Source organism: Streptomyces nidicola (assembly GCF_050106155.1).
GTDB lineage: Bacteria > Actinomycetota > Actinomycetes > Streptomycetales > Streptomycetaceae > Streptomyces.
Genome location: NZ_JBNBPI010000001.1, coordinates 278,165 through 1,174,476, shown reverse-complemented (window position 1 = coordinate 1,174,476; position 896,312 = coordinate 278,165). Strand labels below are relative to the sequence as shown.

The window sequence follows — 896,312 nt, the reverse complement described above, 5'->3', positions numbered from 1 at the left end:
GTACCAGCGCAAGCTGCGCTCCACGGTCGTCACCGACGGCGGCCACCCGTACGAGGACTTCCGCGGCGTCGTCCTGGAGAGCGTGAGCGGGGTACGCCGAACGGAGACGAAGGATGCCGACGGCCTCGCGGTCTGGGCCGCCGACGCGCTCCCGAAGGCCGACGGGCCGCTGGCCGCGGACCGGGTGCGACGCCTCACCGAGCTCACCCTCATCGCACCCAAGGTGACCCTGCCGGCCCCGTCGTACCTCGCCGCCACCCTCGAAAGCGATCTGCCCGCACGCGAGTTGGGGGAGGCGTTCGCCGGGATCATCCAGGCCGAGATCGTCCGCCTGGTCGATGCCGGGGCCCGCCTGATCCAGCTCGACAACCCGCTGCTGCTCGCGGCGACCGGCCCCGACCGGACCCCGGTGGGCTCCCTCTCCTACGCCGACGCGCTGGCCGTCGACGCCCCGGCCGTCCGACTCGACACCCGCCCCGAGGGCGTCCGCATCGGCTACTTCCCCGGCGCGACACCTCCCGCCGAGGTCGACCGCGCCAAGGCGGAACGGCTCTACGGGCGGATCCCGGCCGACCGCTGGGCGCTGCCCCTGCTGTCCGCATCGCCCGCGGAACTCGACCTCATACGCGCCCTGCCCGAGGACCGGGACGCATGCTTCGGAGTCGTCGACGCGGCGCGCGCGGACCTGGAGGACATCGACACGGTCCTCGACCACCTCGACACGGCAGGGGAGTTGAAGGACCTGGAGGACGCGGCGATCGCCCCGTCCCGCGGCTTCGCCGACATCGCGGACCGCCCCCTGCTGACCGCGGACGCGGAGCGCCGCAAGCTCGTCCTGGTCGAGACACTCGCCCGGTACATCTGGGGCAACGAGTTCTGAGCCGGGGCATGGCGGAGGCCGGGAAGACACGGGGCTTCCCGGCCTCTACGTCGCGGAGCGTCACAGAACGTCGGCGAATGTCACGGTCCGCTCCGTCAGCAGTGGGCGTACCACGCCGACGATCCACTCCTGGAAGTGCTCCGCCGCGGAATGCGCGTCGAACCCGGCCCGGTCCTCGTACACCTCGTACAGCACGAACCCGCCAGGTGCGTCCGCCTCGGCGTGCACCTCGTACGCCAGGTTCGCGGGCTCCTGACGGGTGTGCTCGCGCATCTTCAGCAGCGCGTCCCGCACCGTGTCCGCGTCGTCGGCGGCGCAGCGGTAGTGGGCAAAGACGGCGTACGCCATGGGGTGTCTCCCTTACGTAAAAGACCAGTTCAACGGCTGTCGATTGCACCACACATCACCACGAGGTCGCCCTGCGCGCCGCGCAACCATTGCCTGCCTCCTCGGATCTGCCCAGGGCGGCGCCGATGGTGTGTCGTACATCCGGTTCCAGAAATCCATCCGGTTCCAGAAATCGGAGAGAGAAGTGATCCAGATGCGTTCCGTGGAAACCCTGGTGGGCGGGGAGTGGGTGGCCCCCGGCTCCGGCTCCGGCTCGGACTCGGCCTCGACTGAGTGGATCGACGTGCAGAACCCGGCCGACCTGCGTACGCCCGCGTTCCGTGTCCCCGCGCTCACCCCCGCCGACGTCACCCGCGCCTACGACCACGCCGAGCGGGGCTTCGCCACCTGGAAGCGCACCAGCCCCCTCGACCGGGCCGCGATCCTCACCAAGGCGGCAGCGCTGCTGCGCGAGCGCGCCGACACCATCGCCGAGGACGTCGCCACGGAGAACGGCAAGACCCGTGCCGAGGCCCGCGGCGAGGCCCTCAAGGCCGCCGACTTCCTGGAGTACTACGGCCTCCTCGTCGGCCGCGGCGGCTACGGCACCCTCCTCAACGACATCCGCCCCGCCACCCGCACCACCGCCCAGCACGAGCCGCTGGGCGTCGTGCTGGCCGTCACGCCGTGGAACGACCCGCTGATCACCCCGGCCCGCAAGCTCGCTCCGGCCCTCGCCGCGGGCAACGCCGCCGTCCTCAAGCCCGCCACCGAGACACCGGTCTCCGGCCTGCACCTGGCCCGTGCGCTGCACGACGCGGGGCTGCCGGCCGGGGTGCTCGGCGTCGTCACCGGCCGGACGGCCGAGATCGAGGACGCGCTCCTCGGCGACACCCGGATCGCGGCGGTCACCTTCACCGGATCCAACGAGGTCGGGGCGCGACTGCGGCTGCGGTTCGCCGCCCGCAACATCCGCTTCCAGGGCGAACTCGGCGGCAAGAACGCCTCCGTCGTCCTCGCCGACGCCGACCTGGCCAAGGCCGCGAAGACGGTCGTGGCCGCCTCCTTCGGGCAGGCAGGGCAGCGCTGCACCGCCACCAGCCGGGTCATCGTCGAGCGGGCGGTGTACGAGGAGTTCACCCGGCTGCTGCTCGCCGAGGTCGCCCGGATCACGCCGGGCGCACCACTGGCGGAAGGCACCGGCATGGGCCCCCTGTCCAACCCGCGCCAGCGGGACAGCGTCCTCGATCACATCGAGCGAGCCGTCAAGCAGGGCGCGAAGGTCCTCACCGGCGGTGACGCACCGCGAGACACCGGTCTCGGACACGGTTGCTACCTCAATCCGACCGTCCTCGGCGACGTGACACCTGACCTCGCCATCTGGCGCGAGGAGGTCTTCGGCCCGGTACTCGCGCTGCGCGCCGTCGACTCCTTCGACGAGGCCGTCGCCGCCGTCAACGACTCGGACTTCGGCCTGGCGGCGGCGGTGTTCACACGCGACCTGAACGCCGCCCACCGGTTCGCCGAAGAGGCTGAGTGCGGCCAGATCGCGGTGAACCTCACCACCCCCGGCTGGGACGTCCACCACCCCTTCGGCGGCTTCCACGACTCCGGCTCCCCGTTCAAGGAGCAGGGCACCGAAGCGCTGCACTTCTACACGCGCGTCAAGACGGTCGCGATCCACTACGAGGCCGGCAGCTGATGGCCGACGAGACGATCGGCGTCGTGGGCGCGGGCATTGTGGGCCTCGCCACCGCCCGGGAGATCGCGCTGCGCCGCCCCGGCGCCCGCGTCGTGGTCCTCGACAAGGAACACGAGGTCTCCCGGCACCAGACCGGGCACAACTCCGGCGTCGTGCACGCCGGGATCTACTACACCCCCGGCAGCCTCAAGGCGAACCTGACCGTGCGCGGTGTCTCCCTGCTGCGCGAGTACTGCCAGGACCGCGAGCTGCCGTACGAGGAGGTCGGCAAGCTCGTCGTCGCTGTGCGTGAGGACGAGCTGGGCCGGATGCGGAACCTCTACGAGCGGGCCAGGAACAACCACGTACCGGATCTGCGGCAGCTCTCGCGCGACGAGATCAAGGAGCGCGAACCGCACGCCGGCGGCATCGCCGCCCTGCACTCGCCGCGCACCGCGATCACCGACTACCCGGCGATCGCCCGGCAGTTCGCGAAGGACGTCGTCGATTCCGGGGGAGAGGTGAAGCTCGGGTTCCCCGTCACCGGAGTCACCACCGTCCCCGGCGGCATCGACGTCACGTCGGGGCAGGAGCGAGTGAGGGTGGACCGGCTGATTCTCTGCACGGGCCTCCAGTCGGACGCCGTCGCGCGGCTCGCCCAGGACAGGCGGGAACCGAGGATCGTCCCGTTCCGCGGCGAGTACCTGCTGCTCAAGCCGGGCCGGACCGGCCTGGTGACCGGGCTGATCTATCCGGTGCCCGACCCCCGCTACCCGTTCCTCGGCGTGCACTTCACCCGGCGCGTCGACGGCTCGGTCGAGATCGGGCCGAACGCCGTCCTGGCCCTGGCCCGCGAGGGCTACACACGCAGCCGCGTCTCCCCGAAGGACCTCGCGGGACTCGCCGCCTATCCCGGCGCCTGGCGGATGGCCGCCCGGCACTGGCGCACCGGCATCAAGGAGTACCGCGGCTCGTTCTCCGTCCGGGCCTTTATGAAGGACGCGAGCCGGTACGTGCCCGGGGTCGGCGTCGACGACGTCGTGCGCGGCGGAGCGGGCGTGCGCGCCCAGGCGCTCGACCGCGACGGCACCCTCGTGGACGACTTCCGCATCCACCAGGTCGGCCGGATCACGGCCGTCCGCAACGCGCCCTCACCCGCGGCGACGGCGTCCATGGCGATCGCCGAGCACATCGCCGAAGCGGCGTTCCGGGCCTTCTGAACTGCCGTGTACGCAGCGCCATTTCGCGCAACAACTGCTTGCGCCTCCAGCTAAAGGCAAGCCCTCGTGGCCCGCCTAACGTCAGTTCCGCAGCACTTCCCCGCACCTCCTGAATGTCCGCCGAGAGAGAGAAGCACCGGCATGTTCGTCGTCGACACCCAGATCCACATCTGGAAGGAAGAGACCCCGGACCGCCCCTGGGTCCCCGGCGCGCGCGAGCGCATCCGGCTCAACGGCCACCGCGAGGACCCCTTCTCATACGAGGAGGCGCTGGAGCTGATGGACGAGGCCGGCGTGAACCGGGCGCTGATCCTGCCGCCGTCCTGGGAGGGCGACCGCATCGACTACGCGCTCGAAGCCTGCGAGGCGCACCCCGATCGCTTCGGGATCATGGCCCGCATCCCGCAGAACAAGCCCGAAGAGGGCAAGGCCATGCTGGCGGACTTCGCGCAGAACCCGCATGTGAAGGGCACCCGCCTCACCTTCCACCGCCCGATCGACCGCAACTGGATGATCGACGGGACGAACGACTGGTACTGGCCCCTCGCCGAGGAGCTGAACATCCCCACGATGGTCCACGCGCCCATCTGGAAGCGGGAGTTGGGCGAGATCGCGGGCCGGCACCCCGGACTGAAGATCATCATCGACCACATGGGCATCATGGCCCGCTGCGTCGACGACTCGATCGGCTACTGGGTGCAGGAGACCGCCGACCTGCACGAACACCCCAACATCTACGTGAAGGTCTCGGCGCTGCCCGGCTACTCCACGCAGCCCTTCCCGAACGACAACATCCAGAAGTACGTGCGCGAGATGGTCGACCGGATGGGTCCGCAGCGCTGCTTCTACGGCACCGACATCACGCGGCTGCTCGGCCACGGCATCACGTACACCGACACCATCGAGCAGTTCACCAAGCACTGGGACTTCACGCCCGACGAGCTCGAATGGATCATGGGGCGGGGCATCGCCGAGGTCCTGAACTGGCCGATCGAGGGCTGAGGAAGCACTGATGACGGACACGCGCGAGGCGCGCGGCGGCGACGGTGGAGACGCTCTGGTCTCCGCCTTCAACGCCGTCGGCGCCGACTACCTGTTCTGCTCCTCGGGGTCCGAATGGGCCCCCGTGTGGGAGTCCCTGGCCCGCCGGCACCGGGACGGGCTGCCCGCACCGACGTACCTGGACCTCACGCACGAGACCGTGGCGGCGGGCATGGCCACCGGGTACGGACTGCTGAAGCGACGGCCGCAGGGTGTGCTGCTGCACGCCGCCCCCGGTCTGCTGCAAGGCTCGATGGCCGTGCACGGGGCGCTGCTCGCGGGCGTCCCCATGGTGGTCGCCTCGTCGGAGTCCACCACGTACGGCGACGGGGCGGGGCCCGACCCGGGCGGCCAGTGGTATCGCAACCTGTCCATCGTCGGCGGCCCGCACGGCATCGCGCAGCCCTTCACGAAGTGGGCCAATGAGGCCGCCCACGTGCACACCCTGCCAGGCATGGTCACGCGGGCGGCGGAACTGGCCTGGCGGGCCCCGGCGGGACCCGCATACCTGAACATTCCGCTGGAGATCCTCCTGGAGGAGTGGGACGGGCGCGAGGCCAAGCCGATCGTGCCACCAGGCTCCACGCACTCCTCGCCCGAAGAGGTCGACCCAGTCGCCCAGCTGATCCGCGAGGCGAAGAACCCCGTGATCGTCACGGAGACGGCCGGACGCGAGGCGGGCGGCCTCGAGAGCCTCGTCGCCTTCGCCGAGGCCTGGCAGATCCCCGTCGTCGAACCCGACTCGGCGGTCTGCGGCAACTTCCCGCGCACCCACCCGCTGCACGCCGGCGCGGACATCGGCCCCTGGATGGACGAGGCCGACCTCATCCTCCTCGTCAACTGCCGCGCCCCCTTCTACCCGCCCTCCCGCCGCCCGTCGAAGGCGCGGATTGTCGTCATCGACCAGGTGCCGCAGCGCCCGCACGTCGCCTACCAAGTCCTGTACGCGGACCGGTACTTGGAGGGCGACGTAGCGAACACCCTGCGTCAGCTGGCCAAGCGCGCCAAGGACCTGGACGGACGCGCGGTCGCCGCCCGGCGAGCGGCCCAGGAGGAGCGGTACGCCGCCGAGCAGATCGCGATCACCGAGGCCGAGACGCGAACCACCTCCTCCGCCACGGAGGGCGTCGACCCGGTGCTCGTCGCCGCGACGCTGAGGCAGCTGCTCGACGGTCACGGCGGCATCGTCGTCGACGAGACCATCACCCACAGCCGCACCGTCAAGCGCCACCTGAAGACGGACGCTCCCGACTCGTACTTCTACGTGCAGGGCGGCCTCGGTCAGGGTCTCGCCGTCGCGCTTGGGGTGAAGCTCGCCGCGCGGGAGCGGCCCGTCGTCCTGACGGTCGGCGACGGGGCGTTCACATACAACCCGGTCATCCCGTCCCTCGACGCCTCCAAGGCGTATGAGCTCCCGCTGCTGGTCGTGGTGTTCAACAACCGCGTCTACAAGTCGATGAACCTCAACCACCGCCGCTTCTACCCGGACGGCGCCGCCGCGGAGACCGGCGAATGGCTCGGCACCGATCTGCACCGGCTGCCGCGGCTCGCCGGATTCGCCGAACCGTTCGGGATGCACACGGAGACCGTCGACACCACCGAGGCCCTCGCCCCCGCCCTGGAGCGGGCGCTGAAGGCCGTGACCGACGGCACGACCGCTGTCGTCGACGTGCTGGTCACCCGCTGAGCCCCGAGGCATCAAGACACTCCGCTGAGCTCCGAGGCATCAAGACACTCCGCCGAGCCCCGAGGCACCAAGCCACTCCGCTGAGACCTGAGGCACCAAGCCACTAAGGAACCGCCACCATGCCCGAAAAGACCCTGGTAGCCCCCGCTGACCTGCGCGCCTTCGCCGCCGGCCTCCTGGAGAAGGGCGGCCTGAGCGCCGAACACGCCGCGGCCACCGCCGACGTCTTCGTGTGGGCCGCGCAGCGCGGCGTCGAATCCCACGGCATCGCGCGCGTGCCCGCCTACCTCGACCTGCTCGCCAAGGGTGTCGCCAACCCGGCGCCCGGGCTTCGGTTCGAGTCGACCGTCCCGGGCGCCGCCACCCTCGACGCCGACCGGGCCCCCGGACCCGTGGCCCTGACCGCCGCCGCCGAAGAAGCGGTGGCCCGCGCCAGGAGCAACGGCATCGCCTCCGTCGGCGTACGCAACACCGTCCACACCGGCGCCATCGGCTACTACGTGGCGAAGATCGCCGAGGCGGGCCTCGTCGGTATCGGCTTCGTCGCCGGCATGCCCAACATGGGCTACACCGGCGTCCAGGGCGCCGCCGTCGCCACCAGCCCGCTCGCCATAGGCGTCCCGACCCCGGCCTCCTCCGACCACGCCCCACTCCTCCTCGACATGGCCACGGCCACCATCGCCCTCGGCAAGATCCGCCAGGCGAAGGCGTCCGGCACCCCGCTGCCGGAGGGCGCCGCCGCGACGGCGGACGGCACTCCCACGACCGACCCCGAACAGGCGGTCATGCCCTTGCCGTTGGGCGGCGCCAAGGGCTCGGGCATGTCGCTCGCCTTCGAGGTGCTGACCAGCGTCCTGGTCGGCGCACCGATCTTCGCGGCCTTCCACTCCGACGACCCCGCGGGCCGCAAGCACCGCCAGAACGCCTTGCTCATCGCCGTCGACCCGGCGGCCTTCGGTAACACGGACACCTTCCTCGCCGATGTCGACACGACCCTGGACACCCTCAAGTCCCTTCCGGTGTCCGACGATTCGACGGGCGTGCACTATCCGGGCGAGCGCAGTGCGGTCGTGGCCGACGAGCGTGGGGCACGCGGAATCCCGGTGGCCCCGAAGGTCTGGCGCGACCTGTCGGAACGGGCGGCCGACCTGGGGGTGGCCCTGCCGGAAACCATCCGCTAGGTCGTCGATGCCACGTCGGCGACCTCCGCAGGTGCCTTGGTCGCGGCGAGGCGGGCCCGTCGTGTGCGGGGGCCGAAGAGTGCCAGGACGACGGCGCCGACCATCCACGTACCGGCGATGAAATAGAAGACCGTGCGGTAGCCGTGGTTGGTGTACAGCGCCGCGACGATCAGTGGGCCCGCGGCGTTCGACAGTCGGCCGAGGCCGTAGGAGACGCTCGTGCCCAGGGAGCGGCCCCGGGTGTCGAAGAGTTCGGGGGAGTAGGCGTACGCCAGGGCGGTGTAGCCGCGCTCAAAGAAGTTCACCAAGAAGCCGAACACGACGATGAAGACCGGGCTGAACGTGAGCCCGTACAGCAGGCCGCACACCGCGATGACCGTACCGAACACCGTCAGCGACCACTTGCGCTCGAAGCGGTCCGTGACCAGCGAGGCCAGGTAGGAGCCCAGCGGTGCGCCGACCGTGGTGAGTGCCACGTAGAAGACGGACTTCTCGACGCTGAGGCCCTCCTTGGCCAGCAGGGTCGGTGCCCAGCTCGAGTAGCCGAAGAATCCGATGGTCTGCGTCACCCACAGCACGGTGAGCAGCAGCGTCGGAAGCAGGTACTTCTTCTGCAGAAGCAGCTTCAACGGGGCCTTCTGCGCCGGGACTTCGTCGACCGGCGGCGCGGGCTCGGGGAGCGGGCCCTTCTCCGCGGCGACGTGCGCCTCGATCTCCCGGAGCACCGCGTCGGCTGCGGCGTGGTCGCCCCGGCTCTCGTGCCAGCGCGGCGACTCCTTCAGGTGCCGGGTGAACAGGACGAGCAGGATGCCCAGGGAACCCCACAGGTAGACCAGCCGCCACGACCAGTCGCTGAGCGGGACGACGAGGCTGGCGATGAGGTTGGTGACCGGGGTGCCGCAGATGCCGATGACGATGGCGTACGCCTGGTACTTGCCGCGGACAGCGGCCGGATACAGCTCGCTGACGTAGACGACGGCCACGACGGTCATCGCGGACAGGCCCGCCGAGGTCAGCACGCGGAAGACGCCGAGGGACACCAGGTCCCAGGAGAACACCGAGGCGAACGAGAAGACGGCGAAGAAGAACGTCGTCTGCAGCAGCGCCCGTTTGCGCCCCCACCGGTCGGCGATCGCGCCGCCGACGATCGAGCCGATGAACATGCCGACGAAGGACAGCGAGGTCACGTACGCGACCTGGTCGACCGAGATACCCCACAGGTCGACGAGTTTCGGTGCCGTGGTGGCGAAGCTGTTGATGTCCGCGAACTCGAAGAAGTACGCGAAGGCGACCGCGAGCAGGGTGAGCTTGTGGAAGCGGGCTATGGGGAGCCGGTTGAGCCTGTTCAGCGCGTTGGAGTGGCTGGGCTGCTGGGCGTGGGTGGATGGGGACATGTGACGCCTTTGTCAGGTGGGTCTGGGGGAGGGGCGGAGGGGGTGGCTTCGGGGTCAGACGTCCTCGCCGGGCCAGTACAGGCGCATCGGGTTGGCCACGAGGAGCTTGTGTCGCTGCTCGTCCGTGACGGCGATGTGCCGTACGTGGTCGACCAGGAGGCCGTCGTCGGGCATGTGGTCGGTGAGGTTGGGATGGGGCCAGTCGGTGCCCCACAGCACCCGGTCGGGGAAGGTCTCGACGACGCGGCGGCCGAAGGGGACGACGTCGGTGTAGGCGTGCTGTTCGCCGTCGAGGGCGGCGGGCCCGGTGACGCTGAGGCGCTCGGGGCAGGTCACCTTCACCCAGACGTCGTTGTGCTCGACGAAGTTCAGGAAACGGGTGAACTCGGGGCCGTCCACGGGCCGGCTCACGTCCGGTCGCCCCATGTGGTCGATGACCAGCGGAGCGGGCAACGAGGCGAAGAAATCCTCCAGTTCGGGCAGATCGGCGCTCTCGAAGTACAGGACGATGTGCCAGCCGAGCGGGGCGATCTTCCGCGCGATGGTGTGCAGCGCGTCCTTGGGTGAGGCGTCCACCAGGCGTCGTACGAAGTTGAAGCGGACCCCGCGCACGCCCGCCGCGTCGAGCTCGCGCAGCTCGGCCTCGCTGATGTCCGGGCGGACGGTGGCGATGCCCCGCGCCCTGCCGCCCGCGGAACGGACGGCGTCGACCATGGCGGAGTTGTCCGCGCCGTGGCAGGTGGCCTGCACGATCACATTGCGGGCAAGGCCCAAGTGGTCACGCAGCGCGAACAGTTGGTCCTTCCCGCCGTCGCACGGCGTGTACTTGCGCTGCGGCGCGAACGGGAACTCGGCCTGCGGGCCGAAGACATGACAGTGGGTGTCGACGGCTCCGGCCGGCAGCCGCAACGTCGGCCCGGACGGCTCTTCGTACCAGTCGAGCCATCCGGGGGTCTTGGGGGCAAGGGTGTGCACTGCTCTGCTCTCCGTACGAGGTGGTGGTGTCGGTGACGTGTCGTGGGCGCCTCAGCGGCTCTGGCGCTTCAGTAGCGCGTCGAGCCGGGGGTACACGGCACGGGCGTTGTGCTCCTGGATCGCCGCGAGGTCGTCCGTGGGCAGCTCGGCCGCCTCGGTGTACCGGCGTGTGTCGTCGAAGTGGTGCCCGGTGCAGGGGTCGATGTCGCGGACGGCGCCGATCATCTCGGAGGCGAAGAGGATGTTCCGCGACGGCATGACGTCGAAGAGGAGGTCGGAGCCCGGCTGGTGGTAGACGCAGGTGTCGAAGAAGACGTTGCGTAGGACGTGCTCCTCCAGCGGCGGCATGCCGAGCGCCATCGCAAGGCCGCGGAACCTCCCCCAGTGGTACGGCACGGCGCCGCCGCCGTGCGGGATGACCAGGCGCAGGGTCGGGAAGTCGGCGAACAGGTCACCCTGCACGAGCTGCATAAACGCGGTGGTGTCGGCGTTGAGGTAGTGCGCGCCCGTGGTGTGGGAGGCCGGGTTGACGCTCGTACTGACATGGACCATCGCCGGGATGTCGTACTCGACCATCTTCTCGTAGACGGGGTACCACGAGCGGTCGGTGAGCGGCGGTGCGGTCCAGTGGCCGCCCGACGGGTCGGGGTTGAGGTTGAGGGCGACCGCGCCCAACTCCTCGACACAGCGCGTGAGTTCGGGGATGCAGGTGGCCGGGTCGACGCCGGGGGACTGGGGGAGCATCGCGGCGGGGGCGAAGCGCTCGGGGTAGAGCCGCGCGACGCGATGGCACAGGTCGTTGCAGATCGACGCCCAGGCCGCCGAGGTGTCGAAGTCACCGATGTGGTGTGCCATGAACGAGGCGCGCGGCGAGAAGACCGTCAGGTCGATGCCGCGTTCGTCCATGAGCCGCAGCTGGTTCGGTTCGATGCTCTCGCGCAGCTCGTCGTCGCTGATCCGCAGCTCCGCCCGCGCGGGGGAGGGCGTGCCGTCGGTGAGGGAGGCGATCTGCCGCTTGCGCCAGGATTCGAGCGCCGACGGTGCGGTCGTGTAGTGGCCGTGGCAGTCGATGATCATGTGCTGTGTCCTTAGGTGTCCGACTCTGTCGTCTTCGACGGCAGCAGCCTGACCCCGGGCCGTGCGGCCCCGCGACGGCCCCGCACACGGACCTAACCGTCCCTTAACATTCCGGATCTGCCGATGGCCCGGCCGACCGGCTCCTGCGGACCAGCCACGGAGTGTGCTCAGGGACGTGGTCTACATTCGGACGTGGGCGGTATCCGCACAGACACCGCTGATGGGAGGCGGGAGACAGTGCAGATACTGCTTGCGGAGGACGACGACGGAGTGGCCGCGGCGCTCCTCGAGGTCCTCTACGACCACGGCCATGTCACCCGGCGGATCACCCACGGCAGGGACGTCCTCACCTACCACCGCAGCTCCGATCTGCTGCTCCTCGACCTGGGTCTGCCCGACATCGACGGCCTCGACGTACTGCGTTCCCTGCGTGCGGTGAGTGACATGTCGGTGGTGGTCCTGACCGCGCGGGGCGATGAGCGCTCGGTGGTGCGGGGGCTGCGGCTCGGCGCCGACGACTACCTGGTCAAGCCGGTACGGCTCGCGGAACTGCTCGCCCGGATCGAGGCCGTCACCCGGCGCGGTGCCGCGAAGAGCGCCCCGGCGGCGAGCCGCATCCGGGCCGGTGACGTCGAGGTCGATCTCGACGCGCGGCGGGTTCGGGCGGGAGGGGCGGACATCGAGCTGACCACCAAGGAGTTCGACATCCTCGCCGTGCTCGCCGCGCGTGCCGGAACCGCCGTGAGCCGCGAGCAGGTCCTCGACGAGGTGTGGGGCGACGCCCGCCATGGTGTGTCCCGCTCGCTCGACGTGCACCTCACCCAGCTGCGGGCCAAGCTGTCCCGTCCCGAGCTGCTCACGACGATCCGCGGCTTCGGCTACCGCTTCGGCGACGACGCCGCGTCCGGCCCCACGGACTTCGGTGGCGACGCCGCGTCCGGCCCCGCGGACTGAGGGAGCGGGCACGTGCGCAATCGGGTCCAGGCGGCACTCCTCGCGTTCGTCGTGCTCGCCGTGGCCGCGTTCGCCGTGCCGCTGCTGGTGTCCACCGCGTCCGACCGCACACAGCAGCTGGTGCTCGCCCGCAGTTCCGACCTCGACCGTTTCGCCTCGCTGATGGACCAGGCGGCGACCACCGGGGACACCGCCGCTGTGGTCGCCGAGGCACGGCGCTACACCCGGCTGTACGGGGAGGCGCTGGTGGTCACCGACGCGCGCCACAAACCCGTGGTGGAGACCGGCGGGATGCGGGCCGCCGACCCGGCCGTGGCACGCCTCATCGACGCGGCCCTGCGCAACCAGACCGCGCATCCCACGGCCTCGCTGACGCCCTGGTCGGGAGGGCACAGGATGTTCGCCGAGCCCGCGGGCACCGGCACCCAGGTGTCCGGCGCCGTCGTCCTGCGGGCCTCCGTACGGGCCGCGGCAGGTGACATCGCCTGGCGCTGGGCCGCCGTCCTCGCCGCGGCGGCCGCGGTCGCCCTCGCCTGCACGGCCCTCGCCCGCGCGGTGACCCGCTGGGTGGTCAGACCGCTGCGCGGCCTCGACCGCGCCGTCGGCCAGCTCGCCGCGGGACTGTCCCCGGAACACACCCACGCCTCCGGGCCTCCCGAACTGCGCCAACTCGCCACCGGATTCAACCGGATGGCGAACACGGTCACCTCCGCCCTGGAGCAACAGCGCCGGCTCGTCGCCGACACCTCGCACCAGATGCGCAACCCCATGGCCGCACTCAGGCTCCGCGTGGACGCGCTGCACACCCACCTGCCCGCCGCGGCGGACCGCACGTACACCGGAGTCACCACCGAACTCGACCGCCTGGAGACACTGCTCGACGACATGCTGGCGCTGGCCACGGCGGAACACCGGGCCGGTGAACTGACCGTGAGCGAGGGGCCGTACGCACCCTGCGACGCGGCGGCGGTCGCGGCCGAGCAGCACCGGCTGTGGGAACCGGTCGCCCGCCGCCGCGGAGCACACCTCACCACGCATCCCGCCGCACCCGTCCTCGTCGCCTGCACGGACCACGAGCTGGCCCAGATCACCGACATCCTTCTTGACAACGCCATCAAGTACGCGGGCGAGGACGCCGAGATCACGCTGTCCTGCACCGTCGAGGGATCGCACGCGGTCCTCACGGTGACGGACGACGGCCCCGGCCTGGACGTCGAGGAACTCACCCGCGCCACGGACCGGTTCTGGCGCTCGGGCAAGCAGACCGGCACGACGGGCACGGGCCTCGGCCTCGCCATCGCGGAACAGCTCCTCGCTGGGCGCGGCGGACGCCTGGAGCTCGGCCCCGCGCGGCCTCACGGACTGCGCGCGCGAGCGGTCGTGCCACGCGCCGCCGAAGAGGCTGCCGAGGCCGGCCAAGAGGTGTCCCCATGAATCGACGTACGGTCCTGATGAATCGACGTACGGTCCTGCGCGCCGCGCTCGGTACCGCGGGCGCCGTCGCCCTCGGCGGCGCGTTCGCCGGCGACGTCTCCGGAATCGGCCGCGGTCCCAGCGGAGTGCTGCACCTGGCGACCGGGGAGCCGACCGCGTTCTACGAGGCCTTCGGGCACCTCCTGGCCGATGAACTCACAGCGGCACACCCCGGCCTGCGATGCCACGTCCGCACCACCGCGGGCAGCGTCGACAACATCGAGCGGCTGCGCGACGGCCGGGCCGATCTCGCCCTCGTCCTCACCGCCACCGCACGGGACGCCGCGGGCACTGACGTGTTCCCCCAACCCGTGCCGCTGCGCGCGATCGGGCGGGTCTACGAGACGTACCTCCAGTTCGCCGTACGCGCCGACGCGGGCGTGCGGACCGTGGCCGACCTGCGCGGCCACGTCGTCTCGCTGGGCGCCCCGGGCTCGGGGGCGGCCGTGTTCGGGGAACGGCTGCTGCGCGCCGCGGGCCTGTCCCCCAGGACGGACGTGCGCGTACGCCATCTGCCGCTGAACGACGCGGCGAGCGCCATGGCGGCCGGTTCCGTGGACGGGCTGCTCGTGGCGGGCGGCGTGCCCCTGCCCGCGCTCAAGGACCTCGACGAGCGGCCCGGCCTGCGCTTCCTGCCGCTGGCCGAACTGCTGCCGCGGCTCGGCGGCCGGGACGCACGGGCGGCTTCGGGCCTTGAACAGGTGGCGCTGCCGCAGGACGCGTACCGGGCGGCGGCCGGGGTGGCCACCATCGGTGTGTCCAACCTCCTGGTGTGCCGCCCCGACCTGGACCGTGACGTGGCCGACGCGCTCACCCGCCTGCTGGTCCGGCGCGCCACGTCACTCGTCCCCGGCAACGCCGTGGGCACCCAGTTCCTCGACGTCCGCAGTCTGATCGGAACGGGAGGCGTCGCTCTGCACCCGGGGGCGCTGGCGGCGTACCGGGCGCTGCACGGGTGAGCGTGAGAGCTGCGCCGAGGCCTGGACGGCGGCGGACTTGTCGACGCGGTGCTCAGCGCCTCCGGCGGGTGGACTTGCCGACCCGGAGAAGCCAGGTGCCTGCTGCTGCCAGGAGTACGGCCACGACACCGAGGAGGCCTGTTGCGCGGACGCCGGTGCTCGCCAGTTCCTCGCCGTGTGGCGTGACAGGGGTGGACGAGCCCGACGGGGTCGGGTTGGCGGTGGCGCTGGGAGACGGCGAGTCGGTGGGTGTCGGTGTGGGCATGGCGGAGTCGGAGTCGGTGGGGGTGGGCGTGGGTGAGTCCGTCGGCGTCGGCGTGGAGCCGGTGGGGGTGGGATCGGGCCTCTGCGGGCTGACCGTCGTCGTGGCGCAGGAGTGGTTGTCCGCGGTCTGGGTCTCGCGGCTGCCGGTGTACACGTCGGCGCAGTTCTCGATCGCGGTCCCGGCGGGCACGTCGTCGTGTGCGTGGACCGTCACGTCGAAGGTGCGTGTTTCGCCCGGCTTCAGGGTGTGCAGGGGGCAGGTGATCGTGGTGCCGCTGGCGGGGCATTCGGCGGGCAGGTCTTCGATGTCGAGGTCGAGGGAGTCGGTGTTGTCCTCGACGGTGACCTCTTCGGCGTCGGAGGGGCCCTCGTTGGTGACCGTGAAGGTGTACGTGTATGTGCCGTCCGGGTTCACACTGGCCGGCCCGGACTTCTCCAGCACGACGTTGCTGAGGGTCTGGGCGATCGTGATGGTGCGGGCCTGGGCGCGCTGCGCGTCGCTGCTGGTGGCTGTGGCGTCGTTGACGATGTTCGTGCCGTCCGTGGTGTCCGCCAGGACCCGTACCGGGATCCGGTAGGTCGCCGAGGCGCCGGGCGCCAGGTCGGTGCCACTGCCGCCGCAGGTCACGGCGGAACCGGCGACGGTGCAGCCCTCAGGGGCCGACCCCTCCAGGGCGAGATGGGCTTCCAGGGGGTCGGAGACGGTCACGTCGTGCGCCGTCTGGTCGCCGGTATTGGTCACCACCAGGGTGTAGACGCCGGTGTCACCCACCGTCAGAGGATCGGGGGAGACCGTCTTGGTCAACTGCAACGGGCCCGCCGCCCGCAACTCCGGTGCCCGCTGCGCCGAGGAGCCTGCGGACGGGTGGGACGGCTGGGGAGCGGGCGGTTCGGAGGCGGAGGCCGCCTGCGGCAGCACGGCCGCTCCCGCCAGCGTCATCGCGGACAGCGTCCTGGCGGCGCGACCGGCCCGCGGCCGCGGGCCGGCTTCTACTCGACTGCGAGGTCGCACTGTATTAGGCATTCGAGAAAGTTAAGTCAATTGAGCACTCACTTGTCTGATTTACGTGTATATGCGTTTGAGCCCACTCCGGCGGAGTACGGCTCCCGTGAATGGTGGGTCACCCGTTGCGGGCGCGGGCGGTGTCAGTGCCGGGACGTAGTCTCAGGGCCTCTGTTCGTGCGGCTTCTGCGAGGGATGGCAGGGGCGATGTTCCGCAAGGAGTCTGAGCATGGGTTCTGCTGTGTCGGCCGACGGGCGCGCTGACTTCGATTTCCTCTTCGGCCGCTGGCGGGTGCGCAACCGCAAGCTGGTGGACGTCGCCGACCTGGCGTGCGAGGAGTGGATCGAGTTCGACGCGACGTCGGCGATCGAGCCGATTTTCGGTGGGTTGGGGCATGTCGACCGGATCTGGACCGACGGCTTCGAGGGCTTCACGCTGCGCCAGTTCGACCCGGAAGCCAGGATCTGGCGGATCTGGTGGGCCTCCAGCACCCGGCCCGGTCATCTCGACCCGGCCATGGAGGGGTCGTTCAGCGACGGCTTGGGCCGTTTCTACTGTGACGACGTCCTGGGCGGTCACGAGGTGAAGGTCCGCTTCGACTGGACCAACTCCGCCCCTGACGCGGCCCGTTGGGCGCAGGCGTTCTCCTACGACGGCGGAGCCACCTGGCGCACCAACTGGACGATGGACCTCAGCCGGATCGCGTAGCCGCGGGCGATGGTGTCACGGGGGCCGGGGCGGATTCGGGGAACCTGGTGGCAGACCCATTGCCCTTGGCCGCCGCGGCGGTTACGGTCCAGTCGTATATGACATATGAGATTCCATTTGGGGGCGCGACCTTGCCTGCTTTCAGCCCGGCCACCCTGCCGTCGCGGACCGCGCACGTACTCGAGGCCATCAAGTCGGCGATCCTGAATGGGGAGTTCAAGCCCGGGACCGCGCTGGTGGAGAACGTGCTGGCGGGGGAGTTCGGTGTGTCGAAGACGCCCGTGCGGGAGGCGTTGAAGGCGCTGGAGGGCTCGGGGCTCGTCGTCATCCGGCCGTTCGCCGGCACCACGGTGCGGGAGCTGAGCGAGCAGGACGCGATGGCCGTCTATGACATGCGGCTGCTCCTGGAGCCGGAGGCGGTGCGGCGCAGCGTCGTCGCGGGAAGTGACTTCTCCGACGCGGCGCAGGCCTTGGAGCGTGCGGCGCTGGCCGAGGACGCCTCGACCCGTTCCACCGCCAACAGGGACTTCCACCGCGGGCTCTACGCCGGATGCGGCAACCCGCTGCTGCTCCGCACGCTCGACGGGCTCCGCGATCAGACGGCGCTGGTCTCCGCGTCCTCCTGGGCCCGGTCACCGTCGTGGCAGGAGGAGTCCTACGAGCACGCGGCCGTACTCGAGTGTGTCCGGTCGGGGAAGGCCGATGAGGCGGCCACGCTCGTCCGGCGGCACATCGAGGGCTTCGTGGCCCGGCATCTTCAGGAGGAGACGCTCACTCACTGAACAACGGAACAGCTGAAACAGCTGAACAACTGAAGACGAGATGCGGCCCGTTCACCGCCAAGATCCCGGGCCGCACCTCAGAGATCCACGCTCCGCGAGGAGCGTCGCCGTTACCCACTAGGAGCAACGATGCCCCAGTCTAACGTGCGCACGTCCGCCCCAGCAGGGCCAGGTCCCGTTCGCGAGCGCAGCCGGATGCGCTGGACGATCGTCGGATTCTCGGCCCTCGGGCTGACCATCGCCTATCTCGACCGCGCCGCCATCAGCGTCGCGATGCCGTTCATGTCCAAAGAGTTCCACATCGGCTCGGCGGTGCAGGGCGTCCTGCTCTCCGCCTTCTTCTGGACGTACGCGCTCTTCCAGCTCCCGTCCGGCTGGCTGCTCGACCGCTTCGGGCCCCGGGTGATCTACCCCATCGCGGTCGGCTGGTGGTCGATCTGGACCGCCCTGACCGCCTTCGCCCAGGGGGTCGGCTCGGTCATCGTGTTCCGGCTCGGCCTGGGCATCGGTGAGGCCCCGGTGCAGCCGGCGAACGTCAAGGTGGTCTCGCAGTGGTTCCCCCGCCGGGAGCGCGCCTTCGCGTCGAGCCTGTTCGACATGGGCCAGCAGATCGGGACGGCCCTCTCCGTCCCGATCGTGACCGCGTTGATCACGTTCAGTGGCTGGCGCATGGCCTTCGTGGTGATCGGTGTCGCCGGCCTGCTGTGGATCGTCGGCTGGCGGATGGTCTACCGCGAGCCCGAGAAGCACCCGCGCGTCTCCGCCTCGGAGCTCGCGCACATCCAGTCCGACCAGGGCGAGATGGTGGCCGCGCAGAACGCGGACGACGACCCCGAGGCGTCGTGGCGTGTGCTGTTGCGCAACAACCAGGTGTGGGCGCTGATGACGGGATACGTCTTCCGCTCGCTCGCCGGCGCGTTCTTCCTCACCTGGTACCCGAGTTACCTTCTCGATGACCGCGGCTTCTCCGAGGCCGAGTTCGGGATGGTCGGCGCCATCCCGCCGCTCATCGCCATCGGCTCCACGGTCCTCGGCGGCGTCGTCTCCGACCGCATGCTGGCGTCCGGGATGTCCACGAACCTGGCACGCAAGATTCCGATCGTCTCCGGGCTCGCACTCAGCGCCTGCATCGGGTTCTCCCCCTTCATCGAGAGCAACGTCCTGGTCATGACCGTGCTGACCGTCAGCAACGCGGCACACTCCTTCGCCGGGGCCGCGATCCTGAGTCTTCCGGCGGAGGTCGCGTCCTCGCCGGCCACCGTCGGCTCGGTCGCCGGGTTCCAGAACTTCGGTTCCCAGCTCGGCAATCTCACCAGCCCGATCGTGATCGGACTCTTCCTGACCTTCGGTAACGGCTCCTACCTCGGCCCGCTGCTCGGCGCCGCCGCGTGCTGTCTGATCAGCGCGGCCATCTACCTGTTCTGGGTACGGATCAAGCCCGTCACACCCGTGAGCGCCCTTGCGTCGGCCACCGACTCCGGCCCCGGCCCCGACTCCGACTCCGCATCCAAGGGGGCCACTTCGTGAGCTCGACCCTGAACACCACTGATCTCATCGAGCAGTTGAGCACCGTCATCGCCATTCCGGTGGTGCCCTACGGCGAGGACGGCGAGGTCGACCACGACCGCGCGGGCGCACTGGCCGCCCGCCTCGTCGCAGGCGGCATCTCGGTCCTGACGCCGAACGGGAACACCGGTGAGTTCTACGCCCTGACCCCGGCCGAACGCCGGGCGGTCCTGACCACCGTGGCTTCCGCCTGCCCGGCCGCCACGACCCTCGTCGCCGGGGTCGGGTTCGACGTGCACACCGCGATCGCGGACGCCCGCTTCGCCCGTGACACCGGCGCGCACGCCATCATGATCCACCAGCCGGTGCTGCCCTACATGTCCCCGGAGGGCTGGGTCGAGTACAACGCGGCGATCGCCGACTCCGTACCGGAGCTGGGTGTCCTGCCCTACCTCAGCAATCCGGCGATCTCCGGCGCACACATCGCGGCCCTCGCCGAGCGCGCCCCCAACGTCGTCGGGCTCAAGTACTCGGTGCCGGACCCGGTGGTGTTCGCCGCCCATCGTGAGCAGGCCGGGGACGGTCTGCTGTGGATCGCCGGACTGGCGGAGTCCTATGCGTCCGCCTACTGGCAGGCCGGTGCCCGTGCGTTCACCTCGGGCCTGGCCAATGTCGCACCCGCCGTCCCTCTTCAGCTGCTCGCGTCCCTGCAAGCGGGGCGTTACGAGGAGGCAGCGGCCCTGTGGCGGCGGATCCGCCCCTTCGAGGAGATGCGGGCGCGCAATCACTCGGCCGACAACGTGTCCGTGGTGAAGGAGGCCATGCACCAACTCGGCCTGTGCGGGCGCGAGGTGCGCCCGCCGAGCCACGTACTGTCCCGCGCCCGGGCGGACGAGGTGACCGAGTCCGTCCGGGCCTGGCGGGAGCTCGTGCCCGCCCTCGACGACAAGTTCAAGGAGTTCGTGGCATGAAGATCGAGTCCCTGGAGACCTTCCGCCAGCGGGTCGGCGACCGCCCCCGCGTCCTGGTGAAGATCACCACCGACAGTGGTGTGTCCGGCTGGTCCGAGGTGTACAACCACGGCCCCGACCTCGCCTACCTCCCGCTGCTCGACCACCTCTTCGACCAGATCAAGGGCATGGACCCGCTGCGGCCCACCGCGGTCAACCAGTTCCTGCACCAGTCGGCCCGCTTCCCGCAAGGGGCCCTGGGCACCGCCGCCATCGCCGCGATCGACCACGCCCTGTGGGACATCGCAGGCAAGGCGCTCGGCGTGCCCGTCTACCAGCTGCTCGGCGGGGCGGTCCGCGACCGGGTGCGGGTCTACGCCGGGCTGTACAACGCCCCGGACGTCGCCGAACTGCGCGACAGGACGGCGGACCTGCACGAGCGATTCGGGTTCACGGCCTTCAAGCTGAGTCCCTACCGCCGCGATCTGCACAACACCCGATACGGGCTCGTCGTCCGCGAACTCGGCGACTACTTCGGCGACGTACGACAACACCACCCCGAGGAGTGGGAGTTCGCCTTCGACGCCCATGCCTGCCTCTGGGAGCCGCACCAGGCAGTCGAGTTGGGATCGGCGCTCGCACCCAACCAGCCGCTGTTCCTCGAGGAGCCGATCCGTCCCGAGTACATACCCGCGTGGGGCCGGATCCGCTCGGACCTGCGCGTGCCGCTGGCCACCGGTGAATCGCTCTACACCACACAGGAGTTCCTCGCGCTGCTCACGGCGGGCGGCGCCGACATCGTGCAGCCCGACATCTGTGTGGTCGGCGGCATGACGCAGATGGTGAAGATCGCCGCGATCGCCGAGGCGCACTACGTCCCCGTGTCACCGCACAATCCGATGGGCCCGTTGGCGACCGCGGCGAACGTGCACTTCGCGGCGGCCACCACGAACTTCGGCATCCTCGAATACGGCACGGGCTACCAGGTCGACGACATCTCCTGGTGCCCCGACCCGTACCTCCCGGTGGACGGACACCTGGAGCTGCGCCCCGACCGGCCCGGCTGGGGCATCGAGATCGACGAGGACGCGCTCGTGGCCGACGACTGGGTGTCCTGGAACCGCAGGGTGCCGGTCCGTCCCGACGGGGCCACCGCCTGGATGTAGCCGAGCTCATCGGTGAAATAGATCAATTGCGCGACTTTGGGGTGGGTTCGTCGTTGAGACACGTGACCATGATCAACGTGTTCGAGGAGGCGACGGATGAGTAACAGGGCCAAGAAGAAGGGGCGCAAGCACCGCACGGTCAACCGCAGCCCGCGGCCGGTGACTCGACGGACCGCTGTCGCGGAGCCGGCGGTGGGCCGGGTGCCGGAGCAGACGAGCGGCCCGGATCTGGACCGCGTGTTGAGCAGGCTCGGCTATGGGCGCCTGCGCGTCCCGGCACCGGCGACACCGGACACCGGCCCGGAGGCGGGCGCAGCGACACCTCCGGAGGCGAGCCCAGAAGCGAGCCCTGAGACAAGCCCGGAGGCGGGCGCGGAGGCGAGCCCAGAGTCGAGCTCTGAGGCAACCGCCGAGACGAACCCTGACGCAGGCCCCGAGGCAAGCCCGGCCCTTGCGAAGAACACCCTGCTGACGTTGGAGCGGCTGCAAGAGGCAGCGCACGGACTCACGCTCGAGCAACTGTGTGAGGAGGTCGGCTGGACACACCGCACGGTGACACGCCACCTCAAGAAGCTCGCCGACAGCGGCCTCGCCGAACAGGCCGAGAGCGGGTGCTGGCTCGCGAGCGCGACGGCCGCCACCCCCGTTCGCTAGTACGCGACGTGGAGACCGCCGGGCGGCGCACGCGGCCCGGCGGCTCAACACGCCCGCGGCGGTGGCAAGTTGTGCGGCCCGCCGAACATCGTGCGCAAGGTCTTGACGCTCGTTTCGGCCGTGTGAACGATGGCCTGACTACGTAGTCAGACTGGCCGTCGTTCACACGGCCGAGGGCGATCGGGAGGGCGCGTGCCGACTACCATGACCGACGTCGCCCGTGCCGCCGGCGTCTCGCAGAAGACGGTGTCCCGTGTCGTCAACGGTGAGCCGTACGTGAGCGCCGAGATCCGCGAGCGCGTGCACCGGGCCATCCGGGACCTCGACTTCCGCCCCAACAACACGGCCCGCGCGCTGCTCAAGGGAAGACACCGCCGCATCGGCGTGATCTCGCTCGGCAGCGCGCACTACGGGCCCACGACTCTTCTCATGGCCCTGGAGCGGGCCATGCAGCGGGCCGGTTACGCGTTCGCGCTGGCCGGCACCCGCGACGGCCGGGACAGGAGTCTCGCCGCGGCCGTCGCCTCGTTGCTGGACCAGGGCGTCGACGGTGTCGTGCTGTCGGAGCCGGTCGACGACGGGTCTCCGCTCCGGTTCCGCTGCGACGTGCCCATGGTCAGCCTGGGCGAACCCGTCGAGCTGTCCGGCGCCGCCGGCGCGGTGGTCAGCGCCGATGGTGTCGCCGACGCCCGATGCGCCACCGAACACCTCCTCGCCCTCGGCCACCGCACCGTGTGGCACATCCCGGGCCCCGGCAACTGGTTCAGCGCCCGCGACCGCGAACGGGGTTGGCGTGCGGCACTGACGGAGGCCGGAGTCGAGGCGCCGCCGCTCGCCCCCGCGGGCGACTGGACCCCCGCCTCCGGCTACCGCGCGGCCCGTCAGCTCGCCCGCGACCCCGACGTCACCGCCGTCTTCGTGGCCAACGACGAGATGGCACTCGGCGCCCTGCGTGCCTTCGCCGAGGCCGGGCGCCGGGTCCCCGAGGACGTAGGCGTCGTCGGCTTCGACGACATCCCGGCGGCCGCCTACCTCACCCCGCCGCTCACCACCGTCCGCCAGGACTTCGCGACCGTCGCCACCCGCGCCGTCGACGTCCTGACCGCCATGATCGAGGACACCCCTCGACCGGCCCAACTCCCGTACCTGACAAGCCAATTGGTCCTGCGGGAATCCACCGCGCCGAGACCCCGGACGACGTAGCCACCCGCCCGCCTCCGACCATCGAGCCGACAGACCGGAACACCCCCGGTCCGCCCCGCCATGCCCGCACGCCGCCCCGCCGGCCCCCGACGCACACCCACGTAGGCATCGCCCCGTCCCCACCCGCACCACGTGAGGAGTCACGTGTGTTCACCCCGAGCCGCGACCGCCACCCACACCGCCGCCTCCACCACCCACCCACACACCGACCACCCTCGCGCCGCGCCCTGCTCCGAGGCGCCGCAGGCCTCGGTGTCACCGCGGCGCTCGCCGCCTGCGGGCAGGGTGCCACCACGCCCCGTACGTCCGGCGACGTCACCCTCGCCCTGTGGACCCACGACCAGAACTACGAGAAGTTCTTCACCCGTGCCATACCGGCCGCCGACCGGCTCACCGACTTCGCGTACCACCTGAGCACGACCCGCGCGGGCGCCCCCGACCTGGTCACCAAGCTGCTCGCCCAGGCCGTCGCCGAGCGTGGTGTGCCGGACATGGTCGGCTTCGAGATGAGCGCGTTTCCGCGGATGCTGCGCGGTGACATCGCCGAGCGGCTGCTGCGCGACTTCGGTGAGGACGTGGCGAAGGTGCCGGGCCTGAAGGAGGACCTGCTGCCCGCGCGTACCGCCCCGTTCAGCAAGGACGGCAAGCTCTACGGCCTGGACTCCGACACCCCGCTGGTCGTGCACTACTACCGCAGGGACCTCTACGAGAAGTACGGGATCCCGGTCGCGGCCGACACCTGGGAGGAGTTCGCCGAGATCGGCGAACGCGCCCACCGCAAGCACGACGTCGCGCTCAACGCGGTCGTCACCGGGCCCGACGTCAACCAGGTCGTGCAGTCCTTCCAGATGCTGTTCAACCAGCGCGGCGGCGGCCTCTTCGACAAGGACCAGAACCTCACCCTGGACTCGCCCGAGGCGGTCGAGGCACTGGATTTCGTCTGCCGCGGCCTGCGCGCCGGCTTCATCACCCCTGTCTCCGACTACTTCGGCGGCCCGATGCAGGCCGCGCTCAAGCAGGGCAAGGTGATCGGCGTCCTCATGGCGACCTGGTTCAAGATCTACGGCCTGATGCCCAACGTGCCCGAACAGAAGGGGAGATGGGGCATGACCGCCCCGCCCCGGTTCGCCGCGGGCGGCCACGCCACCTCCACCAGCGGCGGCACCGGATTCGGTGTGCTGCGGAACAAGCCCAACTCCCGGGCCGCCACGGAGTTCCTGCACAGCGCCTACCTCACCCACGAGGCCCAGGTCCGCCGCTTCCACGACCTCGGCTATCTGCCCACCCGCGCCTCCGTCTACAAGGACAAGGCACTGCTGCGCACCACCGACGCGTACCTCGGCGGACAGCGCCCGTTCGACGTCTACACCGCGCTCCTCGACGACGCACCACGTGTGTACGTCAGCCCCGACCAGTCGATCCTCAACGACGTGCTCGCCGGCTGTCTGCTCAGTGCCTACCGCGGCGACCTCACACCCCGCGCCGCCATCCGCAAGGCCGCCGCCGACTTCCGCGACCAGGCGGGGAGGTAGCCATGACCTCGACATCCCTGCGCGCCCGGCCCGTCCGTGTCACCGAGACCGCCGCCACGGACGGCCAAAAGCGCCGCGCGCCCCTCCACCCGTACCTCTTCATCGCCCCGTTCTACGTCCTGTACGTGCTGTTCATGCTGGTCCCCATCGTGGTGGCGCTGTGGCTGAGCCTGTGCGAGTGGGTCGGGCTCGGCACCCCGCACTGGGTCGGCCCGCGCAACTACCAGCACCTGCTGGCCGACGCGAGCTTCCACCGGGCGCTCGGCAACACCGGGATCTACGTCCTGGTCAGCCTGGTGGTGATCGTGCCCGCGGCGCTCTTCGTCGCCCAGGCCATCAACGCTCGTGGGGTACGCGCCCGTGACCTGTGGCGCACCGCGTACTTCGTACCGATCGTGGTGTCACCGATCGTCGTCGCCCTGATCTTCGGGCTCATCTTCGACCAGCAATTCGGGCTGCTCAACTCGCTTTTGCGGGCGCTGTTCGGCACCGGATCCGTGGACTGGCTGGGCGATCCGACGCTGTCCAAGGTCGCCATCTCCCTTGTCACGGTGTGGCGTTGGACCGGGTACCTCACCATCTTCTTCCTCGCCGGACTGCAGAACGTGCCGCGCGAGCTGTACGAGGCCGCGGCCATCGACGGCGCCGGGCGGGTGCGCACCTTCGTCACCGTCACCCTGCCCGCGCTGAAGCCGGTCACCGCGTTCGTCGCGGTGACCTCGTTCATCGGCGCCGCGCAGATCTTCGACGAGCCGTATCTGCTCACCGGCGGCGGTCCTGCCGAGGCGACCCTGTCCGTGGCCATGTTCATCTACCGGGCCGCCTTTGAACGCCAGCAGTTCGGCTACGCGGCCGCCGCCGGTGTCGTGCTGTTCGTCGTCGTCTTCACCCTCAGCCGGATCTTCAACCGGCTGCTCGGCATCGGGAGGACCCAGTGAGCGCCCCAGCGAACGCCCGAGTGAACGTCACGGTGCTGCGCCGCCCCCTCCTCCACACCACCCTCGGGGTGCTGCTGCTCGCCTTCACCGCCCCACTTCTCTGGGCGCTCAGCGGCTCCTTCAAGCGGCGCGGCGACATCTTCGGCTACCCGCCGAAAATCGTCCCGTCCCCGGCCACACTCGCCAACTTCCGTTCCCTGCTCACCGAGCAGCCCTTCGGCCGCTGGTTCCTGATGAGCGCCGTGGTCGCGCTGCTCGCGACCGCCGTCTCGGTGTTCGTGTGCGCGCTTGCCGGATACGGCTTCGCCAAGTTCCGGTTCGCCGGGAAACGGTTCCTGTTCGGCGTGATGTTCAGCTCGCTGTCGATCCCGTTCGCGGTCATTCTCGTGCCGCTGTTCGTGATCCTCGTGAAGACCGGGCTCGGCAGCCCGTGGTTCGCGCTGATCGTGCCGTGGGTGGCACCCGCGTTCGGGATCTTCATGATGCAGCAGTACATCGTGCAGAGCGTCCCGGACGAGATCCTGGAGGCGGCCCGCATCGACGGCGCGAGCGAGTTCGGGATCTTCCGGCGCGTGGTGCTGCCGCTGCTGCGGCCCTCGCTCGGCGCGCTCGGTGTCTGGCAGTTCCTTCAGAGCTACAACAGCTTCCTGTGGCCGCTGGTCCTGGTCTCCGACAGCTCCCAGTACACCCTCCCGCTCGGCCTGCAGACCCTCTTCCGGGCCGAGAACCGCCAGTACGACCTGGTCCTCGCCGGCTCCGTCCTCGCGGTGGTCCCCGCCGTCCTCGTCTTCGTCCTCCTGCGCAAACAGCTCCTGGAGGGCCTGTCCACGGGCGCGGTCAAGGGCTGATTGGCCCTTGGCTCGACGGTCTCAACTCACGTATAGGAGAAGCATGTTCGCCCTCCCGCACCGGGTCCTGTTCGGCGCCGCCTACTACCACGAGTACCAGCCCCACGACCGGCTCAAGGACGACCTCGACCAGATGGCCGAGGCGCACTTCACCGTCATCCGGGTCGGCGAGTCCGTCTGGTCGACCTGGGAACCCGACAACGGCCGATTCGACCTCGACTGGCTCCAGCCCGTCCTGGACGGCGCACACGAACGCGGCATCTCCGTGGTCCTCGGCACCCCGACGTACGCGGTGCCGCCGTGGCTCGCCCGGCTCTACCCGGAGATCGCGGGGGAGCGGAAGACCGGACAGCGGATCGGCTGGGGCGCCCGCCAGGAAGTCGACTTCACCCACCCCGCGTTCCGCTTCCACGCCGAACGCGTCATCCGCAAGATCACCGGACGCTACGCCTCCCACCCGGCCGTCATCGGCTTCCAGGTCGACAACGAACCCGGCAACGAACTCCTCCACAACCACGGCGTCTTCCAGCAGTTCACCGACCGGCTGCGCGCACAGTACGGCGACGTGGAGACCCTGAACCGCGAATGGGGCCTGGTCTACTGGTCGCACCGGCTCGCCACCTGGGCCGACCTGTGGACCCCCGACAACAACGCGCAGCCCCAGTACGACCTGGCCTGGCGCCGCTTCCAGGCCGACCTCACCACCGAGTTCATCGGCTGGCAGGCGGACATCGTGCGCGAGTACGCGCGGCCCGACCAGTTCGTCACGACCTGCATCTCCTACGAACGCCCCGGCATCGAGGACGACCAACTGACGCGCCGCCTCGACGTCACCGCAGGCAATCCCTACTACGCGATGCAGGACGGCCTCGCCCACCCCGACGGCCCGCAGTCCCCGCAGGGCTGGACCACATCCGGCACCTGGGCCCTCTACCGCAGCGCCGACCGCATGTACTCCTCGCGCCAGGAAGCCTTCCTCGTCACCGAGACCAACGCCCAGGCCATCGGCGGCAGTTGGCACAATCGCCCGGCGTACGACGGACAGTGGCGGCAGGCGGCATGGGCGCTGATCTCGCGCGGCGCCTCGATGATCGAGTACTGGCACTGGCACACGCTGCACTTCGGTACGGAGACGTACTGGGGCGGCATCCTGCCCCACAACGGCCGACCCGGCCGCGTCTACCGCGAACTCGCCACGCTCGGGGCTGAGTTGGAGACGGCAGGCGACCTGGTGGCCGGCCTCACCCCCGACGCCGACGTCGCCTTCCTCTACGCGGGCCCCAGCAAGTGGGCACTCCAGGCCCAGCCCGCGCTCGCCCGGCCCGACGGAGGAGCGGACCCGAACTCGTACCAGACCATCTTCGACGCGTTCTACCGCGGCGCTTTCGACGCGGGCCTCCAGACAAGGGTGCTGCACCCCGGTCAACTGGCGCAGACGGAAACCGAGTTGCCCCCGGTTCTGGTCGCCCCCGCCTACTACGCGGCCGACGACGCCACCCTCGACCTCCTCACCGCGTACGCCGAGCGAGGCGGGCACCTGATCATCGGCCCGCGCACGGCATACGCCGACGAGGAGGCCCGCGCCCGCACGAACGCCCAGCCCGCGCGCCTGGCGGAGGCCGCCGGAGTGACCTACGACGAGTTCAGCAACCTGTCAGCACCCCTCACGGTCCACGGCACGGACGACTTCCCACTGGAGGCCGACACCCACGCGCTGCACTGGGCGGACGGCCTGACACCGACGGACGCGCAGGCACTGGCCTCGTACGAGCACCCGCACTTCGGGCGCTGGCCGGCCATCACCACACGCGCGCACGGTGCGGGCCGCATCACATACGTCGGCACGGTCCCGGACCCGGCGCTGGGGCGCGCCCTGTTCGGCTGGGCCGCACCCGAGCCCGAGGCGGCCTGGCGCCCCGAGGCCCCCAGCGTCACGACCACGTCCGCGACCGCCCGCGACGGCCGCCGGGTCCGCTTCCTGCACAACTGGTCCTGGGAGGCGCAGTCCTTCACACTGCCGGAGGCGACGCGCGACGTGCTGACGGGCGACGTCCACGAGAGCGGAGACACCATCGCGCTGGGGGCGTGGGACGCTCGGGTTCTGGAGGTGACGGGGCGGTGAGACGGGGTTGGCAATGATGAGTGCCGGTCCCTAGGGTCGGCGACCATGACAGTTCTGATCACTGTGTGCGGAGCGTCTCCCGGCGTGGGCAAGTCGACGCTGTGTACCGGGCTGTCCCGATGGCTGGCCGATTCGGGGCTGCGAGTGGATCACTTCCGAGAGGAAGAAGTGCTGACCCGGCCTCAGTTCGACGCCGTGGCAGCGGAGTTTGGGGCGACGGGCACGGTCGAGCTGGAGACTTTGCTCGCAGGAACCAAGCAGTTCGTTGATTCGGTACTGGCGAGCGACGACGACGTGGTGGTCGCGGACGCTCTGGTTCCGTTCGTGCCGACGCTGCTGGCCATGGGGCACGGCGAAGAGACGATCGACGCCTTCATGATTGCCCTCACGGAGGTACTCGCACCGGTTCGCCCCCTCATGGTCTACGTCGATGGGAACGCCGAGGCCGCCTTGCCCCGAGCCGCCCGAAGAGAAGGGGAGCGGTGGCTGGACTGGTACGTCGGCAAGCTCGCCCGGTACGAGGTGAGCCCTCCCGTGGCCGACGTCGCGTCGGCGGTCACGTATCTGCGGCGGGAGCGTGCTGTCACCCTTGGCGCGGTCGGCCGCCGGGGCTGGGAGCTCGTCGTCGTCGAACGAGCCGATGAGCTGCCTCGGAACGAGGTGCTGCGGGTCGCTCAGCGGGGCCTGGGACCGTACCTGGGCATGACCGTCCAAGACGGATAGGGCAGGCAGGACTGGCAATGTGACGATCGACGGGAGGCCCGGTGCTGGTCGTCACCAGCACCGGGCCTCCCGTGACAGGGCCCACTGGGGCCGTCAGCGCTTCAGGGTCATCGCATAGATCCCCAGGTTGCTGTTGTGCTGCCAGTCGAGGCCTCCGGACCCGGGGGCCACCCAAGCCGGCACCGACGGTGTCGCCAGGGAGAGAGACCGTACTTGTTTCCCGGACTCCAGAGGGACGGTCGTTTCGTAGAGGGATGCCTTGGTGGTGGTCTTACCGGTACCCGCCTTGAGCTGGTACGCGGTCGTCAGCGCGACGTCGTTGCCGAAGTCCGGAGCCTTGTTCGCCCAGCCGGTGAGCTTGAGCGGAACCGTCGCGGTGCTGCCGTCGGTGTAGGTGACGACGGCGGTGGCCGACGCGGCGCCGGTGCTGCCGTTGTCGGACGCGCCCACGATGTGGAGGCTGTCGTAGTTCCCGGTGGGGAGGGCGATCGCCTGGCCGGTGGACTTGACGAAGTTCTTGCCGGTGCCGGAGGTCCCGGGTGCCTGGTAGGTCACCCCGCCGAAGGTGACAGGGCCCGGTGCGGGCAGTTGGTCGGCGGCGAAGCTCGTACCCGTGCCGTCGAAGTCACCCTCGCCCGGCGCGGCGAGCGTGGCGACACCGTCGTTGTTGTAGGCGGAGTTCAGGTCGACGGCGCATGAAGTGGCCGTCCGGATGGTGCAGTTCGCACCGGCCGTCCGGACCACGACGGTGACGGTCTTCTTGACCGGGGCGGCTCCGGGGAGTTCGGCGGTGACCGGCACCTTGTAGGTGCCTGCCCTGGTCCCGGCCGGGGCGGTGATCCGCAGCTGCTTGTTCATCTGTGTGGGAAGGCCGTTCGAGTCGGCGGTCGCCGTCGTGTCGGACGGGGACACCTCCCATCCCGTCGGTGCCTTCGCGGTCACAGAGACCCGCGCGCTGTGCGGGGACGTGGCCAGCAGTGTCAGGTCGACCTGCTGTCGCGATGCGTGGTCTGCGGAGGGCTCGATGGCGACTTCGTCCGGCCCCACGTCGGCGCTGAGCTGATGCCGCGTACTCGGCGTCGTGTTGAGCGACGGCGGGGCGTTCTTCGTGTCCGTCGCCCATGAAGTGGGCTTGGTGCTCAAGGCATAGCCGATGTGCCCGCCGTGGGCGATGTCCGACTGATCGACCCATGCCTGGTCCCAGGGCTTGCCGTTCACCGTCGCGGAGGCGATGTACCGGGTGGCCATACTGGTGCCGGGCGCCGAGATCGTCAGCGTCCCGCCCTGTGTCTTCCCGTACTCACCGATCCGCACCCGGGCGTTCGGGAACTGCGGAGTGGTGATGACGTCGAAGTTGCCGCCGCTGGTCGTGGGGTAGAGGCCCAGCGACGACATCACATACCAGGCGGACATCTCACCCATGTCGTCGTTGCCGGGGATGCCGCCGGGGCTGTTCGTGAACAGGGTCTCCTGCGCCTTGACCACGGTCGCCGTGCGGCCGGGCTGCCCGGTCCACGCGTAGAGGTACGGCGCGATGAGGTTCGGTTCGTTGTTCGGGTTGTACTTCGTGGAGCCGTAGTAGCCGTACGGGTCGCTGACCCAGGTCTTGCGCGCGGTCCCCGCCGGATCGGTGAGGAGGTCGTCATAGGCGAAGAAGTCGTTCAGCCGCTTGTCCGTCGCGTCCTTGCCGCCCAGCATGCCGATGAGCCCCGCCGGGTCCTGGGGCACCGACCACTGGTACTGGCTCGCGTTCTGCTCGTGGAAGGCATTGTTGCTGGTGACCGGGTCGTACGGGGTCAGCCAGGTACCGTCGGCCGCGGTGCGCGGCCGGAACTGGCCGGTCTGCTTGTCGAAGACGTTCTTGTACGCCTGGCCGCGCTCGGCGAACATCTTGGCGTCGGCCGTGTGGCCGAGGCCCTTCGCCATCAGCGCCAGTGACGCGTCGGCCGCCGCGTACTCCAACGTGGCCGAGGTGCCGTAGTAGCAGTCGTTGTCGTTCGACTTGGTCGGGCAGCAGTTGCCGCTCGTGTCCCTGCCGCAGTCGGCGGCCGACTTCACATTGAGGCCGTAGGGGATGTAGCCGCGCTCCGCGTAATGCGCGGCGCCGGCACGGCCGTTCTCACGGACGTCGGCGGGCGGCACCTCGGTCGCGTTCGCCCGGAGGTACTTGTACGCCTCCTCGGCGTCCGCCCCGGTGAGCAGCCCCTTCGACCAGCCCTCGACGAGGAACGGCGTGACCGGATCGCCGGTCATGATGTTGCCTTCCTCGTTCTCCAGGTACCAGCGCGGCAGCGCGCCGCCCTCCCGGGCGATCGCGAGGATCGACTTGTCGATGTCACGTGCGACCTTGGGAACGAGTATCTCGAGGAGCTTGTTCTGCGTCCGGTATGTGTCCCACAGCGAGAGATTGCTGTAGGGGGTGTAGTCCGTGGCGGTGTGGAGCTTCTTGTCGGCTCCGACGTAGCGGCCGTCGACGTCACCGATGAGGTTCGGATCGAGCAAGGAGTGGTACAACGCCGTGTAGTACGCGACCTGTTGGTCGTGCGAGCCGCCACCGATCGCGGCCTTGTGCAGCATGGTGTTCCACGTGGTGTTCAACGCCTTGTGCACGGCGTCGAAGTCGAAGCCGAACTTCCCCGTCTCCGTCGCGAGATTCTTGTGGGCGCCGGCGAGGCCGGTGAAGGAGAGCCCCACCTTCGCGACCACGGGGGCGTCGTTCTTCGTCGTGTCGAACGTCGCCCACGCTCCGTTGGAGCCCTTGGCGGTCGACTCGCGGGAACCCGGGCTCCGTTCGGCGCCCTTCCAGGTGCCGTACGACGCGAACGGACGGCTGAGCTCGGCGACGAAGTAGGTCTTCTTGGAGTCCTCGACCCATCCCTCGACCGTCCGGTCGCCGACGACGCGAATCTCCGAACTGCTCACGCCCGCACCGGCGTTGAACATCACGTTCGCCTGACGCGTCCGTGGGAACCTGTACTGCTGCCACCCGGTCCGGTCGGTCGCCGTCAGGCCGGCGGTCACGCCGTACTTGTCGAGCTTCGTCTCGTAGTAGTCGGGTTCCGTCGTCTCATTCGCGTGGCTGAAGGCCGACGCGTACTGCGCCGGATCGGTGGAGGTCACCTCGCCGGTCGTGGGCATCATCGGCAGGTAGTTGAACCGGCACCCGTTGATCGTCGTCTGACTGAACCCGACGACCGTGTCGGAGGACTCCTTGCCGCACCCCGTGCCACCGGCCGTCTTCATCAGCGGACTCTGCTGCACCAGGCCGAACGGTGCGCCCGCGGCAGGGAAGGTCAGCCCCTCGTTCTCGGTCCCGATGTACGGATTGACCAACTTGGTCAGGTCGGCCCCCGCGCCAGGAGTCGCGTCGGACGACGGCGCCGCCGACGGCTGCGTGGCGGTGCTCGCGTTCGCTGGATTCGCGGCGGCGGAACCCGCGGCAGCGAGGGCCAGGCAGAGCGCGACCGCCCCCAACCGGTCCCTCAGGCGCCGTGCCGTCGATCTGTTCCGGGTTGGTGCGTATCGCGCCGATTGCATGCCGCTCCCGCTGTGTTCCCGCTCGTGGACATCGTTGTCATGCAGCGCGCATGACGGTAGATCTTCTCCTCCGCCCCTGCAAGGGGCCCCGCTCCTCGATCCACGGAACGGAGCGGAGCCCGGTGCAGGTGCGGAACTCGCGGACGCCTGGGCGTGGTTACGGGTAGGACGTCACCGTCGAAGGCACCGTGGTGTCGCCCGAGGTGGCGGCTCCGGTGTCGTTGATGACGTGTTCGTACTGGCCCTTGCCGCCCAGTGACACCACGAGCAGGTCGTGGAACTTCACGCCCGGTGTGTTCGGCGCGGTGAAGCCGCGGTCCTGGCGGATCGTCGGGTCGACGTTGAAGAAGCAGTACGAGCCAAGGCCCCAACCCTCGTGACTCGTCACGGAGTTGTCCACCTTGTAGGCCGCGAAGCCCTTGGTCGTGCCGTCCTGGACGGCGGCCTGGTTGGGGGCGTCGTAGGCCTTCTCGTTCTGGAAGAAGATGGTGCGGCCGCCCTGCCCGAACCACTGCACGTCGTACTTGTTGAAGTGCTCCACGAACAGGCCCGTGGCCAGGACGTCGTCGCCGTTGACGACGAGGCCGTAGTCCGCGCGGTTGGTGTCCCAGCCGACCCCGTCGCCGTGGTCGGCGCGCCAGATCCAGGTGTGGTCGACGATGGTGTGCCGGGCGTTGACGACCAGGCTGGTGGTGGCCTTGCCCGCCCCCGCACCACCGATCCGTACGAACACGTCCTGCACGGTGATCGGGTCGGCGGAGTGGTCGGCGGACGCCCCCTTCGGCCCGATCTCCACCAGGGTGGAGGAGTTGACGGTGCCGGCGTCCACCAGGAACCCGGCGAGACGTACTCCGTCCACGTCGGCCACCTTCACGGCCGTCGCCCCGCCGTCGGGGATGAGCGTGGCGTAGCCGAGGCCGAGGACGACGGTGCCCGCGCGCTTCACCTGGATCGGTGCGTCCAGGTGGTAAATGCCGGGCGTGAGAAGGAGGTTGAGGCCCTGGTCGAGGGCGGCGTTGAGGGTGCTCGCACTGGCGCCGGGCTGAGCGACGTAGAACTGGCTCAACGGGAGTGATGTGCCGCGCGGGGTGCCGTTGCCCCAGGTCGTGCCGCGGGCGTTCGTGCGCTTCTCCGGCAGGAACACCTTGTAGTCCGCGCCGTCCAGGTACAGGAAGGGCTTCTCGCGGGAGACCGGGGTGGTGTCGAGCGTGGTGTACGGCGGGTCGGGGAAGCTCTGCGCGGGCGCGCCCTCGACGCCGGAGAACACCATGTTCCAGACGGCGTTCTGCCAGCCACCCACCGAGGAGTCGCGGGTGTACCACTGCTGCTGCGAGTACGGTCCGACGGTGCCGTCGATGCGGCTGTCGGCTATGTAGCCGCCGCTGGCCCAGCCGTAGCCGTCGGGGGAGAGGTTGAGGCCGCCGCGGACGTGCATGCGGCGGAACGGGGCGGCCTGGGCGACCGCCCACCGGTTCGTCCCGTTCACCGGCACGAGCGCCAGGTTCTCGGCGCTGCGCCAGAAGTTCTGCGTGGCGTTGCCGTTGAACCAGCCCGCGTCGACCGTGACGTCGCCGTTGATGGTGGTGTCGTCGGGGGAGAGGCCGAGGCCCATGATCGAGGTGTAGAAGCCGAGCTGGGCGTTGAGCCCGTTGTAGGTGCCGGGCTTGAACAGCAGGGCGTAGCGGCCGGTGCCGAACTGGGCGGACTCCTGCTGCTTGAAGATCTCGTCGAGCTTGGCCTGGATGCCGGGCGTGGACGGGTCGAACACGATGACGTTGGGCCCGAGGTCGCCACCGGCGGCCAGCTTCTTGCCGGGCTTCGCCGGCTTGGTGGGCTTCTTCGTGGTGGCGGCGGACGCCGCGGCGCTGCCGAGTGCGGGCAACGCCGCGGCGGCGACACCCGCGGCGAGCAGACCGCGGCGTGATGGAGACGGAGTGCGGGACGGGTGGGTCACAGCGGCTCTCCTGGTTCATGAAATGAACAATGGGGGGTGTGGGAGCGCTCCCTCGGCGACGCATGCTTCAGGTCGGTGAATGTGGCGTCAAGAGTTGCGGCAGAAGTCCACGGAGGGACGGGAGTGGTACGTCCAAGTAAGGCCATAGAAGGGGTAGTTGAGCCTTCAGGAAGTGGCGGCACGGGGTGAGGGTTCGGTGCGGCCGTGGCCGTCGCTGTCGTTGCGTCGCCGTGCCGCCGTGGCTGTGTCGCCGTGCCGCCGTGGCTGTGTGACCGTGTCGCCGTGGCTCTGCGAGAGGAATTCCGACATCGTTGTCAGATGTCTTGTCGCCCGCGGCTGATCTTTGTACGTTGCACAGGCATGACTGGACAGGAAGCGCTTTCAACGCTTGCCCTCGGGAGGGGACATGACGCCTGGAACCGCAGTACCGGCACGCCGCCGCAGACCTCCGCGGCCAGGGCTGTGGCCCACCGCGATGGCGGCCGGGGCCGCCCTCCTCGCCACCGCGTTCATCACTCCGCCCGGGGCCGCGTCCACACCGGACACCCGCTCCGCGGTCACTGGCGCCGGCCTCGGTAAAAGCCTGGTCGCGGGCTACGACTTCGAGCACCCGGACCCCGCGGACGCCGGGCGCGAACTCGACGTGGGACCGTCCGGCACCACCTTGTCGCTCGTCAACGGCGGCGCCGCGATGCGCGTGCGCGACGACGCCGATCCGCGCCGCGGCCACGTCCTCCAGACCCGCCAGGTGCAGCCGGGCACGGCCGGCAACGACGACTGGAAGGCGGGCGTGTACGACCCGGACGGCGCGGCCTCGATGCACGCCTTCAACGGGGCCCGCCAGGCCACCGTGATGGGCTGGTTCCGCACCACGGGGCAGAACCCGAGCCCGAATTCGGGAACGGCCGACCCCTCCGACCTCTACAACGCCATCGGCCTCGCCGGCGTCCTGACCGGCGACTCCAACGGCCACGACGTCCGGGCTCTCCTCGAACTGATCGACGTGGACGGCGAGTTGCGGCTGGTCGCCCTCGGCCGCCGCGTGGACGGTTCCGCGTCGCAGACCTTCGCCGCGGACGGCGACTGGCGCAAACACCTGCCGGACGGCCAGTGGGTCCACCTGGCCGCGACCTTCGACTTCGACACCGGCAAGATGGCGCTGTACCGCAACGGCCGTGCCCTGCCCGGCAGTTACGTACGCGACGACGACCCGTGGGCGCTCGCCGGAGACCCGGAACCCGATCTCGCCTCGCCGACCGATCCGCGCGGCATCAAGATCGGCGGAAGCTTCCCGCAGAACACCCGCGAGGCCAACCCCTGCAACTGCCGCATGGACGACCTGATGTTCCTGGACCGGGCCGCCACCGCGGGCCAGGTGCGGGCCGAGTACCGCCGCACCGGCGGGCACCCCGGCTCTTGAGCGCCCGTCCCGATATCGCCCGCCGCGCACACCGTACGAATCGTACGAAGGGAGCCCCCTTGTCCCCGTCGGCCCCGCACGTCCGGCCCCGTAAGAGACCCCTCCTGATCCAGCTCGTCACCGGCGCCCTGCTCGCCGCGACCCTCGCCGTGGCACCGGCGGGCGCGGCCGAACCGCCCGCCGACACCGGGGCGAGCGCCATCACCGACCCCATCCCCGGCAAGCCCGTCACCTCCGGCCTCGGCCTCGAGGTCGAGGAGTTCGCCCAGCTCCCCAAGTCCGAGCCGCGCCCCGGCCCGGTCGAGGACGACCGGCTCATCCGCTACAACCGGATCAACTACCTGACCCCGTTCCCGGGCGGTGCCGGCCGGCTGGCCGTCGCGGACCAGAACGGCGCCATGTACGCGCTCAACAAGGACGGCTCCGGGCAGCACCTCTATCTGGACCTGTACAAGGAGTTCTCCTCCGCCTTCTACGCCAGCCGTGGCCTGGGCACCGGATTCGGCTACGTCGCCTTCGACCCGGACTTCCGGCACAACGGCCGCTTCTACACGGTCCACACCGAGAAGCCCGAACTGACCGAAGCCAAGCCGGACTTCAACCAGCCCAGCGGCAACGGCTTCCACGGCATCGTCACCGAGTGGACCGCCGACGACCCGAGCGCCCCCACGTTCTCCGGCACCCACCGCGAACTGCTCCGCATCGGCTTCAACGGCCAGGTCCACGGCATCCAGCAGCTCGACTTCAACCCGACCGCGAAGCCCGGCGACGCGGACTACGGGCTGCTCTACATCGCGGTCGGCGACGGCGGAAAGGGCAACACCACCGGCGACCCGCAGAACCGCGCCCTCCCGCACGGCAAGCTCCTGCGCATCGACCCGCGCGGCCACGACAGCGCGAACGGCCAGTACGGCATCCCGGCCGCCAACCCGTTCGTGCACCAAGCAGGCACCCTCGGCGAGATCTACGCGATCGGCATGCGCGACCCGCACCGCTTCAGCTGGGACACGCGCGGCAGCCACCGCATGTTCCTGTCCCACGTCGGCGAGCACGCCATCGAGTCCGTCTACGAGGTCAAGGCCGGCGACAACTACGGCTGGAGCGAGCGCGAGGGCGCCTTCGTCTTCGACAAGAAGGCCACCGACCCCTGCGCCAAGATCCTCCCGCTGCCCGCCGACGACGCCAAGTACGGCTACACCTATCCGGTCGCCGCCTACGACCACGACCCGCCGGCCGACTGGGACTGCAAGTCCGACGTGGGCCGCGGCATCTCCGGCGGCTACGTCTACCGCGGCCACGATCTGCACGGCCTGCAGGGAAAGTACATCTTCGGTGACATCGTCGACGGCCGTCTGCTCTACACGGACGAGAGCGACATGCGGCGCGCGAAGCCGGGAGCGCAACAGCAACTGGCGCAGCTGCACAGCCTGATGGTCTACGACGCGAAGTCCGGCAAGCGCGTCTCCATGCAGGAACTGGCCGGTGACAAGCGCGTCGACCTGCGCTTCGGGCAGGACGCCGACGGCGAGCTGTACATCCTCTCGAAGGCGAACGGCAAGATCTGGAAGGTGACGGGAACCCGCAAGTTCGCGAGCTGTGACACCGACGGGACCACCCTCACGAATGTGATGGGCGCGGAGAACTGGGCGCCCGTCACCCCGTCCAAGTGGCAGTTCAAGGACGGCGAGGCGGTCATGACCGAGCCGGGCGCCGAACGGCCCGGACCGCGCCGCCCCTACGAGTACGCGGTGCTGACCGCGGGCCCCGCGTACCGCAATGTGCGTATCGACGCGCAGGTCCGCATCGATACGCCGACCGACATCGACAACCGGGACGTGATCGTCGTCTTCGGCCACGAGTCGGACACCCGGTTCGGCTACGCGCATCTGTCCCAGGACAACTCCATCTACCCGCACAATGGCGTCTTCACGGTGGACGACGCCGACCGCCTGCGGGTGGAGGACCAGTGGGACGGCACCACCGGCGCCCCGCCCGCGATCAGCGACGCGGCGTGGCACCAGGTCCGGGTGGTGCGTTGCGGCGACACGGGGGAGACGGCCGTCTACATGGACGGTTCGCACTACCCCTTGATGACAGCCGTGAGCACGCGACCCGGTGACGGACGCGTCGGCTTCGGATCGTTCGACAACGCCGGCCGGATCCGCGGTCTGAAGGTGTCCGGTACGTCGTAGCGGACATGTGTGGTGACGGTCCGCGGCCGGAGATGTTTCCGGCCGCGGACCGTTGTGCGGTGATCGCCTCGGAGGCGGTCGACGGGGACACTTCTTGACGGGCACCGCGGACTTGGTGCGTGATCATTCTCTTCCCCCTGAACGCGATTCTCGCCGCGGGTGGCGTCGTCTTCGCGATACTTGCCGTGTTCCGTCCCTCCGCACGCGTCGCGGAGGAAGCCGAAGGTGTCGGCGCCGACTTCTACGCTCGGATGTACGCGGCCAAAGCCGTCCCGCTCTGCCTGCTCGCCGCCGTCGTGCACGCACTGGTCGCCGTCCTGATCTGGTGACGAGCGCGTTCCGCCCGGGCAGGTGATACCTCGCGCCTCCCCGCATCCAACCGTCACGCCGCGTCGTTCGCCCAGTATGAAGAAGATCATCAGCGCCGCCGGTCTCGTCCTCGCCGTGACCGCACTCGCCGCACCCGCCCATGCCAGCGACCTCGGCTCCGGAGTCGGTGTCTCGGACGACTGGGACTTCGCCTCCGCGGCCACGTGTCTCCAGGAAGTCGCCGTCGCCCCCGTGCTCGGCGACTCCGTGGGCGAGCACACCACCCACTGCACCGATGGCAACCTGATCACCCACGGCTAGTCGGGAGCCAAGTCGGGGCAGCGCTCGGCTGCCCCGACCGCGGTGTGAAGGCAAGAGCCCTTTGCCCGGGGCCCGTTCAGGCGGGGACAGGCTCCCCGGCCCGCGCGTCCGACTCGCCGTCGGTCGACCGGCCGGTCCGTACGAACAGGTCCTTCTCGCGCAGCCGGGACGTCGCCCAGACGCTGCCCGCCGCGGAGAGGACGAGGTAGCCGCAGGCCGGCCACGGGGTGCCGGATCCGAGCGCGAGGAACGCGGTGACCAGGAGCGGCGTGATGCCGGACGCGAAGATGCCGGACACCTGGTAGACCGCCGACATGCCCGTGTAGCGCACGTGCACCGGGAACAGCGCGGCGAACAGCGTGCCCTGCGCCCCGTAGAAGCAGGCGTGCACGATGCCAAGAGCGAGCACGAGTGCCACGGCGAAGCCGAGCACGCCGCCCGTCTGGAACAGCAGGAAGGCGGGGAAGACCGCCACCCCGAACGCCGCCATGCCCGTCATATAGGTGCGCCGTGCGCCGAACCGGTCCACCAGCCGCCCCGACACCGGGACGAGCACCGCCATCACCAGCGACGCGCCCGTCACCGTCAACAGCACCGAGGTGCGCGGCAGTTGCAGCGTCCCGGTCGCGTACGTCAGCGCGAAGACGCCCCAGGTGTTGAAGGCCACGCCCTCGCCCCAGCGGGCCACCATGCCGAGGAGCAGGTGGCGGCGCGTCAGGCGGTCGCGTACCACCTCGACCAGGGGGACGGCCCTGGGGCCCGTCGTCATGCCGAGCACGGCGCGGAAGGCGGGCGTCTCGTCGATCTTCAGCCGTACGGTAAGACCGACCGCCACCAGGACGAGGCTGGCCAGGAACGCGACCCGCCACCCGTAGCCGAGGAACGCCTCGTCGCTCAGTACGTTGCTCAGGAGCGCGAACACGCCCGTGCCGAGGGCGAGTCCGAGCGCAAGGCCGATCTGCGGGTAGCTGCCGAACCGGCCCTTGCGGCCCTCCGGCCCGTGCTCCACGGCCAGCAGCACGGCTCCGGCCCACTCGCCGCCGAGCGCCACGCCTTGCGCGACACGCAGGACGAGCAGCAGTACGGGGGCGAGCGCGCCCACCTGTTCGTACGTGGGCAGGAGGCCGATCAGCGCGGTCGAGACACCCATCAGGCCCATGGTGAACGCGAGGGTGCGTTTGCGGCCCACGCGGTCGCCGATGTGCCCGAAGAGGAGGCCGCCGAGCGGACGGGCGACGAAGCCCACCGCGAACGTGGCGAAGGCGAGCATGGTGCCGACGGTGCCGTTCGTCTCCGGGAAGAACAGCTTCCCGAAGACGAGGCTCGCGGCCGTGCTGTAGAGGAAGAAGTCGTACCACTCGACGGTGGTGCCCAGCAGGCTGGAGAGGACCACGGTGCGCAGTTTGCGTCCGGACGTGGTGCTGCTCTCCGTGCCCGTGTCCCGGGCGCGCGTCAGTGGTGTGTCCGTATCCGTGTTCATGTCCGCGCTCACACGCCCGCGAACGCCACGGTGCCGGGCTCGACGGGGGCCGGTGCGGCCGGGTGGCGCCACACGCCGCGGCGCTCCAGCAGCGGCAGGACGCCCTCGCCGAACCAGTACGCCTCCTCCAGGTGCGGCACGCCCGAGAGGACGAACTCGTCGATTCCCAGCCGGTGGTACTCCTCGATGCGGTCGGCGACCTCCGTGTGGCTGCCGACCAGTGCCGTGCCGGCGCCGCCGCGCACCAGGCCGACGCCGGCCCACAGGTTGGGGTAGATCTCGAGGTCGGAGCTGGTGCCGCTCGCATGCAGCGCGCGCATCCGCTTCTGGCCCTCGGACTCGGAGGTCGCGAGGCCGCGCTGGACGGCGGCGATGCGCTCGGGGTCCATGCCCTCCAGTAGACGCTCGGCCTCCGCCCAGGCCTGCGCGGCGGTGTCGCGGGCGATGACGTGCAGCCGGATGCCGAACCGGACGGTGCGGCCGAGGAGTTCGGCCCGCCTGCGGACCTCCGCGATCTTCTCGGCGACGGCGGCCGGAGGCTCGCCCCAGGTCAGATACGTGTCCGTGTGCCGGGCGGCGACATCCAGGGCGGCGGGGGACGAACCGCCGAAGTAGACGCTGGGCACCGGGTCCGGCAGCCGGTTCAGGCGGGCGCCCTCCACGCGGAGGTGCTCGCCGTGGTGGTCGACGGTCTGCCCGTCCCACAGGCGGCGCACGATGTCGAGGAACTCGCCCGTCCGTGCGTACCGCTGGTCCTTGTCGAGGAAGTCCCCGTAGGCGCGCTGCTCGGCGCTCTCGCCGCCGGTCACCACGTTGAGCAACAGGCGACCGTGGGACTGCCGTTGATAGGTGGCGGCCATCTGGGCGGAGAGCGTGGGGGAGATCTGGCCGGGCCGGAAGGCGACGAGGAACTTCAGCCGCTCGGTGACCTGCGTCAGCATCGCCGTGGTCAGCCACGCGTCCTCGCACCAGGCGCCGGTGGGCGTCAACGCCCCCTCGAAGCCGAGCTGTTCGGCGGTTCGGGCGATCTGGCCCAGGTACTCCACGGACGCCGGACGGTCGCCCCCCGCGGTGCCGGGGGTCGAGCCGTGACCGCCGCCGACGACGTGGCGGCTGTCGCCGGTGGTGGGCAGGAACCAGTGGAAGGTGAGTGTGGACATGACGGGCTGAGGACCTCACAGAGCGTGGAGCAGAGAACGGAGCGGTGGCCGAGTGCGGCCCTCAAGGGGCGGCGTCAGAGCCGACAGCAGGCCCCGGCGTACAGGCAGAGGTCGATGTGTCGACGGGTGACGAGCGGAGTACGAACAGCGGGCCAACGAAGATCGAGCGGCTGCACGGGCCTCCTCCCACCTTGCCTATAATTCCTACCGGATTACTAGGAATGCTCTCCGTGCCGGTGCCCGTAGGTCAAGTTCCGTCTCAGCAGGCGGACGCGGAGGGGTGTGTCGACGGCCGGGCCGACTCACTGGTCCATGACATCGCACACTCCTGCCAGGCTGCCGTCGCTCACCACCGGCGGCAGGGCGGCGGCGGACTCGGCACAGGTGCTCGTGTCGTTCCCGGTGAGGGGCGACGCGCTGTCGGTGGCCGAGGACGCGGCCGAGGCGGGGGCCGCGAGGGACGCCAGGGCGCCTGTGGCGAGAGCGGCGGCACCGACCGCAGAGCGAAGCGAGGATCCACGCATGGAGAGCTCCAACAGTTCGAAGGAGGCGCTGGTCGCGCCAGGGCACGCCGCGACGGCGCACCCTGCCCGAGTAACGGCCGCCCCGTTTCGCCGGACACGGGCGATCGCTCAAGCTGGTGAGCGGACGGCGGGCCTGTCGCGGATACGCCCTCAGAGGCGCGGGCGCGTGGGTGCCGTCGGCCCGGACAGCGCCGGTGCCAGCCAGCGGTTGAGGAGGGTGCGGAGCCGGGTCTCGTCCTGGGGGGACTCGCCGGGATGCTGGAGCAGTGACGTCAGAAGGCGCATGATCATCTCGGCGAGGCCGTCGAGGTCCTCCTCGCCGATGCCCGCGGCGGACCAGTCGACGGGGAAGCGCTGCAGCATCTTGGCGCCGTAGACGATGGTGTCACCGGTGGTGGCGCCGCGGCCGAAGGCGGTGCTGTCCCCGAGTTGCAGCAGGAGGCTCAGGCGGGGCTCGGTGGGGATGGTCCGTACGCAGAAGATCATGCCCTCGACCACGGCTTCGGCCGGGTCGGTGATGCCTTGCAGGTGCGTGATCATCAGGTCGACGAACGACTCGGCGCCCTGGGCCGCCACCTCGGCGATGATGTCGCTGAGCCGCCCGAAGTGGCGGTACACGGTCTGGCGGGTGACGCCGAGTTCTCCGGCGACGTCGGACAGGGTCGTCTTCGTGACGCCGTGCCGGTCGACGCAGCGGGCCGTCGCGTCGATGATCCGCTGCCGTGCCTCCGCGTCCGATGCGGGAGGTCGGCCTCCCCAGCCGTGGTGCCCCATGGCCTCAGGATCGCACAGGCTCCAGGGCCCGTTGGGGCCTGGTCGCGCGGAGGGCGGCCACGACCAGGCCGGTCGCGGCGAGGGCGCACAGGACGGCGTACCAGAGGCTGCCGACCGGTGTGCCCTGCTCGGTGACGCCGCCGGACGCATCGACGTAGGCGGGCAACGCGACCAGCCAGAGCACCACATGGACGGCGAGGTACAGGGCCGGATACGTCCTCGCGAACCCCGGCGACGCGGCCGGGGCCGGCATCGGCTGCGTACGGCGCGCACGCCACACATCCGCGAGCAGATAGAGGCCCACGATCCAGACCAGGGCGATCTCGACGCCCAGAATGGATCGCTGGATGCCGAGTTGGTCACCGCCCCGGAAGAGGTTGCTGGGGATGCCGGCGATGCCCATCGCCAGTGGTGTCAGCACACCGGCGGCGACGGTGCGCAGGCCGACCTGACGGCCGGTGGGCGTGGCCCGGCCGTCCCGTGCGCCGACCATCCGTACGACGAGGTAGGTCATCGCGCCGAAGGAAACAGAGGCGAACAGGAACATGCTGTTCATCGGGACGGACGCGAGCGCCGGTTCGTTGATCATCGTGTTGCCGGGGTTCCAGGCCCACCACTTCAGCTGCGGTCCGAGCTGATCGAAGATCTCGTAGAAGACCTGGCAGACGAACGCGACGGCCAGCGAACCGGCCAGCGGGCCGCGCCGGGCGAACACGCCGAGGGCGCGGACCAGTTCGTAGGCGAGCTGCGACAGCGCCGGATAGAACGCCACGATGTACAGCGGCAGCCGGTCGTACATGAACTGCACGGTGAACACGTTGTGGGAGAAGATGAAGCCGACGTGCTCCTGCAGCCCGAACCAGCTCGGGAAGTAGAGCGGTGGCTCGATGACCGCCAGGTAGACGACCGAGGCGAACCACAGCGAGATGTTGACGGGGTCGCCGTCGCGGCGCCACCGCCGCCAGGCGTGGACGAAGGCGAACACCGCCCCGCCGACGACGAGCAGTTCCAGGAACGGCATGGTGCCGCTCTCCAGTCCGAACGGGTTGCGGAAGTCCACGACCGGAGCCGCGTCATGGCACGAGAAGCCGAGCCCTTCCGCGAGGCGCTCGGCCGCGGAGTCGCATGAGTAGCCCATCCGTCACTCCTCCAGGCGGGTCCAGTCGGTTCCGGCCGATTCCGGCCGGTCGGCCTTGGTGTCTCAGTCGTTGACGAGGTCGGTCTCGGCGGCGGGCGAGCGGTGGTCCTGCGCGTATGCGTGGGCGTTGGCCCTGGTGATACCGGTGAAGTCGGTGCCGGGCGGGTCCTGTTGGTCGTCGAAACCGTGCGGCACGACCGTCCGTCCGAACAGCTCGCGCACCTTGTGGCGCGCGATACGGAGCCAGAACCGTGGGTCGGTGGCCATCTCGTGCAGCGACTTGTCGAGGTTGAAGACGGCGGTGAACGTCCGCTCCACGTAGTCGTCCTCGCGGCTCGTGGCGGTGATCGCGTTGAAGACCGGCCAGCTCACGCGCGCGGCGATCCTGCGGCGCCAGGCGGGGACGACCTCGGTGCCGGTCGCGAAGTCGTAGGCCTGGTCGCGGGCCATCGCGAGCATCCAGGGCACGTCGAGCGACTTCTTCTGCCGCGCCAGGAACTCGCGGAAGAAGGCGGCGTCGAGGGTGTCCCGGGCGCGCAGCAGCTCGGCCAGGATGAGTGCGGAGCGGGCCGCCGAGCTCATGCCCTGGGCGTAGAACGGATTGAACGCGCAGATCGAGTCACCGACGCTCACCAGGCCGAGGGGCGGCCGGTCCAGCAGGTCGAAGCGGCGCCACTTGTTGCCGGTCGAGCGGGTCAGGTGCACCTCGGAGGTGGGTGTGCAGCCGTGCATCGCCCGCCCGAAGGACGCCGCCCGCACGCGGTCCGCCGCGCCCTCGAACGCCGCCACGTCGCGCGGCATCCGCAGGCCCCACGCCCCCATGCACACGATGGCCCGATCACCCTCGATCGGGAAGAAGTTGCTGAGGAACTCGTGCTCCTCGGGGTGCTCGCCGGTGTCCTGCGTCGGGGTGACGACCAGATGCTTCCACCACCACGACGCGGGACGCCGCTCGGCGGGCGGCAGGTCGTACCACCGGGAGGTGTAGGTGACCTTCGCGTCGAGCGTCTTCTCCTCGGCCGCCGGCCATCCCGCCCCGCTCAGCCAGTCCGCCACGGAGGAGCCACGCCCCAGCGCGTCGACGACGAGCTCGGCGTCCAGCGAGCCCGAGTCGTCCTCCGTATCGTCCGTATCGTCCGTACGGAACTCAACTCCCGCTACGCGCCCGGCCGTTGTGTCACCGTCACTGGTACGCAGACCGGTGACGGTCACGCCCTCGCGGATCTCGATGGCCGGGAGTTCACGTGCCTTGTCGCGCAGGACCCGCTCGATGAGCACGCGGGAGCTGTAGACCATCGTCATCGAACTGGACTTGCGCGCGGCATAGCCGTCGTTCTCGCAGTACGCCGCGTCCAGCGACGGCATCAGGAGCATCCCGCCCGCGGCGATCAGCGCGTCCTCGAAGCCGGGGAAGATCTCACCGATCGCGCGGCGCCCGGAGTTGAGCAGGAAGTGCGGGTGCTTGCTCTGCGGTACGCCGCGTCGGTGCTCGGCGTCCGGCGGGAGTCGATCCCGCTCCAGGACGATCACCTTGTCGAAATGGTTCGCGAGCACTCCCGCGGCACACAGCCCCGCGATGCTGCCGCCGAGCACCACGGCCGTCTTTCCCCGCATGATCCCTCCATTCATACACGTCGTGACTGAATGTATGATCGATGGCAGGGGAAGCTAACAGGTGCGCCTCGAAGGCGCCAGGCTTTCCGCGGGGCCTATTGTCCGCAGGGCCTATTGCCCACCCCGCTCGTCGCGGGCGAGCAGGATGCCCAGTCGGCGCAGGACGTCCACCTGGGCGTCGTTGTAGATGTCCTGGATGGCCTTGCCGACGGTCGACTTGGCGAATTCCTCGCCCCGCGGGGCGTCGGCGGGCAGGGTCTTCAACGCGGGGTGCTGCCGTTGCAGCGACCGCACGTAGGGCACCATGCGTTCGGCGAGGTCGGCGCGGGTCTGTTCGTCGGCGTCGGGCGGCAGTTGTTCGAATGCCGCGCCGGCGGGATCGACGACGGGGTTCTTCATCAGGTCGGCATAGGCCGCCGTGCCCTTCGGACCGAGCACCGTGCTCAGCACGGTGACGAACGAATGGTCCGACTCGGACAACGGGGTGTTGCCGGTCGCGGCCGCCGTGGCGAACTCCAGGGGCAGGTCGGTCGCGACCTCCTTGCGCAGGATGAATCCGAGTTCCATCCTGGCCCGCTGCAACCGTTCGATGGTGGCGGCCAGTTCGGCGTCGAGCGCGCGCAATGCTTCCTCCGGGTGATCGTCGGCCGTGCTCATCTCCGCGATCTGGGACAGGGGGAAGCCCAGGTCGACGAGGCGTTTGATGCGCAGCAACCGGACGAGATGGGCCACGCCGTACTGCTTGTAGCCGTTGGCCCGGCGTTCCGGCTCATCGAGCAGGCCGACCTCGTGGTAGTGGCGTACGGCCCGCAGGCTGGTGCCCGCGAGCTCGGCGATCTCACGCGTGCTCCATGCCATTGATTCGCACTCCGTTCGACTTCCTGCGGTTCGGCTTCTCGCGGTTCGAATTCTCGTGGTTGGGCTTCTGGCGGTTGGCCGCGCGGCCTTTGCTCACCCCATTCGAAACCATGCCGTCGCGGCACGGTCAAGCGCTACACCGCGCCCTCCGGCCGGGCTTGACTGTGCCGTGACGGCACGGTTTCTCCTGGGTCCCAGCGCACCGACGGCACGGATTCGCGACGACCGAGGAGTACGCCATGACGGACCAGACACGCACCGGTACGGCCGGGCAGAGCCAAGCCCAGCAGAAGCTGCTCGACCAGCTCGGCGGGACGAAGGGGATGGTGTACTCGGCGATCCCGGTCGCCGGCTTCGTCGCCGCGAACGCCGCGCTCGGCCGGCTGCCGCTCGCGATCGGCATCGCGCTCGCCGTGGCCCTGCTCGTCACCGTGTGGCGGATGGTGCGGGGGGAGCCGTTCACCGCGGCGGCCGGCGGGCTCTTCGGTGTGGCGGCCGCGGGCGGCGTCGCGGCGTGGGTCGGCTCGGCGGGCGGGTTCTTCCTGATCGGGATCTGGGCGAGCTGCGCGGGCGCGGTGCTCCTGGCTGTCTCGCTGCTGGCCCGCAGGCCGCTGACCGGCCTGCTGTGGAACGCGCTGCACGGCAACCGGCACCCGTGGCGCGACGACCGTCCCAGCATGCTGGCGCACGACGTCGCCACGGCCACCCTGACCGTCCTGTTCGGGGCCCGGTTCGGCGTGCAGCTGTGGCTGTACGAGAACGACTCCACGGCCTGGCTCGCCCTCGCCAAGGTCGGCATGGGCGTACCGCTGCTGGCGCTGGCCCTGCTGGTCGTCTTCTGGGCGTTCCGCCGGTCGACCAAGCGGCTCGTCGAGCGGGTTTGACCGTGCCGCGAGGGCACAGAGTCGCCTCTCACCGCCCATCTCTCGCCCCACACCTCTCACGGCTGACCTCCCGGAGGAGACCATGAAGAAGATCCCCTTGGCCGTCGCGGCCACCACCACAGCCGCCGTCACCGTCCTGGCGCTGGCCGGCACCCACATCGCTCCCGCCGGCGCGGCACAGTCCACGGCAGCCGCCGCCGATGACGCGGTGACTCACCAGGACAACGAACGTGTCCCCAAGGGCGCCGCGTGGACCCAGCACTACTTCCCGTCCTCGGACGCCTCCGGCGCCGACCTGCACGCGGATGTCCTGCTGCCGGAAGACCTTCCCCAGGGCAAGAAGGTGCCGGTCATCCTCTCCGTCGGCTCCTACTTCGGCCACTCCGGAGAGCTCACGGACGAGAAGTGGAAGACGACAGGACCGTCCGGGCGCTTCAAGGACCTCGTCGAGGGCGGCGATCTGTTCCAGCGGGGCTACGCCCTGGTGCAGGTGGACCTGCGCGGCTTCGGCGGGTCCAGCGGATGCCTCGACTACATGGGCAAGGGTGAACAGGCCGACGTCAAGGCGGCGATCGACTGGGCGGCGGAACAACCGTGGTCCACAGGCAAGGTCGGGATGTACGGCAAGTCGTACGACGCGACGACCGCCCTGGTCGGCAACAACCTGGACCAGGACGCGCTGAAGGCCGTCGTCGCCCAGGAGCCCGTCTGGGACATGTACCGCCTGACCCGCTCCAACAGGATTCCGAAGCTCGGCGGGGTTCTCGCCCCCAACACCTACAACCAGATCGCCCAGTTGCCGCCGCTGCCCGACGACCAGAAGCGCTACAAGAAGAACAACCAGTACGAGTTGAAGCACCCCGAATGCGCCGCCTACAACACGGACCACAACCTCAAGGCCGACCCCGAGGACCCGTACTGGCGACAGCGTGACCTGGCGGAGCAGGCCAAGGGCAGCGACACACCGCTGTTCTTCACCCAGGGCTTCATCGAGTCCAACACCACGCCGGAGGCCATGCAGGAGTACCTCGCGGGCCACAAGGGCACCGAGCGCGCCTGGCTCGGCCAGTGGGACCACGTACGCGGCAACTCACGTACAGAGGACGGCCGTCTGGAGATGGGGCGGCCGAACTGGTTCACGGAGGTGATGTCGTTCTACGACCAGCAGCTCAAGGGGACCGACCCCACGACCGCCTACCCGGCCTTCGCCATCCAGGACAGCACCGGAACCTGGCGCTCCCAGGACACCTGGCCGGAATCGGACCGGTCCGCCGATGTGCCGCTGCGCGACGGGTCCTACGTGGACAAGGGCGAGCCCGGCGACTCCGCGAGCTTCCTCACGTGGTCCGAACCCGTCGAGCGCGACGTCCGCGTCACCGGAACCCCCAGGATCCGGATGGACACCGAGGGCAGCGGCAACGTCATGGTCAAGCTGTACGACGCCGCACCGGACGGCTCCGCCGTCATGTTCGACCAGCAGGTCGCCATGGCCGACGGCTCCGGCAGCGTGGCCGTGGACCTCAAGTCGACCGACTGGCGGCTGAAGGCCGGGCACTCCCTGGCCGTCGAGATCGGCACCGTCCAGGACGGCGCGTGGATCGACACCCCGACCGGCGACCGCATCACGGTGAGCGACGCACACCTCCACCTCTCCGTCGACGACCCTGCCGACGACAAGGCCACCGAAGGCGAGCGCTCGCCGTACCTCGACACCTACCTGAAGATGTACACGAAGAAGGAACTGCCCACGCAGGCACCGTCGTTCACGGTCCCCGCGGCCCGCGACTGACACGCCGCGTGACGTACGCCCCTGGCTACCGGGCTCCCGGAAGCGCCGCCCGCCGCCGGAACAGTTCCTCCGCCGCCTCCTGCGCGCGCAGCCGTACCTGTTCCGTGTCCACGCTCAGCACCTTCCCACCGGACACGCGTAGTTCGCCGTCGACCCACACATGGTCCACGTCGGCGGCGGACGCGGAGAACACCAGATGAGGAACCGCGTTGAAGTCCTCGCCGTGGAGGAGGGGAGTGGTGTGAAGCGCCCGCAGGTCGACCGTGACGACGTCGGCGCGCTTGCCCGCCACCAGCGAACCCGTCACGTCGTCGAGGCCGAGGGCGCGGGCGCCGTCCCGGGTGGCCGTGTCGAGGATGTCCCACGGGTCGCCGGTCGTCGGGTCGAGGGAGGTCACCTTCTGCAGCAGCGAAGCGAACTTCATCTCCTCCAGCAGGTCGAGGTTGTTGTTCTCCTTCTCGCCGTCGCTGCCGATGCCGACGGCGATGCCGCGCCGGCGCATGTCGGCGACCCGGGCGGGACCCGACGACAGCTTCATGTTGGAGCAGGGGCAGTGGGCGACGCTCGTACCGGTCTGGGCCAGCAGGTCGAGCTCGCGGTCGTCGAGCCAGACACAGTGGGCGATCACGGTGTGCGGTCCGAGGATGCCGCGATGGTGGAACTCCTCGACTGGGCGGCGTCCGAACTGCCGCAGCGACTCCTCGACTTCCCAGGTCGTCTCGGAGGAGTGGGTGTGCAGCCCGGTGTCGAACTCGTCCGCCAGCGCGGCAGCCGCGCGGAAGGCCTCCTCGCTGCAGTAGAAGAGGTGCTCAAGGCCCACCCAAGAGCGCACCCGGCCGCTCGCGTACGTGCGGTACTCCTTCAGGAGACGACGGTTGGTCTCCAGCGTCTCGAAGTAGTCGTAGCCGGGGAGGTCGGCGACGTAGGGGACAAGCGTGGCGCGGATGCCGACCTGTTCGGCGGCGTGCGCCGAGCCCTCCATGTGGCGCCACATGTCCATCACGGACGTGGTGCCCGCGCGCAGCGATTCCGTGTAGCAGAGCAGCGACGCGGCCTCGGCGATGTCGGGGGTGAGCGCCTTGTGGGCCGGGTCCACGTAGTCGCGGAGCCAGTCCCAAAGGGACTTGGACTCGGCGGTGCCGCGCAACAGGCCCGAGTGCAGGTGGGTGTTGTGCAGCCCGGGAATGACGGCGTGGCCGGTGGCGTCGATGACCTGCGCGTCGGTGCCGGCGAAGGCCTCCGGGCGGTCGACGGCGACGATCCGGTCGCCCTCCAGGAGGACGGATCCGGGGTCCAGGACCGTCTTCGTGCCGTCGCAGGGGATGACGATGCCGTTGTGGATGAGAGTGCGGCGTGTGTGCGTCATGCCCAGAACCCCGCGTGCACCGCCGCCGCCTCTTCGTGCAGGCACGGCCCGACGACATCCACCGGACGCTGCCCGGCCGCCAGCACCTCCCGGCACGGCAGTGCCATCGTCGGGTTCTCGGGGTTCGCGCCGGTCAGGGCGAGAAGTTCGTCCTCGCCCAGGGCGTAGGCGACCCGGCCGATGCCGCTCCAGTAGACGGCCCCTGTGCACATCGCGCACGGCTCCGTGGAGGTGTAGAGCGTGGCTCGGGCCAGTGTGTCGCGGTCGTAGGTACGTGTCGCCAGGCGTACGAGGTTGGTCTCGGCGTGGCCGGTTGCGTCCCGCTCCGAGACGACGGTGTTGCCGGCCTCCAGGACCTGCTCACCGTCGAGGACGAGCAGCGCGCCGAAGGGATGGTTGCCGACGGCGCGGGACTGCGCCGCCGCGACGATGGCGGCCCGCAGGAACGCCTCGTCCTGTGCACTGGGCGCAGTGGTGGTCGTGGCGGTGGTCGCGGTCGTGGTGGTGCTCGTGGGCGTCATGCCTCGCTCCTCAACTTCTCGTACGGTACGGATGGTTGGGGTCGGTCGGACGTACGGGGGCGTGGACACACCACGGTGTACGCGGCCCCCGCCACCGCGAACCCGACGAACAGGCCGAACGATCCGAGCACCGGATGTGCCTCGGCGAGCGGCCCCGTATAGAGGGACTGGTTCATGAACGGCAGCTCGGCCGCGACGGCGAGCAGCACGCACGGCAGGCCCCGGCCGAAGCGGTGCCCGACGTCGTACGGATCCGCGAGCGCGTGCCGCCCGCGGCCCCAGTACGCGACGATCATCACCGCGCCCCACGGCGCCAGCCAGTAACCCGTCATCAGGAGGAAGTCGTTGAGCTGCGCCGCGAAGTCGCCGTGCCCCGCGTACCAGGCGAGCGCCGTGCCGAGGCCGCCGACGACGAGGACCGACACCCAGCGCGGGATACTGAACCCGGCGACGAGCGCCGCCATCGCACCGGAGTACAGGTCGATGACCGTGGAGGCGAGCGTGGAGAGCAGCAGGCACAGCAGCACGACGGTGCCGAGAGCGTGTGGCAGCAGGCCGCTGACCATGGCGCTGGGATCGTCGAGCGCGCCCACCGTGCCCAGCGCCGCGCCGAGCGAGCCGATCCACACCCCGGCCAGCGCACCGCCGCCGCCCGCCGCGAGGAACACCCGACGCGGCGAACTCTGCGCCGGCAGATAGCGGCTGTAGTCGGACGCGTACGCGGACCAGCCGAGCACGCGGGCCGCGGTGACGGCGACGACCAGGAGGAACGCCGCGGTCGAGCCGTCGGCCGGGGCCACGGGAGCGGTCGCGTGCGCCGCACCGAACCCGTACGCCGACATCACCGCGAACACCACCACCAGGACCACGGCCAGGACCCGCTCCACGGTGTGGATCAATCGGTATCCCACGACCGCGATGCCGAGCTGGGCCACCGCCATCAGGGCGAGCGCGGGCCCGAAGCCCATGCCGGTGAGATCGCGCAGGATGAAGACCCCGAGCAACGAGTCGACGACACACCAACCGACGCCGTTGACCACGGTGAACGCCGCGGACGGCAGATTCCCGAGGCGGCCGAACGGGCCCCGGGACTGGACGAGTTGGAGCACACCGGTCAGCGGGCCGCGCGTCGAGAACAGGCCGACAAGCGCCGAGCTGAGCAGTGTGCCCGTGACGATCGCGAGGACGGCGGGAAGCAGGTCGAGGCCGAACACCGACGTCGACAGGGCGCCCACACTGAGCGTCGCGAACTGCACGTTCGCGCCGAACCACAGGGTGAAGAGCGACCAGGGGCGGCCGTGCCGCCGCGTGAGCGGCACGGGTTCGGCTCCCAGGCGTTCGATGGTCGAGGTCGAGGTCGAGGTCGAGGGACGGTCTTCGGGGGCGGCGCGCATGGGTGGGCTCCTCACCAGGACAGGACGGGGCGGTGCGGGTGGTCATGCGGCTCGTTGCGTGACTCAGTGAACCGGCGCCGGGGCTCGGGCGGGATTGCAGATCTCTCCAGACGACCGGCCCATTTCACGCGGCGGCCCCGTACTATGCTCCAAACCCCTTGCACGCCGGTGTGCATGCCTGTAACACGAGTCGCCCGCCCTCCCCTTGGGCGGTGCCGAGGAGGCCGACCGGTGGAGCTGTCCGAACTGCTCGCGATGCCACGACTCGGGCTGCGGTCCGTGGTCTCGTCCCCCGTCGAGAGCCCGCGCATCCGGGGCGTCTACACCACCGATCTGCCCGACCCGGGGCGCTACCTCGACGGCGGGGAACTCGTCCTGACCAGCACCACCTGGTACCACGAGCCGCGCGACGCCGATGTGTTCGTCGCCGCGCTGTCAGGGGCGGGCGTCGCCGCGCTCGTCGCCGGGACGGCGGACGTCGGCGCGGTGCCCGCGCCGCTCGCCGACGCCTGCACCCGGCACGGCCTGACGCTGCTCACCGTCGCCGACGAGGTCTCGTTCGCCGCGCTCACCGAGACCGTGCTCGCCGCGCTCGGTGGCGGCCATCGGCGTGCGCCCTCCGTGAACCTGCACCGCGGCCTGGTCGCCAGCATGGCTGCGGGGGAGGGGGCCGAGGGGCTCATCGACGTGTTCGCGCGGGCCACGGGCGTGTGGTGCGCGGTGCTCTCCGCGACCGGGGCGCCGCGCGCCGGAGGCGTCCCCTCGGTGAGCGAGCGGCAACTCGCCCGCGCCCACCACGACGCGCTCGGCGCGGGCGGCTTTCCCGCCGTACGCTCCGTCCCCGGCTGCGGTGAACTCACCCTGTTCCCCGTCCAGTCGCCCGCCGCGCGCCGACCACCCGCCGGGTATCTCGCCGCCTCGGGCGACTACCGGGACTGGTCGCCGGGCGTGGCCGACGCCGCGTGGGAGGTGTGCGCGCTGCTCGCGCTCGACGGCGCCGCGGTCCAGGAACGCCGCCGCATCGAGGCGCGCTTCCTGCGCGAGGCCGTCGACCTGCTCACCGACGGCAGGGAAGAGGCGGCCGCGGCCCGGCTCACCAGCCTCGGACACGACCTCGACACACCACTCAGCGCCGTGTACGTGCGCACCACCGGCAGCCCGTACGGGGCCGAACTCGCCGCCACCGTCCTGGAGGACGTCGCCGAACGGCTGCCCGGCTGCTCGGTGCCGATCCCCGCCGAGGACGGCGCGTACCTCATGCTCGTACCCGAGGGCGACCACGACACGTCCGGCACCGCCGAACGGCTCGCGCCGCTCCTCGCGGACGGCCACGCCGCCATCGGCACGGGTGAGCCCGCCACGGGCCCGACCGGCCTGCGCCGCTCCCTGGACGAGGCCCGCAACGCCCTCCGGGTCGCGGCCCTCGGAGCCGGCACCGTACGCACCGCCGACCCCGGCGCCCTCTCCTCCTACCAACTCCTCCTGGCCGCCGTCCCCGACGACGTACGCCGCTTCTACCGCGAGCGCCTGATCGGGGTCGTCGAGCGCTACGACGCCACACACGGCAGCGACCTCGTGGCCACCCTCAGCGCCTTCCTCGACGCCTCCGGCTCCTGGCAGCGCTGCGCCGAGCAACTCCACATCCACGTCAACACGTTGCGCTACCGGCTGCAGCGGGTGGAGCAGCTGACGGGCCACAGCCTCGCCACACTGCGCGACCGCGTCGACTTCTGCCTGGCGCTGAGTATCGGGTGAGGACGGACCGCCGTACGCGGAGGTGTACGCGGGGCGTCCCAGGAGGTTTACTCGCCCAATGAGTGACACGACTGGAATGCTGGCCGGCAAGACTGTCATGATCACGGGTGCTTCGAGCGGTATCGGAGAGGCGGCTGCCCGCCTGTTCGCCGCCGAGGGGGCGGCGGTACTCCTGATGGCACGCCGCGAGGACGTACTGAAGCAACTGGCCCAGGAAATAGCCGACTTGGGCGGCCGGGCGGCGATCAGCCCGGGCGATGTCTCGGTCCCCGAGGACACGCAGCGTGCCGTGGACGCTGCCTGTGAGCACTTCGGCACGCTCGACGCGGCCTTCAACAACGCGGGCTTCGCGGGCGATGACCTGTCGCCGCTGCACGAGCTCGACCAGGCCGTCTTCGAGCGCACGATGGCCGTCAACGTCAGCGGCACCTGGAACTGCCTGCGCTCCCAGATCCCGGTGATGCTCGCCGCGGGCAAGGGCGCGATCGTCAACACGTCCAGCACCGCGGCCATGGGGGCCACCGGGGCGCCCGTGCCCTACGTCGCCGCGAAGCACGCGGTGCTCGGCATGACCAGGGCCGCGGCGGCCGAGTACGCGGAACACGGCATCCGCATCAACTCCCTCGTCGTCGGCACCACCCGCACGGAAATGATCGAGCAAGCAGTGGAGGCCTACCCGGAGTTGGGCCCGGCCTTCGTCGCCCGCCAGATGCAGAAACGCATGGCGGACCCCGTCGAGATCGCCCAGGCGGCCCTGTGGCTGTGCAGCGACCGCGCTTCGTTCGCCACGGGTTCGGGACTGGCCGTGGACGGCGGGTGGACGGCCGGCTGACGGTTCCTCCGCCGAGCGTGCGCCGTTGGCGGGAGGGCGTGAGGAGCCCCCGCCCGGCGAGGGTGCTGCCGGGCGGGGGCTCGGTCACCTTCGGGGCCGGGTGTGGGCCCGCCTCGAAGTGCTCAATCGGTCAGGCCTCAGCCGCCGATCGGGCCGGGGGCGTCGTTGTCGGCGTCCTGGCACTGCTGGATACGGTTCTGGATCGCCCGCGCCTTGGCGCGCTCCTTCGCGGCCGACTTGTGGTAGCCGAGGTTGTCCAGCTTGGCGGCCTTGGACTTGTGGCTGGCGACCTGCTGGCGCATCTTCGGGATGTTGCAGGTGATCGGGCCACGGGCCGACACGCTGCCCTGCTCGGCAACGGGGGCTGCCTGCGCCGGGACGGCCGAGAACAGGACGCCGCCCGCGATGGCGGCGGACACGGCGAGTGTGGTGAAACGTCGAAGCAAAGTCGTTCCTCTCCAAGTGACAGGTCCTACAGACCTGTTGGGGGGTGGCTGATAGCAGTCGGTCACTGTATATGAAGAGATCGACTTCTCCTGGTACCGATCGCGGGCCTGCGGGCTCAGCCGACGGCCGCCCCGGACGCACGAGCCTCCGGGCGCCTGCCCCTCATGCGTTCGCCGCCCGCCCCAAGGAGCGACCCCAGCACCGCGCCGACGCCGATCGCGGCGACGGATGCCAGGGTCGTCACCACGTACTGGTGGGCCCCGGGGACGCCGAGGACGAGTTGGAGCACGCTCCGGTACAGGTCCGGGCCGGGCAGCACGCTGCCGGCGATGCCAGGGATCAGTACCGCCCTCGCGGGAACGCCCGCGGGTGGGCCGATCGCGGCGGACACCGCGCCCATCACCGTGGTGGCGAGCCCCGTCGCCAGCGGGGCCGACCAGTCCAGTTGTGCCATGCCGAACATCTTCACGCCCGCGCCGACCAGCGCCGCGGCGATGGCCCAAGGCACCAGGCGGGGGCCGCCGCCCATGAACACGGCGTTGCCCAGGGCGCCGATGCCGCTGGTGACCAGGGTGAGCCAGACGGGCAGCGCGGCGAGCGTCGTGTCGCGGGCGTCGCCGTCGAGGCCGCGCAGCAGGAACGCGACGGTGAGGATGCCTCCCGCCAGCGCGGCGAAGAACAGGAGAAGGCTCACCGAACGGGCCGCCGCCATCGACCGGAAGCCGTCGATCGCGTCCTCGGTCAGCGAGACGACGGTCAGGATCGGCAGGATCAGGATGACGTTGGCGGCGACGAGGCTCGCCCCTTCACGCCCACTGAGCACCCCGAAGTCGATCAGCGCCATGGCGCCCGCCATGAGGAGGGACGTCTGCACGGCCGTGACGTAGAAGGACGGCAGTCCCGTGCGGCTCAGTGCCCACGCGGCCCGGTTGGTGACCAGGAACAGCAGGGGTGACAGCAGCGCCGCGCGCGCCGTACCGGACGCGAGCACGCACAGCATGGCCGCCAGCACCGCGCCACCGCCCAGGGTGAACCACCAGGGCCACCGCGTCGGCGCCGCCACCAGCCGGTCCAGGTCCGCCCGCGCATCCGCCGGGGCGAGCCGGGTGGCCACGATCCGCACGGTCAGCCGCTCCAGCGCGGTCAGCCGGCTGAGATCCCGCGTGTCCTCCGACCCCAGGACGATCAGCATGACGACCGGCGCGCGTCGGGGCGGCGCGTACTGCACCTGCAACGAACGCCCGGAGATGTCGACCTCCAGGTTCTGCATGCCCCACGTGGCCGTCACCGCCACGACCGCCGTCTGGATGTCACGCGTCGACGACCCGGCCAGGAACAGCTCCCGGCCCAGGTGCAGGACGAACCGCAGCACCTCGGCCGCCTGCCCGTCCTCGAAGTCGCGCGGCGGCGGGAAGGAAACGCTCTCGTACGCGGTCCCGTACAGCCGGTCCAGCAGCGTTCCCTCGTTCTGCCGCAGCCGGTCCAACCGCGCCTGCCGGGCATGCGCCCGGGACCGGACTCGGGACAGGACCCGCCGCACCGGCTCGGCCATCACCACGTCTCCGTCCCGGCGACATCGGTGCGCCCAGGCACCGCCTCACGTTCCTTCCCCCGCAAGCGGAGTCCGAGCAGCGGGAAGACGAGGACGGACACCATGGCGGCGCCGACCATCGCGGCGGCCTCGCCCCTGCCGAGGAGGTCCTCCGCGAGGCCGATCGTCGTGATGGCGACGACCAGCGGCAGGCAGGTGGCCGAGTGGAGCGTCAGCGCCCGGCGGCTGAGGGGAGACAGGTCGCGTGGGGCGAGCGCGTACGCCGGAAGCCCGCGGACGAGCAGGAACAGGACCAGGAACACGGGCAGCAGCACGAGCGGACGCCCACCGGAGAGGAGCGACGACAGGTCGAACTCGATCCCGGTCACGATGAAGAACAGGGGCACGAGAAAGCCGAAGCCCAGGCCCTCGATCTTGCTCAGGACGTCCTCGCCGACCTCCGGCGCCGTGCCCTGGAGGACCAGCCGGGTCAGCAGCCCGGCGGCGAAGGCGCCGAGCAGCACGTCGAGCCCGAAGGCCTGCGACAGGGCGAGCATCGAGACGAGCAGCAGCATGACGAAGCGGACCGCGAACTGGCCGCTCGTGTGCAGCGTCGCCTGGATGACCCGGGTGAACCAGGGCGGGCGCGGGCGGAGCGCCCAGCACACGGCGCCCGCGGTGATGGCGGCGAACACGGCGAGGATGACCGTCGACAGGCCGGGGTCACGGCCGCTGAGCAGGACGGACATGGCGATGATGGGCCCGAACTCGCCGACCGCGCCGAACGCCGTCGTGACGGTGCCGAACCGGCCCTGGAGATCGCCGCTGTCGCGCAGGATGGGCACCACCGTGCCCAGCGCCGTGCTGGTGAGGGCCGTCCCGATGATCACGCTCTTGGGGAAGTCGAGACCGGTCAGGGCCAGCGCCACCGCGAGCCCCGCCGCCAGCGAGATCACCCAGGCCCATACGGACCGGCGCAGCGTGTCGCCGCGGATGGCGTCGAACTGGATCTCGTACCCCGCGAGAAAGATCAGCAGGGACAGGCCGAGGTTCGCGAGGATGTCGGTGATCTCCCCGGAGCGGGCCCACCCGAGAACGTCGGGCCCCATGACGATGCCGAGCACGATCTCGAAGATGACCACGGGGACCCGGACCCAGCGGCCGAGACCGTGTGCCAGCAAGGGGGCCAGCACCGCCGCGGCCATGATGAGGATCAGCGTTCCCGGATGATCCACGACGATGTCCCCCTGGTCTGCGGCCGCTACCTGCTGGTTCCGAGGATCGGGGGAGCGGGCCGGTACGGCATCCATGGGCGGACCATGCGGGTGAACACGCCACGGTCCCGGACGAGTTGAAGCATCGGATACGGGGTGAGCGCGAGGCGCCCGCCGGCCGACACATCCTCCAAATTCGACGGCCCCGACACCCGGGGATTTGATGGATTCGCCAAGCATCTGCAAGCCCTCTATGGAAATCTGCCTCGCAGATGCAAGATGGATGATGTTGTTCGGGTGGCGAATACCGCAGTCCCGGCCGGTTCGATCCCGCGAAGCGAGGTCCCCATGGTCATGCACACATACGACGGCGGCGCCGGTGACGTCGACCATGCCCCCGCCGGCTCCGGCCGCGCCTCCCACCGCCGACCCGACGCACGCATCGCCCACACCATCGCCGCGGCGCTCGGCGACGCGCGGGACATCCTCAACGTCGGCGCGGGCACCGGCTCCTACGAGACGGCCGCGCACACCGTCACCGCGGTCGAGCCCTCCCCGGCCCTGCGCGTCCGGCGTCCGGCCGAACTCGCCACCGCCATCGACGCCGTCGCCGAGGACCTCCCCTTCGCCGACGGCCGGTTCGACGCCTCCATGGCCCTCTTCAGCGTCCACGAGTGGTCCGACCCCGCGGCGGGACTGCGCGAGATGCGGCGCGTCACCCGTGGCCCCGTCCTCGTCCTCACCTGCGACCCCGCCCGCGTACGCGACTTCTGGCTCTACGAGTACGCCCCCGATGTACTGGACACCGAGGCCCGCCGCTACCCGCGCCTCGGCGAGCTGGCCGACGCGCTCGGCGGCACGGTCGACATCCACCCCGTACCCATCCCGTTGGACTGCACCGACGGCTTCAACGAGGCGTACTACGGCCGCCCCGAACTGCTCCTCGATCCCGCCGCCCGTCAGGCCTGCTCGGCGTGGAGTTTCATCGACGACCGCGCCCGGCAGGACTTCGACACCTCGCTGCGGCACGCCCTGGGCTCCGGAGCCTGGGACGCGGCCTTCGGCCACCTGCGCCATCGGTCGACCTACAGCGGATCGCTCGTGCTTCTGCGCGCCACGTTCTGACCAGAGGACCTGACCAGAGGGCCTGACCAGAGGACCTGTACGGCACCTGAGCGCGGCCCGGAAAGGAGACACCGGATGACGCCGCCCCGTCCCCGCGCGGCGCGATGTGACGCCGAGGGCAACCGTGTCCGCATCATCGAGACCGCGAGCGCGGCCTTCGCCCGCACGCCCGGTGCGAGCCTCCAGTCGATCGCGAAGGCGGCCGGTGTGGGCCAGGGGACGATGTACCGGCACTTCCCGCACCGTGAGGCGTTGCTCCTCGCCGTGTACCGGGGCGACATCGAGACACTTGCCGAAGCCGCCCCGCGCCTGCTCGACGCACACGAACCGCTGGACGCACTGCGCCTGTGGCTCGGCCGGCTCGCCGCGTACAGCCGCGGCGAACACGGGCCGGCCGTGGCCGTCGAGGCCGCCACCCGGGCGGACCTGGGAGGCCACAGCTACCCGCTGATCGCCTCGGCGTTGAACCGGATACTCGCCGCCTGCAAGGACGCCGAACTCGTACGGCCCGACGTCCATGCCGACGAGGTGCTTCTGCTCGTGTCCTTCCTGTGGAAAGCCGGCAGCGGGCCCGACCGGCACGAGCGCACCGAACGCATGCTGGCCGTCGTCACCGACGGGCTGCGTGTCACGGCGGGCGGCCGGGAGCGCTCCGGCTGACCCGTCGGGGCGGCCGGGATGCCGCCCGCACCCGTCGCGTACGGTCGGTGCGGTCGGCACACCGGACCCGGGTCCGGGGCGCCGACCGGCGTCGTCAGGGCGGGTGGTCGGAAACGGCCGCCGGGAGAGCGGAGTTCGCGGGATGCGCGCAGTGGTGTTCGAGGAGTTCGGCAAGGACGCGGCGGTACGGCAGGTCGCCGACCCCACGCCGCCCCGGGACGGCGTCGTGGTGCGGGTCGGGGCGACGGGGCTGTGCCGCAGCGACTGGCACGCCTGGCAGGGCCACGACCCGGACGTCCGCCTCCCGCACATCCCCGGCCACGAACTGGCCGGCACCGTCGAGGCGGTCGGCGCCGACGTCACCGAATGGCGGACCGGCGACCGCGTCACCGTCCCGTTCATCTGCGCCTGCGGGCGCTGCGCCTCCTGCGTCCGCGGCGACCACCAGGTGTGCGAGCGCCAGGAGCAGCCCGGCTTCACCCACGCCGGATCGTTCGCCGAGTACGTGGCGCTGCACCACGCCGACGTGAACCTGGTCGCCGTCCCCGAGGGCATGACCGACGCCACCGCCGCGAGTCTGGGCTGCCGCTTCGCCACCGCCTTCCGTGCCGTGGCCGACCAGGGGCGCGCGGCCGCGGGGCAGTGGGTGGCGGTGCACGGCTGCGGAGGGGTGGGCCTGTCCGCCGTGATGATCGCGGCGGCGGCCGGGGCCCGGGTGGTGGCGGTGGACGTCTCGCCCGAGGCCCTCGCCATGGCCTCCGCCTTCGGCGCCACCGTCTGCGTCAACGCGGCAGGGGTCCCTGACACCGCCGCGGCGGTCCGCGACGCCACCCACGGCGGAGCCCACCTCTCCCTCGACGCACTCGGTTCCCCCACCACCAGCGCCGCCTCCGTCGCGAGCCTGCGCCGCCGCGGACGCCACGTCCAGGTCGGCCTCCTGCCCGGCGGCGCCCACCTCCCGATGGACCGGGTCGTCGCCCTCGAACTCGAACTCCTCGGCAGCCACGGCATGGCGGCGCACGCCTACCCCCGCATGCTGGAGCTGGTCACCGCCGGAACCCTGCGCCCCGACCGCCTCGTCACCGCCACGATCGGTCTGGACGAGACCCCGTCCGCGCTCAGTGCGATGGGCGCGGCGCCCGGCCGAGGGGTCACGATGATCGCGCCCTGATGTCTGACGCCTGACGCCTGATGCCAGATGCCTGGCGCCCGACGCTCTGACGCCCGGTCAGAGCTCGACCTCGAACTCGAGCTCGTCGTAACGGCGCTCCGCGATCTGCTCCCGGCGGCCTGCGATGAGGGTGAGGTAGTTGTCCCCGTCGGACACCGCGCTCTCCGGGATGCGGAGGAACAGCACGTCCCCGCGGTCTTCCACCGGGTTCTGCCAGGCGCGGGAGTGGCCGCCGAGCTGGATGTCCTGTGTCCACCGGGCGTCGAGAATCCTGTCGATCTCCTCGATCAGTCTCTTCACGAGACGCGTCCGCTCGGCGTCCCCTTCGGCGTAGTCCACCGCTTCCGCGACGTGGGACCAGTCGGAGAGGCCGGGCGCGGTGGTGCCCGGTACCGCGTAGAGCGGGAACGGCTCGTGGATTCCCGAGCGCTCCGCCTCCTCGACTTCGGCTTCTGGCGGCAGATGGAGGATGGTGCCCTCCCCCGGGTAGTCGCTGATCTCACCGAAGACCAACAGGCGCCCGTCGGCGGGGAATTCGATGTCGAGCACGCCCGTGGGTATCGCCGCGCAGTCGAGGGTCAGCACGTGCGGCAGACCCTCGGGAGCCTCCATGCCCTGGGGCAGACGCGCGGATCCGGCGGCTCGCCCGACCACCCGGGCGCCCTGCTTCCGCTCCTCCGGCAGCATGTCGTAGGAGCACAGGTGGACGCAGGGGACGCAGAAGGCGGATGAACGCCCAGGTCACCGGCTCGGGTACACCGAGGGCCCAGCCTGCGTCGAGGACTGCCTTGTGCGCGGTCGATTCCATGGGAGCTACGGTGCCATGAGCCACTGACAGTCAGCTCCAGGCCCGACGTTCGCGGCTGTGCGGGTCGTCGGTCTCGGCCCACTCGGCGTCGATCCGCATCGTGGTCCTGCGTTTGTTGTCGTACGCCGCCCAGCCAGGGTTGCCCGTCCTGGCGAAGCGGACCCAGGCCTCGTGGACCCGGTCGGCCAGGTCAGCGGGCGGCTTGCCGGGGCCGAACAGCGCGCCCTGGCCGTGCAGTTGGGGGAGCCCCGCGAGGTCGAAGACGAAGGGCAGCTCCATCGTGTGGGTGGCGCCCAGTTGCCCGTCCAGCGCCTCGGAGCGCCACGCGAACTCGTAGGCGTACGTCGCCGACCCGGGGTGCGCGGCGTGCGCGGAGACGAGGGCCCAACTGCCCGCGCCGAACAGGGCGTCGCCCATGACCGCGGAGCGCAACGCGCCCGGCGAGGCCCCGGGGCGTGCCGCCCGGTACGCCTCGACGAGCTCGGCCGGGTGGGGATGCGAGGCGCTCGCGGCCGCGTCGACGTCGGCGTCGGTCGAGGTGGCGTACGTGCCCACCGGGGCCAGATAAAGGTTGCCCTCTTCGGAGTTGGTGCCGATGAGCAGGTCGACGTCCGCGCCCGTACCGGCGGCGACGGCGTCGGCCGGCTGGGTGTCCAGGACCAGGCTGAACGGGCTGAGTCCGATCAGCGGGTCGCGGTGCGTCCCGGTCCTGAGGTCGAGCCCCGCGAGCGCGGAGGCGGCGTCGACGAGGCGCTCGTCGGGGATCTCCGCGAAGGCGTCGAGGCGGGGCTCGATGCCGAGCGCGTCGGCGGCTGCCCGGGTGACACGCGCGGCCTGCTCGGTCGTGAAGGCCCCCAGGCCGCTGCCGCTCTGGACGATCGCCCGGCGGAACAGGCCCGAGGCATCGGGGGAGGCGAGGGCACCGCCGACGATCGTGGCACCGGCCGACTGGCCGAAGAGTGTCACGTTGCCCGCGTCGCCGCCGAACGCGGCGATGTTCTCGCGCACCCAGCGCAGCGCGGCGACGACGTCGAGCAGACCGCGGTTGGCGGGCGCGCCCGGGATGTCGAGGAAACCGGCAATGCCCAGGCGGTAGTTGAGGGTCACGAGCACCACACCGTCGCGGGCGAAGGCGCTGCCGTCGTACAGCGGAGACCGCGTCGAACCGGCGACGAATCCGCCACCGTGCACGAACACCATCACGGGCAGGTCGTCGCCGCCCGGGATCTCGGGCGTCCACACGTTCACGGTGAGGTAGTCCTCGCCGCGGCTCCAGCCGGTGCCGAAGTAGGGGGACATGTCGATGCTGCCGAGCCTGCGCTCGGACTGGGGCGCGGTCGGCCCGGGCGCGGTGGCGTCGCGCGCGCCCGGCCAGGCCGCGTGCGGACGCGGCGGCCGGAACCGGTCGGCGCCGGAGGGCGCGGCGGCGTACGGGATGTTCAGGAACGCGGTGCAGCCGTTCTGGCGCAGGCCACGCACGGCGCCCTGGGCGGTGGTGACGACGGGGTCGGGGTGGTGGTTCACAGGGGTGGCCTTTCTACGGATGTCGTCGCCGCTCGGAGCGGGTGTCGTCCCCGGGCGGAGCAGGTGTCGGCGCTGTTCCGGGGCGGGTGTCAGCGCTGTGCGGAGTACGGGGTGAACGGTGCCCAGCCCTTGATGTCGAAGGTGTCTCCGTGGCGTGTCACCTCGGCCGCGCCGTGGCCGCCGAAGTGGGCCGGGATCACCAGCGCGTTGTTGTCGGCGGCCCAGCCCAGGACCCTGCGCCGGGTGGCGGCGGCCCCGGCCGGGTCCTCGCAGAAGCAGCTGTTGGCGTCCGGGTGGAGGATCTGCACGGGGTTGTGGAGCATGTCGCCGACGAAGACGGCGCGGTCGGAGCCGGATCCGAGCGTCAGCACGGAGGAGCCGGGGGTGTGCCCGGGGGCGAGGTCCAGGCGCAGGTTGGCGTCGATCCGGTGGCTGTTCTCCCACAGGAGGGTCAGGCCGGCGGCGTGCACGGGGGCGACGCTGTCCGCGAACACGTTCTGGTTGCCGCGGCCGAGCAGCGGCGTGTGTCCGTTCTCGGGGTTCCAGAAGTCGAAGTCGTCCTTCGGCATCAGGTACGTGGCGTTGGGGAAGGTGGGCACCCAAGTGCGGTCGTCCAGGTAGGTGTTCCAGCCGACGTGGTCGACGTGCAGATGCGTGTTGATCACGATGTCGACGTCCTCGGGTTCGACACCGGCGCGGGAGAGGTTGCCGAGGAAGTCGGTCCTGAGGTGGCTCCAGACCGGCGAGTAGGGGCGTTCCTTGTGGTTGCCGACGCCGGTGTCGACGAGGATCGTCTTTCCCTCACTGCGCAGCAGCCAGGTCTGGATCGCGGAGTTCACGATATTGGTACCGGAGTCCAGGAAATGCGGCGTGAGCCAATCCGGGCCATTCTTCCAGGCGTGCTCGGGGCTTTCCGGGAAGAAGGTTTCAGGGGTCATTTCGACGGAGCCGTAATATTCCCGTACGCGGGTGACCGTGACGTCGCCGAGCTTGATCTGGTCCATGAGAATTCCTGGGTTCATCGGTGGCCTGAGGGACTTGACGGAACCGTACGAAGGGCTGCCGGCCCGGCGGTATCCGTCACGTGACTGCAGTTGGGCGCGGGTGGGTGGGCGCAGGCGGGGCCGGGGCCGACCTGGGCGCTTGTAATCTGGGCGCGGCAGCGTGAGCGGAAGGCTCCCGTGAAATCCCCGCAATTCCTGGAGGCTCCGTGGATGACCGCGTAAGGGGAGATCGCACAAAGGGATCCGGTCCGGCCGACGGGCCCGCGGCGCGGGAGAAGGATCCGATCATCGGCCGCAAAGCGGAGCTCGAACGGCTCTTTCGCATGGTGAATGGCGCGTCGGCGGCCGAGCGGGTCCTCGTGCTGCGAGGCGACGCGGGCATGGGAAAGAGCGCGCTCCTCGATTCCGCGATGCGTTGGGCCAGGGCGAGCGGAGTCCGCGTGCTGCGTGCCGAGGGCAGCGAGTCGGAGGCGAACCTCGCGTACTCCGGTCTGCATCAGCTGCTGCGGCCGGTCGCGGCAGCCGTGGACCGGCTGCCCGAGCGGCAGCGCACGGCACTGGCCGACGCCCTCGGCACGGGCCCCGCTGCCGAGGGAGCGCCCGACCTCATGCTCATCGGCATCGCCCTCTTGGGCCTCCTGTCGGAGTCGGCCGACCCGCAGCCACTACTGCTGGTCCTCGACGACGCTCAGTGGCTCGACCGGGCCTCCCTGGACGCCCTGGCCTTCGCCGTCAAGCGCCTGGACGCCGAACCGGTCACCCTGCTCATCGGAGTACGCACCGGCGATCCGCTTCCCACGCTCGGCCGGCACTGGCCGACCCTCACCCTCGCCCCGCTCGACGCCGCCGCGGCGGGGCGTCTCCTCGACCAGCAGCCGCAGAGTCCCACCGGACGTGTCCGGGACCAGGTCGTCGAGCAGGCGGCCGGCAACCCCCTGGCCCTCGTCGAACTGGCCCGCGCCGCCGCCACTTCACCCGGCGGCAGCCCCACCGGACCGCTGCCTCTCACCGGCGAACTGGAGTGGATCTTCGCCACCCGCCTGGCCGAACTCCCCGCCTTCGCCGCGCAGTTGCTGCTCCTCTTGGCAGTCATGGACACGGCCGACGCGGCGGTGCTCGCAACGACTCTCGCGGCGGCCGGGCTGCCCGGAGCCGAGGACACCGCGTGGCGGCCCGCGGAGGAGGCCGGGCTGGTCCGCCGCACCGGCAGGACCGTCCGCTTCGCCCACCCCCTCGTGCGGTCCGCCGTCTACCACGCCGCTTCCCGCGACGCCCGGCGCGCCGCACACCTCGCACTGGCCGACGCGCTCGGCGACGACGCACCGGACCGCCGCGCCTGGCACCGTGCCGCCGCGGCTCCCGGCCCGGACGCCGGTGTCGTGGCAGCGCTGGAGCAGACCGCGGACCGGGCCCGCCGACGCGGTGGCCACGCGGCCGCGGCGCAGGCACTGCAACGCGCCGCCGACCTCGCTCCGGACCGCGCCGATCGCGCCCGTCTGCTCGTCGAGGCCGCCGCCGCGGCAGTGTTCACCGGCGACATCACCTGGGTCGACGAGCTGGCCACCGCGGCGCGTGAACGCACCGACGACGCAACGCTGTTGGCCACCGCCGCCGTGCACTCCGGACGCCTCGCGGCACTGACCACCGCCCACACCGTGGTGTTCTCTCGTCTGTCCCGCGCCGCACGGCAGTGGGCGGCCACGGACCCCGACGCGGCCCTCGACCTGATCGCCGGCGCGGCGGTCGTCCGCTTCTACTCCGGAGAGGACACCCAACGGCAGGAGATCGGGAGCGTATTGGCGCAGCTTCCGCAGGACGAGCCGAGCGCCTGGCTGCGCGCCTGGGTGCGTGCGGTGTCCGACCCGGCCGACGGCAGGGACGAACTCCTCGCTCTGCTCCCGCAGTTGCTCTCCGACGCGGAGCGCACACGCGTACCCGAGCGGCTCACCACCCTCGCGATCATGGCCTGGCTCCTGGACGAGACCTCGCTCGCCGTCAGCGCCTTCGACACGGCCTTCGACCGCTGGCAGGCGTACGGGCCGCTGCCGCAGGGTCTCGGTGGCGCCGCCGCATGGGCGTATGTGGAGTACGGGCGGTGGGAGCAGGCGCGCGAGGCCTGCGCGCAGATCACCGCGAGTGCCTCGGCGCTCGGCCTCGACCATGCCGTGGCGTGCGCGACGGCGGTGGATGCCTGCGTCCTGGCGTTCCAGGGCGAAGCGGCCCGAGCGCGTTCCCGGGCCGCGGAGGCGCTCGCCCTGATCGATCCGCTGGAGAGCCGATCGGTCGCCGTGTACGTCCGCCGCGCCCTCGGCGCCGCTGCCGGAGCGGAAGGCGCGTACGAGACCGCGTACGACCAACTCCGCCTGACCTTCACGGCGGAGGGGGACCCCGTGCACTACCACGCGTCCTGGCCCGCCCTCGCGGAGCTGGCCGCCGCCGCGGTCCGCTCGGGGCGCCGCGACGAGGCGTCCTCGATCGTGGAGCGCGCCGCCCGCCGACTCGGTGACGGCGCGTCACCCCGGCGGAGAGCACTGATCAGCCGGGCCCGCGCGCTGCTCGCGGACCCGGAGGACGCCGAACCGCACTTCCGGGCGGCGCTCGCCGACCCGGCGCTCGAACGCCGGCCCTTCGAACACGCCCAGACCCTCCTCGACCACGCCGAATGGCTGCGCCGCCGCCGACGCATCACTGAGGCACGGCCGCTGCTCACCACGGCCCTCGAGACCTTCCAGCGCCTCGGAGCCCGGCCGTGGGAGGAGCGCGCCCGGGCGGAGTCGCGCGCCGCGGGCCTCGACGTCGCCGCCTCCACCACCCCCGACGCGCTGGCCGAACTCTCGCCCCAGCAGCGGCAGATCATCGGGCTCGCCGCCCGCGGCCTCACCAACAGGGAGATCGGCGAGAGGCTCTTCCTCTCGCCGCGCACGGTCGGCTCGCATCTCTACCGCAGCTTCCCCAAACTGGGCATCACCGCCCGCTCACAGCTGCGCGACCTCATCGAGGGCACGCCGCTCGTGGCGACCGCGGGCAGCCAGGACTGACCGGGCGGACTCCATGGTGGCCTCGCCCACGGCTCAGCGGCGCCCGCCGCCACCAGTCGTCCCGCCGTCCCCGCCCCCGTCTCCGGGGCGCACACACCCGGAGCAGTCCCCGGTCGTGTGCCGCAGGTAGCGATGCTGGTTCGCCAGGTCGACCACCCTGGTCATCGACGGCTCCTCGGTGGGGAAACCCACGCCGAACCGCTGGTAGAAGGCGAGCAGACTGCCGTCGGCGCGCTCCACGGCGGCGCGGGCCCGGTCGTACGCCGCCGAGGACAGACGACGGAGGTCGATGCGCACGAGCCGCTCGCCGTCGGGCGGAGGGGGCGGTTCGGACCGTTCGCCGTCGGGCGGAGGCGGTGGCGCGGGCCGGTCGATCCGCTCGCCCCACCGGTAGAAGATCCGCTTCATCGGCCCGTCCTCCACCAGCCCGCCGAGGTACTCCTTGAGGATCTGCACGACCTCGTTGTCACCCAGGTCGGGGACGTCGAAGGTGCGGGTGAGGGCCAGGGACGCGAGTTCGGCGAAACGGTCGGTCCGCTGTTCGCGCTCCGCGGCGCGCTGCTGGTTCTCGTCGAGCTGGGCGAGCTCTTCGTCGAGACCGTCGGTCTCCGGCGGCACGGCAGGTTGCGGTGCGGCCGGATCGGCGACGCCGAGCGAGGCTGCCTGGTAGCGGCCGACCTGACGCGCGAGCTGGCGGGCCTCCGGGCTCACGGGCTCCCCGGGCGGCGTGGGCGCCGCGCGGTACACGGCCAGCACCACGGATCGTAGGCGCGCCGCTGAGCGGGGGTGGGCCGTCACCTGCTGATGGATCTCCCGGTACGCGGCCTCGGCGCCCGCCGCGTCCAGGCGGCGCTGCGTCTCCAGTGCGTACCTCTTGCCCACCGGCCGCTTCCACGTCCCCTCGGAGACCGGGGCGAGTACGACGGCGAACAGCAGCACGACCATGAGGCCGAGACCGAGCCCGCTGAGGACGCGCCGCCCGAAGTTGACCGCGGCGCCCAGCGGCAGCCGCGATTCGCGGAAACGGGCCGGACGCAACCGCTCCCGCAAGCGCGCGACGCGCTCCGGCCACCGCAACACCGCGTAACTGCCGCAGGCGAGCACGGTGTACGCCATGAGCCAGTACTGCCACGGCACCTCGGTCAGCCCTTGCAGCGCCCCCAACACACCCCGCACAGCGGCGACTTGGGCCGGGGTGAACGCCAGCACATTGCCCAGCCACACCACGAACACGGCCAGAACCAGGCCGAGTTGCAGGGACACCACGACGTCGGCCGCTGCCTGCACCGTCGGCCGCGGCGAGTCCTGCAACCGGCGCCAGCCGCGCCGGCAGAGCCAGATCGCGATCGGGAAGAACAGTCCGGCGGCCGGCAGCACGGTCAGTATGTCGCCGTCGACCAGCTGCTGGACGGCCAGGAACACGAACGCCACACCGGGAAGATCCGGGAGACGCCTCACGAGGGCGCGTTCGGACCGCTCGCACCGCTTGATGGCGAGCACCAGCGCCCAGCTGCCGAAGAAGACCAGCACGAGCAGCGGGACAAGCCGGGCCGGGAACGACCAGAACAGGGTGGCCAGCAGCGCGACCGGCGCGACGAAGGCGACCAGCGCGAGGACGAGGGCGGCGACGTACCGGCGGTGCCGGAACCAGCGGATCAGCGGTTCGACGACGAACTCGCCCACGGTTCGCGGCAGGATCGCGACGAACGCCGCGAGCCCCAGCCCGAATACGGCCCCGAAGAACCCGCCGAAGACCGCCGCGAGGACGGTCAGCAGGACGGGGCCGACCCCGTCCACCCCCTGCCGGGAACCGAGCCGCCAGGCTGCCCATGCACCCAGGCCGAAGGTGACGTACCAGCTCAACTGATCCGCTACGTCGCTGGGCTCCTCGGCGTCACCGGTCGGTGCGGGTGCGGGTGCGGGTGCGGGTGTGGCTGAGGGCGCCGGTGGCCGGTCGGTGCGTTGACGGTGGGCGATGGCGAGGAGGACATCGAGGTGGGGGACCTGGTACTGCGGAATCACGTAGTGGGTCGGGAAGTCGGGACCGCGAGAGGACACCTCCAGCACACCTTCGTCCGAGACGGTGATCGACACGACGTCCTGCCAGGTCGTGAAGTCGTCCCGCCCGCGCCTGCGCCGTACGGCCAGCCCGTCCCGGCTCACCAGGAGCACCCCGAAGGGAACTTCGGCACCGTCCAGGACCGCCGCGGTGGTCGGCGCCAGGACCGCGTTCCCGATGGCCTGCTGGATCGCCGGGCCCCACTCCTCCTCGTCCGGGAGCTGGAGGCCCTTGATCAACGTGCGGGTGCGCAGGCCCCGGATACGGGTCGCGTTCAGAAGAGGTCCGCGCCCGGCCGCCCCGAGTGTGATGACCGTCCCCTCGGGGTTGGTGAGCTTGTAGCGCCGCCTGCCGTCCGTGAAGAGCATCGTCGACGACCAGGGGTAGACGGCCTCCCGCCCGTTGGAGGCGACGGCCATCACCCCGCGCTCGTACAGACGCAGCTCTGCCCGCGCGTGCCGCCAGTGCCACAGTCCTCGGACGGCGACCGGCCCCAACAGGGCCAGCACGCCCAGGACTTGGGCCGCGGTGGCATCGTCCCAGCTGAAGAACGCGCCGACGAGAATCGCCAGGAGGAAGGTCAGGGCAGAGAACGGGATGAGCCGCAGCAGGAGAAGCAGATACGTCAACGGCCCTCGGCGCTGCGGCCGGTAGGTGTGGCGATGGCTCCCCAGGACGGGGTGCTCCGCCTCGGCCTCCGCACTCCTGAGCTCATCCACCCCGGAGAGTGTTCCGTACAACAGGCCGTCCGGGAAACCTGGTTGGGGATCAGGCGAACGACCGGCCCGGCTACGCGGCGGGCTTGTCCGGCATGTCGTAGGCGTCGGCGATGAGTTCGGTGGAGCGCAGCCGGGCCTGGATGGAGTGGCCGACGCTGCCGATCATGAGTTCGTCGGCGCCGGAGTCGCGCTGGATCTGGTTGAGGTGGGTGGTGACCTGGTCGGGGGTGCCGTGCGGGACGTGGGTCAGCCAGCTGTCGACGGCCTGGCGTTCTTTGGCGTCGTAGGTATAGGCGTCGACTTCCTCGGGGGAGGGCAGCAGGTAGGACTTGCGCTGGAACATGCGGAGCATGGCGTGGGCGAGGGTGCCGGCCTGGCGGCGGGCCTCGCGGGCGTCCTCGGATGCGGCGACGGTGAAGCTGACGAGCGTGTACGGCGCGGACAGTGTCTTGGACGGGGTGAAGTGCTCGCGGTACAGGCGCAGGGCGGCCGCCACGTCGCGGGGGTTGAAGTGGGCGGCGAAGGCGAAGGGCAGGCCGAGGCGGGCGGCGAGTTGGGCCGAGTAGCCGGAGGAGCCGAGCAGCCACACCGGTAGGTGGCCGGCGGTCGGGGTGAGGCCGTTGTGGCGGTCCTGGGCGGGGCCGGGGACGGCGTAGACGCGGTCGGCGTAGGGGTGTTCGGTGGGGAAGTCGTCGCCGAGGAAGTGCAGGAGTTCGGCGACCTGTTGGGGGAAGTTCTCGGCTCCGCTCGCGCCGCGGCGCAGGGCGGCGGCCGTGGCCTGGTCGGTGCCGGGGGCGCGGCCGAGGCCGAGGTCGATGCGGCCGGGGGCGAGGGCGTCGAGCATGCCGAACTGCTCGGCGACGACCAGCGGCGGATGGTTGGGCAGCATGATCCCGCCCGCGCCTAGGCGGAGCCTGCTGGTCTCCGCGGTGAGGCGGGCGAGCAGGACGGGCGGGCTGGAGGTGGAGACGCCGGGCATGGTGTGGTGTTCGTTCATCCAGTAGCGGGTGAAGCCGCGCCGGTCGGCGAGCCGGGCGAGTTCGATGCTGCCGGCCAGCGCTTCGGCGGCAGGCTGGCCGGTGCCGGTCATGGCGGAGTCCAGTACGGACAGGGGTGCGGGGGCGGAGCCGTGGCGGGTGCCGCGGATCGGGTCGGTCATGGTGGTGCGGTCCTTCGTTGTCGATGGGTGCGGGGCCGCGCCGGGCGCCGGCCGGTAGTCGCGGCAGGTCTCTGTCGGCCGGCGCCCGGCGTGCGCGCCCTGCATGTGTGAGGTCAGCCGCGGACGCCGAAGTCGACGCGGTCGGCGAGACCGGCGGCGGCGAAGGCGGCGGCGAGGTGGTCGCGGCCCTCGGTGAAGTGGGCCCAGCTGTCGTAGTGGACGGGGACCACGCGGCCGGCGTCGAGGATCTTCGCGGCCTCCGCGGCCTGGGCGCTGTCGAGGACGATCAGTGCGCCGTCGAAGACGTCGGTGAAGCGGGGTGCTCCGGCGAACAGGAGGGCCGTGTCGATGGGGGCGAAGCGCGCGGCGATCTCCTTGACCGCGTCGAGGGAGGCGTTGTCGCCGCTGACGTAGACGGTGGGCAGGCCCTCGCCGGTCAGGACGAACCCGACGACCTCGCCGCAGATCGGCTCGACCTCCTCGCGCTTGCCGGGGCCGTGGATGGCGGGCACGCCGGTCACGGTGATCGTGCCGGGCCCGCCGTCGCGGCGCTCGAGCTCGACGGACTGCCAGTCGGCGAGGCCGGTGGCCGCGTCGCCGAGGCGCTCCCCGCCGCCGGGGGTGGTGAGCGTCAGTGGGACGTCGGCGAGCAGGGCGCGGCCGGAGACGTCGAGGTTGTCGGCGTGCTCGTCGTGCGAGAGCAGGACCACGTCGATTCGGCCGAGGTCGGACGGGCTGCCGTCGGCCGCCGCGGTCTTGGTCAGCACCACGGCCGGTGCCTGCTGGTCGCCGGGTCCGTCGAAGGTCGGATCGGTGAGAAAGCGCAGGCCGCCGTACTCGAAGAGGGCGGTCGGGCCGCCGAAGACGCGGACGGGGAACGGTGCGGTCGGCAGGGTCGGGGAAGACACGAAAGAATTTCCTCACGGATGGATTGCTTGTTAACCGTGATGGGACTGTACGTATGTCTCACGGATGAAGGCAAGCCGTACCATGAGGGGCATGGAAGAGTTCGTGAGCGAAGAGGACGCCCTGCCAGACGCCCTGCCGCCGGCGCCGGGCGAGGCGGAGCACGCCGCCCTGGCCCTGGCCAACAGCGCTGTCGCACTGCCCGGCGGGCACACGGCCGACCTCCTGGGCACCCCGGCACGGGCCGAGCAGTGGCTGATGCGGCGCGACCTCGCCCCGGCGGATACCGGCATGGCCGAGACGTGTGCGACGCAGCTTCGCTCGCTGCGTGAGCAGATCAGGTCTCTCCTGGCATCGCGCGTCGCCGGACACCCCGCGCTGCCCGCGGCCGTGGCGGCGATCAATGACGCGATGACCCGTGTCCCCACCGCGTCCCTGCTGGGGTGGGACGAGAAGACCGGGCCCTATCGCGCCGCGCCCCACCCCACTACCGCGATCGTCGAGCACGCCCTCGCGGTCATCGCGGCCGACGCCGCCGATCTGCTCACGTCCCCCGACGCGGACCGCCTGGCCGCCTGCGCCTCCCCGCCCTGCAACCGCTTCGTGCTCAAGCACGGCCGCCGGCAGTGGTGCTCCACCCGCTGCGGCGACCGCGCCCGCGCCGCCCGTGCGTACGCCCGCCGCAGCCACGCGCCGACGGAGTAGGCCCGCGCACCGCTGAGCGCGACGCGGTCGGGCACGGTCTTCAAGGCCGCGCTCGCATGGCGGGACGCGCGGTACGACGCTGTCGGCCGCCCCCGGGCGGGGCGGCCGGGGCTTATCAGTCCCGGTCGTCGATGGTGCGGGCCGCCGCGACCACCGCGTCCGTGAGGGACACGGCGTAGGCGTCGGTGAGCCGGTCGAAGTCGAAGAGCAGGGCGTACCACATCGGCCCGTAGAGGAGGTCGATGAGCGTGTCGTCGTCGCGGCAGGTGATCTCGCCGCGTTCGCGTGCCCGGGCGAGGACGCCGCGGAAGGTCTCCCGGCGCGGGTTGATGACCGAGTCGAGCGCCTTGCGTGCGAAGTCCGGTCCCTGTGCCGCCTCCGCGGCGACGGCCTGGCTGAACGCGCTGTTGTTGGACCGGTGGAAGGTGAACGCCGCGCGCACCAGGAGCAGCAGGTCCTCGCGCAGGCTCCCGGTGTCGGGCTCGGGAAGGGCCTGCTGGGTGAACGAGTCCAGCGCGGCCAGCAGCAGCTCTCCCTTTGAGGCGTATCGCCGGTAGAGGGCCTGCTTGGAGGCCCCGCTGCGTGCCGCCACGCCTTCCATCGTCAGCCGCTTGTAGCCCAGTTCGGTGACGATGTCGAGGGCCGCCTTGTGGATCGCCGCGTCGAGCGCGGGATTGCGTGGTCTTCCGTGCACGGTGATCAGCCTACTTGGGGCCCGCACCGTTGCGTATGGGAACCGGATGCGCCCCACCGTGGGTGCGGCGCATCCGGATTCGGGTCATTGCGCGGTGCGGCATGCGCACGTCGGCTCGGCGGCGGCGTCGCAGCCCGGTGCGTGGCGGGGGACGGGCGTTCCCTCCCCTCGCCCTTGCTCGCAGCAGCCGGATGCGTCCTCGCCGAAGGCGCTCAGGCGGCAGAAGCAGGAGGCGGCGACGGGGATGTCGGCGGTGGCGACGGCGATGTCGCGGGCGAGCGCGATGTGTTCGGCCTCGGAGTGCCGGCCCAGCCGGGCGAGGCATTCGTGCAGACCGTGCAGGCTCCATACGTTGTTGGGGCGCGTGCGGCGGCGCGCGAGGGTGCGGTCCAGGTGGAGGTCGGCCCGGTACACCGCGGCTGCCTCTTCGGTGCGGTCCTGCTCCATCAGCAGTGCGCCGTAGGCGTGGCGCACGGGCTGGAGCCAGGCCGGCGGGTCGGTGTAGGGGAGCGCGTCCTCCAGCTCGATGGCACGGTGCAGGGAGGCGAAGGCGCGCTCGAACTCGCCCTTGCGGTACTTGAGTTCACCGTCGAGCATCGCCGCGGCGACCCCGAGCACCTCGACCTCTCTGGCCGGTACGGCGTTGAGCCGGGACTCGGGAACGGTGGCGCGGGCGGCGGCGAAGGCCTCGCGGGAGGCATCGGCCTCGGCGATGTTGCCGAGCGCGGAGTGGGCGATGCCGCGCGCGTAGTGGATCATCGCGGTCGTGGAGCAGAACAGGCCCTGGTCCCGGGGCAGTTCGAGGTCGAGGATCTCTTCCCAGCGGCCGAAGCGGATCAGTGCGTGGGGGAGCGTGGTGCGGTACGCCTCGACCAGGTCGGCCATCGGCGGGCTGGTGACCTGGAGCAGTTCGGGCGTGATGAGTTCGTCCAGGCGGCGGGCGGCCGCCAGGGCTTCGCGAGACCTCCCGGACATCATGGCGCCGTAGGCCAGGACGCAGAGGTTGTGCGCACGGTAGGCCCAGATCCAGCCCGTGGGGCTCTCCCGTGCGAAGTACTTGTCGTCCGCCGCGGCCGCCGCGGTGTTGGAGTCCACCACGCGGCGCCAGTCCCCGCACGCGGCATCGATGTGCGTGGACATGTGTGCCAGGTGCGATCCGTCGGGTGCCAGGTTGCGCAGCCGGTCGGCGGCAGGCAGGGCGAGCTCGGGGGACGGTGACATCTCCATGAGGTGGATGTAGAGGTGGTTGAGCACCGGGTGGCGGCCGCCGCCCGGCAGGGTGAAGGCGCGCTCGATCACCTCGCGGGCCTCGACGGTGCCGTATCCGACCGGTTCGCCGCTGTCCAGGTCCCACAGGGCGCGCGGGCTCACGCACATCAGCGCGTCGGCGAACAGGGCCGCCGCGTCCAGGTCTTCGTCGTGTGCCCGGTAGACCTCGCGCATGGCCTCGGCGTACGCAAGGTCGAGCTCGGCGAAGCCCTCCGCGTCCTGGGGGAGTCCGTCTGCGGGGAACCGGGCCGTCAGTGCCTCGACGAGGGCCCGCTCGACCGGCGTGCACCCGTCGCCGGTGGCGCGGGCGCGCTCAAGTGCGGCGTGCGCCCGGGTGACGGACGCCTCCAGGTCGGCGGCGTCGAACAGGCGCCACGCCTTGTTGTAGTTGGGGCCCTGCGCGAAAGCGACACCCCAGTGCGCCATCGCGCAGTCGGGGTCGTGGCCCGCGGCCCGTTCGAAGCAGCGCGCCGACTCGTCGAAGTTGAAGCAGTACGCCCACAACAGGCCGCGGTCGAACCACAGTTGGGCATCCGTCGATGAGGTTGTCACCTGCCGGCGGTACTCGCCGAGGTCGTAGTAGGTGTCGGGCACGGTGTCGGCTCCGATCGCTTGCTTGGGCGTGGCTGTCTACGGGGCCGCCGCCGCTTGCGGGACGACCTGGTGCGCATCGTATAACCAATACGGGCCGTACCGTATTGGAAATGCGGTCTACGTCGAGGATCCGCCGGCCCCTCCCGCCTCGGCTTGACCGGATGCTGCCTCCGTTTTACTCTCGAATGAGAGCGGAGGCAGTATCCGTTTTTTGGTGTAGTGGAACCAGTGAGACCGTCGGCAGGGATCGGGAGAGCGTATGAGCACCAGTGGACAACAGGCGCGCAAACCACGCGCCGATGTCCAGCGCAACCGCGCTGCCCTCCTGGAAGCGGCGCAGCGGCACTTCTTGCGGCACGGCGTCGGCACGTCCCTGGAGGCCGTGGCCAAGGAGGCGGGCGTGGGGCCCGCCACCTTGTACCGGCACTTCCCCACCCGGGAAGCGCTGCTGGCCGCCGTGCTGCAAACGCGCTCCGAAGAGCTGGTGAACCGCCGGGCGGACATCGCGAAGCTCGGTGACCCCGTCGAGGCGCTGGAGCAGTGGCTGCGGGCGCTGGAGGAGTACTTCAGCGCCTTCAGCGGGCTGCCGGAGCCGCTCATGGCCGCGGCCCGCGCGCACGAGCCCGACAATCCGCTCACGCTTCCCTGCGACACCCTCATCTCGGCCACCGACGAGTACCTTCGCAACGCCCAACTCGCCGGGCGGGTGCGGGAGTCGGTGCAGGGATACGACCTGTTCCTCGCGGCCGTCTCGGTCGCCTGGATCCAGGGCACCGGCACCACCGACGAAGCGTCGCTGGACCGGCTGCGTGCGCTCATCGCCAGCGGCTACCGCGAGCGGGACGACCAGGCGTAAGCCTCCGACACACTCTTCCGGAATCCTTCAGGCCTCCTTCTGCTCGGCGGCCCGACGGCACCTTCATGACAACCGACGGCTACGGCCCTGCGGTCATCTCGGCGTGCCCCCGGTCAGAAGCGCCCCAACCTTCGTCGCACCTTCCAAACCTTCCCGCCTTCCCAACTTCGATCCCTCGAGCCCTCGGTCTTCGAATTTTTGAAAGGACAAATCGTGAAAATCGCTGTTATCGGCGCCGGTGCCATCGGTGGAAATCTCGCCCGCAAGCTCAGCACGGCCGGCCATGACGTCCAGGTCGCGGTCGCCCGAGGCCCCGAAGCCGTCGCCGACCACGTGCTGGAGACCGGGGCCCGCGCGGTGGCGCTCGACAGCGCCGTCCAGGACAGGGACGCCATCATCCTGGCCATCCCCTTCGGCAAGGCCCCGGAACTGGCCGAGCTGTTCACGACGGTGCCCGCGGAGACGGTGGTCATCGACGCCTCCAACTACTACCCGCACCTCAGCGGACGGATCGCGGAGGTGGAGGGCGGCGAGATCGAGAGCGTGTGGATCGCCAAGCAGCTGGGGCGGCCCGTGGCCAAGGCGTGGAACGCCGCCCTCGCCGAGACCCAGCGGACCAAGGGCGTCCCGGCCGGAACCCCGGGCCGCATCGCCCTCCCGGTCGCCGCGGACTCCGACGAGGACCGGCGGGTGGCCATGCGCCTCGTGGACGACACCGGCTTCGACCCCTTCGACGCGGGACCGCTGGCCGACTCCTGGCGCCAGCAGCCGATGGGCCCCGCCTACTGCACCGAGTTGACCCTCGACCAGCTGCCGGCGGCGCTGGCCGCGGCCGACCGCGCCAAGGACATCCAGGTGCGCGACAGCGTGATGGAACGCTTCGCCGCCCTGCCGGCCGACCCCACCGTGGACGACGTCGTCGAGATGAACCGCGCCGCCCACCGCTGACGTCCGAACCCAACTCCCCGCGAAGGGAACCACGTTGACCACCGCCACCTCGCTGCCCGCCGCGTACTTCAGTGACCTCGTACGCGCCAGGCACTCCTCCCGGCAGTTCCTGCCCACCCCGCTGCCCGCCGCGGACATCCGCGCCATCCTGGAAGACGCCCAGTCGGCCCCCTCGAACAGCAACACCCAGCCGTGGCACGTCCACATCGTCTCCGGTGCGGCGCGCGACGCCCTGAGCAAGGAGCTCCTCGCGGCGTACGAAGAGGACCGGACCTCCCTCGACTTCACCTCCGGCTACGGCGAAGGCGTCTACCAGGAGCGCTCGCACCAGCACGCGGCCACCGTCTACGGGGCTCGCGGGGTGGCGCGCTCCGACCTCGAAGGCAGGAAGGAGGTCATCCGCGAGAACCTGAGGTTCTACGGAGCACCCCATGTCGCCCTGCTCTTCATGCCGCAGCTCGGCGACGGGGTGCGCACCGCCGGTGACATAGGCATGTACGCACAGAACTTCCTGCTTTCGCTGACAGCACGGGGCTACCACGGCATCCCCCAGGCCGTCCTCGGCGTCTACGCCGACACGGTCCGTCAGTCCCTTGGTGTCACCGAGGACCTCAAGCTGCTGTTCGGCGTCTCCTTCGGCATCGGCGACCGCACCTCACCGATGCATGGCATCGACGTGGGCCGCATCCCGCTGCAGCAGAGCGTGGCCCTGCATGACACCCCCGGCGTCCTTGACGGGCAGTAGGCAACCGCCCGTCAAGGTCATCGGGACGGGGCCGGGGCCGGGGCGGCGGCCGGGGTGCCGTCCCGGGGTGCTGGTTCAGCCGTCCGCTTCGGGGGTCGTACGAGAGCCAGGACGATCAGTCCGCCGAGGGCTGCCGCGCAGGCGGCGAGCAGGAAGACCGTGTCGAGTCCGGTGGCGAAGGCCTGATGCACGAGCTGTTGTGCCTCCGCACTGTGGGCGGCGGGCACGGCCTGCACCAGGTGCTGCGCCTGTCCCGCGGCGAGGGCGGAGGCGGCCCGGTCGGGGTCGGGGACGGCGCCGGACGCGGTGAGTGCGTCGGCCGCACGGCTGGTGAAGACCGCGCCGAGGACGGCGATGGCCAGCGTCATGCCCAATTGCCGGAAGGTGTTGACGGCCCCTCCGGCCATGCCCGCCTGCCGCGGCGGCACGGCGGACGTGGCGGCCGAGACCAGTACCGGGGTGGCAAGACCCACGCCGATCCCGGTGACCACGAGGCCCCAGACGAGCGAGGGGGCCTCCGCGTCGGCCGTCATCCCCGCGCGCAGCAGCAGCATGCCGGCGGCGATGGACAGGAGCCCGAGGCCGATCGGCAGACGTGGGGCGAGCCGCTGGATGTGGCGGCCCGCGCCGGCGGCGACGAGGAACGACGCCCCGGCCAGCGGGGTCAGGGCGAGGCCCGCCGCGACCGGGCCGAGGCCCAGCACGGACTGCAGCCATACGGAGAGCAGCACCAGGCAGCCGAAGGCGCCGCCCTGCAACAGCAGCGCCCCGCTCATCAGGCCCGCGAACGACGGGCGCCGCAGCAGCGCCAGGTCGAGCATCGGGGCGCCTCCGCGCCGTGCCGTGCGGTGCTCGATCAGTACGAACGCGGCCAGGGCCAGGACGCTGACGGTGAAGGTCGCCAGGATCTCGGCCGAGTCCCAGCCCGCCTCAGGACCACGGATCAGCCCGTACGTGAGCGTGGTGGCGGCGACGGTGAAGGACGCCGCGCCGGGGACATCGATACGGGCAGGGGCGCCGGTGCCGGACGCCTTGCCCGACCGGTCGGCGCGCACCACCCGCAGCGTCATGGCGATGGCGACGGCCGCGATGGGCAGATTGACCCAGAAGATCGCCTGCCAGCTGAAGTGCTCGGTGAGCAGTCCGCCGAGCAGCGGTCCCGCGGCGGCGGCCGCGCCGTTGGCGGCGCCCCAGATGCCGAAGGCCGTGCCGCGGTCCCTGCCCTGGTACGAGGAGATCAGCAGGGCGGGGGTCGTCGCGAACATGGCGGCGCCTCCGATGCCCTGCACCACGCGCGCCGCGATCAATACGCCGGCGTCGGGGGCGAGTCCGCAGACCAGCGAGGCCAGGCCGAAGAGACCCAGGCCGTAGACGTAGAACCGCCGGTGCCCGAACCGGTCCGCCAGGGAACCGGATGCCAGGAGCAGGGCGGCGAGGGCCAGGGCGTATCCGTCGATCACCCATTGCAGCGAGGTGAAGGAGGCGTCGAGATCGTCGGCCATGCTCGGCAGGGCGACGTTCACGATGGTCACGTCCACCAGCAGGATGAAGGCGCCGAGGCAGACGGCCACCAAGGGCCACCACTTGCGCATGTCGTTTCTCCATTCGGATCGTGCGTGCTGTCGGAGGGGGAGAACCGGCCGGTGACCGCGTGCAGGTCCCCGACTTCGCCCCTCTCTCCGACCGATCCTGGAACCCCTTCGGTCAATTCAATGAGTCGGAGACGCCACGATGCTCAGATCCGACACAATGGAATCCATGAAGACGTATCTCGACACCTCCGACGATGCCGACCGTGAACTGTCGGTCGAGGAGATGGCGCTCGCGCACGCCCTTCAGATCAACGGGCGGGCTTCGTTCAAGGAGATCGGCGAGGCCCTGGGGGTGTCCGACCAGACCGCGGCGCGCCGCTGGTCACGGCTGCGGTCCGCCGGAAAGCTCAGGGTCCTGGGGCTGACCGACCCGATGCGGCTCGGCGACTCCTCGTGGGTCGTACGCATCCGGTGCACACCTGACGCGGCGGCCTCCATCGGGGAGGCACTGGCGCGGCGCCCGGACACGACGTGGGTCAGCCTCAGCAACGGCGGCACCGAACTCGTCTGCTCGGTGCGCACCCGGGGGCCGGGCCTGCGGGAGCCGCTGCTTCTGCAGAAACTGCCGCGCACACCCCAGGTGATGGACGTATCGGCGCACTGCCTGCTGCACGTCTTCTTCGGCAAGGACCTCAGCTCGATCAACAAGATCGGACCGTTGACACCCGCGCAGGTCGCAGCCCTCACCCCGCCGTCCGTGCCGAAGCGCGCCACGGACGCGGCCCCTGTGATGACACTGGACGACGGCGACCGCCAGCTGCTCGACCTGCTGGCCCGGGACGGCAGAGCGGCGCCGGGGGAGTTGGCCGCCGCGACGGGCCTGTCGCAGTCGACGGTGCGCCGCCGGATCGCCGAGCTCCGGGCGGCCGGAGTCCTCTACTTCGACGTCGAGTACCGCCTGGACGTCCTCCAGCGGAACTTCCGGGCGGCATTGTGGCTGGAGATCGACCCGGCCCGCCTCGCCGAAGCGGGCGAGGCATTGGCCACCCACCCCGAAGTGCCCTTCGCCGCCGCGGTGACGGGCACGGCCAACCTGTACGCCAGCGTGGACGCCACGAGCGCACAGCACTTCTACCGCTACCTGACCGGCCCGGTGGCCACCCTGCCCGGCCTCCGCCACACGACGACGGCCCCTGTCCACCGCACCTTCAAGGGCCCGGGGCCCTACCTCCCGGCTGCGGGGTGAGCCCCTTCGGGCAGCGTCGCCCTGCCCTGGGCGGCGGTGGCGCGCGTCGTCATCCGCGAGGGCTACCGCCACCGCCTCACTTGTTGACGAAGCCCATGTGCGTCGCGTTGTAGCGGTCGCCGTGTACGCCCACCCGGTCCGCCAGGGTGTCGAGGTCGGCGATCTCGTCGGCGGAGAGCGGGACTTGGGTCGCGGCGGCGTTCTCCTCGAGGCGTGTGATGCGGCGGGTGCCGGGGATGGGGGCGATCCAGGGCTGCTTGACCAGGAGCCAGGCCAGGGCGATCTGGCCGGGGGAGGCGTGCTTGGTCTTGGCGAGGGTGGCGATGTGGTCGATCAGGGCCTGGTTGGCGGTGAGGTTGTCCTGGTCGAAGCGCGGGACCCTGGAGCGGATGTCGCCTTCGGTGAACGTGGTCGTGGTGTCGACGGTGCCGGTGAGGAAGCCCTTGCCGAGTGGGCTGAACGGGACGAAGCCGATGCCGAGTTCGGCGAGGGTGGGCAGGACCTCGGGTTCGGGGTCGCGGGTCCACAGGGAGTATTCGCTCTGGACGGCGGTCACGGGGTGGACGGCGTGCGCCCTGCGGATGGTTGCGGCTGCTGCCTCGGAGAGGCCGAAGTGGCGTACCTTGCCTGCTTGTACGAGTTCGGCGACCGTGCCCGCGACGTCCTCGATCGGTACGTCGGGGTCGACGCGGTGCTGGTAGAAGAGGTCGATCGTGTCGGTGCGCAGGCGGCGCAGCGAGGCGTCGGCGACGCGCTTGATCTGCTCGGGGCGGCTGTTGAGCCCGTTCATCGTGCCGTTGTCGATGTTCCAGCCGAACTTGGTGGCGAGGACGATCTGGTCGCGCACCGGGGCGAGGGCCTCGCCGACCAACTCCTCGTTGACGTAGGGGCCGTAGACCTCGGCGGTGTCGAAGAAGGTGATGCCGCGGTCGACGGCGCCGCGGAGCACGCCGATCATGTCCGCGCGGTCGCCGGGGTTGGGCCCGTAGCTCTGGGACATGCCCATGCAGCCCAGACCGATCGCCGAGACCTCGAGACCCTGGCCGAGTGTGCGGGTGTGCATCGTGAGGGCTCCTTGTGGGGGTGACGTTGTGCGCGAGGTACGTCGGGAACCTCCGGACGTCACCTCGCCGAATTCACGTCCTCCAGGCTAGATCGGCAGGCCGGGATGAAGGAGGCCCTGTTGGTACCTGTAACGGCAGTACGGTGCGCGCGCATCCGTCGGCGACACGCTCAAGGCGCCGGCGGCCTCCGGGGCCCTCGGCGCTGGTCGCCGCTGTGCCGGCGGAGGTGGTCGGTGTGGCGGGCGATGTCGTCCACGCGGGCCGCGAGTTCGGGGTGGCCGGATGTCAGATACGTGTGCGTGTCCGTCAGGGGGCCGACCAGGGCGGCCGCGTCGTTGTCGGCGAGGGCGGCGCCGAGCTCGGCGAGCGGAGTGCGGGCGGCGGCGGAGAGGTCGGCGAGTCCGGTGATCTGGCCGGCGAGTTGGCGCAGGTCCGCGGCGTTCGCGCGGGCCCAAGCGGTGACGGTGCGGTCGGCGGCGCGGCGGTCGCGGGTGGCCTGTACCCGCTGCTCACCCGTGGAGCCGGGGTTTCCTGGGCGCACGCGGAGGTAGCGGCGTTCGGCGGCCTGGCGGCTGGAGACGCCGAGGGGGTGGGCGAGGTCGGCCCAGCTGGCGCCGGCGTCCCGGGCCTCTTCGATCAGGCCCGGTTCCCACTCGGCGAGCTGATCGCGCACCTCGCGCAGCAGCAGAAGCGCGGCGAGTGCCTGCTCCGAGCCGGCCTGTCCGGGTTCGGGGTGCCCTCCGTCCCGTGAGGTCCGGGCGGTGCGCAGGGCCTCGTGGATCGCGTTCAGCGCCGAGCCGGCGAGGAAGGAAGTGGGCGTGACACCGCGGGGGCCGGGAGCGGGCTGATCGTCATGGGTCATGGAGCCTCCAACACCGTCATCGCCTCGATGACGTTCTGCTTGTCATCACTTCGATGACATGTTACAACGTGGTCAGGTCACCCGCATTGGCAGGAACGTGCCTGACCCGAACACTGGAGGTGTTTCACGATGTTGATGCGCACCGACCCCTTCCGTGAGCTCGACCGACTCACCCGGCAGGTCCTGGACACGAACGGCACGTGGTCGCGGCCGTCCGTGATGCCGATGGACGCCTACCGTGAGGGCGATGAGTACGTGATCACCCTCGACCTGCCGGGCGTTCCCACGGACGCGATCGACATCGACGTCGAGCGGAACATGCTGACCGTCAAGGCCGAGCGGCGGCCCGTCGCCAAGGCGGAGGACGTGCAGATGGAGCTCTCCGAGCGGCCTCTGGGCGTCTTCTCCCGCCAGGTCGTGCTGGCCGACACCCTCGACACCGAGCACATCAAGGCGGACTACGACGCGGGTGTGCTGACCCTGCGTATCCCGATCGCCGAGCGCGCCAAGCCCCGCAAGATCGCCATCGGCGGCGGCTCCGCGCACAAGGAGATCAGCGGCTGAGTCCCCTCCCGGCCGCGCCGGAGACACCGGAGGCAGGGGGCGGCCCGCTGCGGCCGTCCCCGTCCTCCGCTCGCGTTCCCGCATCAGGTCGAGGAACGCGGCGATGACAGAAAACTGGACAAGGAAGGAACCCGCGCCACCAATGTTCTCCCTGCAAGAGCCGAGCCGGCACGCCGTGGGCACGACGTTCGAGCAGATGCTGGAAAGGGTGCGGTACGAGGGCGCGTACCCCACCCGCGCGCGGGCCGAGGAGGCCGTGCGCGCGGTGCTGGCCGCCCTCGGGCGCCAGGTCACGGGCGATGAGCGCGTGGAGCTCGCGGCCAGGCTGCCGTACGAGGCCGCCGTCATCCTCACATCCGAGATCCCCGCCGCCGAACCGCTGACCGGCTGGGGCTTCGTCAACGATCTGGCATCACGCACCGGCGGCACCGCCGCCACCACCCGCTGGGACGCCGGTACCGTCCTGCGCATCGTGGCCCGGCTCGCCGGCGAGGGCCTTCTCGGCCGCATCCTCGCCCAACTCCCCGCCGGCTACGCCCTGCTGTTCGGCCGCGCCGAGCTCACCCAGACGGCCCGCCGCGCGGAAAGCGGTTCACCCCTGTGCGCGTGACACCGCGGCCGAACGGCCCCACGTCTCGCTGAACCGACCCCCGGTGCCCGTCAGCTGACGGGCACCGGGGGCGCAGCCAGGAATTCCAGCGCCCGGGCGACGAAGGCCTCGTGGTACTGGAAGATGCCGCCGTGTCCCGCGTCCGGGTAGAGGGGGACGAGCTCGCCCTGGGGCAAACGCGCCGCCAGATCAACGGAGTTGACGCTCGGGACCATCCGGTCGCTCTCCCCGTTGGCCACCAGCGCCGGCTGGTGGATGCGCGACAGGTCGGCGGGAGGCTGGGTGCCCCAGCGGCGGATGGCCTTGAGCTGGGCGCGGAACGACGACACGGAGATGGCCTTGTCGCGGTCGTCGGTGCGTTCCTTGAGCCGGTTCAGGAAGGCGTGGGCCGCCCGCCGGCCACCGGCGGTCCGGGTGAAGAAGAGGTAGTGCTTGGGGTCCTTGAAGGTCAGGACACCTCTGAGCATGTCCTTGACGGTGATGCCGGTGACCTTGTCGATGCCCGTGCCTCCGGCGGGTCCCGTGCCCGCGAGGATCAACTTGCGTACGAGGTCCGGCTCCTGGGCCGCGATGACCTGGGCCACGAAGCCGCCCATCGACAGGCCGAGCAGGTCGACGCGGTCGTAACCGAGGGCCCGGATGAACTGGACGGTGTCGCGGGCCATCGCCTCGACGGTGTCGGGCGTGGTGCCACCGGAGGCGCCGACGCCACGGTTGTCGTAGGTGATGACCCGGCGGCGGTCGGCGAGTCCGTCGACGACCCGGGGGTCCCAGTTGTCCAGGACGGCGGCCAGGTGGTTGACGAGGATCAGCGGCACGCCGTCGTCCGAACCATGCTGCCGGTAGGCGAAGTTGACGCCGTGTACGGGCACGAAGCGCGTTGGTGTGTTCTTGGACGACGGCGACGACGGAGCGGGCGTGGGGGAAGGGGACGGTGCGCTCATGGCGGAGTCCTGGGTGGGGGAGGGGGTCGGTGTGTGAGAGGTGTGGTCGGTGGCGTGGGTGGCTCTCCTGCCACCCGGCCGGGGTGGGTCCGGTGTTCTCAGGTCATGGAGACGACGACCTTGCCGGCCTTCGCGCGCCCCTTCTCGACGTACTCCATGGCCTGGAGGGTCTCGTCGAACGGGAAGACGCGGTCGACGACGGGGCGGATCCGCCCCGCGTCGACGAAGGGGGTGATCGCGCGGAGCTGGATGCCGCTGGCCCTCATGAACAGGAACGAGTACGTCACCCCGAGGCGTTTGGCCCGGCGGCGGGTCTTGAAACTGAGCGCGGTCATGGCCAGGCGCAGGACCGGGTTCGCGCCGAGTTCGCGGGCGAAGGACGGGTCGGGCGGGCCCGCGACGGAGATGGCGGTGCCGCCGCGCTTGAGGACGCGCAGGGACTTGGCGAGGTTGTCGCCGCCGAGGCTGTCCAGGACGACGTCGTAGCCGTCGAGGAGAGTCTCGAAGTCCTGCGTGCGGTAATCGATGACCTCGTCGGCGCCGAGCTCCTTGGCGAGGCCGACCTTGGCGGTGCTCACGGTGGTGGCGACGTGCGCGCCGAGCGCCTTCGCGAGCTGGACGGCGATGGAGCCGAGGCCACCCGCGCCCGCGTGGATGAGGACCTTCTGGCCGGGCTGTACGTGGGCCCGCTCGACCAGCGCCTGCCAGGCGGTGAGGGCGACCAGGGGGAGGGAGGCGGCCTCGGCCATGGTGAGGGTGGCGGGCTTGGGTGCCAGGTCGTCCTGGCGGACGGCGATCTGCTCGGCGAAGGTGCCGATGCGGTCCTTGTCGGGGCGGGCGTAGACCTCGTCGCCGACCGCGAACTCCGTTACGTCGGGGCCGACTTGGACGACCGTCCCCGCGAGGTCGTTGCCCAGGACGAGCGGGAGGCGGTAGGGCATGAACGCCTTGAAGTCGCCGGCCCGGATCCGCATGTCCAGCGGGTTGACGCTCGCCGCGTGGATCCTGACCAGGACGTCGTCGGCGCCGACGACGGGGTCGGGGACCTCGGCGGCGCGCACCTGGGACGCGTCGCCGTACTTGTCGACCGTGAAGGCCTTCATCGTCGTCTCCGTTTCGGGGATACGGGTGGTTCAGGCCACCGGTGCGGCGGGCTGGATGACGTGGTCGGCGGCGCCGCCCTGGAGGCGGTCCAGGGAGCCGGCGATCCCCTCGTGGGGCACGCCGAGCGGCACCGCGCTTACTTCGGTGAGGCGGGCGTACTGCTCGTCGGTCAGCCGGACGTCGAGGGCGCCGAGGTAGCCGTCGAGCTGGGCGAGGCTGCGCGGGCCGATGATCGGGACGAGCGTGGCCACCGAGCGGGCGGCGCGCTCGCGCACCCAGGCCACCGCCACCTGCGCGGGTGTCGCACCGGTCTCCTCGGCGACGGCCAGGACGGTGTCGATGACGGCGGTCTTCTGGACGGTGTCCTCGGTGTGGATGACCATGCCCAGGTCGCTCAGACGACCGTCGGCGGAGGTGCGGTACTTGCCGGTGAGCAGTCCGCCGCCGAGCGGGGACCACAGGGCGGCGCCGAGGCCGAGGCTCTCGGCCATCGGCAGCAGCTCACGGTCGGCGGTGCGCTCGACGAGGCTGTACTCGTGCTGGATGCCGATGATCGGGGCCTGGTTCCTGAGGTCGGCGAGGGTCACCGCGCGCGAGACGCGCCAGGCCGGGAAATTGGACAGCGCGGCGTGATGGATCTTGCCGGCGCTCACCAGATCGTCGAGCCCGCGCAGGAGCTCTTCCATCGGAGTGAGCTGGTCGGGGAAGTGCACCCACAGCAGGTCGATGTAATCGGTGCCCAGGCGCTTCAGGCTGGCCTCCACCGAGGCGACCATGGTCTTGCGGCTGTTGCCCGTCTTGGAGATGTCCGGCTGCGGGGCGGCGCCGAAGGCGAACTTGGTGGCCAGGACGAAGTGGTCGCGGTCGGCCGAGATCAGCTTTCCGGTCAGCTCCTCCGACTCGCCGAACTGGTAGCCGTCCGCGCTGTCGAGGAAGGTGCCGCCGGCCTCGGCGAACCGGTCGAAGATGCGGCGGGCCTCGTCGGGCTCGGCCCCGGCACCCCAGCCGGTGCCGAAGTTCGCGGTGCCGAGCGCGTACTCGGACACGCGAAGTCCGGTCCGGTGGCCGAAGGTCGTGTAGCGCATGAGATGTCCTTGCGTGGGAGGGTCGCCCAAAGGGGTGGGTACGGCAAAAGGGGTGGGTACGGCCGCGGGGCTCAGGCGGCGTCCGGCTGCGGCGTGCCGGCCAGCGCCTGCTTGACCTGCCGGGTCAGCTCGTCGGCGACGATCTCGGGCAGGCCCGCCTCGATGCCGTTCAGGGCCTGCGCCGCGACGTCGGAGGCGGAGACCTTCTGGTCGGCCGGGACCGCGGCGGCCATGTCGGTGTCCATGTATCCGACGTGCAGCGCGGAGACGGTGATGCCGCGCGGCGCCAGTTCCTCGCGGCTCGCGCCGCTCAGCGCCCAGGCGGCGGCCTTGGACGCGGCGTAGGAACCGAGGCCCGCCGGGTGGTACCAGGACAGGACGGACAGCACGTTGAGCACGGCGCCGCCGCCGTTGCCCTCGATCACGGGGGCGAAGGCGCGGGTCGCGGCGAGCGGGCCGAAGAAGTTGGTGTCCATCTCCCGGCGCACCTCGTCCAGGTCACCGTCGACCAGCGTGGCCCCGGTGGAGATGCCCGCGTTGTTGATCAGCAGCGTCGCGTCGGAGGCGGTGCGGGCGGCCTCCCGGATCGACTCCTCGTCCGTGACGTCCAGGCGCAGCGGGGTGACACCCGGCAGATCGACCGTCTCGGGGCGGCGGGCCGCCGCGTAGACCTTCGCGCCGCGCTCCACGAGCTGGGCGGCGAGGTGCCGGCCGAGACCCCGGTTGGCGCCGGTGACGACCGCGACGGTGTTCTTGAGTTCCATGGCTGATCCTGCTCCCGGTAGTGGCGGGCGCCGTCCGGTCACCCACATCCATCAGATTTAGATTACGATGACAATCTAAACACTCGACTACGATAGATGCCAGTCGACATCCAAACTTGGTTCCCGGAAACGGGTTCACGTAGGAGCACGCAGGAGGTGGTCATGGGCCGCGTATCGCAGGCGCAGGCGGAGGAGAACCGCAGGCGCGTCGTGGACACCGCCTCGCGGCTGTTCAGGGAGCAGGGCACGCAGGTCAGCGTCGCCGACCTGATGGAGGCGGCCGGTCTGACCCACGGCGCCTTCTACAAGCAGTTCGCTTCCAAGGAAGCGCTCGTCGACGAGGCCACCGCGCACGCGATCGACGAGCTCGCCCAGCGGTACGCCGCCGGGCTCGAGCAGTACGACGGCCGGCGCGACGAAGCCCAGCGCACGCTGATCGACACCTACCTCTCCGTCGAACACCGCGACAACATGGCGGACGGCTGCCCGGTCGCCGCGCTCGCCACCGACATCGCCCGCACCCCCGACGACCAGGAGGCCCGCCGCGTCTACGCCGACGGGGTGGCCGACTTCGCCGACTTCCTCGCCGACGACGACCAGGACGGCCTCGCCCGCCTGAGCACACTGTTCGGCGCGCTCGTCCTGTCCCGCGCCACCAAGGGCTCCCCGCTCTCCGAGCGGATCCTGGCCGCGGCGCACGCGGCCCTGACCGAAGCCGACTGATCGGCGGCGCCACCTCTGGGGGGCCTCAGGGAACGGCGCGGTCTACCGCGTCACCGGGACCGTGCCGCGGCCGGCCGTGAATCCGGTGATGACTCCACGCCTTCTCGGCGCCCGCAGGCGCTCCAAGGAGGTCGACGGCGCGACACCGACGCTCACCGCGAGTTCGCGATTCGTCATCCTGGCATCGGCCTGGATGCGTGCGGGATCGCCACGTCAGGCTCGTCGAGTTCCATCTCGCCCCTCCGCACGGCGACCAGCTTCAAGATCGCTTCAGCCGGGGTCGGATGATGCACGGGCGGGCCCGCACTACGACGACTCCCGCACCACCAACTCCGTGTCCAGCACCAGCCGCGTGCGCGGAGCGGCCGGGTTCTCGATCTCGCGCAGGAGGGTGCGCGCGATCGTGCCGCCGATCTCCTCGGTGGGCTGGCGGACCGTCGTGAGCGGAGGGTTGGTGTGGCGGGCGAGGTAGGAGTCCTCGAATCCGACGACCGAGACGTCCTCCGGCACGCGGCGACCCTGGGCGCGCAGTTCGAGGAGGACGCCCGCGGCCATCAGGTCGGAGGCGGCGAACACGGCGTCCAGGTCCGGGGCACGTTCAAGTAGCGAACGCATCGCCGCGCGGGCCCCTTCCTCGGTGAAGTCGCCGACCTCGACCAGGTGTTCCTCATCCGGGACGCCTGCCTGGGCGAGTGCTTCCCGGCAGCCGCGCAACCGGCTGCGCCCGACCTCCATGTCCTGGGGGCCCGCGATGGTGGCGATCCGGCGCCGGCCGCGGTCCAGGAGGTGGCGCACGGCGGTGGCGGCCCCGCCCCGGTTGTCGGCGCAGACGTAACTGAGCGGGTCGTCCTCGCGGCGGCGGCCCGCGAGGACGGTCGGCAGGCCGGCCGATTCCAACAGGCCCGGCAGGACGTCGTGTTCGTGCACCGAGACCAACAGGACGCCGTCGACCCGGCGTTCGGCGACGGACCGGGTGAGCTGGTCGCGTTCGGCCTGGTCGCGGACGAGCGTCAGCTGGAGCTGGGTGCGCGTGTCGGCGAGCGCGGCGCTCACCCCGCGGATCACGGCCGAGAAGTAGGGCTCCGAGCCGAGCCGGCTCTCGGACTCGGGGATGACCAGGGCGACGGCGTCGGTACGGCTCGTGACCAGGCCACGGGCCACCGAATTGGGGACGTAGCCCAGCTCCGCGATGGCGTTGAGGACGGCCTCCCGCGCCTTCTCGCTGACCAGCTCCGAGCCGTTCACCACGCGGGAGACGGTGGTGCGCCCCACTCCGGCGCGCGCCGCCACGGTCTTGATGGTCGGCCGGGCCCCGCCCGCCCCGCTCTGCTCACGATCCCGACGCGCGGCCTGCTCTCGGGGTGTGTCCTGTTCCTGTCGTGCGGCGGGCTCTTGGCCGGCCTTCCCCTGTTCCTGGCGTGCGGCGGGCTCTTGGATGTCCTTCTCCGGTGCCCGGCTCCCGGTCCGCTGCCCTCGGTTGCCGTCCCCCGGCTCCCGGCGCGCGGCCGGCTTTTGGGGTGTGTCCTGTTCCCGGCGTGCGGCGGGCTCTTGGCCGGCTTTCCCCGGTGCCCGGCTTCCGGCCCGCTGCCCCCGACTGCCGCTCCCCGGCTCCCGGCGCGCGCCCGGTTCTTGGGGCGTGCCCTGTTCCTGACGTGCGGCGGGCTCCTGGCCGACCTTCCCCGGCTCCCGGCCGCCGCTCCCGGCCCGCTGTCCCCGACTGCCGTCCCCCGGCTCCCGGCCGCCACTCCCGGCCCGCTGCCCCCGGCCCCCGCCCCGTCCCGGGTCGCCGCCCCGCCCAGGGCCCGTCACTTCTCGTGTCGTGTCGCCGCTCATCGTTCCGGATCCTCCAATTCCCCTTCAGGGCCGCCCTGTTGGGGGTGCGGCACGCCCGGCCCCCTCCCGGCCTGCGCATTCTGCCAGTTGCCAGCCCGATTCTGCCCGCTCCGCGCCCCCTTTCCGGAAGGGGTCGTCGATAACGAGGTGGAAACGAGCTGGATTCGACTTCTTGACACGGGAGTTGTCGGGCGGCCAGTCTTCCTGAAACTTAGTGGGTACGTTCCCACCAACTCGCCAGCAGGCTGGCCAGAGGCCGCGAACGCCGTTCGCGGACCTCCGGAAGACCCGCTCTGAGCTGGGAACTTGATGATGCCTACCGCGGGCGGCCGAGCTTCGGGCCGACTCGTGCCACCGGTGCGTCGGCGCCGTCTCATGGAGGACGTTCATGCTCAAGGTCGAGCGGAAACTGCGTACAAAAGTCACAGCTGTACTGGCCTGCACGGCGGCGGGCGCCCTGCTCGCGGGTTGCGGCGGAGGGGGCGCCGGCGCCACCGGTGGCGGCGTCAAGGACGGCAAGGTCACCATCACCATGGGCCTGTACGGCGTGATGGGCTTCAAGGAGACCGGCCTGATCGAGAAGTACGAGAAGGAGCACCCGAACGTCACCGTCAAGGTCGAGGCGGCCGGTGACGAGCAGACGTACTACACCGCCCTGCAGACCCACCTGGCCAGCGGCTCCGGGCTCAAGGACGTCCAGGGCATCGAGGTCGGACGGGCCAAGGAGATAACCGAGACGCAGGCCGGCAAGTTCGCGGACCTCACCGGCCTCAAGGGCACCGACCACTTCCAGCCGTGGAAGCAGGGGCAGATCACGACGAAGGACGACAAGGTCCTCGGCCTGGGCACGGACACCGGCCCGATGGCGGTCTGTTACCGCAAGGACCTGTTCGAGCAGGCCGGGCTGCCCACCGACCGCGAGAAGGTCGGCAAGCTGTGGGCGGGTGACTGGAAGAAGTACGTCGAGACCGGCGAGAAGTTCGCCAAGGGCAACAAGAACAAGAAGGTCTCGTATCTGGACTCCGCCTCCGGCCTGTTCAACGCCATGGTCTACGGCAGCTCCCAGCAGTACTACGACAAGTCCGGCCAGCTGATCTACAAGACCAACCCGGCCATCAAGGAGGCCTGGAACCTGTCGACCGAGGCGGCCCAGAAGGATCTGACCGCCAAGCTGCCGCAGTTCCAGCCCGGTTGGGACCCGGGGCTCGCCAACGGCACGTTCGCCACCACGGTCTGCCCGGCCTGGATGCTCGCGCACATCACCGACAAGGCCGGGGAAGCCAACAAGGGCAAGTGGGACGTCGCCAAGGCCCCCAAGGGCGCCAACTGGGGCGGCTCCTTCCTCGGGGTCACCGAGAAGAGCCCGGTGAAGGACGAGGCCAAGAAGCTCGTGGCGTGGCTGACCGCTCCCGAGCAACAGGCCTACCTTTTCGAGAAGTTGGGCAACTTCCCGTCCTCCAAGACCGCACTCGAGGACCCGAAGGTGAAGGACGCCAAGTCGGAGTACTTCTCCGGAGCGCCCACCGGCCAGATCTTCGGGGAGGCGGCCAACGAGGTGCCCGCCGAGCAGGTGCTCGGCCGTAAGGACGGCACCATCAAGGACATCTTCTCGCAGGGCCTCCAGCTGGTGGAGAACGGCAAGGCCCCGGCCCAGGCCTGGAAGACCACCGACGAGCGGATCAAGAAGAGCGTCGGCTGACGCGTACGGACCGAGCGGGTGCGGCCGGAGCAACCGGCCGGCCGCGCCCGCCGCCGTACCGCGTATCCCGCCCGCCCGAAGGAAGGACCCCCGGTGGCCGCCTCCACCCAGCTCGGCTCGTCCGCCCAGCCGCCCCCGGCACACGGCTCGCCCGTGCGGCCGAAGGGCCCCGCCAAGGCCCGTTCGAAGATCCCGTTCCTGCACCGCCTCGATGTGAAGGGCGCGCCCTACGCCTTCATCGCCCCGTTCTTCGTCATCTTCGCCGCGTTCAGCTTCTATCCGCTGATCTACACGGCCTGGATCTCTTTCCACCAGGTCGAACTGTCCACCTTCGACGTCATGACGTGGCAGGGCCTGGAGAACTACACGGCGCTGTTCGCCGACGAGCGGTTCTGGAACGCGCTGCGCAACACCATCACCATCGGCGTGATCTCCACGGTCCCGCAGCTGCTCATGGCCCTCGGCCTCGCACACCTGCTCAACTACAAGATGCGCGGCTCGACCTTCTTCCGGGTCGCCGCCATCACCCCGTACGCCACCTCGGTCGGCGCCGCCGCGCTCGTCTTCACGATGCTCTTCCAGCGCGACTTCGGCATGATCAACTGGGGTCTCGGTCTCATCGGCATCGACCCGATCGACTGGGAGAACTCCACCGCGGCCTCCCAGACGGCCATCTCCGCGATCGTGATCTGGCGCTGGACCGGCTACAACGCGCTGCTCTACCTGGCCGCCATGCAGGCCGTGCCGCTGGAGCGCTACGAGGCCGCCGCCATCGACGGGGCCAACCGCTGGCAGCAGTTCCGCACCGTCACCGTCCCCGGCATCAAGGCGACGATCGTCTTCACCATCGTGCTGTCGACGATCGGCGCCACCCAGCTCTTCGGCGAGCCACTGATCTTCGGCCAGGGCCCCAACGGCATCACCGGTGGCACCAACAACCAGTACCAGACGCTCGGCCTGCTGCTCTACGAAGAGGGCTGGAAGAACTACCAGATGGGCCGCGCGGCCACCGTGGCCTGGGCGATGTTCCTGCTGCTCGTCCTCGTCTTCGTCCTGCAGCGCGTCATCTCGCGCCTGCGCAACCGCACGCACTGACCGGGGGAGTCACACCATGACCACCGACACCGCTCCGGTCCGCACCGGCGCCCGAGGCCGCGACGTCGTCGAGCGCGCCGCTCCCGCCCGCCGCAGGCGCCTGAGGCAGGGCGCCGGCAAGCAGCACCACGCGGGGCCCGTCGCCTACGTCCTGCTCGGATTCACCGCACTGGTCTCGCTCTTCCCGCTGTACTGGACGCTGGTCGCGGCCTCAAGCGACAGCGCCCGGATCTCGCGGACCCCGCCCCCGTTCCTGCCGGGACCGAACCTCTTCAGCAACCTCTCCCGGGCCTGGACAGAGGCCTCCATGGGCAAGGCGATGATGAACTCGCTGATCGTGGCCGGCACCATCGCGCTGTCCACGGTGCTCTTCGCGACCCTGGCCGGATTCGCCTTCGCCAAGCTCCGCTTCAAGGGCCGCAACGCCCTGCTCATGGTCGTCATCGGCACCATGATGGTGCCGCCGCAGCTCGGCGTGGTCCCGCTGTTCATGATGATGAGCGACCTCGGCTGGGGTCAGCAGCTGCCGTCGGTCATCTTCCCCACGCTGGTCAGCGCGGTCGGCGTGTTCTTCATGCGGCAGTACTTCGCCGAGTCGCTCCCCGACGAGCTCGTCGAGGCGGGCCGGGTCGACGGCGCACACTCACTGCGCATCTTCTGGTCCATCGTGCTCCCGATCGCCCGCGCCCCCATGGCCGTGATCTTCATGATCACGTTCGTGCACGCCTGGAACGACTTCTTCTGGCCGTTCATCGCCCTCGACATGACCAACCCGACCGTGCCCGTGGCCCTCACGCAACTGAGCGCCGGATACGTCCGCGACCAGTCCCTGATCATGGCGGGCGCGCTGCTCGGCACGCTGCCGCTGCTCGCGATGTTCGTGGTCTTCGGCCGCCAGATCGTCGGCGGCATCATGCAGGGCGCCGTCAAGGGCTGAATCCCGCTGCGCCGAGCTCAACTCCTGTACCCCTTAAGCCTGTTCTCCCTGGAGGAGTCCCATGTCATCCGCGCTCACCTTCCCCACCGACTTCCTCTGGGGTACGGCGACCGCCTCGTACCAGATCGAGGGCGCCGCCCAGGAGGACGGCCGCACCCCGTCCATCTGGGACACCTACGCGCGCACCCCCGGCAGGGTCCTCAACGGCGACACCGGCGACATCGCCTGCGACCACTACCACCGCTGGGCCGAGGACGTCGACATCATGGCCGACCTCGGCGTCAAGGCGTACCGCTTCTCGCTCGCCTGGCCGCGCATCCAGCCGACAGGGCGCGGCCCGGCCCTGCAGAAGGGCCTCGACTTCTACCGGCGCCTCGCCGACGCGCTGCGCGAGAAGGGCATCAAGCCGGTCGCCACGCTCTACCACTGGGACCTGCCGCAGGAGTTGGAGGGCCTGGGCGGCTGGCCGGCCCGCGAGACCGCCGAACGGTTCGCCGAGTACGCGGCGCTCGCCGCCGAGGGCCTGGGTGACCACGTCGACACCTGGACCACCCTCAACGAGCCCTGGTGCAGCGCCTTTCTCGGCTACGCGTCCGGCGTCCACGCCCCCGGCCGCACCGACCCGGTCGCCGCCCTGCGCGCCGCCCACCACCTCAACCTGGGCCACGGCCTGGCCGTTCAGGCGCTGCGCTCACAACTGCGCCCGTCCGCCCAGGTGTCGGTGACGCTCAACGTGCATCACGTGCGCCCGCTGACCGACGCGTCCGGGGACACCGACGCGGCCCGGCGCATCGACGCGCTGGCCAACCGGGTCTTCACCGGCCCCATGCTGCGCGGCGAGTACCCCGAGGACCTGCTGAAGGACACCGCGCCGCTGACCGACTGGTCCTTCGTCCAGGACGGCGATCTGGCCGAGATCAACCAGCCGTTGGACTTCCTCGGTGTCAACTACTACTCGCCGACCCTGGTTTCGGAGGGCGACCCGGCGCACGGCAACGACGGCCACGGCGCCAGCGCGCACAGCCCCTGGGTGGGCGCGGACCGCGTCGCGTTCCACTCCACGCCCGGTGACAGGACCGCGATGGGCTGGACGATCGACGCTTCGGGCCTCGAGGAACTCCTGCTCCGCCTCGGCGGCGACCACCCCGGCCTGCCCATGGTGATCACCGAGAACGGCGCCGCGTTCCACGACTACGCGGACCCCGAGGGCAACGTCAACGACCCGGAACGCATCGCCTACGTCCGCGACCACCTGGCCGCCGTGCACCGCGCGATGTCTGCCGGCGCCGACGTCCGCGGCTACTTCCTGTGGTCGCTGCTGGACAACTTCGAGTGGGGCTACGGCTACAGCAAGCGCTTCGGCATGGTCCACGTCGACTACCCGACCGGTACCCGCACCCCCAAGGCCAGCGCCCGCTGGTACGCGAAGGTGGCAGCGACGGGAACGCTGCCGGTGTGATGTCCCGGACTACGTGCTGTCGTCGTGGCTCCGCCACAGGTCTCGCAGGGCGGCGTTGACGGCGTCCGGTTGCTGGGTGTGCGGGTAGTAGCCGGGCACCCGCAGCAGCCGGCCGCCGACGCCAGCGGCGACGGCCTCGGCACAGGCGATCAGCGGCTCGCCCGCGTATCTGCGGTACAGCTCCGGTGCGTCCTGCCAGGTCCCGCAGATCACCAGCGTCGGCCACGGGGCGGCCCGCAACGGCTCCAGCGGCACCGTCGCCTCCCACACCGGGCGTTCGCGCATCGAGGTGGCGACGGCGCGAAGGCGCTGCGGGGTGGGGGAGGGCAGGGCCATGCCCAGGCCCTCCGTGGAGGCGCGCAAGTACTGCTCCGGCGTGACCGACTCCGGTACCCCGGGGCTCTCTCGGACCCGGCGCAGCATCTCCGCGACCACCGGGTGGCCCGCTGCCGCCGAGAACGCGGCGGGCTGAATCAGCGTCAGGGACCGTACGAGGTCGGGACGGCGCCCCGCGGCGAGCATGGCCGCGAGGCCGCCGTTCCCGTGCCCGACCAGGTGCGCGCCGTCGTCCTGCCGGGCCAGGAGTTCCAGCAGGTCGTCCGCGTCGGTGTCGAAGTCGCTGCGGTCGGTGTCGGGGCTGCCGCCATAGCCACGGCGGTCCACCAGCAGCAGACGGTGGCGGTCGGCCAGGGGCCGCTGGGCGGCGAAGCCGTACGCCTCGTCGCTGCCCCACGTAAAGATGTTGTGGGCGAAGACCGCGGGGACTCCGCTGCCGTCGGTCTCGTCCCACACGGTCAGGTGAAGGGCATCCATCAGCAGGGCTCCGTATCGAACGGGGCGGGGGAGCGGCCCTCCCAGATCAGGCGGGAGGCCTGTTCCGGGTAGGGCACGGTCGCCGATTCGGTGTCCAGGACGCGGGTCAGCCGCCCGTCGGGCCGGTGGGCGGCCCATCCGGCGTCGCCGGTGGTGACGAAGCGGACCCAGGCCTCCCTCAACTCACGGGAGAGCGCGCGGGCCTCGTCGGTGGGCTCCGCACCGACGAGCTGCGCGCCGACGGGGCTGCCCAGCGTGCCGAACGCCAGAGGAATGTCGAGGCTGTGGCAAGCGCCCAGGGCGCCGCCGAGCGCCGGAGCCGTCCAGCACAGCTCGAACAGGTACGAGGTGCCGCCGGCCGCGGCGTTCGCCTCGGCCAGCTGCTGTGACGGCATGCGGAACAACGCGTCGGAGTACACCGTCTCCACCAGCTCCTCCGGGTCTGCCCCCGGGAAGCCGGCGCGGTAGGCGTCCGCGCCGTGCGGCTTCGGGGCGAGCAGCTCCAGGGCCGCACGGGCGTCCCGCTCGGTGAAGGTGCCCCGACGTCCGCTCATGACGCTGAAGAACCGGAACTCGTCGCGGGTGTGGCCGACGAGCAGCTCGGTCCCCTGCGCGCGCCCGCCGCTCAGCGCGGGCCAGGGGGCTTCGGGGAGGACCTCGCCGTCGACGACGGGACACAGGGCGGTGCCGGTCTCGGTGAGGCGGCCCCAACTCGCCCGATGCGCATGGAGGTCGGCGTTGAAGGCGGTGAGCTCCGCGGCCAGGTGCCAGGGGTCGATGTCGCGCCAGGCGGCCGCGGTGGGGGCCGCCGCGCCGAGCCGGTCCGCGAGCGCGGTGGTGATCCGCCGTGCCAGCGCGGGTGTGCTGTGCATCCCCGGCACCGAGTGGGCGATGGCCCGCCGGAACAGGCCGCGCGCCGGCTTCATCGTCAGGAGGGCGGCGACCGACCCCGCCCCGGCGGACGTGCCGCCCACGGTGACCCGGTCGGGGTCGCCCCCGAAGGCGGCGATGTTCCGCTGCACCCACTCCAGCGCCGCGATCTGGTCGAGGAATCCGCGATTGGGCGGCGCGTCGTCGAGAAACGCGTAACCCTCCGCGCCCACGCGGCAGTTGACGCTCACCACGACGACCCCCGCCTCGGCCAGGGCCGCCGGGTCGTACATCGGGTCGCTCGACGCCGCCGCGACATAGCCGCCGACGGGGAGCCACACCAGCACCGGCAGTCCCGCCGCGCCCGGATCCGGGGTGCCGACGTCGAGGGTCAGCCAGTCCGTGCCCTGGGGTGGTCCGGTGTCGATGGGCAGGGACAGTGGCACGACGGGGCCGAACTCCGCCGCCTGCCGCGTTCCGTCCCAGCGGTGCGGCGGGGCGGGCGCGGCGAAGCGCAGCGCCCCGACCGGGGGCCGGGCGTAGGGGATGCCGCGGAAGACGGCGTGCCCCTTCCGCAGGCGCCCCTGCACCACGCCTTCCCTGGTCCGCACCCTCGGCTGTTCAGGCAGTCGGTCGGGCATGACGCCTCCTCCCTCTCCTGCACCCCAGGGTTATCGGTCACCTGTATTATGTCAATCGTATGGGAAAGGCCCCGGAGTGCGTAGGGAGAGGCCGACGATGCCGAAGCAGGTGGACCACCGCGGACGCCGCGAGGAGATCGCCCGCGCGCTGTGGCGTGTGGTGGAGCAGCGCGGAGTCGGGCATCTCACGATGCGCGTGGTGGCACAGGAGGCAGGCATCTCCCTCGGGCAGCTCCAGCACTACTTCGCCTCCCGCGCCGCCATGCTCTCCTTCGCCATGGACTTCGCGTCCGAGCAGACCTCGCTGCGTGTCGGTCAGGGCCTCAAGAAGCTCGGTGACCGTCCGCACCCCCGGGACGTACTGCGGCTGACGCTCGCGGAAATGCTCCCCCTGCACGCCGACGCCCGCGCCACCAGCCGGATGAGCGCCGCCTACGTCCTGGAGGCGCTGCACGACGAGGACGTCCACGAACAGGCGCGCCGCGGCCTCCTCCAAGGGCGGGCCCTGGTCGAGGAGTTGGTCCGCCAAGCGGTCGCCGAGGGGCACATCGCCTCCGACCGCGATCCGGCGACCGAGACCAATCTGCTCCTCGCCCTCACCGGGCTCGCGCCCCTGATCGAGCTGGACGTGATCGGCCCCCAGGACGCGCTCGACGCGATCGACCTGCATCTGGACGGGCTGTTCGGCGGCAACGCCCGGAGTGCGTGACCGGAGGTCAGCCGTCGGCGCCGACCTTCGCGGTGTCGACGGCCGCGGGCGGCGGGGGCGGTGTCTTGCCGGGGTGGAGCGCCGAGCGGGCCCGCGCCGTGTCGAAGTCGCCCTCCCACTTGCCGATGACGATGGTGGCGACCGCGTTGCCGAGTACGTTGATGAAGACGCGGCCCTCGTTGAGGATGCGGTCGACGCCGACGATCAGGGAGAGGGCGGCCAGCGGGATGTGGCCGACCGCGGTGACCGTGCTGGCGAGGACGATGAACGCGCCGCCGGCGATGCCCGCGGTGCCCTTGCTGGTGAGCATCATGACGCCGACCATGACGAGTTGCTGCTGCCAGGACAGGTCGATGCCCATCGCCTGGGCGAGGAACATGGAGGCCATCGTGAGGTAGACGGCCGAGCCGTCCAGGTTGAAGGAGAACCCGGAGGGGATGACGATCCCGACGACCGGCCTGCCGACGCCGAGGGTCTCCAACTTCCGTACCAGCTGCGGCAGTACGGCCTCGCTGGAGCAGGTGCTCAGCGCGACGAGGAGTTCGGTCTTGAGGAAGCGCATCAGGCCGAACAGGCTCAGCCGGCAGGCGCGCATGATGGCGCCGAGCACCACCAGGACGTAGACGACACACGTCGCGGTGAACAGCAGGATCAGGTACGCGAGTTGCTTGAGGCTCTCCGCCCCGTACGTGGCGACCACCATGGCCAGGGCGCCGAAGGTACCCAGCGGAGCGAGGCGCATAACCCAGCCGACGATGCGGAACACCACGTCGGACAGGGCCTTGATGCCTCGGGTCAGCGGGGCGCCGTCCTCACCGGCCATGTTGAGGGCTACGCCGAAGACGATGGAGACCATCAGCGCGGCCAGGATCGCGTCACCCGTGATCGCCCCGAGGAGCGAGCTGGGGATCAGTGACGAGATGAATCCGGTGAACGTGGCGTGCTCGGTGGCCGTCTCCGGTACGTCATCGGCGCGCAGCGTGGAGGGATCGACGTGCAGCCCCGCACCGGGCTGGAAGACGTTGGCGACGACCAGGCCGATCAGCATCGACACCAGGGACAGCACCAGGAAGTAGCCGATCGCCTTCACACCGATCCGGCCGGCCTTGCGCAGGTTGTCCATGGAGGCGATGCCGGTGGTGACCACGCAGAAGACCACCGGGACCACGATCATCTTGACCAGGGCGATGAACCAGTCGTTGAGCGGCTTGAGTTCCTCGCCCACGCCCGGCGCGAACAGTCCCACGGCGATGCCGAGGACGGCGGCCAGGACGACCTGGAACCACAGCTCACGCAGCAGCCGATTCAGCCTGGAGCGCGGTGGGCGGTCGGTGACGGCGGTTGATGTCATCGTAGGTGCTCCCTTGCACGACGATCGTGTGTTGCCCTGTCCCGTTGGTGCCTTCGAGATGTGATGCGCGCAGAACGGCTCAGCTGTGCAGGGCGCGCAGCACCTTGTGGAAGGCGGCCTTGCCCTCGAAGCCGATGCCGGGGATGTCGGTCAGGCCGACGCGGCTCTTCTCGACGACGGCGTCGTCGGCGAAGCCGCCGGTGGGCTGGAACTCGCCCGGGTAGGACTCGTTGCCGCCGAGCTTGAGGGCGGCCGCGATGTGCAGCGAGAACTGGTGGCCGCCGTGCGGGACGCAGCGGCGCGAGGACCAGCCGTGCTGCTTCAGCATGTCCTGGATGCGCAGGTACTCGGTCAGCCCGTAGGACAGCGCCGGGTCGAACTGGAGGGTGTCCCGGTCGGGCCGCATGCCGCCGTAGCGGATCAGGTTGCGGGCGTCCTGGAGGGAGAAGAGGTTCTCGCCGGTGGCGATGGGCCCCGCGTAGTGCTCGGCGACGGTGGCGTTGAGGTGGTAGTCCAGCGGGTCGCCGATCTCCTCGTACCAGAACAGGTTGTAGGGCTCGATGGCCTTCCCGTACTCCAGCGCGGTCGCGAGGTCGAAGCGGCCGTTGACGTCGACGGCGAGGCGGGAACCGTCGCCGTCCAGTACCTCGATGACGGCCTCGATGCGGCGCAGGTCCTCGGCGAGGTCGGCGCCGCCGATCTTCATCTTGACGACGTCGTAGCCCTGGTCGAGGAAGCCGCGCATCTCGGCCTGGAGGTCGGCGAGCGTCTTGCCGGGGGCGTAGTAGCCGCCCGCCGCGTAGACGAACACCGAGTCGTCGGGCTCACCGTCGCCGTGCCGCTCGGACAGGTACCGGTACAACGGCTGCCCCGCGATCTTCGCGGCCAGGTCGAAGAGAGCCATGTCCACGACGCCGACCGCGACCGAGCGCTCGCCGTGCCCGCCCGGCTTCTCGTTGCGCATCATCAGCTCCCACGCCCTGGCGGGATCCAGCTCGCCGGCCTCGTTCAGAAGCTCCCCGGGCTCCGCCGCCATCAGGCGCGGCAGGATCCGGCGGCGCAGGATCTCGCCCGCGCTGTAACGGCCGTTGGAGTTGAAGCCGTAGCCCACCACCGGCTTCCCGTCGCGGATGACATCGCTCTCGATCGCGACGATCGAGCAGTCCATGGAGGAGAAGTCGATCCACGCGTTGCGGATCGAGGAGCTGATCGGGACGACGCCCTCGTACACGTTGGTGATCTTCACGACGGCCTTCCTTGTAACTTATAAGATGTGACGGCTGTTAGAGTGGGCGGCGCCACCGTGAGATGTCAAGGGGTGTGGGGACCTCGGGAAAGGGACCGATCAAGAGGCCATGCCGAGCCAGAACACGTTCCTCAGCAAGAGCGATCTCGCCTACGCGGAACTGCGCGACCAGATCCTCACCGGCAGCCTCCCGGCCGGCTCACGGCTCGCCCAGTACGACCTCGCCGACTCGCTCAACATGAGCATCACGCCCCTGCGGGAGGCCATCCGGCGCCTCAGTAGCGAGGGGCTGCTCACCGTCGAGACCCACCGCGACGTACGGGTGTCGACCATGACCGCCGACGAGGCCCGCCAGCTCTTCGAGGTCCGCCTCTCCCTGGACCCCACCGCGGCCGAACTCGCCGCCACGCGCCGCACCGAGGCCGACATCGCCGCGATGCGTGCCGCCGTCGCCGACCTGCTCCCGGTCACGCGCAAGTGGGGCGAGGAGGCCCTCACCGCGCACCGTGTCTTCCACCAGACGCTCTACCGGGCCTCGCACAACGACGTGCTCATCAAGATGCTCGACGACCTGTGGGACAAGTCCGACCGCTACCGCCGCCTCGGCCTCGACCTGCCGCCCGGCGACGAACCGCGCACCCGTGACCTCGAGGAACACCAGCGTCTGGTCGACCTCATCGTGGCCGGCGAGGCGGCTCGGGCGGCGCAGCTCATGCGCGACCACATCACCAACAGCCTCACCGCCACGGCGATCAGCGCCCTTGAGGACCTCGAGAAGCGCTCGTAGGGCATGGGGGACGTTCCCCATGTCGACGTAATGGTGCGGCAGCCGCGACGCCTGCTCGACGAATACCGTCAACTGCGCGCCGGCTGGCGGTCAGTCGAGGTCGGACATGTCGAGCACGAACCGGTAGCGGACATCGTTGCGCTCCAGGCGTTCGAGGGCCGTGTTCACCTGGGACGAGGGCAGCAGCTCGATGTCGGCGGTGATGCCGTGATCGGCGCAGAAGCGCAGCATGGCGGCGGTGGACGGGCGCCCGCCGCTGCCGGCCGAGCTGAGCTTCTTGCGGCCGATGAGCAGGTCCAGGGTGTCCACGGTGACAGGGCCGAGGTGTCCGAGGTGACTGAGTGTGCCGTCCATGGCGGTCACCCGCAGGTACGGGGCCAGGTCGTGGGGAGCCGAGATGGTGTCGATGACGACATCGAACCGGTCGCGGACCGCTTCCATCTGCTGCGGATCGGTGGACACCACGAACCCCTGCGCCCCCAGGCCCCGCGCCTCGTCGGCCTTGTCCGGGGTCCGGCTGATGACGGAGGTCGTGGCGCCGAGCCCGGCCGCCATCTTGACCGCGAGGTGTCCCAGGCCGCCAAGTCCGGCCACGGCGACGGTACTTCCAGGTCCCACGCCGGGCGCCTGGAGCGGTTCCCAGACGGTGACGCCGGCGCAGAGCAGCGGAGCCGTGGCGGCCGCGTCGAGCCCTGCGGGCAGGCGGTAGGCGAACCGGTGGCTCACGACGTACTCCCGTGAGTACCCGCCCAACGTGGTCGAGCCGTCCTGCCGGTCGGCCCCGCCATAGGTCAGCGTCGGGAACTCGCGGCAGAAGTTCTCCTGTCCCGCCTGGCACATGCGGCACTTTCCGCACGAGTCGACGATGTTGCCGACGGCCACGGGGTCGCCCGGAGCGAAATCGGCGACCGCGCCGCCCACCTCGGTCACCACGCCCGTGAACTCGTGCCCGGGCACGAGCACACCGTTCGCATCGCCGCCGTGTGCCTCCAGCGCGTGCAGATCCGTATGGCAGACACCGCAGTAATCGACACGCACCGCGATGTCGTCCGGGCGCAGGTCCCGGCGCTCCAGTGCCGCACGGCGCAGAGTCCTCGTCGTGCCGTCCGCCTGCCAACCGGTCGTGGAACGCATCGCCAACTCCTAAGACAGACTGTTCGGTCTGTTTGACGGTAGGTGCACACGGGCCGAGAAGCAAACAGACGAGTCTGTCTGTTACGGTGCGGTACATGCCCGAGCAGCCATCCAGCAACCGCGGAGCGGCGACGTACCAGCGCATCGTCGACGTCGCCACGAAGGAATTCGCCGAGTACGGCATCGCCGGTGCGCGCATCGAGCGGATCATCGCCGCCGCGCGCACCAACAAGGCGCAGCTCTATGGCTACTTCGGCAACAAAGAACAGCTCTTCGACGCGATCTTCTTCGCCTCGCTGGAGCGGATCACCAATGTCGTCTCCATCGACGCCGAGGACCTCGCCGACTGGGCGGTGCGCCTCTACGACGAGTACCTCAGCCGCCCCGATCTGATCCGGCTGGCGACCTGGGCGCGCCTGGAGCGGCGCCCGACCGGGCATCTCGTGGCGGACCACGAGCACTACGACGACCACAAACTCCGCGCCATCGCGGAGGCGCAGGCCGCCGGGCGCATCAGGCAGGGGGACCCCTTCGACGTGATGGCCATGGTCATCGCCATGTCGATGGCCTGGTCCCCGGTGAGCAACGTCTACGCCGCCTCCGCCGACGAGCCCGCGAGCGTGCACGACCAGCGGCGCACCCTGCTCCGGGACTGCGTGAGCCGGGCAGTCGCCCCGGACCAGGGGGCCTGAGTACACGCGCCCCGGACCGGGAGCCCGAGCAGCGGACCACGAGGGTTCGGCGGGGCGTCAGTTGCCCCGCGACCTCGCCACCGCCGCCCGCATCCGGTGGGCGTCCGCGCACATCCGCCGGGCCCGCTCGCCCTGCTGGAAGGCCCGCTCCCGCATCACTCGGGCGCGCTCCCGCACCCGTAGCTGCGCCGCGTACCCCGATGATTCATCTGAGCCCGAGGGCCTCATCGTGCCCCCTTTGCGGGTGGGATACGCCGCGCCCGAGCGCGGCGACAAGTACCTGACTGCACAGTACGCCGCCCTCGGCCGGGCGCGGCTATTGGCGCAGCGTGGTCGTCGGGCCGTGTCCGTAGGTGGCGCGGTACTGGCTGGTGAAGCGGCCGGGGTGGAGGAAGCCCCAGCGGGCGGCGACGGCGGTCACCGTGGTGGTGTTCGGGTCGGCTGCCAGGAGGTCGCGGTGCGCGTTGGCCAGACGTACGGCGCGCAAGTGGGCGAGGGGTGTGGTGTCCCGGTGGCGGCGGAAGGCGTACTGAAGGGCCCGAGGGGTGACGTGGGCGGCGGCCGCGATGGCGGCGAGCCCGATGTCGCGGTGGGCGTTGGCCTCGATGAACGACATCGCCCGGCGCACGGTGGCGGGTGTGGGAGCGCTGGGCTGCCGTGAGGGGCGAGGGGGCAGGGCGGTGTTGGGGAAGACGGTGAGGGCGGTGGAAGCAAGCAGGCGGGCGGCATTGCCGACGAGGGGGTCATGGCCGGCGGCCTCGTCATTGGCGAGCAGGTGGTCGGCGATGTAGGTGACGGTGTTCTTCCACAGCGCGGCCAGGTGTGGGGAAGCGGGGCGGAGCCCGGTGAACTGCCAGGTCCGGGGCTGCCCGTCGGGCAGAATGCCGGCGGCCTCCTGCAGGAGGGCGGGACGCAGCAGGACTCCCTGCAGGGCGGCGTCGTGGGTGACGGACCGGTAGGTCCGGTCGGGCAGGGACTGGACGAAGACATCACCGGCGGCGAAACGTTCGTCGAAGCCGGCGCACTGGCTCGCGAAGGTGCCTCGGTGCAGCCTGACGATCAGCAACGAGTCCATGCTGGCGCCGACATCGAGATCCAGCGGTGTGACGACGTCGTCGACCGCGAACGAACCGGCGTCGGTGCGCGCGTGGTGGAAAACGCGCCCGTTGGCCGGGTTGTCCATACGCATGTTGAGCCCGTAGGCGCAGTCCAGGAACGTGCGCACGCTGTCCGGGTCGGCCGAGGAGAAGTGCGTACGCCGGGGCGAGTTGTCCTGCGGAGGTGGACTCGGGAGCGTCATGGACGGCTGCCGTCCGCCGGGCGCCCGCCATCGCCACCACGCGCTCGACGAGTGATCAACATGAGGAAGAGCCTGGCACAGCATCAGGGTGCCGGGCGAGGGTTTCGTGCAATGTACAGACGCCTTCGCCGTGTGCACTGTCCGCCATGGCGCGGCCTTGTGAGGATGGGTGCCTGCGGATCTTCTCCTGCGATGGAGGCAAGGAGGCGAACCGCCGCCAAATGCCGTGGTGCGGGGGCCGGTCGGCGGGTCCCCGCACCACGGTCGGCCTCACGTCGCGCTGCGTTCGCTCGCCTCGCGGTACTCGCGTTCCACGCCCCGTGTGTACGGGTCCTCCGGGCGTCCTGTGCGCAGGAGTTCGCGCCACTGCTCGATGCTCCAGTCGCCGGGTGTGGTGGTGGCGATGAACTCCTGCAGGAGCCGGACGAACCGTGCCGGGTCGGCGTGGTGCGGGAAGTGCCCTGCGCCCGGGAAGATCTCCAGGCGGCTGCCGGGCATCGCCGCGTGCGCGGTGTGGGCGTGGTCCACGGGCAGCACGCTGTCGCGGTCGCCCCAGACGAGGAGGGTGGGTATGCCCTGGGCCAGATAGCAGCGGTCCAGCATCGTGACCACCTGGCCGCGCCAGTCGACGACGGCCCGCAGCGTACGGGTGAAGGCGTTGCGGGAGTTCTGGTCGGGCAGGGCGTCGACCAGGTTGACGAGGTCGACCGCGTCCACGCCGAGTCCGGTGTCGAGGAGTTGGAGGGCGCGGATGAACGCGGCGATCGGCAACTGGGCGCCGGGCACCTTCAGCAGGCCGAGGGCGAGCCCCGCGCCGGGCAGGGTCGCGGCCCTCAGCACCGGAGTCACCTGGCGCCCGACCCCGCCGGTGGAGATCAGCACGAGCCGGTCGACCCGCTCGGGGAACTGGTACGCGAACTGCATCGCGACCCCGCCACCGAAGGAGTGCCCGACAAGGGTGACCCGTTCGATACCGAGCACGCCGAGGAGATCGCGCAGGCCGTTCGCGTACGCGGCGACCGAGTAGTCGGCGCGCGGCTTCGCCGAGTGGCCGTGGCCGAGCAGGTCGGGGGCGATGACGGTGTGCCGGCGCGCGAGGGCGGCGAAGCAGTCCTCCCAGTGCGCGGAGGACGCCCCGACGCCGTGGATGAGCAGAACGGCCGGGCCCTCACCGGCGATTCGATAGGCGCGCCGGTAGCCGTGGACGGTGGAGAAGGTGAGCGCGCTGCCGGTCTCCGGCGCACGGGCGGCCGAGCCGCGGATCGGGATGACGTGCGCCATGGTCGTTCTCCCAGCGAGCGGTTCTCCGCAGGGGTGCGGGATCCCGGTGTCGTGTCCGGGGTCGGTGTGCCGAGTCTACGAAGCGCGGTGCGGCGGAGGGTTTCGTGCCGGTTGCGGGTGGATTCCGTTCCTGGGGTGGGCCGACTGCCGGTCGGACGGTGGGCCTTCCGGTAGGGCCGGCCCGTTCCGGGTGAGTGGTCAGCCGCGTTCCGGGCTGATTCCCGCCACCGTCAGCGCGAGCAGTGCCTCGGCGCGGGCCGTGGGCTCGGGGTGGTGTTCCGTGGCGAGGGCGAGGCCGACGGCCAGGGTGATCAGGTCCTCGACCGTGGTCCGGGGCGCCACCGCGCCCTCCCGCGCGGCGCTCCGCAGCAGCGGCTCGCCCGCCTCGATCAGCGCCGCCGCGCAGGAGTTGCCCCCGAGCGGGTCGTGCCCCTCGTCGTACGAGAGGGCTGCCGCAAGGCCGCGCGCGGTGACGCAGTAGGCGACCACCTCGCCGAGCCACTCCAGCAGTGCCTTCCGGCCTTCGCCGGCACGGTTGTTGCTCTTTCGGTCGGCCAGTTCGCGTGCCCGTGCGCACAGCGCCTCGATCCGCTGCTGGGAGACCGCCTCCAGCAGCGCCCGCCGGGTCGGGAAGTGTCTGCGTACGGTCGCCGAGCCGACCCCGGCCACGCGTGCGATCTGCTCCAGCGAGGCGTCCGCGCCCTTCGCGGCGACCTCCTCCTCGGCCACGGCGAGGATCCGCTCGTAGTTGCGCCGGGCGTCGGCGCGCTGCCGCTCGACCATGTCATCAGCTCCAGGATTGCTAAGTGGCGGGGCCCGCCATATCGTAGCCGAACATAAGTGGCGGGCCCCGCCATTTTCCTTGGCCGACGTCTGTCGACGGACGGACGGCCGTATGTCGAAGGAGTCCCCTCATGTCCACTCCGCCTATCGATATGTCCACTCCGCCTGTCGATCCGACGCCGTCCCACGCCCAAGCCCACGCCCCCGTGCTCGTCACCGGTGCCACCGGGCGTCAGGGCGGCGCCACCGCCCGTGCCCTGCTCTCCGCGGGCGTTCCCGTACGCGCCCTGGTCCGGGACCCCGACACCGACCGGGGTCGCGCCGTCGCCGCGCTCGGTGTCCAGCTCGTCACCGGGGATCTTCTGGACCGCGCCTCCGTGACGCGTGCCGCCGAGGGGGCCCGCGCCGTCTTCTCCGTTCAGATGCCCCTCTTCACCGCCGAGGGCGCCGACTTCGACAACGAGCTGGCCCAGGCGACCAACCTCGTCGAAGGCGCCCGGTCGGCCGGGGTGGAGCAGTTCGTGCACACCTCCGTCGCCGGCGCGGGGCAGCACACCGAGGCCCCCGGCTGGGCCGAGGGGCACTGGGACTTCATGGCTCCGGCCCTCGACACCAAGGCCGCTGTCCAGGACCTGGTCCGCAGGGCCGGCTTCCCGCGCTGGACCCTGATCAAGCCGGGCTTCTTCATGGACAACCTGCTCCCGTCCATGGCCTATCTCTTCCCGAACGGCATCGACGGCGGCCTGATCACCCTCATCAAGGCCGACACCCGGCTCTCCCTCACCGCGGTCGCGGACATCGGCACCGCGGCCGCCGCGGCCTTCGCGGACCCGGACCGTTTCCACGAGGTGGAGCTCGAACTGGCCAGTGAGTACCGGTCGATGGCGGAAATCGCCGAGGTCCTCAGTCGTGTGCTGGGCAAGAGCATCACCGTGCCTGACCTGACCCTGGAGCAGGCCCTCGCGGCCGGAATGCCTCCCATGGGTGCCTCCGGTGCGTGGATGAACGCCGCGGGTCAGCCGGGCCGCCCGGAGTTCGCACGTGCGCTGGGCCTGCCGCTGACGCGCTTCGAGGACTGGGCGAGGGAGAACCTGCGTTAGGGCCTGATCCGAACGGCGGGCCCTGAGCGCTTGGAGTGGGCGACCGTCAGCGCAGCAGGCGGTCGACCAGGCCGTCCAGGTACTCCGGGGTGAGCGGGCCCGCGCCGAACAGGACGCGGATGTACATCGGCGCCATGACGTGGTCGAGGACGTCCAGCGCGTCGAGGGACCGCTCACCCCGCTCGCGCGCCCGGTCGAGCATGGACTGCATCTGCCGGGCGCGTTCGCCGAGGAATTCGTCGCGCAGGCGCACGCCCTCGGGTCCCGAGCCGGACAGGGCGACGGTCAGGCGGAGCACGGCGAGACCGTCGGGTCCGGTGATCTCCTGCGCCACCTGGGCCGCGTAGGCGCGCAGGTCGCCGGCGAGGTCCCCGGTGTCGGGCATCGGTGATCGCGCGTTGAGGCGGGTCAGCGTCACGTCAGTGAGCAGCTCTTCGAGGCTGCCCCAGCGGCGGTAGACGGTGGTGTCGGCAACTCCCGCGCGGGCCGCGACCTCGCTGACGGTGAATCCGCCGTAACCGCGTTCTCCCACCAGGTCGGTGACGGCCTGATGCACCGCCGCGCCGACGCGGGCGCTGCGTCCGCCGGGCCGCCGGGTGCGCTGTTGTTCGTCCATGCATCCCACCTTAACGCAGCTCGTACTTGCGTTTACGTATCGGGCTGCTCTATGGTCCCGCTTAATGCAGTCGTTGGCTGCATTAAGCGAGTGGGAGGGGACGTCATGCTCGTGGTGACCTGTCTGGGGCAGTTCATGGTGCTGCTCGACAACACGATCGTCGGCGCGGCACTGCCCGACATGCAGCACCGCCTGGGTGCTGATCTGACCGGCCTGCAATGGATCGTCGACGCGTACGTCCTGCTGGTGGCCATGCTGCTGCTGTCCGGCGGAGTCTTCGCCGACCGCTTCGGCCGCAAGCGCGTGTACCTGAGCGGTGTCGCGGTGTTCACCGCCGCGTCCGTGCTGTGCAGCGTCGCCCCCTCGGTCGGCTGGCTGGTGGCCGGGCGGGTGCTGCAAGGGATCGGGGCCGCGGCGCTGAGCCCCGCCTCGCTCGCCCTCCTGGTGGCCGCACATTCCGCCCCGAAGGAGCGGGTCAGGGCGATCGGGCTGTGGGCGGGGCTCAGCGGCATCGGCCTGGCCGCCGGGCCCGTGGCCGGAGGCGCCCTTACGCAGGCGTTCGGCTGGCCCGCGATCTTCCTGGTCAACGTGCCCATCGGCATGGTCCTGCTGGTGGCCGGCCGGCGCGTCCTGAAGGAGTCCCGCACCCCGGAGCCCGGCGCCCTCGATGTCCCGGGCACGATCCTGTCCGTCCTCGGGGTCGGCGCCCTGTCCTACGCCCTGATCGAAGGCGGCTCGCGCGGCTGGACCTCGCCGGTCATCCTCGGTGGCTTCGCGGCGGCGGCCGTCCTACTCGTCGCGTTCGTGGCCGTGGAACGGCGGCACCCCGCACCGATGCTGCCGCTCGGCCTGTTCCGTCAGCGGCTGTTCACCGTCTCCAACTCCGCAATGGTCGTGGTGGGGTTCGCGCTCATGGGGTCGTCGTTCTTCTTCTCGCAGTTCTTCGTGTACGTCCAGGGCAGCTCGATCATGATGGCCGGACTGCAGACCCTGCCCGGCACGCTCGCCATGGTCGTCGTCAGCCCCTTCGCTGGCCGCCTCGCCGCCAAGTACGGCTACCGGTCCGTCGTCACCGGCGGCCTGGTGCTGGCCGGGCTCGGGCTCGTCACGCTGGGCGGGGTGCACGCCGACACCGGTTACGCGAACGTGTGGTGGCGGCTCGCCATGGTCGGCATCGGCTTCGCCCTGACCATGTCCCCGCTGACCGGCGCCGCCATCCAGGCGGTCGACCCGCGGGAGGGCGGCCTCGCCTCGGGCATCAGCAGCACCACGCGGCAGATCGGCGCGGTGCTCGGCGTGGCGGTGCTCGGGGCCGTGGTCCGTGCCTTGCAGTCCGGCGGTGCCTCCTTCGAGGCGGGTCTGGAGGGCGCCTTCGTCGTGGCCGGAGCCGTCACCCTGGCCGCCGCCGTGTGCACCGGGCTGTGGCTGGTGAGCACCCGGGCGACGCCCGCGGCTGCGCCCGGTCGGCCCGGAGGCCTGGACGGTCGGCCCGGAAGCCTGGACGGTCGGCCGACGCGGGGCCGCGCAACGCGGAGCTAGCTTTCTTCCCGGCAGGTGACACCACGGAGAGGGAGCCACGATGGATCAGCGAACGTCCGACCACGACACCGGTCTGGCCACCGAGTTCGAGAAGGACGTCGTCAAGCTGCTGCTGGAGGCGATGCGCGCGGTGGCCGAGCAGGAGCGCGAGGACCTCGGTACGGAGAGCGTGCTGTACGCGCTCGTGTCGGGTGACTCGGCCGCGGGATCCGCGATCGCCCCCGGGGTGAGGGCATCCGGCTCGCTCGGCGGATCGATCGGGTGCCGGGGGACTTCCGTGTGGGTGAGTGACGACGCGGGGGACGGGGTGGCGGAAACCCCGGACGACGAGCGGGAGATCGATGCCTTGTGGCGGGAGGTCCGGCACGAGGAGGCCAAGCGGCGGCGTCGGGAGATCCGGAAGAAGGGGAAGAAGGGGCAGCAGGGGGAGGGGCCGGGGAGTGTTGAACTCCCGCCCATGACCGGTGCGTTGCGGTCTTGTCTGCGCGAGGCGCTGGAGGCCGCGCGGGAGGAGGGCATCGTTTCGGTGCGTGTCCGCCATGTGGCACGTGCTCTGGTCGAGGTGCCCGGGACGCGTGCCCGCGAGGCCATGGTGGTGGAGAAGGTGGATGTCCCGGCTGCCGCGACCGCGCTCGATGCGCTGCGGGGGAGCGACGAACTGCCGGAGCCCACCGCGGTGTTCATCCTGCGCAAGGCGGGGACGTTCGGGAAGAGCGGTAATCCGCTGACCCGGAAGTTCGCCACCTGGGTCTTCGGGGGCGGTGCCGGGTTCGGTTCCGCGGTCGTGGGCGCGGTGCGCTCGGAGGCGCCGCGGGTCGCGGTGCGGCGCGGGGAGTCGCAGATGCGGGCCGTGGACACGCTGCTGGGCATCCTGGCGCTGGACCGGTCGTTGCGCGTCGCGGGGCAAGAGCTGCCCGAGAAGTTGCGGGGGGCGAACCGAGGGGCGGAACTCCTGCGCCGACACGGTGCCCGGCAGGAGGCCGTCGCCCGGGTGCTGTTGCCCACCACCGGCGTCGCGGAGGGGGAGCCCGCGGAGGTGCGCGGACCCGCCGAGTTCGAACGGCGGCTTCTGCACGTCGCGCAGTTCACCGCCTCCGATCAGGGCTCGCCCACGGTCGGCACGACCCATCTGCTGGCCGCGCTGCTGGACAAGGCAGGGACGGACGCGGAGTCCGCGGCGGAGATCGAGCGGGTGCTGACCGAGAGCGGCGTGGACGTCGACGGGCTGCGGGCGGAGCTGGAGCTCCGGGTACCGGGAGCGGTGGACCCCGTCCGCTGAGGCCACCTCCCGCTGAGGTCACCGCCCACTCACGCCCCGATGGCCCGGCAACGCATATGACACGATCGGCCGTTGAGGACGGATTCCGCACGGAGGAAACGATGAACCCGGTAGCGCGCCCGTGGATGCGGATACGCCGCGAGGCCGCCGCCATCCGGAACGCGGTGCGAGGCGCACCCCGGCGGACGGTCGTGATCGAGTCCGTGCTCGCCGGCCTGGTCATGGTGTGTTCGCTGGTACCGGTTCCCCTGATCCCGCCGGCCCACCCGCTGCCGGTGGCGCTCGTCGGTGTGTGGGCGGCGCTGATCGTGCCCGCGCGGCGCAGGTACCCGACGTTCGCGATCCTGGGCTGCATGCCGGTGGTCGCCGGGGAGAACGTGTGGGCGACGGTGGTCGTGCCGTGTGTCGTGTGGTCCGCCGTACGCCGCATCACCTCCGCGCGGCGGGCCTGGACGGCGGTCGGGGCGAGCGCCGTCGGCGCCGTGGTCCTGTCGATCGCAGCCCAATCCCGAAGCGGGCTCCCGACGTTGCCGTATCTGGTCACCGGCGCCGGACTGGCCGCGCTGTTCGTCCTGCTGCCCGCGCTGTCCGGCAGGGTGCTTGGGCACCGCCGCCCGCTGAAGGGGCTGCTGCGCGAGCGCAACGCCTATCTCGAACAGGCCCGCTTCCTCACCGACGAGGCGGCCCGCATGGAGGAACGCGCGCGCATCGCCGCCGAGATGCACGATCTGCTCGGCCACCGGATCGGCCTCATCTCGGTGCACGCCGGAGCCCTCCAGCTCGCCGCCGAACGCCACGCACCCCCGCTGGCCCCGCAGGCCGAACTGCTGCACACGACCGCCGGAACGGCCATGGACGAGCTGCGGGGCATCCTCGGCATCCTCCGTCACCAGTCCGGCGAGGACATCGGCGAGCGGGGGACCCGCGAGTCCCTCTCGGCGCTCGTCGAGGACTCACGGAACGCGGGCACTGACGTCGAACTGCACTGGAACGCCCCCGAGTTGACGGAGGTGGACGCCCGCACCCGGCAGGCCGTCCACCGTGTCACCCGCGAGGGACTCACCAACGCGCTGAAGCACGCGCCCGGCGCGCCAGTCCGTGTGACGTACCAGGACGAAGGGGAGACGGTGGTGGTCGCCGTCCTCAACGACTCCCCGCCGAAGCCCCGTTCACCCGGGGCCGGGAACCGCAGTGGCCTCGTCGGCCTCCATGAAAGGGTCAGCCTGCTCGGCGGCACCCTGCACGCCGGGCCGCGCCCGGAGGGCGGCTTCGCCCTCTCCGCGCGAATACCCGTCCGGCCGAACGTGCAGCCTGCGTACGCCACTTGGCCGAAGCCGCTGTCCGACGGCGCCGGCTCCCGGCCCCCGCTGTCCACGGAGGTCCTCACCTGGCCCCGCATCGTGGGAGGCGGCTGCGCGGCGCTGCTGGTGCTGTTGCCGACGATCGGCGGCGCCATCGCCCTGTTGATCATGGCCGTTCTACAATGAGGCGATGATCCGAGTCCTGATCGCCGACGACGAGGCGTTGATGCGTACCGGCGTCCGGCTGGTCCTGGAGCACGACGACGAGATCCGTGTCGTTGCCGAGGCGCAGGACGCCCGTGAGGCCGTCGATGCCTGCCGCGTCCATGCCGTCGACGTCGCCCTCCTCGACATCCGCATGCCCGGGGACGGCATCACCGCCGTCGCCGGGATCGCCCGGCAGTCGCCCCGCACCCGCGCGGTGATGCTGACGGCCTTCGGCGAGGAACCGACCGTAACCAGCGCCCTGCGCGCCGGAGCCCACGGCTACCTCCTCAAGGACACAGGACCCCGCGCGCTCATCGACGCCGTACGCCGCGCCGCCGCCGGGGAACCCGTCCTCGCCCCGCAGGTCACCCGCCAACTCGTCGACTTCCGGACCCGGATGGGCCACAGCGGCGACGCGGCAGCAGGACGGATCGCGGACCTGACGCCGGCCGAACGGGACATCCTGCGGCTCCTGGGCACCGGCCTCTCCAACGTCGAGATCGCCACCCAGCTGCACCTGAGCTCCGGCACGGTCAAGGCCCACATCAGCAGCATCCTCACCCGCACCGACTGCACCAACCGCGTCCAGGCCGCGGTGCTGGCCCAGGAGGCGGGCCTGCTCGGCTGACACGGCGCCCACAGCCCGCCCACTCACCCGCTCACTCATCCACCCACCCGCACACCTGCGCCACGAAAGCGGAACGGCCCTCGACGGGCCGGGCCACCGAATGCGCCCGCAGGAGTACGGTGGAGGCACCGAGGGCATTTCGTACTCCGGCAGCCACGCGGGTCTCGTCCTCGGTGATCGGATACATCGGGGCGGCCCCCGCGTCGCTCCGGAGACGGGTTCGCATCGTGATCGCGATCATCCCGCCCACCCGCACCACTCCACCCTCACCCTCCCGGCCGACCGGCGCCCGCGTCGCGCTGAGGTCCCCGGCGAGCCGCGGCCTGCTGGACGGCGCCTGGTGGCCGCACTCGCGCGACCTGACCGTCGAGCTCCCCGAACTCGTGGACGTACTCGATCCGTCGTGGGGCCGGATCACGCGTATCGCCGTGAATCCGATGCTCTGGCCCGTCGTCCCGCGCAAGGTGACCGTCGGCCGGCGCGTGGTGAAGACCGGCTGGTTCACCCCCGAACTCGACCCGCACACACTGCTGTTGCTGTCCTACGGCACCCGCCGCTTCGATCTCCTGGTGATTCCGCCCGAGACGACTGCCGGCCGCGCGGACCGGCTCATGGTCGCCGCCTGCGCCCCGGACGGTCCGCGGCTGAGCGCCACGGATCTCGTGGCGGCCGAAACCGCGCGCCCCGGCCCCACGGTGGCGGGGCGGTGACGGCCATGGACGCCCTGCTCACCACGGTCGCCCTTCTGGTGCTGATCGCCATGGGCGCCTGCCTGATCCATCGTCTCAACGCCCAGCACGCCGAAAGGATCGCCTTGCGCACCTACCGCCGCTTCCTGCCCGGCCGCCGGACTCCCGGCGAACCGACAGGCGCCGGAACCCTGCCCGCCCAGCCGCCACCGACCGTCCCGGCCGACCGGCACGACCATCGCGACGGCGGCCGCGGCCGGTTCCGGGCACGCCGCCGCCACGACCGTTCCACGCACAAGCAGTCCCACTGAGCCGTACCGCGTCGAGGCATCCGACTACGGGACGTCGGCCGCGTCCGGCGCCTTGGTCGGTGGCGCGGTGGCGGTCCGCTCCGGGTGTGGACGGCGCAGCACCCGGGGCGCCGTCTCCGGCAGGGCCGCCAGACACACCACGGAGAGGAGACAGGTGCCGGCGAGGTAATAGCCGACGTTCATCGCGTCTCCGGTCGCGGCGACGATCCGGTTCGCGACCAGCGGGGAGATGCCGCCGCCGAGGACCGCCCCGAGGTGGAAGGCGATGCCCATCCCGGACTGCCGCTGGTCGCGGGGGAAGAGCTCGGTGAAGAAGGTGTACATCGGGCCGAACAGCAGCCCGGTCGTCGCGAAGCCGAGCATCAGCGCGCCGGTGAGGGCCCCGATGGAGCCCGTCCCGGCGATGGGGAAGATGACCAGCACCGCCACCAGCGACGAGAGCGCTCCGGTGAACATGACCGGCCGCCGGCCGTACCGGTCCGATGCCCAGGCCCCGAGGACGTTGCTGGCCGCGTGGACCAGCAGGCCGAGCGTGCTGGCGTTGACCACCTCCTGCCGGGGCAGCCCGAGACCGTCGGGCGCCGCCGATGTCGCGTAGGACATCATGAAGGTGACCAGCGCGAACGTGCAGGAGTTCAGGCCGATGTTCACACCCGCGGCCAGCAGCACCCGCCGCCAGTTCGAGCGGAAGACATCGGCCACCGGGCGCCGGGTCTTGAGTGTCTCGCCCTCCTCGCGGACCATCTGCTGGAACACCGGGCTCTCCGCCACGCCCCGGCGGATCCATATACCGATGACGATGGCGACGCCTCCGGCGAGGAAGGGCAGCCGCCAGCCCCATGACTCGACGCTGGAGTCCGGCAGGAAGAGCACGGCGGCGAACGCCAGGTTGGCGAGGATCGTCCCGAACGGCGAGCCGAGCGCGACGAACACGCCGTACCTGGCCCGCTTCTCATCGGGGGCGTGCTCGATGGCCAGGGCGGCGGCGCCACCGGTCTCGCCGCCGCGGAACAGGCCGTGTGCCATCCGCAGGACGACCAGGAGCAGCGGCGCCGCGACACCGATCTGGGCGTAGGTCGGCAGCAGACCCATCAGGACGGTCGCGGCGCCCATGCCGATGAAGGTGAGCAGAAGCGCGAAGCGCCGCCCGTACCGGTCCCCGAGCCAGCCGAACCCGGCCGCGCCGAGCGGGGCCATCAGGAAGCCGATGGCGAAGGTCGCGAGGCCGAGGAAGGTGCCGAACCAGGCGTCGTCGGTCCGGAAGAAGGTGTCGGTGAGGACGAGCGTGGTCGCCGTCCCGTAGATGGCGAAGTCGTAGAACTCCAGGGAGGTGCCCACGCCACTGGCCATGGCGATGCGGACGATGCCGGTGCGGGGCGGCCGTGGCGCGGTCGGTGTGTCCGCCGCCGATATCTGCTCGGTCATGTGTCTACCTCGGTGCCTGTGAGGGGAGTTTCGGCACGTGGTCAAAGGGTGGTGTGCCGCCGGTCAGTACAACTCGATACGGAGCCGGTCGGAGCGCGCCCGCGAGACGCAGAGCGCGATCTCCGTGCCTGCCGCGTGCTCGGCGGCCGACAGGCAGTGGTCGCGGTGGTCCGCGGTGCCTTCCAGGAGGCCCGAGACGCACGAACCGCAGATGCCCTCCTCGCAGGACTTGCCGACCGGGATGCCCGCCTCTTCGAGCACGGAGAGGATCGACCGGTCCGCGGGGACCTCGAACTCCTCGCCGGTGTCGAGTTCCACCGTGAACGGTGTGTTGTCCGAGGCGTCGACCGGCTCCGCCGAGAAGTGCTCGACATGGACCTGCGCCTCGCCCACGACCGGGGCGAAGACCGCGGTGACCTGATCCATGAAGCCGACCGGGCCGCAGGTGTAGACGTGGCTGTCGGAGGTCAGGGGTGCGGTCAACGGGGCCAGGATGTCCGGGTGTTCGGCCCGTGGCCGGCCGATGTGGAGAGTGACCCGGTCGCGGAATTCGGCGCGGCGTTCCAGCAGGTCGCCGAAGGCGAGTTCGGCTCGTGAGCGTACGAAGTAGTGCAGCGCGAAGTCGGCGCCCCGGCGGTGGAGTTCGTAGGCCATGCTCAGCAGCGGCGTGACGCCGATGCCGCCGGCGACCAGCAGATGCCGGTCGGCCGCGTCGGCGATGCCCAGCAGGTTCCGCGGCGGGCCGATCGTCAACTCGTCGCCGACCGCCGTCCGGTGGAGCGCGGCCGAGCCGCCCCGGGACTCCGCCTCCCGCTTCACGGCGATGAGGACGGACGAGCGGTCGGCCGGGTCACCCGCCAGCGAGTACTGACGCAGGACCCCGGTCGGACCTGTCACGTCGATGTGCGCGCCGGCGGCGAAGGGGCCGAACGCGGCGCCGTCGGCCCTGCGCAGCCGCAGGGAGCGGACCGCCGTGCTCTCCTCCACGATCTCGGAGACCTGGACGGCGACGCTCACAGCAGGAACCCCGCGGCGGGTACGGCGTCCTCGGCGTCCACGAGGCGGATCACCTTGCGCACGATCCGGTCCTCGGACCGGTCCGCACCGAACCGGACCGTGAACTCGACGTCCCCGGCCCACAGTTGGTGACGTCCCCGCTTGTAGGCGACGAGGACCTGGGCGGCGCGCAACGACACCGAACCGTCGGTCGTCTCCACGGGCACGAAGCGTGACACGGTGCGCGCGGTCCTGGCCGAGTCGACCGCCGCGATGGCGTACCCCTCGGTGAGGCGCGCCACGCGCATGGCCCGCATCCGGGCGTCGTCGTAGACCATGTTCAGCTGGTCGTCGAAGTCCTCGGTGGTGGGATCGAGCGGGATGACGTAGATGCCGTCCTCGGCGTAGAGCTCGTTCCAGGCCCGGTACTCCTTGCGGTCGAGCAAGTCGGCCTCGTGCCAGAGGAGTTCGATGGCCCGCACGACGCGCGGGTCGGAGAGGGTGGCCCCGGGGGCGCCGGTGTTCGTGATGGCGGTGGTCGTGGTGGACGTGTCAGCCATTGCTCATCATCTTCTTCCACATCCGGTACGCGGCCCGCATACCGGTCTCGTCGGTGCTGTGCGAGGTGGCCCAGCCCTCGGGGGCGTCGGCCTCGCGCTTCAGGCCGCGGTTCACCATGATCGGCATCTCCGGGCAGGCCTGGGCGCCGCGCTGCACGCGGTCCCAGCCCTCGGCGTCGTCGGGGGTGCCGAAGCCGAAGGGACCCTGGAAGTGCTCGTGGATACGCAGGCGTTCACGGCGGATCGGGCCCGCGATCTCCTCCGGGGCGTCCACACCGAGCGCCACGTGCTCGATGATCGTCTCGTCGACGCTGACCGGACGCAGCACCCGGAAGAACGCCGAGGACAGGCCGACGTTGGGGAACAGGTTCAGGTTCGACCCGGTGCCGTGCATCGCGCGCACCAGCTTCCGGATCTGCGCCTCGTCCGCCCCGCTCTCCCTCAACTCGGCCACCAGGCCGTCGAATCGGGGCTGAAGGGGCTCGCTGCCGTCATCGGCGTCGAGGTCGATGTGCGCAGGCACCATGTGCATCACGCTGTGCCCGTTGCCGAGATCGTGGCAGGTGGACGCCGGGTCGGTCATAAAGCTCAGCATGTCGGCCGTCTCCCCGTCGACCGAGCTCATCCAGGAGCGGTGCACGATCGGGAAGTGGTAGCCGTCGGTGGTGTTCTCCAGCTGGATCTTCCAGTTGCCCCGGAACCGGAAGCGGTGGGTGCCGAGCACCTTGAGCGGATAGCCGCCGCCCTGCTTGAAGAACCGGTCGGCCCACAGCCGCACATCGCCGAGGAACTCCTCCAGCGGCTCCGCGTCCTGGTCGAAGGTGGCGAAGATCAGGCCGCGGTAGCTCTCGGTGCGCAGCTTGCGCAGGCCCATCTCGTCCTTGCTCATCACCCCCTCGTAACCGTCGGGGTAGGGGATGCCGCGCAGCCGCCCGTCCAGACCGTAGGACCAGGCGTGGTACGGGCAGGTGAAGCCGTTGGCCTCGCCGCGCGGCTTCTCGCACAGGCTGGCGCCGCGGTGCCGGCAGCGGTTGACGAGGGTGTGGACGGCGCCCTTGCGGTCCCTGGTGACGATCACCGAATTGCGGCCCACGTACGTGGACTTGAAGCTGCCCGGCTTGGGCAGCTCGCTCTCGTGCGCCACCCAGATCCAGGTCTTCTCGAAGATCTGCGTCATCTCGCGCTCGAAGATCTCAGGGTCGGTGTAGACCCGCGCGGCGACGCGGTCCTCCTGTACGAGATCGGACGGTTCCAGCTGATGAATGGTGGCTGGGGTGAAGTCGATGGTCATGCTGTTTTCCCCTCGCTGGTTCAAGGCCCAACGGGATGCTCGGCCATCGGGGGTGCCGATGCGACGGGTCGGACCGGTGAGTGGACCGACCAGGCGGAAGTGGCAGGGCGATGTGGTCGGATCCAGTGGCGGAGCACGGAAAGGGAGGAGTGGCGGAGCATGGAAAAGGAGGAGTGGCTGAGCATGAAGGAGAACGAGCCGGGCGACCGCGCCCCGCGGATGACCCTCACCTGCTACAACGACAACCACGGCTACGGCTGGAAACACGTCGACCTGTTCGTCCACGACGCGGCGGGGCACGAACTGAGCTGGGTGCACTGGGGTGTTGCCCAGGACGGCCCGGACGCGGCGGACGCGGAGACCGCCGTGGTCGAACCCGATCTGCGACGCACCTCCGACTGGCGCCACGGTGTGAGCGCGGGCGGCGTGGACTTCTGGGAGGCGGATGCGCAGTGGGCGGCCGAGGTACAGCGGGGGACCGACGCGCAGTGGAGGGAACAGTGAGTGACACCGTTCGACAGCCCTGGTCCCTGAGTGAACTCGTCGCCGATCTCAGGTCGGGGCGGACCACACCCGAGGCGGCCCTGCGGCGCAGCCGCGACCGTATCGAGCAGACCGAGGAGCGGGTACGTGCCTGGGTGGCCTTCGACGAAAGCCTCGCCGACACCCCCGCGGCCGTACGCACCGCCCCCCTGGGCGGCGTCCCGATGGGCGTCAAGGACATCATCGACCTGGCCGGGCTGCCCACCCGCTGCGGATCGGTGCTGCGCGCCGACGCCGGTCCCGCCGAGCGGGACGCCCCTGTCGTGGAGGCCTGGCGTGCGGCCGGGGCGATCCCCGTCGGCAAGACCGTGACCACGGAGTTCGCCTTCTTCGCGCCCGGCCCGACCCGCAACCCCGCCGACCTGAGCCACACGCCCGGCGGTTCCTCCAGCGGCTCGGCCGCGGCGGTCGCCTCCGGGCAGGTCCCGCTGGCCATCGGCTCCCAGACCGCGGGATCGGTGACACGCCCGGCCGCGTACTGCGGGGTCGCCTCGCTCGTCCTGAGCCACGGGCACCTGTCCACCGACGGCGTCGCCGGCCTCAGCCCCAGCCTCGACGCACATGGTGTGTACGCGGCCGGCGCCGCCGATGTGTCCCTCGCCTGGGCGGCCCTCACCGGCGAGCCGGACCCGGCCCGCGACGCGCACACCGCCCCACGGCTCGCGCTCTGGAACGCCGACCCCTTGGCGACCGTGTCCGACGACATGGGTGCGGCGCTCGCCTCCGCCGAGGCCCGGCTCACCGGACGCGGCGCGAAGATCGACGCCTTCCCGCTGGAGGCACTGATCGCCGAAGTGACCTCGGCCCACCCGGTGGTGATGGCCTACGAGGCGGCACGCGAACGCTCCGCCGAACTGGCGCGGGCCGACCGACTCAGCGCACCCCTGGCCGGGTTGCTCCGCACGGGCGCGGACACCCCGGAGTCCGACTACCGCGCCGCGTGCCGACTGGTCACCGCGGCACGTACTGAACTCGGCGCGCTCCTCACCCGGTACGACGCGGTGCTCGGCCCCGCCGCGCCCGGGGCTGCTCCGGAGGGGCTCGACGCCACCGGCGATCCCGTGCTCAGCCGCCCGTGGCAGGCCCTCGGTCTGCCCACGGTGGCCGTGCCGGGACTGCGCGACGCGGCAGGGCTGCCGCTCGGACTCCAGGTGATCGCGGGATCCGAGGCGGCAGCCCTGCGTGCCGCGGTCTGGGTGGAGCGGAACCTCAACAGCTGAGGGGAGTGGCTCAGGCGCCGGCGGCGTGCTCATTCGTGTGGTTCGTCCCCGGCGCCTTGAGCAGCACGGACCGCTTCGGATAGCTGCTGGCGAAGAACTCGGGCAGCTCGGCGATGGCGACGTTCTCGGTCCGGGTCCTGGTGATCTTCCATACGCCGTCGATCCTGCGGAACGCGTTGTTGAGCCGGCTGGCGCGGATCAGGGACTTGCCGTCCTCGAAGAGCCAGGGCTGGAAGTGGATCCACTGGCCGTCGGCCTCGTCCCCGTACACATGGATCTGCTCCGAGGTGAGCCAGTGGGCGTTCAGGAGCAGCTTCGGGTCCTGGTCCTGCGGCCAGAAGCGGTTGAAGTGCGCGCGGATCGCCGCCTTGCCCTCGGCCCGCCCGAACTGGCTGTCGTAGTACTCGCCGACGCCCTCCCAGATGGCGTCGTCGGAGTAGAGGTCGAGGATCAGCTCGATGCGCTGCTCGTCGCTGTCGACCCCGTACTCCGGGCACGGTGTGTCGCAAAGGAACATGTAACGGGCCTGAATACGGCGGATGTCCGCCTCGGCCTCGAGGACCTCGATGCGCTTGACCAGGCTGTCGATGGTGTCTTGGCTACTCATGGCGGCAGCCTCGCTGCCGCGCGCCCCGGACGGAACCGCTCGGTCCACTGGGTGGATCGGCGCCGCGTGACCGGGTGTCTCCCGGACGTCATCGGGCCGTCACAAGGGGGCCTGTTCGCGGCCGAAGGGGGGTTGCCAAGAGGTTCACGAACTTTGAACAATCACCCTTGGTCATCGGAATCGGCGAGGGGAAGCGGTATGCGCGCGAGCGCCCAGGCAGAACTCGACACCGCGGAGCAGCCCGCCCCGGAGGCCGGGCCCGCGGCCCCCGAGCCGCACATGAGCTCCGTGCTCGGCAAGGCGCACCTGGTGCTCGGAGCCTTCTCCTCCGGGTCGACCTGCCTCGGTCTGAGCGAGCTCAGCCGACGCTCCGGCGTGCCCAAGGCGACCGTGCACCGGCTCGGCACCGAGCTCGTCCAACTCGGCTATCTCAGCCGCACCCCGGACGGGTACCAGCTCGGCTGGCGCATCTTCGAGCTTGGCCGGCTGGTCCCCGGGCCGGCCCACCTACGGGCGGTCGCGCGGCCCGCGATGCTGGACCTGCGGGCCGCGACCCAGGCCGTGATCCACCTGGCCGTGCCGCACGGCACCGACTGCTGCTACCTGGAACGCCTCGGCGGCCGCCGGGAGGCCGCCGTCGTCGCTGCCGTGGGCTCGAACGTGTCCCGGCCGCTCACCGTCTCCGGGCGGGTCCTGCTGGCCTACAGCGACGACCAGGAGGACGTGATCGCCGAACTCGAGGCGCAGCGCGCCGACGGCCTCCCGTCCTCCGACCGGCTCGATCCGGCGGCGCTGCGCGCCGAGCTGGCCCAGATCCGCGCCCGCCGGTGGGCCCAGGAGCGGGAGTCGCGCATGCACGGGTACAAGAGCTTCGCCGTACCGATCATGTACTTCGGCGGTGACCGGATCATCGGCACGATCTCCGCGACGGTCCCGGCCGACCGCCGCGACGACCAGCAGCTGATCCACGCACTGTTGGCGACGGCGGCCGACATCGGCCGCGGCCTGTACCGGCAGAACTCCTCCCATACAGGCTCCGGGCCGTGGGTCGGCATGGCGGGCTGAGGGGCGGCGGGTGGCGGAGTCCGTCGGTCCGGCCACCGGACTGCCTCACTGCCCCGCTCCCTCGGCCCAGGCAGTATGGGCGGAATGAAGTTCGCACACGAAACCCCCGCGCAGCGCGCCGTGTTCGCGCCGGGGGAGGCCGTCCGCACCGTCGTCGACGAAGTGGCCCGGCTCGGATCGGGACGCGCCTTGATCATCGGCGGCCCCTCCGCCAGGGCCCTGACCACGGAGCTCGCCGAGCGCCTGACCGGGGCGCGCGTCCACGACGAGGTGGTCGAGCACGTCCCGGTCGAGGCCGCCGAGCGGGCCCGCGCGGTCGCGCACGAGCATGCCGCCGACGCCCTGGTGTGTGTCGGAGGGGGCTCGGCGACCGGTCTCGCCAAGGCCGTCGCCCTCACAACCGGGCTGCCGATCATCGCCGTCCCCACCACCTATGCGGGCTCGGAGGCGACCAACGTGTGGGGGCTGACCCGGGACGGCGTCAAGACCACCGGCGTGGACGCCGCGGTGCTCCCGGCCACCGTCGTCTACGACGCCTCGCTCCTGCTCACCCTCCCCGGCGAACTGGCGGTCGCCAGCGGCCTCAACGCGCTCGCCCACTGCGTCGACGCCATGTGGGGGCCCCGCGCCGACCCCATCGACCGGGCCATGGCACAAGAGGCGGCCCGGGCGCTGAGCGCCGGTCTGCCCGAAGTCGCCGCGCGCCCCGACCGGTTGGCGGGCCACGAGCAGATGCTCTACGGCGCCTACCTGGCCGCGGTCGTCTTCGCCTCCGCCGGATCCGGCCTGCACCACAAGATCTGCCATGTGCTGGGCGGCCGTTTCGACCTCCCGCACGCGCAGACCCACGCCGCCGTCCTGCCCCACGTCCTGGCCCTCAACGCGCCCCACGCCCCCGAGGCCGAACGCAGGATCGCCGCAGCGCTCGACGCACCCACCGCCACCGAGGGCCTGGCCGCCCTCTACGCCCGCCTGGACGCACCAACTCCGCTCAAGGACTTGGGCATGCCGGAGAGCGGCATCGCCGAAGCCGTGGAGCCCGTCCTCGCCGCCGTGCCGGAAGGCAACCCCGCCCCCGTGACCCGAGACCGGCTCAGCGCACTGCTGCGCGCGGCCTGGGAAGGAGACATCCCGCGATGACCACCCACCCGACCCGGACGGCGCCCGGCCCCGAACAGCAGAGCCGCGAGGCAGAACTCACCGACCGCGTCACGGCCTCCTTCGACGACTGCCCCGACCCCCGGCTGCGGGAGCTGATGAGCAGCCTCGTGCGTCATCTGCACGCCTGCATCCGCGAGGTCCGGCTCACGGAGGAGGAGTGGAACCGGGCCATCGAATTCCTCACCCGCTGCGGCGACATCACCGACGACCGCCGCCAGGAGTTCATCCTCCTGTCCGACGTCCTCGGCGCGTCCATGCAGACCGTCACCGTCAACAACGAGGCGTACGGCGACGCCACCGAGGCCACCGTCTTCGGCCCGTTCTTCGTGGCGGACTCGCCCGCCGTACCGCTCGGCGGCGACATCTCCGCCGGTGCGCCCGGGGAGCCCTGCTGGGTCGAGGGAACGGTCACCGACACGGCCGGCACACCACTGGCGGGGGCCCGGATCGAGGTGTGGGAGGCGGACGAGACCGGCCACTACGACGTCCAGTACGACGACCACCGGACCGCCGCGCGCGGCCATCTGGTCACCGACTCCCAGGGGCGGTTCCGCTTCTGGGCGGTCACTCCGACGCCGTACCCGATCCCGCACGACGGCCCGGTGGGGGAGCTGCTGGAGTCGGTGGGCCGCTCCCCGATGCGCGCCTCGCACCTGCACTTCAAGGTCAGCCACGAGGACGGCCGCACGCTCGTGACCCACATCTTCGTGCGGGGCGACGAACTCCTCGACTCCGACGCGGTGTTCGGCGTCCGGGACTCCCTGGTCAAGGACTTCGAGCAACAGCCCGCCGACACCCCGACCCCGGACGGCCGGACCGTCCGGGGCCCGTGGTCGCGGGCGCGCTTCGACATCGTCCTCGCGCCTGCGCAGGCCTGAAGGGCCGCTCGTCCCGTACGTGGTGTCAGCTCGCCTGCGCGAGTCCCAGTGCCACGTCGACGATCATGTCCTCCTGTCCGCCGACGAGGCCGCGCTTGCCGACCTCGACGAGGATGGTGCGGACGTCGACGCCGTAGCGTTCGGCCGCCGTCTCCGCGTGGCGCAGGAAGGAGCCGTAGACCCCGGCGTAGCCGAGCGTGAGGGTCTCCCGGTCGACGCGGACCGGGCGGTCCTGGAGCGGGCGTACCAGGTCGTCGGCCGCGTCCTGGAGGGCGAACAGATCGCAGCCGTGCTCCCAGCCGTTGAGGTCGGCCACCGCGATGAACGCCTCGATGGGGCAGTTGCCGGCGCCCGCGCCCTGGCTGGCGAGCGACGCGTCGACGCGGGTCACGCCCTCCTCGACCGCGACCATGGAGTTGGCGACGGAGAGGGAGAGGTTCTCGTGGGCGTGGATGCCGAGTTCGGTGGCCGGGTCGAGGACGTCTCGGTAGGCGCGCATCCGCTCGCGGACGCCGTCCATCATCAGACGGCCGCCTGCGTCGGCCAGCAGCACCTTTCCGATCGCCGTCGCGTGCAGCGGCATCCGCCCACCGAGCCGCGAGGGCGAGTCGGCCTGCTGGTGGCCGCCCATCTTGGCGACGTAGACGACCTCGGTGCCCTCGCGCGTGCCCAGGTGGACAAGTTCGTGGGTGCGTACGTAGAGGTCCTCAAGGAAGGGGGTGGCCACTTCGAGTAGCCCGCGCTCGACCGAGGCACGCATCCCCAGCTCGAAGACGAGCCCGGAAAGGCGGTAGCGCCCCTGAACGCGGTTCAGGAGCCGGGCCGCCACGAGATCACCGAGCACCCGGTGCAGGGTGCTCTTGGCGAAGTCCGTGCGCCGCTGCAGCTCGGCGAACCCGAGGGTGGTGTCCTCGACGGTGAAGGCCTGCAACACGGTGAGGGCCTTGGCCAGGACACCGCTGGGCGTGTCGTCGCTCAAGGTGCCTTCCTCCTTCCCAGGCCTCCGGAGGTTCCGGGTTGCTGTCCGGCTGCCACCTGATGGTGGCCCGTCAGCTCAATCTACGTGTGGGCGGGGTGGAAGGTGAGCGAGCGGCTCGGCCATCGGTGCCACGCCTGAGACCATGGCCGACGCGCACCACACCCCGGTCCGCGTACGCACCGAACCGCCCAGAGGAGACCGACATGGGAACCATCGCCGTCACCGGAGCCGCCTCCGGTATAGGTGCCGCCATCGCTGCCCGGCTCACCGAGGAGGGTCACCGTGTGATCGGCGTCGACCTGCGCGGCACCGACGTGGTGGCCGACCTCGGCACCGCGGAGGGGCGGAGCGCCGCGGCGGCCGAGGTCACCGGGCTCGCCGACGGACGGCTCGACGGATTCGTGCCGTTCGCCGGGGTCACCGGCGGCGCGGACCGGCCGGCGAGCCTGCTGGTCGCCGTCAACTACTACGGCGCCATCGGCCTGTTGGAGAAACTGCGCCCGGCTCTGTCGGCCGCAGGCGAGTCCTCCGTAGTCCTCGCCTCCTCCAACTCCACGACCACGCAGCCCGGTTGGAACCCGCGGCTCGCCGAGGCGTGCCTCGCGGGCGACGAGGAGGCGGCACGCGCGCTCGCCGACTCCCTGGGCGACGAGGGCGGCGTGCTCGCGTACCCGGCCACCAAGGCCGCGATCGCCCACTACACCCGTACCCGCGCGGCCGACTACATCGCGGACGGCATCCGCTTGAACGCCGTCGCGCCGGGATTCATCGACACCCCGATGACCCGGGCCGGCCGCAAGGACCCGCGGATCGCGTCGGGCATCGAGGCATTCCTGAAGGCGGTCCCGGCGGGACGGGCCGGCACCCCGGAGGAGGTCGCGGAGCTCGTGCTCTTCCTGCTGTCCACCAAGTCCCGTTACTGCGTCGGTACGTTGATGTACTGCGACGGCGGCCTCGACGCGCACCTGCGGGGGCTGGACTGGCCGAAGGTGTGGACGCCGGAGGGGTGAGGCGGGGGCCGGCCCGAGTCCCAGGTGTCGCCGCGGCCGAGCCGCACGTGTCCGGTGTGCGGCTACCGTGCGGCCGACACACCTCGGTAGAAGTCGAACTGGGTCACCCCGTGGTAGCCGTAGCTCTCCGGCGGCAGTTCGTGCAGCGCGACACCGGACCGGGCGAGGGTGCCCAGGGTGTCGGTGAGGAGTACGTCGGCCCGGGCGATGAACGTGGCCTTCTCCGCCGCACTGTTCGAGCCCAGGGTGATGCTCACCTCGACGTGGGCGTCGCGGGCCCCGCCGGTCAGAGGGCTGCCGCCCACGTAGTAGGTGCTGGGCTCAACCGCGTCGATCTGGACGATGGTTCGCGTGCGGTCCTTGCCCAGGGCCGAGACCGCCAGGTCGGTCAGGCCCTCCGCGAGAGTGTGTCGGGCCTCGGCGGCGAGGTCTGGGTCGGTCACGGTGACACGGATGCAGGGCATGGCTCTCCTCGGCATATCGACATATCGGCATGGGCTTTCGTGCCTGATGACGTGCGTACTCGGCTGGTCGCCGGCGGTCCCGGCGGTACGGATGAAGCCTCGCCCGACCTGGCACCATTGATCCAACGCATAGATGTCATAGCGATATGAGGCCCTCGCATGCCGCTGAACCTGCCCCAACTGCGCGCCTTCCTCGCGGTCGTCGACACGGGCGGCTTCAGCGCGGCCGCCGCCGAGCTGGGCATGACCCAGTCGGCCGTCTCGCACGCCGTCGCCTCGCTGGAACGCGAGTTGACCGCGCCGTTGCTCATACGCGCCACTCCGGCGCGGACCACCGTGCTCGGCGAGCAGGTGCTGCCGCATGCCCGCACCGCGCTGGCCGCGGCCCGATGCGTCGAGCAGATCGCGGCCGATGCGGCCGAGTCCATGACCGGCACCGTGCGCCTCGCCGCGACGCCGACGGTGTGTCAGGGGCTGATACCGAGCCTGCTCAAGCACTGGTGCGAGGACCAACCCCGCGTCACGGTAAGGGTGTTCGAGGGTGACAGCGCCGAAGTCGCCGGCTGGCTGGGAAACGGGACCGCGGACGCCGCCGTCCTGATCGACCCGCCGCCGGGACCCGGCGTCCAGCTCGCGGCCGACGGCTACCGGGCGCTCCTGCCCCGCGACCATCCCCTGGCAGGCGAGGAGCGTGTGGACATCCGTGACCTGGAGGACGACCCGTTCCTGATCTCGCCCAACGGCTGCGAGTCCCGGATCCGTACGATCCACACCCGGGCCGGCCTGCGCTTCGATCCGACCCACCGGGTACGGGATCTCGCGACGCTGATCAGCATGGTGCAGGCCGGGATCGGCGTCACGGTCCTGTCCGAGGTCTCGCGCTCGCTGATCCCGGCCGACCTGGTCCTGCTGCCGCTGGAGCCGGCGACCTCCCGCCGCCTCGTCCTGACCGGCCCGCAGGAACGTCCTTGGCACCCGGCCGTACGCACACTGGCGGAGTCGGCCGTCACGCACCTCGCCCTGCGGGAGCGGGGTCGGCCTCAGCCGACGCGGCAGATGTAGATCGGGCCGAGCCAGCGGGTGCAGGTGGGAGCGGGAGCGCTGGGCTCCGGGGGAGTGGTGGGTTCGGTGGGCTGAGGAGGGACTGTGGGTTCGGCGGGCTGGGTGGGCTCAGCCGGTTCGGTGGGTTCGGTGGGTTCGGCGGGCTCGGTCGGTTCCGTGGGTTCGGTGGTGGGTGTGGGCTCCGCCGGGGTGGAGGGCTCGGTGGGCGGCGTCTGTGTGGGCGTCGGCGTGGCCGGGGCTGTCGGTGCCGTAGGGGTGGTGTCCTCGGGCGGCGGATCTTCTGCCTTGGGCTCCTGCGGCGCCGCCCGCTCGGTCGCGGGCGGATCCGGGGGCGTGGTCGGCGTGGCCGGGGCACTCGGCTTCCCGGGGCTCGATGGCGCGGCCGGGGCGTTGGGTGCGGCCGGCGCATCCTTGTCCGCGGAGGCGCCCGGTGCCGCCTTCGTGTCGGGTTCGGTGTCGGGCCCGGCCGTACGCTGCGACCGGTCCTGCGGGGCAACGTGCGTACGTGAAGCGGAAGTTGAGGGGTGCGAGGACGGGGCCGACGGAGCGCTGTCACGCCCGGTGGGTGACTCGCTCTGCACCGCCGCCGATCGCTGCGGCGGCACCGTATCGTCGTTCCCGGCGAGCATGAGCCCGGCCGCGACGGCGGCTCCCGCCACCGAGACCCCGAGCACCCCGGCCACGGCGCCCTGCGCCTTCGCGCCGCCGGTCAACGCGTGCTTCACGCCGTGCAGCAGGCCGGCACCGGACCCGTGCCCACCCGCCGCGGCGCCGGTGGCTCCGGCCCCGGCTCCGGCCGCGAGCGGCACCAGGAACTTCCCGGCCCCGCCGAGCACGAAGATCAGGAGCGCCGGACCCACCAGGGCCGGCAGCCGGTCGTTGGCACGCAGCAGGACCGCGAGCCGCGCCCGGCAGTCGTCGCAGTCGTCGACGTGCGCGAGGAGCTTCTCCGACTGACGCGCGGACGCGCTGCCACGTACGTGTGCGGGCATCCGGTCCCAGTGGCTCTCGCACGCCGGATCGTCCGGTGTCCCCGGATGGGCCCGCAGGAACGCCTGCCGCATGCCCTCCCGTGCCCGGTGCAGCAGCACGGCCGTGGCCCCGCTGCCCGCGCCGATGCCCCGGCCCACCGCCTCCAGCGGCTGGCCCTCCGCCTCGGCGAGCCACAGGGCCTTCACCCACCGCTGCGGCAGCTGCCCGAGGACCTGGGAGAGCAGGTCCACGGCGGAGGCGCGGGTGGCCGGGTCCTGGTCGCCGTAGCCCCCGGAGCCGTACGAAACGTGCGCGCCGTTCGACACCTGTACCGGCTCGACACCGGCGTGCGGGTCGAGAGGTGTCTCGCGCGCCGCCCCGCGCCCCGCCGATGCGGCCAGGTGCCGCACGGTCGTCGTCAGGTACGCCGCGACGTTGTCGATGTCATGCCCGGCGGCGAGGCGCCGCCAGACCCGGAAGTGTGCCTCGGCGACGAGATCGTCGGCGAGCCAGGGGCTGCCGGTCAGCGAGCGGGCGTACGCGACGAGGCGAGGCTGCTCCGCCTCGTAGATCCGCGCGTACGCGGCGGGGCTGAGGCCGCCTTCCGTGGCGGCAGGGGGTATCGGCGCGGCGGCGGGGCCGTCGGTCATGGCAGGAGTCTTCCGTTCCGTCCGACGTCGGCGGTGCTGGTGGTCCTCCGCCCGACTGCAGATCGGGCGGGGAGTTTGAAACCGTAATTCGCAAATGTCGGATTATGAAGGGGTGAGTGGCGTAGGTCACAACGACCTTTTCCGGAAACGCCGTAATGCCGCGCCCCGCTGTCGCGTCGAACGGTCACCTGGAACACGCAGTGGAGAAAGGGACCTGTCATGCCGACCACGCTGCCCGTCACGCTCGAACAGCCCGCCCGCGCCCGCCTCGTCGTCGCCGAGGGTCAGGGCCCCGAACGCAGTGTCAACGTCACCCTCCGTTACGAATCCTCCGACCCGCTCGCCCTTCAACTGGTGTTCCCCGCCGAGGCCACGCTGGCCGGGGCCGACGTGACGTGGGCCTTCGCCCGTGCCCTCCTTGAGGACGGCCTGCGCCTGCCGACGGGGACCGGGGACGTCCACGTGTGGCCGTGCGGCCGCGCGCGCACCGTCGTCGAGCTGCACTCGCCGCAGGGGATGGCCGTCCTCCAGTTCGACACCTCGGCCCTCCGCCGCTTCCTGCTGCGCACGTACGCCCTCGTGCCGGCGGGCAACGAGGACGTGGAGTCGGTCATCGACCGCGCACTCGCCAGGCTCTTCGGCCCCGACACGGAACGGTGACGCCCGAGCGTTGGAGCGGGCCTCGGGCGGAGGCCGTGATGGACCTCAGGCGGAGGCCGTGCCGGCCTTGTACACGGCGTCGATCAGGGCCATCTTCCGGGGGTCGTCGGCGATGTGTGTGCCCATGTGGTTCATGACGTAGCCGATGCTGATGCCCGCTTCGGGGTCGGCGAGGCCGAAGGAGCCGCCGAAGCCGTCGTGGCCGAAGGCGCGCGGGTTGGGCCCGTACGAGCCGTTGGCGCCGCTCAGCCAGAGCCCCAGGCCGGTCTCGGTGTCGTGCGCGAAGCCGGCGCCCAGCACCAGGTCCCGGCAGCTGCCCTGGCCCTCGCGTACGCGTTCCGCGGCCTGCGCCGACAACACCCGGCGGCCGTCCGGGCGTTCGTGCCCGGTGAACAGCCCGTACAGCGCGGCGACCCCTTGGGCCGTCGCGTGGCCACCGGCGGCGGGGATCTCGGCGGCGCGCCACTCGGGGGTGTTGGCTTCGGCGGCGCCGGCGAGCGGGTTGGCCAGGGCGGCGAGTGCGACCGGTTCCAACTGGCTGAAGGTGGCCTCCTGTTCGCTTCCGGCCGCGGCCAACGGGTGTACCAGCTCGGCGGGTTGCCGGGGCTCCTCCTCCGGGAGGCGGATGAAGAAGTCCATGCCGAGCGGCCCGGTGACCTCCTGGCGCAGGAACGCGGAGGGGAGCTGTCCGGTGATGCGCCGTATCACCTCACCGACCAGGAATCCGTAGGTGATGGCGTGGTAGCCGGAGCGGGTGCCGGGCTCCCACCAGGGCTCGGTGGCCGCGAGGCGCGCGGTGGTCAACTCCCAGTCGTAGAGCTGCTCCAGGGTGTGCGGTTCGCGCAGACCGGCGAGGCCCGCGCGGTGCGACAGCAGGTGGCGTACGAGGATGTTCTGCTTGCCGGCCGCGGCGAACTCCGGCCAGTAGGAGGCGACCGGCGCGTCCAGGTCGAGCAGGCCGCGGTCGGCCAGGATGTGCGCGCACAGCGCCGTGGCCCCCTTGGTCGTCGACCACACGTTGACGAGGGTGTCACGCTGCCACGGGCGGGTGTGCGCGGCGTCGGCCCAGCCGCCCCACAGGTCGACGACCGGTTCACCGTCGAGGAGGACGGTGACGGCGGCTCCCAGTTCGCCGCGCTCGCGGAAGTTGTCGGCAAAGGTGGCGCGGACGCCTTCGAAGCGTGTGTCGCAGTGCCCGTCGATCCGCGGTGTCGCCTGCTCGGCCATGGAACCTCCGGCTTCTCGGGCCGGGTGTCCGTAGCTCAAGTGCCCGGCTGTACCTGTACATACCGACATACCGACTGGTCGGCATTGTCACCGCGGAACATACCGAGAGATCGAGTCGACGGGAAGGGGCGCGCCCGTTCCCGCCGATGCCGACTGCCTGGTCGCCGGGCGCGTCCAGGCGCACCCCCAGCTCAGTCGTCCTTGAGCTCGGCGGCGAGATGGGAGAGGGCGGGGAGCGCGGCGCGAATCGCCGTCCGCTCCCGCGGGGGAAGGCTCCCGATGCCGCGGGCGAGCGCGCCCGCGCTGGCGTGGTCGTAGCGGTTGAGCAGGTCGGTGGCGGTCGAGGTGGCGGCGAGCAGGACGGTCCGTGCGTCGCCCGGGCGGGAGCGGCGCTCGATGAGTCCGGCCGCGCCCATGGTCTTGACCAGGTTGCTCACGGTGGAGGGTGCGACGCGCAGCCGGGCGGCGGCCTCGCGGGCGGGCAGCGGCCCGTCGGCCAGTACGCGCAGCAGCTCGATCTGGGCCTCCGGGAGGTCGGGCAGATCGGCGGCGTTGCGGGTGGCGCGCAGCACGGCGCGCCGCAGGGGGCCGAGGAGTCGGCTGAGTTCGGTGGCGGCCGCCTGGTCCGCGTCGGTGGTGTCCATGGGGCCATTCTGTCTGCTCGGCGCGGTCTGCCCAGGCTCTGTGTTTTGCAGCAAAACAGTTTTGTGGCAAACTCAAATGGTGGCGCCGCGGGCCCAGAGGTCCGGATGACGGCGCCCGGGAACGCAGAAAGAAGTGGAAGTACCATGGCAGTCGCCACCCCCGCCCCCGTTCGACCCACCACCGTCGAGAGCCCCGTCCCGCCGCAGGACCTCTCCGGGATCGTCGGCCACCGCTTCATCTACACGTACGCCAACGGCTGGCAGTACGAGATGTACGTGAAGAACGCCTCGACCATCGACTACCGCATCCACACCGGTCACGTGGGCGGCCGCTGGGTCAAGGACCAGAAGATCGACCTCGTGCGCCTCACCGAGGGTGTCTACAAGGTGTCCTGGACCGAGCCGACCGGGACGTCGGTGAGCGTCAACGTCGTCCCCGCCGAGCGGGTGCTGCACGGCGTGATCTTCTTCCCGCACTGGATCAAGGAGCACGGAGAGCGCACGGTCCTCTTCCAGAACGACCACCTCGACGAGATGCGCGCCCACCGGGACGCCGGGCCGACCTACCCGATCTTCGAGGTCCCGGAGTTCGCGCACATCACGCTGTTCGAGTACGTCGGCGAGGACGACGAGAACGTGGTCTCCATCGCACCCGGCGACCTCCCGGAGGGCTGGTCGGACCGCACCAACTGACCTCCAATCCACGGGCGTTGTTCGTTTGCGGGAGAGGCGGGCCCGGTACGGACGCGAAGTACACGGCCGAGAGCGGCCGGCCGGACGCCACCCTCACGACGTGCTGCCGTTCATGGTGGCGTGGCTCGCGATCCTGGCCATCTTCTACGGGTTCCACCTGCCGCTCGGGCCGGGAGTCGGCGTCGGTCTCAAGTGGCCGGGCCCGCCCTGCCGTCAGGGGTGCAGGGTCAGCAGGGCCGGGCGGTAGGGCAGGAGGCCGTAGTCGCCACCGGAGCCCGGGCTGCGTCCCTGGTAGAGCAACTGCAGATTGCAGGGATCGACGGTCATGGTCTGATCGGCGCTGGTGCGGAGCAGTTCGCCGTGGCTGATGTCGTCGGTCCAGGTGGCACCGCTGTTGGCCTTGCCCGCGAAGGGGTTGCTCTCGGTCGCGGCCTGCGGTGTCCACGAGCCGTTGAGGCTGGTGGCGGTGAACGAGCGGAAGTAGCGGCCCTGGGAGCCGATCGCCTCGACCATCATGAGGTAGCGGTTCTGGCCCTGGAGCTTGTAGACCTGCGGGGCTTCGAACAGGTTGTTCGTCGTATCGCTCATGACCGTTGTGTACGACGGGCCGAAGCTGCCCGGGAAGTTCCCGATCGGCATGCTCGCGCGGTAGATCTTGCCGTTGTCACCGGCGAAGAACAGGTACATGTTCGTGCCGTCGCCGATGATCGTCTGATCGATGGGTCCTGTCCCGGAGCCGGTGATGCTTCCGGAGAAGAGCACGTGCTCGGACGACCAGCCGTTCGGGTTGGTGGGATCGCTCGACGTCCGGTACGAGAAGGCGCTCCCGCCCCACTGGTAGGTGAGCACCCAGATGTTCTTCGGCGCGAAGTAGAACAGCGAGGGTGCGACGGTGGCGGAGGACATGGTGTTCTGGCCGGCCGAGGCCATGTCCGACCAGTTGGTGAACGGGCTGAAGTTCATCGACCCCCACCTCGTCCCCGTGTCGTGCGTCGTCGCGTAGACGAGCTGCTTGCCGTTGTACGGGGTGACGGTGAAGTCCTTGAGCGAGACCCACCCCGACTTGGGCTGCGCCAGCGCGCCCGTGGATGTCCAGCGGAATGCCGACGGAAGACCGCAGGCGTTGGGGGCCGCGGTCGCCGCGCCGGCGGGGTGGGTGCTGAGGAGGCCGACCGCGAGGAGGAGGGGTGCGAGGGCCGCGAGTAAGCGTCTCGGGCGGACCGGTGAGGGGTGGCGGAACCGCATCAGAGGGACTCCTTTGAGGGTGAGGGCACGTCCGGTTTGAGGGTCAGGGTTGAGGGTCGGGAGTTCCGAAAAGTTTTCGGCGTATTCCCGGAATCTGTGACGCCACAAGCTAGGAATGCGCGGCTCCCCGGTCAAGGCCTGACGCCGAACTGTCCATAAACAACGGGTCATTGCGGTTCCGGAAGCTTTCAGGCATGGAACGGAAACTTCTTCTGTGCGGTGTATTGACGATGCACCGCCAACACCTCAATCATCCGTTTCTGAAGCCCCGGGCATTGTTCGAGATCGCGAACCACACGTCAGTCCTTCCGTGATTTCCCCCTAGGAGGCACTCTCATGGGCCCGTACGCCCTTTCCAGACCCGCTGTCCATCGAAGGCTCCACGGCCTGCTGTTATCGCTGGTCGCCATCGTCCTCGGTGTGGCCGCCGCACTGGTCGCGCCGCAGAACGCACACGCCGCCGAGAGCACGCTCGGCGCCGCCGCGGCGCAGAGCGGCCGCTACTTCGGCACCGCCATCGCCTCCGGCAAGCTGGGCGATTCGGCGTACACGTCGATCGCGAACCGCGAGTTCAACTCGGTGACGGCCGAGAACGAGATGAAGATCGACGCCACCGAACCGCAGCGGGGCCAGTTCAACTTCACCGCCGCCGACCGCGTCTTCAACTGGGCGGTGCAGAACGGCAAGCAGGTGCGCGGCCACACCCTGGCCTGGCACTCCCAGCAGCCCGGCTGGATGCAGAGCCTCAGCGGCAGCGCGCTGCGCCAGGCGATGAACGACCACATCAAGGGCGTGATGGCCCACTACAAGGGCAAGATCGCCCAGTGGGACGTCGTGAACGAGGCCTTCGCGGACGGCAGTTCGGGCGCCCGCCGCGACTCCAACCTCCAGCGCACCGGCAACGACTGGATCGAGGACGCCTTCCGCACCGCGCGCGCCGCCGACCCGTCCGCCAAGCTCTGCTACAACGACTACAACGTCGAGAACTGGACGTGGGCCAAGACCCAGGCCATGTACAACATGGTCAAGGACTTCAAGCAGCGCGGTGTGCCCATCGACTGCGTCGGCTTCCAGTCGCACTTCAACAGCGGCAGCCCCTACAACAGCAACTTCCGCACCACCCTGCAGAACTTCGCGGCCCTCGGCGTCGACGTGGCCGTCACCGAACTCGACATCCAGGGCGCCTCGTCCACGACTTTCGCCAACGTGACCAACGACTGCCTGGCCGTCCCGCGCTGCCTCGGCATCACCGTGTGGGGTGTGCGCGACAGCGACTCCTGGCGGGCGTCGGACACGCCGCTGCTCTTCAACGGCGACGGGAGCAAGAAGCCCGCGTACACCGCCGTCCTCAACGCACTCAACGGCGGCTCCACCACCACGCCGCCCACGGGCGGCGGACAGACCAAGGGTGTCGCCTCGGGCCGCTGCCTGGACGTGCCGAACTCCAGCACCACCGACGGCACCCAGGTCCAGCTGTGGGACTGCTCGGGTGGCACCAACCAGCAGTGGACGGCCACCGCCTCCGGTGAGCTCAAGGTCTACGGCAACAAGTGCCTGGACGCCGCTGGCACCGCCAACGGCGCCAAGGTCCAGATCTATGGCTGCTCGGGCGCCGACAACCAGAAGTGGCGCCTCAACTCCGACGGTTCCATCGTCGGAGTCCAGTCCGGCCGCTGTCTCGACGCCGTCGGGGCCGGCACCGCCAACGGCACCCTGATCCAGCTCTACTCCTGCTCGAACGGCAGCAACCAACGCTGGACCCGCACCTGATCTCCTGTACGTGATCTGGCCCCGTACCTGATACGGCCTGCCACACCGCTCCGGGGTCGCCGCCATGGTGGCAGCGGTCCCGGAGCATCAGCCGCGGCCTGCCCACTCCATGACGGTGTCGGCGAACTCCCGCGGCACCTGCTCCGGCGCCGCCACATGCCCGCCGGACAGCACCCGTGTCTCGCAGTCGAGCGCGGCGGCGAACCGGCCCGATGGCCCTGGCGGCCCGTTCGACCCGGTCGGCGCCGATGAGCCGGCTCACCTCGCTGTCGGGCACGACCTCCACGCCGAGGTCGCGGACCTTCTCGACGGACGCCGATTCCGGTTCCGTCCGATCTCGCGGAGGACGAGGTGATGGTGGCGGTGGTGCCGGGCGCTCGCTCGACCCGGCGGAGGTCGCGCGCCACTGTGCGGGGGAGTTGCCGCTCACGGAGGCGGGGAAGGTGCGGAAGTCGGTGTTGCGGGAGCGGGGTGTCACCGGGGTGACGTGGGATCGGTTCGGTGGACCCCACGCCCCGTGACACACCCCCTGCGCGGCACGACACCGCCGAGTGATGCGCCTCACACGCCTCAACTGTCCCGCGAGTGCAACCCTTTCGCGTCATCGATGATCAAGGCTGTGCGGCCGCTGTGGCCGTGCGTGATGTGGGCCCGTCCGTCCACGACCTGCATCCGCCCGTCGATTGTCGATAACGGAGCCTCCTCATGTCCCAGCACTCCCGCAAGAAGCTGACGTCCGGCAAGAAGGTGATCCTGGGCGTCGGCGCTCTCGCCGCCTCCGGGCTCGCCGTCGGCCTGCTCGTGACACCGTCCGCGACGGCGGGCGGGACCGGCGCGGCCGAGGCGCTGGAGCAGAGCAAGGCCGCGGCCGCCGACGCGTCGGCCGCGAAGGCCGCCGCGCCCAGAACCCTGGCCGCGAGCGCCGCCGACGCCACCGTCGTCTCCGGCATCACCGTCGACGGCGGCAACAGCGCCCGCGTCGGGACGACGAACACCCAGACGATCACCGTCAAGTGGACGATTGACGGCGGGTCGAAGCTCTACGGCAGCAGCGCGTCGATCTGGCGTGGCACCGACCGCGACAGCGGACTGAAGCAGTTCTTCAACTCCGAGCAGTTCAAGGCGGACACCGACCCCTGCGTCAAGTCCGGCGACCTCACGTACAGCTGCACGGCCACCTTCAAGATCGACCCTCAGGCCTATCTGAAGAACGAGGATGCCGGCGCCTGGAAGATCGCCCTCCACGCGATCACCGACGCGGCCACCGACGTGGACACCGACAACGCCAAGACCTGGTACCTCAAGCGCTGGTCCCGGCTGAGCAACAACGCGGCCCCCGAGCCCGTCGCCAAGGGCAAGACGATCACGATCACCGGCAAGCTGGAGCGCGCCAACTGGGACACCCACAAGTACGCGGGCTACACCCAGCAGACCGTCCGCCTCCAGGAGCGTTCGCTGACCGGCTCGTACGCCACCACCAGCAGCCACATCACCGGCACCGGCAGCCTGGCGGGTGTCGAGAAGCAGACGCGCACCGCCACCACCGACCGCTGCTACCGCTACAAGTTCGAGGGCACCTCCACCACGCCGCCGGTCACCGCCACCGGTGACTGCGTGGACGTGCGCTGAGCCCGCTGACCGGACGTGTCGACGCGGCGGAGCCGCACATGGGCACAGCTCCGCGTCCCTGAAGGCCGGCGAAGCCGCACGCCTTCAGGGACGCGGGGGAGCGCCGTCAGCCGGGCACAGCAGTACCGCCCGCCCCCGCACCCGCCCGCCCCGCAGCGCGTCCAGAGCCATCTGGGCGTCCGCCAGGCCGAACTCCTCCACTGCCAGCGTCAGTTCACCCTCCGACAGGCGTCGGGCCAGGTCGGCCGACACCTCGCGCGCGCGGCGTGCCTGGCGGATCATGTTGACCGGGAGCAGGGCGACCTCGTCGAGGAGCCAGCTCGGCAGGTCGAGTTCGACGTGCGGCCCGGCCGCGTAAAGACGAGTGCCCGGCGGCCTCAGCGGGCGGGCCGGGGCAGGACGGCAAGGGCCGTCCGGGCCACACCCGTCAGCGTCTCCTCGCTCGCTCCGGCCTTGCCCAGCGCTTCGATGCCGCGCAGTACGGCGAGCACGAGCGCGGCCAACTCTCCCGGATCCGCGTCCGCGGCGATGTCGCCATTGCGCTGACAGGCGGCGATGTCGTCCTGGAGCAGAGCCCGCAGCGCCTCGATGGCCGTGCGCGCCCGCTCGGCCACCGTCCGGTCGTGCTCGGCCAGTTCGGCGGCACCCTTGGCCAGGAGGCAGCCGCGGTGGGCGGTGTCGGCGGCGGTCGACGCCGTCACCGCGTACACGTGGGCGGAAAGGCGCGCGTAGGCGTCCGCGTCGTCGCCGGTCAACTGCCGGCTCACGGAGTCGACGACGGAGCCGCAGTAGTCGTCGAAAACGCGGTGGAACAGTTCCTGCTTGCCGCCGAACGCGCCGTACAGGCTGCCCTTGCCGAGCCCGGTCGCCTCCGCGATGTCCTCCATGCGCGTGGCGGCGTACCCGCCCGACCAGAACCGCTCCCGGGCGGCGTCCAGTACCTGCTGCTCGTCGAACTTCCTGGGTCGTGCCATGGGCACAGTCTAGCCATTCTTGACCGGCTCGTCCATAACGGCTAGCGTTCTGGACGAACCAGTCAAGAACTGATGGGTGGGTGTGTGTGATGACTGAAGTACTCGCAGGCAAGGTGGCAGTGGTCACCGGGGCCAACAGCGGCATCGGGCTTGCCATCGCCAAGCGGTTCGCCGCGGAGGGGGCACGCGTGTTCCTGGCCGGCCGCCGTCAGGAGTCGCTGGACGCGGCCGTCGCCGAGATCGGCCCAGCGGCCACCGGCGTGCGGACCGACGTCTCGATACAGGCGGACCTCGATGAGCTCTACTCGGTCGTACGCAAGGAGGCGGGCCGTATCGACGTGCTGGTCGCCAACGCCGGCGGCGCCGTCCCCGAGCGCCTCGGTGAGATCACGGAGGAAGCCATCGACGCCACCTTCGGCGCGAACGTGAAGGGCACGATCTTCACCGTGCAGAAGGCGCTGCCCCTGCTGTCGGAAGGCGCCTCGATCGTGGTGACGGGATCGAGCAGCACCGTCCGCCCCGAAACGGGCCTGGAGGTCTACGGCGCATCGAAGGCGGCGGTGCGCAACCTGGTGCGCAGCTGGGCGCTCAGCGCGCAGGAACGGAAGTTCCGGGTGAACGTGCTGAGCCCAGGACCGACCGAGACGCCGGGCCTGATCGGCGCGGTGGGTCCCGACCACCAACTCGCCGCGGGGGTGCCGCTCGGCAGGATCGGCAGCCCGGACGAGATCGCCTCAGTGGCGACGTTCCTGGCCTCGGACGCGTCCAGCTTCGTCAACGGCGCCGACTGGTTCGTCGACGGAGGGCAGGCGCAGGTCTGAGCACGCCCCACCGGGGGAGTCACCGGGCGGTGTAGCCGCCGTCGACGTGCAGCACGGCGCCGGTGGTGAACGACGAGCCGGCCGCCAGCAGTTGCAACACCGCGTGCGCGACCTCCTCGGGCCGGCCCCAGCGGCCGAGCGGCACCTTGGCGGTGAGCGCGGCCTGCGCGGCGGCGTCGGTCTGGGCGTCGTCCTCATTCATGGGGGTGCGGACGGGGCCGGGGGGGGGGGGGCGACGCAGTTCACGGCGGGACACCGCGCTTTCCGCGGGCCCTGCGGGCTGCGAGCGTGCAGTGCGTGTGCTGTACAAGTACGGAGCTAGGGTGTGAGTGCGGATACGGGGGTGCGGTCACCTTCGGAGACACAACGGAGACACCAGCGGGGACACGAACGGAGAACACAGCACGTGAGCACCACCGCAACGACATCCCGGGCCCTGCTCCTGGAGGAGTTCGGCACCCTGCCGCGCCTCACGGAGCGGGCCGTGCCCGAGCCGCGCCCCGGACGCACCCTCGTACGGATGGCGGCGGCCACCGTCGCCCACCTCGACATGAACATCCTCGACGGACAGTTCGGCATCCTGCCCGAGCTGCCGTTCATCCCCGGCACTCAGGGCAGCGGCCACGTCGTCGCCTCGGACACGCACCCCGAGGGCGCGCTGGTGCGGCTGCGCGGCGAAGGGCTCGGCCTGAGCCGGGACGGCGCCTGGACCGAGCACGCGCTCGTCCCGGACGCCGCCCTGGAGACCATGCCCGAGGGCACCGACCCCGCCCTCGCCTGCATCTACTTCTCACCGGTCGGCACCGCCTGGGCGACCGTCCACGCCATCGCCCAGGTGCGGCCGGGGGAGCGGGTCCTGGTCACCGGTGCGTCCGGCGCGGTCGGTGCCATGGCCGTTCAGCTCGCGGCGCGCGCCGGCGCCGAGGTGATCGGTGCGGTCGGCCGCCCGGCGAAGCTGCCGCACGTGCCCGGCGTCGCCAAGGCACTGCTCGCCTCGGACCTCTCCGAGGAAGCGATCGGCGGCGAGGTCGACGTGCTGATCGACACGGTCGGCGGCGAGATCCTGCGCAACGCCCTCACTCTGGTCCGCGGGCGCGGCCGGGCCGCACTCCTCGGCTACACGGCCGGCCGCGAGCTGAAGCTGGACCTCGCGGACTTCTTCCTCGCGGACGTCTCCCTGCTGCCCGTCAACATGATCTCGCGCGGCGAGGAGGTCGCCCCCGAGGTGCTGCGCCTGCTTCCCGAGCTGTCGTCGGGCGCGCTGTCGCTGCCGTACGAGCGGTACGGGATGGACGCGCTCGGCGAGGCGGTGGAGCGGCTGCGTACGGGCGCGGCGGTCGGCAAGATCGTGCTCGACCTGGAGGGCTCTGGGAAGTAGCTCCTGATGTACGGGAACGGGCCCCTCCGATCGGAGAAGGAGGAGGGTCAGCAGGACGAACAGGCTTGCCAGGCCCACAAGTCCTCTTCGGGCAAAGGAATGCACGGAACAACCTCCCAGGAGGTCGGGGCGATGGGGGAGGCCATGCTCCGCGGCAGGCGGCGGCCCCGCGACACTTTCGGTCTGCTCAACGGACCCGCTGTGCGGCCCAGTTGTCCGTTCCCGCCGGGGCTCGACCAGGACCGGTTTTCGGTGGAGGGTGGAGTCCTGGGCCACCCCCTGCCGGACCCGTCGAGGAGGCCGTCATGGCCGATCAGGGAAATCCGTATCTGCAAGGGCTGTTCGCGCCGGTGCGCGAGGAGGTCACCGCCTACGACCTGCCGGTGAGCGGGCGGATCCCCGACGGGCTCGACGGGAGGTATCTGCGCAACGGGCCCAATCCGCTGAACGTCGACGACCCGGCGGCGTACCACTGGTTCACCGGGCCCGGCATGGTGCACGGGGTGCGGCTGCGCGGCGGGCGCGCCGAGTGGTACCGGAACCGGTGGGTGCGCAACGACGCCATGGCCGCGACGCTCGGCGACAAGCCGCTGCACGGGCCGCGCCACCTCGACATGGACCTCGCGCCGAATACGCACATCCTGAACTTCGCCGGCCGCTACCTCGCCACCGTCGAGGGCGGCGCGCTGCCGTACGAGCTGGACGGCGAGCTCAACACCCTTGGCCCGTACGACTTCCAGGGCACGCTGCCGGGCGGGCTCGCCGCGCACACCACGGTCGATCCGGTCAGCGGTGAGCTGCACGCGGTGGCGTACTGCTGGGCGTATCCGTATGTGCAGTACCTGGTGGTCGGGACCGACGGGCGGGTACGGCGCAGGGTCGACGTGCCTGTCGACGGGCGGCCGATGATGCACGACTTCTCGCTCACCGCCTCGTACGTGCTCCTGTACGACCTGCCCGTCGTCTTCAACCCGGACGTCGCCACGTCACCCTCGTCCCTGCCCTACATCTGGGACCCGGAGCGCAAGCCGCGGCTCGGGGTGCTGCCGCGCGAGGGGCGCGCCGAGGACGTGCGCTGGCTTGAGGTCGAGCCGTGCTTCGTCTTCCACCCCATGAACGCGTACGAGGACGGGGACGGGCTCATCACGGTCCATCTGGTGCGCTACGACCGGCTGTTCGCGGGCCGGGACAGCCGCGGGCCGGACGAGACGCCGCCGCGACTCGTGCGGTGGACGGTCGATCTCGCTGCCGGGACCGTGCGCGAGGACGGCATCGACGAGCGGGCCGTGGAGTTCCCGCGGGTCGACCCGCGGCGCCAGACAGGTGCGCATCGTTACGGCTACGGGGTCCTCGAACCCGTCGACGGGTATGCGGCCGAGCGGGCCCGCGCCCACCTGCTGTCGCCCACCTCACCGGCGCCCGAGCTCGCCCAAGTCGGCGTCGGAATCGTCAAGTTCGACCTGGAGCGCGGCGGCACCGAGGTGCACCGCTTCCATGCGGGCGGGGACGTCGGCGAGGGCGTGTTCGTGCCATCGGCGGACAGCGACGCGGAGGACGACGGGTGGATCCTGTCGTACGTCTTCGACCCCGAGCGAGGCGCCACGGACCTGGTGGTCCTCGCCGCCCAGGACCTGAGCGGCGGGCCCGTCGCACGGGTGCATCTGCCGGTACGGGTTCCGGTGGGGTTCCACGGGAACTGGGTGGCGGACTAGGGTCTGTCGTTTGGATCAGGCCGGATCAGGGAGCGGGGTAATGGGGCCTCCCCTGCTCGAGCGAAGCCGAGAGCTTGGGGAAGCGTGTGATCGCAAGGCGGAGGAGGGAGGCGACGCGGAGCGTCGTCGACCGACGACAACGCCGCGAGCGTGCGTGCCAGACCCCGCGAGCCCGGCCTGATCCAAACGACAGGCCCTAGGTGAGTTGAGCCGGGGCGGGGCGGCGTGGTCAGCCGAGCGGGTTGGTGGTGTCGCGCAGAGTGGTCAGGGCCGGGGCGTACATGCGGGCCTTGATGGTGCCGAGGGTGTCGCCGGCCTTGGTCACCTGTGCCTGGGCGAGCTCGATCGCGGTGGAGCGCACGGCGTCCTCGGCGACCGCCTGATCGACGATGCCGGCGGCCGCGGCGTCGGTGCCACCGTAGCGGCGGGCGGTGAGCATGGCCTCGTGCGCGGTCCGCGGCGTGAGGCGGGACTGGATCAGGGCGGACATGCCGGGCGTGAAGGGGATGTTGATGTCCGCCTCGGGCAGACACCAGAAGCCGCGGTCGGCGCGCATCACGCGGAAGTCGTGCGCGAGGGAGAACATGGCGCCGGCGGCGAAGGTGTGTCCCTGCAGCGCGGCCACCGTGATGACCGGCAGCGACAGCATCCGTGCGAACAGCTCGTGGACGGTGACGACGTAGTTCTCGTGCTGGTCGGCGTGCGCCAACACCCATTCCAGGTCGAGCCCGTTGGAGTAGAACTTGCCGGTGGCGGTGGTGACCAGGGCGCGCGGGCCCTCCGCCTTCTCCACCTCGTCGAGCGCGGCGCCGACGGCGGTGAGCCAGTCGGGGTGGAAACGGTTCTCGCCGTCTCCGAGGTCGAGGACGAAGACGTTGTCGTGGCGGTCGAGCGTGGGTGTGGCGGTCATGGCGACTCCTTCGGGGTGTGCGGGACAAGTGGTGGGGCGGCTGACCCGGTCGAGGCGGTGGTCAGGTGCCGGGGCGCTCGCGCAGGGCGTACAGGAGGAGATCGTGGATCTCGGCGGCGGCCGCCTCGATCGGGGCGGTGCTCTGCTCGGCACGGCACATGACGACCGCGCCCTCGACCGCGGCGATGATGAAGGCGCCCAGCCTGCGGCTGCGTTCCTCGCTCAGGCCGTGCCGGACGAGGAGTCCCGCGAGGGCCTCCTGCCAGCGGGCGAAGACGGCGGCGGCGGAGCGGGCGAGCTGCGGCGCGTCGTCGTTGGTCTCGACGGCCACCGCCACGATCGGACAGCCGGCCCGAAAGCCGCTCTCCACGAGCCGCTCGCGCCACAGCACGAAGAACGCGTCGACGGCCACCACGGGATCGTCGGCCTGCATCGCCGCCTCGATGAGTCCGGCGATGATGTTCCCGGCCAGGGTCACCGCCTCGTCGATGAGCTGCGCCCGCCCGCCGGGGAAGTGGTAGTACACCGAGCCGCGCGGCGCACCGCTGTGGGCGAGGACCCGGTCGACGCTGGTCGCGCTCGCCCCGTACTCGCGCAGCAGTGCGGCGGCGCTTAGGACCATCCGGTCCCGGCTGTCACTCTTGCGCGGGCTCACCTGTCCCCCCCACCTCTGACGACGACGCGCCCCACCGTCGAGCGGTGGGCCGCCTTGGCTACCTGTCAGTAACTTAAGGTGTATGGCATAGAACAGGCAAGAGGGGGGCGGTCGTCGAGTCGCGCCGAGGGGGTGCGGTGTCAGGCCAACTGTCCTGCGGGCAGCGGCTCTTCGTTCTCCGGATCGCGCAGCGGCGGGATGAACAGGGACAGCAGGAGGGCCGTCAGCGTGACCAGGGCGCCGAGCCAGAAGATCCAGGAGTAGCCGGTGTCCTGGTAGAAGGCGGTGCCCTTGACGACGGTGCTGTCCGAGGCGAGGACGGCGTAGGCGCCGGCGGTGAGGATGGTGCCGAACAGGCTGATCAGCATGTTGAGCATGCCGCTGCCCAGGCCCTGTTCCTCGCGGGAGACGACGCCGACCACAAGGGCGGGCGCTCCGGCCACCACGACGCCGGCGCCGACGTTGGCGACGCAGGACGTGAGGATGAGTTCCAGTTCGTTGCCGTGGTGGAAGCCGACGAGGGTGTAGCCGATCGCCATCACGGCCAGTCCTGCGCACCACACCCCCCGGACGTCGAAGCTGCGCAGCGCGCGGCTGATGAGCAGCCCCGTGCCGAACATGACCAGGTTCCAGCTCGCGCTGACGACCGCGTTGTGGTGGGCCGTCCAGCCGAGTCCCGCGGAGACGCCGGGGATGTGGGGGTAGAGGGCGAGCAGGATGGCGATGCCCGGCATGGTGAAGGCGACCGTCTGGGCGAGGCCGCCCGCGGTGAGCGCGAGAGCCACCGGCCGGCGGCGCAGCACCCCCAGGTCGAGGATCGGGTGGGCGCTGGCGCGCTCCACGAACAGGAAGCCGATCAGCGCGGCGGCGCCCGCGCCCAGCCAGCCGAGGGTCCGCGGATCGGACCAGCCCCAGCTCTGCCCCTGGCCGACGGCGTACACCACGGCCGTCAGACCGCCGCCGAGCGTGAGCCCGCCCAGCCAGTCGAAGCCGGACTCGAAGGCGTGCCGCGGGGTCTCCGGGACCAGCAGCGCGACGAGGGCGAAGGCGACGGCGGTCGCGGCGGCGAGGAACCAAAGGGCGCCCCGGTAGCCCCAGTTGTCGACCAGCCAGCCCGCGAGGAACGGCGAGCCGAGCCCCACCAGGCCGACACTGCTGCCCATGAGACCGCTGGCCTGCTTGACGAGCCGGGGCGGAAAGACGTCCCGTATCGCGGCGAACGACAGCGCGCCGAACGGCCCGTAGAACCCGGCGATCGCCCGGCCCGCGAGGACGAGCCAGAAACTACCGGCCAGCGCGGCGAGCGCCTCGCCGAGGGCGCCCAGGGCGGTCATCGCGAGCATGACGCGCTTCTTGCCGTACAGATCGCCGAACTTGATGACGAACGGGGTGAGCAGCGTGGACACCAGGGTGAGCGTCAGGCCGAACCAGGCCACCTGCGTGGTGTGGAACGCCTGCGCGACCCCTGCCGTGGCATTGGCGCCGAGAATGCCGCCCGCCGCGAGCAGTTGGGTCGGCCAGGCGAGGGCGATGAGCAGCAGGACGAGGCGGGGAGTCCACCGTCCGTCCGTGTCGACGCGGGGCGCGCGGTCGACCGAGGGGCTTGATGACATCGGCGTCATGCCAGCCCTCCTTTCACGGAGGTGCCGAGGAAATGGGAGGCGGCGTGGGGGTGCGCGGAGGGCCGGCCCGGTGCGCCGGGCCGCCGTCGGAAGGCATGGCGGCGCGTCCGTCCGTCGTCGCGTGACGTCGATGATGGCCCCAATGCCTAGTGCTCGCTAGGTATCGGGAGTGTGACCCACGTCACGGGGGGGGGGCGGATGGTGTGTTCGCCGCCGGACGATGTCGGACGGCTCGCCGGTACCGTTCTCCCATGGCGACACCCAGGGGGCCGCGCGGCCACTACACGGCAGGCCGGGCGCGGCGTACGCAGATTCTGGAAGCGGCGCTCCTGCGCTTCGGCAGGGACGGCTACCGCAAGACCTCCCTCGCGCGCGTCGCCCGTGACGCCGAGATCACCGATGCCGGACTGCTGCACCACTTCCGCGACAAGCAGCAGTTGCTGATGGCGGTCGTCGCGTACTGGCACGAGCGCATGGACGTGCAGTGGGAGCGGGTCTCGGACTCCGTGCGGGACGCCTTCCGCTGCCACCTCGAGGACACGGTGGAGCGGCTGGCCATGCCCGGCATGATCGAGTTGGCCGTCGTTCTCACCGCCGAGGCCACGGCGCCCGACCACCCCGCCCATGACCACTTCACCGACTGGCAGGAGAAGGGTGTGAGGGAACTCGCCGACCGGCTCCGGGACGGCAGTCGGCAGGGTGAGCTCCGCGGTGGCCTGGACCACGAGGGCATCGCGCGCGAATGCGCCGCCATGGACGCGGGGTTGATGCAGCAGTGGCTGGCCGGTGGGCGGGAGTTCGATCTCGTGGCCGTGATGCGGGGGCATCTCGATCGGCTGATGCGAGGCATCTCCGCTGATGGGCAGGGGTTGTAGAGGGCGGCGCCTGCTGGTTGCGCCGGTGGTCGGCGCGCGGGTCTTTAGGTGCCGGCCTCGCGCTTGTTTGCCATGTACGCACCATTCTGTGCGTCGTTGACCTCGTGACGGCGGGTTCCAGGTGTGGCGCAGGTCACTCCACTGAACACCTAGTAATCACTAAGTGTTCGCCGCATGATCGATGCTGCTCATCCCCGGCGCTGAGGAAGGCCGCCATCGCCATGCAGCACCACCACTGGACCGCACGGGTCGTCAGTCCCCGTCCCACCGCTCCCGCCGCCCTGCTGCGGGGCGAGTTCGCCGCACGTGCCTCCGTGCGGTCGGCCCGGCTCCTGGTCACCGCCCTCGGTGTCTACGAACTGGAGGTCAACGGCGCCGTGGTGGGCGACCATGTCCTGGCGCCCGGCTGGACGAGCTACCACCACCGCCACCGCTATCAGACCTTCGACGTCACCGGACTGATCCGCGAGGGCCGCAACGCCTGGGGCGCCCACCTCGCCGACGGCTGGTACCGGGGCCTGCTCGGGTTCAACGGCGGCACCCGTGACATCTACGGCGAGCGGACCGGCCTCCTCGCCGAACTGCACATCGAGTACGCCGACGGATCGACCGACACCGTCACCACCGGGGACGACTGGCGCTGGAGCCCCGGGCCCGTCCTCGCCGCCGGACTGTACGAAGGTGAGGAGTACGACGCCCGCCGCGAGCAAGTCGGCTTCAGCGGGCCCGACTTCGACGCCACGGACTGGCAGCCGGTCGACGTCCTGGACTTCGACACCGCCGTCCTCTTCCCGGCCGACAGCCCGCCGGTCCGCCGCACCCGACTCCTCCCGCCCGTCGCGGTCACCACTTCACCCGGCGGCCGGACGATCCTCGACTTCGGCCAGAACCTCGTCGGCCGGCTGCGCCTCCGCGTCCGTGGCGAGGCGGGTCGCACGCTCACCCTGCGCCATGCGGAGGTCCTCGAAGGCGGCGAGTTGTGCACGCGCCCGCTGCGGCACGCCACCGCCACCGACCGCTACACCCTGCGCGGCGACCCGGCGGGGGAGGAGTGGGAACCCCGCTTCACCTTCCACGGATTCCGCTACGCCGAGGTGGACGGCCTGCCCGGCGCCCTCGACCCCGATGACATCACCGCCGTCGTCCTGCACAGCGACCTGCGCCGCACCGGCTGGTTCTCCTGCTCCGACGACTCCCTCAACCGCCTGCACGAGAACGTCACTTGGGGAATGCGCGGCAACTTCCTCGACGTCCCCACCGACTGCCCCCAGCGCGACGAACGGCTCGGCTGGACCGGCGACGTCCAGGTCTTCGCCCCCACGGCCGCCTTCCTCTACGACGTCCGCGACTTCCTGCGCTCCTGGCTGCGCGACCTGGCCGCCGACCAGGGCGAGGACGAACGCGGCATCCCGCCGGTGTTCACCCCCGACATCCCGGTGAAGATCCCCGTACCGGTCCCGCCCGGAAACCCGCCGATGGCCGGCTGGTGCGACGCGGCCGTCATCGTCCCCTGGGTGCTGTACGAGCGGTACGGGGACACCGACGTGCTGCGCGCCCAGTACGCCTCCATGTGTGCTTGGGTCGACGCCGTCGACCGCATCGCCGGGCCCGGCCATGTCTGGGGCGAGGGTTTCCAGTTCGGCGACTGGCTGGACCCGACCGCCCCGGCCGACGACCCCGGCCGGGCCATGACACCGTCCACCCTCGTCGCCACCGCGTACTTCGCGCACTCCGCGAGGCTGCTGGCCAGGACCGCCGAAATCCTGGGGGAGAAGGGCGACGCGGCGCGCTACCACGCCCTGGCCGACGCCGTCCGCGCCGCCTTCCTCGACCGATTCCACGCCGGCGGCGGACGTCTGACCGAGGAGACCCAGACCGCGTACGCCCTCGCCCTGTGCTTCCGTCTGCTCGACGACGACACCGAGCGGGCCACCGCCGGACAGCGCCTCGCGGACCTCGTCGCCGCACGCGGCCACCGCATCGGCACCGGCTTCCTCGGCACACCCCTCGTGTGCGACGCGCTCACCGACACCGGTCAACTGGAGGCCGCATACGGCCTGTTGACCCAGCGGGCGTGCCCGTCGTGGCTGTACCAGGTCGACATGGGTGCCACCACCGTGTGGGAACGCTGGGACAGCATGCTGCCCGACGGTGGCATCAACCCCGGCGAGATGACCTCCTTCAACCACTACGCGCTCGGCGCGGTCGCCGACTGGATCCACCGCACCGTCGCGGGCCTGGCACCCGCCGCGCCGGGCTACCGCCGCCTCCTGATCCGGCCCCGCCCCGGCGGCGGCCTCACCTGGGCGCGCGCCGAGCACGACACACCGTACGGCCGGGCCGAGACCGGATGGGAGGTCACAGGCGCCACCCTGCGCGTCGACGTCCTCGTACCCCCGCAGGTCACCGCGGTCGTCGACCTGCCGGGCATGGCGGACGTGGAGGTCGGCCCCGGACGGCACGCCTTCCACACACCGTGGCCCGCGCCCCAACTCCCGTAACGCAAGGAGCACTCATGACTCACACCGGCCTGCCCGACGACTTCCTGTGGGGCGTCGCCACCGCGGGACACCAGAACGAGGGCGACAACACCGCCAGTGACACCTGGTTCCTGGAACACACGACACCCTCTCTCTTCCGGGAGCCGAGCGGGCCCGCGTGCCGGGGATACGAGCAGTGGGCCTCGGACCTCGACCTCGCCGCGGGACTCGGGCTCAACGCCTTCCGGTTCTCCGTCGAATGGGCCCGTATCGAACCGGAGCGGGGTGTCGTCTCCGCCGAGGCACTCGACCACTACGAGCGCAAGGTCGACGGGTGTCTCGAACGCGGCCTCGCGCCCCTCGTCACGTTCAATCACTTCACCGGACCGCACTGGTTCGCGGCGGCCGGGTCCTGGACCGGGGCCGACGCCCCGGCCCGCTTCGCCGAGCAGTGCGACCGCGTCATGGCCCGCTTCGGCGACCGGATCGCGTACGCCGTCACCCTCAACGAACCCAACCTGGAACAGCTGTTGCAGGCCGGCGGGAAGCTCCCGGCGGAGGCGGAGCAGCTCAAGACGCGGATGCTGGCGGCAGCCGCACGGGCCGCCGGCACCGGCACGTACGCCAGCGCGAACGTCATCCCCGCCGACCGGCAGGACGAGTTCCAGGAGGCGTTCACCCGCGCGCACCGCGCCGCCCGCGAAGCCATCAAGGCGCGCCGCGGCGACCTGCCCGTCGGAGTGTCCATCGCCATCGCCGACGAGGTGGCGGCCCCCGGAGGCGAGGCACGCAGGGACGCCAAGCGCGCCGCCGTGTACGACCACTGGCTGCGCGAGGCACGCCACGACGACTTCATCGGCGTGCAGAACTACGAGCGCATCGTCCACGGCCCCGACGGCGAGATCCGCGGCGAGGGCGAACTCAACGGCATGGGCACCGTCATCGCCCCCGGTTCGCTCGCCGGCGCCGCGCGCTACGCCCACGAGGTGTCCGGTGTCCCGGTCCTCGTCACGGAGCACGGCATCCAGACCGCCGACGACACCCGGCGCGCCGCCTTCGTCCCCGCCGCCGTCGACGCCCTCGCGGCCGAGGTGCGATCCGGCACACCCGTCCTCGGCTACTGCCACTGGACGCTGATGGACAACTTCGAGTGGATCTTCGGATACGGCGCTCAACTCGGCCTGCACGAAGTCGACCGCGCCACCTTCCAGCGGCGCCCGAAGCCGAGCGCGAAGGCCTACGCGGAGGTCGTGCGCAGCCACCGTGGAGCGCTGGGGGCCACCCGGAACTGACGACGGTCGGCTCAGGCCGTCCCGCGCCTCACCAGCCGGTGCGGCACGGTCAGTTCCTGTGGAGGGACGTCGTTGCTGGGGCTGTAGATGCGGTCCGCCAGGCACTGCAGTGACCGCTCGGCGATCTGCTGCTTGTCGGGAGCGATGGTGGTCAGGGGCGGATGGCTGTAACGGCCGTCCTCGATGTCGTCGAAGCCGACGATCGCGATGTCCTCGGGCACGCGCAGGCCGCGTTCGTGCGCCACGTGCAGGGCGCCCAGGGCGAGTTCGTCGCTGAAGGCGAACACGGCGTCGGGGGCGGCGGATCCGTCGAGCAGCTCGGCCATGGCGCGGGCGCCGTCCGCGCGGTGCAGTGCGGCCACGGGGCGCTGGGCGTCCGGGAGTTGGGGGAGCCCGGCGCGCTCCAGTGCCCGGCCGTAGCCCTCGGCACGCAGCAGGGCCGTCCCGTTGTGCAGGTGTGGCTGGAGGCCGATGGCGGCGATGCGGCGCCGGCCGAGCTCGATCAGGTGAGTGGTGGCCTCGTCGGCGGCGGTGACGTTGTCGACGGCGACGCGGTCGGCCGCGCCCTGCGGGCTGCGCTCGCCGAGCAGGACGAGCGGGACGGACGGTGCGGTGGCGGCGAGTTCGGCCGGGTCCAGCGCCCAGGGGCTGATGATGAGGCCGTCGACGGCGCGCCCGCCGCCCTGGGTGAGCAGGCGGCGCTCGGCGTCGGCGTCGCCCCGGGTCTGGTCTATGACCACGGTCCAGGAGCGGCGCTGCGCCTCGTCGACCAGGAGGCCCGCCAGTTCGCCGAAGTAGGGCGAGTGCAGCTCGGGGATGGCCAGGCCGATGATGCCGGTGCGGCCCGCGCGCAGGCTGCGGGCGGCGAGGTTGGGCCGGTAGCCGAGCTCGTCGATCGCCTCCTGGACGCGCCGTCGGGTCTCCGCCGCCACCGAGGCGGACCCACTGACCACATTGGACACGGTGCGCGTGGAGACGCCCGCCCGGGCGGCCACGTCCTTCAGACGACTGCTCACCCGGTCATCCTTTCATGCGGCGCCCCCGGAAAACTGCTGCTCCGAGGGTATTGCAACGTTGCATTCATCGATGCAATCTAGTGGCGGAACTTCCGCTTGCAAGGAGGCAAGGATGACTGTGTCCGCATTCCCCGGCGTCAGCCCCGCCGATCAGGACGTCGACGTGACGCGGGACGTGGCGAACCTGTACGGGGACGGCATCACGGCGCGGAAGGGCGCCTTCACCACCGAGTGGGCCGACCGGATGCGCGAGGACATCGAGGCCGCCTACGAGGAGGCCCGCTCCCGGCCGGGCGGCGCCGTGGGCCGCGGCCCGAACCGCTACTACGTGGAGATCCACCCCGAGCAGCTGCGCGGCTTCGTCGACCTCGTCGACCACCCGTGGGTGCGGTCGGTGGCCACCGCGGTCCTCGGCCCGGACTACCGCATCGTCGAACTCGGCTTCGACGTACCCCTCGAAGGCGCCGTGAACCAGCCCTGGCACCGGGACTTCCCCATCCCCGACGAGACGCGGAACGAGCGCCGCCTTACCTCGCTCGCCTTCAACGTCACCGCCGTCGACACCGCCGAGGACATGGGCCCCTTCGAGATCGCGCCCGGCACCCAGTGGGACGACGAACCCGACTTCGAGCACGGCATGTTCCCGCCCCGCGAGCGCTACGGTCGCTACGAGGAGCGCGCGGTCCGCAAGTACCCGCAGCGCGGCGACATCTCGGCCCGCACCGCGCTGACCATCCACCGCGGCACCAAGAACGAGTCGGCCAAGGCCCGGCCCGTCCTGATCCTCGGCCTCGACGGCCCGGAGGCGAGCAACGGCGACCGGCACGACACCGCCGTCACCCGCACGTTCTGGGAGTCGCTGCCCGAGCGGGTGCGCCGCCACCTGGACTGCCCGGTCGTCGACGAACTGACGCCCGTCACCCAGAAGCACACCATCGAGGGTCTGGTCATGGGCGATGCCTGAGGCGGCCACGGAGGCCGACCGCCCCGCGGGTGGCGGACGCACCCCGGTGCTGGTCTACGCCGTCGCCGCCGTCTCGGCGCTGGGCGGCCTGCTCTTCGGCTACGACACCGGCATCATCTCCGGCGCCCTGCTCCACCTGCGCGAGGACCTCGACCTCTCCTCCCGCGAGCAGGAGATCGTCGTCAGCGTCATCCTGCTCGGTGCGATGGTCGGCGCCCTGCTCTCGGGGCGCGCGGCGGTACGGCACGGCCGGCGCAAGGTGGTGGCGACAGTCGCGGTGATCTTCGCCGTCGGAGCCGTCGCCGCCGCGCTCGCCCCCGATGTGTCGACGCTGATCGCCGCGCGCTTCGTGCTCGGGCTCGCGGTGGGCGGCGCGTCCAACATGGTGCCCGTCTACATCGCCGAACTGGCGCCGGCGGCCGTACGCGGCCGGCTCATGGTGCTCTTCCAGCTGATGGTCGCCATCGGACAGCTCATCGCCTACCTGTGCGGCTGGGCCCTGGCGGGCAGCGGCGGCTGGCGGGTCATGTTCGCCCTCGCCGTCATCCCCGCACTCGCCCTGGCCGTCGGCATGCTGCCGCTGCCGGAGAGCCCGCGCTGGCTCATCGAGCAGGGAAGGGCCGACGACGCGGAGCGCACCCTGCGACGACTGCGGCCCGCGGGCGCGGACGTGGCCGCGGAGGCGGCCGAGATCGCCGCGGTGTCGAACAACACCCCGGCGGGCGGCGGCAGTTGGCGGCAACTCCGACAGCGGTGGCTGCGCCCGGCCCTCCTGATCGCCCTCGGCATCGCGGCGTTCTCCCAGCTCACCGGGATCAACGCCATCGTCTACTACGCCCCGACGATCCTGGACGACGCGGGCTTCGGTGACTCGGTGGCGCTGCTCACCGGCATCGGCATCGGCGCGATGCTCGTCGTGGCGGGCATCGTCGGTGCCATCGCGGTCGACAAGGCCGGACGGCGCCGCACGATGCTGTGGTTCCTGCCGGGCTCCGCGCTCGCCATGGTGGTGCTCGCGGCGGCCTTCGCGACCTCCTCCGGATCGACGGCCCAGCGCTGGACCGTGATCATCTCCCTGTTCGCGTACATCCTGTTCAACGGGGTGGGCATGCAGGCCGTCGTCTGGCTCATCGGCCCGGAGATCCTGCCGCTGGGCGTGCGCGGCCCGGCCACCAGCCTGGCCACGCTGTCGGTGTGGGGCTTCGACCTCCTCATCGCCATGACCGCGCTGACGGCCATCAACACCGTCGGCCGCTCAGGCACCTTCCTGTTCTACGCGCTGATGAACGTGGCCTGCATCGTCTTCGTCGTACTGAAGGTCCCGGAGACGAAGGGCCGCAGCCTGGAGCGCATCGAGCAGGCGCTGCACAGCCCGCTGCCCTTCCGCCGGGCACTGGACGACGACGGTCAGGGTGTGTCCGAGGCCTCGGACAGCCGCGCCGGTGCGGCGGTGTGAGCGTCCGGTGTACCCGCCCGCAGCGCGTCGGAGATGGACTTGGTGCCGCCGTGGGCGGTGTATCCACCGTCGACCGGGATCTCGGCCCCGGTGATGAACGACGCCTCGTCCGACAGCAGGAACGTGACGAGCGGGGTGATCTCGTCGACCGTGCCCGTGCGGCCCAGCGGGGTCTCGCGCAGGTTGCTCTCGCGGAAGGCGGGGGCGGCCGACGCGGTCATCTCCGTCTCGATGAAGCCCGGATGGATCGTGTTGACGCGGATGCCGCGCGGGCCGAGTTCGAGCGCCGCCGTCTTCGACAGTCCGCGCAGCGCCCACTTGCTGGCCGTGTACGCGACCGGGTAATGGGCGGTGAGCGCGGCGGACGAGCCGACGTTGACGATCGAGGCACCGGGCGGCATCAGCGGGGTGAGGTGCTGGATGCCGAGGAGCGGCCCCGTGACGTTCACGGCGTGCACGCGGGCGAAGTCCTCGGCGCGCACCTCGTCGAGGCGGGCGCGCCAGGTGATGCCCGCGTTGTTGACCAGGCCGTGGACCTGGCCGTACGACTCCCGTAGTTGCGCGGCGAGTTGGGCCCACTGCGCCTCGTCGGTGACGTCGAGCGGGCGGATCCCCGGCCCCTCGGTGACGTCCGTCGCGATGACGTGGGCGCCCTCGCGGGTGAGGGCCGCGGCCTCGGCGGCGCCCTGGCCGCGGGCCGCGCCGGTCACGACCACGACCCGGCCCGCAAGGCGCTTCGAGGTCATGGACGCTCCCGCGTGCGGCGACGGCCGGCCGGGAGCGGCACCGGGGCCGCGCCCTCGACGACGGTGTTGGAGAGGGAGCCGACGGCCTCGACCGTGAGGGTGACGGTGTCCCCGGGCTTCAGCGGTGGCGGGGACTGCTCGCCGCGCCTGCCCCACAGTTCGGCGAGGCAGCCGCCGTTGCCGCATGTGCCGGATCCCAGGATGTCACCGGGGCGGACGACGGTGCCGCGCGAGGCGTAGGCGACCATCTCCTCGAAGGTCCAACTCATGTTGGAGAGCAGGTCCTTGCCGATCGTCTCGCCGTTGACCTCGGCCGTCAGCGCCAGGCGCAGCAGACCGTCCGCGTCGCGGTACGGCTCCAGTTCGTCGGCGGTGACCAGGTACGGGCCGAGTGTGGTCGCCGTGTCCTTGCCCTTGCAGGGGCCGAGGCCGACCTTCATCTCGGCGGACTGGAGGTCGCGGGCCGACCAGTCGTTGAAGACCGTGTAGCCGATGATGTGTTCGCGGGCCTCTTCGGGGGTGAGGTCGCGGCCCTCGCGGCCGATGACGACGGCGACCTCGAGTTCGTAGTCGAGGACGGTCGAGCCGGGTGGCATCGGGATGTCCTCGCCCGGCCCGTAGACGGCGTACGGGTTCGTGAAGTAGAAGGTCGGCGCCGCGTACCACTGCTCGGGTACGCCCGCGACACCGTCCACGGACTTGCGCACACCTTCGACGTGTTCCTCGAAGGCGACGAAGTCCCGTACGGAGGGCGGCTGGAGGGGCGGGAGCAGCCGCACCTCGGAGACCTGCGGGCCGGGCGGTCCGGCGAGCGCGGCGGTACCGGCGTCGAGGAGGGCCGGCAGGCCGCCGGAGGACTGGATCAGGTCGGCGAGGGAGTCGGCGCCGGGCACCGGGTACAGGGTGTCGTCCTCGGTGACGACGGCGACGCGGGTGCGCTGTTGGTGTTCATAGGTGGCGAATCGCATGCGGGCTCCTGGCGGGCGCGACGGAACCGGGGGCGCGGCGGGTGTGTCAGGGCATGGACAGGGCGCCGCCGCACCCCCGGAAATCGGGTGGGGTCAGACCGGCGGGGCGATGAACACACCGCGGTCGGGGTCGTTGAACGACTCCTTGGCGACCAGCTCGTTCATCGCGTTCGCGGTGCCCCACTGGTCGGTGACCTCGGGCTTCGAGAAGTCGTAGACGTGCGGGTGCCAGGTGTCCTCGTCCAGCAGCTCCAACTCCGTCGTGTACTCGACGGTGTTGCCGTGCGGGTCGAGGAAGTACGTGAACGTGTTGTCGCCCGCCATGTGCCGACCCGGGCCCCAGACCTTCTTGAACCCGGCGCGCATCACACGGCCGGAACCGCGCATGTACTCGTCCAGGCCGCGCATCTCGAAGGAGACGTGGTGCAGCGCGGTGTGCGGGCCCTGCGCGATGGCCATCGAGTGGTGCTGATTGGAGATCCGCATGAAGTGCATGACCTCACCCATGTGCGGCGAGGACAGGGTGTCGGACAGCGCGAAGCCGAGGTGGCGCTCGTACCACTCCCGGGTCTTGTTCAGATCCGGGGAGTTGAGGACGACGTGGGAGAGCTTGACCGGGATGGCCTCCTTCTCCTCGATCTTGCGGTGCTGCCGGACCTCGACGTCGGCGGAGACCTCGATGGTGCGCCCGTCGACGTCGAAGAAGCGAAAGCCGTAGCCGCCGCCGGGGGTGTCGACCTTGCCCGGCTGCGAGATCAACTGCACGCCACCTGCGAGGAGTTGCTCTGCGAGTGTGTCCACGTCCGCCGCGCTGGCGGCTCCGTAGGAGACGAGGTCGAGGCGCTTTTCGTCGGCCTCGCGCAGGCGCACCACGTACTGCTCGGGGGAGCCCTCGGCGGCCAGGAAGGAGATGCCGGAGTCCTCGGCGACCTTGGACAGGCCCCAGACGCCGGAGTAGAAGTCGAGCTGCTTGTCGTAGTCGGGCACGGCGAGGTCGACGTGGCGGAGGTGGGTGAGCAGGCGTCCACTCATGGGTCAGTCCTTCCTCAGGAGGGCGGCGGCGGTGCCGCCCCGGATGGCGTCGAAGTCGGCGGCGGGCAGCTCCGCGGCGCGCAGGGCGCCCAGCGGGTCCTCGCTGCCCATGTCGAAGGGGAAGTCGGAGCCGAGCAGCACCCGGTCCGCGCCCGCGACCCGCACCAACTCCCGCAGCACGTACGGGTCGTGGACCAGCGAGTCGAAGTAGAGGCGCTTGAGATAGCTGCTCGGCGCCTCCCGGCACGCCTGCGCGTCGGCGCGCGCCCGCCACGCGTGGTCGGCACGGCCGATGTGCGTGGGCAGGTAGCCGCCGCCGTGCGCCGCGATGATCCGCAGGCCGGGGTGCCGGTCGAGGACACCGGAGAAGATCAGGTGCGAGAGCGCGACGGCGTTCTCGGTGGGCTGGCCGACGGAGTTGGACAGGTACCACTGGTCCAGGCGCTCGTCGAGCGTGCAGCCGAAGGGGTGCAGGAAGACGAGCGCGCCCGTCTCCTCGGCCCGTGCCCACAGCGGTTCGTACGCCGGGTCGGACAGCTCGCGGCCCGGCGCGTGGCTGGATATCTCGACCCCGAGCAGCCCCTGTTCGAGGGCGTGGTCAAGCGCGCGCACCGCAAGGTCGGGGTGCTGGAGCGGTACGAGGCCGAGGCCCCGCAGCCGCTCCGGCGCGGCCGAACAGTGCGCGGCCGTCGCCTCGTTGGCCAGCCGGTACACCTTCTCCGCGGCCGCCTCGTCGGCCCAGTAGTGGTAGTGCGAAGGGGACGGGCTGACCAGCTGGACGTCCACGCCCTGGGTGTCCATCGCGGCGAGGCGGGCGGACACATCGGTGAGGCGGGGGAACCGGTCACCGATCATCCGGCCGCTGACCTTCAGCGCTTCGGGACCGTTGCGGCGGGCGTCCAGGGCCTTTGCCTCGGTGTGGCCCGGCAGGCCGTCCACCAGTGCCTCGATCTCGGGCAGCAGGACGTGGGCGTGCACGTCAATGGTGGGTGTCTCGGAAGGGGCGGTCACATCGGTCACGGCAGCTCCCGCAGCATCGTCATCGTGCGGCCCATCAGGCCGGGGACATCGGCGTCGCGGACCCCGTCGAGCTGCCACTGGCCGAGCTGCACGGACGCCTCCACGACCGGGCGCACACGGGTGATACGCCGCTCGTAGTACGCCTGGAACAGCGCGTCGTCCCAGGTGTCGGCGCCGGTCAGCATCTGGGTGAGCACCCAGGCGTCCTCCATCGACAGGGCGGCGCCCTGCGCGAGGGTGGGCGGACAGCAGTGCGCGGCGTCGCCGACCAGGACGACCCGGCCGCGGTGCCACGAACCCTCGACCAGCATCCGGTCGAACCACGTGTAGTTGACCTGCGCCGGGTCGGTGATGTGTCCGGTGATCTCCGGCCAGTGGCCGCCGTAGTGCTTCGCGAGCGAGCGCATCTCGTCGGCGTAGGAGTCCGCCGGGATGGTGGCACGGTCGCGGTTGGCCTCGACGACATACGCGTAGATGGTGGACTCGCTGGTCGGGCAGTAGCCCGCGATGTAGGCGGGACCGCCGTAGGCGAGGTCGGTGCGGGTCAGACCGGTCGGGCGCGGCGTGGCGACCCGCCAGATGGCCATGCCGGTGGGCTCGGGCCGGTCGGTGATGCCGATCGCGGCACGGGTGGCCGAGCCCAGGCCGTCGGCGGCGATCACCAGGTCGTAGCGGCCGTCGGTGCCGTCGCTGAAGCGCACGGAGACACCGGTGTCGTCCTGGTCGAGGGACTCGGCGCGGACACCGAGCCGCACGGTGGCGCCGCTCGCGCGGACCGCGTCGATCAGGATCCGCTGGAGCTGCGGGCGCTGCATGCCGACGGTGGCGGGCAGTTCGTCGCCGCCGGTGCGCAGGTCCTCGCTGACGTGCAGGACGGTGCCGTCGGGGGCGGTGATGCCGACCGCGTCGAAGCCATAGCCGGACCGCTCCACCTGCTCCCACACACCGAGTTCGCGCAGCACGCGCAGCGCGTTGCCCTGGAGGGTGATGCCGGAGCCCGCGGTGGCGTTCCAGTCGTCCTTGGCCTCGATCAGGTCGACCGCGATCCCGGCGCGGCGCAGCAGGATCGTCGCGGCGTTGCCGGCCGCGCCGCCGCCGACGACAAGGACCGAGCGGGGGCTGCTGGGGGTACTGCTCATGAATAACTCCTGTCCTGCGTCGGCTACTTGACGGCTACGGGGTTGACCGGGGAGCCGACGGCGCCGGTGATGGGCAGGGGCGCGGCGGTGAGCCAGAACTCGTAGGAGCCGTCCGCCGCGCAGTCCGCGGCGAGCGCGTCCGGGTCCCACATCTCGCCGATCAGCAGGCCCATGTTGGGGATCGCGACCTGGTGCAGCGGCTGGAAGGCGTGCTCGAACTCGTTGGGCCGCACCTCGAAGCCCCAGGTGTCGGTGGCGATCGCGGCGATCTCGGTGCGGTGCAGCCAGCCGGCCGAGGTGAACGACAGGCCGGGGGCCGGGCCGCCCGCGTAGTCGTTCCAGCCCTCGCGGCGGGCGCGGGCGAGCTGCCCGGTGCGCACGACGACGATGTCCCCGCGGCCGACGCTCACCCCGTGGGCCTCGGCCGTGGCGGTGAGGTGCTCCTCGGTGATGGCGAACGCGTCGGGCAGCTCGCCGTCGGTGCCGATGACCCGGCCGACGTCCAGCAGGACGCCGCGCCCGGCCACGTACGGGGCCATGTGCTCGATGCCGGTGACCAGGTCGCCGTCGGAGGTGACGACCTTCTGGGCCTCGCGGCCGTTCCACGCCTTGCCGTGGTCGAAGATGTGGCCCAGGCCGTCCCACTGCGTGGAGCACTGCAACGGCATGGCGATCACGTCGTCGGCGCCGCCCATGCCGTGCGGGAAGCCCTGGTTGGCGAGGGCCGCGTCGGTGCCGGTGTCGAGCATGGTGTGCACCGGGTTGGTGCGGCGCCGCCAGCCCTTCTGCGGGCCGTTCATGTCGAAGCTCTGGGCGAGGGAGAAGCTGACACCCCTTCGGACGAGCGCGGCGCCCTCGCGGCGCTTGGCCTCGTCGAGGAAGTTCAGGGTGCCGATGCGGTCGTCCTCGCCCCAACGGCCCCAGTTCGAGTACGCCTTGGCGGCGCGGGCGACGGCGCCCTCCGGGTCGGTGCGGTCCAAGGGTGTTGGCGTCTGCTCAGGGCTCACTTGGTCACCTCCGCCACACACCGGGTGCGCTGCGCGCCGAGGCCGGTGATGGAGCCGTCCATGACGTCGCCGTCGCGCAGCAACCGACCCCAGTGCATGCCGTTGCCGGCGGGAGAACCGGTCAACACCAGGTCGCCGGGGAGCAGTTGGGCGCTCTGCGAGGCGTAGGACACCATGCGCGCCACGTTGAAGATCATGTCCTTGGTGGACTCGTCCTGCATGGTCTCGCCGTTGAGCTTCAGGGTGAGCTGAAGGTCACCCGTGTCCGTGACCGATTCGGTGGGCACGATCCATGGGCCGAGCGGGGTGAATCCGGGCGCGTTCTTGCTGCGCAGCCAGTCGGTTCCGATCTGCGGCATGTCCCGGCGGAAGACGGTGGCGCGGTCGGTGAGGTCGTTGGCGATGGTGTATCCGGCGACGTACTCCAGGGCCTCCTCGACGGAGACGCCGTGGGCAGGCCTGCCGATCACGGCCGCCAACTCCAGCTCCCAGTCCGGCTTCCCGGCCCAGGCGGGCAGCACCACGTCGTCGTAAGGGCCGGTGATCGCGCTCGGCAGCCCGATGAAGACGTACGGCAGGTCCTCCGTGGCCCGCCGGTCCATGATCTCCGCCGCCTCGGCACGCCGCACGTCCTCCGGGCGGTCGTCGCCCGGGGCCTTGTGCGCGACGTGCAGATCGATCACGTGCTGGCGGTAGTTGGCGCCGGACTGGAACACCTGGCGCGGCTCGACCGGCGCGTGCACCGAGAAGTCCGCGAGCGGCTTCCGCGCGACGGTGCTGTCCTCGGCGTCTTCGGCCAGGGAGCGCAGCCGCGGCAGCACCGCGGCCCAGTCCTCCAGCAGCCGACGGGTCGTCAACCGGTCGTCGTCCAGGGCGATACGCAGGTCCACGACCAGCTCGTCGGGGGTGACCAGGGCGGGGAACTCCGGGCCGCCGGCAGGCGAGAGGGTCGCGAGCGCGAAGGGGCCGGCGAACGGTGCGGATGCGGGAGCGGGTTTCACGAACATGTCCTCCTGATTGCGGTGGTACTAATCTGGACCCGCCACCGGTGATCAGGGAAATAGATTCTGTGGATAAGAACTATCCGTCGGGTAGATTCTCCCTGGTCAGCGCCGTCCGACCCCGACCCCGACGCCGTACAGCAAGGGAAAGCCCGTGAATCTGGCCCGCCTGGACCTCAACCTCGTCGTCGCCCTGCGGGCCCTGCTGGAAGAGCGCAACGTCACGCGCGCCGGACACCGCGTCGGGCTGAGCCAGCCCGCGATGAGCGCCGCGCTCTCCCGGCTGCGCCGCCACTTCGACGACGATCTGCTGGCCCGGGTAGGCGGCCACTACGAGCTGACCGCGCTCGGCCAGGTGCTGCTCGACCGTACCTCCACCGCCTACGACGTGCTGGAGCGCCTCTTCGCCAGCCAGGCCACCTTCGACCCCACGCGGGAGGACCGCGAGTTCACGCTCGTCGCCTCCGACTACGCCGTCTCCGTGTTTGGCACGGCCCTCGCCCGCCACCTCCACGAGGAGGCCCCCGGTATCCGGCTGCGCTTCACGCAGACCCCGTCCACCGTCGTCGAGGACACGGCGACGCTGCTCAGCACCGTCGACGGACTGCTCATGCCGCACGGTGTCATCAGCGACTTCCCCGCCACGGACCTCTACGACGACCGGTGGGTCTTCCTGGTCTCCGACGACCACCCGAGTGTGGGGGACCGGATCACCCGGCAGGACCTCGCGGACCTGCCCTGGGTCACCTATCAGCGCACCTACGACGCCCCGGCCGTGCGCCAGCTCGGCATGCTCGGCGTCGAGCCGCACGTCGAGGTCTCCGTCGACAGCTTCCAACTGCTGCCGCTCCTCGTTGCCGGCACGCGGCGCATCGCCCTCGTCCAGGCCCGGCTCGCCCGGCTGCTCGCGCCCATCGCCCCGGTCCGGGTGATGGAACCTCCCTACGAGGCGGTCTCCTTGCAGGAGGCGCTGTGGTGGCATCCCGTGCACACCCACGACGCCGCCCACATCTGGCTGCGGGAGACCGCCGCGCGGGTCGGCGCCGGGCTGCCCCGGTCGCAGGACGGTCCCGCTGTCAACGGCACTGCATGACACGGGGGTTGGAAGGAGCCACGTGACCGGAAAGCCGGAAGGAGCCACCCGATGAAGCCGCCCCACCGCGAGTCCGTCCTCTCCCGTGCCGCACGCATCCTGGGGGCCTTCAGCCAGGACGAACCGGCGCTGACCGTCTCCGAGATCGCCCGCCGCACCGGCCTGCACGTCGCCACCGCCTCCCGCCTCGTGGGCGAACTGGTCGGGCACGGATTCCTGAGCCGCGACGAGGACCGCCGCGTACGGATCGGGGTCCGGCTGTGGGAGCTCGTCGTCCGCGCCTCGCCCACCCTGTCCCTGCGCGACGCCGCGATGCCGTTCATGGAGGGCGTGCACGACGTGGTCGGCCACCACGTCCAACTCGCCGTCCTGGACAGCGAAGAGGTGCTGTTCCTCGAACGCCTCTCGGCCCCGCGCTCGGTCATCAACTACACCCGCATCGCCGGACGGCTCCCGCTGCACGCCTCCTCCAGCGGCCTGGTGCTGCTCGCCCACGGACCGGCCGCGCTCAAGGACCGTGTGCTCGCCGGCGAACTCGCCGCCTACACCACCGCCACCCCGGCCACCCCCGCCCTGCTGCGGGCTGTACTGGCCGAGGTGCGCCGGCAGGGCTACGCCTACTGCCCCGGCTACGTCCACGAGGACGCCCTCGGGATCGCCGCCCCGGTGCGCGGCGCCGACGGCACGGTGACGGCGGCGCTCTCGGTCATCGTCCCCAACGACCAGAGCGCACAGGCGGTCGTGCCCGTCGTCCGCACGGCCGCCAGGGGAGTCTCACGCGCGCTCGGGGCGACCGCCGCGCCCGGCGTGTGACGGGCGTACGACAGCCAGGTGACAGCCGCACGAAATCCGTCTCTCACTGGATGAGAAGGCCGTCGCGGTGTGACCGCCGCCACGCGCATCCTGCCTGCAATCCACAGACGGGAGGCGACGACGTGGTCGCACACCACCTGCTGCCTGAGATTGCCCGCCCCACCCCGGCCCTGACCCTGCGGGTGCGCGCCAAGGACACCGTCGCGGACGGCGTCGTGTCCCTCACGCTGGAGCGCCCGGACGGCACCCGGCTCCCGGACTGGACCCCCGGGGCCCATGTCGACCTGATGCTGGCGGACGGGACGACCCGCCAGTACTCCCTGTGCGGCGACCGCTGGGACCCGTACACCTACCGCGTCGCCGTGCTGCGCGAGACCGCCGGGCGCGGGGGATCGGCGTATGTGCACGACCGCCTGGCGGCCGGCGACCCGGTCGGCGTCGGCGGCCCGCACAACCACTTCCCGCTGGCGCCCGCCGACCGCTACCTCTTCATCGCGGGCGGAATCGGCATCACCCCGCTGCTGCCGATGATCCATCAAGCCGAACTGATGCGCATCGACTGGCAGTTGCTGTACGGGGGCCGCGCCCGGGCGTCGATGGCGTTCCGCGACCACCTCGCGACCGCGTACGGCGAGCGCGTGCACCTGTGCCCCCAGGACGAGTACGGACTGCTCGACCTGGACACCTGGCTGGGCCGGCCGGAGCCCGGCACCAAGGTCTACTGCTGCGGGCCCGCCCCGCTCCTCGCCGCCGTCGAGTCCGCCTGTGCCGACTGGCCGCCGTACAGCCTGCGCACGGAACGCTTCACCGCCGCCGCCCCGGCCGAGCCCGTCCGCCAGACCCCCTTCGAGGTGGAACTTCGCCGCAGCGGCCGCACGGTCACCGTGTCGCCGGGCGTCTCCGTGCTGCATGCCGTACGCCGTGCGGGAGTTGAGGTGCTGTCCTCCTGCGAGCAGGGCACCTGTGGTACCTGCCTGGTGCCGGTGCTTGCCGGGACGCCCGACCACCGGGACGCGGTCCTGGCCGAGCACGAACGCGCGGCGGGGGACTGCCTGTTGCCCTGCGTGTCCCGCTCGCGCTCGGACCGGCTCGTCCTCGACCTCTGAGGTCTCTGAGATCTCTTAAACCTTGCAGGTCTCTGAGGCCTCTGACCATCACCCGGGCCGACCGACCGATTCGCATTCATGGAGCCGCCATGTCCGCAACAGCCGCCGCCCCCGCCCCCGTGCCGACCACCGACATCGATCCCTTCGCCGCCGAACACCTCGCCGACCCCGGCCCCCTGCACCGGGACCTGCGCGCCGCGGGCCCCGTCGTCCATCTGTCCCGCTACGACGTACACGCCCTCGCCCGCTACGAAGAGGTGCACACCGCCCTCGTCGACTGGCAGACCTTCCAGTCCGGCGCCGGTGTCGGCCTCGCCAACTTCCGCCACGAGAAGCCCTGGCGCCCGCCGAGCCTCCTTCTGGAGGCCGACCCGCCCCACCACGACGCCCCGCGCCGGGTGCTGAGCGAGATCCTCTCCCCGCTCGCCCTGCGCCGGCTTCGCGAGTCCTGGCAGAGCGTCGCCGAGGAACTCGTCGACACCGTACTGGCCACCCAGGGAGGGGAGTTCGACGCCTTCGAGGCGCTGGCCACGGCCTTCCCGCTGCGGGTCTTCCCGGACGCCGTAGGCCTGGGACCCGACGGCAGGGAGAACCTGCTGCCCTACGGCAACATGGCGTTCAACGCCTTCGGCCCGCGCAACGAGCTCGTGCGCGCCGACGCGGACCGGATGGCCGGTCTCTCGGCCTGGGTGAACGACCAGTGCGCCCGTGAAGCGCTCAGCGAGGACGGCTTCGGCGCCCGCATCTGGGCCGCCGCCGACCGCGGTGACCTCACCCCTGCGCAAGCACCTCTGGTGGTGCGCTCCCTGCTCACGGCGGGCGTCGACACCACGGTGCACGGCCTGGCCGCCACGCTCTACGCCTTCGCCACACACCCCGACGAGTGGCAACGGCTGCGCGAGCGCCCGCAGTTGGCACGCGTCGCCTTCGACGAGGCGGTGCGCTGGGAGTCGCCCGTGCAGACCTTCTTCCGCACCGCGACCACAGACGTCGAGATCGCCGGGGCAACCGTCCCCGAGGGCGGAAAGATCCTCATGTTCCTCGGCGCCGCCAACCGCGACCCGCGCCGCTGGGCCGACCCCGACCGCTTCGACCTCACCCGCGACCCCTCCGGCCACGTCGGCTTCGGCATGGGCCTGCACCAGTGCGTCGGCCAGCACGTGGCCCGCCTGGAGGCCGAGTGCCTGCTGACCGCCCTGGCCCACCGCGTGACACACCTGGAACTCGCGGCCCCGCCACGCCGCCACCTCAACAACACCCTGCGCTCCTGGGCCTCCCTCCCGGTACGTGTCCGCCTCGCGGGGTGACGCCCCTTCTCACGCAGGCGCGGCCGTGCTGGCGCGCAGGACCAGGCGGGGCGTCATCGTGGTGCGCAGCGCCCGGTCCCGCCGCCCCTCCACGCGTTCGATCAGCATCCGCGCGGCGGCCGCTCCCATCTCCTGCCCTGCCTGGTCGACGCTGGTCAGTTGGACGGGCGCCAGGGCGGCGAGGGCCGTGTTGTTGTAGCCGACCAGGGAGACGTCGTCCGGGATGCGCAGGCCGAGTTCATGGGCGGCCCGGTAGAGGCCCAGGGCCGCCACGTCCGCGCCCGCCATGACGGCGGTCGGCCGGTGCTCGCCCGTCAGCAGCGTGAGGCCGGCCTTGAAGCCGCCCTCGTCGGAGTAGGCGGCGTGGTGGACCTGGATGTGCCGCTCCAGGCCGTGCCGCCGCATGGCTTCCCCGTACCCGTCGGTCAGCGCGATCTCGGGGGTGCGCCGCCACTGCGCGGCCTTGTTGCCCGGCGCGGAGACCAGCGCGATGTCCCGGTGGCCGAGCGCGACGAGATGGTCGACGACGAGTCCTGCGCCGAGGTCGTCGGCGTCGGCCACTGTGTCGTGGCTGTCCGCGCCGTCGTGGTGGCCGATGACGACCGTGGGCGTCGCGGCGGCCGTGGCGAGGACCTCGGGGCGTGGTGTGCCGGGCGCGATGAGGATCAGGCCGTCCATCTGGCGGTCCGTCATGGAGCGGATGACGCGGGCCTGTTCGTCCGGTTCGAAGCCCGCCGCGCCGATCAGCACGGTGTAGTCGGTGGGTCCGAGCTCCTCGCGGATGCCGTCGAGGATGTCGGCGAAGAAGGCGTTGCGTACGTTGTCGAGGAGCACGCCGATCGTGTACGTCCGCCCGCGCATGCCACGGGCCGCCGCGTGCGGCCGGTAGCCGAGCTCCGCGATCGCCGCGCCCACCTTCTCCCGCATCCCCGGGCTCACGCCGTAGGCGTTGTTGAGCACCTTGGACACGGCCGTGGTGGACACCCCGGCGTGCCGGGCGACGTCGTTGATCGTCACGCGCTTGTTCGGCCTGGGTGTCGCGGCCCCGCTCATCGTCAGTACTCCTGATCTCGCGGCGTGAAGGGTAACGATTCACAGAATGCCACACTCGATCCCTCGCGTCCCCCTCCTGGGGCATCGACGTTACGGCTGAATGTCTTGACTGGTACGGAAGTTGCGTGCATGGTGATGGCCACTCGCCATGGGGAACGTTTCACACTCTCCGCCACGGCTGGGCGGCTTCCGCTCCATGCGTCGTGCCGTGCCCGAGCTCACCTGGCCTTACCTCTCCGCTTCGCTGATTCACTGACTTCTGGGAGTGAACCGTGTCTTCCCGTACCCCTGTTGTCCGCCGCATGCGCCTGAGCCTGCTCACCGCCGGTGTCGCCTCGATGTCCCTGCTCGCGACCGCCTGCGGCGGCAGCGGTGGCGGCTCCTCGGCCGCGCCGAAGGAGTTCGACTACCTGAGCGTCACCGAGAACACCACCGTCAAGACCGCCCTGAAGTCCCTGTCCAAGGGATCGTGCAAGTCCGCCCAGCAGGCTCTGCCGCTGAAGGTGGAAACGGTGCCGCAGAGCAGCCTGGACCAGAAGCTGCAGCTGCTGGCCGGGCAGAACGCCCTGCCCGTCCAGTTCGCCGCGGGCAACGCCCCCGCGCTCACTCAGCAGTTGGCGAAGTCCGGCAAGGTCGCCGACCTGGAGACCGAGCTGAAGAAGCTCGGAGTCCACGACCAGTTGGAGCCGGCCGCCGTCTCCACCATCAAGGCGCTGTACGGCGACAAGCTGGACGTCCTGCCGTACGAGTACAACATCGAGGGGATCTTCTACAACAAGAAGGTCTTCAAGGCGAACGGCATCGAGACACCCGGCACCTGGGCCGAACTGCGCTCGGCCGCCGCCAAGTTGGAGGCCAAGGGAATCCAGCCGTTCGCCGCCTCAGGGCAGCAAGGCTGGCCGTTGACCCGTCTCATCAGCGGCTACCTCTACCGCAGCCTCGGCCCCGACGCGCTGCAAAAGGTCGCCGATGGCAAGGCGAAGCTGACCGATCCCGCGTACGTGAAGGCCGCCCAGGAAGTCGCCGAGCTCGGCAAGAAGGGCTACTTCGGCAAGGGTGTCGGCTCCATCGACTACGACACCGCGATGAACCAGTTCCTGGCCGGCAAGGCCGGCATGTTCTACATGGGCAGCTGGGCGCTGGCCGCCATCTCCGACCCCAAGCAGAACAAGGTCGGCGCCGAGAACGTCGGCTTCCTGCCGTTCCCCGCCGTCTCCGGCGGCAAGGGCTCGATCGACCAGTACCCCTCGAACGTAGGACTCGGTATCGCCCTCAACGCGAAGTCCTTCGACAAGAAGACCGGGGACTGGGTCTCCTGCATCGCCAAGAACTACGGCAGCACCGCGCTCAAGGACCACGGCACCATCTCGGGCTTCAAGGTGAACACCCCGGTGAAGGACGCCAACCAGGTCACCACCCAGGTCCGGGACACCATCAGCGCCTCCAAGCAGAACGTGCTGTGGTTCGAGGCCCTGTTCAGCACCAAGGCGACCACCGTCAGCCAGACCAACGCGGCACGCCTCGTCACCGGAAGCATGAGCCCCAAGCAGTTCATGCAGACCGTCCAGGACGCGCTCGCCGCGAAGTGACCGCCCGCCCCGGCACGCCTCACCGGAAGCCTCAACGGAATCGAAGTGGACTCCATCCATGCACCGCGTACTCGGTGACCGCAGGGCCGTCGCGATCCTGCTCGGTCCCGCCCTCCTCGTCTACACACTGATCATGCTGGTCCCGATGGCGTGGTCGTTCGGGTACTCCTTCACCAAGGGCAACAGCATCGACGGCTTCACCGGCAACGGCGTCGCCAACTTCACCCGCCTCCTCGACGACCCGGCCGTCCACCACGCCCTGTGGTTCACCCTGAAGTACGCCGCCGTCGTCACCGTCGGCCAGGTCGTGGCGGGCTATCTGCTGGCCCTGCTCTACGTCTTCTTCCTCAAGCGCGCCTCGGCCCTGATCCGCACCCTCGTCTTCTTCCCCGTGGTGCTGCCCACCGTCGCCGTCGGCCTGCTGTTCAAGAACTTCTTCCAGGTCGCCCCGAACCCGGGCCCGGTCAACTCCCTTCTGAACGCGGTGGGGTTGGACTCGATCGACTTCTTCGGCAGCTCCGGCAGCGCCTTCTGGGTCCTGATCGTCATGGACATCTGGCGCTCCATGGGCTTCTACGCCGTCCTCCTCTTCGCCGGCCTCGTCGACATCCCCGAGGAGACCCTGGAGTCCGCCCGCCTCGACGGCGCCACCGGACTGCGCCTGGTGCGGCACATCGTGCTGCCACTGTCCCTGCCGGTGCTGATGTCCTCGCTGATCTTCAGCATCAACGGCACGCTCAAGGTCTTCGACTCCATCGTCGCCCTGACCAACGGTGGGCCCGGTGACGGCACGACCCCGCTGACCCTGTACATGTTCCAGACGTCGTTCACCTACAGCGAGTACGGCTACGGCAGCACGATCGCCCTGCTGCTGACCGTGGTATGTCTGCTGGTGAGCCTGGTCGTCTACCGCGTCTCGCGGCGCGACCTCACGGAGGGCTGAGCCATGGCTGTCCGCAATCCCGCCCGCCGCTGGTGGGTGAAGCTCGTCATCGGCGTGCTGCTCGTCGTGGAGATCTACCCGCTGATCTGGATGTTCCTGACATCCCTGAAGTCCAACAGCGACTACCTGAACAACTCCACCTGGAGCCTGCCCACCACCTGGCAGTGGGGCAACTACACCGAGGCGTGGACCACCGGGAACATCGGCCTGTACGTCCAGAACAGCCTGCTCGCCGTCCTGCCCGCCCTCGCCCTGATCCTGCTCCTCGGCACGGCCGCCGGTTTTGCTCTCCAGGTCATGGTGTGGAAGGGCCGCAGCCTGACCCTCCTCGTCTTCCTCGCGGGCATGATGGTGCCGCCGCAGATGATCCTGCTGCCGCTGTTCACCGTGTACTTCCAGACCGGTCTGTCCGGCACACTGTGGCCGCTGATCCTCACGTACACCGGGACGGGCCTGCCGCTGACCGTCTTCATGATGGCGACCTACTACCGCACCGTCCCACGCGAACTCTTCGAGGCGGCCACCATCGACGGCGCGGGCATCCTGCGCGCCTTCTGGACGATCAGCGTGCCGATGGTGCGCAACGCCCTGCTCACCGTCGGCCTCGTGCAGTTCTTCTTCATCTGGAACGACCTGCTGATCGCGCTGACGTTCACCAACAACCAGGACCTGCGCACCATCCAGGTCGGGCTGCTCAACTTCACCGGCGACTTCGGCGCCACCCAGTACGGCCCGCTGTTCGCCGCGATCTGCATCAACGTCTTCGGCACCCTCCTGATCTACCTCTTCCTCAACCAGAAGGTAATGAAGGGCCTCACCTCGGGAGCACTCAAGGGCTGACCCCCGCAGGCCCGTTGCTCCCGCGCACGTGAACGAAAGGTTCCTCCCTTGCTGCCCTCACCGCCCTCACCGGTGTCCTTCGAACACCTCCCGGACGGCCTCGGCATCGGCACCGCCACGCCCCGCCTGTCCTGGACCCTGGCCCCCGGGTCGACCCGCCAGACCGCCTATGAACTTCAACTCACGGGCAATCGAGCCCAGTTGAATACCGGCCGCATCGACAGTGATGAGCAGGTCCTCGTGGCCTGGCCGGGCGCGCCGCTGGTCTCACGCGAACGCGTCGGCGTACGAGTCCGGGTCTGGACTTCCGGTCATGATGGGCCCTCGGCCTGGAGCGAGGAGCGCCCCGTGGAGGCCGGCCTGCTCGACCCCACGGACTGGCGGGCCGTGCCGGTCGCCGCCGCCTGGACCGAAGACCCGGACGGGGATCGCCAACCAGCCCTGGTCCGGCGGGACTTCACCCTGGCCCGCCCCATCGCCCGCGCCCGCCTCTACGTCACCGCGCACGGCCTGTACGAGGCGGAGATCAACGGGCGACGCGTCGGCGACGAGGCCCTCGCGCCCGGCTGGACCGTCTACCCGCACCGCCTGCGCTACCGCACCCACGACGTCACCGACCACCTCACCGAAGGCGCCAACACCATCGGCACCTGGCTTGGCGACGGCTGGTACCGGGGCAAGTACGGCTTCGACGGCGGCACCCGCAACATCTACGGCACCGACCAGTCACTCATCGCCCAACTGGAAGTTACCTACGTCGACGGGACCACGACCGTCATCGCCACTGACGACACATGGCTCGCGGCCACCGGACCGATCCTCACCAGCGGCCTGTACGAAGGGGAGACCTTCGACGCCCGCCTGCACCAGTCGAGTTGGTCCACCCCGGCGGGAGCGCGCACCGGCACCTGGACACCGGTACGCACCGGCGAACGCGACCCGCGCACCCTCGTCGCCCCCCTCGGCCCCCCGGTCACCTGCACCGAGGAGCTCACCCCTGTCACCGTCACCACGACCCCCGACGGTCGCCACCTCCTCGACTTCGGGCAGAACCTGGTCGGCCGCCTCCGTGTGACGGCCGACGGTCCGCCCGGAACCACCATCACGCTCCGGCACGCCGAGATCCTTCAGGACGGCGAACTGGCGACCCGCCCGCTGCGCGAGGCGCACTCCACCGACACCCTCATCCTGTCCGGCGAAGGACCGCTCACCTGGGAACCCCGCTTCACCCTGCACGGCTTCCGGTACGCCGAAATCACCGGCTGGCCGGGCGAGTTGACGCCCGACATGGTGACCGCCCGCGTCCACCACACCGACATGCGGCGCACCGGCTGGTTCGAGTGCAGCGACCCACTGGTCAACCGGCTCCACGAGAACGTCGTGTGGAGCATGCGCGGCAACTTCGTCGACCTGCCCACCGACTGCCCACAACGCGACGAACGCCTCGGCTGGACCGGAGACATCCAGGTCTTCGCCCCCACCGCCAGCTACCTCTACGACTGCGTGGGCATGCTCGACTCCTGGCTCACCGACGTCGGCCTGGAACAGCTCCCCGACGGCACCGTCCCCTGGTACGTGCCCGTCATCCCCGGCGGCCCGATGTGGACACCGATCCGGCCCGGCGCCGCCTGGGGCGACGTCGCCGCCCTCACCCCCTGGGTGCTCTATCAGCGCTTCGGCGACCGCGAACTGCTGCGCCGGCACTATCCGACGGGCAAGGCGTGGGTCGACCTGATGGAACGCCTCGCCGGGCCCGACCGGCTGTGGAACAGCGGCTTCCAGCTGGGGGACTGGCTCGACCCCGCCGCGCCACCGGACGACCCTGCGGCCTCGCGCACCAACCGCTACCTCGTCGCCACCGCCTACTTCGCCCACTCCACCCGCCATCTGGCCCTCTCTGCAGCCGAGTTGGGGAAGGAGGCGGATGCCGCACGGTACGCGGTCCTCGCCGACGAGGTCACCGCGGCCTTCCGCCGCCGCTACGTTCTGCCCACCGGCCGGATGACCAGCGACACCCCCACCGCGTACGCCGTCGCCCTTGCCTTCGACCTCCTGGACGAGGAGCGGCGCGGCCCCGCCGGTGACCGCCTCGCCGCACTCGTCCTCGCCGACGAGGGGCGCATCGCCACCGGCTTCGTCGGCACCCCGCTGATCTGCGACGCGCTCACCGACACCGGCCATGTCGACGTCGCCTACCGCCTGCTGACCCAGACCGAATGCCCGTCCTGGCTGTACCCCGTCACGATGGGCGCCACCACCGTCTGGGAACGCTGGGACAGCCTCCGCCCGGACGGCACCCTCAATCCCGGCGGCATGACCTCCTTCAACCACTACGCCCTCGGGGTCGTCGCCGACTGGCTGCACCGGGTCGTCGGCGGCATCGCCCAAACTGCGCCCGGCTACCGGGAGTTGACGTTCCGGCCGCGCCCCGGCGGCGGTATCACGTGGGCCCGCACCCGCCACGAGACGCCGTACGGGGCGGCGTCGCTGGACTGGGAGGCGACCGAGGGCGGCATGACGGCGCGTATCGCCGTGCCCGAAGGCTGCACCGCCACCGCCGAACTCCCCGGATGCGCGCCCGTCGCGCTCGGTCCGGGGGAGCACACCCTCGACACCACCGCACTCATCTCCACCGCGGCGTGACGCACCTGCTCGCGACCGCCCAACCCGTTCGGAGAGCCGCTATGAACAGACGAACGTTCCTCGGCGCCGCAACCCTCACCGCCCTGTCCGCGGGCCTCGCCCCGGTCCTGACCGACGCGTTCGCCGCCGACGGCACCACCCCGGCACAGCGCGCCGACGCGATGGTCGCCCGGATGACGGCGGCCGAGAAGGAGTCGCTCGTACGCTGCGACTTCGCCGCCCTCACCCACCTGGGCATACCGGCCCTCACCATGGTCGACGCATCGGCAGGCCTGCGCGGCGAGAAAGGTGTCACGGCCTTTCCCGTACCGCTGGCCCAAGCCGCCACGTTCGACAAGGAACTGGTGAACCGGCTCGGCGCCGCCATCGGCGCGGAGGGCCGCGCCAAGGGCTACAACAACCTCCTCGGCCCCACCGTCGACATCAGCCGGACCTGGCACTTCGGCCGACAGGCCGAGAGCATGGGCGAGGACCCGCTGCTCGCGGGCGAGCTGGGCGCGGCCGTCACCGTCGGCATGCAGAGCCGGAACGTGGCCGCCACCGTGAAGCACTTCGCCGCCTACACCCAGGAGGCCAACCGCTTCTTCACCGACACCAAGGTCTCCGACCGGGCCCTGCACGAGATCTACCAGGCACCGTTCCGGCGCATCGTCGCGGCCTCCCCGACCACCTCGGTCATGCTGGCCTACCCCAAGATCAACGGGGTCTTCGCGACGCAGAGCCCGGCCCTCTTCGACGACCTGAAGAAGGGCATCGGCCTCCAGGGCTACACCGTGCCCGACTTCTGGGCCGGAGACGACCAAGTGACCGCGGCCCGGGCCGGGATGGACCTCGCGGGCCTCGGCCCCGACGGAGTGAAACTCAAGGCCGGCGACCTCACCGGCGGCGCGATCCCCGCCGACCGGCTGACCGACGCGACGCGCCGAATCCTGCTCACGATGTACGCGACGGGCCTCTTCGACCACCCGTTGCCCGAGCCCGCGGACGACGTGAGCACGGACGCACACCAGGACCTCGCCCACGAGACGGCGATCGCCTCCACCGTGCTCCTGACCAACCGCTCCGCCACGCTGCCCCTGCCCTCGACGGTGAAGTCCCTGGCCGTCATCGGCCCGGCAGACACCGACACCTTCACGGGCGTGTCCGGCTCGACGTACGTGGACCCCGGCACATGGGCCACCCCACTGAAGGCGATCCGCGCACGGGCCGGCGCCACGATGAAGGTGACACACGCCCAAGGCACCAAGGGCGACGTGCCGTTGACCACGGCCCCGTCGTCCGCACTGCGCACCACATCGGGCGCCCCCGGCCTGACCGGCACCTACTACAAGGGCGCCGACGCCACCGGCACCCCGCTCACCACCCGCACGGACCCGACGGTCGACTTCACGACCGCCCCCGTGGACGGACTGCCCGACGTATGGTCGGCGACCTGGACCGGCACCCTCGTGCCGACCACCACCGGCCTGCACCGCTTCTCACTCCTGCCCGCGGGAACCGCATCGCTGAAGCTCAACGGCACCACCGTCGTCTCCGGCACCCGCCACAGCCGCCGCTTCTTCCTCGGCCCCTACGACTATCCGCTGCAGGGCACGGCGGAGCTGACCGCCGGTCGACCCGTCACCGTCGAGCTGGCCTACACCAACTCCGGTGCGGACACCGGCACTTGTGGCCTCACCCTCGGCTGGCAGCCCGAGTCGCAGATCCCCGCGGCGGTCGAGGCGGCGCGCGCCGCCGACGCCGCGGTCGTCTTCGTCAACCGCGTCGCCGGCGAGGACATGGACCACCTGGAATTCGGCCTGCCCGGCGACCAGGACCGACTCATCACGGCCGTCGCCGCGGCGAATCCGCGTACCGTCGTCGTCCTCAACACCGACGGCCCGATCGCCATGCCCTGGCAGAACGACGTAGGGGCCATCGTCCAGGTCTGGTACGGAGGCCGGGGCATGGGCACCGCGCTCGCCTCGGTCCTCTTCGGCGACACCGACCCGGGCGGCCGCCTCCCCGTCACCTTCCCGGCCGATGCCGGTCAGGGCCCCGGTGCCACGACTGCCACCTATCCCGGAGCGAACGGTACGGTCACGTACGACGAAGGTATCAACGTCGGCTACCGCTACTACGACAGCAAGGGGCAGCGCCCCCGCTTCCCCTTCGGTCACGGCCTGTCGTACACCACCTTCGCCCACGGCTCCCTCGAAGCGGCCTACGATGCCGCCGCGAAGAAGGTGACCGTCTCCGTCACTGTCACCAACACCGGTACCCGCGCGGGCACGGACGTCGTCCAGCTCTACGTGACCCTGCCGGACACGGCGGCCGCCGAACCGCGCCGCCTCGTCGCCTTCCGCAAGGTGTCCCTGCCCGCCAGGAATTCCACGCGACTCGAACTCTCCATACCCGTAAGCGAGTTGCGGGTATGGAAGTCCGGCCAGTGGACTCTCGTCCCCGGCTCCTACACGTTCGCCGCGGCGCGTTCGTCGCGGGATGTCACCGCGCGCCGGACGGTGACGGTCGGCTGACGCAGGGACGCCTGGCCGAGCAAGGGCCTACCTGGCGGTGGACCTGCTGCCAGTGCTCGCGCGCAGGGCCCCGGCGAACCAATCGAACACCGGTGCCAGGCTCGGCGGGACCGGCCATGCGTTGATCACGGACAGGAGGTGCCAATAGCGCTCCGCGCGGGGGTCGCCGGCCGTCTCCAGGCGCGTCAGCAACCAGGTCCGCAGGTCCGCGTCGTCCGCGCGGCCGAAGGTCTCGGCGTAGCGGGCGGTCAGCTCGTCGACGACGGTCGCGGCTTCGGGGGAGGCCGGGGCGATGCCGGAGGCGAGGGCGTGGCCGACCCGGTCGCGGACGGCTTCGGTCAAGTCGTGGTGGAGGCCGGTGGTGTCGCCCTGGGCGCGCTCGTGCGCCTGGTACTCGGCCATCCGCCGCACGGCGGCACGGAAGTCGGGGTCCTGGGTGAGCTCGGCGAGTTCCGCCCAGGCCTCGACCTGCTCGGGTTCGGGGTCGTCCGGCAGCTCGGGCATGGCCGAGCGCATCATGGCCACGAACTCGGGATTGGCTTCGAGGCCGCCGAAGGTGTCGTCGATGAAGTCGGTGACGAGGCGTCTGCGCTCGTCTTCCGAGAGTTTCGCGAGTTTGTGCATGAGGTCCATCTCCTCGGGAGTAGAGCCCCGTTCGGCCACCGCCCGGAGCACCGCGCGCCGCGTACGGAGGGTGCGGATCTGTACGTCCAGTGCGTCGGCGTGGGTCGCCGCGATCTCGGGCACCGAGATCTCCCGGTCCAGAACCCGCCGGATGGCGGCGAGTTCGAGGCCCAGGTCGCGAAGGGTGCGCACCAGATCCAGCCGCGTGAGCGCGTGGATGTCGTAGAGCCGGTAGCCTGCCGGGCTGCGGTCGGTCGACGGCACGATCCCGCTGTCGGAGTAGAAGCGAATGGTTTTGACCGTCAGTCCGGTCCTGCGGGCAAGCGCCCCGATCGTGAAGAGTCCGTCGCCTTCCATGCCCCCACCCTCGTGTCTCCCCTTGCTGGAGACTCAAGTACATCTTTTCTCGGCGAGATCGGCGAGATCGGCGAGATCGGCGAGATCGGCGGCCACTTGGGCGAAGGCTCCGACTTGGGCTGTTTCGGCGCCCGTTGGCCAGATCAGTCCGTACTCCACAGGTGGCGCGTCGTGGAAGGGGATCCACGTGGTGTCGGGTCGGCCGAAGTACGGCTCCGTGCTCCGGCTGCTGACGGTGACGCCTTGACCGGCGCCGACCCGGGGGAGGAGTTCTTGCCATTGGGTGGCGGCGGGGCCGTGGGGGATGGGCCTGTCGGCGGGGGTCCGGTGCGGGTAGTGGTGGTCCAGGAAGTACTGCGGAACGGGTCCGGACACGGGCAGCAGGGTGGTCTCGGCGAGGTCTTCGAGGGACACCCGGGTCCGCGCGGCGAGCGGGTGGGTGTTCGGGACGATGAGCACGCGTCGCTCGCGCAAGACGACGGGCCCGACGGTGAGATCGGGTTCGTCCACAGGCAGCTCGGTGAGCTGAAGCTGCACCTGCTTGGCGCGGAGGGGGGTGAAGGGGTCGGTGAGCTGGATCTCCCGGATCCGGACATCGCTCTCGGGGTTGCGGTCGGTGAACACCTCCGCGGCCTTGAGGATGAACTCCGCGGCCATCGGGCTCGAGTAACCGATGTGCAGCACGCCGGTCATGCCGTGCCCGACGGAGGTGGCCCGGGCGACGGCGCGCAGCACCTGCTGATGGGCGGGCGCGAGGTCGTCGCGGAGTTGTTCGCCGAGCGGCGTGAGCGCCACGCGGCGGCTGGTCCGGGCGAACAGCGGGGCACCGAAACGCCGTTCCAGCTTGGCGATGGTCTGGCTGACGCGACCGCTGCTGAGGTGCAGCACCTCCGCGGTGCGGCGGAAGTGCAGTTCCCGGGCCAGCGTCAGGAAGGTCTCGATCTCGTGCCGCTCCATCCTGGTCACGCTACCCCGATTGCTTAGCCCGGGTAAGCGACTGCTGCTGAATCGGCCGTTGCTCCAGGTCAAGAGGGTGCCCCATGGTGGCAACCGGCACGTTCCGCCTTCTCTCGAGAGAGACATCCCCCATGACCGACATCGCAACTTCCCTCCCCGGCGGGGAAACACGGCCCCCCGCCGCCCAACCTCTCGGCGTACGCGGCTGGTTGACCCTGCTGACCTTGTGCGGCGCCACGTTCATGACCGGCCTCGACTACTCGATCATCATGGTGGCGCTGCCGGAGATCGGAGAAGATCTCGGCTTCGCCTCGACCAGTTCGCTGCAGTGGGTGGCGACGGCCTGCGTGCTGCCCACGGCAGCGCTGCTGCCGCTGTGCGGCCGGCTGTCGGACCTGACCGGCCGCCGAAGGCTGTTCCTGATGGGCGTCGGCGCCTTCACCGCGCTGTCCTTGCTCGCGGGACTGGCGACCTCACCCGGCCTCCTCATCGCGGCCCGTGCCGGACAGGGCATCGCGGCCGCCGCCATCGGGGCCACCGCGATGGCGCTCATGACCACCGTCTTCCCGGAAGGGCCGCGGCGCACCAAGGCGTTGAGCATCAACGGAGCGCTGCTGTCCCTGGGTTTCGTGATCGGCACCATCGGCGGCGGCGTCATCGTCAGCGGCCTGAACTGGCGCTGGACCATGCTGCTGCTCGTGGCGATGGGCGCACTCATCCTCACCGGCGGACTCGGCACGCTCCCTCGCGTGGGCGGCCGCACCGCCTCCAGCCTGGACGTACCCGGCGCCCTGCTGGCCAGCGGCGGCCTGTTCGCCCTGGTGTACGCCGTCTCCACCGGCGCGGACGCCGGCTGGTCGGCGCCGTCGACCCTGGGCGCCTTCGTGGCCGCCGTCGCCCTGCTGGGCGGATTCCTGGCGGCTGAGGCCCGGCACCACTCCCCGCTGGTGCCGCTGCGCCTGCTGAACCGGCCAAGCGTCAAGTGGAGCAGCCTCATCGGGCTGATCACCTTCGGCATGTGCGGCGGCACCACCCTGCTGCTGAGCCTGTACATGCAGGACGTGCTGGGCTGGTCGCCGTTGCGCACCGGCTTCGGTTTCCTGGCCGAGGGCGCGGCGGCCCTGCTCGCCGGCACCCTGGCCTCCCGCCTGATCGGCGCGCGCGGCACCGTACCGGCACTCGTGACGGGCCTGACCGTCCAGGGCGTCGGCACCGCTGCAATGGTCTGGCTGCCCGCCGAGGGCAACCTGCCACTGCTGCTGGTCACTTCCGGCGCGATGGGCCTCGGCCACGTACTGACCGTCGTCGCCTTCATCACCACCCTGACCTCGGGCCTGCCCGACGAGGACCAAGGTGTGGCGGGCAGCCTCGCCCAGATGCCGCAGTTCGTCGGGGCCATCGGCGTCGCCGGCCTCTCGGCCGTCGCCACCGCCCGTACCGCCGCACTGAACGGCAGCACAGGCGAGACCACGGCGACCCTCGGGGGACTGCACGCCGCCATGCTCACCGCCGGTGTCATCACCCTGGCCGGCCTGGGCCTCACCGCACTGCTCCGACGACGCCTCGGAGCGGAGCACACCCGTCCTTGATGCCGAGGGAGCGTCAGTGCCGTCCGCGCTCCGGCGACGGCGTCGTAGGAGCCGTGTCCTCATGGGGTGTCGTGGCGGGTGATGTGCTGCGCGTCGAGGCAGCCGGCGCAGTCATGTCGAGCAGGAGCAGGGCGTCGTGGTCGGCGGTGCCGGGTTCTGCGGTGTAGACCCCGATGCGTTGGCCCGGGGTGCCTTCGACGTGCAGGGACTGCGAGGTGAGGGTGACGGTTCCGACCTGGGGGTGCTGGAACGTCTTGTGCGCCGGCTTGCGCCCGGTCACCTCGTAGCGTTCCCACAGTCCCGCGAAGTCGGGGCTCTTGAGGAGGAGTTCGCCGACGAGGTGGGTGAGGTCGGGGGCGTCGGGCGCGGTGCCGGCCATGGCGCGCAGGCGCGCGACGCAGGCCGTGATCTGCCGGTCCCAGTCGGTGAAGAGATCGCGGGCCGCGGGGTGCAGGAACAGGTAGCGGGCGAGGTTGCGCTGCTTGACCGGCCAGTCGTCGAGGCCCGCGTACAGGGCGAGGCCGCCGGGGTTCCAGGCGAGCACGTCCATGCTCCGGCTGATGACGTACGCGGGGTTCGGTCGCAGCGATTCGAGGAGCAGCTTGAGGTGGGGGCGCACGGCGCGGCTGGGCGCGGGCGGTGGCTCGGAGACGTAGCGGGCGGCGCGGGCGGCGAGCTCGCGCAGGTGCTGGTGCTCCTGGTCGTCCATGCGCAGGGCGCGGGCCAGGGAGTCGAGGACGGCCGGGCTGGGGCGGGTCTCCTTGCCGCGCTCCAGGCGAACGTAATAGTCGATGCTGATCCCGGCGAGGGTGGCCAGTTCCTCGCGGCGCAGGCCGGGGGTGCGGCGGATGCCGGCGCCGACGGTGAGGCCGACGTGTTCGGGGCTCGTCTGAGTGCGACGGGCGCGCAGGTAGCGGCCCAGCTCGGCGCCCTCGCTGTGCGCGCTTGTCGATGCCATGGCTCCAGTCTCACCCGCCGGGCACCCGCCGCGCAGGGCCGAGGGGGGCCCTGTCGTTACCCCTGAAGAGCCCGCCCTGCCGCATGGGTGCGATCCCGGCGAAGGTGAAGGAGCAAGACACCGGCACCCCGACCTCGGGCTCCGCCACCACGGGCGCGATCTTGCGGGGCGCACGAGAGTGAGAGTGCCGGGCACACCATGGATCGAAAGAGGGCGAGATGCGGTACATCAACCTGCGTGACCTGGAGGTTTCGCGGATCGGCCTGGGCGCGATGGGGATGTCCCACGGCTACACCGGCTCCGGCACCGACGACGCGGAGTCGATCAGGACCGTGCACCGGGCGCTGGAACTGGGCGTCACGTTCATCGACACCGCGGAGATCTACGGTCCGTACGTGAACGAGGAGCTGCTGGGCCGCGCGCTGAAAGCCAAGCGCGACCAAGTGGTCCTCGCGACGAAGTTCGGCATGGTCTCCCACGCGGGAGCCGGTGTCTGGAACCTCGACAGCAGCCCGGCCAACATCCGTACCGCCGTCGAGGGCTCGTTGAAGCGGCTCGGTACCGATCACATCGACCTGTACTACCAGCACCGGGTCGACCCGAACACACCGATCGAGGACACCGCGGGCGCCGTGGCCGAGCTGATCGCCGAGGGCAAGGTGCTGCACTTCGGCCTGTCCGAGGCCGGCCCCGACACCATCCGCCGCGCCCACGCCGTCCAGCCCGTCACGGCCGTGCAGTCCGAGTACTCGCTGTGGACGCGCGGCATCGAGGACCGCATCCTGCCGGTCCTGCGCGAGCTGGGCATCGGCCTCGTGCCGTTCTCCCCGCTCGGCCACGGCTTCCTCACCGGCACCCTCCGCTCCGAGGCCGACTTCGAGCCCGGCGACTTCCGGCATGGCAACCCGCGCTTCACCGGCGAGAACTTCCGGCGCAACCTGGCACTCGCCGACGAGGTCCAGGCCATCGCCGACGACGCGGACGCCACCCCCGCCCAGGTGGCCATCGCCTGGCTGCTTGCCCAGGGTGACGACATCGCCCCGATCCCCGGCACCAAGCGCGTTCACCGCGTCGAGGAGAACACCGCCGCCGACGCCCTCACGCTCACCAGCGAGCAGCTCGCCCGGCTCAGCAGCCTGCCGCCCGCCGCCGGTGACACCCACACCGAGGCCCAGGCGCAGATGCTCGAACGCTGATCACCCACGCCCGCCACCCCCCATCACGTGACACCACCCCCGTTTGGAGTACGCCTCTCATGCGCGCAGCCCTGATGTACGGAGCCGGCGACGTCCGCGTCGAGGACCGGCCCGACCCGAAGCTCGTCCAGCCGACCGACGCCGTGGTGCGCACGCTGGCCGCGTGCGTGTGCGGCAGCGACCTGTGGCCGTACGGGGCCATGCCCGCCACCGAGGAGGGCCGCCCGATGGGGCACGAGTTCCTCGGCGTGGTCGAGGAGACCGGCGCGGAGGTGACCGGCCTGAAGGCGGGTGACCTGGTCGTCGCCCCGTTCACATACAGCGACAACACCTGCGACTACTGCGCCAAGGGCCTGCAGATCTCGTGCCGCAACGGCGGTCGGTACGGGTTCGACGGTGTCGACGGCGGCCAGGGCGAGGCCGTGCGCGTGCCGTACGCGGACGGCACCCTGGTCAAGCTGCCGGTGGCCGCGGACTCCGCGCTGCTGCCGTCGCTCCTCGCGCTGTCGGACGTGATGACCACCGGCCACCACGGGGCGGTCACCGCCGGCGTCGGCCGCGGCGACACGGTGCTCGTGGTCGGGGACGGAGCGGTCGGCCTGTGCGGGGTGATCGCCGCGAACCGGCTCGGCGCCGAGCGGATCGTGCTCGCCGGCCGCCACGAGGCGCGTACCGAGCTGGGGCGCCACTTCGGTGCCACCGACGTCGTCGCCGCGCGCGGCGAGGAAGGCGTCGCCCGCATTCGCGAACTGACCGGTGGCGTGGACAAGGTGATCGAGGCCGTCGGCACCCGCCAGGCGCTGGACACCGCGCTCGGCGCGGTCCGGGACGGCGGCACCATCAGCCGCCTCGGTGTCCCGCAGTACGAGGAGGGGCCGATCGGCCCGGCCGGGTTCATGCGGAACATCACGCTGACCGGCGGCGCCAGCCCCGCCCGCGCCTACATCGAGCAGCTGCTGCCCGATGTCCTGGACGGCACCATCGCCCCCGGCCGCGTCTTCGACCGCATCTTCGCCCTCGACGAGACACCGGACGCCTACCGGGCCATGGCGGACCGCAAGGTGCTCAAGGCACTCATCCGCCCCTGACTCACACCGGACACGGCGAGAACGACCCCGGGATCGTCACCTGGCTCGCGCCGCGCCGTTCGGACGCGGAACCTGTCCTGACCTCACCGCGCGGCACGCCACACCTGGGTAACAAGCGGCGGCCGGGGCGTGATTCGCCCCGTGCGACCCCCATAGGATGAACGTCGTACGGTCAACACGACGTGACGGTGCCGGACGGACAGGACAACGGGGGAACGATGACCAGCCCGACCCAGGCCCCAGGGCAGGCCCAGGCCACCTATGAGCCCCACCCCTACATCGGCGGGCGCAACGCCGCGCTGCGCGCGCTCGCCGCATGGCGGATGGAGTGGCCGGGCGCGCCGCGGGTCGTCATCCTCACCGGGAGCCCGGGCACCGGGTGTTCGCGACTGCTCACCGGGTTCCTGATGCTCTGCGACCCGGAGTACCGCAAGAAGCTCGAGCTGGACGCGTTCGATCCGGCGACCGTGCCGCCGGACCTGCCCGCGCCCGCCGTGCCGAGCGTCGCAGGGCTGACGGCGGCGCAGACCCTGTGGCTGCTCGCCGATCACTACGAGCTGTCCGCGACCCGCACGGCCGACATCTTCCCCGAACTCGGTCAACTCCCTGCGGCGGGACGGCCGGTGACGATCGTGGTGCCGGACGTGGACCGGGCAGGACCGGTGCGCGGTGCGGGGGAGCCCGCGCGCGTGGTGCGCGACGTGCTGAAGCCCCTCGCCGCCGTCGACTCCATACGTCTTCTCGCCGAGGTGCCCCGGGAGTTCGCCGCCGAACTCGCCGACAGCATGCCGTCCGGCCAGGCCCGCATCATCGACCTCGACGCACCCGAGTGGGCCGACCCCGAGGGGCTCGTGCTGCAGGCCGAGGCACTGCTCAATCCCCAATTCGGCGCCCCGGAACTGCCGTTCACGACCGACCCCGCCGCTCGCCGCGCGCTCGCCACCGCCATCGCCCGACAGGCGGGCGACGGCGGTGGCAGCCGGCTGACCGTGCACCTCGCCGTGCAGTCGATCCTGACGCACCCGGAGGGGTTCGACCCGGCGGACCCGAGTCAACTGCCGGCCAGTGTGGGCGAGTTGCTCGATCTGCACGCCCAGCGGCTCGACGCCCACCCCCGCACCCTGCGACAGATCCTCGCGCCCCTCGCCCTTGCCGAGGGCGAAGGACTGCCCGTGCACCTGCTGACCCCGCTCGCATCCGCCGTCGCCGAACGGGACATGAGCGAGGACATGGCGAGCGGCATGCTGCTCGCCGCCCCCTTCATCCGTCCCGTCGAGCGGGCCGGCGACGACGTTCCCGAGGACGAGCGGACACTCGTCGCGCTGCAACACCCGGGCATCGGGGAGGCCGTTCGGGCGGGCATCCCGGATGTGCCGGGCGCTCAGGCGCGTATCGCCATGGAGCTGCTGGAGGCCGTCCCCGATCAGGACTGGGCGAAGGCAGGGGAGTACGTACGCGATCGCATCGCGGGACACACCCTGGAGGCCGGACTGCTACCCCGGCTCCTCACCGACCCGAACCTGTTCGCCCAGGCCGACCCGGTGCTGCTGCGCGCCGCGGTGGAGGCCCTGCCCTACGAGCAGTTGGACGCACCGGCGCGTACGTATCTGCGTACGGCCCCGCTGCTCACCCGTACCGAGGCGCCCGCCATGCTGCGGGCGGCGCTGCTGGAGACGGCGTTCGTCGAGGACGGGCTGCCGGAGTACGCGGCGGTGTTGCGCGGGGCGCTGCCGGAGCTTGCGTGGCACACCTTGTGGAGTGTGTCGGTCGCCGGGGTCGATGGTGTGACGGTCGGCAAGCTGGCCCCGACTGGGGCTGTGCCGGACAACGGGGCGTCGGACGGTGCCGCGTCGGACAGTGCCACATCGGATGGCGCCGCATCGGATGGCGCCGAGGTGGCTCCGCTCGCGGTCGCCGTGAGTGTGGTGCCTCAAGGCACCCCGGGTGCACGCCCGTTGAGATCCGACGACCCCGAGGCCCCCGCCCTGCTGGTGCACGACCTCACCACCGGCTCCGTCGTCGATGCCGACCCGGACCTGATCCGGCGCCCCTCGGAGGACGAACGCGCCGCGAGCCCGCTCGGATTCAGCCGCGGCGCCGACTACGTCCGCGTCTGGCGGCGCGGCGCGCAGAAGGGCGACGAGGAACTCGTCACGGCCCTGATCTCCGCCACTCCCTTCACAGGAACCGACATCTCCGCCGATGGCATCCTCCTTGTCGCCACGGAACGTGGTGTGAAGGCGCTGCGGATCCGTCCTGAGCAGCCCGATACGCCCGACGTACCCGCCCCTCGGGCAGCGGAGCCCGACCCCGCACAGGCTCCCCAGCCCCCCGGTCCTGACGCCCACCCGACCGCCTGACACCAACGCCGCGCGGACCGTTAGCCTTACGGGCCCGAAGCCTCGCGAAGGCGCCAGCACGCACCGGATCGCCTGTCCCGGCGCAACGCCACCAGCGGCCCCGGCCCCGTCCGCCCGAAGACCCGAAGGGAGTTCCCGTGATCAGCCAGGAGCAGGCGCTCGCGACCGCCGAGGGGTGGCTCAACCCCGAGGGGCAGCAGCGCCGTGAGGTGCGGATCCAGGAGTTCGACCTGGGCTGGGTGGTGTGGGCCGCGGCCCCGCCCCTCGAGCGTGACCCGGTCACGGGCAAGCGCCGGCCGCCGGCCACGATCGGCCACTCCTGCGGTGTCGTCGACCGGGCCTCTTCGGCGGTGGTCGGGACGGGCTGCACCGCTTCGGGCGCGCCGGGCTGAGACACGGACTCTCTCCTATGGGCGATCGGGTGAGGGCAGTGACGGCACATCAGGCACCGGTGTGAGCCGGTTACTTGCTCGCGCAGGCCCTCGTAGACCACGCCGAACTTCTCGCCGAGTTCGTCGTCGCCCCAGGGCGGGGTGCCGGCCTTGTCGCTGAAGGTCGTCATGCCCTTCCAGGCGTCCTGGGCGACGCTCGCGAACGACGTGTCCTTCGGGGCTTTGCCTCCGCCGCCTCCGCCGTCACCCTGCGCGGCGAGGCCGTTCTTCAGCCTGGCGGTCGCCTGGTAGAACTCCCTGCCGATGTCGGAGAAGTTCTGCCCCTCGGCCCTCAGCGTCTCCGGACTGCTCCTGAATCCATCACCCATGACTACGCCCCCGGTTCACCAACTGGCGCCACACTGCCGCCGGTTCGCCTTCGGCTCATGTCTACGACAGCGTACCCAGAGGCACTGACAAGGGCTCAACCTCCGGGCGTCACAGTGCTGTTGCGAGACCGGCGGGGGATCGGGCCCGGGATCAGCCCCGGTGTCCGCCCTGCCCACGCTTCTTCGAGCCCGTGAACAGGTTGGTCGAAGGGCCGTCGCGCTCGTCGCGCTCCTTCTGCTCTTCCTCTTCCCGCTCGCGCGCCCACTCCTCGCGTTTCCCGCGCTCGGCCTCGCGGTCCTCCATGTTCTGCGACTCCGCGGCGTGCCGGATCTCGGTCATGCGGTCGCCCAGCGCGCCCATGTAGCGCTCGTCCTTGATGGCGTCGGTCATGCCCATACGCCCCGACAGGATGCCCTGGGCCATCTCCTGGAGCGGGCCGTTCACGTTGGGGTTTTTGGCCAGAGTACGCAGCGCCTTGTGGAGGCTCTGGGCCTGCTCCGGATCCTGCGCGACGTCCATCAGCTCCGAGTCGTCGATCTCCCGATCACCCGATCCCGGTCCGCTTCCCGGCCTGTTGGACATCAGGAACCCCCTTCGAGCCCAGCGGGCCCTTCACCTTCACGCACACCGATTCGCGAGCCTACCCAGTGGACCGCTCGGACCGTCAACCCGCCGTGACCCGCCCACAATTCGCCCCACCTAGCGCGGCGCCTTGGTCGGCTCCGAGGCTCCCGCTTCCTTGACGAGGCGGTCGCCGGGGGCCAGTGACTCCCACAGGGGCTTGTCCACGCGGACCTTGAGTGTCGAATCGTCCTGGAGGCGGACCTCGACGTAGTGGTAGAGGTTGGAGCCGTCGGTCGCCCGGCGGGTCTTGTCGATGACGATGCCGTTCCAGGCGTCTTCTTTGCGTACTTTGCGGGATTTGAACATTTCGCCACTGTAGCGGCTGCCCGGGGGATCGGATCGGTGTGGGGCGGCCACCCCGGCAGCCCCAGCTCGTCAACTTCCAGTTTCGCTACCGCGGTTCGCCCCGCAGCGCTCGCCCCGGTAGCGCGTCGGGCTGGAGCGCGCCGTCCGCGACCACCGGCACCCCCGCCACATACAAGTGCCGCACCCCGCGCGACGGCCGTGTGGGATCCGCGTACGTGGCCGTGTCGGTCAGCGTCGCCGGGTCCAGGACCACGAGGTCCGCGTCGGCGCCCACGCCCAGGTGGCCCTTGGTGCGGGCGCCGGGGGCCACGTCGTCGAGGATGCGGGCCGGGAGGTAGGAGCAGCGGCGGAAGGCCTCCAGCCAGGTCCAGGCCCCGGTTTCGCGCACCATCAGGCGGAGCGTCTTCGCGAAGGTTCCGGCCGTACGAGGGTGTGTCGTGCCGCCGGGTGGCAGGGGCCACCGGGTGCTGTCGTGGCTGCCGTCGGGCCAGAGGACGGGCATCGCGTCACTGGCGACGACCGCGTCGGGGAAGGCGAGTGCCTGTCGCAGCAGGGCCAGGTCGAGGGGGTTGTCCTCGTCGAGGAACTCCAGGAGGCAGGGCGCGCCCGGGTCTTGCGTGCGCAGTTGTTCCAGGCGGGCCGCGTCCGCGATCCGCTCGCCGGTTTCGACCATGATGACGCTGCTGGGGCCCAGGCCCTTCAGGCGCAGCCGCTCCGGGGCGATGAAGGCCGCCCCGACGGCCGTGCTTCCCGCCCCGTACGGGTAGGCCTCCACCGTGACGCGGGAGCCCGACTGCCGTGATTCCTCAAGGGTGTTGAGGACGCGGTCGACATGCCGGCCCGAGGTGCTGTTGACGTGGCAGTGGTGCATCGCCGCGCCGGTCGCGGCCGCCGCGACCGCGATCTCCGTGGAGCCGTCGACGGGGGTGGCCGGATCCATCTCGACCAGTTCCCGTACGTGTGTGAACGTGGGCGCGCCGGCCTTCGCCGCGAGCCGGGCCACGGCCTGGAACTCGGCGGGCTCGGTGGCGGGCGCGTAGCCCATCAGGATGCCGATCCCGAGTGCGCCTGCCGCCAGCTCGTCCTCCAGCAGGGACAGCCACGCCGTCAACTCGCGCGGGGAAGACGAGCGTTGCCAGCGCGGGTCGCCCAGCACGGCCAGGCTGGACGCGATCCGGGCATCGGGGGTGATGCCGGCGAGGACCTGGGCCCGCGCGCCGCCCCAGGAGGCGGAGAAGCCGAAGTGGAGCGGGCGGCCCGCGGCCGCGGCCTCGGCGTAGGCCCGCTCGACCGGCATCAGGCCCGCCTCCAGGTCCAGCGCGGTCGTCACACCGTCCATGGCCTGCAACCGGTGCCCGGCGATGGAGTGGACGTGGCTGTGCAGGTCGACGAAGCCGGGGCCGATGACGAGACCGGTGGCGTCGATCAATTCCGTGTCCGGCGGTGGTGTGAGATCGGTGCCGACGGCGGCGATCTTCCCGTCGGTCACGAGCACGTCGGCCGCCCCGTCGAACCCAACGGCCGGATCGATGACGCGGCCGCCCCGCAACAGGGTCCGCATACTCGTCATTCTCGTCTCCTTCTGAACGACCCGCTACGACCTGTTCAGTTCTACTCGGACTCGGACTCGGACACAGGGTGCCGGGTACGTGAGTCCGGGCCTGAGGCGTCTCAGCGCGGCCACGGTCGGCCCGTGCGCTGCTCGATGTCGGTGTTGAACTTTTCGAGGTCCTCGATGAACCGCCGCAGCCGGTCCTCGGGCCAGTCGCCGAGGACATCGGTGAGCCCGGTGGCGATGGCGTCCCGGTCGGTGTGCAGCCGCTCGCGCCCCTCGCCGGTGATCCGGAACTGCCGGGCGATGCTGCCTCCCGGGTCCAGTGTCCGCTCCACGAGGCCCTCGCGGAGCAGCGCCGTGGTCTGCCGGGAGAGAGTGGAAGGGGTCAGTCCGAAAGCGTCGACGAGATCGGGGACGGACATCGGCCCCTGCGCCTCCAGGCGGCTGAGCAGGACGTAGGCGCTGCGGTCGAGGGCGTTGCTGTCGAGGCGGACGCGGCGCGGAGAGGTCATCTCGAGGTGCCGGTTCAGGATCAGTAGTTCGCGCTCGATGCGGCCGCCGGCCTGTCGTGCGTCCATGCCGTCCTCCTGGGGATGCGACGGTTGTGCGCCATACATAGAGAGTGCATCATGCACAGACGGTGCATGATGCACTTTTGTTGAACGGTGCATTGTGCAGGGCTTTTCGCCACCGTGGACACCTGCCGCCGCCTCCACCCCCACGAGGAGACGCACCATGACCGACCAGGCCGAACACGCCTATGCCCAACCGCCCGTCAGCCTGCCGCTGTCGGGCGACACCCCGCTCGAACCGCCCGCCGTATGGGAGGAGTTGCGCGCGCGGTGCCCCGTCGCCCACGCCACGCTGCCCAGCGGTGACACGGCCGTCTATCTGACCCGGTACGACGACGTCCGGGGCCTGCTCGCCGACCCCCGGTTCGTCCGCCCCACGGAGGAGGACAACGCCGCCCGCATGGCACCCGAAGGCGCCGGGGGAGCCGCCGCCACCGGCAGCTCCGCCGTCGCGCACCCCACCAAGGGCGAACCGCACCAGCGTTGGCGCCGCCAGGTGGGCCGGTACTTCACCGCCAAGCGGATGACCGCCCTGCGCCCCGCCATGACCCGCCTCGCCGAGGGCCTCGTGGACGCCATGCTCGCCGACGGAGCACCCGCCGACCTGCGGGCGAGCCTCGGCTTCCCGTTCCCCGTCTACGTCATCTGCGACCTCCTCGGGGTGCCCGCGGAGGACCGGGACCGCTTCTCCGGCTGGTCCGACAGTTTCCTCAGCGTCACGCGTTACAGCGCCGACGAAATCTGCACCGCCCAGGCGGAGTTCGTCGCCTACATGTCCGCACACATCGCCGCCAAGCGCGCCGAACCCGCCGACGACCTCCTCAGCGTCCTCATCACGCAGAGCGAGGAGGCGGGCGGCGCGGGGAGCGCGAGCGAAGGCGGCGGCCTGAGCGACGACGAACTCGTGTCCACCGGCATGGGCCTGCTCGTCGCCGGCCACGAGACCACCGCCAACTCGATCGGCAAGATGGTCTCCCTGCTGCTCGACGACCGCAGCCGCTGGGAGAGCCTGCTGGCCGACCCCTCCCTGGTGCGCACCGCCGTCGAGGAGTCCCTGCGCTTCGACAGCAACCTCGGCTTCGGACTGCGCCGTTACCTCGGCGAGGACGCCGAGGTCGGCGGACAGGTCGTCCCGGCGGGCAGCACGGTCGTGTGCAGCATGCCGGCCGCCAACCGCGACGAGCGCACCTTCACCGGCGCCGACGCCATGGACCTCGCCCGCACCCCGAACCCCCACCTCACCTTCGGCGTGGGACCGCACTCCTGCCTCGGCCAGGCACTGGCCCGCACCGAACTCCAGGTCGTCCTGGAGGTCCTGCTCTCCCGCGTCCCCACCCTGCGCCTCGCGGTCCCCGCCGCCGACCTGCGCAAGACGGAGGGCCTCCTGGTGGGCGGCCTGAGCGAAGTCCCCGTCAGCTGGTGACCCGTAACCCCACAGCCCCGTAGAGGAGACGGACCATGAACCTCACCGTCGACCAGGACAAGTGCTGCGGCGCCGGCGCCTGCGTCCTGTCCGCGCCGGAGGTCTTCGACCAACGCGACGAGGACGGCATCGTGACCCTCCTGACCCCCGCCCCCGACCCAGAGCACCACGCCGCCGTGCGGGAAGCGGCGGCGATGTGTCCCACCGCGGCGATCGGCGTGAGTGAATCCGGCTGAGCGTCAAAGGCCATGGGGCACCCCGGGCCTTCAAGCCCATCAAGCCCCTTGAGAAGGACGATGACACACCACGCTGTGCGCGCTGGTGTCTCGCGCTCCGCATGGCCGCCTGGGGCCCGGGCGGTGGGGCCGCCCGGGCCTGCCGCCAGGATCAGCTGTTCGGGGCGGCCACGTGGAGGATGGCCAGGAGGCGCGGATCGGCTTCGACCCGCGCGTCAAGGAGTCCACGTTCGACGTGACACGGTCGGCGGAGGGCGGCGCCACCACGGCCTCGGCCACGATCAAGGGACTGCGCTCCAAGCAGGTGTCGACGTTCGCGGTCACCGGCTCCCGGCCGACCAGTGGACCAGTGGACCACGGGTTCCGCAGCACGCGGTCGCTGAAGCCGGGGTGGACGATCCTCGGACCGATCGAGGATCTGGACCGGGTGGATGCCCAATGGCAGTGAGGAGGCGCGCTCTTGATCGCCCGTCAGGCGGCGCCTAGGCTCCCATGTTCATGGGGATGGGGGAGCCGGACCGTCGGCGACGGGCATGGCGCGACGGGCTCTTCGCGCGTCGGGCGGCCGTAGGACTGCTGGCCGCCGCGGGACTGGCCCTGCTGGGCACGGTGTTCGTCGCGCTGCCGGGTGTCGTGGTCGACCACGATCTCGCCGGGGCGAGCGTCGCCGCGAAGGACCGGCTGAAGGCGGTCAATGATGTCCGTACGACACTTCTGCAGGTGGTCGGCGGCCTCGTCGTGCTCTTCGGCGCGTACGCGACCTGGCGCCAACTGCGGGTGAGCCAGGACGGGTTGCGTGCCACCCAGGAAGGTTACGTAACCGACCGGTTCAGCCGGGCCGTCGACCAACTGGGCAGCGACAAGCTGGATGTGCGCATCGGCGGGCTGCACGCGCTGTGGCGGATCGCCGAGCAGTCCGCCCGCGACCGGGAGGCCATCATCTCCATCCAGGCCGCGTATCTGCGCACCCATCTGCCCTGGCCGCCCGCCGGGCCGCAGTCACCCCCGGCGGACGCGCCCATCAACGACATCGCACCCCTGGAGACGCGCGCCGCGGACGCCCAGGTGGCGCTGACCGCGCTGGGTGTCCTGTGTCAGCACCGGGAGCAATCCTGGGTCAATCTGAGCCTCACCGACCTGCGCCGGGCCGACTGCGACGGACTGTGGTTCCCCGAGGTCAACTTCGACCGCGCCTGCCTGGAGGCGGCGGGCCTGTACCGCGTCAACCTGGCCCAGGCGTCCCTGGTCTCGGTCAACCTCCGGCACACCGACCTCACGACCGCGGTGCTCCGCCGGGCCCGCTGCGTGCTGTCCGACCTGAGGGCCGCGAAGATGGTCGAAACCGACCTGCGGGACGCCGACTTCACCGAGACGGACCTGCGCGAGGCGAACCTGCGCAAGGCCGACGCCCGCGGCGCGGTCTTCCACCGCGCCGACCTGCGCATGGCCGACCTGCGCGGCGCCGACCTGAGCACCGCCCACCTGGGTGACGCCCGGCTGGCCGGCGCCCTGGCCAGTGAACGCACCCGCTGGCCCGCCGACTTCGACCGCACGGCCGCCGGAGTCGTCGACACCGAAGACCCGGGGCCGGAGCCCTCGCCCCTGCTCCAGCCGCCCGCCATGACATGGCAGGCGCCGCCGCTGCGGTCCACCCCCTGACCGGAGCGCCCCGGGTGGTCAGTCCTCGACCTTGCTGCGGCTCTGGTAGGCGAGGTCCTGGTAGTCGGGGTGCCGGGCCATCCAGCCGGTGATGAACGGGCACACGGCGAGAACCTTGAGCCCGTCCGCCCGCGCGGCGTCCAGGGCCGCGCGGGCCAGCGCCGAACCGACCCCCTGCCCGTTGTACTCCGGGTCCACCTCGGTGTGCGTGAAGACGACGAGCCCGCTCTCCTTGGTGCGCATGTACTCGGCGATTCCCGCACGCCGCCCGTCGATTCGGGCCTCGTAACGGTTGTCGTCGGGGGAGTCGGTGATCGCGATGGCCATCGTGGGCCTCCATGTCCTGCTGCCGTACGTGCTGTCGGCTGCTGTGTGGGTCGTGTGCGTAGTTTGGCGCAGTGGGGCCGGTCGGGTCACTGGACCGCCGGGTTCGGCATGGCGGCCGGACGCACGGGGTGCTTGCTGAGGATGGAGACCCGGTTGAAGGCGTTGATGGAGATCGACGCCCAGATCGCGGCGGAGATCTCCGCGTCGTCGAACACCTCCCGGGCCGCGGCGTACGCCGACTCCTGAACGGCGGCGTCGTCCGGGTGCGTGACCGCCTCTGCCAGACCGAGCGCCGCCCGCTCCCGGTCGGTGAACACCTCCGTGTCCCGCCATCCCGGCAACACCCCGAGGCGCAGCGGGGACTCACCGGCGTGCAGGGCGGCACGGGTGTGCGTGTTGAGGCAGAAGGCGCACCCGTTGATCTGAGAGACACGTACGTTGATCAACTCCAGCAGGGCGGGCTCCAGACCGGCCGCGGCGGCTTCGGCGCGCACCGCCTCGGCGGCGTGCCGGAAGGCCCGGTACGCGTCCGGCGACTGCTTGTCGACGAAGACCCGGCGCCGGTCCTGCGTACCCGTGGTGGTCGCTGCCGTGCTGCTCACTGCTGTGGTGCTCACTGTGGAGCCCTCCCTCGTTCGTGGCCGCCGATCGGCAGTGGCGGCCCACGTCAATGTAGTTTACTGTTCAATCACCCTGCGGCAAGGACGTGCGACAGGGAAGATCGACAATGCAGCAGGGAAGATCGACAAAGGGGGAGGAGCACCATGGCCGCATACGAGCAGACGCCGGACGAGACCCGCCGCACGCCCGTGACGCCACATCACAACACCGCCGACACGGGGCGGGTGGAGCTGCTGGGGGCCCGCGAGGTGCCGCTCGGCGGTCCTCGGGCGATGACCGTAAGGCGCACCCTTCCCCAGCGGGAGCGGAGCCTGATCGGCGCGTGGTGCTTCGCCGACCACTACGGTCCCGATGCCGTCTCCGCCACCGGCGGAATGGATGTCGCACCGCACCCGCACATCGGCCTGCAGACGGCGAGTTGGCTGTTCGACGGGGAGATCGAGCACCGCGACAGCCTGGGCACGCACGCCATGGTGCGACCCGGCGAGCTGAACCTGATGACCGCCGGGCGCGGCATCAGCCACTCCGAGGTCTCCACCCCGGACACCACCGTCCTGCGCGGCATCCAGCTCTGGATCGCGCTCCCGGACGAGCACCGCGACGTAGCGCCCGCCTTCCGGCATCACGCCCCCGCCACCATCGCCCTCGACGGAGGAGAGGCCAGGGTCTTCCTCGGCACACTGGCCGGAGCCACCTCCCCGGTCCCCACGTACTCCCCGCTGCTCGGCGCGGAACTCGTGCTCGAACCGGGCGCGCACACCACCCTCGCGGTGGACCCGGCCTTCGAACACGGCGTCCTGGTCGACGAAGGGGCCGTCCGGGTCGAGGACACCGTCGTACCGTACGCGGAGCTGGGCTACCTGGCCCCGGGCCGAGACACGATCACCCTCACCAACGAGGCGAGCGGCCCGACGCGGCTTCTGCTGCTGGGCGGTACACCCTTCGGCGAAGAGATCGTGATGTGGTGGAACTTCATCGGCCGGAGCCACGAGGACGTCGTCGCGGCCCGGACGGAGTGGGAGGCCGCCGCGGAACGCTTCGGCACGGTCTCCGGCTACCCCGGCAGCCGCCTGCCGGCGCCCGAACTGCCCAACAGCAGGCTGAAGGCACGCGGCAACCGCGCACCGCACTGACGGCGCCGGAACACACCAACACACCAACACACCAACACGCCGACACACCAAGGCCGCCGAGGGGCCAAGGCCATCCCGCACGACGCCACGACACAAGGAGACAAGAACCATGACATCCGCCACCACGCCGGTCGTCGAACACCGCCCCGACGAGCAGCGCTACGTCATCACGGTCGACGGCGAACAGGCCGGTCTCACCGAGTACCGCGACCGCGACGAGCAGCGGGTCTTCTTCCACACCGAGGTCGACGACCGCTTCGCCGGACAGGGCCTCGCCTCGACGCTGGTGACCGAGGCCCTGGCCGACGTCCGCGCTGCCGGCAAGCGCGTGGTCCCGGTCTGCCCCTACTGGGCCAAGTACGTCAAGAAGCGCGAGCAGGAGACGGCCGACGTCGTCGACCCGGTGACCCCGGAGATCGTCGCGTGGCTGCGAAGCCGGATCGGCTGACGAGGACGGTCGTCCCTTTGACGCGGACGGTCTCCTTTCCCGCCCACCGGGAATACGACAAGTCCAGTAGTGATTGGCCAGAACATGAAGGCCATCGTGTACAGCAGCAACGGCGACTCCGAGGTTCTGAAGGTGGAGGAGCGCCCCGTCCCCGAACCCGGTCCCGGCGAGGTCCGGGTCGAGGTCCATGTCTCCGGGGTCAACCCCACGGACTGGAAGGTCCGGGCAGGGGTGTCCGGTCAGCTCGGGGACGGCGAGAGTCAGGTGCCCAACCAGGACGGTGCGGGCCGGATCGACGCGGTCGGCGCGGGAGTCGATCCCGCGCGGATCGGTGAGCGGGTGTGGCTGTATCTGTCGGCGGCCGGGCGCCCCGACGGCGGCACGGCCCAGGAGTATCTGACGATCCCGGCGGAGCGGGCGGTGACGCTCCCGGACAACGCCGGCTACGACCTGGGCGCGGCGCTCGGCGTCCCGGCGCTCACCGCCCACCGCGCCCTGACCCTCGCCGCCGACGGGCCGAACCGGTTGGCGCCGGGCGCCCTTGCCGGGTGGACGGTGCTGATCGCCGGGGGAGCGGGCGCGGTCGGCAACGGGGCGATCCAGCTGGCCCGCTGGGCCGGGGCGACGGTCATCACGACCATCAGCTCCCCGGAGAAGGCCGACCTGGCGAAGGCCGCGGGCGCCCACTACATCGTCAACTACCGTACGCAGGACGCCGCCAAGGTCATCCTCGACCTGGCACCGGACGGGGTCGACCTCGTCGCCGAAGTCGCCCCGGCGGTCAACGCCGAACTGAACCTGGTGGTCACCAGGAACAACGCGACGATCGCCTTCTACGCCAACAACGGCGGCGACGAACTCCGACTCCCGCTCCGCGCGACCTTCGGCCGGAACCTGGACTGGCACGGCCTGTCCCTCTACACGGTCCCGGCCGACTCGATGCGCGACGGCGTCGCCGCCGTGTCCGAGGCCGTGGCCGCGGGTGCGCTGCGCGCCGGTGAGGCGTCCGGCCTGCCGTTCGTCCGCTTCCCGTTGGACCAGACGGCGCAGGCGCACGAGGCGGTCGAGGGCGGCGCGGTGGGGAAGGTCCTCATCGATGTGAGGGCGGGCGAGTAGGGGCGCCTGCGTGGGCGTTTGAGTGAGGGACGGCGCCCCCAGAGGTGGGTGCCGTCCCCCGCGAGAGCTACAACCAAGTGGGCTCCGTGGGGTGACGATCGAGGGCCGTCCGCTCCGTAGCGTTCGTGCGGTCGGCGTGACGTCGACGTTGTGTCGATCCCACACTTTCGCTCGCCTTCCTGGAGGCCCCCGTGAACCGTTCGATCAAGGTGGCTGCCGCTGCCGTCATGTTCTGCGCGGCCGGTGCCGTGGCCGGCGGGGGCATCGTCGGGTACGGGAATGTCGGTGCCAAGGCGCAGTCGCTGTCGGAGTCGATCACGGATGCGGTGCAGGGTACGGAGGGGCAGGGCAAGGGGGAGTCCAGCCGTGGGGACTCGTTCCGGGGGACCAAGAAGGTGCGTGTTGAGGGGCGTTCGGTCAACGTCTCGTGTTCCGGGCGTTCCACGGGGCGTACGCCCGTGGTGATGCTGATGGCCGGCGGGGGAGACGGGCTGGACACGATGGCCGGCCTGCAGAAGACCTTGAGCAAGAAGGCTCGGGTCTGTTCCTACGACCGGCTCGGCGAGGGCAAGAGTGACAAGCCGACGGGCACCCGGAGCATCGACGACAGCGGGAGGATACTGACGGGTGTGCTCGACCGCGTCGTTGGGGACGGGCCGGTCGTTCTGGCCGGTCATTCCATGGGCGGGTACATCGCGGCCCGGTACGCTCCCGAGCACCGGGACCGGGTCAAGGGGCTGGTCCTTTTGGACGCCACGATCCCGGCCCTGACCGCCGGCATCAACAAGGCGATCCCCGCCTCGGCCACCGGCCCCGCAGCCGAGCTGCGCGACCAGACCATCGCGGTGAACAAGGGGCAGAACCCGGAGAAGTTCGTGATCGACGACGGCGAGGTGCGCTCCGCGGGCAGCATCCCGGTGCGCATCGTCAAGCACGAGTCCCAGTACTCCGAGGTCCCCGACTACGGTCCCGCCCTGGAGCGGATGTGGGCGGACGGCCAGCGCGAGTGGCTCGCGCTCTCCCCGCGCAGCAGCATCAGCACCGCCGCCAAAAGCGGTCACTACATCCACGTGGACCGGCCGGACATCGCCGTCAAGGCCGTCCAGCGTGTCACCGCGCAGGCCGCGGCCCACCAATAGGCGCCGCGGACCCGGAGGGGTGTTCACCCCATGACCGGCCCGCCGCCCCGGTCGCTCGGTTCACCGACGTCCGGCCGACCGCGCGGACGCCACGCTTACACTCTCCCGGTGAGCACTCCTCGGTGGGTCCCGGAGCAGTGGCGTCGGGTCGGGCCCGCGGTCTGGTATCCCGCGCTCGGTGTGCTGTTCCTGGCGGCGTCGTTCGTCCCGGAGCTGCACAGCCAGGGGACGGTTCTCGGCAGTGTGCCGAACCGGCCGTTCGATGCGCTGGCCGTCGTGGCGGTCGCCCTTCAGTCCCTGCCGCTGCTGGTGTGCCGGCGGTGGCCGCTGGCCTGCCTCGCCCTGGTGTCGCTCGGCTTCGCCGTCGATCAACTCCGCGGCTACCACACGTTCGCGGGCAGCGCGCTGCCCATCGCCCTGCTGACCGTCGCGTCCCGGCTGGACAGCCGCCGCCGCGTCACCGTGGTCTGCTGCTCCGTGGCGTTCGTCCTGTTGTCGGTCGCCATCCACTGGCGGGGGCCGGGCGATCCGCTCGTCGAATTCGTGCTGTTCTATCTGGCGCTGGTCCTCGCGTGGGGGATCGGTGTGTGGATGCGCGCAGGCCGGCTCACGGAGGTCGAACGTCGCCGACGCGTCGCCGAGGAGACCCTCGTCGCCGAACGCAGCCGTATCGCTCGCGAGCTCCACGACGTGGTCACCCATCATGTGACGGCGATGGTCGTGCAGGCGGAGGCGGCGCGCTATCTGACCGCCGCCCCCGAGCGTCTCGACCAGACCCTGGCCGCCGTCAGTGACACCGGCCGGCGGGCCATCACCGATCTGCGGCACCTGCTCGACCTGCTCAATCCGGACCACGGCGCCGAGGCCGGCGGGGGCGCGGGCACCGAGCCGAGGACGCCGGCCGTCGGCAGGCTCCTCACCCTCGTCGAGCAGACCCGCAGGGCCGGGCAGCCGGTGGAGTTCACCGAAGAGGGCACGCCCGCCGAATCGACCGGCAGCGCCGACCTCGTCGCCTACCGGATCGTGCAGGAAGCCCTGACGAACGCGCTCAAGTACGCTCACGGCAAGCGTACTTGGGTCCAGGTGAAGCACGGGGGAAGGGCGATCACCGTGGAGGTCGGCACGGACGGTCGTGGATCGTCGACCGCATCCCCGGGAGGAGGCGGCCGCGGTCTGGCCGGGCTCCGCGAGCGGGTCGACGTCCTGGGCGGAGAGTTCAGCGCGCACCCGCGGTCGGGCGGCGGCTTCGTCGTACGGGCCCGGATACCCGGCGGGAGCGCCTCGTGACCGAGCCCGTCCGGGTACTGGTCTGCGACGACCAAGTACTGGTCCGCACCGGCCTGGTGACCATCATCGACGCCCAGTCCGACCTGGAAGTGGTGGGCGAGTGCGGGGACGGCAAGACGGCCGTCGACCTCGCCGAACGGCTGCGTCCTGACGTCGTGTTGATGGACGTACGCATGCCGGTGCTCGACGGCATCGAGGCGACCCGGCGGCTCGCCGGGTCCGGGGTGCGGCATCCCGCCAGGGTGCTCGTCGTCACCACGTTCAACCTGGACGAGTACGTCTACGAAGCGCTGCGCGCCGGGGCGAGCGGATTCCTCCTCAAGGACGCGCCACCGGCCCAACTGCTCCTGGGTATACGGACCGTGGCCACCGGCGCGGCCCTCCTCGACCCCGAGGTGACACGTCAGCTCGTGGGCAGATACGCCGCCCGGATCCGGCCCGCCGAGGACACCGCGCCCGACACCCCGCTGACCCCGCGCGAACTGGAGGTCCTGCGCCTCATCGCGGACGGCCTGTCCAACAGCGAGATCGCCGCGGCACTCCTGCTGAGCCAGGAGACCGTCAAGACGTTCGTCTCCCGCATCCTCGCCAAACTTGGCCTCCGCGACCGCGTCCAGGCGGTCGTCTATGCCTACCGCCGAGGGCTGGTGACCTGAGGCGACGGCGCGGATGCGGGGGATGCGGGGCCCGCGCGCCGGGCAGCGGATTTCGGAAGCCGTGCGCAAACCCCTTGCCCAATGGTCAAGAAACGTTGACCATTGCTCGCATGCCTACCGACGATCCTGCCGAGACGATTCACGTCACCACGGATGACCAGCTGCGCGCCGTCTCCAATCGCACGCGTCACCGGATCATGGCCGTGCTCCGCTTCGAGCCTGCGACGATCACGCAGATCGCCGAGCGGATCGGCCTCGCGAAGGGGAGTTCCAGCTACCACGTGCGGCTGCTGGAGCGGGCCGGGCTGGTCAAGGTGGTGCGGACGCGGAAGGTGCGGGGGGTCACCGAGCGGTACTACGCGATGGCCGCGCGGTCGATCGTGCTGCCGGATCCGGGCGAGGGGGGCCCGGATGTGCTGATGCGGCACGCGGTGGCGGACCTGGAGGCGTCGCCGGCGGGCGGCGAGCGGCACGTTCGGATGGCCCATCTGCGGCTGACCGACGAGCAGTTCGCGGAGCTCGGGGCGCGGCTCGAGGCATTGGCGGACGAGTACCGGGAGCTGTCCGACCCGTCGCTGCCGGACGCGTCGCTCGTCTTCGCACTGTTCCACCCGGCATCGGGCGAGATGGCCGAGGGGGACGCCAAGTGACCGCATCCGTAAGGAAGTTGCCGACCGGGTTCGGGAGGCTATGGACCGCACAGACGGTGTCCTCGCTCGGTGACGGGGTGTCACATGCCGCGCTGCCGCTGCTCGCGCTGACGTTGACACGGGACCCGATGGCGCTCGCCGTCGTCACGGCCGCGGGCACGCTGCCCTGGCTGCTCTTCGGAGTGCTCGGTGGTGCGCTGGTCGACCGCTGGGACCGGCGGCGCACGATGTGGGTCATGGACGCGGCGCGTGCGGCGCTGCTCGCGATACCGGCGGCAGCGGCGGCGTTCGACGTGCTGAGCATTCCGCTGCTCGCGGCCGTCGCGTTCCTGCTCGGCCTCGGTGGACTCTTCTTCGACACGGCCGCCACGGCCTATCTGCCGGATCTGCTCGGCCGCGACCCTGCCCTTCTGGAGCGCGCCAACTCCCGTTTGCGCGGCGCCCAGACGGCCATGTCCGGCTTCGCGGGGCCGCCTGCGGGCAGTGCGTTGCTCGCGCTCGGGAGGGCGGTTCCGCTGCTCGCCGACGCGGTGTCGTTCCTGCTCTCCGCACTGCTCGTACGGTCGCTGCCCGCCATGCCCCGACCCGTTCCGGAGGTCCGCGAGACGCTGCTTCGGCAGGCGCGGGCCGGGGCTTCGTACGTCTTCCGGGACCGGGTGCTGCTCGGGCTCGCGCTCCGCCCGGCGGTCGGGAACGTCGCCTTCCTCGCCGTGGAGACCGTGCTCGCCCTCTTCGCGCACGACCGCCTCGGCATCGACACCTACGGCTTCGGCCTGCTCCTCACAGCGGAGGCCACCGGTGGCCTGCTCGGTGCGGGTATCGCCTCCCGCCTAGGCCGACGACTCGGCACCGGCACCGCACTGACCTGCACGGCCGCCGTCGAAGGGCTCGCCATCCTGGTCCTGGCCGCCGCCCCGAACCCCTACGTGGCCGGGCCGGCGCTCGCCGTCTGCGGGGCCGGCATGGGCGCCACGATGGTGCTCGGCCCCTCCCTCCGCCAAACCATCGTCCCCGCCCACCTGATGGGCCGGGTCGCCTCCACGTCCCGCATGCTGGCCATGTGCGCCGCCCCCGTCGGGGCCTTCCTCGGCGGCTGGCTGGCCACCACGTACGACGTCCGCACCCCGCTCTACGCCGCCGCCGGCCTCCTCCTGACGATGACGGCCGTCACGGCATCCATGACCAGCAACCACCGGGTCGAGACGGCACTGCGTGCGGCGGCTCGGACGGCCGACGGGCCGGATCACCCGGCATCCAAGGGCCACGCCCGTGAGAGCGCACCCGACGTGACACAGTGAGTCCCCTTGCCACCTCCTCGGACTGGGGTGCCCAGTGGCCCCTCTGCGCGGCCCTCCGAAGCGGATACCTAATTGTCCGGCCCGTTGCCGTCCCGGCCTCGCCGCGCGATGCTCTGGGCCTGCCCCTCGTGCACGTCGTTCACCCACTCCCAGCCGGGACGCGCCGAGGTGCCGAGTCGTGGGTCGGCGGGAGTGAGGTCGTCGCGGAGGGCGTGGATGTACGCGCGGTCCTGGTGGATGCGTGTGCGCGTCTCGTCGGCGTCGGCGACGGATCCGTGGCCGGGGACGAGGACGTCGATGTCGGGCGTCACGTCCTCTAGCAGTCGCAGGCTGACCAGGTAGTCCTCGATCGGGGCGGCGGACTCGTCGAGCATCGGGATCAGGACGTCGGAGAGCATGTCGCCCGCGATGAGGACCCTGCTGTGCGGGAGCAGTAGCGCCGCATGGCCAGGGGCGTGACCCGGGTGTTCGATGATCCGGACTTCGGGGCCGTCCCAAGGGAGCCGCACCGTCCCGGCAGGCAGAGCCGTGATGAGGCCGAACAGGTCCAGCGGTGTCTCCTCGGCGATCTCCGGCGGCAGCCCCTCCGCGACTTGGGTCCGCCAGTCCGCCTGCGACAGCAGCTCGGCCATGTCCGCCGCACAGCGCGCCGTGCCGTAACGAGGTGCTTCGCCGAGTTCGGCGTGCCAGAGCACGTGATCCCAATCGGGGTGCGTCGAGAAGCCCGCGGTCACGGGCCGGCCGAACTTGGCGAGGTCGTTCGCCAGGCAGAGCATTTCGTCGCCTGTGATCCCGGGGTCCACGAGCAGCACACCATCCGTGCCCTCCACCACAACGGTGTTGTTCTGGAGCAACTCGCTCTGGTGGACCAGTACCCCTTCTGCTACCTGCTTCAGCATGGGGGACCTCCTGATCGTGGCCGGCAGCCGCTTGCCGTCTGCCGCTTGTTGAGACGTTAGCCCGCTCCACCCGTTTCGGGGTGTCGTCGGGCAAGGGCGGCAGGCGGAGGATCACCAACTCGCCCTCCCCACGCGGCGTTTGTCGGGGACGTTCAGGCGTCGGCCGGGGTCACCACCGACGCGCGCGCGACGACCGGGCACTCCAGGCGCCGTACGTGTCCGGCCGGGACCGGGCCGCCGGACTCCACCGCGTCGAGCAGCGTGTCCACGGCCGCCGCACCCATCGCGTGATGCGGCAGAGCCACGGTCGTGAGGGCCGGGACCAGGTGCGCGGCCATCTGGTCCTGGTCGTCGTATCCGACCACCGAAAGCTGCTCGGGAACGGAGATCCCCAGTCTGGCGGCCGCGAGCAACACCCCTGTCGCCACACGGTCGTTGGCGCACACCACGGCCGTCGGCGGCTTCGCCACGTCCAGCAGGCGCAGCGCGGCGGCGTACCCCTCGTCGATCTGCCAGCCGACCCGCAGCCGCCGCCCGGCGGGCACCGGCACACCCGCCGCGCGCAGTCCGTCGGCGAAGCCGAGGCCGCGGTTGTCGGCGGCGATGTTCCCCACGGGCCCGCCCACCAGGGCGATGTCCCGGTGCCCCGCCGCGAGCAGCACGTCGACGGCGCCGCGCCCACAGGCCCGCTCGTCCGCGACCGCGGCGGCGTACGAACCCTCCTTGCGAGGAAGGCAGTTGGCGAGCACCGTGCGTCCCGGGTCCAGGCCCTCGGGGACGTCCGTCGCGACGAGTTCCATGGCCGCGTAGACGAACCCGTCGACGCGGCGTGCGCGCAGCTCGGCGACCGCCTCGGCCTCCGCGGCACTGTCACTGCCCGACTCCATCAGCAGCACCTGGTGCCCGCGCGCACGCGCCGCTTCCATCGCGCCGAGCACCATGCGCCCGGCGAAGGGGCTCGTCGCGATCGAGTCGCTGAGCATCCCGATCACCCCCGTACGCCGCGCGCGCAGCGACCGCGCCACCTCGTCCGGCCGGTAGCCGAGTGTGTCCGCCGCCTCCTTGATGCGCTGCTGTGTCCGGGCCGACAGATTCCCCTCGGCCCGCCCGCTGAAGACGAACGACACGGCTGCACGCGAGACACCGGCGAGCTGGGCGACATCGCGGGCGGTGGGGCGCTTCACGCGGGGGCTCCTTCGGGGGCCGGGTGCCCGCCCGGGTGCGACGACGTGCACGGGCGGGCGGAGCGGTGGGCCTCCAGTGTGGCGGATGGTGTCGTGGGGGCCGGGGTCGGCGGGGGCGTACGGATCCTGGCCGGAGGCCCCGGTCGCCGGGATGAAAGAGTTGGGTCTCCTGATGAGTCCCCTGAACGATGGCGACGACCTCCGCACCGAAGGTGAAACCCTGTGACCAGCATCGCGTATCAAGGCGAACACGCCTCCAACTCGGCGACCGTCGCCCAGAGGCTGTTCCCGGGGTGCACGGAACTGCCCTGCGTCAGCTTCGAGCAGGCGCTGGACGCGGTGACGTCGGGCACGGCCGACCTCGCGGTGATTCCGGTGGACAATTCCGCGGCCGGCCGCGTCGCCGATGTGCACCATCTGCTCCCGGAATCGGGCCTGTTCGTGATCGGCGAGTACTTCCACGCCATCCGCTTCGACCTCATGGGAGTGCCGGGGACGTCGCTCGGTCAGGTGGAGTGCGTCCGCAGCCATGTGCACGCGCTGGGGCAGTGCCGGAAGGTGGTGCGTGCGGGCGGGTGGCGTACGCGGGTCAGTGACGACACCGCGGGGGCCGCCCGCGAGGTGGCGGAACTGGGCGACCCGCGACATGCGGCGCTCGCCCCTCCGGCCGCGGCAGGGCATTACGGCCTGGAGGTGTTGCAGGCCGGCGTCGAGGACGACCCGGACAACACCACGCGGTTCGTCGTCCTGTCCCGTGACGCCGAGTTCGCGCCTCTGGAGGGCGGGCCGACCATGACGAGCCTGTTCTTCGCCGTGCGGAACATCCCGAGTGCGCTGTACAAGGCGCTCGGCGGCTTTGCCAGCAGTGGGGTGAACCTCACCAAGATCGAGAGCTATCAGATGGGGGCGGGGCTCAACCCGAGCTGCTTCTACGTCGAGATCGAGGGGCATCCCGACGAGCCCCGTGTCGCGCTCGCCCTGCACGAGCTGAGCTTCTTCTCGTCCGAGGTTCGCGTACTCGGCGTCTATCCGGCCCATCCGCACCGGCTGGAGGAGCGGAACGTGTGAGGGGTGGCCGCCGGCGCCCCGGATAGACTCGTGCGCATGCAGGTATCGGCGTTGCCGGAGCCGGTGGAGCCGCGGGAGCCGGTCGAGCCGCTTCCGGAGCAGGGCGGGGCTCCTTTCACCATCACCGCCGGATTCCGCATCCCCCGCGTTCCCACCGAGTGGGCGCCGCACTCGCACGCCTTTCACGAACTCGTCTGGGTACGCGGCGGAACGCTGACGTCCCGCGTCGGGGATCGCGTCTTCACCGTGTCCGAGGGGCACGGCCTGTGGATGCCCGCCGGAGTGGCACACGGGGGCCGGTCGACGGCGGGTGCCCAGTTCCACGACGCCTTCTTCGCCCCGGACCGCACCCCGTTCGCGTTCGGGGAACCGAAGGCGATCGCGATGACGCCGCTGCTCGAGTCGCTGCTGATCCATCTGTCCCGCACGGATCTCGACGAGGCGGCCAGGGCGCGGGCGGAGTCGGTCGTGTTCGACGTGCTCCGGCCGTCGTCGCACCAGTTCGCCCTCCAGCTGCCCAACGATCCCCGGATCGATCCGATCGCCGAAGCCCTCCTGGACGACCCCGGCGACCCCCGCTCGCTGGAGGAGTGGGCGGTGCGGCTCGGGATCAGCGACCGGACGGTCACCCGCGCGTTCCGTCAGGCGACAGGCCTCTCGTTCGCGCAGTGGCGGCAACTGCTGCGGGTGCACCGCGCGCTGACGCTGCTCTCCGAGGGCTTCGACGTGCTGACGGTCTCCGAGACGCTCGGCTATGCCCGGTCCAGCTCCTTCATCGCCGCGTTCCGGCGGGTCATGGGCACCACGCCGGGTGCGTTCTTCGCGACGGACGACGGCGCCGACGGTGCCGACGGCGTCCCGGGCGATGTCCGGAATCCCGTATCAGGTGTCCAGAACGCGTGATTGTCGACGCGGCGGCCGGAATATAACCTGCTCGGAGTTAGGTAACCCTTAGTTGGTGCTCGACGTGCACGGCGCTGCCCGTACGCGGGTGAGTTCGCGGCCCGGCCGGTGACGGCCGGTCGGAGGGTGCCGCGACCCCTGCCCTTCCGACCACCGGGAATCGTCGATGTTCACGCGCTCTCCTCGGCCCACCGAGCGTTCGGTCGCCACTCCTGATGCGTCGGCGGGCGCCGCCCTCAACGGGCATGACCTGGTGCTGCGTTACGACGGCAGGCCGGTCGTCCATGGTGTCTCGATCGACCTTGCGCCCGGCCGCGCGACCGCCCTGGTGGGGCCCAACGGCAGTGGCAAGTCCACGCTGCTGCGGGCGCTGTCCCGGCTGCACCGGGTGGACGGCGGCCGGGTGACACTCGGCGCTCCCGAAGGACCGTCCGAACGTGACGCGGCGCTGCTCAGCGCCCGCCAGTTCGCCCGTGAGGTCACGCTGTTCTCCCAGTCGAGGCCCGCGCCCCAAGGGCTGACGGTCGCGGAGGTCGTCGCCTTCGGGCGCCACCCCTACCGCCGCGGCTTCGCGGGACCGACCGCCGAGGACCGGGCCGCCGTCGACCGTGCCATGGGTGTCACCGGCGTACGGGACATGGCAGCACGCCCGGTCGGGGAACTGTCCGGCGGCGAGATGCAACGTGTCTGGCTCGCGGCCTGCCTCGCCCAGGACACCGGCGTCGTCCTGCTCGACGAACCGACCAACCACCTGGACCTGCGCTACCAGTTCGAGACGCTCGACCTGGTGCGCGATCTCGTCGAGGAGCACGGCATCGCGGTCGGGATCGTGCTGCACGACCTCGACCAGGCGTCCCGTGTCGCGGACACGCTGGTCCTCATGCGCTCCGGACGCGTGCACGCGGCGGGCGCACCCGCCGACGTCCTCACCGCCGAGAACATCGGCGAGGTCTACGACATCCGGGTCGACGTCAGCGTGGACGCCCGCACCGGCCGCCTTCGCATCGATCCCATCGGGCGGCACGCCGCCTGAGGCGGAACATCCGCCGCTCCCACCAACACGTACGTACCCCAACACGCACGTACGCCGCTCCACACACGTACCTCGACACATCTCAAGAAAGAGGCCCCTTCATGAACCGTGCCCGTCTCCTGGCGGCGTCGACCTCCACCGGGCTCGTCCTCCTCGCCGCGACGGCCTGCGGTACGACCGACGTCGACAACGCCGCCAAGGCCGAGGGCGGCGGGGCCAGTGCGTCGCCCGCGTCGAAGGACTGCGCATCGGACACCACGGCCACCTCGACGAAGCCGGTCTCCTTCAAGGACGGCGTCGGCCGCACCGTGAAGCTCGACAAGCCCGCCAAGCGGATCGCGGTCCTGGAGTGGCAGCAGGTCGAGGACGCGCTGACGCTGTGCGTCACGCCCACCGCCGTGTCCGACGCGAAGGGGTACAGCACCTGGGTCAGCGCCGAGAAGCTGCCCAGCGGGGTGACCGACATCGGCACCCGCGAGGAGCCCGACCTCGACACCCTCTACGCGGCGAAGCCCGACCTCGTCGTGGTCGAGGCGTTCGACGCCGACGACGAGACCGTCAAGAAGCTGGAGAAGCGGAAGGTCCCCGTGCTGGTCACCAAGGGGGCCGACCCGAAGGACCCGATCGGCAACATGCGGAACGTGTTCAGCATGATCGGCGAGGCGACGGGCCGCACCGAGCGGGCCGACCAGGTGCTCAAGGAGTTCGACGACCACCTGGCCACGGCGAAGAAGAAGGTCACCGACGCCGATCTGCCCACGAAGGACTTCCTGTTCTTCGACGGATGGCTGCAGGGCGGCAACCTCACCGTCCGGCCCTACAGCGACGGCGCCCTGTTCACCGAGATAGGCAAGGAGCTCGGCATGAACCCGGCGTGGACCAAGGCCGTCAACAAGAACCACGGGGACGGCGGCGTCGACAAGTCCTACGGCCTCGCCCAGACCGACGTCGAGGGACTCACCGCGGTGGGCGACGCCAACCTCTTCTACGCCAACGACGAAGGTGCGGGGGGCTACGTCGCGGCGCTGAAGAAGAACCCGATCTGGAAGACGATCCCGGCCGTGAAGGAAGGCCGCGCGCACTCCTTCCCCGCGCGGGTGTGGGGAGCCGGCGGCCCGCGCTCCACCGAGCAGGCGATCGACGCGTACGTCGACGTACTCGACAAGAAGTGAGCGCATCGCAAGAGGTGGGCGCACCACACGAGGTGGGCACATCGAACGATGCGGGCGCGCCGCACGGGGCCAAGGCCCCGCGGGCACCGTCATCAGGCGGCCCCACCGGGATCGCCGTCCTCGCGGTGCTCCTCGTCGCGACCGTCCTGGTGGGCATGTGGCATCTGACGCAGGGGACTTCGGGCGTCGGCGTCGGGGACCTGGTGCGGTATCTCGCCGGAGCGCGGGAGCACATCGGCGGGGCACCGGTCGGTGAGATCTTCACCGGCTCGCGCCTGCCGCGCCTGCTCGCGGGCGTGGCGGTCGGGTTCGCCCTCGGCGCGGCCGGAGCGCTGCTCCAGTCCGTCACGCGCAACGCCCTCGCCTCGCCCGACACCCTCGCGGTCACGGCCGGCGCCTACTTCACCCTCACGCTCGTCGCGGCCTTCGGTCTCGCCGTCCCGCTGTGGGCGTCCGGTGTCGTCGCCTTCGTCGGCGGCCTGACCGCGGCGGCGCTCGTGCTGCTTCTCGCGGGCCGGGCGGCGGGCACCGCGGGCACCCGCCTCATCCTCGCCGGATCGGCGACGGCGATGGCCCTGGACGCGGCGACCGGTGCGCTCCTCATCCTGTTCGACCAGAACACGACCGGCCTCTTCGCCTGGGGGAGCGGTTCGCTCGCGCAGCTGAACATCGACGCGGCCGTGCGCGCCTGGCCCCTCGTGGCCGTGGTGCTGTGCCTCGGCCTCGCGCTGTCCCGGCGCCTCGACGTGATGAACCTCGGCGACGACACCGCCGCCACCCTCGGCGTCCCGATCCGGACCACCCGCGTGACCGCCGTGCTCTGTGCGGTGCTGCTGACCAGTACGGCGGTCACCCTCGCAGGACCGATCGGCTTCGTCGGCCTCGGCGCACCCGTCCTCGTCCGCCTGCTCGCCGGGCGGGTCCGGGCGCTGCGCCGCCACCTGTACTCGGTGCCCGCGGCCGGGCTGCTCGGCGCGCTGCTCATCCTGCTCGCGGACGCGGGCCTGCGCGCGGTGCAGGGCGCGGACGGGGCGGCCGCCATCCCCACCGGTGTGCCGACCGCGCTGCTCGGCTCCGTCGTGATCGTGGTGCTCGCGCTGCGCCTGCGGGACACGGGCCAGGCTGCGCGGCCCCCGCACGCGCGGATCGCCGCACGGTCGCGGCGCGCGTACCTCCTCGTCGTGTCCGGCGCGGTGGCACTGCTGGCCGTGGCGGCCGTCGTGGCGGTCCTCGCGGGCAGTCTCTGGCTGCGGACCGGGGACATCGTGCTGTGGGCCCAGGGCCTGGCGCCGGATCTGATCGGCCAGGCGCTCGACGACCGGGTCCCGCGCGTGACCGCCGCGGTGTTCGCGGGCGCGGCGCTCGGGCTGGCCGGATGCGTCGTGCAGGGCACGGTACGCAACCCGTTGGCGGAGCCGGGCGTGCTGGGCATCACGGCGGGCGCCGGGCTGGGTGCGGCGAGCGTCGTCACGTCGGGCCTGCCCGGCCGACGGACGGTGCTCATCGTGGTGGCGGTCGCGGCGGGGCTCGCCACGTTCGCGGTGGTCGCCCTGCTGTCGTGGCGCGGCGGCTTCCTGCCCGACCGGTTCGTACTGATCGGCATCGGCTGCGGGTACGGACTCAGCGCCATCACCACCTTCCTCCTCCTGCGCGCCGACCCGTACAACACGCCCCGCATCTTCACCTGGCTGTCCGGTACGACCTACGGCCGCACGTTTCCCGATGTCGTACCGGTCGCGGTGGCCCTGGCGCTCGCGCTGCCCGTGCTGCTCGCCATGCGCGAGCGGCTCGACCTGCTCGCCGTCGACGAGGACACCCCGCGCATCGTCGGCGTCAAGGTCGAACGCACGCGTTTCACCGCGCTGGCGATCGCCGCCGTGCTCGCGGCGCTGAGCGTGGTCGCGGTCGGTGTCGTCGGTTTCGTGGGACTCGTCGCCCCGCACCTCGCCCGGTCACTGGTCGGATCCCGGCACGGCCGAGCGATCCCCGTCGCGATGCTGCTCGGAGCGGTGCTGGTCTGCGTGGCCGATGCCCTCGGCCGCACGCTCGTCGCACCCGCCCAGATGCCGGCGGGCCTCATGATCGCGCTGGTCGGCGCCCCGTACTTCGTGTGGGTGCTCCGGAAGTCCCGCGCATGACGCCGCGTCGCAGAATGTCCCCCGTCAAGGAAGCCCCCGTGCACCCCATCATCGTCGTCCCGTTCGAGTCCGATACATCACCGGCCTTGCTGAGGCGCCTCGCCCACCTCGACGTGCCCGAGCGCTGGCGCGCGGTCGACCGTTCCGCCCACGCCCCGCACATCGTCGCCGTCCCGGGCGACGATGACGACGCCACGGACTGGACCGGCGCCGCGCTCGTGTCGGCGCGCCCGGGCACCGCCTATCTGAAGATCGTCGACGCCGTCGGTGATGTGCGGGCGGCCGTCGCGGCCGTCGTCGCCCACGCACGCGACCAGGGCCTCGCGCAGGTCAAGTGGGAAGGCTGGACGGCGAGTTCGGAGGACGCGGCGGCCGCCGGCTTCACCCCGATGTGCCCTCCGCTCACGCCGCCCGACGACGCGACGGAGCCTGTTGCGGGGGACGCGACAGGGCCTGCTCCCGGTGACACGGCAGGCCCCGCCACCGGTTACGTACGCTGGCTGCACGACGGTGTGGCGAGCGAGCCCCCGCCCAACGAGCCCCCGTACTACGGGCAGACCACCCACTTCACATGCGGCGCCGTCACCGCCCTGCTCGCGCAGGCGCACGCGGGGACACTGCCGCCCGAGGCGCTCGACCGCCGGGCGGAGCTGGCGCTGTGGCGCGACGCGACCAATTTCCTTGCGTGCGAGCCCGTAGGACTTGGTGTCGCCGTGCGCCGGGCGTGGCCGTCGACGTCCGTGACGGTCCATCTCGACGTGGACCGCCCCGTCCTGCTCGACCATCTCCCGGACGGCGAACAGGAGTGGCGCGCCCTGCTGCAACGGGAGTCCCGCACGCAGGCCGCACACCTCGGCGTCCCCGTCGACGCACGCCACCTCTCCCTGGCCGCGATCCGCGCCGCGCTCGACCGGCGGGAACACGTGCTGCTCCTGGTGTCGCTCGCCGCGATGCAGGGCTTCGACGTGCCGCACTGGGTGCTCTGCCACGGCGTCGTCCCCGGAGCGGTCGTGATCGAGGACCCGTGGGCGAGCGCGGCGGCGGGGGACACCTGGGTCGACGCCCATCTGCTGCCCGTCGCCGACGCGTCGCTCGACGGGATGGCCACCGTCTCGGCGGACCGCTTCCGCGGCGCCGTGCGCATCGGCCACGCGCCGGAACCCGCCCCGTAGGAGCAACGACGAAGTCCCCGGCGCGGGGCGCCGGGGACTCGAAGTCGGCGGTGAGGAAAGCGAGGAGGCTAATTCATTGAAAGGAGTTGAGAAGGAAGCCCCCTCATGGCCTCACCGCGCTTGACGCTACCAGTCACTCGGGGATCGCGTCGCGCAGATTTTCCGGGGTGAGGATCCGCGACTCGGGGTGCAGCCCATCAGGGCGCTGCATCCCTATGTAGGTGACCGGCCCTTCCGGAACGCTCGCGCCGTCCCACATGGTCACCTCCGCATCGCCCATCAGGCCCAACAGCCAGCGAACGGTCAGGAATTCGCGCTCGACGATGCCGCGCGCCAGTGACTCCACCGTCACCCGGGTCTCCTCGACGCGGTTCGCGGCCGGCATGCCCTTGAGGTACAAGTGCAGCCAGTGCGCGCGCCATTGGCCGTCCGCGCCGCGCCGGAACACCAGCGGCAGCGCCACCCGGCCGGGGCCCCGCAGGTCCGACTTCATCCGCACGGTGCGCGGTTCGAACGGCCGCCCCTTCTGCTCGCCCTCCCGCAGCATGAACCCGAAGAACGACTCCTCGACGTCCATGAAGCCCTCCCCGGAGAACAGCAGGACCTGCGGCACGACGAAGCTGCCGCGCACCGCCCCGAGCCGCAGCTCGATGAACTCCGAGGCGCCCTCGGGCGCTTCGACGATGTCCCCGGAGTGCCGCCCCTCCACGTCCGTCAGCTGCGTGTACGAGAGCCAGGTGACCTGCTCGTAGTTCTCGTCGAGGATCACCGCGGACAGGTCGTAGTCGGTGGTCAGGCTCTTCTGCTTCCAGTACACGAAGAACCGCAGCAGTTCACCCCTGACCGGTGACACCGAGCCGCGCGGCAGCACACCCAGCCCGGCCGCGACCGCCTTGCCGCTGAGCGGCAGCGCGACATCGAGGACGTCCGGGTCGACGAGCACCGTGCCGGCCTCCGGCAGCCGGCGCGCGATCTCCGCGTCGAGCAGCCCGACCAGTCGCTCCTTGACGGAGTCCGGAAGGGCGGGACGCGTGTCCTCGGTGACCCAGGCGCGCCCGAGACGGTTGATGAACACCCGGCGCGCACCTGCCCGTTCGAGCCGGTCGCCGCGGTTCAGCAGGTGCTGGCGCACCGAGAGCAGGACCCGCCCGGAAACCTGCGGGACGGCCTCCTCGACGCCGGCGAGCACGGCCGTGCACTCCTCGTCCGTGCGGGCGGAACGCAACAGCCGGTCCACGGACCGCAGCAGCACGCCCGGCGTGGACTTCAGCAGCTCGACCGCGCCGAGCAGGTCGCCCCGGTCGAGCCGCTCCTCGGTCCGGCTCGCGAAGGTGCGCACCCGCTGCTCGCCGCGTGCCACCGCGAACACCTGGGCGGCGTACGGCCACTGGGGGAACTCGTGCGGGTGCAGCCGTTCGCCGAGGCGCTTCCACATCTCCCGGTGCGCGGCCACATCGGCGAGCTTCGCGGGCGCCGCGGCGACCACCGCGTTCAGGCCCGCGAGCAGCACACGGCGGGTGGGCCGCGACAGCTTCCCGAACCTGGTGGGCTCGACGAGGGACACGTCGCCGTCGGGTCCCGCCAGCGCGCAGGCAAGACGCAGCACATCGGTGACGGTGTCGAGAAGCAGGCCCGAACCCGCCCGCAGACGCGCCTTGTTGATGACCGCGCGGTTCTCCCGCACGGGGATCTCCTCGGGCTGCGGGCCGTCCACGCAGTGCTCCGCCAGTGCGTCGAGGTCGCGAAGGTCGTCCTCGCCCAGCGGTGTGCGGCTGCCCGCGAGCTTCAGGTACAGCTCGCGCACCTCGGCCGGCGCGTCCTGCCCGAGATGCAGCACCGTCATCCGGTCTCCGGCCGCCGCGATCAACTCGTCGTGGTGGCCGAGCATTTCGGTGTACGTGTGCTGGTAGCGGCCGTAGGTCGGCAGTGTCAGCAGATTCACCACGCCGGTGCTCAGCTGCTTGAGGGTGTCTTCTCGGGTGTCGTCGTCGGCGAGCGCCTCACGGATGCACCGCATCCAGAAGTCCAGGGTGTCCGGCACGTGCGCCGGGAAGTCGACGAAGTACGTGTTGTGCCGCACATGGTCACCGACCAGCTCACGCACACCGGCCAGCGTCCGCACGGCGACGTCGACCACCGCCCCCTCGGACAGCCCGGCCAGCCGCTCCAGCAGCGACGCGGACAGCTTGAAGCCCACGGACATCAGCGCGGCATCGAACTGCCGCGCGGCGACGGCACCTTCACCGGCCGCGCCCTCGGGGGCGGGCAGACGGTGGGTGTGCCGGACGACCAGCTGCTCGAGAGGATGAACCATGGGGGAATGGTGACAGCGGGGTGCAGGTGTGCGCACCCGGGTTTTTTGCGGCGTCTGCCTCCCGAGTACCACCGCCCCGCGGGCTGATCAACTCCCCGTTCGTGTCACGCAGTTGTCCACAGGCGCCGGGCCGTCCACAGATTGCGGCGGGCCGGCCGTTCCCGGCCCGTGGCGGGCTAGCTTCATGGGTGTGCGACGGCGCGGTGCCGGAGCGAGGAAGCGGCCGGGGAAGTGGCCGGGCGGATGACGGGGGAGCGGGTATGGGCAGTGGGCTGCCGGTGGTCGGAGTGAGTGTTCTTGTGTACGCGGTGGTGGGCGCCGGCGTGCTTTTCAGGGCCGCGGTGCGGCGGCTCGTTCGGGGGCGTGGACATGTATGACGTGACAGTGATCGTGCCCGCGCACAACGAGGAGGCCGGGCTTCCGGCGACCCTGGAGTCGATCGCGGCACAGACCGTGCCGCCGCGCAGGGTGATCGTGGTGGACGACGCGTCCGTCGACGCCACCGGTGAGGTCGCGAGACGGTACGGCGCCGAAGTGCTGCGCCCGCCGAGCAATCTCGGCAGCAAGGCGAAGGCGCAGAACCACGCGCTGCCGCACTGCACTTCGGAACTCGTGCTCGCGGTGGACGCGGACACCGTGCTCGCGCCGGACTACATCGAGAAGGTCGCGCCGGTCTTCGCCGATCCGCGCGTGACGGTCGCGGCGGGCAATGTGCAGACCCGGTTCGCCCGGACGCTGTGGGAGCGCGGCCGGTCGGTGGAGTATCTGCACGGATTCCACTGGCAGCGGCCGATCCAGGCGGGCGCGGGCAGCCCGATGGTGTGCTCGGGATGCTGCTCGATGTTCCGGCGCAGCGCCCTCGGGGAGCGCGGGTTCCCGGAGCGGACCATCGTGGAGGACATGGACTTCACGTGGTCCGAGCAGATCGCGGGACGGCGCGCGGTGTACGTGGGTGACGCGGAGGCCAGAGCGGCCGACCCGGAGAGCCTGCTGTATCTGCGCAAGCAGGTGTGGCGGTGGATGGCGGGCTTCTGTCAGAACGTGCGGTTGCACACCGGGCAGTTGGCGCTGCGCAAGCCGATGCTCGCGCTGTGGGTGGTCCTCGCGCTGATGGAGATTCTGCTCGCCCCGCTGTGGTGGGGCGCGCCCCTGGTGCTCACCCTCGGGTTCGGCCGCCCGGCCGCGGAGACGTTCGGCTGGTGGCTCGGGTCCGAACTCGGCCTGACCCTTCCGCCGTTGATCTATGCGGCGCGCCGACGGCGGGTGCCGTTGAGATCGGTGCTGGTGAATCTCCCGTGTGTGTATCCGACCAAGCTCGTCAACGTCGTCTACGCCTGGAAGGCGGTCGTGGTGGAGCTGGTCTTGGTGCCGCTGGGCCGGTCTGAAGGCCTGGTCGTGTACGAGAAGGGGCGGGCGCCGACGGCCATATGAGCCCGGCCGCGGAAATCCGCCCGAATGCCGCCAACCCGCCCGTGAGGTGACGCGATTCAAGATCCTGGACGGCTTCACTCGAACGTGTGGTGGGAGGTAGGGTCGCAAGCGGCAGCTGGGCTTCCGTGCCTGCCCTCCTACCCCCTCCCGCCCCGTCCCCTCCTCGCAGTCGGCCCCCACGCCCTGTTCCCCTCGAGGTCCGCATCCATGATTGAGATACCCGAGCTGGCCGCGGGTGCCCTGGCCGCCGGGACCGTGTCGGCGTTCGTGCTCGGCGGCGGGTTGCTGAAGGCCCGTCAACACAGCGACAGGCAGCGCGACGAGACCGATTCGCTCCGTTCCCGCCTCGAAGCCTCCCGCGAGGAGCTGGAGGCGGCCCGGGAGGAAGTCGACGATCTCGCCGCGGCGTTCGCCTCCGAGGTCGCCCACCTGTCCGGCACGCGCATGCCGGCCGCGGCCACCCACGCCGCCCACCCGCACTACCAGGTGCCAGGACCCCTCCAGCCCGACCTCGGCGGCAAGGAGCTGGCCGCCGGCCTCGATGCCGTGCTCGACGGGCTGCGCACCGCCATCGCCCAGGAGCGCAAGCGGGTCGACGCCGCCGCCCGCGCCGGGATGCGCGGTGCGACGCGCGAGATCCAGGCGGGCCTGTACCGGCTCCAGGATGTCCTGCGCGGGCTCCAGGAGCGTTACGACGACCCCGAGTTGGCGCAGACGCTGTTCGCGCTCGACCACGAGAACGAGCAGTCGCTGCGCCGGGCGCAGGTCGCCGCCGTGGTCTGTGGGGCCTGGGTCGGGCTCGCCCGTGGCGAGTCGTACCTGGTGGAGGCCGTCACCGGCGGCCAGTCGCGGCTCGCCGGGTACGAGCGGGTGGAGGTCCACAACCACCTGGAGGACGGCACCGGGCTTATCTCGCACGCCGTCGAGCCGGTCGCCATCATCGTGGCCGAACTGCTCGACAACGCCCTGCGCCACTCCTCGCCCGACACCACCGTGGGCGTGCACCTCGAGCGCGTCCACCATGGCGTCAGCGTGACCGTCGACGACGCCGGAGTCGGCATGAGCTCCGACGAGCGGGCGCATGCCCAGCGGATGGTGGCGGGGGAGCAGCCCATCCTCCTGTCGGAGCTCGGCGACCCGCCGCGCATGGGACTCGCCGCGATCGGCCAGCTGACCCGCCAGTTCGACCTGTCCGTCGACCTGTCGTCGCCCTCTCCGTACGGCGGCGTCCGCGCGGTCCTGCTCGTACGGGACCACCTCCTGTGCCGGATCGCCCCCGAGGAGCGCAGGCCGGCCGCGGCTGCTCCCCGGTCCACCCGCGACACCACGCGAGACGTCTCCCACGACGCCACCCACGCCCTCGCGGCGGACGAGGCGCCGGTGACGTCCGCGTCCGTGCCCGCACCGGCCCCGGCCCCGGACGCGGCCCCGGTGGTGACACCCACCCGGCCGGACACCACCTCGCTCACCGACGGCGACGAACTGCCGCGGCGGCGCCGCCGGGTCCGCACCGAAGCGAAGCCCGGCGCGAAGCCGGACGCGCAGTCCGAGGCTCAGTCCGACGCGCGTCCGGCTCCCTCCAAGCCGCGGCCCGCCGCGCACCGCAGCCCCGAGGAGCAGGCCGCCGCGCTCGGCGCCCTGCAAGCGGCCACCGCCGCGGCTCGGAGCGCCGCGCCGGGGGACGACGAGGCCGCACAGCAACCGCACGACACCGCGGGCGACCGCCCCGGCACCAGTGAAGGGAACACCCCCGATGAGTAGCCGTGACCTCGGCGACAGCGCTTGGGTCCTCGATCCGATCCTGGAGATCCCGCACGTCCAGGCCGCCGTCCTGCTCACCAGGGACGGCCTGGTCTCCGGGTACACCGAGGCGTTGACGCAGGCTTCCGCGGAGCGCGTCGCTGCCATCACCAGCACCGTGCAGGGCGCCTGTCGCACCGCGGCGGCCGCCTTCGCCGACCAGGAGTCCGCGGACGTACGTCAGGTGGTCATCGAGTCCGACCACGGCTACATCCTCGTCGCGCCCACCGCGCACGGCACCTGCGTGGCCGCCTTCGGAGACCCAGAGGTCCGGCTCGATCTGCTCGGTCACCGTGTCCACTCGCAGGTGGCCAGGCTGGGCGAGAAGGCCATGGCGGCGGCGCCCCGCGGGGCTGACGGCGGCATCGCCGGCGGCACTGGGGCATGACGGGCCGCCGGAGTGGCCGGCCGCTGGTCCCCGCGTACCTCGCCACCGGCGGGGTCGCGCAGCCCAGCCGCAACAGCCTGGAGCGGCTGTCCGTGCTGACCGGCGTCGGCGCGCCCTGGCCCGCCGCCCTGCCCGCCGCGCAGCACGCCCTGCTGCGCACCCTGGACGGCGGCTCGCTCACGGTGGTCGAGTCCGCCGCCCTGCTCGAACTGCCGGTCTCCGCCGTACGGGTGCTCGCCGCCGCACTGATCGACCAGGGGCTCGTGGGTGCCCGCCCACCGGTCCCGCCCGCCGCGCAGCCCGATCCCGATCTGCTGAAGAGAGTCGCCGATGGCCTCCGCGCCCTCAAGCGCTAAGTCCGCGCCCCCGAGCGCCGAGCCCGCGCCGCCGAGCGCGAAGAGCGCCGTGCATCTCCCGGACACCGCACGGGAGTTGGTGAAGATCCTGGTCACAGGGCCCTTCGGGGTGGGCAAGACCACCCTGATCGACTCCGTCTCCGAGATCCGCCCGCTGCACACCGAGGAGCAGCTCACCGAGGCGTCGGCCACGGTCGACGACCTCGCGGGCGTGCGAGAGAAGACGACCACGACCGTCGCCATCGACTTCGGGCGGATCAGCCTCAAGGGCGGGGCCGTCCTCTACCTGTTCGGCACCCCGGGGCAGGAGCGCTTCCGTGCGCTGTGGGACGACATCGCGTACGGCGCGCTCGGCGCCCTCGTGCTGGTCGACACCCGCAGGATCGACGAGTCCTTCGAGGTCCTCGGCCTCGTCGAGGAGTCGGGTCTGCCCTACGCCGTCGCCCTCAACACATTCCCGGACTCCCGCAGTTACACCGAGGAGCAGCTGCGGCTCTCCCTCGACCTGGACGACGACACCCCGATGGTGATCTGCGACGCCCGCGACACGCACTCCTCCGTCGACGCCCTGCTCGCCCTCGTGCAGCACCTGATCGACCGCACGATCCCGGAGCCCCGATGACGTATCCCGCGCAGGCCGAGGACTTCCACCTGTCCGCGCCGGTCCGCCTGTGGGAGGACGGCTTCGCCGCCGACCCGCACAGCTACTACGAGACCCTGCGCGCCCAGGGACCGGTCGGCCACGCCGAACTCGCCCCCGGCGTACCCGCGTACGTCGTCACGGACCGGCGGGCCGCCCTCGACCTGCTCCACGACGCCGAGGCCTGGTCGCACGACCCGCGGCCGTGGGAGGAGACCGTCGACGGCGACGCGCCGATCCTCGGCATGATGCGATGGCGGCCCAACGCCCTGTTCAACGACGGCGAGTTGCACGTCCGCTACCGGAGCTCCCTCTCCGACGCCTTCGACCTGGTGGAGCCGCACGACCTGCGCGAGCGGGTGCACCGCGCCGTGGACGTGCTGGCCGCCCGGATGGCGTCCCGGGGGCGGGCCGACCTCGTGAGCGAGTTCGCCCGGCCGCTGATGTCGCTGGTCTTCAACGACCTCTTCGGACTGCCCGACAGCGAGAGCGACCGGCTCCAGGACGCCATCGCGCGCGTGATGGACGGCGGCGACCAGGCGGCGCGCGGCGAGGAGGAGTTCGGGCGCTACATCCTGGACCTCGTCGCCGCCAAGAGCGCGCGGCGCGGCCAGGACCTCACCAGCTGGCTGCTCGACCACCCCCTCGGACTCACCCCCGAGGAGGTCACCTGGCAGGTCTTCCTCATGCTCGGCGCGGGCCACGAGCCCACCGCCAACCTCGTCTCCAACGCCCTGTCGCGGATCCTCGGCAACCCGGCGTACTACTCGACGCTGACCAGCGGCTCCCGGCCGGTCATGGACGCGGTCGTCGAGGTCCTGCGGCACGAGACACCGCTGGCCAACTACGGCATCCACTTCGCCCGCAAGCCGCTCACGTTCCACGGCGTGTGGGTGCGCGCCGCCGTCCCCGTCGTCATCTCCTACGGGGCCATAGGACTCACCGCGGAGGAGGCCGCCACGCGGTCCCCGGCCGCACGCCACCCGCAGGACGCCTCGCACCTGTCTTGGTCGGCCGGAGAGCACTCCTGCCCGGTCAAGCAGCACACCCTGCTCATCGCCACCGAGGCCATCGAACGCCTCACCCAGTGGCTCCCCGACCTGGAGCCGACCACCCCGCGCGAGCAACTGACCTGGCGCACCGGGCCGTTCCACCGCTCCCTGACGGAACTGCCCGTCCGCTTCGTCCCCCGTACCGCATCCCAGTCAGGAGCGTCCGAGTGACCGAGACCGCGTCTTCGCCCCGTATCGCCATCGACCCGTTCGGCGCCGACCTGCCGGCCGAGGCCGCCCGACTGCGCGCGGCGGGATCCGTGGTCCCCGTCGAACTGCCCGGCGGGATCCCGGCCTGGGCACCGACCCGCTACGACACCCTCCGTTCACTGATCCTGGACCCGCAGGTGAGCAAGGACCCGCGCAAGCACTGGTCGCTCTGGCCCGAGGTCGGCGAACACCCCGAGTGGGGCTGGGTGCTCGGCTGGGTCGGCGTGGTCAACATGCTCTCCACGTACGGCCCCGACCACACGCGGCTGCGCAAGCTCGTCGCTCCCAGCTTCACCGCCCGCCGCACCGAGCTGATGCGCCCGCGCGTCGAGAAGATCACCGATGAGCTCCTCGCGGCCCTGGACGCGGCGGCGGCCGACGAGGTCGTGGATCTGCGCCCCCTGTACGCCAACCAGCTGCCGATGCAGCTGATCTGTGAACTCTTCGGCGTCCCCGACCACTTGCTCGAACCGGTCGAGCGCCTCGTCGACGCCATCATGGACACCTCCGACCCGAGCCCCGAGCACGGCGCGTTCGTGCAGGAGCAGATCGGCGCCGTGCTGCCGGCGATCATCGCCCACCGCACCGAGCACCCCGGCGACGACATGACCACCGAGCTGCTGCGGGTGCGCGCGGAGGACGGCGACCGGCTCAGCGACGAGGAGCTGCTCTACACCCTGCTCCTCGTCATCGGCGCCGGCTTCGAGACGACCGTCAATCTGATCGGCAACGCGGTCGTCGCCCTGCTCACCCACCCCGAACAGCTGGCCGCCGTCCGCGCGGGCGAGATCGGCTGGGACGCCGTCATCGACGAGACGCTGCGCGTGCACCCCTCCATCGCCAGTCTGCCGCTGCGGTTCGCGGTCACCGACGTGACCGTCGACGGCGTGACGATCCCGGCCGGCGACGCCATCCTCACCACGTACGCCGCCTCGGGCTACGACCCCGAACACTACGGACCCACGGCCTCGGAGTTCGACGCGACCCACGCCGCCGACGACCACATGTCCTTCGGCATCGGCGTCCACCGCTGCATCGGCGCCCCGCTCGCCCGCCTGGAGGCCCGCACCGCCCTGCCCGCCCTCTTCGACCGCTACCCGGACCTGCGCCTCGCCGTCGGGGCGGAGGACCTGCGCCAGGTCCCGTCGTTCATCGCGTACGGCTGGCAGCAGATCCCGGTGCACCTGCACGGCTGAGCCGCACCGGTCCCGGCCGGCCCGTCATGCCGAGAGGGTCACCGTCACCTTGACGTGCTTCATGATGGGCTGGTCGCTCTGTGTGCTGTGGTCGCCGATCGCGCACAGCACGTTCATCTCCGGCATGTACCCGGCCGCGCAGCCGCGCGGGATGTCGTACGGGACGGCCAGATAGCCCGCGAGGCTGCGCCGGCTGCCGTCCCTGGCGGTGCTCGTGATGTCAACCGGGTCGAACTCGCCGATGCCGCGCTCACGCATGTCGTCCTGGTTCAGGAAGACCAGCGTGCGCAGGTTCTTGATGCCCCGGTAGCGGTCGTTGTCCGAGTAGATCGTCGTGTTCCACTGGTCGTGGGAGCGCATCGTGCCCAGCGCCAGGGTGCCGGGCTCCGGGACGACGTCGGGCAGCGGGGCGGCGGAGAACTCGGCGCGGCCCGAGTCGGTGAGGAAGACCAACTCCCGTGCGGGCTGCTTGATACGGAAGCCGAGCGGGAGGCGCACCCGGCGGTTGCAGTCCTCGAACCCGTCGATGACCTGCGCCATGGTGTCGCGGACGCGGTCGTAGTCCTCGACGTACCACTCCCAGGGCGTGGCGCTGTCGGGCAGCGAGGCGCGCGCCATGCCCGCGATGATCGCGGGCTCGGACAGCAGGTGCTTGGACGCGGGGCGCTTCATGCCGACGGACAGGTGCACCATGCTCATCGAGTCCTCGACGGATGTGGCCTGCAAGCCGCCGCGTTGCTGGTCCTTCTCGGTGCGGCCCAGGCACGGCAGGATCAACGCCCTGCGGCCGTGCACCAGATGGCTGCGGTTGAGCTTGGTACTCACCTGCACCGTCAGCTCACAGGTGCGCAACGCCTCGTACGTATAAGGGGTGTCGGGCGCCGCGAGCGCGAAGTTGCCGCCCATGCCGACGAACACCTTCACGTCGCCGCGCCGCATCGCCTCGATCGTGCCGACGGTGTCGAGCCCGTGCGCACGCGGCGCGTCGATGTCGCAGGCCTCCGCGAGCCGGGTCAGGAACGCGTCGCTCGGCCGGTGGTCGATGCCGCAGGTCCGGTTGCCCTGGACGTTGCTGTGCCCGCGCACGGGGGAGGGGCCCGCGCCCTCGCGGCCCAGATTGCCGCGCAGCAGAAGGACGTTGACGATCTCGCGGACCGTGTCGACGCCGTGCTCGTGCTGCGTCACGCCCAGACACCAGCTGATGATGCTGCGGTCCGCGTCGCGGTACACGCGGGCCGCCTTGAGGACGGCGTCGCGGCTCAGCCCCGACTGGCGCTCGATCTCGTCCCAGGAAGTCGCCTCGCACAGCGCGCGGTACGCGTCGAAGCCCTCGGTGTGGCGGTCGATGAACTCCCGGTCGAGCGCCTTCGGATCCGAGCCGGACTGCTCCAGGACCGCCTTGGCGATGCCGCGCAGGAACGCCATGTCGCCGCCGATGCGCACCTGGAGGTTCAGGGTGCTGGTCCGCGTCGCCTTGTTGAGCGCCATGTCCTTGAAGTCGTGCGGGATGATCGTGCGGGTCGCCGCCGCTTCGACGAGCGGGTTGACGTGCACGACCTGCGCGCCGCGCTGGTACGCCTCGGCCAGCGCGGTGAGCATTCGTGGGGCGTTGGAGGCCGCGTTGACACCCATGATGAACAGGGCGTCCGTGGCCTCCCAGTCCGCGAGGTCGCAGGTGCCCTTGCCGGTACCCAGGGACGCCTGAAGGGCGCGGCCGCTGGCCTCGTGGCACATGTTGGAGCAGTCGGGCAGGTTGTTCGTGCCCAGTTCGCGCGCCCACAGCTGGTAGAGGAACGTGGCCTCGTTGCCGAGCCGCCCCGACGTGTAGAACGAGGCCTGGTTCGGGTTGTCCAGCTCCCGCACCGTCCGGCCCACCAGCTCGAACGCGTCCTTCCAGCTGATGGGGACGTAGTGGTCGGTGTCCGGGTCGTAGCTCATCGGCTCGGTCAGCCGGCCCTGGTCCTCGAGCGCGAAGTCACTCCACCCGGACAGCTCGCTCACCGAGTGCGCGGCGAAGAACTCGCGCCCGACCCGCTTGCGCGTCATCTCCCAGGTGACGTGCTTGATCCCGTTCTCGCAGATGTCCAGGTGCAGGCCCTTGCGGTCGTCCGGCCAGGCGCAGCCGGGACAGTCGAAGCCGCCGTTCTCGTGGTTCATCTTCAGGATGGCCCGGGGCCCGTCGAGCAGTTCGCGCTCGCGCACCATGAACCGGGTGACGCTCTTGGCCGCGCCCCAGCCCGCCGCCGGGTGATGGTACGGATGGAAGTCCGGCTTCTCGTCGGGCGCAGGGCCGACGCGCGGCTCGGGTGTGTCCTGACCGTCCTGGGAGGCGTTCACGGGGCTCATTCCTTGTCGGTGGAGTTCCTGCGAATCGTGCAGTGCAGGGTGTCGTTCTGCACGTCGGCGACGATCGTGTCGCCCGGATCGGCCTCGCCGCCGAGCAGCAGGGACGCGATGCGGTTGTCGAGCTCGGTCTGGATGGTGCGGCGCAGCGGACGGGCGCCGAACTCCGGCTGGTGGCCGTGCGCGATCAGCAGCTTCTTGGCCGCCTCGGTGACCTCGAGTTTCAGCCCCTGCGCGTGCACCCGGCGCTCGCTCTGGTCCAGCAGGTGGTCGACGATCCGGCCGAGGTCGTCCTCGGTGAGGCTGTGGAAGACGATGATGTCGTCGATGCGGTTGAGGAACTCCGGCAGGAAACGGCCCCGCAGCTCCTCCATCAGCTCGTCCTTGAGCTCGGCGGCGTCGCCCTGGTGGGCGAGGATGCGGTGGGCGCCGATGTTGGACGTCATGATGACCACGCAGTGCCGGAAGTCGACGGTGCGGCCCTGGGAGTCGGTGAGCCGTCCGTCGTCGAGGATCTGCAGCAGCGTGTTGAAGATGTCGGGGTGCGCCTTCTCGACCTCGTCGAACAGCACGACGCTGTAGGGCTGGCGGCGGACCTTCTCGGTGAGCTGCCCCGCCTCGTCGTAGCCGACGTAACCGGGAGGGGCGCCGACGAGCCGGGCGACGGTGTGCTTCTCCTGGAACTCGCTCATGTCGAAGCGGACCATGCGGCTCTCGTCGCCGAACAGCAACTCGGCCAGGGTCTTGGCGAGTTCGGTCTTGCCGACGCCGGTCGGGCCGAGGAAGAGGAACGAGCCGACGGGCCGGTTCGGGTCGCCCATGCCCGCCCGGTTGCGGCGCACCGCCTCGGAGACCGAGGTGACCGCCTCGTCCTGCCCGACGATGCGGGCGTGCATCTCCTCCTCGAGGCGCAGCAGCCGCTCCTTCTCGCCGGCCGTCAGCTGGGCGACCGGGATGCCGGTGCGGCGCGACACGATGTCGGCGATGTCGCCCGCCGTCACCGAGACCACGCCCTCACGGCGCTCCTCGATCCCGGCGACCTCGCCCTCCACCTCGGCGATCTGCTTCTTCAGCTCGGAGGCCTTCTCGAAGTCCTCGGACGCGACGGCCTGGTCCTTCTCCCGCGTCAGCTTGGCGATCCGGTCCTCGCGCTCGACGACCTCGGTGGAACGGCTCGCATTGCGCAGCCGCACCCGGGCGCCCGCCTGGTCCATCAGGTCGATGGCCTTGTCGGGCAGGAACCGGTCGCTGATGTAGCGGTCCGACAGCTCCGCCGCGGCGGTCAACGCGCCGTCGGCGAACCGGACTTGGTGGTGCGCCTCGTACGCGTCCCGCAGCCCCTCCAGGATCTGCACGGTCTCCTCGACCGTCGGCTCCGGGATGAGCACGGGCTGGAAGCGGCGCTCCAGCGCGGCGTCCTTCTCGATGTGCTTGCGGTACTCGTCGATGGTGGTGGCTCCGACGACGTGCAACTCACCGCGCGCCAGGGCCGGTTTGAGCATGTTGCCGGCGTCCATGGAGCCCTCGCCGGTGGCGCCCGCGCCGACGACGGTGTGCAGCTCGTCGATGAACAGGATGATGTCGCCGCCGGCGTTCTGGACGTCCTCGATGACCTTCTTCAGACGTTCCTCGAACTGGCCGCGGTACTGCGCCCCCGCCACCATCGCGGACAGGTCGAGGGAGACGACCCGCTTGTCCTTGAGAGTGTCGGGCACCTCGCCCGCGACGATGCGCTGGGCGAGCCCCTCGACGATGGCGGTCTTGCCGACGCCGGGCTCGCCGATCAGCACGGGGTTGTTCTTGGAGCGCCGGGAGAGGATCTCCACGGTCTGCTCGATCTCCTCGGCGCGGCCCACGACCGGATCGAGCTTGCCGGCCTTGGCCTCTTCCGTGAGATCGCGGCCGAACTCGTCGAGCGTCGTGGACGCCCCCGTCGACCCGCCGCCACCGCCGCCGCTTTCCGGCCGGGCCGCCTGCTCCGTGGCGTTCGCCAGCCGCTGCGGATCGAGGCCGCCCGCGCTCAGCAGCCGCGCCGCTCCCGTCCCGGGGTCGGCGATCAGGGCGCCGAGGATGTGCTCGGGCCCGATGTAGGAGACGCCCGCGGCCTGGGACTGGGCGTGGGCGGCGGCCAGCGAACGCTTGGCCGCGGGGGTGAGCCCCGGCTCCGCGGACGGCTGTCCCGCCTCCTGCGGAAGGATCCTGGCGATCTCCTCCGCGAGCCGGTCGGGGTCCACGCCGGCCTGCTCAAGCACCCGGCGGGACGGCTCCACCTTGGTCGTCGCCCACAGCAGATGTTCGGTGTCCAGATCGGATGTGCCGTCGTCATGGGCCTTCTGCGCGGCCAGGTTGAGCAGCTCCTGGGACGACTCGGTGAGCAGCCGGCCGATGGGCACGCGCTGCACCGCCGGTGGCGAGCTCGCGGGGGACGTACCGAAGAACCGGTTGAACATCTCACTGAAGGGGTCCGAGGGACCGAACCCGAACGGCGACATCGACATGGTGACTCCAAGTGCGCAATGGGTTTCTCCAAGCCAACCCCTGCCCCTGACCCCCCGCAAGCTGATCTTCGCAGAGCGGACGCCACGGCCCGACGCCCTTCGGTAATTCTGGTAATCGCCACAAAAACCTTTGTCGAGCGGCACAAGGCGGCCGTCGATTCAACCATGATGATTCAATATGGCGGAATTCAAATAGATTCTTTGTTTGACTTGTCCGGTGATTTCCCGGACGGTGAGAAAGAGATTCCCGGGTCGTTTGGACAGCTGAGTGAGACACCTGCCGCGTGTGGCCGAGCGGGTACGGCGGGCGCTCTCGCCGCGTGGCGCCCTCGCGTTGCACAGCGAGGACGGAACCTTTTCGTTCGGGCTCCGAGCCGCCCTTGCCATGGCCCTGGTCGCCGTCCCGATGGCACTCGCCGGGCAGGCCGAAGCGTCCGTCTACGCCATGCTGGGCGCATTCACCACGACGTTCGGACGTAACTTCCCTTACGCCCGCCGGGCCCGGGTGCTCGCGCTTGTCGCGCTCTCCATGACGGCCTCCGTCGGGGCCGGGGCGGCGCTCGGCGTCTGGGCCCGGCCGCAGGACGGGGGAGCGGGCGCCGCCGTGGTGGTCGCCGCCATGGCGGTCGTGGCCGGGGCCGCGAAGATCGGCTGCGACGCGGCCCGGTTGCGGGGGCTCGGCGCGGTCCTGCTGCTGTTCTCGTTCGCGGTGTCCGCCTACGGGGCCCCGGCACCGTCCGACGTTCCGGAACGCACCGCCCTGGCGGCACTGGGCGCGGCCGTGGCCTGGGCGCTGGCGATGGTCGGCCGGTACGCGCATCCGGACCGGCCCCAACGGCTGGCCGTGGCCGTGGCGCTGCGTGAGCTCGCCGGGCTGCTCGACGCCGCCACCGACGACGGCGGGACGGACCGGGTCGCGCGCCACCGGGCGACGGCCGCCGTGCTCGAGGCGCACCGGGCCCTCGGCCTGGCGCCCGCGACCGCCGCCGAACGCGGGAGCGAGGGCGGGCCCTGCGTCCGCCTGGCAGCCATCTCCTGGTCCGTGCTGATCCGCTCGGCGAGCCGTCCGCCGGACCTGCCGGCGGGGCTGGCCGGGCATCTGCGCGGACAGGCCGTCATCCTCCTCGGGCGTCGCCGCGGGGAGCCGGAGCTGCTCCCCGGCGTGGCGGCGCTCGCGGAGATCGGAACCGGGACACGTGCGCGCGACACCCGCGGTGCTCAACCCGCCGCACCGGCCCGCGCGGACGCGCCACTCGCCCTGGAACGGCGGGCCGCGGTCCTGACCGTCGGGCGCCGCGCCGACGCGGCAGGCCGCGCCTCCCGCCGCGCCGTCCTGCTCGTGCCCGCCCTGCGCATGACGCTCGGCACCGGCCTGGCCGGAGGCATCGCCCTGCTGCTCGGCCTGGGCCACGGCTACTGGGCGGCGATCTCCGCGGCCGCCGTGCTCCACTCGATCAACGTGCGCACCGCCGCCCAGCGCGCCGTCCAGCGCACCCTGGGCACCGCGGCCGGACTGGCGCTCGCCGTCGCCGTGCTGGCCATGCACCCCGGGCCCCTGACGCTCGTCCTCGTCATCGTGCTCCTGGAGTTCCTGCTGGAGTACGGGGTCGCGCACAACTACGGCATCGGGGTCGTGTTCCTGACGCCCCTGGCCCTGCTGATGAGCGACCTGGCGAGCCCCGTGTCGGCCGAGGACCTGGTCCAGGACCGTGTGCTGGGCAGCGTCGTGGGGATCGTGGTGGCCCTGCTGTGCGCGCTCGTCCTCATCCACGGTCGGGCGGCGGAGCGGGTGCGGCGCGCGCTGACGGCATGCGGCGCCGCGGCCGAACTCGCCGAGCGGGCCCTGGCGAACCCGGACGCCTCCACGCTGCCGGAGCTGCGGTCGCGGCTGGCCGAGGCCGTCGTCGAACTGCGCGAGGCCGACGACGCCGCGGCCGGCGAACTGTGGCCCGCCGAGCTCGACCCCACCGAACTCGCCGCCGCCGAACAGCGCGCGCACCGGATCCTGCGACGCCTGGAGTGACGGCTCCAGCCGTCGTCAGCCGGCCGTGTGTCGTCAGCCCTCGGCATCCAGTCGGACGGCGTCCGTCGCGGTCACCAGTTCCGCCAGCGAGCGCGGATCACTGAGCGAGCGGCCGGTGAGTTCGCGGACGCGGTTGAGCCGGTACCGGACGGTGTTCGGGTGGCAGTGCAGCACGCGCGCCGCGCTCTCGGCGGACCCGGCCTGATCGACGTAGGCCCGCAGCGTCCGCAGCAGCGCGACGCGGTCCTCCTGCGGCAGGGTGAGCACAGGACCGAGCACCTCTTTGGCCAGGCGCCGCCCCTCGTCCGGGTCGTAGGCGATGAGCGCGGCAAGGGGGCTGGCGCTGAACTCCCGTACCCCGGCCGTCCCGGCGGGGATGTCGGCGAGCGCCGTCCGGGCGAGGTGAAGGGCGCGGGGCGTGTCGGCGAGCGACGCGTACGAGGGGCTCACACCGGTACGGGACGTGGCGGCGGCACGCAGCACGCCCAGGACTTCGGCGCGCTGCTCGTCGCGCAGCGCGATCACCCCGGCCTGGAGGACGGGGGTGAGATGCCAGGCCGACACGATGCCGAGCCCGCCCAGCATGCGTTCCACGCCGACCAGGCTCTCCTCGGCGAGACCGGCGGTCTCCGCGGCCGCCACCATCAGCCGCGTGTCGAGGGGCAGCCCCAGCAGCCTGCCGACCTCCCACGAACCGGACTCGGGCACCAGCTGACCGGTGAACAGCGCCTCCATGAGGGCCGAACGCCGCCGCTGCTGCGCGACCAGCAGCTCCGCGGTCGCCGAGCGGTAGGCCTCCGTGAGGGCCAGCGCGTGCTCGTCGGAGAGCCGCCACAGCGTGCTCGACGCGGCGAGCAGCGCGTCCAGGAAGTCGGGGCGGGCGACGCGCCGGGCGTGCTCGACGAACAGGTCCCAGAGCATGGCGCAGGCGATGCGGTAGCAGCGCAGCACCTCGGGCAGCGGCGCCCGCTGGTGCGCGCGGCGCCGCCCCGTGTCGGCGGGCGCCGACAGATCGGTGCCGGTCCTGGGCCCGGCGAGACCGTCGAGGATGAACTGCAGGTTGACCGCGACGGAGGCGCGCAACTCCGCGCCCGGGACGATGCTTTCGTCGCGGTAGAGGTCGATACGGTCGCGGGTGGCCGCGCACACGTCGTCGATCAGGCGGGGCAGTTGCTGCTCCGCCCACGCGACCAGCTCACCGAGCAGAGGGTTCGGCACCGGGCCGTCCGTGTCCGCGATGTGCCCAGCCATGAGTGCTTCCCCTGTCGTGCCGGAGGTGGGGGCCCAGAAGTAGCCGTGGCGCGTCGTGATCGTCAAGTCGGCGCGGCCGTGTCGCGACGACCACCGGGGGCGATGTGGCGCGGACCCGTCTAGTGTGACGAGCCATGAGCGCCTGGTTGCCGTCGTCCGCGGTTCCCCGCCTGGCCGTCTCCGTGGGGGTCGGCCTCGTGGCCGCGGTGGCCGTCGGCATTCCGGTCGGTGTGCCCATGGGCATCCTCGCGGGCATCGCCGCCGCGGAACTCCTCTTCGTGGTGACGGGCTGGCTGGTGATGTGGCCGATGGACGCCGACGCCACCCGCCGCGAGGCCAGGCGTGAGGACTTCGCCCCCGTCACCGAGGAGTTCGCGGTGGTCGGCACGGCACTGTGCGGGCTGGGAGCCATCGTGGTGCTGCTGCTCCTCGACGGCTCCCGGGACCGGCACGCGGGCGCCGCGGTCGCTCTGGGCGGTGTGTTCATGGCGTGGGCGGCCCTGCACCTGATGTATGCCGCGCGCTACGCCTACCTCTACTACCAGGGCTCCGCGGGCGGAATCGACTTCAACTCCGAGGACCCTCCGTCGTACCGGGACTTCTTCTACTTCAGCTACAACCTCGGCATGACGTACCAGGTCTCCGACACCGACGTCTCCAGCTCGGTGATCCGGTCGGTCGTGCTGCGGCACTCGCTCCTTTCGTACCTCTTCGGCACCAGCCTTCTGGCCACCGCCATCAATTTGGTCGCGGGCATGGTCACCGGCTGACGGACCGGCGCCGCTCGGCGCGGGGTCAGCCCGTGAAGCGCGCCGCCGCCCGGCTGTTGTGGAGGTACTGCGCCCGGCCGTCCGCGTCCTTGCCGATCAGGACGAACACCTCGTGTCGCCCCGCGCGTTCCTCGACGGTGATCAGGCGGTCGGGGCCGAGGCCCACCAACTGCTGGGTGATGCTGTCCTTGCCGAGCAGCACCCTGGCCTCGCTGGTGCGCGGCGTGGTGGTCAGCGACGTGGTGCCGTCGTCGTGGACGGTGAGGTCGAAGTCGAGCAGCGTGGAGCGGTACGTGCCGGTGGCGCGGTGCGCGTCGACCGGGGCCGGCTCCTCGGGGACCCGCGGCAGGGCCGGCAGCCGGGCGCCGGCGAGTTCGGCGAGGAGGTGACCGCCGACGTCCTGGAAGAGGGCCGCCGCGTCGCCGCCGTTGGTGAGCACGGCGACGGCGACGCCCGCCTCCGGCACGACCCGCAAGAACGCGTACTGCCCGATCGTGCCGCCGTCGTGGCCGATCATGGAGTGTTCGGGCTGGTCGTACAGCATCCAGCCGAGCCCCCAGCGGTCGCCCAGCGCCCCCAGGGGCGGCGCCGTCACCTGCGTCTCGCGCATCACGTCGAACGCGCGCTCATCCAGGTGCAGTTGGACGAACCCGAGCAGGCTGGGCGCCGGCATCGCCAGTGCGGCGCCTGCCGGGGCGGTGGAGGGCGGCAGGCCGTAGACCGGCGCGGGCTGCGGGTCGGGGCCGAGGTGGCCGATGGCCGGCAGTTCCAGGATGGCCTCGCCGACATGGGTCGCCACATGGGCGAGGCCGAGAGGCGCGATCAGGTGCTCGCGCAGCGCCGCGTTGAAGGTCTGCTCGCGCAGCACCTCGACGAGGCGGCCGAGGACGACGTAGCCGCTGTTGCAGTACGAGAACTGTTCGCCCGGCGGGTACAGCTGCTCGGCGTCGGCCAGGGTGGGCAGATAGCGCTCGATCGCGTCGTCGTTCGCGCCCGTGTCGGTGAACCGGTCGCCCTCGATGCCCGAGGTGTGGCAGAGGAGTTGGCGGACGGTGACGGTGGCGGCGGCGTGCTCGTCGGCCAGGGCGAACTCCGGCAGGTACTGCCGCACCGGGCGGTCCAGGTCGAGCCGGCCCTCGTTCACCAGCTGCTGGATCAGGGTCGCCGTCCAGACCTTGGTGATCGACCCGATCTGGAAGACCGCGTCCGGGGCGACGGGAACCCCGGTGGTCCTGTTCACCACACCCGCGGCCGCGTCCACCACCTCGCCGTCCACGAGCACGGCGACCTGGGCGCCGGGCACCTTGTGCACGGATATCAGCTTGGGCAGATGCTCCGTGATCCAGGCCTGGGCGGTGGACGCTCGTGACATGGCTTCTCCCTCGTGGCGCGTGCTCATGGGCGCAGGCTCGTCGGCGCAGGTGAGTCAGCCAATGGTGCTACCAGGCCCGGCGTTTCGGAACAGGGCGGTGCCGGGCGCCGGTCGCGGGAGGGGTCAGAGGCCGAGGCCCGCGTGGGCGAGGGCCTGTTTGAGCAGGGCGCCGTGGCCGCCGGGCATCTCGTTCTGCACGGCGGGCGAGAGCGCTTCCTCGGGGCTGAACCAGACCAGGTCGAGCGCGTCCTGCCGGGGCTGGCAGTCCCCGGCGACCGGAACGATGTAGGCCAGCGAGACCGCGTGCTGGCGCGGGTCGTGGTACGGCGTGACGCCTTGCGTCGGGAAGTACTCGGCGACGGTGAACGGTTGCAGGGAGGCCGGCACCCGGGGCAGCGCCACCGGGCCGAGGTCCTTTTCGAGGTGGCGCAGGAGGGCGTCACGGACCCGTTCGTGATGCAGCACGCGGCCGGAGACCAGCGCGCGGCTCACGTTGCCGTCGGGGCCGATGCGGAGCAGCACTCCTACGCTGGTCACCTCGCCGCTGTCCGCGACGCGCACCGGCACGGCTTCGACGTAGAGGATCGGCATGCGGGCACGGACCAGCTCCAGCTCGTCCGAGGCCAGCCACCCGGGCGTTGTCTCTGTCATGTCGGGCATGGCGTGATCATATTTCAGCGGCTCCGGTCTGTGGCCGAATTGGCCCCGGCCGGGCGGCGGGCCGCCGATCCGACGGCCCGCGAGTCCCGCCCCGACGGTCCTACTTGGCGGTGTGCGTCGGGTAGACCTGGACGTCGGTGTAGGCGCCCTTGATGTCTCCCGCGCCCGCGGGCCAGTCCAGGGTCACGGAGTGGGTCTCGTTCGGGGGCGTCACCAGGATGTTGGTCGGGGACGAGAGGCTCTCACCGGAGTTGTCGATGTCGTAGGCGAGGTTGAACACCGCGGCGTCGCCCGGCTTCAGGGTGGTGACACGCGGCTCGGCGTGGCCGCGCTCGATGGGGTTCGAGGTGTTGTCCTCGTCCTTGATGTCGACGCCCGCGAAGCCGGTCGCCGAGCACGTGGTCGAACCCCGGTTGACCATGGAGATGTTGATGCGTCCTGTGGTCTCGTCGGGCGCGGCGTCCACGGCGTCGATGGCCAGGTCCTCCGTCTTGCAGAAGGTGGCCTTGGTGCCGGAAACCGTCCCGGTGTTCGCGGCGCCGGCCTTGACCTCGGTGCCGCTGCCGGAGCCCGCCTTCGCGTCGCCGGCCTCCGACTTCGAGCCGCTGTCGGAGGACGCGGACGAAGAAGTGGCCGAGGAGTCCTTGGCGGAGGCGTCCGTACCGGAGTCACCGCCACCGCAGGCGGTGAGCGAGAGGGTGGCGGCGACACCGAGGGCGGCGAAAGCGGAGATGCGGGTGTACTTCATGGGGTTCCCCCGTGGGTGGCTCGGTGTGTGCGGTCTGAAGTATTTGTATCCCGCACCGAGTCACAGGCAGTGCTGCGAGGTGTCTTCGTTCTGTCACAGGCTCACCGTGTAAGGGCAGGTGACAGCCCGACCGGCCGGCCCCGTAGGTGCCTCGGGGCCGGCCGGTGGAAGGTCACTCAGGGGGCTTGCTCAGGCGTCTCGCTCAGCCGTACCGCTCAGTCGTCGCCGCCGAGACGGAAGTGGAAGATGCCCCACGTGAGGTGGGATTCGCGGCCACCGTTGATCCAGTGACCGAGTCCCGTCTTCATCCCGGTGAGGTAGTCGTGGCTGATCCTTCTGGCCAGCCCCTCGGCCTCCAGGCGCTCGGTCTCCTCGAGGACCCGCGTGTAGTGGTTCACCAACTGCTCGCGGTGCTCCTCGAACCCGCCGTCGACGGCGGTGAACCCGAGCCGCTTCAGCTCGCGCGTGTAGAAGCCGGGCGATCCCATGTCGTCCAGGTGGATCCGGTCGAGGATCGGCTGCAGTACGTCGGTGCTGCCGCCGTCCGTCGCCGCCATCGGGTCGGTGAAGATGAGATGGCCGCCGGGCCGCAGCACCCGGGCGATCTCCTTGAGGACCTGGCCCCGGTTCCCGCTGTGCAGGAAGGCGTCCTGGGACCAGACGACATCGACCTGGTCGTCCGGGTACGGGATGTCCTCGAAGGACCCGTCCACGACCTCGATCCGGTCGGTGAGCCCGCGGGCCGAGTTCAGCTCCTTGTGGCGCTGGTTCTCCACCTCGCTGAGGTTGAGGGCCAGCACCCGGCAGCCGTACGTCTCCGCGAGGTAGCGAGCCGAACCGCCGAACCCGGAACCGAGGTCGAGCACCACGGAGTCCCGGGTCAGCCCGAGCTTGGACGCCATCTGCTCGACGGTCCGCCGGCTGGCGTCCGCGATGGGCTCGTCGGCCCGCTCGTACAGGCCGATGTGGATGTCCTCGCCGCCCCACACCGTGGCGTAGAAGGTGTCGGCGTCGGGGGAGTTGTAGTAGCTGCGGGCGGTGCCGACCGCGCCCTTGTACTGGTCCTCTCCCTCCGTCCTGTACTCCTTCTCCGCGACATGGATGAAGAAGTCCGGCTGTTCACGCCGGTAGGTGTGCTGGAAGTCGCCGTAGGTCTCGATGCGCTGGAAACCGACGTCGGACATCAGTTTCCGCGTGTAGTCCTTCCGCAGCGGAAACATGTTGAGGTAGTACATGGAGCTGTCCGGGAAGCTGTACCGCATACGGCACAGCCCCTCGTCGACATACTCCGGCTCGACAATGACGTCCTCACCGCAGTAGTAGTAGCGGTGCTTGCTCGTGTACCCGTCGTCCAGGATCGCGTCGTAATTGCGCTGATCCAGGATGAGAATTCCGTCGTGCTTGAGCATCGCGTAGAACTCGGCCAGCGCCTTGCGCCGGTCGCGTTCCGAGAAGAGATGCGTGAAGGAGTTGCCGAGACAGACAATGGCGTCGTACTCCCCGTGGACGTCCCGGTTGAGCCATCGCCAGTCCGCCTGGACGACCCGCAGGATATGGTCTCCCCGCTTCTGGCCGTTCTCGAAAGCCCTCGCCAGCATCTCCGCGCTGCCGTCCGCGCTGACGGTCTCGAATCCCGCGGACAGCAGCGCCACGGAGTGGAATCCCGTGCCCGTCGCGACATCGAGCACGCTCTTCACCCCCCACTTCCGCAGCAGGTCGATGAAGAAATTGCCTTCGCTCTCCGCCCTCTTCTCCCAATCTATGAGGGAGTCCCATTTCTCGACGAAGCTGGGGACGTACTCCTCTGTGTAGTGCCCGGTTTCGCGTACTTCGACAGGGTTGTCGCCGAACTCTTGGGCCGGTTGCACGATGATGGGGAACCCTTCAGCTCTGAGGAATCTTGCCCTGACGCGGCAGCCCAAGACGGCACAGAGCTCCAGCACTCGGGAGCCGCACGGTCTGAGCGCATCGCTGTCCAAGACTGAGCGGTCTCATGCCTCCAAAGTTCGTATACAGGGCCGGGGTTGAGGCAAAGAGCGCGCCTGGCCAGCGCCTCTCCGGCCCAAGATTGTTTGAGGTGGAGAGAGTGAAACCGTCTCGTATAAAGGTCATTCGAGGAGGAACCGCCGCGACGGCGATAGTCGGCCAGGGCCGGAAACCGCTCCAGGGCGGTCGCGCCCGGTGTGCAGAGGTGTTGACGTGCGGTCCACCCCGCGTGAGATCTTGGGCCCCGTTCAGGACTGTTCGATAAGTCAGAGGCAGTTCGGTATCCCGAACGAAGCCGTAACTCCCGGGAAAGGGGAGGGACATGACGACGTCCGGAGGCCGGTCGATGAGACGGCGTGACTTCATGGCCGCTTCGGCCCTCGGCACCGCCGCCGTGGCGGCCGGCTCCTGGCCGACGGCCGCCCTGGCGGCGGAGCCCGGCACCGGCGCGGCCCACGCGCTCGCGAAGGAGCTTCCGCCGTACGTCGGCGCCGGCAGCACGGCACCCGTCCGGCCCTTCCGGCTGAACGAAGTTGCCCTGGGCAAGGGCCTGTTCCAGGAGAAGCGCGACAGGGTGAAGGCCTTCATCCGCGCCTACGACGAGCGGCGCTTCCTCGTGCTGTTCAACAAGGTCGCGGGCCGGTCCAACCCGCCCGGCCTCGAGGTGCCCGGAGGCTGGGAGGACGGCGGCCTGCTCAGCGGCCACTGGGCCGGCCACTACCTCACCGCCCTCGCGCAGTCCCACGTCGACCAGGGCGAACAGGTCTACAAGGACAAGCTCGACCGCATGGTGTCCGAACTGGGCGCCTGCCAGGACGCGCTGAAGGGCAAGACGGTCCACCCGGGCTACCTGGGCGCACTGCCCGAGGACACCGTGCTGCGCGCGGGCCCGCCCCGGTTCGCCGTGTACGGCAGCGACCCCGACACCAACACCTGGGCGCCCTGGTACACCCAGCACAAGATCATGCGCGGCCTGCTGGACGCGTACACCCTCACCGGCAACGAGCAGGCCTTCGAGATCGTCCGGGCCATGGCGGACTGGGCCCACCTGGCACTGACACTCGGCGACATCGAACACCCCGACTACAAGGGGCCCGTCACCCGCGACGACCTGAACTACCTGTGGGACACCTACATCGCGGGGGAGTACGGCGGCGCCAACGAGGTCCTCGCCGAGATCCACGCGCTCACCGGCGACGGGCGCCACCTGGAGACCGCCCGGCTCTTCGACAGCCGCGAGTCCCTCTTCCAGGCTTGCGTCGAGAACCGCGACATCCTCGTCACCACCGACGAGAACCGCCCCGGCCGCAGACGCCCGAACCACCTGCACGCCAACACGCACGTCCCCAACTTCATCGGCTACCTACGGGTCTTCGAGCAGAACCGGGACGACGACTACCGGCGCGCGGCGGAGAACTTCTTCGGCATGGTCGTCCCCCATCGGATGTTCGCGCACGGGGGCACCAGCGGGACCGTCCCCGGCAGCAACACCAACCCCGAGGCGTTCCAGAACCGCGACAACGTCGCCCACGCCATCGCGGGCGACGGGGCCGAGTCCTGCACCACGTACAACCTGCTCAAGCTGGCGCGCAATCTCTTCACCCTCGACCCCGACCCGGCCTACATGGACTACTACGAGCGCGGCCTGGTCAACATGGTGCTCGGGCAGCGCGCCGACACGGACCGGACGGACGATCCGCAGCTCGCCTACTTCCAGCCGCTGACCCCGGGCGCCGCCCGCGAGTACGACAACACCGGAACCTGCTGCGGCGGCAGCGGCCTCGAAGGCGGCACCAAGTACCAGGAGACGGTGTACTTCCGCTCGGCCGACGACAAGACCCTGTGGGTCAACCTGTACGTCCCCTCCACCCTGCGCTGGCGGGACCGGGGCCTCACGGTCACCCAGACGACCGGCTTCCCGCGCGAACAGCGCAGCACGCTGAAGGTCGAGGGACGCGGCCGGCTCGCCCTCAAGCTGCGCGTCCCCGGCTGGGTGGCCGACACCAAGGACGGCTTCGCGGTCTCGGTCAACGGGCGCCGCCGCACCGGCCCGCGCCCGAAGCCGGGCAGCTACCTCACGATCGACCGCGACTGGCGCCCCGGCGACACCGTCGAGATCTCGATGCCGTTCACCGTCCGCATCGAGCGCGCCATCGACCGCCCGGAGATCCAATCGGTCTTCTGGGGTCCGCTGTTGATGCCGGTGCTCGGCGAGGTGGCCAAGGGCGAATTCCAGGAGCTGACGCTCTACCGGCACCTCAAGCGCGACGGGAACTACGCCCGGTCGGCGATCACCCCGCGCCCCGGCCAGACCCTCGCCGTCGGCGACCGCACCCTGCGCCCGCACTATGTCGGCGACCGGCAGCCCCAGTCCGCCTACTTCAAGCGCGTCGAACCCGAGGTGGTCTTCGGCTCCGTCGCCACCGGCGTGCCCAACCGCAAGCGCGACGACAACCTGCCGGACTACGACGTGCCGGTCGAGGGCGTCACCTCACCCGGCGACGAGGGCCTGACCTTCCTCGACGTGGTGTGGGACGGAGCACCGTTCGCCGAGCACCGCGACTTCGTCCGCCGGGTGGAGCGGACCGCTGACAAGTGGGTCGCCGCCGGCCTCTTCACGAAGGAGCAGCGCGCCACCGTCGTCGAGCACGCGACCGCGGCGGAGCGTGAGCTGGCACCCTAGCTCTGTGCGGTGCGGTGCGGTGCGGTGCGATGCGGTGCGGTGCCGTCCCGGCTCTGGCGATGAGTCCCGGCGCGATGGTCGGTCTGCACTTTCGACGCTCGATCCATCGCAGACCCGGAGGGCATCATGGCCGCTTCCTATACGTTCGACGTCTTCTCCAGCCTCGACGGGTTCGGCGCCGCCGACGGCGGCAGCTGGACCGGGTACTGGGGCAAGCAGGGCCCCGAGCTGCTCGATCACCGCCTCGACCTGTACCGCGAGGAGCAGCGGATGGTCTTCGGTGCGGACACGTACCGGGCGTTCGCGCGGATGCTGGCCTCCAGCACCGAGGAGTCGGAGGTGCGCGATCCCTGGGTCACGCGGATGATCGGCCTGCCTGCCACGGTCGTGTCGAGCACGCTGGAAGAGCCGCTGGACTGGCCGGACGCGACCGTCGCGCCGGGCGACGCCGTCGATGTCGTCGCCCGGCTCAAGGCGGATTCCCCGGTGCCGCTGCGCTCGCACGGCAGCCTGTCCATGAACCGGGCGCTGATGGCGGCGGGTCTGGTGGACCGCGTCCAGGTGACGCTCTTCCCCGTGATCACCGGGCGGACCGGGCTCGACCCGATCTTCCAGGGCGCGGCCGACTTCGACCTGGAGCTGCTGGAGCAGCGCACGCTCGACAGCCACATCCAGGAGCTGGTCTACCGGCCGATCCTGCACGTCTGATCATTAACGGTTCGAGGCCGCCAGCACCGGAACCTCCGGCAGCGCCGTCTCGTGGATCCACGCCCGGAACACCTCGTCCACGGGGCGGCGCGCGAACCGCTCCATGTGCGCCGCGAACATCTCGGTCGTGACGACGCCGTGCCGGTGCAGGTCCGTCCAGGCGCGCAGGGCCTCGAAGAACGCCTCGTCGCCGAGTGCGCAGCGCAGGGCGTGGATCGCCAGGGCGCCGCGCTCGTAGAGGCGGTCGTCGAACATGTTCTTACGCCCCGGGTCGGCCAGGGACAGGTTCTCGGGGAGGTCGGCGAGCAGCCGGTGGGCCGCGGCGGCCAGGTCCTGTGCGCCGCGGCCGTCCGAGCGTTCGCACCAGAGCCACTCCGCGTACTTGGCGAGGCCCTCGTGCAGCCAGATGTGCTGCCAGTCGGCGACGGTGACGCTGTTGCCGAACCACTGGTGGGCCAGCTCGTGGGCGATGAGCCGCTCCGAACTCCGGGCGCCGTCCACGTGGTTGGTGCCGAACAGCGACAGGCCCTGCGCCTCCACGGGCACGTCGAGCTCCTCGTCGGCCACCACGACCGCGTACTCGCCGAACGGGTAGGGGCCGAACAGCTCCTGGAACAGGGCCATCATCTGCGGCTGGCGCGCGAAGTCGCGGGAGAAGTCGGTGAGCAGATGGGCCGGGAAGTGGCCGGTCTGCGGGACCCGGTCGAGGCCCGGATCGCCGAGCAGCGCCGTCTGGAATCTGCCGATGGCCAGGCCGACCAAGTAGCTGGAGGTGGGGGCGGGTTGCTCGTACAGCCAGGTCGTGGTCGAGGCCCTGGTCGTACGGGTGAGGAGGCGGCCGCCGATCACCACCTGGTACGCGGAGGGGGTGGTGAGGGAGATCTGGTACGCGGCCTTGTCGGCGGGGCGGTCGTTGCACGGGTACCAGGAGGGGGCGCCGACCGGCTGGCTTGCGACGAGCGCGCCGTCGGTCAGCTCCTCCCAACCCAGGCCGCCCCAGGCGCTCTTCACCGGCTTCGGGTTGCCGGAGTAGTGCACCTCGACGGTGAACGCGGCGCTCGCGGCCAGTGGCTTCGCCGGCCGGATCCGCAGCCGGCCACCGCGCAGCGTGTAGTGCGCGGGACGGCCGTCGACCCGGATCCGGCCGATCCGGAAGTCGGCGAAGTTCAGCTGGAACTCGTCCAGTTCGGCGCGGCCCGCGATGGCGCTGAGCCGGGCCGTGCCGGCCAGCCGGTTGGGCTCGGGCCGGTAGTCCAGGTCGAGCTCGTAGCGGTGCACCCGGTAGCGGGGGTCCCCGTTGGACGGGAAGTAGGAGTCGGGACCGTGCTGCCCGTGGTTCCGGCCGCTGTGGTGCTGACCGTAGTGCTGCCCGTTCACGCCTCGTCCGCTCCCTGTCCCTGTGCCCGTACTCGTCCTCTTACCCGTACGACATGGCCAACGCGCCTTCGGGGCCCACCGGTTCACGGGCGCCACGCCTCTATCGGGTTGCCGAGCCACCGGCTGCCCGGCGGCACCGACTCGCCGGCCATCACCAGGGACGCGGGCCCCAGCGTGCTGCGGGCGCCGATCTCGCTGCCCGGCAGCACGATTCCGCCCGGACCCAGCGTGGCGCCCTCGCGAAGGGTCACAGTATCCGTCCGCAAGATCCGGTCGTGGAAGAGGTGCGTCTGCAGGACACAGCCCCGGTTCACGGTCGCCCCGGCCTCCAGGGTGACCAGGTCGGTCTCCGGGAGCCAGTAGCTCTCGCACCACACGCCCGCCCCGATGTGCGCGCCGAGCCCGCGCAGCCAGGCGGTGAGGACCGGGGTGCCGGGCACCGATCCGGCGAGCCAGGGCACGGCGAGCATCTCCACGAAGGTGTCGGCCAGTTCGTCCCGCCACACGAAACCGCACCACAGCGGGTGCTCGCCCGTGCGATGGCTGCCGACCAGCAGCCACTTGGCCACGATCGAGACCGTGCACGCGAGGACGCCCGCGGCCAGGAGGACGGGGCCGCTGACGAGTGCCGCCACCCACAGGCCGTGGGCCGAGGCGACGGCGGCCAGCGCGCCGAGGACCAGGACGATCAGCGCCGCCGAGCAGAACACCGGGACGAGACGGCCCAGTTCGACCAGGGCGCGCGCCCAGCGCAGCCGGAGCGGCGGTGTGTAGGTGCGGCTCGGATCGACGCCGGTGGCCGGGCGGGGCAGCCGGACCGGCGGCAGACCCAGGTACGAACTGCCCTGCTTGGCCTTCTTCGGGGTGGCCGACAGGACGCCCACCAGACCGTCGTCCGGCACCGAGCGGCCGGGCGCCGTCATGCCCGAGTTGCCGAGAAACGCCCGGCGGCCGATCCGGGCGCGCCCGATCCGCACCCAGCCGCCCCCGAGTTCGTACGGCGCGGTCAGCGTGTCGTCGGCGAGGAACGCGCCGTCGCCGACCGTGGTGAGGCCGGGCAGCGCGAGCACCGTGGACACCTCGGCGTCCCGGCCGACGCGCATGCCGAGCAGCCGCATCCACACCGGCGTGACGAGCCCCGCGTACAGCGGGAACAGCGTCTGCCGGGACAGGTCCATCAGCTGGGTCACGGTCCAGGACTGCCAGCCCGCCCGGCTGTGCACCGGGAACGTACCTTCCCGCAGGCCGAGCCCGGCCAAGCGGACACTGGCCAGGATCAGCACGGCGTACGTGAGTCCGTAGGCGAGCGCCGCGGGGGCGGCGGCGAGCAGTCCGCCGCGCAGGGCCTCGCCGAGCCCGGCGCCCGCGGGCACGAAGGCGCGCGCGACGAGCAGCGCCGGGAGGGCGGACAGGAGCGGGAGGAGCGTGAGGCCGAGGCCTGCGGCGCCGTACATCGCGCGCCAGCCCACCGTGCGCGGCGGCCGCTGCGCGGGCCACTCCCGCTTGGTCTTGCCGAGCTTGACCGCCGGGGAGCCCGCCCAGCGCTGACCGGTCGGTACGTGCCCCTGGACGGTGGAGCCCGGCGCGATCTCGGCGCGCTTGCCCACCCGGGCGCCCGGGAACAGGACGCTCCGCGTGCCGACCAGGGCGCCCGCGCCGACCTTCACGGCGCCGATCTCCAGGCGGTCGCCGTCGAGCCAGTGCCCCGACAGGTCGACCTCGCTCTCGACGGCACAGCCGCGGCCGAGCTTGAGCAGGCCGGTGACCGGCGGCAGCGAGTGCAGGTCGACGTCGGGGCCGACCCGGGCGCCGAGCGCGCGGGCGTAGCGCTGGAGCCAGGAGCCGGTCAGCGAGGTGGCGCCGCTGTGCTCGGCGAGCCGCTCGGCGGTCCACAGCCGCAGATGGACGCCGCCGCCTCTCGGATACGTACCCGGGCCGACGCCGCGCAGCAGCAGCCGGGCGCCGCACACCGCCACGGCGAGCCGGCCCGGCGGGCTGAACAGGACCAGTGCCGCGGGCGCGAGCAGCCACCAGGAGGCGGCCGGGGCCCACGCGTAGCCGCCGAACCGGTGCAGGACGTCGGCCAGCGCGGCGAGCGCGACCGTCCAGCGCAGGCCGTTGAGGGTGAACAGCGGTATCAGGAGCAGCAGTTGGACGAGCTTGGCGCGGTTCGGGACCGGGGCGATCGTGCGCTCCGCGCCGTCGTCCTGCGCCGACTTCTCCAGGCGGCGGGCCAGCTTGCGCAGGACCGGTCGCTCGTAGAGGTCGATCACGGCGGCGTCCGGGTAGCGGGTCCGCAGCCGGGTGGTGAGCTGGGCGGCGGCGAGGCTGCCGCCCCCGATGGTGAAGAAGTTGTCGTGCGCGTCGGTGACGGGGACGCCGAGGGTCTCGGTCCATTGCTCGGCGAGCCAGGCCTCGGTGCCGTAGAGCTGCTCGGCCGGGGCGTCGGTCGCCACGTCGGGCAGTGGCCACGGCAGCGCGTCGCGGTCGACCTTGCCGGAGGTGCGCGTGGGCAGCTCGGCGACGGGCGCGAGCAACGGCACGAGGGCGGCGGGCAGTTCGGAGCGCAGCTTGTCCACGGCGGCCGCGTGCTGCCAGCCCTCCTGGGTGACGATGTAGCCGACGAGCAGCTGGTTGCCGCCGCGTGCGGTGCGCACGGCGCAGGCCGCGCCCGCGACGCCGGGCAGCGCCTGGAGCGCGGAGTCGACCTCGCCGAGTTCGATGCGCCGCCCGCCGAGCTTGATCTGCTCGTCGCCGCGCCCGAGGAAGACCAGCCCCTCGGGGTCGGCCTTGACCAGGTCGCCACTGCGGTAGGCGCGCTCCCAGCCGAGGGCGGGCAGCGGCGGGTACTTCTCGGCGTCCTTGGCCGGGTCGAGATAGCGGGCCAACCCCACGCCGCCGATGACGAGTTGACCGCTGGCGCCCATCGGGACGGGCCGGTCGGCCTCGTCGACCACGGCGAGTTCCCAGCCGTCCAGCGGCAGCCCGATGCGGATCGGCTCGGCGCCGGTCATCAGGGCGGCGCAGGAGACGACGGTGGCCTCGGTGGGCCCGTACGTGTTCCACACCTCGCGGCCCTCGGTGACCAGGCGCTGGACGAGCTCGGGCGGGCACGCCTCGCCGCCGAAGATCAGCAGCCGGACGTCGTTCAGGGCCTCCGGCTCCCACAGCGCGGCCAGCGTCGGCACGGTGGAGATCACGGTGATCTCCTGCTCGGCCAGCCAGGGCCCGAGATCGGCGCCGCCACGCACCTGGGCGCGCGGCACCGGCACCAGGCAGGCGCCGTGCCGCCACGCCAGCCACATCTCCTCGCAGGACGCGTCGAAGGCGACGGACAGGCCCGCCATGACCCGGTCGCCGGGCCCGATCGGATCCTCGGCGAGGAAGAGCGCGGCCTCCGCGTCGACGAACGCCGCGGCGCCGCGGTTGCGGACGGCGACGCCCTTGGGCCGCCCGGTCGAACCGGACGTGAAGATGATCCACGCGTCGTCCTCGGGCCCGGGCTGCCCGGCGGGAACGGGGGAGGGCTCCGCGACGGTGAAGGCGTGCCCCGCTCCGATCGCGGTCCGCACTCCCGCTTCGCCGAAGACGAGTTCGGCCCGCTCGTCCGGATCCTCGGCATCCACGGGTACGTATGCGGCGCCCGCCGAGAGCACGGCGAGAATGGCGACGTACAGGTCGTTCGTCCCCGACGGCACCCGCACGCCGACGCGGTCGCCGCGCCCCACCCCGGCCTCGGCCAGACGGCTGCGCAGCCGGTCGACCTCGGCGTCCAGCGCGCGGTACGTCAGTCGGCGCACGCCGTCGTCGAGGGCGAGCTCGTCGGGGTGCTTTCGGACGGTCGCGTCGAGGATGTCGACCAGGGTGCGCGGGGCGGCGGCGTCCTTCGCGGAGAAGTGCGCCGGAGCGTCGAGCCGTTCGGTCAGCTCCGCTTCGAGCAGGCTGAGCTCGTCGTGTGCGCGAGTGGCGTCCATCGGGTCCCAACGTCGAGGAGACGGCAGCCCCGGCCGGCGCGACGCAAGTGCCCCCGAACTGCCCTGAGTTGTCCGGCCGGAGCCGGACAACCGGGACATGTTACGGCGTCCGGGACGCAGGACGCGGATCGTGCAGGTCAATCGGTACTTTTGAACTCCACCGGGGTGGCGCTCAGTTGGGCTGGGAGACCATGCCTCGGGGAGGTCAGATGACCGTGCCGACATCCTTGGCGGTGATGCTGTCCATGGCGCGCTCGGCCACCGCGGCGATGGTCATCGAGGGGTTGCAGGCGCCGGTGGTGCCGGGGATGAGCGCGCCGTCGAGTACGTAGAGACCGCGCTGGCCCTGGACGCGTCCCTCCAGGTCGCACACGGTGCCCATCGGGGCGCCGCCCAGTGGATGCCAGGTGCTGTTGACCAGGGAGTTGGTGTCGATGAGGGCACCGAGACCACGGGAGATCGTCGTGACCCGCCGATGGATGGCGCGGTAGCTGGTCTCGTCACCGCCCGCGGGCCAGTGCAGGGACACGGAGTCGGTGGCGGAGTTGTAGCGCAGCCGGCCGCGGTCGGGGCTGACGCCGAAGCCCACCAGCATGGTCGTGCGGGTGTCGAGGCCGAGAGGCGGGAGGGAGGCCTGGATCACGGTGTTCGCGGTGGCCGGGTCGGCCCAGTCCTTGCTGCCGTAGACGACGGGACCGCCCTGTTCGCCGCCGAAGTCCTCCTGGAGGCTGGTCCACGCGTAGATGCGGTCGCCGTTGGTGCCCCAGCCCTCGCCGAGCCCGTCCGGCAGGTCGGGGACGGCGCCGGTCGCGCCGGCGCGGACCAGGAGTTTGCTGGTGTTGACGCTGCCGGCCGCCATGATCAGGGCGCGGGTGGTGAGCACCTTCTGCTCCAGCACGGTGCCGGAGTCGTCGGTGTGGTCGACGTGCACCTCCCAGCGGCCGTCGGCGGCGCGGGCCACGGAGGTGACGTTGTGGTGGGTGGCGACGGTGACCTTGCCGGTCGCCTCGGCCTGCTTCAGGTAGGTCACGTCCACGGAGTGCTTGCCGCCGTTGTTGACGCCGAGCGCGCAGTCGCCGTTCGTGTACGAGGGCTTCATGTCACCGCGCAGTTCGGCCAGGGCGTAGTCCCAGTCGATCGGCATGGGGATCTTCTCCAGGCCGTATCCGGCCTTGCGGACCCGTTCGCCGAAGACCCGGGACGCGAAGTAGTTGGGTGAGTCGATCAGTTGGTCGGGGGCGGTGTCCGCCTTGAGCATGCGGGCGACGCGTGGATAGTGGACGCGGTCCATGCGCCGGTAGTCGAGGTCTTCGGGCAGCCAGGTGTTGAAGACGGACTCCGATGGCTGGAGCGTCATGCCCTGGTAGACGAGCGATCCGCCGCCGACCCCGGCCGCGCACACGCTCAGGATGTTCTCCCCGAGGACCGGTTCGAGGAGCCCCGCGTAGGGGGCGAAGCCGAGCGGGGTGCCGATCAGGCGGGCCAGCGGCCGGACGGCCTCGGGGAGGGTGCCGTACCAGAGCACCCGCTTGTCGAGCCCGGAGACGTGCGGGAAGGTCTCCGCGTTCGGGCCGGTCGGCCAGCGCCGCCCGCGTTCGAGGACGGTCACCGGGACGCCCGCCTGGGCGAGCCGCAGTGCGGCGACGCCACCGCCGAATCCCGATCCGATGACGACGACGCGGTGTTCCTCGCGGGTCAGGCGTACGCGGGCGGGTGCGGCCGCCGCGACCGGGGCCGGGAGGGCGGCGGTGGCGGCGAGGGCGGTGGCGCCGGTGAGCAGGGCGCGCCTGGTGGGGGAGGGCATGAGCAACTCCTTGACCAAGTGGGGGAGGGAGGTCACAAGGGGGCAGAGGGCACAGGGGCATACGCGTACGCCTGCCAACTCCGGGCGAGAGTAGGGTGGTTACTCGCCGGTCAGCTACCGCAGAGTAGAGTCGCGTGTCACTCAGTGACAAGATGGCGGCATGCGACAGATGCCATGGGAAGAGTGGCGGCAGGAGCCGACGCCGACAGGTGAGCGGCCCTCGCTCGCCGAACGCCGCAAGGCCGCGCTCCGGTTCGAGATCGCCTGCGAGGCGGTGCGCCTGTTCACCTCCCAGGGCGTCACCGCCACGACGGGAGCGCAGATTGCGGAGGCCGTCGGTGTCTCCTCACGCACGCTGTGGCGGCACTTCCCGACGAAGGAGAGCTGCGTGCTCCCGCTGCTCGCGGCGGGACTCGACTTCGCGGTGACCCAACTGCGGCGCTGGCCCGCCCACATGAGCCTGCTGGACTTCTTCACCGAGTCGCGCGGAACGGGCGATCTGCCGCAGGGCACGCCCACCATCCTGGCCCTGATCCGCATGACCTCGACCGAGCCCGCGCTGCGCGCCGTCTGGCTCCAGGCCCACGACGACGCGCTCCCCGTCCTCGGCCGCCTGCTCGCGGAACGCTCCGGCGGCCACGCCGACGACCTGCGTGTGACGGTTCACGCCGCGACCCTCAACGGCGCCCTGCGCGCGGCCGCGGAGGACTTCGCCCGCCGCTACGCGGACCAACCCGAGGCCTCGTACGACGAGTTCGCCGCATGCCTCGACGTCGCCCTGCGCGCGGCGTCGGAGGGGCTGCCGTACTAGTGGCTGTCAGTCGTCCCACCGCGGTGGTCGGCGGCGGTGATGAGCTGGTCGAGTCGACGGAGGGTGTGAGTCATCTCCTCGACCTTGGCCGAGAGGCGGTCGCGCTCGGTGCGCAGCAGGCGGCGCTGCGGGGCGGTGGTGCGGCCGTTGTTCACGCAGGGCAGCAGCGCCGCGATGGAACGGCTGCTGAGGCCGGCCGCGTAGAACTGCTGGAACAGGCGGACCACCTCGACGGTGCCTTCGGCGTAGCGGCGCTGCCCCGACGGTGTGCGCTCCGGACTCAGCAAGCCCTGTTCCTCGTAGTAGCGCAAGGCGCGCACACTCACGCCGGCCCGATGCGCCAGCTCCCCGATTTTCATGGTCCCGTCCCCTCGCCCGCGCTTGACTCTCACGTCGACGTGAGGTTTTAGCGTAGCGGGCATGGACATTCGAAACGAGATTGCGCTGGTCACCGGCGCCAACCGCGGCATCGGACACAGCTTCGTCGCCGAGCTGCGACGCCGGGGAGTTAAGAAGATCTACGCGGCCACCCGCCGTCCGGAGACCGTCCCCGAGATGCCGGGCGTCGTCCCGCTGATCCTGGACGTCACCGATGACGCCTCGGTGGCCCGGGCCGCGGACGCGGTCGACGACGTCACCCTGCTCGTCAACAACGCCGGGGTGTCGACCTTCGCCCGGCTCACCGACGGTGCGGAGTCGGACATCCGGCTGGAGATGGAGACCAACTTCTTCGGCACCCTGCGCATGGTGCGCGCCTTCGCGCCGGTCCTGGGCGCCAACGGCGGCGGTGCCGTGCTCAACGTGCTGTCGGTCATGGCGTGGATGGCATACGAGCACTCCAACAGCTACGGCGCGTCCAAGGCCGCCGCTTGGGCGCTGACCAACGGGATCCGGTACGAACTCGCGGGACAGGGCACCCAGGTCACGGCGCTGGCCATGGCGAGCGTCGACACCGACATGATGGCCGGAATCGAGGACGTGAAGTCGGACCCCGATGTGATCGCCAAGGCCGCGCTGGACGGCCTGGAGGCCGGCGCCCTCGAAGTGCTGGCCGACCAGCGGACGACCCAGTGGAAGTCGCGGCTCGGCGAGGACCCGGCCCTTCTGTATCCGCAATTGACCGCACAAGCCCTACACGGACTCTCCCGATGACACGTCCCACAGGGAACGAGTGCCGAACCCGGCCAGATCCAGGGCCAGTTCCGCGTACATGGCGTTGGCCCAGGAGAACCAGTCGCGGGTGAACCTGTCCGGGTCGTCCTTGTGGAAGGACTCGTGCATCGCCCCGGTCCCGGCGTCGGTGTCGATCAGGGTGTGCAGCAACTGGAGCCGCCGGTCGGGGCCGTTGCTGGTGAGACCCTCCACGGCGAGGGCGATCGGCCAGATGTAACCGTCAGGGGTGTGCGGGCTACCCACGCCCTCGGCGGCCGTTCCCCGGTACCAGGTCGGGTTGGCGGGCGAGAGCACGAACGCGCGGGTCGCCAGGTACAGCGGGTCCTTCGGCGAGATGCCGGCGACCAGCGGCAGGGACAGCAGGCTGGGCATGTTGGCGTCGTCCGTCAGGAGCGCGTTGCCGAGTCCGTCGACCTCGTAGGCGTAGATCGGGCCGTGGTCGGGGTGGTCGACGGTGCCGTGCCGCTGTGTCGCCGCGCGCAGCTCGCCCGCCAACTCGGCCGCGCTGTCAGCCAGTTCGCTGTCCTGTATGTGCCGCGCCATCTCGGCGAAGCCGTCGAGGGCAGCGGCCGCGCACAGGTTGGCGGGCACGTTGTAGCCGTAGGTGCACGCGTCATCGCTGGGCCTGAACCCGCTCCAGGTCATCCCTGTCTCGGCGACGGGTGTGCCGCGCCCTTCGTTCTGCAGGGTGTCGGTCGCCGGGACGTTCGCCCGTACGAAGCGGTACTTGGAGAGGTGCTCGTGGTCCTGCTCCGTGCGCCATACGGAGATCGCGGCGCGCGCCGCCTCCATCGCCTGCGCCAAGTGGTCGGTGCGCCCGGTCGCCCGCCAGAAACGGTGGGCCAGCAGGAGCGGGAAGGCGAGGGAGTCGACCTCGTACTTCTCCTCCCAGACCCAGGGGTCCTCGCACAGGTCGTCCGTGTCGTGGGCCCGCCCGGAGGGCTCGGCGTTGAACGCGTTGGCGTACGGGTTGTGCGCGATCTGCCGGAACTGGCGGCGCAGCACGGCGAGGAGAAGCTCTTGCAGATCCTCGTCGTCCTCGAGCAGCGCCAGGTAGGGCATCATCTGCGTCGTCGAGTCACGCAGCCACATCGCGGGGATGTCACCCGTCACGACGAACGCGGTGCCGTCGGGCATCGGGCGGATGGTGCGGGCCAGCGTGTCGTCCAGGCAACGCAGCAGCGTCTGTCCGAAGCGGGGGTCGCCGAGCTCGTCGAGGCGGCGGACCGCCCGTTGGACGACCGGGTTGTGCTGGACGCTGGTGGGAAACGGCATCGTAGGCCTTTCGGTGGCGGGGCGATGCCAAACGTAGATCACGAACGAGGGGCGAGGAAGAGCGCGACAGGGCTGGGTCGTCGCCGCGCTCGCGATGGTGACGACTATTGACAGTGCGTCAGAAGTCGCTCACCGTGCCGCCATGACCATCGTCCCGCCACCCGCCCGATTCCTTCCCCGCGGTGCCGAGTCCTGGCGCGACCCCTACGCGATGTACGCGGCCCTGCGCGACCACGATCCGCTCCACCACGTCGAGGACGGCGACTACTGGGTGCTCTCCCGCTACGACGACGTCCTGGACGCGCTGCGCCGCCCCGAGGTGTTCTCGTCACGCCAGGGTCTTACGGTGGTCCGCGACGACATGGCCGCGGCAGGAGTGGAGGCCGCGCCGCCGCTGGTCATGCTCGACCCGCCGGAGCACACGGAGTTCCGCGGGCTGCTCACCAAGGGGTTCACCCCGCGCCGCGTGGAATCCGTGGCGGACGCGGTACGCGACTTCGTCCGCACCCGGCTCGATGCGATCGCCCAGATGGCAGGGGCGGGCGATCCGGTCGATATCGTCGCCGAACTGATGCGGCCGCTCCCGTGTTTCGTCGTCGCCCACTACCTGGGTGTCGACGCGGCCGACCGGCAGCGATTCGCGGCCTGGACGCAGTCGATCGTGCAGGCGGGCGCCCAGGGCCACGCCCTCGACGCGCGCGAAGCGGTCGCCGACCTCTTCGCGTACTTCGCGGAACTGATCGAGCGGCGCCGCGCGCACCCGGCCGACGACACCGTCTCCGACCTCGTCCGTGTCATGGCCGACGATCCGCAGGCCGTGATCCGGATCCTGGGATTCGCGTTCACCATGATCGCCGGCGGCAACGACACGACCATCGGACTGCTCACCACCGCAGCCCAACTCCTCACCGAGCAACCCGGGTTACGAGCGAGGATCGCATCGGACCCGGAGTCGACCGGGCCCTTCGTCGAGGAGGCGCTGCGCCTGGCGTCGCCGGTGCAGGGCCTGGCCCGTACCCTCACCGAGGACCTGAGTCTGCACGGCAGGACCGTGCCGGCGGGGGCCAAGGTGTTGCTCCTCCACGGCTCAGCCAACCGCGACCCGCGTGCCTTCGGCCCCCACGCCGACGAGGTCGACCTGGCGCGTACGACCCCACAGCACCTGGCCTTCGGCTACGGCCCGCACCACTGCCTGGGCGCCGCGGCGGCCCGCCTCCAGGGGCGGATCGCCCTCACCGAACTCATCTCCCGCTTCCCCCACTTCACGGTCGACGCGCCCCGCGGTACGTTCGCGGACGGCTGCTACGTGCGCCGGTACGAGACGCTGCCGTTCGCGGCCGGCGGGTGAGCCGAGGGGCCCGCCCGCCGTACGAGCATCACCTCCGAGAAGACGTGCGGGATCGACGAGGGGACGGCCGTATGCCACTGGAACCGGTGACCCAGGCGCTTCTGGCGGAACTGGCCAAGGCCGACGGCCCGGCGATGCACGAGTCCACGCCGGCCATCGCCCGGCTGCACGCCCCGATCCTCTCCGGTATCAGCGGCCGGGGCCCGGAGATCGGTGCGGTACGGGACGTCAAGATCGCGGGCCGTGACGGCGGGAGGTTCCGCACGCGGGTGCTGCGGCCCACGGGGACCCCGCAGGCGGTCGTCGTGTACTTCCACGGCGGCGGTTGGGTCGTCGGGGACATCGACCTGCAGTACGACCACGTGGGCCGCCGGCTCGCGAACGCGACGCGGGCGACCGTGGTCATGGTCAACTATCGCAAGGCGCCGGAGTATCCGTTCCCCACGGCCATAGAGGACAGTTGGGCAGCCCTGACCTGGACCGCCGAGCATGCGGGTGAGCTCGCCCCGCTGGGCGCCCCGTTGCTCGTCGCCGGTGACAGCGCGGGCGGCAACATCGCGGCGGTGATGACCCGCTGGGCCCGCGACCGCGGCGGACCCGCCGTCGACCACCAGGCCCTGATCTATCCCGTCACCGACTGCGACCTGGACCGGCCCTCGTACCTCGCCCCGCAGAACCAGCTCATGCTCACCCGCGACACGATGGCCTGGTTCTGGGGCCACTACCTCCCCGCGGAGCGGGCCCGCACGCACCCGGACGCCTCCCCGCTGCGCGCCGACAGCCTCGCGGGCCTGCCCCCGGCGCTCGTGTACGTCGCCGAGTACGACCCGTTGCACGACGAAGGTGTCGCCTACGCGCACGCGCTGCGCGACGCGGGCGTCCCGGTGGCTCTTGAAGAGGCCGCGGGGCAGATGCACGCCTTCTTCCAGATGGCAGGCATCCTGCCGGGCTTCGAGGACGGGCTGCGGCTCGTGGCGGAGCACATCAACAAGTTCGTCGCCGAAAGGACGGTGTGAGCCATGGCCGACCACGACGTGCTCGTCATCGGCGCCGGATTCGCCGGCCTCTACCAGCTGCACCGGCTGCGCGCGCTCGGCTTCGACACCTGCGTGATCGAGGCGGGCGCGGACGTCGGCGGCACCTGGTACTGGAACCGCTATCCGGGCGCCCGCTGCGACATCGAGTCCGTCGAGTACTCCTACTCCTTCGACGCCGAACTCGAGCAGGAGTGGGACTGGAGCGAGCGCTACGCGGCCCAGCCGGAGATCCTCGCCTATGCCCGTCATGTGGCCGACCGCTTCGACCTGCGCAAGGACGTCGTCTTCAACACCCGCGTGGAATCGCTCGATTGGGACGACGCGGCGGAGCGCTGGACGGTCCGGGCCTCCGACGGCACACCCCGCACCGCCCGGTACGTCATCGCGGCCACCGGATGCCTGTCCGTACCGTCCCGGCCCGCCTTCGAGGGCCTCACGGACTTCGCGGGCGAGGTGCTGTGGACGTCCAACTGGCCGCACGAGGGCGCCGACCTCGCCGGCAAACGGGTGGCCGTGATCGGCACCGGATCCTCCGGACTGCAGACGATCACCGCGATCGCCCCGCTGGTCGGCTCGCTCGCCGTCTTCCAGCGCACCCCGTCCTACGCGGTGCCCGCCCACAACGGACCCAACGCCGCCCGCCTCGCCGCGGCGCGGGCGCGCTACCCCGAACGGCGCGAGGTCTCCCGCGCATCGTCGAAGGGCTTCGACTGCGACGAAGAGGCGCAGGTGCTGCTGATCGAGACCGAAGAGGAGGAGGTCGCAGGGGAGTTGGACCGCCGCTGGGACATCGGCGGACTGTGCTTCGGCAGCGGCTTCAGCGACCTGCTCAAGGACGCGGAGGCCAACGAGGCCGTCGCCGAGTACGTCCGGGCCCGGATCCGCGAGAAGGTCAAGAACCCCGAACTCGCCGAGCGGCTCACCCCGCGCACATACCCGATCGCCAGCAAGCGGATGTGCGTCGACACCGGCTACTTCGAGGTGTTCAACCAGGACAACGTCACCCTGGTCGACCTCGCCGAGCGGCCGATCGACCGGATGACCGAGCGCGGGATCCGCACCGAGGACGGGGTCACCTACGACGTCGACGTCATCGTCATGGCGACCGGATTCGACGCGATGACCGGCGCCCTGAACGCCATCGACATCCGCGGCGCCGACGGCCTCGCGCTGCGCGACAAGTGGGCCCACGGCCCGCGCACGTACCTCGGCCTGATGTCGGCCGGATTCCCCAACCTCTTCACGGTGACCGGCCCCCAGAGCCCGTCCGTCCTCTCCAACATGATGACCTCGATCGAGCACCACGTGGACTGGATCACCCGCGCCCTCACGCACCTGCGCGAGCGCGGACTGCACCGCATGGAGGCCGATCCGGACGCCGAGGCCAACTGGGTCAACACCACCAACGACCTCGCCGACCTCACGCTCATGCCCCGGGCCGCGTCCTGGTACATGGGCGCCAACATCCCAGGAAAACAACGGGTGTTCATGCCCTTCATCGGCGGTGTCGGCCTCTACCGCGACCTCACCGACGGCATCGCGGTGAGCCACTACCACGGCTTCGAGCTGAGCTGAGCGGGAGCGGTCCCGGTCCGGCTCAGCCCTGCCGGGCGCTGCCCATGACGGCAGGGAACGCGCTCGCGTCGCAGTCGAAGCCCTGGATCAGTTCATGGAGCTTCCAGGCCCCGGAGTCGTTCCGCCGGAATTCCACGATCGTCGCCGCGGTGGCCCCGGCGACCGGCGTGAAGTCGGTCTCCAGAAGCTCCGTGTACTTCTCCACGACCACCACCCCGGCGTTCTCGATGTCGGCGAAGGTGCGCGGGTCGGGGTCCTGATGGATCACCACTCCGACCACCACTCGCGCGTAGGAGGACGCCAGCCGGTCGAGTTCGAGAGTCATGACCTCGACGAAGCCGAAACCCATCCCGGTCTTGCTGTCCCGGATCATGTTGATGGTGCCGTCGGGGGAGCGGCTGTCGTAGTGGACGACGTACGCGGGATCCCCGTCGACGGCGTCCTCGGAATACGTCGCGGCGACGATGTCGAGATGGCGCGGTGACTCCCCGACGGGGCTCGGGTCCCAGCGAAGCCTGACCTCGATCTTCTGCAATCCCGTCGTGACGCTGCTCACCGGACGCCGCCTCCTTGCCTCGAGTCAACGAGGGGCCATCCCGCCCCCGTGCCCTCAAGTATGGCCTGCTACCAGCGGCTTGATGGTTCCTTGACGCAATTCACCCCCGCACGCGACGGCCTCGCGCCCGCCCGCCAACTTGGTAATGGGATCCATTTTCATATAGCGTCCCCGTGTCGCGCCGCACAGCGACCCCTTCCCACCCGCCACCCCATGGAGGATCCGATGGCCGTTCCCAAGCGGAAGATGTCCCGCAGCAACACCCGCCACCGCCGCGCCCAGTGGAAGGCGACCACGCCCCAGCTCGCCCCGGTCACGGTCGACGGCGTCCCGTACCTGGTGCCGCAGCGGCTGGTGAAGGCGTACGAGCGCGGGCTGCTGCGGCTCGAGGGCTGAGCGCAGACGAGCTGAGCCCACGGGCACCACGAGCACCACGAGCTCGAAACGCGCGCCCAGCGGGCGGCCCGGCTCGTAGCATGCAGCGCATGGCCATCAAACTTGAGAACGTCGCCATCGCTGTTCGCGACCTCGAAGCAACGATCTCCTTCTTCACCGACCTCGGCCTCACGGTCCTCGGCCGGGACACGGTCAGCGGGGAGTGGACCGACACTGCCGTCGGCCTCGACGGCAATCACGCCAAGATCGCGATGCTCCAGACGCCGGACGGGCAGGGTCGCCTGGAGCTCTTCGAGTACATCCACCCCGACGCGATCGAGACGGAGCCGACCCTCCCCAACGAGATCGGTATGCACCGCGTCGCCTTCTCGGTCGACAACATCGAGGAGGCCCTCGAGACGGCCGCCAAGCACGGGTGCCACCCGCTTCGCGGCGTGGGTACCTATGAGGACATCTACAAGCTCACGTACGTCCGTGGCCCCAGCGGCATCATCGTGATGTTCGCCGAGGAGCTGAAGAAGGGCTGACGGCCGATTGCCGGGACGCCGGGGCGTCGGGATGCCGAGCCCCGGCGGTGCTGGGAGGATCGGCGGGCGCCCGCTTCGTGCCCGTTTGCGGAGTCGCCGTGAGGGCGGCGGGTGCACGGGGTGACCTGGGTGCGGGAGCCGCACGGATCTCCCCGGCCCACGGCACGAAAGGCCCACCCATGCACTCTGTACCCGTGAAGCGGAGTAACCGAAGCGCGCGAGGGCGTGCCGTCGGCGTCGTGTGCGCCGTGGCCGCTTCGCTCTCCCTGCTGAGCGCCTGCTCGTCGGACGACGGGGACGGCACCTCCTCGGGCGCCGAGGAGAGCGAGAGCGCCTCCCAGCAGGATCAGGCCAGTGACGCGAGCCCGAGCGGCCGGCTGAACGAGGACCAGGCCGAGCGCAAGAAGCTGCTCTCCGCGACGAAGGTCGACTGGGAGAAGGCGGCACGCACCGCCGAGAAGGAAGTCTCCGGCAGCAAGCTCCTGGACATCGACCTCGGCGACGACAACCAGGGCAACCCGGAGTGGGAGGCCGAGGTCGTCGCGTCCGACGGCACGGGCACCGACGTACGCGTCGATGCCGTCACCGGCAAGGTCAGCGGCTCCACGACGGACAAGGACCAGGACGCGGACGACAAGAAGGAGAACACCGACCAGCTCGCCGCGGCCAAGATCACGGCGATGAAGGCCGCCGATACGGCCACCGGCCGGAAGAAGGGCAAGGTCACCTCCGTCGCCCTCGACGACTCCGACAACGGGACCACGGTCTGGTCGGTCGACGTGGTCACCCCTGCCACCTGGGACAAGACGTCGTTCGACATCGACGCGGTCAACGGCAAGGTCCTGAACGAGCACGTCGACCAGGACTGAATCCCCCCGGCCCCCGCACGCGTTCGGCGGGCCACGCCGACCGATGAGTCCCAAGCGACTCGCTGGCATCATCACGGGCCGGTCCTCCGAACCCCTGGCGTAGAGGAAATGCGCGGGCCTTCCTCGTTCTGCGGGCCGTTGGAGGAGGAGTGTGGCCCTTGGGCACTTGTGACCGAGCGCGCCATCCGGGAGTCCAGCCGCTGCCCCCGGGCCGGCCTGGTCCCCGGCAACTCGCAGGGGAGGCACGGTCATGGAGACACAAGGCGACTGGGCAGGTACCGCGCGTCGAACATGGCTCTGGCCGGTGGCGGTTCTCGTCGGCTTCCCGATCGGCGGGTTCGTCGCCGATCTTGTCGTTGACGGAGTCGATTCCGCGGGGCGGGCGCTCGTTGCGGGGCTCATCGCGGGTGCGGTCATCGGGGCGGCAGAGTGGTTCGCCCTGCGGCAGTGGGTGCCGTGGCCCTGGATCGCGGCGACGAGCGCGGGCATGGCCACGGGCCTGGCCGCCGGAGCGGCCCTGGTCGATTACGGGACCGGTCGAGGAGATGTCGTGGTCATCGGCGCCGTGACCGGCCTGTGCGTTGGGGTGTTGCAGGCGCTGGTGCTTGCGCAACGCGGGAACGCCGCTGCGTTCTGGTGGGCCGTCGCGAACCCGCCTGCCTGGGCGCTCGGCTGGCTCGTGACGTCGTACGTGATCACGACGAACATCGACGAGCGGTTCCCGAACTTCGGTGCCGGCGGCGCGCTCGTCTTCGGACTGCTGACCTGGCTGCTCCTCGCGGTGTTCTTCCGTACGGAGTCGTCCGAGGTGAGGGAGCCGGCGGCCTGGTGAAGCGCATCCGCCGGACGGGCGGTTGAGCGTCGCCCGCCCGCCCGTCCGGATCCCCGCCTAGACGCTGACCTTGACCTCCAGATGTTCCAGCCCGCGCAGCCCGTTGTTGAGCAGTGGCGTCGACGACACGGTCTCGAACCGGCGCACCCGGTCGGCGAGGCGGTCCAGGAGCGTGCCCATCTCCACGCGGGCCAGATGCATGCCGACGCAGACATGTTCGCCGCGGCCGAAGGCCAGGTGGTCCGAGGGGCGGCGGGTGATGTCGAAGCGTTCGGGGTCAGGGTAGTGGCGCTCGTCGCGGTTCGCGGAGCCGTAGAGCAGGGCCACGCGGCTGCCGGCGGGAAGGGCGACGCCGTCGATCTCGTGGTCCTCGGTGAGGACGCGGCTGAACTGGGGGACCGGCGTCTCCAGGCGCAGCGACTCGTTGATCGCGTGCGGGATCAGGGAGCGGTCGGCCCGCAACAGGTCCCATTGGTCCGGGTGTTGGGCGAAGAGCGCGATCGCGTTCGTGATTGCCAGAATCGTCGTGTCGAGGCTCGGCGTGACGTAGTCGAGCATCAGCGCCGGGCACTTCTCGCGCGGCAACTCCCCGCGGTCGGCCGCCTGGTGGAGGTTGGCGGCCCAGCCGTCGGGGTCGATGCGCCCGGGGACCGCCTCGTGGGCGACGTAGGCCATGAACTCCTCGACGACGGGCGCCGCCTTCGTGAAGCGTTCGTTGGCGGGACCCTGCATGTCCCACATGGCCGCGGCCCACTCCAGCATCTTGTCGCGCCCCCGGTCGGGCAGGCCGACGAGGTCGGAGACGACGGTCATGGGCAGATGCTCGGCCAGCTCCGTGGCGGCGTCGAACCGGCCCCGCTCGACCAGCTTCGCGACGATCCGCTCGGCCTCCGCCTCGATGGTGGGGGTGACGTCGCGCATCCGGTCCTGGCGCAGCGGGCGGCCCAACACGGCACGCATCGCGGTGTGTTCGGGCGGATCGCTGCACAGCGTGATCCCCTCGAGCTGCGCGTTCATGTCCGGGTCGACGAAGACCCCGCGGGCAGAGGAGAACGTCCGCCAGTCCATGAGCGCCGCGCGGACGTCCTGGTAGCGGGGGAGGGCGTAGAGGTCGTGGCGCGACAGGTGCACCACGGGCCCGAGCGCTCGTAACTCCTGGTAGATCGAGTACGGGTCGGCCCGCGCACCGGGCGTGTAGAGATCGACGTCGCTGACCGGTATCGCGGACATACACGCTCCTTGGGACGGGGGCCCGAACGGCGTTCAGCCTGGGCCCGGTTCGTCGTCGGGTACGGAAGGTCCGGGCGATCGTGGCATGCGGCCCGCGACCCTTCGGCGTATGTCATGAACACAAGACATTTCTGTGACAGTCCCGACGGTAGGGGTACTTCTGGCCGGAGCCAGGATGAAACGACCCGTGCGTACACCTCGCCAGGTCGATGAGTTTGCTTGCCGCCCGGAGTCTTCCACTGTGACAACGGAGCCCTTCCGTGCCATGCAGGAGAGAGGGAGGCGGTCATGCGCAACCCGATTCGGCTGTACATGTCGATGTCGCTCGACGGCTTCATCGCCGGTCCGGACGATCGACCGGGCCAGGAGCTCGGCCGTGACGGCGGACGCCTCTTCAACTGGCTCGACGACAGGAAATCCGACGGCCCCAGCGGACAGGTGTACCGCGAGGCGCTGGCGACCGGCGCGGTGATCTCCGGCCGTCGTACCTTCGAACTCGCCGGACGCTGGAAGGGCGACCACCACGACGGGGTGCCGATCTTCGTCCTCACCCATCACGTGGACGAGGGGGACGTGCCGCCCGGCCACGCGCGATTCGTCACCGACGTCGACGACTGCGCCCGGCAGGCCCGCGCGGCCGCCGGGGACCGGCCGGTCATGGTCCATGGGGCCGGCGCGGCCCAGGCGCTCCTGCGGGCCGGCCACATCGACGAGATGGAGATCCACCTGATTCCGGTCCTCCTCGGGAACGGCCGGCGCCTGTTCGACCACCTCGGCGCCGACCACATCGAACTCGACCTCGCCCGCCGCCTCGACGACCGGGACGTCACACACCTCCGCTACCGGGTGCGCCGCTCCGAGGAGGCCGGGTGAGGACCGCGGTCGTCTCCTGAGGGTCAGGAGCCCGTGGCCTCCGGTGGGGGAGGTTCGGGGGAGGCGAGCAGGAGGCAGGCGGTGCCGGAGATGTCGAGGACGCGGCGGACGGGGCGGCTGACGGCGATCAGGCGCAGGCTGCCTCCCGCGTCGGCGGCCAGCTGGTGATGGCGCACGAGGAGGTTGATGCCGGTCGAGTCGGTGAACGGCACGTCGGCGAAGTCGAGTTCGCAGCGGCGTGGGTGCAACGGGATCAGCACCCGGTCGAGGCCGGGCGCGGTGTTCAGGTCGAGTTCCCCCCGCGCGCGAAGGAGGACAAGGTCCCCGGCGTCGACGACGTTGATGTCGAAGAGGGGTGAGGTCGGCGTGCTCATGGTTTTGCTCCTCGGCCTACCCGCTTGAGGTGCGTTGAGTGTTCCATGGAAGCACCGAGCGCACGGTCCTGGCATCCGAACCGGCGGAAGGCGGCCAAGGTTGCTCGTTGGTCATGCCGACGGCATATGGTGGACGGGCCTATCGGCGGCAAGCAGACGGTCCTGAGCGGACGTTGGCATATGGCGTCGCGTTCTGGCCGAGTGCGGGGAAGCGTATGACAGCCGGACGGCCCGCGTCCTGAAATGCCGCGCACGTGAAGGTGCTCCTGCATTCAGGTGGTGCGCGGACGGCGCCTGCGTGGCGAGCTGCGTGCAGGTGGCATGTATGTCGGGGACAGTCGGGCCGGGGCCGTGAGGCTCTGGCCCGCTCCTCTGTACCCAACCGATGGGAGCCCTTGATGGGTCGTCGTACCGGCATGCGCAGCACAGTGATCGCCGCCGCTTCGTTTCTGGCACTGACCCTGCCCGCCACACTCGCCCACGCGGACATCGCCGCGCCGGCGAAGGGCTGCACCGCCTACGAGAAGACGGTCACGCGGCACCAGACGACCGTGGACGTGCTCGACGCGCGGTTCGCCGCGGAGAAGCGCACGTCCGACAGACTCTCCGACGCCCATGCGGACGCGACCGCCGAAGCGGACGGGATCCAGTTCCAGCTCGGCGACCTGAACGAGCGCATCCAAGACACCGACCCCGCGGACCCGCAGTACGCCGAACTCCTCAAGCAGCGCGACGAGAAGCGCGAGGAGCTCAAGGAGGCGGAAGTGCGGGAGCGCGTGGCCTACGAGGCCTCGCGGGCGTTCGAGGCCGACGCCCAACTCGCCGCGGACCGCACGAAGGCGCACGCACTCCTCAAGAGGGCGAAGACCCGTCTGGCCACGTGCCAGAGCAAGCTCGCGGCATAGGGCGCGAGCGCAGCCGGCATCGTGACCACTCCCGCGTAACCTCCTCCTGTGTCAGATGTGCCAGCCGTGTCAGCCTCTCGCCCGCACCATGTCGCCGTCCTCGTGCTCGAGGGCGCCAAGCCGCTCGATGTCGGCATCCCCGCGCAGGTGTTCACGACCCGCGCGAGCATGCCGTACGAGGTGCGGGTGTGCGGGGCCGAGCCCGGGCTCGTGACCGGCGGCGACGGCCTCGCGTACGCCGTGGCGCACGGCCTCGAAGCGCTCGCCTGGGCCGACATGGTCTTCGTCCCCGGCTACCGGTTCCCGGACCGGGAGGACCCGCCGCGGGCCGTCGTCGACGCGCTGCTCGCCGCCCACGAGCGGGGCGCCCGGCTCGCAGCCATCTCGACCGGCGCGTTCGCGCTCGCCGCCACGGGACTGCTCGACGGCAGGCGCGCCACGACGCACTGGCACTACACGCGCGCCCTCGCGGCCAGGTATCCGCTCATCCAGGTCGACGAGAACGTGCTGTTCGTCGACGAGGGCCCGGTGCTGACCTCGGCCGGCGCCGCCTCCGGCATCGACCTGTGCCTGCACATCCTGCGCGGCGACCTGGGAGTCGCCGCGTCCAACCACGCCGCGCGCCGCCTGGTCGCCGCGCCCTACCGCAGCGGCGGCCAGGCCCAGTACGTGCCGCGCAGCGTCCCCGAGCCGCTCGGGGAGCGATTCGCCGACACCCGAGAATGGGCGCTGCACCGGCTCGGCGAGCCCCTCACCCTCGACACCCTGGCGCGGCAGGCCGGGGTGTCACCGCGCACCTTCTCCCGGCGCTTCGTCGACGAGACCGGCTACACCCCGATGCAGTGGGTGATGCGCGCCCGTATCGACCTGGCCCGCGAACTGCTCGAGCGCTCGCAGCGCAGCGTCGAACAGATCGCCGCCGACGTCGGGCTCGGCACCGGCGCGAACCTGCGGCTGCACTTCCAGCGCATCCTCGGCACCACACCGAGCGAGTACCGGCGGACCTTCACCCCGGGCGGCTGACGCTCGCGGCGTGGCGCCATCCTTTTGAAGCGTGGCGATCCCGCCACTGTCCGCACCGCGAGCCCCGCGCGAGCCTGGTGGGGAACGGAAGGGACACCATTCATGACTCGCATCGCCATCAACGGATTCGGCCGCATCGGCCGCAATGTGCTGCGCGCCCTGCTGGAGCGCGACAGCGACCTCGAGGTCGTCGCCGTCAACGACCTGACGGAGCCCGCCACGCTCGCCCGGCTGCTCGCCTTCGACAGCACGGCGGGACGGCTCGGGCGCCCGGTCACCGTCGACGGGAACACCCTCGTCGTCGACGGCCGGCGGATCACGGTGACGGCCGAGCGCGAACCGGCGCAGCTGCCGTGGGCCGAACTCGGCGTCGACCTCGTCCTGGAGGCCACCGGCCGTTTCACCTCGGCCAAGGCCGCCCGCGCCCATCTCGACGCGGGCGCGAAGAAGGTACTCGTCAGCGCCCCGTCCGACGGCGCCGACGTCACCCTCGCGTACGGGGTCAACACCGACGCGTACGACCCGGCCGTGCACACCATCGTCTCGAACGCCTCCTGCACCACCAACGCGCTCGCCCCGCTGGCCAAGGTGCTCGACGAACTCGCCGGTATCGAGCACGGGTTCATGACGACGGTGCACGCCTACACGCAGGAGCAGAACCTCCAGGACGGTCCGCACCGCGACGCCCGCCGCGCCCGCGCCGCCGGGGTCAACATCGTGCCGACCACGACCGGCGCCGCCAAGGCCATCGGCCTGGTCCTCCCGAACCTCGACGGCAGGCTGTCGGGTGACTCGATCCGCGTCCCCGTACCGGTCGGCTCGATCGTCGAACTCAACACGACCGTCGCCCGCGACGTGACGCGCGACGACGTGCTGGCCGCCTACCGCGCCGCGGCCGAGGGTCCGCTCGCCGGCGTCCTCGAGTACTCGGACGACGCCCTCGTGTCCTCCGACATCGTGGGCAACCCCGCCTCGTCGATCTTCGACTCGGCCCTCACCCGCGTCGACGGCCGACACATCAAGGTCGTCGCCTGGTACGACAACGAGTGGGGCTTCTCGAACCGGGTGATCGACACGCTGGAACTGCTCGCCACCCGCTGACCTCTCGGGCCCCCGCCCGCCGGTTACGCGGGCCGGGGCCCTGCCGCGCGGCGCAGGCGGTTGGCGATCGCGAGGCCGAGGCCGTCCTGCGCCGGCAGCGACGCGAGGATGAGGTCGCAGCCCTGCTCGTCGAGGTCGCGCAGGTAGCCGTAGAGGCCGCGCGCGTAGGCGTCGAGCGACGCGGGGACGGCGGCCACGGCGTGCGCCTTCGCCGTCTCCGGAGCGCCGGCGAGGGCCGACGGCAGGAACACGCCCACCCGGTGGCCGAGTTCGTGTGCGCGGACCGTCTCGGCGAGGAGCTCCTCCGGGTCGACGAGGACGACGCGCGCGTTCGGCGCGTAGTGCGAAGGGTGCTGGCCCGGTACGCGCACCTCGCTGGTGTCGGGGACGTCGAGGGGACGCCCCAGCGCCAGTTCGAGGTCCTCGCGCGTCACGCCGCCCGGCCGCAGAATGCTCAGGGACTCGCTTGTCGCATCGACGATGGTCGACTCGACGCCGACGTCGCAGGGGCCGCCGTCGAGCACGAAGTCGACCCCGTCACCGAGTTCGGTGCGGACGTGCTCGGCGGTGGTGGGGCTGACCGAGCCGAACCGGTTGGCGGACGGGGCCGCGACGCCACCGCCGAAGGCCTTGAGCAGCTCCAGCGCGACGGGGTGGTCGGGCACGCGCACCCCCACCGTCTCGAGCCCGCCGGTGGTTTCGTGAGGCACCCGGCCACTGCGCCGCAGGACCAGCGTGAGCGGCCCCGGCCAGAAGCGCTCCGCGAGCAGGCGCGCCGCCTCCGGCACGTCATCGGCCCAGTCGTCCAGGTGCTCGGCGCCGCCGATGTGGACGATCAGCGGGTGGTTGGGCGGGCGGCCCTTGGTCTCGAAGATGCGGGCGACGGCGGCCGGGTTCTCGGCGTCGGCGCCCAGGCCGTAGACCGTCTCGGTCGGGAGGGCGACGAGCCCACCGGCGCGCAGCACGCCGACCGCCTCGTCGATGTGGATGTCGCCGGCGGGTGCCGGCACCCGCACGTTGTTCTTCACTGTGGTGCGCTTCTTTCGATGGGGCGGGGGTCAGAGTGCGGCGTCGGCGGTTTCGCTCAGGCCGTGGGAGGCGACCAGCTGCGCGGTGCCGTCGGCCAGCCGGTAGGACAGGCCCACCACGGCGAGGCGGCCTGCGGCCACCTGCTCGGACAGCACACGGGAACGGTCGAGCAGCAGGTCGACGGTGTGCCGTATGTGCTCGTGCAGGATCTCCTCGTCCCCGCCACGGCCGGCGGCGCGGGCCGCGAGCACGCTCGGCGTCACGCGCTCGACGACGTCGCGCACGAAGCCGGCGGGTGCCCTGCCACCGTCGGCGGCGTCCTTGGCGGCGGCGATCGCCCCGCACGAGTCGTGGCCGAGGACCACGACCAGCGGGCAGCCCAGCACACTCACCCCGTACTCGATGCTGCCCAGCACCTCCGAACCGACCACGTGCCCGGCCGTGCGGACCACGAACATGTCGCCGAGCCCCTGATCGAAGATGATCTCGGCGGCGAGGCGGGAGTCGGAGCAGCCGAACAGCACCGCGAAGGGGTTCTGCCCGGGGGCGGTCTCGGTGCGGCGCGCGGCGTCCTGGTTGGGATGTCCGGGGGTGCCGGTGACGAAGCGTCGGTTGCCGTCCAGCAGCATCGCGAAGGCTTCGTCGGGAGTGGGATTCAGCGTCTCGGTCACGACGGCAGGCTACGACTCGCGTCCCGGAACCGCGCAGCCAGGTCCACCGAACCCGCGCGGAGGAAGCGGCCATCGTCCTCGTCACGCACGTCACCCCGGGCATGGGAGGCGGCTTGACGGCCCCACGTCAGTAGCCGTGGTGGCCGTCTCCCGCCCGCATGCCCGGGGTGTACGTCAGGACCGCAGAACCTCAGTACCTCACGCCTTGTCCTGCATGCTGCTGCGCGCCGGGTTGGCCTGCTCCGCCGCCTTGGGGTCCTTCTCGCCGGCCTTGGCCTGCACGCCCTGCTTGATGCGCTCACCGATGGTCCGGTCGATGTTGGACCAGTACTCGAACGCACGGTGCAGCACCGGCTCACTCACGTCGTTGAGCAGGTGACCGACGACGTTGTCCACGAGGCGGTCGCGCGCGGCGTCGTCGAGGACCTCGCGGACCATCGTGCCCGCCTGGCCCCAGTCGTCGTCCTCGGCGTGGTCGACGTAGGCGGCGCGGGTGATGTCACCGTCCGCGTACCAGCTCGGCGGTGTCCCGTAGCGGTCCGTGTCGGCCGCCGGGCCGCCCTTGGAGTTCGGCGCGTACACCGGGTCCGTGGTCTTGCGGTAGGCCATGGCCCCGTCTTTGGAGTACGTGTTCACGGGGGCGACGGGAGCGTTGACCGGCAGCTGCTGGTAGTTGCCGCCGATCCGGTGCCGGTGCGCGTCGGCGTAGGAGAACAGCCGGCCGAGCAGCATCCGGTCCGGGCTCGGGCCGATGCCGGGGACCAGGTTGTTCGGCTGGAACGCCGCCTGCTCGATCTCCGCGTGGTTGTCCGTCGGATTGCGGTCGAGCGTCATCTTGCCGACCTCGACCAGCGGGTAGTCGGCGTGCGGCCACACCTTGGTCAGGTCGAACGGGTTGAAGCGGTACGTGGGGGCGTCGTCGTACGGCATGATCTGCACGTACAGCGTCCAGCTGGGGTACTCCCCGTCGCGGATGTGCTCGAAGAGATCACGGGTGTGGTAGTCCGTGTCGGCCGCGGCCATCTGGTCGGCCTCGTGCTGGGTGAAGCACTCGATGCCCTGGTCGGTCTTGAAGTGGTACTTCACCCAGAACCGCTCGCCCTGGGCGTTGATCCACATGTACGTGTGCGACGTGTAGCCGTTCATGTGGCGCCAGGTGCGCGGGATGCCCCGGTCGCCCATCAGCCAGGTGACCTGGTGCGCGGACTCGGGCGAGAGGGTCCAGAAGTCCCACTGCATGTCGTGGTCGCGGAGGTTGTTGTCCGCGCGGCGCTTCTGGGACCGGATGAAGTGCTGGAACTTCATCGGGTCCTTCACGAAGAACACCGGGGTGTTGTTCCCCACCATGTCGTAGTTGCCCTCGGTGGTGTAGAACTTCACCGCGAAACCGCGGGGGTCGCGCCACGTGTCCGGGCTCCCGCGCTCACCGGCGACCGTGGAGAACCGGGTCACCAGCTCGGTCCGGGTGCCGGGCTGGAACACCGCGGCCTTCGTGTAGGGGCTGACGTCGGCGGTGACCTGGAAGTGGCCGAAGGCGCCGCTGCCCTTGGCGTGCGGCTGCCGCTCCGGGATCCGCTCCCGGTTGAACTGCGCCATCTGCTCGATCAGATAGGAGTCCTGCAGCAGGATCGGGCCGCCGGCGCCGACCGTGAGCGAGTGCTCATCGCTTTCGACCGGAACGCCGGCATCCGTGGTCGTCGCTTTGGCTGTGTCGTCACTCATGGGCTACGCGTGCCTTTCGACGGAGGTCCTAAACGCCCTCGGTGCCCTGCGGGTGCGACCTCGGAGGACGTTTCAGGCGGAGCCGCCTCTCGAAGGACACACCGGGCAAACCGACGACATGACCATGCTGCGGCCTCCGTACGGACACGGCCATTCGTAGAGCGCCACCACGGCGAGCCCACCCGGCCCGCTCACGCGAAGTGAGCGCCCACCCGGCGCCCGGCGGCGCAGAGCAGGGCGACGGAGGCCCCGGCCAGGAGGATGTGGCCGACGAGGTTCACGGTGCCACCGGAGCCCTGGTCCGGGGGCTGGCCGAAGCCGACCCAGGCGTAGGTGAGCGTGGCGCCGGCGGCCAGGGCGAAGGTGTGCGGCGGCGCCCAGGCACGCGCGCGTGCCCAATGGTGGACAAGGGCCACGGCCGCCACGGCGATCGCGAGGGCCGCGGCCACGCCCGCCCAGCTCGGCTGGAGAACCAGCCAGAACGCGCTGGTGGCCGCGAACGAGGCGATGCCGACGAACAGCGGCCGGGGCGCGACACGGGAGTCGAGCCCGGCGCGCGGGCGGGGGATCAGGAACGCGGCGGCCACGAGCGCGGCCACCACGGCGGCCGTGCCGGCCAGCAGCGGCCAAGGTGCCATGTAACCGCTGTCCTCGTAGCTGCCCCAGCCGACGACCACGGCCCCCAGCACCAGCAGCGCGGCCGTGACGGTGAGCCCGGTCCTGCCGAGCCACGGACGTGCCGCGCGCTCCGGGACAAGGGCTTCCATGAGCGCGATCGGCACGGTGATGCTCCACAGCGCGTGCACGGCCAGGACGGAGATCAGGCCGTAGGCGCCGGTGCCGACGAGGGGGATGGGCGTCACGGTGACCATGTCGTAGTTGCCGGAGTAGTCGGCGTTGAACAGCATCTGGTCCAGCAGGCCCTCTTCGAGCAGCGCGTACGCGGCGCCCAGCAGCAGGATGGAACCCCAGCCGCGACCGGTCCTGCGGACGAGTTCGCGGATGAGCAGGGCGCCGCTTCCGTAGAGGAGCGCGAGGACCGGCAGCAGCGCCAGGGCGTCGAGCGAGGTGGCGCCGAGGAGCATCTCGCCGATCAACGGCGCGAGGAAGAAGAGTCCCACCGCCGGCATGCTGTTTCTCATGCGGTCGACGCTACGGACACCGGACCCGCCCGCGCCTCGGCCGAGCGGCCGCCCTGGACGTCCGTGCGGCTACGGGCCCGCGGCCAGAAATATCCGAAGGTCGGCCGTAGGGAAACTTTGGGCGGACGCGCAGGGGGCATGCCCCCAGGTCTCATCGGGTGCGCACGCCGTGGGCGTCGCACCCGACACCGGTTCTCCCCGCCCCGCTCAGCCGATCGGCACCGGCAGCGGTGTCACCGCGTAGGCGAGCGTGATGGTGTCACCGGTCGAAGAGTCGGACAGCTCCACCCGCCAGGCCTCGCCGAACTGGTCCACGCCCTCCGCCATCGGGATGGTGCCGGAGATCAGCACCGTGCCGGGGAGCAGCTCGCCGCGCTCGCGCAGTACGTCCGCCCAGTACGACGGCGTGAGCAGCTCCGCGAGGGAGCCGTCCTGGATCAGGGACTCCTCGCCCTTCACCGTCACCCACGCGCGCAGCGTCAGGTCGTCCAGGCGACCCTCGACGTCCGAGAGGCGCCAGGCGCGTCGGGCCAGGACGTCCGGGCTCGCGTTCTTGCTCCAGGCCACGCCGTGCACCTCGAGCTCGCGGTCCGTGTGGTCGCACGCGGCCGTGAGCAGCAGCTCGCCGTCCTGCGCCACGACGAGCGCCCACTCCGCCTCGCCCGAGGTCCGCCCGTGCTGCACCGCGACCCGCTCGGTCTGCTGTGCGAGGTAGGGGGAGATGGGGTACAGGGCCGGGGTGGTGGTCGGAGCGGGCACGCCGAGTTCGGCGAGTTCGGCGACGTGCGCGGCGACATCGTCCTGGCTGCGCCCGGCGTATCCGGCGTTGAGGACCTGGACGACGTCCACGTCGCGGGTGGAGCCGTCGGGCAGTTCGAACGTGAGCAGCGTCATGGAAATCTCCAGGGGTGAGCAGGTAGGAGGGTTGCGAAGCGGTTAACTTCCCGTTCGGGGCTTGCGCATACGACCTGTATACAAGAAGTATGCCGGAAGGTCGATGTCCCCCCGAACGTCGACGTCCCCCCTCAGACCGTCGAAGCCCCCGAACCGAGGACCGAAATGCTGCAAGACTCCCCACGCGGCGCGCCCGCCGCACCGGTCGTCACCCCGAACCGCTCCGGTCTCGTCCGGGCCTTCTTCGCGAGCCTGACCGGCACCGCCCTGGAGTGGTACGACTTCGCGGTCTACTCCGCCGCGTCGGCCCTGGTCTTCGGCGACCTGTTCTTCCCCTCGGAGGACCCGCTCACCGGCACCTTGCTGGCCTTCTCCACGTACGCCGTCGGCTACGTCTCGCGCCCGCTCGGCGGCATCGTCTTCGGACGGCTCGGCGATGTGATCGGCCGCAAGAAGGTGCTGATCGCGACGCTCGTACTGATCGGCGCCGCCACGTTCCTGATCGGCCTGCTGCCCACCCACAGCAGCATCGGCGCCGCCGCTCCCATCGCGCTTGTCGTGCTGCGGTTCGCGCAGGGCGTGGGCGTCGGCGGCGAGTGGGGCGGCGCCGTGCTGCTCTCCAGCGAGTTCGGCGACCCGAAGAAGCGCGGCTTCTTCGCCTCGGCCGCACAGGTCGGACCGCCCGCGGGCAACCTCCTCGCCAACGGCGTCCTGGCGGCGCTCGGCGCCCTGCTGACCGAGGACCAGTTCCTCTCCTGGGGCTGGCGCGTCGCCTTCCTGGTCTCCGGTGTCCTGGTCGGATTCGGCCTGTGGATCCGCGCGAAGCTGGAGGAGACCCCGGTCTTCAAGGCGATGGAGGCCGAGCAGAGCCGTCCCGAGGCGCCGGTGCGCGAGGTGCTCACCCGGCAGCCCCGTGCCCTGATCGCGGCGATCCTCGCCCGTGTCGCCCCGGACGTGCTGTACGCGCTGTTCACCGTCTTCGTGCTGACCTACGCCACCGACGAGCTGGACATGTCGCGGGGGTCCGCGCTGACCGCCGTACTGATCGGCTCCTCGCTCCAGATCGTCCTGATCCCGCTCGCGGGCGCGCTGTCCGACCGCGTCAACAGGCGTCTGCTGTACGGCTGTTCGGCCGTCGGTGCCGGTGTGTGGCCGTTCGTCTTCTTCGGCATGGTCGACGGCGGCTCGTGGGGCCTGCTGGTCCTCGGTGTGATCGTCGCGCTGGTCCTGCACTCGCTGATGTACGGCCCGCAGGCCGCGTTCGTCGCCGAACAGTTCTCGCCGCGGCTGCGCTCCACGGGCTCCTCGCTCGCGTATACGCTGGCCGGTCTGATCGGCGGCGCGATCGCTCCACTGCTGTTCACGGCGCTGCTCGGCTCGTTCCACAGCTGGGTGCCGCTCGCCGTATACGTTGCCGTCACCGCGGCCGTGACCGTCACCGGACTCCTGCTGGGCCGCGACGCGGAAGCGGCCACGGACGAGGACACGGAGCTGGTCGCGCAGGCGACCGCCTGAACCGCACACCTACCGTCTCATCAGGTCACATCAGGCCTCATCAGGAGGGACACCCCATGCTCATCGCCCTGAGCCAGCTCACCACCGGGCCCGACCCGGCCAAGAACCTCGACCTCATCGAGGAGCAGGCGCGGCGCGCGGCCGACGCGGGCGCCCGCGTCGTCGTCCTCCCCGAAGCGGCGATGGCCTGCTTCGGTACGCCGCTCGCCCCGCTCGCCCCGCTCGCCGAGCCGCTCGACGGGCCGTGGGCGAACCGGCTGCGGGCCATCGCCGAGGCGGCCGGCATCGTCGTCGTCGCCGGGATGTTCACCCCGGCCGACGACGGGCGGGTGACCAACACCCTGCTCGCGACGGGCCTGGGTGTCGAAGAGACCTACGACAAGATCCACCTCTATGACGCCTTCGGCTTCGCGGAGTCCAAGGGTGTCGCGCCCGGCACGCGGGTGGTCACCATCGACGTGGACGGTGTCCGCCTCGGCCTCGCGACCTGCTACGACGTGCGCTTCCCCGAACTCTTCCGGGCCCACGCCGACGCGGGCGCCGTCGGTACGCTGCTCCCCGCGTCCTGGGGCGCGGGCCCCGGCAAGCGCGAGCAGTGGGAACTCCTCGTACGGGCCCGGGCGTTGGACGCCACGGTCTGGGTCGCCGCGGTGGACCAGGCCGACCCGGCGGCGAGCGGCATCGACGTCAAGGGCACGGCCCCGACGGGTATCGGGCACAGCATGCTGGTCGGCCCGGACGGCACCGTGCGGGAGAGCCTGGGCGCCGAACCGGGCCTGATCGTTGCGGAGTTGGACGTCGCCGAGGTCGACCGGGTGCGCGAGAAGACGTCCGTGCTCGCCAACCGCAGGCTCGGGCGCGACGACACGGTGATCACCTACCCGAAGTGATCGGACGGGCCGGCCCAGGGACACCCTGGCCGGCCCGGTTCACCCAGTCCGGCCCGGTTCACCCCGCCAGCAGTACCTTCAGCGTCGACTCCAAGTGGCTGTCGATCGCCGCGCCCACCGCGTCCGCGTCGCCCGCGGCGAGCGCGTCCAGGATCGTCTTGTGCTCGTCGATGACCGACTTCTGCCGTCCGCTCTGGTTGTACAACGCCACGACACCCGCGCGTACTTGGCGGCTGCGCAGCCCGTCGTAGTGGCGGTCCAGAAGGCCGTTTCCGACGGCCGAGACGATCGTCGCGTGGAAGCGGTGGTCGATGGCGATGAACTCCTTGGCGTCGTCGGGCCCGCTCAACCCGCGCTGCCGCTCGAGGAGTTCACCGAGTTCCTCCAGCGGCACCCGGTCCGCCTTGATGACCTGCTCCGCCGCGTACCGTTCCACCATGCCGCGCAGCTCCATCAGCTCCGTGATCTGCCGCCCCGTCAGCCGGGAGACGCGCGCGCCGCGCCGGGGCACCATCTCGACGAGGTCCTCGGCGGCGAGCAGCAGCAGGGCCTCGCGGATGGGGGTGCGGGAGACGCCGATGCGGTCGGCGATCTCCTGCTCGGAGAGGAACTCGCCCTGCATCTCCGGGTCGGTGAGCACCGTCCCCTTGAGGTAGGCGTACGCCTTCTCCCGACCGGACGTCGCCATGTGAGCTCCCGTGGACCGTAATTCTGGATCGCATACAACTTGTATACGGAAGTTACCACGGGGTGGGGGAGAAGTGGCCGATCGCTACTCGGCGACCCCGTCGCGGGTGCGCTGGTAGTGGCGCCTCGCCTTCATCCGGTTTCCGCAGACCGCCATGGAGCACCAGCGGGCCCGGTTGGTCTTGCTGCGGTCGAGGAGGAACAGGCGGCACTCCGGGTTGGCGCACGGACGCAGCCGGCCGGGCTTCGCCTCCTGCAGCGCGCTCCATGCCAGGACCGCCTCCACGGCCGGACGGCGCTCCGCGGGCACGTCGAGTTCCCAGGTCACGCCGTCGGGGGAGAGGTGCGGCCGGGAGCGTACGCCCTCCAGGATCGGTTCCAGTGACGTGGCCGGCAGGTCGCCGCGCACCACCTCCTGCAGGGCGTCGCGCGCCTGCATCAGGTGTCTCAGCTCCCGGGGGCTGCCGCTGCCGCCGTGCGCCTGCTGCCACGCCTTGGCGGTTTCGCGGTCGGCCAGCTCGTCCGTAGGCGTTCCGTTGATCACCGGTGTGGTGTTGAGGAGTTCCAGCAGTGTGTCCTGCTGCCCGGGGTCGATCACTGCAGTACCTCCTGTCCGGCGTCGAGTTCGCCTGCAGATTACTTGCCGCGAAGGTGCGGCACCGCCTTCCATCCAAGTCTAACCGCTTAAAGCGCATTGACTGGTTATCCCGGGCGTGCTCCACTGTGCCTGTAACCGGTAAAGCTCGAAAGAGGGGTTAGGTCGATGTCCTTCACGGTCCACCACCGCACCGCCACCATCAACGGTCTCGACGTCTTCTACCGGGAGGCGGGGGATCCGAAGGCGCCCGCCGTCGTCCTCCTGCACGGCTTTCCGACCAGCTCGCACATGTTCCGCAACCTGATCCCGGCACTCGCCGACCGGTATCACGTGATCGCGCCCGACCACATCGGGTTCGGGCAGTCCGCGATGCCCGCGTTGCGGGACTTCCCGTACACCTTCGGGGCGCTCGCCGATGTCACGGCCGGCCTGCTCCAGCACCTGGGCATCGACCGGTTCGCGATCTACGTGCAGGACTACGGCGCCCCGATCGGCTGGCGGCTCGCCCTGCAGGCCCCGGAGCGGATCACCGCGGTCATCACGCAGAACGGCAACGCCTACGAGGAGGGCTTCGTCCGGCCGTTCTGGGACGGTCTGTTCGCCTACGCCGCGGCGCCGGGGCCGGACACCGAAAAGCCCGTGCGCGCCGCGCTGACGCCGGAGGCCGTCCGCTGGCAGTACGTGACCGGGGTGGCCGATCCGAGCGTGGTCAGCCCCGACAACTGGGTCCACGACCAGGCGCTCCTGGACCGCCCGGGCAACGACGAGATCCAGCTCAAGCTCTTCCGCGAATACCCCACCAACGTCGACCTCTACCCGGCCGTCCACCAGTACTTCCGCGACTCCCAGGTCCCGCTGCTCGCGGTCTGGGGCGCGGGCGACGAGATCTTCGGACCCGACGGCGCCAGGGCCTTCGGGCGTGACCTCCCCGACGCCGAGATCCATCTGCTCGACGCGGGACACTTCGCCCTGGAGAGCCGCCTCGATGAGGTCACGGAGCACATCCGTGGATTCCTCGCCCGGGTCCTGGAGCGGAGCCGGGTCGGTGCCTAGTACTGCAGCGGTGCTTGTCGTGACTGGTGGCCAGGTCAGGGACTGTGTCCGCGTCGTTTGTAGTGACTGGTGCGGGCCTGGTGTTGTCGACGGCGTCGCCAGGTCGACCAGTGGAGGATGTGCTCGACGGGTCTGGGCCGGCGGTCGGTGAGCCGGCTGATCAGCCGTCGTATCTCGGCGAGGCTGAGGTGGATGAGCTGGGAGGATCCGTTTCTGCTTTCCCGGCATCCAGCTCCCGGGCTCGCAGAACGGTGAGGCAGGCGTGGGCGGCCATGGCGAGGGTCATGTGGCGGTGCCAGCCGGGGTAGCGGCGAACTTGGTAGTCGTCCAGACCGCATTCCTGCTTGGCGCTTTGGAAGCATTCCTCGATGGCCCACCGGCTGCCCGCGACGCGGATCAGCTCATCAAGCGTGGTCTCGGCGGGGCAGTAGGCGATGTAGTAGGAGATCTCCTGCGGGCGGGCAACGCTGCGGCGGGCGATGACCCAGTGGCGGCGGTCGGGCCGGTGCCAGGGCCGGACCTCGACGCGTGCCCAGTCGTAGATCCGCGGGCCGTGAGCCCCGCTGCCGCAGGAACGGCGCTTCCATTTCTGCCGGGCAAGGCCGTTGAACAGCTCGTGGACGGGATGGTCGAGTGCCCAGCGGGTGACCACGGTGTCGTGCCGGGTGGTGGCCATGACGTGGAAGACGCCCGCCCGTTCCAGCTCCGACCTCCAGCCTTTGCTGAACCCGTAGGCGGCATCCCCGGTCACCCACCGGAACGGGATCTGGTCCGCGATGGCGCGGCGGACCATTGCCTTGGCCATGGCCACCTTCGTCTCGAAGACGACCTCATCAGTGATGCCGGCCCGGCGGCACCTTGCGCGGCCGTCGGTCCAGGAGGTCGGCAGATACAGACGCCGGTCGATCAGTGTCCGCCCGCGGTCGGTTGCATAGGCGAGGAAGACGCCGACCTGGCAGTTCTCCGTTCGCCCGGCGGTGCCGGAGTACTGCCGCTGTACCCCGGCCGACCGCGTCCCCTTCTTCAAGAAGCCCGTGTCGTCCACGACCAGGACCGCGTCCCGGCTACCGAGGTTGTCGACCACGTACTGACGCACGTCATCGAGGACCTCATCGGCATCCCACTCGATCCGGTTCAGCATCCGGTGGATGCGGTCCGGACCTGCGTGGCCGGCCTCCTCTGCCAGCGTCCAGCCGTTCTTCCGCTGCAAGGGAGCGATCAAGCCCCGCATATAGGCCAGTGCCGACTCCCGAGGCTCCGACCTGCTGAAACGGTGCACGAACCGCCCATGCACAGCTTCCAGTTCACCCGCCCACAACCTGACATCAGTGAGGTCCCCACCCATAACCACACCAACGACCAACCTGGCCACCAGTCACAGCAAGCACCGTTGCAGTACTAGGGCCTGTCGTTTGGATCAGGCCGGGCTCGCGGGCCCTGGCACGCACGCTCGCGGCGTTGTCGTCGGTCGACGACGCTCCGCGTCGCCTCCCTCCTCCGCCTTGCGATCGCACGCACCAGACCCCGCTCCCTGATCCGGCCTGATCCAAACGACAGACCCTAGGCCCGCGGAATCGTGAGGCGGAACTGGGCGCCGCCGCCGGGCGCGGGTTCGGCGACGAGGGCGGCGTGGTGGGCGTGCGCGATCTGGCGGGCCATGGCGAGGCCGAGTCCTGACCCGGGCAGGGCGCGGGCGCTGCGGGCGCGGTAGAAGCGGTCGAAGACGTAGGGCAGGTCCTGTTCGGAGATGCCGGGGCCGTGGTCGCGGACGGTCAGCTCCAGGGTGTCCGACACGGAGGTGAGCGTGACCTCGACAGGGCGGCCCGGCGGGCTGAACTTGGCCGCGTTGTCCAGCAGGCTCGACAGAAGGCGTGACAGCCGAGCCGGCACACCTGCGACGGTGGCGGTGCCTGCCTCGGGGGCGATCGACAGGGTGAGCGGGGTGGCCGGCCAGTGGCCGCGCGCCGTCTCGACGGTGTGCGTCACGATGTCCGCGAGACGCACCTCCTCGATCAGCGGGTCCGGTTCCTCGTTCCGGGCCAGCTCGACGAGGTCGTTGACGAGGAGAGTGACCTCGCGCAGTTGGCGGCTCAGCGCCCCGGCCGCGCGCTCGCGCTGGGCGTCGCTGAGGCGTGAACTCCTGGTCAACAGCTCGGCGTTGGTGCGCAGCGCGGTCAGCGGGGTGCGCAGTTCGTGGGAGGCGTCGGCGACCAGACGGCGCTGCGCGCCGATGGACTTCTCCAACTCGTCGAGCATGGTGTTGAAGGAGGCGGCGAGCCGGGTGATCTCGTCGTCCTGGCCCGCGCGTTCCGGCGGCAGCTCGATGCGGTGCCGGGCGTCGCGCGTGGCGGCGATGCGTTCGGCCGTGGCGGTGAGCCGGCCGACCGGCGCGAGTCCCGTACGCGAGACCCAGGCGCCCAGGGCGCCGGCCAGTAGCACACCGGCCACGCCCATGCCGCCGAGCAGCACCGCGGCCTGACGCACACCCCGGTCCACGGTGTCGGCCCGCATGGCGACTTGGAGGGCGCGCCCCTCGGGCAGCGGTGTCGTGAGCATCCTCGCCCGGTGGCCGGCCAGCCTCAACTCGCTGTAGTACGGCCCCCGTTCGCCGGAGGCCACCTCGCGTGTGGAGTGGGTGACCGGGAGCAGGTACGGCTGCGCCGGGTCGTCGTCCGGCCGCGCGGGGACCAGCTGCGCGCAGGCCGGGGCCGCGAGGTAGCGGCACTGTCCCTGCACGACACCCGAGGGCTCGTGGCCGTACTGCTGGGTGGCAAGCCGAGCGGACTGTGTCAGGTGCAGGTCGAGCTGGTGCAGCAGCTGATGGCGGATCACCACGAAGCTGCCGGCGCACAGGCCGACGGCCACGGCGGCCACCGCCGCGGAGGCGGCGAGGGTCAGCCGGGTGCGCAGGGGGCGGCGGCGCATCCAGCGGGCATGTCTGCGCCCGCCCTTCGGTAGCGGCCGGGCCCGCGGTTCCGTGCTCTGGGGTTCGGTGCTCTGGGGTTCAGTGCTCACGCCAGGTCCAGCCGGTAGCCGATGCCGTGTGCCGTGTGGACGAGCCGTGGTTCGCCGTCGGCCTCCAGTTTGCGGCGCAGATACCCGACGTAGACGGCGAGGGAGTTGGAGTCGGGGCCGAAGTCGCGGCCCCACACCCGCTCCATGATCGTCTCGCGGGGGAGTACCTGCCCGGGGTGGCGCAGCAGCAGCTCGAGCAGGGAGAACTCGGTGCGGCTGAACTCGATGACGCGTGTCCCGCGCCGCCCGCTGCGGCTGGCCGGGTCGACGACGAGGTCGGCGAAGCCCAGCGTCGTCGCCGACTCCTCGGGCGCGGCGCTGCGCCGCAGCAGCGCCCGGATCCGTGCCACCAGCTCGTCGAGCGCGAACGGTTTGACCAGGTAGTCGTCGGCCCCCGCCTCCAGACCGTCCACCCGCTCGCTCACCGAGCCCAGCGCCGTGAGCACCAGGACCGGCGTGCGATCGCCGAGCGCCCGCAGGCGGCGGCAGACCGCGAGGCCGTCCATGCCCGGGAGCATGACGTCGAGCACCATGGCGTCCGGCTCCCAGGCGGCGAGGGCCGAGAGCGCCGCGAGGCCGTCCTCCGCCCCGCGTACTTCGTAGCCCTCGACCGCGAGTCCGTCCTCGACGGCGTACCGCACCTCCGGCTCGTCGTCCACCACCAGAACCTTCGGTGCGCTCGTGCACCCGTCAGCCGCGTTCATGGGAACAGCCTGCCAAAACCTGGTCTTAGAACATTCTTAGAGCGCGTCAGCAGTGTGTCGGCCATGAGGACACAGCGAACATCCCATGGCCGGCTGTCGGTGGTGATCGGCGCGGGCGGCACGGGCGGACACATCTACCCGGGGCTCGCGCTCGCGGACGCGCTGCGGCGGGCCGTGCCCGACGCCGAGATCTCCTTCGTCGGCACCGAGCGCGGCCTGGAGACCCGGCTCATCCCGGAGGCCGGTTACCGCCTGCACACCGTCGACATGATCCCCTTCGATCCGTCGCTCGGTGCCCGGCGGTTCCTGCTGCCCGCCGCGCTGGTCAAGTCCGGCGCCCAGGCCAAGTCGGTGCTGCGTGCGCAGCGGGCACAGGTCGCCGTCGGCATGGGCGGGTACCCGAGCGCCCCGGTGATCGTAGGGGCGCGGATGGCCGGGCTGCCCAGCGTCATCCACGAATCCAACGCGGTGCCCGGGCGGGCCAACCGCTTCGCCGCCCTGCTCACCGACCAGATCACGCTGGCCTTCGAGGAGAGCCGGGCGCATCTCGCCGGCAGCCGGCACGCCGACGTCGTGGGCATGCCGATCGCCTCGGAACTCGCCGCGCTGGACCGGCCCCGGCTGCGCGACGACGCCCGGCGGGCCCTGGGGGTCCCCGCCCACGGACGGCTCCTGCTGGTCAACGGGGGCAGCCTCGGCGCCGCCCGGCTCACCGCGGCCGCCGCCGACCTCGCCCGCCGCTGGCAGGACCGCACCGGCGTCCACCTGCTGATCAAGACAGGCCCCGCCGCGCTGGAGGACATCCGCCGACGGCTCGTCGAGACCGGCGCGGACCGCGTGGCGACCGCCGTGCCCTACCTCGACCGCATGGACCTGGCGTACGCGGCCGCCGACCTGGCCGTCTGCCGTGCCGGTTCCGCGACCGTCGCCGAACTCGCCGCCACCCGCACCCCCGCCGTCCTGGTGCCCTACCCCTATGCGCCGGGTGACCACCAGACCCACAACGCGCGGGTCCTCACCGACGTCGGCGCGGGACTCCTGCTGCCCGACGCGGACACGGACGCCGCAGCCCTGGCCGCTCTCGTCGAGCCACTGCTGGCCGAACCGTCCCGGCTGCCCGCCATGTCGGCCGCCGCGCACCCCGGCCGGCACGGGCAGGCGGCCGACCTGCTGGCCGCCCACGTCCTGCGCCTGGCCGGCCGCCCCAGCACCCACCCCACCACCCTTCCCACACCTCACACGGAGATCGCCATATGACCACCAACACCCGCGCCGCTGCCGCCGACTTCGACTGGACCGGCCGCACCGTGCTCGTCACCGGAGCCGAAGGTTTCATCGGTTCCACCCTCGTCGACCTCCTCGTCGCCCGCGGGGCGAAGGTCCGCGCCTTCGTCCACTACAAGCCGTACGGCGAAAAGGGCAACCTCGCCCCCTACCTCGGCGCCACCAACGGCCCCGTCGAGATGATCGCCGGTGACGTCCGGGACGCGGGCCGGGTCATGGACGCCCTCGAGGGCTGCGACACCGTCTTCCACCTCGCCGCGCTCATCGGCATCCCCTACAGCTACGACTCGCCCGGCGCGTACGTGCAGACCAACGTCGTCGGCACCGAGAACGTGGCCGAGGCCTGCCGCAGGCACCAGGTGCGCCGCCTGGTCCACACCTCCACGAGCGAGGTCTACGGCACCGCCCTCACCGCCCCGATCAGCGAGGCCCACCCGCTCCAGCCGCAGTCCCCGTACTCCGCCTCGAAGATCGGCGCGGACATGATGGCCCTGTCGCACTGGCACGCCTTCGAGCTGCCGGTGACGGTGGTGCGCCCGTTCAACACGTACGGCCCCCGGCAGTCGGCCCGCGCCGTCATCCCCACCATCCTCGCCCAACTGCACGCCGGGCGACGTCAGATCAAGCTCGGCTCCCTCACGCCCACGCGGGACTTCACCTACGTCACCGACACCGCGCGCGGCTTCCTGGCCATGGCCGCCTGCGACGCGGCCCTGGGCCACAGCGTCAACCTCGGCACCGGCCAGGAGATCGCCATCGGGGACCTCGCCAAGGCACTGATCAACGCCTCGGGCCGGGACGCCGAGGTCGTCGTCGACCGGAGCCGGCTGCGCCCCTCGGGCAGCGAGGTGCACCGCCTGCTGTCCGACAACTCCCGCGCCCGGGATTGGGCTGGGTGGGAGCCGGAGGTCACGCTGGACGAGGGACTGCGCCGCACCTCCGACTGGGTCGCGGAGAACCCGCACCTGTTCGCGGCCGACCGCTACCAGGTCTGACCGACGGATCGGGAGACGGCCGACGCCAGGTCCGGCCGGCAGGTCAGGAGGCGGCCGACGCCGAAGTGCCGGGGGCCGGGACGACACTGAGGCCACGGTGGCGGATCCGGTCACGGCCCCACTCTCCGAGCGGCAGCAGCGCCTCGTTGAGTGCCGCGCCCGACTCGGTCAGCGAGTACTCCACCTTCGGCGGCACCTGTGCGTACACCGTGCGGAGCACGAGGCCGTCCTCTTCCATCTGGCGCAGATGCTGGGTCAGCATCTTCTCGCTCACGCCCGTCAGCGCACGGCGCAGTTCGGCGAAGCGCCGGACGCCGTGCGCGTGCAGCTCCCAGAGGACGAGGCCCTTCCACTTTCCGCTGACGACGTCGAGTGCGGCGTCGATGCCGCAGATATAAGGGCCGTTGCGGGGCGCCTTCGCCATGTCCTGCAGCCTCCGGTCTCTGCTTGCTCACAAAGCTTGCTTACATAAAGGTAAGTACCGCAGTAAATAGTGGGTACTTCCGCGACGATACCGCCCTGCGCAGCATGGTCGTCGTGTCCGAACCCACAAGAAAACCAGTCCAGTTGACCGACGTCAGCATGCTCGGCCTCGGCGCGATGGGCAGCGCGCTGGCGGCCGCGCTGCTCGACGCCGGCCGTTCCGTGACCGTCTGGAACCGAACCCCTGACCGTGCCGCAGAGTCGACGACCCGCGGAGCCCGCGGCGCGGACTCGGTCCGCGAGGCCGTGACGGCGAGCCCGGTCGTCGTCGCCTGCCTGCTCAAGTACGACTCGGTCCGGGACACCCTCGGCCCGGTCGCCGGCGAGCTGCGCGGTCGCACCCTGCTCAACGTCACGACCACCACACCGAACGAGTCCCGCCAACTCGCCGCCTGGGCGGCCGAGTTCGGCATCACCTACCTCGACGGCGCCATCATGGCCGTACCCGCCATGATCGGAACCCGTGAGGGCCAGATCTTCTACAGCGGCTCACGGACCGCGTACGACACCCTCCGGCCGACCCTCGACATCTGGGCCACGAGCGAGTTCCACGGCGAGGACGCCGGCCGGGCGTCTCTGGTGGACCTGGCGATGCTGTCGGGGATGTACCAGATGTTCGCGGGCTTCCTCCACGGTGCGGCGATGGTCGCCCCCATGGGGATGAGCGCGTCCGAATTCGCCGCCCGGCAGGGCCCCTTCCTGGTCGCCATGGCCCAGGGGCTCGCCGGCTTCGCGGAGGTCGTCGACGGCGGCGATTACACCGTCGCCGGACAGCAGAGCCTGGACTTCTCCGACCTGTCGCACATCGTGCGGGCCAGCGAGGAGGAGGACGTCGACCCCGCCCCGATCGCCATGGTGCAGGCGCTGATCAGCCGACAGATCGACGCGGGCCACGGCCGGGAGGGGTTCGCGCGGATCTACGAGAGCCTGCGCGCCACCACCCGCCCAACCGCCCGCCCCGAGGAAGGAACCGCAGCATGAGTCCCACCCCCGTCACCCTGATCGGTCTCGGTCCGATGGGCCGGGCCATGGTCCGGGCGCTGCTCGCGGACGGCCACCCCGTGACCGTCTGGAACCGCACCGCGGCCCGCGCCGACGGCCTCGTGTCCGAAGGCGCCACTCTGGCCGCCTCGCCCGGCGACGCGGTCGCCGCGAGCGAACTGGTGATCCTCAGCCTCACCGACTACCAGGCGATGTACGACATCCTCGGCGGCGCGACCGCGGCGCTGGCAGGACGCACGATCGTCAACCTGAGCTCGGACACCCCCGACCGGGCCCGCGAGGCCGCGGCCTGGGCGGCGTCGCACGGGGCGAAGTTCCTGACCGGCGGGGTGATGGTGCCCGCGGAGATGGTGGGGACCGATGCGGCGTACGTGTACTACAGCGGACCGCCCGAGGTCCTCGAGGCGCACCGCCCGGCGCTGGCCCGCATCGGAGCCCCGCGCCATCTCGGCGAGGACGCGGGCCTGGCGCAGCTGATGTACCTCGCACACCTCGACGTGTTCCTGACGAGCCTGTCGGCGCTGCTGCACGCCACCGCGCTGCTCGGCTCGGCCGGGATGTCCGCGGCGGAGGCGGTCCCGGAGCTGATGTCGACGCTGACCGGCATCGCGGCCATGATCGAGGCCGGCGGGGACATCGGCGCGCAGATCGACGCCGGTGAGCACCCGGGCCACCTGAGCACGGTGACCATGATGGGCGCGACCGCGGACCACATCGCCGACGCCAGCGAGACCGCCGGGGTCGACCTCGCCCTTCCCCGCGCCGTCCAGGCGCACTACCGCCGCGCGATCGCCGACGGCCACGGGAAGGAGAACTGGACCCGCATCGTCGACGGCATCCGGGCCCCGCGAACGAAGGCGTAGTCGGGTCAACGGCCAGTGGGCTCCTCGCCGGCCAGGAACGGACGCAGCAGAGCGAGCAGGGCGTTCGGCCGGTGCAGCGGGATGATGTGGCCGCAGTCCTCGATGAGGTGCCCGGTGAGTTCGTCGGTGACCGGGCGGAGTTGGCGTTCCAGTGCCGGGCCGACCGGCTGCGCGCCGAGCGCCATCGTCGGCACCGTCAGGCGGGCCGTGGCCACCGCGTCCTCGATCTGCGCCGCGCTTTCAGGCATGGCCCGGTAGTACGAGAACGCGCAACTCAGCGCCTGACGGCCGGTGTACGCGCGGACGAAGGCATCCCTGACGGCGGGGCGCACCCCCTCGCCGAGGGTGCCGGCGTGCAGGAACCAGTCGACGTATTCGGCTTCATGGCCCTCCAGTACGGTCTCGGCCAGACCGGGCGCCGCGGAGTGGAAGCCGAACCACCACGGCGGACCGCCGGCGAGGAAGTCCTCGGCGCCGGGCAGCCCGCCCAGCAGGGACTCCATGACGACCAGGCGGCGGACGAGGTCGGGGCGGCGCAGGGCGAGGAGGAACGCCGGCGGGGTGCCGGCGTCGATGCCCACCACCGCGGCCGAGGACACACCGAGCGCACCGAGAAGCCCGGCGGCGTCCTCCGCCAGGGTGCCCGCGTCGTAACCGGATTCGGCCCTGCAGCTCGCTCCGAACCCGCGCAGGTCCGGTGCGATGACGCGGTGGCGGTCGGACAGGTCGGCCATGACGTCCGTCCACAGCTCCCAGGTGTGCGGGAAGCCGTGCAGCAGCAGGACGGCAGGTCCCGAACCGGCGAGGGCGACGTTGAGTTCGACACCGTTGACGGAGACGCGTCGGAGCTCGGGCACGGAGGGACTCCAAGGGGGTGAGGGCCGGGAGGGGCGGTCCGGGGTGGTGAGGACCGGGGAGGGGTGGTCCGAGGTGGTGAGGAATGGTGACAACCTCACGGTAGGGAACTAGCCTGATCCGCCCAAGACGGCACTTTCCCTTCAGGTGGTGAGCCCCAGGTGACCACGTCGAGATCCGGCGGACGCGAACAGCGGCGCAGTGGGAGCGGTGAGCGCGGTGTGCGCGGTGACCTGCTGGATCCGCTCTGCCCGACCCGCCGCTTGCTCGACCGCATCGGCACCAAGTGGACGTCCATGGTGGTCAAGGTGCTGGCCGAGCGGGCTCCGGGCGAGATCCGCTTCGCGGAGCTGCGGCGCCTCGCCCCCGGCATCTCGCAGAAGATGCTCTCCGTCACCCTGCAGAACCTGGCCCGCGACGGCCTGGTCGCGCGCCGCGTGGAACCCACTGTGCCGCCCGCTGTCCACTACCGGCTCACCGAGCTCGGCCTGTCCCTCGAAGGACCGCTCTCCGCGCTGCGGGTCTGGGCCGAGACGCACATGCCGGAGATCGACCGCAACAACCAGCTCGCCGACGAGTCGTCGCCCGGTTAGCCACCGGCACCCGTGAGGCATCATCGGGGCCATGAGACATCCGCATCTGGCGAGTACCGAGGCGGCTGTGGTCGCGGTGCGCGAGGTTGCCCGGGAGTACGACCTCGAGGTGTCCGTCACCGAGGACATCGGCGCCGACCAGACGTCCCGCCGCACCTCTGCCGGGGTCTTCACCGTCCTCGACCCGGACGGCACGCTGCCGCACGAGGCGTACATCGACCTCGGGGGCTCTCCCGCGGTGTCCGTCCGGATCTTCCCGGACGACGACGCGAAGATCACGGTCGAGAACGTCGACTTCGACGACATCCCCCGAGACGCCGTCCCGGCGTTCCTGCGGTCCGTCTACGGCGGCCTGGCCCACGTCAAGCGAAGGCGGTTCCCTCCTGCCGTGTGGCTGATCGTGCCGCTGCCCGGTGACGACACCTACAAAGAGCTCATCCTGCCCAGTGCGCTCAGCCCTTGGCTCGCCCGCAACGTTCAGGAACGGAACACGCCATGAAGGCAGCGCAGTTCAGTCGGTTCGGCGGTCCCGAGGTGCTGGAGATCGTCGAGCTCCCCGATCCGCATCCGGGAGCAGGGGAGATCCGGATCGCGGTGCGCGCCGCCGGGGTGAACGCCGGCGACTGGATGAAGCGGCAGGGTCTGATGGACCAGGAGTTGCCCCAGACGATGGGGTACGAAGCCGCCGGGGTCGTCGACGAGATCGGGGACGGGGTCGTGGATGTCGCCGTCGGAGACCGGGTGTTCGGGTTCGGCGGTGACGGCGCCGCGCAGGCGGAGCGGGCCGTACTGTCCGCATGGGCGGCCATCCCCGCGTCGCTGGACTTCGCCGACGCCGCGGCCCTGCCCTCCTCGGTCGAGACCGCGGCGAGAGCCCTCGACCAGCTCGGCGTCCGCGGCGGCGGCACGCTCCTCATCAGCGGGGCGTCGGGCAGCGTCGGCAGCGCCGCCGTCCAACTCGCCGTCGCCCGCGGTGCGCGGGTGATCGGCACCGGCAGCCCCGCCACCCATGACCGGCTCCGCGAACTCGGCGCGGAACCCGTCGCGTACGGGGACGGCATGACCGACCGGGTCCGGGCCCTCGCGCCGAACGGCGTCGACCTGGCGCTGGACGTCGCCGGCAGCGGGATCCTGCCTGAGCTGATCGACCTCGCCGGCGGCGCGGACCGTGTCATCACCGTCGCGGACTTCGAGGGGGCGCAGCGGCACGGTGTGCGCTTCAGCCGTGGGGACTCCGGCCGCGCGGTCTACGCGCTGGGTCAGGTGGCCGAGTTGATCGCCGCGGGCCGGTTCACGCTCCCCGTCGGCCGGGCCTTCCCGTTGGCCGACGTCGCCGAGGCGCACCGGGTCGGGGAATCCGGCCAGGTACGCGGGAAGCTCGTCCTCCTGGTCTGACGTTCGCCGTTCGGGCGATTCGGGCGATGAGGTTTCCTCCCGGCCGGAGTCCTCCCTGCGTCACCGCGATCGCGGGACGACCGCCCAGGGAAGGACGACCCGTGACCACCACCCACACCCTCGACGTCGCCGGTGCACGTCTGCACTACGAAGTCCGTGGCGCAGGACCGCTGTTGCTGGTCATGGGATCGCCGATGGACGCGGAGGCGTTCGGTCCGCTGGCCGACGCGCTCGCGAGCGACCACACCGTCGTCACCCACGACCCGCGGGGCATCTCCGGCAGCCCCCTCGACGACCCCGGGCAGGACTCCACCCCCGAACTGCGGGCGGACGACGTCGCCGCGCTCCTGGACGCCCTCGGCGCGGACTCGGCCGACGTGTTCGGCAGCAGCGGCGGGGCGGTCACCGGGCTCGCCCTCGTCGCGCGGCACCCCGGGCGGGTGCGCACGCTCGTCGCGCACGAGCCGCCGCTGCTGGAGCTGCTCCCCGACGCCGCGGAGCAGCGCGCCGCGGCCGACGACATCGTCGAGACCTTCCACCGGGAGGGGGTGGGCGCGGCGTGGATGAAGTTCATGGCCAACGCCGGGTTCGACGTCGGCGGCGAGGACGCGGCGCCGGAGCCGCCGTCCGGGGAGCCGTCGGAGCCCTCAGAGCCCTCGGAACAGGAACTCGCCAACAGCGCCCGCTTCTTCGGCCACGAGCTGCGGGGCACCATCCGCCACGTACCCGACATCGCGGCGCTGACGGCGCCTCAGACCCGCGTCGTGGTCGGCATCGGCACCGCTTCGGCGGGCCTGATCACGGCCCGTACATCCAGGGCGCTGGCCGAACGCCTCGCAACTGCTCCGGTCGAATTCCCGGGCGACCACGGCGGATTCATCGAACTACCCAAGGAGTTCGCGGAGCGGCTGCGGGAGGTGCTGAGGCCCTAGGTGCGCTGTTCTGACGCGTTGGTGACGCGGCTGGGGCACCGGCCCGTTAACGATCAGTTCGAGCCAATTTCACCCAGTCGTTGACCAGTTCACTTTACCGACCTTTGACATTTCCTTGGGGTCACTTTTACGCTCGGCCGGGCGGTACGGATCTTGGTCGTACCGCTGTCCCCACCAATTGCGGAGGTCGACATGGAGAAGCTCGTCAAGAAGATGGCCCAGGACGCCAACTGGCAGGGCTGGGTCGCCGCCAACTCGGCGACGGCCGCCAAGGACGGCTGCATCAGTGCGGCCCCCAAGGCGGGCTGCATCAGCGCCGCCCCGAAGACCGGCTGCATCTCCTGAAGCAGGGCGCACCCGGTCGCATGATCACGGGCCGCGGCTGAACACCGGACCAGGTGACAGCGGTGGTCCCCCGGGCGGGCCGCGTACGGACCGACAGGGCCGGCCGCGGCCCGCCTCCGGGCGGCGTACGGGCGACAGCGAGCGCCCAGCCCCACCCCCCACACGTTCCCGACCCTCCGAGGACGACCATGGACGGTCAGCCGACGGCCGACGTCATAGAGCAGGTCAAGGACATACCGATCTACCGCGACTCCGTCGCGCGTGGCCACTTCCCCGTGCTGGAGAAGCCCGAGATCGCCCGCGGGTTCCCGGACAACTGGATGACGCCGCGACTGGAGGCCGCGCTCGCGGCCGGCGAGGCGGAGTACGTCCTGTCCACCGGCACCAACCACGCGCGGATGCAGCTCATCCGCCCTCCGTACTTCCTGCTCCGCTCCTACTACCGGCTGTGGAGCGAGCACCCCGACATCGCGCACACCTGGCGGGATGGCTGCCGACGCGCCTCCCTCACCACCGTCCTGGCGACCGAACACGTGGCCCGCGTCAACGCGAAGAAGCGCGGCGGGCAGGATGGTGGTGAGGGAGGCGACGGGGGTGCCCCGGATGCCGAACCCTCCCTCGAGGACCGGCGGTTGGACGAGCGCACCGTCTACCTCAACCTGCGGCTCGACCCCGCGCTGTGGGAGCGTTCCGATGTCGAGCGCATGCTCGGCGAGTTGCGCGAGATCGCCGCCTCGCACCCCGAGGGCCGCTACCACCTGGACTGCTCCGGCTACCACCTGGCGCACCTCGTGCGCCACACCGAGGATGCCGGACTGTGGGAGGACCCGGAGGCGTTCCCGCGACCGGCGAGCATCATCACGGCATACGAGTACACGCCGCGGAACGTGCGCCGCTTCCTGGAGAGCCGGTTCGACTGCCCGGTCGTCGACCTCTTCGGCAGCACCGAGCTCGGCTACCTCTTCTACAGCGACCGCAACGGCAGCTACCGCCCGTACCTGGAGGGGATGAGCGTCGAGCTCCTCCCCGTCGCCCCGGGCAGCACCCTCTACTCCCTCATTGTCACCAGTGTCCGCAACCCGCACATGCCGCTGGTCCGCTACCGCTCCGGCGACTGCGCCCGTACGCGGGACGGTTCGGCGGACCCCGAGAAGATCGTCTCGTTCTGCGGCCGGGAGAAGGAGCTCCTCGACGGTCCGGACGGGCCCGTCGCGGCGGGCGACCTGGACGAGCGGGTCGGCGCCGCCGCGCCCCGTATCTTCGTGCACCAACTGCTGCTGCCCCAGGGTGAGTTGGATGGAGTCGGGTCGCAGACGGCCGTGCTCCGCTGCACCACCTTCGACGGCAAGCCGCTCGGCACGGACGAGTCCGAAGCGCTGGGGCGCTCCGTCTCCGCGCTGACCGGGCGCGCCTGTCGCGTCGAACACCGGGACCACATCCCCATCGGCGCATCCGGCAAGTACGCGTGGCTGGCGAGGAGTTGAGGGGCCGCGGCCATGCGGGGCGGCGAAGTCCGGGACGTACCGGTGAAGCACTTGAGGGGAACGACGTGAACGACCAGAACAACACGGCCAACCAGCACGACCAGCACGACCAGCACGAGGCGCGCACCGTGACCGTCACCGCCGAGGACCTGCGCGAACTGCTCGGGCACGGCCTGCACGGCGAGGTGGTCGCGTACTTCGTGAAGGAGGCCGGCGAGGAACGCGCCTATGTGGAGCGGCAGGTCACCGAGTGCCTCCGCTACCTCTACCTCGTCTCGAAGTACCGCGAGCGGCTCAGTGGCCTCTTCCTCCCCGTCGAGCAGGCCATCGACGAGATCTGGCACTACCTGATCCTGCAGACTCGCGAGTACGTCGCCCTGTGCGAGGAGCGCCTGCCGGGTCGGTACTTCATCCACCACCGCAGCATCGCCTACGAGGACTACCAGGCCGAGCCCGGCCGTGAGCGGGCCGCCGAGGAGGCGCTGCGCTGGATCCCGCTTTACTGCCGGGAGTTCGGGTCCTTCGACGAGGGGGCGCTGCCGCACTGGACCATCGTGCGCTACCTGCACCAGCACATGGACATGTCGCTGGACGAGATCTCGGCGCTCGAACCGATGGCGCCGAGCGTCCCCGCCGAGCCGATCGGCGCGGCGTGACCTCTGCGGCACGGTCCCCGCAGGCCGTACGGCCGACGCCCGAACACCCCGCGCAGCGGCGGGTGTTGAGCGTCCTCGTCCTCTGTCAGGCCCTGAGCGGGGCGGGCCTCGCCGCAGGCATCACCGTGGGGGCGTTGCTCGCCGAGCAGATGCTGGGCTCCACGGGTCTTGCCGGGCTGCCCAGCGCGTTGTTCACCGGGGGCGCCGCGCTCGGTTCGGTGGGCATCGGGCGGCTCTGCCAGCGGTGGGGCCGGCGCCCCGGGCTCGCCCTGGGGTACGGGACGGGTGCGGTCGGCAGCCTCGGCGTCGTGCTCGCCGCGGTCGCGGACAGCGTGCCCCTGCTGTTCGTCTCGCTGCTGGTGTACGGCGCGGGCACGGCCGCCAATCTCCTCGCCCGGTACGCAGGGGCCGACCTCGCCTCGCCCGCGCGGCGCGGCCGGGCGGTCAGCACGGTCCTGTTCGCGACGACGTTCGGGGCGGTCATCGGCCCCAACCTCGTCCACGCGACGGGCAATTGGGCGCACTCTTGGGGTATCCCGCGCCTCGCGGGCCCCTTCCTGCTCGCCACGGCCGCGTACGGTGCGGCCTCGCTGGCCCTGGCCGTCCTCCTGCGCCCCGACCCGCTGCTGCTCGCGCGCGAGCGAGCGGCCGCGGAAGAGGCCGCGGAGGGGGTGCCGGCCACCGGGAGGACAGGGCGTACGGACGCTGCCCGCGGTCTGGCCACCGGCACCGCCGTCATGGTCCTCACCCAGCTCGTGATGATCGCTGTCATGACGATGACGCCGGTCCACATGCAGGCCCACGGGCACGGTACCCAGGCCACGGGCCTGGTCATCGCCCTGCACGTGGGCGCCATGTACCTGCCGTCCCCGCTCACGGGACTCCTTGTCGACCGCATCGGACGGCTGTGGCTGGCCGCGGCCTCCGGGACGACGCTGCTCGCGGCGGGTGCGCTCGCCGCCCTGGCGCCGCCGCACTCCGTCGCCGCCCTCGCCACGGCCCTGGTTCTGCTGGGCCTCGGCTGGAACTTCGGCCTCGTCAGCGGCACCGCCCTCATCACGGACGCGCTCCCCGTGGCCACCCGGGCCCGCACCCAGGGCCTCGTCGACGTCGGCATCTCCCTCGCGGGCGCCACGGGCGGGGCGGCCTCCGGCGCGGTGGTCGCCGGCGCCGGCTTCCCCGCCCTGGGCCTGGGCGGCGGCCTCCTGGCCGTACTCCTCGTCCCGCTGACCCTGCTGCGGCACCGCGGAGCCCGCGAGTCGGGAGTCACCGGGAAGGCGGGAGCGTGAAGACAGGATCTGGGTCTGTCGTTCGGATCAGGCAGACCGGACCCGGCTAGAAGGTGATCTCGAGCCCGATGACGGGATGCCGGCGGTGTCGCCCCGAGATCGCGGAGTACCAGTCGCCGATGCGCGCCATCACGTACTTCTGGCGCAGCAGCGCACCCGCCTTCTTCGTCCCCTCCTCGTCCAGCACCCGGCCGGTCCCCGTGATCCGTACGGCGTCCGGGGCGACGCGGCCGCGGACGTCGCACACGGCGACCTCGGCCCGGGAGTCGCGACGCAGCCGCTTCACCTTCCAGGCATCGGCCGCGCTGCGCACACAGAGCCGGTCACCGTCCATGGCATGCCAGACCGGAGTGGCTCTCGGCGTGCCGTCCTTGCGGTACGTGGTGAGACTGACATAGCGGGCGCGCTGGAGCGCGGCGAGCGTGGCGGGGTCGAGTGAGGTCACAGGGGGACGGTACCGGCATGTGTCAACCGGGGTTGGTCTGCTGCTTGCCCGGATGTGGGCGGGCGGCCCAAGCGGACAGCGAAGGTCTCGACGACCGGCTCGGCGGGTCCGGGGCCGAGCGGGCCGCCAATGCCTTGCGGGCCGCCTTGGACCGGGGGAAGTTCATCGAATTCCACGACGTCCTGTTCGCCCACCAGCCGCAGGAATCCGTCGATGGGTACACCGACGCCTTTCTGCTGCGTATGGCCTCTCAGGTGAAAGGCCTGCGCGGCAAGGAATTCGACTCCGCGGTGCGCACCATGAAATACCGTGAGTTCGTGGGCGCGTCACAGCGGGCGTACGAGTCCGTCGGGGCGCCCGGAACCCCGACGTTCTTCGTGAACGACACCCTGGTGCCGGACGACTTGCGCGAGAACATGTTCGACCGGGACATGGTCGGGATGGTGCTCGTCGCACTCGGAGGTCCCGATCAGGGGCCGGGACCGGCGAACTGAGCATTGCTGATCTGCCGGTCCCGTGCCGTCCCGGTTCGGCGGCCTCAGCTCTCCCGCGCCCTCGACGGCTCCTGCCCCGCCCTGTCGACGACCGCGAAGTCCAGGATGGCCTCGCTCGACATGAGCGTGCCCTTCTTTCCGTACTGGGTGTCCTTGACGAGGTAGCTGCGTGAGCCCAGGAACGTGAGGTCCTGGCGGTCGAAGACCCACTCGGTGCGGGTGTGGAACGTGGTGTCCTCGCGGGCGATGCCGACGCCGTGCCGGCCGATGGCGTCGTGGGCGGCGGGGGCCCTGGTGACACCGGGGATCTTCGCGGCGGCGCGGTAGAGAGCGGCGGCGGTCTTCGGTGGAGTCACCCCGCCGAGAAGGCCGCCGATGCGGTCGAACACCGCTTGGTCGCGTTCCTGGTCGTCCGACTCGGGCGTCTTGGCGTACAGGAAGTGCAGTAGCTTGTCGGGGTCGGTGGGCAGGGACGCCAGCCAGTGGTACGTGGGGCGGCCGAAGCCTTCCGGTGTGCCCTTGGTGTCGCCCAGTTGGGCATTGATCGGCAGGGTCTCGCCGTCCTCCTTGACGATGCCGAGCTTGCGCAGCGGCGCTGGGTCCTGGGCGACCCAGCTCTCGGACTCCTTCAGCGGCTCCATCACCGCCTTGCCACTGGTCAGGTCCGCGCCCTGGTCCTTCTGCCGGGTGTAGGCGAACTGGTCGTCGCGCACGGTGAGTTCCTCGTTCTTCCCCGCGGCGTCGGAGATCTGGTCGAGGAGTGCCACCGCGGGGCGTACGTCCCTGCTCGCCGTGGTGGTCGTCGCGGTGTCGTCGCCCGTCGTGAGGACGATGCTCGTGGTGAGGATGCCGGCGAGGGCGAGCGCCGTCACCGGGAGCAGGATGGCCGGGCGCAGCAGACGTCGGGCGGAGAAGGTCGGACGTGCTGGTTGCGCGGGGGTGTCGGTGCGGTCGCGGTCGATGTGCTGCATCAGCTGTTCCTTGTGGTGAAGGTGCTGCGCGTGGGGGAGGGGACGACGGTCCGGGGCCGGCAGCAGCCGGGCGATCTCCGCGACATCGGCGTCCGCGCGTGTGTCGGCGCGTTCGTCAGGGCGTGTGTCGGCGTCGGTGTGCCGCCGGTTCGCTCGTACGTCCTTGTCGGTGGTCATGCCGTCTCCTCCCGCACGGGCAGGGCCGCGAGTGCGGCTTCACCCTTCATCTCTCCGCGGTCCGCGCGCGGTTCCGGATTCTGTTGCGCCTCGTCCGTGAACCGGGCGAGCTTGGCGCGGGCCCGCGAAAGCCGGGAGCGCACGGTGCCGACGGGGATGTCGAGCGCCTCCGCGGCCTGCTTGTAGTCGAGTCCTGACCACACGCACAGCGTGAGCACTTCCCGCTCGGGGCGCCGCAGCCGGTCGAGTGCGACGTGTACGGCGGCCAGGCGCCGGGCATCGTCGACGCGCCCCGCGACCTCGTGCGCGAAGTCCTCGACCACGGGTGTCCGCCGCTGCCGGGCCAGGAACGCGACGCGGCGCCGCAGGCCCCGGCGGGCGTTCTCCGCCTTGTGGGTGGCGATGCCCAGGAGCCAGGGGCGCAGTGATCCCCCGTCCTCGTGCAGCCGTTCCCGTACCCGCCAGGCGGTCAGGAATGTCTCCGACATGATGTCCTCGGCGCTCGTCCGGTCGCCGGTGAGCCACAGCGCATGCTGATGCACGGCCACGGCCCACTGCTCGTACAGCTCGGCGAACGCCTCGCGCTCACCGGCCCGTACGCGTCTGCGCAGATCGTTTTCTGAGTCCCTCACACCGTCTGTCTCTCCGCGGTCCCGGTGGAGTTCCTGTGACCTGCGTCATGTCGAACGGCCCGTCTGTGGGGCCGGCGAACAAGGCTAGCCGCGCGGGCGCCCGGGCGTGGAGTTCACCAAGTGACGACTGTCATGTCACGAACGTGTCTTGAACACGATCATGAAGCAACTGGGGCAACCGCACCGCTGTCTGAAGGGACGGACAACAACATGGGCGAACACCCGCCCGGTTCAATCGCCCGTCGCTCACCAGGAGCGACGGCCCCACGCGGAGGACACCAGAATGCGCACTCGGAAGATCTCGGCACTGACGCTCACCGCTGTGGCCCTCGGACTGTCGCTGACGGCCTGCAACGGCAGCGGCGGCTCCGACAACTCCTCCTCCAGCGCGCCCACCAGTGCGTCTTCCAGCGCGTCCTCCTCCGCGAGCGCGAGCAGTTCAGCGGAGGTCACGGCCACTCCGCAGCCCGATGCGACGCAGGGGCAGTCGTCGGGCGCCCCCGCCGCCAAGTCCGACGCGAAGTGCACGGACCAGATCAACTACGCCGGTGACCCGCGCTCCAACGCCGAGATCAACTCGATCGGCGCGGACACGGGCACCTGCCCCGAGCCGCAGAAGTCCGACAAGCCGTCGGGCACGCCGAAGGACCCCGGCACGAAGTGCACCGACCAGATCAACTACGCCGGTGACTCGCGCCCCAACGCGGAGATCAACTCGATTGGCGAGGAGACGGGGTACTGCCCGCCGGTCAAGCAGAACTGAACGGCCTGAACGGACACAGCGAGCCGGGTGGCGGATAGGCGCCGTGGCGCCAACCCGCCACCGTGAAGCAAGTACCGCACGACGCACAGTAGTTGACACTCTTCCCAGCTCTCGGAGCGCACCCCCGCACCCGATGGTTCCAGGAGAAGAGGCAACTATGGCAAGAGGTACCGCGCGACGCGGCGCGGCCCTGCTGTCGGCCGGGTTGGCGTTCGCGCTGCTGCCCGCCGGCCATGCGCACGCCGCGCCGGACCACGTGAGACCCAGGGCCGCGAAGGCCGCCCGCGCCGCTCACACCGTGACGCTGGTGACCGGGGACAAGGTGACCGTGACGGACATCGGCGGCGGGCAGCGGACCGTCGACGTCAAGAGGCCCCCGGGCGCCACCGGCCTCGTCCGTACGCAGGTCACCGACGGCAAGATACGTGTCGTGCTGGACGAGGCCGCCCCCTACCTCGCCTCGGGGAAGCTCGACGCCCGGCTGTTCGACGTGAGCGGGCTCATCGAGCAGGGCCTCGCGGACACCAAGGCCGACGCCACCCCGCTCATCGTCACCTACGGAGGCAAGAGCGCCCGCACCACCGCCGCCACCCCCAAGGGCGCCGACCGCACCCGAACGCTCGACAGCATCGGCGGCGCGGCCCTCGACGCCGACAAGGGGCGCACCTTCTGGAACGACCTGACCAGCAAGGCCGGCTACACCGACGGCATCGGCAAGGTGTGGCTCGACGGCCGCGTCGAGGGCGACATGGCGGAGTCCAACGCCCAGATCGGCACGCCAAAGGCATGGGAGGCGGGGCTCACCGGCAAGGGCGTGAAGGTCGCCGTCCTGGACACCGGGTACGACACCACACACCCCGACCTCGCCACCCGCGTGAGTGAGTCGAAGTCCTTCATCGAGGGGCAGGCGGTCGCCGACCGGGCAGGTCACGGCACGCATGTCACGTCGACCGTCGGCGGATCCGGCGCCGCGTCCGACGGCAAGGAGAAAGGTGTCGCGCCCGACGCCACCCTCGCCGTCGGCAAGGTGCTCAGCGACGAGGGCTACGGCACCGAGTCCGAGATCATCGCCGGTATGGAATGGGCCGCCAAGGACATCAAGGCCAAGGTCGTCTCCATGAGCCTCGGCTCCGACACCGGCAGCGACGGCACCGACCCGATGGCCCAAGCCGTCAACTCCCTCACCGAAGACACCGGCGCGCTCTTCGTCGTCGCCGCGGGCAACGCCTACAGCCCCGGCACCATCGGCTCACCCGGCGCCGCCGACTCGGCACTCACCGTCGGCGCGGTCGACGCGGACGACGAGCGGGCCTCGTTCTCCAGCCAGGGCCCGCGCCTCGGCGACGACGCCCTCAAGCCCGACCTCTCGGCCCCCGGCGTGGACATCCTCGCGGCCCGTTCCTCGCTGGTGGACGGCTCCGGCAGCTACACCACCATGAGCGGTACGTCGATGGCGACACCGCACGTCGCCGGTCTCGCCGCCCTCCTCGCGCAGGCCCACCCCGACTGGACGGCCGCACAGCTCAAGAACGCGCTGATGTCGTCGTCGAAGCAGCTCTCCGACTCCGCGTACGCCATCGGCTCCGGCCGGGTCTCCGTCCCCGACGCGATCGCCGCGAAGGTCACCGCGACCGGCAGCGCCGACCTCGGGTCCTACCGCTGGCCGTACGACAGCAACAAGCCGGTCACCAAGACCCTCACGTACTCCAACGCCGCTGACAGTCCTGTGGAGTTGGAGCTGGCGGTCCAGGGGGCTCCCGACGGCGTCGCCACGCTCGCCGACAACAAGCTGACCGTGCCCGCGCACGGCACCGCCTCCACCACCGTCACCGGCGACGGCTCGAAGGCCGCCGTCGGCACCAACAGCGGGCAGATCGTGGCCAGTTCGGGCGGTGCGGCCGTAGCGCACACCGCCTTCGGGCTGGTCAAGGAGGAGGAGCGGTACACGCTCACCGTCCATGTGAAGGACCGGGACGGCAAGCCGGCCGCGACCAACCTCGTGTATCAGCAGCTCGCCAAGGGCGCGCTGTCGGAGTCGGCCACGGTCGACGCGTCCGGCACGGTCAAGCTGCGGCTGCGTCCCGGGACGTACTACCTGGACTCGTTCCTGGACGTCCGCGGAGGCCACGGCGAGGACTCCCTCGGCATGGCCTATCTGTCCGACCCCGAGGTGAAGGTCGACGGGGACCGCGAGATCACCCTCGACGGCGCGAAGTTGCGCGAAGTCGACACACGTGTCCCGAAGGACACCGACCCGCACCAGACACTCGTGCAGTACGACCGCAAGGCGGGCGGCACCGATGTGTTCGGCATGGTGCTGCTGCCCATCAAGTACGACACGCTGTACGCGCTGCCCACCCGGCCTGTGAGCGACGGGAGTTACGCGTACCGCACCACCTGGCGCGAGGCTCAGCCGCGCATCACCGTCGACGGTGTCGACGAGGTGTGGGAGCAGCCCGGCTCCACGCTCGTCGAGGGTGACAGCAGGCTCGCGCTGGTGAACGCGGGCGCAGGTACCCCCGCGGACTACACGGGCAAGAACGTGACCGGCAAGGGCGTCCTCGTGCACATCGACGGCACCCGCACCCCGGCGCAGATCGCGCAGGCCGCCCAGGACGCGGGCGCCAAGGCGCTGTTCCTCACGGACGACAGCTCCGGCCGACTGAACACCCTCTTCTACAACGACGACGACACGGACCGGCCGCTTCAGATCGCGAGTGTCACCAACGCCGACTTCGCGCGGCTGCTCACCAGGCAGAAGCGCGGTGAGCGCATCAGAATGACGGGCGTCGCCAACTCCACGTACTCCTACGACCTGTCGAAGGGCTACAAGAGCGCGATCCCGGACCGGAGTCTTGTCTTCGCGCCGGACTCCAGGGACCTCGCCACCGTCGACACCACCTTCTACGGTGCGAAGAAGGCGGCGGGCAGCGAGTTCCGGCACTCGGTCGACCCGTCCTTCGCGGTCGCGGGCGGCTTCCAGGAGCGGTACGACTTCCCGGGGCACCGCACCGACTACGTGTCCGTCGAGCCGGACCAGAAGTGGCACGAGTCCGTGAACCTCGGTTCCCTGGAGGAGCGCAGCGGCCTGGTGTCCTACCGGCCGGGCAGGCACACCGAGTTGAACTGGTTCAAGCCGGTCTGGCACCCCTATGGTGGCAGCGGTCTCGGCTGGGGCCAGCAGCGGAGCGGCGACATGCTCCGCTTCAACATCCCCGGCTGGGGCGACTCGGGCCCCGACCACACCGGTTTCGGCGACCCGTACAGTCCGGAAGCCGGCATGACGCAGTCCACCGAGGCCTTCGTGAACGGTGAGAGCGCGGGCCGACGCACGGGCAGCACCGCCCAGTTCAGTGTCACCGACGGCTCCGAGCAGCCGTTCAAGCTGGTCACCGACACGGAACTCGACCCGGCCGTGTGGGGCATCCGCAGCACCTCGCACAGCGAGTGGACGTTCCGCTCGGGCACCACACCGGACGACGCCTACACGTTCCTGCCGCTGATCAACCTCAACTACGACATCGACACGGACCTCGCCGGAAAGGTCCGTTCGGGCAAGCGCCTGCCGATCGGCCTGTCCGCCGAGTACGTCAAGGACGTGGCCGGCACGGGCACCATCGGCGGCGGCGCCCTGAAGGTGTCGTACGACGACGGCAAGACGTGGAAGTCCGTGTCCCTCACGGGTAGCGGCGCGTCCTGGAAGGGCACGTTGAACGTGCCGCGCGACGCCACCTCACTGTCGCTGCGGGCGACGGCGAAGGACGACAAGGGCGGCTCGGTGTCGCAAGAGATCGTGCGGGGAGCGGCCGTGAAGTAGGCCGCCGAGAGCGGCGGAAGGAGAGCGGCGACCCGGTACGGAGACATCCCGTGCCGGGCTTCGCCGTTCCTGCGCAGTGAGAATCCGGCATTGCCAAGATCGGTTCACCGGGCAAGCATTCCCCGTCCGTCCGGAAGGGAGCGCGTCTCGTGTCACGCCGCTGGATCCTCTTTCTGCTCAGCGCCGTCCCGGTCGCCGGGTCGCTGATCGTCGTCAATACCGAGCGGCCCTACGTCCTGGGCCTGCCGATGGTGGTGTTCTGGGCCGCCCTGTGGGTGGTGCTCACCACCGTCGTCATGGCCGTCGTATACGCCCTCGATCCCGCGAACCGCGAGCCCGGTGAACAACAGGCCGCGGAAACAGGCGAGTTCACCGGTGACACAGCCTCCGAAGGAGTCGCCCGATGAACACCGCCCTCGCCATCCTCGGCAGCGCGTTCGTGCTCGTCCTCGTCCTCGGACTGCTCGCCCGGCGCGGTCGCACCATGGACCTCGAACAGTGGTCCGTCGGCGGGCGCGGGCTCGGCAGTCTGCTCGTGTTCCTCCTCGCCGCCGGCGAGAACTTCACCACGTACACCTTCCTCGGTGGCAGTGGCGGCGCCTACTCGATGGGCGGGCCGATGATCTACATGTTCTCGTCGATCTGCTACGTCGTCTTCTACTGGCTGGCCCCGCCGATCTGGGCGTACGCCCGCCGCCACAAGCTGCTCACCGCCCCGGACCTGTACGCGCACAAGTACCGCTCGAAGGCGTTCGGCGTGCTCACCGCCGTCGTCGGCGTGGTGTCCCTCGTGCCGTATCTGGTGCTGCAGCTCAAGGGGCTCGGCATCATCGTCCACGAGTGCTCGTACGGGCGGATCTCACAGGGCGCCGCGGTGTGGATCGGGGTCGCCGTGATCGCCGTGTACGTCACGGTGTCCGGGCTGCGCGGCACCGCCTGGAACGCCATCATCAAGGACACGCTGATGCTCGTCCTCGTCGTGGGCCTCGGTCTGTATCTGCCGATCCACTACTACGGCGGGCTCGGTGACATGTTCCACGCGCTGTCCGCCGCCCACCCGCACTTCCTGACACTCCCCGACCACGGGTACAGCGTGTGGTGGTACATCTCCACCAGCCTGCTGTTCGCCCTCGGCATCTGTACGTGGCCGCACATGATGCCCGGCATCCTGGCGGCCCGCAGTGCCAAGGCGCTGCGCCGCAACGCCGTGATCACACCCGCGTACCAGATCGTCCTGGTGATGGTCCTCGTCATCGGGTTCACCGCCGTGCTCAAGGTGCCGGGACTCAAGGACGGGGACCTCGCGCTGCTGTCGCTCGCCAAGGACGCGCTGCCGCCGTGGCTGGTCGGGCTCGTCGGGGTCGCGGGCATGCTCGCCGCGCTCGTTCCGGGTGCCATGCTGCTGCAGTCCGCCGCGATGCTGGTCGCGAAGAACATCTACCAGACGGCCCGGCCCGCCACGAGCGAGCGGACCGTCGGGCGGCTCAGCCGTCTCCTGGTGCCGGTGCTCGCGCTCGTCGCCGCCGTGCTCACCTTCCGCGGCGGCGAGGCCATCGCGATGCTGCTGATCATGGCGTACGGGTTCGTGGTCCAGCTCTTCCCGGTGCTCGTCGCGTCGATGTGGCGGCGCAACCCGGTCACCACCGCAGGTGCCTGGGCCGGTGTGTGCACCGGTGTCGCCATCGTCAGCTGGACGACGCTCACCGATGCCACCAGCGCGAGCCTGCTGCCGTGGGCGCCGCGGCCGGTGCAGGACCTCGACGTGGGGGTCGTCGCCATGGTCGCCAACATTCTCGTACTCGCCGTCGTCAGCGCGGCCACCCGGCACCGCGCCGGACACTCGGACGACGCCCGCCCCGCCACCGCCGCTGCCACCGCCCCGGAAGGAGCCGCCCTGTGACCATCACAGACCCCACGGCCACCGCACCCCTCGTCCTCGGCGACCGGCCGCTCACCCTCGACGATCTCGTCGCGGTCGCCCGCCACCACCGCCCCGTCGCACTCGGCGCGGCGGCCGAGAAGGCCATGGCGCCGAGCGCCGCGTGGATCTCCCGGCTCACCGACGACATGGCCGAGGGCGAGGCCGCACGACCCGTCTACAGCGTCAACACCGGCTTCGGCTCGCTCGCCGGACGGCAGGCCTTCGAGACCGCGGAGGACGCCGTCGAACTCTCCCGCCGGCTCATCGTCTCCAACGCCTGTGGCGTCGGCCGGCACTGCGGCGAGGACGTCGTGCGCGCCACCATGCTGATCCGCGCCTCCAGCCTGGCACGCGGCTACTCCGGCGTCCGCCCCGACGTCGTGCACACCCTGCTCGCCATGCTCAACTCCGGTGTCCACCCGGCGATCCCCGAGTACGGATCGCTCGGCGCCAGCGGCGACCTCATCCCGCTCGCCCACCTCGCCCTCGCCCTCAGCCGCCCCGCCGGTGACACCGACCCGGACGAGGACAGCGGACTCGCCCACCACGAAGGCGAGTTGGTGAGCGGTCGCACCGCCATGGCCGCCGCGGGCATCGACCGGCTCGCCCTCGGCGCCAAGGAGGGCCTCGCCCTCACCAACGGCACCTCGTACTCCACCGCGCTGTGCGCCCTCGCCCTCGCCGACGCGGAGAACCTCCTCGCCACCGCCGAGGTGACCGCCGCGATGAGCATCGAGGCACTGCTCGGCTTCGGCGACGCCTTCCTGCCGCAGCTGCACGAGGCCCGTGGCCACCCGGGGCAGATCGCGACGGCTGCCCGGCTGCGCGAACTCCTCGACGGCAGCGCCTTCGTCGACGGCGCCGCCGACACCGACCCCGTACGCCAGCCACCCCAGGACGCGTACTCGCTGCGGTGCGTGCCGCAGGTGCTCGGTCCTGTGAGGGACACCCTGGGCTTCGTCCACGGCATCGTCGAGACGGAACTCAATGCCGCCACCGACAACCCGCTCGTCGTGCCCGGCCTTCCGCGCGACCTCAAGGCCGTCTCCGGCGGCAACTTCCACGCCCAGTACCTGGCGTTCGCCTCGGACTTCCTGTCCATCGCGGTCACCGAGATCGGGTCGATCGCCGAGCGCCGCCTGTTCCGGCTCAACGACGGCACACTCAACCGCGGGCTGCCCGACATGCTCGTCGACGGCGAGAAGGTCGGCATGGACTGCGGCTACATGCTGCCGCAGTACCTGGCCGCCGCCCTGGTGTCCGACTGCAAGACACTCGCGCACCCGGACAGCGTCGACTCCATCCCCACCTGCTCCAACCAGGAGGACCATGTCTCGATGGCGTCCAACGCGGGGCGCCACGCCCGCCAGGTCGTCGCCAATATCGAGGCGGTCGTCGCCACGGAACTGTTGATGGCCGGGCAGGCGCTTGAGCTGCGGCTCGCCGAGCAGGGGAGGGGCCCGGAGGCCCTCGCCCCGGCCACCCGCGCCGCCCTCGACCGGCTCCGCGCCACACCGGCCACCGACGGGCGGCCGATCGACCACCTGACCCGCGATGTCGTGCTGTACCCGAGGGTGCACGCGGCGCTCGACCTCGTCCGGTCCGGGGCGGTCGTGGACGCGGCGTCCCAAGAGGGGTGATCTGTACGGGGGTTGCCCGGGCGGTACCTGTCCAGGCGGCCCCCGGTGTCACACATCGAGGACCAGTCGTTCCCCCTGGCACCGCGACACGCAGATCATCATGACGTCGCCCGCGGCCCGCTCCTCCTCGCTCAGGAGCTGGTCGCGGTGGTCGGGGGTGCCGCCGAGCACCGGTGTCTCGCACGTTCCGCACACACCCTCGCGGCACGACGTGAGCGTACGCACCCCCGCCTGTGTCAGGGCGTCGACGATGGACTGGCCGGCGCCCACCTCGATCTCCTGCCCGTCGGCGGTCTCCACCGTGAACGGCCGGTCGCCGTCCTGTGCGTGGCCCTCCGGCGCCGCGGCGAAGCGTTCGAGTGTCAGCCGCGACTGAGGGTGCGCGTCGGCGTACTCCTGCACCGCAGCGAGCAGCCCTGCCGGGCCGCACGCGTACACATGGGCGTGCGCCGCACGCATGCCGTCCAGCTCCGCGGTGAGGTCCGCGACGCCCGAGACATCATCGCGGTGCAGGCGCACCCGCTCGCCGTACCGGGTGAGTTCCTCGGTGAACGCCATGCTCTCCGCACTGCGTCCCAGGTACAGCAACTTCCAATCGGCCCCTGCCCGTTCGGCCGCTGCCAGCATCGGCAGGATCGGCGTGATACCGATGCCGCCCGCGACGAACACCAGGAGTGGTGTGTCGAGGTCCAGCGCGAAGTTGTTGCGGGGCGCGCTCACCAGCAGGGTGTCGCCCGCCTCGACCCGGTCGTGCAGATACGCCGAACCGCCCCGGCCATCGGGCTCCCGCAGCACGGCGATCCGCCAGCCGGCCTTCTCTGCCCCCTGTGCCTCCTCCGTCCCCGAGGACAGTGAGTACTGCCGGACCAGGTCCCGGGACAGGACCACGTCGATATGTGCTCCGGGCGTCCACGCCGGAAGTGACCCGCCCTCACGCGCGGCCAGCACCAGGGAGCGCACCCCCGCGGCCTCGGAGCGGGTCTCCTTCACGGTCACGGTCAGGTGCTCCTGTGCAGGCATGCTTCCTCCATGTCGTCCTCCGGGTCGCGGCAGCCGCAAACTCGCCTGAACCGCATCGTCAAAAACCCCGCCGCACGCGGCAACAGCTGTTCTCAGCAGGTGATAACGCCCATGTCCCGGGCACGGCCCGCCGGTCTACCGTGCCTGCCACCACCTGCCTGCCACCACCGAGCCGCATCAGGAGGCCAGATGTCCGCCCCGGCCGACACCCCCGTCGCCCGCCTCTCCGACGACCCCTACGACGACGCCCACCTCACCGACCCGTACCCGCTCTTCACGCGGATGCGCGACGCCGGGCCCGCGGTGTGGCTGGAGCGCTACGGGGTGCATGCCTTCACGCGGTTCGCGCAGTGCCGCGAGATCCTCACCGACCACGGGACGTTCCTGTCGGGCGCCGGGGTCGGGCCGCGCAACTACCACCAGGAACCCCCGTGGAAGCCGGCCGGCATCCTGGACTCCGACCCGCCGACGCACACACCGCTGCGTACCGCCATGTCCGGGGTCATCTCCCCGCGCAACGTGCGAGCGCTGCGCCCCGCTTTCCGTGCCTACGCCGAGCGACTCGTCGACGAACTCCTCGACAAGCGGGAGTTCGACGCGGTGACCGAGATGGCGGAACTGTTCCCCATCGAGGTCTTCGGCAACGCCGTCGGCATCCCCCGCGAGGGCCGGGCCGAGAACCTGCTCCCGCACGGAGCCATGAACTTCTCCGCCTTCGGCCCCGAAGACGCCCGCTACGCCGCGTACTTCGCCGCCGGCGAGCACACAGTCGACTGGGTCATGGAGAACTGCGCCCGCGAGAACCTGACGCCCGAAGGGCTCGGCGCGAAGATCTGGGAGTACGCCGACCAGGACATGATCACCGGCGACGAGGCCACCCGCCTGGTGCGCGCGCTGCTTTCGGCGGGGCTCGACACCACCGTGCTCACCCTCGGCAACACCATGAGGTGCCTGTCCGCCAACCCCGACCAGTGGGCGCTGCTGCACGCGGACCCGAAGTTGACCCGGTTCGCCGTGGACGAGGCGCTGCGCCACGAGTCACCGTTCCAGTCCTTCTTCCGCACCACCGCGCGCGACGTCGACTTCCACGGTGTCCGCATCCCCGAGGACACCAAGGTCGCCCTGTTCACCGGGGCCACCAACCGCGACCCGCGGCGCTTCGGCGAGGACGCCGACGCCTACCGGATCGAGCGGGACGCCTCCGGGCACCTGGCGTTCGGCTTCGGCATCCACCAGTGCGTGGGCCAGCCCATCTCCCGCCTGGAGGCGGAGGTCCTGATCGGCGAACTGGCCCGCCGGGTACGGACGGTGGAGCCGGCCGGTGACCCGGTGCCGTTCCTGCACAACACGCTGCGCGGCTGGAAGCACCTGCCGGTGCGGATCACTCCGGCGTGAGGGCGCCCGCCCCGCGCTCCAGGATCTCCGCGAGGCGCGCGCCCGCCGCCCGCAGTTGGGCGCGGGCCTGACGCCGCCAGGTCGGCCCGCACCGCGGTTCGGGCCCGGCCACGGTCAGCGCGCACACCACCTCGCCCATCGCGGTCACCGGCACCGCGACGGCGACCGCGCCCTCGTTCAGCTCGCCCTGCGAGATCAGGAAGCCGCTCGCCCGGATGCCCTCCATCTCCCGTGCCAGGCGGGCCCGGTCGGGCGTACGGTCCGTGATCGTACGCATCGGCCGGCCGAGGACCCGGTCGATCACCGGGGGTGGTGCGTGGGCCAGCAGGATGCGCTGGCCCGCCCCCGCGTACAGCGGTAGCAGCTGGTTGATCCGGAACGCCATCCGCATCGCGTGCGGTGACTGGGTCTGGCGCAGACACATCGCCTGCGAGCCGACCCGTACGGTCAGCACGGCCGTCTCACCGGTCCCGTCCGTCAACTCCTGCAACAGCGGGTGCCCGAGCTCCACGAGCCGGGTGTGCGTCAGATGCTGCCCCGACAGTTCCAGCAGCCGCCAGCCGGGTGCGTACGTACCCGAACGCTCCTCCACCAGGTCCAACTCCCGCAGCGTGCGCAGATATCGGTACACCGTGCTCACCGGTATCCCCGCGTCGGCCGCGATCTGCTCGACGCGGGTCTCCCCGGATTCGGCGACGCTCATGAGCACCTTCAGCCCGCGCTGGAACGACACACCCGCACCGGACGCCGCAGGGCGCGCGGCCGGCGGCGTCGCGGCGGAATCGTGCGGAACAGCCCTGGTCAACAGCCTTCTCTCCTCGGACCGGTGTGCCGGTCGGTGGGCCCGGTCGGCGGCGTCGCCAGCGTAGATCAGGCGGCCCGTTCGAGCCAGGTTCGGCAAAAATCAATCCTAGCGGCGCTAGACAAGCGAGCGGCAGCAGCGCTAGCGTTGCCTCATCATCTAGCGGTGCTAGATTCCAATAGGGTCCGCGCCCTGAAGGGGAGTCACCATGACCGTGGAGCTGAATCACACCATCGTTCCTTCCCGTGACCCGCTGGCCTCGGCGCAGTTCCTGGCGGACATCCTCGGCCTGCGTGTCGACCCGCCGCTGGCGCACTTCACGCCGATCACGCTCGCCAACCAAGTCAGCCTCGACTACGACCAGTTGGACGAACCTGGCGGGCACCTCATGGAGATCCTCACCCGGGGCCGCGCCGAATCGTGAGACCGACGGCCACCCACGCCGGCCGCTTCCCCGTCCCACCCCGAACGCCGACCGTCCCGGACCGAACGTCAACCGTCCCGGACCGAACGTCAACCGTCCCGGACCGAACGTCAAGGAGAGGAACCATGTCACTGAAGCGCGCCAACACCGTCCTGGCCACCGTCATCACCCTGTTCGTTCTCTACCTCGGGCTGTCCTTCATGCTGTTCCCCGAGACGTCCGCGCCCGGCGTCGGTCTGCCGACCTGGCCGTCCGGTGACGGCGGCGGTTTCCTCGTCATGAAGGGGCTGCGCGAATTCGCGATGGGCCTGGTGCTCGGCGTCCTGCTGGTGACGGGTCATCGCCGCGCCCTCGGTTGGGTCCTGCTGATGGAGGCCGTCGCCCCGTTCGGCGACATGATCAACGTCCTGACCCACCATGGCACCGTGGCCGCCGCGGTCGGTATCCACGGCCTGACGGCGGCGTTCATAGCGGTCACCGGCCTCCTGGTCCTGCGCGAGACCAGCAGGACCCGCAAGGTCCCCGCCCCGGCGTCCGCCGCACAACCGGCCTGACCCATGCACCTCCGAAGGGGCGGCTCGCGACCACTAGCCGGCGATGGGCACCGTCCGCCCCGTCCGCGCCGACTCGTACGCCGCCGCCACGATCCGCACCGCGCGCAGCCCGGCCTCGCCGTCGGTGACGTCCACGGGGCCGTCTCCGAACAGGAAGGACCGCAGCATCAGCGCGTCCAGGTCGACGCCGTACGGGAGTTCCACGGTTGTCCGCGCCGTCTCGCTGAAGCCGTGCACCTTCTGGTCGAAGGCGTCCATCTCCAGCGCCGCCCGCTCGCCGACGACCTGCATCGAGAGCCCGCCCCACGCGGGGTGGTGCTGCGGCTGGCTCCAGCTGCAGTCGAGGGTGAGGACGGCCCCGTTCGCGTACGTCACGGTGAGCAGGCCCGCCGTCTCGACCGCCGCTCGGCCCTCGTACAACAGGTTGTTGGTCTGCGCGTAGACGGAGCGCGCGGGGGAGCCGTCGAAGAGGTCGTCGAGGAGGTCCGCGACATGCACGGTGTGGTCCATCACGGCGCCGCCGCCGGAGAGTTCGGGGTCGGTGAACCAGCGGCTCCGCGCCCCCGGCATATAGCCGTTGTTGGCGCCGGCCACCGTGAGCACCTCACCCGTCGTGCCCGCGCGCACCGCCTCGCGCACCGCGAGATAGGCGGGGCTGAACCGCACCGGGTGCGCCACCGCGAGCCGCACACCGGCGGCCCGGCACGCCTCGACCATCGCCGCGCCGTCCTCGGGCGTCGTGGCGAGCGGCTTCTCGCAGAGCACATCGACGCCGTGCGCGGCCGCCCGTTCGACCAGCGTCCGGTGCCGCACGTTCTCCGAGCAGACCACGACCTTGTCGGGCCCCCACGCGAACAACTCCTCGTACGTATCGACGTAGTTGACGCCGATCCGGGACGCGAAGTCCTTCCCCCGCACCTCGCCCGGCGCCGCGAGATCCGTGTCGGGATCGGCCGCGCACACCTCCACCCCGTCCATCGCGGCGAGCTGCCGCGCGAACCCGCCCGCGTGCACATGCGCGAACGACAGCACACCTACCTTCAAGCCCCGCACACCCTTCACAGCCCGGCCTCCTCGTTCACCTTCAGTTCGACGGGCTCGCCCGTACGCGCGGACTCGGCGGCGGCGCACGCGATCCGCACCGCCTCGACGCCGTCGCGCGCCGTCACGCGGGGCGCGGGACCGCCCTCGACGGCCGCGGCGAACTCCCGCAGCTCCGTCAGATACGGGCTCTCGGTCATCGGACTGCCCGGAATCCCCTCACCGGCCCGACGTACCCCTTGCGCCAGCACCCGGAAGCCGACGTGGGCGGTGGAATCGTGCTCCAGGATCCCGTCGGACCCGGCTACCCGGAAAGTGGTCCGGAACGGCAGATCCGGCTGCCCCCACACCCCCAGCACATGACTGACCGCACCGGAGGCGTGCGTGAGGACCGCGGTCCCGGTCGCCACGTCCCCCGCGACCGCGCCCGCGTCCTGCTTGCCGCGCACCTGCGCGTGCACCCGCACGACGTCACCGGCGAGCAGCCGCGCGAAGTCCAGGTCGTGAATCATCTGGTCGACGAGAATGCCGCCCGACAGTGCGGGGTCGGAGAACCACGGCGCCCACACGGGATAGCACCCGGACCGCGTGAACCGCAGCACCGCCGGATCCCCGATCTCCCCGGCCGCGACCGCCCCGGCGAGCGCCGCGTACGCGGGGAAGTACCGCACGACGTGCGCGGGAAACAGCAACACCCCCGCCGCCCGCGCCGCGTCGGCCATCTCCTGCGCCTCGGCGACACCGAGCGAGAGCGGCTTCTCGCACACCACGTGCTTGCCCGCGCCGATCGCGTCGAGGACGAGCTGCCGGTGCGTGTACGTAGGGGTGCACACGTCGACGACGGTGCACCGTGCGAGGAGCTCGGGGAGGCTCTGCACGGCCGTCACGTCGAACTCGGCGTACTTGGCGGCCAGTTGTTCCGCGTGGCCGTCGGTGGACAGGACCGTGACGCGCGCGCCCAGGGCGGTCCAGGCGGGCAGATGGGCACGGGCGATACCGCCGGCGCCGATCAGGCCCACGTCGAGGCGTGCCATGAAGCTCCTTTGCTGAGGGGTGGTTCGTCCTTCGGGTCAGCCCTTCGTGCCGCTCTGGGCGATGCCCTGCACGAAGTGCCGCTGAAGGAAGAGGTAGAGGACGATCATCGGCAGGCTCGCGATCAGTGAACCGGCCATCATCACCGGATAGTTGGTCTCGAACTGCCCCTCCAGGGAGGTCAGTCCGGCACTGATCGGCATCTTCGCCGGATCCGTGTTCACGACGAGCGGCCACAGCAGGTCGTTCCACGACCACATCGCCGTGATCACCGCGAGCGCTGCGAGGGCGGGGCGGATCAGCGGCAGCATGATCGACCAGAAGATGCGGAAGGGGCCCGCGCCGTCGATGCGCGCCGCCTCCTCCAGCTCCCGGGGCAGGGAGAGGAAGAACTGCCGCAGCATGAACGTGCCGAAGGCGCTGAACATCCCGGGCAGGAACAGCGCGGGCGGCGAGTTCAGCAGGCCGAGCCGCTGGATGATGTCGTACTGCGGCAGGATCAGCAGCGAGGACGGGACGAGCAGCACCGACAGGAACAGCGCGAACAGCACGTTCTTGCCCCGGAACCGCATTCGCGCGAAGGCGTACGCGGCGAGCGAGCAGAACACCAGCTGCCCCGCGGTGCGGCCGACCGTGTTGATGAGGCTGTTGCCGAGCATCTCCCCGTAGGGAAGTGCCGTGAACACCTCCTTGAAGGAGCCCCAGTTCCACTGCTGCGGCAGGAACGTCGTCGGGACGTGCACCGCTTCCGGCAGTGTCTTCAGCGCCGTGAGGAGCTGCCACAGGAACGGGAAGACCATCACGAGCGCGCCGAGCGAGAGGAGCGCGTGCGTGGCGACGGAGCCGCCGTTCACGCGGCGCAGCGAGTCACGCATAGTGCACCCACTTCTTCTGGAGCCGGAACTGGAGGAACGTCAGGGCCGCCGTGAGCAGCATCAGGAGGAAGGCCAGGGCCGCCGCGGCGCCCTGGTTGTTCTGCTGGAACGCCCACTGGTAGAAGAGGCTCACGACGGACTGCGTGGACCCGAGCGCCGGGTTCATGGGGCTCATCATCACGTAGATCAGGTCGAACATCTGGAGCGAGTTGATCACGCAGATGACGGCGGCGAAGAAGATGCTCGGGCTCAGCAGCGGGAGCGTGATGGTGAAGAACCGGCGTACCGGGCCCGCCCCGTCCAGCTCGGCGGCCTCGTAGTAGTCCTGCGGAATGCCCTTGATCCCCGCGATGAAGATGATCAAGTAGTAGCCGACGCTCTGCCACACGGCGACGACCCCGATGGCCCACAGCGCGGTCGACGGGTCCGAGGCCCAGAAGTGCCGAGACACGCCGAACCACGACAACACCTCGTTGAGCAGGCCGAAGTTGCCGTTGTAGAGCCAGTTCCACACCAGGCCCACCGCGACCGGGAGCGTCACGAACGGGATGAAGTACAGGGCCCGGTAGACGGCGACGCCGCGCAGGCCGCGCCGGTTCAGCAGGGCCGCGACGGCGATCGACAGCGGCAGCGTGAGGAGCCCGATCGCCCCGTACAGGAGCGTGTTGCCGATGGCCCGCCACACGGTGACGTCCTGGAGCACGCGCGCGTAGTTCTCGCCGCCGGTCCAGGTGTTCCCGCCGAACGGTCCGAAGTGGGTGAAGCTGAAGCCGAAGGTCTGAAGCATCGGCCACAGGTAGAACAGCAGGAAGCCGAGCCCGATCGGGGCGATGAAGACGTACGCGGCCTTCTGTGTACGGGAGTTGGGCCCGCGTGCGGTGCCCTCGCGCCCCGCCTTCGTGCGAGGCTTCCTGCTGCGGCCCTCCGCCTCCGCGGCGGCCGTCGACGGGAACACGGCCATCAGTTGTCCTCCTCGTCGAGCGCCCGGTCCATCTGCTTCGCGAGCGTGCGGGCCGCGCCCTCGATGCCGCCCTTGCCGCTGAACGGCGCCCCGAGCAGCAGATACTCGAGGTCCTCCCAGACGGCCGTGTTCCGTGAACTCGGGTACGGGGACGCGTAGTCGACCATGTCGAGGAAACACCGCAGGTCGAACTCGGGCATCGACTTCAGCCAGGCGTCCTGCGTCCCCGCGTACGACGGGATCGTCACGCCGCCCTCGGCCTGGATCTCGCCCGTCCGGCTACGCGCCATGAAGTCCACGAACTTCCAGGCCGCCTCCTGCTTGCGGGACTTGGCGCTGATGCAGTTCGCGAGCCCGTGGATGACACTCGCCCGCTCCCGCCCCTTCGGCAGGACCGCGACACCCCCGTGGTCCTTGATGGCGGGCGTCCCGTACATGAACGAGGCCATCGACGAGAGGTCGTAGTTCATCGCCACCTGCTCCGACAGGTACAGATTGCGGGCCCGGACCTCCGACATGGCGCTCTGCGGCGGCGACCAGCCGCGGTCCACCAGGTCGGTCCAGAAGCGCAGGCCTTCGATGGTGCGCGGATCGGCGAACCCGGAACGTCCGTCGCGCAGCACGTAGCCGCCGGCCCCGAAGATCGTCGGATAGAACTTGATCTGCCGGTCCATCTCGGCGGCGATCCCGTAGACCCGCCGCTTCGGATCGGTCAGCTCGCGCGCGGCGTCGCGCAGGTCGTCCCAGGTCCAGGAGGAATCCGGGTACTTCACGCCCGCCTTGTCGAAGAGCCCTTTGTTGTACCAGAGCCCGATCGTGTCGAAGTCCTTCGGCAGCCCGTACTGCCTGCCGCCGTACTTGTAGATGTCGACCAGTGCCTCGGGATGCTTGCCGAGCGGGGTGCGGGCGCGGTTGATGTGCTCGTCGAGCGGCACCAGCGTGCCATTGGCCGCGTACAGCTTGATGTTCACGGCGTTCATCCAGAACACGTCGGGCGCCGTGCCGCCCCGCATCGCCGTGCGCAGCGTCGTCCAGTAGGAGTTCCACGGGGTCAGCTGGATCTCCACGGAGATGTCCGGGTGCGCGCGCTCGAAGGCCCGGATGACCTGTTGCATGCCCGGGACCTGGGCCGGGTCCCACATGCCGTACGAGAGCGCGGTGCGGCCCGCGCGGCCGGCGGCGGTGGGGTCGCCGCCGCTCGCGCTGCAGCCGGCGGCGAACGGGGTCGCCGCGAGGGCACCGGCGAGAAGACTTCTCCTGCGCATGCGCGCCTCCGGTCGGTAGGTGTACGGGGAGGTGTCAGTGGGTCGGGGACGAGGGGCGCGAAGCCCCCGCCCTGTCGACGAGACGGGTGTCCGCCTCGTCCAGGGCGTGGCGGACCGCGCCGAGTGCCACGCCCTCGCGGCCCAGGGTGCTGACCGCGATGCGGGGGACGTGGAGGGTCAGGGGGGAGAGGTGGGCGGCGAGGAGGGGGCCCAGGGGGTCGCCGATCGGGGACAGGGCGCCGGACAGGACGAGGAGTTCGGGGTCGAGGGCGAGGACGAGGGCGGCGATGCCGGGGGCGACCCCGGCGAGGTAGCGGTCCAGGACGGCGAGGGCCTTCGGGTGTTCGGCGCGGACGGCGCGGGCGAGCGCGTCGGTCTCCGATTCGCCGGGCAGCCGGTCGCCGTCCCAGCCGAGCGCGTCCCCAGCCTCGTTCAGGCCGAGTTGCGGCAGGATGCCCAGCTCGCCCGCGCCACCGCGGCGCCCACGGTGCAGGCGCCCGTCGATCATCACGCCGCACGAGATGCGCCGCCCCACGAGCACGCACGCCACGTCGTCCGCGAGTTCCGCGGCGCCCTGCCAGTGCTCGGCGAGCGTCGCGAGGTTCACGTCGTTCTCGACCAGGACGGGGCAGGGGAGTTCGTCCGCGAGGCGGCGCGCCAGGTCCAGGTCGGTCCAGTCCGGGACGATCACGGAGCGGATCCGGCCGGTGTCGTCGACCATGCCCGGCACGCCGATGCCGACGGACCACACGTCGTGCGGGCCGAGTCTGTGGTCGGCGAGGAAGGCGCGCAGCCGGGTGCGCAGCAGGTCGATGCGTTCCACGCCGGTCAGGTCCGCGGGGAAGTCCTCGCGGTGGCGGGCGACGATCTCGCCGTCGAGGCGGGCGAGGAGCAGCACCAGCTTCTTGAGGCCGATGTCGACGCCGACGACGTGCCCGGCCTCGGCCCGGAACCGGAAGCGGCGCGCGGGCCGACCAGGGGAGCGCACGGCGGGCGGCGCGGTCGTCTCCGCGATCCAGCCCTGTGCGGTCAGCTCCTCGACCAGGGCCTCGACCGTGGGCCGGGACAGGCCCGTGGAGCCGGTGAGCCGGCTGACGGTCTGCGGGCTCTCCTGGCGCAACGCCCGCAGCACCACGGCGGTGTTGAGTCCGCGAAGGGCCGCGAGATCGTGCCCGCGCGCCCGGTCGTGCCCCGCCATGGACTGTGCCTCCGCCGCGTCGTCGGTGTCGTCGGTCCGGTTGTGCAGGACTGTTGCATAAGGGCAGGGGTCGGGGAACCCCGTGCGTACGAGAATTTTGCAGAAGTCCTGCGAATTGGGGTGGGTTGGCGCTGGGGGCTACAGGCGTTCCACCGCGCGGAATGCGGAGAGGCGGGCCAGTAAACAGCGTGCGGGCGGTGTCAGTTCGCCCACCGGGAGTGTCTCGCCTCCGTTCAAGCGACGGACGAGGGCGCCCAGTTCGCGCGCCGTCAGCGCGGTCCGCGTGACGTGTCCGCACGCCGCGACCAGCCGGTGCCCGCCGGCCGGCATCCACACCACTCGTTCCGTGGCCCGCACCGCGTCGTCGTCGGTGAAGTAGCCGGGCCGGGTCGGCGCGGGCGCCGGGCGCAGGCCGCCGTCCGTGGCGTGCCGCAACACCTCGTGAGCCAGGCGCCGTTGGAGCGGCGCGGGGCGCGCCTCCTGGCGGAGGTGGTCGAGCGCCGCGGCGAGGGCAGGCGGAAGGGTGTCGGGCAGGTCGTCGGGTGGCTCGCCGTGCGGTACGAGGGTGTCGACGGCGCTCCACGTCCCGTGCGGGGAGGAGTGGCTGATGAGCGGCGAGGCTGCGCGGGGGACGGTGATGCGCACCGTGGTGGCGGGGGAGCGGGGCACGTGGACGGTGTGCTCGTGGTCGGCGGGCCAGTAGAGCAGGTCGCCGGGGACCGTCGTGGCCGTCCAGTGTCGGGCCCCGGGGCCTGTGAGGTGGAACCGGGGGCGGCCGTGGAGGACGTAGAGGAACGTTGCTGCGCGGTGGCCGGAGGGCGAGGGGCATGGTGGCTCGGGCGTTCCGTGGCACAGCGTCGTACCGATGGGTGCCAGGGGCTGGCCGACCGCGTCCCACAGGCCGGCGAGGAAGCTCCGCTCCCTGGCCCACAGCGGATGGTGTCCCGCGTGCAGTTGCCCGACGACGAGGGTGAAGGGGGTGTCGCCCAACTGCCGTGCCAGGCGGCGGTCGTAGGCCGTGAACGAGCCGTCCTCCGGCCGGGGAAGCAGATCACCGGGATCGGTGAGCCGGCGCGGCCCCACCGCGAACCGGACCCGTTCGTCGGAGTCCGCCGTGGTGTGATGCGCGGCGGCGACGGCGCCCTCGAAGACCTCGTGGGGGTTGAAGGGAGCGGCCGGACCGGGATGGCGGGCCGGGCGGAGCAGCGCGGGCCTGCGGTCCCAGTGGTCCGCCGCGAGGCGTTGCCAGTCGACCGACCGGCCGACGGGTCCGAGGACGTCGATCGGGGTGGTGGCGCCCGCCGTCACCGGCGCGGGTCCGGTGACGTGACCGCGACGGCCCGGGAACGGCACAGCTCGCGGAGCACACCGTGCAGGTGGGGTGAGCGGTCGGACAGCCCCGACGAGCGGGCCAGATCGGCCACGGTGGTGGCTTGATGTGCCGTGCGCAGGCAGTCGAGTACGCGGGCGGCCGCGCGGCCCCGCACCGGCCAGACATGTCCGTTCGCCGCCCACAGCGCGTCGTCCGTCCCGGTGGCGACCCGGATGATCTCGCCGACGCACAGTAATCGGTGCCGGGCAGTGAGGGGCACGGCGGGCCGTGGCGCGGGCGCCGGGCTCAGGCCCGCGGCGGAGCGCAGCCCGGCCCAGCGGGCGAGCAGGGCCCGCTCGGTGTCCGGATCGGCGAGGGTGTCCGTGAACAGGCGGGCGGAGTCGGTGAGTCGGGCGGGTACCGCAAGCCGCCCGTCGGCGCGCGTGGGCAGCGGGTGGGGGAGCGTCACGGGGGTGTCCGGATGCGGTCCGCGTCTTCGCATCAGCCCGCCGACGGCGTCCAGGACCGGCGGCAGGGCCGAGGCCGTCCGGGCGGGCACACTCACCCGGAGCGTCGTGCACGGTCCCGTACGGTGATCGAGGTGCCGGCTCCCGGCGGGCCAGTGCACCAAGTCGCCCGCACCGGCCCGGAGTTCGTACTCGGTTCCGGTGTGTTCGGGACGCACCCGCACCGTCAGCTCGCCGTCGACGACCCAGGTGAGGGACGCGGCGCCGGGGTCGCCCGCCTCGGTGGCGGAGTGGTGCCGGTCGCCGACGGCCAGCTCCGCGGTCACCGGGACGGCGGGCCACCCGACGTACCGCCAGAGCCCGGCCAGCGCGTCCCGTACCCGCGACCACGCGGAGAAGTCCCGGTGCAGAGGGTCGGCGGCGGTCAGCAGCCAGCCGTCGCCGCCCAGTTGGGGCGCGGAGGCGAGGCGGGCGACGTAGCCGTCGAGGTTCCGGTCGGCGGGGCCGGGCAGCAGGGGACCCGGTTCGCACAGCACACCGTCGGCCGTGGCCAGTTGCAGTGGTACGGGGTCCGGCTGAGAGGCCGCCGCTCGGAGGAGTGCGTGGGCGTCGGCCGGGTCGAGGCCCAGCGCCGGGGCGTCGGGGACGACCACCGGCTCCCTGGCCCAGTGTGTCTCGGCGAAGCGCCGCAGGGCGGGGGTGTGGGCCGCGGTCCTGCGAGCGGGGGTGTGCCTTGACTTCATGGGGTGGGGATCTCCTCGGTCCCACGTGGGGGTGGCGCCGGGTCGCGACCCTGCCAGAGCGCTTCGTGCTTCGTCAACGCTTTGCGGAGAACCCGTGAACACACACGGGGAGGGGGAGGAGGGGAGCGACGTCCAGGGGGCGGGTGGCGCCGGAAACGTGTGGGTCTTGTGAATTGGCGGGAACGCGCTTGCCGGAATACGCGACTCCGCCCCATTTGGGCAGACGGGGCGCATGGCAAGGTGGGCGCGCTCGTGTCACATGTCCAAGAAAGGCCCCTCATGCCCCTCGCATTGTTCCGCCGTAAGGGCGCCGGTTCCGCAGGGCGGGGCGGACCCGTCCACTCCATGCCGCAGGGCGCGGGCGGCGTGCACTGCGAGGTGACCGACCCGTTCGGCCAGCCCATGCCGGGCGCCGATGTCACGGTGACGCAGTCGCAGAGCGGGCGCGTCTCCGTGAAGGCCACGACCGACCCCTTCGGCCTGGTCTTCGTCACGCTGGAGCCCGGCCGCTACAGCATCCTGATAGCCGCCGAGGGTCTGGAGCCGTTCCAGCAGACGGTCGAGGTCGTCGCGGGCGAGACGCTGCCGCTCACCGGGATCCAGTTGCACGTGGGCCGCTCGCCGGAGCTGCCGCAGCCCGGCACCTGGATGTTCGACCCGCCGCACACCGCGATCCGCTTCATCGCCAAGCACGTCGGCATGGCCCACGTCCATGGCCGCTTCACGCGCTTCGAGGGCGGCATCCAGATCGCGCCCGACATGGCGGACTCGCGGGTCGAGGTCCGCATCGACGCCGCGTCGATCACCACGGGGAACAACACCCGTGACAACCACCTGCGTTCCGCCGACTTCCTGGACGTCGAGAACTACCCGTACATCCACTTCAGCTCGGACCGCTTCATCTACCGGGGCGGCTCCAAGTGGACCGTCCAGGGCGCCCTCACCATGCACGGCGTGAGCCGCACGGTCGACCTCGAAACGGGCTACCTCGGCGTCGTCAACGGCGGCTACGCCGAGGAACTGCGCTGCGCCGCCCTCGCCACGGCGGAACTCCACCGTGAGGACTACACGCTCAACTGGCGCACCATGCTCGCCAAGGGCATCGCGGTCGTCGGCCCCACGGTCAAGCTCGAAATGGACCTCCAGGCCATGTACCGCAGCGCGGACACGCCGACGCCGCCGGAGTAGGGGCGCCGGCCGTGCGTGTGCCCTCCCGCTCAGCGGGAGGGCACACGCACGGTACGAGACCGGTTACCGGTCGTCGTCGCGCCGCAGGGAGTCGCGGACGCCTTCGGCCTTGTCGCGGAGGCTGTCGACGCCTTCCTTGGCCTTGCCGCGGGCCTGGTCGGCCTGGCCTTCGGTCTTCATCCGGTCGTTGCCGGTGACCTTGCCGGTCATCTCCTTGGCCTTGCCCTTGGCCTTGTCCATGGCGCTGTTGTCGCCCATGACTGCTCCTCGCGTGGTTGAGCTGGGGGATTGCCGCAACGGTATGAGCGCTCGGCAAGGGGCGCATCCGGAGTGGTCGCGCTGCGTGTGCGGGGCGTCGCGCCGCGCGGTCGGATGCCCGCTCGCGGGCGGCTGGGGCCTATGGAATCGTTAACAGGCGAAATGTCCCATTCCGCCCAGGGAGGTCCCATGTCCTCGAAGCGTCGTCGGAAGAAGAAGGCGCGCCGTAAGCACGCGGCGAATCACGGCTCTCGCCCGCAGTCCTGACTGCGGCGGCGGTCGCGGGGTGGGGTCACGCGCGCTGCGCGACCCCACTGCCGATCGCGGACGCCCACTCGGTGACCAGCGACTCGTACTCGGCGCGGTCCTCGGGGTTCAGGCGCCCACCCGTGCGCGCCCACAGGTCACGAATCTGCTCGTTGACCACGTCGGCGGACCGTACGGTGCGTGAGGCTGGGATGGCGGACATGTGAAAGAGCGTAGGGGATCCGTACGCCTATTCGCTGCGGTCCGTCACGTGGCCATCGCCATGTGTGAGTTACGTCATGTGTAAAGACGTCGTGAGGGCTGTCGCTCTCAAGTGGTCCGGTGGCTCAGGTCACTTCAGCTCTTGCGGCCCACCGCCCCGTACATCGGCACCGGCGACCCGTCCCGGTCCTCGTCCACGGCCAACTCCGGGTGCCAGTCGGGGAGCCAGACCACGCCGGGGTCCACGAGCTCGAGCCCGGCCCCTGTGAAGAACTTCGTCATCTCCTCGTGCGTGCGCGGCGCGAGTGTGACCCCGCCGGCCGCGTACATGTCGATCGCCTGCTGGGTGCGCGACGGGTCGTAGTCCGCGGCCACGTGCGACAGGACCAGATGGCTGCCCGAGGGCAGTGCGTCCACGAAGGTGCGCACGATGTCGTACGCGCCCTGCTCGTCCGGGATGAAGTGCAGCAGTGCGATCAACGACACCGCTATCGGGCGCTCGAAGTCCAGGATCTCCCTGGCCAGTTCGAGGATCCTGTCCGGCTCGCGGGCGTCGGCCTGGACGTAGCGCGTGACCCCCTCCGGCGTCCCGCGCAGCAGCGCCTCCGCGTGCCGCAGCACGATCGGGTCGTTGTCGACGTACACCACGCTCGCCTCGGGTGCCGCGAGTTGGGCGATGCGGTGCAGGTTCGGCTCGGTCGGGATGCCGGTGCCGATGTCGAGGAACTGGGTGACGCCGCCGCGCGCCGCGAGCATCCGGGTCGCGCGGTGCATGAACCAACGGTTGTGCCGCGCCGCGTACTTGGCCGTCGGCTCCAGCGTGGTGATCTGCCGGCCGAGTTCCTCGTCCACCGGATAGTTGTCCTTGCCGCCGAGGTACCAGTCGTACACCCGCGCCGGGTGCGGCCTGCTGGTGTCGATGCGCGGTGGAATGGCGGATGTGTCGGGCGTCGAGGGCATGGGTGGCTGTGACTCCCTTGTCGTCCGGGGGCATTCGAGCGTCTGCACGGGCATCCTGCCGTACGTGTGCGAAGTGCGTGGGTGCAATGGGAGAGGATGGCTGGTAGGAGTGGAAACCGAGACAGGAGAAACCGCGCATGAGCGACGTCCCCCAGCGTCCCGTACGCCTCGACATCTCCCGGGCCGCGCTCGCCGACTGGCCGGTGATCCGTGGGTGGGCCGCCGATGAGGGCTGGAACCCCGGTGTGGCCGACGGGGTCAGCTTCTTCGCCCAGGATCCCGACGGGTTCTTCCTCGGGCGGATCGACGGCGAGCCGGTGTCCGCCGTCTCTGTCGTCAACTACGGGGACGCGTACGCCTTCCTGGGCTGCTATCTCGTCCGTCCCGACCTGCGCGGCCGCGGTCACGGCATCGCCACCTGGAAGGCGGGGCTCGCGCACGCGGGCGGGCGCACCGTCGGGCTCGACGGTGTCGTCGCCCAGCAGGGCAACTACCGCAAGTCCGGCTTCGAACTCGCCCACCGCACCGTCCGGTTCACCGGGATCGCGACCGGCGCGGAGGCCGCGCCCGCTGCCGGCGGCGTCGTGCCGGCCGAGGGCGATATCGCGCCACTCCTCGCGTACGACAGTGCCTGCTATCCGGCGGACCGGCCCCGTTTCCTCGAGTCCTGGCTGACCACGGAGGGTCACGTGGTCCGCGCTCGCGTCGTCGGCGGGCGCGTGACCGGGTACGGCGTGCTGCGCGAGGGGGAGGACATGCCGCGGATCGGGCCGCTGTTCGCGGACACGCCGGACGATGCGCGTGCCCTCTTCGACGCGCTCGCTCCGGCGGGGCGGCCGGTCGGCCTCGACGTGCCCGCGTCGAACGCGGCGGCGGTCGCTCTCGCCGAGGAACGGGGCCTGGTGCCGGGGTTCGAGACGGCCCGGATGTACACCGGGCCGGTCCGGGCGTTCGCCGAGGAGCGCGTTTTCGGGGTGACGACGCTCGAACTCGGCTGAGACCGGCCCCCAGTGGTGGCCGCCCTCTCAGTCGTGCTCCTCGAAAGAGCCGTGCCGCCCCGCCCCTGCCGCGAACCGGCCCGCCCCTTCGAGCGCCCCGCCCAACACGCCCATCCCGTAACGGAGTTCGGTGCCCATCGCCGCCGCCTCGTCCCGGCCGTGCTGCTCCCGCAGGGACGCCCGGTCGCTGCGCATGCAGTCCTGCGGGAAGCCCGCGATCTGCGCGGCGAGCGCCTCCGCCGCCGCGCGCGAACTCCCCGGCGGCACGAGGCGGTTCGCGAGGCCGATGTCGTACGCCTCCTGCGCCGGGACGGGACGCCCGGTCAGGATCAGGTCGCTCGCGCGACTCTCGCCGATGAGGCGGGGGAGGCGGACCGTGCCGCCGTCGATGAGCGGGACGCCCCAGCGGCGGCAGAAGACACCGAACACCGCGTCCTCCTCGACGACCCGCAGATCGCACCAGAGGGCGAGTTCGAGGCCGCCCGCCACCGCGTGACCGGCCACGGCCGCGATCACCGGCTTCGTCAGGCGCAGGCGGGTCGGACCCATCGGCCCGTCCCCGTCCTCCGCCACCCGGTTGCCGCGCTCCGTGCCGATCGCCTTGAGGTCGGCGCCCGCGCAGAACGTGCCGCCCTCGCCCCACAGTACGGCGACCCGCGCCGCGTCGTCCGCCTCGAACGCCCGGAAGGCGTCGGCAAGGCGGTCCGCCGTCGGCCCGTCGACCGCGTTGCGGGCCTCGGGGCGGGACAGGACGACCGTGGTGACGCGGCCTGCGCGTTCGACGCGGACCGGCATGGGGACCTCCGGGGCAACGGTGTCGGCTGACGGTGATCGGCGAAGGTGTCAGCCGACGGTGATCGGCAATGGTGTCAGCCGACGGTGAGCTTCAGATTCGCATCCGCCGTCGAGCTGTTCCCCACGTACAGCTCGAACGTGCCCTCCTCGACCCGGAATTCGCCGCGGGGGTCGTTCGTCCAGAAGCCGAGGTCCTCCGCTCCGAGCTGGAACCGGACCGTCGTCGACGCCCCCGCGTCCAGCGTGACCCGCTTGAATCCGCGCAGCCTGCGCACCGGTTGGGTGAGCGACGCCGCCACATCGCGTACGTAGAGCTGCGCCACCTCGTCGCCGGAGCGCGAGCCGGTGTTGCGGACCTCGACCGACACCTCGAAGGTGTCGCCCTTGCGCAGGGCCCCCGCCAGGATCGAGGAGCGGCTCAGCTTCGGTGTGCCGAAGGAGAACGTGGTGTAACTGAGGCCGTAACCGAACGGGAACTGCGGGGTGGGCGGCAGGTCGAGGTACTTCGACGTGAACTTGTTGTCCTTGTCGTACGGGCGGCCCGTCGACTCGTGGTTGTAGTGGATCGGGATCTGGCCGGTCGTGCGGGGGAAGGACACCGGGAGCTTGCCGCCGGGGTTCACCGTGCCGAACAGGACGTCCGCGATCGCATTGCCCGCCTCGATGCCGGGGTGCCAGGCCTCGAGCACGGCCGGCGCGCTCTCCAGCCAGTCGCCGACGGTGAACGGCCGGCCGCCCACCAGGACCACCACGAACGGCTTGCCGGTCCCGGCGATCGCCGCGATCAGCTTCTCCTGCGCGCCCGGCAGCGAGATGTCGCTGCGGGCCGCGGCCTCGCCGCTCATCGACGGCGGCTCGCCGACGACCACGATCGTGACATCGGCGGACTTCGCGGCGGTGACCGCCTCCGCGATGCCGCCGGTGTCCTTGCCCTCCGGGTCGACGCCGCGCGCGTACGTGACCTTGGCACCCGGCGCCGCCTTCTTCACCGCGTCGAGCACCTTCACCGAAGGGAACTTCTCGGCCGACGCGGGCACCACCCACGTACCGAGCAGATCCGATGAGTCGCCGAACGGGCCCACCACGGCAAGGGACTTGACCGACTTCTTCAGCGGGAGCGCGCCCCGCTCGTTCCTCAGCAGGACCATCGAGCGGGACGCCGCCGTGCGCGCCGCCTTGCGGGCGGCCGCCGAGGGCTCGTTGATCGCCTTCGACTCCTCCACGTACGGGTCGTCGAACAGGCCGAGTGCGTACTTGAGGCGGAGCACGCTCGCCACCGCCTCGTCGATCCGCCGCTCCTTGATCTTCCCGGCGCGCAGCAGCTTCTTGCCGTTGGTGAGGAGATTGGTACTGGTCATCTCCATGTCGACGCCGGAGTTGAGGGCGAGCCGGGCCGCGTCCGCGCCGTCCTCGGCGAAGCCGTGCGCGATCAGCTCCTGAACGCCCGTGTAGTCGCTGACGACCAGACCTTCGAACCCCCACTCCTTCTTGAGGATATCGGTGAGCGTGTGCGGATTGCCGTGCGCAGGGACGCCGCTGATGGTGTTGAAGGAGGCCATCACGGTGGCGACGCCCGCGTCCAACGCCGCCTTGAACGGCGGGAGATAGAGGTTGCGCAGGCGCGACTCGGACACGTCGACCGTGTTGTAGTCGCGGCCGCCCTCCGCGCCGCCGTACGCCACGAAGTGCTTCGCGCAGGCGGCGACGGTGTCCTTCGAGCCGTAGCCCGAACCCTGGTACCCCTTCACCTTGGCCGCCGCGAACTTCGCGGTCAGGTACGGGTCCTCGCCGTTGCCCTCGGCGATCCGGCCCCAGCGCGGCTCGTGCGTGACGTCCATCATCGGGGCGAACGTCCAGTGCACGCCGTTGGAGCGGGCCTCCTTGGCGGACACTTCGGCGTCCGAGCGGGCCACGTCCGGGTCGAAGCTGGAGGCCTGGGCGAGCGGAATCGGGAAGTTGGTCCAGAAGCCGTGGATGACGTCGAGCCCGAAAAGGAGCGGGATGCCGAGCCGGGACTCCTCGACGGCGATGCGCTGCAACTCGTTGGTGGTCTTGGCGCCGAAGATGCTGAACACCGAGCCGACCCGCCCGGCCCGCGCCGCGTCCTCGACCGCCTTCGTCGTGCCGGAGCCCGGATTGAGGTCGTAGGACCAGGGGAGCTGCTGGAGCTGACCCAGCTTCTCTTCGAGAGTCATACGGGCGAGGAGGCTCTGGACCTTGCTCTCGTACGGGTTCCGCTTTGCCCCGACCGCGGCGGTCGCGCCGCTGGCCTGGCTGGTCACGACGGCACTGGCGGCGGCGGTGACACCGATCGCGGACAGCAGGGTACGCCTGTGCAGCTGCGGCATGTGTTCGCTTCCCGATAGGCCGAGGCCCGCAACTTGTGTGGCGGGCACAAGAATTGAAGCGAAGTTACGTTCCGGTTACCCGAGGGTCAAGAGGTGTGACCGGGGTGTCGGCGCCGCGGTCGATCTTCTGGGGCGCCGGGGGCCGATCGGTCAACGGAACTCGGCCACGCGCTCGGCCGCCCAGTTCTCGAAGGTGCGGCCGCGGCGACCGAGGATGCCTTCCAGATCCGGGGAGACAGGGGTCGGGGTCTGGACGCACGACGCGAAGTAACGCAGCAGGGAGTCGGCGATCTCCTCGGTCATCCAGGGACCGGACAACATGGCGTCACGGGCGGCCGCGTGCGAGATCTCCTCGTAGCGCAGGGGGCGCCCGAGAGCCGCACCGAGAATGCCGACCTGCTCCGCGAAGCTCAGCGCCTGGGGCCCGGTCAGCACCGGCGCCGCGCCGGACGGAACCGCTCCCGTCAGGGCGCGGGCGGCGACGGCGGCGATGTCGTCCTCATGGATGGGGGCGGTGACCGCCCGGGCGTACGGACCCACGACCGTGTCGCCGCCCTTGATCTGGCCGATCCACTGCCGGGCGTTGGCGGCGAAGGCGTCGGGCCGCAGATGGACGAACTCGGGGGCGGCGGACTCGGCGGCGGCTTCCAGCTCGCGGTGGCGGTTGGCCACGGCGTGCCGGCTGTCACCGGAGAGGACGGACGAGGAGGACAGCGTGACCACCCGCGTCACTCCGGCCGCCTTCGCGGCGTCGAGCAGAGCCTGCTCGCCGCTCCACAGGGCCGCCGGGTTCACGAACACCGCCGTGACGCCGTCCAGGTCGGGATGTGCGCTGTCGCAGGGCTGGACGCCCGCCGGGAAGCGGGCGGCGTCCGGGGTGCGGGTGAGGGCGCGGACGGGGTGGCCTGCGGCGGCGAGCTCCGCCACGAGGGGGCGGCCCACGGTGCCGGTGGCTCCGGTGACGAGGATCAAGGTTCTCTCCGTTCGAGGGACGGCCCTCAGTTTCAACCGTTTGGATGAATTAGTCAACCAGTCGGATGATTGACGTCGTGGCCTGCGGCGATACCCTTGCTTCCATGAATCCGCCCGCCCGTCGCCGGGCCGCCGACGCCACCGCCCCCGCATCCGGAGACTCCCGGACCCGACTGCTGGAGTCCGCGAAGGACGTCTTCGCCGAGAAGGGGTACGCCGGGGCCCGGGTGCAGGAGATCGCCGACCGCGCGGGCGTGAACAAGCAGTTGATCAACTACTACTTCGGCGGCAAGAGCGGGATCTACGCCGAACTGGGCCGTGAATGGCTGAAGAGCGAGGTCGAGCTGCAGGACCCCGGGCTGCCGTACGACGAGCTGGTCCTGCGCTACCTGCGCAACAACTTCATGGACCCGCGCGGCGTACGCCTGGAGGCGTGGTCGGAGCTGACGGGCCGCCCGGACGTGCCCGAGTCGGCCACGGAGGACCTCGCCGACATCGAACGCAGGCAGGCCGAGGGCGAGTTGACCGACACGATCAGCCCGGCCATGGTCATGCTGCTGTCCCAGGCCCTCGTCATGGCCCCGCATCTGATGCCGGACACAGTGCGGCGCATCTTCGGCAGCGGCCCGACGGACCCGGACTTCCAGCGCGACTACTCCGAGCAACTGGCGCGGGTGCTGCGCCTGTTGCGCGCTTGACCGTTCACATGCGCCCCTGATTGTTGTTGGCTTTGCTTGACCTCAAGATTGGTTGAGGTCCTAACGTCATCGGCATGAGCATGGAGACCACAGCCTGGACGCAGCTGCACAGCGTCATGAACGCCCAGGACGGCGGGCCCAAGGGCCGTCCCTTCGCCCGCGCGACCCTTCGCAGGATCGCCGAATTCGCCCGGCCGCACCGGCGCCGCATCGCCCAGTTCGTGTTCCTGAGCATCCTGACCGCGCTGCTCGCCGTGGCGACGCCGATGCTCGCGGGCACGGTCGTCAACGCGATCGTGGGCGGTCACGACGAGGGCCGCGTCATCCGCCTGGCCCTCCTCATCGCGGTCATCGCGGTCGCCGAGGCGGGCATCGGGCTGCTGGCCCGCTGGCTCTCCGCGAACCTCGGCGAAAGCCTCATCCTCGACCTGCGCACGGCCGTCTTCGACCACGTACAGCGCATGCCCGTCGCGTTCTTCACCAGGACCCGCACGGGAGCCCTGGTCAGCCGCCTCAACAACGACGTGATCGGCGCGCAGCGCGCCTTCAGCAACACGCTGTCGGGTGTGGTCGGCAACGTGGTCACGCTGATCCTGACCCTGGCCGTCATGCTGGCGCTGTCCTGGCAGATCACGCTGCTCGCTCTCGTCCTCCTGCCGGTCTTCGTGCTTCCCGCCCGCCGCATGGGCTCCCGCATGGCCCGCCTCCAGCGCGAGGCCGCCGCGCACAACGCGGCCATGGGGACGCGGATGACCGAGCGGTTCTCCGCGCCGGGCGCCACACTGATCAAGCTGTTCGGGCGGCCCGGCGACGAGTCGGCCGAGTTCGCGGAGCGCGCCCGCCGGGTACGCGACATCGGCGTACGCACCGCCATGGCGCAGTCGGCGTTCATCACCGCGCTCACCCTTGTCTCCGCCCTCGCGCTGGCACTCGTGTACGGCCTCGGCGGCTGGTTCGCGCTGACCGGCAGCCTGAAGGCGGGCGCGGTCGTCTCCCTTGCTCTGCTGCTGACCCGCCTGTACGCGCCGCTCACCTCGCTCGCCGGCGCCCGCGTCGAGGTGATGAGCGCGCTCGTCAGCTTCGAGCGGGTCTTCGAGGTGCTCGACCTCGAACCGCTCATCGACGAGAAGCCCGACGCCCGCGCGATCCCGGAGGGCCCGGTCGCCGTCGAGTTCGACGACGTCCGCTTCGGCTACCCCTCCGCCGACAAGGTGTCACTGGCCTCGCTCGAAGAGGTCGCCTCCCTCGACACACGCGGCGGCGCCGAGGTGCTGCACGGAGTCTCCTTCCGGGCCGAACCCGGCCAGACGGTGGCGCTCGTCGGTTCCTCCGGAGCCGGCAAGTCGACCATCGCGTCGCTGCTGCCGCGGCTCTACGACACCGATGGCGGGGCCGTCCGCATCGGCGGCCTCGACGTACGCGACGCCAGCGCCGTCTCGCTGCGCGCCACGCTCGGCATGGTCACGCAGGACGGACACCTCTTCCATGACAGCATCCGCGCCAACCTGCTGCTCGCCCGCCCCGAGGCGAGCGAGGCCGAGCTGTGGGACGTGCTGACCCGCGCCCGCCTTGACGCGCTCGTCCGCGACCTGCCGGACGGCCTGGACACGGTCGTCGGCGAACGCGGCTACCGACTCTCCGGCGGCGAACGCCAGCGCATGACCATCGCCCGGCTGCTCCTCGCCCGCCAGCGCGTCGTCATCCTCGACGAGGCCACCGCCCACCTCGACAACACCTCGGAGGCGGCCGTGCAGGAGGCGCTCGCCGAGGCGCTGGAGGGCCGTACGGCCGTGGTCATCGCCCACCGGCTTTCGACGATCCGCTCCGCCGACCAGATCCTTGTGGTGGAGGAGGGGCGAGTGGTGGAGCGGGGGACGCACGAGGAGCTCGTGGTGCGGGGTGGCCGGTACGAGGAGCTGTACCGGACGCAGTTCGGGGGAGCGGAGGTCGTGGAGGCCGCGTAAATCAAGCCCCTGCGGCGCATGAGCAGCGGAGCCCCGTGGCGTCGGAGCGGCGCCGCGGGGCCCCAAATCATCCGCGCCAACGGCCAGTTGACCACTCACACCGCCACGTGACCGCAGGTTACCCTGACCGCATGCTGGTAGGTCGCACAGCGGAATGCGCGCGCCTCGAGGACCTCGTCGACGGCGCGCGCACCGGTCACAGCGCCGCCCTGGTCGTCCGTGGCGAGGCGGGCATCGGGAAGACCAGCCTGCTCGGCTACGCCGAATCCGTCGCCCGTGACCTCACGCGGCTGCACACGCAGGGCATCGAGTCGGAGAGCGAACTGCCGTACGTGGGGCTCGCGGACCTGTTCCGGCCGGTCACCGACCACCTCGACCGCATCCCCGAACGGCAGGCCGCGGCCCTCACCGGCGCCCTCGCCCTCGGCCCCGCCGTCGCGCAGGACCGGTTCGCGGTCGCCGCCGGCACGCTCAGCCTGCTGGGCGCGATCAGCGAATCGGGTCCAGTCCTGGTCGTCGTCGACGACACCCAGTGGCTCGACCCGTACTCCCTGGACGCCCTCGCCTTCGCGACCCGCCGCCTGGGCCGCGAGGGCGTGGTCGCCCTCTTCGCCACCCGCGACACCGACGAGACCGCCTCCCGGCTCGCGCCCGTGGAGTCCCTGAGCCTCCGGGGTCTCGATGCCGGGGCGGCCCGCGAACTCGTTGCCGAGGAGGCCGCGGAGTCGCTGCCGGCGCACGACGTCCAGTGGCTGCTGTCCGAGGCCCGCGGTAACCCGCTCGCCCTCGTCGAACTCCCCGCCCTGATCGCCCACGGCGGCCACCGCCCCGACAGCGGCGCCCCGCTGCCCATCGGCGACATCCTGGCCCGCACCTTCCACAGCGCCATCACCCGGCTCCCCGACCGCACCCGGGACGCCATGCTGCTGCTCGCGGTCCTCGGCCCCCGCCCGCTCGCCGGAACCGAACGGGTGCTGCGCGCCCACGAGTTGAGCTACGCGGACCTCGAACCGGCCGAGCGCGCCGGACTGATGACAGTCGAGGGAGGCGCGTACATCTTCCGGCACCCGCTCGTCCGCTCCGGCGTCTACCACGGCGCGACCGCCGTCCGCCGCTGGCGCGCCCACCGCACCGTGGCACGGGCCCTCCAGGGCGCCCGCGCCCCCGCCGCACTCGAACGCTACGCCTGGCACCTGTCCGAATCGGGCGCCGACCCGGACGAAGAGGTCGCCGCCGCGCTCGCGAAGGCGGCCTCCGGCGGCCCGGCCAGCCTCACCTTCCCGCTCGCCGCCCGCCTCTACGCCCACGCCGCCCGCTTCACCCCCGACGACGAGGGCAAGGCGCGCCGCCTGCTCGCCGCCGCCCGCGCCGCCCAGGCCGCGGGCTCGCTCGACGAGGCCGCCGACCTCCTGGACCACGCCCTCGACCACGCCGCACACGAACGCACCCGCCTGGAACTGCGCCAACTGCTCTGCTACGTGGACATCCAGCGCGGCCGCCCCGCCCGCGCGCGCGAGCAGCTGCGTTCCGCCGTCGACGAGGCCCGCCGCGTCGACCCCGCGCTCGCCGCCGTGATGCTCGGCGGCATCACCCTCACCGAACTCGCCATCGGAGACCTCACGGCGGCCCGCGCCACGTCCGCCGAATCGATGCAGCTCGCGGACGCCTTCGGCGACGCGGCGGCGGCCCTGCCGGTACGCCTCCTGCACGCACTGGTCGAACTCCTGGGAGGCAACGCGGCGGACGGCCGGGCCCTGCTCCACGACCTCGAAAAGCCCCTGGCCGTACCGGACCTGTCCTTCCCCTACCCGGTCTCCGGCGTCGGGGGCCTGTGCTACCTGGCCACGGAGGAGCTGGACCAGGGCCACGCGCTCCTCGACCGCGCGGTGCACGCGGCCCGCTCCTCCAGCACGGTCGGCCTCCTGGCACACCTCCTCGGCACGCTCTCCGTCGTCGAGTTCTGGCGCGGCGAGTGGAACGCGTCGCTCGCCCACGCCGACGAATCCGCCCGCCTCGGCGAGGACACGGGACGGGTCATCGAGGTGTGCCGCGCACTGGCGGCGCAGGCCCGCACGGAAGCCGTCCTGGGCAGGGAGGCGGACTGCCGCCGTCACGAGGCGCAGTGCCGCTCCCTGGCCGCGGCCGCCGAACTCCCCATGGACGCGGCACGCGCGCGTGGAGCGCTCGGCCTCCTCGAACTCGGCCTGGGGCGCTACGAAGACGCGGCGACACACCTGGAAGAGGTACGCGCCTTCTCCCTCGCCAACGGCCGCGGCGACGGCCTCTATCTCTCCTGGGCCGCCGACCTCGCCGAGGCCTACGTTCATCTGCACCGCACCGACGAGGCGTACGAGGTGCTGCGTGTCCTGGACCACGAGGCGGGCCGGGGCAGGCGCCCCATCACCGCCGCGGCCGCCGCCCGCTGCCGGGGCATGCTCGAACCGGCCTACGCCGAGTGGCACATGGACCGGGCCCTCGCCGAACTCGCCGATATCCAGGCCCCGTTCGAGCGAGGCAGGACCGACTTCGCATGCGGCGAACTCCTGCGCCGCCTCGGCCGCCGCAGCGAGGCCCGCCGCCGACTGCAGCGCGCCCTCGCCACCTTCGAACGCCTCGGCGCGACCGGCTGGGCGGGCCGAGCCGCCGCCGAACTCCACGCCGCGGGCGGCGACCGCGTCGACTCGGGCCCCACACCTCTGGACGGCCTGACTCCCCAGGAACTCCGCGTGGCCCTGGCGGTCGGCCGCGGAGTCACCAACCACGAAGCGGCGGAACAACTCTTCCTCAGCGTCAAGACGGTCGAGTTCCACCTCGGCAACATCTACCGAAAGCTGGACGGAGTGCACCGCCGGGCCCAACTCGTGCGCCTGCTCAGCGAATCGGCCCACCCCTGACACACTCCTGATGTGCGCACAGACAGTGGGGGTGCCCGCGCCGGGCACCCCCAGTCCCCCGTTGTCCCCCGTGGGATCCCCGTTGTTCCCCCGTAGGGTCCCCCGTGTCGAAAGCCCCCGTGTGCTTTCGTGTCTCCACGATGGACCCGGCCGGACCCCTGGGCCACGGGGAAAACCCTGGGATCGGGGGCCAGGGGGTACGACAGGTGCTGTAGTCGGCGCAACGCCGCAGGTCGGCCCGGGTGCTCAGACCCCCTCCACCAACGGCTGCAACACCGCCTCCCTCAACGCCCGCGTACGCAGCCCGGTGACCTCCTGGTACTCCGGGTCGGACACCATGCGGCTGAAGGCCTCGCGGCTCGGGTAGCGGACGAGGAGCACCGCGTCCCAGGCCTGGCCTTCCTCGGCGACCAGCGGGGAGTCGCCCGAGCCTGAGTAGAGGACCTCGCCGCCGTAGCGAGGGAGGAACGTCTCCTCCACGCGGCGCGCGTACTCCTGGTAGAGGGCCCGGCCGTCCGGAGCGAAGCGCAGCAGGTTGAGCATCACGACCGGGCCGCCCGGGTCCTCGGCCAGCAGTCGCTTGAGATCGGCACCCTTCGGATCGACCGCCACGGTCAACTCCCCTTCGTGGTCCTGTATGTCGTCGGTCTGTGGGCCCGGAGCGTACCAAGCGGTATGTCGGTGCTGCGACCGTGCCCACCGTCGCCTGCCGCTACCCGGCAGGGGCCCACGCGTCGTACCCGTAGATCCACCCGCTTCCCACCAACGGATCCGCGTCCCCGAGCGCCGCGTCCCGTGCCCGCTGCTCCGGGCCGTCCGGCAGGTGGTTGGTGTCGGCGCGGGAGTGGCTCGCCTGTTGGAGGCGGGTGGTGCGCGGGATGCGCTCCGACTCGTAGCGGGCGAGGGCCCGGTCCGGGGTGTCCGGGTCGGTGGCGAGGCAGCGGGCCAGGACCGCCGCGTCCTCCAGTGCCTGCGCGGCCCCCTGGCCGTAGAACGGGAACATCGCATGTGCGGCGTCGCCGAGCAGGGTCATGCGGCCGTGGGTCCACGAGGGCAGTGGCGGCCGGTCGTACAGGGCCCAACGGCCGGGAGTGGAACCGGACTTGATGAGGGTGGACACCCGTTCGTCCCAGTCGGCGAACTCCGCGTGGAACTCCTCGACCGTGGCCGTCGCGCTCCACGACTCCTCCGTCTCGTCCGTCGCCGGGGCGAACGCCACCACGTTCACGCCCGCACCGCCGGAGATCGGATAGTGCACGAAGTGATGGCCGGGGCCCAGCCACAGTGTCTGGGCGCGGCGGAGGGCGAAGGCGGGGGCCGCCGCGGCGGGGACCACGGTGCGGAAGGCGCACAGGCCCGAGAAGCGGGGGCGCTCCGGCTCGGCGACCGCCTCGCGGACGAGGGAGTGCATGCCGTCCGCGCCGATGACCATGTCGGCGTCGGTGCGGGAGCCGTCGGCGAAGGTCAGGCGTACGCCGTCGGCGTGTGGTTCGACGGCCGTGCAGCGCGCCCCGAGCCGCACCGCCTCGTCCGGCACCGCCGACCTGAGCGCGTCGAGCAGATGGGCGCGGTGCGCGGTGTACGTGCGCTCCCCGTAGAGGCGCTCGCACACCCCGTCGAGGCGCTCCGCGGACAGCACCGTGCCGTCCTCCCAGCGGCGGAACTCCCAGCCCCAGTCCAGCGGCACGGCCCGGCGCAGCGCGGACTCCGCCACGCCCAGCGCGCGCAGCGGCCGCACCGCGTTGGGCGCGAGCACCAGGCCCGCGCCGACCTCGGTCAGCGCGGCCGCCTGCTCGTGGACGGTCACGGTCAGCCCCGCGCGATGGAGGAACGCCGCGGCCGCCATGCCGCCGATGCCGCCGCCCACGATCGCGATCCGAGGTCCTGTCTGCTGCCTGCTGCGCACTGGCTTCCTCCTGGACTCCGCCGCGTACGTCATTGTCCTCGCGGCACCCTGGGATCCTCGCCCTCTCCGCCAACCGGCGTAACCGCTATGTTCATTGAGCGAACATCGGCGTCAACTACCCATGGGGAGCAAGGGAAGGAGGGGCGTATGTCGCGTACCGGGCAGCCGGGGCGCAGTGTGAGTGCGCGCCTGCTCGATGTCCTTTTCGCCTTCCGTGCCGGCCGATCCCGGCTCACGCTCGCCGAGTTGACCCGCGCCACCGGACTTCCGCACGCCTCGGTGCGCCGGCTCGCCCTCGAACTCGTCGAGGCCGGCGCGCTCGACCGGGCGCGGGACGGCACGTTCACGGTGGGGATCCGGATGTGGGAGCTGGGCACGCTGGCGCCGCTGAGCCTTCCGCTGCGCACGGTCGCGCTGCCGTACATGGAGGATCTGCACGCCGCGCTGCGTCAGCACGTGCAGATCGCGGTGCTTGACGGTACGTCGGCTGTGCTCGTCGAGCGGCTCTCGGCGGAACGTGCGGTCGACGTCGAGTTCAGGACCGGCGGGCGGCTGCCCCTGCACAGCTCGGGCGTCGGCAAGGTGCTGCTCGCCCACGCGGATCCCGAACTCATCGACGTACTGGTACGGGACGGGCTCCCGGCGCCCACTCCGCGGACGCTCACCGAGCCCGAGCGGCTGCGCGCCGAGCTCGCCGAGGTGCGCGAGAGCGGGGCGGCCACGGTGTACGGGGAGACCTCGCCCGGCGTGGACTCCGTGGCCACCCGCGTCCTCGACGCCGACGGGGCGGTGGTCGCCGCGCTCGGCGTCGTCGTACGGGCCGGTACCGCGGATCTGCGGGCGGTGCGGCCCGCGGTCATCGCCAGCGGGCTCGCGGTGTCGCGCGGGCTGGGGTGGCGGCCTCAGAGCGGCGTGAGGTGCCCTTGAACATCGCCGCGAGCCCCGCCCCCAGCAGCGCCGGGACCACGAACGCGTAGAAGCCTGCCTTGGGCCAGGCGAACAGGACGGTGACCGCGCCCAGGTAGCTCGGGCCCACCACGGCGCCGATGCGGCCGACCCCGAGGCTGCACCCGAGGCCGGTGCCGCGCAGGTGGGGCGGGTAGTAGTGGGCGACGGCGATGTTGACCAGGTTCTGCGTTCCCAGGGCGCCGAGCCCCGCGACCGCCGACGCGAGCAGCAGCACGGGGCGGGGCTGCGGAGTGCTCAACGTGATCATCGCGAGGGCGGCGAGGACGAAGCTCACCACCGTGGCGGACTTCAGGAAACCGCGGTCGGCGAGCACGACCGCGGCGAGTGTGCCCAGGACCGCGCCCGCGTTGAACGCGATGGAGAACTCCAGGGACGAGCTGAGGTCGTAGCCGTTCTTGACCATCAGGGTCGGCAGCCAGGTGCCCGCCCCGTAGACGAGGACGAGGCCGGTGAAGGTGGCCGCCCAGAAGAGGAGGGTCGCCCTGCGGTGTTCGGCGACGAGGATCTCGCCCAGACGGTTGGCGGAGGCGGTCCGCCCCTCACCGGTCGCCGACGGCACCGACGTCGGCACGAGCCGCCACACCACCGGTATCAGCACGAGCGGGAAGACACCGAAGAGGAACAGCGAGCGGAAGTCCCACGCGGGCAGCAGCGCGCGGCCGAGGACGCCCGTGATGATGCCGCCGAAGGCGAGGCCGGTCAGGGCGGTGCCGACTTGCAGGTTGCGGCGTGCGGGTGTGGCCGATTCGCTCACGAACGCGGTGACCAGCGGGATGAGTGCCCCCAGGCCGATGCCGGTGGCGAAACGGGTCGCGGCGAAGAGGCCGAGCGTCCCCGCGACCGCGCTCAGCAGCATCCAGACGGAGAGCCAGGCCAGACTGATGACCATCGGCAGCCGCCGCCCGTACAGGTCCCCGGCCCAGCCCGCCGCGACGGAACCGATGGGCATGCCGAGCGCGGTGAGGCTGCCCAGCAGGCCGAGCGTGGACTTGGTGACGTCCCAGCCGGGGTGGTTGAGGAGGGAGGGGCCGACCGCGCCGAGGATGAAGAGGTCGTACCCCTCGATGCAGAGCATGGCCAGGCCGAGGGCCGTGGCCATGCGTGCGCCAGTGGTGCGTGTCATCGCGCGTCCTCCTCGGTCACTGGTGACGCCCCTGTTGCCACTGTCGCACCCAACTCCGGCCGTAGTCATTGCCGTGCGGCGTGCGCAGCACGGTATGGACGTGGAACGGCTTGGGGGAGTCGTAGTCGAGGAACACCCCGCAGTGGTGGTCGAGTTCGGCGATGACCACGGGGGACTGGACGCGGTAGTAGAAGACGTCGTCCGGGCCGTGGCCGCCGATCCAGGAGAACCACGTGTCGTCCAGGTGCGCGCGCACCTCCCGCATCCGCGCGGCGCGGGGCCCGGGCGGCAGGAGCTTGAGGAACTCCTCCACGGTCGCCGTCACCAACTCGCGTGCGGCCGAAGGCATTTCACGCACACGTACGCCCTCGAAAGGGATCACACGGTTGTCCTGGAACGCGCCGCCGAGATGCCGCTCGTCGCCGGGGTGCACCCGGCCCTCCGGCATCCCCGGGTCGACCATCCGCTCGTACATGGTGGCCGCGGCGCGCAGTTCGGGAGTGAGTGCCGCCATGACCTGTCGGCCCAGCGCGATACGTTCGGTGAACGCGGTCGTCCCGGCGTGCGGCCCGGCGTCGATCTCGTTGGGCTCCGCGCCGAGGAAGACCGGTCCGACGGTCGAACGGCCCTCCACCACAAGGCAGTTGACGGCACAGTGGTGGCCGAACAGCTGCCAGCCCCACGGGGCGTGCGCGTCGGGCGTGCCGTACAGGGCGATGTTGTAGCTGAACTCGCCCAGGATGTTCTCGAGTTCGACGACCTCGCCGAGGAAACCGTTGATCCGCATCATCGTGCGGACCTCGTCGTACCCCTCCGCGCTGAGCGACGCCCGTACGAGGGCGAGCGCCGCGCGGCGCACCTCCGGCGGCTGGAACTCGAGCCGCAGACCCGTGTCGAACTGCATGAACTCCGGATTGGCCCACGTCTGCCACTCCACCGCGTCCACCGCGTGGCAGATCCGGTCCCGGCTCTCCGCGTCCAGTGTGTCGAGCAACTCCCTTGCTGCGGAGACCATGTCGCCGACCGGCGCCTCCTCGCCCGGCTTCGCAGGTTCGAGGGGGTGGAGGCCCTCGCACAGCGAGCCGTTCTCCGTGATGCCCCGGAAGTCGTTCTTGTAGAGCGGCGTCCAGCCCCGGATCAGTTCGCCCGTGAAGGTGCCCTCGGCCCGCGCGACCTCCCGATAGGCGTACGGGTCAAGGCCCTTGAGCTCCTGGATGCGCGGGTGGTCCGGCGGAAAGAGGTACTCGCGGTACGCGGCGGATGACATCAGGCGTTCCTCCCGGACGGGCTCCAGGGCCCTAAATGGTCGTGTTGTGGCGGGCCACGGCCGCGCGCACGGCGGACTCGTCGCCCGCGGCGATGGCCTCGACGAGGTCCTCGTGCGCCCCGCACCGCTCGGCCCGGTACCGCTGCGAGGCCTCCGCGTCGTCGTCGAGCCGGGAGGAGGCGGAGGCGTTGAGGTGGCCGAGCGTCCCGGTGTAGACGGCGGCGGCCATCCGGTTGGGGCAGATCGCCGCGATCCGCTCGTGCAGCGCCCAGTTGGCCCGCATGAACGCGTCCCAGTCCGGCGCCGCACGCATCCCCTCCAGGAGCGTACGCAGCTCGGCGACGTCCGCGTCGGTGCGGCAGCGGGCGGCGCCGATGTCGACCAACACCTCCAGGTGGTCGCGGAGTTCGATGGCATCGGCGACCGTCTCCGGCTCGTCCCGTACGTCGAGCAGGGTATGGCGCAGGCGCACCACCGGGCCCCGGTCCGCGACGAAGAGGCCGCCGCCCCGGCCGGGACGGATCTGCAGCACCCCGCGGTCCCGCAGGATCCGCACCGCCTCGCTGACCGTCGAATAGGCGTAACCCGTCTCCTCCCGCAGGGAGTCGAGGGTGCCCACGGGGTCGCCGGCGTGCAGGCCGAGCGAGCGGACGCGGGCGTCGAGATCGGCGGCGAGCTGCTCGGCGCGCGTGCGGCGGGGCGCGGCGCCCAGGCCGCCGAGGACCGCTTGTCGGGCGGCTGGTTCGTCAGGCATAGTCGCCATCGAAGCACAAACCTCCGAACCTTTAAAGGGATTGGAGGTTTCCTCCGATGTGGGAGCAGCGCATGCGCATAGTGGGTATCCGGCAGCCGGGCTCGGACAGGGGTACGGACGTGGCCCAACTCTCCGACAGCGGGCGGGAGGTGACCGTGCTGGCCCCGCTGGAGGAGTTCTGGTCCGACCCCTCCGCATATCTCGCGGCCGGCGCCGACGGGCCGACGCTCGCGGCCTCGACCGTGACCTTCGTGCCCCCGGTGCGCCCCGACGCCCGCGTCGTCTGCATCGGCCTCAACTACCTGAAGCACGTGGCGGAGGGCACCTTCCGCGACCAGGAACTGCCCGAGCACCCCACGCTGTTCGCCCGCTGGACGCAGTCGCTCACCGTCGACGGCGCCGAGGTCCCCGTCCCGTCCGGCGAGGACGGCCTGGACTGGGAGGGCGAGGTGGTCGCGTGGGTCGGGGCGCCGCTCGTGGACGCCACCCCCGAGGAAGCCCTGGCGGCGGTCGTCGGCTACTCCACGTTCAACGACCTCACCTCACGCCGCGCCCAGAAGCTCACCTCGCAGTGGATCCTCGGCAAGAACGGCGACAACTCGGGCCCGCTCGGGCCGATGGTCCCGGCGGCCGAAGTCGGCGATCTGCGCGAGGGGTTGCGCGTGGTCACCCGGGTGAACGGGGAGATCGTCCAGGACGGCCGCACCGACGAGATGGTGTACGGCGTCGGTGACACGCTCGCCCACATCTCCCGTACGTTCACCCTCCGCCCCGGTGACCTGCTGGCCACCGGCACACCCTCCGGAGTCGGCTACGCGCGCACGCCCCCGTGGCTGCTCCACCCCGGCGACGTGGTGGAGGTGGAGGTGGAACGCCTCGGGCGGCTGCGCAACACGGTGGTGGCCAACGACGTGCGGCACGCCGCCACCGTCGCCCGCTGACCGGCAGCGCTCAGCCGGTCTTCTGAAGCGCCTTGAACTGGTCGAACCAGACATTGCGGCCGAGAGTGCCGCCCGCGCCCGGTCGCACGGTCCGGTTGGCGTACAGGGGGTTGAGGATCCACGGCGTCTTCTTGTCGTCCCAGCCCGAGGCCATCGACTCGATCTGCAGGCCCCCGTAGGTCGCCACCGCCAGTTTCCCGGTGTCGCGGAACGCCTTCATCTGCTCGGTGAGGTAGTTCCTGCTGTTGTCGAACCACTGGGTCATGGAGACGAAGTCGTTCCACTTCGCCTGCGGGAACGGCTGCTGGATGGCGTCCCCGATCACCTGCCAGACCTTCCGGCCCGGGTCCACGTCGTAGCGCTCGGCGAACGCCGGGGACACCGGGTCGTGCATGTGCTGCTTCCAGAACTGGACCAGGGAGAACTCCGTGGCGAGGAACTTCTGGTCCGAACGCAGGGTCGGTACCACGTAGTTGAAGAACTTGGCGGCGTTCTGCAGCGACGTGACGTGCGGGTGGATGTCGACGCCGGCGAGCTCGGGGGTCTTGTTGACGAACCGCAGCCACCGCTCGGTCGCGGGCGTGCGGCCCTCCGGGCTGTCGAGGTTGTTGAGCGCGCCCATGTAGAGGCTGGTCCCGGAGCCCGCGCCGCCGTGCTGCCCCCGGTACTCGATGACATGGCGGGCCAGGGTCTCGTAGAACACGTTGAGCGTCTTGTTGCGCTCTTCCGGCAGCGTCTCCAGGAACGGCTCGTTGCCGATCGTGAGGATGTCGACCTTGCCGAGCACGGCGGCCAGCACCCGGTCCACGAGCGCCAGGAGATCCTTCAGCTCGGCGCTGCCGGGCGCGGGGAGCGGGCCCTTCGTGGGCCCCAGCGCGTAGGGGAACTTGAGCGAGAGGATCGTCTTGCGGCCGTCACCGTGCGCGGTCAGGAGTGCCTTGATGGCGCGCTGCTGTGTGACGTCGCCTTCGAGATCGCCCGGCGTGATCGGGACGAAGCCGCGCACCCAGGTGGCGGAGAGGGCCTGGAGCTGGGCGGCGCCGAGGCCCGCGGGGTCCTCGTTGAAGTTCACGCCGAGGGCGCCGTCGGGCGCGGCGCCCGGGGCCTTGCCCGCGGCGGCCTTGCCCTCGACCGACTCGGAGGCCGACTTCGACGACGAGGCCTTCGCGTCCGACTGTTTGGCACCGGAGGACGTGGCGCCGGAGGACTTGGCATCGTTCGACGGCGAACACGCGGCGGTCAGGAGGGCGGCGCCCGAGGCGCCCAGGATCATGCGGCGAGAGGTGAAGTGCCGAGTCACTGCTGTCCGTTTCTGTGTGGGGGGATCGCTGTCCACTGCACCGACACCGTAGGCACGGCGATGCGCGGAACTGTTCCGCTGTGACAGGCTCGCGACATCATCCGGACAACGCCAAAACCCCGGTCACACAAGTTTCAACAGATGCGACCGGGGTGGTGACAGCACGACGTGTCTCAGGCGCGGGCCTCGACCGCCCGGGCCTCCACCGCCGGGGCCGAACCCGGCAGCGGCCGTCCCGCGGACTCCGCCGCGAAGTAGGCGGCCACAGCGCCGATCGCACCCGCCGCCATCAGGTAGTAGCCGGGCACGTTGACATCGCCGGTGGCCTCCACCAGAAGGGCGTTGACGACGGCGGTCGTGCCGCCGAACAGCGAGACCGAGAGGTTGAACGCGATCGACAGACCGCCGTAGCGGATGTCCGTCGGGAACAGCGCCGGGAGCGTGGAGGGGATGGTGCTGTTGAAGCAGAGCAGCATCAGCGACATCAGGACCAGGCCGAAGAAGACCGACGTCAGGGTGTTCTGCTGGATCAGCAGCACGGAAGGAACACCGAGCACGATCAGCATGCCGCAGCCGAAGTACAGCACCGGCTTGCGTCCGATGCGGTCCGAGAGCCGGCCGACGAAGGTGATCAGCAGCATGCCGACGGCGAGCACCGCGATCTCCAGGAGCTGCGCCCAGGTGGGGCTCACCGACGGGGCGAACTTGTCGATGTACTCCAGCATGTACGTCGTGAGCATGTAATTGGTGACGTTGAAGACGAGCACCAGGCCCATGCAGATCAGCATGGGCCGCCAGTGGTCGGTGAAGACCCGGCGGATCTCCTTGAGCGTCTGATTGCCCTCACGGCCCTGCTGCTCGGCCACGGCGGCCTTGAACGCGGGGGTGTCCTCCAGCTTCAGGCGGAGGTAGAGGCCGATGATGCCGATCGGGCCGGAGATCAGGAACGGAATGCGCCAGCCCCAGGACAGCAGGTCCTCGTGCGACATGACGCCCGGCAGCTGGATGACCAGTCCTGCGACGCCGCCGAGGAGATAGCCGGTCAGCGTGCCGAACTCCAGCCAGCTGCCGAGGAATCCGCGCTTCTTGTCGGGGGCGTACTCGGCGATGAACGTCATCGCGCCGCCGTACTCGCCGCCGGTCGAGAAGCCCTGCACGAGGCGGGCGAGCAGCATCAGCAGCGGGGCGGCGGGCCCCCATGTCTCGTAACCGGGGATGAACGCGATCACGAACGTGCCGATGGCCATCATGATGACCGTGATCGACAGCACCTTGGTGCGGCCGATCCGGTCCCCGAGCGGGCCGAAGAACATGCCGCCGATGGGGCGCACCAGGAAGGCGACCGCGAACAGGCCGAGGGTTCCGATCGTGCCGACGGCCGGGCTCGCGCCGGTGAAGAACACCGCGGTGAGCACTGGGGTCAGATTGGCGAAGACGCCGAAGTCGAACCACTCGGTGATGTTTCCGATGGCTGCGGCGCCCACGGCCCGCCTGGTCACCTTGGGGTCGGTCACCAATGTCTCGTCGGCCGGGCCCGCCTCGGTATCGGGAAGCTCGGAAACGGTGTGCGCGGCTGGCACGTACTACTCCTCAGAATTGCGCGGTACTGCGGGTGGGATTCCCGCACAGGTGGTTCAGGTCGATCCAATGAATGCGCCGGTCCGGGCGGCGTCCGGTGCGGCCGGTCCCGAGGGCGGCGCCGGTCGCCGGAAAGACGAGCAGCGCCACCACCGAGGCCACCAGGGCCGTCGCCGTGGCAGCCGAGCACACGGCCGTGAGCAGCCCCGTGGCGACGACCGGCAGGCCGAGGCTCGGACAGGAGACGGCGGGTGCGCGCACGCCGCGGGCGAGACCGTGACCGAATCCGGCGAACACGGAGGCGGCCACGGTCGGCCAGACCGACATCCCGGCAGGCCACTGCGCAGCCGTCAACGACACCACGGAAAGGCTCATCAACAGGGCGGTCAGCCCCGCGAATTGGACGGGGCGGCTGCCGCATTCCGTGGCGAACGGCCGCGCGAGCGCGGAACACACGAGAACGGCCAACGGAATACAGCAGACGACGGCCGGACCGGCCTGCTCCGAGGCGATCAGGACTGCGGGAACGACTGCGAGAAACAGGCCTGCCGTGGCCCGGGCGATGAAGCGGAACAACACCACCGCAGGGTGCCATCGGTGACTCATCGACACAATTACACGATCTTGCATGGGACCGTGCAGAATGGTCGAATGATCGATCCCAAGCTCAAGGTGCTGCAGATGGTCGAGGCGCACGGCGGCGTGACCGCGGCCGCCGAGGCCGCGGGGCTCAAGCCCTCGACGGTCTCGTACCAGCTGAGGCAGATGGCCGAGCAGGTCGGCGTGGTGCTCCTGGAACCCGCGGGCCGGGGCATCAAGCTGACCGCCGCCGCCCGTACGCTGCTGCGGCACGCGGCCGTCCTCGAGGCGCAGTGGGAGCGGGCGCGCAGCGACCTCGCGGCGATGGCCGACGTGCAGACCGGATCGTTCACGCTCTGTGGTTTCTCGACGGCCGCCACGCGGCTGCTGCCGTCCACCGCCGCGACCCTGCGCGACCGGCATCCGCAACTCGGGGTGCGGCTTGTGGAGGCGGAGCCGGCGCGCTGCTTCGAGCTGCTGCTCACGGGGGAGGCCGACCTCGGCCTGGTCGTGGTGACGGCCGACTCGCCGCCGCTGACCGACGAGCGCTTCGAGCAGCAGCCGCTCCTCGACGACCCCCTCGACCTGGTCGTCCCGGCCGACCATCCGCTGGCGGCGCGCGAGCGGGTCGTCCTCGCGGACGCGGCCCGCGAGACGTGGATCGTGGGCACGCCCGGCACCACGTACCACGACCTGCTGGTCACCGCGTGCATGGCCGCCGGGTTCATGCCCGACATGGGCCACCAGTCCGACGAGTGGGACACCGGCACGGCGATGGTGGCGCACGGCCTGGGCGTGATCCTGGTGCCGCGCCTCGCCCGCATCAACACCGAATGGCCGGTGGCCCGCATCCCACTCTCCGGCGAACCCGCCCCGGCCCGCCGCATCCTCGCCGCGACCCGCAAGGGAGGCTCCCGGCACCCGGTGGTGGCGCAGGCCCTCGACCTGATCAAGGCGTCGGCATCGAACCTGGTGCCCTCCGGTCAGCCGGGCGGTGCACCGCTATGAACCGGCCTACCGGCTCACCGTCGCTCAGGCGGCGGCCGCGCGGCGGAACTCGCTCGGACTGGTGCCCCGGAGCCTCTTGAACGCCACGCTGAAGGCGAACGGATCGGTGTAGCCGACGGCATGGGCGACCTGGGCGACAGTCGAGGACTCCTGCTCGACCAGGAGGTCCGCCGCCAGCGTCATGCGCCAGCGGGTCAGATAGGTCAGCGGCGGCTCGCCGAGCAGATCCGGGAAGCGCTTCGCCAGTGTCGAGCGGGACACTCCTGTACGCCGGGCCAGCTCGCCCACCGTCCAGGGCGCCGCCGGGTCGGTGTGCAAGAGGCGCAGCGCCTGGCCGACCACCGGGTCCTTCTGCGCGGTCCACCATGCCGGGGGCCGACCGCCGGGCCGGTCCAGCCAGGTGCGCAGCGTGCACACCAGCATCCAGTCGAGGAGCCGGTCGAGCACCACCTGCTGGCCCGGTTCGTCACGGGCGACCTCGGAGGCGAGATGGTCGAGCACCGGGTCACCGGTGTCCGGAGCGTCCACACGCAGCACGACGGGCAGTGCGTCCATCAACGGTCGGCTGATCTCGCCGCGCACCGGATAGGCGCCGACCACCAAGGTCGTCGCACCAGCGTCGGCGCTGCCTCCTTCGCCGGGATCGTGCCAGCCCAGACGGTGCCGTGTGCCGCCTTGCTCGGGCGTCGCGCAGTGCTGCCCGCAGAGGATCGGCTCTGCCGTGCTGCTGGGCTCGTCGACAAAGGTGAAAGTCGCGGGACCACGCACCACGATCGTGTCGTGCGTGCCCAGGCGCTCGGGCGGATGCCCCTCCGGCACGATCCAGCCCGCCCCGCTGAGAACGGTGCACAGGGTCAGCGGCGCACCGTCCACGAAGTGCAGGGTCCAGGGCGGGGACAGCGTCGAGCTGCCGAACAGCGAGCCGCGAGCCCGCACCCCGCGGAAGAGGTCACTGGCAACATCCACCCCTGCAAGATAGACGAACGCAAAGGCATCACGGCTTCTTGCCCATGTGAACGTGTGGCCGGTGCCCGTTCACTGGGTGCCATGACACAGAAGACGCACCGCAGGACCCTGCTGGTCACGGCCCACCCGGATGCCGACGCCCTGACCCACCACGTGGCGGAACAACTCGTCTCGGCCCTGCGCCCCCACGCGGTCGAGGTGGCCGACCTGCACCGCGAGCGGTTCGACCCCAGGTTCACCGCGGCGGACCGCCGGGCCTATCACGAAGGCGGCGACTACCCTCCCGACGTCGCCCGCGAACACCGCCGTCTCGACCGCGCCACCGATCTCGTCCTGGTGTTTCCCGTGTACTGGTGGTCCATGCCGGCGCTGCTGAAGGGGTGGATCGACCGCGTGTTCGTCAACGGGTGGGCCTTCGACGACTCGGCCGAATCGGGCCCGAGCCCCAGGCTCCAACGACTCACGACCCATCTGCTCCCCATAGCCGGCGCCGACTCGGGCACATTCGAGCGGCACGGATACGAACAGGTGCTGCGGACGCAGATCGAGCACGGCATCGTCGACTTCGTCGGAAGCCGCCGTGGTGCCACGGAGTTCATCCACGAATCGGAGCAGGCTTCGTCCACGGCCACGGCGGCGAACGTCACACGCGCCGTGCGCGCCGTCAGCGAGGCCGTGCGGGCAGACTCACCACGTGACCTCTCGGCCGCGTTGTAGAGTGTGGGAACAGCCCTTGACCTGCAAAAACGTGGGCAGGGAGCCGAAGTTGAGGAGTGGGACGTGACGCGCGGCCCGCACGCGGTACCCGCGGGCTGAGACCCGGTCCGCCCACGACGCAGGAGAGCCCATGAGCGACATCGAGATCCGCGACGACCGCGAGCACGGGCTGTTGCAGGCCCGCTCCGGAGGCGAAGTCGTCGGCCGCATCCAGTACTTCGTCCTGGACGAACCCGAGCGGGCCCTCGTCCCGGTGCACACCGTCGTGGAGCCGGCGCACGAGGGCAAGGGGATCGCGGGCTCGCTCACCCGCGAGCTGTACGCCATCGCCGCCGCCGAGCCGATGGCCGTGGCGCCGCTGTGCCCGTTCGTCGTCCGGTGGGCCGAGCGGCACCCCGGCGAGGCACCGGAGGCCTCCGCCGACCTGCTGCTCGCCGCGAAGGCCGCCCTCGAGGCCGACCCCGACAAGTGGTGAGACGGCCCTGCGCCCAGTGATCATCCGCGCGTAGGGTGCCGGCCATGAACCTGACGCTCGTACACACCTCGCCCGTCCACGTGCCGGTCTTCGACGCCCTGCGCGACGCCGACCACCCGGGCCTGGAACTGCGTCACGTCGTACGCGAGGAACTGCTCGTGCGGGCCGGCGCCGAGGGGCCCGAGGCCGTCACCGACGAGGTCCGGGAGCTGCTCGTGGCGGCCGGCGCCGACGGGGCGGACGCCGTGCTGTGCACGTGTTCCACGCTCGGCGCCGTCGCGGAGGGCCTCGCCGCGGACGTCGGCGTGCCCGTGCTGCGCGTGGACCGGCCGATGGCCGCGCGGGCCGTCGCCGAGGGCGAGCGGATCGCCGTGGTCGCCACTGTGCGCAGCACCTTCGGGCCGACCCTGGACCTGGTCGAGGAGGAGGCCCGGCGTGCCGGGCGCGCGGTGGACGTGCGCACCGTGTTCGTCGAGGGCGCCTGGGAGCTGTTCCTCGCCGGGGACCGGGACGGGTATCTCTCGCTCGTCGCCACCGCCATCGACGGCATCGCCGAGGCCGACGTGATCGTCCTCGCCCAGGCCTCCCTGACCGACGCCGCCGAGCGCGCCCACACCACCCTGCCGGTGCTCTCCAGCCCGCGCCCCGGACTCGACGCCGCCGCGTCGGAATGCGCGAGCGCCAAGAGCGCTTAGGTTGAAGGGAGTTACCCGGAACCCGGGAGCCCGCCGGCCCGTCCGGCAGGCTCCCCGAACCAGGAGGCAGTCCGCATGACCGACCCCGACACCGACGTCGTCATCAGCCCCACCGGCTGGGTCGCCGAGCAGGCCCGCACCTACGAGGAGTCCGGCGGCACCAAGGGCACCACCATGCGAGGCGTCCCGTGCCTGCTCCTCGACTACGAGGGCCGCAAGAGCGGCCAGTGGCGCCGCACCGTCCTGATCTACGGCAGGGACGGCGACGACTACCTGATCGTGGCGTCCTACGGCGGTGCGGACCGGCACCCGGAGTGGTACCTGAACCTTCAGGCCAACCCCGAGGTGCGGCTGCGCGTCGAGACCGAGCGGTTCACGGCGCGCGCCGAGACCCTGTCGGCGCAGGAGAAGGCGCGCGTGTGGGACTCGCTGGTGGAGCTGTTCCCGCAGTACGCGGACTACCAGAAGAAGACGAGCCGCGACATTCCCGTCGTACGGCTGCGCCGCACCGACGGCTGAGAATCGGCCCCGGTCCCACTCACCGCACCACCCCGCCCGCGTCAGGGAATCGCGGCCTCGATCCGGGCGAGGTGGGCGGCGAGGATCTCGTCGAACGCCGCCCCGCGGTCGGCCCCGAGGGGGCGGATCTCGCGGGCGAAGTGGGCCAGGGCGGGGAAGCGCTCGGGGTCGGCACCCAGCACCGCGACCCGGAACTGCTCCATGCCCTGCTCGTACTCGGCGGGGGTGAGGCTGCCGATGCCCGCCTCGGAGGCGATCAGCGAGGCGACGAGGATCACGATCCGGTGGTAGCGGGCCGGGATCTCCTCATCGGGCAGGCCCGAGGTCCGCAGGGCCTGTAGCACCTCTTCCATGACCAGCCGGGAGCCGGCACCCCCGGACGCGTAGCGCCCCCAGACGGCGGCGAGTTGAGGGTGCTCCCCGAAGGACTCCCGCAGGCGCAGGGCCGTCGCGGTGATGCGCTGCTTCCAGTCACCTTCGGGGCGGTAGCCCTCCATCGCGGCCGCGAGGATGCGGTCGGCGACCGCGCGCAGCAGCTCCGTCTTGTTGCGGAAGTGCCGGTACAGGCTGGAGGAGTCCGTCCCGAGAGCGCCGGCGAGCTTGCGCACACTGAACGACTCGGCGTCGCTCGTGCGCAGCAGCTCCGCCGCCGTGTCCAGGATCTCCTCGGTCGACCAGCGCCTTCGGGCTGCCATTTTTCCCCTCTCGTCCCGGCCGAGCCTAGCTCATGCACATGACCATGCACCCGGCACTGCACTGAGCGTAGTTCTCACTCATGCACTTGGATATGCACGCACCGCGTGCATACTGAGGACGCATGCCCGACCGGGCCTCCCGGCCGGGAGCAGCGAAGCGACGAAGGGGAGACGGGGCATGAGTGAGACCACTGCTGTGGAGCGGCCGCCGGAGCCGGACTTCTCGGCGATCACCCCCGAGGAGCTGATCGCCTACCGCGAGGCGGAGAACCGCTTCAGGGCGTCCCGCGCGGCTCGGGCGGTCCTCGGTGAGCCGGACCCCGGCGCGGTCGTCGACTGGCGGAACGTGGCGCTGCCGGGCCGCGACCTGCCTGTCCGGGTGTACCGGCCGGCGGCGGCCCGGGACGCGGAGGCCGGCGGCCGGGTCGGTCTGCCGCTCGTGATCCATGTGCACGGAGGAGGCTTCGTGGGCACGGCGGTGCAGTGCGACTGGGCCAACAGCCACCTCGCCGCGCGGCTCCCCGCGGTCGTCGTCTCGGTCGAGCACCGCCTCGTCGCCCACGGCAGCCCGCTCCCGCATGCCGCCGACGACAGCTGGGACGTGCTGCGGCACGTGGTGCGGAACGCCGAGCAGTGGGGCGTCGACCCGGCACGCACGGCCGTCTTCGGCGAGAGCTTCGGCGGGCTGATCAGTGCCCTGAGCGCGATCCGGGCCCGCGAGGCCGGCCTCCGGCTCAGGGCGCAGGTCCTGGTCAACCCCGCGGTCGACGTGACCGACGCGATGGAGGACCATCCCTCGATGGCCGAGTACGCGTACAGCCCGACCCGCGCTCTGCCGCAACTGCGGTTCCTGCGGCGGCTGTCCGTCCCGCCGGGGATCGACGCCCGCGCGTACTCGCCGCTGTACGCGGACGACCTGGGCGGACTCGCGCCGGCACTGGTGGTGGTGCCGACGCAGGACGCGGTGGCCGACCACGGCCGTCGCTACGCCGAACGACTGCGGGAGGCCGGTACACCCGTGAGGCTCACCGAATACCCGGGAGCGAAGCATGCGTTCCTCTCCCTGCCGGGCATGGAACCGCAGGCCGAGGCCGCCCGCACGGAGATCCGCGAGTTCCTCGGTGCGGCCCTGGCGGACTGAATGAGGTGCGTCGGCATCATCGGGGTGGGCGAGATCGGCCGGGCCGTCGTCGAGGGCCTGCGAGTTGGTGCTCCTCGCGGCGCGCCGCCGGGACCGGCACGACGCCGTGGCCGGACTACGGATCGACGGCGACAGGGTCGTGGTCAACGTGATGGCGGGCGTCGGAAACGACGAACTGCGTCGCCCGTCGCGGACGAGGCCGCCTTCAACGTCCTGTCCGCGCTGACCGGCACGTTGACCACCCACTACGCGTATCTAGCGACGCTCGCCGCATGGGCAGCCGACCACGGCATCGCTCCGGACGACGCCGATCGCTACGTCCGCGGTCTCTTCCAGGGCGTCGGCCACTCGACGGGTCGTAGGCGTGGACTCGGCGGGCGTGGGCACGCGAGCCGGGAGACAGTGGAAAGGTCCCCTCCGAACCGTTGGAGGAACCAACGATGACCCAACCGTTCCCCGATCCCGTCCCGCCGACCCCCACGCCAGGACCCGGGCCGGGTCCGGACCGGCCGGATCCCGGCCCGATGCCGGACCCGTTCCCGACGCCGGTGCCAGAACCGGGGCCGCAGCCCTCGCCTCCGGACCCGGTGCCGCCGCGGCCGAACCCGGACCCCGATCCACACCCGCCGGAGCCCGAGCCGTCACCCGCCTAGCGGACGCTACGCGTCGACCTCGGAGCGGTCACCGCCCCACAGCGTGTGGAACGAGCCCTCCCGGTCGACCCTGCGGTACGTGTGCGCGCCGAAGTAGTCCCGCTGGCCCTGCGTGAGCGCGGCCGGCAGGCGCTCGGCGCGCAGCGCGTCGTAGTAGGCGAGCGCGGCGGCGAAGCCCGGCGTGGGCACACCCTGCGTGGTCGCCGCGACCAGGACGGAACGCCAGTCGTCCTGCGCCGCGGCGATCTCGTCGGCGAAGCCCTTGTCGGACAGCAGCGAGACCAGGTTCGGCTCCGCCTCGTACGCCGCCGTGATCCGGTCGAGGAACGCGGCGCGGATGATGCAGCCGCCGCGCCAGATCCGGGCCACCGCACCGGAGTCGATGTTCCAGTCGTACTCCTCGCTGCCCGCTGAGATCTCGTGGAAGCCCTGCGTGTACGACACGATCTTCGAGGCGTACAGGGCCTGTTCGACCTTGTCGGCGAAGGCGGCGGCCTCCGACTCGCTCAGCTTCGTCGCCGTCGGGCCCGCCAACTCCCTTGACGCGGTGCGCAGTTCCGCGTGCCCGGACAGAGAGCGCGCGAACACCGCCTCCGCGATGCCGGACACCGGCACGCCAAGGTCGAGCGCGATCTGCACCGTCCAGCGCCCGGTGCCCTTCTGCTCGGCCTGGTCCTGGACGACGTCCACGAAGGGCTTGCCGGTCGCCTCGTCCACGTGCGAGAGGACCTCGGCCGTGATCTCGATCAGGTAGGAGTCGAGGCGGCCCGTGTTCCACGTGCGGAAGATGTCGGCGATCTGCGCGGGGGAGTACCCGGCCACGTCGCGCAGCAACTGGTAGGCCTCGCCGATGAGTTGCATGTCGGCGTACTCGATGCCGTTGTGCACCATCTTGACGAAGTGGCCCGCCCCGTCGGGGCCGACGTGCGTCACACAGGGTGCGCCGTCCTTCGCCTTCGCGGAGATCTTCTCCAGCATCGGGCCGAGCGAGGCGTACGACTCGACGCTGCCGCCGGGCATGATGCTCGGCCCGTGCAGCGCGCCCTCCTCGCCGCCGGAGACGCCGGTTCCGACGAAGTGGATGCCCTGCTCGCGCAGCTCCTTCTCGCGGCGCCGGGTGTCCGCGAAGTGCGCGTTGCCACCATCGATGATCATGTCGCCCGACTCCATGAGCGGCGCGAACTCCTTGATCACCGCGTCCGTCGGCTCGCCCGCCTTCACCATGATGACCAGGCGCCGCGGCCGCTCCAGAGCGGCCACGAACTCCTCGGCCGTCTCCGTCGGTACGAAGATGCCCTCCTCGCCGAACTCCTCGACCAGCGCGTGCGTGCGGGACGCCGTGCGGTTGTGAAGGGCGACCGTGTAGCCGTTGCGGGCGAAGTTCCGGGCGAGATTGCGCCCCATCACAGCGAGCCCTGTGACACCGATCTGGGCTGTGTCGCTCATGCCTGCCGCTCCTGTCGCTTCTGTTGCTTGTGCATGCGGAAGATGAAGGATCTTGTTCAATTCTGGTGGTGGTCGGGTTAGGTTGGCGATCCGACCCCACCGTGAATTCTCTACACCGTGGACTCTCTACGAATTTGGAGCCGTGCGTGCCTCATTTCGACCTGTCACTCGATGCGTTGCGTACGTACCAGCCGGAGTTGACCGCCCCCGACGACTTCGACGCCTTCTGGGAGAAGACCCTCGTCGAGGCCAGGGAGCACGACCTGGACGCACGCTTCGAGCCCGTCGATGTCCCGTACACGGCAGTGGACGTGTTCGACGTTACGTACGCGGGCTTCGGCGGGCATCCCGTGAAGGGCTGGCTGGTCCTTCCGGCAGGCACGCACGAGCTGCTTCCGGCCGTTGTCCAGTACATCGGCTACGGGGGCGGGCGCGGCCTTCCGCACACCCACCTGCAGTGGGCGGCCGCCGGGTTCGCGCACTTCGTGATGGACACCCGCGGGCAGGGCAGCGGCGGCAGCGTCGGCGACACCCCGGACCCGGTCGGCTCCACGCCGTCCCAGCCGGGCTTCATGACGCGCGGCATCCAGGACCCGCACGAGTACTACTACCGCCGCGTCTATACGGACGCCGTGCGCGCCGTCGACGCCGCCCGCTCGCACCCGCTCGTGGACGCCTCGCGGGTCGCCGTCACCGGCGGCAGCCAGGGCGGCGGCATCACCATCGCCGTGGCGGGCCTCGTGCCCGACCTGCGGGCGGCCGCGCCCGATGTGCCGTTCCTGTGCGACTTCCGGCGCGCGGCCACGCTCACCGAACGTCACCCGTACCGCGAGATCGCCCTCTATCTCAAGGCCCACATCGGCGAGGACGAGCGCGCCTTCCGCACGCTCTCCTACTTCGACGGCATCAACTTTGCGGCGCGCGCCACGGCGCCGACCCTGTTCTCCGCCGCCCTGGAGGACCTGACCTGCCCGCCGTCCACGGTGTTCGGCGCGTACAACCACTGGGCGGGCGCCGAGAAGTCGATCGAGGTGTACGCGTTCAACGACCACGAGGGCGGTGGCCCCTTCCAGCAGGCAGCGCAACTTCGTTGGATTCCTGGGCACTTGAGGGACTGAATCCCGCCAAGGTGGCTCGGGGCACTCTTGTCCACTTACGTAGGAGCGGCTAATTTGCCGCTCCTACGTGTGGCTGAGGGGGCTTTCATGGCGTTACGCGGCCGGCACCGCCGGTATCAGCCGAGCCGGGTCAACCGGGCGTCGCTCACCGTGACCGTGGGCGGCGTGGGCATGGCCATCCCGATCGTCGGCGCGGGCGGCGCGCAGGCCGCGGACGCGCACACGTGGAACAAGGTCGCCGCGTGCGAGTCCTCCGGGAACTGGAGCATCAACACCGGCAACGGGTTCTTCGGCGGACTCCAGTTCACCCGCTCCACCTGGGCCGCGTACGGCGGCACCGCCTACGCGCCGCGCGCCGACCTCGCCACCAGGGGCCAGCAGATCGCCGTGGCGGAGAAGGTGCTCAAGGGACAGGGGCCCGGCGCCTGGCCGGTGTGCTCGCAGCGCGCGAACCTCACCCGCACGACCGCGACGCCGGACGTGCGCCCGCAGGCCACGCCGCAGTCACGGGCGGGACGCGCCCAGATGTACCGCGTCGTCAGCGGGGACAGCCTCTCCGGAATCGCCGCCGAGCGGTCCGTGAAGGGCGGCTGGCGGGCGCTGTACGCGGCGAATCGCGCCACGATCGGCTCCGACCCGGACCTGATCACCCCGGGGCAGCGCCTCGGCATGCCGGGGACGGGCAAGAGGCAGGCGCAGCCCGCGAAGAAGGCGCCGAAGCCCGTCGCCAAGAGGTCCGAGAAACCCGTCGCCAAGAAGTCCGACACGGCGAAGGCCACCACGCACAACGCCGTCGCCCCCGTCGCCGCCTCCCTCGGCACCCCCTACCGCGCCGCCGGTTCCTCCTGGTCGAAGGGCTACCACACGGGCGTCGACTTCGCGGTGCCCACGGGGACGTCCGTGAAGGCCGTCGGCGCCGGTCACGTCGTCTCGGCCGGCTGGGGCGGCTCGTACGGCTACGAAGTGGTGATCCGGCACGCCGACGGCAAGTACAGCCAGTACGGACACCTGTCGGCGCTGACGGTCAAGAGCGGCCAGCGCGTGGTGGCGGGCCAGCGCATCGCCCGCTCCGGCTCCACGGGCAACAGCACGGGCCCGCATCTGCACTTCGAGGTACGGACGGGGCCCGGCTTCGGCAGTGACGTGGACCCGCTGGCGTATCTGCGGGCCCGCGGCGTCAGGATCTGAGCACCCGAGAAGCCCCAAGGGCAGAATGTCCGAGCAGTCCCCGCGCCGGCGTCACGACCGGATGTCCTCGGCCGTCCAGCCCCCGCACGGCGGCTCCTGACGGGGCCCCGGCGCGCGCGGCGGCAGCGGCACGGAGTCGAGCCCGGCCGGGCTGTCCGGCACCACCGGCGGGATCACCGGTGACGCTCCGTGCGGGACGGTCGCGACGACCGAGGAGCCCGCCCGGCGACCACGCCCGATGCGCTCCGTCGTCAGCAGGATCAGGCCGCCCGCCGCCACGACACCGCAGGCGAGCGCGAGCACCGTGCCGATCGTGCCGTACCGGAACGATTCGCCGAACATGGTGAGGCCGATGGTCGCCGCCACCACGGGGTTCACGACCGTCGCGGTCGCCAGCGGCGCGGCGAGCCCCGCGCCCCGGTAGGAGGCCTGCGACAGCAGCATCCCGGTCGCGGCCAGGCCCGCGATGGCGAGGAGCGTGGCGAGCTGCTCCAGTGGCTGCCCGGTCCAGTCCTCGGTCACGGACTTCGTGAACACCGACGCCATGCCGAACGCGCCGCCGGCCGCCACCGCGAGCAGCACCGCGCGCACCACGGGGTGCCGGTGCGCCACACGGGCCGACGACATAAGGGTCAGCACGCCGCCCACCGTGATCAGGCCGACGAACAGGCGCTGCGTACCGTCCAGCGACTGCTCGGTCGTGGACCCGGTCAGCGAGAGCAGCCCCGCGAGGCCGACCGTCGCCATGATCGCGCCACGCCAGGCCGTCGCCCCGGCCCTGCGCCCCACCAGGAGCGCCGACATCGGCAGCGCGAGCACGATCGTGAGGGCGCCCAGCGGCTGCACGACGCTGAGGGGGCCGAAGGCGAGCGCCGCGACGTGCAGCAGCGCACCCAGGCCGTTCAGGCATCCGGCGCCCCACCATGCGGGCCGGCGCAGGGGGGCGTACGCCGCCTTGGGCGACGTCACGGCCACGCGCTCCTGCACGATCGCCCCGCCCGCGTACGCGACGGCGGAGACGAGCGAGAGCAGCACGGAAAGCACCAGGTCGCTCATGAGGCGCCCCTGGAGGTGCGGCGTGGCGCACGGTCGCTTCTCATACTCTCTACGATCGCGCTTTTCCCCTCTCCCTGTCGTCCGACCTGAGCACGCATTGGGTCCTACTCCCGTTGGAGTAGGCCGCATCCTGATTCATCCCCAGGGCGGGTGCCCCAGGGACCACGGGGAGACTCGGGCCCCGTTGCCGTCCGCGCCCTTCCGCACGGGCCCTCCATGGGTGACCATGAGGTGCGCTTTCGAAACAGCGATCCAGAGCGGGTAGGGATCCGGAGCGAGTGTCGCCGACCGACGACTACGGGGGCCGCGCGTGCGTGTGGGACTGCTGACAAGGGAGTACCCGCCGGATGTCTACGGCGGCGCCGGAGTGCACGTGGAGTTCCTGGCGCGCGAGCTGCGCCCCCTCGTCGACCTGGAGGTGCACACGTGGGGCGAGGGAGCCGCCGACGGCGTGCGCCGGCACCGGGCCTGGCCCGCGCTCGACGGGGCGAACGACGCGCTGCGCACGCTCTCCGTGGACCTGGCCATCGCCGCGGCGCTCGAAGGCCGCGACCTCGCGCACTCCCACACCTGGTACACGAACCTGGCGGGGCACCTGGCGGCGCTGCACCTCGGGATACCGCACGTGATGACGGCGCACTCCCTGGAGCCGCTGCGCCCCTGGAAGGCGGAGCAGCTGGGCGGTGGTTACGCGCTGTCGGCGTGGGCGGAGCGGACCGCGATCGAGGCGGCGGACGGCGTGATCGCCGTGTCGCACGCGATGCGCAAGGACATCCTCGCCTGCTATCCGGCGCTGGAGCCGAAGAAGGTCCGTGTCGTGCACAACGGCATCGACGTCTCGCTGTACCACGCGGATGCCGGAACGGACGTGCTGCGCCGCTACGACATCGATCCGCAGCGCCCCTACATCCTCTTCGTCGGCCGCATCACCCGGCAGAAGGGCGTGCCCCATCTGCTGCGCGCGGCAAAGGGGCTGACGAAGGACGTCCAGGTCGTGCTGTGCGCGGGCGCGCCGGACACCCCGGAGATCGGGCGCGAGTTCCGGGAGCTGGTCGACGAGTTGAAGGCCACGCGCGACGGGGTGCGCTGGATCCCCGCCATGCTGCCGCGCACCGAGGTCATCCAACTGCTGACGCACGCCTCTGTGTTCGTGTGCCCCTCCGTGTACGAGCCGCTCGGCATCGTCAACCTGGAGGCGATGGCCTGCGGCACCCCGGTGGTCGCCTCGCAGGTCGGCGGCATCCCCGAGGTCGTCGCGCACGGCGAGACGGGGCTGCTCGTCCCGTACGCGGCCGCGGAGCCCGAGGCGTTCGAGGCGGGGCTCGCGGACGCCCTGAACCGGGTGGTCGCCGATCCCGGTGCGTCGCGGGCGATGGGCGAGGCGGGCCGGGAGCGGGCGGCGGCGGAGTTCGGCTGGGACGCGATCGCCCGGCGCACGGTCGACGTGTACCAGGAGATTCTCAACGGTACGTGAATCACAGGGGGGTTGGGATGCGCGGCGGACCTTCGGTGCTCGGGATCGTACTGGCAGGTGGGGAGGGCAAGCGGCTGATGCCGCTCACTGCGGACAGGGCGAAGCCCGCGGTGACGTTCGGCGGCACGTACCGCCTGGTCGACTTCGCCCTGTCCAATCTCGTCAACGGCGACATCCTGCGCATCTGCGTCCTGACGCAGTACAAGTCGCACTCGCTGGACCGGCACGTCACGACCACCTGGCGGATGTCGAGCCTGCTCGGCAACTACGTCACGCCGGTCCCGGCCCAGCAGCGGCTCGGGCCGCGCTGGTACTCGGGCAGCGCCGACGCGATCCTGCAGTCCCTCAACCTGGTCCACGACGAACAGCCCGACTACATCGCGGTGTTCGGCGCGGACCACGTGTACCGGATGGATCCGCGGCAGATGCTCGCCCAGCACATCGAGTCGGGCGCGGGCGTCACGGTGGCGGGCATCCGGGTGCCGCGCGGGGAGGCGTCCCAGTTCGGGATCATCACGCCGGCCCGTGACGGCACGCGCATCGACGCCTTCCTGGAGAAGCCGACCGACCCGCCGCCGCTGCCCGGCACGCCAAACCAGGTGTTCGCGTCGATGGGCAACTACCTGTTCACCTCGAAGGTCCTCGTCGACGCGCTGACGACCGACGCCGAGGACGCCAACTCGGCGCACGACATGGGCGGTTCGATCGTGCCGATGCTCACCGAGCGCGGCGTCGCCCAGCTCTACGACTTCGACGGCAACCACGTGCCGGGGGAGACGGACCGGGACCACGGTTACTGGCGCGACGTCGGCACCCTCGACGCCTACTACGAGGCCCACATGGACCTCATCTCGGACACCCCGGTCTTCAACCTCGACAACCGCCGCTGGCCGATCTACACCCACCCCGGCCAGCTCCCGCCGGCCAAGTTCTGCGCGGGCGGCATCGCGGCCGAGTCCATCGTCAGCCCCGGCTGCGTCATCCGCGGCCAGGTCACCCGCTCCGTCCTCTCACCGGGCGTCGTCGTCGAGGACGGCGCGGTCGTCCAGGGCTCGGTCCTGCACGACAACGTACGGGTCGGCAGGGGAGCGGTGGTGCGCGGCGCCGTCCTCGACAAGAACGTGGAGGTCCCGGTCGGCGCCACCATCGGCGTCAACCCGGGCCGCGACGCGGAGCTCTACACGGTGTCGAAGTCGGGCGTGATCGCCCTCGGCAAGGGGCAGTCGGTGCACTGAGCGGAAACGGGAGGGCGCGCCGACGGCCGGTGCTCTACTTGGCTCATGAAAGCGCTGCTGGTGCTGTCCGTGCTGCTCTTGGTGTTCGCCCTGCCGACCTGCGGCCTGTGGCTGTTGGGGCGATGGGCGAAGGTACCTGCCTGGATGCTGACCGTGTTCCTGGCCGCCGGGTGGCTGGCGGTGCTCGTCGGCGGGCTCCTCTCGCAGCGCGCGCAACCGGCCCTGTTCCCGGAGACCTCACCGTGCCACGGCGCCGGAACGCCGGTCTCGCGGTACCTCCCGCCGGATTCGTTCTGCCGGCACGACGACGGCGAGCTGCGTTCGGTCAACGGGCCGTTGGGCAAGCTGGTCTTCTGGCTGGCCCTGGGCACGGCCGGAGCCGTGCCGGGAGCCGCCCTCGTGCGGCGCCGTACGGAGTCCTAGGCCCTGTCGTCAAACTCCCGTCTGCCCGGCGACGCCTGGCACGCACGCTCGCGGCGTTGCCGAAAAGCCCGAGTAGCTCCGCTACTAGGACTCTCCGGCGCCTTGCGATCGCACGCTTCCCCAAGCTCTCGGCTTCGCTCGAGCAGGGGAGACCCCATTACGCCGCCGGGCCGCCCTTCGGGCGACGACGGGAGTTTGACGACAGGACCTAGGGCACGGAACCGCAGCGCCCCCCAGGCTTACGTAGGGTCCGGGACCGGTGGTTCGCCCGTGAAGCCGTTGGCCCAGTAGCGGCCCCGGAGTGAGAGGTCGAGCAGCATGCGGGTGGCCTCCTCCGGGGGCATCGGGCGGGGATCGGCCTCCAACCACCAGCCCAGCACCGCGAGTTGTTCGCCGACCCAGGCGTGTGCCAGGACGTCGACGTTGATCCGGGGCGTGACCCCCTCGTGCTCGGCGCGGGCCCGGAAGACCCCGGCCGTCGCCTCCGCCTGCGCCCGCGTGAACTGGCGCAGCGCCCGGCCGTCGCCCTCTCCCCGCAGGATCATCCGGTAGGCGTCCCGCTCCTCCTCGGCGTGCCGGAAGATCTCCAGCGCCGGTTTGCCGGTGAAGCCCACCTCTGAGCCCTGGACGAGCGGGCGCAGCCGCTCCTGCAGCTCGTCGAGCAGGTCGGTCACCACGCGGTCGAGCAGGTCGTCCTTGTCCGTGTAGTGCTTGTAGAACGTGGCCCGGCCCAGGTCGGCCCGCTCCGTGATGTCCTCCACGGTCACCGTCGCGTAGCCCCGCTCCAGGGACAGCGACACCAGCGCGTCGCGCAACAGGCGTCGGGTGCGGCGTACTCGGCGATCGCCCGCTTCCGGCGGCATGTCCGGCTCCTCTCGCGTCCCAGATCGGTCGGTCCCGGATCGGTGCCGGAAGCGTACACCGGATCATTGACACCCCGAAGGTTTATAGACACGCTGTCCACTATTGGCCGCCATGATGATTTGAGCCGTCGAGCGTGGGAGCAATCCGTGAACCTGGGCACGTACATCACTCGAAGCAGCACCTTCTGGCCGGAGCGCGAGGCCCTGATCTGCGGGGAACGCAGGCTGACGTACGGAGAGCTGGAGCGGGTCACCAACCGCCTGGCCTCCGCGCTCATCGGGCGCGGACTCGCGCCGGGGCAGGCCGTCGCGACGTACGCGGGCAACTGCGCGCAGGCCGTCGAGACCGAGATGGCCCTGTCCAAGAGCGGCCTCGTGCGGGTGCCGATCAGCCCGCGGCTCTCCGTCGACGAGGTCGCGCACATCCTCGACGACGCCGACGTCCGCGTCCTGTTCGTGGACAGCGAGCGGATCGAAGCCGCGCGCGCCGCCCTGGAGCGCGCCTCGGTGGACTGTCTGCTCGTCGATTATGGGGAGCAAGGGGCGCTCGCCTACGGGGAGTTGCTCGGCGAAGGGGGTGAGCAGGCCGTCGCCGTCGAGGTCGACCAGCACGACGCCGCCGTCCTCAACTTCACCTCCGGATCCACCGGCAAGCTGAAGGCCGCCGTACAGACCCACGGCAACCGGCTCGCCAACATGCGCAAGCGGATGATGAGTTCGGACGCCTCACCCGCGACCCCCGAGTGCTACCTCGCCGCCGGACCCATCACGCACGCGCCCGGAATGCCGCTCCTCGCCCTGCTCGCCTCCGGCGCCACCGTCGTCGTACTGCCGCGCTGGGACGCCGAGTCGTTCCTCGCCACGGTCGAGGCCGAGCGGATCTCCGCGACGTTCCTGGTGCCGACCATGCTCGGGATGCTGCTCGCCCACCCGAAGACCGCCACCGCCGACCTGTCCAGCCTCCGGTCGCTGCACGTGGGCGGCGCGCCCGTCTCGCCGCAGCGGCTGCGGGACGCCGTCGAGGCGTTCGGCCCGATCGTCATGCAGGGCTACGGGCAGGTCGAGACCACCAGCGGCATCACCGTGCTGACGCGTGAGGACGTGCTCGCCGGCACCACCACCGACCCCGACCTGCTGCTCTCCTGCGGCCGCCCGGTGTTCGACACCGAGATACGCGTGGTCGACGAGGCGGGCACCGCGCTGCCCGCCGGGAGCATCGGCGAGGTCGTCGCCCGCGGCCCGGACTGCGTCACCGCGTACTGGCACGAACCCGAGCTGTCCGCCGAGACGTTCAAGGACGGCTGGGTGCACACCGGTGACCTGGGCTATCTGCGCGAGGACGGCTACCTGTTCATCGTCGACCGCAAGAAGGACATGATCATCTCCGGTGGCTACAACGTGTACTGCAGCGAGGTCGAGGCCGTCCTGTACGCCCACCCCGCCCTCGCGGAGGCCTGCGTCATCGGCGTCCCCGACGAGAAGTGGGGCGAGGCCGTCAAGGCGGTCGTCGTGCGCAGGCCCGGCGCCGAGGTCACCGAGGACGAGATCGTCGACTTCTGCGCTGAACGCCTCGCCCGCGTGAAGAAGCCGCGGTCCGTGGAGTTCGTGGACGCGCTGCCCGTCAACCGCAACGGGAAGATCGACCGCCGCGCCGTCCGCGCACGCCACTGGGACGGCGCCGAGCGCCGCGTCCACTGAAGCCCCTTGCACAGGAGAGCGCCATGACCTTCACCCTCACCCCCACGTACGAAGACAACCCGCGGCTCCAGGATCTGGTGGAGCGACTGCGTGACTATCTCGGCGGGGAACTCGCCGCGTATGAAGCAGAGTTGGGGATCGAGCCCGAGAGTGGCTACACCCGCGCCCAGCTCGAACCCGTCTGGCGGCGCAGCCGCGAACTCGGCTTCTACGGCATCCACCTGCCGAAGGAACACGGCGGCCAGGACCTCACGTACACCGAACTCGCCGCCCTCAAGGAGGAGGTGGGCGCCTCCGGGCGGCTCCTCCAGCACAGCGTCCTCGGCGACATGGGCGGCCCGCTGCGCGCCGGCTCGATCCTCCAGTACGCCACCGACCATCAGATCGAGACATATCTGGAGCCGGTCATCCGGGGCGAGCGGGCCTGCTGCTTCTCGCTCACCGAGACCGATGCCGGGTCCGACGTACGGGCGATGAAGACCGTCGCCACGCCCGACGGGGACGGCTGGCGGATCACCGGGCACAAGGTGTTCTCCTCCGCCGGACCGTTCGCCGACTTCTCCGTCCTCATCGCGCGGATGGCGCCCGAGCCGGACGCGCCCGAGGATGCCAAGCCGGTGTTCTCCGCGTTCCTCGTCGACCTCGACGCACCCGGCTGCACGGTGCTGCCCGGCGAGACACCGATGTCCGGCGAGCACATCGAGAGCGACATCGTGCTCGACAACTGCCGTGTGGAACCAGGCCAGTTGCTCGGCAAGGTCGGCGACGGGCTGCGCATCGGGCTCGGCCGCGTCACCACCAACCGGCTCCTGCACTGCCCGACCGTCCTCGGCCAGGCCCGCCGCGCCCTCGCCCTCACCGTCGACTTCGCCCGCACCCGGCAGGTCTTCGGCGCGCCCCTCGGCGCGCTCCAGTCCATCCAGCACAAGCTCGCCGACATGGCGACCTCGTACTACGCGGCGCGCAGCATGACGTACGACGCGCTCGCCGACCTCGACGCGGGCAGGGAGCCGCGCACCGAGGCCTTCATGTGCAAGCTCTTCGTCGCCGAGAACGCCTTCCGGATCGCCGACGAGGCCGTGCAGATCCACGGCAAGGCCGGCCTCGTGCGCGGCGCCGAAGTCGAGTCCATCTTCCGGAAGTTGCGCATGTTCCGCGTGCTCACCGGCTCGTCCGAGATCCAGAAGAACGGGATCGCCCGCCAACTGCTGATGCCGGGCTGACGGGCGCGGCACCACGGCGCCACCGAACGTTCCGCTGTGCTCTCCCACTGTGCTCTCTCCACCAGGAGGTTCCTTCCGCATGCCGCCCACCACCGCACCCTCGTACACCGAGCGCGCCCACGACCTGCACCCCGAACTCGTCGCGCTGCGCCGGGCCCTGCACCGCGAGCCCGAACTCGGCCTCCAACTGCCCCGCACCCAGGAAAAGATCCTCGCTGCACTCGACGGACTGCCCCTGGAGATCACCACCGGCAAGGACCTCGGCTCCGTCACCGCCGTCCTGCGCGGCGGACGGCCCGGCGGCGCCGTGCTCCTGCGCGCCGACATGGACGCCCTGCCCATCACCGAGAACAGCGGCGTCCCCTACGCCTCCGAGCTGACCGGCGCGATGCACGCCTGCGGCCACGACCTGCACACCGCCGGACTCGTCGGCGCCGCACGGCTCCTTGCCGAGCGCCGCGAACACCTCGAGGGCGACGTCGTGTTCATGTTCCAGCCCGGCGAGGAGGGCTTCGGCGGCGCCCGCGTGATGATCGACGAGGGCCTCCTGGACGCGGCCGGAAAACCCCTCGACGCGGCCTACGCGCTGCACGTCGCCGCCGACCGGCTGCCCGGCGGCATGGTGTCCAGCCGGGCCGGCACCGTCACCTCCGCCTCCGACGTGCTGACCGTGACCGTGCGCGGCCAGGGCGGTCACGGCTCGACCCCGCACGGCGCCAAGGACCCCATACCCGTGGCCTGCGAGATCGTCACCGCGATCCAGACCTGGGTGACCCGCCGCTTCGACATCTTCGACCCGGCCGTCGTCACCGTCGGCACCTTCCACGCGGGCACCCAGCAGAACGTCATCCCCGACACCGCGACGTTCGAGGCCACCGTGCGCAGCTACTCCGAGCCCGTCCACGAACGCCTCATCGAGGGCCTGCCCCGCCTGGTGCGGCACATCGCCGAGGCACACGGCATCGAGGCCGACGTGACGTACGACGTCACCTACCCGGTCACCGTCAACGAGCCCGCCGAGACGGCCTTCGCCCTCGACACCGCCCGTGAGCTGTTCGGCGCCGAGCAGGTCCACGAGTCGCCCAAGCCGGCCAACGGCTCCGAGGACTTCGCCTTCGTCCTCCAGCGCGTGCCCGGCGCCATGCTGCTCGTCGGCGCCGCTCCCGAGGGCGCCGACCCGGCGAGCACCGCCGTGAACCACTCGCCGCGCGCCGTCTTCGACGACCGCGTACTGCCGCGCCAGGCCGCGCTGCTCGCCGCGCTCGCCGAGGGACGCCTCGCCCGGGGAGCCGGCGCATGAGCGCGGCCGGCGCACCGCCTGCGGGCGGCAAGGTGCGCGCCGTGGTCGGCCTGCTCGTCGCCTTCGAGCTGATCAGCGGCTTCCTCCAGGGCGCCGCCGTGCCCCTGGTCCCCGAGATCCAGCACTGGCAGGGCATCGGCACGGGACAGGCCCAGTGGATCACCTCGGTGCAGTATCTGGCCGCGGCCGTCAGCGTCCCCGCCCTCGGCCGCCTCGGCGACCTGTACGGGCACCGGCGCATGATGCGGATCGCGCTCGCCGTGATCGCCGTCGGCACCCTGCTCGTCGCCTGCGCGCCCAACCTCGGCGTGCTGCTGCTCGGCCGCGCCCTGATGGGACCGCTCGCCGCGCTGCTGCCGCTGGAGATCGGCCTGGTGCGCGACCGGCTCAGCGTCGACGGCGGGCGCCGGGCGGTCGGCCTCCTCGTCGGCTCGCTCACCCTCGGCTCCGTCCTCGGCCACGCCCTGGCCGGACCGCTGCTCGCGCTCCTCGGCGAGCTGCGCCCCACGCTGTTCGCCCTCGCCGCGCTGGCTGTCGCGTGCGTCGCGCTGTCGTTCACCGCGATCCCGGAGACCCGCACCCGGGCGAGCGGCCGGATGGACTGGTCGGGGGCGGCCCTGCTCGCCGTGGCCCTGGTCCTGCTGCTCGGCACGGTCTCCCGCGGCTCCTCCTGGGGCTGGACGTCGGTGCCCACACTCGGCGGCCTCGCCCTCGCCGTGGTCCTGCTGTACGTCTGGGCCCGCCTCCAACTCCGCAGCCCCGACGCCCTGGTGGACGTCCGCGCCCTCGGCCGCCGTGCGAGCGCGCCGTACTACGGCTCCGGGTTCGTGCTCGGCGCCGTCCTGCTCGGCGGCCAGACCGTCGCGGTCAGCTTCATGGCCACGGCACCCAAGGACACGGGCTACGGCTTCGACCTCGCGGCCTGGCAGATCAGCCTGTGCGGCGTCATTCCGCACCTCATGGCGTTCCTCGGCTCGTCGCTGTGCGCGAACCTCGCGGGGCGGATCGGCTACCGCCGACTCCTCTTGTTCGCGTTCACGCTGCTCACCTGCGGATACGGCGGGTTGATCGCGCTGCACACGGGCCTGGTGCCGTTCACCGTCGCCAATGCCCTGGTGGGCTTCGGTGTCGGCCTCGCGCTCGGCGGGCTGCCCACCGTGATCGTGGAGAGCAGCGCCGCGGACCGCACGGCCAGCGCCACCGCCGTCTACAACAACTTCAAGACACTTGGCGGCAGCTTCGGCGGCGCCGCGTTCGGCGTCGTCCTCGGCTCTCTGGTCCTGGCGGGCACGGACACCCCGACGCTCGGCGCGTACGTGACGATCTGGGCGATCGCCGCTGTGCTCTGCGTGCTGGCGGTGGGCGCTCAACTGCTCGTCCGCGGGCCCCGGCCCACGGGTCCTGAACCCGCCGCCCCGGCAGCCGCGGTGACGGCACCGCCGTCGTCCGGCTGACCGGCGTCGGCCCGACAAAGCGGGACGTGCTGACCGCGTCGTCCTCGACACACCGGGCCGACGCGCCGCACGCCCTTGGCTAACCTGCACGGATGACCACCGACCTGACGCTCCTGCCCCGCGTCGCCCACCGCGGGCGGGAGGTCACCGCGCCCCGGCTGCGCGGCCTGCTCGCCCTCCTCGCGAGCGAACCGCGCACCGGGTGCAGCACGGAGCGGCTGGTGGCCGGGCTGTGGCCGGAGGAGCTGCCGCAGCGGCCGGGCAAGGCGTTGCAGGTCCTCGTCGCCCGGGCGCGGGCCCAGCTGGGCGCCGACGTCATCGTGAGCACGCCGACCGGCTACCGGCTCGGCCTCGCAGATGACCAGGTCGACAGCTCCGCGCTGCTGCGGTACGCCGCCGTGTGCGCGGAGCGGGCCAGGGCCGGGGACCACACGGGCGTGCTGGCCGGGGCCGAGGCAGGGCTCGCCCTGTGGGAGGGCGCCCCGGAGGAGGGCGGCGGCACGGGCGATCCCGTGGCCGCCCTGCGCGCCGAACGCGCCACGGTCCGCCGGGAACTCGCCCGCGCACGGGCCCTCGCGCTCGCCCGGCTCGGCCGGTACGCGGAGGCGGTGGGGCCGCTGGCGGACACCGCCGTACGGCTGCCGCGCGACGAGGAGTTGCTCGCCGAACTGCTGCGCGCCGAGACGGCCACGGCCGGACCCTCCACCGCGCTCGCCCGTTACGAGGCGTACCGCCGCGGGCTCCGGGAGGAGATGGGGGTCGAGCCCGGCGCCCAACTCCGTTCCGTGCACGGTGAGTTGCTGCGCGACGAACCGACTATCGTGCGGCACGGCGTACCGCACGAACCGAACCAACTCCTCGGCCGCGACCAGGACATCGCCGCGGTGGAGCGACTGCTGCGCGAGGCGCGCGCCGTGACCGTCGTCGGGCCGGGCGGACTCGGCAAGACCCGGCTCGCGTACGCCGTGACCCGCCGGTCCTGCCAACGTGTCGTGCACGCCGTGCCGTTGGCCGGTGTCACCGCCGATGCGGACATCGCCGCGGAGGTGGCCTCCGCGCTCGGCGTGGGGGAGGGGCGACACGGGGCCGTCGCCGGGCACGCCCCGGCGGACCCGGTGTCCGGCATCGTCCGGACGCTCGGTGCCGGGCCCGCGCTGCTGGTCCTCGACAACTGCGAGCACGTCGTCGGGGCGGTCGCCGACCTCGTCCAGGCGCTGCTGTCCCGCGCCCGTGACCTGCGCGTGCTCGCCACCAGCCGGTCGCCGCTCGGACTCACGTCGGAGGCGGTGTACGCGCTGCCGGAGCTGGGCCCCGACACCTGCGCCGAACTGTTCGGCCAGCGGGCCAGGGCCGCACGGCCCGGCGTCGACCTGCCGCCGGACGCGGTGGCCGAACTGTGCGGACACCTCGACGGGCTGCCGCTCGCCGTGGAGCTCGCCGCGGCGCGGGTGCGTGCCCTGTCCGTGCCCGAGATCGCGCGCCGCCTCGGCGACCGCTTCGCCCTGCTGCGCGGCGGCGTACGCGACGTCCCCGAGCGGCACCGCACGCTGCACGCCGTCGTGGAGTGGAGCTGGAACCTGCTCGCGGACGAGGCCCGCGCCGCCATGTGCACGCTGTCCGTCTTCCCCGGCGGGTTCTCCGCCGACGCGGCGGAGCGGGTCCTCGGCAAGGTCCCGCCGGCCGCGCTGGATGTCCTGGAGCAGCTCGTCGAGCAGTCACTGCTGACCGTCGACGACACGCCCTCGGGGGTCCGGTTCCGGATGCTGGAGACCGTACGGGAGTTCAGCGCGGCCCGGCTCGCGGAATCCGGCGAGGAGGAACGGGCTCTCGGTCAACTTTGCTCCTGGGCGCGCGAGTTCGGTGTCAGCCACTACGAGACACTGCTCGGCCCGCGCTTCCCCGACACCCGGGAGCTGATCAAGTCCGAGCAGGACAACCTCGTCGCCGCCCTCCGGCACGGCCTGGCCCGCGGCGAGGGATCCACCACCGCGGCCGTCACCGCCGTGCTCGCCGCCCTGTGGTCCACCGACTCCGACTTCGCCCGCCTCTTCGCCCTCGCGGCCGACACCGGCTCCCCGCTCTCGCACTACCGCCCCGAACCCGAGTACGTCGAAGTGGCCCGGGCCGCCGCGGTGTTGTGCGCGGCGAGCCTCGTCGTGGACCACGCCCCGCGCGTCCTGCGCCACCTCGTCAGCCTGCGCCGGCTGCCACCGGCCCCGCCGGACACGCTGCTGCGTGCCATCGCGGTCGTGCTGGTCGCCGTACCCGAGATGCTGCCTCCCGACTACCGCGTACTGCGCGAACTCTGCGACAGCGACTACCCGTTGGTCGTCTCCGTCGCCGAGAGCGTCGCCACCTACGTCTGGGAGTACGAGCACGACATCGGCCGCACGCTCGCCTCGGCGCGGCGGGTCGTCGACGTCCTGGCGGCGGTCGACAGCCCGCCCCTGGAGGTCATGGGCTACTCGCGGCTCAGCCAGTTGTGTCTGACGACGGGGGACGGCGACGCCGCGTACCGCTACCTCGGGGCGGCCCGCGAGGCGCTGCCCCGGTTCGGCGACGAGAACGACTACGTCGGCATCCGCTGGGGGTTCGCGCTCGCCTGCCTGCAACGCGCGGATCCGGACGAGGCCGAGACCTGGCAGCGGCGGGCCGAGGCCGAGGGCACCGCGCAGAAGGACCCCTTCTACAGCCCGGACCTGGGAGTACGCGCCGAGATCGCGCTCGCCCGCGGCGACACCGAGGCCGGTCTCGAGCTGTGGCGCCGCGCCGTCGCCCGGCTGCCCGCCGCCGGCGCACAGCACGACGGAGAGCTGTGGCACGACCCGTGGGCCCTCCAGATCCAGGCGACGGCGGTGACGGCGCACGCGTACGCGGGCCGGCTCGCACCGGTCACCGACACGGTCGACGGGCTGCGGGCCGTGCTCGCGGGACCGGCCGCCGACCAGGTGGCGCTGCCCGTCCTCGGCACCGTGCTGCACGCGCTCGGCGCGGCCGGGCTCACGGACCGCACCCCCGAAGCCGTACGGACGCTCGCCCTGGCCGAACAGCTGTGGGTACTGCGGGACTTCCAGCCGACGATGGCGGCGGCGCGCGCCCGCCGGGCGGCCGAGACCGTCGACCGGGCGGCGTACGCCGACGCCGTGGCCGAGTACGCCACCCTCGGGCGCGACGAGCTGCGGGACGCGGCCCGCGAGCACGCCTTGTACGGCTTGTGAGCGCCTGAGCGCCTGAGCGCCTGAGCGCCTACGCCGGATCGCGGTTGAACAGGGCCCTCGACCAGAAGAACCCGAGCGCGGTCAGGCCCAGGCACCAGGCGACCGCGAGCCACCCGTTGTGACCGATCTCCGTGCCGAGCAGCAGTCCGCGCAGAGTCTCGATCAGTGGCGTGAACGGCTGGTACTCGGCGACCGGCCGGAACCAGCCGGGCATCGCGTCGATGGGCACGAAGGCGCTGGAGATGAACGGCAGGATGATCAGCGGCATCGCGTTGTTGCTCGCCGCCTCGGCGTTCGGGCTGGCCAGGCCCATCCCGACGGCCACCCAGCTCAGCGCCACGGCCACCAGCACCGTCAGGCCGAACGCCGCCAGCCACTCCAGGACCGTCGCGTCCGTCGACCGGAAACCGATGGCCACCGCCACGGCGCCGACGACAAGGACACCGGCGACCGCCTGGAGCACACTGCCCACGACATGCCCGATCAGCACGGACCCGCGGTGGATGGCCATCGTACGGAAACGGGCCATGATCCCCTCCGTCATGTCCATCGTGACCGAGATCGCGGTCCCGGCCGGAGTGGCGCCGATGGTCATCAGCAGGATCCCCGGCACGAGATAGCCGACGTACGCGCTCCGGTCGGCGGGGCCGCCACCGATCCCCGCGCTCATCACGTCGCCGAAGACGTACACGAAGAGCAGCAGCAGAACGATGGGTGTCAGCAGGATGTTCAGGGTGAGCGACGGATACCGGCGGGCGTGCAGGAGGTTGCGGCGCAGCATCGTGGACGAGTCGCGCACGGCGAGGGACAGGGCGGTGCTGCTCATCGGAGGGCCTCCTCGGGCCGGGAGGTCCGCTCGGCGCCGCCGGTCAGGGCGAAGAACACGTCGTCGAGGTCGGGGGTGTGCACGGACAGCTCGTCCGCCTCCACGCCCGCCGCGTCCAACCAGTCGAGCACGGAGCGCAGTTCGCGCTGGGTGCCGTCGCTGGGGATCCGCACCGTCAGCGCGTCGTCGTCCGTGGTGACATCACGGAGCACGGCGACGGCGGCCCGGTAGCCGGCCGGATCGGTGAACCGCAGCCGCACGTGGCCGCCCGGCACGAGCCGCTTCAGCTCCTCGGCGGAGCCCGTCGCGGCGATCCGGCCCTCGCTCAACACGGCGATGCGGTCGGCGAGTTCATCGGCCTCGTCCAGGTACTGCGTGGTGAGGAAGACGGTGACACCGTCGGTGACGAGGTCGCGGATCATGCGCCACATCGTGTGGCGGCTGCGCGGGTCGAGGCCGGTCGTCGGTTCGTCGAGGAAGAGGATGCGCGGGGAGCCGACCAGCGTCATCGCGATGTCGAGGCGGCGCGTCATGCCGCCGGAGTACGTCGACGCGGGCCTCTTCGCCGCCTCGGTGAGGTCGAAGCGGTCGAGGAGCCCGGCGGCCAGCCGACGGCCCTCACGCCGGGGCAGATGGTGCAGATCCGCCATGAGGTGCATGTTCTCCTCGCCGGTGATCAGGCCGTCGACGGCCGAGAACTGCCCGGTCACACCGATCACCGCGCGCACGGCCTGCGGGTCGGCGGCGAGGTCCTGGCCGCCGACGGACAGCTCGCCGGCGTCGGCGGTGACGAGCGTGGAGAGGATCTTCACGGCGGTCGTCTTGCCCGCGCCGTTCGGCCCGAGCAGCGAGAAGACGGAGCCGGCCGGCACCGCGAGATCGACGCCGTCGAGCACGGTCTTGTCGCCGTAGGTCTTCCGGAGCCCCTTCGCCGCGATGGCGAGGGGAGGGGGTGTCGTGGTCGTGGTGGTCATGCGGCAGAGGCTGCGGCACGGCGCACTCAACCCGGTTTCAGCGTGGTTTCAGCCGCCATTCCGGTCCCGCGGTCTTGCCGGGGGCGCCCGCCCGTGCTGTGATGCCAACTGCCCGTCTTCTCAACAATGTTCAACGAAGTCCAACGCAATACACCGCAGTTGCACAGACCCGAGCGGCGAGCCGCCACTCTTCCTCAACGCGTCCAGCAATGGAGGATCCGTGCGCACCACAAACTTCAGACGTCACGCAAGACGTCTGTCCCTGCTCCTCACCGCGGCCCTGGGCCTCGGCACGCTCAGCCTGGCGGCCCCGTCCGCCACCGCTGCGAACGACGACCCCGTCGTGCCGCACGGACTGAAGGGCGAGTACTACACCCAGTCCGCCGCCGGCGCCTTCGACTTCGACGAGCTCAAGGCCACCGGCTTCGACCCGCAGATCGACTTCAACAGCCTCGAGTCCCGCCTGTCGTCCGCGACGGGGAAGGCGGACGACGCGAGCGTGCGCTGGACCGGGAAGCTGGTGCCGGAGAAGTCCGGGCCGACAACGTTGTCTATGATCGGTGACAACGGTTTCCGGCTGTGGGTCGACAACAAGCTGGTCATCGACCACTGGGTCGACGACTGGGACAAGGAACAGACCTCGCAGCCCGTCGACCTGACCGCGGGCAAGGCGGTCGACATCAAGGTCGAGTACTTCGAGCACTACGGCGGCTCCAACCTCCACCTGCGCTGGACCGAGCCCGGTGAGAAGAAGGAGGCCATCCCGTCCTCCGCGTTCCGGATCCCCGACGACTGGAAGTACGACGGCGCCATCGGCACCACCGTGCTCGGCGACGGCCGCACCCTGAAGCTGGACTTCGCGCAGAAGCTGGGCGCCGTCCCCGGTGACATCAACGACCACCTGAAGGCCGTCATCGGCGGCGCCAAGTGGCCGCTCGGCACGGCGAAGGCGGACCCCGACGACCCGCGCGCGCTCCTCGTGGGCCTCGACGAGCCGGTCGTCGGCAACAAGGACGGCGACGCCCCCGGTCAGGCCGACGTCACATACGACGGCAAGGGCGGGCTGGCCGGCAGTGACGGCACGGCTGTCGGGTCCTTCTGGTCGAGCGGCCCCAACCACTCGACGCACGAGCTGACCACCAAGTGGGGCGACGACGTCACCCCGGCCAACGCCCACCGCGAGTACCCGCGCCCCCAGCTCACCCGCGACAAGTGGAAGAACCTCAACGGCAGTTGGGAGTTCGCCGCCGCCAAGGAGGGCGAGCAGCCGCCGGTCGGCAAGAAGCTCGGCGAGAAGATCCTCGTGCCCTACCCGGTCGAGTCCCAGCTCTCCGGCGTGCAGCGCCACGAGGACCGCATGTGGTACCGGCGCACCTTCACCGTGCCCGCCGACTGGAAGGTCGGGAAGGGGCAGCGACTGAACCTCAACTTCGGTGCCGTGGACTGGAAGTCGGAGATCTATGTGAACGGCACGAAGGTCGCCGATCACAAGGGCGGCTACGACAAGTTCAGCGCCGATGTCACCGACGCCCTCAAGCCGGGCCGCACCCAGGAACTCATCGTCGGCGTCTACGACCCGACCGACGCCGACAACGCCGAGAACCCGCCCATGGGCAAGCAGCGCCTCGACCCCAGCGGCATCTGGTACACCCCGTCCTCCGGCATCTGGCAGACCGTGTGGATGGAGCCGGTCGCCGCCGACCACGCCACCGACCTGAAGGTGACGCCGAATGTGAAGACGGGCGAAGTGGCCGTCTCCGCAACGGGAGTTCGCGGCGGCGTCCCCGTCACGGCGACGGCGTACGCGGACGGCAAGAAGGTCGCCACCGCCACCGGCACCTCCGGCGGACCGCTCACCCTGAAGATCGCCAAGCCGCACCTGTGGTCGCCCGACGACCCCTTCCTCTACGACCTCAAGGTGGGCGTCGGCGCGGACAAGGTCGGCAGCTACTTCGGGATGCGCTCGATCTCCGTCGAGAAGGTGAACGGCACGCCGCGCACCATCCTCAACGGCAAGCCGGTCTTCATGATGGCCACCCTCGACCAGGGCTTCTGGCCCGACGGTCTGCACACCGCGCCGAGTGACGACGCGCTCGCGTACGACCTGAAGATGCACAAGAAGATGGGCTTCAACTCGGTCCGCAAGCACATCAAGGTCGAACCCGACCGCTGGTTCTACTGGGCCGACAAGCTCGGCCTGATGGTCTGGCAGGACATGCCCGCCATGGAGGCCGGCAAGAACCCGTCGACGGCCGCCCGCGCCGAGTTCGAGCGCGAGATGAAGATCATGATCGACCAGCACATCAACCACCCGTCGGTCGTCATGTGGGTCACCCTGAACGAGGGCTGGGGCCAGTACGACGAGGGCCGCCTCGCCACCCAGGCCAAGTCCTGGGACCCGACCCGCCTCATCAACGGCATGTCGGGCCTCAACCTCGGCAAGGACGGCGGCACCGGCGACATCATGGACGAACACGGCTACCCGAGCCCCGCCCTGCCACCGAAGCCGGACGGCGAACGCGCCCTGGTCGCGGGCGAGTACGGCGGCCTCGGCCTCGCGGTGCCGGGCCATGCCTGGTCGGTCCAGCAGTCCTACGTCGACGTGGACCCGGCGACGTACACGGACGGCTACCTCGAGAAGCTGGACGAGGTGCACAAGCTGGCCTGCAAGGGCGGCAACGGCGCCGTCTACACGCAGATCTCCGACGTCGAGGGCGAGTTGAACGGTCTGCTCACCTATGACCGCCGGGTCGTCAAGCCGGACGTGAAGCGGGTGCACGACGCCCAGCAGGCGCTGATCCGCGACGCCTCGCAGGACACCGTGGCGAACTGCTCCTGACCCGTAGGCTCTTGGGGCGGGCCCGTACTCACGGGCCCGCCCCTGGTTCCCGTGGCGTCCGGACTCCTGGCGGCCCGCGAAGTCTTGACGGGCCGTCGGGGCGCACGAAGAATGACCAGCCATGCTGACAACGTTGTCGAAGGGTGCAGGATGAGAAGCCGCAGAAGACCCGTCCGCCGCACACTGGGGGTGCTCGCCGCGGCCGCCGCGCTGCTCGGCGCCGGCCTCGCGACACCCGCCGCGGCCTCGGCCCCGTCCAAGGACGGTCGACTGACCGATCTGGTCAACCCGTTCATCGGCACGGAGAACGAGGGCAACACCTATCCGGGCGCCGCCGTCCCCTTCGGCATGGTGCAGTTCTCGCCGGACACCGGGCACAACACCGGCTACGACCACTCGGACACCCACATCCGCGGCTTCTCCACCGTGCATCTGTCCGGCGTGGGCTGCGGGTTGGGCGGTGACCTGCCGGTGCTGCCGACCGTCGGTGACATCGGGAGCACGGACTATGCGAAGTACGCGGCCGAGTTCAGCCACGACGACGAGAAGGCGTCGCCCGGCTACTACAAGGTGGGCCTGAAGTCCGGCATCGACGCCGAGCTGAGTGCCACCAAGCGGACCGGCGTGCAGAAGTACACGTTCCCGGCCACCGACAAGGCCAACGTGATGATCAACGCGGGCCAGTCGCTGCACAAGACCGTGCACACCAAGGTCGACATCCTTGACAGCCACACCGTGCGTACCGCCATCACCGGCAGCGGCTTCTGCCAGGACACCAAGCAGTACACGCTCTACACGATCACCAAGTTCGACCGGCCCTTCGCCACGTCCGGCACCTGGAAGGGCGACACCGTCACCGAGGGCTCCAGGTCCTCGGCCGCGGACGCCGAGCGCAACGGCGCGTATCTCCGCTTCGACACCAGCAAGGACCGCACCGTCGAGGCGACGACCGCGATCTCCTACGTGGACGCGCACGGCGCCGCGCTCAACCTCCGTACGGAGGGCGGCCGTTCCTTCGACTCCGTGCACGCCGCGGCGCAGTCCGCGTGGGAGGACCGGCTCGACGACGTCAAGGCACAGGGCGGCAGCGAGACCCTGCGCCGCACCTTCTACTCCTCGCTGTACCGCTCGTTCCTCGCGCCCAACATCGGCAGCGACGTGGACGGCCGCTACACCGGCTGGGACCAGAAGATCCACCGCGCCAAGGGGTTCACGTACTACCAGAACTGGTCGCTCTGGGACACGTACCGCACCCAGGCGCAGCTGCTCGCGCTGCTCGCCCCGCGCGAGTCGCGGGACATGGCGCTGTCGGTGATCCGGATCGACAAGGACAGCGGCTGGCTGCCCAAGTGGGGCTACGGCACGGTCGAGACGAACATCATGACCGGCGACCCGGTCACCCCCTTCCTCACCAACGCCTACCAGCAGGGTCTGCTCAAGGGGCATGAGGAGGAGGCCTACCGCGCGCTGAAGAAGAACGCCGACGGCGTGCCGCCGGCCGACTCCGCGCCCGTGGGCCGCGAGGCCAACAAGGAGTACCTGGCCGACGGGTTCGCGCCGTACATCAAGGACCGCGCGCACGTGAAGCCCGGCGACTCCGATTACGACCACGGGGCCTCGGCCACGCTTGAGTACGCCCTGTCCGACGCCATGCTCGGCCAGATGGCGAAGGAGCTCGGGCACGAGGACGACGCGAAGCGGTACGCCGAGCGGGCGCAGAACTACCGGAAGATCTTCGACAGTTCGACCGGATTCTTCCGCGCGCGCGACGCTTCGGGCGCCTTCACCGGTCCCGCCGACCCCGCCAAGAGCGAGGGCTTCCACGAGGGCACGTCCTGGCAGTACCAGTGGCTCGTCCCGCAGGACCTGCCCGGCATGGTCGGCCTGATCGGTGGAAAGGACGCCGCGAACAAGCGCCTCGACTCGTTCTTCGCCTACGACGAGCTGGTGAAGGACCCCGCGAAGACCGCCCGCGAGGTGTGGGTCAACGGCCCGTACGACTACTACAACGCGGACAAGTACAACCCGCAGAACGAGCCGGACCTGATCGCGCCGTACACGTACCTGTCGACCGGTCAGCCGTGGAAGACGACCGACGTGGTGCACGCCGCGCTGACCCTGTTCACCGACACCCCGACCGGCATGACCGGCAATGACGACCTGGGCACGATGTCCGCCTGGAACGTCCTGTCGTCGATCGGCATCTTCCCGGTGCAGCCCGGCACGGACACGTGGAGCCTGTCGACGCCCGTCTTCGAGCGGGTCGACGTCACGCTCGACCGGCGCTACTACCCGAAGGGCGCGCTGACCGTCCGGGCGCCCGGCACCTCGGAGGACAACCGGTACATCCAGTCGGCGCGGACGGACGGCGCCGCGTACGACAAGACGTATCTGACCACGGAGGACCTGCGGGGCCTGCGGAACCTGTCCTTCACCGTCGGCGAAGAGCCGTCGGCGTGGGGGACCGGTGCCGACGCGGCGCCGCCCGTCCTCAAGTGACGTAAACGACACGCCACTTGAGTGGTCTTCTGAGTCACATGAGACCCGCCTCTCCCAGAGGGGCGGGTCTTCATCAGTTGTTAACGCAGAGTGGCATGATCGTACTTGACCGTAATCGACGCCTGGGGATTGACTGCGAGCTCACCGTCGTCGACGCGAGAGCCCTTCATGACCTCTCTGAGTTCGGACTTGCTCGCTCCACTCGACCTGACCTTCTGGAACATCGAGACCGCCGAACACCCCATGCACCTGGGGGCGCTGGGTGTCTTCGAAGCCGACGACCCCGGAGCCGCCCGACACGCCTTCGAGCTGCTCGCCACCCGCGCCGCGGGCGTGGCGGGCCTGCGGATGCGGATCGCCGGCGTGCTCGTGCCGGTCGGCGGCGCGGCCCGCGTGCCCGCCACCGACTTCGACCCGCTCGACCACGTGTGGATGGCCGGGCCCGTCGACGACTTCCACGCCGCCGCGGGCGCGCTCATGGAACGCCCGCTCGACCGCGGCCGCCCGCCGTGGGAGGCGCACGTGCTGCCGGCCGCCGACGGCGCGTCGTTCGCCGTGCTCTTCAAGTTCCACCACGCCCTCGCCGACGGGCTGCGCGCCCTGACCCTCGCCGCCGGCGTCATGGACCCGATCGACCTGCCCGCCGGGCGCACCCCGAAGGACGCGCCCGCCCCGCGCCGCGGACTGCGCCTCCCGTTCCCCGGCCTGCGCGAGATCACCCTCGGCGACCTCGACCCGCGCCGCTACCCCGACCACGTGCGGGCGCTGGCGACCAGCGCCACACAGGCCGTGTCCATCGGCGCGTCCGTCGCCCGCGCCACCTGGGGCGTACGCACGTCGCCCGCGCTCACCTCGAAGGCCAGCGGCACCCGGAGCACCGCGGGGGTCGTGCTCGACCTCGACGACGTGCACCGCATCCGCAAGACGGTCGGCGGCACGGTCAACGACGTGCTGATCGCCGTGGTCGCCGGAGCGGTGCGCCGCTGGCTCGACGAGCGCGGCGACGGCAGCGAGGGCGTCGAGCCCCGCGCCCTCGTCCCGGTCTCCCGGCGCAGGCCCCGCACGGCGCACCCGCAGGGCAACCGGCTCTCCGGCTACCTGCTGCGCCTCCCCGTCGCCGAGCCGGACCCGGTGGAGCGGCTGCGGGTCGTACGGGCCGCCATGAACCGCCACAAGGACGCCGGGCCCACGCGTGGCGCGGGAGCCGTCGCACTGCTCGCCGACCACGTCCCGGCGCTCGGCCTCCGGCTCGGCGGCGGTGTCGTCGGCCAGAACGCGCGCCTCCTCTTCGACCTGCTGGTCACGAGCGTCCCCCTGCCCAGCCTCGGCCTGAAACTGGGCGGCTGCCCGCTCACCGAGGTTTTCCCGCTGGCACCGCTGGCGCAGGGGCAGTCCCTCGCCGTCGCCGTGTCGACGTACCGCGGGCGGGTCCACTACGGGCTCGTCGCCGACGCCAGCGCCGTGCCGGACCTCGACGTGCTGGCGAGGGCGATCCAGGAGGAAGTGGCCGCGCTCGGCGCGGCGTGCGAGCACGCGGCGACCTGACGTAACCGGGGGCGGTGACGCCCGTCATTTGGCCGACCCCAGTCCCGCCAGTATCCTCCGAAGCTGGCGGGATCAACCGATGGACCTGTAAGGTGCCGCCTTTTGGCAGCCGCGCGGCACATCCGGATTCCTCGCGGCACGAGCGACGCGAGGAACAGCAGCGGCGATGACCGTGACAGAGGACAACAAGCCCGCCGACGGCACGGGGGCCGGCGAGAACGGCGATGTCGTCTACGGCCCCGGCATCGACCCCGAGCGGCTGGCCGTCTGCCTCAGCGTCCTGGAGGAGCTCGACGAGATCGACGTCGACCACCCCGACGCGATCACCGTCCGCAGGGCCACCGCCGGCATCTACCGGACCGTGAAGCAGCGCCGCCGCCAGGAGCGCCGCGCCGCCAAGACCGCCCACGACAAGGCGGTCACCGAGGCGACGGCGACCGGCTCCGCGCAGCGCATCGACGACGAGACCGAGGGCATCCTGCCCTCCTCGCAGACCGAGGAGGGCCGGCTCGCGGGGATACTCCAGCGCCCGCGCTCCTGCTACACCTGCAAGACCCGGTACGTGGAAGTCGACTACTTCTACCACCAGCTCTGTCCGGACTGCGCCCGCCTGAACCGGACCAAGCGCGACGCCCGCGCCGACCTCAGCGGCAAGCGCGCCCTGCTCACCGGCGGCCGCGCCAAGATCGGCATGTACATCGCGCTGCGCCTCCTCCGGGACGGCGCGCACACCACGATCACCACCCGCTTCCCCAAGGACGCCATCCGCCGGTTCAAGGCGATGGAGGACTCGGCGGACTGGATCCACCGCCTGGAGGTCGTCGGCATCGACCTGCGCGACCCGGGCCAGGCCGTCGCCCTCGCCGAGCAGGTCGCCGCCTCGGGTCCGCTCGACATCCTCATCAACAACGCGACGCAGACCGTGCGCCGGCTGCCCTCCGCCTACGCCGCCCTCGTCGACGGCGAGAGCGCGCCGCTGCCCGCGGGCGAGCTGCCGCCGCACACCGTCATCGGCGCCTTCAACTCGGGCTCCGTCGACGGCATCCAGGCGCTGCCCATCGGCACCAGCGGCATCGACGCCCAGAAGGTCGCCGACCTGGCGCTCGTCGCGGGCAACGCGAGCGTCGAGCGGCACCTCGACGGCTCCGCGATCGACGCGGGCGGCCTCGTCCCGGACGTCGTCGAGTCCAACACCTGGGTGCAGACCATCGACCAGATCTCCCCGGTCGAGCTGCTCGAGACCCAGCTGTGCAACTACACGTCGCCGTTCATCCTGATCAGCGCGCTGCGCCCGGCGATGTCCGACGCCGCGAAGAAGGCGGAGAGCGGACGCGCGTACGTCGTGAACGTCTCGGCGATGGAGGGTGTCTTCGGCCGCGGCTACAAGGGCGCGGGCCACCCGAACACCAACGCGGCCAAGGCCGCGATGAACATGGTGACGCGCACCAGCGCCCACGAGATGTTCCAGGCCGACGGCATCCTGATGACCTCCGTCGACACCGGCTGGATCACCGACGAGCGCCCGCACTACGACAAGCTGCGCCTCGCCGAGGAGGGCTTCCACGCCCCGCTCGACCTGGTCGACGGCGCCGCCCGCGTCTACGACCCCGTCGTGCGCGGCGAGGCGGGCGACGACGTGTACGGCGTCTTCCTGAAGGACTACGAGCCCGGCAAGTGGTGACGCAGCTGCCGGTGGACGGCATCGTTCGACGCGCCGCCCGCTGAGGCGGCGCGCACCCGCGTACCGCCGTCCACCAGCAGCTCCGCCCCGGTGATCCAGGACGCCTCGTCCGACACCAGCCAGCGCACCGCCCGTGCCACGTCCTCCGGCTCCCCGATCCGCCCGGCCGGAAGGCCCGCCGCCACCGACTCCTCGGCCCGCTCCCACACGAAGCGGGCCATCTCGGTGCGCACCAGGCCGGGGGAGACGGAGTTCACCCGTACCAATGGGCCCATTTCGCCCGCCAGTTGAGCAGTCAGGTGCAGCAGCGCCGCCTTGCTGGTGCCGTACGCGCCGACGTTCGGCCCGACATGGCCCGCGCCCTCCGTGCACACATTGACGACGGCGCCGCCGTGCTCGCTCATCCACGCCCGCCACGCGCACTGCACCAGCCGCAGCGGCGCCTCCACGTTCATCGTGAAGGCCGTGCGCCACGCGTCCGGATCGGCGTCCATGAGCGGGCCGTAAGGCTGATTGGTCGCGGCGTTGTTCACGACGATGTCGACCCGCCCGAAGTCGGCCATCGTCCGCTCCGTCACCTCCCACAGATGCGCCGGATCGGCCACGGACCCGGGCACCCCCACCGCCTCCGCGCCCCGCGCCCGCAACGCCGCGACGGCCTCCCGCACCCCGTGCGGATCCCGCGCCGTCACGCACAACAGGGCGCCGCAGTCGGCGAGTTCCTCCGCGATCGCGCGGCCGATGCCGCGCGACGCGCCGGTCACGACGGCCGCCCTGCCGTCGAGCACACGCGGTTGATCCGAGGGAGCCATCGGGGACGCAGCCATGCGCGTACGGTCTCACGGGCGGCCGGTGGGTGACGGTGTGTCAGCTGTGCATGGTTCGTGGGCCGTTTGTGGAGGCCGCCGGGTCAGCGGACGTACGAGGCGTGGGTGGCCGCCACGAGTTCGAGCACCGGGCGCCAGTCCTCCAGGACCCCCGCGTCGAGGCCCACCACCTTGCCCGCGTCGTCCGCCTGCCGCACCGTCACCGCGTCCTCGGCGTGCGGGTCCGCCTCGAACGCCGCCACCTCCCGCGGCGTCATCGGGCCGCCCTGAACGCCCAGCGTCAGCGCGCTCTGCGCGGACAGGCCGCGCCCCGGCTCGGTCGTCGCCAGATACCGCTTCGCCTGCACATGCAGCCGGACGAGCTGGGCCACCCGCTCGCCGAGCAGCCCGCGCACCGCGTCCGCCGCGCGGTCCGCGTGTCCCGCGTCGTCGCCCGGGCACAGCAGATGCCCGAGGTCGTGGACGAGCCCCGCGATCTGCAACTCCTTGTCGCTGGGCCGGGAACGGCGCAGCAGCGCCGCCGTCTGCAGCGCGTGGTCGTGCAGATCGACGGGGTCGCCGCTGCGGTCCGGAGTGTCCCAGGCGCCCCGGCAGGCGTGCAGGGCGGCCATCAATTCCTCGACGGTGCGCAGTTCGACGCGTTCCGTGGCAGTCGACTTCGCCATTGAGACTCCTCCCGAAGCTCTTCCGCAGCCTGTCCGGAAGCAGACCATGGCGAACTGAGGCCGAGCCGACCCACCGGTCAACAGCACGTGAACGCTGTCCCCTTTCTCCCATGGTGCAGAATTGCCGCATGCGCCGCCTCACCGTTCCCGCTCTGCTGGTGACCCTCCTGGTCACCGTGCTGGGCACGGCATGGGGCAGCGACTTCGGTGGCGCTCCCGTCGAACCGGCCCCGGTCGCCGCGTCCGCACAACAACTCGCGTCGCCCGGCACACCCGACTGCGCCCCGCAGGGCCAGCACGCCCCCGACAGTCGCCAGGGCGTGCCCACGCGCGGCACCAGCGCCCACGAACTCCTCGCCCCGCTCGCGTACGCACACGGGCACGGCGCCACCGCGCCGCTCACGGGCATCGTGCCGCCGACCCCGGTGGGCCGCGGCCCACCGCCGCCCAACGACCCGCCCTCACCGGTCGAACTGTCCGTCCTGCGCGTGTAGATGACGCCCCGCTCCACCCGTCATCACGCATTCCTCACGCACGCAAGGACGACTTCGTCATGCTCAAGAACACCACCACGACCACCACCACCCGGACCAAGCGGCGCCGCACCGCCGCGATCGCCGCCTCCGTCGCCGTGGCCGCGATCCTCCTCGGCACCGTCTCGTACACCGCGACCCGGCCCGAGGCCCGTACCGACGTGGCCGACCAGCAGCAGGCGGACACCACCGAGGCCAACGACGAGCTGACCGACAAGCTCGTGAAGCTCGCCCGTCGCGACGCGAAGGACCCGCTCGCGCAGGGCCGCGCCGACGCGCCCGTGGTGCTCATCGAGTACGCCGACTTCAAGTGCGGCTACTGCGGCAAGTTCGCCCGCGACACCGAACCCGACCTGGTGAAGAAGTACGTCGACGACGGCACGCTGCGCATCGAGTGGCGCAACTTCCCGATCTTCGGCGCCGACTCGCAGTCCGCCGCGCGCGCCGCCTGGGCCGCCGGACAGCAGGGCCGCTTCTGGCAGTTCCACAAGGCGGCGTACGCAGACGGCACCAAGGACAAGGGCTTCGGCGCGGACCGCCTCGACGCACTCGCCCGCGAGGCCGGGGTCAAGGACCTCGACCGTTTTCGCACGGACCGCGCGGGCAAGGCGGCAAAGGCGGCGGTGCAGCAGGACAGCGACGAGGCGTACGCGCTCGGCGCCACCTCCACGCCGTCCTTCCTCATCAACGGGCAGCCCCTCGCGGGCGCCCAGCCCGAGGCCGCGTTCGAGCAGATCATCGAGGCGGCGAAGGCCCAGTCGGCGAAGGACCAGTCCGCGAAGTCCGGGAGCGGGCAGTGAGCGACATCGGCTACTTCGCGGCGTTCCTCGGCGGCCTGCTCGCCCTGCTCAGCCCGTGCAGCGCGCTGCTGCTGCCCGCGTTCTTCGCGTACTCCATCGACAGCCCGACACGGCTCGTCGCCCGCACCGGAGTCTTCTACCTGGGACTCGCCACGACGCTGGTCCCGCTCGGAGCCGCCGGCTCGTACGCGGGCCGCTTCTTCTACGGCAACCGTGACCTGCTCGTCTCCATCGGCGGCTGGCTGATCATCGCGCTCGGGGTGCTCCAGATCGCGGGACGCGGCTTCGCCTCCCGCCGCATGTCCGAACTCTCCGGCCGCATCCGCCCCACCAACGCGGTGTCGGTGTACGCGCTCGGGGCGGTCTACGGCCTGGCCGGTTTCTGCGCGGGACCGATCCTCGGCAGCGTCCTCACGGTCGCGGCGCTCGGCGGGCACCCGGTGTACGGCGGAGCACTGCTCGCGGTGTACGCCCTGGGCATGGCCGTACCGCTGTTCCTGCTCGCCCTGTTGTGGGAACGGTTCGACCTGGGCGGGAAGCGGTGGCTGCGCGGCCGCCCGGTCCGCATCGGCCGCTTCGAGACGCACTCGACGTCGCTGGCCTCCGGTCTGTTCTTCCTGGCGCTCGGCACGCTGTTTCTCGCCTTCGACGGGACGACGGCGCTTCCCGGACTCCTCGACGTCGACAACTCGTTCGCCGCCGAGCAGTGGGCGCGCGGCATGGGTGACCGCGTGCCGGACCTGCTCGTCCTCGTCGCGGTCGTCGTGCTGGTGGGCGCGTTCTTCCTTGTACGAACCCTGCGCGGACGTGCGGAGAACGTGCCGGTCGAGAGCGATTAGCGCCCGGTGGCAGGGGGCGAGTTGACGCCAATCTCCGGCGTCGGCCGCCCCGCCCCACGCGCCTCGCCGGCCCCGGGCGGCGCCCGGAGCCGCGTCAACACCGCGCGGCGACACGCCGTGATGTCCTGAAGTGCCCCCGTACGAGGGAAAACCCGTCGCGCCGGGCCCGGTGTCCATGGCTGAATGAACGCCAGGCGACCTCCGAAAGACCCAGAGATTTCAGCCCCAGTGAGCGGACCCCCGCTCATATGGTTAGGCTGTAGCCGCACGGTTACCGCAAGTGGGTCCGACACCTCGACCCATGGTGGCCGTACAGGGACAGACCGAGAACCACGGCCGACCCAACGAGCGACAACCGGCGCCACCGCGCCCGAACTGGCCCTCTACACAAGCCCGATCGGGCGCCGGACCCCGCGCGACGCAGGGCCGGACCGCCGGAGCGGGTTACCCGACACACAAGGAGTGCGCGGTGACACCAGAGAAGACGAATCGCGAACAGAGCCCGAAGGACCGAGCCGAGCGGGCCGGTCGACGCAGGCCGGAGAAGCTCGGCAGTCTCGACGTCTGGGCGAGGTCGGCGCCGATTCGCCTCGCGGGCTACGAGGACGATCTGGCGGAACCGCACATTCTGCCCAGCGTGGATTGAGTCCGGCGGGGCACCTATAGCCCGCCTTTCGGACGGGAGCCCGCGGGGTCCGGGGCAGAGCCCCGTGGCCCCAGCCCCGTTGGGCGTCAAATGGCAAACACTGGCTGCCCCCCGACGAAGGTCTGCTCGACACGCGTCGAGCCGATCTCCGTCGCGGGCCCGGCGAACGGGTCCCTGTCCAGGACCACGAGGTCCGCAAGGGACCCCGCCGCGATGACCCCGGTATCGGCGTCGAGATGGTTCACGTACGCGCTACCGGAGGTGTACGCCGCGAGCGCATCGCCCAGCCCGATCCGCTGCTCCGGCAGGAACACCGGCGTTCCCGCAGGCGCATCCGCCAGCACCCGGTTCACCGCGACATGGATCCCCTGCAACGGATCCGGGCTGCTCACCGGCCAGTCGCTGCCCGCCGCAAGCGTCGCCCCGGCTCGCAGCAGCGCCGCGAACGGGTACTGCCAGCCTGAGCGCTCCGCCCCGAGGAACGGGATCGTCAGCTCGTCCATCTGCGGCTCGTGCGCGGCCCACAGTGCCTGCATGTTCGCCGTCGCGCCCAGCTCCCGGAACCGGCCGATGTCATCGGGGTGCACGACCTGAAGGTGAGCCAGGTGCGGGCGCGTGTCCGTCCAACCATTGGCCCCCCGTGCCGCTTCCACGGCATCGAGTGCCTCGCGGACGGCCCGGTCGCCGAGCGCGTGGAAGTGCACCTGGAATCCGTGGGCGTCCAGCTCGGTCACGTACTTCTTCAGCGCCTCGGGCGGTACGAAGCTGATCCCGCTGTTGTCCGAGCGGCAGCCGCAGGCGTCGAGATACGGGCCGAGCAGCGCCGCCGTGCCGTTCTCCGCCACCCCGTCCTGCATGATCTTCACGGTCGTCGAGCGGAGCCGGCCACGGGTGCCGGCCTCGCGCCGGGCGAGCAGTTCCCCGATCTGGTCGGTGCCGCGCGCCCGGTCCCACCACAGCGCGCCCACGACACGCGCGGTGAGCCGCCCGTCGTCGGCGCAGGCCAGATACGCGTCCGTGGGGTCGGTCAGGTTGGCGTGGTCGCCGAGGATGGCGTCCTGCCAGGCCGTGACGCCGAGCGAGTGCAGGTGCTCCTGGGCGCGGAGCAGGCCCGCGATCTTCTCCTCGCGGGTGACGGGAGGCAGGAGACGCCCGACGAGGTTCGCGGCGCCCTCCTGGAGCATGCCGGTCGGCGTGCCGTCCGGGTCGCGCTCGATGCGGCCGTCGGACGGATCGGGGGTACGGGAGTCGATCCCGGCCGCTTGAAGCGCGCGGGAGTTGACCCAGGCGCCGTGGTGGTCACGGTTGACCAGGTACACCGGCCGGTCCGGGACCAGGGCGTCGAGCTCGGCCGCCGTCGGCAGCCCGCCGGGGAACGCCTCCATGGCCCAGCCGCCCCCGGTGATCCACTCGGCCTCCGGGTGCGCGCTCGCGTACGCGGCGATCCGTTCCCGGTACTCGGCGAGCGTCGTGGAGCCGCTCAGATCGCACTGGCCCATCTCCATGCCCGCCCCGACGGGGTGCGCGTGCGCGTCCTGGAAGCCGGGGATCAGCAACCTCCCCGCCAGGTCGACCACTTCGGTGTGCGGGCCGATCAACTCGCGCACCTCGTCGTGGCCGACGGCGACGATCCGCTCGCCCCGCACCGCGACCGTGGTGGCGCGCGAGCGGGCGGGGGAGCCGGTGTGGACGGGACCGCCGGTGAAGACGAGGTCGGCGGGTTCGGACATGTTCACAACTCCTAGTAGATATACGGGTGTTACGAGGTGGGGTGGGTTGGTCAGTTGGCCGTCGGTCCGGCCAGTTCGACGGCGTCGGCGTCCGTGCCGCGCCCGGTCCTGAAGTACGGGGAGCGGCGCCCGTACTTGGCGACGGCGGCCATGGCGAGACCGGACACGACGATCGCCGACGGCACCGCCAGCATGAACCAGCCGTTGTCAGGTGACAGTTCGAAGTGGTCGCTCATCGTCGCGTACGAGTACGCCAGGTACGCCCCGATGCCGAGCAGCGCGAGTCCGCTGAGCCCCGGCACGAGGACCGCGCGCACCGACTCGCGGGGCGCGGTGCGCAGCAACGGGCGGAAACGGACCGCGCAGGCGAGGGCCGTGAGGCCGTAGTAGAGGGCGACGGTGAGCCCGATGGAGTTCACCGCGGCGAGGATCATCTCGTTCAACTTCGGTATCGCCAGGGCGAGAAGGGCCACACCCGCCGCGATCGACATCACGACGACGGTGCCCGCGGCCGGCGAACCGTAGCGGGGGCTCACCCGCGTCCACACCTGTCCCATCGTGCGGTCACGGCCCATCGCGAGCAGCCCGCGTGCCGTCGGGATCACGCTGGCCTGGAGGGATGCCACGGCCGAGAACAGCAGCGCGAGCAGCGGCAGGCTGGCCACCGGCTCGTCGGCGAGTTTCGCGCCGAGGTAGGTGAGGGCCTGTGGGCCCTGCTCGACCAGTTCGGGCAGCGACATCTCGCGCTGGAAGGCCACGGAACCGTAGAGGAACAGCGCGAGCATCGCGAACAGGGCGATCAGCCCGCCGCGCCCCGCGTCCCGCACGTCCTTGGTCTCCTCGGTCACCGTGAACGCGGCGTCCCAGCCCCAGAAGAAGAACACCGCGAGGACCAGGCCCTGCGCGAAGGCCGTGCCGCCGTGGATGTCGAACGGGTCGAACCACGACCACTGGAAGGCGTGCGAGCCGGTGACCAGGGACCAGCCGCAGAACCCGAGCAGCACCACGTACTCGAAGACGAGCAGCCACGCCTGGAGGCGGGTCGCCTTACGTACGCCGGTGACCGCGGTGACGGTGACGGCGGTGAGCACGAGCAGTCCGACGACGGTCGAAAGCGCCGTCGAGTTCGGATCGAGGCCGAGCCCCAACAGGGTGTGCAGGCCGGCCTTGTTGGCGAACTGCAGAAACACGGAGCCGGTCACCGCGCTCGTGTACGCCATGAACACCAGCGTGCCGACGAGGGTGACCCAGCCCGTGAGGAAGCCGAGCCAGGGGCCGAGCGAACGGCCCACCCAGACATAGCCGCTGCCCATGTTCGGCTCCTGGCGGTTCAGCCGGGCGTAGGCCACCGCGATGCCCAGGATCGGCACGAACGCGACGAGCAGGACCGCCGGGGCGTGCAGCCCGACCGTCGCGGCGAGGGAACCCATCCCGATGCCGATGCTGGTGGTCGCGGCGGTGCTGGACGCGGCGATGGCGATGCCGTCGACGACGCCGAGGGAGCGGCGCAGGCCCGGTGGTTCGCTACTCATGATCGATCTCCTGACGGCAGGGAGGCGGGGATGGCAGGGGAGTGGAAGGTGCGCGAGGAGCGGCGACCGCGATCAAATCGGCCTTGTCAGCTTGCGTCAATGGTGTTGTCATAAGCGGGACGCGTCGGGCGAAGGAGGGGAGAGGGCCATGGCGGAGGGGCGGATCCCGGTGGAGCGGCGGCGCCGCAAGCCGACGAGGTCGGGGGTGCTGCTGTCCGAGGACGTGATCGTCGACTGCGCGCTGCGCCTGGTCGGGCAGCACGGCGGCGACGCGCTGAGCGTGCGCAGGATCGGCGCGGCCCTGGGCTGCGACCCGAGCGCGCTGTACCGCTACTTCCACAGCACGGACGACCTGCTGCTCGCCGTCTCCGACCGGCTCATCGGCGAGGCCATGGACGGTTTCCACCCCGAGCGGCTGGCCTGGCGCGACGGGCTGCGCGAGTTCGGCCTGCGCATCCATCGTGGGTACAGCGCGCACCCGCGGGTGGCGGCGCTCGCGGCGTACCGGGTGACGCGGCGCCCGCACGAGTTCCGTGCCGTGGACGCGGGAATCGGACTCCTGCGGCGTGCCGGCTTCACGGACGAGGCCGCGGTGCGCCACTACTCCGCCTTCGTCGACACCGTCCTCGGCCACGCGGCCCTCGACGCCGCGTATCTGGCGCTGCCCGCGGAGCGGCGGGAGGCGGACGACCGGGCGTGGACGGGGGAGTACGCGACCCTGTCGGCCGAGACGCATCCCCAACTCGGCGCGGCACGCGAGCACTTGCCACTGATGGCGGGGAGCTCGTTCGAGGTGGCGTTGGAACTGCTGCTGACGGCGCTGGAGACGGCGGCGACCACGTCAACCCCCGCCGGTAAACCTGGTCCGGTCGGCGACTGAGCCGCGCTACATCAAGCCGCGCGAGCGACTGGTCAACCCCGCCGGGCCGGAGCGCTCACTCCAACTGCCCCCGCAACCACTCCTCCACCTCACCCACATGCGCCGCCGCCGCGGCCCTCGCCGCTTCCGGATCCCGCGCCGTCAGTGCCCGCAGGATGCGGGCGTGTTCGCGGCGGGTGCGTTCGAAGGCGCCCTCCTGTTCGTAGCCGCGCCACACCCGCGCCCGGAAGGTACGGGAGGACAGGCCTTCCAGGATCGCCGACATGGTGTCGTTGCCCGCCGCCGCGGCGATCGTCCGGTGGAACGCCAGGTCGTGGGAGAGGATCTCGTCCGGATCGTCCGTCGCCTCCATCGCCGCCAAGTGGTCCTCGACCTCGGCGAGTTGGGCACGGGTGATGCGCGCCGCGGCCAGCGCCGTGGCCGTCGACTCCAGGATGCGACGCACCTCGAGGAGTTCTACGAGGCGGGGCCCGCGTGACAGGTCGGCGACCACCCCGAATGTCTCCAGGAGGTCACCGGCCTCCAACTGCGTGACGTAGATGCCGGATCCGTGCCGCGCCTCCAGCGCGCCGAGCACGGTGAGTGCCCGGATCGCCTCCCGCATGGAGCTGCGCGAGATGCCGAGCTGCACCGCCAGGTCCCGCTCGGTGGGCAGCCGTTGGCCCGGCTGGAGCTCGCCGCTGCCGATCATCGCCTTGAGCTGGTCGATGGCCCGCTGGGTGACGGTGGCCTTCTGCATGCCGCGCAGTGTAACCAGCCAGGTGGTCGGACCACTACCGAGAAAGTCGGACCTCTTCGCGGCGCCGAGGGCGTAAATACCGAGAAAACTTGCCTACGAAGGGTGTTGGGGCGCCGAAGTGGTCTGATAAATATCTCGGCGCGGGCCGGAACCGGAGGGGCGGGGAACGGCCGCGCCCATGACTTCAGGAGCCGAGGAGCAGTCCGATGACTGGCACCACGATGGACTCGAAGACAGCGACCAGGGGGAACAGGGCGGCGCGCACCCGCAGTTCGCGCGCCCGCAGTTCCAGAAGGCGGGGGCTGAGCGCGGTGGCCCTGCTCGGCTGCGCCGCCCTCGCCCTCGCCGCCTGCGGGAGCACCAAGGACACCGCGGCCGGCGCGGGCGGTGGCGGCGGAGCCGGTGACGGCAAGGGCAAGGTGGGTGTCATCCTGCCGCTGCTGACCTCGCCGTTCTGGCAGTCGTACAACGACTACGTGCCGAAGATGGCGAAGTCCGAGGGCGTGGACGCGCTGAAGACCGTCAACTCCAACAGCGACCCCTCGCAGCAGATCACCGACATCAACAACCAGCTCAACCAGGGCGTGAAGGGCCTCGTCGTCGCGCCGCTCGACAGCGCCGCCATCGGCGCCGGGCTCGACCAGGCCGAGCGCAAGGGCGTGCCGGTCGTCGCCGTGGACGTCGCGCCCGACAAGGGCAAGGTCGCCATGGTCGTACGGGCCAACAACGTCGCGTACGGCAAGAAGGCCTGCGAGTACCTCGGCGACCACGTGAAGTCCGGCAAGGTCGTCCAGATCATGGGCGATCTCGCGTCGGTGAACGGGCGTGAGCGGTCCAAGGCCTTCCGGGACTGCGTGAAGGAGAAGTATCCGAAGCTCAAGGTCCTGGAGATCCCGGCGAAGTGGGAGTCGGACACCGCCGCCTCCAAGCTCGACACCCTCCTCAACGCCAACCCCGACATCAAGGGGATCTACATGCAGGCGGGCGGCGTCTATCTCGCGCCGACGCTCCAGACCCTCAAGTCCAAGGGGATGCTGGAGAAGGCGGGTTCGGACAAGCACATCACGATCGTGTCGAACGACGGCATCCCGCAGGAGTTCGCCGCCATCCGCAAGGGCCAGATCGACGCGACGGTCTCGCAGCCCGCCGACACGTACGCCAAGTACGGCATGTACTACATCAAGGCGGCGATGCAGGGGAAGAAGTTCAAGCCCGGTCCCACCGACCACGGCTCGAAGATCGTGAAGCTGCCCAGCGGCACCCTTGAGGACCAGCTGCCCGCCCCGCTGGTCACCAAGAAGAACGTCGACGACTCCGAGCTGTGGGGAAACACGGTCAAATGACCGCCGCCACCCCGCCCTTGGTCGAGGCCCACGGCATCGTCAAACGCTACGGGCCCACGGTCGCCCTCGCCGACGGCCGGCTCACGGTGCGCGCGGGCGAGTCCCACGCGCTCGTCGGGCGCAACGGCGCGGGCAAGTCCACGCTCGTCCAGGTCCTCACCGGACTCCAGGCCGCCGACGCGGGCACGCTCACCTTCGACGGGCAGCCCGCACCGCCGCTCGGCGACCGGGAGGCGTGGCGCGCGAAGGTCGCCTGCGTCTACCAAAAGCCCACGGTCATCCCGGAGTTGACCGTCGCGGAGAACCTGTTCCTGAACCGGCAGCCGGGTGCCCGGCGCGGCTTCTTCAGCTGGAAGAAGCTCGACGCCGAGGCCCGGGAGCTGCTCGACACGTGGGGCGTGCGCGTCGATCCCGGCGCACGCACCGCCGACCTCAAGGTCGAGGACCGCCAAATGGTCGAGATCGCGCGGGCGTTGAGCGGCGGCGCCCGGTTCATCGTCCTCGACGAGCCGACCGCGCAGCTCGACAACCGCGAGATCGAGCGGCTCTTCGCCCGCATGCGGGCGCTCCAGGAATCGGGCGTCACCTTCCTGTTCATCTCGCACCACCTCCAGGAGGTGTACGAGGTGTGCCAGACGGTCACCGTGCTTCGCGACGCCCGCTGGATCACCACCGCTCCGGTCGCCGAACTGCCGCGGCCCGCCCTCGTCGAGGCGATGGCGGGGGAGGCGGTCGCGGAGCAGGCGGCGGCCGCGGCGGAGGCGGTCGTCGAGCAGGCGGCCGAGGAGGCCGCCGAGCCAGTCGTCCTGGAGGTGGCGGGGCTCACCTCCGACACGTACGAGGACGTGGATCTGACCGTGCGGCGCGGCGAGGTCGTCGGGCTCGCGGGCTCCAGCGGCAGCGGCAAGATCGCGCTCGCGGAGTCGCTGGCGGGGCTTCACACACCCACATCGGGCACGGCCCGGCTCGACGGGCGGCCGCTGCCCTTCGGGGACGTGTCCGCCGCGCTCGCCGCGGGTGTGGGGTGCGTCCCGCGTGACCGGCACGACCAGGGGCTCGTCACCGGGATGTCCATCGGTGACAACTCCACGCTGTCGGTTCTCGGGCGGCTCGGCCGGCGCGGGTTCATCGGCACGGAGAGCCGCCGGCGGTTCGCCCGTGAGCTCATCCAGCGGCTCGACATCCATGCGGAGGGGCCCGACCAGCCCGTCTCCGATCTGTCCGGTGGCAATGCGCAGAAGGTGGTGATGGCCCGTGCGCTCGCCTCTGACCCGCGGTTGCTCGTGCTGATCAATCCGACGGCCGGCGTCGACGTGAAGTCCAAGGAGTCGCTGCTGCGGCGGGTGGACAGCGCGCGGGACGACGGCGCGGCGGTCCTCGTCGTGTCGGACGAACTCGACGATCTGCGGCGCTGCGACCGGGTGCTTGTTCTGTTCCATGGGCGCGCTGTTGCGGAGCACGCCGCGGGGTGGGCCGACCACGAATTGATCGCGTCGATCGAGGGGGTTTCCAGTGACGTCAGGTAATCAAGCCCCGCCGGCGATCGAGGCGCGGGGGCCGGGGCAGAGCCCCGAGGCGTCGGCGACAGGGCAGGCGAAACAGCGCGGGTCGGCCCAGAACGTCCTCCTCCGCCGCGCACGCGAACTCGCCCTTGTTCCCGCCCTGTTGCTGCTCCTCGTCCTCGGCGCCGTGCTCAACGACTCGTTCCTCACCGAGCAGAACATCATCTCCATCCTCGGCTCCTCCGCCGCCCTCGCGATGGTGGTGCTCGCCGAGTCGCTCGTGCTCATCAGCGGCAAGTTCGACCTGTCGCTCGAATCGGTTGTCGGTATCGCGCCCGCCTTCGGCGCCCTGCTCGTGCTGCCGGTCGCACAGTCCGGGTTCGGGACCGAATTCCCCGTCGCCGTATCGCTGTTGGCGGTACTCGTGGCCGGTGCGTGCATCGGTGCCTTCAACGGTGTGCTCGTCGTCAAGTTGAAGCTCAACGCGTTCATCGTGACCCTCGCGATGCTGATCGTGCTGCGCGGACTGCTCGTCGGGGCGACCAAGGGCAAGACGCTGTTCGGGATGCCCGACGCGTTCTTCGCGCTCGCCACCTCTACGTTCCTGCGGGTCCCGATGTCGGTGTGGTTCGCCGCAATCGCGTTCGGTGTGGCGGGGCTCGTCCTCAAGTACCACCGCGTGGGCCGCGCCCTGTACGCGATCGGCGGCAACGCCGAGGCCGCGCGCGCCGCCGGTATCCGCGTCGAGCGGGTCATGCTCGGTGTCTTCGTGGTCGCGGGCGTCCTCGCCTCCGTCGGAGGCATCATGCAGACCGGATACGTGGGTGCCATCAGCGCCAACCAGGGCAACAACATGATCTTCACGGTGTTCGCCGCCGCGGTCATCGGAGGCATCAGCCTCGACGGCGGCAAGGGCACCATGTTCGGCGCCCTGACCGGCGTACTCCTGCTCGGTGTCGTACAGAACATGCTGACCCTCGCCCAGGTGCCGTCCTTCTGGATCCAGGCCATCTACGGCGGAATCATCCTGCTCGCCCTCATGGTCGCCCGAGTCACCACCGGCCGCGCCCAGGACTGACCCCGCAGTGCCTCCGCCCCCGCCCGAAAGGCAGCACGTGTCCTCCACCTCGCCCCGCGTCACCGCCGTCGACACGTACGACATCCGGTTCCCGACCTCCCGGGAGCTGGACGGCTCCGACGCCATGAACCCCGACCCCGACTACTCCGCCGCGTACGTCGTGCTGCGCACCGACGACCCCGACGGACACGAGGGGCACGGGTTCACCTTCACCATCGGGCGCGGCAACGACGTCCAGGTCGCCGCGATCCGCGCGCTGAGCCACCACGTCGTGGGCCGCCCGCTCGACGCGCTGTGCGCCGATCCCGGCAGCCTCAACCGCGACCTCATCGGCGACAGCCAACTGCGGTGGCTGGGCCCCGAGAAGGGCGTGATGCACATGGCGATCGGCGCCGTCGTCAACGCGGCCTGGGACCTCGCCGCCAAGCGTGCCGCCAAACCGCTGTGGCGGCTGCTCGCCGAGGCGGACCCCGAGTGGCTGGTGTCCCAGGTCGACTTCCGCTACATCGCCGACGCCCTCACCCCCGAAGAGGCCCTGGAGCTGCTGACGGCGGGGCGGCAGGGCGCCGCCGAGCGCACCGCGCGCCTCGTCGAGCGTGGGTACCCCGGCTACACCACCTCTCCCGGCTGGCTCGGCTACAGCGACGAGAAGCTCACCCGCCTCGCCCGGCAGGCCGTCGCCGACGGCTTCACCCAGATCAAGCTGAAGGTCGGCGCCGACCTCGACGACGACATCCGCCGCTGCCGCACCGCTCGCGCGGTCGTCGGCCCGGACATCCGCATGGCCATCGACGCCAACCAGCGCTGGAACGTCGGCGACGCCGTCCAATGGACCAACGCCCTCGCCGAGTTCGAGCCGTACTGGGTGGAGGAGCCGACCAGCCCGGACGACATCCTGGGCCACGCGGCCATCCGCCGTGGTGTCGCCCCGGTGAAGGTCGCCACCGGCGAACACGTGCAGAACCGCGTCGTCTTCAAGCAGCTCCTCCAGGCCGGTTCCATCGACATCCTGCAGATCGACGCCGCGCGCGTCGGCGGCGTCAACGAGAACCTGGCGATCCTGCTGCTCGCCGCGAAGTTCGGCGTCCCCGTCTGCCCGCACGCGGGCGGCGTGGGCCTGTGCGAACTCGTCCAGCACCTGTCGATGTTCGACTTCGTCGCCCTGTCGGGGACCACCGAGGACCGTGTCATCGAGTACGTCGACCATCTGCACGAACACTTCGTCGACCCGGTCGTCGTCCGTCAGGGCCACTACGCCGCCCCGGCGGCCCCCGGGTTCTCCGCCACCATGCACGCCTCGTCCATCGCCGAATTCACCTACCCGGACGGCGAGTTCTGGGTTAAGGACCTCGCGGGCCTCGCCGCGCAGGAACAGGGCACCACCGACCCGAACGGAGCCGCCGCATGAGCGACGCCAGCGTCCAGAGTGTCCAGGACTTCGCGGGCCTGAAGGCCCTCGTCACGGGCGGCGCCTCCGGCATCGGCCGGGCCACCGCCGAGCTGCTCGCCGCGCGCGGCGCCGACGTCGCCGTGCTCGACCGCGACATCACCGACGTGGAGAAGCCGCTGCGCGGATACGCCGCCGATGTCACCGACGACGCCGCCGTGCGGGCCGCCGTGGCCGCTGCGACCGGCGACCTCGGCGGGCTCGACGTACTCGTCAACAACGCGGGCATCGGCGCCCAGGGCACCGTCGCCGACAACGACGACGCCGAATGGCACCGGGTCCTCGACGTCAACGTCATCGGGATGGTCCGCGTGGCCCGGGCCGCGCTCCCCACACTCCGGGACTCCGAGCACGCGGCGATCGTCAACACCTGCTCCATCGCCGCCACGGCGGGGTTGCCGCAGCGGGCTCTGTACGCGGCGTCCAAGGGTGCGGTCCTCTCCCTCACGCTCGCCATGGCCGCCGACCACATACGCGAGGGCATCCGCGTCAACTGCGTCAACCCCGGCACCGCCGACACCCCCTGGGTCGGCCGGCTCCTCGACAAGGCGGACGACCCGGCCGCCGAACGCGCCGCCCTCGAAGCCCGCCAGCCCACCGGGCGCCTGGTCTCCGCTGCCGAAGTCGCGGGCGCCATCGCCTACTTGGCGAGCCCGCTGTCCGGGGCGACGACCGGCACGTCCGTCGCCGTGGACGGCGGCATGCAGGGGCTGCGGCTTCGCCCCGTGGAACAGTGATCCGCATGCGCACCAGCACACTCGGCCGCGGCGACGTCCCGGTCACTGCGCTCGGCTTCGGCGGCGCGGGCATCGGCAACCTCTACACGCCCGTCCGCGACGAAGAGGCGTACCTCGCCCTGGACGCGGCCTGGGACGCGGGGCTGCGCTACTTCGACACGGCGCCGCACTACGGCCTCGGCCTGTCCGAGCGCCGGATCGGCGAGTTTCTACGGACCCGGCCCACGGGCTCGTACACCGTGTCCACCAAGGTCGGCCGCCTGCTCGAGCGGTCCCCGAACGGGGAGGCCGTGGGCGACGACAGTGCCCACGGCTTCGCCGTGCCCGCCACCGCGCGCCGGGTGTGGGACTTCAGCGCCGCCGGTGTGCGCCGCTCCATCGAGGAGAGCCTCGGCCGCCTCGGGCTCGACCGCATCGACGTCGCCTACATCCACGACCCCGACGACCACGCGAAGGAGGCGTTCGGAGAGGCCTACCCGGAGCTGGAGCGGCTGCGCGGCGAAGGGCTCGTCGGCGCCATCGGCGCGGGCATGAACCAGTCCGCGATGCTGTCCCGCTTCGTCCGCGAAACCGATGTGGACGTGGTGCTGTGCGCCGGCCGCTACTCGCTGCTCGACCAGCGCGCCCTGAAGCTGCTGCTGCCCACGGCCGCCGAACGCGGCGTCTCCGTCGTCATCGGCGGAGTCTTCAACTCCGGACTGCTCGCCGACCCCAAGCAGGGCGGCACCTTCGACTACGCGCTCGCCTCGCCCGTGGTCCTTCGCCGCGCCCGGAGGTTCAAAGACCTCGCCGAGCAGCACGGCACGACCCTGCGCGCCGCCGCGCTCGCCTTCCCGTTCGGGCACCCGGGCGTCACCAGCGTGCTCGTCGGCACCCGCTCGGCGGCCGAAGTCGCCGACACGGCACAGCAGTTCACCACCCCCGTGCCCGCCGCGTTCTGGCAGGAGGCCCGCGACCGGCACCTCCTCCCGGCGGACGTGCCCGTACCGTCACAACAGGAGCCGCACACGTGAGAGTCGCCCTGCACACCAAGGTCCGCGCCGACCTCGTCGACGCGTACGAGGCCGCCCACCGCGAGGTGCCCGAGGAACTGGTCGCCGCGATCCGGGCGGCGGGCGCGCGGCAGTGGACGATCTGGCGCAGCGGCACCGATCTGTTCCACGTCATCGAGTGCGAGGACTACGCCCGCATGCTTGCCGAACTCGACAAGCTGCCCGTGAACATCGCCTGGCAGGCCCGCATGGACGAACTCCTCGACGTCGCCCACGACTACTCCGCCGAAGGCGCCGACGCCGGACTGCCCGTCGTATGGGAGCTGCCATGACACCCGGGATCGTCGACGCGCACCACCACGTCTGGGACCTCTCCGTCCGCGACCAGGACTGGATCACCGGACCTGAACTCGCCCCGATACGCCGCACGTTCACCATCGACGAGCTGGCCCCCGACCTGCGGGCGGCCGGTGTCGACGCCACCGTGCTCGTGCAGACGGTGACCGTCGCCGAGGAGACGCCCGAGTTCCTCGCCCTCGCCGAGCGCAGCGACCTCGTCGCGGGCGTCGTCGGCTGGACCGATCTGACCCGGCCCGGCGTCCGCGACACCCTGGACCGGCTGCGGGAACTGCCGGGCGGGCGGCACCTGGTGGGCATCCGGCACCAGGTGCAGGGTGAGCCCGACCCCGAGTGGCTGCTCCGTCCCGACGTGCGGCGCGGACTCGCCGCCGTCGCGGACGCCGGGCTCGTCTACGACCTGCTGGTCCTGCCGCACCAGCTGCCGGCCTGCCTGAAGGCCGCCGCCACACACCCTGAACTCACCTTCGTGCTCGACCACTTGGGCAAGCCGCCCATCGCATCGGGGGAGCTCGACCCCTGGCGGGACGACGTCCGCGCCCTCGCCGCGCTCCCCAACACGGTCTGCAAACTCTCCGGCGTGGTCACCGAGGCCGACTGGTCCGGCTGGACCGTCGACCATCTGCGGCCGTACGCGGACACGGTCATCGACGCCTTCGGTCCCGCCCGCGTGATGTTCGGCTCCGACTGGCCGGTGTGCACGCTCGCGGCCACCTACCAGCAAGTCGTGGACACGGCACGGGAGTTGGCGGGCGGCGAGGACCCGGACATCTTCGGGGACACCGCCCGCCGCGTCTACCTCAGCCGGGTCGGCGGCAGGAACTCCCGTACGTAGGTCCGCTCCCACCACGCCCCCGTCTCCCGCAGCTCACGCCACGACGTGAAGCGGTAGCGGTACACGCGCGCCCGGATGTGCACGGGCGGCGCATCGGCGGGGAAGGGGGAGCGGCGCAGCAGCCGCAGCGTGTCCCGGTCGCCCTCCAGGAGCCGCTCGACCAGGGTCTCGAACCAGGACCTGGCGTACGCGGGCGAGAGCGCGGCGAACCACATCATCCAGTCGAGCCGCAGATGGTACGGCGCGAACTGGCGCGGCAGCCGGCGCGGATCGCCCGGCTTCCCCTTGAACTCGTAGGCCAGCCAGCCCGATTCGGGGCGCGGCACCTCCTCCGCCGTGCCCTCGATCACGATCTCCTGCCGGACCCGCCCGACTGAGCCGAACGCCCCGTACGTGTTGACCAGGTGCAGGGAGTCGTAGGAGCGGTTCATGGACTGGCGCCGGGAGAGCAGATTGCGCACCGGCCGGTAGCTGAGCGCCGCCACTCCCGCCGTGAGGGCGATGACCACCACCTCGTACCAGAGCGGCGCCGCGGGGAGCGCGGGCGGTGTGTGCAGTGCGGACAGGTCGAGCGCGGAGACCGCCACGACGATCGCGAGCCAGTTCAGCCACGCGAAGTTGCCCGAGGCGACCAGCCAGAGCTGGGTGACGATCATCAGGGCCGCCGCCCACGTGGCGACCGGCTGCGGCGTGAAGAGGAGGAAGGGCACCGCCAGCTGGGTGACGTGGTTGGCGGCGACCTCCACCCGGTGCAGCGGGCGCGGCAGGTGGTGGAAGAACCAGCTCAGCGGGTTCGGCATGGGCTGTGTCTCGTGGTGGAAGTCGAGGCAGGTCAGCCTCCGCCAGCACTCGTCACCGCGAATCTTGATCAGCCCGGCCCCGAATTCGAGGCGGAACAGGACCCAGCGCAGCAGGAACAGCACGAGGATCGGCGGCGCCACCGCGTCGTTCCCCAGGAACACCGCCAGGAAGCCGACCTCGAGGAGCAGCGACTCCCAGCCGAAGCCGTACCAGGTCTGGCCCACGTTCACGATCGACAGATACAGCGCCCACGGCACCAGCCACAGCAGCATCGCCGCCCACAGCGGCACAAGCCCGTCCACCCCCGCGAGCAGCCCGGCCGCCAGCACCGCGCCGCCCCACGCGCACCCGGCGAAGAACCGGTCCGAGTAGTGCAGCCGGAACAGCGAGGGCGCGGCCCGCCACGGCACACGCGCCACGAACCGGGGGATCGGCGTCAGCCCGCGCTCCCCGAGCAGCGCCCTGAACTGGAGCGCCGCCGCCACGAACGCGACGAGGTAGAGCGCGGCGAGGCCCCGCTGGAACACCAGGCGTGCGAGCCAGTAGTCCGTGGCGCCGAACCAGTCCATACCTCCAGTGTGTGCCCCGATTCCCGCCGAGGTCACGACGTGCGGGTGAAGGGGGCTCGGCCTAGCGTGGGGCCCATGGGCGCGGGTAGCGGGGGCGGCGAGGAGCCCGGGAACGCCCCAGGCGGGGAGGGCCCGGAGGATGCCCCACGCGGATTTCTGGAGGCCTACGGCCGGGGCCTGCGCATGGGCAGCTTCGACTGGGACCTCGACACCGGCCTCATGGCGATGGACGCCCAGGCCCACGAGGTCTTCGACATCCTGCCGGAGGAATACGACGACCACCCCGCCACGCTCGCCTCGCGCGTCCCGGCCGGCGACGGCGGACGGCTCGACACCCTCGTCTCCCGGGCCCTCAAGAGCGGCGACGAGACCTACGGAACGTACTTCCGCGTCCGCACCCGCACGGGCGAGATGCGCTGGACCCACACCCGCGGCTACATCCGCCGCGACGAGCACGGAAAGCCGCGCCGCATCGTCGGCATCGTGCGCGACGCCACCGAGGAGCTGAACGACGCCACCGTGCAGGGCGAGCGCGAGGTACGCCAGGCGCTCAGGCGCCGCGAGACCAGCGTCGTGCAGAACACCACCGCCGCCCTCGCGCACGCCCGCACCGTCAAGGACGTCATCGACGTGCTGCGCGACACCCACGGCATCGAGCACCTCGGCGCCACCAGCTTCGTGATGGGCCTGGTCAGGGGCGGACGCATCCAACTCGTCGCGGAGGGGCCGCAGGGGAGCTTCGTGCCGGGCACCGGCATCACCCGCGTCAACGCCCCGTACCCGATGAACGAGGTCGTGCGCACCCTCAAACCCTGCTTCATCGAGTCCGCCAGGGAATTCGCCGACTCGTTCCCGGAGCTGTGGCCGCACATCACCCATCTGGAGATCAAGTCCGCCGCCTACCTGCCGCTCATCGCGCAGGCCCGGCCCATCGGCGCGGTCGGCCTGTTGTACCACGACCGCGAGGGCTTCACCGAGTCCGAGCGCAACGTCCTCGTCGCACTCGGCAGCAGCATCGCGCAGAGCCTCCAGCGCGCCATGTTCTACGAGCAGGAGAAGGACCTCGCCCAGGGCCTTCAGCAGGCCATGCTGCCGCGCACCATCCCGGACGTGCCGGGCGCCGACCTCGCCGTGCGCTACCGCGCGGCCTCCCTCGGCCGGGACATCGGCGGCGACTGGTACGACGTGATCCCGCTGCCCGGCGGCCGGGTCGGCGCGGTCATCGGCGACGTACAGGGACACGACACACACGCCGCCGCCGTCATGGGCCAGCTGCGCATCGTGCTGCGCGCCTACGCCGCCGAGGGCCACACACCCGCCACCGTCATGGCCCGCGCCTCCTCCTTCCTCCACGAACTCGACACCGACCGCTTCGCGACCTGCCTGTACGCGGAGGCCGACCTGTCGACCGGTGTCGTCCAGCTCGTCCGGGCCGGACACCTCGACCCGCTGCTGCGCCTGACCGGCGGAAACTGCCGCAGGCTCGCCGTGGAGGGCGGGCTCCCGCTCGGCCTGTCCGCGGAGTTCGGGCGGCTCGAATACCCGGTGACCGCCGCCGAGCTCGACCCCGGTGAGGCGCTGGTGATGTGCACCGACGGCCTCGTCGAACAGCCGGGCGCCGACCTCGACGACGGGCTCCAGACCCTCACCACGCTCATCGGCACGGGTCCGGACGACCTCGACCAGCTCGCGGACCGGCTCGTCGCCTCGTGCGAGGAACGCGACGTCGAGGACGACGTGGCGCTGCTGCTCCTGCGCCGCCGCGGCGCGGGCGCGGTGCAGAGCGGCGGCCGGCTCACCGAACACGTGCCACCGGGTGACCCGGAGGCGCTGAAGGCCGCCCGCCACATGATCCGGCACGCCGTCCGCGCCTGGGGAGCGAAGGAGAACGCCGACGAGATCGAACTCGTCGCCGACGAGATGATCACCAACGCCCTCATGCACACCGAAGGCCCCGCCATCGTCACCCTTCGCGTCCTCACCGGCGCCGACCGAAGACTCAGGGTCGACGTGGAGGACACCTCCAGCGCCCTGCCGCGCCGCCGCGAGGCGGGCGAGGACGGCGTGTCGGGACGCGGCCTGTTCCTCGTCGACCAGCTCGCCGACGTATGGGGCGTGGAGGCGCGCGGCGGGGGCAAGTGCGTCTGGTGCGAATTCGTGGTGCCCACGCGCGAGTGAGAGGCTGACGGACATGCCGGAGCTCCCCGAGGTCGAAGCGCTCAAGGACTTCCTCACCGAGCACCTGGTGGGACGCGACATCGTGCGCGTCCTGCCGGTCGCCGTGAGCGTCCTGAAGACGTACGACCCGCCGCCCACCGCCCTGGAGGGCCGCACCGTCACAGCCGTGGCCCGGCACGGCAAGTTCCTGGACGTGAGCACCGGGGACGGCCCCCACCTGGTCACGCACCTGGCCCGCGCGGGCTGGCTGCACTGGAAGGAGCGGCTGCCCGACGGCCCGCCGAAGCCCGGCAAGGGACCACTCGCGCTGCGCGTCGCCCTGGAGACCGGCGAGGGCTTCGACCTCACCGAGGCCGGGACCACGAAGAAGCTCGCCGTGTACGTGGTCCGGGACCCCGCGGACGTCCCCGGCATCGCCCGCCTCGGACCCGACCCGCTCGCGGGCGACTTCGACGAGGCGGCCTTCGCGCGACTGCTGAAGGGCGAACGGCGCCAGATCAAGGGCGCCCTGCGCGACCAGTCGCTCATCGCGGGCATCGGCAACGCCTACAGCGACGAGATCCTGCACGCCGCCCGCATGTCCCCGTTCAAACCGACCTCCGGGCTGAGCACCGAGGACGTGCACACCCTGTACGAGGCGATGCGGGCGACGCTGACCGGAGCCGTGGAACGCTCGCGAGGGGTCGCCGCCGGCAAGCTGAAGGGCGAGAAGAAGAGCGGTCTTCGCGTGCACGGGCGGACCGGTGAGGCGTGCCCCGTGTGCGGGGACACGATCCGCGAGGTCTCCTTCAGCGACAGCTCGCTCCAGTACTGCCCGACCTGCCAGACGGGCGGCAAACCGCTCGCGGACCGGCGGATGTCACGCCTGCTCAAATAGGGGCTCAGCGCATCGGGAGCGACAGCAGCGGCACCCCGTCGTCCGCCCGCACCTCGAACCGCTCGAGGTCCGCCGGCCGCGCCGCCACGCCGCCGTCCAGCGCCACGTCGTCCCCGCGCACCGTCCACGTCCCCACCGTCTGCTCCGAACCGTCCCGGCTCACCGCGACCAGCTCGCACACCCGCGGCCCGCCCGAGTCCCGGACGTCCAGGCCCACTTGTGTGCCCCAGTCCCGGTCGTCCGCCGTCACGGTCGCCGCCACACCGGTCCCCGTGTCGTGGCCGCGCAGCGTCGCCGTGTGCCCCGAACCCGCACCGATCCCGGTGAGCAGCGCGACTCCCTGCCCCGCCGCCGCGAGCACCAGCACCGCCGCGACGGCCGCACCCCACAGCCGGCGCCGCGCCCTGCGGTGCAGCGCGCCGAGCCGGTCCACGGCGCGGTCGAGGAGGGTGGGCGCCGGGCGGGCGAACGCCTCCACGCACGGCGGCGTCGCCCGCGCGTACACGGCCAACACGCCCGTCGTGGGCGCCAGTTCACCGACCAGTGCCGCACACGTGCCGCACTCGGGCAGATGGTCCTCGAAGCGGAAGCGTTCCGCGGGGTCGAGGACCCCCAGCGCGTAGGCGCCTACGTCGCGATGCCGTTCCAGGGACCACATGATGCCTTCCTCCTGCTGTCGTCCACCGGTACGCAGGAGGCGGCTGATTCATTCAAGCGACCGCGCGATTACACTCCGCCGCATGTTGCGCGTACTGGCCGTCGACGACGAGGAACCCGCCCTCGCCGAACTCCTGTACCTCCTGCGGGCCGACCCGCGCGTACGCAGCGCCGAGGGCGCCACCGACGCCAACGAGGCGCTGCGCCGCATCGGCCACGCCCTGGAGGAGGGGCCCGGCGGGGACGGGGCGATCGACGTCCTCTTCCTCGACATCCAGATGGCGGGCCTGACGGGACTCGACGTGGCCAGGCTGCTCGCGGGCTTCGCGCGGCCCCCGCTCGTCGTCTTCGTCACCGCCCACGAGGACTTCGCGGTGAAGGCCTTCGACCTGAAGGCCGTCGACTACGTGCTCAAACCGGTGCGCCGGGAGCGCCTGGCCGAAGCCGTCGGCCGGGTCGCCGAACGCGTGGTCAGCGCCCCGCCCCCGGCCACCGTCGCGGACCGCATCCCCGTCGAACTCGGCGGCGTCACCCGGCTCGTGGCCATCGCCGACATCACCTACGCCGAGGCGCAGGGCGACTACGCGCGCCTGCACACGGAGGACGGCGTCAGCCACCTGGTGCGGATACCGCTCAGCACCCTGGAGGAACGCTGGCAGGAACTCGGCTTCGTCCGCGTCCACCGCAGCCACCTCGTCGCCCTCCACCGCATCGACGAACTCCGCCTGGACGGGGGCGGCATGACGGTCCGGGTCGGATCGGCGGAGATCGCGGTGAGCCGCAGACATGCGAGCCGGGTACGAGAACTACTGATGCGCAGACCGTAGCCCCTTCCGGCGCGGGCCGAGCAATTCAAGCTCCGGCGCGGGTCGAGCAAATCCAACTCCGGCGCCGGTCCAGCAAATCAAGCCCCTGCGGCGATTGAGCAGCGGGGTCCGGGGCAGAGCCCCGTGACCGCACCCCCGTGGAACCGCGAGCCACCCCTTCCCCCAGCCCACCCCACCTGCCTAAACTCCGCCCGTGCCCGATCTCCCGCAACGCGAAACCGTGACCGGCGAACCCCGCCAGGTCCCCGGCCCGGCGGGCCTCCGTACGCAATGGGAGATCGACGAGCAGACCACCCTCGGCGCCGCCTACGTCCGCTCCCTCATGCGCAGCCAACTCCGCGCAGGCATCACCGCGTTCATGCTCCTCGCCGTCCCCGTCGCAGCCCTGCCCCTGTTCTTCGGCGCCCTGCGCAACGCACCCATCCAGTGGCTCGTCCTCGGCTTCGGCTGCTACCCCTTCCTCGTGCTCATCGCCTGGTGGTACGTGCGCCGCGCCGAGCGCAACGAGCGCGACTTCGCCGACCTCGTACGCGGCCGCCCGGCCGACGCGCACGACCACGGAGCGCCGTGAACGAGGCGTACGCGATCCCGGCGGTGGCCGTCGTCGTCCTCGCCACCGTCCTCATCGGCGGCTTCGGCCTGCGCGTCTCTCGCACGACGTCCGACTTCTACGTGGCGTCCCGCACGGTGGGACCCCGGCTCAACGCGGCGGCGATCAGCGGCGAGTACCTGTCGGCCGCCTCCTTCCTCGGCATCGCCGGGCTGCTCCTCATCCACGGCCCGGACATGCTCTGGTACTCGGTCGGATACACGGCCGGCTACCTGGTGCTGCTCGTCTTCGTCGCGGCGCCGCTGCGCCGCTCGGGCGCGTACACGCTGCCCGACTTCGCAGAGGGCCGGCTCGAATCCCGCCAAGTGCGGCGCGTGGTCAGCCTGTTCGTGGTCGGGGCGGGCTGGCTGTACCTGGTGCCCCAGCTCCAGGGCGCGGGCCTCACGTTGCAGATCCTCACGGGGGCGCCCCGCTGGTTCGGGGCGACGCTCGTCGCCGCGGTCGTGGTGCTCGCGGTCGCGGCGGGCGGCATGCGCTCGATCACCTTCGTCCAGGCCTTCCAGTACTGGCTCAAGCTCACGGCGCTCCTGGTGCCCGCCTTCTTTCTCCTGCTGGCCTGGCACGGCGAGGGCGCCCCGCCACCGGAGGCCGCGACCCTCGCCCCGCCGTCCGCCGGGGTCGGCGCGGGCCAGCCGCTCGCCACCAGCCGCGCCGACCACCCGCTCTACGCCACGTACGGCCTGATCGTGGCCACGTTCCTCGGCACGATGGGCCTGCCGCATGTCGTCGTCCGCTTCTACACCAGCCCCAACGGCCGCGCGGCCCGCCGCACCACCGTCGTGGTCCTCGCCCTGATCGGCCTCTTCTATCTGCTGCCGCCCGTGTACGGCTGGCTGGGCCGCCTGTACGCGCCCGAACTCACCGCCACCCAGGACGCCGACGCCACCGTGCTGCTGCTGCCGGGGCGGGTCTTCGACGGGGTGGCGGGCGACCTCCTCGGCGCGCTGGTGGCGGGCGGCGCGTTCGCGGCGTTCCTGTCCACGGCGTCGGGGCTGACGATGGCGGTCGCCGGGGTCGTCAGCCAGGACGTGCTCCAAGCCCGCGGGGTACGGCACTTCAGGCTCGCCGTGCTGCTCGCGATCGCGATGCCGCTCGGCGGGGCGCTCCTGGTGGACGGGGTGCCGGTCGCGGACGCGGTCGGCATGGCGTTCGCGGTGTCGGCGTCCTCGTTCTGCCCGCTGCTCATCCTGGGCATCTGGTGGCGCCGCCTCACCCCGCCGGGCGCGCTCGCGGGCCTGTTCCTCGGGGGCGGCTCCGCCCTGGTCGCGGTGACGCTGACGGTGGCCGGTCCCGTCACGTCCGGCTGGCTGCACACGCTGCTCGCCTGGCCGGCCGTGTGGTCGGTGCCCGTCGGCTTCCTGGCGATGATCCTGGTGTCCCTGGCCACGCGGGACGCGATCCCGCCGCACACGACGGCGACGATGACGCGGCTGCACCTCCCGGAGTCGCTGGGGGCGGCCGGGCGGGGCCGCACGGCACTGGGTGAGCAGGCGCCGCGGGCCCGGGCGGGGGAGACGGGAGGCGATCCCGAGTGAGCGGCACCGTCACCGCGGTCCTCATCGCCCTGTGCCCCCTCCTGCTCGGCGCCGGGTTCCTGCTCGGGCGGCGTACCGCGCATCCGGACGGACGCAGCGACGTCGGCACGCCCGTGGAGCGCGCCACCTTCGAGACCCTGCACACCGCCTCGCTCGCCGCCCCGGCCCTGCGCGCGGGCCTCACCGAGGACACCGCCCGCAAGTCCGCGCGCCGCCTGCGCACGCTGCTCGGCACCGACGCCCTCGCCGTCACCAACCGCTCCACGGTCCTCGCCTGGGACGGGGCGGCCGAACACGCCCACGCCGCCCAGGTGATGGAGCGAGTGGGCCCGGTGCTGGCCGGGGGCCGCAGCGCCGCGTTCGGCTGCGGCTGCCCGAACGACGACTGCCCGCTGCGGTGGGCGGTGGCGGCGCCCGTGGTCGCGGACGGCCGGGTGCTCGGGGCCGTCGTCGCCTACGCGGCCCGCGAGTCCGCGGTGCTGGCCCGCGCCACCGACGAGGTCGCCCGCTGGGTGTCGGTCCAGCTCGAACTCGCCGAACTGGACCGCTCCCGCACCCGCCTCATCGAGGCGGAGATCAAGGCGCTGCGCGCGCAGATCTCGCCGCACTTCATCTTCAACTCCCTCGCGGCGATCGCCTCGTTCGTCCGCACGGATCCCGAGCGGGCCCGCGAACTCCTCCTGGAATTCGCCGACTTCACCCGCTACTCGTTCCGCCGCCACGGCGACTTCACCACGCTCGCCGACGAACTCCACTCCATCGACCAGTACCTGGCGCTGGTGCGCGCCCGCTTCGGTGACCGGCTCTCCGTCACCCTCCAGATCGCTCCGGAGGTCCTCCCGGTCACGCTGCCGTTCCTGTGTCTTCAGCCGCTCGTCGAGAACGCGGTCAAGCACGGCCTGGAGGGCGCCGTCACCCGCAGCCGCATCTCGATCGGCGCCACCGACGCGGGCGCCGAGGCCGAGGTCGTCATCGAGGACGACGGCGTCGGCATGAACCCCGGCGAACTCCGGGCGATCCTGCGCGGCGAGGGCGGCCAGGGGCGCGGCATCGGCCTGTCGAACGTCGACGAACGCCTCCGCCAGGTCTTCGGCGACGCGTACGGCCTGGTGATCGAGACCGCGGAGGGCGCGGGCATGAAGATCACCATCCGTATCCCGAAGTACCGGGCGGGCGTGTACGCGCCGTAGACGAGTTACGGGCGCGGGGCCTAGAACAGCGAGATCGCCAAGTGGCCGAGCGGTAAGCCGAGTTGCCACGCCGGAGTCCACACCTGCGGACCGTCCTCCTCGTCCGGCACGGGCACCGCGTCCAGGTCGGGGGCGAGCAGCTCGGTCTCCTCCAGCCATCTCCACGCCGCCTCGGCGAGCAGCAGATCGGGCGAGGGCCGCCGCGCGAGCGCGTCCTGGTCGAGCCGCTCCGTGAAGCGGTCCCGGACCCACGACTGCCACGGCTGGTCGTACGCCGTCAGCGACAGCCAGTTCTCCAGCTGGGACACGACGCGGATCCCGGACAGTTCGTCACCCGCGTCGGACAGGAAGATCGTCAGCGCGAGCGCGTCCCGCCCCGCCTTGAACTCGAAGGACGTGGGGGGCATCAGGTCGCCCGTCCGCAACAACTCGTCCGCGATGTACTCCGCGTACAACCACGCCATGGGGACGACGAGTCCGCCGCCCGGTCCACCCTCGGCGCCGGACATGCCGTCCGTGCCCTCATCGCTCCCGTACCGCATCGCCTTCCTGCCTTCCTCCGGTCCGCGTGCTGCTTCGGCCCCCGGACCCACCCGTATCGACTCACCGGGGAGGACAGCGGATTACTCAACCGAGGAAAGGGGGTGCGGAGCAAGGCGCTTTACCGATGCTTGACCCGGACCTCGGTTTCATCGCAGGTCGGATGCATAACCCGGAAGGACCCGCCGCAACGCCCGCAACGCGTAATACGCACGGGACTTCACCGTACCGGTGGGGATGCCGAGCTCGCGTGCGGCTTCCGCCACACTGGCGCCCCTGAAGTAGACCTCGAGCAGGACCGCACGGTGTTCGGGCGAGAGGGTCGCCACGGCCTCCCGCACGTCGAGCGCGGCCGCCGAACGCTCCGCGTGGTCCGCGCACACGCGGGCGTTCTCCAGGACGGCGTCGCCCACCTCGGCGGGCCGCGAGAGCCGGGCCCTGCGGGCGTCGATGGCGAGCCGCCGCCCGACCGTGAACAGCCAGGGCCGCACCGACTCGTAGCGCGGATCGAGGGCCTCCGGATGCTGCCAGGCGCGTACGTACGTCTCCTGGACCAGGTCCTCCGCGCGCTGGGCGTCACCGTCGCACAGGCGCAGCAGGAACGAGAACAGCGGACCGCCGTGCTCCCGCTGGACCTGGGCGAGGTCCTCCTCCGTCGTCGTGGGTGTCGTGAACGCCGTCGTCATGGCCGTATGGCAACGCAGTGGGCCCCGCGCGCCCAGGGGACGCGCGGGGCTCTGCGGCGGGCGGGGCGAAGCCCTCGACGAGCGGTGCGGCGAGCGGGACGGGCGGAGCCCCGGCGCGCCAGTGCGGAATCGGCCGAATCAGCCGAATCAGTCGGAGGTGCGGGCCAGTTCGGACTTCCGGTAGGAGTAGCCGAAGTAGATGACCAGACCGATCAGGAACCACACGGCGAACCGCACCCACGTCTGCCACTGGAGGAACGTGATCAGCCAGATCGAGAAGACGATGCCCACCGCGGGCACGACGGGCATGGCCGGCGTACGGAAGGTGCGCGGCAGCTCCGGCTGGCGGTAGCGCAGCACGATCACCGCGACGCAGACCACGACGAACGCCAACAGGATGCCGATGTTGGTGAGTTCGGCCGCCTCGCCGATCGGCAGGAACCCGGCGATGAGCGCCGAGGCGACGCCGACGATCCACGTCACGCGGGTCGGCACGTGCCGCGTCGGGTGGGTCTTCGCGAACCACTTCGGCAGCAGGCCGTCGCGCGACATGGCGAACCACACGCGCGTGACGCCCAGCATGAACGTGAACATCACGGTGAGGATGCCGATGATCGCGCCCACCGCGATCACGTCCGCGAGGCCGCTCAGGCCCACCGACTTGAACGCGGTCGAGAACCCGCTCTCCGGGTCGATGTCCTTGTAGTTCTGCATGCCGGTCAGGACCAGGCAGGCGAGCACGTAGAGGATCATCGAGATGATCAGCGAGTAGATGATCGCCTTCGGCATGTGGCGCTGCGCGTCCTTCGACTCCTCGGCCGCCGTCGACATCGCGTCGTAGCCGAAGACCGCGAAGAAGACCGTGGCCGCGCCCGTGAACGCGCCGCTGACGCCGAACGGGAAGAACGGCGTGTAGTTGTCCGAGTTGATGTGGAAGACGCCGACGCCGATGACGAGCAGCACGACGAGCACCTTGAGGATGACCACGAAAGTCTCGAAGCGGGCCGCGTTCTTCATGCCCATGTTCAGCAGCCACGCGATGAGCAGACACAGCGCCGCGGCGAACAGGTCGACCTTGTGGCCGCTGCCGGTGCCCGGCGCGCCCAGCATCCAGCTGGGCAGGTCGAGACCCATCTCGCCCAGCAGGAAGCTGAAGTAGCCGGAGATACCGATCGCGACGACGGCGACGATCGCCGTGTACTCCAGGAGCAGGTCCCAGCCGATGAACCAGCCGACGAGCTCACCGAGGACCGCGTAGCCGTACGTGTACGCGGACCCGGCCTTCGGGATGAGCCCGGCGAACTCCGCGTACGACAGGGCGGCCGCGGCGCTCGCGATGCCCGCGATGAGGAACGAGACGAGGACCGCGGGCCCCGCCGTGCCGTTCGCGACGGTGCCGGCGAGGGTGAAGATGCCCGCGCCGATGATGCCGCCGACACCGATCGCGGTGAGCTGCCACAGGCCGAGGGAACGGGTGAGCTTTCCGCCGGACTCCGTGTCCTCGATCTGCTCGATGGGCTTGCGGCGCAGTACGCCCTGCCCTCTCGAGATCTTCGGGGGGACGGTCATGGGGACCTCACCTCTTCGCTGCTGCGACGACGGCTGACGGCCGATCATGATGCCCCTGCCGCGGCAGGGACGGAAGACAGCAGCGCCGTGGGCGCACCCACGGAAATTTTTACGGGACGACCGTGACCGGCCAGCGGCCCGCCTTCACCAGACGCACGGCGACCGAGCCGACGATGCGGTGGCCCGCCTGCTCCGAGGCGCCGACGACCACCGCGTCCGCCTTCAACTCGTCGGCGGCCGTGACCAGGCCGTTGAACGGGTCGCCGCGGAAGGTGTGGAACTCCCAGCGCACGTCGTATATGCCCTTGACCCGCTCCGTGGCCTCGCGGATATAGGCGATGAGCCCCTCCGCGATCTCGTCGGTCGTCTCGGCGACGGGCACCCCGAGCGCGGCCCCGCTCGTCATCACGGGCTGCACGTAGACCACGGCGAGCAGCGCGCGCTGCCTGCGGGCCAGGCCCCCTGCGTAGGCCGCCGCGCGGAACGAGGAATCGGATCCGTCGACACCGACGACGATCACTTTCGGTCCGTCGGTGCCGCGTTCGAACTGATGTGGCTGATCTTCGGTCACGCGGCAGAGGTTAACCGAGAAGCCGCCGATCAGGTGCTTTCCCGCGTCCCATCCGGTGGTTCCGTGCGCGGCGCCCGCGTGCCGTGTCACGCATTAATCATGACAAAGCATCAGGACACCACGGGACGACGCGCGTTGCTGCGCGGCTTCACCGCCGTCGGCCTGGCCGCGCTCACCGGCTGCGCGGGACCCGACCGGCAGGGCGCCGCCCCGGCCCCGGCGGGCGGAGCCGCCCGGCCCGTGCGCGAACCGTCCACGTACCGGCTGCGCCCGATGGCAGGACCCGGCGGTCCGCGGCGCGCGGCCCTGAAGGTGCGCAAGGCGCCCATCCTGAGGTTGGACACCGCTCCCGGCGACCGCGCCATGGCGCTCACCTTCGACGACGGCCCCGACCCCGCGTACACCCCCGAGATCCTGCGGATCCTGCGCGAGCACGACATGCGCGCGACGTTCCTCGTGTGCGGGGGCCGGGCGCGGGAGAGCCCCGACCTGCTGCGCAGGATGGTCGACGAAGGACATGTCATCGGCAACCACACCTGGACGCACCCGCTGCTCCTGAAGCTGGACAGGACGCGGATCCGCGCCGAGATCGAGCGCACCTGTGAACTCATCGAGCGGACCGTCGGCGAGCCTCCGCTCTGGTTCCGGGCGCCCTACGGTGCGTGGAACCGGAACGTCTTCGAGCTGGGGACCGAACTCGGCATGGAGCCCCTGGCCTGGACCGTGGACTCGCTCGACTGGGACGACCCCGGCGCCCCGACGGTGATCTCCCGGGTCGTGAACCGGGCCGCCCCCGGCGTGATCGTGCTCAACCACGACGCGGGCGGCGACCGCTCCCAGACGCTCACCGCCGTACGCAGCTACCTGCCGCGGCTGCTCGACGCCGGGTACCGGATGACGGTGCCGCGCCCCTTCGGGGTGTGACGTGACGTCAGCGCGCCGACACGAGGCGCGCGAACGCCACGACATTCCCCTCGTAACCGTCGCGCTTCGAGAAGCGGCCGCCGCACGTGATGAGCCGCAGCTCCGGTGTGCTGTGCGAGCGATAGACCTTGCGGCCGGGAAAGCGGGACTTCGCGAACACCTGGACCCCGTAGACCCGGAAGACGGCCGTCCTGCCGTCCTTGCGGCGGATCTCCACGTGGTGGCCTGCGCGCAGCGAGCCCAGGCCGTAGAAGACGGCGGGGCCGCGCGCGTTGTCGACGTGGCCCACGACGACGGCGGTGCCCCGCTCGCCGGGCGCCGCCGCGCCCGAGAACCAGCCGGCCAGATTGGCTTCTTTCGGCGGCGGTGCGTCGATCCAGCCCTCCGCGTCCAGGCCGACCTCCGTCACCGGGGCGTCGACCCGGATCGCCGGGATCCGGACCCGGTCGACCGGCGAGAAGGGCAGCGGGCGGGCGGCCTTCGCCTGCGCCGGCTCGGGCGGGCGCCGTTCGGCGGCCGCGGCGGATGCGGGTTGCGGGGGTCCTGCGTCGAACTCCCCGGACCCGCTGCGGACGAGGGCGAGCCCGGTGAGCAGCACCAGCGCGAGCACACCCCACGGGGCGTGCCTCCTGGGCTGTTCCTCGTCCGTGAAGCGCCAGTTCGACATGGGGAGGCGGCGGGGCGGGTCAGACGCTCTTGTCGCCGGTGCGGCGGCGCGCCACGACGTACGCGGTGCCGAGCGCGCCCGCGATCAGGGCACCACCGAGGGCGACCTCCCGCAGGTCGAGCCCTCCGGCACTGCCGCCGATACCGGCCTTGACGCCCTGGGGGACGGGGCTGGGGGAGGAGTCGGGGCGGCCGGTGGCGATGGTGAGGTCGACCCTGCGGGGCTGGCTGTCGGGGCAGGTGAACGTCACGGTGTAAGCGGCGCCCTGTTTCGCGTCCCAGTCGACGGGGACGCTGCGTGAGCCCTCATCGGCCGGGATCGTGACGGAGTCGAAGATCCCGGCCGTCACCTTGGTGTCGCCGGGGCAGCCGCTGGCCGACAGGGTCACCTTGCCCCCCGCGGCGATCGTGGTGGGGGAGATGCTCGGCCGGAACGAGTCGGAGTCCTCGGCGTGCGCCGTCGGCGCGGTCAGGGACAGAGCGGCCAAAGAGAGCACCGTGGCGGATGCGGCGCGTATCGCGTGCATGGGGTTCCTCCGGGGTCCACGAGGAGCGGCAGCGGACCGTTTCCGCGCGCAGGGGACAGGCACCTCGATGCCGGAAACGCTAGGGACACCCCCGTACGGCCGCGATCGGTGTCGTACGAACGGGGCACACATGTGGGCCGGTCAGGTGTCTTGCCGGCCGTGCTGATGCTCGATCGGACCGGCGGTGTGCCAGACGTGCGGGCCCGCACCGCGCCACTCCACGAGGTGCGGATCGTCCAGCGTCACGTCCGACTCGCCGAACCCGGCGCGGCGCAGCAGCTCGGTCAGGTCCGTGTCGCTGTGCGCCAGGCCGAGCGCCTGGCCGCGGACGGAGACATGCCGGCCACCCGCCGGTGCGGGCGGGTGGACGACGATCGGGGCGTGCCATCGGGTCATGCACCACAGCGTGCGGCGCGCAGGGGCGGACCGCAGCCGGAACCGGTCAGTTCGCGCCGGGGAACAGCATCAGGAACGGTTCCGCCGTGGCCGCGACGCCCCGGCTGTACGGCGCGTCGAGGTCCCAGATCAGGAAGAGCAGGAACGCGATCAGGGACGAGAAGAGCCCGGCGAGGAGCAGCTCGCGCTTGGTGCGCCTGATCTGCAGCGCGAAGATCATGCCGATGGTGACCAGGGCGCCGACGACCAGACCGAACCAGACGACGCCCGGCATCGTGGCGCTCGTCGAGTCCGCGCGGGCGCCGCGCGCCTCGTCGGCGGCCGTCACCTGGTCGAGCAGCGGCTGGTAGGCCTGCGCCTGGAAGTCGTTCTTCGGCTCGAAGTCCGTGACGTCCTCGCGCACCTTCTGCAGCAGTGCGTCGCCCTTGGCGGTCAGCTCGCCCTTGTTGCGCATCGAGTCCCACTCGGTGCCGACGACATGGCTGACATACCTGTCGACATCCGCGCGAATGTCGTCCCGTACCTCCGCCGGATAGACCCGGACGCGTTCATGGATCTCGTGCAGCGCCTGCGCCTCACTGCGTACATGGTCCTCGGCGGCGCTGCGGCCCTCCCAGACGCCCGCGATGGCGAGGCCGAGGACGATCGCGTAGACCACGCCGATCATCATCGTCATGTACTCGATGACGTCGGGAGTCTCGGACGGGTCGTCGTCATCGCCGATCCTGCGCTGTTGCAGGACCTGGACGACGAGGACGACACCGCAGACCGCGAGCATCGCGAGGACGAGAACAAGCCATTCCGACATCGACAGCTCCACAAAGGTTCAACGAGTTCAGCGGGGGCGCAGCGCGGCGACGGCGAGCACCGCGGGCGCCGTGATGAGCAGGGTGAGCGTGACCAGGGACGGGCCGCCGCGCGGTGGGGCGCGGTGGGCGGTGGGGCGGTAGGCCGGGTAGTGCACCGGCTTCGGTCTTGGCGGCGGCTTCGTATGGGTCGGGGTCGGCTTCGGCTTTGGTTTCGGGGGCGGTTCGGGCGCCGGAGGCGGAGGCGGGGGAGGCGTCGGGGTCGGTGTCGGCGGAGGTGGAGGTGGCGGAGGCGGCGGTGGTGGTGGAGGCGGTGGGGGTGCCGGCTTGGGAGGCGGAGGCTTGGGGGCCGGCTTCTTCGGCGGGGGAGTGCTGGGGCCCGCACGGCAGATGACACCGCTGCCGGAGACCGCCACCGCGTCGCCCGACGAGCCGCCGTCCACGGAGGCGTACGCGCAAGCGTCGGCAGGGACGGCGATCGGTGCGGCGGCGGCCGCCGCGCTCGGCGCACCGCACAGCCAGGCGGTGGCGAGCACCGCGACGACGCGGGTGACCAGGGCTGACCCGGAGCGCTTGGTTCGATGCACGACCATGATCCTGAGCAGCGGCGGGCCCCGGCACGCCGACCCGGACCCGGAATGCCCCGATGGTGGGGCGCGGGAGCATTCGGGTTTGCGGGCGTGCGCGGGCCTGCTACCGAAACCGCGCCCCGGGGCACATGCCTCTGCCGCACCCGAAGAAATCTTCCCCCGCATTGAACACAGCCGTCACCGCCGCGCGTACCTAGGGCCATGTGCGACCCACCCGGGCTCGCACAACACCCAAGCAATGTGCGGGAGTTGAGATGAAGACCTCCTGGCGGAGCGCCTCGCTCGTAGCGACAGCTGCGGCCCTGCTGGCGCTGACGACGGCGTGCGGTCAGGACCAGGGCGACCAGGCGGACACGGGCCAGAACGTGGGCAGCGCGGCCGATGCGCAGGGCGGCTACGGATCGTCCGACGGCTACGGCTCGTCCGGCACCACCGACAAGAGCGCCGCCAAGGCCAAGTCCGCGGGCCAGCTGGCCTCGTGGGACAGCAAGGAACTCGGCAAGGTGCTCACCGACAGCGACGGGATGACCCTGTACCGCTTCGACAAGGACACCGCCGAGCCGCCCAAGTCGAACTGCGACGCGGCGTGCCTGAAGGCGTGGCCGGCGGTGCCGGCGAGCGGCGCCAAGGCCGCGCCCGGGGTCGACGCCTCGCTGCTCGGCGAGGTGACTGCCGCCGACGGCACGAAGCAGCTGACGGTCGACGGCTGGCCCATGTACCACTACGCGATGGACAAGAAGGCAGGTGACGTCAAGGGCCAGGGCGTGGGCGGCACTTGGTGGGCCGCGGCCCCCGACGGCAAGAAGGCCAACAAGAAGGCGGAGCAGGAGGCCGGGGCCCAGCCCGCGGACCTCGAGGGCCTGTCCACGCGCAACGACCCGAAGCTCGGTGAGGTCGTCGTCGACAAGAACGGCATGACGGTCTACCGCTTCCTCAAGGACTCGGCCTGGCCCATCAAGTCGAACTGCGTCGGTGCCTGCGCCGAGAAGTGGCCGGCTCTCGCTCCGGTTGCGAAGAACGACACGCAGAACATTCCACTGAAGGGCTACATGACCTTCACAAGGCCCGACGGAACCAAGCAGCAGACCTTGAACTGCTGGCCCGTCTACACCTTCTCGGGCGACAAAAAGCCAGGTGACACGAACGGCCAGGGCGTAGGAGGTACTTGGTACGCGGCGGCTCCGAATGGAAAGCCGGTGGGCGCTCCCAAGTAACAACCAGGAGGGTCAAGTGCGTTCGGTGAGGCGCTCACAGTAGAGTCGTCAACGGAATTGGCTCGTTGCCGGTCCGTTCCCCGCATGGCCAGGTCAGGCCGTGTGGAGGGAGCGGGCCGGTTCTTTTCGTCGAGGAAAGAGAAGGTTTCGGGATGGTTTCGGATCGTTGCCGATTGGCACGTGACGGAGGCAGTGACCGGGAACGGACGGTCAATTTCCGTTTTGACTCGCTCCATTGGCGGTGGATCAGTAGCCTCTGCTCGAACACCGGCACGCCTACGCCATGGAGACCTTGATGCAGCGTCCCGCCTGGGCCCCACGGGGCATCGACATCTCGGTGCCCAGTGTGTCCCGAATCTACGATTTCTACCTGGGCGGTTCGCACAACTTCGAGGTCGACCGGGAGGCCGCCCGCAAGGCCATGGAGTTCCTGCCGGGGCTGCCGAAGATCATGCAGGCGAACCGGGCGTTCATGCGCCGGGCCGTGCGGTACGCCGCCGAGCAGGGCATCACGCAGTTCCTCGACATCGGCTCCGGCATCCCGACGTTCGGCAATGTGCACGAGGTGGCCCAGCAGGCGAGCCCCGGGGCGCGCGTGGTGTACGTCGACCACGACCCGGTCGCCGTCGCGCACAGCAAGGCGGTCCTCGAGGATGTCCCGCACACCGGAGTCGTCACGGCCGACCTTCGTAAGCCGCGGGAGATCCTGGAGAGCCCCGAAGTCGCCGAACTCCTCGACCTGGAGCGGCCGGTGGCCCTGCTCCTCGTCGCCGTACTGCACTTCATCGAGGAGGCCGACGACCCGTACGCGGCCGTGGCCGAACTCAGTGAGGCGCTCGCACCCGGCAGCCTGCTCATTGTGACGCATGCCTCCAATGAGGGCATGCCCATAGAGACGGAGCGGGCGGACGGGATGGTCGACGTCTATCGAAACGATGTCCGCAATCCGCTGATCATGCGGAACCGCGACGAGATCAAACGGTTCTTCAAGGGGTACGAGGTGGTCGCACCGGGCATCGTGGCGATGCCGGTGTGGCGGCCCGACACCGCCCCGGAGGACGAGGACCCGTATACGTACGCGGGCTATGTGGGAGTGGGGCGCAAGGCGTGACTGCTGCATCCTCCCGGGGCACGAACCCCGGACCTCAGGCCGGAAAAGCCGGCCGGGCGGGCAGGTCGGCACGGACCGACGACGGCATCGGTGGTGATGCGTCGGGCGGTCCCGAAGACAGAGCCCGCGAGTTCGCCATGATCTGGAGCCGGGCGATCTTCCCGGTCACGGCGACCTCGCTGACCCGGCACGAGTTCGAGGCGGAACTCGTGCCTCTCGTGCGCCGGCTGCGCACGGCGCTCGCCGCGCGGACCCTGGACGGCGCAGCGGCGCAGGCCGTCGGCGCGGCCCTGGTCGACGCCCACTGCACCGACCCCGAGGCGCTCACCCAGACCCTCGACGTGGTGGAGACGCATCTCGTCCGGCACTGCGGCGAAGAGGCGCCCTCCGCGGAGCGCGCGGAGGAACTGCGCTCGCGCTGCGCCCGCATCCAGCACGCGATGGCCGCCGGGTTCGCGGCCGCGCTGCGGGAGCGCACCCGCAGCGAACAGGAGGCCATATCGCGCGCCGCGCTCGACGCCCGCAGCGCCGTCGCCGAGGCCCTGCACGCGAGCGAGGCCAAGTTCCGCGCGGTGTTCCACGGCGCCGCGATCGGCATCGGGATCGCCGACCTCGACGGCACCATCCTCGAGGTCAACGAGACGATGGTGCGGATGTTCGGCGGCAGCAGGCAGCAGCTGCTCAAGCGCAAGGCCCACGAACTGACCCACCCCGAGGACGCCCCGCACATCTGGCGCATGTACCACGAGCTGGTGCAGGGGGACCGCGAGCACTATCGGGTGGAGAAGGCCTACTCGCGCCCGGACGGCACCGCCCTGTGGACGAACCTGACGGTCTCCCTGCTGCGCGACGCGGACGGCGCCCCCCAGTACCAGCTGGCGCTCATGGAGGACGTGACCGAGCGCCGGCTGCTGAACCTGCGGCTGCGCTACGAAGCCACCCATGACGCGCTCACCGGACTCCCCAACCGCACCCTGTTCTTCGAGCGCCTGGAGAAGGTGCTCAGCGCGGGCAACGGCATGCGCTTCGGCCTCTGCTATCTCGACCTCGACGGCTTCAAGACCATCAACGACAGCCTCGGCCACGCGGCGGGCGACCGGCTCCTCGTCGAGGTCGCGGACCGCCTCCAGGCCTGCGCCACCGCGCCCGGCGAGATGGTCGCGCGGCTCGGCGGCGACGAGTTCGTGGCGCTGACCACCGGCAAGGACACCCAGGCCGAGGTCGACGAGCTGGCAGGACGCATCATGCACGCCCTGGCCACGCCCATCCGCATCGACGGCCGAGAGCTGACCGTGCGCGGCTCCGTCGGCATCGTCGAAGGTCCGGCCGCCGAGCGCAGCCCCGCCGAGGTGCTGCGCAGCGCCGACATCACGATGTACCGGGCCAAGTCCGCGGGCGGCAACCGTTACGAGCTGGCCGACCCCGAGGCCGACGCCCGGGCGATCACGCGGCACGGCCTGACGACGGCGCTGCCCGCCGCCCTGGACCGCGGCGAGTTCTTCATCGAGTACCAGCCCTTGGTGCACCTCGGCGACGGCAGCGTGCGCGGCGCGGAGGCCCTGGTCCGCTGGCTGCATCCGCAGCACGGCGTGCTCGGCCCCGACCGCTTCATCCCGCTCGCCGAGCACACGGGACTGATCGTGCCGCTCGGTCGCTGGGTCCTCGAGGAATCGGTCCGGCAGGCGCGGGTGTGGCAGGACCGGTACGAGGAGGCGGGCCCGTTCCGCATCAACGTCAACCTGTCCCCGATGCAGCTGACCCACCCCGGACTGGTGACGGACACCGTCGACATCCTGGAGCGCTTCGGCCTCGAACCGGACGCGCTGTGCCTGGAGGTGACGGAGTCGGCGCTCATCGGCGCGGACGACGACCTCCTGAAGCCGCTGCGACGGCTCTCCGAAATGGGCGTCGACATCGCCCTCGACGACTTCGGCACCGGCTACTCGAACCTGGCCAACCTGCGCCGGCTGCCCGTGAACGTCCTCAAGCTGGACCGCTCCTTCACGCAGGGCATGCAGCAGTTCCCCGCGGACCCCGTCGACCTGAAGATCGTCGAGGGCATCGTCTCGCTCGCCCACAGCCTGGACCTCTCGGTCACCGTCGAGGGCGTGGAGACCGGTGCGCAGGCCGAACAGCTCCGGCACCTCAACTGCGACACCGCACAGGGCTGGTACTACGCCCGCCCGGGCCCGCCGGACCGCCTCCACGAACTGGCGTTGGCGGACGCGACGGGATAATCAAGCCCGGGCAAATCAGGCCCAGCCGCATCAAGCCCCGCGGGCACATCCAAGTGGCGCCGGGCAAATCAAGCCCCGCCGGCGATTGAGGCGCGGGGTCCGGGGCAGCGCCCCGCGACCGTGCGCCGGGTGACCGCACCCATCACTCCCGCCCCTCCAAGAGCATCCGCTGAAGCTCACGCGCAGCGCGTGGCGGGGCCACATCCGACCGGTGCGCGAGCGCAATCGTGCGGCTCAGTCCCGGCTTGGCCAGCGGCGTCACCCGTAGATCCGCCCCGGCCCGGTGCGCCACCATCCACGGCACCACCGCCACCCCGAGCCCGGCCCGTACGAACCCGAGGACCGCGTCCATCTCGCCGCCCTCCACCGCGAAGTCCGGCTCGAACCCCTCGCCCCGGCACGCGGCGACGGTCAGCTCCCGCAGGTCGTACCCGTGCCGGAACATGACGAGCCGCTCGCCCTCCAGGTCGGAGATCCGCACGGACTTGCGGCCCCGCCCCGGCGCGGGCGCGTCCTGGGACGACACCACCACCAGCTCCTCGCGCAGCAGCTCCACCGTCGTCAGGGCGGGCGCGGGCGCCGGCAGCGGGAGCACGACGAGCGCGAGGTCGAGGGCGCCGCGCGCGAGTTCTCGTACGAGGTCGTGGGAGCCGCCCTCCTCGATCAGCAGCTGGATCCCCGGATACCGGTCGTGGAAGGACCGCAGCACGTCCGGCAGCAGCCCCGTGCACAGCGAAGGCGTCGCGCCGAGCCGCACCCGGCCCCGCTTGAGCTGCGCCAGCTCCTGCACCTCGTGCCGCGCCGTGTCCGCGTCGGCGAGGATCCTGCGGGCGAGCGGCAGGAGCGCCTCCCCGGCGTCGGTCAGCGAGATGTTGCCGCGGGCCCGCAGGAAGAGGTCGACCCCCAGCTCCCGCTCGAGCGCCCGGATCTGCTGGGACAGCGACGGCTGGGCGACATGCACCAGCTCGGCGGCGCGCGTGAAGTGCCGGGTCTCCGCGACCGCGACGAAGTACTGGAGCTGCTGGAACTGCATACCGGCCAGCATAGTTCCCTCGATAGCGAATGCCTATCGAAATGAGGTGGTCCATGTCTTGGACCGATCGGGCCCTTGGGCTCTAGCGTCTTGACCCATGGCTCTGGCAACGAGGACGGACCGACGGCCGTCCATGGCACGCACTGTCTGGGACAGCTCCGTCGGGAAGAAGACCGTGATGGCGGTGAGCGGCCTCGTCATGCTGCTCTACCTGGTCGCCCACATGATCGGGAACCTCAAGATCTTCTTCGGCCCTCCGGAGATCAACCACTACGCCCACTGGCTGCGGACCATGGGCGAGCCGGTCCTCCACTACGAGTGGGGCCTGTGGATCGTCCGGGTCGTGCTGGTCGTCGCCGTCGTCGCGCACGCCACGTCCGCGTACCAGCTGAGCCGGCGCGGCATCAAGGCGCGCCCCAGCAAGTACGTGCACAAGAAGCCGCGTTCGGACTACGCCACGCGGACCATGCGCTGGGGCGGCATCATCCTCGCCCTGTTCATCGTCTGGCACATCCTCGACCTGACGACCGGCACGGTGCACCCCGGCGGCTACGAGCACCTGCGCCCGTACCAGAACATCATCGACACGTTCTCGACCTGGTACAGCAACGTCATCTACATCGTCGCGATGCTCGCCCTCGGCTTCCACATCCAGCACGGGTTCTGGAGCGCCGCGCAGACCCTCGGCGTCGGCAGCCGCACCCGCGACCGCGTGCTGAAGACCGTCGGCAACGTACTCGCCGTAGTGCTCACGCTCGGCTTCATCGCCGTGCCCGTGGGCGTCATGACCGGATTGGTGAGCTGAAGAACATGACCACGTCCAGGGAATACGCGGACTACGCAACCGGCGAACCGGTCGTCGACACCAAGGCCCCGCAAGGCCCCGTCAACGAGCGCTGGGACACCCGCCGCTTCGAGGCCAAGCTGGTCAACCCGGCCAACCGCCGCAAGCACACCGTCATCGTCGTGGGCACGGGCCTCGCGGGCGGTTCCGCCGGTGCCACCCTCGCCGAACAGGGCTACCACGTCGTCCAGTTCTGCTACCAGGACTCGCCGCGCCGCGCCCACTCGATCGCCGCGCAGGGTGGTATCAACGCCGCGAAGAACTACCGCAACGACGGCGACTCGGTGCACCGCCTCTTCTACGACACCGTCAAGGGCGGCGACTTCCGCGCCCGCGAGTCGAACGTGCACCGCCTCGCGCAGATCTCCGTCGAGATCATCGACCAGTGCGTCGCGCAGGGTGTGCCGTTCGCCCGCGAGTACGGCGGCCTCCTCGACACCCGCTCCTTCGGCGGTGTGCAGGTGTCCCGTACGTTCTACGCCCGCGGCCAGACGGGCCAGCAGCTGCTGCTCGGCGCCTACCAGGCGCTCAGCCGCCAAGTCGCCGCCGGGAACATCGAGTTGCACCCGCGCACCGAGATGCTCGACCTCGTCATCGTGGACGGCAAGGCCCGCGGCATCGTCGCCCGCGACCTCATCACCGGCAAGATCGAGACGTACTTCGCGGACGCCGTCGTGCTCGCATCCGGCGGCTACGGCAACGTCTTCTACCTGTCGACGAACGCCATGAACTCCAACGCGACCGCGATCTGGCGCGCCCACCGGCGCGGCGCCTACTTCGCCAACCCGTGCTTCACGCAGATCCACCCCACGTGCATCCCGCGCACCGGCGACCACCAGTCGAAGCTGACGCTGATGTCGGAGTCGCTGCGCAACGACGGCCGGATCTGGGTGCCGAAGGCCAAGGGCGACGACCGCCCGGCGAACAAGATCCCCGAGGACGAGCGCGACTACTACCTGGAGCGCATCTACCCGGCGTTCGGCAACCTCGTGCCCCGAGACATCGCCTCCCGCGCCGCGAAGAACGTGTGCGACGAGGGCAGGGGAGTGGGCCCCGGCGGCCAGGGTGTGTACCTCGACTTCGCCGACGCCATCAAGCGCATGGGGAAGAAGGCCGTCGAGGCCAAGTACGGCAACCTCTTCGACATGTACGCGCGGATCACCGACGAGGACCCGTACAAGACGCCGATGCGGATCTACCCCGCCGTGCACTACACGATGGGCGGCCTCTGGGTCGACTACGACCTCCAGACCACCATCCCCGGCCTGTTCGCCATCGGTGAGGCCAACTTCTCCGACCACGGCGCCAACCGGCTCGGCGCCTCCGCGCTGATGCAGGGCCTCGCGGACGGCTACTTCGTCCTCCCGGCCACCATCAACGACTACCTCGCCAAGCACCCGCACAAGGACGAGGTGAACGCCGAACACCCGGCCACCGTCGAGGTCGTGCGCGAGACCGAGGAGCGGCTCGCGAAGCTGCTCGCGGTCGACGGCGACCGCACGCCCGACTCCTTCCACCGCGAACTCGGCGAGCTCATGTGGGAGTTCTGCGGCATGGCCCGCACCGATGCGGGGCTGCGCAAGGCGCTCGACCGGATCCCGCAGATCCGCGAGGAGTTCTGGCGCCGCATCAAGGTCCCCGGCACCGGCGAGGAGTTCAACCAGTCCCTGGAGAAGGCCAACCGCATCATCGACTACATCGAGCTCGCCGAGCTGATGTGCCTCGACGCACTGCACCGCGCCGAGTCCTGCGGCGGGCACTTCCGCGAGGAGTCGCAGACCCCCGACGGCGAGGCCGAGCGCAGGGACGAGGACTTCTCCTACGCGGCCGCCTGGGAGTTCACCGGCACCGGCGCGGCCCCCACCCTGCACAAGGAAGACCTGGTCTTCGAGTACGTCCACCCCACTCAGCGGAGCTACGCATGAAGCTCACCCTGCGCGTCTGGCGCCAGAAGAACGCCGACGCCGAAGGCCACATGTCCACCTACGACGTGGACGGAATCTCGCAGGACATGTCGTTCCTGGAGATGCTCGACACGCTCAACGAGGAGCTCATCCTCAAGGGCGAGGACCCGGTCGCCTTCGACCACGACTGTCGCGAGGGCATCTGCGGCGCCTGCTCGCTCGTCATCAACGGCGACGCGCACGGCCCGGAGCGCACCACCACCTGTCAGCTGCACATGCGGTCCTTCAAGGACGGCGACACGATCGACATCGAGCCGTGGCGCGCCTCCGCCTTCCCGGTCGTGAAGGACCTGGTCGTGGACCGCTCGGCCTTCGACCGGATCATCCAGGCCGGCGGCTACATCACGGCCCCCACGGGCGCCGCCCCCGAGGCGCACAGCACCCCGGTCCCCAAGCCGGACGCGGACTTCTCCTTCGAGCACGCCGAGTGCATCGGCTGCGGAGCCTGTGTGGCCGCCTGCCCTAACGGCGCGGCGATGCTGTTCACCTCGGCAAAGATCAACCACCTCAACGTCCTGCCGCAGGGCGCACCCGAGCGCGAGACCCGCGTCCTCGACATGGTGGGTCAGATGGACGAGGAGGGCTTCGGCGGCTGCACGCTCACCGGCGAGTGCGCGACGGCCTGCCCGAAGGGCATCCCGCTGTTCTCCATCACCAGCATGAACAAGGAGTGGCTGCGCGCGAACCGCAAGGTCAGCCGCTGATCGTCCGCTGATCAGGCAAGCGCGACAGGCGTCCCGCGAAGAGCGCGGGGTGGGCGGGACCGGCGTGGTGCTCAACCTCCGGTCCCGTCATCGCGTTTCCGGCACACTCCTCTTCAGGTACGGAGCGGTCCTGCTCACCGGATCGGCGGCCACGCCCGCAGGCGTCCCCGCGGCCACGACGCGCCCGCCCTCGGCCCCGCCTCCGGGCCCCATGTCGATCACCCAGTCCGCCCCGGCGACCACCGCCATGTCGTGCTCGACCACGACCACGGAGTGCCCGGCGTCGACGAGACCGTTCAGCTGCCGCAGCAGCACCTCCACATCGGCCGGGTGCAGGCCGGTCGTCGGCTCGTCGAGGAGGTACAGGGTGTGCCCGCGCCGCACCCGCTGCAACTCGCTGGCCAGCTTGATGCGTTGGGCCTCGCCGCCCGACAGCTCGGTGGCCGGCTGCCCGAGCCGCAGATAGCCGAGGCCGACGTCGAGCAGCGTGCGCAGGCTGCGCAGTACGGGACGGGCCGCTTCGTCATTCGCCTCCTGGAAGAACTCCGCCGCGCTCTCCACCGTCAGATCGAGGACCTCGGCGATGTTCCGCCCCCGGTAGGCGACTTGGAGCGTCTCCGGGTTGTAGCGGGCGCCCGCGCAGTCCGGGCACGGCGCGTACGTACTCGGCAGGAACAGCAGCTCCACGCTGACGAAACCCTCGCCCTGACATGTCTCGCAGCGCCCGCCGGTGACGTTGAACGAGAAGCGGCCGACGCCGTAGCCGCGCGCCTTCGCCTCGTCGGTCCCCGCGAAGAGTTTGCGTACGACGTCGAACAGGCCCGTGTACGTGGCCAGGTTGGAGCGGGGTGTGCGGCCGATGGGCTTCTGGTCCACGACGACGAGCCGGCCGACGCCCTCCAGGTCCTCGGTGATCTCGCCGATCAGCGTCGACTTCCCGGAACCGGAGACACCCGTGATGGCAGTGAAGGCGCCCAGCGGGAACTCGGCGGTGACGTCGACCAGGTTGTGCCGGGTCACCGGGCCGACCTTCAACCAGCCCTTGGGGGTGCGGACTTGGCGTCCGGTGGCCGGTTCCCCGGCGAAGAGGTAGCGGGCCGTCGCCGAGTCCGTGACCTCGCGCAGTCCGTCCACCGGTCCGCTGTGCAGCACGAGCCCGCCGTGCTCCCCGGCCCGCGGGCCCACGTCGACCAGCCAGTCGGCGTGCCGCATGACGTCCAAGTGGTGCTCGACCACGAAGACGGAGTTGCCCGACGCCTTCAACCGGTCGAGGACGGTGAGGAGCGACTCGGTGTCGGCGGGGTGGAGGCCGGCCGACGGCTCGTCAAGGACGTATACGACACCGAAGAGCCCCGACCTCAACTGCGTTGCCAGGCGCAGCCGTTGGAGCTCGCCCGCCGACAGGGAGGGCGTCGGACGGTCGAGGCTGAGATAGCCGAGACCGAGCTCGGTGACCGTGGCGATGCGGGCCCGCAGATCCTCGGTGAGCACGCGCGCCGTCTCGGACGTGTCGCCCTCGGTGGCAAGCAGCTCGGCGAGGTCCGCCAGCGGGACACCGGCGAGATCGGCGATCGTACGGCCCGCGAAGGTGACGGCCAGCGACTCCGCGCGCAGCCGGGCGCCGCCGCAGACAGGACACGGCGTGCTCTCCAGGAACCGCTCCGCCTTCGCGCGCAGCGACTGGCTCTTGGAGTCCGAGAAGGTCTTGAGCACGTACCGGTTCGCGCTCATGTACGTGCCCTGGTACGGGCGGTGGATGCGGCCCGCGTCCCGCACCGGGTGCACGGTCACCACCGGCTGCTCGTCCGTGAACAGGATCCAGTCCCGGTCCGCCCGCGCCAGCTCCCGCCACGGACGGTCGACGTCGTAACCCAGCGCGTCGAGGACGTCGCGCAGGTTCTTGCCCTGCCAGGCCCCCGGCCACGCCGCGATGGCGCCCTCGCGGATCGACAGCGAGGGGTCGGGCACCAGCAGTTCCTCGGTGGTGCGGTGCACTTGTCCGAGGCCGTGGCACGAAGGGCACGCCCCGGCCGCCGTGTTGGACGAGAACGCGTCCGAATCGAGGCGTTCCGCGCCCTCCGGATACGTACCGGCCCGCGAGAACAGCATCCGCAGCGAGTTCGACAGCGTCGTGACCGTGCCGACCGAGGAGCGGGACGTCGGCGCCGAACGGCTCTGCTGCAGCGACACCGCGGGCGGCAGACCGCTGATCTCGCCGACCTTCGGCGCGCCGACCTGATGGATCAGCCGGCGCGCGTACGGGGCGACCGACTCGAAGTAGCGGCGCTGCGCCTCCGCGTAGATCGTGCCGAAGGCGAGCGACGACTTGCCCGAGCCGGACACCCCCGTGAAGACCGCGAGGACGTCCCGGGGGATGTCCACGTCGACGCCCTTGAGGTTGTGCTCGCGGGCGCCGCGCACCCGCACGAGACCGTCGTGGCGGGGATCGGGCGAGGTGGGGTGGTGCATGGGGCGGGCTCCCGGGCGGCTGCTTCGACTGTCGTACTCCATGATCCACCCATGAGGCGGTGGCGGCGGCACGGAGAACGCCCGATGAATGATGTGCACATGCCTTGACTGGTGGTCACGGGCTCACGCACCGTTACGGAGGTCGTCAGTCGGGCAGTGAGTGGGGGGCTTGTGAGCGGCAGACTTTTCGGCGTGGGCGCGGCGTTGTGCGCTCTCGCCCTCGTGGGTGCGGCGACCGCACCGGCCACGTCGTCACCAGTCCCCGCCTCCTCCGGGCCTCGCCACGGCGGCCTGCCGCTCGGCGCCGCCGACCTGTCCGAGACGCGGACGACGCGAGAACTTCAGCCGGGCGTGACGCTCACCCGGATCGTGCGCGGCGCCGACGCCCCGGCCATGGCGTGGACCGTGGAGGTCTCCATCCCGGGCGGCGCGGGATCGCCCGACCCGGACGCGCCGCCGACCGCGCTGAAGGACGAGGCCAGCGCCGCCGAACTGGCGTCGGGCCTGCGCGCGAAGGGGTTCGACGCCCGCTCCGAGAAGGTCACCACCGCGGCGACCGCCGACTACGCGGGCGGCACGCTCGGCTGGCGGGTCCGTGTCGGCACCTTCCCGACCGAGGCCGCCGCGACCGCCGAACGCACCCGGCTGCGCGCCGCCGGATACACCGGATCTGCCTGGTACACCGGCTGGGACGGGGACGCGGGGGACCGCGGCCCCTGGCGCGTCGACGTCCTGACCATCGACCCGAAGAAGTTCCACGGCGACCTCAAGGCGTCGTACGGCCCGGACCTGGAGAACCGCGAGACCACCAGCGCGCTCGCCGCCGCTAAGAGCGCGACGGCCGGGGTCAACGCGGGCTTCTTCGTCCTCGACCCCAAGGCGGGCGCCCCCGGCGACCCGGCAGGCGTCGGCGTCTACAACGGGCGTCTGCTGAGCGAGGCGGTCAACGGCAGGCCCGGCCTCGTCGTCCACGACTCCGCGCGCGGCACCGAGGTGGAGCGGTTCACCTGGCGGGGGAGCGTCCGCGCCGGCGGGGCGACACTGCCGCTCGACGGCATCGACCGCGTCCCCGGCCTGATCCGCAACTGCGGCGGCACCGCCGACGACACCCCGACCGCCCGTCCGCTGCACGACACCACTTGCACCGACCCCGACGAACTCGTCGCGTTCACTCCGGAGTTCGGCAAGCAGACCCCGAAGGGCGACGGCGCCGAGGCCGTCCTGGACCGGACCGGCCGCGTCGTCGAGGTGCGCTCGCCGCGCGGCGGCACCCTGCCCGCCGGAGGCCGCAGCGTCCAGGCCACGGGTGCGTACGCGCCGCAGCTGGCAGCCCTCGCCAAAAGGGGTCAACCCCTCCGTATCCAGAGCGGGTTGAAGGACACCAAGGGGCGCGACGTCACCGCTTCCCGCTCGACCAGCATCCTCAACGGCGGACCCGAACTCGTCCACGACGGCCGCCGCCACGTCACCCCGGCCGCCGACGGCATGGTGCAGCCCGGCAACCCGAGCTTCTACTACGGCTGGGTGCACAAGCGGAACCCGCGCACCCTCGCCGGCACGGACGCCGAAGGCCGCACCGTGCTCGTCACCGCCGACGGCCGGAGCACCGGATCCCTCGGCCTGAGCATCAACGAGAGCGCCGATGTCGCGGGGTCCCTCGGCCTGCGGGACGCCATCAACCTCGACGGCGGCGGCTCGACCACGATGGTCGTCGACGACCAGGTGATCAACGACCCGTCCGACGCGACCGGTGAACGCCCGGTCGGGGACGCCCTGTTGGTGCTCCCCGACCCCCACTGACGCGAGCGGACGCCCCGGATACACACACGGATACCCACTGACACAAGTTGACGCAAGTTGACGCACGCGCCGGACGATTCGAGGGAGCCGCCATGACCGCCGCCCTGACCCGCCGCACCAGACACCTGTTGCTCGTCCTGGCCGCCCTGCTGCTCACCCTGGGCTCGGCCCCGCCCGCCCTCGCCGCCACGAAGTCGCGGCCCGCCGCCGAGGTCGTCGACGTCACCCAGGTCGCCGACCGTCAGGTGGACCTCTCCGTCCGCGCGTCGGCCCTGGGTGGGCGCACGGTCAAGGTCCGCCTCCTCACCCCCGAAGGCTGGAATCCGGGTGACCGCACCAAGCACTGGCCCACGGTGTGGCTGTTGCACGGCTGCTGCGGCGACTACACGTCCTGGACGAACATGACGGACGTCGCCTCCGTCGAGAGCCTGCGCGACGTCCTCGTGGTGATGCCCGAGGCCGGCTGGAACGGCTGGTACAGCGACTGGTGGAATTACGGCGAGGGCGGCGACCCGGCCTGGGACACCTTCCACACCCGCGATCTGCGCCGCCTCCTGGAGAGCGACTGGGGCGCGGGCTCCCGCCGCGTCGTCGCGGGCCTCTCGATGGGCGGCCAGGGCGCGCTCCTGTACGCGGCCCGGCACCCGGGGATGTTCAAGGCGGCCGCGGCCTACTCCGGCTCCGCGCACCCGCTCCTGAACGACGAGTCGACGAACCGCATCTTGGGCTTCTTCGCGGGCCAGGGCAACGACCCCCTGCGCGTCTGGGGCGACCCCGTCGCTGAGCGCGGCATCTGGGCGGCCCACGACCCGTACTACTTGGCCAAGCGCCTCAAGTCGCTCCCCGTGTACCTCTCCTGCGGCGACGGCACCGCGGGCCCACTGGACCCGCCCGGCGCGACGAACGCCCTGGAGGCCGACTTCAACCGCCAGAACCACGCCCTGGCCGCCCAGTTGAGGAAGGCGGGCGCCAAGCACCTCACCACCAACTTCTACGGCCCCGGCACCCATACCTGGCCGTACTGGCAGCGCGAACTGCACGCGTCACTGCCGATGCTGCTGCACGGCCTGGGCGTGAAACAGGGGGCCCAGGAACCGGCCGCCTAGCGGGGCGTCAGACGCGCGATCCTGGCCAGGCGGCGGAACGACTCCAGCAGGGCCTCACGGTCGTACGTACTGGTCGTCACCAGCACCTCCTGCGCCCCGCTCTCCTTGATCACCGTTTCCAGCTCGTCGGTGACCTGCTGCTCCGTGCCCACGATGTGGCCGCGCAGCCCGGACTCGTACAGCTCCCGCTCCTTCTCGGTCATGTCGAAGCCCGCGATGCGCTCGACGGGCGGCAGCGGCGGGAAGGTGCCGTGCGTGCGCGAGTGCGCCATCGACCAGGCCTCGGGGGCGAGGATCCGGCGCGCCTCCGGCTCGCTGCCCGCCACGGCGACCGTCCCCGAGATCACGACGTACGGCTCCGCGGCCCAGGGCGAGGGGCGGAACTCGGCGCGGTAGCGGTCGATGCCGCGCAGCATCTTCTCGCGGGAGCGGAGGTCGCCGATCACCATCGGCAGACCGGCGTGGGCGGCGATCGAGGCGCCCTCGCCCATCGCGAGCACGAACGGCGGGACGGCCAGGCCCTCGCTGGGGCGGGCGTGCACGCGCGTGGCCGACGTGCCGGTGAAGAACGCCAGGAGTTCGTCGAGCTGCGCCGCGAAGTCGTCGGCATCGTCCTTGTCCCGGCCGAGTGCCTTGCGGACCCCGCCGGTGAACCCGACCGAGCGGCCGAGCCCCATGTCGATCCGGCCGGGGAACAGCGACTCCAGAACGCCGAACTGCTCGGCCACGACCAGCGGCTGGTGGTTGGGCAGCATCACGCCGCCGGTGCCGACACGGATGGTGCGGGTCGCCGCCGCGACGGCCGCCGCGAGCACGGTCGGCGCGGAACCGGCGACGCCCGGCACACCGTGGTGTTCAGAGACCCACAGGCGGTGGTACCCGAGGCGCTCCAGGTCCTGGGCCAGGGAAACGGTGTCGCGCAGCGCGTCCTGATCGGAGTGGCCCTCGCGGGTGCGGGAGCGGTCCAGGACGGAGAAACGGGTCGATTCGATCACGGTGCTCACACCTTGGTTCAACGCCGTGGCGCCCCAGGGATTCCCGGGGCCCGGGGCCTCGCCGGGCCTTCCGCATAAGCTGAGGGACATGCCCAGTGACAGACGCCCTCTCGCCGTGTTCGACCTCGACGGCACCCTCGCGGACACCGCGCACCGCCAGCGGTTCCTGGAGCGCAGGCCGCGGGACTGGGACGCGTTCTTCGCCGCCGCGCCGCAGGATCCGCCGCTCGCCGAGGGGATCGCGCTCGTCCTGTCGTCCGCGAAGGAGTGCGACGTCGTCTATCTGACCGGGCGCCCGGAGCGGTGCCGAGCCGCCACTGCGGCCTGGCTCGCGGCGCAGGGGCTGCCCGAGGGGCCGGTCCACATGCGGCGCAATGACGACCGCAGGCCGGCGCGGCGCACCAAGCTGGACGTCCTGCGCCGCATCGCGCGCGGCCGCGAGGTCCGGGCGCTCGTGGACGACGACGAGCTGGTCTGCGACGAGGCGGAGCGCGCCGGGTTCACCGTCGTACGGGCCCGCTGGGCGAGCACGTCGGCGGCGCTGAAGGACGCGCAGGAGAGCGAGGGGCGGACCTGAGCCGGGGCGGGCTCAGGCGTCGTCGTCCTCCAGGCGGAAGCCGACCTTCAGGCCGACCTGCCAGTGCTCGACCTGGCCTTCGACGATCTGGCCCCTGACCTGCGTGACCTCGAACCAGTCGAGGTTGCGCACGGTCTGTGAGGCGCGCGCGATCCCATTGCGGACCGCCTCGTCCACGCCTTCGTGAGAGGTGCCGACGATCTCGGTGACGCGATACGTGTGGTTCGACATGGTTCCACCGTGCCCCAGCGGGGCGTGGCCCGCCATCCGTATGCCGCACCTCTTGACCCCTCCGTTGGTCTATACCAAACTCCCTGAACACCCGTACGAGCCGTGCGCTCATCCCCCACGTCGGGCCGACCTTCCCTGTCCGCAGGCAGAAAGTGACCGACGTGAACTCCCGCCGCCCCGCCCTGACTTTCACCTCCCTCCTCGCCACCGCCGCGCTGATCACCGGATGCGGAGCCCTGCCGGGCACGGGGGAGGAGGGGAAGACGGTCACCGTGTGGCTGATGCGGGGCAGTGCGTCGGAGGACTTCGTCAAACGCTTCACGGCGGACTTCGAGTCCCGGCACGACGGCATCACCCTCGACATCCGCATCCAGGACTGGACCGGGATCGGCGCCAAGGTCACCAAGGTGCTCGACGCGGGCCGCGGTGAGGAGCCCGGCGCACCCGACGTCATCGAGGTCGGCAACACCCAGGTCCCGCAGTACGTCGAGGGGGACGGCCTGCTCGACCTCTCCCTGGAGTCCGCGCGCGACCTCGGCATGCACGACTGGCTGCCCGGCCTCGCCGAGCCCGGCGTCGACACCTCCCGGCAGTACGGCATCCCGTGGTACGCGGCCAACCGTGTCGTCATCTACAACAAGGACCTCTTCCGGCAGGCCGGCATCGACAAACCGCCCGCCACGCGCGCCCAATGGCTGGACATGACGCGGGAGTTGAACTCCGGCGGCACCCAGGGCATCTACCTCGCGGGACAGGACTGGTACACGCTCTCCGGGTTCATCTGGGACGAGGGCGGCCACCTCGCCAAGGAGTCCTCGGGCGTCTGGTCCGGCACCCTGGCCACCCCCGCCGCGCTGCGCGGCATGGCCTTCTACCGGCAACTCCAGGCGCTCGGCGGCGGCCCCAAGGACGCCGACGAGGAACACCCGCCGCAGGCCGAGCAGTTCGCCCGCGGTGACATCGCGCAGATCATCTCCGTGCCGGGCGCCACCCAGCGCATCCTCCAGAAGAACCCGGAACTGAAGGACAAGCTGGGCTACTTCCCGATCCCCGGCAAGACGCCGAACAGGCCGGGGACGGTGTTCACCGGCGGCTCCGACCTGATCGTGCCGGCGAACACCGACGACAGGAACGGCGCCGTCGAGGTCGTGAAGGCGCTGGCCGGCGAGAAGTGGAACACCGACCTGGCCCGCACCATGAACTACGTGCCGAACAAGACCACCCTCGCAGGCGCGGTCGCGGGCGAGCCGGGCGTGGCCGCGATGGCCGTCGGCGCCGCCCACGGCAAGGCGACGCCCCGCTCGCCGCTGTGGCCGAACGTGGAGGCCGGCGACAACCCCATCAAGACGTACATGTCCAAGGTCCTCGCCGGCGGCGACCCGCGGGCGGAGGCGGAGCGTGCCTCCCGCGAGATCACCGACCGGCTCGACGAGTCGAACTAGGTCGTCGAACTGTCAGGAACGGCCGTCCGACGCCCTGCTCAACGACAGCGCGAACCTTCCCTCCGTGTCCGTCCACCAGTGCCCCAACTCAAGGCCTACGTCGTGCAGTTCCGCCTTCACGCCCTCCTGGCGGAACTTCGCCGAGACCTCCGTGCGCACCTCCTCGCCCGCCGCGAAGTCGACCTCCAGATCGAGGGCCGGGATCTTCACGGTCTGCGCGGTGGTGGAGCGCAGCCGCATCTCGATCCACTCGCACTCGGCGTTCCACAGGGCGACGTGCTCGAACGCCTCGGGACGGAAGTCGGCGCCGAGCTCGCGGTCCATCACGGACAGCACGTTCTTGTTGAACGCGGCCGTGACGCCCGCCGCGTCGTCGTACGCAGCCACGAGTGTCGCCTCGTCCTTCACCAGGTCCGTGCCGAGGAGGAAGAAGTCGCCGGGGGAGAGCAGGCCGCGCACCGCCGCCAGGAAGGCCGACCGCTCGTCCGGCAGCAGATTGCCGATCGTGCCGCCGAGGAACGCGACCAGGCGCGGCCCGGGTGTCTCCGGCAGCTCCAACGAGGCCGTGAAGTCGGCGACCATGGCATGGATGTCGAGCGCGGGCCGCTCGGCGAGGAGCGTGTCCGCCGCGCCGCGCAGCGCGCTCTCACTCACGTCCACGGGCACGTACGTCGTGAGGTCGGTGAGCGCGTCCAGGAGGTGACGCGTCTTGTCGGACGAGCCGGAGCCCAGCTCGACGAGCGTGCGCGCACCGGTCGCCGCGGCGATCTCGTGGGCGCGCGCGATCAGGATCTCGCGCTCGGCGCGGGTCGGGTAGTACTCGGGCAACTGCGTGATCTCGTCGAAGAGTTCGCTGCCACGCGCGTCGTAGAACCACTTGGGCGGCAGTGTCTTGGGGGAGCTGGTCAGGCCGTGCTGGACGTCGGCCCGAAGGGCTGCGTCGGTCGCGTCCTCGGGCAGGGTGCGGGTCATGCGGAACGGGCTCACGCGGAGGGCTCCTTGAGCGGGGTCAACAGGACGTCGGTGCGGCTCGCCGCGAGCAGCGTGCGGTCGGGGACCTCGATCCAGTGCGGATCGTCGTCGTAGGGCTCGGAGGCGACGACGACGGAGCGGCCCGGCTCGGTGCGGTACCAAAGGGTGTCGCCCCAGGCCGTGGCGGTGATCGTCTCGCCGTTGGTGAGCAGGAAGTTGAGGCGGGCGGTGGGCGCCGCCTCGGCGATCTCCAGGGTGGTGTCGGCGAGCGCCTGGGCCTCCTCATCGCCCGCCCGCAGCCGGTGCAGGACGAGCGCCCACAGGAACGCCGCGTCGCAGCGGGCCTCCATGGAGAGCAGGTCCGTCGGCGGCAGGGTGGGCGCCAGGGAGGTCAGGGACTGCGGCCAGCCCGGCACCGCCCCGTTGTGGCTGAACAGCCAGGGCCCGGTGGCGTACGGGGCCGCTGCCGCCTCCCCGTCCGCCCCGGCGAGCGTCGCGTCACGCACCGCCGCGAGCAGCGCCCCGGAGCGGACGACGCGGGCCAGGTCCTGGTAGGCCGCGTCGCCCCAGATGGGACCCGCGCGGCGGTAGCGGGCGGGCACCGGGTCGCCGTCCGCGTACCAACCCACCCCGAAACCATCGGCGTTGACCGTGCCGTGGCGCTGCCTGCGCGGAGCCCAGGACTGCTTGAACAGGCTGTGCCGCGGCCGGTCGACGACCTCGCCGAGCGGTACCGGCGGCCCCAGATAGGCCAGGTGACGGCACATCAGGCACGCTCCCGCGGCTCGGCGTCGCGTGCCGTGCGGAAGCCGGAGAAGATCTGCCGGCGGATCGGATGGTCCCAGTTGCGGAACGTGCCCCGGCACGCCACCGCGTCCACGGCGAACGAACCGCCGCGCAGCACCTTGTAGTCGCCCCCGAAGAACACCTCCGAATACTCGCGGTACGGATACGCCACGAATCCCGGATAGGGCAGGAAGTCGCTCGACGTCCACTCCCATACGTCGCCCATCAACTGCCGTACGCCGAGCGGGGATTCGCCGAGTTCATAGCTGCCGGCCGGGGCGGGCCGCAGATGGCGCTGGCCCAGGTTCGCGCGGTCCGGCGTCGGCTCCGTGTCGCCCCAGGGGTAGCGCATCGAACGGCCCGAGGCCGGGTCGTGACGGGCCGCCTTCTCCCACTCCTCCTCGCTCGGCAGGCGGCGCCCCGCCCACCGCGCGTAGGCGTCGGCCTCGTACCAGCTCACGTGCAGCACCGGCTCGTCCGGCGGGACGGGCTCGGTCACCCCGAACCGCCTGCGCAGCCACTGCCCGCCCTCGCGGCGCCAGAACAACGGCGCCTCGAAGTCGTGCTCGCGCACCATCGCCCACCCGGCCGGCGCCCACCAGCGCTCCTCCCGGTAGCCGCCCGCCTCGACGAACTCCATGTACGCGGCGTTCGTCACCGGCGTCGTGTCGATGTGGAACGGCGGCACCAGGCGGGTGTGCGCGGGACGCTCGTTGTCCAGGGCCCACGGCTCGGCCGTCGTGCCCATCGTGAACGGGCCGCCTGGGACGAGGACTTCGGCGGGACCGTCGTAAGGACGCCCCCGGGGCTCCGGATCGGGCGCGGTGAGCGCCGCGCCGCCCTTCCTCAGCTGATGCGTGATCAGCATCGTCTCGTCGTGCTGCTGCTCGTGCTGGGCGATCATCCCGAAGGCGAAGCCCGAGCGGGTGAGACTCCGCGTCCCCTCCGGCTCGAACGAGGCCTTCTCCAGCACGTCGAAGGCGCGCCCGCGGACGTCCGCCGCGTAGCCCCGCGCCTCGTGCGGCGCGAGCAGCGGCAGGCTCTGGCGCTCCGAGCGCGGGTGCTCGAAGGCGTCGTACAGCGGGTCGATCTCGGGGCGGATCGCCTCCTGGCCCGCGACCGCGCGCAGCAGCCACTGCTCCTCCTGGTTCCCGATGTGCGCGAGATCCCAGACGAGCGGTGACATCAACGGCGAGTGCTGGGCGGTGAGTTCGCCCTCGTCGACACAGCTCGTCAGCAGTGTCGTGCGGCGCCGGGCGGCCTCGAGGGCGTCCGCGGCGCGGCCACGGAGCGCCTCCGGGTCCGTGGTGACATTCTCCTCAGCGGTCATGATCGGACGGTCCTCCCCTGAGCGGGTTGTCGCGTGAGCTGGTCGAGCACGTCGTCGGCGGGGCAGCGGCCGCGGACGACATAGCGGCGCGTGAAGTCCGCGACCGCCTGCCGCAGATCCGGGCCCGCGCCGATCCTCGGCAGGGCTTCCAGCGCCGTCGTGAAGCAGGCCGTGGCGGCCTCGCGCAGCTCGGGATCGGTGAGGCCGAGCCGGGCCGCGTCGCGCCACAGCGGATTGTGCGGAGCGGGCTGCGGGCCCGCCCGCTCGGCGAGCGGCTTGACCGCGCGGTACGCGGTCTCGGCGGCCTCCGGGTCGTCGAACAGGGCGGTGGTGACGGCGAGCGGCACCAGCCACCCGTCGTCTCCCGGCTGCGCGTCGATCATGCGCAGTTCGAGGTGCCCGCGCGGGCGCACGGGCGGGAAGAGGGTGGTCAGGTGGTAGTCGAGATCCGAGTGGGCGGTCGGCCGCGGCTCACCCGTGCGCGCCCACTCGCGGAAGGTCAGCCCGTCCGGCACCTGCCACGGCCCGTCCTCGGCGCGCACGCACATCACGGGCGCGTCGAGCACGTGCCGTGCCCACGCCTCGCGCGGATCGAAGTCGAGGGGTACGCCGCCGGAACGGCCCACGTCGATCCGCTCCCACAGCAACTGCCGCGTGGAGCGCCAGCCGGTCGGGCGCCCGGACAGCATCGGCGAGTTGGCGAACGCGGCCACCAGGACCGCGCCCAGCAGATGCGCGAGCCGCCAGCGCCTGCCGAGCCCCTGCGGGCCCGGCTCCTCGTGCCCCGCGTCCAGACACACCTGCACGGACGCGGACGAGCACATCATGGAGCGCCCGGCGGGCCCGGCACGGTCGAGTGACGCCTCCAGGGCGTCGTAGCGGGGCTGATGGAGAACGCGCCGCGGCGGGAGCCACGGGTCGGTGCCGTGTCCCGACAGGGTGAGTCCGTGGCCGCGGAGCATGGCGCGGACGGCGGTCAGGTCGGCCCGCATGGCCGAGACGCATTCGGTGAGGGAGTCGGCGGGGAGCGAACTGAGTTCCAGCTGCCCGCCGGGTTCCACGGTGAGCGCCGAGCTCAGAGGCAGGGCGCGCAGTGCGACGTACGCCGCGTCGAGTCGTTCGGGTGGTAAGGGGAGCCACGGCTTCAGCAGGGGGCGCGGCTCGTGCACGATCCATTCCAGCTCGACCCCGACCTTGCGCGGTGGTCCGGTCTTGAAGCAGATGCCCCGTACCAGGGCCTCCGCCTCGGCTTCGGTGATCAACTCACCGAACGCCGTACAGTCTCCCTCGCTCATGGGGGGATTCCTCCTGGTTCGCACGTTCTCCATGGTCCCTGGTGGGGGCCATGCCGTCGATTCGGCCCGTGGTCCGGGCCCTTTCCGGGCGACGCAGACCCTCCACCCAAGACGGTTCGGGCGGCTCGCACAAGAGTGCCTCTGGACATCCCCGGGACTTCTCCGGGTCGTCCCCGGATCTTCTCCGGGGACGGCGAAAACCTGTTGCCCGAGCAGTCACTGTGCGTACACGATGGATTCATGAACACGACGGGGGAGACGGCGGGGGGCGCGGCGTGAGCGCACGACTGCGCGAGCTCGCGCGGAGCACGGAGAAGATCGTCGACTCGGGGGAGTACGCGGACGACGGGGGCCGCGTGGTGACGATCGGCGCCGCGGTGGCGAGGGCGCGGGCGGGCACCAGGATGTACGGGCCCGACCCGGTGCCCGTGCCACCGATATCGCCGGAGCCACCCGTGGGCCGGACGCGCGTCGAGGTCACGGGCGAGAGCAGCCTGGAAGCGGCACGCCGCATGGTGGGCGAGCGGCCGCAGCCCGTGGCCGTCCTGAACTTCGCCTCGGCGCGCAATCCCGGAGGCGGCTACCTCAACGGGGCGCAGGCCCAGGAAGAGGCGCTCTGCCGCTGCTCCGCGCTGTACACCTGCCTGATCGAGGCGCCCGAGTTCTACGCCCACCACCGCGAGCACCGTGACGCCTTCTACACCGACCGGGTCATTCACGCACCGGCCGTCCCGGTGTTCCGTGACGACCAGGGCCGACTGCTCGACGCGCCGTTCGAGGCCGGCTTCCTGACGTCACCCGCGCCGAACGCGGGAGTGATCGCGCAGCGCACCCCGGAGCGGGTGCGCGAGATACCCGCGGCCCTGGCCGCGCGCGCCGAGCGTGTGCTGGAGGTCGCCGCGGCCGAGGGGTATCGGCGGCTCGTCCTCGGGGCCTGGGGCTGCGGGGTGTTCCGCAATGATCCGGGGCAGGTGGCGGAGGCCTTCCGCGCCGCGCTCGAAGGGCGTTTCGCGGACCGCTTCGAGCAGGTCGTGTTCGCGGTCCTCGACCGGACGAAGGGCGCGGCGACCCGCTCCGCGTTCGAACGCGCCTTCGGCCGGGGCGACCTCGGCAAGGTCACCTCAGGTCATGCCGCCTCCGGCCCGCCGGATCAGCGCCAGCCGTAACGCTCCCGCAGCCGCAGCACCACCGTGTTGAACCGGCCGCGGTCCAGGGCGCAGGCCTCGCGGCGCATCCCCTTCTCGTGCACGCGCAGCACGCGGTCCAGGTCCACCCACGAGTCCCGGCCGTCCCTGTCCCAGGGGCCCGAGCCGAGCGCCACCCACTCGCGGTCGCCGTCGTGCCGCTTGCTGGACAGCTGCACCGCCAGCAGGGTGCCGGCCGCCTCCCGGGCGACCACGAGCACCGGGCGGTCCTTGCCGCGCCCGTCGTTCTCCTCGTACGGAACCCAGGTCCACACGATCTCGCCGGGATCCGGGTCGCCGTCGTGCGCGGGCGCGTACTCGGTGCGCACCGCGCCGACCCGTGTCGGCTCGGCCTCCACCGTGGCCGTCGCGCCGCTGCGGCCGGGGTGTTCGTACGCATGGTCATCCGTGTAGGCAGTCACGGGGGTCACGTTAGACGCCGACCGGCCCAATCCCTGCGGCGGGTACGCCGGATGGGCCGCAGGCTCGCCCCATGAAACGACGTCACACCACCGTCCTCGGCGTCCTCGCCGGGACCCTCGCCCTCACCGCCGCGGCGCCCGCGGGCCCCGCCGCATCCGAAGCCGCGCCCCCGCGCACCGTCTCCGCCTGGCTCCCGTACTGGGACCAGGAGGCCGCCTACCAGAACGCCCTCGACCACGCAGCGCAGATCCGCACCATCAGCCCCTTCTGGTACGAGACGAAATCCGCCGCCCGCGTCGCCGGCCATACGGGCGCGGGCGAGCGCCGCATCATCAACGGACTGCACGCCCGCGGCATCCAGGTCGTCCCCACGGTCATGGAGACGATGAAGTCGGGCGCCCTGGCCAAGGTCCTGAACAACGAGCAGTCCCGCACCCGCCACATCGACGCGCTCCTCGACGTCGTCCGCAGCCGCGCCTACGACGGGCTCGACATCGACTACGAGTCGATCGCCACCGCTCCCGACGACAAGTACCGTTCGGTGCGCGCCGGTTACACCGCATTCGCCACCCAACTCTGCGCGCGCCTGCATGCCTCCGGCAAGAAGTGCTTCCTGACCGTGATGCCCAAGACCCGTTCGACGGGCCGTATTTGGGACTACAAGAAGCTGGGTGCCGCCGCCGACCGGGTGCGGATCATGGCGTACAACCTGCACTCCGCGGAGGGCAGGCCGGGACCGCTGGCCTCGCCCCAGTGGTACGACGAGATCCTGTCCCGCGCCACCACCCAAGTCCCGCGCGCCAAACTGGAGATGGGCCTGCCCGCGTACGGCTGGAACTGGAAGGTCGGTGGCCCCCACGGCGGCGGAAAGCACCGCGCCCGGCACGTCACGTCGAAGTCGGCCGAGGCGCTGCGCCGCAAGGTCGGCGCGCGCTACGCCCTCGACCCGGAGTCCCGCACCCCCCACTTCACGTACAAGGAGGGCAAGGGCAAGAAGGCGACCCGCCGCACCGTCTGGTACCAGGACGCCGCCGGCACCGCCGCACACCTCCCGGTCCTGCGGAAGTACGGCGTACGGAACACGGTCCTGTGGGCGCTGAACTTCGAGGACCCGAAGCTGTGGAGGACCCTGGCGCGGGGCTGATCCAGGGGCCGGGGGCAGGGGGTAGCCGCAGCCGCTCGGCGGCGTCTGCAAGGATGCCGTACGTCATGGTGCAGATACCGAAGCAGCAGTCCGCCCAGCCGTCCGTGCCCCACAAGGCGGCGCCCGGCGCGCTGCCCACGAGCGCCGATGTCGCACGCCTCGCCGGGGTCTCGCGCGCCACCGTCAGCTACGTCCTCAACAACACGAGCGCGGTCCGCATCAGCGAGCCGACCAGGCGGCGCGTCCACGCGGCCGCCAAGGAACTCGGCTATGTCCCGCACGCCGCCGCCCGCAGCCTGCGCGCGGGACACACCCGGATCGTCCTCGTACCGACCCCCGACGTCCCGATCGGGCCCCTGTACAGCGCCTTCCTCAACGAACTCCAGTGGGCGCTGAGCCGCCTCGACTACACCGTCGTGCAGTACGGCAGCGTGGGCCTCAGCGGCGACGACGCCGCGCGCGCCTGGGCCGAGCTGCGCCCCGTCGCCGTGCTGGGCCCGGTCGGCATGGGCCCCGACGGCATCGCCGTGCTCCGCCGCTCCGGGGCCCGCGCCGTCATCACGCTCGGCCCGGAGCCGGTCGAGGGCGCGCACGCCCTGCTCACGGACCACCGGAAGGTCGGCCGCGTGGCCGCCGCACACCTCCTGGACGGTGGCCGCCGGCGGATCGGCGTCGTCATGCCGAAGGAGGCGGGCCTCGACACGTTCGCGGTGCCGCGCCTGGAGGGTGTGCGCGAGGCGGGCGCCGAGACGGTGCCGCTACCCCTCGCGTACGACGAGCAGGATGCGGCCCAAGTCGCCGGGCAGGTACGTGAGTTGGGCCTCGGGGCGGTCTTCGCGTACAACGACGAGTACGCCATGCTGCTGATGCGCGCGCTGCAGGACGCGGGCGTCGACATCCCCGGCGACGTCGCCGTGATGGGCGCCGACGACCTGATGCTGGGCCGGCTGCTGCGCCCCCGCCTGAGCACGGTGCGCCTCGACCTGCCCTCGGGCCGGGAGCTCGCCGAACTGGTGGACCGCCTGGTCAGGGCCCCGGATGAGGACGCGGAGCCGGAACCGCGCGAGGCGTTGGCGGTGACGCTGGTGGCACGCGAGTCGGCCTGACGCCCTCCCCGTACATACGGACGGGGGCGGACACGCCGCGAGGCGGCCGCCCAAAAGGGCGACCGCCTCGGGGCCACTCGAGTGACTGAGGGGAGAAGGGGGGAGTCTCAGCCCTCCTGGCCCTGACCCTGCCCCTGGCCCTCCTGCTCGGCCTTCGCCTGCTGCTCGGCGACCGACGCACGGACCTCGTCCATGTCCAGCTTGCGGGCCTGGCCGATGACGTCCTCGAGGGCCTCCTTCGGCAGCGCCCCCGGCTGCGCGAACACGGCAACCTGGTCACGCACGATCATCAGCGTCGGGATCGACTGGATCCCGAAGGCGGCGGCAAGCTCCGGCTGCGCCTCGGTGTCGACCTTGCCGAACACCAGGTCCGGATTGGCCTCAGCGGCCTCCTCGTAGACCGGGGCGAACTGCTTGCAAGGCCCGCACCAGTCAGCCCAGAAGTCGATCAGTACGAACTCGTTCTCCGTAACCGTCTGATCGAAGTTCTCCTTGGTCAGCTCCGTGGTGGTGCTGCTCATGGTGTTTTCCCTCTTCCTGCTTCCGGGGTTCGGGGCGAAGCCGTCGGGGGCAAAGCCGCTGTGCACAACGGTCCGGATGTCGGACGTATTCCGCGCTCGTACCCATGTGCTCGGCACGCACACATCCGACCACACTGAGACACTGGCGGGTATGACCGAAGCCATCACGTACGACGTCGTAGTGCTCGGAGCCGGACCCGTCGGCGAGAACGTCGCGGACCGCGCGCGAGCCGGGGGACTGAGCGCCGCCATCGTGGAGAGCGAGCTCGTCGGGGGTGAGTGCTCGTACTGGGCGTGCATGCCCAGCAAGGCGCTGCTCCGCCCGGTGATCGCCCGCGCCGACGCCCGCCGGGTGCCCGGCCTGCGCCAGGCGGTGCAGGGACCGCTCGACGCCCCTGCGGTGCTCGCGCACCGCGACGACTACACCTCTCACTGGAAGGACGACGGCCAGGTCGGCTGGCTGGAGTCCATCGGCGTCGACCTGTACCGCGGCCACGGCCGCCTCGACGGACCGCGCCGGGTCACGGTCACCGCGGACGACGGCACGGTGACGACCCTCACGGCACGCCACGCGGTCGCCGTCTGCACGGGAACCCGCGCCGCCCTGCCCCCACTCCCGGGCCTCGACGCGGTCAAGCCGTGGACCAGCCGGGAGGCCACGAGCGCGGACCGGGTGCCGGGCCGCCTCATCGTGGTCGGCGGCGGCGTGGTCGCGACGGAAATGGCCACGGCCTGGCAGGCACTCGGCTCCCAGGTCACGGTCCTGGTCCGCGGGGGCGGCCTGCTGGACCGCATGGAACCCTTCGCCGGCGAGCTGGTCGCGGACGCGCTGCGCGAGGCGGGCGCGGACCTGCGCACGGGTGTGTCGGTGAAGTCGGTCGAACGGGCGGCTTCCGGCACCGTCACGGCCACCCTCGACGACGGCACGACCCTCGAAGCCGACGAGATCCTCTTCGCGACGGGCCGCGCGCCGCGCACGGACGACATCGGCCTGGAAACGGTGGGCCTGGAACCCGGCTCCTGGCTGGACGTCGACAACTCCCTCCGCGTCACGAACAGCACGTGGCTCTACGCGGTCGGCGACGCCAACCACCGCGCGCTCCTCACCCACCAGGGCAAATACCAGGCCCGCATCGCCGGCGCCGCGATCACCGCCCGCGCCTTCGGCGTCCCGATCCTGGAGACCGACCGCTGGGGCGCCCACGCCGCGACGGCCGACCACGACGCGGTCCCGCAGGTCGTCTTCACCGACCCCGAGGCCGCGAGCGCGGGCCTCACCCTCGCCGAGGCGGAGGCAGCGGGCCGCCGCGTCCGCGCGATCGACTACGACATGGCGAACGTCGCCGGCTCCGGCCTCTACGCCGACGGCTACACGGGCCGCGCCCGCATGATCGTCGACCTCGACCGCGAGATCCTCCTGGGCGTCACCTTCGTCGGCCCGGCAGTCGGCGAACTCATCCACTCGGCCACGATCGCCATCGCCGGCGAGGTCCCGATCGACCGCCTGTGGCACGCGGTACCGGCGTACCCGACGATCAGTGAGGTGTGGTTGCGGTTGCTGGAGGTTTATAGGGGATAGGCAACCGCCGTTAGGTACAAACGGCGGAGGCGGCCTGGCCGGTGATGCGCGCCAGGCCGCGAAGATCAGCTGGCGCGACAGTCGCTGACGAACGCCCTCGCCGCAGTCAGCGACTCCTGTTCTGTGACGTCACCGGGATTCCGCGCGGTGGCATCGGATACCAAGTACCCGTGACGTTCGTCATTCCTGTCGCGCCCCGACCATTACGGGTTGGCCGGGGCGCAGTGGTTTCAGTAGGCGATGCCTATCGCTTCTCGTCGCACATGCCTTCCTCCAGCTCGTGGATGTCGCGGTCGCCGGGGGAGACACAGATCCAGCGGGTCGGTTTCTCCTGGCACTCTCAGCTGGCCGGGTCGGCCAGGAGGTCGGCCAGGGCCTGTCCGGTGACCTCTTCACCGGACAGTTCGGCCGGCCACTCGTCCGAGCGGAACACCTTGATGAACCCGAGCGGCTGCCAGCAGGCGATCAGGCGTGAGAAGCGCGGAATGTGCTTCTTCCACTCCTCCTCGTCCTCGCTCTTCGTCCAGTCGGAGAGGATGGCCCAGAGATCGGCGGTCTCGGTGCCGTTGATGTAGAGGCAGTACTCGTCGTCCGCCCATTCCTTCACGGTGATCTCCCTACTCGTCCAGCGCCGGGTTGCCGGCCAGCGGCACGCGGTAGGCCTTCTTGCCCTGCTGCACCTTGACGTACGGCGCACGGTGGAGGATGTCGCGCAGTTCGTACGTGCCGTCTGCCTTCTTTGCACCGTTGCCAGCCTCGAAGATCATCATCGCGCCGGGAATCCTGACCTTGAAGCCGCCACCCGTCGCTGCGTGTACGGGAATACGCTCCTTTCCCTTGAGTAGGACCTCGAGCTCATCCGCGCCGACTACGTACGTGTCTGGCGTCGCGGGGCGCGCAACGACGGCGAGCGGATCGTGACGGCACTGGTCTCCGCCGCGCCCCTCACGGGAACCGACCTCTCGCCCGACGGCATCCTCCTCGTTGCCACGGAGAGTGGTGTGAAGGCGTTGCAGATCCGCCCGGAGCAGACGGATACGTTCCCGGCCGCCTGACAACCGAGAGGCCCGGCCCGATAGCCTCAAGGGCGCCACGGCCTCAAGCGCCCCACCCACCTACTGGCCGCCCCGCCCACCGAAGACCCGAAGGAGTTCCCGTGATCAGCCAGGAGCAGGCGCTCGCGACCGCCGAGGGGTGGCTCAACCCCGAAGGGCGGGCGCGCCGCGAGGTGCGGATCCAGGAGTTCGACCTTGGCTGGGTGGTGTGGGCCGCGGCCCCGCCGCTCGAGCGCGACCCGGTCACGGGCAAGCGCAGGCCGCCGGCCACGATCGGCCACGCCTGCGGAGTCGTCGACCGCCGCACCGGCGAACTGAGCACGTGGCCGTCCGTGCCGGTGGACGAGGTCGCACGGATGTATCAGCAGAAGCACGGTGACGCAGCAGCGCAGGCGCCCGCCGAGCAGTGGGTCACAGGCCCCGGCAACACCACGGTCTTCACCTACCTCGACCCCGAGACCCGCGAGAAGACGAGCCTCGTCAAGAACTCGGAACCGGGCGATCCGCACTCCGAGTGGGTAGCCGCCGCGGAGCTGCTCGGCCGTGGGATCCCCGCACAGGACGTCGTCGCGGTCCACACCGACCTCAGCCCGAGCACGCTTCCCGGCGGCTACCCGGGCGTGGTCTTCCCCCGCCACTTCACCAACGCCCGCTTCTCGCACACGCACCAGTACGGTCCCCGGCGCGAGGACCGCGCCGCGGCGATCGACGCCCTGGTCCAGCACGTCGAGGAGATGCACCGGATCGCCGGGCAGGAGCCGCCGCCCCGGCCGAACCGGGCGCCGGTGCCGACCGACGTCGAGCCGGCGGATCCGATCCGCGACGTCGCGCTCGGCCGCGAACTGACGGAGGCCTTCGGCGCCGAGGACGTCCTGCGCTACGACGCCGATGACGTGGCGCGCACGCCGCTGCCGGAGGCCGCGAAGTCCACGCTGACGTGGGCCGGCCTTCCGGCCGACGTGCCGTTCTTCTTCACGGCCGACACCCCGGAGGCGTGGCATTCGGACGGCCGGTTCAACAATGTCGCCATGGAGCTTCGTGTGGGCCGCTCAAGGGCGGGCGCCGATGCCCTCGCGTTCCTTGAGGGGCTCGTCAGGATCGGCAGCGACCGGTACGCGGTGATCGCCGTCCAGTGCACGGAGTCCGAGCTCGACGGTGAGCCGGTCGGCCAGGTCTGGGCCGTCAGCCCGGAGACCGGCGCGGGTCGCCGCGTCAACGCCTCCGTGTCCGCCTTCGCCCGCTCCCTCGCCCTGCTGCACACCACGCGCGAGGAAATGGTCGGCCTCGACCCGGTGATGGCGGGCACGGCCGTCGCCGACCTCCAGGAAGAGCTCGTCGCCATCGACGCGACGGCGCTCGACGACCCGAGGAACTGGTGGTCGGTGATCATCGAGCAGATGTGGCACGGCCTGATCTGACCAACTGCCGCCTGGGCGTTATGAGTTCATGAGTTGTGGAGCACGTACGACCAGACCGGCTGCTCACTGCCGGCCTCGTCGACGTCGCTCAGCGCACCCAGCACCCAGTAGGGGATCTCCTCGCGCTCGGGACTGAGCGGGGGCAGCAGGCTCCGCGTCCGCAGCCCGGTGACGAACAGCGCGACCATGGTGAGGAACTCCTCCAGCCCGCGCGCGGCGGGAAGCCCGGCCAGATACTCCTCGTCGGGCCCGCTCGGAACGCGCAGGATGCGCCCGGTGGGCCCGTCGACGACGAGCTCACCGCCCATCCACCTCCCGATCTGGAAGAACGGCCCCTGCTCGGCCACGGCTTCGACATCCTCCGGCCACTCCACCTCGTCGAGGAGGTCGACGTCCCCGTCCCCGTACGGCAGGAGAGCCATGGCGCCCTCGTGCAGGTCCGGCAGCCCGAACTCGAGGAGAAGTTCCCGGGTCGGTTGATGGGTCAACTCGTCGGGCAGTTCCTCGGGTTCGGCCTCCATGACGTCCTCCGCGCCGAACAGGGCGACGAGGTCGGTGTGGCTCGGGGGAGCGGCATCAACGGGGCTGCTGGGGCTCGCGTCGGCGTAGGACCCGGTGAGGGGGGCGTGCCGGGAGCCGAAGGTGTCGGCGAGGCCCGCGCCCTGGGCCCGGATGGCCACCAGCCCCAGATCACCCCCGAATACGACGACACCGCCCACGGCGAGCGGCGCGCAGGGCAACACGAACGCGTCCTTGTCCCGGGGCGGGGCCGCGTCGGCGAACAGCTCACTGAGCCGGGCGGGGTGCGTGGTCGCCGACCCGTCGGGCATGGCCAGTTCCGAGCGATGCTCCAGCAGCGCCTCGTCCCGATTCCAGGGCCCCGCGACGAGCTCGCCGCTCTCCAAGTCCCTTACGGTCACGTACGGTTCGGGCTCCCCGTCGACCGTACGCTGCTGCAGCGCGGCGACGGCGGGCCGCCCCTGCCACCGCACTTCCGTAAGCCGCACGAACCTGCCCGCTTCGAGGAACCGTACGTGGTACCCGCCCGGCTGCCGCCAGTGCGCCCACTTCGTACGCCAGGGAAGCGCGAGACCGGAGGCGGCGACGGTCGACGCGAACTCATTGTCACCGCGGGACGAGGCCATCAGATGCAGCCAGGAAGCCCACTCGCCCTGACCGCGCGGCACAACTCCCCACCCCCACAAGTGAATTGCGTCGGCAGCCGGGGTGTTGCCAAAGACGACGAGGCTGCGGCTGCGCGCCGAGTCCATGAGGGCGGTCTGCGGAAGGTGGGCCACGGCCCGCCCGTCCCGCAGGAGTTCGTCGTACGTCCCCGCCTGCACGGCGTGCATGGCGAGCCCGGCGGCAGCGTAGAGCCCGATGGCATTGGACCTGGCCCAGCCTTCGGGGTGGCGGAAGTCGGTGGCGGCGCGTTGCAGCAGCCAGTCGACCAAGTGCCGATTGGTGCGGGCGAGTTCGTCGGGATCGGTACGTCGCCGCAACTCCTCGGCCACGTTCTCATCGACGAACGAAACCCCCAACGGGCCGATCGCCAGGACGTCCGCATACTCCTGCGCGAATTCGTCAAGCTCGATCTGGCAGTCACCACTGAGTCCGGCAATGAGCTCCGCCCACACGGGGAAGGGCACGATGCGCGGCTCGGCGAGCGCGAGGGCACGCAGGGCGGCGGGTGCGTCGGCGATGGCGACGTCACCGACGGGCAGCCGAAAGACGCAGTCGTCCGACATTCCGCGCGGCAGAAACTCAGGATCGGTATCGGTCACCACGGCCACCTTGCCCCGCGTCAACCACGGAAGCGCCCACGTGATCAGCCGCTCGGGCTCGTACGACCGCCGTGTGACCCCGGCGCGCCGGGTGTTGACCAGCACCACCAACCGCTCTTCACGCAAGGCCCCGAGTGCCGTCCGTAGGGCGCCTCGCTTACCGGAATCCGCCTCAACTCCCAGCGCCTTCAAGACCCCCCGCACCACCTGCTCGGCGCTGAGCCCCGCGGCATCGACGAGCACACTCCCCGGAACGTCCTCGTGCACCCGCCGCATGACGCCGCCGGTATCGGCCCCGACCGGAGCGACGACATAGGCGGCACTGCCACCCCGCCCCCCGGCCCGCCACCACGCACCGACACGCCCCGGCACCCCTTCCGCCCCCACGGAAATGTCCCCCGTCGCCCCACTCATGCCACTCCTCGTCACCGTGTCTCCCGAGGTCTCCCGGACGGTGTCACGGTATCGGGGGAGAGGGTGGGGGAGGGGAGTGGGGCCGATGCGTCGTCCCTGCCACCGGGTCCGTCCCGGCTTCAGGAATGAAGTCCAGCCCCGGCGCAAGGGATTCGGTTGGTCCGATCGGAACGATCACTCTTCGGGATTGATGTCGGCTGTTTGGCTGGGGTCCTGTGGCAAGGTTCCGTACTCGTACGTCAGGTTGCCCTCCGCGTCCAAGATTCGGCTGTAGACTTCGACGCCGTTTCTACCGTACAAGGCGTGTTCGGCCAGTTGGCCGTTTCGGTGCCATCTGTGCCACTCGCCGACGTGCAATCCTTGCCTGAGCCTGCCCTCTGCCTTCAAGGCTCCTTTGGACCACCACAGTTGGTATGGGCCACAGGTTATCCCGCCGACATATGTGGCTAGTTCGATCAATTGACCTTCTTGGTTATGCCGTGCGACCTCGCCTGTGAAGGGTTCACCCTCGTAATGCACCAGGGCGTCTTCTTCTTCGTATGTGTCTTCTTTGGCGACGCGCATGGCCGGCAGCCTACTGCGGGAGCTAAGCCTTGGATGCCTGAAACAGGCATCTGTGTGCGAGAGCAAGGCTCGGGGGCTCCGTCATGCGGGGGCGTTCGTGACGCGGTGCAGGACGACGAGCCAGTCGTCCTCGCTCGGCCAACCGGTCAGCTCGGCGAGCTGCCATGTCTCGTCGCCCACGGGGAATGTTTCGCCGACACCGAGGGCGGGGTACTGCTCCTCGCCATCAACGGAGATACTGAGCTTGACTTTGATGGATCGGTCGGAGTCCCGATAGATGTCCATCACTGAGAAGTCGGCCTTCTCTCTGCTTACTTGAATCCCGCGCCAGAGCCCGATTTTATCGACGCTCACTCTCGCCCTCCCTAGTGAACTACTGACGCTGCCAGCCGCTCTCCAGGAGGTGATGGATTCCGCTGGTGACGTCAGCGTGCCCTGGGCCTTCCTCGGCCCAGGTGGACCAGTAGATCGAGATGTCGAAAATCAGCAGGCCGGGGTCGCGGTACGAGATCTCCAAGGACAGGGGAACGCAGAGTCATGTGACAGCGTGAACATCGCGCCGAGAGTGAGCTCGGCCAATTCAAGATGACGAACGTCGGTCGCGTCAGTCTCCCGGATGAGGCGAACGCAACTCCCGGGGAAATCCAGCATGGTGGGGCCGGCCGCACTTCCTGTGCGGCCGACCTGGCTGGACGGTGGAGGATTCACGCGGGTGGGGTGCTCGTTACGCGGCGCAGGACGACGAGCCAGTCGTCCTCACTTGGCCAACCGGTCAACTCGGCGAGCTTCCAGGTATCGTCGCCCACAGGGAAGGTATCTCCGAGTTGAAGAGTGTGGTCCTGCCTCCCCGTCCCTCCGCCGACAACGACGCCGAGTTTGACCTTCACGGATTGGTCGGTGTCTCTATAGATATCCCGTACTGAGCACCGGGCGTTCCCCATGTCTTGTTGAATTCCATGCCAGAGGCCAATTTTATCCAAACTCACTTTTCGTCCTCCAGTGTCGTGTATCTGGTGGTGCAGTACTTCTTGAACTCCTTGACGGTTAGAGGTTGTGGATCCCCGTCGTTGTGTGGATCGCGCAACTGAATCAAGGCCCTGTCATCGACTGAAACGATCTCGTAGGCGTGCGAACTGCGCAGCCCCTTCTCCATTTCGCTCTCTGCTTCGGTGCCCTGAGAGCGGGTGCCGATGATGATCGGCCTGCCGCTTTCGATGAGTTCCCGCAGGTGGGTGAGGAGTTGTTTGTCCGGGCTACGGCCATGCATGTCGTACTGTGTGGGAATTTCGTGGTTCTCCGACGTTTGCCCAGTGAGCTGGGTGAGCAGCTCGGCGCGTTCGCCCGACGAGGAGCCCTGAGTAATGCGGGAGTAGCCGGAGAGTAGGTTGCCATCGAAGTCCTTGTTGCGGGGAAACTGCGCCTCATGGTCGCGCTTCTCCTCGCTCCAGAACTGGTCCAGTCCGGCAATGGCCTTCTCCATGATCGCCGGCCAGGCTACGCCCACCGTGTGGGCGTTGGCGTAGGGAGTGTGCTTCGGGAGTTCGCTGTGTACGGGAAGTTCGGGAGTGACCCGGACCGTCAAGATGCGCCCCGTCGGAGCATGGTGGCCATGGTCGTTGCGTGCGGCTTCGTGGAAGCGGACCTCGTAGTTGCCGTCTTCCGTCTCGTGGATCAGGTCCTGGATGCGCTCCGGGTACCTGCTTGCGACGGCGCCCATGACAGCGATGATGCCGCAGTCGCCGATGGCGCCCTGCTGGGTCTGCTCACGTGACGGAGGCCCGTCGAACAGCGGCATCCGTGTCCCGTCATCACGATCCAGTGGAGTGCCATACCGGTCGGGCTGGAAGTCCGGCAGTTTCTGGTGGTTGCCGAAGCGCGGCTGGTCCACCTCAGTGGTGAGCTCAGTGGGCTCGCCACGTCCTGACGGGAAGATGTGTTCCAGGGCTTGTTTGAACAGGCCCGACTTCTTGGGCTGTCCGTCTGAGGCAGGCGAACTCGCGCGAGGCTCGTCGGCAGGCGGGTTTGCAGTGTTGGTGTGCTCGCCTGTGCGCCCGCTGTCGCCCAGGTTGTCGGTGGGCGTGCCCGCGGGGTCGGCGGCGGGACGGCGGGAGGTGCCGGCCGGGTCGGCCGGTGGGCGGCGATCTGTGCCGGCCGGGGACGCCGGGGGTGTGCGGTGGGGGTGGTTCTGGTCAGACAGGGTTTGGACGAGGTCTTCGACGAAGTCCAGGTGGTGCTGAATTTCCTCGTCCATGAGCTGGCGGTTCGGCGTCTTGAAGCCCTCGGTGCGCTTCTTGGCCTCCGCCTCGGACAGGCCCTCGGTGCGGCGGAGTTCGGCGCGTCGCTGGTCGAGGAGGGTCTGGCGTTGCGGGTCGGTGCGGTATGTCGTGCTGTAGTGGACGGGGACGCCGTGCATCGCCGTCGAGTTGCGGATCGTGTCGGAGCAGTCCGCGTGGCCGGAGTTGCCCGCGCGTAGGCCGCAGGGCTCCCGCTCCGTGTAGAGGCCGGCGACTCGGTACGGGGGCAGGCCCTCGGCGGCCCGGTCGTTGTTGCGCAGCCGGAGCGACTCCAGGATGTGCGTCTCCGAGTGCCGGGGACGTACGGCGTCCGAGGCGGCCGGGACCGAGGAGTCGATGATGTAGTGGCTCTCGCCGTGCTCGTCGACGACCTCCACGACCGCGTAGTTCTTGTCGGAGAAGTCCGGGGAGTTGCGCTCGGTCGCGTCCAGCAGGTCCCGCATGTCCGGCGGGATGTCGTCCTTCGGGCGGGCCGAGGCCTCCCGGCGGGAGGAGGCGATGGACTCGTGGTGGTCGTGCGCCGGGTCGGGCTGCTTGTTCTTCTTCGGTGGAGCGTCGGCGTACGGGTCGTTGTTGCGTGAGGGCTCCGGGCTCGCGTCCACCGCGTTGTTCGCGTGGAATGAGTGGCTCATCCGGCCGAGCGTCGCGAGCGCCGCGTAGCGGTCACCATCGTTCATGTTCGACCACGCCGGGTCGAGGTGACGGCGCAGGTCGCTGTCGGTGAAGTTCGTATAGGGCATCGAGACGTTGTCCCGGTGCGCCCGCAGTATCTCCTTGTGCGCCCGCCTCGCCTCCGACACGGCGTTCTTGGCGTCGGCCAGGCGCTGTTGGGCGGCCGCCCGGTCCTCCGGGGCCGCCTTCTTCAGCGCCCGCTTGGCGGCGGCGGACTCGCTCTTGGCGTCGTCGATCGCATGCTTCGCATCGCGGACCTGTCGCGCGGCCTCTACGTGATCCTGTCGGCGGGACAGGGACTCCTGGAGGAGCTCGCGCAAGGGGGAGGAGGGCGGATCTCCGTGGGGTGCGGCCCAGGCGCGCATTTGGTCGTGGACCGGGTCCAGCGCGATCCGGTGGACGTTGCGCTCCCGCCGGAGTTGTTGCTGTGAGCCGTCCGGAGGGAGGTTCGCGTGCTGTTGGTTCGCGGTCTCCGCGCTGGGGAGGCTCTGGTTGCGATGGGCACGGGTTGCGTCCGCGCTGCGTTGGGGGTCGGTCGGGCCTGTGGGCCGGCTCGTCCGTCCGGCCGGGCTGTGCGGCGCAGCTGCGGTCTGGCTCTGGCTCTGGCTCTGTGCGGTGGGCGGGTTGGCCGGGTCGATGGGGCGGCGGCTCGCGTCCAGGGGGATGGCGAAGACGCCGTTGTTGCCGTTGTGGAGCGGGGTGGTACTGCTCTGGCCGGTCTGCTGGTCGGCGTAGACGATCTGGCCGTTGTGGTTGACCACGTTCCAGGCGTGGGCGCGGCCGTCGTCGTTCTGCGTGATGATCACGGCCTGTGCGCCGTGGCCCTCGTTGAGGAGGGTGGACTCCAGGTTGTCGTACGCGTCGCGGCCGTCGCCAAAGTCGCTGAACTGGGCGCCCAGCGTGTTCTCGATGCGGTCGCGGCCGCCCGGCTCGGGGGTGTCGGCGGGGGTGCCGTCCTCGTTCGGGCTGCGGCGGGCGGCGACCGTGGGGTTGCCCGCGTAGGAATCGACGAACGCCAGTGCTCCGTCGGGGCAGTTGACGTCGCGGCCGGACTCGTCGGAGTTCTGGCCACGGATGTCGTTGAGCCACGTGCCGTCGCGGGGGTCGGGGGCGTGCTGGAACGAGCCGTCCTCGTTGCGGGGGAAGCGTTCCTGCTGTGCGCGGTTGTCGGCGTCGGTGGGGTCGTCGTAGCCGTCCGGCGGGCCGGAGGGACGGGTTTCGGTGGCGGGGAGGATCGGGTCGGGTTCCCGGGAGTCCGGGGGCGGGGAGTCCTGGTGCTCCGACTCGGGCTGTCGGGTGTCGTCCTGCCTGTCCTGCGTGTCCTGCCTGTCCTGGGCGTCCTGGTCCCTGGTGTCCGCGTCGTTGTCGTCGGCGGGTGTTGGACCGTCCGCGGTTGGTACGGTGCCCGACTGGGCGTTGGACGTCGGCTGGTTTGTGGTCGAGTCGGTGCTGGGTGTGGTGTTGTCGGCGGGCGGGGCCAGGAAGTACGGAGTGATCGGGTTCCGGTCCGCGTCCAGGGGTGTGTAGAAGACTTCCTTGGCGCCCAGGTGGATCGGGTTCTCGCTGACGACGCCCGTCTGCGGGTCCACGAACAGGACTTGGCCGTTGTGGTTGACCGCGGCGAACGCGTGGCCGCCACCGCCGGGCCAGTTGACGGCGATCATGGCCGCCGAGCCGTGCCCGGCCTGCGTCAGTTCGTGGGAGATGCGCGCGTACGGGCTGGGGTGGTCATCACCCGCGTACGTGCTGGGGGCGCCGGCCCAACGTTCCTGGTTCTCGACCGAGTCGCGCTCCGCCGAGAACCTGTTCAGGCTGCCGTCCGGGTTGCGGTCCAGGGTGCGCGGGGCGGACACAGTCGGACGGCCGAACCAGGTCTCGAGGAACGAACGGGTGCAGTCCGCGCAGTTGTTGGACCTGCCGGGTACACCCGGGCCGCCGTCGTTCTGGAGTGCCGCCCAGTTCCCTTGTCGCGGGTCCGCGAACACCTGCGGGGTGCCGTCGGGGTTCCTCGGGTGGGCGTTCTCCAGGTCCTGCTGGTGGACGGGCTCGGGTGTGGTGAGGCCCTCGTGCGGGATGTTCAGGTCGTTGCGGATGTCCGAGAGGTTGTCCGCCTGGGGTGGGGAGGGAGGCGCGGTGGGGTGCTGGGGCGTGCTTGTGCTGTCGTCGGCCGTGGGCTGGTGTGCGGCGTGCGTCGGGTCGGGTGTGTGACCGGGTGTCTGGTCGGTGTCGGCCGGCTGCTGGTGGTCCGGCTGTTGGTTGTTCGGTGGGGTGGCCGCGGGCTCGGCGGGGGACCGGTGGTCGGTCGGGCGGTCCGTCCGGCGGTTCGACGGCTGTTCGCCGCGAGGTTGCGTGGTCGGGCGGGTGGGCCTCTCGGTGCGCGGGCGCTCCTCGCGCGGCGGCGTCGTGGGACGCGGCCGGTCGGTGTCCCGCGGCGTGGTGGGACGGGTGGTGGCCTGTTCCGTGTGCGGCGTGGTCGTGCCGGGCGTCGTGGAGCGCGGTGCCGTCCTGGGGCCGTCGGTCGTCGACGGGGTCTGCGTAGGGATGGAGCCGGCCGTCGGCGGGGGCATGGCCCCGGCAGGCGTCGCCGAGGGTGCCGTGGATGGCGGGGCCGTCTGCTGCGGGGTGGCCGTGTCGGCGGGGGCCGGGGGCGTCGCCGTGGCGGCGCCGCCCATGAGGGTGATGTCGTCGTTGTCAGGGGTGTTCGGGGTCTGCGACGACGGTGTCGGAGTGTGGCCCTGGCCAGGGCTCGCGTGCGCGGTGGGGGCGTTGCCGGGCATGGCACCGCTAGGCATCGCGCCACGGCCGGTGCCCTGGTTCTGGTTGTCGTCGCTGTTGCCGTCGGAGGAGGCGCCCGGTGTGGGACTTTCGGCTGCGGCGGGCATGGTGGTGACCGAGTCGCGGTCGACCTGCTGTGCGCCCGGGGCGGGGCTGGAGTTGTCGGGGGCCGGGGCCGGGGCCGGGGCCGGGGCCGGGGTCGGGGCCGGCTCCGGCGTGGGCTCGTTGCCCCGCTGGTCCGGGATCGACTGTTCCGGGATCGACGCGCCCTGGCCGGGCGCGGACGGATCGTTGCCGGGCCCCGGGCTCGGCGGGTTCTCCGGTGAGCCCTCCGGTCGGGCGGAATCGGGCGTGGACGTGTTGGGCGTGGAGGTCTCGGGCGTGGACGTATCAGGGACCGGGGTCGGGCCACCCTCGATGTTCGACCCCGTCGTGCCGGGCGAAGTGGACGTGTCCGGGGAGGAGTTGGCCGTGGACGGGTCGGCGGACGGCGCGTCGGGCGTGGACGCGCTGGGCGTCGAGGAGTCCGGGGTGGTCGAGCCGGGCGTCGACGTGTCAGGGGTCGACGTGTCGGGTGTCGGCGAGTCGGTGCCCGTAGGCGTGCTGATGCTGTCGCGGTACGCCTGTGTGCCTACGTCGAAGGGGCTGGGCGCGTCGGAGCCCTGGCTCGGCGCGGGCCCGGACGACGACGGGGACGACGGGGACGAAGGGTCAGAAGAGTCCGGGCGGCCGCCGGCCGGCGAACTCGAGGGATCCGACGGCGAATCCGACGACGGCGTCTGGCTGCCGATGTCCGGAGCCGTGCGCCCCGACTCGTTGCCGCTCGGTGCAGGGGAGTTGCTCGGCGAAGGACCCTCACCCGACGGCGAGCCGGGCGAGCTGGGGGAGTTGCTCGGCGAACTCGGTGCACTCGGCGAACTGGGCCCACTCGACGGCGAGTTGTCGTTCGAGGGTGAGCCCGGAGAGCTGGGTGAGCCGGAAGAGCTGGGAGAGCTGGGTGAGTTGTCGCTGCCGGCTCCCGACGCACTCGCGTCGGCGTCGTTCCCGCCACCGGTCAGCCCGCCACGCGCACCGTGCCCGGCCCGCGACCCGGCGCCGTCCCGCAGGGACTCGCCGAAGGTGGAACCGGAGTTCTTCAGGGCGTCCTTGCCCTCTTCGTAACCCGTCTTGGCGGTGCGGCCCAGGTCGTAGCCCGACTGCTTGCCGAAGTTCTGCTCGACGGTCTGGGCGACCACGTCGGAGACCATCGCTTCGAGGGCGGAGACGAAGGGTTCCTTGGCGGTCTCCAGCACCGCTTGCAGGATCTGCTGGGCTATCTCTTTGAGGAGTTTGCGCAGGATCATCCGCGTGGCGGCGGCCGCGCCCATCGCGCCGATCTCGGACAGGCCCAGGGTGAAGGGGGCGGCGGCCTGGGCCGCGGCGATCTCGACCGCCAGGATGACCAACTGGGCGATCACCGCGATCTTCAGCCCGATGATGAGCATCGCCGCGGCGTCCATGCAGACGGCGATCAACTCGGCGCCCTGGCGGGCGTCGTCGAAGTAGCCCGAGCCGCCGGCGAACTTCTCCCAGGTCTTGTTGAAGCCGTCGATGGAGTCCCCGGCGTTCTCGCCGAGAACGTTGCCCGCGGCGGTCATGCCGCGGACCTGAAGGGCTTCCACGTCGATGGCGAACTGGCGCCACGTGGCGGCGCACTCCATCATCTTGTCTTCGTCGCCCGTGGGCCACTCGAAGCCGCACATCTCGAGCAGCCACTCAAGCCCGTTCGGCAGCATCAAAGCCACGACGAGACCCCCGTTGTCGTCATGTATGTCGTGTTGTTGTCCGGCCCCGCGGACCGGCCGACTCCACTCGCCTGACTGCTGCCGGAGTCATGCCCATGCGCATGCCCACGCCAGAGCCTACCCAACGGCCCCAAAGTACCCTCAACTCGCCTGCGTCACCCGGCTGTTGAAGGTGGCGCGCACCCTAGCTGTCGGCCCGCCGCAGGCTGCGGTACAGCTCGATCGCCGAGTCCGGCGGGAAGTTGGGCACATAGGTGATGGCCCCGTCGTCCTTCGCGATCACCATGTGGCTGCCGCCCAACGGCGCCTGAGTGCCGGGCGGCGGCGGGGGCATGACGGCGTGGATGAGGAAGCCGGTGTCGAACTCCACCACGTGCAGCGGTGCCGGGTTTCCTGCCGTGTCGAGCACTTCGAACCGCGACCGCGCGGCGGCGAGCGCCTCGTCGGCGGTGGTGGGGACGGGCTGGACCGGTTCCGGCGCGCCGGGCTGTGACACGGACGTGCTCCTGTCGCTGATGGGGCGGTCTTGTGGGCGGTTGCGTGTACGGGCCGAACGGCCGTCCGTACGGCCCGTGTCACGTGCTCGAGGAACCCGCAGGGCCCGAAGGGCCCAGGGACTTGAACGACCGGATGTCGCCTCCGAACTGGTTCTCCGGCGTCTGCTCCTTGACCAGCGCCTCGTTGAACTCCTCGTTCTCCTCGTGGTTCTTGGCCATCCGTTCCAGCGCTTTGCCGATCTCGTTGAGCTTCGTGGCCAGGTGATCCATCGAGTCGGTCATGCCGTCGCGCAGGCCTTCGTAGACCACGCCGAACTTCTCGCCGAGCTCGTCGTCACCCCAGGGCGGGGTGCCCTGCTTGTCGGCGAAGGAGGTCATGCCCTTCCAGGCGTCCTCGACGAAACCCCCGACGGACATGTCCTTGGGGGGCTGGCCCCCGCCGCCTCCGCCGTCCCCCTGCGCGGCGAGGCCGCTGCGCAACCTGTTGGTCGCCTGATAGAAGTCCCTGCCGATCTCGGAGAAACTCTTCCCCTCGGTCCGCAGTGTCTCCGGACTGCTCCTGAATCCGTCGCCCATGACGGTTCCTCCCCCGTGCCCAACCGACGCCGCCAAGCGGCCGGTTCAGGTCCGTTTCATGTCAGTGACAGCGTACCCGTGGCCACAGACATCCCCTCAACCCCTGTGTCCACGACCCCGCTTCTTCGACCCCGTGAACAGATCCGTCGAGGGGCCGTCCTCCTCGGCGCGCTCCTTGCGCTCCTCCTGGGCCCGCTTGTGCTCCCACTGCTCGCGCTTCTCGCGCTCGGCCTCGCGGTCCTCCATGGTCTGCGACTCCGCGGCCCGGCGGATCTCGGTCATCCGGTCGCCGAGCGCATCCATGTCGCGCTGGTCCTTGATGGCGTCGGTCATGCCCATACGTCCCGACAGGATGCCCTTGGCCATCTCCTAGAGGGGGCCGCCCGCACTGGGGTTGTCGGCCAGCGTGCGCAGCGCGTTGTGGAGGCTGCGGGCCTGCTCCGGATCCTGCGCGACGTCCATCAGCTCCGAGTTGTCGATCTCCCGATCGTCCCGCCCCGGTCCCGGTCCGGAACCCGAACCCGGCTCATTTCCCGGCCTGTTGGTCATGAGAAACCCCCTTCGGGCCCACAGGGACCTCCGCACGCACCGAACGCGGGTTTCGCATTCGCCACGGCCTGTTGCAGCGGTCGACGAGCCAATCCAGTGTCCCGTCCGAGGCGTCAAACGGGCCGTGTACGCGCCCCGTTCGCCGTGTCGCTCCACGCCGCATCGCGGCACCGTAAGATCGCCCGCCCCGGTCGAACGGCCCCCGGACGGCAGCACCGCGCGTCAGTGCGGGTTGTCGGGAATGTGTGTCCGCCACTCCTCCTCGTCCTCGGTCTCCGAGAAGTCGGCCAGTACTGCCCAAAGGCCTGACCCCTCTCCTCCGTTGATGAAGAGGCAGTACTCGTCGTCCTGCCATTCCTTCATGGGGCGCGCTCCATCCTCGGCTCGCTCATCCAGTCTCGGTGAGGGCCTGTCCGCCCATCATGCCCGGGCGGGCCGGCAGCTGTGATCGATTTCTGCGGAGGTCGGGCCGTCACTGTGCACCACGACAGGTGTCGGGGAGGGTGCTCACCGCCAGACATGAAGTATCGATGGCCGGACCGCTGAGTGAGCCCGCTGCGCCTGCTGATGCATTGTGGGACAGCCTTTAATGCTTGTCTCGTTTCCCCCGCGCATCCCTGCAATGTCATTTCGGTTGGCTTCTCCGAATGTTGCCGACGAAGAGATTTCCCGCTCCGAAGATGCACAGCGTCAGTACGAGGAGCACCCAACCTCCTGAGTTGCCCGAGACGATGAGGAACACGGACAGAAATATGCCCGCTGCCGCGAAGACGGTGGCGAAGAGCATCCATCGTTTCACGGCCGCACGCTGCTCGACCGACCATTCGACATTGGGCATTGTGGCAACCTTTCCGCATGGAGGAGCTGGCGATCCCCCGTCTATTGGCGGGTTCTTAGCTGCCGCTTACTGCGTTCGAAGCGACCTGCCGCCCCGCGCTCCAAATGTAGAAACCTGGAAGTGCGGCAGGGAGGGGTTGGCTTCTTCAGTCTCCTCCGGCAGCCGAGGAATCAGAAGCTCTTCTTCTTTTGCGAGAAATCCACAACACCAGGTACGCGACCAGGGCGATCGTGAAGAGTGTGGAAGCGCCGATTCGCACGGCAGGCCACAGAGAAATCGACGGATTCCATACTGCATCTGCCAAGTTGAGTAGCGCGGCCAGCACGAAGGACAGGCCGAGAGATTTCTTGGCGCGGGCTTCGGCTGCTCCGGAGGTTCCCATCGGACCCCTCACTCTGTGACCTATGCGTATGGGTAGTAGCACGTCTTCCCGTTGCGGGTCATGGGGTTCAGGGTGCCCTTCGGTTCGCGGACAAACCCTGTGTGCGAACCGGTAGTTGCCTCGGTGTCAGGCAAGGCGCAGGCATTCGCCGGTGCCGGTGCCGGCGTCTCGGCACATGTCGATGTCGGCTTGCAGGGAGGCAAGTTGGTGTCGGCGGGGACGTGGTTGCCGCGCTGGGCGTGGGCGGCAAGCTGGGCCTGCAGGTGGAGGTCGACCCGGGCAAGGTCATAGGCGCTGTGGGCGATGGAGTGGGTGCGGTCAAGGTCTGGGGCGGGATGCGCGGGCAATCGGCCTTGACTGACTCCGGGACCAACCGTCGGGGGCCTGTAACGCGGTTCCGCACGATCATTGTGGGACAGCTCTTCGTCCAGGCCCGATCGAAAGCGGAGGTCTTTGCTCGATATGCCAGAAGTCCCTACCGATGTCGTGGCGCTGCTCCACGCGGACATGGCTGAGGTTCTGCAAGCTGCGTCCGCATCCAGGGAGCGACTGCCGCGGCCGGTCCGCTACGCGCTCCAACTGGCACTGGCCGGCGTACGCCCCGCGAACCAGGGCGAGTGGGCAGCCTGGCTGCACCTCTCCGCGACCGCCCAAGGCGACGCGGACTGTGTCGCAGCCATCGAGGGGGCAGACCTCGCACGCCCCTGGGCGGTCGTCTGGCAGCACTGGCGGCCACCCGGCGCGGTGCTGCGCACCGACCCGCTTCCCGGCCACCTCAAGGAGCTGCGCCTCCTGCCCAAGGACTGGGCGGCAGACGGACGCCTCGCGGTGCTCGGTCACGACGGTCACCGCAAGCGTGCCGCCTACTGGGTCTGGGACGTGGAGACGGGCGAACTCCTGGCCGGTCCGCTCAGGGGCGAGGAGCCCGGCCCCGGACGGTCGCAGCCGTGGCCCGTGGCGCGGAGCAACGCCCTGCTGGGGTGGCAGCCGTACGAGCCGAGCAGTCTCAACCGGTCTCTGGTCACCCACCACTTGGCCGTCCCCGGGCGCGGTCTGACCCTCTTCGCGGCACCCGGCGGGGTGTTCGCCGTCCGCTCCGCGGTGGCCGATCCCCTTGGTCCAGCCTGTCGTGCTCCGGAGCGGTCGGCTGCTGCGCATTTCCCCGTGCATGCCGCCTTCACTGACCAGGCGCCCCAGGTGGAGCGGCATCCGGACTACGCGAGTTTCGTCCCCTCCGACTTCCACCGGCTGCGCCCCGAGGTCCTTCCACAGACTTTCGAGCCGCACGCCTCGTACGACACCCTCATCACCACGGGAGTCCCCGCGGCCAGGTTCGGCGATCTCACCCTGCACGCTCCTCAGTGCGTTCAGGACCCTTCAGGTGAGGACGAGTTCCTGATCGTGATCGGGTTTCTGCAGGAGGGCAGACTTGTCGTCGAGGGGGCGACGGGGATCGTCTACCGGATGCCGTCGGAGTTGGACCCGCCGCCTGCCGAGGAGATCGAAGAGCTGGCCCTGGAGCCGTTCCATCCGGACGAAGACCGCGGCGACCCAGGCAGGAGGAGCCCGGACTTCGACCTCCAGGCCCTCTATGGGGACCTCGACGACGAACCGGACCTGGACGAGTACATTGCCTGGATCGCGCCCGACCTCCCGACGTTCCTCGCCATGGCCTCCCGGTACTGCGCCGACTTTGCGCACCTGGGTTCGCTGAACAGCGAAGCCGAGGCCCGCGGGATCATCGACCTCATCGAGTACGAACTCGACGGCATCGCCCGCACTCCCACGGACTCGTGGTGGACGGCCTCACTGCGAGAGCCGATCTGACCCCGTCACGTGAAACGGTCCGGAGCTCCGAGCGACGGTGCCGGTGTGTGGTACTGCGCTTGGTTGCCGCTCGACGGACGTGCAGACGAATGTCGACCGGATGCCAGAGTGCGCGGTATAGACGGCTTCAGGGGGGGGCAACCGATGTATTGACGCGGTCGACGGGCTGCTGCCCGCAGCACAGCCGCTGTTCCCCCGCCTGTCCGCTACCGTCCCAGTTCCACGGTGATGTGCGGAGCCAGCGCCCGAAGGAAGTCGGGGGCGTTGAAGAGCTCGCCGGCGGAGGCGACTCCGACCGTCCTGGTCCGTCCGGTGAGGACGCGGTCGACCGCCTCCACGACCAGGGGCGCGGTGACGGCGTAGATGTCCTGGCCGCGGGCCACGGCGCGCCGTTCCGTGCCGCCCGAGCGGACGACAACGTCGACGACGAACGTCTGGTCGGAGCGGCCGTGTTCGTCGACCGCAGTCGGTGTCGGCGTCTCGGGTGCGGCGATGTCCCGGGCCGCCTCGACGGTCATGTAGGTGCGCACCTCGGGGATGGTCAGATGACTGGGCAGCGTCACGACGTCGGCCATCGTGAACTCCCCGACGACGGCGCGGCGGCCCATCGGCGCGGGGAAGTCCCACTCCAGAGTCGGCGCCGCGTCGTGGCGGTGTTCCAGGCGCCCGCCCGAGTAGCGGACGCGCCGACCGTCCCGTCGCTCCCGGGACACCGCACCCGCGGTGCGCGTCCCGGTCGTGGGGTGCCAGCTGCTCAGCCCGTACGCGACGTGCGCCTCGTCGGCCGATGTCCAGTCGCCCATGGCCGCGGTGGCCAGCAGGTCGCCGAAGCCGCCGAAGAAGGCCATCGCCGGGACGATCACCGCGTGTGCGTCCCGCGCCCGGTCGGGGAAGTGCGTGAAGGTGTCGATGTTCGCCTCGATCTCGGCCGCCACGTCGAGATACGGGACACCGGCCCGCAGCGCCGCCTCGATCACCGGGGCGGACGTCGTGGCGAATGGGCCGGCGCAGTTGATGACCGCCGCACTGCCGGCCAGCGCGCGATCCAGTGATGCCGGGTCGTCGACGGTCGCCGGGCGGACGTCGAGGGCGTCGAACCCGGTCTCGTAGGCCAAAGTCTTCAGCTTGTCGGCGTCGCGGCCGCTCAGCACCGGGCGGAACCCACGCGTCCGCAGCTCCGCCACAACGAACCGCCCGGTGTGCCCGTACGCGCCGAACACCGTAACCGTCTGGCCCGATCCCATGGGTTCTCCTCGTACTCAGTACTCGTCGACGTATTCGAATGAAGTGGAATGCTTCAACTGCCGTGCTCTGTAAGGAAGATCCTGGTCGAGAAGGGCACTCGGCACGAGTGTCCGGAACGACATGGCCCGTACAATTCCGGACATGACTACGGTTGCTGTGGCCGTCACCGACGGAATGCTGCACTTCGAGATGGCGCTGGCCTGCGAGGTGTTCGGCGGCAACCCGGTCGGCCCGACCGACGCCTGGTACGACCTCGCGGTCTGCGGGCCGGGTCCTGTGCGGGCCGGGCGGTTCCGGCTGGAGCCCGACCACGGTTTCGATCAACTCGCGCGCGCCGACACCGTGATCGTCCCCGGCTGGGCCGACATCGACGTAAATCCGCCGGCCGAGCTGGTCGACGCGGTACGCACGGCCCATGAGGCGGGCGCGCGGGTGGCCTCCCTGTGTACGGGGGCTTTCGTGCTGGCCGCGGCCGGCCTGCTCGACGGCGAGCGGGCCACCACGCACTGGGCCCACACTCAGGTGCTGGCCGAGCGCCATCCTCGGGTGGAGGTCGACCCGGACGTCCTCTACGTGGACAACGGCCGCGTCCTCACCTCCGTGGGCAAGGCCGCCGCCATGGACCTGTGCCTGCACCTCGTCCGCCTCGACCACGGCTCGTCGGTCGCCAACACCCTCGCCAGGCGCCTGGTGGTGCCGCCCCATCGGGACGGCGGTCAGGCCCAGTTCGTCACCACCCCCGTCCCGGCCCCCGACAGCCACCCACTCGCCGGGCTCTTCCCGTGGGTGATGCGGCGCCTGGACCAACCGCTCACCGTGGACGACCTGGCGCGCCAGGCCGGGATGAGCTCCCGCCACCTGGGGCGCCACTTCAGGGCGGTCACCGGCGCCACACCGCTGCAGTGGCTGCTCGTCCAACGGATACGGCACGCACAGGAGTTGCTGGAAACCACGGACGACACCGTCGACACCATCGCGGCCGCCACCGGCATGGGTACGGCCACGACACTGCGCCGCAACTTCAACCGGACGGTGGGCGTGCCCCCGGACGCCTACCGTCGCACCTTCCGGTCACGGCCGTCTCCCGCCTCACCGTGACGGCGTCGTCGTCCGAGGCCGGGCCGACCACTGCCACGTACGCACCGACGACTCCGCGCTCCATGGGGGGCGGACGTCTCCAGCGGGTGCGCCGGTCGGGCGGGTCGGCCCGCCCCTTCACACCGCCTCCTCCGAGTCGACGACCCGCCCCGGGCCCCGGCGTACGAAGTTCAGCGGGACCGCGCATCGTGGGCGAAAGTACCGCCCGGCATGGGGCGTTCGGGGGTTTACTGTCTGGGCGGCATCCTCGTCTGCCGAACGCTGATCGCGGAGCTCGCGAGAAGGGGCCGTCTTGATCCTCCTCATACCGGTGGTGTTTCTCGCTGCCGTCGCATTGGTCCTGTTCTTGATGTTCCGGGGCCTCGGAGTTGCCCTGCCGGGGGACCCGCGCTGGTCCGGGTGCGGATGGCGCCGCCCGGTCGTGGCAGCCGCGTTCCTGTGTGCGGCCTCGGCTACGGCCGCCTATTCGTGGGGAGTCGTGGGCCTGATGTCGACCGTGGCCGTCGCGCAGGACGGTGGGGCGGATTCGTCTCCGTTCCCGTACAACCACCCGTGCAGGGAGCAGGTTGAGGGGGCCGTGGACTATGACGTCCAGTTCCTCACCTTGCGGACCGTATGCGTGATGGATGACGGGACGCGTACAGCAGTGGATGACGTGTCCCAGGCTGTTCGTGCGACTGCAGCGGTATCGGCGGCCTCCGCCGCCGTATTGGTGGGCGTGCTGTTGGCGGCCGGAGCCTCGCGTGCACGCCGAGAGTCAGAGCGAGTAGCGCGATGAGGTGAGAAGCCGGACAGCGTGATGAGGTCGATGCGGCGTGCATCCCGTACGCGTTGTGCGTACCGCGTCGGCGCCGACTGCCATACACCGGTCGGCAGTCGGCGCCGGTAGGCATGGGTGTCGCCGTCCGCGGAGGTCGGTGCCGCAGGGCCCGTTGCTCAGGCAGGCTCCTCGACGGAGTGCGAGTCGGTGAGGGTGGCGGCGCCGCCCGCCGCGACCAGGCCGACGACCACCGCCAGTACGGCGTAGGTGATCCGCTCGCCGTGGAAGAAGGACTGCACGAGGCTGCTGCTCCAGACGCCCGCGGGCAGCTGGGTGGTGACCAGGGCGGCGATCATCGTGCCGACGATGGCGGTGCCGACGCTCGTGCCGACCTCCTGCGCGGTGTCGTTGAGCGCCGTGCCGATCGAGGTGCGGTTCTCCGGCATGGCGTCGACCAGCGCGATGGCGCAGATCGTCATGACGGTGCGCAGCCCGATGGTCATCACGACCATGCAGAGGGCGATGGCCGCGTACCCGTGCTCCACACCCCAGGCGAGACCGGCCAGCGCACCGGCCAGGCAGGCCGCGCCGACCAGGCAGGCGATGCGGTGCCCGAACCTCTTCGCGAGCCATTCCGACAGCGGAGTCGCGACGATCATGGTCACGATCATCGGCAGGTTCGCCAGGCCGGCCCGCACCGGGCTCCACCCGTAGGCGTACTGGAAGTGCAGGATGAGCCCGAACATCACGCCGGCCATCGCGATGGACGTGCCGATCTGGGCGATGGCGGCGCCCCGGACGGTACCGCTGGAGAAGACCTTGAGGTCCAGCATCGGCGCCTCGCTGCGACGCTCGTGCCGTACGAACCCGATGGCCGCGGCCACGGCGCCGAGGACCGAGACGACGGTGGCCGTGGAGAGCCAGCCGTGCTCGACGCCGCTGGTCAGCGCGTAGCAGGCCAGGCCGATGGTGAGCACGCTCAAGGCGGCGCCGGGCAGGTCGAGCCGGTCGTTGGTCAGACCGTCCGGCTGGTCCGCGGCGACGCCGAACCGCACGCCGATGGCCGCGATCAGCGCGATCGGTGCGTTGATCAGCAGGAGCCACTGCCAGCTCACGTGGGCGAGCGCGGTGCCGCCCAGGAGCGGGCCGAGGATGAACCCCGACATGCCGACGACGATCATCAGGGTCATGGCGCGCATGCGCAGCGCCTGGTCGTCGAAGAGGCGGAAGACGAGCGAGTTGGTGATGGGCGCCATGGCCGCGGCGGCGATGCCGAGCGCGGCTCTCAGGGCGATGAGCTGCCCGGTGGAGTTCACGGCTATGACGGCCAGGCTCAGCAGGCCGAACCCGGCGAGGCCGACCAGCAGTACGCGGCGGCGTCCGAAGCGATCGGCGATGGAACCCGCTGTGAGCAGAAGACCGCCGAACGTCAGGGAGTAGGCGCCGGTGACCCACTGCAGGGCGGTCGTGCCGCTGCCGAGATCGCGGCCGATGGTGGGCAGCGCGATCGAGAGCAGCGTGTTGTCGACCATCTCGACGAAGAAGGCCAGGCACAGCGCGGCCAGGGGAATCCAGGCCGCACGCAGGGACGGATAGGTACGGGATGCGGCGGGCGCGATGGGTGTCGTAGTCATGGCCGGCCTCCTTTCGGAGCGTCGCCGGTCGTGACGGGACGCTCAACATGGAACGCGGTTCGGTGGACGAACGTCGTTCGATAATGGAACGTGGTTCGAGAGTAGAACGTCGTTCGATGTTGTGCAAATTGTGGTTGGATGGATGTCATGACACCGCCGCGAACCCGCCCCGCCGAAGCCCCCGCCCGAGGACGCAGGCGTGCTTCGCACTCTCTGGAGGCCGTCCTCGACGCGGCCGTGGCCCTCCTCGACGAGGCCGGTGGACCGGCCCTGACCTTCCGCGCCCTGGCCGCCCGGCTCGGCACCGGTGTCGGCACCATCTACTGGTACGTCGCGAACAAGGACGAGCTGCTCGACCGCGCCACCGACCATGCGATCGCGGGAGTCCTGGCCGCCGTCGAGGAGCAGCCCGGCAGCGACGACCCGATCGCGGACCTCCGCGCGATGGCCGTCGCGATGTTCGACGCGATCGTGGACCGGCCCTGGCTGTCGGCCTACTTCATGCGCAACACCGACCTCCAGGGCAACTCGCTGCGGCTGTACGAGAAGCTCGGCGAGCAGACGCTCCGCCTCGACCTCACACCCCGGCAGCGCTTCCACGCCGTCTCGGCGATCACGGGCGTCGTCGTCGGCACAGCCACGGACCTGGGCCTGGAGGCCCCGCAGGAGGTGCTCGAAGGCGAGGTGGACCGCGACGCGTACCTCGATCGCTTCGCCGAAAAGTGGCGCTCGCTCGACGCCACGGAATTCCCGTTCGTACGCGAGATCGTCGACGAGTTCGCCGGGCACGACGACCGGGACCAGTTCCTCGCCGCGCTGGATCTGACCCTGGCCGGCCTCCGCCTCCAAGCCGGAACCTGACCTTCGCGACGGAATTTGATGGCGCGGCGAGTGCCGTGCCACTCGTCGACCGGCGGCGCCCTTACCCCTCGCCCTGCTCCCGCAGGTATGCGATGCCGACATCGAGCGCCGCCTTGAGGTGGGCCGAGTCGCCCGTGGACATCATGATCGTCACGCCGCCCTGGATCCCCGCGAGCAGTGCTGCTGCCGCCCGGTCCACGTCGAGGTCGGGCGGGACCAGGCCGCCCGACTGGAGGGTGCGGATGCCCCGGGCGAGGTACTCCTGCCATTGCCGCATCAGTTCCGTGACGATCGCCCTGGCGCCCGTGCCGGAGCGTCCGACCTGGAGGAACAGCGCTCCCAACGGGCAGTGGTCGCCCTGGAGTTCGTAGCGGCGCACCACCAGGTCGCGCCACCGCTGCCAGGACTCCCACGTGTCGAGGCGGCCCAGGTGCGGCTGTTGGTCCTCGAGCACCCGGTCGGCCTCGAACTGGGCCACGGCGAGGAGGAGTTCGTCCTTGCCGCCGGGAAAGTAGTGGAAGAGCTGGCTCTTGCTGGTGCCGGTGCGGGCGCGGATGTCGTCGAGGGTCGTGAACGAGACGCCCTGCTCGCGCAGCACCTCGGCCGCGCCGCCGACGATGCGGGCGCGGGTGGCCCGCCCCTTGGCGGTCAGTGTGTCGGCCATCGGCTCTCCTTGTCCGTCGTGCCCGACGGTACTCCGTACTGGACTTGCCGGTCCATTTTTCGCGGAGCACTGTGAACAGCCCAGCCACGGACAAGCCCAGCCACAGACAAGGGAGAGCACGTCATGAATGGACGACTGCACGGCAAGACGGCGCTGATCACAGGCTCGACCAGCAATATCGGGCGGGCGATCGCGGAGGTGTTCGCCGCCGAGGGCGCCCATGTCGCCGTGTCCGGACGCAACGCGGAACGCGGAGCCGCCGTCGTCGCGGGCATCCGTGAGGCCGGCGGCCGGGCCGACTTCGTGGCGGCGGATCTCGACGGCGCGGAGGCCGCCCGCGAGCTGGCCGAACGGGCCACCGCCACGCTCGGCGGCCGGATCGACATCCTGGTCAACAACGCCGGCATCTACCCCTCGCCCGGCACGGTCGACACCGACGAGAAGACCTTCGACCACCTCTACGCCGTGAACGTGAAGGCGCCCTTCTTCCTCACCGCCGCCATCGCCCCCGCGATGGCCGCGGCGGGCGGTGGCGCGGTCGTGAACCTCGGCTCGTGGATCGCCCGGCTCGGCGTCCCCTCCGGCGCCCTCTACAGCTCCACCAAGGGGGCCATGGAGACGCTGACCCGCGCCTGGGCCGCCGAGTTCGGCCCGCAGGGTGTCCGGGTCAACGCCGTCTCGCCCGGCGTGGTCCTTCCCCTGCCGCCGGCGGGCGATGCACCCCACCCAGGCGTAGTCATGACGAAGGGCACTCCGGCGGGCACCGTCGGCACCCCGGAGGCCATCGCCCACGCGGCCCTCTGGCTGGCGAGCGACGAGGCATCCTTCACTCACGGCACGGTGGTGGACGTGGACGGTGGCCGCACCGGAGTAGCCGTCATCGCCGCGTAACGCCCCGCGCCGGGGCGATCCGGGGCGCCGGCTCGTACGCTGGGCGGCACCGTCAGAGGGAGCGCTCATGAACACCGCACGTGACCTGCTGCTCGTCTCCATGGACAGGGAGCACGGAGTTCCCGCCGACCAGGGCGCCCTGTCGCTGGCGCTCGCCGGTGGGGAGCTCATCGACCTCCTGGGAGTGGAAGCCGTCGCCGTGACCGGTGAGCGGATCGTGCCGGGGCACGCGCCCGCGCAGGATGACGAGTTGATGCGCAAGGCCGTGGCCTCGTTGGTGCGTGAGGAGCCGTACGAGTTGGTGGACGACTGGCTGTGGCGGCGGGGGAGGGGGCTGGCCGCGGAGTATGTGGACGCGTTGCGAGCCGAGGGGCTGGTCGTCCGGACGTCGCACCGCTTGAGGCTGAAGCCCGATCGGCCGGAGAGCGTTCCTTCGGCGGCGCGACAGGCCGCGGTCGACCGGTGGGAGGGCGGTGAACCGGTGCTTGGGGCCTTGGTTGCAGCTCTCTCGCAGGGGGAGGGGGAGGCGGTCGAGGTGTCGGGGCTGTCGGACGCGGTGGTGACCGTGCTGGCCGTCGTCGGCGGCGCCGAGCTGGAGCTGGAGGCGGAGCGGCAACGACGGTCCGTCGAGAAAGCCGCGTTCGACAACATCTGGCGCGGCGCGTGAGCCGCTGGACCCGGTGACCGGCCTCAGACCGGCTTGCGCCACACGGAGATGTGCTGCGCGGAGTCCTGGGTGAACGGGGACCCGTCCCAGTCCGCGACGCGACGTTCCAGTGCCAGCCCGGCGATCCGTGCCATCAGATCCAGCTCCGCCGGCCAGGCGTACCGGTGCCGGGATTCGTCGCGGCGGTAGCGGCCGTCCTCGTCGCGGGTGAAGTGATGCGAGACGAGTGTCTGCTCGGCCAGGTCGAAGGTGTCGAAGCCGAGATGCCCGTCGGAGACGTCGAACGGCACCGCGACCTGGCCGGGCGGCAGGAAACGCAGCGGTGGCACGCCCAGTTCGATGACGAACCGGCCGCCGGGCTCCAGATGACGCGCCGCGTTGCGGAAGCAGTCGACCTGCTCCTCCTGCGTGAGCAGGTTCGAGATGGTGTTGTAGACGAGATAGACCAGGGTGAACCCGCCGGGGACGACCGTCGTGGCCATGTCCCCGATGGTCACCGGGAGCGTGTCCTCGTCGACCTTGCGCCGCAGCACCGCTGCCATGTGCTCGGACAGTTCGATACCCACGACCGGTACGCCGCGTTCCCGCAGCGGGACGCCCACGCGTCCGGTCCCGATGGCGAACTCCAGTGCCCGGCCGTCCCCGGCGAGGCCGGCGAGGAAGGCGAGCGTCGGTTCGAGTACGGACGCCGAGGACGACTCGGCCTCCTCGGCGTCGTAGCGGTCGGCGGTCGCACGGGTCCACACTTCACTGCTCGTCACGGGCGGCCACTCTGCCGGGTGCCGAGGACGTTGTCGACGTATTTATCCGGTCACCCGGCCGGCGCCGCGCTCACCCGGTGACGCCGTCAGGCGTCCGCGATCCAGCTGCCGTGGAAGCCCAGCGGAACCCGGCCGGGCAGGTGGACCCGGGCCAGCGGGTGGCCGCCGAAGTCCTGCGCCGAGAGGATCATCAGGTCCGTCGCGCCCCGGTCGGGGTCGTTCACGTACGACAGCACGTAGCCGTCGTCCTCGTCACGCGCCCCGCGCCGCGGGACGAAGACCGGCTCGCTGACCGCCGCCCCCGCGGGAAAACGGCTCAGCTGCCTGCTGCCCCGCAACATGTCATGTTTTATCAGGTAGTTGGTGAACTTCTCCTCCGGCGGCACACCGTCGACCATCTCGTACGCGCGCCACATCTCGGCCGCGCTCGCGGTGTAGGCATAGCGGTGCCGGCGCGAGACCAGGGATTCGTTGATGCGCGGGAATTCCTGCGGACGGTCGTCGAGGCGGCTGCTCCGCACCCGGCCCGCGCGCGGATCGATCGTCCAGCGGTCCAGCGTCGGGGCACCGGTCGCACTGGGCCCGCCGGTACCGCGGCCGGCGGCGTAGAACGGTGCGGGGAACCCGATGTACTCCATGACGACCGTGTCCCCCTGGTCGTACGCGTTGAGGGTGTGCGAGTAGTACACCGGGTCGATCTCGAACCAGCGCGTGGTGCCGCCTGTGCGCGGCAACAGCCCGATGCGCATGGGGTGTCCGTCGTTCCACACGTACGGCACGATCGCGCCCGCCTCCGCTGCCGCGGCGTCGAAGGTGATCGGCACATCCACGATCACCACGTACTTCTCGGTGAGCGCGAAGTCGTGCATCATCGGCGCATCCGCCACGGGAACGCGCGTGGTGCGCGCCACTCGGCCGGTCCGGTCGATCATGATGTGCCGCACATGGTCCCAGGCCGGGTAGTACGCGATCGCGTGCAACTCGTCGGCCGCCGCGTCGTACTTGGTGTGCGCGGTGAACGCGCCCTCGAGACTGGAGCGGAAGTCGTACGGGCGCACGGTGCGCAGCTCGCCGTCCAGTTCGTACGGCAACGGCCCGCTTTCCTGCATCGCCAGGATGCGGCCCTTGTACGGGATCACGTGGGTGTTGCAGGCGAAGTCGTCCGGCGGCACCTGGCCCGGGTATCGCTCGCCCAGCTTCTTCGTCACCTGGGAGGAACGCACCCAGCGGTTGCGGTACCACTCCGCGCGTCCGTCGCGCAGCCGCACCCCGTGCACCATCCCGTCGCCGAGCATCCAGTGGTGGGCGCGGACATCCTCCAGGCCCAGCGCGTTCGGGCCGTTGCGCAGGTAACGGCCGTCCAGGTCACGCGGGATGCGGCCGGTCACCTTGAGATCGAAGGCGGTCAACTCCTCGGTGGCCGGCGCGAAGGCCCCTTCCAGAAACGGCCTCGCACCGCTTGCGCCGGGCTTCGCGGCCACGCCGGCGGTGTCCGCCGCAGCCGGGAGGAATCCGGGCCCGAGGCCGCTGCCGACCGCGGTGCCCGCCGCGGCGACCGCGGCTCCCTTGAGGAGTTTCCGCCGTGTGTGACTGGCCATCATGTTTCCCCGCTCTGTGGTCCATGCCGACTTCGTGAGCCGCACTCGTGGCGACGGGAACCACCCTCCTCCCCGGTCGCCCGAGCGGCAGTCGGCCCAGGCCCCGGATCGGGGTGTAGCCAGCTCCACCCCGATCTCCACCAGTTGACGTCACGTCACCGGCCATCCGAGGTCTTCCGTACGCGCGTAGACCCTGGCACGATCTGTGCCGATCCACCTGCACCACAGCTGTCACATCCCACTCAGGCACTGGCAGGAAGGACCGCGATCCCCATGCGCATCCGCTCCGCGCTCACCGCGCTCGCCCTCACCACGGGCGCACTCGTCGCACCCGGTTTCGGCGTGCTGACGAGCTCCACCGACGCGTTCGCCGCCACGAAGCTCTCGCATGCGACGGCGACGTCGATGTTCAGATCGGCCGGGATCACCTGGTCCTCGTCCGGCGGCTGTTCCGACCGCAACGTGTCCACGTGCACATCGTTCGACCAGCTCAATCTCGCCACCGCCCAGGGTGCCCAGACGCTGAAGTCGGCCAGTGGGTGCGCGCTCAACATCACGGGTGGCACTGAGACCGGCCACGCGAGCGGCACGTACTCGCATTGGAACGGCTACAAGCTCGACTTCGCCAAGAGCACCTGCGTCACGAATTACGTCAAGAACCACTTCACCTACATCGGTCTGCGCGGCGACGGCGCCCCGCAGTACAAGGCCGCGTCCGGCAACGTGTACGCCGACGAGGGCAACCACTGGGACGTGACGTTCTACAACTGCGGTGGCTGCTGACCGCGGCCTCCGTTCCCCAACCCCCTTTATTTCCCGTTCCGTTGAAGAAGGTGCCGTCATGAGCCGCCAGCCCGAAGGGTCCTCTTTTCCGCCCGCCAGACGTGCCGTTCTCGGCGGGACGCTGGCCCTCGCCGCCGCGGCCCTGGCGCCCGGCGCCGCCGTCGCCTCCGCGCGACGACCCGACGGTCGCCCAGGCGGGACCACCGCCACCGACGCCACGTACGCGAACGACGCGGCGACGTCCGGCGGCGACCCCTACGTGCTGTTCGACGAGCCGAGCGGCTACTACTACGCGTACTGCACGGGCGGTTCGGACGACGGCTACTACTTCGGTGTGCACCGCTCGCCCGACCTGTCGACGTGGGAGCGGCTGCCCGGTGGCGCGTTGCGCGTCGACGACCCGAAGCAGTGGGGCAAGGACTGGTTCTGGGCGCCGGAGGTCTACCGCAACCCCGACACCGGCCTGTACTACCTGTTCTACGCGGCCCGCATGGGCCCCGCCCTGGCCGAACGCTACTTCCGTTACGCGGACTTCGAGGAGCCGTGCTCGATCGGGGTCGCGGTGTCCTGCACACCCGAGGGCCCGTTCCGCAACATCGACGACCGGCCGCTGGACTACCACCCGTACAAACCGGACTACCACGACGTCAACCTGATCATGGACGCCGGCCAGCTCACCCCGCCGGCCACCGAGGAGGAGGGGCGCACCGCGCCGCTGGGCTCCTACATCCCGATGATCGATGCGAACCTGCTCTTCGACGAAGGCCGGATCTACCTCTACTTCTCCAGCAACGCCTACCGCAACTGGGTGTGGGACACCCGCCTCGGGAAGTACATCGAGGAGTCCAACATCGCCGCCGTCGAGCTGACCACGCACTGGTGGCGGGACCCCGAGGGCGCCACCATGCCCACCGTCCACCCGCGATACGTCGACGCCAACGCGGGGAGCGGGGCCGCCGACGGGCGGCGCAGGGACGGATTCGTGCCCGTCCTCACCTACGCCGCCGACCCGCAGTCCTGGGAGGACGCACACGTCAACGACCATGCCACGTCGGGCGGTTCGAAGAAGGATCGCCGCTGGGAAGAGGGCTCCACGACCTGGCGGCACGACTACGTCCACGCCGGTGAGCGGCGCACCTCGTACTACCTCACCTACTCGGCCAACAACTTCGAGAACCAGTACTACGGCGTGGGCTACGCCGTCGCCGATCACCCGCTGGGTCCGTGGCGCAAGTACACGAACAACCCGGTGCTCTCGCAGAATCCGGACGTCGGAATGTACTCCACCGGCCACGGCAGCCTGACCTCGTCACCGGACGGCAGCGAGCTGTACTACGTGCACCACGGCCGGACGTCGCCCACGTCGCCCGACCGCGTCGTCTACACCGAGCGGCTGCGTATCGACGACCACCGCCTGGATGCGGCCGGGCATCCGCTGCTCACCATCGACCAGTCCACCGGCGACGAACCCGTGCCCGCCGGGACCGCCCCGTTCAGGCTCACCGCCCGACCGGCTGCGGTGAGCGTGGGCGGGTCGGCGGAGGTCGTCAGCGTGGTGCGCAGTGCCGCGGGCGCCGCGTTCGACCTGTCGGCACCGGAGAACCGGGTGCGGGCCGAAGTACGCCCGGCCGGCCTGGCGTCGGTACACGTCGAGAACGGCACGGTGACGCTCCGCGGGCTGCGCAGGGGAGCGGCACGGCTGACGCTGGTGTACCAGCGGCGCCGGGCGGACGGCTCGTACCGCGACGTGCACCAGGCGCGACACGGGGGACGACCGGAGGCGGTGACGGTGACGGTGCCGGTTGTGGTGCGGTGAGGTCGGGAGCCCGGCGGCGGGTGTGACCTTCCGAGAGCGGGTCAGGCAGGCGCCGTTGCCTGGTCGCGATCGGCCGCGTACTCGTGGATCCAGGCGAGGTGACGCTGCCATGCGTCGGGGGCGCCGAGGCGTGCATTGCGTGCCTCGGCGCGGGCCCCGTCGGGGAGATGAAGGACGTCGGCGGTCGTGATCGAGGCGATCTGCACCTTGCGGGTGCGCTCCAGACGCCGCACCTGGTAGCGCAGCCGCGCCCGCTCCCAGTCCTCGCCACGGGCGAGCGCGTCGGTCAGGCAGTCGGCGAGCACGATCGCGTCCTCGATGGACTGGTTGGCCCCCTGGCCGTGGTGGGGGACGAGCGCATGTGCGGCGTCCCCGAGCAGGGTGACGCGTCCCTTGCTCCACTGGTGCAGAGGCGGCCGGTGGAAGAGTCCCCAACGATCGCCCGCCGGCACCGCGTTGATCATCTGGAGGACGGCGGGGTGCCAGCCTTCGAAGGCGGCCACATGTTCCCCGGGCGTGCCGGGTGCGAGCCAGGCCTGTTCGGGCCATGGCCCCTCAAGTCGCTTGACCAGCAGGAAGTTCTGCTCACCGCTGCCGATCGGGTAGTGCAGCAGGTGGCCGCCGGGACCCATCCAGAACTGGATCGCCTCGGGGTCCGGGAGCAGATCCAGGTGCTCGGGCCCGACGATGCCGCGCCAGCCGTAGCAGCCCGAGAAGCGGGCGTCGTCGTAGCCGACGACTGCACGGCGCAGCAACGACTTCGCGCCGTCGGCGCCGATGACCAGGTCGACCTCCGCACGGTCCCCGTCGGCGAAGTGCAGGACCGCCGCCGGGGCGCCGCTGTCGTCGATGCGCACCAGACGCTTCCCCAGGTGGAGGCCGACGCCGCCGAGGGCGCCGGCGAGCAGCTGTTGGATGTCGGCGCGGTGGATGCCGTAGTACGGCGCTCCGCACCGCGTCCGGTATGCCTCGCGGGAGAGCACCCTGCCGATCACGCGGCCGTCCCGGCCGTCGCGGAAGAACAGCCCGTCGACATCGGCGGACTTCTCCGCCAGCCCCTCTCCTATGCCGGTCCGGTCGCGCAGGAAGCGGGTCGCGTTCGCCGACAGGGCGACCGCCGCGCCCACCTCGCGCAATTCCTCGGCCTGTTCGTACACGTGGGGTTCCAGGCCCTGCCTGCGCAGCTCGACGGCGAGGGTGAGTCCTCCGATCCCCGCGCCCACGATGGCGATCCTCCGCCCTGAGTTCACACCGGTCATGCTCGACTCCTCCCGCTCGGTCGCTCGGTCGGTCCGACGCTAGGCGGGGCGCGCGGTGCCCCGCATCGGCCCGCAGTGGCAACCTTCACCACCGCAGTCCGACAGTGTGTCGGAGCGTGTCTACGATGCGTCCATGCAGCGGACACCCGACCTGGACGACGCGGTCCAGGACCTTTCCGAGGCCGTCGGGCACCGGCTCATCCTCATCGACGAGACGATGCGAGTGGTGGGCTACTCCATCCACGAGAGCGAGACCGACCGCCGGCGCCTCTCACACGTCCTGGCACACAGCGACGCGTGGGAACCGCCGCGAACAACCGCTCATCCGTACTGTGTTGAGCCGGTCCCAGCGCTGGGCGAGTGCCTGTTCCTGTGCCTCGCCGACCGGAACCACCGGATCACGGGCCACTTGGTTCTCGTGCTCGGCACGGAGCGCGTTCCGGCCGATGTGCTCGACACACTGGTGGCGGCGGGCCCGTCACTCGGTGACCTGCTGGCACTCCGCCGACTCCGCGCCGAGCAGGAGCTCGCGCGCTCACGGACGCTGACCGTCGACCTGGTCACCGGTGGCCCCGAGAGTCGAGCAGCCGCGGCAGAGGCGCTCGTGGCCGAGCGGATCCTCAGCGCGTCGGGTCGGTACTGCCCGGTCGTGCTCGGCACCGACCCGCGTACTGCCGCACCCCGCGACGGGGAAAGGGCGAGCCTGGCCGTCACGGAGACGCTCAGGTTCGTGGCCCGGTCCTCGACCGCCTCCGCGGCCGGTGCGCTGCTGCCCGACGGGCTGGGCGTCCTGCTCTTCCCGCGGCCGGTCGTCCAGGACCGGCTGACCCGAATTCTCGAACAGCCGCAGGTCGCGGGCGTCCGGGCCGGCATCGGCCCACTGGTCGAACTCCCCGACGTCCACCGCTCCTTCGAGCGCGCACGGCTGGCCTGGCGCGCCTCCTGCTTCGCACCGCAGGACCACCCGACCGTCACAGACTGGGATCAGGTGGGCCTCGACGGCACCCTCGCGCGGCTGCCGCTGGAGACACTCGGCGTCGACGAGCTCCCTCCGCCGGTCCACCGCCTGATCACCGCGGGGCTCGGCCTCGAGCTCCTGACGACGCTGGACTGCTACCTCGACCGGGGCGGCGACGCCCAGCAGACCGCCCGGGTGCTCAGCATCCACCGCTCGACGCTGTACTACCGGCTCGGCAAGATCCGTGCCGCCGTCGGAGGCGACCTTGCCGACGGCCGACTGCGTCGCGAGCTCCACACGGGCCTGAGAATCGCCCAACTCGCCGGTCTCGGCCCGTGGGGCGGCCCGCAGGCGTTGACGGCGCCTCGGCCTGTTCAGCGGTGAAATCTGCCGCCACCTATGCACGGGGCAGCCACTAGTAGATTCTTTGTAGCCGTGACCCACCTGACGCTGTTGAACGGTCCGCTGGACCGACCCCGGGGAATACGGACGGCCGGCTTCGAGGAGCCGGGCGGCCATATCCGGGAGATCGCACGGTGACCGCGGCCGAGTCCCCGACGGCGAACGCCGAGGTCCAGGCCCTCCTGTCCGTTCTGGACGCACAGCGCCGCCATGTCCTCGGCGTACTCGACGGGCTGGACGCGGAGGCACTGCGGCGGCCCGTGCTGCCGTCCGGATGGAGCTGCCTGGGGCTCGTCCAGCACCTCGCGCTCGACGTCGAGCGGTTCTGGTTCCGTGCCGTCATCACCGGCGATCCCGATGTCATCGACTCCCTCGACGACATCGACGACGCCTGGCAGGTGACCCCCGACGTACCGCACACCGAGGTACTCGACCGATACCGCACGGAGGCGGACCTCGCGGACACCGCCGTCGCCGCTGCGGACGCGGACACCCCTCTGGCCTGGTGGCCCCACCACCTCTTCGGCGCACCGCACTTGCACACCGTTCGGGACGTCCTGCTGCACGTCATCACCGAGACCGCGTGCCACGCAGGACATCTCGACGCCGCACGAGAACTCCTCGACGGCCGACGCTGGCTGGTGCTGACCTGAAACCCCTCGCGGGCCCGCGAAAGGGATGTTGTCCACGCGCGTGGAAGCGGTTACAAGCGCTGAAGCGTGGCTGCTTGGAGCGTGCTGGGTGCCCCCATTCCGATATGCGGCCTGATCTTGACCGCGATACGTTTCTGGGAACCCAGTGACGTTCGAGAGGGGCAGGTTCTTGCGGTCTCGTGAATATGGGTGGAAGCCGCAGGGTGATCACCATCGCGACACCGGAGGGAATGCCCTCCTGCTCATGGCGGGCGGCGGGTGATGCGCCCTCAGAGATGGCGGCCCAATACGACGTCGCATGTGCCCAGGTTCTCGCTCCTGGTACCGCTGTTGGGGTTTCTTGCGGGAGGCGTGTGGGGGATCGTCACCACCGAGGTGGACCAGATCCTGTCCGCTGCACCCTCACTCGGGAACGACCCGGACTTCCAGGCATTCCGGGATCCGAGCCGGGCGGTCATCGAATCGGTCGGGCCACCCATGCTCACCTTCATCGGTGTGGTCTTCTCTCTTACCCTCGTGGCGGTTCAGATGGCCGCCGAGAATCTCACGCCACGCGTAGTGCGTCTGTTCATGCAGAGCCGAGTGACGAAAACCGCTCTGGCGCTGTTTCTGGGGACTTTCTTCTACACGCTCGTGGTGCGGTATCTCTCTTTGCGTGTCGACGACAAGGGGGGCCAGAAGGACGTCTTCGTCCCGTTCCTCTCCGGCTTCTTCACCATGGTGCTGGTGACCTGCAGCGTTCTCGCCTTCATCGCATACGTGCAGCACACCCTGCGCCTGATGCGCTTGACCGAGGTCATCGACCTGCTCATGCGCGAGACGCTCAAGAGCGTGCGCCTGGTCCAGGGGCTGAGCAGGACACATGAGCCGTTTCTCGGGGAAAATCCTGCGGCGGAACACGAGGTACTCCTTGCGACACGTCCAGGCGTGTTGATCGGCTTCCACAGGAAAGCGATGGTCAGGGAAGCGGCCAGAAGCAAGTGTCAGCTGCGGTTACTGGCCCGCACGGGGGACTACCTCGTACCCGGCAGTCCTCTTGTGGCGGTGCACCCGACGGACGATGTCGCGGTGCGCCGGCCGGAGCGCTTTCGGCGGCACATCCGCACCGGCAGCGAGCGCGGTTCGGTCGAGGACGTGGCCTTCGGACTTCGGCAGCTCGTGGACATCGGGCTGCGAGCACTGTCCGGCTCGGTCAACGACCCCACCTCCGCCGTGCAGGTCCTCGACCGCATTCAGGTCGTGCTCACCGCCTGTGTGCGCGTGCCGTGGGGAAACATCGAGCACCGCGACGGAGCGGGTGTCGTCCGGCTCGTCGAAATTTCCCCCTCGTGGGACGACCTGGTGGTTCTGGGGTGCGAGGAGATGCTCCTGCACTGCGGGCCCGCTCCTCAGGTGACGCGGCGCTTCGCGGCCCTGCTGCGGGACCTGGAAGTTCTCGCCCCTCCTGATCGCCGCGAGGTGGTGAAGGGCTATCGGGAACGTCTGGAGCAGCACGTGGAATGTGAATTCACCGACCCCGAGCGACGGCTTTTCGCCGCCCTGCCGGACCGGCAGGGTATCGGGTGATCGTACGAACGCCGTCGGACGGAAGGAGGAGCTGTGGGGTCGTGGTTCACGCGTGAAATCGTCGACCAGGGTCAGCTCCCGCTGTTCTGTCTGCTGGCGGCGGTCATCGTCACATTCGGGTTCATCCGGTTCAGCGTGCGGATGATCCGCGCCCAGGTGCGGTGGTGGCCGGGCAATGTGACGCCAGGCGGCTTCCACATTCATCACGTGGTCTTTGGCGTGGTGTTCATGCTTCTGGGCGGCGTGGGTCTGGTCGCTGTCCGCAGCCCTCCCCTGGCGGTGCAGTCGTCTCTGGCCGCCCTCTATGGCATCGGGGCCGCTCTGGTGCTCGATGAGTTCGCGCTCATCCTGCATCTCCGTGACGTCTACTGGCAGCGTGAGGGACGTGCCTCTGTCGAGGCCATTTTCGTCGCCGTGGCGACCATCAGCCTGATGCTCCTTGGATTCCGACCGGTACCACTCGTCAGCGGAGGACGCGAACTTGGCGACGGCGTGGCCACCGGGATCTCGGTCATTTTCTGGCTGGTGCAGGCTTCTCTGGCCGTGGTCACCCTGCTCAAGGGCAAGTTGTGGACCGGATTGATAGGCGTGTTCTTCAACGTGTTCCTCGTTGTGGGCGCCATCAGATTGGCGCGGCCGAATTCCCCGTGGAGCCGGTCACGTTATGCCCCGCATTCCCGGAAGGACATCAACTCCCGGAGGCGGGAGGCCCGGTGGTGGGCGCCGGTCAACCAAAAGAAGGTCGCACTGCAGGAACTTCTTGCGGGCAAGCACAACCAGGTACCCAAAGAGCCTCCGCGTGAGGCGGACCGGGATTCCAGGTAAAGGGACGGAAGGGACAGCCCCATGGCCACCAGCGTTTCGACCGAATCCCCCGCCACAGCATTGCCCGAGGGCGACAGACCAGGCCAGCGGACGCGGAAGGTGCCGAAGGCCGTCTCGGGTGCCTTCGCCGCAGTAGCCGTCTACTGTGCGCTGATCGCGGTCGTCGCACCGCTGCGCCGCCTCCTGCAGCCGGTGACGCGCTTCCTGGACACGCTCACTGTCCCCATCAGCGCCAACCTGGCCTACGCGGCCTTCCTGCTCCTGCTGGCCGGGGCGATCGCGGCCCGCAAGAAGGTCGCCTGGTGGCTGGTCGTGGTCTATCTCGGCCTGCTGATCGCGGTTGACGTGTTGGGGGTCTGCTTCGGCCTTTTCGCCGATTCGCTTCCCTCGCTGATCGTGTGTGCGCTCTTCCTTGTTGTTCTGCTGGCAGCACACCGCGAGTTCTACGCCAGGACAAGGCATGGCTCGCTGCGCCGGGCGTTGTCGGCACTGCTGCTCGGACTCGTCGTGGCCGTCCTCGCCGGCTGGGGACTCGTCGCGCTCTTCCCTGGCACTCTTCGGGCCGGCGAACGCCTGCTCTGGGCGGCGGACAAGGTCTGTGGCGGGCTGGTGTCGGCGAGCCACTACGACGGCGCTCCGCCGCGCCCTCTTTCCTTCCTGCTCGGGCTCCTCGGCGCTCTGGTCCTCCTCAACGCCTGCGCGGTGCTGTTCCGCTCGCAGCGCATGGAAGCGGCCCTGCACGGTGACGAGGAGCCCCGCCTCCGGCTCCTGCTCGGCGCCTACGGCGCGCAGGATTCCCTGGGCTACTTCGCCACCCGGCACGACAAGGCAGTGGTGTTCGCGCCCAGCGGCAAGGCCGCCGTCACCTACCGCGTCGAAGCAGGTGTCTGTCTCGCCAGCGGTGACCCGGTCGGTGACCGGGAGGCCTGGCCCCACGCGATCGCCGCATGGCTGGACGTGGCTCGCAGGTTCGGCTGGGCCCCGGCCGCGATGGGCGCCTCCGAAGACGGCGCCACCGCCTTTTCCCGGGCGGGCCTCGGCGCTCTGCAACTGGGCGACGAAGCCATCGTGCACATCGCCGATTTCGACCTCGGCCACCGTGACATGCGAGTCACCAGGCAAGCGGTCGGCCGCGTGCGCCGCAGTGGTGCCACGTGCCGCATCCGCCGCCACTCCAGCCTGACCGACACGGAGATGAAGGAGGTCGTCGACAAGGCAGACGCCTGGCGTGACACCGAGACCGAACGCGGATTCTCCATGGCCCTGGACCGCCTCGGCGATCCGCTCGACGGTGACTGCCTGCTGGTCGAGGCTCTCGGTGCGGACGGCCAGCTGCTGGCGCTGTTGTCCTTTGTTCCCTGGGGCAAGGACGGCGTGTCCCTGGACCTGATGCGCCGTGACCGGAGCGCACCCAATGGTGTCACTGAGTTCATGGTTGCCGAACTCTGTGAGGCCGCCTCCCGGTTCGGTATCCGCCGGATCTCGCTGAACTTCGCGGTGTTCCGCTCGGCATTCGAGGAAGGCGCGCGGATCGGCGCGGGCCCGGTGCTGCGGCTGTGGCGCAGGCTGCTCCTCTTCTCCTCGCGCTGGTGGCAACTGGAGAGTCTGTACCGTTCCAACGCCAAGTACCGCCCGGAGTGGTATCCCCGCTTCATCTGCTATGCGGACGCGGCCGCCCTCGCCCGGATCAGCCTCGCCTCCGGTATCGCCGAGGGCTTCGTCTCCGTCCCTTCGCTGCGCCGCCTGTGGGGCAAAGGCCACAGCACGCCCTCCGCGGCCGCTGCCCCCGCAAGCACCGAACACCTGCCGTCCATCGAGGCCCTGAACCTTACCCAGGGCGAACCCGATGAGGACAAGACATCGCGGATGCCGGAGCAGGTGCGCATCCGTCACCGCAAGCTCGACCGGCTGCTCGCGAAAGGCGTCGACCCCTACCCCGTCGCTGAACTCACTCCCACGCACACGCTGGACCGGGTCACCGCCGACCTCGACGGCGAACAGGTCACCGTCGCGGGCCGGCTCATGTTCGTACGCGACTTCGGTGGCATCGTCTTCGCCGTGCTGCGCGACTGGTCGAGCGACCGGCAGCTGGCACTCAGCCGCGACCACGCCGGTCAGGACCTGATTGACACCTTTACGGCCGACACCGACATCGGCGACCACATCACGGTTACCGGTGAGACCGGCGCCAGTGACAGCGGCGAGGTGACCGTCTTCGTCAGCGACTGGACGCTCACCGGAAAATGTCTGCGCCCGCTGCCGGACAAGTGGCACGGTCTCGCCGACCCCGAGGCCAAGGTGCGACGCCGCTATCTCGACCTCGTGACGAGTCCCGACACCCGCGACGTGGTCCGTGCCAGGTCCGTGGCGGTGCAGGCGCTGCGCCAGGGCCTGCTGGAGCGCGGATATCTGGAGGTCGAGACGCCGATGCTGCAGCAGATCCACGGCGGAGCCAACGCGCGCCCTTTCACCACGCACATCAACGCCTACGACCTCGACCTGTACCTGCGTATCGCCCCCGAGCTGTATCTGAAGCGACTCTGCGTCGGTGGCCTGGAGAAGGTCTTCGAGATGGGCCGCACCTTCCGCAACGAGGGCGTCTCGTTCAAGCACAACCCCGAGTTCACGATGCTGGAGGCCTACCAGGCGCACGCGGACTATGACGTGATGCTCGACCTCACACGCGAACTGATCCAGGGCGCCGCGGTTGCCGCCTTCGGCTCACCCGTCGCCCGCAAGGACGGCATCGAGCACGACATCTCGGGTCTCTGGCCCGTGAAGACGGTGTATGGAGCCATTTCCGAGGCGCTCGGCGAGGCGGTCGACGCGGACACGGAGCTGCCGCAGCTGCTGCGGCACTGCGAGCGGGCCGAGATCCCGTTCGCGCCCGACGACACACGCGGCGACGTCGTACTGGAAATGTACGAGCGGCTCGTCGAGAAGAAGACCCAGTTGCCCACCTTCTACAAGGACTTCCCGACCGACGTCTCACCGCTGACCCGGCAGCACCGCGGCGACCCGAGGCTCGCAGAACGCTGGGACCTCGTCGCCTTCGGCACGGAACTCGGCACTGCGTACAGCGAGTTGACCGATCCCGTCGAACAGCGCCGGCGCCTCAGGGCCCAGTCACTGTTGGCCGCTGGTGGCGACCCTGAGGCCATGGAACTGGACGAGGATTTCCTCGACGCCCTGGAATACGCGATGCCTCCCACCGGCGGACTCGGCATCGGTGTCGACCGGCTCGTCATGTTCCTCACCGGTCGCACCATCCGCGAGACCCTGCCTTTCCCCCTGGTCCGCCGACACTGACCCGAGCAACGCGGTCGGCGTTTCGAGGACTCTTGCTGGGTGTACTTGGCGTAGCGGCGCTAGACCGCGGTGAAGCCGCCGTCCGCGGCGACCACGGCTCCCGTGATGAAGCTGGAGCGTGGTGAGGCCAGGAAGCACAGGACCTCGGCGATCTCTTCGGGCTGCGCGACGCGGCCCAGGGGCTGCGCGTCGGCGAAGGACGCCAGGTACGCACGGCTGTCGGGTCGGATCGTGTCGAGGAAATCGGTCTCGATGACGCCTGCGGCGACGAGGTTGGCGCGGATGCCCAGTGGCCCGCCCTCGACGGCGAGCACCTTCGTCAGTTGGGCCAGGGCGCCCTTCGACGCGCTGTAGGCGGCGCCTTCGGGCAGGGCGACGGTGCAGGTGTAGGAGCCGGTACTGACGATGGCGCCGCCGCCGCGCCTCTTCATGGCCCGGAACGCTTCGCGGGTGCAGAAGAAGGAGCCGCGGGCGTTGACCCCCATCACGGCGTCCCAGTCCTCGGCGGTGGTTTCGGTGAGGGGCTTGTTCAGGGTGCGCCCGGCGTTGTTCACCAGGATGTCCAGCCCTCCGAAGGTGTCCAGGGCCGATTGCACCGCGTGGACGGCGGTCTCCTCCTGCGTGATGTCGCCGCGCACCGCGAGCACGCCAGGAAACTCGTCCGGCAGAGCCGTGATGTCGGGGCGCAGGTCGAGGGCGACGACGCGGGCGCCGCGGGCGTGGAGGAGTGCCACGGTCGCCCTGCCCACGCCGCGCGCGGCCCCGGTGACGAGGGCGGTCTTCCCTGCGAACTCGGCGGATTCGGATGCTATGGATGCTGCTGCGGAAGCAGTTGCAGTGGGCATGTGGTGCTGTCCCTGGAGGAAGTGAGTGTGTGTGCAGGCGCAGACGGTCCTGGATCCCGCGCGCCCGGATCGGTCTGTTCAGTGCGCGGTGAGGCCGCCGTCGACCACCAGCTCCGAGCCGGTGACGAACGAGGACTCGTCACAGGCCAGATAGAGGATCGCGGGGGCGATCTCGTCGGCGCGGCCGGCGCGGCGCATGGGGGTGCGTTGGATGTCGGGCTGCTGGTCGCCCTGGTCGTCCAGGATTTCCTGGATCATCGGTGTGGCGATCACGCCGGGATGCACCGAGTTGATCCGGACTCCCTGCCGGGCGTACTCGACCGCGGCGGTCTTGCTCAGCAGGCGCACGGCCCCCTTGGACGCTTGGTAGGCCGCGGCCGCGCCGCTTCCCACCAGGCCGAGTACGGACGACGTATTGATGACGGACGCGTTGCCGCTCGCGCGCAGGAGCGGCATCGCCGCCTTCATGCCGAGCCATGTGCCCTTCTGGTTCACGTCGATGACGCGGTCCCAAGCCTCTTCCCGCGTGTCCTCGATACCTGGCCAGTCCACGATGCCGGCGAGGTTCACGAGCACGTCCAGCGTTCCGAATCGGTCGCGTACGAGGGTGATCACCTCGTCCCATTCCCGCGCGGAGGCGACATCGAGGCGGGCGGCGACGACCTCCGCACCGTGTGCCCCGATCCGGTCGGAGAGGTCCCGCAGGGGGCCTTCGGCGACATCGGTGAGCACAAGGCGCGCGCCTTCGCGGGCGAAGAGCTCGGCGGTCGCCGCACCGAGACCACCGGTCGCGCCGGTGATCAGAGCGACCTTGCCGTCGAGTCGTTGTCCCGTCATGGGCGGAGTCCTTGCTTCTCGTAGGTGCTGATTGGCTGACTGGCTGATTGCTGTGTCGGGTCCGTCGACCCGCCTGCTCTGTCGACCCGCCTACGACGACGGCCGCTCCCGGTAGAGCACGAGGTGCTCGTGGTGGAGCACTCCGTCGCGGATGTCGCCCGTGGCGGTGAACCCGGTGTCGTCGACATAGTCCAGGTGACTGCCGGTCACCGTTTACCGGCCGGTGTACGCGCTGCGCCGCCCCCCCCGGGCCTCGTCGTAGCGGCCGTCCGGCAGCAGCTCCTGACGGATGTGACCATCCGCGGTCACCCACATCCCGACCACGTCGACGTGGTCGCCCTCAACGGTTCCTGCCATGGCGGACTCCTCTCCTCGCATGCCGCGGTCCTTGTCGCCGCACCGAGTCTGCGCAGGTCAGCCGCCATCAACCAGGACGTCTGCTGCCTGGGTGCGGCACACCCAGGCAGCACATCCGGCCGCCGCCTAGCCTGAACGAATGGACGACAACCACCTGGGAGAGTTCCTGCGCACACGTCGTGCCGGCCTGCGGCCGGAGGACGTCGGCATGGCGAGCTACGGGGCCCGCAGGGTCGCCGGCCTGCGCCGCGAGGAGGTCGCCGTCCTGGCCGGGGTGAACGCCGACTACTACACCCGCCTGGAACAAGGGCGCGAACGCCGTCCCTCGGCCCAGGTGGTCGACGCCCTCAGCCGCGCGCTGCGCCTCGATGCGGACGCCCGCACCCACCTGTACCGGCTGGCCGGGGCGACGCCGGACGACCGGCCGTCCGTCCACGCCGCCGAGCGGGTCAGCCCGGCGCTGCGCCAGCTGATGGACGGCTATGCGAACACGCCGGCGTTCGTCATGAACAGGACCCTGGACCTCCTCGCGGTCAACGCCCTGGCCGAGGCCCTGTACGCCCCGTTCGAGCCGGCGGACAACCTGGCCCGCATGACCTTCCTCGACCCCGCGGGCCGCAGCTTCTACGCGGACTGGGACCGGGCGGCACAGGCCACCGTCGCCAACCTTCGCGAGGCGACCGGATTCGACCCGGACAACCCACGGCTGCGCGAGCTGGTCCGCACCCTGACCGAGCACAGCGCGGAATTCACCCGCCTCTGGAACGCCCACACCGTGCGCGGCAAGACCCAGGACGCCAAACACCTTCTCCACCCGGACGTGGGCGCCCTCGCCCTCACCTACCAGGCTTTCGACGTACGCGAAGCGCCCGGCCAGCAGCTCGTCATCTACCACGCCGAACCGGGCAGCCCCAGCGCCCAGTCCCTCAACCTGCTCGGCTCCGTCCACGCCACCGGACGCCAAGCCGACCCTCGGTTCCACCGCTGATCAGCCTGGGGCGGGTCAGCGCGCCGAGGACTCCTCCTTGGCGTACTGGTAGAGGTCCTGGGACGTGTCGATCAGTTCCTTCTGTTCCTCCTTCGAGCCGACCATCGGCTGGGACCCGTTGAGGGGCAGTTGTGCGCTCTCCGGCAGGAACTTGACGGTGATCAGGCCGATGACCCCCGCCACCATCAGGTAGTAGGCGGGCACCAGCTTGTTGCCGGTCGCGTTCACCAGCGCCTCTGTGAACAGCGGGGTGGTGCCTCCGAACGCCGCCACGGCGAAGTTGAAGCCGATGCCCATCGCCGCGTACCGCACCGCGGTCGGGAACAGCGCGGGCAGCGTGGCGGCGCTCGGTGCGGCGAAGCACGCGAGGAGCGTGGCGAGGATCAGCACGCCGAAGACGGGCGGCCAGGTGCCCTCCGCCTTGATGAGGAGGAAGGCGGGGATGGCGAGCACGATCATGGCGATGGCCGCGCCCGCGTACAGGGGGCGCCTGCCGATGTGGTCGCTGAGGCGCCCGAGGAACGTGATGAGGAGGACGATCCACGCCATGCCGATGAGCACCAGGACGTCCGCCGAGGTACTGGAGCGGTCGAGCGTTTCCGTCTGATAGGTCGGCAGATAGCCGGTGACCATGTAGTTCGTGACGTTGTACAGCAGGACCAGGCCCATGCACACCAGCAGGGGACGCCAATGCTCGCGGACGATGGTCTTGAACTCGCTGCCGACCGAGTCCTGCGCCAGGTTCTTCTCGTGCTCGTCGAGCTGCTGCTGGAAGGCGGGGGACTCCTCCAGCTTCAGCCGCATGTAGAGGCCGATGACACCGAGCGGCCCCGCGATCAGGAACGGCAGGCGCCAGCCCCAGGTCAGCATCTGGTCGTCCGTCAGCACGATGTTCAACACGGTGACCAGGGCGGAGCCCAGGGCGTAGCCGACGAAGGTGCCGAAGTCGAGCCAGCTGGACAGGAAACCGCGCCTGCGGTCCGGCGAGTACTCGGCGACGAAGGTGGTCGCGCCGCCGTATTCGCCACCCGTCGAGAAGCCTTGCACCATTCGGGCGATCAGCAGAAGGATGGGCGCGGCCATGCCGATGGTCGCGTAACTCGGGATGAGGCCGATCGAGAACGTTCCCGCCGCCATCATGATCATGGTGGTGGCGAGCACCTTCTGCCGCCCGATGCGGTCACCGAGCGGGCCGAACACCAGGCCGCCGAGCGGTCGCACCACGAATGCGGCAGCAAATGTGGCGAAGGACGAGATCAGCTGGGCGCCCGGAGAGGCGCCCGGGAAGAACACCTTGCCGATGGTGGCCGCGAGATAGCTGTAGACACCGAAGTCGAACCACTCCATGCAGTTGCCGAGCGCCGAGGCGCCGACAGCCCGCTTGAGCAGTGGTTTCTCGACGACCTGGACGTCCTGCTTGCGATAGGCCCGCTTGGTGCGTCGCAGCCGGCGGGCCAGTTCCTCGCGCACATGCCGGGGCATGTCCGCGACCGTCTCCGGCATGCGCTTGCGGCCTCTGGTGGTCGGGCCGTCGGAAGGTGTGTGGGCCACGTGCCGATGCCGCCTCTCGCTGTCGTCCTCTTCTCTGCTCGTCAGGGCCGAGTCTCTGCATATTGATCACTCGGCGCACCTCGAGGACGACTTCCCGACGGGTGCTTCGGCACACCTTGCATCGGCAAAGTATCGGCAAACGGGCGGGACGGGAGTCGGAGCCACCCTCTGTGGCTCCGGCTCCCGTCCGGTTCCGCGGCTCGGACTCAGCAGCTCAGGTTCGCACCCGGGTCGACGCCGAGGATCTGGCTGAACTTCTTGTAGTTGTCGATACGGCTCTGGACCTGCCCGGGGTTTGCCCCGTCGCACTCCAGGGTGCCGTTGATGCTGCGGATGGTCTCGCCGAATCCGGCACCGTTGACCATGGCGTTGTGCGGGGTCATGGTGCCGGGGCCGCTCTGGGTGTTCCAGTACCAGAGACCGGTCTTCCAGGCGACGGCCGCGTCGTTCTGCACGAGATCGGGGTTGTGGAGCAGATCGATGCCGAGCGCGTCGCCCGCGGCCTTGTAGTTGAAGTTCCAGCTGAGCTGGATCGGGCCGCGTCCGTAGTATTTGTCGGTGCCCGCCGGACAGCCGTAAGGCTGCGAACTGTCGCAGTAGTGCGGGTAGTTGGCGGTGTTCTGCTCGACGACGTAGACCAGGCCGCCGGTTTCGTGGCTCACGTTGGCGAGGAAGGCCGCGGCCTCCTGCTTGCGTACGGTGTCGCTGCCCGTACCGGTGAACCCAGGGTAGGCGCTGAGCGCGGCGGTCAGGCCTTCGTACGTGTAGAAGGAGTTCCGGCCCGGGAACATCTGGTCGAACCGGCCCTGGCTGACGACGAAATCGGCCTGCGCGTCGGCCTTTTCGGCGGACGCGGGGCCGGCCAGGGTCAGTGAACCGAGGGCGGCGGCGGTTGCGGTCGCGGTCAGCAGACCGAGTGTGCGCAGACGCATGGCGAAGCACTCCGATCGAGGGGGAGTGGTGGGGGGTGGGGGTGGGGGGTACGGCGCCGCGGGCCGTGACGGGTCGGGCCCGCCGTGGGGGAAGGGCCCGCGGCGCCGCCGTGCCGGGGTGCTCGCTCAGCCGCCCACGTTCACGTCGATGCAGGCGTAGAACGCGTTCGACGTGTCGGCGATGTTCCAGACGGCCAGGACCTTTTGATGACCCGTCAGCGACCCGAAGTCCACCTGGTGGGTGACGGTGGCGCCCGGCTTGGCGCCGTTGTCGTTGAACTCGGCGATCTCCTGACCGCCGACGAAGTACTGCCAGGTGCTGGTGGCGTGCTGCGCCGTCAGCTTCCATTCGAAGGCGGCGTTGCGGGACACCTTGGTGGCGACCCAGCCCTTGGAGTCGTCGTCGAGTTCGGCGAACCGGCTGTTGCCGCCGCTGCAGCTCGTCAGCCCCTTGGGGCCTTCGACGCTCTGCGGTTCGTAGGTGATGTCACCGCAGGAGACGGTGCCGGCCGCGCACTGCGCCTGCCGGCTCGGCGGGGAGGAGATGTAGCCGTGGGCGCTCGCCGAACCGGCGGGAAGGCTGACGGCGATGACCGGGGCCAGGGCCGCGCCGATGAGCGCGGCGGTCTTCCTTCTGGCGTTCATGCGTACTCCTTCACTTCAGGTCTTCCCGGGGCGTGCGTGAAGTGGGGGCGCACGCTCGGGTCGGCCTCTCGAGGGTGGGGCCAAGAGGCGCGAAGGGGGCAGGGGAGGGTTCACCCGACGCATGGCGCGGGTGAACTCCCTTGTGCTGAACGGCCGTTGCTTGGACTAGACCATACAAGTGGTCGTGAGCGTGTCAAGGTCTTGGCGTGAAACCCGCGTCCACCGCGGACCGATGGGTCCCGGCCGCCTCCAGGGCGTGTGCGGCGCCAACTCCGTGGTAACCGACGGCACATGGAATCCGAATCCCGTACGCAGAGGCGCTCGTGGGGGCGGCGGCTGATCCGCGCCCTCGTCATGGCGGTCGGTTTCGTCTGCATGGTCGCCTTCGCCGTCGGACTGGCGAAGGCCACCCTGGTCCCGTCCCCCGTGTCGGAATCGCTGACGCACACCAACCTGCACCCGGGCAGTTCGATCCGCGTGTACTTCGACCAGCCCGACTGGTTCGACACGATCAAGCAGGTCGGCGGGAACGTCGTCCTCGGGGTGCCGTTCGGGGTGCTGCTGCCGGTCCTCTTCCCGCGCACCCGGGGCTTCGTCCGGGTGGTGCTCATGACGGCGCTGGTGATGCTGACCGTCGAGATCGCTCAGGGGCTGCTGGTCACCGGCCGGGCGTTCGACATCGATGACGTGATCCTCAACGCGGCGGGCGCCTTCATCGGATATCTCCTCATCGGACGCAGGCTCGGCCGGGCCTTGCACCCGCGCCGCGACCACTGGTGGCGCCGGCCACGCACCGAAGCAGCCGACGAACCGGACGAAGAGGGCGCCCCTGTTCCAGCCAAATCCCGTCGGGCGTGATGCCCCGCCTGCGCGGTGCGGCCGGGGCCCGCTGAGAGCCACTCGTGCCTGTGCCCCCGGATCCGCGGATCCGGGGGCACAGGCACGAGTGCTTCGAGGTCAGAGCCCCATCGAGGCCCGGAACTCGTCGAACGAGCCCTTCCGGTCGCCATCGCTGTCGATGGTGTCGATGAGCTCCTGCGCGGCCTCCGCGGTGACGCCCGTGTCGCCGAGCTCCGCGACGACCTGCCGGTACTCCTCGGCAGTCAACTGCCCGTCCCCGTCGACGTCGTACCGGTCGAAGACCTTCCGCGCCGCGGCTGCCATGTCGACCACTTGATCCCCATTTCCTTGCTGTTTCAAGACCGGCCCCACTCTAGGACCTCCAGGTACCCGCTCCCGCACCGCCCGTCGCCGCGGTGACAGCGGGCGCCCGAGGCAGTGCGGGAAATCCCCGACTCCGCACCGGGATTCCCGGGATGGCTGGGGGAGTTGGGCGTGGATAGCCTCTGAACTCGTTTGGCCAGCACCATCTCGTACCGGGCACCACCCCACCCAGACCCGATGAGGCGCCGTCCCATGACCGAGCCATCACTGCTGTCCGAAAGCGAACCCGAACCGCGCATGTCCGAGCGGTACAAGTCCTACATCGTCGGCATCTGCACGGCCGCCTACGTCCTCTCCTTCGTGGACCGCCAGGCCCTGTCGCTGATGATCGAGCCCATCAAGCGCGACCTCAGCCTGACGGACACCCAGTTCAGCCTCCTGAGCGGGCTCGCGTTCTCCGTCCTGTACTCGGTGATGGGACTGCCCATCGCCGCGCTCGCCGACCGCCGCTCGCGCCCCGTGATCATCTCCATCGGTATCGCGCTGTGGAGCCTGGCCACCGCGCTCTCCGGGCTGAGCAAGGGGTTCGCCCACATGTTCCTGGCCCGCGTCGGGGTGGGTGTCGGCGAGGCGTCGCTCACCCCGTCCGCGTACTCGATGTTCAGCGACATGTTCCCGAAGAGCAGGCTGGGCCGGGCGGCCGGGATCTACTCGCTCGGCTCGTTCATCGGAGGCAGCGCCGCGTTCTTCATCGGCGGGTACGTCATCGGGCTGCTCAAGGACGTCGACCGGGTCTCCCTGCCGCTCGTGGGGGACGTGCACGCCTGGCAGTTGACGTTCTTCATCATCGGCCTGCCCGGACTGCTCGTCGCGCTCGTGTTCCTGCTGACGGTCCGCGACCCGGTGCGGCGCGGACTGGCCCGGGACTCCGCGGGCGCCGTACGGAAGGTGGCCATGCGTGATGTGTTCACCTTCTTGCGCAGCCACGCACGGACGTTCTTCTGCCACTACGCGGGCTTCTCCTGCTACGCGATGGTGCTGCTCGGCCTCATGGCATGGGTACCGGCCTTCTACATGCGCGCGTTCGGGCTGAGCGCGACCGAGGTCGGATACGTGCTGGGCGGCGTCGTCCTGCTGGCCAACGGCTCCGGCGTGCTCTTCGGCGGGTGGCTGGTCGACCGGCTCACCAAGCTCGGGCACCCGGACGGAGCGATGCGCGCAGGAGTCATCGGCGCGCTCGGCATGCTCGTCCCCGTCATCGTCTTCCCGCACGTCAGGCCTCTGTGGCTGTCGCTGGCACTGCTCGCGGTCACGATGTTCTTCGCCTCGTTCCCGATGCCCGCCTCCACCGCGGCGATGCAGGTGCTCAGCCCGAACCAGATGCGCGCCCAGGTGTCCGCCGTCTTCCTGCTCATCTCGAACCTGTCCGCCGTGGGACTGGGGACCACTCTGGTCGCGCTGGTCACCGACGAACTGCTCGGATCGGCCGGGCGTATCGGTACGTCCCTGTCGCTCGTGTACGGCGTCGCCTCGGTCGGCAGCATCGTGCTGCTGTGGCGCGGCTGCGCCCACTTCCGCCGGAGCCTCGCGCGCGAGGAACGGCTCGCCGCCCAGGGGCCGGGCGCCGCCGCCCAGGAACCGAACGTCGCCACCTAGCACGACCCGCGCAACCGCGCTTCACACGCTCAACTGAAGGGAACGGGACCACCCATGGACATCACCATCCTCGGCGGCGGACACGGATGCTTCGCCGCAGCGGCGGAACTCGCGGAGAACGGCCACACCGTGCGCTGGTGGCGGCGGGACACCACGGCCCTGGACGCGCTGCGCGCGCTCGGCGCCCTCGGCGTACGCGACCATCGCGGCAGCAGGAACGTACCGGTGAGCGACACGGCACGCGCCGGGGTCATCCATCCCGTAGCGGACCTCGCGGAAGCCGTACGCGGCGCGGCACTCGTGGTCGTACCGCTGCCGGCCACCGTGCACGAGGACCTGGCGGCCCGAGTGGCGCCGCTGCTCCAGGACGGCCAGGTGGTGTTCCTGCCGCCGGGCACCTTCGGCACGCTGCTCTTCGCCCAGGCGATGGCCGCGGCGGGCAACACAGCGGACGTCGCGCTCGCCGAGACCGGCACGCTGCCCTACCTGGCGCGTACGCACGGACCGTCCGAGGTGGTGGTGAGCGGGTACGCGACGCGGCTGCCCACCGGCGTCCTCCCGGCCCGCTCCTCCGACGCCGCGTTCCGCGTGCTGCGGGAGGCCTACCCCTCCGTCGAGCCGGTCGAGGACAGCCTCAGCGGCGCGCTCATGAACGCGGGCCCGGTGATCCACCCGCCGCTCATCCTCATGAACGCCGGTCCGCTGGAGCACAGTTCGTCCTGGGACATCCACAACGAAGGGACCCAGCCGTCGATCCGCCGGGTCACCGACGCCCTCGACGCCGAACGGATCGCGGTCCGCGAGGCGCTCGGGTACGCCGCCCCGCACTTCCCGCTCGCCGACCACTACGCCACGGACGGCGAGGAGTGGATGTACGGCCGCGCGGCCCACGAACGGCTCACGGACAGCGGCGACTGGCGGGAGAAGATCGACCTGCTCGACCACCGGTACATGCTGGAGGACACCCGCCTCGGCCTGTCGTTCCTGGTGTCGGTCGGACGCTGGGCCGGCGTCCGAACGCCGGTCGCGCAGGGCCTGTTGAGCATCGCGTCCGCCGTCACCGGCAAGGATCTGTACGCCGAAGGCCGCACGCTGGAGTCCCTCGACCTGGCCCGGCTCACCCGTCCCGAACTCACCAAACTGCTTCACGAAGGGTTGCCGGCATGACGGACACGGAACACACCGAGGCCACACAGCCCATCGACGTGGTGGTGGTCGGCGCCGGGCGCATGGGGCAGGGCATCGCGCGCGCCTTCCTGGCCGCGGGCATGGACGTCACCCTCGCGGACGTCAAGGAGACGGACGAGGACCGGGCGCCGTACCGGAAGGCGGCCGAGCAGCAGGTCCTGGAACGCCTGCGAACCGACGCCGACATCGACGGCCGGGCGCCCCAACTCAACGTATGTGACCGCGAGTTGACACAAGACCGACTCGCCGACGCCGACGTGGTGTTCGAGGCCGTGCCCGAGGTCATCGACGTCAAGCGCGACATCCTCTCCTGGGTCGACGCACACGTGGCGGACGACGCGGTCATCGCCTCGACCACGTCGACCTTCCTCGTCACCGAGATCGCCGGCCTCGTCGGCGACCCGAGCCGCGTCCTGAACGCGCACTGGCTGAACCCCGCCGACCTCATGCCCCTCGTCGAGGTCAGCCGCAGCGACCGTACCGACCCCGCGCAGGTGGAGCGGATGACCGGGCTGCTCCGGCGGATCGGCAAGATACCGGTCGTGTGCGGACCCGCGGCCGGCTACATCGTGCCCCGGCTCCAGGCCCTCGTCATGAACGAGGCCGCCCGCATGGTCGAGGAGGGCGTCGCGACCGCCACCGACATCGACCTCGCCGTACGCGCCGGCCTCGGAACGCGCTTCTCCATCCTGGGCCCGCTGGAGTTCATCGACTGGGGCGGCGGAGACATCCTGTACTACGCCTCCCGCTACCTCACCGCCCAGCTCGGCGACCGGTTCCGCGCACCCGCCGTGGTCGAGGACAACATGGCGACCCACCGCCGCGGCCTCCAGGACCACACCGGATTCTACGAGTACGACCCCGAGAGCATTGCCCCGTACCAGGCGGGCCGCATGCGGGAGTTCGAGGCGCTACTGAGGCTGCGCGGACCCGAACTCCGCGCGGAACCCGTGCTGTCGGAGTGGCCGGCGTCACCTCCCGACAGCGACCGGTGAGGAGCGCCCGACGCGCGGGCGATAGATTGGTGTCCCATGGAACTTTGGGGAGCACGCCGCTACGGGAATCCTTGCCGGGACTGTGAGTTCGACTGGTCGTTGACGCCACGCGAAGCGATCGCGCAGGTCGGAGACGTGCCTGCGCGGTACGTGGCACTGGCGGAGGGGCGCCGGGGCGATGAAGGGCATCCGGAGCTGGCCTGGAACGTCGCGGCCTACGTCAGCCACGTCACCGACAACCTGCGCAACTGGGCCGAGCGTCTTGCCGCGGCGAGGCTGACCGGCGTGCGCCAGGTCCCCGGCTATGACCAGGACCTTCTGGCGCAGGCCCGCTACTACAACGACGCTCCCCTCGCCGGCGCGCTGTGGTCACTCCGGCGCGCGGCCGATGCCTGGGTGGACTCGGTGTCCGCCGCGCTGGCGGAGGGTGTGGAGCTCGACCATGCCGACCGCGGGGTGCAGCGGGCCGAGGACGTGGCCCGCAACAATGCCCACGACGCGGCCCACCACGCGTGGGACATCGGCCGGATCCTGTCCCACGTCGATCGCCGCGTAGAGACTTCAACTACGCGCTGAAACGGGTGAGTTGGTCTCGCTCAGTCCGTGGACGGCTTCGCCCGTCCGGGCGTCTGGGTCGTTCTCGCGGCCTCCGCCTCGGCCTTCGCGTTGTTCACCGCGGCGGCGGCCTGCCTGGCGACCTCGTCGGCCGCCGCTGCGGCGGTGTTCCGCGGACCCGACTCGATCTCCGGGGCGTCGTCGGCGGTGTCGGCGGTGTCGGCGGTGGCGTCGTCGGAGCCGGCCTCCTCGGACTGCACGTTCTTGGGCAGCCCCATCGTCGAGTGGTCGGCGAAGGCGCTGGAGACGGAGCGGACCGCCTCCGTCAGCTCTCCCGGGATCACCCAGAACGTGTTGTTCTCGCTGTTCGCCAGGTGCGGCAGCGTCTCGAGGTACTTATAGGCGAGGATCTTCGGGTCGGCGTTGTTGCGGTGAACGGCCTGGAAGACGCGCTCCACGGCCTTGGCCTCGCCGTCCGCCCGCAGGATCATGGCCTGCTGCGTGCCCTGCGCCTCCAGGATGTCCTTCTGCTTCGTGCCCTCCGCGGTGAGGATCTTGGCCTGTCGTTCGCCCTCGGCGTGCAGGATGGCCGCGCGCTTGTCCCGCTCGGCCCGCATCTGCTTCTCCATCGCCTCCTTGATCGTGTTCGGCGGGTCGATGGCCTTGATCTCGACGCGGTTGACGCGGATGCCCCACTTGCCGGTGGCGTCGTCGAGGACGGTGCGCAGCCGGGTGTTGATCTCCTCGCGCGAGGTGAGCGTCTCCTCCAGATCCATGCTGCCGATGACGTTGCGGAGCGTGGTCACGGTGAGCTGGTCGATCGCCTGCAGGTAGTCGGCCACCTCGTAGGCCGCCGACCTGGGGTCGGTGATCTGGTAGTAGAGGACGGTGTCGATGTTCACCACGAGGTTGTCCTCGGTGATCACCGGCCTCGGGTCGGACGAATAGACCTGTTCGCGCACATCCAGCTTGGTGTTCACGCGGTCGGCCACCGGCAGCACCAGGTTCAGCCCGGGCTGCAGGGTGCGCCGGTACCGGCCGAACCGCTCGATGTTGTAGCGGCGCGCCTGCGGGACGATCCGCACGGAGGTGGCCACGAGAAAGATGACGACGATGGCCGCCACCAGAATCGGGATGACAATTGCGTCCACGCTTCCTCCGTTGCTGAATGGTCGGCCGTGCGGTTCAGGGCAGCAGTTCTCTCGGGTAGACGACCGCCGTCGCGCCTTCGATCTCCATGACGTCGACCAGCGCCCCTACGGGGATCACCTGGCTCTCGTCGAGGGTGCGGGCGGACCATTCCTCACCGGACAGCTTGATCAGGCCGCGGGTCGCGGTGACCTCCTGCATGACCTCGGCGCGCTTGCCGATCAAAGCATCGCTGCCGTCGAGGATGAGGGGAGACTGCGCCAGGTGGCGCAGCACGACAGGCCGTACGAGGACGAGGCCCGCGGCGGCCGTGACCCCGAGCGCCACGAGTTGGCCGAGCAGGCCGACGCCCACGCCGGCGACCACCGCCGCCACCAGGGCCGCGCCCGCGAACAGCCCGAAGACGAGTGTCAGCGTCAAGAACTCCGCGGCGCCAAGACCCGCGGCGGCAAGCAGCCAGACGTACCACGGCATGGCATCAGCCTCCCTCAGGCGACCTCTAGTCAAAGCTACCGCCTGGAACACCGGACAGAACAGACTTAACCGGCGAGGTCCTGGCGTGTCCGTGGGGCTCAGGCCGACTGTGCGGGGGCGCAGGCCTGGCTGAGGGTCAGGCCCTTGGTCTCGGGGGCCAGGCGGTGCGAGACGATGCCGCCGATCAGGCTGATGGCGGCCGCCAGGAGCATCGTCACGGACGTGCCGAGGCTGTCGACGGAGAGCGGCAGGAGGAAGGTGCCGGCCGCGGCGCCGACGCGGGAGACCGCGGTGGCGAAGCCGACGCCCGCGCCGCGGATCTCCGTGGGGAACACCTCACCCGGATACACCCCGGAAAGGGCCGTGGACGCGGCGTTGACCAGGGAGAACACGAGGAAGCAGACGAGGACCAGGGTGGCGGACGCGCCCGAGAAGAAGGCGACGACGACCAGGGCGACGGTGGAGATCCAGAACGGCGGAACGGCCAGCTTGCGCCGCCCGACGCGTTCGATGAGCAGCACGGAGACCATCGAGCCGATGACCACGAGCCCGTTGATCGCCAGCGCGCCGGTCAGGCCGTCCTTGATGCCGAGGTGCTCCAGGACGGTCGGGGCGAAGGCGCCGATGGCGAAGTACGGGGTGACGTTGCAGACCCAGAAGACGCTGACGAAGATCGTGGCCTTGCGGTACTCGGGGGAGAACAGCCGGCCGAAGCCTCCCTCGGTGCGCGGCGCCGGGGTGTGGAGGTCGCGCTGGTCCTCTTCCTCCAGGTACTCGCGGGCCAGGGCGGTGGCCTCCTCGGTCCTGCCCTTGCTCATCAGCCAGCGCGGCGACTCGGGCGTGCCGAGGCGGAGCAGCAGGACGATGACCGTCGGGACGGTGCTGAGCCCGAGGACGACGGTCCAGCTGACGGACGTGTACGCGATCAGGGCGTAGCCGGCCGCGTAGGAGATGAGGTAGCCGACGTACCAGGCGACCTCTTGCACGGCGAGCAGCCGGCCACGCAGGCGGGCGGGTGCGAACTCCGCGAGCAGTGGCCAGCCGATGGAGTAGTCGGCGCCGATGGCCAGGCCCATGACGAGGCGGACCACGACGAGCTGCCACGCCTCGGTCACGAAGAACTGGGCCACGGAGCAGACCAGGAACAGGGCGAGGTCGATGGTGAACATCGATTTGCGGCCGAACCGGTCGGCCAGATAGCCGCCGACCGGCCCGCCAAGGAAGATGCCGAGCAGCGCGGCCGCGGCGATCAGCCCCTCGCCGGCGGACGACAGGCCGAGGTCCTTCGATATCGCCGGCATCACGACGCCCGTGCTGCCGAGGATGAACCCGTCGATGAACATGCCGCCCGCGATCACCACGCTCAGCTTGGTCAGGAAGCGGCGCCGCTTCGTCGACAGGGCGGGTGGCGGAAGGTCCGCCGCGGGGGCGGGTCGGGTGCTGGTCTCGGTCATGGTGGGGGCCTCGTTCCGGGATCGTCAGAACGGCGCCGTGCTGTGCCGGCGCGCTTTTGTGGGGTGGGTGGGGGGCGTGCCAACGGCCGCTGGCGCCCTGACATTGGGTGGGGCGGCAGCGGCCGCGGGGAGGAACCTTACGTCAGCCGGATACAGGGTGTCGGGGCGGCCCCGCCGGGCCCGGCAGTGCCGCCGACTGCCGCAGGGACAGGCCACGGATCTCCGGCGCCCACGCCCGGGGCCGTGATGGTGTCGAGGGGCCGGGTCAGGGGCTGACGGCGTGTTCGGTGAACGCGCCACACGTGCGGAACCCCAGCCTGCGGTACACGGGTTCGCCGTCGGCGGACGCTTGCAGGACCGCGACGCGGTGGCCGCGGTCGAGGGCCGTGTGGAGTGCGGCGAGGGTCATGGCGCCGCCGTACCCGCGTCTGCGGTGGGCGGACAGCGTGCTGATGTTGTAGATCCCGGCGACCCCCGCGTGGTGGAACACCTCGGCCGAGCAGACCGGGCGGCCGTCCTCATATCCGACCAGGTAACGGGCCTCGCAGTGCGGGGCGAGGGCCTGCGGTGCGGCCTGGGCGAAGAAGCGGCGGACCGTGGCGGCGGGCGGGGTCCAGTTCGCGGCGAGAACGGCGGCGTAGTCGGCGAGTTGCTCGGGCGTGGTCACCGCCTGGATGTCCAGTCCGGGTGCGTCGGGCGCCGGGAGGGAGTCGTCCAGCTCGGCCCACATCGCGGTCTCGCGTTCGGCCGCCGGCAGACCGGCCGCCGAGAGGCGGGCGCCGAGGTCCGGTGGTGTGGAGGCGGGACCGGCCCACCAGGAGAACGGGCGGCCGGTGCGGGCCAGCGCGCGCTGCGTCTCGGCGATACGTGCCGCCGAGGTGCCGTCCGTGAAGCGGGCCGCGGCGACGATGTTGAAGGTGTCGTCGTCCAGCCCACTGTCGGCGATCAGGAGGTCATCGGCCTCGGTGACGGTCGCGCCGCCCATGCCGCGATGCAGATGGCAGGCGTGCTCCGCCAGGTTCCGCTCCATACTGTCCGTCAGGTCCGAGGTGCTGAGGAAGTGATCGTTCACGACGGACGATCCCATCAGAGTCGGGCGCCGGACGCACGCGAATTCGCGGCCCCGGCCGACGCGCGGTCTACCGGCGTTGCTTGTCGCCCGGTTCCAACGCCGGTGCGGAGACACCGAGATGGGACCGGCACTGCGGGCGGGGTGCGTCCTCCAGGCGCGGGCGCACCGCGCGGGGCCGGATGAACAGGGCCGCCGTCGCGGCGCCCAGTACGAACAGCAGGGCGCAGCCGGCCGCGGCCCGGTGGAACGACGTGTCCACGGACTCGGGCCGCGTGTACGCATCGCCGGACAGGCCGACGGCCAGCGGCAGCGCGGCGACCACCAAGAGCTGTGCGACCCGCGCCGCCGTGTTGTTGACACCGCTGGCGAGGCCGGCGTGCTCCGGTTCCACCGACGCGAGCACCGTCGTCGTCAGCGGGGCCACGAAGAGGCTCATGCCTAGCCCGAGGACGGCGACCGCGGGCAGCACATCGGCCGCGTACGGAGACCCCGGGCCGATCCGCAACATGAGCAGCGCCCCGACCGCGGCGACGACGGGGCCCACGACCAGTGGTGGCGTCGGCCCCACCCGGCGCGCCAGATCACCGGCCCTGGGCGACAGCAACAGCATCAGCGCGGTCACCGGCAACGTCGCCACTCCCGCCTCCAACGCGTCGTACCCCAGGGCGACTTGGAGCTGTACGGGCAGCATGAACAGGATGCCGCCGATCCCCGCGTACAGGCACAGCGTCATCCCGTTCGCGGCGCTGAACAGGCGCGAGCGGAACAGCGACGGCGGCAGCATCGGCGCGGCCCGCCGCCGCTCCACGGCCACGAAGGCGACCCCCGCGGCGACACCGACGAACGCGGCGAGGCCGGCCCCCACGGAGAACGCGCCGCCCGACGACCCGATCAGCGCGTAACTCACGCCGGCCAGGCACACCGCCGCGAGTACGGCGCCGACCTGGTCGAACGGGGCGTCCGAGGCCGCGGCGTCCCGGCTCTCGGGGACGTGGCGGACGGCGATGACCAGCACGAGGACGGCGATCGGCACATTGATGAGGAAGATCCACCGCCACCCGGGCCCATCGATCAGCCACCCACCGAGGAACGGCCCGAGCGCTCCCGCGACGCCGGTGAGACCCGACCAGGCGCCCACCGCGCGGGCCTGGTCGTCGGGATGGAACACCGACCGCACCAGCGCCAGCGAACCGGGAGTCAGCAGTGCCCCGCCGACCCCCTGAAGTGCCCGCGCCGCGATCAACGTGCCCTCGTTCGGGGCGAGTCCGCAGGCCGCGGAGGCGACCGCGAACCACGCCACGCCCAGCACGAGGGCCCGCCGTCGACCGATCCGGTCGCCCATCGCGCCGCCCCACAGGAGCAGCGCGGACAGCGTCAACATGTAGGCGTTGACGACCCATTGCAGCGCGGACAGGGAGGCGCCGAGGTCGCGCCCCATGGTCGGGAGGGCGACATTGACGACCGTCCCGTCGAGCATGGCCATGCCGGACGCCAGCACCACACACGCGAGGATCCACCGCCCGCGTGCCGACGAGAGCCGGACGCCGGGGGCGGCGTCGGGGGTGATTCCGTCCGTCGCTGCCATGGCGCACATTGTCGCGGAGCCCTCGTGCGTACGCGACTGTCGGGACGGATCCGGGCGCGGGCCGCCTCCCCGGGCGAGGGGGCGGACCCGCTGTTAACTTTGTCCTGAAATACGGCATCCGTGTCCGCTGGGAACATGGGAACAGGAGCGTGACGGAACCCATGGCCAGAACCCGTCGACTGATCCTGAGCTCACCCTCCGAGGTCTGGGCGCTGCTCTCGGACGGATACCGCTACGGGGAGTGGGTGACGGGAACCCGTCAGGTGCTCGACGTCGATCCCGCGTGGCCGGATGTGGGCGCCGCGCTCAAGGTGCGGGTCGGTCTCGGCCCGCTGACCCTCGACGACACCAGCACGGTCCGGATCTGCGAGCCGGAGCAGCGCCTCGAACTCGAGGCGAAGGCAGACCCGTTCGGGGCCGCCCGCATCGCGATGAACCTCATCCCGTGGGCCGAGCACACCCTCTTCGTCCTCGACTGGCACCCGCTCAGGGGGCCGGGCACGCGGATGCACGGGCTCCCGGTGGACTACCTGGTGGCGGTCCGCAACGGGATGATGCTGACGAAGCTGGCGCGGATCGCGGTGGAGGAACACGCGAACGCGACGCCGCACGTCTTCTAGGGCGGCCCCTTCGGCCCCTCAGGCCGGCGCCGGCGCCGGCGCCGGTGTTGGTGTCCGTGTCCGCGTGGGCGTCGGCTTTGGTCGCGGGGCGGCCGGCCTCCCAGGCGGCCTCGACCATCCGGAAGATCTCGTCGAGCGCGGAGTCCGGCTCGGCCGCCTCGCGGGCCAGCGCGAACGCGTCGATCACGAACCGCGCGATCGTCCGGCAGGCCGTGGCCGTGTGCGGCAGGCCGGGATCGGCGGCGATGGCCGCGGCCAGCGACTCCGCGTGGCGCAGCCGCATCGACTCCTCGTACTTCCGCAGGGCCGGCGAGGACTCGATCATCTGCCAGATCGGGATGGAGCTGTCCGCTGTGCAGTGTCGGACCAGGGCCTCGATCTCGCGGCGCAGTGCGGGGATGAGCGGCTCGTCCGGCGCGCGGTCGGTGACCGCCCGCGTCAGGCGCTGCTCGAAGTCCTGGTCCTGCTCGAACACCAGGGCCTCTTTCGAGGCGAAGTGGGAGAAGACCGTGGTCACGGCGACGTCGGCCTCGGCGGCCACGTCGCGGATGCCCACCGCGTCGTACCCGCGATCCAGGAAGAGCCGTAGGGCGGTGTCGGCGATCTTCTGGCGGGTCGCGGCCTTCTTGCGCTCGCGACGTCCGGACGGCGGCTCGGTCATGCCCGAACGCTAGCAGATTCAAAAGAACAACAACCCCAAAGAACTAGCCGTCCTGAAATCCTAACGGTTAGTGCTACGGTCGGCCACATGAAAAAAGTGAGCTTCGCCGAGTTCGGCGGCCCTGACGTGCTGCACCTCATCGACGCCGAGGAGCCCCATGCGGGCCCCGGCCGGATACGCATCGCCGTACGCGCGGCCGGTGTGAACCCCGTCGACTGGAGGATCCGCGAAGGGCAGGTGCTGGGAGCCCACCCCACCGAACTGCCCTCCGGAGTCGGCCTGGACGCCGCGGGGGTGGTGGACGAGGTCGGCGAGGGCGTCGAAGGGGTGGAGGTCGGGGACCGCGTGTTCGGCGAAGGAGCCGACACCTACGCCGAGTTCGCCGTGCTGTCGGCCTGGGCCCGCATGCCCGAGGGGCTGACGTTCGAAGAGGCCGCGGGCTACCCGTCCGTGGTGGAGACCGCGCTGCGCCTCATCCGCGAGGTTGATGTCCGGCCGGGCCAGACGCTGCTGGTCAGCGGCGCGTCCGGGGGAGTGGGCTCCGCGGTGCTGCAGATCGCCCGCGACCGGGGCATCAAGGTGATCGGTACGGCCGGTGCCGCGAACCAGGACTACCTGCGCGACCTGGGCGCCCACGCCACGACGTACGGCGAGGGCTGGGTCGAGCGGGTGCGGCGGCTCGGCCGGGTCGACGCGGCGCTCGACCTGGCCGGTTCGGGTGTGATCCGCGAACTCGTCGAACTGACCGGGGACCCGCGGAAGGTGATCTCCATCGCCGACCTGGGCGCGCCCCAGTTCGGGGTCCGGTTCTCGGGCACGGCCGGGAGCGTGCCGGAGGCCCTCGCCGAGGCCGTGGACCTCATCTCGCGGGGCATGCTGCACATCCCGGTCGAGAAGTCGTACACACTGTCCGAGGCCGCGGCGGCACACGTCGACAGCCATGCGGGCCACACGCGCGGGCGCCGGGTCCTGATCGTCTGAGCGATCGCCGCTCCGGTGGTGCTGCGGTCCCGCCCGGTGCTGGGCTGACCTCGCCCAGCCGGGGCCGGGCGCAGGCGGCGAGGCCGCAGCGGCGGCCGGTCACCGGCCTTCGGCGCAGGCCAGTACCGCCGCGGGTGTGGATGATCAAGCCTCGTGGGGTTTGGGGGGCTGCTGAACGAGGTGCTGGTCGCGGTCGGCGCGCTCCACGAGCCCCTGGATGCCGTCGAGTACGCAGGTGAGGCCGAAGGTGAGGGGGTCGTCGTCGGTGGGGGTGAAGGCACCTTCGGCGACGGCCCGGGTGAGGGCGGGGAACCGGTCTGCGTGCACCGTGAGTTGGTGAGTGGTCAGTCGGTTCCACTCCTCGTCGCCCGCCTCGGTGGAGTCGAGCGCCTCCTGGGTGAGGTTGCGAACCAGGCTCAGGACGAGGATGGCGGCGTCGTGGCGGTGGCGGGCACTGAGCCCTGTCGGTTCGAGGGCGGCAAGCGCCGCATCCAGCCAGGCCACCTGGTGCGGGCCCATCGCGTGGCGTCGTAGGCCCGTCGCGGTCAGGATCCAGGGGTGGGCGCGGTAGACGTGCCGGCATGCGCGGGCCCAGGCTTCGAGGCGGGGGCGCCAGCCGCCCGGGACACGGTCGAGGTCGGGCGGGTCGCTGAGCACGGTGTCGACCATCAGGTCGATGAGGTCGGGTTTGCCGGGGACGTAGCGGTAGAGGGCCATCGTGGTGACCCCGAGCAGCTCGGCCACCCGTTGCATGGAGAGTGACTCCAGTCCTTCGGTGTCGGCGACCTCGACGCCGGTTCGGGCCACTTGGGCGGGTGTGAACTTCGGCTTCGGGCCCCGTCGCGGACGACTGTCCCCCTCGCCCCACAGCAGCGCGAGGCTGGCACCCGGATCCCGGTTGTTCTCCTTGTTCGCCGCCACGGTCCCGGCCTCCTTTCCGCGGACGGGCCACCTTGGGTGTTGCCATCCGCCCAACAACTGCGTATAACATACACAACAATGAACGGCGTATCACGTACACAGTTACTGGATCCATAACCGTAGCTTCTGGAGGTCTCCATGCTTGGCACCGTGATTCCCGCCGCCGCCGCCGCAGCCGTCGCCGTCGCCGCGCCTGTGGCCGGCCTCCTCGCACGCCGTGCGGTCGTCCGTTCCGGCAACGCCGGCCGTCTGCGCATCACCGCCGACCAGGGCATCGACGAGCGGTACTTCACCCGGATCGGCGGGCTCGACCAGTGGCTCTGCGTCCGCGGCGAGGACCGCGCCAACCCGGTCGTGGTGGAGCTGCACGGCGGGCCCGGCTCGTCCAACTCGGTCCTGGCCAATGTCTCCCGCGACTGGGAGCGGCACGTCACCCTGGTGCGCTGGGACATGCGCGGCACCGGAAAGACCCTGCGCCACTCGGGCGCCGAGGGCCAGGGCGAGATGACGTTCGAGCGGCTGCTGCGGGACGCCGTCGAAGTGGTGGACCACGTAAGGGAGCGCCTCGGTGTGCAACGGGTCGTCCTGCTGGGATGCTCCTTCGGTAGTGCCGTGGCGATGCGCATGGCGCGCAGCCGCCCCGACCTGGTCGACGCGTACATAGGGACCGACCAGAAGATCTTCGACGGCGGCCGGGACACCTCCGACTACTACGCCGCGCTGGACCGGCTGGAGAAGGCAGGCAAGAAGAAGGAACTGGCCGCCGTACGCGAGATGGGCCCCGACCAGCGGTCCTGGAACGCCGAGCAGTTCAGCCACTTCAACCGCTTCGCCTCCGCCACCGACCCGCACGCCTTCGCCGCGATGAAGTCCGTGGTGATGAAGTCGCTGTGGTACTCGCCGCTGCATTCCCTGCGCGAGATCGGCACCTTCTTCAAGAGCTTCATGGTCTCCGCGGCCGTACTGCCGGCCACCGCTTCTCTCGACGACTGGGCGGACGGCACCCGGTTCGACGTCCCGTTCTTCGTCGTCCAGGGGGCCTGCGACCTGGTGAACACACCGGAACGCGCCCGCGCCTTCTTCGACGACGTGCAGGCGCCGGTCAAGGAGTTCACCCTGATCGAGGACGCCGGCCACTTCGCCTCCTACAAGCGGCCCGACCTCTTCCTCGACTTCCTCCTGGCCCACGTCCTGCCGGCCCTCCCCAGTGCCCGGCAGGGTGCGTGACGCAGAGCCGCCCGCGCGCCCCGCGTGGCATCGAGACTCGCCGGTAAGGTCCGTCAGCAGGGTCCTAGTGCTGCTGCGGCTTCTGCGGGGTCGCCTCGCTGGGGCGTACGACCACGAACCCCTCGCCCTCCAGCATGAGTTGCACCGCTTCCCCGGACCCGCCGCGGATCATCGAGCCGAGCGACTGCGAGCGGTGCAGTGAGGTACGCAGACCGGCGGACCAGCCGACGACCGCGTCCGTGTCCACGTACACGGGCTGCTGCGGCGACACCGGCAGCACCAGCGGATTGCCCTCACAGACGAGCCCGAGCCGGCCGTGGCCGGTGAAGACACTGTTGAACAGCCCGCCGCCGCTGATCCCGGCGCCCTTCACCGTCTTGATCTCGTACGACAGCGTGGGGTCGAAGCAGAGGACGTTGCGGCCGTTGACGGTGAACACGTCGCCGGGCTCGATGTCCACGACGAACACGTTCTGCGCCTCTTGTGCGAACCAGGCCTCGCCCTGTCCACGCACCTTCATCACCGGTAGCCCCTCCCCGGTGACGGCGCGCTTCAGCATGCCGCCGACGCCCTGGCCCTTCCGCTCGAACGTCAGATTCCCCCGGTAGGCGACCATCGCCCCCTGCCGAGCCAGCATTTCGCCGTCGATCACATACCGGATCGACTTGGCGTTCTGAACGGTCATGCCCGGCGCGACGGCGGGCTGCACCAGGTACTCGCTCGCAAAAAGATCACCCTTCATGCGGGCATCGTGGCCCGGAGGGGGAGGTTCCTACAAGATGCCGGTCCTGACCCGGCGAACGGCGAAGCCCCCTCCGCCTCTGCGGCGGAGGGGGGCTTCGTTGCGTCACTACTTGTTGACGCAGGCATTCCCGAAGGCCGGGTTGAGCAGGCCGACGACATCGAGGGAGTTGCCACAGGCGTTGACCGGGATGTGCACCGGAACCTGAGCCACGTTGCCGGAGATGACGCCCGGCGAGTTCTGCGCCACACCAAACGGGTCGGTGTCGGCGGCGGCGATGCCAGCTGTTCCGAGGACGGCGATGCCGGCCGCAGCTGCCGTGAGACCCAGCTTGATCATGGGCTTCATGAAGACTCCTTGAGTGAGACGAAGACGTGACGGATACGCATCCCGTCACCACTCAGGCACTCATAGTTTTCACTGTCGCGCCTCTCGGGATGGGCCGCAGGTGGCACCCCGCACTGTCAGTGGGTCCGCCTAGCATGACGCCACGACGGCCGCCGGCGTTGGCGGCCCATGCGGGGAGGGGTCCTGGTGCACAGGCCGGTCACGGGCGAGGTCCATGTTTCGTACGGGCAGATCTACGTGGTCAGCGATCACGATGATCAACCGGATCTGGACGAGACCTTCGCCGGACAGACATCTGGGCTGTGCGGTGCAGCGGTCCCGGGCTTTCTGTGGCTGGTCACCGGGCTGCACACCGGGGATGTGGGCTTCACCGTAGAAGTCCACGAAAGCGCCCCCGCTGTGGACCCGGTGTGGGAGGACGTCGTGGAGGTGTCCTTCCGGCCACTCTCCGGCGACTCCTGCTTGCAGCAGTGGGCCGGGGAGCGAGCTTGGTCGCTCGGACTCGAGGAGACCGACTACCGGGTGCGCTACAGCGGGCGCGGGATGGACCGTGGGCACGAGCTGGACACGCGCTTGGAGGAAGACGCGGCCGACCAGTACCTCCTCCAGTTCTGGCCTGCGCCGCCGCAACCAGACCGCATCGTGCGGCAGACGTCGCAGATCGCGGCGTACTGGCACGGCGTGGCCCGGGAGACACCTTCCGAGGGGGCTGGAGGGGGAGGTGCGTAATCAGCCGTCAGCGTGTGTCGGCCCTCGGTTTCGCGGAGCGTGATTCACTTCAGGCCATGCCGCTGCCGCTCCTGTTGTTGGACCTGGACAACACTCTGGTCGACCGTGACGCGGCCTTCCGTGCCGCTGTCGTGCACTTCTTCGCCGAGTACGGATTGGCCGCCGACGATGTCGGATGGGTGATGGATCTGGATGGCGGTGGCTACGCGGCGCGTGGGGAAGTCGCCGGGGCGATGGTCGAGCGATACGGCGATGTAGTGCCGGGCGCGGCCGTGCGTGCGCTTCTGGACGAAGGTGGCGCCGGTCGCGTCGTCCTGGCGGAGGCCACCCGCGAGGCGTTGGTCAAGGCGCGGGCGGGTGGCTGGAGTTGTGGCATCGTCACCAATGGCCGTACCGCCCAGCAGGTGGCGAAGATTCGGGCCGGCGGGCTCGATGGGCTTGTTCAGGGGTGGGTCGTTTCCGAGGCTGTCGGTCACAAGAAGCCGGAGCCGGAGATCTTTCGGGCGGCCGCTGACGCCGTCGGCGTTCCGCTGGAGGGGGCGTGGGTGGTCGGTGACTCGCCCCATACGGACATCGGGGGTGCCCACGCGCTCGGGCTGCGGAGCGTATGGGTCTCGGGTGGGCGGGCCTGGGCCGTGGATGGCTACCGGCCCACCCATGTCGCCGTCGACGTCGCGGCCGCGATTCACCACGTCATCGGGTCCGCCTGAACGCGCTCAGCCGCGTCGGCCGCGTGGCTCCTGCTTGACCGCCTTCAGGATCACGAACTTCGCGTTGCTGGCGACCAGTTGGCTGTTGCCGAACAGGCGGCGCAGCTTGATGTGGTAGCCGAGGTGCCGGTTGCCCACCACCCACAGTTCGCCGCCGGGGCGGAGTGCCGCGCGGGCCTGGGTGAACATGCGGTACGCCGTCGCGTCCGTCGTGGCCTGGTGGGTGTGGAACGGCGGGTTGTTCAGGATCAGGTCCACGTCGCCGGGAGGTGTGTCGGCGAGACCGTCGGCGACGCGGAATTCGGCCTTGCCGGGGCGGTCGCCGACGTTCTCGGCGTACGTGGCCTCCGCCGAGGCCACCGCCTGGTGCGACTCGTCCGTGAAGAGGACATCCGCGTTCGGGTGGGTGAGGGCGGCGCTCGTTCCGACGACGCCGTTGCCGCAGCCCAGATCGACGATCCTGCGCGCGTCCGTGTCCCGCGGGAGGTGCTGGAGGAGGAAACGGGTGCCGATGTCGAGGTGCTCCGCGCAGAACACGCCCGCGTGATTGACCACCGGCCGAGCCGACAACGGGCCGATGTCGGACGGGAGTTGGTAGGTGTGCGGCCACGGGTTCGGGTCCGGGGCGAGCGTCGGGTCCGGCTCCGTGAAGATGAGGCGCGCCTTCTTCTCCGCCAGCGACGTACGCGTCGGGCCGACGATCCGCTCGAACAGGTTCAGCGTCGAGGTGTGGATCTCCTTCACCATGCCGGTGCCGATCACCACCGTGTTCGCGTGCACGGCGGGGCGCAGGCGGTGCAGCTGGTCCTCGAGGAGGGCGAGGCTCTTCGGGACGCGGACGAGGAGGACGTCGATGGTGTGGGGCGGGGTGTCCTGGGTGGTCAGGAGGCGGGCGCCGGTGTGCTCGTTCCGGGTCAGGTTCGCGTACGTCGCCTGCTGGCCGAGGTACGAGTCCGAGATCACGGTCGGCGTACAGCCGGGGACCCCCGTGAGTGCCGTGGCAAGCGCGCCCCAGCGGTCGCCCACCACCGTCACCGCACCGGTCAGGTCCGTCCCCGCTTCGGCGAGGTGCCGCAGCAGGTACGCGTCCGCGGCGTCCCATGCGCGCAACTGGTCGCGGGGGTTCTCCGGGAAGCGGGCGAGATCGACGTCTCCCCAGGGAGTGGTCAGGCGAGGGGCCGGCGCGGGCTGATCTGTGCGGTTCATCGTCCAGCAAGGCTAGCCGAGTCCCAGCTCACGGGTGCGCGGCCTGCGGGGCTCCCCGGGTGTACGGCTGTTCCGCTGGGGGCCTGCTACGGTCCTCCCAGCCGTCCGGGTCCGCCTTGGCCCGGACCGAAACATCGCCCCCCGCCTGGTGAGTTGGGGCGGCGGCAAGGACGCGTGTCCCGTTCTTCCGCAGTTCTGGACGTCCCCGGCGGGCCACGGATCGCACCATTGATTTCGTCGCACCCGATGCGGTGCCAGGCGCCGGCGATCCAGGGTGGCCCGCCCCGCCCGGCGGCACCGAAGGACATCGTCATGCCTTCCGCCGCATCCGGTTGTCGCCCCCTGCTGCGCATCCCCGGCACCACCGCCTTCTTCCTCTCCGCGGCCCTGGGTCGCGTGGGCATCGCCATGACCGGCATCGGCCTGGTCTGGCTGCTGCACGCCCGCACCGGCTCGTACGGCACAGCAGGCTTCGCGGCCAGCGGTTTCGCCCTCGCCGAGGCGCTGGTCGGGCCTCAACTGGCGGGCCTGATCGACCGGTTCGGGCAGACCCGCATCCTGCCCTTCTCCCTCCTGGCCCACGGCCTGGCCATGGCCGGAGTCCTCACGTTCACCGTGCCTGCTGCAGCGGTCGCCGCCGCCTGCTGCGCCGGTGCGTCCATCCCTCAGCTCGGGGCGCTCTCCGGCGCGCGCTGGGCCCATCTGCTCCGTGACGGACGCGACGACGAACTGCCCACCACCTTCTCGCTGGAATCACTCGCCAACGCCAGCGCCTTCCTGCTGGGCCCCGTCCCCCCTCTGGCTCGGGCTGTCCGTCGTCGTCGCGGAAGTCGCGGTCCCTCCTACGCTGGTCCTGCTGAACGTCCTCACGGAGAAGTCCGTACACCCGGCGGTCCTCACCCGGGCGTTCACCTGGAACAACTCCGCGAGCTCTGCCGGATCGGCGCTGGCGGCATCGTTGACCGGCCGGGCCGCGGACGCGTTGGGCGCTTCTGCCGCATTCGCGCTCGCCCCAGCGGCTGGGGGCGTCCTGCTGGGGCTCGCGATCGCCGTCCGCCAAAGACTCGGCTGAGCCACCGGCAGGCGACTCGGCTGAGCCGGCAACAAGTGGCACAGCTGAGTCGCCAGCAGGAATGCACCTACTGTGGCTTCGCATGACCGACACCGAGATCGAGATCACTGCGGAGCTGGTGCGCGGCCTGCTCACCGACCAGCATCCGGACCTCGCGGGGCTGCCCATCCGGGAGGTGGCGGGTGGGTGGGGGAACAAGATGTGGCGTCTTGGGGATGAGTTGGCCGTGCGTGTGCCGCGTGATGACGTGGGTTCGCGGTGAGCCGTTGGACTCCGCCGTGATCAGTCGTGGTGACCATGCGGCCGATGCGCTGGCGGGGTTTCTCGGGGCGCTGTATGTGGAGGCGCCCGGCGAGGCGTCGGCCAGTTCTGACCGGGGCGCTCACCCCAAGGAGTGCACGGACGGTTTCGAGGGGTTCCTGCAAGCCATCGTACCCGGCGGACTTGGCGCCGAGGTCGGGGCCGTCCGGGACGTCTGGGGCGATGCTGTCAGGGCCCCTGAGTGGCAGGCGCCGCCGGTGTGGCTGCACGGTGATCTTCATCCCGCGAATGTCGTCGTCTCGGACGGGACGCTCTCGGGCGTGGTCGACTTCGATGCCATGTTCGCCGGTGATCCGGCGTGGGACCTCGCGGCCGCGTGGCTGCTCCTTCCCGCGGGCGCCGACGAGCGGTTCTTCGAGGCGTACGCGCGTGCGGACGACGCGACGATCCGGCGCGCCCGAGGGCTGGCCGCCATGAAGAGCCTCTTCCTCGTCCTCATGGGCCAGAACGGTGAGCGGGGTCTGCCGGGAGGCAAGCCGACGTGGGGGCCTGCGGGCAGGGCGGCGCTCGGTCGAGTGGTGGCGTCCAGCGTGCGCCGACCCTGAGCCAGAGCTGGACAGGCCTCAACGGCAGCGGGTCCTGCCCGGAAAGGCAGGACCCACATCTTGTTCCGTGCGTGGTGCGCGAGTCGGCTAGTCGAAGTCGCCCGCAAGCGCCGACGCCATCCGCAGGTGCGGCGCCGCCTCGTCGTGGCGGCCCTGCCGCTCCAGCGTGCGGCCGAGCATCAGGCGGGCGTAGTGCTCCACCGGGTCGCGCTCCACGATCGTGCGCAACTCGGTCTCGGCGCGGCGCAGTTGGGCCGAGTGGTAGTACGAACGGGCCAGGAGGAGGCGGGGGCCGGTCTGCTCGGGAACCTCCTCGACGAGACCGTCGAGGATCCGCGCGGCGTTCGCGTACTCCTTGGCGTCGAAGAACATCTGGGCACGGTCCCAGCGCTCCGCGGCCGTCCCGTGCGTGTAGTACTGCTGCTCCACTGTTGCCTCCTTGCTCGAGGCCTTCAACGGAGGTACGGGGTGGGGTATTCCTGGCGGCTGGCCAGGGAGAGTTTCCGCAGGTCGCGGACGCGCGGTGCGTCTTCGGTGGGCGGCTTCCGTGTGTCCATCGGCCGGTTCACCGCGTCGGCCATGTTGACTCACTGCGGGTGCCACGTATGTTGCTGTGCGTCCCCTCTCCGACTCGCGCACAGTTCGGTCCCGCAAGGCCCACGGGCCCCCTCGGTCCCATGGGTCCACATGCCCTCCGTGCAATGGGAGTCTCCATGGACACCACCCCCGTCACCACCCCCGTCGACACTTTGGGTCCTGCCGCTGCCGGCGGTCCAACCTTCACCCGCCGACGGTTCCTGCAGACCACCACCGTCACGGCCGGCGCCGTCGCCGCGGGCGCCGGCGCGCTCCTCGAACCGGCGACAGCGGCAGCCGCCGCCCCCGCGTCCCTCTCCTTCACCGCCGCCACCAACGGAGCCGTCACCCTCGCCCCGTCCGGCGACCGCTTCGTCGCCGAGATCCAGAACATCCTGTGGTCGATCCCGCGCAAGGGCGGCACCGCGAGACCGCTCACCACCCCCGAACTCGAGCCCACCCGCCCCCAGTTCGCCCCTGACGGGAAGCGGCTCGTCGTCTGCGGCTACCAGGGCGGCGGCTTCCACCTGTGGCTCCTGGACGCCGACGGCGGTACGCCGAAACAGCTCACCGACGGGCCGTGGGACGACCGCGGCCCCGCCTGGTCCCCGGACGGTCACCGGATCGCCTTCGCCTCCGAGCGCGGCGGCGACCCCGAGTCGGCCGCCCCGTACCGCATCTGGACCATCGACGTACGCGACGGCACCCTCACCCGCCTCACCGGCGCTCCCGGCCAGGACGGCCCGGGGCAGACCGGCGCCTGGGAGGACTTCGACCCGACCTGGTCCGCCGACGGCACGCGCGTGCTCTTCGTACGAGGAGTGGTCACCGACGCCGGAACCCTCCGGGCCTCCACCCTCGCCTCGGTCGCCGCCGACGGCACCGGAGCCGTCACCACCGAGCACACCGACGACTCCGGCGCCCAGGTCATGACCCCGGCCGTCGCCCCGAAGCCCAAGGGCTCCCTCGCCTATCTGCGGACCACCGCGTCACCCGCCGCCACCTGCATCCTCGTCGTCGACGGGAAGCCGGTCGACGTTCCGGGCGACCTTGCCCCCGTGCCGCCCCGCTGGACCGGCCCGGACACCCTGCTGCTCACCGTCGACGGCCGCTTCCGGCTCGTGCGGCCAGCCGTCCCGGGCGAGGGCGAACGGATCGCGTTCATCGCGAAGCTTCCGGTCGACCGGCCGCGCTACCGCGTCAAGCGGTACGACTTCGAGGCCGGGGGAGTCCGCCCGGTCCGCTCCCCGCACCTGCCGGCGCTGTCGCCCGACGGCAAGCAGGTGGCCTTCGCTGCCCTCAACTCGCTGTGGATCGGCGCCACTTCGGGCGGCCACGCCCCGCGCAAGGTCGTACAGGCGCCGCAGACCCGCTACGTACTCGCACCGACCTGGAGCCCCGACGGCAAGGCGCTCGTCTACGCCGATGACCGGGCCGGCCTGTTCTCCGTGCGTCGGCATGACCTGGACAGTGGCAAGGAGACGGTTCTCGCCGAGGGAGGGCGGGTGTTCCCCGCGCTCTCGCCCGACGGGGAGCGCCTGGCGTGCATCGACATGTCGGGCAACCTCGTCCTCCGCGACCTCGCCGCGGGCACCGAACGCGTCCTCGCCGCGCCGATGGGCAGCGGTGGACTGCCCGGAAGGCCCTGTTGGTCGCCCGACGGCAGATACGTCGCGCTGTGCGACCGCAGCCGCCTCAACCAGCGCTTCCGCGAGGGCTACAACCTCATCCGGGTCGTCGACACCAAGACCGGCAAGGCGGTCGTGCACGCGGTCGCCCCGCACGTCTCGATCGCCGACCGCTACGACTCCGGGCCGGTGTGGTCGCCCGACGGCCGCAACATGGCCGTGGTCGTGGAATCCGCGCTGTGGCTGCTGCCGGTACGAGGCGACGGCACCCCGGCCGGTGACCCCCGGCAGGTGACCGACGAGGCCGCCGACCACCCGAGCTGGTCCGCCGACGGCCGGCAGATTCTCTACCTGAGCGCGGGCCGGCTCCGCCTCCTCGACGTGGCGAAAGGGGCCGCCCGTACGGTCAGGATCCCGCTCGACCACCGTCGCCCCCGCCCCGCCGACACCGTCGTGCACGCGGGCCGGTTCTGGGACGGCACGGGATCCGAGGTCCGCGACGACGTCGACATCACCGTCGAGGGCGGCCGCATCACCTCAGTCACCGCGCACCACGCGGGCCATCGCGCATCCGTCAAGCGCATCGACGCCTCCGACAGGACCGTGATCCCGGGCCTCTTCGACGCCCACACCCACCCCTGGCAGTCCACCTATGGTGGCCGCCAGACCGCGCTGCAACTCGCGTACGGCATCACGACCGCCGTCTCCCTCGGCGGTTTCGCCTACGAGCAGGCCCGCATCCGGGAAGCGGTGTACGCGGGGGCGCTCGCGGGGCCGCGGCTCCTCGCCACCGGGGAACTGCTCGACGGGCCGCGCGTCGCCTACAGCATGGGACGCGCCCACCGCACCCGCGCGGGCCTGCGCCGCTCCCTCGACCGGGCCGCCGCGCTCGACTGGGACTTCGTCAAGACCTATGTGCGGGCGCCGGGCTGGGTGATGAAGGAGGCGGCCTCCTTCGCGCACGAACGCCTCGGCGTGCGCAGCGGCAGCCACCTGTGCACACCGGGGATCCAGCTCGGCCAGGACCTGACGACCCATCTGCAGGCCACGCAGCGCCTGGAGTTCGGGCACGCGACGACGGCGACGGGCCACTCCGGCGAGGACGTCCAGGAGATCTACTCGAAGACCGGCGACTTCCATCTCATCGCCACCCCGTTCACGGCCCAGCCGCTGATCGGCGCGGATCCGGCACTCGCGGACGACCCGCGCGTCACCCGGCTGATGCCGCCGTGGGACACCGCCGCCGTGGAGAAGCTGGCCAAGACGCCGCCCACGGCCGCCCAACTCGCCACCCTGGACAGGGAGCTCGCGGTCTACCGGCGGATCCTCGCCGCCGGCGGGCACATCGCGCTCGGCACCGACCAGCCGCTCGTCCCGGTCGGCCTCCACCTGCACCTGGCGCTGCGTGCCCTGCACCGTGGCGGGCTGTCCCCGGCGCAGGCCCTGCACACGGCGACGCTCATGCCCGCCCGGGTCTTCAGGGCGGACGCGGACCTGGGCACCTTGGAGGAGGGCAAGCTCGCCGACCTCACGATCGTCGACGGTGACCCGTTCACCGACTTCGACGACCTGATCCGTACGACGGCGGTCCTGCGCGGCGGCGTCCCCTTCCAACAGTCCGACCTCGTCGGCTCGTTCGAACCGGTGGCCTCCAGAACGCTGAGGGCCACCGGCGAAGACTGGCTGGAAGTGGGCCGCCACATGCGCCGCGAGGGGTGCTGCGACGCGGGGATCTAGTGACCCTAGTCCGAGCGGCGCCGGCCGTCCCGGGCCCAAGTCGCCACGACGAGAGCCGAGGTGGCGAACATCAGCATGCTGAAGGTGGTGACGGATTCGACGTATGGCTCGTAGCCGCTCGCGCGCAACTGGAGTGCGAAGAAGGCGAGCACGGTTCCCAGCGCCGCGGTGGCACCGGCCATGGCCATGAACGGAGCCTGTCTCATGGGTGATTCCTCCAAACCGCGAGACGAGTGATCGGATCGAGACTACATGCGTGGCGGGGGCACGCGAATGACGTCAGTCACGGACCGGGACCCTAGACCCGCGTCCCCCGCGGCGCGAGCCGGTTGCCGACGGTCCCGAACAGGCCGTCGGCGATCAGCGCCAGGGCCGCCACCCACAGTGCCGCCGCGATGACGCCCGACAGGCCGTACGACACCTGGTTGAGGATGATGTCGCCGAGCCCGCCGCCACCCGCGACGGCCGCCAGGGTCGCGCTGGAGATGACGTACACGACGGCGATCCGGATGCCGGTGAACAACACCGGGAGGGCGAGCGGGAGTTCGACGCGCCACAGGATCTGCCACTGCGTCAGGCCCATGCCGCGCGCCGCCCGCACCAGGTCCGCGTCGACCTGCTCCACGCCCAGGTACGCGTGCGTGAGCACCGGCGGGATGGCCATGATGACCAGCGCCGTCATGACGTTCACGAAGCCGATGCCGAGCAGGCCGAGGAAGATCGCGATGAGCGCGAGCGAGGGCAGTGCGCGGCCGATGTTGGAGATGCTGACCGTCAGGAAGGAGCCCTTGCCGCGGTGGCCGAGCCACACACCGAGCGGCACCGCGATCACCAGGGCCACGGCGACGCCGGCCGCGGAGAGCAGCAGATGGTCGACGGTCCGGCTGAGCAGCAGGCCGAAGTGGTCGGCCATGAACGAGAAACTCGAGAGGAAGGTGTGCATCAGACGGTCCTCCGCGTCCTGGCCCACGGAGTGAGCACCCGGCCGAGCAGCACGAGCAGTCCGTCGGCGGCGAGCGCGAGCGCCACGGCGAGCAGACCGGCCCCGATGAACTGTGTGTTGAAGGGGGATTGGAGCCCTTGGATGATGGGCGAGCCGAGCCCCTGGTCGATGATGAACGCGGCGATCTCGACCACGCTGATCGTGGTCACGGTCGCCACCCGCAGCCCGCTGATCACGGCGGGCAGTGCGAGCGGCAGCTCGATGCGCCACAGGATCTCGCGCCGGGTCAGGCCCATGCCGACCCCCGCACGGCGTACGTCATCCGGCACCTCGCCGAGCCCGGTGACCGTCGACTTGAACAGCACCATCAGCGTGTACGCGACCAGGGCGATCTCGGCGGTGAGCACGGACAGGCCGGTCACCGGGACGAGCAGCGTGAACAGTGCCATCGGCGGGATCGTGTAGAGGAACGACGTCAGCCCGCCCAGCGGCCTGACCAGCCACTTCCGGAAGTGGGCAAGGAGTGCCAGCGGGAACGCGATCAGGAAGCCGATCCCGACCGCGATCACCGTGAGGCGCACGTGCTGGACGAGGGCCGGGCCGAACACGCTGGAGAAGTTCGCGGTGAACCAGTCGACGCAGAACACCCCGTTGTCGCGCACACACGAACTGACCGTGCCGAAGTCGGGGATGACGGGGTCGGTCCCGGCCGCAAGGGACCCGGCCGCCAGGGACAGCAACCCGCTCACGCCGCCTCCCGTATGAGCGCGACGGTGACGGAGCCCACCGGCTTGCCGGCCTCGTCCGTGACGGACAGCCGCTCGGCGCCGCCGGCCATCAGCACCGAAAGGGCGGTGCGCAGTGTGTCGCTCGTGCGCAGCACGTCGTCGGATCCGCCCTCGTCCGCCGGTTCCAGCTTCAGGTCGCCGAGTGTGCGCAGGGTCAGCGCCTTCAGGCCGCGGTCCGTGCCGACGAACCGGGCCACGTAGTCGTCGGCGGGCTCGCGCAGGATCCGCTCCGGGGTGTCGTACTGGAGCAGCTTGCCGCCCTTGGCGAGGATCGCGATGCGGTCGCCCATACGGACGGCCTCGTCGATGTCGTGGCTGACGAACAGCGTCGTCTTCTGCACCTGCTCCTGGAGGCGCAGGAACTCGTCCTGCACGTGCTCGCGCGTCACCGGGTCGAGCGCGCCGAACGGCTCGTCCATCAGCATGATGGGCGGGTCGGCCGCCAACGCCCGTGCGATACCTACGCGTTGGCGCTGGCCGCCGGAGAGCTGCGAGGGGTAGCGGTGGGCGTACTCCTTGTGCGGGAGGCCGACCAGTTCGAGCAGCTCGCGCGAGCGCTCCGCGATGCGTGGCTTCTTCCAGCCGAGCACCTGCGGCACCGTCGCGACGTTCTCCTCGATCGTCAAGTGCGGGAAGAGGCCGGCCTGTTGGATGACGTAGCCGATGCCGCGCCGCAGCTCGATGACGTCCTGCTCGCGGATGCTGCTGCCGCCGATCCGGATGTCCCCGCTCGTCAGCTCGGTGAGCCGGTTGACCAGCGTCAGCGCGGTCGTCTTGCCGCACCCGGAGGCGCCGAGCAGGACACAGATCTCGCCCGCGGGGACGGTCAGGGACAGCGCGTCGACGGCCGGTTCGCCTGTGCCGTCGTACGTTTTGGTGGCCGAGTCGAAGACTATGTCGTCGGCGGCGCCAGCGGTACGCATCGTGGAATGCTCCTCGGTCACGGTCATATCAGCTTGTTCGCTCTCAGGAACCGGTCGGCGACCTTCGCCGGGCTCAGCCGCATCATCGCGGCGGCCTCGTTCAGGGCCTGCATGGCTTCCTCCGTGAGCAACTCGTCGACGGCGTCCAGCGGTTCGGTGAGCCGCTTGCCGTACTGCTCGACGAGGGACGTGCGCACGACGGGGGAGACGTTCTGGAACCCGAAGATGGCCTGGTCGTCGTCGAGGATGGTGAAGTCGTAGCGGCGCAGCTGCGGGTCCGTGGTGAACACGTCGGCCGCGTCCACGTCCCCGTTCTTCAGCGCCGGGTACTGCAGGCCGATGTTGAGCGGCCGCACCTTCATGTCGTGCAGCCCGTACGCCTTGACGATGGCGTCGAAGCCGAGCGGGCCCGTGATGTTGTCGGGGTACTCGGCGTACGAGATCCTCCCCAGCTTCTTCAGGTCACCGACGGTCTTGAGCTTGTGCTTGCGGGCGTCGGCGGTGCGCACGGCGACGGCGTTGCGGTTCTGGAAGGGCGTCGGCGGCAGCAGCGAGATCCCGCGCCCCGCCTCGAACTTCTTCGCCGCCTCGTATGTGTCGCGCGCCGTCGTCGGCATGTGCTTCGGCATCGCGAACGTCTGCAGGATGACGCCCGTGTACTCGGGGTACAGGTCGATCTGCCCGTTGCGCAGCGCGCGGTCGATGAGGTCGGCGCTGCCCACGTTGGACTTGAGGACGACGTCGAAGCCGCGTGCCCGCAGGATCTGGGCGTACAGCTCGCCCATCACCCACGACTCGGTGAACTGCTTGGAGCCGACCGTGATCACCGGGCCGGTGCCGGCGGCCGACCCGGTTGCCGTGGCCACTCCGGCGGCCGCGATGACACCGAGCGAGCCGGTCAGGAACGTGCGTCTGCGCATGCTCAGACTCCCTGCCGGGGAATCACTGCGTCCGTGGTGCGATCGAAGACGCGGGTGTCCCCTTCGTAGGCGGTGAGGGTGTTGACGACGGTGAACGCCGAGGCGTCGGCGGTCATCCGGCTGTGCGTGACGACCTTCCAGTGCCAGTCGCCGCGCCCGCCCTCCTCGGTGCGCTCGCACTCCACGACGGCGGAGGACGGGTCGCCCTCGGTGAGCGAGAAGCGGTCAACGGCGTCGCCGCTCTTCCACAGGCCGTCGGTGAGGTCCTTGAAGTCCCCGTCGTTGATGGCGAGTTCGACGGTGGTGCGGCCGGAGACCGGGTCGTGCTCGATGCGTCGCGCGGAGCCGTCACCGGACGTCGACAGCTCGACCGGCAGGTCCGGCTGGGGCTCCCCGTAGGGGCGCAGCTCGTCGTCCGCGTCCGTCGGCGGCCGTACGGGGAGGTGGAGCGCGGCGGCGGGGGAGGGGTGCAGCGTGACCGTGACCGGCTCGGGGGACGGCCAGGCCAGCGGCCAGTACGAGGACGAGACCGCGACGCGGATGCGGTGGCCGGGCGCGAAGGCGTGCGCGGTCGCCACCAGCGGCACGGTCACGTCGTAGGCCTGCCCGGGCTCCAGCGGCAGCGTCTCCTCGTGGCCCTCGCGGTGCGTGAGGTTGAGCAGGCCGCGCGTGACGAGCCGCGAACTGCCGTCCGGAGCCACGTCGTTGAGCCGCACCGCGAGCTGCGCGGCGGGCCGGTCGGCGCTCACCCGCAGCGTCACGGACGGCGCGCCGAGGATCTCCGCGCGCTCGTCGAGGGGCGCGGTCGTGAAGCAGTGCGCGAGTCCGTCGTCGCCGCCCTGCGGGCCGAACTGCCCGGCCGCGTCGCCGAATTGGAGCCAGCTGCCGCCCGCCGTGCCCAGTACGCGCGTGCTGTCGAGGTGTGCGTCCCTGAAGCGCAGCGGGTCGTGCTCGACCGCCTCGCCCGCAGACTCGCCGGCCAGCGCGAACTCCTGCCGCTCGATGCGCTCCGAAGGCCACCGCTGCTCGGCCACCCACCGGCCGGGCCGCTGCTCGCGGTCACCGCCGGGCGCCGCCCACTCGGGCAGCCACGCCCGCAGTGCCGGATCCTCCAAGGCCCCGGTGTCCTTGCCGCGCAGGAACTGGTCGAACCAGCGCACCACTTCACCGTGGAAGTCGATCGCGGGCCCGGGCGCCGCCTGGTGCGGATACGTGTGCGCCCACGGCCCGACGAGCGCCCGCACGGGTGCGTTGCTCACGCCTTCGAGGAGGCGCAGCACGGCGCCGCAGTACGGGTCGTACCAGCCGCCCACCGCGAGCACCGGTGCCTCGATCGCGCCGAAGTCCTCGCACACCGAGCCGTGCTTCCAGAAGGCGTCGCGGGTCTGGTGCCGCAGCCACTCCTCGACGTACACCGGGGTGTCCGCCAGCCGCTCCAGCCACCGCTCGCGCCAGTCGTCGCCGACCACGGCGGGGTCGGCGGGCCGCGCGTTGTAGGCGAGCATCGTCGACGCCCACGGCAGCATCTCGGAGGCGATGAGCGAACCGCCCGTGTAGTGCACGTCGTCGGCGTACCGATCGTCCGTCGAGCAGACCGTCACGATCGCCTTCAGGGCCGGCGGGCGCAGGGCCGCGATCTGCAGGCCGTTGAAGCCGCCCCACGACTTGCCGATCATGCCGACGGTGCCGTCGCACCACTCCTGCTCGGCGAGCCACGCGATGACCTCGACGCCGTCGTCCAGCTCCGCTTGCGCGTACTCGTCGAGCATCAGCCCGTCGGAGTCGCCGCTGCCGCGCAGATCGACGCGGACGGCGGCGTAGCCGGACGCGGCGAAGCGGGCGTGCAGGCTGTTGTCGCGGTCGGCCGTCCCGTCGTTCTTGCGGTACGGGATGTACTCGAGGATCGCGGGCGCCGGGCGTGCGGGGCCTGCCGGGAGCCAGACGCGGGCGGCGAGCCGGGTGCCGTCGGCGAGCGGGATCCACAGGTGGCGCACGAGTTCTGCAGGTGCTTCGGGCAAGGTGAGGTACTCCTGTCGCGCTTCAGCTACTCACTGTCCATTCAGTAGTAACGGCTGGGCTCCCTACCCCTCGCCCACACCTCGAAACCACCTGTCCCAGAAAGTGGACGGATGAGAGATGGGTGGATGGGAGATGGGCGGATGGGAGAGTGGGCCCCATGGACACACCGCCCCACCGGCTGCACCCCGGCGATCCGGACTCCCCGGTGCTCCTGCACGTGCCGCACGCCTCCCGCGAGATCCCGGCGCGCGTACGCGAAGGCCTGCTGCTCCAAGGGGAGGCCCTGGCCCGCGAGCTGGACCTCATCACCGACGCCCACACCGAGGTCGTCGCGGAACGCGCCGCGCGTGCCGCGCACGCCACACCTTGGCGCTTCGTCAACGAGCGCTCGCGCCTGGTCGTCGACCCGGAGCGGTTCCCCGACGAACGCGAGGAGATGCGGTCGGTCGGCATGGGCGCGGTCTACACGCGCACCACACACCGCGAGCCACTGCGCCCCGAACCCCCGGCGGACGAGCAGGCCTTGCTGGACACGTACTTCCACCCCTACGCACAGGCCATGACGCAAGCAGTGGCGGACCGGCTGGCCGCGACCGGCCGGGCGGTCGTCATCGACGTCCACTCCTACCCGAGCCGCGCCCTGCCCTACGAACTGCACGGCAGCGACCCGCGTCCGCCGGTCTGCCTGGGCGCCGACCCCTTCCACACCCCGGACACCCTCGTCGCCCGGGCCCGGGAGGCCTTCGCCCCGTACGGTGACGCGGCCGTGAACACACCCTTCGCGGGTGCGTACGTCCCCCTGACGTACTACGGCAAGGAGCCCCGCGTCACCGCCCTCATGCTGGAACTGCGCCGCGACCGCTACCTCGACGAGCCGGTCACCCCGCACGACGGACTGGCGAAGGCCGCCGACGCGCTCACGCGCCTGATCGACGCGGTGACCGCCGGCTGAGCCCGCGCGAAGTCGGAGTCACAGGGCCTTTCCGGGGTTGAGGATGCCCCGCGGGTCGAACACCTCCTTGAGCCCGCGCTGCAACGCGTGGGACGCGGGGCCGAGTTCCTCGGCGACCCACTGCCGCTTCAACAGGCCCACCCCGTGCTCTCCGGTGAGCGTCCCGCCGAGCCGTAGCGCCAGGGCGAAGATCTCTCCGGCCGCCTCCCACGCGGTGTCCGGCAGCCGGTCCAGGGTCCGGTCCACGACGACGATCGGGTGCAGATTGCCGTCGGCCGCGTGCGCGATCGTGAACACGGGCACGTCATGGCGCGCGGAGATCGCCCGGATCTCCCGCACCGCCTCCGCGAGCCGGGAGCGCGGCACGGCGATGTCCTCGATGAGCGGGCGGCCGAGCTTCTCGAGCGCGGGCAGCGCGAGACGGCGGGCGGCCAGCAGCGCTTCGGACTCGGCCGGGTCCTCGGTGGTCTCCACCGAGGTGGCCGACGGGGCGATCAGCCGGGCGATCGCCGCGGCCTCCGCCGCCGCGCCCGCCCCGTCGCACTGCACGAGCAGCAGCGCGGCGCCCCGCTCCCGCAGCGCCGGGTCGATGGCCTGGAGCACCGGGCCGTCGACCAGTTCGGCCAGCGCGGGCTCGACGCCGGCCCGCGCGATGGCGTACGAGGCCTCGGCGGCCTCCTCGAAGGTGGTGAAGTACGCGGCCAGCGTGGCCACCGCCACCGGGACGGGCCGCAGGCGCAGGGTCGCGCCGGTGATCACCCCGAGGGTGCCCTCCGAGCCGGTGAGCAGAGCGGTCAGGTCGTACCCGGTGACGCCCTTGACGGTACGGCGCCCGGTGGTGACCACCGTTCCGTCGGCGAGCACCGCCTCCAGGCCGAGGACGCTGTCGCGGGTCACCCCGTACTTGGCACAGCGAAGCCCGCCCGCGTTGGTGGCGATGTTCCCGCCGATGGTGGACAGGGCCGCGCTCGCCGGGTCGGGCGCGTACCGCAGGCCGTGCGCACCGGCCGCCCGGTCCAACTCCGCGGTGATGACGCCGGGTTCCACGACAGCCACCTGGTCGAAGGCGTCGAGTTCGAGGATCCGGTCCATCCGGGAAAGGTCCAGGACCAGCGAGCCCTCCTCGGCGGTGGCTCCGCCCGACAGGCCGGTACCGGCGCCGCGCGGCACCACCGGCACGCGCTGTGCGTGGGCGTGCCGCAGGGCGAGTGCCACGTCCTGCGTGTGCCGGGCGTGCACCACGGCGAGAGGTTCCCCGTCCGGGCGGGTGCCGGAGCGGTCGGTGGTGTGCGCGGCGAGGGCCGCCGGGTCGGTGCTCAGCCGGTCGGGCGGCAGGTCGCGGGCGAGCAGCCCGAGGAGGGTGGCGGAGGCGGTTCGCCTGGGCGCGGTGGTCATCTCGGTGTCCTGGTTCGGTCAGGCGGCGCGGGTCGTGGCCCGGTGGGCGAGCTCCTGGCGGACCAGTGGCACCACGTGACGGGCATAGTCGATCGCGTCGTTCAGCGGGTCGTAGCCGCGGATCGACAGCAGGTCGCAGCCGATGTCGACGTAGTCGAGCAGCGCCTTCGCGACCGTCTCGGGCGAGCCGACGAGGGCGGTCGAGGCGCCCGCGGCGTTGGTGGCGACGGCGGGGGCGGTCCACAGGCAGCGGTCGTGGACCTCGCCGCGCCCGGCGACGTCCAGGAGCCGCTGGGAGCCGACATTGGCCGGGCGGCCCGTGGTGCGGTAGTGGCGGAGCAACTCGGTGTTGCGTGCCTGGTCCTGGAGCGCCCCCAGCGTGCGGTGCGCCTTCTCCCAGGCCAGCTCGTCGGTGGGCGCGACGATGGGGCGGAACGACACCCAGATGCGTGGATGCGGGCGCCCGGCGGCGTCCGCGACCGCGTTCACCGCGGCGATCTGCTCGGCCGTCTCCTTCAGCGGCTCGCCCCACAGGCCGAAGATGTCGCCCTGCTGCCCGCCGACCCGGTAGGCGTCCTGGGAGGAGCCGCCGACGGAGATCGGCACGAGCCCGTTCACGGGCTTCACGTCCGAGTGGTAGCCCTCGAACCGGAAGTACTTGCCCTCGTGCGAGACCGGTCCTTCGGACTGCCACACCTTGCGCAGGATCTGGATGTATTCGTCCGAACGCTCGTACCGCTCCGTCTTGTTGAGGTAGTCACCCTCGCGGTGCTGCTCCTCGTCGCTGCCGCCGGAGATGATGTGCAGCGAGAGCCGTCCGTCGCTGATCCGGTCGAGGGTGGCCAGGGCGCGGGCCGCGTGGGTGGGGAAGACCACGCCCGGCCGGTGGGCCAGGATCGGCCGGATGCGCTCGGTGTGGGTGGCGACGAACTGGGCGACCTGGAGGGCGTCCGGGGAGGCCGAGTGGTAGGCGACCAGGGTGTGGTCGAAGCCCCCGTCGTCCAGGGCGCGGGCGTACCTGCGCAGGTAGGCGGGGTCGAAGCCGGTGCGGCTCGCGGCGGCGGGACCGGAGGCGCCGGAATCGGTGTGGACGGCGCTGATGAACTCGACAGGCATGGACAACTCCTGGGCTCGAAAGGTCAGTTGTGGGGGTGGGTCACTTGAGCAGCGAGGTGTCCGCCGACTTCGCCACGTCGACGTTCGGGTTCAGGACACCGATCCCGTTCATGAGGTCGGCGACGCCCTGGACGGTCTTGTTCACGTCGGAGGAGACCGGCAGGACCTTGCCGTACGCCGCCGATGCCAGGGTCTTCGCCACGGAGGGGGCGGCGCCGTTGTGCTCGACGATGGCCTTGGCGTAGGCGTCCTTGTGCGTGCTCGTCCACTTGAGGGCCGTGCCGAGACCCTTCACGAAGTCGGTGAGCGCGGCCTTCTTCGAGGAGTCGGACAGGGCGTTCTCGGAGGCGTTGACGAAACCGATCCCGCTGACCCGGCCGTCCTGGCCGTCGACGAGGAGCTTGCCGCCCTGCTGGAGGCCCACGGTCTGGTAGACGCCGAAGGTGGCCCAGATCTTGACCTTCCCGGAGGCGAACGCGGCCTGCGCGTCGGTCGGCAGCAGATACTGCACCTTGACGTCCCGATAGCCGAGCCCGTGCTGCTTGAGGACGTTGGCCAGCAGATACTCCGAGATGCTGCCCTTCGCCGAGGACACCACGACCTTCTGGCCCTTGAGATCCTTGACACTGTCGATGCCGGAACCCTTGCGGACGACGATGCCGACGTGCGAGCCGTCGTTCTTCAGGGCGGCGATGTTCTTGATCTTCAGCCCACCGCTGAGCGCCTGCAACGCCGGGAGGTCCGCGGAGTAGCCGGTGTCCGCGGCGCCCGCCTGCACCGCCTGGTACAGCGGCGCCGCGCCCTCGAACTCGGCCCACTTCACCTTGTACTTCGCCCCCTTGAGGGCGCCCGACGCGGCGAACATGGTCTGTAGTGTCTTCGCCTGGTCGCCGATGGTGAGGGTGGCCCGGCCGTCCTTGGCGGCGGCGTCCGCGGAGGAGTCCGCGCCGCAAGCGGTGAGCGAGGCGAGGGCGGTGAGGCTCAGGGCGGCTGCTGCGATTCTGCGGATCACGACGGGGTTCCTTCCAGGGGGCCGGTCACGCCGAGCCAGTTCAGGAGGCGGGCGCGCAGGGTCACGAACTCGGGGGCGGTCAGATCGCGGGGGCGGGGCAGGTCGACGGTGAGCTCGTGGGCGATGCGCCCCTCGTCCATCACCAGGACCCGGTCGGCGAGCAGCAGCGCCTCCTCCACGTCGTGCGTGACCAGGAGGATCGCGCAGCCATGCCGCTCCCACAGCTCGGCCACCAACTGCTGGACCCGGCCCCGGGTGAGCGCGTCCAGGGCGCCGAACGGCTCGTCCAGGAGCAGCAGTTCGGGCTCGCGGACCAGGGCGCGGGCCAGGGAGACACGCTGGGCCTGACCGCCGGAGAGCGTCTTGGGCCAGACGGTGGCGCGCTCCGCGATGCCCACCTCGGCGAGCGCCCTGTCGGCGAGCGCCCGGTCGGGCCGGCCCGGCAGCCCGAGCACGACATTGCGCCACGTCTTCAGCCAGGGCAGCAGCCGGGGCGACTGGAAGGCGGCGCTGCGCCGCGCGGGCACGGTCACCTCGCCGCCGATCTCCTCGTCCAGTCCGGCGAGAATCCTCAGCAGTGTCGACTTGCCGCAGCCGCTGTGCCCGAGCAGCGCCACGAACTCGCCCTCGCGCAGGTCGAGATCCAGGTCGTGCAGGACGGTGTGACCGTCGAAGGCCCGCGAAAGGCCGCGTATCTCCACGCTGTTGACCGCGGTGTGCGTGCCGGGGTCGGCCGTGGTGTGCGTACTGGTGTCGGTCATGGTGTGCGTACCGGTGTCGGTCATGGTGGTCACGCCTCACCCTCGAAGTTGGCGCGCCAGGCGAGCAGTCGGCGCGAAAGGATCCGTACGGCGAAGTCGCAGACGAGGCCGAGCAGCGCGTACACGACGAGGCAGAGCACGATGACGTCCGTACGGAAGTACTGCTGGGCGTTGCTCATCAGATAGCCGAGACCGGCGTCCGCGTTGATCTGCTCGGCGAAGACGAGGGCGAGCCAGGCCGTCGACAGCGCGTACCGCAGCCCGACGAGCGCGCCGGGCAGCGCGCTCGGCAGGATCACGTACTTGATCAGGCCGAGCTTGCCGAGCCCCATCATCCGGGCGGCCTCGACGAGTTGGGCGTCCGTGGAGCGGATGCCGCCGTAGATGTTGAAGTACAGGGGGTACGTCACGCCGAGCGCGACCAGTGCGATCTTCGGTGTCTCCTCGATGCCGAACCACACGATGAAGAGCGGGATGAGACCCACCCAGGGGATGGCCCGGAACATGCCCATCGAGGAGTCGACCACGTCCTCGCCGAGCCGGAAGAGCCCCGCCAGCAGCGACAGCGCGAGCGCCACCGACCCGCCGATCAGGAATCCGGTGGCCGCCCTGCGGCCGGACGCGGCGATGGCGTCGGGCAGTTCGCCGCTGCGGGTGAGTTCGACGGCCTGCCGTACGACGTCCACGGGCGAGGCGAGCACCGACTCCGGGAGCACACCGGTGGCCGAGGCCAGGAACCAGAGGAGGACGAGCCCGACGGGTCCCGCGGCCCGGCGCACGGAACGTGGCACGGCGAGACGGCGGCCGGTCCTCGCGGTGCCGCGGATGGTGACACGGGCCGACGGCGCGGGCGGATGGTCCGCGGGAGGTGACAGGACCGCGGTGTCCAGGTGGTCCGTCGTCATGGCCGCTCTCCCTTCGTGGCCGGGCGGTCGGGGTCGGTGGACCAGGCGGACCAGGAGCCGGGGAAGAGGGCGGCACGGAACCCGGCGATCTCCAGGGCGGCGATCTCGTGGGCAGCGGTGACACCGGAGCCGCAGTAGACACCGATGCGGGGTGCGGGACTCGCACTCGGCGCGGCTGCGCCATTACCCGGCCCGGCCTCGTCGGCATCCGTCCTAGCCGCGCCAACCCCCAGCCCCGTGAACCGCTTGCGCAGTTCGTCGGCGGGCAGGAACGTGCCGTCCGCCGCCAGGTTCTCGCCGGTCGGCGCGGACACCGCACCCGGAATGTGTCCGGCGCGCGGGTCGACGGGCTCCACCTCGCCGCGGTACCGCTCGGCGGCGCGGGCGTCCAACAGCAGCCCGGATGCCGCGAGTTCGGCCGCGCCGTCCGCGTCGGTGAGCGGCAGCGCGCCCTCGCGCAGGACGACATCGCCCGGTGGCGGGGCGTCGGGCCGGCCCGATTCCAGCGGGAGACCGGCGGAGCGCCAGGCGCCGAGCGCGCCGTCCAGCAGCGTCACCCGCTCGACGCCTGCGTACCGCAGCAGCCACCAGGCCCGCGCGGCGGCGGTGTTGCCCAGGTCGTCGTGGACGACGACGGGGCGGTCCCGCCGCAGTCCCCAGCGTCGCGCGGCGTCCTGGAGTTGGCTGATCGGTGGCAGCGGATGCCGCCCGCCGCCCGCCGTCGGAGCGGATGCCAGCTCCGTCTCCAGGTCGACGTACACGGCGCCCGGGATGTGCCCCTCGGCGTAGTGCTCGCGGCCGTGCGGGTCGCCCAGCGCCCAGCGGACGTCGAGCAGGGCTGGGGGAGCGTCGGAGGCGAGCAGCTCGCGCAACTCGGCGACGGTCGTGGTCACGGTCACGCCAGGGCCTCCGCGTTCAAGGGCAGTTCGGCATGGGGTGAGGGCATGAGGAGGGGACTCCCGGTTCGGGGCAGGCGGACATCGGGCGAGGGTGATCGGCGATGTCAGAGGTGCCGAGGGGAAGGGGGGGAAGGCACAGCGGGCACCACTCTCCGGACGCCGGCGCGAGGTCACGCGTCGGTGCAGGCGTGATCCCGGCGACGCAGGGCGCAGTGAAGACGTGCGACGCGGTGAAGGGGAGGAGTGCGGCAGGAGGTCAGCGACAGCGCGCGCTGCACGCGACGCCGAAGTCGATGACTCGGCGCCGCGTCAGAAAGGCAGCGGAAGACGGCGCGTGCAACATGTGCCCATCATGACCGGCCCTGGTCGGCAGCGTCCAACGACGAAATCGGATCGAAACCGATCAGGGATCGCGATCGATCGCCGATGACGACTACTGTCACGGCATGTCCCGACCCCTCCTGGACCTCGTCGCCCTGCGCAGCCTGACGGCCATAGCCGACTGCGGTGGCTTCCACCGCGCCGGTGAGGCGCTGTCCCTGAGCCAGTCCGCGGTGAGCCAGCACGTCCGGAAGCTGGAGAAGACCCTGGGGCGGCCCGTCGTCGAACGCCAGGGCAGAGGCACGCGGTTCACCCCCGACGGGCGGCTGCTGCTCGAACAGGCGCGGAAGATACTCGCGGTCCACGACGAGGCCGTACGCACCCTGCTCGACGCCGACGGCGACACCGTGACCATCGGCTCCACCGAACACGCCGCGGACCAGTTCCTGCCCCGGCTCACCGCGGCCGTCCAGGAGGTGCGCCCCGGCTGCCGGGTCCGCTTCCGCATCGACCGCTCCGCCCGCCTGGTGGAGGCCGTGGAACGGGGCGGGGTCGACGTCGCGGTGTACGTCACCGAGGCCGCGGCCACCGAGGGCACGCCCGTCGGCGGACTCCCGCTCACCTGGTACGCGGTCCCCGGCTGGCAGCCGCCGACCGCCCCGGAGCCCGTGCCCCTCGTGGCGATCGAGGACCCCTGCGCCATTCGCCGCCGGGCCATCGCGACCCTGGCCGCGCGCGGGGTGCAGGCCTCGGTCGTCGGCGACGCCGGCTATCTCGCGGGCGTCCTGGACCTCGCCCGCACGGGCCAGGGCGTGGCGCTGCTCGCGGCGGTCGGCCAGGAACCCGAAGGCCTGACGCCTTGCGCCGGGCTGCCCGCCGCCGCCCCCATCCCGATGAGCGCGCTCGCCCGTCCGGGCGCGGACCCGGCGACGGTCGAGGCGGCGCTCGCGGTGGTGCGGGACCTGTTGAGCTAGTCCCGTGTCCCCACCTCCACGGGATTCCGCTGCTCAGTCGCCGTAGGGACCCGACTTCACCAACGCCTCCGGAGTGAGGTCCGCCAGGGTCGGATAGCCGTCCACCGCCATGATCAGGTCGGCCTCGGCGAGCAGGGAGCGCAGGACGTGCACGAGCCCGTCGTCGCCGCCGACCGCGAGCCCGTACGCGTACGGACGCCCGACGCCCACCGCCGTGGCACCCAGCGCGAGTGCCTTGATGACATCGGCGCCCGAGCGGATTCCGGAGTCGAAGAGCACCGGCATGCCGTCCGCCGCCTCGACGACCCCCGGCAGCGCGGCGAGCGCGGGAAGGCCGCCGTTGGCCTGGCGGCCGCCGTGGTTGGAGCAGTAGATGCCGTCCACGCCGCCGTCCTTGGCGCGGCGTACGTCCTCGGGGTGGCAGATGCCCTTGAGGATCAGCGGCAGATCGGTGAGCGAGCGCAGCCACGGGAGGTCGTCCCAGGTGAGCGGGTTGCCGAAGAGGCCGACCCAGGACCGTACGAGGTCCGTGGGGTCGGTGCTCGCGGCGAGCTCCTGGAAGCGCGGGTCCGACATGTAGTTGGCGAGGCAATGGCCGCGCAGCTGCGGGAAGTTGGAGGTCGACAGGTCGCGCGGGCGCCAGCCGGTGACCCAGGTGTCGAGGGTGACCACGATGCCCTTGTAGCCCGCCGCCTCCGCCCGCTTGACCAGGCTCTCGGCGAGCGCCCGGTCGGTGGGTGTGTACAGCTGGAAGAAGCCGGGCGTGTCACCGAACTCGGCGGCCACGTCCTCCATCGGGTCGACCGTCAGCGTCGACGCCACCATGGGCACGCCGGTGCGCGCCGCGGCCCGCGCCGTCGCCAGGTCCCCGTGCCCGTCCTGCGCGCACAGCCCGATCACGCCGACCGGCGCCATGAACAGCGGTGAGGCGAGCCGCATCCCGAACAGGTCCACGGACATGTCGCGCTGCGTGGCGCCCACCATCATCCGGGGCACGAGTCCGTACCGCTCGAAGGCCCGCACATTGGCGCGCTGCGTGTGCTCGTCGCCCGCGCCCCCGGCGACGTAGGACCAGACGGAGGGGGAGAGGGCCGCCTGCGCCCGCTGTTCGAGGGTGGCGAAGTCCATCGGCTGCGTGGGCGTGACGCCCCGCAGTCCGTCGAGGTAGATCTCGAATTGGTAGTCGCCGAACTGCGGGCTCATCGCGCACCTCTTCACCGGGCGGGGGCAGGAGCACCCCAATCTGCCAGGTCGACCGCATGGGGAAAAGGGGTGGTCAGGTGTGCTGCCGTACGAAGTCCAGGGAAGCGGTGAAGATCCGCCGGACCTCGGCGTCGTCCGCGCCGTGCCAGCCGTGGTCGGCCCCCGGCACCGTCCGCAGCTCGACCGGCGCCCCGGCCGCCCGCAGCGCGTCCGACAGGTCACGGCCGTGAGAGCACGACACCATCGAATCGGCTTCGCCGTGCACGACGAGGAAGGGCGGTGCGTCCGCGTGCACCCGCTTCAACGGGCTTGCGGCGTCAGCCAGTTCCGGCACCGAAGCAGGGGCCTCACCCAGCAGAAGCGCCTCGGGCGTGGCCGGGCTCGCCGGATCGAACGGGGGCCGCACCGTCGTCAGATCCGCAGGGCCGTACCAGATGACCGCCCCCGCGAGCCGCGGCCCGTCGTGCGTGAGCGCGAGCAGCGAGGCCAGATGGCCGCCCGCCGACTCGCCCCAGACGACGGTGCGTTCGGGAGCGATGCCCAACTCGTCCGCACGCAGGCCCAGCCAGCGCAGCGCCGACCGCAGGTCCTCCAGCGGCGCGGGGAACGTCGCCTCGCCGCTGAGCCGGTAGTCCACGCAGGCCACCGCGAGGCCCGCCGCCGCGAGCTGCTCGAACGGGCCGGGGGCCCACTCCCGCGTACGCACACCCATGTCGTCACGCCGGCCGCGCCGCCACGCCCCGCCGTGCACGAACAGCACCAGCGGCGCCGGGCCCGCCGACGCCGGCAGCCACAGGTCGAGTTCCAGCGGGCGGGCGCCCTCCACGTCCGCGTACGGGACGCCGCGCAGCGCGCGCACGGCGCCCGCGTACTCGGTCGCCCGGGGCAGTGGCGCGACGTCCGGGTGCGGTGCAGCGATCAACTGCCGCAGTTCGCCCGGCGTCACGAGGTCCGCCACTGGTGATCGGGCAGGAAGTTCACGTCGTACTGCTGGGGCACGGTGCCGAACTTGTGCGGATCGGGCACGAACGGCCGCTGCGGCAGGCCGAGTTCCTCGGTCGGGGTGCCGAGTGTCTCGAAGAACCGCTCGAAGGTGCCGCCGGGGCCCGCGGCGACGCCGACGACCTGGGAGTGGTGGCGCTCCATGCGGTAGGCGTGCGTGCAGTTCTTCGGCACGAAACCGAAGTCGCCCGGCGTGAGCAGGCGCTCCAGCTGCTCGCCCTCGGGGTCCTCGGCGAAGAGCCGGACCGCGCCCTGCGTCACGTAGAACACCTCGTGGGTGTCCGCGTGCACATGTGCCGGGATGATGTCGCCCTTCGGGCCCTCGACGGTGAAGAAGTTGAAGGTGTTGTCGGTCTGCTCGCCGCCCGCGTAGACGGTGACGAGATCGCCGAAGAGGTGGGCACGGTCGCCCTCGCCCTTCTCGATCACGTACGGCTTCGACGGGTCGGCCGGTATGCGGGAGGCGCTGCGGTAGCGCTTCGCGAATTCCATGGTCATGCTGATCATCCTTGCCTGTGTCAGGGTGCCTGACGTTATGTGTCAGGTAGCCTGACATGTGAAGCGGTCCGCAGGCAAGAGCCGGGTCCGCGCCGAGGTATCCGGGAGTCCGGGAGGACGAAGAAGTGACGAGCGAGCCCCGACGTGATCTGCCGCAGCTCCTCGGTGAAGCCCGGCGCTGGTTCGAGGACGGGCTGCTCGCGGCCCTGGAGGCGCAGGGGGTGGCGCCGATAACGCACACCCAGATGCAGCTGTTCGCGATGCTCGACACGGACGGCACCACCGTCGCCGAGCTGGCCCGCCGCATGGGTGTGACCCGGCAGACCGTCCATCAGGCCGTGCGCACCCTGATCGACGACGGCCTCCTGGAGCAGGCGCCGGACCCCGCGTCGGCCCGGCAGCGCCTGGTCCGCCGCACCGCGGAGGGGCGCCGCGCCCATGACCGGGCGCGGCGTGCCCTGGACGGGCTCGAGGCCCGGCTGGCGGAGCGCATCGGCGAGGAGGCGCTCGGCGGACTGCGTGCGGCGCTGGAGGCTCCGTGGGGCGGGCCGTTCGACGAGCGGCCCGCCGACGCCGTCAGTCGTCGACCGCGTCCGTGACCGCACCGAGGTCCACGAACTTGAAGTTGGTGGAGGGGCGGTCCGCCTCGCCCGGAGCGTCGTGGCCGTCCTGCACGACCAGGAGACCGTTCGGGTAGCGGCGGCCCAGCGGCTCGTTCAGCGCGGCGGCGCCGTCGCACTCCTCGGAGCCGTCGAGTCCCGCCGAGGCGGGCGTGACGCGGAAGCCGCCCTCGTACTCGTTCGCGTCGGAGACCTCGCGGTCGTACGCGGCGAAGGTGTTGTCGCCCTGGCTGGAGGCGAGCAGCAGGCCGTCGTCGCCCTTCTCGGTGACCAGGGTCAGGCCCTCGACGTCCGCGGTGAGGCGCTTGCCGCCGAAGCCCGGGTCGGCGCCCGCGGTGCACTCCTCGGTCGCCTCGTCGTAGGTGCCGGGTACGCCGTACTCCTTCACCTTGTCGATCAGCTTCGGTGTGCCCGTGAGGTCGGCGGACAGCCGCCAGATGCCGACGTCCTCCTGACCGGCGTAGAGCGTGCCGGTCGCCGGGTCCACCACCATGCCCTCGACCTGCGGGAGTTCGCCGGGCTCTCCGCACGGCGACCAGTTGGCGCCGTTGGGCAGGCGGAAGGTGGACGGCAGGTCGAGGGTGCGGACCTTGGTGTAGCCGACCGTGCCGTCGGTGTTGCTCTTGAGCTCCAAGAGGGCGAGGCGGGTGCGCTCGCGCTGACTGACCAGGGCGTAGGAGCGGCCGCTCGCCTTGTCCGTCCAGGTGGCCAGGCCGTACGCCGTGCGCTGCTCGTTGATCTCGTCCTGGGAGCCGGAGAAGGCGGGGGTCGCCTTCGGGTCGGTGACGTCGGTGAGCGGGCCGCCGGCGTGGTCGCGGTCGATGCGGTAGAAGCGCAGCCGGTCGTTGCCGCGGTCCGAGGTCACGGCCAGGTCGCCGAGGCCCGCGCTGTGGACCAGGTCGACGTTGTTGAACCGGCCGGGCGCGTCGTCGGCGCCGGGTCCCGCGGGCGCGGGCAGCGACTGCACCTCGTGCGCGTCGAGGTCGTAGACGCGCAGTCCGCCCTGCTTGGCCGTGGCGACGACGAGGCTGCGGTCGGGGTTCGCGGGGTTGCGCCAGATCGCCGGGTCGTCGGCGTCGGCGTCACCGCCCGCGGCGTCGTCGTGCAGGGCGGCGGTCTCGGCGCGCGGCGGGACCGCTGGCAGGGTCCGGGAGGCAGCCTGGGCCGGGCCCGTCGCGGTCACGGCGAGCGCGGCGACGGTGGTGGCGAGGACCAGCAGGGACGTCCGTGGAATGGCCACGTGAAAGCTCCTTCATGGCGTGAGCATGGCGGATGCATTCTGTGATCTTGGTGTGAGGGGGAAGGGGGTGGTGCCCGAAGCGGAAGCGTACAAGGGGTGAACTCGCGGTGTGGGGAGGGGAGTTGAGGCGAGCTGCCGTCGCGCGGGGCGCCAGTGGCGGGTCAAAGCGTGCAGACAGGTTGCGAACAAAATCGTTGACAATTCTGTTCGCCTAGATTTAGCGTCGACACGCACTCACTCAGGGAGGGCAGATGCCGGAGGAAGCCCGTCCGGGCTCCGGAGAGCAGGCCAAGCAGTACGCGCTCGATCGGCTGCGTAAGGCGATTCTGCGCGGCGAGATGTCACCGGCCCAGCGGCTGGTGGAGAACGAACTCGCCGAGCAGTACGACGTGACGCGGGCGAGCATCCGTGCCGCGCTGCTCGAGCTGGCCGCGGAAGGTCTGGTCGAGCGGATCCGCAACCGCGGCTCGCGGGTGCGGGTCGTCACGGTCGAGGAGGCCGTGGAGATCACCGAGTGCCGGATGGCACTCGAAGGGCTGTGCGCGGCCAAGGCGGCTCAGGAGGCCACCGACGCACAGCTCGACGAGCTCACCGGGCTCGGTGACGCCATGTCCAAGGCGGTCGCCGATGGTGACCCGCTCACCTACTCCGACCTCAACCACGAGCTGCACGCCCGCATCCGGGAGATCTCCGGCCAGCACACGGCCGTCGGGCTCCTGGAACGGCTCAACGCCCAACTGGTGCGCCACCGCTTCCAGTTGGCGCTGCGACCGGGGCGTTCACAGAAGTCCCTGAGCGAACATCTGGCGATGATCGAGGCGATCCGCGCCAGGGACCCGCAGGCGGCCGAGACGGCCGTCCGCGCCCACCTCCGCAGCGTGATCGACGTGTTGAGCGCCGACTGACCTGCATCGGAGACGGGCGCACACCTGTCACCAAGGAGATGCAGCAATGACCAACGGCCACGCGCCCGCCACCCCGCCACGATCCACCCTGGTGGTCACCGCGCACGCCGGGGACTTCGTGTGGCGGGCCGGCGGTGCCATCGCGCTCGCCGCCGCCCGCGGCGAGAAGGTGAGCATCGCGTGCCTGACGTTCGGCGAGCGCGGCGAGTCCGCCAAGGCCTGGCGGGAGGGCAAGAAGCTCGACGAGATCAAGGCGCTGCGCCGCGACGAGGCGGAGCGGGCCGCCGCCACGCTCGGCGCCGACGTGCACTTCTTTGACGCCGGAGACTATCCGTTGGTGGAGAGTGCCGAGCTGACCGACCGGCTCGTCACCGTCTACCGCGACACCCAGCCCGACGTGGTGCTCACGCACCCGGTCGAGGACCCGTACAACGGCGACCACCCGGCCGCCAACCGCATGGCCCTGCAGGCCCGCGTCCTCGCGCAGGCCATCGGCTACCCCGGCGACGGCGAGATCATCGGCGCCCCGCCCGTCTTCTACTTCGAGCCGCACCAGCCCGAGATGAGCGGCTTCAGGCCCGAGGTCCTCCTCGACATCACCGAGGTCTGGGACACCAAGCGCAAGGCCATGGAGTGCCTGGGCGCCCAGCAGCACCTGTGGGAGTACTACACCGACCTTGCCGTACGCCGAGGTGTCCAGCTCAAGCGCAATGCCGGGCCGAACCTCGGGCTCGCCCACAAGACCATGGCCGAGGCGTACATGCGCCCCTACCCGCAGATCGCGAAGGAGCTCGCCTGATGCCCGGCGTCATCGTCACCGACCCGCCCAAGGCCGAGGCCAAGGACGTCGAGGCGCTGTCCGCGTACGGAGTCGCCACCGTCCACGAGGCGATGGGCCGCACCGGGCTCCTCGGCCACCACCTGCGCCCGAACCAGCAGGACACGCGCATCGCCGGCACCGCGGTGACCGTCCTGTCCTGGCCCGGCGACAACCTCATGATCCACGCGGCGGTGGAGCAGTGCGGCGAGGGCGACATCCTCGTCGTCACCACCACATCGCCGTCCACCGACGGCATGTTCGGCGAGCTGTTCGCGACCGCGCTGCAGAAGCGCGGGGTGCGCGGCATCGTCACCAACGCCGGGATCCGTGACACCGCCGAGCTGCGCGAGATGGGCTTCCACGCCTGGTCCGCCGCCGTGTCCGCGCAGGGCACGGTGAAGGCGACCGGCGGCAGCGTCAACGTACCGGTCGTCATCGGGGGCGAGACCGTCCGTCCCGGTGATGTCGTCATCGCCGACGACGACGGTGTGGTGGTCGTGCCGCGCGAACGGGCTGCCGAGGCCGCGGAGAAGTCCCGGGCCCGCGAGGAGAAGGAGGCCGCCACCCGCGCCGCCTTCGTGGAGGGCCAACTCGGCCTGGACCGCTACGGGTTGCGCGACACCCTCGAGCGGCTCGGCGTCGAGTACCGCACGTACGAGGAGCACACCTCGTGACCGGGGCACCCGGCAGCGGGCCGGACGAGGTGCGCTGCCTGTTGATGCGCGGCGGCACCTCCAAGGGCGCCTACTTCCTGGCCGAGGACCTGCCCGCCGAACCGGCCGCCCGCGACGAGCTGCTGCTGCGGGTGATGGGCAGCCCCGACCCGCGCCAGATCGACGGCATCGGAGGTGGCCACCCGCTCACCAGCAAGGTCGCGGTGGTGTCACCCTCGGACGACCCGGACGCCGACGTCGACTACCTGTTCCTCCAAGTCAACGTCGACGAACCCATGGTGTCGGACCGCCAGAACTGCGGGAACATCCTCGCCGGCATCGGACCGTTCGCGGTCGAGCGGGGCCTGGTGCCCGCCGTCGACGGGGAGACCTCGGTCCGTATCCGCATGGTCAACTCCGGTGACCGGGCGACGGCCACGTTCCCCACGCCGGGTGGCCGGGTCGACTACACGGGCGACGCGGAGATCTCCGGCGTACCGGGGACCGCGGCCGCCGTGGTCATCGAATTCCCGCCGGGGGAGGGCGCGTTGCTGCCCACCGGGCACCTCCGTGACACGGTGGCCGGTACCGAGGTGACCTGCGTCGACAACGGCATGCCGACCGTGCTCGTCCCGGCCGACTCCCTGAAGGTCACCGGCTACGAGGACCCGAAGGAGCTGGAGGCGGACGAGGAGCTGGCCCGACGGCTCCGTGAAATCCTTCTGGAAGCAGGTGAGTTGATGGGCCTCGGAGATGTCACCGACGCCACCGTCCCCAAGCTGACCCTGCTCGCCCCGCCCCGGCACGGCGGCGCCGTCACCACCCGTACGTTCATCCCCGTCCGCTGCCACACCTCCATCGGCGTGCTCGGCGCGGCCAGCGTGGCGGCGGGGCTGCGGATCGACGGCAGTGTGGCGGACGGCATCGCCCAACCGCCCACGGGAGCAGACCGGTTGCGTATCGAGCACCCCACCGGCTTCACCGACATCGAAGCCGGCCTCTCCGCGGGCCCCGACGGACTTCCCGCCTCGCGGCGCACCGCCGTCGTCCGCACGGCCCGAAAACTCTTCGACGGCACGGTCTTCCCGCGCTCCGTCGACACCGCACCCCTCCCCGCACAGACCGCACAGACCGCACAGACGGCACCGACCCCAGGAGGTCCCCGATGACTCCGCCCCTCGGCGACATCGCGCACATCGGCCACGCCCAGCTGTTCACCCCGGACCTGGACGCCAGCGTCGGCTTCTTCACGGACTTCCTGGGCCTGACCGTCTGCGGCCAGGAAGGTGACACCGTCTACCTGCGCACCTTCGACGACTACGAGCACCACAGCCTCGTCCTCACCGCCCGCGACCAGCCGGGACTCGGCCGGATCGCGCTGCGCACCTCCAGCGAGGAAGCGCTCCAACGACGCGTCAAGGCGGTCGAGGAGTCCGGCGGCACCGGACACTGGGCCGAGGACGAGCCCGGCATCGGCAAGCTGTTCGTCACCACCGACCCGGACGGCCACGAACTCGCCCTCTACTGGGACAGCGAGCACTACCGGGCCCCCGACGAGCTGAAGCCGGCCCTCAAGAACCAGCCGCAGGCCAAGCCCAACCGAGGCGTCGGCGTCCGCCGCCTCGACCACGTCAACTTCCTCGCCTCGGACGTCGCCCTCAACGCCGACTTCCAGTCGGACGTCCTCGGCGCCCGCCCCACCGAGCAGATCCAGCTCGACACCGGGCGCATCGCCGGCAAGTGGCTGACCTTCACCAACAAGTCGTACGACGTCGTCTACACCGAGGACTGGACCGGCGCCAACGGCCGCCTGCACCACATCGCCTTCGCGACCGACAATCGCGAGGACATCCTGCGCGCCGCCGATCTCGCCATCGACACCGGCGTGTTCATCGAGACGGGCCCCCACAAGCACGCCATCCAGCAGACGTTCTTCCTCTACGTCTACGAGCCCGGCGGCAACCGCATCGAGTTGTGCAACCCGCTCACCCGCCTCGTCCTCGCCCCCGACTGGCCGCTCATCACCTGGACCGAGGAAGAGCGCAAGAAGGGCCAGGCCTGGGGCCTGAAGACCATCGAGTCCTTCCACACCCACGGAACCCCGCCGATCAAGGCCTGACCCCGACCGTCCCCACCCGCCATTACCGGGCCGCCACCGGACCGCCCGGACGAGAGGAACAACGATGTCCTCGCGTTACCGCTCCGCCCTGCCCAAAAACGCGGCCTCCGCCGTCGCCGCGGACCCCTCCCGCCGCAGCCGCACCATCGTCATCGCCCTGTGCTGGGCGCTGGTGTTCATCGACGGCATCGACACCTTCATCTACGGCTCCGCGCTGCCGCACATGCTCGGTTCGAAGGCACTCGGCCTGACCGACGCCACCGCCGGTGACATCGGCAGCTACACCACCTTCGGCATGCTGGTCGGCACGATCCTCTCCGGCACCGTCAGCAACTGGGTGGGCCGCCGCAAGACCGTCTTCACCTCGGTCGTCGTGTTCACCATCGCCACCGTCGGCTGCGGATTCGCCCAGAGCGCCGGGGTGTTCGGCTTCTTCCGCCTGGTGTGCGGCTTCGGTCTCGGCGCGCTGCTGCCGATCGCCATCTCGTACGGGATGGAGTTCACCACCGGCGCCCGCAAGGCGCTCGCGACCGGTGTCATCATGACCGCCCACCAGACCGGCGGCGCCGTCGCCCCGCTGCTCGCGCTCTGGCTGATCGACGACTTCGGGTGGCGCTCGGCCTTCCTCGTCGGCGCGATACCCGCGCTGATCTTCCTGCCGCTGGCCCTGAAGCTGTTGCCCGAGTCGCCGACCAACCTGCTCACCCGCGGCCGCACCGGCGACGCGCAGGCGCTCGCGGGCACGTACGGCCTCGAACTGCCCGAGCCCAAGGGCCACGCAGCCGACAAGCTGGAGAGCATCAAGGCCCTGTTCCGTGGCCGCCAGTGGCTGACGACGCTCTGCTTCTGGCTGACGTCGTTCGCCGGCCTGCTGCTCGTCTACGGGGTCGGCCAGTGGCTGCCGAAGATCATGGGCGACCTCGGCTACGAGACCGGTGACTCGCTGCTCTTCTCGACGTTCCTCAACGTCGGCGGCATCGTCGGCATGCTGGTCGCCGGCCGCCTCGCCGACCTCGTCGGCCCGCGCCGCATCGTCATCATCTGGTTCGCGCTGACCGCGGTCTTCGTCTACCTCATGGGCGTACACATGTCGGTGGGCGTGCTGTACGGCGTCGTCTTCCTCGCCGGGCTGCTCCTGTTCAGCGGCCAGACGATGGTGTACGCGACGGTCGGCTCGCACCACGTCGAGGAGGACCGGCCCACCGCGCTCAGCTGGGTCTCCGGCATGGGCCGCTTCGGCGCCGTCTTCGGCCCGTGGATGGGCGGCCAACTGCTCGCCGCGGGCCACGCGGACCTGGGCTTCTCGATGTTCGCCGTGGCGGCCGTGTTCGGCGCGGTGATGATGGCACTGGCCGCGCTCACCATCAAGGTGGGTCTCAACCGGGGGAGCGGGGACCGGAAGGGCGCGCCGGTGATGGCCGGTTGATCCGTGCGTACGACACTGTGGCCCGGCCCCTTCCCGGGGGCCGGGCCACAGCGGTCTGTCGGAGCCGTCGCGCCTACTTCTTCTTGTAGCCGGTCACCCGGGCGATCCACGCGATGAAGTCCGCCGGATCGATGTTGGCCCCGTGCCCCTCGTCCCAGTAGTAGAGGTGGTCGACCTGGTCACCGAGCCCGGCCGCACTCGCCGCGATATTGGCGGAGACGGTCAGGGACGTGTCGCTGTCCTTGGTGCCGAGCCGGATCCACCAGTGCTTGGAGCGGCCGGGGTTGCGGCGTGCCAGGTGGTACATCGGGTTCATCAGGCCGAGCTTCTCGGGGAGGTCCGACGCCACCCGCTTGCTGCCGACTCCGCTCGTGTCGTGCCGCGCTCCGTAGGCGGTGAAGTGCCGCGCCTCGGTGGTGCCCGCGCCGAACTCGTTGTTCTCGGGGGACGACAGATCGAACGGGTCGAAGGCAGGCGTGTCCTTCTTGCGCGCGCCCACGTGCGTGAGGAAGTCCTCCCACGTGAACGTGGCCTTCCCGTCCTTCCCCTCCTGCCAGGTGATGAAGGTGTTGTCGGCGAGGTACGCGGCGCGGTCGCTGTCCGACAGACCCTTCAAGTAGCGGGTGGCGGACGGCTGCAGATAGTGCGTCAGCAGGTAGTCGTCGTAGTTCCGGGCGGTCAGCGGCCCGTGACCGTCGATCCTGCGCAGCCTCAACGAGGCCTGGTACTCAGCGAATTGGGCCCGCAACTGCTTGGACGTCGCCTGGTCGACCTGCTCGCCGTTGCTCTGCTTGTTGGCGCCCCAGTTCCACTCGTAGGCGCCGTCGGCGTGTTCCAGGTCGGCGATGGGGCACCAGGCGCCGGTCGCGAAGATCGCGTCGGAGGCGTCGGCCGCGCCCAGCTGGGACAGGTACGTCGCGTAGATCCTGCTGTCGCCGGAGGCGCCGAGCAGCGAGGACAGGGCGCCGCCCGCGCTGGTGCCCGCGGACACGATGCGATCGGTGTTGCCCGGTATCCGGCCCTTGTTGGCGCGGACGTAGCGCACGGCGGCCTTCAGGTCGACGATCGCGGCGGGCGCGGTGCCGTAGTAGGTGCCGTCGTCGTCCTTGAGGGTGCGGCCGCGTGCGCCCGGTTCCACGACGACGTATCCGGCGGCGAGGGCGAGCAGTTGGTTGGCGTTCATGGCACCGCCATCGCCGCCCGGCGTGCCGCCACCGCCACCTCCGGGCATGCCGCCGCCTATTCCGTCCGCGTCCGCGACGGAGGACGGCATGTAGCCGCCGACGGAGTTGGCGAACAGGATGGGTGCGTCGGAGGCGTCGATCGCCTCGCCGTCGATCTCCACCGGCACGCTGACGTTGAGGCTCTGGTACTTCTCGTCGACCGGCTTCGCGACATAGGTGATCGCCTTCCAGAAGCGGTACTTCACCTCCTTGTCGCCGTCGTCGGTGGTGACGGTCGTGGTCAGCTCCGTGTAGGCGTCCGTGTCGAACGTGAGGGTGCCGTAGGGCTCGTCGGATGCGGTTCCGGTCGACGCCTGCGCGGACAGGGTGAGACCGCCTGCCGTCGCGGCGCCCGCGGCCGCCCCGATCCCGATCACGACGTTTCTGCGCTTGATGGCCCTGTGCTTCAACTCGTGGCTCCCGTGAGGCTCTTGGGGCGAGCGAGTCCCGTCCCCGGACCTACGGCATCAACTGTCAACGTAAGTGTCAACAATTTGGGAGACATTCTCAGGGGGTGCTCAGGTATCCAGGTGTTCGGGTGCGCAAAGGCGGTCTAGTGGCAATGCCGTTGCGTTACTGGCTCGTGGGTTGGGGGCGTTGGATGCGGATGGCCTGGGTGCCGGCGTGGGTGGGCTGTGGCCAGTGGCGGTGCTCGGCGCGCTTGAGCCAGTAGTTGGACATCTTGCGCTTGACGACCCGGGGCTGGCTGCGCAGGCGCCTGGGTGGCAGGAGTCTGTCCAGAAGGTCTTCTTCGAGGAGGTCCAGGTGCCGGGCCAGGAGGTCAGGGGGAAAAGGTGCCCGGCGTGAGGGTCACGCTGCGTCGGGCGGAGCGCAGGGTCTCGGTGAAGGAGACCCGGTCGGGATCGAGTTGGCGGGTGGCCGCGGTCTCCACCATCAGTTCCCGCAGCGCGTGGTGGACCAGCAGATGGGCCCAGATCTGCTGGAGGGCCCCGTCGGGTGTCTTGCTGGAGAGGACCACCTTCGCGCCCCGCTGGTGGGTCTTGAGTTCGGCGAAGACGGTCTCGATCTCCCAGCGTTCCCGGTAGAGGGCGGCCAGCTCGCGGGCCGGGTGGCGGTGGGCGTCCAGCAACGTGGTGACCAGGCGGTAGTCCGTTTCCTCGTCGGCGAGCCGGTAGGCCACGACCCGGACCGTGACCGGGTCGCGGTGGCGGGCGTCGGTGCCGGCGTGGATGCGCGATAGCCATGATCCGTCCCGCAGGAGCCGTTCGACGGGCAGGACCCGGTTGGCGGGCACCCGCCACAAAAGGTCGGCCCCGGTGGCGGTGAAGGCCCGCCACAGCGGCACGCCGAGGAACTCGCGGTCGGCCAGCACGAGTTGGCCCGGCCCGCAGGAGCGGGGCAGCCGACCCACCAACGTCACCTCGCCGGTGCGGCAACCGGCGAGTTCCGCATCCAGCACCGCGTGGCTGCCCACCTCGACCAGGGCGGCCATCCGCACCTGCACGAACGCACTGCGGCCACTCCCGCGACTGTTGCCGGGCCGGCCGAAGGCCGCCTGGTTGGCCTCGCTGTCCGCCACGTCCCAGCAGGTCCCGTCCACCGCCAGTATCCGCAGTCCCCGCCAGAACGCGCCGGGCGTGGCCTCGGTGGCCAGCGGCTTCGCGGTGGCGGCGAACAGCACCCGCAGCGGCTCGGAGCCCAGCCGCTGCCGGGCCCGAAACAGCGAGGACTTCGCCGGAACATGCCAGTCACCCAGCAGCCCCAGGCCCCGCAGTCCCGCGACCAGATGGCGCATCACGTCCAGATACGGGGCGGGCGAGAACAACGCCAGCCCCAGCACGAAATACACCACCAGCCGCGCCGGAAGCAGCCGTCTGCGCTGCTCGGACCGGCCGCACGCGGCCACCACCCGATCCACCAGACCGGGCGGATACACCCAGGTCAACAGCCCCAGACCCGATAAGTCAGACACACTCGCAGTCACCCGCACCACCCCCGGGAAGCACAGTCAACCAGCCTACGCCGACAGCAAACGCAACGGCATTGGGTCTAGTGGGGCAGCGCCCCCGCGACGGCGGACGTGACGACCCGGCGGACGTCCGCTTCCCCGGGCGGGCCGTCCTCCCGGTTCGCGTACAGCAGGTGGCCCGAGCCGATGAGGGTCAGGCCCAGGGAGTCGATGTCGGTGTCGGGCGCCAACCGGCCTGCCCGCCGCTCCGCTTCGAGGTACGAGCGGAGCATGGCGGTGGCGTCGGACAGGACCGTGACGCCCGGCCGCCCGGCCGCCCGCAGTCGCGCGCGCAGGCCGTCGCGGAAGGTGAGCAGGCCGACCATGGCGACGACGACCGGCGTGAACAGGTCCCTCAGTGCCTCGGTGAGGAGGTCCACGACGGTACGGGTGCCGGCGGACGCGACGAGCGCGGCGGCGCGTTCCTCCATGCGGCCCGCGCGGTCGATGACGAGGTCGGCCAGGAAGGCGTCGAAGTCGGCGAAGTGGCGGTGCAGCACGCCCTTGGCGCAGCCCGCCTCCGTGGTGACCGCCCGGCTGGTGAGTGCGGCGGCCCCGTCCCGCATGAGGACGCGCTCGGCCGCGTCGAAGAGCTGCTCCCGCGCATCGCGTATGGCCACACCGGTCGGCACCTGCGCTTCTCCTTCGTTCGGCTGGGTTCAGGGTTCTGCTCAGGGTTCGGCTCAGGGTAGAAGAGTGGGCGAGTGCTCACTATGGTGGGCGTATGCCCACTCGTGACGTGAAGCCCGCTGGGGCCGCTGCGGACCAACCGCACAAGGCCCGCGCCATGGCCGAGTCCTTCGGCGCCGACCCCGACCGCTACGACCGCACCCGGCCCCGCTACCCGGATGCCCTGGTCGCCCGGATCGCCGCCGCCGCGCCGGGCCCCGACTTCCTCGACGTCGGCTGTGGCACCGGCATCGCGTCCCGCCAGTTCCGGGCGGCGGGCTGCACCGTCCTCGGCATCGACGTGGACGCGCGCATGGCGGAGTACGCCCGAGGCCACGAACTCGACGTGGAAGTCGGCAAGTTCGAGACCTGGGACGCGGCGGGCCGCACCTTCGACGCGGTCGTCGCGGGACAGACCTGGCACTGGGTCGACCCGGTCGCCGGAGCCGCGAAGGCGGCCGAAGTGCTGCGTCCCGGCGGACGCCTCGCCCTCTTCTGGAACGTCTTCCGCCCAGGGCCCGAGCTCGCGGACGCCTTCGCCGCAGCCCACCGCGAGGCCCTGCCCGACTCGCCGCGCAACCCCTGGGCCCGCCCCACCCTCGACGCGTACGGGGCGGTCTTCGCGAAGGTCGCCGACGGACTGCGCGACACCGCCCTGTTCGGCGAGCCCGAGGAGTGGCGCTTCGCGTGGGAGGCCACTTACACGCGTGACGCGTGGCTGGAACAGATGCGGACCAGCGGGGAGGCGGGTACGTACCGGCCGGAGCGGTTGGCGGACCTGCTGGCGCGCACGGGCGCCGCGATCGACGCGATGGGCGGCGAGTTCACCCTGCCGTACACGGCGGTGGTGGTCACCGCGGAGCGCGCCGACGCCTGACATCGGGGCAGGGTGGGGCGAGGCCTGCGTCGTGGCTCGGCGGAGCGCGATCGGTCCGATTGTCAGTGGTGGATGTTTCCCTGGAGCCGTAGCGGAAGGGGAAGCAGCAGTCATGACAGAGGAAGCTCGGCGTCGGCAGCCCGGCCGGGACCTGTGTGTCCGACGGCATCCGGAGACACAGGTGGAGTGCGTGCTCCCCGACACGCACTATCCGCACCCGCACCACGCGCTGGACGGGACGACGTGGCACGACGGGTTGTGCGGGGCCTGCCATGGGAGCGGGCTGCGCGAGGGGGAGGTGTGCGGGGATTGCCGTGGCGGCGGGTTCTGCCTGCTGGAGGAGCAGGAGTGAAGGGGGCATCAGGGATGAGCGGGGGAGTTGACCCATGGAGCTCGGCAGGGCCTTGACGGCAGCCGTCAGCAGCAGCCGTCAGCAGCAGTCGTCCTCCTTCTCGGGTGTCGCCGCGTCCAGGCGGCAGTAGCAGGACGAGCGGATCGGGACGTCCGCCACCGCCAGCGCCGTCGTCAGCTGCGGGGCGATGATCCGGGCCTCCGCGTCGCGGCCGAGCCGGAGCAGGCACTCGTGGTAACCGTGCAGCGCCCATACGTTGTTGGGGTGGTGCAGGGGGCGGGGGAGGGTGCTGTCGAGGCCCAGGTCGGCGGCGTAGACGTCGGCGGCCTCCGCCACCCTGCCCTGCTCCAGGAGCAGCGCCCCGTACGCGTGCCGGGTCGGCTGCATCCATCCCCACGGCTCGTCGTAGGGGAGGGTGTCGTCGAGGTGGATGGCGCGGCGGAGGTCGGTGAAGGCCCGGTCGAAGTCGCCTGTCCGGTAGGCGAGTTCGCCGTCGAGCATGGCCGAGGCGATGGCGAGGATGTCGAGGCATGTGTTGTTGAAGAGGGTGCGGGACTGCGGCACTCGCGCCACGGCAGTGGTGAAGCGCGCGCGTTCGGCCGCCGCCTCCTGTGTGCGGCCTGTCGCGGCGAGGGCGATGGCCCTGCCGTAGTGGGTCATCGCCGTCGTCACGCAGTACAGCTCCGGGTCGCGGGGCAGCGGCAGGTCGATGAGGTCCTGCCAGCGGCCGAAGCGGACCAGGGCGTGCGCCCGCATGCCCAGGAAGCCCTCGAGCCAGTCGGCCATGGGCGGCGACTCGACGCGCAGCAGCTCCTCGGGGACCGCCGCCTCCAGCCGGTCCACGGAGTCGAACGCCACCTCGGCCCGGCCCGCGAACATCGCGGCGTAGAGCCGGAAGTGGATGTTGTGGCAGCGGTAGAGCGTGTAGAAGTTCATCGCGCCGTCGCGGGCCAGTGCCGGCTCGTCCGCCTGGATGGCGCGGGTGTTGGCCTCGATGGTGCGCCGGTAGTCGCCGCACAGCACGTCGATGTGCGTGGGCATGTGGTGCAGATGACCCGAGTCGGGCACCAGGCCCCGGAGCCGGTCGGCGACCGGCAGCGCCTGTTCGGGCGTCGGTGACATCTCCATGAGGTGGATGTAGAGGTGCAGCAGGCCGGGGTGGTCGCGGCCGTCCGGCTGCGCGAGTGCGCGTTCGAGCGCCTCCCGAGCCTCGACGGTGCGGGCGCCCTCGGCGGGACGGCCGGTGGTCAGGTCCCACAGCTGCCAGGGCGTGAGGTTCATCAGGGCGTCGGCGTACAGCGTCGCGACATCCGGGTCGTCCCGGTGGTTCGCGTAGACCTTGCCCATGGCCTGCGCGTACTCCTCGTTCCACACCGACTGGTCGGGAGCGGGGCCGGCCGACGGACAGCGGTGCCGCAGGGCGTCGATCAGCGCCTGTTCGACCGGTGTCGCGCGGGCGGCGGCGAGCGTGGCCCGCTGGACGGCGTGGTGGGTGCGTTCGACGGTCGACGTCAGATCGCGCTCGTCGAATGCCTCCCACGGCTTGTTGTAGTTCGGCCCCAGCGCGTAGGCGAGGCCCCAGTGGGCCATGGCGCACTGCTCGTCGGCCTCGACGGCCCGCTCGAAGCAGCGGGCTGCCTCCTCGTGGTGGAAGCCGTACGTCCACAACAGGCCGCGGTCGAACCACAGTTGGGCCTCGGGAGAGCCGGTGGTGACCTCGCGGTGGAAGGATCCCAGGTCGTAATAGCCGTCGCTGCTGTCGCTGCCGTCGATATTCACGGGTGCCACCTTCGACGCGTGTGCGGGACCGTCCCGGCAAGGGGCGGATCCGGCACATTGTCCCGCCGTGCTCGGCGCGGCACCATGGTGCGGGTGGGTGCGCCGGGGTCTTTCGGAGGGCTTCGTCGGGTCAGGCTCGCGCGGCGTCGTACGACGTCTCCGTCTCGTCGGCGACGGATTCACCGGGGGCGGACTCACCGGCGCCGGACTTACCGGCGGCGGTGAAGAAGTCGACGAGCGAGTGCGGCGCGCCGTCGCCGAGGCAGAGGTCCAAGATCTCGCGCGCGTCGTCGTAGAAGCCGGAGGTGCGGGCGAACATCGCCGCTTCGTAGTCCGTGAGGGCTGCCTCGATGTCGCCGGGGTGGGCGGCGATCGCCCCGCCGAGTTCGGCGCCGTCGAACATGGCCAGGTTGGCGCCGTCGCCGGACGGCGGCATCAGGTGTGCGGCGTCGCCCAGCAGCGTCACGCCCGGCACGCGGTCCCAGCGGTGTCCGTCGGGCAGTGTGTGGATCATGCGCGCGACCGGGGCCGACTCGCCGTCCGTGATCAGCGCGGTGAGCTCCGGGGCCCAGCCCTCGAACTCGGCCGCGATACGGGTCTTCGCCGCGGCCACGTCCGTGAAGTCGATGCCGGCGAACCAGGAGGCGGGTCGGGTCAGTTGGACGTACGTGTGGATGACTCCGCCGGCCTCGTGGTGCGCGTTGATGCCCTGGCCGGGGGAGGGGGCGAGCAGGGCGCCGGCGCCGACCGCATCGGCGGCTGCCGGGTGGCGCTGGTCCACGTCGTACAGGTAGGTCTCGACGAACGTCGTGCCGGTGAAGGAGGGCGTGGCGTCCGAGACGAGGGGGCGGACCTTCGACCAGGCGCCGTCGGCCCCGACGAGGAGGCCGGTGGTGACGGTCGAGCCGTCGGTGAAGGACAGCTCGTGGCGGCCGTCACCGAGCGCGCCGACGCCGGTGATCTTGTGGCCCCACTTGACCGTGCCCTCGGGCAGCGAGTCGAGCAGGATCCGGCGCAGGTCGCCGCGGAGCACCTCGGGGCGCTTCGCGCTGCCGTCGTCGGGCTCGTCCATCAGCACCTTGCCGTGCTGGTCGAGTACGCGCAGTGCCTCGGCGCCCTCGTGGATGATCGCGCGGAACTCCTCGGTGAGCCCGGCCGCCGCGATGGCCGCCTGCCCGTCGGCCTCGTGTATGTCGAGCTGGCCGCCCTGGGTGCGGGAGTCCGGCGAGGGGTCGGCTTCGTAGACCGTCGCGGGGATGCCGTGGACGTACAGGACGCGGGCGAGGACGAGGCCGCCGAGGCCCGCGCCGACGATCGTGATCGGGGTGGTCGTGTGCGTGGCCGTGTTCATGATCTTGCTCCGTTTCGAGAGCCCGAGATTTCGGGAGATGGTGAGCGTGGAACGTTGTTCCAGTATCAGTTTGGAACAACGTTCCAGTCGTGTCAAAATGGGACCCATGGCGACCAGGGCACAGCGCACCGACGCGCTCTCCAAGGAGCGGATCGTCGAGGCGGCGATCGAGATCCTCGACACCCAGGGCGAGAAGGGGCTGACCTTCCGCGCCCTCGCGGCGCGTCTCGCGACCGGCGCCGGAGCGATCTACTGGCACGTCGCGAACAAGGACGAGCTGCTCGCCGCGGCCACCGACGGCGTCGTCACGCGCGTCATGGCGGACGTGGCCCGTGACGAGGATCCGCGGGAAGGGATCCGGGTCCTGGCGCTCGGTGTCTTCGACGCGATCGACGTGCATCCGTGGGTGGGGACCCAGCTCTCCCGCGAGCCGTGGGGGGCCGCGCTGCTGCAGATCTTCGAAGGCCTCGGTGGCCGGCTCCAGGAGTTGGGCGTCGCGCGCGCCGCGCAGTTCGACTCCGCCTCCGCGCTGCTGAATTACGTACTCGGTGCCGCCGCTCAGAACGCGGCGAACGCGAGCCTCGTACTCCCGGGCGCCACCGACCGCTCGGCGTTCCTCGGCGGAATCGCCGCACGGTGGAAGGAACTCGACTCCGAGAGGCACCCGTTCCTGCGGCAAGTGGCCGCGGAACTGCCCGAACATGACGACCGGGCGCAGTTCCTGGCCGGCATCGACCTCATACTGGCGGGTATCGACACCGCGAGGAGGGCGCATGGCTGAGAGCGGGAGCGGGTCCCGGGCCGAGGGCCGGGACGACGTGGACGCGGTGACCCGTGCGGTGCTCACCGCGTCGCGGCTGCTCGTCGCCGTGTCGGCGCGGTCCCTCGCGGAGGTCGAGGACCGGGTGACGCTGGCCCAGTTCCGGATGCTGGTGGTGCTCTCGACGCGCGGCGCCACCAAACTCGTCGTGCTCGCCGAGCAGTTGCACGTGGCGCCGTCCACCGCGATGCGGATGGTGGACCGGCTGATCGCGGCGGGGCTCGCGGACCGCCGCGCGAATCCCGCCAACCGCCGGGAGACGCTCCTGCAGTTGACCGACGAGGGGCGCCGCACCGTCGAGAACGTGACCGCGCGGCGCCGCGAGGACATCGCGGGGATCGTGGAGCGCCTGGATCCGGAGCAGCGCGCGTCGCTGATCGGCGCGCTGGACGCGTTCAACGAGGCCGGCGGCGAGCCCTCGGCGCCCGGCACCCCGGACCCGACCCTGCACCCGCTGGGCTGGGTCGACCTGCCGACGGGCTCCGCCGGCTGACCCTACGCGGGTACGGCACCAGCGGATGTGGCCTGCGGGGGCGCGGGCTCCATGGGCGTCGGCCGGTGCAGCGCCCGCAGCGCCCCCTGGTGGCTGAGCCAGCCCACCGGCTCGTCCTTGTCGGCGTGCATCACAGGGAGTCCCGTGCCGGGCGCCGCGAGGAGCGTGTGCAGCGCCTCGGCGAGCGGCTGGTCCGTGGTGACGCGGGGCGTGTGCAGGGCGAGCTCGCCCACGGTGGCCGGCGCCCCGTCCGGCTGCTCCGCCAGCGTCTCGGCCACGGCCTGCGCCGTGACGACGCCGAGATACGCGCCACGGTCGTCCCGCACGGGCAGAGCGCCATGGCCCGATCGGCTCAACAGCTCGGCAGCGTCGCCCAGTTGGAGCGACGCGGGCAGGGGAGAGGGCAGCGGTTCCAGGACGGTGGCCACCCGCTGGCCGCCGAGCGGCGCATCCGGAGCGGGGCCGTCCAGGTCGATGCCGCGGCGGCGCAGCTTGAGCGTGTAGATCGTGTCGCGCGTGAGCAGGCGGCTGGTGGCGGTGGCGAGGACGATCGCCAGCATCAGCGGCAGGATGATCGAGTACTCGCCGGTCAGCTCGAAGAGGATCACCACGGCGGTGATCGGCGCGCGCGACGAGCCCGCGAAGACGGCGCCCATGCCCACCAGCGCGTACGCGCCGACGGCACCCGCCGTGCCGGGCAGCAGGCCGTGCGCGACCGCGCCGAACGCGGCGCCCAGCATCGCCCCGATGAACAGGCTGGGCGCGAACACCCCGCCCGAGCCGCCGATGCCGATGGTCAGGCTCGTGGCGATCATCTTGCCGACGAGCAGGAGCAGCAGGAAGCCGATGGCGTACCCGCCCTCCGTCGCCTTCTCCAGGACCGGGTACCCGACCCCGTACATCTCGGGGAGCGCGAGCAGGACCAGGCCGAGGGCGAGCCCGCCGACCGCCGGGCGCAGCCACTCGGGGCCGCGCCACAGCCAGTCGCAGGCGTCCTCGATCGCGTACAGGACGCGCGAGAAGCCGACGCCGACCGCGCCCGCGACGACGCCGAGCACGGCGAACAGGGCGTACTGGCCGAGGTGTTGGACCGGGAAGTCGGGCAGGCTCAGGAACGCCACGTCGCCGAACGCGGCCCGGCCGATCACGCTCGCGGTGACGCTGGCCAGGACCGTCGCGCCGAACGCCTCGACGGTGAAGGTCCGCAGGATGAGCTCCATCGCGAAGAACACACCGGCCAGCGGCGCGTTGAACGTCGCCGCGATGCCGCCCGCCGCGCCGCACGCGACGAGCAGCTTCAGCCGCTCCTCCGAGAGCCCGGTGATGCGACCGAGTGTGGAGCCGAGCGCCGAGCCGATCTGCACGATCGGCCCCTCGCGCCCCACCGAACCACCCGAGCCGATGGTGAGCGCCGAGGCGAGCGTCTTCACGACGGCCACCTTCGGGCTGATCCGGCCGCCGCGCTTGGCGACCGCGAGCATCACCTCCGGCACACCGTGCCCGCGCGCCTCCTTGGCGAAGCGGTTGACCAGCGGGCCGTACAGGAGGCCGCCGATCACGGGGGTGACGAGGACGAAGAACGGGCCGAGCCAGGACACGTGCGGGTTGGCGCTGCCGGGGGCCGCCGCGTAGTCGGCGTGCCCGGAGAACAGGCGTGTGAACGTCTGGATGCACCAGCGGAAGACGATCGAGCCGAGCCCCGCCCCCGCGCCCACGAGCACCGCGAGAACCATCGTCGAACCCCGGCCGCCGAGCATCGGGCGCAGCGCCCGCAGACCGACTCCTGTGCCGCTCACTCTTTTCCCTGCCTCACGTTTGCACCATGCAAAATACCGACCTTTGCATTATGCAAAACGTGTCAAGGGGGCTTGCGGCCGGGTCTTACGGAGTGGTGACGCATCGGCCCGTTGCCGTGGTGTGCGGGGCCGGGGGATCTAGCGTGGCGGCATGCGAGTACTGGTCACCGGCGGTGCCGGGTTCATCGGGTCCCATGTCGTCGAGGCGCTGACCGCGCGCGGGCACGAGCCCGTCGTGTTCGACGTGCGGGAGGATCCCGGCGCCGATGTGCGCGACCCCGACGCGGTCGCCCGCGCACTGGTCGGCATCGACGCCGTGTGTCACCAGGCGGCGCGGGTCGGGCTCGGCAACGGGGTCGCCGACGCCGCCGAGTACGTCTCGCGCAACGACCTCGGCACGGCGGTGCTGCTCGCCGCGATGGCCGAGGCCGGTGTGTCGCGGCTCGTGCTCGCCGGGTCGATGGTCGTCTACGGGGAGGGGCGCTATGCCTGCCCGCGGCACGGCGTCGTGCGGCCCGGGCCGCGCGACGCCGCCGATCTGGACGCGGGGCGGTTCGAGCCCAGGTGCCCCGACTGCGGCGCCGAGCTGGAGCCGGGACTCGTCGGCGAGGACGCCCCCGTCGACCCGCGCAACGTGTACGCCGCGACCAAGCTCGCGCAGGAACACCTGGCCGCCGCCTGGGCGCGCGCGAGCGGTGGGGCGGCGCTCTCGCTGCGCTACCACAACGTGTACGGGCCGCGGATGCCCCGCGACACCCCGTACGCCGGTGTCGCCTCCTTCTTCCGCTCCGCGCTCGCCCGCGGCGACGCGCCGCGTGTCTTCGAGGACGGCCGCCAGCGGCGCGACTTCGTGCACGTACGGGACGTCGCCGAGGCCAACGCGGTGGCGCTGGAGGCCGACGCCGAGCCGGGCGCCCTGCGCGCCTACAACGCGGGCAGCGGCACGCCGCACACCGTCGGCGAGATGGCATCGGCGCTCGCGGCGGCGTACGGCGGGCCCGAACCCGTCGTGACGGGGGAGTACCGGCTCGGCGACGTCCGGCACATCACCGCCGAATCGGCGCGGCTCTGTGCGGAGCTCGGGTGGAAGTCCGAGGTGCAATTCGACGACGGCGTACGGGAGTTCGCGCACGCCGCGATGGCGGGCTAGCCGGTCAGCAGGTGCTCGCGTCCGAACATCGCCGCCGCGGCCCGCGCCGTCGGAGTGCCCGAGTCGAGATCCGCACCGGCTTGAAGCAGCACCGCGACCACGTCCTCCGCGCCCTTGAACAGGGCGCCGGCGACGGGCGATTGGTCGCGGGCGTTGCGCAGGTCCGGGTCGGCGCCAAGGCGCAGCAGGGCGCGCACCGTGTCGGCGTGGCCGTGGTAGGCGGCCAGCATCAGCAGGCTGTTGGCCTGCGCGTCGGTCACGTCCACGGGCAGCCCGTGCTCCACGAACTCCACCAGTTCGGCCGTGCTGCCCTCGCGCGCCAGGTCCTGGGCGAGAGCGATGACACGCTCCGTCTGCTCGGGCGTCAGTGTGCCGCTGTCCACGCTCAGAGCTCTCCCGCCGCCAGGGCCTCGATCGCCTTGCGGACGCCCTCGCCGTAGGCCGGGTCGGCCTGCGTGCAGTTGGCGATGTGCCGCTCGACGGTCGCCTGTGAGGCACCGTTGATCGCGCGCGCCGTGTTCGCGAACAGCACCTGCTGCTGCTCGGCGCTCATCAGCCGGAACAGGTTGCCGGGCTGCTCGAAGTAGTTGTCGTCGTCCTCGCGGAAGTCGAACCGGTCGGCGACGGCGCCCACGGCCTGGCTCGGCTCGCGGTAGGCGGGCTGCTCGCGCCAGCGGCCGTACGAGTTCGGCTCGATGCCGGGCGTCGCACCCTGGTTGCCGTCGACGCGCATGGCGCCGTCGCGGTGGTAGGAGTTCACCGGGTTCTTCGGCGCGTTGACCGGGATCTGGTGGTGGTTCACGCCGAGCCGGTAGCGCTGGGCGTCACCGTAGGAGAAGAGCCGGCCCTGGAGCATCCTGTCGGGGGAGTAGCTGATGCCCGGCACCACGTTGGCCGGGGTGAAGGCGGCCTGCTCGACGTCCGCGAAGTAGTTGTCGGGGTTGCGGTTGAGCTCCCACTCGCCGACCTCGATCAGCGGGTAGTCCTTCTTCGACCAGACCTTGGTGAGGTCGAAGGGGTGGAAGCGGTAGTTCTCCGCGTCGGCCTCCGGCATGACCTGGATGAACAGCTTCCACTTCGGGAAGTCGCCGTTCTCGATCGAGTCGAAGAGGTCGCGCTGGTGCGACTCGCGGTCCTTGCCGACCAAAGCCTCCGCCTCGGCGTCGGTGAGGTTCTTGATGCCCTGCTGCGTGCGGTGGTGGAACTTCACCCAGAACCGCTCGCCCTCGGCGTTGATCAGGCTGTACGTGTGCGAGCCGAAGCCGTGCATGTGCCGGTACGAGGCGGGGATGCCGCGCTCCGACATCACGATGGTGACCTGGTGCAGGGCCTCGGGGAGGTTGGTCCAGAAGTCCCAGTTGTTCTCGGGGTCGCGCAGGTTGGTGCGCGGGTCGCGCTTCACCGCGTGGTTGAGGTCGGGGAACTTCAGCGGGTCGCGGAAGAAGAACACCGGGGTGTTGTTGCCGACCAGGTCCCAGTTGCCCTCGTCCGTGTAGAACTTCAGGGCGAAACCGCGGATGTCCCGCTCGGCGTCGGCGGCGCCGCGCTCACCGGCGACGGTGGAGAACCGGGCGAACATGTCGGTCTTCTTGCCGACCTCGGAAAATATCTTCGCGCTCGTGTAGCGCGTGATGTCGTGCGTGACCGTGAAGGTGCCGAACGCGCCGGAGCCCTTGGCGTGCATGCGGCGCTCGGGGATGACCTCGCGGTCGAAGTGGGCGAGCTTCTCCAGGAACCACACGTCCTGCAGCAACATCGGGCCGCGGGGGCCGGAGGTCACGGAGTTCTGGTTGTCGGGAACCGGCGCTCCGGCAACCGTGGTCAGCGGCTTCTGGTTGTTCTCGGGCAAGGCTGGCTCCTTGTGTAGTGCCGGGGTCTGCTCCTGTGGTCTTGGAGCGCGACCCAATATGCACTGAATCCTATCTTGGACTATGTCTAAGTCAAGGAGGGTTCCAAGCCGTGCTGTGCGGCGACCGTTACGGTGCGGCAGTGCTCGGCAGTGTGACCTCGAAGCGGCAGCCGCCGGGGATGTTGGTGACCGTGGCCCGGCCCGCGTGCGCCTCCACGATGCCGCGCACGATCGCGAGACCGAGGCCCGCGCCCGCCGGGGGCGTACGGGCGTGGGTGCCGCGCCAGCCGGTGTCGAACACGCGCGGGAGGTCGTCCTCGGGGATGCCGCCGCAGGCGTCCGAGACCGACACCACCACGCCCTCCGGCGAGCGGTGCGCGGCGACGGCGACCGTGCCGTCCGCCGGAGTGCGGCGGATCGCGTTGACGAGGAGGTTGCCCAGGACCCGGCTCATCTCCTTGCCGTCGACCTCCACCGGCACCGGCTCCACCTCCTCGCCGACGAGCCGCACCCCGTGCTCGCGGGCGAGGGGGTCCGCGCCCGCCAGCGCGTCGCTGACCAGGTCGTACAGGGACATCCTTGCCGGGGCCAGCGGCAGCGCGCCCGCGTGGATGCGGGACAGCTCGAAGAGGTCGCCCACCATGTCGTTGAGCCGCTCGACGTCCGTGCGCATCTGGCGCAGGTAGCGGTCCGGGTCGGCGGCGACGCCGTCCTCCAGCGCCTCCGCCATGGCGCGCAGGCCCGCGAGCGGGGTGCGCAGATCGTGCGAGATCCAGGCGACCAGCTCGCGCCGCGAGGTCTCCAGGGCGCGCTCGCGCTCCCGGGAGGCGGTGAGCTTGGCACTGGTCGCCGCCAGCTCCCGGCTGAGCTCCTCCAGTTCGGCGGTGGCCGGGGCGTCGGGCGCGGCGAAGTCGCCGCCGTCGCCGAACGAGCGGGCGGCGTCGGCCAGTTCACGGCTGCGCGCCACCACCCACCGGCCGAGGACGAGCGCCGTCGCCAGCGAGACGACCGCCGCCATCGCCACCACCGTCGTCACCACGCTCAGGTCGTGCGGCGACAGGAACATGGCCCACGCCACGGCGAGCGTGCCCGCCAGCATCGCGACCACGCCGACGGTGGCGACCACGGCGAGCGAGGCGGTGAGCGAGCGGCGCCGCAGCAGCCGCAGGGCAGCTGCCCCGGCGAGCCCCGTGGCGGCGGCACCCGCGAAGGCGTACAGGGCGATGAGGAGCATGTCGCGCACGTCAGTCCTCCTGTCCCGCGGGCGCGGGCGGTGTGTCCGGCCCCGCGGGCGCCGACGGTGTCCCCGGCTCGAAGCGGTATCCCACGCCCCACACCGTCTGGATCAGTCGCGGGCGCGCCGGATCGTCCTCGACCTTGCCGCGCAGCCGGCGGATGTGGACCGTGACCGTCGACAGATCGCCGAACTCCCAGCCCCACACCTCGCGCATCAGGTCCTCCCGGCTGTACGCCCGCCCCGGGTTGCGCAGGAAGTAGGCCAGGAGGTCGAACTCGCGCAGGGTCAGGGCGAGTTCGGCGCTGTCCCGGGTGACCCGGCGCGCCGCCGGGTCGACCGTGAGCCCCGCCGCGCGCAGCGGACGTTGCCGCGCCGTGGCCGGGCGGGCGCGGCGCAGCACCGACTCCACCCGCAGTACCAGCTCGCGCGGGCTGAACGGCTTCGTCACGTAGTCGTCCGCGCCGACCTCGAGGCCCAGGATCCGGTCGTCCTCGTCGCCGCGCGCGGTGAGCATGATGACCGGGACGGGGCCGCGTTCACGCATTCGGCGGCACACCTCCAGGCCGTCCATGCCGGGCAGCATCAGGTCGAGCACCACCAGGTCGGGCCGGTGCGCGGCGGCCCGCGCGAGGGCGGCGGGGCCGTCGTCCGCGCGGTCCACGCGGTAGCCGGCGCGGTCCAGGTATCCCGCCACCACCTCGGCGACGGTCGGATCGTCGTCGACGACCAGGACGCGGGCCGCGCCGCCGTCGGGGGCCGGCCCTGTGGGCTCGTATGACTGCTGCATGCCACCAGCCTCGCACCGTGCCGGGCTCGTGGGGTGTCCCGGCCTGCGCCGAGCGGCCGACGTCCGTGTTTCGTAAGGATCTCGCGCCTGATATGTCGGAATCCGGCTCGTAGGGTGAGACCCGTGACAAGCCCACCCACCACCGTCGACGTGGTCCTTCCCTGCCTGAACGAGGCCGAGGCGCTGCCCTGGGTCCTCGACCGGATCCCGCCGCACTGGCGCGCCGTCGTCGTCGACAACGGCTCCACCGACGGCTCCGCCGGGATCGCCCGCTCGCTGGGCGCCGAGGTCGTACGTGAGGAGCGGCGCGGATTCGGCGCCGCCTGCCACGCGGGCCTGACCGCGTCCGACGCCGACATCGTGTGCTTCTGCGACTGCGACGCCTCCCTCGACCCTGGCCTGCTCGTCCCCTTCGTACGTGAAGTGGCGGACGGCGAGGCCGACTTGGTGCTCGGCCGCCGCCGCCCGACGGCACGCGGTGCGTGGCCCGCGCACGCCCGCGCCGGCAACCTCGCGCTCGCCCGCATGCTGCGCCGCAGGACCGGCCTGCGCCTGCACGACCTCGGGCCGCTGCGCGCCGGGCGCCGCGAGGCGCTGCTCGGACTGGACCTCACCGACCGGCGCAGCGGCTACCCCCTGCAGATGGTGGTGCGCGCGGCCGACGCCGGCTGGCGGATCACCGAGCACGACGTGCCGTACCTGCCGCGCACCGGCGAATCCAAGGTGACCGGCACCTGGCGCGGCACCTGGCACGCGGTGCGCGACATGAGCCGGGTGCTGAACGAGGCGCCCGTACGGGAAGGAAGCACGCGGTGAGCACACCCCCTGACCTCCTGGTCATCGCCAAGGAGCCGCTGCCCGGCCGGGTCAAGACCCGCCTCACCCCGCCCTTCACGCCGCAGGAGGCGGCGGAGCTCGCCGAGGCCGCTGTCGCCGACACCCTGGAGGCGGTCGCCCAGGCCCCGGCCGCCCGCCGCGTCCTCGTCCTCGACGGCGCGCCCGGCCCCTGGCTGCCGCCCGGCTTCGAGGTCGTGCCGCAGGGCGCGGGTGGCCTCGACGAACGCCTCGCGGCCGCCTTCGCTCAGTGCGCCGGGCGGCCCGCGCTGCTCGTCGGCATGGACACCCCGCAGGTCCGGCCCGAGCTCCTCACCGTGGACTTCGCCGACTGCGACGCCTGGTTCGGTCCGGCCCTCGACGGCGGCTTCTGGGCCCTCGGCCTGGCCGATCCCGAACCGGCACTGCTGCGCGGTGTGCCCATGTCCACGGTGCACACCGGCGCCGCACAACGCGCCCGCCTCGTCGAGGCGGGCCTGCGGGTGCGCGATCTGCCGCCCTTGCGCGACGTCGACACCGCCGATGACGCCGCGGCCGTGGCCGCCGAGGCGCCGCACGGCCGGTTCGCGGCGCGCCTGGCGCGCTGTACGGCCGGGGCCGACCGGTGAGCGCCCCACCAGCCGCCCCCTGGGCCGGCGCCGACCCGTACTCCGCCGCCCTGCGCACCGGGCGCGGGCCGCTGTTCCTGCGCCGCGCCGACGGCTGGCTGCTGCCGCTCGAAGTGGAGCGGTGGTGTGCGCGGGCCGACGCCGTCGACCGGCAGGTTCTCCAACGCTGCGAGGGTGCCGTGCTCGACGTCGGCTGCGGGCCCGGGCGGCTCGTCGCGGAGCTCGCCGGGCAGGGGCGTACCGCGCTCGGCGTGGATGTCAGCGACGCCGCCGTCGCCCACAGCCGTGGCCTCGGCGGCCAGGCGCTGTGCCGCTCGGTGTTCGAACCGCTGCCCGGCGAGGGCCGCTGGGACACCGTGCTGCTGATGGACGGCAACATCGGCATCGGCGGCGAACCGGCCGCCCTGCTCGCCCGCATCGTCCAACTGCTCGCCCCCGGCGGGCTGTTGATAGCCGAAGCCGCGCCCGTCGACGTCGACGAGCGGGCGAGCGTGCAGGTCACCGACTCACCGGGGCAGGCCGGCGGCCACCCCTTCCCGTGGGCGCGCCTCGGCACCCCCGCCCTGCTCCGGTACGCGGCCGGGGCAGGGCTGCGCCCCGTCGATCAGTGGTCCGTGGGCGGGCGCTGCTTCGCCGCGCTGCGCACCCGCACGGCGAGCACCAGCGCCGAACCCGCGAACAGCGCCGCCGTGAGCAGCAGCCAGTGGCCGAGGTACACATCGGCGGAGCGGCCGGTCGCCGACCGGTAGCGCTCCTCCTGCGCCCCGCTGATCAGCGGGAACCAGACGAGCAGCAGCAGCGCCGAGAGCGCGGCCGGAACCCGGACGTACCCCACCCGCTCCCGGCGCCCGGCCGCCGCCGCCCCACGCACCAGCAGCCGGTCCACGCCCGCGTACAGCGGCACCAGCACGAGGTCGTGCACGAGGGCGGCGCCCACGAACCACAGCGCCACCCCGAACCAGTCGTCCGCGAGCAGCCGCACCCCCGCGTAGCCGGCGAGCGCGAACGAGCAGACCAGCAACAGCAGTTGAAGAGGGCTCCCCAATGGGATGCGCGGGCTCCTCAAAGGGATGCGACGCAAGAGCGACATCGCGGTCACACCTTTCCGAAGGTGAGCCGGGCCACCCACTTGGTGTTGAGTACGCCCGGCGCGGCGGGCACGATCACGCGCGCCGGATAGCCGTGATCGGCGGAGAGGGCCTCCCCGTTGACGTACAGGGCGAGCAACGACCGAGGATCGGCCACCTGGTTGGCGCGCAGCGCGGCGTGCCGGAACGCGCCGCGCCGTTGCAGCGACTCGACGAGCACGTCCGGCGGATCGCCGTCGTGGCCCACGAGTGCCGCAAGGTCCCGCAGCCGTACGCCGCGCCACCACTGATCGGACGTCGACCAGCCCTCCACGCAGGCGATGGGCAACGCCGAGCTGTGCAGGGGGAGTTGGGTCAACTCCGCGCGGCTGAGTCGGACCGTGCGGCCCGAACGCCCGACCACGACCAGGCGCCACGCCTCCTCGGCCGTCTCCGCGCGGTCGATCCCCGCATAGGCGGCGGTCTTGTTGATCTGGAAGCCGTTCGGGCCCTGGGCCGGATCCGCGCCGCCGTGCGGGGCAAGCAGCGCGGTGCGGCGCAGCGGACCGTCGAAGCTCTGCCCCGCCGTCGTACCGAACAACAGCAGCGAGCCGCCCCCGACGAACCACAGCGCGCCCCGCCGGGACACCGTCGGAGGATCCGGCCGCGGCGCCACCAGCTCCCCCTCCTCCCGCGCACGACGCACATTGCGCACCGCCGCCGGAACCTTCAGCACCGCATGCGCCACGAACGCGGCGAAGAACACCCACGCCCCATAGAAGTGCAACGGATAGAACGAGCCGGGGAAGAGGTAGTCGAGCTGCACGTTCAGCACCCCCGTGACGAACTCGAAGAGCCCGCCGCCGACCAGCAGCAACAGCGAGACACGTTCGAGCGCGTGCGTCAGCGAACGGGCCGGCGGCAGCGCGAACAGCTTCGGCACCACCGACCACAACTTCGCCAGCAGTACGGGGATCAGCGTGATGCCGAGCGTGACATGCACGCCCTGCGTGAGCCGGTACAGCCAGTGCGGGTCCGTCGGCCAGGCGAAGAGGTAGAAGCCGAGGATCCCCTTGTCCGGGGTCTTGTCGTTGACCGGGGCCAGTCCCGGGTTGTACGCCGCGTACGAGACGAGGCCCGTCACGAACAGCACGGTGATGCCGACGAGCAGCACGAGGCCCAGCACGGAGGTGAACCAGGGGCCGCGCAGCGGGCTGCGCCAGAAGGAGGGCGATGCGGGGGAGTCGGGCATGTCTCGACCGTAGGCCGGGCGGACCGACCATCGGGGTGCGCGACTCATGACGAAACGCTGACATCAGGGCCGGTCGGCGCAGTGCGGCACGCCTCTCGGCCTAGCGTTCCGGTGTGAACCCCCGCACCGACCCTCGCACGGACCCCCGCACCGAACCGCGCGGCACGCGCCGCGACCTGTACGCCGCCGCGGCCACGCTGCTCCTCGTACTGACCGCCGCGCTCGTCGGCCGACACATGGAGGACACCTACGGCACCCTGCACGTCGGCGCGCCCCCGCTGTACGGACGGTGGCTCCCGCACCTCGGCCCCGGTACGCCCGCCGCCCTCGCGGTGGCCGCCGCCGTCGTCGCGTACGGGCCCGCCCTCGCGGCCCGGCTCCGCTGGCGCGCGCTGCTCGCCTCCGCCTGGGCCACGGCAACCGCCTGGATCCTCTCCCTCGCCCTGATCGACGGCTGGCACCGCGGCGTCGCGAAACGGCTCACCACCAAGTACGAGTATCTCCAGGTCATCGACCGTTTCCACGACATCCCGGCCACCCTGCGCGACTACACGCGGCACATCCTCATCGATTCATCGGACCACTGGCCCGCCCACACGGCCGGGCACCCGCCCGCCGCCCCGCTCACCTTCGTCCTCCTCGACCGCATCGGGCTCGGCGGCGGGGGATGGGCGGGGCTGTGGTGCATCGTGGTCGGCGCGACGGCGTGCGTGGCCGTGCTCGTCGCCGTGCGCGCGCTCACCGGGGAGGAATTGGCGCGCCGCGCCGCCCCGTTCATGGTCGTCGTGCCGGGCGCGGTGTGGATGGGCGCCTCGGCCGACGCCTACTTCGCCGCCGTCGCCGCGTGGGCGGTGGCGCTGCTCGCGCTCGCGGTGAGCGGGCGTTCGGCCTGGTGGGCGGCCGGAGCCGGCCTGCTGTTCGGGCTCACCTGCTACCTCTCGTACGGGCTCACGCTGTTCGCGCTGATCGGGCTCGTGGTCCTCTTCCTCGGGCGGGGGAGGGTGCGGGAGCGGCCGGTGGCGCTCGCGGCCCTGTTCTGCGCCGGGCTCGCGGTCGTGCCGGCGGCGTTCACGCTCGCCGGGTTCAACTGGTGGGAGGCGTACCACCTCCTGATGACCCGTTACTACCAGGGCGCGGGCGGCATCCGGCCGTACGGCTACTGGGTGTGGGCCAATCTCGCGTGCACGGTCCTGGTCGTCGGCGTGGCGACGGTGGCGGGGCTGCGGCGGACGGGCGGCCAACTGGTCCGGCCGGACGACAGGGGAGGCAGCCGGGCCCGGCTCGCGCTCCTTGCCGGGGCCGCGCTCGTCGCCCTGCTCGCCGCCGACCTGTCCGGCATGAGCAAGGCGGAGACCGAACGCATCTGGTTGCCCTTCGCGATGTGGCTCGTCCCCGCCTGCGCGTTCCTCCCCCGGGCGAGACCGTGGCTCGCCGCGCAGGTGACGCTCGCCCTGCTCGTGAACCATCTGGTGCTCACCGGTTGGTGACGGGGACCGGCCCTGGGGGCTCGATCCAAACGACGGGCCTTGAAGCTCAGCCGCCGCGGCCGCTTCTCTCGTGGCGGTCCTCCTGGGCGTGGAACGCGTTCAGTACGTCCATCACCTCCGCGTCCGAGACCTGCGGGAACCGTTCGTAGCCCTCGCTCACGGCGCGGAAGTCCGCCGGCTGTTCGAGACAGATCACGTCTCCCGTGTGTCCCCGCATGTCGGCCACCGTCTGCGGGCTGCCGACGGGTGCCGCGAGGACGAGGCGGTCCGCGCCCCGGCGACGTAGCGACATGAGGGCCGCGGTGGCGGTGAGGCCGGTGGCGAGCCCGTCGTCGACCACGATCACCGTCCGGTTCTCGACCGGCGGCGTGGGGTGGCCGGTGCGGTACGCGTGGGCTCGGCGCCGCAGTTCGCCCCGCGCCTCCGCGACATCGGAGGCGAGCCCGTCCTCGCTCAGGCCGAGGAGTTCGAGGGCCACCCGGTCGAACAGGGGCGGCTCCTCGCCGACGACGGCGCCGATCGCGGTCTCGCGCCGGCCCGGCACGCCGATCTTGCGGGCGACCAGGACGTCGAGGGGCGCGTGCAGTGCGTGCGCGACGGGCGCCGCCACGGGGACGCCGCCGCGTGGCAGCGCGAGCACGACCGGGTCGACGAGATCGCTGGAGTCGGCCCACTCCAGCATCCGTAGAGCCAGCTCTTCACCGGCGTGCGTACGGTCACGGAAGGGCACGGAGCCTCCTCTGCGGTCGTCAGTTGACCTCGGTGGGGGGTGTGGGACGGGAGTGACCGGCTCAGGTCCGGTGGGCCGGGTCAGGTCCGGTGACCGAGCAACTCCCGTACGCCCTCGCCGTTGAGCGTCAGGGCGTCCGGCGAACCCGCGTCGATCGTCATCGAGAGCTCCGTCGGCCACCGCGCGGCGAGTGCGCCCAGCGGCACCGGAGTGCAGCGCGAGATGAACGGAAGCAGTTCCGACATGCGCAGCTCGGACGTGAACAGCGGGACCAGCTGCTCGCCACCGGGCTGCTCGATGACCGGCAGGGACAGCTCGGGGGAGGCCGAGTCCTGTTCCGAGCCCACCTCGTCGGGCACGGGAACGAGGACCTCGCACTCGGCGAGCGCGTTGAGCGCGCCCTGGTCCTCTGTGTTCAGGCTGAGGGCGCTGAGCGCCTGCTGCGCGGGGGAGGAGCCGTTCTGCGGGGTTGCGTTCGAATCCATGATCAAGCCTCTGGTGGATGAGCGGGTGGCGCCCCCGCGTACCCAAGGGGCACCGGTCCATGCAACGGAAATCCGGGGAACGGCGACCCGCTCAGGCCGCCGTCCGTCTCGCCCAGGCGCGGCCCCACCGCCCCATCATGTGCGGGCACAGCGGCCGGCCGTGCAGCAGCTCCACACCCTCCGTGGCGCCCGTGGCGACGAAGAAGCGGCGGCCCATGGACGACTGGAGCGTGGTGGTCCAGCGAAAGCCGTCACCGACGGCGATCGCGCCGCGCAGCAACTCGTGGCCTATCCCCTCGCGGCGCCACGACTCGTCGACCCAGATCGCCTGGATCCGCCCGACCGCACAGCCCTCGCACAGCCGGAACCGGACCTCGGCGATCTGCCGCCCGGCCTGGGTGCGGGCGGAGATCCGCCACTGGCCGTCGGCGCCGGGGCGCTGTTCGGCGAGCATCACCACGGTTCCGTCACCGGTCGTGAACAGCCCGCCCGTCCTCCTACGCATGCGGGCCTCCTGCGGCGGTGCTGTGTCGGAGTTGTGCCCGCGCATCCTTTCACGCGGCGGGGCGGTGATGACAAGGGGTGCGCGGGGGTGATCCGGGGGCCGGTCGTGCGCCGGTGAACGCCCGGCGGTCGCGCGCCGTATACCAAGCCGCTGTCACGGCTGCGCCGAACGTCACGGGAAGGGTGCCACCCCCACGTACCGATCCGGAGGGACCGTCATGTACGTCTACCGCGCGAATGGGTCGAGCGAGCAGAGCACAGCGGACGGTCGGCAGGCGCTGCCCGAATGCGCGGGCCGCTCCCGCCCGTTGCTGACCTGGAACCAGTCCGTCGAACTCGCCGCCGCGCAGGCCTGCGAGCGGATGCGGCAGGCGCTCGACGCCTACGCCGTCGACCCGCGCGCCGTCGACGCGGCCGCCCTCGTCGCCGGCGAACTCGTCGCCAACGCCTGCCAACACGCCCGGGGCCCCTACCAGTTGCGCCTCACCGTGAGCCGCACCCTGTGCGTCGAGGTCCTCGACCACGGCCCCGGCCTGCCCGCCGCCGTCCTGCGACGCACCTCTGTCGCGCCCGACTCCGTTGACCGGGGCCGCGGTCTGCTGCTGGTGGAACGGCTCGCCGGCGGGGCGTGGGGCAGCCGGAGGCTCGCGGGCGGACACTGCGTGTGGGCCGAGGTCCCCACGCGCTGAAGTCCCGGTTCCGGTCGGAGCGCACAGCGGTGCGCTGCCGCGTCAGAAGTGGGTGCGCTGCCGCGTCAGAAGTGGTCGGGAAGTGGCAGCGGCCGCTTGAGCCGACGGCCGAGGCGCCGGTCGATCCAGCCGAACAACCAGGCCAGCAGCGCCGCGACCACGAGCACCCCGACGATGTTCCGCAGCGCGAGCCCGTACCCGCGCGCGTGCACGTCGAGGAACGGATACGGGTACCAGTCCGTGACCGCGCCGTGCACGAGCGTGTACGCGATCCACAACGCGGGCCACACGAAAGTCAACCCCACGGTCACGCCGTCGATCCGCCCGCGCGGACCGAACAGCAGCCAGCCGACGAGCGTCATCGGCGGTGCGACGTAGTGCAGCCCCACCGTGATCCACAGCGAGACACCTTCGGCGTGGATCTGCGGCGCGAGGACGATCGCGAACACGAGACCGGTGATCGTGATGCCGAGCAGCGCGTCGAGCCGCAGCACCCGCCACCCGGCTCCGTCCCGGCCCGGGCGCAGCACCAGGATCACGGCGCAGGCCAGGACGAGGATGTTGCTCTGGATGGTGAAGTAGCTGAGCATGCGCACCAGCCGGGTCCACGTGCCGGCCTCGTCCCCCGTCGTGTCCCCGGCCCCGGCGGAGGACCCACCGCTGAACACGAGCACGAACTGCGCGACGAGCGCCGCCGCGACGACGACGGCCAACACGCCGTGCCACCACCGGGAGGGGCCGGAGGCTCGGTCAACGGCTGCTCGGGGCGCGGGTCCTGTGATGGTGATGACGGACTCCTCGATCTGAGACGTTGTGCGTGTTTCATCGAGTATGACCGATATGGGGATGGCGATGAGGACGGGGTGTGGGTGAGGGCGAGGTGTGCGGCGTGCAGTGGACGGTTCGGTCAGTCGGACGGTGTCAGCGTGCGTAGAACGTCGAACTCGTTGCCCTCGGGGTCTGCCATGACCACCCAGTTGCGGCCGGGGCCCTGGCCCACGTCGACCTTGGTGGCCCCGAGGGCGAGTAGCCGGGTCGCCTCGTCCTCGGTGTTGCGGTCGATCGGGCTGACGTCCAGGTGGAGCCGGTTCTTCACGCTCTTGCCCTCGGGTACGCGGATGAACACCAGGGTGGGCGGCATCTGGCGGGCGCGGACCTCCTCGACGGTCGGCTCCCAGGACCCGATCTCGACCTTGTCCTCGCTCCGTTCGAGCACCTTGAAGTCGAGTACCTCGCACCAGAAGGCGGCGAGCCGCTCCGGATCGTTGCAGTCGACGACCAACTCGGTGAATCTACTGGCCATTTGGCCCCCAGGTGGTGTGGACGGGGGCTCAGCCTAACCAGCTGTCCGGCGGAAGGGGCCGGGTCACCTCAGGCCTCAGGTGTCAGGCCTCAGCCGCGACGGTACCCGGCCCAGCACGCCCCGCCCGCCGACTCCAGGATCTCGCGGACCACATCGGTGAAGCGCCCCACGGCATCGTCATCATCCGGGCCGGACAAGGCCGCCGTCGCGCTGCTCGCCAGACGGTGGTGCAACTCCGCGTCCGCGTCCGCGAGTCGCCGCGACAGCCACTTGCCGGTGCTGAGCCAGTGGCCGCCCGCGAGCAGCACCAGTTCCGTGGCGCGGCGCAGCAAGTGTCCGACCAGGTAGGTGTGTTCCAGGGGGTCGGTGCAGCCGGCCAGGTCGTCGAGGGTGTCGGTGACGGCGTACCGCAGTTCCTCCAGTTCGGCCTCAGAGGCGGGAGGAGGTCCGGCCGCCCACCGTCGCCCGGCCTCCGCCCGCAGCTCCGCGCCGATCCCGTCCGCGTCGAACAGCAGCAGGCCTTCGGCGCACATGGCGAGCAGCGGGGAGCGGCGGGCCGCGGTTTCCCGTTCGACGAAGCGGTGCCACTCCGCCTCGGTGTGCACGAACAGTTCCGCGGGCCACCCCTCGTAGTGGAGGCTCTCGCGGTAGGGTGCGGGCGGTCCTGACAGCAGGACCACGATGTCCAGGTCGGAGCGCGGGGTGCGGCGTTCGGTCAGCACGCTGCCCGCGAGGAAAGCGGCGCGGGCGTCGGGGAAGCGGCTGCGTACCAGTTGCTCTGCGGCCTTCACGTGATCCATGAAGGCAGTGTGGCGTCAGTGGTGCGTGCCGGGCACCCGGTTTTCGGCGACGGCGGGCGGCCTGCGCCTCGCCTACGCCCGACGTGTACGTGGGAGCTCGACGACGCGCGCATGCGAGCAGCGCCCGCAGGGGCGATCCTGGATGACAGGAGAGGTCCACGAGGAGGTAGCAATGTCTGCGATGGACAAGATCAAACAGATGATCAAGGGGCGCGAGTCCCAGGCCGGCAAGGGCATCGACATGGCGGGCGACGCCGTGGACAAGAAGACCGGGAACAAGTACAGCTCCCAGGTCGACTCCGCCCAGGACCAGGCCAAGAAGTATCTGGGAGCGGACAAGGACAAGGGGCAGGACGAGTCGCAGAAGTAGCCGGACTGCTCCGTCCCGGCCGGGGAAGGTGACGTGGTGCGGGAGGGCCGTGTCGACACGGCCCTCACCTTGAGCGGACCGTGCCACGAGGAGGCCGACCGATGTACCGGATGACCGTCATCTACGATCACCCCGCCGACCCCGAGAAGTTCCTGAAGCACTACCGGGAGGTGCACGCGCCGCTGGCTTCGGAGACCCCGGGGCTGCGGTCCTTCCAGTGGAGCGTGTCCGAGATGCCCGACGGCTCGAAGCCGCCGCACTTCGTGGTGGCGGCGCTCGACTGGGATTCGAAGGAGGACGCGCTCGCCGCGCTCGCCACACCTGCTGGTCAGGCGGGTGCCGACGACATCGCGAACTTCGTCGCGCCGGGCGGGGTCACCGTGAGCTTCTCGGAGGTCATCACGTTCCCGCTCTGAGGGAGCGGTCCACGCCGTCCGGTACGAAGGTCAGTGACCGGCGAGCAGCTTCACGGAGACCACGCCCAGGCCGATCGCGGCATTCAGGGCCGATGTCACCGTGGCGTGCAGGGGGCCGGCGCCGGCGCGGCGGCCCCCGACGAACCCCCACAGGGCCAGCGTCGCGACCTCGCTGCCGGCGGCGATCCAAAGCGCCGTGGTGAGGTCCACGGCTCCCAGGGCGGACACGGCGATCAGCAGCAGCGGTCCGACGGCGCTGGTCAGCAGGGGGCTGCTGGTGAACAGTTCGTGCCGGACCTCGTGGAGGGTGGGCCGTCTGCCGTGTGCGACGGGGTGGGCCTGCATGTCCGCGACCAGGGTCGCCATCCACAGGCCGAGCGCGGTGGCCGCCACCGCCACCGTCGCTCCCATGTGAGTGCTGTGCCCGCCCTGGGCGAGGCCCACCAGGACGGCGAGCAGGGTCAGGGACGCGTAGATGCGCTCCTTCAGACGCTCACCGAGCACGGCGGCACGGTCGTACCCGGCGGCCTGTGGAGGTGTGCTTTCGCTCATGATCGAACCCTATAGGGGTATTGCGGGGAAATGGCCCCGGGCGCCGCGGCAAGGGGCATGTCCGGTCGGGTCACCGCAGCGTGGCCACGAACCTGCCCAACCGCTCGACGCCCTCGCGCAGTTCATCGGCCGACGCCGCGTACGACAGCCTTACGTGCGTGTCGGCCGTGTGCGTGCCGAAGTCACGGCCCGGGGTGAGCGCCACGTGCGCCTCCTGAAGGGCCCGCTCGCAGAACTCCCATGAGGTGAGACCTGTGCCGCCGACATCGAAGTAGACGTAGAAGGCGCCGTCGGGCGGGACGGGCACCGGCAGGCCGATCCGCCGCAGGCCGTCGAGGACGAGCGTCCGCCGCTCGCCGAACTCGGCGCGACGCTCCTCGCAGACCGCGAGGGACGCCGGGGTGAAGCAGGCCAGCGCGGCCTGCTGGGCGGGGGCCGATGCGCACAAGAAGTAGTTCTGGGCGAGCCGCTCCAGCGCGGGGACCAGCTCCGTCGGCGCGACGCACCAGCCGAGCCGCCAGCCGGTCATGCCGAAGTACTTCGAGAAGCTGTTGATGACGATGGCGTCGGGGTCGACCGACAGAGCGCTGCGCGGCGGCCGGCCGTGCGCGTCGTGGTCGCTGAGGTCGAGGTAGATCTCGTCGACGATCCGCCACGCGTCGCGCTCGCGTGCGAACCGGCAGATCGCGTCGAGTTCCTCGATGGGCGCGGAGGTTCCGGTCGGGTTCGAGGGCGTGGCGACCATGACGCCCGCCGTCCGGTCCGTCCAGTGCTTGCGCACCGATGCCGCGTCGAGCTGGAAGCGGGTTTCGGCTGCCGTGGGTACGAGGGTGACCTGCGCGCCGAAGCTCTCGACGATCTGCCGGTTGCACGGATACGAGGGGTCCCCGATCAGCACCTCGTCGCCGGCGTCGACGAGGGCCGCGGTCGCCAGCACCAGGGCGGCGGAGGCGCCGGCGGTCACGACGACGCGGGACGGGTCGACCTCGACGTGGTGCCGCTCCCGGTAGAAGCCGGCGATCGCCTCCCTGAGCGCGGGCAGGCCGAGCGCCTGCGTGTAGGGCAGCGGCCGCCCGTCCATGGCCTCGCGCATCGCCTCCCGCACCGCAGGCGGTGCCCCGAAGTCCGGTTCCCCGATGCTGAGTTTGACGACGTGGTGGCCCTCGGCCTCCAGCGCCGCGGCCTGCTTGCCGAACTCCATCGCGTAGAACGGGGCGACGTTCCGTGCGCGTTCCGAGATCTTCATGCCTCGACCTCCGTCACGGTCGCGGCCGGGAGCTCGGAGCCGCTCCGGCTGGTCGGGGCGGTCCGTCCGGGCGTTTTCGCGGTGGTGTCGGGCATGGCGTGATCCTATTTCAGCGGGCCGGGATACGGCTCAGGTGCCCCCTCAGCGCCTCCAGTAGCGGCGCGCCTGTCTCCGCGGCCAGATGACCGCACTCCAGCACCTCCAGGCGGCCCCGCGGGACACCGGCCGAGAGTTCGCGGGCGTGCGGAAGCGGTGTCGCCACGTCCTGCGAGCCGCCCACGACCAGTGTCGGCGCGCTGATGTCCCCGAGGCGGTCGCGCAGGTCGTAGGTGGCGAGGGCGTCGCAGCAGGCCGCGTAGCCCGCGGGGTCCGTCGCCGCCAGGGCGTCGAGCAGGCGGCGGCCGGTTTCCGTTGCGGCGAAGGACTCGTCGCCGAACCAGCGGCCCGGAGAACTCGCAAGGAGCGGAGCCATGCCCTGGTCGCGGACGAGGCGGGCCCGGTCGTGCCAGGGGCCGGGCGGGCCGAAGTGTGCCGAGGAGCAGACCAGGGCCAGGGACGCGATGCGGGCCGGGTGATGGGCGGCGAGGTGGGCGCCGACGGCGCCGCCCAGGGAGATGCCCGCGTAGTGGAATCGGTCCAGGCCGAGATGGTCCGCGAGGGAGAGGACCAGGGCCGCCAGATCGGCGACCGTGGTGCCGCCCGTTTTCGTGTACGGCAGCAGGCCGGTCGCGGAGCCGCCGTGGCCGGGCAGGTCGTAGGAGATCGTACGGAAGTCCCGTGCCAGGTCCGGGACTTGGTGGGCCCAGAGCGTCGTGGACGTGCCCAGGGACGGGCCGAGGACGAGCGGCGGCCCGTCGGCCGGACCGCTCACCTCGTGGTGCAGCAGCTGCTGACCCGGCCGTCCCTGGTGTCGCACCTCGGCGGAGCCGGTCGTCATCGCCCCGGGCTCCCGGCGGCGAGGCCCGACGGATGCTGGGCCAGCGGTGTCACCTCGATGGACATGAAGGGGAACAGGGGGAGGTTCCACAGGATGCGGTGCAGCGCCTCGTTGTCGGCGACGTCGAAGACGCTGAGGTTGGAGTACTGGCCGACACACCGCCAGATGTGCACCCACTCACCGGACTTCTGCAACTCCTGGCAGTAGGCCTTCTCGCGGGCCACCAGGTCGGCGCGGTCGTCCGGCGCGAGGTCGCGCGGGATGTCGACGTCCATGCGTACGGCGAACAGCATCGTGCATCACGCCTTGTCGAGAACGAAGTCGTACGTCACCTCGCGCCCGTCGCCCGCGGCGACCGGCGTCGGATCGAGGATCAGCTCGGGCTTGACGGCGTCGGCGATGTCGTCGGCCACGTGCTCGCCGCCGTTGAAGTACAGCTGAGTGGTGACGAGTTGGTGGCCGGGCGCCGACACCTTCAGGTGCAGATGGGCCGGGCGCCAGGCGTGCCAGCCCGCGGCCGAGATGAGCCGGCCGCAGGAGCCGTCGGTCGGGATCTGGTACGGGGCGGGCTGCACCGTGTGGATCTTGAAGTTGCCCTGCTCGTCGGCGACGACCGTGCCCCGCAGGTTCCACTCCGGAAGACCGGGAGCGTACTGGGAGTAGAAGCCGTCGTCGTCGGCGTGCCACATCTCGACGGTGGCGCCGGACAGGGGGGTGCCGTCGACGGTGCGCACCTGGCCCTGGAACAGCAGGGGCGTGCCGCCCTCGTCCTCGCGCATCGGCAGGGTGGCCTCGGCGGGCAGCGCCGGCGCGTCGGGGACGTAGTACGGGCCCTCGATGGTGCCCTTGCTGCCTTCCCGGTCCTCGTTCGCGACCTCCTCGACGACGTGCTCGACCCACACGTCGAGGAACAGCGGCCACTCGCCGTCCTCGCCGACCTGGATCAGCCACGACTTGAGCGCGTCGTACTCGGCGTAGGTCACCTTGTGGCGGCGGATGATGTCGTGGGTGGCGCCCAGGAGTTCGGAGACGAGGGTGTTCACCCGCGCGGTGTCGGCGGCCGGGGCCCCGGCGCGCTGCTTGCTGCGGAACTGCTCGGTGGCCGCGTTGCCCGATGCGGCGGCCGTGGCCTGCTCGGTGGCGGTGTCGGTCATGGTGTGTCCCGTCCTTGATGGAGTGGAGGTGTGTCGGGTGTGTCAGACGTCCTGGCGGTAGCGGGCCAGCTTCTCGGGGTCGATGTCGATCCCGAGGCCCGCGCCCTCGCGGACGCGCAGCGTCCCGTCCGCGATGGTGAGCGGCTCGGTGAGCAGGTCGTCGGACATGTCGAGGAAGTTGGAGAGTTCGCCGGCGTGCAGCGAGGAGGTGCGGTGGGCGGCGCCGAAGGCGACCGAGCACAGCGTGCCGATCTGACCGTCGATCTGATTGCCCATCACCACCTCGACGCCGAGGCCCTCGCACTGGTGCAGCACCCGCTGGGAGGCGGTGAAACCGGTGCGGGCGGTCTTGATGCTGATGGCGGTCGCCGAGCCGCCGAGCAGCTCGCGGGTGACCTCGGCGGCCCGCGTCGCGCTCTCGTCGGCGATGAAGGGGACCTGGCTCTGCGCGACGAGCCACCGCCGCCCCAACACGTCGTCGGCGGGGCAGAGTTCCTCCGCGAACGTCAGGTCCAGGTCGGCCATCTCGCGCAGGGCGCGCGCCGCGTCGGACGGCGACCAGCCGCGGTTGCCGTCGACGTAGAGCTCCACGTCAGGGCCGAGGGCCGTACGCAGCGCCCGGCAGGCGGCGACGTCCTCGGAGTACGGGTTGCGGCCGACCTTCACCTTGAAGGTGGTGATGCCGTACGTGTCCCTGATCCGTTCGGCCTCGGCGACCATCGCGTCGGCCGGGGCGAAGCCGACCATGTGGCTGACGCGCATCCGGTCGCCGAAGCCGCCGAGCAGCCCGGACACCGGCAGCCCCGCGTGCTGGCCGAGCAGGTCCCACAGGGCCATGTCGACGGCGGCCTTGGCGGCCGGGTTGCCCACGGTCCGGTCGAGGCGGGCGTGCACCGCCTCCCGTTCGAGGACGGTGAGTCCGAGGATCTGCGGCGCGAAGATCTTCTCGATCACCGCGACGACGGACTCCTGCGTCTCGCCGTACGTGTAGGGGCGGGGCGGCGCCTCGGCGGTTCCCACCAGGCCCTCGTCCGTGTGCACACGGACCAGCACGTGGTCGGCGGTGTGCACCTCGCCGCTCGCGAACCGCAGCGGCTTGACGTAGGGAATGGCAAAGGGAATGGCCTCCACCTTGACGATCTTCATGGCATTCCCTCGGTGCTCATAGGGTTTCCTCGGTCTCTCGTGCGAACAGGTCGTGCCGCTCCAGGACGTCAAGGAGCTGCCTGATCAGTGGTGTCTCGTCCTCGCGGCGCCAGGCCAGCGCCAGCGGCACCGTCAGCGCGTCCTCGATCGCCCGGCACACCACGCCCTCGCGGGGCGCGGAGCGGATCGAGGCGGGCAGCACCGCCACACCCAGGCCGGCGGCGACCAGGGCGAGCGCGGCCGAGGTCTCGGTGACCTCGTACGCGCGGTGCGGATAGAAGCCCGAGGCCAGGCAGGAGCGGACGACGGCGTCGTTGACGACGGAGCCGAGCGTCGCGCCGTACATGATGAAGTCCTCGTGGCGCAGCTGCTCGACGCGGATGTCCTGGGCGTCCGCGAGCCAGTGCCCCTCCGGTACGGCCGCGATGAGCGGCTCGTCGGCGATCAGGCGGTGCGCGATGCCCTCCTGGCGGATGGGCGGGCGCAGCACGCCGACGTCGAGGCGCCGCTCGATGAGGCCGAGCTCCTGGGCGGGCGTCAGCATCTCCGTGTGCACCTCCATCCGTACGTGCGGCATCTCCTGCTTCACCAGCCGTGCCAGGGACGGCAGTTGGCGGTACGAGGCGGACCCGGTCAGGCCGACCCGGAGCACCCCCTCGACGCCGGTGGCGAACCGGCCCACGCGGGCCACCGCCTCGTCGACGGACGTGAGGATGCGCTCCACATCGGTGCGGAACACCTCGCCCGCGCCGGTCAGGGACACCTGCCGGGTGGTGCGGGTGAACAGCTCCACACCCAGCTCCGTCTCCAGGCGACGGATCGCCTGGGAGAGCGGCGGCTGAGCCATGTGCAGCGCCTGCGCGGCCTTGCCGAAGTGACGTGTCTCGGCGACGGCCGCGAAGTAGCGCAGGTGCCTCAATTCCATCCGACTGCCCCTTTGTTGCGGTTCGGCGGGGCCCTCGTTGCGCTTCAGCGTAGGGAGCGGACCCCATACCCCACAAATATCTTGTTGCAGGCTATTGAGATGACCGCGATATCAATACCCCCCTGGGTCAACCCTGGGGGAATGTCCGGGGCCGACTCCTCACCCGGCTGTCATGGTGCTGAAAAGCAGCCGCAACACGGCCGCCACCAGGCAGGCCTGGCCGAGGCGAAGGGACGGGAACATGGCGGAGGGCACCAGTCGCGCGCGGAGCATCCTCGCGGACGCCCTGGAGGAGGACCCCGCCCGCGGGGTGCACCGCATCAGGCGCAGCGTCTTCACCGACGAGGAACTGTTCGAGCTGGAGATGAAGCACATCTTCGAGGGGAACTGGGTCTATCTGGCCCATGAGAGCCAGATCCCGGAGATCGGGGACTACTTCACCACGTACATCGGCCGCCAGCCCGTCGTCATCTCCCGTGACAAACAGGGCGAGTTGCACTGCCTGATCAACGCGTGCAGCCACCGCGGCGCCATGCTGTGCCGGAGGAAGACCGACAACCGGACCACGTTCACGTGCCCGTTCCATGGCTGGACGTTCAACAACACCGGCAAGCTGCTGAAGGTGAAGGATCCGCGCGAGGCCGGGTATCCGGAGCAGTTCAACAAGGACGGGTCTCACGACCTGACGAAGGTCGCCCGCTTCGAGAGCTACCGCGGGTTCCTCTTCGGCAGCCTGAGCGCGGACGTCAAGCCGCTGGCCGAACATCTCGGGGACGCCGCCGTCGTCATCGACATGGTCGTCGACCAGTCCCCGGAGGGCCTGGAGGTGCTGCGCGGCTCCTCCACGTACTCCTACGACGGCAACTGGAAGCTTCAGGCGGAGAACGGCGCCGACGGCTACCACGTGTCCGCCACCCACTGGAACTACGCCGCCACCCAGGCCCGCCGCACCTCCGGCGAGTCGGAGAACGACACCAGGACGATGGACGCGGGCGGCTGGGCCAAGCAGCGCGGCGGCTTCTACTCCTTCGAGCACGGCCATCTGCTGCTGTGGACGCAGTGGCTCGACCCGGCGAACCGGCCTCTGTACGAACGGCGCGAGGAACTCGCCGCGCAGGTGGGCGCCGAGCGGGCCGACTGGATGATCGGTGTGTCCCGCAATCTGTGTCTGTACCCGAACGTGTACCTGATGGACCAGTTCAGCTCCCAGATCCGGCACTTCAGGCCGATCTCCGTCGACAAGACGGAAGTCACCATCTACTGCATCGCCCCCAAGGGGGAGCCGGCCGAGCAGCGCGCGCAGCGCATCCGCCAGTACGAGGACTTCTTCAACGCCACCGGCATGGCGACCCCCGACGACCTGGAGGAGTTCCGCTCCTGCCAGAAGACGTACCTCGCCGGGTCCATGCCGTGGAACGACCTCAGCCGCGGCGCCGTGCACCAGATCGAGGGTCCCGACGAGGACGCCAAGAAGATCGGTATCAACCCGATCGCCAGTGGTGTGCGCACCGAGGACGAGGGCCTGTACCCCATCCAGCACCGGTACTGGCTCGACACCCTGAACAAGGCGCTGGACGAGGAGGCGGCCAAGTGAGCATCGCAGCCGAAGCGTTGACGTTGGAGGACATCCGCCGGTTCCTGTACCGCGAAGCCCGGTACCTCGACGACCGCGAGTTCGAGAAGTGGCTCGACTGCTACCGCCCCGACGCCGAGTTCTGGATGCCCGCCTGGGCGGACGACGACGCGCTCACCCGCGACCCGCAGACCGAGATCTCCCTCGTCTACTACCCGAGCCGGGCAGGCCTGGAGGACCGCGTCTTCCGCATCCGCACCGACCGCTCCAGCGCGACGAGCCTGCCCGAGCCCCGTACCGGCCACAACATCACCAATGTCGAAGTGACGGGCCACGAGGGCGGCTTGGTGCACGTGCGGTTCAACTGGTTCACGCTCTACTACCGCTACCAGCACACCGACACGTACTTCGGCACCTCGTACTACACGCTCGACATCTCCGGGCCCGAGCCGCTGATCGCCCGCAAGAAGGTCGTCCTGAAGAACGACTTCGTGCACCACGTCGTGGACATCTACCACGTCTGAGCCCCCTGGCCGCCCGCCCGTCCCCCACGCCGAAAAGAGCCGCCGTATGTCCTTCCAAGTCGCCCTGAACTTCGAGGACGGCATCACCCGATTCATCGAGTGCCGTCCCGACGAGACCGTCGCCGAGGCCTCCTACAAGGCCCACATCAACATCCCGCTCGACTGCCGCGACGGCGCCTGCGGAACCTGCAAGTCCCGCTGCGAGTCCGGCGGTTACGACGGCGGTGACTACATCGACGAGGCCCTCACCGACGACGAGGCCGCGGCCGGCTACTGCCTGCCCTGCCAGATGACCCCGCACAGCGACCTCGTGCTGAGCATCCCCGCCTCGTCGGCGGCCGCCAAGACCGGTCCCGCCACGCACACCGCCACCCTCGCCGACCTCAAGCGGCACTCCGCCACGACCGTCGAGTTCACGCTCGACGTCGACGACCGCGACGCCCTCGACTTCCTGCCCGGCCAGTACGTCAACATCGCCGTGCCCGGCACCGACCAGACCCGCTCGTACTCCTTCAGCTCGGGACCGAACCAACGACAGCTGTCCTTCCTGGTCCGCGTCGTCGACGACGGCGCCATGTCCGGATACCTCGGCGAGCGCGCCCGGATCGGCGACCGCCTCGAATTCACCGGCCCCATGGGCGGCTTCTACCTGCGCGAGCAAGCCCGCCCCGCCCTGCTGCTCGCCGGCGGCACCGGCCTCGCCCCGCTCCTGTCGATGCTGGAGCGCATCGCCCAGCACCCGGTGGGACAGCCCGTGCACCTGCTCTACGGTGTCACCACCGACGAGGACCTCGTCCACCTGGACACCCTGGAGGACTACGCCGAGGTCATCCCCGGCCTCACCTTCGACCACTGCGTCGCCGACGCCGCCTCCACCGCCCGCAACAAGGGCTTCGTGACAGGGCTGATGGATGCGGCGACCCTGCACGACGGCGCCGCCGACGTCTATCTGTGCGGGCCGCCCGCCATGGTCGAGGCCGTCCGCGGACACATCACCGCCCTCGGCGTGGACCCGGCGAGCTTCCACTACGAGAAGTTCACCCCGGCCGCCCGCGCCACCGCGGAGGCCGCCGCGTGAACGTGCACACCGACCGGTTCGCCGGGAAGCGGGCCGTGGTCACCGGCGCGGGCCAGGGCATCGGGCTCGCCGTGGCCCGCCGGCTCGTCGCCGAGGGCGCGGACGTCGCCCTCGTCGACCGCGCCGACACCGTCCGCGAGGCGGCCGACGACCTCAAGGCACACGCCGTACTCGCCGACCTCGAAACATACGACGGCGCCCGCACCGCTTTGACGGAGGCCGCCCAACTCCTCGGTGGCGTGGACGCGTTGGTCAACAATGTCGGCGGCGCGATCAACTTCAAACCGTTCACCGAGTTCACCGCCACCGAGATCCAGGCGGAGATCACCCGCTCCCTGATGACGACCCTGTGGTCCTGCCGCGCCGCCCTGCCCGGCATGACGGCACAGGGCCACGGTGTGATCGTGAACGTGTCGTCGGCGGCCACCCGCGGGATCCACCGCATCCCGTACTCCGCGGCCAAGGGCGGCATCAACGCCCTCACCGCCTCCCTCGCCCTCGAGTACGCCGGGGCGGGCATCCGCGTCGTGGCCACCGCGCCGGGCGGCACCGACGCGCCGCCCCGCCGCGTCCCGCGCGGCACACCGGCGCAGGACACCGAGCGGGAGCGGGCCTGGTTCCGGGCGCACATCGACCAGACCGTCGCCTCCAGCCTGCTCAAGCGGTACGGGACCCTCGACGAGCAGGCCGCCGCCATCTGCTTCCTGGCCTCCGACGAGGCCTCGTACATCACCGGCAGTGTCCTGCCGGTCGCAGGCGGCGACCTTGGCTGATCAGGCGCCCCTGCTAGCGTTTTGGACCATGAACGGGCGCCCCGAACCGCGGCGCGGCCTCGTCGGGCGCACCGACGAGGCCGCGGCACTCACCCGGGCGCTCACCGCCGCGTGCTCCCGGCGCCCCGGCCTGCTGCTCGTCGAGGGGCCCGCGGGCATCGGCAAGACCGCCCTGGTCCAGCACGCCCTGGACACCTTCCGCGCCGACGGCTCCCGCGTCCGTACGGTGTCCGTCTCCGGAGTCCCGTGGGAGTGCGAGCTGGCGTTCGGCCTCGCCCGCCAGCTCGCTCTCGCGCTCGGCGCCACACTGCCCGGCCCGCGGGACCCGGCGGACGTCCTGGAGGTGGCGGACCTGCTGCGGCGGCAGTGGGCGGCCCGGCAGGAGCGCGACCCCGTCGTCGTGGTCGTCGACGACGCGCACTGGGCCGACGTGGAGAGCCTGCGGGCGGTCGGCTCGGCGCTGCGCCGGATGTCCGACGAGCGCGTCCTCGTCGTGCTCGTCGCGCGGGATAGGCCCGACGAACTCGGCGGGCCGACGCAGGCACCGCCCGCCGCCCTGCTGCGCACCCGCGAGTTCCTCGACGGCTGCGAGGGAGCCGCCCTGCGCCTCGGCCCGCTCGATGCCCAGGACGCCCGCGTCCTCGCGCGCGAGGCCCACGGCCTGGCCCTGGATCTGCCCGCGGCCCGGCACCTGTGCGAGCGCACGCGCGGAAACCCCCGCCACATGTTCCGGCTCCTCGACGAACTGCCCCGCGACATCTGGAGCGACTGGCGCCCCGAACTCCCCGCGCCCGCCCGCAGCGCCGACGCCGTACGCCACCGGCTCGAGGGATGCGGCCCGGCCGCCCGCGACCTCGTCGAGGCCTGCGCGGTGCTCGGCGACGAGGCGTCCCTGAGCGAGGCGGCGGCGCTCGCCGGGCTGACAGGCGACCCGCTGCCCGCCGTCGACGAGGCTCGCGCCGGGGGCCTCCTCACCGCCGCGGTCGACCCCGGGCGCGCCCAACTCGCCTTCTCCCACCCGCTCGTCCGCGCCGCCGTCCTCGGCGGGATCGGCCTGACGGACCGGGCCGCCCTGCACCGGCGCGCCGCCGACCTCGTCCGGGACGAGGGCCGCGCCCTGCTGCACCGGGTGTCCGCCCTCGCGGCCCCCGACGAGACCCTCGCCGGCGAACTCGACCGCTATGCGACCCGGCGGGCCAGCGCGGGGGAGTGGTCCACCGTGGCCGACACCCTGGTGCGGGCCGGACGGCTCAGCACCGGGCGCGCGAGCCGCGAGGACCGACTGCTGCGTGCCGTCGACGCCATGATCGGGGCGGGTGACATCCCCCAAGCCGCCATGTTCGCCGCCGAGTTGGAGAGCTTCCCGGCGAGCGCCCTGCGCGACACCGTGCTCGCCTACCTCGCCATCATGCGCGGCCGGCCCGCCGAGGCCGCGTCGCTCCTGGACACCGCCGAGGCGCACTGCGACGCCGCGCGCAGACCGGAGCTGATGGCGAAGATCAGCCAACGGCGCGTGCTGCACGCCCTCGCCCGCTGGGACGGGGAGGAACTGGTCACCTGGGCCCGGCGCGCCGTCGGCCTGGCACAGGCGCACGATCCCTCCGGCATCGAGTCCGAAGCGGTGCTCGGCCTCGGACTCGCCATGACGGGGCGGCACAAGGAGGCCGCTGCCGCCTACGAGGAGGCTGCCGCGGGACACCCGGCGGGCGCCCAGCCGCAGCGCTTCCAACTGGGCCTCGGCTGGGTCGACTTCGCCACCGACGCCCCCGAGTCCGCCCGCCGCAGGCTCGAGGGCGCCGTCCCCACCGGGTACCGGATGGGCTCGACGCGAATCTCCCTGTGGGCGCAGGGCTGGCTGGCCCGCACCCAGTTCGCCCTCGGCGCCTGGACGGACGCCCTGGAGACGGCGCAGCGCGCGGCCCAGCGGCTCGGCGTCGTCCGCATCGAACTCGTGCGCCCGCTGGTGCACTGGACCGCCGCGCAGATCCACGCCCTGCGCGGCGACGCGGACGCCGCGGACCACCACGTCGGCGCCGCCCTGGCCGACGTCCACCCGTACGCCTGCATGCTGGTGCCCTCATGCCTGGCACGCGCCCAGGTCGCGGAGGCGCGCGGCGAGTACGAGCGCGTCGTCGAGGCGCTGACACCGGTGGTGCAGCTCGCCCCCAGAGGGTCCGTCGACGAACCCGGCTTCTGGCCCTGGCCCGATGTCTACGCCAACGCCCTGGTGATGACGGGCCGCATCGAGGAGGCGGACCGCTTCCTGCGCCCGCACGAACAGTGTGCCGACGCGCGCGGCCAGCGCTCGGCGCAGGCCAGGCTCGGCCTCGTGCGGGGCCGGCTGACCGCCGCGGGCGGCGACATCGACGCCGCCCGGACCGAGTTCGACCGGGCCCTCGCACGACTCGACGGGCTGCCGCTGCCGTACGACCGGGCGCGCGTGAACTTCGCGTACGGACTGACCCTGCGCCGGGTCGGCAAGCGGCGCGAGGCGGACACCGTCCTGAGGAACGCGCGGGACGCCTACGCCACGCTGGGCGCCCGCACGTACGTCGAGCGGTGCGACCGCGAACTCCAGGCGGGAGGCCTGCACTCCGGGAGGGCCGCCGCGGGCCTGGCGCGGCTCACGCCGCAGGAGCGGGCCGTGGCGAAGGTGGTCGCCGCCGGGGCCACCAACCAGCAGGCGGCGCTGGAACTGTTCATCTCCGTCAAGACGGTCCAGTATCACCTGACGCACGTCTACTCCAAGCTCGGCATCCGCTCCCGCAGCGAACTGGCCGCGCGCTTCCGGGAGTCGGCCGAGACTGGCGATCAGCCCTAGGGCAGAGCGGGCGGGCCCTCACTCGTACATCACGTACGACGGGCGCGGGCGCAGGCCGAGGACCTGGTCGGGCGTCATCAGGTGGGTGCCGCCCTCGGTGTCCTCCTCGAGGAACAGCTTGAAACCGGTGCGGAGCCGGTCGGGCATCTTGTCGACCAGGCGGTCCCAGGTGTGCCGTTTGAGCTGCGGGCTGCCTATGCCGTCCGCGCTCTTGATCACGGCGACGCCCTCGGGGACGTCGAGCGCCGCTTCGTCGTGGACGACCGACTCCGCGACCTGGTGGTAGACGAACGCCTTCTCCGGCAGGTCGTGGCGGTCCACGAGCGAGGCGAGATGGTCGGCGATCCGGGTGAGTTCGGGGCCGCTGGTGTGTCCGTAGGTGTCGCCGGGGATCTGGCCGGGATCCATCTCCCACTCGGGGTCGAGCGCGATGCCCACGTCGGGACGGACGAGCCACTTCTCCAGAGCCTTCACCTCGCCGAGGGCGTCCGCGCGGCCCGGCTGGATGTTGAGCAGCAGCAGCGCCTTGTGCCGGCGCGCCGCCTCGTGGAAGGTGCGGATCGTCGCGTCGGGCGTGCGCGTGCGGTACGTGCCGTCGGGGCCGGCGTTGGGGTTGGCGACCGTGGCGAGCAGCTCCAGGACGGGCAGCACGCGGAGGCCGTCGGCGTACGCGCGCCCGCGGCGTTCGAGCTCCGTGACACGGTCGTCGAGGTCACCCGTGCCGAGCCGGCCGAGCGCCGTCGCGCCCGGCAGCCCGCAGTAGCCGACGAGCCGGTGCTCGGGGAACAACCGGCGTCCGCCGCGCGGCAGTTCGGTTCGGTGGTGGGTGGGGCTGGGTGAGGGGGACCGCGAGGACTTCGAGGGTCCGCGTGCCGCCTTCTCGGTACCGGAGGGCCGGTCGTCGGCCCCGGACGTGCCGCATCCGCCGACGAGCGCGGCCGCGGAGGTCGCTCCCGCGGCGAGCAGCACCCGCCGCCGGGAACGGCCCGCCCCTGGGTCCGTGCTGTCGTCGTGGCCGGCGCTGTGACCGACTGTCCGCATCTGGCCTCCCCACGAAGTGATCATCGTCCGTGGGGTGCCTTGCCGACGTGTGCGGGGCGAAACGTGTGCGGGGGACGCATGCGGTGCTGATCAGCCACGCGGCCGGGGGTAGGGGCGGAGCTACGCGGACGCGGCCCCGGTGCCCGTTTTCTCGTACGGGCGCAGTGCGTCCACCACCAGGTCGAGCAGCTGGCCGACGCGGTCCGCGCGGTCGCCCGCCGTCGTGGACAGGAACACGCCGAGCAGCATGGTGATCACGTCGTCGGCGGGCACGTCGCCGCGCAGGGTGCCCGCACGCGACCCGGCGTCCAGGAACGAGGCGATCGCGGCGGTCAGCCGTTCCCGGGTGTCCGCCGTGACGCCGCGCCCGGAGGCCGGGGCGAGGGTGAGGCTGCCGGCCATCGCGCGCTTGGTCGTGACGAGGTCCGCGTACCGGTTCATCCACGCCCGCAGCGCGTCCTGCGGCGGCAGCTCGCCGAGCAGGGGCTCGACCGCGTCGGTCACGGCGTCCAGCTCGGCGGAGTAGACCGCCTCGACGAGGGCCTCACGGGTGGGGAAGTGCCGGTAGAGGGTGCCGATGCCGACCCCCGCCTCGCGGGCGATCGCCTCCAGCGCCACCGTCGTGTCGTCCCGGGTGAAGGCGGTACGCGCGGCGGTGAGGAGTCTCTCCCGGTTGCGGCGCGCGTCCGCGCGGGCGGGGCGGTCGGCCTTGCCCCCGCTGGGCGCCGGGTTCGGGTCATTCGTGGACGCAGGCAAAGCGGAGGCTCCTCCGGTTGTGCTACCTTCGACGTAACGGAGGTTCCTCCGTTTCCTCTATCTTCGCACGAGGCGGGATTCCCATGACCTCTTCCGCGTCTTCTTCGGCTTCCTCTCCCTCCACTTCCTCTCCCTCTGCTCCCTCTCCTGCCGCCGTCACGGCGAACGGCGCCCCGCGCCCCGGCGGCGCCGGACGGCTCCACGGCCGGGACGTCTCGCGCGTCGGATTCGGCGCGATGCAGCTGCCCCGCCTGGACCCGGACCGCGCCGCGGCCGTCGCGCTGCTGCGCCGCGCCGTCGAGCTGGGCGTCGACCACATCGACACCGCCCAGTTCTACGGCGACGGCTTCTCCAACGAGATCATCCGTGAGGCGCTGCGCCCCGAGGACGACGTCCTCGTCGTCAGCAAGGTCGGCGCCACCCCCGACTCCGGCGGCCCGCTGCCGCTGCGGCTCGCCCAACGGCCCGAGGAACTGAGGGCCGGCGTCGAGGACAACCTCAAGAGCCTCGGCGTCGACCAGGTCCCGCTGGTCAACCTGCGCCGCGCCGAGGTCGGTCCCGGTCTACGGGCCGAGGGCGACCAGATCGTCGACATCGACGACCAGCTCGCCGTCATGACCGCCCTGCGCGACGAGGGCAAGATCGGCGCCATCGGGCTCAGCAACGTGGGCCTCGACGAGCTGCGCCGGGGCCTGCCCGCAGGGATCGCCTGCGTGCAGAACGCGTACAGCCTCGTGGCCCGCGGCGACGAGGAGATGCTGCGGCTCTGCCGCGACGAGGGCATCGCCTGGGTGCCCTACTTCCCGCTGGGCAGCGCCTTCCCGGGCATGCCCAAGGTCACGGACGAGCCCGCCGTCGTCTCGGCCGCCGAGAAGCTGGGCGCGTCCCCGGCCCAGGTCGGCCTCGCCTGGCTGCTGCACCACGCCCCGAACGTCCTGCTGATCCCGGGCACCGCCGACGCCGACCACCTCGCGGCGAACGTCGCGGCGGGCGCGCTCGCCCTCGACGCGGCGACGCTGGCCGAGCTCGATGCCGTGCCGACGCGAGCGGGAGACATCGAGATCGAGGGGCACGAGTGAGCGGTTCAAGAGTGAGCGGTTGAGGGCGGCGGGCCGAACGCCGCCGCACCCGCAGGGCTCCCGGCCGCCCCGCCGTGCGAGGGACCGCTCCTCGGGTCAGTCTGGAGAGCGGAGCCACGCAGGCAGGACGGCAGAGCCGACGAGGGAGCGCACACATGGCGGGCCACGTGCTGGTCGGGACCGATGGATCGGAATCGAGCCTTGAGGCGGTCGCGGTCGCCGCGCACGAGGCTCGGCGGCGCGGGCTCGGCGTACGCGTCCTGAACGCGTTCACCTGGCCGATGCTGAAGATTGGGCACAGCTCGTCGTCCGAGGACACCCCTGAGGCGGGCCTGCGTCGGCGGGCCGAGGAGATCGTGGCGGCGGCGGTCGAGCGGGTCCGCGCCGAGGAGCCCGGCCTCGCCCCGGTCGAGGGCGAGGTCGTCACGGGCGAAGCGCTCACCGTCCTGGCCGCCCGTTCGCGCGACGCCGACCTGATCGTCGTCGGCAGCCGCGGCCTGGGCGCCTTCTCCGGCCTGCTGATCGGCTCGGTCGCCGTGCATCTCGCCGCGCACGCGGACTGCCCGGTCCTCGTCGTACGCGGCCGAGCGCGGCCGGAGGGCCCCGTCGCGGTCGCCGTCGACGGTTCCGACGCCGCGAAGGCGGCGGTCGAGGAGGCCTTCGACGGTGCCGCGCACCGCGGGACGGACCTGCTCGCCGTGCACGTGTGGAACACCTGGAGCGGCACGGGGCCCGCGGGCCCCGGCGGCCCCGCCCCGCTCTGGTACGACACGGACAAGCTGCGCGAGGACAGCGAGCAGACGCTGACCGGGGCGCTGGCCGCCGGCCGGATCCGGCACCCCGATGTCGAGGTGGAGGCCCGCTCGGTGCACGGCCGGGTGCGCCCGAGCCTGATCGAGACCTCGCAGGAGGCGAGCCTCCTCGTGGTCGGCGCGCGCGGCCGGGGCGGCTTCCAGGGGCTGTTGCTCGGCTCGGTCAGTCAGGCGCTGCTGCACCACGCGGACTGCCCGGTCCTCGTCACGCGCCGCTGAGCCCCGCTGTTGCTTCCAGGTGGCCGCGTGGCGTGAACACCCCTGCCGCACCCCGGAATTGATCACGGGTCTGGACAGCCCGGCAGCCACCCTCGTAGCTTAACGAATGTTCAATGCGGGGTGGGCGAGGCCGAGCCGTGCCGGGCGGAGCGGACGTCGACCGCTCCGTCGCAGCGTACGCAGTCCGCGACCCACTCCGGGAGCTCCGCAATGACCGACGCCGTGCTCAGCGAATTCCGTGCCGACGGGATCACCGTCATCACTCTCAACCGCCCCGAGGCCCGCAACGCGGTCAACCGTGTCGTCGCGGAAGGCGTGGCCGCCGCGCTCGACGAACTCGACCGCAGGGACGACCAGGTGGTCGGCGTGATCACCGGCGCGGGCGGCAGCTTCTGCTCCGGGATGGACCTCAAGGCGTTCCTCAGGGGCGAGACCCCGAGCATCGAGGGGCGTGGCCTCGCCGGCATCACCGAGGCGCCGCCGCGCAAGCCGGTCATCGCCGCCGTCGAGGGATACGCCCTGGCCGGCGGCTGCGAGATCGCGCTCGCCTGCGACATGGTCGTGGCGGCGAGCAACGCCAAGTTCGGGATACCCGAGGTCAAGCGGGGGCTCGTCGCCGCGGCGGGCGGGCTGCTGCGGCTGCCGCGGCGCATCCCGTACTCCGTCGCCCTGGAGATCGCCCTGACCGGCGACTTCCTGGACGCCGACCGCGCCCACACCTACGGCCTCGTCAACCGGGTCACCGAACCCGGCGCCGCACTCGACGGCGCGCTCGCACTCGCACGCGCCATCGCCGCCAACGGGCCCCTTGCAGTCCGCGCCACCAAGGAGATCGTCGCGAACGCGCCCAATTGGGCCGCGGACGAGGAGTGGCAGCGCATGCGGGAGATCGCGGGGCCGGTGATGGAATCCGACGACGCGCGGGAAGGGGCCCGCGCCTTCGCCGAGAAGCGCGCCCCGCGCTGGACCGGCCGGTGAGTGCCGGGCCGCTCGCCGGGATACGCATCGTGGAGCTGGGCGGCATCGGGCCCGCCCCGTTCTGCGGGATGCTGCTCGCCGATCTCGGCGCCGAGGTCATCAGGGTCGACCGCCCCGCCGAGGCAGGGAAGGACAGCCCCCACCCCGTCATCCTGCGGGGCCGCAGCTCCGTCGCGGTGAATCTCAAGGACGCCGAAGGAGCCGCCCTCGTACGGGAGTTGATCGGGCGCTCCGACGTCGTCGTCGAGGGGTTCCGGCCCGGCGTCGCCGAACGCCTCGGCCTCGGCCCCGACGTCCTGCTCGCCGCGAACCCGCAGCTCGTGTACGGGCGGATGACCGGCTGGGGACAGGACGGCCCGCTCGCCCAGGAGCCAGGCCACGACATCAACTACATAGCCGTGGCTGGGGCGTTGCACGCCATGGGGCCCGCCGACGGTGATCCCGTGCCGCCGCTCAACCTCGTGGGCGACTTCGGCGGGGGCGGCATGCTGCTCGCGCTCGGCCTCGTGAGCGCGCTGCTGCACGCCCGCACCAGCGGCGTGGGACAGGTCGTCGACGCCGCCATGACCGACGGCACCGCGCTGCTGCTCGCCATGACGTACGGGTTCCTGGCCAAGGGCGGCTGGCAGGACCGGCGCGGCGTCAACATGCTCGACGGCGGCGCCCCGTTCTACGCCGTGTACCGCTGCGCCGACGACCGGCACGTCGCCGTCGGCGCCATCGAGCCACAGTTCTACGCGGCGCTGCTGCGCGTCCTGCGTCTGGAAGACGACGAGCGGTTCGCGCGGCAGCACGACCGCGCCAACTGGGCTGTGATGAAGGACGAGTTGGCGCGCCTCTTCGTCACGCGTACCCGCGACGAATGGGCCCGCGCCTTCGACGGGCAGGGTGCCTGCGTCTCCCCGGTCCTGTCGCTGAACGAGGCGCCCGAGCATCCCCACAACAGCGCCCGCTCCACCTACCGGCGCGGCCCCCACGGCGGCCCCGAACCCTCGCCCGCGCCACGCTTCACCACGACACCACCCGGCGAGCCCGCCCCCGCCCCGCGCGTCGGCGCCGACACCACGGAGGTCCTCACCACGCTGGCCGGACTCGCCCCCGACGACATCGACACACTCCGCGAGAAGGGAATCGTCGGTTGACGACCCGCTACGTGCCCCCGGGCATGCCCCAGAGTCTCGGCTACCCCGACGCCGCCGTCGGCGACCTGCTCGCCGGAACCGCCCACCGCCACCCCGACCGCACCGCCCTGCGCGACGGCGAACTCACCTTCACCTACAGCGAGTTGTACGACACGGCGCTGCGGCTGGCCGCCGGGCTGCGCGCGCGGGGTGTCGGGCACGGCGACGCCGTCGCGCTGCACCAGCCCAACTCGGCCTGGTTCACCGTCTCGTACTACGCCGTCCTGCTGGCCGGCGCGGTCGTCGTCCCCCTCAACCCGGCCCTGCCGCCCACGGCGCTGCGCGAGCAGCTCGACGAGGCGCGCGCCGTCGCCGCGTTCACCCACCCGGCGACCGCGCCCGGGCTCACGAAGGCCGCCGCGCCGGGCGTCCGCCTGACGGTCCTTGTCCCGGCGACGACCACCGCGCCCGCCGCCGACGAGGGCGCCGACCCCGGCGGCGTACCACTTGAGGAGCTGCTGGCGGACGAGCCGGGGGAGCAGGCGGCCGTCAGCGGGGACGATCTGGCGCACCTGGCCTTCACGGGCGGCACGACAGGGCGATCCAAGGCGGTCCGCGTCCTGCACCGCAACGTCCTGGCGAACGCCCTCCAGATGGCCTGCTGGCGCGGCGCCGCCGTGCCCGGCACCGACGGCGCGGGCCGGGTGGCGCTCGAATCCGTGCCCGCGGCCCGGACCGCGCACACCCTGAACCTGGGCGAGGCCACCGCTGTGGCGCTCGCCCCGCTCTTCCATGCCATGGGACTCGTCGGCCAGTCCGTCAGCGTGGCGGTGGCCAGCACGGTCGTGATGGCGGGCCGCTTCGAACCCCGCAGGTTCGCGCGGCTCATCGAGGAGCACGGCGTCACCACCGTGCCCGGCTCGCCCGCCCTCTTCCACGCCCTGCTCGCGCTGCCCGGCGTCGAGGAGCTGGACCTCTCCTCGGTGCGCAGCGTCAACTCCGGTGCCGCGCCCGTCGACACGGACACCATGCAGCGCCTCGCCACGCTCTTCCCGAACGCCACGATCGTCGAGGGATACGGGCTCACCGAGGCCACCATGGCGCTCGCCGCGCACCCGCTGGTGGACGACAACCCGGTGCCCGAGGGCAGCGTCGGCGCCCCGGTCTTCGACACCGAGGTCGAGATCAGGGACCTCGGCTGCGGACCCTCCCTGCCCGTCGGCGAGGCCGGCGAGGTGTGGGCGCGCGGCCCGCAGATCACCGACGGCTACCAGGGCCATCCCGACCTGACGGCCGAGCAGTTCCAGGACGGCTGGCTGCGCACCGGCGACCTGGGGCGCGTCGACGAGGACGGCTGGCTGTACCTGGTCGGACGGGCCAAGGACATGCTGATCTACAAGGGGTACAACGTCTATCCGACGCCGCTGGAGGACCTGCTCCACCGGCACCCCGCCGTCGCCGGTGCCAGCGTCATCGGTGCGCCGCGTTCCGGGGTCGGCGAGATCCCCGTCGCGTACGTCGTGCCGCGCTCCGGACATCCGGCGGGCCCCGAACTGGCCGAGAAACTCATGGCGTTCGTGGCCGAGCACGTCGCCCCGTACCAGCGGCTTCGGGAGATCCACTTCCTGGACGCCCTCCCGGTCTCGGCCGCCGGGAAGATCCTCAAGACGGACCTGCGGCAGCGGTACGCGGCCGCCGACGGAGCGGGAGTGACACAGACGTGAGCGGCGGCATGGTCGACGAGGCGACGCACCGGGACGCGTCCGGGGAGACGGGCATGGCGGCCCCGGTCGCCCTCGGCGAGCTCGGGAAGGGCGGACATGTCCGGGTCGAGGCGACCGACGACGGGGCCTATGAGGGGTACTGCCACTCCGGCCGCGCCGCCGCCCGCAGCTACGGCGGCGCCGTCCTCGCCCAGGCCCTGGACGCCGCTCGGCGCAGCGTGGACGCGGACCGGGTCGTGCACTCGCTGCACGCCTACTTCCTGCGCGCCCTGTCGCCCGAGCGCCCGGTGCGCTTCACGCCCGAGGTGGTGCGCGACGGGCGCAGCTATTCGATGCGGCAGGTGACCGGGGTCCAGGACGGCAAGGAGTCCCTTGCCATGAGCGTCTCGTTCAAGCAGCCGCAGCCCGGTGGCAGTTGGCGCCAGCCCGGCATGCCCGACGTGCCGGGGCCCGAAGGCCTGCGCGAGGGGTGGACGCACCGGCCGCACGACCATCCGCTGTACACCTCGACCGCGTACCGCGAAGTGCCGCTGGAGCGGGACCCCGACGCCGGACGCATCGACCGGTACGCCTGGATGCGCACGGTCGGCGCCATGCCCGACGACCCGGGCCTGCACGCCTGCGTCCTCGCCTACATCTGCGACGCCCCGCTCGCCCCGACCGCCCTGGTGGCCTACGGCGAGCCACGCCCGCGAGGCATCGCGCTCGCCTCGCTCGACCACGCCATGTGGTTCCACCGCCCGGCGCGCGTCGACGAGTGGCTGCTGTTCGCGTGCCACAGCGTCGTCGCCGGCGACGGCAGAACCCTGGCGCAGGGCGAATTCTGGACCAGGGGAGGGGAGTTGGTCGCCTCGGTCACCCAGGAGGCGCTCCTCCACGTGCCGCGCGGAGTCTCGTGACGCGCGGGTGAAGGTTCACGGGAAGGGGTCGTCAGGACGGGTTGTCAGGTCCCGTCGGGCCGACGTAACTTAACGATCGTTCTACACAGGCAGAAGGGGCCGCTGTGCGCCGTACGCTGTTCAACGAGGACCACGAGGCGTTCCGCCGGATGCTGCGGGACTTCATCGCCAAGGAAGTCACCCCCGTCCACCAGGAGTGGGAGGAACAGGGGCACCCACCGCGCGACTTCTACCGCAGGCTCGGCGAGCTGGGCGTGCTCGGCATCCAGGTGCCCGAGGAGTTCGGCGGCGCGGGCGAGGCCAGCCTCAAGTTCGCGGCCGTCGCGGTCGAGGAGACGACACGGGCCGGTGTCACCTTCGGCAACTACTCGGTGCACTCGAATCTGATCCTGCCGTACCTGCTGACGTACGCCACGCAGGAACAGAAGGAGCGCTGGCTGCCCGGCTTCGCCTCCGGCGACCTCATGACGGCGATCGCCATGACCGAGCCCGGCACCGGCTCCGACCTCGCCAACATCCAGACCAGGGCCGAACGCTCCGCCGACGGCACGCACTACGTGCTCAACGGCGCCAAGACGTTCATCACCGGCGGCGCCCTCGCCGACCTGGTCCTCGTCGTCGCGCGCACCGCGCCCTACGATCCCGAGGACCGCCGCGGCGGCCTGTCGATCCTCGTCGTGGAGTCGGCGAGCGAGGGCTTCTCCGTCGGCCGCAAGCTCCAGAAGATCGGGCTCAAGGCCTCCGACACCGCCGAACTCGCCTTCGTGGACGTCAAGGTGCCGGCCGGGAACCTGCTGGGCGAGGAGGGCCAGGGCTTCTCCTACCTGTCCCACAACCTCGCCCAAGAACGCCTGATGATCGCCCTCGGCGGCTCGGGGACGGCCGCGGCGGCTCTGCGCTTCGCCACCGACTACGTGAAGGAACGGACGGTCTTCGGCAAGCCGGTCGCCCACTTCCAGAACACCAAGTTCGTGCTCGCCGAGTGCGCCACCGAGGTCGAGGCCGCCCAGCTGATGGCCGACCGCGCCCTCGAACTGCACGACGAGGGCGAACTCTCCGTCGCCGACGCCGCGAAGGCGAAGCTGTTCTGCACCGAGGTCGCGGGCCGCGTCATCGACAAGTGCCTTCAACTGCACGGCGGTTACGGCTACGTCACCGAGTATCCGATCGCCCGCCTGTACGCCGACACCCGCGTCTCGCGCATCTACGGCGGCACCAACGAGGTCATGAAGACGATCATCGCCAAGTCGCTCGGCCTCTGACTCCCCTCACCGCATCGGCTCCAAGAAGGGACTTGCCATGCAGCTCGACGCCCAGTCCTCCGTCCTGATCACCGGTGGCGCCTCCGGTCTCGGCCGCGCCACCGCCGAGCGGCTCGCCGCCACGGGCGCCAAGGTCGTCATCTTCGACCTGCCCACCTCCGACGGCGAGAACGTCGCCAAGGAACTCGGCGCCACCTTCGTCGCAGGCGACGTCACCAGCGAGGCCGACGCCACCGCCGCCGTCGAGGCCGCCGTCGCGCTCGCCCCGCTGCGCGTCGCCGTCAACTGCGCGGGCATCGGCTCCGCCGGGCGCACCGTCGGCAAGGAGGGCCCGTACGTCCTCGACACCTTCCGCAAGGTCGTCGAGATCAACCTGATCGGCACCTTCAACGTCATCCGCCTCGCCGCGCAGGCCATGACCGGCAACGAACCGGTCGACGGCGAGCGCGGCGTCGTCGTCAACACCGCCTCCGTGGCCGCGTTCGACGGGCAGATCGGCCAGTGCGCGTACTCGGCGTCCAAGGGCGGCATCGTCGGCATGACGCTGCCCATCGCCCGTGACCTCGCGCGCATGAACATCCGCGTGATGACCATCGCGCCCGGCCTGTTCGAGACGCCGCTGCTCGGCCGGCTGCCACAGGAGGCCAAGGACTCGCTCGGCGCGCAGGTGCCGCACCCGGCCCGCCTCGGCCAGCCGGCCGAGTACGCGCACATGGTCGACTCGATCGTCACCAACCCGATGCTCAACGGCGAGACCATCCGCCTCGACGGCGCGATCCGCATGGCCCCGAAGTAGACCGCCCGCCAACCCCCGCACCTCGTAAAGGAGTTCACCATGCGTGACGCAGTCATAGTCGACGCCGTACGCACCCCCGTCGGCAAGGGCAAGCCGGGCGGCGCGCTCTCGGGCATCCACCCCGTCGACCTCTCCGCCCATGTCCTGAAGGCCCTCGCCGAGCGCAACGGCCTCGACCCGGCCGCCGTCGACGACGTCATCTGGGGCTGCGTGTCCCAGGTCGGCGAGCAGGCCGGCGGCGTCGGCCGGTTCGCGGTGCTCGCGGCCGGCTGGCCCGAGTCCGTGCCGGGTCTCACCATCGACCGGCAGTGCGGCTCCTCGCAGCAGTCCGTGCACCAGGCCGCCGCCGGGGTCATCGCCGGTCAGTACGACATCGCCGTCGCGGGCGGCGTCGAGTCCATGTCCCGCGTCCCGATGGGCTCCTCGCGTGCGGGCGGCCAGGCCGGCAAGCCGTTCGGCCCGCTCGTCGGCGAGCGCTACGACCACGTCGTCTTCAATCAGGGCGTCGGCGCCGAGATGATCGCCGAGGAGTTCGGACTCACCCGCGCCGAACTCGACCAGCACGCCGCCGACTCGCACGAGAAGGCCGCCCGCGCCATCGACGAGGGCCGCTTCAAGAACCAGATCACCCCGGTCTCCCTCGCCGACGGCACCCTCTTCGACACCGACGAGGGCGTACGGCGCGGCACGACGGTCGAGAAGCTGGCCGGCCTGAAGACCCCGTTCAAGGAGGACGGGGTCATCTCGGCGGGCAACGCCTCACAGATCTCCGACGGCGCCGCCGCCCTCCTCGTCACCACGTCCGAGGTGGCCGCGCGCAACGGCTGGACGCCGCTGGCCCGCTTCCACACCGGGACCGTCACCGGCGTCGACCCGATCACCATGCTCAAGGGCCCGATCCCGGCCACCGCCAAGGTGCTTCAGCGCGCGGGCCTCTCGCTCGACGACATCGGCACGTACGAGATCAACGAGGCCTTCGCCTCCGTCTCCCTCGGCTGGCAGCGGCAGACGGGCGCCGACTACGCGCGTCTGAACCCCAACGGCGGAGCCATGGCCCTCGGCCACCCCCTCGGCGGCTCCGGCGCCCGCCTGATGACCACACTGGTGCACCACATGAAGGACAATGGCATCCGCTACGGCCTGCAGTCCATGTGCGAGGGCGGCGGCATGGCCAACGCGACGGTGCTCGAACTGCTCTGAGATGCTCCGAGACCGGCTCGGCGGGGAAGGGAGCACACCATGACCGATCACATCAGCCCCGCTCCCGAACCCGCCGGCGCCCGCCCGCCGCTTCCGCCGTTCACACGCGAGACGGCCGTGCAGAAGGTACGTCTGGCGGAGGACGCCTGGAACACTCGCGACCCGCAGCGCGTCTCGCGCGCCTACACACCGGACAGCCAGTGGCGCAACCGCGCCGAATTCCCCACGGGGCGCGCCGAGATCGTCGCCTTCCTCACGCGCAAGTGGAACCAGGAGCTCGACTACCGGCTGATCAAGGAGCTGTGGGCGTTCGACGGCCACCGCATCGCGGTCCGTTTCGCGTACGAGTGTCACGACGACGCGGGCAACTGGAAGCGCGCGTACGGCAATGAGAACTGGGAGTTCGACGACAACGGGCTGATGCGCAGGCGCCACGCCTCCATCAACGACCTGCCGATCGCCGAGAAGGAGCGCGCCTTCCACTGGCCGCTCGGCCGTCGCCTCGACGACCATCCGGGCCTCAGCGACCTGGGTCTCTAGCGACGCTGCGACTGCGCCCCCGGAACTCGGCGATCACCGCGTCCCCGCGCGTCACCCGCACGTCGTACAGGCCGCTGCGGCCGAAGCGGGTGACCTCGTGGGCGGTGGCCTCCAGTACATCGCCCTCGTGCGCCGGCGCGACGAAGGTGATGTCGGCTCCGGAGGCCACGGTGACGGGGCCCTCGCTGTTGCAGGCGCAGGCGAAGGCCGTGTCGGCGAAGAGGAAGACATAGCCGCCGTGGGCGATCCCGTGGCCGTTGACCATGGACGCCGTCACCTTCATCCGGAGCGCGGCATGTCCCGTGCCGTGCTCCCGGAGTTCGATGCCGAGGAGCTGGGAGGCCAGGTCCGCGGCGAACATGCGCTCCGCGGGGCCCGGTTCGTCGGATTCCGTCACGCTGTCTTCCCTCCCGGTCACTGCGCCGACCGACCATTCGGTGTGTGGTGGAGCCAAGCAATCAAGACGGGTAGGGCTTGTCAAGGGCTCCGAGGAGGGAGCGGCCGTGGGTGTGTCCCGTGAGCGACATCCAGGTGAACGCGGAACCCGGGCAAAACGGTCCCTCGCCACAGCCGTGTAACGGCGCCCGTACCGCGGGCAACTGGCGCCCCACCCCGTTCATCGAACCGTGTGTGATGCACACACGCGCCGTGGTGGGACCGGTACCGCCCGGCGCAACTCCTCACGAACTGACCGAACTTGGAGTTGAACCGTGCGAACCGTGCCCAGAAACACCCTCCCGAAGCGGACGGCCGCCCTCGCCGCGCTGCTGCTCGCCGCAGGCGCCCTGTCCGCTCCCGTCGCCTCGGCGCGGAGCGCGGACGCCGCGCCCGGCGACGCCTACGTCCTTCGCGTGACCACCAATCCGACCAGTACCGACTACGACAACCGCCGCGTCGATGTCACCGGCACCGTCACCAAGGCCGACGGCACCCCGGCGCCGAACATCCCCGTCACCGTCAAGGAGACCGTCCGCTTCACCACCTGGAACCCGTGGGGCGACCCGATCGACCCGAACTACTACGAGCCGCGGGAACTGGGCACGCCGGTCAGTGACGCCAAGGGGAAGTTCACCATCCCGGACGTCAGCATCGACCACGTGGGCGCGAGCAGCCTGCTCAACGCCGAGCACGAGGTGCAGATCTCGGCCCTCTACGACGAGGACGGAGACCTCGACACCCCGCAGGACGGCTACTACGCGGACACCACCGTGGGCGTCGAGACGAAGTCCAGCACCGTCAGCTACCAGGTCAACAAGCGGAAGGTGAAGGCGGGCGACATCCTGACCGTCCAGGGCAGGGTCACCACACCCCAAGGAGTCGACCCCTACGACACCGAGGTCTTCCTGCAGACGTACTGGGAGAGCCAGTACGACGTGAAGACGACCACCGAACACGACGGCTTCTTCGTGATGTCCGTGCGCGTCGACAGCGACGACAGCAAGTTCGTGCTGCGCACGGCCCCGCGGGACCTCTACGTGGCCGGAGCGGAGAAGACGCTCCCGGTCACCAACACCTCGGCGACGACCGGCTGACACACCCCTGGCCCGTCCGCCCCGGACCGCGACAGGTTCCGGCCGGGGCGGACGTGGCAGGCTTGGCCCGTCGCAAGGAACGTATGTACCCCGAAGCCGAGGAGCTCGACATGGAATGGCGTGAGTTCGCCCTGAATATGGCGTCCATGGCGCGCGAACTCCTGGCACAGGAGTCCGTGGACGCGACGTTGCACAAGATCACCACATGGGCCGTCGACCAGGTCGAGGGCTGCGACTCGGCCGGCATCCTCGTTCTGCGCAAGGGGAAGGTCGAAACGCTCGCTGCCACCGATCAGCTGGTCGTCGACAGCGACCGGCTCCAGGGCCGCCTCCAAGAGGGGCCGTGCTTCGACGCGGCCCGCACCCGGCACCCCGTGTTCCGCCTCAAGGATCTCTCGACCGAGACGACACGCTGGCGCTCGTACGCCCCGCGCGCCCACGAACTCGGTATCGGCAGCATGATGGGATTCCTGCTCTACACCGAGAACGAGGGCGACCTCGGGGCTCTCAACCTCTACTCCAAGAAGCCGGGGGCGTTCACGGAGGCCAGTGAGACCGCCGGCTGGCTCCTCGCCTCGCACGCCGCCGTCGCCTTCTCCAGCGCCCGCGAACACGCCTCCCTGTACCGCGCCGTGGAGACCCGGCATGTCATCGGCGAGGCCATGGGCATCCTCATGGCAGGACACGACCTGACCGAGGCGGAGGCGTTCGCCACACTGCGCCGCTACTCGCAGGAGAACAACGTCAAACTCCGCGACGTGGCCCGCCAGGTCAGCGAACGGGGCGGCCTGTGACCCTCCAGGGACCCGCCCCTCGCCGGCCCGTCGTGGCTCAGTGGTCGGCGTCGGTGTAACGGACCACGCCGCGCAGGTTCTTGCCGTCCCGCATGTCCTGGTAGCCCTGGTTGATCTCCTCCAAGCGGTAGGTCCGCGTGGTGAGTTCGTCCAGCTTGAGCTTCCCGGCGCGGTACTGCTCGAGGAGGCGCGGGATCTGGGTGCGCGGGCTGATGCCGCCGAAGATGGCGCCCTGGATCCGCTTCTGCATCAGCGCCAGGTCGAAGAGCCCGACCTTGGCGTCGATCTGCGTCATGTCCGCGATGGCCGTCACGATGACCTGGCCGCCCTTGGCGGTCATCGCGAGCGCCGGCGCCAGCTGGTCGCCCTGGAGTTCGCCGACGGTCAGGATGACGGTGTGGGCCTGCGCGCCCCAGGTCAGCTCGGCGACGGGACCCGCGGCCTCCTCCATGGAGGCGAAGGTGTGCGTGGCGCCGAACTCCCGTGCCTTGTCCCGCTTGAACTCGACCGGGTCCACCGCGATCACGAACCGCGCGCCTGCCGCCGCCGCGCCCTGCACCGCGTTGATGCCGACGCCGCCGACACCCACGATCACGACCGTGTCGCCGGGCCGGGTGTCGCCGATGGAGACGGCGGAGCCCCAGCCCGTGGAGACGCCGCAGCCCAGCAACGCGGCCGTCTCCAGCGGCACATCCTTCTCGATCTTGATGACGGAGGACTGGCTGACGGTGACGTACGGGGCGAACGTGCCCAGCAGACACATCGGCGTGACCGGGTCGCCGCCCGCGGTGCGCGTCCGGAACGTGTTGTCGGCGATGGACTGCCCGGTGAGCAGGTTGGCACCCTGGTCGCACAGGTTCTGCAGACCCTGCGAACACGGGCGACAGACACCACAGGCCGGGATGAAGCCGAGGACGGCGTGGTCGCCCACCTCGACGCCGGAGACACCCGGGCCGACCTTCGTCACGACACCCGCGCCCTCGTGCCCGCCGAGGAGCGGGTAGGAGGCGGCGAGGTTCGCCCCGCCCCGGAAGTGCTCGTCGGAGTGGCACAAGCCCGAGGCGGCCAGGCGCAGTTGCACCTCGCCCGCGACCGGGTCGCCGACCTCGATCGGCTCGACCGTCCAGTCCTCGCCGGGCTTGTGGAGCAGGGCTCCTTTGGTCCGCATGCGCATCCTCCCTGCTTCGGCAACGTCGCCGCGCCCGACCGCGCCCTCGTCACGAACCACCGGACGGCCGGACAGGGCCGGACACACTTGCCTCACGCTAGGGCGGCACGCCCGAGCGCCTCCATGACCAAAGCGGACAAGGCCGGGACAGATTCGGACACGCAGCCGGGTTGTGGCCGCCGAGAGCACCGTGCTGTCATGAACTCCCCTGACGGGTGCGGGCGTTGGCCGTGTGACGGCGGGAAACGGAGGGCCGGTCATGACCGTGCCGGTGGACACGGCTGCCGCGCAGCCGGAGGTCATCGCCGAGGGATTCACCGACTGGGACTTTCCGCGCGCCGCCTCGGGCGTCGTCCTGCTGCTCGACTTCGCCGCGGAACGGGGCCTCGCCGCCGCCGACTGCCTCGCGGGCACGGGCATCGAAGCGGCCTATCTCGGCGACCCGCACCACCTCGTCGAGGCCTCGCAGGAGATCGCCGTCGTCCGCAATCTGCTGCACGGGCTCGGCGACCGCCCGGGGCTCGGCATCGAGGTCGGGGCCCGCTACCACGTCACCACGTTCGGCCTGTTCGGCTACGCGCTGCTCAGCGCCCCGACGATGCGCGAGGTGTTCCGGTACGGGCTGCGGTACTCGGCGCTCACCTTCGGCTTCGCCCGGCACAGCGCCGTCGTGGACGCGGCGGGCGACGTCCTGCACCGCATGGACGGCGGCCGGATCCCCGCCGACGTACGGCGCTTCCTCGTCGAACGGGACTGCGCCGCCAACATCGTCCTCGGCCGACAGGTGTTCGCCGGCGGCCCGCCCGTCCCGCTGCGCCGCGTCGACCTCGCCTTCCCCGCGCCGCCGGGCGCCGCGCGGCCCACGGTGCTCGACGTGCCGGTCCGCTACGGCGCCGCGACGACCGCCCTCGTCTACGACAGCGGCATCCTCGACAGCCCGCTGCCGCACGGCAATCCGCACACCGCGCAGATCTGCCGGGAGCTGTGCGAACGGCTCGTGGCGCAGCGGGCGGGCGCGAGCGGCGCGGCCCGCACGGTGCGCAGGCAGCTGCTCGCGGGAGGCGGCCCCGACCCCGGCATCGAGCACGTCGCGCGCCGGATGAACATCACCTCGCGCACCCTGCGCCGCAGGCTCGCGGCCGAGGGCACCACCTACCGGCGCCTGCTCGACGACGTACGGCTCACCCTCGTACAGGACGGTCTGCGGGACGAGCGGCTGTCCGCCACCGAGCTGGCGCACCGGCTCGGCTACTCGGAGCCGTCGAGCTTCATGCGGGCCTTCCGCCGCTGGACGGCCGCCGACTCCGGTCGCTCCGAGGGAAGTTGAACCGGGCCCGCCCGCCCTGAACGAACGATCAATTCATTCCGTCGTACGTCTTGCTGCCGCCTCGCGGGGTGACTTAGAAAGAGTCCACGGCCACCGGCGTTCACGTCCATGCGAAAGGCGTCCCGTGTATCCAGGTGCCCATGCCGAGAGTGATCCGCAGCGTCCCGCCGTCATCATGGCGTCGACCGGCGAGCAGCTGACGTACGGGGAGCTGGACGAACGCTCCGTCCGGCTCGCCCATGTGTTCCGGGAGGCGGGCCTGCGCCGCGGCGACGTGGTCGCGCTGCTCACCGACAACTCGATCCACGCGTACGAGGTCTACTGGGCGGCGGTCCGCTCCGGCTTCTACATCACCCTCGTCAACCACCATCTGTCCGCGCCCGAGGTCGCGTACATCGTGGGCGATTCCGGCGCCGCCGCGCTGGTCGTCTCGGACGCCCTGGCCGATCTGGCGCGGGAGGTCGCGGGCCTGATCCCCGACACCGTCCGTGTGCGGCTCGCCTACGGCGGGAGCGTCGACGGGTACGGGGACTACGCGGCGGCGCTTGCGGGGGCGTCCGCCGAGCCGCCGGCCGACCAGCCGCGCGGCGCCGATCTGCTCTACTCCTCCGGAACCACCGGCCGCCCCAAGGGCATCCGCCCCGAGCTGCCGGACCGCCAGGTCGGCGAGGCGGGCGACACGCTCGTCGAACTGCTGCGCCTGTTCTACGGCTTCGACAAGGACGCGGTGTACCTGTCGCCCGCGCCCGTCTACCACGCGGCGCCGCTGCGCTACGGCGCCTCCGTGCACGCGCTCGGCGGGACGGTCGTCATGATGGAGCGCTTCGGCCCCGAGGACGCGCTGCGCGCCATCGAGCGGTACCGCATCACGCACAGCCAATGGGTGCCGACCCACTTCATCCGCCTGCTGCGGCTGCCCGAGAAGGTGCGCACCGCCTACGACCTCTCCAGCCACAAGGTCGTCGTGCACGCCGCCGCGCCCTGCCCGCCGGACGTCAAGCGCGCGATGATCGACTGGTGGGGGCCGAAGCTGTACGAGTACTACTCCGCGACCGAGGGGATCGGCATGACGCTGATCACCTCCGAGGAGTGGCTGACCAAGCCGGGTTCGGTCGGCCGGCCCATCCTCGGGCAGCCGCGGATCTGCGACGACGAGGGCCGCGTGCTGGCCGCGGGGGAGACCGGCACCGTCTACTTCGCGCGCGAGGGCGACGGCAGCTTCGAGTACCTCGGTGACGCCGAGAAGACCAAGGGCGCCCAGCACCCGGAGCACGCGGACTGGGTGACGCTCGGCGACGTGGGCCATCTCGACGAGGACGGCTACCTCTTCCTCACCGACCGCCGAACCTTCATGATCATCTCGGGCGGGGTGAACATCTACCCGCAGGAGATCGAGAACGTCCTCGCCCTGCACCCCGACATCACCGACGTCGCGGTGATCGGCGTCCCGGACCCCGAGATGGGCGAGGCGGTCAAGGCGGTGGCGCAGCCCGCGCCGGGGGTGACACCGGGCCCGGACCTGGAGGAGCGCCTGATCGCGTACGTACGGGAACGGATCGCGCACTACAAGGCGCCGCGCAGCGTGGACTTCGTGGACGAACTGCCGCGCACACCTACGGGCAAGCTGGTCAAGGGAAAACTCAAGGCGCGCTATGCGCAGTCGGCCGAGCGAGAGGGCCGGGCATGACGACGGCAGGCGTCGAGCCCGCGGTGGCCGAGTGGGTGGCCGCACACGTCCCCGGCGTCGTCCCTCCGCTCACCTTCGACCTCGTGTCCGGCGGCCGATCGAACCTCACCTACCGGGTCACCGACGCGAGCGGCACGGTGCGGGCGCTGCGCAGGCCGCCGACGGGCGGCGTCCTGAGCACCGCGCACGACATGAGCCGCGAGTGGCGCTTCCTGACCGCCCTGGCGCCCACCGCGGTACCGGTGCCCGCGCCGCTCGCCTACTGTGCGGACGCCTCGGTCACCGGGGCGGAGTTCTACGTGATGGACTTCGTCGACGGTACGGTGGGCGCCGACCAGGACGCGGTGCGGGACTGGCCGGAGCGGGCCCGCCGCCGGGCCGGCGCGAGCCTCGTGGAGGTCCTTGCCGCGCTGCACGAGCTCGACCCCGCCGAGGCCGGCCTGGGCGACATGGCGCGCCCCCGCGGCTACGTCGAACGCCAACTGCACCGCTGGCAGCGGCAGGTGCACCGCTCGGGCGCACCCGACCTGAAGCTCCTCGACACGGTGCACGACGCGCTGCTCGCCCGCGTACCGACGCAGCGCACGGGAATCGTGCACGGCGACTTCCGCCCGGGCAACCTCTCCTTCGCGCCCGACGGCACGGTGGTCGCCGTGCTCGACTGGGAACTGGCCACGCTGGGCGACCCGTTGGCCGACCTCGGCTGGCTCGTCTCGACCTGGGAGCAGCCGGGCGACACGGTCCCGCCGACGACGGCCGGACCGAGCGCCGCTCCCGGCTTCTGCAGCCGCGCCGACCTGATCGACGCGTACGCGAAGGCCTCCGGCGTCGACGTGTCCCACCTGCCGTACTACGTGGCGTTCTCCCGCTGGCGCTCGGCGTGCATCGGAGCCGGGGTCGCGGCCCGCTTCGCGGCGGGCGTGATGGGCGAGAACGAATTGCCGGTCCAGGAGCTGGAACGCCAGGTCCTGCGCCAGAGCGAGGCCGCGTACGAGGCGGTGGGCGACCTCGGAGGGCTCTGACGCCGATGGACATCGATCGTCACTGATCGGCACTGATGCCGAGGCCAACTGCCCTGTTAGCGTTGCCCCTTGAGTGAGGGGAGAGGGCGCGACGTGACAGTGAATGCGTTTCACATCGGCGGGGATCTGGAAGTGCGGCGGCTGGGATTCGGGGCCATGCACCTGCCCACGGAGCCTGGCCCGGCCCGCGAGAACTCCCTCGCGGTCGCCCGACGGGCCGTCGAGCTGGGCGTCACACTGATCGACACCGCGTACATGTACGGCGGGGGAGCCAACGAGGAACTCCTGGTCGAAGCCCTGCACCCCTACCCCGACGAGCTGCTCGTCACCACGAAGGTCGGGGTCGCCCGGTCGGGTCCTTCGGGCGAGTGGAAGCTCGACGGGCGGCCGGACGTCCTGCGCGACCAGGTCGAGCGGGCACTGCTCCGGCTGCGCGTCGAGCGGATCGAGCTGCTTCAGCTGCACCGCATCGACCCCGAGACACCGCTCGCCGACCAGGTGGGCACGCTGAGGGACCTGCGGGACGAGGGCAAGATCGGCCGGATCGGCCTCTCCGAGGTGACCGTCGACGAACTCGACAGGGCACGCGGGATCGTCGACATCGCGAGCGTGCAGAACCGGTACAACCTGCTCGACCGCGAGCACGAGCCCGTGCTCGCGGCCTGCACGGCTGCAGGAATCGCGTTCCTGCCGTGGCGTCCCGTCGCCTGGGGCGGTTCGGGAGCGACCGCCGAGGTCGCCGCCGTGGCGGCGGAACTCGACGCCACTCCCACCCAGGTGGCACTCGCGTGGCTCCTCGGCCACTCACCGGTCGTCCTCCCCATCCCCGGCACCGCCCGCCTGGACCACCTGGAGGAGAACGTCGCCGCGGAACACCTACAGCTGACCCCGGCGCAGCGCGACCGTCTCGACGCGCTGTGCGAGGCGGCGTAGCGAACGCGGCACCAGAGGTGTGCTCAGCGCACATCCTCCGGCGGCTCGGGCCACGCGGGCAGCGTGTCCGTGTGGTCGGCGAGGGTTGCCGGGAACTTCGGCGGGCGCTTCTCCAGGAACGATGTGACGCCCTCGGCGGCGTCGGGCCCCTGGCCGAGGCGGACCATGGCCGCCGAGTCGAGGCGGTGCGCGTCCCACGGCGAGGCCGCGCCGAGCATCGACCACATCAGGCGGCGCGCGTGGGCGACCGAGACGGCGGAGGTGTTCTCGGCGATCTCGGCGGCCAGCGCGTACGCGGTCGGCAGGAGTTCGTCGTCCGGGACGACCCGCGAGACGAGGCGCCCTGCGAGGGCCTCGGCCGCGTCGAAGAGCCGGCCGGTGGCCACCCACTCCATCGCCTGCGAGATGCCCACGACCCGCGGCAGGAACCAGCTGGACGCCGCCTCCGGGACCAGACCGCGGCGGGCGAACACGAAGCCGAAGCGGGCCGACTCCCCGGCGATCCGGATGTCGGCAGGCAGCGTCATCGTCGAACCGACGCCCACCGCGGGCCCGTTGACCGCCACGATGACCGGTTTCACGCTGGCCGCGATGCGCAGCGCCACACACCCGCCGCCGTCGCGCGGCGCGCCGTCGATGGTGCCGAAGTCCGTACGCCCGCCCTCCCGTCCGGCCGCCCGGTGGTCGAACGTGGACGCGCCGCCCGCCAGGTCGGCGCCCGCGCAGAACCCACGCCCCGCGCCGGTCACGACCACGGCTCGGACCGTGTCGTCGGCGTCGGTCACGTCGAACGCGGCGATCAACTCCGCGGCCATGATGTGCGTGAAGGCGTTCAGCCGCTCGGGCCGGTACAGGGTGATGGTGGCGACGTGGTCGGCGATCCGCAGCTGGATCTGCGTGAAGTCGGTGCCCACGTCGGTGGCTTCGGTGGCCCGCTGAGCGTCGGTCATGTCGTTGTCCTCAAATCCTCAAGTCCGTTGTGAGTAAAGGGAGTCAGCTGTCCGTGAAGCGGGGGGCCCGTTTCCCGAAGCGGGCGGCGACCGCTTCGACCTGGTTCGGGCTGCCGATGAGCGCGCCGATCTCCTTCTGTTCCTCGGCGAAGCCGGTCGCGAGGTCGGTGCGGCCCGCGAGGTCGAGGAGCCGCTTGGAGGCGCGTACGGCGTCCGGGCTCTGCGCCGCGATCCGGGCAGCGGTCTCCAGCGCGGCGGCCACCGGATCGTCCGCCGTGTAGGTGGCAAGGCCGATGCGTGCGGCCTCCTCGCCGCCCACGGTGCGGGCGGTGAAGGTCAGTTCCTTCGCCACGTCGCGGCCCACGAGCTCGGGCAGCAGCTGGGTTCCCGTCATGTCCGGCACCAGGCCCCACGCGACCTCGAACACACTCAGCCGGGCATCCGGCGCGACGATGCGGATGTCGGCGCCGAGCGCGAGCTGCAGCCCGCCGCCGAGCGCGTTGCCGCGCAGCGCGGCGATCACCGGCACGGGCAGCTCGGCCCAGACGTACGCGGCGCGCTGCCCGGCCGCCTGCGCGGGCCCGTCCGACGGCGGCAGCGCGGCGAGCCCCGAAAGGCGCTCCCCGTTCCGCATCGCCTGGAAGGAGGTGAAGTCGAGCCCGGCGCAGAAGTCGGGCCCCTCGCCGGACAACACCACGGCCCTGACGCCCTCTTCGGTCTTCAGCCGCTCGCCCGTGGCGACGAGCGCCTCGAACATGGCCGGGTCGAGCGCGTTGCGCTTCTCGGGCCGGTTGAGCCGTACGTCGGCGACGCCGTCGGTCACGGTGACCGTCACCCGCTGAGCCGTTTCGGGGTCGGTCCTTGTGCTGGTCATGCGTGTGCTCCTCGGTTCTCGTTCCTACGGGTTCGGGGTGGCGGTCATCGGGCGACCTGTGCGGCGTACGCCGGGTTGGCGACCGCCAGCTTGTCCGTGACTCCTCCTCGTACGACTTCGAGGACCGCCGCGTCGTGCGCCGGTACGGCCCCGTCGCGGATCGCCTCCGCGAGGGCGCGGTCGTCGGCGAGGCCGAGCGCGGCCAGGCGGCGGGCGTGGGTCTCGGCCTGGGCGGGCGCGAGCAGCGCCTCGCGGCGGGCGATGGCGACGGCGTTGGCCGCCACCTTCGACAGGAAGCGCAGCCGGGGATCGCCCGCCGTCTCCCCGGTCAGGAAGGTCTGGACGGAACGCAGCAGCGCGTCGGCACCGGGCCGGTCGTGCGGGGGCGCGGCGGTGGTGTCTTCGCGGCCGGCGAGGACGTCGGGCACCGGTCCGGGTTCGGTGACGCCGAGCGCGAGCAGCACGTCGTACTCCTGCTCGCAGACCTTGCGCCCCAACACGGCGTACTCGACGGACTGTTCGGCGCCGGACAGGAAGCGCTCGGCCTGCATACGGCACAGCACCGCCCAGCGGAGCGTGCCGTACACCTCCCACCAGTGCAGCTCGTCCTCACCCGGGCGGCTCCCCGCGATCTCGGCGTACCCGGCGAGCAGCTCCTCGCGCGGGCCGAAGCCGCCCACCGGCTCCGCCGCCCCGAACCGCCATGCCTTCACGCACAGCCAGCCCAGGTCCTCGACGGGATCGCCGACGTGGGTGAGCTCCCAGTCGAGGACGGCGCGCACACCAGTCTCGTCGATCATGAGGTTGCCGTTGCGGAAGTCGCCGTGCACGACGCAGGACGGGCGGGCGGTCGGCGGCCGGTGGTCGGCGAGCCACCGCAGGCCGAGTTCGAGCGTCGGACGCGGGTCCTCGAACTGGCGGTAGAGGTCCGTCAGTTGGTGCAGTGGGTCGCTCGCGGGCAGGTCCGGGACGGACGCGACCGGGATGGTGTGGATGCGCGCGAGGATGCGGCCGAGCTCGCGTGTCAGCTTCGGGCGCACGGCCGCGAACCGCTCGTCCCGCAGCAGTCGGCGCGGGATCGTCTCACCCTCGACGCGCTCCATGAGCAGGTGGGTGCGGCCGAGCACGACGCCATGGTCGACGAGCCGGGGCACGGGTACCCCGGCCTCGGCCGCCACCGCCAGGACCGCGGCCTCCCGCGCCATCACCTCGGGACTCGGCTTGGCCGGTGGGTCGCAGCGCAGGATCAGGGGGTACGTGATGCCGTCGGCCGCCGTGGCATCGAGGGAGAAGGTGTCCCGGCTGGCGCCACCGGACAGTCGACGCCAGCCCTCGACCGCCACGGGCCCGCCCCACGACTCGGCCAGCCGGGCCCGCAGTTCCTCCCGCAACGCTTCACTCACGCGGGCAGCCCCGCCCACGGCGCCTTGCTCACGTCGGCGAGCAGCTTGCGCGCGACGACCATCCGGTGCACCTCGTCGGGGCCGTCGTAGATGCGCGCGTAGCGGGCGCGCCGGTACATGCCCTCCAGCGGGGTGTCGGCGGTGACGCCGAGCGCGCCGTGCACCTGGATGGCCCGGTCGACGACGTTGTGCAGGACCTGCGCACCCCAGAACTTCACCATGCTGATCTCCAGGCGGGCCTGCCCGTCCTGGTCGTAGCGGCGTGCCGCGTCCAGCGTCATCAGGCGGGCGGCCTGGATCTCGGCGGCCGACTCGGCGACGTAGCGCCGGATCTCGCCCTTCTCGGCCAGCAACGAACCATGCGCGTAACGGGTGTTGGCCCGATCGACCATCAACTCGAAGGCACGCTGCGCCTGTCCGAGCCAGCGCATGCAGTGGAAGATGCGGCCGGGACCGAGGCGGCGCTGCGCGATGGTGAACCCCTCGCCGCGCTCGCCGAGGAGATGGTCGGCGGGGACACGTACGTCGGTGAGGCGCAGTTCGCAGTGGTCGCCCTCCGTGTCGCCCATCGTCTCCAGGACGCGGGAGATCTCCAGGCCCGGCGTGCCGGCCGGGACGATGATCGCGGAGACGGCGCCGTGCGGGCTCGCGGCGTCCTCGTCGGTGCGGGCGAAGACCGTGGTGAAGGCGGCCCGGCTGGCCCCCGTGGTGAACCACTTGTGGCCGTTGATGACCCACTCGTCGCCGTCGAGCACGGCCGTCGTCGCGATCCGGGTGGGGTCGGATCCTGCCACCTCCGGCTCGGTGAGCCCGACGCTCGGGCTGATCTCGGCATTGACGAGCGGCTTCAGCCAGCGCTCGCGCTGCGCCCGTGAGGCGTACAGGTCGAGCATGATGGAGTCCTGCATGGTGTACGTGCCGACGGCCAACTGGCCGTACTCGGAACGCCCGATGATTTCGTTGACGAGTGCGAACTCGTACAACGGCAGCCCCTTGCCGCCGAGTTCGGCCGGGTGGCCGAGGATCCACAGGTCCAGCTTCTTCGCCCGCTCCTGAAGGGCCGCGAGCGTGGCGCGGGCCTCAGGGGTGCGGCCGGCGAGCGCCTTCTCGGCGGGGATCACCTCGTCGTCGATGAAGGCGGCCATCCGGGCGCGCAGTTCCGTCAGATCTTCATGTGTCAGGTCAGGCATGCGGATCCGTCCAGTCGGAGGGGCGGGCGTCGGGGGAGTCCTGTCAGTCGCGGGCGGACTCGCGCAGCCGCACCTTGAGCACCTTCCCTGCGGCATTGCGCGGCAGCGCCTCGATGACGACGACCGAGGTCGGCTTCTTGTACGAGGCGAGCCGTTCGCGGCAGTGGTCGGTGATGTCCGCCTCGGTGGGCGGATCGGCCGGGTCCCTCGGCACGACGTACGCGCGCGGGGTCTCCACCCACTCGGGGTGCGGCACACCCACCACGGCCACCTCGGCCACCTTGGGATGCTGGTCGATGACGGCCTCCACCTCGGCGGAGTAGATGTTCTCGCCGCCCGAGATGATCATGTCCTTCTTGCGGTCGACGACGTAGATGTAGCCCTCGTCGTCCATCCGGCACAGGTCACCGGAGTGGAACCAGCCGCCCTCGAACGCCTCGGCGGTGGCCTCCGGGTTGTTCCAGTAGCCCAGCATCAGATTGCCGCCGCGGTAGACGATCTCGCCGACCTCGCCCACGGGGACGTCCCGCATCTCCTCGTCCACGATCCGCGCGTCCACATGGCGTACCGGCTTGCCGACGGAGCCGAGCTTGCGCACCGCGTCCGCGCCGTCGAGGTAGCAGGTCACCGAGGCCATCTCGGTCTGGCCGAAGGCGCTCCTGATGACGACGCCGGGGAACGTGTCGTTCATCGCCTCCAGGACGGAGGGCGGTGCGGCGGACGCGCCCCAACTCATGCTGTTCAGCACGAGCTTGCGGTCCCGGATGCCCGGCACCTCGCAGATCGCCTTCCACTGGCTTGGCACGAGGAAGCAGCCGGTGATCCGCTCCCGCTCCAGCAGGTCGACCGTCTCGGCGGCGTCGAAGCCGACGGTGGCGCCGATGACCGTGCAGGTGCCGTAGAGCATGGAGGCGACGACCGAGTCGACGCCCGCGATGTGGAACATCGGAATGTTCAGCAGGCTCCGGTCGGTGGGCCTCGGCGCCTGCACCTCCACCATGTGCAGGGTGTTCACGACCAGGTTGAGGTGGCTGAGCACGGCTCCCTTGGAACGGCCCGTGGTTCCCGAGGTGTACATCAGGAACGCCGGGTCGTTCTCGTCGACGTCGGCCTCGACGGGGCTGTCGTCGTACGCCTCGCGCACCGCGGTGAGGCTCTCCGTGCCCTCCGGTGCGCTGCTCGCGGCTTCGGCGAGGTGCAGCACCCGGCAGTCGGAGCCGGCCAGGCGCCGCGCCTCCAGGCCCAGTTCGGTCAGTGGCTCGTCGACCACGAACACGGTCGGCGTGCAGTCGGCGAGGACATGGGCCACCTCGGCGGGAACCAGTCGGAAGTTGATCGGCACGGCGATCGCGCCGAGCCGCAGCGCGGCGAACCACACCTCGACCGTCTCCATCCGGTTGGTGGTCAGCGCGGCGACCCGGTCGCCCGGCCCGACCCCCCGGGCGGCGTAGGCACGCGCGAGCCGGTTCACCCGCGCGTCGAGGGCGGCGTAGGTGATCTCCCGGCCCCGGTGGCGCAGGGCAGGGGCGGTGGGCGTGCGCCGCGCCTGGCGCGCCAGTTGGTGGGCGAGCGAGAGACGGCGACCGGCCCGCAGGGACGCGTCGGGCGAGGGGACGGGCAGTGTGGTGGGACCGGATGTGTCGGGTGCGTCAGCGGCTTCAGTTGCTTCGGTCGCGTTGGACACGCGGGGCTCCCGTCGACGGCTGCCGGGCGGCCCGGGCCACCCCGGCCGCGGCGGCCTGCGGGGACCCGATCCAGGACTGATCGAACGTTAAGAGGCGCGCGGACCTTCGACAACCCCCGCGGCGCGAAACGCGGTTGTTCCGGCCAGGTCCACGGGTATGGCGGCGGAGGGTCCTGAGCGGTCGTTAAGACGCCGAGGGGGACATCGCGGTGCGCCGCAGGACCAGGAGCGTCGCGTCGTCGGACCGGTGCGGACCGTCGAGTACGCCGACGATGCGCTCCGCGTACGCGTTGAGCGCCTCGTGCCCCGCGCCGGGGGCGGCGCCGCCCAGGCACTCCTGTGCCGCGTCGAGGAAGCGCTGCGTATCGAGGTCGGGGTCGCTGTCGCGGCGCTCGGTCAGCCCGTCGGAGTACATGAGGACGATGTCGCCCACGCGCAAGGACACCTCCGCGGTGGTGTACGGCGTTCCCGGCAGGACACCCAGGGGCAGGCCGGGCCCGCCCTCCGGGTCCGGGAGTTGGCGGGCCGTGCCGTCGCGCAGGAGGACCGGACGCGGATGGCCCGCGCAGGTCCAGCGCAGCAGGCCCTGCGCCGGGTGGTAGCGGGCGATGATCGCGGTCGCGGTGGACTCGGTGCCGTCGGCGCAGGCCAACTCGTTGAGCCACTCCGTGAGTTGCTCGACGCGCTGCTCGGTGTAGGCGAGGCCCGCGAGCGCGTAGCGGAGTTTCGCCATGAGGGTGACCGCGGCCAGGCCGTGCCCGCGGGCGTCGCCGAGCGCGACGAGGAGGCTCCCGCCGGGAAGCCTGCGCGCCTTGTACCAGTCGCCGCCCACCCCGGCCTCCCGGGCGTCGGGCCGGTACACCGTGGTGGCCTCCAGTCCGTAGGCGGCCGGCTCGTCCTGGAAGTGCGGGAGCACCGCCTCGCGCAGGACGCCTGCGACCTCGGCGACGGCCTCGGCGCGCTCGCGCTGGCGCCGCGCCTCGCGCTCCGCGCGCTCGACGGTCGCGCGCCGGCGCCGCTCGGCGGTCACGTCCGTGAGCACGGCCCGCAACGCCCACACCAGGCTGCCGGGGGCGATCCGTACCGGCTCGGCGGTCATCCGGATCACGCGGGAACCGGCTCCGTTCATGCGCAGTTCGCAGGCGGCCGTGCGTTTGCGCAGGATGACGTCGTACAGCGTCCGGTACAGCTCGGGCAGGCTCTCCGGGGTCACGGTCGCCGCCAGCTCGGCCAGGGTGGGGATGTCCGCGTGGCCGGGGATGCCAAGGACCTGCCGGAAGCCGCGCGACGGATCGACCCCGCCGTCGCCCAGGTTCCACTCCGCCCAGCAGGTGCGCACCAACCGCTGGGCGGCGGCCGCCATGTGCAGGAGGTGGCCGCGCTCCCAGGTGACCAGGAGGTGTTCGCCGCATGGCGCCACCCGTACCTGATCGTTGATCCGCACCGGGCCGTGCGTCGTGGTCATCACCCACTCGACCAAGGTGGGCCCCTGCGGGGCACCCCGGCGCAGGGCCTCGGTCAGCATGTCGGGAAGCGGCGACCCGGCCAGCGACGGAAACCGCTCGAACAGCGAGGCGGGACGACTCCAGTGGGGGACACCGCCCTGCGGGAGGCGCTCGCCGGCGTATGCGAGGGCCGCCGCGTTCCGGGCGACGTAGAGGGCGTCCTGGATCCGGCCGTCATCATCCAGGAGCGGAGCCACCAGGAGCGCAGGAACGGACAAGGCCTCGAGCACCTCACGGCCGGAGGGCGTCGGTGGCAGGGGAGTGGAAGAGACCGGGGCCGTGGGTGCGGCGGCACCCTGGTCCTGGCCTTGGTCCTCGGCCTGGCCCTGGCCCTGGTTCTCGCCCTGGTTCTCACCCTGGTCCTGGTCCTGATCCCGGTCCCGACTGCGGTCCCCGTCCTGGTACGACTCGGCGTACTTCCTGATCCGTCGGCGCTGGGCGGCCAGGAGCTCCCGGATCGACTGGAGCGCCAGGTGGGTGCGGGCGTCGGGCACCGGTGAGGTGGCGTCCATGCGGGGGGAGTGCCTCCTGTACGCGACGTGGCCGGTGCCCATCAGCCTCGACGGCCGGGCCGGGACGGGCCAATCTGCCTACGCCAAGCGGTGGCGCGCGCCCCGGGCGCGGCGGGCCGTTCTTCGGCGCGCAATTCAGGCCGCGGCGGAGAGCGGGCGCTCGACGACGGAGTCCAGGAACAGCAGCACCGTGTGCAGCGCGCCGCTGGCCGCCGGGCAGATCCCGTAGCGGAGCATCTCCTCGTCGAGCTCGGACAGCAGCCGGCTCCCTTCCTCGGCGCCGGAGCCGCCCGCGGTGAGCACGGCGGCGGCGTCCTGCCGGATCAGGCGGACGGCCAGCGGGCCCTTGTCCTGAGCCACCCGCACGTCGTCGATGGAGGCGATGAGCGTGAGGAGCGCGTCGAGCTGCGCGGTCTCCTCGGGGACGCCCCGCTCCCGCGCCGAGCGCAGCTCCGGCAGGACGGTGAGCGCGGTGGCCAGGTGGCGCTCCCTGTCCTCGGCCGTCATGGCCCGGTAGCCGTCGCGGAAGTCCCCGGTGGGTTCGACCCGCGCGTCGAGGTCCAGGGCGAGGCGGCAGGCGTCGTCGGCGCTCGCCACGCCCTGCGCCCACGCGGCCGACAGCAGGCAGAGCAAGCGGGCGGCGACGTCGAGGCCGTTGAGGGAGGCGACATAGGGAACGTGGTGCTGCGCGTCGGCGCAGGCCACCGCGAGCCGGTCCAGGTCGGCCCCGGCCTCGGCGGCGGGGCGGAACGAGCCGTGCAGGCCGACACCGGCGTCGACGAGGGAGGAGAACACGGTGTTGGCCGGGTCTGCGCGGTGCGACAGTCCGGCAGCCCCGGCTTCGGCGTCAGGAACACCTCGCGGGTGAAGGCGGCGACGGCGAGATCGGCGAGACGGTCGGCGGAGTCGTTCGGGTTGCTGGCGAGCATGCTCTGTCGCTTCCACTGGGCGGTTCGGTCGGACGGTTCGGCGCACGGACCGGCGGCGGGCCGGACGCATCGGTCGTACTGCCCGGCGCGGGACGGGCAAACCGGGACCAAAGTCCTATTCGTGGCAGCGGCCTGCGTACACACCGCGCGCGGTGGCTGCTCTGAACCGGTGGGCGCCGGGCCCGCCGGCTACTGCGTGGACCCCGTTCCGAAGTCGAAGTCCTCCACGAAGTAGCTGTCGTGCCGGACGCGGAACTCCTTGAGCTCCTCGGGGCCGCGCTGCGACATCTCCGCGACCCGCTCGAAGTAGTCCTCGCGCGGGGCGCCGGGAGCGAAGAGCATGAGCATGGACACGGGGTCGTCGGTCACGTTCTTGAAGGCGTGCAGACCGCCGGCCGGCACATACAGGAAGTCCCCCTCCCGGCCCGTCACCCACTTCTCGCCGTCATAGAGCTCGAGTTCGCCGGACAGGACATAGAACGACTCCGACATGGCCCGGTGGAAGTGCTCCTTGGCGCCCGCGGACCGCGGGCCCAACACGCCCTTGTAGAGCCCGAATTCGCCTCCGGTCGACTCCTGCGTGGCGAGGTAACTGGTGGACCCGCCGGCCGATGACACCTCCGGCGGGGTGTTGGCCGAGCGGAACGACGCGCTCACCTCGCCCTTGTCTCCGTGGTAGCGGGGCTCGGGGAACTGCATGTTCTCGAAGTACGACATCGTGCGCTCCTGGTCGTCGGGTTCGCCACAACACTGCCCCGGAGTGGCCACGCGCGGCATCGGGCTCGTGAACGATTGGCGCGGACCCGTCGAAGGAGGTCCAAGGGCCTAGGCACAGACAGCGGCTGCCATGGCGAGGATGCGCCGGGCGACACGCACAGCGACGCACTCGGACCCATTTCTTGAACCCTTTCCGTGTGTGCGGGCGGTAGGAAAATCCGGTCGCGCGGTGGAGCCGATGGGATATCGTGTCCGGGATTTCGCGCGGCAGGTTCTCTGCCGCCCCGTTCGGCGCGCTCGGCGTCGACACGCACCGCGTGCCCTGCCCGGAAGGAGGCGAGAGACATGGACCGTGCTGAATGCGTTGCGGCCATAGTTGCCTCCGGCCGTGTGCCCTCCCTCCTCTGCGGCGCGCGGTAACTCTTCCCCCTTCTCGTTTCTTGTCCGCGGCATCTTCCTGAGATGCCGCGGCACGAGATGTCCTGGCCTGCGCGGTTCGTCGCCGCTCGGGCCGCGGGGGCGCGCGCCCGAAGACGGGCCCTTCTTTTGCTGGTCACCGTGATCTCGGCACTCTCCGCCTCACGACCGGCAAAAGCGCCGGTGTGAGTTGACACGCAGCTGGTGAGGCAGGCCCCGGGTGCTGTCCGCGGTTCCCGCTGCCCTGTCGCCATGCCGTGTCCCGCGCTGCGTACACCGGCCCGTCGCCACCACTGCGACCGTCCCTGGCCGGCTGTCTCGACAGCACTTCGACACGAAACGTGCGTGATCTCCATGAGCAAGAAACGTCCCGGAGGGGAATCCCTCCCGTCCGCGCCTTCCACGGCCGTCGACCGTTCCCCGGACGGCGAGGCTCCCGCCGCGACTCCGACTCCGTCACCGACACCGGATCCGAAGCGCTGGTGGGCGCTGGCCGTCATCGCCCTCGCCCAGCTGATGGTGATCCTTGACGGCACCGTCGTGAACATCGCGCTGCCCTCCGCCCAGCACGCTCTCGGCATGTCGGATGCCGACCGGCAGTGGGTGATCACCGCCTACACGCTGGCCTTCGGCGGGCTGCTGCTGCTCGGCGGCCGGATCGCCGATCTGGTGGGCCGCAAGCGCACCTTCGTCATCGGCCTGGCCGGGTTCGCCGCGGCCTCCGCGCTGGGCGGCGCGGCGGCCGGTCCCGGGATGCTGTTCGTGGCGCGGGCCCTGCAAGGTGCGTTCGCGGCGGTCCTGGCGCCCTCGGTCCTGTCGCTGCTGACGACGACGTTCACCGACCCCAAGGAGCGGGCCAGGGCGTTCGGGGTCTACGGTGCGCTGGCCGGCGGCGGCAGCGCGGTCGGGCTGATCGTGGGCGGTCTGCTGACCGAGTACCTGAACTGGCGCTGGTCCCTGTACGTCAACGTGCCCATCGCGCTGGCCGCCCTGCTCGGCGCACCGGCCTTCCTGCGCGACCGCTCCGGCCGCCGGGGCGGGCACCTGGACGTGCCCGGCGCGCTGCTGGGCTGCGGCGGGCTCGTCGCCCTCGTGTACGGCTTCAGCGAGGCCGAACCTCGCGGCTGGACCAGCCCGGCGGTGCTCATGCCGCTCGTGGCCGGCGTGATCCTGCTCGCCTCCTTCGTGTGGTGGCAGAGCCGCGCGGCGAGCCCGCTGCTGCCGCTGCGCATCGTCAAGGACCGTGTCCGGGCCGGATCGTTCGCGACGATGGGCCTGGCCACCATCGGCATGTTCGGCGTCTTCCTGTTCCTGACGTACTACCTACAGGTCGTCCTCGGCTACCCGCCGGTGCGGACGGGCCTGGCCTTCGTGCCGATCTCGGCCGGCATCGTCATCGGCGCGACCCAGATCGCGGCCCGCCTGCTGCCACGCACGGCACCACGCACCTTGATGTCGTCCGGGATGGTGCTGGCCGCCGCCGGCATGGTGCTGCTCAGCGGCCTGACCGTGCATGCGCGGTACCTCCCGCACGTGCTGCCCGCCCTGCTGCTGCTCGGTCTGGGCATGGGTCTGACCTTCATGCCGGTCTACGCGACGGCCACCGCCGGCGTGCCCGCGCAGGACGCCGGTGTGGCCTCGGCCGCCCTCAACACCGTTCAGCAGATGGGCGCTTCGCTGGGCACCGTACTGCTCAACACCATCGCCACCGGCGCCACCAGCCGTTACGTCCACTCGCACGTGCACGATCCGGCCCACGGCGGCGCGACCCTCAACGAGGGCATGGTGCACGGCTTCTCCGTCGCCTACCGGTGCTCGGCGGGCGTCCTGCTGCTCGCCGCCCTGGTAGCGGGCCTCACCGTACGGCTCAAGACACCGAAGCACGCCGGAAACGACGCACCGGCCTAGCGGGCCGGGGCCGTGTCCCGTCACCGTCCACCCCACCCCCTCGAAGGACTCTCCATGAAACCCCTGACCGAGCACGACATCCGTACCTCGTTCGTCAACTGCTCGAAGGGCGAGGCCAAACGCCTCCCCCTGCCCAAGAACCTGGCGGACCTCGACCACTGGGACGACCTGGACTTCCTGGGCTGGTTCGATCTGTCCGCGCCGGATCGCAGATATCTCGTCGTCGAACGCGCCGATGAGCTCGTCGGCCTGTCCCTGCGCTCCGCTTCCGGCAACCGCGGTTTCCTGCGCCGCAGCATGTGCTCGCTGTGCCTGACCACGCATCCCGGCAGCGGCGTCTCCCTGATGACCGCCCCCAAGGCGGGCCCGGCCGGCCGCGAAGGCAACTCGGTGGGCCGCTACATCTGCACCGACCTGGACTGCTCGTTGTACGTACGGGGCAGGAAGAAGGCGGCGCCGGGCGGGCGCATGGAGGAGTACCTCACTGTCGAGCAGCAGATCGAGCGCCTGCGCGGCAACCTCGACGCGTTCGTGGAGCGGGTCTTCCACTGAGACCGACAGGGGTTCGACGGCCATCGTCGCCGAGCCCCTGTCCACTCCTTGAACCGCCGTCTCGAGCTGGTCGCGCTCGCTGGGGCGGTTGGCGTCCCACATCGCGTCCAGGAACGGGTACGCCCGCCGGACCGCGTCCCGCGCCGTACCCTCGCGCGGTGTGCCGTCGGACCGGGAAAAACCGCACGGGCATCCACAGCGCCCGGAAGAGCCTCCGCGCGTCAGCCACCGCACCGCCCGCCGCCCGCCGAGCGATGAATTCGGGAGGCGGACGGGGTCTGCCCTGGTATGACCACCGTCAAAGCCAATGACATCGCTCTCGGTATCGAATCGTTCGGCGCCGACGACGCGCCCCTCGTCCTGCTCGCGGGCGGGACGACGATGCTGTCCTGGCCCGACGCACTGTGCGAGCGCCTCGCCGCGAGCGGGCACCGCGTGGTGCGCTACGACCTGCGCGACAGCGGGGAGTCGACGACCGGGGACCCGGAAGCACCCGACTACACGCTGCGTGACCTGGCCGCCGACGCGGCCGCGCTGGTCGAGGCGCTCGGCGGCGGACCCGCGCACCTCGGGGGGATCGGCGTGGGCGGGATGGTCGCGCAGGTGGCCGCGCTCGATCATCCGGACGCGTTCTCGGCGCTCACCCTGGTCGGCACGCGCGCAGTGGCCCCCGGCCCGCCCGACGACGACCTTCCCGACCACGACCGGGCGACGATGGGCCGGCTGTTCTCGCGGCCGATGCCCGACTGGGCGGACCGTGCGGCGGTCGCGGAGTTCGCCGCCGGCGGCGCCGAGATCCTCGGCAACGACCCTGTGGCCGCCCGCTCGGTGGCCGCGCGCGTCTGGGACCGCACGCCCGGCAGCGCGCCCCAGGTCCAGATGGCCAACCAGTTGGGCATGGTGTTCTCCAGGCTCGACTGCACGCCCCGCTGGCGTGAGCGGCTGCCCGGGATCGCGGTCCCCACGCTCGTCGTTCACGGCCGCCGCGACCCGTTCTTCCCCGTGGGCAACGGCGAGGCGATCGCACGGGAGATCCCCGGGGCCCGTCTGCTCGTCCTCGAGGAGGCCGCCACCGCGATCCCCGACGCGGACGTCGGGGAGGTCGCCGAGGCGATGAGCACGCTTCACTGACGGGGCCGTCCGCCGCCGCGCCCTACTGCGGGTGCGGCGCCCGCGACTCCACCGCGTCGAGCAGCAGCCCGAGGACCGTCTCGAACTGGTCGTCCTCGTCCGCCTCGGCCAGGTGCGGGGCGACCGACGCGAGGTGCGGATAGGCGGTCGGCGACACGGCCAGGTACTCGCGCCGCCACGCCAGCCGGTCGCCCTCCCGGGCCGCGCTGTCCAGCGCGGCGACGGCCGCCTCCTGCGCGCCCATGGCGAGGGCGGTGTCGGCGAGCGCGCGGTAGTAGCGGGCGGCCTCACGGTCACCGAAACCGGCCTGCCGCAGCGCGCCGATGACGAGATCCGCACCCCGGAACTCGGCGTCACGGCGCGAGACCCGGCCGGCCACGGCGGCGGCGACCTGCGGGTGGGTGAGGCAGGCACCGCGTACGCGACGGGCGAGGCCGGCCAGGGTCTCGCGCCAGGAGTCGGTCGGCTCGTACCCCGTGACCGCCTCCTCGATCAGCTGCTCGGCGAGCCCGAGGAGGATCTCCTCCTTGCCGGAGAAGTGGCGCAGCACGGCGGTGTGGTTGGAGCCGAGCTCGGCGCCGAGGCGTCGCAGCGTGAGGGCGTCGGGGCCCTCACGTGCGAGGAGGGTGCGGGCGGCGTCCAGGATCCGGTCCCGGTTGAGGGCGGTGGACGGTGGCCGGCCGCGCCGGGCGGTGCGGGCGGCCGGTGCCGGCGTGCTGCCGCCGTGGTCTGTCATGGCATCGATCCTATGCACCGGCCCGCCCCGTCACTCCGCCGTGGCGAGGTGGGTGACCAGGGCGGAAAACGCCGCCACGGTCTCGGCGTCCCGGTCCGGATCCTCGGCCACGGGCCAGGCACTCGTCTTCACCACGACGACGTCCGCCACCGGATCCACCCACAGGAACTGCCCGTAGATGCCGAGACCGGTGAACGCGCGGTGCTCGCCGCCGAGCGTCCACCACTGGTTCGCGTAGCCGTAGTGCGCGGGGTACAACTCGCTGAGCGCTCCCGGCCGCAGGATCTCCTTTTCGCTCCCGCGTCCACGCTCGACCCACTCCTTCGGGACGATCTGCTCCCCGTCGACGGCCCCGCCGCGCGCCATGAGCAGCCCCACCCGGGCCATGTCCCGCACCGTCGCATTGAACGACCCGCCGCCGACGGCGGTCCGCGGACGGCTGCGCGAAAGCCCGTAGTACGCGGCCGTCTCCGCGCCGATCCTGCTCCACAGCCGCTCGGAGGCGTACTGGGCCAGGGGCATGCCGGTGGCGGCCTCGACCAGCCAGCCGAGGACCTGAGTGTCGAGGGTCGAGTAGTTGAAGAACGTGCCGGGGGCCGCACCGGTGTCCAGAGAACGGACCACGTCGAGTATCGAGCCACGGCCGGTCACGGCCCGCATCAGACGGTTGACGGGTGCCTGCGGGTCCTCGTAGTCCTCGACGCCGCCGGCCCCGCTCGTCATGTCGAGCAGATCCGCGATCGTCGGCCCGTCGAAGGCCGACCCGGCCAGCTCGGGGCAGTACGTCACCACCTTGTCGTCGAGCGAGCCCACCGTGCCCTCCGCCAGGGCGATGCCGAGCAGCACCGACGTCACCGACTTGGTGAGCGAGAAGAGCTGGAAGCGGCGGGCGGGCCCGCCGAACCGGCCCGGATAGCTCTCGTGCACGAGCCGTCCGCGGTGCAGGACGGCGAACCCCGTGGTGTGCGTCCGCGCGTGCAACTCGTCCAGGGTGCGGCGCGTGCCGCGGAACTCGTACGTGAATCCAGACGGCATGTCACCCGAGGGCAGCGTGCGCACCTGCGCGGCGGCGGGCACGTCCGCCACCGGCAGCACCGTCGACATGTGCGTGAACGTCCACTCGTTCATGGGCCGCCGGAACGCGACCTCCTCCTGGTGCCGCCACAGCCAGGCCATGCCGGCCCCGGCGGCCGCGACCGCCGTGCCGCCCGCCATCCACCGCGCTGTGCGTGCCATATGTGTGCTCCCCGGGGCTCGAACCGATTGATGGACCAACGATTTATGAACCAATGGTGACACCACTGGTTCGGCCAGGGCAATGGGGTGTCGACGGTGCGGCGGGGGTCCGGCCGACGAGGACTCGTCGTGCGCCGCCCGGCAGGCCGGGTCACGCTGGAACCGGGCCGCGAAAACGGCCGTGAACGGTGACAGGGAACGACAGGGAGTGCACGCATGGCAGGCCATGTGCTGGTCGGGGCCGACGGGTCAGAGTCGAGTCTGGAGGCCGTGTCGGTCGCGGCCCGGGAGGCGCGGGAGCGCGGCCTCGGGCTGCGTATCGTGCACGCGTTCGTCTGGCCGCACATGCGCGCCGCCGGGCTCGCCGCGGCCGCGCAAGCGCTGCGCGAACAGGCCGACACCGTGGTGACGACGGCCGTCGAGCACGCCCGCGCGGCGGAGCCGGACCTCGCCGACGTCGAGGGCGAGGTCGTCACGGGTGAGGCGCTGACCGTTCTGACGGCCCGCTCGAAGGAGGCGGACCTGGTCGTCGTCGGCAGCCGCGGCCTGGGCGCCTTCACGGGGCTGCTGATCGGCTCGGTCGCGGTGTACCTGGCCGCCCACGCCGAGTGCCCCGTCCTCGTCGTGCGGGGGCGGGCCGACGCGGACGGTCTCATCGCCGTCGCCGTCGACTCGTCGGGCGACGCGCGGGCCGCGGTCGAAGCGGCGTTCGGCGAGGCCGAGCGCCGTGGCACCGGACTGCTCGCCCTGCACGTCTGGAACACCTGGTCCGCCGAGGGCCCGGACCACCACGGCGCGCTGAGTCCGCTCGTGTCCAACATCAGCGAACTGCGCAAGCAGGCCGGACAGACCCTCACCGACGCCCTCGCCCCCGGTCTCGCCGCGCACCCGCACATCTCCGTGGAGCGGCGGCTGCTCGAGGGCAGGGTGCGCCCGGTCCTGATCGAGGCGTCCAAGGAGGCCCGCATGATCGTCGTGGGCGCCCGGGGCCGGGGCGGCTTCAAGGGGCTGATCATGGGCTCGGTCAGTCAGGCACTGCTCCACCACGCGGACTGCCCGGTCCTCGTCGTACGCGGCGGCGCGGAGCACCACGGGTGACCGTTTCCGGAGGTCAATCGGGCACTCCGGCGAGGACTCGGTGCCCGCTCCTCACTGTGCGTGACGTCGCGGTTGGACACTCCCGGGGCGCGTCTGGCAAGGTCGCCGGTCCGATCCCGTGAAGACCCGATGGGAGGGGCGCGATGACCGAAGTGAACACGATCGGCGTTGAGGAAGCGACAGCCGTCGCCCGGCTGCGCATGAACACCACGACACTGGACATCCCCAAGGACTTCGACCGCTGGTCGCCCGACGAGATGTCGGAATGGCTGGAGCAGACCGAGGACGACCCGAACGTCTCCGACACCGACTTCTACGAAGCCCAGCAGACCGTGCACCGCGTGCTCGGCGTCGAGGACGCCTGACCTCAGCCGCGCTCGCCGTACGCCTCCGCGATCTCCTGCGGTGACGCCCACCGGCTGTAGGTCGGCGACTTGGGCCAACCCGCGGGGGAGTCCTGCCACTCCTCCTGCCGACCGTACGGCAGCAGGTCCACCAGGCCGAACAGATAGCTCAGTTGCTCGGTTCCGCGGCCGTCGGTGTGCCAGGTGCGGTACACGGTGTCGCCGTCGCGCAGGAACACATTGACCGCGAACCCGGCGTTCGGCGGTGCGCCGAGGTCGGCGCCGAACTCGCTGTTCGCGGTGGAGTACCACGTCATCGTGTTGCCGACCTTGCGCCGGTACGCGAGCGCTTCGTCGATCGGCCCCTGCGTGACGATCACGAAGCGGGCGTCGAACTTCTCGAGCCCCGCGAGCCGCGTGAACTGTGACGTGAAGCCGGTGCAGCCGCCGCACTGCCACTCCGCGCCCTCGTGCCACATGTGGTGATAGACGATCAACTGCGGTTGCTCACCGAAGACTTCGGCGAGCCGCACCGGCCCGTCCTCGCCCTCCAGTACGTAGTCGGGCAGCTCGACCATCGGCAGCCGGCGCCGCTGCGCCGCGATGGCGTCGAGCTCCCGCGTGGCTGCCTTCTCACGGACCCGCAGCGCCGCCAGTTCCTTCTCCCACGTGACGCGGTCGACGACGGGCGGCAGGGCGTTGCCGGTGGTGGACATGGGGCCTCCGGACGGTGGGGCGCTTGCGCGCTGTTCGGTCGTACGCAGGGGTGGACTGTCCGGGACGCCGAAAGTCATCGGTCGCACGGACCGGTTCGCAGTGACCCGGAAGGCCTCTCGTAGGGTGCCTTCGAGGCCCCGTCGACCAAGGGGTCCGGTGAAGGACCGAGTACGGGGGAGTGGCATTGCGGATACGCGGACAGGGCCGGCGCTTCGGTGGGCGGGTCGCGGCACTGGTGACCGGGGCGCTGCTGACCGCGACCGGGGCGGCGGCGCCGGTCCTCGCCGCGGAGGGCCCGGACGGACAGGTTCGGCTCACGATGGACGTGCCCGAGGCGTCCGGTCTCTACGACGCCGATGAGGGCGCCGCAGCGCGGTTCGAGGCCCCCAGGATGCTCGTGCAACCGCACGGCGGTGTGGCCCGCAACGTCGAGATCACCGTGGACGCCCGGGAGTTGAAGGGCGTCGGCACGATGACTCCCGGGCATCGCTGCACGGGGGACGCCGACGTGTTCCGTTGCCGCTTCGACCCGCGCTCCCTGCGCTACGCGACGCACTTCAGCCCGTTCTACCTGCGCGGCGAGGACGGCGCAGCCCCGGGGGACGGTGGGACCGTGCACATCACCGCGCGCGCCGACAACGCCGCGTCGGTGCGGGCCGACATGCGGATGGAGGTGCAGCCGCCCGACCTGACCTCCATCGGAGTGGAGCGGGTGCCCGGTCTGGTGAAGCCAGGGGCGCCGGTCGAACTGCGGCCGGGCCTCGCCAACGAGAGCAACTGGCCGGTCGAGCGGTTCGCGCTGCGGATGAGCACCTACGGCCGCCATCTGACGGTGGACCAGAAGTACCGCAACTGCTGGTACCCGGACACCAAGGACGAGACCAGGGACCAGGAGCTGAACGGGAGCGAACTCGTCTGGTGCGAGTTCGACACGCCACTGCCGCCGCACAGCGCCTGGCGGATCGCCCGGCCGATGGCAGGCCACCTGGACGCGGACATGCCCGCGGAGAGCGTCCGCTACCAACTGCCTTATGCGATACGGGACAAGGCGGCCTACCCGCACCGGGGAAGCGGCCCGGAGCTGAAGCTCGAACGCGTTCCCACCAGTGACATCAAGAGCGGTGTCCACAAAAACGCCTGGGGCTCACTCATCGTGCGCGGCACCGCGCAGGTCGACTACGCGCCGATCGTCGAGGGACCCGTCCGCGGAAGGGTCGGCGAGACCGTCAAGGTGCGCATCGGCGCGCGCAACGTCAACGGGGGCAAGCTGCCCGGCATCAACCCGGACCGCGTCGAGATCGTCCCGCCCGAGGGCACCACGATCACCGGAACGCCCTACATGGTGGACGGCGACCCGATCGACGACGCGTGCAAACGCCCGGCGAAGGGCTCCCGCGCGTGGCGCTGCGGCCTGGGCAGCGAGGCGTTCGAGCAGATCGACGGCCGTGAAGGGGCACGCACGACCGTGACCGTCCGCATCCGCATCGACGACGACGTGCCCGGTGCGCGCGGCACGGTCCGCGTCGTCGGCAAGTACGACCGCACCCATGGCAACGACAGCGCCGCGCTGCGGACCGATATCGACGGCCGTGAGCGGACCTCCCCGCTCGCCATCGGCGGGGCGGTCGCGGGCGGTGCGGTGGTCGTGGTGGGAGGACTGGTGCTGGCACGCCGGTACCGGAGGAACCGGCGCGGCTGAGGGCCGCGCGTACGGTTCACACCGGCCGGCGCCAACGGCCCGGCCCCGCTCAGCGCTTGATGCCCACGCCCGCCAGCAGGCTGATCTCGGCGTCCGCGATCTCGGTCCCGTCCTCGGGGTTGTCGCGGCGCCAGCGGTGGCAGCAGATGATGCCCGGCTCGATCAGGTCGAGACCGTCGAAGAAGCGGCGGACGTCGGCGTGCGAGCGGAACTGCACCGGCGTCCCGGAGTTGGTGTACGCCTCCGCCACCCCGTTCCACGTCTCGGGGTCGAAGTCGGGCGTGCAGTGGTTCATGGCGAGGGCGCTGCCCGCCGGGAGCGGTTCGAGCAGCCGGCGCACGATGGCGTACGGGTCGTGCGGGTCGGTGACGAAGTGCATCAGCGCGTTGAGCGACAGCGCGATGGGCTTGGTGAAGTCCAGGACCTCGGCGTCCTGCACGGCGTCCAGGAGCGAGTCGGGGTCGGTGACATTGGCTTCGATGTAGGCCGTGCGCCCCTGGGACGTGCTGCGCATGAGGCGCTCGGCGTACTTGAGGACGAGCGGGTCGTTGTCGGCGTACACGACGCGGGCCTCGGGCACGAGGGACTGGGCGACCTGGTGCAGGTTGGGCTCGGTGGGGATGCCCGTGCCGATGTCGAGCCACTGGCGGATGCCGTGCTCCTGCGCCAGGACGCGGGTCGCCCGGTGCATGAACGCGCGGTTCTCGCGGGCGGTGACAGGCAGGCCGGGGTGGGCCTTGGCGGCGACCATGGCCGCCTCCTTGTCGACCTCGAAGTGGTCCTTGCCACCGAGGAAGTAGTCGTACATCCGGGCCGAGTGGGCCTTGCTCGTGTCGAGGTCCCGGCCGGACTGCCTGGTGGTCATGTGCTCCCCTTCGTAGGTGTGGTTCTCGGTCCACAGGCCGGGAACCGTATCGGTGTCGGTGTCCGTCCCGCAGGCCGCCGGCTCATCCGGCGGCCAAGTGATCGGCCATGCCCTGCTTGACGCCGCGGACGAACGCGGCGATCTCCTCCGGCGTGTAGATCAGCGCCGGGCCTGCCGGGTCGGTCGACTGCCGCACGGCCACGCGGCCGTCGGCGAGCAGCTTCGTCTCGACGCACTGCCCGCCGTTGGGCCCGCTCCAGGGGCGCTCCCAGCCCTGCTCCCCGAGGTTGCGGGCCGGCATCCCGTTGTAGACGCCCTCTTCGACGACCGTCATGTTGAGTACTCCTTGCGCATACGGTTCAAGAGCGCCCTGCTGTCATCCGACGACGTCAGCAGCGCCAAACGCGAATGCGCCTCAAGATGGGCGACCACGTCCGCGCGCTGGTCCAAATAGACGGATGCGGACAGGAGTTCGCTGTAGACGATGTCGGGCAGCTCTGGTTCCTCGAACCGGAAGTACGTGAACGGGGCGCACGCCCCGACATGTGCGCCCGCGGAGAAGGGCACGATGTCCAGGCTGATGTGCGCGAGCTCGGACACGTCCAGGAGGCGCTCGATCTGCTCCCGCATCACGTCGGCGCTGCCCACCTCCTTGTGCAGGACGGCCTCTTCCATGACCACCCACAACGTGGGGGCGTCCTCCTTCTCCAGCAGGCCCTGGCGGCGCAGCCGCAGCGCGACACGGCGCTCGAGGTCCTCCTCGCTGCCGTTCGGCAGGCCGCCGCGCAGCACCGCGCGCGCGTAGTCGGGGGTCTGCAAGAGGCCCGTGACGTACTGGGGTTCGTAGGTGCGCAGGGTCTTGGCGTCGGTCTCCAGGCTGACGTAGGCGGTGAACCAGCTGGGGACGGCGTCCCGGTAGGAGTGCCACCAGCCCGGCTCGTTGGCCTGCTCGGCCAGGTCGACGAACTCGTCGATCTCCTGGCGGCCCGCGCCGAAGGTCTCCAGGAGCTTCTCCACATAGAGAGGCTTCAGCGCTACTTCGGCCTTTTCCAGCCGGCGGATCGTCAGGGTCTTCACGCGCAGTGCCTTCGCCGCGTCCTCCAGCGAGGCACCGGCAGCCAGTCGCATGTCCTGCAGCCTGCGGCCGAGGATCATGCGCAGCACTGTCGGCGCGCTGGTACCAGAACGGGCCTCACTCACGCCCTACCTCCCTGAAGCTTCATCAACAAGACCATTCTTGCAGTGACTTGATGATGACGCCAGAGTGATACCCCGCTTGCTGAAATTATCAGGGAGTCGGTTGCAGCGTGAGCACGATCACGCGCATAGTTGCACTGTGAGCGGTCACGGCACGGCTCTGACGCAGCATCCGGCCCGGAGGGGGCGCGCGGTGCTGCCGTCGTCGTCGGCATGCCAACGCCGGGCGTCCGCCTGGGCCCGCGCCTCTCACAGCTCGAGCTGTAGCCCGCACCCCCACACCGCGCTCGCCCCGCGGAAGGCACTGGAAGGCGACATTCGTGACTCTCCCCACGCCCCTGACCCCGGCGTCGTCCCCCGTCTTAGCCGCCACCGCGCCCGGCCGGGAGTACTGGTTCGGACTGCCCGCGTTGCGCACGAGCGCGAGAGCCGCTCGCGACACCGTGCGCGAGCGGCTCCGATCCTGGGGGGTGCCCGGCGACACCTGCTGCGACGCGGTGCTGCTGATCTCCGAGTTGACCACGAACGCGCTGCTGCACACGGACAGCGATCACGTCCTGTGCGGCCTCAGGCTGACCGGCGACGAGCGGAATCTGCGCATCGAACTGCACGACGACAGCCCCACCCCGGTACAGCCGACCGAGCACCGCGCAGGTCCCGGCGAGGAGGGCGGGCGAGGCCTGTTCCTCGTCCAGCAGCTCGCGAACCGCTGGGGCTCCGCGCGCTCGTCGCGGGCCGAAGGAAAGGTCGTCTGGGCCGAGTTGACGGCCTTTTCCTGAGTCCATGGAGACCGGTAGGGGCCGCGCGGCCCCGCCCTTTCACCCTCGCGCGGCGAGGAATCCATTCTCCTCGAGCCACCTACAGGAGGCGCCCATGACCCCCCACTGCGAAACCGCTTCACCCGCCGTGCTGTACGTATGTGCGGACCGGTCCCCGGAAGTGTCAGGGACAGCCACGCAGTGCGCGCAGACCGAAGGCCGCGCGTTCGCCCAGGAGCGCGGTCTGACGATCGCCGAGGTCGTCACCGACACCTACGGGGAGCCCGATCCGGCCCGGCGCACCGGCTGGCGGCGGGTGCGGCAGCTGGTCCAGACCGGCGATGTCACCGCGGTCCTCGTCCGCTGGCCCTGCGCCATCGCGCCGGAGTCCGCGCACGAACTCCGGCACAGAGAGACCAGCTGGCTCCGGGACCACGGTGTGCGCGTGCGCTACACCTGGGCGCCGCTCACGCGTCCAGGCCCCCTCGCTTGACGAGCTGAGCCGCGATCACGTTCCGCTGGATCTCGTTCGTCCCCTCGCCGACGATCATCAGCGGCGCGTCGCGGAAGTAGCGTTCGACGTCGTACTCGGTGGAGTATCCGTAACCGCCGTGAATGCGGACGGCGTTGAGGGCGATCTCCATCGCCGCTTCGGACGCGTACAGCTTCGCCATCCCCGCCTCCATGTCGACCCGACGGCCCGCGTCGTACTCCCGGGCCGCGTGCAGGGTCAGCTGGCGGGCCGCGGTGAGCTTGGTGGCCATGTCGGCGAGATAGTGGCCGATCGCCTGGTGCTGCCAGATCGGCTTGCCGAACGACTCCCGCTCCTGCGCGTACGCGAGCGAGTCCTCCAGGGCGGCACGGCCGACGCCGAGGGCGCGCGAGGCGACCTGAAGACGGCCGGTCTCAAGACCCTTCATCATCTGGCCGAACCCCTTGCCCTCCGCCCCGCCGAGGACACTGCCGGCGGCGGCGACGTATCCGTCGAATGACAGCTCACAGCTCTCGACCCCCTTGTAGCCCAGCTTGGGCAGGTCGCGGGAGACGGTGAGCCCAGGACCGTGCTCGACGAGCAGGATCGAGATGCCCCGGTGGGTCGGCGTCGCGTCCGGGTCGGTCTTGCACAGCAGCGCGATGAGGCCGGAGCGGCGGGAGTTGGTGATCCACGTCTTGGAGCCGCTCACGACATAGGTGCCGTCGTCCTGGCGGCGGGCCGTGGTGCGCATCGCCTGCAGGTCGCTGCCGCCGCCCGGCTCCGTCAGCGCCATCGTCGCGCGCAGCTCGCCGGTGGCCATGCGGGGCAGATACGCCGCCTTCTGCTCCTCGGTCCCGTAGAGGGTGAGCAGCTTGGCGACGACGGTGTGCCCGCCCATGGCGCCCGCGAGGCTCATCCAGCCGCGCGCGAGCTCCTCGGTGATCAGGACATAGGCGGGCATGGAGACGGGGGTGCCGCCGAACTCCTCCGGGACGGCGAGCCCGTAGATACCCATGTCCTTCATCTGTTCGATGAGGGCTTCCGGGTAGGTGTTGGCGTGCTCCAACTCCTGTGCGACCGGCTTGACCTGCTTGTCGACGAAGTCGTGCACGGTCTCGACGACGAACCGCTCGTCGCTGTCCAGGGCGTCCAGGGTGCTCACGGGCCTTCTCCTCTGCTTGCTTGCTGTCTTGTCGCTGTGTCCGGGGGAGGGGGAGTGTCAGATCGCGCCCGCTGCGCGCAGGCCCGCGATCTGCTCGGCGGTGCGTCCCCGCTCCTTCAGGAGGCGTTCGGTGTGCTCGCCGAGGGCGGGAACCGGGTCCATCCGGGGATCGATTCCGGCCAGATCGGCCGGGGGTCGCAGCGCCTGTACGGGGCCGCCGGGCGTGCCGACCTCGTGCCAGCGCCCGCGTCCTGCGAGCACCGGGTGGTCGAGGAATTCGGCGACGTCGTTGACGCCCGCGTTCGCGATGCCCGCCGCGTCGAGCGCCTCGGCCGCGTCGCCGCCCTCGCACTGCTGGAAGCGCTCGGCGATGAGGACGTTCAGCTCGTCACGGTGGGCGACGCGGTCGGAGCCGGTGGCGAAGCGCGGGTCCGCGGTCAACTCGGGCAGCTTCAGGAACTGTTCGCACAGCGCGCGCCACTCGCGTTCGTTCTGTACGGAGATCAGGATCTGCTTGCCGTCCCGTGCGGTGTAGGCGCCGTACGGGGCGATGGTGGCGTGCTGGGTGCCGATGCGCGGCGGCTGGGTACCGCCGTAGCGGGTGTAGTTGGCGGGCTGGCCCATCCACTCCGCGAGCGCCTCGAACAGTGACACCTCCACCGCGCGCGCGACACCCGTGGTCGCGCGGGTGAACAGGGCGGTGAGGATGCCGGTGTAGGCGTACATACCGGCGGCGATGTCGGCGATCGACACGCCTGCCCTCGCGGCCTCCTGGGCCGTGCCGGTGAGCGAGACGAGACCGGTCTGGCACTGCACCAGCATGTCGTACGCCTTGCGGTCGGCCCAGGGGCCGCTGGTGCCGTAGCCGGAGACGGTGCACGGGATCAGGCGCGGGTACTTGGCGGCCAGCGTGGCCGCGTCGAGGCCCAGGCGGGCGGCGGCGCCCGGGCCCAGGTTCTGCACGAACACATCGGCGTCCGCGAGGAGTTCGTCGAGCAGTTCGCGCCCGGCCGGCGACTTCACGTCCAGCGTGAGCGACTCCTTGCCGCGGTTCAGCCAGACGAAATAGCTCGACTCGCCGTGCACCGTGGAGTCGTAGCGGCGGGCGAAGTCGCCGCCGTCGGGCCGCTCCACCTTGATGACGCGGGCGCCGAGGTCGGCCAATTGGCGCGTGGCGAAGGGGGCGGCCACGGCCTGTTCGAGGCTGACGACGGTGATCCCGGACAGGGGATGCTGCGGCGGTGCGGCGGCACGGTCGGTCGTCCCGGTCATGCGGTGACCTCCAGGAGCGGGGGTGGGCATGTGACGTGCACGGGGTGGCCGGCGGGCGGCCGTTCCGTGACGACTAACATCATGGGTCTTCATGGCAATGCTCGGGAAATAGCAAATTGTGATGCCGTCATGCGCGGCGCGGATGGCAGGCGAGGGGCGGGGCGCGATGGACATCAAACAGCTCAAGGCGCTGGTGACGGTGGCCGAGGTGGGCAGCGTCACGCGTGCCGCGACGGTCCTGCACCTCGTGCAGCCCGCCGTCACCCGCCAGATCCGCACCCTGGAGGAGGAGTTGGGCGTCCCGCTCTTCGAGCGGACCCGGCAGGGCATGCGGCCCACCGAGGCCGGAGCGGCCGTCGTGGAGCGGGCCCGGCGGGCGCTGCACGAGCTGGAGCGCGCCCGCGCGGAGGTGCGGCCCACGCCCGGCGAGGTGTCCGGCATCGTGACCGTCGGCCTGCTGGAGAGCACCCTCGAGCTGCTCGCGGAACCACTGGTGACGGCCATGCGCGAGGCCCATCCGGGCGTGCAGCTGCGGGTGATGACCGCGTACTCGGGCCATCTTCAGCAGTGGCTCGACGACGGCGACCTCGATCTGTCGCTGCTTTACAACCTCGACCGTGCGCCCTCCCTGAACGTACGGCCCCTGGTGCGCGAGCGGCTGTGGGTGGCGGCCCCGCCGGCGGCCGGGCTCCGGGCCGAGCGCCCCGTTCCGTTCGCCGAGGCGGCGGCGCGCCCGCTGGTGATGCCGACGTCCGGGCACGCGCTGCGCGCGCTCATCGAATCGGCCGCGGCCCGCGCGGGCGCCCGCATCGAGGTCGCGGCGCAGACGAACTCGATGCCCGTACAGAAACAACTCGCCCGGGCCGGACACGGCTGGACGATCCTGCCGGGCGTGGGCATCGCCGAGGACGTCGCGGCCGGCGAGCTCAGCGCCGCGCCGCTGTGCGAGCCCGCCGCGTGGCGCTCCATCGTGCTGGGCACACCCCGCACCGGCCGCACACCACCCGCCGTGAACGTCGTCGCGCAGGAACTGGTGCGCCAGGTCAACGCCGCAGTGGAGAACGGCAGGTGGCCCTCGGCTCGGCTCCCCGAGGCGGAGGACGGAGCGGCGGGGGAGCAGTGACATCAGCAGTGACCCCCAACGACCACGACACCTTCCACGAACAGCGCCCCAGGAGAACCATGCCGGACATCCACCAGCTCGAAGCCACCACGCCCGCGAGGGCTACTCCACACGGCAGTTCGCGGACGACGTGATCGCCGTGCTCGACGCCCTCGGGATCGAGCGCACCGACCTGTACGGCACCTCCATGGGAGCGCGACGCCGACGTGCGCCGCGCGCTGGCCGCGGCCACCTGCGCGCCAGCAACCGGCACGATGCATGGGACGCCCTGCCGCACATCACCGCGCCCACGCTCATCCTCCACGGCGACCAGGACCGGCTCACACCGCCGGACAATCTGCCGAGGCGGTTCTCGACTTCCTCGACAAGGCGCCGGGGTAAGGCCGTCCGCGGGGATGCGGCGCCTGCGGCCTCCCATGCTCCCGGCGCAGGGACTCCCATGCTCCCGACGCATGGGAGCATCACCATTTTCTATTGTTCCGCATCCCGCATCAGCGCTCATGATGAGTGGCGTTTTGAGCCGCCCGACCACCTCGTATCGAGCACTGAGTACGGAGACGCCACGGATGAGCAAGACACCGGCCCCCAGCCCACCCTCCCGCGTCACCGCGAACGTCGTGCGCGGCTGTCTGGGCAACCTCATCGAGTGGTACGACTGGTTCGCCTACGCCACCTTCAGCGTCTACTTCGCGCCGGTGTTCTTCCCGGAAGGCAGCCAGACCGCCCAACTCCTGTCCACGGCCGTAGTGTTCGCGGTCGGGTTCCTGATGCGGCCGCTCGGTGGCTGGCTGCTCGGCGCCTACGCGGACCGGTTCGGCCGACGGCGGGCGCTCACCCTCTCCGTGCTGCTGATGAGCGCCGGATCGCTCGTCATCGCCCTGTCGCCGGGACATGACGTCATCGGCCTGTGGGCGCCCGCCCTGCTCGTCGTGGCACGTCTGGCCCAAGGGCTGTCCGTCGGCGGCGAGTTCGGCTCCAGCGCCTCGTATCTCTCCGAGGTGGCACCGCCCGGGCGGCGCGGCTTCTACTCCAGCTTCCAGTACGTGTCCATCGTGCTCGGCCAGCTCTCCGCGCTGCTCGTGGCGATCGTCCTCCAGAACGTGCTCACCGAGGCCCAGTTGGCGAGCTGGGGCTGGCGCATCCCGTTCGTCGTCGGCGCGGTGGCCGGTCTCACCGTCATGTACCTGCGGCGCACCATGGAGGAGTCCGAGCACTTCCAGAAGGAACAGGCACGCGCCACCGACGGCGAACGCAAGGGGCTCGTCGCCCTGTTCAAGGAGTACCCGCGCCAGCTGCTCGCCGTGTTCGGCCTCGCCATCGGCGGCACCGTCGCCTTCTACACGTACACCACCTATCTGCAGAAGTACCTCGTGAACACCGCGGGCATCCCCAAGTCGACCGTGACGGTCATCGGCTTCGCGGCCCTCTTCGTGTACATGCTGCTCCAGCCGCTGGTCGGCGCGCTGTCCGACCGGGTGGGCCGCCGCCCCGTCATGTTCGGCTTCTCGATCGGCTGCATGGTGCTCACGGTCCCGGTGATGACCTTCCTGGGACACACCGGCAACCCGTGGGTCGCCTTCCTCCTGATGACCCTCGCCCTCGCGTTCGTCACCGGGTACTCGGCCCTCGCCGCCATCGTCAAGGCCGAGATGTTCCCCACCAAGGTGCGCGCCCTGGGTGTCGGCCTCCCGCACGCCCTCGTCACCGCCACCTTCGGCGGACTGACCGAGCCGATCGCGCTGGCCCTCAAACAGAACGGCCACGAGACCGTGTTCTTCTGGTACGTGACCGGATGCGTCGCCCTCACGCTGCTGGCCACGCTCCTCGTGCGCGAGCCGTCCCGCGACTCCCACCTGGAGACCGAACCGGGCACCTCGGCCGCCCCCGCCGAGCCCTCCGCCACGACCACGGCGTGACACCCGCCCCTCAACGGAAGGCAAATCCCCACCATGGAACCCGCCGCCTCCACACCCACCCTCGGCTCCTACGTGGAGTCCTGGGCGCCCTCCGCGACGACCGACGAGGACGCCCTGCCCCCGGGCCCGGCCGCCGCCCTCTCGGCCGTTCTCGATCTACCCGAACCGGCAGCGAAGGCGGGTGACGCCCTGCCCCCGCTGTGGCAGTGGCTGTACTTCCTGGAGTGGCCGGCGCAGAGCGAACTCGGCCCCGACGGACACCTCGCCGACGCCCGTTTCCTGCCGCCGATCCCCGATCGGCAGCGCATGTTCGCGGGCGGCCGTGTGAGCGTCGAGGAGCCGCTGCGCCTCGGTGAACCGGCCGAACGCGTCTGCGGCCTCGCCTCCGTCACACCCAAGAGCGGCCGCAGCGGCGAGCTGCTCTTCGTCACCGAACGCCGCGAGTTCCGCCAGGCCGGCCGCACCTGCCTCGTCGAGGAACAGGACATCGTCTACCGCTCAGGACGCAGCGCGGCGGCCGGCCACCCCACCGTGGCCGACAGCACGACCGTCCCGCACTCCGAGACCCCCTGGCAGCTGCGGGCACAGCCCGACGAGCGTCAGCTCTTCCGGGTGAGCGCGCTGACCGCGAACGCCCACCGCATCCACTACGACGCCCCGTACTGCCGCGACGTCGAGGGATACCCCGGCCTTGTCGTCCACGGACCGCTGCTCGCGCTGCTGATGCTGGACCTCGTGCGCCGCAACGCGCCCGAACGACAGGTGGGTTCGCTCTCGTACCGTTTGCACCGACCCGTCTTCGCGGGAGAACATCTGCTGGCCACCGGGACGCCGGCGGAGGACGGCCGGGGCGCCCAACTGGGCGTCGCCACGCACCGGGAGGCGCGGCACGCGTCCGCGGAGGTGACGTTCGTATGACGGGCGCTCCCAGTACCCGCGAGGCGATCGCGGCCGCGCGCAGCTTCCTCTTCGTCCCCGGCGACCGCCCCGACCGCTACGCCAAGGCGCACGCCTCCGGCGCCGATCTCGTCATCATCGACCTGGAGGACGCGGTCGCCCCGGCCGACAAGGACGAGGCCCGTACGCATGTCGCCGCCTGGCTGGCCGCGGGGCACCGGCCGGTCGTGCGTGTCAACGCCCCGGGCACTCCCTGGTCCGAGGCCGACCTGGCCGTGGCGGCGGAACACGGCTGCCCGGTGATGGTGCCCAAGTCCGAGGATCCGGCGGCCCTTTCGGAGATCGCGGCGCGAACGGCCGGCCGCTGCCCGCTCATCGCCCTCATCGAGACCGCGCGCGGGGTACTGCGCGCCCACGAGGTGGCAGAGGCGCAGGGCGTGGTGCGCCTCGGCTTCGGCAACGTGGACCTCGCCGCCGACCTCGGCGTCGCGCACGACGACCACCTCGCGCTGGCACACGCCCGGTCCCAGGTGGTGCTCGCGGCCGCGGCCGCCGGCCTGTGTCCGTCGGTCGACGGTGTCACCACGTCCGTACGGGACGCGGACACCCTCGACGCCGATGTCACGCACGGCCGCCGCCTCGGATTCGCGGGCAAGTTGTGCATCCATCCGGCCCAACTCCCCGCCGTGGCAGCGGGGTTCACTCCCAGAGACGCCGAACTGGCCTGGGCGCGATCCGTGCTTGCCGCGGGTGACACTGTCACCACCGTCGAAGGACAGATGGTCGACAAGCCCGTCCTGGACCGGGCCCGACGCCTCCTCGCCCAGGCCGGGCGGACGGGCTGAGTCACGGCAGCTTGTGGGCCTGCTCGATGTGTTGGACGCCGTAGTAGGTGGCAATGCAGGAAGCGGGCCACTTCGCCTTCCCGCCATGGCGGAACGGCTCGGTCATCCTGCTCTGCGGGAGCCGCTTGTACGGCAGGACCTGGGCGCCGGCCGCTGCCTGAGCGCGCATCCAGCGATCCTGCCGGTCCCAGTCGCGGGCATGCGTCTGCATGGTGGTCGCGAGGCCCGCGAGTGACACCGCCAGGGCGACGCAGACGGCGGCGTACAACAGGCCACCGGCCGCCAGAACGGGTGTCGTCCGCGGCACCCGGTCCCGCGCTGCGTGCCCGGCGAGAGTGCCGACGAACACCAGGAGCAGGAGGTAGAGCAGCAGGTAGTCGTTCCACAGGCGGGTCGACGACACCACGTGGTGCTTGAACACCGGGTACGTGATGGCCGTGCACACGTAGCCGGACACGAGCAGCGCGCCGACCCCCGCGACCAGGACCGGCCCGTACTTCCTCGCGGCCGGGACACGGCCCGCGACGCCCGGGGTGAGCACTCCCAGGATGACGCCCACGACGACGGCTCCCAGGTACCACCAGGTCGTGAGCACCGTCGCGGCGATCTCGCCGAATCCGTGCAGGGCGCCCAGCAGCGAGTCGGGGGTGAACAGCGTCGACGCGTGCTTGCGCTCGCGGCGGCGTGAGGCGCCGGGGGAGGTGTAGAGGATCAGCGTGCCGATCACGATGCTCGCGATGCCGGCCGTGCAGCACAGGCGGAGGAACCGCCGCCGTGCTTCCGGGAAGACACGTCCGCTGATCAGCAGCGCGCCCGCCAGGACGGTCGCGGCGACGACGCTCGTCTCCTCCGAGACGAGCCCCAGCGACACCCCCGCGAGGACGACGGTGCCGAGCGCGAGGTATTTGCCGCGCCGTGACGTCGCCCGCAGCGCCGGTACGGCCGCCGCGCAGGCGAACACCGGGGGCAGGGTGTGGGACACGGAGGCGGCCGGCCAGTAGAACGTCTTGTAGGTGTTGGGCGATCCGAAGAGGAACAGCGCCGTCACCATGGACGCCACCAGCAGCGGGACACCCCGGGGGACCCGCACCCGTACGGCGTGCAGGACGGCGGCTGTGAAGGCCCACAGGAGCGCGAGGACGAGCACGCCACTGACCGGTGCGAACCACTGCTGCCCCGGCTCACCGAAGCGCGCATACGCCCACACCAGCACGGCGTTGACGACCCGTCCGTTGTCGTGGAGGTAGAACTTCCCGACCATCGCGGCCAGTCCGCCGTCGTGGACCACCGGCAGGAAGCACCAGTCGTCCCCGCCGGTACGCACCAGGCGCGCGTTCCATGCGGCGAATACGAGCACGGCGAGCGGTAGGAGGGAGAGCAGCCCCAGCGGTGCGGCCGTCCGCCACCATGCCTTCCGCCATTGCGGCGGGACATCGGTGTGCTGGTCCTGAACAGCCTTCTCCGGTGCATGCACCACAGGCTGGCTCCTTCTGCGTCGAGTGTCGCCGGTCGGCCTGCTCGAAAGATAACGCGGTAGGGGTTTATCCCGGCGCGTTCGGCCGCGCCTTCTTACCGTTGTCTTGACCTGATGCGTCATGGTGGTGGCCGTAGTCGCAAATGCTGGACTCACACCTGCCGGGGTGGCGAATGGAAGCGTGCCAGATCTCAGTTGTCGTGCCGTGCTTCAATGAGGAAGAAGTGATCAACACATTTCACTGTGCGTTGACGGAGGTCCTGGAAGGGACGGGGCGCTCCTTCGAGATCTGTTACGTCGACGACGGCAGCCGCGACAGCACCCGTGCCCAACTCCGCGCTCTGGCGGCCGAGGACAACCGGGTTCGCTATACATCCTTCAGTCGGAATTTCGGTAAGGAAGCGGCCATGCTCGCGGGGCTGCGTATGTCCCGGGGTGCGGCCGTGGCCCTGATGGACGCCGACCTCCAGCATCCTCCGGGGCTGCTGTACCGGATGCTGGAACTGCGCCGGCACGGCTACGACCAGGTCGTCGCCCGCCGGGACCGCTCCGGCGAGGGGCTGCTGCGCAGGACCGTCAGCTCGGCGTACTACCAGGCCATGGGGCGCTGCATGGACGTGGATGTCGTCGACGGCGAGGGGGACTTCCGGCTGCTGTCGCGCCGCGCGGTCGACGCGGTGCTCGCCCTGCCGGAGGCGAACCGGTTCTCGAAAGGAATCTTCTCCTGGATCGGCTTCGACACCGTCAGTTTTACCTATCAGAATGTCAACCGTGCGGCGGGCCGGTCGAAATGGGGCGGCCGACGCCTCCTCAACTACGGGATCGACGGCCTGATCTCCTTCAACAGCCGTCCGCTGCGGTTGGTCATCTATGTGGGGCTGGGGCTCGCTTTCGCGGCGTTCGCCTATGCGCTGTGGATCGCCGCCAATGTCATCAGGCACGGAGTGGACGTACCCGGATTCGCCACGCTGCTGATCGTCATTGTGGCCCTGGGCGGAATCCAGCTCGCCACGCTCGGCGTCATCGGTGAATACGTCGGCCGGATCTACGGCGAGACGAAACGCCGCCCGCCTTATGTGGTGCGGGAGACCGAGGAGAATTCGCGCCGGGTGGGCACCGTGCCCGCGCCCGGAACCGAGCCTTCGCTCACCGTGGACGCGATCGTGCGACCGAAGGCGCCGGTTCGGGAAACGGCCGGACTGCGGACCTTGCGGCAGTTCCTCGTGTTCGGTCTGATCGGAATCGTCAACACGGCCGTGTACATGGCCGTGTACGTGTCGCTCAACCGCCTGATCCCCTATCTGGTCGCGCACGTCATCGGCTTCATGGTCAGCGTCGTCGGTTCGTTCCTGCTGAACAGCTACGTCACCTGCCGCACGAGGCCGACCTGGCGGGGCTTCTTCCGCTTCCCCTTGTCGAGCCTCGTGAACATGGTGTTCAGCGGCGCGCTCCTCTATCTCGGTGTGCACTCCCTGGGGATGGAGAAGAACATCACCGCGCTGGCCGCAGGCGTACTGGCCACGCCCCTGTCGTTCGTGATCGCCCGCTGGGCCATCGACTCCGGCGCCGCCCACACCTCGCGGCCGGAGCCCGACTGGGCGCCGCCGGTGAACGGTTCGGCCGAGCCGCTGCGGCAGAAGGAGCACCAAAGTCTGTGAGGTGACGAGGTGATCCGCGGCTCAGCCCTGGATCGCCTCGCGGGCCGTGAAGCCGATCACCGCTCCGCCGCCGTCCCGCCGCGCCGCGAACGGCACACCTCCGTGGGCCGCCGCCACCTCCCGCACGATGGAGAGCCCGAGCCCCGAACCGGGGCTGCTGCGGGCGGCCGGGGCCCGGTAGAAGCGGTCGAAGATGCGCGCCGAGTCGACCTCGGCGAGGCCGGGGCCGCGGTCGAGTACCTCCACGCGGACCCCGGCGCCCGGGATACGGGTGACGGCGATCTCGATGGGGGCGGTGCCGTCGGCGTCGAACTTGGCGGCGTTCTCCACCAGGTTGGTCAGGGCGCGCTGCAACTGAGTGGGGCGGCCCGTGATCGTCGAGTCCGGATCCGCGCGGACCGTGACCGTGCGGCCGGTGCGGCGGCGGGCCAGGACCGCTACGTCCTCGGCGATCTCCGCGAGCGACACCTCGACGGGCGTCTCGTCGTCCTGGTGGCCCGCCGCGAGATTCACCAACTCGTTGACCAGATCGGTCAGTTCGCGGGACTCGTCGGCGAGATCGGTCACCAGTTCGTCGCGGGACGCGGGCGGCAGCTCGTCGATGCGGCGCAGGAGGGAGATGTTCGTGCGCAGCGAGGTGAGCGGTGTGCGCAGTTCGTGGCCCGCGTCCTGGGCCAGGCGGCGCTGGTCGTCCTTGGACCGGGCGAGCCGGCCGAGCATCCGGTCGAAGGAGCGGCCCAGGCTGCCCACCTCGTCCCCGCCCGTGACCGGCACGGCCACATCGAGCCGCCCCGTCGACGCCACGTGTTCGGCGGTCTCGGCGAGGCGGACGAGACGCGAGGTGATGCGGCGCGCCAGCCACCAGCCGAACAGCCCGGCCGCGAGGACGACCGTGGCCGCGAACAGCAGGGTGCGCTTCTGCAACTCCCGCAGCAGGTCCTCGGTGTCGCTGAACTCCTGAGCCACCTGGACCGCGCCGCGCCCGTCGCCGAGCGCCACCGTCGCCATCCGGTACTCGTCGTCGCCGACCGGCACATCGTCGTCGTCGACATGGGCACCGGCGGTGTCCGCGTCGGCCGTCCGGCGGGCGTCGGAGTCGACCGGGAGCGGCGGGCTGCCCTTGTCGATCACCGTGCCGCCGGGGCCGAGGACCTGGACGTCGGTGCCGACGGGGCGGGTCAGGTCGTCGCGCGGGCCGTCGTGGTCCGGGTCGGCGGACGTGAAGTCCTCCGGTACCAGGGCCTGTTGGCGCACCTGCGCGCGCAGATCGTGCACGACCTCGTCGAACACGGCCTCCTGGTCGACGCGGACGAGCCGGGCGGCGGAGTCGTAGGACAGCACGCCGACCAGCGCGGTGACCCCGGCCGCGACGAGGGCGAACGCGATGGCGAGCGTCGTGCGCAGACTCCGGGCCCGCCACCGTCCGGGACGCCGGCCGTCGGGTACGGCCGTGTCCGCGCTGCTCCCCGCGTCCTCGCGGTCCCGCATCTCAGCCCTCCCGCAGGACGTATCCGACGCCCCGGACGGTGTGGATGAGGGGCGGGCCCTCGGGTTCGTCGACCTTGCGGCGCAGATAGCCCACGTAGACGGCGAGGTTCTTGGAGCCGGGGCCGAAGTCGTAGCCCCAGATGCGGTCGTAGATGGTGGCGTGGTCGAGGACGATTCCGCTGTTGCGGGCGAGGAGTTCGAGGAGGTCGAACTCCGTGCGCGTCAGCTCGAGTTCACGGGTGCCGCGCCAGGCGCGGCGGGCGGCGGGGTCGATGCGCAGATCGGCGACGCCGATGCGGTGGCCGGCCGACTCCTCCGGCAGCGGGGCCGTGCGGCGCAGGAGCGCGCGCAGGCGGGCGAAGACCTCTTCGACGTCGAACGGCTTCGCGACGTAGTCGTCCGCACCGGCGTCGAGCCCCGCGATGCGGTCGGGGGTCTCGACGAGGGCGGTGAGCATGAGGATGGGCGTGCGGTCGCCCTCGGCGCGCAGGACGCGGCAGACCTGGAGGCCGTCGACGCCGGGCATCATCACGTCCAGGACGAGGACGTCGGGGCGGGCACGGTGTGCGGCGGCAAGCGCCTCGACGCCGTCGGCGACGGCGGTGACGGTGTAGCCCTCCAGGGTCAGGGCCCGCTCGAGGGCGTGCCGGATCGCCCGGTCGTCCTCGGCGAGCAGCACGGAGGGCGCGGGCGCCGCGGACGACGGGGCGGCTGGTGAAACGGCTCGTTGCGACACATGCCCCAGTCTGCCCCCGTGGCCTGCCCGGATCGACCGCCCGGCCGCCGGACGGAGGGCTTCTTACCCGCCTCTCACCGGCGGGGGACGGCTCCCTTACCCACAGCACCCACTCTGTCACCGATATCGAGGGATGTCGGGAACGGTACGGGCCCGCACCGTCCGCCCGCCGAGGAAGGCATTTGCACATGAAGATCGCGTTCCTGCTGCACAACGCGTACGCCATAGGCGGAACGGTGCGCACCACGCTCAACCTCGCCGCCGCGCTCGTCGAGCACGGCGGCCACGAAGTGGAGATCGTCTCGATGTCCCGGCACCGGGCGAACCCCCGCTTCGCGGTCGACCCGCGGATCACCCTCGTACCGCTGGTGGACACCCGGGCGGACGGCGGGGACAGCCGCCTGGCCGCGTTCGGCAGTCCGGCGCGGGCCTTCCCGGCGGCAGAGAAGCGCCACAAGCAGTACACGCTGCTGCACGACCAGCGCGCAAAGGAGTACCTGGAGGAGCACTGCGACGCGGATGTCGTCATCGGCACCCGCCCCGGCATCAACGTGTACGTGTCCCTGTGGGGCCCGAAGCGTGCGCTGCGGATCGCGCAGGAACACCTGCGGCACGACGCGCACAGCAAGAAGCTGCGGGCCGTGCTGCGCCACCACTACCGCTCGCTCGACGCGGTCGTGACGATGACGGAGGCGGACGCGCAGGTGTACCGGCAGCGGATGCCGCTGCCCGGTGTCGGCGTCCGGTGCGTGCCGAACATCGTGCCGTCGTTCCCCGTGCCGCCCTCGGACGGCACGTCGAAGGTCATCGCGGCCGCGGGCAGACTCGCGGCGGGCAAGCGCTACGACCTGCTCCTCGAGGCCTTCGCCGAGGTGTCGGAGCGGGCACCGGGCTGGGAGCTGCGGATCTACGGCGCCGGGGGAGAGGAGCAGCGGCTGCGCGAGCTGGTCGCCGACCTCGGGCTCGGCGGCCGGGCCCGGTTGATGGGTGCGATCGCGCCGATCGAGCCGGAGTTCGCGCGGGCCTCGATCGTGGTGAGCGCCTCGGACGCGGAGTCCTTCGGGATGACGCTGGTCGAGGCGATGCGCTGCGGGGTCCCCGTCGTCTCCACGGACGCGCCGCTGGGACCCGGCGAGATCATTACGGACGGCGTCGACGGGCGGCTCGTCCCGGTCGGTGACGCGCGTGCGCTCGCCGCGGCGATGCTCGACCTGATCGGTGACGATGTGGGTCGCAAGGAGATGAGTACGGCCGCCCAGGAATCCGCGCACCGCTACGACCCCGAGCTCGTCGTGGCGCGCTACGACACCCTCTTCGAGGAGCTACGTGCCTCCCGGCGCGCCCGCGCCTGGCGGCGGTTCAGCGCGCGATCGGCCAACTGGGCCCGCAGGAAGGTCCGTTCCGTGCGCGGCGCCGACGGCACACCACACGGCGGACGCCGCCGCACCGGCTCCCCGCGCGCCGCGCGGCCCCGGCTGCCCTGACCCGCCCCGCACCCATGACCGTGGGGCCCCTCGGCCGCCGACTGCCGAGGAGCCCCTGCCTGAGACAGCGCCGAGCGACCGGTGGGTGTTACATGCACACGGTGCTCGTCCGCTCCGGCCGAAAACCCGCAGACATCCGGGGACCGGGCACGCTAGCGTCCGTGGGCATGGCCCCTTCACTCGAACGCCCTCCGTTCCAGGCCGACGAGCGCACGGCGCTCATCGGCTGGCTGGACCTCCAGCGACAGATCCTGCGGTGGAAGTGCGAAGGACTGAGCGAGGAGGACGCGCGCCGCAGCGTCGTCCCGACATCGCCCGCGATGACGATGGCCGGTCTCATCAGCCATATGCGCTGGGTCGAACACACCTGGCTGGAGGTGCTGTTCCTCGGCGGCGACGAGTCGGTGAACCCGTCCTTCGGCGAGTCGGACGAGGACGACGACTGGCGCACCGAAGGCATCACCCTCGAGCAACTGCTGGTCGCCTACGAGTCCCAGTGCGCCCGCAGCAACGAGATCGTGGCCACGGCCTCCCTCGACGACACGGGCCGCCACCCCAAGTACGGCGACGGCAAGATCGACCTGCGCTGGATGCTCATCCACCTCATCGAGGAGACCGGACGGCACGCAGGCCATGCGGACATCGTGCGGGAACTGATCGACGGGTCGAAGGGGTACTACTGACCGGCCCCGGTGCCCGGCTGACCCTCCTTGGCGCCCAGCCAGGTCAGCGCGGCGACGGTGAGCGCCTCCACGCCGGTGCTCAGTGTCGGCTCGATCTCTGGGGCGAAGTGCGGGGAGTGGTTGGCCGGCAGGTCGTCGAGCTTGCCGTCGCGCAGTGCGGCCAGAACGGTCTCGGTGTCGAGGCCGCCCCAGAACCAGAAGACGGTCGGCACTCCGATCGCCTCGCCGAACACCCCCACGTCCTCGCTGGCGTTGACCGGCGGCATGGGGATGATCCGCTGCTCGCCGAAGTGGCCGGCGAACGCGGCCAGCGTGGTGGCGGTGGCATCCGGGTCGCTGACGAGGGCGGGAACGCTCCCGGTCCAGGCGAGGTCGGGCTCGCGCGTGGCGCCTGCGGCCACGGCCTCGGCCCGCACGACGCGTTCGGTCGCCGAACGGAGGAGCTCGCGGGTGGACGCCGTGGTGGAGCGGATGTTGATGCCCAGCTCCGCGTCGTCGGGAATGATGTTGTCCTTGGTGCCGGCCTGCATGCGGCCCACCGTGACGACCGCCGTCTCGGACGGAGGCACCTCGCGGGCGACGACACCTTGCAGCCGGGTCACCACATGGGCGGCCATCAGGACCGGGTCGATGGCGGCCTCCGGGCGGGAACCGTGCCCGCCGCGACCGTGCAGGGTGACATCGAGGGAGTCCGAAGCGGCCATCACCGGACCGCTGCCATGGCCGATGAACCCGGCGGGCAGCGGTCCCACATGCTGGCCCAGCACGACCTCCGGCGTGGGGAAGCGTTCGAAAAGACCGTCGTCGACCATGCCGCGGGCGCCGCACCCGAGCTCCTCCGCGGGCTGGAAGACCAGCAGCAACGTGCCGCTCCACTGGTCGCGCGCGCCGGTCAGCAGGGCCGCCGCCCCGGCCAGGCAGGCCGCGTGCATGTCGTGCCCGCACGCGTGCATCACCGGCACGTCCTTGCCCTCGTGGTCCACACCGCGGGCGACGCTGGCGTAGGGCAGTCCGGTCTTCTCCTCCACCGGCAGCGCGTCGAAGTCGGCGCGCAGCATGACCACGGGGCCTTCGCCGTTGCGCACGACCCCGACCACGCCGGTCGTGCCGACGTTTTCTACGACCTCGTCGACACCGGCGGCCCGCAGACGACCCGCGAGCAGCTCGGCCGAGCGCGTCTCCTGCAGTGACAGCTCCGGGTGTTCGTGCAGGTCCCGGTAGAGATCGGCCAGGTCGCCCCGGATCTTCTCGAGCCCTGCGACAACCGCCTGAGTCATGATCCAACCTCTCTGCTCCGTCTGGTCGGTTCAGTGTCACCCACGGGGGCGGCGGGAGATCCGGCGCCGGGCCGTGTCGCCGCGCCCACCTGCCGCCGCCGCCCGTCTCGCGAGGGGCGAAATTGGATGGACCGCTCCCGACTCGGCGTGCGACGGTCCTGCCATGCCGAGCGAGTTCGAGTCACCCGAGTCCCCCTTCGGGCCTGTTGCGTCAGTCGAGTCCAGGGACGGTACGGCGATCGCCTACCGTCAGTTCGGTTCGGGACCGCCGGTGGTCATGGTCCACTGCTCCGGCGGCGGGCTGCACTCCTGGGAGCCGGTGGCCGAACTCCTCGCGGACCGCTACGAGGTGTGGACTCCCGTGCGCCGCGGCTACGCCCCGAGCGGGCCGGGCCGCTCACCCAAGAGCTTCGCCGACGAAGTGGCGGATCTCGACGCACTCATCACCGAGATCGGCCGCCCCGTGCACGTGGTCGGCATGTCCTACGGCGCCAACGTCGCCCTGCACGCGGCGGCGTCCGGCCTGCCGGTCCGCTCACTGGTGCTGTGGGAGCCGCCACTGTTCGCGGTGGGCGACGAACTGGCGCCCGTACTGGAGGAGTTCGAGCAGCTGACCGCGAAGGGCGAGCAGCGGCGCGCCGACCGGCTGCTCGCCGAGAAGGTGGCCCGCATCCCGGCGGCACTCCTGGACATGATGGACGCGGGCGAGTCCGACGGCACCGAGCCGGACACTGAACGAGACGCCGAGCCCGACGAGGCGCACGGCTGGTGCCGCGACCTCGAATCGCTGATCGCCGACTCGGCGGGCGTGGACCGCTGGACCGACGTCACCGTCCCGACCCTGCTGATGCGGGGCGCCGACACCTGGCAGCCGATGCCGGAGACCCTCGACCGGCTCGCGACGGCGCTGCCCCGGGTCACGTACACGACGCTCCCCGGCCAGATGCACTTCGCGCCGTCACTCGTCCCCGACGTCGTGGCGGCGCACATCGCCGGCTTCCTGCCGCGCACCTGAATACGGTCCTGCCGTCACGCCCCGATCAGGGCGGCGAGCCCGGCCAGATCGTCGGCGTACAGGTCGAACCGGTCCGAGGGGGCGGGCGGGTCGCCGACGGGACGGGCGACGTAGGCCGTGCGCAAACCGAGAGCCTGCGCCGCCCGCAGGTCCCAGGCGTGGGCGGCGACCATCAGGAGCCGCTCCGGCGGTCGTCCGGAGACGGCGACGGCCAGTCGGTAGACGGCCGGGTCCGGCTTGTAGGAACGGGCGTCCTCGGCGGACAGCGCCTGGTGCCAGCGCAGTCCGGCGTGGGAGTTGAGGCCGAGGAGCGCCGTCCGGCTCGCGTTGGACAGCCCGATCAACGGGTACCGCTCGGCGAGCCGGGCGAGTCCTGCCACCGTGTCCGGCCACGGCGGGAGCCTGCGCCCCGTCAGGGCCAACTCCGCCACCGCGGCCGGATCGTCGACCCCGGCGGCATCGGCGACGAGCCGGGCGGCCTCCAGATCGAGGGCGTCGCTCGCGAGGTGGGGCCGCCCGCCGTCGAGCACGCTCTGCTGCTCGCGCTCGATGTGCTGCTGCCACAGCGCCAGGAGCTTCTCGACGTCGGGGTCGCCGATGGCTGGGGCGAGGCGACGAATGCCGGCGCGGATCCCGGCGGGCTCGTCGACGAGCGTGCCCAGCACGTCGAACACGAGGGCATCGATCTGTGGCTCTGACATGAGATCCGACATGGGCGAGGGTCTCCCGGACGAAGCAGGGGCGAGGGACGGGTTATTGACCGAACGCCTCCGGCATCTCCCGGGATTCCCGAATCGCACGGACCGCCCTATCGAGAACCTCCTTCGTCGTCCGGCAGATACGTCACCTGCGGCCGACGCGTGCGCGGGTGGACGGCGACCTCGGCGGACACCTCGTAGACCTCGGAGAGGAGCCGTGGTGTGAGGACGTCGCCCGGTGGGCCCGCGGCGACGACCTCGCCGGCTCGGAGTACGTACAGGCGGTCGCAGTAGTGGGCGGCCAGGTTGAGGTCGTGGAGGGCGACCAGCACCGTGGTGGGCAGGCGGCGCAGGGCCGAGAGGATCTCCAACTGGTGGCGGATGTCGAGGTGGTTGGTGGGTTCGTCCAGGACGAGAAGCGACGGTTGCTGGGCGAGGGCCCGTGCGATGAGGACGCGTTGGCGTTCGCCGCCGGAGAGGTGGTCGAAGGGGCGGTGGGCGAGGTCGGCGGCGTCCACGGAGGCGAGTGCCGCCTCGATCAGGTCGGCGTCCTCGGCGGTGTCGCCCGCCAGCAGGCGCTTGTGCGGGGCGCGGCCCATCGCGACGACCTCGCCCACCGTCAGGTCCACGTCGGCTCCGGCGTCCTGCACGACTGCGGCGACGGTTCGGGCCAGCCGGCGTACCGGAAGCGCCCACGCGTCGGCGCCGTCCACCCGCACCGTGCCCGTGTCCGGGCGCAGTACCCGGTACACGGCCCGCAGCAGCGTGGACTTGCCGCTGCCGTTGGGGCCGACGAGGCCGATGGTCTCGCCCGGGCGGGCGGTCAGCGAGACGTCGTCGACGAGCCGCCGGGCGCCCGCGGTGAGCGTGACACCCTCGACGTGAAGATCGGCCGCCGTCATCCGACACCTCTCGCGTTCCTGCGCCGCGCGTCCCGTCGCATCAGCCACAGGAAGAACGGCCCTCCGCACAGCGCCGTCAGCACACCGACCGGGATCTCCATGGGCGCGGCGACCGTCCGCGCCGCGATGTCCGCCCACACGAGGAAGACCGCCCCGCCGAGCGCGGCCGTCGGCAGCACGCGCCGGTGGTCGCCGCCGACGAGCAGGCGCACGATGTGCGGCAGCATCAGGCCGACGAAGCCGATCGGCCCGGCCGCCGCGACCAGCACACCGGTGACGAGCGAGACCAGGACGAACATGCGGGCGCGGAAGCGGGCCACGTCCAGGCCCATCGTCGTGGCGGCCTCCTCGCCCGCGAGCAGCAGGTTCAGGTTCGGCGCCTGCACCATGAGGACGCCGATCCCGAGCAGCAGGGCAAGACCCGGCAGCCACAGCGAGTTCCAGGACACCCCGCCGAGGCCGCCCAGCGTCCAGGCGAGGACCGTACGTGCCTCGTTGCCGCGGTCCGTGGTGAGCAGCAGCAGGTTGAGCAGCGCGCTGAGGATCGACGCGACCGCCACACCGGACAGGATCAGGCGACCGGACGTGATGCGGCCGCCGGTGCGTGCGGTGGCGTAGACGAGGACGAGTGCGCCGAGCGCGCCCGCGAACGCCGCCGCCGACAGCGACATCGCCCCGAACACACCGACCCCGAACACGAGGACCGCGACCGCGCCGAGCGAGGCACCGGAGGAGACGCCGAGAAGGTACGGCTCGGCGAGCGGATTGCGTACCAGCGCCTGCAGAGCGGTGCCGACGACCGCGAGTCCGGCCCCGGTCGTCGCGCCGAGCAGGACACGCGGCGCGCGCACGTCGAGCACGATCGTCTCCCGCGCCCGCGACCAGTCCGCGTCCCCCCACCAGTCGGCGCCGAGCGCGTGCGTCACGATGCCCCACACCTCACCGGGCGGCACGTGCACCGAGCCGATGGCGAGTCCGGCCGTGAGGGAGACGACGAGCAGTGCGGTGAGCAGGAACAGGGTGGCGGTGAGTCTCGCTCCCTGCCCAACGTGCCGTCGACGCGCGCCAGTTGACTGTCTGCCACCTGGTCGTTGGTCGACCGGTTCCTTGTCGCCCACGACGGACGCCGTCACTTGAAGCTCTCCGGGTGCAGTCCGCGCGCCAGACCCTCCACCGCGTACGCCGACCGGACACCCACCAGGGTCGCGGTCAACGGCAGCACGACGAACCGCTTGTGCTTGATGGCGGGGACGTCCGCGAGCGCGGGCTGCGAGAGCAGGTACCGCTTCTTCTGCTCCACGCTCTTGTCGCCCGCGTAGTCGTAGATCGCGATGGCCTCGGGCCCCCGGTCGACCACCTGCTCCCAGGAGACGTCGCCGAACACATCGTCCAGATCGGCGAAGACATTGCGGCCGCCCGCCTCGTGGATCAGGTGCGTGCCCAGGCTTCTGCCGCCCGCGGTGAAGGCGGACTTGTCTCCGCTGTCGTACACGAACACGGGGACGTCCGGTTCGTCTTGGACGGCGGCGCTCGCCTTCTCGACCCGGTGGCGGAGGTCGGAGACGAGGGCGTCGGCGCGGTCGGGGACCCCGAAGATCTTGCCGATGGTGCGTATCTCGGCGTAGGTGTCCCGCATGGTCACGTTCTTCTCGCCGCAGTACTCGCGGTTGAGGTACGTGTCGATGCCCGCGTCGGCGAACGCCTTGCGTGAACGGCCCTCCTTCTCGGCGAATGCGCTGGAGTAGCCGCCGTAGACGAAGTCGGGTTCGGCTTCGAGGACCTTCTCGAACGAGGGCGCCCTCGCCGACAGCTTCGGAACCGACGCGTAGTCCTTGCGCAGGCTCGGCAGGACGGCCGAGTCGGGGAACGCCGTGCCGACCATGCGGTCCTTCAGGCCGAGGGAGAGCATGAGTTCGACGGGGTGCTGATGGATGGTCACCACGCGCGAAGGCGGCTTCTCGTACGTCGTCCTGACGCCGCAGTCGTCGATGGTGACGGGAAAGCCCTTGGTGATCGACGACTGCGGGCCGCCGGCGCGTTCGGCGGCCGACCCGGACGGGCCGCAGCCGGCGGCGAGCACCGTCGCCGACAGCGCGGCGAGGGTGGCCCCGAAGCGCACGACGACACGCCGTCGTCGCACCCGGGGGAGGGAAAGGGAAGGGGGACGGCATGGACCGTCGTACACGTGAAGCCTCCTACGGAGTCCGCGCTCCTCGGAATAAGCCCGCGACGGGTCAGTGACCTGACTCCCGCGCAGCGCTGGCTCGCGCTGCCCGGTCACAGTGGCGGGACCGTGCCGGATTCGCACCGGCTTCCTGTCTCCCGTCGCGGCGATGACCAGGCGATAGTACGCAGTGGTGGGCGAAAGGCAAAGGTGAAGCAAAAGCGGGCGGACGGTGGGGGAGTTGACCACCTGCCGGTGATCACCGGTCGACGGATGCCAAGATGGACCGCCATGACTACAGGCTGGGATGCCCGCGCCGGACGGGCCGCGGTGTTCGCGGCCGTCTGCGTGCTGCTCACAGCACTCGCGCACACGCTCATGTCCGGTGACACCGTGCCTTGGTGGGCGTTGGCCGCAGGCCTCGTGGTCATCGGTGGGGCGGCTTGTGTGCCGGCCGGGCGTGAGCGTGGGCTCCTGCCGGTCGTGGGTCTTGCCGTGGCCGCACAGGCGGCACTTCATCTCTTCTTCTCGTGGGCGCAGGTCTTCGCGCACCCGGCGGCGTCCGGCGGTTCCGTCGCGGGCCGGTGGCTGGACCAGGTGCTGTGCCGTGTGCCCACGGCTTCCATGCCGGCCGACCCCATGGGCGGCATGAGTGGCATGCATGGCATGGCCGGCATGGCGGACATGCCCGAGATGGAATCGCACGGTCATGACATGGGCGGCATGTCACCGTCCGGCATGCTCGTGGCCCACCTCCTGGCTGCCGTGCTGAGCGGACTCTGGCTCGCGTACGGCGAGCAGGCCGCGTTCCGCATCGCGAGGTCCTTCGTCGGGCGGATCGTCGCGCCCTTGAGGCTCCCGCTCCGCCTTCCCGCTCCGCCGCACCGGCCGCGCGTCCAGGTCCGCCGCACGCGGCGCGACCGTACGCCCCGTGACCTCCTCCTCGCCGACACGATCACCTCCAGGGGCCCGCCCGCAGGGGACGCTGTCGCCTGACGACAGCCGGTTCACCCGAGGCTGCGCCGCACCCTCGGGCATCGGCCGTGCGCACACCCGCGCGGCCGAGTCCCCATGCAACGCACCGGATCCGGATGTGCCCAGGGCCGAACGGCCCGCGCCCGGACTCCGTGCTGCCCGAAACTGGAGGACCACGTTGTCCCTCACCTCAGAAACCTCCGACACCTCTGAACCGCGCCCAGCGGAACAGACCGAGCACGCACCGCCGTCGCCGCCCGTCGAGCGGTCGACCTGGGCGTCGCTGCGCCCGCTGGTGCTGCGACTGCACTTCTACGCCGGGGTGTTCGTCGCCCCGTTCTTGTTCGTCGCCGCGGTCACGGGCCTGCTCTACGCGGGCTCGTTCCAGGCCGAGAAGATCGTGTACGCCCATGAGCTGAACGTCCCCGTGGGCAAGTCCGAGCTGCCGATCGCCGATCAGGTCGCCGCCGCCCGCAAGGCTCATCCGGAGGGAGACATCAGCGCGGTACGGCCTTCCCCCGAGGCCGGGGCGACGACCCGAGTCATGCTCTCCGGTGTGCCGGGAGTCGACGCCGACTACACGCTCGCGGTGTTCGTGAACCCGTACAACGGGGAGGTGCGCGGCGCCCTCGAACAGTACGGATCGACGGGCGCGCTGCCGCTGCGCACCTGGATCGACGAGCTCCACCGCGACCTCCACCTCGGCCAAGTGGGCCGCCTCTACAGCGAGTTCGCGGCGAGCTGGATGTGGGTGATCGCGGGCGGCGGCCTCGTCCTCTGGTTCGGCAGGCGCCGTTCCCGTCGCGCGATCCGCGGCGCGACCGGCCGCAGGCGCACCCTGTCGCTCCACGGCTCGGTGGGTGTCTGGGCGGCGCTCGGACTCTTCTTCCTGTCGGCAACGGGCCTGACCTGGTCGACGTACACAGGGGCGAACATCACCGACCTGCGTGCCGCGCTCGGCCAGACGACCCCGACCGTCTCCGCGACCGTGACTCCAGGCGGTGAACACGCCGGCCATGACATGGCCGGTATGGAGGGCATGGAAGGTATGGAGGGCATGGACATGGGCGGGGCCGGCGCCGAGAAGGGCGGGGGTGACGTCGGCCTGAACGCGGTGCTGAAGTCGGCCCGCGCCGAAGGCCTCTCGAACCCCGTGGAGATCGTCCCGCCCGCCGACTCCTCCTCGGCGTACGTCGTCCAGCAGATCCAGCGGAGCTGGCCGGAGAAGCAGGACGCCGTCGCCGTCGACCCGGCGAGCGGCGAGGTCACGGACGAGGTGCGGTTCGCGGACTACCCGGTGCTCGCCAAGCTGTCCCGCTGGGGCATCGACCTGCACACCGGCAACCTGTTCGGCCTCGTCAACCAGATCGCCCTCGCCGCCCTCGCCCTGGCGGTGGTGCTCCTCATCGTGTGGGGGTACCGCATGTGGTGGCAGCGCGGGCGCGGCTCCGCCTTCGGCCGGCCCGTCCCGCGCGGAGCCTGGCAGCACGTGCCGCCGTACGTCCTGGTGCCGTTGATGGCGGTGATCGCGCTGCTCGGCTACTTCGTGCCGCTGCTCGGCGTCCCGCTCGCGGCGTTCATGCTCTGCGACATCGCGCTCGGCGAGATCGCGTACCGGCGGGGAAAGCGCACGTACGCGCCCACCGCCTGATGTGAGCCGGTGCGCGCCCTGCCCCTGGTGCCGACAGGTGCACCAGGGGCAGGACCGCGCATCAGGGTGCGGTCCGCCCGAGCTCCTCACGGACCGTGCGTGCGGCGGCAACCAGGTGTTCCAGGGAGGCGCGGGTCTCCGGCCAGCCGCGGGTCTTCAGCCCGCAGTCCGGGTTGACCCACAGCCGCTCGGCCGGGATGGCCTCAAGTCCCGTACGCAGCAGGGCGACCGCCTCGTCGACGCTCGGAACGCGCGGCGAGTGGATGTCGTACACGCCCGGACCGGCTTCGCGCGGGTAGCCGTGAGCGGCGAGCTCGTGGGCGACCCGCATGTGGGAACGGGCGGCCTCCAGACTGATGACGTCGGCGTCGAGGTCGTCGATGGCCTGCACGATGTCACCGAACTCGGCGTAGCACATGTGCGTGTGGATCTGCGTGTCAGGCCGGACGCCGCAGGTGGTGAGGCGGAACGCCTCGGTGGCCCAGGCGAGGTAGGCCGCGTGGTCGGTGGCGCGCAACGGGAGCGTCTCGCGCAGCGCGGGCTCGTCGACCTGGATGACCGAAGTGCCGTTCGCCTCAAGGTCGTTGACCTCGTCGCGCAGGGCGAGGGCCACCTGTCGGGCGGTGTCACCAAGTGGCTGGTCGTCGCGGACGAAGGACCAGGCGAGCATGGTGACGGGACCCGTGAGCATGCCCTTGACGGGGCGGTCGGAGAGCGACTGGGCGTACGTCGCCCAGCGCACGGTCATCGGCTCGGGGCGGGAGATGTCACCCGCGAGGACCGGCGGGCGGACGTAGCGGGTGCCGTACGACTGGACCCAGCCGTGCTGGGTCGCCAGGTAGCCGGTGAGCTGCTCGGCGAAGTACTGGACCATGTCGTTGCGCTCGGGCTCGCCGTGCACGAGCACGTCGATGCCGGCCTTCTCCTGGAAGGAGACGACCTCACGGATCTCGTTCCTGATGCGGTCCTCGTACCCCGCGGTGTCGATGCGTCCGGCCCTCAAGTCGGCTCGGGCGGCGCGGAGTTCGCCGGTCTGCGGGAACGAGCCGATGGTCGTGGTCGGCAGCAGCGGCAGGTTCAGGAGGGCCCGCTGGGCGGCGGTCCGCTCGGTGTACGGCTGCGAGCGGCGCCCGTCGTCCTCGGTGACGGCGGCGGCGCGCCTCCGCACCGCCGGATCGCGCGTGATGGGCGAGGTGGCGCGCGAGTTCAACGCGGCGCGGTTGGCAGCGAGTTCGGCCGAGACCACGCCGGTTCCCCGGGTCAGGCCCTTGGCGAGGGTGGCGACCTCGGTGGTCTTCTGGCGGGCGAAGGCGAGCCAGCGCCGGATCTGCGGCTCGATGTCCCGCTCCACGGACGCGTCCAGCGGGACGTGCAACAGCGAGCAGGAAGCGGCCACGTCGACGCGCTCGGCGAGCCCGAGCAGGGTGCCGAGCGTGGCGAGGGACCGCTCCAGGTCGTTGACCCAGACGTTGCGGCCGTCCACCACGCCGGCGACGAGGCGCTTGCCGGGCAGGCCGCCGGCGGCGGCGAGTTCGTCGAGGTTGGCGGCGGCGGAGCCGGTGAAGTCGAGGGCGAGGCCGTCGACGGGGGCCTTGGCGAGCACCGGCAGGGCCTCGCCGAGCCGGTCGAAGTACGAGGCGACCAGGAGCTTCGGGCGGTCGACGAGGGCGCCGAGGTCACGGTAGGCGCGGGCGGCGGCGTTCAGCTCGGCCGGGGTGCGGTCCTGGACCAGCGCGGGCTCGTCGAGCTGCACCCAGGTGGCACCCGAGGCGCGCAGGTCGGTGAGGACCTCGGCGTATACGGGCAGCAGCCGGTCCAGCAGGGTGAGCGGATCGAAATCGTCCGCCACGCCCGGGGCGGGCTTCGACAGGAGAAGATAGGTGACAGGTCCGACCAGCACCGGACGACCGTCAAGGCCCAGGCCGAGGGCTTCTCGCAGCTCTGCGACCTGCTTGCCGGAATCGGCGGTGAACACCGTGTCAGGACCCAACTCCGGTACCAGATAGTGGTAGTTGGTGTCGAACCACTTGGTCATCTCCAGCGGAGCGACGTCCTGGGTGCCGCGGGCCATGGCGAAGTACCCGTCCAGGGCGTCCGCCGCGACGGCGGCCCGGTGGCGCTCGGGCACCGCCCCGACCATCATGGTCGTGTCCAGGACGTGGTCGTAGTAGGAGAAGTCGCCGGTCGGCACCTCGTCGATGCCGGACGCGGCCAGGTCCTGCCAGGTGGCGCGGCGCAGTTCGGCGGCGGTGGAGCGGAGAGTGTCGGCGGCGACGCGGCCCTTCCAGTAGCCCTCGATCGCCTTCTTCAGTTCGCGGTTCGGGCCCTGGCGGGGGTAGCCGTACACGGTGGCCCGTGCGGCTGCGGTCTTTGTGATCGCGGTCCTGGTGGTCACGGAAATCTCCTTCGAGAGACGTATCCCTGGGATCCCGGAGGCTTCTGCGGCACGAAGGAGTGACACCACCGTGGCGGCGACCGCGCGCTGCGAGGCGCGGCCTTCCGCCGGTATGTGTACGCCGACCCGCCCTCGAGGTCACCGAGATCTCCGCGCACGATTCGTCCGTGCGCGGGCAGTCGGCAGGTCTTCGGACTCGCGGGCACGCCCACCCGAAAGGGCGGACACCTAGTGACCGTCGCTTCCCGGACCCCTGTTCCGGAGTCCAGTGCGTATGACGGCGGTCGTTCCCACTCACCGCTGCGGGGCAGTCCCGGATTCCCACCGGGTTCCCTCTTGCGACGCCCCGTCTGGCGGGCGGGGCGAACCAGCTGCGTCGTTCACCCTACGGGTCCGCGCCCGGCGGCCGCCACAACGTCCGGCCCGCCGGCCGCTCGGCGCCGGATGGCATCATGGCCGCGAACACGGGCGACGGCGGCCCCGAGGAACCGGTGCGGAACTCCTCGGCGAGAGGGAGGAAGCGGTATGCCCGAACGGCTCGCGCAGACGGAAGTGGCGCCGGAACAGGTCGCCGAGGCGCTGCGCGACGTGTCGCGGATCGGCGGATTCTTCGCCCTCGACACGGCCCCGACGCGGTCGTCCGGAGCCGGAGCCGGAGCCGAAGTTGAAGCTGAAGTCGACGCCGACGCACGGCTCGTGCGCGCCGGGCTCGCCGAACGGGCCCAGGCGGTCAACGACCACTACCGCACACCCGAACCCCGTATCGGCGTCTCCATCGCCCACCTGGGTCTCGCGGCCCGCCTTTGGTCACCGGTCCTCGCCTGCGCGCTCGTCCACGGGATCGTGCCGACGATGAGCGCGGTGGAGTGGTCGGGCGAGGGCTCGGCCATCCGGCTGCGCCGACCCGAGGGCCGACGCGCGGCGGAACTCCCGTCACTCGCCGACGCGGTCCACGAGCAGGTGGACGGCGTCCTGGAGGCGGTCGAGAACGCCCTCACCACCAAGGTGGCGCCGCGCCTGCTGGCCGGTAATTCCGCGTCGGCGCTCGTCGGCTCGGCGGCCCAACTACTGAGGTCGCGGCCCGAGTTGCGTACGGATCTCACGCGTCTGACACGCGAACTGCTGGAGACGGGCCGACTGCGGGGCACGGGCCGGATCACCGGAGCCGATCTGTCGTTCCGGCGACGCAGCTGTTGCCTCTTTTACCGCGCGCCCGGCGGCGGCAAGTGCGGAGACTGCTGTTTGGTGCGGTGATGGCGGTGATGGTGGAGTGACTGGACGACGATGAAGACAAGACACACGAAGGAGAGCCGCGCCTCATGTTGATCACCGCCGCGCACGTCCTGGTCGGACCCGATCGTGACGCCCTGGCCGACGGCGCGGTGCTCGTACGCGAGGGCGTCATCGCCTGCGTCGGCCCGCGCGAAGAGGTCGAGCGCCGGGCGCGGCCCGATGAGCCTCGGCTCGACTTTCCTGCCGGAACCGTGCTCCCCGGCCTGATCGATGCCCACGTGCACCTCTGCTTCGACGCGGGCCCCGACCCCGTCGCCACGCTCCAGGAGCAGGGCGACGAGGCGCTGTTCGCCGCCATGGCGGGTCGGGCGGAGCAGCTGCTGAGCGTCGGTGTCACGACGGTCCGAGATCTGGGTGACCGGGGTGGCCTCGCGGTGCGTCTCGCCCGGGACATCAAGGAGGGCGCGGCCGTCGGCCCGCGTGTCGTCCCGGCCACGGTGCCGGTCACTCCGCCCGGTGGCCATTGCTGGTTCCTCGGCGGCGAGGCCTCCGGCCCTGACGAATTGCGGCGCCTGGTTCGGCGCAACGTGGAGGCGGGCGCCGAAGTCATCAAGGTCATGGCGACCGGCGGCGGCCTCACCAAGGGTGGAGCCAAGAGCTGGGAATCCGAGCTGTCCGAGGCGGAGTTGGCGGCGCTCGTCGACGAGGCACACGGCGCAGGGCTGCCGGTCGCCGCGCACGCGCACGGCGTCGACGGCATCACGGCCGCTGTCGCGGCGGGCGTCGACAGTATCGAGCACTGCACCTGGATGACGGCCGACGGATTCGAGGTCCGCCAGGACGTGCTCGACCAGATCGTCCAGCGGAACATCCACGTCTGCCCCACGGTCAGCCCGAACTGGCGGATGCTGCCGAAGTTCTTCGGCGCCGAGCGCGCCGAGGCCATGTTCGGCGCGGTGCGTCGGATGGCCGAGGCCGGTGCGCGGCTGATCGCGGGCACCGACGCGGGCGTCCAGCGCGCCGGGTTCGACGGCCTGCCCTCCAGCCTCACGTTCTACGAGCACCTGGGCCTGCCCAACGACCGCGTCCTCGCCATGGCCACGACGGAAGCCGCTCGCGCGCTGCGCCTTGAGGAGACGACCGGCCGGCTCACTGCCGGCTACAGCGCCGACATCCTCGTGGTGACCGGCGACCCGCTCGCCGACCTCGGGGCGCTGCGGTCGGTGGCGGCCGTGATCGCGGCGGGCCGACTGCACGGGCCGGGGGACAACGCGTAGCAGCGGCAGGGGAGTTGTTCAGTTCCCGGGGCCCTCGCAAGGGTCGTCGCCCGGGGCCAGTGGCCGGGTGTCCGCCGCCAGGCAGGAGGAGTACACGCGCGTCGGCGTGGGCCGTGGCTCAGGTCCCGATGCGGCCGTCATCGCGACGGCCAGCCCGACGCCGACGGCGACCAGCACGACCAGGGCGGCAACGAGCATGACGAAGCGCATCGTCATCCACCGCCGAAGTGGTCGCGGAGCGCCTCGTGGCAGTCGTCCTCGCCGGCGTTCCGGACGCGCGAGAACGCCACCGCCCCGTCCTTCTTGCCGTCCTGCTCGTTCTTGGCCAACTGCTTCTCGAGGTCCGCGATCAGCTCGGCGCACCGGGCGCTGACGGGCTTTCCGGGCTTCGGATCGGGCTCCGGGGAGGCGTTGAGGCCGAAGGTGACGGCGAGGCCGGCCGCACACAGCACCGCCCACGCGACAACCCACGCGCGGCGGCTCCTCGGTATGAGTCTTGGCACCCCGGCATCTTACGAGCACTTCGGCGGACTTTCGCCGGAACGAGCCTTCGTGGCCGGCGCGCTCCGTGCGGCTGCGGTGTCGACTACAGTTCCCCGTGGGCCGTGACTGGCGCTGAGGTGGAGCACCACCGGGGAGCGGTCCGACACGATGTCGTTGCCGTGCGCCTGGGCGAGTGGTCAGCAACGCCTGGAGGGCAACGATGTCCGAGACTCGCACGGCTCACCTCATGGACGGCTCCGGCCTCGCCGCACGGATCGTCGCGGAGACCGCTGCCAGAGCGGCGGAGATCACCGGTCGCACGGGAGTCAGCCCCTGTCTGGCGACGGTACTGGTGGGCGAGGACCCCGCGTCCGCCACGTACGTCCGCATGAAGCGGGCACGGTGCGCGAAGGCAGGCATCACATCCCGGCACATCGGCCTGCCCGCCACCACCACGACCGCCGAACTCGTCCACACCCTCTCGGACTTGTCCGGCGATCCGGACGTGCACGGCATCCTGCTCCAGCACCCTTGCGGCCCGCGCATCGACGAGCGGGCCGCGTTCGAGGCCATCGCGCCGGAGAAGGACGTCGACGGCGTCACGATGCAATCCTTCGCCGCGATGAGCTTCGCGCGGCCCGGCTTCGTGTCGTGCACGCCTGGCGGAATCATGCGCCTGCTCGAGGCGTACGACGTCGAACTCGCCGGCAAGCGGGCCGTGGTGGTGGGACGCAGCGCGATCCTCGGCAAGCCGGTCGGCATGCTCCTGCTGGCCAAGGACGCGACGGTGACCTACTGCCACTCCCGCACCACCGACCTGTCGGCGAACCTCCGGGAAGCGGACATCGTGGTGGCGGCCGTGGGGCGGCCCCGGCTGATCCGCGGTGCGGACATCAAACCGGGCGCGGTCGTGATCGACGCCGGCTACAACCCCGGCAACGTCGGCGACGTGGACCATGACACCGCCCTCACCCGAGCAGGTCTGATCACCCCGGTCCCCGGCGGCGTCGGGCCGATGACCATCGCGGTGCTGCTCGAGCAGACGGTGAAGGCCGCCGCGGACCAGCTCGGAACCGCGCACCACATGTGAGTCCGCTATGCGCGCCCCGGGTACGGCGCGAGGTGCCGGTCCGCGGTCCAGGGCCTGTCACCCACCAGCGCCGCCAACTGGACCAGGTCACCCGCCACCAGATCCCAATCTGCGTCGGGTGCCAAGTCCTTGGTCTGCGTGGGTCCGTACTCGGTCGGCCGCGCGACGAAGGCGGTCCGAAGGCCCGCGTCCCGGGCGGCGCGCAGGTCTTCGTTGTGGGCCGCCGCGAGCATGACCTGGTCGGGGCGCAGCCCCAGGAAGGCGGCGGCCCGCTCGTAGGCCTCGCGTTGGGGTTTGTACGCGCGGGTGATGTCGGAGGCGACGATCACGTCCCAGGGGAGGCCCGCGTGCTTGGCCAGGCGGGACAGGAGCGCGAGGTTGCCGTTCGACAACGCCCCGGTCGTCACGCTCCTGGCCAGTTGCTCCAGACCAGGAACGGAATCGGTCCACGCCGGCAGCCGATGCCACGCCTCGTTGAGCCACCTCAACTCGGCCTCGTCGAACGCCGTGGGGTCGACGCCGTGCTCGCCCAGCACGGTCCGCAGGTTCTCCGCGTGGAGCACGTCGAGCGGCACGAATCCCCGTCGACCGGTGCGTACGGGTTCCATCGCCGGCTGGTAGAGCTCCCGCCAGCGCATGGCGAACGCGGTCCCGTCGAGCGTCAGGCCGTGCCGTGCGGCGAAGTCGTCGACGGCGGCCGCGACTCCGGTCCGCCAGTCGACGACCGTACCGAAGGTGTCGAACAGCACGGCCTCGAGCTGCTGAATGCGTCCATCCATTGGAATCGGCCTTTCGTAGACGGCGAGGACGTCAGGCTCCCACGCCCCTTCGTGCTCAGCCGCGCGGGGAGTGGACCGAGTCGGCGCTGATGGCGAGGAGGACGCGCTCCTGGTCGCGCCCGCCGAACCAGGGGTAGGGCCCGCCCAGGTACTTGTGCGCCACCTTGTCGATGTGCGCCTCCGCGCCCTCGGTCGTGGACGTCACGACGCGGCCGCGGAGGGCCCAGTACCGCGAGGGCTCCGCCGGATCCGCGATGCCGACGGCGACGCGCGGATCGCGGCGGATGTTCCGCATCTTCTGATGGGTGGTCACCGTGTTGATGACAACGTGATCCCCGTCCCTGTCCACCCAGGTCTGAGTGATCTGCGGCGAACCGTCAGGCATGAGTGTCGTCAGGAAACAGATGGCCGGCCCGTCCAGGACGGCGGCCAGCTCACTCGGCAATGACATCTCGGACACCTTTCACGTCTGACACGGAACGCCCACCCAATCAAAGCCCGCCGCACCGGCCGCACTCAGGGGACCGAGTCCCGGGGCTCAGCCGGTGTGCTCGCCCCGCCGACCCCTTGCCCACGCCCCGCCCCGTATGCGATCTTAAAGTCATCCATGCTATGGAAACGTTTCCATGGAATCCACGAGGAGGTGGAGCAACGGATGGCCACGATCAAGGACGTCGCGGCGCGGGCCGGGGTCGCGCTCGGGACCGCGTCGCGGGTGCTCAGCGGGAGCAGTCAGACCTCGGCCGATTCCCGCGCGCGAGTGCTCGCGGCCGCCGCCGAGTTGGGCTACGTGGCCAACGGGCCCGCCCGTGCCCTGCGGCGCGCCCGGACCGACGTACTGGGGCTGCTCGTCTCGGACATCCGCAACCCGTTCTTCTCCGAACTGGCGCACGCCGCCGAGCAGGAGGCACGCAGGCACGGCTACACCGTCCTGCTGGCCAACGCCAACGAGGACGCCGACCAGGCCGACGCCTACCTCCGGACCTTCGCCTCGCAGCGCATCGACGGCCTGCTGTTCGCGCCGCAGAGCACCGTCTCGCCGCAGCTCGCCGCCACCGTCGCCTCCGGTCTTCCGCTCGTCTTCCTCAACCGCACGATCGACGGACTCGACGCGCCGATGTACGGGACGGACAACGCGCAGGGCGTCGGGCAGGTGCTCCACTGGCTGCAGCGGCGCGGGCATCGTGACGTCGCCTTCATCGGGGGCCCCGACGCCATCTCCACCGGCGCCGAGCGCCGCGCCGCCTACCTCGCCGGGCGCGAGCGGCACGGCATCAGCACCGACGAACGGCTGCTGGACGCCGGTGACTTCCTCTCCGACGGGGCCGCCAAGGCCATGCACCGCGTCCTCGACCGCGGCGTCCCGTTCACGGCGGTCTTCGGTGCGAACGGCCTGACCACCCTCGGTGCCGTGCGCGCGCTGCGCGAGCGGCTCGGCGTCGAACAGGCGGCCCGCATCGAGGTCGTGTCCGTCGATGACCTCGACTGGTTCGAGTTCGCCTCGCCACCCATCAGCGCGGTCCGCCAGGACGCGGCGGAGATCGGCCGCCTCGGCGTACGCGGGGTGGTGGACCTCATCGCCGGTCGCCCGGCCGCGGGCGAGCGCGTCCCCACGTCCTTCGTCGACCGGGCGCCCAAGGCCCAACAGTGAGTGCCCGCACGGCACTTGAGTCACAAAAATTCGAAAGGCAGGACAACGCATGAGGGTCGCCCTCGGCGCGGACCACGCAGGTTTCGCACTCAAGCACGCCGTCCGACAGGCCATCGAGGCGCTCGGGCACGACGTGGTGGACTGCGGCACCCACGGCAGCGAACCCGTCGACTTCCCCGACATCACCCGCGCCACCTGCGAGCCCGTGCTCAGCGGCGCCGCCGACCGCGCCGTGCTCGTGTGCGGCACCGGACAGGGCGCCGTCATGGCCGCCAACAAGCTGCCCGGCATCCGCTGCGGCCTCGCCCACGAGCCGTACTCCGCCCATCAGTCGGTCGAGCACGACGACGCCAACGCCATCGCCATGGGTGCCTGGCTCGTGCCGCACGCGCTCGTGCCCGACATCGTCCGTGAGTTCCTGGGCGCCACCTTCGACGACGACGCGGACACCCGCCGCCGCGTCGCGAAACTCAACGCGCTCGACGAACTGACGCCCACCCCCGCCTGACACACCCCCGCCGCACCACCCCTGCTTTTCCCCGCACCGACGCCCTCTCCCCACGCCCGCGCACACACCGCGCCGGGCGTCCCCTCGGCGTACCCGCACGTGCCCCGAACCCGCAGGAGATCCCCATGTCCACCCGCACCCCCGCCGGACAGCCGAGCGTGCTCGGCTCCAAGGACCGCGTCAAAACCGCGATCGCCGCCGCCTTCGGAACCAGCGTCGAGAACTACGACTTCATCGCCTACGGCACCGCCTCCGCCCTCTACTTCGGCGCCGTCTTCTTCCCCGAGAGCGACCGCTTCGTCGGCACCCTGCTCTCCTTCGCGACGCTCGCGGTCGGCTTCGTCATGCGCCCGCTCGGCGGCGCCGTCGGCGGCTACTTCGCCGACAAGTTCGGCCGCAAGCCCGTCCTCGTGGCCGCGATGATCGTCATGGGCGCGGCCACGTTCCTCATCGGCGCGCTCCCCACGTACGGACAGGTGGGCGTGCTCGCACCGATCCTGCTGACCGTGATCCGGATGATCCAGGGCCTCGCGTTCGGCGCCGAATGGGGCGGGGCGATCACCATGGCGTACGAGCACGCGCCCTGGCACCGGCGCGGCATGTTCGCCGCGATACCCCAGTCGGGCAACCCGCTGGGCATCGCCCTCGCCAGCGGTGTGTTCGCCTGGAGCGCCACGCTGGAAGGCAGTTGGCAGTGGCGGACCCCGTTCCTGGTGAGCGCCGTCCTCGTGGTCGCCGCGCTGATCGTGCGCTCGCGGCTCTCGGAATCCCCCGAGTTCAAGGAGGCCCGGGCCGAGGGCAGGACGGAGCGGAATCCCTTCCTGGCCACGCTGAAGGGGGACTGGCGCGGCATCCTGCGGGTCATCGCGCTGCGCGTCGTCGAGTCCTTCGCCTACTACTCGACGGCGACCTATCTGCTCAGCTACATCACCGACCACCACCCCGACCTGCGGCCCGTCGCCCTGGGTGCGATCACCGTCGCCAGCGTTCTGGCCATCGGTGTCACCTTCCTGGCAGGCGCGCTCACCGACCGCATCGGACGGCGGCCCATCTACATCGCCGGTTGCACGGCGGCCATCCTCTTCGCGTTCCCCATGTACCTGCTCACCAACTCCGCTCAACCCGCCCTGGTCGTCACCGTGTTCATCATCGGCATCGGCCTCATCCACGCCTCGCTCACCGGCACCCAGGGCTCCCTGCTCACCGAGCAGTTCCGCACCGCGACCCGCACATCGGGCGCCTCGCTCGGCTACCAGGTCGCGGCGGCCATCGGCGGCTTCGCCCCGCTGCTCGCCGCCGCCCTGGTGGGCGCCTTCGGCTGGCCGGGCGCCGCGCTGCTCTACCTCGGCGCGGCCGTGATCGGCCTCATCGGCATCCTGGTCACGAAGGAGACCTGGGGGCGTGCCGAGCGTGAGCGCGTACGAGGTCTCGTGGCAGAGGAACTCCGCGCGGCGCCGACCGCCGGGGCCCCGGTGTCCGGCGCGGCCGGCTGAGTCGAGGGCCGGATCACTCCGGGCCCGGTGCCGCCGACTCCAATCGGCCCAGCCACGACGTCAAGAGGTGCTCCAGTGCCGCCGCCTCGGACGGAGGCAGCGCGGCGAGGAGCCGGTGCTCGTTGCGGATGTGGTCGGTGAACGCCCGGTCGAAGAGGGTGCGGCCCGCGTCGGTGAGGGCCACGACCCGGCCGCGTCCGTCCCCCGTGGCGCGGCGCCGCGCGACCAGGCCCGCGCGTTCCAGCCGGTCGATGCGCTTGGTGACGGCGCCGGTGGTGACCATGGTGTGGGCGGCCAGTTCGCCGGGGGCGCGTTCGAAGGGGGCGCCGGCGCGGCGCAGCGCGGCCAGCACGTCGAACTCGCCCTCGCTGAGGTCGTATCGGCCGTAGACCGTGCACAACTCCTGCGTGAGCAGCGTCGCGATCCGGTGCAGGCGGCCGATGACGCCCTGCGGTGCGACGTCCAGGTCGGGGCGTTCCCGACGCCAGGCGGCCTGGATGCGGGCGACGTGATCCATGTGAGCGGTGTCCGGGGGAGCCATGTCCGCACTGGACGAGTTATCTTCCATGGAAGCTATATTAGCTTCCATGGAAACTACTTACCGGTGGGGCGCCGTCGCGGCGCTCGCCCCGGTGGCCTGGGGCGCCAACTACTTCGTCACCCATCAGTACCTCCCGGCCGACAGTCCCTGGTGGGGCGCCGCGCTGCGGGCCCTGCCGGCCGGATGTCTGCTGCTGGCCCTGTCCCGCAAGCTTCCGCGAGGCGTCTGGTGGTGGCGGTCCGCGGTGCTCGGACTGCTCAACACCAGCGCGTTCTTCCTGCTCGTCTACCTCGCCGCCCACCTGCTGTCCACGGCGACCGCGTCGACGCTGATGGCGCTGTCCCCGGCGGCCCTGATACTCAGCGCGTGGGCCCTGCTGTCCGAACGGCCACGGGTGGCACCGCTGGCCGGGGCCGCGATCGGCCTCGGCGGTGTGGTGCTGATGCTGGCCGGCCAGGCGGGCGCGCCCAGCGTCTCCGGCCTGCTCGCCTCGGCGGGCGCCCTCACCTCGTCCTCCATCGGCTACGCCCTGTCCAAGCGCTGGGGTTCCGAGGCCGGGGTCCTGGCCACCACGGCGTGGCAACTCACCTTCGGGGGAGTGCTGTTGCTCGTCGCGGCCCTCGTCTTCGAGGGCGGACCCCCGCCGCTCGCCGCCCCCGGTGTGGCGGCCCTCGCCTACACGGCCGTGATCGCCACGGCTCTCGCGTTCGTCGCCTGGTTCACCGGCCTGCGCCACCTGCCCGCCGCCACGGTCGGCCTCATCGGACTGCTCAACCCGGTCACCGGCGTGGCTCTCGGCGTCGCACTCGGAGGTGAACCGCTCACCGTGCGCCAGACGGCGGGCATGGCGCTGGTCCTGGTCGGCATCGCGCTGGGACGCCCGGGTAGGGGCGCGACCGGTTCAAGTGGTCGCGTGACTGCTGCCGCCACGAGCGCCACGGCAGCAGAGCGATCGGACGGAAGGCGAACCAACTCCTCGGCTACGACTCGGTGATCGCGACGAGCGCCGTCGTGAAGGGGCCGGGATCGACATCGCCCCGCACGGCAAGCTGCTGACTGTAGGCCTGGCACAGAGCCACGAACGCCTCGGCGATCCGGGCCGCACGCGCGGGCTCGTGACCGGGGAGCAACGCGGCGACCGCCGCGCGCAGTTCCCCGAGTTGGCGGTCGACGAGCGCGGCGAGGTCCGGCGAGACGGCGGCCTCGGCGTAGATCTGGGCGACCAGCCGGGCGTGGCCCTCGTCGCGCGCCAGGGTGCGAATGTGCTCGAGGAAGTCGTGGATGGACTCGGCGGTCAGCTCCGCGGGCAGCGCCTGGCTCGACTGTTCGCAGATCGCGGCGACGATCTCGTCCTTGCCCTTGAAGTACCGGTAGATCGCCCCGGTGGAGAGCCCGGAGGCCCTGACGAGGTCGGGCATGGAGGTCCGTGCGAAGCCGTGCTCGGCGAAGCGGGCGCGGGCGGCGTCGATGATCTGCTGACGGCGGGCATCGAGGTGGTCCTGGCTGACCTTCGGCATAAGAGAATGACCGTTCGTTTTACGTGTTAGTGTCGTCGACCGTACCGCAGAATCCGAGGAGGATCCCATGCGTTACCAGACTTTCGGACGACACAGCGGCCTGCGGGTGTCGGAATACGTGCTGGGCACGGCCAACTTCGGCTCGGCCCGGGCAGCGGCGGGCCCGGCCGGGGCCAGGAAGATCTTCGAGTCGTTCGTGGCGGCGGGCGGGACGACCTTCGACGTCTCGAACATCTACCAGAACGGCGAGGCCGAGACCGTCCTGGGCGAACTGCTGGGCCGCGAGCGCGACGACTACGTCGTGATCACCAAGTACAGCGGGAGCAGGCGCGCCGAGATCCGCCCCGGCACGACCGGCAACAGCCGCAAGACCATGATCCGGTCGCTGGAGACGAGCCTGCGGCGCCTCGGGACGGACTACGTCGATGTCTTCATGCCGCACTTTCCCGACGGGGTCACGCCGTTGCCGGAGATCCTGGCCGCCTTCGAGGACCTGATCCGGGCGGGCAAGATCCGCTACGGCGGCCTGTCGAACTTCCCGGCCTGGCGGGTGGCGGGCGCCGCCGTCAGGTCGGAGCTGAGTGGACGGATGCCGTTGGTCGGCATCCAGACCGAGTACAGCCTGGCCGAACGCTCCGCGGAACGAGAACTCTTGCCGATGGCCGAAGCGCACGGTCTCGGCGTCGTCCTCTATTCACCGCTGGCCGGCGGCCTGTTGACCGGGAAGTACCGCCGCGGCGAGCAGGGACGGCTCAGCGCGCGGGCCGCGGCCGGCGGCGCGCCAGTCGAGGGCGGTGACCTGCGCACCGCCGTACTCGACACCGTCCTCGCCGTGGCCGACGAGCTGGGCACGGGCCCGGTCCAGGTCGCCCTGGCCTGGCTGCGCCGGCGCGCGGCACGGTCCGGTACCTCGCTGATCCCCATCGTGGGACCCCGCACCCCGGCCCACCTGGAGGGCTACCTCGACGCCCTGAACGTCGAACTCGCCCCGCACCACTTCCAGAAGCTCGACGCGGTCAGCGCGATCCGGCTCGGCGCCCCGCACGAGGACGTCGCCGCCGCACTGGCCCACGGCACCGACGGCGACCGAGGCCTCCTCGACACTCCGCTCATCCCGGTGGCCTGAATCACCGCTCCAGCCGCCGGGCGAGCTCCTGCAGCGCGGCGTCCTCCTTGCTGCCGGGGCGCGGGAAGTACACGTACAGCACATGCCCTTCGGGCCCGGCGAGGGCGAACGTCTCGAAGCCCAGGGTGAGGACGCCGTCTTCGCCGACACCATCGACCGCGAGCCGCTTCTCGCCGGCCACCCTGTCGTACACCTCATGGGAGTCCCACAGGGCGCGGAATGTCTCGCTGCGCTCCCGCAGGTCCGCCACGAATCCGTCGAGTCGGCCGGGCCGCGCCGCCGCGGTGGTGTGCAGGCCCGCGACGGCCTGCACGGCGATGTCCTCCCAGTCGGGGTACACCTCGCGGGCGCGCGGGTCGAGGAAGGTGAACTCGACCAGGTTGTGCCCCGCGCTCCATGCCGGGTTGACGCGGGTCGCGAGGGTGGTCGCGGCCAGTACGTCGCGGCCGGGCCCGACGACGAAGGCGGGCAGGTCGGCCCAGCGCTCGAGGAGGACCAGCACTCCCGGTCGTACGGTGTGGACCGGCTCGGCTGCCTCCTGGCCGTCGGCGGACGCGAGCGCCGGGGCCACGAGGCTCCAGAGGTAGCCGCGTTCGGTGTCGTCCAGGCGCAGAACCCGGGCCAGGGCCTCGAGGATCTCGCGGGAGGGGTGCCGGTCGCGGCCCTGCTCGATGCGTGTGTAGTACGAGGGGCTGACGCCGGCGAGCAGTGCCAACTCCTCGCGGCGCAGGCCCTTGACCCGCCGCCGGGTGTTGTCGACGACGCCGGCCGAAGCGGCGTCGATCCGCTCCCGTCGGCTGCGCAGGAAGGAACCGAGCCGGTTGTCGTCCTGGTTGCCGTCGTCGCGAGTCATCAGGGGGACTTTACCGTCGGCGGCGAACCTGCATACCGCTCCCTGAGGGTGACCCTCCGAGGGCCACCCTCAAGAGGGCGTGGCACGCACACCGAAGCCCTGTTGCACTGAAGGCATGACGAACCAAGACACGGCAGGATTTGATGAGTTGGCCGACGTCACCACCACTGACGACGGCCAGGGTGCGCCGGTGTGGCTGATCACCGGTTGCTCCAGCGGACTGGGGCGGGCCCTCGCCGAGCACGCTCTCGGGCGCGGGGACCGAGTGGCCGTCACCGCCCGCGACGTGGCGAGCGTGACCGCTCTCGCCGCCGCACACGGCGACCGCGCGCTCGCCCTGTCGCTGGATGTCACCGACCCGGTGTCGGTCGCCGCCGCCGTCGAGGCGTGCGAGAAGAAGTACGGGCGCATCGACGTCCTGGTCAACAACGCCGGCTACGGATACCTCGCCGCCGTGGAGGAGGGCGAGGACGCCGCGGTCCGGGCGCTGTACGACACCAACGTGCACGGCGTCGTCACCGTTCTCAAGGCGGTGCTGCCGGGCATGCGGGCCCGCCGGTCGGGGCGGATCGTGAACGTGTCCTCGTTCGGAGGCCTCGCCGCCTTCGCCGGGACCGGTTACTACCACGCCACCAAGTTCGCCCTCGAAGGGCTGTCGGAGTCGCTGGCCGCGGAAGTGGCTCCCCTCGGCATCGCGGTCACCCTCGTCGAGCCCGGTGGCATGCGCACCCAGTGGGCAGGATCCTCGATGCGGGAGTCCGGGACACACCTCGCGGACTACGAGGAGACCGCGGGCAGTCGCCGGGCCTCCACCCTGGCGGTCTCCGGTCGCCAGCCCGGTGACCCCGCCCGTGCCGCCGCCGCGATCGCCACCGTCGTGGACACCGAACGGCCGCCGCTGCGACTCCTGCTCGGCTCGGACGCGCTGGCGGGCACCCGGGCCCGTATCGAGCGCATGCGTGACGAGGTCGACGCGAACGAAAAGCTGACCGTCAGCGCGGACTTGTTGGAAGCGTGAAGAACGGCGGCCGGCGCGAACGGCCGCTCCCACACGGTGAGCCGACGGATCTGCTTCAGCGCAGCTCGAGCAGCATCACATCATGCAGGTCCGCGGCCGCCTGGCCTCCAGGACGACCTTGGCCGATCGTGCGGTATCCCCACGACCGGTAGGCGGCCGGTGCCGCCCCGCTCGCCGGGTGGACGTTCAGGAGCACCCGCTCGGCCGCGATGCCGTCGAGCAGCACCGTGTGCAGACGCCGGGCGACACCACGTCCGCGCCATCCGCCGCGCACCGCGAGTTCCATGAGTCCGAAGGTGCGCTCCCCGTCCTCGCGCCGCATGTCGTCGGACACGGGTCCGGTGACCTCGTTCCACCACACCGTGTCGGGCCCGAGCGGATGGCCGTACGCCATGCCGATCGGCTCGCCGTCGCCGGTGCGGGCCAGGGTGGCGCGGAAGCCGCGCTTGCGCGCCTGGACGGGGAAGCGGCGGAAGGCGGCCTCGACGTCGTCCTCGGACTCGTCGTACGGGGGACCGGCGAACGCCTCGGCGTAGACCAGCTTGAACGCGTCTGCGGCGTGCGCCGCGGCAGTCCCGTCCATGCGCTCCACGGCGATGACACCGTGCGGCGTCGTGTGGATGACTCTTCGGCGGTCAATGGCGTCCGACATGCAGCTCACCGTGCAGTGCCGCGGGGCAGCTCACAGCCGGAATGCCGAGATCGTTACGCGGAGTCGCGCCGGGGCCGGGCGGCTGTGCCCATTCGGTGAGGGCGGCATAACGGTTCGGGCAGATTCGCGCCCGCGCGCGGTGCAGTGTCGTTTCCCCGGTATGAGCAACACCGTGCGCGCCGAGGAAGAGGAACAGGCCGAGCCGATCGCTGCGAACCGGCTCGAATCACCCGTGCTCGGGCAGGGGCCGCCGCCCTGTGAGGACGGCTCCCGTTCGACCGGGGACTGGCTGGCGGCTCTGCGTCTCGTTCTCGTCGGGCTGGCGAGCGGGCTGATCGTCGTGGGACTCGCCGTTGCCCTGATGGAATAGGAGCAGCGTTTTCACTCGTGTCGCGGCAGTGGGCGGCGGCCCGGAGGCGGTCCTCGTTCCTCGGAGCGAGACTGCCCGAAAGCCGTCCCTACGACCGGGCAGGGAGTGATGGCGTGACGGTACCCGAGACCGCGGACAGTGTCCTCGGGGAGTTCCTGGCCGACCCGCGCAACGCGGCGCTGGACCTGACCACGGCGGTGGCGCGCTGTGCCAAGGCGCTCCGACTGCAAAGCGCCGTGGTCTACCAGGCCGACCTGCAGCAGCGTCTGCTCGCCCCCTTGAACGATGTGGTGCCGACCCTCCCCATCGACGACTCGCTCGCCGGCTGGGCCTACCGCACGCAGTCCTTGCGCGTGGAGGAGTCCGAACTCGGCGGGATGACCGCGTGGTTGCCGATGGTGGACGGCGTCGAGCGGCTGGGGGTGCTCGCCGTGCACGCACCCGCCCTCGACCCGCTCTCGCTGCGGCGCGGCCGGACGCTGGCCCACCTGTGCGCCATGATGGTCACCTCGAAGCGGGCCTACAAGGACACCTACGTCCGCCGCGCCCGCACCGAACCGATGCGGCTGCCCGCCGAGATGCTCCGTGCCTACCTGCCGCCCCGCACGATCGGCACCACCCACGCCGTCTCGACGGCGGTCATGGAGCCGGCCTACGAAATCGGCGGAGACGCCTTCGACCACGCCCTGACCGATACGACACTCCACGCCGGGATCCTGGACTCGATGGGGCACAACCTGGCCTCGGGCCTGACCACGGTGGTTTCGCTGGCCGCGTGCCGCAACGCGCGGCGCACCGGGGCCGACCTGTCCGAGCTGGTGGGCTCCGCCGACGAGGCCCTGGCCGAATGGCTGCCCGACCAGTTCTGCACCGCGATCGTCTGCCAACTGGACCTCGCCACCGGCGGGCTGCGCTGGGTCAACTGCGGGCACCCGCCGCCCCTGTTGATCCGGGACCAGCGCCTGCTGGCCGGCGCGATGGAGCGGGACGCCGACCCGCCCCTCGGGTTGCCGGCCACCTTTGCCCCTACCCCTCGCCGGGTGCACGAGATGAAGCTGGAGCCGGGCGACCGGGTCCTGATGTACACCGACGGCGTCACCGAGGCCCGCACCCGGCACGGCGAAGAACTCGGCCTCGACCGGTTCGCCGACTATGTCATCCGCGCCACCGCCACCGGCGAACTCCCACCGGAAACCCTGCGCCGGCTCATCCACTCCATCGTCGACGCCCAGGACAACCGGCTGCGCGACGACGCGACGATCGTGATGTTCGAGTGGCGCCCGGTGGACCGCTGAGACCGGCCCGGGCACGCGAGTGGTCCGTCCACATACCCGTCAACCAGGCCGCTTGCGGTAGCGGACGTACTCGTTGCGTCGCCGGAACCCCACGCTCTCGTAGAGATCGTACGACCGGTGCGGGTTCGCCGTGCCCGTGAACAGCCGGGCGGTCGTCGCGCCGTGTTCGCGAAGGGTCCGCAGCCCGTCCAGCAGGAGAAGGCGGCCGATTCCGAGGCGTCGCCGGTCCGACCGGACGCTGAGCTCCTCGACCTCTCCCACGGAGCGGGCGTGGCGACGGAGGGAGCAGAGGGCCACGCCGACCATGTCCTCGCCTGACCAGGCGGCCCGCCAGCATGCCGGCTCGGCGCTGTCGAGGAATTCCTGGAAGGGCCATTTCTGGGTGAAGCCCCGGTCCGCGTAGGAGTCGACGACCGTCCTCCAGGCCTCACGGTAGTGGGACGCTCCGATCGGCCCTGTCCGGATCCCGGCTGTCGGTTCGCCGCCGGGTCCGGGAAGCTGCCGGAGACCGTTCAACTCCAGCTCGACCAGGCTGAAGACGCGCCGGTAACCGGCCGCGAGCAGGAGAGCCGTGGCGTCCCGCTCCGAGGTCATGGCGTTCGCGCCGATCACCGCGGTCCCGGCCGTCCCGTGCTGTGCGACGAGCCGGCGGATCCGTTCCTCGGCCCAGCGAAGCATGGCCGAGCCGACCCCCTGCCGACGGTGCTCCGGCAGGAGCCAGCCGCGGTGCAGGTAGAGCCACGTGTCGTCCCGCTCCTGCCACCGTCGGATCGTCGCGTATCCGACGACGCTCCCGCCGCACACCACCAGGATCTGATCCTCGGAAGCCTCCTCCAACTTGGCGGAGGCTTCGGCGATTTCGGCCGCTGACGGCAGCCCTTCGACGACCGACTGGGCGTCGGCCCCGTCCGACGCGGCACAACCCAGCCGCACTTCGACCATGGCGCGGTGGTCCGCGGCGCCGTGACAACGCCGGAACGCATACCCGGCCGGAAGGTCCTGTCCTGTGGTGCCATCCGATCCATCCGACATGACCGAATGATCTCGAACGCCGAACCGGGTCCGCCACCGTATAAGCAGGAACTTGCCCCACGGCGCATGCGGCTCGACGCCGACGATGGCGCGATCTGTGGGATGCGTGTCGTTGACGCCATGGGGCGGAGTCGCCGAACGTTGAGGGGTGACAAAGCGCCGCATCGTTTTCGTGATCTTCGACGGGTTCCAACCGCTCGACCTCGTCGGCCCGTACGAGGTGTTCCAGCACGGGGACCGGCTCGGTGGCCGGTACGCGTGCGAGATCGTCGCCCCCACGGGCGGCGCGGTGCGCTCGCGCAGCGGGTTGGTGATGCACGCCGAGTACTCCCTGGCCGAGCGGGACCCGGCGGGCGTGGACACGCTCGTGGTGGCCGGCGGCCGGGGCGTCGACCGGGCCCGCGCGGATCCGGAGCTGGTCGGCTGGGTCCGCGAGGCGGCGGCCGGGGCCCGGCGCGTCGCCTCCGTGTGCAGCGGGGTCTTCCTCCTGGCGGCGGCGGGCCTGCTCGAGGGGCGGCGGGCCACCACGCACTGGGCCCGCGAGCGTCAACTCGCCGCGGAGCACCCGGAGATCGCCGCGGACTGCGGGCCCATCTTCATCCGCGACGGTCACATCTGGACCTCGGCCGGAGTCACCGCCGGCATGGATCTCGCCCTGGCAATGGTCGAGGACGACCTGGGCCGGGACACCGCGCACGCCGTCGCCCGCGAGCTGGTCCTCTTCCTGCGCAGGCCGGGCAACCAGGCGCAGTTCAGTGTGGCCATGGCGACCCGGCCGCCGGCCACCGACCCGATCCGGGCCGCCGTCGCCGCGATCCAGGCCGACCCGGGCGCCCGGCACAGCGTCCTCGACCTCGCCACGCATGCCGCCCTCAGCCCGCGTCATCTGCAGCGCCGCTTCACCGCCGAGACGGGCGTGACGCCCGCCGGGTACGTGGAGCAGGTGCGGGTGGAGGCGGCGCAGCGCTCGCTCGCCGAGGGGGACGAGCCGCTGGAGGCGATCGCCCGGCGGCACGGCTTCTGCACGGCGGAGACGCTGCGCCGCACGTTTCATCGCAGGCTCGGCGTCGCGCCGTCGGAGTACCGCGCCCGTTTTCGTTCAACTACCGCACTGTGAGGGGGAGGTCAGGATGACCGTGTATGGACTGCTGGTTTTTGATGATGCCGAGGATCTGGATGTCGTGGGGCCGTGGCAGGTGTTCACGACCTCCGCGCGGCTGCGCGATGACATCGACCGCGCCGTGCTCGTCGCCGAGGGGTCGGCCCCGGTGCGGTTCGCCAAGGGGCTGCGTGTGCTGCCCGACCACACGTTCGACGACCACCCGCCGTTGGACGTGGTGACGGTGCCGGGAGGTGTCGGCGCGCGCACTGTCCAGGTCAACAACCCTGTTGCCACCGGATGGATCGCCAAGACCGCCGAGCGGGCGCCGTGGGTGCACAGTGTGTGCACGGGCGCCTTCCTGCTGCACGCCGCCGGACTCACCCGCGGGCGCCGCGTCGCCACGCACTGGCAGCACGAGGAGCGACTGGAGGCGCTCGGTGACATCACCGTCGTGCGCGACGCCCGCTATGTCGTCGACGGTAATCTGCTGACCAGTCAGGGCGTCTCGGCCGGCATCGACAGCGCGCTCTGGCTCGTCGGCCGGCTGCACGGCCGCGACCACGCCCGCGCGGTGCGCAGGGCCATGCAGTACGAGCCGGCGCCGCCGTACATGGCGGACGAACCGGCCGCGTAACCCCTCCTTGCCAGCGATGGCCAGATTCTTTCGGCTCATGGCCGTCTGGCCACTGACATCGTACGAGGGTGAGGGCGCACGCTCGAAGACATGAACATCCTCTGGGTCTTCGCCCACCCCGAACAGCGTTCCCTCAACGGCTCCCTGATAGCCGACGCGCTCGGCACCCTCGACGGGCTCGGGCACGCCTACCAGGTGTCCGACCTGTACGCGATGAAGTGGAAGGCGGTCGTCGACGCCGACGACTTCGGCGGCGGGCGGTGCGACGGTGAGCGGCTGTTGGTCGGCGCCGAGCAGGAACGCGCGTACACGGGAGGGGAGTTGAGCGCCGACATCCGTGCCGAGATCGAGAAGCTCGCCTGGGCGGATGTGCTCGTCCTGCACTTCCCGCTGTGGTGGTTCGGGCCTCCGGCGATCCTCAAGGGCTGGTTCGACCGGGTCCTGGTGCAGGGGCTCGGATTCGGTGTGAAGGCGCCGGACGGGCACACCCGCCGGTACGGCGACGGCGGTCTGGCCGGCAAACGGGCCCTGATCGTCACGTCGGTGGGCGCCCGGCCGTCCGGATTCGGACCCCGCGGCATCCACGGACAGCTGGACCAGGTGCTGTTCCCGCTGCTGCACGGCACGTTCTGGTACACGGGGATGGCGCCGCTCCAGCCGTTCGTGACGTACGGCGCGGACCGCCACGACGCGTCGGACTACGCCCGCACGTCCGCCGCTTTGCGGGAGCGGCTGCGTACGCTGCCCGACGAGGAGCCGCTGGCGTACCGCTCCGAGGCGGGCGGTGAGTACGACGAGGATCTGGTCCTGCGCCCCGAACTCGTGCCGGGCCGCGACGGCCTGGGGGTGCACCGGCGGTGAAGGTCGTCGCGACGGTGCCGCATGCCGCGTCCGGCCCTATGTCGACGGCGCTCCCGGCCCCCGCGTCGCCCCGCCCACCCGGCGCGTCAACTCCCGCGCCGTCTGCGCCACATGCCCCGCTATCCGCCGCTGCTCCGCCTCGTCGACCGTCTCGTCGGGGAACGTCACCGCGATCCCGGCGATCGGGTGGGCGTGGTGGTCGAGGACGGGCGCGGCCACCGAGGACAGGCCCGGGGTGACCTCGCCCTCCTCCGTCGCGTAACCGCGGCGCCGCGCCTGGGTGAGCAGCGTGCGCAGCGCGGTGAGCGTCGCGGGACCCGCCCCGTGCCGCTGCACGAACGCCGAGCGGTCGGGGAACAGCGCCCGTACCTGCGCGGGTGGGAGGAGGGCGAGCACCGCCCGCCCGCTCGCGGTCAGATGAGCCGGAAGCCGGACGCCGACCTCGCTGATCAGCGGCGGACGGCCGGGGGCGCGCTCCTCGATGACGTAGATGACCTCGCGGCCGTGCAGCACGGCCAGGTTGGCGTTGTGTCCGGTGCGGTCGACGAGCGCGGCGAGCGGTGCCCGGGCCAGGCGCTGGAACGGGGCCTGGCGCTCGTAGCCCGAGGCGAGTTCGAAGGCGCTGACCCCCAGTCCGTAGCGCCGTTCCTCCGGCAGATGGACCACGAAGCCGTCCGCCGCCAGGGTGTCGAGCAGGTGGTACGTCGTCGAGCGCGGCAGCCCGACGTCGCGGCTGATGGCGGCCGCGGGGACGGGCGCGGCCTGGCGGGCGAGATAGCGCAGGACCGCCAGGACCTGGGCGGCGGCCGGGACGATGCTCATGGGGCGAGCGTAGACCAGAGATGTCGCAAACCATCTGTCTGGGATCCCAGATGAAGCGTCTCGGATCCCAGACACAAGACGTGCCGCACGACTCGCGAACCCCTGCCCGCCTGCGGCTTCATTGGTGCATGACCGTTGTTGTTGGTGTCGGCGCCCTCGCAGCCGACGAAGTTGTTTCCGTTGCCCGTCACGGCGCCCAGGTGAGCCTCGCCCCCGAGGCCCTCCAGGAGATCGCCCGCAGTCGCGAGGTCATCAAGGCCCTCGCCGACGACGTCAAGCCCCACTACGGCGTCTCCACGGGCTTCGGCGCTCTGGCCACCCGTCACATCCCCACCGAGCTGCGCGCCCAGCTCCAGCGCAGCCTCGTCCGCTCCCACGCGGCGGGCTCGGGACCGGAGGTCGAGCGCGAGGTCGTGCGCGCCCTCATGCTGCTGCGTCTGTCCACCCTCGCCACCGGCCGCACCGGCGTGCGCACCGAGACCGCCGAGGCGTACGCCGCGCTCCTGAACGCCGGCATCACTCCGGTCGTCCACGAGTACGGCTCGCTCGGCTGCTCCGGCGACCTGGCGCCCCTCGCGCACTGTGCGCTCGCCGTCATGGGCGAGGGCGTCGTGCGCACCGCAGACGGCGAGCAGAAGCCCGCCGCCGAGGCCCTCGCCGCCGCCGGCATCACCCCGGTCGTCCTGGAGGAGAAGGAGGGCCTCGCCCTCATCAACGGCACCGACGGCATGCTCGGCATGCTCGTCCTCGCCGCCCACGACCTGCGCCGCCTGCTGCGCACCGCCGACATCTCCGCCGCCATGAGCGTCGAGGGCCAGCTCGGCACCGACGCCGTGTTCGCCGCCGACCTCCAGGCCATGCGCCCGCACCCGGGCCAGGGCGACAGCGCCGGCAACCTGCGCTCCCTGCTCGCCGATTCCGCGATCATCGCCAGCCACGCGGGCCCCGACTGCACCTACGTGCAGGACGCCTACTCGCTGCGCTGCACCCCGCAGGTCCACGGCAGCGCCCGCGACACCCTCGGCCACGCCGAACTCGTCGCCTCCCGCGAGCTCGCCAGCGCCGTCGACAACCCGGTCGTCACCCTCGACGGCCGCGTCGAGAGCAACGGCAACTTCCACGGCGCGCCCGTCGCCGCCGTGCTCGACTTCCTCGCCATCACCGTCGCCGACGTCGCCTCGATCTCCGAGCGCCGCACCGACCGCTTCCTCGACCCGGCCCGCAACCGCGGTCTGAACGCCTTCCTGGCCGACGACCCGGGCGTCGACTCCGGCCACATGATCGCCCAGTACACGCAGGCCGCGATCGTCTCCGAGCTCAAGCGGCTCGCCACCCCGGCCTCCGTCGACTCGATCCCCTCCAGCGCCATGCAGGAGGACCACGTGTCCATGGGCTGGTCGGCCGCCCGCAAGCTGCGCCGCGCCATCGACGGCCTCGGCCGCGTCCTCGCCGTCGAGCTCTACACCGCCGCCCGCGCCCTGGACCTGCGCGCGCCGCTCACCCCCGCCCCGGCCACCGCGGCCGTGCGCGACGGGCTGCGCAAGACGGTCGAGGGACCCGGCACCGACCGTTGGCTCGCCCCCGAGATCGAGGAGGCCGTCCAGTACGTCGCCTCCGGCCGCGCCCTGGCCGCCGCCGAGTCGGTCACCGGCTCCCTGTCCTGACCGGCCGCTCTCCCTCGCACCTCCGGGGCCCTGCGGGGCCCCGGAGGTGTGGCACCACCGCCATCCAGGGCGCCGCGTACGGCGGGCTAGGGTCCGTCGGAAGGGCCTTGGGCTCTGGCCCGGCCGCCCGTCCGCCCTGCCGTCCGTACGAAGACAAGGACAACTCACCTTCATGGCACCCCAGATCCTGCGCGCGCACGACCGCACCCCCGCCCCGTGGAAGAACGGCGGCGGTGTCACCACCGAGGTCCTGGCCCACCCCGAGGGTTCCGGCACGGAGGACTTCGCGTGGCGGATCAGCCTCGCCGATGTCGCGGGCAGCGGCCCGTTCTCCGCGTTCGAGGGCGTCGACCGGATCATCACCGTCGTAGAGGGCCCTGGCATGGCGCTCACCGTCGACGGCACGGAGCACGTCGTCGACACCCGCTACGCGCCCTTCGCCTTCTCCGGCGACGCCACCACGGACTGCCGGCTCTTCGGCGGCCCCCTGGTCGACTTCAACGTCATGCTCCGCCGCACCGAGGCGAAGGGCGACGTACGCATCGAACGCGGCCCGACGCGGCTCGAACCGGCTCCCGGCACCCGCGTGTTGGCGCTCGTCCTGGACGGCACCGCGACCCTGCACCGGGACTCCGTCCGCCTCGACCGGCTGGACGCGGTCCTGCTCCAGGACGACGAGGACCCCGCCGACATCGCCGTACACGGCGTGCTGGCGGTCGTGTCCCTCGCTGAGGTCCCCGAGGTCCGCTGAGGGCTTTAGCCTTTGGCGGAGCGTCAGCGGGATCGGTAGGTTCTCCGCGGTGACCTTGATGGAGACGCGGGGCCTCGCGACGATGACCGATGGGGCCCGGCTGAGCTGGACAGTACTGGGGGACAGGACCCGGAATCCGCCCGTCGTCCTGCTGCACGGCGGACCGGGTCTGCCGGACTATCTGGGCGAGGTGGCCGCGATGGCCGGCGACCTCGCGCCCACGTACCGGTACGACCAGCGGGGCACGGGCCGGTCCCCGTGGCAGGGGCGGCATGCGCTCGCCCGGCATGTCGACGACCTCGCCGAGCTGCTCAACACGTGGAACGCGCCCCGGGCCGTGCTGATCGGGCACTCCTACGGCACCGACCTGGCGAGCCGCTTCTGCCTGGCGCACCCCGACCGGGTGGCCGGGATGCTGCTGATGTGCGGGCCGTACGTGGGCGATTGGCGCACCGGGTACCGGGCGGAGCGAGGCCGCCGGATGTCCGTTGCACAGCAGGCGCGGCTCCAGGGATTGGAAAACTCGCCCGACCGCACCGAGGAGCAGGAGGTGGAGCTGCTCACCCTGTCCTGGTTCACCGACCACGCCGATCCCGAACGCGGGTGGGACCGGGCCGCCGAGGACGCCCGGCGGCGTCGCCCCGTCAACTGGGCCATGAACGCCGAACTCGGAGCGGACGGACGCGCGGACCCGCTCGACGCGCGCCTGGACGAGCTGCGCGCATGCCTGCCGACGCGCACGGAACTCCTCGGCGGCGCCGACGATCCCCGCCCCGTCGCGGCCCTCGCCTCACTCGGGCGCCGGCTCGACCTCCCACTGACGCCGATCGAGGGTGCCGGGCACGAACCCTGGCTGGAGCGGCCCGACGCCGTGCGCGCACACCTGCGGCGATTCGTGCGGGGCGCGGTGGACGGATAGCGGGCCGGTCGCTCACGAGAGGACGCGGGTCCCGGCCGCTCACGAGAGGACGCCGGTCCCAGCCGGTCGCGCCCCCGCCGCCCCCATAGGATTCCCTGTAGTGAACAGGAGCCGGTAGCGGGGGAGCGGATGGCGAGGACAGTGGGCGACGTGACGGTGGACCAGGCCGAGCTGGCCCGCTGGTACGAGGAGAGCGGGCGCAGCGCCGTGCCCGCGTACCAGCGCGTCAAGGAGCTCGTCGAGCGCCAGATCAGGGACGGCCACTGGCAGGAGGACGACGCCCTGCCCTCGGAGAGCCAGTTCGTCGACGCGCTCGGGCTGTCCCGGATGACCGTCAACCGCGCGCTGCGCGAGCTCGCCGCGGACGGGCTCATCCGGCGCGTCATGGGCGTCGGCAGCTTCGTCGCCGAGCGCAAGGCCAGCTCCGCGCTCCTGGAGGTCCACAACATCGCCGACGAGGTACGAAGCCGCGGCCACCGCTACTCGGCCCGCGTGCTGTCCCTCGACGAGGAGCAGGCCGACGAGCGGACCGGCGCACACCTCGGCCTCGGCAAGGGGAAGCCGGTCTTCCGCTCACAGGTCGTGCACTACGAGGACGGGGTGCCGCTCCAGCTGGAGGACCGCTACGTCAACCCGGCCTTCGCGCCCGGCTACCTGCAGCAGGACTTCACGCTGCAAACACCGTTCGCGTTCCTGTCGAAGGTCGCGCCGCTCGGCCGTGGCGAGCACATCGTGGAGGCGGTCCTGGCCACACCGGAGGAGGCCGCGATCCTCGACGTGGGCCCGACGGAGCCGTGTCTGCTGATCCAGCGCCGCACCTGGTCGAGGGACGCCCTCGTGAGCATCGCGCGGCTGCTCCACCCGGGCACCCGCTACCGCCTCGAGGGCGCGTTCGCCACGCACTGACGCGGGTCCGCCGCACTGCGGACCTGGTGGGCAGGCGGGGTCGGTACGCCCAGGTCACAAGCTAAAATGACGGCCTGCACCAGGCCCGGTCGGCCGGTGAGGTACAGCAGCACTCCAGGGCGCGTCCCCTTGCGAGGGGCGCGCCCGACGCGTGCCCGGGACTGCTCAAAGCTGTTCGTGCGCCCACTCTCCGGACTACCTCTTGACGCACCTGTATAGACAGGAATATACAGGCTGGCGTTCGCGTCATCGGGGCCCGGACCGCAGGTCCCGCAGCCCGTCCGCCGGCCCCACCCCGAAGAGGGAGACACTCGTTTGCGTACCGAAAAGGCCGGCCTGAGCCGTGGGCTCAACTCGCGGCACATCCGCTTCATCGCGCTCGGCTCCGCCATCGGCACGGGGCTGTTCTACGGCTCCTCCGAGTCCATACAGGCGGGCGGCCCGGCCGTCCTGCTCGCCTATCTGATCGGCGGCGCCGCCGTCTTCCTCGTCCTGCGGTCCCTGGGTGAGATGGCCGTGGCCTCGCCCACCGCCGGCTCCTTCGGCGAGTATGCGAACCGGCACCTCGGACCGCTGGCCGGCTTCCTCACCGGCTGGACGTACGCCTTCGAGATGGTCATCGTGGCCGTCGCCGACGTCACCGCCATCGGCGTCTACATGGGCTTCTGGTTCCCCGATGTGCCCCGCTGGATCTGGGTGCTGGCCGCCGTGGTCATCGTCGGCGCGCTCAACCTCGTCAGCGTCAAGGTCTTCGGTGAGCTGGAGTTCTGGCTCTCCCTCGTGAAGATCGTCGCCATCGTCGCGATGATCCTCGTCGGCATCGCGGTCATCGCCTTCGGCCTCGGCACCGGCCACGTCCACGTCGGCCTGGACAACCTCTGGAGCCACGGAGGCTTCTTCGCGGGCGGCATCGACGGCTTCGTGATCTCCTTCGCCATCGTCATGTTCGCCTTCGGCGGCACCGAGATCATCGGCGTCACGGCGGGCGAGGCGCAGTCCCCGGAGAAGACGATCCCGGGCGCGGTCAACTCCATCCCGCTGCGCATCATCCTGTTCTACGTCCTGACCCTCGCCGTGATCATGTCGATCACCCCCTGGCAGCAGATCGACGACTCCGGCAGCCCGTTCGTGCAGATCTTCGCCGGGGTCGGCCTCAAGTCCGCGGCCGCAGTCCTCAACGTGGTCGTCCTGACCGCCGCCCTGTCGGCCATCAACAGCGACATCTTCGCCGCGGGACGCACGATGTACGGTCTCGCCGAGCGCGGCCACGGACCCGCCGCCATGCGCCGCACCACCGGCAACGGCGTGCCGTGGGTGACCACCCTCGTCATGATCGGCGCCCTGCTCTTCGGCGTCGTGATGAACGCCGTCGTCCCCGGCGAGATCTTCCTGATCATCTCCTCGATCGCCACGTTCGCCACCGTCTTCGTCTGGGTGATGATCATGCTCACCCACATGAAGGCGCGCGGTTCGATGTCGGCCGAGGAGTCCGCGGCCCTGAAGTTCCCGGCCCCGTTCTGGCCCTACGGCCAGATCATCACGCTCGTGTTCATGGTGGCTGTCCTGGTCCTCCTCGGCTTCCACGAGAGCACGCGCGTGGCGCTGGAGGTCGGCGCGGTGTGGCTGGCGCTGCTCACGGTGGTCTACGCCCTGTGGGTGCGCCGTCGGACCGGTACGGGCCCGCAGCCCGCACCGGCCGGGGCGCAGGCCGGTGCGAGCTCGGAGGAGCGGGCCGAGATCGCGGGCTGACCTGACGAGAACTCCTGCGGCCCGGACCGCGACGTCGACCGTGCACCTGCCGTGCAACTGACGTCGCAGTCCGGGCCGCACTGTGTCGTGTGTCGGAAACTTGTCGGCGACATGTCGGTAGGGGCGGCCATTCTGGGCACACGGCTGCTTCCCGTGAGCACGCCGCCCCGGACCGCAAGGAGCCCGACACCGTGTCTTCCGCATCCCAGTACCGACCGTGGGACGTTCACCGGCTGCCCTCCGCCGCGGGCAGCACCTTCCTGGTCACCGGGGGGAACGCCGGGATCGGCTACTTCACCTCGGAGCAGCTCGCCGCCACCGGCGCCCACGTCGTCCTCGGCAGCCGGGACCGCACCAAGGCCGACGCCGCGATGGCCTCGATCCGCTCGCGCGTCCCGGGCGCGCAGGTGAGCCACCTTCCCCTGGACCTCGCCGACCTGACGTCCCTGAAGGCGGCCGTGGGCAGGCTGGAAGTCGACCATCTCGACGCGGTGGTCCACAACGCCGGGGTCGCGCTCGACGACCCGCCCCGGCGGGAGACCGGCGACGGCCACGAGCTCATGTTCGCCACCAACCACCTCGGGCACTTCGCACTGACCCAGTGGCTGGCTCCCCTCCTCTCCGCGGCGCCCGCGGCCCGCGTCGTGACGGTGGGAAGCTTCGCCGCGCGCTCCGAGCGGTTGGACCTCGACGATCTGCAGTCGACCCACGAGTACCGGCCCAAGCGCACCTACGGCCGCTCGAAGCTCGCGCAGATGTATTTCGGCTTCGAACTCGACCGCCGGCTGCGTGCCATCGACAGCACGGTGCTCAGCGTGGTGGCCCACCCCGGCGGAGCGCTGGACTCCCTCACTCCGTCCCGTCCACCGGTGTCCGTGACCACGCCCGGTCAGCGGCTGCGCGCTCTGCCCGCCGCGCTGCTGGTGCAGGGCAAGGAGGCGGGGGCACGACCCGTCGTACGAGCCGTCCTCGACCCGGAGGTACGGGGAGGTCAACTGTGGGGGCCGCGGGTCTTCGGGCTGCGCGGCACACCGCGGCGTGAGCCCGTCCCCGCGCACATGGCCGACGCGGATGTGGCCGCTCGCCTGTGGGCCGCCAGTGGCGAGTTGACCGGCACCGATCCGGACCTCGGCTTCCGGTAGACGCGGAGCCGCGACCAAGGCCTGCCCCAAGACGGTTGCCGGGCTCAGGTTTTGGCGAGGGCATGTCGGCGTATTCCTTCGAGGAGCACAAGGAGTACTTCGAAGAGTACGAGGAGCGCACCAACGTCGAGTACGTCGTTACGGACATCACCGGTGACCGGCGCGCCGGGGGAGGACGGTGGCATGACGGACGCTGTGGCCCGGCAGGTCGAGGGCGTGGGGCCTGGTGTGACGCTCGGCCGACTCGGCCTCGGCAGCGGACGGCTGGCCGCCGCCCACGCGGTCATGGACGAGGCCGAGGCGATCGCCCTGGCCCGCGCGCGATGGTCCCTGGACGCCGTCGTGGCCACCCGGCTGGCGACCGAGAAGGACGACACGTTCCGGCTCGACACCTCAGATGGCGGCCGGTTCGTCGTCAAGGTCTCCCACCCGGACGAGGACGACGACGAAGTCGCCTTCGAGACCGAGCTGATGCGGCACGTGCACGCGTCCGGGTACGGGGTGCCGGTCCCCGAGCTGCTGCCCTCGGCCGACGGCCGGCTGCTCGAAGCAGTCAGGGACGCGGCCGGCCGGCACCGCTTGGCGCGCGTCATGACCTACGCCGTGGGCACACCGCTCGACACGGCCGGGCCGACGTCCGCGCCGGAACGCGAACGCGTGGGGGAGATGCTGGCCCGACTCCGGCACGCCACCGCCGACTTCCGACACCCGGCGGACGACAGGGTGTGCGCCTGGGACGTCCAACACCTCCCGGTGCTGCACCCACTGCTCGACGAAGTCCCGGACGCCGGACAACGCCGAGCACTCGCCCAGGGGTTGGCCCGCTACATGGATGTGGTGGTTCCCCAACTCCCGTCCCTGCGCAGCCAGGTGCTGCACAACGACTTCAGCACGTCCAACCTCCTCGTCGACCACGACGCCGCCGGATTCGTCACCGGTGTCATCGACTTCGGCGACGCCGTGCACACCGCGATCGCGGTGGATGTCGCGACCGCGCTGCTCAACCAACTGCCACGGGACGCCGCGCGGCGACCGGTGCCGGACCTGTTCGCCGAGGCCCGCGACGTGCTGCGCGGATACCTGCGCTCGGCCGACCTCACCGAGGCTGAACTGGCGCTGCTCCCGCACCTCGTCATGGGCCGAGTGGTCGCCCGAGCGCTGATCACCCTGCACCGCGCGTCGCTGATCCCCGGGAACACCGCGTACATCCTGCGCAACACCGAGCCGGGATGGGGCCAGTTGGCGTGGTTTCTCGACCGTACGCCCGACGAGATCTCCTCGACGTTCCTCTGACCGAGCAGCCGGCGGACGACCGGCCCGACGCCACCCCAAGGACGAGCATGAGCACCCCTGAGACCAGGACCAAGGCCCGCGGAAAGATGAACAACGCGTTCGACCCGGACGCGGCGGAGGGGCTGTCCCCGTCCTCACGCCAACTGATCGAACGCCGCGAGAAGTTGCTGGGCCCCGCCTACCGCCTTTTCTACCAGCAGCCGCTGCACATCGTGCGCGGCAAGGGCTGTCGGCTCTGGGACGACGAGGGGAACGAGTACCTCGACGCCTACAACAACGTGGTTTCCGTCGGGCACGCCCACCCGCGCGTCGTCGAGGCCGTGCACCAGCAGATGCAGACGCTGTGCACCCACACCCGCTACCTCCAGGAAGGCGTCCTGGACTACGCCGAGGACCTGCTGGCCACCCTCACCGGGCCGGTCGCGGACGGCCACGCGATGTTCACCTGCACCGGCTCGGAGGCCAACGACCTCGCGCTGCGCATCGCCAAGTACCGCACAGGCAACCAGGGCGTCATCATCACCTCCGAGGCGTACCACGGCAATTCCGACCAGGTGGCGGGGATCTCGCCGGCCATGGGGGAGAACGCCGTCCTGGGCACCTGGGTACGCCGCGTGCCGACCCCGGACTCGTACCGCATCCCTCGGGAAGGCATGGCGGAATGGTTCGCCGACCACGTGCGCGAGCAGATACGCGAACTCGAACGCCACGGAGTGGGCGTGGCCGCCTTCGTGGTCGACTCCCTCTTCAGCTCCGACGGCCTGTACGCGCAGCCGACGGACCTTCTCGGCCCGGCCGTCAAGGCGGTGCAGGAGGCCGGGGGGCTGTTCATCGCCGACGAGGTGCAGTGCGGGTTCGCGCGCTCGGGGGAGCGGATGTGGGGCCATCAGCGCCACGACGTACACCCCGACATCGTCACGATGGGCAAGCCCATGGGCAACGGCTACCCCGTCGCGGGCCTCGCCGTCACCCACGACGCCGTCGCCGAATTCGGCCACGACATGCGGTACTTCAACACCTTCGGCGGCAATACGGTCGCCATCGCCGCCGCCCAGGCAACCCTCGACGTCATCCGTGACGAGAACCTGCTCGACAACTCCCGCAGGGTCGGCGAGGCCCTGCGCGCGGGCCTCGCCGACCTGAGCAAACGCCACCCGGCCATCGGCGACGTCCGCGGGGCGGGCCTGTACGTGGGCGTGGAACTCGTCACCGACCGCGACACCAGAACCCCGGCCCCGGACCTGACCACCGCGGTGGTCAACGGCCTCCGCGAACGCAGGGTCCTGATCTCGGCAACCGGAACGCACGGCAACGTCCTGAAGATCCGCCCGCCACTGATCTTCGACACGAACGACGCGGACCGTCTGCTGAGCGTCCTGGACGAGGTCCTCGGCGCGAGGCGCTGAGTAGGACGCATTGGCTTGGTATTTCTGAGTCCGTTCATGGGCTTCTCTCGTGAAGTGAGAAGCCCTAGCTTTGTTCCATGGCTACGAACGACGAGGACCTGGCCACCGCCGAGCAACTGCGCTGGGGCGTCTCACGCCTAGCGTCCCGCCTACGGGCGGAACACCTGGGAAGCGCCGAACCCCTGACCCGGCTGTCGGCTTCGGTGCTGGCGAACCTCAAGCACCGTGGCCCGCTGGCGATCAGTGAGCTGGCGTCCATCGAGGGGGTCCAGGCGCAGTCGTTGACCCGCGTGGTGCAGGAGCTGGAGCGGCAGGGGCGAGTGGCGCGCAGCCGGAGCGCCGTCGACAAGCGGCGCCAGGACATCATGGTCACCGAGGAGGGCGTGGAGGCCCTGCGGGAGCATGTCCGTGACGGCAACGCCTGGTTGGCCTCCGCCCTGGCGCGAAGCCTTTCGCCGGCCGAGCGCGGACTGTTGCGACTGGCCGGCGAGCTGATGGAGCAACTGGCTCTCGTCGACGTCGAGGTGGGCGGTGGAGACCGATCCGCCGAGGGGGCACGGCCCTCGGGCGCAAAGGGGCGGCCGCGGTGATCGCCGGCCGGGTGCGAGTGAGCCGGCGGAAGGCCGGGGCGGGGGCCGGTGACGGTTCACGGAAGCTGCTCCTGGCGGTGCTGGCCGGGCTGGGGGCGGCCAGTCCGCTGGCAACGGACATGTATGTCCCCGGACTGCCGGACATGGCACGGTCGTTGGACACGAGCAGCGCCGGGACGCAGGTGACACTCACCGCGTTCCTGCTCGGCGTGATCGTCGGGCAGCTCGTCCTGGGACCGCTGAGCGACATGGTGGGGCGCAGGCCCGTTCTGCTGCTGGGCACCTCGGTGTTCGCCCTGTTCGGGGTGGGGTGTGCGCTCGCGCCGACGATCGAAGCGATGACGGCGCTCCGTTTCGGGCAGGGCGTCTCGGGGGCCGCGGGCCTGGTGGTGGGTCGGGCCGTCGTCGTCGACCTGTTCCACGGGGTCGAACTCGCCCGCGTGTACGGGACGCTGGCGGGGGCCGGTGCGCTGGGTCCTGTGCTCGCTCCGGTGCTGGGCGGGGCACTGTTGGCGGTGGCGCCGTGGCGGTACGTGTTCGTGGCGCTCGCGTTCGCCGGTGCCGTCCTGGTGGTGGGTCTCGCGCGCGGTGTACCCGAGTCCCTGCCGCCGCAGCGGCGCATCGGGGGTGGGGCCGGCGGGGCGCTGCGCGCGACCGCGCGCCTCGTGGCGCGCCCCGCCGTGCTGACACCCGTGCTGACCATGGGCTGTATGGGCGCGGCGGTCTTCGCCTACGTGGCAGGGGCCACGTTCGTGCTGCACGACCTGCTGCGGCTTTCGCCCGCGGTGAGCAGCATCGTCTACGGGGTGAACGCGCTCGGGAACCTGGGGGCGTCGCTGCTGTACGGGCGACTGGCCCGTCGATTCCGCCCGGAATCGTTGATGGTGGCGGGCGCGGTAGTCGGCTTGGCGGGTCAGGTCGTACTGCTGTTGCTCGCCGGAACGGTGGGCGTCGGCCTGTGGCCGATCTGGCTGTGCCTGCTGGTGTCGGTGGCGTCCTTCGGATTCCTTTTCCCCGCGCTGACCACGGTGGGGCAGAGCCGAGGGCGGGAGGCGCCGGGCGCGATGTCGGCGCTTCTCGGTGCGGCGCAGTTCGCGTTCGGTGCCGCGGCTTCGCCGCTGGTCGGCTTGTTCGGCACGCGGAGTGCCGCCCCCATGGCACTGGTGATGGGCGCCTTTTTGGCACTGACGACCGTCGGTGCGGTGTTGTGTCGTTGGCAGGGTGGCGCGGTGTCGGCCGGCGAGTGACCAGCAGTTGAGCCGTGTGCGTGTGCCGTCAGAAGAATTGCAGGAGTTCGGTCAGGGAGGTGATGGAGGGAACGTCCGGGTCGGCGGGCGTGTCACGGCACAGCGCACGTCCTGCGTAGCCGAGTTCGATGGCCGCGGCGACCAGGTCCGGATCGTCGTCCACGAACAGGCACTGCGCAGGCGCGAGTTCCAGTGCGGCGCTGGCGTGGTGGTACATGCGGGGGTCCGGTTTGTTGCAGCCGAGGACTGCGGAGATCGCGTACGCCTCGAAGAACCGGTCGATCCCGAGTCCGGCGTGGAGGTCGGGCAACCCGGGCCAGGCGTCCGAGACCACGGCCATCCGCACGCCTCGCCGCCTCAGCTCCTCCAGGGTCTCCTCGACGTCCGGGTACGTCTCCAGGAACACGGACGGAGGCACTTCGCGACGCAAGTCGGCCAGGAGCCGCGAGGTCGGCTCCACGCCGAGGTGGTGGAGCATCAGACGGTGGTAGTCGTCGTAGTCGGGCGTCGATGAGGAGGCGGCGAAGAAGCGGTCGCCCGCGGCGATGGCCGCGGTGAACTGCTCCGGCGTGATCGAGGGGGCGTGGGCCAGGACGGTCTGCTCGAAGTCCGCTCGCGGATTCCAGCGGCCACCGATCGGCCGCATGAGCACACCGCCGGAGTCGAGGAGAACGGCCTGGAGCGTATCGGGCGATGCTGGTGGCGTCGTCACCCGCCCAGTCTGGTGAGCGGGTGACTGCTGGTCCACCGTTTTGAGCGCCACACCGTGCCGGATGCAGAAGGACTCGAGGGGCTTGGGCGGCCGTGCGCCCGGTGCGTAATTCCCCCCGGAGCCCTCGTGGCGTCAGTGGCGCGTCGTCGCGCCCAAAGCCGAGCCGAAGCGGGCCTTGACCGTCGGGTGGTCCAGGTCCTGCGGGGTGAAGAGGATCGAACCCGTGCCGGTCGGGCCGTCCGCGGAGCCGGGGATGACGCTGACCGCGCCCGTACCGAGGTACTTGCCGGGGGCGCCGACGGTGAGGTCGGCCGTGCCGTCCGCGTCGTAGTCGCCTGCGGCCACCGCAGAGCCGAAGAGGTCGTTGCCCTCGCTGGAGCCGACCACGCCGGGCGTGGCCAGGGTGATGGTGTGCGCGCCCTGCGCGTCCAGGCCGGAATCGGCACCCGGCACGACCGTCACCGCCCCCGCGTTGTTGAACCCGTCCGGGTCGGTGGCGGTGGTGTCGGCCGTGACGAGGTCGGCGTGGCCGTCGCCGTCGAGGTCGGCGAGGACGCCGGCCCGGCCGGGCTGCGCCTCACCCTCGTAGGCGACACCCGCGCCCATCCCCGAAGCGGTGCCCGGGAACATGCGCATGAGGAAGTCGTCCGGGCCGTCCGAGAAGCCGGTGTCCACGACGATGTCGTCCTTGCCGTCACCCGTGACGTCACCGGCGACGATGCTGTAGCCCGCGAACGGTAGACCGGTCTTGCCCAGAGTCGTGCCGGTGAGGCCCCTGGCAGAGCCGCCCAGGACGCCGAGGGTGCCCTCGTCCGCCGCGTCGTCCACGTAGGCGACGGTGGCGAGGTCGGTGTAGCCGTCGCCGTTGACGTCGGCCGCCGCGATCTGGCCGGTCCCCGCGCCGCCGCCGGGCGGGGTGAGGGCCTTGATGGCCGGCTTCGGGGTGTCGCGGAGATGGGCGGCCCCCTTCACCACGTGCACCTTCGTCCCGGCCGCGACCGCGATGTCGGCGCGGCCGTCGTGGTCGAAGTCGCCGACGGCCAGCTTGTCGCCGAAGGCCTGGCGGGCCGTCGGGGTCGGGGCGTGGAAGGCGATCGCGTCCGCGCTCAGCCCGCCCTTCGCGCCGAAGACGACGGTGACCGAACCCGCTCCCTTGACGGAGCCGATCGCCTCCCCGCCGGCTCCGATGACCAGGTCCGCGTACCCGTCGCCGTCCACGTCCCCGACGGCCGTCGCCGAACCGAACCGGTCGCCCGCCTCCGGGGTGCCGGGGATGCCCGCGGTGCGCTGGGTGATGCCCTTGTGGCGGGTGGTGCGCACGCCCTGTGCGGTGCCGTACGCCACCGAGACGTAGCCAGCCTTCGCGAACCCGGCGATCGTCCCCTCCGGCGCCCCGACCGCGAGGTCCCCGAAGCCGTCGCCGTCGAAGTCACCCGCGGGGGAGACCTCGGCCCGGGGCTCGGCCTGCGCCTGCGCGGGCCCCACCAGCAGCACGCCTCCCGTCACCGCCAGCGCCGTCGCGCACGCCGCGAGCATCCGTTGCCGTCTCATGCCGTTCACACACACTCCCGTTTGTCCTGTGGCCGAGCTGCCGGTGCGCGGGGATTTCCGTAGGGATCCCCGGGCGGATTCCCTGGGGAATCCGGCGCATCGACATCACAGCAGACCTCTGGGGCAGGTGACCGGTTGCCCACGCCGGGGTGGAGGAGATGTGAACGGCCGGGAATCGCCCTTCCGGTGAAGCCGGTCAAACCCCTCGCGGACCCCTCCGGCTGTGAGCCCACCCATATGAGCCACGGCACATGCTAGGCGCGGTAGTAGCCGCGGCCGACCGGGAGAGTCGCGCCCCGCGTCCCGTCCGGAGCCTGTCCGAAGTGCCCGATCCGCCAGTTCTGCGTACCCGGGTAGTACGTCACATCTTTGCGTCCCGCCGTCACGCGCCGCTAACCCTGACTGAGTTCCGAGCAGCCGGGACCAGCCGGAAGCGTCCGGAAAGCACCGGCGCCGGCCATCCGCACACGACGCACTCCGTGCCGTCCCCGTAGAACCGTTGGAGAGCCACCCTCATGCAGTTTGTCCAGACGCCGGTGAACGCCGACCGCACCGCCCGTACGCGCAAGATCTCCGTCTCCGGCATCGCCGCGGCCGGCGCGATCGCCGCGGCCCTCACCCTGGTCCCCACGCAGGCGCACGCCGCCGAGCACACCGGCACGGCTGCCGCCAAGACCGCCTCGACCGCCACGACCACGAAGACCGCGGCGTCGGCCAAGACCTACTCGAACAACCTCGACGGCTGGATCCGTGAGTCCCTCGACATCATGAAGTCCAAGGGCATCCCCGGCACGTACGAGGGCCTGCACCGCAACATCATGCGCGAGTCCTCCGGCAACCCGAACGCCGAGAACGGCTGGGACGTCAACGCCCAGAACGGCACCCCGTCCAAGGGCCTGCTCCAGGTCATCCAGCCCACCTTCGACACGTACCACGTCGCCGGCACGGCGAACGACCTGACGGACCCGGTCGCCAACATCACCGCGGCCGCCAACTACGCCGCCGACCGCTACGGCTCCATCGACAACGTCGACTCGGCGTACTGAGCCACTGGCCGGCCAGCACCGAGCAGCAGTACGCAGCACTGAGCAGTTAGGAAGCCCCCATGCCGCACGAGAGCGGGAACGAGCACCAGGCGCACCCGGCCGATGAGCCCGCGGCGCCCGCGGTGCCCGCCTACGGCCCCGCCCGGTTGCGCCGCTCCAAGCACCGCAAGCGCAAGCGCGCCCTGCGCTGGATCGCGGGCGGCGCGCTGGGCCTGACCCTGGTCGGTGGCGGCGGTGTGGCCTACGCCTGGCAGCACCTCAACGGCAACATCAAGGGCACGGACGTGGACGCCGCCCTCGGCTCCGACCGGCCCGACGAACAGCGCGACGGCGCGATGAACATCCTCCTGCTCGGCTCCGACTCCCGGGCGGGAACCCACGGCGAGTACGGCAGCGGCGTCATGGGCGCCCGCGCGGACACGGCGATGGTGCTGCACGTCGACAAGACCCACAAGAAGGCTTCGGTCGTCAGCATCCCGCGCGACACCGAGGTCGACCGCCCCACCTGCAAGACCTCGCACGGCGACGTCCAGGCAGAGCACAAGGCCGTGTTCAACTCCTCGTACGCGCTGGGCGGGCCCGCCTGCACCGTGAAGACGGTCGAGAAGATGTCGGGCGTCCGCATGGACCACTACCTCGAAGTCGACTTCAAGGGCTTCCAGAAGATGATCGACGAGCTCGGCGGCGTCGACATCACCACCCGCAACGCCATCCACGACAGCAACAGCGGCCTCTCCCTCGACTCCGGAAAGCACCGCCTGAAGGGCAAGGACGCACTCGCGCTCGTCCGCACCCGGCACGGCGTGGGCGACGGCAGCGACCTCGGCCGCATCCAGCTCCAGCAGGCGTTCATCAAGGCCCTGATCCACCGCGCCGACACGGTCGACCCGCTCGGCAGCCCGAGCAAGTCCTACGCCCTCGCGGACACGGCGACCAAGAGCATCAGCGCGGACTCCGAGCTGGCGTCCGCCGACAAACTCCTCGGCCTCGCCAAGGAGTTGAAGGGCATCAGCCCCGACCGCACCACGATGGTCACCCTGCCGGTCACCTACGACGCGCAGGACGCGGGTCGGGTCCTCCCCCTGGAAAAGGCCTCGCACACCGTGTGGAAGGCCCTGCGCCACGACCAGCCGGTCCCGAAGAAGGCGACGCAGGGGTCGGTAGGGGACAGGACCGATTCACCTGTGGTGTCGTCGGGCGCGGGCGTCTGACGGCCGAACCGTCCGGGGGTCTCCTTGACCTCAAGCGCGCTTGAGGCAGGAGGCTCCCGTCATGGACACCGAAGAGATGCAGCGACAGGTGCGGGTTCTGACCGACCGCGCCGAGATCACCGACCTGCTGGACCGATATCTGCGGTCCCTGGACGACGGGGTTTTCGACGAGGAGTGGGCGCGTGCGTTCCACACCGAGGACGTCACCGCCGAGATGCCCATCGGCACCGTCCATGGCCGCGATGCCTTGCTGGCCCGTATCCGGGGAGGCATGGCGCTGTTCGACCGGACGGTGCACCTGGGCACCAACGCCGTCATCGAGGTCGACGGTGACCGGGCCACGGCCCGTGGTGCCCAGTTGAGCACCCACGTGCTGGCCGACGGCTCGGGCAGCGTCTTCATCTCCGCCGGTCATGCCGACACCGGACTCGTCAGGACGGCCGACGGCTGGCGGATCTCCGCGTCGACGCTGCGGGTGGTGTGGACGCAAGGACCGCCTCCGCGGCTGCCGGACGACATCGCCGCCGATCGGGCCGTGTAGGACCTCAGTCCGTGTAGACCTCCGCCCGGTCCACGCTCACGAACGAGCCCGAGGAGGACGCGCTCTTGTCGCCCGTCACCCGGACCCGCACCGTGTGCGGGCCGTTCGTGAGGCGTGGGCTGAGGTACTGGAGGGTCTCGCCGGTGCGGATCGCGCCGTAGAAGTCGACGCGCTTCTCGGGCCCGCCGTCGACGCTGATCGCGGCGATGCCGTTCCCCGTGTCCTTGACCGACAGCAGGGCGATCCGGGTGCCGGTGAAGGAGTACGTCGCGGTGTTGCCCGCCTTGTCGCTCCAGTGGTCGTCGCCCCAGAAGCACTGCGCCGCGCAGCCCGTACCGGAGTTCCATGTCCCGGTGTACTTGAGGGAGCCGGATCCGCTGGAGCGGCCGTCGTCGTTGATCCAGTGGTTGCCCGATCCGGGGTCGCCGGAGGGCAGGTTCTGGGTGGCGCCCATGGCGAGCGGCGTGCCGAGGTTCGGGCTGCCGTCGGCGTTCCAACCGATCTTCTGGGCGCGGGTCGTGCGGTTGCTGTAGGTGTTCGTCGACGTGGTCTTGGCGTGGTAGATCAGCCAGTCCTCCTTGCCGTCGGGGGACTTGAAGAAGGCGTGGTGGCCGGGCCCGAACACGCCGCGGTCGTCGGCGCGCTCGAACACCGGCCCGTCGTGCTGCTTCCAGTTGCCGGGCACGAGCGGGTCGGCGCCGTCCGCAAGGGACATCATCCACACCTGGTAGTCGGGCTTGCCCGTGTCGCAGGTCGAATACGTCATCCACGTACGGCCGTTGCGGTTCAGGAACTCCGGGCCCTCGCGGACCTCGGGGCAGCCGCCGGCCCCGTCGATGGCGACCGCGTCGCCCGAGACCGTGTACGGGCTCGACATCGGCGCGATGTTGAGGCCGTTGTGCTGGTACGGGTTGATGCCGCTGTACGCGAGGTAGAGCTTGCCGTTGTGCTGGAGGATGCCCGGGTCGATCGCGAAGTCGTCGGCATGGTTGGGCGGAGTGAGCTTCGCCTTGAAGTGGTACGGGCCGGTGGGGTCGTCGCCCTGCGACTCCAGGACGTAGAGGCGGTGGTGCTCGTCCGTGCCGTCGTCGGCCGTGTAGTACATGTACCAGTGCCCGCCGGAGCGGTAGAACTCCGGCGCCCAGATGTGCTGGTTGCGCGAGGTGTCGCTGTCCGTCCACACCGTCTTGGGGTCCGCGTCGAGCAGCGTGGCCAGAGAGGGCGAGCTCCACATCTTGATGCTGTCGCCCTGGGTGGTCGTGAGGTGGTAGGCCCCGTTCGCGTAGGAAAGGAACGGGTCCGGGCCGGTGTTGAGCGGGTTGCGGAAGGTGCTCGATGCGGCCGCGGCCGATGCCGACTTCTGCGCGGAGGCCGGGGCGGGCTTCTCCTCGGGGGCCTGCGTCGCACTGACCAGGCCCGCGAACAGGGCGATCAACGCGGCGGCCAGACCGGCGACCAGAGCGGCACGGTGTCGTGCGCGCATGAGCTTCTCCTTACATCGATGTAAGTCCCAGGGCTTCAGGACGGTAGGGAAGGGGCAGAGGCGTGTCAACGCGGCGGCTGGGACGGCGAGTCGGCCGGCAATGGCGAATCGGCCAACGGGTGCGTCCGGGTGGATACGCTCACCCGCGGCGGACGGAGCGGACGGGGTGAGAGGAGAGGAAGGGACGAGCGGCGTGGCGGGCAGGCCAAGGATCAAGGACGTGGCGGAGTACGCGGGCGTCTCGCCCAAGACCGTCTCCAACGTGATCAACGACTTCGAGCATGTGTCGGACCGGACCCGCGAGGCCGTCAAGGAGGCGATCGACGCGCTCGGCTACCGGGTCAACATCGCGGGCCGACAGCTCCGCCAGGGCCGCACCGGCATGATCACCCTGGCCGTGCCCGAGCTCGACGTGGCGTACTTCGCCGAACTGGCCGGGCTCGTGATGGCCGAGGCGGACCGGCGCGGCCGGACCGTGCTGCTGCACCGGACGAACGGCGTGCGCGAGCGTGAACTGGCCGCGCTGCACGGCTTCGACGCCCAGTTCACCGACGGTGTCATCCTCAGCCCGCTCGCGCTGCACCCGCGTGACCTGGCCACCCGCGACCGGGGCCTTCCCGTGGTCCTGCTCGGGGAGCGGCCCGCCGAGGGCGGCACGGACCATGTCGCCATCGACAACGTGGCGGCGGCGCGCGAGGCCACCGCACACCTGCTGTCGCGGGGCCGGCGTCGTATCGCTGTGGTCGGCGGCAGCGTGCGCGGCCGGCAGGGCACGGACCGGCTGCGCACCGACGGCTACCGCGAGGCGCTGAAGGAGGCCGGGGTCCCCTTCGACGGCGACCTCGTGTTCCCGGTGGACGCCTTCCAGTGGCGGGACGGCGCGCGGGCCGCGAACGCCCTCCTCGACACGGATCCGCGCCCCGACGCCCTGCTCTGCCTCAACGACCACCTCGCTCTGGGCGCGCTACGGGCCCTGCACGAGCGGCGGGTGGACGTCCCGGAGAGCCTCGACGTGGTGGGCTTCGACGATATCGAGGCCTCGCGCTTCAGCGTGCCGAGCCTGACGACGGTGGCACCGGACAAGCAGGAGATCGCCCGGGCCGCTGTGACGCTCCTGCTCGACCGCATCGACGATCCGGGCGGGGCCCCGCCACGGGATCACGTCGTCGGGCATGAGCTCATCGTGCGGGAGAGCAGCGGGGGTTGACGGGGGAGCGGTGGGGTTGAGACGGGAGAGCGCCGTGGGTTGAGCCCCTCACGTCATCGCGCTGGAATCTGCTCGACCTCCCCAACCCCCTCGGTCCAGGAGTCCTCCAGCAGGGCCCGGAAGCCGGCGGGTTCACGGCCGATCAATTCGCCGAGCGTCGGGTCGACGGCGCTGAACTCGCCATGGCGCGCGGCCGCGAAGATGCTCAGCATCAGCTCGGCCACCGGGGCGGGCACACCATGCGCCACGGCCTGCTCGCGGAAGGTGTCGTCGGGGACGACGGTGCGGGTGAAGGGCCGCCGGGCGGCCTTGGCCGCGAGCTCGGCAACGGCGTCGAAGTCGAGCGCCGCAGGACCGGTGAGCGGCGGGGTGGGCCCCTCGAAGCGGCCCTCGTCGGTGAGGATCGCGGCGGTGGCCTCGGCGAGGTCGTCGTGGCCGGTCCAGGCGACCGGGCCGTCCGCCGGCAGCGCTATGTCGCCGCTGTGGCGGGAGGGCTCCAGGAACTGCAGGGCGCTGGCAGCGTAGAAGCCGTTGCGCAGCGCGGTCCAGGGCAGGCCGGTGGCGCGCAGCAGGTCCTCGGTCCGCGCGTGGTCGCGGCACGGCTGGAAGTGCGAGTCGTGGGCGGCGCCCATCTGGCTGGTGTAGAGGATGCGGCCGACGCCGGCCTTCACGGCGGCGTCGATGGCGGTGCGGTGGCCCGCGACGCACTCCTCGCCGCTGCGGTCGAGGGAGACGAGGAGCAGTTGCTCGGCGTCTTCGAAGGCGTGGACGAGAGAGGCGGGGTCGTCGAAGCTGCCCTGCCGCACGCGGACTCCGCGGTCGGCGAGGTCCTGGGCCTTGTGGGGGTCGCGGACGCTGACGCCGACCCGTTCGGCGGGAACGCGCTCCAACAGGCGTTCGACGACGCGACGGCCGAGCTTTCCGGTGGCTCCGGTCACGATGATCACGGGGTTCTCCTACCGTGTTTCCAGTGGAATCACGACAACGGTAACACTGAAACTAACAGTGGAATCAATATCTCGCTATCATCGATACATGACTACCCGTGACACCGCAGACAGCCCCCGCAGCCGCATCGTCGAAGCGGCCGTCGAGCTGCTGGAGAGCGGGGGACCGGACGCGGTCAGCACCCGCGCGGTCGCCGCCGCGGCCGGACTTCAGCCGCCGGCGATCTACCGGCTCTTCGGCGACAAGGACGGGCTCCTGGAGGCGGTCGCCGAGCACGGCTACGCGCAGTTCCTGGAGAGCAAGCGCGCCCAGCTGGACCCCGCGCCGGAGGATCCGGTGGAGGAGCTGCGCCGGGGCTGGGACATGGTGGTGGAGTTCGGTGTCTCGCGCCCCGAGCTCTTCGCGGTGATGAACCGGGCCACCGGCCGGGAGGCGGACGTGGCGCACCATGCGGGTCTGGAGATCCTGCACGGCCGGGTGCGCCGGCTCGCGGCGTCCGGGTGGTTGCGGGTCGACGAGGAGTTGGCGGCGCAGATCATCCAGGCCACCGGTCAGGGCGCCGTCATCACCTGGCAGGCCACCCCGGCGGAGCGCCGCGACCCGGCGCTGCTGACCGTGCTCCGCGAGTCGATGATCGCCGCCGTCACCCGGGCCGAACCCGCCTTCTCCGCCGCGGAGTCCGGCCCCGCCCCGGCGGCCCGGGCGCTGCGCGCCGCGCTGCCCGACAAGGTGGACGTCCTCAGCGAGGCCGAGCAGGGCCTGCTGCGGGAGTGGCTGACCCGCTTGGCGGCGGACGGGCGGGTAACAGAGGTCGGCCAGTGATGGGCGTGTGATCGCCTGGTGCAGTCTCTTGATCATGTGTGTCGATTCGCGTAAGAACGAGTTCGACTTGCTGTCTCCGAACTGTCGGTCGGCGGTGACGTAATGAGTGCTGTGCTGCCCGTGCTCCTTGCACAACAGCCTCTGGACACAACAGCTCTGACGCGTCACCACTGAAGAAACAGGAGAACCCCCCACACATGACCGAACTCAACCGGCGTCGCTTCCTGCAGATCGCCGGAGCCACCGCCGCTCTCACGGCGCTCAACGGCTCCATCGACCGCGCCGCCGCAATCCCCGCCGCCCGCCGCAGCGGCACCGTCCAGGACGTCGAGCACATCGTGGTGCTCATGCAGGAGAACCGGTCCTTCGACCACTACTTCGGCACCCTGAAGGGCGTCCGCGGGTTCGGTGACCCGCGCCCGGTCACCCTGCCGAGCGGCAAGCCGGTCTGGCACCAGTCCAGCGGCGGCAAGGAGACCCTGCCGTACCACCCGGACGCGGACGACCTCGGCATGCAGTTCATCGCCGGGCTCGACCACGACTGGGCCGGTGGCCACAGCGCCTTCGCAGGCGGCAAGTACGACAACTGGATCGCCGCCAAGAGCACCGGCACGATGGCGTACCTGACCCGGGACGACATCCCCTTCCACCACGCCCTCGCCGACCGGTTCACGGTCTGCGACGACTACCACTGCTCGTTCATGGGCGCGACCGACCCCAACCGCTACTACATGCTGAGCGGATATGTCGGCAACGACGGCACGGGCGGTGGCCCCGTCCTCGGCAACGAGGAGGCGGGCTACGGCTGGACGACGTACGCCGAGCGCCTGGAGAAGGCCGGTGTCTCCTGGAAGGTCTACCAGGACATCGGCGACGGCCTCGACGCCGACGGTGGCTGGGGCTGGATAGACGACGCCTACCGGGGCAACTACGGGGACAACTCGCTCCTCTACTTCAACAACTTCCGCAACGCCAAGCCCGGCGACCCGCTCTACGAGAAGGCGCGCACCGGTACGAACGCCAAGGCGGGGGACGGCTACTTCGACCTCCTCAAGGCCGACGTGAAGGCCGGCAAACTGCCGCAGATCTCCTGGATCGCCGCTCCCGAGGCGTTCTGCGAGCACCCCAACTGGCCCGCGAACTACGGCGCCTGGTACATCTCCCAGGTCATCGACGCCCTCACCTCGAACCCCGACGTGTGGAGCAAGACCGCCCTGTTCGTCACCTACGACGAGAACGACGGCTACTTCGACCACGTCGTGCCGCCGTACCCGCCGGCGTCCGCGGACCAGGGCCTGTCCACCGTCGACACCGGACCCGACTACTACCCCGGTGGAACGCGTGCCGCCGGGCCCTACGGTCTTGGCCAGCGCGTGCCGATGATCGTCGTGTCGCCCTGGTCCACGGGCGGTTACGTGTGCTCGGAGACCTTCGACCACACGTCGATCCTGCGGTTCATGGAGCGGCGGTTCGGGGTGAAGGAGACCAACATCTCGCCCTGGCGCCGCGCCATCTGCGGGGACCTCACCTCGGCCTTCGACTTCTCCATGAAGGTGACCGACCCGGCCGAGCTGCCCGACACCTCCGGCTACACCCCGCCGGACCGCGACCGCCACCCCAGCTACGTACCGAAGCCGCCCGCACAGGGCGCGTTGCCCCGCCAGGAGGCCGGCTCGCGCCCCAGCCGTCCGCTCGCCTACGCCCCGTACGTCGACGGCGCGGCCGACGTCGCGACCGGCAAGTACCGGCTCACCTTCAGCGGCGGCGACCAGGCCGGCGCCGCCTTCCAAGTGCGCTCGCTCAGCCGCGGCGACGGCCCCTGGACGTACACGGCAGAGGCCGGGAAGTCGATCGCGGACAGCTGGAACTCGACCTACTCCGAGGGCCGTTACGACCTCACCGCGCACGGCCCGAACGGCTTCCTGCGCGCCTTCCAGGGGGACAACAAGACCGCGGGTCCCGAGGTGACCGCGCGCCACGACGCGGGCACGGGCAACCTCGGCCTCACCCTCACGAACCCGACGTCCGCGGCCGTCCGACTCACCGTCACCAACGCGTACGGCGGCGCCGTGCAGACGTACACCGTGCCCGCGGGCGGCACGGTCCGGCAGGCCGTCGACCTGAAGAACACCCGGCGCTGGTACGACCTGACGGTGCGCGCCGAGGGTGTCACCGGCTGGCTGCGCCGCCTGGCCGGTCACGTGGAGAACGGGACACCGGCGGTGAGCGACCCGGGTATCGCGACCGTCTGAGCGGTGGACGGCGGTGGCCGGCGGCCGACCGGGGCGACAACACACCCTTGTCCGGCCGGTCTGATCTTCGTAGGGTCGGCTGGTCGGCACCGCCGTCCCTGTGCGGTCCGCTGTCCAACGATGGAGCAGAACATGATCCCCTCTCAGCAGGCCACGGGTTCGGACGGGTCGAGCGCCGTGAGGCGGGTCAAGGCCCGGGAGGTGATCGCGCTCCCGGGCACCTTCTGCTCACCGCTGATCTTCGAACGTCTGCCCCCGCTGCTCGACGAGCACATCGAGATGCACGCCCTGTCGTGGATGACCGACGCGCCCTCGCACCGCATCGAGGAGGTCGCGGAGTGGGTCGCCGGATCGATCGGCCACGCCGGGCAGGAGCCCGTCCTGCTCGTCGGACACTCCACCGGCGGTGCCATCGCGCTGCAACTCGCCCTGACCCGGCCCGATCTGGTCGGCGCACTGATGCTGATCAACACAGGCCCGAACATGCGTCACCACGGTGATGTCACGTCCCTGATCGACTCGATGCGGAGGGACGGGACCGCGGACGTCGTGCGGGCGGTCATGGACCGCTCGTTCCACCGGGTCCCGCCGGCCGAGGTGCGCGAGCGCCTGCTCGAATACGGACACGCCGTCCCGGTCCAAGCGGCGCTCGACGCGCTGAGCAGCCAGCACGCCACCGACTTCGCCCCGCGGCTGGCGCAGTTGCGGATGCCGGTGTCGGTCGTCCACGGACGCTTCGACGCCGTACGCACCGTCGCCGACGCGGAGGCGATGACCGCGGCCGTGCCCGGCGCCCGCTTGTCCGTCCTGGACGCCGGCCACAGCCCGATGTACGAGGCACCGGAGCAAGTGGCGGAGGCGCTAGGTGACTTGCTCGAACGCCATAAGGTCACCTGATACCCCCATCGCGGATTGCTGCCTTCCGCCGCCCTGAGCACCGTGTTTCCCTCACATGTACTCACGACGTGGTGAGAGGAACCCCGTGACAGCTCTGCATACCGCGATAGCCATCCTCGTGGTCGTCCTACTGATTCTGGTGCCGAAAGTGGAACCGGTGATCGCCCTGGTCATCGGCTCGCTCTATCTCGGCATCGCGACCGGCCTCGGCTTCGAGGGCACCATCGACACGACCGGCTCCTCGACCCGGGCAAGCTTCCCTACGCGCTCGCCGGAGCCCTCAGCGCCGTCTTCCCGTCGATCTACGTGGACGTCCAACTCGTCCTCGCCGCCCCGCTGGCCAAGTCGGCCGCGCCGAGCATGGGGCGCTACGGCCTGCCCATGATGGGCGGCGCACTGAGCGCGGGCATCCTGGTCGGCTACGTGTTCGTGGTGCCCGGCCTCGGCACCCTCGCGGTCGCCGGACTGCTGCATGTGCCGCTCGGCACGATGCTGGGGTACGGCTTCGTCCTCGGCCCGCTCGCGGCGCTGATGACGACGTTCCTCTACGGCCGGCTGCTGCGCCGCGGCTTTTGGAACGCGGACACCGACGAGGTGCCCGACAGCGAGGGCGCGCGGGATGAACCGACCGACACCGCGAGCGTGGACGAACACCCCGGCGCCCGCCGCCCGTTGCCGCCGCTGTACCACTCGCTGCTGCCGATCGTCGTCCCGCTGCTGCTCATCGCCGCCGGTGCCATCGCCGACGCCGCGGGCGTGGAGTCCGATCTGCTCGCCTTTCTCGGCAACCCTGCGTTCGCCCTGTTCGCAGGGCTGGTCGGCGCGTACGCCCTGGCGAAGCGGGTGCTCAGCAACGAGCGGGTGGACCAGGCGGTGACCGAGGGCTTCCACAGCACCGGGCAGATCCTGCTCGTCACCGGCGTGGGCGGATCGCTCGGCGCCGTCATCGGCAAGACCGGCCTCGACAAGGTGCTTTCCGGGATCTTCTCGGCAGACGCGGGCATGTCCACCGTGGTGACGATCCTGCTGGTGTGGCTGGTCGCCGCGCTGCTGCACCTGGCCATCGGCTCCATCGGCGTCGCTGCCATCGCGGCGGCCGGGATCATCGCCCCGATCATGGGCGACCTCGCCGTGCCACCCGCGGTGCTCGCGCTGGCGATCGGTTCGGGCTCGCTCTTCGCCCTCCAGGTCAACAGCAACTTCTTCTGGATGTTCCAACCGCTCCTCGGAGTGACCACGCGGGGCGCGCTCAAGGCACTCACCCTCGTGACCGCGAGGGCGTCGGTCGTGTCGCTGGTGCTGGTCATCGCCGTGAGCCTCGTCGTCTGAGACCGCCCCGCCTCCGCCCGGCAGCAAGCCCGAGAGAACCCCGACAGAAAGACGCACATGCAACCCCTCCGCGACATCACCGTCGTCTCGCTCGAGCAGGCCATCGCCGCTCCGTACGCCACCCGACAGCTCGCCGACCTCGGCGCCCGCGTGATCAAGGTGGAGCGGCCCGGCAGGTCCACGGTCCGGTCGCCATCGGCCTGCCCACCACGGTGACCGCGCCGCTCGCCCCCGCCCTGTTCTCCTGGGTGCGCGCCCACTACCCGGGCATCCACCTTTCAGCTCTTCGAGTCGATGAGCGGCTACGTTCACGAACTGCTGCTCGCGGGGCGCCTCGACCTGGCCGCGGTCTTCCGCCAGGACGACGCGCCACGAACCGCGGAACTTCCGCTCTACTCCGAGGAGTTGTACCTGATCGGCCACCCCGACCCCGCCCCGGAAAGCCCTGACGAGGTGTCCCTGTACGAGCTGCGGCAGGTGCCACTGGTGACGCCCGGCGCGCGCAGCAATCTGCGGGCCCTGGTGGACCGGGCGTTCGCCGCCCACGGGTTGGTGCCCAGGAACGTCGGCGACGTGGAATCCCTCGGCACGCTGATCCGTATCGCGGAGAGCGGCGAGGCCTGCACGATCCTGCCGCGCTCGGTGGTCGCGGTACACGGTGCCCAACACCGACTGGGAGTCCGCCGCATCATCGACCCCGCGCTGCGCCGCCACAACGCGGTGCGCACGGCCACGGACAACTATGAGCCGCGCGACACCGTGGTGGCGGTCCGCCGCGGCATCGTCGAGGTCACGAGGGAACTGGCCGCCACGGGCCGCTGGCCGGGCATCCGCCCGGCCTGACCGGCGGACCTCGCAAGGTTGCGGCTCAACACGCCCGCCCCCGCCGCCCCCACACCTCGTAGGCCATGTCGATACGAGCATCGAGCGACGGAAAATGGTCTATTTGCGTAGCGGTGGTGCCCGCCGCGCCGTGCCGCCGAGCGGGGCATGCACGCACGCCTCCGAGGTACCCGTCTGCGCACGTCCCATCGACCACATGGACCCGTGAGAGCAGGAGAACGTCATGGCCGTTGCCCAGTACAGCCTCGTCGCCGTCGACTGCCCCGACCCCGCCGCGCTCGCCGGCTTCTACGCCGCGCTGCTCGGCGGCGAGATCAAGCACGACGACGAGGACTGGTACGACCTGTACGTCCCCGGCGGTCACCGCATCGCTTTCCAGCGGGCACCCGGGCACCGCCCGCCCCGCTGGCCGCACGCCGAGGACAACTCGCAGCAAATGCACCTGGACTTCGACGTCACCGACATGGCCGCGGCGGAGTCCGAGGCACTGGCCCTCGGCGCGATGCCGCTGGACCTCGACGACCAGGACGGGCAACGCGGATTCCGGGTGTACGCGGACCCGGCCGGGCACCCGTTCTGCCTGTGTCGCGTCTGATCCGCGGCGCCGAGTTCGCCGCCTGGTGGGCCGGGCTCACCGCGCTGTGGCTCGTGCTCGTCACCTCGGTCGACCTGCTGACGTCGGTCGTGGGTGCGTGCTGCGCGGCGGCCGGCGCCTGGGCCGCGACCGCGGCGCGCCGTGCGGCGGGCTCCCGGTGAACGGGTGGCTCGCGTGCGCCGCCGCCCTCCTCGGTATCGGGGCGCCCCTGGTCCTGTGGGGCGTGGTGACCGGCTCGACGGACCGGCGGATCCTCGCGCAGAACGCGGGCGGCACGGTGGTCGCGCTGGCCCTGCTGCTCATGGCGCAGGGGTACGCCCGCCCCTCCTACGTCGACCTCTCGCTGGTCCTGGCGCTGCTCGGTCCCGCCGGGACGCTGGTGTGCGTGCGGCTGCTGGCCGACGACCTGGCGCCGGGCGCGCCGCGTGGTTCCACGGTGGTGACGTGCGTGTGTGTGGCGGCGAGCGTCGTGGTGACGGTCGCCGTGTGCGTGGCCGCGACCCCGGGCCGTTCGACCGTGAAGACGGCCGTCATCGGCGTGCTGGTGGCGGCCGGGAACGTGGTTGCCTCCCGGAGCCTGTCGGTGGGTGTGGTGGACGAGGCGGACGCGGACGAGTGAGTGCGCGAAGTGAACGCCCCGAACGCACGCCCGGGGGAATCCGGAATCGAGAGTGAGGCGTCGGTGAACGACGACGTACTGATCACCGTGTGCCTGCTGCTGGTCGCCGCCGCGGCCACCGCGGCGGTCCTGGTGCGTGAACCGGCCCGGCAGGCCCTGGTCCTCGCCGTGCTCGGCCTGACGCTCGCCGCCCTGTTCACCGTCCTCCAAGCGCCCGACCTGGCGCTGTCCCAGCTCGCCGTGGGATCGGTGCTCACCCCGCTGCTCATCCTGCTGTCCGTGCGCAAGGTCCGGCGCCGCAGGCGGGCGGCGGACGAGGAGGCGGGCCGATGAGCGTACGGTTCCGGCTGTGGCTGCTCGGCGTGGGCGGGGTGGGACTCGCCGCGCTGCTCACCGCCGCGTTCCTGTCGCTGCCGGAGTTCGGGAGCGACTGGCATCCCTACGGGGAGCGGGCGACGGAGGCCGCGCTCGCCCGGCACACCGCGAACGTCGTCGCCGCGGTCAACTTCGACCAGCGGGCCTTCGACACCCTCGGGGAGGAGTCGATCCTGCTCACCGCGGTGCTCGGCACCGTCGTCCTGCTCCGGCAGACCCGCGACGAGGACCGCGTCCCGCCCGGCTCCGCGCGCGTCGACCCGTGGGTGCGGCGGTACTCCCTCATCCTGCTGCCGCTGGCTCTGGTGGTCGGCCTGTACGTCGTCGCCAGTGGGCAGTTGAGCCCCGGCGGCGGCTTCCAGGGCGGCGTCGTCGTCGCCACCTCCGTGCATTTCCTCTATATCGGCGCCGACTACCGGGCGTTGGAACGGATCCGGCCCATCGGCCCGTACGAGATCGGGGACGCGGTGGGGGAGGCGGCCTATCTGCTCGTCGGGGCGGCGGGACTCATCGGCGGCGGGTCCTTCCTCGCCAACACCCTCCCGTACGGCACCTTCAACACGCTCGCGTCCGGAGGCATCGTGCCCCTGCTGAACTTCGCGGTCGGCATCGAAGTGGCGTGCGCCGTCGTGGTGTTGGTGAGCCGGTTCCTGGACCAGGCCGTCGAGATCACGGACGCTCCGCGCGGCCGGGCGGAGGGGGCCCGGTCATGACCGTCCTCCCGTACCTCGTGTCCGGCTGGATCTTCCTGGTGGGCTGTTACGGGCTGGCCACCAGCCGGCACCTGGTGCACGCGGTCGGCTGCCTGGCCGTGTGCCAGTCGGCGACCTACGTGCTGCTGCTCGCCGTCGGATACCGGGCGGGCGGCACCGCGCCCCTGCACTCCGACCTGAAGCCGCACACCCGCCCGCTGGTCGACCCCGTGGTCCAGGCCCTGGCGCTGACCGACGTCGTCGTGGGGGCGACGGTGACGGCGCTGCTCCTCGCCCTGGTGATCCAGGTGGCCAAGCGGCACGGCACGGCCGACCCCGACGAACTCTCCGAGCTGCGCGGATGAACCAACTGCTGCCCCTCGTCGTGGCCCTGCCCCTGCTGGGCGCCGCGCTGCTCGTCGCGCTGGGCCGGGTGCTGCCGCGCGTCGCCGCCGACTCGATCGCCGCCACCGTCGCCGTCGCGACGACCGTGCTCGCGGCCGTCCTCCTCGGGCACGCGGCGCCGGGCGCCGTCGAATGGGTGGGCGGCTGGGAACCGGTGCACGGCCGGAGTGTGGGCATCGTGCTGAGCGGCGACGCGCCGAGCACCGGACTCGCCACACTCGTCTCACTGCTGACCGTGGCCGTCCTCGCCTACTCCTGGCGGTACTTCGACGAGGTGCCGCACGGAACCGCGGCCTCGTTCCCCGCGCTCGTGCTGCTGTTCCAGGCGGGCATGTGCGGCTTCACGCTGACCGGGGACCTGTTCAACGCGTTCGTCTTCTTCGAGCTGATGAGCGTCGCCGCCTACGCGTTGACGGGACACCGCGTCGAGGAGCCCAAGGCCGTCCAGGGCGCCCTCACCTTCGGGCTCGTCAACTCCCTCGGCGCGTATGCGACGTTGATGGGCATCGCCCTGCTGTACGCGCGGACCGGGGAGCTGGGCATGCGGCAGATCGGGGCCGCGCTCGACGCCGACGGGCCGCCCGACGCCCTGACCCTGGCCGCCTTCGTCCTCGTCGCGACGGGCCTCCTGGTGAAGGCGGCCGCCGTCCCCTTCCACTTCTGGCTGCCCGACGCGCACGCCGTCGCGCCGACGCCGGTGTGCATGCTGATGTCCGGGGTCATGGTCGAGCTCGGGGTGTACGGGGTGTGGCGGGTGTACGACCGTGTCTTCTCCGGCCCCGGCGGACTGCCCGCCCAGGACATCACCCGGTGCCTCGTCCTCCTCGGCGCGCTCACCGCCCTCCTGGGCGCCCTGATGTGCTGGCAGCAGCGCCACCTCAAACGGCTGCTCGCCTACTCGACCATCGCGCACACCGGACTGTTCCTCGTCGGCGTCGGCCTGCTGCGCCCGGAGTCGACGGCCGGTGTCGCGCTGTACGTGCTCAGCCATGCAGGGGCCAAGGCGGCGCTGTTCGCGTGCACCGGCATCCTCCTCGACCGGTACGGCAGCGTCGACGAACACGAACTGCACGGCCGCGCAGGGGAGTTGCGCACCGTCGCCGTGCTCTACACCGTGGCGGCCCTCGTCCTCGCGGGTCTGCCGCCCTTCGGTACGGCGCTGGGCAAGGGCACGACCGAGGAGGCGGCGGGCACCGTGGGCACCGCGCTGTTCCTCGTCGTGTCCGCGGTCACCGGCGCCGCCGTGTTGCGGGTGGCCGCGCGGGTCTTCTGGGGCGTGGGCCCGCGCCCCGAGCGGTCGCGGTCGGCCACGACGACCGGGGGAGACGAGGAACCGGAGACGAGCGAACCGCTGCGCCGTGTGCCGCTGCCGATGGTGGCCGTGCCCGGTCTGCTGCTCGCCGGGGCGCTCGTCGCCGGGCTCGTCCCCGCCTTCGCCGAGGGGGTCGGCCGGGCGTTCGAAGCCCCGGCCGCCCTCGCCCCGCACTGGACGGCCGCCTCCGTGCTGACCGGGCTGCTGTCCACGGTGTGCGCGGCCGGATGCGCGGCGCTGCCCCTGCGGCGCGGCGCCCCGACGGAGCCGTACGCCTGGACGGCCCCGCTGCGCCGCCTGCACTCGGGACACATCGGGGACTACGTCGCCTGGTTCGTACTGGGCACGGCCCTCCTGGGCGCTCTGGCGCTGCCCGGAGTCCTCGGAGGCTGAGGAGTTTTACCGGCACCCGGCGCGGTACTCACGCGTCGAACGGCCGAGCGTTGGCGCCGGGTCGGGGGCCGTTCAAGAATGGATGGCGCCACGACCGACCTCAGGGAGCCCCTCATGGGCGCGATGGACGAGCTGCGCAAATGGCCCGTGTACCGGCAGCTGACGACCGGCCGCGACCGCACCGGGCGCGGCGACGCCGTGACCTCCGACCGCACCCGGCAACTGCGCCCCCGCACCGACACCGCCGAACGGGTGACCCGCTCCATCTGCCCGTACTGCGCCGTCGGCTGCGGTCAGCAGGTGTACGTCAAGGACGACAAGGTCGTCCAGATCGAGGGCGACCCCGACTCGCCGGTGAGCCGCGGGCGGCTGTGCCCCAAGGGCTCGGCGACCCTCCAGCTGACGACCGGCCCCGCGCGCCGCCACCAGGTGCTGCGCCGACGCCCGTACGCCACCGAGTGGGAGCCGGTCGACCTGGAGACGGCGATGGACATGGTCGCCGACCGGGTCATCGCGACGCGGCGCGAGACCTGGGAGTGGGAGCGGGAGGGCAAGCGCACGGCGCGCACCATGGGCATCGCCTCGCTCGGCGGCGCGACGCTCGACAACGAGGAGAACTACCTCATCAAGAAGCTGCTGACCGGCCTCGGCGTGGTTCAGGTGGAGAACCAGGCCCGAGTCTGTCACAGCTCCACCGTGGCCGGTCTCGGCACCTCGTTCGGCCGGGGCGGCGCCACGACGTTCATGCAGGACCTTCAGCACTCCGACTGCATCGTCATCCAGGGCTCGAACTTCGCCGAGGCACACCCGGTCGGCTTCCAGTGGGTGATGGAGGCCAAGGCGCGCGGCGCGACCATCATCCACGTCGACCCGCGCTTCACCCGCACCAGCGCACTCGCCGACCTGCACGTCCCGCTGCGCGCGGGCACCGACATCGCGTTCCTCGGCGGCATCATCAACCACGTCCTGACCGAGGAGAAGGACTTCCGCGAGTACGTGCTGCACTACACGAACGCGGCGACGCTGGTGAGCGAGGACTTCCGCGACACGGAGGACCTCGACGGTGTCTTCTCCGGGCTCGACGAGGACAAGGGCCATTACGACCAGCACAGTTGGAGCTACGAGGGCGAGCAGGTCCAGCAGCCGATCGGCGACGTCGACGAACAGTACGAGGACCGGGTGCACCCCTCCGGCGGCGCCGAGACACACGGCTCCGGCGGCCCGCAGAGCACGCCGCACGCCCCGACGGACCCGACGCTCACCCACCCCAGGTGCGTGTACCAGGTCCTGAAGCGGCACTTCGCCCGCTACACACCGGAGTTGGTCGAGGAGGTGTGCGGCGTCCCGGCCGCGACGTTCGCCCGCGTCTGCGACGCCCTGACCTCCAACTCCGGCCGTGAGCGCACCAGTGCCTTCGCGTACGCGGTCGGCTGGACGCAGCACTCGGTCGGGGCGCAGTACATCCGCTGCGCGAGCATCCTCCAACTGCTGCTCGGCAACATCGGGCGTCCCGGTGGCGGGATCCAGGCGCTGCGCGGACACGCCTCGATCCAGGGATCGAGCGACATCCCCACCCTGTTCAACCTGCTGCCCGGCTATCTGCCCATGCCGCACGCCCACCAGCACATGAACCTGGACGACTTCGTCACCGCGTCCCGCACCGACAAGGGCTTCTGGGCGGACATGCGGTCCTATTTCGTCAGCCTGCTCAAGTCGTACTACGGCGACGCGGCCACGCCCGAGAACGACTTCTGCTTCGACCACCTGCCACGCCTGACCGGCGACCACTCCACGTACGAGACGGTGATGGCGCAGCTCGACGGCGCGTGCAAGGGCTACTTCCTTATGGGCGAGAACCCGGCCGTGGGCTCGGCGAACACCCGGCTTCAGCGGCTCGGCATGGCGCAGCTCGACTGGCTCGTCGTCCGGGACTTCTCCCTGATCGAGTCCGCGACCTGGTGGCAGGACGGCCCCGAGATCGAGAGCGGCGAGCTGCACACCGAGAACATCGGGACGGAGGTGTTCTTCTTCCCGGCGGCCGCGCACACCGAGAAGTCGGGCTCGTTCACCAATACGAACCGGTGGGTGCAGTGGCACCACGCCGCAGTCGAGCCGACCGGTGACGCGCGCAGCGATCTGTGGTTCATGTACCACCTGGGCCGCCGCATCAAGGAGAAGCTGGCCGGTTCCACGGATCCGATGGACCGCGCGATCCTCGACCTGACCTGGGACTACCCGGTGGCCGGGCCGCTCCAGGAGCCGGTGGCCGACGCCGTCCTCGCGGAGATCAACGGCCGTGGTCCGGACGGCAGTCCACTGTCCGCGTACACGGAGCTGAAGGACGACGGCTCGACCCGCTGCGGCTGTTGGATCTACTGCGGTGTGTACGCCGACGGCGTCAACCAGGCCGCCCGCAGGAAGCCCGAGTCGGAGCAGGACTGGGTCGCCGCCGAGTGGGCCTGGTCCTGGCCCGCCAACCGGCGAATCCTATACAACCGCGCCTCCGCCGCACCGGACGGAACACCGTGGAGCGAGCGCAAGGCATACGTGTGGTGGGACCCGGACACCAACCGCTGGACCGGCCACGACATCCCCGACTTCGTCCCGGACCGCGCCCCAGGGCACGTACCCGACGAGAACGCCACGGGACCCGACGCGCTGCGCGGTGACGACCCGTTCATCATGCAGGCCGACGGCAAGGGCTGGCTGTACGCCCCTGCGGGCCTGGAGGACGGGCCGCTGCCCACGCACTACGAGCCGCAGGACTCGCCGTTCCCCAACGCCGTGTACCCGTCGACTTCCCGGTCGCCCGCGCGCCGGCTGCTGCCGCGCGAGGGCAACCGCTACCACCCCAGCGGCGCCGAGCCGGGCGCGGACGTGTACCCGTACGTCGTCACCACCCACCGGCTCACCGAGCACTTCACCGCCGGCGGGATGAGCCGCTGGTCGCCCTACCTTTCCGAGCTTCAGCCGGAGATGTTCTGCGAGGTGTCTCCCGGTCTCGCCGCCGAGCGCGGCCTGGAGCACGGCGGCTGGGCGACCGTCATCACCGCGCGCAACGCCATCGAGGCGCGAGTCCTGATCACCGACCGGATCCGGTCCCTGACCGTGCAGGGGCGCACGCTGCACCAGATCGGGCTGCCGTTCCACTGGGGCCCGAACGGGACGGCCACCGGGGACGCCGCCAACGAACTCGTCGCCATCGCCCTCGACCCGAACGCCCACATCCAGGAGGACAAGGCACTCACCGCCGACATCCGCCCCGGCCGCCGCCCGCGCGGGGCCGACCTGCCCCGGCTCGTCGCGGAGTACCGGCGCCGCGCGGGCATCACCGAGACGACCGGAACGGAGAACCGCGCATGAGCGAGGAGCGGGTCGGCTTCTTCACCGACACGTCCGTGTGCATCGGCTGCAAGGCGTGCGAGGTGGCCTGCAAGGAGTGGAACGCCATCCCCGAGGACGGCCTGACGCTGACCGGGATGTCGTACGACAACACGCAGTCCCTGGGCGCCTCGACGTGGCGGCATGTCGCCTTCGTGGAGCAGCCGAGGACCGGGACCGTCGAGCAGCCGCAGGCCGAGTCCGTCCAGGCGCCGCAGGCCGAGCCGCCGCAGCCGGACGGGCGGACCGAACTGCCGCTGGCGCAGGGAGCATTGGCCCCTGAGTCACCGGCCCCGGTCGACGGCGGGGCGCCGGAGATGCGCTGGCTCATGTCCTCGGACGTCTGCAAGCACTGCACGCACGCCGCCTGCCTCGACGTGTGTCCGACCGGCGCCCTGTTCCGCACCGAGTTCGGCACCGTCGTCGTCCAGGAGGACGTCTGCAACGGCTGCGGGTACTGCGTGCCCGCCTGTCCCTACGGCGTGATCGAGCAACGCCCCAGCGACGGGCGGGTGTTCAAGTGCACGCTCTGCTACGACCGGCTCGGCGCCGGTCAGGAGCCCGCGTGCGCCAAGGCCTGCCCGACGGAGTCCATCCAGTTCGGACCGCTCGACGAACTGCGGGAGCGCGCGGCGCTGCGCGTCGACGAACTGCACAAGGCCGGTGTGCCCGACGCCCACCTCTACGGCAACGATCCGGACGACGGGGTCGGCGGCGACGGAGCGTTCTTCCTGCTGCTCGACCGGCCGGAGGTCTACGGACTCCCACCCGACCCGGTCGTCACCACCCGCGATCTGCCGACCATGTGGAAGCACGCGGGGGCCGCCGCGCTGACGCTGCTCGGCGGCGTCGCGCTGTCGTTCGCCGCGGCGGGCAGGAGGCGCGCGTGAGTGACAAGAAGATGCGGCGCGGCCGCCGCGGCGAGCAACTCATGGTCCCCGAGGCCGAGTTCGCCTCCTACTACGGCAAGCCGGTCATCAAGGCCCCGTCGTGGGCGGCCCGCGACATCGCCGGGTACTTCTTCCTCGGCGGCCTCGCCGGGGCCGGGTCCGTGCTCGCGGCGGGTGCACACGTGACCGGTCGCGGGCACATGGCGACCGCGATGAAGGTCTCCTCCCTCACCGCGGTCTCGCTGTCGGCCGCGGCACTGGTGCACGACCTCGGGCGGCCCGGCCGGTTCGTCAACATGCTGCGCGTGATCAAACCGACGTCCCCGATGAGTGTCGGTTCCTGGCTGCTGAGCGCCTACGGTCCGGCCGCGGGTGTCGCGGCCGCCAGCGCCGTCACCGGCCGACTGCCCCGCGTCGGCACCGCCGCGACCTGCACGGCGGCCGCGCTCGGCCCGGCGGTCGCCGCCTACACCGGCGTCCTGGCCGCCGACACGGCCGTACCGGCCTGGCACGGCGTCCACCGTGAACTGCCGTACCTGTTCACGGCGTCGGCCACCGCCGCGGCCGCCGGGATGGCGCTGGTGACGGCGCCGCCGGGGGAGAACAGCCCGGCCCGCTGCGCCGCCGTCCTCGCCGCGGGCGCGGACGCGTACCTCATGAGGGCCGCCGAACAGCGCCTCGGCATCGTCGCGGAGACCTGGCGCGACGGCCGCGCGGGACGTCTCCTGCGCGCCTCCCGCGCCCTGGTGGCCGGCGGCGCCCTGACCGGTGCGCTCCTGGGACACCACCGGGCCGCCGCCACGCTCTCGGGACTGGCACTGCTGGGCGGGTCGGCCTGCACACGGTTCGGTGTGTTCGCAGCCGGCGTCGCGTCCGCCGAAGACCCCAAGTACACCGTGGTCCCGCAACGGGAGCGGGCACACCAAAGCGCCTGACACACCTGCGGCGGCGCCTCACACGCCTGCCATGGAGGAACACATGACACCGCGCACATCGACCCGCGCCCGGTCGTGGCGACACTGGCGGCGCGGCAAGGACCTCCCGGTGCCGCTGGGCACCACCGACACGGAGGACGCCAACCGCCGGTTCCTGCTCTACGGCGTGCTGCCGCTGTGGGTGGTTCCGGCGGTCGCCGACTGGGCGATGCACCGCAAGACGCGGATCGAGGAGACCAGCGGCGCCAAGGAGTCGGCGGTGCACGCCCTGATGATGACCGAGGCGGGTGTCCCCGTCACCATGGGGCTGCTCGCCCGCGTCAACCCATTGGTCCTCACCGTCATGGGTGGCGCGGCGCTCGCCCACTCGGCGACCGCCCTGTGGGACGTCACCCTCGCCACGGGGCAGCGGGAGATCCGCCCCGTCGAACAGCACATCCACAGCTTTCTGGAGGTACTCCCGCTGACGGCCATGGCGTTCACCGCGTGCCTGCACTCCGACGAGGTGCACGCGGCGCTGCGCGGCGGCCGGGGACGCGAGGACTGGCGGCTGCGCCCCAAGGAGCGTCCGCTGTCCGCCGGTTACCTCGCCGCCCTGGCCGCGGTCATCGGTGCCGGTGTGGCCCTGCCGTACGCGGAGGAGATGCGGCGCTGCCTACGGGCACGGCGAACCATGGCCTGATACGTAGGACGGCTTCTGGAGTGTGTGGTGGTTCGAGTACGGAATGCCGGGGCGTGGCTGGCGCGGGCGTGGGGGTCGGCGGGGCATGAGCGGCACACCGTCCTTCTGGTCGTCAAGCGTGTGGTGGCGGCGACCTTGGCGTGGTGGATCGCGTACGACCTGATGAACGCGACGTCGCCGGCGTTCGCGCCGTTCTCCGCGGTGCTGACGATGAACGTCACGCTGCACACGTCGGTGTGGCAGACACTGCGCTATGTCGCGGCGGTCGTCGTGGGAGTGGCCGTACAGGCGGCGATCGGGTTCACGGCCGGACCGGACCTGCTCGCCTTCGTGGTCGTCGCCGTCATCGCGCTGACCCTGAGCCAGTGGCCGGCGCTCGGCGAACAGCGCTCCCAGGTCTCCACGGCGGCGTTCTTCGCGTTCTCCACCTATGCGGCGGCCACGACGAGCGCCCAGGGGGCGCGCCAACTGGGGCAGATCATCCTCCTGGTCCTGATCGGCTGCGGAGTGGGTCTGATCGTGAACCTGTGCATCGCGCCGCCGCTGCGGTACCGCAGCGCCGAGCAGGGCTTGCAGATCCTGGCGGCGGAGATGGAGTCGCTGCTGGACGACCTGGCCGACGGTCTCGGCGAGGGGGATGTGGACGCCGAGCGGGCGGAGCAGTGGCGTCGGGCGGGGGAGCGGGCGCAGGACGCCGTGGGCCAGGCACGGGCAGGGCTGCACACGGCGGAGAACAGTCTGCCCTTCAACCCGCGACGGCTGTTGCCGGCCCATCGTGGCTACCTGGACTTCCGCCGCTATCGCCAGGTCCTGAGCGCGATGGAACGGGCGGTCCACCAACTGGCCTCGCTCACCCGGAGCCTGGACCGCTGGCGTGAGACGGAGAGCACCTACACGTACGCCCCCGCCTTCAAGGCGTACGCCGACTTCGCCCGCCGCCTGCGTGACATCGCCCATGTCATCGCCGAACTCGACAGTGACACGCTCACCGAGCAGGCCGAGGAGATGCGGGAGGCGGCCGCCGTGGCGCAAGAGGCACTGCAAGAGGTCCTGGACACGGCGGGACGCTACGACCTGCCACTGGCCGATGTCTCACGCCCGTACGGCGTCCTCATCGTCGAAGCCACGCGGCTGATGGAGGAGTTGCAGAACACCTGCGACGTCCTGCGCGAGGCCACCGACGCCTGAGTGACGACGACGGCAACGGCCCGTACGGTGGCCGATCATGGGGGCTGTGTTCGACGTGAGGCAGGAGTGGTGGCGGTGCGGGACGTTCCTCTGGTGGGTGGGCCGGTGGAAATCCGGGGTGCGCTGGATCTGGAGACCACGAAGGCGGGGGTGATGCCGCGCCGGTTGCCCGCCTGGACCACGGAGCAGTACCAGGACCCATCGGTCTACGGGGTGACCATCATGCCGTCGGGAGTGCGGCTGGTGTTCCGCACCGATGCCAGTGAGCTGGAGTTCGAGGTGCTCACCTCGACGGGGCAGCTCGACACCGACCCTGAGCCACGGCCGACCGGGATGCTTGACCTGGTGGTGGACGGCGTCCCGGCCGGACGCCGGCAGGCCCCGGTGGGCAATGTGATGCGGATGGCGGGCCCCGGGGCCGAGCAGCGGCTGATCGCGGGCGAGCCGGGGACCGTACGGTTCACCGGGCTGCCGGCCGGCATGAAGAACGTCGAGCTGTGGCTGCCGCAGCAGACCCCCACGGAACTGGTGGCACTGCGCGCCGACGGCGACGTGCTGGCGCCGCTGCCGGACGGGCGCCGCCGCTGGGTGCACCACGGCAGTTCCATCAGCCACTGCCTCGAGGCCGACGGCCCGACCGGCACCTGGCCGGTGGTGGCGGCCGCGCTCGGCGGGGTGGAGGTGATCAACCTCAGCCAGGCGGGCAACGCGATGCTCGACCCGTACGTCGCCCGGACGATCCGCGACATGCCCGCCGACCTGATCAGCCTCAAGGTCGGCATCAACATCGTGAGCCAGGCGGCCTTCCGGAGGCGGACGTTCGGCCCGGCTGTCCACGGCTTCCTGGACACGATCCGGGACGGCCACCCGGACACCCCGCTCCTGCTGATGTCACCGGTGAGCTGTCCCGCGCTCGAGGAGACTCCCGGCCCGACCACGATGGGACGGGACGGGAAGATCACGGCCCTGGGCGACACGGAAGACGTGGCCACCGGCGCATTGTCACTGACCGTGGTCCGTGCCGAACTGGCCCGGATCGTGGCGGCCCGCAGGGCACACGACCCCCACCTCCACTATCTCGACGGACGCGAACTGCTCGGCCCGGACGAGGTGGACGACCTGGGTGACGGCCTCCACCCCACGGCTGCCGCGTACCGCCGCATGGGCAAGCACTTCGCGGACCACGCCTTCGCGAGCGACGGCCCCTTCGGCTGAAGGCGTGGTTGTCTTCGTTGTCCTCGGACGCTGACCTGGGTCGGGGGCGGGGGGGGCCTGCTCGGATGGCCTCCCGACCTCGGCCCCGCTCATGACGCGGGTGCTTGACTCCGGTCAGGGCGTGGGACGCGGCGCGGGTCGATGAGCGTGAGGGTGGTGAGCACGGCGACGACCGCCAGGGCCGCGGACGCGCCCAGCACGGCTTGGGCCCCGTCGGTGACGGCCTGACTGCCGTCGCCGCCATGGAGGGCGAAGAGCGCGCCGAGCGCCGCGGTGCCGACGCCGGCACCGAGGGAGGCGAGGGTGGCGACGGTCCCGGCGACCATGCCCACCCGTTCAGGAGCCGTGACCCGCACCGCGACGGCCATGACGGGCGCGCCGGCGACCCCGCCGCCGGCTCCCCAGGCGAGCAGCGGCAAGAGCAGCGCCCACCACGGGGTATGAGGTGTGATCAGCAACGCCAGTGCGGCGAGGCCGGCGCCTTTGAGCGCGTAGCCGGAACCGATCACCAGGCCGGGAGCCCAGTGACTGAGCAGCTTGGAGGCGACCATGCCCATCGCGATCTGGGCGAGGAAGATCGGGGTCATGAGCAGGCCTGCCGCTGTCGGGCTCAAGTCGAGGCCGTCGGAGAAGTACAGCACCAGGTAGACCGAGCCGCCGATGGTCAGGACGCGAGAGAGGAAGATGGCCAGCATCGCGCCGGAGAACGCTGGCCGGCCGAACATCCGCAGGTGCAGCGTCGGCGCGGGTACGCGCAACTGCACGGCCAGGAAGGCGGCCAGCGCCAGGCAGGCGATGAGCAGCGTCACGGTGTCCCGGCCGGACCACGGTGCGTCGCCGGTGCGGAGCATCAGGAGGGTCGCCGTGCCGAGGCCGAGCATGAGCAGCAGGCTGCCGAGCCAGTCCGGCCGCCCCGCATCCGGCGCGGCCGGCGAGCGTGGCAGTACGCGGACGGCCAGGGCCCAAGCGGCCGCCCCGAGAGGCAGATTGATCGCGAATACCGCCCGCCATCCGAAGGCGTCGGCCAGTACCCCGCCGAGGGTCGGGGCGAGCAGCCCTGCCGCGGTCGCGAACGAGCCCCAGGCGCCGATGGCGAGGTTGCGCTCCTCACCGGAGTAGCGGTCGGAGAGCAGAGGGATGCCGTTCACCATGATTGCCGCCGCCCCCGCGCCCTGGACCACACGGGCGGCGTCGAGCCACAGCAGATCGGGCGCCGCGGTCGCGGCCAGCGAGGCGACGGTGAACACGGCGATTCCGGCGAGGAACAGCGGCCGTCGGCCCCACCGGTCCGACAGGCTTCCGACGACCTGGGTGAGGGCGCCCATGGCGACCATGTATGTCACCACCACGGACTCGGCCGAGGCCCCGTCGGCGAGTTCCGCGCTGATCAGCGGAAGCCCGATGGCCACGATCGTGAGATCGACGACCACCAGCCCCGTGGAAGCCATCACGAGCACCAGCACCCCGCTCAACGGCGGTAAGCGGCGGGATTTCTGAGCCGGCATGGGATACGGCCTCCGGACGTGGACGAGTGCGACCGGACCAGCCTGGAGGTGCCCACTACTAAAAGTCAACGTGTGTGAAGTTCAGTGGAGCGTCGTAGGGTGGCGCCATGCCCGCCACGTAGGGTGGTCCCTTGCCCGCCACGTAGGGTGGCTCCATGCCCGCCACCTCCCGCCGCCGCCCCACCACACGCAAGGGCCGGCCGGTCCTCACCCGCGAGCTCATCGCCGCCAAGGCTCTGGAGATGGCCGGCGCGCAGGGGTTCCCGTCCATCACGATGCGCGCCCTGGCCGCCGAACTGGGCGTCACCGTGCGGGCGTTGTACAACTACGTCGAGGACCGTCAGGAGGTCGTGAACCTCGCGGTCGACCTCATGCTCTCCTCCTGGAGCCCGCCGCCGCTCCACCCCGAGACCTGGGAAACGTCCGTCGCGGACTACGCCGGCTCCCTGCGTGAGCTGTACCGCCGCTGGCCACGCGCCCTGCTCGTCTCCCTCGACGAGGACACACCCCCGACCTCGGTGCACCCCAACCGCCTGCTCAACCTGGACCGCTTCCTGCGACTCCTGCAGGACGTCGGCCTCGACCTGCCGGCGGCGCTCGCGGCCCACCGCCACCTCTCCCTGCTCGTCCTCTCCTTCGCCCTCCTGGTCGAGCAACCCGCCGCCCGGTCCGGAGCCGACCGCACCGCACTCGTCCCCGACACCTGGCTCGAAGACCACGCCGACCTCGACATCCCCACCCTGCGCCAGGCCGCGAAACTCCACCTCCCCACCGCGGACGAGCAGTTCACCCAGCTCGTCTCGGCCGTCATCACCCAGATCCGCAACGAACTCGCGATCGCCGGCACGCCCGAGTGACGTGGTTCCGAGCACGTCCCTTCCGCGGTGCGACCGCCATCTCTGCCGTGCTCTTCGACGTGGACGGAGTCCTGCTGGACTCGGCAGCCGCTCACCGGAGAGTCTGGAACTCTTGGTCGCTGCTGCGCGGCCTGGATCCGGAGAAGGTGTGGCAGTTCACCTTCGGGCGGCGTCCCGAGGACACGGTCAAAGATGCCGGTGCGCACCTGGACCCAGTCGCCGAACGGCAGGTGCTCGACGAGCTGTTGGCCCAGGAACGGGACTGCGTCTTGCCGGTCGATGGTGCTTTTGATCTGCTCCAGGAGCTGTCCCACAGCCCGTGGGCGATCGTGACGTCCGGCGACCGGGTCTTCGTCGAATCCCGTTTTGCGGCAACGGGGCTTCCTCTTCCCGCCGTTCGGGTCTATGGCAGCGATGTTGAGAACGCCAAGCCTGCGCCGGACTGCTTCGTCTTGGCTGCGTCCCGACTCGGCGTCTCCCCCTCATCGTGCCTGGTAGTGGAGGACGCACCCGCGGGCATACGCGCGGCAGTGGCTGCCGGCTGCACCGTGATCGGTTTGACGACGACCCACCAGGAGGAGTCGCTCCGGCAGGCGCACATGTGTGCCACCTCCTTGTCGGAGGTGCGAAACCTCTTGATCTCACACGGTTTTCTGGCACGCCCCTGAGCTTGTGGCGTGTGCCCCATGACGGATGCCGCCGGGAAGTGCGGCATGCCCAGCATGAACCGGTGGTCAGCACTCGCCGAGGAGCGCCCAGCGTCTGGCATGGTCCAGCAAGTACAGCTCATCCCATAGGTGTTGACGCAGCATGGGGTTGAGACAGCGAAACCCCCGTTGCCCCGAAGGAGCCCGATGTCTGCACCCCATGCCACCCCCGTCCGTGGCCGCGTCGGAGTCCTGCTGCCACTCGACCTGCCCGCTCGCGAGGTACTGGCCTACGCGCGGCGGGCCGAAGAGCTCCGCTTCGATCAGCTCTGGGTGGTGGAGGATCTCGGCCGGCGAGGCGGCATCGCTCAGGCCGCCTCCGTCCTGGCCTGCACGGAGAACATCACGGTCGGCATCGGCATTCTGCCCGCCGGCGCCCGCAACGTGTGCTTCACCGCGATGGAACTTGCCACCCTCGCCCAGCTCCATCCCGGGCGCCTCATCGCCGGAATCGGCCACGGCATGCCCGACTGGATGCGCCAAGCCGGATCATGGCCCGCCAGCCCCCTGACACTGATCAAGGAGTACGCCACCGCACTGCGCCAGCTTCTGCGGGGCAACCCCGGCCCCGAGAACGGCCGTTACGTGCGCTGCGAAGGCGTCGTCCTCACCGAGATCCCCGACGCCGAGGCCATCCCGCCCCTCGTCCTGGGCGTCCGCGGTCCCCGATCACAGCAGGCCGCGAGCGAAGTCGCCGACGGACTCCTCCTGGCTGAACCCGCCGCCCCCGCCTACATCACCGTTTCCCTGAACCATCTGGGCCAGGAAGCCACCACCAAGCCCCCGCAGATCGTCACCTACGACGCCGCGGCCGTCGACGACGACGAGGAAGCCGCCCTCGCCCGTGTCCGCGCCGGCCTGGAAGCAATCGGTGAGCCGGGCTGGGCGGCCCACATCGACCCCCTGCCCTTCGCCGCCGAACTGCGCGCCCACCGTGCCGCCTGCCGCAATCCCCGGGAGTTCGCCCGGACCATGCCGGCCGCATGGGTCCGGGAGCTGAGCATCGCCGGAACGCCCGAGCAGGCCCGTACGGCGATCACCGCACGCCACGCCGCCGGCGCCACCAGCGTGGTCCTTTCCCCCGCGGGCCCCGACGCCCTTACGCACCTCGACTCCCTCGCCCGCGTCCTCACCCCCTGACGCCCATACGGCCGGAGCGGAAGGAAGTCCCCACCCTCGGCGCGGACGCCGAGGTCTTCGTGATCAGGATTTCGCCTGCGCCTTTCGGGCTGGTCCGAAAGGCGTGGAGCCCGCGGGGCCATCGGCGGCATGCTCACACCGCACTCACAACCGACCGGCCGTCACGGCCACGGTAGTAGGAAAAGCCCGCTGACCAGCGGGGCAGTGGGGCACGTGCCGCCCCCGGCGAAGCAGCGGCACACCACGGGGAAACGAGGAGAACCAATGCGACCCATTCGAACCGTTCTCAGCCTGACCGGCGCCGCCTTGCTCACCGCGGGCCTTGCCGCCGGGACCGTCACCGCGCAGCCCGCACCCGCCGCCGACTCGGTGCGCACCGCGCAAGTACGTGCGGCCGGTCTCTCCGAACGGCAGGCCGCGCAACTCCAGGACCGAATCGACGCACACCAGGCGGAAATGAAGGTCCCCGCCCAGCAGGTGAGCTTCGACGAGCTCCGCGCGAACGACGGCACAACGATCACCTTCACCGCCCCCGGTTCGGCGCTGGGCAGCAGCTGCTCGAGCGGGCGGCTGTGCCTGTGGGCGGGTGACAACTACGACCACAAGAAGCTCACGTTCTACAGGTGCGCGTTCCGCGATTTGAGTGACTACGGCTTCAACGACCGGCTGACCTCGCTGAAGAACCGTCAGTCCAGCGGAACCCGATCGAAGTTCTACAACTGGCAGGGGCACTGGTCCCTCAAGTTCGGCAGCACAGCGCCGCACAGTATCCGGGACCTGCAGGGCACGCCGTACAACAACATGATCGACGGCGTACGGGTCTGCTGAGGCCGGCCCGTGACGGTTGGCCGGAGACCTGCCGAAGGGGCACCTGTCGAACGGACGGTGGACGGCCGCGGGTTGCTCGGGGACCATGGCCTGCATGCCAACGTGGACCATCAAGGTGGAGCCTGTCATCGGCGCGGGTGTCGATGAGGTGATGCGGGAGTACTTCACCGAGATGGGGCTGCGGGTGCTGGGGCGCCCGGCCACAGAGGCAGAGCTGCAAGCGGTGCTTGTCGAAGATCCTCACCATGTGCTCGGCCCGCCCGACGGCGAGTTTCTCGTCGCTCGCGGGGACAAGGGTGAGTTCCTGGGCTGCGCAGGGTTGCGGCTGCTCAGAGCTGCTTCTGGGACTGCGGAGCTCAAGCGGATGTTCGTGCGTCCCGCTGGGCGGGGAGCGGGGTTGGGCCGGGGCCTCCTCCTCGCCGTCGAGCAATCGGCGAGGAGGCTCGGCGCGGCACGGATCGTGTGCGAGACCAACACCCAACTCACCGCGGCACGCGCTTTGTACACCAGGCACGGCTACGAGGAAACCGGACCCTACGAAGGGCACGGCAAGGCGGACCACTGGTACGTCAAGGTCCTCACCTGAAGGACCGGCTGGCCCGCGGATCTTCGGAAGGCCGGTGAAGCAGCAACGCCGAGCCGAAGCGGAGCCCCGGTCCGGGGGCGGCCATCGAAGGAAGCTGCCGCTGGAGGATCGCCTGCTGCTGGTGGCCGCTCACTGGCGTACCAACCTCACGCCCACTGGCCCGGACCGCCCACTCACTTCCCGACGGAGCTCAGTTCCAGATGACCGCCACCCCTCCTCCCAGCGACCCCGACCTGCTCTCCCGCCACGAACTCACGGTCCTCGCCGACTACTCCACCCTGCCACGTCGTGCTCTGGCCCACCGACGAAGACCACCCTGCCCAGATACTGAAGCGTTACCCCGAGCCCCTTCCCGGTGGCTAGTGCCATGCCCCACAGGCCGCAGGGACGTAGCGACCGGGCTCGTCTCGTGCGTCAGGCCTCGCAGAACTTGAGGCCCTTGAGGGCCTCGTTGATCTGCTTGCCCTGAGCCTCTGACGTCTTTACGTCCTTGTACGTGAAGCGTTGGGAGGCCAGCCGGTCCGGCCCCTTCACGCCCTCACCGAAGGCGCTGCACTGATTGCGTGCGGCGTCGACCGCCTTGTCCTCGTACTTCACCACCGCCGGATTCGCGGCTGCGAGCGCACGGAGCAGCTCGGCGCGCTTGGCGCCGGTCGGCTCCGGCGGGATGACGAGAGGCGTTCCCCCGGGCTTGGCCTGTTCGATCTCGGTGACGCTCGGCTGCGGAGTGACCGGTGTGGCGCTCGACTTCGGCTCGGCCTCGTTGGTGTTGTCGGCGGTGCAGCCGGTGAGTACGAGGGCCGCGGCGGCGAGCAGACCGGCGGCGGTGGTGGTGTGGCGGTGGTTCATGGTTCCCCCCATGAGGATGTGCTGACGGAGCATCATCGCTGATGTGCGGGGGATGTGTGAATGCTTGTGGCCCACTTGTGATTGTCACTGTCTTCGGTGTGGGGCAAGTGGGGCTATTCGCCGAGTACCTCACGCCGTGCCGCGTCAGCCTTCCGGTTGAGCGCCACCGTCATACAGAACAGGGCGAGTGTGAGCCCGCTTGCACTTCGTTGCAGTTTGGTCGTGACCACGGTCTCCACCTGAGCGCCATGCACCGTGAAGCACGTGCCGCCGAACCGCTGAAGAACATCAGCAGGCCGAAGAACGCGAAGACGGCCGGGGTGATCGCGCGGCGAATGTCGCTCGCGGTGAACCGTCTGGGTGCGCGCCGTCCTCGAATTGCCAAGTGTTCCCCCGGAGTTGCCGGCTGGAGCGTAGCGGCGTGATGGCCTGAGTATCCGGCGGGGCGGGGCTGCTTGACGACGTCCAACACGACGTTGGCTGACTTGAATCCGCTGCCGCTGCCGTAGGCCAGGGGGGCATGAACCCGCTGGACCCGACCTTCGGAATCGCTCGCGCGCCCCGACGGACACCACGGGCCCTCGTTCAGCGCGGCTCCACGATCGTGGCGAGGAGCCCGAAGTACTTCGCGGTGCGGTTCTCGAAGTCCGTGCGTGCCGCGATCCCGGCCCTCGCGCCCTCGTCCGGTGCGCGCAGCAGGTCGACGGAGGTCTGAGCGAAGGCGTGGGGCAGGCGATCCCGCTCGGCCGTGTCCACCAGGGCGCGCAGGTCGGCGACGGCGGCTCGGGAGCGGGCGCGTGCCTCCGAGCCCGTTGTCAGCATGTGCCGGTATCCGGTGGCGGGCCCGGTGGCAGCGAGCAACGGTTCGAGCTTCTGGGCGAGTTCCTTGCCGGTCATCGCGGTGTGGCGCGCCTCGGGTCCGGCCTCGAGGAGTACGCGCAGGGCGACGAGCAGGGCGACGGTGCGCGGGCCGTGGTCGTCCGGGTCGAGCCGCACCGCCACTGTGGCCTCGATGTCGTCCCGGACCCGGCGGGCCGCGGCGACGGCCCGCTCCGCCGTGGGGCGGTCGACGCCCATGTGCCCGAGCCCCAGTACGCCGGCGTCGAGGGTGTCACCCACGGTCCGCACACCGGACGCGTCCAGTACGCGGGCGGCACTTGGGGCGTCGAGGCGCGTGACGGGCATTCGGGCAAGTTCGGCGTCGATGCGTTCTCGGCTCAGGGCGGCCCACGCGTCCCGTACGGCGTCCACGGCCCGTGCGTAGTCCGTTGCCGCCAAGTCGGCGGTCTCGTACAGCCGTTGGGCGCGAGCCACGAGACGGGGACGCACCCCGCTCACGCGGGAAGCCGCTCGTATGTTCCCGCCCACGAGTCCGGCCGCCAGCAGGGGAAGCCCAATCGCCACCAACGCGTCGGAGAGGGCGTAGGGGTCCTTCTCTTCTGCCGGGTCCAGGTCGGACGGCTGCAACTCGCCCTTGTCGGGGCCCTCTTCGTAGAGGAAGCCGTCTTCCACGCCGTAGCCTGTCTCTTCGTCCCACTGGGGGGCCTTGAACAGCTCGTCACGGTCGGGATCGCACCGGTACGCGGCCTCGCGCGGGGTTCCCCAGTCGGTGAACGGGTCGTCCCAGCGGACCGTGCACGTACCGTCGGGTTTCTCGTCGATGACGGTGAGCTCGATCATTCGCGTGTCCGGATAACCGGGCGACAGCGCGTGGGCGAGCGCCGCCCAGGCCACCAGCACCACACCCAGCGTCGCGACCCAACGGAAAAACGGCCGATGCCGCATACGGATCCCCCCAATGCTCTGGCGTATTCTCCGCGACATTGGCCCGGAATGGCACCGTGGTCTCGGGGAATGCCCCTCACCGGGCGTACGGCGCGTCGACAGCCTGTGTCGCATCGAGGGCGCAATCGGCTGGATCAACCCGAAGCCTGCTCTGCCCTACGAGGTTCACGTCCGAAAAATGCAGCTCAGCGCACACGCCCCCGCGGCTTGAGCGGCACCGGCGGCAGCTCGGGCGCATTCAGCCGATCCCCGTCGTACCCCTTCACCTCGCCGAACCGGGACCCCGTCATCCAGTCCTCCCGCGCCTGCGTGATCTCGTCCTGGTTGCGGCCGATGAAGTTCCACCACATATCACCCAAGTGACGTTTCTTCGCAGGTCAGGAGTTCCCCTGACCCTGGGCGGCCAGCAATGAGCCAGCAAGTGTCCCAGGAGGGCCGGAACCAGTGGCAGCAACCAAGAAGCTCATGCGTGGCATGGGCACCCTCTACAAGACCTGTGAGCACCCGCAGTCCCGCTGGTCGAAGTGCCCGCATGAGTACCACATCCGGTACAGGAACTCGGCGGGCCTGCAGCGGGAGGAGTCGGGGTTTGCCACGCAGGACGCCGCAATCGAGCATCTGACGGAGATTTACAAGGGCAAGAAGTCGCGGACACAGTCGCATGCTCGGGCCGAGCGCATCGAGAAGTACGGGGCGATGCGGTTCGAGGAGTTCGCTCTGGAATGGAAAGCGGGGCAACGCCACCTTGCGCCGGCATCCGTCCGCCACCTCGACTCGCTGCTGGAACATCATTTGTTCCCGGACCTCGGAAGCCGCAAGATGATCACCTTCGACCACAGGGTCGTCGACACATTCATCCGCACCATGGAGCGTGCGCAGGCCGGACTGGCCACGCAAGCCAACGCTGTCGACAAGCTGCGCGCGATTCTCCTGGATGCGCATCGGCTTGGGCTCTATCCAGCGAATCCGATGGAGGGCGTGAAAGTGCCGCAGTACGACCCGTCGCGTGCAGTGATCCCGTCGCTGGAGCAACTGCGGGGGCTGCGCACGGCGGGGGACGATGCCTTCATGCTGCTCATCGACATGATGAGTGGCTGTGGGCTGCGTAACGGAGAAGCGGCCGCCGTCAACCTCAACAACATCGTTGCGGACGACGTCTATCGCGTCAGCGAGCAGGTGGTCATGTCGACGAGGAAGTACGGGCCTCTCAAGCATCGGAAGGCAGAGGAGTACCGCGATGTTCCCTTGCCGGCTCGCATCAGGTCGACGGTCGAGTGGTACGCCGAGAAGTACGGTACGACTGACGGCTACTTGCTGCGCCAGCCCACGGACGTCAGTAGGCCCTATCCGCACTGGGGCCTGTGGAACCAATGGCAGCGCATCAAGGCCGCCGGAGACGTGAACATCCCGGAGGGAATGGTGGTCTACGGATTCCGCCACTTCTTCGCGTCGAACTGCCTGGGCAGTGGTATCCCGATTACCGATGTAGCGGAGTGGATGGGGCACAAAAGCATCGACGTCACGTTCAAGATCTACCGACACCTGATGCCCGGATCCATCGGGGCGGCAGCGAAGGTGCTCGACATGTCACTGGCGGCGTAGGTAGGCGGCGGCTCCGGAAGGACGGAGTTCCGGAGCCGCCGCGGAGAGCGCGCACCTGTGGCGACATCGCAGACGTTCAACCGCAGTTGGGCGTTCTGGGCAGCACCGAACTTGTGGGTTTGAGGCTCCAGTGCCGCCCCGTTACACCCGAGTCAGCAATGTGTACGCGTACCAGTCGTACCACTCGACGGCGTTGCCGACGGAGGCGGCGAGGAGCTGTCGAATCGGGTGAGTAGGCGGGGCCCCGCCCTTGATCGTCTGTGTCATGAGCCTGACGCTAACCCGGGAAAACCCCTGCTCACACGCGGTTTGACGGAGTCGAAACATTCCCGTCAACCAGGCCGCCCAGCCGCGGCCGACCGGTCGCGCCGTTTGGTGCGGCCGGAGATCGCGAACACAATCACGGGCGCTGAGTCAGCAAAAGGTCAGCAAGAGCCCGAGGTCAGTACATTGCCATCCATCCCCAAGCAACTCGCCCGCGGCATGGGCACCTTCGCCAAGCCGTGCAGCTGCAGCCAGCCCACCCGCTGCCCGCACCCGTACTTCATCCGCTACCGCGACGCGGCCGGCAAGCAGCGCGAGGAGTCAGGCTTCCGTACCCAGGACGCCGCCAAGGAGCGGCTCGTCGAGGTGTACGCGTGGAAGTCCAACACGCCGGCGTCCAAGGCCGAGCTCATCCGCCACTACGGGCAGATGCGGTTCGAGGACTTCATCGGCGACTACATGGGCCGACAGCGACGGCTGGCGTACGGCACGGCGTACGAGTACGAGCACCTCGCGCGGAACCACCTGATCCCGGAACTCGGATCACGCCGGGTGGAGACCTTCAGCCCGATGGTGGTGGAGAACTTCCTCACGACGATGGACCGCCTGGGAACGCCCGACCCCACCCAGTTCAAGGTCTACGTCCTCCTCAAGACGCTGCTGCTCGACGCCCGCCGCAAGGGCGCGATCAACGAGCATCCCCTCCAGGACGTCGACGCGCCACAGTACGAGGCCGAGCGGGCCATCGTGCCCACCAATGAACAGATCGCGGGGATCAAGACGGCTGCGAACCACGACCGCTTCTCGATGTTCGTGGACATGATGGCCGGCTGCGGCCTGCGCAACGGAGAGGCACTGGCCCTGAACGTGAACAACATCGTGGCCGACGACGTCTACCGCGTCACGGAGCAGGTCCACTACCGGACGAAGAAGCTCGAGAAACTCACGCACAGGAAGCCGGGGGAGTTCCGCGAGGTCCCGCTGCCCCGGAGCATCCGTGAAGCGATTGAGCGCTTCGTCGACAAGCACGGAACTACCCACGACGGCTACGTCCTGCAGGGAACCCGTGCGAAGCACATGAACCACAGCACGATCAATTACATCTGGTACCGGAAGCTGCCTGGCAAGGACGTGGACATGCCGGCAGGTATGTCCACCTACGGGTACCGACACTTCTTCGCGGCGAACTGCCTGGCACACAACATCCCGATCACCGATGTCGCTGAGTGGATGGGGCACAAGAGCATCGAGGTCACGTTCCGGATCTACCGGCATCTCATGCCGGCATCGATCGGGCGGGCAGCGAGGCTCCTCGACCGAGGGCTTCACGACCTCGCTGCCTGAAGACCAATTGTGGAAGCGCCTGTCAGTGGAGGTGAAGTGTCCGCGATCTTGTGGTGGGTGGTCGCGGGGGCTGATCCATTGTCCGGGAAATCCAGGTCAGACAGCAATTGCTGGACGGCTGAGTCCATCGAATGACGGGTTGTGGGGCCACGTCCGCTCACGCATCGCTCACGCACGGGCATCTGCCGGGGTCCGAGTCTCGTCCCGCTGCCGGACGGTCAACGTCCGGCAGCCTCACCGCTCACGCAGCCACCGAACCCGATCTACGATCTCCCACCAAACGTCGAGCTGATCCCCCTCTCCCTTGTACGGCCGACGCTCGCTCGGCCTCCTGGGGCGCGCTGCCTTGTAGGCGGACACAAGGCTCGTGGCAGCAGCCTCGACGGTGTTCCGGAAAGCATCGCAGTCGATCAGGGTGTCCCAACGAGGTGCTGTGCGTCCGCTGAGGTGCAGGCCGTGGAGCGGGAGGGTGCCGCACGCGGCCCAGATGATGAGATCGGGGGCATAGCGGATGAGGTGGTCATGGCCAGTGAGTGTGGTGGTGTCCAGACGAGCCAAAACCTGGCGCGCGGCAGTGTATGCGGCCGTGGCGCGTTCGACACTCCATGCATGAACGTCCGCATTCATCAGGTTCACGTAGTACGGGTCTGCCAGATCCGACCACACCGTGCCTAGACCAGAGTCCGTACTCAGGGCGTGAGCCAGGACAGGAGACCGACCAGGGGTACAGCAAGCGAGTGCACGGAAGACGTCAGCAACGTCGTACCCGCATGAGTGCGGGCCGGCCACGACGCCACGACGATAGTCAAAATGCGTGCCTGCCCCCGCGAACTGATCGCGGATACGGGTGAGATGAATGCATCGAGACAGGTTGTCCCGTGGATGTGCGGAGTTCAGGTACAGGTGATCATCGTGATGCTGTCGCCGGGCCTGCTCTCGGGCGGCTCCGGTGACGATCTCGACTCGCAGTCGGGTGCGGGACAGGTGCCCCTGTCGCAATTCACGGAAGGCGTGGTTGAGGATGACGAGCCGCTGGAACCCATCGATGCATTCCATACCGTGGAGTTCCAGGGTGACACGTCGATCGGGACGGTGAGGGTGGAACCCGAGGTAGTCGGCCCCCATCAGAATCGGCGTGCCACTTGCACCAAAGTCCTCGGGGCGGTCGCGCAACATCCAGGCAAAGCGACGGTTCTGTTGACTGTCCGGTAGATAACCTCGCCTGCTGTTCAAGTCCCGGGCCGCGTCGGGTCCCTCCGCGAGCGACACGAGCTCGTCCGCTGCAATCCAAGCAATCACTCGTTCCGTATACGGGAGCACGTCGGCCCCGCAGGCTGTCAGCCGAACAATGTCTGCGGCAGGCGCCCAGGTGGTGCGGTCGCCATACCGGGGCATGGGCGAGCCGCCGCCCGTGGTGTCGGTCATGCTCGGCACAACGGGCGCGATTGCGGTAAGTGATGGGGCGTACGAGCGAATGCGCCGGTGGGAGGTTGACGCCCGTACGCCCTGTGGAGATGTTGGGCGCGCCGGTCGGTAAGAACGAACCGGCGCCGTCCACGTCAGATCTGCACTGCGTGCGTCAACTCTGTTGCTGGGGAACTGTGTTCAGGACGCACCTGTCGGTGCGGTACGTGAGACTGTCGCGGTGCTGAGGCAAATCTTGATCCTGAGTTTCGAGTTGGCGGTCGTCGTCGCGACCGCGATGGTCCTCGTCCCTGGCCCGGTTCAGCGCTGGATCGGCCGGACTTCAGACCGCTTCGAGCGGCTGCGCGAGAACGCAGGGACGCGTCGGGCGGGACCGCTTCTGGAACAAATACTGCTGCTTCCGCCACGAATACAAGACCGGGTCGACGGACACGGTCTGGCACCTCGGTATGTCGTGCGGTGGTGGCGCGCTCTGCCCTTGGCCATGCCCATCAAGACACTCCGGTTCGCCCTGCTGCTGCTTGTCCTGGTGCGGGTCGACACCATGGCCGACTGGGAGCATCTGCGATTGAGCGCGGACCCTGGACCGGAACCAGGTTTGGTGCAGCAGCTGGTCAGCAACGTCATCGCCGTGCCTGAGTCAGCGCGCACCTGGGACTTTGACGCGATCGGGCCTGCCATGAACCTCCTCGCCTTTCTCCTCTTCTTGGTCGCCGAAGTCCGCCTGATCAAGCGCACAAATCTGACCAGTTCCGGTAGCAGGGGGACCTACGCCCCCTACGTCCTGGAGGCCATGCCGGGGTACCCGGAAAAGGCGGGTCCCCGGGCGGAGTACCGGCGTTGCTGGCCGGCTGTCGCACTGTTGACGGTCGCGGCCCAGTGCGCCGCGGTTCTCCGCCGTTGGGAGGAGACACAGCCGGACTGCCAGATCCCGCGGGTGTCCATGCAGCCGGTGGAGCAGGTCATCTGGCGGGCGCACCGCACTCGACGTGCCAGAGCCAGACGTTACAACGAGCGGCAGTTGAAGGCCCATGCCGCACTGGTAGTGGGTGCGCTGAGAAGAGCCGAAGCGCGGCAGGACTCCGACCCTGGACGAGCCCTTGAGGAACTCGCTGTGATGCTGTTGACGATCGCCGAGCGCTACGCCGAAGGGCGTATCGACGACCTGCTCGACTCGGATCAACTCGATGGTGTGGTTCCGGCTGCACCGAGGGAGCGGCTGCGGATGCTCATGGTCGGACTCGTGGTCGTGTCAGTCATGGCTGGTGCGGCCGTACTCGGATTGCCCGAGGCCGCACTCGTCCCCTTGCTCCCCGTGGTGGTCCTGTTCGTCGCGGTCGTCTTCAATCGTGGACGGATGCCGACTGCCGGCCAGCTCACCGACTTGATCATCCCTCGCTAGAGGTTGGAGCTTCCATAGCGAAGACATCTCCTCACCTCCGTCAAGGCAAAGGCGCGCTGCCCGCAGTGGGCACGAACTCCTCCGGGATCACGTCGGCATCGTCCCACCGAGCCTGGGCGTGCCTGCGCGCTCCCGGTTCTGTGGGGCCATCGCGTGTTGGCAGGTCTGCCATGGACTGGCCTACGTGAGCCGGATAGGCGGCAAGGCGCTCCCAATCAAAGCTCGGCGCGAGCGCCAGCTTCTCTGACGGGCCGAGGCGCGGCGAGGGGCTGAAATCCGCGTGCGGCGGAGAGTTCGTTCGCAAGTTCCGGGCCCGCGTCGAGAGCAACGAGCGGCCGGGCGCAGAGTTCCGAGACTTCACAGTAAAGGCCCGAGATTTCCGACTGCGGCAGCAGGTCGCAGCACGGCCTTAATCGATCTTTCGTAACGGTCTGCCGGTAAACTCGGCGGGCCGTTACGAAGATCGATATTAACTGGACCACTACGTTCCTCGGTGAAGGGCGTATTCCTTGTTGCGTTCACCTCATACCGCTGGGACAGTACAAGGCCAGTAGTCACGCACGCTTCACATTTGGGGGATCCCGAGCGTGACGGCGCAGAGTGCGCCATGCCGGAGCATCGGATGGTACATCGGGAGACAACTGAATGACGAGGAGAAATTGATGCGTTCTAGATCCGGGAGATGAGGCCGGACAGTTTCAACGGCCGCACTCCTTGCAATGAGCGCCACGGCGGCGATTACGTTGCCTGCACACGCGGGACCCGACGTGTTCTGGGATCCAGAGGACGTCGCGCACATCGTGGAAACCGCCACAGGAACATCGGACGTTGTGAGTGAATCAACGTCCGACACTGACAGCGTGAGCGTCATAACGTCCGACACTGGGACGATTGATATCCCCCGAAGCGCCTCGGACAGTGTCACTATGACCGGCCCATCAGGGGAAAAGATGGGGATCGACCTTCCGGTAGACGATCTTGACTCTTCGGGGAAGTCCGAAAGTGGGACCGTGGCCTACGCAACCGGTGATGCACCGGTCGCCACTGCTGTGCAGGCTACAACCGACGGTGACATCCGAACCCTGATGACGCTGAAGGACAAAACCGCACCGAACCAATTCAGCTTCGCCCTGGACCTCCCGGAGGGAGTCGAGCTTTCTGTTGGGGATAGCGGCGAAATCCTCATGACCAAGGACGTCACCCTGGATGACGCCGAAGTGGACTCGGTGCTGAGTGACGGGGAAACCGCAGACGCCCTCGACCCCGACGGCGACGGCCTCGTTACGCTCGTGGTCGGCGAGATCGAACCTCCGTGGGCCCAAGATGCGAACGGCGCCTCTCTACCCACCTCGTACGAGGTTAGCGGCAGCACCGTGACTCAGACCATCGAGACGTCCGACGATACGGCGTACCCGGTCGTCGCTGACCCGAAAGTCTCGTTCGGTTGGTGGATATATGTCCGCTGGAGCAAGAGTGAAGTAAAGAAAGTGTCGTCGAAGATTGCAGGTGGGGTGGCAGTAGCGTCCGCTGTCTGCAACGCCATTCCGAACAGTACCGCAAAGCACATCTGCCTGGCTCTCAGCGGCTATACGTTGGCGCACCTGGGGGCGGTTTTCGTTCACGCTGCAACGCACGACTGCAAGGTTGAGGTCAAGTGGAAGTACAGCCCGGTCTACAAGACGAAGCAGTACGACTGCGACGACTAGCGCAAGACGCCGGAAGGGAAGTCTCGCATGACGCAGGATCGACTATGCGGGACTTCCACGCAATCCATTTAACCCGAGGAATGGACCGATGAATCAAAAGATCCTTCACTTTGGGAAAGGCGTCGCACTCGCTACAGGGTATGGAGCCATAGCTTTTCTTGTTTCGGTCGCAGTCAGGTCACTCATTGCACAGGAGTGGATAATCTTCTCGGCGGCGACGATTACACCCTTCGTAGTGGTGTTTCTGGCGTCCGGGTGCGCATTAACATACAGCGCCACACGAAAAAGGGGAGCCAGGAATAGGTGAGGTAAAAGTCAGACAGGGTCACGGCGGGCTACCCGATTCGACCCACGGCCTCACCGCTGCCGGTCAACACTGGGTCATCGAAGCCTCGCCAATACGGGACTCAAATGCCGGGCCGATAAGGTGTGTCGAGGCGCCTGCCTCCCTGTCCGGGTGCCGTTTCGGGGCCGTTGTCTCAGAGCCTGTGTCTGATCTCCTGATTTGGATCTTTGGGCGGGTCCAGCCTGATGGTTGTGTCCGGGGACGTCGGGCTGCCGTTACAGCGGTGTTGCCCGGTGTGTGGCTCTCCGCTGGAGTTGGGAGCCGCACCGCGGGCGGTGTACTGCTCGGCGGCATGTCGGGCAAGGCGGTGGCGGCGGGGTTCCGCAGAGCACCGCGACGTCGTTCACGGCCACGTGCTGCCACAAGCCGCCTGACCCGACGTTTCCCCTCCAGCAGCAACTGAGCCATGTGCGGCAGCTCCGCAGACACCTCACGAACAGCACCCGACCACCCTCACAGAACCTTCCACCGGACATCGCAGACCATGAGATCGCCGAGGAGCAGCCCTGGGCACGGGCGTATCCGGACGCACGCGTGCACCTGTTGCGCCGGCACAGACCAGGCGACCGTCGTCCTCCATCGCGGCGGCCTGCCCGTCTGGTCAGGCCGAATCGCCTGCTGTTGCCCGGCGCCCGCTGCACTCTAAGCTTCGAACAGACGAGCCGGGTCCCTTTGATTGGAATCCGGCGACGGCCCCCAGCCCCCGGGCCCTGAGGAACAGCCGGACCAGCAGGGAAACCGGAGCCCGCAGCTACAGCGAACGGTCTTGCGGGCCCCGGGCCCTCGTCCATACGGCCGACTCGAGCCGGGGCGAACTCCCGCACGCCCTGGGGGCCGTGAGGACGATCCGTGCGCGAACCCCGTGCGCTTGGGGAGCCACATGGGGGTCTTGCGCCGGCGGCCGCCGCTGTTGTCGCCGACCATCGGCGGCGGCCGCCCCATACGAGCACCATAGAGAGAGTGCCCGTGCGGTTGAACCGCACGGGCACACGGCCGGCGTACTCCCGCCTACTCCCGGCCGGGCCTCAACGGCGCCGACTCCGTCGTGGCATCCCCGGCGGACAACAGCGCACGGCAGTTGAACAGGGGAGCTGCCACCGGAGAAGGGAGAGGACGGCGACGACGTCCTCGACTGGGAGGACCACGTGGATTAAAAGTACCGCTCCTGGAGTGTGTGCTCATCATTGACCTCACGCGACCGCGGCGGCTCCGGGGTGCAAGGCCCGTCGTCAGCCAAGGCGCTGTTGGCGAGTCCAAGCGTCGACGTCGGACACCTTGAACTGCAACTTCGCATTCCTTCCAGCCCCGAACTTGTAGGCGGGGAGGCCGAGGCGCAATGAGTCTCGATAGACCCAGGTGACGGACATATTGAGGTACTCGGCAGTCTGTTTGGCGTCCATGAACTGCGGGCGCATCGGACCCTCCCTATATGGCGTGGATGCCAGGGTCACTGCGAATGGCGACTTGGTGCGGCTGTGGAGGGCCTGGTATCAGCGAGTCGTACGTAGACCGCTTTGGCGCCGCCACTTGCTCGATGATCAACTTGGCCTTCAGGCAAGTTGATCAACATTCTCATTAATACCTCCGAGTGGCGTTAGCAGGTAGCGCACTGGCCTGGGTTTTGCCTGGTCAAGTTGGTTATTCGCGGTTCTGGATCTTGGCGGTCCGTGGCGGTCGATGGCGGGGTTGGGCGGGGGTGATGCAGACTCAATGCTGACTTTGTCGACGGGTCGTCAGGTGTTCCTTGTCGAGGGTGCTACTCCATCGCCAGTATCGACGGAGAGGTCGTGTTGGGCACCTGTTGAGGCCCGGACGATGTGACGTTGCGGTAGTGCGTGTGGCTGCGGGGGCGGTTGTTCGGTTGCCTGCCTCTGCTCAAGCTGCCGGCTGCCTGTGCACCTGTGGAAGCGGCGCCCGTGCTCGGTCGTCAGCCGTGACCTCACAGCGAGCGAACGGGCTGGGATGCCGCCGGGGTTGCTTGCACGGGTGTGTCCGGAATGACGGCGCTGACGGAATGCACGGGCCGGGAGAGCAGTGTGGGTGTGCTGCACTCTCGCGTGGATGTCAGCCGGTGTGTGAGGAGTCTTGGGCCCGCGGTCAGGGCCGGAAAGCCCCCTGGCTGTGGTGGGACGTCGCTGTGAGGGCCACGCTGGGCCAGGGGGTGTGAGGGAGCGGCCCCCTCCACCAAATGGCGAGGAGGCGGCAGCGGGGAGTGCAGCGAGGTACTCGGCGGGCTGGAGGGGACGCAGGCAGCAGCATCACAGGCATGGACCCGCGTACTGTCCTCCGTCAATCGCTGCGGTTTGCTGGGCGAGGGTCCTTCGGGTTGGCGGGTAGCCCCTCTACTTTCGTGAGGTGGTCAGGATCACCGGTGTGATGAAGCGGCTCATGGTCGGCCGAGCCCTGCGCAGCAGCGAGTTAGAAGCCATTTCAGTTGGCGTGATCTTGCGGCAGTCTGGGGTGATGACTGCTGCGCTTGTCGAACGGATGGCGCCGGAAGACCTGTGGGAGTTGTTCCAACGGGTGGTGCCGCCGGCACCGGTTCGCCCGCAGGGTGGTGGCCATCGTCGACGAGGTGACCGAGAGGTGCTGGCCGCAATCATTTTTGTGGCCACCTCGGGCTGCACGTGGAACCAACTGCCGCCCGGCTTCGGGCTGTCGGGGGTGACCGCCTTCCGCCGGTTCACCGAGTGGACCGAAGCCCGGGTGTGGGCCAAGCTCCACCGCCTGGTCCTGGACGAACTCGGTTCCCAGGGCGGGCTGAACTGGTCGCGGTGTGCGATCGACTCCGTCAGCGTCCGGGCCCTCAAAGGGGGCTGCTGACGGGACCGAATCCGACCGACCGTGGCAAGAACGGGTCGAAAATCCATCTGATCGTCGACCGTCGCGGGTTGCCCCTGTCGATCGGCATCTCTGCCGCGAATCTCCACGACAGTCAGGCACTCATCCCGCTGGTCCGGGGCATCCCTCCGATCCGCTCACGTCGCGGCCCGCGACGCCGGCGGCCCGGCAAGCTGCACGGTGACAAGGGCTACGACTACCGCCACCTGCGACGGTGGCTGGCATCCCGCGGCATCCAACACCGCCTCGCCCGCAGGGGCATCGAGTCATCCCGACACCTGGCCCGGAACCGCTGGGTCGTGGAGCGGACCGTGTCCTGGCTATCCGGCTGCCGACGCCTCCACCGCCGCTACGAGCGAAAGCCAGAACACTTCCTCGCCTTCACCTCCATCGCCGCGACCCTCATTTGTCACCGCAGACTGACCAACTGAAATGGCGTCTTAGGCGAGTCGCTGCTTCCGAAGCGTCTGGCCCTGCCGATCTTTGCCTCGGACCCCCTGTCGTCGGTTGCTTACGCGACACAGGAGATCCTGCTGGTCCTCACTCTGGGTGGGCTGGCGTACGTGCATTTCGTGCCGGGCATCGCGGTGGCCGTCGTCGCCCTCATGACGGTGGTGGTGCTGTCCTACCGGCAGGTCGTGCATGCCTACCCCAGTGGTGGGGGTTCGTACGAGGTCGTGTCGGCGAACCTCGGGCCGAGTGCCGGTCTTGTTGTCGGCGCGGCCTTGATGGTCGATTACGTGATGACCGTGGCGGTGTCGGTGGCGTCCGGGGTGGACAACATCATCTCCGCCGTCCCTCAGCTGCATCCGCAGCGGGTACTGATGGCCATCGGTTTTGTGGCACTGCTGGCGGTGGTGAACCTGCGGGGCGTGCGTGAGTCCGGGCGGGCCTTCGCGGCCCCGACGTACCTTTTCATCAGTGGCGTACTGATCATGATCGCCACTGGTGTCTTCCGGTATCTGGTGGGGGACGCGCCGGTCGCCGAGAGCGCCTCGTACGGCATCCGGCCCCAGGCAGGGGAAACACACCTGGCCGGCCTGGCGATGGTCATGCTGGTACTGCGTGCGTTCTCCAACGGGTGCACCGCGCTGACCGGCGTGGAAGCGATCTCTAACGGAGTTCCGGCCTTCCGGAGGCCCAAGTCACGCAACGCGGCGACCACCCTGACCGTGATGGGGCTCATCGCGGTCACGATGTTCGTCGGTGTCACCGCCCTCGCCATCATGTCCAAGGTCCACATCGCCGACGACGCCTGCCGGCTCACCGGACTGGGCGGGGACTGCTCCACCTATCCGCAGCGCACCGTCATCGCTCAGGTCGCCGCCGCCGTCTTCGGCGGCGAGCAGAGCGTCGGCTTCTACTACGTCCAGGCAGCCACCGCGCTCGTCCTGGTCCTCGCCGCGAACACCGCGTTCAACGGATTCCCGCTGCTCGCGTCCGTCCTCGCGCAGCGCCGTTACATGCCCCGCCAGCTGCACAGCCGGGGCGACCGACTCGCCTTCTCCAACGGCATCGTGGCGCTGGCCATTATCGCTGCCCTGCTGCTGTGGGGGTTCGAGGCGAACGTGACGTCCCTGATCCACCTCTACATCCTGGGTGTCTTCACCTCCTTCACCCTCTCGCAGGTAGGCATGGTCCGGCACTGGAATCAGGTCCTCGCTTCGGAGAGTGCACCGACGCTCCGGCGCCGGCACCACCTCGCCAGGATCGTCAACACCGTGGGCGCTTTGATCACAGGCCTGGTGCTGGTCGTGGTCCTGCTGACGAAGTTCCTCGACGGCGCGTGGTTGGCGGTGCTGGCCGCCGCGGTGCTGTGGCTGCTGATGCGAGGTATCCGGCGGCATTACGACCGCACCACCGCCGAGCTGACCAGCACCGACCCGCAGGCCGATCTGGCCTCTCCCTCCCGCGTCATCGCCATCGTGCTGGTCTCCACCGTCCACAAACCGACGCTCCGCGCCTTGGCCTACGCTCGCGCTCTCAAGCCGGACCGGTTGGAGGCGCTCACCGTCGCCGTCGACCGCGACGAGGCACGGGCAGTCGAAGAGCAGTGGCAGCAACTCGGCATCGATGTGCCTCTCAAGGTCCTCGACTCTCCCTACCGAGAGGTGACCCGACCTGTCGTCGACTACGTACGCTCCATCAGCCGCGAAGCCTCCCGTGACGTGGTCAGCGTGTACATCCCTGAGTACGTGGTCGGCCGATGGTGGGAGAACCTGCTGCACAACCAGTCCGCGCTCCGGCTCAAGGCTCGGCTGATCTTCACCCCCGGCGTCATGGTGACCAGCGTGCCCTGGCAGCTCGCTTCCTCTGCGCGGGCCGACCGTCACGGCCCGCGCGCCCCCGGGGCTGTCCGCCGTGGCGAGCCACGTCACTGAAACCATGTTCATCGCGTTCAGTGGGCGCGCAGCCGTACCACCCGGTTCGCGGCAGTCTTCTGCAGCAGTCCGTAGGCGAGGACCGGCAGGAGTAGATGTGGCTTGTCGGGTAGTGCTGTGGTCAACAGGACGGCGCTGGCGCTGCTGTTGTTCATTCCGCAGGCGAGAGTGAGTGAGGAAGCCTCCGGTGCGTCGAGTCGCAGGGCGCGGGCGGTGAGACGGCCGAGCAGAAACGAGAACGTACAGACCAGTGCGGCAACCGTGACGGCCGCGATGAGCAGCAGGGGGCGAGGGCGAAGCAGGAACGAGCCGAGCGCGCCGCTGGCATTGACGTAGGTCAGGAGCAGCGAACCCACTAGGGCAGCGGGCGTGACGGTGGCCGAGGCCCGCTCGGCCCACCGGTGTGGCAGCAGCAGGCGGCTGGCGCACCCTGCCGCGCACGGCAGTACGACGGCGGTGAGCGCAAAGCCGCTGTGCAGGCTCCGCCCGGCCGAGGTGAGGGTGTCGGCGTAACCGCCGCCGAGCAGCGGTGCCAGCACCGTCACGGTCAGCGGGATCGTCAGCGGGCTGAGCAGTGTGGAGGCCAGGACGAGGCCCACCATGGTTGGTTGGTCACCCTGGCCCTTGCCGGTCCACACCGTTGCCCCGGCAGCTACCGGCATGGCGACGATCAGGATCATCGCCGTGACCAGGCCACTGCCGCCGTCGGTGTCGGGGGACTGGTGCAGGAGGAACGCGACAAGCGGGATGATCAGCAACGGGGTCGTCAGGTGTAGCGCGAGGCCGGCCAGCAGGATGCCGGGACGACGAAGAAGACATCCCAACTCCCGTAAAGGGACTTGGAGTCCGGCCGAGAAGAGCACCAGGGCCAGGAGCCAGCCGGTGACATTCATGGACAGCGGCCGGCCTGGTGCGAACGGGAGGGAATGAGGGTGGCGCAGCCACACGCCGGGGCCGGGCAGGAGCAGTGCGGCGAGGTAGGCGGCGGTGACGGCCCACCCGAGGTGTCGGCGGAGCAGGGTGATGGCCCGCTCGCTACGGGAGTTCATGATGTTCATGCTGTGCGTGGTGGAGCCGGGGCGCGGGGTGAACCACGCGGCAGTCAGGATGATTCAGGTTCCCGGTGACAGCGTCGGGCCCATGACATCCGAAATCTCCGACACCTCATCCGCCACAGGCGCGACTGCGCTGGCGGCCCACCGCCCTCCGCGCTGGAACAAGGTCCCCGAAGTCACTGTCTACTTCTGGGTCATCAAGGTGCTGTGCACGACGGTCGGTGAGACCGCCGCTGATCTCCTCAACGAGAAGCCGGGGCTCGGACTGACCGGCGTCTCGCTGCTCATGGGCACCCTGCTGGCGGTCGTGCTCGTCGTCCAGTTTCGTACGAATGCCTACAGGGCGGGCGTGTACTGGACGGCGGTCGCCCTGGTCAGCATTGTCGGCACGCTGGTCAGCGACAACCTCACCGACAACTTCGGGGTGCCGCTGGAGACGAGCACCACCGTGTTCGCCCTGTGCCTCGCCGTCGTCTTCGTGTTCTGGTTCCGCAGCGAGCGGACCCTGTCCATCCACAGCGTCGACACGCCCCGCCGTGAGTGCTTCTACTGGCTTGCCGTGCTGTTCACCTTCGCGCTGGGCACGGCGGCCGGGGATCTGATCGCGGAGCGGATGGCCGTGGGGTACTGGCTTTCCGCGGTGCTGTTCGCGCTGGCGATCGCTGCCGTCGCAGTGGTGCGTTTCGCGTGTGGAATGAACGCCGTGTGGAGCTTCTGGATTGCCTACGTACTGACCCGCCCGCTGGGCGCATCGGCGGGAGATTACCTCTCGCAGCCGACCGGGGACGGTGGTCTCGGCCTCGGAACGGTGGTCACCAGCGCTCTGTTCCTGTCAGTGATCCTCGCCCTGGTCGTGTTTCTGGTCGTCACTCGTAAGGACATCACTGAGCAGGAGCGACGGGCCCACCGCGCCGTTTGACCTCGGAGTCTCCGTAGAGGCAGTCGTTCAGGAAGTTTTCAGGATGTCCTTGCCAAGGTCAGGTCCGTGATCCGTCGGTCCTGGCTGTGCTCGTGCGCCTGACCTTCGGTCGCACGGCATGGTAACGGACCAAGGAGTGAGCGGCATTGGACAAGACGGAGACCGCCCTGGAGGCGGCACGCCGGATGCGTGTGGAGGACGCGAGTCCGGTGGATGCCGGGGCGCAGGTGGTGCGCAAGCTGCCCGAAGTGACCCTCGCTTTCTGGATCATGAAGATCGCGGCGACCACCCTCGGGGAGACGGCCGGTGACCTTTTCTCCCAGACCCTCGGGCTCGGCTATTTCCTCACCACAGTCGCCCTGTTCCTGCTCTTCGCAATCACCCTGGTGGTGCAGCTTGCCTCGCGCCGCTACAACCCGCTGCTGTACTGGCTCGTGATCCTTTCCACCAGCATGGCCGGCACCACGATGTCGGACTTCATGAACCGGGACGCCAGCGTCAAGTACCTGGCCCCGGGGACCAGTTCGCTCGGTTGGGGACCGCAGGGTCTGGGTCTGGGCTATCCGGCAGGGGCCGCGATCCTCGTCTCGATTCTGATCGCGATCTTCATCGGCTGGAGGCTGACCGGCATGACCTTCGCGATCCGGGACATCGTCACCTTCCGCGCCGAGGCGTTGTTCTGGTCCGCGATCCTGGTGTCCAACACGCTCGGCACCTCCATGGGGGACTTCCTGTCCGACAGCTCAGGGCTCGGCTACGCCGGGGGAGCGCTGCTGATCTCAGGCGCCCTGGTCGTGCTCCTTGCGCTGATGCGGGTGCCCGTCGTGCCCAACGTGCTGCTGTTCTGGTTCGCGTTCGTACTGACCCGCCCGCTGGGGGCGACGGCGGGCGACTTCCTGACCAAGCCGGTCGCCAAGGGCGGCCTGGATCTGGGGACGGCGGGTTCCTCGGCGGTGTTGCTCGCGATCCTGGGCGCTCTCATGGTGTCCGCCCACGTACGAGAGCGCCGTACGACCTTGACGGCATCGGTCACGCGGGAGGCAGGCGGACGGTGAACCGGGCGCCCGGGGTGTGCTGCTCGTCGTAGTGCACCTCGCCGCCCACCGAGCGGGCCAGGCGCCGCGCCAGCGGCAGGCCGAGGCCCGCTCCGTCGTGTCCGTCGCCGGGGGTAGCGCGCCGGCCGGGAACGAAGAGCTGCGCGGCGAAGTCCGGCGGTACGCCGGGGCCGTCGTCGGTGACGTCGACGAGTACGCCGTCGGCGTCGGACCGGGCTCGTACCCATACGCAGGAGCGGGCGTATCGCAGGGAGTTGGCGAGCAGCGGGCCGACGATGCGTTCGAGCAGGGCGCTGCCCACTCCGGCCTGAAGGTCCGGGTCCTGGCCGACGACGGTGACGGTGAGCGACAGATGGCGGGGCAGGTCGAGCTGTTCGACGGCCCGGTGCAGCGCGGGCAGCATGAGCGTGGTGCCGGGCGTGGTGGGGACGCCCGCGCGGGCGTCGAGGAGCAGGGTGTCGCAGATGGTGTGCATGGATGCGGCGGCTGTCGCGATCGTGGTGTGGGTGGCGCGGGTGTCGGCGGAGGTGCGGGGGCGGGCCTGCCACCAGTCGAGCTCGGCGATGATCCGGCTGAGCGGCGTGCGCAGTTCGTGCGAGAGCTCGGCGGTGAGCTGTCGTTCGTGGCGCAGTAGCGTGCGGATGCGATCGAGCAGCGCGTCCAACGACGCACCCAGGCGGGCGAGTTCGGCGGGCAGTTCGCCTGCGCCGAAGCGTTCCCCGGACGCGACGGCGCCCCACTGGGTCGCTTGGTCGGTCATCGCGCGGACCGGACGCAGGGCGCGACCGACGGCCAGCCGGGTCAGGGTGTAGGTGCAGGCGAGCATCACGGCGTCCAGCGCGAGAGAGCCGAACAGCAGGGTGTCAGCCGAGTTTTGGTAGGGCGTCAGGTCGAGCGCCGTGACGACGGTGGCGCCTGCCCCTCGGCCCGGGAGGTGCAGCGCGCACAGGCGCACCGGCCGAACCCCGCCGGTGGTGGCGCAGCGTCGTCCGTCGGTGGCGGCCAGGGTGCGCGCCGCGCGGTCGAGCGGACCGCCCGTCGCGGCGTTCGGCGGCCGCTCGACCGGCCGGCTGCCGCCGTAGATCCATACGTTGCTGTCGAGGAGGTCGTCGTGGGTGCCTTCGTGGACCCGTACGATGGCCCGGCTCGTGTCGACGGTGGTGGCGACGGCCGCGGCCCGGGCGTGCAGTTCGTCGTCCGCCTGGTGCTGAAGGTGCTGCCGGGCCACCGCGTTGAAGCCGACCGTGAGGACCGTGATCAGGAGTGCCGCGCTGGTGAACGCCGCCAGGGAAAGCCGGCCGCGCAGGGTGCGGGGTGCGAGGCGGGCGAGGGGTGCGGTCACGACAGGCGGTGGCCGATGCCGCGTGCCGTGTCGATGGTGCGCGTGCTGCCGGCCTCGCGCAGCTTGCGGCGCAGCCGGGTCAGGTACTGGTCGAGCGTGTTGTCGTTGACGCGTGCGCCTCCCGGCCAGCCGGCCCTGACCAGATCGCGTCGCCGCACCACGTCGCCGGATGCCGTCATCAGCGCGGCGAGGAGCCGGAACTCCGTGGGTGTGAGAGCGAGTTCGGTGTCACCGACGGCGCATCGGTACCGCACGGCGTCGAGGGTCAGGTCGCCGGCCGTGGAGGGCCGCGCGGGGCCGGACCGCTTCAGTGTCGCGCGCAGCCGTGCGACGAGCTCGACGAGGTGGAACGGCTTCGGCAGATAGTCGTCGCCGCCCGCCGAGAACCCGGAGAGCCGGTCGGTCAGCTGGTGATGGGCCGTCAGGAAGACGACAGGGAAGTCCAGTCCGTTCGCGCGCAGGGCCTGGCACACATCGCGGCCGTCCGCGTCGGGCAGCCCGACGTCGAGCACGGCGGCGGCGACCTCGTCGGACGCGAGCCGCAGCGCGGTGGCGCCGTCCACGGCGGGCATCGGGTCGAAGTCCTCCTCGCGCAGCCCGCGCAGCAGTACGTCACGCAGTGCGTGGTCGTCCTCAACGACCAGGATCTTGTGGCGCACGGTGGACCTCCCCCGACTCGATCGACATCTGTGGCGTACGGGGGATGAACCGCTCGGGCAGCCACCAGGATGCGGCGCACAGGCACGATCCACCCCAGCCGACGGCGAACAGCCAGCCACCGAGGACGTCGGTGCACCAGTGGACACCGAGCAGGGCCCGGGTCAGCCCGACCGTGATCCCCCAGAGCAGGATCACGGCGGTCAGCAGATTCCGACCCCGCGGAGCCCGGATGCGTACGGCGACAATGACAAGGCCCGCGGTGAGGGCGGCCGTGGTGGCATGCCCGGAGGGGAACGACCAACCGGAGGCGTGTGTCGCCCAGTCGACCTGCGGCGGGCGCTGCCGCTGGACGATGACCATCGCGCCGTAGCGCAGGGCCTGGCCGGCGATGAGGCACAGCAGGCCCAGCGCGGCAGCGGCCAGCCGCTGCCGCGCGGTGTACCCCACGAGGACTCCCGCCAGTACGACCAGGACGTAGGGGAAGGGGCCTGTGCCGGTGGCGGTCACGCCCCGGGCAAAGGCCAGCAGTTCCGTGGGCCGGTGCCCGAGAGCCCAGGCGAGCACTTGGTGGTCCGGCGTGGGTGGGGCGTCGGGCCGGCCGATCGCGATCATGCCGAGGAGGCCGAAGGCGGCCCATGCGCCGAGGCTGACACTGCCCGCCAGGTCCGCCGTCTCCCGGCGGTTCATGACCCGGCGAGCAGGAGCGGGCGCAGCCGTGACGCGGCGAGCCGCCGGGCCACGGACGTCGGCCGGCTCCGGAGCACGGTCAGGCCCACCAGTGCGGTCAGGGCGCCGACGGCGATCCCCACCGCCACATCGTGCGGGTAGTGCGCCCCCACCCACACCCGGGACGCGGCCATGGCCAAGGCGGCGACGACCGCGACGACGCCGAGCCGGCGCGAGACGAACCACAGGGCGACGGCGGCCGCCGCGGCGAGCGCGGCGTGATTGCTGGGAAAGGACCAGTCGCCAGGCGCCGGACACGCCTCCAGGGTCGCCACGTGCAGGCTGCGGCAGGGGCGCACCTCGCGCACCACCGACTTCACGAGGGTGTCCACCGCGAAGGCGGCGAGCACCAGGACCGGCGCTGCGAGTGCCGTCAGCGCGGCCTCGGGACCCACCCGCCGGGCCCGCCACCAGGCCCACACCATGAGCACGGCGAACAGCAGGAGCCCGTACGTCGACCACAGGGCGACGGTGGAATCGAGCCAGCCGGGCGCGCGCCCGGCGAGGCGCACCACATCGCTGTAGGCGGCCCCGTCGACCGATGCCCCGTCGAAGGCCGCGAGCGGCCCGTCGTGCGCCCCGATCATCCTCGTACCTCCGTCGCCTTGTGCGCCCGCGCGGCCCGGCGCGAGCGGTACAGCTCGGCGGCGAGCGGCAGCAGCGAGACCACCACGATCAGTGCGACCAGCGGCAGCAGATAGTGGTCCACGTTCGGGACGGACGAGCCGAGCGCGTACCCCGCCAGCGTCAGCCCCACGGTCCAGACGACACCGCCGACGGCCTGCCACAGCGTGAACGTGCGCAGCGGCACCCGCAGGGCGCCCGCCATCGGGTTGAGCACGGTGCGCACCACCGGCACGAATCGGGCCAGGACCACCGCCTTGCCGTACCCGTACCGGCCGAGGAGTTCCTCGGCCCGTCGGGCGCCCTCGTGCAGTCGCTTCGAGTGGCTGCGGTCGAGCAGGGCTCCGCCGCCCTTGCGCCCCAGCAGATAGCCGACCTGCGCACCCGCGAGCGCGCCGACGGCGGCCGCGACCAGCAACGGGGCCAAGGGCAGGCGCAGGCCGCCGTGGTCACCGCCGGAGCTGAGCAGGCCGGCGGTGAACAGCAGCGAGTCACCGGGCAGGAAGAACCCGATCAGCAGGCCGGTCTCCGCGAAGAGCACGGCCGCCACCCCGAGCACGCCGAAGGAGGCTAGCAGTGAATGGGGGTCCAGCACATTGACGGCGAGCTGCGACGATAGAGGGAAGGCAGGGGGCATCGCTGTGAGCCCTCGCAATCTGGTCGTGGTCCGCCGGAAGCCGTGCAACGACCTTCAGCGGGCGACTACAATTCTGTAGACGGTCTACTCGACTGTAGACGATGGTGGGATGAGGGCGGTTCCATGACCGACACCAATGACGAACGCCGGCCCGCGGGCGAACTGGAGGCTGCGGTCATGTCCGCCCTGTGGGCGGCCGACGGCCCGCTCACTCCGGGCCAGGTGCAGGCCGACCTCGCACGCGGTCTGGCCCGGACCACCGTGACGACGATCCTCGCCAGGCTGTTCGAGAAGGGGATCGTCGGGCGTGAGCGCCAGGGGCGTGGCTTCGCCTATTTCCCGGTGCAGGACGCGCCGGGCCTGACCGCGCGGCGCATGCACACCGAACTCGACCGGGACCACGACCGGGAATCGGTACTGGCCCGCTTCGTGGACCAACTCGCCCCGGAGGACGAGCAGTTGCTGCGTCAGCTCCTCGAAGGTGGCGACACGTGAGCCCGCTGCTGCTGATGTTGCTGCCGCTCCTGCTGCCGTTCGCGGCGTGGCCCCTGGCCCGACACGTCCTGGAGCGTCTGGCCCCGGCGCCGGCCGTGTACGTGCTCACCGCGACCGCCCTCGTACTGGCGGCGGCGTCCGTCATGTCCCTCGGCACCGCCGCGCTCACCGGGCTGCTCACCCTCCCCGCCCTCGCCCCGCTCGCCGAGCTCATTCACCCCCTGCGCGTCCCCTCCGGCCTGATCGTTCTGCCCATGGCCGCGGCGGCCATGGGCGCCCTCGCCATCAGTACCTGGACCTTGACCCGCTGGACCGTCCGCCAACTGCGCGCCCTGCGCTCGGCGACCCGCGAGGCAGACCATCGGCCCACCGTCGGTGACCTGTGCGTCATCGATTCGCCGGACGCCGACGCGTACGCCCTGCCGGGCCGCCCGAACCGGGTCGTCGTCACGACCGCGATGCTGCGCAGCCTGGACGCCGCGGAACGCGAGGCCCTGATAGCTCACGAACGTGCCCACAATCAAGGCCGCCATCACTACGTCCTCGCCGCAGCCGAACTCGCCGCCCGCTGCCACCCCGCCCTTCGCGCGGTCCGTACCGCCATCCGCCTCGCGGTCGAGCGCGCCGCCGACGAATCCGCCGCACGGGCCACTGGTGACCGACGCCTCACGGCCCGCGCCGTCGCCCGCGCCGCGCTCGCCGGCCACTCCGCTGGATCACCGCGCAGCGCACGCCCGGACTTCGCCCCCGCGGCCACGACAGGTCCGGTACCCCAGCGGGTTGCCGCCCTACTCGCCCCCGCGCCGCGGCGGCGCGCAGCACGATGGATCGCACTTCCCCTCGCCTGTTGCGCTGCCCTGTCCCTCGCCGCCGGTGCCGCTGGGCTGGTCGCCGTCCATCACCGCGTGGAGGTGGCCCAGGGGGAGGAGTCCGGCTGACTGTGCCAAGTCGCGGGAATGGCAGCTCTGTTGGGCGGGGTGTTGGTCAAGGCAGTTTCGAAGCCTGGGTGATGTGTTGCACGTTGTAGTAGTCGGCGATGCAGGGCGCCGGCCACTTGGCTCTTCCGCCGTGGCGGAACGGCTCGGTCATCTTGCTGAGGGGTAGCCGCTTGTACGGCAGGACCTGGACACCGGCTGCAGCCTGACTCTGCATCCAGCGGTTCTGGCGGTCCCAGTCGTGGGCGCGCGTGGCCATGCTCGACTCGAGTCCTACGAGCGACGCGACGAGCGCGACGCAGACCGCGGCACACACCACGGACCCCGCTGCCAAGACCGGGCCGGTTCGCGGGGTTCGGCGATGCAGGCCGCGGCCGACGAGGGTGCCGATGCAGACGAGAAACACGATGTACAGCAGCAGGTAGTCGTTCCACAGTCGCGTCGATGACACCACCGCCTTCCCGAAGACGGGGTAGGTGATGACCGTGCAGATGTACCCGGAGATGAGCAGGGTGCATGCAGCGGCACCGGCCGCGAAGGCGTACGTCCTTCCCAGGGCGAGATGGCTCTGGGGGCCGTGCATCAGCAGGCCCAGGACAACACCCACAGCGATGGCTCCGAGGTACTGCCAGGTCGTCAAGACCATGAAAGTGATCTCGGCGAATCCATGCAAGGACGCGAGTAACGAGTCGTGGGTGAGCATGGTCGAGGCGTGCTTCCTCTCCCTCCTGCGCTGTGCGCCCGGGGACGTGTAGAGGATCAGGAGGCCGAGGACGATGCTTGTGATCCCGGCGGCGCAGCACGCCCGGAGGAACCGGCGGCGTGCATCCGGGAAGGTCCGGCTCACTAGCAGCGCACATGTCAGGCCGACGGACACGACGACACTGGCTTCTTCTGAGAGCAGTCCCAGACACGTTCCCGTCACGACCACGATGAGTATTGCCAGGCCCTTCGCCCGCCGCGACGTCGCCCGCAGTACCGGGATGGCCGCCGCGCAGGCGAACACCGGGGGCAGGGTGTGGGAGACGGAGGCGGCCGGCCAGTAGAACGTCTTGTAGGTGTTGGGCGAGCCGAAGAGGAACAGGGCCGTCACCATGGACGCCACCAGGAGCGGAACTCCGCCTGGAGCTTTGAGGCAAGAGACGCGCAGAACAGTGGCGACGAGGGCCCACATGAGGACGAGGACGAGCACGCCGCTGACCGGCGCGAACCACTGCTGGCCCGCGTTGCCGAACCGCGCGTAGGACCACACCAGTACGGCGTTGACGAGGCGTCCGTTGTCGTGGTTGTAGAACTTCTCGGCCATCGCGGGCAGCCCGCCGTCACGCACCACCGGCAGGAAACACCAGTCATCCCCGCCGGGACGTACCCACCGGGCATTCCAGGCAGCGAACACCAACACGGCCAGCGGCAGGAACGAGAGAAGCCCCAGTCGTGCGGGTGCCCGCACAGTCACCCGCGGAGCAGGAACATCTCCGGGGCGCTGGTCCCGGGCAGGGTTCTCCGGCGTATCCAGCACGCGCTGCACCTCCTTCACCATCGGTTCCGAGGAAGAACGAAGGCATGGTCAGCTATGCGGCGCTGTTTCTCTCGAGCCTACAGATCTCACCGCGACACAGGGCATTCTCTTACCGTTGTCTTAAATGGGTGCGGCATGGTGGTGCTTGTCGCCGGAACGGCCGTGATCACACCTGCTGAGGTGCCCAATGAAAGAGTGTCAGATCTCGATTGTTGTGCCGTGCTTCGACGAGGAAGAGGTGATCAACACCTTTCATTGTGCGCTGATGTCGGTCCTCGCCGATACGCGTCGATCATTCGAGGTTTGTTACGTCGACGATGGAAGCCGCGATACGACCCGTGGCCAGTTGCGGGCCCTCGCCGCCGCGGACCCCCGTGTGCGCTACATGTCCTTCAGCCGGAATTTCGGCAAGGAGGCGGCCATGCTCGCGGGACTGCGCATGTCATGCGGTGCGACAGTGGCTCTCATGGACGCGGATCTCCAGCACCCGCCCGGACTTCTGCACCGCATGCTGGAATTGCAGCAACACGGCTACGACCAGGTAGTCGCTCGCCGTGACCGATCGGGCGAGGGGATGCTGCGCAGAACGGTCAGTTCGGCCTACTACCGCGCCATGGGCCACTGCATGGACGTCGATGTCATCGATGGAGAGGGCGACTTCAGGCTGTTGTCGCGACGCGCCGTCGACGCGGTCCTCGCGCTGCCGGAGGCCAACCGGTTCTCCAAGGGGATCTTCTCCTGGATCGGCTTCGAGACCGTCAGCTTCACGTATCAGAACGTCGGCCGCGCCGCCGGGCGTTCGAAGTGGGGTGGCCGACGACTCCTCAACTACGGCATCGACGGCCTCATCTCTTTCAACAGCCGCCCGTTGCGCCTGGTCATCTACGCCGGACTGGCCCTGGCACTCGCGGCATTCGCGTACGCGCTGTGGATCGCTGCCGATGTCATCGTGCACGGGGTCGACGTGCCCGGCTTCGCCACCTTGCTGATCGCCGTCGTGGCCCTGGGCGGTATCCAGCTCGCCACGCTGGGGGTCATCGGCGAATACGTCGGCCGCATCTACGGGGAGACGAAACGCCGGCCGCTGTACGTGGTGCGAGAGACCGAGGAAGATGCAGGCCGAGTCGGCACCGTTCCCGCCCCGGTGGCCGGACGCATGCCGCCGCCCGCCGTGGTGGCGAACGTGCGATCGAAGGGCCCGCGCACCGGAAACACCGGGCTCCGTACCCTGCGGCAGTTCTCTTCCTTCGTGACGATCGGAATCGTCAATACCGCCGTCTACATGGCCGTGTACGTCTGGCTCAACCACTGGATCCCGTACCTGGCCGCTCACGTCATCGGATTCGCAGTCAGTGTCGGCGGGTCGTTCTTGTTGAACACCTACTTCACATGCCGCGCGAAGCCCACATGGCGCGCCTTCTTCCGCTTCCCGCTGTCCAGTCTCGTCAATCTGGTATTCAGCGGGGCACTGCTCTTCCTCGGCGTTCAATCCCTCGGAATGGGGAAGAACGTCACCGCCTTGGCTGCGGGCGTACTTGCCACGCCGCTCTCGTTCGTGATCGCCCGTTGGGCCATCAATTCCGGAACCGTGCACTCCGGCGAGCCGCGTCCCGACTGGACATCCGCTCCTGACAGGTCCGAAGAGCTGGTGGGAAAGGGGTGAGGTATTCGGTTCATTTCGTTGCGGGGCGCGTCCGATTGACGTCTTGTCGGTGGCACTTCGTTGAGATGGGAAATTACTGCGCGGAGCTGACGTGCGTCTCGCAACGGATGAGCAGGGGAGGGGCACGGTGGGCGAGGCAGAGAGGCCGGGGTCACCGCGTGCGACGACTCGGCGGCAGGTGCTCGCGGGCGGCCTGGGCGTGGTCGCCGCCACGGTCGCCGGCTGCGATCCCAGCAAGCATTCCGGCGCCGCGCCGGCACCGGTCCGCGCGGTCGACCCGCGAGCGAACGGATCCTTCGCCGCCGCTGGGAAGAGCCTGCTGCTCCAGGTCATCGCCCACCCCGACGACGACCTGTTCTTCATGAACCCCCAGTGCCACCAACTGCTCACCGCGGGCGTCCCGGTGATCACCGTCGTGGTGACGGCAGGGGAATCCTCGGGCCGCAACCGCGTGCCCCATGAACTCGCACCGGTGGTGCCCAACAAGTCGGGCTACTCCGGCGCTCGACAGCAAGGCATGCGGCAGGCCTACGCCGAGATGCTCGGTCTGGACCGCTTCACCCGCTGGCGGCGCACGGTCCTGGCTCTGCCGCACGGGGCACGTGCGGAGACGGACGAGCTGGCGGCAGGAGATTGCCGGGCACAGCTGATCTTCCTCAACATCGCGATGCGCGGGGACGGAGGAGTGCGCCTGCCCGCGTTGTGGGACACACCGGGCACGGTCATGCGCACCGTGGACGCCACCGACTCCTTGGTCTGGCGGACGTACGCCTACGGCCACCAGACGTTGGTCGACGTTCTCGCATGGCTCATGGACCACTTCCGGCCCACCATCGTCCACACGATGGACCCGGACCCCGACTACCAGGTGCACGACGCGCGGCACCCGAAGGGCAGCGACCAGCCGCACTTCTCCGACCACCGGGACCACACCCCGACGGCCCTGTTCACGTGGAAGGCCATGTCCCAGTGGGTAGCCGACTCCGACCGGCGTGACGGGCATGCCCCACGCTTCACCACGATGGCTTTCCGCGGCTACTACAACCAGCGCTGGCCACACAACCTTCCACCCGACCTCCTCGCACAGAAGGCCGGCTTCATCGCCGCGTACGGGGGCGCGCCAGGGTGGTCGTGCAACGACCCCGCGGGGTGCGGTGATTACAGTCAGGGCGGCGCCCATGCCCTGACGAGTCGCAAGGGCTGGGTGCGCAGTACTCATCCGCGATACCCGGGTCCGCTGCCCGTTTCCGCAACCGACCGCTTCGGCCGGGTCGTCGCCTACGGAGTGCTTGGCACCCAGGCCGTCCGTTGGCACGAGACTGCCCATGGCAGCGGACGCTTCGGCGCCCCGGAGAACTTCGGCGGTGGCCCACTCGCCCCTGCCCTCTCCGTAGTGATCGATGCGGCCGCACGTCACCTGCTCTTCGCGCTCCGATTCTCTGCGCTGGACGGCCAAGGCCGCCCCGACACACGGGAGATCGTCGTTTGGGAAGAGCACGAGGTGGTCGGGTCGGCAGGGCTCTGGCGGGGGCTCGGAACCCCCGATGATGATGCCGAGAGGGGGCGGCGGTCCGGCTGCCCGGTCGCCGTGGCGACGCCGGACGGCCGTGTCCATCTCTTCGTTCGCACGGCCGCTCAGGGCCTGGCCACCCGCGTACGGGAAGCAACCGGCCGATGGGGTCCCTGGCGTCACTTGGGAGGCGGGCCGGTCCAGGACGGACTGACCGTCGTGTTTGACGAGGCGGGACGGATCCATGTGTATGCCGCGGGACATGACACCGTGCACCACTGGTCCCAGAGGCGGCGGAGCGGGCCGGTCGCTGCGCGTCCGCCGACGGGCTTGCCGGTTCCGAGCGGTGCGCCGGCCGCCGTGCTCGAACCGGAAGGTCGCATCGCACTGATTTACCGCGCCCCGGGCGAGGCTATGCCGTACCTGTACGCCGGCACGCCCGGCGCTACGCGTACTCCACTGCCGCATCTCACTGGTTATGGAGCCGTCGCCGCCCACGAAGCTGCGATACCTGGCAGAAGGAGGCCTGCGACGGCGCTGCTCGGACTGACCGACAGAGGTCTGGTCCAGATTCAATACGGGACCGCCTCTGACGCCCGTCCGCTGGCGACCCCGGGACGACCGGTCACCGTGGGCTCACCATCCCTCCTGGCGGCGCGCGGCCACCACGTGTCGGTCTTGGGAATGTCACCCGACACGACGCCGTGGATCTGGCGGCCGCAGGCGGCCTCACAGGCATGAGTGCGGGGCGATCAGAATGCAGGAACTGCGGAGGCGTGTGCGTGCCAAGAGAGTCGACGTTCCTGGGTATGGCTCAGCGTGAGGGCGGTGCGTAGACCGTGAACCCGATCACCGCTCCACCGCCTTCGCGTCGCTCGGCGAACGGTACGCCGCCGTGGGCTGCAGCGACCTCGCGCACGATCGACAAGCCGAGTCCGGAACCGGGTCGGCTGCGGGCGGCGGGAGCGCGGTAGAAGCGGTCGAAGATGCGCTCCGTGTCAACCTCGGCAAGTCCGGGGCCGCGGTCGAGGACTTCCACGCAGACTGCCCGCGACCCGGGTGATGCTGATCTCGATGGGTGCGGCGCCCTCGGCGTCGAACTTCGCGGCGTTCTCCACGAGGTTGGACAGGGCCCGCTGGAGCTGGGCGGGGCGGCCCGTGATCGTCGTGTCCGTCTCGGTATGGACCGTGACCGTGCGCCCGGTGCGGCGGCGGGCCAGGGCGGCGACGTCTTCCGCCGTTTCGGCGAGTGACACGTAGTTCGTAGGCTCTGCGTCCTGCTGGCCGGCCGCGAGATTCACCAACTCGTTGACTAGGTCCGTGAGTTCGCGGGATTCGTCCGCGAGATCATCGAACAGCTCGGCGCGGGAGGCGGGCGGCAGTTCGTCGATGCGGCGCAGGAGGGAGATGTTCGTCCGCAGGGAGGTCAGCGGGGTGCGCAGTTCGTGGCCCGCGTCCTGGACCAATCGGTGCTGTTCGTCCTTGGAGCGGGCGAGCCGGCCGAGCATCCGGTCGAACGAACGGCCAAGACTGCCCACCTCGTCGCCGCCGGTCACCGCGACCGCGACATCGAGCCGGCCGGTGGAGGCCACATCTTCCGCGGTCGCGGCGAGGCGGACGAGCCTTGACGTGATGCGGCGCGCCAGCCACCAGCCGAACAGTCCGGCTGCGAGGACGACCACCACCGCGAACAGCATCGTGCGCTTCTGCAGCTCCCGCAGCAGATCCTCGGTGTCACTGAACTCCTGGGCCACCTGCACCGCGCCACGCCTGTCGCCGAGTGCCACCGTCGCCATGCGGTAGGAGTTGCCGGCAAGTTCCACGTTGTCGTCTTCAGTATGGACGCCAGGGGTGTCCGCGTCGGCGATCCGGCGGGCGTCGGTGCCTACCGGGAGCGGCGGACTGCCCTTGTCGACCACGGTGCCGCCGGGGCCGAGGATCTGGACGTCGGTACCGATGGGGCGGGTCAGGTCGTCGCGCGGGCCGTCGTGGTCCGGGTCGGCTGAGGTGAAGTCGCCAGGCATGAGGGGCTGTTGGCGCGTCTGGGCGCGCAGGTCGTGCACGACCTCGTCGAATACGGCCTCCTGGTCGACGCGGACGAGCCGGGCGGCCGAGTCGTAGGACAGGACGCCCACCATTGCGGTGACACCGATTGCGACGAGGGCGAACGCGATGGCCAGCGTGGTCCGCAGGCTGCGGGTGTGCCACGTCTTCCCACGTCTCCTGGTGGATGTCCACCGATCGATGCCGTGCTTTCCGTCGGCCCGCATCTCAGGTCTCCCGCAGGACGTACCCGACGCCCCGGACCGTGTGGATGAGCGGCGGGCCCTCGGGCTCGTCGACCTTGCGGCGCAGATAGCCGACGTACACCGCGAGGTTCTTCGAGCCGGGTCCGAAGTCGTAGCCCCAGATGCGGTCGTAGATGGTGGCGTGGTCCAGGACGATGCCGCTGTTGCGGGCGAGGAGTTCCAGGAGGTCGAACTCGGTGCGGGGCAGCTCGAGTTCGCGCGAGCCGCGCCAGGCGCGGCGGGCGGCGGGATCGATGCGCAGGCCGCCGACGGTGATCCGGTGGTCGGCCGACTCGTCCGGCAGGGGAGTGGTGCGGCGCAGCAGGGCGCGCAGGCGGGCGAAGACCTCCTCGACGTCGAAGGGCTTCGCCACGTAGTCGTCGGCGCCGGCGTCCAGGCCCGCGATCCGGTCGGGGGTCTCCACGAGGGCGGTGAGCATGAGGATCGGGGTGCGGTCGCCCTCGGCGCGCAGCACGCGGCAGACCTGGAGGCCGTCGACGCCCGGCATCATCACGTCCAGGACGAGGATGTCGGGACGTATCCGGTGCGTGGCGGCCAGGGCCTCGACACCGTCGGCGGCGGCCGTCACGGCGTAGCCCTCCAGGGTCAGGGCGCGTTCGAGCGCGTGCCGGATCGCGCGGTCGTCCTCGGCGAGCAGCACGGTGGAGGCGGAGGCGTCGGGGTGGGGCACGTAGCCCAGTCTGCCTCCGCGGCCTGCCCGGATCGACGCTTCGGCTCCCGGCCGGATGGCTTCTTACCCGTCTCTCACCCGACCAGAGCCCCAGGCTTACGTGCATGGGGCACAGTCGCCCCTGGTGTCACGGGATGTCGGGGGATGGCATGGGTCCGCCCTTGTGTACCCACCAAGGAGGACCTTGCGCATGAAGATCGCGTTCTTGCTGCACAACGCGTACGCCGTCGGCGGAACCGTGCGCACCACGCTCAACCTCGCCGCCGCGCTCGCCGAGCACGGTGGCCACGAGGTGGAGGTCGTGTCGATGTCCCGACACCGGGAGAGTCCCCGGTTTCCCATCGACCCTCGGATCAAGCTCGTGCCGCTGGTGGACACGCGGGCGGGCGGTGAGGACTCCCGGCATCCCGCGTACGTGCAGCCGGCACAGGACTTCCCGGCCCTTGAGAAGCGCTATAAGCAGTACGCACTCCTGCACGATCAACGCGTACGCGAGTACTTGGAGGAACGCTGCGACGGGGACGTGGTCATCGGCACTCGGCCCGGCATCAACGTATATCTCGCTCGCTGGGGGCCGCGGCGAGCGCTGCGGATCGGGCAGGAACACCTGCGGCACGACGCGCACAGCAAGAAGCTGCGGGCCGTGCTGCACCGCCACTATCGCTCGCTGGACGCCCTGGTGACGATGACCGAGGCCGACGCTCGGGTGTACCGGGAGCGGATGCCGCTGCCGGGGACGTGTGTCCTGTCCGTGCCCAACATCGTGCCGCCTACGTCCGTGACGCCCTCCGACGGCACGTCGAAGATCGTCGCAGCGGCGGGCAGACTTGTGCCCGGCAAACGCTATGACCTACTTCTGGAAGCGTTCGCGGCGGTATCGGCGCAGGAGCCGGACTGGGAGCTGCGGATCTATGGCGCGGGTGTCGAGGAGCACCGGTTGCGTGCTCTGATCGCGGGCCTCGGGCTCCGTGGCCGCGCGCGGCTCATGGGCCAGGTGGCGCCGGTCGAGCCGGAGTTCGCCCGCGCCTCGCTGGTGGTCAGCGCCTCGGGCGCGGAGTCCTTCGGGATGACCCTTGTCGAGGCCATGCGCTGCGGCGTCCCCGTCATCAGTACGGACGCGCCGCTCGGCCCCGCCGAGATCATCACGGACGGAGCCGACGGGCGCCTCGTCCCGGTCGGCGACGCGCGGTCGCTCGCCGCGGCGATGCTCGACCTGATCGGGGACGAGGCGGGCCGCAAGGCAATGAGCGCGGCGGCGCTCGACTCGGCGCATCGCTACGACCCCGAACCGGTCGTGGCGCGCTACGAGGAACTGTTCCGGGCCCTGATCACTTCCCGTCGGCGTCGCGCCTGGCGGCGGTTCACTGACCGTGTCGCCAACTGGGCGCGCAGGAAGCTCCGTTCGGTATCCGGTGTATTGCCGGGCCGAGGAGCGGAGTCGGCTCACACGCCCCAGGACCTTGGCCACGCCCACTCCCAGGGCGGCATGCGCGCCCGGCTTCCCTAGACACTCAGGCGCCATCGAACCGCTCTCGCCACCGGAACCCCCACCCCCAGGGGCCGGTGATGAGAGCTCCACGGGGCGGGTGCTGGGCCGGTTAAGAGGTGCTAACAAAGGCGTTGGACGTGCCGATGAGTGATCAGGCAGGCGGCCAGCCCGAGAAAGGCTTCATGGATGTCGTCACGCCGCTCCCAGCGGATGCGGAGACGGCGGAAGCCGTGCAGCCACGCGATGGTGCGCTCGACCACGTACCGGAAGGTGCCCAGTCCCGTGCCGTGTGGCTGACCGCGTTCGGCGATCACCGGACGGATCCCGCGCTGTCGTACCTGGCGCCGGTAGATGTCGTGGTCGTAGCCGCGGTCGGCGAACAGCAGGTCCGGCCGCTTGCGCGGCCGTCCGACCGTGCCGGCCACCGGTGGAACCTTGTCGAGCAGCGGAAGCAGCTGCGTGACGTCGTTGCGGTTGCCGCCGGTCAGCGACACCGCGAGCGGGATGCCCTGGCCGTCGGTGAGCACGTGGTGCTTGCTGCCCGGCCGCGCGCGATCGACCGGGCTCGGCCCGCTTTTGGGCCCCGCCGAGCGGCCCGCACGTGCGAGGAATCGATCACCGCCCGGGACCAGTCCAGCTTGCCCGCCGACCGTAGCTTCTTCAGCAGCACCAGGTGCAGTTCGTCCCACACGCCCGCCTCGTTCCAGGCGGCCAGCCGGCGCCAGCAGGTCATGCCCGAGCCGAAGCCCAACTCCTGGGGCAGGTACTCCCATTGGATGCCGGTGTGCAGCACGAAGAGGATCCCGCACAGTGCCTGCCGGTCCGGGACCCGCGGTCTGCCCTCGACCTTCTTCGGGCCCGGCTCCGGCAGCAACGGCTCGATCATCGACCACAGTTCGTCCGACACGATCCATGGCCGCAACTGACGCTCTCCCATGACCAGACCTACGGACAGACAGACCGAAACACTCATGATCAGCAGCTTTTGTTAGAGCCTTTAAGTCGGCGGCGGCCTGCCACCCGCCCCGTCTCCCACCCACCTGAGATGTTCCGGCGCCCAGTCGGCGCCTTCGTGGGTCGAGGTGTTGAGGAAGGCCGCGACGATCGAGCCGACGGTCAGGACGACGATGCCTGACCGGGCCGATCGGGGTGCTGGCGTGCCCGGGGTGCCGGGTCTTTCTGGTGCGAGGCAAGTCGCCCGGAATGTCGCGGCTTCGGGTTCGGTGTCGTGTCTTGCGGGAACGTCAGCTGCCGGCCCATCCACTCCATGGCAGGGCCGATCTCCCGCCGCCAGGTGGTGAAGTGGTGGCTGCCGCGCGGAAGGATGATGCGCGCCGACGTCATCGGTGGCTTCACCGCGTTGAGGAATCTCATTGTCGGCCGATAATCGCGCTCGCCCTGCCGAGAGCTCGTCACGAGGACAGAGACGCGTGGCACGGGCAGATGCCGTAGCCGCCAGACGAGGTCGTGTTCCTGCCTCAGGCGCGTCGCACGTGGCCGGGCGCCGAAGAGGCTGCCTGTCGTCAGATCCTCGGTCACCTTGTAGTCCGCGGACAGTGCGGCCGCCGACGTGTACACCTCCGGGTCGCGCAGGGCGAGTTGCAGGGCGCATGAACCGCCGGAGGAGTAGCCGAGCGCGCCCCACCCACTAGATGCGTGGCCCACTCGGTACGCGGATTTCAGCGCCTCGGGCAGGTCCCGGGTGAAGAACGTCTCCGCCTTGGGGCCGCCCGGTACGTCCACACACTCGGTGTCGCGGGGCGGCGCGATCGTGGGCCGCACCATCACGACGACTGTCGGTTGCATGCTCCCCGCGCGCTCCAACCGGCCGACGGTCTGCGGCACTTCGAGGAAGCGGGCAAGGTTCATGATGCCTCCGGGGTAGCCACTGATCGCCACGATCACCGGGAAACGCTGTCGGTGGTATTGCCGCTGGAAATACTGCGGCGGCAGGTAGACGAACGCGGGGTTGATGGCTCGTGTGCGGCGCCCGACGATCCGCACCGACTCGACCCGGCCCGCCTTCGCGGGAGGCCCCGCGGGCAGGCCGCGCACCTGGCCCAGGCCCTGCGGCCCCGCAGGCTGGACGAGGCTGCCACGGGCGGCTTGCACACGGGCACCGCCCCCCGCATCCGTGACCCGCCCGGGGGCGGTGGAGACATGGCCGAGCAACTCGTCCCAGGAGCCGTAGAAGTCGAAGTACGTGTTCACCGCGACCGCGCACGCCGTCAGGAGCGCCACCTGCGTCGCCGCGATGACGCCCAGCCTGCCGAGCACGGCCAGTGGCCCGCGCCGGGCGAGGCGCGGCCACGCCCAGACCGTGAGGCACACACATGCCAGCGCGAGCAGCACCGCCGCGCATTCCAACGCCCGGCCTGTCAGACCCATCGTTCGTTCCACCTCTCGCCGAGAACACGGCCGCTACACGCGGCCAACTGCCCTTTCTGGGCAGCCTCCACCGGAACAGAGGCCGGGGGCGGGAGACGGGTTTGCTCCGCCGCGCACTCTTACCCTTCTCCGCACTCGCTCTTACTCCACCGGTGACCAGCGCGCCTACGCTCAGCAGCCGTGAACCTTCGCCCCACAGTCCTGGCCGGACACACCTGCCTGCTCATCGGGCTCATCGACGTCGCGTCGGCCGTCTCCACGCAGGTACGCGCCAGCCGGATCGAACGCATCGCGCCCTATGTCCCCGGTCTCACCGAGGGCGTGGCGCGCGCCGCAGCCCTCGTCGCCGGCATTCTTCTCGTCCTGCTGGCGCGCGGACTGCGACGCGGCAAACGGCGCGCGTGGGAGGCGGCCGTCGCTCTGCTCGCGATGAGCGCACTGGTGCAGGGACTGCGGCATCACGCGTTCGTCGGGGCCGCCGTGTCCGCGCTGCTGTGTGCCGCACTGGTCCTGCTGCGGCACGAGTTCCACGCCCTGAGTGACCCGCGCGGGCGGACCCGGGCGCTGGGCAACCTGCTCCTGCTCGGCACGATCAGCGTCGGACTGGGGTTGCTGATCGTCGGAGTGCACGCCGACCACGAGGCGGGGCGCGGCATCTCGTTCGTCGACCGGCTGCGGCAGGTCGTGTACGGACTGGTCGGGATGGCGGGCCCCTTGACGTACGACAGCGACCGGATCGGTGACGTCGTGAGCGCTTCGCTTCTCGGCCTGGGACTGCTCACCGCCTCGACCACCGTCTACCTGGCGTTGCGGCCCGTTCGGCTCGCCCAGGCCGACGGGGACGGGCGGGTGCGAGCCTTGCTGGCGCAGGAGGGGCGTCGCGACTCGCTCGGCTATTTCGCGCTCCGCAGTGACAAGGCCGTCATGTTCTCGGCCACCGGAAAGGCAGCCGTCGCCTATCGAGTCGTCTCCGGTGTCGCGCTGGCAGGCGGTGACCCGCTCGGTGATCCGGAGGCATGGCCCGGTGCCATCAAGGAATTCCTCGACCGGTGCGCGCGGCACGCCTGGACGCCCGCCGTCATGGGCTGCAGCGAACTGGGTGCGCAGATCTGGGCCCGTGAAGGCGACCTGAAGGCACTGGAGTTGGGGGACGAGGCCATCGTCGACTGCGACGGTTTCAGCCTCGCGGGCCGCACCATGCGCAACGTTCGACAGATGGTCAACCGCATTGAGCGCAGCGGCTATGCATGCCAAGTGCGGCGCGTCCGCGAACTGGCGGACGAGGAGAAGCGGCAACTGCGAGAGGCTGCCGCCGCCTGGCGCGGGAGCGCCACCGAACGCGGATTCTCCATGGCGCTCGGCCGGTTTGGCGACGCGTCGGACAGCGACTGTGTCGTCGTTACTGCCCACCAGAAGGACGCCGACGGAACCACACACGTCCGGGCATTGCTGCACTTCGTGCCCTGGGGCGAGGACGGGCTCTCCCTTGACCTGATGCGCCGCGACCGCACTGCCGAACCCGGCCTGAACGAACTCCTCATCGTCGCGGCGCTGCGCGCCGCACCCGACCTCGGCGTCGCCCGTGTCTCGCTCAACTTCGCGATGTTCCGGGCCGCGTTGGCGCGCGGCGAGCGGATCGGTGCGGGCCCGGTGCTCAAGGGGTGGTGCGCGCTGCTCGTCTTCCTCTCGCGCTGGTTCCAGATCGAGTCGCTGTACCGCTTCAACGCCAAGTTCCGCCCGCACTGGCAGCCCCGCTTCGTCGTTTACCCGACCGCCCGTGACCTGCCACGCATCGGCTGGGCCTGTTTGCAGGCCGAGGCATTCGTGGTGCTGCCGAGGCCGGCGGAGCGCCTCCGGCAATGGACGCGACACCGCGCGAGCGAGGCTCCGGGCGAAGTGACGGTGACGAGTGTCCCCACGTAGGGGTTCGCCTGGAGCCGAGGAAGGACTTTCTGCGACCGCGCACCGCTGAAGCTCAACCCACGCATTTCACCGGAGGTACCACCCAGGCGGAGCGGAGCGGCCATGAGTTCCCGACGCGCAACGTTGCTGGACGACGTCTTCTACAGCCGCGGTGTCGGCCGCTGGAAACGAGTTCGGGCTGGTCGCGGCGACTGGCGTGGCCTTGGCGTTGTCGCAGTGGGCTCCTCAGACGCCTCGATCAATTGGTCCACCGCGGCCCTGACTCGCCGCGCGCGGACGTCCAGCGGGACATCACGGCCGCCGCCGACTTTCAGGTCGAAGTGCCACCGGTTCTTGGCGGTCTTCGGTTCCGGAACCTGCTGGAACCATACGCGTGGCCCGCGGCCCGCCGGATCGACGATCGACTCCGGAATGTCGCCGGCCCCGGGCCCAGAACGCCACCATTCTCTGCGGTTCGGAGCAGTCAATCGTCAGATGCACGCTCATCTGCATGCCTGAAGCTTCCCAGGTAGGTCTGGCAGACGACGTACCTTCGCAACAGGCTTTGGCCTCGCCGCGATACCCCGGGTGTTTCTCGGCTGTTCGGTGATGCTCGGCAGCGTTTTTTGGTGGAGATACTCACCAGATGATCGCCCCAAGTTGGAGCGCGAATGTCGCCCTTGCCCGCGCGGCTTTTCGGCCCCGTCGTGCTCCGCGAACCGATGCGACGGGGCCCCTGTAGCACGGGGGATGGCAACAGGGGCCCACCGGATGAAGCCTACCCTCTCAGCATGTCTCCCGCAGGGCGTCGATGACCTCCTGCATGGTGGCCCACACGCTCATGAGCCGCTGCCGGTATCCACGGAGTACGGGCGGCCGTGCCCCCGCGGCGAACACGACCGGCTCTGCCCGCCGGAGGGCGTGCCGGCCGTCGCCGCCAGCGTCCCCGCGGCGCTGCTCGCGGTAATACGGGGCAGCGGGCATTTCGTGCACCTCGAGCGCCTGCCTGACTTCAGCGACGTGCTGGGACGATTCATGACCGACGAACCACGGGAGAAACACCCGGCGTTGAACCGGCTGGAGGCCGTGACGCCGGCCCGCACGGCCGCAGCTGGCTGTGAACGGTTTCTCTGGCCCCAGCGGAACGCGTCCTGTGGCCCCAAGGGCTTGTTCCGAATTTGAGTGCCGGTCAGAAGTGGCCCCCAGGGGCGGTCTGGCGGTGGGAGCATCGATGTGCTCCTGATAGGCAGGGGGCCCGCATATATGGCCCGAGAGCCAAGATTGAGCTTTTCGCGGCGATCCGCCGCGATACCCGTACCGAGAAGCTCTCGATCCATGAACTCTCGCGCCGGTACGGGGTTCACCGGCGACCGATCCGCGAAGCTATCACCTCCCCGTGGCTGGCTCCACGCAAGCCGATGCCGCCGCGACCTTCGGTGATCGACCCCCACAAATACCTGATCGGCGCGATCCTGCGCGCCCGGCGCAAACAACGCCACACCGCCAAGCGGGTCGTCGGCCGGCTGGTCGACGAGTAAGGCATGGACAACGTCTCCTACGGCCGGGTCCGCAAAGGGCTGCCGCTGTGTTTGATCGGCGACCCAGGCTCCGGCAAGCCGCACCCGCTGAACTCGCTGGGCACCGAGACCGCGATGGCCGGTTCCGGGTCAAGTACGTCCCGGCCACCAAGCTCATCAACGAACTCGTCGAGGCCGCCGACGAGAAACCGCTGAGCAAGACGATCGCCCGCTACGGACGGGTCGATCTTCTCTGTATTGACGAGTTGGGCTATATGGAGCTGGACCGGCGAGGAGCCGAGCTGCTGTTCCAGGTTTTGACCGAGCGCGAGGAAAGAACAGCGTGGCGATCGCCTCCAACGAGTCGTTCTCCTCGTGGACCAAGACCTTCACCGACCCCGGCTCTGCGCGGCCATCGTGGACCGCCTCACTTTCGGCGGCAACATCATCGAGACCGAAAATGACTCCTACCGCCTCGCCCACACCAGAGCTCTGAAATCCAACGCAGCCTGGCGCCCTGGAAGTCCACGGCTTGGGCAGCTGGAAGGGCTCGCCTTCGTACGGGCGCTGATGGTGCAGTCCTGGGGTCTGCGTCGGGTCACCAAGACGGTGGAGGGCTTCGGCACACACCACGTCCAGACACTGGCCATCCATCCCTCCGCGCCGTACTGTCTACTGAGTAGTCTACCCAGTAGACAGTCCATTGTTGGAGGTTCCATGAGCGTGCGGCACGCCCTGTTGGCCCTGCTCAGCGAAGGCCCCAAGTACGGGCTTCGGCTGCGGCAGGAGTTCGAGGACCGGACCGGGGACGTCTGGCCCCTCAACACCGGCCAGGTGTACACGACCATGCAGCGGCTCGAGCGGGACGGTCTTGCGGAGTCCGACCCCGCCGACACCTCCGAGGGGCCGCAGAAGAAGTACCAGATCACCCCGGCGGGCAGCCAGGAGCTCGACACCTGGCTGCGTACACCCCCTGGGGCCGACGCGCCGCCGCGGGACGAGCTTGTGATCAAGGTGCTGGTCGCGCTGCGGCTGCCTGGCGTGGACGTGCCGGAGATCCTCCAGGCCCATCGGCGGCACACCGTCGCGCAGATGCGCCAGTACACCCGGCTCAAGGAGGACGCCCCGCAGGACTTGTCGCTGCTGCTGGTTGCCGACGCCCAGCTCTTCCGGCTCGAGTCCGTCGTCCGGTGGCTCGACGCCGCAGAGGGGCGCCTCAAGCACCACAGCCTCGACGAACTGCGCCTCGCCGACGAGACCCTTCGGCTTTCGGCCCGGGAGGTCCTCCGATGAGCGCCGTGCTCGACATTCGTAAGGTCTCCAAGACCTACGGCACGGGGACCGCCGCCGTCCAGGCGCTCGACAACGTCGATCTGAGCGTGGTCCCTGGCGAACTCGTCGCCGTCATGGGCCCCAGCGGCTCCGGTAAGTCAACCCTGCTGACCATCGCCGGGAGCCTCGAGGAGCCCACCAGCGGCGAGGTCGTCATCGAGGGGACGGCGCTGTCCGACCTCAGCTCCAACGACCGGGCCCGGCTGCGTCGCCGCCATCTCGGTTACGTCTTTCAGGACTTCAATCTGCTCGCCGGGCTCACAGCCGTCGAGAACATCACCATGCCGTTGGAACTTGACGGCATGAAGGCCAAGCAAGCCCGCCACGAAGGCATGCGCGCCCTCGCGGAGTTGGGTCTCGCCGACCGGGCCGGCAGCTTTCCCGACGAGCTCTCCGGCGGCATGCGGCAGCGCGTCGCCATCGCCCGCGCCCTGGTCGGCGACAGGCGGCTGCTGTTCGCCGACGAGCCCACTGGCGCCCTCGACTCCGACACCGGCGAGAGCGTCATGCGCCTCATCCGGTCCGCGTGCCGCGACGGCGCCGCTGCGGTGCTGGTCACCCACGACTCCCAACTCGCGGCCTGGGCAGACCGGGTGGTGTTCGTACGGGACGGCGTCGTCATCGATACGAGTACGCCGACCGAAGGTCCCGAGAGTCTGCTGACCGGCGGGGAGCCGGGTCGGTGAGCGCCGCGACCTTCGCACCCGCACCGAACCGTCCGCCGGGCGGTGGGTTACCCGCCCGTCTTGCGGTGGTGCGCTGGGCATGGCGGCTGCTGCGTCGCGAGTGGCGCCAGCAGATCCTGCTGGTGTCCCTCGTGGGCTTCGCCGTCGCAGCAGCCGTCTGCGGCCTCGCCGCCGCTAACGCCTATCCGGAGTCCGCAGCCGGCACCTTCGGCTCGGCGCAGCAGCGCGTACGTCTGGAGGACGCGGGCCGATTACAGGCCCAGATCGACGCCGCTCGCGGCAAGCTGAAGCCGGTCGAGGTCATCGGCCACCGGGAGGTCACCATCCCCGGTTCCGTACGGCCCCTTGACGTCCGCGCCCAGGACCCGCACGGCCGTTACGGGAAGCCGATGCTGCGGCTGGTCGGCGGGCGGTACCCCAGTGACGGTACGGAGATCGCCCTCACCAGGTCTGCTGCCGAGATCTTCCATACCCGGCCGGGGGCGGACGTCACGCTCGGTGGACAGCGACTCGAAGTCGTCGGCCTGGTCGAGAACCCACAGAAGCTGGGTGAGATCTTCGCGCTGGCCGCCGCCGCGGAGGATCGGGTCGCGGGCCGCGCGGCGACGACAGCGGTGGTGCTGGCAGACGTCCCGGACGACGTCTTCTCCGACTACCGGCAGACCGACAACAGCCCCAAGTTCGTCCAGGAGCACCGGACCTTCAACGGGGCGCCTGTCGCCGCGGTGTTCGCGCTGGCGACAGTAGTACTGCTGCTCGTATCGCTGGTCGCCGCCGCCGGGTTCGCGGTCCTGGCGCAGCGCCGGCTGCGGCAGCTGGGGATCCTCGCCTCGATTGGCGCCACTGACCGGCATGTGCGGCTCGTGCTGCTCGCGCACGGTGCGCTGACCGGGGTGTGTGCCGCGGCTGTCGGCTCCCTCGTCGGGGTGGCGGCCTGGCTGCCGCTGGCCCCGTACATGGAGCATGCCGTCGGCCACCGCATTGACCGGCTTGCCCTGCCCTGGACGCTCGTTGTCCTGGTGGCTCTCATCGCCGTCCTCGCGCCGGCGGCCGCCGCCTGGTGGCCCGCCCGCGCGCTGGCCCGGATCCCCGCGGCCCAGGCGCTGTCCGCGCGTCCGCCCCGGCCGGTGCGTGCCCGGCAGTCGGTGTGGGCGGCGGCCGCACTGCTGGCCGCGGGCCTCGGTTCGCTGGCCGCGGCGCACCAGAGCAACGCACTGCTGATCTGCCTAGGCATCGTCGCGGTGGTGGTGGGGCTGCTGCTGCTCAGCCCGTTGCTGGTACGGCTGCTGGCCGCGACAGCCGTCCGGCTGCCCTTCACCCCCCGGCTGGCGCTTCGCGGTCTCGGCCGCTACCAGGCCCGTTCGGGCGCCGCGCTCGCCGCGATCACCCTGGCCATCGGCATCCCGGTCGCGGTGTCCATACTGGCCGCCGCCAGCCAGGTGTCGGCCGAGCGGGGCAATCTGGCCGACAGCCAGCTACTCGTCCGCATCGGCTCGGTCGACCCAATCGTTCCGCGGCTCAGCGCCGCCGAATTGGGGCGTGTGCAGCGCGCCATCGACCAGTACACCGCTGCCCTGGGCGGCTCGGCGACCCCGCTCGTCATGGCCTACGACCCGAAGTCGCCGCAGGCAAAGGCCGGTGACTCGGAGGCCGCAGCGGGCCAGCCGACCGTGGAAGTCGGGCGCCAGTCCGGTCCGCACACCTGGCGCAGTTCGGCGGCCTACGTCGCGACACCCGAGGCGGCGCGGCGGTTCGGGTTCAAGCTGACGGCAGCGGACGCCGACCAGAACCTGTTCACCCCGGCGGCCGGACGGCTGGATCTCCTCAACACCGTGCGGCGCGATCTCGTGGCCCGCACCGAGCACTACCAGGGCTCGGCTTATACCTCCGTACCCGACGCGTTCCTCACCTCTGCGGCGCTGCGACGCTACGGGTGGAGCACGATCACCGCCGGCTGGTTCGTCCAGGCACCCCACGACCTCACCAAGACGCAGATCACCGCCGCCCGTGAACTGGCGGTCGAGAACGGCCTCGTCACCGAGGTACGCGACCAGCAGGACGGGCTTGCCACGCTGCGCTGGGCGTCCGTGGCCGGAGGCGCCCTGCTGGCACTTGGGGTGCTGGCCATGACCGTCGGCACCATCCGCGGCGAAGCGGCCGACGAGCTGCGCACCCTCACCGCAACCGGTGCGACGGCCACCATTCGACGCGGGCTGACCGCCGCCACCGCCGCGTTCCTGGCCCTGGCCGGGGTTTTGCTCGGGACGGCCGGGGCGTATGCCATCCTGCTCGCCGCCTTCGCCGATGATCTCAGTCGGCTCGGCCACGTCCCCTATGTGCCGCTCGCGCTCACGCTGCTCGGCCTTCCCGTCGCCGCCGCGGCCACGGCGTGGCTGGCGGCGGGCCGCGAACCGGGGTCGATGACGCGGCGGCGGCTGGAGTGACTCGCCGTCGAGCAGGGCTGCTGCAGCGTGGGACGTCTGCCGCAGGTCGTCGTGTACGTGCTCCCCCGGGTGGGGGCGTGCCGGAGTTGTTCTACAACGTTCCGTCGGCGGCTCGCCATGGAAACCCCCGGCGGACCACCGAACCCGTCATCCCGCACCGCACGTGTACGCCATCGACCCGATGACGCCGTACAACAAGCACCGCCGTCCTCCCCTGGACCAATACCGCGGCCACCGGCCCGCGCACGGCGGCGCCGGCCAACTGCGCCAAGACGCGCCGGGCGTGCGCCCCGTCAGACGTTAGAGGCAGCTTCGGCGGAAGTCGCACCCATTCCTCGTCCAGTTTTTGGCGTTCAGGGCGTAGGAGCCTCGCCGAACCGTGCCAGCGTCAAGGCGCCCGCCACGGCCACCGTGAAGCCGAGGACGGCCAGCCAGGCGAGTCCGTCACGCGTACGGTCGCCCAGCCACACCACCCCCACCAGCGCCGGTCCGACAGTCTCACCGATGACCAGACCCGCGGTGGCCGTTGTCACCGAGTTGCCCCGCAGGGCGGAGGTGAGGAGAAGGAAGGCGGCGCCGCCACCGATGAGCAGCGCGTACGTCGCCGGGTCGGTCAGCAGCGTGGCCGGCGCGAGCCCGCCGTCGAGGCGCACCGCGACTTCCACGACACCGAAGCCGGCGCCCGCACCGAGACCGAGGACGAGCGCCCGGCCCCGCTTCGGCAGCCGTTCGGCAGGTACGGCCACGGCGAGCGTGACGAGCGCCGCGCCCAGCACCACGTACTTCAGGGCCGCTGAACCGGCCTGTTCACCCTGCCTACCGGATGCCACCCCGAGCATTGCCAGACCCGAGCAGACGGTCGCCACTCCGCCCCACTCGGCCCCACTGAGGCGGACACGCAGCTGCCGTGCGGCCACCACCGCGGTCACCGCGAGGCTGGCGGCGAGCGCTGCCCCGACGGCGTAGATCGGCACGGACCGCAGGGCAATGATCTGGAGCACGAACCCAGCCGTGTCGAGCGCGAGACCCGCCAGGTACCGCCCTTGTCGCACGGACCGCAGCAAGAGCGAAGCCTGGCCCGTGGGCCCGTCGACAGCCGCGGCGTGGGCGGCCATCGCCTGCCACACCGTCGCTGTACCGAAGCAGACCGCCGCGCCAAGAGCGCAGACCGTTCCCAGAAGCACGCATCGACTCTAGAGGGCGAAGCGACACCCGCGCGGCAGACAGTGGCCGACCGACGGAACCCCGTACCGTGATTTGTCCTCTTCCTTCCCGGACGTCCACTCCACACCCGCGGTCGGCGGAGCTGGCGGGGACGCACCGAAGGGCGCCTGGCCGCCGGACCTGCTGACCGGGCGGAATCTGCGAGGCACGTTATAGGTCTGACCAGCAAGAAACTCCTGGCGCTCGCGCTTCTTGCGGCGTTTCTGATCTTCGCAGGCATCGTGTGGTTGTGGCCCCGGCTTGCCGGACGCGGTGTGAGACGGGTGCTCGGCCGGATCGGCAGCCTCCTGCTCACCCAGGTGCTGATGATCACGGCCCTGGGGCTCTTCCTGAACCAGTACTTCGGCTTCTACGGCTCGTGGGACGACCTCCTCGGCACCGCGCACGAGCCCGTGACGGTCACGGGCCACGACGCGCTGGCCAAGCCCGGGCTGCGCGTCACGGGAAGCCGGCGCATGGCCACGGCCGGCGCGGACGTGCCGTCGGTCGCCGGGAGGATCGAGGAGGTCACCATCCGGGGAGCCGCCTCGGGCATCACCAGTTCGGGGTACGTGTACCTGCCGCCCGAATACTTCCAACGCGCCTACGCCACACGCAAGTTCTCCTCGGTATTGGTCCTCACCGGCTACCCGGGTGTCACCCTTGCTCTGATCAAGGGCTTGCAGTACCCGCAGATCGAGCACCGGCTGATCGCGCAGGGCAAGATGCCGCCGACGGTGTTGGTCATGATGCGGCCCACGCTGGTCCCGCCCAGAGACACCGAGTGCATGGACATCCCCAAGGGCCCGCGAACGGAGACCTTCTTCACGCGTGACCTCACTCAACTGGTGTCCGGGCACTACCGGGTGGGCGTTCAGGCACGCGACTGGGGTGTCATGGGGGATTCCACGGGTGGCTACTGCGCCCTGAAGATGACCATGCGCCACCCGCGGGCGTTCTCCGCCGCCGTCGGGCTGTCCCCGTCGTACAGGGCACCCATCGACCTGACCACCGGTGACCTGTTCGGCGGCAGCAAGCGGCTGAAGTCGGAGAACAACCTGATGTGGCGGCTGGGGCACAAGCCGAGCCCACCAGTGTCCCTGCTGGTCACCAGTAGCAGACACGGCGAACACGACTACAAAGCCACGATGCACTTCATCCAAAAGATCAAACAACTGGACGAGCGCGGTGCGCCCACCCACGTCTTCTCGATCATCCTCGGTACCGGCGGCCACAACTTCAACACCTGGCGCAGGGAGATCCCCGCGGCCCTGGAGTGGCTCGGTGGCCGCCTCGACGGACCTGCCAGTGTTCGGGAGGTTCGATAGCGGGGTTCTGTATGAAGCACCACCGCACGATGCTCGCTAGCGCTGTGGCCATCGGCGCCGTGATCTCCGGGGCTGCCCCGAGCGCCGCCGCTTCCACCGCCCCCGCGGCGGTGAACTGCACCGGAACTTCAACTGTCACCTACAGTCCGGCAATCACGTCTGAGCCACGTACCGTCACCTCCACCTCGTCGCAATCCTGGAAGACCTGCGCTGTGATCAATGGCGGCGGCATTACGAAGGCACGGGACTCGGTCACCCGAACCTCACTCACACGCTCCTGCGCCACCCTGCTGAACACAACCCCGAAACAGCAGCAGACGGTCTCCTGGGACAACGGGCAGACCTCCACCGCGGCCGTGACCACCACTCAGGTCGAGTCGGCACTCGTTGTCACAAGTATCGGCAAGATCACCTCCGGGCCGTTCGTGGGCGAGAACTACAAGCGGGTCTCCACCTACGCCAACGTCGACGCCCTGACTGCATGCAGCAGCCCAGGAGGTCTGGCCAAGCTCGGCCCTGGTGTCTCCGATCTCGCCATCACCCCCCTGGTCTGAGCCGGGCCATCGGAACCCCGGACACCGCAGTACGCTCGAGGTGCTTTCCTCCAGGGCCGGTAGGTGCATTGCGGTGTCACCTCGATAGGAACTGTCGGGTGGCGGCAGGAGAGGCGTGCCGTGCGCAGGTGAGGGTTCAGCCCTCCAGGCGGTATCCGTGTCCGCGCAGGGTGGTGATCACTGGCATGTGGGAGCTTTGCTGTGCGGAGGCCCGTTCGTGGAGTCTGCGGCGCAGGCCGGCCATGGTGACGTCGAGGGTCTTGGTGGGGCCGAACCAGTTCTCGTCCCAGACCTCGCTCATCAGCGTCTCGCGCGAGACGGCCTCGCCCTGGTGGCGGGCGAGGGTGGCCAGGAGGTCGAACTCCTTTGCCCGTAGGACCAGTTCGCCGCTGTCGCGCACCTCGCAGCGGCGGGCCGCGATGTCGATGGTGAGGTCGCCCAGCTGGAACTGGTGGGGGCCGTCGGCCTCGGCCGCCGGGGCGGCGCGGCGTAGGTGGGCGCGGAGGCGGGCCAGCAGAACGGTGAGGCTGAACGGCTTGAGGAGGTAGTCGTCCGCGCCGGCGTCGAGGCCGGCCACGACGTCGATGTCTGCGGAACGGGCGGTGAGGATGAGGATCAACAGATCGGCGTGGCGGGTTCGCAGGGTGCGGGCGACGCCGATCCCGTCGATGTCGGGGAGCCCGAGATCGAGCAGGACGGCGGCGTAGGGCCGCTGCCCGACTTCGGTGAGGGCGCTGGAGCCGGTGCGTACCCAGTGGGGCGCGTAGCCGTTGCTGCGCAGACCCGTCTCCAGGTGACGGCCGATGGTCTCATCGTCCTCAACGACGAGGACAGCGTGGCGGTTGGGGGTGGGCTGGGCCATGGCGACAGCCTAGGAGAGGCCGGGGCGGTCGTACGGTCGTGGCCCGGCCGTACGGTCACAGATCACGCAGTTCCTCCACCGCCGGGCGGCGCGTGGGGCGGATGCCGTTCCACGCCGCGCAGGCCATGGCGACGAGCACGGCGCCCGCACACCCGGTCAGATACAGGACGGGTGCGGCCAGGTGCGCAGGAGGCGGGTCGAAGACGCCGGTGAGGACCTTGACGAGCATCTGGGACAGCAGCCAACCGATCAGGGCGCCGCCGGCGAGCCCCGCGGAGGCGAGCAGGACCGCTTCGGTGGTGACCATGCCGCGCAACTGACGGGACGTGGCGCCGAGCACGCCCGCGATGGCGAAGGTGCGGCGCCGCTCGGCGAGACCGAGGGCCAGGACCAGGGCGCCCGCGCCGACGGAAAGGGCGACCGCGAAGAACAGCTCGATGCGGGTCAGGCCGGCCAGGTCGACGGCGGTGAGGCTGGTGCCGATCGTGCCGCGCGTCTGGGTGAGGTCGGTGACGGTGGCCTTCGTGCCGAGCCGCGTACGCAAGGTGTGGGCGATCCGGTGCTGGTGGCTGCCGCCGGTGTCCAGCAGGAACGCGCCGACGGCGTCGCTGCCGGTGGCCTTGGCGATGTACGAGGCGTTGGCGACGAAGAAGCTGTCCTTGGGGGCGGTCGGGAACTCCTTGACGATGCCGGCGTAGTGGAAGGGGACGGTGCGCAGCGCCTTGGTCCGGGCGTCCTGGACGCGGAGGTTGACGGTGTCGCCGGGGGAGAGCTGGAAGTCCTGCACGGTTTCGAGGCTGACCAACAGGTTGTCCGGGCGGGTGGCGAGCGTGTGCATGAGGTGGTCGGCGGTGCCGCCGGAGAAGTAGGCGTCCTGGAGGGAGGTGGCCTTGGCGATGGTGCCGGGCCGTACCCCGTACAGGTCCTGCAGGTCGGATCCCACGTAGGCGTATCGATGTTGGAGGGGCTCCACGTGGTGGACCCCGTTCGCGCTGAGCGCCGCGCCATCGGAGGGTGTGGTGCGGGCAGCCGGCGGCTCGGTGACCGTGACGTCGGCGCCGTTGGTGAGGCGGGCGTCGACCTCGGCCTGCTGCCGGTAGGTGGAGTTGAAGACGGCGGTCGAGATCGCGAAGGAGATCGCCAGGGCCAGAAGCACGATCGAGCGGGCCAGCGGACGCCGCCGCCGGGCGAGGACGGCCGATGTCGTGCCGGCCAGGGTTCCGGTGAAGGGCCGGGCCAGGCGGCGCACGAGGCCACGGCCGTGCGTCAGGGTCGTCAGGACGATGCGCCACAGCAGCAGGGCGGAGCCGATCCACAGCAGCGCCGGACCGAGGAAGGCCCAGTAGGACACGGACAGGGCGGGGACGCCTTCGGGGGCGAGCACCAGGGCGTACTGGTTGGAGGAGGAGGCCCGGAAGACCAGGAGGGAGATCACCAGGACGATCACGTCGATGCCGTAGCGCATCCACCACGGGGCGCGGTCGTTCCGGGCCGGGTGCTGCTCGCGGCGGGAGTCGGCGATCGTGACGAGGCGCAGATCGCGTACCGCGGGGATCAGGACCGAGGCGAGGGCGACGAGCAGGCCGATGACCGCGGCGACGGCGTACCAGGCCGCCCAGGCGGCGGTGCCGCCGAAGGAGGCCGAGCCGAAGGAGAAGCGGCCGATCAGGGCGGCTGTGGCCAGGCCGAGAGCCGCGCCGCCCACACCGATGAGGACGGCCTCCTGCGCGGCGAGGAGGGTGATGCGCCGCGAGGTGAGGCCGCGCAGCCGCAGCAGGGCCTGCTCCTGGCGGCGTCGCTGACCGCCCGCCGAGGCCACGGCCCAGGTCAGGGCCGCGGCGAGCACGGCGCCCGGCAGGCCCAGGAAGAGGAACATCATCTGTGCGTACGCGGCGTCCTGGCGTGCTGCGTCCAGAGCGGCGCCAACGTTGTCGCCCACCAACGCCCCACCGGAGGAGGCGGCTTCCAGGTGGTGCGCGGCCCGCGTGACAGCGGTGTACGCGGCCGCGGGGTCGGTCGGCAGCCGGTTCGTGTCGCGCGCCGTGTGGATCTGCGTGGTCACCCCGCTCGCGCCGTGGGTCAGGGAGGTGAACCGGGCGGCGGGCAGCAGGACGACGTTGTCCGGGGGAGCGGCCGGCTGGGACTGGCTGGGCGCGCCGACGGTCTGGAACAGGGAGTCGGCCTGCGGCAGGTCGACGACGCCGTCGACGCGCACCCGGTGCGCGCCGGTGCCCGGCAGCCGGACGGTGATGGGGTCGCCGGGGGCCACGTGCAGGTTGGCCGCGGTCTGCTGGGCGAGCAGGACCCCGTGGTCCGCGCCCGACAGGGTGCGCAGGCTGCCGGGGAAAGTGTGCCGGTAGGAGTCCGGTACACCAAGTGCCATGCCCGGGCCGGTGGTTTGCGTGCTGCCCTTGGACGTCGCGGTGAACTGGCTGGTGTGGGCGTAGCCCACGGGCAGCGCGGTGCGCGTGCCCGGCTCCTTGGCCACCGTGGACAGGACGCCGCCCGGTGAGGCGCCCGGTTGGACCGCGACCTGCCAGTCGACGGTGACCGAGCGCACGGCGCGCTGGGTCATGGTGGCCTTGGACGCCGTCAGGAACGAGCCGAGCGAGGCGATGAGCGCGACCGCCAGGGCGATGCCGGCCGCGGCGGCGATGAGGCGGCCCGCGCGTCGGCGCGCGAGTCCGCGGACCCATGAGGTGATCACGACGTCTCCTTGACGGGCAGCAGCCGGCCGTCGCGCATGGCGCACCGGGTGTTCAGGCGCGCGGCGACGGCCGGATCGTGGGTGGTGACGACGAGCGCGGCGCCGCTGAGCCCGGCCGCCTCGAGCAGGCGGTCGAGGACCTGGGCTCCGGTGGCGTGGTCGAGCCGGCCGGTGGGCTCGTCGGCCAGGATCAGCAGCGGTGACTGGGCCAGGACCCGGGCCACGGCGACGCGTTGGGCTTGTCCGCCGGAGATCTCCTGGGGCAGTCGGGCGGCCAGGTCGGCGATGCCGACCCGGTCGAGAGCCGAGCGGGCCGTTTCGTGTGCTTCGGTCTCGGTGCGGCCCGCGAGCACGAGCGGCAGTGCGGTGTTCTCCAGGACGTTCAACGCAGGGATGAGGCTGTCGCTCTGGAAGACCAGGCCCGTGGTCAGCGGCGTGAGTGCCGCGGCGCGGTCGACCGTGCCGCTGGTGGGGCGCTCCAGTCCGGCGAGCAGGTGCAGCAGCGAGGACTTGCCGCTGCCCGAGGGGCCGACGACGGCGAGCCGGTCCCCGGCCCGGACGTCGAGGTCGGTGCCGTGCACGGCGACGACGGCCCGGGCGCCTTGGCCGAAGGTGAGGGCGGCCTGGTGACAGTGGACCAGCGGCGCGGGTGCGGGGGTCATGACGCCTGCCTCGCCGTCTCGTCCCGGCCGGCCGTGGCGATGCCGTCGGCGAGGGTGATGACGCGGTCCGCGCGCCGCACGGCGCGGCTGCTGTGGGTCACGATGATCACGGCCTTTCCGGCCTGTGCCTGGGCGGTGAGCAGGGCGAGGACCGACTGCTCCGTGGTGCTGTCCAGCTCGCCCGTGGGTTCGTCGGCCAGGATCACGGCCGGGGAGTTGGCCAGCGCCACCGCGAGCCCGGCCCGGGCGAGTTGCCCGCCGGACAGCTGGCGGGCCAGGGCATGGCCGCGCTCGCTCAGGCCGACGAGGTCCAGGAGTTCGTCCGCGCAGAGGGCCGGGCGGCCCGGCACACCGTGCTGGGGCAGACGGATGTTGTCGCGTACGGACAGGTGCGGCAGCAGGTTGCCGCTCTGCAGCAGGACGCCGACGTGCTGCGCTCGCAGCCGCGTGCGCTCCCACTCGGAGCGGTGGCTGAGCCGGTGCCCGCGCAACCGGACCTCGCCGCCCGAGGGTTCGTCGAGCCCGGCCAGACACGCGAGCAGCGTCGACTTGCCCGATCCGGACGGGCCGACCACCGCGACGGTCTCACCGGCGTCGACGGTGAGCGAGACGCCGCGCAACGCGAACACCTCCTCGTCGCCGGAGCGGTAGAAGCGGTACAACTCCCGTGCGCAGAGCGCTGGTTCGGCCTCGGCGCGGGCATTCATGGTGCTCACTTCCAGGTGAAGGAGTCGCTGATGATGCGCCACGGGTCGACGTTGTCGGCGTTCACCGGCCCGGACAGCGTCACGTCGACCTCGTGGCCGCCTCGGTAGAAGGCGTAGCGTTCGACGGCGTCGCGTACGACCTTGCCCGTGACCGGGTTCTTCTCCGAGTCCCGCTGGTAGGTCAGCCGCACCACGTCGCCGCTGTGCCGCTTGACCACCGAAGCCTTGGCGCCGGTCAAACGTGTTACCGGGGTACGTAGTTGTGGAACGACCGTCCCGGTGACCGACCGCACGCTCGGCGCGGTGGCGGCTGAAGTGGTCCGCACCGTGACCGAGTTCAGCTTGTCCGTGAACACGGTGCCCGCGCCCTGCTTGCTGCGCGACCAGCCCTCGGGCACCTTCACGCTGAACCCGCCCTGCGCGGGTGCGTACGGGACGTAGACCTGGTTGTCGGGGATGTCGCCGGGTGGATTCGACTCGGTGGGGGCCGGTGCGGGCCGGCTCGGGCCCGCCGAGGATGACGAGGATGCCGCCGTGGCCGGGCGGGAGGGGCTCGTCGATCCGCCGCCCGATGAGCACCCGGCCAGCAGGGCGCCCACTGCCACCAAGGGCACCATCACCACGATCCGAGAGTGCGCCATGACGTGTCCCTTCCGTGCCCCTGAACCGATCAGGGGAGAGGACACCCACGCTAGAAACCGCCCGGTTAACGCTGAGGACGCAGATGGTTAGAGGATGGCAAAACGCCCACAGGCAGCCGTCTGACCAGCCATGTCACCGGCATGATGAAGGCATGAGACAGCGCGTCGTGCGGGTGGCGCTTACCGCATCCCTGGTGGCCGTCATTCTTCTCGCCCTGCCCCTGGGGTGGGCGATCAGATCCGCCCTGTACGCGGACCAGCGCGACACCCTCGAACGAGCCGCCCTGTCCGCGGCCGTCCGGGTCGGACCCGACTTCACCTCCGGCGACCCCATCGAACTGCCCGCAGCGCCCCGGCACGCGGAGCTCGGCGTCTACGACGACCAGGGCCGCCTGCGATCCGGCGACGGTCCTGCCACCGCCGACGCTCTCACCACCCGTACGCGGAACGGTGACGTCCACCGTGGAGTCACGGCGGCGCGCAGCGTGGTCGCCATCCCCGTCACGCACGCCGAAGAGGTCATCGGCGTCGTACGTGCCGCCGCACCCCGCTCGACCGTACACACCCAAGTCCTGCTCGCATGGGCTCTCCTGGCCGGCATCGCCGCACTCGCCGTCGCCGTGGCCGTGCTCACCGCCCGGCGCCAGGCCCGAGCCCTGGCCGCCCCGCTCGAAGCCCTCTCCCGTACCTGCCGCCTGGTCGCCCAGGGAGACCTGAGCGCACGCGCCGAACCCAGCATCATCGGCGAGATCGACCAAGTGGCCCGCACCCACAACGACATGCTGGCGCACCTGGCCGAGCTCCTGCGCCGTGAACGCGACTTCAACACCAACGCCTCGCACCAGCTGCGCACGCCGCTCGCCGGACTCCAACTCACCCTGGAAGCCGCTCTGGAAGAGAACCGCACGCCACCTCTGCGCACCGCGGTCACGGAAGCCCTCACCACGACACGCCGCCTCCACCACACCGTCGAGCAGGTTCTGCGGCTGTCCCAGAGCCCCGCCTGGCAGCAGACCGGCAACCTGCAGCCGCTCGCCGCCGTCCTGGACGCGGCCGAACAGCGGTGGCACGGCACCTTCGCCCGAAACGGGCGCCGTCTGGGGATCAACAGTGCTGACGCCCCCGCCGACGTCCACGTCCCCGCCGGACCGGTCGGCGAAGTCCTCGACGTCCTGCTCGACAACGCCCGTCGTCACGGTGCGGGCGTCGTCGAGGTCACGGTCCGCGACTTCGACCAGGCGATCGCCCTCGACGTACGCGACGAGGGCCACCTCACCGTCGACGCGGACCGCATCTTCGAACGTGGCCACAGCGGCACCGGGTCCGACAGCGGAGCCGGCATCGGACTGGCCCTCGCGAAGGACCTCACGGCCGCCTTCGGAGGCCGCCTGACCCTGGCCTCCGAGGAGCCGACCACGTTCACGCTCCTCATCCCCGTCCCCGGCGCAGAGTCATGACCCGACGGTCGACACCGGCACCGATCAGCTCGCTGTGGCCGACCGCAACTGGCTCGTGGCGGCCGGCCCCGGCTCGACCGCCATGAGCGGATGGGAGCTGCGGGGCCAATACAGGACATAGGCCGCCGAGCCGAGGACGAAGACGAGGCGGATGAAGCCGCGCGCGGCATCGGACGGGATCAGCAGGGTCGTGCCGTACAAGGTGAGGATGGCACTCCAGCTGAGCCAGGGCACACGGCGGTTCTCGCCGATCACGTCCCAGACCAGGGTGCCGAGGACCACCGAGGCGTCGTAGTACGTGTGGACGCCGGGGTCCAGGAGGATGCGGGCGTCCATGCCGAGCAGGATGACCGCGGGCCAGCGTCCACGGCGGACGGCCAGTGTCCCCAGGGCAATACCGAGTGCCATCTGGGCTGGCCGGTCCCACCAGGGTGTGCCCGCGGTGTGGATGCCGAGCCAACGCAGTGCTGAGGCAGGCCGGTTGATGATCGTGAACCGTGCCGCGGCCGTACTGGCCGGGTGCGATACGTAGAAGGGGAGCCACGCGGCGGCGACCAGCGCGGTGAGCAGGGCAGCCGGGCGGAGCCGTGCGGAGCGGGGGAGGGCGAGCAGGAGCGGCAGAAAGCCGATCGCCCAGGGTTTCGAGTCGATGGCGAGCGCGAGGAAGATCCCGACGGCGGTGGCGCGCCCGCGAACGAGGGCGTGTACGGCGAGAGTGGTGAAGAGCAGGGCGAGGACGTCGTCGAGATGCCCGAAGTGGACCGCGACGTCCACCCACATGGGGGTGAACGCCGCTCCGGCAATCAGCATGCCCCGTTGTAGGTGGCGGTGGTTGACCCCGGTGCCGCGGTAGTGCTCGGCGGCGGCGCGGCCGACCAGCACGAGGATGCACAGCCCGAGGCCGCACATGAACGCGTCGGCGAGTTCCTCGCCGACATGGAAGCGGAACGGGGCGAACGCGGTGGCGACCAGGAAGCTGACCGGGCCGATCTGGAGTTCCGGATGGTGGGCGTACAGCGCAAGCCCGCCCCCGGGTGTGCCGTTGAAGAGCAACTGCTCGCCGGTCCTGAAGTAGTGCCAGGAGATGGCCTGGTGGAGTTCAGCCGTGGGGATCCAGAGGGCTGTCCACGCCACAAGGGCGAGGTGATGCCACCGCAGTGTGACGCGGCCGATCCGTGCGGAGCGAGAGAGGTTCCCGGCCGTCTTTAGCCGCTCGTGCCAATGCCGCATGCTGCCCCCGTCGCCGAGCTCGTCAACTGCTTCAACGTGGTGGTCCACAGAGCGCCCGGTGCGCGGCCCGGTTGGCGGCCCCTCGACGGCCACACCCGGGGGAGGCCGTCCCGAGTATGGAAACGAGACGCAGACACACGCACATCGTGCCTCGAACATGCAGCCAACCAGCCTTCACCGAGGCCCAGTTGCCGACTCTCTCACCGAGCTCTTCCCCTATACCGGGGTTGCCTTTACCTGCTCAGGTGCCGCTGCTGGGCAGCGGCAACCGACGGCTCACGACACGGCTCGCCGCGGTCTTCTGCAGCAGGCCGTATGCCAGCACGGGCAGGAGCAGGTGTGGCTTGTCGGGCAGCGTGGTGGTGAGCAGGACCGCGCTCGCACTGCTGTTGTTCATGCCGCAGGCGAGCGTCAGGGACGATGCCGCAGGAGCGTCGAGTCCGAGCAGACGTGCCGCACCTCGGCCGACGGCGAAGGACAGCAGGCAGACGAGAGTTGCCACGGTCAGCGCGGCGGCGAGCAGCAGGGGCCTTGGGTGGGCGACGAACGTGCCGAGCGCGCCGCTGGCGTTGACATAGGTCAGCAGGAGCGAGCCGGCGAGGGCGAGCGGCACGATGGTGCTCAGCCATCGCTTCAGCCACGGCGCGGGGAGGAGCAGGCGCAGAACGATCCCGGTGGCGCACGGACCGACGACCCCGACCAGGGCGAATCCGCCTTGTGTGGTGTGTCCGGCCCTGGCGAGCGTGCTGGCGTACTCGCCGCTGAGCAGCGGCTGCAAGGTGCGGATGACCAACGGGATCGTGAGAGGGCTGAGAAGCGTGGAGGCGAGAACGAGCCCCACCATGGTCGGCTGGTCACCCTCGCCCTTGCCGGTCCACACGGTGGCTCCGGCAGCGACGGGCATGGCCACGATCAGGATCATCGCGGTGATCAGCCCGCTGCCGCCGTCGGAGTCCGAGGTGCGGTGCAACAGAAATGCGACGGCGGGGATGGCCAACAGCGGGATCGCCAGGTGCAGTACGAGCCCGGCCAGCAGGGCGAGCGGCCGTCGGAACAGTCCGCCGAGCGCGCGTACGGGCACCTGGAGTCCGGCGGAGAAGAGGACCAGGGCCAGCAGGAACTGCGAGGTGGACCACGGGAGTTGGCCCGGTACCAGAGGAAGCGAGTGGGCCTGCCGCAGCCAAACACCGGGACCCGGCAGGAACAGAGCAGCGGCATAGGCGAGCACAACCGTGCGGCCGAGGCGCTGCCGTAACCATTGCGTCGCGCGCTCCATCCCTGACGGGCGGGGAGACACTTCCTCCATCCGTGACGGACGGGGAGATGCTTCGTGGTTCACGCCGGTCATGTCATTGCGCACGACGTCCATGCTCGTACTGTGCGAGCCGTCGCGCGCGCGGAGCTCGCGCGGCAGTCAGGATGTGTTCAGGTTCGCGGTGGCACCGTCGTCCGACATGACCAACGAAACGTCTGCGACGTCAGTGATCCCTGAGACGGCCGGGCCGACAAGGCACCGGCTGCGCTGGAACAAGGTGCCCGAGGTCACCGTCTACTTCTGGATCATCAAGGTCCTGTGCACCACGGTCGGTGAGACGGCGGCCGACCTGCTGAACGAGAAGGCGGGGCTCGGCCTGACCGGTGTCTCGATCCTCATGAGCCTGCTCCTCGCCGGGGTGCTGGTGGTTCAGTTCCGTACGCGCGCCTACCGTGCCGGTGTGTACTGGCTGGCCGTGGCCCTCATCAGCGTTGTCGGCACGCTGATCAGCGACAACCTCACCGACAACATGGGGGTGCCGCTGGAGACGAGTACCGCCGTGTTCGCCATCGCCCTCGCCGTGGTGTTCGTGATCTGGTACCGCCGCGAGCGCACGCTGTCCATCCACAGCATCGACACCACGCCCCGCGAGTCCTTCTACTGGCTCGCTGTGCTGTTCACGTTCGCCCTTGGCACCGCAGCCGGGGACCTGGTGTCCGAGCAGATGGACCTCGGTTACTGGCTCGCGGCCGTGCTGTTCGGCCTGGCGATCGCCGCGGTCGCCTTCGCTCACTTCACTCTCGGTCTCGACGCGGTGTGGGCGTTCTGGATCGCGTACATCCTCACCCGCCCTCTCGGCGCCTCGATCGGTGACTACCTCTCGCAGGCGACCGGTGATGGCGGTCTCGGTCTCGGCACCGTGGTGACCAGCGTGCTGTTCCTCGCCGTGATCCTCGCGCTGGTGGTGTACCTCGCGGTGACACGCAAGGACGTCGCCGACCCTGACGCTGAGCGCGAGCTCACGGCCTGACATGTTGCCCGCCCCCCCCCGTGTCCCATGCAGCGGGGGGGGCAGGGGCTCGGCCCCCGTCTCGTCGTCGAGACAGCGCGGACCGAACCGGCGCTTGCGCCCTCAAAAGTGCGGGTCAGCGGGTGGCGTGGTCTGCATCAGCCCCGTGTCCACCGTGGTGCATCTCCGCCGCCTCCACGTCGGAGTGCAGATCCGCTGCGGCGTGCAGGGCACTGGCGCCGGATACGGCCAGACAGCACAGGAGCGCGGCGGCCACCACGCGCCAGGCCCGTCCCGCCGATCGTGGGTGTGTGTCGACGGGCGCAGACAGCAGGGCCAGGACGCGCCGAGGCACGGGCCCTGTGGTGGCCCCGAGGACCAGACTCGGACGGTGCGGTTCTCTGCGAGACGCCTGGGAGGCCAGGGCTGCCCGGCCGATGGCTCGCGCGGTCAGTTGGCGGTCTCCCACGGCCTCGGCCGCCGACTCGTCCGCCCAGCGTTCGAGGTGGAACTCCAGCGGTTCTCGCAGCATGCGCAGAGCCGGGTGGAGTGACGCGGTCAGTTGTGCCGCGCTGAGGAACAGGTGGTGGCGGGCACTTAGGTGAGCCCGTTCATGGGCGAACAGCACGTCCCGTTCGTCGGCCGGCAGAGCACGCAGCATCGCGGAGCTGACGACGATGGTGCCGGAGCCCCCGACCCGCCCGGGGAGCGCGTAGGCGTACGGGTGGTCGTGCGCGTGCACGTACAGGTCTCCCGCGGTCGGCCCGGTGCGTGCTCGGGCGTCACGCAGCTCTCGGCGCTGGCGTGCCAGCCGTCGTAGGGCCGATACGGCGCTGAAGGCGAGCGCGCCGGCCGCCATGATCGAGGCCGGAATCGTCCACCAGGCCTCGGCGCCCAGCCAGTGCGGCTTGATGTCGTCGAGCGCGGCGATCGGGGCCAGGCGCAGGGCGCCGGCAGTCAGCAGCATGCCCAGGGCCAGTGTGCTGCAGAACGCGAGCGCTCCCGCCGTGAGCGTCAGGGTCCAGGCGGCCGTGTGCGGAGCCAGCCGGGCGGCGACGCGTTTCGCGACGGGAGCGGCCAGCAGCGGCACGAGCAGCGGCAACCAGACGGCGTAGATCACGCCTCTGATCCTCCCATGTCGGACAGAAGCGTCCGGAGTGTCTGTTCGTCCCGCTCGTTCAGGTTGGACACGAAGCGGGCCAACACGCTGGTGCGGTCCTCGCCCCGGTCGAGTTCGGCGTGCATGCGCCGGGCCGTGAGCCCAGGGGCGTCGGACGCGGGCGCGTACGCGAAGCCGCGGCCGGCGGGGGAGCGCGTCACGATGCCCTTTTCGTACATCCGGATCAGGATCGTCGACACCGTGGTGCGGGCCAGGCCGTCACCGAGCTCGGTGCGCAGCTCTCCCGGAGTCAGAGGGCGCCCTACCGTCCACAGCGCCGTCAAAGCCTTCGCCTCCAGCTCGCCGGACGGCCGACGGCCCCCTATCTCCTCAGTCATGGAACTCAGTGTGCCAGAAGAGCGTCTACAGTGAAGTAGACCGACTACATTGTTGTAGACCTTGTGTGGTCGCGGAGTCGTCGCGGTGGTGCTTCCCGTGGCGTGTGTTTCCTACGAGAGGAATCGGCGTGCCCTTGTGCCTGGATGTGTGCGGGACGGCCACGTCACAGCCGCTGGCCGTGAACATCCTGGATGCCGGTTCACTGCTGACCGCTTTCGGCGCCTTGGGTGTCGCAGTGGTGCTGTTCGCGGAGACCGGACTGTTGGTCGGGTTCTTCCTGCCCGGAGACTCCCTGCTGTTCACTGCGGGCCTTCTCTGCGCTTCCGGGGGGAGTGGGGTGCATCTCTCGCTGCCGCAGGTCCTGGTGGCGGCCGTCGTGGGCGCGCTCGCCGGCGCGCAGGCCGGGTACTGGATCGGCCGCCGGGGCGGGAGGCCCCTGCTGGCGCGCAGCCGATCCGTGAGACTGAGGGAAGGTGCCGAGCGGGCCGAGGAACTGCTGGCCCGGTACGGGTATGCCAAGGCGATCGTCCTGGCCCGTTTCGTGCCTGTCGTGCGCACGGTGCTCAATCCGTTGGCCGGTGCTCTCGGCGTGCCGGCCCGGACCTTCGCGCTCTGGCAGATCGTCGGCGGCACCGTGTGGACGGTCGGCCTGGTCCTGGGCGGCTACGCGCTCGGCTCGTCCGTGCCGAACGTCGACCGGTATCTGCTTCCCTTGGTCGGCCTCATCGTGATCGTCTCGCTGGCTCCTCTGCTCGTCGAAGTACTCCGGGGCCGCAAGAACCGTCGCCGCGCCGTGGCGGGCGACGTGCCGAAGACCAGCGAGAGCCTGTGACCGCCGTGACAACCCCAGCCTTCTTCGACGACTCCCTCTACACCGGTGTCGCCCATGTGAGCGACCGCACACCGGACGCGGTGAACTCGCTGATCGCTTTCTGGTCGGACTGGGGGCTGGGCCTGTTCGCCGTCCTGATGCTGTGGGGCTGGTGGCGGGCGCGTTCCGCAGGTCGGCCACAACTGCCCGCCTTGGCCGTCCCGTTGATCGTGGTGGCGGCCTTCGTCGTCAACGACATCGTCAAGAGCGTGTTGCACGAGGCAAGGCCGTGTCAGGTGCTGCCCGTCTCGCCGCTCGAAGCGTGTCCGGGCGTAGGGGACTGGTCCTTCCCGAGCAACCACGCGGCGATCGCCGCCGCTGCTGCCGCCGCGCTGTGGTGTGTCGACAGGACGCTCGGACTCATCGCCCTGCCCGCCGCGCTTCTCATGGCGTTCTCTCGCGTCTGGGTGGGTGCGCACTATCCACACGACGTACTGGCGGGACTGCTGCTCGGCGCGATCGTGGGTGCTGTCCTGGCCCACTTGATGTACGGCTTCGTCCGCGCCCGTGGCGGTGGAGAGCCCAACCGTCCAGAAGCCCTGGCCCGGTGAACGTACAGGCCGACGTGCCTGGGGCGGCGTCCGGGCCGGGCGACGTGATGCGAGTGAAGGCGCTGCCGTGGATCGGAGGCGTGGCCCTCCTTCTGCTGGAGCTTCTGATCACCGCCGTACTCCTCGCGCACGACGGCCTGTTGGTGGGTGACGGCTGGTCGCACGCGTGGTCACTCGGCCACCGGCCGCCGGCGGCCCTGAGCGTCGCGCGGGCCGTCACGGCCACGGGGACGTCGATCTGGCCGTACCTGGTCGTTCTCGCCGCCGGGTTGTGGAGCGGAGCCACGCCGCGGGCCCGTGCCGTCCGGGCATCGGCAGCCCTGACCGTGCTGCTGGCAGGCCAGGGCATCCGACTCGTCGCTATGCAACTGATCGCGCGCTCGCGGCCCCCGCGCCCGGACTGGGCCACCCACGCCTCGGGCTTCTCGATGCCCTCCGGGCACACCACCACGACCGCCCTCGCGGCCGGACTCGTGTGCTGGGCGGTCACTCGCACCACACGCCGGTTCCTGGCCCGGTGCGTGCGCGTACTCGTCGTCGTCTGGGCCAGCTGCGTCGCCCTGACCCGGGTCTATCTCGGCGTGCACTGGGCGAGCGACATCCTCGCCGGATGGCTGCTGGCCCTCGCGTATCTGTCGTTCCTGCTCCCAGTCGTCGCCGCACTTGAGCGGAGATCCGCCTCGCACGCGGTGCAAGCCGTCATGAGAACAGGAGCACCGTGAAGATCACCTTTCTGATTCACAATGTCTACGGCGTGGGCGGAACCATCCGCACCACGCTCAATCTCGCCGCGGCGCTGGTGGACCGGCACAGAGTGGAGATCGTCTCCATGCACCGGCACCGCGAGACACCGCGCTTCGAGGTCGATCCCCGTATCACGCTGACTCCGCTGGTCGACCTGCGGCCCAAGTCCTCCGACGCGCGCCTTCCTCAACTCGCCGAGCCGGCCGTCGTGTTTCCCGCCGAGGACAGCCGTCACCACCAGTACAGCCGGCTCCACGACCTGCGTATCGCCGACCACCTCGCACGGACCGACGCCGACGTCATCATCGGCACCCGGCCGGGAATCAACGTCTACCTCGCACGCCACGCCCCACGCAGCGCCGTTCGTATCGCGCAGGAACACCTCACACACGACGCCCACCGCAAGAAGCTGCGCACCGTCCTGGCTCGTCATTACCGTGAACTGGACGCCGTGATCACCACCACGAAAGCGGATGCGGAGGTCTACCGGGCCAGGATGCCCATGGCCGGCGTCCACATCGCCGCAATCCCCAACAGTGTGCCCGCGCCGTCCGTCCCACCGTCCGACGGTTCGGCGCCCGTCATCGCGGCCGCCGGCCGACTCATCCGCTCCAAACGCTTCGACCTGCTGATCGACGCCTTTGCCGACATCGTGGTCCGGCACCCCGACTGGCAGCTGAAGGTTTATGGCGACGGTACTCAGAAAGCCGCCCTGCAACAGAAGATCGAGGACCTCGGCCTCACCGGGCGCGCCCACATGATGGGCATTCGCACCCCGATCGAACCCGCCTTCGCGGCGGCATCCCTCGTCGCGGTCGCCTCCGAGGCCGAATCGTTCGGCATGACCGTCATCGAGGCCATGCGCTGCGGAGTACCCGTCGTCAGCACCAACTGCCCACTGGGGCCAGGAGAAATCATCTCAGACGGGGTCGACGGCCGCCTGGTGCCTGTCGGCGATCGGGACGCGCTGGCCCAGGCCCTGCTGGACCTCGTGGAGAACCCGGATCAGCGACGCCGCATGGGCAGAGCAGCGCTGGTATCGAGCGCGGTCTACGACCCGGCCGAAGTCGCCGGCACATACGAGGCGCTGTTCAGGGGTCTGCGGGCGACACGGGCCCTGCGTCGCCGTGCACGCCGGCATGAGGCGCGGCTCCGTGTGTTCCGGGCAGCTTTGCGGCGGCTGAAGGCTCTTCTGTCCGCCCGGGCGCGCCGCACCGGCCGGACCCCAACACCCCAGTAGTGACGGCGCGCTGGACCCCGACGGACCAAGGCGGGGCGGTAGCTGGCGCCGGAACGTGTCACTTCCAGCCGTCACTTCGCGCCGCTCAACCTTCTGGGCAGGACGACGGCGCCGCCTCCGCTCCAGGCGACGACCATCCGGAGCCGGCGGCCTACGCGGTGCCCGGGGCCCCGCAGCGGATACTCGCCCAGTCGTCGTCTACAGTGCTGTAGTCATAAGCGGCCGTGCAGTCCTGCGCGCCAACCGCTGCGTACTGCCGTCTCGCATGTCTTCACGCATCCCATCTCGCGTCGCAGAGGCGTGATGTCCACCCATGTCGCGGAGCTGAGCAACCATGACGAACACTCGCACTCTCCCTACTCCTCGCGGCCGGCACGCCGACCGTGTCAGAGCGGCCGCGAGCAAGGTGCCGGCGGTGTCGGCCGTCTTCTGGATCACCAAGGTCTTGACCACAGGGATGGGTGAGAGCGCCTCGGACTTCCTGGCCGTGGGGGTCGGACCGGCGCCGGCCGTGGCCCTCTCGGTCGGCGTCCTGGCTGCGTTCCTCGTCGCGCAGTACCGCAGCCGTCGTTACGTCGCAGGGCTGTACTGGGGCTGCGTTGTCATGGTGAGTGTCGTGGGCACGATGGTCGCCGACTTCATCCATGTGATCGTCGGCGTGCCGTATGTGACGTCGACCGTGGCGTTCGCCGTCCTCCTCGCCGCGGTGTTCGCCGTCTGGTACGCCACGGAGCGCTCGTTGACGTTCCATGACGTACGCACTCGCAGGCGCGAAACGTTCTACTGGCTCGCCGTCATGGCGACGTTCGCGCTCGGTACGGCTGTCGGGGATCTCGTCGCGTCCACTTCGGGCATCGGGTACTTCGATGCCGGGCTTCTGTTCGCGTTGCTCATCGCGCTGCCCGCGGTCGGGCACCGTTGGTTCCGGCTGAACGGCGTCGCCGCGTTCTGGTGCGCCTACGTCGTCACCCGCCCCCTCGGCGCGTCGTTCGCGGACTGGGCCGCCGCTTCCCCGCGGCATGGTGGTCTCGGCTTTGGCGCGGGTCCTGTCAGCATCGCCTTGCTCGTCGTCATCGCTGCGTTCGTCGGTTTCCTCTCGCTGGCCCGCCGTGAAGGGGCTCCGGGGCGGGCGAGGGGAGTCGCGACCGAGAGCCCTGTGGGGGAGCCGACGCTCCGCGGTTGACCGGCGCGGACGACGGGTGCGGACGGGTGTACCAGGCAATCCATTGCGTGAAGATCCGACTACAGCTATGTAGACGAAGTGCAGTACCGTGGTCGGTCAGTCGTGATCCTCGGAACGTCGAGTGCAAGGCGACGTGCGTCATGGGGACATCACCTCCGTCGACCGCCCGAAGACACCTCAGAGAGGGCGCTGGTGGCCTCGGGTGCCAGCGCCACAATCCCTCCAGCGAGGCCCCATGAAGATCGCCTTTCTGATCAACAATGCGTACGGAATCGGCGGCACCATCCGCGCCACCGTGAATCTCTCGGGAGCGTTCGCGCGACGGCATAGTGTGCAGGTCGTGAGCGTCGAACGCCCCGCCGAAACACCGGAGTTGTCCTACGACCCGCGCGTAGACCTGACACACCTCGTGGACCTGCGCAAGGACGCACCCGGATACGAGGGCGACGACCCCCTGCGCCAGGAACCCCGCACCCTGTTCCGCCCTGGCAAGTCCTACAGCCTGCTGCACGAGCAGCGCATCGTCGACTGGCTCGCCCGCACCGACGCCGATGTTGTGATCGCGACCCGCCCGGACCTCAACGGCTTCCTTGCACGGGACGGACACGCCCGGTACCTGCGGATCGGCCAGGAGCACCTGAGCCAGAGCTCCCAGGCCGCCGAACTGACCGCACATCAGAACCAGACCATCGCAGACCTGGACGCCTACGTCACCGCCAACGAGGCGGACGCCCGTCACTACCGCGAGGCCGTCCCAGGGTCGGACACCACGATCCTCTGCATCCCCAACGGCGTTCCCGCGCCGGACGCCCAGCCCTCCGACCGCCGCTCCCACGTCGTCGTGGCCGCGGGGCGGCTCAGCCCCGTCAAGCGGTACGACCGCCTCATCGATGCCTTCGCGCAGGTCGCCGACCGCCACCCGGAGTGGACGCTGCGGCTGTACGGGCGCGGTCCGCAGCGGGACGCGCTGCGCGCGCAGATCGACCGCCTGGGCCTGTACGACCGAGTCCGGCTCATGGGGGCCGTCGCACCGATCGAGACCGAGTGGGCCAAGGGAGCCATCGCAGCCGTGTCGTCGGACCGGGAGTCGTTCGGCGTGACCATCGTCGAGGCCATGCACAGCGGAGTCCCGGTGATCGCCACCGACTGCCCGCACGGACCCGCGGAGATCATCGACCATGGAGTCAATGGCTGCCTCGTTCCTCTGGGCGCGGGCACCGCCGGCTATGCGGCAGCGCTGGAGGACCTCATGACCGATACGGAACTGCGCGACCGGCTCGGCGCCAACGCCCGTCAGACCGCCCTCAGTTACGTCCCGACAGTGATGGCTCGCCGGTACGAGGCGCTGTTCGACCAGTTGTTCCGTTCCCGGGCCCGCGCAGCGATGGAGAAGCCGACGCTCCCCAGCCCCACACTTCGGAAGCGACTCAGGACACTCGGCGGTCGCGTGCGTCCTTCACGGATCCCGGCGCCTCGGAGCGCGGTGCACGAGGCGGACGTGCCTCCAACCCAGTCGGGCGTCTTCGCGCGCGCCCATGCAGACGGTTCGCTGACCGTGCGGTTCGATCCGTTCACGCTGCCGCCCGGGCAACTGGACTTCGTCGCCCAACTGCGCAAGGACCCCAAGGGGCGCCAGGTGACGGTACCCGTGCCTGACCTGGCGACCGCACCCGACATCCACGCCGTGGACGTGACGATCCGGCCCGAGCAGTATCCCCTGGCCGAGGGGCGATGGGACTGTTACGTGGTCAATCGGCGCAGCGGTCGGCGACATCGTCTGAGCTGTCTGCTCGCTGAACGGGTGGCAGCGGTGAACCGGACGCCCCGAGTGAGCCATGGAGCGCTGGTCACCACCCTGCCGTATGCCACCACCGACGGATACCTCGCTGTGCGCGCCTGGCAGCGACCGGCACACGCCGAGGTCAACTCTGTCCACTCCACTGCGCTGTCCACCCAAGTTGCCGCCGAGCTCCTGATTCCTGGGCCCGCGACCGACCTCACGGACGTCTCGGTCGTCGCGGTCTCCCGTCACGACGAGTCGCTCGACGTCGTCGTACCGCTGAGCTGGTCGTCGTCCACCCGGTTCTCGTTCTCTGTGCCTCATGATGCGTTGCACCAGCGGCGTCGTACCGACCGCGACGTGTGGGACCTGCGGCTCCGGTGCGGCCAACTCGCGGAGCCGGTGCCGATCGGCCGCATCGGCGGCGACATCGTCGACCGTCGCAGGACCGACCGCGTACCCGCATGTGTTCTGACGGACGGAGCCGCATCGCGCAGTAGCGTCGGGCCCTACTTCACCGCCACCAACGACCTCGCGCTGAGCGCACATGACGAGGATGCCTGACGACTCATGAGTTGGGCGCGAGGGCAACCTGCCCTTCTCGTCGGGAGGTTAAGGGCATTCCTCACGGCGACCTTCGGTGTCACTCTTTGCTCAGCTCTTACCTGATCCCTTCCGTAGATTGCTTGTGGTGCCCACTGAGATGGATGCAGATTGCAAGGGGGCGGAGATCGCTGCGCTTTGTTTACGGCGGCGGCCGCCGCTGATGGCCCTTCGCGGGAGTGGGGCGCAAGCGCCCCGGCTGCAACGCATGGAGGGCGGGCTGGAGCTGCGGAGTCGGCGCCGCGGCTCCAGCCACTCGATGTCGTGCGCGGGGCTCGGGCGTGGGGTGGGTACAAGTCGCGCACGCGGGTGGAGCCGGTGCGCGACTGCAGATTGAACGTCACGGTCGTGGGGCCTTGTTCGGTCGGATCTGCGGACCGTGGCTTCGGCCCCAACTGCCCAGCGGCGGCAGGGCAGTTCCATCGAATGTCTCTGCTGCTCGGTCACTGGGGCCGGCCAGGACAAGATCGTCATGTCCACCCTGACGGAGCCGGGCGGGGAGTGGTCAGGGCAGCTTGTGGGCTTGGGTGATGTGCCGCACGTTGTAGTAGTCGGCGATGCAGGAAGCCGGCCACTTCGCGCGCCCGCCGTGGCGGAACGGCTCGGTCATCTTGCTGAGGGGCAGGCGTTTGTACGGCAGGACCTGGACGCCGGCCGCGGCCTGACTCTGCATCCAGCGGTTCTGGCGGTCCCAGTCCCGGGCGTGTGCATTCATGCTCGCCTCGAGTCCTACGAGCGACGCTACGAGGGCGGCGCAGACTGCGGCGCACGCCACGGCCCCGGCTGCCAAGGCCGGGCCGGTGCGCTGAATTCGGTTGTTCAGGCCGCGACCGACGAGAGTGCCGATGTAGACGAGAAACACGATGTACAGCAGCAGGTAGTCGTTCCACAGCCGTGTCGATGACACCACCGCCTTCCCGAAGACGGGGTAGGTGATGACCGTGCAGACATACCCGGACACGAGCAGGGCGCAAACGGCGGCGCCGACCGCCAAGAGGTGTGTCCTTCCAGGGGTGTGACGACCCTGGGGGCCGTGCATCAGCAGGCCCAGGACGACACCCACCGCGATGGCTCCCAGATACTGCCAGGTCGTCAGGGTCATGAAGGTGATCTTGGCGAATCCATGCAGCGACGCGAGAAGCGAGTCGGGGGTGAGCATGGTCGAGGCATGCTTCCTTTCCCTTCTGCGCTGTGCACCCGGGGACGTGTAAAGGATCAGGATGCCGAGGATGATGCTTGCGATCCCGGTGGCACAGCAGAACCGGAGGAACCGGCGACGTGAGTCCGGGAAGACGCGGCCGCTCACCAACAGCGCACACATCAGGCCGATGGACATGACGACACTGGTCTCTTCCGAGAGCAGTCCCAGGGACGCTCCCGTGACGACCACGATGAGCAGTGTCAGGATCTTCGCCCGCCGCGAAGTTGCGCGCAGCACAGGGATGGCCGCCGCGAGGGCGAACACCGGAGGCAGCGTGTGGGAGACGGAGGCGGCCGGCCAGTAGAACGTCTTGTAGGTGTTGGGCGAGCCGAACAGGAACAGGGCCGTCACCATGGATGCCACGAGGAGTGGAACTCCGCGTGGAACCTCGACGCGGAAGACACGCAGCGCGGTGGCGACGAGAGCCCACAGGAGGACGAGGGCGAGTACACCGCTGACCGGTGCGAACCACTGCTGACCTGCGTTGCCGAACCGCGCGTAGGACCACACCAGTACGGCGTTGACGAGGCGTCCGTTGTCGTGGTTGTAGAACTTCTCGGCCATCGCCGGTAGCCCCCCGTCACGCACCACCGGCAGGAAACACCAGTCATCCCCGCCGGGACGAACCCACCGGGCATTCCAGGCAGCGAACGCCAACACGGCGAGCGGCAGGAACGAGAGAAGCCCCAGGCATGTGGGCGCCCACCACCGCGTCCGCCACGCAGCAGGGACATCTCCGGTGCGCTGGTGCTGGGCAGGGTTCTCCGGCGCATGCAGCACGGGCTGCGCCTCCTTCACCATCGGTTCCAAGAAACATGAAGTCTCGACGCGAAGGCACAGTTCGCTATGCGGCGACTCTTGGGTCGCCGGCCTCGGAAAGATCCGTAAGGATCGTCTTGCGTCGCTTCCACGAGCCTACAGATCTCACCGTGACACAGGGCATTTCCTTACCGTTGTCTTAAAGGGATGCGGCAGGGTACTGCTTGTGGTCGCAGCGGCCGCGCTCACAGGTGTCGAGGTGGCGAATGGAAGATTGTCAGATCTCGATTGTCGTACCGTGCTTCAACGAGGAAGAAGTGATCAATACCTTTCACCGTGCGCTGATGTCTGTCCTCGCCGATACACGGCGATCCTTCGAAATTTGTTACGTCGACGACGGAAGTCGTGACACGACTCGTGCCCAGTTGAGTGCCCTCGCGGCGGCGGATCAGCGTGTGCGCTATATGTCCTTCAGCCGGAATTTCGGCAAGGAGGCGGCCATGCTCGCGGGGCTGCGCATGTCGCGCGGCGCGGCGGTCGCTCTGATGGACGCGGATCTCCAGCACCCGCCCGGACTTCTGCACCGAATGCTGGAACTTCGGCAACACGGTTACGACCAAGTCGTCGCTCGTCGTGATCGTTTGGGCGAGGGGTGGTTGCGCCGGACGGTCAGCTCGGCCTACTACCGCGCCATGGGCCGCTGCATGGACGTCGACGTCATCGATGGAGAGGGAGACTTCAGGCTCCTGTCGCGCCGGGCCGTCGACGCGGTCCTCGCGCTACCGGAAGCCAACCGGTTCTCCAAGGGCATCTTCTCCTGGATCGGCTTCGAAACCGTCAGCTTCACCTACCAGAATGTCGACCGCGCCGCAGGCCAGTCGAAGTGGGGCGGCCGACGCCTCCTCAACTATGGCATCGACGGCCTCATTTCCTTCAACAGTCGGCCGTTGCGCCTGGTCATCTACGTCGGACTGGCCCTGGCGTTCGCCGCATTCGCGTACGCGCTGTGGATCGCCGTCGAAGTCATCGTGCACGGGGTCGAGGTACCGGGCTTTGCCACCCTGCTGATCGCGGTCGTGGCCTTGGGCGGCATTCAGCTCGCCACGCTGGGCGTCATCGGCGAATACGTCGGCCGCATCTACGGGGAGACGAAACGCCGACCGTTGTACGTGGTGCGCGAGACCGAGGCCGACGCACGCCGGGGCGGTACCGGCCCCCTCCCGGAGGCGGCCGCGCAACCAAACGGTATGGCTACTGGTACCGGCAGGCTCCGTACTCTGCGGCAGTTCTCTTCCTTCGTGACAATCGGAATCGTCAATACCGCGGTCTACATGGCCGTGTATGCGTCACTCAACCGCTGGATCCCGTACCTGGTCGCTCATGTCGTCGGCTTCGCGGTCAGCGTTGGCGGGTCGTTCTTGTTGAATACCTACTTCACCTGCCGCACGAAGCCCACATGGCGTGCCTTCTTCCGTTTCCCGCTGTCGAGTCTCGTCAATCTGGTAGCCAGTGGGGCGCTCCTGTTCCTCGGTGTGCACTCTCTGGGAATGGAGAAGAACCTCACCGCCTTGGCTGCAGGGGTACTCGCGACACCACTCTCCTTCGTGATCGCTCGCTGGGCCATCAACTCCGGAACTCAGCATTCCGGTGAAAAGCGCCCCGACTGGACGTCGGTGCCCGACAGGTCCGAAGACCTGGTGAGCGGCTGAGTTCTTCGTTTGGTTCTGTTCTGGGGCACATCCGTTTTGCTGCATGTCGGGCCGGCGGCCCTTTGAGGTGGGGAATTACTGCGCGAGGCCGAGGCGCGTCTCGCGATGGCAGGTAAAGGGGCGGGCATGGAGGATGACGACGCCGTACGGGCGCGGGCATCGCGTGTGACGACGACGCGGCGGCAGCTACTCGCGGGCGGCCTCGGCGTGTTCGCCGCGGCCACACTCGCCGGCTGCGATCCCGGCAAGCGTACCGACGCCGCTCCGGCCCCGGTCCGCGCCGTCAATCCGCGTGCGGACGGATCATTCGCCGCGGAGGGAAAGAGCCTGCTGCTCCAAGTCATCGCGCACCCCGACGACGACCTGTTCTTCATGAACCCCCAATGCCACCAACTGCTTACCGCGGGCGTTCCGGTGGTCACCGTCGTGGTCACCGCGGGGGAGTCCTCGGGCCGCAACCGCGTGCCCCATGAACTCGCCCCCATGGTGCCCAACAAGTCGGGCTACTCCGGCGCTCGACAGCAAGGCATGCGGCAGGCCTACGCCGAGATGCTCGGTCTGGACCGCTTCACCCGCTGGCGGCGCACGGTCCTGGCTCTGCCGCACGGAGCCTGCGCGGAGACGGACGAGCTGGCGGCAGGAGACTGCCGGGCACAGCTGATCTTCCTCAACATCGCGATGCGCGGGGACGGAGGAGTGCGCCTGCCCGCGTTGTGGGACACACCGGGCACGGTCATGCGCACCGTGGACGCCACCGACTCCTTGGTCTGGCGGACGTACGCCTACGGCCACCAGACGTTGGTCGACGTTCTCGCATGGCTCATGGACCACTTCCGGCCCACCATCGTCCACACGATGGACCCGGACCCCGACTACCAGGTGCACGACGCGCGGCACCCGAAGGGCAGCGACCAGCCGCACTTCTCCGACCACCGGGACCACACCCCGACGGCCCTGTTCACGTGGAAGGCCATGTCCCAGTGGGTAGCCGACTCCGACCGGCGTGACGGGCATGCCCCACGCTTCACCACGATGGCTTTCCGCGGCTACTACAACCAGCGCTGGCCACACAACCTTCCACCCGACCTCCTCGCACAGAAGGCCGGCTTCATCGCCGCGTACGGGGGCGCGCCAGGGATGGGCCTGCAACGACCCCGCGGGGTGCGGTGATTACAGTCAGGGCGGCGCCCACGCCCTGACCAGTCGCAAGGGCTGGGCACGCAGCACCCACCCGCGCTACCCGGGCCCGCAGCCCGTGTCCGCCACCGACCGCTCCGGCCGGATCGTCGCCTACGGAGTGCTTGGCACCCAGGCCGTCCGTTGGCATGAGACTGTCCGTGGCAGCGGACGCTTCGGCGCCCCGGAGAACCTTGTCGCCCAGTCATCCAGTAATACCTACGCCCTCGATCTCGAGACATGCGCCCCCCAGGCACTCTCCATGGCAGAGCGCTCCGTCGGGGCGTCGTTCGCGAAGAAGGGCCCGGACAACCCCCGCGCGCCCATCCCACTGCACGACTCCAGCACCGAGCCACGCGACTTCACCGGGTCCTGCGTCCTGCTGGCCGCGCGCGAGCAGAACGGCCCCATCACCGGACAGGCGATATCCGTCGTCGGCGGAATCGGGTGTCCGTGGCTTCGCGACCGCCGCCGGCGGCGACCACCTCTGAGCTCAACGAGGAGCCCACCGTGGCCACGCCCCACCTACCCAACTCAGGCCGCGGGGGCGACCTGAACCTGGCAGCGGTCGTCGCCAGAAACGCCTGCTACCACGGAGACGTCACCGTCCTCGACTACCCGGATGGTGACCTCACCTACCGGGCACTGGACGCCAAAGCCGCCCGGCTGTCCACCGTGCTGACCCTGGACGGCACCGGCGACGGCGACCGCGTCGCCTGCCGGGGATTCAGCAGAGCCAACTTCGTCACCATGCTCGCCGCGCTCCGCATCGGCGCAGCGCTCGCCGCAGACGGGGTTCAGTCCAGGGCAGGGCGTGAGCAAGAAGTTCAGACGCAGGCTGCGAGCGCTGCGCTTCAAGGTCGAGGTCACGCACGGCGTGCGCACGGCGGCGAGTTGTCCTGCGTCTTCGAGGTGACACAGGGGGCGGCTCGAGTGCTCCTTTGAAGGAGTGGTTGAGCCGCGCCGCCGTCCGTCGCGGAGGCACAGGACTGCCTCCGACCGGCGGCGCTGAAGACGACCCTATGAGTGTCTTCCGGCGGTGTCGGGGCTGGCGTGGTGAGCGTTCAAACGGGCCCTAGTTGCTCTGATTTCGTGTCGTCGGAGTTCTGCTCAAGCTCATGGGGCGTAGCGTCCTGACTTCCTTGACGAGTCGTCAGGAGAGCCAGCATCGAGCCAGCATGAGTCCGACTGGACCTGGTGGTGCCCGACCACAGTTGCCGCTAGTTGATACTTGAACGAGTGTTCGGTCGGCTGTCTGTCGACGGTGCGCGTCGTGGGCCGCAAAGCCCGCTGAGGGCGACCTGCTCACATTGCCCGCAGAGTGAGACTTTCCTGCTCAGCGCACCCGACCCCGCGATTTCAGCGGCACAGCCGGAAGCTCAGGTGCAGGCAGCGGATCCCCGTCGTACCCCTTCACCTCACCGAACCGAGTCCCCGTCATCCAGTCCTCACGTGCCTGGCTGATATCGTCCTGCGACCGCCCGATGAAGTTCCACCACATCACCAGCTCCTCCTCGAACGGCTCCCCGCCGAGCAGCATCAGCCCCGCGTCCGAGGCCGCGCGGAGCGGGAGTTCGGTGCGGCCGCAGCCGAGGTAGAGCATCGAGCCGGGGAGCAGGGGGACGTCGTCGACGTGGGCCTCGCCGGACATCGACAGGACCGCGTACTCGAAGTCGGGGTCGAGGGGGAGGCGGGTCTCGGTGCCGTGGGTGAGGGCGAGGTCCGCGCCCACGATGGGGGTGTACGTCGTGCCGGGGGACGCCGCGCCGTCCAGGGAACCGAGGATGACCTTGGCCGTCAGGCCTGGCGCCGTCACCGACGGCAGCGTTCCGTGGTGCTCGAAGTGCGGGTCCACGTGCCGGTGGGAGTCGGGGAGCGCCACCCAGAGCTGGGCCCCGTGCAGGAAGCGGGCGTGGGCGCGCGGGCTCTCCTCGGAGTGGGAGATCGCCCGGCCCGAGGTCATCAGGCCCAGTTCGCGGGGGCGGATCGTCTGGAGGCTGCCGGTCGAGTCCCGGTGGAGGACCTCGCCGTCGTGCAGCCAGCTCACCGTCTGCAGACCCATGTGCGGGTGCGGCGGCACCTGCATGCCGGGCTCGTCCGCGATGTCGTCCGGGCCGTAGTGGTCGACGAAGGCCCACGCCCCGACCATACGGCGGCCCAGGTTCGGCAGGAGGCGGCGCACCTCCGTGGACCCGCCGAGCCGGACGCGGCGCGGGCTGAGGAGTTCGCGTACCGGTTCCGCGACGACGAAGCCGCGTCCGCCGCACACCGAGGGCACTGGCTCGCGGTCAAGATTGCTCATGACGCTGACCCTAGCCCCGGCGCCGCGCCGCGTCAGGTGTGCGGCCCGGGGAAAGCGGAGTGCCGCCCGTACGGGTCACCCGGCGCGCCGAGTCGGGGGCCAGGCACTGGAATGGTCGGGTGCGCCTCGTGAACGGTGGGTCCGGCACTTCGCCGCCCGACGATTGTCTCGCCCGCAACGACTGGATCTGCGGCGAGTATCTGAGCACGCGTCGGCACATGCTGGTGGATGCCACCGTGCAGCATCTGGAGATCACCCTCATCGCCGTGGCCATCGCTGTCGTGATCGCCGTGCCGTTGGCGCTGCTCGCGCGGCGGTGGGGGTGGGCCGCCGGGCCCGTGCTCGCCCTGACGACCGTGCTCTACACGATCCCGTCGCTCGCGATGTTCTCGTTGCTGCTGCCCGTGTACGGGCTGTCCGCCACGCTCGTGATCGCCGGGCTCGTGCTCTACTCGCTCACCCTCCTCGTACGGAACATCCTCGCCGGGCTGAGGTCCGTGCCCGAGGACACTCGACAGGCCGCGCGCGGCATGGGGTACGGGCCGATCCGGCTGCTGCTGACCGTCGAGCTGCCGCTCGCGCTGCCCGCGGCGCTCGCCGGGCTGCGCATCGCCACCGTGTCCGCCGTCTCGCTCGTGACCGTCGGCGCCATCGTCGGCTACGGAGGCCTGGGGAATCTGATCTACAGCGGCATGAACACGTACTTCAAGGCCCAGGTGCTCACCGCCTCCGTGCTGTGCGTCGTCATCGCGCTCGTCGCCGATGTGGTGCTGCTCGGCATCGGGCGGCTGCTCACCCCCTGGACGAGAGCGAGTCGCGCGTGAAGCTCCTCTCCGACTCCTGGAACTGGCTCGCCGACTCCGCGCACTGGGCCGGCGACAACGGCGTGTGGCACCGGCTCGCCCAGCACGTGACGTTGACCGTGGTCTGTCTCGTCATCAGTTGTCTTATCGCTCTGCCCGTGGCGCTGGTGCTGGGGCATCTGGGGAAGGGCGGGGCGCTCGCCGTCAACATCGCCAACGTGGGGCGCGCCGTGCCCACCTTCGCCGTGCTCGTGCTGTTGCTGCTCACGCCGCTCGGGCAGTACAGCGAAGGGCCCACGGTCGTCGCCCTGGTGCTGTTCGCGGTGCCGCCGCTGCTCACCAACGCGTACGTCGGGATGCGCGGCGTCGACCGGGAGGTCGTGCGGGCCGCGAGGGGAATGGGGATGACGGGGCGGCAGATGCTGTTCCGGGTCGAGGTGCCGCTCGCGCTGCCGATGATTCTCAACGGTGTGCGCATCGCCGCCGTGCAGCTTGTCGCCACCGCGACCATCGCCGCCATCGCCGGTGGCGGCGGGCTCGGGCGGATCATCACCGCCGGGTTCAACCTCGCCAGTACGCCGCAGGTGGTGGCGGGCGCCGTGCTCGTGGCCGTCTTCGCGCTCGTCGTCGAGGCGCTGTTCGAGCTCGTCGAGCGGTTCGGGCCCGGGTGGCTGCGGGGGAGGAAGGCCTGATGAGAGTGTTCTTGCGTCGAGTGGCTCTCCTGGTCGGGATTGTGTTGTTCGTCGGCGGGTGTGCCACGGGGCCCTCGCTGGAGGATCGCGGTGAGGTGACCGCGCCGCCCGGGGACAGCAAGCACCTCGTCATCGGGTCCGCCGGATTCACCGAGAGCGATCTGCTCGCCAACATGTTCGCGCTGCTGCTGAAGCAGGCGGGCTACGAGACCGAGCTGCTGTCCGTCGGCAACCGCGAGCTGTACGAGCCCGCCCTGGAGTCCGGGCAGATCGACGTCGTGCCCGAGTACGCCGCCACCTTCGCCGACTGGCTCAACGCCAAGGCCCACGGGCCCGACGCGAAACCCGTCGGCTCGCCCGACCTCGACGCCACCATGAAGTCCCTGCGGTCCCTCGCCGCGCCGCGCGGCCTCGACGTGCTCGACGCGGGCAAGGCCGTCGACCAGAACGCGTTCGCGGTGACCGAGGCCTACGCGAAGAAGCACGACCTCAAGACGCTCAGCGACCTCGGCGCCTCCGGCCTGAAGGTGCGGATCGCCGCCGGGGACGAGTGCGTACAGCGGCCGTACTGCCAGCCGGGACTCGAGAAGGTGTATGGCATCGACGTCACAGGGATCGACCCCAAGGGCGTCGGCACCACACAGGCCAAGAACGCGGTGCAGAACGGCCAGGACCAGATGGTGCTCACCACGACCACCGACGCCACCCTCGGCGACTTCGGACTCGTGCTGCTCGACGACGACAAGAAGCTGCAGAACGCCGACTACCTCGTGCCCGTCGTCAATCGCTCCAGTGCCGGCAACAAGAAGGTCGCGGGGGCGCTCGGCAAGCTCAACTCCGTGCTCACCACCGAGGACCTCGCCTCCATGAACCAGCAGGTCGACAGCTGGCGACGGCTGCCCGAGGACGTCGCGCGGACCTACCTGGAGGACAAGGGACTGCTGCGGCAGGGCGGTTGAGAGGTGTGTGCCGCGGTTCGGCGGGCAGTCGGGGGACTGACCGACCCACCGACCGCAACCGGGACACGTACAGGAAGCCGTATGAATCGAGCCGTCGTCGTCGGGGCGGGCGTGCTGGGCGCCTGCGTCGCCTACCACCTCGCCCGCGCTGGCGTCGAAGTCGTCGTCCTGGAGGAGGCGGGCCCCGCGTCCGGCACCTCCAGCGCCACCTTCGCCGCCGACGTCACCCACCTGAAGACCCCGCACACCTACTACCGCCTGAACCGCCAGGGCTCCGACGGCCACCGCGCCCTGGCCGAGGAACTCGACGGCCCCACCTGGCGGCATCCGGCGCCGCTCGTCCAGTGGGCCGACAGCGACGACGCGCAGCGCACACTGCACGAACAGGCGTCACGCGTACGGGAATGGGGCCACGACTGCCGCAGCGCCCCGGCCTCCGTACTGTGCGAACTCGCGCCCGCCGTCGACCCGGCCGCCTGCACCGTGGACGAGGTCGTCGTGCACAACGGCACCGCCTGGTTCGACGCCCCGCGCCTGGTGAACGCCCTGCTCGACGCCGCCGTACGGGCCGGCGCCGAAGCGCACTACGGCACCCGCGTCACCGGACTGCTCCGCAGCGGCACGCGGGTCGTCGGCGCGGAGGCGGGGGAGCGCAGCTGGGGCGCGGACGTCGTCGTGAACTGTGCGGGGCCCGCCGCCGACCAGATCGCCGCGCTCGCCGGGGCGCGGCTGCCGCTGCGGCACGTGCCCGGACTCGTCGCCGAGAGCGCGCCGCTGGCCGAGGAGCCGCTGACCGCGATCCTTTCGGCGCCCGGCATCGACCTGCGACCCACGGCGGACGGCGGCGTGCTCGCCCTGTCGTGGGAGGTCGACGCGCGCCTGGACGGGACGACCGCCGACGGCCTGCCCTCGGAGCTGCACCGGCGCGCGAGCACCGTCGTGCCGGGCCTGGACGGGGCCCGGATCGCCGACGCGCGCATCGGCGTACGACCCGTGCCACTGGACGGGCTGCCGCTGGTCGGCGAGACGGAGGCGGCACCCGGCCTGTACCACCTGGTGTCGCACAGCGCGGTGACGCTCGCCCCGGTGCTCGGCCGGCTCGCCGCGCAGGAGATCACGAGTGGGCGGGCGGCCGAGGAACTGGACGCGTACCGTCCCGGCCGGGCGATCAACGGCGACGTACAGGACGAGAATCTGCGGGCGATGAACCGCCGCGGGAGTGACTCTCAACCTCAACCTTAGGGTTGCGTTTACCCCTGTCGGTGTGGCCTGGTCACGCGTCCGCCACCGAGTCGAACTCCACCTCGTCCCGCGCCACGCCCTGCGCGTCCGCGTCCACCGACCGGCGCAGCGCCTCGTGCAGCTTCGCCGGGGTCAGGACGCCGAGGAAACGGGCGCCGTCGAGGACCGCGACCCAGCCCGCGTCGTGCTGAAGCATCACACCGAAGGCCTGCTTGAGCGGCGCGCCGACCGGTACCCACGCGTTCATCCGGTGCGCGAGATCGCCCACCTTGCCGTCGGGCCCCGCCAGTGACGCCTCGTCGACGCCGACCCAACCGTGCAGGTCACCGTCCTCGTCGAGCACGACCGCCCACCGGGCCCCGTCCTCGCGCATCCGGGCGGCGGCCCGCGCGGGCGGTTCCTCGAAGCGGGCCACCGACGGCTGCTCCAGGTCGTCCGGCTCGATCTCGGTGACCGACAGCCGCTTCAAGCCCCGGTCCGCGCCGACGAACTCGGCGACGTACGGAGTGGCGGGCGAGCCGAGCACCGCGCCCGGAGTGTCGTACTGCTCGATGCGGCCCTGCCCGTACACCGCGATGCGGTCGCCGAGCCGCACCGCCTCCTCGATGTCGTGCGTGACGAGGAGGACCGTCTTGCGGACGGCGGCCTGCATCTTCAGGAACTCGTCCTGGAGCTGCTCGCGCACCACCGGGTCGACCGCGCCGAACGGCTCGTCCATCAGGAGCACCGGCGGGTCGGCGGCCAGGGCGCGGGCGACGCCCACGCGCTGGCGCTGGCCGCCGGAGAGCTGCTCCGGGTAGCGGCTGCCGTACGTGCTCGGGTCCAGGCCCACCAAGTCGAGCAGCTCGGCGGCGCGGGCCCTGGCCTTCGCCTTCTTCCAGCCGATGAGGGCAGGCACGGTCGCCGTGTTGTCGAGGATCGTGCGGTGCGGGAAGAGGCCGACCTGCTGGATGACGTAGCCGATGCGGCGGCGCAGCCGCACCGGGTCGACGCCGGAGATGTCCTCGCCCTCGACGTGGATGTGACCCGACGTCGGCTCGATCAGCCGGTTCACCATCATCATCGTGGTGGTCTTGCCGCAGCCGGAAGGGCCGACGAGCGTGACCAGTTCACCCTCGTTCACCTCGAACGAGAGGTCGTCGACTGCCGTCGTGCCGTCCGCGTACCGCTTGGTGACATGGTCGAACCGGATCATGCCACCAACGCTAGCCGCGCCCTTCAGCCGCCGCTCACCAGGACGACCTCCAGAGTGCGCGGTCCGTGCACGCCCTCGACCCGGTCGAGTTCGATGTCGCTGGTCGCGGACGGGCCCGAGATCCAGGTCAGCGGGCGGGTCGGGTCGAGCCGTTCGAGGGCCTGCGGGACCGAGGAGACCACCTGGTCCGGGACGCGTACGACGCAGATGTGGTGGTCGGGGACGAGGGTGATGCGGCGGCGGCCCTGGTCGGGGGAGCCGTCCAGGACGATGGTGCCGGTCTCGGCGATCGCGACCGCACAGGCGGTGACGACGCTGTCGACCTCGTCGAGCTCGGCCGGGGTGTGCTCCGGGCTGTCGGGGATCCGCGTCGGCTCCGCCTCGGCAAGCCAGCCGTCCGGCAGCTCGGGCGGCACCGCCACGGTCCGCGAACCGTGCCCGGCGAGAAGCCGCGCGATGGTGGCCGGCAGCTCCTCGGTGGTGGCTCGGTGCACGATCGCCCGATAGTCCGCCAGGTTCTCCGCGAGGAGTTCCACCGTCTGCTGCGTCGTCCGGGAACCGTGCTCGCGCAGATAGCCGCGGTCGATGTCCGTCCCGTACGAATCCGGGGCCTCGACCGGGCCGCCGAGGGCGCGACGCACCCGGCCGAGGATGACGTCTCTGCTGCTCACTTGTTCGTCTCCTTGCCGCCGTTCGTCCGCTTCCACCAGTCGCGGAAGGGTTCCGCGGGCACCTTCGGCAGGTCGCGGGTAGCTGTCCATGCCTTGCCGGGGCCCGGCACCGTACGGGGGTGGAAGCGGCGGGTGCGCGAGGCGAGGCGCTGGCCGGTGGCCAGTGCCGCCGGGTGGGTGAAGGCCCAGGTGGCGGCGCGCATCGCGGCGCGTTCGGCGGCGTGGCCCTTGGCCGGGCGGAGCATGACCTTGTTGCCGCCCCGGGTGGCGGGGCCGCCGGCCACGACCCGCTCGCGCAGGTGGACGAGGACCTCGGGGATGTCGATGGCGACCGGGCACACCTCGTAGCAGGCGCCGCACAGGGACGACGCATAGGGGAGCGAGGCGTCGATCTCGCTGCCGGTGCCCCGGAGTTGGGGGCTGAGGATGGCGCCGATGGGGCCCGGGTAGACCGAGCCGTACGCGTGGCCGCCGGCCCGCTCGTAGACGGGGCAGACGTTCAGGCAGGCGGAGCAGCGGATGCAGCGCAGGGCCTGGCGGCCGACCTCGTCGGCGAGGGTGTCGGTGCGGCCGTTGTCGATGAGGACCAGGTGGAAGTTCTGGGGGCCGTCGGAGTCGGTGGTGCCCGTCCAGGTGGAGGTGTACGGGTTCATGCGCTCGGCGGTGGACGAGCGCGGCAGTGTCTGGAGGAAGACCTCCAGGTCCTGCCAGGTCGGCACGATCTTCTCGATGCCGACGACCGAGATCAGTGTCTCGGGCAGGGTCAGGCACATGCGGCCGTTGCCCTCGGACTCGACCACGACGAGGGTGCCGGTCTCGGCGACCATGAAGTTGGCCCCCGAGATGCCGACCTTGGCGCGCAGGAACTTCTCGCGCAGGTGCAGGCGGGCCGCCTCGGCGAGTTCGGCGGGGGTGTCGGTGAGACCTTCCGGGGCCGGGCGGCCCCAACTTCCCATCTCCTTGCGGAAGATGTCCCGGATCTCGCCGCGGTTGCGGTGGATGGCGGGGACCAGGATGTGCGAGGGGCGGTCGTCGCCGAGCTGGACGATGAGCTCGGCGAGGTCGGTCTCGTAGGCGTGGATGCCCTCGGTCTCCAGGTGTTCGTTGAGGCCGATCTCCTGGGTGGCCATCGACTTGACCTTGACGACCTCCGACTCGCCGGTCTCCTTGACGAGCCCCGCCACGATCCGGTTGGCCTCGTCGGCGTCGCGCGCCCAGTGCACGGTGCCGCCGGCGGCCGTGACCGACTCCTCCAGCCGCACCAGGTAGTGCTCCAGGTGGTGCAGCGTGTGGTCCTTGATCTCCTTGCCGGCCTGGCGCAGGTGCGCCCAGTCGTCGAGTTCGGAGACCGCCCGCTCCCGCTTGTCGCGGATGGTGTGCGTGGCGTGCTTCAGGTTGGCGCGCAGGGTCGTGTTGCGTACGGCGTTGTGCGCGGCCTTCGGGAAGGCCGGCATGCCGACGAAAGTGCCGCTCATGCCAGGGGCTCCTCTTCGGTGCTGGCCAGGATCTCGGCGATGTGGACGGGGCGCATGCCGACCTTCAGGCGGGACATGGTGCCGCCGATGTGCATCAGGCAGGAGTTGTCGGCGGCGCACAGCACGTCCGCGCCCGTCGACTCGGCGTTGCGGACCTTGTCCGTGCCCATCGCCGACGAGACGTCCGCGTTCTTCACCGCGAAGGTGCCGCCGAAGCCGCAGCACTCGGCCGCGCCCGGCAGCTCCACCAGCTCAAGTCCCTTGACTTTACTGAGGAGTTCGGTGGGCCGGTCGCCGAGGCCGAGCGAGCGCAGACCGTGACAGGTGGGGTGGTACGTCACCTTGTGCGGGTAGTACGCGCCGACATCGGTCACCTTCAGCACGTCGACCAGGAACTCGGTCAGCTCGTACGTCTTCGGGATCACCGGCGCGAGCGTGGTCGCGAGGCGGCCGCCGCGGCCCTCCGAACGGGCCCGTTCGCCCATCCGCGGGTACAGCTCGCGCACCATCGCCGCGCACGATCCGGACGGCGTGATGATTGCGTCGTAATCACCCGAGGCGAGACCGGGGCCGAAGGTGTCGGCGTAGTGGGTGGCCAGCGGCTCGGCCTCGTGGCGGTAGCCGGTGTTGTAGTGCGGCTGGCCGCAGCAGGTCTGCGCGGCGGGGAAGTCGACCTCCACGCCGAGCCGGTTGAGGAGCTTGACGACGGCGCGGCCCGTATCCGGGTAGAGCGTGTCGTTGACACAGGTCAGGAAGAGCGCGACACGCATCGGGGCCCCTTCGGTCGGTCGGTGCGGGTGGTGTGTCGGTGATCATCGGACGGGAGCAGCGTACGTCGTGAGCGGGAGCTGGTCACGGGGTGCGGACGCGTGCCGCCGCCGCGTCCCACGCGCCACGGTCGCCGCCGCTCGGCTCGTAGCGCGCGAGCGGCTGGGTGTCGGCGACGAGCCGGCGCATCGCGGCACGGTCGCCCACGACGCCGTCGGCCCGCGCCTGAACGAGTACGTTGCCCAGCGCGGCGCCCTCGGCGGGGCCCGCCACGACCGGCAACCCGCAGGCGTCCGCGGTCAGTTGACACAGCAGGGCACCCCGGGCGCCGCCGCCGACGATGTGCACGACGTCGACCGGGCGGTCGGCGAGGCGGGCCGCGTCCTCGATGGCGCGGCGGTGGGCGAGGGCGAGCGAGTCGAGGATGCAGCGGGTGATCTCGGCGCGGGTGCGGGGCTCGGGCTGGCCGGTGGCGCGGCAGGCGGCGGCGATCCGGTCCGGCATGCCGCCCGGCGGCAGGAACGTGGGGTCGCCCGCGTCGACGACCGAGCGCAGTGGCGTCGCCTTCGCGGCCTCGTCGAGGAGCACGGTCAAGTCCGGCTGGTTCCAGGAGCGTTGGCATTCCTGGAGGAGCCACAGGCCCATGATGTTGCGGAGGTAGCGGACCGTGCCGTCGATGCCGAGCTCGTTCGTGAAGTTCGCGGCGCGGCTCTCCTCCGTGAGGACGGGCGCGTCCAGTTCGAGGCCGGCGAGGGACCAGGTGCCGGTGCAGATGTACGCGAAGTTCTCCTCGGTCGCAGGGACCGCGGCCACGGCCGAGGCGGTGTCGTGCGAGGCGACCGTCGTCACCGGGACGGGGCCGGTGAGGCCCGTCTCTTCGAGGACGTGGGGGAGGAGTTCGCCCGCGGGGTCGCCGGGGCGGCGGATCGGGGCGAAGAGGTTCACGTCGATGCCGGCGCGGGTGGCGATGTCGTGGGCCCAGTCGCCGGTGCGGGGGTCGATGAGCTGGGTGGTGGAGGCGTTGGTCAGCTCGGCGCCCTGCTGGCCCGTCAGCCAGTAGGTGAGGAGGTCGGGGATCAGCAACAGGCGTTGGGCGGCGTTGAGTTGTGCTGTGTCGCGGGCTGCTGTGAGCTGGTAGATCGTGTTGAACGGGACGTACTGGAGGCCGGTGGCCGCGTACAGCTCCTGCGGGGGGATGGTCGCCCACAGCTTCTCGGCGGTGTGGTCCGTGCGGGTGTCCCGGTAGTGGTACGGGTTGCCGAGGAGGTTGTTGTCCGCGTCGAGGAGGCCGTAGTCGACGGCCCAGCTGTCGATGCCGATGGAGCGGACGGGTCCGGCTTTTCGGAGGCCCTCCAGGATGCCCGCGTACAGGCCGAGGATGTCCCAGTGCAGGCCGTCCGGGGTGCGGACCGGGGTGTTCGGGAACCGGTGGGCCTCCGCCAGGGTGAGGGTGTCCGGGGTGACGTGGGCCGTCATGACCCGGCCGCTGGATGCGCCCAGGTCTATCGCGGCGTAGGGGGTGGTGGGCATGAGGTCGGCCTTTGCGAGTGTGCGGTGTGGTGGGTGGCGGGGGCTGGAAGTCGCCCCCGCCGCCCCTTCCCGTCCCGAAACCGGGGCGGGGCCCCGGGCCCAGAGATGGGGGCGTCGGCGGAGCGTGGCGGCCCAACGTGGTTGCGCGCGCAGTTCCCCGCGCCCCCAAGCATTTAAGCCCCGCCGGCGTTTGAGGCGCGGGGTCCGGGGCGGAGCCCCGGGGTCAGCGGAGGAACGCCGCCGCGACACCGGCGTCCACGGGGACGTGCAGGCCCGTGGTGTGCGTAAGGTCCCCGCCGGTCAGCGCGAACACCGCGTTCGCCACGTGTTCCGGCAGGACCTCCCGCTTCAAAAGGGTCCGCTGCGCGTAGAACTCGCCCAGCTTCTCCTCCTCCACCCCGTACACCGCCGCCCGCTTGGCGCCCCAGCCACCCGCGAAGATCCCGGACCCGCGGACCACGCCGTCCGGGTTGACCCCGTTGACCCGGATCCCGTCCCCGCCCAACTCGGCGGCGAGCAACCGCACTTGGTGGGCCTGGTCCGCCTTCGTCGCCGAGTACGCCACATTGTTCGGGCCGGCGAACACCGCGTTCTTGGAGGCGATGTAGACGATGTCGCCGCCCATCTCCTGCGCCCGCATCACCCGCGCCGCCTCGCGTGAGACGAGGAACGAACCGCGCGCCATGATGTCGTGCTGGAGGTCCCAGTCCTTGGCCGTGGTCTCCAGGAGCGGCTTCGAGATGGAGATGCCCGCGTTGTTGACGACCAGGTCGACACCGCCGAAGGCCAGCGCCGCCGCCTTGAAGGCGTCCGCGATCTGCTCCTCGGACGTGACGTCGACCGTCACGGCGACCGCCTTGTCGGGGCCGCCCAGCTCCTCGGCCACCGCCGCCGCGCCGTCCGCGTTGAGGTCGGCGACGACCACGCACGCACCCTCGGCGACGAGCCGGTGGGCGATCGCCTTGCCGATGCCGGAGCCCGCGCCCGTCACCAGGGCCACCCGCGTGGCGAGCGGCTTCGGCTTCGGCATCCGCTGGAGCTTGGCCTCCTCCAGCGCCCAGTACTCGATGCGGAACTTCTCCGACTCCTCGATCGGCGCGTACGTCGACACGGCCTCCGCGCCACGCATCACGTTGATCGCGTTGAGGTAGAACTCGCCCGCCACGCGCGCCGTCTGCTTGTCCTTGCCGAACGAGAACATGCCGACACCGGGCACGAGCACGATCGCCGGGTCCGCGCCGCGCATCGCGGGGGAGTCGGGCGTCGCGTGCCGCTCGTAGTAAGCGGCGTACTCGGCACGGTAGTCGGCGTGCAGCTCCTTCAACCGCTCGGCCACGACGTCGAGTTCGGCCGTGGGCGGCAGGTCGAGGACGAGCGGGCGGACCTTCGTACGAAGGAAGTGGTCCGGGCAGGAGGTGCCGAGCGCGGCGAGGCGCGGGTGCTCGGCGGAAGCCAGGAAGTCGAGGACGGGGCCCGAGTCGTCGAAATGGCCGACCTGCGGGCGGTCCGTCGAGGCCAAGCCCCGGATCAGCGGGGCGAGTTCAGCGGCACGCGCACGGCGGCCGGCCGCGCCGAGCGCCGCGTAGCCCTCGATGACCGGGCCGAACGGCTCCTCCTTGCCGCGCTCGGCGAGGAACGTCTCGGCGGTACGGATGATGTACAGCGAGTTGGCCTCGCACGCCTCGGCCGTGTCGCCCCATGCCGTGATGCCGTGGCCGCCGAGGATGCAGCCGATCGCCGCCGGGTTGGCGGCCTTGATGGCGGCGATGTCCAGGCCGAGCTGGAAGCCGGGGCGCCGCCACGGCACCCACACGACCTTCTCGCCGAAGCACTCGGCGGTCAGCTTCTCCCCGTCGGCCGCGCAGGCCAGCGCGATACCGGAGTCCGGGTGCAGATGGTCGACGTGCGCCGCGTCCACCAGACCGTGCATGGCCGTGTCGATGGACGGCGCGGCGCCGCCCTTGCCGTGCAGGCAGTAGTCGAACGCGGCGACCATCTCGTCCTCGCGCTCCACGCCCGGGTACACCTCGGTGAGCGCCTTGAGCCGGTCCACGCGCAGCGCGGCGAGGCCGGCCTCCGTGAGCGTGCCCAGGTCGCCGCCGGAGCCCTTGACCCACATCAGCTCGACGTCGCCGCCGGTGACCGGGTCCGTCTCGGTGGCCTTGGCGGAGGTGTTGCCACCGGCGTAGTTGGTGTTGCGGGGGTCGGCGCCGAGCCGGTTCGAGCGGTCGAGGAGGGCGGCGACCTGAGGGTGCGTAGCCATGAAAGGTCCTAAATTCCTGAGGAGTTGACTGCGGTGAACTGCGGAGAGGTGGTGAGGGCCTGATCCGAACGGCAGGCCCTACGCGCCCCACCCCGCCTGTTCCCCACCGACCCGCTCGGCGACGATCCGCTCCTGCCAGCCGGACGCGGCGTACGCGCCGACCGGGTCTGCCGCGAGCCCCTGCTCCTCGCGCCACTCCGCCAGGAGCGGCCGCACGTCGGTGTTGTACGCGTCCATGATCACGGCGTTCGCGGCCAGGACGTCGCCCGAGGCCTGCGCGGTGTTCAGCGCCTCGCGGTCCACGAGCAGCGCCTTCGCGGTGGCCTCCTGCACGTTCATCACGGAGCGGATGACCGCCGGGATCTTCGCCTCGATGTTGTGGCACTGGTCGAGCATGAACGCCACGTTGGTCTCGGGGTCGAAGCCGCCGTTCTTCGCGACCTCGTGCAGGATGCGGAACAGCTGGAACGGGTCGGCGGAGCCCACCATCAGGTCGTCGTCCGCGTAGAAGCGGGAGTTGAAGTCGAAGCCGCCGAGCTTCTTCGCGCGCAGCAGCAGCGCCACGATGAACTCGATGTTGGTGCCCGGCGCGTGGTGGCCGGTGTCGACAACGACCTGCGCCTTGTCACCCAGGTTCATGCACTGCATGTACGAGGTGCCCCAGTCCGGCACATCGGTGGTGTAGAAGGCCGGCTCGAAGAACTTGTACTCCAGGAGCAGCCGCTGGTCGTCGCCGAGCCGCTCGTAGACGGTGGCGAGGGACTCGGCGAGGCGGTCCTGGCGGGCCACGATGTCGTCCTGGCCCGGGTAGTTGGTGCCGTCGGCGAGCCAGATCTTCAGGTCCTTGGAACCCGTCGCGTCCATGATGTCGACGCACTCCAGGAGGTGGTCGACCGCCTTGCGGCGCACCGCCGGGTCCGGGTGGCAGACGCTGCCGAGCTTGTAGTCGTCGTCCTGGAAGGTGTTGGAGTTGATGGTGCCGAGCTCGACACCGCGCTCCTTGGCGTACGCGGACAGGGTCGCGTAGTCGTCGACCTTGTCCCACGGGATGTGCAGGGCGACCTTCGGGGCGATGCCGGTGAACTCGTGCACCTTCGCGGCGTCGTCGAGCTTCTCGCGGGGCGTGCGGGGCACACCGGCCTGGGCGAACACCTTGAACCGGGTGCCGGAGTTGCCGTAGCCCCAGGACGGCGTCTCGATCCGCTGGTTGGCGAGTGCGGCCTTCACGGCAGCGATGTCAGGCATGTCCACCTCTGAGTACACGGGTCTGCGAGCCGTCTGCTGAATCGTCTCTGAATCGATCGTGTGTGAATCGATTCATTGTGCAGTGAAGCTAGTCCCCCTCGTGGGGTGCGTCAAGGGGGTGCGCGTCAACTCTCCCGCGTTACGGAATCGTTTCGTACGTCGATGTATTCCGGCCGTTCAGACCCCTTGACCAGGGCCCCGGGGCGTGGCTAGCTTCCGGAACGTTTCACTGAAACATTTCACGTCGGGTGCCCTTCGACCCCTGGAGACCTGTCATGACGCCACCTGAGCCGGAGACCACTCCGGTGCTCGCCCTGGAGGGGGTGAGCAAATCCTTCGGTGCCGTGCGCGCCCTGCGCGGTGTGTCACTGAGCCTGCACGCGGGCGAGGCGCACGCCCTCGCCGGTGAGAACGGCGCCGGAAAGTCGACGCTCATCAAGACCCTCGCCGGGGTGCACCGCCCGGACACCGGGACGGTGCTGCTCGACGGCTCCCCGGCCGAGTTCCACGGTCCGGCCGACGCCCGCGACGCCGGTGTCGCCGTCATCTACCAGGAGCCGACGCTCTTCCCCGACCTGTCCATCGCCGAGAACATCTTCATGGGCCGCCAGCCGCGCCGCTCCTTCGGCCGCGTCGACCACACCTCCGTCAAGGAGGCCACGGCCGCCCTCTTCAAGCGGCTCGGCGTGGAGCTCGACCCGGACCAGCCGGCCCGCGGCCTGTCCATCGCCGACCAGCAGCTCGTCGAGATCGCCAAGGCGCTGTCCTTCGACGCCCGCGTGCTGATCATGGACGAGCCGACCGCCGCGCTCACCGGCAGCGAGGTGGCCCGCCTGTTCGGCGTCGTACGGACGCTGCGCGAGCAGGGCGCGGCGGTCCTGTTCATCTCGCACCGCCTGGAGGAGATCTTCGAGCTGTGCCAGCGGGTGACGACACTGCGCGACGGGGCGTGGGTGGCGAGCGAGCCGGTCGAAGGACTCACCGAGGACGAGCTGGTGCGCCGCATGGTCGGCCGCGACCTCGACGAGCTCTACCCCAAGCAGGACACCGAACTCGGTGAAGTGGCCCTCAAGGTCAGCCGGTTGACCCGCGAAGGGGTGTTCACCGACGTGTCCTTCGAGGTGCGGCGCGGCGAGATCGTCGGGCTCGCCGGGCTCGTCGGCGCGGGCCGCAGCGAGGTGGCCCGCGCCGTGTTCGGCGTCGACCGCTTCGACGGCGGCGAGGTCGAGGTGCTCGGGCAGAAGCTCAAGCCCGGCGCGCCGAGCCTCGCGATGCACGCGGGCCTCGCGCTCGTGCCGGAGGACCGGCGGGCCCAGGGCCTCGTGATGGACATGTCCATCGAGCGCAACATCGGGCTCACCGGCTTCGCCGACACGTCCCGCGCGGGCCTCATGAACCGCAAGGCGGAGCGCAGCCGGTCCCTGGACTGGTCGGTGAAGCTCCAGGTCAAGTACGCACGCCTCGCCGATGTCGTCGGCACGCTGTCCGGCGGCAACCAGCAGAAGGTCGTCCTCGCCAAGTGGCTCGCCACAGGCCCGCAGGTGCTCATCGTCGACGAGCCCACGCGCGGCATCGACGTCGGTACGAAGGCCGAGGTGCACCGGCTGCTGTCCTCGCTCGCGGCGGAGGGCGTCGCCGTCCTGATGATCTCGTCCGACCTGCCCGAGATCCTCGGCATGGCCGACCGGGTGCTCGTGATGCACGAGGGCCGGCTCTCCGCCGAGCTGCCGCGCGCCGAGGCGAACGAGGAGTCCGTGATGGCGGCGGCCACGGGGAGGGCCGCGTGACGTCCGTACCCGCACACGCAGCCCGCACCGCGAGGAGCACCGCATGACCATCACCGCACCACCCGTACGCGAGGACGCGGCGCCACCGCCCACCGCGGGCCGTCGCCTCCTCGACAAGGTGTTCAAGGCACGCGAACTCGCCGTCGCCGCCGTGCTCGTGGTGATGCTGCTCGCCACGCAGGTGTCGAACACCGAGTTCCTGTCGCAGCAGGGCGTCAAGGACCTCCTCCTGAACGCCACCATCCTGGTCCTCGTCGCCACCGGCCAGGCGATCGTCGTCATCACCCGCAACGTCGACCTCTCCGTCGGCTCCGTGCTCGGCATCTCCGCCTTCGCCGCCGGTGACTACCTTCAGGGCGGCGGCAGTTCGCTGATCGCCGTCGTGTACGCCGTCGCCATCGGCACCGTCTTCGGCGTCCTGAACGGCGCACTCGTCAGCCTCGGCAAGGTGCCCGCCCTCGTCGTCACGCTCGGCACGCTGTACGTGGTGCGCGGCATCGACTCCATCTGGGTCGGCTCGCAGCAGATCGTCGCCGCCGACCTGCCCGACGGCTTCGTCGACTTCGGCCACGACGGCATCTGGGTCGTGCCCTACCTGGCGCTGCTCGCCGTCGCCGTCCTGGTCTGCGTCGGCTACTACCTGCGCAGCTACCGCAGCGGCCGCGAGATGTACGCGCTCGGCTCCAGCCCCGAGGCCGCCAACCTCGCCGGCATCCCCGTCCGCAAGCGCATCATGACCGCCTACGTGCTGTGCGGCGCGCTCGCCGGGCTCGCGGGCGCCCTGTACCTGGCGCGCTTCGGCAACGTCGACTCCGGGACCGGCAACGGCTACGAACTCACCGTCGTCAGCGCCGTCGTGGTCGGCGGCGTCGCCTTCACCGGCGGCGCCGGCACCGTCTACGGCGCGGCCCTCGGTGCCCTGCTGCTGACCTCCATCAACAGCGTGCTGCCCGCCATCGGAGTCAGCTCCGTCTGGGTCACCGCCATCAACGGAATCCTGCTGCTGCTCGCCATCGCCGTCGACCGGATCGTCGCGCTGCGCGTCGCCGCAGTGCTGCGCAAGCAGGCCGCACAGATGAGGAGCGCCCGCCATGCCTGAGACTCTGAAGGCCGGCTCCCTGAAGGCCGACTCCCTGAAAAGCACGGTGCGCTGGGACACCGCCGTCGGCGCCCTGCTGATCGTGCTGCTGCTCTGCTCGTTCGCGTTCGTCGACAACTTCGGCAACGCGCTGAACCTGTCGTTCCTGATCGGCAACACACTGCCCATCGCGATCATCGCGCTGCCGATGACGATGCTCGTCATCTCCGGCGAGGTCGACCTGTCGGTGGGCTCCACGGTCGGCCTGTCGGGCGCCGTGATGGGCGCGCTGTGGAACAACGGCATGGCCATCGAGACGATCATCCCGCTGTGCCTGCTGCTCGGCGTCGTCTGCGGCCTCATCAACGGGCTGCTCGTCACCCGCCTCGGCCTGCCGTCGCTCGCCGTCACCATCGGCACCATGGCCGCATACCGGGGCATCGCGCAGATCGTCCTCGGCTCGGACTCGGTCACCGACTTCCCCTCCCAGTACCTGGACTTCGGCGCGAACCGGATCGGCGACACGTTCATCCCGTACGCCGCCCTGCCCTTCGTCGTCCTCCTCGCCATCGCGATCGTCGTGCTGCACGCCACCCGCATGGGCCGCTCCCTCTTCGCGATCGGCGCGAACGAGGAGGCCGCCCGGTTCGCCGGCGTGCGCGTGAAGCGGCTCAAGCTGTCGATGTTCGTGACGACCGGGCTGCTCTCCGCGCTCACCGGTGTCTTCTGGGCCCTGCACTACGCGAGTGCCCGCTACGACAACGCCACCGGGCTCGAACTCTCCGTCATCGCCGCGGTGTTGCTCGGTGGCATCGACTTCGACGGCGGGAAGGGAACCCTCGGTGGCGCCATCGCCGGTGTGTTCCTGCTGGGCACGCTCCAGAACGTGATGAGCCTGCTCAACGTCTCCGCGCAGTCGCAGATCGTCGTCACCGGTGTGCTGCTCGTGATCTCGGTGCTCGCGCCGCGCGTCGGCCGCCAGATCGCGCAGGCGAGGTCCCGCAAGAGGACGGTCACCGCGGTCACTTGAGGCGCCCGCCCGTACCACTCACTCCCGCCCACCCCACGTAAGGAACCGCCATGTCCCAGAAGACGCGCCGGCTCACCGCGGCCCTCGCCGTGACCACCGCCCTCGTCCTCGGCGCCGCCGCCTGCGGCGGCACCACCAAGTCGGACTCCAACAAGGAGGACGCCAAGTCGGCGGCCGCAGGAAAGGCCGACCCGAACGCCAAGACCAAGAAGGGCCTCACGGTCGCCTTCCTGCCCAAGCAGGTCAACAACCCGTACTTCACCACCTCCGACACCGGCGGCAAGAAGGCCCTCGCGGACCTCGGCTCGAAGTACAAGGAGGTCGGCACCAGCTCCGGCACCGACACCTCCGGACAGGTCTCCTACGTCAACACCCTCACCCAGCAGCAGGCCGACGCCATCGCCGTGTCCGCGCAGGACCCGGGCGCCCTGTGCACCGCGCTCAAGCAGGCCATGAAGAACGGCGTCAGCATCGTCACGTACGACTCCGACACCAAGGTCGACTGCCGCAACGTGTTCGTCTCGCAGGCCAGCGCGGAGGACCTCGGCCGCACCCAGGTCCAGGAGATGGCCAAGCAGATCGGCAACAAGGGCGAGATCGCGATCCTCTCGGCGGCCCAGACGGCCACCAACCAGAACACGTGGATCAAGTACATGAAGGACGAGCTGAAGAAGCCCGCCTACAAGGACATCAAGCTCGTCACCACCGCCTACGGGGACGACGACGCGCAGAAGTCGTTCCAGCAGACCCAGGGCCTCCTCCAGGAGCACCCGAAGCTGAAGGGGATCATCTCCCCGACCACGGTCGGCATCAAGGCGGCGGCCCAGTACCTGTCGGGCTCGAAGTACAAGGGCAAGGTCAAGCTGACCGGCCTCGGTACCCCCAACGACATGCGTGCCTACGTCAAGAACGGCACCGTCGAGGCCTTCGAGCTGTGGGACCCGGCGAAGCTCGGCGCGCTCGCCGCGCACACCGCGGTCGCCTTGGAATCCGGGCAGATCACCGGCAAGGCGGGGGAGAAGTTCAAGGCCGGGGACATGGGCGAGTACACGATCGAGAAGGACGGCGTCGTGACCCTCGGCAAGCCGACCGTCTTCAACAAGTCGAACATCGACGACTACAAGTTCTGAGCGGGAAACCACACATGAGTGACATGCAACGCGTCTGCTTCCTGCTCAAGGTCAAGGCCGACCGCATCGAGGAGTACCGCGCCCGGCACGAGAACGTATGGCAGGAGATGCGCGAGGCCCTGACCGCCACCGGCTGGCACAACTACTCGCTCTTCCTGCGCGAGGACGGACTGCTCGTCGGCTACCTGGAGACCGAGGACTTCGACAAGGCCCGCGCCGCGATGGACGCCACCGACGTGAACGCCCGGTGGCAGGCCGAAATGGGCGAGTTCTTCGAGGCGTTGGACGGGCAGGCTCCCGACGCCGCGATGCGCCCGCTCACCGAGGTCTTCCACCTTGCGTGAACGCGGTCAGGGCCGGGCGACGGTCGGCATCAAGGACGTCGCCCGGGAGGCCGCGGTCTCCGTCGGCACCGTCTCCAACGTCCTCAACCAGCCCGACCGGGTCTCCGGGCCCACCCGCCGCCACGTCCAGCAGGTCATCGCCCGCCTCGGCTACGTACGCAGCGAGTACGCCCGCCAACTGCGGGCCGGGCACAGCCGGATCGTGTCCCTGCTCGTCCTCGACATGGGCAACCCGTTCTTCGTGGACCTCGCGCGCGGCGCCGAACGCGCCGCGCGCGAGGCGGGATTGGGGGTGATGGTGTGCAACAGCGCGCAGAGCCCCGCCGTGGAGGCCGAGTACCTGTCGACGTTCGCCGAGCAACGGGTGCGCGGCGCCCTCATCACCCCGGCCGACCCCAGCGGCGCCACGCTCCGCGACTTCCGCCGCCACGGCATCCCGTACGTCGTCGTGGACCGCGTCGCCGGCGACGAACCGGGCTGTTCGGTGGCGGTCGACGACGTGGCGGGCGGCGCGCTCGCCCTCCGCCACCTCGTCGACGCGGGACACCGCAGCATCGCCTACGTCAGCGGACCGCCCCAGCTCAAACAGGTGCAGGACCGCCGCGAGGGCGCCCACAAGGCCCTCGCCGAAGCGGGCCTCCCCGCCACCCACCTCTACGAACTCCCCACGGACCGCCTCGACGTGGCGGCGGGCCGCGACGCGGGCGCCCGCCTCCTCGGCCTCGCCCACCGCCCCACCGCCGTCTTCTGCGCCAACGACCTCCTGGCCCTCGGCGTCCTCCAATCCCTCTACGCGGCCGGGGTCCGGGTCCCCGACGACATGTCGCTGATCGGCTACGACGACATCGAATTCGCCTCGGCGGCGACGGTCCCGCTCACCTCGGTCCGCCAGCCCGCCGTCACCCTCGGCGCGACGGCGGCGCGGCTGCTCCTGGAGGAGACGGGGGAGCAGGCGGCCGCCCATCGGCATCAACACGTCGTTCTGAAGCCGGAGTTGGTCGTACGGGGGTCCTGCAAGGTGCCGGGTTGATCGGGACGGTGGTGCGTCCCCAGGTCAGGAGTGCGCCAGCGCCCATTCGAGGGCGTGGTCGGCGATCTCCTCCCAGCCGTCCTGCGCCGGCATCAGGTGGGAGCGGCCCGGGTACTCGATGATCTCGGTCAGCGCCCCCGACTTGTAGTGCTTGGCGTTGGAACGCTGGATCTTCGGCGGCATCAGGTGGTCGTTCTCACCGGAGATGAACAGCAGGGGCGCACGCTTGTCGTTGTGGTAGTCGACGTACGAGTCGGCGTGACCGGGGTGGATGTTGGCCAGCGCGCTGCCCCAGAACACATGGCCGGAGGCCGGGATGTGGTAGCGCTCGTACGCCGCCCGCGCCTGGTCCTCGGGGAAGGTGTTGGTGAAGGCGTAGCGCCACTGGTCGTAGGTGAAACCGACGGCCTTGTGCCGGTTGGCGGGGTTCTTCAGTACCGGAAACGTCGCTCTGGCCTGCGCCAGGGGGATCACCGCGACGCCCTCGGTGGGGGCGGAGTTCATCGCGACGCCGCAGGCGCCGTAGCCGTGGTCCAGCAGGACCTGGGTGAACACCCCGCCCGCGGAGTGCCCCATGAGGATCGGCCGGGTGTCGAGGCCGTCGATCAGCTTCTCCAGCGACGAGATGATCTCGGGGACGGAGAGCTGCTCGATGGGGGCCGGGTCGGCGTTGAGGGCCTCCACCTCCACCTCGAAACCGGGGTAGCCGGGCGCGAGCACCCGGAAGCCCTTGGCCTGGTAGTGGGTGATCCAGTGCTCCCAGCTGCGGGGCGTGACCCAGAAGCCGTGGATGAGGACGATCGTGTCGGGTTTCACGGGTGGACCCTTCAACGGGTTGCGGCGTAGGCGGACTTGATGACGTCGGCGGCGGCCCCCGGGTGGGAGATCATGACGACGTGCGAGGAGCGGATCTCGGTCACCTTGCTGCCGGCGCGCTTGGCCATGAACCGCTGGACGGCGGGCGGGATGACCTTGTCCTGGGTCGGAATCAGGTACCAGGAAGGGATCGTCTTCCAGGCGGGCGCGCCGCTCGGGCCGCTGAGCCCCTCGACCGAACCGGGGCGCTGCGTGACGGCCATGAGACGTGCCTCGGACGCGGGCAGATCGGCCGCGAACACCGCCCGGAACTTCTCGGCGGCGATGTAGCCGTCGGTGCCCTCGCCGCCGCCGGGCAGCGGATAGGGGCGGGGCACGAGCGCGGCCCCCAGCTCGCTGCCGGGGAACTGCTGGGCCAGTTGCAGCGCGCTCTCGCCCTCGTCGGGCGCGAACGCCCCGAGGTACACCAGGGCCTTGACGTCTCCGTGCCCCCGGGCGGCGTTGGTGATGACGATGCCGCCGTAGGAGTGGGCGGCCAGGATCACCGGTCCTGTGAGGGTGTCCAGCACGCTGGAGATGTACGCGGCGTCGCCCGCGGAGTCCCGCAGCGGGTTGGCGGGCGCGATCACCGGGAAGCCGCTCTTGTGCAACAGCCCGATGGTGGCGTTGAAGCCGGAGGCGTCGGCGAACGCGCCGTGCACGAGGACGACCGTCGGTTTGGTGCCGCCGGCCTTTCCGGCGGACGCGGCCGATGCGGGGGCGGCGGAGCCGACGAGGGCCGCGGCGCCGGCCGCGAGCGCGCCGCCGAGGACACGGCGGCGCGGAGGATGACCGGGGTTCATGGGTGACTCCTTCTGAAGCGGGCAGGCAGGGAAGGGCCGTGCGGAGAGCGCGTGCCGGGCTCGGTGCGGCGCGGTCTCTGGAGCCCTCTCAGGAGTTGAGGAACTCCAGCAGATCCGCGCCGAGTTGGTCCTTGTGCGTGTCGGTGATGCCGTGCGGGGCGCCCGGGTAGACCTTCAGCGTCGCGTTCTTGATGCGGGCGGCCGACGCCTTGCCGCCGACCTCGAAGGGCACGACCTGGTCGTCGTCACCGTGGACGACCAGCGTGGGCACGTCGATGGCGTCCAGGTCGGCGCGGAAGTCGGTCGCGGAGAACGCCGCGACGCACTCGTACGCGCTGCGGTGCCCCGCCTGCAGGCCCTGGAGCCAGAACGCCTCCCGGATCCCCTGGGAGACATCGGCGCCGGGCCGGTTGTTGCCGAAGAACGGGCCGTCGGCCAGGTCGCGGTAGAGCTGCGAGCGGTCGGCGAGCGAACCGGCCCGGATGGCGTCGAAGGTCTCGACGGGGACGCCGCCGGGGTTGTCGGCCGTCTTGAGCATGAACGGCGGCACAGCGGAGACGAGGGCGACCTGGGCGACGCGGGCGGTGCTGTGGCGCCCGACGTAACGTGCGACCTCGCCGCCGCCGGTGGAGAAGCCGACCAGGGTGACATCCCGCAGGTCCAGGGTGTCGATGAGCGTGGCCAGGTCGTCGGCGTAGGTGTTCATCTCGTTGCCGCTCCACGTCTGCGTGGAGCGGCCGTGGCCGCGCCGGTCGTGGGCGATGACGCGGTAGCCGTGGGTGGCCAGGAACAGCTGCTGGGCCTCCCAGCTGTCGGAGTTCAAGGGCCAGCCGTGGCTGAGGACGACGGGGCGGCCCGTGCCCCAGTCCTTGTAGAAGATCTGCGCGCCGTCGGATGTGGTGACGTAGGGCATGAACTGCTCCCGACCGAAGAGGGGTTGGCTGTGACGCTCCGATGGTTCGCCGGGGCGCGCGGTCGTCGCATCACGTGCGCCACGTAGTGGGCGCGGTCACGCGCGTAGGGCCTCGGCGAGCCGCCGCCGGGAGGGCACGTCCAACTTCCGGAACACCTTGCGCAGGTGGTAGTCGACCGTGCTGGCGCTGATGATCATCCGTGTGGCGATCTCGGCGTTGGTCGCGCCCTGCGCCGCCAGGTGGGCGATCCTCAGCTCTTGCGAGGTCAGCGGCTCCCGTACTCCTTCGGGAACCTTGGTCAAGTGCGCTCCGGTGGCGGCCAGTTCGCGCGCGGCGCGCTGGGCGAAGGCGCCCGCCTCCATCGCCCGGAACATGGTCAGGGCGGTCCGCAGCGGCGCCCGGGCGTCCTTGCGGCGCCTTCGCCGGCGCAGCCATTCGCCGTACAACAAGTGGGCGACGGCCAGATCGGCCTCGGCGCTCGTCCGCGACAGCAGATCGAGGGCCCCGCGGTACAGCGGCTCGGCGTCCCCCGCCCCGGCGAGCAGGGCCCGGGAGCGCGCCAGCAGCCCCAGCGCCCACGGCGTGCCCGCGGCCGTGGCCCGGACGGACAGGATGCGCAGGGCCGCGGTCGCCAGCGTGCGGTCCCCGCAGCGCACACCCACCTCGACGACCGCCGGCAGGTGCCGGGAGTGCAGTCCGAGCGCATCGGGCCGGACGAGCTCTTCCGCCACCGGGCGGGCCGTGGCGTAGTCGCCGCTTCCCAGCGCGAGAATCAGCACGCCGCCGTGCGCGAGGGACTCCAGCGCTCCGTCGCCGCATGCGCGGGCGTCCTCTAGGGCCCGGTGCAGGGCTTCCCGCGGGCCGTTGTCGGCGGCACGCCAGGCCGGCAACTCGGCGTTGCGGCAACGCTGTGGCTGTGCGGCGGGTCTGCCCATCGCCGCCCGGAGCTGCCGACCGTCGGCCTCCAGCGCCTCGGCGGCCGTCAGATGTCCCAGCGTGGTCTCGGCCATGGCGGAGCAGGAGAGGATCGCGTCGAGGTGTCCCAGGGCTCCGCGCCTCCGGGCGATGTCATCGGCGCGTTCCAGGAGGGCGGTCCGGGCGTCGTGGTCCCACAACAGGGTGGAGAACCAGGCGCCGAGCCCGTAGCCGCCCAGCACCACATCGTCGGGAGTGTCTGGTGCGAGCAGCGATGTCAGGGCCTTGCGCAGCTGGGGGACGGCCTGTTCATAGCCGGCACCGGACAGGACGGTGAAGCCGCGCAGCAGTTCGTCGATGCCCGTCGGTGGCTCTGACGCTGCCAGGGAGTCCACCGCGCGTGCGATCTCGGTGGCCGTCGTGGCGGGGGCCCGGTGCCCTGCGGCGAACGTCAACTCGGCTGCTTGCAGCAGCGCTTGGCGCCTGCGGCCCGGCTCCTGGTCCCCGAACGCGGACGCGGCGGCGAGGCACAGCGCCGACGCCCGCGCATGGGCATCGGGCCCGCCCAGGCCGTCGACGACACCGGCCCGCACCAGCAGCGCGCCGGCCCGCCCCGTCTCGCTCAACAGACCGGCGTCGACCGCCCCCAGAAGCACTTCGGCCTGCCGTGGCGCTCCCGTGGCGACGGCGGCCTCGGCGGCGGCGAGAAACCGCCCGGCACGGGCACTGCCCTCCGGCGAGAGCTCCGCCGCCCGCGTCATGAACGTCACACGTGCCGCGTGCCCGCCGCGTGTCGCGGCCCGGTCGGCGGCACGTTCCACCTCGTCCGCCACGGCGGCGTCAAGGCCGGGCACGGTGGCGGCGAGATGCCACGCGCGCAGATCCCGGTCGTCCGGCCGGTCCGTGACCTCCGCCAACGCGCGGTGCGCAGCCCGCCGTTGCACGCTCGTGGCACCCCCGTACACGGCCGAGCGCACCAGCGGATGCCGGAACTCCACGGCGGCGCGCAATGTCACCATCCCCGCGCCTTCTGCGGGACCCGACGCGTCCGCCGCGATCCCCAACAGGTCCGCCGCGCGCGCGAGACAGTGGAGGTCACCGCTGGGCTCGGCGGCGGCGAGCACCAGCCACATGCGCGTGGCGTCGGGCAGCCCGCGTACCTGCTGCCGGTAGTGCTCCTCCAGTCGGCTCCCCACGGGCAAGGGCTCGGGCAGGGCCAGCGAACCGGCGAGGTGCTCGGCGGAGAGTTCCCGGCCGAGGTCGCTCAGCGCCCGGGGGTTGCCGCCGGTCGCCGCCACGATGCGAGCCCCGACCGCGGGGTCCAGCGGACCGTCCGCCACGGAACGCAGCAGCTCCAGCGCATCCGGCTCGGCCAGGCCGGGGACCGGGACGACGGGCAGACCGGGCGGGATGTCGAAACCGGTACGGGCGGCGAAGACGAAGCCGACGCCCTCGGCGTGCAGCCGGCGGCCCACGAAGGCGAACACCTCCAGGGAGTCCCGGTCGAGGAGGCAGGCGTCGTCGACACAGCACAGCAGCGGACGCAGCTCGGCCTTGTCCGCGAGGAAGGCCAGCAGGGCGAGTCCGACCAGGAACCGGTCCGCCGGAGGTCCGTCGGCGAGCCCGCAGGCGACCTTCAGCGCCTCCTGCTGGAGTGGCAACAACGCGCCGTCTTCCTTCAGTTCGTCCTGGAACGGGACGAGCAGCCGTTGCAGCGCGGCGAACGCGAACCCTGACTCCGCCTCGATCCCCGCCAGCCGCAGTACCCGAAGGTCCGCCGCCTCCGTGACCACGTGGTCGATCAGTGCGCTCTTGCCGATCCCCGCGTCGCCCTGCAGGAAGACGACGCCACTCAGCCCCTGACGCAGGTCCGCGACCAGGAGGTCGAGTCGTCGGCGCTCATCGGACCGGCCGTGGAAGGTCATACCCAGCACCTCTCGCCGCACCCCGGAGTTGTGAAGGACTTGTGCGGGAGCGTGCCACGGGTGTCGTCCGTCGGCTTGCCCCTGCCTGACGGTGCCTGTCCTCTCCGTGCCAGGACCCTGGCCGCACGCGACCCTCCGCACCTGGCGCACCGTGCGCCCCAGGAGACATGCGGGCAGGCCCGTGCTGCGTACATTCACCTTTGCCCGGCAAGACGCACACGGCGGACACTGACGCCTCGGGCGGCGACGGGCCGCTGCCGGCAGGGGAGGCGTCGTGCTCGTCCTCGACACAAGCGACCTTCCGGTCGGCGACCGGATCGCGGCCTTCGAAGCGGTGGCCGCCGGCGCCGGCGGTGTCTCCTCCGTCCAGGGGGAGGAGCCCGAGGGAACGGTCTGGCAACGCCTCGAACTCTGGCCCCTCGGACCCCTCACGCTCTTTCACACCCAGGGCACCGGGATGCGCGTCTCCCGCTCACTCCGACAGGCGCGACGCGACTCGCTGGACACCGTCGCGATCAATATCCATCGCCAGGGATCCGGCGGCTTCTCCTGGACCGACCACCACCAGCGCATCGGCCCGAACAGCGCGACCCTGCAACACATGCCCGCCGGGTACGAGTACTGGTGGTCCGGGATCGGCAGCACGCTTGCCCTGATGTTCGACACCGAACGCCTCGGCCTGCCCGAGGAGTCGATCCGCAATGCGATCCCGACGCTCGAACACAGCCCCGTCGGCCGCCTGTTGATCAACCACGTGCACGGCCTGCACAACATCGCCGACCGCGTCACCACGGGCCCCGAAGCCGACGCCCTGGCATCGGCCACCCTGGAACTCGTCCGGGCCTGGGTGGTGTCCGTCACGGGCGACGACGCCACCCGCCGCGCCGTCGCCGCGGAAACCCTCCTGACCCGGGTCCTGGCCTACGCCCGCGTCCATCTGAGGGAACCCGACCTCACCCCGCAACGGATCGCGTGGGCGCACAACACGTCCGTGCGGACGCTGTACCGCCTGTGCGCGGACGGCGGGCTCAGCCTCGAGAAATGGATCGTCCGCAGACGGCTCGAGGGCGCCCGCAGCGACCTCGCGGCCCCCGCACACGCTCACCGCACGATCGAGGCGGTCGCCCGCAGTTGGGGCTTCGGCAATCCCGCCTTCTTCTCACGCCGCTTCCGCGAGGCCTACAGCACCACTCCCAGCGAATGGCGAAGGCTGTCGCGGCAGGGCGAGCCCTCCTGACGTCCTCCACCGAGTGCCCACGGAGGATGAGGAGAGCCCGCCCGATCGCGTCAGCGCACCGAACCCGATCGCGTCAGCGCACCGAACTCGTCAGCCGGTACTGCCCCGGCGGCAGCCGGAACGTCGCCCTGCCGTCGGCGAATCCTGCCGCCCGCACGCCCTCGACCTGCGCGAGCGGTGTACGCCCCGCGCGCACCGACGAAGCCGACACGCTGGGCAGGCTCAGCGTCGCCTCCGTGTTGGCGGGCACGGTGGCCTCGAACGTCAACGTCCCGTCCTTGGCCAGCTCCCAATCGCTGGTGATCTCGCCGTAGGGCGACAGATGCCGCGCCGATACCTGGGTGATGGCGCCGGTCGGGTCGAGGTGCGGCTGGAGCCGGAAGCGCCGGAACCCGGGGTGGTCGGGGTCGACGGCGATGCCCGCCATGTACGCGTACATCCACTCCATGATCGCGCCGTACGAGTAGTGGTTGAAGGAGTTCATCTCCACCGGGCCGAAACCGTCGTCCTTGGAGTAGGAGTTCCAGCGTTCCCAGATCGTCGTCGCACCGTTCTTCACCGAGTACAGCCAGCTCGGCATCGCGTCCTGGTGCAGCAGCTTGTACGCCAGGTCGGGGCGGCCCTCGTCGGTGAGGACCGGCGCCAGCACGTTCACCCCGAGGAAGCCGACCGACAGGGTGTTCTCCGCGTAGTCGACGCGGGCGCTGTCGGGGTGGGCGGCCTTGTACGCCGCGTCGTTGCCGATGTTGTCCGCCAACAGGCCGACCAGCGACCGGCGTTGGGCCTGGGTGTCGTAGAAGCCGAGCTTGAGGACCCACAGGAGCGCCGACTGGCTGTTGTCCTCCGGGTCGCCGCCCATGACCGGCTTGCCGCCGAGGCTGGACCGTACGGTGATCTTGTCGCCGTCGACGGCGATGTACTTGGCCATGAAGGCGCGGCGGACGCGGGTGAAGAGGTCCTCGTACGCCTTCGACTCCGCGGCGCGGTCGGTGGCCTTCGCCATCTGTGCCATCAGGCGGACGCTGTACGCGTAGTAGACGTCGCTCATCAGCTGGGTGCCGGTGTTCTGGAAGGCGAGCCAGTCGGCGAAGATCGCGCCCTGTCCCGCGTAGCTGTCGCCGCCCTTCTTCTTGATCCAGTCGATGTAGCGGACCATCGCGTCCCAGCCGCGGTCGACGATGGTCCGGTCGCCGCTCATCTGCCACACGGTCCACGGCACGACGACCCCGCAGTCCGCCCAACCGCTGCACGGCTCCGCGGCGTTGTACCGGTTGCCGGGCGCGACGGCCGTGAACTGCGCGCCGTCGACGCCGTACGTCCTCTGCGATTCGATCAGGATGTCCTCGAAGTGGCTGAGGAAGGCGACCGAGTCCGTGTTGTAGAGACCGGTGCTGGAAAACACCTGCGTGTCGCCGGTCCAGCCGAGCCGCTCGTCGCGCTGCGGACAGTCGGTGGGCACCCACAGATAGTTGCCGCGCTGGCCCCAATGGACGTTGCTGATCAGCTGGTTGATGTCTTCGTCGTTGGTCGTGATGCTGCCGGTCTCGCGGATCGCGGAGGTCGCGACCTTGCCGGTCAGGTCCGAGACCGTGACCTCGGCGTCCTTCGTGGTCACCGCCACGGACACATAGCGGAATCCGTAGAAGGTGAGCGAGTCCTGGTGTGTCTCGCCGTCATCCGCGCCCTTGAGGACGTACGTGCTCGTGGCCTTCGCCGAGCGCAGATTGGCCCGGTACAGCGAGCCCTCGGGGCCGTCCGCGCCCTTGCTGTCGTCGTTGAGCATCTCGCCGAACCTGACGACGACTTCGGCTCCGGCGGTGCCGCGCAGCGTGTAGCGGGGGACGCCGACCATGTTCTGGCCGAGGTCGAAGACGGCGGTGTCACCGGGGCGCAGGGTGACAGGACCCGGCTTGCCGTCGGTGGAGCGGGCGGGGTCGGGGACGATGCGGCCCTTGCCGTTGGCGCTCGACTCCTCGCCCGTGACCTCGGAGTAGACCGTCAGCGACTGCGGTGTGCGGTCCCACTTCTCCATCAGACGGGCCGTCTCGCCGGGGTAGGCGGTCAGCTTGGCGTCCGGGAACTTCGCGGCGTAACCGACCTCCTCCACGTCCGCCCACTTCGAGGCGTCGAAGCCGCTCGCCGTCCAGCCGGTGAACTCCTTGCGGGCGTCGTAGGTCTGACCGTCGTAGATGTCGTCGGCGCGGTAGGGGCCGGTGTCGGTCGCCTGCCAGCCCGCGCCCGGCTTCGTGACGACGCTCTGCGTGCTGCCGTCCGCGTACCGGATCAGGAGCTTCGCCTTGAGGGCGAGCGGATTGCCGTCCTTGGAGTAGTACTTACTGCCTTCCGAGACGCGCGCGTTGTACCAGCCGTTGCCCAGCACGGCGGCGAGCGTCACGGCACGGCCCCCGCCGCGGGTGACCGACTCCGTGACGTCGTACGTCATGTAGTTGACGCTCGTGTCGTAGTTGGTCCAGCCAGGGGTGAGCAGTTCGGCCGTGCGGCCCTCGCCCTCGGGGACCGTGACACGCTCGCCGTTGACGTACGCCTCGTAGACACCGAGCGCCGACACGTACAGACGCGCCTCGCGCACCTGGCCCTTGCCGCGCAGCGCGGTCTCGCTCCGCAGCAGCGGCGCGCCCGCCGAGTTGGGCTTCTTGCCCTGCATGCCGACCCACTGCGCGCCGTCCCAGCGGGTGGTGCCGTCGCTGCTCAGCAGGGCGGTCTCGAAACGGGCGGCGGGGGAGGTGCCGACCTCGCGGCCGTCCGCGTCCCACACCGTCACGGACCAGAAGTACCCGGTGGACGGCTTGAGTTCGGGCCCGTCGTAGCGCACGGCCACCGAGTCGGACGACGTCACGCGGCCGCTGTCCCACACGTCGGCGCGGGCGAGCCGCGCGGCGCTGGATGCCACCCGGATCCGGTACGCGCCCTGGGTCAGGCCCCGCTTCCGTGAACCGAGCCGCCAGCCGAAGCGGGGGCGGGTGGCGTCGGTGCCGAGGGGGTCGACGCGGTGTTCGGTGGTGAGTCCGGTGACGGCGCCGTTCGGGGGAGCGGGTGGAGCGGGGAGAGTGGCCGGTCCGGTGGGGGCCGCGGCGGCGGACGGGGCCGGGGCCGCGATGACGGGCACCGCGCCCGCGCTCGCGGCGAGGACGGTTCTGCGACGTATGTCGCTGCGCATCTCGGGGTGTCCCTTCGTCGGTGAAGGTGTTCCGGTTCAAACGATTCAGGTACGCGCCTCGAGAGGCAAGGGGCGTGCATGAGGTATGTATGAGGCGCATCCGGCCTACTGATACGACATGCTGGGTGGACGGAGGCAGGGGGAGGGGCGTCGCGCCTGCTGGGGAGATGGTCAAGTCCGAAACGATTCACCCGGTCGTCCGATGTGTCGAACACCGGACGGGCCCCGCCACGTACACTCCGACTGCCGCACCAGCTCACCAGGAGGACCACACCCGATGGGACAGTCCGTGGGGATCAAGGACGTCGCCCGTGAAGCGGGGGTGTCCGTGGGCACGGTCTCGAACGTCATCAACCGGCCCGAGGCCGTGGCCGACGCGACGCGTGCCCGCGTGCAGGCCGCCATCGAGCGGCTCGGCTACGTCCGCAGCGAGTCGGCGCGGCAGTTGCGCGCCGGGCGCAGCCGCATCATCGGCCTGCTCGTCCTCGACATGGGCAACCCGTTCTTCGTGGATGTCGCGCGTGGAGCCGAGCGCGCCGCGCGGGACGCCGGGCTCGGGGTGATGGTGTGCAACAGCGCGCAGAGCCCGGCCGAGGAGGCCGAGTACCTGTCGCTCTTCGCCGAGCAGCGGGTGCGCGGAGTCCTGTTGACGCCCGCCGAGGCGACAGGGCCCACCGTGGAGGCCTTCCGCCGGCACGACATCCCGTTCGTCCTGGTCGACCGCGTCGCCGAGGGCGCCACCGAGTGCTCGGTCTCGGTCGACGACGTCAACGGCGGCGCGCTCGCCGTGCGCCACCTCATCGACGCGGGACACCGCAGCATCGCCTACGTCAGCGGCCCCCGCACGCTCAACCAGGTCCAGGACCGCCGCCAGGGCGCCCTGCGCGCCCTCAAGGAAGCCGGCCTCCCGTCCTCCGCGTTGCGCGAACTCCCGACCGAACGGCTCGACGTGGCGGCGGGCCGCGACGCGGGCGCCCGCCTCCTCGGCCTCACCGAGCGCCCCACCGCCGTCTTCTGCGCCAACGACCTCCTCGCCCTCGGCGTCCTCCAGTCCCTGTACGCGGCCGGGGTCCGGGTCCCCGACGACATCGCGATCGTCGGCTACGACGACATCGAGTTCGCGGCGGCGGCCGCGGTCCCGCTCACATCGGTGCGGCAGCCCGCGGTCCACATGGGCGCCCTGGCCGCGGACCTCCTCCTCGAGGAGATCGAGGCGGCGGACGACCCCGGGCGTGCGCACGAGCACCGACGGGTGGTGCTGCAGCCGGAGTTGGTGGTGCGCGGATCGAGCCTGGGCGCGCGCTGAAAGTCAGCGGACCGTTCGGCCCTACCCGGGGCGGGCGCCCGCGGCTACCGTGCTCCGGAACCGCAGCCGACAGTGCGTGGGGGAGGCCGCCATGCCGACCGGGGACCGTACGAAAACGCCGTGGCTCCCGCCGCGCTGGTTCATCCGCCTGGCCTGGTCGGTGCACCGGGGCGCGTACCGGGCCTCCGGCGGCAGGGTCGGGCTGTGGAAGCCGCGCCCCGACAAATGGGGCACCCTGCGGCTGACCACCACGGGCCGCCGCACCGGCCGCCTGCGAGGCGTCATCGTCGCCTACGTGGAGGACGGTCCGCGCCTGGTCACGCTGGCGATGAACGGGTGGGGCGAGGGCGAGCCGGCCTGGTGGCTCAACCTCCTGGCGCACCCCGAGGCGACAGTCCACCTGGTGGGCGGGCGAAGGGCCGTACGCGCGCGTGCCGCGACGGGTGACGAGCGGACCCGGCTGTGGGACCGCTGGCGCGAGACCGAGACGAACCTGGACGCCCATGCGGCGAAGCGGTCGTTCGAGACCACGGTGGTCGTCCTGGAACCGCTGTCCGGCACGCCGCACGGCGGGTCGCCCGGCGCTTCGGCGTGACCCGTGCCGTATGTGTCGGGACACCGGACCCCATGCACACCGTGCTGCGGGGGTAGCGCCCACCTGCGCCATCGTCATGTGCTGAACTGGGCGGACGTACCGTCCGCACCGCCGCACAGGAGCCGCATTGAGCGCCGCCAGCTATCGACAGGCCGGGGTCGTCCTGACCGACCGTCGGTTCTCCGTACCCCTGGACCACGATCTTCCCGACGGGGAGCGCATCGAGCTCTTCGCACGTGAGGCCGTCGCTCCGGGGCGCGCGCACGAGAACCTGCCGTGGCTGCTCTACCTCCAGGGCGGTCCCGGCTTCGGTGCCAACCGCTTCTCCGGACCGGCGGCCTGGCTCGGCCGCGCGCTGAAGGACTACCGGGTCCTGCTCCTCGATCAGCGCGGCACCGGCGCCTCCGCCACCGTCAACCGCCAGACGCTCCCGCTGCGCGGCGACGTCGAGCAGCAGGCGGACTACGTGGGGCACTTCCGCGCCGATTCGATCGTGCGCGACTGTGAGTTCATCCGCCGGGAGGTCACCGGCGGCGCGCCCTGGACGATCCTCGGACAGAGCTTCGGCGGCTTCTGTGCCGTCCGCTATCTGTCGTCCGCGCCGGAAGGGCTCGAGACCGCGATCATCACGGGTGGCCTGCCCACCCTCGACGGCCACGCGGACGACGTCTACCGGGCCGCGTACCCGCGCGTCGAGCGCAAGGTCCGTGCGCACTACGCCCGTTACCCGATGGACGTCGAGCGGGCGCGGGACATCGCCGCGTACGTCCTCGAGCACGAGCCCGTCCTGCCGAACGGCTACCGGCTGACCCTGCCCGCCTTCCAGTCCCTCGGCATCTGGCTCGGCGCCGGCGACGGCAGCGACCGGTTGCACTACCTGCTGGAGGACGCGTTCGTGCGGACGCCGGGCGGGCGGGAGCTGTCGGACGCGTTCCGCGAACAGGTCGCGGGCGCCCTGTCCTACCGGTCCCACCCGCTGTACGCCCTGCTGCACGAGGCGATCTACGCGCAGGGCGGCCGGGCCACCGACTGGTCCGCGGAGCGCGTACGCGGTGAATTCCCGCAGTTCGACGGGGAGAAGGCCCTCGCGGGCGGCGGTCCGCTGCTGTTCACCGGCGAGACCATCCACCCGTGGCAGTTCGACTGCGACCCGGCGCTGCGGCCGCTGCGCGAGGTCGCGGAGCGGGTCGCGGCCCGCACCGACTGGGCGCCGCTGTACGACCCGACGCGGCTCGCCGCGAACGAGGTCCCGGCGGTCGCCGCCGTCTACCACGACGACATGTACGTGGACACGGAGCACGCACTGCGCACGGCCCGCACCATCCGTGGCCTTCGGCCGTGGGTGACGAACGAGTTCGAGCACGACGGGCTGCGCGCGGGCGGACCGCGGGTGCTCGACCGGCTGCTGTCGATGGCGCGCGGCGAGGCGTAGGGCCTGCCCTGGCGTCGGGCAGGGCCATCCTTCCGGCAGGGCCATACGATGCCCGTATGACCCTGCCCGGACCCAGCACCGAAGCCCCGCTCCAGCCCATGCCGGAGGACTGGCAGCGCGCCCTCGCCGTCGTCGCCCACCCGGACGACCTGGAGTACGGCTGCTCCGCCGCCGTCGCGGCATGGACGGACGCGGGCCGCGAGGTCACCTACGTACTCGCCACCCGGGGCGAGGCCGGCATCGACACCCTCGAACCCGCCAAGTGCGGTCCGCTGCGCGAGCAGGAGCAGCGGGCGAGCGCGGCGGTCGTCGGCGTCCCGGTGGTCGAGTTCCTCGACCACCGGGACGGTGTCATCGAGTACGGCACGGCGCTGCGCCGCGACATCGCCGCCGCGATCCGCCGCCACCGCCCGGAACTCGTCATCACCCTCAACCACCGCGACACGTGGGGCGGCGTCGCCTGGAACACGCCCGACCACGTCGCCGTCGGCCGGGCCACGCTCGACGCGGTCGGCGACGCGGGCAACCGGTGGATCTTCCCCGAGCTGACCGAGCGGGGCCTCGAACCGTGGAACGGGGTGCGGTGGGTGGCCATCGCCGGTTCCGCACAGCCCACCCACGCCGTCGACGCCACGGCGGGGCTCGAGCGCTCCATCACCTCGCTCCTCGAACACCGCACGTACATCGAGGTGTTGACGAGCGAGGACCCGGAGACGTACTGCCGCACCTTCCTGACGGGGAACGCGCAGGCGGCGGCGGAGCGGTTCGGCGGAAAGCCGGCGGTGCCGTTCGAGGTGTTCGGCCGGTAGGGCTCGCGCTCTTCCGCCTCAGCGCCGCAGACGGAGCGCGGAGACGAGGAAGAAGACGCCGCCGAGGAAGGCGTATCCGGCCAGATTGGTCAGGGAAGCGCCGTCCTTCGCCGCCTGGGCGATGAAGGAGGCCCCGGCGAGGGCGGAGATGCCGCCGCTGGCGATCATCGGCCACTGCCCGCCCATGCCGCGCCGCAGGACACCGACGGTCAGCTGGACGATGCCCGCGGTGATCGCCCAGGCGCCCCACAGTCGCAGCACGGCCGGGATGCCGGAGGAGACGGCCGCGAGCAGCCCCGCGGTGGTCAGGACGCTGAGAGCGATGTTGACGTACAGGCCGCGCACCGGACCGCGGTTGGTTTTGGCGGAGCGTACGTCGACGATCGCGCAGGCCACGTCGAACAGGGGATAGAGCACCAGCAGCGTCTTGCTGAGGGTCCCCAGGGAGTCGGCGCTCGTGAACAGCAGCCCGGCCCAGACGGCGGCGAAGGCGAAGCGGAGAAGGTACAGGCGACGCAGCGAGGCGACAGGGTTCGTCGCGGGGGCGGGCGCGGAGACGACGGTTTCCATGAGGATCCCTTTCGGAGGACGCGGGACGCGCCGGAGTGATGGACCGAGGGAGAACGTTCGGTCTCTTCTCATCTAAAGCCGTCCGGGTCCCGCCGTCAAGACCGAACGTTCTCCCTCATGTGCCTGGTACGGTGGGCGCCATGAGCGCGAGCACGACAAGCGGCAGGACGTCCGAGGCGCGGACGCGGCTGCTCTCCACGGCGACCCGCATCTTCTACACCGAGGGCATCCACTCGGTCGGCGTGGACCGGATCATCGAAGAGGCCCAGGTCACCCGGGCCACGCTGTACCGGCACTTCAAGGGCAAGGAAGAGCTCGTCCTCGCCTACCTGCAACAGGCCGATCAGGGCATCCGGGGCCAGGTCGAGGCCGTCCGCGCCCAGGAACTGCCGGCCCCCGACGCCGTCCGTGCCGTCGCTCGCACGATCACCGAGGGCATCCGGTCCTCGGGCTTTCGCGGCTGCGCCTTCCTGAACGCCGCCGCCGAGTACCCGGACCCGTCGCACCCGGTCCACCAGGCCGTGCTGGCGCATCGGCAATGGTTCCTGGAAACGGCCGTCGAGCTGCTCGAACGGGCCGGCCGCACGCCCGCGGACGAGGCGGGCCGGCATTTCGTCATGCTCCGGGACGGCGCCATGGCAGCCGGCTGCCTCTTCGACCCCGCGCTCATCTCCGAGACGTTCCTGCACGGGGTGGAAGGCATCCTGCGCCCCGAGTGAGGGCGGAGTCCCGCTGAGTGCGTCACACTCCGTGCGGGGGTGTCGATCCCTTCGACGCCGAAGGGGCTATCGTGTCGGCATGTCAGCCGAGTTGATCCGTATCGTCTCCCGTTCGTCGCCGATGGCGCTGGCCCAGGTGGAGCGTGTCCGCGCCGAACTCGCCGCGTTGCACCCCGGGATCCGGACCGAGGTCGTTCCGGTCACGACCAGTGGCGACAAGTGGATGGGTGATCTGTCGAAGCTCGGCGGCAAGGGTGCCTTCACCAAGGAGGTCGACCGGGCGCTGCTCGACGGGCAGGCCGACCTCGCCGTGCACTGCCTCAAGGACATCCCGGCCGACCGGCCGCTGCCCGAGGGCTGCACGTTCGGCGCCTACCTCAAGCGGGACGACGTACGGGACGCGCTGATCGACCCGGCGGGCCGCACCCTCGACGAGCTGCCCGAAGGGACGCGCGTCGGCACCTCCTCGGTCCGCCGTGTGGCCCAACTCGCCGCGTCCCACCCGCACTTGGAATGCGTTCCGATGCGCGGGAACGCGAATCGCCGCATGGAGAAGATGGCGGCGGGGGACGCGGACGTACTCCTGCTCGCGCTGTCGGGACTCGAACGCATCGGGCGCACCGACGTCATCACGGAGGTCCTCTCGCCGGAGACGATGTGTCCGCCGATCGGCGCCGGGATCCTGGCGCTGCAGTGCCGCGAGGGCGACGAGGCGACGCTGGAGGCGGTGGCGGGTCTCGGTGACCGCGACACCTGGCGCGAGGCGACGGCCGAGCGCATGTTCCTGCACGTCCTTCAGGGCCACTGCAACTCGCCGATCGCCGGTTACGCCCGCGCCGAGCGCTCCGGCGACCTGTCGCTGCGGGGTTGTGTGTTCACCCCCGACGGCAAGCGGGTGCTCAACGCGCAGGAGTGGGCGGGCCCGTTGGACCCGGCGACGCTGGGGATGTCTGTGGCGGTGGCGCTGCTGCGGCAGGGGGCGCGGGAGCTGATCGACGGGATTCCGCACTGAGGGACCGACCGGCGGGATTCTGTTCCGAGGGCCTGACCGGCCGCTTTCCCTCGTCGCGTAACCTGTGGCACGGGTGTTCGAACATCATGCCGACCAGGAGGGTGACCGGTGATCAGTGCGACCGCAGTCGGGGGAGTGGCCCTGATCGAACTGGGCATGGCCCTCACGCCGGGACCGAACATGATCCATCTCGCCTCCCGTGCGATCACCCAAGGGCGCAGGGCGGGCCTGGTCAGCCTCAGCGGGACGGCCGTGGGATTCGTGGCCTATCTGGTGGCCGCGGCCGCGGGCCTTTCCGCGCTGTTCGCCGCCGTGCCGGTGGCGTTCCTGGTGGTCAAGCTCGCCGGAGCCGCCTACCTGGCCTATCTCGCCTGGAGCATGCTCAAGCCCGGCGGCCGCTCGCCGTTCGCTCCGGCGGCGGATCTGCCCCCGGTCTCCGACGCCCGGCTGTTCTCGATGGGGCTGCTGACCAACCTGCTCAACCCCAAGATCGCGCTCATGTATGCCGCGCTGCTGCCCCAGTTCCTCGACCCGCACGCCGGTCCTGCCTGGGGGCAGCTGCTCCAACTCGGCGGCGTACAGATCGTCGTGGGGATGACCGTGAACGCCCTGATCATGCTGGGCGCCGCCCGCGTGTCGGGGTTCCTGGCCGCCCGTCCCCGCGCCATGACCGCCCAGCGGTTCACGGCAGGCGGCCTGCTCGGCGTCTTCGCGCTGCGCACCGCGCTGTCCCGTACGCCGGTCTCCGGTTGAGCCCAGCCCGTATCACCTAAGGGGTACGAGCCCGGGCCGCTGCCCGCGGCGCCCTGTCGGGGAGCCGCACCGCCGCCGCACCGGCCACGAGTACCAGGACCGCGAGCGCCGTCAGCGTCACACCCATCGATGCCACGAAGTCCGTGCCGGAGGCGAGCAGCGTCGTCGCCGTCGCCACGCCGAGTGTCGGGCCCACGTTCATCGCCGTCTGCTGGAGGCCGCCCGCCACGCCGGCGGCGCCGTGGTCGGCCCGGCGGACGAGGGACTCCGTCGCGGCGACCATCACCGTGCCGAAGCCCGTGCCCATCGCCAACGCGCAGGCTCCGATGGCCAGTTGAGACGCCGACGTGTCGAGGCGGCCGAAGCCGAACACCCCCGCCGCGAGGACCAGCATCCCGGCTGACGTTGTCGCCCGGGACCCGTAGCGGCGCAGCAGTACCGGGGTGAGCGGTGCCGCGAGCATCATGCACAGGGCGGCGGGCAGCATCCGCAGCGCCGTGCCGAGCGGGTCGAGGCCGAGCACGTCCTGCAAGAAGTACGTGGCCACGAACAGCGTGCCGAACAGGGCCGCCGAAGCCGTCAACAGGATGCCGAGCGCCGGCGCGACGGCCGGGGACGCGAGCAGCGCGGGGGACAACAACGGGTCCGTCGCCCGGCGTTCGTGCACCACGAAGGCCACCGCCGCCGTCCCCGCCCCTGCCGCGAGCAGCACCGTGCCCGCGGACCAACCCGCTCCCGGGAGTTCGGTCAGCGCCGCCACCAGGCAGCCCAGCGCCACCGCGAGCAGCAGCGCACCGCCCGGATCGAGCCCGACGGCGCGCGTTCCGGCCTCCGAAGCCCGGTCCCGTACCGCCAGGACGAGCACCGCGATCGCCACCGCCGGCAGCACGCCCAGGAAGAACACCGAACGCCAGCCCAGCTGTGCCGTGAGCACCCCGCCGACCAGCGGACCCGCGGCCGCCGCGACACCGATCGCGCTGGTGCGCAAAGCGATCGGCATACCGAGCGAATCGGCGTCGTACGCGGCCCGCAGCATGCCGAGCGTCGCAGGCTGCAGCAGCGCGCCGCACACGCCCTGGAGCACGCGCAGCCCGATCACCCAGCGGATGTCCGGTGCGACACCGATCCCCGCGGACGCCGCCGCGAACCCGAGCATCCCGTACCCGAAGAGCCGGGTGTGCCCGTAGCGGTCGCCGAGCCGTCCGGCGAACACCAGCAGGCTGGCCACCGCGATCAGATAGCCGGTGCTGGTCCACTGGACCTGCGCGAGGGAGGCGCCGAGGTCGTCCTGAAGCGCGGGCTGGGCGACGGTCAGGACCGTGCCGTCGAGCGCGACGAGGACCGCGCCGACGACGCTGCCCGCGAGTGTGACGCGCCGACGCGTGCGGCCGTTCATCGGGGCGCCGGGCCCAGATGGGCGTCGAGCACCGAGGTCAGCAGTGGCTCGATGTCCTCGACGGCGACGGCCAGTTGGAGACTGCCCCAGCCCCACAACTGGGCGACACCGTGCAGATTTGCCCACAACGCGCCCGCCACGAGAGCCGGTTCCGCATCCGGGCGCGCTGCCGCCACCCGGTCACTGAGCACCTTGAACAACGGGAGGCTGGTCTCACGCAGCCCCAATTCTCCGCTCTCCAACAGATCATGACGGAACATCAGCTCGTACATGCCGCGGTGTCGCGCGGCGAAGCCGAGATAGGCGCGCGACAGGGAGGCCACCTGGGTGCGAGGGTCCTGTCCGGCGTCGGAGAGCGCCCGCGTGGCCTGGTCGCCGAGATCCGTGAAGCCGCGTCGGGCGATCGCCGACAGCAGTTCGAGGTGGGTGGGGAAGTAGCGGCGGGGCGCGCCGTGCGAGACCCCCGCCCTGCGGGCGATCTCGCGCAGCGACAACGCGGCCGCGCCCTCCGTGTCGACGAGTGTCACGCCGGTGTCGATGAGGCGCTCGCGGAGGCCGCCGGTGGCGGTGTCGTTCGGCTGCATAGACACTGTCTACCCGATGCGGGTAGACAGTGTCTACACCTGGCCGGTGCTTGTGTGGAACGCCGGCGGAGTGTCCAGCGGGGCGCCTAGGGTCTGTCGCGCGCCAGCAACGCGACAGCGGTCCTCATCCGGTCCACGTAGAACTCCCGTGATGTGGCCTGGTATTTGAGGCCGATCGATGTGCTGATCAATGTCTGGGCGACGGGGGTGGCGGCCTCTTGTGTCGACGTGGGGGCGATCGCGTCGGTGATCAGTTTCTCGAAGCGTCGTGGTGCGGTGTCGACGATCTCGCCGAGGTGCCCGGGGTTGTCTTCGATGACCGCTGTCACGTCGCGCGCCATCGGGCCGACGTACCGGCCCGCCCACCGGTCGAACGCGTCCACGAGGCGTTCCGCAAGGGGGCGGCCGGTGTCGGCCAGGATGTGTTCGACCGCGTCGATGTCCTGCTCCAGGGTCTGGGTGACCGCGGCGCGGAACAGGGTCTCCTTCGAGGAGAAGAGGAAGTAGAGGCCGGGCCGGGAGATGTGCGCGGCGCGTGCCACCTCGTCCATGGAGGTTTTCCGGTATCCGAAGCGCGCGAACGCGGCCATGGCGGAGTCCAGGACCAGGGTGCGGCGGTCGGCGTCGGGGGTGCTCATGGGGTGAGCGTAGGGGTGGTATTCGAACTATACAAATCTAGTCCAGTGCGTATAGTCGGTCGTATGGATGCTCCCGGCCTCATCACCACTCCCTTCACCGCCTCGACCACCGCTGATGAGGTGCTGCGCGGCATTGACCTCGCCGGTGTCCGCGCGGTCGTGACGGGGGCCTCCTCCGGACTCGGGGCCGAGACGGCGCGTGCGCTGGCCGCGGCCGGGGCGGGGGTGACGCTCGCCGTCCGCGACACCGCCGCGGGGGAGGGTGTCGTCGAGAGGATCGAGAAGTCGACGGCCGGGTCCCGGCCGCGGGTCGCCCGACTGGACCTCGCCGACGCGGCCTCCGTCGCGCGCTTCGTCGACACCTGGAGCGGCCCGCTGCACCTGCTGATCAACAACGCCGGTGTGGTCACCGGTGGCCTCGAACGCACGCGCGCGGGCTGGGAGTTGCAGTTCGCGACGAACCATCTCGGTCACTTCGCGCTGGCCGTCGGGCTGCGTGGCGCGCTGGCGCGGGGAGCGGCCGAGCGCGACGGGGCGCGGATCGTCTCGGTCAGTTCCACGGCGCACATGCGGGCCGGCGTCGACTTCGGCGACCTTCACTTCGAGCGTCGCACGTACGATCCTCAGGTCGCCTACGCCCAGTCCAAGACGGCGAACTCGCTCTTCGCCGTCGAGGCGACCCGCCGCTGGGCGTCCGACGGCATCGTGGCCAATGCGGTGAACCCAGGGGGTGTCGCGACGGGGCTGCAGCGGAACTTCACGCCCGAGCAGAAGGCGTCACTCGACGCCGCCGAGGCCGCCGGTACCTTCACGTACAAGACGGTCGAGCAGGGGGCCGCCACCGGCATCGTCGCGGCGGTCGCCCCGCAGTTCGCCCACACCGGGGGCCACTACCTCGACGACGGGCGCGAGGCGTACACGGTGCCGAACGACGCCGAACTCGCGCGGCATCCGCACGGCGTCAAGGAATGGGCGCTCGACCCGGCGACGGCCGAGCGCCTCTGGACGGTCTCGTCCGACCTGCTCCGCGCCTGACCTTCCGACGCCGGGCTACGGTGTGGCGCTCGCCGACCTCGGTGGTGCGGCGAGCTTCAGGCCCACCTCGACCAGCGTCCAGCCCACCCGCGTACGCAGGCCACGGGAAGGCCGACCGGTCGTGCGGGGGTGATGGTGAGTGGAGGCCTCGGCGCGGAGTTCGCCGGCGCGCGTGTGGTGCAGGAAGAGGTGCATGTGCGGGTCGGGGTGCATCGGCGTACGGCCTCTCACTCTGTGACCAGTGGGAACGCGTGGGTATGTAGGCGCACTTGCGCCGTGCCCTCGGCGCTCTCGGGAGCGGGTCTGTCGTGGTAGGTGCGGATGATGGCGTGCAGCTTCCTCATGAGCTCGCGGGTGACTTCGGGGGTGAGGTTCAGCGTCCAACTGCTCATCTCCCAGGCGCTGTTCCAGTCCTCAGTCCAGTCGTGGCGATTGCCGAGCCAGGTCGACAGGTCGCGGGTGTGCGTGGTCAGCAGCTCGTGGAGGTACAGATCGGCTGCGCCGCGCACCTCCGGATTCTTGTCCGTCATGAGGGCGTCATCGAAGCGAAGGCCCTGATAGGCGGCCTTCCACCAGCGCTCCCGCCCCTTGCCGTGCTCCGGCGCGTCCTCAATGAACCCGTAAGCGGCGAGCTGGCGCAGGTGGTAACTGGTGGCGCCGCTGGACTCGCCCAGCCTCTCGGCGAGTTGGGACGCGGTGGCGGGCCCGCCGAAGCGTAGCGAGTCCAGCAGCTGCATCCGGAGCGGGTGTGCGAGCCCGCGCAGGGAGCGGGCGTCGAGATTGCGGACCTTCGGCTGTGCGGGCTCGGTCATGCGTGCAAAGGTAGCGTTGCAAAGAAACCCTTGCAAGGGTTTCTTTGCATCCAACGCCCCGACTGATTGCGCGAGTTGGAGGCTCGGCGGGCCTTCAGGATGCGACCCCCCGCCGCTACCCTGCGCGGATGATCGACACGACCGACACCCGTATCCCCGAAGGGGACGAGCGGCGGCTGCGCCTCGACGTCGAGAAGAACGGCATCGGTGTGCTCACGCTGTGCCGTCCGGCCAAGCTCAACGCCTGGAGCTGGGAGTCCAGTCGGCAGCTGGGTGTCATGGCCGACCGGATCCGGTTCGACGAGCGGATACGTGTCGTGCTGTTGCGCGCCGAGGGGCGGGCCTTCTGCGCGGGGATCGATGTGACGGCGCCGGGCGGTGGCATCGAGGGGGAGAGCGGTTCCGCGCGGCATCGGGCGTACTACGAGGGCATCCGGTGGGCGCACGAGCGGTTCGCCGCGTTCGCGCGGCTGCCGCAGCCCGTGGTCGCGGCCGTGCAGGGGTACTGCCTGGGCTTCGGGTTCGAACTGGCGCTCATGGCGGATGTGCGGATCGCGGCCGACGACGCCGTGTTCGCGCTGCCGGAGGCGCAGTTGGGGGTCGCCGTCGACGCGGGCGGGGATCTGCGGATCGCGCGCGAGGCGGGGGCCGGATGGGCGAAGTTCCTCGCACTGACGGGGCGGCGGATCGACGCGGAGACCGCCCACCGGCTGAACCTGCTCCAACAGGTTGTACCGGCCGAGGAGTTGGAGCGTTCCGCACGTGACGTAACAGCCGAGATCGCCGGTAACGCGCCGCTCGCCGTGCAGTCCGTCAAGCGTGACATCGACGCGTATGCCGACGCCGGGCTCGACGCGGCGCTCGACCGCGTCGCCATGAGCGCGGCGCTGACGCTCACCTCCGAGGACGCGACCGAAGGATTCACGGCGAAGGCGCGGCGCAGGCCGCCGGAATACCGGGGCGCGTGAGATGTTCGCAAAGGTGTCGGCGGGCCACGTCGACGTCGTAGCGTCCGCCCCGCCCGAAAGGTGACCATGACCACCGCACCCTTCGACCCGCACACCCTTCTCGCCGAGAGCAGGCTCGGTGTGCTCGCCACCCTCAAGGCCGACGGCCGGCCCCAACTCTCCCCGGTCCAGCCCTTCTTCGACCCCGACACCGAGACGCTGTACGTGTCGATGACCGAGGGCCGCGCCAAGACCGCGAACCTGCGCCGCGACCCCCGCGCCGCGCTGGAGGTGACCGCCTCCGACGGCCGGGCCTGGGCCACCGCCGAGGGCGCCGTGACGCTCGTCGGACCGGGCGTCGACCCCAAGAGTCCCGAGGTCGACGCGCTCGTCGACTACTACCGCAAGGCGGCGGGCGGGCACCCGGACTGGGACGAGTACCGGTCGGTGATGGTGTCCGACCGCCGGGTGCTGATGGTGATGGCCGTGGACCACGTGTACGGGCAGCGGATCGGCTGAGACCCGTACGGCGCGCGTGGCCCGTCAGCCGCCCTCGAACGGGCCGCGCCCCATCTGCTCGCGCACCGGCGTCACCGGCGCGTTGACCAGAGCGCGTCGCTGCCAGTTCGCGCCGTCCACCACCAGCGTGTGACCGCTGACGAAACGGGCGTAGGGCGAGGCGAGGAACGTCGCCGCCCACCCCAACTCCCGTGGCGCGCCCACCCGGAGAGCGGGCTGGCGGGCGGCGGGGTCGTCGGCGCGGTCGAGGCCCGCGCGGATGTCGGGCGTCATGTCCTCGTGCGGCATGAGGCCCGGCACCAGGCCGTTGACCTGGATCCCGTACGGCCCCCACTCCACGGCGAGCGTCTCCACCAGATTCTTCACGCCCGCCTTCGCCGCCGAACTGTGCGCGAAACCGGGCCCGCCCGTCCACGCGTACGACGCGCCGACGGCGATCACCGAGCCCGGCGTGCCCGCCGCCAGGTGCCGGCGTCCGAACTCGCGGGTCATGAAGTACGTACCGTTGAGCGTGATGTCGATGACCGAGCGCCAGCCGTTCGGCGACAACTCCTCCGCCGGTACGGGGAAGTTGGCGGCCGCGTTGTTCACCAGCACGTCGGGCATCCGGCCGTGCGCCGCGAACGCCGCGTCGAAGACCTCCGTGATCCGGGCGGCGTCGCGGATGTCGCAGGTCGCCGCCGTGATCAGCCCCGCGCCCTCGATCGCCTGCAACTCCTCGCGCGCGGGCGCCAGATGCTCCGCCTTCCGGCTGACGATCATCACGCCGGCGCCGAGCCGGGCGAACTCCGCGGCGACGGCCCGCCCGAGCCCCGTACCACCCCCGGTCACCAGCACGAGCCGGTCGTCGTACGTGCCCGGGGACAGCGCGGATGCGCCGAGCGGGGGAGGGGCGGGGAGGCCGCGCGGGGCGGGCGAGGAGTGCGTCATGGCGCACATGGATACCGCGTGAACGCTCAATCTTCCATGGGTGGAGGGGAGTTGGGTCAGCGGAGTCGTGCGGAATCGGTGTCCAGGAGTGCGCGGGTGCGGAGTCCGTCGGGGTCGTCACGCAGTTCGTAGATCTCGATGCGGTGGTCGGGCCGGTCCGACTGGGCCCAGAGCTGGAAGTCGACGGTGATCTCGCCGGCCCCGGGGTGGACCATGCGTTTGGTGCCGGCGACGCATTCGCCGACGCGCCCCGAGGCCCACAGGGCGGCGAAGTCGTCGTCGTGGACGCACAGTTCGCCGACCATGCGGGTCAGGGCTTCGTCGTCCGGGTACTTCCCGCTGATCAGCCGCAGATAGGCGACGTAGTCGGCGGCCTCCTGGCCCCAGTCCCGGTACAGCGACCGGGCCTGCGGGTCGAGGAAGAGCAGGCGGGGCAGGGAGGGGCGGGTCTCGGGGTGCTCGGGCGTGTCGGCCGGCAGGTGCGGGGCGATCAGGGCGTGCCCGAGCTCGTTCCAGGCCAGCACGTCGTTGCGGCGGCCGAGGATGACCGCGGGGCGGGTGTCGACCAGCGACAGCAAGGTCCGCGCGTTCCGGCCGGCGGTCTCAGGCCCGGAGTCCGGGGCGGCGGCGGTGGTGCGCTTGGCGCGCACGAGGTCGAGCAGGTGCTCGGTCTCCGTGACGGACAGCTGCAGCGCCCGGGCCAGGGCCAGCAGGACCTCGTCGGAGGCATGACGGCTGTGGCCCTGTTCCAGGCGGGTGTAGTACGTGACGCTGACCCCGGCCAGCTGTGCGACCTCTTCCCGCCGCAGGCCCGGGACGCGGCGGCGCACCCCGAAGCCGTTGAGGGGGGTCGCCTCCGGCGGCAGGGCGGCGCGCTTGGCCCGGAGGAAGACGGCCAGATCACCTGGATCGTTCATATATCAACCGTATGCGGTGATGTCCGCGCGCGACCATATCCCTGTCGGTGCCACCCTTCCCCAGGGGTGCAAAAGCCGGGATCTGGTAGCTGACCTGCGTGTCTTTCACGATCGGGAACATGCCTCTTCCCATCATTGCGCTCGCCCTGACCGCGTTCGCGCTCGGCACGGCAGAACTCGTGCCCAACGGTCTGCTGCCGCTCATCAGCGACGACCTCGCCGTATCGGTCTCCCAGGCGGGCTGGGTGACCACCAGCTTCGCGCTCGGCGCGATGATCGGCGGCCCGCTCGTCGCGGCCGCCACGCTCCGCCTGCCCCGCAAGCCCGTGGTCATCTGGCTCACCCTGGTGTTCCTGGTGGCCAACGCCGTTACCGCCCTCGCCGGCAGCCTGCTGGTGGTGTCCGTCTCCCGTGCGCTCGCCGGAGCCATGCTGGGCGGGTTCCTCGGCACCGCGATCACCATCGCCGGCGGTCTGGTCGCCCCGAATCGGCGGGCCACGGCCATCGCCGTCGTCTTCACCGGATTCACCGTCTCCAACGTGATCGGTGTCCCCGTCGGCAACGTCGTCGGACGCGCGGCCGGCTGGGAGTCGGCGTTCTGGGTCGTCTCCGCCCTCGCCGCCGTCGGCGCCCTCGCCATGTGGCTGTTGCTGCCCGCAGCGCCCGCGGGCGGCGACGGTGCGGGCGAGGACCGCGGCTTCACCGTCCTGCGCGGCGGGGGACTGTGGGCCGCATTCCTCGCCATCGCACTCAGCTACGGCGGCCTGTTCGTCGTCTACACCTACATCGCCCCCTACCTGACCACCGTCACCGGCGTGTCCGCCGGCTCCGTCACCTGGATCCTGCTGCTGTTCGGCGCGGGCCTGATCGCCGGGAACGCCCTCGGTGGCCGTTACGCGGACCGCTCGGTGACCCGCACCGTCGTCGTCATCCTCGGTGCCCTGACCGTCGGGCTGCTGGCCCTGTGGGCGCTGGGCCCGGTCCTGCCCGCGACACTGGTCCTCCTGGTGCTGCTCGGCGGCGCGGGCTTCGGCATGGTTCCGCCCCTGCAGTCCTACGTGCTGCACATCGCCGGGGCCGCCTCCGCCCTGGTCTCGGCGCTCGCGGCCGCGTCGTTCAACGCGGGCGTCGCCCTCGGCTCCGCGATGGGCGGCCTCGTCCTGGCCCGCACCCACCACTATCCGGAACTGGCCGTGACCGGCGCCACGATGACCCTGATCGGCCTGATGGTCTTCCTGCTCATCGAACGCCGCCGGCCGACCCCACGAGTCTCCTCGTGTGAGTCCGCCCCGAGGCCCCTTGCCGAATCTATCGAATTTCGATAGATTCCCATCGCAATTCAATGGGAAGGTCAGGGTGGGTCATGGGGAAGTGGACTGTACGTGCGCTGCGTGGCGTGCTTGCGGTGGTGTTCACGGGCACCGTGTTCGTGCAGGTGTCGATGGCGTGGCTGCTGATCAGCGGGAGCGACCCGGAGGGCGGCACGCTGCCGCTGACCGCCCTGCGCGTGATCACGATCCTGGGGATGGTCGCGGCCCAGGTCGCCCTGGTCTGCGTATGGCGGCTCGTGGCGATGGTGCGCCGGGGAACCGTGTTCTCCCACGCGGCCTTCCGGTACGTGGACGGGGTGATCGGCGCGATCGTGGCAGCCGCGGCGCTGTGGTTCACGGTCACGGCCGTCAACGCTCCCGGCCAGCGGGATGACCCGGGCGTCACCCTCATCATGGGCGGCATCGGCCTGGCGATCCTCGGCGTCGCGCTCATCGTCCTCGTACTGCGGATGCTGCTCGCCCAGGCGGTCGCGCGCGACGTCGAGGCGACGGAGCTGCGGGCCGAGCTCGACGAGGTGATCTGATGCCGATCGTCGTCGACGTCGACGTGATGCTGGCCAAACGCAAGATGTCCGTCGGCGAGCTGTCCGACCGCGTGGGCATCACCCCCGCCAACCTCGCGGTCCTGAAGAACGGCCGCGCCAAGGCAGTCCGCTTCACCACCCTCGCCGCCCTCTGCGAGGTCCTCGACTGCCAGCCGGGGGACCTGCTGCGGTGGGAGGGGGAGGGAGACGCGGGCGAGTGACGTACCCGGGGCGGGGCGTGAGGGGCACACCCCGCTCCGCCCCGGATATTCCTCACGCCCCCACAACCTCCCGCCGCGCCCGTGCCACCGCCTGCTCGCCCTCCGGTGAGAACACCCCCGCGCGGCGTCGCGTGACCTCTTGGTCAAGGTCTGCCTGGAGGAGTTGGGCGTGGAGGGTGACGCCGGCGCGGTAGCCCGCGCTTGCCGCGTTGACGACCTGTTCGGCGGGGCCGGTTGCGTTTCCGACCGCCCAGACGCCCGGGACGCTGGTCAGGCCGGTGGGGTCGACCTCGACGAACGGGCCCGCCGGGGTGTCCTTCGTGCGGGCGCCGAGCGCGCTCAGCAGGGAGTCGCGCGGGGCCATCACCGTCGGGACGACCAGTACGGAGCGGGGGAAGACCCGGCCGCCTTCGAGGCGCACGCCGGTCAGCCGGTCGTTCGTCACCTCGATGCCGTCGACCTTGCCGCTCACCACGCTCACCCCGGCCGCCGCCAGCGTCTGCCAGTGCTCGTCCGGGAGGTCGTCCTCGTCCGCGCCGTTCAGGAACAGTGTCACGTCGGAGGAGAGGTCGCTGAAGAGAACTGCCTGGTGGATGCCCGTCGCCTTGCGGTAGAGGACGGCGATGGGCTGGTCGCGCACCTCGTAGCCGTGGCAGAACGGGCAGTGGATCACGTCGTCGCCCCAGCGGTCGGCGAGGCCCGGGATGTCGGGGAGTTCGTCCACCAGGCCGGTGGCGATGACGAGGCGGCGCGCGTGAACCCGGTCGCCGTCCGCCAGCGTCACGTCGAACTCGCCGGAGCCGTCCGGTTCGGCCGCCGTCACCCGGTCCCGTACCAGCTCGACGCCGTACTCCGTGACCTCCCGCCGCACCTCCGCCAGGAACTCGGCCGGCGGCATGCCGTCCCGCGACGGGAAGCCGTGCATGTGTGCGGCCGGCGCGTTGCGGGGCTCGCCCGCGTCGACCACGAGGACCGAGCGGCGCGAGCGGCCCAGGATCAGCGCCGCCGTCAGGCCCGCCGTTCCGCCGCCGACGACCACGACCTCGTACGCGTCCTGCTTGACCTGTGCCTGCATGGTGACCACCTCGTACCGGGGAAAGTGCCTTGCTCCGAAGGTGCACCCGCTCTCCCCGTATTGACAAACAAGCTTGCTGAAACTGCAATGGATTCATGAATCGGCAAGGTCATCAGAACCACGAGGACGAACAGTCGGACGCGAGCATGGACGCCGTCCTGTCCGGCGTGGGGTCCAGGCTGCGCGCGCTCCGCAAGGACCGCGGCGCCACCCTGTCCGGGCTCTCCGAGACCACCGGCATCTCCGTGAGCACGCTGTCCCGCCTGGAGTCGGGCCTGCGCAAGCCCAGCCTGGAGCTGCTGCTGCCCATCGCCCGCGCGCACAAGGTGCCGCTGGACGAGCTGGTCGGCGCCCCGCCCGTGGAGGACCCGCGGGTGCAGGCGAAGCCGATCGTTCGGGGCGGCCGGACCATGATCCCGTTGACGCGGAAGCCGGGCGGGCTCCAGGCGTACAAGGTGATCGAGCCGAAGCGCAGGGTCGAGAACCCGGAACAGAAGTCGCACGAGGGCTACGAGTGGATGTACATGCTGTCCGGGAAGCTGCGACTGCTGCTCGGTGAGCACGATGTGGTGCTCGAACCCGGCGAGGCCGTGGAGTTCGACACGCGTGTGCCGCACTGGTTCGGGTCGACGGGGGAGGGGCCCGCCGAGTTTCTGATCCTTTTCGGTCCGCAGGGCGAGCGCATGCACGTACGGGCCCGTCCCGCGCGCAAGAAGGAACAGTGACCCCGACGGGGCATTCACAGATCGGCAAGCGACCGCTTAGTATGCGGCCGAACCCGGTTTGACGAAGCAGTCCCGTGGAGGCTCCGCATGCAGGCATGGCAAGTGCACGAGAACGGCGAGCCGAGCGAGGTGATGCGCCTCGAGGAGGTGGCGCGTCCCGAGCCCGGCGAGGGGCAGGTTCTGCTCAAGGTGCGCGCCGCCAACATCAACTTCCCGGACGCCCTGCTGTGCAAGGGGCAGTACCAGGTGACGCCGCCGCTGCCGTTCACACCGGGCGTGGAGATCTGCGGCGAGACCGAGGACGGCCGCCGCGTCATCGCCAACCCCGTGCTGCCGCGCGGCGGCCTCGCCGAGTACACGGTCGCCGACGCGAAGTCCCTGCTGCCCGCGCCCGATTCGCTGGACGACGCCGAGGTCGCCGCCCTGCACATCGGCTACCAGACCGGCTGGTTCGGCCTGCACCAGCGCGCCCACCTCCAGGCGGGGGAGACGCTGCTCGTGCACGCCGCCGCGGGCGGCGTCGGCAGCGCCGCCGTACAGCTCGGAAAGGCCGCGGGCGCCCGGGTCATCGGCGTCGCCGGCGGCCCCGAGAAGGCGAAGGTCGCCGCCGAACTCGGCTGCGACGTCGTGATCGACCGGCGCTCCGAGGACGTCATCGCCGCCGTGAAGGAGGCCACCGGCGGCCAGGGCGCCGACGTGATCTACGACCCGGTGGGCGGCGACGCGTACCGGCAGTCCACGAAGGTCGTCGCCTTCGAGGGCCGCATCGTCGTCGTCGGCTTCGCCTCCGGCGCCATCCCGACCGCGGCGCTCAACCACGCGCTGGTGAAGAACTACTCGATCCTCGGGCTGCACTGGGGCCTGTACGCCACCAAGAACCCGAAGCTCATCCCGCACTGCCACCAGAAGCTCACCGAGCTGGCCGCGAGCGGCGCCATCAAGCCCCTCGTCAGCGAGCGCGTCGACCTGAGCGACGCCGCGTCCGCCGTCCAGCGCGTCGCCGACGGCGTCACGACGGGCCGCGTCGTGGTGGTGCCGGGTCTGAACGCCCGCCAGCAGGAAGGAGCCGCCGCATGAGCCTCGACGCCGCGCAACTGAGGTCCCGTACACAGGAGTTCCTCGCCGCCCACCCGCCCGCGACCACGAGCCGCGAGGACTTCCTCAGCGCCCGCTTCGACGCCGGGCTCGCCTGGGTGCACTACCCGGAGGGCCTCGGCGGGCTCGACGCGCCGCGCGCCCTGCAAGCCGTCGTCGAGGCCGAGATGACCGCGGCCGGCGCCCCGGACAACCACCCGCGGCGCAACGGCATCGGGCTCGGCATGGCCGCCCCCACCATCCTCCGCTACGGCACCGAAGAGCAGAAGAAGCGGTTCCTGAAGCCGCTCTGGGTCGGCGACGAGATCTGGTGCCAGCTGTTCAGCGAGCCGGGCGCAGGCTCCGACCTCGCCGCGCTCGGCACCCGCGCCGTCCGTGACGGCGACACCTGGATCGTCAACGGCCAGAAGGTGTGGACGTCCAACGCGCACAACGCCCGCTTCGCGATCCTCGTCACCCGCACCGACCCGGACGTGCCCAAGCACAAGGGCATGACGTACTTCGTGTGCGACATGACCGACCCCGGCGTCGAGGTCAGGCCGCTGCGCCAGATCACCGGCGAGGCCGAGTTCAACGAGGTGTTCCTCTCCGACGTCCGGATCCCCGACGCCCACCGGCTCGGCGAGGTCGGCGACGGCTGGCGGGTCGCCCAGACCACCCTCAACAACGAGCGCGTCTCCATCGGCGGCATGCGCGTGCCGCGCGAGGGCGGGCTCGTCGGCATCGTCGCCAAGACCTGGCGCGAGCGCCCCGAACTGCGCACCCACGACCTGCACCAGCGCCTCGTCAAGCTGTGGGTCGAGGCCGAGGTCGCCCGCCTCACCAGCGAGCGGCTGCGCCAGCAGCTCGTCGCCGGACACCCCGGCCCTGAGGGCGCCGGCATGAAGCTCGGCTTCGCCCGCCTCAACCAGGAGATCAGCGGCCTGGAGGTCGAACTCCTCGGCGAGGAAGGCCTGTTGTACGACGACTGGACGCTGCGGCGGCCGGACATCGTCGACTTCTCGGGCCGCGAGGCCGGCTACCGGTATCTGCGCGCCAAGGGCAACAGCATCGAGGGCGGGACGAGCGAGATCCTGCTGAACATCGTCGCCGAGCGCGTCCTGGGCCTGCCGTCCGAGCCGCGCACCGACAAGGACGTCGCCTGGAAGGACCTCGCCCGATGACCACGACGACCACCACGAACACCGAACCCGACCTCCTCTACTCCGAGGAGGAGGAAGCGCTCCGCTCGGCGGTCCGCGACCTGCTCACCGACCACTGCGACGCCACCGAGGTCCTCGCCCGCGTCGACACGGACGCGCCGCACGACCGTGAACTGTGGAAGAACCTCGCCGAGACGATGGGCCTGGCCGGGCTCCTCGTCCCGGAGGACAAGGGCGGCCAGGGCGCCACGCACCGCGAAGCGGCCGTCGTCCTGGAGGAGTTGGGGCGCGCCGTCGCCCCGGTCCCGTACCTGACGAGTGCCGTCATCGCCACGGAGGCGCTGCTCGCCTGTGAGGGTGACGAGGCGGCCACCGTCCTCGCCGGACTCGCCTCCGGCCGTTCCATCGGCGTGCTCACCGTGCCGCTGTCGGCCACGCCCGGGCAGGACTTCAGGGACGTACGAGAAGAGGGCGGGGCGCTGACCGGCCGCGTCACCGGCGTCGCGGACGCGTCCGCCGCCGACGTGTTCCTCGTGCCCACCGCGAGCGGCCTGTTCGCGGTCGACGCGGGCGCCGAGGGCGTCACCGTCGAGCCGCAGGTCTCGCTGGACCGTACGCGCCCGCTGGCCGCTGTGGCATTCGCGGGGGCCGCGGGGCGGAAGCTGACCGACAGCGCGGCGACGGCGGTGCGGCGCGCGCTGCGGGCCGGTGCCGGGCTGCTCGTGTCCGAGCAACTGGGCCTCGCGGACTGGTTGTTGACGGAGACCGTGCGCTACACGAAGGAGCGCAACCAGTTCAACCGGCCCGTCGGCTCCTTCCAGTCGCTCAAGCACCGGCTCGCCCAGCTGTGGCTTGAAACGGTCAACACCCGTGCCGCCGCCCGCAATGCCGCCGACGCGCTCGCGACCGGCAGCGAGGACGCGGACATCGCGGTCGCCGTCGCCCAGGCGTACGCGGCACCCGTCGCGGTGCACGCCGCCGAGGAGGCGCTGCAGCTGCACGGCGGCATCGGCATGACGTGGGAGCACCCGATCCACCTGTACCTCAAGCGCGCCAAGGCCGACTCGATCGCGCTCGGTACGGCGGGCCGGCACCGGGAGGAGCTGGCCGAACTGGTCGACCTGCGCGCTCCCTGACGGCAGCCGCCGTGCACACAACTCCACAGCCGGGTTTTACCTCTCCTTGACGAGATGGCATTATTGCGACTCTTTCGCAATAACAGTAGATCTTGAATAGGGGTGGGTGGCGTGGCCAGGCCGGCACGGAGCGCGACAGCAGGGGCAGCGTTCATCGCACTGGCGGTGACCGCTGCGGCCTGCGCGGCGCCGAACGACGACGCCAAGAGCGGCGGCGGCGACAGTGCCGTCGTCGGCATCGCCTACGAGCCCGACAGCCTCAGCCCGCTCCTCGGCTACGGCAAGGACGGCAACTCGAAGATCTTCGACGGGCTGCTCACGCACGACGCCGACATGAAGCTCAGGCCCGCGCTCGCGGCCGAGCTGCCGAAGGTGAGCGACGACGGCCGCACCTACACGTACAAGCTGCGCGACGGCGTGAAGTTCAGCGACGGCAAGCCGTTCACGTCGAAGGACGTCGTCTTCACCTACGACACCATCCTCGACAAGAAGACCAACAACGCCTCCAAGACCGAACTGGACGCGGTGAAGGACGTCGAGGCGAAGGGCGACGACACCGTCGTCTTCCACCTCAAGTACCCCTACGCGCCGTTCGCCGAGCGCACCGTCCTGCCCATCGCGCCCGAGCACGTCGCGGGTCAACAGGACGTGAACAACGGCAGGTTCACCACCAGGCCCATCGGTACGGGCCCGTACGAGCTGGTGAAGTGGTCCAAGGGCGAGAAGCTCGTCTTCAAGGCCAACCCCGACTACTGGGGCGGCGCGCCGAAGATCAAGAACTTCACCATGGCGATCATCAAGGACGACGACGTGCGCGCCACCCGGCTGCGCTCCGGCGACCTCGACGGCGCCATCCTGCCGCCCAACCTGGCCAAGACGTATCGGGCCGACACCGCCAAGAAGACCTACGCGGCGAACTCCTTCGACTACCGCGTCGTCACCCTGCCGACCGGCAACAAGGTGGCCGGTGACACCGACATCCGCCGCGCCCTCGACATCGGCGTGGACCGCAAGGCCATGGTCGACCAGATCCTGGAGGGCGCGGGCAAGGAGGCGTACGGGCCCGTGCCCACCGACAGCCCGTGGTTCACCAAGGGTACCGAGCGCGCGCACGACCTCGCCAAGGCCAAGAAGCTCCTCGACCAGGCGGGTTGGAAGACCGGCGCCGACGGCATCCGTAAGAAGGACGGCGTCCGCGCCGCCTTCCCGCTCTGGTACCTCACCGGCGACAAGCTCCGCCAGGACCACGCCCTCGCCTACGCCTCCGACGCCAAGAAGCTCGGCATCGACGTCAAGGTCGAGAGCGGCACCTGGGAAGTCATCATGCCCCGCATGCCCAAGGACGCCGTCCTTGCGGGCGGCGGCGCACCCGCCGACCCCGACTTCGACCAGTACTCGCTGCTCAAGTCCTCCCTCGCGGGCGACGGCTTCAACAACATGGCGCACTACGACAACAAGAAGGTCGACGCCGCCCTGGAGGACGCCCGCCGCACCGACGACAAGGCGAAGCGGCAGGCCGCGTACGACACCGTCCAGCGCGCACTCGTGAAGGACCCCGGCTACACCTTCCTCACCCACATCGACCACCTCTACGTAGTCGACAAGAAGTTCGGCGACCTCTCCACGCAGGTCGAGCCGCACGACCACGGCCTCGCCTCCGGGCCGTGGTGGAACGTGGAGGACTGGAAGGCATGAGCAGACGGCTCCCCTGGGGGCCGATGGCGCGCCTGACGGGCCGGCGGATCGTGTTCGCCGTGCCCGTCCTGGCCGCCGTCACCTTCGGCGTCTTCGCGATCGCCGCGGCCTCCCCCTTCGACCCGGTCAAGGCCTACGCGGGCACGGCCGGGCTCACCGCATCACAGGAGAACCTCGACCAGCTGCGGGTCAACCTCGGCGTCGACCAGCCGCTGTTCGCCCGCTGGTGGGACTGGCTGACGTCGGCGTTCACCGGCGACCTCGGCGACTCGGCCGTCATGCGGCAGCCCGTCGCCCAGGTGATCGGCGAGCGGCTCGGCTGGTCGGTGCTCCTTGCCGCCACCGCGTTCCTCGTCGCGGTCGTCCTCGGCACGCTCCTCGGCGTGCTGGCCGCGCGCCGACAGGGCGGCTGGCTCGACCGGGCCGTCACCTCGCTCGCGTACACGCTGGAGGCCGCGCCCCCGTTCTGGCTCGGCCTGCTCGCCGTGTGGCTGTTCGCGCTGAAACTCGGCGTACTGCCGGCCGGCGGACTCACCGACACGGGCTCCTCGACTGTCACCGCCGGGCAGGTGCAGTCCCATCTCGCGCTCCCGGCGGGGGTGTTGGCGATATCGCAGCTGCCGTGGTTCGTCCTGTACGTCCGTCAGGGCGTCGGCGACGCACTCGACGAGGACCCCGTGCGCGGGGCCAGAGCCCGCGGACTCGCGCCGCGCACCGTCCTGTTCGGGCACGCGCTGCGCTCCGGCATGCTGCCCGTGCTCACGCTCATCGGGTCACGGGTGCCCGAACTCATCACCGGTGCGCTGCTCGTGGAGACCGTGTTCAGCTGGCCGGGCATCGCCGCCGCGACCGTGCAGGCGGCCACGTCCGTGGACTTCCCGCTGCTCGCCGCCGTCACCGTCCTCGCGACGCTCGCCGTGCTGGCCGGTAACTGGGCGGCCGACCTGCTGTACGGCATCGCCGATCCGAGGGTGGGCTTCGATGGCTGACCTCACTCTTGAATGGCGCACGCACGGAGTGCGGCGCCGCTCCACGCGCGCATGGCGGATACGTACGTCCGCGGTGATCGTGTCCGTGGTCGTCCTCGCCGTGCTGCTCGTGCCGCCGCTGACCCAGCTGGACCAGCAGGCCGTCGACCTCGCCGCGAAGCTCCAACCACCGTCCTGGGCGCACCCGTTCGGCACCGACGACGTCGGCCGTGACCTGTTGCTGCGCAGCGTGTACGGGCTGCGGGTCTCGCTGCTCGTCGGCGTGGTGGCCGCGGTCGTCGCGACCGTCATCGGCACCGCCGTCGGGGCCCTCGCGGGCGCGCTCGGCGGCTGGGTGGACCGGGGCGTGATGCGCGTGGTGGACACCTTCTCGTCGGTGCCGCACCTGTTGCTCGGCATCTTCATCGTGGCGATGTTCCGGCCGGGGGTGTGGCCGGTCGTGATCTCGGTGGGCCTGACACACTGGCTGTCCACCGCCCGCATCGTGCGCGCGGAGGTCCTGTCGCTGCGCTCGCGTCCCTACGTGGACGCGGCGATCTCCGGCGGAGCCTCACGGTGGCGGGTGACGGCCAGGCACCTCCTGCCCGGCGTCCTGCCGCAGGCGGCGCTCGCCGCGGTGCTGATGGTCCCGCACGCGATCTGGCACGAATCCGCCCTGTCCTTCCTGGGGTTGGGCCTGCCCACCCACCAGGCCAGCCTCGGCACGCTCGTCCAGACGGCGCGCGGCTCGCTGCTCGCGGGCGACTGGTGGCCGACCCTCTTCCCCGGCCTGTTCATCATCGTGCCGACGCTGGCCATCGCGGGCCTCGCGGGCGCCTGGCGCGAACGCTTGAATCCCCGCCGCCGATCGGAGCTGACCCTGTGACCACGGTGCTTTCGGTGGACAACCTGTCCGTACGGTTCCGGATGCGCGACGGCGCGTACGTACGGGCGGTCAGCGACGCCTCCTTCGACCTCGCGGCGGGGGAGTGCCTGGCCCTCGTGGGAGAGAGCGGCTGCGGAAAATCGGTGCTGGCCTCCGCGCTGCTGGGCCTGCTGCCGCAGAACGCGGAGACGGCGGGCTCGGCGCGCCTCGGCGGCCTGGACCTGATGGCGGCCGACGAGGCGACGCTCGCGCGCACGGTGCGGGGCCGGCGGATCGGCCTGGTGCCGCAGAGCCCGGCCGCGCACCTCACCCCGGTCCGCACGGTGCGCTCACAACTGGCCGAGATGCTGCGGCAGTTGACGGGAGCACCGCGTCGGGGTCCGCAGCTGTCGGCGGCCGTCCGGGAAGCCGCCGAGCGGGCCGCCTTCCCGCTGGACCATCTCGACCGGTACCCCCACGAACTCTCCGGCGGACTCGCGCAGCGCGCCGCGACCGCGCTCGCGCTCGTCGGGGACGCTCCGCTGCTCCTCGCCGACGAGCCGACCACGGGCCTCGACCGCGACCTCGTCGAGCGCACCGTCGACGAACTGCGCCGCCACATCGGCACCGACCGGGCGCTGCTGCTGATCACGCACGACCTCGCGGCGGCGGAGCGGATCGCGGACCGGGTGGCGGTGATGTACGCGAGCCGCATCGTCGAACTGGCCGACGCGGACGCCTTCTTCGGGGCGCGCGGCCCCCGCCACCCGTACGCACGGGGCCTCCTGAACGCCCTGCCCGACCGCGAGTTCACCCCGATCCCCGGGATGCCACCGGAGCTGAGCGCGCTGGGGGAGGGCTGCGCGTTCGCTGCGCGCTGCACCCGCGCCGACGACCGCTGTGCGGCGATGCCGGCGCTCACGGACGGCGTGGCCTGCCACCACCCCGTACCGGCCCACCAGGAGGCCACCCGTGCTTGAACTGCACTCCATCACCGCGGGCTACGACCGACGCGCCCCGGTCGTCCGCGACGTGACCCTGACCGTCCGCCCCGGCGAGAGCGTCGGACTCCTCGGCCCGAGCGGCTGTGGCAAGTCGACCCTCGCCCGCGTCGCGGCGCTGCTGCACGCCCCGGACGCGGGCCGGGTCGTCATCGACGGCGAACCCGCGCACCGCTTCCGACACCGCGCCCCACGCTCCCAACGCACCGCGTTCGGCGTCGTCTTCCAACAACCACGCCTCTCCGCCGACCCGCGCCTGCGCCTGTCCGACCTGATCGCGGAACCCCTGCGCGCGAACGGCGCCGACCACGCGGCCCGGGTGAGCGAGTTGGCGGACACGGTCGGCCTGTCCACCGAGCTCCTGACCCGTCGCCCCCACGAGGTCAGCGACGGCCAACTCCAACGCGCCTGCCTCGCCCGCGCCCTCACCCTGCGCCCCCGCTGGCTGATCTGCGACGAGATGACCGCCATGCTCGACGCGTCGACCACGGCCGCGCTGGTGGGCGTGGTGGAGGACTACCGGCGGGAGACCGGGGCGGGGCTGCTGGCCGTGGGACACGACCGGGTGCTCCTGGAGCGGTGGTGCGGGCGGACGGTGGAGTGGGGCGAGTTGGCGGGGGCGTAGGCGAACGCCCGGGCGAACCACCGGGCGATCGCGAACGCCCGGGCGCCCTACGCTGCGTAAGCCGGCGCCCGGGCGCCCTACGAGGTGGTGACGCGAGCCAGCGCGCCGATCTCCAATGCCGTCCACACGGCGCCGTCCGGGCCGACGGCGATGCCGTGAGGTTCGGATTTCGGGGTGGGCAGGTCGTGGACGGCGAGAGCGCCGTCGGGAGTGAGCGTGCCGATGCGGTTGGCGCCCCACTCGGTGAACCACACGGTGCCTTCGGCGTCGACCGTGACCGCGTGCGGGCGGGCGGTGCGGTCGGGCAGGGGGAACTCGGTGATCCGGCCGTCCGGAGTGATCCGGCCGAGCTGCCCGGCCGCGATCTCGACGAACCACAGCGCTCCGTCGTGGCCCGCGGCGATTCCTACGGGAGCGGCCGCCTCCGTCGGAAGGGAGTGGAGGGTGATCGCGCCGTCCATGCCGATCCGGCCGATGGCGTTGGCCTGGTTGAGGGTGAACCACATCGCGTCGTCGGCACCGGCCGTGATCGCCGAGGGGAAGGCGCCGGTGACCGGGAGGGGGAACTCGGTGACGTCGCCGTCCACGGTGGTGCGGCCGATGCGGTCGGCCGCCGTCTCGGTGAACCACAGCGCCCCGTCGGGTCCCGCGGCGATCCCGAACGGTCCGCAGCCCGGCCTGGGCACCTCGAACTCGTCCACGGCGCCGGCCACCGTGATCCGCCCGATCCGGTCCGCCCGGTACTCGGTGAACCACAGCGCCCCGTCGGGGCCCGGGGTGATGACGGTCGGTCCGCAGCCGGAGGCGTCGAGCCGGTGGCGTGTCGGATCGGTGCCGGGGACGAGCCGGCCGATCTCGCCACTGTGGACGAGGGTGAACCACAGGGCGCCGTCCGGACCCGTGGTGAGGGCGTAGGGGCCGGACGCGCCGTCGGACACCACGTGTTCGGCGATGGATACGCGGTGTGTTTCCTGGCGGGATTCCTGCGTCACAAGGACTTCTCCTGACCGTGTTAGGAAGCGTCGGCCCACTCGACACGGTTCTCCTCTGTGGGGCCTCGCTGCAAACTTACGATGGACGTAACGGGCTGGGTCGGGCCGGAGGCCGGTGCTACGCGACCCGTTCGATCTCGGCGACCAGTACCTCCGCGTCGGGCCGCAGTCGATCATGTAGCCGCTCCCACGACTCCTCCGCCTCGCCCAGATACACCGCGCGGGCATGCGCCAGTACCGCGCGGTTCTCCTCCGGGAGCCGGGCGAGCGCCCAGTCCGCCGCCGCGTCCTTCGACAGGATCTCCCCGGTCGCGAGGGTGGCCCAGACGCGGGCGAGGGTCAGGACCACATTGCGGGTGTCCGTATCCAACTCCTCAAGGAGCGCCGGGATCCCGGCCACGGTCGCGCGACGCACATCGGACTCCGGGACCGGATCGAGCAGTTCGGCGGCGGGCGGGCCGAACAGGGCGACACCACGCCGGTGCACCATCGTGACCAGCAGCGCAAGGTCCTCGTCCACCTCGGGCCCCGGTGTCTCCTCGCGTTCGTACGCGTCCCGGAGCCACTCGCCGTACTGGAACTCCCGCACCGGCGGGAACCGCCAGGGCCGCACTTCGGCGAGCCGTACGAGCGTCAACTCCACCGGGCGTTCCTGGCCGTGCGCCGCACCCGCCCCGGACAGTTCCATCAGCCCGCCGACGAGGCGGGCGCGCCGACCGGGTGTCGTGGGAGCGTCGGTCACGGCGAACACGTCGACATCGCTGTGCGGGCGCAGACCGCCGGAGACCGCCGAACCGTAGAGATACGCGGCCACCAGATCGGGCCCGAGCACCTCGCGCAGCACTTCCACCACGCACTCCACCTGGCGCACGGCCGACTCCCTTCGCTTTCCGTCGATCCTTCGCCCGTCCCCGCCATCATGCACGTCCGTGACCGGTGGCTCGTGGTGTCACCGCGGTGAACCGGGGGTGCCGGTCACGCCAACTCCCGTCACACCTCTGCCGGTTGACGACCCGCGCCCCGCATACTCACCGTGTCCCACCGGCCCACCATGGGAGGCACGCATGGCCCCGACCACCCGCCGCAGAGCCCTCGGTACCCTCGCCGCCGCGCTCGCCGTCGGTGTCACCACCCCCAACCTCGCCCAAGCCGCCGCGGGCAAGCGCGGCCCCGCGCCCCTGCGGCGCGCCCACGCCCACAACGACTACGAGCACCCGAGACCCCTGTTCGACGCGCTCGACCAGCGCTTCAACAGCGTCGAGGCCGACATCTACCTCGTGAACGGCGACCTCCTCGTCGCCCACGACCCCGTCGACCTCGACCCCTCGCGCACCCTGACTTCCCTCTACCTCGCCCCGCTCGCCGCCCGCGTGAAGGCCAACCGCGGCTCGGTGTACCGGGGTTGGCGCACCCCGCTGCAGCTCCTCGTCGACATCAAGACCGACGGCGCGGCGACGTACCAGGAACTCGACCGCCAATTGCGCCGCTACGGCCGCCTCTTCACCACGTACGACCGCGGGCGTGTTCGGAGCGGAGCCGTCACCGTCGTCGTCTCCGGGGACCGGGCCGCCCGCCCGCCGATGGAGGCGCAGACCAGGCGCAGCGCGTTCTACGACGGCCGCCTCACCGACCTCGGCAGCGCGGCGCCCGCCTCGCTCATCCCGCTCATCAGCGACAACTGGGCCAACAACTTCACCTGGCTGGGGAGCGGGCCCATGCCCGCCGCCGAACGCGACAAGCTGCGCGGGATCGTCGGCGCCGCCCACGCGCGCGGCCAGCGCGTCCGCTTCTGGGCGACACCCGACGTCGCGGGGCCCGAACGCGACGCCGTCTGGGCCGAATTGATCGCCGCCGACGTCGACCACCTCAACACGGACGACCTCGCGGGCCTGCGGGCGTTCCTGGAGGCCCACGACAAGGCGCACGACAAGGCCCACGCCGGGGCCCGCGGCGGGAGTTCCGGCCGGTGACCCCGGGTTAACACCCGTTCGGGGGACAGGTCATGCCCCGGTCGACGCCCTCCGCTGCGTCACACTTGCGGCCGATAGCCACGGTGTTGACGTGGCGGAGGAGGTTCGGCGATGTCTCTGTCCATTTCCGTCGTGCTGTTGCTGCTCATCATCGCGGTGGTCTTCCTGCGCAACGGAGCCATGAAGTTCTCGCACGCTCTCGTCTGCGTCCTGCTGGGCTTCCTGCTCGCGGGCACGGACGCGGCGCCGACCATCCACGACGGCATCACTTCCACCGCGGGGCTGGTCAGCAGCCTCAGCCCGTGAGGGCGCTACTTCGTGGCCGAGAACACCCCTATCCCGTTCGCGACCGCCCGCTCCGGCGGGTCGCTGGGGTGGTTGCGGACCGACACCGCGGGTGCGCCGGGTGCGCGTGCCACGAGGGTCGACGAACCGCCGCCGTCCAGGCTGAACGCGTCGTCCGAGCCCAAGGACCGCATCGTGGCGGCCACTTCGGTCATCGACATGCCGGTGCGGTAGGCGGGGGCGCCGTCCAGGGCCAGCAGGATCAGCTCATGGCCGCCGTCCCCGATGCCCGCCGCCGTGCGCACGGCCGACGTCGTCGCGTCCAGGCCGGGCAGCGGCGCGCCGTCCCGCAGCACGGGATACCCGCCGATCGCGAAGCGGTACGGGATGCCCGAGCGCGCGGCGACGAGCCGGTGGTGGACCGCGACCGGGTCACCCGGTGACAGCTTGCGCAGCCACTGCGCGCCGGCCTCCCTGCCGACCAGGACCGTGGAACCGGCCGCTATGGGCCCGCTGCCGGGTGTGTCGGCGGCCGACACGACGCGCCCGCGGCGCACCGTCACCTCGTACGTGTCCGTGGAGCACGGAGCCGCCCGCTGGGTGTCCGTGCCGCAGGTGGCGCGCACCCGGGACACGCTGCCCCAGTCGGAGGTGAACGCGCCCACCGAGCCGACCGGCAGCGCGTACTGGTTCAGCCCGCCCAGCGGCACGCGATCGTCCCGGGTGCGTACCGAGCCGTCGAGCTCCAGGCTGTCGAGGCGGGCACGCCGGTCGACCCCGACGCCGAGGACGTCCCGGGTGGAGGTGCCGGGCGGCAGGGCCGGGCCGAAGCGCTGCCCGTTCGGCACGGCCGCCTTGAGGGTGTGCCCGCTCGCGATGGCCGGGCCGACGGAGGCGCCGGTGACCTCGACGCCCGGGTGCTGGCTCTCGGTGATGTTGAAGAAGTCCCCGTTGACCCCGCCGACGGCGCCGGCCGTGTCGGACATCGAGGAGACGGTGGCGCGGGCCCCGACCGCGCCGGGGTGCAGGAGGTCGACCCGCACGCGCGGGTCGGTCAGATCGACGGTGAGGACGTGGGCGTGTGCGGTGCCCTTGGCGGCGGGAACGTCGAACTCCGTGTACGTGACGCCCGGAGCGACCCTCTCGCCCGAAGCGGCGCCGGCCGGTGCCGCACCCGTCAGGGCGGCACCGGCCAGCATCGAAGCGACCCCGAGGGCCGCAAGGACTCTTCTGCCTCGCTTGCCAACTCTCGTCTGCATGTGGGGAGTTCAGCAGACGCGGGGTCGCGCGTCGATGGCTAGGTGCCGACGAGCCGGGAACGGATCAGGAAACGTACGCCTTCGGGTGCTTCGAGGGAGAATCCGCTGCCGCGTCCCTCGACGACGTCGACGATGATCCGCGTATGGCTCCACACCTCGTACTGGCTCTTGGACATCCAGAACGGGACCGGCTCCGCCACCCCCTCCACCGCGAGATCGGCGAGCAGCACGTCGGAGGCTCCCGTGCGGAACTCGCCCGCCAGGTAGCACATCGGCGCGCTGCCGTCGCAGCAGCCGCCGGACTGGTGGAACATCAGCGGACCGTGGGCCTCGCGCAGCCGCCGCAACAGCTCGGCGGCCGCGTCCGTCAGCTCCACGCGGGGTACGTCGGTCATGAGACCCAGTCAAAGGGGTGGGACGTTGCGACCACGTTGCACGCGCGACACGGACCCCGGCATAAGCTCCGCACATGGAACAGAGGGAGATCATTCTGCGGGCCATCGGCGTGCTCACCGAGACGCACGAGATGGTGCGCAGGCTCAGCGACGGCGAGGCACTCGACACCGACCTGACGCAACTGGGGCGGCTCGTGTCGGAGGTGTTCCCGACCATCGAGATCCCGTCGGGGGCCACCGCGGAGGAGGCGGCCGAACTGGCCATCGCCGCGCTGATGCCGGCGAGCGTGTCGCTCGTGGAGGCGTTCGCGTTCCTCTTCACGCAGCTCGCCAAGGTCCACGACGAGGGCCGTACGGACGTCAACTCCAGCGAGCTGCTGCAGGAGATCGCGCTGCGGATGTCCGATCCGGGTGCGGCGGAGGCAGAGGAGGAGTGAGGGGAGCGGGCGCCCGCCCCGTGCGGGCGCCCCACCAACTGGCCGTCCATGCCGTCGGGAACCTACTTGTGCGGCCCCCGGAAGCGTCCGAACGCCTTGCCGAGCGTGCCGAACGGTGAGGCGTCCTTGGCGTCCGCGTCCGTCGCCGCGTGCGGCGCGCTCTCGGCGCGCGGTACCTCGGCGAGCGCGGCGCGCGCCGCTTCGGCCGCCTCGCGGTAGCTGTCCCGGGACCTGGTCATCGCCTCGAGCGCCTCGGCGTACTTCGTGACCATGTCCTGCGCGTGCGTCAGCTCCTCGTCGGGCGTGAGCAGATGCCAGCCGTCGCGCAGACGCGTGAGCGCCTGCTGCGCCTCGTCGGTCAGCGGCCGCGGGAACGCGGTGAACTCCCGGATCCGGTCGATCAGTTCCGTCGGCTCGCTGCCGTCGAGGAACACGCTGCGCACGGTGAAACGGTCCGCCACATAGTCCGGGTGCGGCGGCGTGGTCGGCAGCACGACGCCGCCGCCGCGCGGCATCCCGGCCTTGAAGTCCTTGCGCAGCCCGAAGTCCACGATCTGCGCCTGGTCGGGCGTCGCCCGGTGCTCGATCACCCGGTGCTGCAGGCTCGGCGGCAGATGCTGCGTGATCGACCGCTGGCCGCGGGCGTCCGGCGTCATCGCCTCGTGGATGACGACATGCACGTACCAGCTGGAGCGCGAGCAGTCCTTGAGGAGGCGGCGCAGCTCGTCGTCGTCCTTGGGGAGGTGATTCGGGGCCCGCAGGCGCAGCCCCGCCACCGTGTCGTGGTCCCAGGGCACCCGCTCGCTGTCCGGCCAGAACATCGGCGCGGGCGACGGCCAGGACAGCTCCCAGGCCCGCTCCGCCTCCGCGGCGAGCACCCAGGTGACGCCTTCGGAGCCCTTGGCGCGGACATCGGGGTCGTACGTCGTGAGCTGACCGCGCACGGTGACGTTCTCGGCGACGCGCCAGCGTGCCTCGAACACCCGGCGGGCGCCGGGGCCTGGCCCGGCCTCCTCCGCGCGCGGGTGCAGCACCGTGGAACGCGCCGCGTCCTCGGGGTCGAGGTCGAGGAAGTCGTCGAGCACACCCGCCGCCTTGAGGGCGATCAGGTTGCGCCGGACGTCGCGCTCGGGGTCGGGACCGAGGTGGCGTCCGCGTCCGAGCCACACAGTGTCGGGGACGGGTGTCGGGGTTGAGTTCTTCTTCGCCATGGAGTCGTTCTGTGAGTGATCGGGGCGCGACCAGTATGGGTCCGTGGACGCGCGGGGGCCAGGGCAGGGTGGGCCGGTGTCGGGATTGTCGCGCGTGCGCGCCCGATTCGCCCCTCGTGTACCCCGGCGTGGCGCGTCCGATCCCGTACGCTCGCCGAATGGCCAGGTACTACGACGTGCACCCAGCAAACCCGCAAGCGCGCCTGATCTCCGCGATCGCCGACGGCATCCGCGACAGCGCGCTCGTCGCCTACCCCACGGACTCCTGCTACGCGCTCGGCTGCCGGCTCGGCAACCGGGCGGGCGTCGACCGGATCCGCACCATCCGGCAGCTCGACGACCGACACCACTTCACACTGGTCTGCCAGGACTTCGCCCAGCTCGGCAGGTTCGTCCAGATCGACAACGACGTGTTCCGCGCCATCAAGGCGGCGACGCCCGGCAGTTACACCTTCATCCTGCCCGCCACCCGTGAGGTGCCGCGGCAGTTGCAGCACCCGAAGAAGAAGACCGTGGGCGTGCGCATCCCCGACCACGTGGTGACGCAGGCCCTGCTCGCCGAGCTCGGTGAGCCGCTGCTGTCCAGCACGCTGCTGCTGCCCGGCGAGGAGGAGCCGCTCACCCAGGGCTGGGAGATCAAGGAGCTGCTCGATCACCAGGTGGACGCCGTCGTGGACTCCGGCGACTGCGGCACCGTGCCCACCACGGTCATCGACTTCTCCGGCGGGGAGGCCGAGATCGTACGGCGCGGGGCCGGGGACACCGAGCGCTTCGAGTGACTCAGCCGGGCACGCCGGGCCTCGTCGTGCCCAGGTAGCGGATGTGCGGGCGGGCGCCGGGGCGGGTGACCTCGGCGCGCACCCCGTACACGTCGGCGATCAGTTCCTCGGTCAGTACGTCGCCCGGCTCCCCGGCCGCCACCACTCGGCCCTCGCGCAGCACGACGACCCGCGCGCAGTAGGTGGCGGCGAGGTTCAGGTCGTGCAGGGCGACGACGGACGTGATGCCCAGCGTGCCGATCAGGTCGAGGAGTTCGAGCTGGTGCTGGATGTCGAGGTGGTTGGTCGGCTCGTCGAGCAGCAGCTCGCGCGGCTCCTGCGCGAGCGCCCGCGCGATCTGCACCCGCTGGCGCTCGCCGCCGGACAGCGTGTGCCACAGGCGGTGCGCCCGGTCGGCGAGCCCGCTGCGCTCCAGGGCGGAGCGCACGGCGGCCTCGTCCGCCGCCGACGCGGGCTGCCAGGCGCGGCGGTGCGGGACCCGGCCCAGGCGTACGACGTCGGCGACGGTCAACTCGACCTGGGCGTCCGACTGTTGCTGCACCATGGCGATGCGCCGCGCGGCCTGCCTGCGGCCCACGGAGGCGAGCGGGTCACCGTCGAGCGTGACGACACCGCTCTCCGGAGCGAGCACCCCGGCCAGCAGGCGCAGCAAGGTCGACTTGCCCGAACCGTTGGGCCCGAGGATTCCGGTGACGGTGCCGGGCTCGGGCGCCACGGACACCCCGTCGAGCACCAGCGCGCCACCCGGCGACCACGACACACGCTCCGCGCGCAGCCCCGCCGTCACCGCACACCCCGCCCGCGGTACAGCACCAGCACGAACGCCGGCACACCGATCAGCGAGGTCACCACACCCACCGGAACCTCCTGCGGTTCGAGCACCGTCCGCGCCACCGTGTCCACCCACACCAGGAACACCGCTCCCGCGAGCGCCGTCACCGGAAGCAGCCGGGTGTGCCCCGGACCCACCAGGGCGCGCGCCGCGTGCGGCAGCACCAGGCCGACGAAGCCGATCGCCCCCGCCGCGCTGACCAGCGCCGCAGTGAGCAGCGCCGTCACGCACAGCAGCACGATCCGGGTGCGGGCCACCCGCACGCCGAGCGTGGCCGCCGCCTCGGCGCCGAAGGCGAACGCGTCGAGGGTCCGCCCGTACGCGAGGCACACCACGAGCGCGACGGCGAGCACGGCCAGGCACAGCCACACCTCCGTCCAGCCGACCCCGCTGAGCGAGCCGAGCAGCCAGAACAGCACGCCGCGCGTCGTCTCCGCGTCCGCGGAGGTCAGCACGACGAACGAGGTCAGCGCCGAGAACAGCTGCATCGCGGCGACCCCGCAGAGCACCACCCGGTCCGTGCTGCCGCCCAGGGTGTGACTGAGCACCAGCACCAGCGCGAACGAACAGACGGCGCCGACGAACGCGCCGCCGGACACCGAGATGGCGCCCCCGCCGAGCCCGAGCACCACGACGAGGACGGCCCCGGTCGACGCGCCCGACGAGACACCGAGCACGAACGGATCGGCCAGCGGATTGCGCAGCAGCGCCTGAAGCACCGTGCCGCACACCGCGAGCCCCGCCCCGCACACCGCCGCGAGCAGCGTCCGAGGCAGCCGCAGATTCCATACGATGCCGTCCCGGATCGGCGAGAGATCCGAGGCCGCCAGGCCGATACGGTCACCCACCGCCGCCCACACGTCGCCGACGCGGATCTGCGCGGGACCGATGGTGATGGCGAAGGCGACGGAGGCGCACAGCGCGGCGACGGCGGCCGCCCAGGCGAGCGAGGCGCGCAGGGAGATTCGGGAAGAAGCCTTCGCCGGCGCCGCCGTCACCGCGTGGGTCGAAACCGTACGAGCCGTCACTTGGCGAGGCCGAACTCGCGCAGCCCCGCGGCGACCTGCTCCACACCGTCCACCGTGCGGATGGTCGGGTTCATCGCCTGCCCGCTCAGGCGCACGTACCGCTTCTTCTTCACGGCGGTCATGTGCTTGGTGACGGGGTTGGACTCCAGGAACTTGATCTTCTGCGCGGCGGACTCCGCCGACTGCGAGCGGCGCGTCAGATCGCCGATCACCAGCACGTCCGGATCGCGGTCCGCGACCGTCTCCCAGTTGACCTGCGGCCACTCCGCGCGCGTGTCGTCGAAGACATTGCGCGCCCCGAGCTCCTTGGTGACGACGCCGGGGGCTCCGCAACAGCCCGCCATGTAGGGCGAGTCGGAGTTGGCGAACCAGTACAGGACGTCCACGCCGTGCGCATCGACCCCCGAAGTGGCCTTGCGGACCCGGGACTTGAGCTCGTCGACCAGCTTCTCGCCGCGCTCCTCGACGTCGAAGACGCGCGCCAGATCCCGGATCTCGCCGTACACGACGTCGAGCCCCAGGGACTTGGTCCGCACACCGTCCCCGTCGCCGCCGTTGTCCTTGCCCGCGCAGTCGCTGGGGGAGAGGTACGTGGGCACCCCGAGCTTCTCGAACTCCTCGCGCGGCGCCACACCGCCCTTGCCGAGGGTGTACGTGAACGAGGCCGCGGCGAAGTCCGGTTCGGTGCCGAGGACCTTCTCGAACGACGGGTAGCGGTCGGCCAGGCGCGGCACCTTCGCGTTGGCCTTCGCCAAGTGCTCGGGAACAGGGTCGGTCCAGGTGCCGGTGCCGACCATCCGGTCCGCCAGGCCGAGCGAGAGCATGATCTCGGCGGAACCCTGGTCGAGGGCGACGGCGCGGCGCGGGGCGTGCTCGACCCGCACCTTCTTGCCGCAGTTGTCGAGCGTGACACCGCCGTCCTTGGCGGCACCGTCCTCGGTGGCGGCGGTCGTGCCGCACCCGGTGAGCAGCAGGGCGCCCGCCAACAGCGGTGCGCATCGGCGGAGTTGACGTGCGAACAGCACGGAAGTTCCTTCGCGTCCAGGGCTCATACGCGGAGCCGGCCTACGGTCCGCCCCCACGCCACGCGGCACTGGAGGCCGCCAGCAGGTCTTCGGACTCGGGGTCGTCCGCGCGAAGCGCCTTCCCGGGCCGATGTACCGACCCAGTGGCAGTGGCTCCGCCCGTCACCCTCACCGCTGCGCGTCAGTTCCGGGTTCGCACCGGATTCCCTGACCCGTGTGCGTAGAAAAACACACAAAGGTACGACTGGCTCGGCGAAACTATCACGCGGAGCCGATCGTGGTCCCGGTGGCGGTACCGGAGCCCGTCAGCGGCCCTCGTTGAGGGCGTCCACCGCGCCCTGCGCGTCCCCGATCGTCGCGTAGTCCACGGCGACGAAGGTCACCGGCCTGCCGCGTTCGCGTTCGCAGCGGTGTGCCCGGTCGAGGACGTAGCGGCGGGCGTTGACCTCGCCCGCGTCGATGCGGCTGCCGCCGTTGTTGGTGATGAAGTGGTTGAGGAGGAACAGCCGTTTGTCGTCGCCGCCGCGGTGGGGGACGCAGCTCATCTGGTCCGGGGAGCGGAAGGAGAACGGCGTCTCCATGCCGTAGCGGTAGAAGTTGCGGTACCAGGGGGCCGGGCCGTCCGCCTTCTCGGCGAAGACGACCAGGCGCCGGCCGCTGTCGATCATCTCGCCGAGCGTCGGCCAGGGCTTCGCCGGATCGGCGTCGGGGCGGCGGACCAGCTTGTCCAACCCCGCTTGGTGGAATGCCTTTTGGGTGTCCTCGGCGGAGATCGCGTCCTGGATGATCAGGGTGACCACTTCGTTCGGGTGGTCCTTCATCCAGTCGCCGATCTCGCGCAGCGTCGGCACCAGGGAGATCGCCCCGGCCCTGCACACCGCGTGGCACAGCCACAGCCCCTTGCGCGGTGGATTGATCCGGTTGACCGCGGACCTCACCAGCGCCTGCTGCTCGGCCGTGAAGTCGGAGTCGTGCAGACGTTCGGTGATCTCCTCGGGTGTCTCCCAGCGGTAGGTGTCCAGCTGCATCGCGCGCACTCCGTGGTCCAGCTGCGTACTGATGAGCGGGTCCTGGAGCGGCCCGATGAAGTGGTCGGCGGTCGTCGACATCGCGTTGTGCGAGGTCAGATAGGCGACCTCGTCGTAGGGGCGGTCGCACAGCTCGGTGCTGCCCTCGCACTCGCGGGCCGCGGCGGGGGAGGCGGCCAGCGGCATCAGCACCATCCCCGCGACCGCCAGGCACGCCGCCCCGAACCCCAGGCCGCCCGACCGCCCCGGCGACCCGAGCCGCTCCCGCGCCACCCGCGGGACCCGGCCCACCAGTTCGGAGCGGGTGAGCAGGCCGATCCCGGCGAGCAGGGCCCCGGCGAGCACGGGGACGAGCGCGGCCCACAGCGCGGTGCCGGTGAGATGGCCTACGGCGGCGCGCTGCACGTCGTCGACGAGGTGCGCCAGGCTCGGTGGCCACGAGTCGGGAGGCGCGACGAGCCGTCCGTCGGTGACCAGTCGCGTCACCCAGGCGGCCAGCGCGGTGAGCGCCCCGCCCACCACGAGCGGAATCCCGAGCAGGATCAGCCGGCGCCCCGGGTGCCGCGGACCGAGCAGCCACAGCGCCGTGAGGGACAGCAACAGGAGTACCGCCGCGACGACTTCGAGCACCCCGAGGCCGACCGCCGTGTACGGACGCGCCTCGTGCAGGCCCGAGAGATCGTTGCCGGACGCCTTGAGGGTGTCGGTCAGGTCCCAGGTGCCGCCGTCGACGAGCTCCCGGAGCTGGGCCGCGGCGCCCTGGACGCGGTCCGTGACGGTGGCCGGGGCGACGGCCGCGAGCGCGGTGCCGACGTCCCCGTCCGCGAGCGCCGTCTCGACCTCCGGTCGCAGGCCCGCGCGCTCCTTGGACGGTACGAGGGCGAGCAGCGTGTCGGCGACGCGGTTCGCCTGGTCCGGCGTCAGCGGCAGCTGCGGCAGGCCATCGGGCGCCCGCCCGGCGGCGAGTTCGCGCACCTCGTCGGCGAGCGTAGCCCGGAACCGGTCGAAGTCGGGCTCGGAGCGGTTCTGGACGCCCGCGACGAGGTCGCCGAAATAGGTGTGCGCGAGGCCGTCGAGGTTGGCGAGGACCGGGCGCAGGTCGACGACGAGGCGCAGGTCGTCACGGTCGCCGTTCAGATAGCCGACCACCGCGTCGATCTGCTGCCGGGTCAGGTCGCGCAGCGTGTCGGGCGGCAGGACCAGCTTGATGTTGGAGGTGATCTGGGCCTCCGGCACGGCGAGCCGGGCCAGCAGGTCGCGGGTGACCGGGGTGGCCTCCGGGTCCACCAGGACCTCGTTGTAGAGCCGGTCGTAGGCGTGCTGCTCGTCGAGGACCGCGGCGTGGAAGCCCGGATCGAGCAGCGTGCCGCGGACGGTGGCCGTGACGCACACGGTCAGCGTGGCGACGGCGGCCACGACGAGGGCCACGGCGCGGAGCAGCGTATGGAGCGTGCCCTTCTCCATGGCGTCGACGGTACCGGTCCCGGGCCCGTCTCAGTAGTCGAGCGGGTCCCTGCTGATGGGGCAGGTCATGCAGTGGCCGCCGCCGCGCCCCCGGCCGAGCTCGGCGCCGACGATGGTGATGACCTCGACACCCGCCTTGCGCAGCAGCGTGTTCGTCTGCGTGTTGCGGTCGTAGGTGAAGACCACGCCGGGTTCGAGGGCGACCGCGTTGTTGCCGCTGTCCCACTGCTGGCGCTCGGACGCGTATACGTCGCCGCCCGTCTCGATCACCTGGAGGTCGCCGATACCCAGGGCCTTCGCGACGACGTCGGTGAACGCGGCCGAGCCCTCGTCCGTGATCTCCAGGCCCGGCGCCTTGTCGCTGGGGCGCAGCGAGAACGTGTGCACCGCGTCCATGATCTTCGGGTAGAGCGTGACGATGTCGCGGTCGGCGAACGTGAAGACGGTGTCCAGGTGCATCGCGGAGCGCAGCTTCGGCATTCCGGCGACGATGACGCGCTCGGCGGCGCCGCGCTCGAACAGGGAGGCCGCGACCTGCGTGATGGCCTGCCGCGACGTGCGCTCGCTCATGCCCATCAGGACGACGCCCTTGCCGACGGGCATGATGTCGCCGCCCTCGAAGCTCGCCTGCCCCCAGTCCTGTTCGGGATCGCCCCACCACACGGTCGAGCCCGCGAAATCCGGGTGGAACTCGTACACCGCCTTCATCAGCAGCGTCTCGTCGTGCCGCGCGGGCCAGTACAGCGGATTGAGGGTGAGACCGCCGTACAGCCAGCACGTGGTGTCGCGGGTGTAGAGGGTGTTGGGCAGCGGCGGCATCAAGTACTCGCGCACACCGGTCGATTCGCGGGCCAGGGACACGTACGGCGAGCGGTAGTCGTCGGGCAGGTCGGTGGTGGCGAGCCCGCCGATGAGGTACTCGGCGAGCTGCCGGTCATCGAGGTCCTCAAGGAACGCCCGGGTGTCGTCGATCAGGCCGAGCCCCACCTGATTGGCGACGATCTTCCGGTCCAGGAGCCAGGACTTCGCCCCCGGGATCGCCATCGTCTCCGCGAGCAGCTCGTGCAGCTCGACGACCTCGACGCCGCGCCCGCGCAGCTTGTTGACGAAGTCGGCGTGGTCGCGCTGGGCGTTCTCCACCCACATCACGTCGTCGAAGAGCAGGTCGTCCGCGTTGGTCGGGGTCAGCCTGCGGTGCGCGAGCCCCGGCGCGCAGACGAGGACCTTGCGCAGCCGTCCCACCTCGGAGTGGACGCCGTACGGAACGGGGGCGGAGCTGTCGGGGTCGGTCACGGGGAGCCTCCCGGGGCGGGGGTGGGACGGGACGGTCACAGGCTGATCCAGCCGGCGGCCAGGGCGACGATGCCGATCACCGCGCCGATGACGGAGACGGCGAGGATGACGAACTCACGGGGCGAGAACAGGCGGCGGCCCTGCTCGCGGCGGGCCATCACGAAGAGGATGGTGGCCGGGGCGTAGAAGATCAGCGAGACGAGGACGAACTTCAGCCCCGCCGCGTACAGCAGGAACGCCGTGTAGATCACGGCCACCCATGCGATGGTCAGTTCACGGTTCGAGGTGCGGCCGCCCGCGGTGAGCGGATCGGGGCGCATGCCGATCTTCGCGGCGAACGCGGCCGCGAGCAGATACGGGATCAGGGACAGGGCGCTGGTCAGGTCGAGGGCGAAGTTGAACGCGTCGTCGGAGAACGCGGTGACGACGAGCACGACCTGGGTGAGGAGCGTCGTCATCAGCAGGGCCGGCATCGGCACGTCCGCGGCGTTGGCGCGGCGCAGGAAGCGCGGCATGTCGTCGTCCTTCGCGGCGACGAACAGCACCTCGGCGGCCATCAGCGTCCAGGCCAGATAGGCGCCGAGCACGGACACGATCAGCCCGACGCTGATGAAGACCTTGCCCCAGGTACCGACCGCCTCCTCAAGGACGCCCGCCATGGACGGCTGGCGCAGCTCGGCGATCTCGCTCATCGGCATGATCCCGTAGCTGACGATCACGACGGAGGCGAAGATGGCGAAGACGCTGAGGAAGCCGAGGATCGTGGCCCTGCCGACGTCCTCGCGGCGCTTGGCGTGCCGCGAGTAGACGCTGGCGCCCTCCACGCCGAGGAAGACGAAGACGGTGGCCAGCATCGTGCCCTTGACCTGGCTGAACAGGGAGCCGGCGTAGTCGGCTCCGCCCCAGTTCTCGGCGAAGACGCTCGGATCGAAGAAGACGAGCGCCAGGATCACGAAGATGACGATCGGCACGACCTTGGCCACGGTCACGATCCTGTTGATGGCCGCGGCCTCCTTCACGCCGCGGCGGATCATCAGGAAGAACGCCCACAGGCCCACGGAGGAGAGGATCACCGCGAGCGCGGTGTCGCCCTCGCCGAGGCTGGACCAGATGGTGCCGACCGTCGACATGATCAGCACCCAGTACGTCACGTTGCCCACGCACGAGCTGGCCCAGTAGCCGAAGGCGGAGAAGAAGCCGACGTACTCCCCGAAGCCGGCCTTGGCGTAGGCGTAGACGCCCGCGTCCAGGTCGGGCCTGCGCACGGCGAGGGACTGGAAGACGAAGGCGAGCATGAGCATGCCGGTACCGGCGATCGCCCAGGAGATGAGCGCTCCCGCCACCCCCGTCTGCTCGGCGAAACGCGCCGGGAGGGAGAACACCCCGGCGCCGACCATGGAGCCGATGACCATGGTGGTGAGGGTGAACAGGGCCAGTTTCGCGGGCGGTGGGGAGGTCGTGGACTCCGTAGAGGCCTGCTGCTCCATCACGTCCCCTTCGGTCGTGGTGCGGGGAGCCGGGACGCTCGGGGAACAGTTTTCTACCTACCTGTTGAGGCCTGCACCTTTTAGGGGGGTTCCGGTGTCACAAGACGTTCATTCCAAATGGCCGTTTGTGCCAGTTGTGGGCAGCATGGTGCGAGCCGTCTCAGGAGAAGGACAAGCAGCCATGCAATCCTCATTGACCCCGGTGATCCTTCGGGAGCTGCGCGAGCCGCGCTCCTATCCCGCCGTGTCCCTGGCGATGCCCACCCATCGGCGACGACCGGAGAACGAGCAGGACCCGGTCCGGCTCGGCAACCTCGTCAGCGAGGCGGAGCGCCAGCTGGCGGCGGATCCCGCGGTGACCAAGGAGCGTCAGGATGACGTCCTCGAGCAGCTGCGGGCCGCGGTCCAGGAGGTCGATCCCGCCGAGGTGCGCGACGGCCTCATCGTCTTCGCGGCGCCGGGCGAGCACCAGGCCTGGGCCGTCGACCGCGGCGTCCCTGAGCGGGTCGTGGTCGCCGACACCTTCCTGACCCGGAACCTGGTCGCCGCCGACGCCGCGATGCGTCCCTACTGGGTGCTGGCGCTGGCCGCCGACCGGGTGACGCTGTGGGACGGCCGCGGCGACAGCGTCACCGAGAACACGGAGCACGGCTTCCCGCTGACCCGCAGCCTCGAGGACCCGGACGCCGAACGCAAGGAGCGCGTCGGCGATGTGCCCAGCACGTTCCGCGACGAGCAGACCCGCCAGTTCTTCCGGGACGCGGACACCGAGCTGAGCGATGTGCTCGGCGAGGAGCCGAGGCCGCTGTACGTCACCGGGGAGTCGGCCGCACTGACCCTTTTGACGGAGGTCGGCAGCGCCGCGCAGGGCGCGATCGACGTCTCGGTCGGCGGGCTCGCGCAGGCCACCCCGGAGGAGGTCGTGCAGGCGGTGGCCCCGGCCCGGGACGAAGCGGCGCGGCTGGTCGTCGCCGAGGCGCTCGACCAACTCGAGCAGGCGCGCGGCGAGCGGAAGTACGCGGCGGGCGTGGACGAGGTGTGGCAGGAGGCCCAGGACGGCCGGATCCGCCGCCTCGTCGTCGAGGAGAACTACCGGATCACCGTGCGGGCCGGCGACGGCCACCTGGAACCGGCCGCCGAGGACGATCTCGACGCCGTGCACGACATCGTCGACGAGGTCGTCGAGTCCGCCCTGGAGACCGGCGCGGAGGTGGTGTTCGTCCCCGACGACACCCTCGCGGACGCAGGGCGCGTCGCCGCGGTGTTGAGGTTCTGATGCGCGGGCGGACGACGATCGCGCCGATCGCCTGCGCGCTGGCGGGTGTGCTGGCGCTCGCGGCATGCGGATCGGGGAACGAGCAGGACACGGGCGCGAGCGCCAGCGCGCGGCCCACCTCACCGGACGCGTCGAGGTTCTCCGGTACGCCGCCCTCGGCGCTGGCCTCGAAGAAGGAGTCGATCAAGGCCTCCGCGTCCGAGGCCGCCAAGTCGGCCTCGGCGCGGGCCAGTTCGTTCGAGGCATCCGTCTCGGCCAACCTGGAGCGCAAGCGGCAGGAGTTCACGAAGCAGCTGCACAAGGCCAAGGGGCAGGGCAACGCGGTGCGCGACGTCGAGCTGACCGGCAAGCGCCTCGCGGACACGAAGGGCGTGCGCGCCGTCGTCGTCCATATCACCAACACCACCGACAAGACCGCCTCGTACGCGGTTCAGGTCGACTTCAGCGACTCCGACGGCAAGGTGGTCGAGTCGAAGGTCGTCGGAGCCGAGGACCTGAAGGCGGGGGACAGGGCGCAGCCGCTGGCGATCAGCACCAAGCCCCCCGAGCCGCATCTCAAGGCGAGTGTGGCGAAGGCACAGCGTTACTGAGGCCTTTCCCGCTAGGCGGGCACAGCCTCCTGGGTCGCGGCCGTGGACTCGGCCGCGACCCGGCGCTCGAAGTGGACCCGCAGCCGCAGCGTGCACCAGATGCCGACCGCGGAGACCACCATCAGCGCTGCGGCCGGCGGCCAGTACGCCCCGCCGGCCAGGGACGACAGCCAGACCGCGGTGACCGGGGCGAAGCCCGCGAAGATCATGTTGCAGACCTGGTAGGACAGCGAGATGCCGGTGTAGCGCACGTGCGGGGCGAAGCCGTCGGCCAGGATCGCGGCCATCGGCCCGTACAGTGCCGACATCACCAGGCGCATGGCCAGCATCATCAGATAGATCAGCACGACGCTGCCGCCGCCGAGCACCATGAACTGCGGGATCGACAGCAGTACGACACCGGCGAGGCCCGCGACGACGACCTTGTGCGCGCCCACCTTGTCACCGAGCAGCGCGAGCAGCGGGGTGACCACGAGCTCCAGGAACGCGGCCAGCGAGAGGCCGTTGAGCAGCATCGACTCCGACAGGTGCAGCGATTCGGTGCCGTACGAGAGCAGATAGCTGGTCACCACGTAGTAGCCGCCGGTCGCGGTGGCCAGAGCGAAGACACCGGTCAGGACCGTCCGCCAGTCCTTGTGCAGCACCTCGGCGACGGGCAGCCGGCTCGGCGTCTCCTTCTCGGCCTCGGCGGCGTGGATGTCGTCCATCACCGGGGAGTCCTCCAGCTTGGTGCGCACCACCAGGCCGATGACGACGAGGACCGCGGAGGCGAGGAACGGGACGCGCCAGCCCCAGCTGTTGAACGCGGAGTCGCCGAAGAGATTCATGAGGCTGAACATGCCGGTCGACAGCAACGCGCCGACGGACGAGCCGAGTTGGGCGAACGAGCCAAAGAAGGTGGCCTTGCCCTTGGGCGCGTTCTCGACGGCGATGAGCACGGCACCTCCCCACTCGCCGCCGATCGCGATGCCCTGGATCAGGCGCAGCGTGATCAGCAGAATGGGGGAGAGGACGCCTACCTGGTCGTACGTCGGGAGCAGGCCGATCGCGAACGAGGCGATGCCCATCATCAGGAGCGTGATGACGAGCGTCTTCTTGCGGCCGACGCGGTCGCCGATGTGCCCGAAGACGATGCCGCCGAGCGGACGAAGCAGGAACCCGACGGCGAAGGTCGCGAAAGACGAGATGGTCTTCAGGGCCGTCGGCATGTCGGCGGGGAAGAAGACGTCGTTGAACACGATCGCCGCGGCGGTGGCGAAGGCGTAGAAGTCGTACCACTCGATGGAGGTACCGGACAGAGCGGCGAACGCCGTCCTGAACGGACTCTGCGGCGAACGGGACGTGGTGCGGTCCGTCAAGGGGGACCTCCGGCGGGAGAGTGCGGACGAGGTATGGGGGCGCGGGGAACTGCGCAAGCGCAACCACGGTGTGGCACGCCGTCAGGTGGGGCGGGGCCGAAGTGCGGCATCAGGGGCGCGGGGAACTGCGCAACCCCGGCCACGGTGTGGCGCGCCAAGGGGCCCCGGCCATCCACGGCGCGGCCGGGACCAGAACCCGGCTACCCGCGAAGCGACCACGCCCGGCTGCCGCCGATCCACGTCTCCCGCACGCGGATCCCGGCCAGCTCGTCCGTGGCCACGGTCAGCGGGTCCGCATCGAGGACGCAGAAGTCGGCGAGCATGCCGGGCGCGAGCGCGCCCACCTCGTGCTCACGGTGCAGCGCACTCGCCGCCGCCCCGGTATGCGCATGCAGCCCCGCCTCGACCGGCAACCGCAACGACTCGTCACCCAGAACCGTGCCGAGCACGGTCCGCCGGGTCGCCGCCGCGGACACCGCCTCCAGCGGCGCGGGCGGCGCCACCGGCGCGTCCGACGAGAAGACGACCGGCACACCGGCCCCGGCGCAGCGGCCCGCCGGGTTGTAGCGGTGCCCCATCGCGCCGATCGCGGTCAACGTGCCGTCGCCGGTGCGCAGATGGTGCTGCGGCTGCATGACGGGGACGACGGCGAGCGCGCCCATCCGCTCGATCTGCTCGTCCGTGGGAAGTCCCGAGTGCTCCACGCGGTGCCGCATGTCGTCCCGCGGCCGGTCCGCCTGCGCCTTCTCGATCGCGTCGAGCACCATGCCGATGGCGTACGGGGACTGGGCGTGCGTCGCGGTCTGCAGACCGGCGGCGTGGGCACGGCGGACGATCTCCGCGTACTCCTCGACCGAGTGGTACAGCTGCCCGTGGTGGCAGCAGTCGGCGGCGTACCCCTCGGGGAAGTACGCGGTCCAGCCGCCGAGCGTGCCGTCGGCGTAGAACTTGACGCCCTGGACACGGAACAGGTCGTCGCCGAAGCCTCGCACAGCGCCCAGCTCCAGAGCGGTGTCGAGCAACGCCGAAGTGAGATAGGCGCTCACCCGCATGCGCAGCGAACCGTCCGACCGCGCCCGCAGATACGTCTCCATCTCGCGCCGCGAGACCTGCGCGTCGCCGATCGTGGTGACACCGGCGGCGAGGAACACCTCCTGGGCGCGCAGCAGGTGGTCGGCCATGATGTCTTCGGGCTCGGAGAGGTGGAAGTTCGGGCCGTGGTTGCCGATCTTCACGCCGGCCGGTCCTGTGAGCAGATCGCAGGCCGCGTCCCAGAGCTGCCCGTCGGGCTCGCCGTTCTCGAAGTGGCCGATGCTGCCGCCCTCGGGCGACGGCGTGCCCGCGGTGATCCGACAGGTGCGCAGCGTATGGGAGTTGACGACGCCGCCGTGCCCGGAGGCGTTCATGACGTAGACCTCGCGGTCGTCGGCGACGCGGTCCAGGTCGTGGCAGCTGGGGTGGCGGCCCTCGGCGAGGCGCCGGTGCTCGTAGCCGAAGCCGCGCACAGGGACACCCGCGGGCAGCTCGCGGGCCGCCTCGCGCAGCACCTCGACGAGCGTGTCGATGTCCGGTACGCGCTCGGGGCGCAGGTCGACCCAGGCGAGCGCCTGCCCGTACATGACCGGGTGGCAGTGGGCGTCGACGAAGCCGGGGTGGACGAGGCCGCCGTCGAGCGTCAGCTCTTCGTCTATGTGACCGCCCCGGCCGCCGAGCGCGGCGCGGGCCTCCTCTTCGGTGCCGACGTGCACGATGCGATCGCCGCGGACGGCGAGGGCCTCGGCCCGGACGGTGGTGCCGGCGGCGGCTACGGCGGCGCCGGTGACGAGGAGCGTGTGCTCGGGGGAGCGGGGCATGGCAGGCCTGCTTTCGACCGGGAACGTACGGGGGTGTGCCGACAGACGATTCGGCTCGCTGAACCATAGATAGCGAACGACTGATTGACCAGAGGGTCCGGCCAAGAATGTTTGTAAAGTCGAATCGCCGATTGGGTTACGTATCGACTGTGCACCCCGGTGTGGGCCGGTGATCAGTCCGTGCGCGGCCCCAGGTCGTAACGCTCCTTGATCAGTTCGAGGTGGAGCCAGCTCTCCACCTCGCGCACGGCGGGCAGCTCGCGCATCTCCTCGAGCGTGGCGCGCACCGCCGCGAACGACTCCGCGGTGATCGTGCCGACCAGTTCCGCGCGGCCCAGGCACGTCGACAGGAACGTCACGCGCTCGAAGGTGGCCACCCGTTCGGCGACGTCCGCCGCCGCGCCGTCGACCCGCAGGCTGAACCCGCACAGGTAGCCCATGCCGAGCACGTCGGGGCGGACCAGGGCCACCACCTTGGCGACCCCGCCCTCCAGTAGGCGCAGGGTGCGCGCGCGGGTCGCGCCCGCCGACAGGCCGACGCGGGCGGCGAGTTCGGCGAACGCGAGGCGGCCGTCCTCCTCCAGTTCGGCGAGGATCCGCTCGTCCATCGCGTCGAGCGCGCTCACGGTCGGCTCCCGCGTCAGGAGGTACGGGTCCTTGACGTGGCGCGTCGCGACGAGCGCGTCCACCGCGCGTACGCCCGGCAGCGCCCGGATCCGCTCGATGGTCCGGTCGAGCGCGCCGAAGCCCGCCGTGCGCAGCTCCGTCATGATGGCGCGCCGCCCGCTGGTCAGCGTCACGAACGGTGCCTCGGGCAGCGCGGCGATCGCGCGGGCGGCCGGGCCCGCGGGTCCTTCGGTGTCGATCGCCAGGTGCGCGGAGGCCGACAGGTCGCGCACCGCCGGGTGCACGATCGCGACGACCCGTACGGCGCCCGACTCCTGGAGTCGCTGCACGCGCATCCGTGCCGCGGGCCGGGACAGGCCCACCCGCTGCGCCAGCGTCTCGTACGTGAGGCGGCCGTCGCTCTGCAGCTCGCGCACGATGCGCAGGTCGGTCTCGTCGAGATCCACGTGCTGTTCCCCTCGGCCGTTCGGTTGCGGCCCGGCCGTGGACCGGCCGGGTGTCTGATCATTGTCGGTCACCGGGTGGCGACCGTCTCGTTCGGTCTGGACAAGTGTGGCAGTCGAAACGTAGCTTTCATTCCCGTAAGTCGATCGAATCATTTCTGAGTGCGCTGGAGGATGGTGTGCCGCGACCCGTCGTCGTGATCACCGACACCGAGGAGCTGGACCCCGAGCCGGGCGTCCGTCTCCTCGTCGATGCCGGCTGGGAGGTGCGGGTCGTCGGCAGCCGGGACCCGGAGGCGATCGGCGCCGCCGCGCACGACGCCGACGCGCTGATCGTCGGCTACGCGCGCGTGGACGCGGACCTGCTCGACCGGGCGCCCGAGGTGCGGATGATCGCCACCATGTCGGCGGGCTTCGACATGGTCGATGTCGTGGAGGTGGAGCGGCGCGGTCTTTGGCTGGCGAACCTGCCGCACTCCGCGACCGAGGATGTCGCCGTGCACGCCCTCGCCCAGGCGCTCGCGCTGACCCGCCGCCTGCCGCAGGCCGACGCCGTGGTCCGCTCCGGCGGCTGGAACACCGAACTGAACGAAGTGCCGCGCCGGGCCAGCGAGTTGACGCTCGGACTGGTCGGTATGGGTCGCATCGCCCGCACCCTCGCCCGCCTCGCCGCGCCCCTCTTCGGCACGGTCGCCGCGCACGACCCGCGCGCCACGAACTGGCCCGAGGGCGTCGAACGCCTCGACCTGGACACGCTCGTGGAGCGCGCCGACGTCCTGTCGCTGCACGTCCCCTCCACGCCGCAGACCAGAGGCATGGTCGACGCCGACCTGCTGGCCCGCATGCGCCCCGGCAGCGTCCTCGTCAACGTCTCCCGGGGCGACCTCGTCGACCCGGACGCCCTGCTCGCCGCCCTCGACGGCGGCCACCTCGCGGGCGCCGCCCTCGACGTCTTCCCCGTCGAACCGCCCGCGCCGGACGACCGGTTGCGCAGCCACCCGCGCCTGCTGCTCTCGCCGCACAGCGCCTTCCTCTCCGACGCCTCGTTGCGGGCCTACGTCACCGAGCCCGCGCGCAACGTCATCGCCTGGCAGACCACCGGACGCCCGCACACCCCCGTCGTCGACCCCACCTCTCGTAACGCCTCTCGTACGCAAGGAGCACTCGCGTGACCGACACCCTCACCGCCCCCGTCACGGCCGACGACGCCGCCCAGGAGGAGCTGCGCCTGCGCCGCGAACTGGCCGCCGTCTACCGACTGGTCGCGCACTTCCGCATGACGGACTTGATCTTCACGCACATCTCGCAGCGCCTCCCGGGTCCGGACAACCACTTCCTGATCAACCCCTACGGACTGCTCTTCGAGGAGATCACCGCCTCGAACCTGGTCAAGATCGACCTCGACGGCAACGCGGTGGAGCCGAGCCCGCACCCCGTCAACCCGGCCGGCTTCATGATCCACAGCGCGATCCACAAGGCCCGCCCCGACGCCCACTGCGTGCTGCACACGCACACCAAGGCCGGCTGCGCCGTCGCCGCGCAGCAGGGCGGGCTGCTGCCGGTCAACCAGATGTCGATGGAGTTCCACAACCGCGTCGGCTACCACGACTACGAGGGCGTCGCCCTCAACTTCGCCGAGCAGGAGCGCCTCGTCGAGGACCTCGGCACCCACCCGGCGCTGATCCTGCGCAACCACGGCCTGCTGACCGTCGGCGACAGCGCCAAGTCGGCGTTCCTGCGCATGTACTACCTGGAGAAGGCCTGCGAGATCCAGGTCACCGCCCAGGCGGGCGGACAGCTGATCATCCCCTCCGAGAAGGTCTGCGAGTACACCGCCCAGCAGCTCACCGGCGAGGGCGAGGCGTCCTCGGACGTCGAGGACGACATCGCGTACGACCTGGCCTGGGGTGCGCTGCTGAGGCTCGTGGAGCGGATCGCGCCGGACTACAAGGAGTAAGCGTGCGGCGGTGCCGGGGCCGGGTTGTACTGAAGGGACGCCCCCAGGTGAAGGGACCCCTTCGTGAGCCGTGCAACCGACACCGTCCTCAAGGGACTTGAGGAGATCCGCCCCTGGGTGGAGGACCTCTACAAGGACCTCCACACCCACCCCGAACCGGGGCTGCGGGAACACCGCACCGCCGCCAAGGCCGCCGAGGCGACGGGCCTTCCCTACGCCTCGACCGCCACCGCGCAGAACGCCGACGGCACGTCGGTCCCCGTCATGCACGCCTGCGGCCACGACGTGCACGTCGCCTCGATGCTGGGCTTCGCCCGGCTGATGGCGCGGTCCCCCGACGCCTGGCACGGCACCGTGGTGGTGCTCTTCCAGCCCGCCATGGCGGTCGTCCGGCTGCAGACGGTGGTCTCGTGCGAACTCGGCGCCGCGACCCCCGCCGTGCTCACCGTCGGCAGCATCACGGCCGGCACGGGACCGCACATCATCCCCGACCGGGCCGTGCTGCAGCTCAACGTCCGTACGTACGACGACGACACGCGGGCCGAGGTCCGCGCCGCCGTCGAGCGCATCGTGCGGGCCGAGGCCGCCGCGTCCGGCGCGACCCGCGACCCGGAGTTCGAGACGCTCGCAGCCTTTCCGCCCACGGTCAACGACGAGGCCCCGACCGGCACCGTCGCCGCCGCCTTCACCGAGCACTTCGGCGAGCGGGCCCACACCATCGAGCGGCAGACGGCCGGCGAGGACATGAGCCGCATCCCCGAGGCCTTCGGCGTTCCCTTCACCTACTGGGGGATCGGCGGCACGGACCCCGCGGCCTACGAGAAGGCGGCCGCGGCGGGCCGGCTCACCTCGGACATCCCGGTGAACCACAGCCCGCACTTCGCGCCGGTCCTCCAGCCCACACTCGACACAGGAGTCCGCGCGCTCACCGCGGCAGCGCTTGCCTGGCTCGCCGTGCCGGAGGGCTGAGCGGCGCCGCGGCCGCCCCGGTCACCTGTTCCCGTACGGCAGCAGTGCCATCTCGCGGGCGTTCTTGACGGCGGCGCTCACCTGGCGTTGCTGCCGCACCGTGAGACGGGTGACGCGGCGGCTGCGGATCTTGCCGCGGTCGGAGATGAACTGGCGCAGCAGATCGGTGTCCTTGTAGTCGACGTAGGTGATGCCCGCGGCGTCGAGGGGGTTCGGGCGCGGCTTGGCGGGCTTGCGGGGGATGCGGGGACGGGACATGTCGGTTCTTCCTTCCGGTGGGTCAGCGTGCGGGGTCGAGGAGCGGGTCGAAGGCGGCGGGGAGCCGGCTCCAGCCGTCCGGACCCGCGCGGTACTCGTCGTCGGTGAGCAGGCAGGAGTCGAGGAGCGCGGTCAGTCCCTCGCGGTCGAGGGCGGGGGAGGTGAACACGAGGTGCTGGCAGCGGTCGCCGTGCTCCGGATGCCAGTCCATGGCCGCCGCCGCGCGCCGCTCGGGCGGCACCAACTCCCAGGCGGCGTCGGGCAGTGAGTGCAGCCAGGGCCCACAGTCGTCGACGCCGAGCGCGCCCCCGGCCGCGTCCCAGGACAGCAGCGTGTCGGGCCGGTCGGCGAGCCAGAACCGCCCCCGGCTGCGGGCCGCCGCGCAGCACAGATCCTCCAGGGCGTCGAAGAGCCGCTGCGGATGGAACGGCCGGTGCCGGTGCCATACGAGGGTGCCGACCCCGGCCTCCTCCGCCTCCTGCGGCAGCAGGGCGCTGGCCGGGTGCTGCGCGGTGCGCGCCGCCTCGACGTCGAACCCGGCGAGGACGAGCCGGGCCAGTTCGGTCGACCGGGAGGGCACCTGCCGCCCCGTCGGGTGCAGCTGGGTGAGCAGGGCCCGGTCCTCCTCGTCCGCCTCCGGGCTCTCGGTGACGGCGATGACGGAGGCGTACTCCAGCTGCCGGGCCCAGGTGTCCGCGACCGTACGCTGATCGCTCGCGGCCGCCGCGAGCCCGGCCTCGGCGAGGTCGTCCCCGTTGCCCAGATAGGGGAGGACGAGCGCGGGGTCGACGGCCGTGACGACCCCGGTCAATTGCAGCGCCGGCGCACCGTGCGCGGCGACGACATCCGCCATGGCCTGTGGCTCGACGGAGTCCCACAGTTCCACGACGGCGAGGCGGGTAAGACCGTCGCCCGCCAGGCGTTCGAGCTCCGGCACGAGGTCCTCGCGCAGGGCGCAGCAGGCGCAGTCGTTGACCAACGGCGCGTCCCCGCGGCCGAGTTCACCGGACGCGTCCCGGATCGTGCGGGTCACGGTTCCCGACGGGGCGGTGCCGAGGTCGTGGTGGAGGGCCACGCTGGACGGCACCGCGTCGAGCAGGCCCCGCACCACCTCCCGGCGCGCTTCGCTGTGCAGGCCGCCGACGATCACGACGGGCAGCCGGTCGTGGCCGCCCATCACCGGGCCCCTCGGCGGCCGAAGCGGCGCTCGAAGCGCTCGACCCGTCCCGCGGTGTCCATGACGCGGGCGGTGCCGGTGTAGAAGGGGTGGCTCGCCGAGGAGACCTCGACGTCGTACACGGGATAGGTCCGGCCGTCCTCCCACTCGACGGTGCGGTCGGTGGTGAGGGTGGAACGGGTCAGGAAGGCGAATCCGGCGGCCTTGTCGCGGAAGACAACGGGCCGGTAGGCCGGGTGGATACCGGGCTTCATGGCGGACTCCAGATGGTTCGAGTGCTTCAAGTGGTTCGGGTGGTGGCACGGGGGCCGGTGCTCAGCGTTCTTCGCGGTACTCGACGTGCCGGCCGACCACGGGGTCGTACTTGCGCAGGACCAGGCGGTCCGGGTTGTTCCTGCGGTTCTTGCGGGTGACGTAGGTGTGGCCCGTGCCTGCCGTGGAGCGGAGTTTGACGACCGGGCGCAGTTCGTTGCGTGCCATGCCGCTACTATATGGCAATGGTTTCCATGTTCAATAACGGGGCCATGGTCACACACGACACAGGACGAACGGAGAGGGACCGCATGTCCGCCCACTGCCAACTGACCGGAGCCGCACCGCGCTTCGGCAATCGCATCTCCCACTCGCACCGGCGCACCTCGCGCCGCTTCGACCCGAACATCCAGCGCAAGCGCTACTGGCTGCCCAGTGAGGGCCGCAGCGTGCGGCTGACCCTGAGCGCCAGGGGAGTCAAGACCGTCGATGTCATCGGCATCGAGGCCGCGGTCGCGCGGATCCGCGCGCGAGGGGGGAAGGTCTGATGGCGAAGAAGAGCAAGATCGCGAAGAACGAGAAGCGGAAGGCGATCGTCGAGCGGTACGCCGTCCGGCGCGCGGCGCTGAAGGAGATCGTCCGGCGCCCCGACACCCCGGAGGCCGATCGCGACGCGGCCCTGGCCGAACTGCGCCGGCAGCCGCGCGACGCCAGCGCGACGCGGATCCGCAACCGCGACAGCGTGGACGGCAGGCCGCGCGGGCACCTGCGCAAGTTCGGCCTCTCCCGTGTGCGGCTGCGGGAGGAGGCACACGCGGGACACCTGCCGGGGGTCACCAAGTCCTCTTGGTGACACGGTCACGTCCGGGCGTCCGGCCGGGGCTCCGCCCTGGTCGTGCGCCCGGCGTGGTCGCCCGCATGGCGTGCGCGAGCAGGCGCGGTACGGCCGATCGTCGGACGATGGTGGGAAACCGGAGTGCGTCGAGCCGAGGGGAGTGCCGCAGGTGGGTGGCGGGCGCGAGCGCGGAATCCCCGAAGAGGAGCCCGAGGAGCACGAGCAACCGGAGGCGTACGACGCCGAGGTCCGTCAGGTCGACGTGCTCAACCGGCTGGCGGGACCGGCCTCCGGAGGGCCGGGCGCCGGTTCGGACCGGCCCCCGTCGCGCACGGGTACGAGCCACCGCGACACCGACCTGCTCGTCACCGGACACGCGCTGGCACGCGTCGCGTCACTGGGGGAGGCCCTCACCCTGATCTCCCAGCTGGCCGACGACACCTTCCCGCTGCGTGGGCAGGCGGTCTTCCGGGCGGACCGTGAAGTCCTGCACTGCGTCGGCCAGTTCGGCCTGAGCGACGGCGAGGCCGACGCGTTCCGGCTGCCGCTGCGCACGGCCCACCCCGCGGCCCAGGTGGCCAGAACCGGGCGGCCCGTGGTGCTGCCCTCGCCGCAGGACTACCGGGACCGGTTCCCCTCCGCCGGCGGGTACGCGGAGCCGGCGCGGTACGAGTCGTGGGCGTTCCTGCCGCTCACCACGTACGGCCAGCTCACCGGCGTGTGGATGGCCGCCTTCGACGCCCCCGTGGAGACCACCGGCGGCACCGGCACCTTCCTGGTGACCCTCGCCCGGCTCCTTGGCCAGTGCATCGAGCAGACCTACGACGGCCAGGCGGACCGCACCCTCTCGCAGAGCCTGCGCAGCAGCATGGGCCGCATCGGCCCGGGGCCCGAAGGGCTCACCGTCACCGCCCGTTACGTGCCCACCGGCGGCGGGCTCATGGTCGGCGGCGACTGGTTCGACAGCATCACCCTGCCCAACGGGCGTCTCGGTCTGGTGATCGGCGACGTCCAGGGCCACGATGTGCAGGCCGCCGGGCTGATGTCACAGCTGCGCACCGCCATCCACGCCTACGCGGCCGAGGGGCACGGTCCCGACGCCGTCCTCGTGCGCGCCTCGCACTTCCTGGCATCCCTCGGGGAGGGCCGCTTCGCCACCTGCATCTACCTGGAGGCCGACCCCGCGACGGGCACGCTGCGCATCGCCCGCGCCGGGCACCCGCACCCGGTCCTGCGGCTGCCGGACGGCACCTGCCTGCTCAAGCACGTGCGCGGCGGGCTGCCCCTGGGGCTCGACCTCGGCGAGGACGACTACCCGGTCAGCCTTCTCACGCTGCGGGAGAACGAGATCCTCATGCTGTGCACGGACGGCCTGATCGAGTCCGGCGGCCATGACATGTACTCCGGCTGGCTCCGGGTCCGGGGCGCGCTGACGCCGGGCGGCGCGGACGACATCGACGGCATGGCCGACCGGCTCCTGAACGCGGTCGTCGCCCCGCAGTCCACGCAGCCGGGCGACCGCCCCGTCACCTCCTTCACCGAGGACGACATCGCCCTGCTGCTCCTGCGCCGCGACCCGCTCGGCGACCACGCGGACCGGACGGGGCGCAACCTGCGGTTCACCCTCGAGCAGGACCAGGCCCAGGGCATCGCCGACGCCCGTATCGAGTTCCAGGGCCTGCTCCACGACTGGGCCCGCCCCGAACAGGTCGACACCGCCCTGCTCCTCGTCTCCGAACTCCTCGGCAACGTACTGATCCACACCGAGCATGCCGCCGTCCTGCGCGCCGACATCAGTGGCGCCGAGGGCCACCGTCGGCTGCGCGTGGAGGTATCCGACCGCAGCGACGAGGTCCCGAATCGCCGCGCACCCGGCGAACTCTCCTCCTCCGGCCGCGGCCTCGTCCTCCTCGACCTCCTGGCCCACCGCTGGAACCTACGCCCGGAGCCGGAGGGAAAGACGGTGTGGTTCGAACTGGACGAGGACGGGCCCGAGGAGCCGTAGGGCAACTCCCCGTCTGCTACGGGATCTTGACACTGACCTGGATGGGTGGTGGTTTAGACCACATGGCCCCGCCCGAAGGCGAGGGTCCGCTTCCGTGGAGGTGCAGTGTCCCGTATGTCTGAACGTCATTCGTCCTGTCTTCCCCATGTCTCCCGCCCCGCTCTCGTCGGTGCCGCGCTCCTGCTCACCCTGGGGGCGGTCGCCGTGCCCGCCCAGGCGCTCGACGGTGCGCCGGGCGCGGTCGGTGCCGGCTCGGCGGCGAAGTTGCCCGTCGTCACGCCCACCCCGCAGGACATGAGATCGGCGGGCGCCGACCTGCGGGTGCCGAACCGGGTGCGGCTCGTCCTCGGTGACGGCGTCGACGCGTCGAGCATCGATGTGATCAAGCGGGCGCTGGCCGCCGCCGGGGCCCGTTCCGTCGACACCGTCAAGGCCGGCGACGCGGCCAAGAAGGCGCCGGCGCATGGTGTGTTGACCGTCGTGGCCGGATCCATCAAGGACACCGCGGTGGCCGCCGCGCTCAAGGCCGCGGGCGGCTCCGTGCCCGACACCCTGAACCCGGAGGGCTACTCCCTCGCGTCCCGGGGCGCCGCCGGTTCTGACATCGTTGTCCTCGCAGGCAACGACGGAGACGGTGTGTACTACGCCGCCCAGACACTGCGTCAGCTGGTGACCGGGGCGCACCGCATCGCGGCCGTCTCGATCACCGACTATCCGAGCATGCCGCTGCGCGGCAGCATCGAGGGCTTCTACGGTGCGCCCTGGTCGCACAGCGACCGCGTCGACCAACTCGCGTTCTACGGCGACGTCAAGGCGAACACGTACATCTACACGCCGAAGGACGACACGTACCTGCGGGAGAAGTGGCGCACGCCCTACCCCGCCGACAAGCTCGCCGATCTGCGCGACCTGATCGAGAAGGCGGCCGCCCACCATGTCGACTTCACGTACGCGGTCTCCCCGGGGCTTTCCGTCTGTTACAGCGACCCCGACGACGTCAAGGCCCTGAAGGAGAAGCTGGGTTCGCTGTACGACCAAGGGGCCCGCAGCTTCTATGTGGCGCTCGACGACATCAGCTACACCAAGTGGAACTGCGACGCCGACCAGGCGAAGTACGGGGCGCCGGGCCGGGCTGCCGCGGGGCAGGCGCAGGCCGATCTGCTCAACGCGGTGCAACAGGACTTCATCGACACCCATGAGGGCGCCAAGCCGCTCCAGTTCGTGCCCACCGAGTACTCCGACACGGCGGACTCCGCGTACAAGTCGGTGCTGCGCGAGAAGTTGGACCCGAAGGTCGTCGTGCAGTGGACCGGCACCGACGTCGTGCCGCCCGCCATCAGTCTCGCCGACGCCAAGGCCGCGTCCACGGTGTGGGGACGCAAGGTGTTCCTTTGGGACAACTATCCGGTGAACGACTACGGGCAGACCACGGGCCGGCTCCTGATGGCCCCGTACGACAAGCGGGAAGCCGGTCTGCACAAGGAGTTGAGCGGCATCGTGCTCAACCCGATGAACCAGGCGGCGCCGAGCAAGGTCGCGCTCTTCGGCGGCGCCTCGTTTGCCTGGAACGACGAGAACTACGACCCCGACCGCACCTGGCGCGCGGCCGCCGACTATCTGGCCGGCGGCGACCGGGGCACCGCGCGGGCCCTGCTCGCCTTCTTCGACACCCAGCACCTCGCGCCGACCTTCGGCGACACCAACTGGCAGCCGCAGGCGCCGGAACTGGCCGCGCGCATCGCCGAGTTCCGCAAGGCGTGGGACGGCGGGTCCGGCGCCGAGCGGCGGGCGGCCCTGCGCAAGTTTTCGGCCTACGCCGACGTACTCGCGGGCGCCCCGGAGCGGATTCGCGCCGGAATGCGGGATCAGGCCTTCCTGGCGCAGACGAAGCCGTGGCTCGACGCCCTCGAACTGTGGGGCGGCGCCCTGAACACCACGCTGGACGGGCTGCGTGCCCAGCTCAACTCCGGTAGCGGGGAAGCGGAGTTCGCGAAGGCGGCCGACCTGGCGAAGCAGGCCTCCGCCATCACCACCATCCCCGGCACCACCCGTCCGCAGGGCCCGATCAAGGTGGCCGACGGAGTGCTGGACACCTTTATTGAGCAGGCGCCTCAGATGTGACCCGTCCCTGACGTCATCGTCGACGCCCGCCCCGGTACGTGACCGGGGCGGGCGTTGTCGTTTCCGGGTTCCGTCCCGACGTACGGGGGCGTCTTCCCGCCGAAATTGGCTGATCGTGTAGGCAACTTCAAACCTTGACCACAAATTCCACACATCACTCTCTATGGGAGGCCTCAATGGTCTAGATTGACCGTGCTTCACATGCCGGGACACTAGGCGACAAATGACGATCTATGGGGGCCGGTGTGGCGCGCGACCGACCGCGGCTGCGCCGGAATCGAACGGGGGGTGATCGTTTCGTGGTGCCCGATCAGGGACCTGGAGGCGCGGGGAGCGCCCGACGGGTCGAGGGAATCCCGAGCGGCTCGGCCCTCGGGTCCCGGGCAGTGAGCCAAGTCCGCCACCGAGTGAGCGGACTGCTCGTGCGGCGCTGATTCAACCGGTACGTCATGAACGGGAGGCGGGGGCCTCCTGAGGGGGAGGAACGGCGCGGCGCGGTACGGGGGGCGGGGGGCCTCCCGAGGAGGGGAAACAGCACGGGGGGCGGCGGCCTCCCGAGGGGGGAGTAACCGTGTGGGGCGAGCACGTCGAACCCGCTGGTGACCGGGACGGGGCTGTACAACAGGGGGAATTGGTACGCCCGTTCCCACCGGACCACGGCCGTCCGGTGAACGGGGCACTGCGTCGGCCCGCGAGCGACTGGGAGCAGCGTTACCGCCGCATCGTGATCATGAGCGATACGGTGGCGACGGCTCTCGTCGTGGCGGCCTTCGGAGGCTTCTTCGGGGTCAGGGACGCGGCCAACTGGCACGAGAAATGGAAGATCCTGGCTTTCGGCACGGAGTTACTGGTGCTGGGGGCGCTGGCGGTGAGCCGCTCGTGGGCCCCGGCCGTACTCGGCCAGGGCGCCGAGGAATTCCGCCGGCTCGGACGTTCGCTGTTCGCGGCGACCGTCGTGCTCGCGCTCGGCGGGATCGCCCTGACCTCGCGCAACATCAAGCTCTGGATATTCGTCGCGATCCCGGCGATCGCGGTCGTCACGATGACCGCGCGCTATCTGCTGCGGCTGTGGCTGCACAGACAGCGCAAGGAAGGACGCTGCCTGCGACCGGTGCTCGCCGCCGGGAGCCCGGCCACCGTGAGCGACCTGATCAGCAGAACGCGCAAGTTCCCGCACATCGGCTGGCAGGTGGAGGCGGTCTGCACGACGGACGGTCACGGGCTCGACGGTGACCATCTGGACGGGGTGCCGGTCGTCGGCCCCCTGACGGACGTCGCGAGCCACGTCCAGCGCGACGGCTACCGGGTCGTCGCGGTCACCCCCGACGCGCACTGGACGCCGGACCGGCTCCAGCGCCTCGCCTGGAACCTCGAGGGCAGCGACGCCGAAATGGTCGTGGCCCCCGTGCTGATGGAGGTGGCGGGACCTCGGCTGCACGTGGACGCGGTACTGGGGATACCGCTGCTGCGGGTCAGCATGCCGGCGTTCACCGGGGGACGCCGGGCGATCAAGGAGATGGTCGACCGGCTCGGCGCGCTGTTCCTGATCCTGCTGTTCGCGCCGCTGATGGTGCTCGTCGGCCTGTGCGTCCTGATGGACAGCCGGGGCGGGGTGTTCTACCGGCAGCGCAGGGTGGGCAAGGACGGCCGCGAGTTCACCATCGTCAAGTTCCGCACCATGGTCACCGGCGCCCACGGGAAGCGGGCCGGCCTCGCCGAGCGGAACGAGGGGGCGGGGCTGCTGTTCAAGCTCCGGCGGGATCCGCGGGTGACCCGGGTCGGACACGTACTGCGGCGCTACTCGCTCGACGAACTCCCGCAGCTGTTCAACGTGTTGACCGGATCGATGTCGCTCGTCGGCCCGCGGCCCCCGCTGCCGGAGGAGTCCGCGGCGTACGGACCGGACATCCGGCGGCGGCTGCTGGTCAAGCCCGGGCTCACCGGCCTGTGGCAGATCAGCGGGCGCAGCGACCTGCCGTGGGAGGAGGCGGTCCGCCTCGACCTGCGCTACGTCGAGGACTGGTCGCTCGCCCTGGACACGGTGATCTTGTGGAAGACGCTGCGGGCCGTGCTCCACGGACAAGGGGCGTACTGAAGCAGGGGGGACGCCGATTCGTCGGCGTATGAACGGCAGGTCACAAGGGCCTGCTCTGGGGGGAGGAACGGCAATGAGGATCAGCGTCCTAGGGCTCGGATACGTCGGCTGTGTGTCGGCGGCATGCCTGGCAGGACAGGGCCACGAGGTCATCGGCGTGGACGTGAACCAGGCGAAGGTGGACCTGGTCAACAGCGGCAGGGCCCCCGTGGTCGAGGAGCGGATCGGCGAACTCACCGCCGAGGTCGTGCGGACAGGCGCCCTGCGCGCCACCCGCGACGTGCGCGAGGCGATCATGAACAGCGACGTGTCGCTGATCTGCGTAGGTACGCCGTCGGAGCCCAACGGCAGCCTGTGCACCACGTACTTGGAGCGGGTCACCGAGCAGATCGGCGCCGCGCTGGCCGAGCGCGAGGGGGAGGGCGCCCGGCACACGGTCGTGTTCCGCAGCACGATGCTCCCGGGCACCTGCCTGAACCTGCTGGTGCCGATCCTGGAGAAGAGCCTCGGCGGCACGGCGGGCGTCGACTTCGGCGTCGCGGTCAACCCGGAGTTCCTGCGCGAGGGCACGAGCGTGCGGGACTTCTTCGACCCGCCCAAGACCGTCATCGGCCAGCTCGACCAGGCCAGCGGTGACGTCGTGGCGCAGCTGTACGAGGGGCTGCCCGGCGAGGTGTTCCGGGTGCCGGTCCCGGTCGCCGAGGCGATCAAGTACGCGGACAACTCGTTCCACGGCCTCAAGATCGGCTTCGCGAACGAACTGGGCGCCGTCTGCCAGGCGTTGGGCGTGGACTCGCACCAGGTGATGGACGTGTTCCTCGCCGACCGCAAGCTCAACATCAGCCCCGCGTACCTGCGGCCCGGCTTCGCCTTCGGCGGCTCCTGCCTGCCCAAGGACCTGCGCAGCCTGGTGCACGCGGCGCGGCGGGCCGATGTCTCCGTGCCGATCCTGTCCCACGTGCTGGCGTCCAACGCCGACCACCTGCAGCGGGCGGTGGAGCTCGTCGAGCGCACCGGCAAGCGCAAGGTGGGCCTGTTCGGCCTGTCCTTCAAGCCCGGCACCGACGATCTGCGCGAGAGCCCGCTCGTCGAGCTCGCGGAGCGGCTCTACGGCAAGGGATACGACCTCAAGATCTACGACGCCAACGTGAGCCTCTCCCGGCTGATGGGGGCGAACCGCGAGTACATCGAGGGCCGGCTTCCGCACCTCGCGCAGCTGCTCGCGGACTCCGTCGACGAGGTGCTCGGGCACGCGGAGGTGTGCCTCGTCGGCACCAGGGACGAGTCCGTCCTGTCGGCGCTGCCCCTCAGTGGTGGCCCGGCGATCGTCGACCTCGTCCGCCTCCCCGACGCCGAGGCGCGTCGGGCCGAACCGGGGTACATGGGCCTTGCTTGGTGACGCGATGAACGAAGAGACAACCCCCGGCGGCGGGCCGAAGCGGCGCGCCCTGATCCTGGTGGAGAACCTGTCGGTCCCCTTCGACCGGCGGGTGTGGCAGGAGTGCACGACGCTGCGCGACGCGGGCTGGACGGTGCACGTCATCTGCCCGCAGGGCACGAAGCGGGACACGGAACCGGAGACGGTGATCGACGGGGTGCGGATCCACCGCTACCCGTTGCGCGCCGCCACCGGGGGACCGGCCGGCTATCTGCGGGAGTACGGATCGGCGCTGTGGCACACGGCCCGGCTCGCCCGCAAGGTGGGACCCGTCCACGTCGTCCACGCCTGCAACCCCCCGGACCTGCTGTTCCTGGCGGCGCGTTGGCTGCGGCGACGCGGCGCGCGGTTCGTCTTCGACCAGCACGACCTGGTGCCCGAGCTGTACCTGTCCCGGTTCGACCGCGGCGAGGACCTGCTGTACCGCGCCGTGTGCGCCCTCGAACGGCGGACCTACCGGGCAGCGGACGTCGTGCTCGCCACGAACGAGAGCTACCGGGACGTCGCGCTCGGCCGCGGCGGCAAACGGCCGGAGGACGTCTTCGTGGTGCGCAGCGCGCCCCAGGTCGACCGCTTCCAACCGGTGCCGCCCGAGCCGGAGTTGAAGCGCGGCAAGCCCCATCTGCTGTGCTACCTCGGCGTGATGGGCCCCCAGGACGGCGTCGACTACGCGCTGCGGTCCCTCGCCAAGCTGCGCGACGAACTCGGGCGGACCGACTGGCACGCGGTGTTCGTCGGCTCCGGTGACGCCTTCGACGCGATGGTGGAGCTGTCCCGGGAGCTCGGGCTCGCCGACCAGGTGGAGTTCACCGGGCGCATCCCGGACGCCGACCTGGTGCGCTATCTGTCCACCGCGGACGTCTGCCTCTCGCCCGACCCGCGCAACCCGCTCAACGACGTGTCGACGATGAACAAGGTTCTGGAGTACATGGCCATGGGCCGGCCCATCGTCTCGTTCGATCTGAGAGAGGCGCGCGTCTCCGCAGGTGAGGCAGCGGTCTACGCGCGTGCCAACGACGAGGCGGAATTCGCCGGTCTCGTCGCGCGGCTGCTTGACGACCCGGAGCAGCGGGCCCGGATGGGCAAGCTCGGACAGGAGCGGATAGGCGGGCCGCTGTCGTGGCGGAACTCGCAGGAGTCGCTGATCGCCGCCTACGCCGCCGCGGTGGCGGGGCGCGGTCCCACCCAGGCAAGGAGGAGGCGGGGTCGTTGAGCGAGGACACGATCCGCCTGGTCACGATCGGCCGGATTCTCCGTAGAAGGTGGCGGCTTCTCGCCGTCCTCACCGTGGTGGGCGCGCTCGTCGGCTACGGCATCTCCGTGGTGTTCCCGCCGCGGTACACGGCGTCGGCTTCGGTGCTGCTGCCGGGCCAGTGGGAGGAGCGCGAGCTGCTCACCCAGGTGGACATCGCGACGAGTTCGTCGGTGGTCGACCGCGCGGCGGCCAAGCTCGACTGGTCGGGCGTCAACGGCACCGACCTGCGCGACCGGGTGGCCGCCAAGGCCGCCGACGGCAACATCATCACGATCTCGGGCACGGCCGAGAGCCCGCACCGCGCGCAGCAGCTCACCGACCGGGTGGCCCAGCAGTTCGTCGCGTTCTCCGCGCGGATCGCGGGCGGCGCGACCGACGCCGACGCGGCCGCGGGACCCGAGGCGCTGCGCAAGAAGGTGCAGGAGACCAACCGCCGGATCACCGATCTGGCCGAGGGGGCCGACGCGGGCGGGACCGTGGAGAGTGTGCAGGCCCGCACCGCGCTGGAGAACCTGCGCAACTCGCTGGAGGCGGCCATGAAGAAGCTGGAGGAGGCCGACCCGGCGACGGACAAGGCGAGCATGGTCGTCATGGGCCCGGCCGCCCGGCCCACCGGTCAGTCACCACCGACGAGGACGCAACTCGTCGTAGCCGGGGCGCTGTTGTTCCTCCTGCTCGCGGTCATCGGCCATCTCACCGCCGCCCGGATGAACCGCCGGCTGCGCACCGAGCAGGAGATCGCCTCCGCGCTCGGCTCGACGGTCCTCGGGGCGGTCGACGTGCCGGGGGAGCAACGGGCGCGGTCGACCCAAGGGGGCGGTGCGCGGGCCGGGCTGCGCAGGCTGCTCGGCACCGACACCCGGTGGGACGTACCCGCTCCGCAGCGGTCCGGCGACGAGGCCGCGAGGCGCACCCGCTACCGGCGGGTGTGCACCCGTATCCGCGCCCAACTTGCTTCAGCACGACGCCTGTTGGTCGTCGTACCGGACGGCGACGAGCTCGCACTGCGCGCCGCGGGGCAGCTCGTCGCCGAGGCCAAGGGCGATCCGGTGCTGCGCGTGGTCGTGGTGCCGGCGGACCGGCCGGTCGTGCCGGACCGCGGCGCCGAGTCGGGCGCCGTGGTCGTCCTCAGCGCCGGCAGCTGGACCGCCGAGGAGCTCACCGGCATCGCCGAGGCGTGTGCGGACGCCAGGCACGAGATCGTCGGCATCGTCGTGGCGGGACCGGTCAGGGTCCGCCCCGCCGGGTCGGCCGAGCAGCCGCCGGACCATGCCACGCCCGCACTCGCGGTGCGCGGCCACGCGACGGGAGGCTCGGCGTGACGACGAGCAGGAGTTCGGAGTCGGCGGGCACCCCGCTGTTCGATCTGCACGCGCTGGTGGTCGCCGTGCGCAGGCGCCGCCGCCTGTGGGGCGCCCTGGCGCTGCTCGGGCTGATCGCCGGCGCGGCGGTGGCGGTCCTGATGCCGCCCCCGCCGAGCGCCATGACCAAGGTGCTGGTCGCGCACGCGGAGGACCAGCCGAACGACACGGGAACACTCATCCGCACCGACATCGAGGTACTGGGAACCACCCGCATCGCCAAGGACGCCCTGCAGACCCTCAAGTCCCAGGAGAGGCCCGAGGACTTCATGCGGGACTACCGGGGCACGGGCCTGACCAACAACGTGCTCCAGATCGACGTGACGGCCGACAGCGAGGCACTGGCGGTGGACCGGGCCAAGGCGATCGCCGACGCGTTCGTCGCCGACCACGTGCGCCGGATGCGGGCGGCGGCGAAGGCGGAGTCCCAGGCCCTGCTCGACCAGCGCGACCGGATGCGGGAGGAGCTCGCCCGGGTCAACAAGGAGATCGGCCAGGGTGCGCCGGAGGACCAGCCGAAGGACGCGGCGGGCACCGAATCGCTCTTCTCCCGCCGCGCCGAACTCAACTCGCGGATCGCCGACTTCGACCAGCGCGCCGCGGAGGCACGCACGGGCACGCCCAAGGTCATCGCCGGTACGCAGATCGTCGACGCCCCGCGCGCGGTGGAGCACTCGCTGCCCAAGTCGGCCGCCACCAACGCCGCGATCGGCCTCGTCCTCGGCCTGGTCCTCGGGCTCGCCCTGTCCGCGGTCGGCGCCGTGGTGGCGGACCGCCCCGTGCTGCGCCGGGACATCTCGGCGAACCTGGGCGCCTCCATCATCGCGGAGCTGCCCCGGCGCTCCGGCAGGCCGTGGCGGCGCAGGGGGACGCGGGCGACACGCGAACGGCTGACCGCGACCCTCGCCCGCACGGTGCACGGCTCCGCGGAACCGCTGTCGCTGCTCGAACTGGGCTGCGCGCACAGCACGAGCGCGATCGCCCTGGACCTCGCGGGGGCCCTGACGGCGGAGGGCCCGGTCGTCGTCATCGACGGACTGCCGGGACCGCAGCTCGCCGACCACCGCCCGCAGCCGGGCGGACCCAGGGTCGTCAGCGGTGAGCACGCCGCGGCCCTGTCGCCCCAGGACCGCCGGATCGGCGTCGGCTCGGTGGCGCCCGGCACGGCGTGGACCGACCTCCAGTACCTCGGCACCCAGACGGTGCTCGTCGTACGGGCCGGGTACGGCAGCGCCGCATGGCTGCACACCGTGGCGCGCCAGCTCGCCGAGCAGCGCATCCCGGTGATCGGTGTGGTGCTCATCGACCCGGACCCCCGGGACCGCACCGACGGCACGCTCTGGGACGGCCTGCACACCGCGCTGCGCGGCCGGGGCGACCGGCAGGCCCGGCAGAACGGTTCGGGCCCCCGGCGCACGGAGCGCAAGCCCGCGTGGGCCGCACGGGGCGCGGACAACGACCAGGAGGCTCGCTAGCACATGTGTGGCATCGCAGGCACCTACCGGTGGCCGGACGGGAAGGTCGTGACCGACCGGCTCACCGACACCCTCGCCCACCGCGGGCCCGACGGGGCCGGCCGCTACGGCCACCCCGTCGGCGACGGCGAAGTGCAGCTCGGGCACCGCCGTCTCTCCATCATCGACCTGTCGGAGACCGGCGCCCAGCCGATGGTCCGCGACGGGCTCGCCCTGACGTACAACGGCGAGCTGTACAACGCACCCGAGCTCCGCGCCGAGCTGGAGTCCGCCGGGGTGCGCTTCCGCGGCACCTCCGACACCGAGGTGCTCCTGGAGGCCTGGCGGCGCTGGGGCACGGACTGCCTGCCCCGGCTGCGCGGCATGTTCGCGTTCGGGATCTTCGACGAGCGCACCGGTGAACTGGTGCTCGTACGCGACCAGTTGGGCATCAAGCCGCTGTTCCTGCTGCGACGGGGCGGGGGCCTGGTGTTCGCGTCCGAGCTGAAGGCGCTCGCCACCGCCACCGGAGGAAAGCTGGAGGTGGACGACGCGGCGCTGGTCGCCTCGCTGCTCTACTACTGGGTGCCGGACTCGCGCTGCGCGTACCGCGAGGCGGAGAAGCTACCGCCGGGCAGCTGGATGAGATTCCGGCCCGACGGGCAGGTGGAGCGCGGCCGTTACTGGAATCTCAAGGACGTCGCCGCCGAGGGCCAGGAACGGTACCGCAGCGGTGAACAGCCGGACCTGGCCGCCATCGTCGAGGAGTCGACGAAGCGACACCTGATGTCCGACGTGCCCGTGGCGACCTTCCTCTCCGGCGGCCTCGACTCCAGTTACCTGACCGCGATCGCGGCCCGCCAACAGCCGGGGATCTCCGCGTACACCATCGGATTCCGCGCCGAGGACGCCAAGTTCGAGGCGATGCCGGACGATCTGCGCTACGCCCGGCAGGTCGCCCAGCGGTTCGGCGTCGACCTGCACGAGATCGAGATCGCGCCGAACGTCCTCGACCTGCTGCCGCAGATGACGCACTCCCTGGACGAGCCGATCGGCGACCCCGCGGCGATCAACACGTATCTGATCTGCCAGGCCGCCCGCGAGGCCGGCGTCAAGGTGATGCTCTCGGGGATGGGCGCCGACGAACTGTTCGCCGGATACCGCAAGCACCTGGCCAACCTGATCGCGCTGCGCTACCAGCGCGTGCCCCGGCCGCTGCGGCGCGGGGTGTCCGCGGCCGTGGACCGGCTGCCGGTCGCCACGTCGCGCCGCGGCTTCCGGTCGGTGCGCTTCGCCAAGCGGTTCCTCTCCTTCGCCGATCTGCCGGAGGAGACCGCGTTCCGGCGCAGCTACACCATGTACGACAAGCCGGAGCTGCTCGCGCTGGTCAATCCGGACCTGGCCGGGACGGTCGACGACGTGCTGACCGAGCACGCGGACGTCTACGAGGACAACGAGCTCGACGACTTCGTGAACCGCATGTGCCTGGCCGACGCCCGGATGTTCCTGCCGGGCCTGAACCTCACGTACACCGACCGGTCGAGCATGGCCGCGTCGACGGAGGTGCGGGTGCCCTACGTCGACGTCGAGGTGGTCAAGGCGGCGTTCGCCTTCCCCGGCGACCGCAAGATCGTCGGCCGGCAGAGCAAGGCCGTGCTCAAGGAGGCGGCCACCTCGATCCTGCCCCGCGAGATCGTCCACCGGCCCAAGGGCCTGTTCAGCGCCCCGCTGCGGGCCTGGATGAGCCGGGACCTGGCGCCGCTCGTGCGCGAGGTGATCAACGACGGGGAGCTGGTCAGGTCCGGGTTCCTGCGCCGCGACGCGCTGCAGCGGCTCGCCGCCGCTGACGCCGCCGGGCAGAGCGACTACTCCAAGCATCTGTGGCACGTACTGACTCTCGAGTACTGGTATCGCGACGCGACCTCTGGGTCCGACAAGAGCACTCGGTCAACAGCTTAGGAATTCAGAGGAGTTCGGGTGAAGCAAGTTGTTCAGAACTACAAGAGCGGCGAGTTGGCGGTGCTGGACGTGCCGGTGCCCGGGTGCAAGCCCGGCGGCGTGCTCGTGCGCACCGGCTACTCGCTGATCTCGACCGGGACCGAGTTGATGAAGGTGTCCGAGGCCGGCATGTCGATGCTGGGCAAGGCCCGCTCACGGCCCGACCAGGTCGGCAAGGTCATGCAGAGCGTGGCCACCAACGGCCTGCCCGCCACCTACCGCAAGGTGATGGGCAAGCTCGACTCCTACACGCCGCTCGGCTACTCGCTGTGCGGGGTCGTCGAGCAGGTCGGCGCCGGTGTCGACGACGTGAAGGTCGGCGACCTCGTGGCCTGCGCCGGCAATGAGCACGCGCTGCACGCCGAGCTCAACTGGGTGCCGAAGAACCTCTACGCGCGGGTGCCGGAGGGCGTCGCGCCCAGGCACGCCGCCTTCGGCACCGTCGGCTCGATCGCCCTCCAGGGCGTCCGCCAGGGCGAGCCGCAGCTCGGCGAGACGGCCCTCGTCATCGGCCTCGGCCTGATCGGCCAGCTGGTGGTGCAGCTGCTCGCCGCCTCGGGAGTCCGCGTCGTCGGCGTCGACCCCGACCCGGCGCGCTGCGAACTCGCCGCGGGGCAGGGCGCCGCGGCCTGCGGCGACCCGGAGTCCGCCGACGTGGCGGCGGCCGTCGCCGAACTGACCGACGGCCACGGGGTCGACCAGGTGTATCTGGCGGCCGGCGGCTCCAGCAATCAGCCCGTCGAACTGGCCGCCAAGCTCTGCCGGGACCGCGGCCGCGTCGTCGACATCGGCAAGTGCCGCCTCGACCTGCCCTGGAACGCGTACTACGAGAAGGAACTCGACGTCCGGTTCTCCCGCTCGTACGGTCCCGGCCGCTACGACCCGTCGTACGAGCTGGAGGGGCGCGACTACCCGATCGGCTACGTGCGCTGGACCGAGCGCCGCAACCTCGCGTGCTTCCTCGACCTGCTCGCGCGCGGCAGGGTCGACGTGGAGCCGCTGATCACCCACGTCGCCGACTTCGACGATGCCGTGGAGACGTACCAGCGCCTGAAGGACGGCGAACTCAAGGCCATCACCGCGCTGTTCCGCTACCCCGAGCAGGCCGTGGAGGCCGAGGCGCCCGTGGTCAGCGTGCCCGCGGTGAGCGCCCGGCCGGGTCCGGTGCGGGCCGCCAGGACGCCGGTGCGCCTCGCGTTCGTCGGCGCCGGGAACTACGCGACGTCGATGCTGCTGCCGCACCTCACGGGCCGCGAGGGCGTCGAGCTGGCGACCGTCGTCACCACGACGGCCCTGTCCGCGGCCAACGCGCAGCGCAAGTTCGGTTTTGCCGAGGCGACCACCGACCTCGACGCCGTCCTCGGCGACAAGTCCATCGACGCGGTGTTCGTCGTCACACGGCACAGCTCGCACGCCGACCTGACCCGGCAGGCCCTGCTCGCCGGCAAGACCGTGTTCGTGGAGAAACCCCTCGCACTCAGCGAGGACGAGCTGGCGAGCGTCCTCGCCACGGTGGAGGAGTCCGGCAACGACCGCCTCCAGGTGGGCTTCAACCGCCGGTTCTCGCCGCTGCTGCGCGAGGCCAAGCAGCGCTTCGGCGCCCGCTCGGGCCCTGCACACCTGCGCTACCTGGTCAACGCGGGCCGGCTCGACCACGGCAGCTGGTACCTCCAACAGGGCACCGAGGGCTCCCGGTTCGCCGGAGAGGGCGGCCACTTCATCGACACGGCGAGCTGGCTGCTCGACGCCGACCCCGTCTCCGTGTACGCGACCGCCACGTCCGGCAACGAGGACCTCCAGGTCGTGCTGCGCTACCCGGACGGGTCCACCGCCACCATCAGCTACGTCACCTCCGGCCCGGCGGCCTTCCCCAAGGAGACGCTGGACCTGGTCGCGGACGGCAGGGCGCTGCGGCTCGACGACTTCGTGCGCGCGTCGGTCTACGGCCGCAAGCGCTGGGTCAGCTCCCGGCTCCCCAAGGCCCGGGACAAGGGCCAGAACGCCGAACTGGCCTCGTTCATCAGGGCCGTACGGACCGGCGGCCCGATGCCCGTACCGCTGGAGTCGCTCGTCGCCACCACGGCGGCCACCCTCGCCGTGCAGACGGGACTGGCCGGCGGCGCGCCCGTCACCTTGGCGGGGCCGCGATGACCATGAGCGCGGGCTGGTACCTGCGACGCCTGTCCCGGATGGGGCCGCAGGAGGTCGCGGGCCGGGTGGGCGACGCGGCGCGCAGGCGGCGCTGGCGCTCCGCGCGGCCCGTCTCCCCGAGCGTCTCCGGCGCCCGGTTCACCGCGGTCCTGCCCGAAGGGGCGCTCGCCGCGGTGCCGCCGGAAGCCGTGAAGCGCCTCGTCGCGGAGGCGGACCGGCTGATGTACGGGCACGCCGAGTTCTTCGGCGTGGTCCGCGACGATCTGGTCGACCCGGACTGGTGGCACGACCCGAAGACCGGCCGCCGGGCGCCGTTCGGCTACGCGTTCGGCGTGCCGTACCGGGACGAGGACGTGGTCGGTGACATCAAGCAGATCTGGGAGCCGTCCCGCCACCAGTACCTCACCCGGCTCGCCGCGGCCTACGCGCTCACCGGGGACGAGCGGTACGCCGAGCGCGTGGCCGAGCACCTGCGGTCGTGGTGGGCGGCAAACCCGCCGCTGCGCGGTGTGCACTGGATCAGCGGCATCGAGCTGGGCATCCGGCTGTTGTCCTGGGTGTGGATCCGGCGGCTGCTCGACGGCTGGCCGGGCGTCTTCGACCTGTTCGAGGACAACTCCGTGGCGGTGCACCAGATCTGGCACCACCAGCGCTGGCTCGCCGCGTTCCCCAGCCGTGGCTCATCGGCGAACAACCACGTCATCGCCGAGGCCGCCGGGCAGTTCGCGGCGTCCTGCGCGTTCGACTGGTTCCCCTCCTCGCGGCGCTGGCGGGCGGGCGCGCTCAAGTCGCTGGAGCGGCACCTGCGCGGCAACACCTTCCACTCCGGCCTCAACCGTGAACTGGCCACCGAATACCACGGCCTGGTCCTGGAGTTGGGCCTGGCGGCGGTCGCCGAGGCGGACGCGGCCGGAGTGCCGCTGCCCCCGACCGTACGGATCGTGCTGCTGCGGATGACCGACGCGCTCGCGGCCGTCGTCGACAACCGGCTGCGGCCGCCGCGCCAGGGCGACGCGGACGACGGACACGGACTGATGGTGGACGGCGCGGGCACCGACCGCTGGGGCTCGCTCCTCGCCACCGGGGACGCCGTGTTCGGCCGGCTCGACTGGTGGCCGGAGGTGGCCTCGACCGATGTGCGCACCCCGCTGCTCGCCGCGTTGATCAAGCCCGGCGCACCCACCGTGCGGCGTCCGGCGGCCCGACCGGCGCACTTCGCGGACGCAGGGCTCACCATCCTGCGGGGGCAGGGGAGGGCGGGCGAGATCTGGTGCCGCTGCGACGGCGGACCGCACGGCTTCCTGTCGATCGCCGCGCACGCCCACGCGGACGCGCTGTCCGTGGAGGTCCGGCACGACGGCGTCGACGTCCTCGCCGACCCGGGGACGTACTGCTACCACGGGCAGCCCGAGTGGCGGCGCTACTTCCGCTCGACCGTCGGCCACAACACCCTGGACCTTGACGGCGCCGACCAGTCCGAGTCCGGCGGCCCGTTCCTGTGGACCCGGCATGCGCGCACCGAGGTCCTGGAGGCGGGCGCGGACCGCTGGCGCGCCGAACACGACGGCTACCGGCCCGCCGTGCACCGCCGCCGCGTCGAACTGAACGTAGAGACACAGAAGTTGACAGTCGTCGACGAGGTGGACGGGCCGCGCCGCGACATGCGCCTGGCGTTCCACCTCGGGCCGGAGGTCACCGCGGAGCTGTCGGGCACCCGGGCGCTGCTGGCCTGGACCCGCGACGGCGAGGACCGCTCCGCCGAGATCGAGCTGCCCGACCGGCTGACCTGGCAGGCGCACCGCGGCGAGACCGAACCACCGCTGGGCTGGTACTCCGCCGGCTTCGGCCGCAAGGAACCCGCCACGACGCTGATCGGCAGCGGATCAGCCGACGGCGCGGGGGAGTTCACCACCGTGCTCAGGTTCCTGGGCTAGAGGGGAGGGGAGAGACGTGGGTATCAAGTGGCGGCACTGGGCGGGCCCCGCGGCACCGCTGACGCTGGTCCTGCTGGCGGCGACGGGCTGCACGAGCACGTCGGACGCCGGATCCAAGGCGTCGGCGTCGCCGAGCAGGTCGGGGGCCAGGGCGGCCGTGGCCCGCGTCTGCGACAAACCGTCGGGCGGGCCCGAGAAGGCGCCGAAGGGCGCGGTCACCGTCGACCCCAAGAAGGTCAACGACCTGGCCGAGAAGACCAAGAGCAACCCCGCGGGCACCACGTTCTGGCTGCGGCCCGGCAAGCACCGCCTCGAGTCGGCGCGCTACGCACAGGTCATCCCCAAGAAGGGGAACCGCTATATCGGCGCGCCCGGCGCGGTGCTCGACGGCCGGAAGGTCAACCAGTACGCGTTCGGCGGCCATGCCCGTGATGTCGTCATCCGCTCCCTGACGGTGGAGCGCTTCGTCCCGCAGCAGAACGAAGGCGTCGTCAACCCCGGTTCGGCCGACGGCTGGGTGATCGAGCACTCGACGATCCAGCGCAACGCGGGCGCCGGGATGATGACCGGCGACCGCCAGAAGATCCGCTCCAACTGCCTGCGCGACAACGGGCAGTACGGCGTGAACGGCTACAAGGAAGGCGACACGGCCCGCGGCCTGGTCATCGAGGACAACGAGGTCGTCGGCAACAACACCGACAACTGGGAGAAGAAGCAGCCCGGCTGCGGCTGCACCGCCGGCATGAAGTTCTGGGCCGTCAAAAGCGCCGACATCCGCGGCAACTGGGTGCACGACAACCGCGGAGTCGGGATCTGGGCCGACAACAACAACAACGACTTCCTCATCGAGGACAACCTGATCGAGGCCAACGACGGCGCCGCCCTGATGTACGAGACCAGCTACAACGCGGTCATCCGGGACAACACGATGCGGAAGAACAACTGGATCAGTGGCGGCAAGCCGGCCAAGCGCGGCGACAGCTTCCCGTACGGGACGATCTACATCTCCGAGGCGGGCGGTGAACCACGGGTCAAGGCCCGCACCGACAAGCTCGAGATCTATCGGAACCTGATGGAGAACAACTGGAACGGCATCACCCTCTGGGAGAACTCCAACCGGTTCTGCAACAGCCCCGCCAACACGTCCACCGGTGAGTGCACGCCGATGGTGAAGGACGTCAAGACCTGCGCCCGGCCGGCGATCACGAAGCCACCGCTCTACGACGACTGCCGGTGGAAGACCCAGCGCGTCGACATCCACGACAACCGCTTCGTCCTCGACACCTCCGTCGTCAAGTGCACGGACAACTGCGGCCGCATGGGGATCCTGTCCGTCTACGGCTCCTATCCCGACTGGTCGCCCTACAAGGGCAAGCGGGTCGCCCGGGCGATCACCCTGAAGCAGGACAACCGCTGGCACGACAACACGTACCGCGGACCGTGGACCTTCGTCGTCGAGGACATGAGCCGGGTCATCGACCGCGGGGACTGGCAGGACGCGCCGTACAAGCAGGACGCGGGCAGTACCTTCGGCCGGAAGGCCGGTGGCTGAGATGGAAGAACGACAGACACCCGCCACACCGAAGTCCGTCGGCATCGTCTGGCTGCTGCTCGGCATCAACACCATGGGCTCCGCGGGAGCGAAGACCATCCTTCCGCTGCCGCGCTCCGTCATCCAGCTGATCACGATGGGCTCGCTGGTCGCCGCGTTCGCCCTGGCGCTCGCGCTCAACAGGCGGCTGCGGATCAGGCCCAGCGCCTTCGTGTTCCTGCTGACCCTGCTGCTCGTGCCCAGCGTGATCTCCAGCCTGGGGGTCGGCCCCGGCGGGCTGTTCCGCTGCACCCGCCTCGCGCTCTTCATCGGTACCCTGTGGCTGCTGAGCTGCTGGTGGGACGGCAGCCTGACCTTCGTCCGGTACCACATCCGGATGTACTCGGGGATTCTCCTGACGGTGGTCGTGGGCCTGGCCGTCTCACCGGGCGCGGCGATGCCCGAGCTGTACGGCGGGCGGCTCGTCGGCGCGCTGTGGCCGCTCACCCCGCCGCAGATCGGCCAGTACACAGCGGTGATCATCGGACTCACCGTGCTGCTGCTGGTCGGCCGCCGGATCGACAGGACGAGCGCGGTGGTGGTCATCGTCCCGTCCCTCGTGCTGCTCGCGCTCACCCACACCCGGACGGCCACGGTCGGCCTGCTCGCCGGGCTCGTGCTGGCGATCTGCTCCCTGCTGCTGACCAGTGCCGCTGCCCGCCGCTTTTTCGCGTGGTCGGTGCTCGTGGTGACGGTGGCCGGCGTGGGCTTCGCCTCCGCGCTCCAGGCGTGGTTCCTGCGCGGACAGAACAAGGAGTACTTCACCAGCCTCACCGGCCGGGCCAAGGTCTGGGACGCGTTGCTGGCCGCGCCCCGGTCGAACGCGGAGCAGTTCTTCGGCGTGGGCCTCGGCGACAAGTCGTTCGGCGGGCTGCCGATCGACAACAGCTGGCTGGCCGCCTACAACGAACAGGGCCTCATCGGTGTCACCCTCGTCGCGGCCGTCCTCATCGTCCTCGGGGGCGTCGCACTGCTGCGGCCGCCGTCGCTGCAGAGGGCCTGCGCGATCTTCCTGATCAGCTATGTCGCCCTGTCGTCGTACACCGAGGCGGGCCTGGGCGACGCCTCGCCGTATCTGCTGCATCTGGCCCTGGCCGCAACGCTGTTGGCGGTCCCCGCGGAGGCCGCCCCGTTCCAGGCACCCCCGGTGCCCGGACGGTACACCCCGCGCTGGGCCAGGGAACGGGAGGTGAGCTGACCATGTACATACTCGTGGTGCACAACCGCTATTCCTCGGGGCAGCCGAGCGGTGAGAACCGGGTCGTCGACGAGGAGGTCGCGCTGCTGCGCGCGGCGGGCCACCGGGTCGAGTTGTTCGAACGGCGCAGCGACGACATCGCGGACCGGTCGCTGCTCGGCAAGGTCGCGGTGCCGCTGCTCGTGCCGTGGAACCCGGCGGTCCGCAAGGAACTGGCCGCCAAGCTCCGCGCCGACCGCCCCGACGTGGTGCACGTCCACAACGTCTTCCCGCTGCTGTCGCCCGCGGTCCTCGCCGCCTGCGCCGACGCCGGGGTGCCCGCCGTCGCCACGCTGCACAACTACTACCAGGTGTGCCCGCCCGGCACGCTCCAGCGGGACGGCCGACTGTGCACGGACTGCATCGGCTCGCGGCTGCCGCTGCCGGCCGTGCGGCACGGCTGTTACCGGGGCTCCCGCCTTGCGACGGTGCCGCTCGCGGTCAACCTGACGGTCAACCGGCGGCGGTGGTGGACGGGCGTCGAGCGGTTCTTCTGCATCTCCGCGGCGCAGCGCGACGTCCTGGTGCGCTCCGGCCTGCCGTCCGAGCTGCTGACCGTGAAGCACAACTTCGTACCCGACCCGGGCGCCGGCAGGGAGGGCGACGGTGAGCAACTGCTCTACCTCGGCCGCCTCGCGGAGGCCAAGGGCGTGCGGGTGCTCATGGCCGCCTGGGACATCATCGCCGCGGAGGGCGGGGTGGGCGTGCCGCTCGTGCTCGCGGGCTCCGGACCGCTGGAGGGCGAGGTGCGCGGTTGGGCGGAGGGCCGGGACGACGTGCGCTACGTCGGGCTGCTCGAACCGGACGAGGTCCGCAAGGCTGTCGCCCGGTCGGTCGCGGTGGTCGCGCCCTCGCTGGCCCCGGAGACCTTCGGCCTGGTGGTCGCGGAGGCGATGGCGGCGGGGGTCCCTGCCATCGCGTCCGGGCACGGCGCGTTCGTCGAACTCGTCGAGGACGGCGGCACCGGGCTGCTGCACCGGCCGGGCGAGCGCACCTCGCTCGCGTCCTGCCTGCGCCGAATCACGGCCGACCCCGCCGCCAACCGGCAGATGGGACAGGCCGCCAGGCTCCGCTACGAGCAGGGCTTCAGCCCGGCCGTCGGGCTCGCGCGCCTGGAAGAGGAGTACCGCTCCGCGATCGCGGGCCGGTCGGAACAAGGAAACACCGCACAAGGAAACACATGGGGGACGGAATCAATGGGGGGCAGTAAATGACACAGTGCCGACTCTGCGGCTCGGTGACGCTGGCGAGCGTCGTCGATCTGGGGGCGACACCGCCGTGCGAGAGCTTTCTCGCCGCGGACCAACTGGACGCGCCGGAGCCCGCGTTCCCGCTGCACCTGCGGGTCTGCACCGAGTGCTGGCTGGCGCAGATCCCGCCGCTGATCACGCCGGAGGAGACGTTCAAGGAGTACGCGTACTTCTCGTCGTTCTCGACGTCCTGGGTGGAGCACGCGCGCACGTACGTCGCCGACGCCGTTCAGCGCGCCGATCTCGGCCCCGACGCCTTCGTGGTCGAGGTCGCGAGCAACGACGGCTATCTGCTCAAGCACGTGGTGGACCGGGGGATCCGCTGCCTGGGCATCGAGCCGTCCGTCAACGTCGGCGCCGCCGCGCGCGACAACGGTGTGCCCACGCTCACCGAGTTCCTGTCGCCCCAGGTCGGCGCGGACGTCCGCAAGGAGCACGGCCCGGCGAACCTCGTCGCGGCGAACAACGTGTACGCGCACATCCCCGACGTCGTCGGCTTCACGCAGGGCCTGCGCGCCCTGGTGGCCGACGACGGCTGGGTCTCCATCGAGGTGCAGCACCTGCTGACGCTGATCGAGGAGAACCAGTACGACACGATCTACCACGAGCACTTCCAGTACTACACGGTCGCCTCCGCGATCCGGGCGCTCGCCAGCGGCGGACTCGCCCTCGTGGACGTCGAGTTGCTGCCCACCCACGGCGGCTCCATCCGGCTGTGGGCGCGGCCCGCCGAGGTGGCGGGGGAGCCGAGTCAGCGCGTGGTCGACGTACTCGCCCGGGAGAAGGAGGCCGGCCTTCAGGAGCTGTCCGGGTACACCGAGTTCTCCGCCCGGGTCGCCAAGGTCCGCCGCGACCTCCTCAAGTTCCTGATCACAGCGGCCGAGGAAGGCAGGACGGTCGTCGGCTACGGCGCGCCCGGCAAGGGCAACACGCTGCTCAACCACTGCGGCATCCGCCCCGACCTGCTCGCGTACACGGTCGACCGCAACCCCTACAAGCACGGCCGGTTCACCCCCGGCACCCGGATCCCGATCCTGCCGCCCGAGCGGATCGCCGAGGACAAGCCGGACTACGTCCTGGTCCTCCCGTGGAACCTGCGGGCCGAACTGACCGAGCAGCTGTCGTTCGTGAACGAGTGGGGCGGCCGCCTCGTCTTCCCCATCCCGGAACTGAGCGTCGTCGAGGTGCCCGCGAAAGAGGTAACAGCATGAAGGTCGTTCTGTTCTGCGGCGGCTACGGGATGCGGATGCGCAGCGGCGCCGACGACGACGTGCCCAAGCCGATGGCGATGGTCGGCCCCAGGCCGCTGATCTGGCACGTCATGCGCTACTACGCGCACTACGGGCACAAGGAGTTCATCCTGTGCCTCGGCTACGGGGCGCACCACATCAAGAACTTCTTCCTCAACTACGAGGAGACGACGTCCAACGACTTCGTGCTGCGCAACGGGCGGGCCGAGCTGCTGTCCAATGACATCGCCGACTGGACGATCACCTTCGCGCAGACCGGCATCGAGTCCCCGATCGGGGAACGCCTGCGCCGGGTGCGCCACCACCTCGACGGCGACGAGATGTTCCTCGCCAACTACGCCGACGTGCTCACCGACGCCCCGCTCGACGAGATGGTCGACCGGTTCGCGGTGCGCGACGCCGGCGCGTCGATGATGGTGGTCCCGCCGCAGTCCTCGTTCCACTGCGTGGACCTGGGCGAGGACGGCCTCGTCGGCGGCATCACCGCGGTCAGCGACATGCCGCTGTGGGAGAACGGCGGCTACTTCGTGCTCCGCCAGGAGGTCTTCGACCACATCCCGGAGAACGGGGACCTGGTCGCCGACGGCTGCGCCCAACTCGCCAAGCAGGGACGCCTCGTGGCGCACCAGCACCGCGGCTTCTGGAAGCCCACCGACACCGTCAAGGAGCGGGCCGCGCTCGACGCCGGCTACACGCGCGGTGACCGCCCGTGGGCCGTGTGGGAGCGGGACGACGCAGGGGTGAGCGCGTGATCCGGCTCGGAGCCGGCCGCCCCGGCCGGATCGTCGCGGTGGGCGCCCACTGCGACGACATCGCCATCGGCGCAGGCGGCACCCTCCTGACGCTGTGCCGGGCACACCCCGGACTGCGCGTCGACGCACTGGTGCTCTCCGGCGGCGGAACCGGGCGCGAGCAGGAGGAGCGGGCCGCGCTCGCCGCCTTCTGCCCGGGCGCCGACCTGCGCCTGACCGTGCACAAGCTGCCCGACGGACGGCTGCCCGCGCACTGGGAGGAGGCCAAGTCCGCGGTCGAGGAGCTGCGCCTGCAGTCCGACCCGGACCTCGTCCTCGCCCCGCGCGCCGACGACGCGCACCAGGACCACCGCGGCCTCGCGCAGCTGATACCCACCGCTTTCCGTGACCACCTCGTGCTCGGCTACGAGATCGTCAAGTGGGACGGCGACCTCGGCCGGATGTCCGCGTACCAGCCGCTCGCACCGGAGATCGCCGAGGACAAGGTGCGGCTGCTGCAGGAGCACTACGCCTCGCAGCGGCACCGCCCCTGGTACGACCGCGAGGCCTTTCTCGGCCTCGCCCGGATCCGCGGCATCGAATGCCACGAGCGCTACGCAGAGGCGTTCGCCGTCACCAAACTCACGCTCGACCTGGGCGCTCCCGCAGCGGGCGCCCTCACTCTGGGGGACTGAACCTTGCGCGTACTACTGACCGGACACCAGGGCTACCTGGGCACCGTGATGGCCCCGGTCCTCAAGGCCGCAGGACACGATGTCGTCGGCCTCGACTCCGGCCTGTTCGCCGACTGTGTCCTCGGCCCTGCCCCCGACGACCCGCAGGGGCACCGGGTGGACCTGCGCGACGTCACCGCCGAACACGTGGCCGGGGTGGACGCCGTGATCCACTTGGCGGCGCTCTCCAACGACCCGCTCGGCTCGCTCGCGCCGGAACTCACCTACGACATCAACCACCACGCCTCCGTCCACCTGGCCCGCTTGGCCCGCGAGGCCGGCGTCAAGCGTTTCCTCTACGCGTCGACGTGCTCGGTGTACGGCGCGGCGGGCGGCGACGAACTCGTGGGCGAGGAAGCCCCGTTGCGCCCAGTGACCCCGTACGCGGAGTCCAAGGTGCGCGTGGAGGACGACCTGCACGCGCTGGCGGACGACGACTTCACCCCGGTGTACATGCGCAACGCCACCGCCTTCGGCTTCTCGCCGCGGCTGCGCGCCGACATCGTGCTCAACAACCTGGTGGGCCACGCGCTGCTCTCCGGCGAGGTGTTGGTGCTCTCCGACGGCACGCCGTGGCGCCCGCTGGTGCACGCCGCCGACATCGCCCGCGCCTTCACGGCCGCGCTGAGCGCGCCCCGCGAGGCGGTGCACGACCGGGCGTTCAACATCGGCAGCGAGACCAACAACGTCACGGTCGCCGAGATCGCCGAGCAGGTCGCCGAGGCGGTGTCGGGGGCGAAGGTGCGCATCACCGGGGAGAACGGCGCCGACCCGCGCTCCTACCGGGTCGACTTCACCCGCTTCCGCACCGCGATACCCGGCTTCGACTGCGAGTGGAACGTCAAGCGCGGCGCGCTCGAACTCTGCGACGCCTACCGGAACTTCGGCCTCACCAAGGACGACTTCGACCGCCGCTTCACCCGCCTCGCCGTGCTGCGCGCGGCGTCCGAGGCCGGCGCCGTCGACGACACCCTGCGGTGGCGCCCGTGACCATGCAGGTGAACGAAGGCGTCGGTGCGGCGATGCACGAGCTGGTGGAGCGGATGTATCCGCTCTGCCGGAGCATCACCGGCGACGGGGTGCGCGCCACCCTGGACATCGTGGGGGAATACATCCCGCTCGACGTGCACGAGGTGCCCACCGGAACCCAGGTCCTCGACTGGACGGTGCCGCAGGAGTGGAACATCCGCGACGCGTACATCGCCGACGCGTCCGGAAGACGGGTCGTCGACTTCGCCGCGTCCAGCCTGCACGTGCTCGGCTACAGCGTCCCGGTGTCGGCGACGATGCCGCTGTCCGAGCTCCGTGCCCACCTCCACACGCTGCCGGACCAGCCGAACCTGGTGCCGTACCGCACCAGTTACTACAAGCCGGACTGGGGGTTCTGCCTGTCCCAGGAGACCCTGGACGCGCTGCCGGACGGCGACTACGAGGTCCGCGTCGACTCCACACTGGAGGACGGCCACCTCACCTACGCCGAGCACATCGTGCCCGGACAGGTCCCCGACGAGGTGATCGTCTCCTGCCACATCTGCCACCCCTCGCTCGCCAATGACAACCTGGCGGGCATCGCGGTGGCGACGTACCTGGCCCGCGCGCTGGCCGAACACACGCCGTACTACACCTACCGGTTCATCTTCGCGCCCGGCACCGTCGGCGCGATCACCTGGCTCGCCCGCAACAAGGACCGGGTGGAACAGGTCAAACACGGCCTCGTGCTGGCCTGCGCCGGCGACCGGGGAGACCTCACGTACAAGCGGAGCAGACGTGGCGACGCGGAGATCGACCGCGTCCTGAGCCATGTACTGACCGCCTCCGAACGCCCGCACCAGGTCAAGGAGTTCACACCGTACGGATACGACGAGCGGCAGTACTGCTCGCCCGGATTCGACCTCGGCGTGGGCTCGCTCACCCGCACCCCGTACGCCGGCTACCCCGAGTACCACACCTCGGCGGACGATCTGGACTTCGTCTCCCCGGAGGCGATGGCGGACACCTTCGCCGTCTGCCGCGAGGCGTTCGCCGTCCTGGACCGCAACCGGCGCTACCTCAACCAAAGTCCTTATGGGGAGCCGCAGTTGGGGCGGCGCGGGCTGTACGACGCGCTCGGCGGGCGCAGCGACACCAAGCAGGCCCAGATGGCGATGCTCTGGGTGCTGAATCTCTCCGACGGCGAGCACAGTCTGCTCGACGTCGCCGAGCGGTCCGGGCTGCCGTTCGACACGGTCGCCGACGCGGCCGACGCCCTGCACGGGGCGGGGCTGGTCAAGGAATGACGTCGATGACCACCGAGGAGGAGAAGACGAAGACATCCGCCGGATCCACCCGGCGGGCCCTCGCGGGCCGGCTGTCCTGGGGCCTCGCCGACCAGGCCGCCTCCAGCGTGTCCAACTTCGCGGTGGGCATCTACGTGGCGCGCTCCCTGGGAGTCACCGCGTTCGGCGTGTTCAGCCTGGCCTGGGTGACGTACGGCGTGGTGCTCAACGTCTCCCGCGGTCTTGCCACCGACCCGCTCATGGTGCGCTTCAGCGCGGTGCCGAAGGAGTCCTGGCGCGGAGCGGTGGCCCGGTCGTCCGGCACCGCGCTCGGCGTCGGAGTCGCCCTCGGAGCGGCCTGCCTGGTGATCGGCCTCGCCGTCGGCGACCGGATGGGGTCCGCCTTCGCCTGTCTCGGCATCGTCCTGCCCGGACTGCTGTTGCAGGACTCCTGGCGGTTCGCCTTCTTCGCGGCGGGCGCGGGGCGCAAGGCGTTCGTCAACGACATCGTGTGGTGCGTCGCCCTGGTCCCCGCCCTGGTGGTGGCGGGCCGGGTCGGCGGCGTGCCCGCGTTCGTGCTCGCGTGGGGCGGATCCGCCGCGGTCGCCGCCGTGTACGGCTGCTTCCAGTCCGGCATCAGGCCCCGGCTCACCGGAGCGCGCGCGTGGCTGCGCGACCACCGCGACCTCGGCACCCGCTACCTCGTAGAGAACGTCAGCAACAGTGGCGGCAGCCAACTGCGGGCGTACGGACTCGGCGTCATCGTCGGGGTCGGCGCGGTCGGTGTGGTCCGCGGCGCCGAACTGCTGCTCGGCCCGTTCATGGCCGTGCTGATGGGGCTCTCGCTGGTCACCGTCGCGGAGGCGGCCCGGGTGCTGCGGCGGGCCCCGCACCGCCTCGGCCGGTTCTGCCTGCTGCTCGGCGGCGGGCAGGCCGTCGCCGCGCTGCTGTGGGGCGGGGCGCTGCTCCTGCTGCCGGACCGGGCGGGCGAGTTGGTGCTCGGCGACGTGTGGAGCGCCGCCTCGCAGCTCATCGTGCCGGTCACCATCGGCGTCGCGGGCGCGGGGCTCGGCAGCGGCGCCGCCGCGGGGCTGCGCGCGCTGGGAGCGGCCCGGCTCAGCCTGCGCTCCCAACTGATCGCCTCCGCCTGCTATGTCGGCGGCGGGCTCGGCGGCGCGGCCGCGGGCGGCACGGTCGGCTCCGCCTGGGGCGTGGCCGCCGCGACCGTCACCGGCTCCGTCGTGTGGTGGCTGCACCTGCGGTACGCCCTGCGCGAGCACCACCACAACACCACCCCCGAAGTGAGGACCACATGACCGCCCACCCCCGACTGAGCATCGGCCTGCCCGTCTACAACGGCGAGGAGTACCTGGCCGAGTCCCTCGACGCGCTGCTCGGCCAGACCTACGAGGACTTCGAGCTGGTCATCACCGACAACGCCTCGACCGACGGGACCGAGGACATCTGCCGCGACTACGCGGCCAAGGACGCGCGCATCCGCTACATCCGGCTGCCCCGCAACATCGGCGCCGCCCCGAACCACAACTACGTGTTCACCCAGTGCCACGGCGAGCTGTTCAAGTGGGCCTCGCACGACGACCTGTACGCCCGCGACCTGCTGCGCCGCTGCGTACAGGCCCTCGACGAGCACCCCGACGTGATCCTCGCCCACGCCGACCAGGCCGTCATCGACGAGGACGGCAAGGTCAAGGTCCCCTACGCGTACACGCTCAACACCGACTCGCCGCGCGCGCCCGCCCGCTTCCGCAGCATGCTGTTCGAGCCCGGCGGCGACGACTTCTACGGCGTGATCCGGGCCGACGTCCTGCGCAAGGTGAAGCCGCACGACAGCTACCACCACGCCGACCGCACGTTCGTCGCCGAGATCGGTCTGCACGGCCCCTTCTACCAGGTGCCGGAGCTGCTGTACTTCCGCCGCGACCACCCCACCCGCGCCGAGCGGGCCAACCCGTCCAAGCGCTCCCGCTGCGTCAACCTGGACCCGCGCAGGGCCGGGCCGCTGCACCCGACGCCCCGGCTGCTCGCCGAGTACGTCCTGGGCTTCGTCTCGGCGATCCGGCGCGCGCCGCTGTCCTCGGCCGAACGCCGCGCGTGCTACGGCCACTTGGCCGCCTGGGCGACCAGCCGCACCCGGCCGGGAGCGGGGGAGCGGGTGGAGGACCGGGCGCCGGTCGACCCCGCCCAGCTCAACGTGTCCATCGACGACCTCGTCGCGGGCCGCAAGGAGCGGCGCCCATGAAGGCCGGGCCACGCGTCGGGGTGTTCGGCCTGCTCGGCTCCGGCAACCTCGGCAACGACGGCTCGCTCGAGGCCGTCCTCGGCTACCTCCGCGACGAGCATCCGGACGCGCCCGTGGACGCGCTGTGCGGCGGACCCGACGTCGTCACCGCCCGGTACGGGATCCCCGCGCGGCGGCTGCACTGGAACCGCGGCGAGTACCGGACCGCGTCACGGGCGGGCGCGCTCGTGACCAAGGGCCTCGGCAAACTCGTCGACGTCGTCCGCACCGCCGCCTGGGTACGCCGGCACGACGTGGTGATCGTGCCCGGCATGGGCGTCCTGGAGGCAACCCTGCCGCTGCGGCCGTGGGGATTCCCGTACTCGCTGTTCCTGCTCTGCGCGAGCGGCCGGCTGCTCGGCACGAAGGTCGCGCTGGTCAGCGTCGGCGCTGCCGAGATCCGGGTCCGGCCGACCCGGATCCTGGTCCGCTGGTCGGCGCGGCTCGCCGCCTACCGCTCGTACCGCGACGCCCAGTCGCGCGACGCGATGCGGGCGATGGGAGTGAACACCGCGCGCGACGCGGTCTATCCGGACCTGGCGTTCGCCCTGCCGGTGCCCGCGGCCACGGCGGGAGACGGCACGGTCTGCGTCGGCGTCATGGACTTCCACGGCGGCAACGACGACCGGGCGCGGGCCGAGGAGATCCACCGGCGCTACCTCGACGGGACGACCCGGTTCGTCCGCACCCTGGTCGAGGACGGCAGACGGGTCAGGCTGCTCACCGGCGACGACTGCGACACGTCGGTGGTCGAGGCGATCATCGAGGCGGTGGACTCGCCGCTGGTCACCGCCGCCGAGACGGCATCCCTCGCCGACCTGATGAAGGAGACGGCGGCGGCCGATGCCGTGGTCGCGACCCGCTACCACAACCTGATCTGCGCCCTGAAGTCCGGCACACCCACGCTCGCCCTCACCTACGCGGCGAAGAGCGACGCGCTCATGGAACGCATGGGCCTCGGCGCCTACTGCCACCCGGCACGCGAGGTCGACGCCGACCGACTCCTCGAACAGTTCCGGGAATTGGAGAAGCGGTCCGCGGAACTGCGCCAGACCCTCGTCGAGCGGAACAAGGCCACCACACAGCAACTCGCCCACCAGTTCAACGCGTTGACCGACACCCTGTTCCCGGCCACCGGCCAGAACCACGCACCTCGGGGGAATCGATGAAACTGACCGAAGTCCCGGAGATCGCCGGGGCGTTCCTGCTCGAACCCACGCCGCACACCGACGAACGCGGCTTCTTCTGCCGCACCTTCGACGCCGACGTGCTCCGCAGCGTGGGCCTCGACCCGGGCGCCTTCGTCCAGGACAGCGTGTCCCGCTCCGTCCGCGGCGTGCTGCGCGGCATGCACCTGCGCGCAGGCAAGGGCGAGGCCAAACTGGTCCGCTGCTCGTACGGGAAGATCTTCGACGTCGTCGTGGACCTGCGTCCTGACTCGGCCACGTACCGCAACCGCGCCACCTTCGAGCTGTCCGGCGAGACGCAGGTGACCCTCTACATCCCGGCAGGGTGCGCGCACGGGTTCCAGGCGCTGACCGAGACCGCCGACACCTCGTACCGGATCGACCGCCCGCACGACCCTGCCGAGGACGTGACGATCGCGTTCGACGACCCGGAGCTGGCCATTCCGTGGCCGCTGCCGACCACGTCGATGTCCAAGCGGGACCGGGAGGCGCCGAGCCTCGCCGAAGTCCTGAAGCAGAAGCGGAGTTGAGGGCGTACCCATGGAAGAGTTGGACCTCCCAAGGTCGCGGTCGGCGAACGAGCGGCTGCACGCCATGATCCCCGGCGGCGCGCACACGTACGCCAAGGGCGACGACCAGTACCCCGAACACCTCGCCCCGGTCATCAGCCACGGACGCGGCTCCCACGTGTGGGACATCGACGGCAACCGCTACATCGAATACGGCTCCGGGCTGCGCTCGGTCAGCCTCGGCCACGCCCACCCGCGCGTGAACGAGGCGGTGCGGCGGGAGATCGACCGCGGCAGCAACTTCGTCCGGCCGTCCATCGTCGAGGTCCAGGCCGCGGAACGCTTCCTGGCCACCGTGCCGACCGCCGACATGGTGAAGTTCGCGAAGAACGGCTCCGACGTCACCACCGCCGCGGTGCGCCTGGCGCGCGCCGTCACGGGGCGCAGGCGGGTCGCGATCTGCGCCGACCACCCGTTCTTCTCCACCGACGACTGGTTCATCGGCACCACACCCATGTCGGCGGGCATCCCGACGGCGACGACCGACCTCACCGTGTCCTTCCCGTACGGGGACCTGGCCGCCACGGAGGAACTCCTCACCCAGTACCCGGACGACGTCGCCTGCCTGATCCTCGAACCGGCCGCCCACAGCGAGCCCCCGCCCGGCTACCTCGAAGGCCTGCGCGAGCTGGCCGACCGGCACGGCTGCGTACTGATCTTCGACGAGATGATCACCGGTCTGCGCTGGTCGGAGGCGGGCGCCCAGGGCCTGTACGGCGTCGTGCCCGACCTCTCCACGTTCGGCAAGGCACTGGGCAACGGGTTCGCCGTCTCGGCGCTGGCCGGGCGCCGGGAGCTGATGGAGCACGGCGGGCTGCGCCACGCCGGCGAGCGGGTCTTCCTCCTCTCCACGACCCATGGCGCGGAGACCCACTGCCTGGCGGCGGCGATGGCCGTCCAGAGCACCTACGTGGAGGAGGGCATCAGCGCCCGTCTGCACACCCTGGGCGAGCGCCTGGCCGCCGGGGTCCGCGAGGCCGCGTCGAGCATGGGCGTCGGCGAACACGTCCTCGTCCGGGGCCGGTCCAGCAACCTGGTCTTCGCCACCCTCGACGAGCACGGGCAGCCGTCCCAGGAGTACCGCACCCTGTTCCTGCGCCACCTGCTCATGGGCGGCGTCCTCGCCCCGTCGTTCGTTGTGAGCAGCGCGCTCGGCGACGCCGACATCGACCGCACCGTCGACGTGGTGGCCGAGGCGTGCGCGGTGTACCGGAAGGCGGTCGACGCCGGCGACCCCACGCCGTGGCTGGCCGGACGGCCGGTGAAGCCGGTGTTCCGCCGCTTGGCGTGACGTCAGCGGCGAGCTGGTCGACCGGCGTCCGCCACCCGGTCGACCAGCCACGCGGTCGCGGGCACCACCGCGAGCGCGGCGCACCAGCCGCCGACCGCGTCCGTTGGATAGTGGGCGCTGAGGGCGACCTCCGCCCACCCCATGACGGCGCCCGCGGCCAGCGCCGCGCCGAACACGAGCGAAGCTCCGGCCGCTCTGCCTAGCCCGTACCGTCCGACCGCGACGAGCGCCACGACCAGGGCGAGCGCGGTGAGGAAGGCGGTGTGCCCACTCGGATAGGACAGATTGCCGGGACCGTGGATGGTGCGACCCACCACCGGCTTGACGACCGTCCCCGCTCCCACGGTCAGGGCGACCGCGGCCGCCACCAGCACCGCCGCGCGAGGACGGCGCAGCAGCAGACACCACGCCACGGCGGCCACGACCAGCACCGCCGCGCCCACGGGTTCCCCCAGGAAGTCGACGGCCAGGGCGACGCCCCGCCACGGCGGCCGCACACTGTCGTCCGTCGGCAGGACGAACCAACGGTCCACCCGGCCGGACTCGCCGTGCCCGGCGTACATCACCCCGAGCGCGACGACCACGAGCGCGGAGAGCGCCGCGACCACGCCGAGCCAGGCGCGCAGTGCGTCGGGCAGCATCGGTTCGGGCTCGGAAGCGGCCTTGCCGCTGTGGCCATGCCCCGGCTCCGCTTCAGTCAGGTGATCCAACGCGATCCCCCCGTCGTGTGTCCCACCCACCTTTCGGTGACCCTATCCGGCCTGTGGCCATGGCACCTGTTCAACTCGGCAAGTGGACACCGGAGTTGAAACGGGGGAGTGGAGGGGCGCCAGAGCGCTGCGTGAAGGCCGTCCGGCCTCCCGTGCTAGCGTTGAGCGTTTGCAGCGCAACTGTGCCGGTGCCCCGTCGGGTGCCGCCGGCCGGCCGCCGCGTCCCCGCCGCGCCTTCCTCGGTACGGCCCCCTCTTCGCCAGGAAGGCTCTCTGTGAGCGAATCAGCACGTGCCGACGACGCCCGGCCGCAGGACGAGACGCCGGGCACCGCTCCCGTGACGTCCTTCGCGGAGCTCGGTCTCCCGGCCGCGGTGCTGCGCACGCTCGACGAGCACGGGGTGACGAAGCCCTTCCCCATCCAGTCGGCGGCGCTGCCGAACGCGCTCGCGGGACGCGACGTCCTCGGCCGCGGCCGCACCGGCTCCGGCAAGACGCTCGCCTTCGGCCTGGGGCTGCTCGCCCGCATCGCCGGGCGGCGCGCCCAGCCCAAGGAGCCCCTCGCCCTCGTGCTGGTCCCCACCCGGGAGCTGGCGCAGCAGGTCACCGAGGCGCTCACCCCGTACGCCGAGGCGCTGCGGCTGCGGATGGCGACCGTGGTGGGCGGCGTGTCCATCGGACGGCAGTCCGCCGCGCTGCGGGACGGCGCAGAGGTCGTCGTCGCCACGCCCGGCCGGCTGCACGACCTGATCGAGCGCAAGGGCTGCCGCCTCGGCCGGGTGGGCATCACGGTCCTGGACGAGGCCGACCAGATGTGCGACATGGGATTCCTGCCGCAGGTCACCGAGATCCTCGATCAGGTGCGGCCCGACGGGCAGCGGATGCTGTTCTCCGCCACCCTCGACGCCGACGTCGACCAGCTGGTGCGGCGCTACCTGCGCGACCCCGCTGAGCACTCCGTGGACCCCTCGTCGAGCTCCGTCTCCACGATCGAGCACCACGTCCTCGTCGTGCACGGCCCGGACCGGTGGTCCGTCGCCACGGAGATCGCCGCCCGGGACGGCCGCGTCCTGCTCTTCCTGGACACCAAGCACGGCGTCGACCAGCTCACCAAGCACCTGCGGGGCAGCGGCGTGGCCGCGGCCGCGCTGCACAGCGGCAAGGCGCAGCCGCAGCGCACCCGGACCCTGGCCCAGTTCAAGAACGGCGAGGTCACCGCCCTGGTGGCGACGAACGTCGCCGCGCGCGGCCTGCACATCGACGACCTCGACCTCATCGTCAACGTGGACCCGGCGACCGACCCCAAGGACTACCTCCACCGCGCGGGACGCACGGCCCGCGCCGGCCGCTCCGGCACCGTCGTGTCGCTGGTCCTGTCGGGCCAGCGCCGCGAGACGAGCCAGGTCATGGCGGACGCCGACGTCACCGCGAAGGTCACGAAGGTGCGGTCCGGCGAGGCGGAGCTGAGCCGCATCACCGGCGCCAAGGCTCCCTCCGGCAAGCCCCTCGACGGCGGCCCCGCCCAGCGCCCCAAGAACCAGAACACCCCGTTCCGCGGCCTGGGCAGCACCAAGAACCCGAAGACCGGCTCCGGCTCCGGAACCGTCTCCACCAGCGGCTCCGGCGCCCGCGGCTCCCGCAAGACCAACGAGGCCCGCAAGCTCGCGGAGGCGCGAAAGGCCGCGCGAGTGCGGCGCGGAGGCTGACCCGCCGGTCGCCCCGCCTCAGCCGCGTCCCGGCAGCGTGATGCCGTACGCCCGCATCTTCCGGTAGATCGTCGTACGGGAGATGCCGAGCCGCTGCGCCGCCAGCAGCTTGTTGCCGTCCGCCGCCAGCAGGGCCTGGACCAGGGTGTCGCGCTCGGACGCCTCCCATGCGCTGAGCGAGCGGCCGCCCGCGCTGTGCAGCGACGGCGGCAGGTCATGGAGCTCGATCCGGTAGGTGCGGCGGCCCGCCGCGGCCTCGCGCAGGGCCGCGTCCAGTTGCCGGACGTTGCCGGGCCAGTCGTGCCGGCGCAGCAGCGGCAGCACCTCCGGTGCGCACTCGACGTCCGCGCCGATGCGCCGCAGCAGCCGGTCGACCAGGGCGGGGAGGTCGGCGAGGCGGTGCCGCAGGGCGGGAACGGCCGCCGCTTCGACGAAGCAGCGCCTCAGCGGCTCGGGTACGCCTTGTGCCCGGTGGAGCGTGCCCACGATCCAGGTGCCCTGGGCCGCCGCGGCCTCCAGCGCCTGGGCGACGGAGGTTCCTTGCTCGGGGGACACGGCGTCGACGTTCCGCAGGACCAGGGCACGGCCAGGGCCCGTGGGCGCCTCGCGCAGCGCGGTCGGCAGGTCGGTCCCGGTGCCGTCCGCCACGGTGGCCGCGGCATCCACGACGACGGGGGCCGACGTCGCGCCGGTCAACGCGTGCGCGGCGCCGGCCAGCGCGCACTTGCCCGTTCCCGCCTCGCCGTGGAGCAGGAGCGGCGTCCGTTCGCGGGCGCAGCGGGAGGCCGCCCGGGAGACGGTGTTCCACGCCGGATCCGTCCCGGCCAGACCCGGTAGGGGCCACGGGCGGGACGCGTCCTGCTCCGCGCGCGTACGGGAGCCGGAGCCGGGCCGCTGCCCGCCGGACGGGAATTCAGCGAAGGCCAACTCCAGCAGGTACCCGGCCGCGCCCGCCGAGCTGTCGACCTGGCGGCAGCGCATCAACACGGTTTCCCCGCCGGTCAGTTGCACCTCCTGGCGGGTGCGCGGCGCATGCCCCAGTTCGGCGGCGGCCTCGTGCAGCAGCCGGTGGTCGTCGCCCGTGAGCCGAGCGGAGGCGGCGGAGTTGGCGAGCACGAGATCCTGGCCGAGACAGAGCACCGGCCGGTCCCCGTAGTGGCTCACCTGCTGGAACGCCTCCAGGAGCGCACGCTGGTGCGAGCTGCTGAACTCGTACATCACGCGCGCGATGTCGCCCGCGGCCTCCTGCACCAGGGCCGCCATGAGCGTGCGCGCCGGGCCGTTCCAGCACGTCAGGTTCATGGCCCCCTCTACTCGCCCGGTCACCGAGTTGCGGATCGGGGCGGCCGCGCAGGAGACGCCCTGGAGGCGTTCGTTGAAGTGCTCGGTGCCGAGGACCACGTTGGGCCGGCGCTCCTCCAGGGCGACCCCGATGCCGTTCGTGCCGACGAACTGTTCGGCGTAGTTGAAGCCGGGGGCCAGATGCACCCGGTCGAGGTGCGTCGAGAGCCGCTTCTCCCCGACGCGGCGGTCGCGCACCCAGCCCTTGCGGTCCGTCACGATCACCGAGGCGTCCGAACCCGCCAGCGTCCGTTCCAGCCGGTCGAGGACGGGCGCGGCGGCGCGGACCAGGCGGCTCTCCCGGTCGTAATCGGGCTGGTAGGGGACGACCACCTCGTCCGTGCCGACCCCCAGGTACTTGGAACGCTGCCAGGAGTTGCGGATGCCCTCGGGCACGATCTGCGCAGGCGGTTCCGCATGCGTGAGGAATTGCAGGCGCGCTCGCGCGATGGTCCGGTCCCGCTCCGTGCTGTCACTGAGCATGGCGTCTCCGATGGGCGTGTTTCCGCCATATTACGAACGTGTTTGTACCCGACAACCGGCCGTACGCCAAGACTCCCAGTGCGTTTTCCGTGCAGTGGTACAGGAGTGGGCCCCGGTGTGTTCCACATTGAAAAACTCGACGGCGTCCCCGGCCCGCACGCTGATGGTCGGCGCCGCACAACGGGTGCGGTCGCCCGCCGTCGAGCACAGGAGCCCGCTATGACTTCCGCCGACAACGCACCCCGTACCGCGATCGTCACCGGCGCCGCCCGCGGCATCGGCCGCAGCATCGCGGAGCGGCTGGCCGCGGACGGACTCGATGTAGCCGTCGCCGACCTCCCCGGCATGAGCGAGGAACTGAACGAGGTGGCGGCCGGCATCGAGAAGACCGGCCGCCGTTCCCTCGCCGTGCACGCCGACGTGTCCAGCAAGGAGCAGACCGACGGGCTCGTCGAGGAGGTCGCAGGACGCTTCGGCAGGGTCGACGTCTACGTCGCCAACGCCGGTATCGCCAGGGTCACTCCGCTCCTCGACACCGGGCTCGACGAGTTCGAGCAGATCATGGCCGTGAACCTGCGCGGCGTCTTCCTCTCCTACCAGGCCGCCGCGCGGCAGATGATCGCCCAGGGCGGCGGCGGAAAGATCATCGGCGCGGCCTCGATCGTCGCGTACCGCCCGTTCGCGCTGCTCGGCACCTACTCGGCGTCCAAGTGGGGCGTACGCGGACTGACCCAGGCCGCCGCCATGGAGTGGGCGCAGCACGGCATCACCGTCAACGCGTACTGCCCGGGCATCGTCGGCACCGACATGTGGGACCTGATCGACGAGCGTCTCGCGCAGGAGGAGGGCCTGCAGAAGGGCCGGGCCATCAAAAAGTACGCGGAGGCCATCGCGCTCGGCCGCGTCGAGGAGCCCACGGACGTCGCGTCCTTCGTCTCGTACCTCGCCTCGCGGGACTCGGACTACATGACGGGCCAGTCCGTCATGATCGACGGCGGCATCCAGTTCTCCTGACGCGCACCCAGGAACCGAGGAACGAAGAAACCGAGGATCTGAGGAGACAGATGTATTCCAAGGACGGCGAGAACTACTTCATCGTCGACGCGCACATCGCGCTCTGGGACGCCCGCCCCGAGAACCAACTCAACATCCACGGCAAGCAGTTCATCGACTGCTTCTACGACTACCACCGCAACCTGAGCCCGGAATCGGAACTCTGGACGTACGAGGAGTACCTGTACTACGGCGGCGGGCGCCTGATGAAGGACCTTTTCGTCGACGGGTACGTGGACCACGCCATCTTCCAGCCCGCGCGCCTGGGCGCGTTCTACCGGGGCGGCTTCGGGCAGACGGAGGAGGCCTTCGCGCTCGCCCAGAAGCACCCCGACAAGCTGACGTACAACCACTCCTTCGACCCCCGCTACGAGCAGAAGGGGCTCGACCAACTGCGGCGCGACGCCGAGCGGTTCCGGCTCAAGGGCGTGAAGCTGTACACCGCCGAGTGGAAGGGCGACAGCCGCGGCTACAAGCTCGACGACCCGTGGACGTACCGCTATCTCGAGGTGTGCCAGGAACTCGGGATCAACAATGTGCACGTCCACAAGGGGCCGACGATCCGTCCCCTCGACCGGGACGCCTTCGACGTGGCGGACGTCGACAAGGTGGCCACGCAGTTCCCCGAGATGAACTTCGTCGTCGAGCACTGCGGGCTGCCCCGCCTCGAGGACTTCTGCTGGATCGCCACGCAGGAGCCCAATGTGCACGCCGGCCTCGCCGTCGCGATCCCGTTCATCCACTCCCGGCCCCGGTACTTCGCGCAGATCATCGGCGAACTGCTCTACTGGCTGGACGAGGACCGCATCCAGTTCTCCAGCGACTACGCGCTCTGGACGCCCCGTTGGCTGATCGAGCGGTTCGTCGACTTCCAGATCCCCGAGGACATGACGCCCGAGTACGCGCCGATCACCCTGGCGCAGAAGAAGAAGATCCTCGGGCTGAACGCGGCGGCCATGTACGACATCGAGGTCCCGGCCGGACTCGGGGTCACCGAACCGGCGGTGGCCTGACATGACCGTCGACGCACGGGAACGCTCCGCCCGCGCCGCGCTGGACACGGTCCTCGACCCGGAGCTGGACGAGCCGATCACCGACCTGGGTTTCGTGCGCTCCGTGACGCTGACCCCCGACGGGGCGCTCACCGTCCGCCTCAGGCTCCCCACGTCCTTCTGCTCGCCCAACTTCGCGTACCTGATGGCGTCGGACTCCAAGGACGCGCTGACGGCACTGCCCTGGACGCGGGACGTCGTCGTGCTGCTCGACGACCACCACGACTCGGACCTGATCAATGGCGGGCTGGCGGCGGATGCGGGCTACCGCGGCACGTTCGGCGCCGAGGCCGAGAAGGACCTGGAAGCGCTGCGGCTGACGTTCCGCCGCAAGGCCCATGTCGCCGCGATGGAACGGGCGTTGACGCGCCTGCTCCGCGAGAACCCCGACCTCACCGAGGAGGACCTGCACGACGTGGTCCTCGGGGACCTCCCCGACGCGGCGACAACCAGTGCGCTGCTGCGGCGAAGGGAGGCGCTCGGCCTCGGCGTGGCGCCGTCCGACCCGGTACTGGTGGACGAGGAGGGGCGACGCGTCCCGCCGGGCGAGATCCCGCTCCGGCTGCGCTTCGCCCGCGCGGTCCGGGTGTCGATCGACGGCAACGCGCACTTCTGCCGGGGGCTGCTCCGCACCCGCTACCCGCAATCCGCGGACGACCAATCGAAGGAGAACGTCTCGTGAAGGCAGTCCAGGTCGTGGGCTACGGCAAGAACCTCGAAATGGCCGAGGTCCCCGCCCCCGAGGTGACCGGCCCGTTCGACGTGATCGTCAGGATCGGCGGCGCCGGCGTGTGCCGCACCGACATCCACATTCTGGAGGGGCAGTGGGCGCAGAAGTCCGGCGTGACACTGCCCTACACGATCGGCCACGAGAACGCCGGCTGGGTGCACGCCGTCGGCAGCGCCGTCACCAACGTCGCCGAGGGCGACAAGGTCATCGTGCACCCGCTGATCACCTGCGGGTTGTGCCGCGCCTGCCGGGCGGGCGACGACGTGCACTGCGAGAACAACCAGTTCCCCGGCATCGACACGGCCGGCGGCTACGCCGAGTACCTGAAGACCTCCGCGCGCAGTGTCGTACGCATCGACGACTCCCTCGAACCGGCCGACGTCGCGGCGCTCGCCGACGCGGGTCTCACGGCGTACCACGCCGCGGCCAAGGCGGCCCGCAGGCTGCGGCCGGGGGACCGCTGCGTGGTGATCGGCGCGGGCGGGCTCGGGCACATCGGCGTACAGGTCCTCAAGGCCCTCACCGCCGCCGAGCTCCTCGTCGTCGACCGCAACCCCGACGCGGTGGCCCTGGCCACGTCCATCGGGGCCGACCACGGCGTCGTCGCCGACGGCGGGCACGTCGAGCGGGTGCGCGAACTGACCGGTGGACAAGGGGCGGAGGCGGTCATCGACTTCGTCGGCGAGGGCGGCTCCACCAAGGACGGCGTCGGCATGCTGCGCCCGGCCGGCGACTACCACGTGGTCGGCTACGGCGAGAACATCGACGTACCGACCATCGACATCATCTCCGCCGAGATCAACTTCATCGGCAACCTGGTGGGCTCGTACAACGACCTGTGCGAGCTGATGGTCCTGGCCGCACAGGACCGCGTCCGCCTGCACACCGCCAAGTACCCCTTGGACCGCTTCCAGGACGCGCTGGACGACCTGGAGAGCGGCCGGATCCGCGGCCGGGCGATCCTCACGCCCTGAATGTCCGGGCATGATGTGGGCCATGACGCACACAGCCCGTCGCATGTTCGAGCTCCTGGAGCCGATCTGCCTCGTCACGTACTTCGCGGACGAGTGCAACGAGGAGTTGGCCGCGCTCGGCCACCGCACCTACTGGGACGGCTACTTCGCCGGCCGCGCCGCTCCGCTGGGGCGGGTGTCGGCGCACGTCGTGCACGCGGCCTTCTACAGCTTCGCCGAGGGGGAGGCCGCGCGGCACATCCCCAGCGCGTGGGAGACGATCCCGCCC

The 896,312-nt window shown here is 71.0% G+C and carries 817 protein-coding genes, 12 pseudogenes and 4 riboswitches (2 of these 833 running past the window's edge); of the genes and pseudogenes, 460 read left to right on the top strand and 369 right to left on the bottom strand.

The genetic code is table 11. The features are described from left to right. A protein-coding gene (locus ACOKM3_RS05480; RefSeq protein WP_426897465.1) for a uroporphyrinogen decarboxylase/cobalamine-independent methonine synthase family protein crosses the window boundary here: on the top strand, positions 1–880 show its 3' portion. The gene continues 113 nt to the left of window position 1, outside the view; only the last 880 of its 993 coding nucleotides appear in the window; the start codon falls outside the window, past its left edge; the stop codon is at positions 878–880. Positions 881–940: 60 nt separating this feature from the next. Here ACOKM3_RS05480 and ACOKM3_RS05475 read toward each other — a convergent pair whose 3' ends face one another. Next, positions 941–1,228, bottom strand: a complete 288-nt coding sequence (locus tag ACOKM3_RS05475; protein ID WP_426897463.1) for a putative quinol monooxygenase — start codon at positions 1,226–1,228, stop codon at positions 941–943. Between the two features lie 193 nt (positions 1,229–1,421). On the opposite strand from ACOKM3_RS05475, the gene ACOKM3_RS05470 reads away from it, so the two are divergent. From ACOKM3_RS05470 to ACOKM3_RS05450, 5 genes are all read left to right on the top strand, one after another. Then, positions 1,422–2,909, top strand: coding sequence for an aldehyde dehydrogenase family protein (locus tag ACOKM3_RS05470; protein ID WP_426897461.1), 1,488 nt, complete (start codon positions 1,422–1,424; stop codon positions 2,907–2,909). Further along, the gene (gene lhgO / locus ACOKM3_RS05465) at positions 2,909–4,108 is read left to right on the top strand and encodes an L-2-hydroxyglutarate oxidase (RefSeq protein WP_426897459.1); all 1,200 of its coding nucleotides are present in this window, start codon (positions 2,909–2,911) and stop codon (positions 4,106–4,108) included. The genes ACOKM3_RS05470 and lhgO overlap by 1 nt, the downstream gene beginning before the upstream one ends. 141 nt (positions 4,109–4,249) lie before the next feature. After that, complete coding sequence (locus ACOKM3_RS05460; protein WP_426897457.1) at positions 4,250–5,110, top strand: amidohydrolase family protein; 861 nt, start codon at positions 4,250–4,252, stop codon at positions 5,108–5,110. 10 nt (positions 5,111–5,120) lie between these two features. After that, complete coding sequence (locus ACOKM3_RS05455) at positions 5,121–6,836, top strand: thiamine pyrophosphate-dependent enzyme (RefSeq protein ID WP_426897455.1); 1,716 nt, start codon at positions 5,121–5,123, stop codon at positions 6,834–6,836. Positions 6,837–6,955: 119 nt separating this feature from the next. Beyond that, on the top strand, positions 6,956–8,017 hold the full coding sequence (locus ACOKM3_RS05450; protein WP_426897453.1) for an Ldh family oxidoreductase: 1,062 nt from the start codon (positions 6,956–6,958) through the stop codon (positions 8,015–8,017). Here the strand turns inward: ACOKM3_RS05450 and ACOKM3_RS05445 are convergent. The 3 genes from ACOKM3_RS05445 to ACOKM3_RS05435 are packed head-to-tail and all read right to left on the bottom strand — an operon-like array spanning position 8,014 to position 11,463. After that, positions 8,014–9,411 (bottom strand): MFS transporter, encoded by a 1,398-nt coding sequence (locus tag ACOKM3_RS05445; RefSeq protein ID WP_426897451.1) that lies wholly within the window; start codon positions 9,409–9,411, stop codon positions 8,014–8,016. The two genes, ACOKM3_RS05450 and ACOKM3_RS05445, sit on opposite strands and share 4 nt — an antisense overlap. Positions 9,412–9,465: 54 nt before the next feature. Further along, complete coding sequence (locus ACOKM3_RS05440) at positions 9,466–10,386, bottom strand: amidohydrolase family protein (RefSeq protein WP_426897449.1); 921 nt, start codon at positions 10,384–10,386, stop codon at positions 9,466–9,468. A gap of 51 nt (positions 10,387–10,437) precedes the next feature. Continuing rightward, complete coding sequence (locus ACOKM3_RS05435; RefSeq protein ID WP_426897447.1) at positions 10,438–11,463, bottom strand: amidohydrolase family protein; 1,026 nt, start codon at positions 11,461–11,463, stop codon at positions 10,438–10,440. Between the two features lie 237 nt (positions 11,464–11,700). Between ACOKM3_RS05435 and ACOKM3_RS05430 the strand changes: the two genes are divergently transcribed. The 3 genes from ACOKM3_RS05430 to ACOKM3_RS05420 are packed head-to-tail and all read left to right on the top strand — an operon-like array spanning position 11,701 to position 14,849. Next, complete coding sequence (locus ACOKM3_RS05430; RefSeq protein WP_426897445.1) at positions 11,701–12,417, top strand: response regulator transcription factor; 717 nt, start codon at positions 11,701–11,703, stop codon at positions 12,415–12,417. A 12-nt stretch (positions 12,418–12,429) separates the two neighbouring features. After that, positions 12,430–13,851: a sensor histidine kinase gene (locus ACOKM3_RS05425; RefSeq protein WP_426897443.1), complete on the top strand. Its 1,422-nt coding sequence runs from the start codon at positions 12,430–12,432 to the stop codon at positions 13,849–13,851. Continuing rightward, the gene (locus ACOKM3_RS05420; RefSeq protein WP_426897442.1) at positions 13,848–14,849 is read left to right on the top strand and encodes a TAXI family TRAP transporter solute-binding subunit; all 1,002 of its coding nucleotides are present in this window, start codon (positions 13,848–13,850) and stop codon (positions 14,847–14,849) included. The genes ACOKM3_RS05425 and ACOKM3_RS05420 overlap by 4 nt, the downstream gene beginning before the upstream one ends. Positions 14,850–14,901: 52 nt before the next feature. On the opposite strand, the gene ACOKM3_RS05415 is transcribed toward ACOKM3_RS05420, so the two are convergent. Next, on the bottom strand, positions 14,902–16,053 hold the full coding sequence (locus ACOKM3_RS05415; RefSeq protein WP_426897440.1) for a COG1361 S-layer family protein: 1,152 nt from the start codon (positions 16,051–16,053) through the stop codon (positions 14,902–14,904). Positions 16,054–16,345: 292 nt separating this feature from the next. Between ACOKM3_RS05415 and ACOKM3_RS05410 the strand changes: the two genes are divergently transcribed. From ACOKM3_RS05410 to ACOKM3_RS05355, 12 genes are all read left to right on the top strand, one after another. Then, positions 16,346–16,825 (top strand): hypothetical protein, encoded by a 480-nt coding sequence (locus ACOKM3_RS05410; RefSeq protein ID WP_426897439.1) that lies wholly within the window; start codon positions 16,346–16,348, stop codon positions 16,823–16,825. 98 nt (positions 16,826–16,923) lie between these two features. Then, a complete protein-coding gene (locus tag ACOKM3_RS05405) occupies positions 16,924–17,607 on the top strand; it encodes a GntR family transcriptional regulator (protein ID WP_426897437.1) in 684 nt (227 codons plus the stop codon). 129 nt (positions 17,608–17,736) lie between these two features. Further along, on the top strand, positions 17,737–19,134 hold the full coding sequence (locus tag ACOKM3_RS05400; protein WP_426897435.1) for an MFS transporter: 1,398 nt from the start codon (positions 17,737–17,739) through the stop codon (positions 19,132–19,134). Continuing rightward, the gene (locus tag ACOKM3_RS05395; RefSeq protein WP_426897433.1) at positions 19,131–20,084 is read left to right on the top strand and encodes a dihydrodipicolinate synthase family protein; all 954 of its coding nucleotides are present in this window, start codon (positions 19,131–19,133) and stop codon (positions 20,082–20,084) included. Before ACOKM3_RS05400 ends, ACOKM3_RS05395 begins: the two co-directional genes overlap by 4 nt. Continuing rightward, complete coding sequence (locus ACOKM3_RS05390; RefSeq protein ID WP_426897431.1) at positions 20,081–21,229, top strand: mandelate racemase/muconate lactonizing enzyme family protein; 1,149 nt, start codon at positions 20,081–20,083, stop codon at positions 21,227–21,229. Before ACOKM3_RS05395 ends, ACOKM3_RS05390 begins: the two co-directional genes overlap by 4 nt. Positions 21,230–21,325: 96 nt before the next feature. Continuing rightward, a complete protein-coding gene (locus ACOKM3_RS05385) occupies positions 21,326–21,883 on the top strand; it encodes a helix-turn-helix domain-containing protein (protein ID WP_426897429.1) in 558 nt (185 codons plus the stop codon). Between the two features lie 192 nt (positions 21,884–22,075). Continuing rightward, positions 22,076–23,086: a LacI family DNA-binding transcriptional regulator gene (locus ACOKM3_RS05380; RefSeq protein WP_426897427.1), complete on the top strand. Its 1,011-nt coding sequence runs from the start codon at positions 22,076–22,078 to the stop codon at positions 23,084–23,086. A gap of 146 nt (positions 23,087–23,232) precedes the next feature. Then, positions 23,233–24,618 (top strand): ABC transporter substrate-binding protein, encoded by a 1,386-nt coding sequence (locus tag ACOKM3_RS05375; protein WP_426897425.1) that lies wholly within the window; start codon positions 23,233–23,235, stop codon positions 24,616–24,618. A 2-nt stretch (positions 24,619–24,620) separates the two neighbouring features. Continuing rightward, positions 24,621–25,556 (top strand): carbohydrate ABC transporter permease, encoded by a 936-nt coding sequence (locus tag ACOKM3_RS05370; protein WP_426897423.1) that lies wholly within the window; start codon positions 24,621–24,623, stop codon positions 25,554–25,556. Then, complete coding sequence (locus ACOKM3_RS05365; protein ID WP_426897421.1) at positions 25,553–26,404, top strand: carbohydrate ABC transporter permease; 852 nt, start codon at positions 25,553–25,555, stop codon at positions 26,402–26,404. Before ACOKM3_RS05370 ends, ACOKM3_RS05365 begins: the two co-directional genes overlap by 4 nt. A 43-nt stretch (positions 26,405–26,447) precedes the next feature. Next, positions 26,448–28,526, top strand: a complete 2,079-nt coding sequence (locus ACOKM3_RS05360) for a beta-galactosidase (protein WP_426897419.1) — start codon at positions 26,448–26,450, stop codon at positions 28,524–28,526. Positions 28,527–28,571: 45 nt separating this feature from the next. Then, positions 28,572–29,249 carry a hypothetical protein gene (locus ACOKM3_RS05355; protein WP_426897417.1) on the top strand — a complete coding sequence of 226 codons (678 nt, stop codon included), beginning with the start codon at positions 28,572–28,574 and terminating at the stop codon, positions 29,247–29,249. Positions 29,250–29,342: 93 nt separating this feature from the next. Here ACOKM3_RS05355 and ACOKM3_RS05350 read toward each other — a convergent pair whose 3' ends face one another. Further along, positions 29,343–32,786, bottom strand: coding sequence for a GH92 family glycosyl hydrolase (locus ACOKM3_RS05350; RefSeq protein WP_426897415.1), 3,444 nt, complete (start codon positions 32,784–32,786; stop codon positions 29,343–29,345). 157 nt (positions 32,787–32,943) lie between these two features. Continuing rightward, the gene (locus ACOKM3_RS05345) at positions 32,944–34,740 is read right to left on the bottom strand and encodes a coagulation factor 5/8 type domain-containing protein (protein ID WP_426897413.1); all 1,797 of its coding nucleotides are present in this window, start codon (positions 34,738–34,740) and stop codon (positions 32,944–32,946) included. Positions 34,741–35,146: 406 nt separating this feature from the next. Between ACOKM3_RS05345 and ACOKM3_RS05340 the strand changes: the two genes are divergently transcribed. From ACOKM3_RS05340 to ACOKM3_RS05325, 4 genes are all read left to right on the top strand, one after another. Further along, positions 35,147–36,160: a LamG-like jellyroll fold domain-containing protein gene (locus ACOKM3_RS05340; protein ID WP_426897412.1), complete on the top strand. Its 1,014-nt coding sequence runs from the start codon at positions 35,147–35,149 to the stop codon at positions 36,158–36,160. 59 nt (positions 36,161–36,219) lie between these two features. Continuing rightward, positions 36,220–38,352 (top strand): PQQ-dependent sugar dehydrogenase, encoded by a 2,133-nt coding sequence (locus ACOKM3_RS05335; protein ID WP_426897410.1) that lies wholly within the window; start codon positions 36,220–36,222, stop codon positions 38,350–38,352. A gap of 119 nt (positions 38,353–38,471) precedes the next feature. Beyond that, positions 38,472–38,681, top strand: a complete 210-nt coding sequence (locus ACOKM3_RS05330) for a hypothetical protein (RefSeq protein ID WP_426897408.1) — start codon at positions 38,472–38,474, stop codon at positions 38,679–38,681. Positions 38,682–38,757: 76 nt separating this feature from the next. Continuing rightward, entirely contained in the window at positions 38,758–38,982 is a 225-nt protein-coding gene (locus ACOKM3_RS05325; protein WP_426897406.1) for a hypothetical protein, read from the top strand. 76 nt (positions 38,983–39,058) lie between these two features. On the opposite strand, the gene ACOKM3_RS05320 is transcribed toward ACOKM3_RS05325, so the two are convergent. The 8 genes from ACOKM3_RS05320 to ACOKM3_RS05285 all read right to left on the bottom strand — a co-directional run bounded on the left by ACOKM3_RS05320 (position 39,059) and on the right by ACOKM3_RS05285 (position 46,530). Further along, a complete protein-coding gene (locus ACOKM3_RS05320) occupies positions 39,059–40,462 on the bottom strand; it encodes an MFS transporter (protein ID WP_426897404.1) in 1,404 nt (467 codons plus the stop codon). Positions 40,463–40,470: 8 nt separating this feature from the next. Further along, a complete protein-coding gene (locus ACOKM3_RS05315) occupies positions 40,471–41,622 on the bottom strand; it encodes an LLM class flavin-dependent oxidoreductase (RefSeq protein WP_426897402.1) in 1,152 nt (383 codons plus the stop codon). Positions 41,623–41,696: 74 nt separating this feature from the next. After that, complete coding sequence (locus tag ACOKM3_RS05310; protein WP_426897401.1) at positions 41,697–41,798, bottom strand: putative leader peptide; 102 nt, start codon at positions 41,796–41,798, stop codon at positions 41,697–41,699. Positions 41,799–41,924: 126 nt separating this feature from the next. After that, positions 41,925–42,146, bottom strand: coding sequence for a hypothetical protein (locus ACOKM3_RS05305; protein ID WP_426897399.1), 222 nt, complete (start codon positions 42,144–42,146; stop codon positions 41,925–41,927). 150 nt (positions 42,147–42,296) lie between these two features. Next, complete coding sequence (locus ACOKM3_RS05300) at positions 42,297–42,920, bottom strand: TetR/AcrR family transcriptional regulator (protein ID WP_426897397.1); 624 nt, start codon at positions 42,918–42,920, stop codon at positions 42,297–42,299. 4 nt (positions 42,921–42,924) lie between these two features. Beyond that, positions 42,925–44,058 carry a hypothetical protein gene (locus ACOKM3_RS05295; RefSeq protein WP_426897395.1) on the bottom strand — a complete coding sequence of 378 codons (1,134 nt, stop codon included), beginning with the start codon at positions 44,056–44,058 and terminating at the stop codon, positions 42,925–42,927. A 63-nt stretch (positions 44,059–44,121) separates the two neighbouring features. Beyond that, positions 44,122–45,672: an FAD-dependent oxidoreductase gene (locus tag ACOKM3_RS05290; protein WP_426897393.1), complete on the bottom strand. Its 1,551-nt coding sequence runs from the start codon at positions 45,670–45,672 to the stop codon at positions 44,122–44,124. 111 nt (positions 45,673–45,783) lie between these two features. Further along, positions 45,784–46,530 (bottom strand): helix-turn-helix domain-containing protein, encoded by a 747-nt coding sequence (locus tag ACOKM3_RS05285; protein WP_426897391.1) that lies wholly within the window; start codon positions 46,528–46,530, stop codon positions 45,784–45,786. A 239-nt stretch (positions 46,531–46,769) separates the two neighbouring features. Between ACOKM3_RS05285 and ACOKM3_RS05280 the strand changes: the two genes are divergently transcribed. Both ACOKM3_RS05280 and ACOKM3_RS05275 read left to right on the top strand, forming a co-directional pair. Then, the gene (locus ACOKM3_RS05280; RefSeq protein ID WP_426897389.1) at positions 46,770–47,414 is read left to right on the top strand and encodes a DUF3159 domain-containing protein; all 645 of its coding nucleotides are present in this window, start codon (positions 46,770–46,772) and stop codon (positions 47,412–47,414) included. 82 nt (positions 47,415–47,496) lie between these two features. After that, entirely contained in the window at positions 47,497–49,203 is a 1,707-nt protein-coding gene (locus ACOKM3_RS05275) for a CocE/NonD family hydrolase (protein ID WP_426897387.1), read from the top strand. 25 nt (positions 49,204–49,228) lie between these two features. Here the strand turns inward: ACOKM3_RS05275 and ACOKM3_RS05270 are convergent, their stop codons facing one another. From ACOKM3_RS05270 to ACOKM3_RS05260, 3 genes are read right to left on the bottom strand one after another with little or no spacing between them, the layout of a single operon-like run. Next, complete coding sequence (locus ACOKM3_RS05270; protein ID WP_426897385.1) at positions 49,229–50,569, bottom strand: amidohydrolase family protein; 1,341 nt, start codon at positions 50,567–50,569, stop codon at positions 49,229–49,231. Then, complete coding sequence (locus tag ACOKM3_RS05265; protein ID WP_426897383.1) at positions 50,566–51,090, bottom strand: nucleoside deaminase; 525 nt, start codon at positions 51,088–51,090, stop codon at positions 50,566–50,568. The genes ACOKM3_RS05270 and ACOKM3_RS05265 overlap by 4 nt, the downstream gene beginning before the upstream one ends. Beyond that, the gene (locus ACOKM3_RS05260) at positions 51,087–52,484 is read right to left on the bottom strand and encodes a purine-cytosine permease family protein (RefSeq protein ID WP_426897381.1); all 1,398 of its coding nucleotides are present in this window, start codon (positions 52,482–52,484) and stop codon (positions 51,087–51,089) included. Before ACOKM3_RS05260 ends, ACOKM3_RS05265 begins: the two co-directional genes overlap by 4 nt. A gap of 231 nt (positions 52,485–52,715) precedes the next feature. On the opposite strand from ACOKM3_RS05260, the gene ACOKM3_RS05255 reads away from it, so the two are divergent. Continuing rightward, positions 52,716–54,239 (top strand): PucR family transcriptional regulator, encoded by a 1,524-nt coding sequence (locus ACOKM3_RS05255; protein WP_426897379.1) that lies wholly within the window; start codon positions 52,716–52,718, stop codon positions 54,237–54,239. A 58-nt stretch (positions 54,240–54,297) separates the two neighbouring features. Further along, positions 54,298–55,071: an SDR family NAD(P)-dependent oxidoreductase gene (locus ACOKM3_RS05250; protein WP_426897377.1), complete on the top strand. Its 774-nt coding sequence runs from the start codon at positions 54,298–54,300 to the stop codon at positions 55,069–55,071. Between the two features lie 137 nt (positions 55,072–55,208). Here the strand turns inward: ACOKM3_RS05250 and ACOKM3_RS05245 are convergent, their stop codons facing one another. The 3 genes from ACOKM3_RS05245 to ACOKM3_RS05235 form a co-directional block, all read right to left on the bottom strand. Next, complete coding sequence (locus tag ACOKM3_RS05245) at positions 55,209–55,517, bottom strand: hypothetical protein (RefSeq protein WP_426897375.1); 309 nt, start codon at positions 55,515–55,517, stop codon at positions 55,209–55,211. Positions 55,518–55,633: 116 nt separating this feature from the next. Beyond that, positions 55,634–57,070, bottom strand: coding sequence for a threonine/serine exporter family protein (locus ACOKM3_RS05240; protein WP_426897373.1), 1,437 nt, complete (start codon positions 57,068–57,070; stop codon positions 55,634–55,636). Beyond that, the gene (locus ACOKM3_RS05235; RefSeq protein ID WP_426906709.1) at positions 57,070–58,284 is read right to left on the bottom strand and encodes a cation:proton antiporter; all 1,215 of its coding nucleotides are present in this window, start codon (positions 58,282–58,284) and stop codon (positions 57,070–57,072) included. The genes ACOKM3_RS05240 and ACOKM3_RS05235 overlap by 1 nt, the downstream gene beginning before the upstream one ends. Positions 58,285–58,617: 333 nt before the next feature. Here ACOKM3_RS05235 and ACOKM3_RS05230 point away from each other — a divergent pair, with 333 nt between their 5' ends. From ACOKM3_RS05230 to ACOKM3_RS05220, 3 genes are all read left to right on the top strand, one after another. Next, positions 58,618–59,388: a class I SAM-dependent methyltransferase gene (locus ACOKM3_RS05230; protein WP_426897372.1), complete on the top strand. Its 771-nt coding sequence runs from the start codon at positions 58,618–58,620 to the stop codon at positions 59,386–59,388. A gap of 75 nt (positions 59,389–59,463) precedes the next feature. Beyond that, on the top strand, positions 59,464–60,048 hold the full coding sequence (locus ACOKM3_RS05225) for a TetR/AcrR family transcriptional regulator (protein WP_426897370.1): 585 nt from the start codon (positions 59,464–59,466) through the stop codon (positions 60,046–60,048). Between the two features lie 142 nt (positions 60,049–60,190). After that, the gene (locus ACOKM3_RS05220) at positions 60,191–61,219 is read left to right on the top strand and encodes a zinc-dependent alcohol dehydrogenase family protein (protein ID WP_426897368.1); all 1,029 of its coding nucleotides are present in this window, start codon (positions 60,191–60,193) and stop codon (positions 61,217–61,219) included. A gap of 57 nt (positions 61,220–61,276) precedes the next feature. Here ACOKM3_RS05220 and ACOKM3_RS05215 read toward each other — a convergent pair whose 3' ends face one another. The 3 genes from ACOKM3_RS05215 to ACOKM3_RS05205 form a co-directional block, all read right to left on the bottom strand. Further along, positions 61,277–61,906 carry a hypothetical protein gene (locus tag ACOKM3_RS05215; RefSeq protein ID WP_426897366.1) on the bottom strand — a complete coding sequence of 210 codons (630 nt, stop codon included), beginning with the start codon at positions 61,904–61,906 and terminating at the stop codon, positions 61,277–61,279. Positions 61,907–62,057: 151 nt separating this feature from the next. Next, positions 62,058–63,551: a carboxylesterase/lipase family protein gene (locus ACOKM3_RS05210; protein ID WP_426897364.1), complete on the bottom strand. Its 1,494-nt coding sequence runs from the start codon at positions 63,549–63,551 to the stop codon at positions 62,058–62,060. An 89-nt stretch (positions 63,552–63,640) separates the two neighbouring features. Next, positions 63,641–64,555 (bottom strand): MBL fold metallo-hydrolase, encoded by a 915-nt coding sequence (locus tag ACOKM3_RS05205; RefSeq protein WP_426897362.1) that lies wholly within the window; start codon positions 64,553–64,555, stop codon positions 63,641–63,643. 284 nt (positions 64,556–64,839) lie between these two features. Between ACOKM3_RS05205 and ACOKM3_RS05200 the strand changes: the two genes are divergently transcribed. Further along, the gene (locus ACOKM3_RS05200; protein WP_426906708.1) at positions 64,840–67,593 is read left to right on the top strand and encodes a helix-turn-helix transcriptional regulator; all 2,754 of its coding nucleotides are present in this window, start codon (positions 64,840–64,842) and stop codon (positions 67,591–67,593) included. Positions 67,594–67,626: 33 nt separating this feature from the next. Here the strand turns inward: ACOKM3_RS05200 and ACOKM3_RS05195 are convergent, their stop codons facing one another. The 3 genes from ACOKM3_RS05195 to ACOKM3_RS05185 form a co-directional block, all read right to left on the bottom strand. Continuing rightward, positions 67,627–70,371 carry a hypothetical protein gene (locus tag ACOKM3_RS05195; protein ID WP_426897360.1) on the bottom strand — a complete coding sequence of 915 codons (2,745 nt, stop codon included), beginning with the start codon at positions 70,369–70,371 and terminating at the stop codon, positions 67,627–67,629. 70 nt (positions 70,372–70,441) lie between these two features. After that, positions 70,442–71,530, bottom strand: a complete 1,089-nt coding sequence (locus ACOKM3_RS05190; protein ID WP_426897358.1) for an LLM class flavin-dependent oxidoreductase — start codon at positions 71,528–71,530, stop codon at positions 70,442–70,444. Between the two features lie 113 nt (positions 71,531–71,643). Next, on the bottom strand, positions 71,644–72,438 hold the full coding sequence (locus ACOKM3_RS05185; protein ID WP_426897356.1) for an MBL fold metallo-hydrolase: 795 nt from the start codon (positions 72,436–72,438) through the stop codon (positions 71,644–71,646). Positions 72,439–72,520: 82 nt separating this feature from the next. Between ACOKM3_RS05185 and ACOKM3_RS05180 the strand changes: the two genes are divergently transcribed. Beyond that, positions 72,521–73,141, top strand: coding sequence for a CGNR zinc finger domain-containing protein (locus tag ACOKM3_RS05180; RefSeq protein WP_426897354.1), 621 nt, complete (start codon positions 72,521–72,523; stop codon positions 73,139–73,141). A 115-nt stretch (positions 73,142–73,256) separates the two neighbouring features. On the opposite strand, the gene ACOKM3_RS05175 is transcribed toward ACOKM3_RS05180, so the two are convergent. Both ACOKM3_RS05175 and ACOKM3_RS05170 read right to left on the bottom strand, forming a co-directional pair. Beyond that, positions 73,257–73,835 carry a TetR/AcrR family transcriptional regulator gene (locus tag ACOKM3_RS05175; protein ID WP_426897352.1) on the bottom strand — a complete coding sequence of 193 codons (579 nt, stop codon included), beginning with the start codon at positions 73,833–73,835 and terminating at the stop codon, positions 73,257–73,259. Positions 73,836–73,919: 84 nt separating this feature from the next. After that, complete coding sequence (locus tag ACOKM3_RS05170) at positions 73,920–75,698, bottom strand: hypothetical protein (RefSeq protein ID WP_426897350.1); 1,779 nt, start codon at positions 75,696–75,698, stop codon at positions 73,920–73,922. A 259-nt stretch (positions 75,699–75,957) separates the two neighbouring features. On the opposite strand from ACOKM3_RS05170, the gene ACOKM3_RS05165 reads away from it, so the two are divergent. The 3 genes from ACOKM3_RS05165 to ACOKM3_RS05155 all read left to right on the top strand — a co-directional run bounded on the left by ACOKM3_RS05165 (position 75,958) and on the right by ACOKM3_RS05155 (position 78,247). Beyond that, positions 75,958–76,554, top strand: coding sequence for a TetR/AcrR family transcriptional regulator (locus ACOKM3_RS05165; RefSeq protein ID WP_426897349.1), 597 nt, complete (start codon positions 75,958–75,960; stop codon positions 76,552–76,554). A gap of 213 nt (positions 76,555–76,767) precedes the next feature. Further along, positions 76,768–77,502: an NADPH-dependent F420 reductase gene (locus ACOKM3_RS05160; protein ID WP_426897347.1), complete on the top strand. Its 735-nt coding sequence runs from the start codon at positions 76,768–76,770 to the stop codon at positions 77,500–77,502. Positions 77,503–77,536: 34 nt separating this feature from the next. Further along, positions 77,537–78,247, top strand: a complete 711-nt coding sequence (locus ACOKM3_RS05155) for a nitroreductase (protein WP_426897345.1) — start codon at positions 77,537–77,539, stop codon at positions 78,245–78,247. Positions 78,248–78,264: 17 nt separating this feature from the next. Here ACOKM3_RS05155 and ACOKM3_RS05150 read toward each other — a convergent pair whose 3' ends face one another. Next, positions 78,265–79,839 carry an MFS transporter gene (locus tag ACOKM3_RS05150; protein WP_426897343.1) on the bottom strand — a complete coding sequence of 525 codons (1,575 nt, stop codon included), beginning with the start codon at positions 79,837–79,839 and terminating at the stop codon, positions 78,265–78,267. A gap of 166 nt (positions 79,840–80,005) precedes the next feature. Here ACOKM3_RS05150 and ACOKM3_RS05145 point away from each other — a divergent pair, with 166 nt between their 5' ends. Beyond that, complete coding sequence (locus tag ACOKM3_RS05145) at positions 80,006–81,025, top strand: Lrp/AsnC family transcriptional regulator (RefSeq protein ID WP_426897341.1); 1,020 nt, start codon at positions 80,006–80,008, stop codon at positions 81,023–81,025. Between the two features lie 76 nt (positions 81,026–81,101). Here ACOKM3_RS05145 and ACOKM3_RS05140 read toward each other — a convergent pair whose 3' ends face one another. Together ACOKM3_RS05140 and ACOKM3_RS05135 are read right to left on the bottom strand one after the other, a co-directional pair. Further along, on the bottom strand, positions 81,102–82,088 hold the full coding sequence (locus tag ACOKM3_RS05140; protein ID WP_426897339.1) for an aldo/keto reductase: 987 nt from the start codon (positions 82,086–82,088) through the stop codon (positions 81,102–81,104). Positions 82,089–82,258: 170 nt separating this feature from the next. Further along, entirely contained in the window at positions 82,259–82,951 is a 693-nt protein-coding gene (locus ACOKM3_RS05135) for a type III effector protein (protein WP_426897337.1), read from the bottom strand. A gap of 129 nt (positions 82,952–83,080) precedes the next feature. On the opposite strand from ACOKM3_RS05135, the gene ACOKM3_RS05130 reads away from it, so the two are divergent. Continuing rightward, entirely contained in the window at positions 83,081–83,515 is a 435-nt protein-coding gene (locus tag ACOKM3_RS05130; protein ID WP_426897335.1) for an Hsp20/alpha crystallin family protein, read from the top strand. 142 nt (positions 83,516–83,657) lie between these two features. Continuing rightward, a complete protein-coding gene (locus tag ACOKM3_RS05125) occupies positions 83,658–84,125 on the top strand; it encodes a DUF2267 domain-containing protein (protein ID WP_426897333.1) in 468 nt (155 codons plus the stop codon). A 50-nt stretch (positions 84,126–84,175) separates the two neighbouring features. Here the strand turns inward: ACOKM3_RS05125 and ACOKM3_RS05120 are convergent, their stop codons facing one another. The 4 genes from ACOKM3_RS05120 to ACOKM3_RS05105 form a co-directional block, all read right to left on the bottom strand. Next, on the bottom strand, positions 84,176–85,069 hold the full coding sequence (locus tag ACOKM3_RS05120) for an alpha/beta fold hydrolase (RefSeq protein WP_426897331.1): 894 nt from the start codon (positions 85,067–85,069) through the stop codon (positions 84,176–84,178). 98 nt (positions 85,070–85,167) lie between these two features. Further along, positions 85,168–86,172, bottom strand: coding sequence for an NADP-dependent oxidoreductase (locus tag ACOKM3_RS05115; RefSeq protein ID WP_426897329.1), 1,005 nt, complete (start codon positions 86,170–86,172; stop codon positions 85,168–85,170). A 30-nt stretch (positions 86,173–86,202) separates the two neighbouring features. Then, the gene (locus tag ACOKM3_RS05110; protein ID WP_426897327.1) at positions 86,203–87,258 is read right to left on the bottom strand and encodes an aldo/keto reductase; all 1,056 of its coding nucleotides are present in this window, start codon (positions 87,256–87,258) and stop codon (positions 86,203–86,205) included. Between the two features lie 71 nt (positions 87,259–87,329). Beyond that, the gene (locus ACOKM3_RS05105) at positions 87,330–88,022 is read right to left on the bottom strand and encodes an SDR family oxidoreductase (RefSeq protein ID WP_426897325.1); all 693 of its coding nucleotides are present in this window, start codon (positions 88,020–88,022) and stop codon (positions 87,330–87,332) included. A gap of 162 nt (positions 88,023–88,184) precedes the next feature. On the opposite strand from ACOKM3_RS05105, the gene ACOKM3_RS05100 reads away from it, so the two are divergent. Continuing rightward, positions 88,185–88,745 carry a TetR/AcrR family transcriptional regulator gene (locus ACOKM3_RS05100; protein ID WP_426897323.1) on the top strand — a complete coding sequence of 187 codons (561 nt, stop codon included), beginning with the start codon at positions 88,185–88,187 and terminating at the stop codon, positions 88,743–88,745. 42 nt (positions 88,746–88,787) lie between these two features. Here ACOKM3_RS05100 and ACOKM3_RS05095 read toward each other — a convergent pair whose 3' ends face one another. Both ACOKM3_RS05095 and ACOKM3_RS05090 read right to left on the bottom strand, forming a co-directional pair. Then, positions 88,788–88,940 (bottom strand): AsnC family transcriptional regulator, encoded by a 153-nt coding sequence (locus tag ACOKM3_RS05095; protein ID WP_426906707.1) that lies wholly within the window; start codon positions 88,938–88,940, stop codon positions 88,788–88,790. 111 nt (positions 88,941–89,051) lie between these two features. Then, positions 89,052–90,044, bottom strand: a complete 993-nt coding sequence (locus ACOKM3_RS05090; RefSeq protein WP_426906706.1) for a LacI family DNA-binding transcriptional regulator — start codon at positions 90,042–90,044, stop codon at positions 89,052–89,054. Between the two features lie 922 nt (positions 90,045–90,966). Between ACOKM3_RS05090 and ACOKM3_RS05085 the strand changes: the two genes are divergently transcribed. From ACOKM3_RS05085 to ACOKM3_RS05070, 4 genes are all read left to right on the top strand, one after another. Then, entirely contained in the window at positions 90,967–92,277 is a 1,311-nt protein-coding gene (locus tag ACOKM3_RS05085; protein ID WP_426897321.1) for an ABC transporter substrate-binding protein, read from the top strand. A 93-nt stretch (positions 92,278–92,370) separates the two neighbouring features. Beyond that, entirely contained in the window at positions 92,371–93,372 is a 1,002-nt protein-coding gene (locus ACOKM3_RS05080; protein ID WP_426897319.1) for a carbohydrate ABC transporter permease, read from the top strand. 16 nt (positions 93,373–93,388) lie between these two features. Then, positions 93,389–94,309: a carbohydrate ABC transporter permease gene (locus tag ACOKM3_RS05075; protein WP_426897317.1), complete on the top strand. Its 921-nt coding sequence runs from the start codon at positions 93,389–93,391 to the stop codon at positions 94,307–94,309. A gap of 61 nt (positions 94,310–94,370) precedes the next feature. Then, on the top strand, positions 94,371–95,768 hold the full coding sequence (locus tag ACOKM3_RS05070; protein ID WP_426897316.1) for a GH1 family beta-glucosidase: 1,398 nt from the start codon (positions 94,371–94,373) through the stop codon (positions 95,766–95,768). A gap of 9 nt (positions 95,769–95,777) precedes the next feature. Here the strand turns inward: ACOKM3_RS05070 and ACOKM3_RS05065 are convergent, their stop codons facing one another. Together ACOKM3_RS05065 and ACOKM3_RS05060 are read right to left on the bottom strand one after the other, a co-directional pair. Then, a complete protein-coding gene (locus tag ACOKM3_RS05065) occupies positions 95,778–96,581 on the bottom strand; it encodes an alpha/beta fold hydrolase (protein ID WP_426897314.1) in 804 nt (267 codons plus the stop codon). Continuing rightward, on the bottom strand, positions 96,581–98,092 hold the full coding sequence (locus ACOKM3_RS05060; RefSeq protein WP_426897312.1) for a carboxylesterase/lipase family protein: 1,512 nt from the start codon (positions 98,090–98,092) through the stop codon (positions 96,581–96,583). Before ACOKM3_RS05060 ends, ACOKM3_RS05065 begins: the two co-directional genes overlap by 1 nt. 97 nt (positions 98,093–98,189) lie before the next feature. Here ACOKM3_RS05060 and ACOKM3_RS05055 point away from each other — a divergent pair, with 97 nt between their 5' ends. Beyond that, complete coding sequence (locus ACOKM3_RS05055) at positions 98,190–98,801, top strand: TetR/AcrR family transcriptional regulator (RefSeq protein ID WP_426897310.1); 612 nt, start codon at positions 98,190–98,192, stop codon at positions 98,799–98,801. 7 nt (positions 98,802–98,808) lie between these two features. Here ACOKM3_RS05055 and ACOKM3_RS05050 read toward each other — a convergent pair whose 3' ends face one another. Then, positions 98,809–100,152, bottom strand: coding sequence for a cation:dicarboxylate symporter family transporter (locus tag ACOKM3_RS05050; RefSeq protein WP_426897308.1), 1,344 nt, complete (start codon positions 100,150–100,152; stop codon positions 98,809–98,811). Positions 100,153–100,231: 79 nt separating this feature from the next. Further along, positions 100,232–101,398 carry a mandelate racemase/muconate lactonizing enzyme family protein gene (locus ACOKM3_RS05045; RefSeq protein ID WP_426897306.1) on the bottom strand — a complete coding sequence of 389 codons (1,167 nt, stop codon included), beginning with the start codon at positions 101,396–101,398 and terminating at the stop codon, positions 100,232–100,234. A gap of 109 nt (positions 101,399–101,507) precedes the next feature. Between ACOKM3_RS05045 and ACOKM3_RS05040 the strand changes: the two genes are divergently transcribed. Continuing rightward, entirely contained in the window at positions 101,508–102,185 is a 678-nt protein-coding gene (locus ACOKM3_RS05040) for a GntR family transcriptional regulator (protein ID WP_426897304.1), read from the top strand. Between the two features lie 90 nt (positions 102,186–102,275). On the opposite strand, the gene ACOKM3_RS05035 is transcribed toward ACOKM3_RS05040, so the two are convergent. Continuing rightward, a complete protein-coding gene (locus ACOKM3_RS05035; RefSeq protein ID WP_426897303.1) occupies positions 102,276–103,319 on the bottom strand; it encodes an NAD(P)-dependent alcohol dehydrogenase in 1,044 nt (347 codons plus the stop codon). Between the two features lie 95 nt (positions 103,320–103,414). Between ACOKM3_RS05035 and ACOKM3_RS05030 the strand changes: the two genes are divergently transcribed. Beyond that, positions 103,415–104,011: a TetR family transcriptional regulator gene (locus ACOKM3_RS05030; protein ID WP_426897301.1), complete on the top strand. Its 597-nt coding sequence runs from the start codon at positions 103,415–103,417 to the stop codon at positions 104,009–104,011. A 57-nt stretch (positions 104,012–104,068) separates the two neighbouring features. On the opposite strand, the gene ACOKM3_RS05025 is transcribed toward ACOKM3_RS05030, so the two are convergent. From ACOKM3_RS05025 to ACOKM3_RS05010, 4 genes are all read right to left on the bottom strand, one after another. Next, on the bottom strand, positions 104,069–104,239 hold the full coding sequence (locus ACOKM3_RS05025; protein WP_426897300.1) for a hypothetical protein: 171 nt from the start codon (positions 104,237–104,239) through the stop codon (positions 104,069–104,071). A gap of 88 nt (positions 104,240–104,327) precedes the next feature. Further along, a complete protein-coding gene (locus ACOKM3_RS05020; RefSeq protein WP_426897298.1) occupies positions 104,328–105,311 on the bottom strand; it encodes an AraC family transcriptional regulator in 984 nt (327 codons plus the stop codon). Between the two features lie 270 nt (positions 105,312–105,581). Next, the gene (locus tag ACOKM3_RS05015; protein ID WP_426897296.1) at positions 105,582–106,592 is read right to left on the bottom strand and encodes an alpha/beta fold hydrolase; all 1,011 of its coding nucleotides are present in this window, start codon (positions 106,590–106,592) and stop codon (positions 105,582–105,584) included. Positions 106,593–106,790: 198 nt separating this feature from the next. Then, positions 106,791–107,375: a TetR/AcrR family transcriptional regulator gene (locus tag ACOKM3_RS05010; RefSeq protein ID WP_426897294.1), complete on the bottom strand. Its 585-nt coding sequence runs from the start codon at positions 107,373–107,375 to the stop codon at positions 106,791–106,793. A gap of 152 nt (positions 107,376–107,527) precedes the next feature. On the opposite strand from ACOKM3_RS05010, the gene ACOKM3_RS05005 reads away from it, so the two are divergent. Continuing rightward, positions 107,528–108,475, top strand: a complete 948-nt coding sequence (locus tag ACOKM3_RS05005; protein ID WP_426906705.1) for an NmrA family NAD(P)-binding protein — start codon at positions 107,528–107,530, stop codon at positions 108,473–108,475. 46 nt (positions 108,476–108,521) lie between these two features. Here ACOKM3_RS05005 and ACOKM3_RS05000 read toward each other — a convergent pair whose 3' ends face one another. Further along, a complete protein-coding gene (locus ACOKM3_RS05000; RefSeq protein ID WP_426897292.1) occupies positions 108,522–109,091 on the bottom strand; it encodes a TetR/AcrR family transcriptional regulator in 570 nt (189 codons plus the stop codon). 51 nt (positions 109,092–109,142) lie between these two features. On the opposite strand from ACOKM3_RS05000, the gene ACOKM3_RS04995 reads away from it, so the two are divergent. The 6 genes from ACOKM3_RS04995 to ACOKM3_RS04970 all read left to right on the top strand — a co-directional run bounded on the left by ACOKM3_RS04995 (position 109,143) and on the right by ACOKM3_RS04970 (position 115,045). Then, complete coding sequence (locus ACOKM3_RS04995; protein ID WP_426897290.1) at positions 109,143–110,630, top strand: MFS transporter; 1,488 nt, start codon at positions 109,143–109,145, stop codon at positions 110,628–110,630. A 40-nt stretch (positions 110,631–110,670) separates the two neighbouring features. Further along, entirely contained in the window at positions 110,671–111,909 is a 1,239-nt protein-coding gene (locus ACOKM3_RS04990) for a Clp protease N-terminal domain-containing protein (protein ID WP_426897288.1), read from the top strand. Positions 111,910–112,010: 101 nt separating this feature from the next. Beyond that, positions 112,011–113,396 (top strand): sensor histidine kinase, encoded by a 1,386-nt coding sequence (locus ACOKM3_RS04985; protein ID WP_426897286.1) that lies wholly within the window; start codon positions 112,011–112,013, stop codon positions 113,394–113,396. A 4-nt stretch (positions 113,397–113,400) separates the two neighbouring features. Then, on the top strand, positions 113,401–114,045 hold the full coding sequence (locus ACOKM3_RS04980) for a response regulator (RefSeq protein ID WP_426897284.1): 645 nt from the start codon (positions 113,401–113,403) through the stop codon (positions 114,043–114,045). 227 nt (positions 114,046–114,272) lie between these two features. Beyond that, positions 114,273–114,755: a DUF5994 family protein gene (locus ACOKM3_RS04975; RefSeq protein ID WP_426897282.1), complete on the top strand. Its 483-nt coding sequence runs from the start codon at positions 114,273–114,275 to the stop codon at positions 114,753–114,755. 5 nt (positions 114,756–114,760) lie between these two features. Continuing rightward, complete coding sequence (locus ACOKM3_RS04970) at positions 114,761–115,045, top strand: hypothetical protein (RefSeq protein ID WP_426906704.1); 285 nt, start codon at positions 114,761–114,763, stop codon at positions 115,043–115,045. 24 nt (positions 115,046–115,069) lie between these two features. Here ACOKM3_RS04970 and ACOKM3_RS04965 read toward each other — a convergent pair whose 3' ends face one another. The 4 genes from ACOKM3_RS04965 to ACOKM3_RS04950 form a co-directional block, all read right to left on the bottom strand. After that, a complete protein-coding gene (locus tag ACOKM3_RS04965) occupies positions 115,070–116,470 on the bottom strand; it encodes an MFS transporter (RefSeq protein WP_426897280.1) in 1,401 nt (466 codons plus the stop codon). A 63-nt stretch (positions 116,471–116,533) separates the two neighbouring features. Then, on the bottom strand, positions 116,534–117,487 hold the full coding sequence (locus ACOKM3_RS04960) for a PDR/VanB family oxidoreductase (protein ID WP_426897278.1): 954 nt from the start codon (positions 117,485–117,487) through the stop codon (positions 116,534–116,536). Beyond that, complete coding sequence (locus tag ACOKM3_RS04955) at positions 117,484–118,026, bottom strand: aromatic-ring-hydroxylating dioxygenase subunit beta (protein ID WP_426897276.1); 543 nt, start codon at positions 118,024–118,026, stop codon at positions 117,484–117,486. Before ACOKM3_RS04955 ends, ACOKM3_RS04960 begins: the two co-directional genes overlap by 4 nt. Continuing rightward, positions 118,019–119,317 (bottom strand): aromatic ring-hydroxylating oxygenase subunit alpha, encoded by a 1,299-nt coding sequence (locus ACOKM3_RS04950; RefSeq protein ID WP_426897274.1) that lies wholly within the window; start codon positions 119,315–119,317, stop codon positions 118,019–118,021. The genes ACOKM3_RS04955 and ACOKM3_RS04950 overlap by 8 nt, the downstream gene beginning before the upstream one ends. A gap of 159 nt (positions 119,318–119,476) precedes the next feature. On the opposite strand from ACOKM3_RS04950, the gene ACOKM3_RS04945 reads away from it, so the two are divergent. Both ACOKM3_RS04945 and ACOKM3_RS04940 read left to right on the top strand, forming a co-directional pair. After that, the gene (locus tag ACOKM3_RS04945) at positions 119,477–119,821 is read left to right on the top strand and encodes a hypothetical protein (RefSeq protein WP_426897272.1); all 345 of its coding nucleotides are present in this window, start codon (positions 119,477–119,479) and stop codon (positions 119,819–119,821) included. After that, a complete protein-coding gene (locus ACOKM3_RS04940; protein WP_426897270.1) occupies positions 119,818–121,080 on the top strand; it encodes an amidase in 1,263 nt (420 codons plus the stop codon). Before ACOKM3_RS04945 ends, ACOKM3_RS04940 begins: the two co-directional genes overlap by 4 nt. Positions 121,081–121,090: 10 nt before the next feature. Here the strand turns inward: ACOKM3_RS04940 and ACOKM3_RS04935 are convergent, their stop codons facing one another. Next, positions 121,091–121,687 carry a nuclear transport factor 2 family protein gene (locus ACOKM3_RS04935; RefSeq protein ID WP_426897268.1) on the bottom strand — a complete coding sequence of 199 codons (597 nt, stop codon included), beginning with the start codon at positions 121,685–121,687 and terminating at the stop codon, positions 121,091–121,093. 198 nt (positions 121,688–121,885) lie between these two features. Here ACOKM3_RS04935 and ACOKM3_RS04930 point away from each other — a divergent pair, with 198 nt between their 5' ends. The 3 genes from ACOKM3_RS04930 to ACOKM3_RS04920 all read left to right on the top strand — a co-directional run bounded on the left by ACOKM3_RS04930 (position 121,886) and on the right by ACOKM3_RS04920 (position 124,791). After that, complete coding sequence (locus ACOKM3_RS04930) at positions 121,886–122,752, top strand: IclR family transcriptional regulator (RefSeq protein WP_426897266.1); 867 nt, start codon at positions 121,886–121,888, stop codon at positions 122,750–122,752. Between the two features lie 84 nt (positions 122,753–122,836). Beyond that, positions 122,837–123,892 carry a maleylacetate reductase gene (locus tag ACOKM3_RS04925; protein ID WP_426897264.1) on the top strand — a complete coding sequence of 352 codons (1,056 nt, stop codon included), beginning with the start codon at positions 122,837–122,839 and terminating at the stop codon, positions 123,890–123,892. Then, entirely contained in the window at positions 123,889–124,791 is a 903-nt protein-coding gene (locus ACOKM3_RS04920) for an intradiol ring-cleavage dioxygenase (protein WP_426897262.1), read from the top strand. The genes ACOKM3_RS04925 and ACOKM3_RS04920 overlap by 4 nt, the downstream gene beginning before the upstream one ends. A gap of 25 nt (positions 124,792–124,816) precedes the next feature. Here ACOKM3_RS04920 and ACOKM3_RS04915 read toward each other — a convergent pair whose 3' ends face one another. Then, positions 124,817–125,770 carry an IclR family transcriptional regulator domain-containing protein gene (locus ACOKM3_RS04915; RefSeq protein WP_426897260.1) on the bottom strand — a complete coding sequence of 318 codons (954 nt, stop codon included), beginning with the start codon at positions 125,768–125,770 and terminating at the stop codon, positions 124,817–124,819. Positions 125,771–125,973: 203 nt separating this feature from the next. Here ACOKM3_RS04915 and ACOKM3_RS04910 point away from each other — a divergent pair, with 203 nt between their 5' ends. Next, the gene (locus ACOKM3_RS04910) at positions 125,974–126,780 is read left to right on the top strand and encodes an SDR family oxidoreductase (protein WP_426897258.1); all 807 of its coding nucleotides are present in this window, start codon (positions 125,974–125,976) and stop codon (positions 126,778–126,780) included. Between the two features lie 62 nt (positions 126,781–126,842). Here the strand turns inward: ACOKM3_RS04910 and ACOKM3_RS04905 are convergent, their stop codons facing one another. Next, positions 126,843–127,244: a tautomerase family protein gene (locus tag ACOKM3_RS04905; protein WP_426897257.1), complete on the bottom strand. Its 402-nt coding sequence runs from the start codon at positions 127,242–127,244 to the stop codon at positions 126,843–126,845. Positions 127,245–127,403: 159 nt separating this feature from the next. Here ACOKM3_RS04905 and ACOKM3_RS04900 point away from each other — a divergent pair, with 159 nt between their 5' ends. Continuing rightward, positions 127,404–128,306, top strand: a complete 903-nt coding sequence (locus ACOKM3_RS04900; RefSeq protein ID WP_426897255.1) for a LysR family transcriptional regulator — start codon at positions 127,404–127,406, stop codon at positions 128,304–128,306. On the opposite strand, the gene ACOKM3_RS04895 is transcribed toward ACOKM3_RS04900, so the two are convergent. Beyond that, positions 128,285–129,928 carry a sigma factor gene (locus tag ACOKM3_RS04895; protein WP_426897253.1) on the bottom strand — a complete coding sequence of 548 codons (1,644 nt, stop codon included), beginning with the start codon at positions 129,926–129,928 and terminating at the stop codon, positions 128,285–128,287. The genes ACOKM3_RS04900 and ACOKM3_RS04895 overlap by 22 nt on opposite strands. 231 nt (positions 129,929–130,159) lie before the next feature. Here ACOKM3_RS04895 and ACOKM3_RS04890 point away from each other — a divergent pair, with 231 nt between their 5' ends. After that, positions 130,160–130,588: an SsgA family sporulation/cell division regulator gene (locus ACOKM3_RS04890; protein WP_426906703.1), complete on the top strand. Its 429-nt coding sequence runs from the start codon at positions 130,160–130,162 to the stop codon at positions 130,586–130,588. Between the two features lie 45 nt (positions 130,589–130,633). On the opposite strand, the gene ACOKM3_RS04885 is transcribed toward ACOKM3_RS04890, so the two are convergent. Both ACOKM3_RS04885 and ACOKM3_RS04880 read right to left on the bottom strand, forming a co-directional pair. After that, positions 130,634–131,815: a serine hydrolase domain-containing protein gene (locus tag ACOKM3_RS04885; RefSeq protein ID WP_426897251.1), complete on the bottom strand. Its 1,182-nt coding sequence runs from the start codon at positions 131,813–131,815 to the stop codon at positions 130,634–130,636. Between the two features lie 191 nt (positions 131,816–132,006). Continuing rightward, entirely contained in the window at positions 132,007–132,459 is a 453-nt protein-coding gene (locus ACOKM3_RS04880; RefSeq protein ID WP_426897249.1) for a MarR family winged helix-turn-helix transcriptional regulator, read from the bottom strand. A gap of 144 nt (positions 132,460–132,603) precedes the next feature. Here ACOKM3_RS04880 and ACOKM3_RS04875 point away from each other — a divergent pair, with 144 nt between their 5' ends. Beyond that, on the top strand, positions 132,604–133,152 hold the full coding sequence (locus ACOKM3_RS04875) for a phenolic acid decarboxylase (RefSeq protein ID WP_426897247.1): 549 nt from the start codon (positions 132,604–132,606) through the stop codon (positions 133,150–133,152). Positions 133,153–133,365: 213 nt separating this feature from the next. Here the strand turns inward: ACOKM3_RS04875 and ACOKM3_RS04870 are convergent. Continuing rightward, a pseudogene (locus ACOKM3_RS04870) lies at positions 133,366–134,280 on the bottom strand (non-reducing end alpha-L-arabinofuranosidase family hydrolase); the annotation flags it as partial. Between the two features lie 453 nt (positions 134,281–134,733). On the opposite strand from ACOKM3_RS04870, the gene ACOKM3_RS04865 reads away from it, so the two are divergent. Further along, the gene (locus ACOKM3_RS04865) at positions 134,734–136,167 is read left to right on the top strand and encodes an endo-1,4-beta-xylanase (protein ID WP_426897245.1); all 1,434 of its coding nucleotides are present in this window, start codon (positions 134,734–134,736) and stop codon (positions 136,165–136,167) included. 705 nt (positions 136,168–136,872) lie between these two features. Continuing rightward, a complete protein-coding gene (locus ACOKM3_RS04860) occupies positions 136,873–137,796 on the top strand; it encodes a calcium-binding protein (RefSeq protein WP_426897243.1) in 924 nt (307 codons plus the stop codon). 84 nt (positions 137,797–137,880) lie between these two features. Here ACOKM3_RS04860 and ACOKM3_RS04855 read toward each other — a convergent pair whose 3' ends face one another. After that, positions 137,881–138,078, bottom strand: coding sequence for a hypothetical protein (locus tag ACOKM3_RS04855; protein ID WP_426897241.1), 198 nt, complete (start codon positions 138,076–138,078; stop codon positions 137,881–137,883). Between the two features lie 95 nt (positions 138,079–138,173). Beyond that, positions 138,174–138,770: a TetR/AcrR family transcriptional regulator gene (locus tag ACOKM3_RS04850; RefSeq protein ID WP_426897239.1), complete on the bottom strand. Its 597-nt coding sequence runs from the start codon at positions 138,768–138,770 to the stop codon at positions 138,174–138,176. Between the two features lie 89 nt (positions 138,771–138,859). On the opposite strand from ACOKM3_RS04850, the gene ACOKM3_RS04845 reads away from it, so the two are divergent. Further along, positions 138,860–139,591 (top strand): SDR family NAD(P)-dependent oxidoreductase, encoded by a 732-nt coding sequence (locus ACOKM3_RS04845; protein WP_426897237.1) that lies wholly within the window; start codon positions 138,860–138,862, stop codon positions 139,589–139,591. Positions 139,592–139,610: 19 nt separating this feature from the next. On the opposite strand, the gene ACOKM3_RS04840 is transcribed toward ACOKM3_RS04845, so the two are convergent. Further along, on the bottom strand, positions 139,611–139,847 hold the full coding sequence (locus ACOKM3_RS04840; protein WP_426897235.1) for an SDR family oxidoreductase: 237 nt from the start codon (positions 139,845–139,847) through the stop codon (positions 139,611–139,613). Between the two features lie 150 nt (positions 139,848–139,997). Between ACOKM3_RS04840 and ACOKM3_RS04835 the strand changes: the two genes are divergently transcribed. Together ACOKM3_RS04835 and ACOKM3_RS04830 are read left to right on the top strand one after the other, a co-directional pair. Beyond that, positions 139,998–140,969, top strand: a complete 972-nt coding sequence (locus ACOKM3_RS04835) for a quinone oxidoreductase family protein (protein ID WP_426897233.1) — start codon at positions 139,998–140,000, stop codon at positions 140,967–140,969. A gap of 305 nt (positions 140,970–141,274) precedes the next feature. After that, complete coding sequence (locus ACOKM3_RS04830; protein ID WP_426897231.1) at positions 141,275–142,681, top strand: carotenoid oxygenase family protein; 1,407 nt, start codon at positions 141,275–141,277, stop codon at positions 142,679–142,681. A 229-nt stretch (positions 142,682–142,910) separates the two neighbouring features. Here the strand turns inward: ACOKM3_RS04830 and ACOKM3_RS04825 are convergent, their stop codons facing one another. The 3 genes from ACOKM3_RS04825 to ACOKM3_RS04815 all read right to left on the bottom strand — a co-directional run bounded on the left by ACOKM3_RS04825 (position 142,911) and on the right by ACOKM3_RS04815 (position 145,868). Beyond that, positions 142,911–143,591 carry an enoyl-CoA hydratase-related protein gene (locus ACOKM3_RS04825; RefSeq protein WP_426897229.1) on the bottom strand — a complete coding sequence of 227 codons (681 nt, stop codon included), beginning with the start codon at positions 143,589–143,591 and terminating at the stop codon, positions 142,911–142,913. A 61-nt stretch (positions 143,592–143,652) separates the two neighbouring features. Beyond that, positions 143,653–144,246, bottom strand: coding sequence for a TetR/AcrR family transcriptional regulator (locus ACOKM3_RS04820; RefSeq protein WP_426897227.1), 594 nt, complete (start codon positions 144,244–144,246; stop codon positions 143,653–143,655). 140 nt (positions 144,247–144,386) lie between these two features. Further along, on the bottom strand, positions 144,387–145,868 hold the full coding sequence (locus ACOKM3_RS04815; RefSeq protein ID WP_426897225.1) for an MFS transporter: 1,482 nt from the start codon (positions 145,866–145,868) through the stop codon (positions 144,387–144,389). Between the two features lie 251 nt (positions 145,869–146,119). On the opposite strand from ACOKM3_RS04815, the gene ACOKM3_RS04810 reads away from it, so the two are divergent. The 3 genes from ACOKM3_RS04810 (at position 146,120) to ACOKM3_RS04800 (ending at position 150,515) form a co-directional block, all read left to right on the top strand. Then, on the top strand, positions 146,120–146,743 hold the full coding sequence (locus ACOKM3_RS04810) for a TetR/AcrR family transcriptional regulator (RefSeq protein ID WP_426897223.1): 624 nt from the start codon (positions 146,120–146,122) through the stop codon (positions 146,741–146,743). A 221-nt stretch (positions 146,744–146,964) separates the two neighbouring features. Beyond that, positions 146,965–149,244: a family 78 glycoside hydrolase catalytic domain gene (locus ACOKM3_RS04805; protein WP_426897221.1), complete on the top strand. Its 2,280-nt coding sequence runs from the start codon at positions 146,965–146,967 to the stop codon at positions 149,242–149,244. A 14-nt stretch (positions 149,245–149,258) separates the two neighbouring features. Then, positions 149,259–150,515, top strand: coding sequence for a family 1 glycosylhydrolase (locus tag ACOKM3_RS04800; protein WP_426897219.1), 1,257 nt, complete (start codon positions 149,259–149,261; stop codon positions 150,513–150,515). 11 nt (positions 150,516–150,526) lie between these two features. Here the strand turns inward: ACOKM3_RS04800 and ACOKM3_RS04795 are convergent, their stop codons facing one another. Further along, the gene (locus ACOKM3_RS04795; protein ID WP_426897217.1) at positions 150,527–151,531 is read right to left on the bottom strand and encodes a LacI family DNA-binding transcriptional regulator; all 1,005 of its coding nucleotides are present in this window, start codon (positions 151,529–151,531) and stop codon (positions 150,527–150,529) included. A 112-nt stretch (positions 151,532–151,643) separates the two neighbouring features. Between ACOKM3_RS04795 and ACOKM3_RS04790 the strand changes: the two genes are divergently transcribed. Then, the gene (locus ACOKM3_RS04790) at positions 151,644–152,495 is read left to right on the top strand and encodes a phytanoyl-CoA dioxygenase family protein (protein WP_426897215.1); all 852 of its coding nucleotides are present in this window, start codon (positions 151,644–151,646) and stop codon (positions 152,493–152,495) included. Further along, positions 152,488–153,951 carry a sugar porter family MFS transporter gene (locus ACOKM3_RS04785; RefSeq protein WP_426897214.1) on the top strand — a complete coding sequence of 488 codons (1,464 nt, stop codon included), beginning with the start codon at positions 152,488–152,490 and terminating at the stop codon, positions 153,949–153,951. Before ACOKM3_RS04790 ends, ACOKM3_RS04785 begins: the two co-directional genes overlap by 8 nt. Here ACOKM3_RS04785 and ACOKM3_RS04780 read toward each other — a convergent pair. From ACOKM3_RS04780 to ACOKM3_RS04750, 7 genes are all read right to left on the bottom strand, one after another. Beyond that, positions 153,903–154,697, bottom strand: coding sequence for an SDR family NAD(P)-dependent oxidoreductase (locus ACOKM3_RS04780; protein WP_426897212.1), 795 nt, complete (start codon positions 154,695–154,697; stop codon positions 153,903–153,905). The genes ACOKM3_RS04785 and ACOKM3_RS04780 overlap by 49 nt on opposite strands. Continuing rightward, positions 154,694–155,665, bottom strand: a complete 972-nt coding sequence (locus tag ACOKM3_RS04775) for a fumarylacetoacetate hydrolase family protein (protein ID WP_426897210.1) — start codon at positions 155,663–155,665, stop codon at positions 154,694–154,696. The genes ACOKM3_RS04780 and ACOKM3_RS04775 overlap by 4 nt, the downstream gene beginning before the upstream one ends. Positions 155,666–155,758: 93 nt before the next feature. Beyond that, positions 155,759–156,697 carry a VOC family protein gene (locus ACOKM3_RS04770; RefSeq protein ID WP_426897208.1) on the bottom strand — a complete coding sequence of 313 codons (939 nt, stop codon included), beginning with the start codon at positions 156,695–156,697 and terminating at the stop codon, positions 155,759–155,761. A 3-nt stretch (positions 156,698–156,700) separates the two neighbouring features. Further along, complete coding sequence (locus ACOKM3_RS04765) at positions 156,701–157,717, bottom strand: amidohydrolase family protein (protein ID WP_426897206.1); 1,017 nt, start codon at positions 157,715–157,717, stop codon at positions 156,701–156,703. Continuing rightward, positions 157,714–158,856, bottom strand: coding sequence for an FAD-dependent oxidoreductase (locus ACOKM3_RS04760; protein WP_426897204.1), 1,143 nt, complete (start codon positions 158,854–158,856; stop codon positions 157,714–157,716). The genes ACOKM3_RS04765 and ACOKM3_RS04760 overlap by 4 nt, the downstream gene beginning before the upstream one ends. Positions 158,857–158,879: 23 nt before the next feature. After that, on the bottom strand, positions 158,880–159,863 hold the full coding sequence (locus ACOKM3_RS04755; protein ID WP_426897202.1) for a cyclase family protein: 984 nt from the start codon (positions 159,861–159,863) through the stop codon (positions 158,880–158,882). Beyond that, positions 159,860–160,870 (bottom strand): fumarylacetoacetate hydrolase family protein, encoded by a 1,011-nt coding sequence (locus ACOKM3_RS04750; RefSeq protein ID WP_426897200.1) that lies wholly within the window; start codon positions 160,868–160,870, stop codon positions 159,860–159,862. The genes ACOKM3_RS04755 and ACOKM3_RS04750 overlap by 4 nt, the downstream gene beginning before the upstream one ends. 148 nt (positions 160,871–161,018) lie before the next feature. Here ACOKM3_RS04750 and ACOKM3_RS04745 point away from each other — a divergent pair, with 148 nt between their 5' ends. The 4 genes from ACOKM3_RS04745 (at position 161,019) to ACOKM3_RS04730 (ending at position 165,183) form a co-directional block, all read left to right on the top strand. Then, positions 161,019–161,957: a LysR family transcriptional regulator gene (locus ACOKM3_RS04745; protein WP_426897198.1), complete on the top strand. Its 939-nt coding sequence runs from the start codon at positions 161,019–161,021 to the stop codon at positions 161,955–161,957. 51 nt (positions 161,958–162,008) lie between these two features. Beyond that, positions 162,009–162,770, top strand: coding sequence for an IclR family transcriptional regulator (locus tag ACOKM3_RS04740; protein ID WP_426897196.1), 762 nt, complete (start codon positions 162,009–162,011; stop codon positions 162,768–162,770). 122 nt (positions 162,771–162,892) lie between these two features. Then, complete coding sequence (locus ACOKM3_RS04735; RefSeq protein WP_426897194.1) at positions 162,893–163,876, top strand: PDR/VanB family oxidoreductase; 984 nt, start codon at positions 162,893–162,895, stop codon at positions 163,874–163,876. An 89-nt stretch (positions 163,877–163,965) separates the two neighbouring features. After that, a complete protein-coding gene (locus ACOKM3_RS04730) occupies positions 163,966–165,183 on the top strand; it encodes a cytochrome P450 (RefSeq protein ID WP_426897192.1) in 1,218 nt (405 codons plus the stop codon). A gap of 9 nt (positions 165,184–165,192) precedes the next feature. Here ACOKM3_RS04730 and ACOKM3_RS04725 read toward each other — a convergent pair whose 3' ends face one another. Next, the gene (locus ACOKM3_RS04725; protein ID WP_426897190.1) at positions 165,193–166,236 is read right to left on the bottom strand and encodes a LacI family DNA-binding transcriptional regulator; all 1,044 of its coding nucleotides are present in this window, start codon (positions 166,234–166,236) and stop codon (positions 165,193–165,195) included. Between the two features lie 272 nt (positions 166,237–166,508). Here ACOKM3_RS04725 and ACOKM3_RS04720 point away from each other — a divergent pair, with 272 nt between their 5' ends. From ACOKM3_RS04720 to ACOKM3_RS04700, 5 genes are read left to right on the top strand one after another with little or no spacing between them, the layout of a single operon-like run. Then, the gene (locus ACOKM3_RS04720; protein ID WP_426897189.1) at positions 166,509–167,825 is read left to right on the top strand and encodes an ABC transporter substrate-binding protein; all 1,317 of its coding nucleotides are present in this window, start codon (positions 166,509–166,511) and stop codon (positions 167,823–167,825) included. A gap of 58 nt (positions 167,826–167,883) precedes the next feature. Beyond that, positions 167,884–168,768 carry a carbohydrate ABC transporter permease gene (locus tag ACOKM3_RS04715; protein WP_426897187.1) on the top strand — a complete coding sequence of 295 codons (885 nt, stop codon included), beginning with the start codon at positions 167,884–167,886 and terminating at the stop codon, positions 168,766–168,768. A 3-nt stretch (positions 168,769–168,771) separates the two neighbouring features. Then, positions 168,772–169,608 (top strand): carbohydrate ABC transporter permease, encoded by an 837-nt coding sequence (locus ACOKM3_RS04710; protein WP_426897185.1) that lies wholly within the window; start codon positions 168,772–168,774, stop codon positions 169,606–169,608. Between the two features lie 48 nt (positions 169,609–169,656). Further along, complete coding sequence (locus tag ACOKM3_RS04705; protein WP_426897183.1) at positions 169,657–172,251, top strand: family 78 glycoside hydrolase catalytic domain; 2,595 nt, start codon at positions 169,657–169,659, stop codon at positions 172,249–172,251. A 41-nt stretch (positions 172,252–172,292) separates the two neighbouring features. Continuing rightward, positions 172,293–174,767: a glycoside hydrolase family 3 protein gene (locus tag ACOKM3_RS04700; RefSeq protein ID WP_426897181.1), complete on the top strand. Its 2,475-nt coding sequence runs from the start codon at positions 172,293–172,295 to the stop codon at positions 174,765–174,767. Between the two features lie 27 nt (positions 174,768–174,794). On the opposite strand, the gene ACOKM3_RS04695 is transcribed toward ACOKM3_RS04700, so the two are convergent. Together ACOKM3_RS04695 and ACOKM3_RS04690 are read right to left on the bottom strand one after the other, a co-directional pair. After that, a complete protein-coding gene (locus tag ACOKM3_RS04695; RefSeq protein WP_426897179.1) occupies positions 174,795–175,748 on the bottom strand; it encodes a MerR family transcriptional regulator in 954 nt (317 codons plus the stop codon). Between the two features lie 33 nt (positions 175,749–175,781). Then, positions 175,782–176,705, bottom strand: a complete 924-nt coding sequence (locus ACOKM3_RS04690; RefSeq protein ID WP_426897177.1) for a LysR family transcriptional regulator — start codon at positions 176,703–176,705, stop codon at positions 175,782–175,784. A gap of 131 nt (positions 176,706–176,836) precedes the next feature. On the opposite strand from ACOKM3_RS04690, the gene ACOKM3_RS04685 reads away from it, so the two are divergent. Next, positions 176,837–178,294: an MFS transporter gene (locus ACOKM3_RS04685; RefSeq protein WP_426897175.1), complete on the top strand. Its 1,458-nt coding sequence runs from the start codon at positions 176,837–176,839 to the stop codon at positions 178,292–178,294. Between the two features lie 13 nt (positions 178,295–178,307). Here the strand turns inward: ACOKM3_RS04685 and ACOKM3_RS04680 are convergent, their stop codons facing one another. Continuing rightward, entirely contained in the window at positions 178,308–179,252 is a 945-nt protein-coding gene (locus ACOKM3_RS04680) for a helix-turn-helix transcriptional regulator (RefSeq protein ID WP_426897173.1), read from the bottom strand. 218 nt (positions 179,253–179,470) lie between these two features. Here ACOKM3_RS04680 and ACOKM3_RS04675 point away from each other — a divergent pair, with 218 nt between their 5' ends. The 4 genes from ACOKM3_RS04675 (at position 179,471) to ACOKM3_RS04660 (ending at position 184,288) form a co-directional block, all read left to right on the top strand. Continuing rightward, entirely contained in the window at positions 179,471–180,448 is a 978-nt protein-coding gene (locus tag ACOKM3_RS04675) for an aldo/keto reductase (RefSeq protein WP_426897171.1), read from the top strand. A gap of 59 nt (positions 180,449–180,507) precedes the next feature. Continuing rightward, positions 180,508–181,536, top strand: a complete 1,029-nt coding sequence (locus ACOKM3_RS04670) for a zinc-binding dehydrogenase (protein ID WP_426897169.1) — start codon at positions 180,508–180,510, stop codon at positions 181,534–181,536. Positions 181,537–181,754: 218 nt separating this feature from the next. Continuing rightward, on the top strand, positions 181,755–183,896 hold the full coding sequence (locus tag ACOKM3_RS04665) for a serine/threonine-protein kinase (RefSeq protein ID WP_426897167.1): 2,142 nt from the start codon (positions 181,755–181,757) through the stop codon (positions 183,894–183,896). Positions 183,897–184,033: 137 nt separating this feature from the next. Continuing rightward, entirely contained in the window at positions 184,034–184,288 is a 255-nt protein-coding gene (locus ACOKM3_RS04660) for a hypothetical protein (protein WP_426897165.1), read from the top strand. Positions 184,289–184,807: 519 nt separating this feature from the next. Here the strand turns inward: ACOKM3_RS04660 and ACOKM3_RS04655 are convergent. From ACOKM3_RS04655 to ACOKM3_RS04640, 4 genes and pseudogenes are all read right to left on the bottom strand, one after another. Next, positions 184,808–185,239: a hypothetical protein gene (locus ACOKM3_RS04655; RefSeq protein WP_426897163.1), complete on the bottom strand. Its 432-nt coding sequence runs from the start codon at positions 185,237–185,239 to the stop codon at positions 184,808–184,810. Between the two features lie 117 nt (positions 185,240–185,356). Continuing rightward, positions 185,357–185,587 carry a DUF7489 domain-containing protein gene (locus ACOKM3_RS04650; protein WP_426897161.1) on the bottom strand — a complete coding sequence of 77 codons (231 nt, stop codon included), beginning with the start codon at positions 185,585–185,587 and terminating at the stop codon, positions 185,357–185,359. An 85-nt stretch (positions 185,588–185,672) separates the two neighbouring features. Then, positions 185,673–187,160 (bottom strand): annotated as a pseudogene (locus ACOKM3_RS04645) (amidohydrolase family protein); the annotation flags it as partial. A 98-nt stretch (positions 187,161–187,258) separates the two neighbouring features. Continuing rightward, positions 187,259–187,720 (bottom strand): MarR family winged helix-turn-helix transcriptional regulator, encoded by a 462-nt coding sequence (locus ACOKM3_RS04640; protein WP_426897159.1) that lies wholly within the window; start codon positions 187,718–187,720, stop codon positions 187,259–187,261. Between the two features lie 157 nt (positions 187,721–187,877). Here ACOKM3_RS04640 and ACOKM3_RS04635 point away from each other — a divergent pair, with 157 nt between their 5' ends. The 4 genes from ACOKM3_RS04635 to ACOKM3_RS04620 all read left to right on the top strand — a co-directional run bounded on the left by ACOKM3_RS04635 (position 187,878) and on the right by ACOKM3_RS04620 (position 191,032). Then, positions 187,878–189,137 carry a cytochrome P450 gene (locus ACOKM3_RS04635; RefSeq protein WP_426897157.1) on the top strand — a complete coding sequence of 420 codons (1,260 nt, stop codon included), beginning with the start codon at positions 187,878–187,880 and terminating at the stop codon, positions 189,135–189,137. Between the two features lie 35 nt (positions 189,138–189,172). Next, positions 189,173–189,373 (top strand): ferredoxin, encoded by a 201-nt coding sequence (locus ACOKM3_RS04630; protein WP_426897155.1) that lies wholly within the window; start codon positions 189,173–189,175, stop codon positions 189,371–189,373. Between the two features lie 172 nt (positions 189,374–189,545). Continuing rightward, complete coding sequence (locus ACOKM3_RS04625; protein ID WP_426897153.1) at positions 189,546–189,821, top strand: hypothetical protein; 276 nt, start codon at positions 189,546–189,548, stop codon at positions 189,819–189,821. A 50-nt stretch (positions 189,822–189,871) separates the two neighbouring features. Next, positions 189,872–191,032: a pentapeptide repeat-containing protein gene (locus tag ACOKM3_RS04620; protein WP_426897151.1), complete on the top strand. Its 1,161-nt coding sequence runs from the start codon at positions 189,872–189,874 to the stop codon at positions 191,030–191,032. Between the two features lie 18 nt (positions 191,033–191,050). On the opposite strand, the gene ACOKM3_RS04615 is transcribed toward ACOKM3_RS04620, so the two are convergent. Both ACOKM3_RS04615 and ACOKM3_RS04610 read right to left on the bottom strand, forming a co-directional pair. Next, entirely contained in the window at positions 191,051–191,449 is a 399-nt protein-coding gene (locus ACOKM3_RS04615; protein ID WP_426897149.1) for a GNAT family N-acetyltransferase, read from the bottom strand. After that, complete coding sequence (locus ACOKM3_RS04610; protein WP_426897147.1) at positions 191,446–191,976, bottom strand: carboxymuconolactone decarboxylase family protein; 531 nt, start codon at positions 191,974–191,976, stop codon at positions 191,446–191,448. Before ACOKM3_RS04610 ends, ACOKM3_RS04615 begins: the two co-directional genes overlap by 4 nt. A gap of 147 nt (positions 191,977–192,123) precedes the next feature. Here ACOKM3_RS04610 and ACOKM3_RS04605 point away from each other — a divergent pair, with 147 nt between their 5' ends. From ACOKM3_RS04605 to ACOKM3_RS04570, 8 genes are all read left to right on the top strand, one after another. Beyond that, entirely contained in the window at positions 192,124–193,113 is a 990-nt protein-coding gene (locus tag ACOKM3_RS04605) for a pirin family protein (RefSeq protein WP_426897145.1), read from the top strand. Between the two features lie 109 nt (positions 193,114–193,222). Continuing rightward, positions 193,223–193,561 carry a GNAT family N-acetyltransferase gene (locus ACOKM3_RS04600; RefSeq protein WP_426897143.1) on the top strand — a complete coding sequence of 113 codons (339 nt, stop codon included), beginning with the start codon at positions 193,223–193,225 and terminating at the stop codon, positions 193,559–193,561. Between the two features lie 84 nt (positions 193,562–193,645). After that, on the top strand, positions 193,646–194,677 hold the full coding sequence (locus ACOKM3_RS04595; protein WP_426897141.1) for an NADPH:quinone reductase: 1,032 nt from the start codon (positions 193,646–193,648) through the stop codon (positions 194,675–194,677). Between the two features lie 191 nt (positions 194,678–194,868). Continuing rightward, the gene (locus ACOKM3_RS04590; protein ID WP_426897139.1) at positions 194,869–195,816 is read left to right on the top strand and encodes an alpha/beta fold hydrolase; all 948 of its coding nucleotides are present in this window, start codon (positions 194,869–194,871) and stop codon (positions 195,814–195,816) included. Positions 195,817–195,924: 108 nt separating this feature from the next. Beyond that, on the top strand, positions 195,925–197,103 hold the full coding sequence (locus ACOKM3_RS04585) for a sensor histidine kinase (RefSeq protein ID WP_426897137.1): 1,179 nt from the start codon (positions 195,925–195,927) through the stop codon (positions 197,101–197,103). Beyond that, on the top strand, positions 197,100–197,759 hold the full coding sequence (locus ACOKM3_RS04580; protein ID WP_426897135.1) for a response regulator: 660 nt from the start codon (positions 197,100–197,102) through the stop codon (positions 197,757–197,759). The genes ACOKM3_RS04585 and ACOKM3_RS04580 overlap by 4 nt, the downstream gene beginning before the upstream one ends. A 110-nt stretch (positions 197,760–197,869) precedes the next feature. Beyond that, positions 197,870–198,409 carry an ArsR/SmtB family transcription factor gene (locus ACOKM3_RS04575; protein ID WP_426897133.1) on the top strand — a complete coding sequence of 180 codons (540 nt, stop codon included), beginning with the start codon at positions 197,870–197,872 and terminating at the stop codon, positions 198,407–198,409. After that, positions 198,406–199,707 (top strand): MFS transporter, encoded by a 1,302-nt coding sequence (locus ACOKM3_RS04570; RefSeq protein ID WP_426897131.1) that lies wholly within the window; start codon positions 198,406–198,408, stop codon positions 199,705–199,707. The genes ACOKM3_RS04575 and ACOKM3_RS04570 overlap by 4 nt, the downstream gene beginning before the upstream one ends. Before the next feature lie 68 nt (positions 199,708–199,775). Here ACOKM3_RS04570 and ACOKM3_RS04565 read toward each other — a convergent pair whose 3' ends face one another. Continuing rightward, a complete protein-coding gene (locus tag ACOKM3_RS04565; protein WP_426897129.1) occupies positions 199,776–200,606 on the bottom strand; it encodes an MBL fold metallo-hydrolase in 831 nt (276 codons plus the stop codon). A 152-nt stretch (positions 200,607–200,758) separates the two neighbouring features. Beyond that, positions 200,759–201,790, bottom strand: coding sequence for a LacI family DNA-binding transcriptional regulator (locus tag ACOKM3_RS04560; protein WP_426897127.1), 1,032 nt, complete (start codon positions 201,788–201,790; stop codon positions 200,759–200,761). A 222-nt stretch (positions 201,791–202,012) separates the two neighbouring features. Here ACOKM3_RS04560 and ACOKM3_RS04555 point away from each other — a divergent pair, with 222 nt between their 5' ends. The 6 genes from ACOKM3_RS04555 (at position 202,013) to ACOKM3_RS04530 (ending at position 209,276) form a co-directional block, all read left to right on the top strand. Beyond that, complete coding sequence (locus ACOKM3_RS04555; RefSeq protein ID WP_426897125.1) at positions 202,013–202,858, top strand: prephenate dehydratase; 846 nt, start codon at positions 202,013–202,015, stop codon at positions 202,856–202,858. 36 nt (positions 202,859–202,894) lie between these two features. Continuing rightward, positions 202,895–203,761 carry a helix-turn-helix domain-containing protein gene (locus ACOKM3_RS04550; protein WP_426897123.1) on the top strand — a complete coding sequence of 289 codons (867 nt, stop codon included), beginning with the start codon at positions 202,895–202,897 and terminating at the stop codon, positions 203,759–203,761. Positions 203,762–203,927: 166 nt separating this feature from the next. Then, positions 203,928–204,794, top strand: a complete 867-nt coding sequence (locus ACOKM3_RS04545; RefSeq protein ID WP_426897121.1) for an ABC transporter ATP-binding protein — start codon at positions 203,928–203,930, stop codon at positions 204,792–204,794. 101 nt (positions 204,795–204,895) lie between these two features. Continuing rightward, positions 204,896–205,966 (top strand): ABC transporter substrate-binding protein, encoded by a 1,071-nt coding sequence (locus tag ACOKM3_RS04540; protein WP_426897119.1) that lies wholly within the window; start codon positions 204,896–204,898, stop codon positions 205,964–205,966. A gap of 32 nt (positions 205,967–205,998) precedes the next feature. Continuing rightward, a complete protein-coding gene (locus ACOKM3_RS04535; protein WP_426906702.1) occupies positions 205,999–208,104 on the top strand; it encodes an iron ABC transporter permease in 2,106 nt (701 codons plus the stop codon). Positions 208,105–208,118: 14 nt separating this feature from the next. After that, a complete protein-coding gene (locus ACOKM3_RS04530) occupies positions 208,119–209,276 on the top strand; it encodes a peptidase C39 family protein (protein WP_426897117.1) in 1,158 nt (385 codons plus the stop codon). A gap of 133 nt (positions 209,277–209,409) precedes the next feature. On the opposite strand, the gene ACOKM3_RS04525 is transcribed toward ACOKM3_RS04530, so the two are convergent. Then, the gene (locus ACOKM3_RS04525; protein WP_426897115.1) at positions 209,410–211,590 is read right to left on the bottom strand and encodes a TerD family protein; all 2,181 of its coding nucleotides are present in this window, start codon (positions 211,588–211,590) and stop codon (positions 209,410–209,412) included. A 369-nt stretch (positions 211,591–211,959) separates the two neighbouring features. Between ACOKM3_RS04525 and ACOKM3_RS04520 the strand changes: the two genes are divergently transcribed. The 7 genes from ACOKM3_RS04520 (at position 211,960) to ACOKM3_RS04490 (ending at position 218,663) form a co-directional block, all read left to right on the top strand. Further along, entirely contained in the window at positions 211,960–213,021 is a 1,062-nt protein-coding gene (locus tag ACOKM3_RS04520; protein ID WP_426897113.1) for a glycosyltransferase family 2 protein, read from the top strand. Positions 213,022–213,228: 207 nt separating this feature from the next. Next, entirely contained in the window at positions 213,229–214,782 is a 1,554-nt protein-coding gene (locus tag ACOKM3_RS04515) for an ATP-binding protein (protein ID WP_426897111.1), read from the top strand. Then, entirely contained in the window at positions 214,775–215,209 is a 435-nt protein-coding gene (locus tag ACOKM3_RS04510) for a roadblock/LC7 domain-containing protein (RefSeq protein WP_426897109.1), read from the top strand. Before ACOKM3_RS04515 ends, ACOKM3_RS04510 begins: the two co-directional genes overlap by 8 nt. Beyond that, positions 215,206–215,565 carry a DUF742 domain-containing protein gene (locus tag ACOKM3_RS04505; protein ID WP_426897107.1) on the top strand — a complete coding sequence of 120 codons (360 nt, stop codon included), beginning with the start codon at positions 215,206–215,208 and terminating at the stop codon, positions 215,563–215,565. The genes ACOKM3_RS04510 and ACOKM3_RS04505 overlap by 4 nt, the downstream gene beginning before the upstream one ends. After that, positions 215,540–216,187, top strand: a complete 648-nt coding sequence (locus ACOKM3_RS04500) for a GTP-binding protein (protein WP_426897105.1) — start codon at positions 215,540–215,542, stop codon at positions 216,185–216,187. The genes ACOKM3_RS04505 and ACOKM3_RS04500 overlap by 26 nt, the downstream gene beginning before the upstream one ends. After that, a complete protein-coding gene (locus ACOKM3_RS04495; RefSeq protein ID WP_426897103.1) occupies positions 216,184–217,428 on the top strand; it encodes a cytochrome P450 family protein in 1,245 nt (414 codons plus the stop codon). Before ACOKM3_RS04500 ends, ACOKM3_RS04495 begins: the two co-directional genes overlap by 4 nt. After that, on the top strand, positions 217,425–218,663 hold the full coding sequence (locus ACOKM3_RS04490; RefSeq protein ID WP_426897101.1) for a cytochrome P450 family protein: 1,239 nt from the start codon (positions 217,425–217,427) through the stop codon (positions 218,661–218,663). Before ACOKM3_RS04495 ends, ACOKM3_RS04490 begins: the two co-directional genes overlap by 4 nt. A gap of 24 nt (positions 218,664–218,687) precedes the next feature. On the opposite strand, the gene ACOKM3_RS04485 is transcribed toward ACOKM3_RS04490, so the two are convergent. Together ACOKM3_RS04485 and ACOKM3_RS04480 are read right to left on the bottom strand one after the other, a co-directional pair. Beyond that, positions 218,688–221,009, bottom strand: coding sequence for an FdhF/YdeP family oxidoreductase (locus ACOKM3_RS04485; protein ID WP_426897099.1), 2,322 nt, complete (start codon positions 221,007–221,009; stop codon positions 218,688–218,690). Next, positions 221,006–223,504 (bottom strand): ATP-dependent Clp protease ATP-binding subunit, encoded by a 2,499-nt coding sequence (locus tag ACOKM3_RS04480; protein ID WP_426897097.1) that lies wholly within the window; start codon positions 223,502–223,504, stop codon positions 221,006–221,008. The genes ACOKM3_RS04485 and ACOKM3_RS04480 overlap by 4 nt, the downstream gene beginning before the upstream one ends. 385 nt (positions 223,505–223,889) lie before the next feature. Between ACOKM3_RS04480 and ACOKM3_RS04475 the strand changes: the two genes are divergently transcribed. Further along, complete coding sequence (locus tag ACOKM3_RS04475) at positions 223,890–225,527, top strand: FUSC family protein (RefSeq protein ID WP_426906701.1); 1,638 nt, start codon at positions 223,890–223,892, stop codon at positions 225,525–225,527. Positions 225,528–225,560: 33 nt separating this feature from the next. Here ACOKM3_RS04475 and ACOKM3_RS04470 read toward each other — a convergent pair whose 3' ends face one another. After that, positions 225,561–226,778, bottom strand: coding sequence for a PucR family transcriptional regulator (locus ACOKM3_RS04470; protein WP_426897095.1), 1,218 nt, complete (start codon positions 226,776–226,778; stop codon positions 225,561–225,563). 134 nt (positions 226,779–226,912) lie between these two features. On the opposite strand from ACOKM3_RS04470, the gene ACOKM3_RS04465 reads away from it, so the two are divergent. Further along, positions 226,913–227,548 (top strand): DUF1345 domain-containing protein, encoded by a 636-nt coding sequence (locus ACOKM3_RS04465; protein ID WP_426897093.1) that lies wholly within the window; start codon positions 226,913–226,915, stop codon positions 227,546–227,548. A 25-nt stretch (positions 227,549–227,573) separates the two neighbouring features. On the opposite strand, the gene ACOKM3_RS04460 is transcribed toward ACOKM3_RS04465, so the two are convergent. The 4 genes from ACOKM3_RS04460 to ACOKM3_RS04445 form a co-directional block, all read right to left on the bottom strand. Next, complete coding sequence (locus ACOKM3_RS04460; RefSeq protein ID WP_426897091.1) at positions 227,574–228,920, bottom strand: serine hydrolase domain-containing protein; 1,347 nt, start codon at positions 228,918–228,920, stop codon at positions 227,574–227,576. Between the two features lie 123 nt (positions 228,921–229,043). Beyond that, entirely contained in the window at positions 229,044–229,571 is a 528-nt protein-coding gene (locus ACOKM3_RS04455) for an NUDIX hydrolase family protein (protein WP_426906700.1), read from the bottom strand. A 109-nt stretch (positions 229,572–229,680) separates the two neighbouring features. Further along, positions 229,681–230,328, bottom strand: coding sequence for a DUF4232 domain-containing protein (locus tag ACOKM3_RS04450; protein WP_426897089.1), 648 nt, complete (start codon positions 230,326–230,328; stop codon positions 229,681–229,683). A 215-nt stretch (positions 230,329–230,543) separates the two neighbouring features. Beyond that, positions 230,544–232,196 carry a glycine/sarcosine N-methyltransferase gene (locus ACOKM3_RS04445; RefSeq protein WP_426897087.1) on the bottom strand — a complete coding sequence of 551 codons (1,653 nt, stop codon included), beginning with the start codon at positions 232,194–232,196 and terminating at the stop codon, positions 230,544–230,546. A gap of 440 nt (positions 232,197–232,636) precedes the next feature. Here ACOKM3_RS04445 and ACOKM3_RS04440 point away from each other — a divergent pair, with 440 nt between their 5' ends. Together ACOKM3_RS04440 and ACOKM3_RS04435 are read left to right on the top strand one after the other, a co-directional pair. Further along, entirely contained in the window at positions 232,637–234,997 is a 2,361-nt protein-coding gene (locus ACOKM3_RS04440; RefSeq protein ID WP_426897085.1) for a beta-L-arabinofuranosidase domain-containing protein, read from the top strand. Positions 234,998–235,123: 126 nt separating this feature from the next. Continuing rightward, the gene (locus tag ACOKM3_RS04435) at positions 235,124–235,705 is read left to right on the top strand and encodes a dihydrofolate reductase family protein (protein ID WP_426897083.1); all 582 of its coding nucleotides are present in this window, start codon (positions 235,124–235,126) and stop codon (positions 235,703–235,705) included. A 3-nt stretch (positions 235,706–235,708) separates the two neighbouring features. Here the strand turns inward: ACOKM3_RS04435 and ACOKM3_RS04430 are convergent, their stop codons facing one another. The 3 genes from ACOKM3_RS04430 to ACOKM3_RS04420 all read right to left on the bottom strand — a co-directional run bounded on the left by ACOKM3_RS04430 (position 235,709) and on the right by ACOKM3_RS04420 (position 242,860). Then, positions 235,709–237,082: a M1 family metallopeptidase gene (locus tag ACOKM3_RS04430; RefSeq protein WP_426897081.1), complete on the bottom strand. Its 1,374-nt coding sequence runs from the start codon at positions 237,080–237,082 to the stop codon at positions 235,709–235,711. Positions 237,083–237,165: 83 nt separating this feature from the next. Continuing rightward, positions 237,166–241,056 carry a Pls/PosA family non-ribosomal peptide synthetase gene (locus tag ACOKM3_RS04425; RefSeq protein WP_426897079.1) on the bottom strand — a complete coding sequence of 1,297 codons (3,891 nt, stop codon included), beginning with the start codon at positions 241,054–241,056 and terminating at the stop codon, positions 237,166–237,168. A gap of 205 nt (positions 241,057–241,261) precedes the next feature. Beyond that, entirely contained in the window at positions 241,262–242,860 is a 1,599-nt protein-coding gene (locus ACOKM3_RS04420) for a GMC oxidoreductase (RefSeq protein WP_426897077.1), read from the bottom strand. Positions 242,861–243,020: 160 nt separating this feature from the next. On the opposite strand from ACOKM3_RS04420, the gene ACOKM3_RS04415 reads away from it, so the two are divergent. Beyond that, positions 243,021–243,671, top strand: a complete 651-nt coding sequence (locus ACOKM3_RS04415) for a TetR family transcriptional regulator (RefSeq protein WP_426897075.1) — start codon at positions 243,021–243,023, stop codon at positions 243,669–243,671. On the opposite strand, the gene ACOKM3_RS04410 is transcribed toward ACOKM3_RS04415, so the two are convergent. Continuing rightward, positions 243,668–244,030 carry a MerR family DNA-binding transcriptional regulator gene (locus tag ACOKM3_RS04410; RefSeq protein ID WP_426897073.1) on the bottom strand — a complete coding sequence of 121 codons (363 nt, stop codon included), beginning with the start codon at positions 244,028–244,030 and terminating at the stop codon, positions 243,668–243,670. The two genes, ACOKM3_RS04415 and ACOKM3_RS04410, sit on opposite strands and share 4 nt — an antisense overlap. Positions 244,031–244,091: 61 nt before the next feature. Here ACOKM3_RS04410 and ACOKM3_RS04405 point away from each other — a divergent pair, with 61 nt between their 5' ends. Further along, positions 244,092–244,823, top strand: coding sequence for an SDR family oxidoreductase (locus tag ACOKM3_RS04405; protein WP_426897072.1), 732 nt, complete (start codon positions 244,092–244,094; stop codon positions 244,821–244,823). On the opposite strand, the gene ACOKM3_RS04400 is transcribed toward ACOKM3_RS04405, so the two are convergent. Further along, a complete protein-coding gene (locus ACOKM3_RS04400; protein ID WP_426897070.1) occupies positions 244,803–246,119 on the bottom strand; it encodes a glycoside hydrolase family 125 protein in 1,317 nt (438 codons plus the stop codon). The two genes, ACOKM3_RS04405 and ACOKM3_RS04400, sit on opposite strands and share 21 nt — an antisense overlap. A 142-nt stretch (positions 246,120–246,261) precedes the next feature. On the opposite strand from ACOKM3_RS04400, the gene ACOKM3_RS04395 reads away from it, so the two are divergent. The 3 genes from ACOKM3_RS04395 (at position 246,262) to ACOKM3_RS04385 (ending at position 250,079) form a co-directional block, all read left to right on the top strand. After that, positions 246,262–247,467: a cytochrome P450 gene (locus ACOKM3_RS04395; protein WP_426897068.1), complete on the top strand. Its 1,206-nt coding sequence runs from the start codon at positions 246,262–246,264 to the stop codon at positions 247,465–247,467. A gap of 71 nt (positions 247,468–247,538) precedes the next feature. Next, positions 247,539–248,483, top strand: coding sequence for an alpha/beta hydrolase (locus tag ACOKM3_RS04390; RefSeq protein WP_426897066.1), 945 nt, complete (start codon positions 247,539–247,541; stop codon positions 248,481–248,483). Positions 248,484–248,486: 3 nt separating this feature from the next. Next, positions 248,487–250,079 (top strand): flavin-containing monooxygenase, encoded by a 1,593-nt coding sequence (locus ACOKM3_RS04385; protein ID WP_426897064.1) that lies wholly within the window; start codon positions 248,487–248,489, stop codon positions 250,077–250,079. A gap of 22 nt (positions 250,080–250,101) precedes the next feature. Here ACOKM3_RS04385 and ACOKM3_RS04380 read toward each other — a convergent pair whose 3' ends face one another. Continuing rightward, positions 250,102–250,635 (bottom strand): TerD family protein, encoded by a 534-nt coding sequence (locus tag ACOKM3_RS04380; RefSeq protein WP_426897062.1) that lies wholly within the window; start codon positions 250,633–250,635, stop codon positions 250,102–250,104. A 225-nt stretch (positions 250,636–250,860) separates the two neighbouring features. Here ACOKM3_RS04380 and rpmF point away from each other — a divergent pair, with 225 nt between their 5' ends. The 4 genes from rpmF to ACOKM3_RS04360 all read left to right on the top strand — a co-directional run bounded on the left by rpmF (position 250,861) and on the right by ACOKM3_RS04360 (position 253,259). Continuing rightward, on the top strand, positions 250,861–251,031 hold the full coding sequence (gene rpmF / locus ACOKM3_RS04375; RefSeq protein ID WP_426897060.1) for a 50S ribosomal protein L32: 171 nt from the start codon (positions 250,861–250,863) through the stop codon (positions 251,029–251,031). Positions 251,032–251,120: 89 nt separating this feature from the next. Beyond that, complete coding sequence (locus ACOKM3_RS04370) at positions 251,121–251,558, top strand: VOC family protein (RefSeq protein WP_266723831.1); 438 nt, start codon at positions 251,121–251,123, stop codon at positions 251,556–251,558. Positions 251,559–251,806: 248 nt separating this feature from the next. Further along, complete coding sequence (locus ACOKM3_RS04365; protein WP_426897058.1) at positions 251,807–252,427, top strand: PepSY domain-containing protein; 621 nt, start codon at positions 251,807–251,809, stop codon at positions 252,425–252,427. A 250-nt stretch (positions 252,428–252,677) separates the two neighbouring features. Then, the gene (locus ACOKM3_RS04360; protein WP_426897056.1) at positions 252,678–253,259 is read left to right on the top strand and encodes a hypothetical protein; all 582 of its coding nucleotides are present in this window, start codon (positions 252,678–252,680) and stop codon (positions 253,257–253,259) included. A gap of 57 nt (positions 253,260–253,316) precedes the next feature. On the opposite strand, the gene ACOKM3_RS04355 is transcribed toward ACOKM3_RS04360, so the two are convergent. Next, entirely contained in the window at positions 253,317–254,489 is a 1,173-nt protein-coding gene (locus ACOKM3_RS04355; RefSeq protein ID WP_426897054.1) for a cytochrome P450, read from the bottom strand. A 288-nt stretch (positions 254,490–254,777) separates the two neighbouring features. Between ACOKM3_RS04355 and ACOKM3_RS04350 the strand changes: the two genes are divergently transcribed. Continuing rightward, positions 254,778–255,362 carry a dihydrofolate reductase family protein gene (locus tag ACOKM3_RS04350; RefSeq protein ID WP_426897052.1) on the top strand — a complete coding sequence of 195 codons (585 nt, stop codon included), beginning with the start codon at positions 254,778–254,780 and terminating at the stop codon, positions 255,360–255,362. A 23-nt stretch (positions 255,363–255,385) separates the two neighbouring features. On the opposite strand, the gene ACOKM3_RS04345 is transcribed toward ACOKM3_RS04350, so the two are convergent. Beyond that, positions 255,386–255,736 (bottom strand): STAS domain-containing protein, encoded by a 351-nt coding sequence (locus tag ACOKM3_RS04345; RefSeq protein ID WP_426897050.1) that lies wholly within the window; start codon positions 255,734–255,736, stop codon positions 255,386–255,388. 416 nt (positions 255,737–256,152) lie between these two features. Between ACOKM3_RS04345 and ACOKM3_RS04340 the strand changes: the two genes are divergently transcribed. The 3 genes from ACOKM3_RS04340 (at position 256,153) to gap (ending at position 258,765) form a co-directional block, all read left to right on the top strand. Continuing rightward, the gene (locus tag ACOKM3_RS04340; protein WP_426897048.1) at positions 256,153–256,641 is read left to right on the top strand and encodes a hypothetical protein; all 489 of its coding nucleotides are present in this window, start codon (positions 256,153–256,155) and stop codon (positions 256,639–256,641) included. Between the two features lie 66 nt (positions 256,642–256,707). Beyond that, positions 256,708–257,664 carry a GlxA family transcriptional regulator gene (locus ACOKM3_RS04335; RefSeq protein ID WP_426897046.1) on the top strand — a complete coding sequence of 319 codons (957 nt, stop codon included), beginning with the start codon at positions 256,708–256,710 and terminating at the stop codon, positions 257,662–257,664. Between the two features lie 102 nt (positions 257,665–257,766). Next, on the top strand, positions 257,767–258,765 hold the full coding sequence (gene gap, locus ACOKM3_RS04330; protein WP_426897044.1) for a type I glyceraldehyde-3-phosphate dehydrogenase: 999 nt from the start codon (positions 257,767–257,769) through the stop codon (positions 258,763–258,765). 23 nt (positions 258,766–258,788) lie between these two features. Here the strand turns inward: gap and ACOKM3_RS04325 are convergent, their stop codons facing one another. The 5 genes from ACOKM3_RS04325 to ACOKM3_RS04305 all read right to left on the bottom strand — a co-directional run bounded on the left by ACOKM3_RS04325 (position 258,789) and on the right by ACOKM3_RS04305 (position 264,223). Then, entirely contained in the window at positions 258,789–259,793 is a 1,005-nt protein-coding gene (locus tag ACOKM3_RS04325) for an L-threonylcarbamoyladenylate synthase (protein WP_426897042.1), read from the bottom strand. A 30-nt stretch (positions 259,794–259,823) separates the two neighbouring features. Continuing rightward, the gene (locus tag ACOKM3_RS04320) at positions 259,824–260,465 is read right to left on the bottom strand and encodes a carbonic anhydrase (RefSeq protein WP_426897040.1); all 642 of its coding nucleotides are present in this window, start codon (positions 260,463–260,465) and stop codon (positions 259,824–259,826) included. 198 nt (positions 260,466–260,663) lie between these two features. Continuing rightward, a complete protein-coding gene (locus ACOKM3_RS04315) occupies positions 260,664–262,187 on the bottom strand; it encodes a catalase (RefSeq protein ID WP_426897038.1) in 1,524 nt (507 codons plus the stop codon). A gap of 191 nt (positions 262,188–262,378) precedes the next feature. Continuing rightward, positions 262,379–263,329, bottom strand: coding sequence for a hypothetical protein (locus tag ACOKM3_RS04310; RefSeq protein ID WP_426897037.1), 951 nt, complete (start codon positions 263,327–263,329; stop codon positions 262,379–262,381). Positions 263,330–263,536: 207 nt separating this feature from the next. After that, positions 263,537–264,223, bottom strand: a complete 687-nt coding sequence (locus tag ACOKM3_RS04305; protein ID WP_426897035.1) for a DUF2848 domain-containing protein — start codon at positions 264,221–264,223, stop codon at positions 263,537–263,539. Between the two features lie 165 nt (positions 264,224–264,388). On the opposite strand from ACOKM3_RS04305, the gene ACOKM3_RS04300 reads away from it, so the two are divergent. Together ACOKM3_RS04300 and ACOKM3_RS04295 are read left to right on the top strand one after the other, a co-directional pair. Further along, positions 264,389–265,738 (top strand): MFS transporter, encoded by a 1,350-nt coding sequence (locus tag ACOKM3_RS04300; RefSeq protein WP_426897033.1) that lies wholly within the window; start codon positions 264,389–264,391, stop codon positions 265,736–265,738. A 56-nt stretch (positions 265,739–265,794) separates the two neighbouring features. Continuing rightward, positions 265,795–266,628: a carbon-nitrogen hydrolase family protein gene (locus ACOKM3_RS04295; protein WP_426897031.1), complete on the top strand. Its 834-nt coding sequence runs from the start codon at positions 265,795–265,797 to the stop codon at positions 266,626–266,628. Positions 266,629–266,686: 58 nt separating this feature from the next. Here ACOKM3_RS04295 and ACOKM3_RS04290 read toward each other — a convergent pair whose 3' ends face one another. Together ACOKM3_RS04290 and ACOKM3_RS04285 are read right to left on the bottom strand one after the other, a co-directional pair. Then, on the bottom strand, positions 266,687–267,316 hold the full coding sequence (locus tag ACOKM3_RS04290; RefSeq protein ID WP_426897029.1) for a GntR family transcriptional regulator: 630 nt from the start codon (positions 267,314–267,316) through the stop codon (positions 266,687–266,689). Positions 267,317–267,400: 84 nt separating this feature from the next. Beyond that, positions 267,401–267,913, bottom strand: coding sequence for a CGNR zinc finger domain-containing protein (locus ACOKM3_RS04285; protein WP_426897027.1), 513 nt, complete (start codon positions 267,911–267,913; stop codon positions 267,401–267,403). A 165-nt stretch (positions 267,914–268,078) separates the two neighbouring features. On the opposite strand from ACOKM3_RS04285, the gene ACOKM3_RS04280 reads away from it, so the two are divergent. Then, positions 268,079–268,966, top strand: a complete 888-nt coding sequence (locus ACOKM3_RS04280) for an alpha/beta fold hydrolase (RefSeq protein ID WP_426897025.1) — start codon at positions 268,079–268,081, stop codon at positions 268,964–268,966. A gap of 160 nt (positions 268,967–269,126) precedes the next feature. Here ACOKM3_RS04280 and ACOKM3_RS04275 read toward each other — a convergent pair whose 3' ends face one another. The 3 genes from ACOKM3_RS04275 to ACOKM3_RS04265 all read right to left on the bottom strand — a co-directional run bounded on the left by ACOKM3_RS04275 (position 269,127) and on the right by ACOKM3_RS04265 (position 272,685). Continuing rightward, on the bottom strand, positions 269,127–270,311 hold the full coding sequence (locus ACOKM3_RS04275) for an IS701 family transposase (RefSeq protein WP_426897024.1): 1,185 nt from the start codon (positions 270,309–270,311) through the stop codon (positions 269,127–269,129). A gap of 215 nt (positions 270,312–270,526) precedes the next feature. Next, positions 270,527–271,891 carry a sensor histidine kinase gene (locus ACOKM3_RS04270; RefSeq protein WP_426906699.1) on the bottom strand — a complete coding sequence of 455 codons (1,365 nt, stop codon included), beginning with the start codon at positions 271,889–271,891 and terminating at the stop codon, positions 270,527–270,529. 86 nt (positions 271,892–271,977) lie between these two features. After that, the gene (locus tag ACOKM3_RS04265) at positions 271,978–272,685 is read right to left on the bottom strand and encodes a response regulator transcription factor (protein ID WP_426897022.1); all 708 of its coding nucleotides are present in this window, start codon (positions 272,683–272,685) and stop codon (positions 271,978–271,980) included. Positions 272,686–272,748: 63 nt separating this feature from the next. Here ACOKM3_RS04265 and ACOKM3_RS04260 point away from each other — a divergent pair, with 63 nt between their 5' ends. Further along, positions 272,749–273,942, top strand: a complete 1,194-nt coding sequence (locus tag ACOKM3_RS04260; RefSeq protein ID WP_426897020.1) for a UDP-N-acetylglucosamine--N-acetylmuramyl-(pentapeptide) pyrophosphoryl-undecaprenol N-acetylglucosamine transferase — start codon at positions 272,749–272,751, stop codon at positions 273,940–273,942. After that, positions 273,939–274,964 (top strand): GDP-mannose 4,6-dehydratase, encoded by a 1,026-nt coding sequence (locus ACOKM3_RS04255; RefSeq protein ID WP_426897018.1) that lies wholly within the window; start codon positions 273,939–273,941, stop codon positions 274,962–274,964. The genes ACOKM3_RS04260 and ACOKM3_RS04255 overlap by 4 nt, the downstream gene beginning before the upstream one ends. Before the next feature lie 43 nt (positions 274,965–275,007). On the opposite strand, the gene ACOKM3_RS04250 is transcribed toward ACOKM3_RS04255, so the two are convergent. Next, positions 275,008–275,388 (bottom strand): winged helix-turn-helix transcriptional regulator, encoded by a 381-nt coding sequence (locus tag ACOKM3_RS04250; protein ID WP_426897016.1) that lies wholly within the window; start codon positions 275,386–275,388, stop codon positions 275,008–275,010. A 113-nt stretch (positions 275,389–275,501) separates the two neighbouring features. On the opposite strand from ACOKM3_RS04250, the gene ACOKM3_RS04245 reads away from it, so the two are divergent. Together ACOKM3_RS04245 and ACOKM3_RS04240 are read left to right on the top strand one after the other, a co-directional pair. Beyond that, on the top strand, positions 275,502–276,428 hold the full coding sequence (locus tag ACOKM3_RS04245) for an NAD(P)-dependent oxidoreductase (protein ID WP_426897014.1): 927 nt from the start codon (positions 275,502–275,504) through the stop codon (positions 276,426–276,428). Continuing rightward, the gene (locus ACOKM3_RS04240) at positions 276,425–277,312 is read left to right on the top strand and encodes an NAD(P)-dependent oxidoreductase (RefSeq protein ID WP_426897012.1); all 888 of its coding nucleotides are present in this window, start codon (positions 276,425–276,427) and stop codon (positions 277,310–277,312) included. The genes ACOKM3_RS04245 and ACOKM3_RS04240 overlap by 4 nt, the downstream gene beginning before the upstream one ends. 5 nt (positions 277,313–277,317) lie before the next feature. On the opposite strand, the gene ACOKM3_RS04235 is transcribed toward ACOKM3_RS04240, so the two are convergent. Then, on the bottom strand, positions 277,318–278,169 hold the full coding sequence (locus tag ACOKM3_RS04235) for an alpha/beta fold hydrolase (RefSeq protein WP_426897010.1): 852 nt from the start codon (positions 278,167–278,169) through the stop codon (positions 277,318–277,320). 159 nt (positions 278,170–278,328) lie between these two features. Here ACOKM3_RS04235 and ACOKM3_RS04230 point away from each other — a divergent pair, with 159 nt between their 5' ends. The 8 genes from ACOKM3_RS04230 (at position 278,329) to ACOKM3_RS04195 (ending at position 284,861) form a co-directional block, all read left to right on the top strand. Beyond that, the gene (locus ACOKM3_RS04230) at positions 278,329–278,760 is read left to right on the top strand and encodes a winged helix-turn-helix transcriptional regulator (protein ID WP_426897008.1); all 432 of its coding nucleotides are present in this window, start codon (positions 278,329–278,331) and stop codon (positions 278,758–278,760) included. A gap of 31 nt (positions 278,761–278,791) precedes the next feature. Beyond that, positions 278,792–279,259 (top strand): hypothetical protein, encoded by a 468-nt coding sequence (locus ACOKM3_RS04225; protein WP_426897006.1) that lies wholly within the window; start codon positions 278,792–278,794, stop codon positions 279,257–279,259. Then, the gene (locus ACOKM3_RS04220; RefSeq protein ID WP_426897005.1) at positions 279,256–280,155 is read left to right on the top strand and encodes an NADP-dependent oxidoreductase; all 900 of its coding nucleotides are present in this window, start codon (positions 279,256–279,258) and stop codon (positions 280,153–280,155) included. Before ACOKM3_RS04225 ends, ACOKM3_RS04220 begins: the two co-directional genes overlap by 4 nt. Positions 280,156–280,256: 101 nt before the next feature. Beyond that, the gene (locus tag ACOKM3_RS04215; RefSeq protein ID WP_426897003.1) at positions 280,257–281,087 is read left to right on the top strand and encodes an alpha/beta fold hydrolase; all 831 of its coding nucleotides are present in this window, start codon (positions 280,257–280,259) and stop codon (positions 281,085–281,087) included. A 192-nt stretch (positions 281,088–281,279) separates the two neighbouring features. Further along, complete coding sequence (locus tag ACOKM3_RS04210; RefSeq protein ID WP_266717401.1) at positions 281,280–281,432, top strand: hypothetical protein; 153 nt, start codon at positions 281,280–281,282, stop codon at positions 281,430–281,432. A 188-nt stretch (positions 281,433–281,620) separates the two neighbouring features. Next, positions 281,621–282,916: a phenylacetate--CoA ligase family protein gene (locus ACOKM3_RS04205; protein ID WP_426897001.1), complete on the top strand. Its 1,296-nt coding sequence runs from the start codon at positions 281,621–281,623 to the stop codon at positions 282,914–282,916. A 128-nt stretch (positions 282,917–283,044) separates the two neighbouring features. Then, positions 283,045–283,572: a glycine-rich domain-containing protein gene (locus ACOKM3_RS04200; protein WP_426906698.1), complete on the top strand. Its 528-nt coding sequence runs from the start codon at positions 283,045–283,047 to the stop codon at positions 283,570–283,572. Continuing rightward, positions 283,569–284,861, top strand: a complete 1,293-nt coding sequence (locus tag ACOKM3_RS04195) for an MFS transporter (protein ID WP_426896999.1) — start codon at positions 283,569–283,571, stop codon at positions 284,859–284,861. The genes ACOKM3_RS04200 and ACOKM3_RS04195 overlap by 4 nt, the downstream gene beginning before the upstream one ends. A gap of 46 nt (positions 284,862–284,907) precedes the next feature. Here ACOKM3_RS04195 and ACOKM3_RS04190 read toward each other — a convergent pair whose 3' ends face one another. After that, entirely contained in the window at positions 284,908–285,306 is a 399-nt protein-coding gene (locus ACOKM3_RS04190; protein ID WP_426896997.1) for a PPOX class F420-dependent oxidoreductase, read from the bottom strand. Between the two features lie 44 nt (positions 285,307–285,350). Here ACOKM3_RS04190 and ACOKM3_RS04185 point away from each other — a divergent pair, with 44 nt between their 5' ends. Continuing rightward, the gene (locus tag ACOKM3_RS04185; RefSeq protein ID WP_426896995.1) at positions 285,351–285,800 is read left to right on the top strand and encodes a DsbA family protein; all 450 of its coding nucleotides are present in this window, start codon (positions 285,351–285,353) and stop codon (positions 285,798–285,800) included. Positions 285,801–285,844: 44 nt separating this feature from the next. On the opposite strand, the gene ACOKM3_RS04180 is transcribed toward ACOKM3_RS04185, so the two are convergent. Beyond that, complete coding sequence (locus ACOKM3_RS04180) at positions 285,845–286,948, bottom strand: CU044_5270 family protein (RefSeq protein ID WP_426896993.1); 1,104 nt, start codon at positions 286,946–286,948, stop codon at positions 285,845–285,847. After that, the gene (locus ACOKM3_RS04175) at positions 286,945–287,580 is read right to left on the bottom strand and encodes an RNA polymerase sigma factor (protein ID WP_426896991.1); all 636 of its coding nucleotides are present in this window, start codon (positions 287,578–287,580) and stop codon (positions 286,945–286,947) included. Before ACOKM3_RS04175 ends, ACOKM3_RS04180 begins: the two co-directional genes overlap by 4 nt. A gap of 283 nt (positions 287,581–287,863) precedes the next feature. On the opposite strand from ACOKM3_RS04175, the gene ACOKM3_RS04170 reads away from it, so the two are divergent. From ACOKM3_RS04170 to ACOKM3_RS04150, 5 genes are all read left to right on the top strand, one after another. Continuing rightward, positions 287,864–288,343 (top strand): hypothetical protein, encoded by a 480-nt coding sequence (locus ACOKM3_RS04170; RefSeq protein ID WP_426896989.1) that lies wholly within the window; start codon positions 287,864–287,866, stop codon positions 288,341–288,343. 157 nt (positions 288,344–288,500) lie between these two features. After that, entirely contained in the window at positions 288,501–292,160 is a 3,660-nt protein-coding gene (locus ACOKM3_RS04165; protein ID WP_426896987.1) for a S8 family serine peptidase, read from the top strand. A gap of 149 nt (positions 292,161–292,309) precedes the next feature. Next, the gene (locus ACOKM3_RS04160; RefSeq protein WP_426896986.1) at positions 292,310–292,567 is read left to right on the top strand and encodes a DUF3311 domain-containing protein; all 258 of its coding nucleotides are present in this window, start codon (positions 292,310–292,312) and stop codon (positions 292,565–292,567) included. Further along, positions 292,564–294,060, top strand: coding sequence for a sodium:solute symporter family protein (locus ACOKM3_RS04155; protein WP_426896985.1), 1,497 nt, complete (start codon positions 292,564–292,566; stop codon positions 294,058–294,060). Before ACOKM3_RS04160 ends, ACOKM3_RS04155 begins: the two co-directional genes overlap by 4 nt. After that, a complete protein-coding gene (locus ACOKM3_RS04150) occupies positions 294,057–295,721 on the top strand; it encodes an HAL/PAL/TAL family ammonia-lyase (protein WP_426896983.1) in 1,665 nt (554 codons plus the stop codon). Before ACOKM3_RS04155 ends, ACOKM3_RS04150 begins: the two co-directional genes overlap by 4 nt. Positions 295,722–295,769: 48 nt before the next feature. Here ACOKM3_RS04150 and ACOKM3_RS04145 read toward each other — a convergent pair whose 3' ends face one another. Next, on the bottom strand, positions 295,770–296,741 hold the full coding sequence (locus tag ACOKM3_RS04145) for a PDR/VanB family oxidoreductase (RefSeq protein ID WP_426896981.1): 972 nt from the start codon (positions 296,739–296,741) through the stop codon (positions 295,770–295,772). 189 nt (positions 296,742–296,930) lie between these two features. Between ACOKM3_RS04145 and ACOKM3_RS04140 the strand changes: the two genes are divergently transcribed. Next, positions 296,931–298,136: a cytochrome P450 gene (locus ACOKM3_RS04140; protein WP_426896979.1), complete on the top strand. Its 1,206-nt coding sequence runs from the start codon at positions 296,931–296,933 to the stop codon at positions 298,134–298,136. Here the strand turns inward: ACOKM3_RS04140 and ACOKM3_RS04135 are convergent. Continuing rightward, positions 298,123–298,941 (bottom strand): IclR family transcriptional regulator, encoded by an 819-nt coding sequence (locus ACOKM3_RS04135; protein ID WP_426896977.1) that lies wholly within the window; start codon positions 298,939–298,941, stop codon positions 298,123–298,125. The genes ACOKM3_RS04140 and ACOKM3_RS04135 overlap by 14 nt on opposite strands. A gap of 205 nt (positions 298,942–299,146) precedes the next feature. Between ACOKM3_RS04135 and ACOKM3_RS04130 the strand changes: the two genes are divergently transcribed. After that, positions 299,147–299,362, top strand: a complete 216-nt coding sequence (locus ACOKM3_RS04130) for a VOC family protein (protein WP_426896975.1) — start codon at positions 299,147–299,149, stop codon at positions 299,360–299,362. A 125-nt stretch (positions 299,363–299,487) separates the two neighbouring features. Further along, entirely contained in the window at positions 299,488–299,916 is a 429-nt protein-coding gene (locus ACOKM3_RS04125; protein ID WP_426896973.1) for a DUF4267 domain-containing protein, read from the top strand. Positions 299,917–299,949: 33 nt separating this feature from the next. On the opposite strand, the gene ACOKM3_RS04120 is transcribed toward ACOKM3_RS04125, so the two are convergent. From ACOKM3_RS04120 to ACOKM3_RS04085, 8 genes are all read right to left on the bottom strand, one after another. Next, a complete protein-coding gene (locus ACOKM3_RS04120) occupies positions 299,950–300,969 on the bottom strand; it encodes a Gfo/Idh/MocA family protein (protein ID WP_426906697.1) in 1,020 nt (339 codons plus the stop codon). A gap of 5 nt (positions 300,970–300,974) precedes the next feature. Beyond that, positions 300,975–301,991, bottom strand: a complete 1,017-nt coding sequence (locus ACOKM3_RS04115; RefSeq protein WP_426896971.1) for a Gfo/Idh/MocA family protein — start codon at positions 301,989–301,991, stop codon at positions 300,975–300,977. Between the two features lie 36 nt (positions 301,992–302,027). Next, a complete protein-coding gene (locus ACOKM3_RS04110) occupies positions 302,028–302,864 on the bottom strand; it encodes a carbohydrate ABC transporter permease (RefSeq protein ID WP_426896969.1) in 837 nt (278 codons plus the stop codon). After that, a complete protein-coding gene (locus tag ACOKM3_RS04105) occupies positions 302,857–303,825 on the bottom strand; it encodes a carbohydrate ABC transporter permease (RefSeq protein WP_426896967.1) in 969 nt (322 codons plus the stop codon). The genes ACOKM3_RS04110 and ACOKM3_RS04105 overlap by 8 nt, the downstream gene beginning before the upstream one ends. Next, positions 303,825–305,090 carry an ABC transporter substrate-binding protein gene (locus tag ACOKM3_RS04100; RefSeq protein ID WP_426896965.1) on the bottom strand — a complete coding sequence of 422 codons (1,266 nt, stop codon included), beginning with the start codon at positions 305,088–305,090 and terminating at the stop codon, positions 303,825–303,827. Before ACOKM3_RS04100 ends, ACOKM3_RS04105 begins: the two co-directional genes overlap by 1 nt. A 34-nt stretch (positions 305,091–305,124) precedes the next feature. Beyond that, the gene (locus ACOKM3_RS04095; RefSeq protein WP_426896963.1) at positions 305,125–306,288 is read right to left on the bottom strand and encodes an ROK family protein; all 1,164 of its coding nucleotides are present in this window, start codon (positions 306,286–306,288) and stop codon (positions 305,125–305,127) included. A gap of 138 nt (positions 306,289–306,426) precedes the next feature. Further along, the gene (locus ACOKM3_RS04090) at positions 306,427–307,596 is read right to left on the bottom strand and encodes a hypothetical protein (protein WP_426896961.1); all 1,170 of its coding nucleotides are present in this window, start codon (positions 307,594–307,596) and stop codon (positions 306,427–306,429) included. Beyond that, positions 307,593–308,810, bottom strand: coding sequence for a hypothetical protein (locus ACOKM3_RS04085; RefSeq protein ID WP_426896959.1), 1,218 nt, complete (start codon positions 308,808–308,810; stop codon positions 307,593–307,595). Before ACOKM3_RS04085 ends, ACOKM3_RS04090 begins: the two co-directional genes overlap by 4 nt. 279 nt (positions 308,811–309,089) lie before the next feature. On the opposite strand from ACOKM3_RS04085, the gene ACOKM3_RS04080 reads away from it, so the two are divergent. After that, positions 309,090–309,998: a YceI family protein gene (locus ACOKM3_RS04080; protein ID WP_426896957.1), complete on the top strand. Its 909-nt coding sequence runs from the start codon at positions 309,090–309,092 to the stop codon at positions 309,996–309,998. A gap of 63 nt (positions 309,999–310,061) precedes the next feature. Here the strand turns inward: ACOKM3_RS04080 and ACOKM3_RS04075 are convergent, their stop codons facing one another. The 3 genes from ACOKM3_RS04075 to ACOKM3_RS04065 form a co-directional block, all read right to left on the bottom strand. Then, on the bottom strand, positions 310,062–310,256 hold the full coding sequence (locus tag ACOKM3_RS04075; protein ID WP_426896955.1) for a CsbD family protein: 195 nt from the start codon (positions 310,254–310,256) through the stop codon (positions 310,062–310,064). A gap of 292 nt (positions 310,257–310,548) precedes the next feature. Beyond that, entirely contained in the window at positions 310,549–310,725 is a 177-nt protein-coding gene (locus tag ACOKM3_RS04070) for a hypothetical protein (RefSeq protein WP_426896954.1), read from the bottom strand. Positions 310,726–310,859: 134 nt separating this feature from the next. After that, complete coding sequence (locus tag ACOKM3_RS04065; RefSeq protein WP_426896952.1) at positions 310,860–311,684, bottom strand: SAM-dependent methyltransferase; 825 nt, start codon at positions 311,682–311,684, stop codon at positions 310,860–310,862. Between the two features lie 137 nt (positions 311,685–311,821). On the opposite strand from ACOKM3_RS04065, the gene ACOKM3_RS04060 reads away from it, so the two are divergent. Beyond that, entirely contained in the window at positions 311,822–312,682 is an 861-nt protein-coding gene (locus ACOKM3_RS04060) for a GNAT family N-acetyltransferase (RefSeq protein WP_426896950.1), read from the top strand. A 27-nt stretch (positions 312,683–312,709) separates the two neighbouring features. On the opposite strand, the gene ACOKM3_RS04055 is transcribed toward ACOKM3_RS04060, so the two are convergent. The 3 genes from ACOKM3_RS04055 to ACOKM3_RS04045 all read right to left on the bottom strand — a co-directional run bounded on the left by ACOKM3_RS04055 (position 312,710) and on the right by ACOKM3_RS04045 (position 316,797). Next, positions 312,710–313,477, bottom strand: a complete 768-nt coding sequence (locus tag ACOKM3_RS04055) for a crotonase/enoyl-CoA hydratase family protein (protein WP_426896948.1) — start codon at positions 313,475–313,477, stop codon at positions 312,710–312,712. A gap of 74 nt (positions 313,478–313,551) precedes the next feature. Next, a complete protein-coding gene (locus ACOKM3_RS04050) occupies positions 313,552–315,825 on the bottom strand; it encodes a glycoside hydrolase family 3 N-terminal domain-containing protein (RefSeq protein WP_426896947.1) in 2,274 nt (757 codons plus the stop codon). A 150-nt stretch (positions 315,826–315,975) separates the two neighbouring features. Next, positions 315,976–316,797 carry an NAD(P)H-binding protein gene (locus ACOKM3_RS04045; protein ID WP_426896946.1) on the bottom strand — a complete coding sequence of 274 codons (822 nt, stop codon included), beginning with the start codon at positions 316,795–316,797 and terminating at the stop codon, positions 315,976–315,978. Between the two features lie 104 nt (positions 316,798–316,901). On the opposite strand from ACOKM3_RS04045, the gene ACOKM3_RS04040 reads away from it, so the two are divergent. The 3 genes from ACOKM3_RS04040 (at position 316,902) to ACOKM3_RS04030 (ending at position 322,353) form a co-directional block, all read left to right on the top strand. Further along, positions 316,902–317,495 (top strand): TetR/AcrR family transcriptional regulator, encoded by a 594-nt coding sequence (locus tag ACOKM3_RS04040; protein WP_426896944.1) that lies wholly within the window; start codon positions 316,902–316,904, stop codon positions 317,493–317,495. 80 nt (positions 317,496–317,575) lie between these two features. Then, entirely contained in the window at positions 317,576–319,459 is a 1,884-nt protein-coding gene (locus ACOKM3_RS04035) for an ABC transporter ATP-binding protein (RefSeq protein ID WP_426906696.1), read from the top strand. Between the two features lie 131 nt (positions 319,460–319,590). Further along, positions 319,591–322,353: a helix-turn-helix transcriptional regulator gene (locus ACOKM3_RS04030; protein ID WP_426896942.1), complete on the top strand. Its 2,763-nt coding sequence runs from the start codon at positions 319,591–319,593 to the stop codon at positions 322,351–322,353. Positions 322,354–322,599: 246 nt separating this feature from the next. Here the strand turns inward: ACOKM3_RS04030 and ACOKM3_RS04025 are convergent, their stop codons facing one another. Both ACOKM3_RS04025 and ACOKM3_RS04020 read right to left on the bottom strand, forming a co-directional pair. Then, the gene (locus ACOKM3_RS04025; RefSeq protein ID WP_426896940.1) at positions 322,600–322,965 is read right to left on the bottom strand and encodes a DUF1330 domain-containing protein; all 366 of its coding nucleotides are present in this window, start codon (positions 322,963–322,965) and stop codon (positions 322,600–322,602) included. Between the two features lie 100 nt (positions 322,966–323,065). Then, positions 323,066–324,259 (bottom strand): FAD-dependent monooxygenase, encoded by a 1,194-nt coding sequence (locus ACOKM3_RS04020; protein ID WP_426896938.1) that lies wholly within the window; start codon positions 324,257–324,259, stop codon positions 323,066–323,068. Positions 324,260–324,406: 147 nt separating this feature from the next. Here ACOKM3_RS04020 and ACOKM3_RS04015 point away from each other — a divergent pair, with 147 nt between their 5' ends. Continuing rightward, positions 324,407–325,186: an IclR family transcriptional regulator gene (locus ACOKM3_RS04015; protein WP_426896936.1), complete on the top strand. Its 780-nt coding sequence runs from the start codon at positions 324,407–324,409 to the stop codon at positions 325,184–325,186. Here the strand turns inward: ACOKM3_RS04015 and ACOKM3_RS04010 are convergent. The 3 genes from ACOKM3_RS04010 to ACOKM3_RS04000 are packed head-to-tail and all read right to left on the bottom strand — an operon-like array spanning position 325,116 to position 328,372. Next, positions 325,116–326,351 (bottom strand): MFS transporter, encoded by a 1,236-nt coding sequence (locus ACOKM3_RS04010; RefSeq protein WP_426896934.1) that lies wholly within the window; start codon positions 326,349–326,351, stop codon positions 325,116–325,118. The two genes, ACOKM3_RS04015 and ACOKM3_RS04010, sit on opposite strands and share 71 nt — an antisense overlap. Before the next feature lie 16 nt (positions 326,352–326,367). Next, complete coding sequence (locus tag ACOKM3_RS04005; RefSeq protein WP_426896932.1) at positions 326,368–327,618, bottom strand: DUF3500 domain-containing protein; 1,251 nt, start codon at positions 327,616–327,618, stop codon at positions 326,368–326,370. Between the two features lie 31 nt (positions 327,619–327,649). Next, positions 327,650–328,372, bottom strand: coding sequence for a FadR/GntR family transcriptional regulator (locus tag ACOKM3_RS04000; protein WP_426896930.1), 723 nt, complete (start codon positions 328,370–328,372; stop codon positions 327,650–327,652). A 71-nt stretch (positions 328,373–328,443) separates the two neighbouring features. Between ACOKM3_RS04000 and ACOKM3_RS03995 the strand changes: the two genes are divergently transcribed. Continuing rightward, entirely contained in the window at positions 328,444–329,313 is an 870-nt protein-coding gene (locus tag ACOKM3_RS03995) for a fumarylacetoacetate hydrolase family protein (protein ID WP_426896928.1), read from the top strand. 10 nt (positions 329,314–329,323) lie between these two features. Here the strand turns inward: ACOKM3_RS03995 and ACOKM3_RS03990 are convergent, their stop codons facing one another. The 3 genes from ACOKM3_RS03990 to ACOKM3_RS03980 form a co-directional block, all read right to left on the bottom strand. Then, positions 329,324–330,586, bottom strand: a complete 1,263-nt coding sequence (locus ACOKM3_RS03990) for a hypothetical protein (RefSeq protein ID WP_426896926.1) — start codon at positions 330,584–330,586, stop codon at positions 329,324–329,326. A 200-nt stretch (positions 330,587–330,786) separates the two neighbouring features. Next, positions 330,787–332,193, bottom strand: a complete 1,407-nt coding sequence (locus tag ACOKM3_RS03985) for an MFS transporter (RefSeq protein ID WP_426896924.1) — start codon at positions 332,191–332,193, stop codon at positions 330,787–330,789. 10 nt (positions 332,194–332,203) lie between these two features. Further along, positions 332,204–332,887, bottom strand: a complete 684-nt coding sequence (locus ACOKM3_RS03980; RefSeq protein WP_426896922.1) for a hypothetical protein — start codon at positions 332,885–332,887, stop codon at positions 332,204–332,206. Here ACOKM3_RS03980 and ACOKM3_RS03975 point away from each other — a divergent pair. Next, positions 332,843–333,778 (top strand): LysR family transcriptional regulator, encoded by a 936-nt coding sequence (locus tag ACOKM3_RS03975; RefSeq protein WP_426896921.1) that lies wholly within the window; start codon positions 332,843–332,845, stop codon positions 333,776–333,778. The genes ACOKM3_RS03980 and ACOKM3_RS03975 overlap by 45 nt on opposite strands. Before the next feature lie 24 nt (positions 333,779–333,802). On the opposite strand, the gene ACOKM3_RS03970 is transcribed toward ACOKM3_RS03975, so the two are convergent. Continuing rightward, positions 333,803–334,744 carry a cupin domain-containing protein gene (locus ACOKM3_RS03970; RefSeq protein ID WP_426896919.1) on the bottom strand — a complete coding sequence of 314 codons (942 nt, stop codon included), beginning with the start codon at positions 334,742–334,744 and terminating at the stop codon, positions 333,803–333,805. 81 nt (positions 334,745–334,825) lie between these two features. Here ACOKM3_RS03970 and ACOKM3_RS03965 point away from each other — a divergent pair, with 81 nt between their 5' ends. The 4 genes from ACOKM3_RS03965 (at position 334,826) to ACOKM3_RS03950 (ending at position 337,150) form a co-directional block, all read left to right on the top strand. Next, positions 334,826–335,461: an NAD(P)H-dependent oxidoreductase gene (locus tag ACOKM3_RS03965; protein ID WP_426896917.1), complete on the top strand. Its 636-nt coding sequence runs from the start codon at positions 334,826–334,828 to the stop codon at positions 335,459–335,461. A 130-nt stretch (positions 335,462–335,591) separates the two neighbouring features. Next, entirely contained in the window at positions 335,592–335,936 is a 345-nt protein-coding gene (locus ACOKM3_RS03960) for a GNAT family N-acetyltransferase (RefSeq protein ID WP_426896915.1), read from the top strand. A gap of 44 nt (positions 335,937–335,980) precedes the next feature. Further along, positions 335,981–336,631, top strand: a complete 651-nt coding sequence (locus tag ACOKM3_RS03955; RefSeq protein ID WP_426896913.1) for an aspartate/glutamate racemase family protein — start codon at positions 335,981–335,983, stop codon at positions 336,629–336,631. A gap of 75 nt (positions 336,632–336,706) precedes the next feature. Continuing rightward, complete coding sequence (locus tag ACOKM3_RS03950; protein ID WP_426896912.1) at positions 336,707–337,150, top strand: nitroreductase family deazaflavin-dependent oxidoreductase; 444 nt, start codon at positions 336,707–336,709, stop codon at positions 337,148–337,150. A 41-nt stretch (positions 337,151–337,191) separates the two neighbouring features. Here the strand turns inward: ACOKM3_RS03950 and ACOKM3_RS03945 are convergent, their stop codons facing one another. Further along, the gene (locus ACOKM3_RS03945) at positions 337,192–337,845 is read right to left on the bottom strand and encodes a TetR/AcrR family transcriptional regulator (protein WP_426896910.1); all 654 of its coding nucleotides are present in this window, start codon (positions 337,843–337,845) and stop codon (positions 337,192–337,194) included. Between the two features lie 178 nt (positions 337,846–338,023). Here ACOKM3_RS03945 and ACOKM3_RS03940 point away from each other — a divergent pair, with 178 nt between their 5' ends. Beyond that, on the top strand, positions 338,024–338,986 hold the full coding sequence (locus ACOKM3_RS03940) for an alpha/beta hydrolase (protein WP_426896909.1): 963 nt from the start codon (positions 338,024–338,026) through the stop codon (positions 338,984–338,986). Positions 338,987–339,645: 659 nt separating this feature from the next. Here the strand turns inward: ACOKM3_RS03940 and gndA are convergent. After that, a complete protein-coding gene (gene gndA / locus ACOKM3_RS03935) occupies positions 339,646–341,085 on the bottom strand; it encodes an NADP-dependent phosphogluconate dehydrogenase (RefSeq protein WP_426896907.1) in 1,440 nt (479 codons plus the stop codon). A 146-nt stretch (positions 341,086–341,231) separates the two neighbouring features. Between gndA and ACOKM3_RS03930 the strand changes: the two genes are divergently transcribed. Together ACOKM3_RS03930 and ACOKM3_RS03925 are read left to right on the top strand one after the other, a co-directional pair. Continuing rightward, positions 341,232–342,203, top strand: a complete 972-nt coding sequence (locus tag ACOKM3_RS03930; protein ID WP_426896905.1) for an acetylxylan esterase — start codon at positions 341,232–341,234, stop codon at positions 342,201–342,203. An 87-nt stretch (positions 342,204–342,290) separates the two neighbouring features. After that, the gene (locus ACOKM3_RS03925; protein ID WP_426896904.1) at positions 342,291–343,391 is read left to right on the top strand and encodes a transglycosylase family protein; all 1,101 of its coding nucleotides are present in this window, start codon (positions 342,291–342,293) and stop codon (positions 343,389–343,391) included. A gap of 51 nt (positions 343,392–343,442) precedes the next feature. On the opposite strand, the gene ACOKM3_RS03920 is transcribed toward ACOKM3_RS03925, so the two are convergent. Then, entirely contained in the window at positions 343,443–344,447 is a 1,005-nt protein-coding gene (locus ACOKM3_RS03920; RefSeq protein ID WP_426896902.1) for a DMT family transporter, read from the bottom strand. A 316-nt stretch (positions 344,448–344,763) separates the two neighbouring features. Here ACOKM3_RS03920 and glgA point away from each other — a divergent pair, with 316 nt between their 5' ends. The 3 genes from glgA to ACOKM3_RS03905 are packed head-to-tail and all read left to right on the top strand — an operon-like array spanning position 344,764 to position 347,579. Continuing rightward, positions 344,764–345,921 (top strand): glycogen synthase, encoded by a 1,158-nt coding sequence (gene glgA / locus ACOKM3_RS03915; RefSeq protein ID WP_426906695.1) that lies wholly within the window; start codon positions 344,764–344,766, stop codon positions 345,919–345,921. A gap of 17 nt (positions 345,922–345,938) precedes the next feature. After that, positions 345,939–347,156 (top strand): glucose-1-phosphate adenylyltransferase, encoded by a 1,218-nt coding sequence (gene glgC / locus ACOKM3_RS03910; RefSeq protein WP_266717297.1) that lies wholly within the window; start codon positions 345,939–345,941, stop codon positions 347,154–347,156. 45 nt (positions 347,157–347,201) lie between these two features. After that, the gene (locus ACOKM3_RS03905) at positions 347,202–347,579 is read left to right on the top strand and encodes a hypothetical protein (protein WP_426896899.1); all 378 of its coding nucleotides are present in this window, start codon (positions 347,202–347,204) and stop codon (positions 347,577–347,579) included. A 239-nt stretch (positions 347,580–347,818) separates the two neighbouring features. Here the strand turns inward: ACOKM3_RS03905 and ACOKM3_RS03900 are convergent, their stop codons facing one another. Beyond that, positions 347,819–348,442 (bottom strand): TetR/AcrR family transcriptional regulator, encoded by a 624-nt coding sequence (locus tag ACOKM3_RS03900; RefSeq protein ID WP_426896897.1) that lies wholly within the window; start codon positions 348,440–348,442, stop codon positions 347,819–347,821. 147 nt (positions 348,443–348,589) lie between these two features. Between ACOKM3_RS03900 and ACOKM3_RS03895 the strand changes: the two genes are divergently transcribed. The 5 genes from ACOKM3_RS03895 to ACOKM3_RS03875 all read left to right on the top strand — a co-directional run bounded on the left by ACOKM3_RS03895 (position 348,590) and on the right by ACOKM3_RS03875 (position 357,335). Beyond that, the gene (locus ACOKM3_RS03895; RefSeq protein WP_426896895.1) at positions 348,590–350,140 is read left to right on the top strand and encodes an acyl-CoA synthetase; all 1,551 of its coding nucleotides are present in this window, start codon (positions 348,590–348,592) and stop codon (positions 350,138–350,140) included. Between the two features lie 23 nt (positions 350,141–350,163). Continuing rightward, positions 350,164–351,363 (top strand): acyl-CoA dehydrogenase family protein, encoded by a 1,200-nt coding sequence (locus ACOKM3_RS03890; RefSeq protein WP_426896893.1) that lies wholly within the window; start codon positions 350,164–350,166, stop codon positions 351,361–351,363. A 79-nt stretch (positions 351,364–351,442) separates the two neighbouring features. Continuing rightward, positions 351,443–352,663 (top strand): M20 metallopeptidase family protein, encoded by a 1,221-nt coding sequence (locus ACOKM3_RS03885; RefSeq protein ID WP_426896891.1) that lies wholly within the window; start codon positions 351,443–351,445, stop codon positions 352,661–352,663. Continuing rightward, on the top strand, positions 352,660–354,117 hold the full coding sequence (locus ACOKM3_RS03880) for an MFS transporter (RefSeq protein WP_426896889.1): 1,458 nt from the start codon (positions 352,660–352,662) through the stop codon (positions 354,115–354,117). Before ACOKM3_RS03885 ends, ACOKM3_RS03880 begins: the two co-directional genes overlap by 4 nt. A 92-nt stretch (positions 354,118–354,209) precedes the next feature. Then, the gene (locus tag ACOKM3_RS03875) at positions 354,210–357,335 is read left to right on the top strand and encodes an ATP-binding protein (protein WP_426896887.1); all 3,126 of its coding nucleotides are present in this window, start codon (positions 354,210–354,212) and stop codon (positions 357,333–357,335) included. 28 nt (positions 357,336–357,363) lie between these two features. Here the strand turns inward: ACOKM3_RS03875 and ACOKM3_RS03870 are convergent, their stop codons facing one another. Next, a complete protein-coding gene (locus tag ACOKM3_RS03870; protein ID WP_426896885.1) occupies positions 357,364–358,161 on the bottom strand; it encodes an ABC transporter permease in 798 nt (265 codons plus the stop codon). Next, positions 358,158–359,135, bottom strand: coding sequence for an ATP-binding cassette domain-containing protein (locus tag ACOKM3_RS03865; RefSeq protein WP_426896883.1), 978 nt, complete (start codon positions 359,133–359,135; stop codon positions 358,158–358,160). Before ACOKM3_RS03865 ends, ACOKM3_RS03870 begins: the two co-directional genes overlap by 4 nt. A gap of 220 nt (positions 359,136–359,355) precedes the next feature. Between ACOKM3_RS03865 and ACOKM3_RS03860 the strand changes: the two genes are divergently transcribed. The 4 genes from ACOKM3_RS03860 to ACOKM3_RS03845 all read left to right on the top strand — a co-directional run bounded on the left by ACOKM3_RS03860 (position 359,356) and on the right by ACOKM3_RS03845 (position 367,699). Next, entirely contained in the window at positions 359,356–361,974 is a 2,619-nt protein-coding gene (locus ACOKM3_RS03860; RefSeq protein ID WP_426896881.1) for a PA14 domain-containing protein, read from the top strand. Positions 361,975–362,124: 150 nt separating this feature from the next. Continuing rightward, on the top strand, positions 362,125–364,473 hold the full coding sequence (locus ACOKM3_RS03855) for a GH92 family glycosyl hydrolase (RefSeq protein WP_426896879.1): 2,349 nt from the start codon (positions 362,125–362,127) through the stop codon (positions 364,471–364,473). A 177-nt stretch (positions 364,474–364,650) separates the two neighbouring features. Then, positions 364,651–366,018, top strand: coding sequence for a wax ester/triacylglycerol synthase family O-acyltransferase (locus ACOKM3_RS03850; protein ID WP_426906694.1), 1,368 nt, complete (start codon positions 364,651–364,653; stop codon positions 366,016–366,018). A gap of 166 nt (positions 366,019–366,184) precedes the next feature. Continuing rightward, entirely contained in the window at positions 366,185–367,699 is a 1,515-nt protein-coding gene (locus ACOKM3_RS03845) for an SDR family NAD(P)-dependent oxidoreductase (RefSeq protein ID WP_426896877.1), read from the top strand. On the opposite strand, the gene ACOKM3_RS03840 is transcribed toward ACOKM3_RS03845, so the two are convergent. Both ACOKM3_RS03840 and ACOKM3_RS03835 read right to left on the bottom strand, forming a co-directional pair. Further along, entirely contained in the window at positions 367,678–368,526 is an 849-nt protein-coding gene (locus ACOKM3_RS03840) for an SDR family oxidoreductase (RefSeq protein WP_426896875.1), read from the bottom strand. The genes ACOKM3_RS03845 and ACOKM3_RS03840 overlap by 22 nt on opposite strands. 83 nt (positions 368,527–368,609) lie before the next feature. Next, positions 368,610–369,191, bottom strand: coding sequence for an HD domain-containing protein (locus ACOKM3_RS03835; RefSeq protein WP_426896873.1), 582 nt, complete (start codon positions 369,189–369,191; stop codon positions 368,610–368,612). Between the two features lie 128 nt (positions 369,192–369,319). On the opposite strand from ACOKM3_RS03835, the gene ACOKM3_RS03830 reads away from it, so the two are divergent. The 4 genes from ACOKM3_RS03830 to ACOKM3_RS03815 all read left to right on the top strand — a co-directional run bounded on the left by ACOKM3_RS03830 (position 369,320) and on the right by ACOKM3_RS03815 (position 372,009). Then, a complete protein-coding gene (locus tag ACOKM3_RS03830) occupies positions 369,320–369,685 on the top strand; it encodes a hypothetical protein (RefSeq protein ID WP_426896871.1) in 366 nt (121 codons plus the stop codon). A 59-nt stretch (positions 369,686–369,744) separates the two neighbouring features. Then, complete coding sequence (locus tag ACOKM3_RS03825; RefSeq protein WP_426896869.1) at positions 369,745–370,524, top strand: DsbA family protein; 780 nt, start codon at positions 369,745–369,747, stop codon at positions 370,522–370,524. Continuing rightward, positions 370,521–371,363, top strand: a complete 843-nt coding sequence (locus ACOKM3_RS03820; protein WP_267072110.1) for a cytochrome c biogenesis CcdA family protein — start codon at positions 370,521–370,523, stop codon at positions 371,361–371,363. The genes ACOKM3_RS03825 and ACOKM3_RS03820 overlap by 4 nt, the downstream gene beginning before the upstream one ends. A 469-nt stretch (positions 371,364–371,832) precedes the next feature. Beyond that, the gene (locus ACOKM3_RS03815; protein ID WP_267072111.1) at positions 371,833–372,009 is read left to right on the top strand and encodes a hypothetical protein; all 177 of its coding nucleotides are present in this window, start codon (positions 371,833–371,835) and stop codon (positions 372,007–372,009) included. Positions 372,010–372,095: 86 nt separating this feature from the next. Here the strand turns inward: ACOKM3_RS03815 and ACOKM3_RS03810 are convergent, their stop codons facing one another. Next, positions 372,096–373,739: an amidohydrolase gene (locus tag ACOKM3_RS03810; protein WP_426896867.1), complete on the bottom strand. Its 1,644-nt coding sequence runs from the start codon at positions 373,737–373,739 to the stop codon at positions 372,096–372,098. A 50-nt stretch (positions 373,740–373,789) separates the two neighbouring features. Further along, on the bottom strand, positions 373,790–375,271 hold the full coding sequence (locus ACOKM3_RS03805; RefSeq protein ID WP_426896865.1) for an APC family permease: 1,482 nt from the start codon (positions 375,269–375,271) through the stop codon (positions 373,790–373,792). Between the two features lie 148 nt (positions 375,272–375,419). Between ACOKM3_RS03805 and ACOKM3_RS03800 the strand changes: the two genes are divergently transcribed. Continuing rightward, entirely contained in the window at positions 375,420–376,151 is a 732-nt protein-coding gene (locus ACOKM3_RS03800) for a TetR/AcrR family transcriptional regulator (protein ID WP_426896863.1), read from the top strand. Positions 376,152–376,206: 55 nt separating this feature from the next. Here ACOKM3_RS03800 and ACOKM3_RS03795 read toward each other — a convergent pair whose 3' ends face one another. Next, positions 376,207–376,890, bottom strand: coding sequence for a FadR/GntR family transcriptional regulator (locus ACOKM3_RS03795; protein WP_426896861.1), 684 nt, complete (start codon positions 376,888–376,890; stop codon positions 376,207–376,209). 206 nt (positions 376,891–377,096) lie between these two features. Between ACOKM3_RS03795 and ACOKM3_RS03790 the strand changes: the two genes are divergently transcribed. From ACOKM3_RS03790 to ACOKM3_RS03755, 8 genes are read left to right on the top strand one after another with little or no spacing between them, the layout of a single operon-like run. Beyond that, entirely contained in the window at positions 377,097–378,233 is a 1,137-nt protein-coding gene (locus ACOKM3_RS03790) for a sugar ABC transporter substrate-binding protein (protein WP_426896859.1), read from the top strand. After that, a complete protein-coding gene (locus ACOKM3_RS03785; RefSeq protein WP_426896857.1) occupies positions 378,230–379,759 on the top strand; it encodes a sugar ABC transporter ATP-binding protein in 1,530 nt (509 codons plus the stop codon). The genes ACOKM3_RS03790 and ACOKM3_RS03785 overlap by 4 nt, the downstream gene beginning before the upstream one ends. Beyond that, the gene (locus ACOKM3_RS03780; RefSeq protein ID WP_426896855.1) at positions 379,746–380,813 is read left to right on the top strand and encodes an ABC transporter permease; all 1,068 of its coding nucleotides are present in this window, start codon (positions 379,746–379,748) and stop codon (positions 380,811–380,813) included. The genes ACOKM3_RS03785 and ACOKM3_RS03780 overlap by 14 nt, the downstream gene beginning before the upstream one ends. Before the next feature lie 37 nt (positions 380,814–380,850). Continuing rightward, positions 380,851–382,221, top strand: a complete 1,371-nt coding sequence (locus ACOKM3_RS03775; RefSeq protein WP_426896853.1) for an L-fuconate dehydratase — start codon at positions 380,851–380,853, stop codon at positions 382,219–382,221. Then, positions 382,218–382,997, top strand: a complete 780-nt coding sequence (locus ACOKM3_RS03770; protein WP_426896851.1) for an SDR family NAD(P)-dependent oxidoreductase — start codon at positions 382,218–382,220, stop codon at positions 382,995–382,997. Before ACOKM3_RS03775 ends, ACOKM3_RS03770 begins: the two co-directional genes overlap by 4 nt. A gap of 5 nt (positions 382,998–383,002) precedes the next feature. Next, the gene (locus ACOKM3_RS03765; RefSeq protein WP_426896850.1) at positions 383,003–384,010 is read left to right on the top strand and encodes an aldo/keto reductase; all 1,008 of its coding nucleotides are present in this window, start codon (positions 383,003–383,005) and stop codon (positions 384,008–384,010) included. Then, on the top strand, positions 384,007–384,321 hold the full coding sequence (locus tag ACOKM3_RS03760) for an L-rhamnose mutarotase (protein WP_426896848.1): 315 nt from the start codon (positions 384,007–384,009) through the stop codon (positions 384,319–384,321). The genes ACOKM3_RS03765 and ACOKM3_RS03760 overlap by 4 nt, the downstream gene beginning before the upstream one ends. Continuing rightward, positions 384,318–385,181, top strand: coding sequence for an amidohydrolase family protein (locus ACOKM3_RS03755; protein ID WP_426896846.1), 864 nt, complete (start codon positions 384,318–384,320; stop codon positions 385,179–385,181). The genes ACOKM3_RS03760 and ACOKM3_RS03755 overlap by 4 nt, the downstream gene beginning before the upstream one ends. Here ACOKM3_RS03755 and ACOKM3_RS03750 read toward each other — a convergent pair. Next, a complete protein-coding gene (locus ACOKM3_RS03750; protein WP_426896844.1) occupies positions 385,142–386,551 on the bottom strand; it encodes a lipase maturation factor family protein in 1,410 nt (469 codons plus the stop codon). The two genes, ACOKM3_RS03755 and ACOKM3_RS03750, sit on opposite strands and share 40 nt — an antisense overlap. A 75-nt stretch (positions 386,552–386,626) precedes the next feature. Between ACOKM3_RS03750 and ACOKM3_RS03745 the strand changes: the two genes are divergently transcribed. Next, a complete protein-coding gene (locus ACOKM3_RS03745) occupies positions 386,627–388,729 on the top strand; it encodes a SpoIIE family protein phosphatase (RefSeq protein ID WP_426896842.1) in 2,103 nt (700 codons plus the stop codon). A 13-nt stretch (positions 388,730–388,742) separates the two neighbouring features. Continuing rightward, on the top strand, positions 388,743–389,606 hold the full coding sequence (locus ACOKM3_RS03740) for an Fpg/Nei family DNA glycosylase (RefSeq protein ID WP_426896840.1): 864 nt from the start codon (positions 388,743–388,745) through the stop codon (positions 389,604–389,606). A 4-nt stretch (positions 389,607–389,610) separates the two neighbouring features. Here ACOKM3_RS03740 and ACOKM3_RS03735 read toward each other — a convergent pair whose 3' ends face one another. Then, positions 389,611–390,264 carry a zf-HC2 domain-containing protein gene (locus tag ACOKM3_RS03735; RefSeq protein WP_426896838.1) on the bottom strand — a complete coding sequence of 218 codons (654 nt, stop codon included), beginning with the start codon at positions 390,262–390,264 and terminating at the stop codon, positions 389,611–389,613. Positions 390,265–390,346: 82 nt separating this feature from the next. Here ACOKM3_RS03735 and ACOKM3_RS03730 point away from each other — a divergent pair, with 82 nt between their 5' ends. From ACOKM3_RS03730 to ACOKM3_RS03715, 4 genes are all read left to right on the top strand, one after another. Further along, the gene (locus ACOKM3_RS03730) at positions 390,347–391,090 is read left to right on the top strand and encodes a LytR/AlgR family response regulator transcription factor (RefSeq protein WP_426896836.1); all 744 of its coding nucleotides are present in this window, start codon (positions 390,347–390,349) and stop codon (positions 391,088–391,090) included. A gap of 220 nt (positions 391,091–391,310) precedes the next feature. Next, positions 391,311–391,661: a DUF485 domain-containing protein gene (locus ACOKM3_RS03725; RefSeq protein WP_426906693.1), complete on the top strand. Its 351-nt coding sequence runs from the start codon at positions 391,311–391,313 to the stop codon at positions 391,659–391,661. Then, positions 391,658–393,235: a sodium/solute symporter gene (locus ACOKM3_RS03720; protein ID WP_426896834.1), complete on the top strand. Its 1,578-nt coding sequence runs from the start codon at positions 391,658–391,660 to the stop codon at positions 393,233–393,235. Before ACOKM3_RS03725 ends, ACOKM3_RS03720 begins: the two co-directional genes overlap by 4 nt. After that, positions 393,232–394,425, top strand: coding sequence for a sensor histidine kinase (locus tag ACOKM3_RS03715; protein ID WP_327665280.1), 1,194 nt, complete (start codon positions 393,232–393,234; stop codon positions 394,423–394,425). Before ACOKM3_RS03720 ends, ACOKM3_RS03715 begins: the two co-directional genes overlap by 4 nt. A 20-nt stretch (positions 394,426–394,445) precedes the next feature. Here the strand turns inward: ACOKM3_RS03715 and ACOKM3_RS03710 are convergent, their stop codons facing one another. The 4 genes from ACOKM3_RS03710 to ACOKM3_RS03695 form a co-directional block, all read right to left on the bottom strand. Then, complete coding sequence (locus ACOKM3_RS03710) at positions 394,446–394,967, bottom strand: hypothetical protein (RefSeq protein WP_404073213.1); 522 nt, start codon at positions 394,965–394,967, stop codon at positions 394,446–394,448. Positions 394,968–395,114: 147 nt separating this feature from the next. Continuing rightward, the gene (locus ACOKM3_RS03705; protein ID WP_426896832.1) at positions 395,115–395,651 is read right to left on the bottom strand and encodes a sigma-70 family RNA polymerase sigma factor; all 537 of its coding nucleotides are present in this window, start codon (positions 395,649–395,651) and stop codon (positions 395,115–395,117) included. 147 nt (positions 395,652–395,798) lie between these two features. Next, positions 395,799–397,220 carry an amino acid permease gene (locus tag ACOKM3_RS03700; protein ID WP_426896830.1) on the bottom strand — a complete coding sequence of 474 codons (1,422 nt, stop codon included), beginning with the start codon at positions 397,218–397,220 and terminating at the stop codon, positions 395,799–395,801. A 109-nt stretch (positions 397,221–397,329) separates the two neighbouring features. Further along, positions 397,330–397,791, bottom strand: coding sequence for a universal stress protein (locus ACOKM3_RS03695; protein WP_426896828.1), 462 nt, complete (start codon positions 397,789–397,791; stop codon positions 397,330–397,332). Between the two features lie 99 nt (positions 397,792–397,890). On the opposite strand from ACOKM3_RS03695, the gene ACOKM3_RS03690 reads away from it, so the two are divergent. Next, a complete protein-coding gene (locus ACOKM3_RS03690; RefSeq protein ID WP_426896827.1) occupies positions 397,891–398,715 on the top strand; it encodes a polysaccharide deacetylase family protein in 825 nt (274 codons plus the stop codon). Positions 398,716–398,722: 7 nt separating this feature from the next. Here ACOKM3_RS03690 and ACOKM3_RS03685 read toward each other — a convergent pair whose 3' ends face one another. From ACOKM3_RS03685 to ACOKM3_RS03665, 5 genes are all read right to left on the bottom strand, one after another. Beyond that, positions 398,723–399,382 (bottom strand): class F sortase, encoded by a 660-nt coding sequence (locus tag ACOKM3_RS03685; protein ID WP_426896825.1) that lies wholly within the window; start codon positions 399,380–399,382, stop codon positions 398,723–398,725. 19 nt (positions 399,383–399,401) lie between these two features. Continuing rightward, positions 399,402–399,908 (bottom strand): hypothetical protein, encoded by a 507-nt coding sequence (locus tag ACOKM3_RS03680; protein WP_426896823.1) that lies wholly within the window; start codon positions 399,906–399,908, stop codon positions 399,402–399,404. 141 nt (positions 399,909–400,049) lie between these two features. Continuing rightward, complete coding sequence (locus ACOKM3_RS03675; protein WP_426896821.1) at positions 400,050–400,304, bottom strand: hypothetical protein; 255 nt, start codon at positions 400,302–400,304, stop codon at positions 400,050–400,052. Between the two features lie 46 nt (positions 400,305–400,350). After that, positions 400,351–401,112, bottom strand: coding sequence for a bestrophin-like domain (locus ACOKM3_RS03670; protein WP_426896819.1), 762 nt, complete (start codon positions 401,110–401,112; stop codon positions 400,351–400,353). A 27-nt stretch (positions 401,113–401,139) separates the two neighbouring features. Further along, positions 401,140–401,703 carry a hypothetical protein gene (locus ACOKM3_RS03665; RefSeq protein WP_426896817.1) on the bottom strand — a complete coding sequence of 188 codons (564 nt, stop codon included), beginning with the start codon at positions 401,701–401,703 and terminating at the stop codon, positions 401,140–401,142. A 251-nt stretch (positions 401,704–401,954) separates the two neighbouring features. On the opposite strand from ACOKM3_RS03665, the gene ACOKM3_RS03660 reads away from it, so the two are divergent. The 3 genes from ACOKM3_RS03660 (at position 401,955) to ACOKM3_RS03650 (ending at position 406,262) form a co-directional block, all read left to right on the top strand. Beyond that, entirely contained in the window at positions 401,955–402,914 is a 960-nt protein-coding gene (locus ACOKM3_RS03660) for an SCO0930 family lipoprotein (protein ID WP_426896815.1), read from the top strand. A gap of 295 nt (positions 402,915–403,209) precedes the next feature. Beyond that, complete coding sequence (locus ACOKM3_RS03655) at positions 403,210–404,025, top strand: SAM-dependent methyltransferase (RefSeq protein WP_426896813.1); 816 nt, start codon at positions 403,210–403,212, stop codon at positions 404,023–404,025. A gap of 137 nt (positions 404,026–404,162) precedes the next feature. Then, positions 404,163–406,262 carry a putative bifunctional diguanylate cyclase/phosphodiesterase gene (locus ACOKM3_RS03650; protein ID WP_426896811.1) on the top strand — a complete coding sequence of 700 codons (2,100 nt, stop codon included), beginning with the start codon at positions 404,163–404,165 and terminating at the stop codon, positions 406,260–406,262. A 142-nt stretch (positions 406,263–406,404) separates the two neighbouring features. Here ACOKM3_RS03650 and ACOKM3_RS03645 read toward each other — a convergent pair whose 3' ends face one another. Beyond that, positions 406,405–407,295, bottom strand: a complete 891-nt coding sequence (locus ACOKM3_RS03645; RefSeq protein WP_426896809.1) for a LysR family transcriptional regulator — start codon at positions 407,293–407,295, stop codon at positions 406,405–406,407. Between the two features lie 97 nt (positions 407,296–407,392). On the opposite strand from ACOKM3_RS03645, the gene ACOKM3_RS03640 reads away from it, so the two are divergent. The 3 genes from ACOKM3_RS03640 to ACOKM3_RS03630 are packed head-to-tail and all read left to right on the top strand — an operon-like array spanning position 407,393 to position 410,807. After that, positions 407,393–408,100 carry a succinate dehydrogenase gene (locus ACOKM3_RS03640; protein ID WP_426896807.1) on the top strand — a complete coding sequence of 236 codons (708 nt, stop codon included), beginning with the start codon at positions 407,393–407,395 and terminating at the stop codon, positions 408,098–408,100. Between the two features lie 5 nt (positions 408,101–408,105). After that, on the top strand, positions 408,106–410,064 hold the full coding sequence (locus ACOKM3_RS03635) for a fumarate reductase/succinate dehydrogenase flavoprotein subunit (protein ID WP_426896805.1): 1,959 nt from the start codon (positions 408,106–408,108) through the stop codon (positions 410,062–410,064). Continuing rightward, a complete protein-coding gene (locus ACOKM3_RS03630; protein ID WP_426896803.1) occupies positions 410,061–410,807 on the top strand; it encodes a succinate dehydrogenase/fumarate reductase iron-sulfur subunit in 747 nt (248 codons plus the stop codon). The genes ACOKM3_RS03635 and ACOKM3_RS03630 overlap by 4 nt, the downstream gene beginning before the upstream one ends. 87 nt (positions 410,808–410,894) lie before the next feature. On the opposite strand, the gene ACOKM3_RS03625 is transcribed toward ACOKM3_RS03630, so the two are convergent. After that, positions 410,895–413,276, bottom strand: a complete 2,382-nt coding sequence (locus ACOKM3_RS03625; protein WP_426896801.1) for an ATP-binding cassette domain-containing protein — start codon at positions 413,274–413,276, stop codon at positions 410,895–410,897. Between the two features lie 171 nt (positions 413,277–413,447). Here ACOKM3_RS03625 and ACOKM3_RS03620 point away from each other — a divergent pair, with 171 nt between their 5' ends. Together ACOKM3_RS03620 and ACOKM3_RS03615 are read left to right on the top strand one after the other, a co-directional pair. Then, positions 413,448–415,076 carry a phosphodiester glycosidase family protein gene (locus tag ACOKM3_RS03620; RefSeq protein ID WP_426896799.1) on the top strand — a complete coding sequence of 543 codons (1,629 nt, stop codon included), beginning with the start codon at positions 413,448–413,450 and terminating at the stop codon, positions 415,074–415,076. 92 nt (positions 415,077–415,168) lie between these two features. Continuing rightward, positions 415,169–416,182, top strand: a complete 1,014-nt coding sequence (locus tag ACOKM3_RS03615) for an alpha/beta hydrolase (protein WP_426896797.1) — start codon at positions 415,169–415,171, stop codon at positions 416,180–416,182. On the opposite strand, the gene ACOKM3_RS03610 is transcribed toward ACOKM3_RS03615, so the two are convergent. Continuing rightward, positions 416,179–417,186: an MsnO8 family LLM class oxidoreductase gene (locus ACOKM3_RS03610; protein ID WP_426896795.1), complete on the bottom strand. Its 1,008-nt coding sequence runs from the start codon at positions 417,184–417,186 to the stop codon at positions 416,179–416,181. The two genes, ACOKM3_RS03615 and ACOKM3_RS03610, sit on opposite strands and share 4 nt — an antisense overlap. Positions 417,187–417,265: 79 nt before the next feature. On the opposite strand from ACOKM3_RS03610, the gene ACOKM3_RS03605 reads away from it, so the two are divergent. Further along, on the top strand, positions 417,266–417,754 hold the full coding sequence (locus ACOKM3_RS03605) for a phosphatase domain-containing protein (RefSeq protein ID WP_426896793.1): 489 nt from the start codon (positions 417,266–417,268) through the stop codon (positions 417,752–417,754). Between the two features lie 12 nt (positions 417,755–417,766). Here ACOKM3_RS03605 and ACOKM3_RS03600 read toward each other — a convergent pair whose 3' ends face one another. Further along, the gene (locus ACOKM3_RS03600; protein WP_327668697.1) at positions 417,767–417,985 is read right to left on the bottom strand and encodes a dodecin; all 219 of its coding nucleotides are present in this window, start codon (positions 417,983–417,985) and stop codon (positions 417,767–417,769) included. 161 nt (positions 417,986–418,146) lie between these two features. Here ACOKM3_RS03600 and ACOKM3_RS03595 point away from each other — a divergent pair, with 161 nt between their 5' ends. After that, on the top strand, positions 418,147–419,427 hold the full coding sequence (locus ACOKM3_RS03595; protein WP_426896791.1) for an extracellular solute-binding protein: 1,281 nt from the start codon (positions 418,147–418,149) through the stop codon (positions 419,425–419,427). Between the two features lie 12 nt (positions 419,428–419,439). Here ACOKM3_RS03595 and egtD read toward each other — a convergent pair whose 3' ends face one another. From egtD to egtA, 4 genes are read right to left on the bottom strand one after another with little or no spacing between them, the layout of a single operon-like run. Then, a complete protein-coding gene (egtD, locus tag ACOKM3_RS03590; RefSeq protein ID WP_426896789.1) occupies positions 419,440–420,414 on the bottom strand; it encodes an L-histidine N(alpha)-methyltransferase in 975 nt (324 codons plus the stop codon). Continuing rightward, a complete protein-coding gene (egtC, locus tag ACOKM3_RS03585; protein WP_426896787.1) occupies positions 420,411–421,166 on the bottom strand; it encodes an ergothioneine biosynthesis protein EgtC in 756 nt (251 codons plus the stop codon). The genes egtD and egtC overlap by 4 nt, the downstream gene beginning before the upstream one ends. Further along, positions 421,166–422,515 carry an ergothioneine biosynthesis protein EgtB gene (gene egtB, locus ACOKM3_RS03580; protein WP_426896785.1) on the bottom strand — a complete coding sequence of 450 codons (1,350 nt, stop codon included), beginning with the start codon at positions 422,513–422,515 and terminating at the stop codon, positions 421,166–421,168. Before egtB ends, egtC begins: the two co-directional genes overlap by 1 nt. Further along, positions 422,512–423,810: an ergothioneine biosynthesis glutamate--cysteine ligase EgtA gene (gene egtA / locus ACOKM3_RS03575; protein ID WP_426896783.1), complete on the bottom strand. Its 1,299-nt coding sequence runs from the start codon at positions 423,808–423,810 to the stop codon at positions 422,512–422,514. The genes egtB and egtA overlap by 4 nt, the downstream gene beginning before the upstream one ends. Positions 423,811–424,085: 275 nt before the next feature. On the opposite strand from egtA, the gene ACOKM3_RS03570 reads away from it, so the two are divergent. Next, a complete protein-coding gene (locus ACOKM3_RS03570; protein WP_426896781.1) occupies positions 424,086–424,976 on the top strand; it encodes a TIGR02452 family protein in 891 nt (296 codons plus the stop codon). Here the strand turns inward: ACOKM3_RS03570 and ACOKM3_RS03565 are convergent. Further along, positions 424,961–425,416 (bottom strand): type II toxin-antitoxin system PemK/MazF family toxin, encoded by a 456-nt coding sequence (locus ACOKM3_RS03565; RefSeq protein ID WP_426896779.1) that lies wholly within the window; start codon positions 425,414–425,416, stop codon positions 424,961–424,963. The two genes, ACOKM3_RS03570 and ACOKM3_RS03565, sit on opposite strands and share 16 nt — an antisense overlap. 71 nt (positions 425,417–425,487) lie before the next feature. Here ACOKM3_RS03565 and ACOKM3_RS03560 point away from each other — a divergent pair, with 71 nt between their 5' ends. Together ACOKM3_RS03560 and ACOKM3_RS03555 are read left to right on the top strand one after the other, a co-directional pair. Beyond that, entirely contained in the window at positions 425,488–426,561 is a 1,074-nt protein-coding gene (locus tag ACOKM3_RS03560; RefSeq protein ID WP_426896777.1) for a glycosyl hydrolase family 18 protein, read from the top strand. 65 nt (positions 426,562–426,626) lie between these two features. Continuing rightward, positions 426,627–427,667, top strand: coding sequence for a LacI family DNA-binding transcriptional regulator (locus ACOKM3_RS03555; protein ID WP_426896775.1), 1,041 nt, complete (start codon positions 426,627–426,629; stop codon positions 427,665–427,667). Between the two features lie 107 nt (positions 427,668–427,774). Here ACOKM3_RS03555 and trxA read toward each other — a convergent pair whose 3' ends face one another. Then, on the bottom strand, positions 427,775–428,188 hold the full coding sequence (gene trxA, locus ACOKM3_RS03550; protein ID WP_266717420.1) for a thioredoxin: 414 nt from the start codon (positions 428,186–428,188) through the stop codon (positions 427,775–427,777). Positions 428,189–428,339: 151 nt separating this feature from the next. Here trxA and ACOKM3_RS03545 point away from each other — a divergent pair, with 151 nt between their 5' ends. After that, the gene (locus ACOKM3_RS03545) at positions 428,340–429,767 is read left to right on the top strand and encodes a dihydrolipoyl dehydrogenase family protein (protein WP_426896773.1); all 1,428 of its coding nucleotides are present in this window, start codon (positions 428,340–428,342) and stop codon (positions 429,765–429,767) included. A 340-nt stretch (positions 429,768–430,107) separates the two neighbouring features. Here ACOKM3_RS03545 and ACOKM3_RS03540 read toward each other — a convergent pair whose 3' ends face one another. Then, complete coding sequence (locus ACOKM3_RS03540; RefSeq protein WP_426896772.1) at positions 430,108–430,374, bottom strand: hypothetical protein; 267 nt, start codon at positions 430,372–430,374, stop codon at positions 430,108–430,110. Positions 430,375–430,384: 10 nt separating this feature from the next. Next, the gene (locus tag ACOKM3_RS03535) at positions 430,385–430,537 is read right to left on the bottom strand and encodes a hypothetical protein (protein WP_426896770.1); all 153 of its coding nucleotides are present in this window, start codon (positions 430,535–430,537) and stop codon (positions 430,385–430,387) included. A gap of 147 nt (positions 430,538–430,684) precedes the next feature. Here ACOKM3_RS03535 and ACOKM3_RS03530 point away from each other — a divergent pair, with 147 nt between their 5' ends. Then, complete coding sequence (locus ACOKM3_RS03530; protein WP_426896768.1) at positions 430,685–430,822, top strand: hypothetical protein; 138 nt, start codon at positions 430,685–430,687, stop codon at positions 430,820–430,822. 101 nt (positions 430,823–430,923) lie between these two features. Continuing rightward, positions 430,924–432,240 carry an SUKH-4 family immunity protein gene (locus ACOKM3_RS03525; RefSeq protein WP_426896766.1) on the top strand — a complete coding sequence of 439 codons (1,317 nt, stop codon included), beginning with the start codon at positions 430,924–430,926 and terminating at the stop codon, positions 432,238–432,240. A 26-nt stretch (positions 432,241–432,266) separates the two neighbouring features. Here the strand turns inward: ACOKM3_RS03525 and ACOKM3_RS03520 are convergent, their stop codons facing one another. The 13 genes from ACOKM3_RS03520 to ACOKM3_RS03460 form a co-directional block, all read right to left on the bottom strand. After that, positions 432,267–434,438 carry an SUKH-4 family immunity protein gene (locus ACOKM3_RS03520; RefSeq protein ID WP_426896764.1) on the bottom strand — a complete coding sequence of 724 codons (2,172 nt, stop codon included), beginning with the start codon at positions 434,436–434,438 and terminating at the stop codon, positions 432,267–432,269. A 174-nt stretch (positions 434,439–434,612) separates the two neighbouring features. After that, entirely contained in the window at positions 434,613–435,002 is a 390-nt protein-coding gene (locus tag ACOKM3_RS03515; RefSeq protein ID WP_426896762.1) for a toxin-antitoxin system YwqK family antitoxin, read from the bottom strand. Between the two features lie 81 nt (positions 435,003–435,083). Then, positions 435,084–435,356 (bottom strand): DUF6406 domain-containing protein, encoded by a 273-nt coding sequence (locus ACOKM3_RS03510; RefSeq protein ID WP_426896760.1) that lies wholly within the window; start codon positions 435,354–435,356, stop codon positions 435,084–435,086. Positions 435,357–435,375: 19 nt separating this feature from the next. Continuing rightward, a complete protein-coding gene (locus ACOKM3_RS03505; protein WP_327665322.1) occupies positions 435,376–435,519 on the bottom strand; it encodes a hypothetical protein in 144 nt (47 codons plus the stop codon). Positions 435,520–435,706: 187 nt separating this feature from the next. Next, entirely contained in the window at positions 435,707–435,988 is a 282-nt protein-coding gene (locus ACOKM3_RS03500; protein WP_426896758.1) for a DUF6406 domain-containing protein, read from the bottom strand. Further along, positions 435,985–442,518: a toxin glutamine deamidase domain-containing protein gene (locus tag ACOKM3_RS03495; protein WP_426906692.1), complete on the bottom strand. Its 6,534-nt coding sequence runs from the start codon at positions 442,516–442,518 to the stop codon at positions 435,985–435,987. Before ACOKM3_RS03495 ends, ACOKM3_RS03500 begins: the two co-directional genes overlap by 4 nt. 193 nt (positions 442,519–442,711) lie before the next feature. Continuing rightward, positions 442,712–443,023, bottom strand: coding sequence for a hypothetical protein (locus ACOKM3_RS03490; protein WP_426896756.1), 312 nt, complete (start codon positions 443,021–443,023; stop codon positions 442,712–442,714). Between the two features lie 79 nt (positions 443,024–443,102). After that, on the bottom strand, positions 443,103–443,600 hold the full coding sequence (locus ACOKM3_RS03485; RefSeq protein WP_426896754.1) for a hypothetical protein: 498 nt from the start codon (positions 443,598–443,600) through the stop codon (positions 443,103–443,105). A 96-nt stretch (positions 443,601–443,696) separates the two neighbouring features. Continuing rightward, positions 443,697–443,966, bottom strand: a complete 270-nt coding sequence (locus ACOKM3_RS03480; RefSeq protein ID WP_426896752.1) for a hypothetical protein — start codon at positions 443,964–443,966, stop codon at positions 443,697–443,699. A 3-nt stretch (positions 443,967–443,969) separates the two neighbouring features. After that, positions 443,970–444,149, bottom strand: a complete 180-nt coding sequence (locus ACOKM3_RS03475) for a hypothetical protein (protein WP_426896750.1) — start codon at positions 444,147–444,149, stop codon at positions 443,970–443,972. A 222-nt stretch (positions 444,150–444,371) separates the two neighbouring features. After that, positions 444,372–444,512 carry a hypothetical protein gene (locus tag ACOKM3_RS03470; RefSeq protein WP_327665326.1) on the bottom strand — a complete coding sequence of 47 codons (141 nt, stop codon included), beginning with the start codon at positions 444,510–444,512 and terminating at the stop codon, positions 444,372–444,374. Between the two features lie 262 nt (positions 444,513–444,774). After that, positions 444,775–444,987 (bottom strand): hypothetical protein, encoded by a 213-nt coding sequence (locus tag ACOKM3_RS03465; RefSeq protein ID WP_426896747.1) that lies wholly within the window; start codon positions 444,985–444,987, stop codon positions 444,775–444,777. 145 nt (positions 444,988–445,132) lie between these two features. Then, positions 445,133–445,369 (bottom strand): hypothetical protein, encoded by a 237-nt coding sequence (locus tag ACOKM3_RS03460; protein ID WP_426896746.1) that lies wholly within the window; start codon positions 445,367–445,369, stop codon positions 445,133–445,135. Positions 445,370–445,831: 462 nt separating this feature from the next. On the opposite strand from ACOKM3_RS03460, the gene ACOKM3_RS03455 reads away from it, so the two are divergent. Then, on the top strand, positions 445,832–447,196 hold the full coding sequence (locus ACOKM3_RS03455) for a hypothetical protein (protein ID WP_426896744.1): 1,365 nt from the start codon (positions 445,832–445,834) through the stop codon (positions 447,194–447,196). Positions 447,197–447,402: 206 nt separating this feature from the next. Here ACOKM3_RS03455 and ACOKM3_RS03450 read toward each other — a convergent pair whose 3' ends face one another. Continuing rightward, the gene (locus ACOKM3_RS03450) at positions 447,403–448,440 is read right to left on the bottom strand and encodes a saccharopine dehydrogenase family protein (RefSeq protein WP_426896742.1); all 1,038 of its coding nucleotides are present in this window, start codon (positions 448,438–448,440) and stop codon (positions 447,403–447,405) included. Positions 448,441–448,582: 142 nt separating this feature from the next. Between ACOKM3_RS03450 and ACOKM3_RS03445 the strand changes: the two genes are divergently transcribed. Beyond that, entirely contained in the window at positions 448,583–449,539 is a 957-nt protein-coding gene (locus ACOKM3_RS03445) for a helix-turn-helix domain-containing protein (RefSeq protein WP_426896740.1), read from the top strand. Between the two features lie 936 nt (positions 449,540–450,475). Here ACOKM3_RS03445 and ACOKM3_RS03440 read toward each other — a convergent pair. Further along, entirely contained in the window at positions 450,476–451,933 is a 1,458-nt protein-coding gene (locus ACOKM3_RS03440) for an MFS transporter (RefSeq protein WP_426896738.1), read from the bottom strand. A 213-nt stretch (positions 451,934–452,146) separates the two neighbouring features. On the opposite strand from ACOKM3_RS03440, the gene ACOKM3_RS03435 reads away from it, so the two are divergent. Beyond that, positions 452,147–452,794 carry a TetR/AcrR family transcriptional regulator gene (locus ACOKM3_RS03435; RefSeq protein WP_426906691.1) on the top strand — a complete coding sequence of 216 codons (648 nt, stop codon included), beginning with the start codon at positions 452,147–452,149 and terminating at the stop codon, positions 452,792–452,794. 61 nt (positions 452,795–452,855) lie between these two features. On the opposite strand, the gene ACOKM3_RS03430 is transcribed toward ACOKM3_RS03435, so the two are convergent. Continuing rightward, a complete protein-coding gene (locus tag ACOKM3_RS03430) occupies positions 452,856–453,458 on the bottom strand; it encodes a TetR/AcrR family transcriptional regulator (protein WP_426896736.1) in 603 nt (200 codons plus the stop codon). Between the two features lie 123 nt (positions 453,459–453,581). Between ACOKM3_RS03430 and ACOKM3_RS03425 the strand changes: the two genes are divergently transcribed. Together ACOKM3_RS03425 and ACOKM3_RS03420 are read left to right on the top strand one after the other, a co-directional pair. Next, the gene (locus tag ACOKM3_RS03425) at positions 453,582–454,349 is read left to right on the top strand and encodes an SDR family NAD(P)-dependent oxidoreductase (protein ID WP_426896734.1); all 768 of its coding nucleotides are present in this window, start codon (positions 453,582–453,584) and stop codon (positions 454,347–454,349) included. Between the two features lie 67 nt (positions 454,350–454,416). Continuing rightward, positions 454,417–455,016, top strand: a complete 600-nt coding sequence (locus ACOKM3_RS03420) for a GOLPH3/VPS74 family protein (RefSeq protein WP_426896732.1) — start codon at positions 454,417–454,419, stop codon at positions 455,014–455,016. Between the two features lie 23 nt (positions 455,017–455,039). On the opposite strand, the gene ACOKM3_RS03415 is transcribed toward ACOKM3_RS03420, so the two are convergent. Both ACOKM3_RS03415 and ACOKM3_RS03410 read right to left on the bottom strand, forming a co-directional pair. Beyond that, the gene (locus tag ACOKM3_RS03415; RefSeq protein WP_426896730.1) at positions 455,040–455,777 is read right to left on the bottom strand and encodes a class I SAM-dependent DNA methyltransferase; all 738 of its coding nucleotides are present in this window, start codon (positions 455,775–455,777) and stop codon (positions 455,040–455,042) included. An 86-nt stretch (positions 455,778–455,863) separates the two neighbouring features. After that, entirely contained in the window at positions 455,864–457,375 is a 1,512-nt protein-coding gene (locus ACOKM3_RS03410) for a carotenoid oxygenase family protein (protein ID WP_426896728.1), read from the bottom strand. 273 nt (positions 457,376–457,648) lie between these two features. Between ACOKM3_RS03410 and ACOKM3_RS03405 the strand changes: the two genes are divergently transcribed. After that, a complete protein-coding gene (locus ACOKM3_RS03405; RefSeq protein WP_426896726.1) occupies positions 457,649–458,158 on the top strand; it encodes a hypothetical protein in 510 nt (169 codons plus the stop codon). A 58-nt stretch (positions 458,159–458,216) separates the two neighbouring features. Next, positions 458,217–459,974, top strand: a complete 1,758-nt coding sequence (locus ACOKM3_RS03400; RefSeq protein ID WP_426896724.1) for a family 43 glycosylhydrolase — start codon at positions 458,217–458,219, stop codon at positions 459,972–459,974. Positions 459,975–460,015: 41 nt separating this feature from the next. On the opposite strand, the gene ACOKM3_RS03395 is transcribed toward ACOKM3_RS03400, so the two are convergent. Further along, positions 460,016–461,233, bottom strand: a complete 1,218-nt coding sequence (locus ACOKM3_RS03395; protein WP_426896722.1) for an FAD-dependent monooxygenase — start codon at positions 461,231–461,233, stop codon at positions 460,016–460,018. A 133-nt stretch (positions 461,234–461,366) separates the two neighbouring features. Here ACOKM3_RS03395 and ACOKM3_RS03390 point away from each other — a divergent pair, with 133 nt between their 5' ends. The 5 genes from ACOKM3_RS03390 to lysX all read left to right on the top strand — a co-directional run bounded on the left by ACOKM3_RS03390 (position 461,367) and on the right by lysX (position 468,946). Further along, the gene (locus ACOKM3_RS03390; protein WP_426896720.1) at positions 461,367–462,575 is read left to right on the top strand and encodes a PucR family transcriptional regulator; all 1,209 of its coding nucleotides are present in this window, start codon (positions 461,367–461,369) and stop codon (positions 462,573–462,575) included. Between the two features lie 152 nt (positions 462,576–462,727). Next, the gene (locus ACOKM3_RS03385; protein ID WP_426896718.1) at positions 462,728–463,246 is read left to right on the top strand and encodes a mycothiol transferase; all 519 of its coding nucleotides are present in this window, start codon (positions 462,728–462,730) and stop codon (positions 463,244–463,246) included. Positions 463,247–463,546: 300 nt separating this feature from the next. Then, on the top strand, positions 463,547–464,812 hold the full coding sequence (locus tag ACOKM3_RS03380) for a DUF2254 domain-containing protein (RefSeq protein ID WP_426896716.1): 1,266 nt from the start codon (positions 463,547–463,549) through the stop codon (positions 464,810–464,812). 33 nt (positions 464,813–464,845) lie between these two features. Then, entirely contained in the window at positions 464,846–465,637 is a 792-nt protein-coding gene (locus ACOKM3_RS03375; protein ID WP_426896714.1) for a hypothetical protein, read from the top strand. 21 nt (positions 465,638–465,658) lie between these two features. Then, a complete protein-coding gene (lysX, locus tag ACOKM3_RS03370; protein ID WP_426896712.1) occupies positions 465,659–468,946 on the top strand; it encodes a bifunctional lysylphosphatidylglycerol synthetase/lysine--tRNA ligase LysX in 3,288 nt (1,095 codons plus the stop codon). Positions 468,947–469,005: 59 nt separating this feature from the next. On the opposite strand, the gene ACOKM3_RS03365 is transcribed toward lysX, so the two are convergent. The 3 genes and pseudogenes from ACOKM3_RS03365 to ACOKM3_RS03355 form a co-directional block, all read right to left on the bottom strand. Further along, positions 469,006–469,791 carry an SDR family NAD(P)-dependent oxidoreductase gene (locus ACOKM3_RS03365; protein ID WP_426896710.1) on the bottom strand — a complete coding sequence of 262 codons (786 nt, stop codon included), beginning with the start codon at positions 469,789–469,791 and terminating at the stop codon, positions 469,006–469,008. Positions 469,792–469,869: 78 nt separating this feature from the next. Beyond that, entirely contained in the window at positions 469,870–470,628 is a 759-nt protein-coding gene (locus tag ACOKM3_RS03360) for an SDR family NAD(P)-dependent oxidoreductase (RefSeq protein ID WP_426896708.1), read from the bottom strand. A gap of 90 nt (positions 470,629–470,718) precedes the next feature. After that, a pseudogene (locus tag ACOKM3_RS03355) lies at positions 470,719–470,985 on the bottom strand (Atu4866 domain-containing protein). 139 nt (positions 470,986–471,124) lie between these two features. Here ACOKM3_RS03355 and ACOKM3_RS03350 point away from each other — a divergent pair. Next, positions 471,125–471,973 carry a helix-turn-helix transcriptional regulator gene (locus tag ACOKM3_RS03350; protein WP_426896706.1) on the top strand — a complete coding sequence of 283 codons (849 nt, stop codon included), beginning with the start codon at positions 471,125–471,127 and terminating at the stop codon, positions 471,971–471,973. 15 nt (positions 471,974–471,988) lie between these two features. On the opposite strand, the gene proP is transcribed toward ACOKM3_RS03350, so the two are convergent. The 3 genes from proP to ACOKM3_RS03335 form a co-directional block, all read right to left on the bottom strand. Further along, a complete protein-coding gene (gene proP, locus ACOKM3_RS03345) occupies positions 471,989–473,455 on the bottom strand; it encodes a glycine betaine/L-proline transporter ProP (RefSeq protein ID WP_426906690.1) in 1,467 nt (488 codons plus the stop codon). A gap of 275 nt (positions 473,456–473,730) precedes the next feature. Further along, the gene (locus tag ACOKM3_RS03340; RefSeq protein ID WP_426896704.1) at positions 473,731–474,456 is read right to left on the bottom strand and encodes a chitinase; all 726 of its coding nucleotides are present in this window, start codon (positions 474,454–474,456) and stop codon (positions 473,731–473,733) included. A gap of 126 nt (positions 474,457–474,582) precedes the next feature. After that, the gene (locus ACOKM3_RS03335) at positions 474,583–475,101 is read right to left on the bottom strand and encodes a lytic polysaccharide monooxygenase auxiliary activity family 9 protein (RefSeq protein ID WP_426896702.1); all 519 of its coding nucleotides are present in this window, start codon (positions 475,099–475,101) and stop codon (positions 474,583–474,585) included. Positions 475,102–475,392: 291 nt separating this feature from the next. Here ACOKM3_RS03335 and ACOKM3_RS03330 point away from each other — a divergent pair, with 291 nt between their 5' ends. After that, positions 475,393–475,959 carry a VanZ family protein gene (locus ACOKM3_RS03330; RefSeq protein WP_426896700.1) on the top strand — a complete coding sequence of 189 codons (567 nt, stop codon included), beginning with the start codon at positions 475,393–475,395 and terminating at the stop codon, positions 475,957–475,959. Between the two features lie 99 nt (positions 475,960–476,058). Here the strand turns inward: ACOKM3_RS03330 and ACOKM3_RS03325 are convergent, their stop codons facing one another. Then, positions 476,059–476,265, bottom strand: coding sequence for an EF-hand domain-containing protein (locus ACOKM3_RS03325; protein WP_426906689.1), 207 nt, complete (start codon positions 476,263–476,265; stop codon positions 476,059–476,061). Positions 476,266–476,517: 252 nt separating this feature from the next. Between ACOKM3_RS03325 and ACOKM3_RS03320 the strand changes: the two genes are divergently transcribed. The 4 genes from ACOKM3_RS03320 (at position 476,518) to ACOKM3_RS03305 (ending at position 480,680) form a co-directional block, all read left to right on the top strand. After that, on the top strand, positions 476,518–477,921 hold the full coding sequence (locus ACOKM3_RS03320) for a spinster family MFS transporter (RefSeq protein WP_426896698.1): 1,404 nt from the start codon (positions 476,518–476,520) through the stop codon (positions 477,919–477,921). 54 nt (positions 477,922–477,975) lie between these two features. Then, the gene (locus ACOKM3_RS03315; protein ID WP_426896696.1) at positions 477,976–479,088 is read left to right on the top strand and encodes an NAD/NADP-dependent octopine/nopaline dehydrogenase family protein; all 1,113 of its coding nucleotides are present in this window, start codon (positions 477,976–477,978) and stop codon (positions 479,086–479,088) included. After that, positions 479,085–480,104, top strand: coding sequence for a 3-hydroxyacyl-CoA dehydrogenase NAD-binding domain-containing protein (locus ACOKM3_RS03310; protein WP_426896694.1), 1,020 nt, complete (start codon positions 479,085–479,087; stop codon positions 480,102–480,104). The genes ACOKM3_RS03315 and ACOKM3_RS03310 overlap by 4 nt, the downstream gene beginning before the upstream one ends. Positions 480,105–480,239: 135 nt before the next feature. After that, positions 480,240–480,680, top strand: coding sequence for a hypothetical protein (locus ACOKM3_RS03305; RefSeq protein WP_426896692.1), 441 nt, complete (start codon positions 480,240–480,242; stop codon positions 480,678–480,680). Positions 480,681–480,700: 20 nt separating this feature from the next. Here ACOKM3_RS03305 and ACOKM3_RS03300 read toward each other — a convergent pair whose 3' ends face one another. The 5 genes from ACOKM3_RS03300 to ACOKM3_RS03280 form a co-directional block, all read right to left on the bottom strand. Next, on the bottom strand, positions 480,701–481,810 hold the full coding sequence (locus ACOKM3_RS03300; RefSeq protein ID WP_426896690.1) for an SPFH domain-containing protein: 1,110 nt from the start codon (positions 481,808–481,810) through the stop codon (positions 480,701–480,703). Between the two features lie 34 nt (positions 481,811–481,844). Continuing rightward, complete coding sequence (locus tag ACOKM3_RS03295) at positions 481,845–482,282, bottom strand: NfeD family protein (protein ID WP_426896688.1); 438 nt, start codon at positions 482,280–482,282, stop codon at positions 481,845–481,847. 98 nt (positions 482,283–482,380) lie between these two features. Next, on the bottom strand, positions 482,381–483,736 hold the full coding sequence (locus tag ACOKM3_RS03290; RefSeq protein WP_426896686.1) for an MFS transporter: 1,356 nt from the start codon (positions 483,734–483,736) through the stop codon (positions 482,381–482,383). A gap of 265 nt (positions 483,737–484,001) precedes the next feature. Further along, positions 484,002–484,766, bottom strand: coding sequence for a GNAT family N-acetyltransferase (locus tag ACOKM3_RS03285; RefSeq protein ID WP_426906688.1), 765 nt, complete (start codon positions 484,764–484,766; stop codon positions 484,002–484,004). A 109-nt stretch (positions 484,767–484,875) separates the two neighbouring features. After that, positions 484,876–486,393, bottom strand: coding sequence for an MFS transporter (locus ACOKM3_RS03280; protein ID WP_426896684.1), 1,518 nt, complete (start codon positions 486,391–486,393; stop codon positions 484,876–484,878). Between the two features lie 161 nt (positions 486,394–486,554). On the opposite strand from ACOKM3_RS03280, the gene ACOKM3_RS03275 reads away from it, so the two are divergent. Continuing rightward, positions 486,555–487,013: an SRPBCC family protein gene (locus ACOKM3_RS03275; RefSeq protein ID WP_426896682.1), complete on the top strand. Its 459-nt coding sequence runs from the start codon at positions 486,555–486,557 to the stop codon at positions 487,011–487,013. Positions 487,014–487,101: 88 nt separating this feature from the next. On the opposite strand, the pseudogene ACOKM3_RS03270 reads toward ACOKM3_RS03275, so the two are convergent. Continuing rightward, positions 487,102–487,674 (bottom strand): annotated as a pseudogene (locus ACOKM3_RS03270) (TetR/AcrR family transcriptional regulator); the annotation flags it as partial. 87 nt (positions 487,675–487,761) lie between these two features. Here ACOKM3_RS03270 and ACOKM3_RS03265 point away from each other — a divergent pair. Then, positions 487,762–488,655, top strand: coding sequence for an NADP-dependent oxidoreductase (locus ACOKM3_RS03265; RefSeq protein WP_426896680.1), 894 nt, complete (start codon positions 487,762–487,764; stop codon positions 488,653–488,655). 144 nt (positions 488,656–488,799) lie between these two features. Here the strand turns inward: ACOKM3_RS03265 and ACOKM3_RS03260 are convergent, their stop codons facing one another. Beyond that, positions 488,800–489,576, bottom strand: a complete 777-nt coding sequence (locus ACOKM3_RS03260; RefSeq protein ID WP_426896678.1) for a TetR/AcrR family transcriptional regulator — start codon at positions 489,574–489,576, stop codon at positions 488,800–488,802. Positions 489,577–489,714: 138 nt separating this feature from the next. Between ACOKM3_RS03260 and ACOKM3_RS03255 the strand changes: the two genes are divergently transcribed. After that, positions 489,715–490,803 (top strand): alpha/beta fold hydrolase, encoded by a 1,089-nt coding sequence (locus ACOKM3_RS03255; protein ID WP_426896676.1) that lies wholly within the window; start codon positions 489,715–489,717, stop codon positions 490,801–490,803. Positions 490,804–490,867: 64 nt separating this feature from the next. Here ACOKM3_RS03255 and ACOKM3_RS03250 read toward each other — a convergent pair whose 3' ends face one another. Continuing rightward, a complete protein-coding gene (locus ACOKM3_RS03250) occupies positions 490,868–491,545 on the bottom strand; it encodes an AIM24 family protein (RefSeq protein ID WP_426896674.1) in 678 nt (225 codons plus the stop codon). Positions 491,546–491,653: 108 nt separating this feature from the next. After that, positions 491,654–491,893 (bottom strand): chaplin, encoded by a 240-nt coding sequence (locus ACOKM3_RS03245; RefSeq protein WP_426896672.1) that lies wholly within the window; start codon positions 491,891–491,893, stop codon positions 491,654–491,656. A 186-nt stretch (positions 491,894–492,079) separates the two neighbouring features. Here ACOKM3_RS03245 and ACOKM3_RS03240 point away from each other — a divergent pair, with 186 nt between their 5' ends. Together ACOKM3_RS03240 and ACOKM3_RS03235 are read left to right on the top strand one after the other, a co-directional pair. Beyond that, positions 492,080–492,622, top strand: coding sequence for a hypothetical protein (locus tag ACOKM3_RS03240; RefSeq protein WP_426896670.1), 543 nt, complete (start codon positions 492,080–492,082; stop codon positions 492,620–492,622). 56 nt (positions 492,623–492,678) lie between these two features. Further along, positions 492,679–493,332 (top strand): HAD family hydrolase, encoded by a 654-nt coding sequence (locus ACOKM3_RS03235; RefSeq protein WP_426896668.1) that lies wholly within the window; start codon positions 492,679–492,681, stop codon positions 493,330–493,332. Positions 493,333–493,338: 6 nt separating this feature from the next. Here ACOKM3_RS03235 and ACOKM3_RS03230 read toward each other — a convergent pair whose 3' ends face one another. Next, complete coding sequence (locus ACOKM3_RS03230) at positions 493,339–494,538, bottom strand: methyltransferase (protein ID WP_426896666.1); 1,200 nt, start codon at positions 494,536–494,538, stop codon at positions 493,339–493,341. 312 nt (positions 494,539–494,850) lie between these two features. On the opposite strand from ACOKM3_RS03230, the gene ACOKM3_RS03225 reads away from it, so the two are divergent. Then, the gene (locus ACOKM3_RS03225) at positions 494,851–495,696 is read left to right on the top strand and encodes a hypothetical protein (RefSeq protein ID WP_426896664.1); all 846 of its coding nucleotides are present in this window, start codon (positions 494,851–494,853) and stop codon (positions 495,694–495,696) included. Continuing rightward, positions 495,693–496,476: pseudogene (locus tag ACOKM3_RS03220) on the top strand (phosphotransferase). Before ACOKM3_RS03225 ends, ACOKM3_RS03220 begins: the two are co-directional and overlap by 4 nt. Positions 496,477–496,563: 87 nt before the next feature. Here ACOKM3_RS03220 and ACOKM3_RS03215 read toward each other — a convergent pair. Next, positions 496,564–496,848: a tetratricopeptide repeat protein gene (locus ACOKM3_RS03215; protein WP_426906686.1), complete on the bottom strand. Its 285-nt coding sequence runs from the start codon at positions 496,846–496,848 to the stop codon at positions 496,564–496,566. 341 nt (positions 496,849–497,189) lie between these two features. Here ACOKM3_RS03215 and ACOKM3_RS03210 point away from each other — a divergent pair, with 341 nt between their 5' ends. Then, positions 497,190–500,417, top strand: a complete 3,228-nt coding sequence (locus tag ACOKM3_RS03210; protein ID WP_426896662.1) for an amidohydrolase family protein — start codon at positions 497,190–497,192, stop codon at positions 500,415–500,417. A 5-nt stretch (positions 500,418–500,422) separates the two neighbouring features. Here the strand turns inward: ACOKM3_RS03210 and ACOKM3_RS03205 are convergent, their stop codons facing one another. The 6 genes from ACOKM3_RS03205 to ACOKM3_RS03180 all read right to left on the bottom strand — a co-directional run bounded on the left by ACOKM3_RS03205 (position 500,423) and on the right by ACOKM3_RS03180 (position 506,009). Continuing rightward, positions 500,423–500,623, bottom strand: coding sequence for an SCO3870 family protein (locus ACOKM3_RS03205; RefSeq protein ID WP_426896660.1), 201 nt, complete (start codon positions 500,621–500,623; stop codon positions 500,423–500,425). 92 nt (positions 500,624–500,715) lie between these two features. Beyond that, positions 500,716–501,360: an ABC transporter permease gene (locus ACOKM3_RS03200; RefSeq protein ID WP_426896658.1), complete on the bottom strand. Its 645-nt coding sequence runs from the start codon at positions 501,358–501,360 to the stop codon at positions 500,716–500,718. Beyond that, positions 501,360–502,109 carry an ABC transporter permease gene (locus ACOKM3_RS03195; protein ID WP_426896656.1) on the bottom strand — a complete coding sequence of 250 codons (750 nt, stop codon included), beginning with the start codon at positions 502,107–502,109 and terminating at the stop codon, positions 501,360–501,362. The genes ACOKM3_RS03200 and ACOKM3_RS03195 overlap by 1 nt, the downstream gene beginning before the upstream one ends. Beyond that, entirely contained in the window at positions 502,106–503,071 is a 966-nt protein-coding gene (locus tag ACOKM3_RS03190) for an ABC transporter ATP-binding protein (RefSeq protein ID WP_426896654.1), read from the bottom strand. Before ACOKM3_RS03190 ends, ACOKM3_RS03195 begins: the two co-directional genes overlap by 4 nt. Before the next feature lie 23 nt (positions 503,072–503,094). After that, positions 503,095–503,991, bottom strand: coding sequence for an ABC transporter substrate-binding protein (locus tag ACOKM3_RS03185; protein WP_426896652.1), 897 nt, complete (start codon positions 503,989–503,991; stop codon positions 503,095–503,097). Between the two features lie 2 nt (positions 503,992–503,993). Continuing rightward, on the bottom strand, positions 503,994–506,009 hold the full coding sequence (locus ACOKM3_RS03180) for a CocE/NonD family hydrolase (protein WP_426896650.1): 2,016 nt from the start codon (positions 506,007–506,009) through the stop codon (positions 503,994–503,996). A gap of 158 nt (positions 506,010–506,167) precedes the next feature. On the opposite strand from ACOKM3_RS03180, the gene ACOKM3_RS03175 reads away from it, so the two are divergent. Beyond that, a complete protein-coding gene (locus ACOKM3_RS03175; protein ID WP_426896648.1) occupies positions 506,168–506,962 on the top strand; it encodes an N-formylglutamate amidohydrolase in 795 nt (264 codons plus the stop codon). A gap of 18 nt (positions 506,963–506,980) precedes the next feature. Here the strand turns inward: ACOKM3_RS03175 and ACOKM3_RS03170 are convergent, their stop codons facing one another. Genes ACOKM3_RS03170 through ACOKM3_RS03145 form a run of 6 tightly spaced genes read right to left on the bottom strand, consistent with a single transcriptional unit; the run spans position 506,981 to position 513,050 of the window. Further along, entirely contained in the window at positions 506,981–508,357 is a 1,377-nt protein-coding gene (locus ACOKM3_RS03170) for an FAD-binding oxidoreductase (RefSeq protein ID WP_426896646.1), read from the bottom strand. An 18-nt stretch (positions 508,358–508,375) separates the two neighbouring features. Beyond that, positions 508,376–509,473, bottom strand: a complete 1,098-nt coding sequence (locus tag ACOKM3_RS03165; protein ID WP_426896644.1) for an LLM class flavin-dependent oxidoreductase — start codon at positions 509,471–509,473, stop codon at positions 508,376–508,378. 40 nt (positions 509,474–509,513) lie between these two features. Then, a complete protein-coding gene (locus ACOKM3_RS03160; protein ID WP_426896642.1) occupies positions 509,514–510,485 on the bottom strand; it encodes an ABC transporter substrate-binding protein in 972 nt (323 codons plus the stop codon). Beyond that, the gene (locus ACOKM3_RS03155; protein ID WP_426906685.1) at positions 510,482–511,246 is read right to left on the bottom strand and encodes an ABC transporter ATP-binding protein; all 765 of its coding nucleotides are present in this window, start codon (positions 511,244–511,246) and stop codon (positions 510,482–510,484) included. Before ACOKM3_RS03155 ends, ACOKM3_RS03160 begins: the two co-directional genes overlap by 4 nt. Before the next feature lie 29 nt (positions 511,247–511,275). Then, a complete protein-coding gene (locus tag ACOKM3_RS03150) occupies positions 511,276–512,151 on the bottom strand; it encodes an ABC transporter permease (RefSeq protein ID WP_426896640.1) in 876 nt (291 codons plus the stop codon). Beyond that, the gene (locus ACOKM3_RS03145) at positions 512,148–513,050 is read right to left on the bottom strand and encodes a sulfurtransferase (RefSeq protein WP_426896638.1); all 903 of its coding nucleotides are present in this window, start codon (positions 513,048–513,050) and stop codon (positions 512,148–512,150) included. Before ACOKM3_RS03145 ends, ACOKM3_RS03150 begins: the two co-directional genes overlap by 4 nt. Positions 513,051–513,496: 446 nt before the next feature. On the opposite strand from ACOKM3_RS03145, the gene ACOKM3_RS03140 reads away from it, so the two are divergent. Continuing rightward, entirely contained in the window at positions 513,497–514,345 is an 849-nt protein-coding gene (locus ACOKM3_RS03140; RefSeq protein WP_426896636.1) for a LysR family transcriptional regulator, read from the top strand. Between the two features lie 33 nt (positions 514,346–514,378). Here ACOKM3_RS03140 and ACOKM3_RS03135 read toward each other — a convergent pair whose 3' ends face one another. From ACOKM3_RS03135 to ACOKM3_RS03125, 3 genes are all read right to left on the bottom strand, one after another. Further along, positions 514,379–515,548, bottom strand: coding sequence for an alpha-hydroxy-acid oxidizing protein (locus tag ACOKM3_RS03135; protein ID WP_426896634.1), 1,170 nt, complete (start codon positions 515,546–515,548; stop codon positions 514,379–514,381). 73 nt (positions 515,549–515,621) lie between these two features. Beyond that, complete coding sequence (locus ACOKM3_RS03130) at positions 515,622–516,506, bottom strand: alpha/beta hydrolase fold domain-containing protein (protein WP_426896632.1); 885 nt, start codon at positions 516,504–516,506, stop codon at positions 515,622–515,624. Further along, positions 516,491–517,048, bottom strand: a complete 558-nt coding sequence (locus ACOKM3_RS03125; RefSeq protein WP_426896630.1) for a quercetin 2,3-dioxygenase — start codon at positions 517,046–517,048, stop codon at positions 516,491–516,493. The genes ACOKM3_RS03130 and ACOKM3_RS03125 overlap by 16 nt, the downstream gene beginning before the upstream one ends. A gap of 125 nt (positions 517,049–517,173) precedes the next feature. On the opposite strand from ACOKM3_RS03125, the gene ACOKM3_RS03120 reads away from it, so the two are divergent. Then, a complete protein-coding gene (locus ACOKM3_RS03120) occupies positions 517,174–517,647 on the top strand; it encodes a MarR family winged helix-turn-helix transcriptional regulator (protein ID WP_426896628.1) in 474 nt (157 codons plus the stop codon). Here the strand turns inward: ACOKM3_RS03120 and ACOKM3_RS03115 are convergent. Continuing rightward, positions 517,625–518,908, bottom strand: a complete 1,284-nt coding sequence (locus tag ACOKM3_RS03115) for a phytase (protein ID WP_426896626.1) — start codon at positions 518,906–518,908, stop codon at positions 517,625–517,627. The genes ACOKM3_RS03120 and ACOKM3_RS03115 overlap by 23 nt on opposite strands. Before the next feature lie 251 nt (positions 518,909–519,159). On the opposite strand from ACOKM3_RS03115, the gene ACOKM3_RS03110 reads away from it, so the two are divergent. The 6 genes from ACOKM3_RS03110 to ACOKM3_RS03085 all read left to right on the top strand — a co-directional run bounded on the left by ACOKM3_RS03110 (position 519,160) and on the right by ACOKM3_RS03085 (position 524,831). Then, the gene (locus ACOKM3_RS03110) at positions 519,160–519,813 is read left to right on the top strand and encodes a GntR family transcriptional regulator (RefSeq protein ID WP_426896624.1); all 654 of its coding nucleotides are present in this window, start codon (positions 519,160–519,162) and stop codon (positions 519,811–519,813) included. Positions 519,814–519,859: 46 nt separating this feature from the next. After that, complete coding sequence (locus tag ACOKM3_RS03105) at positions 519,860–520,612, top strand: PIG-L deacetylase family protein (protein ID WP_426896622.1); 753 nt, start codon at positions 519,860–519,862, stop codon at positions 520,610–520,612. Next, positions 520,612–521,307, top strand: coding sequence for a 4-carboxy-4-hydroxy-2-oxoadipate aldolase/oxaloacetate decarboxylase (locus ACOKM3_RS03100; RefSeq protein WP_426896620.1), 696 nt, complete (start codon positions 520,612–520,614; stop codon positions 521,305–521,307). Before ACOKM3_RS03105 ends, ACOKM3_RS03100 begins: the two co-directional genes overlap by 1 nt. A 44-nt stretch (positions 521,308–521,351) precedes the next feature. After that, complete coding sequence (locus ACOKM3_RS03095; protein ID WP_426906684.1) at positions 521,352–522,455, top strand: 4-oxalomesaconate tautomerase; 1,104 nt, start codon at positions 521,352–521,354, stop codon at positions 522,453–522,455. After that, positions 522,452–523,405, top strand: a complete 954-nt coding sequence (locus tag ACOKM3_RS03090; protein WP_426896618.1) for a catechol 2,3-dioxygenase — start codon at positions 522,452–522,454, stop codon at positions 523,403–523,405. Before ACOKM3_RS03095 ends, ACOKM3_RS03090 begins: the two co-directional genes overlap by 4 nt. A 64-nt stretch (positions 523,406–523,469) precedes the next feature. Further along, the gene (locus tag ACOKM3_RS03085; RefSeq protein WP_426896616.1) at positions 523,470–524,831 is read left to right on the top strand and encodes an MFS transporter; all 1,362 of its coding nucleotides are present in this window, start codon (positions 523,470–523,472) and stop codon (positions 524,829–524,831) included. Positions 524,832–524,904: 73 nt separating this feature from the next. On the opposite strand, the gene ACOKM3_RS03080 is transcribed toward ACOKM3_RS03085, so the two are convergent. The 3 genes from ACOKM3_RS03080 to ACOKM3_RS03070 form a co-directional block, all read right to left on the bottom strand. Next, the gene (locus ACOKM3_RS03080; protein ID WP_426896614.1) at positions 524,905–526,464 is read right to left on the bottom strand and encodes a subtype B tannase; all 1,560 of its coding nucleotides are present in this window, start codon (positions 526,462–526,464) and stop codon (positions 524,905–524,907) included. Between the two features lie 371 nt (positions 526,465–526,835). Then, the gene (locus ACOKM3_RS03075; RefSeq protein WP_426896612.1) at positions 526,836–527,987 is read right to left on the bottom strand and encodes an IS4 family transposase; all 1,152 of its coding nucleotides are present in this window, start codon (positions 527,985–527,987) and stop codon (positions 526,836–526,838) included. Positions 527,988–528,064: 77 nt separating this feature from the next. Beyond that, entirely contained in the window at positions 528,065–528,655 is a 591-nt protein-coding gene (locus ACOKM3_RS03070; protein WP_426896610.1) for a TetR family transcriptional regulator, read from the bottom strand. 155 nt (positions 528,656–528,810) lie between these two features. Between ACOKM3_RS03070 and ACOKM3_RS03065 the strand changes: the two genes are divergently transcribed. After that, positions 528,811–529,569, top strand: coding sequence for a class I SAM-dependent methyltransferase (locus ACOKM3_RS03065; protein WP_426906683.1), 759 nt, complete (start codon positions 528,811–528,813; stop codon positions 529,567–529,569). 112 nt (positions 529,570–529,681) lie between these two features. Then, positions 529,682–529,921, top strand: a complete 240-nt coding sequence (locus ACOKM3_RS03060) for a hypothetical protein (RefSeq protein WP_426896608.1) — start codon at positions 529,682–529,684, stop codon at positions 529,919–529,921. Between the two features lie 78 nt (positions 529,922–529,999). On the opposite strand, the gene ACOKM3_RS03055 is transcribed toward ACOKM3_RS03060, so the two are convergent. Together ACOKM3_RS03055 and ACOKM3_RS03050 are read right to left on the bottom strand one after the other, a co-directional pair. Beyond that, entirely contained in the window at positions 530,000–531,700 is a 1,701-nt protein-coding gene (locus ACOKM3_RS03055) for a tetratricopeptide repeat protein (RefSeq protein ID WP_426896606.1), read from the bottom strand. Between the two features lie 130 nt (positions 531,701–531,830). Beyond that, a complete protein-coding gene (locus ACOKM3_RS03050) occupies positions 531,831–533,051 on the bottom strand; it encodes an FAD-dependent oxidoreductase (protein ID WP_426896604.1) in 1,221 nt (406 codons plus the stop codon). A 106-nt stretch (positions 533,052–533,157) separates the two neighbouring features. Between ACOKM3_RS03050 and ACOKM3_RS03045 the strand changes: the two genes are divergently transcribed. Beyond that, positions 533,158–533,832 carry a TetR/AcrR family transcriptional regulator gene (locus tag ACOKM3_RS03045; RefSeq protein WP_426896602.1) on the top strand — a complete coding sequence of 225 codons (675 nt, stop codon included), beginning with the start codon at positions 533,158–533,160 and terminating at the stop codon, positions 533,830–533,832. Beyond that, on the top strand, positions 533,825–534,364 hold the full coding sequence (locus ACOKM3_RS03040) for a MarR family winged helix-turn-helix transcriptional regulator (RefSeq protein ID WP_426896600.1): 540 nt from the start codon (positions 533,825–533,827) through the stop codon (positions 534,362–534,364). The genes ACOKM3_RS03045 and ACOKM3_RS03040 overlap by 8 nt, the downstream gene beginning before the upstream one ends. Positions 534,365–534,366: 2 nt before the next feature. On the opposite strand, the gene ACOKM3_RS03035 is transcribed toward ACOKM3_RS03040, so the two are convergent. Beyond that, positions 534,367–536,097: a chloride channel protein gene (locus tag ACOKM3_RS03035; RefSeq protein ID WP_426906682.1), complete on the bottom strand. Its 1,731-nt coding sequence runs from the start codon at positions 536,095–536,097 to the stop codon at positions 534,367–534,369. A gap of 214 nt (positions 536,098–536,311) precedes the next feature. Here ACOKM3_RS03035 and ACOKM3_RS03030 point away from each other — a divergent pair, with 214 nt between their 5' ends. Then, positions 536,312–537,310 carry an NAD-dependent epimerase/dehydratase family protein gene (locus ACOKM3_RS03030; RefSeq protein ID WP_426896598.1) on the top strand — a complete coding sequence of 333 codons (999 nt, stop codon included), beginning with the start codon at positions 536,312–536,314 and terminating at the stop codon, positions 537,308–537,310. Here the strand turns inward: ACOKM3_RS03030 and ACOKM3_RS03025 are convergent. The 4 genes from ACOKM3_RS03025 to ACOKM3_RS03010 all read right to left on the bottom strand — a co-directional run bounded on the left by ACOKM3_RS03025 (position 537,307) and on the right by ACOKM3_RS03010 (position 541,183). Continuing rightward, complete coding sequence (locus ACOKM3_RS03025) at positions 537,307–537,693, bottom strand: ankyrin repeat domain-containing protein (protein ID WP_426896596.1); 387 nt, start codon at positions 537,691–537,693, stop codon at positions 537,307–537,309. The genes ACOKM3_RS03030 and ACOKM3_RS03025 overlap by 4 nt on opposite strands. 2 nt (positions 537,694–537,695) lie before the next feature. Then, a complete protein-coding gene (locus ACOKM3_RS03020) occupies positions 537,696–539,159 on the bottom strand; it encodes a catalase (protein ID WP_426896594.1) in 1,464 nt (487 codons plus the stop codon). Between the two features lie 127 nt (positions 539,160–539,286). Continuing rightward, positions 539,287–540,402 (bottom strand): sensor histidine kinase, encoded by a 1,116-nt coding sequence (locus tag ACOKM3_RS03015; protein ID WP_426896592.1) that lies wholly within the window; start codon positions 540,400–540,402, stop codon positions 539,287–539,289. Position 540,403: 1 nt separating this feature from the next. Further along, the gene (locus ACOKM3_RS03010) at positions 540,404–541,183 is read right to left on the bottom strand and encodes a response regulator transcription factor (RefSeq protein ID WP_426896590.1); all 780 of its coding nucleotides are present in this window, start codon (positions 541,181–541,183) and stop codon (positions 540,404–540,406) included. A 114-nt stretch (positions 541,184–541,297) separates the two neighbouring features. On the opposite strand from ACOKM3_RS03010, the gene ACOKM3_RS03005 reads away from it, so the two are divergent. Genes ACOKM3_RS03005 through ACOKM3_RS02995 form a run of 3 tightly spaced genes read left to right on the top strand, consistent with a single transcriptional unit; the run spans position 541,298 to position 543,374 of the window. After that, positions 541,298–541,999, top strand: a complete 702-nt coding sequence (locus ACOKM3_RS03005) for a glycosyltransferase family 2 protein (protein ID WP_426896588.1) — start codon at positions 541,298–541,300, stop codon at positions 541,997–541,999. Continuing rightward, on the top strand, positions 541,996–542,625 hold the full coding sequence (locus ACOKM3_RS03000) for a TIGR04282 family arsenosugar biosynthesis glycosyltransferase (RefSeq protein WP_426896586.1): 630 nt from the start codon (positions 541,996–541,998) through the stop codon (positions 542,623–542,625). The genes ACOKM3_RS03005 and ACOKM3_RS03000 overlap by 4 nt, the downstream gene beginning before the upstream one ends. Continuing rightward, positions 542,622–543,374: a class I SAM-dependent methyltransferase gene (locus tag ACOKM3_RS02995; protein ID WP_426896584.1), complete on the top strand. Its 753-nt coding sequence runs from the start codon at positions 542,622–542,624 to the stop codon at positions 543,372–543,374. The genes ACOKM3_RS03000 and ACOKM3_RS02995 overlap by 4 nt, the downstream gene beginning before the upstream one ends. Positions 543,375–543,720: 346 nt before the next feature. On the opposite strand, the gene ACOKM3_RS02990 is transcribed toward ACOKM3_RS02995, so the two are convergent. Beyond that, complete coding sequence (locus ACOKM3_RS02990) at positions 543,721–544,944, bottom strand: molybdopterin-dependent oxidoreductase (RefSeq protein ID WP_426896582.1); 1,224 nt, start codon at positions 544,942–544,944, stop codon at positions 543,721–543,723. 113 nt (positions 544,945–545,057) lie between these two features. Here ACOKM3_RS02990 and ACOKM3_RS02985 point away from each other — a divergent pair, with 113 nt between their 5' ends. After that, a complete protein-coding gene (locus tag ACOKM3_RS02985) occupies positions 545,058–546,431 on the top strand; it encodes a hypothetical protein (protein WP_426896580.1) in 1,374 nt (457 codons plus the stop codon). Between the two features lie 46 nt (positions 546,432–546,477). On the opposite strand, the gene ACOKM3_RS02980 is transcribed toward ACOKM3_RS02985, so the two are convergent. The 3 genes from ACOKM3_RS02980 to ACOKM3_RS02970 form a co-directional block, all read right to left on the bottom strand. Beyond that, complete coding sequence (locus ACOKM3_RS02980) at positions 546,478–547,161, bottom strand: phosphoribosyltransferase (protein ID WP_426896578.1); 684 nt, start codon at positions 547,159–547,161, stop codon at positions 546,478–546,480. Between the two features lie 80 nt (positions 547,162–547,241). Next, the gene (locus ACOKM3_RS02975) at positions 547,242–547,646 is read right to left on the bottom strand and encodes an SseB family protein (RefSeq protein ID WP_426896576.1); all 405 of its coding nucleotides are present in this window, start codon (positions 547,644–547,646) and stop codon (positions 547,242–547,244) included. Positions 547,647–547,737: 91 nt separating this feature from the next. After that, positions 547,738–548,151, bottom strand: a complete 414-nt coding sequence (locus tag ACOKM3_RS02970; RefSeq protein ID WP_426896574.1) for a hypothetical protein — start codon at positions 548,149–548,151, stop codon at positions 547,738–547,740. 217 nt (positions 548,152–548,368) lie between these two features. Between ACOKM3_RS02970 and ACOKM3_RS02965 the strand changes: the two genes are divergently transcribed. Then, positions 548,369–548,839, top strand: a complete 471-nt coding sequence (locus ACOKM3_RS02965) for an ATP-binding protein (RefSeq protein ID WP_426896572.1) — start codon at positions 548,369–548,371, stop codon at positions 548,837–548,839. A gap of 65 nt (positions 548,840–548,904) precedes the next feature. On the opposite strand, the gene ACOKM3_RS02960 is transcribed toward ACOKM3_RS02965, so the two are convergent. The 3 genes from ACOKM3_RS02960 to ACOKM3_RS02950 all read right to left on the bottom strand — a co-directional run bounded on the left by ACOKM3_RS02960 (position 548,905) and on the right by ACOKM3_RS02950 (position 550,942). Then, positions 548,905–549,555 carry a Pr6Pr family membrane protein gene (locus tag ACOKM3_RS02960; RefSeq protein WP_426896570.1) on the bottom strand — a complete coding sequence of 217 codons (651 nt, stop codon included), beginning with the start codon at positions 549,553–549,555 and terminating at the stop codon, positions 548,905–548,907. Between the two features lie 191 nt (positions 549,556–549,746). Beyond that, entirely contained in the window at positions 549,747–550,142 is a 396-nt protein-coding gene (locus ACOKM3_RS02955) for a VOC family protein (RefSeq protein ID WP_426896568.1), read from the bottom strand. An 89-nt stretch (positions 550,143–550,231) separates the two neighbouring features. Beyond that, on the bottom strand, positions 550,232–550,942 hold the full coding sequence (locus ACOKM3_RS02950) for a nucleotidyltransferase domain-containing protein (RefSeq protein ID WP_426896566.1): 711 nt from the start codon (positions 550,940–550,942) through the stop codon (positions 550,232–550,234). Between the two features lie 172 nt (positions 550,943–551,114). Here ACOKM3_RS02950 and ACOKM3_RS02945 point away from each other — a divergent pair, with 172 nt between their 5' ends. Both ACOKM3_RS02945 and ACOKM3_RS02940 read left to right on the top strand, forming a co-directional pair. After that, entirely contained in the window at positions 551,115–551,312 is a 198-nt protein-coding gene (locus ACOKM3_RS02945; RefSeq protein WP_426896564.1) for an antitoxin, read from the top strand. A gap of 101 nt (positions 551,313–551,413) precedes the next feature. Continuing rightward, positions 551,414–551,728, top strand: a complete 315-nt coding sequence (locus ACOKM3_RS02940; protein ID WP_426896562.1) for an EthD family reductase — start codon at positions 551,414–551,416, stop codon at positions 551,726–551,728. Positions 551,729–551,758: 30 nt separating this feature from the next. Here ACOKM3_RS02940 and ACOKM3_RS02935 read toward each other — a convergent pair whose 3' ends face one another. The 7 genes from ACOKM3_RS02935 to ACOKM3_RS02905 all read right to left on the bottom strand — a co-directional run bounded on the left by ACOKM3_RS02935 (position 551,759) and on the right by ACOKM3_RS02905 (position 557,688). Continuing rightward, on the bottom strand, positions 551,759–552,280 hold the full coding sequence (locus tag ACOKM3_RS02935; RefSeq protein ID WP_426896560.1) for a hypothetical protein: 522 nt from the start codon (positions 552,278–552,280) through the stop codon (positions 551,759–551,761). A 70-nt stretch (positions 552,281–552,350) separates the two neighbouring features. Continuing rightward, the gene (locus ACOKM3_RS02930; RefSeq protein WP_426896558.1) at positions 552,351–553,526 is read right to left on the bottom strand and encodes a pyridoxal phosphate-dependent aminotransferase; all 1,176 of its coding nucleotides are present in this window, start codon (positions 553,524–553,526) and stop codon (positions 552,351–552,353) included. A gap of 109 nt (positions 553,527–553,635) precedes the next feature. Further along, positions 553,636–554,463 carry an alpha/beta fold hydrolase gene (locus ACOKM3_RS02925; RefSeq protein WP_426896556.1) on the bottom strand — a complete coding sequence of 276 codons (828 nt, stop codon included), beginning with the start codon at positions 554,461–554,463 and terminating at the stop codon, positions 553,636–553,638. Continuing rightward, complete coding sequence (catC, locus tag ACOKM3_RS02920) at positions 554,460–554,756, bottom strand: muconolactone Delta-isomerase (protein WP_426896554.1); 297 nt, start codon at positions 554,754–554,756, stop codon at positions 554,460–554,462. Before catC ends, ACOKM3_RS02925 begins: the two co-directional genes overlap by 4 nt. Before the next feature lie 6 nt (positions 554,757–554,762). Further along, a complete protein-coding gene (gene catA / locus ACOKM3_RS02915) occupies positions 554,763–555,617 on the bottom strand; it encodes a catechol 1,2-dioxygenase (RefSeq protein WP_426896552.1) in 855 nt (284 codons plus the stop codon). Positions 555,618–555,659: 42 nt separating this feature from the next. Beyond that, positions 555,660–556,763, bottom strand: a complete 1,104-nt coding sequence (locus ACOKM3_RS02910) for a mandelate racemase/muconate lactonizing enzyme family protein (RefSeq protein ID WP_426896550.1) — start codon at positions 556,761–556,763, stop codon at positions 555,660–555,662. A 16-nt stretch (positions 556,764–556,779) separates the two neighbouring features. Further along, on the bottom strand, positions 556,780–557,688 hold the full coding sequence (locus ACOKM3_RS02905) for a LysR substrate-binding domain-containing protein (RefSeq protein WP_426896548.1): 909 nt from the start codon (positions 557,686–557,688) through the stop codon (positions 556,780–556,782). A 241-nt stretch (positions 557,689–557,929) separates the two neighbouring features. Between ACOKM3_RS02905 and benA the strand changes: the two genes are divergently transcribed. Genes benA through ACOKM3_RS02880 form a run of 5 tightly spaced genes read left to right on the top strand, consistent with a single transcriptional unit; the run spans position 557,930 to position 564,457 of the window. Continuing rightward, on the top strand, positions 557,930–559,282 hold the full coding sequence (gene benA / locus ACOKM3_RS02900) for a benzoate 1,2-dioxygenase large subunit (protein WP_426896546.1): 1,353 nt from the start codon (positions 557,930–557,932) through the stop codon (positions 559,280–559,282). Continuing rightward, the gene (benB, locus tag ACOKM3_RS02895) at positions 559,279–559,785 is read left to right on the top strand and encodes a benzoate 1,2-dioxygenase small subunit (RefSeq protein ID WP_426896544.1); all 507 of its coding nucleotides are present in this window, start codon (positions 559,279–559,281) and stop codon (positions 559,783–559,785) included. The genes benA and benB overlap by 4 nt, the downstream gene beginning before the upstream one ends. 46 nt (positions 559,786–559,831) lie before the next feature. After that, entirely contained in the window at positions 559,832–560,863 is a 1,032-nt protein-coding gene (gene benC / locus ACOKM3_RS02890) for a benzoate 1,2-dioxygenase electron transfer component BenC (RefSeq protein ID WP_426896542.1), read from the top strand. Further along, the gene (gene benD, locus ACOKM3_RS02885; protein ID WP_426896540.1) at positions 560,860–561,636 is read left to right on the top strand and encodes a benzoate diol dehydrogenase BenD; all 777 of its coding nucleotides are present in this window, start codon (positions 560,860–560,862) and stop codon (positions 561,634–561,636) included. Before benC ends, benD begins: the two co-directional genes overlap by 4 nt. A 28-nt stretch (positions 561,637–561,664) precedes the next feature. Beyond that, complete coding sequence (locus ACOKM3_RS02880; protein ID WP_426896538.1) at positions 561,665–564,457, top strand: helix-turn-helix transcriptional regulator; 2,793 nt, start codon at positions 561,665–561,667, stop codon at positions 564,455–564,457. 18 nt (positions 564,458–564,475) lie between these two features. On the opposite strand, the gene ACOKM3_RS02875 is transcribed toward ACOKM3_RS02880, so the two are convergent. After that, entirely contained in the window at positions 564,476–565,498 is a 1,023-nt protein-coding gene (locus ACOKM3_RS02875) for a hypothetical protein (protein ID WP_426896536.1), read from the bottom strand. 120 nt (positions 565,499–565,618) lie between these two features. Further along, positions 565,619–566,254, bottom strand: a complete 636-nt coding sequence (locus ACOKM3_RS02870; protein WP_426896534.1) for a TetR/AcrR family transcriptional regulator — start codon at positions 566,252–566,254, stop codon at positions 565,619–565,621. A gap of 83 nt (positions 566,255–566,337) precedes the next feature. Here ACOKM3_RS02870 and ACOKM3_RS02865 point away from each other — a divergent pair, with 83 nt between their 5' ends. The 10 genes from ACOKM3_RS02865 (at position 566,338) to ACOKM3_RS02820 (ending at position 576,884) form a co-directional block, all read left to right on the top strand. Further along, positions 566,338–567,333, top strand: coding sequence for an aldo/keto reductase (locus ACOKM3_RS02865; protein ID WP_426896532.1), 996 nt, complete (start codon positions 566,338–566,340; stop codon positions 567,331–567,333). Positions 567,334–567,488: 155 nt separating this feature from the next. Beyond that, the gene (locus tag ACOKM3_RS02860; protein ID WP_426896530.1) at positions 567,489–568,364 is read left to right on the top strand and encodes a universal stress protein; all 876 of its coding nucleotides are present in this window, start codon (positions 567,489–567,491) and stop codon (positions 568,362–568,364) included. 210 nt (positions 568,365–568,574) lie between these two features. After that, complete coding sequence (locus tag ACOKM3_RS02855) at positions 568,575–569,342, top strand: crotonase/enoyl-CoA hydratase family protein (protein ID WP_426896529.1); 768 nt, start codon at positions 568,575–568,577, stop codon at positions 569,340–569,342. Beyond that, complete coding sequence (locus tag ACOKM3_RS02850) at positions 569,339–570,484, top strand: CaiB/BaiF CoA transferase family protein (RefSeq protein WP_426896527.1); 1,146 nt, start codon at positions 569,339–569,341, stop codon at positions 570,482–570,484. The genes ACOKM3_RS02855 and ACOKM3_RS02850 overlap by 4 nt, the downstream gene beginning before the upstream one ends. Positions 570,485–570,507: 23 nt before the next feature. Continuing rightward, positions 570,508–572,187 (top strand): class I adenylate-forming enzyme family protein, encoded by a 1,680-nt coding sequence (locus tag ACOKM3_RS02845; RefSeq protein WP_426896525.1) that lies wholly within the window; start codon positions 570,508–570,510, stop codon positions 572,185–572,187. Then, a complete protein-coding gene (locus ACOKM3_RS02840; RefSeq protein ID WP_426896523.1) occupies positions 572,184–573,086 on the top strand; it encodes an acyl-CoA thioesterase in 903 nt (300 codons plus the stop codon). The genes ACOKM3_RS02845 and ACOKM3_RS02840 overlap by 4 nt, the downstream gene beginning before the upstream one ends. Before the next feature lie 104 nt (positions 573,087–573,190). Then, positions 573,191–574,348 (top strand): acyl-CoA dehydrogenase family protein, encoded by a 1,158-nt coding sequence (locus tag ACOKM3_RS02835; RefSeq protein WP_426896521.1) that lies wholly within the window; start codon positions 573,191–573,193, stop codon positions 574,346–574,348. A gap of 37 nt (positions 574,349–574,385) precedes the next feature. Next, complete coding sequence (locus ACOKM3_RS02830) at positions 574,386–575,144, top strand: 3-hydroxyacyl-CoA dehydrogenase (RefSeq protein ID WP_426896519.1); 759 nt, start codon at positions 574,386–574,388, stop codon at positions 575,142–575,144. 39 nt (positions 575,145–575,183) lie between these two features. Then, positions 575,184–576,344, top strand: a complete 1,161-nt coding sequence (locus ACOKM3_RS02825) for a thiolase family protein (protein WP_426896517.1) — start codon at positions 575,184–575,186, stop codon at positions 576,342–576,344. Between the two features lie 39 nt (positions 576,345–576,383). Further along, the gene (locus tag ACOKM3_RS02820) at positions 576,384–576,884 is read left to right on the top strand and encodes a nuclear transport factor 2 family protein (protein WP_426896515.1); all 501 of its coding nucleotides are present in this window, start codon (positions 576,384–576,386) and stop codon (positions 576,882–576,884) included. On the opposite strand, the gene paaI is transcribed toward ACOKM3_RS02820, so the two are convergent. Then, complete coding sequence (gene paaI / locus ACOKM3_RS02815) at positions 576,865–577,245, bottom strand: hydroxyphenylacetyl-CoA thioesterase PaaI (protein WP_426906681.1); 381 nt, start codon at positions 577,243–577,245, stop codon at positions 576,865–576,867. The two genes, ACOKM3_RS02820 and paaI, sit on opposite strands and share 20 nt — an antisense overlap. A gap of 358 nt (positions 577,246–577,603) precedes the next feature. On the opposite strand from paaI, the gene ACOKM3_RS02810 reads away from it, so the two are divergent. Both ACOKM3_RS02810 and ACOKM3_RS02805 read left to right on the top strand, forming a co-directional pair. Continuing rightward, positions 577,604–578,416: an acyl carrier protein gene (locus tag ACOKM3_RS02810; protein WP_426896513.1), complete on the top strand. Its 813-nt coding sequence runs from the start codon at positions 577,604–577,606 to the stop codon at positions 578,414–578,416. Positions 578,417–578,526: 110 nt separating this feature from the next. After that, positions 578,527–579,210, top strand: a complete 684-nt coding sequence (locus ACOKM3_RS02805; protein WP_426906680.1) for a GAF and ANTAR domain-containing protein — start codon at positions 578,527–578,529, stop codon at positions 579,208–579,210. A gap of 37 nt (positions 579,211–579,247) precedes the next feature. Here the strand turns inward: ACOKM3_RS02805 and ACOKM3_RS02800 are convergent, their stop codons facing one another. Continuing rightward, positions 579,248–580,378, bottom strand: a complete 1,131-nt coding sequence (locus ACOKM3_RS02800) for an NDMA-dependent alcohol dehydrogenase (RefSeq protein WP_426896511.1) — start codon at positions 580,376–580,378, stop codon at positions 579,248–579,250. A 259-nt stretch (positions 580,379–580,637) separates the two neighbouring features. Between ACOKM3_RS02800 and ACOKM3_RS02795 the strand changes: the two genes are divergently transcribed. The 4 genes from ACOKM3_RS02795 to ACOKM3_RS02780 all read left to right on the top strand — a co-directional run bounded on the left by ACOKM3_RS02795 (position 580,638) and on the right by ACOKM3_RS02780 (position 585,347). After that, positions 580,638–581,705: an AraC family transcriptional regulator gene (locus tag ACOKM3_RS02795; protein ID WP_426896509.1), complete on the top strand. Its 1,068-nt coding sequence runs from the start codon at positions 580,638–580,640 to the stop codon at positions 581,703–581,705. Positions 581,706–581,829: 124 nt separating this feature from the next. Next, on the top strand, positions 581,830–583,392 hold the full coding sequence (locus ACOKM3_RS02790; RefSeq protein WP_426896507.1) for an acyl-CoA synthetase: 1,563 nt from the start codon (positions 581,830–581,832) through the stop codon (positions 583,390–583,392). Next, on the top strand, positions 583,389–584,414 hold the full coding sequence (locus ACOKM3_RS02785) for a phosphotransferase family protein (RefSeq protein WP_426896505.1): 1,026 nt from the start codon (positions 583,389–583,391) through the stop codon (positions 584,412–584,414). Before ACOKM3_RS02790 ends, ACOKM3_RS02785 begins: the two co-directional genes overlap by 4 nt. A 99-nt stretch (positions 584,415–584,513) precedes the next feature. Then, the gene (locus ACOKM3_RS02780) at positions 584,514–585,347 is read left to right on the top strand and encodes an aldo/keto reductase (RefSeq protein ID WP_426906679.1); all 834 of its coding nucleotides are present in this window, start codon (positions 584,514–584,516) and stop codon (positions 585,345–585,347) included. Between the two features lie 23 nt (positions 585,348–585,370). On the opposite strand, the gene ACOKM3_RS02775 is transcribed toward ACOKM3_RS02780, so the two are convergent. The 8 genes from ACOKM3_RS02775 to ACOKM3_RS02740 all read right to left on the bottom strand — a co-directional run bounded on the left by ACOKM3_RS02775 (position 585,371) and on the right by ACOKM3_RS02740 (position 595,111). Beyond that, a complete protein-coding gene (locus ACOKM3_RS02775; RefSeq protein WP_426896503.1) occupies positions 585,371–586,297 on the bottom strand; it encodes an enoyl-CoA hydratase-related protein in 927 nt (308 codons plus the stop codon). A 43-nt stretch (positions 586,298–586,340) separates the two neighbouring features. Then, complete coding sequence (locus ACOKM3_RS02770) at positions 586,341–587,171, bottom strand: crotonase/enoyl-CoA hydratase family protein (protein ID WP_426896501.1); 831 nt, start codon at positions 587,169–587,171, stop codon at positions 586,341–586,343. A gap of 44 nt (positions 587,172–587,215) precedes the next feature. Continuing rightward, positions 587,216–588,574, bottom strand: a complete 1,359-nt coding sequence (locus ACOKM3_RS02765) for a phosphotransferase family protein (protein WP_426896499.1) — start codon at positions 588,572–588,574, stop codon at positions 587,216–587,218. After that, positions 588,571–589,764 carry an acyl-CoA dehydrogenase family protein gene (locus tag ACOKM3_RS02760; protein ID WP_426896497.1) on the bottom strand — a complete coding sequence of 398 codons (1,194 nt, stop codon included), beginning with the start codon at positions 589,762–589,764 and terminating at the stop codon, positions 588,571–588,573. Before ACOKM3_RS02760 ends, ACOKM3_RS02765 begins: the two co-directional genes overlap by 4 nt. 43 nt (positions 589,765–589,807) lie before the next feature. After that, complete coding sequence (locus tag ACOKM3_RS02755) at positions 589,808–591,448, bottom strand: AMP-binding protein (protein ID WP_426896495.1); 1,641 nt, start codon at positions 591,446–591,448, stop codon at positions 589,808–589,810. Positions 591,449–591,632: 184 nt separating this feature from the next. Further along, positions 591,633–593,465 carry a PP2C family protein-serine/threonine phosphatase gene (locus ACOKM3_RS02750; RefSeq protein ID WP_426896493.1) on the bottom strand — a complete coding sequence of 611 codons (1,833 nt, stop codon included), beginning with the start codon at positions 593,463–593,465 and terminating at the stop codon, positions 591,633–591,635. Between the two features lie 135 nt (positions 593,466–593,600). Next, a complete protein-coding gene (locus tag ACOKM3_RS02745; protein WP_426896491.1) occupies positions 593,601–594,260 on the bottom strand; it encodes a triphosphoribosyl-dephospho-CoA synthase in 660 nt (219 codons plus the stop codon). A gap of 323 nt (positions 594,261–594,583) precedes the next feature. Further along, entirely contained in the window at positions 594,584–595,111 is a 528-nt protein-coding gene (locus tag ACOKM3_RS02740) for a cupin domain-containing protein (protein WP_426896489.1), read from the bottom strand. Between the two features lie 771 nt (positions 595,112–595,882). Here ACOKM3_RS02740 and ACOKM3_RS02735 point away from each other — a divergent pair. From ACOKM3_RS02735 to ACOKM3_RS02725, 3 genes are all read left to right on the top strand, one after another. Then, positions 595,883–597,436, top strand: coding sequence for an MFS transporter (locus ACOKM3_RS02735; protein ID WP_426896487.1), 1,554 nt, complete (start codon positions 595,883–595,885; stop codon positions 597,434–597,436). 54 nt (positions 597,437–597,490) lie between these two features. Further along, entirely contained in the window at positions 597,491–597,988 is a 498-nt protein-coding gene (locus tag ACOKM3_RS02730; RefSeq protein WP_426896486.1) for an FBP domain-containing protein, read from the top strand. A gap of 288 nt (positions 597,989–598,276) precedes the next feature. After that, the gene (locus tag ACOKM3_RS02725) at positions 598,277–599,119 is read left to right on the top strand and encodes an alpha/beta fold hydrolase (RefSeq protein ID WP_426896484.1); all 843 of its coding nucleotides are present in this window, start codon (positions 598,277–598,279) and stop codon (positions 599,117–599,119) included. Between the two features lie 22 nt (positions 599,120–599,141). Here the strand turns inward: ACOKM3_RS02725 and ACOKM3_RS02720 are convergent, their stop codons facing one another. Beyond that, positions 599,142–599,855, bottom strand: a complete 714-nt coding sequence (locus ACOKM3_RS02720) for a TetR/AcrR family transcriptional regulator (protein ID WP_426896482.1) — start codon at positions 599,853–599,855, stop codon at positions 599,142–599,144. Between the two features lie 30 nt (positions 599,856–599,885). Further along, positions 599,886–601,091: a serine hydrolase domain-containing protein gene (locus ACOKM3_RS02715; RefSeq protein WP_426896480.1), complete on the bottom strand. Its 1,206-nt coding sequence runs from the start codon at positions 601,089–601,091 to the stop codon at positions 599,886–599,888. Positions 601,092–601,307: 216 nt separating this feature from the next. Here ACOKM3_RS02715 and ACOKM3_RS02710 point away from each other — a divergent pair, with 216 nt between their 5' ends. Beyond that, a complete protein-coding gene (locus tag ACOKM3_RS02710; RefSeq protein ID WP_426896479.1) occupies positions 601,308–602,189 on the top strand; it encodes a universal stress protein in 882 nt (293 codons plus the stop codon). Positions 602,190–602,332: 143 nt separating this feature from the next. After that, the gene (locus ACOKM3_RS02705) at positions 602,333–602,554 is read left to right on the top strand and encodes a hypothetical protein (protein WP_426896477.1); all 222 of its coding nucleotides are present in this window, start codon (positions 602,333–602,335) and stop codon (positions 602,552–602,554) included. A gap of 2 nt (positions 602,555–602,556) precedes the next feature. Here ACOKM3_RS02705 and ACOKM3_RS02700 read toward each other — a convergent pair whose 3' ends face one another. Further along, positions 602,557–603,249 carry a DUF899 domain-containing protein gene (locus tag ACOKM3_RS02700; RefSeq protein ID WP_426896475.1) on the bottom strand — a complete coding sequence of 231 codons (693 nt, stop codon included), beginning with the start codon at positions 603,247–603,249 and terminating at the stop codon, positions 602,557–602,559. A gap of 185 nt (positions 603,250–603,434) precedes the next feature. On the opposite strand from ACOKM3_RS02700, the gene ACOKM3_RS02695 reads away from it, so the two are divergent. Continuing rightward, a complete protein-coding gene (locus ACOKM3_RS02695) occupies positions 603,435–604,949 on the top strand; it encodes a hypothetical protein (RefSeq protein WP_426896473.1) in 1,515 nt (504 codons plus the stop codon). 49 nt (positions 604,950–604,998) lie between these two features. Here ACOKM3_RS02695 and ACOKM3_RS02690 read toward each other — a convergent pair whose 3' ends face one another. From ACOKM3_RS02690 to ACOKM3_RS02680, 3 genes are all read right to left on the bottom strand, one after another. Then, positions 604,999–605,814 (bottom strand): SAM-dependent methyltransferase, encoded by an 816-nt coding sequence (locus ACOKM3_RS02690; protein ID WP_426896471.1) that lies wholly within the window; start codon positions 605,812–605,814, stop codon positions 604,999–605,001. An 82-nt stretch (positions 605,815–605,896) separates the two neighbouring features. Further along, complete coding sequence (locus ACOKM3_RS02685; RefSeq protein WP_426896469.1) at positions 605,897–606,148, bottom strand: DUF397 domain-containing protein; 252 nt, start codon at positions 606,146–606,148, stop codon at positions 605,897–605,899. Beyond that, positions 606,145–607,014, bottom strand: coding sequence for a helix-turn-helix domain-containing protein (locus ACOKM3_RS02680; protein WP_426896467.1), 870 nt, complete (start codon positions 607,012–607,014; stop codon positions 606,145–606,147). Before ACOKM3_RS02680 ends, ACOKM3_RS02685 begins: the two co-directional genes overlap by 4 nt. Before the next feature lie 407 nt (positions 607,015–607,421). Here ACOKM3_RS02680 and ACOKM3_RS02675 point away from each other — a divergent pair, with 407 nt between their 5' ends. Together ACOKM3_RS02675 and ACOKM3_RS02670 are read left to right on the top strand one after the other, a co-directional pair. Further along, on the top strand, positions 607,422–607,790 hold the full coding sequence (locus ACOKM3_RS02675) for an ATP-binding protein (RefSeq protein ID WP_426896465.1): 369 nt from the start codon (positions 607,422–607,424) through the stop codon (positions 607,788–607,790). A gap of 94 nt (positions 607,791–607,884) precedes the next feature. Further along, positions 607,885–608,262, top strand: coding sequence for a recombinase family protein (locus ACOKM3_RS02670; protein ID WP_426896463.1), 378 nt, complete (start codon positions 607,885–607,887; stop codon positions 608,260–608,262). Here ACOKM3_RS02670 and ACOKM3_RS02665 read toward each other — a convergent pair. Together ACOKM3_RS02665 and ACOKM3_RS02660 are read right to left on the bottom strand one after the other, a co-directional pair. Continuing rightward, positions 608,237–609,406, bottom strand: a complete 1,170-nt coding sequence (locus ACOKM3_RS02665) for an acyl-CoA dehydrogenase family protein (RefSeq protein ID WP_426896460.1) — start codon at positions 609,404–609,406, stop codon at positions 608,237–608,239. The two genes, ACOKM3_RS02670 and ACOKM3_RS02665, sit on opposite strands and share 26 nt — an antisense overlap. A gap of 57 nt (positions 609,407–609,463) precedes the next feature. Further along, positions 609,464–610,678 carry a CaiB/BaiF CoA transferase family protein gene (locus ACOKM3_RS02660; RefSeq protein WP_426896458.1) on the bottom strand — a complete coding sequence of 405 codons (1,215 nt, stop codon included), beginning with the start codon at positions 610,676–610,678 and terminating at the stop codon, positions 609,464–609,466. Positions 610,679–610,844: 166 nt separating this feature from the next. Here ACOKM3_RS02660 and ACOKM3_RS02655 point away from each other — a divergent pair, with 166 nt between their 5' ends. The 5 genes and pseudogenes from ACOKM3_RS02655 to ACOKM3_RS02635 all read left to right on the top strand — a co-directional run bounded on the left by ACOKM3_RS02655 (position 610,845) and on the right by ACOKM3_RS02635 (position 615,459). Further along, entirely contained in the window at positions 610,845–611,801 is a 957-nt protein-coding gene (locus tag ACOKM3_RS02655; protein WP_426896456.1) for a LysR family transcriptional regulator, read from the top strand. A gap of 103 nt (positions 611,802–611,904) precedes the next feature. Further along, a pseudogene (locus ACOKM3_RS02650) lies at positions 611,905–612,144 on the top strand (alpha/beta fold hydrolase); the annotation flags it as partial. Positions 612,145–612,367: 223 nt separating this feature from the next. Continuing rightward, entirely contained in the window at positions 612,368–613,717 is a 1,350-nt protein-coding gene (locus ACOKM3_RS02645) for an MFS transporter (RefSeq protein ID WP_426896455.1), read from the top strand. Positions 613,718–613,750: 33 nt separating this feature from the next. Further along, complete coding sequence (locus ACOKM3_RS02640) at positions 613,751–614,635, top strand: HTD2 family dehydratase (protein ID WP_426896454.1); 885 nt, start codon at positions 613,751–613,753, stop codon at positions 614,633–614,635. Beyond that, positions 614,632–615,459, top strand: coding sequence for an HpcH/HpaI aldolase/citrate lyase family protein (locus ACOKM3_RS02635; RefSeq protein WP_426896452.1), 828 nt, complete (start codon positions 614,632–614,634; stop codon positions 615,457–615,459). The genes ACOKM3_RS02640 and ACOKM3_RS02635 overlap by 4 nt, the downstream gene beginning before the upstream one ends. 1 nt (position 615,460) lies before the next feature. Here ACOKM3_RS02635 and ACOKM3_RS02630 read toward each other — a convergent pair whose 3' ends face one another. Further along, positions 615,461–616,936: a DUF6056 family protein gene (locus tag ACOKM3_RS02630; protein WP_426896450.1), complete on the bottom strand. Its 1,476-nt coding sequence runs from the start codon at positions 616,934–616,936 to the stop codon at positions 615,461–615,463. Between the two features lie 170 nt (positions 616,937–617,106). Here ACOKM3_RS02630 and ACOKM3_RS02625 point away from each other — a divergent pair, with 170 nt between their 5' ends. Further along, positions 617,107–618,591, top strand: a complete 1,485-nt coding sequence (locus tag ACOKM3_RS02625; RefSeq protein WP_426896448.1) for a glycosyltransferase — start codon at positions 617,107–617,109, stop codon at positions 618,589–618,591. A gap of 21 nt (positions 618,592–618,612) precedes the next feature. Here ACOKM3_RS02625 and ACOKM3_RS02620 read toward each other — a convergent pair whose 3' ends face one another. Together ACOKM3_RS02620 and ACOKM3_RS02615 are read right to left on the bottom strand one after the other, a co-directional pair. Continuing rightward, positions 618,613–620,079 carry a sensor histidine kinase gene (locus ACOKM3_RS02620; protein ID WP_426896446.1) on the bottom strand — a complete coding sequence of 489 codons (1,467 nt, stop codon included), beginning with the start codon at positions 620,077–620,079 and terminating at the stop codon, positions 618,613–618,615. Between the two features lies 1 nt (position 620,080). Further along, a complete protein-coding gene (locus ACOKM3_RS02615; RefSeq protein WP_426906677.1) occupies positions 620,081–620,758 on the bottom strand; it encodes a response regulator transcription factor in 678 nt (225 codons plus the stop codon). 245 nt (positions 620,759–621,003) lie between these two features. Here ACOKM3_RS02615 and ACOKM3_RS02610 point away from each other — a divergent pair, with 245 nt between their 5' ends. Then, a complete protein-coding gene (locus ACOKM3_RS02610; RefSeq protein WP_426896444.1) occupies positions 621,004–622,299 on the top strand; it encodes a glycosyltransferase family 4 protein in 1,296 nt (431 codons plus the stop codon). Between the two features lie 167 nt (positions 622,300–622,466). After that, positions 622,467–622,982: a DinB family protein gene (locus ACOKM3_RS02605; RefSeq protein WP_426896442.1), complete on the top strand. Its 516-nt coding sequence runs from the start codon at positions 622,467–622,469 to the stop codon at positions 622,980–622,982. Here the strand turns inward: ACOKM3_RS02605 and ACOKM3_RS02600 are convergent. Then, entirely contained in the window at positions 622,976–624,259 is a 1,284-nt protein-coding gene (locus ACOKM3_RS02600; RefSeq protein WP_426896441.1) for an amidohydrolase, read from the bottom strand. The genes ACOKM3_RS02605 and ACOKM3_RS02600 overlap by 7 nt on opposite strands. Positions 624,260–624,422: 163 nt before the next feature. Here ACOKM3_RS02600 and ACOKM3_RS02595 point away from each other — a divergent pair, with 163 nt between their 5' ends. Further along, the gene (locus tag ACOKM3_RS02595; RefSeq protein ID WP_426896439.1) at positions 624,423–625,274 is read left to right on the top strand and encodes an alpha/beta fold hydrolase; all 852 of its coding nucleotides are present in this window, start codon (positions 624,423–624,425) and stop codon (positions 625,272–625,274) included. 14 nt (positions 625,275–625,288) lie between these two features. Here the strand turns inward: ACOKM3_RS02595 and ACOKM3_RS02590 are convergent, their stop codons facing one another. The 4 genes from ACOKM3_RS02590 to ACOKM3_RS02575 form a co-directional block, all read right to left on the bottom strand. Then, positions 625,289–625,975 (bottom strand): haloacid dehalogenase type II, encoded by a 687-nt coding sequence (locus tag ACOKM3_RS02590; protein WP_426896437.1) that lies wholly within the window; start codon positions 625,973–625,975, stop codon positions 625,289–625,291. 107 nt (positions 625,976–626,082) lie between these two features. Then, the gene (locus ACOKM3_RS02585; RefSeq protein WP_426896435.1) at positions 626,083–626,874 is read right to left on the bottom strand and encodes an ABC transporter ATP-binding protein; all 792 of its coding nucleotides are present in this window, start codon (positions 626,872–626,874) and stop codon (positions 626,083–626,085) included. Further along, a complete protein-coding gene (locus tag ACOKM3_RS02580; protein WP_426896433.1) occupies positions 626,871–628,007 on the bottom strand; it encodes a FecCD family ABC transporter permease in 1,137 nt (378 codons plus the stop codon). The genes ACOKM3_RS02585 and ACOKM3_RS02580 overlap by 4 nt, the downstream gene beginning before the upstream one ends. Next, complete coding sequence (locus ACOKM3_RS02575) at positions 628,004–629,059, bottom strand: ABC transporter substrate-binding protein (protein WP_426896431.1); 1,056 nt, start codon at positions 629,057–629,059, stop codon at positions 628,004–628,006. The genes ACOKM3_RS02580 and ACOKM3_RS02575 overlap by 4 nt, the downstream gene beginning before the upstream one ends. Before the next feature lie 30 nt (positions 629,060–629,089). Further along, positions 629,090–629,231: riboswitch (cobalamin riboswitch) on the bottom strand. 98 nt (positions 629,232–629,329) lie between these two features. Between ACOKM3_RS02575 and ACOKM3_RS02570 the strand changes: the two genes are divergently transcribed. Both ACOKM3_RS02570 and ACOKM3_RS02565 read left to right on the top strand, forming a co-directional pair. Further along, on the top strand, positions 629,330–630,034 hold the full coding sequence (locus ACOKM3_RS02570; protein ID WP_426896429.1) for a hypothetical protein: 705 nt from the start codon (positions 629,330–629,332) through the stop codon (positions 630,032–630,034). Between the two features lie 157 nt (positions 630,035–630,191). Next, positions 630,192–631,664 carry a PepSY-associated TM helix domain-containing protein gene (locus ACOKM3_RS02565; protein ID WP_426896427.1) on the top strand — a complete coding sequence of 491 codons (1,473 nt, stop codon included), beginning with the start codon at positions 630,192–630,194 and terminating at the stop codon, positions 631,662–631,664. Positions 631,665–631,725: 61 nt separating this feature from the next. On the opposite strand, the gene metE is transcribed toward ACOKM3_RS02565, so the two are convergent. Next, positions 631,726–634,059, bottom strand: coding sequence for a 5-methyltetrahydropteroyltriglutamate--homocysteine S-methyltransferase (gene metE, locus ACOKM3_RS02560; RefSeq protein WP_426896425.1), 2,334 nt, complete (start codon positions 634,057–634,059; stop codon positions 631,726–631,728). A 176-nt stretch (positions 634,060–634,235) separates the two neighbouring features. Then, positions 634,236–634,433: riboswitch (cobalamin riboswitch) on the bottom strand. Between the two features lie 151 nt (positions 634,434–634,584). Between metE and ACOKM3_RS02555 the strand changes: the two genes are divergently transcribed. Continuing rightward, entirely contained in the window at positions 634,585–635,313 is a 729-nt protein-coding gene (locus ACOKM3_RS02555; protein WP_426896423.1) for a (2Fe-2S)-binding protein, read from the top strand. A gap of 65 nt (positions 635,314–635,378) precedes the next feature. After that, positions 635,379–636,569, top strand: a complete 1,191-nt coding sequence (locus tag ACOKM3_RS02550) for an amidohydrolase family protein (protein WP_426896421.1) — start codon at positions 635,379–635,381, stop codon at positions 636,567–636,569. Positions 636,570–636,587: 18 nt separating this feature from the next. Here the strand turns inward: ACOKM3_RS02550 and ACOKM3_RS02545 are convergent, their stop codons facing one another. Together ACOKM3_RS02545 and ACOKM3_RS02540 are read right to left on the bottom strand one after the other, a co-directional pair. Next, positions 636,588–636,779 (bottom strand): hypothetical protein, encoded by a 192-nt coding sequence (locus ACOKM3_RS02545; protein ID WP_426896419.1) that lies wholly within the window; start codon positions 636,777–636,779, stop codon positions 636,588–636,590. Positions 636,780–636,781: 2 nt separating this feature from the next. Further along, entirely contained in the window at positions 636,782–637,072 is a 291-nt protein-coding gene (locus tag ACOKM3_RS02540; protein WP_426896417.1) for a hypothetical protein, read from the bottom strand. A gap of 92 nt (positions 637,073–637,164) precedes the next feature. Next, positions 637,165–637,250: riboswitch (ZMP/ZTP riboswitch) on the top strand. Between the two features lie 22 nt (positions 637,251–637,272). On the opposite strand from ACOKM3_RS02540, the gene ACOKM3_RS02535 reads away from it, so the two are divergent. Further along, positions 637,273–638,142, top strand: coding sequence for a bifunctional 5,10-methylenetetrahydrofolate dehydrogenase/5,10-methenyltetrahydrofolate cyclohydrolase (locus ACOKM3_RS02535; RefSeq protein WP_426896415.1), 870 nt, complete (start codon positions 637,273–637,275; stop codon positions 638,140–638,142). Positions 638,143–638,147: 5 nt separating this feature from the next. Here the strand turns inward: ACOKM3_RS02535 and ACOKM3_RS02530 are convergent, their stop codons facing one another. Together ACOKM3_RS02530 and ACOKM3_RS02525 are read right to left on the bottom strand one after the other, a co-directional pair. Further along, the gene (locus ACOKM3_RS02530; protein ID WP_426896413.1) at positions 638,148–638,921 is read right to left on the bottom strand and encodes a haloacid dehalogenase type II; all 774 of its coding nucleotides are present in this window, start codon (positions 638,919–638,921) and stop codon (positions 638,148–638,150) included. 55 nt (positions 638,922–638,976) lie between these two features. Next, positions 638,977–639,372, bottom strand: a complete 396-nt coding sequence (locus ACOKM3_RS02525; protein WP_426896411.1) for a PPOX class F420-dependent oxidoreductase — start codon at positions 639,370–639,372, stop codon at positions 638,977–638,979. Positions 639,373–639,576: 204 nt separating this feature from the next. On the opposite strand from ACOKM3_RS02525, the gene ACOKM3_RS02520 reads away from it, so the two are divergent. The 3 genes from ACOKM3_RS02520 to ACOKM3_RS02510 all read left to right on the top strand — a co-directional run bounded on the left by ACOKM3_RS02520 (position 639,577) and on the right by ACOKM3_RS02510 (position 642,573). Next, a complete protein-coding gene (locus tag ACOKM3_RS02520; protein WP_426896409.1) occupies positions 639,577–640,572 on the top strand; it encodes a LacI family DNA-binding transcriptional regulator in 996 nt (331 codons plus the stop codon). A 49-nt stretch (positions 640,573–640,621) separates the two neighbouring features. After that, positions 640,622–641,080: an RpiB/LacA/LacB family sugar-phosphate isomerase gene (locus ACOKM3_RS02515; protein WP_426896407.1), complete on the top strand. Its 459-nt coding sequence runs from the start codon at positions 640,622–640,624 to the stop codon at positions 641,078–641,080. A gap of 125 nt (positions 641,081–641,205) precedes the next feature. After that, complete coding sequence (locus ACOKM3_RS02510) at positions 641,206–642,573, top strand: MFS transporter (RefSeq protein ID WP_426896405.1); 1,368 nt, start codon at positions 641,206–641,208, stop codon at positions 642,571–642,573. Between the two features lie 13 nt (positions 642,574–642,586). Here ACOKM3_RS02510 and ACOKM3_RS02505 read toward each other — a convergent pair whose 3' ends face one another. Beyond that, positions 642,587–643,114, bottom strand: coding sequence for a MarR family winged helix-turn-helix transcriptional regulator (locus ACOKM3_RS02505; RefSeq protein ID WP_426896403.1), 528 nt, complete (start codon positions 643,112–643,114; stop codon positions 642,587–642,589). Here ACOKM3_RS02505 and ACOKM3_RS02500 point away from each other — a divergent pair. Continuing rightward, positions 643,113–644,108, top strand: coding sequence for a DMT family transporter (locus ACOKM3_RS02500; protein ID WP_426896401.1), 996 nt, complete (start codon positions 643,113–643,115; stop codon positions 644,106–644,108). The genes ACOKM3_RS02505 and ACOKM3_RS02500 overlap by 2 nt on opposite strands. Here the strand turns inward: ACOKM3_RS02500 and ACOKM3_RS02495 are convergent. Beyond that, the gene (locus ACOKM3_RS02495) at positions 644,095–644,631 is read right to left on the bottom strand and encodes a TetR/AcrR family transcriptional regulator (protein ID WP_426896399.1); all 537 of its coding nucleotides are present in this window, start codon (positions 644,629–644,631) and stop codon (positions 644,095–644,097) included. The genes ACOKM3_RS02500 and ACOKM3_RS02495 overlap by 14 nt on opposite strands. A 67-nt stretch (positions 644,632–644,698) precedes the next feature. Between ACOKM3_RS02495 and ACOKM3_RS02490 the strand changes: the two genes are divergently transcribed. Then, the gene (locus tag ACOKM3_RS02490; RefSeq protein WP_426896397.1) at positions 644,699–645,757 is read left to right on the top strand and encodes an aldo/keto reductase; all 1,059 of its coding nucleotides are present in this window, start codon (positions 644,699–644,701) and stop codon (positions 645,755–645,757) included. A gap of 1 nt (position 645,758) precedes the next feature. On the opposite strand, the gene ACOKM3_RS02485 is transcribed toward ACOKM3_RS02490, so the two are convergent. Continuing rightward, a complete protein-coding gene (locus ACOKM3_RS02485; RefSeq protein WP_426896395.1) occupies positions 645,759–646,610 on the bottom strand; it encodes a helix-turn-helix domain-containing protein in 852 nt (283 codons plus the stop codon). A 115-nt stretch (positions 646,611–646,725) separates the two neighbouring features. Between ACOKM3_RS02485 and ACOKM3_RS02480 the strand changes: the two genes are divergently transcribed. Further along, positions 646,726–647,628: an oxidoreductase gene (locus ACOKM3_RS02480; protein ID WP_426896393.1), complete on the top strand. Its 903-nt coding sequence runs from the start codon at positions 646,726–646,728 to the stop codon at positions 647,626–647,628. Positions 647,629–647,683: 55 nt separating this feature from the next. Here the strand turns inward: ACOKM3_RS02480 and ACOKM3_RS02475 are convergent, their stop codons facing one another. Next, positions 647,684–648,211 (bottom strand): GNAT family N-acetyltransferase, encoded by a 528-nt coding sequence (locus tag ACOKM3_RS02475; RefSeq protein WP_426906676.1) that lies wholly within the window; start codon positions 648,209–648,211, stop codon positions 647,684–647,686. 229 nt (positions 648,212–648,440) lie between these two features. On the opposite strand from ACOKM3_RS02475, the gene ACOKM3_RS02470 reads away from it, so the two are divergent. After that, positions 648,441–648,650: a hypothetical protein gene (locus ACOKM3_RS02470; protein WP_426896391.1), complete on the top strand. Its 210-nt coding sequence runs from the start codon at positions 648,441–648,443 to the stop codon at positions 648,648–648,650. 113 nt (positions 648,651–648,763) lie between these two features. Next, positions 648,764–649,945: a PP2C family protein-serine/threonine phosphatase gene (locus tag ACOKM3_RS02465; protein WP_426896389.1), complete on the top strand. Its 1,182-nt coding sequence runs from the start codon at positions 648,764–648,766 to the stop codon at positions 649,943–649,945. 39 nt (positions 649,946–649,984) lie between these two features. Here ACOKM3_RS02465 and ACOKM3_RS02460 read toward each other — a convergent pair whose 3' ends face one another. Further along, positions 649,985–650,977 carry a GNAT family N-acetyltransferase gene (locus tag ACOKM3_RS02460; RefSeq protein ID WP_426896387.1) on the bottom strand — a complete coding sequence of 331 codons (993 nt, stop codon included), beginning with the start codon at positions 650,975–650,977 and terminating at the stop codon, positions 649,985–649,987. Between the two features lie 148 nt (positions 650,978–651,125). Here ACOKM3_RS02460 and ACOKM3_RS02455 point away from each other — a divergent pair, with 148 nt between their 5' ends. The 3 genes from ACOKM3_RS02455 to ACOKM3_RS02445 all read left to right on the top strand — a co-directional run bounded on the left by ACOKM3_RS02455 (position 651,126) and on the right by ACOKM3_RS02445 (position 653,574). After that, positions 651,126–652,094: a GlxA family transcriptional regulator gene (locus ACOKM3_RS02455; protein WP_426896385.1), complete on the top strand. Its 969-nt coding sequence runs from the start codon at positions 651,126–651,128 to the stop codon at positions 652,092–652,094. 13 nt (positions 652,095–652,107) lie between these two features. Next, entirely contained in the window at positions 652,108–652,713 is a 606-nt protein-coding gene (locus tag ACOKM3_RS02450) for a DJ-1/PfpI family protein (RefSeq protein ID WP_426896383.1), read from the top strand. 90 nt (positions 652,714–652,803) lie between these two features. Further along, a complete protein-coding gene (locus ACOKM3_RS02445) occupies positions 652,804–653,574 on the top strand; it encodes an NAD(P)H-dependent oxidoreductase (protein WP_426896381.1) in 771 nt (256 codons plus the stop codon). 36 nt (positions 653,575–653,610) lie between these two features. Here the strand turns inward: ACOKM3_RS02445 and ACOKM3_RS02440 are convergent, their stop codons facing one another. After that, positions 653,611–654,396 carry an IclR family transcriptional regulator gene (locus ACOKM3_RS02440; RefSeq protein ID WP_426896379.1) on the bottom strand — a complete coding sequence of 262 codons (786 nt, stop codon included), beginning with the start codon at positions 654,394–654,396 and terminating at the stop codon, positions 653,611–653,613. A 128-nt stretch (positions 654,397–654,524) separates the two neighbouring features. Here ACOKM3_RS02440 and hutH point away from each other — a divergent pair, with 128 nt between their 5' ends. The 10 genes from hutH (at position 654,525) to ACOKM3_RS02390 (ending at position 666,063) form a co-directional block, all read left to right on the top strand. Next, positions 654,525–656,060 (top strand): histidine ammonia-lyase, encoded by a 1,536-nt coding sequence (gene hutH / locus ACOKM3_RS02435; RefSeq protein WP_426896377.1) that lies wholly within the window; start codon positions 654,525–654,527, stop codon positions 656,058–656,060. Between the two features lie 172 nt (positions 656,061–656,232). Next, the gene (locus ACOKM3_RS02430; protein WP_426896375.1) at positions 656,233–656,811 is read left to right on the top strand and encodes a HutD/Ves family protein; all 579 of its coding nucleotides are present in this window, start codon (positions 656,233–656,235) and stop codon (positions 656,809–656,811) included. 58 nt (positions 656,812–656,869) lie between these two features. Continuing rightward, on the top strand, positions 656,870–657,730 hold the full coding sequence (locus ACOKM3_RS02425; RefSeq protein ID WP_426906675.1) for an alpha/beta fold hydrolase: 861 nt from the start codon (positions 656,870–656,872) through the stop codon (positions 657,728–657,730). Between the two features lie 150 nt (positions 657,731–657,880). Further along, the gene (gene hutC / locus ACOKM3_RS02420) at positions 657,881–658,636 is read left to right on the top strand and encodes a histidine utilization repressor (protein WP_426896373.1); all 756 of its coding nucleotides are present in this window, start codon (positions 657,881–657,883) and stop codon (positions 658,634–658,636) included. A gap of 315 nt (positions 658,637–658,951) precedes the next feature. After that, the gene (locus ACOKM3_RS02415) at positions 658,952–660,385 is read left to right on the top strand and encodes an amino acid permease (protein WP_426896371.1); all 1,434 of its coding nucleotides are present in this window, start codon (positions 658,952–658,954) and stop codon (positions 660,383–660,385) included. A gap of 191 nt (positions 660,386–660,576) precedes the next feature. After that, entirely contained in the window at positions 660,577–661,527 is a 951-nt protein-coding gene (locus tag ACOKM3_RS02410; protein ID WP_426896369.1) for an SDR family NAD(P)-dependent oxidoreductase, read from the top strand. Between the two features lie 183 nt (positions 661,528–661,710). Next, entirely contained in the window at positions 661,711–662,820 is a 1,110-nt protein-coding gene (locus ACOKM3_RS02405) for a phosphotransferase (RefSeq protein WP_426896367.1), read from the top strand. A gap of 47 nt (positions 662,821–662,867) precedes the next feature. Then, positions 662,868–664,226: an aspartate aminotransferase family protein gene (locus tag ACOKM3_RS02400; RefSeq protein ID WP_426896365.1), complete on the top strand. Its 1,359-nt coding sequence runs from the start codon at positions 662,868–662,870 to the stop codon at positions 664,224–664,226. A 77-nt stretch (positions 664,227–664,303) separates the two neighbouring features. Beyond that, positions 664,304–664,816, top strand: a complete 513-nt coding sequence (locus tag ACOKM3_RS02395; RefSeq protein ID WP_426896363.1) for a MarR family winged helix-turn-helix transcriptional regulator — start codon at positions 664,304–664,306, stop codon at positions 664,814–664,816. Beyond that, positions 664,813–666,063: a multidrug effflux MFS transporter gene (locus ACOKM3_RS02390; RefSeq protein ID WP_426896361.1), complete on the top strand. Its 1,251-nt coding sequence runs from the start codon at positions 664,813–664,815 to the stop codon at positions 666,061–666,063. Before ACOKM3_RS02395 ends, ACOKM3_RS02390 begins: the two co-directional genes overlap by 4 nt. A 28-nt stretch (positions 666,064–666,091) precedes the next feature. Here ACOKM3_RS02390 and ACOKM3_RS02385 read toward each other — a convergent pair whose 3' ends face one another. The 3 genes from ACOKM3_RS02385 to ACOKM3_RS02375 all read right to left on the bottom strand — a co-directional run bounded on the left by ACOKM3_RS02385 (position 666,092) and on the right by ACOKM3_RS02375 (position 668,712). Then, a complete protein-coding gene (locus ACOKM3_RS02385; protein WP_426896359.1) occupies positions 666,092–666,775 on the bottom strand; it encodes an HAD family hydrolase in 684 nt (227 codons plus the stop codon). Positions 666,776–666,907: 132 nt separating this feature from the next. Continuing rightward, positions 666,908–668,326: an FG-GAP-like repeat-containing protein gene (locus tag ACOKM3_RS02380; protein WP_426906674.1), complete on the bottom strand. Its 1,419-nt coding sequence runs from the start codon at positions 668,324–668,326 to the stop codon at positions 666,908–666,910. A 254-nt stretch (positions 668,327–668,580) separates the two neighbouring features. Beyond that, complete coding sequence (locus ACOKM3_RS02375; protein WP_426896357.1) at positions 668,581–668,712, bottom strand: hypothetical protein; 132 nt, start codon at positions 668,710–668,712, stop codon at positions 668,581–668,583. A gap of 129 nt (positions 668,713–668,841) precedes the next feature. On the opposite strand from ACOKM3_RS02375, the gene ACOKM3_RS02370 reads away from it, so the two are divergent. The 3 genes from ACOKM3_RS02370 (at position 668,842) to ACOKM3_RS02360 (ending at position 671,124) form a co-directional block, all read left to right on the top strand. Further along, positions 668,842–669,372: a transglycosylase SLT domain-containing protein gene (locus ACOKM3_RS02370; RefSeq protein ID WP_426896355.1), complete on the top strand. Its 531-nt coding sequence runs from the start codon at positions 668,842–668,844 to the stop codon at positions 669,370–669,372. 59 nt (positions 669,373–669,431) lie between these two features. Further along, positions 669,432–670,583 (top strand): LCP family protein, encoded by a 1,152-nt coding sequence (locus tag ACOKM3_RS02365; protein ID WP_426896353.1) that lies wholly within the window; start codon positions 669,432–669,434, stop codon positions 670,581–670,583. 61 nt (positions 670,584–670,644) lie between these two features. After that, positions 670,645–671,124, top strand: coding sequence for a nuclear transport factor 2 family protein (locus ACOKM3_RS02360; protein ID WP_426896351.1), 480 nt, complete (start codon positions 670,645–670,647; stop codon positions 671,122–671,124). A gap of 4 nt (positions 671,125–671,128) precedes the next feature. Here the strand turns inward: ACOKM3_RS02360 and ACOKM3_RS02355 are convergent, their stop codons facing one another. After that, on the bottom strand, positions 671,129–672,607 hold the full coding sequence (locus tag ACOKM3_RS02355) for a glycoside hydrolase family 43 protein (protein ID WP_426896349.1): 1,479 nt from the start codon (positions 672,605–672,607) through the stop codon (positions 671,129–671,131). Positions 672,608–672,800: 193 nt separating this feature from the next. Here ACOKM3_RS02355 and ACOKM3_RS02350 point away from each other — a divergent pair, with 193 nt between their 5' ends. Beyond that, positions 672,801–673,814 (top strand): LacI family DNA-binding transcriptional regulator, encoded by a 1,014-nt coding sequence (locus ACOKM3_RS02350; protein WP_426896347.1) that lies wholly within the window; start codon positions 672,801–672,803, stop codon positions 673,812–673,814. A 53-nt stretch (positions 673,815–673,867) separates the two neighbouring features. Here ACOKM3_RS02350 and ACOKM3_RS02345 read toward each other — a convergent pair whose 3' ends face one another. Continuing rightward, positions 673,868–674,761 carry an SDR family oxidoreductase gene (locus ACOKM3_RS02345; RefSeq protein ID WP_426896345.1) on the bottom strand — a complete coding sequence of 298 codons (894 nt, stop codon included), beginning with the start codon at positions 674,759–674,761 and terminating at the stop codon, positions 673,868–673,870. Between the two features lie 88 nt (positions 674,762–674,849). Between ACOKM3_RS02345 and ACOKM3_RS02340 the strand changes: the two genes are divergently transcribed. The 19 genes and pseudogenes from ACOKM3_RS02340 to ACOKM3_RS02250 all read left to right on the top strand — a co-directional run bounded on the left by ACOKM3_RS02340 (position 674,850) and on the right by ACOKM3_RS02250 (position 693,587). Further along, positions 674,850–675,584: a TetR/AcrR family transcriptional regulator gene (locus tag ACOKM3_RS02340; RefSeq protein ID WP_426896343.1), complete on the top strand. Its 735-nt coding sequence runs from the start codon at positions 674,850–674,852 to the stop codon at positions 675,582–675,584. A 197-nt stretch (positions 675,585–675,781) separates the two neighbouring features. Next, positions 675,782–677,836 (top strand): phosphocholine-specific phospholipase C, encoded by a 2,055-nt coding sequence (locus tag ACOKM3_RS02335; RefSeq protein WP_426896341.1) that lies wholly within the window; start codon positions 675,782–675,784, stop codon positions 677,834–677,836. Positions 677,837–677,968: 132 nt separating this feature from the next. Then, positions 677,969–678,733 (top strand): alpha/beta fold hydrolase, encoded by a 765-nt coding sequence (locus tag ACOKM3_RS02330; RefSeq protein ID WP_426896339.1) that lies wholly within the window; start codon positions 677,969–677,971, stop codon positions 678,731–678,733. Positions 678,734–679,039: 306 nt separating this feature from the next. Next, positions 679,040–680,062: a GntP family permease gene (locus ACOKM3_RS02325; RefSeq protein WP_426896337.1), complete on the top strand. Its 1,023-nt coding sequence runs from the start codon at positions 679,040–679,042 to the stop codon at positions 680,060–680,062. A 57-nt stretch (positions 680,063–680,119) separates the two neighbouring features. Further along, a pseudogene (locus tag ACOKM3_RS02320) lies at positions 680,120–680,251 on the top strand (CoA transferase); the annotation flags it as partial. A 96-nt stretch (positions 680,252–680,347) separates the two neighbouring features. Then, positions 680,348–680,905, top strand: a pseudogene (locus ACOKM3_RS02315) (LysR substrate-binding domain-containing protein); the annotation flags it as partial. Between the two features lie 223 nt (positions 680,906–681,128). Continuing rightward, a complete protein-coding gene (locus tag ACOKM3_RS02310; protein ID WP_426896335.1) occupies positions 681,129–681,500 on the top strand; it encodes a VOC family protein in 372 nt (123 codons plus the stop codon). Then, positions 681,488–681,661 (top strand): hypothetical protein, encoded by a 174-nt coding sequence (locus ACOKM3_RS02305; protein WP_426896333.1) that lies wholly within the window; start codon positions 681,488–681,490, stop codon positions 681,659–681,661. Before ACOKM3_RS02310 ends, ACOKM3_RS02305 begins: the two co-directional genes overlap by 13 nt. Then, positions 681,658–682,119 carry a monovalent cation/H+ antiporter complex subunit F gene (locus tag ACOKM3_RS02300; protein WP_426896331.1) on the top strand — a complete coding sequence of 154 codons (462 nt, stop codon included), beginning with the start codon at positions 681,658–681,660 and terminating at the stop codon, positions 682,117–682,119. Before ACOKM3_RS02305 ends, ACOKM3_RS02300 begins: the two co-directional genes overlap by 4 nt. A 63-nt stretch (positions 682,120–682,182) precedes the next feature. Continuing rightward, positions 682,183–682,452, top strand: a complete 270-nt coding sequence (locus tag ACOKM3_RS02295; RefSeq protein ID WP_426896329.1) for a hydrogenase subunit MbhD domain-containing protein — start codon at positions 682,183–682,185, stop codon at positions 682,450–682,452. Next, positions 682,449–683,207: an MnhB domain-containing protein gene (locus ACOKM3_RS02290; protein WP_426896327.1), complete on the top strand. Its 759-nt coding sequence runs from the start codon at positions 682,449–682,451 to the stop codon at positions 683,205–683,207. Before ACOKM3_RS02295 ends, ACOKM3_RS02290 begins: the two co-directional genes overlap by 4 nt. Continuing rightward, the gene (locus tag ACOKM3_RS02285) at positions 683,204–683,551 is read left to right on the top strand and encodes a sodium:proton antiporter (RefSeq protein WP_426896325.1); all 348 of its coding nucleotides are present in this window, start codon (positions 683,204–683,206) and stop codon (positions 683,549–683,551) included. The genes ACOKM3_RS02290 and ACOKM3_RS02285 overlap by 4 nt, the downstream gene beginning before the upstream one ends. Then, positions 683,548–685,296 (top strand): complex I subunit 5 family protein, encoded by a 1,749-nt coding sequence (locus ACOKM3_RS02280; RefSeq protein WP_426896323.1) that lies wholly within the window; start codon positions 683,548–683,550, stop codon positions 685,294–685,296. The genes ACOKM3_RS02285 and ACOKM3_RS02280 overlap by 4 nt, the downstream gene beginning before the upstream one ends. Positions 685,297–685,410: 114 nt before the next feature. Continuing rightward, complete coding sequence (gene fdh / locus ACOKM3_RS02275) at positions 685,411–688,659, top strand: formate dehydrogenase (RefSeq protein ID WP_426896321.1); 3,249 nt, start codon at positions 685,411–685,413, stop codon at positions 688,657–688,659. Further along, complete coding sequence (locus ACOKM3_RS02270) at positions 688,656–689,567, top strand: 4Fe-4S dicluster domain-containing protein (protein WP_426896319.1); 912 nt, start codon at positions 688,656–688,658, stop codon at positions 689,565–689,567. The genes fdh and ACOKM3_RS02270 overlap by 4 nt, the downstream gene beginning before the upstream one ends. Positions 689,568–689,578: 11 nt before the next feature. Beyond that, positions 689,579–690,502, top strand: a complete 924-nt coding sequence (gene nrfD / locus ACOKM3_RS02265) for an NrfD/PsrC family molybdoenzyme membrane anchor subunit (RefSeq protein WP_426906673.1) — start codon at positions 689,579–689,581, stop codon at positions 690,500–690,502. A gap of 43 nt (positions 690,503–690,545) precedes the next feature. After that, positions 690,546–691,184 carry a diguanylate cyclase gene (locus tag ACOKM3_RS02260; RefSeq protein WP_426896317.1) on the top strand — a complete coding sequence of 213 codons (639 nt, stop codon included), beginning with the start codon at positions 690,546–690,548 and terminating at the stop codon, positions 691,182–691,184. Positions 691,185–691,211: 27 nt separating this feature from the next. Then, a complete protein-coding gene (locus tag ACOKM3_RS02255) occupies positions 691,212–692,372 on the top strand; it encodes an FUSC family protein (RefSeq protein WP_426896315.1) in 1,161 nt (386 codons plus the stop codon). A gap of 75 nt (positions 692,373–692,447) precedes the next feature. Then, positions 692,448–693,587: a GDSL-type esterase/lipase family protein gene (locus ACOKM3_RS02250; protein WP_426896313.1), complete on the top strand. Its 1,140-nt coding sequence runs from the start codon at positions 692,448–692,450 to the stop codon at positions 693,585–693,587. 89 nt (positions 693,588–693,676) lie between these two features. Here the strand turns inward: ACOKM3_RS02250 and ACOKM3_RS02245 are convergent, their stop codons facing one another. Beyond that, positions 693,677–695,092, bottom strand: coding sequence for an MFS transporter (locus tag ACOKM3_RS02245; protein WP_426896311.1), 1,416 nt, complete (start codon positions 695,090–695,092; stop codon positions 693,677–693,679). 155 nt (positions 695,093–695,247) lie between these two features. Here ACOKM3_RS02245 and ACOKM3_RS02240 point away from each other — a divergent pair, with 155 nt between their 5' ends. From ACOKM3_RS02240 to ACOKM3_RS02220, 5 genes are all read left to right on the top strand, one after another. Continuing rightward, a complete protein-coding gene (locus tag ACOKM3_RS02240; RefSeq protein WP_426896309.1) occupies positions 695,248–695,949 on the top strand; it encodes a TetR/AcrR family transcriptional regulator in 702 nt (233 codons plus the stop codon). A 47-nt stretch (positions 695,950–695,996) separates the two neighbouring features. Next, positions 695,997–696,617: an HAD-IA family hydrolase gene (locus ACOKM3_RS02235; RefSeq protein WP_426896307.1), complete on the top strand. Its 621-nt coding sequence runs from the start codon at positions 695,997–695,999 to the stop codon at positions 696,615–696,617. 186 nt (positions 696,618–696,803) lie between these two features. Further along, the gene (locus tag ACOKM3_RS02230) at positions 696,804–697,796 is read left to right on the top strand and encodes an LLM class flavin-dependent oxidoreductase (RefSeq protein ID WP_426896305.1); all 993 of its coding nucleotides are present in this window, start codon (positions 696,804–696,806) and stop codon (positions 697,794–697,796) included. A 264-nt stretch (positions 697,797–698,060) separates the two neighbouring features. Continuing rightward, positions 698,061–698,624: a peptidase inhibitor family I36 protein gene (locus tag ACOKM3_RS02225; protein ID WP_426896303.1), complete on the top strand. Its 564-nt coding sequence runs from the start codon at positions 698,061–698,063 to the stop codon at positions 698,622–698,624. A gap of 94 nt (positions 698,625–698,718) precedes the next feature. Then, positions 698,719–699,210 (top strand): GNAT family N-acetyltransferase, encoded by a 492-nt coding sequence (locus ACOKM3_RS02220; RefSeq protein ID WP_426896301.1) that lies wholly within the window; start codon positions 698,719–698,721, stop codon positions 699,208–699,210. A gap of 414 nt (positions 699,211–699,624) precedes the next feature. On the opposite strand, the gene ACOKM3_RS02215 is transcribed toward ACOKM3_RS02220, so the two are convergent. The 3 genes and pseudogenes from ACOKM3_RS02215 to ACOKM3_RS02205 form a co-directional block, all read right to left on the bottom strand. Beyond that, positions 699,625–700,059 (bottom strand): hypothetical protein, encoded by a 435-nt coding sequence (locus ACOKM3_RS02215; RefSeq protein ID WP_426896299.1) that lies wholly within the window; start codon positions 700,057–700,059, stop codon positions 699,625–699,627. A 585-nt stretch (positions 700,060–700,644) separates the two neighbouring features. Then, positions 700,645–701,844, bottom strand: coding sequence for a hypothetical protein (locus ACOKM3_RS02210; RefSeq protein ID WP_426896297.1), 1,200 nt, complete (start codon positions 701,842–701,844; stop codon positions 700,645–700,647). A 185-nt stretch (positions 701,845–702,029) separates the two neighbouring features. Then, positions 702,030–702,194, bottom strand: a pseudogene (locus ACOKM3_RS02205) (pirin family protein); the annotation flags it as partial. A gap of 94 nt (positions 702,195–702,288) precedes the next feature. Between ACOKM3_RS02205 and ACOKM3_RS02200 the strand changes: the two are divergent. Then, entirely contained in the window at positions 702,289–703,446 is a 1,158-nt protein-coding gene (locus tag ACOKM3_RS02200) for a tyrosine-type recombinase/integrase (RefSeq protein ID WP_426896295.1), read from the top strand. Positions 703,447–703,587: 141 nt separating this feature from the next. Here ACOKM3_RS02200 and ACOKM3_RS02195 read toward each other — a convergent pair whose 3' ends face one another. After that, positions 703,588–703,713, bottom strand: a complete 126-nt coding sequence (locus ACOKM3_RS02195; RefSeq protein WP_426907035.1) for a hypothetical protein — start codon at positions 703,711–703,713, stop codon at positions 703,588–703,590. A 183-nt stretch (positions 703,714–703,896) separates the two neighbouring features. On the opposite strand from ACOKM3_RS02195, the gene ACOKM3_RS02190 reads away from it, so the two are divergent. Further along, entirely contained in the window at positions 703,897–705,054 is a 1,158-nt protein-coding gene (locus ACOKM3_RS02190) for a tyrosine-type recombinase/integrase (RefSeq protein WP_426896293.1), read from the top strand. Between the two features lie 234 nt (positions 705,055–705,288). Here ACOKM3_RS02190 and ACOKM3_RS02185 read toward each other — a convergent pair whose 3' ends face one another. Further along, positions 705,289–706,479 carry a hypothetical protein gene (locus ACOKM3_RS02185; protein WP_426896291.1) on the bottom strand — a complete coding sequence of 397 codons (1,191 nt, stop codon included), beginning with the start codon at positions 706,477–706,479 and terminating at the stop codon, positions 705,289–705,291. 220 nt (positions 706,480–706,699) lie between these two features. On the opposite strand from ACOKM3_RS02185, the gene ACOKM3_RS02180 reads away from it, so the two are divergent. Then, a complete protein-coding gene (locus ACOKM3_RS02180) occupies positions 706,700–707,881 on the top strand; it encodes a hypothetical protein (protein WP_426896289.1) in 1,182 nt (393 codons plus the stop codon). 719 nt (positions 707,882–708,600) lie between these two features. After that, positions 708,601–709,587, top strand: coding sequence for a hypothetical protein (locus tag ACOKM3_RS02175; RefSeq protein WP_426896288.1), 987 nt, complete (start codon positions 708,601–708,603; stop codon positions 709,585–709,587). Positions 709,588–711,162: 1,575 nt separating this feature from the next. Here the strand turns inward: ACOKM3_RS02175 and ACOKM3_RS02170 are convergent. Beyond that, positions 711,163–711,348 carry a helix-turn-helix domain-containing protein gene (locus ACOKM3_RS02170; RefSeq protein WP_426896286.1) on the bottom strand — a complete coding sequence of 62 codons (186 nt, stop codon included), beginning with the start codon at positions 711,346–711,348 and terminating at the stop codon, positions 711,163–711,165. A 1,048-nt stretch (positions 711,349–712,396) separates the two neighbouring features. Between ACOKM3_RS02170 and ACOKM3_RS02165 the strand changes: the two genes are divergently transcribed. Together ACOKM3_RS02165 and ACOKM3_RS02160 are read left to right on the top strand one after the other, a co-directional pair. Beyond that, positions 712,397–713,205, top strand: a protein-coding gene (locus ACOKM3_RS02165; protein ID WP_426906672.1) for an IS5 family transposase whose coding sequence is annotated in 2 segments (ribosomal slippage) — positions 712,397–712,744 and positions 712,747–713,205 — 807 coding nt in all. Because the reading frame shifts where the segments join, the coding sequence is not laid out codon by codon here. A gap of 21 nt (positions 713,206–713,226) precedes the next feature. Continuing rightward, positions 713,227–715,155 carry an APC family permease gene (locus ACOKM3_RS02160; RefSeq protein ID WP_426906671.1) on the top strand — a complete coding sequence of 643 codons (1,929 nt, stop codon included), beginning with the start codon at positions 713,227–713,229 and terminating at the stop codon, positions 715,153–715,155. A 17-nt stretch (positions 715,156–715,172) separates the two neighbouring features. Here ACOKM3_RS02160 and ACOKM3_RS02155 read toward each other — a convergent pair whose 3' ends face one another. Continuing rightward, entirely contained in the window at positions 715,173–716,204 is a 1,032-nt protein-coding gene (locus ACOKM3_RS02155; protein WP_426896284.1) for a bile acid:sodium symporter family protein, read from the bottom strand. Positions 716,205–716,295: 91 nt separating this feature from the next. On the opposite strand from ACOKM3_RS02155, the gene ACOKM3_RS02150 reads away from it, so the two are divergent. After that, positions 716,296–717,129 (top strand): COG4705 family protein, encoded by an 834-nt coding sequence (locus tag ACOKM3_RS02150; RefSeq protein ID WP_426896282.1) that lies wholly within the window; start codon positions 716,296–716,298, stop codon positions 717,127–717,129. Positions 717,130–717,275: 146 nt separating this feature from the next. Continuing rightward, a complete protein-coding gene (locus ACOKM3_RS02145; RefSeq protein WP_426896280.1) occupies positions 717,276–718,184 on the top strand; it encodes a COG4705 family protein in 909 nt (302 codons plus the stop codon). On the opposite strand, the gene ACOKM3_RS02140 is transcribed toward ACOKM3_RS02145, so the two are convergent. From ACOKM3_RS02140 to ACOKM3_RS02120, 5 genes are read right to left on the bottom strand one after another with little or no spacing between them, the layout of a single operon-like run. Continuing rightward, positions 718,159–719,526 carry a sensor histidine kinase gene (locus ACOKM3_RS02140; protein WP_426896278.1) on the bottom strand — a complete coding sequence of 456 codons (1,368 nt, stop codon included), beginning with the start codon at positions 719,524–719,526 and terminating at the stop codon, positions 718,159–718,161. The genes ACOKM3_RS02145 and ACOKM3_RS02140 overlap by 26 nt on opposite strands. Then, the gene (locus tag ACOKM3_RS02135; RefSeq protein WP_426896276.1) at positions 719,523–720,185 is read right to left on the bottom strand and encodes a response regulator transcription factor; all 663 of its coding nucleotides are present in this window, start codon (positions 720,183–720,185) and stop codon (positions 719,523–719,525) included. Before ACOKM3_RS02135 ends, ACOKM3_RS02140 begins: the two co-directional genes overlap by 4 nt. Beyond that, entirely contained in the window at positions 720,160–720,873 is a 714-nt protein-coding gene (locus ACOKM3_RS02130; protein ID WP_426896274.1) for a phosphatase PAP2 family protein, read from the bottom strand. The genes ACOKM3_RS02135 and ACOKM3_RS02130 overlap by 26 nt, the downstream gene beginning before the upstream one ends. After that, entirely contained in the window at positions 720,870–721,499 is a 630-nt protein-coding gene (locus tag ACOKM3_RS02125; protein ID WP_426896272.1) for a phosphatase PAP2 family protein, read from the bottom strand. The genes ACOKM3_RS02130 and ACOKM3_RS02125 overlap by 4 nt, the downstream gene beginning before the upstream one ends. After that, the gene (locus tag ACOKM3_RS02120; protein WP_426896270.1) at positions 721,496–722,173 is read right to left on the bottom strand and encodes a DedA family protein; all 678 of its coding nucleotides are present in this window, start codon (positions 722,171–722,173) and stop codon (positions 721,496–721,498) included. Before ACOKM3_RS02120 ends, ACOKM3_RS02125 begins: the two co-directional genes overlap by 4 nt. Positions 722,174–722,296: 123 nt before the next feature. On the opposite strand from ACOKM3_RS02120, the gene ACOKM3_RS02115 reads away from it, so the two are divergent. Together ACOKM3_RS02115 and ACOKM3_RS02110 are read left to right on the top strand one after the other, a co-directional pair. Then, entirely contained in the window at positions 722,297–722,668 is a 372-nt protein-coding gene (locus ACOKM3_RS02115) for a BlaI/MecI/CopY family transcriptional regulator (RefSeq protein ID WP_426896268.1), read from the top strand. Beyond that, positions 722,665–723,606 (top strand): M56 family metallopeptidase, encoded by a 942-nt coding sequence (locus tag ACOKM3_RS02110; RefSeq protein WP_426896266.1) that lies wholly within the window; start codon positions 722,665–722,667, stop codon positions 723,604–723,606. The genes ACOKM3_RS02115 and ACOKM3_RS02110 overlap by 4 nt, the downstream gene beginning before the upstream one ends. Positions 723,607–723,652: 46 nt before the next feature. On the opposite strand, the gene ACOKM3_RS02105 is transcribed toward ACOKM3_RS02110, so the two are convergent. After that, on the bottom strand, positions 723,653–725,143 hold the full coding sequence (locus ACOKM3_RS02105; protein WP_426896264.1) for a DUF6056 family protein: 1,491 nt from the start codon (positions 725,141–725,143) through the stop codon (positions 723,653–723,655). Positions 725,144–725,309: 166 nt separating this feature from the next. On the opposite strand from ACOKM3_RS02105, the gene ACOKM3_RS02100 reads away from it, so the two are divergent. After that, positions 725,310–726,785, top strand: a complete 1,476-nt coding sequence (locus ACOKM3_RS02100; protein WP_426896262.1) for a glycosyltransferase — start codon at positions 725,310–725,312, stop codon at positions 726,783–726,785. 127 nt (positions 726,786–726,912) lie between these two features. Beyond that, complete coding sequence (locus tag ACOKM3_RS02095) at positions 726,913–729,036, top strand: PIG-L family deacetylase (protein WP_426896260.1); 2,124 nt, start codon at positions 726,913–726,915, stop codon at positions 729,034–729,036. 73 nt (positions 729,037–729,109) lie between these two features. Here ACOKM3_RS02095 and ACOKM3_RS02090 read toward each other — a convergent pair. Both ACOKM3_RS02090 and ACOKM3_RS02085 read right to left on the bottom strand, forming a co-directional pair. Next, a pseudogene (locus ACOKM3_RS02090) lies at positions 729,110–730,565 on the bottom strand (sensor histidine kinase). A 1-nt stretch (position 730,566) separates the two neighbouring features. Continuing rightward, positions 730,567–731,244 (bottom strand): response regulator transcription factor, encoded by a 678-nt coding sequence (locus tag ACOKM3_RS02085; RefSeq protein WP_426906670.1) that lies wholly within the window; start codon positions 731,242–731,244, stop codon positions 730,567–730,569. Between the two features lie 220 nt (positions 731,245–731,464). Here ACOKM3_RS02085 and ACOKM3_RS02080 point away from each other — a divergent pair, with 220 nt between their 5' ends. Continuing rightward, entirely contained in the window at positions 731,465–732,781 is a 1,317-nt protein-coding gene (locus tag ACOKM3_RS02080) for a glycosyltransferase family 4 protein (RefSeq protein WP_426896258.1), read from the top strand. A 101-nt stretch (positions 732,782–732,882) separates the two neighbouring features. Here ACOKM3_RS02080 and ACOKM3_RS02075 read toward each other — a convergent pair. Both ACOKM3_RS02075 and ACOKM3_RS02070 read right to left on the bottom strand, forming a co-directional pair. After that, positions 732,883–733,700, bottom strand: a protein-coding gene (locus ACOKM3_RS02075; RefSeq protein ID WP_426906669.1) for an IS5 family transposase whose coding sequence is annotated in 2 segments (ribosomal slippage) — positions 732,883–733,355 and positions 733,355–733,700 — 819 coding nt in all. Because the reading frame shifts where the segments join, the coding sequence is not laid out codon by codon here. A gap of 179 nt (positions 733,701–733,879) precedes the next feature. Then, a complete protein-coding gene (locus tag ACOKM3_RS02070; protein ID WP_426896256.1) occupies positions 733,880–735,151 on the bottom strand; it encodes an alpha/beta hydrolase in 1,272 nt (423 codons plus the stop codon). 180 nt (positions 735,152–735,331) lie between these two features. Between ACOKM3_RS02070 and ACOKM3_RS02065 the strand changes: the two genes are divergently transcribed. Continuing rightward, complete coding sequence (locus ACOKM3_RS02065) at positions 735,332–737,074, top strand: phosphatidylglycerol lysyltransferase domain-containing protein (protein WP_426896254.1); 1,743 nt, start codon at positions 735,332–735,334, stop codon at positions 737,072–737,074. A 140-nt stretch (positions 737,075–737,214) separates the two neighbouring features. On the opposite strand, the pseudogene ACOKM3_RS02060 reads toward ACOKM3_RS02065, so the two are convergent. Both ACOKM3_RS02060 and ACOKM3_RS02055 read right to left on the bottom strand, forming a co-directional pair. Beyond that, positions 737,215–737,566 (bottom strand): annotated as a pseudogene (locus ACOKM3_RS02060) (VOC family protein). Between the two features lie 273 nt (positions 737,567–737,839). Beyond that, entirely contained in the window at positions 737,840–738,037 is a 198-nt protein-coding gene (locus ACOKM3_RS02055) for a hypothetical protein (RefSeq protein WP_426896253.1), read from the bottom strand. Positions 738,038–738,618: 581 nt separating this feature from the next. Between ACOKM3_RS02055 and ACOKM3_RS02050 the strand changes: the two are divergent. From ACOKM3_RS02050 to ACOKM3_RS02035, 4 genes and pseudogenes are all read left to right on the top strand, one after another. Beyond that, positions 738,619–739,077 (top strand): annotated as a pseudogene (locus ACOKM3_RS02050) (ATP-binding protein); the annotation flags it as partial. A 210-nt stretch (positions 739,078–739,287) separates the two neighbouring features. After that, positions 739,288–739,863, top strand: coding sequence for a PadR family transcriptional regulator (locus tag ACOKM3_RS02045; RefSeq protein ID WP_426906668.1), 576 nt, complete (start codon positions 739,288–739,290; stop codon positions 739,861–739,863). Continuing rightward, positions 739,860–740,588 (top strand): ABC transporter ATP-binding protein, encoded by a 729-nt coding sequence (locus ACOKM3_RS02040; RefSeq protein ID WP_426896251.1) that lies wholly within the window; start codon positions 739,860–739,862, stop codon positions 740,586–740,588. Before ACOKM3_RS02045 ends, ACOKM3_RS02040 begins: the two co-directional genes overlap by 4 nt. After that, on the top strand, positions 740,585–743,032 hold the full coding sequence (locus tag ACOKM3_RS02035) for an FtsX-like permease family protein (RefSeq protein WP_426896249.1): 2,448 nt from the start codon (positions 740,585–740,587) through the stop codon (positions 743,030–743,032). The genes ACOKM3_RS02040 and ACOKM3_RS02035 overlap by 4 nt, the downstream gene beginning before the upstream one ends. A 353-nt stretch (positions 743,033–743,385) precedes the next feature. Here ACOKM3_RS02035 and ACOKM3_RS02030 read toward each other — a convergent pair whose 3' ends face one another. After that, positions 743,386–744,216 carry a DMT family protein gene (locus ACOKM3_RS02030; RefSeq protein ID WP_426896247.1) on the bottom strand — a complete coding sequence of 277 codons (831 nt, stop codon included), beginning with the start codon at positions 744,214–744,216 and terminating at the stop codon, positions 743,386–743,388. A gap of 192 nt (positions 744,217–744,408) precedes the next feature. Here ACOKM3_RS02030 and ACOKM3_RS02025 point away from each other — a divergent pair, with 192 nt between their 5' ends. Both ACOKM3_RS02025 and ACOKM3_RS02020 read left to right on the top strand, forming a co-directional pair. Further along, positions 744,409–745,563, top strand: a complete 1,155-nt coding sequence (locus tag ACOKM3_RS02025) for an alpha/beta hydrolase (RefSeq protein ID WP_426906667.1) — start codon at positions 744,409–744,411, stop codon at positions 745,561–745,563. A gap of 11 nt (positions 745,564–745,574) precedes the next feature. Further along, the gene (locus ACOKM3_RS02020) at positions 745,575–746,117 is read left to right on the top strand and encodes a hypothetical protein (RefSeq protein WP_426896245.1); all 543 of its coding nucleotides are present in this window, start codon (positions 745,575–745,577) and stop codon (positions 746,115–746,117) included. Positions 746,118–746,253: 136 nt separating this feature from the next. On the opposite strand, the gene ACOKM3_RS02015 is transcribed toward ACOKM3_RS02020, so the two are convergent. Genes ACOKM3_RS02015 through ACOKM3_RS01995 form a run of 5 tightly spaced genes read right to left on the bottom strand, consistent with a single transcriptional unit; the run spans position 746,254 to position 751,696 of the window. Continuing rightward, a complete protein-coding gene (locus tag ACOKM3_RS02015) occupies positions 746,254–746,979 on the bottom strand; it encodes a response regulator transcription factor (RefSeq protein ID WP_426896243.1) in 726 nt (241 codons plus the stop codon). A gap of 55 nt (positions 746,980–747,034) precedes the next feature. Further along, complete coding sequence (locus tag ACOKM3_RS02010) at positions 747,035–749,686, bottom strand: ABC transporter permease (RefSeq protein WP_426896241.1); 2,652 nt, start codon at positions 749,684–749,686, stop codon at positions 747,035–747,037. Then, positions 749,683–750,348, bottom strand: a complete 666-nt coding sequence (locus ACOKM3_RS02005) for an ABC transporter ATP-binding protein (protein WP_426896239.1) — start codon at positions 750,346–750,348, stop codon at positions 749,683–749,685. Before ACOKM3_RS02005 ends, ACOKM3_RS02010 begins: the two co-directional genes overlap by 4 nt. Then, complete coding sequence (locus ACOKM3_RS02000) at positions 750,345–751,055, bottom strand: ABC transporter ATP-binding protein (protein ID WP_426906666.1); 711 nt, start codon at positions 751,053–751,055, stop codon at positions 750,345–750,347. Before ACOKM3_RS02000 ends, ACOKM3_RS02005 begins: the two co-directional genes overlap by 4 nt. Positions 751,056–751,060: 5 nt before the next feature. Continuing rightward, on the bottom strand, positions 751,061–751,696 hold the full coding sequence (locus ACOKM3_RS01995) for a hypothetical protein (RefSeq protein WP_426896237.1): 636 nt from the start codon (positions 751,694–751,696) through the stop codon (positions 751,061–751,063). Positions 751,697–751,848: 152 nt separating this feature from the next. On the opposite strand from ACOKM3_RS01995, the gene ACOKM3_RS01990 reads away from it, so the two are divergent. Next, positions 751,849–753,153 carry a sensor histidine kinase gene (locus ACOKM3_RS01990; RefSeq protein WP_426896235.1) on the top strand — a complete coding sequence of 435 codons (1,305 nt, stop codon included), beginning with the start codon at positions 751,849–751,851 and terminating at the stop codon, positions 753,151–753,153. A 24-nt stretch (positions 753,154–753,177) separates the two neighbouring features. On the opposite strand, the gene ACOKM3_RS01985 is transcribed toward ACOKM3_RS01990, so the two are convergent. Both ACOKM3_RS01985 and ACOKM3_RS01980 read right to left on the bottom strand, forming a co-directional pair. Beyond that, positions 753,178–754,287 (bottom strand): hypothetical protein, encoded by a 1,110-nt coding sequence (locus ACOKM3_RS01985; RefSeq protein WP_426896233.1) that lies wholly within the window; start codon positions 754,285–754,287, stop codon positions 753,178–753,180. Between the two features lie 337 nt (positions 754,288–754,624). Continuing rightward, positions 754,625–755,689, bottom strand: coding sequence for a bile acid:sodium symporter family protein (locus tag ACOKM3_RS01980; protein ID WP_426906665.1), 1,065 nt, complete (start codon positions 755,687–755,689; stop codon positions 754,625–754,627). A gap of 148 nt (positions 755,690–755,837) precedes the next feature. Here ACOKM3_RS01980 and ACOKM3_RS01975 point away from each other — a divergent pair, with 148 nt between their 5' ends. After that, positions 755,838–756,668: a COG4705 family protein gene (locus ACOKM3_RS01975; RefSeq protein ID WP_426896231.1), complete on the top strand. Its 831-nt coding sequence runs from the start codon at positions 755,838–755,840 to the stop codon at positions 756,666–756,668. Between the two features lie 115 nt (positions 756,669–756,783). On the opposite strand, the gene ACOKM3_RS01970 is transcribed toward ACOKM3_RS01975, so the two are convergent. Together ACOKM3_RS01970 and ACOKM3_RS01965 are read right to left on the bottom strand one after the other, a co-directional pair. Beyond that, positions 756,784–757,767: a M56 family metallopeptidase gene (locus ACOKM3_RS01970; RefSeq protein WP_426896229.1), complete on the bottom strand. Its 984-nt coding sequence runs from the start codon at positions 757,765–757,767 to the stop codon at positions 756,784–756,786. After that, positions 757,764–758,144 (bottom strand): BlaI/MecI/CopY family transcriptional regulator, encoded by a 381-nt coding sequence (locus ACOKM3_RS01965; protein WP_426896227.1) that lies wholly within the window; start codon positions 758,142–758,144, stop codon positions 757,764–757,766. Before ACOKM3_RS01965 ends, ACOKM3_RS01970 begins: the two co-directional genes overlap by 4 nt. Before the next feature lie 128 nt (positions 758,145–758,272). Here ACOKM3_RS01965 and ACOKM3_RS01960 point away from each other — a divergent pair, with 128 nt between their 5' ends. The 6 genes from ACOKM3_RS01960 to ACOKM3_RS01935 all read left to right on the top strand — a co-directional run bounded on the left by ACOKM3_RS01960 (position 758,273) and on the right by ACOKM3_RS01935 (position 765,078). Beyond that, positions 758,273–758,977 carry a DedA family protein gene (locus ACOKM3_RS01960; protein WP_426896225.1) on the top strand — a complete coding sequence of 235 codons (705 nt, stop codon included), beginning with the start codon at positions 758,273–758,275 and terminating at the stop codon, positions 758,975–758,977. A 5-nt stretch (positions 758,978–758,982) separates the two neighbouring features. Beyond that, positions 758,983–759,567, top strand: coding sequence for a phosphatase PAP2 family protein (locus ACOKM3_RS01955; protein WP_426896223.1), 585 nt, complete (start codon positions 758,983–758,985; stop codon positions 759,565–759,567). Next, positions 759,564–760,289 carry a phosphatase PAP2 family protein gene (locus tag ACOKM3_RS01950; RefSeq protein WP_426896221.1) on the top strand — a complete coding sequence of 242 codons (726 nt, stop codon included), beginning with the start codon at positions 759,564–759,566 and terminating at the stop codon, positions 760,287–760,289. The genes ACOKM3_RS01955 and ACOKM3_RS01950 overlap by 4 nt, the downstream gene beginning before the upstream one ends. Next, positions 760,286–761,551, top strand: a complete 1,266-nt coding sequence (locus ACOKM3_RS01945; RefSeq protein ID WP_426896219.1) for a glycosyltransferase family 4 protein — start codon at positions 760,286–760,288, stop codon at positions 761,549–761,551. The genes ACOKM3_RS01950 and ACOKM3_RS01945 overlap by 4 nt, the downstream gene beginning before the upstream one ends. A gap of 415 nt (positions 761,552–761,966) precedes the next feature. After that, complete coding sequence (locus ACOKM3_RS01940) at positions 761,967–762,734, top strand: COG4705 family protein (RefSeq protein ID WP_426896217.1); 768 nt, start codon at positions 761,967–761,969, stop codon at positions 762,732–762,734. A 235-nt stretch (positions 762,735–762,969) separates the two neighbouring features. Further along, entirely contained in the window at positions 762,970–765,078 is a 2,109-nt protein-coding gene (locus ACOKM3_RS01935; RefSeq protein ID WP_426896215.1) for a glycosyltransferase, read from the top strand. Positions 765,079–765,622: 544 nt separating this feature from the next. Here ACOKM3_RS01935 and ACOKM3_RS01930 read toward each other — a convergent pair. Then, complete coding sequence (locus ACOKM3_RS01930; protein ID WP_426896213.1) at positions 765,623–766,882, bottom strand: DUF6056 family protein; 1,260 nt, start codon at positions 766,880–766,882, stop codon at positions 765,623–765,625. 461 nt (positions 766,883–767,343) lie between these two features. Here ACOKM3_RS01930 and ACOKM3_RS01925 point away from each other — a divergent pair, with 461 nt between their 5' ends. From ACOKM3_RS01925 to ACOKM3_RS01915, 3 genes are all read left to right on the top strand, one after another. Continuing rightward, positions 767,344–768,786: a glycosyltransferase gene (locus ACOKM3_RS01925; RefSeq protein ID WP_426896211.1), complete on the top strand. Its 1,443-nt coding sequence runs from the start codon at positions 767,344–767,346 to the stop codon at positions 768,784–768,786. Between the two features lie 126 nt (positions 768,787–768,912). Beyond that, a complete protein-coding gene (locus ACOKM3_RS01920) occupies positions 768,913–769,956 on the top strand; it encodes a PIG-L family deacetylase (protein WP_426896209.1) in 1,044 nt (347 codons plus the stop codon). Between the two features lie 516 nt (positions 769,957–770,472). Continuing rightward, positions 770,473–770,907 (top strand): AMP-binding protein, encoded by a 435-nt coding sequence (locus ACOKM3_RS01915; protein ID WP_426896208.1) that lies wholly within the window; start codon positions 770,473–770,475, stop codon positions 770,905–770,907. Between the two features lie 391 nt (positions 770,908–771,298). Here the strand turns inward: ACOKM3_RS01915 and ACOKM3_RS01910 are convergent, their stop codons facing one another. Then, positions 771,299–772,264 carry a pirin family protein gene (locus ACOKM3_RS01910; RefSeq protein WP_426896206.1) on the bottom strand — a complete coding sequence of 322 codons (966 nt, stop codon included), beginning with the start codon at positions 772,262–772,264 and terminating at the stop codon, positions 771,299–771,301. 128 nt (positions 772,265–772,392) lie between these two features. Between ACOKM3_RS01910 and ACOKM3_RS01905 the strand changes: the two genes are divergently transcribed. The 4 genes from ACOKM3_RS01905 (at position 772,393) to ACOKM3_RS01890 (ending at position 775,960) form a co-directional block, all read left to right on the top strand. Next, positions 772,393–773,088, top strand: a complete 696-nt coding sequence (locus ACOKM3_RS01905; RefSeq protein WP_328635046.1) for an ABC transporter permease — start codon at positions 772,393–772,395, stop codon at positions 773,086–773,088. After that, entirely contained in the window at positions 773,085–773,759 is a 675-nt protein-coding gene (locus ACOKM3_RS01900; RefSeq protein ID WP_426896204.1) for an ABC transporter permease, read from the top strand. Before ACOKM3_RS01905 ends, ACOKM3_RS01900 begins: the two co-directional genes overlap by 4 nt. Further along, on the top strand, positions 773,759–774,718 hold the full coding sequence (locus ACOKM3_RS01895) for an ABC transporter substrate-binding protein (protein ID WP_426896202.1): 960 nt from the start codon (positions 773,759–773,761) through the stop codon (positions 774,716–774,718). The genes ACOKM3_RS01900 and ACOKM3_RS01895 overlap by 1 nt, the downstream gene beginning before the upstream one ends. A gap of 81 nt (positions 774,719–774,799) precedes the next feature. Beyond that, a complete protein-coding gene (locus tag ACOKM3_RS01890) occupies positions 774,800–775,960 on the top strand; it encodes an NAD(P)/FAD-dependent oxidoreductase (protein ID WP_426896200.1) in 1,161 nt (386 codons plus the stop codon). Positions 775,961–775,991: 31 nt separating this feature from the next. Here the strand turns inward: ACOKM3_RS01890 and ACOKM3_RS01885 are convergent, their stop codons facing one another. The 7 genes from ACOKM3_RS01885 to rhaI all read right to left on the bottom strand — a co-directional run bounded on the left by ACOKM3_RS01885 (position 775,992) and on the right by rhaI (position 785,107). Then, positions 775,992–777,155, bottom strand: coding sequence for an ABC transporter ATP-binding protein (locus tag ACOKM3_RS01885; protein WP_426896198.1), 1,164 nt, complete (start codon positions 777,153–777,155; stop codon positions 775,992–775,994). Positions 777,156–777,178: 23 nt separating this feature from the next. After that, positions 777,179–777,826: a LutC/YkgG family protein gene (locus ACOKM3_RS01880; protein WP_426896196.1), complete on the bottom strand. Its 648-nt coding sequence runs from the start codon at positions 777,824–777,826 to the stop codon at positions 777,179–777,181. Then, entirely contained in the window at positions 777,823–779,301 is a 1,479-nt protein-coding gene (locus ACOKM3_RS01875) for a LutB/LldF family L-lactate oxidation iron-sulfur protein (RefSeq protein WP_426896194.1), read from the bottom strand. Before ACOKM3_RS01875 ends, ACOKM3_RS01880 begins: the two co-directional genes overlap by 4 nt. Then, a complete protein-coding gene (locus ACOKM3_RS01870) occupies positions 779,298–780,071 on the bottom strand; it encodes a (Fe-S)-binding protein (RefSeq protein WP_426896192.1) in 774 nt (257 codons plus the stop codon). Before ACOKM3_RS01870 ends, ACOKM3_RS01875 begins: the two co-directional genes overlap by 4 nt. 82 nt (positions 780,072–780,153) lie before the next feature. Next, a complete protein-coding gene (locus ACOKM3_RS01865) occupies positions 780,154–781,599 on the bottom strand; it encodes a rhamnulokinase (RefSeq protein WP_426896190.1) in 1,446 nt (481 codons plus the stop codon). Between the two features lie 223 nt (positions 781,600–781,822). Then, positions 781,823–783,862: a bifunctional aldolase/short-chain dehydrogenase gene (locus ACOKM3_RS01860; RefSeq protein ID WP_426896188.1), complete on the bottom strand. Its 2,040-nt coding sequence runs from the start codon at positions 783,860–783,862 to the stop codon at positions 781,823–781,825. A gap of 78 nt (positions 783,863–783,940) precedes the next feature. Further along, positions 783,941–785,107: an L-rhamnose isomerase gene (gene rhaI, locus ACOKM3_RS01855; RefSeq protein ID WP_426896187.1), complete on the bottom strand. Its 1,167-nt coding sequence runs from the start codon at positions 785,105–785,107 to the stop codon at positions 783,941–783,943. Positions 785,108–785,382: 275 nt separating this feature from the next. Here rhaI and ACOKM3_RS01850 point away from each other — a divergent pair, with 275 nt between their 5' ends. Genes ACOKM3_RS01850 through ACOKM3_RS01825 form a run of 6 tightly spaced genes read left to right on the top strand, consistent with a single transcriptional unit; the run spans position 785,383 to position 791,506 of the window. Further along, the gene (locus tag ACOKM3_RS01850) at positions 785,383–786,894 is read left to right on the top strand and encodes a sugar ABC transporter ATP-binding protein (RefSeq protein WP_426896185.1); all 1,512 of its coding nucleotides are present in this window, start codon (positions 785,383–785,385) and stop codon (positions 786,892–786,894) included. A 43-nt stretch (positions 786,895–786,937) separates the two neighbouring features. Continuing rightward, complete coding sequence (locus tag ACOKM3_RS01845; RefSeq protein WP_266717875.1) at positions 786,938–787,993, top strand: ABC transporter permease; 1,056 nt, start codon at positions 786,938–786,940, stop codon at positions 787,991–787,993. Beyond that, the gene (locus ACOKM3_RS01840) at positions 787,986–789,002 is read left to right on the top strand and encodes an ABC transporter permease (RefSeq protein ID WP_426896183.1); all 1,017 of its coding nucleotides are present in this window, start codon (positions 787,986–787,988) and stop codon (positions 789,000–789,002) included. Before ACOKM3_RS01845 ends, ACOKM3_RS01840 begins: the two co-directional genes overlap by 8 nt. A gap of 50 nt (positions 789,003–789,052) precedes the next feature. Beyond that, positions 789,053–790,132, top strand: a complete 1,080-nt coding sequence (rhaS, locus tag ACOKM3_RS01835; RefSeq protein ID WP_426896181.1) for a rhamnose ABC transporter substrate-binding protein — start codon at positions 789,053–789,055, stop codon at positions 790,130–790,132. Between the two features lie 23 nt (positions 790,133–790,155). Beyond that, entirely contained in the window at positions 790,156–790,476 is a 321-nt protein-coding gene (locus ACOKM3_RS01830) for an L-rhamnose mutarotase (protein WP_403994389.1), read from the top strand. Further along, positions 790,469–791,506 (top strand): LacI family DNA-binding transcriptional regulator, encoded by a 1,038-nt coding sequence (locus tag ACOKM3_RS01825; RefSeq protein WP_426896180.1) that lies wholly within the window; start codon positions 790,469–790,471, stop codon positions 791,504–791,506. The genes ACOKM3_RS01830 and ACOKM3_RS01825 overlap by 8 nt, the downstream gene beginning before the upstream one ends. A 24-nt stretch (positions 791,507–791,530) precedes the next feature. On the opposite strand, the gene ACOKM3_RS01820 is transcribed toward ACOKM3_RS01825, so the two are convergent. From ACOKM3_RS01820 to ACOKM3_RS01805, 4 genes are all read right to left on the bottom strand, one after another. Next, entirely contained in the window at positions 791,531–792,322 is a 792-nt protein-coding gene (locus tag ACOKM3_RS01820; RefSeq protein WP_426896178.1) for an alpha/beta hydrolase, read from the bottom strand. Positions 792,323–792,333: 11 nt separating this feature from the next. Continuing rightward, positions 792,334–793,164 carry an alpha/beta fold hydrolase gene (locus ACOKM3_RS01815; protein ID WP_426896176.1) on the bottom strand — a complete coding sequence of 277 codons (831 nt, stop codon included), beginning with the start codon at positions 793,162–793,164 and terminating at the stop codon, positions 792,334–792,336. A gap of 88 nt (positions 793,165–793,252) precedes the next feature. Beyond that, positions 793,253–794,077: an alpha/beta fold hydrolase gene (locus tag ACOKM3_RS01810; protein WP_426896175.1), complete on the bottom strand. Its 825-nt coding sequence runs from the start codon at positions 794,075–794,077 to the stop codon at positions 793,253–793,255. 96 nt (positions 794,078–794,173) lie between these two features. Beyond that, the gene (locus ACOKM3_RS01805; protein WP_426896173.1) at positions 794,174–796,918 is read right to left on the bottom strand and encodes a LuxR C-terminal-related transcriptional regulator; all 2,745 of its coding nucleotides are present in this window, start codon (positions 796,916–796,918) and stop codon (positions 794,174–794,176) included. A gap of 274 nt (positions 796,919–797,192) precedes the next feature. Here ACOKM3_RS01805 and ACOKM3_RS01800 point away from each other — a divergent pair, with 274 nt between their 5' ends. Further along, positions 797,193–798,155 (top strand): helix-turn-helix domain-containing protein, encoded by a 963-nt coding sequence (locus ACOKM3_RS01800; RefSeq protein ID WP_426896171.1) that lies wholly within the window; start codon positions 797,193–797,195, stop codon positions 798,153–798,155. A gap of 73 nt (positions 798,156–798,228) precedes the next feature. Here ACOKM3_RS01800 and ACOKM3_RS01795 read toward each other — a convergent pair whose 3' ends face one another. Continuing rightward, the gene (locus ACOKM3_RS01795; protein ID WP_426896169.1) at positions 798,229–801,333 is read right to left on the bottom strand and encodes a family 78 glycoside hydrolase catalytic domain; all 3,105 of its coding nucleotides are present in this window, start codon (positions 801,331–801,333) and stop codon (positions 798,229–798,231) included. A gap of 277 nt (positions 801,334–801,610) precedes the next feature. Between ACOKM3_RS01795 and ACOKM3_RS01790 the strand changes: the two genes are divergently transcribed. The 4 genes from ACOKM3_RS01790 to ACOKM3_RS01775 all read left to right on the top strand — a co-directional run bounded on the left by ACOKM3_RS01790 (position 801,611) and on the right by ACOKM3_RS01775 (position 805,475). Then, on the top strand, positions 801,611–802,639 hold the full coding sequence (locus ACOKM3_RS01790) for a LacI family DNA-binding transcriptional regulator (protein ID WP_426896167.1): 1,029 nt from the start codon (positions 801,611–801,613) through the stop codon (positions 802,637–802,639). A 91-nt stretch (positions 802,640–802,730) separates the two neighbouring features. After that, positions 802,731–803,234: a nitroreductase/quinone reductase family protein gene (locus tag ACOKM3_RS01785; protein ID WP_426896165.1), complete on the top strand. Its 504-nt coding sequence runs from the start codon at positions 802,731–802,733 to the stop codon at positions 803,232–803,234. A 127-nt stretch (positions 803,235–803,361) separates the two neighbouring features. Next, on the top strand, positions 803,362–804,666 hold the full coding sequence (locus ACOKM3_RS01780) for an alpha/beta fold hydrolase (RefSeq protein ID WP_426896163.1): 1,305 nt from the start codon (positions 803,362–803,364) through the stop codon (positions 804,664–804,666). A gap of 56 nt (positions 804,667–804,722) precedes the next feature. Then, positions 804,723–805,475 carry a PIG-L deacetylase family protein gene (locus tag ACOKM3_RS01775; protein WP_426896162.1) on the top strand — a complete coding sequence of 251 codons (753 nt, stop codon included), beginning with the start codon at positions 804,723–804,725 and terminating at the stop codon, positions 805,473–805,475. 18 nt (positions 805,476–805,493) lie between these two features. Here the strand turns inward: ACOKM3_RS01775 and ACOKM3_RS01770 are convergent, their stop codons facing one another. Beyond that, entirely contained in the window at positions 805,494–806,045 is a 552-nt protein-coding gene (locus tag ACOKM3_RS01770; protein WP_426896160.1) for a hypothetical protein, read from the bottom strand. A 140-nt stretch (positions 806,046–806,185) separates the two neighbouring features. Between ACOKM3_RS01770 and ACOKM3_RS01765 the strand changes: the two genes are divergently transcribed. The 3 genes from ACOKM3_RS01765 to ACOKM3_RS01755 all read left to right on the top strand — a co-directional run bounded on the left by ACOKM3_RS01765 (position 806,186) and on the right by ACOKM3_RS01755 (position 808,529). After that, positions 806,186–806,764: a TetR/AcrR family transcriptional regulator gene (locus tag ACOKM3_RS01765; protein WP_426896158.1), complete on the top strand. Its 579-nt coding sequence runs from the start codon at positions 806,186–806,188 to the stop codon at positions 806,762–806,764. A 79-nt stretch (positions 806,765–806,843) separates the two neighbouring features. Then, positions 806,844–807,776 carry a hydroxymethylbilane synthase gene (gene hemC, locus ACOKM3_RS01760; RefSeq protein ID WP_426896156.1) on the top strand — a complete coding sequence of 311 codons (933 nt, stop codon included), beginning with the start codon at positions 806,844–806,846 and terminating at the stop codon, positions 807,774–807,776. Positions 807,777–807,884: 108 nt separating this feature from the next. Continuing rightward, a complete protein-coding gene (locus ACOKM3_RS01755; RefSeq protein WP_426896154.1) occupies positions 807,885–808,529 on the top strand; it encodes a LysE family translocator in 645 nt (214 codons plus the stop codon). Between the two features lie 16 nt (positions 808,530–808,545). On the opposite strand, the gene ACOKM3_RS01750 is transcribed toward ACOKM3_RS01755, so the two are convergent. The 3 genes from ACOKM3_RS01750 to ACOKM3_RS01740 form a co-directional block, all read right to left on the bottom strand. Continuing rightward, positions 808,546–809,925 carry an MFS transporter gene (locus tag ACOKM3_RS01750; protein ID WP_426896152.1) on the bottom strand — a complete coding sequence of 460 codons (1,380 nt, stop codon included), beginning with the start codon at positions 809,923–809,925 and terminating at the stop codon, positions 808,546–808,548. Next, a complete protein-coding gene (locus tag ACOKM3_RS01745) occupies positions 809,922–810,509 on the bottom strand; it encodes a TetR/AcrR family transcriptional regulator (RefSeq protein ID WP_426896150.1) in 588 nt (195 codons plus the stop codon). Before ACOKM3_RS01745 ends, ACOKM3_RS01750 begins: the two co-directional genes overlap by 4 nt. Before the next feature lie 86 nt (positions 810,510–810,595). Continuing rightward, positions 810,596–811,147, bottom strand: a complete 552-nt coding sequence (locus ACOKM3_RS01740) for a TetR/AcrR family transcriptional regulator (protein WP_426896148.1) — start codon at positions 811,145–811,147, stop codon at positions 810,596–810,598. Between the two features lie 63 nt (positions 811,148–811,210). On the opposite strand from ACOKM3_RS01740, the gene ACOKM3_RS01735 reads away from it, so the two are divergent. Further along, a complete protein-coding gene (locus ACOKM3_RS01735) occupies positions 811,211–812,182 on the top strand; it encodes an SDR family NAD(P)-dependent oxidoreductase (RefSeq protein WP_426896146.1) in 972 nt (323 codons plus the stop codon). Between the two features lie 15 nt (positions 812,183–812,197). Here the strand turns inward: ACOKM3_RS01735 and ACOKM3_RS01730 are convergent, their stop codons facing one another. Beyond that, complete coding sequence (locus ACOKM3_RS01730; RefSeq protein WP_426896144.1) at positions 812,198–812,395, bottom strand: hypothetical protein; 198 nt, start codon at positions 812,393–812,395, stop codon at positions 812,198–812,200. 14 nt (positions 812,396–812,409) lie between these two features. Beyond that, positions 812,410–812,994: an ArsR/SmtB family transcription factor gene (locus ACOKM3_RS01725; protein WP_426896142.1), complete on the bottom strand. Its 585-nt coding sequence runs from the start codon at positions 812,992–812,994 to the stop codon at positions 812,410–812,412. Between the two features lie 128 nt (positions 812,995–813,122). Between ACOKM3_RS01725 and ACOKM3_RS01720 the strand changes: the two genes are divergently transcribed. After that, a complete protein-coding gene (locus ACOKM3_RS01720) occupies positions 813,123–813,962 on the top strand; it encodes an enoyl-CoA hydratase/isomerase family protein (protein WP_426896140.1) in 840 nt (279 codons plus the stop codon). Between the two features lie 66 nt (positions 813,963–814,028). After that, positions 814,029–814,460, top strand: a complete 432-nt coding sequence (locus ACOKM3_RS01715; RefSeq protein WP_426896138.1) for a PPOX class F420-dependent oxidoreductase — start codon at positions 814,029–814,031, stop codon at positions 814,458–814,460. Positions 814,461–814,484: 24 nt separating this feature from the next. Here ACOKM3_RS01715 and ACOKM3_RS01710 read toward each other — a convergent pair whose 3' ends face one another. Together ACOKM3_RS01710 and ACOKM3_RS01705 are read right to left on the bottom strand one after the other, a co-directional pair. Next, positions 814,485–815,390 carry an SDR family oxidoreductase gene (locus tag ACOKM3_RS01710; protein ID WP_426896136.1) on the bottom strand — a complete coding sequence of 302 codons (906 nt, stop codon included), beginning with the start codon at positions 815,388–815,390 and terminating at the stop codon, positions 814,485–814,487. Positions 815,391–815,446: 56 nt separating this feature from the next. Then, positions 815,447–816,307 (bottom strand): helix-turn-helix domain-containing protein, encoded by an 861-nt coding sequence (locus ACOKM3_RS01705; RefSeq protein WP_426896134.1) that lies wholly within the window; start codon positions 816,305–816,307, stop codon positions 815,447–815,449. A 119-nt stretch (positions 816,308–816,426) separates the two neighbouring features. Here ACOKM3_RS01705 and ACOKM3_RS01700 point away from each other — a divergent pair, with 119 nt between their 5' ends. From ACOKM3_RS01700 to ACOKM3_RS01690, 3 genes are read left to right on the top strand one after another with little or no spacing between them, the layout of a single operon-like run. Beyond that, the gene (locus ACOKM3_RS01700) at positions 816,427–817,632 is read left to right on the top strand and encodes an MFS transporter (RefSeq protein ID WP_426896132.1); all 1,206 of its coding nucleotides are present in this window, start codon (positions 816,427–816,429) and stop codon (positions 817,630–817,632) included. A gap of 38 nt (positions 817,633–817,670) precedes the next feature. Next, positions 817,671–818,162, top strand: a complete 492-nt coding sequence (locus tag ACOKM3_RS01695) for a DUF2975 domain-containing protein (RefSeq protein WP_426896130.1) — start codon at positions 817,671–817,673, stop codon at positions 818,160–818,162. Continuing rightward, positions 818,162–818,383, top strand: a complete 222-nt coding sequence (locus ACOKM3_RS01690; RefSeq protein ID WP_426896128.1) for a helix-turn-helix domain-containing protein — start codon at positions 818,162–818,164, stop codon at positions 818,381–818,383. The genes ACOKM3_RS01695 and ACOKM3_RS01690 overlap by 1 nt, the downstream gene beginning before the upstream one ends. Before the next feature lie 52 nt (positions 818,384–818,435). On the opposite strand, the gene ACOKM3_RS01685 is transcribed toward ACOKM3_RS01690, so the two are convergent. Continuing rightward, positions 818,436–819,458 carry an NAD(P)/FAD-dependent oxidoreductase gene (locus ACOKM3_RS01685; protein ID WP_426896126.1) on the bottom strand — a complete coding sequence of 341 codons (1,023 nt, stop codon included), beginning with the start codon at positions 819,456–819,458 and terminating at the stop codon, positions 818,436–818,438. 95 nt (positions 819,459–819,553) lie between these two features. Here ACOKM3_RS01685 and ACOKM3_RS01680 point away from each other — a divergent pair, with 95 nt between their 5' ends. From ACOKM3_RS01680 to ACOKM3_RS01640, 9 genes are all read left to right on the top strand, one after another. Beyond that, positions 819,554–820,183, top strand: a complete 630-nt coding sequence (locus ACOKM3_RS01680; protein WP_426896124.1) for a helix-turn-helix domain-containing protein — start codon at positions 819,554–819,556, stop codon at positions 820,181–820,183. An 87-nt stretch (positions 820,184–820,270) separates the two neighbouring features. Further along, entirely contained in the window at positions 820,271–821,260 is a 990-nt protein-coding gene (locus ACOKM3_RS01675; RefSeq protein ID WP_426896122.1) for an NADPH:quinone oxidoreductase family protein, read from the top strand. Then, positions 821,257–822,441: an acyl-CoA dehydrogenase family protein gene (locus tag ACOKM3_RS01670; protein ID WP_426896120.1), complete on the top strand. Its 1,185-nt coding sequence runs from the start codon at positions 821,257–821,259 to the stop codon at positions 822,439–822,441. The genes ACOKM3_RS01675 and ACOKM3_RS01670 overlap by 4 nt, the downstream gene beginning before the upstream one ends. Continuing rightward, positions 822,438–823,556 carry an acyl-CoA dehydrogenase family protein gene (locus tag ACOKM3_RS01665; RefSeq protein WP_426896118.1) on the top strand — a complete coding sequence of 373 codons (1,119 nt, stop codon included), beginning with the start codon at positions 822,438–822,440 and terminating at the stop codon, positions 823,554–823,556. The genes ACOKM3_RS01670 and ACOKM3_RS01665 overlap by 4 nt, the downstream gene beginning before the upstream one ends. A gap of 102 nt (positions 823,557–823,658) precedes the next feature. After that, a complete protein-coding gene (locus ACOKM3_RS01660) occupies positions 823,659–825,251 on the top strand; it encodes an ABC transporter substrate-binding protein (RefSeq protein ID WP_426896116.1) in 1,593 nt (530 codons plus the stop codon). Further along, on the top strand, positions 825,248–826,240 hold the full coding sequence (locus ACOKM3_RS01655; RefSeq protein ID WP_426896114.1) for an ABC transporter permease: 993 nt from the start codon (positions 825,248–825,250) through the stop codon (positions 826,238–826,240). Before ACOKM3_RS01660 ends, ACOKM3_RS01655 begins: the two co-directional genes overlap by 4 nt. Next, a complete protein-coding gene (locus ACOKM3_RS01650; protein WP_426896112.1) occupies positions 826,233–827,105 on the top strand; it encodes an ABC transporter permease in 873 nt (290 codons plus the stop codon). The genes ACOKM3_RS01655 and ACOKM3_RS01650 overlap by 8 nt, the downstream gene beginning before the upstream one ends. Positions 827,106–827,146: 41 nt before the next feature. Next, positions 827,147–828,064 carry an ABC transporter ATP-binding protein gene (locus ACOKM3_RS01645; protein WP_426906664.1) on the top strand — a complete coding sequence of 306 codons (918 nt, stop codon included), beginning with the start codon at positions 827,147–827,149 and terminating at the stop codon, positions 828,062–828,064. Next, positions 828,057–828,710, top strand: a complete 654-nt coding sequence (locus ACOKM3_RS01640; RefSeq protein WP_426896110.1) for an ABC transporter ATP-binding protein — start codon at positions 828,057–828,059, stop codon at positions 828,708–828,710. The genes ACOKM3_RS01645 and ACOKM3_RS01640 overlap by 8 nt, the downstream gene beginning before the upstream one ends. A 77-nt stretch (positions 828,711–828,787) precedes the next feature. Here ACOKM3_RS01640 and ACOKM3_RS01635 read toward each other — a convergent pair whose 3' ends face one another. Together ACOKM3_RS01635 and ACOKM3_RS01630 are read right to left on the bottom strand one after the other, a co-directional pair. Further along, positions 828,788–829,702, bottom strand: coding sequence for a Vgb family protein (locus tag ACOKM3_RS01635; RefSeq protein WP_426896108.1), 915 nt, complete (start codon positions 829,700–829,702; stop codon positions 828,788–828,790). A gap of 118 nt (positions 829,703–829,820) precedes the next feature. Further along, positions 829,821–830,573 (bottom strand): aminoglycoside adenylyltransferase family protein, encoded by a 753-nt coding sequence (locus ACOKM3_RS01630; RefSeq protein WP_426896106.1) that lies wholly within the window; start codon positions 830,571–830,573, stop codon positions 829,821–829,823. Positions 830,574–830,766: 193 nt separating this feature from the next. Here ACOKM3_RS01630 and ACOKM3_RS01625 point away from each other — a divergent pair, with 193 nt between their 5' ends. Further along, complete coding sequence (locus ACOKM3_RS01625) at positions 830,767–831,672, top strand: phosphatidylinositol-specific phospholipase C/glycerophosphodiester phosphodiesterase family protein (protein WP_426896105.1); 906 nt, start codon at positions 830,767–830,769, stop codon at positions 831,670–831,672. 111 nt (positions 831,673–831,783) lie between these two features. Beyond that, positions 831,784–831,978, top strand: coding sequence for a hypothetical protein (locus ACOKM3_RS01620; protein ID WP_426896103.1), 195 nt, complete (start codon positions 831,784–831,786; stop codon positions 831,976–831,978). Positions 831,979–831,983: 5 nt separating this feature from the next. Here the strand turns inward: ACOKM3_RS01620 and ACOKM3_RS01615 are convergent, their stop codons facing one another. After that, positions 831,984–833,156, bottom strand: coding sequence for a phosphodiester glycosidase family protein (locus tag ACOKM3_RS01615; RefSeq protein WP_426906663.1), 1,173 nt, complete (start codon positions 833,154–833,156; stop codon positions 831,984–831,986). Between the two features lie 98 nt (positions 833,157–833,254). Beyond that, a complete protein-coding gene (locus tag ACOKM3_RS01610) occupies positions 833,255–833,611 on the bottom strand; it encodes a DUF779 domain-containing protein (protein ID WP_426896101.1) in 357 nt (118 codons plus the stop codon). A gap of 74 nt (positions 833,612–833,685) precedes the next feature. Here ACOKM3_RS01610 and ACOKM3_RS01605 point away from each other — a divergent pair, with 74 nt between their 5' ends. After that, positions 833,686–834,048 carry a hypothetical protein gene (locus ACOKM3_RS01605; RefSeq protein ID WP_426896099.1) on the top strand — a complete coding sequence of 121 codons (363 nt, stop codon included), beginning with the start codon at positions 833,686–833,688 and terminating at the stop codon, positions 834,046–834,048. 62 nt (positions 834,049–834,110) lie between these two features. Here ACOKM3_RS01605 and ACOKM3_RS01600 read toward each other — a convergent pair whose 3' ends face one another. Beyond that, positions 834,111–835,259 carry a hypothetical protein gene (locus tag ACOKM3_RS01600; protein WP_426896097.1) on the bottom strand — a complete coding sequence of 383 codons (1,149 nt, stop codon included), beginning with the start codon at positions 835,257–835,259 and terminating at the stop codon, positions 834,111–834,113. Positions 835,260–835,417: 158 nt separating this feature from the next. On the opposite strand from ACOKM3_RS01600, the gene ACOKM3_RS01595 reads away from it, so the two are divergent. Next, positions 835,418–836,038, top strand: coding sequence for an L-threonylcarbamoyladenylate synthase (locus tag ACOKM3_RS01595; protein ID WP_426896095.1), 621 nt, complete (start codon positions 835,418–835,420; stop codon positions 836,036–836,038). A 1-nt stretch (position 836,039) separates the two neighbouring features. Here the strand turns inward: ACOKM3_RS01595 and ACOKM3_RS01590 are convergent, their stop codons facing one another. The 6 genes from ACOKM3_RS01590 to ACOKM3_RS01565 all read right to left on the bottom strand — a co-directional run bounded on the left by ACOKM3_RS01590 (position 836,040) and on the right by ACOKM3_RS01565 (position 844,195). Beyond that, positions 836,040–836,825: an ABC transporter ATP-binding protein gene (locus tag ACOKM3_RS01590; RefSeq protein ID WP_426896094.1), complete on the bottom strand. Its 786-nt coding sequence runs from the start codon at positions 836,823–836,825 to the stop codon at positions 836,040–836,042. Beyond that, complete coding sequence (locus tag ACOKM3_RS01585) at positions 836,822–837,835, bottom strand: FecCD family ABC transporter permease (RefSeq protein ID WP_426906662.1); 1,014 nt, start codon at positions 837,833–837,835, stop codon at positions 836,822–836,824. The genes ACOKM3_RS01590 and ACOKM3_RS01585 overlap by 4 nt, the downstream gene beginning before the upstream one ends. 59 nt (positions 837,836–837,894) lie before the next feature. After that, on the bottom strand, positions 837,895–838,950 hold the full coding sequence (locus ACOKM3_RS01580; protein WP_426896092.1) for an ABC transporter substrate-binding protein: 1,056 nt from the start codon (positions 838,948–838,950) through the stop codon (positions 837,895–837,897). 36 nt (positions 838,951–838,986) lie between these two features. Beyond that, positions 838,987–839,176, bottom strand: a riboswitch (cobalamin riboswitch). A 52-nt stretch (positions 839,177–839,228) separates the two neighbouring features. Then, a complete protein-coding gene (locus tag ACOKM3_RS01575; RefSeq protein WP_426896090.1) occupies positions 839,229–841,415 on the bottom strand; it encodes a hypothetical protein in 2,187 nt (728 codons plus the stop codon). A 30-nt stretch (positions 841,416–841,445) separates the two neighbouring features. Next, positions 841,446–842,708: an arginine deiminase gene (locus tag ACOKM3_RS01570; protein ID WP_426896088.1), complete on the bottom strand. Its 1,263-nt coding sequence runs from the start codon at positions 842,706–842,708 to the stop codon at positions 841,446–841,448. A gap of 35 nt (positions 842,709–842,743) precedes the next feature. Continuing rightward, positions 842,744–844,195, bottom strand: coding sequence for a basic amino acid/polyamine antiporter (locus ACOKM3_RS01565; RefSeq protein ID WP_426896086.1), 1,452 nt, complete (start codon positions 844,193–844,195; stop codon positions 842,744–842,746). 181 nt (positions 844,196–844,376) lie between these two features. Between ACOKM3_RS01565 and ACOKM3_RS01560 the strand changes: the two genes are divergently transcribed. Together ACOKM3_RS01560 and ACOKM3_RS01555 are read left to right on the top strand one after the other, a co-directional pair. Then, positions 844,377–845,471, top strand: coding sequence for a baeRF3 domain-containing protein (locus ACOKM3_RS01560; RefSeq protein ID WP_426896084.1), 1,095 nt, complete (start codon positions 844,377–844,379; stop codon positions 845,469–845,471). Then, entirely contained in the window at positions 845,471–846,061 is a 591-nt protein-coding gene (locus ACOKM3_RS01555) for a hypothetical protein (RefSeq protein ID WP_426896083.1), read from the top strand. Before ACOKM3_RS01560 ends, ACOKM3_RS01555 begins: the two co-directional genes overlap by 1 nt. 11 nt (positions 846,062–846,072) lie before the next feature. On the opposite strand, the gene ACOKM3_RS01550 is transcribed toward ACOKM3_RS01555, so the two are convergent. The 3 genes from ACOKM3_RS01550 to ACOKM3_RS01540 form a co-directional block, all read right to left on the bottom strand. Beyond that, complete coding sequence (locus tag ACOKM3_RS01550) at positions 846,073–847,419, bottom strand: MFS transporter (protein ID WP_426896081.1); 1,347 nt, start codon at positions 847,417–847,419, stop codon at positions 846,073–846,075. A gap of 200 nt (positions 847,420–847,619) precedes the next feature. Next, the gene (locus tag ACOKM3_RS01545; RefSeq protein ID WP_426896079.1) at positions 847,620–849,272 is read right to left on the bottom strand and encodes an amidohydrolase; all 1,653 of its coding nucleotides are present in this window, start codon (positions 849,270–849,272) and stop codon (positions 847,620–847,622) included. A gap of 173 nt (positions 849,273–849,445) precedes the next feature. Then, positions 849,446–850,345 carry an Lrp/AsnC family transcriptional regulator gene (locus ACOKM3_RS01540; protein ID WP_426896077.1) on the bottom strand — a complete coding sequence of 300 codons (900 nt, stop codon included), beginning with the start codon at positions 850,343–850,345 and terminating at the stop codon, positions 849,446–849,448. Positions 850,346–850,521: 176 nt separating this feature from the next. Between ACOKM3_RS01540 and ACOKM3_RS01535 the strand changes: the two genes are divergently transcribed. From ACOKM3_RS01535 to ACOKM3_RS01525, 3 genes are all read left to right on the top strand, one after another. Further along, complete coding sequence (locus ACOKM3_RS01535; protein WP_426896075.1) at positions 850,522–851,514, top strand: C-terminal binding protein; 993 nt, start codon at positions 850,522–850,524, stop codon at positions 851,512–851,514. Further along, positions 851,511–852,299, top strand: a complete 789-nt coding sequence (locus ACOKM3_RS01530) for a class II aldolase/adducin family protein (protein ID WP_327665650.1) — start codon at positions 851,511–851,513, stop codon at positions 852,297–852,299. The genes ACOKM3_RS01535 and ACOKM3_RS01530 overlap by 4 nt, the downstream gene beginning before the upstream one ends. A 63-nt stretch (positions 852,300–852,362) precedes the next feature. Beyond that, the gene (locus ACOKM3_RS01525) at positions 852,363–853,268 is read left to right on the top strand and encodes a M20/M25/M40 family metallo-hydrolase (RefSeq protein ID WP_426896073.1); all 906 of its coding nucleotides are present in this window, start codon (positions 852,363–852,365) and stop codon (positions 853,266–853,268) included. Between the two features lie 21 nt (positions 853,269–853,289). Here the strand turns inward: ACOKM3_RS01525 and rpsR are convergent, their stop codons facing one another. The 4 genes from rpsR to rpmG form a co-directional block, all read right to left on the bottom strand. Further along, the gene (gene rpsR / locus ACOKM3_RS01520) at positions 853,290–853,526 is read right to left on the bottom strand and encodes a 30S ribosomal protein S18 (RefSeq protein ID WP_426896071.1); all 237 of its coding nucleotides are present in this window, start codon (positions 853,524–853,526) and stop codon (positions 853,290–853,292) included. Positions 853,527–853,548: 22 nt separating this feature from the next. Beyond that, a complete protein-coding gene (locus ACOKM3_RS01515; protein WP_426896069.1) occupies positions 853,549–854,703 on the bottom strand; it encodes a CobW family GTP-binding protein in 1,155 nt (384 codons plus the stop codon). Continuing rightward, complete coding sequence (locus ACOKM3_RS01510; protein ID WP_399238602.1) at positions 854,703–854,957, bottom strand: type B 50S ribosomal protein L31; 255 nt, start codon at positions 854,955–854,957, stop codon at positions 854,703–854,705. Before ACOKM3_RS01510 ends, ACOKM3_RS01515 begins: the two co-directional genes overlap by 1 nt. A 61-nt stretch (positions 854,958–855,018) precedes the next feature. Further along, positions 855,019–855,183, bottom strand: coding sequence for a 50S ribosomal protein L33 (gene rpmG / locus ACOKM3_RS01505; protein WP_426896067.1), 165 nt, complete (start codon positions 855,181–855,183; stop codon positions 855,019–855,021). Between the two features lie 83 nt (positions 855,184–855,266). Between rpmG and rpmB the strand changes: the two genes are divergently transcribed. The 25 genes from rpmB to ACOKM3_RS01380 all read left to right on the top strand — a co-directional run bounded on the left by rpmB (position 855,267) and on the right by ACOKM3_RS01380 (position 887,996). Continuing rightward, positions 855,267–855,503 (top strand): 50S ribosomal protein L28, encoded by a 237-nt coding sequence (rpmB, locus tag ACOKM3_RS01500; protein WP_426896065.1) that lies wholly within the window; start codon positions 855,267–855,269, stop codon positions 855,501–855,503. Next, on the top strand, positions 855,503–855,808 hold the full coding sequence (rpsN, locus tag ACOKM3_RS01495) for a 30S ribosomal protein S14 (protein ID WP_426896063.1): 306 nt from the start codon (positions 855,503–855,505) through the stop codon (positions 855,806–855,808). The genes rpmB and rpsN overlap by 1 nt, the downstream gene beginning before the upstream one ends. A gap of 151 nt (positions 855,809–855,959) precedes the next feature. Next, on the top strand, positions 855,960–857,795 hold the full coding sequence (locus ACOKM3_RS01490) for a SpoIIE family protein phosphatase (protein ID WP_426896061.1): 1,836 nt from the start codon (positions 855,960–855,962) through the stop codon (positions 857,793–857,795). Positions 857,796–857,909: 114 nt separating this feature from the next. Next, positions 857,910–859,916: a beta-N-acetylhexosaminidase family protein gene (locus tag ACOKM3_RS01485; RefSeq protein WP_426896059.1), complete on the top strand. Its 2,007-nt coding sequence runs from the start codon at positions 857,910–857,912 to the stop codon at positions 859,914–859,916. Positions 859,917–860,547: 631 nt separating this feature from the next. Then, positions 860,548–862,011, top strand: coding sequence for a sugar transferase (locus ACOKM3_RS01480; protein ID WP_461854929.1), 1,464 nt, complete (start codon positions 860,548–860,550; stop codon positions 862,009–862,011). 73 nt (positions 862,012–862,084) lie between these two features. Then, positions 862,085–863,410, top strand: coding sequence for a nucleotide sugar dehydrogenase (locus ACOKM3_RS01475; RefSeq protein ID WP_426896057.1), 1,326 nt, complete (start codon positions 862,085–862,087; stop codon positions 863,408–863,410). 4 nt (positions 863,411–863,414) lie between these two features. After that, positions 863,415–864,662 carry a glycosyltransferase family 4 protein gene (locus ACOKM3_RS01470; RefSeq protein WP_426896055.1) on the top strand — a complete coding sequence of 416 codons (1,248 nt, stop codon included), beginning with the start codon at positions 863,415–863,417 and terminating at the stop codon, positions 864,660–864,662. Continuing rightward, a complete protein-coding gene (locus ACOKM3_RS01465) occupies positions 864,659–866,026 on the top strand; it encodes a Wzz/FepE/Etk N-terminal domain-containing protein (protein WP_426896053.1) in 1,368 nt (455 codons plus the stop codon). Before ACOKM3_RS01470 ends, ACOKM3_RS01465 begins: the two co-directional genes overlap by 4 nt. Continuing rightward, the gene (locus tag ACOKM3_RS01460; protein ID WP_426896051.1) at positions 866,023–867,540 is read left to right on the top strand and encodes a Wzz/FepE/Etk N-terminal domain-containing protein; all 1,518 of its coding nucleotides are present in this window, start codon (positions 866,023–866,025) and stop codon (positions 867,538–867,540) included. Before ACOKM3_RS01465 ends, ACOKM3_RS01460 begins: the two co-directional genes overlap by 4 nt. A 3-nt stretch (positions 867,541–867,543) precedes the next feature. Continuing rightward, complete coding sequence (gene asnB, locus ACOKM3_RS01455; protein WP_426896049.1) at positions 867,544–869,478, top strand: asparagine synthase (glutamine-hydrolyzing); 1,935 nt, start codon at positions 867,544–867,546, stop codon at positions 869,476–869,478. Positions 869,479–869,496: 18 nt separating this feature from the next. Further along, a complete protein-coding gene (locus ACOKM3_RS01450) occupies positions 869,497–871,668 on the top strand; it encodes a bi-domain-containing oxidoreductase (RefSeq protein ID WP_426896047.1) in 2,172 nt (723 codons plus the stop codon). Beyond that, on the top strand, positions 871,665–873,602 hold the full coding sequence (locus ACOKM3_RS01445; protein ID WP_426896046.1) for a heparinase II/III family protein: 1,938 nt from the start codon (positions 871,665–871,667) through the stop codon (positions 873,600–873,602). The genes ACOKM3_RS01450 and ACOKM3_RS01445 overlap by 4 nt, the downstream gene beginning before the upstream one ends. Before the next feature lie 16 nt (positions 873,603–873,618). Further along, the gene (locus ACOKM3_RS01440) at positions 873,619–875,154 is read left to right on the top strand and encodes a right-handed parallel beta-helix repeat-containing protein (protein WP_426896045.1); all 1,536 of its coding nucleotides are present in this window, start codon (positions 873,619–873,621) and stop codon (positions 875,152–875,154) included. 1 nt (position 875,155) lies between these two features. Next, complete coding sequence (locus ACOKM3_RS01435; RefSeq protein WP_426906660.1) at positions 875,156–876,391, top strand: O-antigen ligase family protein; 1,236 nt, start codon at positions 875,156–875,158, stop codon at positions 876,389–876,391. A gap of 2 nt (positions 876,392–876,393) precedes the next feature. Beyond that, a complete protein-coding gene (locus ACOKM3_RS01430) occupies positions 876,394–877,644 on the top strand; it encodes a glycosyltransferase (RefSeq protein ID WP_426896043.1) in 1,251 nt (416 codons plus the stop codon). Next, positions 877,641–878,891: a class I SAM-dependent methyltransferase gene (locus tag ACOKM3_RS01425; protein ID WP_426896041.1), complete on the top strand. Its 1,251-nt coding sequence runs from the start codon at positions 877,641–877,643 to the stop codon at positions 878,889–878,891. Before ACOKM3_RS01430 ends, ACOKM3_RS01425 begins: the two co-directional genes overlap by 4 nt. Continuing rightward, complete coding sequence (locus tag ACOKM3_RS01420) at positions 878,888–879,682, top strand: glycosyltransferase family protein (protein WP_426896039.1); 795 nt, start codon at positions 878,888–878,890, stop codon at positions 879,680–879,682. Before ACOKM3_RS01425 ends, ACOKM3_RS01420 begins: the two co-directional genes overlap by 4 nt. Beyond that, the gene (locus tag ACOKM3_RS01415; protein WP_426896037.1) at positions 879,679–880,356 is read left to right on the top strand and encodes a PIG-L deacetylase family protein; all 678 of its coding nucleotides are present in this window, start codon (positions 879,679–879,681) and stop codon (positions 880,354–880,356) included. The genes ACOKM3_RS01420 and ACOKM3_RS01415 overlap by 4 nt, the downstream gene beginning before the upstream one ends. 3 nt (positions 880,357–880,359) lie before the next feature. After that, positions 880,360–881,385, top strand: coding sequence for an NAD-dependent epimerase/dehydratase family protein (locus ACOKM3_RS01410; RefSeq protein WP_426896035.1), 1,026 nt, complete (start codon positions 880,360–880,362; stop codon positions 881,383–881,385). A 2-nt stretch (positions 881,386–881,387) separates the two neighbouring features. Then, positions 881,388–882,671: a DUF4910 domain-containing protein gene (locus ACOKM3_RS01405; RefSeq protein WP_426906659.1), complete on the top strand. Its 1,284-nt coding sequence runs from the start codon at positions 881,388–881,390 to the stop codon at positions 882,669–882,671. After that, the gene (locus ACOKM3_RS01400; RefSeq protein ID WP_426896033.1) at positions 882,668–883,966 is read left to right on the top strand and encodes an MATE family efflux transporter; all 1,299 of its coding nucleotides are present in this window, start codon (positions 882,668–882,670) and stop codon (positions 883,964–883,966) included. Before ACOKM3_RS01405 ends, ACOKM3_RS01400 begins: the two co-directional genes overlap by 4 nt. Continuing rightward, the gene (locus ACOKM3_RS01395) at positions 883,963–884,910 is read left to right on the top strand and encodes a glycosyltransferase family 2 protein (protein WP_426896031.1); all 948 of its coding nucleotides are present in this window, start codon (positions 883,963–883,965) and stop codon (positions 884,908–884,910) included. The genes ACOKM3_RS01400 and ACOKM3_RS01395 overlap by 4 nt, the downstream gene beginning before the upstream one ends. Beyond that, complete coding sequence (locus ACOKM3_RS01390; RefSeq protein WP_426896029.1) at positions 884,907–886,118, top strand: polysaccharide pyruvyl transferase family protein; 1,212 nt, start codon at positions 884,907–884,909, stop codon at positions 886,116–886,118. Before ACOKM3_RS01395 ends, ACOKM3_RS01390 begins: the two co-directional genes overlap by 4 nt. Continuing rightward, positions 886,115–886,666 (top strand): dTDP-4-dehydrorhamnose 3,5-epimerase, encoded by a 552-nt coding sequence (rfbC, locus tag ACOKM3_RS01385; protein ID WP_426896027.1) that lies wholly within the window; start codon positions 886,115–886,117, stop codon positions 886,664–886,666. Before ACOKM3_RS01390 ends, rfbC begins: the two co-directional genes overlap by 4 nt. A 10-nt stretch (positions 886,667–886,676) precedes the next feature. Further along, on the top strand, positions 886,677–887,996 hold the full coding sequence (locus ACOKM3_RS01380) for a glutamate-1-semialdehyde 2,1-aminomutase (RefSeq protein WP_426896026.1): 1,320 nt from the start codon (positions 886,677–886,679) through the stop codon (positions 887,994–887,996). A 2-nt stretch (positions 887,997–887,998) separates the two neighbouring features. On the opposite strand, the gene ACOKM3_RS01375 is transcribed toward ACOKM3_RS01380, so the two are convergent. Continuing rightward, positions 887,999–888,637: a phosphatase PAP2 family protein gene (locus tag ACOKM3_RS01375; protein WP_426906658.1), complete on the bottom strand. Its 639-nt coding sequence runs from the start codon at positions 888,635–888,637 to the stop codon at positions 887,999–888,001. A 343-nt stretch (positions 888,638–888,980) separates the two neighbouring features. Between ACOKM3_RS01375 and ACOKM3_RS01370 the strand changes: the two genes are divergently transcribed. Next, the gene (locus ACOKM3_RS01370) at positions 888,981–890,411 is read left to right on the top strand and encodes a DEAD/DEAH box helicase (RefSeq protein ID WP_426896024.1); all 1,431 of its coding nucleotides are present in this window, start codon (positions 888,981–888,983) and stop codon (positions 890,409–890,411) included. 18 nt (positions 890,412–890,429) lie between these two features. On the opposite strand, the gene ACOKM3_RS01365 is transcribed toward ACOKM3_RS01370, so the two are convergent. Further along, entirely contained in the window at positions 890,430–892,235 is a 1,806-nt protein-coding gene (locus ACOKM3_RS01365; protein WP_426896022.1) for a sigma-54-dependent Fis family transcriptional regulator, read from the bottom strand. Positions 892,236–892,454: 219 nt separating this feature from the next. Between ACOKM3_RS01365 and ACOKM3_RS01360 the strand changes: the two genes are divergently transcribed. The 5 genes in view from ACOKM3_RS01360 to ACOKM3_RS01340 are tightly spaced (at most 50 nt apart) and all read left to right on the top strand, a layout consistent with a single transcriptional unit that may run on beyond the window. Continuing rightward, on the top strand, positions 892,455–893,249 hold the full coding sequence (locus ACOKM3_RS01360) for an acetoin reductase (protein WP_426896020.1): 795 nt from the start codon (positions 892,455–892,457) through the stop codon (positions 893,247–893,249). 50 nt (positions 893,250–893,299) lie between these two features. After that, positions 893,300–894,301: an amidohydrolase family protein gene (locus tag ACOKM3_RS01355; protein WP_426896018.1), complete on the top strand. Its 1,002-nt coding sequence runs from the start codon at positions 893,300–893,302 to the stop codon at positions 894,299–894,301. 1 nt (position 894,302) lies between these two features. Next, complete coding sequence (locus ACOKM3_RS01350; RefSeq protein ID WP_426896016.1) at positions 894,303–895,022, top strand: metal-sulfur cluster assembly factor; 720 nt, start codon at positions 894,303–894,305, stop codon at positions 895,020–895,022. Next, on the top strand, positions 895,019–896,044 hold the full coding sequence (locus ACOKM3_RS01345; RefSeq protein ID WP_426896014.1) for an NAD(P)-dependent alcohol dehydrogenase: 1,026 nt from the start codon (positions 895,019–895,021) through the stop codon (positions 896,042–896,044). Before ACOKM3_RS01350 ends, ACOKM3_RS01345 begins: the two co-directional genes overlap by 4 nt. A 22-nt stretch (positions 896,045–896,066) precedes the next feature. Continuing rightward, a protein-coding gene (locus ACOKM3_RS01340) for an SCO6745 family protein (RefSeq protein WP_426896012.1) crosses the window boundary here: on the top strand, positions 896,067–896,312 show its 5' portion. It continues 582 nt past the right edge of the window; only the first 246 of its 828 coding nucleotides appear in the window; it begins with the start codon at positions 896,067–896,069; its stop codon lies off the right edge, out of view.

What these genes read in the sequence shown, in the direction of transcription:
- ACOKM3_RS02155 (WP_426896284.1), bottom strand. Translation starts at nt 716,204, where the DNA reads ATGAACTCCCGTAGCGAGCGGGCCATCACCCTGCTCCGCCGACACCTC.
- ACOKM3_RS05165 (WP_426897349.1), top strand. Translation starts at nt 75,958, where the DNA reads ATGAGCACCAGTGGACAACAGGCGCGCAAACCACGCGCCGATGTCCAG.
- ACOKM3_RS05025 (WP_426897300.1), bottom strand. Translation starts at nt 104,239, where the DNA reads ATGAGGCCCTCGGGCTCAGATGAATCATCGGGGTACGCGGCGCAGCTA.
- ACOKM3_RS05060 (WP_426897312.1), bottom strand. Translation starts at nt 98,092, where the DNA reads ATGCCCGACCGACTGCCTGAACAGCCGAGGGTGCGGACCAGGGAAGGC.
- ACOKM3_RS02820 (WP_426896515.1), top strand. Translation starts at nt 576,384, where the DNA reads ATGACCGATCACATCAGCCCCGCTCCCGAACCCGCCGGCGCCCGCCCG.
- ACOKM3_RS04360 (WP_426897056.1), top strand. Translation starts at nt 252,678, where the DNA reads ATGGAGACACAAGGCGACTGGGCAGGTACCGCGCGTCGAACATGGCTC.
- ACOKM3_RS04220 (WP_426897005.1), top strand. Translation starts at nt 279,256, where the DNA reads ATGAAGGCAGCGCAGTTCAGTCGGTTCGGCGGTCCCGAGGTGCTGGAG.
- ACOKM3_RS02185 (WP_426896291.1), bottom strand. Translation starts at nt 706,479, where the DNA reads ATGACCGACACCACGGGCGGCGGCTCGCCCATGCCCCGGTATGGCGAC.
- ACOKM3_RS02150 (WP_426896282.1), top strand. Translation starts at nt 716,296, where the DNA reads ATGACATCCGAAATCTCCGACACCTCATCCGCCACAGGCGCGACTGCG.
- ACOKM3_RS01750 (WP_426896152.1), bottom strand. Translation starts at nt 809,925, where the DNA reads ATGAACGGCCGCACGCGTCGGCGCGTCACACTCGCGGGCAGCGTCGTC.
- benC (WP_426896542.1), top strand. Translation starts at nt 559,832, where the DNA reads ATGTCCTTCCAAGTCGCCCTGAACTTCGAGGACGGCATCACCCGATTC.
- ACOKM3_RS03705 (WP_426896832.1), bottom strand. Translation starts at nt 395,651, where the DNA reads ATGACGACGGCGTTCACGACACCCACGACGACGGAGGAGGACCTCGCC.
- ACOKM3_RS04140 (WP_426896979.1), top strand. Translation starts at nt 296,931, where the DNA reads ATGTCCGCCCCGGCCGACACCCCCGTCGCCCGCCTCTCCGACGACCCC.
- ACOKM3_RS01350 (WP_426896016.1), top strand. Translation starts at nt 894,303, where the DNA reads ATGACCGTCGACGCACGGGAACGCTCCGCCCGCGCCGCGCTGGACACG.
- ACOKM3_RS02070 (WP_426896256.1), bottom strand. Translation starts at nt 735,151, where the DNA reads ATGGGTCTGACAGGCCGGGCGTTGGAATGCGCGGCGGTGCTGCTCGCG.
- ACOKM3_RS04790 (WP_426897215.1), top strand. Translation starts at nt 151,644, where the DNA reads ATGACTGTGTCCGCATTCCCCGGCGTCAGCCCCGCCGATCAGGACGTC.
- ACOKM3_RS01890 (WP_426896200.1), top strand. Translation starts at nt 774,800, where the DNA reads ATGAATCGAGCCGTCGTCGTCGGGGCGGGCGTGCTGGGCGCCTGCGTC.
- ACOKM3_RS05230 (WP_426897372.1), top strand. Translation starts at nt 58,618, where the DNA reads ATGCACACATACGACGGCGGCGCCGGTGACGTCGACCATGCCCCCGCC.
- ACOKM3_RS01865 (WP_426896190.1), bottom strand. Translation starts at nt 781,599, where the DNA reads ATGCCCACCACCCCCTACGCCGCGATAGACCTGGGCGCATCCAGCGGC.
- ACOKM3_RS02240 (WP_426896309.1), top strand. Translation starts at nt 695,248, where the DNA reads ATGCCCGCCACCTCCCGCCGCCGCCCCACCACACGCAAGGGCCGGCCG.
- ACOKM3_RS04450 (WP_426897089.1), bottom strand. Translation starts at nt 230,328, where the DNA reads ATGAAGTACACCCGCATCTCCGCTTTCGCCGCCCTCGGTGTCGCCGCC.
- ACOKM3_RS02645 (WP_426896455.1), top strand. Translation starts at nt 612,368, where the DNA reads ATGAGCAAGACACCGGCCCCCAGCCCACCCTCCCGCGTCACCGCGAAC.
- ACOKM3_RS04030 (WP_426896942.1), top strand. Translation starts at nt 319,591, where the DNA reads ATGCTGGTAGGTCGCACAGCGGAATGCGCGCGCCTCGAGGACCTCGTC.
- ACOKM3_RS04935 (WP_426897268.1), bottom strand. Translation starts at nt 121,687, where the DNA reads ATGAGTAGCCAAGACACCATCGACAGCCTGGTCAAGCGCATCGAGGTC.
- ACOKM3_RS02595 (WP_426896439.1), top strand. Translation starts at nt 624,423, where the DNA reads ATGCCGAGCGAGTTCGAGTCACCCGAGTCCCCCTTCGGGCCTGTTGCG.
- ACOKM3_RS04860 (WP_426897243.1), top strand. Translation starts at nt 136,873, where the DNA reads ATGTCCCAGCACTCCCGCAAGAAGCTGACGTCCGGCAAGAAGGTGATC.
- ACOKM3_RS04315 (WP_426897038.1), bottom strand. Translation starts at nt 262,187, where the DNA reads ATGAGTGACGACACAGCCAAAGCGACGACCACGGATGCCGGCGTTCCG.
- ACOKM3_RS01925 (WP_426896211.1), top strand. Translation starts at nt 767,344, where the DNA reads ATGGAAGATTGTCAGATCTCGATTGTCGTACCGTGCTTCAACGAGGAA.
- ACOKM3_RS03925 (WP_426896904.1), top strand. Translation starts at nt 342,291, where the DNA reads ATGGCGTTACGCGGCCGGCACCGCCGGTATCAGCCGAGCCGGGTCAAC.
- ACOKM3_RS04605 (WP_426897145.1), top strand. Translation starts at nt 192,124, where the DNA reads ATGGCCGCATACGAGCAGACGCCGGACGAGACCCGCCGCACGCCCGTG.
- ACOKM3_RS02100 (WP_426896262.1), top strand. Translation starts at nt 725,310, where the DNA reads ATGAAAGAGTGTCAGATCTCGATTGTTGTGCCGTGCTTCGACGAGGAA.
- ACOKM3_RS02170 (WP_426896286.1), bottom strand. Translation starts at nt 711,348, where the DNA reads ATGCGCCCGCAGTTCATGGACGCCAAACAGACTGCCGAGTACCTCAAT.
- ACOKM3_RS01620 (WP_426896103.1), top strand. Translation starts at nt 831,784, where the DNA reads ATGTCTCTGTCCATTTCCGTCGTGCTGTTGCTGCTCATCATCGCGGTG.
- ACOKM3_RS04205 (WP_426897001.1), top strand. Translation starts at nt 281,621, where the DNA reads ATGGACGGTCAGCCGACGGCCGACGTCATAGAGCAGGTCAAGGACATA.
- ACOKM3_RS04525 (WP_426897115.1), bottom strand. Translation starts at nt 211,590, where the DNA reads ATGGTTCATCCTCTCGAGCAGCTGGTCGTCCGGCACACCCACCGTCTG.
- ACOKM3_RS03425 (WP_426896734.1), top strand. Translation starts at nt 453,582, where the DNA reads ATGAATGGACGACTGCACGGCAAGACGGCGCTGATCACAGGCTCGACC.
- rpmF (WP_426897060.1), top strand. Translation starts at nt 250,861, where the DNA reads ATGGCCGTTCCCAAGCGGAAGATGTCCCGCAGCAACACCCGCCACCGC.
- ACOKM3_RS01360 (WP_426896020.1), top strand. Translation starts at nt 892,455, where the DNA reads ATGACTTCCGCCGACAACGCACCCCGTACCGCGATCGTCACCGGCGCC.
- ACOKM3_RS04920 (WP_426897262.1), top strand. Translation starts at nt 123,889, where the DNA reads ATGACCACCCACCCGACCCGGACGGCGCCCGGCCCCGAACAGCAGAGC.
- ACOKM3_RS05360 (WP_426897419.1), top strand. Translation starts at nt 26,448, where the DNA reads ATGTTCGCCCTCCCGCACCGGGTCCTGTTCGGCGCCGCCTACTACCAC.
- ACOKM3_RS02450 (WP_426896383.1), top strand. Translation starts at nt 652,108, where the DNA reads ATGACCGTGTATGGACTGCTGGTTTTTGATGATGCCGAGGATCTGGAT.
- ACOKM3_RS04480 (WP_426897097.1), bottom strand. Translation starts at nt 223,504, where the DNA reads ATGTCGATGTCGCCGTTCGGGTTCGGTCCCTCGGACCCCTTCAGTGAG.
- ACOKM3_RS04970 (WP_426906704.1), top strand. Translation starts at nt 114,761, where the DNA reads ATGGACGCCCTGCTCACCACGGTCGCCCTTCTGGTGCTGATCGCCATG.
- ACOKM3_RS04750 (WP_426897200.1), bottom strand. Translation starts at nt 160,870, where the DNA reads ATGTTCGTGAAACCCGCTCCCGCATCCGCACCGTTCGCCGGCCCCTTC.
- ACOKM3_RS04780 (WP_426897212.1), bottom strand. Translation starts at nt 154,697, where the DNA reads ATGACCTCGAAGCGCCTTGCGGGCCGGGTCGTGGTCGTGACCGGCGCG.
- ACOKM3_RS03740 (WP_426896840.1), top strand. Translation starts at nt 388,743, where the DNA reads ATGCCGGAGCTCCCCGAGGTCGAAGCGCTCAAGGACTTCCTCACCGAG.
- ACOKM3_RS04635 (WP_426897157.1), top strand. Translation starts at nt 187,878, where the DNA reads ATGACCGACCAGGCCGAACACGCCTATGCCCAACCGCCCGTCAGCCTG.
- ACOKM3_RS02880 (WP_426896538.1), top strand. Translation starts at nt 561,665, where the DNA reads ATGAACGGGCGCCCCGAACCGCGGCGCGGCCTCGTCGGGCGCACCGAC.
- ACOKM3_RS04180 (WP_426896993.1), bottom strand. Translation starts at nt 286,948, where the DNA reads ATGACCACCGACAAGGACGTACGAGCGAACCGGCGGCACACCGACGCC.
- ACOKM3_RS04600 (WP_426897143.1), top strand. Translation starts at nt 193,223, where the DNA reads ATGACATCCGCCACCACGCCGGTCGTCGAACACCGCCCCGACGAGCAG.
- ACOKM3_RS01805 (WP_426896173.1), bottom strand. Translation starts at nt 796,918, where the DNA reads ATGACCTTCCACGGCCGGTCCGATGAGCGCCGACGACTCGACCTCCTG.
- lysX (WP_426896712.1), top strand. Translation starts at nt 465,659, where the DNA reads ATGGCCACCAGCGTTTCGACCGAATCCCCCGCCACAGCATTGCCCGAG.
- ACOKM3_RS04035 (WP_426906696.1), top strand. Translation starts at nt 317,576, where the DNA reads ATGGAGACCACAGCCTGGACGCAGCTGCACAGCGTCATGAACGCCCAG.
- ACOKM3_RS03485 (WP_426896754.1), bottom strand. Translation starts at nt 443,600, where the DNA reads ATGGGCGACGGATTCAGGAGCAGTCCGGAGACACTGCGGACCGAGGGG.
- ACOKM3_RS04630 (WP_426897155.1), top strand. Translation starts at nt 189,173, where the DNA reads ATGAACCTCACCGTCGACCAGGACAAGTGCTGCGGCGCCGGCGCCTGC.
- ACOKM3_RS02480 (WP_426896393.1), top strand. Translation starts at nt 646,726, where the DNA reads ATGACGAACCAAGACACGGCAGGATTTGATGAGTTGGCCGACGTCACC.
- ACOKM3_RS05220 (WP_426897368.1), top strand. Translation starts at nt 60,191, where the DNA reads ATGCGCGCAGTGGTGTTCGAGGAGTTCGGCAAGGACGCGGCGGTACGG.
- ACOKM3_RS01675 (WP_426896122.1), top strand. Translation starts at nt 820,271, where the DNA reads ATGCAGGCATGGCAAGTGCACGAGAACGGCGAGCCGAGCGAGGTGATG.
- ACOKM3_RS03645 (WP_426896809.1), bottom strand. Translation starts at nt 407,295, where the DNA reads ATGCAGTTCCAGCAGCTCCAGTACTTCGTCGCGGTCGCGGAGACCCGG.
- ACOKM3_RS01425 (WP_426896041.1), top strand. Translation starts at nt 877,641, where the DNA reads ATGACACAGTGCCGACTCTGCGGCTCGGTGACGCTGGCGAGCGTCGTC.
- ACOKM3_RS03965 (WP_426896917.1), top strand. Translation starts at nt 334,826, where the DNA reads ATGACACAGAAGACGCACCGCAGGACCCTGCTGGTCACGGCCCACCCG.
- ACOKM3_RS03635 (WP_426896805.1), top strand. Translation starts at nt 408,106, where the DNA reads ATGACCACGTCCAGGGAATACGCGGACTACGCAACCGGCGAACCGGTC.
- ACOKM3_RS05280 (WP_426897389.1), top strand. Translation starts at nt 46,770, where the DNA reads ATGACGGACCAGACACGCACCGGTACGGCCGGGCAGAGCCAAGCCCAG.
- ACOKM3_RS03870 (WP_426896885.1), bottom strand. Translation starts at nt 358,161, where the DNA reads ATGAGCAGCACCGCCCTGTCCCTCGCCGTGCGCGACTCGTCCACGATG.
- ACOKM3_RS03280 (WP_426896684.1), bottom strand. Translation starts at nt 486,393, where the DNA reads ATGGCAGCGACGGACGGAATCACCCCCGACGCCGCCCCCGGCGTCCGG.
- ACOKM3_RS02005 (WP_426896239.1), bottom strand. Translation starts at nt 750,348, where the DNA reads ATGACCCCCGCACCCGCGCCGCTGGTCCACTGTCACCAGGCCGCCCTC.
- ACOKM3_RS04385 (WP_426897064.1), top strand. Translation starts at nt 248,487, where the DNA reads ATGGCCGACCACGACGTGCTCGTCATCGGCGCCGGATTCGCCGGCCTC.
- ACOKM3_RS01715 (WP_426896138.1), top strand. Translation starts at nt 814,029, where the DNA reads ATGACCACCGCACCCTTCGACCCGCACACCCTTCTCGCCGAGAGCAGG.
- ACOKM3_RS02860 (WP_426896530.1), top strand. Translation starts at nt 567,489, where the DNA reads ATGGCGGGCCACGTGCTGGTCGGGACCGATGGATCGGAATCGAGCCTT.
- ACOKM3_RS01380 (WP_426896026.1), top strand. Translation starts at nt 886,677, where the DNA reads ATGGAAGAGTTGGACCTCCCAAGGTCGCGGTCGGCGAACGAGCGGCTG.
- ACOKM3_RS02490 (WP_426896397.1), top strand. Translation starts at nt 644,699, where the DNA reads ATGCGTTACCAGACTTTCGGACGACACAGCGGCCTGCGGGTGTCGGAA.
- ACOKM3_RS01775 (WP_426896162.1), top strand. Translation starts at nt 804,723, where the DNA reads ATGACCCTGCCCGGACCCAGCACCGAAGCCCCGCTCCAGCCCATGCCG.
- ACOKM3_RS02620 (WP_426896446.1), bottom strand. Translation starts at nt 620,079, where the DNA reads ATGCGGGACCGCGAGGACGCGGGGAGCAGCGCGGACACGGCCGTACCC.
- ACOKM3_RS05100 (WP_426897323.1), top strand. Translation starts at nt 88,185, where the DNA reads ATGGGCCGCGTATCGCAGGCGCAGGCGGAGGAGAACCGCAGGCGCGTC.
- ACOKM3_RS05135 (WP_426897337.1), bottom strand. Translation starts at nt 82,951, where the DNA reads ATGACCCATGACGATCAGCCCGCTCCCGGCCCCCGCGGTGTCACGCCC.
- ACOKM3_RS01695 (WP_426896130.1), top strand. Translation starts at nt 817,671, where the DNA reads ATGGGGAAGTGGACTGTACGTGCGCTGCGTGGCGTGCTTGCGGTGGTG.
- ACOKM3_RS01770 (WP_426896160.1), bottom strand. Translation starts at nt 806,045, where the DNA reads ATGGAAACCGTCGTCTCCGCGCCCGCCCCCGCGACGAACCCTGTCGCC.
- ACOKM3_RS03225 (WP_426896664.1), top strand. Translation starts at nt 494,851, where the DNA reads ATGCCTTCCGCCGCATCCGGTTGTCGCCCCCTGCTGCGCATCCCCGGC.
- ACOKM3_RS05070 (WP_426897316.1), top strand. Translation starts at nt 94,371, where the DNA reads ATGTCATCCGCGCTCACCTTCCCCACCGACTTCCTCTGGGGTACGGCG.
- ACOKM3_RS01860 (WP_426896188.1), bottom strand. Translation starts at nt 783,862, where the DNA reads ATGGCTACGCACCCTCAGGTCGCCGCCCTCCTCGACCGCTCGAACCGG.
- ACOKM3_RS03475 (WP_426896750.1), bottom strand. Translation starts at nt 444,149, where the DNA reads ATGACCAACAGGCCGGGAAATGAGCCGGGTTCGGGTTCCGGACCGGGA.
- rpmB (WP_426896065.1), top strand. Translation starts at nt 855,267, where the DNA reads ATGTCCGCCCACTGCCAACTGACCGGAGCCGCACCGCGCTTCGGCAAT.
- ACOKM3_RS03710 (WP_404073213.1), bottom strand. Translation starts at nt 394,967, where the DNA reads ATGCGGTACGGGAGCGATGAGGGCACGGACGGCATGTCCGGCGCCGAG.
- ACOKM3_RS03825 (WP_426896869.1), top strand. Translation starts at nt 369,745, where the DNA reads ATGCTCAAGAACACCACCACGACCACCACCACCCGGACCAAGCGGCGC.
- ACOKM3_RS03940 (WP_426896909.1), top strand. Translation starts at nt 338,024, where the DNA reads ATGAGTGAGACCACTGCTGTGGAGCGGCCGCCGGAGCCGGACTTCTCG.
- ACOKM3_RS03865 (WP_426896883.1), bottom strand. Translation starts at nt 359,135, where the DNA reads ATGACCACCACGACCACGACACCCCCTCCCCTCGCCATCGCGGCGAAG.
- ACOKM3_RS04805 (WP_426897221.1), top strand. Translation starts at nt 146,965, where the DNA reads ATGCAGCACCACCACTGGACCGCACGGGTCGTCAGTCCCCGTCCCACC.
- ACOKM3_RS01725 (WP_426896142.1), bottom strand. Translation starts at nt 812,994, where the DNA reads ATGACCGAGCCCGCACAGCCGAAGGTCCGCAATCTCGACGCCCGCTCC.
- ACOKM3_RS04695 (WP_426897179.1), bottom strand. Translation starts at nt 175,748, where the DNA reads ATGGAAGGCGACGGACTCTTCACGATCGGGGCGCTTGCCCGCAGGACC.
- ACOKM3_RS03030 (WP_426896598.1), top strand. Translation starts at nt 536,312, where the DNA reads ATGCGAGTACTGGTCACCGGCGGTGCCGGGTTCATCGGGTCCCATGTC.
- ACOKM3_RS01975 (WP_426896231.1), top strand. Translation starts at nt 755,838, where the DNA reads ATGACCAACGAAACGTCTGCGACGTCAGTGATCCCTGAGACGGCCGGG.
- ACOKM3_RS03040 (WP_426896600.1), top strand. Translation starts at nt 533,825, where the DNA reads ATGGCTGAGAGCGGGAGCGGGTCCCGGGCCGAGGGCCGGGACGACGTG.
- ACOKM3_RS02210 (WP_426896297.1), bottom strand. Translation starts at nt 701,844, where the DNA reads ATGCGGCATCGGCCGTTTTTCCGTTGGGTCGCGACGCTGGGTGTGGTG.
- ACOKM3_RS04545 (WP_426897121.1), top strand. Translation starts at nt 203,928, where the DNA reads ATGTTCACGCGCTCTCCTCGGCCCACCGAGCGTTCGGTCGCCACTCCT.
- ACOKM3_RS04460 (WP_426897091.1), bottom strand. Translation starts at nt 228,920, where the DNA reads ATGTCACGAGCGTCCACCGCCCAGGCCTGGATCACGGAGCATCTGCCC.
- trxA (WP_266717420.1), bottom strand. Translation starts at nt 428,188, where the DNA reads ATGAGCAGCACCACCACGGAGCTGACCAAGGAGAACTTCGATCAGACG.
- ACOKM3_RS05455 (WP_426897455.1), top strand. Translation starts at nt 5,121, where the DNA reads ATGACGGACACGCGCGAGGCGCGCGGCGGCGACGGTGGAGACGCTCTG.
- rpsR (WP_426896071.1), bottom strand. Translation starts at nt 853,526, where the DNA reads ATGTCCCGTCCCCGCATCCCCCGCAAGCCCGCCAAGCCGCGCCCGAAC.
- ACOKM3_RS04550 (WP_426897123.1), top strand. Translation starts at nt 202,895, where the DNA reads ATGCAGGTATCGGCGTTGCCGGAGCCGGTGGAGCCGCGGGAGCCGGTC.
- ACOKM3_RS03685 (WP_426896825.1), bottom strand. Translation starts at nt 399,382, where the DNA reads ATGTCGAACTGGCGCTTCACGGACGAGGAACAGCCCAGGAGGCACGCC.
- ACOKM3_RS04250 (WP_426897016.1), bottom strand. Translation starts at nt 275,388, where the DNA reads ATGGCGAAGGCGCCCCGCAACGGCCCTTATATCTGCGGCATCGACGCC.
- ACOKM3_RS03790 (WP_426896859.1), top strand. Translation starts at nt 377,097, where the DNA reads ATGACTGGCACCACGATGGACTCGAAGACAGCGACCAGGGGGAACAGG.
- rfbC (WP_426896027.1), top strand. Translation starts at nt 886,115, where the DNA reads ATGAAACTGACCGAAGTCCCGGAGATCGCCGGGGCGTTCCTGCTCGAA.
- ACOKM3_RS03655 (WP_426896813.1), top strand. Translation starts at nt 403,210, where the DNA reads ATGCAGCGTCCCGCCTGGGCCCCACGGGGCATCGACATCTCGGTGCCC.
- ACOKM3_RS02750 (WP_426896493.1), bottom strand. Translation starts at nt 593,465, where the DNA reads ATGGACGCCACCTCACCGGTGCCCGACGCCCGCACCCACCTGGCGCTC.
- ACOKM3_RS04435 (WP_426897083.1), top strand. Translation starts at nt 235,124, where the DNA reads ATGGCCGCTTCCTATACGTTCGACGTCTTCTCCAGCCTCGACGGGTTC.
- ACOKM3_RS02430 (WP_426896375.1), top strand. Translation starts at nt 656,233, where the DNA reads ATGGCACCCCAGATCCTGCGCGCGCACGACCGCACCCCCGCCCCGTGG.
- ACOKM3_RS04825 (WP_426897229.1), bottom strand. Translation starts at nt 143,591, where the DNA reads ATGACCGCCACACCCACGCTCGACCGCCACGACAACGTCTTCGTCCTC.
- ACOKM3_RS03840 (WP_426896875.1), bottom strand. Translation starts at nt 368,526, where the DNA reads ATGGCTGCGTCCCCGATGGCTCCCTCGGATCAACCGCGTGTGCTCGAC.
- ACOKM3_RS05385 (WP_426897429.1), top strand. Translation starts at nt 21,326, where the DNA reads ATGAGTAACAGGGCCAAGAAGAAGGGGCGCAAGCACCGCACGGTCAAC.
- ACOKM3_RS03770 (WP_426896851.1), top strand. Translation starts at nt 382,218, where the DNA reads ATGAGCGACGCCAGCGTCCAGAGTGTCCAGGACTTCGCGGGCCTGAAG.
- ACOKM3_RS03730 (WP_426896836.1), top strand. Translation starts at nt 390,347, where the DNA reads ATGTTGCGCGTACTGGCCGTCGACGACGAGGAACCCGCCCTCGCCGAA.
- ACOKM3_RS01785 (WP_426896165.1), top strand. Translation starts at nt 802,731, where the DNA reads ATGCCGACCGGGGACCGTACGAAAACGCCGTGGCTCCCGCCGCGCTGG.
- ACOKM3_RS04530 (WP_426897117.1), top strand. Translation starts at nt 208,119, where the DNA reads ATGTCCCCCGTCAAGGAAGCCCCCGTGCACCCCATCATCGTCGTCCCG.
- ACOKM3_RS04155 (WP_426896985.1), top strand. Translation starts at nt 292,564, where the DNA reads ATGAACACCGCCCTCGCCATCCTCGGCAGCGCGTTCGTGCTCGTCCTC.
- ACOKM3_RS05125 (WP_426897333.1), top strand. Translation starts at nt 83,658, where the DNA reads ATGTTCTCCCTGCAAGAGCCGAGCCGGCACGCCGTGGGCACGACGTTC.
- ACOKM3_RS01845 (WP_266717875.1), top strand. Translation starts at nt 786,938, where the DNA reads ATGACCATCACCGCACCACCCGTACGCGAGGACGCGGCGCCACCGCCC.
- lhgO (WP_426897459.1), top strand. Translation starts at nt 2,909, where the DNA reads ATGGCCGACGAGACGATCGGCGTCGTGGGCGCGGGCATTGTGGGCCTC.
- ACOKM3_RS03990 (WP_426896926.1), bottom strand. Translation starts at nt 330,586, where the DNA reads ATGATCCTGGGCGCCTCGGGCGCCGCCCTCCTGACCGCCGCGTGTTCG.
- ACOKM3_RS02640 (WP_426896454.1), top strand. Translation starts at nt 613,751, where the DNA reads ATGGAACCCGCCGCCTCCACACCCACCCTCGGCTCCTACGTGGAGTCC.
- ACOKM3_RS03755 (WP_426896846.1), top strand. Translation starts at nt 384,318, where the DNA reads ATGACACCCGGGATCGTCGACGCGCACCACCACGTCTGGGACCTCTCC.
- ACOKM3_RS04300 (WP_426897033.1), top strand. Translation starts at nt 264,389, where the DNA reads ATGCTGCAAGACTCCCCACGCGGCGCGCCCGCCGCACCGGTCGTCACC.
- ACOKM3_RS02285 (WP_426896325.1), top strand. Translation starts at nt 683,204, where the DNA reads ATGACCGTCCTCCCGTACCTCGTGTCCGGCTGGATCTTCCTGGTGGGC.
- ACOKM3_RS04690 (WP_426897177.1), bottom strand. Translation starts at nt 176,705, where the DNA reads ATGGAGCGGCACGAGATCGAGACCTTCCTGACGCTGGCCCGGGAACTG.
- ACOKM3_RS03555 (WP_426896775.1), top strand. Translation starts at nt 426,627, where the DNA reads ATGGTGCAGATACCGAAGCAGCAGTCCGCCCAGCCGTCCGTGCCCCAC.
- catA (WP_426896552.1), bottom strand. Translation starts at nt 555,617, where the DNA reads ATGACCGACACCGCCACCGAGCAGGCCACGGCCGCCGCATCGGGCAAC.
- ACOKM3_RS02800 (WP_426896511.1), bottom strand. Translation starts at nt 580,378, where the DNA reads ATGCGGACCAAAGGAGCCCTGCTCCACAAGCCCGGCGAGGACTGGACG.
- ACOKM3_RS03205 (WP_426896660.1), bottom strand. Translation starts at nt 500,623, where the DNA reads ATGAGACAGGCTCCGTTCATGGCCATGGCCGGTGCCACCGCGGCGCTG.
- ACOKM3_RS03495 (WP_426906692.1), bottom strand. Translation starts at nt 442,518, where the DNA reads ATGCTGCCGAACGGGCTTGAGTGGCTGCTCGAGATGTGCGGCTTCGAG.
- ACOKM3_RS02355 (WP_426896349.1), bottom strand. Translation starts at nt 672,607, where the DNA reads ATGCGCGCACGACACCGTGCCGCTCTGGTCGCCGGTCTGGCCGCCGCG.
- ACOKM3_RS02520 (WP_426896409.1), top strand. Translation starts at nt 639,577, where the DNA reads ATGGCCACGATCAAGGACGTCGCGGCGCGGGCCGGGGTCGCGCTCGGG.
- ACOKM3_RS01730 (WP_426896144.1), bottom strand. Translation starts at nt 812,395, where the DNA reads ATGCACCCCGACCCGCACATGCACCTCTTCCTGCACCACACGCGCGCC.
- ACOKM3_RS05295 (WP_426897395.1), bottom strand. Translation starts at nt 44,058, where the DNA reads ATGGGCTACTCATGCGACTCCGCGGCCGAGCGCCTCGCGGAAGGGCTC.
- ACOKM3_RS03795 (WP_426896861.1), bottom strand. Translation starts at nt 376,890, where the DNA reads ATGCAGAAGGCCACCGTCACCCAGCGGGCCATCGACCAGCTCAAGGCG.
- ACOKM3_RS01625 (WP_426896105.1), top strand. Translation starts at nt 830,767, where the DNA reads ATGGCCCCGACCACCCGCCGCAGAGCCCTCGGTACCCTCGCCGCCGCG.
- ACOKM3_RS01920 (WP_426896209.1), top strand. Translation starts at nt 768,913, where the DNA reads ATGGAGGATGACGACGCCGTACGGGCGCGGGCATCGCGTGTGACGACG.
- ACOKM3_RS02195 (WP_426907035.1), bottom strand. Translation starts at nt 703,713, where the DNA reads ATGACACAGACGATCAAGGGCGGGGCCCCGCCTACTCACCCGATTCGA.
- ACOKM3_RS04015 (WP_426896936.1), top strand. Translation starts at nt 324,407, where the DNA reads ATGTCGCGTACCGGGCAGCCGGGGCGCAGTGTGAGTGCGCGCCTGCTC.
- ACOKM3_RS02845 (WP_426896525.1), top strand. Translation starts at nt 570,508, where the DNA reads ATGCCCCAGAGTCTCGGCTACCCCGACGCCGCCGTCGGCGACCTGCTC.
- ACOKM3_RS03785 (WP_426896857.1), top strand. Translation starts at nt 378,230, where the DNA reads ATGACCGCCGCCACCCCGCCCTTGGTCGAGGCCCACGGCATCGTCAAA.
- ACOKM3_RS05340 (WP_426897412.1), top strand. Translation starts at nt 35,147, where the DNA reads ATGACGCCTGGAACCGCAGTACCGGCACGCCGCCGCAGACCTCCGCGG.
- ACOKM3_RS02825 (WP_426896517.1), top strand. Translation starts at nt 575,184, where the DNA reads ATGCGTGACGCAGTCATAGTCGACGCCGTACGCACCCCCGTCGGCAAG.
- ACOKM3_RS04095 (WP_426896963.1), bottom strand. Translation starts at nt 306,288, where the DNA reads ATGGCGGGGCACGACCGGGCGCGCGGGCACGATCTCGCGGCCCTTCGC.
- fdh (WP_426896321.1), top strand. Translation starts at nt 685,411, where the DNA reads ATGGGCGCGATGGACGAGCTGCGCAAATGGCCCGTGTACCGGCAGCTG.
- ACOKM3_RS02730 (WP_426896486.1), top strand. Translation starts at nt 597,491, where the DNA reads ATGAAACCCCTGACCGAGCACGACATCCGTACCTCGTTCGTCAACTGC.
- ACOKM3_RS04465 (WP_426897093.1), top strand. Translation starts at nt 226,913, where the DNA reads ATGAGCGCCTGGTTGCCGTCGTCCGCGGTTCCCCGCCTGGCCGTCTCC.
- ACOKM3_RS02310 (WP_426896335.1), top strand. Translation starts at nt 681,129, where the DNA reads ATGGCCGTTGCCCAGTACAGCCTCGTCGCCGTCGACTGCCCCGACCCC.
- ACOKM3_RS03680 (WP_426896823.1), bottom strand. Translation starts at nt 399,908, where the DNA reads ATGCACGCGATACGCGCCGCATCCGCCACGGTGCTCTCTTTGGCCGCT.
- ACOKM3_RS01705 (WP_426896134.1), bottom strand. Translation starts at nt 816,307, where the DNA reads ATGAACGATCCAGGTGATCTGGCCGTCTTCCTCCGGGCCAAGCGCGCC.
- ACOKM3_RS02130 (WP_426896274.1), bottom strand. Translation starts at nt 720,873, where the DNA reads ATGAACCGCCGGGAGACGGCGGACCTGGCGGGCAGTGTCAGCCTCGGC.
- ACOKM3_RS03745 (WP_426896842.1), top strand. Translation starts at nt 386,627, where the DNA reads ATGGGCGCGGGTAGCGGGGGCGGCGAGGAGCCCGGGAACGCCCCAGGC.
- ACOKM3_RS02710 (WP_426896479.1), top strand. Translation starts at nt 601,308, where the DNA reads ATGGCAGGCCATGTGCTGGTCGGGGCCGACGGGTCAGAGTCGAGTCTG.
- ACOKM3_RS04775 (WP_426897210.1), bottom strand. Translation starts at nt 155,665, where the DNA reads ATGCGATTCGCCACCTATGAACACCAACAGCGCACCCGCGTCGCCGTC.
- ACOKM3_RS05370 (WP_426897423.1), top strand. Translation starts at nt 24,621, where the DNA reads ATGACCTCGACATCCCTGCGCGCCCGGCCCGTCCGTGTCACCGAGACC.
- ACOKM3_RS02990 (WP_426896582.1), bottom strand. Translation starts at nt 544,944, where the DNA reads ATGCCCGACTCCCCCGCATCGCCCTCCTTCTGGCGCAGCCCGCTGCGC.
- ACOKM3_RS03625 (WP_426896801.1), bottom strand. Translation starts at nt 413,276, where the DNA reads ATGCACCACCCCACCTCGCCCGATCCCCGCCACGACGGTCTCGTGCGG.
- ACOKM3_RS04685 (WP_426897175.1), top strand. Translation starts at nt 176,837, where the DNA reads ATGACCGACATCGCAACTTCCCTCCCCGGCGGGGAAACACGGCCCCCC.
- ACOKM3_RS02720 (WP_426896482.1), bottom strand. Translation starts at nt 599,855, where the DNA reads ATGACAGACCACGGCGGCAGCACGCCGGCACCGGCCGCCCGCACCGCC.
- ACOKM3_RS03230 (WP_426896666.1), bottom strand. Translation starts at nt 494,538, where the DNA reads ATGAACCGCACAGATCAGCCCGCGCCGGCCCCTCGCCTGACCACTCCC.
- ACOKM3_RS04520 (WP_426897113.1), top strand. Translation starts at nt 211,960, where the DNA reads ATGTATGACGTGACAGTGATCGTGCCCGCGCACAACGAGGAGGCCGGG.
- ACOKM3_RS03855 (WP_426896879.1), top strand. Translation starts at nt 362,125, where the DNA reads ATGAGAAGCCGCAGAAGACCCGTCCGCCGCACACTGGGGGTGCTCGCC.
- ACOKM3_RS01700 (WP_426896132.1), top strand. Translation starts at nt 816,427, where the DNA reads ATGCCTCTTCCCATCATTGCGCTCGCCCTGACCGCGTTCGCGCTCGGC.
- ACOKM3_RS01655 (WP_426896114.1), top strand. Translation starts at nt 825,248, where the DNA reads ATGAGCAGACGGCTCCCCTGGGGGCCGATGGCGCGCCTGACGGGCCGG.
- ACOKM3_RS04340 (WP_426897048.1), top strand. Translation starts at nt 256,153, where the DNA reads ATGCGCAGCACAGTGATCGCCGCCGCTTCGTTTCTGGCACTGACCCTG.
- ACOKM3_RS04270 (WP_426906699.1), bottom strand. Translation starts at nt 271,891, where the DNA reads ATGCGCCGCCGCCCCCTGCGCACCCGGCTGACCCTCGCCGCCTCCGCG.
- ACOKM3_RS03560 (WP_426896777.1), top strand. Translation starts at nt 425,488, where the DNA reads ATGAAACGACGTCACACCACCGTCCTCGGCGTCCTCGCCGGGACCCTC.
- ACOKM3_RS03360 (WP_426896708.1), bottom strand. Translation starts at nt 470,628, where the DNA reads ATGACGGGACAACGACTCGACGGCAAGGTCGCTCTGATCACCGGCGCG.
- ACOKM3_RS01470 (WP_426896055.1), top strand. Translation starts at nt 863,415, where the DNA reads ATGAACGAAGAGACAACCCCCGGCGGCGGGCCGAAGCGGCGCGCCCTG.
- ACOKM3_RS05005 (WP_426906705.1), top strand. Translation starts at nt 107,528, where the DNA reads ATGTCCACTCCGCCTGTCGATCCGACGCCGTCCCACGCCCAAGCCCAC.
- ACOKM3_RS04310 (WP_426897037.1), bottom strand. Translation starts at nt 263,329, where the DNA reads ATGAGAAACAGCATGCCGGCGGTGGGACTCTTCTTCCTCGCGCCGTTG.
- ACOKM3_RS04500 (WP_426897105.1), top strand. Translation starts at nt 215,540, where the DNA reads ATGGCCTCCGCGCCCTCAAGCGCTAAGTCCGCGCCCCCGAGCGCCGAG.
- ACOKM3_RS02340 (WP_426896343.1), top strand. Translation starts at nt 674,850, where the DNA reads ATGACTACCCGTGACACCGCAGACAGCCCCCGCAGCCGCATCGTCGAA.
- ACOKM3_RS03295 (WP_426896688.1), bottom strand. Translation starts at nt 482,282, where the DNA reads ATGCCGTGGTACGTCTGGCTGCTTGCCGCCGCGGGTCTTGGCGCCGCG.
- ACOKM3_RS03605 (WP_426896793.1), top strand. Translation starts at nt 417,266, where the DNA reads ATGCCCAGTGACAGACGCCCTCTCGCCGTGTTCGACCTCGACGGCACC.
- ACOKM3_RS04265 (WP_426897022.1), bottom strand. Translation starts at nt 272,685, where the DNA reads ATGAACGCGGCTGACGGGTGCACGAGCGCACCGAAGGTTCTGGTGGTG.
- ACOKM3_RS04000 (WP_426896930.1), bottom strand. Translation starts at nt 328,372, where the DNA reads ATGCCTGACGAACCAGCCGCCCGACAAGCGGTCCTCGGCGGCCTGGGC.
- ACOKM3_RS03665 (WP_426896817.1), bottom strand. Translation starts at nt 401,703, where the DNA reads ATGGTCGTGCATCGAACCAAGCGCTCCGGGTCAGCCCTGGTCACCCGC.
- ACOKM3_RS03875 (WP_426896887.1), top strand. Translation starts at nt 354,210, where the DNA reads ATGACCACCGACCTGACGCTCCTGCCCCGCGTCGCCCACCGCGGGCGG.
- ACOKM3_RS03660 (WP_426896815.1), top strand. Translation starts at nt 401,955, where the DNA reads ATGAAGACCTCCTGGCGGAGCGCCTCGCTCGTAGCGACAGCTGCGGCC.
- ACOKM3_RS02970 (WP_426896574.1), bottom strand. Translation starts at nt 548,151, where the DNA reads ATGCGTAGGAGGACGGGCGGGCTGTTCACGACCGGTGACGGAACCGTG.
- ACOKM3_RS02725 (WP_426896484.1), top strand. Translation starts at nt 598,277, where the DNA reads ATGACCACCGTCAAAGCCAATGACATCGCTCTCGGTATCGAATCGTTC.
- ACOKM3_RS03035 (WP_426906682.1), bottom strand. Translation starts at nt 536,097, where the DNA reads ATGGTTCTCGCGGTGCTCGTGGGCGCGGGGGCGGGGCTCGGCTCGATC.
- ACOKM3_RS02945 (WP_426896564.1), top strand. Translation starts at nt 551,115, where the DNA reads ATGTCTGCGATGGACAAGATCAAACAGATGATCAAGGGGCGCGAGTCC.
- ACOKM3_RS03290 (WP_426896686.1), bottom strand. Translation starts at nt 483,736, where the DNA reads ATGACCGAGACCAGCACCCGACCCGCCCCCGCGGCGGACCTTCCGCCA.
- ACOKM3_RS02955 (WP_426896568.1), bottom strand. Translation starts at nt 550,142, where the DNA reads ATGGCCAGTAGATTCACCGAGTTGGTCGTCGACTGCAACGATCCGGAG.
- ACOKM3_RS05105 (WP_426897325.1), bottom strand. Translation starts at nt 88,022, where the DNA reads ATGGAACTCAAGAACACCGTCGCGGTCGTCACCGGCGCCAACCGGGGT.
- ACOKM3_RS03245 (WP_426896672.1), bottom strand. Translation starts at nt 491,893, where the DNA reads ATGAAGCCCATGATCAAGCTGGGTCTCACGGCAGCTGCGGCCGGCATC.
- ACOKM3_RS02015 (WP_426896243.1), bottom strand. Translation starts at nt 746,979, where the DNA reads ATGGCCCAGCCCACCCCCAACCGCCACGCTGTCCTCGTCGTTGAGGAC.
- benA (WP_426896546.1), top strand. Translation starts at nt 557,930, where the DNA reads ATGGCGGAGGGCACCAGTCGCGCGCGGAGCATCCTCGCGGACGCCCTG.
- ACOKM3_RS04900 (WP_426897255.1), top strand. Translation starts at nt 127,404, where the DNA reads ATGCCGCTGAACCTGCCCCAACTGCGCGCCTTCCTCGCGGTCGTCGAC.
- ACOKM3_RS04070 (WP_426896954.1), bottom strand. Translation starts at nt 310,725, where the DNA reads ATGTCCGCCATCCCAGCCTCACGCACCGTACGGTCCGCCGACGTGGTC.
- ACOKM3_RS03460 (WP_426896746.1), bottom strand. Translation starts at nt 445,369, where the DNA reads ATGGGAACCTCCGGAGCAGCCGAAGCCCGCGCCAAGAAATCTCTCGGC.
- ACOKM3_RS04980 (WP_426897284.1), top strand. Translation starts at nt 113,401, where the DNA reads ATGATCCGAGTCCTGATCGCCGACGACGAGGCGTTGATGCGTACCGGC.
- ACOKM3_RS02400 (WP_426896365.1), top strand. Translation starts at nt 662,868, where the DNA reads ATGAGCACCCCTGAGACCAGGACCAAGGCCCGCGGAAAGATGAACAAC.
- ACOKM3_RS01405 (WP_426906659.1), top strand. Translation starts at nt 881,388, where the DNA reads ATGCAGGTGAACGAAGGCGTCGGTGCGGCGATGCACGAGCTGGTGGAG.
- ACOKM3_RS03630 (WP_426896803.1), top strand. Translation starts at nt 410,061, where the DNA reads ATGAAGCTCACCCTGCGCGTCTGGCGCCAGAAGAACGCCGACGCCGAA.
- ACOKM3_RS03600 (WP_327668697.1), bottom strand. Translation starts at nt 417,985, where the DNA reads ATGTCGAACCACACGTATCGCGTCACCGAGATCGTCGGCACCTCTCAC.
- ACOKM3_RS01895 (WP_426896202.1), top strand. Translation starts at nt 773,759, where the DNA reads ATGAGAGTGTTCTTGCGTCGAGTGGCTCTCCTGGTCGGGATTGTGTTG.
- ACOKM3_RS04470 (WP_426897095.1), bottom strand. Translation starts at nt 226,778, where the DNA reads ATGGCTGGGCACATCGCGGACACGGACGGCCCGGTGCCGAACCCTCTG.
- ACOKM3_RS01515 (WP_426896069.1), bottom strand. Translation starts at nt 854,703, where the DNA reads ATGGGCGGCCACGACCGGCTGCCCGTCGTGATCGTCGGCGGCCTGCAC.
- ACOKM3_RS03835 (WP_426896873.1), bottom strand. Translation starts at nt 369,191, where the DNA reads ATGGCGAAGTCGACTGCCACGGAACGCGTCGAACTGCGCACCGTCGAG.
- ACOKM3_RS02930 (WP_426896558.1), bottom strand. Translation starts at nt 553,526, where the DNA reads ATGAAGATCTCGGAACGCGCACGGAACGTCGCCCCGTTCTACGCGATG.
- ACOKM3_RS01355 (WP_426896018.1), top strand. Translation starts at nt 893,300, where the DNA reads ATGTATTCCAAGGACGGCGAGAACTACTTCATCGTCGACGCGCACATC.
- ACOKM3_RS05190 (WP_426897358.1), bottom strand. Translation starts at nt 71,530, where the DNA reads ATGACCGACCCGATCCGCGGCACCCGCCACGGCTCCGCCCCCGCACCC.
- ACOKM3_RS03735 (WP_426896838.1), bottom strand. Translation starts at nt 390,264, where the DNA reads ATGTGGTCCCTGGAACGGCATCGCGACGTAGGCGCCTACGCGCTGGGG.
- ACOKM3_RS05035 (WP_426897303.1), bottom strand. Translation starts at nt 103,319, where the DNA reads ATGCGTTCCACGACCGGTTGGCAGGCGGACGGCACGACGAGGACTCTG.
- ACOKM3_RS04305 (WP_426897035.1), bottom strand. Translation starts at nt 264,223, where the DNA reads ATGACGCTGCTCACGTTCGAACTGCCCGACGGCTCCACCCGCGACGTG.
- ACOKM3_RS01965 (WP_426896227.1), bottom strand. Translation starts at nt 758,144, where the DNA reads ATGACTGAGGAGATAGGGGGCCGTCGGCCGTCCGGCGAGCTGGAGGCG.
- ACOKM3_RS04280 (WP_426897025.1), top strand. Translation starts at nt 268,079, where the DNA reads ATGTCCTTCACGGTCCACCACCGCACCGCCACCATCAACGGTCTCGAC.
- ACOKM3_RS02470 (WP_426896391.1), top strand. Translation starts at nt 648,441, where the DNA reads ATGAGCAACACCGTGCGCGCCGAGGAAGAGGAACAGGCCGAGCCGATC.
- ACOKM3_RS05020 (WP_426897298.1), bottom strand. Translation starts at nt 105,311, where the DNA reads ATGACGCTCCCGAGTCCACCTCCGCAGGACAACTCGCCCCGGCGTACG.
- ACOKM3_RS04620 (WP_426897151.1), top strand. Translation starts at nt 189,872, where the DNA reads ATGGGGATGGGGGAGCCGGACCGTCGGCGACGGGCATGGCGCGACGGG.
- ACOKM3_RS03995 (WP_426896928.1), top strand. Translation starts at nt 328,444, where the DNA reads ATGCGCATAGTGGGTATCCGGCAGCCGGGCTCGGACAGGGGTACGGAC.
- ACOKM3_RS03445 (WP_426896740.1), top strand. Translation starts at nt 448,583, where the DNA reads ATGACTACGGTTGCTGTGGCCGTCACCGACGGAATGCTGCACTTCGAG.
- ACOKM3_RS02475 (WP_426906676.1), bottom strand. Translation starts at nt 648,211, where the DNA reads ATGGACGGGACTGCCGCGGCGCACGCCGCAGACGCGTTCAAGCTGGTC.
- ACOKM3_RS01650 (WP_426896112.1), top strand. Translation starts at nt 826,233, where the DNA reads ATGGCTGACCTCACTCTTGAATGGCGCACGCACGGAGTGCGGCGCCGC.
- ACOKM3_RS02555 (WP_426896423.1), top strand. Translation starts at nt 634,585, where the DNA reads ATGCCCGAACGGCTCGCGCAGACGGAAGTGGCGCCGGAACAGGTCGCC.
- ACOKM3_RS04675 (WP_426897171.1), top strand. Translation starts at nt 179,471, where the DNA reads ATGCGGTACATCAACCTGCGTGACCTGGAGGTTTCGCGGATCGGCCTG.
- ACOKM3_RS04110 (WP_426896969.1), bottom strand. Translation starts at nt 302,864, where the DNA reads ATGCGTGACTCGCTGCGCCGCGTGAACGGCGGCTCCGTCGCCACGCAC.
- ACOKM3_RS01615 (WP_426906663.1), bottom strand. Translation starts at nt 833,156, where the DNA reads ATGCTGGCCGGTGCCGCCCTGACGGGTGCGGCACCGGCCGGCGCCGCT.
- ACOKM3_RS04950 (WP_426897274.1), bottom strand. Translation starts at nt 119,317, where the DNA reads ATGACCATCGACTTCACCCCAGCCACCATTCATCAGCTGGAACCGTCC.
- ACOKM3_RS02625 (WP_426896448.1), top strand. Translation starts at nt 617,107, where the DNA reads ATGGAAGCGTGCCAGATCTCAGTTGTCGTGCCGTGCTTCAATGAGGAA.
- ACOKM3_RS02370 (WP_426896355.1), top strand. Translation starts at nt 668,842, where the DNA reads ATGCAGTTTGTCCAGACGCCGGTGAACGCCGACCGCACCGCCCGTACG.
- ACOKM3_RS04415 (WP_426897075.1), top strand. Translation starts at nt 243,021, where the DNA reads ATGCGACAGATGCCATGGGAAGAGTGGCGGCAGGAGCCGACGCCGACA.
- ACOKM3_RS04515 (WP_426897111.1), top strand. Translation starts at nt 213,229, where the DNA reads ATGATTGAGATACCCGAGCTGGCCGCGGGTGCCCTGGCCGCCGGGACC.
- ACOKM3_RS02610 (WP_426896444.1), top strand. Translation starts at nt 621,004, where the DNA reads ATGAAGATCGCGTTCCTGCTGCACAACGCGTACGCCATAGGCGGAACG.
- hemC (WP_426896156.1), top strand. Translation starts at nt 806,844, where the DNA reads ATGTCAGCCGAGTTGATCCGTATCGTCTCCCGTTCGTCGCCGATGGCG.
- ACOKM3_RS05260 (WP_426897381.1), bottom strand. Translation starts at nt 52,484, where the DNA reads ATGCGCGCCGCCCCCGAAGACCGTCCCTCGACCTCGACCTCGACCTCG.
- ACOKM3_RS03095 (WP_426906684.1), top strand. Translation starts at nt 521,352, where the DNA reads ATGCGCGGCGGCACCTCCAAGGGCGCCTACTTCCTGGCCGAGGACCTG.
- ACOKM3_RS03545 (WP_426896773.1), top strand. Translation starts at nt 428,340, where the DNA reads ATGACCGAAGCCATCACGTACGACGTCGTAGTGCTCGGAGCCGGACCC.
- rhaI (WP_426896187.1), bottom strand. Translation starts at nt 785,107, where the DNA reads ATGCCTGACATCGCTGCCGTGAAGGCCGCACTCGCCAACCAGCGGATC.
- ACOKM3_RS02335 (WP_426896341.1), top strand. Translation starts at nt 675,782, where the DNA reads ATGACCGAACTCAACCGGCGTCGCTTCCTGCAGATCGCCGGAGCCACC.
- ACOKM3_RS02225 (WP_426896303.1), top strand. Translation starts at nt 698,061, where the DNA reads ATGCGACCCATTCGAACCGTTCTCAGCCTGACCGGCGCCGCCTTGCTC.
- ACOKM3_RS03200 (WP_426896658.1), bottom strand. Translation starts at nt 501,360, where the DNA reads ATGCACACCTTCCTCTCGAGTTTCTCGTTCATGGCCGACCACTTCGGC.
- ACOKM3_RS05240 (WP_426897373.1), bottom strand. Translation starts at nt 57,070, where the DNA reads ATGGCCGAGCCGGTGCGGCGGGTCCTGTCCCGAGTCCGGTCCCGGGCG.
- ACOKM3_RS05065 (WP_426897314.1), bottom strand. Translation starts at nt 96,581, where the DNA reads ATGGATGCCCTTCACCTGACCGTGTGGGACGAGACCGACGGCAGCGGA.
- rpmG (WP_426896067.1), bottom strand. Translation starts at nt 855,183, where the DNA reads ATGGCACGCAACGAACTGCGCCCGGTCGTCAAACTCCGCTCCACGGCA.
- ACOKM3_RS02570 (WP_426896429.1), top strand. Translation starts at nt 629,330, where the DNA reads ATGACTACAGGCTGGGATGCCCGCGCCGGACGGGCCGCGGTGTTCGCG.
- ACOKM3_RS04730 (WP_426897192.1), top strand. Translation starts at nt 163,966, where the DNA reads ATGTCCGCAACAGCCGCCGCCCCCGCCCCCGTGCCGACCACCGACATC.
- ACOKM3_RS02080 (WP_426896258.1), top strand. Translation starts at nt 731,465, where the DNA reads ATGAAGATCGCGTTCTTGCTGCACAACGCGTACGCCGTCGGCGGAACC.
- ACOKM3_RS04050 (WP_426896947.1), bottom strand. Translation starts at nt 315,825, where the DNA reads ATGCCGCAGCTGCACAGGCGTACCCTGCTGTCCGCGATCGGTGTCACC.
- ACOKM3_RS03810 (WP_426896867.1), bottom strand. Translation starts at nt 373,739, where the DNA reads ATGTCCGAACCCGCCGACCTCGTCTTCACCGGCGGTCCCGTCCACACC.
- ACOKM3_RS03900 (WP_426896897.1), bottom strand. Translation starts at nt 348,442, where the DNA reads ATGCCGCCGGAAGCGGGCGATCGCCGAGTACGCCGCACCCGACGCCTG.
- ACOKM3_RS03670 (WP_426896819.1), bottom strand. Translation starts at nt 401,112, where the DNA reads ATGTCGGAATGGCTTGTTCTCGTCCTCGCGATGCTCGCGGTCTGCGGT.
- ACOKM3_RS03275 (WP_426896682.1), top strand. Translation starts at nt 486,555, where the DNA reads ATGGCCAGAACCCGTCGACTGATCCTGAGCTCACCCTCCGAGGTCTGG.
- ACOKM3_RS03255 (WP_426896676.1), top strand. Translation starts at nt 489,715, where the DNA reads ATGCTTGGCACCGTGATTCCCGCCGCCGCCGCCGCAGCCGTCGCCGTC.
- ACOKM3_RS02740 (WP_426896489.1), bottom strand. Translation starts at nt 595,111, where the DNA reads ATGTCGTACTTCGAGAACATGCAGTTCCCCGAGCCCCGCTACCACGGA.
- ACOKM3_RS03465 (WP_426896747.1), bottom strand. Translation starts at nt 444,987, where the DNA reads ATGCCCAATGTCGAATGGTCGGTCGAGCAGCGTGCGGCCGTGAAACGA.
- ACOKM3_RS02655 (WP_426896456.1), top strand. Translation starts at nt 610,845, where the DNA reads ATGGACATCAAACAGCTCAAGGCGCTGGTGACGGTGGCCGAGGTGGGC.
- ACOKM3_RS05390 (WP_426897431.1), top strand. Translation starts at nt 20,081, where the DNA reads ATGAAGATCGAGTCCCTGGAGACCTTCCGCCAGCGGGTCGGCGACCGC.
- ACOKM3_RS01510 (WP_399238602.1), bottom strand. Translation starts at nt 854,957, where the DNA reads ATGAAGCCCGGTATCCACCCGGCCTACCGGCCCGTTGTCTTCCGCGAC.
- ACOKM3_RS02220 (WP_426896301.1), top strand. Translation starts at nt 698,719, where the DNA reads ATGCCAACGTGGACCATCAAGGTGGAGCCTGTCATCGGCGCGGGTGTC.
- ACOKM3_RS04485 (WP_426897099.1), bottom strand. Translation starts at nt 221,009, where the DNA reads ATGAGCCCCGTGAACGCCTCCCAGGACGGTCAGGACACACCCGAGCCG.
- ACOKM3_RS03105 (WP_426896622.1), top strand. Translation starts at nt 519,860, where the DNA reads ATGACCAACGGCCACGCGCCCGCCACCCCGCCACGATCCACCCTGGTG.
- ACOKM3_RS04390 (WP_426897066.1), top strand. Translation starts at nt 247,539, where the DNA reads ATGCCACTGGAACCGGTGACCCAGGCGCTTCTGGCGGAACTGGCCAAG.
- ACOKM3_RS04855 (WP_426897241.1), bottom strand. Translation starts at nt 138,078, where the DNA reads ATGATCCGCCAGGCACGCCGCGCGCGCGAGGTGTCGGCCGACCTGGCC.
- ACOKM3_RS03325 (WP_426906689.1), bottom strand. Translation starts at nt 476,265, where the DNA reads ATGGCAGCCGCGGCGCGGAAGGTCTTCGACCGGTACGACGTCGACGGG.
- ACOKM3_RS04965 (WP_426897280.1), bottom strand. Translation starts at nt 116,470, where the DNA reads ATGACCGAGCAGATATCGGCGGCGGACACACCGACCGCGCCACGGCCG.
- ACOKM3_RS02550 (WP_426896421.1), top strand. Translation starts at nt 635,379, where the DNA reads ATGTTGATCACCGCCGCGCACGTCCTGGTCGGACCCGATCGTGACGCC.
- ACOKM3_RS02830 (WP_426896519.1), top strand. Translation starts at nt 574,386, where the DNA reads ATGCAGCTCGACGCCCAGTCCTCCGTCCTGATCACCGGTGGCGCCTCC.
- ACOKM3_RS03010 (WP_426896590.1), bottom strand. Translation starts at nt 541,183, where the DNA reads ATGCAGCAGTCATACGAGCCCACAGGGCCGGCCCCCGACGGCGGCGCG.
- ACOKM3_RS05115 (WP_426897329.1), bottom strand. Translation starts at nt 86,172, where the DNA reads ATGAAGGCCTTCACGGTCGACAAGTACGGCGACGCGTCCCAGGTGCGC.
- ACOKM3_RS02120 (WP_426896270.1), bottom strand. Translation starts at nt 722,173, where the DNA reads ATGCCCCCTGCCTTCCCTCTATCGTCGCAGCTCGCCGTCAATGTGCTG.
- egtB (WP_426896785.1), bottom strand. Translation starts at nt 422,515, where the DNA reads ATGACCGCTGAGGAGAATGTCACCACGGACCCGGAGGCGCTCCGTGGC.
- ACOKM3_RS01690 (WP_426896128.1), top strand. Translation starts at nt 818,162, where the DNA reads ATGCCGATCGTCGTCGACGTCGACGTGATGCTGGCCAAACGCAAGATG.
- ACOKM3_RS04875 (WP_426897247.1), top strand. Translation starts at nt 132,604, where the DNA reads ATGGCAGTCGCCACCCCCGCCCCCGTTCGACCCACCACCGTCGAGAGC.
- ACOKM3_RS02685 (WP_426896469.1), bottom strand. Translation starts at nt 606,148, where the DNA reads ATGACGGTCGTCGAAGAGGGCGTCTACAACGGGATGCCGGCCCGCAAC.
- ACOKM3_RS03310 (WP_426896694.1), top strand. Translation starts at nt 479,085, where the DNA reads ATGACGGACACGGAACACACCGAGGCCACACAGCCCATCGACGTGGTG.
- ACOKM3_RS03650 (WP_426896811.1), top strand. Translation starts at nt 404,163, where the DNA reads ATGATCTGGAGCCGGGCGATCTTCCCGGTCACGGCGACCTCGCTGACC.
- ACOKM3_RS05010 (WP_426897294.1), bottom strand. Translation starts at nt 107,375, where the DNA reads ATGGTCGAGCGGCAGCGCGCCGACGCCCGGCGCAACTACGAGCGGATC.
- egtC (WP_426896787.1), bottom strand. Translation starts at nt 421,166, where the DNA reads ATGTGCCGTCACCTGGCCTATCTGGGGCCGCCGGTACCGCTCGGCGAG.
- ACOKM3_RS03140 (WP_426896636.1), top strand. Translation starts at nt 513,497, where the DNA reads ATGTCCCGACCCCTCCTGGACCTCGTCGCCCTGCGCAGCCTGACGGCC.
- ACOKM3_RS04210 (WP_266717401.1), top strand. Translation starts at nt 281,280, where the DNA reads ATGGAGAAGCTCGTCAAGAAGATGGCCCAGGACGCCAACTGGCAGGGC.
- ACOKM3_RS05030 (WP_426897301.1), top strand. Translation starts at nt 103,415, where the DNA reads ATGCCCGAGCAGCCATCCAGCAACCGCGGAGCGGCGACGTACCAGCGC.
- ACOKM3_RS02330 (WP_426896339.1), top strand. Translation starts at nt 677,969, where the DNA reads ATGATCCCCTCTCAGCAGGCCACGGGTTCGGACGGGTCGAGCGCCGTG.
- ACOKM3_RS03265 (WP_426896680.1), top strand. Translation starts at nt 487,762, where the DNA reads ATGAAAAAAGTGAGCTTCGCCGAGTTCGGCGGCCCTGACGTGCTGCAC.
- ACOKM3_RS05350 (WP_426897415.1), bottom strand. Translation starts at nt 32,786, where the DNA reads ATGCAATCGGCGCGATACGCACCAACCCGGAACAGATCGACGGCACGG.
- ACOKM3_RS02535 (WP_426896415.1), top strand. Translation starts at nt 637,273, where the DNA reads ATGTCCGAGACTCGCACGGCTCACCTCATGGACGGCTCCGGCCTCGCC.
- ACOKM3_RS02715 (WP_426896480.1), bottom strand. Translation starts at nt 601,091, where the DNA reads ATGGCACGCACAGCGCGGTGGATGGCGGGCGGCACGGCGGTCGCGGCC.
- ACOKM3_RS02605 (WP_426896442.1), top strand. Translation starts at nt 622,467, where the DNA reads ATGGCCCCTTCACTCGAACGCCCTCCGTTCCAGGCCGACGAGCGCACG.
- ACOKM3_RS01685 (WP_426896126.1), bottom strand. Translation starts at nt 819,458, where the DNA reads ATGCAGGCACAGGTCAAGCAGGACGCGTACGAGGTCGTGGTCGTCGGC.
- ACOKM3_RS04065 (WP_426896952.1), bottom strand. Translation starts at nt 311,684, where the DNA reads ATGCCCTCGACGCCCGACACATCCGCCATTCCACCGCGCATCGACACC.
- ACOKM3_RS04925 (WP_426897264.1), top strand. Translation starts at nt 122,837, where the DNA reads ATGAAGTTCGCACACGAAACCCCCGCGCAGCGCGCCGTGTTCGCGCCG.
- ACOKM3_RS02280 (WP_426896323.1), top strand. Translation starts at nt 683,548, where the DNA reads ATGAACCAACTGCTGCCCCTCGTCGTGGCCCTGCCCCTGCTGGGCGCC.
- ACOKM3_RS04650 (WP_426897161.1), bottom strand. Translation starts at nt 185,587, where the DNA reads ATGTTCAAATCCCGCAAAGTACGCAAAGAAGACGCCTGGAACGGCATC.
- ACOKM3_RS03100 (WP_426896620.1), top strand. Translation starts at nt 520,612, where the DNA reads ATGCCCGGCGTCATCGTCACCGACCCGCCCAAGGCCGAGGCCAAGGAC.
- ACOKM3_RS04290 (WP_426897029.1), bottom strand. Translation starts at nt 267,316, where the DNA reads ATGGCGACGTCCGGTCGGGAGAAGGCGTACGCCTACCTCAAGGGGACG.
- ACOKM3_RS03170 (WP_426896646.1), bottom strand. Translation starts at nt 508,357, where the DNA reads ATGACCACCGCGCCCAGGCGAACCGCCTCCGCCACCCTCCTCGGGCTG.
- ACOKM3_RS04425 (WP_426897079.1), bottom strand. Translation starts at nt 241,056, where the DNA reads ATGGACGCCACTCGCGCACACGACGAGCTCAGCCTGCTCGAAGCGGAG.
- ACOKM3_RS02510 (WP_426896405.1), top strand. Translation starts at nt 641,206, where the DNA reads ATGTCCACCCGCACCCCCGCCGGACAGCCGAGCGTGCTCGGCTCCAAG.
- ACOKM3_RS05000 (WP_426897292.1), bottom strand. Translation starts at nt 109,091, where the DNA reads ATGGACGAACAACAGCGCACCCGGCGGCCCGGCGGACGCAGCGCCCGC.
- gap (WP_426897044.1), top strand. Translation starts at nt 257,767, where the DNA reads ATGACTCGCATCGCCATCAACGGATTCGGCCGCATCGGCCGCAATGTG.
- ACOKM3_RS01575 (WP_426896090.1), bottom strand. Translation starts at nt 841,415, where the DNA reads ATGGAGAAGGGCACGCTCCATACGCTGCTCCGCGCCGTGGCCCTCGTC.
- ACOKM3_RS04440 (WP_426897085.1), top strand. Translation starts at nt 232,637, where the DNA reads ATGACGACGTCCGGAGGCCGGTCGATGAGACGGCGTGACTTCATGGCC.
- ACOKM3_RS05145 (WP_426897341.1), top strand. Translation starts at nt 80,006, where the DNA reads ATGAAGACGTATCTCGACACCTCCGACGATGCCGACCGTGAACTGTCG.
- ACOKM3_RS04130 (WP_426896975.1), top strand. Translation starts at nt 299,147, where the DNA reads ATGACCGTGGAGCTGAATCACACCATCGTTCCTTCCCGTGACCCGCTG.
- ACOKM3_RS04400 (WP_426897070.1), bottom strand. Translation starts at nt 246,119, where the DNA reads ATGCCGTTTCCCACCAGCGTCCAGCACAACCCGGTCGTCCAACGGGCG.
- ACOKM3_RS04420 (WP_426897077.1), bottom strand. Translation starts at nt 242,860, where the DNA reads ATGCCCTCCCCCACCAGGCGCGCCCTGCTCACCGGCGCCACCGCCCTC.
- ACOKM3_RS02795 (WP_426896509.1), top strand. Translation starts at nt 580,638, where the DNA reads ATGACCGTGCCGGTGGACACGGCTGCCGCGCAGCCGGAGGTCATCGCC.
- ACOKM3_RS02865 (WP_426896532.1), top strand. Translation starts at nt 566,338, where the DNA reads ATGACCTCTTCCGCGTCTTCTTCGGCTTCCTCTCCCTCCACTTCCTCT.
- ACOKM3_RS01665 (WP_426896118.1), top strand. Translation starts at nt 822,438, where the DNA reads ATGACCACGACGACCACCACGAACACCGAACCCGACCTCCTCTACTCC.
- ACOKM3_RS05075 (WP_426897317.1), top strand. Translation starts at nt 93,389, where the DNA reads ATGACCACCGACACCGCTCCGGTCCGCACCGGCGCCCGAGGCCGCGAC.
- ACOKM3_RS01935 (WP_426896215.1), top strand. Translation starts at nt 762,970, where the DNA reads ATGAAGATCGCCTTTCTGATCAACAATGCGTACGGAATCGGCGGCACC.
- ACOKM3_RS03640 (WP_426896807.1), top strand. Translation starts at nt 407,393, where the DNA reads ATGGCTCTGGCAACGAGGACGGACCGACGGCCGTCCATGGCACGCACT.
- ACOKM3_RS04085 (WP_426896959.1), bottom strand. Translation starts at nt 308,810, where the DNA reads ATGAAGTCAAGGCACACCCCCGCTCGCAGGACCGCGGCCCACACCCCC.
- ACOKM3_RS02635 (WP_426896452.1), top strand. Translation starts at nt 614,632, where the DNA reads ATGACGGGCGCTCCCAGTACCCGCGAGGCGATCGCGGCCGCGCGCAGC.
- ACOKM3_RS04640 (WP_426897159.1), bottom strand. Translation starts at nt 187,720, where the DNA reads ATGGACGCACGACAGGCCGGCGGCCGCATCGAGCGCGAACTACTGATC.
- ACOKM3_RS04410 (WP_426897073.1), bottom strand. Translation starts at nt 244,030, where the DNA reads ATGAAAATCGGGGAGCTGGCGCATCGGGCCGGCGTGAGTGTGCGCGCC.
- ACOKM3_RS02785 (WP_426896505.1), top strand. Translation starts at nt 583,389, where the DNA reads ATGACGACGGCAGGCGTCGAGCCCGCGGTGGCCGAGTGGGTGGCCGCA.
- ACOKM3_RS05215 (WP_426897366.1), bottom strand. Translation starts at nt 61,906, where the DNA reads ATGCTGCCGGAGGAGCGGAAGCAGGGCGCCCGGGTGGTCGGGCGAGCC.
- ACOKM3_RS04595 (WP_426897141.1), top strand. Translation starts at nt 193,646, where the DNA reads ATGAAGGCCATCGTGTACAGCAGCAACGGCGACTCCGAGGTTCTGAAG.
- ACOKM3_RS01595 (WP_426896095.1), top strand. Translation starts at nt 835,418, where the DNA reads ATGGCCAGGTACTACGACGTGCACCCAGCAAACCCGCAAGCGCGCCTG.
- ACOKM3_RS03330 (WP_426896700.1), top strand. Translation starts at nt 475,393, where the DNA reads ATGGAATCCGAATCCCGTACGCAGAGGCGCTCGTGGGGGCGGCGGCTG.
- ACOKM3_RS04165 (WP_426896987.1), top strand. Translation starts at nt 288,501, where the DNA reads ATGGCAAGAGGTACCGCGCGACGCGGCGCGGCCCTGCTGTCGGCCGGG.
- ACOKM3_RS04670 (WP_426897169.1), top strand. Translation starts at nt 180,508, where the DNA reads ATGCGCGCAGCCCTGATGTACGGAGCCGGCGACGTCCGCGTCGAGGAC.
- ACOKM3_RS02125 (WP_426896272.1), bottom strand. Translation starts at nt 721,499, where the DNA reads ATGATCGGGGCGCACGACGGGCCGCTCGCGGCCTTCGACGGGGCATCG.
- ACOKM3_RS01435 (WP_426906660.1), top strand. Translation starts at nt 875,156, where the DNA reads ATGGAAGAACGACAGACACCCGCCACACCGAAGTCCGTCGGCATCGTC.
- ACOKM3_RS02365 (WP_426896353.1), top strand. Translation starts at nt 669,432, where the DNA reads ATGCCGCACGAGAGCGGGAACGAGCACCAGGCGCACCCGGCCGATGAG.
- ACOKM3_RS01735 (WP_426896146.1), top strand. Translation starts at nt 811,211, where the DNA reads ATGGATGCTCCCGGCCTCATCACCACTCCCTTCACCGCCTCGACCACC.
- ACOKM3_RS01875 (WP_426896194.1), bottom strand. Translation starts at nt 779,301, where the DNA reads ATGAGCGGCACTTTCGTCGGCATGCCGGCCTTCCCGAAGGCCGCGCAC.
- ACOKM3_RS01990 (WP_426896235.1), top strand. Translation starts at nt 751,849, where the DNA reads ATGAGACAGCGCGTCGTGCGGGTGGCGCTTACCGCATCCCTGGTGGCC.
- ACOKM3_RS02500 (WP_426896401.1), top strand. Translation starts at nt 643,113, where the DNA reads ATGTCCGCACTGGACGAGTTATCTTCCATGGAAGCTATATTAGCTTCC.
- ACOKM3_RS01840 (WP_426896183.1), top strand. Translation starts at nt 787,986, where the DNA reads ATGCCTGAGACTCTGAAGGCCGGCTCCCTGAAGGCCGACTCCCTGAAA.
- ACOKM3_RS01790 (WP_426896167.1), top strand. Translation starts at nt 801,611, where the DNA reads ATGGGACAGTCCGTGGGGATCAAGGACGTCGCCCGTGAAGCGGGGGTG.
- ACOKM3_RS01565 (WP_426896086.1), bottom strand. Translation starts at nt 844,195, where the DNA reads ATGGAGCAGCAGGCCTCTACGGAGTCCACGACCTCCCCACCGCCCGCG.
- ACOKM3_RS04655 (WP_426897163.1), bottom strand. Translation starts at nt 185,239, where the DNA reads ATGTCCAACAGGCCGGGAAGCGGACCGGGATCGGGTGATCGGGAGATC.
- ACOKM3_RS02760 (WP_426896497.1), bottom strand. Translation starts at nt 589,764, where the DNA reads ATGCCTGACCTGACACATGAAGATCTGACGGAACTGCGCGCCCGGATG.
- ACOKM3_RS01745 (WP_426896150.1), bottom strand. Translation starts at nt 810,509, where the DNA reads ATGCAGCCGAACGACACCGCCACCGGCGGCCTCCGCGAGCGCCTCATC.
- ACOKM3_RS04055 (WP_426896948.1), bottom strand. Translation starts at nt 313,477, where the DNA reads ATGCCGGTCCGCGTCGAACGCGCAGGCCGCGTCACCACGGTCGTCCTG.
- ACOKM3_RS01605 (WP_426896099.1), top strand. Translation starts at nt 833,686, where the DNA reads ATGGAACAGAGGGAGATCATTCTGCGGGCCATCGGCGTGCTCACCGAG.
- ACOKM3_RS04800 (WP_426897219.1), top strand. Translation starts at nt 149,259, where the DNA reads ATGACTCACACCGGCCTGCCCGACGACTTCCTGTGGGGCGTCGCCACC.
- ACOKM3_RS04985 (WP_426897286.1), top strand. Translation starts at nt 112,011, where the DNA reads ATGAACCCGGTAGCGCGCCCGTGGATGCGGATACGCCGCGAGGCCGCC.
- ACOKM3_RS01420 (WP_426896039.1), top strand. Translation starts at nt 878,888, where the DNA reads ATGAAGGTCGTTCTGTTCTGCGGCGGCTACGGGATGCGGATGCGCAGC.
- ACOKM3_RS03905 (WP_426896899.1), top strand. Translation starts at nt 347,202, where the DNA reads ATGAAAGCGCTGCTGGTGCTGTCCGTGCTGCTCTTGGTGTTCGCCCTG.
- ACOKM3_RS04295 (WP_426897031.1), top strand. Translation starts at nt 265,795, where the DNA reads ATGCTCATCGCCCTGAGCCAGCTCACCACCGGGCCCGACCCGGCCAAG.
- ACOKM3_RS05415 (WP_426897440.1), bottom strand. Translation starts at nt 16,053, where the DNA reads ATGACGCTGGCGGGAGCGGCCGTGCTGCCGCAGGCGGCCTCCGCCTCC.
- ACOKM3_RS04355 (WP_426897054.1), bottom strand. Translation starts at nt 254,489, where the DNA reads ATGTCCGCGATACCGGTCAGCGACGTCGATCTCTACACGCCCGGTGCG.
- ACOKM3_RS02045 (WP_426906668.1), top strand. Translation starts at nt 739,288, where the DNA reads ATGAGCGTGCGGCACGCCCTGTTGGCCCTGCTCAGCGAAGGCCCCAAG.
- ACOKM3_RS02425 (WP_426906675.1), top strand. Translation starts at nt 656,870, where the DNA reads ATGGAGACGCGGGGCCTCGCGACGATGACCGATGGGGCCCGGCTGAGC.
- ACOKM3_RS02505 (WP_426896403.1), bottom strand. Translation starts at nt 643,114, where the DNA reads ATGGCTCCCCCGGACACCGCTCACATGGATCACGTCGCCCGCATCCAG.
- ACOKM3_RS04240 (WP_426897012.1), top strand. Translation starts at nt 276,425, where the DNA reads ATGAGTCCCACCCCCGTCACCCTGATCGGTCTCGGTCCGATGGGCCGG.
- ACOKM3_RS01560 (WP_426896084.1), top strand. Translation starts at nt 844,377, where the DNA reads ATGCAATCCTCATTGACCCCGGTGATCCTTCGGGAGCTGCGCGAGCCG.
- ACOKM3_RS03405 (WP_426896726.1), top strand. Translation starts at nt 457,649, where the DNA reads ATGCGCATCCGCTCCGCGCTCACCGCGCTCGCCCTCACCACGGGCGCA.
- ACOKM3_RS03400 (WP_426896724.1), top strand. Translation starts at nt 458,217, where the DNA reads ATGAGCCGCCAGCCCGAAGGGTCCTCTTTTCCGCCCGCCAGACGTGCC.
- ACOKM3_RS04575 (WP_426897133.1), top strand. Translation starts at nt 197,870, where the DNA reads ATGCCTACCGACGATCCTGCCGAGACGATTCACGTCACCACGGATGAC.
- ACOKM3_RS03700 (WP_426896830.1), bottom strand. Translation starts at nt 397,220, where the DNA reads ATGACCGTCCCCCCGAAGATCTCGAGAGGGCAGGGCGTACTGCGCCGC.
- ACOKM3_RS01400 (WP_426896033.1), top strand. Translation starts at nt 882,668, where the DNA reads ATGACGTCGATGACCACCGAGGAGGAGAAGACGAAGACATCCGCCGGA.
- ACOKM3_RS02875 (WP_426896536.1), bottom strand. Translation starts at nt 565,498, where the DNA reads ATGCGGACAGTCGGTCACAGCGCCGGCCACGACGACAGCACGGACCCA.
- ACOKM3_RS05085 (WP_426897321.1), top strand. Translation starts at nt 90,967, where the DNA reads ATGCTCAAGGTCGAGCGGAAACTGCGTACAAAAGTCACAGCTGTACTG.
- ACOKM3_RS03045 (WP_426896602.1), top strand. Translation starts at nt 533,158, where the DNA reads ATGGCGACCAGGGCACAGCGCACCGACGCGCTCTCCAAGGAGCGGATC.
- ACOKM3_RS03410 (WP_426896728.1), bottom strand. Translation starts at nt 457,375, where the DNA reads ATGGCCAGTCACACACGGCGGAAACTCCTCAAGGGAGCCGCGGTCGCC.
- ACOKM3_RS03440 (WP_426896738.1), bottom strand. Translation starts at nt 451,933, where the DNA reads ATGACTACGACACCCATCGCGCCCGCCGCATCCCGTACCTATCCGTCC.
- ACOKM3_RS04865 (WP_426897245.1), top strand. Translation starts at nt 134,734, where the DNA reads ATGGGCCCGTACGCCCTTTCCAGACCCGCTGTCCATCGAAGGCTCCAC.
- ACOKM3_RS04510 (WP_426897109.1), top strand. Translation starts at nt 214,775, where the DNA reads ATGAGTAGCCGTGACCTCGGCGACAGCGCTTGGGTCCTCGATCCGATC.
- ACOKM3_RS03050 (WP_426896604.1), bottom strand. Translation starts at nt 533,051, where the DNA reads ATGAACACGGCCACGCACACGACCACCCCGATCACGATCGTCGGCGCG.
- ACOKM3_RS05405 (WP_426897437.1), top strand. Translation starts at nt 16,924, where the DNA reads ATGACATATGAGATTCCATTTGGGGGCGCGACCTTGCCTGCTTTCAGC.
- ACOKM3_RS01850 (WP_426896185.1), top strand. Translation starts at nt 785,383, where the DNA reads ATGACGCCACCTGAGCCGGAGACCACTCCGGTGCTCGCCCTGGAGGGG.
- ACOKM3_RS01395 (WP_426896031.1), top strand. Translation starts at nt 883,963, where the DNA reads ATGACCGCCCACCCCCGACTGAGCATCGGCCTGCCCGTCTACAACGGC.
- ACOKM3_RS04810 (WP_426897223.1), top strand. Translation starts at nt 146,120, where the DNA reads ATGGCGACACCCAGGGGGCCGCGCGGCCACTACACGGCAGGCCGGGCG.
- ACOKM3_RS04275 (WP_426897024.1), bottom strand. Translation starts at nt 270,311, where the DNA reads ATGGGTGGGGACCTCACTGATGTCAGGTTGTGGGCGGGTGAACTGGAA.
- ACOKM3_RS04010 (WP_426896934.1), bottom strand. Translation starts at nt 326,351, where the DNA reads ATGACACGCACCACTGGCGCACGCATGGCCACGGCCCTCGGCCTGGCC.
- ACOKM3_RS04255 (WP_426897018.1), top strand. Translation starts at nt 273,939, where the DNA reads ATGACCACCAACACCCGCGCCGCTGCCGCCGACTTCGACTGGACCGGC.
- ACOKM3_RS04910 (WP_426897258.1), top strand. Translation starts at nt 125,974, where the DNA reads ATGGGAACCATCGCCGTCACCGGAGCCGCCTCCGGTATAGGTGCCGCC.
- ACOKM3_RS05470 (WP_426897461.1), top strand. Translation starts at nt 1,422, where the DNA reads ATGCGTTCCGTGGAAACCCTGGTGGGCGGGGAGTGGGTGGCCCCCGGC.
- ACOKM3_RS02260 (WP_426896317.1), top strand. Translation starts at nt 690,546, where the DNA reads ATGACACCGCGCACATCGACCCGCGCCCGGTCGTGGCGACACTGGCGG.
- ACOKM3_RS01980 (WP_426906665.1), bottom strand. Translation starts at nt 755,689, where the DNA reads ATGGAGGAAGTGTCTCCCCGCCCGTCAGGGATGGAGCGCGCGACGCAA.
- ACOKM3_RS05250 (WP_426897377.1), top strand. Translation starts at nt 54,298, where the DNA reads ATGAGTGACACGACTGGAATGCTGGCCGGCAAGACTGTCATGATCACG.
- ACOKM3_RS05420 (WP_426897442.1), top strand. Translation starts at nt 13,848, where the DNA reads ATGAATCGACGTACGGTCCTGATGAATCGACGTACGGTCCTGCGCGCC.
- ACOKM3_RS03395 (WP_426896722.1), bottom strand. Translation starts at nt 461,233, where the DNA reads ATGACCGGTGTGAACTCAGGGCGGAGGATCGCCATCGTGGGCGCGGGG.
- proP (WP_426906690.1), bottom strand. Translation starts at nt 473,455, where the DNA reads ATGCCCCGGCATGTGCGCGAGGAACTGGCCCGCCGGCTGCGACGCACC.
- ACOKM3_RS01815 (WP_426896176.1), bottom strand. Translation starts at nt 793,164, where the DNA reads ATGAACCCCGGTCATCCTCCGCGCCGCCGTGTCCTCGGCGGCGCGCTC.
- ACOKM3_RS01720 (WP_426896140.1), top strand. Translation starts at nt 813,123, where the DNA reads ATGATCGACACGACCGACACCCGTATCCCCGAAGGGGACGAGCGGCGG.
- ACOKM3_RS02660 (WP_426896458.1), bottom strand. Translation starts at nt 610,678, where the DNA reads ATGACCGGGACGACCGACCGTGCCGCCGCACCGCCGCAGCATCCCCTG.
- ACOKM3_RS04955 (WP_426897276.1), bottom strand. Translation starts at nt 118,026, where the DNA reads ATGGCTGACACGTCCACCACGACCACCGCCATCACGAACACCGGCGCC.
- ACOKM3_RS05300 (WP_426897397.1), bottom strand. Translation starts at nt 42,920, where the DNA reads ATGGGGCACCACGGCTGGGGAGGCCGACCTCCCGCATCGGACGCGGAG.
- ACOKM3_RS01445 (WP_426896046.1), top strand. Translation starts at nt 871,665, where the DNA reads ATGACCATGAGCGCGGGCTGGTACCTGCGACGCCTGTCCCGGATGGGG.
- ACOKM3_RS03945 (WP_426896910.1), bottom strand. Translation starts at nt 337,845, where the DNA reads ATGGCAGCCCGAAGGCGCTGGTCGACCGAGGAGATCCTGGACACGGCG.
- ACOKM3_RS01930 (WP_426896213.1), bottom strand. Translation starts at nt 766,882, where the DNA reads ATGGCCGAGAAGTTCTACAACCACGACAACGGACGCCTCGTCAACGCC.
- ACOKM3_RS03515 (WP_426896762.1), bottom strand. Translation starts at nt 435,002, where the DNA reads ATGCGCGTCGCCAAAGAAGACACATACGAAGAAGAAGACGCCCTGGTG.
- ACOKM3_RS02440 (WP_426896379.1), bottom strand. Translation starts at nt 654,396, where the DNA reads ATGAGCATCGTCCCGGCCGCCGCCCAGGTCCTGGCGGTCCTGCGCTAT.
- ACOKM3_RS03285 (WP_426906688.1), bottom strand. Translation starts at nt 484,766, where the DNA reads ATGGAGCGGAACCTGGCGGAGCACGCCTGCCATCTGCATCGCGGCATG.
- ACOKM3_RS03615 (WP_426896797.1), top strand. Translation starts at nt 415,169, where the DNA reads ATGACCGCCGCCCTGACCCGCCGCACCAGACACCTGTTGCTCGTCCTG.
- ACOKM3_RS01680 (WP_426896124.1), top strand. Translation starts at nt 819,554, where the DNA reads ATGAATCGGCAAGGTCATCAGAACCACGAGGACGAACAGTCGGACGCG.
- ACOKM3_RS02215 (WP_426896299.1), bottom strand. Translation starts at nt 700,059, where the DNA reads ATGAACCACCGCCACACCACCACCGCCGCCGGTCTGCTCGCCGCCGCG.
- ACOKM3_RS02600 (WP_426896441.1), bottom strand. Translation starts at nt 624,259, where the DNA reads ATGACTCAGGCGGTTGTCGCAGGGCTCGAGAAGATCCGGGGCGACCTG.
- ACOKM3_RS05205 (WP_426897362.1), bottom strand. Translation starts at nt 64,555, where the DNA reads ATGGACCAGATCAAGCTCGGCGACGTCACGGTCACCCGCGTACGGGAA.
- ACOKM3_RS01795 (WP_426896169.1), bottom strand. Translation starts at nt 801,333, where the DNA reads ATGCGCAGCGACATACGTCGCAGAACCGTCCTCGCCGCGAGCGCGGGC.
- ACOKM3_RS04725 (WP_426897190.1), bottom strand. Translation starts at nt 166,236, where the DNA reads ATGAGCGGGGCCGCGACACCCAGGCCGAACAAGCGCGTGACGATCAAC.
- ACOKM3_RS03235 (WP_426896668.1), top strand. Translation starts at nt 492,679, where the DNA reads ATGCCGCTGCCGCTCCTGTTGTTGGACCTGGACAACACTCTGGTCGAC.
- ACOKM3_RS02585 (WP_426896435.1), bottom strand. Translation starts at nt 626,874, where the DNA reads ATGACGGCGGCCGATCTTCACGTCGAGGGTGTCACGCTCACCGCGGGC.
- ACOKM3_RS01600 (WP_426896097.1), bottom strand. Translation starts at nt 835,259, where the DNA reads ATGGCGAAGAAGAACTCAACCCCGACACCCGTCCCCGACACTGTGTGG.
- ACOKM3_RS01365 (WP_426896022.1), bottom strand. Translation starts at nt 892,235, where the DNA reads ATGCTCAGTGACAGCACGGAGCGGGACCGGACCATCGCGCGAGCGCGC.
- ACOKM3_RS02530 (WP_426896413.1), bottom strand. Translation starts at nt 638,921, where the DNA reads ATGGATGGACGCATTCAGCAGCTCGAGGCCGTGCTGTTCGACACCTTC.
- ACOKM3_RS03830 (WP_426896871.1), top strand. Translation starts at nt 369,320, where the DNA reads ATGCGCCGCCTCACCGTTCCCGCTCTGCTGGTGACCCTCCTGGTCACC.
- ACOKM3_RS02495 (WP_426896399.1), bottom strand. Translation starts at nt 644,631, where the DNA reads ATGCCGAAGGTCAGCCAGGACCACCTCGATGCCCGCCGTCAGCAGATC.
- ACOKM3_RS04075 (WP_426896955.1), bottom strand. Translation starts at nt 310,256, where the DNA reads ATGGGCGACAACAGCGCCATGGACAAGGCCAAGGGCAAGGCCAAGGAG.
- ACOKM3_RS03420 (WP_426896732.1), top strand. Translation starts at nt 454,417, where the DNA reads ATGAACACCGCACGTGACCTGCTGCTCGTCTCCATGGACAGGGAGCAC.
- ACOKM3_RS02055 (WP_426896253.1), bottom strand. Translation starts at nt 738,037, where the DNA reads ATGCCCGCTGCCCCGTATTACCGCGAGCAGCGCCGCGGGGACGCTGGC.
- ACOKM3_RS01870 (WP_426896192.1), bottom strand. Translation starts at nt 780,071, where the DNA reads ATGCGTGTCGCGCTCTTCCTGACCTGTGTCAACGACACGCTCTACCCG.
- ACOKM3_RS02910 (WP_426896550.1), bottom strand. Translation starts at nt 556,763, where the DNA reads ATGAAGATCGTCAAGGTGGAGGCCATTCCCTTTGCCATTCCCTACGTC.
- ACOKM3_RS05410 (WP_426897439.1), top strand. Translation starts at nt 16,346, where the DNA reads ATGGGTTCTGCTGTGTCGGCCGACGGGCGCGCTGACTTCGATTTCCTC.
- ACOKM3_RS03450 (WP_426896742.1), bottom strand. Translation starts at nt 448,440, where the DNA reads ATGGGATCGGGCCAGACGGTTACGGTGTTCGGCGCGTACGGGCACACC.
- ACOKM3_RS04040 (WP_426896944.1), top strand. Translation starts at nt 316,902, where the DNA reads ATGAATCCGCCCGCCCGTCGCCGGGCCGCCGACGCCACCGCCCCCGCA.
- ACOKM3_RS05140 (WP_426897339.1), bottom strand. Translation starts at nt 82,088, where the DNA reads ATGCACACCCGCACACTCGGCCAGGGTCTCGAGGTCTCGGCGATCGGT.
- ACOKM3_RS02485 (WP_426896395.1), bottom strand. Translation starts at nt 646,610, where the DNA reads ATGACTCGCGACGACGGCAACCAGGACGACAACCGGCTCGGTTCCTTC.
- ACOKM3_RS03110 (WP_426896624.1), top strand. Translation starts at nt 519,160, where the DNA reads ATGCCGGAGGAAGCCCGTCCGGGCTCCGGAGAGCAGGCCAAGCAGTAC.
- ACOKM3_RS05460 (WP_426897457.1), top strand. Translation starts at nt 4,250, where the DNA reads ATGTTCGTCGTCGACACCCAGATCCACATCTGGAAGGAAGAGACCCCG.
- ACOKM3_RS01375 (WP_426906658.1), bottom strand. Translation starts at nt 888,637, where the DNA reads ATGCTGCCCGACGCACTGCGCGCCTGGCTCGGCGTGGTCGCGGCGCTC.
- ACOKM3_RS03315 (WP_426896696.1), top strand. Translation starts at nt 477,976, where the DNA reads ATGGACATCACCATCCTCGGCGGCGGACACGGATGCTTCGCCGCAGCG.
- ACOKM3_RS02965 (WP_426896572.1), top strand. Translation starts at nt 548,369, where the DNA reads ATGTACGTCTACCGCGCGAATGGGTCGAGCGAGCAGAGCACAGCGGAC.
- ACOKM3_RS03185 (WP_426896652.1), bottom strand. Translation starts at nt 503,991, where the DNA reads ATGCGCAGACGCACGTTCCTGACCGGCTCGCTCGGTGTCATCGCGGCC.
- ACOKM3_RS01545 (WP_426896079.1), bottom strand. Translation starts at nt 849,272, where the DNA reads ATGCCCCGCTCCCCCGAGCACACGCTCCTCGTCACCGGCGCCGCCGTA.
- ACOKM3_RS03155 (WP_426906685.1), bottom strand. Translation starts at nt 511,246, where the DNA reads ATGACCGACACCAGTACGCACACCACGGCCGACCCCGGCACGCACACC.
- ACOKM3_RS05275 (WP_426897387.1), top strand. Translation starts at nt 47,497, where the DNA reads ATGAAGAAGATCCCCTTGGCCGTCGCGGCCACCACCACAGCCGCCGTC.
- ACOKM3_RS05050 (WP_426897308.1), bottom strand. Translation starts at nt 100,152, where the DNA reads ATGACATCAACCGCCGTCACCGACCGCCCACCGCGCTCCAGGCTGAAT.
- ACOKM3_RS02230 (WP_426896305.1), top strand. Translation starts at nt 696,804, where the DNA reads ATGTCTGCACCCCATGCCACCCCCGTCCGTGGCCGCGTCGGAGTCCTG.
- ACOKM3_RS03480 (WP_426896752.1), bottom strand. Translation starts at nt 443,966, where the DNA reads ATGGCCAAGGGCATCCTGTCGGGACGTATGGGCATGACCGACGCCATC.
- rpsN (WP_426896063.1), top strand. Translation starts at nt 855,503, where the DNA reads ATGGCGAAGAAGAGCAAGATCGCGAAGAACGAGAAGCGGAAGGCGATC.
- ACOKM3_RS03210 (WP_426896662.1), top strand. Translation starts at nt 497,190, where the DNA reads ATGGACACCACCCCCGTCACCACCCCCGTCGACACTTTGGGTCCTGCC.
- ACOKM3_RS03335 (WP_426896702.1), bottom strand. Translation starts at nt 475,101, where the DNA reads ATGAACGCCAGAAGGAAGACCGCCGCGCTCATCGGCGCGGCCCTGGCC.
- ACOKM3_RS05040 (WP_426897304.1), top strand. Translation starts at nt 101,508, where the DNA reads ATGCCGAGCCAGAACACGTTCCTCAGCAAGAGCGATCTCGCCTACGCG.
- ACOKM3_RS02690 (WP_426896471.1), bottom strand. Translation starts at nt 605,814, where the DNA reads ATGACCACCAGGCAGTCCGGCCGGGACCTCGACACGAGCAAGGCCCAC.
- ACOKM3_RS05325 (WP_426897406.1), top strand. Translation starts at nt 38,758, where the DNA reads ATGAAGAAGATCATCAGCGCCGCCGGTCTCGTCCTCGCCGTGACCGCA.
- ACOKM3_RS05180 (WP_426897354.1), top strand. Translation starts at nt 72,521, where the DNA reads ATGAGGGGCATGGAAGAGTTCGTGAGCGAAGAGGACGCCCTGCCAGAC.
- ACOKM3_RS04345 (WP_426897050.1), bottom strand. Translation starts at nt 255,736, where the DNA reads ATGAGCACGCCGACCTCACCCCTCTTCGACATCAACGTCGTCGACGCC.
- ACOKM3_RS03535 (WP_426896770.1), bottom strand. Translation starts at nt 430,537, where the DNA reads ATGATGATCTTCGAGGCTGGCAACGGTGCAAAGAAGGCAGACGGCACG.
- ACOKM3_RS03390 (WP_426896720.1), top strand. Translation starts at nt 461,367, where the DNA reads ATGCAGCGGACACCCGACCTGGACGACGCGGTCCAGGACCTTTCCGAG.
- ACOKM3_RS02395 (WP_426896363.1), top strand. Translation starts at nt 664,304, where the DNA reads ATGGCTACGAACGACGAGGACCTGGCCACCGCCGAGCAACTGCGCTGG.
- ACOKM3_RS04680 (WP_426897173.1), bottom strand. Translation starts at nt 179,252, where the DNA reads ATGGCATCGACAAGCGCGCACAGCGAGGGCGCCGAGCTGGGCCGCTAC.
- gndA (WP_426896907.1), bottom strand. Translation starts at nt 341,085, where the DNA reads ATGAGCGACACAGCCCAGATCGGTGTCACAGGGCTCGCTGTGATGGGG.
- ACOKM3_RS04005 (WP_426896932.1), bottom strand. Translation starts at nt 327,618, where the DNA reads ATGTCATCCGCCGCGTACCGCGAGTACCTCTTTCCGCCGGACCACCCG.
- ACOKM3_RS04945 (WP_426897272.1), top strand. Translation starts at nt 119,477, where the DNA reads ATGGAAAAGGAGGAGTGGCTGAGCATGAAGGAGAACGAGCCGGGCGAC.
- ACOKM3_RS03960 (WP_426896915.1), top strand. Translation starts at nt 335,592, where the DNA reads ATGAGCGACATCGAGATCCGCGACGACCGCGAGCACGGGCTGTTGCAG.
- ACOKM3_RS01645 (WP_426906664.1), top strand. Translation starts at nt 827,147, where the DNA reads ATGCGCGACGGCGCGTACGTACGGGCGGTCAGCGACGCCTCCTTCGAC.
- ACOKM3_RS03455 (WP_426896744.1), top strand. Translation starts at nt 445,832, where the DNA reads ATGCCAGAAGTCCCTACCGATGTCGTGGCGCTGCTCCACGCGGACATG.
- ACOKM3_RS03950 (WP_426896912.1), top strand. Translation starts at nt 336,707, where the DNA reads ATGACCGACCCCGACACCGACGTCGTCATCAGCCCCACCGGCTGGGTC.
- ACOKM3_RS02805 (WP_426906680.1), top strand. Translation starts at nt 578,527, where the DNA reads ATGGAATGGCGTGAGTTCGCCCTGAATATGGCGTCCATGGCGCGCGAA.
- ACOKM3_RS04930 (WP_426897266.1), top strand. Translation starts at nt 121,886, where the DNA reads ATGCGCGCGAGCGCCCAGGCAGAACTCGACACCGCGGAGCAGCCCGCC.
- ACOKM3_RS03975 (WP_426896921.1), top strand. Translation starts at nt 332,843, where the DNA reads ATGATCGATCCCAAGCTCAAGGTGCTGCAGATGGTCGAGGCGCACGGC.
- ACOKM3_RS04455 (WP_426906700.1), bottom strand. Translation starts at nt 229,571, where the DNA reads ATGACAGAGACAACGCCCGGGTGGCTGGCCTCGGACGAGCTGGAGCTG.
- ACOKM3_RS02770 (WP_426896501.1), bottom strand. Translation starts at nt 587,171, where the DNA reads ATGACCAGCACAAGGACCGACCCCGAAACGGCTCAGCGGGTGACGGTC.
- ACOKM3_RS03890 (WP_426896893.1), top strand. Translation starts at nt 350,164, where the DNA reads ATGACCTTCACCCTCACCCCCACGTACGAAGACAACCCGCGGCTCCAG.
- ACOKM3_RS04715 (WP_426897187.1), top strand. Translation starts at nt 167,884, where the DNA reads ATGCACCGCGTACTCGGTGACCGCAGGGCCGTCGCGATCCTGCTCGGT.
- ACOKM3_RS04850 (WP_426897239.1), bottom strand. Translation starts at nt 138,770, where the DNA reads ATGGCACGACCCAGGAAGTTCGACGAGCAGCAGGTACTGGACGCCGCC.
- ACOKM3_RS03065 (WP_426906683.1), top strand. Translation starts at nt 528,811, where the DNA reads ATGGCCGAGTCCTTCGGCGCCGACCCCGACCGCTACGACCGCACCCGG.
- ACOKM3_RS04475 (WP_426906701.1), top strand. Translation starts at nt 223,890, where the DNA reads ATGGCCCTGGTCGCCGTCCCGATGGCACTCGCCGGGCAGGCCGAAGCG.
- ACOKM3_RS03215 (WP_426906686.1), bottom strand. Translation starts at nt 496,848, where the DNA reads ATGTTCTTCGACGCCAAGGAGTACGCGAACGCCGCGCGGATCCTCGAC.
- ACOKM3_RS04710 (WP_426897185.1), top strand. Translation starts at nt 168,772, where the DNA reads ATGGCTGTCCGCAATCCCGCCCGCCGCTGGTGGGTGAAGCTCGTCATC.
- ACOKM3_RS04885 (WP_426897251.1), bottom strand. Translation starts at nt 131,815, where the DNA reads ATGGCCGAGCAGGCGACACCGCGGATCGACGGGCACTGCGACACACGC.
- ACOKM3_RS02925 (WP_426896556.1), bottom strand. Translation starts at nt 554,463, where the DNA reads ATGACGACCGGCTCCGCCGAGGTGCGACACCAGGGACGGCCGGGTCAG.
- ACOKM3_RS05355 (WP_426897417.1), top strand. Translation starts at nt 28,572, where the DNA reads ATGACAGTTCTGATCACTGTGTGCGGAGCGTCTCCCGGCGTGGGCAAG.
- ACOKM3_RS04145 (WP_426896981.1), bottom strand. Translation starts at nt 296,741, where the DNA reads ATGCCTGCACAGGAGCACCTGACCGTGACCGTGAAGGAGACCCGCTCC.
- ACOKM3_RS03250 (WP_426896674.1), bottom strand. Translation starts at nt 491,545, where the DNA reads ATGAAGGGTGATCTTTTTGCGAGCGAGTACCTGGTGCAGCCCGCCGTC.
- ACOKM3_RS05285 (WP_426897391.1), bottom strand. Translation starts at nt 46,530, where the DNA reads ATGGCATGGAGCACGCGTGAGATCGCCGAGCTCGCGGGCACCAGCCTG.
- ACOKM3_RS02670 (WP_426896463.1), top strand. Translation starts at nt 607,885, where the DNA reads ATGACCCCCCACTGCGAAACCGCTTCACCCGCCGTGCTGTACGTATGT.
- ACOKM3_RS02935 (WP_426896560.1), bottom strand. Translation starts at nt 552,280, where the DNA reads ATGAGCGAAAGCACACCTCCACAGGCCGCCGGGTACGACCGTGCCGCC.
- ACOKM3_RS03800 (WP_426896863.1), top strand. Translation starts at nt 375,420, where the DNA reads ATGGCGGAGGGGCGGATCCCGGTGGAGCGGCGGCGCCGCAAGCCGACG.
- ACOKM3_RS02360 (WP_426896351.1), top strand. Translation starts at nt 670,645, where the DNA reads ATGGACACCGAAGAGATGCAGCGACAGGTGCGGGTTCTGACCGACCGC.
- ACOKM3_RS05110 (WP_426897327.1), bottom strand. Translation starts at nt 87,258, where the DNA reads ATGCGCTACACGACCTTCGGCCACCGGACCGGACTTCGCGTGTCCGAG.
- ACOKM3_RS02270 (WP_426896319.1), top strand. Translation starts at nt 688,656, where the DNA reads ATGAGCGAGGAGCGGGTCGGCTTCTTCACCGACACGTCCGTGTGCATC.
- ACOKM3_RS04060 (WP_426896950.1), top strand. Translation starts at nt 311,822, where the DNA reads ATGAGCGACGTCCCCCAGCGTCCCGTACGCCTCGACATCTCCCGGGCC.
- ACOKM3_RS03125 (WP_426896630.1), bottom strand. Translation starts at nt 517,048, where the DNA reads ATGACCATGGAATTCGCGAAGCGCTACCGCAGCGCCTCCCGCATACCG.
- ACOKM3_RS03060 (WP_426896608.1), top strand. Translation starts at nt 529,682, where the DNA reads ATGACAGAGGAAGCTCGGCGTCGGCAGCCCGGCCGGGACCTGTGTGTC.
- ACOKM3_RS03350 (WP_426896706.1), top strand. Translation starts at nt 471,125, where the DNA reads ATGGACGACAACCACCTGGGAGAGTTCCTGCGCACACGTCGTGCCGGC.
- ACOKM3_RS05265 (WP_426897383.1), bottom strand. Translation starts at nt 51,090, where the DNA reads ATGACGCCCACGAGCACCACCACGACCGCGACCACCGCCACGACCACC.
- ACOKM3_RS04225 (WP_426897006.1), top strand. Translation starts at nt 278,792, where the DNA reads ATGAGACATCCGCATCTGGCGAGTACCGAGGCGGCTGTGGTCGCGGTG.
- ACOKM3_RS04395 (WP_426897068.1), top strand. Translation starts at nt 246,262, where the DNA reads ATGACCATCGTCCCGCCACCCGCCCGATTCCTTCCCCGCGGTGCCGAG.
- ACOKM3_RS01485 (WP_426896059.1), top strand. Translation starts at nt 857,910, where the DNA reads ATGTCTGAACGTCATTCGTCCTGTCTTCCCCATGTCTCCCGCCCCGCT.
- ACOKM3_RS02855 (WP_426896529.1), top strand. Translation starts at nt 568,575, where the DNA reads ATGACCGACGCCGTGCTCAGCGAATTCCGTGCCGACGGGATCACCGTC.
- ACOKM3_RS04495 (WP_426897103.1), top strand. Translation starts at nt 216,184, where the DNA reads ATGACGTATCCCGCGCAGGCCGAGGACTTCCACCTGTCCGCGCCGGTC.
- ACOKM3_RS05435 (WP_426897447.1), bottom strand. Translation starts at nt 11,463, where the DNA reads ATGATCATCGACTGCCACGGCCACTACACGACCGCACCGTCGGCGCTC.
- ACOKM3_RS05015 (WP_426897296.1), bottom strand. Translation starts at nt 106,592, where the DNA reads ATGGCGCACGTCATCCCGATCCGCGGCTCGGCCGCCCGTGCGCCGGAG.
- ACOKM3_RS01885 (WP_426896198.1), bottom strand. Translation starts at nt 777,155, where the DNA reads ATGATCCGGTTCGACCATGTCACCAAGCGGTACGCGGACGGCACGACG.
- ACOKM3_RS02245 (WP_426896311.1), bottom strand. Translation starts at nt 695,092, where the DNA reads ATGCCGGCTCAGAAATCCCGCCGCTTACCGCCGTTGAGCGGGGTGCTG.
- ACOKM3_RS03150 (WP_426896640.1), bottom strand. Translation starts at nt 512,151, where the DNA reads ATGACGACGGACCACCTGGACACCGCGGTCCTGTCACCTCCCGCGGAC.
- ACOKM3_RS01610 (WP_426896101.1), bottom strand. Translation starts at nt 833,611, where the DNA reads ATGACCGACGTACCCCGCGTGGAGCTGACGGACGCGGCCGCCGAGCTG.
- ACOKM3_RS04505 (WP_426897107.1), top strand. Translation starts at nt 215,206, where the DNA reads ATGACGGGCCGCCGGAGTGGCCGGCCGCTGGTCCCCGCGTACCTCGCC.
- ACOKM3_RS04350 (WP_426897052.1), top strand. Translation starts at nt 254,778, where the DNA reads ATGCGCAACCCGATTCGGCTGTACATGTCGATGTCGCTCGACGGCTTC.
- ACOKM3_RS04905 (WP_426897257.1), bottom strand. Translation starts at nt 127,244, where the DNA reads ATGCCCTGCATCCGTGTCACCGTGACCGACCCAGACCTCGCCGCCGAG.
- ACOKM3_RS01670 (WP_426896120.1), top strand. Translation starts at nt 821,257, where the DNA reads ATGAGCCTCGACGCCGCGCAACTGAGGTCCCGTACACAGGAGTTCCTC.
- ACOKM3_RS03675 (WP_426896821.1), bottom strand. Translation starts at nt 400,304, where the DNA reads ATGACCCGATGGCACGCCCCGATCGTCGTCCACCCGCCCGCACCGGCG.
- ACOKM3_RS01555 (WP_426896083.1), top strand. Translation starts at nt 845,471, where the DNA reads ATGCGCGGGCGGACGACGATCGCGCCGATCGCCTGCGCGCTGGCGGGT.
- ACOKM3_RS03750 (WP_426896844.1), bottom strand. Translation starts at nt 386,551, where the DNA reads ATGGACTGGTTCGGCGCCACGGACTACTGGCTCGCACGCCTGGTGTTC.
- egtA (WP_426896783.1), bottom strand. Translation starts at nt 423,810, where the DNA reads ATGAGCGAGGGAGACTGTACGGCGTTCGGTGAGTTGATCACCGAAGCC.
- ACOKM3_RS02000 (WP_426906666.1), bottom strand. Translation starts at nt 751,055, where the DNA reads ATGAATGCCCGCGCCGAGGCCGAACCAGCGCTCTGCGCACGGGAGTTG.
- ACOKM3_RS02445 (WP_426896381.1), top strand. Translation starts at nt 652,804, where the DNA reads ATGAACATCCTCTGGGTCTTCGCCCACCCCGAACAGCGTTCCCTCAAC.
- ACOKM3_RS04990 (WP_426897288.1), top strand. Translation starts at nt 110,671, where the DNA reads ATGGATCAGCGAACGTCCGACCACGACACCGGTCTGGCCACCGAGTTC.
- ACOKM3_RS05450 (WP_426897453.1), top strand. Translation starts at nt 6,956, where the DNA reads ATGCCCGAAAAGACCCTGGTAGCCCCCGCTGACCTGCGCGCCTTCGCC.
- ACOKM3_RS03430 (WP_426896736.1), bottom strand. Translation starts at nt 453,458, where the DNA reads ATGGCCGACACACTGACCGCCAAGGGGCGGGCCACCCGCGCCCGCATC.
- ACOKM3_RS05320 (WP_426897404.1), bottom strand. Translation starts at nt 40,462, where the DNA reads ATGAACACGGATACGGACACACCACTGACGCGCGCCCGGGACACGGGC.
- ACOKM3_RS02380 (WP_426906674.1), bottom strand. Translation starts at nt 668,326, where the DNA reads ATGAGACGGCAACGGATGCTCGCGGCGTGCGCGACGGCGCTGGCGGTG.
- ACOKM3_RS02515 (WP_426896407.1), top strand. Translation starts at nt 640,622, where the DNA reads ATGAGGGTCGCCCTCGGCGCGGACCACGCAGGTTTCGCACTCAAGCAC.
- ACOKM3_RS03765 (WP_426896850.1), top strand. Translation starts at nt 383,003, where the DNA reads ATGCGCACCAGCACACTCGGCCGCGGCGACGTCCCGGTCACTGCGCTC.
- ACOKM3_RS05400 (WP_426897435.1), top strand. Translation starts at nt 17,737, where the DNA reads ATGCCCCAGTCTAACGTGCGCACGTCCGCCCCAGCAGGGCCAGGTCCC.
- ACOKM3_RS05305 (WP_426897399.1), bottom strand. Translation starts at nt 42,146, where the DNA reads ATGCGTGGATCCTCGCTTCGCTCTGCGGTCGGTGCCGCCGCTCTCGCC.
- ACOKM3_RS02775 (WP_426896503.1), bottom strand. Translation starts at nt 586,297, where the DNA reads ATGACCGACGCTCAGCGGGCCACCGAAGCCACCGACGTGGGCACCGAC.
- ACOKM3_RS02700 (WP_426896475.1), bottom strand. Translation starts at nt 603,249, where the DNA reads ATGTCCACCACCGGCAACGCCCTGCCGCCCGTCGTCGACCGCGTCACG.
- ACOKM3_RS03520 (WP_426896764.1), bottom strand. Translation starts at nt 434,438, where the DNA reads ATGAGTGGGGCGACGGGGGACATTTCCGTGGGGGCGGAAGGGGTGCCG.
- ACOKM3_RS03885 (WP_426896891.1), top strand. Translation starts at nt 351,443, where the DNA reads ATGCCGCCCACCACCGCACCCTCGTACACCGAGCGCGCCCACGACCTG.
- asnB (WP_426896049.1), top strand. Translation starts at nt 867,544, where the DNA reads ATGTGTGGCATCGCAGGCACCTACCGGTGGCCGGACGGGAAGGTCGTG.
- ACOKM3_RS01430 (WP_426896043.1), top strand. Translation starts at nt 876,394, where the DNA reads ATGTACATACTCGTGGTGCACAACCGCTATTCCTCGGGGCAGCCGAGC.
- ACOKM3_RS02290 (WP_426896327.1), top strand. Translation starts at nt 682,449, where the DNA reads ATGAGCGTACGGTTCCGGCTGTGGCTGCTCGGCGTGGGCGGGGTGGGA.
- ACOKM3_RS02705 (WP_426896477.1), top strand. Translation starts at nt 602,333, where the DNA reads ATGACCGAAGTGAACACGATCGGCGTTGAGGAAGCGACAGCCGTCGCC.
- glgC (WP_266717297.1), top strand. Translation starts at nt 345,939, where the DNA reads ATGCGCGGCGGACCTTCGGTGCTCGGGATCGTACTGGCAGGTGGGGAG.
- ACOKM3_RS03165 (WP_426896644.1), bottom strand. Translation starts at nt 509,473, where the DNA reads ATGCCTGTCGAGTTCATCAGCGCCGTCCACACCGATTCCGGCGCCTCC.
- ACOKM3_RS04845 (WP_426897237.1), top strand. Translation starts at nt 138,860, where the DNA reads ATGACTGAAGTACTCGCAGGCAAGGTGGCAGTGGTCACCGGGGCCAAC.
- ACOKM3_RS03090 (WP_426896618.1), top strand. Translation starts at nt 522,452, where the DNA reads ATGACTCCGCCCCTCGGCGACATCGCGCACATCGGCCACGCCCAGCTG.
- ACOKM3_RS01910 (WP_426896206.1), bottom strand. Translation starts at nt 772,264, where the DNA reads ATGAGCAATCTTGACCGCGAGCCAGTGCCCTCGGTGTGCGGCGGACGC.
- catC (WP_426896554.1), bottom strand. Translation starts at nt 554,756, where the DNA reads ATGCTGTTCGCCGTACGCATGGACGTCGACATCCCGCGCGACCTCGCG.
- ACOKM3_RS03135 (WP_426896634.1), bottom strand. Translation starts at nt 515,548, where the DNA reads ATGAGCCCGCAGTTCGGCGACTACCAATTCGAGATCTACCTCGACGGA.
- ACOKM3_RS01830 (WP_403994389.1), top strand. Translation starts at nt 790,156, where the DNA reads ATGCAACGCGTCTGCTTCCTGCTCAAGGTCAAGGCCGACCGCATCGAG.
- ACOKM3_RS02905 (WP_426896548.1), bottom strand. Translation starts at nt 557,688, where the DNA reads ATGGAATTGAGGCACCTGCGCTACTTCGCGGCCGTCGCCGAGACACGT.
- ACOKM3_RS02545 (WP_426896419.1), bottom strand. Translation starts at nt 636,779, where the DNA reads ATGCGCTTCGTCATGCTCGTTGCCGCCCTGGTCGTGCTGGTCGCCGTC.
- ACOKM3_RS04370 (WP_266723831.1), top strand. Translation starts at nt 251,121, where the DNA reads ATGGCCATCAAACTTGAGAACGTCGCCATCGCTGTTCGCGACCTCGAA.
- ACOKM3_RS05445 (WP_426897451.1), bottom strand. Translation starts at nt 9,411, where the DNA reads ATGTCCCCATCCACCCACGCCCAGCAGCCCAGCCACTCCAACGCGCTG.
- ACOKM3_RS05055 (WP_426897310.1), top strand. Translation starts at nt 98,190, where the DNA reads ATGCCGAAGCAGGTGGACCACCGCGGACGCCGCGAGGAGATCGCCCGC.
- ACOKM3_RS02405 (WP_426896367.1), top strand. Translation starts at nt 661,711, where the DNA reads ATGACGGACGCTGTGGCCCGGCAGGTCGAGGGCGTGGGGCCTGGTGTG.
- ACOKM3_RS03690 (WP_426896827.1), top strand. Translation starts at nt 397,891, where the DNA reads ATGACAAAGCATCAGGACACCACGGGACGACGCGCGTTGCTGCGCGGC.
- ACOKM3_RS04260 (WP_426897020.1), top strand. Translation starts at nt 272,749, where the DNA reads ATGAGGACACAGCGAACATCCCATGGCCGGCTGTCGGTGGTGATCGGC.
- ACOKM3_RS05225 (WP_426897370.1), top strand. Translation starts at nt 59,464, where the DNA reads ATGACGCCGCCCCGTCCCCGCGCGGCGCGATGTGACGCCGAGGGCAAC.
- nrfD (WP_426906673.1), top strand. Translation starts at nt 689,579, where the DNA reads ATGCGGCGCGGCCGCCGCGGCGAGCAACTCATGGTCCCCGAGGCCGAG.
- ACOKM3_RS01390 (WP_426896029.1), top strand. Translation starts at nt 884,907, where the DNA reads ATGAAGGCCGGGCCACGCGTCGGGGTGTTCGGCCTGCTCGGCTCCGGC.
- ACOKM3_RS04100 (WP_426896965.1), bottom strand. Translation starts at nt 305,090, where the DNA reads ATGCGCAGGAGAAGTCTTCTCGCCGGTGCCCTCGCGGCGACCCCGTTC.
- ACOKM3_RS04665 (WP_426897167.1), top strand. Translation starts at nt 181,755, where the DNA reads ATGACCAGCCCGACCCAGGCCCCAGGGCAGGCCCAGGCCACCTATGAG.
- ACOKM3_RS04740 (WP_426897196.1), top strand. Translation starts at nt 162,009, where the DNA reads ATGAAGCCGCCCCACCGCGAGTCCGTCCTCTCCCGTGCCGCACGCATC.
- ACOKM3_RS05120 (WP_426897331.1), bottom strand. Translation starts at nt 85,069, where the DNA reads ATGAGCGCACCGTCCCCTTCCCCCACGCCCGCTCCGTCGTCGCCGTCG.
- ACOKM3_RS04105 (WP_426896967.1), bottom strand. Translation starts at nt 303,825, where the DNA reads ATGGCCGTGTTCCCGTCGACGGCCGCCGCGGAGGCGGAGGGCCGCAGC.
- hutH (WP_426896377.1), top strand. Translation starts at nt 654,525, where the DNA reads ATGACCGTTGTTGTTGGTGTCGGCGCCCTCGCAGCCGACGAAGTTGTT.
- ACOKM3_RS05315 (WP_426897402.1), bottom strand. Translation starts at nt 41,622, where the DNA reads ATGTCCACACTCACCTTCCACTGGTTCCTGCCCACCACCGGCGACAGC.
- ACOKM3_RS04115 (WP_426896971.1), bottom strand. Translation starts at nt 301,991, where the DNA reads ATGGCACGCCTCGACGTGGGCCTGATCGGCGCCGGCGGTATCGCCCGT.
- ACOKM3_RS01765 (WP_426896158.1), top strand. Translation starts at nt 806,186, where the DNA reads ATGAGCGCGAGCACGACAAGCGGCAGGACGTCCGAGGCGCGGACGCGG.
- ACOKM3_RS02950 (WP_426896566.1), bottom strand. Translation starts at nt 550,942, where the DNA reads ATGGATCACGTGAAGGCCGCAGAGCAACTGGTACGCAGCCGCTTCCCC.
- ACOKM3_RS04565 (WP_426897129.1), bottom strand. Translation starts at nt 200,606, where the DNA reads ATGCTGAAGCAGGTAGCAGAAGGGGTACTGGTCCACCAGAGCGAGTTG.
- ACOKM3_RS05270 (WP_426897385.1), bottom strand. Translation starts at nt 50,569, where the DNA reads ATGACGCACACACGCCGCACTCTCATCCACAACGGCATCGTCATCCCC.
- ACOKM3_RS05130 (WP_426897335.1), top strand. Translation starts at nt 83,081, where the DNA reads ATGTTGATGCGCACCGACCCCTTCCGTGAGCTCGACCGACTCACCCGG.
- ACOKM3_RS05150 (WP_426897343.1), bottom strand. Translation starts at nt 79,839, where the DNA reads ATGCGCAAGTGGTGGCCCTTGGTGGCCGTCTGCCTCGGCGCCTTCATC.
- ACOKM3_RS04785 (WP_426897214.1), top strand. Translation starts at nt 152,488, where the DNA reads ATGCCTGAGGCGGCCACGGAGGCCGACCGCCCCGCGGGTGGCGGACGC.
- ACOKM3_RS01580 (WP_426896092.1), bottom strand. Translation starts at nt 838,950, where the DNA reads ATGAGCCCTGGACGCGAAGGAACTTCCGTGCTGTTCGCACGTCAACTC.
- ACOKM3_RS01710 (WP_426896136.1), bottom strand. Translation starts at nt 815,390, where the DNA reads ATGACGCACTCCTCGCCCGCCCCGCGCGGCCTCCCCGCCCCTCCCCCG.
- ACOKM3_RS02460 (WP_426896387.1), bottom strand. Translation starts at nt 650,977, where the DNA reads ATGTCGGATGGATCGGATGGCACCACAGGACAGGACCTTCCGGCCGGG.
- ACOKM3_RS03805 (WP_426896865.1), bottom strand. Translation starts at nt 375,271, where the DNA reads ATGAGTAGCGAACCACCGGGCCTGCGCCGCTCCCTCGGCGTCGTCGAC.
- ACOKM3_RS01995 (WP_426896237.1), bottom strand. Translation starts at nt 751,696, where the DNA reads ATGGCGCACTCTCGGATCGTGGTGATGGTGCCCTTGGTGGCAGTGGGC.
- ACOKM3_RS02975 (WP_426896576.1), bottom strand. Translation starts at nt 547,646, where the DNA reads ATGGATTCGAACGCAACCCCGCAGAACGGCTCCTCCCCCGCGCAGCAG.
- ACOKM3_RS02115 (WP_426896268.1), top strand. Translation starts at nt 722,297, where the DNA reads ATGACCGACACCAATGACGAACGCCGGCCCGCGGGCGAACTGGAGGCT.
- ACOKM3_RS03880 (WP_426896889.1), top strand. Translation starts at nt 352,660, where the DNA reads ATGAGCGCGGCCGGCGCACCGCCTGCGGGCGGCAAGGTGCGCGCCGTG.
- ACOKM3_RS03955 (WP_426896913.1), top strand. Translation starts at nt 335,981, where the DNA reads ATGAACCTGACGCTCGTACACACCTCGCCCGTCCACGTGCCGGTCTTC.
- ACOKM3_RS01740 (WP_426896148.1), bottom strand. Translation starts at nt 811,147, where the DNA reads ATGAGCACCCCCGACGCCGACCGCCGCACCCTGGTCCTGGACTCCGCC.
- ACOKM3_RS04760 (WP_426897204.1), bottom strand. Translation starts at nt 158,856, where the DNA reads ATGAGCAGTACCCCCAGCAGCCCCCGCTCGGTCCTTGTCGTCGGCGGC.
- rhaS (WP_426896181.1), top strand. Translation starts at nt 789,053, where the DNA reads ATGTCCCAGAAGACGCGCCGGCTCACCGCGGCCCTCGCCGTGACCACC.
- ACOKM3_RS03845 (WP_426896877.1), top strand. Translation starts at nt 366,185, where the DNA reads ATGACCGTGACAGAGGACAACAAGCCCGCCGACGGCACGGGGGCCGGC.
- ACOKM3_RS04880 (WP_426897249.1), bottom strand. Translation starts at nt 132,459, where the DNA reads ATGGACACCACCGACGCGGACCAGGCGGCCGCCACCGAACTCAGCCGA.
- ACOKM3_RS05475 (WP_426897463.1), bottom strand. Translation starts at nt 1,228, where the DNA reads ATGGCGTACGCCGTCTTTGCCCACTACCGCTGCGCCGCCGACGACGCG.
- ACOKM3_RS03175 (WP_426896648.1), top strand. Translation starts at nt 506,168, where the DNA reads ATGGACACACCGCCCCACCGGCTGCACCCCGGCGATCCGGACTCCCCG.
- ACOKM3_RS03340 (WP_426896704.1), bottom strand. Translation starts at nt 474,456, where the DNA reads ATGCGTCTGCGCACACTCGGTCTGCTGACCGCGACCGCAACCGCCGCC.
- ACOKM3_RS04080 (WP_426896957.1), top strand. Translation starts at nt 309,090, where the DNA reads ATGCCCCTCGCATTGTTCCGCCGTAAGGGCGCCGGTTCCGCAGGGCGG.
- ACOKM3_RS01810 (WP_426896175.1), bottom strand. Translation starts at nt 794,077, where the DNA reads ATGCCCTACGTCACCACATCCGACGGCGCGCAGATCTTCTACAAGGAC.
- ACOKM3_RS04995 (WP_426897290.1), top strand. Translation starts at nt 109,143, where the DNA reads ATGGTCCCGCTTAATGCAGTCGTTGGCTGCATTAAGCGAGTGGGAGGG.
- ACOKM3_RS03470 (WP_327665326.1), bottom strand. Translation starts at nt 444,512, where the DNA reads ATGAAGGAATGGCAGGACGACGAGTACTGCCTCTTCATCAACGGAGGA.
- ACOKM3_RS04540 (WP_426897119.1), top strand. Translation starts at nt 204,896, where the DNA reads ATGAACCGTGCCCGTCTCCTGGCGGCGTCGACCTCCACCGGGCTCGTC.
- ACOKM3_RS02525 (WP_426896411.1), bottom strand. Translation starts at nt 639,372, where the DNA reads ATGTCATTGCCGAGTGAGCTGGCCGCCGTCCTGGACGGGCCGGCCATC.
- ACOKM3_RS03085 (WP_426896616.1), top strand. Translation starts at nt 523,470, where the DNA reads ATGTCCTCGCGTTACCGCTCCGCCCTGCCCAAAAACGCGGCCTCCGCC.
- ACOKM3_RS01475 (WP_426896057.1), top strand. Translation starts at nt 862,085, where the DNA reads ATGAGGATCAGCGTCCTAGGGCTCGGATACGTCGGCTGTGTGTCGGCG.
- ACOKM3_RS03320 (WP_426896698.1), top strand. Translation starts at nt 476,518, where the DNA reads ATGACCGAGCCATCACTGCTGTCCGAAAGCGAACCCGAACCGCGCATG.
- ACOKM3_RS04895 (WP_426897253.1), bottom strand. Translation starts at nt 129,928, where the DNA reads ATGACCGACGGCCCCGCCGCCGCGCCGATACCCCCTGCCGCCACGGAA.
- ACOKM3_RS03190 (WP_426896654.1), bottom strand. Translation starts at nt 503,071, where the DNA reads ATGCGTACCGCTGGCGCCGCCGACGACATAGTCTTCGACTCGGCCACC.
- ACOKM3_RS04770 (WP_426897208.1), bottom strand. Translation starts at nt 156,697, where the DNA reads ATGAGTGGACGCCTGCTCACCCACCTCCGCCACGTCGACCTCGCCGTG.
- ACOKM3_RS04405 (WP_426897072.1), top strand. Translation starts at nt 244,092, where the DNA reads ATGGACATTCGAAACGAGATTGCGCTGGTCACCGGCGCCAACCGCGGC.
- ACOKM3_RS02940 (WP_426896562.1), top strand. Translation starts at nt 551,414, where the DNA reads ATGTACCGGATGACCGTCATCTACGATCACCCCGCCGACCCCGAGAAG.
- ACOKM3_RS04170 (WP_426896989.1), top strand. Translation starts at nt 287,864, where the DNA reads ATGCGCACTCGGAAGATCTCGGCACTGACGCTCACCGCTGTGGCCCTC.
- ACOKM3_RS03920 (WP_426896902.1), bottom strand. Translation starts at nt 344,447, where the DNA reads ATGAGCGACCTGGTGCTTTCCGTGCTGCTCTCGCTCGTCTCCGCCGTC.
- ACOKM3_RS02105 (WP_426896264.1), bottom strand. Translation starts at nt 725,143, where the DNA reads ATGGTGAAGGAGGTGCAGCGCGTGCTGGATACGCCGGAGAACCCTGCC.
- ACOKM3_RS04125 (WP_426896973.1), top strand. Translation starts at nt 299,488, where the DNA reads ATGTCACTGAAGCGCGCCAACACCGTCCTGGCCACCGTCATCACCCTG.
- ACOKM3_RS02175 (WP_426896288.1), top strand. Translation starts at nt 708,601, where the DNA reads ATGAGCGCCACGGCGGCGATTACGTTGCCTGCACACGCGGGACCCGAC.
- ACOKM3_RS04815 (WP_426897225.1), bottom strand. Translation starts at nt 145,868, where the DNA reads ATGACGCCGATGTCATCAAGCCCCTCGGTCGACCGCGCGCCCCGCGTC.
- ACOKM3_RS04830 (WP_426897231.1), top strand. Translation starts at nt 141,275, where the DNA reads ATGGCCGATCAGGGAAATCCGTATCTGCAAGGGCTGTTCGCGCCGGTG.
- ACOKM3_RS04700 (WP_426897181.1), top strand. Translation starts at nt 172,293, where the DNA reads ATGAACAGACGAACGTTCCTCGGCGCCGCAACCCTCACCGCCCTGTCC.
- ACOKM3_RS05290 (WP_426897393.1), bottom strand. Translation starts at nt 45,672, where the DNA reads ATGCGGGGAAAGACGGCCGTGGTGCTCGGCGGCAGCATCGCGGGGCTG.
- ACOKM3_RS02590 (WP_426896437.1), bottom strand. Translation starts at nt 625,975, where the DNA reads ATGTCAGAGCCACAGATCGATGCCCTCGTGTTCGACGTGCTGGGCACG.
- ACOKM3_RS02735 (WP_426896487.1), top strand. Translation starts at nt 595,883, where the DNA reads ATGAGCAAGAAACGTCCCGGAGGGGAATCCCTCCCGTCCGCGCCTTCC.
- paaI (WP_426906681.1), bottom strand. Translation starts at nt 577,245, where the DNA reads ATGTTCGCCGCGGACCTGGCCTCCCAGCTCCTCGGCATCGAACTCCGG.
- ACOKM3_RS02020 (WP_426896245.1), top strand. Translation starts at nt 745,575, where the DNA reads ATGAAGCACCACCGCACGATGCTCGCTAGCGCTGTGGCCATCGGCGCC.
- ACOKM3_RS03365 (WP_426896710.1), bottom strand. Translation starts at nt 469,791, where the DNA reads ATGCCCACTGCAACTGCTTCCGCAGCAGCATCCATAGCATCCGAATCC.
- ACOKM3_RS02040 (WP_426896251.1), top strand. Translation starts at nt 739,860, where the DNA reads ATGAGCGCCGTGCTCGACATTCGTAAGGTCTCCAAGACCTACGGCACG.